Genomic DNA, 922,746 nt, shown 5'->3' on the forward strand with positions numbered 1-922,746 from the left:
CTTACCATCAAGCCTACCAGCGTGGCGTTAAACTGATCGGCGCTACCTGTCACTATGTAACCGAGGAACTCGACGCAGGTCCTATCATCGAACAGGATATCCATCGTGTTAGCCACTGCCACACACCCACTGATCTAGTGCGCTTTGGACGTGATGTAGAAAAAGCCGTGCTCGCTCGGGGCTTGCGCTGGCACTTGGAAGATCGCGTGCTGGTGCACGGCAACAAGACAGTGGTATTTAGTTAACGCTCATCAACCCTAGAGGCCGCCATGTCATTTGCGCAAAGTGTACTAGCGCCCTGGGCGCTGCTGCTCACCTGGCTACTCTCGCTGGGCGTGATAGCGTGGACACTTTGGCGGCGGCCCTGGCAGGTATTGATCGAGGATACCGCGCTTCAGCACCGCTGGTTAGGCGCCACGCTGGCGGTGATGCTTATGTGGCAGCTTCGCGCGCAGGCGGTTGATTGGCTAACGCTGCACCTTGTCTTTACGGTATTGATGACACTGGTTTTTAAAGCGCCGTTAGCGCTGATCAGCAACGTGCTGATCAATATCGCCATGGTGGTGATTGGTCGCAATGAATGGATGTTGTTGGGGGCAAATGTGCTGGTTACCGGGATCGTTCCGGCGGCCGTTATTGGCACGGTATGGCGGCTGGTAGATCGCCGCCTGCCGGATAACTTGATGGTCTTTCTGTTTGCCTGCGGCTTTTTTGGCGCGGCGCTGGCAACGCTAGGGGGAGGTCTGGCGGCGGTAGTGCTGATTATCGTCGCAGGGACTGACCCTGAGGCGATCTACCTTGCCCAGGAGTACGCGCGCTTCCTGCCCTTGTTAATGCCTTCAGAGGCGTTTATTACCGGCATGCTGCTAAGTATTTTATTGGTCTATCACCCTAACTGGGTGGCCACCTTCAATGACCACCGCTATATCGACATGCAATAGTGTGGGGACTAGCAGCCTGTCGGGCTTGACCGATCGTCGCGAGAAGCACGGATTTTGAGCCAAATTTATCGATCGATTGAGGCGAATAGCGCGCTATTTAACGAAATCGATCGAATAAAGTTGGCCAAAATACCGGGATTCGCAGTAGATCAGTGTTAAGTCCGACAGGCTGCTAGCCGAGTGCCTGGCCGTTACCGCCTCGAATCACTCCGACTCCAACGCCTTCGATATCGAGGGATTGGGAGCGCAGGTCGATTTCAATGGGCGCAAAATCAGGGTTCTCTGCAAACAGCGTCACTTGATGCCCCTGGCGTTTGAAGCGTTTAACCGTTACTTCATCGTCTAAGCGGGCAACCACAATCTGGCCATCGCGCACTCGGTCGGTGCGATGAACCGCCAATAAATCACCCTCCAAAATGCCAATATCCTTCATGGAAAGCCCGCGCACACGCAGCAGGTAGTCAGCTTTGGGCGTGAAGTACTCAGCCGGTAGGGGGCAGTAACGATCAATATGTTCAGCGGCTAAAATGGGGCTTCCAGCGGCCACCTCACCGATCACTGGCAGGCCAGCGGGCAGGGGTTCAACGTTGGCAGCGGGTAACGCGGTGACTGCGCTATCGAGGGTCTCTTGAGGTTCCTGGTTGGGCAGGCGAATGCCTCGAGACGTGTTGCGGATAATGCGAATAACGCCTTTGCGTTCCAGCGCGCGCAGGTGCTCTTCAGCCGCATTGGGGGAGCGGAAGCCGAGTGCTTTGGCAATCTCAGCACGGGTAGGAGGGTAGCCAAATTCGCCCATAGTCTTAACGATAAAATCAAACACGTGCTGTTGGCGAGCGGTTAGCGGACGCGACATACCAGACTCCATAAATAGTGAATAGACAGTAACAAGCTAAATGTCGACTTAATCAATAAGTGTTTAAGTATACAGTATGTTCCTCTGTCCAGTATATGGCCTGTCAGTGCCTATCGACTATGTCTATACAATTTTCCTAAGAAACCTCTGATTAACTATTGCGCTCGACCATACGGCGTTAAAAATCGCCTCAAAATGCTCATTTACAACCCGTAAACTCCGCTTTTTCGTTGATTTTTGCCTTGTCTGGTCTTCGCTCATTACGTTAAACAGAGGCCCCTTAATCGTTTGAAACTAAGTTTCTGCTTATTTAACCTGCCACATTTTGTCAGTAAATCAAGCGTTGAGCCCACCAAGGTTATGGCATAGTATTTTGCTATGTTTTAAACACCTGTTTCCCTGGAGAGCGACATGGCTCAATCTGATACGGTGACCCGTATACTCGATACTGCTGAGGTGCTGTTTGCAGAGCGGGGTTTTGCCGAAACTTCGCTGCGCAACATCACTAGCAAAGCGCGCGTTAACCTGGCCGCTGTTAATTACCATTTTGGTTCCAAAAAAGCCCTGATTCAGGCCGTTTTTTCCCGCTATTTGGATCCTTTTACTCAGCGTTTTCATACCGCGCTGGATGAGCTGGAAGGCCAACACGCTGGTCGTGTTATTCCACTTGAAACACTGCTCGAAACCATGGCCACCACCGTTCTTGCGGTACCCGCCGAACGTAATAGCTTAAAAGTGTTCATGCGCTTGCTCGGTCTTGCCTACAGCCAGGCACAGGGGCATCTCAGGCGCTATATCCAGCAAGAGTATGGTGATGTGTTTACCCGCTTCACCGAGCTTGTACGTAAAGCAACGCCGGATCTGCCTGACGCTGAGCGCTTTTGGCGGCTACACTTTATGCTTGGGACGGTAATATTTACCCTTTCTGGCCTCGATGCACTGCGCGATATCGCGGAGAAGGATTACCACGAACAGGTCTCGGTGCGTGATTTGGTCAGACGCTTGCTTCCTGTCGTTGTGGCTGCCATGAATGCGCCGTTACCCATGACCCTTGAAGAAGCCAAACCTGAAGAAGGAAAACATGCGAACGCCTACGCTAGCTGAGCTACCTCCCACTGAGAATATCTGGCTGGAGATTGATACTACCCAACAGGCGCTGCGCTGTTGGCGAGGGCCTAAAGTGCTCCATGAGTGTGCAATCTCCTCCGGTGCTGCTGGAAGCGGGGAGCGCAATGGCAGTGGTAAAACGCCCCACGGCTGGCATTATGTGCGAGCCGCTATTGGTGGAGACATGCCCGAAAATGCGGTGTTTCGCGGTCGTCGCTGGACGGGCGAGACCTTTTCGCCCGAACTCGCCAAAGAGCATCCTGAGCGTGATTGGATTTTGACCCGCATACTGTGGCTGTGTGGCTTGGAAAAAGGCGTGAACCGCGGTGGTCAGGTGGACTCGCAAAGGCGCTATATCTACCTGCACGGGACGCCGTATGAAGAGCCTATGGGAGTAGCTGCGTCCCACGGCTGTATTCGTGTACGCAATCCTGATCTGCTCTATATCTTTTCGTTAGCGTTGCCGGGAACACCTGTTTGGTTGCACGGTGGCCGCCAATCCTTTGATTGACCTTTTTCAATTGTTTCAAAATCCATGATCACATGGGGAGGGTAGGTTGAAGCGAGGGTCTTTCGCTTCAGGGACGGCGAAAGTAGCGCCCATGGATGGGGTAACAGCGCCCTCGCGGAAACCTGCCCTCATCATCGAAGTTTATCGATTGCCAACTACGATTGCCTTGGCAAAACTACACAGATTTTGACACCGCTAGACGATCGTCTAGAATCATCGCCCCTTTTAATGGACCTATCACGATGACTCAACCGTTAGGCCCGGTCATGCTTGACCTTGAAGGCACCAAATTGACGGCTGCAGAAAAGCGCTTGCTGCTAGACCCGACGGTCGGGGGCGTTATTCTGTTTGCCCGCAATGTCGAAAATGGCTATCAGGTTCGCAAGCTCTGCAGCGATATTCGCCGCGTGCGTGCTGATTTACTGCTCGCCGTGGATCAAGAGGGCGGTCGCGTTCAACGCATCAAAGAGGGGTTAACACGCCTGCCAGCCATGGCGCGTATCGGTGAGAGCTACCGCACCACCCCGGAAGAGGGGCTGGCGTTAGCCAAAGATGCCGGCTGGTTGTTAGGTATGGAGATGGCTGCCTGTGGTTTGGATCTGAGCTTCGCCCCGGTATTAGATGTTGAGAGCGGTCTGTCCAGCGTTATCGGCGATCGTAGTTTTAGTAGTGACCCCCAGCACGTGGCGCAACTAGGTAGCGCCTTTATTCAAGGGCTTCATGATGCCGGTATGGCTGCTGTGGGCAAGCACTTTCCCGGCCACGGCGGGGTTGCGGCGGACTCCCACGTTGCCTTGCCAGTAGACGATCGCCCGCTGGAAGTGATTAAACAGCACGATCTTGTGCCCTTTACCCAATTAGCCCCGCAGTTAGATGGGGTCATGCCGGCGCACGTTATTTATAGTGCTTTCGATACGCGCCCAGCAGGATTTTCACCCAGTTGGTTGGGTATGTTGCGGGAATCGCTTGGCTTTAAAGGCTGCGTTTTTTCTGATGATCTGAGTATGGCAGGCGCCCACGAAGCGGGAGACCCCAAAGCGCGTGCCCAGGCAGCGCTGGCAGCTGGGTGCGATATGCTATTGGTTTGTAATGACCGGGCCGCTGCGCTTGAAGTGATGGAAGCATGCCAAGGAATCAATTCTAAACGCCCCGCTAAACTGCGTTATAGCCGAGCACGGCCAGACCTAGACGCGCTGAGTGCACTGGGCCGTTGGCGTCGTACTCATGCTAAGTTGGAAGCGCTAGCGGATAAGCCGAAGCCCAGCGCTGATTAAATCCCTTACTTAAATAAAGCTTTTCACCCGCCGTGGAGTTGGTAGATGTCAAAGTTGGATAAAGAAGCATTAGAGTCGCTGGACTCGATGCGCGAGCTGATGGATAACGCCGACTGCCTAATTTCTCAGCAAGAGGTAGAGAGGGCGCTGGATCGTATGGCGGAAGAGATTACTCGGGATTTAGGCGATAAACTGCCGGTTTTTTACTGCGTAATGAATGGTGGCTTGATTACCACCGGTCATCTGCTTACCCGCTTGGGCTTTCCGCTGGAAGTGGATTATCTGCATGCCACTCGCTACCGTAACGAGCTGCGCGGAGGCGAGCTGTTTTGGCGCGTTTCACCTGAAGTGCCCATGGCGGGCCGTCACGTAGTGATTGTTGACGATATCCTGGACGAGGGTGCGACCCTGGCGGCTATTTTGGCATACTGCGAAGAAGCTCAGGCCGCCAGCGTCACCACAGCGGTACTGGTGGATAAACAGCACAACCGCAAAGCCGTGCCCGGTTTGAAAGCTGACTACTGCAGCCTTGAAGTCGCTGACCGCTACGTGTTTGGCTTTGGTATGGATTACAAAGGCTACTGGCGCAACGCACCGGGGATTTTTGCCCCCAAAGGCATGTAATTCACTGGGGGCTTGCGCAGTTTATCACTTGCGTAGTTTTGCATTAGCGGGGCGAAAAACGCCTCGCTAAGCCTGTTTCAGCAATCATCCGCGTTGAAATCTCCTCCACCGAGAAGCGCGTCGCATCGATATACGGAATGTGCATGGTGCGGTAGAGCGACTCGGCCTGTTCCACTTCTTGTAGGCACTGATCCATTGAGCTATAGCGGCTGTTGGGGCGTCTTTCATTGCGAATTGCCGATAAGCGTCGCGCATCGATGGTTAACCCAAACAGCTTTTGCCGATGGGGCACGAGCGCTTTGGGTAACTTCAACATACCATCTTCATCTAAATCGTCTTCTGTCAGCGGATAGTTAGCTGCTCGAATGCCAAACTGCAGTGCCAGATAAAGCGAGGTAGGGGTTTTGCCGCAGCGCGAGACGCCAACCAGGATGATATCCGCTTTATCGTATTGGTGGGTGCGTGCACCGTCATCATTATCCAGCGCGAAGTGGACGGAGTGGATACGATCCATATAGACATCATCGCTGCCAATCGAGTGAGTGCGTCCAACGCTGTAGGAAGAGTGGGTCTCCAGCTCTTGCTCTAAGGGCTCCAGGAAGGTTGAAAAAATATCGACTTTAAACCCGGATGCCTGACGAATGACGTCACGAATTTGCTGATCCACAATGGTGTCGATAATGATTGGTCGATGACCATCGCGATTGGCCGTCGACTCAATAATCGCTGCTAACGCCTGCGCTTTTTCCAACGTATCGATGTAGGGCTTGGTCTGCATATCAATCTCAACATCGCTGAACTGGGCCAGCAAGCTTCGTCCTAAACTTTCCGCCGTGATGCCGGTACCATCTGAAATAAAAAAAGCCGTACGTTTCATAACTAAATCCACGGGTGAGTGATACGCCTATTGTGAGCCGAGCTGTTTGCCAGCACAACGTGCCATCTCTAATAGGGTTTTCTGCATCGAATACGCCCGACTACATAAATAGCCCAAAAAGCCCTGCTGTTGTAAAAATCCTCCACTCTCTTCGCTATTAGACCAATGGCGAATATATTGGCGCGGTGCTAGGGTGTCTCAATCAATTATCCATGATCGTCAAGGTCATGCAGATATCTATGAGCGAGGGGGTTACGTGGAAGAGTACATTCTGTGGTTCGATCAGTTGGGCATGGCGGACGTCGAACGCGTAGGTGGTAAAAACGCCTCGCTGGGTGAAATGATATCTAACCTGTCCGGTGCTGGCGTGACGGTTCCTGGCGGTTTTGCCACCACCGCCCACGCTTATCGTGAATTTCTCTCCCATGAAGGATTAAACGAACGCATTAATGCCACCCTGGCACGCTTGGACGTCGATGACGTTAAGGCGCTGGCCGAGGCGGGTCGCAATATACGCCAATGGATCATTGACACGCCGCTACCCCCTAGCTTTGAAGCGGCCCTGCGCGATGCCTACGGCCAGCTGCAGCAACAGCACCCGCAACTGAAAGTAGCCGTGCGCAGCTCAGCCACCGCGGAAGATCTCCCCGATGCCTCCTTTGCAGGCCAACAGGAAACCTTCCTGAATATTGAAGGCTTCGACAATATCAAGCGTGCAGTGCACGAGGTTTTTGCTTCGCTGTTTAACGATCGTGCGATCTCCTACCGAGTGCACCGCGGCTACGCCCACGAAAATGTCGCCTTGTCGGCGGGCGTTCAGAAAATGGTGCGTTCAGAGACCGGCGCGGCCGGCGTCATGTTTACCCTGGACACCGAGTCTGGTTTTAAAGACGCGGTTTTTGTCACTGGCTCCTGGGGCCTGGGCGAAACCGTGGTACAGGGCGCCGTCAATCCCGATGAGTTCTACGTGCACAAGCCGACACTGGCTGCGGGCCGCCCGGCGGTGCTGCGCCGTAATTTGGGTTCCAAGCTGATCAAGATGGTTTATGGCCAAGATGCCAGCGCTGGTAAATCGGTTGAAACCATCGATGTGCCCCATGCCGACCGCGGCCGCTTCTGTATCAACGATCAGCAAGTGATGGATCTGGCCCGTCAGGCAATGACTATCGAGCAGCACTACCAGCGGCCCATGGATATTGAGTGGGCATTAGATGGCGATGATGGCCGGCTTTACATCGTCCAGGCGCGTCCTGAAACGGTGGTGTCCCAGCAGGAGGGCGGCAAGCTTGAGCGTTTTCAGCTGCGTGAAAAGGGCCGCACGCTAATAACCGGTCGAGCGATTGGTCAACGCATTGGCCGGGGTACCGTTAAAGTGGTGTTAAGTCCAGACGACATGGACAAGATCCATGATGGCGATATCCTGGTCACTGACATGACTGACCCTGATTGGGAACCGATCATGAAACGTGCTTCCGCGATCGTCACCAATCGCGGTGGGCGCACCTGTCATGCGGCGATTATCGCCCGCGAATTGGGTATCCCCGCTGTGGTTGGCTGTGGTGATGCGACTACCCAGCTAAAAGAGGGTATCGACGTCACGGTTTCTTGTGCGGAAGGCGACACCGGCAATGTGTACGAAGGGCTGTTGGAGTTTGATTGCAAAGTCTCCAGCGTCGATGCGATGCCGGAAATACCCTTTAAAATTATGATGAATGTGGGCAACCCTGACCGCGCCTTTGGTTTTGCCAGTCTGCCTCACGCAGGCGTGGGTTTAGCGCGTTTGGAATTTATCATTAACCGCATGATCGGCGTCCACCCTAAAGCGCTGTTGGAGTACGACACCCTGCCGGTTGATCTACAGCAGGTGATCGATTTACGTACTGCAGGTTACACCGACCCGGTCAGCTTCTATGTCGATAAACTGGTTGAAGGTATCTCCACGCTAGCGGCAGCGTTCCATCCCCAGCGCGTTATCGTACGGCTGTCCGACTTTAAATCCAACGAATACGAAAACCTGATTGGCGGCAAACTCTATGAGCCGGGTGAAGAGAACCCCATGCTCGGTTTCCGGGGTGCATCGCGCTACATTTCAGAGGCGTTCAGGCCCTGCTTTGAACTCGAGTGCCGAGCGCTCAAGCGGGTGCGTGAAGAGATGGGCTTCGAGAATATCGAAATCATGGTGCCCTTTGTGCGTACCACCGACGAAGCACGTGAGGTGGTAGAGCTGTTGGCGGCTAATGGCCTAGAGCGTGGTGGCCCCACCGGGCTTAAAGTGATTATGATGTGTGAGCTTCCCGCCAACGCGCTGCTGGCCGATGAGTTCCTTGAGTATTTTGATGGTTTCTCGATTGGCTCAAACGACCTGACCCAGTTAACGTTAGGTTTGGATCGTGATTCCGGCATAGTGGCGCATCTGTTTGACGAGCGTAATGGGGCGGTTAAAAAGCTCCTGGCCATGGCCATTCAAGCCTGTAAGGCAAAGGGCAAATATGTCGGTATATGCGGGCAGGGGCCGTCAGACCACCCTGATTTGGCTAAATGGTTGATGGAGCAGGGTATCGATTCTGTATCACTCAACCCGGATGCGGTGCTGGAGACCTGGTTTATGCTCGCAGGGCAAAAAATCGACTAATCAAGCCTACATTGGTTTTTACTTTACGCCCGGCCATTGTGCCGGGCGTTGATGTTTTAATAGGCTACTCTTCTGGAGTGGTTTTTTAACTTGTCATGGAGAGCGCTGAGATGTCACCAAAATCGGTTAAGTTTGCGCTACCTGTTCTGCTGGTAGCGCCATTGTATAGCTGGGGGTTTAGCTATGAGACACCCTCCATTTCTCCTGAAAGCGAATCGGGCTACGAAGAGAAGCCCGGCTGGGAAGCTGAGTCGTTTGCGGTAGCAGCAGCTAACCCGCTCGCCACCGATGCCGGTTACCAAGTCCTTAAAGCCGGTGGTAATGCCATTGATGCGGCCATTGCGGTACAGATGGTGTTGAACCTGGTCGAGCCGCAATCCAGTGGTATTGGTGGTGGTGCTTTTCTGATGCACTTCGATGGCGATGAAGTGCGTGCCTACGATGGTCGTGAAACCGCTCCCCAAGGCGTTAACGGTGAGCTGTTTATGCAAGATGGTGAGCCGCTGGCGTTTAATGAAGCAGTGGTTAGCGGTCTCTCAGTGGGCGTGCCGGGCACGCTGCGCATGCTGGAAAAAGCCCACGCTGAGCACGGTGAGCTAGCCTGGGAGGAGCTATTTACCCCGGCAATCACTTTGGCCGAGGAGGGCTTTGAGGTTAGCAATCGGTTGCATACCAGCTTGGCAAACGATGAGTTTCTGCGCCAAGACCCAGTAGCGAGCAAGTTTTATTATGATTCAGACGGTGAGGCTATCGCCGTTGGCGAAACGCTCAAAAACCCAGCGTTGGCAGCCGTTCTTCGCCGCGTTGCTGAGCAAGGCAGCGTCGCCTTGCACGAAGGAACCGTGGCACAAGACATTGTTGAGCGCGTTCAGAACCACCCTGAGCGCCCTGGTGGTTTGACGATTGAGGACATGAGCGGGTACGAAGCGCTTACCCGTGAGCCGCTATGCACGCCTTGGCAGCAGTGGGAAGTATGCGGTTTTCCACCACCCTCATCGGGTCATCTGACCGTGATGCAGATTTTAGGTATGCTTGATCAGCAGCCACTGCTTGAAGCCCCATTAGACAGTGGTGCTGCAAGCAGTGGGTGGCTGCATCAATTCTTGGAAGCCTCGCGCTTGGCCTTTGCGGATCGTGGCCGTTACATCGCCGATCCTGACTTTGTCGAGGCGCCGGGAGGCGACTGGTCACTAATGCTAGCCCCGGAATACTTGGAGCAGCGCAGTGCACTTATCGAAGAGATGAGTATGGGCGACAGCGCTGAACCGGGTAACCCTGGGGAGCTAGACGTTAGCTGGGCTAGCCAGCCTGAACAGCCCGAGTACGGTACCAGCCATATCAGTATTGTCGATGAGGAGGGCACCGCGGTGGCTATGACCACCACTATTGAGCAGGCGTTTGGTTCGCGGATTATGTCCGATGGTGGCACGGGGTTAGCGGGAGGCTTCCTGCTCAATAACGAGCTCACCGATTTTTCATTTACACCTGAAGTGGATGGCGATCCCGTAGCAAACCGGGTAGAGCCTGGCAAGCGCCCACGCTCTAGCATGAGCCCGACCTTGGTATTTGATCAAGAAACCGGCGAGCTAGTCGCCAGCTTGGGCTCACCTGGTGGCGCCGCAATTATTCATTACACCGCCCGTACGCTGGTAGCGCTGCGCGACTGGGGGCTAAGCGCTCAAGAGGCGCTCAACCTTCCCCATGCTATTACGCTGGGCGGGGATGTCTATGTGGAAGAGGGGCGTTTTCCTAAGGCGACCATCGAATCACTGCGCGAGCGTGGCCATGTGGTAAGCGAGCGGGAGCTAACCAGCGGCCTTCAAGCCATTATGCGCCTTGATGATGGCACCCTGTTTGGTGGTGCTGACCCCCGGCGCGAAGGGGTGGTAATGGGTGACTAGGCCAATTTCTATTGGCGAAGCCAGTTGCGCAGCTTTACTAGCATCAGCGCACCGTCGCTTAATTCGCGACGGACTTGAATAAGCTCGGTTAAACGGTCTGGGTAGTCGGTGATAATCGCATCGACACCCAGGTCAATTAGCGTCGACATTCTGGCTCGATCATTAACGGTCCAGGCGTGTATTTCGTAGCCATACAGTCGTGCTAAGTGAATTTCCCCTTCCGTAATGCGATTATGGCGTAGCCCAAGGGCAGCAAAGTCACGCCGGTTTAGGGTGCCGGGCAGAATAAGCTGAGCCAGCAAGGTAACGCGCAGCGATGGCGCTCGCTGACTCAAATACTCCAGTAATGATGGCGACATGGTTGCCATGCGCATATCCATTAGCGCATTGGGAAAACCGCACGCTGTATAGCCATCGAAGGCGCTTTGTTGTGTCGCCCAGCAGCGATAGCGCACATCGCTCTCTGCATTTAAGGCCTCAATAACGGCATCGGCTAGCGCCTGTTCTTGGCCCGGCAGCGGCTTGATGTCGATCATTAGTCCGGCTTTTCCACGTACCCTGTGCAGCGCTTCATCCAAGCCTGGAATGTTCTCACCTTGAAAAGCATCGCCGAACCAGCTTCCAACATCGAATTGGCTGAGTTGCTCTCTGGTAAGCTCGCCAAACTCACGGTTGTCGCCGGTTAACCGTGCCATGCTGCGGTCGTGGTAAAGCATAACCTGCTGGTCACGGCTCAAACGTACGTCTATCTCGATATAGTCAGCGCCATCAAGCAGCGACTGCTCCAGCGCGGCAAGGGTATTTTCAGGTGCCACCATGGAGCTTCCACGGTGGGCAATCACCGCGACGTTGTCACGTATCTCAAAGCTATTGAGTATCCACCACGCTTGAAGACCGGCAAAAATAAGTACGCTCAGCTCTACCGCCCAGGCCAGTTTGCCTGCGTTAACATCCTCAGGTGGCGGTGCAGGGCGAGCTTCTCGATGGGCCAGCTGCATATAGAGACAGGCGGAAAGCAGCGCATTGGCGGCAATACCGATGAAGGTAATGGCCAGGGTGACCAGCACATAGCCAAGTAAATACGCCAGCATCGCTGGGATGAGCACGGCATTATGCTCCGGCAGCCACCACAGAAGCGGCGTGAATAGCCGGTCAAAGAGCAGTGTCACCAGTAGCGGCAGGCTAACAATGACGACCAATAGTAGAAGTACTGCTGCGCCAATGGAGCGGCGCCAGCCGCGGGTTAGGCTAACGCTTCGTTTAAGTGCCTGCCAGGGATTACACTCTTCCAAGGCAACAAAGGGCAGCGCCAAGAGCCATCGCAGGTAGAGCCATGATGCCGCCCATACCCAGGTAATAAGCAGTGGTAGTGCGCAAGCTATGAAATACCACAGTGAGGGAGGGCGCACACGCTGTAGATAGTAAGGGTCTATACCGCTCAGCCAGAAATCGTAAAGCCATGCTAGGCCGGCCATAAAGGGGGCGAGCAGTAGTAAGTGGGTGCCTACCTGCAGTATGACGAGACCTGCCAGGGCAGGCAGCCGACGAGTGCTTAGCCAGAGTGCTTCAAGAGCCAGCCGATAGTGATTTTCACGGGGCCTGACGGCAACCTGCAGCATGCCTGCCTGCTGCCAGTAAATAATCAGAAACGCGAACCCAAGCCCCACCAGCATGCCTACTAAACCCAGCGGGCTAAACAGTAGCGAGATCAATTCATCGTTGGTGACCACGGTTCGGTTGAGCTGGGCCAGCAGCCAGCGAGTTACCCAGGTGATCGCTGGCAGCAGCAAGGCTGAGGCGAGCAGCGTAAAAAACAGGTGATAGGCGATCAGTGGACGAAGATGATCGCGTAACGTGCGCAGTAAGGCAGAGCCAAGATAGGTCAAAGGCTGCATCGTCATTAAACGGTAAGAATGAGTCACCAGGGTGGCAGTAACCGCCACACCTGGCAAGGGCCTCTTTTAAGACAAATTTAATGACTACGGAGGTCGTTGTTAAGAAAGTGGTAGCTCTTGCTCGGCAACAATAATGCCGTTGTTATCCGCATACAACCACTGGCCAGGCTGAAGAGTAACGCCGGCAAAGGTAACGCCGATATCTCGCTGTCCCTCGCCACGTTTTTCGCTTTTGCGCGGATGGCTACCTAGCGCCTGAACACCAATGGGCAGAGAGGCGAGTATCTCCACATCGCGCACGCAGCCGTACATAACGACCCCCGCCCAGCCGTTGGCGACGGCCTGCTCGGCGAGCATATCCCCCAGCATGGCGCAGCGGTGCGAACCACCCGCATCAACCACCAGCACCGCGCCGTTGCCCGGCTCGGCAACGGCCTGTTTCACCATGGAGTTATCTTCAAAGCATTTGATTGTACGAATAGGGCCATAGAAAGCTTCAAGCCCGCCAAAATTGGCAAACATCGGGTCAAGCACCGTAACCTCTGGGTGCGCATCGCAGAGATCGGGCGTCACGATATCAATCGAATGGGTCATTACACGCTCCTAAGGGTAAACACTGTTGTATTACCGATCAGTTTAGAAAGGTAGAGCATAAAAAAACGCCCCGCCCTGTAAAACAGTGGCGGGGCGTTCGGTCATCGGCTCAGAAAATGCAATGTTTCACATCTTCTGCGATGGTGCGAGCATCGGCGATGGGGCGGTCTGTTTCAAGTGCTTAATAAGCGTTAGGCTTCTTGAGCGACCGGAATCACGTTTGAGGCGATCTTTTGATACTCCTCAATTTCGTGAAAGTTCATATAACGATAAATCTCGCCCGCCATAGCGTCAAACTCACTCATATAACGTTGATACTCTTCAACGCTGGGGAGACGTCCTTCTACTGCGGCAACGGCCGCCAGTTCCGCAGAGGCGAGGTACACATTGGCACCGTCACCCAAACGGTTCGGGAAGTTACGTGTAGACGTAGACACCACGGTGCTCTTAGCGGCAACGCGGGCCTGGTTACCCATGCACAGTGAACAACCCGGCATTTCCATACGGGCACCGGCACGGCCGTAGATGCCGTAGTAGCCCTCTTCGGTCAGCTGATGCTGATCCATTTTCGTCGGTGGTGCCAGCCACAGCCGGGTTTTTAAGCTACCGGCAGGCTGCTTCTCAAGCAGTTTGCCAGCAGCCCGGAAGTGGCCGATGTTGGTCATGCAAGAACCGATAAAGACTTCGTCGATTTTCTGGCCTGCGACTTCAGACAGCAGACGCGCATCGTCAGGGTCATTCGGCGCACACAGAACGGGCTCTTTAATTTCAGCCAGATCAATTTCGATAACTTCGGTGTACTCGGCATCCTGGTCAGCACGCATCAAGCTGGGGTTAGCCAGCCAAGCTTCCATGCCCTCAATACGACGGCTAATGGTGCGCTCGTCACCGTAACCGTTGCCCATCATCCACTTCAAGAGGGTGATGTTAGACTTCAAGTATTCGGTAACGCTCTCTTCCGACAGCGTAATGGTACAGCCAGCGGCGGAGCGCTCAGCGGATGCATCAGAAAGCTCAAAGGCTTGCTCAACCGTTAAGTCTTCCAGACCTTCAATTTCCAACACGCGCCCTGAAAAGGCGTTTTTCTTGTTGGATTTATCAACGGTCAGCAAGCCTTGCTTGATGGCGTAGAGCGGAATGGCGTGAACCAGGTCACGCAGCGTAACGCCGGGCTGGCGTTTGCCCTTGAAGCGAACCAGTACTGACTCCGGCATATCCAGCGGCATAACGCCGGTGGCAGCAGCAAACGCTACCAGGCCTGAACCCGCCGGGAATGAGATGCCGAGCGGGAAACGGGTGTGCGAGTCACCGCCGGTGCCCACCGTATCAGGCAGCAGCATGCGGTTAAGCCAGCTGTGAATGATGCCGTCGCCGGGGCGTAGTGAAACGCCGCCACGGTTCATAATGAAGTCGGGCAGGGTGTGGTGAGTATCCACATCCACGGGCTTCGGATAAGCTGCGGTGTGACAGAACGACTGCATAACCAGGTCGGCTTGGAAACCAAGGCAGGCAAGGTCTTTCAGCTCATCACGGGTCATCGGGCCTGTGGTGTCTTGCGAGCCAACGGTGGTCATCTTGGGCTCGCAGTACATGCCGGGGCGAACGCCCTCAAGACCACAGGCTTTACCGACCATTTTCTGCGCTAAGGTGAAGCCTTTGCCAGTATCTTTAGGCTGATCGGGTAGGCGGAAAACGTCAGAAGTGGGTAGGCCCAGTGACTCACGCGCCTTACCAGTCAAACCACGGCCAATGATTAGGGGAATACGGCCGCCAGCGCGTACTTCATCCAGAATCAGCTGCGTTTTAAGCTCAAAAGTGGTGATAACGTCATCGCTACCGTGTTTGCACACTTTACCTGCGTAGGGGTAAACATCGATGACGTCGCCCATGTTCAGGTTGGTGACGTCCATTTCAACCGGTAGAGCGCCTGAATCTTCCATGGTGTTAAAGAAGATAGGTGCAATTTTGCTACCAAAGCAGAAGCCGCCAGCGCGCTTGTTGGGTGCGTAGGGAATATCGTCGCCGAAGAACCACAGCACCGAGTTGGTGGCTGACTTACGCGATGAGCCGGTGCCGACTACGTCGCCGACATAGACGACGGGGAAGCCTTTGGCTTTAACATCTTCGATCTGTTTGAGCGGGCCAGTGGTGCCTGGAACCACTGGCTCAATGCCGTCGCGCTCGTTTTTGAGCATGGCGTTGGCATGGAGCGGAATATCCGGGCGTGACCAGGCATCCGGTGCAGGTGACAGGTCATCGGTATTGGTTTCACCAGGAACTTTAAACACGCTCAGGGTGATTTTTTCAGCCAGTGCGGGTTTAGACAGGAACCATTCGGCGTCTGCCCAGGACTGAATCACCTCTTTCGCGACGCTGTTGCCATTTTTGGCGCGGCTTTCCACATCGTGGAAGGCGTCGAACATCAGTAGGGTGTGCTTGAGCTGCTCGCCTGCTTCGCGGGCAAGCTCTTCGTTATCGAGTAGCTCTACCATTGAAACGATGTTGTAGCCACCTTGCATAGTGCCCAGCAGCTTGACGGCGTGAATCTTGTCGATCAGCGGAGAGCTCGCTTCACCTTTCGCAATAGCGGTGAGGAAGCCTGCTTTTACATAAGCGGCCTCGTCAACGCCCGGCGGAACGCGGTTGGTGATTAAATCAAGGATAAACTCCTCTTCACCGGCCGGTGGCGTTTTCAGTAGCTCAACCAGTGAGGCTACTTGTTCGGCATTTAGGGGTTTGGGCGGGACGCCCTCGGCGGCACGTTCCTCGACATGTTGGCGATAAGCTTCAAGCACGTTGGGGCCCTCTCATTCACGTTTCATTTACTTTATGGTGACGGCCTGCACATTGCACGGTGTTGGCTGCGCAGTTTTTATAAAGTGGGGCCGATCACATATGACATACGCTTGACAAACAGCGTGTGGTTGGATGGCTGCGATTCTACGGCAAACTGTCGACAATGTTAAGCTGGCAAGCAGAGACGACTCTTGTACTTTATGTTGATGTCACGATTTAAACGGATCAAAAAAACGCTTTTTATTAGCCAATTGGCTCAAAATCAGGAAAGTTTTTTCCATTTCATAGCGAACCTTAGGCTATGCGGGTGTGATTATCGTTACAGCGCGTTACCATACTCCTCACTTACTTAACTGGAGAGCCGTTTTACTGCTGTAGTGCCTATGCAAGCGTATTGATTAAAAGTGTGTGGAGCATTTTTAAACGCGTAGCTACATTAGTAATAGATGATTCAGGTCGTAGAGAATGGTATGCAACAGGGAACTATAAGCGCCTTATGGCCTTATATGTTGTACAATAGTGAGATATAAGCTTGGTGATGGTGTTATGTTGATACAACCTTCTACACAAACTACAAAAAAGAGTGGCTTGCAAACGGCTGATCACGCAGTGAAAGCGGATGATTTGCTGCCGGAAAGTTTGCACCAGTTTTTGGCCTGTGCGACCCCTGAAGCATGGCTGCAGTGGGCGCTTGAAAATCCAGAAACGCTGCTAATTGACCATGCGCAGTGCGAAAAAAAAGCCGCATCTACCGCTATGAGCTTGCTCTATCGTTATGTAGATCAACCACTTTTGCTGAGCAAAATGTCGCAATTAGCTCGTGAAGAGTTACTGCATTTCGAGCAAGTAGTCGCGCTCATGGAAGCACGCGGTGTGGCCTACCAGCACTTGACCGCTTCACGCTACGCGGAAGGGCTAAGGCGACACCTGCGCAGCAATGACCCCGAACGGTTAATTGATGTGCTCATCATCGGCGCACTTATTGAAGCGCGCAGTTGTGAACGCTTCGCTTGCTTAATTCCTTATTTAGATGAAGAGCTTGCCAAGTTTTATCGCACCCTGGTGAAGTCAGAAGGCCGTCACTTCGAGGATTATCTGCTACTGGCTCGCCAGCAGACATCGGACTCAATTGACGAGCGGATCGCTTTTTTTGTAGCGCGTGAAGCGGAGCTGATTACTTCGACCGATACTGCTTTTCGTTTTCATAGCGGCGTGCCAGCTTAACCCGCTTAGCCCGGCAGGATGTTTATCATGCGCGATGCTCGTGAGACAGACCAGTTAACCCTATTTGGCCATTTTTCACTCACTCAGGGTGAAGATGTATTAACTCACTTCAGCTACGACAAAGTGAAAGCGCTGCTCGTTTATCTGTTACTACATCGTCAGCCGGTTAATCGTGCCGCGCTGGCGGAACTGCTGTGGCCCGACCAAGGGTTATCTTCCGGCAGGACTAACCTGCGTCACGCGCTGCACTGTTTACGGCAGTCGTTGGGAGAGAGTGCTGACCAAGTATTAAGCGTCTCCCGGCAAACGATTGCCTTCCAGCTTCCGGCCAATTGGAAAGTCGACCTGCATACGCTGCAGCAGCTGCTCGAAGGGCCGCGTGACTTGGATACACTGGAAGCACTGATGACCTGTTACCAAGGTGACCTAATTGAAGAGCTTCAATTGGCCAGCTGTAGTGAGTTTCAGCGCTGGTTAGTCCAGGTGCGCAATGAATGGCGCCAGCGCGTCATTCGTTTTGCCGAACAGGTGCTCGAAGCTCACACCGATGTGCCTGATTTGATCCTGGAAACCCTGGTGAGTCGCTTCTCTGGCTATGGCCCGTTTCATGAGCGCTTGGTACGCCAGCTGGCTGAACAGAATCAAATGGCCGCCGCTCATGAGCAGTATAATAGCTACTTGCAGCTACTGGCATTGTCAGGCCAGCAGCCTGAACCTAGTTTCTTACAGCTGGCCAGTTACTGGTCTGACGGCCACCATGACCCGCGCATGATGAGCCCTCAAGGGGCTTTTTCCCGCGCGCTGGCGGCGGACAGCAAACCTCTACGTGAAGATGAGATTGAGCTGCGCCAGCTTTCCGTAATGGCTATCCGGTTGCGCCTAAAAGGGGAGTGGCAAGATCGTGCCGCGACGCGCCACTGTCTCACTCTGCAACTGGAGCTATTGCGTTGGCTAGAGCAGCAGTGCCATCACTTGGGCGGCTTCTGGCTGCCTGGCGCCACCGGCGGCTTGGGGTTAGCTTGTTTCGGCACCCACGGGCCTGCTCATCAGTTGGCTGAGTTAGTGGCGCTCTATGAGCACTGCCGACAGGCGCTTCCCCAAGAGAGTGCCCGCCACTGGTCTGGCGAAGGCGAAGTGCCGCAATTTGAGTTAGCTGCTGGTTTGCATAGCGGGCGAGTCGTTTATCTACCCGAGCGGCAACTGGCTGATCCGCTGGGGCAAGTCACCCAAACCTCGCTGGAGCTAATGAGCGCGGCCGAAGGCAGTGAGCTGGTCATCTCTCAAGAAGCCAGCCAGCACATGCCGCCCGCGTTGGATCTACAGCCGCGGCTGGTATCGCGTTTGGTGGCGAGTGACGGTCGCGTTCGACTGCGTGCTTTAGTGCTTGGCCTAAACGAAGGCGGCCGAGATGCGCTGCCGCCTAGCCTGGTCGGGCGTGAAACCTCGCTGCGTACGCTGCGCGATGCGTTGGCGCGGGCAGGTATAGGTTTGCGTCAAAGCGTATTAGTACGCGGGGCGTCTGGTATGGGTAAATCGGCACTGATGGTCGGTTTCCGCCAGTTAGAGCTCAGTCGCGATGCGGCAATTTGCTGGCAGCCCACCACGCGGCTGTCGGTGCTGGATCCCTACGGCGTTGCCCGCACTTTGGTTAGCTGGTATCTCAAGCGACCACTAACCGTTGAGGCGATTCACGAACTACAGGCGACGCTGGAGTTTGACCAGCTTACGCCCGAGCGCCAGCACCTGTTGGAAGAGGCGCTTGGGGTGCACGAAGTTCAGGAGATCACCCAGCTTGCCCAAAGCGGTGAAGCCGTTGAACTGGTGGTGATGTTGCTGCACCGCTTAATCGAGCGTCAGGCGACTACCCATACTCTGGTACTGATGGTCGATGATTTACAGTGGCTTGATGAGCCGTCGTTTAAAGTGCTCGCTGGGTTGCAGGCACGTTTGCCAATCAATACCGCCTTTATGCTGGTAGCCAGCCATCACGGCAGAGAGCTGCTACCGGTGAAGCTACATTGGGATCAACAGATTAGTTTGGGGAATCTGGATCCGCAGCAGTCTTCACGGCTATTGTCACAGCTGTCACGGCGCTACCGCATTCATTTGAGCCCGCGGTTACGCAACCAGATTATTGAGCGCTGCGATGGCGTGCCGCTCTATATGCAGGAGATTTGCCGGCGTCTGGATATGGATCGTCGCGAAGGGCGCAGTGTCCAGTTCGATGAACTGCCCAAAGGATTATTAGGTCTGTTGGCAAGCCGTATTGATCAGCTTGAGGGTGACCGAGAAATTGCCCACATAGCGGCAGTGCTGGGTAAGCGCTTCCGGTTGGATTTTCTACTGGAGTGTAGCGGCTGGGAAAAAGGTCGGCTTAACCAAGCGCTCGAACATATGCGGGCGCTTGAGATTGTCGAGCCGGTCGATAAAGAGAGCGGCGAACACGAATACCAGTTTAGCCATCAACTGCTGCAAGAAGCGGCCTATCTTTCCTGTCCGCGGGATGTGCGGGTCAAGCTGCATCAGCAAGTAGTGACCTTAATTGAGGAGCGCTTCCCGGTGTGGATTAGTCGCCACCCCGGCGATTTTGCCACCCATCTGCGCCGTAGCGGTCATTATGCCCGTGGTGCACGCTATTTCGAACTGGCCGCCCGGGAAGCGCTTAAGGTGAGCGCCAACCGAACTGCACTACGCATGGCCGATTTCGGTTTGGCGAGCTTGCGCCACGTCGAGCATGAGATTGAGCGTGAAGTGAGTCTGCTCACCGTGCGCGGCCAGGCGGCCTTCTCACTTGAGGGGCATGGCTCGCCTACCGCTCACGAAAGCTTTGTGCGTGCGAGGGAGCTACTGCGCGAATCGGGTACCGATAGATTAGAAGACCCAGAAGATCTAGAGCAGATATTCCTGGTCAAATGGGGGCTTTGGGTAGGGCGTAGCCAGCGCTATGCTCATGCCGATGCCTTTGCACTGGCGTCGACGCTCGCTGATCTCGCTGCACGTCTTGAAGACCCTCGCTATCGTCGTTTGGCCGACTATGCCCGCGCTAACTGCGAATACTGGGCAGGTCGCATTCAGCAGGCTCACGACCATTTAGATGAAATCGATCCCCTCAATGCGCAAATGATGATCGAGTGGCTACCGTTCTCCGATCATCCGCAAGTTTCGGCCGCCTGCTTTCAGGGCTGGGCGCTCTGCCTGCGCGGTGATTATCAGCGTGCCGAGCGGCAAGTATCGGCGGCGATTCGGCTGGCGGAGAAAATCGCCCACCCCGGTACCTTGGCGCTGGCGCTGCTATTTGCCGCTGCGCTCTACCGTCAGCTAGGTCACGTTCACTTGGCCGCGCGGCATGCAGAACGAGCGGCGGCAATGACCGGAACGCCCGATTTACAGCTGTGGCAAATTTCCAGCCAGTGCATTCTCGGTTGGCAACGAGCCCTGGCAGGCGATGCCACCGGGTTGACTCAGTTACGCGATAGCCTGGATCAGATGGCGGAGCTGAATGGTCGTGACCGCTACCAGCGGCCGGTGCTGTGGTACTCGGATGCCTGCATTGAACTAGGCGAGCTAAATGCCGCAGAGGAGTACCTCGACCAGTGCTTGGTGATTGCCCGTGAACGTACCACGCTATTTTTGCCTGAATTAGCCACCCAACTGGCCAAGGTGCGTGTTCTGCTGGGACACCCCGCCAATGAAGTCAAAGCATTGGCTGAAATGGCGATAAACCAGTCCCGCGAGCACGGCAATCGCCACCAGGAGCTAGCGGCCCTTGAGCTATGGCTGACGCGTATCGAGCCTAACGACCAGCAGGCGAAAGAGAGTTTTAGGCAGCTATTGAGTGAAGTCAGCCACAGCGATGCGCCGGTGCTAACCCGTTGGATCAGCTTGTTGGATCGCCGTTTACCGCGGCCGGTAGGCGCTGAAGGTTGATAAACTAAAGCAGGGCACTGTTTAACGGGTGTCCTGCTCCAGCCACGTCAAGGTGGCGAGCGCCTCTTCCCGGTGCTCGCCGCACACACTGGCGTCAAAGTTAAACCGCTCGCAGACCCTGGGGCGGCTCGGATCTCCGAACAAACGGCACAGGTTATCCTCGTCTAACTGCACGCAGCGAACGCCCGCCGGCTTGCCCTCAGGCATGCCGGGGATAGCTGAGCTAATTGAAGGTGCGATGCAGCAGGCGCCACACCCCGCACGACACCCTTCACTCATAGCTGACTTGGTGTAGCACTAGGTGTAGACATGGCAATCGCTCCCTTGTTGATGCCCTCAAAGGCCTGAATGCGCGTGGTTACGCCGCTTTGCGTGGCAACCTCTTTTGCCAGCCAAGCGGCGATATTTTCTACCGTGGTGGGGCCGGGGAGGATCGCGCATAGCGACTGTGGCAGCGTAATGGAGAAATCACCTTGAGCGGCCCGGTAGGCGCAGATCAGGAAGTCGTTATCCCGTGAGGTGATATCCGCCTCTTCAAGCAGGTAACGATTATCTAACCATGCGGCCCACTGCTGTTCGAGCTTAAGTTGACGTACCCCCTGCTGAAGGATATGTAGCCGCGAACGGTGGCCGTGGGCGATACGCTGGCAGTTGCCTAGGTGGCGCTTTAGGCCGTGCGTGTAGCCATAGGCAGCGCCTTCAATGGCCTCGTCGTTCAGCGTTAGGGTGACCTGGTGGACATTGTTAGGACGCTGTTCAGTGAGCTGCTGGCTTAAATACTCAGCGACCGTGTCAAGCTCAATGGTTTTCCACGGCAGCAGGCTAAACGCCTCTTTTGGCCCCCTTACTTCCATCGGGTAGGGCGTGGTAGTCCGTATGCACACACCTTCGGGGCACTCTGTAACAATCACCCCGGGGGCTTGGGTGGGCACCAGTAGAGTATGATCTAAGCCGCTATCAAGCGTGCGCTTGATCCACGGCTTGACTTCACCAAAGTCGAAGAGCATGCCATCTTCGCCTAGCTCGCCATCCAGCAGTGCGTCTACCTGCCAGCTACAGCCCACTAGGCCGCGCTCAGAACACCAAATTGAAACGTCAATATGGGTCAGTTGGTTTACGAATAGGGACATTAATCAAAACCTGCTAATTTGTGCATTTGCAGCGATAGACGCCACTGGGGGTTAGCCATACAGTATGCGGTCGCTTCAGCGACGGTGGTCTTATCCTGATTGATAGGAGCAAGATCCATCGGCTGTAAAAAGAAGTGGCGAAACCCCAGGCTTGAAAACTGCTCTGGAGGAGCCTCTGCTTGAGGGTAAACGAGCTTTAGTTCGTCGCCTTGGGTAACGGCCAGCGGATTGCTGCCCTTAGGGCTGACACACAGCCAGTCAATGCCTGGGGGCGGTGGCAAAGTACCGTTGGTCTCGACGGCCACCTCAAACCCATGGCTATGCAACGTGGCAATCAGCGCTGTGTCAAGCTGCAGCAGTGGCTCGCCGCCAGTAAACACCACATAGGGTGTTGCCTTCGACTTGGCGTCACTGCTGTGGCTGGGCCAGAGCGCTGCAATGTGCTCAGCAAGGGCGGTAGCAGTGGCAAACTTACCGCCATTGATGCCGTTAGTGCCAATAAAGTCAGTATCGCAAAAAGTGCATTTAGCCGTCGCCCGATCAATCTCACGACCTGACCACAGGTTGCAGCCGCTAAAACGACAGAAAACGCTCGCTCTGCCCGCTTGGGCACCTTCCCCCTGCAGGGTGTAGAAGGCTTCTTTGACTTGATACATCAGCGCTGACCTACTGCGCTGTCTACGCTGTAAGCCAATGGGTCGGTCACGCCGTTGGCGGCAAAGGCTTCCAGCCGCTCGCGGCAGCTGCCGCATACGCCGCAGGCAAGTTCACGGCCTTCATAGCAGGTCCATGTATGGCGGTAATCCAATCCCATTGCCAGGCCGTCACGCAGTATGTCGGCCTTGCTTACTTTGAGATAAGGGGCGTGTAGCTTAACCGGCTCGAAGTTGGCGATGCCCGCGACATGATTCATAGCCTCGACGAACTCGGGGCGGCAGTCGGGGTATAAAACGTGGTCGCCGCCATGGGCGCCGTAGTCGACGCGCTCTGCGCCAATATTGACGGCCTTGGCAATCGCCAGGGAGAGCAAAATCATATTACGATTAGGCACCACGGTAGCGCGCAGGTTGTCTGCGTCATAGTCGCCCTGGGGCATTGCCTGGGCTGGGTTGGTGAGCGCCGAATTATCAATCAGGCCGTGTATAGCGCGAATATCGACCACTTGATGGGGGAGCCCTAGCGAGGCGCACACCTGGCGTGCAGTATCGAGTTCGCGGGCGTGCCGCTGGCCGTAGTCAAACGAAAGCGCGTGTACGTTAAGCCCTTCACGCAGTGCGCGGTGGAGCACGGTAAAAGAGTCCATTCCACCGGAATAGATAACAACGGTCGTGGTGGCTGTATCAGCCGCCATCGGGGGTGTTGATGACATGAGAAAACACTCTTTGTCGGAGAATTTATTAATCACGAGCAGTGTTTAGCTGTCGCGGCGTTCCGGGGTCCGGTCCGGAAGGGCGGCAGTTTACGCAATAGCCGTTAGTCTGACCAGTTCTAGCGCTTATCGAAGTACCTTGGTGAGGTAGAAAGTGCGTAGGCGGGCAGCATTAATATCAACATGCTACGCTATCCATCCATGTCGTTAGAGGCGAACCAATGGCAACGATTGAACATAGTGAAATCATTAACGCTCCGCCCGAACGTGTGTTTGAACTATTGCGCCGTGTCGAGGATTTTGCCGATTACTCGGATCTGATTCGCTCAATAGAAACGCTGGGCGAAAACCGCTATCGGTGGCATGTGCGTGCCGTGGGTATGGACTGGGCATTTGATGTCATGGTGACCGAGATCCAGCCGCCCCATGTGCTTGCCTGGGAGTCGTTGGATGGGGTGAAGAACCAGGGGCGTTATCGCCTTCGCGAGGTGCCAGAAGGAACCGAAGTGGCGTTGACGTTGAGCTATGAGATTCGCAACCGCTTAATGGAGAAAGCCGTTAACAAAGCGGCCAAGCCGCTAGTCGGCAAAGTCAGCCGCCAAATTCTTGAACGTGTAGAAGCGCGATTGAATGGATAGCGCCGTACTAGCGGCGCATAAGTTATCAAGCCTCCGATTAATAGGCCTCCGCCTTACTGTGGTTTATGCATTGATGCGTCAAGGTGGTCGACGACCTCTGCCCAGTCGGCATCGTCATCGACGGCTTCTCTTAAAAACTCTGCTTGGCCCTCGTTCCAGCAAGGGGCTTCAGCCAATGGCATTGTTTCTGGAAGCGGGGCGTTGCGCTGGATAAAGCGCTCGATTGAAGCTGCGTCAGATGCTAGGCCCAACTGCTCGAATAGTTCGCTGAAATGGTGCACCGGTTTTTCCATAATCTGTTGTTCCTTCAAACGGTTAGAATGCTTCCTACAACATAGCTTGATTCTCAGCCTACGCCACCTTTCAAATGCTGTGATTGGCTAGCGTTCACCGATTAGCGACGTTAAAAAGCGCTGCCGCTGATCCTCTAACGCGAGTGGCTGTGCCAGTAAGTGGGCTAGCTTGGTGTATGCCGCTTCTGGCGTCATATCATCGCCGGCGAGAACGCCTGCATCGCTCAGGCCATGCCCCGCCGCATAAGCACCCAAGTGGACACTTCCCTGGGGGCACTGGCTAATGGCGGCGAGCAGTTTGCCTTCCCCGCTGGCTTTGGCAAGTACGTGAAGCAAACTGGGGTCGTCGGGGAGGTTACCCGCGCCCCAGAGCTGGAGCAGCGCCCCTTTGACACGCGCATCACTCAGCCAGGCGTCTAGTTGCCAAGCTGATATGCCCGGCCAAAGGGCGATGCGAACGATCTCTCCCTGATTGACCAAGCGGTAGTCGGGGAGCTCGAAACGCGGCGCACCACGCTGCTGCAGGCCAAGTCCGCGGCTGGGGTAATAAACGAAATCTTCGCCTACCCGCTCACCGAGCAGTGGGTAGTTGGGGCTGGCGAAGGCGTTGGCTGCTTCGCTGTGCTGCTTGATGGCACGGGCGCCCCGCAATAATTGTCCTGCAAAGTAAATAGCCACTTCTTGGAGCTCGGGCTTAGCGGCAAACTGCAGCGCGCCGTGCAAGTTGTCCAAGGCATCGCTGCCTGGCGATTCCAATGGCAGCATTGAGCCCGTGACGATCACTGGTCGATCTATCCCCTGGAGTTGATAGGCAAGGCTAGCGGCCGTCCAACTGAGCGTATCGGTGCCATGAATAATCACGAAACCGGCGTAGGCCGTTAATTGGTCGTTAATGTCGTGGGCAATCTGCTGCCAAGTGAGCGGGGTAGCGGCACTTGAATCAATCAGCGTGGTATAGCTAACCACCTCATAAGGCGGAAGTGATTGCTGTTGGGCAAGCGGTAGCTGGTTAAGCGCTGTCGCCATGCGGTTAGTGAAGTCACCGCCAGGCGTGAGCCCTTCTGCATGCTGTTGCATACCGATGGTGCCGCCCGTGTAAATAACTAAAATGCGCTCTTGGGAAGGAACGCTGTCGGCTAGAGGGGAGTAGGGGTTCATCGCCATCTCCTGGGGCTTTATGCGAAACCTGCTAATCAGAAAGTAGGCGTAACACGCTGTACCAAAAGTTCACCACTATGATCGTCTAAGCGATGATTGCGGCCCGCTAGTAGCGCAAAGCCACAGCAAACCATAATCAGGGCGATCAACAGCCAGGCGATATGTGGTGTGTTGGCGCCTGATTGCAGCATAACCCCCACACCAAAGGGGCCTAGTGCGGCCAGCGTATAGCCACCGCCCTGAACAAGCCCAGAAAGTTGACCGGCAAGGCGTGAGTTGGCCGTGCGCAATACTAACAGGCTTAGCGCCAGGCTAAAGCTGCCACCTTGGCCGATACCCAGCAGTGCAGCGCCGGGCCATTTCCATACCAGTGGCGCGATAAGCAGCATCCACAGGCCTATGGCGGTGCTAAACAGCACAAGTAATAGCGCGGGACGCTGGTCACGCCCCAGGCGTGCAAGCCAAGGGGCGCCAAGCGCTGAGGCAAGCTGGCACATAATCGACACCGCCATTGTCCAGCCCGCATCGGCCTCGTTATAACCGCGATCAACCAGCAGTGTAGGCAGCCAGCCAAATACGATGTATGCCATGGACGATTGAATACCCATGAACAGCATAACGTGCCAGGTAAGCGGTTGCTTAAGAAGGCGTAAAATACCGCTTTTAGGCGCTGTTGGTGTGTTGGTCATGGTGGTGCGGGGCATTTGGAAGTGCCAAAGCACTAATGCGAACAGCGCCAACAGTGACCAGCTCATCAAGCTCGCCTGCCAACTGCCGAGCAGTTGCGTTAATGGAACGCTAAACCCAGCCCCTAACGCGCCACCTAAGCAGAGCGCCATGGTGTATAAGCCGGTGAGCAGGTCTGCACTGTCGGGGAGTTCACGCTTAACCAGGGCCGGTAGCAGGGTGCCGCCAATGCCGATCGCACAGCCTGCCATCGCTGAGCCGATAAAGAGCCCGCCGGAGAGGGGTAAGCCACGCAAAATCAATCCAACAGCCAGCAGTGTCAGTGCCGCACTTAGCGCCCGTTCACTGCCTATACGTTTAGCCAGGGCAGGGGCAAGAGGGGCGGAGAGGCCTAAAAAAAGCACGGGGAGCGTGGTGAGTAACCCTGCCGCGGTAGCGGAAAGCCCGGCGCTTTCTTGCAAGCGGGTAAGTAGAGGAGCGACCGAAGACATGGCGGGGCGTAAATTAAGCCCCACCACAACCATCAGCAAAATAAACGTAATCGAGCGACGCGTTGCCATACGAGTACTTACTTGAGGTGGGGACGCAAGTCGCCGCGAACGGCATCGAGTAGCGTAATAAAGTGGTAATCCTGAGGAGTGTCCAGGCAGTCGACCCTGACGTTCGTGCGCATGCCTTTATCTATATTTAACTGGTCAAATATTTCTAAAGTAAGCTTGCGGGCAGGTTTATCGCCTGGCGCCATGATGCCATCTTCAAGGCTAAAAGTTTCAAGCAGGGTGACACGTACGCGAGTGCTATTGCCTTCGCTCAGTACTCGGCGTACAAAAAGCCAGCCTTCGCAGGGGAGGGCGTGGTTGTCATCCCGCTGGCGCAAGAAAATCGTGCGGTAGCAGGCCCCTTCGATCGAGGCCTTTTCAGCCATGCTTCGGTAGGCTTGAAGCACCTGATTAGCTGACGCCCGGGCGTCCTCTAAACGCTGTACGATCCCTTGATGTTCGCGGCTGAGCTGCTCTTGACGCTGAAACGTCAGCCATTGGCGGTACTCGGCCATCAGTTGAGAAGACGCCATAATCACTCCGTGAAAAGTTTTGGCTAAAATTGCTGCTGGAAACAGCGGCTTGGAATATGCAAAGGCGACACCTTCGCATATTCCTGCACTCTGAGCTAGCGCCGCGCGCGGCGTTTACGTTCGCCGCCGGTATTGGCGCTCTGGCCTTCGGGTTTGCGTTTGGCGCGGGGCTGACGTTGATTGCGACGGCCATTTTCGATGGGCTCAGGTTTGATACTGGGGTCGGGCTCAAAGCCAGGTTCAATGTGCTTTGTTAGCTTCTGCTTGATTAGCCGCTCAATATTGCCCAGCAGGCCGTCTTCATCGACACACACCAACGAAACGGCTTCGCCATTGCTGCCAGCCCGACCGGTGCGGCCAATGCGGTGGACATAATCTTCCGCCACGTTGGGTAGGTCAAAATTGACGACGTGGGGCAACTCATTGATATCCAGTCCGCGAGCAGCGATATCGGTGGCCACGAGTACCTGCAGGTCGCCGCTCTTGAATGCCGTTAGTGCGCGAGTGCGCGCTCCCTGGCTTTTATTGCCATGGATCGCCATTGAAGGGATGTCCTGCTTGGAGAGCTGCTCTGCAAGGCGGTTAGCACCATGTTTGGTGCGCGTAAATACCAGCACCTGGAACCAGCCATGTTGCTGAATCAAGTGAGCCAGCAGCTCGCGCTTCTTCTCGCGGTCAACGCGGTAAATGGCCTGCTCAATTTTGTCGGCTGTGGCATTCCGTGGCGCTACCTCAATCATCGCCGGGTTATCCAGCAACTGTTGCGCCAGGGTTTGGATCTCGTTAGAGAATGTCGCTGAGAACAGCAGGTTTTGGCGCTTTTTAGGCACTAGGCGCAACAACCGCTTAATGTCATGAATGAAGCCCATATCCAGCATGCGATCAGCTTCATCAAGCACTAAAATCTCAACGCAGGAGAGATCCACATGCCCTTGCTGGTGAAGATCCAACAGGCGGCCTGGAGTGGCAACCAGTACATCCAAACCGGCTTTCAGTGCATCGATTTGAGGCTGTTGGCCGACGCCGCCAAAAATAATGTGAGAGCGCAGTGCCAGATGTTGACCGTAGGTCGACACGCTTTCGCCTACTTGAGCGGCAAGCTCGCGGGTAGGGGTTAGCACTAGTGCACGTACCTGACGCTTTGTAGGTCGTTTGCCGGTGTTTAAGCGTTGCAGCATCGGCAGCGTAAAACCAGCGGTTTTACCCGTGCCGGTTTGGGCGCTGGCCAGCATGTCACGACCTTCTAGTACAACGGGAATAGCCTGTCGTTGTATCGGGGTAGGCTCAGTGTAACCTTGCGCTGTGACAGCGCGTAACAAATCGGCGTGCAGGCCAAGTTCAGAAAAGCTCATGCGTTCTCCGCAGTCACCTAGTGAGTTAATACCGGTAAGTGGTTGTTATCACTAGGTGTTATGTTCAAAAAGCGAGGTTGATTCACCTTCGCGGCAGCGAAGTGTGCCAGATAATTCAGCGTGCCGCGATGGTCGTTGGTTAGCCGTGGATGACCGTGACAGGAGACGTGAAGGTTATAGTGCCAAAGCAGCACTATCATCCTGGTGCGCACGGACACACCAGAAAACTACGTGTCAGTAATAAGCCGAGTAGTGTAACACGGTTATGGGGCCTCAGCTTGTTTCGCTGAATCGTGCCAGTGGCGGGGCCTGGGCATGCAGTGGAATTAACCGCGCTAACGTAGTCGCGGGCAAGTTGAGCTGGGCCACTTCCTTGGGGGTTAATACAAAAAACTGCTCAGGGGTGAAAATACCTAGTTGAAACAGTTGGCGGGCCGTGGCTGGCCCTATGCCGTCGAGCGCGAGTAGGTGTCGCGCAAAGAGGGCGATAAAACGACTGTTTTGCTGTTCATCAAAATCGACGCTAGCCGTTTGAAAATAGTGCCCCGCTTGACGAATAATAAATTGCTCAATGCGCTGAAGCGCGGCTAGCGTTGAGGTGTCACTACTCTGTGCTGCTAACTGGTCATGCAGGGCGTCGTGGCTATTTAAAGCGGTTTCGAGTAGGTCAAGACTCAATTCACCCTCAAGCATTGCCGTGACGGTATGCATGAGGGCGTTAATGGCATCGCGCAGTTGTTCAGCGGGCAGACCCGTGGTCTGGCTTGTTTCAGCTGTCATATTGACATCCCTGAGGGGGTTAGCATTAAGCGTAGTGCAGCAAACTCAGTTTAGAAAAGCGCTGATTAATCAAAATAATCGCCCTGACGTATTTGAGTGGCGATAAGTTCGGCGGCTTGATCCCAGCTATCACTCAATGCGCGAACCAGGGCGGGGTAGCCATCCTCGGCAAGGGGTGTCTCTGCATAGAAATTTTCCATCGCTAGCAGTTCACCGGCATCGTTAAGCAATTGCCATTGGCCGCTGGCCACGGCGACACCGTCAAAGCGGCCCTGGAATTGATCAACGTTCAGGCGCAGGGTCAATGCGTTGGCTTGTTCGCCTTCCGTACGCATAATCCTAAGCGTTGGTAGCGCTTGCGCCAGATTGGCGCGCAGTTTTCGTTCTAACTGTCTGCCTAATCCTTCTGCCCACTGATGTTCCCGAGCGGCGTTCAACGTAATGTCGTCTAGTTGCATGACAATGCCGTCGACATCCAGGTAGTGGGCAAGTCGAGGGGAACTCACTATAAGCGTGCCCGCGGGCTGGCGGGGCGTGCTAGCCAGTGGGTCGCTTGGCAGCATATAGCGAGCGGGGGGCGTGACGCTGCTGGCGCAGGCGGATAGCAACAGGCAGATCAGCAGCAGTGAACATCTCATCCATGTAAACATCGTTAGCTCCTTAATCACGTGGCGCACGCGGTATGGGATCTTGAGTATCCAGATTATCAAACAACAGTGCTCTGGGATTGTCGTTGAGCGTCCGAGTCAAAGGCTGTAAGTCACGCATCAAGCGATCCAATCGCTCAATGGCGGTTGTCAACTCTTGATAGGCCGGTGATGAAGGGGATAAACCCTGTAGCGTGCTGCGCAGCTCATCCAGCGTCGCGTTAAGGTTTCCACCAATGGCCTGGGTTTCAGGATCATTGAGCAACTGATTAAGAGAGGCGCTCACGTCGCGAACCTCATTCAGCATGCTCTCGGAAGCCTGAAGGTTACGATCCAAGCCGGTTAGCAGCGGTTCAACTTCAAGTGCATTTAACTTATCTAGTAAATCGGTCACCTGAGCCTGGATCTGGGCAAAGCCGCCAGGCACGGTGGGGAATACGTCACGATCCGAGAATCGCTCGGCAACATACTCATCGGCTAAGTCGCGCTGGAAGTTGAGGTCGACAAACAGGGCACCGGTTAGCAGACTGCCGTTTTTTAGCGAGGCTCGCAGCCCCAGGCCAAACATGCGCTGGAACCGATCCTCCCACTCTTCCAAGTCAATATCGCTATTTTCAATACCCAAGCGCTGAGGCTCAATCCTAATCAGTACGGGTATGGCAAAGCGTGCGCGAGAGTCTGGCTGTGGCGCGGTAAAATTCCAGGGCACGGCAGCAACGGTGCCTATTCGTACACCACGAAACTCTACTGGCGCGCCTTTGGAAAGTCCGCGCACTGTTTCATCGACCAGTAGCACATACTCCAAATAGCGATTGAAGGTTCCCTCTCGGGCAGCATCTTCATCAGCGTAGAGAGTGAACCGCGTATTGGCTTCAACCGGTTGACCCATGGGCAGGTCTTCGGGCACGCCGAAGGTAACACCGCCACCCAGCAGTGCCTCCAATGACTCGACGTTAACTCGAACGCCATCGGCGTCCAAGCGGAAATCAACACCGCTAGAAGTCCAGAAACGGGTGCTGTCGGTGACTAAATCGGTATATGGCTCCTCAATAAAGAGCTGATGCTGCATGGTGCGTGACTCAGGCTCAAAACTATTCTCTTCGATGCGCCCCACGGTGTAGCCCTGATAAGACACCGGGTCACCTACGCGCAGTGAGTTACCCAACTGGCTCGTCAGGCTAAGGCGAAGTCCCGCTTGGCCTGCGGGCGCAACGGGTGGGATATCGCTAACGGGAAATTCTCGCCGCGGTGCGGCTTCCGTTCCGGGCTCAAGCTGAATATAAGCGCCGGAGAGCACGGTGCCCAATCCACTAATGCCTTCACGGCCAATGCGCGGCTTGACCACCCAAAAACGGGTATCTTCGCGCAGAAGATCCTCAACCTCCGGCTGAATACGAGCGGTCAGCACGGCATGGGAAAGGTCGTCAGACAGGCGCACACTCTGCACGCGACCCACTTCAACATTACGGCTGCGAATCAGCGTATTGCCCGCCTCAATGCCCTCAGCACTCTCCATGGTCAGCGTCACTTGGGTTCCACGGCTAGCGTAGTTGTCGTAAACCAGCCATAACCCAATAGCTATCGCGACGATGGGTACCACCCAAATGGGAGATAACCGGGTCTGGCGCGATGTTTTGGCCTTATTTAGCTCCTGATCGCTAGTTGGGTCAGAGTTTGACGATGCTGTTTCGTTAGCCATCAACAGGTTCCTTGGTGGCCGCTTTACGGCGAAGAAGAGGGTGGCGAGGAGGGAGGGGAGTATCCCAAATCAAGCGCGGATCAAAGGTCATTGCCGCGAGCATGGTTAACACAACCACAGAGCCAAAGGCGAGCGATGCAGGGCCTGGCGTGATCGACATTAGAGAGCCGGCGCGAATCAGTGCCACTAAAATCGCCACCACGAAGACATCGACCATTGACCAGCGTCCAATAAATTCTGTTAGCCGATACAGTCGCGTACGGCTTTGAGCATTCAGTGCACTGCTACGCTTAACCACCAGGCAAAGCCATATCAGCGCCACTAGTTTGCCCACCGGTACGATAACACTGGCAATAAAGATAACCGCAGCAATCGGCCACGAGCCCATCTGAATCAATTGCACGACACCGCCAATAATCGTCGAAGGTGAGGAGTTGCCTAGGCTGGTCGTGGTCATAATGGGGTAGACATTGGCTGGAATATACATAATGGCAGAGGCACCCAGCAGAGCCCAAGTGCGCTGCAAGCTGTTAGGAAGACGCTGATGAAGCTTTTCATGGCAGCGAATACAGTGTCCACGACCCTGGGGCGATAGGCGGTTAATCAGTCCGCAGGTTGGGCAGCCGGTTAGCCCTTGTTCGCCAGCAGGGAGTCCTGTACGGGTGCCTTCGGGCGCCAGTGGTTCTCCCTCAAGTGAGAACCACATCCAATCGGCATCCAGGGACTGACTTGTCATCAGCAGCAGCAGCGCAAATGCACAAAACGCCCAGAAGGAGATCCCTATTGCCACCTCAGCCAGACCGGCTATTTTTATCAGGCTCACCAAGGCGCCAATAATAAAGACATCGGCCATCATCCACGGCGTTAAATGCGCCAGTGAGCGTGCGATATCGCGACTAAACGGCAGGGGGCGATCGCGAAGTAGTCCAAATTGAAGCCAGACAACGCCGAGTAAGTACACGGCGGGCAGCACCACTATGGTCATAATGACGGCGATAGCCACCACGGGCTGGTGAAAGCCAATCAGTGTGGTGGCGGTCTGGGTTAGCTCGATGCGGTTGCTGACTCCGCTGACCGTAAAGCTAATGAACGGAAACGACACTGCCAGCATTAGGGCGACAAGCGAGGCGATGGCTAGGGCCATACTGCGCTGAGCGGGGTAGCGATGGCGTTTAACCAAAACGTGTGAGCAGCGTGGACAGCTTGCTTTCTCGCCAGAATTCAATGGCGGCAGAGCCGATACCCAGTCGCATTCGTGGCAGGCACGCAAACGGCGACGCTGAGTTCTGGCCTCAGGCGGCAGGCTGTCAACAAGGGGGGCGTTGACGGGCAGTGGACGGCGCTTAATCAATTTTTGTGGACGCAAAAACCAAAACTCTCAGTGCGAACTCCTAGCAAAACTACTAGGATGTGGCGGATTAGGCTGTCAAACACGCATTTTAGCAAGTCTATGTCACTGAAATAATGTTTAAAAACGTAGTCTAGCCGCTTGACCAATGGGTTAGTTTAGACAACGATGCTGCGGCGCAATGGCGAACAGTTAAATTCAGCCTGATTGGCCGCGTACTTCTGCGTCGGGTTTGCGTGCTAGTGTCGCAATATAGTGGCAGGCATTGCTAGTCATAGCATCTTACTACCGTCGCCATGAAGTTTTGCTCAGGAACACGACCTACAAACATCGCCGATCATTATGTCATGAAGGAAATGAAATGTTGCTTCCCACATTAGCGGTTGTAGTTGGATTGATCTTACTGGTTTGGAGCGCCGAGAAGTTTATTGACGGCGCTGCGGCGACGTCACGTTGGCTAGGCTTGTCGCCCCTACTGATCGGTATGCTGGTAATTGGGTTTGGTACTTCGGCGCCGGAAATGATGGTGTCAGTACTAGCGGCGATGGACGGAAATCCAGGTTTGGCGGTGGGGAATGCCTACGGCTCGAATATTGCCAATATCGGTTTAATCCTCGGCTTGGTAGCCCTTGTTGCCCCCCTATCAGTGCACTCTAGCGTTATCCGTAAAGAGATGCCGATATTGATGCTGGTCATGCTAGCAACGGGCCTAATGCTGCTGGACGGATTCGTGGCGCGCTGGGAGGCTGTGGGCCTGTTGTTAGCGCTGGTTGTCTTTATTGTTGCGAGCATTCTGCGTTCTCGCAATCAGCCAGACGATGCGCTGGTGTCTGAGGTCGCTGAAACTCTTGATAGCAAGCCGATGTCCCGGGGTAAAGCCATCATGTGGACGCTGGTGGGACTGGTGCTGCTCATCGCTAGTTCTCGGCTGCTGGTATGGGGTGCTGTTGAAATTGCACTGCGCTTTGGTGTGAGTGATTTGATTATTGGTTTGACCGTAGTGGCCATTGGGACGTCACTGCCTGAGCTTGCCTCCTCGATTACTGCCCTGCGTCGAAAAGAGCACGATATGGTGCTGGGCAACGTGGTCGGGTCTAACCTGTTTAACAGCTTGGCGGTGGTCGGCCTTGCGGGTGTCATTGCGCCAATTGAAGCGGGTAGAGAGGTACTGGTGCGCGACTGGAGCGTGATGACCGGTATGACGCTGCTGATGATCCTGTTTGCGTTTTCTTGGCGAGGTCGCCCGCGCCGCATTAATCGCTTAGAAGGGGGGATTCTGCTAGCGCTGTTTATCGCGTACACCGGCTATATGGTCAGCGTCGTCATCATGTCGCGATAGTGCCGAGTTTGTCATACCGCACCGCAAGGGTGATTGGTGCGTCAATGCGACTCATCTTGGACATCCAGCGACTATAATACAATGGTTGTCCAAGAGGGGCGCTAGTGGCAGATGCGAAGCTGCGTGAAGCAGAGTGACGCAGGAAAAGCAGCGCAAGAAAAATACTGTAAAACTAGCGTAAAGAAATAAGCTTAGTGCTTATAACTAAAAGTGTCGTGCCATGAAGGCTCAACTAAGCTTGTGTTAACCCATCCATGGGATACCGATTCAGGTCTTAGGAGAGTGAAATGGAACTTGATCCGCTGGTGTTATCGCGACTGCAATTTGCATTCGTCGTGTCGTTTCACGCTATCTTCCCCGTATTTACGATTGGTCTAGCGTCCTATATTGCGCTGCTCCATGGTCTATTCTTCACAACGAAGAACCCTGCATGGGATCGCCTCTCACTATTCTGGACAAAGGTGTTTGCCGTTGTCTTTGGGATGGGGGTGGTGTCGGGTATCGTTATGTCGTTCCAGTTTGGCACTAACTGGAGCAATTTTTCCCAGGCCTCTTCGAATTTCCTCGGCCCCATGCTCAGCTATGAGGTCGTCACTGCGTTCTTCTTAGAGGCAGCTTTCTTGGGCGTGCTACTATTCGGCCGCGGTAAGGTGCCTCAAGGGGTTCATTTATTTGCTGCCATTATGGTGGCGGTGGGCACCTTTATTTCTTCTTTCTGGATTCTATCCGCTAACAGCTGGTTGCATACCCCTGCGGGCGTAGAGCTGGTTGACTTCCGCTTTCACGTGACCTCCTGGAGCGAGGCGATCTTTAATCCGTCGTTCCCTTACCGCTTTATGCATATGGCCGTTGCCTCGTTTTTGACCGGGGGCTTTGTTGTCGCTGGGGTGAGCGCTTGGTTTCTGTTGCGCGATCGAGATCCGGAGGCGAATCGCCGCGCGCTCTCTATGTGCCTATGGCTGCTGCTTTTTTTGGCGCCGACTCAGGCAGTCATCGGCGATTTCCATGGCATAAACACCCTAGAGCACCAGCCGACTAAAGTGGCTGCCATGGAAGGGCACTGGGAGACCTCCGGCAATGTGCCGCTGCTGCTGTTTGCCATCCCTGACCAGGAAGCGCAAACCAACCACTTTGAGCTGGGTATCCCAAACCTGGCCAGCATCATCTTGACCCACTCTGTTGATGGGGAGGTTCCGGGGATTAGTGAAGCGGCGCCTGAAGAGCAGCCGCCAGTGCTGATCGTCTTCTGGGGCTTTCGCGTCATGGTGGGCATTGGTCTGCTAATGATTGCGGTGGCGCTGACGGGGCTGGTGTTGCGCCGCAAAGGGCGCATCTATGACAAGCGGCTATTCTTAAAAGGCCTGACGGCTATGATTCCCATGCCGTTTATTGCTGTTTTGGCGGGCTGGATCGTCACTGAGTCAGGCCGTTCGCCTTGGTTGGTTTACGGCATGATGACCCATGCCGAGGGGTTGACGCCTTCACTCACTGGCCCTATGGCCCTGTTTACGCTGATTGGCTATGCCTTGGTTTACGGTGTGGTGTTTTACGCGGGCATTTACTACCTCACGCGAGTGGTTCGCAACGGCATGCTACCGGAAGAGGAGCGCGATACCACCGACGAAAACTTCAAACGCCCAATGCGGCCTATGTCGGCGGCACATACACCTTTTGACGATGACGTTGACCCGGTGAGGAGCTAGACATGGAAATGTTTGATCTAACGTTAGTTTGGGCCTTCATTATTGGTTTCGGCATCATGATGTATGTGCTGATGGACGGATTTGATTTGGGGCTAGGTATTCTCTACCCCTTTGCTCCCGATGAAGATGCCCGGGATGTGATGATGAATTCGGTGGCGCCAATATGGGATGGCAATGAAACATGGCTAGTGCTCGGCGGGGCCGGACTATTAGGCGCCTTCCCGCTGGTTTATTCGGTGTTTTTGCCTGCACTTTACATCGGCGTTTTCTTAATGTTGGCAGGCTTGATATTCCGTGGCGTTGCCTTTGAATTTCGTTTCAAGTCACGCCGTAACAGGCGCTGGTGGAACCGCGCTTTTTGCTGGGGGTCGGCGGTTGCCGCCTTTGCGCAAGGTGCCGTGGTAGGGGCCTATATCCAGGGTTTTCCGGTTGAAGATTTTGCCTATGTGGGCGGCGCCTTTGACTGGCTAACGCCTTTCTCTGTGCTAACGGGGCTTGGCTTGATGGCAGGTTATGCGCTGTTAGGGGCGACTTGGCTGATACTGAAATCAGAAGGACATGTACAGGACTGGGCTTATAAAATCACTCCGCTGCTGCTGGCGCTGGTACTGTTTGTTTTCGCCGTGATTAGTCTCTGGACGCCGTTTGTGAATCCTCTGGTCTGGGAGCGCTGGTTCGGCAATATTCAACTAATTTGGGTTTTTCCATTTGCTGCCTTGGCTTGTGCTTTTGTGGTTTTTCGTTCGGTGCAAAAACGGCGTGAAGGGGTGCCTTTCCTGGCCACTATCGGCATTTATGTCTTCACCTATTTAGGACTGATCGTCAGTAAATGGCCGGTTATCGTGCCACCGGACTATACGCTGTGGGATGCGGCTTCCTCGCCGGAGTCGCAGCTGTTCCTGCTGGTAGGTATGGTATTCGTTATCCCGATTATATTGACCTATACCGCATGGACCTATTGGGTGTTCCGCGGCAAAGTGCGTGTAGGTGAGGGATACCACTGATCCATGGTCACTGAAGAAACGCTTTCTCTTGCGCCGCGCAGTTGGCTTCAAGCGTTGGCTAAGGGGGAGCGAAAACGCCTGCTTGGATCAGCGCTTTGCGGCGTGTTGGCAGGTAGTCAAACGATAGTCGTGGTGGTGGGCCTTGCGTGGCTTATTGATCAGCTAGTGGTGCATCAGCGATCACCCTTTTCTCTATTACCGATATTTTCCCTGCTGGTGGGCAGTGTGCTGTTACGCGCTGCTTTTCAGTGGGGGCATGAAACACTGAGCCTGGAAGCGAGCCTGCGAATTCGACAGCGTGCCAGAGCTCAGCTGTTGGATAAACTGTCCGCTCTAGGCCCGGTTTGGCTAACCAGCGAGCACAGCGGCTCCCTAGCTAACCAAGTGGTCGAGCATATCGATGCGCTGGAAGGCTATTTCGCGCGTTTTTATCCCCAGTTACGGATTACGCTTTGCTTGCCGCTGTTGATACTGGTGGTGGCGGGTTGGCTAGATTACTTTGTGGCTGTTTTTCTGCTCCTTTCTGCTCCGTTAATTCCGCTGTTTATGGCATTAGTCGGCATGGGGGCTGAGCGCCTTAATCGCGACCAGTTTGTTGCAGTATCGCGATTGTCAGCGCATTTTATTGACCGCGTGCGCGGCATGACCACACTGCAGCTCTTTGGCCGTACGTCTGCCGCGCAGCAGGATGTTTGGTATGCCACCGATGAGTATCGGCGTCTTAGCATGCGTACTCTGCGGTTGGCTTTTCTTTCATCAGCGGTGCTGGAGTTTTTTTCCTCGGTAGCGATTGCGGTCGTGGCTATGTATGTCGGTTTCGGCCTGCTGGGCTACATCGAGTACGGGCCGTCAACATCGTTGACGCTTTTTTCGGGTTTAGCGGTGCTACTTCTCGCCCCCGAATTTTTCCAGCCTCTGCGCACGCTTTCTCAGCATTATCATGATCGCGCGGCGGCACTGGGTGCCGCCGAGAGTGTGGTGAATATTCTCAATCAACCAGGTTTGGTGTGTGGGCTTCGACACAGGGCGCCGCTATCAGAGAAGTCGGCTATAGAATTAACGGCTGCATGCGTTGCTTACCCTAGCCGTGGGCAAGTGATAGGCCCAATCGATCTCACCATTCAGCGGGGTGAAGTAGTAGCGCTTAGCGGTGCTTCCGGTAGCGGCAAGTCAACGCTGCTGGCACTGCTCGCCGGCTTTATCGCCCCCAGCGCTGGCGAGTATCTGCGGCAAGAGAATAACCACTACGCCTGGCTTGACCAGCAGCCCAGTCTCTTGCACGGCAGTCTGATCGATAATCTGCGCTTGGCAGCACCTGAAGCTTCCCGCGAAGAAATGCTCGTCGCCCTGCATCGTGCCGGTTTTGGGCCGCTGTTAACTCAGCTGCCAGAGGGTATGGATACGTTAATCGGCGAGCGTGGAGTCGGGTTGTCGGGTGGCCAAGCCCAGCGCCTTGCACTTGCGCGAGTTTACCTTAGCAATGCACCGTTGGTGCTGTTAGATGAACCTACGGCAAGTTTAGACCAAGAGACAGAACAGTTCGTTATGGCTGCTTTGCTTGAGCTTGCCCAAGAGGGGCGCACCCTGGTCATAGCGACCCATCATCCGGCCGTGATCGCCGTTGCCCAACGCCATCTGGCTTTTGAGCAGGGTGAACTTGTAGAGGTGGCCTCATGATGGCTATTTACAGCGAATTTCGTCCTTGGCTGCTGCTTTTAGTGCGGCGGCGAAAACGCTTTTTAGTGGGCGCTTTGCTGGTGTGGGTCACCCTGATAGCGGGGCTTGCGCTGCTGGGGTTGTCGGGTTGGTTTATTACCGCCAGTGCTCTGACCGGTATCGCCCTGGCCCAGGGTATTCCTGCGCGGCTCGATGTTTATGTTCCCGGTGGCGGCATTCGCTTTTTCGCTTTGGCGCGTACCGTGGCGCGCTATGTCGAGCGTCTGTATAACCATAATACGGTGTTAACGCTGCTTGCCGACTTGCGTTATCGGGTATTTGGCTATTTAACCCGCCTTGACGACAGTCGCTTGCACGGTGAGCGTGCCAGCGACTGGCTGAGCCGTTTAACGGCGGATATCGATACCCTGGATAATTTTTATCTCCGACTCTTGGTGCCGCCGTTGGTGGCGCTGCTTAGCGTGGTGGCTGTGTCGCTTTTTGTAGCTATTTGGTTGCCCGGGGTCGCCGTTCTGATGGCGCTGACGCTGGGCTTGCTCTGGCTAGTAGCGACCCTGCTAGCTGCCGCCTGGGGATTTTCGCATAGCTATCAGCAGGTGGTTGATCAACAGTCGCTGCGCCGCTTAGTGGTCGATCAAGTTCAGGCCTCGGCTGAATTGATGAGCTATCAAACGAACCGGTGGCACCGGACGATGATCGCGACTCAAGAGCAGCAAGCGTTCAACAACCAGCGCCGCTTGGGGCGTAAGGCAGCGCTAATCAACTGCCTGGTGAGTGTCATCAGCGGGTTAATGGTCGTGGCAGTCGTATGGTTCGCTAGCCTGATATTTAGCCAGCAGTTGGTGACGGGGCCTATTTTGGTGATGGCAGCATTGATAGCGCTGGGAGCGAACGAGGCATTTATTACGCTACCTGCTAGCTTTATCAAGCTGGGCGCTAGCTATGCAGCGGCGCGTCGGTTAAATGAGTTAACCCATGATTCATCTTCGGCTGCCCCTGCCGTTTCGCTACCTAAAGACGTTGGCCTAAACATTCAGGTTAATCAGCTCTCCCTGCGCTATGCGCAAACATTAGAGCCCGCGCTAAGGTGTATTGACCTTCATCTTCCCGCTGGAAAGCGAGCAGTGATTACCGGCAACTCTGGTGCGGGGAAATCGTCTTTAGCCAGTGTGTTGATGGGGCGCTTAACAGCGACTCAGGGCGAGGCAATGGTAGGCGGCGTGCCAGCGTGGCAGCTCTCGGCTGAAATCCGTGCTAGCCATTTTGCCATGCTTACTCAGCAGGTGGATTTATTTGATGCCTCTATTGCTGAGAACCTGCGTATTGCCAACCCCACCGCAAGCGATGACAAGCTTTGGGAGGTATTGAGGGCCGTTGCATTGGATAGTTGGGTTGAGCAACTGCCGCAAGGCTTAGCCACAGCGGTGGGCGAAAAAGGCCAGCAGCTATCGGGCGGCCAAGGTCGGCGCCTGGCATTAGCACGGCTAATGCTTCGCAGCCCTCAAGTGGTGATCCTTGACGAGCCATTTGCAGGTGTTGATACGGCGACGGCAAAACTCCTCGCGGTTTCCCTGGATCAATGGCTAATGAATCGAACGGTTATACTCTTTGTCCATCAAGTTAGTTCGCTGAACCCATTGCCTGGGGTCGAGTACCACTGGCATCTAGATGCCGGTAAACTTAGCCAATGCCCGCTTAAATAATCGATAATGAGCGATATGGATTCATTGATAAGACAGCTAGGAGCCCTCCATGCACGATTTTTTACGCAATCTTCCTAAAGTAGAGCTCCATTTGCATATCGAAGGCTCGCTGGAACCAGAGTTAATGTTTGCACTAGCGCAGCGCAATGGAATTGAGCTGCCCTATACGACAGCTCAGGAAGCCAAAGATGCTTATCACTTCAACGATCTGCAGGGATTCCTGAATCTCTATTTTCAGGGCATGAGCGTGCTGCGTAACGAGGAAGACTTTTACGACCTGGCGATGGATTATTTCAAGCGCGCGCGAGGAGAGGGCGTTGTGCATATCGACATGCACTTTGATCCCCAGGCGCATCTACAGCGTGGCGTGCCGCTTGAAGTGGTCATGGCTGGACTATTAAAAGCTAAGCAAGAGGCAGAGGAGAACCTCGATCTCTCTATCGGCATGATTATAGCTTTTCTACGCGACCGTCCCGCAGATGAGGCGTTGCATGTACTCGAACAAGCCGCTCCCTATTGGAAAATGCTGGATGCTATCGGTCTGGATAGTGCTGAACAGAATAATCCACCGGTAAAATTTGCGGAGGTGTTTAAGCGTGCCAAGCAGCTTGGACTTGTGCGCGTGGCGCATGCGGGGGAGGAAGGGCCCGCAGAGTATATTAAAGAAGCCTTGGATGTACTTGATGTTCAGCGCATTGATCATGGGGTGCGCTGTTTGGAAAGTGATGAAGTAGTTGAGCGTTTGCGCAGTGAACAGATTGTTCTAACGGTTTGCCCGCTTTCAAACGTGAGCTTAAAGGTAGTCGAGGATCTGCGTGATCATCCCCTGCCCAAGCTTTTAGCTGAAGGGCTCAAAGTAACCATTAGCTCGGATGACCCCGCCTATTTTGGTGGCGGTATGTTGACCAATCACATTGCTTGCGCCGATGCGTTTGGTTGGGACGAAGCGGTATTTCGTCAGCTAACCCGTAACGCTATTGAAGAAGCTTTTGTGACCCCGCAGCGCCGTGAAGATCTGCTGGCGCGCTTAGTGGCAGTGTAACGTTTCACCGCCTGGTCGCAATGACCAGGCGGCTGCTTTTGCTAGGGCGATAGTTTGCGTGTCGGTTTGGAACAGTAGCTCAGGGTAGCGCCGGTACGTCAAAATCAGGCATTTCACCGGTTAGTGTATGAAGGAACGCGGTAATATCACTAATGGTGTCATCATCAAACTCCCGGCCAAGCATCTCTTGGCCCATTATCGCAACCGCCTCTTCCAGTGTTTCAGTCGCACCGTTATTCATATACGGGTAGGTCACCGCCACATTACGCAGTGTGGGCGTTCTGAAACGGTACTTGTCGCTCTCCTCTTCAGTCACGACATAACGACCCAAATCGGTTGAGCCTGGTACCTGAATCGCATGAAATTGGCTATCGGTTAAAGCAGGGCCGCGGTGGCATGCAATACAACCGTTATCTACAAAGGCCACCATGCCGTCTTTGGCTTGCTGGTTAATCGCCTCCAAATCGCCATGTAGGTAACGATCAAAAGGGGAATTGGGTGTATTGAGCGTACGTTGGAAAGCTGCCAGCGCATGAGCCAAATTATCATCGGTGATAGGTTCTTCTTGGTCAGGATAGGCGGCGCTGAATTTTTCCTGATAGAGCTCGAATCCCACCAGCCGCTCCAGGGCCATTTCCAGATCCATCGCCATTTCCACAGGTGCTTCGATAGGACCTAGTGCTTGGCCTTCTAAATCAGGCTCTCGGCCATCCCAAAATTGTGATCCTAAAAAGCCACTGTTCAGCACGGTGGGGGTATTTCGTTCTCCGACCTGCCCATCGTGGCCGACAGCGCGAGGAATTCGGTCAGCCCAACCAAGCGCGGGGTTGTGGCAGGTGGCGCAGCTAATAACACCACTCGAAGAGATGCGTGGCTCGAAGAAAAGCATATTGCCCAGTTCGACCTTCTCCGCTGTTAATGAGTTGTTCGCGGGGATTGGCGGAAGGTAAGGCAGTGCCTCGAAGCGTTGGCGGTAATTTTCCAAGCCATCGTCAGCCAGAGCTACGCTTGCAACGAGAAAGCTGCTAGCAGCCAGTGCCGGTAGTAAAGTGGCTTTTATGGTCATGGTTATTCTCCCTTGCTTTTATAATCGACGTTTCGGTTTTGAAAGGATGAACCTCAACATCCTCTATCTATAAGCGTAGGGGAGAGGGCGGTAGTCGTTTTGTCCTAGATCAATACTTGCGCTGCTTTGCGGCGGGTTTCAGGTAAGCCCTAATCTTTAACGACTTTTAATAATAAATGTTGAAATCACTGTTGACCCTGTCGGTAAATCGGGTAGTATACGCACACGTCAACGGGGCACGGCCTCATCGACTAGCTCTTTAACAATTTGATCAGGTAATTCATGTGGGCGCTTGCTGATGTTGGTGGCAAATCACCAAATATCAAGGCAAGCGACTCAAGCAATAAGGTTTTAAAGGATTCGTCCTTTGGGATCTGTTTTGAATGAATTCGTTTGAACCTTGAGCCAAGTTTGGTTCGCTTCTGTCACTTTCGAGTGGCGGGTAAGAACCGCATAGATCTTAAACTGAAGAGTTTGATCATGGCTCAGATTGAACGCTGGCGGCAGGCCTAACACATGCAAGTCGAGCGGTAACAGATCTAGCTTGCTAGATGCTGACGAGCGGCGGACGGGTGAGTAATGCATAGGAATCTGCCCGGTAGTGGGGGATAACCTGGGGAAACCCAGGCTAATACCGCATACGTCCTACGGGAGAAAGGGGGCTTTGGCTCCCGCTATTGGATGAGCCTATGTCGGATTAGCTAGTTGGTGAGGTAATGGCTCACCAAGGCAACGATCCGTAGCTGGTCTGAGAGGATGATCAGCCACATCGGGACTGAGACACGGCCCGAACTCCTACGGGAGGCAGCAGTGGGGAATATTGGACAATGGGGGGAACCCTGATCCAGCCATGCCGCGTGTGTGAAGAAGGCCCTCGGGTTGTAAAGCACTTTCAGCGAGGAAGAACGCCTAGTGGTTAATACCCATTAGGAAAGACATCACTCGCAGAAGAAGCACCGGCTAACTCCGTGCCAGCAGCCGCGGTAATACGGAGGGTGCAAGCGTTAATCGGAATTACTGGGCGTAAAGCGCGCGTAGGTGGCTTGATAAGCCGGTTGTGAAAGCCCCGGGCTCAACCTGGGAACGGCATCCGGAACTGTCAGGCTAGAGTGCAGGAGAGGAAGGTAGAATTCCCGGTGTAGCGGTGAAATGCGTAGAGATCGGGAGGAATACCAGTGGCGAAGGCGGCCTTCTGGACTGACACTGACACTGAGGTGCGAAAGCGTGGGTAGCAAACAGGATTAGATACCCTGGTAGTCCACGCCGTAAACGATGTCGACCAGCCGTTGGGTGCCTAGAGCACTTTGTGGCGAAGTTAACGCGATAAGTCGACCGCCTGGGGAGTACGGCCGCAAGGTTAAAACTCAAATGAATTGACGGGGGCCCGCACAAGCGGTGGAGCATGTGGTTTAATTCGATGCAACGCGAAGAACCTTACCTACCCTTGACATCTACAGAAGCCGGAAGAGATTCTGGTGTGCCTTCGGGAACTGTAAGACAGGTGCTGCATGGCTGTCGTCAGCTCGTGTTGTGAAATGTTGGGTTAAGTCCCGTAACGAGCGCAACCCTTGTCCTTATTTGCCAGCGAGTAATGTCGGGAACTCTAAGGAGACTGCCGGTGACAAACCGGAGGAAGGTGGGGACGACGTCAAGTCATCATGGCCCTTACGGGTAGGGCTACACACGTGCTACAATGGCCGGTACAAAGGGCTGCGAGCTCGCGAGAGTCAGCGAATCCCTTAAAGCCGGTCTCAGTCCGGATCGGAGTCTGCAACTCGACTCCGTGAAGTCGGAATCGCTAGTAATCGTGAATCAGAATGTCACGGTGAATACGTTCCCGGGCCTTGTACACACCGCCCGTCACACCATGGGAGTGGACTGCACCAGAAGTGGTTAGCCTAACGCAAGAGGGCGATCACCACGGTGTGGTTCATGACTGGGGTGAAGTCGTAACAAGGTAGCCGTAGGGGAACCTGCGGCTGGATCACCTCCTTAAACGATGCGTCACAGTCGGTAAGCGTCCACAATGAATTACCTGATCAAGCAATAGAGCAAACGGTAGTTAGTTTAGTTGTTACAAAGGCATCAGAGCCTGTAACAACTGAATAGCCGGGTCTGTAGCTCAGTTGGTTAGAGCGCACCCCTGATAAGGGTGAGGTCGGCAGTTCAAGTCTGCCCAGACCCACCAAATTTTATCCAGCACTGCGTTATTTTATGACTCGCATAGCAGGCTATGCTTCGCCATAAAATGCCTTGTTCTGAATAAAATTACCCGGAAAAGTTGTGTGTTAATGGGGCCATAGCTCAGCTGGGAGAGCGCCTGCCTTGCACGCAGGAGGTCAGCGGTTCGATCCCGCTTGGCTCCACCATTACGTTACTACCCTGTTTAACCTTCAATACCGTTTGTGAATGTTTCGTGACCATTGATAAGTCGCGTGCTGTGGTTATAGCACCGTTTTATCACTGTTCATTGAACAGCTGCTCTTTAACAATGTATATCATGCTGACAAGAACACTTCGCAAGAAGTGCTTCTTAAATTGTGATACGCGTCAGCGTATCCGGCAAAATGAAACGTGATTATTGCGAACCCCAGACTCCTTCGGGTTATAGGGTCAAGCAATTAAGCGCACACGGTGGATGCCTAGGCAGTCAGAGGCGATGAAAGACGTGGTAGCCTGCGATAAGGTTCGGTGAGGTGGCAACAACCTGTGACCCGGACATTTCTGAATGGGGAAACCCACTGGCCATAAGGTCAGTATCTTACACTGAATACATAGGTGTAAGAGGCGAACCAGGGGAACTGAAACATCTAAGTACCCTGAGGAAAAGAAATCAACCGAGATTCCCCTAGTAGCGGCGAGCGAACGGGGACCAGCCCTTAAGCATGTGAATGATTAGGCGAACAGATTGGGAAGTCTGGCCGTAGCGGGTGATAGCCCCGTAGTCGAAAATCTGATCATGTGAAATCGAGTAGGTCGGGGCACGAGAAACCTTGACTGAAGACGGGGGGACCATCCTCCAAGGCTAAATACTCCTGACTGACCGATAGTGAACCAGTACCGTGAGGGAAAGGCGAAAAGAACCCCGGAGAGGGGAGTGAAATAGATCCTGAAACCGTGTGCGTACAAGCAGTAGGAGCAGACTTGTTCTGTGACTGCGTACCTTTTGTATAATGGGTCAGCGACTTATATTCAGTGGCGAGGTTAACCGTATAGGGGAGCCGTAGGGAAACCGAGTCTTAACTGGGCGACACAGTCGCTGGATATAGACCCGAAACCGAGCGATCTATCCATGAGCAGGGTGAAGGTTGAGTAACATCAACTGGAGGCCCGAACCAGGATCTGTTGAAAAAGATTTGGATGACTTGTGGATCGGAGTGAAAGGCTAATCAAGCTCGGAGATAGCTGGTTCTCCTCGAAAGCTATTTAGGTAGCGCCTCACGTATTACCGCCGGGGGTAGAGCACTGTTTCGGCTAGGGGGTCATCCCGACTTACCAACCCGAGGCAAACTCCGAATACCGGTGAGTAGAGCGTGGGAGACACACGGCGGGTGCTAACGTCCGTCGTGAAAAGGGAAACAACCCAGACCGTCAGCTAAGGTCCCGAAATCCTGGTTAAGTGGGAAACGATGTGGGAAGGCTCAGACAGCTAGGAGGTTGGCTTAGAAGCAGCCATCCTTTAAAGAAAGCGTAATAGCTCACTAGTCGAGTCGGCCTGCGCGGAAGATGTAACGGGGCTAAACCAGGTACCGAAGCTACGGGTTCATTCTTAGGAATGAGCGGTAGAGGAGCGTCGTGTAAGCCAATGAAGGTGAATTGAGAAGTTCGCTGGAGGTATCACGAGTGCGAATGCTGACATGAGTAACGATAAAGGGAGTGAAAAACTCCCTCGCCGGAAGACCAAGGGTTTCTGTTCGACGCTAATCGGAGCAGAGTGAGTCGGCCCCTAAGGCGAGGCCGAAAGGCGTAGTCGATGGGAAACGGGTCAATATTCCCGTACCGGACATGGTTGCGATGGGGGGACGAAGAAGGCTAGGTGAGCCAGGCGTTGGTTGTCCTGGTGAAAGTGAGTAGGCTTGAATCTTAGGTAAATCCGGGATCCTTCAAGGCCGAGACACGAGATGAACTGACCACGGTCAGGAAGTCACTGATGCCACGCTTCCAGGAAAAGCCTCTAAGCTTCAGATCATGTGCGACCGTACCCCAAACCGACACAGGTGGTCAGGGTGAGAATCCCAAGGCGCTTGAGAGAACTCGGGTGAAGGAACTAGGCAAAATGGTGCCGTAACTTCGGGAGAAGGCACGCCGGCGTAGGGTGATGAGACTTGCTCTCTAAGCCCGAACCGGTCGAAGATACCAGGTGGCTGCAACTGTTTATTAAAAACACAGCACTCTGCTAACGCGCAAGCGGACGTATAGGGTGTGACGCCTGCCCGGTGCCGGAAGGTTAAATGATGGTGTTAGCCGCAAGGCGAAGCTCTTGATTGAAGCCCCGGTAAACGGCGGCCGTAACTATAACGGTCCTAAGGTAGCGAAATTCCTTGTCGGGTAAGTTCCGACCTGCACGAATGGCGTAATGATGGCCACGCTGTCTCCACCCGAGACTCAGTGAAATTGAAATCGCCGTGAAGATGCGGTGTACCCGCGGCTAGACGGAAAGACCCCGTGAACCTTTACTATAGCTTCACACTGGACGCTGATGTTGCCTGTGTAGGATAGCTGGGAGGCTTTGAAACTCGGACGCCAGTTCGGGCGGAGCCAACCTTGAAATACCAGCCTGGCATCATTGGCGTTCTCACTCAGGTCCGTTATCCGGATCGAGGACAGTGTGTGGTGGGTAGTTTGACTGGGGCGGTCTCCTCCTAAAGAGTAACGGAGGAGCACGAAGGTACCCTCAGCACGGTCGGACATCGTGCATTGAGTGCAAGAGCATAAGGGTGCTTGACTGCGAGACAGACACGTCGAGCAGGTGCGAAAGCAGGTTCTAGTGATCCGGTGGTTCTGTATGGAAGGGCCATCGCTCAACGGATAAAAGGTACTCCGGGGATAACAGGCTGATACCGCCCAAGAGTTCACATCGACGGCGGTGTTTGGCACCTCGATGTCGGCTCATCACATCCTGGGGCTGAAGTCGGTCCCAAGGGTATGGCTGTTCGCCATTTAAAGTGGTACGCGAGCTGGGTTTAGAACGTCGTGAGACAGTTCGGTCCCTATCTGCCGTGGGCGTTGGATGTTTGAGAAGGGCTGCTCCTAGTACGAGAGGACCGGAGTGGACGACCCTCTGGTGTTCCGGTTGTCACGCCAGTGGCATTGCCGGGTAGCTATGGTCGGACGGGATAACCGCTGAAAGCATCTAAGCGGGAAGCCCCCTTCAAGATGAGACATCCCTGAGGCCTAGAGCCTCCTGAAGGGCCCAGCGAGACCAGCTGGTTGATAGGCACGGTGTGGAAGCGCTGCAAGGCGTTGAGCTAACGTGTACTAATGGCCCGTGAGGCTTGACCCTATAACACCCAAGGGGTCTGGTCGTGATGATGACGTGAATGAATACCGGATACGCAGCGTGTGGCCCAGGCAACAGACTGCCAGGGCGGCAGGCAATGAGACGAGCACAATTTAGTTAAAAACAGTCAGCATGATGTACATTACCCGTTACGCCTGACGACCATAGCATGCGTGAACCACCTGATCCCTTGCCGAACTCAGAAGTGAAACCGCTTAGCGCCGATGGTAGTGTGGGGTCTCCCCATGCGAGAGTAGGTCATCGTCAGGCACTTATTTAACGAAGAACCCAGCCCATCGGCTGGGTTTTTTGTTTGCGCGAAAGAAAAACAAGGGGTCTCCTCATGAACCCGTTTGTCGGGAACAAACGGGAACCGCTTTAGCGGGCCCGAAGGGCGAGTTTCAGGACGAGACGAGTAAAGTCCCGGAGCGCCGACCGGCTCATAGTCAGGCACTTATATCAAGAATCCCCCAGGGCTAATGCCTTGGGGGTTTTTTTTATGGGCAAAGCAAAAGTGGTCTACCGGCCCAAATCAAAGTCACAAGACTCAGTGCTAGTTGTAGGAGGGCGCTTCAGCGCGCGAAGGGTGCCGAAGGCATCCCGGTTTTATTAGGCTGACAGCCTAAACAATCGCGCGCTGAAGCGCCCTCCCACGGTGCATTTACTAAGCTGGTAGCCATCGGTCGCGAGCTAGAGCTCCCCCCAAGGTGGGGCTATGAAGCTAGCCGCAATGTTTAGGCTTTACCCCTGCGGTGTTGGCAAATGCCACCCGCCCAGGTTTCATAAATAGCGCGGTCGTCAGCCAGCATCATTAGCGCAAACAGCCGCTCACCAAGCGTGGTGCAATGATTGATTCGTCGAGAGAGTAGCGATGTTGCCTGGGTGTCAATCACCACAAAGTCAGCCTCAAGGGTTGGAGCGAGTTGACCGATGTGGCTATCCAGCGAAAGAGCCTTGGCATTCCCCATGGTTAAGCCATAAAACCCCTGCCATGCGGTAAGGGGTTGACCGCCTAATTGACCCACTTGATAGGCTGCTTTAAGCGTTCCAAATCCCGATAAATCAGTGCCTGCGCCGATATCGCTAGCAAACGTATATGCCATGCCCGTTTGCTTGGCTGCTTCCCGGTCGAATAACCCGCTACCCAGAAAAAGATTGGAGCTGGGGCAAAAGGCAATATTGGCGCCTCGATCCGCCAGGCGTTTGCGCATGCCGTTATCGAGATGAATGCCATGGGCGAAGGTGCTACGGGGGCCGACTAAGCCTGCCTCCTCATAAACGGCCAAATAATCGCGACTGCCTGGAAACAGCTCGGCTACCCAATCTAACTCACCGCTGTTTTCAGCCAAGTGGGTCTGTAACCAAAGGCTAGGATCATTACGTAAGAGAGCGCCGGCAGCGTCCATTTGCGTTTTAGTTGAAGTCGGCGCAAAGCGCGGTGTGACGCTATAGCCCAGGCGGCCATTGCCGTGCCAATCCTCAATCAGTCGCTCGCTTTCAGCAATGCCTGATGCACCGTCCAGCAGCGCCTCCGGCGCATTACGATCCATCAATACCTTACCCACCAGCATGCGCAGCTGGCGTTTTTGGCAGGCGGTGAAAAATGCATCTACGGAGCCAGGGTGGCTAGAGCCGAATACCTGGGCAGTGGTAGTGCCCGCACGTAGCATTTCATCCAAAAAAGCGTTAGACAGCGCTTCAGCATGGGCATGATTAGCAAAGCGACACTCTTCAGGAAAGGTGTAGTCGTTTAGCCAGTCAAGCAGTTGGCGGCCATAAGAAGCCATGATATCCAGCTGGACATAGTGCACGTGGGTATCGATAAACCCCGGCATAATCAGCTTGTCACGATAGTCGACAACGTCAGCTCCTTTGGGTAGCGAAGATGAGAGCTCAGCGAAATGGCCGACGGCATGAATATGCTGGCCTTTCAACCAGAGCAGCCCGTCGCCGTAATGCTCTAAGCTGCCTGGTTCGGGCGTATTGCCATCGCCAGGGTCGCGGGCAAAACTAATCAATTCGGCACGAATAAACGTATCAGCAGAAGAATTCATATTAACTCGGGGTCGTCGGAGAGTCGGTCATTAGCGTCCGCACTGCCTGGGAGTCAAGGCCGCGGTTTTCTTGAAAAGAGGGCGTGTCCGTTAGCCAAAGCAGTTCAGCCACCACCGTTAAAGCAATCGCATAGGGCGTTTTATTACTCAGCTTAGTGGCGTGGATGCGACCGATGGGGCATCGCACACGCGCAATTTGCCCGGCGGAGTAACCATCGCGCTTAAGGCGTCCTTCAAAGCTTGCCCATTTGCTGTCAGAACCAATCAGCCCAATCGATGCGATGTCATCGCGCTCGATCAGCGCTTTGATCAGCGCATAGTCTTCGTCGTGGTTATGCGTCAATACCAGCGCGTGGCTATCAGCAGGCAAGGCGGCAACACTTTGCTGTGCGTCTTTGAGTGAATAACAGCTAAGTCGCGGCTGCTGCTGTTCAGCAAACGCATCGCTACGGCTATCATGCCAGTGCAACTGCCAGGGCAGCGGTGCACTTAGCTTCACAATTTGCTGCCCTACGTGGCCTGCACCAAAGATCGCAATGTGCGTTGTAGTGCCTGGAAAGGCTTCCAAAAGGATATTAACGAATCCACCACAGCACTGACCGCTTCGTCCGCCCAGAGAGAAGGCTTCCAAGCTGATGCCGTAGCGTTTTTCTGTCAAACAAGCGCGTGCGGCGGTAATGGTCTGCCACTCAAAGGTACCGCCACCTAGGGTATCGAAGATATCATCGTCGGTGATCAACATGCGTGCGCCAGGCTCCCGGGGAGTGGAGCCTGCGCTGGTTACCTGAGTGGCTAGTACATGGGGTATGCCGTCGCGCTGTAAGCGATGTAGCGCCGCATGCCAGCTTTCTGGGTTTTGACTAGAACTCACAGCACTTTCTTCCTGATAGCGTTGGCTGCCAGCATGACCCGCTCCGGCGTGGCCGGTGTATCTAAGTGGGGTGATGTAACGTAATCAGTTAGGCTTGATAGTGCGTCACGTAGCGCCGACCAGACACAAATGCCCAACATAAAAGGAGGCTCGCCCACTGCTTTTGAGCGGTAGAGACTGGCCATAGAGTTAGGGTGCCCCTCCAGTAGCGCGACATTGAAGATAGGCGGTAGATCGCCGAAGGTAGGGATTTTATAGGTCGCCGGCCCATCGCTGACCAGCACGCCTTTGTCGTTCCACTTAAGCTCTTCACTGGTCAACCAGCCCATTCCTTGAATAAAGCCGCCCTCCACCTGGCCAATATCAATGGCCGGGTTTAGTGAGTCTCCCACGTCATGCAATATATCGACACGGTCTACCTGATACTCCCCGCTCAAGGTATCCACGCTTACCTCTGCCACTGCCGCGCCGAACGCGTAGTAGTAGAAGGGTCGGCCTTGACCCACTGAACGATCATAGTGAATAAGCGGCGTGGCGTAGAAACCTTTTTCAGATAGCGATATGCGATTGAGGTAGGCGGTTTGCACCAACTCACCCCAGGGTATGCGGCGCTCGCTCTCGCCGAACCCAGCTACTAGCATGCCATCTTCCAGGCGCATTCCTTCGCGATCCAAGCCTTCTGAATAGTGCGCGGCGGCAAAATCAAACAGGCGTTCTCGCAGCTTGCTGGAGGCATCCCGTGCAGCCATACCGTTCAAGTCAGCACCGCTGGAGGCAGCGGTAGGGGAGGTATTGGGGACTTTATCGGTTCGCGTAGCGGTAATACGTACCTTCCCTAGATCCAGGCCCAGCTCGCGAGCCACCACCTGACAAATTTTAGTATGTAGCCCTTGGCCCATCTCGGTGCCGCCGTGATTGATCATCACGCTGCCGTCGGTGTAAACATGTAGAAGGGCGCCCGCCTGATTAAGGTGCTGGGCGGTAAACGAAATGCCAAATTTAACCGGGGTAAGTGCCAATCCTTTCTTGATCACAGGGCTGGTGGCGTTGAAGTCACTGACCGCTTTGCGCCGTGACCAGTAATCGCTGTCGCTTTCGAGGGTTTCAACAAGTGTATGCAGGAGTTGCCGCTGGTCGACCTGCTGGCCGTAGTGAGTCACCTCGCGGCCATCGCGGTAGAAGTTGCGCTTACGTACAGTTAGTGGGTCTTCGCCAATCTGGCGGGCAATATCATCCATGGCCGCTTCGATAATCATCATCCCTTGAGGGCCACCAAAGCCCCGGAATGCGGTATTAGAGGCGGTATGGGTTTTTGCCCGATGACCGACTACTTGGGCATCCCCCAGCGAGTAAGCGTTGTCGGCATGGAACATAGCGCGATCAACGATAGCGTCGGAGAGATCCGGCGAGTAGCCGCAGTCACCGATCACTGTGATCTCACCACCCTGAATAACGCCCTCTGCATCAATGGCTAATCGATAGCGGTTATGGAAGGGGTGGCGTTTACCCGTGGCGCGCATATCTTCACTGCGCGGTAAGCGGAGTCGAACCGTCTTACCGGTGCGGCGGGCAATAATCGCGGCAATACACGCCCAGGGAGACGCCTGAGTCTCTTTACCACCAAAGCCACCGCCCATACGGCGTACTTCTACGGTCACGGCATGAAAAGGAATATCGAGCACCTCCGCCACCAGCTTCTGTGTTTCGCTGGGGTGCTGGTTGGAGGTGTGGACGATAACGCCCTCATCTTCGGTAGGGTGAACCACGCATGCCTGGCCCTCCAGATAGAAGTGCTCTTGGCCACCGACGAACAGCTCGCCTTCGACAATCTGTTCAGCTTGGTCAAGTGTCCGTTGCCAATCACCACGGGTCTGCACATGAGTCGGGCGAACAAACTCTTCACGCTCCGTCGCGGCCACTGGGTCTAAACTGGCAGGCTGCTCATCGATGCTAATGGCGGCTAACTTGACGGCACGGCGTGCCGCCTGCAGCGACGTTGCGGCAACGGCGAAGAGGCATTGCCCTGCGTAGCTGATCTCTTGATCGACAAAAATAGGATCGCCCGGAAAGACCGGCCCGATATCGGTATGGCCCGGCACCTCATGAAAGGTAATCACATCGACCACTCCTGGCGAATCTGTCACCTTGCTGAGGTCAAGCTGCGTTAAGGTGCCGTGGGCGACGGGCGATAGGCCTAGCGCAACATGGAGAGCGTCGGCGGGCAGAACCAAGTCGTCAATATAAGCGGCTTTGCCGGTGACGTGCTTTTCGGCACTCTCATGAAAGCTTGCGCTTCCAGCCTGTCGCTGGCCACTACTGTCCACCGTATGGCGCGCTAAGGGGCCAGAGCCTTGAATGTGGTCGTGTAGTTCACGGCGGGCACGGCTGCTATCGCCGTCCAGTTTAGTGAGCGTACGCATGGAGCATCACCTCGTGGTCGGGCGCTGAGAGAGAAAGATAGAGACGCTCAAGCAAATTCTTGGCGGCTTGTTGGCGATAATGCTGACTGCCCCGCACATCACTCATAGGTTGGAAATCATCCTCGAGTGCCTGCTGAGCGGCGCGAAAAGCTTCTTTCGTCATGGTGCAACCTTCGAGCGCTGCTTCAGCAGCTTTCGCGCGCTTGGGCGTCGCAGCCATTCCCCCAAAAGCGATGCGTACATCATGCAAGGTACCTTGTTCAATGCGGTAGCTAAAGGCACCGAGTAGCGCAGAGATATCATCTTCGCGACGCTTGGATAATTTCCAGACGCGTAGTTGACTGTCCTCAACCGACTCGGGAATGAAAATCCGCGAAACGACTTCATCCGCTGCCAAGGCGGTTTTTTTGTAATCGAGGAAAAAATCCTCCAGCGCTAAGCAACGCTTACCGTTTATGCTGGCAAGTTCCACCTGAGCGCCCAAGGCAAGTAGCACGGGAGGCGTATCACCAATGGGGGAGGCATTGGCGATATTGCCACCCAGCGTTCCCCGATTACGAATTTGCTGGGAGCCAAGCCGGTGCAGCAGATGAGCAAATGCAGGAAAGTGCTCTTCAAACAGCGGCTCGAGCTGGGTATAGGTAACCCCGGCGCCTATCCACCAGCCGGTTTGATCTGCATGGTTGGCTTTTTCAACTGTTAGTAGTTCAGCAACCCGAGAAACATCAATCAACTGATTGAGCGGCGCCAAGCGCTGAGTAATTTCCAGCCAAAGATCAGTACCGCCTGCCACCAAGCGCGCCTGGGGAGCCTCTTGACGCAATTGCGTTAGCTCCACCAAAGACACTGGTTGAGCAAAAAATGGCACTGTCCCAGCCAAATCGGTGGTCTGAGTGTCGCTTTCTGACGCTGGCAACGCCGCGTCGAACCACTGAGGGCGCTCATAGGGCGTATCACTCATACGCAGCGCCGCATCGCGGATAGGACGATAGCCGGTGCAGCGGCACAAATTGCCGCCCAGGGCGGCTTCTAAACGTTCAGGTGAGAGTTCTCGTAATAGTGGAGCAGGGCGTTGAGTCAGATCGCTATGCAGAGTGAACAGCGACATAACGATACCTGGCGTGCAAAAACCGCACTGACTGCCATGGCATTCGATCATCGCTTCCTGAGCTGGGTGTAGGCGTCCTTTTTCCGACAACCCTTCAACGGTGACCAAGTGCCTGCCTTGTAGCTGATGAGCAGGCGTAATGCAGGCGTTTGCGCTGGTAAAGCTTTGCGTGCCAGCCGTTGGCTCACCTATCGCCACGGTGCAAGCGCCGCAATCGCCCGATGCGCAGCCCTCTTTGGTACCCGTTTGGGCCAAATGCTCGCGCAGTAGCGTTAAAATGCTGGTGTCGGGTGAAACGTTACACCGCTGGGGGGTACCATTGAGCAGGAACGCAATCGTTGCCATGCCGAACTCCACTGTAATTGTATAGACCGTGATTATGCTGACCGATCGGTCAATATGGGTTGAGCTTGGGACAAAACGCCGTACCTTGCAAGTATTTGCTCACTGCACAGGAGTGGGGCAAGCTGGTGAGAAATGCTAACTTTTGGGGCAGCCCAGTCTATTCACTCACCCAGCCAAACATTCGTGTGTAACGAAACATTCAAGCTAACAATCACTCATGCTATTGGGAAATACTGTTAATGACTGCCGTCTCTGCCACTCATGAAAGCCCTAGCCGGGAAAGAATAGAAGCAAGTATTCTGTTGGCCGCTGAGGAGGTGTTCTCTCAGCACGGCTACCGCGGGGCGAGCTTGCAAATGATCGCTGATCGAGCCGGTCTCCCCAAAGCCAATATTTTGTACTACATGGGCAGTAAGCAAGCGCTTTATGTGCGACTGCTTAACCGCATGATGCATCGTTGGAACGAAGTGCTCGAGGACATTACTCCGGATAGTGATCCCGCGACGGTACTCAGTGATTTTATTCGCACTAAAATGGTGCTGGGGCAGCGCTACCCCAAAGGCTCAAAACTTTTTGCGGCGGAAATTTTAGCCGGTGCTCCCTTCTTAAGTGATTATTTGGCGGGAGAGCTACGCGATTGGGTGTCCTCTCGTGCCGCGATCATTCGACAATGGTCTGCCCAGGGAAAAATGGATGCTGTCGACCCGCGCTGGCTGATTTTCCTAATTTGGTCTGCCACCCAGCACTACACTGAATATAGTGCCCAGGTTGGCGGTATTCTAGGCCGTGATGCGTTAACAGAGGAGGATCTTGAATCCATCTCCACCTTTCTTGAGCACGTTATTCTAAAAGGCTGCGGCATCACTGGCTCCGCGCCCAATTCTGCGCCTAACAACAGTGCAGACGCCCACAGTGCGGGGAATTGACCTCACATGAGCGCTTTGCCTATTGAGCAGTATCTTGATCAGCTTAAAGACGTCTTGGCTAGCCATAATCGGCTGATGCTGATTGCCCAGCCGGGGGCGGGTAAAACCACCCGCGTGCCGCTCTGCTTACTTGAAGAAGAGTGGGTCAAAGGGCACAAGCTACTGTTACTGGAGCCACGGCGTGTAGCTGCGCGATTGGCGGCCAGCTTTATGGCACAGCAATTGGGTGAAGACGTTGGTCAAACGGTGGGATATCGCATGCGCGGTGACAGCTGTGTGAGCGCGCAAACCCGCTTGGAAGTAGTGACCCAGGGCGTGCTCACCCGCATGCTGCAAGATGACCCGCTGCTAGAAGGCGTTGCTGGGATTATTTTTGATGAGTTTCACGAGCGCAGTTTAGACGCCGATTTGGGCTTGGCGCTAACGCTGGATGTGCAGACCAGTATTCGCGATGATTTGCGCCTGCTGGTGATGTCGGCAACCCTAGATGTCGAAGCGCTCAAGCGGGTGTTGGGCGAGCAGGTGCCTGTTATTGAGTGCCATGGGCGCCAGTATCCGGTGACAACAGCTTATCGACCTTCACTAAGCGGTGAAGAGAGTGCCCGCCACGCGCTTCGGGTGGTTGAAGAGGCGCTGTCACTGCCCGATGCCCAGGACATACTGGTCATCTTGCCCGGTGTCGCTGAGATTAATCGCTTAGTGCAAGTACTGGAAAAGACATTTCCTGATCTGGCGATTCGACCACTGCACGGCAGAATGAGTATTGCTGAACAGCAGTCAGCCCTGGCGGCGAACACATCCAAGCAGCGAATTATTGTCTCCACCGCGATCACCGAGTCGAGCATTACCGTGGAGAGGGTGAATGTGGTGATTGACGGTGGCCTGGAGCGAGTGCCGCTTTTTCAGCCGCGTACCGGGCTAACCCGTTTAACGACCCGGCGGATCAATCGCGCCAGTGCTGATCAGCGTCGGGGGCGTGCAGGGCGCCAGCGGGAAGGCAGTTGCTTTCGGCTCTGGGCCCAGGAGCAAACGTTGGCACCTTATGGTGAGCCGGAAATTCAGCAGGCGGATCTCTCTTCGCTAGTGCTCGAACTGGCGTGTTGGGGCGTCGCCTCACCCCAATCGCTAAGCTGGGTAACGCCCCCGCCGGAGGGAGCCTGGCGCAGTGGCCAATCACTGCTCCAGCAGTTAGGCGTGTTAGATCACGAGCACAAGCTTACTCCTCTAGGTAGTCGCTGTGCCAAGTGGCCAGTTGAACCGAGAGTTGCTGTGATGCTGGAGCGGGCTTCAGAGTTTAATGCTGTGCCACTAGCCTGTGGGGTGGCGGCACTCCTTGAAGAGCGCGACAGCAACGAGCGATCCCTGCATGATATGTTAGCACTGCGTCTTCGTCAGCCTAAACGCTTCCCCAGTTGGCATCGCGAAGCGCTTAGGCTGGCTAAACGAGCTGGAGCGGCACTTAATAAAGCCGTTCTAGTTCCACTTGGGCCACTCTTAGCGCTGGCATACCCTGAGCGCCTTGGCCAGTCAATAGAGCCGGGTAAGTTTCGGCTTGCCAATGGTAAAACCGCTACGCTGCCGTTAAACGATACGTTGGCGCATCAAGCCTATGTTGTCGCCGTCGCATTAAATGGCGCGGCTGGCGACCAGGCGAGGATCATCTCAGGCGAACCGTTATCACTTGAGTCGCTGCTTTCGCTATATCCTGGTATTCGCCAATGGCAGCCACGAGTTGCGTGGTCGCAAGAACAGGGCCGTTTAATGGGTGAAGAGGTGCAAGCACACGGCAGCCTCGTCATTGCCAAGAGACCTTTAGCAGACTTACCTGAGGAGGCGGTGAAAGAGGCGCTATTGAATGCACTACGCCAGCGGCCCGAGCAGTTATTTGGCGATAATTTACAGCAGTTGCGCGGGCGAATGGCGCTACTGCGCGAGTACCAGGGTGACGAGTGGCCCGATTGGTCGAAGCCTGCGCTATTAGCCTCATTAGAGAGCTGGCTAGCCCCTTACCTGATCGGTATTAAACGGTTGAGTCAAATTGAGAAATTGCCGCTAGAACGCTATTTGCTCAATTCACTGACCTGGGAGGCACAAAATGAATTCGAGCGGTTAACCCCGTTAGCGCTTGAGGTTCCTAGCGGCAAGCGGGTTGGCTTGGACTACCTGCCGTGTCTTTCCCAGCGGCCGCCTGTGTTAGCGTTGAAACTGCAAGAGGCCTTTGGCTGTCGGGTAACGCCCACCGTTATTGATGGTGCCGTTGCCGTAATGATCCATCTGCTTTCACCCGCGCGCCGGCCTTTGCAAGTCACCCAAGACTTAGTTAGTTTTTGGCAGAAGGGTTACCCCGAAGTACGCAAAGAGATGCGCGGTCGCTATCCAAAGCACCCTTGGCCTGAAGACCCATTGACAGCACCCGCTACCGCGCATACCAAGCGAAAGGCGTGACCGGTTTCGCTACCCACACTTTGATAATTACTCGCCGCGCTTTTCCGGGATTTCATCGGGAATGCGATAGCGCACGCCATCTACGCGTTCTTCCTCATAGCGTTGATTCTCTTCTTCAGGCACCACGCCGATGACGGTTTCCTGAGACCCATCCGGCCAAGTGTAAGTCGTACAGCCTGCCAGTAGCAGTGGAATAATCACAAACAGTGTGATGGGTAAGGCGAGGTGGGGCTTGAGCATAAGGCACTCCATTGGGTGGCGCTGATCCTGAGAATTAGCTGAGTATGTCATATTGAGAAACTATAGGTGGTCATTTACGTGGCTGTAAATGCTTATATAGGCCTATGATTATAGAAGCTAACCCTTCAGTCTTAGATAGATACGAGAGCCAAAAAAACGGAGGTAGTATGTGGTCTGTAATCAAGTCAGTGTTAGCAGCCCTGCTAGGCGTTCAAAGTAATCAAAAGCGGGAAGAGGATTTTAGCAGTGGCAGGCCCGCGGCCTACCTCGTTACGGGGGTGGTGATCACGCTACTGTTCGTTTTGATGCTTATTTTTTTGGCCATGTTTGCGGCCCGCTGAAAAGCGTTGATAGCGTTAAAGAAGCAAAGCGTGACGAATCGCACATATTTTCTATACTGCTAATATCTCATTTCATCCTACCCTAATCTAACGATAAGAAATAACAACAATAAAACTGGAGGTCTCTATGCGTTCACGGTGGTGGCTAATGGCCGTATCCCTTGCTGCAAGTGGATCGCAGGCTCAAACGAACGGTTGGAACATGCCTGTCGGCGTTACCGATGTGAGTAGCGATATTTACGGCCTGCACATGACCATATTTTGGATATGTGTCGTGATTGGATTGGTGGTGTTTGGGGCAATGTTCTACTCCCTGTTTCGCTATCGCCATTCCAAAGGTGCAAAGGCCGCCCACTTTCATGAGCACACTAGTGTGGAAGTGTTATGGACGGCTATCCCTGTCTTGATCCTGGTGGGTATGGCGGTGCCTGCCACCGCAACTTTAAAAAACATGTACGACTCATCAGACGCTGAGCTGGACGTAATGATCACCGGCCAGCAGTGGCGTTGGCGTTATGAATACCTGGGGGAAGATGTGGCATTCACCTCCAATATGAGTACGCCGAGAACGCAAATCAGTGGAGAAGAAACTCGCGGAGAGCACTATTTACTAGAGGTTGATGAGCCGCTGGTGCTGCCGATAAACCGTAAAGTACGCTTTCTTATGACCTCAGATGACGTTATTCACTCTTGGTGGGTGCCGGATTTAGCGGTTAAGCAAGATACGATTCCCGGCTTTATTAATGAAAACTGGGTGAAGATCAATGAGCCGGGTATTTACCGCGGGCAGTGCGCGGAGCTGTGTGGTATCGACCACGGCTTTATGCCTGTGGTGGTGCGCGCCGTGGAGGAAGAAGAGTTTGATGGCTGGCTGGCTGAGCGTAAAGAGGCTGCTGAACAGGAAGCCATGGGGGTTGACCGTGAATGGGCAATGGATGAACTCGTGGAGCGCGGCGAATCGGTGTACCAATCGATCTGCTCCTCTTGTCATCAGGCCGAAGGTCAAGGCTCGCCACCCGCCTTCCCCGCGTTGGCGAATAATGAACAGCTCATCAATGATATGGATTGGCATTTAGATAAGGTGGTCAACGGTGTATCGGGTGCCGCTATGCCTGCTTTCCGTAGCACTTTAAACCCTGTTGAGATAGCGGCTGTGGTCACCTATACGCGTAACGCTTGGGGTAATGATACGGGTGATGTAGTGCAACCCTCTGCAGTAGCTGAGTTAATTGCCCAGTGATATTGGTTTGCCACTCAATCAGACAACAACAATATTTTGGAGAGACACATGGCGCCCAAACTACCTCCTCAGCCACCGCTGCAACATAGCACCACGGCCGTCGCCGATGGGCAGTCCCATGGACATGCTGCGCCGCCGAAAGGCATTTTTCGCTGGCTACTGACCACCAATCATAAAGAGATTGGCACCCTTTATTTGATTTTTTCGCTAACCATGTTTTTCATCGGTGGGATATTCGCCCTCGTGGTTAGGGCGGAACTTTTCCAGCCCGGGCTGCAACTGGTTGAACCTGAATTTTTCAACCAGATGACCACCATGCATGGCTTGATTATGGTGTTTGCTGCGGTAATGCCTGCTTTTACCGGCTTAGCCAACTGGATGATACCGCTACAGATTGGCGCGCCAGATATGGCGTTACCGCGACTGAATAACTTCAGCTTTTGGCTTCTTCCTGTTTCATTCACATTGCTACTTTCAACGCTACTTATGCCTGGCGGCGGCCCTAATTTTGGTTGGACGTTTTATGCGCCGCTGTCAACGAATTTTGCTCCACCTTCGACAACCTTCTTTATTCTTGCGTTACATATTGCCGGTATTAGTTCCATTCTTGGTGCCATCAACATCATCGCGACCATTTTAAATATGCGTGCGCCTGGTATGCGTTTAATGGATATGCCGCTATTCGTATGGACATGGCTAATTACCGCTTTCCTATTAATTGCGGTAATGCCGGTGCTAGCGGGTGTTATCACGATGATGTTGATGGATATCAACTTTGGCACTAGCTTCTTTGACGCAGCAGGCGGTGGGGATCCAGTGTTGTTCCAGCATCTATTCTGGTTCTTTGGGCATCCCGAAGTATACATCATGATTCTGCCCGCCTTTGGGATTGTTTCAGCGATCATCCCCACCTTCGCGCGTAAGCCTCTGTTTGGTTACGCTTCCATGGTGTACGCCACGGCGGCCATTGCACTGCTGTCATTTTTAGTCTGGGCACACCATATGTTTATAGTGGGTCTACCTTTGGTGGCAGAGCTGTTTTTCATGTATTCCACCATGCTGATCGCTGTGCCAACCGGCGTGAAGGTATTTAACTGGGTAACCACACTGTTTCGTGGCTCGATTAGTTTTGAATCGCCGATGCTATTTGCTCTGGCCTTCGTGGTGCTGTTTACCATTGGTGGTTTTTCAGGGCTTATGCTGGCGATCGCGCCGGCAGATTTTCAGTATCACGATACCTACTTTGTCGTTGCCCACTTCCACTATGTGTTAGTCCCGGGGGCGATCTTTGCGATTATGGCGGGGGTCTATTACTGGCTGCCTAAATGGACCGGGCATTACCCTAATGAGAAGCTGGCCCAGTGGCACTTCTGGTTCTCGATTATTGGTGTCAATCTAACTTTCTTCCCAATGCACTTTGCGGGCTTGGCGGGAATGCCGCGGCGGATCCCTGACTACGCCCTTCAGTTTGCGGACTTTAATTTACTCTCAAGCATCGGTGCCTTCTTCTTTGGCGCATCTCAGTTGCTATTTGTGTTGGGCGTCATACTTTGCGTGCGCGGCGGCAAAAAAGCGCCAGCAAAAGCCTGGGAGGGTGCAGAGGATTTAGAGTGGACAGTGCCTAGTCCAGCACCACTGCACACGTTTGAAGAACCACCAGTGTTTCACCGTACGTCTCATTAAGATGGCATAAACCACACGGGTCATTGGGCCTAAGAGGTATTATGGACGATCAAGAGCAGGCCAGCGTGGGAGTGCGCCGCACGGTCATTAGGACAGTCGCCGTACTGGTCGGTATGTTCGGGTTTGCCTTTGCTTTAGTGCCGCTTTATGACGTTTTTTGTCAAATTACCGGCATTAACGGCAAAGTGGATGCCACAGCTCAAAGCATTGTGCATGAGGAGGTGGATGAATCGCGTTATATAAACGTGCAATTTATTACCCGGGGCAGCCCAGGCCTGCCGTGGCAGATGAGCGTTGAAATGCGCCAGATGAGCGTGCATCCAGGCCAAATGGCGGAAGTCGATTTTACTTTTACCAATAATAGTCCCAGTGAAAGCTGGGGGCGGGCAGTACCTAGCGTGTCTCCCTCTACTGCCACCACACATTTACGCAAAATCAGCTGTTTTTGCTTTCAAGAGCAACACTTGCAGGGTGATGAGCGTTTAACTATTCCTTTGGTATTCCAGTTATCTCGTGATCTACCTACAGATATTAATACCATTACGCTGGTATATACCCTGTATCCGGTCGAGCATACGATTCAAAGCGCTTCACTAGATAACATGCTTAATCATAGTTCTAAGAACAGTTCTAAGAACAGTACTAAGAGCGATCTCCAGATCTATCTCAAAAACGATCCCAAAAACAATAAAGCGGCGGGAGAAGCGATATGAGCAGTGGTAGCTATTATGTTCCGGCGAGTAGCCGATGGCCTGTTCTCGGCTCGGTTGCCTTAGGCGCCATGATGGTCGGCACGGGTATTAAACTCGTTTACGACACCGGGCTACCGCTGGTGTTAATCGGCGTGGTGGGCATTCTTGCGGTGATGGGGCTCTGGTTCCGTGACGTCATTAGTGAGTCTCGTGGTGGGCTTTATGACGAGCAGATGGATCGCTCATTTCGCTGGGGGATGGGCTGGTTTATTTTTTCGGAAGTAATGTTTTTTGCCGCCTTTTTTGGCGCGCTGTTTTATGTACGCATGTTTGCTATTCCATGGTTAGGTGGTGAGGGGGCAAAAGGTGTTTCTGCATTACTGTGGCCCGATTTTGTCGCCACGTGGCCTTTGCTAAATCCACCAGACACATCCATTGCCGGCCCTGAACAAGTCTTTAGCCCGTGGCAACTGCCTCTCGTCAATACGCTGATTTTGATAACTTCCAGCATCACGCTCACCGTTGCTCACGAAGCTTTAAAAGTGGGTGACCGGAAAACATGCCGCAACTGGTTAACGGGAACTGTGCTATTGGGTTGCTGCTTTATCATGATCCAGGGTATCGAATATTACGAGGCCTACGCCCATTACGGCATTACCTTGGAAGCCGGGATTTTCGGAGCCACATTCTTTATTTTAACCGGCTTTCATGGTGTGCACGTGATTATCGGCACGCTGATTTTAGCCGCTATGCTGGTACGCATTATAAAGGGGCACTTTGGCGACGAAAACCATTTCGGTTTTGAGGCTTCTTGCTGGTATTGGCACTTTGTTGATGTGGTGTGGGTTGGGCTGTTTATTTTTGTCTACGTCTTATAACGGCATTAGCCTAACTGGCCCGACCAATAGCCGAAAATAATGAGGGCCATGAGCAGACAGGCTAATCCAATTCTCCATTTGAGAGAGAGTAATAGGCGGCGGGAAGAGACGTTATCTCTAATCAGGAAAATGGCGCCTGCGGCCAAGCTGATAACCATCGCAATAAACACGGCGGCAATGAGTAGTTGTAACCACATGATGAATCCCTCTCGACAATGGCGTTTTTATGGTTGGTATCTGTTTTGGAGTTTGCTGGTGGCGTTAGGTATTAGTTTAGGACTATGGCAGTGGGAACGGGCAGATGACAAGCGATTAGCCATCGCCGTTCGCGATGCTGCCCCTGCCTTAGTGCAGCCTACCGAGCAGCCAGCGCAAGGCGCCCAGGTAACGTTGCGTGGGCAGTATTTGGCGGAGCAAACGCTCTATTTGGATAATCGCGTTGTAGACGGAAGAGTGGGGGTGGCCGTACTAACCCCGCTGCGTGATAGTTTCGGTCAGCTTTGGCTGGTACAGCGTGGCTTCTCAGCCACCGGGCCGCGTCGCGAAACGCCGCAGACAGCTACGCCCAATGGTACGGTCGAAGTGATAGGCGAGTGGCAGGAGGTTCAGTCCGGCGGGCCGCTATACGGCGAAAATAGAGAAGGGGTAAGGCTACAGCAGCTTAGCCTTGAACCCTGGCACGATTCGCTAGGCGCGTTTAGTTACCCAGGCTGGTTGCACGCCAGCGAAGGCGATGGAGTCTTGACCCCATGGTGGGAGGCCAATGTGATGCCGCCCAGTCGGCATATGGGCTATGCCTTTCAGTGGTGGGGGCTGGCACTGGCGGCCTTGATAGTTATGTTTATTGGCGGATATAAACTGCGTCGCGACGGCGCTGATAAAAAAGTGTTAGTTAATAAAAATAAACAGAGGTGAAAAGTATGCAGGACGCCAGATATATTCGCCGTCAGCGGCTCAAGCTAATCCTTATTTTTGTCGTTTTTGCGGCGCCCATGGTGGCTGCTTGGGGAATGGTCGAGTTACGCATCGGTATTCCAGATCGCCATACCGCTCACGGAAATGTGGAGCTGGAATTGCCCATGCTTGACGAATGGCCTTTAACAACAGCGGCGGTCAATAACCAAGAGGAGTGGATATTGGCCTTTGACTGTGCTCAGCAGTGCGAACAACGTAAGGACGAGTTTTGGCGTTTACACCGTGCTTTAGGGCGCGAGGCGCCGAGGTTGACCCGTTTACGGATTGGCGGGGATCCCGAACCACTACCAGGAGAAACGACCAGCGAATGGCAACACTTGCCCCCGTGGCATCAAGCCAATTCGGTTTGGTTGTTTGACCCAATGGGGCGACCAGCACTGGCCTTTGAGGCCAACGTAGCCACTAAGTATGTGCTTGAGGATATCCAGCATCTACTTAAAGTGAATCCTCAATAAAGCGCGCTAACCTCTGCTGTTAAGGAAACGCCATGCACGATTCATTTGAGCGCCGCTTGCGCTGGTTAGTGCGATTAACACTGCTCGGCACTCTGTTTACTACCGTAGTGATGCTGGTAGGCGCCTGGACACGCTTAGTCGATGCTGGTTTAGGTTGTCCTGACTGGCCAGGTTGCTACGGCAAATTATTGGTTCCCGATAATGATCTCGCCACGCTTCGCCATCCCGATGTGCCGTTGGAGCCCTTTAAAGCGTGGGTAGAAATGGTGCATCGCTATATAGCAACGCTGCTCGGATTGGTGGTCATTAGCGTTGTAGCCTTGGGCTGGCCGTTGCGACATCGTCGCGATTACCCGTGGCGCCTAAGCTTGATTCTGCTGGTGGTTATTTTGCTTCAGGGCGCCTTTGGTGCCTTCACTGTTACGCTCAAGCTATGGCCTCAAGTCGTTACCCTTCACCTACTGGGCGGTTTGAGTGTATTGCTGCTGTTCTTTTGGCTGCATCTTCGCTTACGCCTCGCCGTGGCGCCAAGGCCTACTAGTGAGCCTCGGCGAGTTAATGCGTGGTGGGGTGTTGCGGCATGTTTACTGGTAGTGCAATTGGCTCTCGGCGGCTGGGTGTCCAGCAATTATGCAGGCATTGCCTGCCAAGGTTTTCCTACTTGTAATGGACAGTGGATACCCACCATGGATATCAGCGAGGGTTTTCATCTCACCCAGACTGTGGGGCCCAATTACCTACATGGGCATTTACATGCCGATGCACGTACCGCGATTCAAGTGACTCATCGCCTGGGGGCATTGTTGCTTGGTGTCGGGCTAATAGCGCTATGGTGGCGTTATCGGCATTGGCAGAGTGTTGTAAGGCCGCTAGCAATTGTTGTCGGTTTGTATGCGCTGCAGGCGGCATTGGGGGTGGCCAATGTGGTGCTTTGGTTGCCGCTATGGCTGGCTCTTCTTCACACAGCAGGCGCCATTGCGCTGGCCGTCGGGCTTGTGTGGGCCTGGTGGCGTTGGCGCTACCAAGAGTCTGGCGTTTACTCAACGACGACTCATTCACCGTATAACAACGTTATCGCTCAATAAAAGGGAAGCATGCCATGCGAAATATAACAATGACGCTACCCACGGCAGTGCCTTCTATGGTGTGGGGCTGGAAAGAGCTGCTGGGCCTGTGCAAAATGAAAGTTGTTGCCGTTATGTTGGTGTGCACTGCCGTAGGCATGGCATTAGCCACCCCGGGCCTACCGCCATTGACGAACGTTATTCTTGGTTTAGCGGGTATCGGTTTGGCCTCTTGCGGTGCAGCAGCTTTTAACCATGTCATAGACCGCCACTTGGATGCGGTCATGACCCGAACGTCTCGCCGTCCTGTGGCAAGTAAGCGGCTGCCCGTGGCGGTTGCGCTAGGTTGGGCGTGCTTGCTTTCGGTCGCGGGTGTTGCGCTATTGGCATGGCAGGTTAACCATTTAACGGCTGCGCTAACCTTTGCTTCCTTAATTGGTTATGCACTGATTTATACCGCTTTTTTAAAACGGGCGACACCACAAAATATCGTTATCGGCGGGGTGGCTGGTGCTGCACCGCCGCTGCTGGGATGGGTCGCTATTACTGGGCAAATTACCCCCGAGCCTTTGCTTTTAATGCTGATTATTTTTGCCTGGACGCCACCACATTTCTGGGCGCTGGCGATTCATAAGCGCGATGACTACGCGCGGGCAGGTATCCCTATGCTGCCTGTTACCCACGGCATTCCTTTTACACGGCTACAAATTTGGCTGTATGCATGGTTAACAGTGTTAACCACACTATTGCCTGTGATGATAGGTATGAGTGGCGCACTATATCTATTCATCGTGGTATGTCTTAATGCCCGCTTTATGGTCTGGAATTGGCGAGTGTGGCGTGGGCAGGATCCTGCGGCTCCCATCGGTGCGTTCTGGTTCTCGATACGCTACCTATTGGGTGTGTTCGGAGCGTTAATACTTGATCACTACGCTGCAACGCTGGTTTGGTAATTCTGCCCAGCGAATGATCAGTGGGGCATCCATTCAGCTAGCTAAATGAAACTCAATTCTGGATGCCATTGGCATAATGGTGGTATAAGGGTGTACAATTTTCGTCAAGTAATTTATTCGCTTAATGAGGAGTTTCATGAACTCAACGGTAGCGTTGGTATTACTCATCGTAGCGATTGTAGTCATTGTAGGGTTGTGTTTCTACGCATGGTCGTTACGCAAAGAGGTAGGTCGTCGAGAAGCTTATCGTCGCGATGAAGATGCTCGTGCTCAACAAAATAGCTTAGACAACCTAGATTATGTAGCAAGCGCGCTGGTTCAGGAGCAGGTCGATATTACCGAGGGTGCCTGGCGTTGTAAGGTGCTACTTGAGATCATTGATCCTAGTTTGACGGAACGAACTGAATTTAAAGCATTTGCCGAGCATTATAGCCGCACTCAGCACTTGAATACCCATACCGCCCGTCAACAATTGTCCCCCCGAGAGCGTATGCAGGAAGACAAAGAGCGGTTGATGGTAGAAAATGAGATGCGCGATGCTGTATTAGAGTCTGCTCGGGCAGTGCTGAAATGGCGTTCCCAAGGCAGTAAAGCGCTGCATTAATGACTGGTTTTGAGCGGTTTAAGCCGCCCAAAAGCATAGCAAACTATTTTTTAGTGCCCATTGCGGCAATTTTGCTATGCTGAAGGATGTCGGTATTGGCAAGAAGTTGATATCTTGGCATTGTTGTCTTTCAGCGCGTAAGCGTTAATGATGGGCACACCGTCTTGTATTTACTGGGTGATGAGCATTTAGTACACAGATATTAGTATTGATAGCTTGGCGCAAAACTGGTGATACAGGACAGGCGAAAAATGGATGCTCTCGCAAATAAGAAGCATTGGACAGATTTGGTCATTATGACCATTTCAGCATTGGATCAAGAAGGAGTCTTGCATGAAAAAATCAACGACTGGTTTGCTAATCGGTTCTGCACTGGTAGTTGGCCTTTCTGGCTGTGCCAGCTCGGCCTCACAGTCTTCCGGCCAAGCAAGCGCTAGTAGCGACCGCAGCTGGTACCAGCATCCTGCGGTATGTGGTCTGGCCGGCAGTGTTATCGGTGGCAGCATTGGCTACGCCACCAGCAGTAGTTCTGATGAAGAGAGCGGTGCTGCTACTGGTGCTGTTGCCGGCGCTGCTATCGGCGGTCTGCTATGTGCTGATCGTACGCCTGAGCCGGTTGCTCCTCAGTGCCCGAGCTATGGTGAAGTGCCTGCTGGTGTTGCAGTTGACGCCGAAGGTTGCCCGTTGGATTCTGACGGTGACGGCGTGCCGGACTACCGTGATCAGTGCCCAGGCACACCTGCTGGCGTTGAAGTGAATGCCAATGGTTGCCCGCTTGATTCCGATAACGACGGTGTGCCTGATTACCGTGATCAGTGCCCGAATACGCCTGCTGGCGTAGAAGTGAACGCCCTGGGTTGCCCAGATAGCGTTGTGCTACGTGAAGTTAACTTCGAATTTGACTCTGCGCAGTTGACTTCCACCGCGCAGGATGTATTGAACGGTGTTGCTGAGCGTCTGGTTAGCAATCCTGATGTTCGCGTAAGCATCGAAGGACACACTGATTCACGCGGTTCTGACGAGTACAACAAAAACTTGTCACAAGAGCGTGCTCAATCTGTTGCTAACTACTTAGCAAGCCGTGGCGTTGAAGCTAACCGTATGCGTGCCGTAGGTTACGGTGAAGAGCGTCCGATCGCTTCTAACGAGACTGAAGAAGGCCGCTTCCAGAATCGTCGCGTTGAACTGGATGAGTGGAACTAAGTTTACTTATCTTCTGAGGTTTGCTGTATGGCAATAAAATGCTAGCGGTATTCCACAGGTAAATAAACGGGAGGCTTATGCCTCCCGTTTTTATTTTAAGCCGTCAGCAAGTCTGCTAGTCTTGCTGCTGTTTTTGTTTTGCACTCCCCAAAGACCATTGATAGCGAAATGTGATCCTTGGTATGGATCACCACTGCGCTCAAGGAACCCGAATGCCTATTGTTACTCTGCCCGACGGCAGTCAAAAGACGTTTGAAGCACCGCTAACCATTATGCAGCTCGCAGAATCCATTGGCCCTGGTTTGGCTAAGGCCTGCATCGCTGGAAAGATCGATGGTGTGCTGGTAGATGCCGCTGACCTGATTGAGCAAGACGCAACGGTGGCGATAATTACTGCCCGGGATGCTGAAGGGCTGGAAATTATTCGCCACTCCTGCGCTCACCTCATTGGGCATGCGGTTAAGCAGATGTACCCCGAGGCCAAAATGGCCATCGGGCCAGTTATTGAAGACGGTTTCTACTACGATATTGAGTTTGGTCAATCCGTTACACCGGAAGATCTGGAAGCTATCGAAGCGCGTATGCAGTCACTGATCGAGCGTGAGTACGATGTGGTGCGCGAGTATGTTGATCGTGACCAGGCAATGCTGACCTTTTTGCATCGTGATGAGCCCTACAAGCAGGAAATTGTTCGCGATATCCCTGATGATGCGACGATCCGGCTTTATCATCACGAAGAGTACACCGACATGTGCCGCGGGCCGCACGTGCCTAATACTCGCCACTTAAAAGCCTTCAAACTAACTAAGCTGGCGGGGGCCTATTGGCGCGGAGACGCTGCCAATACCATGCTGACGCGTATCTACGGCACCGCATGGGGCGACAAGAAACAGCTTAAGGCTTACGTCAAACGTCTCGAAGAGGCGGAGAAGCGCGATCACCGTAAGTTGGCGCGTCGACTGGATCTCTTCCACATGCAGGAAGAGGCGCCGGGGATGATATTCTGGCATCCAAACGGCTGGGCGCTATGGCAGCAGATCGAACAATATATGCGAGGCGTCTACAAAGAGGGTGGTTATCAAGAAATACGCTGTCCTCAGATTATGGACGTTTCACTATGGAAGAAATCAGGGCACTGGGATAACTACGCGGACGGCATGTTCTTTACCGAGTCCGAAAAGCGTGAGTATGCTCTCAAACCGATGAACTGCCCTGGACACGTTCAGGTGTTTAATTCCGGCTTGCGAAGCTATCGCGAATTGCCCGTACGTTTTGGTGAGTTTGGTGGATGCCACCGTAACGAGCCCTCGGGTGCATTGCACGGCATTATGCGTGTACGGGCATTTACGCAAGATGATGGCCATGTTTTTTGTACAGAAGCTCAGGTTGAGCCTGAAGTAACTGCTTTTCATCGCCAAGCGTTGAAGGTTTATGGCGATTTCGGCTTTGATGATATAGCTATTAAAATTGCCCTTCGTCCAGAAAAACGTATTGGAAGTGATGAAGTTTGGGATCGGGCAGAGGATGCGTTACGTAGCGCATTAAAAAGCTGCGGCGTTGAATGGCAGGAACTTCCTGGCGAAGGTGCGTTCTACGGCCCCAAGATCGAGTATCATATGAAAGATTGCCTGGGGCGTGAATGGCAGGTCGGTACCATGCAGGTCGATTTTATGATGCCAGAGCGTCTTGGCGCTCAGTATGTGACCGAAGAGGGGCAGCGCAAGTCGCCGGTAATGCTGCATCGTGCTATTGTTGGTTCCATGGAGCGCTTCATTGGCATCTTGATTGAACATTATGCTGGCGCTATGCCATTATGGCTGGCGCCTCAGCAGGCGGTTGTCATGACTATCACCGATTCCCAGCGTGAATATGCGCTTGAATTAGAGAAACGCCTGCAAAAAAGTGGCTTGCGTGTTAAAGCGGACTTGAGGAACGAGAAGATCGGCTTTAAAATCCGTGAGCATACGTTACAGAAAGTTCCCTATCTCCTTGTGGTGGGAGATAAGGAAGTCGAAGCTGACTCAGTGGCCGTGCGAACACGCAGCGGCGAAAACCTCGGTACAATGACGGTCGATGAATTTATTGAACGCCATACTGCCGAGAGAGCAGCCCTGGCGACATCGTCAATTGCCTAAGGAGACGGAACGATCAAGAGAAGCAACCAGCGCGGGCGTCCAGCAGACAAACGCCCACCAATGAACGAGCGAATTGTCGAAGAAGAAGTACGCCTTATTGGTAGCGACGGTGAACAGTTGGGTGTCGTGCCCACCACCGAAGCGCTAGAGCGTGCTGAATCTGAAAGCTTAGATCTCGTGCAAATTTCGAATGCCGACCCCATCGTCTGTAAGATTATGGATTACGGCAAATTCGTTTTTGAGACCAAGAAGCAGAAAGCGGCTCAAAAGAAGAAGCAGAAGCAAATCCAGGTTAAGGAAGTTAAATTCCGTCCTGGCACCGATGAAGGCGATTATCAGGTCAAGCTTAAAAACCTGACGCGCTTTTTGGAAGGTGGTGACAAGGGCAAGGTCACACTGCGCTTCCGTGGTCGTGAAATGGCGCACCAGGATATCGGCCGTAAGCTGATGGAAAGGATCGCGGCAGACCTGGAAGAGATCGGAGTGGTAGAGGCTTTTCCGAAAATGGAAGGCCGCCAAATGATCATGATTATTGCCCCGAAAAAGAAGTGATCCAACGGCGATGTCAACGGGCCACCGTTAAACCGGTGGTCGGCCCTGGGTTTTCTAAAAAATATCGAGCGGAGTTTTCCTCATGCCGAAAATCAAAAGCAACAGCGGCGCTGCCAAGCGCTTCAAGAAGACTGCTAATGGCTTCAAGCACAAGCAGTCTTTCCGTAGCCACATCTTGACCAAGAAGTCGACCAAGCGTAAGCGTCAACTGCGTGGAATGAAACAGATCCATGCGTCCGACAAAGCGCTTATCCAGCGTATGCTGCCGAATCTGTAAGTCGGGATTTTGTTTTTCTGAGCGCACAAATTTTTTGCCTCAGCCTTAAAGTCAGGAGTGTGTTATGACTCGAGTTAAACGTGGCGTAGTAGCGCGTCGTCGCCATAAAAAAGTATTGAAGCTTGCTAAAGGTTACTACGGTGCCCGTTCGCGCGTTTTCCGCGTTGCCAAGCAGGCCGTTATCAAAGCAGGTCAGTACGCCTATCGTGACCGTCGCAACCGTAAGCGCCAGTTTCGCGCGCTATGGATCCAGCGTATTAACGCCGGTGCGCGCGTCAACGGTATGTCTTACAGCCGCTTTGTGGGCGGTCTTAAGAAAGCCGGTATCGAAATCGACCGTAAAGTATTGGCCGATTTGGCAGTACACGAGAAGGCTGCATTTGCAGCCATCGTGGAAAAAGCCAAGGCTGCCCAATAAGGTAATATGCACAGGGCTTGCGCCCGTGTGACGTGCCTGAGGTCATTTCAGAGTGACCCATCCAGGGGAAGAGCAGCCGCTCTTCCCCTGTTTTTTTGTCACCTTCAACGTGCCACGCCATTTTCCTGGATGGACACCGCTTAATTCGGAGTGAAACGGATGGATCACCTTCCTACTCTGGTATCTGAGGCTCGCGACGCCATACAGGCTGCGCAGAGTGTCGCCGCACTAGACGAGTTACGAGTACGCTACTTAGGTAAGAAAGGTGAGGTAACTGCCTTGCTGAAAGGCCTGGGGAAGCTGTCAGCCGAAGAGCGCCCTGCAGCGGGTGAGCGTATTAACCAGGCCAAGCAAACACTGGCCGATGAAATTGATGCTAAGCGCGAGCAGCTTGAGAGTGCTGCGCTTAATGCCCGTTTAGCCGCTGAAAGTATCGATGTCACATTGCCAGGGCGTGGCCAGGCCAGCGGTGGGTTGCATCCCGTCACGCGTACGCTTGAGCGCATAGAGGGTCTTTTCACACGTATTGGTTATGACGTGGCGGTAGGGCCTGAAATTGAAGATGATTATCACAACTTCGAAGCCCTCAACATTCCCGCGCACCACCCCGCTCGTGGTATGGCTGATACTTTCTATTTTGATGCCACCCGCCTGCTGCGTACTCATACCTCACCGGTGCAAGTGCGCACTATGAAAAGCAGCGAACCACCCATCCGTATCGTTTGCCCAGGGCGCGTCTATCGCAGTGACTCAGATTTAACCCACACACCCATGTTCCATCAAGTGGAGGGTCTGTTGGTCGATGAGGGGGTTAGCTTTGCTGACCTTAAGGGGACGATCGAAGACTTTCTGCAGGCATTTTTCGAGCGCGACGATCTTTCTGTGCGTTTCCGTCCATCCTATTTTCCATTCACTGAACCTTCCGCCGAAGTGGATATTCAGTGCGTGATGTGTAGTGGCGCAGGTTGTCGAGTATGCTCCCATAGCGGTTGGCTGGAAGTGATGGGGTGCGGCATGGTGCACCCAGAGGTCTTCCGTCATTCGGGTATTGATACCGAGCGCTATACCGGTTTTGCCTTCGGAATGGGGGCTGAGCGTTTGGCCATGCTGCGCTACGGCGTGAATGATTTGCGCCTGTTCTTTGAAAACGATCTGCGCTTTTTACGTCAATTCGCTTAAGACCGCCGCCGAATACAGGATCAAAGATGAAATTTTCAGAACAGTGGCTGCGTGAGTGGGTATCGCCGCAGCTTGAAACGCAGGCAATGGCCGACCAAATCACCATGGCGGGCTTGGAAGTCGACGCTGTTGAAGCGGTAGCCGCCGCATTCAGCGGTGTAGTGGTGGCTGAGGTGCTGAGTAAAGAGAAGCACCCTGACGCGGACAAGCTCAATGTATGCACCGTGAATGATGGTAGTGCTGAGCCTGTGCAGGTTGTGTGCGGAGCGCCCAATGTTGATGTTGGTCAGAAAATTCCCTTTGCCCAGGTAGGCGGCGTGCTACCGGGCGACTTTAAAATCAAAAAAGCCAAGCTACGCGGCGTTGAGTCGCGCGGCATGATCTGTTCAGCGTCGGAGCTGGGGCTTGAAGAAGAGACCTCGCCCGGCATTCTGGTGCTGTCGTCATCCGCACCAGTGGGAATCGACTTCAGAGAGTTCATGCATTTAAATGATATGACGATTGAGGTCGACCTGACGCCTAACCGAGGGGACTGCCTGAGTATTAAGGGACTGGCACGAGAAGTCGGTGTGCTTAACCGGTTGTCGGTTAATGGGCCAGCAATAGCGCCGGTGGCTGCTGAGGTTGAGGATAGCTTCCCGGTGAGCATTGAAGCACCCGAGCAGTGCCCGCGCTATATCGGCCGCATTATCAAGGGCGTCAATGTTCAGGCTGAAACACCGCTGTGGATGGTAGAACGTCTTCGCCGCAGTGGCGTGCGCTCGATTGACCCGGTGGTGGATATTACCAATTACGTGATGCTGGAATTGGGCCAGCCAATGCACGCCTTTGATCGTGACAACCTGCAAGAAGGCATAGTGGTTCGCATGGCCAAGCCAGGCGAGAAGCTAACGCTGCTTGATGGTAATGAAGTGGCGCTGCGTCCTGAAACGCTGATCATTGCCGATCATTCCGGCCCGCTAGCCATGGCAGGGGTGATGGGCGGTGAAAACTCCGGTGTTAATGAAAATACCCAGACTATTTTCCTTGAATCAGCGTTCTTCACACCGCTGGCCATTGCTGGTCAAGCCCGCTCCTACGGACTGCACACCGATGCATCGCACCGTTTTGAACGCGGCGTCGATCCACTGCTGACGCCCGTTGCCGTCGAGCGGGCCACACAGCTTTTGATTGAGATTTGCGGCGGCCAAGCCGGGCCTGTCGTTGAGGCACAAAGTGCTGAACATATGCCTGCAGAGCGCGCGATTCTGTTGCGCAGTGCGCGTTTGGAAAAGGCGCTTTCCAAGACTCTCGGCAGTGAAGATGTGACCGATATCTTGCAGCGCCTAGGGCTTGATGTGAGCGTACAGGAGGCCGGTTGGGCAGTCACCGCGCCAAGTTGGCGTTTTGATCTGGCCATCGAAGAAGATCTCATCGAAGAAGTGGCGCGTATCCATGGCTACAATAATTTGCCGGTTCGCCGCCCGGCGGCACGCTTGGCGCTTCGTTCGGCAGACGAGGCAACGCTTACCCATGCGCGGCTACGCCGCCAGATGGTTGCCCGCGGTTTCCAGGAAGCGATTACCTACAGCTTTGTGGCTCCCGAGCTGCAAGCGACCATGCTGCCTGACGCCGTAAGCCCGGCGCTAGCTAACCCTATCTCGGCTGATCTGTCGGTGATGCGTGCTAGTTTGTTTCCCGGCTTGGTGCGCGCCATGGAGTATAACCTCAACCGTCAGCAAACCCGGGTGCGGCTGTTTGAAACTGGGCTCGTGTTTAACGGAGAGTTGGATGCGTTGTCACAAGTGCCGATGCTCGGTGCCCTGGTATGTGGCCCACGTGAAGCCGAGGGCTGGAGTGATGCTAAAGGCCGCGTAGACTTTTACGACCTAAAGGGCGATTTGGAGAGTGTCCTGGCCTTGGGCGGTGACGCTGACGCATGGCGCTTTGAGCCTGCAGAACATCCTGCGCTTCATCCTGGTCAAAGTGCGCAGCTGCTGCATCGTGGAGAGCCCGCAGGTTGGATCGGCACCCTGCACCCTCAAGTGCGCGCAACGCTTGGCTTGAAGATGGATGCGGTGCTGTTTGAGGTACGACTTGATGCGCTTAGCCAAGGCCGGATTCCTGCCTTTGAACCGCTATCGCGCTTTCCTGAGGTGCGGCGTGATTTGGCGTTTATACTCAAGGAGACGACTCCTGTGCAGGCACTGCTGGATTGTGCCAAGCAACAGGCAGGGGAGTATCTGCAAGATATCAAGTTATTCGATGTTTATGCAGGTAAAGGTGTGGCCGAAGGGCACAAGAGTATTGCATTGGGCTTGACCTGGCAGCATCCATCGCGCACGCTAAACGACGAGGAAATCAACCAGTTGGTCGATTCAATTGTGACACAAGTGCGTGTCAAGCTGGATGCGGAGCTGCGCGGCTAATATTCATCTGGGCCACGCCACGATGCTTATCACGTTCTTGGCAATGCGTTTGCTACTGTATGTTGTATGTTTATACAGAGCGTTTGTTGCTGTTTTTGCTTCAAGGATAAGGAGAAGCCTTATGGGTGCGTTGACCAAAGCAGAGCTAGCCGAGCATTTGCACGCTGAGCTAGCAATGTCGAAGCGAGAAGCGAAGGCCATGGTCGAAGCTTTTTTTGAAGAAATTCGAGCCTGCCTTCGTGAAAACGAACAGGTAAAGCTATCGGGGTTTGGTAACTTCGATCTGCGTGATAAGCGCGAGCGACCGGGACGTAACCCCAAAACCGGTGAAGAGATCCCCATCTCTGCTCGGAGGGTCGTGACGTTTCGTCCAGGGCAAAAGCTCAAACAGCAGGTTGAGCAATATGTAGGCGGCGAGTAGTTATTTTTAGGCTGTGGGCGCAATCTATGCCAAGCTGTCTGGCTGCGCTCATAGCCTCTAAAACTTATCGCCTCTAAAAAATCATAGTCTCAAAAGCTCATGCCGACAAAGACTCATGCCTATTATAAGGAGTGCCTGCGGGCGCTCCTTCTCTGTTTTTAATGGGCATGTTGATAAGAGCGCTCATGTGGTGCTTGTTTCTTGATGTCTCTTAAATACCGCCGCTTTCAATTAGCCAAGTGATGACTACCTTAATGACGTAGCCCAGCATGCCTGCACCCAGCACGACAAATAGCATGATGGTGCCAAATTTGCCTGCATTCGATTTTTTGGCCAGATCCCAGATAATAAAGCACATAAATATGATTAGACCGCCAATCATTAACGGGGTAATCCAGGTCTCAAAGGTTTGCTGCATAGCCACTCCTGTGTGCTACTTGTGAATCACCCGTTGTGGGTGATGTGTCTCATTCTAACCAGCCATGTTAATATTTGAGCAAATTCATCGGGTATTTGTCGACTTAACGGTTGGCACTGTGACACTTTGACAGGGGAGTGACGATGCCGAAGCTGAATATTTTGGTGGGCACCATGTATGGCGGTGCCCTTGATGTGGCAGAGCAAGTGAAGCCCCTATTTGAACAGGCCGGTTACGCTGTGGAAATTGTTGAACAGCCATCTGTCGATGATATTGCCAGCGGTGACGCTGATTTGGCGCTGTTTTGTGTATCGACCACGGGTAGTGGTGATTTTCCCGGCAGTTTTGTGCCCTTCGTGCGTCAGTTGCGTGATCAGAGTCCCACGCTTACCAAGCTTCGCTACGGACTTATTGCACTCGGTGATAGCTCGTATGGAGATACTTTTTGCGGCGCTGGTCGTGCGCTTGACGAGCTGCTGGCGGATCATGGCGCGACGCGATTAGGGGAGCGATTAGAAGTCGACGCCATGGAGACGTTTATGGCCGATGATGCTGCTGTGCCCTGGGTGGAAGAGTGGATCGTTGCCCAGCAATTAGAGGTGGCTTAAGCGATGCAGCGAGCGCCTACCTCGCCTGAGCGCATTAGCGTTGCGCTGGGCTTATGTATCGTTATGCTGGCAACGCTGCCGCGCTATATGGCGGGCGGGCATGAAACCCGCCAGACGCTAATTATCTTCGCCTTAGCACTGGTGGCGTTTGTAACTGTTATTCAGTGGCGCTTACTGGCCGCGGAGGCGCGTCGCCGATTGCCGCGGCTTTGTATGCGGTTAGTCGTTATGCTGTTGTTGGGGATGGCCATAATGGGGGGCTGGCACGCGCTGTTTACTGATTGGATCAGCTGGCAAGTGTTCATCTCTCATGGTGCCACTCTGGGCGTGTTGCTTCATGCGATAAGCCTTTGGTGGTCGGGGGAGCGTCAATCCAGCTAGCGTTTTACTGCAGCGATTGAAAAAGTCGCTGCAAGACGCACAAAGCAGTAGAATGGTAAAAATGACGCAGCGTGGAGCTCCTAATTGAGCTAAACACGCCATAAAGCAGTTAATTGCTCGCATATTCCCTTGTTTTTAAAATCACTGCCCCCATGTTGCGAGCATGGCGCTTGCCACTATGCGTTGGGGTTCTTAAAATTGACCCTTTGATCTTTTTAGATCCAATCAGCACAATTACATGCAATCAACACAACGCCCAGCCGTTAGAGGACAATTCATGCAAGTTTCTGTCGAGACGACCTCCCAGATCGAACGTCGCATTACCATTCAAGTGCCGGCGGCCGAAATTGACGGGGCCGTTAGTGCTCGCTTGAAAGACACCGCGAAGAACGTTCGCTTGAATGGTTTTCGCCAGGGCCGGGTGCCAATGGCAGTAGTACAGCAGCGCTACGGCCAAGACGTACGTAACGAGGTTGTCAGCGAAGTAATGCGTGAGCGTTATGTGCGCGCTATTACCGAAGAGGGCCTGAACCCTGCTGGCTTCCCGCAAATTGAACCATCGGTCAATGAGTCTGGTAAAGATTTAGAGTTTGTTGCGGTTATGGAGATCTACCCGCAGGTTGAGCTGACCTCTATCGAAGGTACAGAGATTGAGCGTCCGGTGGTTTCGGTTAGCGATGCGGATGTCGATGAGATGATCGATACGCTGCGTAAGCAAAACGCGGCCTGGAAAGAGGTGGACGCTGCGGCCGCTGACGGTGATCAGGTAACTATTGATTTCCAAGGTTACATTGGTGATGAACCATTTGAAGGCGGCAGCGCCGAAGGCCACACGTTGGTCATTGGTTCCAATAGCTTTATTCCAGGCTTTGAAGAGCAGTTAATTGGTGCCAAAGCGGGCGAAGAGAAGACCCTTAACGTCACCTTCCCTGAAGATTACCAGGCCGAGCATTTAGCCGGTAAAGAAGCCACCTTCAAGGTAACGGTACACAAAGTCAGCAGTCAGCAATTGCCCGAAGTAGACGCTGAATTTATCGAGCGTTTTGGCGTTGAAGGCGGCGATCAGGAAAAATTCCGCGCTGAAATCAAGAAAAACATGACCCGTGAAGCGGCGCAAGCCGTTGATAACCGGGTTAAGCAACAAGTGCTCGATGCGCTGAAAAAGGTTAACGAAATTCCGGTGCCTAGCGCGCTCGTTCAGCAGGAAACTGACGGCATGAAGCGCCAAGCGGCGCAGCAGTTTGGCCTAGGAGAAGATTTTGATGTCAGCCAATTGCCCAACGAACTGTTCGAAGAGCAGGCCAAGGGCCGTGTTCAGGTCGGTTTGTTGCTGGCGGAAGTGATCAAAGCTAACGAACTCGATGCTGACGATGACGCTATCAAAGCAAAAGTGACCGAGCTTGCTGAGCAGTACCAAGATCCTGATGAAGTGGTGAGCTACTACATGGGCAACGAGCAGCTGAAAACCCAGGTGAAATCCGCCATTCTCGAAGAGAAGGCGGTGGCTAAGCTGCTTGAGCAAACGAACATTAAAGACGTTGAAATGTCTTATCAGCAAGCCCTTGCCGCTGCGCAACAGCAGGCAGAGCAAGATGAGGGTGCTGAAGAGGGCGAGCAAGCGAGCGCCTAACACCCTGGAACGTGGCGCACCTCTATGTCGGTGCGCCTTTCCCTTCCCGGACGCAAGGAATCACCTGAATGAGTGAGTTTGATATTCAAAACGCCGGCGGTTTAGTGCCCATGGTGGTTGAGCAGAGCGCCAAAGGGGAAAGAGCCTACGACATTTACTCACGCCTGTTAAAAGAGCGTGTGATCTTTCTGGTAGGCCCTGTAGAAGACTACATGGCTAATCTGGTTGTTGCCCAGCTGCTGTTCCTGGAATCGGAAAACCCCGATAAAGATATCCACCTGTATATCAATTCACCAGGTGGTTCTGTCACCGCGGGTATGTCGATCTATGACACTATGCAGTTTGTGAAGCCGGATGTCTCTACGGTGTGTATTGGTCAGGCGGCCAGCATGGGTGCGCTGTTATTGACAGCTGGCGCTGCTGGCAAGCGTTACTGCCTGCCCAACTCACGTGTCATGATTCACCAGCCGCTGGGTGGTTACCAAGGCCAAGCGTCTGACATTGAAATTCATACCCGTGAGATTCTGGGTATTCGCGAGAAACTGAACCAAATTCTTGCCCACCATACGGGTCAGGATATTGAAAGCGTTTCACGTGATACCGATCGGGATAATTTCATGAGCGCCAATAAAGCCAAAGAGTATGGTTTGATTGATGCAGTGCTGGATAAGCGGCCTACATCCTGATAGCGTGATAGGATTCTGCTTTTCTAACGAGCTTTTCCGGCGGCGAAAGCCGCCGCAGTGATAGAGGTATACGAATGGCCGACGGCAAAGGCAAAGACGAAGGTGGCAAACTGCTCTACTGCTCGTTTTGTGGCAAAAACCAAAACGAAGTACGTAAGCTGATTGCGGGCCCATCCGTCTATATCTGCGATGAGTGTGTCGACTTGTGTAATGACATCATTCGCGAGGAAGTTCTCGAAGCCGATGCCGAGAGCGATGAGGAGCGTTTACCTACGCCTCGTGAAATACGTCATACGCTTGATGACTACGTTATCGGACAGGATCGCGCCAAAATGGTGCTTTCCGTAGCGGTATACAACCACTACAAGCGTTTGAAAACCGATGTACGCGACGGCGATGTAGAGCTAGGTAAATCAAACATTCTGCTGATTGGCCCCACCGGTAGCGGTAAAACGCTGCTTGCGGAAACCATGGCACGGCTACTGAATGTACCCTTTACCATTGCGGATGCAACCACGCTGACGGAAGCCGGCTATGTCGGTGAAGATGTCGAAAACATCATCCAAAAGCTGTTGCAGAAATGCGATTACGACGTCGAGAAAGCCGAGCGCGGCATTGTTTATATCGATGAAATCGACAAGATTTCACGCAAGTCGGATAACCCTTCGATCACTCGTGATGTCTCGGGTGAAGGCGTTCAGCAAGCATTGCTGAAACTTATTGAAGGTACGACGGCTTCTGTGCCGCCTCAAGGCGGGCGCAAACACCCCCAGCAGGAGTTTGTCCAAGTCAATACGGGCAACATTCTGTTTATTGTCGGCGGTGCTTTTGCGGGGCTGGATAAAGTTATTCGTGATCGTGCTGAGAAAGGCGGTATCGGCTTCAATGCGGCGGTGAAAAGCAAGGAGTCCTCCCGTGGGGTGGGTGAACTGCTGGCCGATGTCGAGCCAGATGATCTGGTGAAATTTGGCTTGATCCCTGAGTTCGTGGGTCGACTGCCGATCATTGCAACGCTGATGGAGCTCACCGAAGACGCCTTGGTGCAGATTCTGACAGAGCCCAAGAACTCGTTGGTTAAGCAGTACGCCAAACTGTTTGAAATGGAAGATGTAACGCTAGAGTTCAGAGATGAAGCGTTACGAGCGGTGGCTGAAAAAGCCATGGAGCGTAAGACAGGTGCTCGCGGGCTGCGCTCTATTTTAGAGTCGGTGCTGCTGGATACCATGTACGAAATTCCTTCGCTGGAAGGCGTTAGCAAAGTCGTCATCGATGGCTCTGTGATTGCCGGAGAAAGCGAACCTCTGTTGATCTACTCTCAGCAGGAAGAAGCACGTGTCGACGGCACTGATGGCTAGTGGCTAGTCGAGTATCGCGGCCCAGCTTCAACCGCTTGCGCTAAATCAAGGGGTCGCCAAGGCGACCCCTTGTTGTTGTAGAGTGTTCTTGTAGAGCTCTGCCGTAGAGAGCCCTTATAAAGCGTGTTGTGAAGCCTGGTGGTCTAGCTAGAGAGCTATAAAGCCTAATTCGTGAAGTGTTACTGCTTCGCCTATGCAATGCTAACGTCTCAAACGCCAGCATTTTTTAAAGGTGTGCAGTACTTTTCCAAGTACTCTTTTAAGTACTCATCCGATTTGTCGAGGAACGTCTGCGATGCAGCAGAACGCCGAACAGACACAATGTCTACCCCTTTTGCCATTGCGCGATGTGGTTGTTTATCCGCAAATGGTCATCCCTCTTTTTGTAGGTCGTGAAAAGTCTATCCAGGCGCTCGAAGCGGCGATGGAGGCTGATAAGCGTGTGCTACTGGTGGCTCAGCGTGAAGCGTCTCAAGATGAGCCTGACAACGCGGATCTTTACGCGATGGGCACCGTGGCCGATATCATGCAGCTGCTTAAGTTGCCCGATGGCACGGTCAAGGTGCTCATTGAGGGTAATTTCCGAGCGGATGTTCTCAATGTCGAAGAGAATGCCGCAGGCTACACTCAGGCGCATTTAACGCCCCGAGAGAGTGAGCCGCTGACCAGCCGTGAGCAGGAAGCGCTGGTTCGCGTGTTGCTCAATCAGTTTGAACAGTACGTCAAGCTCTCCAAAAAAGTCCCCAATGAAGTGCTTAATTCACTGTCGGGGATTGAAGATCCAAGCCGCTTGGTGGACACCATTTGTGCCCATCTGTCGCTCAAAATTGGCGACAAGCAAGAGCTGCTTGAGATGGATCGAGTGCGCGATCGTATTGAGCATCTGATGGCGTTGATCGAGTCTGAAATAGACCTGCTGCAAGTAGAGAAGCGCATTCGCTCGCGTGTCAAAGAGCAGATGGAGAAGACCCAGCGCGAGTACTACCTCAATGAGCAGATGAAAGCTATCCAGAAAGAGATGGGTGAGCTGGATAATGTGCCCAATGAGGCCGAAAAGTACGAGCTGGCGATTAAAGAGTCCGGCATGCCGAAGGAAGCGTCTGAGAAAGCCACACAAGAGCTCAACAAGCTCAAAATGATGGCCTCAAACTCTGCCGAGGCGACCGTAGTGCGCTCCTACCTGGACTGGTTAGTCGCCGTTCCATGGAAAAAGCGTACGCGCGTAAAGCATGATCTCGTCAAAGCGCAGCAGGTACTTGATGAAGATCATTATGGCCTGGAGGAGGTCAAGGCGCGCATCCTGGAATATCTTGCCGTACAGAAGCGCGTGCGCAAAATGAAAGGCCCTGTGCTATGCCTAGTTGGGCCACCAGGGGTGGGTAAAACCTCCCTTGGCCAGTCCATCGCCCGTGCCACCAATCGTAAATATGTACGCTTGGCGCTTGGGGGCGTCCGGGATGAATCGGAAATTCGCGGCCATCGGCGTACCTATATTGGCTCTTTGCCGGGTAAGTTGATGCAACGCATGAGCCGCGCCGGGGTTAAAAACCCACTCTTCCTGTTGGATGAGGTCGACAAGTTAGGTATGGATCACCGCGGTGATCCGGCTTCTGCTCTGCTCGAGGTGCTTGATCCTGAACAGAACAACAGCTTTAGCGATCACTATCTGGAGCTCGACTACGATCTCTCTGAGACGCTGTTCATCTGTACCGCTAACTCGATGAATATTCCCAGCGCACTGCTTGATCGCATGGAGATTATTCGTCTACCGGGTTACACCGAAGATGAGAAGCTGGCGATCGCAAAACGCTATTTATTGCCCAAACAGCTAGCTGCGAACGGCTTGAAAGGCGATGAGTTAACGCTGGAAGATAGCGCACTTTTAGAGCTTATTCGCTACTACACGCGAGAAGCGGGTGTGCGTGAGCTAGAGCGGCAGATTGCCAAGGTATCACGTAAAGTGTTGCGTGAACGGCTAGAAAAAGAGCGTGACCCGCAAGCCGACCAAGCGGGCCAGAGCTTAACGGCAGAGCAAATCGAACACTACGCGGGCGTACGACGCTACAGTTATGGCTTAGCGGAGCAAGACGACCAGATCGGCCGAGTCACAGGGCTTGCCTGGACATCGGTGGGCGGCGAGTTACTCAACATCGAATCAGTGGTGACGCCGGGCAAAGGGCGTATTAACAAGACCGGTTCGCTAGGCGATGTGATGAAAGAGTCGGTGAGCGCTGCCCATACCGTGGTCCGCGCCAGGGCTGAAGCGTATGGCATTGATCCAGAGCGGTTCGAAAAAGAGGATCTGCACATCCACGTTCCCGAAGGGGCTACGCCTAAAGATGGGCCCAGTGCGGGTATTGCCATGGTGACGGCGATTGTTTCCGCTTACACCCAGCGGGCGGTGCGCTGCGATGTGGCAATGACCGGTGAAGTCAATCTCCGCGGTGAAGTATTGCCGATAGGCGGACTGAAGGAGAAATTGCTGGCAGCCCGCCGCGGTGGTATAAAGACAGTGCTAATTCCTGAAGAAAACCGCCGTGATCTCAAGGAAGTACCTGACAATATCAAAGGTGCATTGGATATTCGTCCGGTACGCTGGATAGATGATGTCTTAGCCGTAGCGCTAGCTGATCAGGTAGAAGGTGGTGCGCCATTGCAAAGCACCGAAGCATCGTTTAGTAATAACGTCGTTGCTAGTACTCATTAAGCTGTTAAAGTCCTCGTTGGTCTTTAATTTTACTTAATATATGCCCGCTGCTTGTGTGGCGGGTATTTCGCGGCATGGTTGCTTGACAGATGTTTCAAGGCATTGCTATAAAACGCAGCTATGCTTTGATCGTTCCATCGGTGACCATGCCGTTCAGAGCCATTTTTTTGAAACAGTCAAGGGGTGAAGAGTGAATAAGTCCGAGCTGATTGAAGCCATTGCCGCGTCTGCAGATATTCCTAAAGCAGCGGCAACCCGCGCATTGGATGCCATGGTGGAGTCTGTCACCGATAGCCTTAAGAAGGGCGAAAGCGTATCACTGGTAGGTTTTGGTACCTTCGCGATCAAAGAGCGTGCTGCTCGTACTGGCCGTAACCCACAAACGGGTGAGCCAATCCAGATCAGCGCTGCAAAAGTACCCAGCTTCAAAGCAGGTAAAGCGCTGAAAGACGCCGTCAACTAATTTGACCGCGTTTGCTGTAACCTAATGGGCGCATCGCACTGGCGATGCGCCCATGTTATTTTCTGGCCCACTGTTCATAAGAGTTTAGCGGGCCACTGTATTTGGCTGTGACTATCTGAGGCTAGCATGCTGCAAAGTATTCGAGATGGCTCCAGGAGCTGGGGTGCCAAAATTATTATCGGTGTTATGGTCGCGGCCATGGCGCTTTTCGGGATTGAGTCACTGTTTGGGCTTTTTGGCAGCGATCCGAACGAAGTAGCGAGCGTCAACGGTCAGCCGATTATGCGCCAGCAGGTTGAAATTGAGGTTCAGCGCGCGCTGCGTTCGGGCCAAGTACCGCCAGAGCAAGAACGAGCATTGCGCAACGATATGCTTGATCAACTCATCACCCAGCAGCTGTTATCCCAATACGCTGAAGAGGGTGGCTTTGCCGTTTCAGAAGAACAGCTAGATCAGTTGATTGTCAGTCTGCCGGAATTTCATGATCAGGATGGCCGCTTCTCCGCTGAGGTGTTTAGAAATCGTCTCGCCGGCGCTGGCTATACGCCGGTCTCCTTTCGTGAAGAGTTACGCGTCGATATCCAGCGCCAGCATTTACAGCAAGGCTTAGCCTTCAGTGATTTTAGCCTGCCCAACGAGCAAGAGCGGCTAGCTGAATTACAGCGCCAGCAGCGTAGTTTCCGCTATATCTTGCTGGACGGCGACGATGTTGACGCCGATATCGACGTCAGTGAGGGCGATCTACAAGCATATTACGATGCCCATCAGGAGCGCTATGAGCGTCCTGAGCAGGTGCGCCTTGAGTATGTGCTGATTGACCGCCAAGCCATGGCGGAGGGGGTTGAGGTAGACGAAGAGGCCCTGCGTGACGCCTGGCGCGAGCAAAATCGTGATGCTGACCGGCGTGTATCCCATATCATGATCACCTTTGGTAATGAGCGCACTCGCGATGAGGCGCAGCAATTGGCTGAGACTGCTCGGGAAGCCCTGGACAGCGGTGATTCGTTTGCGGATACCGCCTTGCGCTATTCTGACGACACGGCCAGCGCAGAAGAGGGCGGCGATCTGGGTGTGATCAGCCGTGGCTTCTTTGGCGACACCTTTGATGAAGCGGCCTTTGGTCTCGAAGAAGGCGATGTTTCCCAGCCGGTTGAGTTGGATAACGCTTTTCACATCATTCAGGTAACTGATATTCAGGGCACCACCTTTGAAGAGCAGCGCGATGAGTTGGCGCGGGAAGTAGCGCTGCGCGAAGTTGATGATGAGTTTAACCAGCGAGTTCAACAGCTGATTGATGAGAGCTTCGCTGCCGACGACTTGCAGAGCGTTGCCGATGAGCTTGATCTAACGCTGCAGGAGAGCGATTGGCTTGCTCGTGATGATGAGGCTGAAGGGGTGCTGTCTGAGCCTGGCGTAATGTCGGCAGCCTTTAGCAACGACGTATTTGAAGAGGGCTACAACAGCGAAGTGATCGAGCTGGATCAGGATCGTCGCTTGGTTCTGCGGGTTGCCGAACAGCGCGATGCGACTCTGTTGCCGCTTGATGAGGTACGTGAGGAAGTCGAGATTTCAGTGGCCGCTGAGCAGCAGCAGCAAGCGCTGCGTGAAGAAGCGCAGGCACTGCTCGAAGGCCTACGAGAAGATCAACAGGTTGATGTGGATTGGCTCGAAGCCAACAGCGTAAGCCGTCAAGCTGAAACCACTGTGCCTCAGTTGATTGTCCAGGAAGCCTTCCGTATGCCGCGCCCTGAAGAGGGTGAGAGCGTCTATCGCACGGTTGAACTACCGCAAGGTGTTGCTGTGGTAGCGCTGGATAGCGTAAGCGTCGGTGAGGTCGATGAGCAGATGGAGACATTTGTTGCGCAAATGGCCGAGCAGTTGCGTGCCCAATCGGTGCTGCAGGGACTGATTGATGACTTGCGCAGCGATGCAGAAATAGAGCGATAGATTCGCTTAATGCGAATTTAATACAGCAATAGCAAAAAGCCGATCACATGATCGGCTTTTTGCTACCCGGAAACAGCGGTCAGAAATCAGGTAGTTCCGTTAAAGAGAACTGACGCAGCCTAGGCGCAGTATGATCGGTGCGCTCAATGATAATATCCCAACCGTGCTGGGCATCCCAGTCGCCTAGCACATAGCGCTTGGCAGGCACGTCCTCAACCGTTAAGTCATGTACTCTGGGGCGGTGAGTGTGACCGTGGATCATGGTGGTCAAGCCGTGTTGCTCCATCAGCGCAATAACTTCTTGTGGCGTCACATCCATAATCGCTTCAGCTTTATTAGCATTGGCTTCACCGGATTGAGTACGCAAGCTCTGCGCAAGTGCGACGCGCTGTTCCAAAGGTAGCGCAAGCATCTGTGCCTGCCACTCTGGATTGCGCGACTGTTTGCGAAAAGCCATATACGCTTCATCCTGGGTACACAGACTATCACCGTGTAGCAATAAGACGGGAACGCCTTGAATTTCCACTTCCTCAACATCCGGTAGCAGAAATGCCTGGCAGGCACTTATGAAGCGTTCGCCCAGCAGAAAATCTCGATTGCCGTGCATGAGGTACACCGCTGTACCGTTGCTACTAAGCTTGCGTAAATGGCGAATCACCTCATGGGCAACAACGCTAAGCGGATGATGGGTGGCGTCGAGCAGGTCGTCCCCTATCCAGGCATCGAAAAGGTCACCCAGGATGTAGAGAGCATCTGCCCCGGGGGCCGTGTGCTCAAGGTAGCGGTAAAATCCCTGATTGATCTCAGGGGTATCGCTACTTAGATGAAGATCGGCAACAAGCAGTGTGCGCATAAGGCTCCCCGCGTTATTCCGCGTCTTTGACGTATGCGCGCTCGATAATGACATCTTCAGAGGGGACGTCGGCGTGCATACCCCGGCGCGAAGTGGCAACGTTTTTAATTTCGTTCACAACATCCATGCCGTCAACGACTTCGCCAAACACCGCATAGCCCCAGCCTTGCAGGCTTTTACCGCTGTGATCAAGAAAGCTATTGTCGCCCACATTGATAAAAAACTGCGCAGTGGCAGAGTGGGGATCCTGGGTGCGTGCCATTGCTAATGTGCCAACGGTGTTTTTCAAGCCGTTATCGGCTTCGTTTTCGATAGGGTCGCGGGTCGGCTTTTGGTTAAACTCCTTATCGAAACCGCCCCCTTGCACCATAAAGCCGTCGATGACTCGGTGGAACAGAGTGCCGTCATAAAACCCATCGCGCACATACTGCTCAAAATTCGCTGCGCTAATCGGCGCTTTTTCGTGGTTAAGAGCGATGGTGATGTCACCGTGGTTCGTCTGTAATACGATCATAGATAAATTCCTGTTCAATAAAGGCGTTCGCCTTGGCGCTGTGCATCGGCGTCACGTTATAATAGCGGTTTTGCCCTGCACCGCGAAGGGCCATAGGAGTATCCTATGTCTTTAAAGCACGCCTTCACGGTTCAGCACGCCATCCACCACGAGGTTATCAACACCATCATGACCAACGAGACCACCCCAGCGCCGAACTTCATTCGCAACCAAGTACGCGACGAAATCGAGGGCGGCCAGGTCACTAAGATCGTGACGCGCTTCCCGCCGGAGCCCAATGGCTTCCTGCATATCGGCCATGCGAAGTCGATCTGTCTAAATTTCGGGTTGGCGGAGCAACTGGGTGGCGAGTGTCATCTACGTTTTGACGACACTAACCCTGCCAAAGAAGAGCAGGCCTACATCGATGCGATCAAAGAGGACGTCAGTTGGCTAGGCTTTGAATGGGCCGGCCCAGTGCGTTTTGCCTCTGATTACTTCGACCAGCTCTATGCCTGGGCGCAGCACTTAATGCGTGAAGGCAAAGCCTACGTTGACGATCTTTCCCCGGATGAAATTCGCGAGTATCGTGGTACTTTAACAGCGCCGGGCAAAGCCAGCCCTTACCGCGAACGCAGCGCCGAAGAGAACCTGGATCTACTGGCGCGCATGCGCGAAGGTGAGTTTGGTGAAAGTGAAAAGGTCGTGCGCGCCAAAATTGATATGGCCTCACCCAATATCAATCTACGCGACCCGATAATTTATCGAATTCGCCACGCCACCCATCACCAAACCGGTGATAAGTGGAAAATCTATCCCTCTTACGACTTTACCCATGGCCAGTCAGATGCCATCGAAGGTATTACGCACTCGATCTGCACCCTGGAATTTGAAGATCACCGTCCGCTGTACGAGTGGTTTTTAAATAATCTGCCGGTACCCGCGAAGCCGCGCCAGATCGAGTTTGCACGGCTGAATCTCGACTACACCCTGACGTCCAAGCGTAAGCTGAAGCTGCTGGTGGATGAACAAATCGTCGATGGCTGGGATGATCCGCGCATGCCGACGATCTCCGGCATGCGTCGCCGTGGCTACACGCCCGCGTCTATTCGTAAGTTTTGCGAGATGATAGGCGTTACCCGTGCCGACGGTGGCCTGGTGGATATCGCCATGTTGACCCACGCTATTCGCTCGGATCTTGAAGACAATGCCCCACGCGCCATGTGTGTGTTAAAGCCGCTGAAAGTCGTGCTCACCAACGTGCCGGAAGATCACCAGGAAGTGTACGAAGTCCCTGGTCACCCGGCCCGTGAAGATATGACGGTGCGTCAGGTGCCGTTTAGCCGCGAGCTGTATATCGACCAAGACGACTTTATGGAAGATGCGCCCAAAAAGTTCTTCCGCTTGGCGCCAGGTAAAGAAGTACGCCTGCGCAACAGCTACGTGATTCGTTGTGACGAGGTCATCAAAGACGCCGCCGGTGAGATCAGCGAACTGCACTGCTCGGTGGATTTCGATACGCTGGGTAAAAACCCTGAAGGCCGTAAGGTCAAAGGTGTTATTCACTGGGTCAGCGCTGCACACGGCGTGCCAATGGAAGTCCGTCTTTACGACAACCTGTTCACCGTTGAGCAGCCTGATCGCGATAAAGATGTCGATTTTCTAGAGCATCTTAATCCGGAGTCTTTGGTCGTTTGCCAAGCCATTGGAGAGCCAAGTCTAGCAGAGGCAACCCCCGAGTCACGCTTCCAGTTCGAGCGCATCGGCTACTTCTGCGCTGACCGCCACGACTCTACACCAGAGCATTTGGTGTTTAACCGTACCGTGGGGCTGAAAGATAGCTGGGCTAAAATCAAGCAGAAGGGCTAAGACAAACATGGATAGCCATATGCATATTTACAATACGCTGACGCGCCGCAAAGAACCTTTCACCCCGCTGGAAGCGGGTAAAGTGAGCATGTATGTCTGCGGCATGACGGTGTATGACTACTGCCACTTAGGTCATGCTCGCGTCATGGTCGCCTTTGATGTCATTACCCGCTACCTTCGGGAGCGCGGCTATGACGTTAACTACGTACGCAACATTACCGATATCGACGATAAGATCCTCAAGCGCGCCGACGAGAATGGCGAAAGTATCACTGCGCTGACAGAGCGCATGATTGATGCCATGCACGAAGACGAGGCGCGCCTGTTTGTATTGCCGCCCAGCCATGAGCCCCGCGCCACCGGCCATATCGACGATATCGTGGCCATGATTGAAACCCTGATTGAAAAAGGCTTTGCCTACGCGGCCGATAACGGGGATGTCTACTATCGGGTGCGCAAATTTGCTGATTACGGCAAGCTCAATAATCGCCAATTAGACGATATGCGTGCAGGTAGCCGGGTTGATGTGGATGTTCATAAAGAAGACCCGCTCGATTTCGTGCTGTGGAAGGCCGCCAAGCCGGGGGAGGCGCACTGGGCGTCACCCTGGGGTAACGGCCGGCCTGGCTGGCACATCGAGTGCTCGGCGATGTCGACCTGCTGCCTGGGTGATACCTTCGATATTCATGGCGGCGGGCCGGATCTAACCTTCCCGCACCATGAAAATGAGATCGCTCAAAGCGAAGCGGCCACTGGCAAAACCTACGTCAATACCTGGATGCACGCCGGCGCCGTGCGGGTGAATCAGGAAAAGATGTCCAAATCCTTGGGCAACTTTTTCACCATTCGCGATGTGCTGGCCGAGCACGACCCAGAGGTGGTGCGCTTTCTGCTGGTGGCTAGCCACTACCGTAGCCCGATCAACTACTCGGTTGATTCACTGACCGAGGCACGTAAATCGCTAACGCGCTTGTACACCGCGCTGGAAGGTATTGAGCTAGGCGATGCTGACGCAAATGGTGATGCAAGTGGGGACGCTTCGGCTTACCGTGAACGCTTTACCCAGGTAATGGACGATGACTTCAATACGCCAGAAGCCCTGGCAGTGATGTTTGAGCTGGCTCGGGAGGTCAATCGCGCCAAGCAAGAGCAGCCTAATGAAGCTGCCAGGCTGGCGGGCGAGTTAAAGCAGCTTGGGTCTGTTTTGGGGCTTCTTCAGCAGGTGCCACAAACGTTCTTAAAAGGCACACAGCAGCAGGGTATGCCGCTCAGTGAGAGCGAGATCGAAGCGAAAATTGCTCAGCGCATTGAGGCTAAGACGAATAAAGACTTCGCCCAGGCTGATGCGATCCGCGATGAGCTTGCCGCTTTAGGGATTATTCTCAAGGACTCCCGAGAAGGCACGTCTTGGGTATTTGAAGCACCTTAACCCAAAACCTTTCTCTCTCGTTGGTGGCTTATGCGCTAACTTAAACGCAGGAGGCTCTTATAATGACTATATAAGAGCCTCCGTCGTTTAAAAGCCCGCTTCAAAAGGAATTCAAAGATGCGCTTTTCAGCCAATTTTTTCATTGCTAAGCCCTTAATCGCTGCATGTGCTGTATCACTTGCGGCATTCTCCCAAGCCAGCGCTAACGAGCCCGTGGTGGTGTCATCGAAAATCGATACAGAAGGCTCTGTTCTGGGTGAGCTGATTATTCAGACCCTGGAGCGCAATGACATTGCGACCGAAAACCGCTTACAGCTGGGCGGAACTAGCGTTGTCCGCGCTGCGCTTGAAGCGGGTGAAATTGACCTTTACCCAGAATACACGGGGAATGGCGCGTTTTTTTTCGATATGACCGATAGTCCAGTATGGAATAATGCAGATCAAGCTTATGAAACAGTGCGCGAGCGTGATGCGCAGCAAGGCTTGATATGGCTGCAGCCTGCCAGCGCTAATAACACTTGGGCAATGAGCGTCCGCGAGGATGTGGCTGAGGAAAATGAGCTGGTGAGTCTAGAAGATCTCGCCGCCTATTTGGCTGACGGCGGTGAGTTCAAATTTGCTGCAAGCGCTGAGTTTGTCGAATCTTCACAAGCACTGCCCGCATTCCAGGAAGCCTACGGTTTTGAGTTGAGTGATGATCAACTGTTGGTGCTCTCTGGTGGTAATACCGCCGCTACCATGCGTGCTGCCGCCCAACAGACCAGCGGTGTTAATGGCGCTATGACCTATGGCACGGACGGTGGCTTAAGTGCGCTGGGGCTGGTCGTGCTGGAAGATACCAAGGGCGTGCAACCGGTGTATCAGCCTGCCACGGTAGTGCGTGAAAGCGTGCTTGAAAGCTATCCAGAAATAGAAACGCTGCTCAATGAGGTTTTCACCAGTCTTGATCTGGTCACACTGCAAACGCTCAATGCCGATGTCGCCGTTAACGGGCTGTCTCCATCCCAAGTGGCCAGCGACTACCTCGATACGCTCAATAATTAATGCCTGGTACTCTTATAAATTAATGCTAACGCTCGGGATAACTAATTAATGTCGTTGATGGATGCACTGCCCACCCCGCGACTTCGTTGGGAAGGGTGGCACCCTAACGTTGTGCTCGTTAGCCTGAGCCTTATTATGCTGGCCGCATTCTGGTTATTTGATGTGGTCAGCATGGCCCCAAACCGGATTGTGTTGGGGACAGGGTATGGCGCACTGGAGGCTTTTGGCTGGCCAGGCGCGCTATTAGCAACGCTACTGCTTTCCTTTATTGGTATTCTCGCGTGTCAGCCAACCCATCGCCACTATCGAGCACTGTTAGCGGCGGTGATAGTGATCATGGCGCTAATGCCGGTGGGGTTGATGGCGAGCAGCTATTTACTGATTGACCCTGAGAGGCCCCAAGCGCGTTTAGGCTTGGGAACGGCGTATTGGGTTGTTCTGTTTGTACTGCTGCTGTGCTTAGTGGAACTGCGTCTACGCTTAAATCTCACGCGGATATGGCCCACGCTATTGTTATGCGGTGTTGCGGTGGTGTGGTGGCTATGTGCAGCTTTTGGGCTGGAAACGCTGGCTCTCGTTCAAGAATTTAAAGCCCGTGATCAGCAGTTTCTAAGTGCCGTCGCGCAGCATATTAAGCTGGTCGGTATCGCCGTCAGCGTGAGTATTGTGCTTGGGCTAGCGCTTGTCATGCTGATGAGACGCTATGCCAGGCTCCAGAAGGGCGCGTTCGCAGTGCTCAATTTTCTTCAAACCATTCCCAGCTTGGCGCTATTCGGTCTATTGCTGGCGCCACTAGCCTGGCTTGCCGCCAACGTGCCATTTTTAGGCCAGCTTGGCGTTAGCGGTATTGGCACTACGCCCGCTTTAATTGCACTGATTGCCTATAGCCTGCTGCCTATTGTGCGCAATACCTACACCGCGCTTGAACAAGTGAGTCCCGAGACCTTAGAAGCCGCCAAAGGAATGGGCATGCGTGCCGGGCAGCGCTTTTGGCAGGTGCGGTTACCGCTGGCGCTGCCGGTGCTGTTGGAAGGGGTGCGTATTACCACTGTTCAGGCGATTGGGCTCACCGCCGTTGCGGCTCTGATTGGTGCGGGCGGGCTGGGTACGTTTATTTTTCAAGGCTTGGGTCAGGCCGCCATGGATATGGTGCTGCTTGGCGCGCTGCCTATTTTAATGTTGGCTCTGGTGGTGGATGCGGGCTTAGGTGCCTTGGCAGAAGCGCTGCGCCCCGGAGGAACAAGATGATTGAGCTCTCCCACGTATCCAAGCGGTTTGGGGATGAAACCGCGGTGGACGATATTTCGCTACGGGTAGCGAAGGGTAAATTCTGTGCCTTGGTGGGTACCTCTGGCTGTGGTAAATCGACCACGCTACGTATGATCAACCGCTTAATTGAGCACAGCGAAGGCGACATCATCCTTGATGGTCAGGCGATTGACGCCTACGACCCGGTGAAGTTACGCCGCCGGATTGGCTATGTGATTCAGCACACCGGGTTGTTTCCCCATTGGAACGTTGCGCGCAACATCGGTCTGGTGCCACGGTTATTGAAGTGGTCAGCAACGGACGTCCAGTCACGAGTAGCCGAATTGATGCATTTGCTCGGTTTGCCGGTGGATGAGTTTGGCCATAAATACCCGCATCAGCTTTCCGGGGGGCAAGCGCAGCGAGTGGGTGTTGCACGTGCCTTGGCGGCAGACCCGGATATTCTGCTGATGGATGAACCCTTCGGTGCGCTTGATCCTATTACCCGTGAAAAGCTACAGGATGAGCTGGCCAAGCTACAGGCACGTTTGCACAAAACCGTGGTATTTGTGACCCACGATATGGATGAAGCGCTTAAGCTGGCAGATCATTTGGTTGTGATGCGCGAAGGCCGAATCGTGCAACAAGGTTCTCCGCTGGCGCTATTACAAAGCCCCGCTGACCCTTTTGTCGAGTCGCTTTTGGGTGGTCTGGACAGGGGCCTTAAACAAGCAGCGTTAACCCGTGTGAAAGATCACATGACCTCCATGGGGCCTACTTTGCCCTCGCAGTCGCGCATCCCGGGGACTTTTTCGCTCCGTCAGGCGCTCTCCATGATGCTGCGCGATCATAGCGACCGATTGACCGTTGTTGATCAACATGATGTACCGGTCGGCGAGCTATCGTTGCGGAGAATTATCAAGGAGGCTCAACTGGATAATGGAAACCCGCGTGAGTAATTCGCTAAGCGTCGCCCAGTCCCACAAAAAAGCCCCGCCATGGCTATGGCCATTGCTTTGGGGAGCGCTGCTAATGATTAGCGTCGTTACCATGTCGGCCGCCGAGCCCCTGTTTCGCTGGATAGAGCCCGAGGCCCGGCAGGTCATCTACGATCGCGCCGGATTTGTAACCTTGCTAGGCCGCCACCTCTTTGTGGTCGGCATTGCAGCACTGGTAACCATTATCGTGGGAGTAGCGGCGGGCATCGCCGTTACCCGCAGTTGGGGCAGTGATTTTTTACCCCTGGTGGCGCAGTTGGCATCGCTTGGACAAACGTTTCCCCCAGTGGCGGTTTTAGCGCTGGCGGTGCCCGTTCTGGGGTTTGGTACCTTACCCATTATTGTTGCGTTAATGCTCTACGGGCTACTGCCTATCGTGCGCAATACCCTTGCCGGTTTGCAGGGCGTCGAGGGCGATTTAAAAGCGGCTGCTCACGCGATGGGCATGAAGCCTGGGCAAATCCTGCGCCAAGTTGAACTGCCTCTGGCAGCGCCGGTCATCCTGGCGGGCATCCGTACCTCGGTGACCATTAATATTGCCACTGCCGCGTTAGGGGCTACCGTGGGAGCCAGTAACCTGGGCGACCCGATTATCTCCGGCATTGTGAACGGCAATATGGCCTATGTGGTGCAAGGGGCGCTGACCATTGCGTTGTTGGCTCTGACGATCGATAGCTTGTTCGAAGTGCTGCAGCGTCAGCTGCGTGCACGCAGCTCCGATGCCTAATTTTCCTGTGTCTTAATAACCCTTTGTTTTAACCTCTCTGCGTCTTAAGTAGCATCCCTAAAGTCCTTGCGCTGCGTTATTGTCCTTAACGTTGTGGTAGCTAGATGTTGCGTTGGCCTATGACAGATAAATCCACTGGCATAAACGGTCAATACCAACAACACTGCCCTCAAAAGGGGTAAAACAAGGACAATAATGATGACACAGTATGTACACCAGCCGGACTTCATGACCGGCGACGAATTTTCGATTCCTACCTTCAGTCTGCTTAACCCCGAGGGTGAGCTGCATAGCGGCGCTGATGAGCCCGCGCTGGAGCGTGATCATGCCCGGCGTATCTATCAGGCAATGCTGGCCACGCGCATTCTCGATGAACGCATGATGGCGGCTCAGCGCCAAGGGCGGCTGAGCTTCTATATGCAGTGTACCGGGGAGGAGGCCGCCGTAGTAGGCGCCACTGCTGCGCTCAATGACGCCGATATGATTATGGCGCAGTACCGCGAGCAGGGAGCTTTAATGTATCGCGGCTTCTCCATCGACGAATTTATGAATCAGCTGTTCGGCAACGAGCTGGACTACGGCAAAGGCCGTCAAATGCCGATTCACTATGGGTCGCGCAAGTTGCACTACATGACCATCTCGTCTCCCTTAGCGACTCAGATTCCTCAGGCCACGGGCTACGCCTACGGGCAAAAACTCGCCGGCAACGGTCACTGCACGTTAACGTTTTTTGGTGAAGGCGCTGCCTCAGAGGGTGATTTCCACGCCGCGCTGAATATGGCCTCAGTGCATCAGGTGCCGGTGATTTTCTTCTGCCGTAACAATGGCTATGCGATTTCCACTCCTGCCGTCGAGCAGTTTGCGGCAGACGGTATCGCACCGCGTGCCTTTGGCTACCACATGTATGTGATCCGGGTAGATGGCAACGACGTGCTGGCTGTTTACGAGGCAACCCGGCTGGCACGTAAGATCGCCGTTGAGCAAAATCAGCCGGTATTGATCGAGGCCATGAGCTATCGCCTTGCCGCACACTCCTCTTCCGATGACCCTTCTGGCTACCGCTCGAAAGATGAGGAGGAGGTGTGGCGCGCCAAAGACCCACTGCTGCGGCTGCAAAAATGGCTCCTGAAGAAACAGTGGTGGAGCGAAGAGGAGGAGGCCACCCAGCAGGAAACCCTGCGACGTGAAGTGCTAGAAACCATGAAGCGGGCTGAGAAGCGCTCATCGCCGCCACTAGAGAGCCTGATCAGCGATGTGTATGCCGATATCACCCCAGCGTTGCAGCGCCAATTCGATCAGTTAAAACTCCATATTCGTCGCTACCCAGAGGCTTATCCCCGCGGGGCGCAGTCGTTGGATTTAGACGTGGGCACCGAGACTGATACTCAGGGAGAGGCGTAACATGGCTACCATGAACATGCTCCAGGCAATTAATAATGCACTGGATATCGCCATGGCAGAGGATGAAAAAGTCATCTGCTTTGGTGAAGACGTGGGTATTTTTGGGGGTGTATTTCGGGCCACCAGTCACCTGCAGGAGAAGTACGGCAAAGCACGCTGTTTCAATACGCCACTTGTCGAGCAGGGCATTATCGGCTTCGCCAATGGCTTGGCGGCCCAAGGCTCGGTGCCTGTGGCAGAAATACAGTTTGCCGACTATATCTTTCCGGCGTTTGACCAGATCGTTAACGAAACCGCCAAGTTCCGCTACCGCTCAGGCGATCTGTTTAACGTTGGTGGTCTGACCATTCGCACCCCTTACGGTGGCGGTATCGCTGGTGGCCTTTATCACTCTCAATCACCGGAAGCCTATTTCACCCATACACCTGGATTAAAGGTGGTGGTGCCGCGCAACCCCTATCAGGCCAAAGGGCTACTGCTTGCCGCTATTCGCGATCCGGATCCGGTGCTTTTTCTGGAGCCGAAGCGTCTTTATCGCGCTTCAGTCGGCGAAGTGCCCGAAGAGGATTACCAGCTACCCATTGGCGAAGCCGAAATCACCAAAGAGGGCACCGATATTACCGTGGTGGGCTGGGGCGCGCAGATGGAGGTAATCGGCAAAGCGGTCGAGTTAGCCGAAGAGCAGGGCATCGCCTGTGAAGTGATCGATCTGCGCTCACTGCTGCCCTGGGATGCCGACACGGTAGCGGAATCCGTATTTAAAACCGGCCGCCTGGTCGTCAGCCATGAAGCTCCGCTAACCGGCGGCTTTGCTGGTGAAATCGCAGCCACTATTCAAGAGCGTTGTTTTCTCTACCTGGAATCGCCCATAGCCCGGGTGACGGGCCTGGATACGCCTTTCCCGCTGGTGCTGGAAAAAGAGTATCTGCCTGATCACCTGAAGATTTTTGAAGCGATTCGCGAAAGCGTCAACTTTTAGCGCCTATTAATGCCTAAGTACGCATGGGGAGAACAACAATGAGCGATTTTTTACTGCCTGATATTGGCGAAGGTATCGTCGAGTGCGAAGTCGTCGAGTGGCGCGTCGCTGAAGGCGATCAAATTGAAGAAGACCAGCCTATCGTTGAAGTCATGACCGACAAGGCGCTGGTGGAAATTACCGCCCCCGAAGCCGGTATCGTGACCAAGCTGTATGTGGCCCAGGGCCAAATTGCCAAAGTGCATGCGCCGCTGTATGCCTATCAAGTGGATGGGGCAAGTAACAATATGAGCGAGGCCGAGCCAGAAGTGGCGCAATCGGCCTCCAGAGATAAGCCGGTTGCACAGACGACTGAACCGTCCACTGCTGCAAGTTCCCCGGCTGCTGGTCGCTTATATGACAAGGTCCCAGCCAGCCCAGCCGTCAGGCGCCTGGTGCGTGAACATTCTTTACAGCTCACGGAGATCGCTGGCAGCGGCAAAGATGGTCGGGTGCTAAAAGAGGATGTGCTGGCGCATCTAGACCAAGCATCCCCAGGTGCAGCTTCAGCTAACAACAACGTTGTTAGCAATCAAACTGTTAAAAACCCAATCGAAACCCAGGCGCCCAGAGTGGAACCCCTCCGCGGCGTGCGGGCGGTCATGGCCAAGCGCATGGTCGAGGCAGCCAGCACCATTCCACATTTTCACTACGGTGAAGAGATCGACGTAACTGCACTGCTGGCGCTGCGGGAGCGCTTAAAGCCGCTAGCCGAGGCCCAGGGCGAACGGCTGACGCTAATGCCGTTTTTTATGAAAGCCATGGCGCTAGCCGTTGCCGAAGAGCCCATCGTTAATGCCCAGTTAAATGCCGCGGGGGATGAGCTGCACTACTACCACCAGTGCAATATCGGTATGGCGGTAGATAGCAAGTCAGGCCTGATGGTGCCCAATGTTAAAAACGTTGAGCGCTTAACTCTGTTGGAAGTTGCCCGGGAAGTTGGCCGATTAACCACCTCAGCCCGGGAGGGGCGGGTTGATCAGGCGGATCTAAAAGGCGGCACCATTAGTATTTCCAATATCGGAGCGCTGGGAGGCACCTACGCCGCGCCGATCATTAACGCCCCAGAGGCCGCTATTGTGGCGATTGGTAAAACCCAGTGGCTACCGCGCTTTGATGAGCAGGGCGCGGTGCAGCGCCGGGCGATTATGACCATCACCTGGGCGGGCGATCACCGCTTTATAGACGGCGGTACCATTGCGCGCTTCTGTAATGCCTGGAAGGCTTTCCTGGAAGCCCCTGAAACCATGCTGCTTCACTTGGCGTGAAAACGGTGTTGGTGTAAATCACTGTTGGTGTAAATCAATGTATCAGGCACCGCTTCAGCAGTTTTATATACCCGAAGAGCAGTCGGTCTACCTGCTGAGTCATCACGATGCCCGTAAGCTAAAAGATTGGGTGGCGCTGTGCCAAGCGCAGCTCACCCAGTTGGGTTATCAGGACATCGAGCTCATTGGCAAGGGCGCCTACGGCTTTGTATTTGCTGGCAGCACCATCCACCAAGGCGCTATAGCGCACTATGTCTTTAAGTTCTCCCGCATTACCCTGCCCACGCACTTGCAGGAGCGCCTCGAAGAAGAGGCGTTTATGCTTGATCAAGTCTCGCATCCGCGAATACCGGGTTTAATCGCTTACCAGCGCTCCCGGGGGCAGTCCATTCTGGTAATGGAGCGTGCCCCCGGCTGGAATTTAGAGCAGGTATCGCTTAAGCAGGGACGCCTCTCCCCACGCTTGATTGTGCGCATAGCGGCGCAGTTGGCCGACATACTGACTGCCCTGCGCCGGGAGTCAGGCCCCCAGGCACGGCCGGTGGTGCATGGCGATATTAAGCCCTCTAACTTGGTGTATGACGCCGAGCAGGAGTCTATTGCGCTGATCGATTGGGGCTCGTCGGTATTTGCCCAATTAGATGCTCAACTGCAGTTTGTGGGCGCCAACGTCATGGAGCTGATGTCGGATAATCTGCAGCAAACCAATGCCCGCCTGGGCGATGTTTACTTTATCGGCGAAGAGCAGTTAAACGGCGCACTGTCATCGCCGCGGTTCGATGAGCAGGGCGCAGCGGGAACCCTGTATGCGCTGGCGTCGGCGCAATCGTGTCGATTTGGCCATCGGGCGATTCCCGCCAGTTCGCTGGGTTTGCCGATGGAGTTAGCCCGCACCCTGGATGGCATGCTCGACCCCGACCCTCAGGTGCGGCGCAAAGCGGGCGACTACTTTTTAGACAACATGCCGCGAATGGCCAGGGTGGTAATGATCGATCTGCCTGCATCGCTCAATGTACCGCTGGTGCCTGTATGGGCGCGACCCGCGCATCAGGAGATCGATACCGTGGTCTATAGCTCGCGCAAAGCCTTTTTACGCGAGGCGAATGCCCAGGAAACCCTGAATGATGTCAATGATGTGCAGTTAGACCGCTACTATAAGCAGTTTATGCAGGGTATGGGGGAAACCGAAAAGGCCTTTTTGGCCTCGGTCAGCCGACTGGGTAAATATCCGGTGGTGGGGGGCTTGGCGGTTCGCTGGGAGCGCGAAGGGGTGTATATCGATTCGTCGTTGAATTTACACGACCCGGCGTTGAAGCCTGCCTTTATTGAAGCGGTCAATAATATGGTGCACCTGGCGCGGGCGATTCACCGCCAGGGCGTGTTTAAAAGCTGCTTGTTTAATGCGCGCCAAACACTGCACTTAGAGCGAGCTTCTGTCGATGAGGCGTTTGTCAGCGAACCCAGCATGGCGATAGGTTATGAGTTGAGCGCAGTGCCGGAGCTTGAAGATCGCACCCGTCAGCACAGCTATTTCGAAGATGGCCCCGACCCAGAAGAGCTGTTGGTTTTGCCCGAGGCGATTATGCATGTGCTGCTGCAGCTCAATGACATACACCATACCGGCATGATCATTTTTGAAGCGCTGCCACAGCACCTCAAAATACATAGCTACTACCGTCTGCTGGATCCGGCTCGAGAGGGCGAGTTCCGCACACTGCTGGCGCGCATTCTCGCCTCGGTAGACCAAATCGAGGGCCTAGGCGTCTCGGGTTACATGAAAATGCCCTACAAGGACACTCGATACTTCACTCATCTTGAAAGCCAGCCGGAACGCTACTACCCCCGCGACCCGCGGGAGTATGCCCGCAGGGCAACAACGCCCTAGTCACGCTGGCTTAGTTAATGCTAGCTTAATCAAGGGTATTAGCTTCCTGCTGATTGGCTAGCCAGTTGACCAGCTGCTCAGTAAGGTCGTCACTAGCAGCACCAAATGCATCAACCACATCAGGAATATCGGTGCTTATAGCTTGCGCGCTGGTGGTAAAGCTCTGAGTAGCGATTGAAGCGCGGTTTTGAGTGCTGACGAGCTGAACATCGAGCTGAACCTTCACCGTGGGCGGATGAGTAGCGTAGTCGCTCTGAAAGTGACGTAGCTCACTCAGCAGCAATCGCTCGGAAGGCAGGCTATCGCTACCCACACTGGCGAATAGGCGGCTCTGCTGTAACCCAGTGATCAAGCGCGATTGGAGTAATGCAGGGGCATTCTCCTGCCAGCGGGCAGCTTCGTACACATTAACCACATTACCCTCTGGGTAAACCACAATGCGGTTGCTACTCAGTAAATGCCCCGCCTGTGGAGCAGCCACCGCCAGGCGTTGGCGGGTGGCCATGGAATCTGATGTGACGGGCTGTATATCGCTACTGGGCAGACGATACAGGGTCGCTGGCTCACTTTCGGGCAATATTGAGCAGCCACTGCTGAGTAGCAGCGCAGCGCTAACTAAAACGATAGCAGTGGGGCGTAATGTCATGGGCGGAACTCCTCTACCTGATCACGGCCCAGGAAAAAGTCTGTTGGGCTCTCCTCTAGCTGGCGGGTAATACGATCGAGTGTATCAAGGGTGGAGCGTAGCGAAGAGAGCGCCGGAGCAATATCTTGCGCGCCCTGCAGGCTGCCTTCGATGGCACCAGCGTTAGTTTCCACTAACTGCTCAATGCGTTGAGCCGCCCGGGCCACATCGCGACTCGCATCAGCGGCGCTCTCCATTACCAGCCGGCCATCTTGACGCAGCAGCTGTGTCGCTTCCTGGCTAAGTGCGTCGATGCTGCTGAGTGTGGTCGTCGCTTGGCGAGTGGCTTCGCCGAAAAGCGCCATATTCTGATCCAGGGCCTCCTGCTGGGCGGCAATCATTTCGGTAATCTGAGCAATGTTGGTTAAAATATTGCCTGCCTGAGCGCGGTTGTTATCGTCAAACAGCTCGTTAACGTTTTTCAGGATTGAGTTGATGTTCTCGATCATATCTTCGCCTTCATCGAACAGCGTGGCGATGGGCGAAGGGTCTGCGCGTATAAACGGCGCTTCGATATCGGTTTGATCAATCAGCAGCGGGGCTTCAGGGGTGCCGCCGTGGAGTTGCACGGACATGCTGCCGGTGATGCTGGCAAAGGCAAGTTTTGCCCGGGTATCTGTCTTGATCGGTGCGTCATCGTAAACGCGGATATGGGCAATCACTTGCCGAGGGTCATCGGGATTGAGGTTAAGCTCGGTGACGTCCCCCACCTCAATACCGTTATATTGTACTCGGCTGCCGACCGATAAGCCGCTAACGCTGCGCTCAAATAGAATGCGGTAAGGCTGGTAGCTACGTTCGCCTGCTGCATAGCTCATCCATAGCGCAAACAGCAGCGCCGCTGCGGCGGTGCCCAGCGTGAATAAACCGATTAACACGTGATGCGCGCGGGTTTCCATCTACCCTCACTCCTGTGTGTAAGCATTCATTGAAGAGGCAGTATGAGCACTTTGCGCGGCTCGACCACGCGGCCCGTGAAAGTAGTCTTGAATCCATTCATCGTCGGTCTCCGCGACCTTGTCGATGGTATCCACCACCAACACGCGTTTCTGGGAGAGCACGGCGACCCGATCGCAGGCGGCGTAGAGCGTATCCAGGTCATGGGTGACCAGAAATACGCTGAACCCCAGCGCATCGCGAAGGGTGACCAGCAACTGATCGAAGGCCGCCGCACCAATAGGGTCAAGCCCGGCGGTTGGCTCATCCAGAAACAGGATGTCAGGATCAAGGGCTAAGGCACGGGCAAGGGCGGCGCGCTTGACCATGCCGCCAGACAGCGACTCAGGAAACTGCAGCGCGGCCTGTGGCGGAAGCCCGACCAACGCTAGCTTGACCCTGGCAAGATGCTCGGCGTCTTCACGGGGTAGCCTGGCGTGTTCAATTAGCGGTAGGGCAATATTCTCTTGCAAGTTCAGCGAGCTGAACAGCGCACCGCGCTGAAACAGTACGCCAAAGCGCCGCTCTATTTGGCTGCGCTGTGCCTCGTTAAGCTCGTTAAGAGTTGTGCCTAGGACTTCAACCGTGCCGTCATTGGGGCGCTTCAAACCGACGATGCTGCGTAACAGCACTGATTTGCCGGTACCAGAACCGCCTACAACGCCGAGGATTTCTCCGCGTTCAAGGGTCAGATCTAAATTTTCGTGAACCACATGAGCGCCAAAGCGGTTCACCAAGCCTCGAACCTTAATGACCGGTTGGTCGTTTTGCTCTGTCGGTTTATCTGAATCCATCACCAGCCCATCTCCATACAGAATAGCGCGGCGACGGCATCAATCAGAATCACCATAAAAATCGATTGAACGACGCTTGACGTGGTGTGTTCTCCCACCGACTGTGCACTGCCGCTGACCTTAAAGCCTTCCAGGCAGCCGATAACGGCGATCACAAAGGCAAACACCGGGGCTTTGCTTAGCCCTACCAAAAAGTGTGTCACCGATACGTCTTTTTGCAGCGTGGTCAAAAACTGGGTTAGTGAAATATCCAGTGATAGGGAGGTGACCATGGCGCCCCCCGCTAAGCCGCTGAGCATACCTACAAAGGCGAGCATGGGCAGGCTAATTAACATCGCCATTACCCGCGGGAGCACCAAAAGCTCGATAGGATCAAGGCCCTGAGCCTGCAGGGCATCTATCTCTTCATTGGATTTCATGGCGCCAATTTGGGCGGTAAAGGCACTGGCGGTTCGTCCCGCGAGTAGGATCGCAGCAAGCAGAACACCGAACTCTCGCAAGAATGAGAACGCAACAAGATCGATGGTATAAATCGTGGCGCCAAAATCCTGCAAAACGGTAGCGCCAAGGAAAGCCACGACGGCGCCCACCATAAAGGTGAGTAGCGCGACGATGGGTACAGCATTAAGACCGCTCTGCTGGATATGGGCCACGGTGGCCGTTAAGCGCCAGTGGCGTGGCCGCAATACCAGCTGGAAGAGGGTGGCCACGACGAGACCAATAAAGGCCAGCAGCTGGCGCTGCTGAGACCAAAGCCCCACCATATGTTGACCCACGCTGGCAAGCGCTTGGTTAATACGCGAATAGGAAGGAGGATCAACGTCAAGCGGGGCTTCCATGGCTTCGGCAATACGCACCAGCAGCGCCTGCTGCTCTTTCGGCAGTTCTGCTGCCCAATCCGCTACCGCCTGCGCTTTCTCAACGCCAATCAGCTCCACAATGAGTATGGCACCAGCGGTATCAAGGCGGGTTATTGCGTCTAGTGAAACCGTCGCATCCGTTGGCTTGCCAGGCTCAGTTCGAGTGTCACTTTGCTGAAGCGCCGCTTTGATATGGCGATAATTGGCAAGTGTCCACTCGCCTTTAAGGGTTACTGTTTGATCATGACGCGCTATCCACTCGCTTGGCATCCCCACTCCTTGGCGCTCTTGGTATCGATGCGCTTGTTTAGAAGTCTATGATGCATTCAAACGAGCGTTAGTTAAAGTCTCCCTAGCTTGAATTTACCTTGCCGAGCGGTTTCTTGGCGCTAGTTCCTGCTTAATCTGATTAGCGACTTCTTTGAGACGGGGGCCTAAGTTATTAACCAAGCGATCGTGATCCAAGCGCAGGCTGGAGCCGCCGCAGTTAATCGCCATGACCTCGGCGCCATCTTCCAAAATCAGCGGCATCGCCACCGCGCTAATATCGCGCTGCCAATCCTGCTCAGAGAGGCAAAAGCCGTACTGCGCATAGTCTTTGAAGCTCTGTTGTATGCCCGCTTCATAACGCGGCCAGTCGCTGCCATACTCGCTGGCCAACTCTTGCAGTACCTGCTGGCGTCGTTCGTCAGACAAGCCGCATAGCCATGCACGACCAATCGCAGAAGTAGCAATGGGCAGGCGGGAGCCCGTGTCCAGGCGAATGATTAGCGGGCCATGGCCGTGGCAGGTTTCCAAATAAACCATATCACTGCGGTCGGCCCCGCCCAGGCTAACATTACAGTCGGTGGCATCAGCAAATTTCTGTAGATGCGGGCGAGCAATCTCGCGAATGCCCATATTAGCGAGAAAGCGATACCCCAAGGCTAAGACACCTGGCCCAAGGCGGTACTTTTCCAGGTGGGTATTGTGCTGGAGATAGCCCAACTGGGTCAGGGTATAGGTTAACCGTGACACCGTCGGTCGAGGGATACTCGTACGGTTGGACAGCTCAGCATTGCCTAAATACTCTTCACCTGCGCCAAAGGCGCGCAGCAACTCTAAACCGCGCGCGAGCGCAGTCACAAAGTTACGATCTTTTCCGGGCAACTGCGGGTCGTCAGCATCAGTGTCGGTGGGGTGCATTCAATATCCCAACATTCGGTGGCTTATGGCGCCCAGTATCGCATATCTACTTAGACGCAGCGTTCATGCCTATCAACGAAATAGCGGCTGTTTGACACTAAATCAGCCGTCCAGACGCTCGATAATTGTGGCAATGCCCTGACCGACGCCGATGCACATGGTGACCAACGCGTAGCGCCCACCGGTCGCCTCAAGCTGTCGGAGAGCCGTAAGCGCCAAGCGTGCTCCTGAAGCCCCCAGAGGATGACCAATGGCGATGGCGCCGCCGTTGGCGTTCAAGCGTGGATCATCAACGTAGAGCCCTAACTGCTGCACGCAGCCAAGCACCTGAACGGCAAACGCCTCGTTGATTTCAATTACATCCATCTGCTCAAGGGTAAGCCCGGCACGCGCCAACGCCTTTTGCGAAGCGGGTACTGGCCCCAACCCCATAACCCGCGGTGCAACACCGGCAACGGCGCTGGCGACAATGCGCGCGCGTGGTGCTAGGCCCATACGTTCACCGGCGGCCATGGTACCCACAATCATGGCAGCGGCGCCGTCATTCAAACCCGAGGCATTGCCGGCGGTGACAACGCCACCCTCAAACAGCGCGCCCAGTTGGGCCAGTTTGTCTTCGGTGCTTTGCGGGCGGGGGTGTTCGTCTTTATCTACCATCAGTGGCGGCTGTTTACGTCCTTGGGGCACCTCTACGCCAAACATCTCGCCGTCGTAAAAGCCTGAGGCCAGCGCTTGGGCGTAACGGGCCTGAGAGCGGGCGGCAAAGGCGTCGCTTTCAGCGCGACCAATATTCAGGTCGTGGGCAATGTTGTCAGCAGTTTCCGGCATGCTGTGGCTGCCGTACTCCTTCGCAATCCAGGGGTTGGGAAAGCGAGAGCCAATCACCGTATCGTACATCGGCTGGTTGCGCGCATAGGGGGAGTCCGCTTTACCCAATACATAGGGCGCCCGAGACATGGACTCAACGCCGCCCGCTAAAAACAGCTCGCCTTCACCTAGCCGTGCCGCCCGGGCGGCATCCATCATCGCTGCCAGGCCGCTGCCGCAAAGTCGGTTAACGGTTTGTCCTGCTACTTCGATGGGCAGGCCTGCCAACAATGCGCCGTGACGGGCCACATTGCGGGAGTCTTCCCCCGCCTGGTTGGTGCAGCCTGCCAGCACCTCTTCATAGCTTTCAAGTGCGAACGGGTTGCGGGCTACCAGTGTTTTAAGCGTCAGCCCCAACAGCTCATCTGGGCGAATAGCCGCTAAGCTGCCGCCGTGGCGACCAAAAGGGGTGCGTAAACCGTCGTAAATATAGGCGTCTTGCATGGTGGTGCTCCTTGTTGTTGGTAGGTTCATTAAGCGACGGTTAGCAACATTTTTAGCGCAGCGCGGCGGCGCAACCAGGGACTTGGCCGATAGCGTGGGTCGCCGGTGGCCTCAAGCAGGTTGGTCAATATCGTCATGATGCGCGTGGCGCCGTAATGGTCGCCCATACGCAATGGGCCGAAGGGGTAGCCCAAGCCCAGCTCAACCGCTCGGTCGATCGTTGTGGGTTCTGCCACGCCTTGCTGGGCAATATCGGCACCGACGTTGACGATGCAGGCAATAATGCGCTGAAGAACGAAGCCGTTGCTGTCCTGCAGAGTGCTTACCGGCGTACCGTCATGATTGAGCAGGCTTTGCGCTGCTTGAATGAAAGCGGAGTGTGTGATTGGCGTGGCCATCAGGCTGCGGCGTTTATCGAGCCCTGCGAGCATATCCACTGCTACGCACTGCTTGGCGTCTAGCCCCTGGCGTAACGAACAACTGGTGGCATCTTCACCGAAAGGGGTAAGCAGACAAAGCGCCTGTTCAGTGGGCTGCGTGCCGGTTTCTAACGACCAGCCCGCCGCATTCACCAGCCCGGTGAGTGCTTTGGCGCTCTCGGGGTCATCCTGGCTAATCCATACCGGGCATGGAGACACAGTAGTGATGGCAGGCTCATCCGGCATTTGCTGCTTGCCTTCCTCGTAGCGGTAAAAGCCTTCGCCAGTTTTGCGCCCCAGCAAGCCCGCGGCCAAGCGTTGCCGGGTTAAAGGTGACGGGCGAAAACGCGCTTCTTCATAGTACTGGTGATACACCGACTCCATCACGGCGTGGGAAACGTCCAGACCGGTAAGGTCAAGCAGGGTAAAGGGCCCCATCCGAAATCCGCCCTGATCAACCATAATGCGATCAATGGTCGCCGGGTCAGCGACGCTTTCGCCTAAAAGTCGCAGCGCTTCAGTACCGAAGGCACGCCCGGCATGGTTAACCAGAAACCCAGGGGTATCGGTGGTCTGGGCCGTAAAGTGGCCCATGGATTGACCTAGAGCATTGACTCGCTGAGTCACCTCATCGGTGGTACGCAGGCCAGGGATGACCTCGGCAATCTTCATCAGCGGCACGGGATTAAAGAAGTGAAAGCCAATAACCCGCTCAGGGTGCTGGCAGGCGGCGGCAATGGCCGTGACAGAGAGTGAAGAGGTATTGGTCGCCAATACCGCCTGTTGGCTGACGATTGCTTCTAAATCGCCAAACAGCCCCTGCTTGGCCTCCAGCTTCTCGACAATGGCTTCCACCACAATATCGCAGGGGGCGAGCGCGGCAAGCTCGCTGGCTTCCATCAACCGTTCACTATAGTGCTGCGCCTGTTCTGCATTAATGCGCTGCTTTTCGACACTTCTCTGCCATAAGCCGTTGATAAAGGCTTTCGCTTCTTGTACGGCGCCCTCTTTAACGTCGAAAAGCATGACGTCTAGACCGGCCTGGGCAGCCAACTGCGCGATGCCACGTCCCATGGCGCCGGTGCCGACGATGCCAAGTGTGGTAAAGGGGGGAGGTGTTGATGTTGATTCGCTAGCCATACGCTAATTCCTCTCTGCAAATGAATGCATATTTAGCATTGTAATTCTGCATTGCAAAATAGTGTTCCAATTATTGACTGCCATCCTAGGCTATGCAAAAGTGCCTGACAAGAATAGTGGACAATAGTTTTGCTATGCAAAATACATGTGTTGTCCACGCCCAGCGCTACTTCGAATGATAACTCTAACTATAAAACCCGTTGCCACCAGGAGCCGTCATGATTCGCGATCCAGAATTGATTAACCAGCTTGTTGATACCATCGCTCGTTTTGTCCGTGAGCGCCTAATTCCTAATGAGGCACGCCTAGCCGAGGAGGATGCGGTGCCCCCAGAAATTCTTGCGGAAATGAAAGAGATGGGCCTGTTCGGGCTATCGATCCCTGAAGAGTACGGCGGCCTGGGCCTGACCATGGAGGAGGAGGCGCTGGTGGCGATGGAAATTGGTAAAACCTCGCCTGCCTTTCGCTCGGTGTTTGGCACTAATAATGGCATCGGCGCCCAGGGTATTTTGATTGATGGTACTGATGAGCAGAAAGCCAAGTATGTGCCACGCTTGGCCACGGGCGAGATTCTTAGCTCGTTCTGTCTCACCGAGCCCGATTCCGGCTCCGACGCCGCCAGCCTGCGCACGACGGCGGTGCGGGATGGCGATGACTATATCTTGAACGGCACCAAGCGTTATATCACCAACGGCCCAGAAGCCGATCTGTTTACCGTGATGGCGCGTACTGACCCAGAGAATAAAGGCGCAGGCGGTATTTCAGCCTTTATCGTCGAAGGTAATACTCCAGGGCTGGTACGCGGCCCTGCGGATAACAAGATGGGCCAGAAGGGCGCCCATACCTGCGATATTATTTTCGACAACTGCCGAGTGCCCGCTGAAAATATTATTGGCGGAAAAGAGGGGCAAGGCTTTAAAACGGCGATGAAGGTGCTAGACCGCGGGCGGCTGCATATTTCGGCGGTTTGTGTAGGTGTGGCCGAGCGCTTAGTGGAAGAGTCGCTGCGCTACACCATGGAGCGTAAGCAGTTTGGTGCGGCGCTTGCCGAGCATCAGCTGATCCAAGCCATGTTGGCGGATAGCAAAACCGAAGCCTATGCAGGCAAAACCATGGTGATGGATGCCGCACGGCGTAAAGACGATGGCGAAAATGTTTCGACACTGGCCTCCTGCTGCAAACTTTTCTGCGCAGAAATGGTGGGCCGTGTCGCAGACCGCGCGGTGCAGGTTCACGGTGGGGCGGGCTACATGTCGGAATACGCGGTTGAGCGGTTTTACCGCGATGTGCGGCTATTCCGTATTTACGAAGGCACCACCCAGATTCAACAAATCGTCATTGCTCGCAATATGGTGCGGGAGGCGTCCTAATGGCTTTATCGGTTTCCTACCAAGCGCCGGACGAGGCTATTTTTGGGCGCCTTGCCAGCGAGCTGGTGGCCGAGCTTCCCGAGCGCCTCAGTACCCGCGTGCTTGAAAATGCCAAGCTGCTTGGCGAGCATCCGGCTATCGTGGATGGCAATGTGCGCTGGAGTTATGCGGAGCTTGGTCAAGAAATACACGCCGCCTGTGAGTGGTTAAGCGCATTGGGCATTCGCCCTGGCGACCGGATTATGACGGTGAGTGAAAACTGCCGCGCTCTGGTCGTGCTGCTACTGGCTGCCAGCGAGCTGGATGTCTGGGTGGCTATCGTTAATTCGCGCCTCTCAGCACAGGAAGTTGACCTAATTCAGGGCAACTGCCTACCTCGGCGAGTCTTCTATACCTGTGAAGCATCCCAAGAGGCGTGCCAGCACGCCGAGCGCCACGCGGCTGACCGCTACCAGCACCCTCAGTTGGGTGGGCTGGCCATTTCGCCGCTGTATGACAGCGAGCCCGAGCCGGTCTGCGCGAGCGGCGCCGAGCAGGTGGCGGCGATGATCTACACCTCGGGCACCACTGGCACACCTAAAGGCGTCATGCTGACCCATCGTGGTATTCTCTATATCGCCTCGATTTCAGGCGGCATGCGTCATTTAAGCGAAGGACAGCGGGTCTACGGCGTGCTGCCCATGTCCCATGTGTTTGGCCTCTCTTCGGTATGTATGGGGTCGCTCTATAACGGCGCCTGCCTGTATACCGTGCCGCGCTTCGATGCCGCCCATATGCTGGCAACGCTGAAGCAGGAGCGCATTACCGTTCTCCAGGGCGTGCCGGCGATGTATGCCCGGGCGTTAGAGTTTTTAAAACGTGAGCAGCGCCCGTTGGAAGCACCTGAGCTAATTTATATGTCAGCAGGAGGTTCGCCGTTAGATAGCGACACCAAAGTGCGGGTAGAGTCCGCCTTTGGGCTGACGCTGCATAACGGCTACGGTTTAACCGAGGCCAGCCCTACCATAAGCCAGACCCGCATCGATGACCGCCATGCAACTAGCACCGTTGGCCGGGTATTGCCTTTGCTTGAGTACCGCCTGGAACCGCTTAGCGACAGCGGAACTACCGAGCAGCCTGGAGATGAAGTAGGTGAGCTATGGGTGCGCGGGCCAAACATTATGAAAGGCTACTTTCGTCAGCCGGAAGCCACTCGGGCCACTCTAACTGACGATGGTTGGCTCAATACCGGCGATATCGCCAAGCTCGATCACCAGGATCAACTCTATATTGTTGGGCGTAGCAAAGAGCTGATTATCCGCTCCGGCTTCAATATCTACCCGCCGGATGTGGAAGCGGTGATTAACGAACACCCTGCGGTCACGCTTACCGCCGTAGTGGGGCGTCAAATCGCCGGAAACGAAGAAGTCGTGGCGTTTGTGCAGTGCGAGCCGGGCGTTGACGTTGATCTGGCGGAGCTCAAGGCGTTTATCGCTGAGCGGTTGGCGCCTTACAAACGGCCTACTCAAATTGTATTGATGGATACGCTACCTTCCACCGCCAGCGGCAAAATTCTTAAAGGACGATTGCGCGATTTAGCCCAGCAGGAGAGCGGCTCATGAGTCATTCACCTCAGCAAGCGTTAATGGGCTACCACGAACTGCTGGGCATGCACGTCGTTGAGTGGGAAGAGGGCCGAGTAGTCGTTGAACTGACCATTGAGCCAAAACACCTAAACCGCAGCGGCAACGTTCATGGTGGTGTATTGGCTTCAATGCTGGATAGCGCTTTAAGCCTTGCCGGTTTGCACTGCGATGTGCCGGGCAATATTCGCCGAGGAATGACACTCTCATTAACCACGACCTTTGTGGGCCCTGCCCGGCAAGGTGTGTTGAAGGCAATAGGCACGGTTCGCGGCGGCGGACAGAAAACCTATATGAGCAGCGGTGAGATAGTCGATGACCAGGGCAGCTTAGTGGCCATGGGAGAAGGCTCCTTTCGGCGTCGCAGTGGCAGTGAATCCACAGAGGGATTTCCAGAAAACAAACCCCGGGAGCCAACTGAGTGAGCCCAGCCCGCCTGCGGGTTTCTCTGTTACTGCTGGTCACCTTGGCAACGCTGTTTCATCTGGTGGTTGGCAGCCTGTTTTGGCAAGCCGTCGGCATTGCCGCGCTGGCGCTCTATCTATTAACGCTTGTTGGCAAGCTAACGCGGATGGCCAGAGGGTTACTGTTAGCCGCGGGGATAGTGTCGCTGCTAGCGCTCTGGCACTCGTCGAACCCAGGCCAACTGCTGTTTGAAGCCAGTGGGCGTTTTGCGTTTTTTGCTACCTTTGTGGTGGCGTTGAGTATGCTACGTTTGCCTGCCTACCGTTCGCGCCTGGTGCGCCGCTGTGGGCAAAGCATGCTGCTTCAACCGCCTAGCCGCCGCTACCCGATTTTATCGCTTGGTTCTGCGCTGTTTGGGATTATTCTCAATATCGGCGTGCTTAACTTGTTTGCCGCCATGATTGAAAAGAGTAACACCCTAGTCGCGGCCCAAGGGCGCGCCTGGGTACGAGAGGCTCGCCAGCGGCGCATGATGTTGGCGCTGCTGCGCGGGTTTTCCCTGGCGCCGTTGATCTCCCCTATGGGCATTGGGGTGGCGGTAGTGCTGTCGAGCCTTCCCCAGGTCACTTGGCTGGAGCTTGCGCCGTATATTTTGGGTGCCGCTGCGCTGATTTTTCTGGCCGGCTGGGCGGTAGATTTTCTCACCGGCCCACATCCCCCTGCCAATAAAGCCCCTGTAGCTGCTCCTTCGTTACGTCCGTTGGCCCAGTTCAGTGTGTTGCTGCTGGGAATTGTGGCGCTGGTGTTTAGCCTTGCCTGGCTATTAACACTGCGCTTACCCATTGCCGCGCTGTTAGGTGCGCCCACGGGGGCGCTGATTTGGCTTGCCTGGCAGCGGCGCAGGCTTGGCTTCGGCGGGCTGCCTGCCGCGGTTAGCGCGGTGCATCGTCAGTTGCCGTGGCTGCTTTCGCCCAGTGCCAATGAGATCGTGGTGCTAGGGGCGGCGGGCTATTTGGGGCATTTATGCGTTGGGCTGGTGGACACTCAGCAGTTGGCGCCGCTACTAACGGTGTTGAACCCGTGGGGCGCCTTCAATGCCGTGCTGGCGATGCTGATGGTAGTGGGGCTGGCCCAGGTAGGTGTTAATCCTATCGTGACGGTAACGCTGCTGGTGGGACTGCTACCGCAGTTAGCCATTGAGGGGCTAACGCCTGCGCTGATAGGTGCATCGCTGATGGTAGGCTGGGCGCTGGCGCTAATGTCGTCGCCGATGACCGCATCAATGCTGATTTTGTCCCGATTTACCGGTGTACCCGCCACGCGTATCGGCTACCGCTGGAACGGCAGATTTCTGGTCGCCTCGATTCCGCTATTGGCAGCGTGGTTTGTATGGGCACCCTTTTAAAGGGGGGTAAGAATGCGGAAGCGCTTGACCTTTGTGCGGTGTTTTTTTAATGTTCTTGTCATAAAGTAAAATAGTATTCTGCTATGCAGAATTAAAGAATGGTTGAAACAAGATTAAATATTCTTAATCGCCAGGAGCACGCCTTATGAAAGTACTCGTCGCGGTGAAACGCGTCATCGACTATAACGTCAAAATCCGCGTTAAAGCGGATCACTCTGACGTTGATCTTACCAACGTCAAAATGGCCATGAACCCCTTCTGCGAAATTGCCGTGGAAGAGGCGGTACGCCTGAAAGAGAAGGGCGTGGCGACAGAAGTCGTCGCCGTCACGGTAGGGCCCAAAGCCGCCCAAGAGCAGCTACGTACCGCGCTGGCGCTGGGGGCGGATCGCGCCATCCATATCGAAACCGACGAGCGCGCCGAATCCCTGGCCGTGGCCAAGCTGCTGGCCAAAGTGGTTGAAGAAGAGCAGCCGGGGTTGGTGGTGTTGGGTAAACAGGCCATCGACACCGACAACAACCAGACCGGCCAAATGCTCGCCGCGCTCACCGGCCTGCCCCAGGGCACCTTTGCCTCGGAAGTAGCGGTCGACGGCGACAAGGTGAACGTGACGCGTGAAATTGACGGCGGCCTGCAGACCATCGCCCTGACACTACCGGCGATTGTCACCACCGACCTGCGTTTGAATGAGCCGCGCTACGCCAAGCTCCCCGACATCATGAAGGCCAAGAAAAAGCCGCTGGATGTGAAAACCCCCGCCGACTACGGCGTTGAGGTTGCCTCCAAGGTCAGCCTGCTCAAAGTCGAGTCGCCCGCCGAGCGCAAAGGTGGCGTCAAAGTCGCCTCGGTAGACGAGCTGATCGACAAGCTGAAAAACGAAGCCAAAGTTCTTTGAGATAAGCTCTTTAAGATAAGTGCTTTGAAAACCGTACTTTAAGAAAAGAGCTTTGAAAGGAGTTGATGCCATGAGCATTCTGGTACTTGCGGATCTACACGAAGGCCAACTGGCCGGTGCCACCGCCCACGTCGTGGCGGCCGCCCAAGCCATCGGTGGCGATATCGATATCCTGGTGGCCGGTGAAGGCGTGCAAGCCGCTGCCGAAGCCGCCGCCAAACTCGACGGCGTGAGCAAAGTCCGCGTTGCGGATAACGCCGTTTACGCCCACCAGCTGGCCGAGCCCATGGGCGCGCTGCTGGTCGAACTGGCCGATGGCTACACCCACGTGCTGGCCAGCGCTTCGACTACCGGCAAAAACGTGCTGCCGCGTTTAGCGGCGCTAAAAGACGTCAGCCAGCTGTCGGACGTTATCGCCGTGGACAGCGCCGATACCTTTAAGCGACCGATCTACGCCGGTAACGCCATTGCTACCGTCAAAAGCGACGATGCCCTCAAGGTCATCACCGTGCGTTCCACCGGTTTTGATGCGGTCGGCACCAGCGGCAGCGCGACGGTGGAAGCCGTCGACGTAGTGGTCGACAACAGCCAGTCCAGCTTTGTGAAAGAGGAGCTGGCGCAGTCGGATCGTCCTGAATTGGGCGGCGCCAAGGTGGTGATCTCCGGCGGCCGCGGTATGGGCAACGGCGAAAACTTCAAGCTGCTCGACGGCATTGCCGACAAGCTGGGGGCTGCCATCGGTGCTTCCCGGGCCGCGGTAGACGCAGGCTTTGTGCCCAACGATATGCAGGTCGGCCAAACCGGCAAGATCGTCGCGCCGGATCTGTATATCGCCGTGGGCATTTCCGGTGCCATCCAGCACCTGGCGGGCATGAAGGACTCCAAGGTGATCGTTGCCATCAACAAAGACGACGAAGCACCGATTTTCCAGGTGGCGGATTACGGCCTGGTGGGGGATCTGTTTGAGATCCTGCCGGAGCTTGAGAGCAAGTTGTAAGCGCATCTAAAAGCAGTTCACGGAAGGCCCCAATCGGGGCCTTTTGCAGATTACCTCACAATAACAACCAGCGAGCTTCCCATGCTAACGCGCCTAACCGCTTCATTAACCCTGCCGGTGATCGGTTCACCCATGTTTATCGTCTCCGGGCCGGAACTGGTGATTGCCCAATGCCAGGCGGGCATTCTGGGTGCTTTCCCCGCGCTCAACGCCCGACCTGCTGACGTATTACGTGAGTGGTTACAGCAGATCACTCAAACCCTGGCCGACTATGATGCGCAGCACCCCGAACAACCCTCAGCACCCTTTGCGGTCAACCAAATCGTGCACCCCACCAATGATCGCCTAGAACACGATGTCGCGCTATGCGCCGAGTTCAAGGTGCCGCTGGTGATTACCAGTCTGCACGCGCCTAATCAAGTGGTGGAAAAGGTGCACGCCTATGGCGGGCTGGTTTTTCATGATGTGACCACGTTGCGGCACGCCAAGAAAGCGATTGATGCGGGGGTTGATGGGCTGATACTGGTCTGCCACGGCGCAGGCGGGCATGCCGGGCGGCTAAATCCCTTTGCGTTTGTGGCCGAAGTGCGCCGCTTTTACGACGGCCCGTTAGTACTGGCAGGGGCGATTAGCAAAGGCGAACAGATCGTTGCCGCCCAGGTGCTAGGCGTGGATTTGGTCTATATGGGCACGCGTTTCATTGCCACCCAAGAGGCAAACGCCCAAGCGGACTATAAACAGATGGTGCTCGACGCAGCGGCAGGCGATATTGTCTATACCAACCTGTTTACCGGCGTGCACGGTAACTATCTACGGCAAAGTATCGAACAGGCGGGATTAGATCCTGATGCGCTGCCTGAAGGTGATAAAACCTCTATGCGCTATGGCTCAGGGGGTAGCAGTAAGGCAAAAGCGTGGCGGGATATCTGGGGCGCGGGGCAGGGCGTAGGCGCTATTGCCTCTATGCACAGCGTGGCCGAAGAAGTGGCCACGCTGCGCCAGGATTACCAGAAAACGTTGGATCATTTACGGCGGCTTTGACGAAACGCTGCCACCCGCGTGTGAAAATCTTCCGACGCCTTGCACTGATCTTGAAGCTCGCCCTCTAATTGCATCGTGTCATTTAGCGGGCGCTGGGCAGCTTCCCGTAAGGCGCGTTTGGTAGCGCTTAACGCCTGGGGCGATTGACTCACCAGTGCTTGCGCCAACGACCAAGCTTCGTCTAGCACTTGGTTATCTTCGACGACGCGGTTAGCCAAGCCGAGTTCGACGCAGCGCTCACCCGAAATGGGGGTTGCCAAGGCGGCCATTTCAAACGCCTGAGCATGGCCAAGCTGGCGCACCAGATGCCAGCAGGCACCGCCGTCAGGGATGAGCCCAATATTGATAAAGGCAAGCTTCAGGTAGGCGGAGTGGCCCATCACCACCATATCGCTGGCGAGCACATAGGAAACACCGATGCCCGCAGCCGCACCGCTAACCGCTGCAATCACCGGCTTATTCATTGCCATTAGGCTACGCAGGGCAGGCAGAAAGAGCGTTTCCAGCCGTTCGCTCGCAGGCTGAGACGTTGCCTTCTCAAACTCTGCCAGGTCAGCGCCGGCGCAAAACGCACTACCTTCACCGCGCAGAATCACACAGCGAACTTGCTCATTGTCTGCCACCACCGCCAGCGCCTCATTGAGTGCCAGGGCGGTGGCTTCATTCAGCGCATTGCGTACTTCGGGGCGTGCAATGGCCACTTCTACGATGCCGTTTTCAATAGCGCTGACAGTCACTAACTCGCCGACGTAATCTGGCATGTATCGCTCCCTAATTAGCTTGTCTGGCAACGTTCTCAGGCAACCTTTAACAGCTCGCTGACCGTTTCGAGATGATAGTCGCTGTCGCCCAGGTAGTGATCGAACATTACCAGATGCTTGGCGTAGTTCGCGACATAGCACTCTTCGGTCATACCCATCGCCCCATGCAGTTGGATCGCCTGCTCAGCAATAAAGCGAGCCGACTCGCCACAGTAGGCTTTGGCCGCGGCAATTTTGTAATCCCGTTCGCTGGCAGGTAGCGCGAGACTAGTGGCGGCTAAAATTGCCATGGAGCGGGACTGTTCCAGGTGCAGGTGCATATCCACCATACGGTGCTGCAGGGCCTGAAAGGTCGAAAGCGGTACGCCAAACTGCTTGCGCTCTTTTAAATAAGCGAGCGTTTGGTTGCAGGCCTCCTCCATTGCGCCGATAGCTTGGGCGCAGAGCGCTGCCCGGCCCACGGCCAGCACCTCCGCTAGCTTATCGCTAACATCTTCACTCAGGAAGTTGGTTAACGGCAGCGTGACGCTGTCCAGGGTCAGGTCACCGGCGGGCTGATCGTCGATAGTGCGGTAGAGGTGGGTAGCTGTGCCCGGTGCATCAGCGGGCACAATGAACAGCCCTAGCCTGCCGTTATCTAATCGGGCGGTGACCAACGTAGCCGCAGCGGCTTCAAGGTTAAGTACCACGTCTTTTCTGCCGGTTAGCTGCCATTGGTCGTCTTGCTGGGTAGCCTGGGTAGCTACCGTAAAGGCGTCGTAACGGGCGCCAATCTCCTGCCAGGCAAGCGCCAACTGGTGCTCACCTTCAAGTAGTGGGGCTAGCCACTGGGTTTGCTGTTCGCTGTTGGCGGTAACGGCCAGCAGTTGGCCGGGCAGCACCAGGCCAGCCAGATAGGGCTCGGGCACTAAGCCTCGTCCCAATGCCTGCATAATAATCATCAGGTCGGTGCCATCGCCCCCTAGCCCGTCCACGTCTTCGCTGAAGGGCATATGCAGCAAACCCAGCTCGGCAAAGGTGCGCCATAGTGCAGAATCGCGGTTTGGAGCAGCGGCCAGCATAGCGCGGCGCTGCTCGGCGGAAACCTGGTCGGCCACCAAACGGGTGAGCGTCTCTTCGAGCATGCGCTGCTCGTCGGTTAAAGCAAAATCCATGGTGACCTCACATATTTAGAATGGTTTTGGCGACGATACTTTTTTGTATTTCATTGGCGCCGCCATAAATCGACAGCTTGCGACGATTGAAATACTGAGCGCTGGCGGAGGCGTTTTGGGCGCGTTCCTCATCCAGGCTGTCGTCGCCATGCAGGAAGTCGGGAAAGAATGGCAGCGCAGCAGGGCCCAGGGCGCGCCGGGTAAGCTCGCTTAGCTCCTGGCGAAGCTCCGAGCCGCGTACTTTTAGCAGCGAGCTCTCTGCGCCGGGTACACCGCCATCTCGGGCAGCGGCAATCACGCGCAGGTTAGTCACTTCCAGCGCCATTAGTTCGAGTTCCGCTTTCACCACCCGCTGACGGAAGCTGGGTAGCTCCAGCAGCGGTTTACCGCGATGTTGAATCCGGCTCGCCAGGGACTTCAAGTGGCGCAGCGCCTGCTTGGCGTGACCAAGCCCCGCAATCCCGGTACGTTCATGGGTGAGTAGAAACTTAGCGCATGTCCAGCCCTGGCCCTCTTCGCCGACCCGGTTTTCTAAGGGTACGCGCACGTTATCTAAAAAGATTTCGTTAACTTCGTGGGCACCATCCAGGGTAATAATTGGCCGCACGGTGATACCCGGTGTCTGCATATCAATCAACAGAAAGCTGATGCCCGCCTGCTTCTTGGCATCTGGGTCGGTGCGTACCAGGCAGAACAGCATGTTGGCGTGCTGGCCCAGGGTGGTCCAGGTTTTCTGACCATTGACGATATAGTGGTCGCCATCGCGAACGGCGCGGGTATTTAGACCCGCTAAATCAGACCCAGCGCCGGGCTCTGAGTAGCCTTGGCACCACCAATCCTGATTGCTCAAAATGCGCGGCAGGTAGTGCTGTTGCTGCTCGACACTGCCGAATTTCATGATGACGGGGGCCACCATATTAACGCCGAAGGGAACGACCGTAGGCGCATGGGCTGCGGCGCACTCTTCGTCGAAAATATGCCGCTGTACCGGCCCCCAGCCTGGGCCGCCAAACTCTTTTGGCCAGTTAGAGGCTAGCCAGCCCTGTTCGCTGAGGATGTTCTGCCAGCGCAGGTGATCATCTGCACGCAGGTGGCGTCCTTGGCGTACGCGCTGGCTAATATCGCTGGGCAGTGCATCGGCTAGAAAGCGGCGAACCTGTTCGCGAAATGCCTGCTCTTCGGGGCTAAAGGTGAGGTTCATGGGCTATACATCCTGAGCTGCAGTTGAGAGCGTGGCCTGGCGGTGTGGCCCTCCTAGGTGACGTGGATAGCCAAACGCTTCCACCGCGAGCAAATCGAGGTCACTTTCCCGGTAGCAGAAGCCCTGTTTCGCCATATTGACACTCAGCTGTTCAAGCGCTGACTGCCTTTCACTGGTCGGGGCTTGCTGAATGGCAGCATGCATCGCACGAAGCATGCTTTTTTGCTGGCTGACCACGATGTTTAGACGCAACGCTTTAAGCGTCAGTGCGGCTCGCTGCTGAATAAGTGGTTCTGCGCTTACGTTGATTAGCTCAGCGATATGGCCGTTTTCAGCAATGATCAGGCTTAGCGCACTATCTTTGGAACAGGCGCTGTCGCTGCCGGCGCCAATCTCTTCCAGTGCGATAACCGGGCACGCCTTGCCTGAATCTCTGGGGGCATTGGGCGCCAGGAGGCAAAGTTCGGTGGCCTCGTCGGGTGTGCTGGTTAAGCTAATACCCGCCTTTTGCGCGGCCTTTTGCAGGCGTTCAAATAGCGGATGCTCACCAATCAGTGCAACGTGTTTAAAAGCACTGGCTTTCTCAACGTCGGGCACCAGGTGCGGGCTGCGTGCGGCAAAAAACAGATGAATAAGCCCGGCGCGCTGGGGGGAGTCCATACAGGCTAGAAACAGCTCCCGCTCGCGGCGCAATCCGGCCTCAAGTGACTCGGCATCCACGCAGGCCTGAATCGCTTCGACAATGCGAAACGGCGAAAACAACTCGGGAGATTGCTGGTTAAGATGTTCCAACGTTTTAGTGATGGCCTGGGAATCCGCCGCCGGGGCAGGAAGCTGGCCGGTGATGCGGGGTGTTTGAGTGCCTGCCAGCACTTCCTGGGCGGCGGCTAAACCCGCTTCAAGAGGCGTTTTGGCGTCGCTAATGGCGTCGATGATGCCCGCCTCAAGCGCTTCTTCAGCCTCCACAAAGCGACCGCTGGTAATCATCTCTAACGCCCGCTCAACGCTAACTAAGCGTGGCAAACGTTGTGTGCCACCGGCGCCAGGCAGTAGGCCAAGCTTTACCTCTGGTAGCCCTACGCGGGTTCCTGCCAGCGCGATTCGGTAGTGGCAACCGAGTGCTACTTCCAAACCGCCGCCCAGGGCCGTGCCGTGCAGGGCAGCGATCAGCGGTTTTGGGCAGGCTTCCAGGTGGGTAATCACATCGGGCAGGAGGGGAGCTTGGGGCGGCTTGCCAAACTCACGGATATCCGCCCCGGCAATAAACGTGCGGCCATCGGCCAGCACGACCAGCGCTTTCGCATCTGTGTCGGCAATACCCTCTTTGAGCGCGTTGACTAAGCCGCTGCGCACGGCCTGACCCAGGGCATTAACCGGCGGGTTAGCAATTTGGATAACGCCTATATCACCGTGGCGCTGGTAGTGAACGGACATAGTTAGGCTCTCGTATTTCGCATGATAATGAATTAAAAAATAACCCTGGCGTTCTATCTGTTACGCAGCAGAGGCGCTTTGCGTACGCCGATGGTGGCGCTGGCTTAAGCGTGCCATCAACACGCCGGGCACTAGTGCAGCAAGCGCAAGGCCGATCAGTTCCCACTGGCTAAGGGGGATCATTCCACCGCCAGGCAGTGCCAGTAATAGTCCCGCGACCAGTACCAGGGCGCGAATAATGATCTCCTGCAGCGCGCCATAGCCCAGTCGCCCAACGCCCATCAAGTAGCCTTGCATGGCGGAGGCAAACAGAATGATGCCGAGCACGGCCTGGATAAACACGGCCACGATCACCAGCGGTGCGCCCTGCATAATCAACGCCGGATTAAGCACAAAGAGGAAGGGGATAAAGTAGATCACGCTACCCAGTCGCATGGCCTGCAGACCCGTTTCCATGGGCCGGGCACCGGCCACGGTGGCGGCGGCAAAGGCACCCAGGGCGACCGGCGGAGTAATGAAACTCAGCATGCCCCAGTAAAGGATGAACATATGCACCGCCATGGGATCCAGCCCTCCGCCTTGAATCAGCGCGGGGGCTAGCGCAACGGCGAGGAAAATATAGGCGGCAGTCACGGTCATGCCAATGCCGAGCACGAAACTGGTCACGGCGCCCATAATCAGCAGTAGCGGCACGCTGCCACCGGCAATATTGATAAAGTCGTTAGCGATGGTGCCAGAAAGACCGGTCATCGAAAGCGCACCGACCAGCATGCCCACGCCGGCCAAAATAGCGATCAGCTCGGCAAATAGCTTGGCGGCAGACGACAGCGTATCGGCCACGTCTTTCCAGCCCCAGCGGTTATGCTTGGAAAGCTGGTTCAGCACTAACAGCAGCGCGGTGGCGTAAAAAGGCGCTACGGCTTCGCGCTGCATAATCAGCAGCATCCAGACTAATAACGCGAAGACAAAAATAAAGTACCAACCCTCTTTTATGGTTTGCCAAAGCGAAGGCAGCTCAACGGCGGGTAGGCCTTTAATATCGTGGCGCGCAGCGTAGGCATCAATCTGAATAAACAGACCCAGGAAATACAGAATCGAAGGAATGACGGCGGCCAGCGCCACAGCGGAGTAGGGGATGTCCAGAAACATCGCCATGACAAAAGCAGTAGCACCCATAACAGGGGGCATCAATACACCGCCGGTTGAGGCGCAGGCTTCTACACCGCCGGCAAAGGAGCGGCTCATGCCGATACGACGCATGGCGGGAATCGACAGCACGCCGGTGGTGAGTACGTTACTGATCACGCTGCCGCTCATGGAGCCCATCAGGCCACTGGAGAAAATCGACACCTTAGCAGGGCCGCCCCGTACATGGCCCAGCAGCGCAAAGGCCAAATTAATAAAAAACTTACCGCCGCCGCTTTTCTGCAGCACGACACCAAACACCAAAAAGCCAATCACCAGGCCCGCGAATGCCTGCAGCGGCACCCCCATGATGCTTTCGGTACTCATGGTGTGGTACATGGCGGTTTGTTCAAGAGTTGAAGGAAACGCCTGGATAGGGCCGGGGACGATATCGGCCACCAGCGGATAGAGCGAGAATACCCCGGCAATAATCGCAATGGGTAAACCACCCGCCCGGCGTGCTGCTTCGATAATCAGCAGCCAGTAGGCGTAGCTTGCATAAATGGCGATTTCGGGTGCAGAAAAGGCCCAGCCGCGCTCCAAAATGGGCACTGCGTTGTAAACAAAATAGCCGCCAACGATAAGTGTGATGGCGCTCAGCGTGTAGTCATACCAGGGAATGGGCTGCTCTTGTTGGCGACTGCGCATGGGCCAAAGCAAAAACACCAGCGGTAGCAGCAGCGCCACAACGGCGTAGTAGAACTGCGTCTCCAGACCCGTAACGAAAGTCAGTAAGCCAACGTTAAACAGATAATCCAGGGTCATCGCCATCAAAATGACGGTGACCGTGGCGGGAATCCAGCGCAGCGCAGGAGGAAGCTGACGAATTTGGCTGATCTTTTCTTTAACCTGCTGATTATTGGCAGGCGAGGTATCTGTGGTCATGGGGGACATCCGTCAATCAGCAGGGGGCGGCAAGTGCCGCCCCGTGGTGTATCACTCGAAGATCGGTTCGAAACCGGCATCGCTCAGCGCGGTGGCACGGGCTTCCATCCAGCCGGTAGTAAATGCCTCGTCCTCACTGGGTGCGTCCTGCATAAAACTTTCCCAGGCGGTTAGCAGCACGTTCTGACGCTCAACGAGCTTGTCCTGATGAGCCTGCATTTCATCGGTCCATACGTCGATCTCTTTGTAGTACTCCACGACCGCATCGTGGAATGGCACTACCCACTGAAGGTCTTGCTGTTCCAAGGCGTAGCCAAGCGCCCCTGGGGCGTTATCTTTATAGTCGTCGAAATTTTCCTGCATGGCCTTGATCAGGCCATAAGCCACATTGTCGTCCAGGTCTTGGTTGGCAACTACGATGGGGTAAGGGTAGCTAGCGCTAGGCACCGGATTTTCGGCGCTGATGCCGCCTGCCCCAGAAGTGACTTCGTGAGGGCGGAAGTAAGGCGCCACCGCAGCCATACGCTCCCAGCCTGCTTCGTCGTTGGGGTCTAACACCGGCCAGCTAATGCCGCGGGGGCTACTGGCCAACTGCTGGGCAGGCGGGGTCACCGTTGTGGTAAAGGAGGCATCCACATCGCCAGCGATAATGCCGTCGAACGAGCGGCCATAGCCGGGGTAATCAACACGCTCTACGTCATCCCAGGTTAAACCGCCAAAGGCGAGGTACGCCTCTGTGCCTTTATTGAGCGCATCGTCGCCGCGGATATAGGCGATGCGTTTGCCCGCCAGGTCAGCGGGTGTTTCAACGTCCAAGTCGCCCGCAACCGCAAGGGAGAGGCCAAAAGAGGCGGTAGAAGTGGTAATCACGCGAAGTGGCTGAGGGCCCCAGTCACGGTCGGCAAACATCATTACACCTTCCGCGCCGTAGTAGCTGGCGATCCCGCAGGCGCAAAGGTCAACGCGGCCCTGCTTGAGCGGCGTCATGCGTGATACATCGTTATCACCCGGCAGAATACGTACAGACGAATCGTATTTGTTCTGCAGCATATTGCCGATGGCGACGGCTTGGGCATAGCCGCTTGAGTTGGTGCCATAAGCCGTCCAGGCCATGGTGCCGGGCAGTTCAATTTCACTGGCGTGGCTGACTGCTGCGCCGAGTAGCGATAGAGGTAAGGCGGCAATAAGTAGGCGTTGAGCGAAGGGGCGCATTGGGATGCTCCTTTATTGTGGTTGTAGTGACGTTGATGGTGACGTTCAGTTACTGGTTATTTGATCGAATGTGTTTTGCTATGCGGTATTGTATTTTGCTAAATGGTCGAGTGATAGTAGAGAAGCCGCTGGGTGGCTGTCAATGCCGTTGTTAGCAGCGGTGCCCGTTGGTCAACAACAGGCATAAAAAAACCAGGCAAAAGCCTGGTTTTTCAGAGCGGTAGCGAGAGCAATACAGTTAAGAAAACTCACGCCAAGCGGCATAGGTGCTTAGAAATACCCGTCCGGTCAGTGCATCCAGAAAGTCACTCTTCTTTAGCTGATCCATTACTGGGCCTTTGACCTCGGATAAATGCAGTTTTACATCGGAGTCTTTTAAACGGGCGTTGATCGCATCCAGACTCTCTAGGGCTGAGGCATCGATCAGGTTAACCGCCGAACAGATCAGCACCACGTGCTCAAGTTCGGGGTGACTCGCCACCAGGTTATAAACGGTGTCTTCCAAATAGCGGGCATTGGCAAAATAGAGGCTCTCATCGATGCGCAGCAGGGCAACGGTATTGACCGTTTCGACATCGTGGCGGGTGGTGTTTCTAAAGTGTTCGGTGCCGGGCACGCGACCCACCAGGGCGCTGTGCGGGCGGCTGGTGCGGTACAAAAATAGCGCAATAGAGAGTGTCACACCGCTGATAATGCCAGCTTCAACGCCTTCGCACAGCGTTAGCAGAATCGTCACCGCCATGGCGGCAAAGTCGCTGCGGGAGTAGCGCCAGGTTTGGCGCAGCATGGGGATGTCCACCAGCGTCAAAATCGAAACGGTAATCGTCGCGGCCAGGGTCGCGATGGGCAGATAGTAGAGCCAACCGGTAAATGACAGGGTGACCAGCGCAATACCTAGTGCCGCAAAGGCACCGGCGGCAGGTGTTTGCGCCCCTGCATCGTAGTTAATAACGGTGCGGGACAATCCCCCGGTTACCGGCATGCCGCTGGAAAGTCCGGCGGCTAAATTGCTGGCGCCCAGGCCTACTAACTCCTGATTGGGGGATATGCGCTGGCGCCGTTTAGCGGCCAACATCTGGCCCATGGAGACCGACTCCACAAAGCCGACCAGGCTAATCAGCAGCGCTGGGATTAGCAGTGCCCGCCATAGCGAGTAGTCTGCCCAGGGAAAGCTCAACGCGGGTAAACCACCGGGAATGGATCCCACTACGTCAACGCCTCTATCGGCCAACTGCCAGTGCCAGGTCACCAGGGTGGTGATTACGACTGCAAAGACCGGCCCCGCTTTGGCGATCAAGTCCGCCAGGGTGTTTGGCAGGCCCATCTTGTTCAGGGTGGCTTTACCTTTGCGTCGCATAGCTATCAAAAACAGCAGGGTTCCACTGCCGATCAGCAAAGTGGGTAAGTTAAAGGTGGTTAAGTTGGGCACCAGGGTGATAAGACGTTCCACCAGGGTAAAGCCACTACTCTCTACCCCCAGTAAGCTGCCCAGTTGGCTGGCCGCGATCAAAATGCCCGACGCCGTTAAGAAGCCGGAGATAACCGGGTGGCTTAGAAAATTGCTGAAAAAGCCCATTTTCAGCAGCCCCATCACGACCAGCATGCCACCGGAAAGTAGTGACAGGATCAGCGCTGCCTGTAAATAGGTCTCCGTGCCCGTGGCTGCTACTGAGGAGAGCGCGGCACCGGTCATCAGCGCGATAATTGCCACCGGCCCGACCGCGAGGGTTTTGCTGGTACCAAACAGGGTATAGAACAGTTGAGGCAGTATACTGGCGTAGAGGCCCACCACCGCGGGTAACCCGGCCAGCAGCGCATAGGCCAGCGATTGGGGAATGACCATCACGGTGACAATCAAGCCCGCCAAAAGATCGGCCCCCAATAGGCGTTTATGGTAGTGGGGGAGCCATGTCAGGATTGGCAAGTAGCGCTTTAGCATGGGTTCCAGGTGTTGTAGAAGTGGCAGAACCAAAAGAGTAAGGGATATTCCATTTCATTGCAGTGCTTATATTCATTTTCACTGCGGTAACCCAATGATGACCAAGCGCTTCCTTCCCCCAAAGTGCTACTTCTTTCATAAGCGTTACACGCTAAGCTTAGCCGCGAAGGGGAGTTAATTCCTCAGAAGTGGTATTTTCGATACTTGATAATGTTAATAAAAAGAGTACTGCTCATGCGCTTACTGCGATTGTTAGTTCCGGTGCTGTTCGTGGCGCTTTCCATAGTGCTTGCCGCTCAGGGCGGCCACTGGCGTTACCTGGCGCTCCTGTTCGCCGCGATGGGCGGTGGTGCTATGCTGCTCAGTGCGCTGGAAGGCGTTTACCGAGCCGACCAACGTCACCTGGAGCAGAGTCGGTTTGGCTTTAAACCGCTGCGTGATTACCGGTCGCTGCGTGCCATGGCCTACCGATTAATGAACCGCGCTAGTAGTACCGCGATTGCCTCGGCTGAAGTGTCGCACTACGCCGACCTGATGGATCAGCGTCTAACCAAACAAGAGACCATGGCCCGTGAAGCTTCATCGAGTATGACGGCCATTAATGCAGCCATTATGCAGGTGAGTGCCAGCGCCAGCCAAGTGGCGGCGCTGGCAGAGAGCGCCCGGGAAGCCAGTCATCACAACCATGCCGAGCTGGACGATATTATCCAGGACATGAGCGACGTCGCCGACCGCTCCAACCAAGCGCTGGAAATGCTGACCGCGCTGAACGATAAAATAGAGCGCGTTCGCAACGTTACCTCCATGATTGAGGGTATCGCCGAACAAACCCATCTGCTGTCGCTCAATGCGTCAATTGAAGCGGCCCGAGCGGGCGAACACGGTCGAGGGTTTGCCGTCGTTGCTGGCGAAGTGCGCAACCTGGCGCTTAAGACCTCTACCGCGACGCAAAGTGTCGATGAGCTGGTTAAGGATATGCATCAGAGCGGCCAGTCGGTAGTCGACACCATTGGTGACTTAATGGCCCGTATCAGCGAACGCTCCAAGGGGCTGCAAGTGGTCGGCACCAGTCTGGGTACGATGACGCAGGAATTCGACCAGGTGCAGAGCGAAATCACCCGTGTTGCCGATGCCATGGAAAACACCCGTCAACATAGTCAAACCGTGGCGGACAGCCTGAGCCAGCTAGAAGATGATGTGGATGAAGGCAACCGAAATATGCACGATTTGGCTGAACAGGCCCGCGCATTGATGGAGGCTGCGGAAGGGGTCGATGGTGAACTGGCCCAGCAGCATTTAGAGGGCCGCCACCAACAGGTGTTTCACGCCGCACGATTAACCGCCGATAAGTTGGGTAAGCTGCTGGAGAAGGCGATTGCCAGTGGGGAGCTTTCAGGCACCCAGCTGTTCCAGCCCCACTATGAACAGATTCCGGGTACGCAGCCGCCGCAATATAAAACCGGCTTTGATAGTTTCACCGATAGGTATCTGCCTGATCTGCAGGAGCCTTTGCTCACTCAGTTAGGCTTAAGCTATGCCATTGCCTGTGACCGTAAAGGCTATGTGCCGACCCATAACAAAGCGGTCAGCCTTGCGCCAACCGGTGACTACGCCCACGATTTAAAATTCTGCCGCAACAAGCGCATTTTCGATGACCCAACCGGCAGCCGCTGTGGCGCTCATGAAAAGCCGCTGCTGCTACAAACCTACAAGCGCGATACCGGCGAAATCATGCACGACCTCTCAGTGCCGGTGTATGTGCAGGGTAAGCACTGGGGCGGCTTCCGGGTTGGCTACCAGCCTGAACGGGACACTGCATCGACGCCTATGCTTGAAGCTGCTGCCGATGCTAGTGCATCATCGCCGCTGGCGCTAACTAGCCGCAGCGTAGCGCGGGCGTGACTGCCACGCCGACCAGGAATAAAGCGCGAGCCCGATCCAAATAAGCACGAACGTTGCCAACTGGATAACGCCCAGGGGCTCGCCGAAAACCGTTAGCGCGATGAGAAATTGGATACTGGGATTGATGTACATAAGAAAGCCAATGGTCGCTAAGCGTAGCCGACGAGCCGCGCCAGCAAAAGCCATAAGCGGCAATGCGGTCAAGACACCGCTGGCGATTAGCAGATTAGTGGTAGCTGTATTTTGCAAAAAGTGCGAACTGCCGTTCCAGCTTAACCAGGTCAAGGCGATCAGGGCGAGGGGAAATAGCAGCAGGGTTTCTACAAACAGTCCTGATAAGCCGTCCAGCGGTACCTGCTTACGAAACAGGCCATAACTGCCGAAGCTTAACGCCAGTAGTAAACTAATCCAGGGCAGCTCGCCAAGCATCACGAACTGCACTGCAATGGCGACGCTGGCCAAGCCCAAGGCGACCAGCTGCAGCTTGGCCATCACTTCCCGCAGTACCAGCATGCCGAGCGCGACGTTCACTAAAGGCGTTAAGAAGTAGCCCAGGCTCGCTTGCAATACCTGCTTTGACTCCACCGCATAAATATAGATACCCCAGTTAAACCCAATCAATAGCGCGCAGGCTAACACCCGGCCAAGCCGCTTGGGTTCGCCTAATGCAGTGACAACGGGCGGCCAGCGGCGTAATAGGGTAATCAAACCGACTAAAAACAGACACGCCCAAATGATCCGATGAATCAAAATTTCAAAGGCGGGAACGCCGTCGAATAGGGCAAAAAATAGCGGAAAGCAGCCCCACATGGTATAGGCGGTTAGCCCGAACATGACGCCTTTGACGGCAGCTGGATCGCGTGTTGGAGTAGGAAGCATAGCAGCCTCATTATTTAAAGATGCTAATCTAGCATAAACGTTGCCTTGAGACTGACGAATTGGAGGTGTTAAGTGAGTCAACTTAGGAACACGCTAGTGCAGTGCGATCTGCGCTGGGAAGACCCCCAGGCCAACCACACCCATCTTGAGAAGTTGCTGGGCGAGTTGGATAGCCGCGATACGGATCTTATTGTATTGCCGGAAATGTTTGCCACTGGCTTTACCATGAACTCCCGCGAAATGGCCCAGCCGATGGCCGAGAGCCAAAGCGTTGCCTGGCTACAGGCCCAGGCGAAGGCGCGTAACTGTGTGATGACCGGCAGCGTGGCGATTGAAGAGAACGGCGAGTTTTATAATCGCTTGATCTGGGCAACGCCGGAGGGGGAGTTAACCCACTACGACAAGCGCCACTTATTCCGTATGGCCGGGGAGCATGAGCGCTACGGTATGGGCAGTGAGCGTAAAGTGGTAGAGCTTAATGGCTTTAAGCTGCTGCTGAGCGTTTGCTACGACCTGCGTTTTCCGGTGTGGATGCGCCAGCAGCCAGCAGAAGGGGAGCATTTCGAGTATGATGCGCTGCTGTGTATCGCCAACTGGCCAGCACCGCGTCGTCATCCATGGCGTACGCTGCTCCAGGCCCGCGCGGTAGAGAACCTAAGCTATGTAATTGGCGTTAATCGCGTTGGAGAAGATGCCAAAGGGCTTGCCTACAGCGGCGACTCCCTGTTGGTCGACTTCAAAGGCGAACCGCTAATTGATAAACCTGCCCATACCCCGTTTATAGAGACGGGCACGCTGGATAAAACTGCCCTTGATGCTTTTCGTGAAAAATTTCCTGCCTGGCAAGATGCCGACCACTTTAAGCTGCTGCCAGGAGTGGGTTAATGATGCGCCTTGATCGCTTTTTAAGTGAGACCACACCGTTAACCCGCAGCCTCGCCAAGCGGGCACTCAAAAATGGCGAAGTGACCCTGAACGGCGAGCCGATCAAACAGTCGGCGACCCAAATCGATACCGATAACGATGTAGTGGTACTCAACGGCGAGCGGTTGGCGCTGGTAGGGTTGCGCTACATTATGCTGCACAAGCCCGTCGACGTTGAATGTAACGCCCGCCGCGGTCTCTATCAAAGAGCAATCGATCTAATCGATCTGCCCAAAGCTGATCGGTTACAGCCGGTAGGGCGGTTAGATGTGGATACCACGGGACTGCTGCTATTAACCGATGATGGTCAGTGGTCGCACCGCGTCACGTCACCACGCCATCGCTGTGCCAAGGTGTATATCGCCGAGCTGGCGGAACCGATGGAAGGCGCGACGGCGGAGTGGGCGATTGGCCAAGTCGCCGATGGCCTGATGCTGGATGGAGAGGAGACCCCGACGCAGCCAGCAACACTGCGGCTGCTTTCGCCCACCCAGGCAGAGCTCACCATTACCGAAGGGCGCTATCACCAGGTGAAGCGTATGTTTGCCGCCTTGGGCAATCACGTGAACTCACTGCACCGCAGCTCTATCGGTGACTTAGCTCTGGATGCCAACCTGGCGCCCGGCGAGTGGCGCGAATTAACCGCCGAGGAAATCGCGCTTTTCTGAGCAGCCCTTGTTTAAGGTTTCCATTAGCCGCTTCCCAAAAGGGTAAGCGGCTTTATTTTATCTGTAGTTTTATACCGTTATATTTGATTTTGCAGACAGCAATGACCAGTATCGTGGCTTAATAAAGTTAGTCAATCAGAGCTAGTGGGTCAGATGTGCAGCGGCAATCAACGCTTGAGTATACGCGTTCTGTGGCGCAGAAAGCACCTCTAGGCAGGGGCCTTGTTCGACCACCTCGCCATCCTTTAGCACCATAATACGGTGTGCCATGGCACGCACTACGGCTAAATCATGGCTTATAAACAGATAGCTTAGCTGACGGCGTGCCTGCAAATCGCGTAACAGGGAGACTAGCTGCTTCTGCACGGTACGATCTAACGCCGAGGTTGGCTCATCCAGCACCAGCAACTCTGGCTCTAAGATAATCGCTCTTGCCACGGCAATGCGCTGGCGCTGACCGCCGGAGAACTCGTGGGGGTAGCGCGCGGCACAGCTCTCGGGTAAACCTACCTCGTGCAGCGTTTGATTGACCCGCTGGGCGACTTCTTCAGTGGTGAGATGGGGGTAGTGAAAGCGCAGCCCTTCACTAACGATATCAAACACTGGCATACGCGGTGAAAGTGCGCCATAAGGGTCTTGAAACACCATTTGCAGGCGATGGCGCTGGCGGCGTAACGAATCGCCGGTTAGGGCGCTTAGTTTATCGTTGCCAAGGGTAACATCGCCTTGGCTAGTGACCAGCCGCATGACCGCTGACGCCAGCGTGGTTTTACCCGAGCCGGACTCACCGACAATGCCCAGGGTTTCCCCTGGCGCGATTTGGAAATCTATTGGTTGCACCGCTACAAAAGCAGGGGGCTGGCGCTTAAATAAGCCGGTCTTAGGGCGCTTAAAGCTCACGCTCAATTGACGAGCGGTCAGTAGCGGCGCTGTATGCTCTATAGCTTGGGGCCTACCTTCCGGCTCAGCGGCCAGTAGCGCTTTAGTGTAATCGCTTTGGGGGTGCTGAAAGACCTGCTCCACCGGGCCGATTTCTTGAATGCGCCCTTGGTACATCACGCAAATGCGATCGGCATGGCGGCGCACCAGGTTTAAGTCGTGGCTGATAAACAGCATACCCATGCCATGGTGGTCGCGTAGTTCCCGCAGCAGGGCGAGAATCTCCTGCTGTACCGTGACGTCCAGTGCGGTGGTGGGCTCATCGGCAATCAGTAGTGAGGGATTGTTGGCAATTGCCATGGCAATCATCACCCGCTGGCGCTGCCCACCCGAGAGCTGGTGGGGCCAGGCATCCAACAGTTCGTCCGGGCGCGGTAGTTTCACCTGTTCCAGCAGCTCTTTGCTGCGCTCACGGGCCGCCTGGCCGCGCAGCCCTTGATGCAGCCGTAAGGCCTCACCAATCTGCTTGCCCACCCGATGCAGGGGGTTTAGTGAGGTCATCGGCTCCTGGAAGATAAAACCGACGCGATTGCCGCGCACCGTGTTCCACTCAGTTTCCGTTAACGTGGCCAGATTGGTATCACCCAGCCAGCGTTCGCCTTGAACGCTGGCATTACTGGGCAGCAAATTCACCATGCCCAGCGCCGATACCGATTTACCCGAGCCAGACTCACCGACAATGGCCAGGGTTTCACCCGCGTTGAGGGTTAGCGAGAGTGAATGCACCACAGGGGTGTTATCGAACGCGACATCAAGGTGTTCAATGCGCAGCAGGGGATTAGGCATGCTGGGACTCCTGGGCTGGGCCTGCTTGGCGCTGTTGTACGTGGCGGGGATCAAAGGCGTCACGCAAGCCCTCACCGATAAATACCAGCAGTGATAGCATGATGGCCAGGGTCATAAACGCTGTGATGCCCAGCCAAGGGGCGTGTAGATTATTTTTGCCCTGGGCAGCAAGCTCACCCAGCGAAGGAGCGCCCGGCGGCAGGCCGAAGCCGAGAAAATCCAGAGCGGTCAAGGTGCCAATGGCGCCGGTAAATAGAAACGGAATAAACGTCAGTGTCGCTACCATGGCATTGGGTAGCACGTGACGCCACATGATCAAGCGTGACGGCAAGCCCATGGCTTTGGCCGCGCGCACATACTCCAAATTACGCGCCCGCAGGAACTCGGCACGTACGATATCCACCAGACCCAGCCACGAAAAGAGCAGCATAATGCCCAGCAGCCACCAAAACCCCGGTTGAACAAAGCTGGCTAAAATAATCAGCAGGAACAGCACCGGCAAGCCAGACCAGATTTCGGTGAATCGCTGACCGATCAAATCAATTTTACCGCCAAAGTAGCCCTGCACACCGCCCACTACCACACCGACGACTAACGATCCTGCGGTGAGCACCAGGGCAAAGGCCACCGAGAGTCGAAAGCCATAAATCACCCGTGCGGTCACATCCCGGCCTTGGTCATCGGTGCCCAGCCAGTGGCGGCTATCCGGCGGTGCCGGAGAAGGGCGGGTCATATTCATGTCCAGGGTCTGGTATGAAAATGGAATGATGGGCCACAGCGCCCAGCCGTGATCATCAATTTGTTGCTGAACAAAGGGATCCAGATAGTCCGTTCGGGTCGGTAGAAAGCCGTCAAACTCGGTTTCTGGGTAGTCCACCAGCATGGGAAAGTACCACTGGCCGTCGTACTGCATGATGATCGGTTTGTCGTTAGCAATGAGCTCGGCAAACAGGCTGAGGATAAACAGCGTGGTAAATAACCAGAGTGACACCCGTGCACGGCGATTGGCTTTAAAAGCGGCCAGTCGACGGCGAGTAATAGGCGATAAACGTGACGATAAAGAGGCCATTATCACGACTCCCGAGTCGAAAAGTCGATACGCGGATCTACCCACACGTAGGTCAAATCGGAAATCAGCTTGAGGATTAAGCCGATCACGGTATACAGGAACAGGGTGCCGAATATCACCGGGTAATCCCGCTGCATGACCGCTTCGAAACCGAGCAGACCCAGACCATCCAGGGAGAAGATAACTTCGATCAACAGCGCGCCGGTGAAGAAAATACCGATCATGGCGGCGGGTAGGCCCGCGATAATAATCAGCATGGCATTGCGAAATACATGACCATAAAGCACGCGCCGCTCGTCGGCGCCCTTGGCGCGGGCGGTAATCACATACTGCTTGTGAATCTCATCGAGAAAGCTGTTTTTGGTTAGCATCGTCAGCGTGGCAAAGCTGCCAATTGAGGCGGCGATCACCGGCAGCGTGATATGCCAAAAGTAGTCTTTGACTTTGCCCCAGGCTGAAAGCTGGTCGAAGTCGGGTGAGGTCAAACCGCGTAAAGGGAATAAGTCCCAGTAGGTCCCCCCGGCAAACAGAACAATGAGCAGGATGGCAAACAGGAAGCCCGGAATGGCATAGCCGACAATCACTAACCCCGACGACCAAACGTCAAACCGGGAGCCGTGGCGTAGCGCTTTTTTAATGCCTAATGGGATAGAGATTAAATAGACCAGCAGCGTCGTCCAGAGCCCTAGCGATATGGAAACCGGCAGTCGCTCGATCATCAGATCTGTTACCGGGCGGTCGCGGAAGAAACTGGTGCCAAAATCGAGGGTGAGGTAATCCGCCATCATGCCGATAAAGCGTTCGTGGGCGGGTTTGTCAAAACCAAACTGCTGCTCTAGCTGTTCGATAAAGCGTGGGTCAATACCTCGGGCGCCCCGGGAGTCATCGCTGACCTGGACATCGGCGCCACCCATATCCAAGCGAGTGCTGGCCATGGCGTCGGCGCCTTCAAAACGCGCCAGCATCTGATCAATTGGCCCACCCGGCGCCGCCTGAACAATAATAAAATTGAGTAGCATGATCCCGAAAAGGGTCGGAATCATTAGCAGCAGTCGGCGTAGGGTATAACGGGCCACAGAGCACTCCGAGGTTTATGACGATGAAACCGTTGAAGACAAGCCGTTGCGATTAAGCAGTTGTAATTGGGCCAAAGTTAACGGCCGCGCTGGCGGCGCTGCAGTTCTGCTTCACGGTCGGTGTCTACCCACCACGCATCCAGATCCATGGCGTATTTGGGGAAGGGTTCGGGGTAGCCGAACTTATCCCAAATGGCGATGCGGGTCTCCCCAGAGTGGTAGTGGGGAATCACATAAAATCCCCAGCGCAGCACCCGATCCAGCGCGCGCGTGGCGGTATCCAACTCTTCACGGCCATTGGCACTAATGATTTCCTCCACCAGCGCATCGACCGCCGGATGTGCCAGCGCCATCCGGTTACGGCTTTGCGGTGCCTCGGCGGCGGCGCTGGTCCAGAAGTCGCGCTGTTCATTGCCCGGGTTGTTCGACTGAGGGAAATGACTGATCACTATGTCATAGTCATAATTACGCTGTCGGTTTAAATACTGATTAATATCAACGATACGCAGCGACGTCTGCACACCCAGGCGGGCCATGTTACGGAGCATGGGCTGCACCACCCGTTCAAGCCCTGAGTCGTAGAGCAGCACTTCCAGACTTAAGGGTCGCCCGGTTTGCTGGTTAACCAGTACGCCGTCTTCAACGCGATAGCCCGCTTCGCGGAGTAAGTCGAGCGCTCTGCGAAGCCGCTCGCGCAGCTCGATGGGCTCATCGATAGGCAGTGGCTGAGTAAAGAGACGGTCAGAGCCATGAGAGGCCATCAACTCCTCCCGGAAGGGCTCCAACAGTGCCAGTTCCTCCTCAGAGGGTAAGCCGGTGGCTTCCATCTCTGAATTTTGGAAAAAGCTCTCGGTGCGCTGATAGGTGCCGTAAAAAATATTGGTGTTGAGCCACGGGAAATCGAAGGTCAGGCTCAACGCTTCCCGCACTCTGGGGTCTTGGAACTTTTCTTTACGCAGGTTGAAGACAAACGCCTGCATCATCGAAGGGTTAACGTCCGGTACCGTTAGCCGCTTTACCAAGCCCTCTTCATAAGCTGGAAAGTCGTAGCCAATTGCCCAGGTGGCGGCGCGTGCATCGATACGAAAGTCGGTGAGACCCGCTTTAAACGCTTCCCAGGCAATATCCCTATCACGGTAGTAGTCGTAAATGATGCGATCAATGTTGTATCGGCCAACGTTGACCGGTAAATCTTTACCCCAATAATCATCATCACGCTGATAAACAATGCGCCTACCTGGGTCTACTTCGCTAATGCGGTAGGGCCCGGAGCCTGGGTGTGCCGCAAGGGTAGGGGAGGAGAATTCGCGGGGCTCCCAGTAGTGGCGGGGAAGTATGGGCAGTTGGGCGACGATTAACGGCAGCTCTCTCGATTGAGTGTCGTTGAAGGTGAACCGTACCTGATGCTCATTGAGGGCGATGGCTTCTTCCACCCCCGCGTAGTAACTGGCGTAAAACGGATTTCCCTCTTCGCGGAGCAGGTTAAGCGAGAACACCACATCGTAGGCGGTGACAGGCTCTCCGTCTTGAAAACGCGCTTCAGGGCGCAGGTCGAACTCAATCCACTCCCTTTCAGGGTCAAGGCGCACGCCTTCGGCCAGCAAGCCGTAGAGGCTAAAGGGCTCGTTCGGGTTGCTGGCCATAAGGGTGTCGTAAATTTGTGAAATGCCGGTAACCGGCGTACCGCGAATAATAAACGGATTGGTTGAGTCAAAGCTGCTCCCCACGGCGGTATGGGTAATGGTGCCGCCTTTAGGGGCCTGTGGGTTTACATGCGGGAAGTAGGGGAAATCGGCTGGTAGCTCGGGGCTATCGTAAAGCGATAGCCCATGAACTGTTTCAACCGGCACCACGTTGTTTGCGTCTGTATTCAAATCACCCACCACATTGGAGTTGGGGGCGGTGATAGACGAATCGCTGTTAGACGACTCTGACGCTATCGTGTCGGCGTCTGAAGCCAGTATTGAAACGTTGAACAGCAGGCCACTGATGAGTAGAAGCGTTTTCGCAAAAAACAAACCACGCGGCATTGGAGACATCCCATGTGAACAAAGCCAACTAGTTAACCCGGTTTAACGCCCTGATAGTGTCAGCAGCTGGCCTGGTTGCAGAGCGCCGGGGCGGTCAATCGAATTCCAGCGTATAAGGTCTTGCTGGTCAATATTATATCTGGCCGCGATCGCAGAGAGGCTGTCGCCTCTTTCAACGCGGTGGGTATTGCCACTACTGTTTTGCGCAAATGCTTGGTTGCTGTCTTGTGTTTGATTGCCGTCCTGCGCAAGTTGCGCAAGAACCTGGGTATCCACTTCTTCAGGTACCAGCAGCGTTTGTGCACTGCGGGGGTCAATGCTGCCATTGAGCAGACCGGGATTTAATTCGGCTAACGCAGTTTGGCTAACATCCAACAGTTGAGAAGCTTCTGAGAGCGTCACAGCGTGGTCTAGCTTAACTTTAGCGAAGGCCGGATCAACGTGTATTTCCGGCAAGCTGACACCGTACTGCTCTGGGTCGTTAATAATCGTCGCGATGGCTTTCAGCTTGGGCACATACTGCATGGTTTCATAGGGCAGCGAAAGATCCCAGTACTCACCGTTTAGGCCCTGGCTTTGGGCCTGGCGTTGAGCGCGATTAACGGTGCCAGCGCCGGCATTATAAGCCGCTAATGAAAGCATCAGATCGCCTTCATACCACTGGTCGGCCTGCATTTCCAAGTAGTCCAGCGCTGCCTCGGTGGAGGTCAAAACATCTAACCGGCCATCGTAGTTTCCGTTACGTACCAAGCCCAATGCATCACCGGTGCCGGGCATAAACTGCCATAGCCCTGCAGCACCGCGATGACTTCGCGCGCCGGGGTCAAAGGAGCTCTCGACAAAGGGGATTAACGCGACTTCACCGGGTAGACCGCGCTCGCTAACCTGCTGGGTAATCCAGGCAAGCCAGGGGGTGGCTCGTTCGGTAATCGTGGCAATGTTTTCGGGGCTGGAACGGTAGTACTCAATCCATTCGTCTACCCGCGCTTGGGCCTCGGCAGGCAGTGACTTCTCTTGCCACTGAAAGCTTTTCCGCAGCGTTGTCCAGGCGTCTTGGGGTTTCAGTTCCAGCGCCTCCCAAAAATGGATTTGGAACGGCGTGGGGTGTGGTTTTGTAGCATCTACTGATTTACTGGTTGATGCAGTAGATCCTTCATAGGCTGTCGCAGAGGCTTGTGAGCTTGCCGCAGCGGCTAACATTAGGCCCATTATTACGGTACTGCCCGCGCTCAGCATCAAGCGCTGGCGAATCGTTCGATAGGTCATAGTTGCATTCGTTTGGTTTCGATAGCGTTCTTAAAAACGGTTCTTCCACTCACGCAGAGTGGTGAACGTAGCGAGATCATCATTATTAACACCCTGGGTGCCTGCCGCTTGGCGCACGCTATCAGTGCCCACGCGAAGGTAGGGATTAATTTTCAGCTCGCGTCCTATCGTGCTGGGTAAGGTGGGGCGATCCAATGCCCGCGCCTTTTCACACTCCTGCAAGGCGTGTTTAACGTCTTCGTTTTCAGGATCCGCAGCACGGGCAAACGTCAGGTTTGCCTGAGTGTACTCATGGGCTGCAAAGACCAGTGTATCTTCAGGGAGTTCCGCAAATTTTTTCAGCGCGGTGTACATTTGCTCCGGGGTGCCTTCGAATAGACGACCGCAGCCCGCGCAAAAAAGGGTGTCACCGCAGAACAGTAGTGCAGGGATACCGGCTGTGAAGTAGCTGATATGATCCAGCGTATGGCCGGGGGTCGCCATGACGTCAAATAAACGCCCCATGATGCGGACTTCGTCGCCATCACCCACGGTTTCATCGATGCCTTCAATCTTGGGATTGTCGGGGCCGATAACGTGTGGAGAGTAGCGTTTAATTAACTCTGCTAAACCACCCGTATGATCATGATGATGGTGGGTAATCAGAATGCATTTGAGGGTAAGCGACTCACGTTCAAGAAACTCGATCACCGGGGCAGCTTCACCGGGATCCACCACACAAACGCTTTGGCTGGTATCTTGTCTTAATAGCCAAATATAGTTGTCGCTAAGGGCGGGGATCGGTGTCACGCTCATCATCGGCGAGATCCTTTAAGTTACGAAAAAACACATCAAACATTGCGCTTATTAGCGCTGAATCGGTGCGTAAAAGGCGTTAAAAAGCCGTTACTGTGGAGGGAAGCGCTGTTCATGTCAAATTCGACGACGGCCACGACACTGGCTAAGCGCTTACAAAGTAGCCAGCCTTATTGGCAAACAGAGGCGGGGCGTTCGCTGTGGGAAACCCAGCGTGCCTGCTTAGGGCCCGTGGTGGAATCCCGTGTGGGCGGCCACAGCTTGGAAATGAGCATGGGGCCGGCATTGATGACCATGTCGGCCATTGCGCACCCCATACGCTGGTCGCCTACGCATCAGTTAGCCGAAAACGATAGCACCTTGGTATGCCCACCGGATCAGCTTGCGCTGCCGGATCGCTGTTTAGATGTGATGGTCATTCACCACTGGCTTGAGCAGTTAACCGATGCCCACTTCACGCTCCAGGAGGCCGCGCGTGTCACTGCTGACAACGGCATTATGGTGCTGTTTGGCTTTAACCCTATCGGCGTGAGCGGCCTTACCCGGCAGTTGCGAAAGCGCCAACAGACCTTTCCCTGGAGCGGTACCTGGCGCTCGGCTAGCCGCCTGCGGGACTGGTTGGCGTTTGTCGACTTTGAGGTTGAGCGGGTAGACTATTGCTGTTTTCGGGGGCGGATGAATGCCAAGTGCGGTGAGTATTGGGAGTCGTTAGGGCGGCGGCATAACCTGCCACTGGGTGAAAGTTATATGATTCAAGCACGCCGACAGCAGCGCCAAGCGCCGGTGCAGCGTTTGAGATTTGGTTTGAAGGCGCCAGCGTCCCCGGCGTCGCTGGGTGTTACCCGCTCAGGTTCATCCGCCCACTATCAAGCTTATCAAACGCCTCCCGCTGGAACATCGCAAGCCAAAACGCGGCAAACGGATAGGTACACAGCTGATTCAAATAAAGCTGATCCACAGAAGCCTGTTTTAAATAAATCTGTTTTACATAGACCGGGGGATCAAGAGATTGACTAAAGAGGCGGCGGGAGATCTACCTCGGGTAACGGTGTATACCGATGGGGCTTGTAGGGGTAACCCAGGGCCTGGCGGATGGGGTGTCGTGCTGGCGAGTGGCGAGCATGAGAAAACCTTGAAAGGCTATGAAGCAGATACCACTAATAATCGCATGGAGTTAATGGCCGCGATAATGGCGCTACGTACGCTTAATACCCCTTGTGAAGTGGCGCTCTGGACTGACTCCCAATATGTTCGCCAGGGGATCACCCAGTGGATTCATAACTGGATCAAGCGCGGCTGGAAAACCGCTGCCAAGCAGCCGGTCAAAAATGCCGAGCTGTGGAAGACCCTGCACGAAGAGACCCAGCGTCACCAGGTCGAGTGGCACTGGGTAAAAGGGCACAGTGGGCACCCAGGCAACGAGCGCGCCGATGCGCTGGCCAATGAAGCGATTGATGAGCACCAAAAAAGGAGAGCATGATGCGTCAGGTGATCTTGGATACTGAAACCACGGGTATCGACCCCAAAGATGGCCATCGCCTAGTCGAAATTGGTGCTATTGAGATGGTCAATCGACGCTTCACTGGCCGCACTTATCATCAATACATCAACCCTGAGCGGCATATCGACGCTGAAGTCGTCGAAGTTCACGGGATTGATGACGCCAGAGTTGCTAACGAGCCGGTATTCGCGGCCATTGCCGATGAGTTTTGGGCCTTTATCGAAGGCGCAGAGCTGGTGATTCATAACGCTCCGTTCGATGTGGGCTTTATTGACCACGAGCTGAGCATGTTGAATCGGCAGCGTAAATCTCCTGTGCTGGGGCCGGTAAGGGATCATTGCGGCGTATTAGATACGCTGACCATGGCTAGGAAGATGCACCCCGGCCAGCGCAACAGTCTTGATGCATTGTGCAAACGCTACGATATCGACAACGGCCACCGGGTGCTGCACGGCGCACTGTTAGACTCTGAAATCCTCGCCGAAGTGTACCTGGCGATGACCGGTGGGCAGACCGCGTTAACGTTAGACGCGGCCTCCGCAGCGGAACAGGAGCAGGCGGATACCTCCAATGAGGGGATGTCGATTCAGCGGCTTTCTTTAACGCCGGGCCAACTGCGCGTGGTGCGGCCCACCGACGAAGAGCGAGCGGCCCACCAGGCCAAGTGCAAGGCGCATCAATTGAACTGGTTTGAGGGTGCGGCCAGCGATGCTTAGGCGAGAAATTCCCCATCACGAACAAGCAGGGCGGGTGATTCGGCTTTCGCGTAGTTTATTGGCGCCCGCACCGTTAAACGGCAGCGAAGAGTTAACCCCGCTGCAGCCCTATCAACCCTGGACAGAGCAGATGCAGCCGCTATGTTACTGGGATGATGAGCCGGTGGCGCTGCTTGTGGAGTCCCAGGCCGGCAACGATTGGATTGATGGTCGGCAATGGATGAGCGAGCTTTCAACCGCTTGGTTTAGCCTGCTCTCCACGGCGCTGCAGGTAGGTGCATGGTTAGAGAATCACCGATTCTGCGGCCGCTGTGGGGCACCGGCCACCAAGCTGACTGCGGAATTTGCTATGCACTGCCACGCCTGTGGACACCGCAACTATCCGCGTATCTCACCGTGTATTATCACGCTGGTGACCAGCGGGGAGGCGATGCTGTTGGCCCGTAGTCCGCGCTTTCCACCCGGGCGCTACTCCACCTTGGCGGGTTTTATCGAGCCGGGAGAGTCAGCGGAAGAGGCGGTGCACCGGGAGGTGTTTGAGGAAGTGGGCGTGCATATCGATCAACTGCGTTATCACCAAAGTCAGGCGTGGCCATTCCCGCACTCGCTGATGTTTGGTTACTTCGCCGAAGCCACTACCCGGCGCATTCGCATCGATGGGGTGGAGATTAGCGATGCGGCGTGGTTTTCGCCTCGTCAGTTGCCCTCTCTGCCGCCGCCTTACTCGATATCCCGGGAGCTGATCGAAACCCATTTGGCACGCTGGCGCGAAGAGTAAGCGGCGCCGCGTGCCGATATGATGATTACTCGCTAGGGAATAAGCTAGTCAGCTTAGTGGCCAGCATGACATTACCGGTCGCTTTTAGCTTACCGGTCATAAAGGCCGTCATGCCATTGATCTCACCGCTCATAATCCCTTTTAGCGTGTCAGTGGTAAGGCTCAAGCTGACAGAAGGATCGTCATGCTCACCCTCTTGTACGTCCAGCGTGCCATCCTGGATATTTAAGTAGTAGCTGCCTGCATCGGTAAAGTGAAACTGGAAAACTTCATCCATGCCCTTTGCTGCTGCAGGATTAAAACGCGCTTTTAGCTTCTCAAGGGTGTTGTTTGACATAACATATCTCTCGGTTAAGTAGATCAGGCTAAGGCTAGCGACCATAGCCAAAAGAAACAATCGTAAAGGCAAGCGAGGTTATTTCATACGGGCGTTCCAATCAAGCGCGCTAGTCACTATCAACAAACGCATATACAACGCACGAGCTATAAAGGAATTAATCCTCTAATGGAGAACGTCAATGAGTGAATGGGTAGCAGAGATAGGCACCTTTGTTGTGCAAACCACCATCGTGATGGCGCTAATAGGCTTTGGCCTGCTGCTGATTGCACGAACCAAGCAGGACAAAGAGAGCGAGCTGAAACTCACGATCGAACCACTTAACGATCAACGCCGCCGCCGTGTTCGGCGTTTGCGGCTGGCTGCCACGCTTCCTGGTGCACGCAAAAAACTGCTGAAACTATTTCGTAGTGAAGATAAAAAACGTCACAAAGAGAACAAAACGGAGCAGGATGCCGCCTCAGCGGCGCGGGTTTGGGTGCTCGACTTTCACGGCGATCTGAAAGCCTCGCAAACCGAGCATTTTGCTCAAGAGGTGTCGGCCATCATCGGTGTCGCTGCTAAGGAAGACGAGGTAGTGGTGCGGCTTGAGTCCGCGGGTGGACTGGTGCATGCCTATGGGTTGGCGGCGGCCCAGTTAGACCGGCTGCGCACGGCGGGGCTAAACACAACCGTGTGTATCGACAAGGTGGCGGCAAGCGGTGGTTACCTGATGGCCTGTACCGCGCAGCACATTAAGGCCGCGCCCTTTGCAGTGATTGGCTCTATCGGCGTGGTGGCGCAAGTGCCCAATATTCATCGTCTGCTAAAGCGCCACGATGTTGACGTAGAACTGCTGACCGCCGGTAAATACAAGCGTACCTTAACCGTGCTGGGTGAAAATACCGAAGAGGGCAAAGCAAAGTTCTTGGAGGACTTAGAGAATACGCACCGCTTGTTTAAAGGCTATGTGGCAGAACGGCGTCCCGCCATGGATATCGATACCCTCGCCACAGGCGAAATTTGGTATGGTAGCGAGGCATTATCGCTTCAGCTTGTCGACAGCGTAGGAACCAGCGAAGCCTATCTGGTTGAACGTATGAGCGAGGCGCAAGTATTCACAGTGAAGCTAGAAGCCCCTAAAACCGTCAGTCGTAAACTGGGATTGGCCATTTCAGAAGGCGTTGAAAAAGCGGCGCTGAAAGCGCTTGGCCTAATCGACGCCGCTGGGTGGCAGCGGCGCTGAGGTTAAATCTTGGAGCGTTATGCGGCGTAATGGTGTGCCAAGGTATCAATCACGGCCTTGGCACTTTCGCTGCTTAACGAGTAGTAGATGGTTTGTGACTCCCGTCGGGTATCGACGAGCTCATCACGCCGCAAAATAGCCAGATGTTGTGATAGTGCCGACTGGCTTAACGCGAGTTGTTGATTAATTTGCGTCACTGACAGCTCTTTCTCGGCAAGCAGGCAGAGGATTTGCAGCCGTTTTTCATTGGCCAACGCTTTTAGCAGGTTGGTTCCCGCCTCAATAGCGCGACAGTTATGTTCAAGCAGGCGTGTAGCGGCGCTTGTAGAAGCAGACATAATGATCTCCTTGCCTACACTGTTACTTCAGCGTTTTTATAAGCATTATTTATAAACATTGTTTTATAAGTATGTTTTTATAAACAGTGTTATTCGTTGTCACGGCATCGTCGCGTCGCGAAGATTATTTATTCAATGATCAGTAATTTAGTGAGTTTTGTCCAAGCTGCTGTTTAACGATTAATCAATGGTAGTAATTCGTCATCTTGTCGACAATGTCGGTGCCTGTCTACCGCTTTGGTCGCTATTTAGCCCATAGTATGAGGGCGAAGTGTCGGTTTCCTTTATACAGTGTCAACAATCTTCCTTAAGCGTTACTACAAAAAAGATAGGGACACCATGAGCCACTACCAACACACCTTCCAACGCTCCATCGAACACCCTGAATCGTTCTGGGCCGAACAGGCCAAACGTATTCCCTGGTACACACCACCTAAGACCATCCTCAGCTACGATGAGCAGAGCGCTGGAACAGCGCATGCCCGTTGGTTTAGCGACGGTGAAATGAACCTTAGCTACGCGGCACTGGATTACCACGTCGAAAATGGGCGTGGTGATCAGGCGGCGATTTTCTGGGATTCGCCTGCCGCAAAGGCTAAGCAGACCATTAGCTACCGCGAAATGCGCGATAAAGTGGCGCATTTCGCAGGGGCGCTGGCGCAGTTGGGCGTTACCAAAGGCGATCGTGTGGTGATCTATATGCCGATGATCCCCGAAGCCATGGTGGCCATGTACGCCTGTGCCCGGCTTGGTGCCATACACTCGGTGGTATTTGGTGGCTTCGCCCCCCACGAACTGGCGGCACGGATTGAAGACGCCGAGCCTAAAGTGGTGGTTGCCGCTTCCTGCGGTATCGAGCTGGGCAAGGTATTGCCCTATAAGCCAATGGTAGACCAAGCCGTTGAATTAAGCGCCCATAAGCCGGATGCCTGTGTCGTTTATCAGCGTGAAGCGCACCGGGCTGAATTGGAGGAGGGCGATTACGACTGGGAAGAGTTGGTTGCCAACGCCCCATTTGCTGAGTGCGTGCCGGTGAAGGGAACCGACCCGCTGTACATCCTCTATACCTCAGGCACCACCGGAAAACCCAAAGGCGTTATGCGCGATACGGGTGGCTACGCGGTGGCGCTGGCCTATTCGATGCAGGCGATCTATGCAATGGAGCCCGGTGAAGTGTTCTTTACCGCTTCGGATGTGGGCTGGGTCGTCGGGCACTCCTACATTGTTTACGCCCCCTTGCTAGTGGGTTGCACTACGGTGGTATACGAGGGCAAGCCGGTAAAAACCCCCGACGCGGGCAGCTTCTGGCGGTTAATCGAGGAGTACCGGGTGAAGAGCTTCTTCACCGCGCCCACGGCGTTTCGCGCGATTAAGAAAGAGGATCCCGATGCCAAGCTGCTACAGAACTACGATATCAGCAGCCTAAAGCATCTTTACGTGGCCGGTGAACGCCTCGATCCACCCACGTTTCACTGGCTGGATGACCTTTTGGACGTGCCAGTGATTGATCACTGGTGGCAAACTGAAACCGGCTGGCCCATCGCCGCTAACTTGCCCGGTATAGAGCCTGTGCCCACCAAGGCTGGATCCGCAACGTTCCCCGTTCCTGGCTTCAATGTGCAAGTGCTCAACCGCGACGGCGAGCAGGCCAAACCCATGGAGCAGGGTAGTGTGGTGATCAAACAGCCCATGCCACCTGGTTGCTTGACCGGCGTATGGCGCGACGAAAAGCGCTTTCATAGTGCCTATATGGCGGCATTCCCCGGCTACTACCTAACCGGCGATGGCGGTTATTTCGATGAGCAAGGCTATCTGTTCATCATGGGCCGCACCGATGACGTCATTAACGTGGCAGGGCACAGACTCTCGACCGGTGAAATGGAAGAGGTGGTCGGTGCTCATCCTGCGGTGGCTGAGTGCGCGGTCATTGGGATTCATGACGATCTAAAAGGGCAGTTGCCGATCGGCTTGGTGATCCCGAAAGATGGCTTTGATGGTGATGAAGCCACATTGGAGGCCGAACTGATTGCGCGGGTTCGCGAGCATATTGGCCCGATTGCCTGCTTCAAACAGGTGTTAGTGGTTGACCGCTTACCCAAAACCCGCTCTGGTAAAATTCTGCGCAAACTTCTGCGTACGATTGCCGACGGCAAAGAGTTTGGTATTCCCTCCACCATTGATGACCCCACCAGCCTTGCCGATGTTCACGCCGCCATGCGCGAACGCTCGGTAGGCGCTGCGGACAAAGCCACACCGCTGGATTGATGCGACTAAATTAGCCAAGTGCGAGGGCAGATTGAAGCGAGGGTCTTTCGCCATGGCCGGAAAGTGTTCCCGACAATTCCGGCATTTCCGCCATCCATGGCGGTCAGATGGCGAAAGTAGCGCCCAAGGATGGGTTCACAGCGCCCTCGCGGAAACCTGCCCTCGCCACGATTGCATGCAGATTGCCAGGGGGTGGCAGCTTGCATAGCTTAGCTTTTAATATTATGCAGAAGCCGTATAATGCGCTCCCCAGAATGGCGTAGGGTTTTGTTACAAGCTGACCGAATGCGCTGACTACCCCGAGGGTTCCCTAACCCCTCTTCTCTATTAAAAAAAGGTCTACCCGCATGTTTGCATTGAGTGAGACTCAGCACCGCCGTTGCCTAATGGTGATGGTGGCTTTCCATATCGGCATTATTGCCGCCAGTAACTATCTCGTTCAGCTACCGTTTACGCTCTTTGGCTTTCATACCACCTGGGGCGCGTTTAGCTTCCCGTTTATCTTTCTAGCCACCGACCTCACGGTGCGTCTGTTTGGTAAAGGGCCGGCTCGATCGATTATTCTGCGCGTTATGCTTCCCGCGCTGTTGGTCTCCTATGTGGTATCCGTGGTATTTCCCCGCGGCAGCTTTGCCGGGATTGAGGCTCTTTCGGAGTGGAATCTGTTTGTCGCCCGTATCGCCCTCGCCAGCTTCCTGGCCTATGTGATTGGCCAACTGCTGGATGTTCAAGTGTTTGACCGCTTGCGCCAGTGGGCATGGTGGGTGGCGCCCGTTTGCTCAACGGTGTTGGGTAACCTGGCCGACACCTTTGCATTCTTCTCGGCGGCGTTCTATAACAGCCCAGACCCGTTTATGGCCGCCAATTGGGTAGAAATCGCCGCCGTCGACTACGCGATTAAGCTTGCTATCAGCCTGCTGTTTTTCCTGCCGCTGTATGGCTTGCTGCTTGCCTGGCTAACCCGCCGCTTGGTGGTTTGGACAGGCCAGGTGGACGCCGAGCCCCGCACGGCGTAATCGCGTAAACAACACAGAGACCGCAAGGCTTAGGAGCTAGCATGACTGACGTTGCCACCGTAGATCTCCATTTTATCGATATGCCCGCCGAAGAAGCCGCCGCAGATACCACCCCGCTGGTGGTGATTCATGGCTTGCTGGGAAGTGCCGATAATTGGCGTTCGCACTTGAAAGTGTGGCAGCGCAGCCGCCGGGTGATCGCGCTGGATCTGCGTAACCATGGCCGCTCGCCCCATGCAGAGGGAATGCGTTACGCCACCATGGCGGATGACGTTATCGCGCTACTTGATAAGCTCTCGATCGAGCGCGCTCACGTGCTGGGGCACTCCATGGGGGGCAAAGTGGCGATCAGCTTGGCGCGCCTGGCGCCGGAGCGGGTGGCGTCGTTGATCGTGGCCGATATTGCTCCGGTGGCTTATGAGCATGGTCACGATGATGTGTTCGCCGCGCTGGACAGCGTACGAGAAGGGCAGCCCAAAAATCGTCGTGAAGCCGATGACCTGCTGGCCGAGCATGTGGACTTCCGGCCTACGCGGCTGTTCTTGGCCACCAACCTGGTGCGCAATGACGATAACGTCATGGCGCTTCGGGTAGGCTTAGATCAGATCAAACGCGGTTATAGCGATATCATCGGCGTGCCTGATGGCGAGCAGCCTTTTGAAGGCCCGGCGTTGGTTCTTCGTGGCGGCGATTCCCACTACGTGGCTGACGATATGATCCCCGCGCTGCGTGAGGTGTTGCCCCGCGCTCGTGTGGTAACGCTTAAAAATGCCGGTCACTGGCTACACGCCGACCAGCCGGAAGCCTTTCAGCAGGCGGTCGAGGCGTTCGTCGACGCCCAGTAGATACACGCGCAGTCATACAAACAAGCGCAGCCTAATCAGAGCGGAGTGACCGTTAAGCCGTGCTGCTCTGGATAACGCAAGAAACGGTTCAAAATTCGGTAGCTATCCACATCGAAGCTTGCGGGCGTGTCCGCAAGCGTTTGCGCGTTGTTAAAACTAGTCGCGCTGCCCAGATAGCACCATTGGCGAACGACATGCCATGCAGACGCTGTCGCGCCCGCTGACTTCTCCTCAATAGCAATGCTGCCCGGCCAGGGCCACACGTTAACCTGAAGCTGGGTGAGTGCTTCCTGCGCCCGCTGGGTATGCGCTGCTATCGTCTCCTGCCCATTGCACGCCCCACGGCACTTGCCCACCTGATTGGCAAAACAGCGCCCCTTGCCTTTTTCAAGCCCCAACACCCGAGGGCAGAGCTGGTGCTCTTCGGCAATGGCGCGCAATGCGTTCTTGGCCTCGCGTGCATTACGAAACAAACCATACAGTGTGCCGCCTAGAGGCTGGGTTAGAGCGTTACCGCTGAGCAGCTCAGGGTGGTCGGCTCCTTCTGCCCAGTGCCAGGTAGTTAACTTGCGCTGCTTGCGCAGTTGCCGGTTCATAATCGGCATCAACGTTTTAACCAGCTGCGCTTCACGCAATTGGGCGCCTAAATCGCCAGCGGTCTCTTCCCACTCGATATGCTGAACCTGCTGGGCGAGGCGCATCTCTTTGTCGTCTTGGTGGTCGCGCTGAAAGTGCCCCAGCACGCGGCTACGTAGGTTGATGCTTTTGCCCACATACAGGGGCAGCCGATTGTGGCCGTAAAACAGGTAAACCCCAGGGCAGGCGGGCAACCCTTCCAGCTGCGCGCTATCCAGGTGGGCAGGCAGCGTGCGGTGGCGACGCTCATCGCCCAGCAGGCGCTGCCACGCTTCATCACTATGCTCAACCTGCCACGCTTGCCAGAGCGACCACAGCGCATCGACATCGTCTTCGGCACGGTGATGGCGGGTGGGTGTAATACCGTAGCGGTTAAGCAGCGCTTTTAGGTTGTGCTGGCGCTCTTGGGGCGCTATCCGTCGGGATAAGCGCAGCGTGCATATCAGCGATGCACGGTAATCCTGGCCGGCGCGCTTAAATTCGTTGCGCAAAAAGCTGTAGTCAAAGCGCGCATTGTGGGCTACTAACTGCCCGTCGCCCAACCACTCCCGGAATGATTCGGCTATGTGTACAAAGCGTGGCGCATCAACCAGCATGTCGTCGCTAATTCCGGTCAACTGAGTGATTTGCCCGGGCACTTTGCATTCTGGGTAAATTAAGCTCGTCCAACGATCCACCAGCTCACCGTTAACGACTTTGAGAGCGGCTATCTCGGTAATTCGATCCCGCGTCGCCCGGGTGCCGGTGGTTTCAACGTCTACAAAAATTAAAGCTGTTTCGCTCATGGGCCGCCATGGTAGTGGATGGAAAGCGATCAATACGTGGTTATAAAGCGTGGGGATCTACGGCTAAACGCGATACGGGTAGCGTTGCGTCAGTAAGGCCCATTTTATTTAGAAAGGTTTCAAAACCAGCGTAGCGGCGGCTATCTAGTGCCGCGGGGCTCAGCGCCATACGACGCAGGATATCTTCCCAGGCGTTGGCGTTAATGTCATTTTCGAGCACAGGGTGCGCGCTAATCAGCAGCTTCCAGGCGGCGTCAGGGTTGTCGATAATCCAGTGGCTGGCTTGCTCAAGGGCAAGCACGAAGCGAGACCAAGTATCAGCGCGGCGGGCAAGCGTATCGCTATTAGCCAACACCACCAGGCCGTCATTTCGAGGAATGTCTAGCTCATCGAAGCGAATGACGCGGGTGTTAATGCCTTCAGTCGCCAACTGCTGGGGAAGGTAGTGGTAAAAGCCATCGGCGACCGCATCAATCTGACCTTCCCGCATGGCTCGAATGGGATCGAAGTGCAGGTTGATAGGCGGGTTGAAATCATCGGTTTGCTGTACCGAGCGGGGAAGTAAACGCGGAATGCTCAAGTCTCGGCCTTCACCGGTGGTATAACCGTAGTGTAACCCTGCCAAGGTATTTTCAGTTTCCGCCTGCTCTTCGCCCGTCACGATGACCGCCGTTAGCGACGTTTCGATCAATGTCGCGATCCGGGTGATCGGCGCACCGTTATGGACATGTAGATGGAGCAGTGGCTGGCGGGTCAGCGCCAAATCGACTTCACCTGCGGTTAGCAGCTTGATAGCGATGGAAGGGTCGGCCGGTGACTGAATCTCCACCTCAAGGCCCTGGGCAGCGTATAGCCCCCGCTCTTTAGCAATCACCAAGGCGGCGTGCTGGGGGCTCAGGTACCAATCCAGCATTAGCGTAATGTGTTTAACCGGCGGTGGTTCGAGCGGCGGTGCCGGGGTCTGCGCCATGGTGGGCACTTCCTCGACGCTTTCGCTGTCATCGGTTCGCAAAAATGCTTCCGGCACCTCCACGTCTGTATCTAGCGTCAGTGGGGGCGTTTCTTGAGGGCTTTCTTCACTCTCTTCATTTGCGTAAATAACTGAATTAGAAAACAATAAGGTAACGATGAGACTCAACAGAATAGGGTGCCAACAGCGTGAGAGGCAACGCAACATAGTCAGAAACTCCAGGGGTTGTAACGGCGAAGTGTAGCCGCCTGGGAAAGCTTCTGACCAGCCCCTTGAGTATAAGGGGACGCTGAGAAGAGACAGTAAATTCAACGGTTACATGCAATAATAGCGCTGTATTGATGTAGAGACGGAGAGTCATGGACGCAATTTATACGTTCTTTTTGGTAGGCGGTTCGCTAATGGCGCTCAGCATTCTGGCCAGCCGTCTATCGTCGATGATGGGTGTGCCGCTGCTGCTGATCTTCCTTGGGCTAGGCATGCTAGCCGGTGAAGAGGGCGTGTTGGGCGTTGAGTTTGATGACTACTCCATGGCCTTTGCCATCGGCCATCTAGCACTGGCCATGATTTTGTTAGACGGTGGCTTACGTACCCGCCTCAAAACCTTCCGGGTGGGTTTTAAACCCGCGCTTTCCCTCGCGACCTTCGGTGTCTTTATCACCAGCGCCATTGTTGGCGTTATCGCGATGTGGATTTTTGACCTAACAATAGTGCAGGGCCTGCTGGTGGGCGCCATCGTAGGTTCAACCGATGCCGCCGCGGTTTTCTCCATGCTCAGCGGTCGCGGCGTTAATCTCAACGAGCGGGTAGGGGCGACGCTGGAGATTGAGTCGGGCACCAACGACCCGATGGCAATTTTCCTCACCCTGATGCTGGTTGAGCTGCTAGTGGGTGATATTGGCGGCCCCACTGAAACCCTGCTGTTTTTTATTTCCCAGTTTGGTATTGGTTTGATTGTCGGGCTGGGCGGCGGTTGGCTGAGTGCCAAGCTGCTGCGCTGGCTCGATTTAGCCCCGGGCCTTTACGCCATGTTAGCGCTGGCGCTGGGGTTCAGCGTGTTCGGTTTAACCAGCGTGCTTGGCGGTAGTGGCTTTTTGGCGATCTATCTTGCCGGCTTGATGATTGGTAATCAGCCCGGACGCCACCTTAACTTTATTCTGCCGGTGCACGACGGCTTGGCATGGCTAAGTCAAATCGGCCTGTTCCTGGTGCTTGGCCTGCTGGTGACGCCCAGTGAGCTATGGGACGTGGCGCTGCCCGCGGGTTTAGTGGCCCTGGCGCTGATCTTTATTGCCCGCCCGCTGGCCGTGCTGATCACCATCAAGCCGTTCTTTAAATTCCGCTGGCGGGAAACCTTCTTTATTGCCTGGGTGGGTTTGAGAGGGGCGGTGCCTATCGTGCTGGCGATATTCCCGGTCATCGGTGGGGTCGAAAACGCCTCGCTCTACTTTAACGTGGCCTTCGCCGTGGTGTTGATGTCGCTGCTCATTCAGGGCGGCTCGCTGACGCTGATGGCCAAGTGGTTGAAGGTGGAAGTGCCGGTCGGCACCGTGCCTAACCGACGCGGCCCGCTGGGCATCCTGCCGGAAAACGACTTTGAGCTGTTTGTGTACGGGGTCGAGAACCAGGATTTAGAGGACGTGCCTATTCGGCTGCTGCGTTTTCCATCAGGTGCTTTGATTTCAGCACTGTTCCGCGACCACGCCATGCTGCACCCGAAGGGCAGCACGCGCTTGAAGCTGGGTGATGTGATTTGCGTGATCGGCCGCTCAGAGGACTTGTACGCGCTTAACCGACTATTCAATGGCGATGCCAAGCTCAAGCAGGAGCGCGCCTTCTTCGGTACCTTTACCCTGGATGGCACCGCACAAATGCAGGATATCGCCCAAGCCTATGGCCTAACGCTCAGCCCCGGTGAACAGGAGATGACACTGGCGGAGTTTATCGCCCTGCGCGTGGGTGGCCACCCGGTAATCGGGGACGACGTCGATTGGCATGGCATTCACTGGGTGGTCAGCGATATGGAAGGCGGAAAGATTACCCGCGTCGGGTTACGTTTGTACTAAAAGGCGTTGACTTCCAAGGGAAAGCTGTTATTATACGCACCCATAAGCCGGAGGGATGGCAGAGCGGTTGAATGCACCGGTCTTGAAAACCGGCATAGGTTAATAGCCTATCCAGGGTTCGAATCCCTGTCCCTCCGCCACCTCGATACTGAAAAGCCCCTGATTCGTCAGGGGCTTTTTTCGTTTATTGGCTCTGCGTTTCTTCCTATTAGCCCCTCTACTAAATGCACCGGTCTTCCACTGTGTCCAGAATGTGTTTGGAAATTCTGAAGCACATCTGCCCTCGGGTTGCTCATACCGCGATTTCCTAAACTCATTAAATGAGGTCAGTTAGCGCTTCAGGATTTTGTTCGGCGACGTGTAACAGTGTCCGTGCAATGTCTGTAGGCACAGCAGCCTTGTTCCCAACCGCGAAGCATGCCAGGGATTACGTCCAGCTTAGCAAACTCACCTCGAGAGAGGCCCCGTACGATGGCGAATTTCAGCCGCCTTTTTCAATGGATTTTTCATGCCTATGCGTATGAGTGGTGACAGCCGCTATTCCTTCAGATACTGTTATCTTAAGAATTGTGAGTGCTTGGATTTGGCTGGAAACGACCCAAAGCAGACATACCGGCAAAAGCGGCATGCTGGCTCAATCGGGTTAAGCAGCCGTCACTATAATCTATGTTATGCTGACTATTTATACTTAATTTTTTAATTTCAATGGGATAGGTCGTGAAAGAAAGGCGATATAACCAGAATAAACGCGCCGTCGGGTTCATTCAGTCTATGTAGACGAACCTATAATCACTGTTAGGCATGCCATGAAAATTGCAGACCACATCAAACAGTCCTTGGACGCTGCTGATCGAGGTGAGCTAGACCAAGCGCTTCTCTCTGCTTGTATTGCCGTTGATGGCACAGCCAAGAAGATGTTTCCTGGTGAACCAAAGGTTGGTGAGCGGTTCCGCAGATTTATTAACGAGTACCTCGACATAGTTGAGCTAATGTTTGGTGGGTTGAACCTAGAAGAGACCGTCTTTCCCTTCAAAAATTCGAAGGGGAACATCGGGATACGGTTTGCTGACGTCATTTACGAGAAGTTTCGTTGCAATCTCGCGCACGGCAACGAACTGCCAGATGGTTATGGGGTTTCGGTGCAGATCGCCAAAGGCCATCAGCGGTTTATGATCAATATCCAGAATGAATCAATGACTCTTCCTCAGAGCGCAATTTATGCGCTTGGATTGGTATGCGTCCTCGCTCCGGTGAACGCCGATCAGAAAATTGGCAGCAATCTTTATCATTACATGGACCCCATAAACAGCTATGTGATCGATCGTTGGTGGGGGAAAGTTGACTGCGCGAGAAAGATCATGGATTTTGACTCGCCGGTTAGAGTGAAAATGAATTTCTGAAATATGGCTGACTCTTTAATGAAGGCTGCGAGAAATGGAGATGCCTAACCAGTGGCACCAGTCGGAACGTTTTTCCGCTCCTTCGTCGCTCCAAAACGTCCGCTGTGCCAAGCGTTATATTTTTGGAGGTTGAAAATTGGACATTAACCTCATAACGGCCCTTATCGGTATTTTGGCTGGTGCCATGGGGTATTGGTTTGCCACCTTTTCGGTACAACCAATACTAAGATTTCGAGAGATTCGGGCACGGGTGCATTCTGAGTTCATCTTTTATGCTCAGGTTATAAATGCTGACAATCTGAATGACGAGATGAAAGAGTTGCATAGTGAGCGCATCAGGTCTAATCGCAAGTCTTCAGCTGAACTTTCCGCAGCCTACATAGAGCTTCCTGGTTGGTACAGACTGAATCGCCCCGAGTATTCTAGACACCCGTTAGGCTCTTAAAGTAACGCCTTTCATACTCAACCGGTGATAAGTTATCACTTGTCCCGTGTCGGCGCTTTGGGTTATAGAACATTTCAATGTAATTGAACACGTCACGTCTAGCCGCTTCGCGTGTCGAATAAATCTGTCGCTTGATTCGCTCTCGCTTGAGGAGTTGAAAGAAGCTTTCAGCAACGGCGTTGTCATGACAGTTACCACGTCGACTCATGCTGCCCACCAACTGATTAGCTTTCAGAAAGCTTTGCCAGTCTCCACTGCTGAACTGGCTTCCTTGATCCGAATGCACCATCACCGATCCTTGCGGCTTGCGTCGCCAGACTGCCGATAACAAAGCATCCAGCACTAATTCCGAGGTCATACGAGACTTCATCGACCAGCCAACCACTTGACGAGAAAACAGGTCGATAACCACCGCTAAGTAAAGCCAGCCTTCGTATGTTCGGATGTACGTGATATCCGTCACCCAAGCAACATTTGGCGCTGTTACTTCAAACTGACGGTCTAAATGGTTAGGTGATACAACAGCCGGTTTTCCACCGCCATAGCAGCCAGGGCGTCGTCGGTAGCCCGTCTGGGAGCGTAAACCTTCCCTACGCATCAGGCGGGCCACTCGGTGCTTACCGCAGGCTTCGCCAGCCTCACGCAAATCCTGGTAGACCTTGCGATAACCATATACACCGCCGCTTTCAAGCCACGCATGCTTGACCAATCCCAAGAGACGCTGATCATCCCGGTCTCGATTAGACAGTACTTTTTTGCACCATGCGTAGTAGCCGCTAGGATGCACGGCCATCATGCGGCACAAACGCCGTATCGGATATTGGCTCGCATGGTTTTGAATAAACGCGTACCTCAGTCGGACTCCCTGGCGAAGTACGCGGTGGCCTTTTTTAATATATCTCGCTCTTCTGACACGCGCTTTAGTTCAGCCTTCAAACGACGGTTTTCAGCGTGGAGATCATCATCTTCTTGTCGTTGTTCTACCGGCTTATCGTAGCGCTTGATCCAGTGGTACAAGCTGTGGCCTGACACGCCTAACCGCTCAGCGACTTCGGCAACGCGATGGCCGCGCTCTACCACCTGTTTAACGGCTTCGATTTTGAATTCTTCAGTGTAACGGGGACGGTTCATGGATCCTCCTAGATGCCTTTAGTATAAGGCCTAGAGGTGTCTACGAAACCCGGGGCGATTCAGACGCTATCTCAGATGGAGAGGGTGCAGACCTGAAGAGGCCGTGAGAAATCTAATCGGATACTCGAATACCTATGACTATAATGATGCTCATAGCCTTGAAGACAAAATCAAAAAGGCTCTGAATCTACCGAGAGAAATATAACCAGGCCAGGCACGGCGACGGCTTTTTCGTTGCGGCTTCGCCTCTACTACAAAGGCGCGCATGCTGCGGTCGCTATACACACTAGAGAGTTTTCAATGCAAGGTGCTGAAGTCGCAGAGGCAGTTAGAAAGAAGCGTTTCCTTATCAATGCGCTTCTCTTTTCGGCGAGCCTCCCGTCGGGCGGGGGCTCCGATCCTGCGTTGAAGCATGCAGTTACAGGTCACTTTCTGCAGGCGGTGGTTCTAGAGCTTCTGGTTAAAATTTTCTACGAGTTAGATACAAATAAAGGAGCGCCATTCACCCACAATCTTCCTAGGATTTATCGAGATCTGAAGAGCGCTACTCAACAGCATATTGAGGCAAAATATGACGAAGCACGCGAGAGAAAGCGTAAGCTATTCGTCCAGATTCCCGATGTTACATTTCACCCGTTCAGTGATGTACTGCGGAACAATGAGAAAACAGTGAAGAATTTTAAGTATGACGGGATGGGCGTGGATAGTAACTCAGCTTTCGACTCGACATTTTTTCAAGAGATATTTTCATACATTGATCAGCGTGTGGATCAGTTGAGCGTATAACAAGTGCAGGCACGGCGATGCCCTTTACATTGCGCCTTCGGCTCCATTTCAAGGGCGCGCATGCTGCAAGCGTTATATTTCGAGGGAAGCATAGTGTGTCAGTAGAAAAATACGCCGAAAAAATAGCGAGAGCCGACTCAATAGCGTTTGTCAGGCGCGTCATGTGGAAGTCGCTTGATGAAAGAATACGACAGGTCTTTGATGAGCACTCGGAATATAAGTCAGCGCTGAATCAATTTGGTGGCCTTTTCATCAGGAGGGCATGTGATGATGAGTCAATTCGGTCATCTGGTTTATTAGCGTCTCAGCATATAAATTCGACCCATATTTTTACGGGCCATCGACTTCTTGGGGTTTCACTGGTTGATCAAGAAAAGAACAGTCTAAAAATTGCCTCTGAAACCAATGCCCAGCTATGGTATTCCCAAGGCCCTTCTGGTCAGGTTCTGGTTTTCGTCGCACCTTACAGATCAAATGCTGGAGAAATAGAAGAAAAAGAAATCATAATAGGAAAGTATAAAGAGCCGGCATCCGTATCGGTTGCCAATGTGAAGCGCCATTTTAGAGTGTTCTTTAAGTATTGTTCCTGCACAAGCCAGCATTCGGCCAATAGCTTGCTACATTTCTTGTACCGGAAAAGACTGATGATGAGCGACTTTAGGTATCGAAGTGATTTCAGAGCCAAAGCTTTAAACGTGGTGGAGAGGGTCGCAATATTGATAGTAGGTGGGGCGGCAGTTTGGGCATCCCTATATGCGGGTGGAAAAATATAACAAGGCTAGCCACGGCGAAGTGGACTTCCCCCAGTTCAGTGGACACGCATCGATAACTCCGCAGGAGGAGAAATACGATGCCGGAGATGATCACGGGGAAGAAAACTCAGCAGTACAGCACTGAGTTCAAGGTCAAAGCGGTGGAGTGGAGTCACCAGGCCCACCGGAGTGTGAAAAGCGTCGCCGAAGCGCTGGATATTCACCCTTTCATGCTGTCACGCTGGCGTAAGGAATACCGAGAGGGAAAGTTCGCCATGAAACGGGTAAAGAAAGCGCCAGCAGACGCCAAGAAGAAGATCCAGGAACAGGATGAGGTTGCCCGCCTGAAACGCCGGATATCGGAGCTTCAGGAGGAAAACGACATTCTAAAAAAGTTTCAACGTTTTCAGGCCGAGGAACGACGGAAGCGTTCCGGTTCATCTGGAAACACCGACGAGACTACAGTGTAAAAGCGCTGTGCAGACATCTGAAGGTGTCGCGGTCTGGATACTATGCCTGGGCCAACCGGGAGCCCAGCAAGAGAGCCACTGACAAGGCAGACTTGTTGTTGAAGATCAGGAAGATCTACGACAACAGTAAAGGCCGTTATGGTAGTCCTCGCGTTTACCAGACGCTGCGCCGAGAAGGCCTGGTGGTCGGAGAGAATCGGGTCGCGAAAATTATGCGGGAGTGGGGCATGAAGGCCCGCTCTGATCGTGTGTACCGCCGATTGAGGAAGCTCAGGAATGATCTGAAAACCCTGCCAAATTATCGACTTGAGGCAGCGAGGCCGACTACGGAAAACCAGCAGTGGAGCAGTGACGTCACGTATATCAAGCTTGGCAAGAAGTACGTGTTCCTGGCGGTAGTGTTGGATCTGTACTCACGCCGCATCATCAGTTGGCGCTTGGGGGCGAGTCTGAGCGCAAACTTTGCCAGAGCAACGTTGCGGGAGGCCTTCACAAGCCGTAAGCCGGATTCTGGCCTGTTGTTCCATACGGATCGCGGCATCGAATACCGAGCTCATAAGACACAAGCGCTGCTGAAGCAGTACCAAGTAAAACACAGCATGAACCGACCTGGTCAGTGTACCGACAATGCCGAGGTTGAATCGTTCTTCAAGACCCTCAAGGGCGAATTGCTGCACGCCACCAGCTTCGTGACGATGCGCCAATTACGGAAACATATAAAAGCCTATATTGAGGGCTTTTATAATACCCAACGGCTGCACAGTGGCCTTGGTTACCGGACTCCGCTAGAGTTCGAAGGAATCAACTGATGGGGCGTGTCCATTTTATTGGGGGAAGTCCAACCCCTACTACATTGCGGCTTCGCCTCCATTCCGTAGCGCGCATGCTGGCTGGCGTTAAAGCGCTATATCAGTGGCTCCTAAAAGGCTGCTCCTGGCCGGTTGAAGAGCTTTAGCCTATGCTTATAGCGTAGATGAATTAGTTAATGGCTAAACTGGTCATTCTGGTAAATGCAGCAGGCATACTTATCCAATAAAACAGGAAAGGGGATATAGCGATGATGTTGGAAACATTTTCTAGTTTTGCAAGCATTATTGGGTTGTCGTTGCAGTTGGTTGAAAAATATAAACGACAGTACCCTGAAGAAGTTAGCAATGCTCTTTCAGTCCTCAAAGCCATGTCTGTAACAGGGCAAACTTGGAAAGAAGTACACACAAAATATCACACTATTGAAAGAAACATAAATGTCGTTCTTTCTCCGATTCAAGAGATTAGTAACGGAGCTCTGAAAACACTTCCTAAGAATGAAGTGAACTTTCACTTGTTGAGACAGTCCTTTTTTGATCCAAATTGGCAAATTTTTATTGACTCTCATGAAGCAGATATCAAGCCGTATATAGATACACTTATTCACGCAGATAATAAAGCCAGCCAATATGGAGATCAAGTGCTGTCTGATCTTAGGGAAAAAGGACAATTCCAAATTGCCGAGAAGATAAGTGTTATAGTAATAAATCAGTCCAAAATAGTCGAGCTACATAGAGAGTTTATTAGTTTTCTAAGAATCATGAGATCAGAGCTAAAAAATGATAGTTGGGGAGAGCAGCAGGCAGAATTAGTTATAAATAATAGCGGGTTGCTTAGAACACGGTTGCCAATGATTATTGGAAATACCGATCGAGTTTTGATGGCTATACTAGATCTCTACAATTTAACGATAAATGAAATTTAATTATAGGGGTGTCTTATGGATAGTACGTCTGAAACTTCTCAAACTTTCGAGAAAAGTAAAAATATTGAGAGACGCTTCTTAGAGCAGAAATCTAGAGGAGTTTCTGGTCTAGATTTAGTATTGTCATTACAGTCTGATTTGGCTAAGCTCTATGAAGATATATCGATGCTTCTTAGAAAGAAGATCTGCCTAAGCGATTATGATGAACTTCATAGAATATTGAACAAATGGGATTCTATCTATTCCTATTATGGTTTAGATTTTGGTAATATTAAGATAGAAAAATATAGATCTTATGATCCAGAGTTTTTGGCGAAAAATAGTTTTAAGAAATATATAAGAGGGGTGGTTATAAAGTGTGGAATGCATAAAACCGTGACTGTATTGGTGCAACGAAAGGTCACACATCATCCTACAGGTAAACAGATTCCTAGAAATACAAAATATTTAGTTCATGACCCTTATAGTTCTTGTAAAATCGGGGATGAAGTGTTGGCTTATGAAACAAGGCCAATTTCTAAGCGGAAAAATCACGCCTTTTTTCGAAAGATTTACCAGTAGCATTTTATAATAAATTTGTGAATCGGCTTCGCTTACTGCTACCTGAATGCTATATCAGTCTTGTCTAAAATACTACTTTTGGCCGTTTGCCGTATTAACCAAAAATGAAGGCTTGCCTCGTTATAGGAGCTGCCCTGATGGGCCGCACCATTTTATCCCAACATCCACCCAAAATTCTCCTTCTTGAAAACGACCTAAACCACCACTTCCCACCACAACATGATCAATTATCCATATATCCATCAGCCCCACCGATACCTTCTGTCGCACGGTAATACGCCGGAATGCATCATGGGTTCAGGATAAGCGCTCGGGTGATTGTGAATTTGCATAACGACGGCAGCGTTGAGGGGAGTGTGGCTTTGAGCACTTGCCTTGGGTAAACGCTAGCCGCATCAATAGTGCCTCGGAATGGCTCCTCAAAGTGAATAACGCGGTGACGGCTGTCAAATGAGCACGCTGAAGACTTTGTGCTCAAACACTTGTTGACGCCGCCCATAGCACTAGCTTGCTTCGGGAAGAAATTTATTAAAAAAACCAAATTGGTCATTTCTCTACTTCAGCCGCGTTGTGCCGAATCTAAGCGTAGCAGTAAGCTCCAAATCCAGGCTTGCATAGCCCGCAGGCTGAAGAACAATTACTAAAAAATGTTAGGAGAAACGCAATGTTCAAGAAAACCGCTATTGCCGCTTCGGTCATTATGATGTCGATCACTACGGCCCAGGCCGAAGATACTTATCGCATTGGTATTACTCAGAACAATGTGGGGGTTGATAGCTATCAAACAACCTATGAAAGCGCGTTTGAAGCTGCCGCTGAAGAGGCAGGCAACGTCGATATCGTGGTGCTAGATGCCGGTGGTGATGTCGCTCGTCAGATCGGGCAGATGCAGGATCTCATTCAACAACGAGTTGATGCCATCATTATTTGGCCGACCAACGGGCAGGCGGTTATTCCCGCTATACGCCAAGCACATAATGCCGGCATTCCGGTGGTCGTCACTAACTCTAAAATTGCTGAAGCGGGGCTAGAGTACATCGCTGCCTTCTCTGGGCCTGATAACGTACAGCAAGGCATTTCCTCTGCCGAGATGATGTGCGACGCCCTAGGTGGAGAAGGGCAGATCGTGCAAATTGCTGGCCAGCCTGGCTATACCACTGCTATGGAGCGTGCAAAGGGATTTGAAGATCGTCTAGCCGAAGCGTGCCCGGGTGTTGAGCTGATGGAAACGCAACCAGGCAACTGGAACCGTGAACGTGCCCAGCGGGTTATGGAAGATTTTTTGACCAAATATGACCGCATTGACGGCGTTTATTCTGGCGACGACAACATGGGTGTTGGCGCTCTGAATGCGGCTAAAGGCGCTGACCGAGCTGATGAAATTATTTTTATCGGCGCCACTAACTTCGCCGTTGGCTACGATGCGATTGAGCGTGGTGAGTATTACGGTTCTATTTATCAGTCTCCCGTAGATGATGCTGAAGCTGCTCTGCAGACGGCACTGGATGTTCTGGCGGGAGAAGACCTGCCGAAGATGAATTTCTTCGATACCCCCAAAATCACCGCTGAAAATCTCAGCGAGTTCGACCGCCCCGTTTTCTGAGGTAAGGCATGCTGCCCGGAATTACTGCCTTTAGTGTGCAGTTTCCGGGATACAGCATGCGCCTGAAAGCAGGGGTTCCTGCGCATGGAGTGCGCGGAAAGCGTCAATGGCAATTTGTTTGCCCATTGCGCTAACCGGTCTTTCCAAGTGATTTTATACAGGTGATTAGCATGGCTTCCGCAGAACAATCAAAATCCAGTCTGCCGAAAGGAAAGCTTAGCAAGGCAGGTGTAATGAGTTTTCTATCGGCTCAGGGAATTCTCATTTTTTTCCTGCTCGGTATGTTCGTTTTTTCGTTATTTTCTGAGCAGTTCCTCTCCCAGTCGAACATTATGACCGTGGTTCGCCAAGCTTCGATTATTGGCATCATCGCAGTCGGTGTCACGGTGGTGATCATTGGCGGCAATTTGGATCTTTCCGTGGGGTCGATGCTGTCGTTCTCTACAGTGCTGGTGGTGGATTTACACGACAAGATTGGCCCCACCAATGCGATTCTCATGATGTTTGCATTAACGCTGATGATCGGTGCTGTGAATGGCATTTTGATCGGCTTTCTACGTCTTAATTCGCTCATTGTGACGTTGGCTATGTTGTCAGCGATTCAGGGGTTTGTGCTGATTTATAGCGGTGGTCAGAACGTGGACATCGCCGACCAAGAGGGAACGTGGTTCGCCTTCTTTGGACGCGGCTATTTAGGGGGGATTGCAGTTCCTATCCTGCTTTTTGGTTTGCTGGCCATTTTGGTGCAAGTGGTGATGAGCTATACCGGATACGGACGACGCATCTTCGCTGTAGGTGGCAATCCGATGGCCGCTGTTTACTCCGGTATTCGTAAGAACTGGTGCGTGTTCAGTACCTATCTCATTTCAGCGTTCTGTGTGGCATGTGCGGCACTTGTACTTGGTTCCCGGGTGATGGGCTCGCAAAACAATGTTGGCCAAGGTTATGAGCTGCTGGTACTGGCCGGCATCATCCTCGGTGGCACTAGCTTACTGGGCGGCGCTGGCAGTATCTGGAAAACCGTGGTGGGCGTGCTGATCTTGGGCTTTATCCAGAATGGGCTGCTGTTGATGGGCTACCCCTATTACATCCAGTGGATCGTGACCTGGGTAATTATCATTCTGGCCGTATGGCTGGATCTCGCTAACAAGCGTAAGAGCTTGTTCACGACCCACTCATAACGCGGAGGAATGCAACATGACTTCAATTAAAGGGTTCTTCCGTGGCAGAACAAGTATCCAGCCAATCTGGGTGTTTGTCATCGCTCTCTTTATTTTCTTCAGCTTGATGTCGGAGTACTTCCTCTCGTTCGGCAACGTCACCAACATTTTGGTACAGACTTCCACCATCGGCTTGATCGCATTGGGCATGACGCTAGTGATGATCAACGGCAACATCGATTTATCGGTGGGGGCGATATTGGGGCTCGCCGCTTCGCTTGCGGTAGGTTTGCAAGAGATCAGTATGACACTGGCGATTCTCGCGGCACTTGGGTCGGGGATATTGCTGGGCGCAATCAATGGCCTAATTGTATGGAAAACCGGTGTAAATGCTTTCATCGTGACGCTAGGGGCCATGCTGGGCATAAGGGGGCTGATCTTCCTATACACCGGTGAGCAGTCGTTTTATGCGCTGAATTTTGCCTTCTCAGATTTTGGTACCAGCACTATCGGACCTTTTCCAGTATTGGCAGTCATCTTCCTGATTTGCACTTTGATCATGCATCTAGTGTTAACGCGAACCGGTCATGGACGTAACACCTTTGCAGTAGGCGGAAACCCAGAAGCCTCGATTGATGCAGGTATTCGGTTGGGGCGCCATATGATGATCAATTTCATTATTGTTGGCTTCTTTGCTGCCCTGGCGGGCGTGATGCTAGCCAGTCAAATGGGGGCCGCGACACCGAATTTGGGACGTGACTACGAGCTTTGGGTGATTACCGCTGTTGTTTTAGGTGGAACCAAGCTGACCGGTGGTTACGGCAGCATTGTCGGCACCCTAGGCGGTGTACTTGCCATCGGCATCCTGCGTAACGGTATGAACTTAATGCAGGTGCCCGCTTTTTATGTGCTGGTGATTCTAGGCGCGATTCTCATATCGGTATTGATTATCGACAAGAAACTCAATGCGCCCTCAACCAAGGAGGTGCGGATATGAATTCTCCCATTCAGTCACGTCGTCCGGTTGATGCCGAGCCGATACTTGAGCTCACAGGCATTACCAAGCGATTCCCCGGTGTGGTGGCACTCAACAACGTGGATTTCGACGTTCGCCCCGGCGAGGTGCATGCCTTGCTGGGGGAGAACGGCGCGGGTAAATCGACCTTGATGAAAGTACTGGCCGGTAAGCACCAAGCGAATGAGGGCAAGATCACCCTCGGTGGTGAAGAGATGGCCTTCGAAAATCCTAAACATGCCAAGCGTGCAGGGGTAGTTCTTATCCATCAGGAGCAGTCGTTGGTATCTGAAATGACGGTGGCCGAAAACATCTTTCTGGGCAGTCTGCCAAGAAAGCCGTTCAACCGTGTGGACTGGCGCAAGCTGCGCGAGGATACCAATAAGATTCTTGAGACGCTCAAGTGCGGTTTTCAACACGATGACATAGTGGGATCGCTGTCGATTGCTAAAAAACAGATGGTGGAGATTGGTCGTGCGCTAGCGTTTACCCCGCGAGTTGTGGTGTTTGATGAGCCTACGGCATCGCTCACTGACCACGAAAAACCAGTGCTTTACGACGTGATTAATTCGCTTTGCGAGCAAGGCGTGGGGATTGTTTATATCTCCCACCGCATGGATGAGATTTTCCATCTCTCTCACCGTATTTCCGTACTACGAGACGGCGAGTACACGGGCACCGTCAATACAGCGGATACCAACGAAGACGAGATTACCCGCATGATGATCGGCCGCAGTTTGGAGCTTGATCATGCCAGTAAACCCAGTGATTTCGGCAACAACCTGCTGGAAGTGCGCAACCTCACAGTGAAGCGAGTATTTGAGAATGTCAGCTTTAACGTTCGCAAGGGTGAGATCGTCGGCATGTATGGCCTGGTAGGCGCGGGACGCTCTGAAGTGGCAGAAACAATCTTCGGATTACGAACGCCTTCTGCTGGCGAGGTCGTGCTGGATGGCGAGGTGGTGCGTTTTCGTAATTCCCATGATGCAGTCGTCAATGGTGTTGCTCTAGTTCCAGAAGATCGCAAGGATCAAGGGCTGATTTTGGGGATGAACTGTCGTGACAACATGACGCTGGCAAGTCTGTCTAGCGTGTCGTCACTGGGTTTTATGACGAGTTCGAAAGAGCGCGAAGTTTACGACAAATATCACCAAGCAATGAAAATAAAAACGCCCAGCTGGCGCCAGAAGGTAGGCAATTTAAGCGGCGGGAATCAGCAGAAGATCGTTATCGGCAAGTGGCTGCATACGCATCCTAAATTACTCATTCTGGATGAGCCTACCCGGGGTATTGATGTTGGATCCAAATCGGAAATTCACACCTTGGTTAAAGACTTAGCCAAATCTGGCTACGCCGTGTTGGTGATTTCTTCGGAGATGCCTGAAGTGCTTGGCCTGAGTAACCGGATTATCGCTATGTATGACGGCCGCGTTACCGCTGAGTTTGATGGTGACAACGTTAGCGAGGACGAGCTAGTGCAAGCGATTACTGGGATGGGTAAGCCGGCGCAGGCGAGCTAGTTCGCCGCGTAGCGACTGGTGCGCTCTGCAAAGTGCGCATACAGACCACTTCAAACGTATAAGGAATGTTCCATGCAACCTTTTGTTTATGATGGCCTTCCATCTCGCGTGGTGTTTGGGCGGGGCACTCTCTCGCAACTAAGTGAAGAGATTGAGCATCTCGGCTGCTCGCGCGCTCTGGTGTTGGCAACGCCCCAGCAGCACGAGCAGGCAAGCCGCGTACTAGAGCAGTTGGGTAAGAAGGGGGCTGGCCTTTACGCTGACGCCGTCATGCATACGCCGGTCGAGGTGACCGAGCACGCCTTGCAGGTGGTGAAAGAGCTTAACGTGGATTGCACGGTTGCCATTGGCGGAGGCTCGACCATTGGGTTGGGTAAAGCCATTGCATTGCGCACTGGCTTACCTCAGATCGCTATTCCCACCACCTATGCCGGCTCCGAAATGACGCCGATCCTGGGGGAGACCCGCGATGGTATCAAGGCCACTCAGCGCACCCTTGAAGTATTGCCGGAAACGGTGATTTACGACGTTGATCTTACCTTAACACTTCCCGCTGTGATGTCGGGGACTAGTGGCATTAACGCGATTGCCCATGCGGTAGAAGCGCTTTATGCCCGCGACTGCAACCCGGTGATCGCGCTAATGGCAGAGGAAGGCATCGCGGCGTTAGCGAGAAGTTTACCCGTGATTGCCAGCGACCCTACCCATGCTGAGGCTCGTTCTGATGCGCTGTATGGCGCTTGGCTGTGTGGCACTTGCCTTGGGTCAGTGGGCATGTCGTTGCACCACAAGCTTTGCCATACCTTGGGTGGCTCCTTCAACTTGCCCCATGCAGAAACGCACACCATTGTGCTGCCTCATGCGCTGGCTTATAACGCGCCTGCGGTGCCCGGTGCGATGGCTCGTATTCGTCGTGCACTGGGCTGCGACGATGCGGCGGCTGGCTTGTTTGATTTAGGCCGCGCGGTAGGAGCCCCTAGTGGGCTTGCTGAGCTTGGTTTTACGGAAGCAGATGTTGAGCGTGCCACGGACATTGCCATCCAGAACCCATACTGGAACCCACGCGAGATAGAAGCCACGGGAATTCACCAGTTACTGAGCAATGCCCAGGCAGGTCGTCGGCCTAACGCTGATAGTGGGGAGGCTCAATGAAGACCCTGTTTATCAATGCTTCCGTGGTAACCATGGATCCGCAGCTGGGCGAGTTAAGCAACGGGCAGATACTGATCGAGGATGACAGGATTGTTGCAGTGGGTCATGAGCTGAAAACAGACCCCAACGCGCAGGGGGCCGAGGTCATTGACTGTGGCGGCGGCATCCTTATTCCTGGGCTGGTGAATGCCCATATGCATACCTGGCAGACAGGCCTACGTGGCGTTGCCGCTAACTGGACGCTGCTTGAGTATTTTCGTCATGTACACCGTGGATTGGCAGCACTATTCACGCCAAATGATATTTACATTGCCACCCGCATGGGGGCGATTAATCAGCTTAACTGCGGTACCACCACGCTGGGCGACTGGTGCCATAACAACCCCACCCCCGAACATACAGACGCTGCCATTTGGGGATTAAAGGAGTCAGGCATTCGCGCGCTGTTTATGCACGGCTCGCCCAAGCCCGACCCCAAGCCAGGACAGCCGCACTTTAGTGAAATCCCACATCCGCGCCATGAGATTGAGCGGCTGCTGGGTGGCGAGCTGTCTGATCCTGATGGTTTGGTCACCCTGGGGATGGCGATTCTGGGGCCTCATTACTCAACCCTGGACGTCACTCTGCAAGACTTCGCCCTGGCCAAAGAGTTTGGCCTGGTTGCCTCGATGCATCAGGGCGGCGGCGAAGCCGTGGCACCCGGCGCTTGGGACGAGGTGGAAGCACGCGGTCTGCTGGGCCCCGACATTAACATTGTTCATGGCCAGAGCCTGGATGAGGGCCAGATGTCTCGGTTCTGCGCCAGTGGCGTGACGTTTTCAGTGGCACCGGAAAATGAGATGACCCAAGGCCATGGCTTTCCAGTGACCGGGCTGGTGCGTCAACACGGCGGCCTGGTCTCACTCGGGGTAGACCTTGAGTCCGTGCTTTCTGGTGACATGTTCAGCGTAGCCCGTGCCGCCCTGGGGATGCAGCGTGCCTTGGATAACGATGCCTCGCGCCGTGAGCAGGGCAAGATCCCTGACACTTCGACCATTACCACCCGTGAAGCGCTGGGCTGGATCACACTGGATGGGGCAAAAGCCCTCGGGCTTGACGACCGCATTGGCAGCTTGACCCCAGGCAAACAGGCTGACTTGGTGCTGCTGGATAGCAACCAGCTCAATATGCAGCCGGTTAACGACCCCGTTTCGACGGTCGTTATGCAAACGAGCCTTGCCAATGTCGACAGCGTCATGGTGGCGGGGCAGTTCAAAAAACGTGGCGGCCGTCTGTTGATAGAGACCGAAAAGGGAATTGCTGAGCTTGCCAAGTCTGGCCACCGAATTCACGCCGAATTGCTGGCGCGTGAAACGCAATCGACACAGGAGGCAACCTCATGACAACCATTTCTTCGACGAACCATTCGCCCTCAAAAGTGGCTTGGGTAGGTTTGGGTAAGTTGGGCTTACCTATGGCCGCCAGGATTATTCAATCAGGAACTGCCGTTCATGGGTTTGACCTTTCGGCTGAACGCCTCGCCCTCGCTGAAAAAATAGGGGTTACGCCCCATCAACAGCTTGCCAGTGCGGTGGCTGACTGCGGCATGGTGTTTGTCTCTATCCCTGATGACCGTGCGTTGATCAATCTGTGTCTAGAATCCGGCGAACTAGTTCGCCACATGATACCTGGCAGTATCTTGATTGAGACGAGTACGGTGAGTGTTGAAGCCTCGGCCCGCGTCGCTGAAGCGGCAAAGGCCCGGGGTATTGAATATCTACGCAGCCCCGTCTCAGGTAATCCGGTGGCAGCAGAGGCTGGCACGCTGTCTGCGATGGTGTCTGGCCCGCGGGATGCGTTGGCAACGGCTAAGCCTGTGTTTGACGCCTTTACCAAGGCGCAGTACTGGCTGGGTGATGAAGAGCAGGCCCGCGTGGCTAAACTGGCGATCAACCTGATGATTGCCGTAAGTGCCGGAATGATGAGTGAAGCCCTGACCCTGGCGCGCAAAGGCAACATTGAATGGGACGCCATGTTAGAGCTTATCTCTGACAGCGCGGTGGGTTCGCCGATGGTGAAGTACAAGATACCACCACTTTTAGAGCGCGATTTTACCTCGACGTTTTCGGCTGCCCAGATGGCCAAAGATCTTGATTTGATACTCGATTGTGCCCACGGCTCTGGGGTGTCTACGCCGCTGGCAGCGCAAATGCGCGAAGCCTATACCGCGCTCATCGCCACGGGGCATGGCGGTGATGACTACATCGCCACTGTACATCATACCGAGCGCCTTTCAGGACTAGGTGAACCTGTGTCAGCACAGCAGGGAGGGCAAACGCATGCGTAACTTAACCACCGACAACATTACCGCAGCGGTGATTGATGAATTTTCCAGCTGTGAAGATGAACGGCTTAAAACGCTGCTTAATGGCCTGGTAAAACACCTGCATGCCTATTTGCGCGAGGTGAAGCCCACCGAGAAAGAGTGGGCCCAGGCGATTGAGTTTCTCACCCGAGCGGGGCAAATGTGTGACGACGAACGCCAGGAGTTCATCCTGCTGTCTGACACCCTTGGGGTGACCATGCTAGTGGATGCGATCAACCACGCAAGCAGTGATCCCAAGATTACCGAAAGCACGGTGTTGGGCCCTTTTTATGTTGAAAACCCTCCCCAAGCCAACCAAGGCGACGCCATTAACTGGGGCGTGGAAGGTGAGCCGTTATTCATCGAGGGCAACGTGCACGATGCCCTGGGCAAGCCCTTGGCGAATGTCACTATTGATGTCTGGCAGTCAGACAGTGAAGGTTTTTATGACGTCCAAAAGCCTGAGCTTGAAAGTGCCTCGCTACGCGCTCGTTTTCACACGGACAGCCAGGGGCATTACGCCTTCTGGACGGTGACGCCTTCGCCTTATCCAATTCCGACTGACGGGCCGGTCGGCAAAATGCTCGAAATTACTGGGCGTCATCCTTATCGACCCGCCCATGTGCATTTCATGTTGATGGCACCGGGGTACGAAACCTTGGTCACTCAAATCTTCGCTGAGGATGACCCTTATCTCGATTCCGATGCGGTATTTGGCGTGAAAGATTCACTGGTCAAGGAGTTTACTCAGCAGCCAGCGGGGCAGGCACCCGATGGCCGGCAGATGGAAACACCTTACCGCTACTTTCATTACGACTTCGGCTTAAAGACGGCCTGAGCGTCTTACCCTGAACGTCCGGCTCGAACTGAGCTGGTTAAACCGAAAGAGGAAATGACATGACGACGATTGATCAAAAAGCTATTGCAACTCTGTTTACTGAAGCACGTACTCATAACGTTTGGCAGGATCGTGAGGTAAGTGAAGACACCCTGCGCGAACTGTATAACCTAATGCATTTCGGCCCCACGTCCATGAATTGCCAGCCGTCGCGGATTATTTTTCTGACCACCGATGCTGCAAAAGAGCGCCTGAAGCCAGCGCTGTTACCGGGCAACCAGGAGAAGACCATGAAAGCCCCGGTGGTGGCTGTGATTGGTTTTGATACCGAGTTTTATGAGCACTTGCCGCGTATGTTTGCCCATAACAAGGATGCCAAGTCATTATTCGAAGGTAAGCCGGACTTTATTCACTCCACAGCGTTCCGCAATAGCTCCATTCAGGGCGGCTATCTCATTTTAGCGGCGCGTGCACTTGGCCTGGATGCAGGCCCCATGTCTGGATTCAACAATGCGGCCGTGGATGAAGAGTTCTTCCCTGACGGTAAAGTGAAGAGCAACTTCCTGTGTAACTTAGGCTATGGCGATGCCAGCGCATTGTTTCCCCGTGGTGATCGCTTCTCCTTCGATGAAGTGTGCAACGTCATATAAAAAACACATAGCTAACGCTTTCTTGCTGACCCAACGAAAGGGGGCCGTGACTGTCATGGCCCCCTTTTCGCTCTTTACGAGAGGAGCCGCGGCTCACTATTACTGAGGCTTTCGAATGGTTGTCGACTGGGTATTTGTGGCGCTAATGATTATTGCAGTGCTGCTCACCGGTATTTCCAAGTCAGGATTTGCTGGTGGGGTGGGTGTTGTAGCCGTGCCGTTGATCTCGTTAAAAGCGAGCCCAACATTTGCGGTGGCGGTGATGCTACCCCTGCTAATTGTGATGGATATCTTTAGCCTAAAAGCGTGGTGGCGACAGCGGGTTGATCGTTTATTGTGGTTGATGTTTCCACCGGCGATATTGGGTGTTGGAGTAGGTTATTTCACCTATGGCTGGTTTGACGAAGCGCTCCTGAAGCTACTGCTGGGTATTTTTTCAGTGCTGTTTGGTCTATGGGGGCTATTTAAACCGCTACGTGGAAAGCGGCTGCCTGCTTGGGTTGGTCGCCTGAGTGGTGGGATGGCAGGGTTTACCAGCTTTATTGCCCACGCGGGTGGTCCGCCGCTAAACTTTTACTTGTTGCAATGCCAACTGACGAAACAGCAGTTTCTGGGCACAGCAGTGGTGTTTCTGGCGATTACCAATTTGGTCAAGCTGGTTCCTTATACCCTGCTGGGCTTGGTGAATACCGATAACCTGACGATAGCGCTACTACTGATGCCGGTTGCGTGGTTGGGGGTTAAGTTGGGGTTGGTTATTCAGAAACGCATCGATGGTGAGCTATTTTTCATGGTGATCCTTTGCCTACTGATCTTGCTAGGTATCCGGTTAATCATGGACGGTATCATCTGACGCTTGAATACTTTAAATATCGGCCGATCGTTAAAAGCGCTTATCACTATTTTGTTAGTCTTATGGCTTTATGATGCCTAGGGGGTTGTCATGAGAGACGGTCACGCTGAGATAAATGAAGCTAAGCCAGAAGGACCGTACGATAAGCTGTCGCAAATGCCCCCTTCAAAAATTTCTAATACAGAGTTTGCTCGTTTTATCGATTTCATTGAAAAATTCGAAGATGAAACTGAAGGCACGCTCTCCATGGCCCTCGGCTATCGTGAAATGCGCATGCTGCTGCACGTCATGCGCAACCATCTTGCGGGTAGATTAACCACTCCAACGTCGCTGGCAGATGCGTCTGGTTTGACTTACGGTACGGCAAAACGCGGTATCGAGAGTATTATGCAGCGTGGCTTACTTATCTCACGCCCACGAACTAAGTCGGGTAAGACGGTTTCGTTGCATCCTTCCCCTCAAATGATTCAAGAGTGGGAGAGCTACGCTGAGCGAATTAAAGGACTTCTCGGGCCGTTGTTCGGTATAGCCCCAGGTTCAGACACTGCCAGTAAAATCTTTTTGGGAATGTCGTCAACAGATCGGGTGATATCGACGCCAGCAGTGCTGTCGGCGCGGCTTCAATTGAAGGGTGGATTACGTGTGTTAGCGCATGCTGACCCAACGTTTATGGCCATGCATAATCTTAAACGACAATTAGAGTCGATCTTCGGTCTAGAAATACGCAACAAAGCAAGGTCAATCGATAATCTTCTAGATGAGATCCTCGATAATGCCCGTTTGGCGAAGTCGCGCTATGACGTGGTGGCCTGTGATCTGCCCTGGTTTGGTGAATTAGCGGCCAGCGGTATTCTCATGCCTCTCGATACGCTAATTAAACGCGATAATTACGATCTTTCTGATTTCCATCCCATGGCTATTCAGAGTTCAGGGTATGCAGGTAGTCAGTACGGTATACCTGTTCAAACCACACCGGAATTACTCTGTTATCGTCAGGATGTTTTCGATGCGGCGCAGTTAACGCCGCCCACCACCACGGAAGCACTGGTTAAAGTCGCTAGGCAGTTGCATGACCCAGCCAAAGGACGCTACGGCATTGCCTGGAATGCGGCAAGAGGCACGCCCCTTGGGCATACCTTTAGTTTTTTAATGGCAAAGTTCGGTCAACCGCTGCTTAATCTACCTAGCGGCCAGGGCGGTTATGATTTTCAGCTAGCCGCGGGCGAGCAGTTGCGCCCGATGTTTCAGTCAGATGCCGCTTATAGGGCCTGCGAATATATGCTGGATATTTTGAAATATTCGCCGCCGAATATTCTCAGTATGTCCTGGTATGAACGTGCCCAGTCGTACGCATCAGGAGAGGCCTGTATGGCCTACTGCTATACACTGCTCGCACCGCTGTTTGAGTTGGATCGGCACTCTCCTGCATATGGCAATACTGGCTATCTTCCCCATCCAGTTGGAAATCATGGTCGCGCCATAACTCCGATCGGTGGTTATGCCCTCGCTATTCCCGCTAACTTAGCACCAGAGCGTGTTGAGGCAGTATGGACAGCACTTAGACACCTGACCTCAGCCAATATGTCCAAACTTTACATTATGAACGGTAGCCTGGTAACGCCTCGTTTCAGTGTTAGTAAGGATCCAGAAGTGTCCGCATTATCGCCGCTAATTAAGATTGTCGATGACATGGCAAAAAAGGATATTTTACAGGCATGGCCACGCCCGCCCGTGCCTGGGGTTACGGAGGTCATCAGCATTGCAGGAAACGAGATATTTGAAGTGCTGGATGGACGGCGCTCTATCAAAAAAGCACTCTCTATTGCTCAAAAGCGTGCCGATAAGGTGATGCGCGAAAAGGGACATTATTAGTCAGGAGTGAGGCTTAGCCCCATGCCTAAGAGACAGGCATGGGGGCGTTGTGCTCACTTACTGCATAATCATACCGCCATCAATCATCAACAGCTGACCGGTCATGTAATCAGATTCAGCGCTGGCCAGGAATGAGGCGGTGCCGACCACATCTTCCGGGTAGGAGTAGCGCTTCATTAAGATCATTTTCTCAGCAAGCTCGTCCATAGACTGGCCTTGCTTATCGAATTTGCCGATACTGACTAAGTCTTTATCGAGCTGCTCCCACAGTTCAGTGCGCACTACGCCGGGGCCATAACCATTGACCGTAATATTGTGGTCGACCAGTGCTTTGGCGCCGCCGTTAATCATCGCCAGCACAGCGTGTTTGCTGCATGAGTAGGGCACAACGTCATCAAAGGCCTGTCGAGACAGAATTGAGCCAACGTTAATGATTTTATAAGGGCCGTTTTCTTTGCCCTGGTCAATCATCTGCTTGGCTGCTTCCTGCATGCCGAGCAGGCAGCCCAGCGCGTTAACATCCATTATCTGATGCCAGTTTTCCTCAGTGATATCAAGGAACATCAGTGGCTTATTGATGCCCGCATTATTGACCATTACGTTCAGGCTACCAAAGGCATCGACCGTTGCTTTAACTGCAGCCTGCACTTCAGCACGATCGGTAACGTTAAGTTTGACTGCAATAGCATCGCCTCCGTTTGCTTTGATACGTGAAGCGACTTCTTCGCACCCTTCAATATTGATATCCGCCACGCAAACCTTCGCCCCTTGAGCAGCATAATGTTCGGCAACGGCGGCGCCCATGCCACGTGCGGCACCTGTGATTAAGCAATTTTTACCTTTGAGTCGAGTGTTGTCCATGAGGTTACCTTGGAAGTCTTGTTGTGAGTATCTCCACGTCACCCTAGATAAATAGTCATCCTTGTGGGGTGGCTGAAGTCCGCGTTAACAAGGAAATCTGTCATTTACTAGGTATCGCGATTGGCAGATTTTGTTACCTTGTGTGGGCATATTCTCGGGATGTGATACCGGCAATGACAGGTTGGTCAGTCGTTAATATGACCAGATTGGACTTTTCTAATGGCGCTGCGTTATGAGAAGGGAGGTTTTTTGGGATTTAATGTCTTCTTAGTTGTAGTTCAAACAATAACGTTTTGGATTGCTAAATGATGCAGGCTCGTAGCAAGTTCCTATAAATGGATCTGATGCTAAACGGTTTAACCTATTTATACTCAATAAAAACAAGGAGAGGCGTCCATGTCTAAGCCCTGTATTATCTGTGTAGCCATCACTGGCAGTCTGCCACGCAAAGAGAATAACGCTGCAGTACCCATCACTATTGATGAACAGGTTGAAAGCACTCAAGCGGCGTTTGAAGCCGGTGCCAGTATTGCCCATTGTCATGTGCGTAACGATGATCAAACGCCCTCGTCCGATCCAGAGAAGTTTGAACGTCTTATGGAAGGTCTTAAGAAGCATTGCCCAGGCATGATTATTCAGTTTTCCACCGGCGGGCGCTCTGGTGCAGGTGAGGCTCGCGGTGGTATGTTGTCGCTTAAACCCGATATGGCCAGCCTTTCGGTAGGCTCTAATAACTTTCCAAACCGCGTTTATGAAAACCCACCTCAGTTGGTGGAATGGCTTGCCGCTGAGATGCTCAAGTACGATATTAAACCCGAAATTGAGGCATTTGATCTATCGCACATTCATCAGGCGGTCTCGCTTTCTAACCAAGGAAAACTCAAATCACCGCTTTACGTCCAGTTCGTAATGGGCGTAAAAAATTCAATGCCAGCAGACAAGCCAACGTTTGATTTTTATATTGAGACGCTCAAGCGACTGGCGCCGGACGCCCAATGGTGCGGTGCAGGTATTGGAGCAAATCAGTATTTGCTTAACGAGTGGTCGATCGCTGCGGGCGGCCATACACGCACTGGTCTTGAAGATAACGTGCGTCTTGATCGAAATACACTGGCTTCTTCCAATGCTGAGTTGGTAGCGCGAACTGTTGCATTGTGTAGTAAATATCAGCGTCCAGTGGCGACTTGGAAGAAAGCGCGTGAAATATTGGGGCTTAAAATTACTTAAAGGTTGTCACCGGGATACCAAGCAAGGCACTCGTCATTGCCATTAAACTAGAAAAAGAAACGCCTTCAACGATACTTTTAGCATCTGTTCGCGTTGTAGCTGTCAGCCTTTCAAGTGCAAGCCTCGGATTAACAAGTTGAGATTTCCAGCTAATCTGGTAGACAGAGATTCACATCGAATCCGTCATACCCGTTACCGCAAGGGGAGGTATCACCATGAGACAGCGCGATGAATTCGTTGAAGAAATGAAAGCCAGGCTCGATGAGTGGAATGCTGATATCGATAAGCTGACTGCCAAGGCGCGTCAGGCGAGCGACGAGGCGAGGGTCAAGTACCAAGAGGACATCGAGCGACTAAAGAAGCGTCAAGCAGAGACTCAGCAAAGGCTCGATGAGCTTCAGCATGCCAGCGAAGCTGCCTGGGAGACTGTCCGCCAAGGTATGGAAGACTCTTGGGAGCTGATGCGCAAAGCCTTCCGGGACGCCTCTTCCCGTTTCAAGTAGTTGATTCAGCGAACCTAAACAGCCAGCTTATTCAACTAGCTTATTCTACTAACAGTGCGCTTCACTTTGAAAAGCCTGAACAATCAGCTGGGGTCGCGACCATCTTTTGGTTGCGATTCGCTGCCTTCTTGAAGGCGTTCGATGGACGAATTTCCCTGTTTAGCCAAAGTCGCTAATCTGTTGATTTGCTCATCCAGCCGGGGCAGGGCCTCTTGCCGATAGCTGGATAGATCGTCGATGGCGCCCATCACCTCGCTGAAAGCCTCCTCAAGCACTTGCATGTCGAGCATTGCGGAGGAGGCCCGCTTTTGAATGTTCACGCCTTGCTGCCGCAGCGCCTTGGCAGTGCCACCAATCATCTGCGAGGTGGTCGTATTGAGGGCTTCGATGCGATCCAGCACCAGGCGCTGATTAGCCATCGCCATGGCCACCGTGACCGCGACGGTGAGCGCCGAGACGGTGACGTTAATGGCTCTGTCCACGCCGCGCATTAATTCACGGTTGTTGCGGATAATCACCTCTAGTGCCAGCACGCCCTGCTGACTCACCGCCAGTTGTTGCTGGAGGTCGACAATGCGCTGACGGAGGGGAAAGAGTAGTTCTTCCTCAAGAAATTGGCGCCGCGGATCATCGCCATCGCGAGCGGCGATCTCCTCCTGCAGGCGCCGATCGATCATGCGCCCCAGCGCAATTTGGCGGTTCAACTCGCCAAGAATTTTAGTTAACGCCTGCTGGTCATCGTTCAGCGTGAGGTTGTCACGATGCAGCATGTCGCGACCGCTTTCCAGATCCTCGATGATCGCATCCAAGGCCTGCTGGGTATTCTCAAACTTGCGAAAGTAGCGCTGCAGGCGGCTATCCAGGCCAGGAATGACCGCTAGAACGCGATCCAATGTAGTTGGTGCCAGGCGATGGCGTGCAGGGTCGAGCCCCTCCATACGCCCGCGCAGATCGGTCAGTGCCTTGGCGACCGGCCCGCCTTCGTCGCCCTGGTGGGCCAGCTTGCGCAGCGGTGTTTGCAGCATGGCACTGCGATGGGCAGCCTGCTGCTGCAGTTCAAGGCCCATCTCGTCCACGGCACGGCGCTGGCGAACCACGGATTCTTCGTCCCCTTCGGCAAGAATGTCTTCGACAAAGCGGTCGGCCATCGCCTCAAGCTCAGGATCGATATCACGCTCATCGGGGGTTACCGACTCAGCCTGACTTGCCCCCAATCGACTAGCTCCCAACTGGTCAGCGATCTCGTCCACCGGGGGCAGGGAGAGGCGACGTTTGTCATCGGATTGCTGAGCCATAGACATCTCCTGAGCTGTTAAAAAAAGCTCGATTAGATAAATCGGTTAAATAAAACCGTTTATAAAAACATAGTAAAAACTGCACGGTACCACTGAATGCAATCTTAATCTTTGCGGGCATAACGATCTGCACCTTCGACAAAGAGGCGTAGATCCTCCAGTGCTTTTTCGGTGGTAACCGACGCCTGTGGGCGAGCCGTCTCGATGCGCGCCATGGCAACGGCGGTATCGTCGAGTACGGTCAAGGCGGATTCGATACGGGCAGAGAGCTTGTTCAGTCGATGTTCGGTTTCCACTAGCAGATCGAGGCGACGCACCAGGGCCGTGCGCTCTTCATCGCTTAATCGTTTGCCCTCCCGTTCCAATCGACCTCGGACGTAATTACCATCCACGCTAACCACACCCCTTGCCTGGGAGGCCATGGTCGTCAACGTATCCACCGCCCCAAAACAAACTTGAGTGACCAAGCCTTGTGAGCGCTCGAAGGCCAGTTCGCCAGTGTGGAATCGGTCGCCCAGCACGTCCATCACATGGTGGTAGCGGCTATAGAGGCGGTCTGTGAGGATAGCCAGATCGGGACGGTGCACGTCGAGCAGGTTCTGCTTGGCCCGACACATGGCTAGTACGAGGTCGTTGGCTCCCACGGGGGGGCTTGCGGGATCGAGCACCGAGACACCTGCTTCATAGGCGTTGCGCTCCTCTTCAGCCCGCCGTCGCTGTGCTTCGGCCTCTCTTTGAACCTCGAGGCGACGCAAGCGGCGGCGGGCCAGCCAGCCGCGTAGCGTTCGCTCGACAGGGAGTGCCACTGGAATGGCGACGAGGCCCGTCAGCCAGCCAAACAGGCTGGGGCTGAAACCACCCCATAGGGAGGTCAGCCACAGCAGCATGCTGATGGTAGGAACTACCAAGCAATAGCGGGCGATCACCTGTAGTCGACTGGGCGTCGCCAGCGGAACCGCCAAACCAGGATTGAACAGGCCGACCAGTAGCCAGGGCAGGCAGGTCATAAACAGGCCATAGGAAAAACCCTGCAGGAATCCCAACATAGATATGGCTATCCTTCAGTCATGGAGCGCAAACACTGCGCGTAGAATAACTGAGATAGGTCGCTAAGCACCAGTTGGGCAGCTACAGGCCATTGGCTGGCTGAAAGCTACTATTTAACCTTGCAGGTATTAACACCTAGTAGCTTGTAGGCTGGGCAGAAGTTAAATAGCCCTGTGGCAAGCGGCAGCACGCCAATCCACCCCCAAAGCCCGATAGTGCCTGTCAGGGCCAATACAATCAGTACAATCCCCACCAGGATGCGTAAAATTTTATCGATACCACCGACATTGCTGTTCATAACGGACTCCTCGAACTCAGTTTGGTGTGCAATTGTAATAAAGTCTTTGTATTAATCATTTGGAATAACGTAATAACCTATTATTCGCTTAACGAGCATAGCCGTCATTTAGGTTAATAGCCGTCATTTAGGTTAAGAGCACGAAGCAAGTGCGCGTAGCTTGATCCATATCAAGCCAATAGGGTGTTAGTGGTTGCGAACTGATTTACAGCGGGAGAGAGCTGGATTACGTCGATTTAGTGGGTCAGTGCTATGACGGTGTCTCTCAGATAAATGGGCATGCAGCTATCCAGAGAGGGGTATGCTTAAATCGTCACAATATCTGCGGCAATCTAGGCCGACATAACCGGGATCCTCCTGGTTACCGTTGCCGCATTTGAGAGGTTTCATGTTGTTAAAACTCCTTCTCTGGTTTATCCGGTTATTGGTGCTCTTGATGGTAGTGGTGGCCTTGCTGCCATTAATACCCAGCGGTCAGTGGTGGATCAGGCTGTGGGATTTTCCACGCCTGCAGCTAACGAGCGCGTTGGTCTTGCCAGCGCTCCTTCTGGGCGTTCACGCTTGGCTTAAGCGCCCACGAAAAGAGCACGCCGTATGGGGAGTGGTCATTCTTGTGATAGCAGGATGGCACTTAACACACATCCTGCCGTTTACATCCGTTTGGTCGACTGAGGTGCCCACCGCTGAGGTAGAGCCAAAAGAAGGCCAGATAACGTTAAAAGTGCTGACGGCAAATGTTGATTACAAAAATGATCGGTATGCTGAGGTAGTGGCAATGGTTCAGCAGGAGGAGCCTGATTTACTGCTGCTAATCGAAGTCAATAACGCCTGGGCCGAAGGCTTGGCGCCACTTGACGAGGAGTACGCCCACCGAGTAGGGGAGGTTCGCGATGAGGGGCTTGGGATAGTGCTTTGGTCGCGGATTCCGCTGCTGGAGCAGGGAGTAGAATATTTAGTCTCAGACCGTAGACCCTCCATTTTTGCAACGATTGACGTACCAGGCATCGGGCCAGTGCGCTTCGTTGGCGCCCATCCGGTTCCGCCAGGGCTGCAGGAACGAACCGTTAGCAACGAGGATGAACGACGAGACAGTCGAGAACGCGATGCAGAGCTGATGCTCATTGCTCGGCATGTGGAAGAAGACCCGGACAACCGCTGGATCGTCACCGGTGATTTTAACGACGTTGCGTGGTCTGACACCACCAAGCTTTTCGCTGACTTGAGTGATCTCAAAGATCCTCGCCGTGGCCGGCGATTGCTGAGTACCTACCATGCGGAGTACCCATGGTGGCGATACCCGATAGACCATCTGTTCGTTTCTGACGGTTTCCATCTTATTGATATCGACAGAGTGAAGGTGCAAGGTTCTGACCACTTCGGCCTCTCTACCACGCTAACCGTTGGCCGCAAAGATCATGGCAAGCCGGAGGCTTCCGCAGAAGAAGAGCAGGAGGCCGAAGAGATGGTCGAGGAGGGGGCTGAAGACGCCGCTGAGCATGATGGCGGTTAGTCGAAGACGCGGTAATAAAGGCTCGATCTTCTGAATTTCTTCGATGTGTGTGGTTCTGTTGTTCAACAGCGGTTTAGAAATTATGCCCATCTATCAGTGAGATAACTTCTACAGTTATTCAACAGAAACTCTACAGATTAATTGCCATATGTAACTGGATCGACTAACTTAGTTACACGGGTGCGCTAAAAACTTTCCTAATGCTGGCTTGCTCAATCGCTCCTGAACACAAATGACTGCGGCTCAGCTCACTTGGTGCGCTCCAATCTAAGCCCAGTCAATTTGGGTCAACCAGCAAGGAGGACATCGAATGTCGATATCATCAGAAAAGCAAATGCCCGAAGCAGTAGCGGCCTGGCGTGATCCGGAAATGGACTCGGTTAAAGGCACCGAGACCCCTAAAGATCCGAACAAAGGTTATATCGCTCTACTTGGCTGGAGTGTCAACGCGATCAAGGCTGCGCAGAAATTCGACCGCCGCTATATCGTCGTCGCTCCAGAGTGGGCCGCCGATTTCTGTACCGCGAACAATATACCTTTTATCCCATGGGACTTTATTCGCTTGAATGATCGCTCCATGGAGATAGCCGTAAAGCTCAAGGAAGAAGGTGTAGACGTCGCTATCCCCCTGTTCGAAGAAACCGTTGAGTGGTCTGGTGCCATCAACTCCGTTCTCCTCGACAGCCCGCGCATGTACGGTCAGTCCATTCTGTTCCGTGACAAGGCGCTCATGAAACGCCGTGCTCAGCTTGGTGGCATTCGTGTCGGGATTTTTGAAGAGGCGCACGAGAAAGAAGACATTGTTCGCTTTATGAAGCGCGTCAACCAGACGCTGCTGAAACTTGACGGCGATCCAGATGACCCGATTCACGTCAAGGCCTTCGATAAAGCCGGTTGTCTTGGCCACCGCATGATCCGCACGATAGAAGAAATTGACAACATCCCGGATGAAGAATATCCGCTGCTGATGGAAAGTCACTTGAGCGGTTGGGAGTTTGCCGTTGAAGCCTGGATACATGATGGCAAAATTCAGTTTCTGAATATTTCGGAATACGTGACATTGGGCTATTCGGTATTCGTGCCTGCTACTCAGGAGCTTGAGAGCTGGCGCAATGCGATCACCAAGCAGATTGAGCTGTTGATCAAAACCTTCGATATCCAGTTCGGCCTGATTCACCCCGAGTACTTCGTCACGGCGGACGGCGAGATGTACTTTGGCGAAGTTGCTTATCGCCCACCCGGCTTTAAAGCATTCGAACTGATCGAAAAAGCCTACGGTTTCAACGCCTATCAAGCGTCAATGTTGGTATTCGACCCGAAAAGCACGAAAGAGGAAGTGGCGGCATTCTTCCCCCGTGAAGTGGTCGATGCGAAAGGCTATGCAGGCTGTTTCGGTGTCTATCCACGCCGTCGTGTTGTCAGCAAGCTGGAAATGCCCGAAGAGACGATTAATCACCCGTATTTCGAGTCACACGAACTGGTCGCACCGGCAGAAGAGACCGTGCCCGACCGATCAGCCTTCGGGACTCATTGGGGGCTAGTTTTCTTCTTTGGTGACGATCCCATCAAGATGCGCGATCTGCTCAAAGCTCAAGAGGATCTGGATTTCTACGTCTAGCGTTTGTTAATGCAGTAAGCGGTTCTTTGGGCGCTTGTATCAGTATCAGGAGTACTCCAAAACCTGAAGCTGGTACAGGCGCCCTTTGTTTTTGCCTGTGCGGCTTTCTCCTGGGAAAACTTCAAGGTTCGATAGCGCCTTGGCGTTATCGATCAATGACTCCTATGTTGTTGGAACGACACGGGAGGAATAATAATGGATGCACTAGCGAGAAAATTGGGCCTCAAGACGGATCCGATTATTTTTTTCACGTCCGCAGGGATTATGATCCTTTTTCTTGTGGTGCTGCTGATTGCGCCAGAACCCATAGGGGCAGCTTTTGGTGCCGGTAGGGAATGGATCGTTACCAACCTTGGCTGGTTCTTTATTTTAGGGGTAACAAGTTGGGTAGCATTTCTGCTCTGGCTGGCAATTAGCCGTTACGGGGCGATTCGCTTGGGCGGCAATAATGCAAAGCCTGCCTACGATAATATCTCCTGGTTCACCATGCTGTTCGCAGGCGGCATCGGCACGGTATTGATGTTCTGGGGCGTTGCTGAGCCTATTTCCCACTTTTCTAATCCACCCAGGCCTGATGTCGTCCCTTTCTCTGTGGAAGCCGCCGACGATGCTATGAGTTTTTCAATCTATCATCTGGGTCTACACACCTGGGCGATTTTCGCTATGCCCGGGCTGGCTTTTGCGTACTTTATCTACCGCTACAATCTGCCGATGCGCTTTAGTTCAGTATTCTATCCGCTGTTAGGCGACCGCATTTATGGCCCCCTCGGTAAATCGCTTGATGTCTTCGCGATACTTGGCACCCTGTTTGGTGTAGCCGTCTCTATCGGCTTGGGCACTCAGCAGATCAACGCGGGTCTTACGGAACTGTTTGGTGTTCCGGATGCGGTCATCACCAAGGTGTTCATCATTGCCATACTGACGGCTGTCGCCGTGGGATCAATTGTAGCGGGGCTGGATTCAGGCGTTAAACGGCTTTCCAATATCAATATCGCCATGGCCGTCGGCCTGTTGCTATTTGTACTCTTTACCGGATCGACCGTTTTCCTTTTACGCGCGGTGGTCGAAACCTTTGGCCTCTACATAACGAATCTGCTGCCCATGGCTTTCTGGAATGACACGCTGGCAAGCTATTCCAGAGATGGCGGTACATGGGGATGGCAGGGGAGTTGGACGGTATTCTATTGGGCCTGGACAGTAACCTGGTCGCCCTTCATCGGGATCTTCGTAGCGCGTATTTCACGCGGGCGTACTATCCGTGAGTTCGTCCTTGGTGTGCTTTTTGCTCCCTCCATTTTCACGCTGGTCTGGTTTGCAATCTTTGGCTGGTCGGCAATGGAAATCGACGGGATCGGGCCCGATGCTCGAGAAGCTCTGGGAGAGCAGGCCGGTATTTTATCCGCGGCTGTAGGTGAAAGCATTCCCCTCGCCATGTTCGCCTTCTTCGAGAACTTCCCGGCTGCCACATTAATCCAGGGCTTGGCCGTTGTGATTGTCGCTATCTTTTTTGCCACATCATCGGACTCTGCCTCATTGGTAGTCGACATGCTGTGTACCGGCAGCGCAGACCCTGGCCCATGGCATCAACGGGTTTTCTGGGGCGTCTCTGAGGGTATGCTGGCAGCGATGCTCATTGTGCTTGCTGGTGATGCCGGGCTTACCGCCTTGCAGGAGGTGATTACCGTTGTTGGCCTTCCGATGTTCATTTTGGTGTTTGCAATGATGTTCGCGCTATACCGCGGTCTGTCTCAAGAAGACCTTAGCGAAGTGCAGGTGGGGCGCCCGCCCACACGGCAGGAGTTAGCGCCAGATGAATAGGTGAATGCTTCTAGCCTGAATACTTGAAAATTTCCTTTGCTATGTTCGATAGCGCACGGTGAGTGTTTGCTTTAAGGGCCATCCTACAGGTGAGCGAGGCAAAGGAAATGCCTAAACAAGGACGTTGCGCTATGCGCTGCAGGGGACGCAGCGCCCTTTCTCATAGTAAACCGATTGTTCGATAGTATCTCATTCTTCGTACCGCGCTTTGTCCTTGGCATCAGGGATCGTTACCTGGCGCTGTTCTCAACGAGTGGTTTCTATCCTCGGTTGGGCAGAAGTAAACTGGCAAAGGAGGACCTATGCCGACATCTTCAGTTAGCCACGATCGTCTGACCGATATGCAACAATTCGGTACTGACCCTGGGTCGTTGCATGCGGACACCTATATACCGAAGAATTTCCCAAAGAACGGGCCGCTAGTCGTTGTGCTACACGGCAGCACCCAATCGGCGGAAGGCTATAACCGCGGATCAGGCTGGTCTTCCCTCGCTGACGAATGTGGGATAGCACTCCTATATCCGGAGCAGAGAAAAACCAATAACCCGCTTAGTAGCTTCAACTGGTTCAAGTCGGGCGACAGCCGCCGAGGCGATGGTGAACCACTCTCTATTCGTCAGATGATCGAGCAGGTCGTTGATGATCATGACATCGACCCCTCACGCATCTTCGTCACTGGGATGTCTTCGGGGGGCGCCATGACATCTGTGATGCTGGCCACCTATCCTGAGGTGTTTGCAGGCGGGGCGATCATCGCTGGATTACCCTATCGCAGCGCCGACAACCTGATAGAGGCGATGGTTCGTATGAAGGGATATGGTGGCCCATCGGATCACAGGCTCAACAAACTTGTACGCGAAGCCTCGACCTTTGACGGTCCTTGGCCAACAATATCGGTTTGGCATGGCGGTAGCGATTCGACCGTCGATAATGCCAACGCCGATTCCATTGTTCGGCAGTGGCAGCAGATCCATAAGGTTGAAGGGCCACCGACACGTGTAGAGGAGCTCGATGGTTTTCCCCGCCAGATCTGGTGCAACGCGGGTGGTCAGGAGGTGATTGAGGAGTACATCATCGAAGGAATGGGGCACGGCACGCCAATCATGGCCGGCGGAGAAGAAGGTCTCGGGGAAGCAGATAAATATATGCTGGAAGTAGGTATTTCTTCGACCCGGCATATAGCGCAATTTTGGGGCCTAACAGAGTAAAGAAGCGGTGGTCGTGCATGTACCACTACCACCGCTTTATAAGATTCCCACTGTGTTTGAGCGTTACCTCCTATAGTTCACACCAAATCCGCTCTTTAAAGTCTTCGTTGAGTTCGGATACGTTGCGCATGCGGTTAAAAGTGGCCTCAGTCATGTCTCCGGCGATCTGACGGTAACAGGATGCTATCAACTCCGGCGTCAGTGGCCCGTTGAAGCCCAGCATGCAGTGTGTGAGCTTGCTATAGACCGGCGCCATAGTCGACAGGAAATCGACCTCGTGGCGAAATGCGTCGTTAAGTGTTTCTAGCCAAATGCATTGTAGCTTGGCCGCCGAATTGGACGTTTCAGCCCAAGGCTGATACCAAAAAGCTAGCAAGTATTTGTTATTAATTACGTTGTTATTGTCTACACTGCTACTCTCTACGCTATTATTGGCGGCATTAGTGGAAGCTTTTGGAAACGCTGATGTTGTCATTGTCATAGCTCCTCAAGTGAAGTAGAAAAATTATAGTACTCATCGCCTTTGCTGAAGAATTTAATAGCTCATGTTTTGACCGACATCAATATTTTAATGTGTAAAGTCGTTAATAATTAGATGGTTAATAAAATGACATGTGTGCTGTGATAGTAATTTTTACCCACCTGAAATAAGTGCTCATTTTACGTTACGGTAAGGTGAACATTGTTTTCGAAATCTTATTTGCTGATTTAACATGAAATATCAATAGGATAAGAAATTGGCGTGTGTTTTTTAGCATGACAACAAGTGGGGCCAGGAATAGTTGCGCCGCATCAATAACTTAACAAGTCAAACCATGTTATTTATATGACTAAGCTTTTCTATAGATGAACTCACGCTATAACAATCCATGCGCGTGAAGCAGCTGAACCGCCCCGGCTTTACCGGAGACTCCATATCTTGAGAGGATGGAGTTATGAACTCACCAAAACGATATTCCCCAGAAGTCCGGGAGCGAGCTGTTCGATTAGTCCTTGAACAGCAAGGCGAATACCCGTCCAAGTGGGCGGCGATCTGCTCCATTGCCAGCAAGTTCGGCTGTACACCAGAGACTTTGAGAGCCTGGTGCAAACGCACAGAACTCACGCAGGAAAACAGCTCGGTTAACCTGTCTGAACATGAACGGCTCAAGCAGCTAGAGCGTGAAAACACCGAATTGAAGCGTGCCAATGAAATTCTCCGTAAGGCGGCTGCTTTTTTCGCCCAGGCGGAGCTCGACCGCAAACCCAATTGATGGTGTCATTTATCGACGAGCATCGTGCTCAGTTCGGGGTCGAGTCGATTTGTAGTCAACTGCCAATCGCCCCATCGACGTATTACCACCACAAGGCACTTGAAGCTGATCCTGAACGGCGGGCAGACCGGTATCGGCAGGATGCGTTTCTTACCGCTGAGATTCAGCGCGTGTGGGAAGAAAACTTCTGCGTCTACGGTGCCCGTAAGGTCTGGCGGCAACTCCGCCGTGAAGGCGTTAATGTTGCTCGTTGCACTGTAGAACGGCTCATGCGCCGCCTAGGAATTCGCGGCGTGGTGCGAGGCCAACGCCCCTTCACGACCCTCAGTGATCCCGGCCAGAAACGGGCACCTGATTTAGTGAAACGTGACTTTACGGCTATGCGTCCTAATCAGCTTTGGGTGGCCGATTTTACCTATGTCGCTACCTGGTCTGGCTTCGTTTACGTTGCGTTCGTTATCGATGTTTATGCACGCTGTATCGTGGGTTGGCGTGTAGCGACGTCGATGAGAACGGCACTGGTGCTGGACGCTCTGGAGCAAGCTCTGTGGGCACGAAAACACAGACAAGGGTTGATCCATCATAGTGATAGGGGAAGCCAATATCTCTCGATCCGCTACACCGAGCGTATGGCTGACGAGGGTATCAATGCCTCAGTCGGCACCACCGGCGACTCCTACGACAATGCGCTGGCTGAAACCATCATCGGCTTGTTCAAAACGGAGGTGATCCATCATCGTGGCCCATGGAGGGGACTGGATGCCGTTGAGTATGCCACGCTGGAGTGGGTTGACTGGTTCAACAACCGCCGACTGCTGGAACCCATCGGAAACGTTCCACCAGCAGAACGAGAAAGGACGTATTATCGTCAACTGGAAGAGTCGGGTGAAGCTGCCTGACTCAAACAAACCGGTCTCCGGAATAACCGGGGCGGTTCACAGCTGTCACGAATGCTAAGTTATACATGGGCAGCTCTAGTAAACTTCATCACTAGGTACCGCTACCATGTCGATACGCAATCTAAACGCGCTGTTTTCGCCTGACACGATAGCGCTGATCGGTGCAAGCAACCGCGCTGGTTCAGTGGGTGCCGTGCTGGCGCGAAACCTTTTTGAGGCCGGTTTTTCAGGGCCTATCCTGACTGTGAATCCAAACGAGCGGGCCATCCGCTCAGCGCTCAACTACCACTCCATCAGTGAATTACCGTTGGCTCCAGATCTGGCCATTATCGCCACGCCACCTGACAGCGTGCCGGGTCTTATTCGTGAACTTGGGGAACGGGGGTGTCGAGCGGCCGTGGTGATCACCGCGGGCTTCGGTGAGGGAGAGAGTGCCGATGGAAAAGCGCTCAAACAGGCAATGCTGGAGGCCGCAAAGCCTTACTTGATGCGTATTGTCGGGCCTAATTGCCTGGGTATTCTGCTGCCGCACAGGGGGATCAACGCTAGCTTTGCTCATATCATGCCGCAAAAGGGAGACGTTGCCTTCGTGACCCAGTCCGGTGCGGTAGCGACCTCGATTCTTGACTGGGCATCTGCGCGTGGCATCGGCTTTTCGCATGTGATCTCTCTTGGCTCAATGAGCGATATTGATTTCGGGGATATGCTCGACTATCTGGCTCTTGATCCTAATACCCGCTCCATCCTTATCTATATGGAGGCCGTGACCGAGGCACGCAAGTTTCTGTCGGCGGCCCGTATGGCCTCCCGTAACAAGCCTGTGGTGGTCGTCAAGGCAGGTCGCAGTGATGCGGGCGCCAAAGCCGCGCTGTCACATACCGGGGCGCTAGCCGGCTCTGATGCTGTCTACGACGCGGCGTTCCGGCGTGCGGGAATGCTACGGGTCAATACCCTCGATGAATTGTTCCAAGCCGCAGGCACGCTGGCGACCGGCATCCGCGTAAAAGGCGACCGGCTGGCCATCCTTACCAACGGTGGGGGAGCCGGTGTACTGGCGGTTGATGAGCTAGCTGATCGACAAGGTCACCTGGCCGAACTTTCCGAGTCGACGCTGGCGCGCTTGGATGCGTTGCTACCCAAAGCATGGTCCCATGCCAATCCGGTTGACATCCTCGGCGACGCGCCTGGTCAACGCTATGCAGGCGCACTCGAAGCGTTACTCGATGAGCCTGGAGCGGATGCGGTTTTGGTCATGAACTGCCCTGCGGCGGTAGCCGATAGCCTTGACGCTGCCCAGTCCGTGGTTGCGACCTTGGGCGAACGGCGTCCTGCGGTGTTGACCTGCTGGCTGGGTGAAGGGGCGCCTGCCGAGGCCCGCCAGCTGTTTTCCGCGAAACGCATCCCTACGTATCAAACGCCAGAGCAGGCCATTAGGGCCTTTTCGCACTTGTCGAACTACTGGCGTAATCAGCAAGCGTTGATGGAGACGCCGCCAGCCGTTGCTGAAGATATCATCATCGACAAGGTCAACGCGGAAGCCATCATCGACAGTGTACTCAAGGATGGTCGTAGCGTACTGACCGAGCCGGAGGCAGCGGCAGTACTGTCGGCTTATGGCATTCCAACCGTATCTGCCATCGCAGTGAAGACGCCGGAGGAAGCCTGCGAGGCGGCCAAAAAGTTGGGTTTCCCGGTGGTGCTGAAGATATTGTCGCGGGATATCTCGCACAAGTCGGATGTGGGGGGAGTGCAGTTGAACCTTGCCTCACCCGTGGCGGTGGCTCAGGCGGCGACAGATATGCTCGCTAGCATTCAACGTGTTGCGCCGGAGGCACGGATGGATGGCTTCAACGTGCAGCCGATGATTCGCCGCCCTGGTGCGCATGAGCTGATTATGGGCGTTGCTGAAGACAGCGTTTTTGGGCCGATCATTCTGTTTGGCCAGGGCGGCACGGCGGCTGAAGTCATCGGTGACCGCGTCATTGGCCTCCCGCCGCTCAACCCCCTCCTGGCGAAGGAGATGATCCAAACGACGCGTATCTCTCGCTTGCTGCAAGGCTATCGAGATCGGCCTGCCGCCGATGTGGAAGCCATTACGCTCACCCTGATCAAACTGTCGCAAATGGTCTGCGATCTGGATCGCGTCGCCGAGCTCGATATTAATCCTTTATTGGCCGATTCTTCCGGGGTGATCGCCCTGGATGCGCGTATTGTGGTCAGGGCCGTCCACGGCCAACGTCGACCGCTTGCTATTCGCCCCTACCCGCAGCAGCTCGAAAAAGTTATCGAAACCCGAACTGGCCAGCGTTATGACTTACGCCCCATACGCCCGGAAGATGATAACGGGCTGGTCGAAATGTTCCGTCACTCTTCGTCCGATGACATGAGGCCACGCTTCTTTGCGGCCATCCAGGGGGCTGATGATGCTTTCGCGGCTCGCCTCACCCAGATCGACTACGACCGAGAAATGGCCTTCGTCGCTATGGCACCAGGTAAGCACGAAATCGTCGGAGTTGTTCGCCTGTCTGCTGACCCTGACAAGGAAAAAGCTGAGTTTGCGATTATGGTGCGTCGCGATATGAAGGGAACGGGACTTGGCTATCGTCTTATGCAGGAACTGCTCAACTATGCTCGTGATAGTGGCATCCAGCAGCTCTACGCCGATATTCTGCGAGAGAATCATGCTATGCGGCAAATGGCGGACGAGTTTGGCTTCGTTACTCAATCAGTCAAAGATGAGACCGATACCGTAACGCTGGTGCTCAAGCTGTAACGCCAGTGTCTGCAACGACAGTACCTCATTACCTCTATTTTCGCTTGCTAGGGAGACAGTATGGACACACCTACTGCCGATACCGATTTATCATCAGAAAGCCCGTCTTTGCAGGTTCACGCAAGGCATGCCGATGATGTCCTTGCGGACTTGGAGACTTCGCTATCGGGGCTGACAGTAGATGAAGCTGCCAAGCGCTTGGAGCAGTATGGGCGTAACCAGTTACCGGCAGTAGCTGGCCGACACCCGCTGCTTCGCTTTCTCGCTCATTTTCATAATGCACTGATCTATTTCCTTTTGGCGGCGGCCATCGCAGCCTCGTTGCTAGGGCATTTTGTCGATGCGTCGGTCATTGTTGCGGTGGTCTTGGTTAATGCAGTGGTCGGTTTTGTACAGGAAGGCAAGGCGGAAAAAGCGCTGAATGCAATCCGTAACCTTATCGCTCCGCACGCTCATCTAGTCAGAGAAGGGAAGCACGTCGAAGTGCCCGTCGATGAGATCGTTCTGGGCGACATCGTATCCTTGGAGGCAGGAGATCGAGTGCCTGCAGATTTGCGTCTTATCCGTGCCAGCTCACTGCGAATTGAGGAGGCTATCCTGACCGGCGAGTCGGTGGCTGCAGAAAAGCGGGTTTCACCGGCCCCAAAAGAGGCTGCGCTGGGCGATTGTCACTCCATGGCGTATTCCGGCACGCTGGTGGCCACTGGGCAGGCGACAGGGGTGGTGGTGGCCACCGGTAGCGATACTGAAATCGGACGAATCAGTACCATGCTGCGTGATGTTCAACCACTGACCACGCCACTACTACAGCAGATCAATCGCTTCGGAACGCAGTTTACCTGGGTCACGTTGGCCGTGACGGTTGTTCTGTTTGCCTTTGCGGTGCTGGTACGCGGCCATGTCTGGTCGGAGGCGCTCATTGCCGTTGTGGCCTTGGCCGTTGCGGCGATCCCCGAAGGCCTGCCCGCCGTTATTACCATCACGCTCGCTATCGGCGTGCAGCGTATGGCACGGCGCAACGCCGCTATTCGGCAGCTTCCTGCGGTGGAGACGCTGGGGGCTACATCGGTTATCTGCTCCGACAAGACCGGCACACTAACGCGCAACGAGATGACCGTGCGTCGGCTGGAAGCCTCCAGCGGCCGAATGATGGTATCCGGGTCTGGCTATGTACCGGAAGGGCGACTGACAGCGGAGACAGCGGCTAACGTGGAGGATACACGGCCAACGGATATCGACAGCCTGATCCTGGCCGGACTGCTGTGTAACGATGCCCAGTTGAGCAATACCGACGGAGAGTGGCATGTGATTGGCGACCCCATGGAAGGGGCGCTGGTGGCGTTGGCTATTAAGGCTGGCCTGGAACCCGAGTCTACTCGGCATGAGTGGCACCGCCTTGATGAGATTCCTTTCGATGCCAAACATCGCTTTATGGCCACGCTCAACGGCCATGCATCGGAGGGGGCGCGTATTTTCGTCAAAGGTGCCCCAGACGAACTGTTGCAACTATGCTCCCTTCAGGCGGATGGAGAGGGAAGTAGGTCGCTGGAACGGGATGCCTGGACGGCACGCATCGCAGAGGCGGCTGCTCAGGGGGAACGGGTGCTCGGCTTAGCGACTAAGCGGCTGCCGTCCGGTACCCACAAGCTAACGTTTGCTGACCTTGATGACAAGTTGGTTTTTGTTGGCTTAATAGGTTTTATCGACCCGCCGCGGGAGGAGGCAATGGCCGCCATTAAAGAGTGCCACTCCGCCGGCATTATGGTGAAAATGATTACCGGCGATCACGCCGCGACGGCAGCGGCTATTGCTCGTCAGTTGGGGCTCGATGACGACCCGCACGTACTAACGGGGCGTGAACTCGATGACATTGCCGATAGCGATCTGCCTGACATCGTTACCGAGACCAGTGTTTTTGCCCGAACCAACCCTGAACACAAACTGCGAATTGTTCGAGCGCTGCAATCGACCGGCGCCATAGTGGCGATGACCGGCGATGGCGTTAATGATGCACCTTCGTTAAAGCAGGCGAACGTCGGTGTTGGTATGGGGCATAAAGGCACCGATGCGGCAAAAGAGGCGTCGCAGATGGTTCTGCTCGACGATAACTTTGCCTCCATTGTGGCCGCCGTGAATGAAGGCCGAGTGGTCTACGACAATATTCGTAAAGTGACGGCTTGGACGTTGCCGACCAATGGGGGCCAAGTATTAGCGGTCATTGCCGCGATTCTGTTTAATTTCGCTATGCCGATGTCAGCCGTGCAGATCCTGTGGATCAACCTTATCACTGGCGTCACACTAGGGTTGTCGCTGGCGTTTGAGGGAGCCGAACCGAATGTTATGCAGCGTCGGCCGCGGCCTGCAGGGCAGGGCTTGCTGACGCCCTTTCTGGTCTGGCGCATCGGGTTGGTGTCGTTCTTGTTCCTGATGGCAGTACTGGGTATTTTCTTCTATTCGCTTGGCCGAGGGGATGAGCTAGCCATGAGCCGCACCTTGGTAGTTAATACCATCGTGGTGCTGCAAGTGTTCTATCTTTTCAACGTGCGCTATCTGCACATGACCTCCTTTAACTGGCGAGGAGTGCTTGGAACCCCCGCCGTGTTAATAGCGGTCTCTATGGTCGTCTTTGCTCAGCTAGCATTCACGTTTCTGCCGGTTATGCATCGCCTGTTCGATACTCGGCCGCTAGGTATTGCGGACGGGGTGTTAATCATCGCTATCGGTATCGCCATGATGATAGTGCTGGAAGTTGAGAAGACTCTGGTGCGTAGGACGGGTTGGCTGGGGCTGTGAGCAAGCAAAGGCCTGCCCTCCAAGAGGGCAGGCCCGTTTAATTCATGAAAAACGGCTCACCTCACTTTTTTAACTTTCTGCGGTGAGTAGCTCACTCAACTGTTGCTGTGAAAGGCGTGTATTGGCCATGTAGTAAATAATGTCACCATCCTGCAGTGGACGCTGGGTGTCTGGATTCAACATGCTGCCTTCGCTGTCATCGCTGCTGTTGGCAAGACCAAGCACGGTGGCATTGCATACCTTTTTCGCTTGCATAAATAAGTCGCCGAAGGTGGCTCCGGCAGGCGGCTGGTTTAACCTGGTTTGGTATTGGGTAGCGCCACGATCAACCGCGAGTAGTTCGTTGACGACCCGTGAAATTCCTGCATCAGAGGCTGACCTTACCAGCATTTCCAACGCTAAGGCTTGGGTACATTCGATGCCTGGCAAGGTGCGCCGCAACATTGCTGCGGTGTCGGGATTGGCGCAGTGGGCGACGATATGGGCGTTTTTTGCTTTAAGGCTGTAGGCACTCAGCGCGACGGTAGCAACTCGGTCATCACTCGTGTCGTAGATGATGATGCGGCTGGCGCTCTCAACCCCGGCTCGCTTGAGAAGCTCGGCATTGGAGAAACTCTCCCCTTTGATAAATTTCAAATCCGCCGGGCGTGGGTTACTCATCTCTTTGGTTACGCAGAGCACGACTTCATCAGGTAGGCCTTTATCAGCTTTGAGAATGTCCAAAATGCGTTCTGTGGTTTCGCCGTGCCAGCCAATGACGAGGGTGTGGCCGGATAGGTGGCTAAAATCGCCTTTTCCTTGCATCTGTAGTCTCCAAAAATTTGAAAGGGTGACAGTGGCTTTACCGATTAAAGCGGCAAATAGAGAAATGCCGCCTGGAATGAGGTAGAGCGAGGCGATCCACTCGCCAGCTATGGTTGTCGGGCTGAAATCACCGAAACCTACGGTGCTGGAGACGACCACGTAAAAATAAACCCAATCGGTAAGGGAGTCGGCCATCGCTTCGCCGACCAGAGAAAAAAGTACCCAGGCGGTGCCCATATGTGCGAGCACAATAAGTAGAAGGAATGTCCACGAAATTTGTAGCGTCGACGCTTTAAGGACGCGGAGCAGTCGCTGAATAACAGGCATAGCGGTCTCTTACGGTGGTGGTGTACCAGCCTAATTTACTTGGCATGGAAGTTGATGATTTGGTGTTCATACTAAATGGTGAGTGGGTTTCCTTCGCTCCGGATAACCCTTGCTAAAATGAAGAATGAGCTGGGGACAAGGCATGCCTGACAACGTACTCTGAACAAACAAAAGGGCCGCTATTCGCGACCCTTTCATATTTATGAACTGAATTCATCAAGCAAAGCGTTTGGAGAGCCAGGAAAATACGCTATCGGTTAGCGATTTTTTACCATGATGCTCGCGGTGCTGACTCCACACCATACCCCCGGACACAACCGCTAGGCTCATCAACATTCCAGCAAGAATAAGTTCATTCATAGCCTATCATCCTCATCTGAGGTTTTATCGCGCTCTATATAACCATAGCCGAACGACCCTACAAAAATCAATATTATACCTAGCCCCACGCCAAGCCAAACGTTATCGGTATTTAGGCTGGGGTTGGTGACTACCCAGCCAGCAGTGAAGCAGGTAGCAACAACAATAACCCCCACGTTCCGAGTAGCTTCTAAGAACTGCTGACGCGTTGCTCGAGCGCCGATTTTACGGCGGTGGGCTGAAGCCCTACGTTCTAATAAGCTTTTCTTGAGCCTGGCGCGCAGGGCCTCCTGTGGGTCTTTACCGCCATGAGGTTCTTTCAAGCCATCACCTGTCATTTTTCCAGCAAAATCAACAAAAAAGTATTAAAACTACCCCTCCCGCTTTGTTCACCTGGGTGCCGCGTATGCAGTCGCCATCGACACATGGTGTCGCTAGCCTACTCAGCTAGTTAGCGGCAGTCAGCGATTCTTGTTGAGGTGGGGCCTGAGCTACACCCGGCAAGTATAAAGGTGAGCAGGAAAAGGGCAACGAGGGTTTTGATTGGCAACCCCTTGTCAGCAATAGTCCTTTCGGCATTTAACTTAATAGGTATAAGACATGTGACGGAACATCATGCTATACGCGCATGTCATAGTTACGACTTTCTTTTTTCTAGGATAAGCATATGGATCGTGTATTCGCATGGGATCACCACCACAGTCAGATCGTTTACCGCATTCCAGGCCATCAGTATGACGATGGCCGAGAAGATAGCGATCTTTCTCCCGTATGGTTGCCCGCGGAGGAATCAGATTTACCCGAGGGGGTAACGATTGAGGACTTGCGCAAGGTATCCGTTAAGGATTAGCCGCGGCATGGTCTGAGCTGCTGCTCTGCGTGCTATTCAACGCTTTAGAACAAGGTATTTTCAGGCGCATAAAATACATTGTGTTTGGCTAGCGATCGGCTAATATGCGGATGTTAGCCCCTCCCTCTCTGGATATGCCGCCATGTTGAAAGGTTTGATCGTCTGTTTTGCGGTGTTGTTTGCGCAATTGGCGGTTCTGCATTTGGTTGACGCTCGTCTCTACAATTCTCCTCAAGATGCACGTCAAACGGCGCTGACCACCGTTACGCCGCATAAAGATGAAAAAGAAGACGAAGAAGAAGCGCAAAGCTGATTAGTCGCCAACTAAATACAGGTTTTAAGTACGCATTAGCTAAATTGAATTTTCAATACCCCTAGCAGCGCCTGGCAAAGCTAGGGGTATTTGTTTTAAAGCATTTCATCCAGCCAAGTATTAAAGGCTGCCCAAGAGCGTTTGTCGGCGCGTTCGTGATACGCATCGCTGCCAAACACGCTGAAAGCGTGGGGAGCGCCGGAATAGATACCGACTTCATAGGTCACACCTGCGGTTTCTAACTCCTCAGCCAGGGTGGCAACGTCCTCTAAGCTAACCGCAGTGTCGGCACCGCCGTGGGCGATAAAGATAGGTGCGGTTTCACTTGAGTAAGACTGGCCATCGGGGGTTGTTAGACCACCGTGAAAGCTGGTGTACGCTGCTATATTGTCGGCTTCACCGGAGCGGGCGATCTCTAGCGCTACGGCGCCACCAAAGCAGTAACCCATGATGACCGTTTGCCCGGCAGCACCTTGCTCTCTTGCCTGGGCTAAACCACCCAAGGTCAGGGCCCGCATGCGTTCTCTGTCTTGGTAGAGTCGATTGGTTGCGGCGCGCTTATCTTCGACTGCTTGGGGGCGGTTGCCTTTACCATATAGATCCACGGCAAATACGTCGTAGCCTTCATCGGCCAACATATCAGCACGCTGGCGCTCATAATCATCCAGCCCGTCCCAGTCATGAACGATTAGTACGCTGCCTTTTGTATTGTCACCCGCAGAAATAAAATAGCCCTGAAAATCCTCGTCATTCACGCTATAGGCAATATTTTCTCCAGCAGGGGAGAACGCCATTGCAGGCAGTGCCAGCGTAAAAAGTGCTAATGCGCTGGCAGGGAGTAGAATTTTTTTCATGTTTTTGGTGTCCAAAGAAGTGTCCAACAAGCATAGACAATGCTCGCTGAGCTGGTTCAACGTTGAATAACCATTTACGAAGAGGTCTGTGTGAAATAGACAAAGGCTTGCGTCTGGAACTCGGTAACGGCATGCTTGTCAGTTGTTGGAAATACCATTTAGGGAGCATGAACACATGGCTTACAACGATTTACGTACGGCACGTCCTCAGTCGAGTGGCGTTGCCAACAGTGTTAGCACTAACAAGGTGTTGCGTAACACCTACGCGCTACTGGCAATGACGCTGCTGTTCTCAGCAGTCACTGCGGGTGCTGCTGTGGCCCTCGGTATCCAACAAATGAACATCTTCGTGTTCTTGATTGGTGCCTACGGCTTAATGTTCCTGGTACATAAAACCGCCAACTCCGCGGCTGGCTTATTGGCAACGTTCGCCTTCACCGGCTTTATGGGCTTTACGCTTGGGCCGATTCTCTCTGCCTACCTGACCCTGCCTAATGGCGGTGCGTTGATTATGAACGCGTTGGCCATGACCGGTCTGACGTTTGTAGGTCTTTCAGCGGTAGCGTTAACCACCAAGAAAGACTTTAGCTTTTTGAGCAACTTCTTGATGGCGGGCGCCATTGTGTTGATTCTGGCCATGGTGGCTGGGTTCTTCTTCCAAATTCCGGCGCTTTCATTGATGGTATCAGCAGGCTTTGTGCTGTTTGCTTCAGCAGCCATTCTGTATCAAACCAGTGAGATAATTCACCGCGCTGGCGAAACGAACTACATTCTCGCCACGGTGACGCTCTACGTATCCATCTACAACCTGTTCGTTAGCCTGTTGTCGATTTTGGGTATTATGAGTAACGATTGATCCGAGTAAGCGATAGACGATATGACAGGCCCTATTTGATAGGGCCTGTCTTTTTTTAGGGTAACCGTTATCAGGTATTAAGATCATGCAGTACGGCTTATTGGTGATGGGGGCGCCGTATAGCAGCCCAGCTCCTCACTCTGCATTGCGTTTTGCTCATGCCGTTCTAGCGCGTGGACATCAAATTACGGGTGTTTTTTTCTATCACGACGGCGTTCATAATGCCTCTTCGTTGATGGCCCCCCCCCAGGATGAGCTCAATCTTAGTGAGGCCTGGGCTGAACTGAGCCAGCAGCACGGGGTTCAATTGGATGTCTGTATTGCCGCAGCGTTGCGGCGTGGGTTGATGAGCGAATCAGAAGCGCAGCGACACGGCAAGCAGGCCTTTAATGTAGCCCCGCCTTTCGAGTTGACCGGGCTTGGGCAACTGCTTGAGCTGCAGCAACGCACTGATCGTCTGATCACGTTTGCTTAAAGGAGTGCTAATGGCAACACCTGATGCGCTATTAGTGATAGTTCGCCACGCACCACATAGCTCAAACTGGCTACGTGAAGGATTAGATGCCGCATTGGTCGCGGCTGCCTTTGGCCAGCCCGTGCATCTGCTGTTTATGGGACAGGGTATAATGGCACTGCTGAAAGAGCAGGGCAGTGGCGCACCGGGCCAAAAAGCCACGCTGCCCACCATTGATATGTTGGAAATGTACGATATTGACAAGCTTTGGGTGACCGAAGGGGCGCTGCAAGGGATGTATCTATCCGCCGACGCTCTGGTAGGGGGCGTTACTATGATAACCGAGCAGGAAGTTCCTGGGATTTTGCAGCAACATTCCAAGATACTTAATTTCTAGGGCCAAGTGAGCGTCATTATGATTCTACACATCCTCACCAAAGCGCCTGACAGCAGTGCATCCACTCAAATGCAGCAAGCGATAGGGGGGCAGGATGCCGTGCTGCTGATCGAAGAAGCCGTTACAGCTGCGCTAGATCCCACCTGGGAGGCATGGCAGCAGTGTCAGTCGCGCATATTCCTTCTATCGGAAGACCTTGTAAGCCGCGGGCTTACAAACATAGCCGCGGATAATGAGCTGCCCACGCTAGAGGTGGATGGCTTTGTAGCGCTGACTGAGCAGTATGAAAAGGCAGTTACTTGGTACTAGGCATGTCAGAGACAAAAATATACCGTTATCTTGATTCGCAAAACAGATATCCGCTAGACACAGAAGGATATCTTGTTAATCAGTCACAGTGGGACGAATCCGTTGCTTGTTTAATGGCGGAAGAAGAGGGCTTAACGCTTACCGCTGAGCACTGGGAAGTCATCGACGTAGTGAGGGCGTTTTATCAGCGTTACGAAATGGCACCGGCGATGCGGCCGCTGGTGAAAGCAACTAAAAACGCACTGGGTGATGAAAAAGGGCGTTCTATTTACCTGATGCAGCTCTTCCCCGGCAGTCCGGCAAAGCGGATCGCACGCCTGGCCGGTTTACCGAAGCCCACCAACTGCCTATAACCCCTGTGAATAGCTCGCCGGTTTGCAAACAGCCTTAGGCCACATCACCGCGTGTACAGACCGACAAAACAACGGCATCCTCTGGGCTGGTGGATACCAAGGCGTGCCCCATATCACTATCAAAATAGATGCTGTCGCCCTCAGCTAGCACTAACGGGGCGTAAAATTCGGTGTAGAGCATAATGTCGCCATGCAGCACCATCAAAAACTCTTCACCATCATGGCGTACCCATTGGTGATATTCGTCAAAACTGCGTGCCCTTACGATGGTCTTGAAGGGAATCATGCGTTTTTGGGCGAGTTGATGGCCCAATAACTCGTGCTCGTAGGTAGGAGTGGGGTGCAGTTGTCCTTTGCCTTTACGGGTCAAATCGCGCCGCCCCATGGTGTAACGCTCCCGTTTTGGGGGCGTAAGTAATTGCGGCAGGTCGATGTTGAGCCCAGTAGTGAGTTTTTGGACTACGCTAAAGGTGGGTGAGACTTGATCGTTCTCAATTTTAGAGAGCGTTGAACGGGCAAGGCCCGTGCGTTGGCTAACCTCTTCCAAAGTCCACTGATTAGCGAGACGAATCTGTTTGAGCCGCTCGCCTAAACGCAGCGGCTCAACAAAGGGTTTGCTTCCCGATGCAATACGCAGCGCGGCATGCTCTTCAGTCGTAGCGGTCATAGGTCGTCACATTGGCTGCGTTGTCTAACGGTGCGTGTCTATAGGCGCGCGTAAACGGACATGATATCACAGCAAAGAAGCGGCTAAGAACGGCCGACAGAGGCAAGTGCGCTGATGCCTATTTACTAGGGCACTTCAGCAAACGGTAGCCCCAAAAGCGCTTTTAGATGCGCCTCAACGCCACTCGCTAGCGACTTCGGGTTATAGCCCCCTTCAAGCACCGATACAATGCGGTTATCGGCATACAGGGTGGCGATCTCCATGGCTAGATGGGTAATCCAGTAGAAGTCTTCATCCTCTAAACAGATATCACCCATAGGGTCGTCACGGTGAGCGTCGAAACCCGCGGAGAGCATCACCAAGTCAGGTTTAAAGGCGTGCAGGGCAGGTAGCCAGTGGTTTTCGATGATGCGCCGGAACTCTGGGCCATCGGTGCCCACTTCCAGCGGGGTATTCACAACGTTTTGCCACTCGCTGCGCAGATAACGCCACGGGTAGAACGGATACTGGAAGCTGGTGCAAATAAGCACCTCGGGATCGTTTTTAAAGATATCGATGGTGCCATTGCACTGATGCACGTCGAAATCCAAAATAGCGATACGTTTGGCACCGTATTTGGCTCGCGCATGGGCCGCCCCCACGGCGATATTATTGTAAAAACAGAATCCCATCGCATCGCTGGCTTCCGCGTGGTGGCCGGGTGGCCTAACCGCACAAAAGACGTTATCCGCCTGACGCTTAAACACCTGGTCTACCCCACGGATAACCGCTCCCGCGGCAACCCGGGCTGCTTGCAGGCTGTCAGGGTTCATCATGGTATCGCTATCTAGCGTAACGATGCCCTCGGTGGGCAAACACTTATCCAGGGAGCGCAAATGACGCAAGGGGTGTACTCTGGAAAGAGCCTCCTCGCAGGCTTCCTTGGCATCGGCCTGCATGGTTTGCTGTAATAACCCTGCAAGCGATAGGCGAGCGCGAATGGCCTCCAGACGCTGGGGGCTTTCAGGATGCTCGGGCCCCATATGGTGCAATGAGCAGTCTGGGTGGGTAAGGTAGGCGGTAATCATTCCAACGCTCCATTATTATTGATGCCACCTTAATCGCCTTCAGGGCCTGGGCGACAGTGTCAATAAGTCGTACAGCCGCTATTCATGTCAGGGGAGACGCATTTTGAGCACGCGCTTTTTGCACCATTTTTTCGAACCTCGCACACTAGCGGTGTTTGGCGCCTCCGAAAAGCCCGCGTCATTGGGCGGTTTAGTGCTGAGAAACATTCAGGAGGGCGGGTTTAAAGGGCCGCTCTGGGCGGTCAATCTTAAAGGCTACTCCCAGGTTTTCGGCGTACCGTGCTTTAGTCGCGTAAGCGAGCTACCGGAAGTGCCCGACTTAGCCGTGGTCTGCTCGCCGATTGAAGGCGTGCCTAGCCTGATTAAAAAGCTTGGGCAGTACGGTGTCAAAGCGGCCCTGGTGCTTTCCGGCGGCGCTTACCTGGATCGGGATAAGGGTAATAAGGGCTCCATTCGCGAGCGGATGTTAAGTGCGGCACGTGTCTCGGGTATTCGAGTACTCGGCCCCGAATGCATGGGGTTGATTGTACCGGGTAAGAAATTAAACGCCTCTTACGCCAGTCAACCGGTAAAAGCGGGCCGCGTCGCTTATCTGGGCCAGTCGGGAATGCTGGCCAACGCCATGATCGATTGGGCCGCCGGGCGAGATGTGGGTTTTTCACACCTAATTACTGTCGGTGACAGCGTCGATGTACTGTTGCCTGACCTGATCGACTACGTTAATCAATTCTCTCCCGCCCAGGCCATTATGCTGCACCTCGAGCGAATCAGTGACGCTCAGCACTTTATGACCGCCGTGCGTGATGCGTCACGTAATCGCCTGGTACTGGCGATAAAAAGCGGCCGCACTCCAGAATCGGATATATCCGGCATGGCGCCCACGCCAGGGATTGCTAACCGTGACGTGGTATTTGATGCCGCTTTTGCCCGGGCAGGGGTTGTGCGGGTAGATGACTCCGACGAGCTGCTCGATGCGCTGGAAACTCTGTCGCGCATGAAACCCCTCAAGGGCGATCGTCTGGCCATTGTGTCAAACGGTTTGGGTCCCGCCATGCTGGCCATCGATAAGCTGATTAGCGCGGGCGGCAAATTGGCTGAGTTCAGCGCCGAAACCCAGGCAGCGCTGCACCGTAGCGAGGTCGATATGAGCAAGCCGGGGGAGAACCCGGTGGATCTGGGCGGCAACGCCTCGCCCGAGCGGTTTGTTCAAGCGCTGGAGATTGTCGCTGCTGACGCCAACGTGGATGCAGTGCTCGTGGTACACGCGCCTACCCGGATGGCGCCATCGCTGGTCACAGCCCAGGCGTTGATCGATAACCGCAAAAAGTTTCGCCGTAACCTGCTCACCAGTTGGATGGGCTTAAAAGAGGCACTCAATGCTCGCCATATCTGCAATTTAGCCGGGATTCCGACCTATATTTCACCTGAAAAAGCCGTTAAGGCGTTTATGCATATGGTGATTTATCAGCGCGTTCAAGCGCTGCTGCAGGAGATCCCCCCAAGCCTGCCATTTTCCACCAGTCCAGAAATACGCGCCCAGTGCCGTACGCTGATTAAGCAGGCAAAAGAGCAGGGCAGGCAAACCTTGACCCACTCAGAAACCGCCCAAGTGCTTGAAGCCTATGGCATTCCCACGGCGCCCAGCGTCTATTTGGCCAACCCCGATGAAGCGCTTGCCCGCGCTGCGGAGATTCCTGGCACCAAAGCGCTGAAAGTGGTTCATGAAGGCAACTGTCGCCCTTATCGCTACCGCAAGCACCCGCATAAAATTTCAGCGGGCTTGCTACAGGATTTGGATACGCCCGAACAGGTGGCGGATGGGGTTCGCCAGCTCGGTGAGAAGGTCGCTGAGAAATTTCCCGAGTACGCGATCCGTGAGTACTGTTTGCAGCCCATGCAGCGTGGCAAGCACTCAATGCAGATTTGCGCCGGCATTACCCGTGATCCGGTGTTCGGCCCGCTTATCGTCTTTGGTATCGGCGGCTATAAGGTCAACGTGCTTGCTGACCGCCAGGTGGCGCTGCCACCGCTCAATATGAGCCTGGCTGCCGATGTGGTGGGTAGAACCCATGCCGCCTCATTAATTCGTGAACACTCCGCCGACCCAGAGCGTGATATTCAGCACCTGTGCCAAATGCTGGTCAAGCTATCGCAAATGGCCTCCGATCTAAGCGATCTTCGGGGGCTGGAAGTGAATCCACTGCTGCTGAATCGTGACGGTATGGTCGCCGTCGATTTCGCCATGGATCTGGGTACACCATCTCGCTTTGCGATCATGCCGTACCCTGAAGAGCTACGTGAGTGGGTGACGCTGAAAAACGGCTGGCAGGTCGAAGTAAGGCCTATTCGTGCCGAGGATGCCCACTTAATTACCACTTTCCATCGCCAACTCTCGGAAGAGAGTATTCGTTTTCGCTATTTCCATAACAAGTCCAACCTAACCCAGCGTGACCTATCGATCCTGTCACATATCAATTACGACCGTCAGATGGCGTTTATCGCAGAATATTTAGGCGATGATGGCAGTAAAGAGATGCTTGGGGTGGTGCGGGTGTGGAACGACCCCGACAATATTCGTACCGAGTTTTCGGTCATTATTCGCGATGACCTTCAAGGTCTGGGCATTGGTAGCCTGCTGATGAAGAAGATGATCGATTACTGCACTAATATTGGCACCCTGGAGATGATCGGCAAAATTATGGTCGACAACCATCCGATGCGGGCGCTGATGAAGCACTTAGGCTTTAAATGCCGCTACAACATGGAAGAGCAGGTGATTGATGCGGTGTTACGCCTCAACGAACCCGAGAGCGAGTGGCAACGCCACCGGCTTGAGAGCTTGCCGGATTAGGCATTTGGAAGGCTTTAAAAACTATAAGGCCTGCGTATAAAACGCAGGCCTTAATCGTAAAAATGTTGCTGAGATTAGGGCGCCATACGGAAGCGGCTCCATTCACCGCCGTCGCGTCGTTCAAAGCGCAGGCGGTCGTGTAGGCGGCTAGGCTGGCCCTGCCAAAACTCAATCATTTCTGGCGTGACGCGATAGCCCCCCCAGTGGATCGGGCGGGGAATATCCTGGCCATCATAGGCTTGTTCAAAGCGCTTTTGACGCTCTTCGATCCAGTTACGGCCGGGAATCACCACGCTTTGAGTCGCAATCCAAGCGCCCAATTGGCTGCCACGGGGGCGGCTGGCAAAGTACTCATCAGACTCGTCTGCTGAGACCTGTTCAACAGGGCCTTCAATACGTACCTGTCGTGAAAGCGAAGGCCACCAGAAAGTCATGGCCGCGAAGGGCACATTGTTCAGCTCGCTGCCCTTGTGGCTATGGTAATTGGTGAAAAACACCATGCCGCGCTCGTCAAATCCCTTTAACAGTACCACCCGTGCGTGAGGTCGGCCTTGGCTGTCGACGGTGGCGAGTGTCATGGCGTTGCCGTCTTTGCCCTCTTTTTCCAGGGCTAGGCTGAACCACTCATCGAATAACACGAATGGATCGTCGGGTGTTTGGGACTCGTCTAACGTGCCGCCTTCATAATCACGCCTGATATCGGCTATGTTACGTGTCATCGAATGCTTCTCCCTGGAGTTTCATCCATGTTCGCTGGTATGCCTTTAAAGCTCAAGTGACCGACATCAATGGATGTTAAACGCGTTGTGACTGACTGTTTCATTTTAACCAGTGTTGTGACTCAGCGTGGTAACTATCGATTGCGGCTAACTGTCTCGCATTCTAGGAGAAAGCCAGAATTAATGCGAAACTCTCTCATTATTTCGGGCTCATCACTGCTGAGAGGACAGGCCATGCGCGACAAGGTAGCGATAGAGGTGTGGGATGGTTGGATTCGCCTGTTCCACTGGGGATTAGTGGCGGCGGTATTGATCTCTTTTTATACCACCAAGACTAGCGGTGCGCCCTTCCTATTTCCGGTTGAAGTGCACGCCCAAGCGGGCTACGTGGTAATCGGGCTACTCGTGTTCCGTTGGTTATGGGGCACCCTGGGTAGCGTATATGCAAGATTTAGAACGTTTCTATATCCACCCGCAAAAACAGTCGCCTACTCCAAGTCACTTCTTAAGCGCCAACCCGGCGTTTATGCCAGCCATAATCCGCTGGGCGGCTGGATGGTGATATTGATGCTGCTCTCGCTTAGTTTTCAAGCCGTGAGCGGCCTGTTTTTAAGTGACGATATCTTTTTTCAAGCACCGCTCTATGGTTTATTTGGCGATGGGGTAGGCAGCCAGCTTAGAACCCTGCATCAACTCAATAGTGATCTGCTCATCGTGCTGATCGGGCTGCATTTAGTGGGTTTGATCGTACATCGGCTGCTGGGTGAACCGCTGGTAGCGGCGATGTTGGTAGGCACCAAACGTTTTCGCCAGCAGCCTGTCGATGAACATAATGAGCCATTGAATGCTGCCACGCTGCGTTTACGGGCGATGGGCGCATTACTTATCGCCGCTGGCGTTATCCTATGGCTTTGGTTTTATTGACCTATTGTCTTAGCTGTCGACTGCGAAAGCGCGCATAGCCCATGCAACCGGCAAATAGCACTAGTGCGACAACGGCCTCTACAACTCCGCGCAAGCCCTGTCCAGGCAGAGTGACCAACATCACCCCTTGCGTGAAGTAGAGCAGGCTAACAAAGGCGAGCCATGCGTGGCCTCGAGCACGTTTACCAATGATGGAGGGTAAAAACAGCACCAGGGGCAAAACGAAGGCTACGACAGGGCGCCAGTTAAATTCGTCGTCTTGGAGTAAAAAACCGCGGTAAATCACCAACACCAGCAGAACCGCGAAGCTGATTAATACAACCTGCCGGCTTCTAAGCGTAAGCTTATCAATCCCATGGCGTGTTTCGACGTCTTCCAGCCACTGCCTCATAATGCCTCCTGACGCATGGCGTGAAGCGCTAAAGCGAGGCGTGCCAACCGTTTGCCCTGGGCAATACACAGCGCACGTTCGTGCTCATCGACCGAGCGGTCGCTACGAGTTCCAGCCAAGTGGCTTGCGCCATAGGGCGTGCCGCCTGTCTGAGTCTCCAGCAAGGTTGTTTCACTATAAGGAACCCCTGCGTAGACCATGCCGTGATGCAGCAGCGGCACCAGCATAGTGAGTAGGGTGCTCTCTTGCCCACCGTGCAGGCTGGAGGTTGAGGTGAAAGCACTGGCGGGTTTATCGATCAAAGCACCGTTCATCCACAGGCTGCTGGTGGAATCGATAAAATATTTTAGTGGTGCCGCCATGTTGCCAAACCGGGTGGGGCTACCCAACGCCAGCGCGCTACAGTTGCGCAGGTCGTCCAGGTCAGCGTAAACCGCACCCTCTGCAGGAATTTCGGGGTCAACGGCTTCACAGGTCGTTGAAACTGGTGCCACTGTGCGTAAACGCGCCTGAATACCTGGCACGCTTTCTACGCCGGCCGCAATCTGTTGCGCCATGGTGGCGGTCGCGCCGGAGCGCGAGTAATAAAGAACCAAAACGTACGGTGTCATTTCACTCATCACTATTCCTGAATAGGGTTCATAAAAGCTGTCTTGGCAATAGGGCTTAGCATCAGGGCTTAGCAAGGTGTCTATGGTACCAGAGCTATTGGGGAGTCCGCGTGCGGTACAAATGCATTTTGTCTCTCTGGCAAGCGCAGGTAGACCCAGGCGCGGGTGCCATCGCCAAGGGTTACCGTCATCCGCTCGTAGCGCACACCCAGCCGCTCATAGCGATCAAGGCGAGCCAACTCTTCGGCATCAACTCGTAGCAGTAGCCCCTCAACGTTGCTCCCTGGCTGGGGTGAAAGGTCGAGGCCGTTACGCTGATAACCCTCTAACACTGCATCTTGTGGCGCGCCGAAACTTCCCATGACCACTAAGCGAACGGGGGCATAGCGTAGCGTGCCATACACAAAGACCTGATGAGTGCGCTGTTCGATAGCGGGAAGGTCGTCGGGTCGCTCATAAAACCACGGGCTGAGCATGGTTAACCAGAGCCATCCGGCTAGGCTGAGCAGCACCATACTGCTTAAAATCAAAAGGCGTTTTAGCCAAACCGTTTTAATCACAACTGGCGCCTCGCAATGTACGGTAAAAAAACTCGGTAAAAAAGTGAGCAGTGGCGATCAAAAACTGAGGCTAAGCTTGTCGCGCCAGGCAGACGATGACAAGTTCTATGTTATCGACTGTATGAATCTGCTTAAGCAAACTACCCAGGTTTGCTAGGCTATGATGGTGAAGTATGTATGTAAAATGGGTGCTCATTAGAACCTGCCGAAGGAGCCTGCAATGAATCAGCCGCTTCGTGATGATCTGGATTTTCGTGCTCTCGTCGGTGATGTGAAACCGCTGCCACCAAGAAACCGTGCTGACCCAGGCGCTAATCGCAAAAGCCCCTCTGAATCCCAGTTGGCTCGGCGGGAATGGGCAGAGGAAGAGATGGGGGCACGCAATTTTCTGTCCGACGACTTTGTCGATCTGCTGCCCCCATTTGATCCCATGGAGTATCGCCGTGAGGGCATTCAGCAGGGTGTGGTCGATAAATTAAAGCACGGTGGCTATAGCGTTCAGTCGCAGCTCCACTTGCTTAGGCGTCCATTAACAGAGTGCCGACGCATGCTGTTTCCCTTTATTCAAGAAGCTTACGCCCACGATTTACGCTCCGTTATGATAGTGCATGGCCGCGGGCGTGAAATTGATAGTCCCGCGAACGTACTGCGTTCGTACCTTGCCAAGTGGCTCAGCCAATTTGAGGAAGTGCAGGCGTACGTCTCCGCACAGCCTTCGGAAGGTGGGCTAGGCGCTACCTGGGTGATGCTACGCAAAAGCGACCGCGCCAAAGCCAATAACCGCGAGCGCCAGCAAAAGCGGCGGGGTTAACAGTTTAATAATAGAATAGAGCCAGTCACCAATAAAATGGGCAGCCGAAGCTGCCCTTTTGGGCTTATAACATTCACGCTCTGCGTCTACTTATTATCGGCTAAACGGCGCTCAAACAGCGCCTGACGCTCTTCTACATCGGGTTGATAGCGAACGCTGAAAAAACTAAGTGCGCGCAGGGCGTCTTCTGGATGCTGGTCATCGCGCAGCGCCATGGCAGTAAAACCACAGCGGCGCATGTACTCCAACTGATCGACCAGAACATCACCCACCGCACGCACTTCGCCACTATAGCCGTAGCGCTCGCGCAGCAGGCGGGCGATGCTGTAGCCACGGCCATCGGTGAAGGCGGGGAAGTCAATCGCGATGGCTGGGGCATTACCAAGCTGTTTGCCTAATTCCGCCGTCAGCTCGGTATCGCTGGTGAGTAGCGGTGCCAGCTCAGCGTCTTCCTGATTGGCCTGCCATAACGCCAGCGGCACAAACGCCGGGCGCTGTTCGGGCAGGGCATCCGCATCGTAGGAAACACGCCACGCATTTTCCGCCGCAAGCTCACCGTTAGCAATCAAGTGGTCGACATGAACCGGTGTCTGTTCAACCGCTTCAGTTTGTGTCTCATCGGTTTTATTAGGCACAGGATTATTAGGCATAGACACGCTCCTTAAAGGGTTTTAAGCCAATACGGCGGTAGGTATCCAAGAAGCGTTCGTCCTCATGGCGCTGTGACACATAGACTTCCAATACTTTTTCAACCACATCCGGCACGTCTGAGCGGAAAAAGGACGGGCCTAAAATCTTACCCAGCGAAGCATCGTCAGTGGAGTTGCCACCAATCGATATCTGATAGAACTCTTCGCCTTTTTTATCCACGCCCAGGATGCCGATATGGCCGACATGGTGGTGGCCACAGGCATTCATGCAGCCGGAGATATTCAGATCCAGCGGGCCGAGGTCATACAAGAAATCAAGATCTTCAAAGCGTTCCTGCAGTGCCTGTGCGATGGGAATAGAGACCGCATTGGCCAAGCTGCAGTAATCGCCGCCAGGGCAGCAGATAATGTCGTTGAGCGTGCCTACTGTGGGGTTCGCCATACCCAAAGCTTCCAGCTCTTTCCACAGCGCTTCCAGCTCATCGACCGGTACGTCAGAAAGCACCAGGTTCTGTTCGTGGGTGACACGCACTTCACCAAAACTGTAGCGATCGGCTAAATCTGCGACCGCTTCCATTTGATCAGCGGTGACATCCCCAGGCGCGTGCTCACGACGTTTCAGTGACAGCGTAACGGCCTTATAGCCGGGCACCTTATGGTCGGTCACGTTGTTGGTGACAAAACGCGCGAAGCTGCGGTTTTCGGCACGCAAGCGGTCAAAATCTTCGTTAGCGCTCTCTGCAACCGGGCGACGATCAGGCTCGGGGAAGTGAACTTTGGCTGCATCGACGGCTGCTTGGTTAAGCGTTTGCGGGCCGTCTTTCAAATGCGCCCACTCTTCCTCGACCCGGCGACGGAACTCCTCAATGCCCAGGGCTTTAACCAGGATTTTAATCCGCGCCTTGAACTTGTTATCCCGGCGTCCAAACTGGTTATAAACCCGTACACAGGCTTCCAGGTAGGTGAGCAGATGCTGCCAGGGCAAGTCTTCACGTACTACGTCTGCAATCATCGGCGTACGGCCAAGGCCGCCACCGGCTAGCACTTTAACACGCAGCTCGCCGTCGGCGTTGTGCCATAGACGCAGGCCAATATCGTGCACTTGAATCGCCGCGCGGTCTTGGGCCGCACCGCTGACCGCGATTTTAAATTTGCGCGGTAAATAGGCGAATTCCGGGTGCAGAGTCGACCACTGGCGGATTAATTCGCACCAGGGGCGTGGATCTTCCACTTCATCGTTGGCAATGCCGGCAAACTGGTCGCTGGTGGTGTTACGAATGCAGTTACCACTGGTTTGAATCGCGTGCATTTGTACCTTGGCCAGATCTGCCAGAATATCCGGCACGTCTTCAAGAGCAGGCCAGTTGAGCTGCAAGTTTTGCCGGGTGGTAAAGTGGCCGTAACCGCGGTCGTAGCGGCGGGTGATCTCAGCCAGGGCACGCAGCTGGTTACCCGCCAACATGCCGTAAGGAATGGCAATACGAAGCATAGGCGCATGGCGTTGAATATAGAGGCCGTTCTGCAACCTTAGTGGGCGGAACTCCTCTTCTCCCAAACGCCCGGCGCGGTAGCGTTCCATTTGGTCGCGAAACTGAGCGACACGCTCATCAACCAGGGTTTGGTCGTGAATATCATAACGGTACATGTGGCACGATCCTGCTAAAAAGCGAAATGGTCACGTTGAGACGGACGTTAATGTAGCGTCACCTTAACGCGGGCGTCATATTCTACAAAAGAATATATAATTATCTTTTTATCTCTAAAAGCTATTTAGAACACCTACCATGGGTCAAGCAGCCGGTTAGAAGGCTGGGGCCAGCCAGCGGCGGCGCTGCCACACCCACAAAAATCCGGCCGAGTTTATCAATCGGTAGAGCAACTGCATAAGCCAGATGCCTAATAAGCCCTGGTCTAAACCGACCCCTACCCACCAAGCCAAGGGTAAAAAAAGCAGCCACTGCATCCCCAGGGTTAGCATCATCACCGTGCGCTGGGCGCCCGCACCCATTAAGGCCTGGGCGAGCACTAAAGCGGCCGCATCCAGCACAATCATCACACCGGTCAGTTGCAACGGGAGTTTGCCCAGTGCCACTAGCTCACTGCTGGTGAAAAAAATGGCGAGTACGTGCTCGGGCACTATCAGCATGGGTAGCGCCAGCACCAGCAGTAACGGCCAGGCGACACGGAGTGCATCCAGGCCCCAGCGGTGGGCTTCGTGCTGGGCATCTCGGCCTAATGCCTCACCTACTAAGCTCATTACAGCAACGCCAATCCCCACCCCCGGCAAAATAAGCAGCAGTGAAAGATTAATCAACACATGGCCAACCGCGACACTGGCCGTACCCAATTGGCTAAGTAACCAAATAAGTACCGCATAACCCGCTGCAAATAAAAGCTGCTGCAAAGAGTGAGGGGCAGCAAGTAGCAGAGTGGTACGCAGGGTGGCTAAGCAAGGCATATGGGTTAACAAATGTTGGATAGCAGGGCTTTTAATGCTCACCCAACACCAAGCAAGAAAACCAATAAATAGCGACAGTGTAGTCCCCGCACCTGCACCGCTCGCGCCCATTTTGGGTAGCCCGGCAAATCCATAGATTAACCCCGCGCTGACTGCCACATTAATCAAGTGAACCGCCACGATGATACGCAAGTAGAGATGCGTATGCTGGCGACCGTTCCAGTAGCCACGAAAGCAGAGCGTTAGCGCAATGGCTACCAGTGACACCACCCGCCAACGAAAGTAGTCTACGGCGACGCTTTGGACATCGTCGGCTTGGCTAATCAAGCCAATCAGCAGTGGCGCTTGCCACCAAGCCAAGAGTGACAGTGGCAAAGCAACCCCAAACCCAATCACCAGCCCCGCGTTAAGTGGATGGGCGATCTCCCTGTGGGCAGCCCCCTCGCGCTGGGCGGTTTGTGACTGAACGCTGGAGGAGAGGCCAAACACAATAGCGCTAAGCATAAACATCGCGTAACCGCCCACGCCTATACCCGCAAGCGCTACTTCGCCTAAATGCCCCACCAGAGCGGCATCGATCAAATTGAGCATGCTCTGGGAGAGCATGCCCAGCATGATGGGCAAGGCAAGGCGAATAACCTTGCCGTGACGGCGAGCGACAAACAGCATTGATTAGCTCGGGTCGTAGGAAAGTACCGGTGAGAGCCAGCGCTCCATTTCTTCAAGGGGCATCTGCTTACGCGCGGCGATGGCTTCGACCTGATCTCGGGTGATCTTACCGGTAGAGAAGTACTTCGACTGCGGATGAGCAAAGTACCAGCCGGAAACCGCTGCCGCTGGCCACATGGCGAAGTTTTCGGTCAATGCCAAACCGGTATTTTCGGTGGCATTGAGCAGCCGGAATAGCGTGGCTTTCTCGGTGTGATCCGGGCAGGCGGGGTAGCCAGGGGCAGGGCGGATACCCTGATACTTCTCGGCGATCAGGGCATCGTTGTCCAGCGTTTCTTCCGGTACATAGCCCCAGAACTCTTTACGTACCCGTTCGTGCATGCGCTCGGCAAAGGCCTCGGCAAGACGATCCGTCAACGCCTGAACCATAATCGCATTGTAGTCGTCACCGGCGGCCTCATAAGCTTTGGAGAGTTCATCAACCCCATGGCCGGTGGTGACCGCAAAGCCGCCAATCCAGTCGGCTTTGCCGCTCTCTTTGGGGGCAATAAAATCGGCCAGGCTGTAGCAGATACCGTCGCGGCCTTTGGTGGTCTGCTGACGGATATGGAAGAGGCGCTCGACAACTTCACTGCGCGACTCATCGGCGTACACCTCGATGACATCATCATCAACGCTGTTGGCGGGCCACAGGCCAATCACACCGCGTGCCTGAACGCGCTTCTCTTCAACCAGCTTACGCAGCATGACCTTGGCATCTTCAAACAGGTTTCGAGCGGCTTCACCGACGACCTTGTCGTCGAGAATTTTGGGATACTTGCCCGCGAGCTGCCAGCTCATAAAGAAGGGCGTCCAGTCGATGCGCTCAATCAGCTCTTCAAGGTCGTAGTCGTCGAAGGTTTTTAGCCCCAGCATATTGGGCTCGGCGGGGGTGTGGGCGCTCCAGTCGGTGCGAAAACGCCGCTTGCGCGCCTGAGTGTAGTCAAGATCCGCCGCTTTGGGGCGGCGCTTGGCATTACGCTCGCGAACCTTTTCGTACTCTTCACGGATCTCGGCGACGTAAGGTGTTTTTAAAGCGGGGGTCAATAATTTGCCCGCTACCCCAACGGCCCGGGAAGCGTCGGTGACATAAATCACCGGATGCTCATACTGCGGTTCGATCTTTACCGCGGTATGCGCTTTAGAGGTGGTGGCACCACCGATCAGCAGCGGTAGATCCATACCCCGGCGCTGCATCTCTTTGGCAACGTGTACCATTTCATCCAGCGACGGGGTGATCAGCCCGGAAAGGCCGATGATATCGGCGTTATGCTCCTTGGCTGCCTGAAGGATTTTTTCGGCTGGCACCATGACGCCAAGGTCAATCACCTCATAATTATTGCACTGCAATACCACGCCAACAATGTTCTTACCAATATCGTGGACATCGCCTTTGACCGTGGCCATCACGATCTTGCCTTTGGCTTTGGTCTCTTCGCTCTTCTCGGCCTCAATATAGGGGATCAAGTAGGCCACGGCCTGTTTCATCACCCGAGCGGACTTAACCACCTGAGGCAGGAACATTTTGCCATCACCAAACAGGTCGCCGACCACATTCATACCGTCCATCAGCGGGCCTTCGATGACCTCAATCGGGCGTTCGGCTTCGGCGCGGGCCTGTTCGGTGTCGTCTTCAATATATACCGTAATACCTTTAACCAGCGCATGCTCAATACGCTTATTGACCGGCCAGCTACGCCACTCAAGATCCTCTTTTTTAGCGGCACCGCTGCCGTCGCCTTTATACTTATCGGCAATATCCAGCAAGCGCTCGGTGCCGTCGCTGCGGCGATTGAGCACCACATCCTCTACTGCATCCCGTAGCTCGGCGGGGAGGTCGTCGTAGACAGCAAGCTGGCCTGCATTGACGATCCCCATGGAGAGGCCTGCGCGGATGGCGTGGTAAAGAAACGCCGAGTGGATCGCTTCGCGCACCGGGTTGTTGCCACGGAATGAGAAAGAGACGTTAGACACCCCGCCAGAAATCATCGCGTGGGGCAGGTTTTCGCGAATCCACTGGGTCGCTTCGATAAAGTCGACCGCGTAGTTGTTGTGCTCCTCAATACCGGTGGCGATGGCAAAGATATTGGGGTCAAAGATAATGTCTTCTGCGGGGAAGCCAATCTCATCCACCAGCAGGCGGTAGGCGCGCTGACAAATTTCGGTTTTGCGGGCAAAGGTGTCTGCCTGGCCCTCTTCATCAAAGGCCATGACGACAATGGCAGCGCCAAAGCGGCGGCACTTGGTCGCCTGTTCGCGGAAGGCGGCTTCGCCCTCTTTAAGCGAGATGGAGTTCACCACCGCCTTGCCCTGAACGCACTTCAGGCCGGCTTCGATGATCTCCCACTTGGAGGAGTCGATCATAATCGGCACCCGGGCGATATCCGGCTCGCCGGCGATCAAGTTAAGGAAGCGCTCCATGGCTTCCTTGGACTCGAGCATGCCCTCGTCCATATTGATATCGATGACCTGGGCGCCGTTTTCGACCTGCTCAAGGGCGACTTCCAAGGCGGTGGTGAAGTCCTCTTCTACTATCAAGCGCTTAAAGCGCGCCGAGCCGGTGACGTTGGTACGCTCGCCAACGTTGACGAACAACGAGTCGGCTTCAATATTGAACGGCTCAAGGCCGGATAGGCGGCAGGCGCGGCTGCGCTCAGGAATGACCCGGGGCGCCATATCACGAACAGAATCAGCAATGGCGCGAATGTGCTCGGGCGTGGAGCCACAGCAGCCGCCGATGATATTGACCAGCCCGCTGGCGGCAAACTCGCTGACGATCTCCGACATCTCTTCCGGTGTTTGGTCGTACTCACCAAATTCGTTAGGAAGCCCTGCGTTGGGGTGGGCGGAGACAAAGGTATCGGCTTTGGTAGAGAGCTCTTCCAGGTAAGGACGTAGCTCCTCAGCGCCCAGGGCACAGTTCAAACCCACCGACAGCGGTTGAGCATGGCGTACCGAGTTCCAGAAGGCTTCGGTGGTTTGACCTGAAAGCGTACGGCCCGAGGCATCGGTAATGGTGCCGGAGATCATTACCGGCAAGCGCTCACCGCGGTCATCGAACAGCTCTTCCAGGGCATAGATCGCTGCCTTGGCGTTAAGCGTATCGAAGATGGTTTCGATCATGATCAGATCGGCACCGCCTGCAATCAGCGCTTCGGCGGCTTCATAGTAGTTCTCGCGCAGCTCATCAAAGGTGACGTTACGCTTGGCGGGATCATTCACATCCGGCGATAGCGACGCGGTGCGCGAGGTGGGGCCTAACACACCGGCAACATAGCGGGGCACGCCGGTTTCAGCGGCCACTGCGTCGCAGACCTCACGAGCCAGGCGCGCTGATTCACGGTTGAGTTCAACCACCAGCGATTCCATGCCGTAATCAGACTGTGACAGCTGAGTGCTATTAAAGGTGTTGGTCTCAATAATGTCGGCACCGGCTTCCAGATAGTCACGGTGAATCCGCGTGACCACTTCGGGGCAGGTTAGCGCGAGCAGATCATTATTGCCTTTGAGATCCGAGGGCCAGTCGCTAAACCGTTCGCCGCGAAAATCTTCCTCGCTCAACTGGGCATTCTGCAGCATGGTGCCCATGCCGCCATCCAGAATCAGGATACGTTGGGCAAGGCGTTGGGTGAGGGTTGCGATCAAAGCACTATCAGCCATGGCAGGGGGAGTTCTCCAGCGTCACAGTCGTCAAAGGGGATGTTGTTATCGTCGGAAAAGCAGCATCTGTCGTTATAAGGCGCATAATGATAACAAAAGGGATGGCAAAAGGCGCCCCTACGGAGGCTATACGCAAGATAAGGAAAGATAATTAATAGTCGCTCGTAAAAAGAGCTGTTTAAAATAGCCGACTAAAACAGTCGGGATTGTGTCAGCGCGCTGTTTTGCTTACCATAGACACAAATGACATGTGAAGTGGCGCCGCCACTACCACGGGAGGAAGACAGCCCTCATGACCACGACTAGCGAAAAAGACACCAGTGTCGATACCCAAGGTATTGATATTACCACCAGTGCGCAAGAATACTTGGCAGAACTGCTGGAAAAGCAGAACGTTGAGGGTATTGCGGTACGCATTTTCATTACCCAGCCGGGCACACCCTACGCGGAAACGTGTCTAGCCTACTGCCGTCCCGGCGAAGAAGAGCCTACCGATGTGCTGCTTGAACTCGAGAAAATCAACGTCTTTCTCGATAAAAACAGTCTGGCGTTTTTGGAAGAGGCTGTGGTGGATTTCAACGCCGACCGCATGGGTGGCCAGCTAACCATCAAAGCGCCCAACGCCAAGATGCCCAAGGTCAATGCGGATAGCCCGCTGGAAGACCGTATCAATTACGTGCTTTACAGCGAGATTAATCCTGGGCTGGCAGCTCATGGCGGCGAAATCAAACTGGTTGAGCTCACCGAACAGCAGTACGCCGTTCTCGCCTTTGGCGGTGGCTGCCAGGGCTGTGCCGCAGTCGACTTAACTCTGAAAGATGGCGTTGAGAAAACCCTGATGGAGCGCATTCCAGAGCTTGCCGGTATTCGCGACGTTACCGATCACAGCGATACCACTAACGCCTACTACCGCTAAATTAGCGAGGGTAAGGCAAAAGCCCAGCTTCAATCGCTGGGCTTTTTTATGTCTCCAGATTGATTACTGGCCTGGCTTACTGTTGTGTTTTGAAAGCGCATCGGGTAGCGCCGTTAGCTGTGTTTGCAGCGCTTCCATGCGGCTCCAAAGCTTCTCTTGCCACGCTTGCTGTAGCGCAGCTTCGCGCTCGGCATGCTGCTGGGCTTGGCGATCTAATGCTGCCTTCGCCTCATCTAGCTGCTCGGTTAACACTTGTTGCTGCTTCTCCAGCGATGTAATTTGCTGTGTCTGCTCACCAAGCTGTTGTTCGCGCTGGCTAGCCTCCAGCTGCAGAGTGTGCAGGGCCTGCTGCTTTGCCTTTAGCTCCTGACTCAATGCCTCAATACGCTGCTCAGACTGCTGCAGACGTTTTTGGAAAGTCTTCTCTTCCTGGGCGCGCGCCTGCTGAGCGCTATCCAGCATCGCCATTAGCCTTCCTTCAGCTGCCTCATGACGCTGCTCCTCTTGTGCTAACCGCTGCTCCCACGCTGCCTGTTGCTCGCTGAGGGCGTTGCTATGTGTTTTGCGCTGTTCGCCAGCCTGGCTCTCTAACTGCTGCTGTACCTGCTTCAGTTGAGTTACTTCTTCTTGCGCTGTTTCAGCTTTTTGATGCCAGTGATGTTCGCTGGTTTGGCTAGCGGCCAATTCCCGGTTTAACGCTTCCATGCGCTGCTCCATATGACGTAAGTGCTCGGCGAGGGCGCTTTCACGCTGCTCGGCGTTAGCGGCTTGCTGTTTTGCATCTTCGGCGAGCTGCTGCGCATCTGCAACCTGGCGATTGGCATCTTCGCGATAGTGAAGCAGCGCTTGATTCGCTACCTCCTGGGCCTCGCGCCATAGCTCGCTGGCCATGGTCACCACGACTTCCGGCACTCCCTTGGGCGGCGGCACGTCACGATTCTGCTCCCGCTCGCTGCGCCACAAGCGGAAGTGATCACTAATCGTCGTGAAGCTGCCGGTACCCAGCACATCGCGAATACGCTGCACGCTGGGCGTATCGCCCCGGGCCAGCAGGGCATCAATGGCTTGTTGAACATCGCTGTACTGAATGCCGTTGCGGGCCATGAAATGATCCTTCCTTGAGAGCTTCTGTAGCCACTATTGTCAGGACTTGTCGTGCAAAAGGCAATAATTACGTATTATGTAATACGTAATTTTATTTATGGAAAAAGATATTAATTCAAGATTACCCGTATTATCTTGAATTTATACGGTTACAGCGGCACACTTAAAGCCAGGTAATGTAAAAAATCGACTAAAAAAGAGTGCGGCGGCGGGCATGGCAAACGAAGTTATTACACCCACGGGTCAACTACAGATATTGAAAGAGTCGCCGAGTGGCGGGCGTATTAGCGCCCAAAACGATGCCCAGGCAGTGACCGCATGGCTTGAAGAGTACGTGGATAGTCCACAAACCTGGAAAGCATACCGACGTGAGGCGGAGCGGCTGCTGCTCTGGCTCGCTAGCCAAGGGCAAACGCTGGCCGATATCAATCGCGAAACCCTGCGCCGCTTTGAAGCCTTTCTCGCCGACCCACAGCCAAGCGAGCAGTGGGTAGGGCCCTCTAAATCTCGTACGCACCCGTCATGGCGGCCATTTCGTGGCGGTTTATCGCCCGCCAGCCGACGCCAAAGCTTGGTGATACTGCAAGGGATGTTTGCCTGGCTGGTAGAAGCAGGCTGGGTTAACCACAATCCGTTTCGCTTGATGCGCGATAAATCACGGCGCCTGAATAATCAAACACAGCGTGTCGAGCGCTATTTGGAAAGTGGCTTATGGGCGTGGTTGTGGGAGTGGCTGAATAGCCCGCTAGAGGCTGGGGAGGGCAGCCGTGCCCATTTTGAACATGCACGACGGCGCTTTATCTTTGGTTTTGCCTATTTGCTGGCACCGCGCATTAGCGAGATAGCCGATGCGCGTATGGGGGATTTCCAGCGCAGCGAAGGGCGCTGGTGGTGGCATGTGGTGGGCAAGGGAAACAAGATGGCACGCATTCCGCTGCCTGACGATATGCTGGACTGTTTGCGCCAGTGGCGCCATGCGCTGGGATTGTCTGACTACCCTGAGCAGTTTGAAGCTGAAGCACCGGTTCTTCGCGCTCTGGATGGACAGCGTGGCCTGGGCCATAACCAGCTTTATCGGCTTATTTGCGCAACGTTTCAGCAGGCGGCTCAAACACTTAAAGATAACGATGGCGCACAGGAACATATTGCTGCACTTAGCCAGGCAACGCCGCACTGGTTACGGCACACATCGATTACCCACCAGGCGCAATCGGGCATCAGTCTGCGCCATCTGGCCGAAAGCGCCCGTCACGCGCGTCTCGATACCACCTCACGTTATCTCCATACTGAAGACAACGAGTGGCATCGCGAACAACAGCGCCATCGATTGACTGTTTCAGGACACAACCTCCCTCAAGACTCCTTCGAGCCGTTATAATGGCCCCAATGAGTAACCCTATGACTCAAAACATCAGTCGTCAATTCCAATAGAGAAGGAAATAGCATGAGCACTTCCGGCGCCGAACAGGCCCAGCAAGAGCTGATCGAAGATTTCGAGATATTCGACAACTGGATGGATCGTTACCAGTACATTATCGATATGGGTAAGCAGCTGCCTGACTTTCCAGAAGAGTGGAAGATCGAGGAATTTAAAATTCAGGGCTGCCAGTCAAACGTTTGGATGCGCCATGAGGAGGAGGGCGATAAGCTGGTTTTCAAGGCAACTTCTGATGCCGCCATCGTATCCGGCCTGATTGCCGTGTTGCTGCGCATTTACAGCGAGCGCACAGCCGCTGAGATCCGTGCTACCGAACCGCACTTTTTGACAGACTTGGGATTGGATAAGCACCTTTCTCCAACGCGAAGCAACGGTCTGCATGCCATGCTGGAGAAGATCTACGCGGTAGCGCAGCAGAAATAGGAAAACAAGCTAGCGAGGGTGATGATCACGGCAAGAGGGCGGGGATGCCTTTTCATCATCCTCGCGACAAAGCTGTTCGCTGCGGCCACCGGGCACTGGATCCATGCCGCCAGGATTGCCTGGGTGGCACTTAACGATCCGCTTAACGGCCATCCAGCCGCCCTTTATTGGCCCATGCACCTGAATCGCTTCAATCGTGTAGGACGAACAGCTCGGCCAGAAGCGGCAGCGCGGGCCTAAAAGGGGGCTGAGCGTATATTGATAGACTCTAACGCAGCCAATCATCACCTTCATCAATACCCAGCGCGAACCTGAACGCAGGGCTGATATTAAACGAGTCATGGATTGCATCGGCAGAACTAGGATTTTTTGCCGTACAGGTCGTCAGGATCAATCAGCGGATTACTGGTAATTGAGGCCTGCTCTCCATCCACGGCAATATAGAAACAGCTGCGCCGCCCGGTGTGGCAAGCAGGCCCCGTTTGTTCGACTTGCAACAACAGCGTATCGCCATCGCAATCCAACGCAGCAGAGACAAGCTGCTGCTGCTGGCCCGACGACTCTCCCTTACGCCATAGTTTTCCCCGCGATCGTGAATAGTAGCAAACACGCTGGGTGGTTAACGTCTCCTCCAGCGCCTCGCGGTTCATCCAGGCCATCATCAACACTTCGTTAGTATCGTGCTGCTGTGCAATGGCAGGGATCAAACCATCAGCATTAAAACGCACCGCGGCCAGCAGGGTAGTCACAGCGGGTAGACTATCTTCGGGGGTGGCTCGCTCTAGTTGCTTAAACAGCGCATCCGGCGCGACGTGATCAAAACGGGACATAAATTTACTCGCTAGCTGTTCGACAATCCTGACAAAGCCCTTGAAGCTCAATGGTTTGGCGCTCAACATTGAAGCCCTGGCGTTTTGCCAGTGCCGCCAGTTGATCGCTGATTTCGTCCAAGTGCAACTCTTCGACATAACCGCAGTGCCGGCAAATCAGTAGTTGAAAACCATGGGCATGCTCTGGGCAGGCGCAGGCCACATAGGAGTTCTGCGACTCAATACGATGCACCAAACCTTGATCAATCAAGAACTCCAGCGCTCGATAAACCGTTGGGGGTCGCGCGGCCGCATGCTCGGTAGAGAGCTTATCGAGCAGGTCATAGGCTTTTAGCCCGCCGCCATTTTCGGCGATCATCTCCAGCACGCGTCGGCGAATAGGAGTGAAACGAACGCCGCGGATATGGCACTGAGACTCCGCCTGCTGTAGTAGTGTACTCGCTTGGGTCATGGGCAACTCGTTGAACGTTGTTAGCCTAGCTTTTGTAGTAGTCTACGCGCCGGTGGAAGAGGTGTCAGAGGTTTCTACCGATTCGCTGTCTACCAGCTCACTTTGTCGCGCAAAATGGTGCTGAGCAAAGGCTACTCGTTGTTTTGCAGGCACTCCATCGGGTTGACGCTCAATCAGATCAAGACGACGGCGCAAACCTTCGCCATTGGTCATTTGAATAGCCAAACCAGGTCTAGCGTTGAGCTCTAGCAGCATCGGCCCGTATTTGCGGTCAAGCACCATATCGGTTCCCAGGTAGCCTAAACCAGTCATCTCATAACAACCCGCCGCCAAGTTAAGCAGCGTTTCCCACTGGGGAACGACCAGGCTTGCCAAATCATGCCCCGTATCCGGATGGCTAAAGCAGGGCCGATCAAACTGAACGGCACGCAGTGCAGCTCCGGTGGCGATGTTTAAGCCAACGCCTACCGCCCCTTGGTGCAAATTAGCCTTGCCGTCGGACGCGGCGGTAGAGAGACGCATCATGGCCATAACGGGATAGCCCTTGAAGACGATAACCCGGATATCAGGAACCCCTTCATAGGTGTAATCCATCAGGCTTTCATCGAAATTAATCAGCGTTTCAATCACCGCCACATCCGGCGAGCCACCCAATGAGTAGAGCCCGGACAGAATATTCGATACATGCCGCTCAATATCGGTAAGAGAGAGCTTGGCACCGCTAGGCTTGATAAAGGCGTTATCTTCGACCTTTTCAATCACCAGAATGCCCTTGCCGCCGCTTCCCTTGGCAGGCTTGATGACGAAGCCTGCGTGCCCAGTGAGCATGGCGCCAATATGCTTAACGCCAAATTGGGTTGTAACGGTGCCAATCAGCTCGGGTGTGGTAATCCCATACTGCTGAGCCAGTAGCTTGGTTTTAAGCTTGTCATCGACAAGGGGATAGAGACGGCGGCTATTATATCGGCCAATATAGCGAATATTACGCCGATTCATGCCGATAATGCCTTTATCCCGCAAGCGCGTGGGCCACGTCCAATTCTTCAGCCAACTCATGAGGGCTTCTCATCGTCAGTGATTGGCTTGAAGCGGCGCAGCTCCAATAAACGGTAGCCGGTGTAATTGCCCAGCAGCAAGATCAACGCCATCAATATCAACTGAACACCCAGGAAGTTGAAGGTGATATGACGTACCCAGGGATTATTCATCGCCAAATAGGCAAGGATGGCCGTGATCAAACTGCCGCCGCCTTGGATTAGCACCTGCTTAGGGCCTTCCTCTTCCCAAAGTATCGACATCCGCTCGATGGTCCAGGCCAGGATGATCATCGGGAAGAAGGTGATCGTTAAGCCAGCACTGAGCCCCATGCGGTAGGCCAATACGGTGAAGATCGAGATAATCGCAATCACCGTTATGATCACCGCCGAGACCCTGGCCACCAGTAATAAATTCAAGTAGGAAAGATAGTTACGAATTATCAGACCGACGGCAACGATAAGCAGGAAGCCAATCAAGCCCGTGGGCAGGGAGGTCTGAATGAAGGCGAGGGCGATCAACACCGGCATAAAAGTACCGGACGTTTTGATGCCCACCAGCACACGCAAAAACACCACCATTAACGCACCAATGGGAATCAGCAAGATAGTTTGGAATAGCGCTTGCTCCTCCAGTGGCAGGCTGTGAATGGAGAAATTCAGCAGCGTATCTTCAGAGTAGTGGTTACGCACCGCCGCTGAAGCAGGTTGATCATGGGTCATCATGGAGAAGGTAACCCGAGAATTGGTGCCCCCCTGAACCTCCAGTACGGCTCGACCGCCGGTTTCCCACAGCAACAGGTTATCGGGCTTGCCTTGCTCACCCGTTAGCGGGTGAAAAATCGACCACTCTTCACCTGATTCATCAAACACCTGAATCCAACTGCTGAGAGTCTGGCGGCGCCGCCCATCTTCTAACAGTAGGCCGCTCACCTCACGGGCTTGTACGCCCGCCTGGTTGAGTAATCGCACTACCAGCGCCGCAGGATTCTCCTGTGAAAGCAGCAGCCGCGCATTTTCTTCCTGGCGCTCACCGTTGATATCGCGAATTAACTCGCGAGCGAAGGTGGCGTTGTTGGCACTGCGCGCCCAGGCTTGCTCAATTAGCTGGCTGGCCGCCGTATCATAGGGACTTTCCCAAGGTGTGGTAACGGGCACCTCAGGAGGTGTCTGTACCGGTGAGCGCGCATCCTGGGATACCAGCATCTGAACCGAGTAGTATAACGTTTGGCTACCCACGGCTTCACGAATAGTCCATCGGGCGGTGCGGCCTAATTCGTCCGCCTGGTAAGCAAGCCCATAACCCGACGATGCAGTGTTCTCCGTCAGTACACGGTAGCCTGCTTGATGAGAAGGCAGCGCCAAATCGACCTGAACAGGGCCATCCTGGGCATTGAAGTTGATACCAGCTTCAATTTCCCACACCTGGCGCTGCTCACCAGGCAGCCACGGGATTTCAAACTGCACATGACGATGCACACTGGTCGCTACGCCCGCGACAAGCAACAGGCCGACAATAATATAAAACATTAACCGTGACATGGAGATTCCTTTCCTCGTGAAGCGTCAGAGCGGTTACTCTTCGCTATCGTCTTCATCAACTGCTTCATCTTCAGCAGCTTGATCCGCTGGTTCGCCACCAGGAAATTCGGGGCGGTCATGCAAATAGGTGTCGGCTACATCAATTACCGCAATATCCATCAAAAAGCGACGTCCTAACAGCACCGGGTAATCGAGATGAGAGCGGTCATTGAGGGTGAATTCGACATTTTCACGAATCGGCCCTAGAGTCATTAGCAGAGAAATGACGGGACGGGACTCTTCTCCAGAGGCTTGAACAATACGCACTCGGCGCACAATGGGCGCTTCAATCCATTTATCACGCTGTGACTCAACGGCCACATCATCGTCGTTTAGCGCCAACTTAAAGCGCACCCAATCTTCACCGTCACGCTCGAAGCGGGTAATCTCAGCAGCAGAAAGGGACGAGGTGTTGGCTCCTGAATCGACTCGCGCTTTGAGGTAGGTACCCAGGCTAGGTAGGCCAACCCATTCGCTGCGGCCCAATAACGTTTTAGTGGTCAAACTCTCATCAATTTCACACTCTTCACGAATGATGACCGGCTCTTCACCGCGAGCTTCCAACTGCTGCACGTCTTGGCGGAGGTGGCGCAACAAACTGCCTACTTCACGCATGTCAGCGGTCAATGTCTGCTGTTGATCAAACTGGCGTTGGTGTAGATCAGTGCGGGTATCGCATTGTTGCGTTAGCTGGCTCTCTAATTCCAGGATACGGGCATTGAATGAGGCTTCGCTTAAAGGGGGCGGTTGATTCGTTTCCGGCTGGGTTGCTGCACAGCCTGCGATCGAAAGCGACAAGCCAGCGATAAGCCACAAAACACCTGGGCGCATAACGAGATATTTCCTTGGACAATAGGTTGAGGAATGATAAGGAGATGGGGGGCGGGTGTCCAACGTCATCATAGCTTTTCGGACACCTATTTATAGATGTTTAGTTTCTTGCATTTAACATAATATATATTAAGCGAACCCGTGTAGATACTGTAGCCATAGCCGCTTCGGTGCTCTATGCTATTAAAATACTTTACCACAGTTGTACCAAAATCCATTGTCATATAGGAAATGCGTCCATGATTCGCTCCCTGCGTATTGGCTTTTTCACCCTGCTCTTCCTATTAGCAGGTTGTGCCAGTGTTGATATTGAAGATTACGCTGATTCTGAACCTCGTTTGGATATCGCCGAATACTTTACAGGCACTACCCGCGCCTGGGGCATGGTGCAGGATTACTCCGGCGAGGTACAGCGTCGCTTCACCGTGGAAATCCAAGGCAGATACGAAGATGACACTTTTACACTGGATGAATCTTTCGTATTTTCAGACGGTGAAACTGATCGACGCGTTTGGACATTTGAGCGAATCGATGAGCATAGCTGGGTGGGTACTGCCAACGATGTGGAAGGCCAAGTTGAAGCACGCCAATACGGTCATGTCTTTCACATGCGCTATCCATTAGAAATCGACATAAACGGTCGAATGATCTCATTTACCATGGATGACTGGATGTACCTACAGCCTGATGGCCGCTTGATCAATCGAACCGCCATGCGCAAATTTGGCCTCACACTCGGTGAAATTACGCTCGTCTTTGAAAAGCTATAAGCTCTTGTTAAAGAAGCACTTAATAACAGAATGACGAATACTTTGCAAAAAAGCAGCCTACTATATAAGCAGGCTGCTTTTTCTATTGCTTGAGCACTCTTGATACAGCAACGCTTTATTAAGCGCTATAGCTATTCAGAGGGCGCATAAGAACCGTCTTCTTGGTGAACTTCGTTGCCCGTAATCGGCGGTGTAAACACACATGCCAGGTGCATGGTTTTATGCGCACGCAGTAGATGTTCATCGTGCTGGTCGAGGATATAGATATCACCCGGCTTGATAGGCCAAATCTTGCCATCAGCGAGGGTTTCTACCTCGCCCTCGCCTTCGATGCAGTACACAGACTCATAGTGATGCTTGTAATGAATATGTGTCTCAGTGCCTTCGAAAATGCGTGTGATATGGAAAGAAAAGTTTCCACCGTCGTTAGCCAACACCAGGCGCGTACTGTCCCAATTGCCATTTTCGGCGGTCACTAGGCGCTCGGTTTTACGCGCTTCTTCAATATTACGAACGATCATAGGAGTACTCCTTAGCAAAGCGGCTGGCGACTACCAGCCGCTATATCCCTGACTAAAAAACTGTTGAGCCGACTATTTCAGCGTAACGCTTTATTACTCACTAGCAACAGTTTTGACGCACATTTCGAGAATATCCAAGCCTTCCAGCAGGTCTTCATCGCTAATGGTCAGCGGACACAGGCACTTAACCACTTCTCCGTCCTGGCCACTGGTTTCAATTACCAGGCCGTGTTCAAAGGCTTTGCTGGTGATTTTATCGGCAATGTCACCGGACACTACGTCAATACCGCGCATTAAACCCCGTCCACGTTCAGTGGCGGGCATGCCGTGCTCCGTCAATAGCGCCGCTAGCTTTTGGAAGCGCTCTTCTACAATACGCCCTTTGCGCTGAACATCACGTTCAAAGGTGTCATTCGTCCAGTATTTTTTCAACGCTGCGGTGGCGGTCACCATCGCCAGGCTAAAACCACGGAAAGTGCCGTTATACTGCCCCGGCTTCCATTTATCCAGCTCTGGCCGCATCAGCACATGGGCAAATGGTAGCCCAAACCCGGAGAGCGATTTTGAGTTGGTGATAATGTCGGGCGTAATACCCGCATGCTCGAAGCTAAAGAACTTGCCCGTACGGCCACAGCCTGCCTGAATATCATCAATAATCAGCAGAATATCGTGGGCGCGGCAAATACCTTCGAGACGCTTCAACCACTCCAAGCCTGCAACGTTAATACCGCCCTCGCCTTGCACGGTTTCAATGATGACACCCGCTGGAATATCCAAACCGCCAGATTTGTCGCTGAGCAGCTTTTCAAAATAATCCAGGGTATCGGTATGCTCACCCATATAGCCATCGTAAGGCAGGAAGCTAGCGCCCTGGGTGGGTATGCCACCCGTGGCTTCACGGAATTTACGATTACCCGTGGTTGCCAAAGCCCCCATGGTCACCCCGTGGAAGCCATTGGTGAAGGTAACGATGTTATGACGACCTTTAGCCACACGAGCCAAGCGGATAGCAGCCTCTACGGCGTTGGTACCGGTTGGGCCAGGCAGGTGAACCTTATAATCCAGCCCTCGTGGCTTGAAAATAACTTCTTCCAGCGTCTCCAGATAATCACGCTTGGCATTGGTCCACATATCCAGTCCGTGAACCACACCGTCAGTGGACAGGTAATCAATCATCGCCTGCTTCATGTGCGGATTATTGTGGCCGTAGTTCAGCGTGCCCGCGCCGGCTAGGAAATCAATGTACTCACGGCCGTTCTCATCGGTTAGGCGCGCATTTTGCGCTTTGGTAAACACCACCGGAAATGAACGAGAATAAGTACGTACATTGGATTCCATGCGTTCAAGCGTCTGGGTCTGCATTAGCGACCTCCTTAATTGATCATTTTGACTTTAGGCGTTACTGGCCCGAAGCAACATGAGCGGGAAAAACGGTAAGCCCAATACGTGTATCTAGCAAAACGGCGTATTAGATGCGGTCTGTTTGGAACGGGCCGATACGAACCAGGTTTTCCGGGTCATGCTCTCCTCCGAGCTGTTCGGTAGAGAAGTATTCGCGGCTATTGAGCGGCGCATGCCAGCGTGCCGCCAAGCGACGAAATAAGCCCCAAGAGGCGAGATTGTCAGGGGTGATGGTGGTTTCAAGATGATGAACATCGTCAAGCTCAGGGCGAGACATAATAGCCTCGACCAAACGTCGCGCTAGCCCTGTGCCACGTGCTTTTTCACCGACAGCCACTTGCCATAAAAAGTAGGTGTCGGGAGCATTATCCTTAACATAGCCAGAAACAAAACCAACGATTTCGCCCTCTTCATTGGTAGCCACTGCGCAGGTATCACGAAACTGAGTCGCCAGTAGCAGGTAGGCGTAGGCTGAATTCACATCCAGCGGAGGGCAAGCTTTGACCAGCTCATAAACTCCCCAGCCATCATCCGCATTGGGTTTGCGAATGAACAATGGCATTTCCGCATGACCCACTACGGCATCAGCCACCGTGGGCCTGGCAAGGTCAGCAGAAGGAGTAAAAGGTTGTATCGGCGTACTCATAGTTATGCTTCGCTGTAGCGAATTTGATGTTCATTATAACAGCTGATTATGAGCAATTCAAAAGCCATATTATTCACCGACTGTATTTCCATAATTTTTTGTTATATGCGGATGACGCAACCACTCCCAACTCACAGCTATCACAGTTAGAATAGTGTATGTCGCCGAAAAAAAAGCGCGCCACACGGGCACGCCTGCTGTTTTTGATTTACTTATCTGCGCGTCAGCGTGCGCAGCGTGACGAACTCCTCTGCTCCTGTCGGGTGGATGCCTACAGTGCGATCAAAGTCCTGCTTGGTAAGGCCAGCTCTTACCGCGATAGCAATTCCCTGAATAATTTCACCCGCGTCATCTCCGACCATGTGGGCCCCTACGACTACATCGGTAGCATCGTCCACGACCAGCTTCATTAAGGTGCGCTCTTGGCTACCTGATAGGGTGTGCTTCATGGCCCGAAAGTCGGTGCTATACACGCGAATATCGGTGAATTTTTCCCGCGCGGCCTCTTCGGAAAGCCCTACGGTTCCGATATTAGGATGGCAAAAAACGGCGGTGGGGATCGTACTGTAATCCAGCGGCTGGGGAACCGTATCGGCAAAATGAATATCGACAAGCTGCATCGCTTCAGCCAGCGCGACCGGCGTTAATTCAGGCCCAGTAATCAGGTCGCCTAGCGCTAAAACTGAAGGCAGCGCTGTTTCAAACCGCTCGTTTATGGGAATTTTGCCAGTGTCATCCAAGCTTAATCCCAGCGCTTCAAGTCCTAGGTCACGAATATTTGCTTTCCGCCCAGTGGCCGCCAGCACCACATCGACTTCAAGCACATCGCCGTTGGTAAGGTGCACATTGTAGCCGTCCTGTCCAGGCTCAATACGTTCGATGTTAGTGTTGAAGTGGAGGTTGACCCCCTTTCGCGCCATTTCAGCGCAGGTGAACTCGCGAACCTGTTGATCAAAGCCTTTCAAAAACAGCTCGCCACGGTAGATAAGGTGCGTCTCGCTGCCCAGGCCATTGAAGATGCTCGAAAATTCCACCGCGATATAGCCACCGCCCAGCACTAAAAAGCGCTTAGGAAAGGTATCCAGATCAAAAATCTGATTGGAATCCAGCGCGTGTTCACTGCCAGGGAAGTCGGGCACCCAGGGCCATCCACCGGTAGCGAGGACGATTTTTTGCGCAGTCACCGATATATCGCCATGCTCACCGCTTAAGGTCACCGTGTGCGCATCGGCCAGGCGTGCTCGGGCGTTGAAAAGTGTCACTCCAGCGCCTTCCAGCATGCGCTGATAAATCCCATTTAGACGTTTGATTTCACTTATTTTGTTGTCACGCAGTGTGGCCCAATCGAAGCTGGCGGGGCCAGGCAGCTGCCAGCCAAAACCTGCCGCATCATCAAAGCTGTCATGGAAGTGGGCAGCGTAGGAGTAGAGCTTCTTGGGCACACAGCCAACGTTAACGCAGGTTCCGCCCAGGTAGCGATCCTCGGCAATCGCAACTTTAGCGCCGGTAGCCGCGGCCATACGCGCCGCGCGTACCCCACCAGAGCCTGCGCCAATAACCAGAAGGTCATATTCGTATTCAGAAACGTCTGCCATGATTTGCTCCTGGGGAGTTAGAATTCGTATGAATCAATATCGGGTTGCCCATTGGCCAAGTGCAGTGGTTGACCTGACTACCCGGGAAGGTTAAAACCTTCTGCTGCTATTTTGTACTGGCCTACGCTATACAAGGCCTAGTTCCACCCTGACTAGGGCTTTGATAACCCGCTTACCTACCAGCGACTTAACGCCCTTTAACTTTTCTGGAGACGCTATGTCTGACCCTATTGCGACGCTACTCGACAATAATCGCGCCTGGGCTGAGCGTATGTGCGAAGAAGACCCCGACTACTTCAAGCGCCTTTCGAACCAGCAGAACCCCGACTATTTATGGATTGGCTGCTCCGACAGCCGAGTGCCAGCGAATCAAATTATTGCACTCCCGCCTGGGGAAGTTTTCGTACACCGCAACGTTGCCAACTTGCTTCACCACACCGACATGAACGCCCTCTCGGTAGTTCAGTTCGCGGTGGATGTTCTAAAAGTCAGCCATATTATGGTTGTCGGTCACTATGGTTGCGGGGGCATTAAGGCCGCCATGATGGGAGGCGAATGTGGCGTGGTAGATTACTGGCTGCACTCGGTGCGCGAACAGTACAACCACCACAGGAATTCGCTTGACCACCTCCCTCTGGAAGATCAAATCGATCGCATGTGCGAGCTCAACGTGAAAGCTCAGGTAAACAGTTTATGCCGCACCAAGATTTTGCAGCGCGCTTGGCAGCGAGGTCAGCAGATTTCAGTGCATGGCTGGGTCTACGGGTTAAGCGATGGCCGCGTTAAAGATCTTAACTGCACCGTAAATGGTTTAGAACAAGTGGAAACCCTTTACCGTATCGATCGCATCCAGCAAGGCGATTAAGCTCTCCCCCAATGCCTACCGCTACGCTTAGTCGTAGCGATAGGCACGATGGCAGCTCTTACAGCTCGCGCCCACCTCTGAAAGCGCTCGGGCAGTGGCTCGAGTATCTTCTTGCTCTGCCACGTCTATCAAATTGGCGATCTTACCCTCCAAATCGATAAAACCAGCGGCAAAGTCTTCCCACTCTTCCCATATCGAAGCCCGCGCTTCAGAACCACTGCCGTGAGTGCCTTCGATAAACGCAGGCAGCAAACGTTGCGCGCTGGCACGCTCTTGCAACTCGAGCAATCGCGGCATTGCAGCCTCAAGATCTTGATTATTGATTAGATCAAAGCGCAGCTGACGCACCAGACTTTCAATATCTTTAAGCTCTTCTCGGCGCCAAACCACGGCTTCGCGCTCACTTGCAAATGGCGTGTCGCTGACGGCTTGGGGCATGGCCAGGGCGCTCGTTTCCTCGCCTGCCCAAGCCAGCGGCGTGCAGAGCATTAATGCTAAAGCGCTGGCTGCCGTGCCGCGGGGGGAAGCCCACTTCAGGTAATGGCGTTGCTGCATAATGGCTTCCTGTCGATGATTCGGTAGTCAAAGGTTTACTGTGCGCGTTTTAACCTATCGGGCAGGTGACACCCGTGCCTTTTAAGCCGCAGTAGCCGTGGGGGTTTTTATCCAGGTACTGCTGATGGTAAGCCTCTGCGTAATAAAATGTCTCTAGCGGCTTAATCTCCGTAGTGATTGCCCCTCTGCCCGCCTTGTCGAGCGCCCGCTGGTAGGCAGCAGCGCTCTGCTCGGCTACCGTTTGCTGCGCTTGGCTGGTGGTAAAAATGGCTGAGCGATACTGGGAGCCGATGTCGTTACCCTGGCGATTGCCCTGAGTCGGGTCATGCTGTTCCCAGAAAACCTGCAGCAGCGTTTCTAACTCCACTTGCTGGGGGTCATAAACCACTCTTACTACTTCAGTATGGCCGGTACGCCCCGTGCATGTCTCGTCATAGGTGGGGTTAGGTGTCTCACCACCGGCATACCCCGCCGCAGTGACATAGACCCCCGGCAACTGCCAAAACAGTCGCTCAACGCCCCAGAAACACCCCATGCCTAGTACGATCTCCTCGTGGCCTTCGGGAAACGGAGGATGTATCGAGTGCCCGTTAATGGTATGCACCTGACTGGTTTCTATGGGCGTATCACGTCCAGGCAGGACACGGCCTGAAGCTGGGCTAGCGTTTGAAAATAGTGACATATCACCCTCACTTATTGCTGCTGAATGATTTCAGGATTACCGGAACGGGTAAAGGTGTAGATTAAATCCACCGCTTGATTGGTACCCGAGACGGCCTGTACATAAAGGTTACGCCACAGCGTGTAGCGTAGTGTTAGTTCGGCAATCGGCGAGAAAATTCCCACCCCGTAACTAATCCTAAGATCGTCGGTAAGCTGGCCACTGACAGCGACTTGGCTATCGTCGCCAGCGCCCGTGGTGTCCAGCGTTAAGTCATCAATGCCGAACGCTTCACCAATGGAACCCACCGCCCCGCCGGTGCGCCCTAGCGACATGCCTATCAGCGCGGTAGTTAGTGCGCTATCCACACCGCCCCCAGAAGCATCAGGTGCGCGACCCCGTAACAGGTATGAGAGCGCACGGGATTCATCCATTGCCGGTTCAGAAAATATCCGTACGTTCGGAGATTCGGCGCTGCCTGTTACCCGCAAGCCCGCAATTACGTCATCTTCGGTAACTTCAGGGTTGCGTATGGCCTCGAAGTCGAGCGTGGGTAGACCAGGCGGGCCACTAAACAGCAGTTCACCGCGGCGAATAACCAGGTCTTGGCCGAACGCTTGGAAACGACCATCGACCAAATTAACGTCGCCAAACAGCTGTAACGCGCCGCTGCTTTGGCGAATTTCCAGCGCGCCTCCCAAGCCAGATTCCAGGCCGTAGGCTGAAATTTGCATATCGCTGCCCAGCGTTAAGGTCACCAGTACGTCAATGGCCATACCGGTGGCGGCAAGCTCGTCCGCGGCACTTGGGCCATCCTCATTGGCAGCCGCTCGCTGAGCCTCAATTTCGGCCTGGCGATCGTCGCGCTCGGTAATGATCACTTCATCGCTACTTGGGGTGACTGCCGATGAGGGCATATCGCCAATTTCAAGCCGTGCCCAGGGTAAATTCACATCCCCCCTCACTTGCAGCCTTTCCGGCGTGACCCGGATACGAATATCAGGCGCTACCTCAAGACGCCCAAACTGGGGCATAACGACCAGGATAGGCTCCTGAACAGCATTTAGATCGACGCCAATCCGCCAATCATCGCCGCTTGGCCAATAAGCATCACCGGTAATTTCCAAACGCCCGCGCTCAGCAGCCAGGTAGCCGTCAATATCTCCCTGCTCACCGTCAAAAGAGACCACCAGTTCGCCGCCCTGAATATCGACAGGAATATCCGGGCCACTTACCCCTATGCCGCGCAGTCCAAGCTGGCCCCGTAAGTCAGGTGCAGACGTGGTGCCGGTAATTTGGACGCTGCCCGATAAATCGCCCTCCAGTCGCTCCATTCCGACCAACATGGGTCGATAGGGTTGCAGCGAAACACCTTCTGCGCGCAGCTCGCCAGTTAACGTACCGGCCCCCAAGGGATCATTGACCGCCAGGTCTAAGTTGATATCGCCCGATTCGGCAAGCGAAAGCGACACATTGGCATCCGCCTGGGCTTGGTTGGCCTCGATCTGGGCGTCTAAACTGACTTCTGGCAGTTGCACCGGCTGGCCATAATCATTAACGGCAGTAATGGCGAGTTCGCTAAGAATTTGAAGATCTGCCTGCCACTGGGCACCCCCTTGACGCCAGTTGGCAACAAGATCCGCGGTTGTATCCCCCTCTAACTGCCACTCTTCAGGCAAAAAGGGCTCCAGCATTTCCATTGGCACTTCACGTACCGAAAGCACGGCGTTGCCCTGTTGCGCAGAGGCCGTGATTTCCTCTTCGGAACAGACTAATCCACCTTGCTCCCGGCGCAGGCAGAACGGCGAGAGGCGCGCCTGACCATCGGCTAGGTTGTAGCGAAAGTCCAGGGGCGCCTCAAGACGAATATCCCCCGCCTCAGAATCAACTTCCAGTGGCGTTACGCGGGCTTGGTAAAGTTGGCCTTGCTGATCAAAGCGGCCTTCCAGGGCAATCAGCGCACGGCTTAAAGCACTGTTGTCTGTGCCCTGGGCGGTCAGCTCAAGCTGATGTTCGGAGAGGCGCCCGGCCAAATTGGCCTCAATGTTTGCAAGAGCCTGCCCCCCAGCATTGATGTTTTGTAGCCTCAGCTGTACGTCGAGGGTGGGATCCTCGATGCCCTGTACATCAGCATCTAGGGCAAGCCGTTCAATACGATTCTGGCCAAAGCGCACGCCGTCACCTTGTAAATTGGCGAGTAATTGCGGCTGATTAAAACTGCCGCTGGCCTCTAGCGTACCCACGATAGTGCCCGCCAAGTCTGGCGAAAGCGTTTGCAACTGGCGTAGTGCAATGTTCGCGTTTAACGACATGGCCTGTTCGCTAATTTGCCCCTCTGCTGTTAAGCGATTCTCCCCCTGGGTAAACAGCAGTTCTTCAATCTCCAGTTCCAGGTTGCTGTTAGCATCAAAGGCCGCTTGCAGGGTTAGCGGGTAGTCGCGCAGTTCGCCGTCAATCGCTAAGTTGGGCACGCTAACCGCCCACTGATCCTCTTGCTGACGCAGCGTAAGCTCGATGTCGCCGTTTAAATTACCTTCCAGCTGATCCACGAAGTGGGCAGGGTTAAACTGATCCAGGCGAATAGTGGTGTTGACCTGTAGCGGAGCAACCCAACTGATGTTGCCTTCGCTACGCAGGGAGCTTTCGTCGACTGCCAGGGTGAGCGGTTGCCAGCTAAACTGCTCGAGATCGCCCTCACCTGTCACGTTAAGTTGAGTGCGTGGCAGGCTTGGGCCCTCAACCGCCAGAGCCAATTGAGCACTATAATCGCTCAGGCTGCCGGTTACCTGTAGATCCAAGTCATCGACTATATAGGCTTCGGTTGTCTCTTCTTCAGTGCTGTCATCGACGCTCTCATTGCTACTCTCATCTGCGCTGGCAGGTAAAGGCCACTGTATTTGGTCACTTTGCAGTTGGAGTTGAAAAGGCAGCGTCGGGGCAAGCGTGTCCACTTGTCCCCTCAAGGACGCATTGACCGCGCCGGAAGCGTCCAACTGCGCTTCAAGCGCATCCAGTGGGCCAGACAGCGTTAAGGTTAAAGATTCGCCATTTAGCTCAGGGTATATCTCAGCTAAAAACAGTTCGACGTCTAAGCGAGCTTCGAGTGGGTAGTTGCCGTTTAAAGTGGCGTTCGCGGTTAGTTCAGCCTCAGCATCCGGGGTAATAACAGAAAGCTCGGTGACTTCGACGTTATTACCTTCGGTTAACAACCCAAGCCGCAGCCGCTCAACGCGGTACTCGGCGACCCCTTCCAGTTGAAAATCATTGAGCGTGAATTCAGGTATCTGGATATCAACCGGCAGCGTGACCTCCGGTAGCTCCAGGCGCTCGCGTTCTTCAAGCTGCTGCTCCGGCGATTCCACCGACGCCACAGCTTCTTGGGGTGGCTGGTTGAGCAAGATAGCGGCATCTATGGCTTCAGCATAAAGCGGCGTTTCAATGCCCTGGGTTAGCAGAACGCCCGACGAGGGTGGCAAATAGACACGGGGCTGCTCCAAGTGGGTTGGCGAGAGGCGTACTGTGCTTCCTTCTGCAGTGGCCGCCGAGCTTAATGAGCGCCACGCTACTTCGGTACCATCCGCAAGTCTGAGGTTAACATCGTCCAACAGCAGCGAACGTAGTTCGATGGGAAAGGGAAAACGAATAGCCAGCGGGCTCCCTTCCTCTTCGGGAGGTGGCGCTTGCTCATTGGATGGGCCTAGCTGGATGTCGGCGCCCACCACACGCAGTGTATCGATGCATAAGCGCCCTGACAGAACACAGTCATCTGCCCATTGGAGTTCGAACTCATCCACGGTTATACGGGTTTCGCCCAGCTGTAGCTGGAAATTTTCGAGCTGAAAATGGTCGAGCAAGCCACCTTCATGATGCGCGTAGGAGAAAAAATCGCGCTGCTCCCCCTGCGAGAGCAGCACCCCAGTGCCCCAGGGCGATAACGCCACCCCGACAATCAGCGCCACAATACCGAACAGCCAAATAGGCAACACGATCACAAGACGCACAAGGCTCCAGAACAGTAGCCATGCGCGATACTTTGGAGACAACATACGGCGCTTATCAGACGTAGCTGGTTCAACCTGAGACAAGTCTCTCTCCTAGAATTCCGGTCCGATAGAAAAGTGCAAACGCCAATCGTCCTCACTGTCAAAGGGGTGGGCAATGTCAAAACGAATTGGCCCCACCGGCGAGACCCAGCGTACCCCGGCCCCGGCGCCCGTTTTCAAATCATTGGGCCCCCAGTTATCAAACGCATCGCCGTTATCTATAAAAGTGGCTCCCCACCAATCTCCGGTCACGCGACGCTGATACTCCAGGGTCGAGGTAAGCATTTGCTGCCCCCCGCGCAGTCGGCCCTCGGCGTTGCGGGGAGATAAGCTCTCATAGGAATAACCACGCACACTGCGGTCGCCACCCGCAAAAAAGCGCAGCGATGGCGGTATTTTGGCAAAATCATCGGTTTCAATGGCACCTAAACTAATACGTGCCAAGAAGCGGTTATCGTTGCCAATCATGCGGATCCACTCCGTATCCCCCGTGATACGCGCGAACGTCGCATCCGAACCCCACACAGTATCCGAATACTCTAACGAGAGCTGCTGGCGATCACCCCATAATGGAAAGCGCTGAGGACGTGTCCGCGTGCGTGACCACTGAATACCTGGATAGAACAGCCATACTTGATCCGCCTCACCACCCTGTTCGAAATCCTCATAAGTAGTGCGGAAGTAAACTGTTTGCACCCAGTCGTTATCAAACTCCCATCGCCGGGCCAGTTCGACGGTGCCTTCTAGCGACTGGGTATCGCTATCATCGATATTACGAATACCGTATTGAAGCCGATAGCTATCGCGCAGTGGATCCTCGAGAGGCACGTTATACACGCCGGTAAAACGCTGCTCCGGGGCTGATAAATAAAGGTCATGATCAAGGCTATGACCATAGCGGTTGATCCACGGCTGTTCCCAGCCAAATCGTAACCGCGGCCCTACATCGGTGGCATAACCAATACCTACTTCAAACTGGTGACGATCAGCGGGTTCAACACTGACGTCGATAGGTAGCTGTGTATCACTGGGCTTATTAAGACTCAGCGCGCTGGCCAAAGCCGCACTGGTGACTCTCGGACGCTCAGGCTGCGATGCAGTGGCTTCACTCCACCAGGGGGAACCACCACCAGAGGGGGCGATAGTTAATTCTTGAGCAGTTTCAAGGCGCGGACGCACCGAGACCGAGCTGAACCAGCCGGTTTCTGCAAGCGATTGGTTATAGTCTGCCAGGGTTTGCGCTAAATAGGGGTCACCCTGCTCAAAAGGCTGCATGCGACGCAACCGATCAAGCTCAATATGGCTGCCGGTAATGGAAGATTCACCAAATTGGTAGCGGGGACCACTGTCAAAATCCATATACAGACGCGCGCTTTGTAGATATGGACGCACTTCCATGCGTCGATCGGTAAATCCCCAATCAAAGTAACCGCGCTCAATGGCCAATCCCGAAAACTGGCTGCTTAATCGATCCCAGGGAGCATGTCTCAACACATCCCCTTCTTCCAGGGGAAAGTCTTCTATGGCCTCTTGGAAAGGCGGATCTTCACTCGCATCGCCTTTCACATTAATTGACAGAATTTCAATTTCAACCTGAGGGCCGGGCTCAATTTCCAGCCACACACGCTCATCAGTGGCACGTTCAAGGGATACCTCGGGCTCGTAATAGCCGTAAACACGCATTGCTTCTTCGGTGCGCCGACGGATCTCGCCCTCTAAACGCACCTCAGTATATTCTGCTGCCTCGATATTCTGTAAGTAGGCTTGAATATTGCCTTCGACCTCATCGGAAACACCCGTAACAGTCGCTTCTAATGCCCATGCGCTAGGTGATACGCATAACAGCGGTAGCACAACCGTAAAGGTGCGCTTTGTGGCTGATGTCCATCGCCGTTGTCTTCCCATACATTTTTATCCCAACCTAAATCAGCGGCTTCATCGCCTAAGCATTTCAACGCATTAGCATGTTAAAGATTAAGCAATCACACTCATACTTCCGACGCGCCTTATTAACGCAGCATTTCTAACTGAGCACTGAAGGCAAGCTGCGCCTGACGTACCTGGCGCACATCGCTTTCCAGCGAATTCAGCCGTTGAGACCACTCCTGCTCCAATGCTTCCAAGGCTGCTTGATCTGCAGGCGCTTCTATCTCTGCAACGGATGTTTCCAGCTCATCAAAGCGCTCCTCGAACGCTGCTCTTTGCGCCGACAACTGCTCTTCCCAAGCGCTACTGACACTGTTGAGCTGACTATCCAGGCTATCGATGCGCCGTTCGGTCAGTTGCTCCAGATGGGAGACTTCTTCAACAAGATTTTGACGACCCGAGGAACCCGTTTGTTCCAAGGCGTCAAGCGATTCCCGCATCGCCAATAATTGACTGTCGCGCAGTTCGGCTTGCTCTTTAAGCTGAGACAACTGCTGCAACAGTGTGTTGATGGAATCACTAGAGACCGTATCCTCGCTAGAAGTGAGAAAGCCGTATAACTCTTCTCGAGTAGCGGCTAAAGACATTGACAGTTGCTCCTGCTCTTGGAAAAGCGTCGACATCTGAGCTTGTACAAAGGTTATCGTATCTTGTACGTCAGTGTCATCCGAATCCAACCGAGCATGCACATTGGAGACTTCCCCACTCACCCGGTGAAGCTCATCTAACAGTCGTTCACGTTCGTACCAAAGTCCAGCCGCAGCCGCGCCCATAAGCGCAATGATCAGTAGCAAACATAGCCATAGTGGCCATAGCGTGGGCCCCTTTCGGTGGCGCAAGTGTTGCGCCGTCAAGCTTTGATCCACATCGGGCACAATACGAGAGGATGCGGTGGCGTCTGGCATGACATTTCCTCAAAGAGTCTTCGGGTCGGCACGACGGCCAATACCTCGGTACATTAATCCACAGCTGGCAACGAACTCAGGGTCGTAAATATTGCGTCCATCTAGTACGAGCTTAGCGTTTAAAAGCGAGCCGAGTCGGTGCCAGTCCGGGTTCCAATACGTTTTCCATTCAGTTACCAGCATCAGCAGATCAGCCCCCTCGCAGGCTTGGTAGGGGTCATGCGTATAGGTGCGCAGGTCGTCACGCTCGCCTACCAAGGCGTGAAGTGCAGGCACTGCCGCTGGGTCGTGGAGCTGCACCTTAACTCCCTGCGCCCAGAGCGCCTCCAGCAGCGTTAATACCGGAGCATGGTCAATACGTGCTGTGCCAGGCTTAAACGCCGCGCCCCATATCGCCACGGTTTTACCCGCCAGTTCACCGGAAAAGTGCGCCCACAGTTTGCGAAATAGGGTCTCTTTCTTCTGCTCGTTAATATCCATCACCTGCTCAAGCAGTGCTGAATAACGACCGCTTTGCAGTTGCACATCGGCCAAGCGCATCAAATCACGAGAGAAGTTAGGCCCGCCAAATCCACATCCGGGGTAGAGATACTCAAACCCTATCCGTGAGTCAGCGCCCATTCCCTGTCGGACATGCTCAACATCCACCCCCAGGGTATCAGCCAAGCCAGCGATTTCATTCATATAACTGATACGCGTAGCCAGCATGCCGTTAATAGCCAGTTTGGTGAGCTCAGCAGCACGGCGCGGCATACACTGAAATACTTCGCTGCGGCGATTAAAGGCACGCAATAGCTCCCTAGTCACCTGCTCACCAGTGGCATCATCGCAACCTAGCAGCCGCCTAGTGGGACGGGTAAACGACTCCCATGCCCGTCCCTCTTCCAACGTATCAGGGAGCGCCACGCTGGTATGCTGCACGCCTATCAGCGCATGCAGGCGTTCGGTCTCGCCGACCGGAAACGTAGAGTTATTGATAAGCACTATGCCCTGCTGATCAACCAGTAGCGGGTCTTCAACCAGCGCCGTGGCTGAACTACGCTGCGCAGGAGATAATGCCAACCAAATCACTTCAGGCGTGTGCGCCTCTTTAAGCTGTTCAATGATCTGCAGCGTCCCATCCGCCAGCCCGTGCTCCAAATGAACCAGCAGTTGCGGTTCACTGCGAAGCCAATCCACCCGGGAAAGTGCTGACCAAGGGGCGTCAGCGTGCGGTAACCACTGCACCTGATGCCCTACCGAGGCCAACGCAGCGGCGGCCGTTGCTGCGCTCAATTCGCTACCATAAAGCAACACCCGCATGGGTTACTCTCCCTGATGGTAACGTGATAGCAAGGCTTTAAAATTCTCGCCAAACTCAGGATGACGGCGCGCGTAGGCAAGCGTGGCTTCAAGATAACCCAGCGGCTGACCACAATCGTAGGTCGTGCCCTGCATACGGTATGCCTGCACCCCCGACTGTTCGCGCAGGGTCTCTAGCGCATCAGTGAGCTGAATTTCGCCACCGGCACCGGGTTTGGTGGTTTCTAAAATGGAGAAAATATGACCGGGCAGCGCGTAGCGACCAATCACGGCCAGGTTTGAAGGCGCTGCATCACGTTTCGGCTTCTCCACCATTCCCACAAGATCTGCCGATTGGTTAGGCGCGGGCACATCGCCAGCGGGAGCCACAATGCCATACTTCTCGACTTGCTCCCAAGCCACCTCTTCTACCATTAGCTGCGCCGTTTGCTGTTGATCATAAGCTGCCAACATGCCGGCCAAGTCGGTCGACTGGTTGGCGCTGTTGTCCACCAGCACATCGGGAAGCAGCACAGCGAAAGGCTCATCGTCGCCAATGATCGGGCGAGCGCATAGCACCGCATGGCCTAGCCCCAGCGGAACTCCCTGACGAATACTGATAATACTGACATCATCAGGCACCAAGTTGCGTAGCATCGTCAAAAGCTCGTGCTTACCTTTCGCTTCCAGACTGGCTTCTAGCTCAGCGTGGGTGTCAAAGTGGTTTTCAATAGCGCTCTTATTACTACTGGTGACCAGCACAATCTCACGAATACCCGCGGCAATGGCTTCTTCGACCACATATTGAATAACCGGCCTATCGACAATCGTAATCATCTCCTTGGGAATAGCCTTCGAAGCCGGCAAGCAGCGGGTGCCAAACCCAGCAACAGGAAGTACGGCCTTGCGAATCATATATGGGTCCTTTTCATGCGTTCCGACATAGGAGTGGTTAGAATGTCCATAATACTGAAGGCGTGGATGGATGCCACCTCGCCAATCGACGATAATGAGCACAAGTAGATAATAACCGGTGATTAAGCGACATTTTTTTGCTTAATGATCAACGACAACGGGAGTCACAACATGCAAGCGACATCACAGGATAGCACTGCTGGTCACTATCAAGGCAATGTCGATGCAGCGGAAGTCGCCAAATTTGAAGCGCTTGCTAGCCGCTGGTGGGATCCACAGGGTGAATTTAAACCACTTCACGAGATTAACCCCTTGCGGCTCGATTTTATCGATGCGCGAGCGGGCTTAGCAGGGAAAAAGGTGCTGGATGTGGGCTGTGGCGGCGGTATTTTGAGCGAATCCATGGCCAACCGCGGGGCTAAAGTAACCGGTATTGATCTCGGTGAAGCACCTTTAGCGGTCGCTAGGCTGCATGCGGAAGATCGCGGTGTCGAGGTCGATTATCAGCACATCAGTGTGGAAGCCATGGCGGCTCAAAAGCCCGGTTTTTACGATGCGGTGACCTGCATGGAAATGCTTGAGCACGTACCCGACCCCGCCTCCGTCATTCGTGCCTGCAGCGCCCTGGTTCGCCCAGGTGGCTATGTGTTTTTCTCTACGCTGAATCGCACCGCCAAGGCATATGCATTTGCCATTCTAGGCGCCGAGTACGTGCTTAGACTGCTACCTCGGGGTACGCATAACTACGCGAAATTTATTCGCCCTTCAGAAATGGCCGCTTGGTCTCGCGACTGTGGCTTAGAAGTGCGTGAGCAGACGGGGCTTACTTACAACCCGCTAACCCGACACTATCGTTTGGTAAGCCATGATGTTTCGGTCAACTACATGATGTACTGCCGCAAGGTGAGCGATTAAATGCCGATGCTAGCGCCCCAAGCGATTCTCTTCGATCTAGATGGCACCCTGGTCGATACCGCTCCAGACTTAGCCCAAGCAACCAATGCCCTACGTATGCACCATGGTTTAGACCCACTCCCTTTTGAAGTGATCCGTCGTCAGGTCTCTAACGGCGGTAGTGCGCTGGTAACCCTGGCACTGGGGTTAGAAGTCACAGCGGATGGCCATACCCAAGCGCGTCAGTTTCTGCTTGATGCCTATGAGGAGGCGGTCGCCGTACACAGCCGGGTTTTCTCGCCACTCGATGTATGGCTGAAAGCGTGGCATGGCGACCAACGGCCCTGGGGGATTGTGACCAATAAACCACGTCGCTATACGCTACCGTTGTTGGACGCATTGGCGCTTCAGCCGGGCGCACTGCTATGTGCAGATGACCTGAGTGTTAAAAAGCCAGCCCCTGAACCACTCTGGGAAGCTGCCCGGCGGCTAGGCGTTGAGCCGGGTCAGTGCTGGTATATCGGCGACCATGCTCGGGATATCGAAGCCGCCGTCGCCGCGGGGATGACGGCCGTGGCCGTTGGCTACGGCTATATTAGCGAAGAGGACGACTATCAGCGGTGGCCTGCTGACTTATGGTTCGAAGAGTGTCACGCGCTGGTCGATGCCCTGAACGGTTTCAAACGCTAGCGAGAATTACAAGCGTAAGTACCGGCGGGCATCGACGTGCTAATAGTGAGTTAAAAGTACGCGCTATACCCGTGGAGGCTGGGCGTCGAGCTTTTGACCGTTGGTGCCTGCACTGTCTGGCCCCATAAGCCATAAGTAGGTAGGCATGATGTCTTCCGGGGTGCGCAGTGTGAAGGGATCCTCACCGGGGAACGCGGTACGCCTCATTTGAGTGCGTGTGGCACCCGGGTTGAGTGAATTAACGCGTACCGTGGATTGGGTATCCAATTCGTCGGCCAACACCTCGACAAATCCTTCGGTAGCAAACTTAGAGACCGAGTACGCCCCCCAATAGGCACGGCCTTTGCGGCCAACGCTGGAGGAGGTGAAAATAACCGACGCATCATCAGACGCTTGCAACAGAGGCAATAGCGCCTGAGTCATCCAGATGGGACCATTGATATTCACCTGCATTACCTGCTGCCAAAGCTCAGGGTTATACTGCTCGAAAGGCGTGATGCGACCCAACAGCCCGGCGTTATGCAACACTCCGTCCAAACGGCCAAACTCTTTATCCAGCGTTTCCGCCATATCATGAAAATCTTTTAGCGTAGCGCCTTCAAAGTTGAGCGGAAAAATCGCTGGCTGGGGGCCGCCAGCCGCTTCGATTTCATCGTAAACGCGCTCTAACTTGGCAATGGTGCGCCCCAATAGAATCACGGTGGCTCCGTGTTGGGCATAGCTCAGCGCTGCCGCACGGCCAATTCCGTCCCCTGCGCCGGTTACCAACACGATGCGATTTTCCAATAGGTTGGGCGCTGGTTGATAGTCGATCTTGCAGCTCATGCTGATTCCTTGAAGCAAAAAATATTAACTTGCTGATTGGCGTAAAAAGTCATTGGCAAGACCCGCGGCGCTGCTTTGCGGGTAGTCATCACGCACTTGCTCGAGTAGCTCACGGCTGCGCTCTGCTTCCCCTTTACGCGCTTTCACTAAGCCTAGCTTATAGATTGCATCCGGCACTTTACTGCTGCCGCTGTACTCCTCGATCACTCGGCTAAATGCCTGGTCGGCAGCATCCAGCTCGCCTTCTGCAGCATATAGCTCGCCCAGCCAGTAATGACCATTAGCCGTTAGACTAGTGTCAGGATGGTCGCTAACAAAGGCCTCAAAGGCCGCAATCGCTTCATCAAAACGGCGTGCTTGAACATGCGCAAAAGCCGCTTGGTAATCCGCCTGGGCGTCCTCACTAACATTGCGACTCGAAGGCGCGTTGACAACTTCCTCTGCGGCTTCTGGCTCTACCGCGGGCGTTGACTGCTCAATCTGAGTTGGGCCGCTGCTCATCAGGCGGTCTTCAATATCGAGATACTGCTGTTGGGATTGACGACGCAGTTGTTCCAACTGGTGGCGTAGCTCTTCAATTTGGCCACGCAGTTGCTGGATCTCCTGCTGGTGCTCCTGGACTTGGTTAAACAACACCAGGTTACCGCTGGACGCTTCCTGGCGCTGCGTTTGTTGGTAAAAGCTGCTATTGGAAGAGTCGGAAAGATCTTGAACGAGCGGCTGTTGAGCGGTGGCCGTTAGGGGCAATACGGACAGCGGGAGCACTATGGCTCCCGCACCGCACAGCCTCTCAACGTAACGCTTGAGACTGTGATTCATGATGACTCCGTAGACGTAAACGGCGTGCGATAAGCCGCACGCCGAATTCATCAGTGGTTAAGCATTCAATCGTTAAATGCTCAGTAGTTAAATACAACACGACGGTTCTGAGCGTAGGCGCTCTCGTCTTGACCATTGACGGCCGGACGCTCTTCACCATAGCTTACAACGCTCATTTGCGATGGCGAAACACCCTGAATATTCAGGAAGCGTTCTACCGCATTCGCACGACGCTCACCTAGCGCCATGTTGTATTCACGGGTACCACGTTCATCGGTATGTCCGTGGAGTACCACTTGAGCGTTCGGGTTAGCACGCAGATAGCGCGCATGAGCCATTACCACGGATTCGTACTCGCTCTTAATCGTATCGCGGTCGTAATCGAAATAGATGGTGCGTACTTCTGGGATGCGTGAATCAGCCTGCTGACCAGCGCCTGAACCAGAGGTGGAACCATACTGACTACCCGTGCCTGTACCCGAGGTGCTAGACCCAGTCGTGCTGCCATCCTGGCTACCGTACGAGTCACCGTCTTGGGTTCCGCCGGTGCTGGAACAGCCAGCGATTACCACGATAGATAGCGCTGCTGCTAATGAGCGAGCCAACGGTTTAAGTTGCATAATCAGACTCCTTGCCTGAAAACAAAAATTTCGATGTTAATCAATTGAGTTGATCAATTTAAGAAGGGTGACCAAGCTGGATCACGAACATCGCCTTGTGCTGACGGCAGCCTGAATGAAGAGCGGCCATCGGCAGAAACAGCACTTAGCACCCCACTGTTACCCTGTTGGGTAGCGAAGATTACCATGGTCCCGTTCGGCGCAACACTAGGAGATTCATCTCTTGTTGATTCACTTAATACCACTAAGCGGTCGCCGCTTAGGTCTTGCCTTGCTACTTGATAACCACGGCTAGAGCGATGGATCAAAAATATCTGCTCGCCATCCGGCGAGAAGCGGCCACGCGCATTGTAATTACCGGTAAAGGTAAGCCGTTCGGCCTCACCGCCACCCAACGAATACTGATAAAGCTGAGGGCCACCGCTACGGTCAGAGGTAAACAGCAGGCTTTGACCATCCGGCGCCCATGCGGGCTCAGTATCGATACTGTTATTGTTAGTGATGCGCTCTACGGAACGGCTGCCAACATCCATAATGTAAATTTCAGGCTGGCCATCTTTAGACAGTGACATGGCGATACGCCGCCCGTCCGGTGACCATGCTGGTGCGCCGTTAATGCCATCGAAGGAGGTCGCTTGTACGCGCTGGCCCGTCGCTACATCCTGAATATAAATCGCTGGACGCTCCGTCTCAAAGGAGACATAGGCGAGCTTGCTACCGTCGGGTGACCACGCCGGTGACATGATTGGTTCATCAGAGGTCAACACCTGCTCACTACGGCGGCCATCGGCATCTGCAACGTACAGACCAAACTGCATATCGTCACCGATACCTTGGGCCGTTACATAAGCAATTTTGGTAGAGAACGCGCCGCGGATATCAGTAATCTCTTCAAAAATTTGATCGCTGATATAGTGTGCAGCACCGCGTAGATCATCCCCTCGAACCGTTACGGTTTCACCGATCATTCGGCGCTGACCGCTGATATCCATCAGTTCAAACTGTAGTTCAAAGCCGCCGTCAGTTTGTCGTGCCTGGCCGACAACTAGATAGCGCACATCCAACGAACGCCAGGTACCAAACTGCACATCGTCAGATTGGCTAGGCTGCTCAAACATAGCATTGCGTGCTAAGGGAGCAAAATAGCCACTGCGTTCAAGGTCATCCTGAACAATCTGTGCGACATCTTCGGGTAAGCCGTCTGAACCGGCAAACGGCACGACACCAATCGGCAGCGCTTGATCGCTGCCCCGCGTTATCTCAATGGTTAAGTTAGCACTTGCCACACTGCTAACTAGCAGCAGAAGACAGAACAACCATACTTTGCTCAAACTTTGCATCAGCGAACATCCCCCGGGGTAAATCGCAGATTAAACTGACGTAAATTACGCTGCTGATCGACTGGCAAATCTCGCAATTCACCAAACGGTGCAGCATGTTCCACGGCCTGCATTACAGACCGGTCAAAAGCACTATCGCCGCTTGATGTCACAATCGACGTTGCCAACAACTCTCCTGAAGGCCCTAGCCGTACCTGTAGGGTAGCACTCATCGCATCACTTGCACCGGGCGGGATCACCCACGCCTGTTCTACAGCACGACGAACAATGTTGATAAAGCTATTGGCCGCTTGCTCCGCCTGCTGGGCATTGGCAGCCGCTTCGGCCTCTCCGGCCAGTTGGCGCTGCATAGCCGCCTCGGCAGCCTCCGCTGCTTCGCGTTGGCGCTCAGCTTCTGCTTCACGACGCTGCTGCTCTTCTGCTTCACGCTGGCGCTGCGCTTCGGCCTCTCGTTCTCGCTGAGCCTCCTCTTGCTCACGCAATCGCTGCTCTTCAGCTTCGCGTTGGCGTTCAGCCTCCTCCTCTTCGCGGCGCTGCTGCTCTTCAGCTTCGCGCTGACGCTCGGCTTCTTCCGCTTCACGGCGCTGCTGTTCTTCGGCTTCGCGCTGGCGTTCTGCTTCTGCCTCTTCGCGTTGCTGCTGCTCGGCGGCTTCCTGCTGGCGCTGTGCCTCTTCCACTTCACGCTGACGCTCTGCGGCAGCTTCCGCTTCGGCTTCACGTTCAGCTGCTTCGGCCGCCTGCTGTTCGGCCTGCTCAGCCGCTTCTTCAGCTCTGCGCTGAGCCTCAGCCTCAGCGGCCGCGCGCGCTTCTTCTAACGCCTGTGCTTCCGCTTCCGCCGCCTGCTGGGCGGCCTCTTCGGCGGCTTGCTGCTCGGCTGCGGCCTGCTCTTCACTGGCTGAAGGCTCTTCCGGTGCCTCCGGCTCGGTAGGGGCTTCGGCGGGCGCATTCATCGCCGCCTGCTCTTCTGTTGACTGCTGTGCCTGATTGGTAAACGTTTCGGTACTTACCAACGTTGCCTGCACGATGGAGGAGCTGTCAGGTTCGGCGTTTCGACTAGGCAGGCTGATCAAGCTAAACGCTACAATTGCCAGATGCACGCCAATCGCCAGGATAGTCGGCCACTTATAGCCAACATCTTGAGGGTCGCGTGGGGATTTCTGTGCCATGCGCTGCGCCTTGCCCTTACCCATCTTTTGGCGGCTCAGAAAGCAGCCCCACATTAGCCACACCGGCGCCTTGCAGGGTACTCATTAAGACGACAATCTGGCCGTAGGCCACATTACGGTCGCCGCGTACCATCACCGGTGTCCCGGGACGACGCTCTAAAATCGTTGTCACTCTTGAGGACATTTCATCCAGCGACACCGACGTTGAATCTTCCCCCAGAGTGATGAAGTACCCGCCGTCGCTATCAACGGAGATAATAATGGGATCATTATCCTCCTGGGTTTCAATGGGCTGAGAGGTGACTTGCGGCAACTCAACTTGTACGCCCTGGGTCAACATGGGCGCGGTGATCATAAAGACCACCAGCAGTACCAGCATGACGTCAATGAAAGGGACGACGTTAATCTCCCCCATCGGCTTGCTTTTACCGCTACGATTGAATGGTCCTTGCATGGCTCTCTCCCTTAGCTGGCGCTCGGTTTGCCGTCACGACCTTGCAAATTGCGGTGCAGGATAGCGTGAAACTCTTCGGCAAAGTCTTCATATTTGCCCAGCAGGCGAGAAGACGAGTTGGATAAGCGGTTATAGAAAATCACCGCCGGAATCGCCGCAAATAGCCCCATGGCTGTGGCAATGAGCGCTTCAGCAATCCAGGGAGCCACCGTAGCAAGGGTTGCCTGCTGGGTCAGAGAGAGTGCCTGAAACGACCCCATAATGCCCCATACGGTGCCGAACAAGCCGATATAGGGGCTAGCTGAGGCTACCGTGGCAAGAAACACTAAATGCTGGGTTAAGCGATCCTCTTCCCGAGACCACGCTACGCGCATGCTGCGCTGAACACCTTCCAGCACGGTATCCGGGTCGCGGGTTTTAGGCATCAAACGGTTAAATTCGCGAAAACCGGCTTGAAAAATATGCTCGGCGCCGTGGCGCGGGTCATCGGCGGGAATCTCACGGTAGAGCTCATTTAAGTCGACACCTGACCAAAAAGACTCCTCAAATTGGTTGTACTCTTTCTTGGCACGGCCCAGCGCAATACTGCGCTGAAAAATCACTACCCAAGAGAGGATCGACCCCACCAGCAGCAGTAGCATTACCAGTTGCACTACCGTACTGGCATTCATTATCAAATGGGGAATGGACATGGTGTTATCGTTCACAGGTGCCCTCATCAATCTATTAGGGTCGGGATTGCCGACGCAGTGAGTGACCTCTTGGTTAAGAGGCCTGGGTCAAAACTTTAAGCGATGCAGGCCATGCTTTTGGCCGTAAGCGCTCGGCGCTCAAGCAGGCTATCTCGACTGTGGCAGAGCATAAGAGTTCCTTATCACGCCAAACCTGCTGTTCAAACGTCATCCGACAGCGCCCCACGTCGGTAACGTGAGCACTAATTTCCAACGCGTCATCCAAGCAAGCCGGTTTCGCGTAATGACAGGCCAAGCGGTATACCACTAGCTGTGTACCTTCGTCTAGCAGCGTTTGCTGATTCAGGCCCAACTGGCGGAGCCATTCGCTACGCGCACGCTCCATAAACTTCAAGTAGTTAACGTAGTAGACAATGCCGCCTGCGTCAGTATCTTCCATATAAACGCGCAGTTGCAGGCGATAGCCCTCGCTTATATAACCACTCACGGACGGCGCTCTCCTTCCATATCGGTTGCCTGTTCGTGAGGCACGCGTTCGAAGTGTAGCCACGCCTGGCGAGTGACCACACGGCCACGGGGTGTACGCATCATTAAGCCCTGCTGAATCAGATAGGGCTCAATAACATCTTCGATCGTGTCACGCTCTTCACTGATCGCCGCGGCAAGTGAATCAATGCCCACCGGTCCACCGTCAAATTTATCTATCATGGCCAACAGTAGCCGTCGATCCATATGATCCAAACCATGATGATCCACATTGAGCATATTGAGTGCCGCATCAGCCATGGCAACATCGACGACGCCGTTGCCTTTCATTTCGGCGTAATCCCGCACCCGGCGCAGCAATCGGTTGGCAATCCGCGGCGTACCACGTGAACGTCTGGCTACTTCAATAGCGCCATCGTGGCTGGTTTCAACGCCTAACAAGCGCGCCGAGCGCGAGACAATTTCTGTTAGCTCTTCCAGGTTATAAAACTCAAGCCGTTGCACGATACCAAACCGATCGCGCAGCGGGGAGGTCAATAACCCTGCCCGAGTAGTAGCACCTACCAGGGTGAAGCGCGGAAGATCCAGTTTAATCGAACGCGCCGCAGGCCCTTCACCAATCATGATGTCGAGCTGAAAATCTTCCATGGCCGGGTAGAGCACTTCCTCTACCACCGGCGACAGGCGATGAATTTCATCGATAAAGAGTACGTCGCCAGGCTCTAAATTAGTCAGCATGGCGGCTAGATCGCCTGCCCGCTCGAGTACCGGCCCGGAAGTCGACTTCATACCGACGCCCATCTCGGTGGCAATAATATGCGCGAGGGTCGTTTTACCTAACCCCGGGGGGCCAAATACCAGAGTGTGATCCAGGCTCTCTTCACGCAGCCGTGCGGCGCCGATAAAGATTTCCAGCTGTTCACGCACACGCGGCTGGCCAATATAGTCATCCAGCCGCTTGGGGCGAATCGCGTAATCAATGCGCCCCTCTCCCTGTTCAGGTTCAGCGGCGATCAGCCGATCGTGTTCTAACATAGGTGCTCTTCTTTATGGCAATTCAAAAAGGTCTATTCACAAAGCTCTATCCGCTACCCGCAATTTGTTATTTATTCCGTTCTAACCACTCATGCGTTGGGTGAGCGCGGCTTTAATAAGCGCTTCGGTAGACTGGTTGGGATCGATATCGGCGAGCATTTTCGAGGCCTCAGTCAGTTTATACCCCAAGCTGACTAACGCGGCTTCCGCATCGGCAAGACTATCGCGGGCAGAAGCACGGCCATTGGTGGCCTCAAGGGGTAGTAGCGCGTTGCTGCCATCTTCCCACTCGGGGAAACGGTCGCGCATTTCAATAATCAGCCGCTCAGCAGTTTTCTTGCCCACCCCTGGCAGTGATGTCAGCGCCTTGCTGTCGTCGTCACGGACGCAGCGCATAAAGGCGTCTTCGTCCATGCCCGACAGGATGGCTAGTGCAAGCTTGGGCCCTACGCCATTGACTTTGATCAAGGCACGGAACAAAGCACGTTCATGCTCACGGCCGAAGCCATAAAGTAAGTGGGCGTCATCACGAATGGTTAAATGGGTAAATAATGAGACGCTCTCGTTAATCGCCGGAAGTGCGACCAGCGTATTCATTGAGGTTTCCAGTTCGTAACCTACGCCATGAACGTCGATCACAATCCAGGGAGGTTGCTTTGCCACTAGCTGACCACTCAGACGTCCAATCATAAATACGCTCGCACCGGAATGAAAAAAATAGAGTGAAAAACAGGTGATTACTATAAAGCGACTCTGTACAGGTGACCAGTAGTTCAGCCACCGGCACAGCGGGAATTAAAGCCGCCAGCGTCCAGTTGAGCGACGGCGGCCCCGAGATGGCGCGGCGGGCAAGCCATGGCTGCTAAACACAGAGCCGTTATAAGCATGGGTTAACGCAATGGCTAACGCGTCGGCGGCGTCAGCTTGTGGGGTAGCAGAGAGCTGCAGAATTGCTGTCACCATATGCTGCACCTGCTCTTTATCCGCGCCGCCCTGGCCAGTCACCGCCTGCTTTATCTGCCGCGCGGCGTATTCGGCAAGGCTTAAGCCATGATTGGCCATACACACCATTGCCGCCCCCCGAGCCTGGCCCAGCTTCAGCGCTGAATCGGGGTTTTTGGCCATAAAGACCCGCTCAATGGCCACCTGGCAGGGTCGATGCAGGCCGACGACTTCGCTAAGGCCGGCGTAAATTTGCGCCAAGCGCTGCTCCAAGGCCCCTTCTGCCGTGCGGATACAGCCACTCGCTACGTAGCAAGGTTTAACGCCAATAATATCGATCACCCCGTAACCGGTTACCCGGGAGCCAGGGTCTATGCCCAAAATGCGAATGGGTACGACGGACTTTTGCTCTTCCATGGCGTCGATACTCGTGTGACTAGAACATACAAAAACACCGACGCCACGGCGTCGGTGTTGAGCAGCCATCCAAACCGATTTATTCGGCGGCGGGTTCCGCTTTGACTTTCTGACGTAGACGGATGTTCAAATCTTTCAACTGCTCGGGGCTGACTTCGCCCGGTGCATTGGTCATCAAACAGGCAGCGCTTTGGGTTTTCGGGAAGGCGATGACTTCACGAATAGTCTTGGCACCAACCATCAGCATGACCAAGCGATCCAAGCCAAAGGCTAAGCCACCATGAGGCGGCGCACCGTACTGCAGTGCATCCAGCAGGAAGCCAAATTTCTCTTGGGCTTCTTCTTCACCAATGCCTAGAATCTCAAACACCGTGCTCTGCATGGTCTGATCGTGGATACGAATAGAGCCGCCGCCCAATTCGGTACCGTTGAGCACCATATCGTAAGCGCGTGAAAGCGCGTTGGCAGGATCGGCCTTGAGCTCTTCCGGTGTGCAGGAAGGCGCGGTAAAGGGGTGGTGCAGTGGGCTAAGGCGGCCGTTGTCGTCGGCTTCAAACATTGGGAAGTCGACTACCCACAGTGGCGCCCACTCTTGAGTATAGAGTTCCAGGTCAGCACCGAGCTTGACGCGCAGCGCGCCAATGGCTTCGTTAACGATTCGCGCTTTATCGGCACCGAAGAAGATGATGTCACCATCTTCTGCGCCCACGCGGTCGAGCAGCTCTTCAACGATGTTTTCCATAAACTTGACGATCGGAGACTGCAGACCTTCAAGCCCTTTGGCGCGCTCGTTGACCTTGATCCACGCCAAACCTTTGGCGCCGTAGATGCCGACAAACTTGGTATATTCGTCGATCTCTTTGCGCGACAGCTTGGCGCCACCGGGTACTTTCAGTGCCGCGACGCGACCATCATCAGCCTTGGCGGGGCCAGAGAAGACGTTGAAGTTAACCTGCTGCATCAGGTCATCGACATCGGTCAGTTCCAGCGGGATACGCAGATCAGGCTTATCGGAACCGAAACGATCCATCGCCTCCTGCCAGGTCATGCGCGGAAATTCTGGCAACTCTACCTTCAGCACTTCTTGGAATAGCTGACGAATCATGGCTTCGGTAATGCCCATGATGTCGTTCTCTTCCACAAACGACGCCTCGATATCAATCTGGGTGAACTCAGGCTGACGGTCGGCGCGCAAATCTTCATCGCGGAAACACTTGGCAATTTGGTAATAGCGGTCAAAACCCGCCACCATCAACAGCTGCTTAAACAGCTGCGGCGACTGAGGCAGTGCAAAGAAACTACCCGCGTGGGTACGGCTAGGCACCAGGTAATCACGCGCACCTTCAGGTGTTGCGCGGGTGAGCACCGGCGTTTCGATGTCCAGGAAACCCTGGTTTTCGAGGTACGCGCGCACGTTATGCGAAATACGCGAGCGCAGACGCAGCTTCTCGATCATATCCGGACGACGCAGATCGATGTAGCGGTGCTTTAAGCGCACCTCTTCGCCAACTTTGCCATGCTCATCCAGCTGAAATGGCGGGGTAACGGCGGTATTGAGCACTTCAACATCTTTTGCCAACACTTCAATCATACCCGTCGGCATGTTGGCGTTTTGGGTGCCTTCTGGGCGCAGCCGAACGCGACCAGTAATACGCAGGACGAATTCACTGCGGGCACGGTCGGCATTAGCGAATGCCTCGGCGGTATCAGGGTCAACCACGAACTGAGCGATGCCGTCGCGATCGCGCATATCGAGGAAAATTACCCCACCGTGGTCACGGCGGCGATGAACCCATCCGCATACCGTAACCGTTTGATCCACCAAAGTTTCGTTTAGCTGGCCGCAATAATGGCTGCGCATGTCAAATCCTGTTCTGTTACGTGGCAATGAGTGTGTCGCGGGCGTCCCGACCCTGACTGCCGCGGCTATGCCGCGGCGCCCTTGTCTTTGGGAGTGTCGCTCTTAGCGGTAGCGCTGGAATCGCTTGATTTACCGGCATCTGCAGAGGCAGTTTTGCCATCAGCGGCCAGGTTCTTTTTGCTACCCGTTTTGAAATCAGTTTCGTACCAACCGCCGCCGGCCAAACGGAATCCCGCTGCCGAGACAAGCCGTTCCAAGCCATCACTTTGGCATGCAGGGCAATCCTTGAGAGGATCGGCGCTAATCTTCTGCAATTTTTCCATACGATGGCCGCAGGCCTTGCACTCATATTCATAGATGGGCATCTTAATGACTCCTAATAAGCTCAACCCTGACAAGCTTAGTTCTGACAGAACTGATTCTAACGACTCAGCTCTACGGAAACAGCTCTGACAAATCCAGTTCTATCTAAAAGACTCGTTCTGAAAAGAAAGAACAATGGCGAACACAAACGCTGCCAGGCTGCAATATGTGGCCTGTCGGGTTAAATTCCAAGGCTGCGGTTGATAAAGCGCCGCCATTATACCCTTTTGTGCCCCCTGACGAGCAAGGTTATACAGACCCCTGCGGTTAATGGAGAGAAGAAAATGCCCCATGCGGTGATACTGGATGCGCAAAGTCTCGGCCCCGAGATCAATTTGGCCGCCATTAAGGAGGCGGTTTCAAACCTTGAGGTGTTTGAGCAGAGTACCACGCAACAAGCGCGGGAACGCCTTGCTAACGCCGATATAGCGATCGTGAACAAGGTCGTGCTGGACGCCGAAACGCTGCAGCAACTGCCAAAACTGCGGCTGATATGCGTATTGGCAACAGGCCTCAATAATATCGATCTTGAAAGTGCAAAAGAACACGACATTGACGTTAAAAACGTGGCGGCTTACGGCACCGCTAGCGTTTCCCAACACACTTTGATGCTCATGCTCGCGTTAGCCAATCGTCTTCCCCAATATCAGCGCGATGTTGCCGCAGGCGAGTGGCAGCATAGCGCTTTCTTCTGCTTGCAGGATTACCCAACGCTCCAACTGGCAGGCAAACAGCTCGTCATGGTCGGGCAAGGCGAGCTAGGTACCGAAGTAGCACGCTTGGTGGAGGCCTTTGGCATGCAGGTCACCTTTGCCGCCCGCCCCGGCAACGAAGCTAATGATAAGCGGCCTGCCCTGGACGACCTGCTTCCCGATGCCGATGTTATCAGCCTGCACTGCCCGTTGAGCGAGGCCACCAAGCACTTGATCAACCGGGAGCGCTTAGCGCGCGCCAAGAACTCACTACTACTGGTCAACTGCGCCCGCGGCGGGGTTATCGATGAAGTGGCAGCGTTAGAGGCGTTGCGCAGCGGCAAGCTGGGTGGATTAGGCGTTGATGTGCTGCCCGCTGAACCACCCAGAGATGGGCACCCACTGCTGGATGCGCTCAGCGAACCGCTAAACTTAATCGTCACGCCTCACAACGCCTGGATCACTCCGGAAGCGCGCCAGAATATTGTTAGCCTGACAGCTAACAATATCCTTGAATGGAAAGGCGCCCAATAGAAACCTGCCGTCTCATCAGAGGCTCCCAATAGGCTTTACTGGGTGGCAAAGTGGCTCGGGGCGCGGCAGTTATCCAGCACCTCGAGCTCCACGTGGGTAACTTGTGCACCTTCTGAGCCCTGCCATAGCCATTCGCTTAGCAGCTTGACTGCGTCGGAGTGACCACACATCAACACTTCAACCCGGCCATCGGGCAAGTTTTTGGCATAGCCGGTGATACCGTGCTGAAGGGCTTTCTCTTGGGTAGCCCGGCGATACCAGACCCCCTGCACCTTACCGGTCACAAGGGCACGTACACAGCAATCACTCATACTTACCTCCTTACCTTGGCGCTTCTGAACGGAGTGTTAAACATACTCACGTTTGACAATCACTGCACTGTTACGCGGAATCAGCGGGCGGCCACGGCGTAGTAGCAATGAGCGGGTGAACGCCGCCCCAAACAGCAATATTAGTGAACTGTAGTAGACCCACAGCAAAATCATGACCACCGACCCGGCGGCGCCATAGGTAGATGCTGTAGCCGTATACGCCAGGTAAATCGCGATTACACTGCGCCCAATAGTAAACAGTACGGCAGTGACGACTGCGCCAATCAACACATCTTGCCAGCGCAACACAACGTCGGGAAGTACTTTAAAAATGGTGGCAAATAGTAAGGTGACCACAGCCAGCGAGACCAGCGACTCAACTGACGTTGTCAGTAAGCTGGCATAAGGCACCAGATTATCGGCGGCCTGGAGCATACCGCGCAAAACGACGCCTAATACCAGCGATACCATCAGTATAAATCCGATGGAGAGCACCACCGTTAACGATAGCAACCGGCTTTTAATAAAGCGTAAAGCGCTATTAGAAGTGGGCTTTGCCGTTACGCCCCAAATGGTATTGAGCGAAAATTGCATCTGTGCGAAAACGGTTGTTGCACCGATCACCAATGCCCCAACACCTAGTAGCGTTGGCAGTAGACCGGACTCTTCAATCCTCGACTGAGCAACAGCCTGTTCGATAGCCACTGCTGCATCCATTCCTAGCGTGCCTTGTAACTGAGCGACTATTTGTCCGTGGGCAGCCTCTTCACCTAAAACAACACCGATGACCGTGACTGCAATAATAATCGTGGGCGCCAATGAGAAAAGCGTATAGAACGCTAGCGAACCTGCGTAGCTAAAGGCATTACGCTCCAACCATAGTGACGTGGCGTCTTGGACTACTTTCCACCAAAAGGTAGCGGCGCGTTTAATCATATTCACTCCCTGTGCTCTGGGTATCGGGGCTTTTTATAAGCTTTATCAACATCCTATTTTTCTAGCATACCTAACCACAGCGTTTAGCGCAGTTTTCTGGTAGGTTGCATCTCTGAGTTCACCAAACGCAAAAGGAAGCTTGAATGGCTACTGATACTTCGCGCCCCGCGACTGCCTGCGACTTCGACTGTTTGGTGTTTATTGGTCGTTTTCAGCCGCCACATCTGGGGCATCTCGCGGTCATTCGTGAAGCGCTCAAACGCGCACGACAGGTCATTGTGTTGGTAGGCTCTTCTTGGCAGGCCCGCTCACTGCGTAACCCCTGGCGATTTGACGAACGACAAGCCATGCTTCGGGCGGGATTTGACGACGCCGATAATCAACGCTTGGAGATCACCCCGTTACTCGACGCCCTCTATAACGACGATGTTTGGGTGCGCGATGTGCAACGCAAAGTGCGCGATTTAGCTGCACCTGCCAATGCTCGCCTACCCCGTATTGGCTTGATCGGAGCCAGCCGCGGCCAGTCAAGCTACTACCTTTCACTGTTTCCTCAGTGGGAGTCTGTCAGCGTGCCGTCGGTGGAGGGGATTTCAGCCAGTCAAATACGTGAGCGACTGTTTCGCTCGCCCAGCTCAACGAATGACTACCTGAGTACCGGCGCTTACCACGATTTACCGCCGGGGGTTGTAGAAAGCGTCAAACACTTTTGCAATGAGCACGCCTATCAGCGGCTGCTCGAAGAGCAGCAGTTGTTGGATCAGTACCGTCAGGCCTGGGCTCACGCCCCCTACCCGCCAATTTTTGTCACGGTCAACGCCGTGGTCGTGCAGTCGGGCCATGTGCTGCTGGTACGACGCACGGCGGCACCGGGCAAAGGCCTTTATGCCCTGCCGGGAGGGTTTATTAACCCCCACGAACGGCTCTTGGATGCTTGCTTGCGTGAACTTCGCGAACGCATACGCTTAAAGGTTCCTGAGCCTGTACTCAAAGGCTCTCTGCGTGGCCAACGGTTGTTTGATGAACCCCACCGCAGCTGGCGTGGGCGTACTTTGGCGGAAGCATTCTATTTTGCGCTACGCCCCGATCAGCAGCTGCCACGCCTGAAGCCTGTTAAAGGCGGTGATCATGCGCGCTGGGTAGCGCTCGCCGATCTTGAGCCCGACAGCCTGTTTGAAGATCACTTCTTCATTATTCAGAACTTTTTAGGGCTACCCGCCGATTTTGGAAGTAGCTAAACGCTCACTGACGAGCGCTATGCTTGTAGGAAATCCCGCGGCAGCTTCATCATCTGCCGCCATAAACGCTCTACGCCGGGCTTATGCACCATTGAGCAGCGATATAAGCGGATTTCCAGGGGGATATCCCAGCTAGGGTCGCCTGCCCTCACCAAACGGCCACTTTTCAGCTCTTCACGAATACAAAAATCGGGTATCCACGCCACCCCAACGCCCTGTAATACCATTCCTTTCAGGCCTTCAGCCATGGCCGTTTCATATACCGTACGCAGCTTCATTCGTAGCGGATCATTTTTCAGTAGCATGCGCACACTGCGCCCTAAAAAGGCCCCTTGAGTGTACGAAAGATAGGGAATGGAAGTGTCGTGCTGGAGTGAAAATTTTGCTTTGCCATGCTCGTCGGGTAACGAAACAGGCAACATATTGACCTTACCAATCGAAAACGAGGGAAACACCTCGGCATCGAGCTGCATCGTCGCAAAAGGGTCGTAGTAGGCGAGCATCAGATCGCAGTTGCCCTCTCGCAGCACATGTATTGCCTCGCCCACATTCATGGCCACCAAGCGGGTCGGCAGCTCGCCCAAGCCCTGCTGCAGGCGGGAGATCCAAGGCGGATAAAAACTCAATGCCAAGGAGTGCGCCGCGACGATATCCAGCGCCTCATTGGCGATAGAGAGACCGCGCAAATGGCTAAGCGATTCGTTTAATTGCTCGACCAAATTGCGCGCAGTAACCAAAAACAGTTGCCCTTCGGGCGTTAACCCTACGGGGGTGGTAGAACGATCCACCAGGGTGACATCAACAGCCTGCTCCAACGCGCGAATACGGCGACTAAAGGCCGGCTGGGTCACGTGTCGCTGGCGTGCTGACGCAGAGAAGCTGCGCGTATTGGCTAGCGCTACAAAATCTTCCAGCCATTTTGTTTCAAGATTCACCCCATGACTCCTTGTCTCACCCTGCGTTTGAGCATCTCGATTTTCCTTTTAGGCTGACGTATCTATTGAACCGGGGCCATTAAATAGGCCGCCCGCGAAACGACTTTCATCCATACCGGGCGCTGGTTAATTTCATCGATGGTGACACGCCGACAGTGAGCAAAGTCTTTTTCCAGCATTGCCTCAACGCTGGTAGCAAAATCACGACTTGGAATAAACGCGGTAATCTCAAAATTTAACCGAAATGAGCGATTATCCAAATTGACTGTCCCTACCGTGGCTGCTTCGTTATCCACCAGCATGACTTTTTGATGTAAAAAACCAGGGAGATAACGGTATATTTTAACTCCTGCTCTTAGCATATCGGGCAGAAATGAAAACGCAGAGAGGAAAACCAACAAGTGATCGGGGCGCTCCGGAATCATCACCCGAACGTCGACGCCGCGCATCGCTGCAAGCCGCAGCGCATCCTGAACTCCCTGATCAGGGACGAAATAGGGGCTGGTCACCCACAGGCGCTGCTTGGCGCTATGAATGACCTGCTGGACGAGCAGGCTGGCGGTGTCCTGACGATCGGCGGGCCCAGAAGGCACAATCACCACATGATGGTCGGTGGCAGAGGATGACGTGTCGGCCATCCAGTTCAAGCTAATCACTTCATCCGTCGCCCAGTGCCAATCCTCCCAAAATGCTTCCTGCAAGCCCAGCACGCTGGGCCCTTCAAGTTTGAGATGAGTATCACGCCAAGGCCCGTGCCGCGGATTTTCGCCGAGATATTCGACCCCGACATTAAAGCCCCCTATCCAGCCCTCCTTGCCGTCTATTACCGTTACCTTGCGATGGTTACGGAAGTTAAGCTGAAAACGGTGTTTAAAGCCTCGCGATGAACGGAAGGCACTGACGGCCACCCCATCGCTGATTAAATCATTGAGGTAGCTATCGGCTAACTTGCGACTACCCACTTCATCGTAAAGAAAATAGACCCTCACGCCGCGCCGGGCAGCGCGCTGTAAATGGTGCTTCAAACGTTGGCCGAGGGCGTCGTTACGAACAATGAAGAACTGCACCAACGCATACTGTTCCGCACGGTCAATACCATCAAACAGGCTTTCAAACGTTGCTGGCCCATCAATCAGCAGTGTGGCTTGATTGCCATGGGTTAGCGGCATCATGGCAAGCTGTTCGACCGCCTGAATATCGGCATTGGTAGAGGGCGCAACGTAGGGTTGAACATTAGCCCGGTAACGCACTAGAACCCGGCGTAGAACGGTGTCCCGCTGACCGCGGGCAGATACATAGCCATAAAACCTTGGCCGCCCGAAAAACCAGTACGCTGGAAGCGCGACATAAGGGAAGGTCAGCAGCGAGATGATCCATGCCACGGCACCCTGGGAGGTGCGACTGGACATCAGCGCCATAATGGCTGAAACGATGCCAAGCAGGTGTATCAGTAAGATGCTGGTCCCTAGCAACCAGGAGGTCATAGTCACGTCCTTATAAAGCCCTCACATAGAACAAGGCCTCGCCGTCAGCGAGGCCCTTATGCGTCTAAAGCCTAATCAACCTTACCACTCCATTACGCCGATTGGGCAATAATCTCTTTCCACTTTGCAGGCCCGGTTTGATGTACCGATGTGCCCAGGCTATCAACGGCGACGGTCACCGGCATATCTTCAACCTCAAATTCATAGATTGCTTCCATACCTAAGTCTTCGAAGCCCACTACCCGCGATTTTTTAATCGCTTGAGCGACCAGATATGCCGACCCACCGACCGCCATTAAGTACACCGCTTCATTGTCACGGATAGCATCAATAGCGGCTTGGCCACGCTCTGCTTTGCCGACCATACCTAATAGGCCAGTCTCTTCCAGCATAGTGCGGGTAAATTTATCCATCCGCGTGGCGGTCGTTGGGCCAGCGGGGCCAACGACTTCGTCACCAATGGGGTCAACCGGGCCCACGTAGTAGATAAAGCGCCCTTTCATATCCACCGGCAGCGGCTCGCCTTTGGCCAGCATATCGACCATGCGCTTATGAGCAGCATCGCGGCCCGTGAGCAGCTTACCGTTCAACAGCAGCGTATCACCAGGCTGCCAGGTTTTAACCTCCTCAGGCGTCACCGTATCAAGGTTGACACGTTTGACGTTTTCACCCGCCTCGCGAGTGATTTCCGGCCAGTCCTCAAGCTTAGGCGCTTCAAGTACCGCAGGGCCAGAACCGTCCAGAGTAAAGTGGGCATGACGAGTCGCCGCGCAGTTGGGAATAATCGCGACGGGCTTGTTGGCGGCATGGGTTGGATAGTCTTTGACTTTAATATCCAGCACGGTGGTTAAGCCGCCTAACCCCTGGGCACCGATACCGCTCTTGTTGACCTTGTCAAACAGCTCTAAACGCAGTTCTTCGGCGCGATTGCTGGGGCCACGGGCCTGTAGATCCTGAATATCGATAGGATCGAGTAGCGCTTCTTTGGCAATCATCATGGCCTTTTCCGCGGTGCCGCCGATACCAATCCCCAGCATCCCGGGCGGACACCAGCCAGCGCCCATCTTCGGCAGTTGCTCCATCACCCAATCAACCACACTGTCAGAGGGGTTCAGCATGGCAAACTTGGATTTTGCTTCGCTACCGCCGCCCTTCGCTGCCACATGAATATCGACCGTATCACCGGGCACAATCGAGTGGTGAATAATCGCCGGGGTGTTGTCCTTGGTGTTGGCACGCTTGCCGTCGGGATCCGCCAGCACCGACGCGCGCAGAACATTGTCGGGGAGCAAATAAGCGCGACGCACACCTTCATTGATCATGTCGTCCAAACTCATGTCCGCTTCCCAGGTAACGTTCATGCCCACGTGAACGAACACGGTGACGATACCCGTGTCCTGACAGATTGGACGGTGCCCGGTGGCGCACATGCGTGAGTTAATCAAAATCTGTGCGATGGCGTCTTTGGCGGCAGGGTTCTCTTCACGCTCATAGGCGGCGGCCATGGCGTCAATGAAATCTTTAGGATGGTAGTAAGAGATGTACTGCAGAGCATCGGCAACGCTTTGAATAACGTCGTCCTGGCGAATCACGGTCATGGACTAATAGCTCCTAGGTTATCGTCTAGTCAGCGGCTTTCCTTCCGCGCCCGCGGAGGTGCCGTCTTAGCGTGCTACCAGTATACCGTATTGGCACTTACGCAGCAGCAATCCCTGGCGCCTATCTGACTACTATGGTTAGAGCTTTAGTCGATGGTATCTCTTAAGTAAGATAACGGTATAACACTACTCAAGACGACTGACAATATGGGCATAAATAGAGCCTTCGCGACCCAACCATTGTACGCTCAATCACCGTTCCACAGCGGTGGCATTCAAGCCCTGCCCGCTCGAAAACCGCAAAACGCCACTGCCTGCGCGGCTCACCCGCTGCTTTGGCCTGCGCAATCCAGGCCTCACGATTAGTAACGCCTGCGGCTTGATAGGCCTGCCGGGTAACGTCAATGATGCAGTCAGCCAGGGTTTGCTGCTGCTCTGGGGTTAAATCCACCGGTCGAGCGCTTGGCGGAAGCTGGGAAAAAAACAGTATTTCAGAGCGCAAATAGTTGCCCAGCCCGGCGACAAACCCCTGATCGAGCAGCAGTGCCCCCAGGCTGCGTTTATGAAACTGCTTTAAATTCAGCCGCTGCTGCACATCGGATGGAGCCACGTCTTGACTCAACAAATCAGGGCCCAGGCGGGCTAAGAAAGGGTGTTCGGAGAGATTGTCTGCCTGCCAGAGGGAAATATCGGAGGCGCTATAGAGACTAGCGCAACGCCCTTCTGCGCTCAATCGAACCCGCAGCGCGCGCTTGGTATTAGGCGGCTCATCCTCACTATGCAGTTTCCAAACACCATAAAGTTGGTTGTGGGAATAAAGCACGCGCTGATCGGCAAACCGGATCAGCATTGCTTTACCCCAGGTATCTACTCGGGCAACCCGAACACCTATAAATGTTGCTGCCTGCTCGGCAAGTTCTGGAAAGGCGAACCAGGCATCGTCGATCACCCGCCCGCCTATCTGCTGCTCAATACGATCCGCCGCGCGGCGAATTTCCGGGCCTTCCGGCATACCGCTAGCCCAGCGCCAGCTGTTTGTCTTTCATTTGATGGAGCTGGTCGCGAAGCCGCGCCGCCTCTTCGAACTCCAGATTTTGCGCTGCCTCAAACATGGCGTCTTCGAGCTTGCTGATGGCGCCCAGCAGGTCTTGCTTGCTCATCGTGGTGACATCATACTCGGCGACGCTTTCCGCCACCTTGCGTTCATTGCCACGGCGGCGACTGTTCTTCTTGCCCGGCGCCTGGGCGGCTTCAAGGATATCGGCCACTGAGCGGGTAACCGTTGTTGGCGTGATACCGTGCTCTAGGTTGTGCTCGGTCTGCTTGGCGCGACGACGCTCGGTTTCATCAATCGCCTTGCGCATCGAGTCAGTAATCCGATCACCGTAAAGAATCGCCTTGCCGTGGGCGTTACGGGCAGCGCGTCCAATGGTCTGTATCAGCGAGCGCTCGGCACGCAGAAAGCCCTCTTTATCGGCGTCGAGAATCGCCACCAGCGACACTTCGGGAATATCTAGGCCTTCTCGCAGCAGGTTGATGCCCACCAACACATCAAACTTACCCAGGCGTAAGTCACGAATAATCTCAACCCGCTCGACGGTATCAATATCCGAGTGTAAGTAGCGCACTCGAATGCCGTGCTCGTCAAAATACTCGGTCAAGTCTTCCGCCATACGCTTGGTTAGCGTGGTCACCAGTACTCGCTCGCCTACCGCGGTGCGCAAGCCGATTTCCGAAAGCAGATCGTCGACCTGGGTACTGGCCGGGCGCACTTCGATTTCAGGATCCAGCAGTCCGGTGGGACGCACCACCTGCTCAACGGTCTGGCTAGCGTGTTCGCCCTCATAACGGCCTGGAGTGGCGGAAACAAAGATTGTTTGTGGGGAAATGGCCTCCCACTCTTCAAACTTCATGGGCCGGTTATCCAACGCCGAGGGCAGCCGGAAGCCATACTCGACCAGGGTCTCTTTACGCGAGCGGTCGCCTTTGTACATGCCACCTACCTGGGGCACGCTGACGTGGGACTCATCGATAAATAGCAGTGCGTCATCGGGCAGGTAATCAAAGAACGTCGGCGGCGGCTCGCCCGGGGCACGCCCAGAGAGGTATCGGGAGTAGTTTTCGATACCGTTGCAGTAACCCAGCTCCAGCATCATCTCAATATCGTAAAGTGTGCGCTGCTCAAGACGCTGCGCTTCTACCAGCCGTTCATGCTTACGCATCCACTCCAGGCGCTCTTTGAGCTCCTCTTTGATGGCATCAATGGCGCCCAGAATCGTTTCCCGCGGGGTGACGTAGTGAGATTTGGGGTAGATGGTCATCCGTGGCACCTCCCCGCGGACAGCACCGGTGAGCGGGTCAAACAGTCGGATAGTGTCGATTTCGCTGTCAAACAGCTCCACCCGCACGGCCTCCTCGTCAGAGTCGGCAGGAAAGATATCGATCACATCACCGCGCACCCGGTAAGTACCGCGACGGAAATCCATATCATTGCGGGTGTACTGAAGCTCGGCCAAGCGGCGCAGGAAAGCGCGCTGATCGATGAGCTCACCGCGGGTAAAGTGGAGACGCATTTTCAGGTATTGGTCGGGGTCACCCAGGCCATAAATCGCCGAAACTGACACCACAATCAGCGCGTCGCGGCGTTCTAGCAGTGCCTTGGTGGCCGAAAGCCGCATCTGCTCGATATGGTCGTTTATCGAGGCATCTTTCTCGATAAAGGTATCCGAGGAAGGCACATAGGCTTCCGGCTGATAGTAGTCGTAGTAGGAGACGAAATACTCTACGGCGTTATCCGGGAAAAACGCCTTGAATTCGCCATACAACTGGGCCGCAAGAGTTTTGTTCGGCGCCATCACGATGGTTGGACGCTGCTGCTGTTCCACCACATTGGCCATGGTGAAGGTTTTGCCCGACCCGGTCACGCCGAGCAGCGTTTGGTGAGCAAGCCCAGATTCCAGGCCACTAATCAGCCCTTTAATAGCAGCAGGCTGGTCGCCAGCGGGCTGAAATTTTGACTGCAATCGAAAGGCTTTGCTCATCGGTGCTCCTATAAAAGATGTAATTTAAACTAACCGGGTGGCGATCTCGACCGTAGACTGGGTCATCAGGCGTTGAATTGGGCAGCGGTGGCTAATATCTTCCAGCCTGGCGCGCTGCTCAGGGTCTTCAATACCGTGCAGTGTTAATGCCACATCTAGCTTGTAGATGCCCTTTTTTTCCTGACTATCGTCCCGCTGCACGGTGACTGTAATGCCCTCAAGCGGCCACTCTTTACGCTTGGCGTACATCTGCACGGTAACCGCCTTGCAGGTACCCAGAGCAATATCGAAATAGTCGTGGGGATCAGGGGCACTGCCCTCGCCACCTACTATCGGTGGCACATCGGCATAGAGATCTTCCAAGCCATTGACTTCAACTCGCTGCCTAAAGACATGGTTGCGTTCGCTTATCACGGTAATGGGAGAGTGCATTAGGATACCTTTACGCCTAGCTTGAGTTTTTCAATGGCGTTAATCAGCGTCTCGCGTTTTGCCCGGCCGTCTACATCGGCACCATGGCGCCCCACTTCGGCACTATCAACGCCATCAAGCATCATGAGCGCCGTGGTGATTTTGTTGACCTGATCGACCGATTTAACACCCTGAAATGTTAACGACTGCTGCGCCATAGCGTTTTCCTACCTGTTGACCTGTGCAAAACTGATACAAGAGAAAGAGTCTAGCACGCTAATGGTGCCTTGCAATCAGTGCCGACTGCCCACACCTAATAGCCCTAAAGACACTTTCACTTTTTCGTACTGAATGCATCACTCTCGAACGCTTTTCCACTTTTGCAGGAGTTTTTATGGCGACCGTTACCGCTAGCACCCCCGCCCTTGGCAGCGTCCGCCTTAACCACTTAGCCGCGCTGGATGTGAAGGGGGCAGATGCAGAAAAGTTCCTCCAGGGCCAGACCAGCGCCCAGGTAAGCTTGGCCGACGGATACTTTGCACCGCTCACCTGTTTTTGTACGCCTAAGGGCCGCATGCTGGCCAACGCGCAGTTGATGCGCTTGGGCGAAGATCATTATCGTCTACTGCTCAGCAACACCTTACTGGACAGCCTAGCGAATCATCTTAAAAAGTTCGCCGCTTTTTACCGCGCTGAACTAACCACCCAACGCGACCTGATATTCATTGGCGCCAGCGATGAGGCCCAAGCTCTTGCGGATCAGTTGGATATAGAGTTGCCTGTTCAAGTGGGCACCCATACCAACAGCGACCAAGCCTGCGTACTCCGCTACCCCGGTGAGACAGCGCGCTGGCTAGTGTGTTTCGATAACGACAGCCAAGTCGATGTGGCGTCGGTTCAGGATGACCAAGCGGGCCGTAATGCTTGGCAGCTTGAGGATATTCGTAGCGGTTTGGCGTGGCTAACCGATACTCAGCAGGATCACTTCTTGCCTCAGATGCTTAACTGGGAAGCGCTGGGTGGTATTAGTTTTAAAAAGGGCTGTTACACCGGTCAAGAAGTCGTCGCCCGGGCGCACTTTCGTGGTCAGGTGAAAAAGCGCTTAATGCGTATCAGTATAGAGACTACAGCGCTGCCTGAGGTGGGCGCTAGCGTAGTCAACGATGACGATAAAGCGGTTGGCGAAGTGGTAGTCAGCGCTTTTAATGATCAAGGCGGCGTTGAATTGCTGGCGGTAATGAACACCAAAGTAGCCGAAGAAGAAACGTCACTCTTCTTAACAGGAGCGTCAGCGGCTCTTCTCTCGTTACCCTATGCAATTGAGCGCGTTGACCCCGAACAGCTGGCGGTTAGCCTTAACGGCTAGGGCTAGCGTTTCTAGGCAAGCCAAACAGCGTCGCGGCGGTATCACTGCTTTGGGTCGCGACCTGTTCCGCTGTTTGCCCGCGCAAGCTGGCCACAACGTTACACACTTCTGCAACTCGGCACGGTTCATTACGCATCCCCTGATAGCCGCTAAGCGGCATGTCGGGACTGTCGGTTTCCAGCACAAAAGCATCATTAGGCAGCGCCTTAACGGTTCGCCGCAACCGCTTGGCGCGCTCATAGGTGACTGCGCCGCCCAACCCCAGCTTGAACCCCAGGTCGAGAAACTTCGTTGCTTGCTCAATGGAGCCTGAGAAGGCATGAATCAGCCCCGCCTTGGGCAGCGCCAGCTGGCGAAGGCGCTTAGCGACCTTATCGTTGGCGTGGACGCAGTGCACCACCACCGGCAGCGCATGCTGTTTGGCTAGTTTCAACTGGGCATCAAAGTAGTGCCACTGCGCTTCTAGGGTGTCGGTAAAGCGAGCATCAATACCGCACTCCCCCACGGCTATCACCTCAGGGTGCTCAGCGAGCAAATCATCAAGCGCCGTGATATCCGACGCTTGATGCTCATCAATAAAGTAAGGGTGCAGGCCAAGACATACTGACGTATCCACCCGCTCGCCCAGCGCCAGCACCTGCTGCCAACGCGAACGAGCCGTGCCCGGCACCACAAAGTGGGCGACACCCACTGCCTTAGCAGCCCCAAACACCTCAGCCCGATCATCATCGAACTGGGTAAAATCGAGATGGCAGTGGGCATCAATCAGCATTTGCATGCCTGGATAGTTAAAACTTAGTGTTCGCGGGTAGGCTGGAAGCGAATGTCCGGCCAGCGCTCCTGGGTCATCTGCAGATTAACCCGTGTAGGCGCAATATAGGTGAGGTAACCGCCACCATCAATCGCCAGGTTGGCGCTGGCTTTACGCTTAAACTCTTCGAGCTTTTTAGCATCTTCACAGTAGACCCAGCGGGCGGTCTGCACATTGACGCCTTCGTACAAGCAGTCGACCTTATACTCCTCTTTCAGGCGGTGGGCGACCACATCGAACTGGAGAGTACCCACGGCGCCGAGGATCAGATCATTGTTGTCCATCGGCATAAAGACCTGGGTAGCGCCCTCTTCGGAAAGCTGCTGCAAGCCTTTTTGTAGCGCCTTCATCTTAAGTGGATCTTTAAGCCGCACGCGCTTGAATAGCTCTGGGGCAAAGTGGGGTATGCCGGTAAAGCGCATATCCTCACCCACGGTAAAGGTATCGCCGATCTGAATCGTACCGTGATTGTGCAGGCCGATAATATCGCCGGGCCACGCTTCCTCCACCTGAGAGCGGTCTGAGGCCATAAAGGTCAACGCATCGGCAATTTTAATGTCCTTACCAATGCGTACATGGCGCATTTTCATGTTCTTTTCGTACTTGCCTGAACAGACCCGTAAAAACGCGATGCGATCACGGTGATTGGGATCCATATTGGCCTGGATTTTAAACACGAAACCGGTGAAACGATCATCATCGGAAGTGACTACCCGAGTATCGGTTTCGTGGGCCTGGGGCGGCGGCGCATACTCGACAAAGCCATCCATCATTTCACGCACCCCAAAGTTGCCCATGGCGGTACCAAAATAGACCGGAGAAAGCTCACCCCGGCGATAAGCCTCCAGATCAAATTCATGGGAAGCGCCACGCACCAGCTCTACCTCCATACGCAGCTCTTCAGCCTGATCTTCCCCAAGCACGGCATCTACTTCGGGGCTATCCAACCCCTCAATACGCTTATCCTCGGGAATGCGGCTACCCTGCCCCTGGGTATAAAGATGAATCACGTCGTTATAGAGGTGGTAAACACCCTTAAAGTGGCGCCCCATGCCAATCGGCCAGGTCATCGGCGCACATTGGATATTGAGTACCGTTTCAACTTCATCCATTACCTCAATGGGGTCGCGGATATCGCGATCCATTTTATTGATGAAGGTGAGAATCGGCGTGGTGCGAAGACGACACACTTCCATCAACTTAATGGTGCGATCCTCAACGCCTTTGGCGCCGTCGATCACCATCAATGCAGAGTCAACAGCCGTGAGTGTGCGGTAGGTATCTTCAGAGAAGTCCTCGTGACCCGGCGTATCCAGCAGATTGACGATGCGGCCGCCGTAGGGGAACTGCATCACCGAGGTCGTCACCGAGATACCCCGCTCCTGCTCCATCTTCATCCAATCGGACGTTGCGTGGCGATCATTACGCTTGCTCTTCACCGAGCCGGCCAACTGAATGGCGTTGCCAAACAGCAGCATTTTTTCGGTAATCGTGGTTTTACCAGCATCGGGGTGGGAAATAATTGCAAAGGTGCGTCTAAGCCCTGCTTCGTGGGCCAGCTGTGTCTCTTTCATTGTGCCTCTTCAAATATAGGGTCTCAGCGCAGCACTCCATCAGCAGTTTTCGCCAATTAGCCACCGCGCAATGAGCAATGTTTATTGCGCCAATTGTAACGCTTGGAGGCAGCTGTTGTCGCGGGTGGCATCAAACGTGACGCTCTTGAAGACGTCATTGAAAAGGCCATAAAAAAAAACGCTGACCAAGTCAGCGTTTTATCGTACTAAACGGCACAAGTCCGCTGCTAGTCACTAAATACTGTTATCTAGGCGTAGGTATTAACCTGCGTACCTACATTGCCCTCTTTGGCCAAATCAGGCTGAGCGCCAGTGTCCGCAGAGGCCATGGTTTCGGTCACTTGCTGCGCCTGAGTATCTAGCGCTTCTCTAAACACCTGCATTTGCGCTTGCTCAGGAGTCTGCGCTTGGTTCATATAAAGCGACGCGCTAACTGAACTGCTGATGCCTACATCCATATATCCACCTCATGGTGTGTAATGTACCTTTAAACTAGCAAAGCATTAGATCACGCGCAAAAATATCGTTCCCTATTACTAGTACCAGCATCTAATACTATCGGCTAAATTTACCTGATCATTAATGAATATAGCGCTATCTAGAACCTGTCAGCGCGAAATGGTGCCATATCAATAGCCGTCGGCTGACCTTCCATCATATCTGCCAGCAGATGACCGGTTGCTGGCCCAAGGGTAAACCCCTGATGGCCATGACCAAAGGCAAGCCATAGCCCGGGATGCCTGGGCGCAGGCCCAATCACGGGCTTCATATCCGGCAAACAGGGTCTTGCGCCTTTCCAAGGCGCTTCATCGCGGCGTTCACCAAGCGGGAACACCCCGCGCGCGACTTTCTCGGCGGCGCCTAATTGATTGACATCAGCGGGGGCATCCAGACGATCCAACTCCGCGCCGGTGGTCAAGCGGATCCCAGCGTTCATCGGCGCTAATAAATAGCCGACCTCTGCATCCATCACCCAGAAATTTAGCCTGGCCGGCGCTTGAGGCGCGTAATGCATGTGGTAGCCACGTTTTACAAAGGTAGGAAAGTGATAGCCCAATTCTTTAAGCCAGCTTCCCGCCCAGGGCCCTAGCGCCACAACCACGTTATCTACTTCTAACGATTCGGCAGCGGTATTAACCTGCCAGCGGTCACCTATTTGTTGAACCGATTTGATATCCGCCTGCAAAATACGCCCACCATCATTGCTGAACGCTTGGGCATAAGCCGCGACCAACCCCCCGGGGTCAGCAACCGTCCAGGGGTCTAGCCAGTGAATCGCACCGATAATGGTGTCACTCAACGAAGGCTCTTTCTCCTCAAGTGCAGCCTTATCCAGTTGCTCAAACTGTACGCCATATAGGCGCCGCGCTTCTTCAGCCTCTTTTATCCGTGCGGCGAGTTTTTCAGGGGTGCGATAAAGCTCAAGCCACCCTTGTCGGCGCACCAAGTGCTCGGCGCCTGCGGCGTCAATCATCGGGCCGTGGGTTTTCAGCGAAAGCTGAATCAGTGAGGCGTATTCGGGCACAATTTTTTGGTAAGCCTTGGGCGCAGAGTTCATCCAGTAGCGCAATAGCGGGGAGGCAGCGTTGACCATACCCGCAGGACGGTAACGAATATCTACCCGACGGTTAGGTAAAACGCTAAGTAGCGTTTTAACGTCGCGGGGGAAAGGGTGAGGCCTAACCGCTTCACGCTGAATGATACCCGCATTGCCAAACGAGGTTTCGCGGCCAGGCTGAAGGCGATCTACCAAGGTGACCTCATGCCCACGCTGGCGCAAATGCCAGGCAATGCTGACGCCGACCATGCCTGCTCCCAAAACTACCGTTTGACGCGCCATTATGATGCACTCCCGTTTTAGCAATTATGAACCACAATTGAAGACCGATAACTAATTGAAAAATATCACCAATCCATACGTATTAACATAGTCGAAAACGCTGTTTTAATTCTAAAAATCAGCAATTAATGCTGCCATTGGCGTTAAAAAGGATGACTTCACTATTAGCGGCATAACAATTGCTTAGTTCCTATTAGGAAACCTGAATGGCAGTCGGTTAACACCAATGCAACGGCTTCCCACCCATCCGCGCAAAACCATCAAAGCACCAAAAAGAAGCGCACTTGCACCAAAAGTTGCTAAGGAAAACACTATGCCTGCCACGCTAGATTTGCATAGCCCACTGCTTGACACACTCTGGGTGCTCTGGGCCGCAGCCCTGGTATTTGTGATGCAAGCAGGCTTTCTCTGCCTGGAAGCAGGCACTACGCGCACCAAGAACGCTATCAACGTCGCTATGAAAAACGTAGCGGACTTTGCCATTGCCGTCAGCGTTTTTTGGTTAGTCGGTTTTGGGCTCATGTTTGGCGACTCCTACCAAGGCTTAATCGGCACAGCACTGTTTGGTTGGCAGTTAGAAGCTTCCAGCCACTGGGTGATTACCGTTTTTATTTTCCAAGCAATGTTCTGCGCTACCGCCGCTACCATTGTGTCGGGGGCGGTGGCAGAACGCATGCCCTTTGCAGCCTATACCTGGACGGCCCTCTGGATAGCTCTGCTTATCTATCCGGTCTTTGGTCACTGGGCATGGGGCGGACTTTTGGGTGGCGCGGAAGGCTGGCTAGGGGCGCTTGGGTTTGTCGACTTTGCGGGATCCACTGTTGTGCATAGCGTGGGCGGCTGGGTCGCGCTGGCAGCGGTACTCTGTATCGGCCCACGCAGCGGCCGTTTCACCCATGGCAAACCACCCACTGCTTTCCCTTCGGGCAACCTGCCTCTGGCCATGCTGGGCGCGCTGTTTATGATCTTAGGCTGGTTTGGTTTTAACGGCGGCAGCACCCTGGCCGTTACCGAGCAAATCCCCGGCATCATAGCCAATACGGTTTTGGGCGCCGTCGGCGGCATCCTTTCGGGCATGCTGATGGGGCTACGCACTCGGCGTTACGCCGACGTTATGTATGCGATTAATGGCGCCATTGCGGGCTTGGTCGCCGTCACCGCCAGCGCGCACGTGATCTCCTTATCGGCGGCATTTGGGCTGGGTGCGGTTAGCGGCGTACTGATGGTACTGACCAGCGAATGGCTGATAAGTAAACACATTGATGATGCAGTCAGCGCCATACCTTCGCACCTCGTGGCAGGCGTATGGGGTACGCTAGCACTCCCCTGGGTGGCTGACTTAACACTGCTTGATAGCGGCTTGTCTCGATCCGCTCAGTTTGGCGTTCAGTTGACCGGCGTTTTGGTGTGCGGCGTTTGGAGCTTTGGCAGCGCCTGGCTGCTATTCCGAACCACCCGACGCTTCCTGCCCATGCGCGTCTCACCTGAAGCAGAAAAGATGGGCCTCAATCTCGCCGAGCATGGCGCCAAGAATGAGTTGAACCAACTACTTGAGCATATGCGCCAGCATGAACAGCAGGGTGATATGCGCCAGCGAATTGAGGCAGACCCGTTCACCGAAGTGGGCGAAATAGCGGCGAGCTATAATCGCGTAACGGCTGCCCTTGAAAGCGCCGTTGGACATACCCGCGTGATGCTGCGCAATCTCCGTGATGGCGTGATTACCTGGCAGGCAGACGGCACTCTGACCAGCCTTAACCCTGGGGCGGAGCAACTCTTCGAGGTCGAGGCCAAACAGATTATTGGCCAACCTGTCTCGCAGCTATTGCCGACCCGCTCCCTCAGCCCCGGAGCACGCCATGAAATTAAGCGCCGCGGCGCAGATATGCAGGTGCGCTACCTGGAAATACAAGTTAGCGAAGGCGCCAGCGGATCCGCGTCAGAGCGCTCAGGCATGGTGCGCGACATTACCGAGCGCAAACAGCTGCAGGAGCAGTTAAACCGTGAACGCGACCTTGCCCGCACTACCCTGGCATCGATCGGCGATGGCGTTATTACCTGTGACGCTAGTGGCAACGTAACGTTTATCAATGCGGAAGCTAAGCGCTTGACCGGATGGACACTCGAAGAGGCCATGGATAAACCCATTTACATGGTGTATCGATTACTCGAGGAAGCCAGTGGTCAACCGCTAAACAACCCAGCCCGGCAAGTGCTCACCCAACTAACGCCGGTGCACTCCACCGAGCACTGCCTACTGGTGAATCGTGATCACACGCATACCCCCATCCAACACAGCGCTTCACCAATACGTTCGCGCAGCGGCATTACCCTAGGTGCAGTGGTTGTTTTTCAGGATGTTAGCCTCACTCGCCAACTGACCGAACAGCTGAGCTATCAGGTCAGTCATGACAACCTAACCGACCTGCTCAACCGCCGCGCCTTCGAATCGGCACTGACCGCGATACTTAATCGCGACGATGGCCACCATGTGCTGTGCTACCTGGATCTCGATCAATTCAAAATCGTCAATGACACCTGCGGCCATCTCGCTGGAGACGAGCTGCTACGACAGGTGGCGTTAAAACTGAAGAACCATGTGCGCAGCAGCGATATCGCCGCCCGCTTGGGAGGCGATGAATTCGCTTTGTTGCTACCCGACTGCGGTATAGAGCGAGCATTGACGATTGCGGAAGCGCTTCGCTGCGATATTGAGCAGTATCGTTTTTCTTGGCAGGGCCATACCTTTGGCATCGGCGTTAGCATTGGTTTGGTTGAACTCAACGCCACTCAGCCCATGCAGTTGAGCCAGGCTCTCCACGCCTCTGATGCTGCGTGCTACGCCGCGAAAGAGGCAGGCCGCAATCGCATCCACTGCTATCAGCCTGACGATCATGCATTACTGGAAAAACACGGCGAACTCCAGTGGGTGCAACGCTTACAAAATGGCTTGGATAACGACACCTTCCGTCTTTTCGCCCAGCCCATTGCAGCCATTTGCGCCGCTGGCCCTGGCTACCGGGAAATTCTGCTGCGGCTTGAAGAGCATGGAGAGATCATCGCGCCTGGTAGCTTTCTACCCGCTGCCGAGCGTTATCACTTTATGGTGCGCATTGACCGTTGGGTGATTCGTAACACCCTAGCCTGGCTAGGGGATCAAAACCGCCACGCGACGCTGCCAGCTCACAGTTTATGGGGGATCAACCTTTCAGGCGCGTCGCTTTCCGATGCGGATTTTTGTCACGACCTTATTACTCAGGTAGCCATGGCAGGCCTGCCCCACGGCACGCTCTGTTTTGAAATTACCGAGAGCACCGCCATTGCCCAACTCTCAAGCGTGAGTGAACTAATTGTCACCCTTAAAGAGTACGGCTGCCGCTTTGCGCTGGATGACTTTGGCACCGGCCTCTCCTCTTTTAGTTATCTGAAGCAGTTGCCCGTCGATTACTTGAAAATTGACGGTAATTTTATCCGCAATGTGCATCAGGATCCGATTGACCGAGCGATGGTTGAGGCGATTCATGCCGTCGGCAAGGCGTTAGGAATTGAAACCATTGCTGAATTTGTGGAAACCCAGGCAACGCTGGATATTTTGCACCACATGGGCATCAACTACGCACAGGGGTATTTGCTTGGCAGGCCTGAGCCGCTCACCCATATGGCGGGTAACCGCATTAAGGTGATGCCGCGTTAGCTACAACGAGAGGATCCTAAAAGCCAGAAACACAGAAATCCCAGTTAAGGGCATAGTCTCTAAAAAAGGAATTAACTAAAAGAAATGGAAGATAGTAGAAGCAATATATACTGGGGTAATGGGGTGGATGATGGGACTTGAACCCACGACCACCGGAGTCACAATCCGGGGCTCTACCACTGAGCTACACCCACCACAACCTGAGCTTTGTCGAAAACTGCCTGCTCTCGCCGCATTTTCGTACAAATCTAAAAACTGGAAACGCAAATATTGTCACTGGGGTGGATGATGGGATTTGAACCCACGACCACCGGAGTCACAATCCGGGGCTCTACCCCTGAGCTACACCCACCAAAGACAATCTTACGTAGAACAAATAGTATGCGCTTGAAGATATGATTCTGACAGGTTGTTACCACTGAATTAGGTGGCACGCCCAGCAGGAATCGAACCCGCAACCTACGGCTTAGAAGGCCGTTGCTCTATCCGGTTGAGCTATGGGCGCACATATAGTATTCATTACAAACGAATACCGATGAGCACTAGACCACAACTGCAGCTTGGAAAAGCAAACTACTACCTTTCATGCTAAGTGATTGGTCGGGATGGAGGGATTCGAACCCCCGACATCCTGCTCCCAAAGCAGGCGCGCTACCAGACTGCGCTACATCCCGATTTTCATCACCTTAGACGCTACCGTGCTGCCCGTCTCAAGCGAGGCATATATTACTATTTTTAATTTTAAAGTCAACCATTAAAGTGATTGTTAGTGAAGGCGCTTTGCCTGGATGCCCCAGCGTGCGAAAATTACAGTCTTTAAAGCGCTGCTGCATGAGCGCTTTAATGCCTAGGCCATTTTTAACATCCACAGGGATTCCATTACATGACCGCCCAACTAATCGATGGCAAAGCCATCGCTGCTACAGTCCGCCAACAGGTTGCCGAAAAGATCGCTGCACGCCGTCAAGCAGGCGGGCGGGCACCGGGACTAGCCGTGGTTGTGGTCGGGGACGATCCCGCCTCTCATGTGTATGTGAGTAATAAGCACCGCGCCTGCGAGCAAGCAGGCATTATCTCCTTTCAGCATGCTCTGCCCGCTACAACCTCACAGCATGAGTTGGAAACCCTGGTTGACGAACTGAACAGCGACCCAGCCGTGGATGGCATCCTGGTTCAACTGCCGCTACCCAAGCATCTCGATGCTGGGCCAATTTTAGAGCGTATTCTTCCGGGCAAAGATATCGATGGTTTCCACCCCTACAACATTGGTCGCTTAGCCCAGCGTATGCCCGCCCTGCGCCCCTGCACGCCGAAAGGAATAATGACCCTACTGGCACAGAGTGATATTGAGCTACGCGGCTTAGACGCCACCGTGGTGGGCGCTTCTAACATCGTCGGCCGCCCGATGGCGCTAGAACTAATGCTAGCGGGTTGTACGACCACCGTTTGTCATCGCTTTACGCAGAACCTCAAAGAGCACGTAAGCCGCGCCGACATTTTAGTCGTGGCTGTCGGCAAACAGGGTGTTGTCAACGGCGAGTGGATTAAGCCCGGCGCTATCGTGATCGACGTGGGTATTAACCGCCAGAACGATGGCACGCTTAAAGGCGATCTTGATTTTGCAGCCGCCGCCGAACGCGCTAGCTTTATCACCCCCGTCCCCGGAGGCGTTGGGCCAATGACCGTTGCAACGCTGCTGGAAAATACCCTTGAAGCCGCTGAGCAGCACGATTTAGCTCTCTTAGAGCACGCCTAAATTAAACAACATTACCCTTTTATGCAGGAGCATGGCGCAGTGAAGCGTATTGGTATTATTGGCGCAATGGCGCAGGAAGTAAGCACGTTGGTGGGCCAGCTGGATAACCCCCAGCGATATGAGCACGCTGGTTTTGTATTTCATACCGGCACGCGTTACGGCCTTGAGATCATCGTACTGCAGTCGGGGATTGGCAAAGTCAACGCCGCGGTAGGCACCGCTATTTTATTAGAGCGCCATCAGCCCGACGCCATAATCAACACCGGATCCGCCGGTGGCTTTGCCGCAGATTTAGCCATTGGCGATGTGATTATTTCAGACGAAGTACGTCATCATGACGTTGACGCCGTAGTATTTGGCTACGAGATAGGCCAAGTACCAGGCATGCCCGCTGCTTATTTAGCGGACACATCACTGCGAGAGGTGGCGCGTAACGCCATCGCCTCGTTAGGTGAGGTCCAGGTGCGTGAAGGTTTGATCGCCACAGGTGACGCCTTTATGGCTGACCCTGCCCGGGTAGACGCTACCCGCGCCCAGTTCCCCAGCATGCTTGCAGTAGAGATGGAAGGCGCCGCCATTGCTCAAACGTGCCACCTATACCAATGCCCTTTTGTGGTGATCCGAGCGCTCTCTGATATTCCCGGCAGCGGCGACAACCACCTCTCCTTCGATGAGTTTCTGGAAGTGGCAGCCGACCACTCATCGCGCATGGTTGATCAAATGCTTAAGCAACTTGGCAACGCCTAGCCCGGATGTTGCATCGGGTTGGTCAGCAGCACCCAAATGCCAGGTTTGGTGGCGATGATGCCGCCCAGAGCTGGAAGTTGGCTATATATTGATCAATTTCCTGAGCTCAAGGCGCATTTCCCCCTACCCCCATGTGTTTTCTGTGCCGGGGACAGCACGCCGCGGCGCTATCCCGGCACCAGCTTGCTGGCCAGCTTCAGGAAGAGGTCCTGCTCCGGGTACTGGCTGCTCAACATCAGCCGAATCGTGCGCGTGTTGCGGGTGATGACAGCGCCGATCTTCAGCAGCTTCAGGCGGAGGGTGTTGACCTGGGCCTGGGCGAAGGCGGTGCGCTTGAGGTAGACCCGGCGCAGCCGCTCCAGCAGCAGGTAGGCCAACCCCGACAGCAGCAGTCGGTACTGGTTGGGCCACCATTCGTGGCAGCTGGTGCGGTCGGAGAACAGGAACTGCTGCTCCTTGATACGGTTCTCCATCTCGCCCCGAGCACAGTAGCGGTGGTCATAGAGCCACTCGGCGCTGCAGCCGCGCAGGCTGGTGACCACATAGCGGGTGTTGAAGCCACGCCGGCTGGTCTCGGACTTGACGATGACCTTTCGTCGACGCTCCTTCCAGCTCTTGGCAGCGTACTCGATGAAGCCGAAGACACGCTCCTTCTCCCAGGTCTTCTCGAAGCGGATGGCCGACGCGTAGTCGATGTTCAGAGCCAGCTTGGCCAAGCGCTTGTTGCCGGCGAGGCCGATGATGTAATCGACGCCGTGGCGGTCACACCAGTTGAGGATCAGTGGACGGCAGAAGCCGCTGTCGCCTCGGAAGACGATCTTCACCTCAGGCCACGCCTGGCGCAGCCGCCGGACCAACAGGGCGAGGATGGCACCGGCGTGGTGAGCGGCATCCAGCGAGGCCGGACGCAGATAGCTGACCAGCAGCTGGTCGCCACAGAATACGAACAGCGGCAGGAAGATGTAGTGGTTGTAGTAGCCGTTGAAGTGCCGCCCGAGCTGCTGGCCATGCACCCGATCGTCGGTGGCATCGAAGTCGAGGTAGAGCGGTTTCTTGGGTGGCCGCCGGAACGAGCGGATGAACTGCTCGATCATCTCTTCGTGGATGGTGATCGCCCAGTCCCGGTCGGCTTGCTGCTCGAAGCGGCACAAGGTGGACTGACTGGCCAGCACGCCATCGGTATCGACGGCGGTCTGCAGGGCGATATCGTGACGCAGGGCCTGGTGGTCATTGAGATCCTCATAGCCCAGCGCCAGGCCGAACACGCGCTGCCGGACCAGGGTTTCGGTGCGATGCAGGCAGCGCTGAGCGTCGCGCTCGTCGCTGAGCCGGCGAGCGACGGCGCGGGTCAGGCCCATCTCGCGATCGAGCTGCCGCAGCAGCAGGATACCGCCGTCGGAAGTGAGATCACCGCCATCGAAACGGGCGATGACCTGACGGCCTTTGCAGCGTGGAAAGGAAGCGGACGGCGTGGTACATTTTGTCATGGCGGCTGAGGCGGTTGGTTCTTGTGTAGGAGCTTGAATTATAACCGATTTTCAGCCGCCTTTTTCATGTCTTATGCAATATCCAGGCTAGCAGGGCCTGCTAAGCGTTTGATGCCGTCGACCGTTATAGCGTCGACGGCACTTGTTAAGACCTAGCTTGTTAAGAACCAGCTTGTTAAGAACTAACCGCCCAGCTCAGCGCCTCACCCGCCAGCAAGGGGATAATTTTCTCTCCTTGGGCATAAGGGTAACTCTCCGGCAGCGTCCACTCGCGTCGTTCAAGCGTAATGGTATCCGGGTTGGGCAATAGGCCATAAAAACGCGGCCCGTTAAGGCTGGCGAAGGCTTCCAGCTTGTCCAAGGCATCCATTTCATCGAAGGCAGTGGCGTAAAGCTCAATGGCCGCGGGGGCGGTATAGGCACCGGCACAGCCGCAACTTGACTCTTTAGCGCCCTGGGAGTGAGGTGCACTATCGGTGCCCAAAAAGAACTTATGACTACCGCTAGTGGCCGCTTTAAGCAGCGCTTGGCGATGCTGCTCGCGCTTTAGGATGGGTAGGCAGTAGTAGTGAGGACGAATACCTCCCACCAGCATCTTATTGCGGTTAAACAACAGATGATGGGCGGTAATGGTCGCGGCTACGTTATCCGGCGCCTGGGCAACAAACTCAGCGGCTTGTTGGGTGGTGATATGCTCACACACGACTTTCAGCGCTGGATGGCGATCCAGCAGCGGTTTTAGCACTGTTTCAATGAATACCGCTTCGCGATCAAAAATATCGATCTCAGCATGGGTGACTTCACCGTGCACCAAAAGTGGCATGCCAACCTTAGCCATCATTTCGATAGTTGCGTCGCAATGGGCCAAATCGGTCACGCCAGAGTCGGAGTTAGTCGTCGCACCCGCAGGGTAAAGCTTCACGGCGTTAACAATGCCACTTTGAGCCGCGCGTTCGATCTCTTCCGGTGGGGTTGTATCGGTGAGATAGAGCACCATCAGGGGTTCGAAGGTACTACCCACTGGCAGGGCATTGAGAATACGCTGACGATACTCAAGCGCCTGGGCCGTTGTGGTAACTGGCGGGGTAAGATTGGGCATAATGATCGCCCGCCCCATTTGCGCGGCGGTATGGCCTACTACCGCTTTGAGCGCCTCATCGTCGCGCAAGTGAAGGTGCCAATCGTCGGGGCGGGTCAATGTCACAGTGTCCACGGCAAGTCCTGTAATGATGTTAAATCGGGTAAAATACGCCGTGTACAGTATACGCAATTGCGCGATGGGATAAATCCGCTCCTCAAGCGCCCACACCCCAGCCCAAGTATCGTATTATGGCAACGCTGTTGTTAAGCCATGGTTCTTTTAAGATCAGATCTAACGGCGAGTTTTGAACAGTCGTTTATTAAAAGTTAGTTTTTTGACGCTAAGGATTTAGTTGTTTATGCAGAACGTGCGCCGCTATGCGGATATTATTGCCAGCCTGGAAGGATTGATGTGGCTAAGCCTTGCTTGGTCGATTTCACTCTCCGTTCATATCGGCAGCACAGAACCCACTCTCGCTAGCTTACTGGTGATTGGGGCCCTGGTGGTTTTTTGCTGGGCCCATCGGCCACTGCGTTATTTGCTACGCCGCTACCATATTCGCAAGCGGCGCACCGATATGTGGATCCACACCCTGGCCCTGCCGCTGCTGCTGGCCATGTTCTTCCACATCATGCTTGAAGCTTTACTGGGTAGCGCCTGGCTGCCGCCTAAAATGTTGCTGTTTAATATATTGGCATCGGCAGGCTGGACCACCTACGTCATGACCCTGCTGATAAAATTTATCATTCATGGCTTTAAAGCCAAGACCAAATAAGCCCGACATGCAAACTGCCTTACCCCTTCCGCTTTCTACGCCCAACCGCAACCTGGTGCGGCTGACTATTGTGCGCGGCATCACCTGGACCGGTTTTTTATTGGCCATTGTTGTCGGTGTTGAGCTGCTGGCCTTTGACTTACCGGTGACCGCCGTGGTGAGCGTGGTCATTTCCATGGGCGTACTCAATATCGCCACCTGGTGGCGGCTAGGGCGGCCACGTGCAGTGACGCATCTAGAGTATCTGCTGCATCTGCTCGCCGATATTACCGGCTTAACGCTGCTGTTCTATTTCTCGGGCGGTTCCACCAACCCTTTTATTACTTACTACCTGGTGCCGGTCACCATCGCCGCCGCCACCCTGCCCTGGCGCCACGCCTGGATTATTGCCGCCTGCTCCATGGCGGGCTACACCTTTTTAATGTTCTCTTACTACCCCATCCCCCAGTTGGGTCACATTAATAGTGATAGCCCTTTGAGCCTGCATATACTAGGCATGTGGCTTAACTTTGGCCTCTCTGCTGGCCTGGTGACATTTTTTATCTATAAAATGGCTCATGCCCTGCGCAGCCGTGATCAGGCACTCTCCCGCACTCGGGAAGCGGCCCTGCGCAATGAGCAGGTGTTGGCGGTCGCAACCCAGGCTGCGGGCACTGCCCACGAACTGGGCACACCACTCTCTACCATGGCAGTCCTCCTCAAAGAGATGCAGGCCGATGCCCTCCCCGATTCGACGCTTGATCAGGACATTAACTTACTGCGCCAGCAGGTAGACGTATGCAAATCACGTCTACAAAATTTGGTCTCCAACGCTGACCGGCGCCGTATGGCAGAACCCGAAGTGCTCGACGCCGAAGTGTGGTTAGCGGGTGTTGTTCAGCGCTGGTTGGTGCTTCGTCCTGATGTAAGCCATCAGTTCGATGTGGCAGAAAAACGCGGTAGGCCTTGGCTGGCCGTCGATGCCACGCTCGACCAAGCATTGACCAATTTGCTCAATAACGCCGCTGACGCCAACCCTGAGCACATTGCTATACGCTTAGACTGGCAAAGTGAGAGCGTGGTGATCGATATTCGTGATCATGGCCCAGGTGTCGCCATGTCGATTGCCGACCAGCTGGGTGAGACGTTTATTTCAACTAAAAGCAAAGGCATGGGTATCGGTTTGTTTTTAACCCATGCCACCATCAATCGCTTTGGTGGCGGCGTAAGCCTGTATAATCATCCGGAGGGGGGTACGCTAACGGAAGTGACGCTGCCTCGCTGCGCAGCACCAAATTAATCGCCCCCGCCCCAAGCACCGCCAGTAATGGATTGAGGACAACATGCAAACGCGAGAGCAACGCCTGCTGATCATTGATGACGATGAAATGTTTTGTCATGTGCTGAACCGTGCGCTAACGCGCCGCGGTTACGACGTTATCGTTGCCCACGATGCCGAGCAGGCCCTAACCATGGCCGCGCAGCATTCACCTACTATGGCGACCCTTGATTTAAAACTGGAAAACAGTTCAGGCTTAAAACTGCTTCCCGAGCTGCTTGCTACCGTCCCCCAGTGTCGCATTGTGGTGCTGACCGGCTACTCCAGCATCGCCACCGCTGTGGAGGCGATTAAACTCGGCGCAGTTAATTACCTGTGTAAACCGGTGGATGCCGACGATGTATTAACCGCGTTTGAGCGCCAGAGCGGCGACCCGGATATTGAGCTTGCTGACAATCCGCCATCGATAAACCGCATCACCTGGGAGCATATTCAGAAAGTGCTGCAGGAGCACGACGGCAATATATCCGCAACCGCACGGGCACTAGGCATGCATCGCCGCACCCTGCAGCGCAAATTACAAAAACGCCCGGTACGGCGTTAAAGCCTGCAACAAGGCACAAGCACCCCGCCAACGGCCACTGGCGGGGCCAAACTGATTAATTAATGCGCCGTCCAGCCTAAATCGATATTAAAGCTTGAGCCAGTCACGGCACCGGCTGCGTCGGATGCCAGGTAAGCGACTAATTGCGCCACCTCTTCAGGCTCGATCAGGCGCTTGATGGCCGCCTGTTTGAGCATGACTTTTTCGATGACTTCCTGTTCGTCCATACCGTGCAATTTGGCCTGGTCGGCGATTTGATTGTCCACGAGCGGAGTTTTTACATAGGCAGGACATACCGCATTAGCAGTGATGCCTTGTTCGCCGCCCTCTAGCGCCGCTGTCTTGGTCAAACCAATCATGCCGTGTTTGGCGCTGATGTACGCTGCCTTACCCGGTGAAGCCACCTGAGCGTGTATCGAGGCCACGTTTACGATGCGGCCCCAGCCCTTTTCACGCATATGCGGCCACGCGGCCTGTGTGAGCAAGAAAGGCGCCGTCAGCATCAGATCCATAATCTGACGCCACTTCTCTTCGGGAAAGGTCTCAATCGACGCAACGTGCTGAATGCCAGCATTATTGACCAATATATCCACACCGCCAAAGCGCTTAACCGCATCTGCCACCGCCGCACGGCAGGCATTGGGGTCGGTTAGATCTGCTTCAAAGAAAGCAGCACCGGCTTTTTCAGCGACTGCCTTACCCGACGGATTAAAATCGACGGCAAGCACTTGATGTCCTAATTCGCAAAAGTGCTTAACCACAGCGGCGCCGATGCCGCTGCTAGTACCGGTTACCAGCGCAACTCGCGGCGTTGTAACGGCTTGGGAAGTCATAGGCTATTTCCTTTTTCACTACGTGGATGGTACGCACTATCAATTTAAACAGTGTCAGTATAGCTATCCGGGTCTAGGCGCTGGACTCTGCTGCGGGTTGCATTAAACGCGACATCATTTGCTGCGCCAGCCTTGCGGCCTCCTGCATGCTCTCCAGCTCACCCAACTCATGCAAAATGGCGCGCTTGTAGAATTCATAGCCGCCCGGCAGGTGCTCAAAGGATAATTGGTATGCGCCTGATGGAAGTGAGAGCGTCAGGATATCCGCCAAAGGCGCAGTAAGCTGATTCCGGTCAGGCACCGCGACCAGCCAAAGCTCACAGGGCGTAATCAACGCCCCCACCATGTGCTCAGCGCCATGATGCTGAAAGCATAGCGCATCAACCCCTAAATGCGGGTTCCAGTCACTTTTTTGTTTAATGGATGGCAAGTGCACATCTCGGTACGCCTTCGCCAGTTCAGCAAGGAAGGTGTATTCGTCAGCGGTGAGCGTTTGCATAGGCTTATTCATTTTTTCCAACTGATAACCGGTATTAATGATCCGTGTAGCGAGCTGCTATTGGCGAAACGTGCTCTGCTCAGCCACAATGGGCGCTAATTTATCGTTTAGCCAACGGCTATTTAACCTTCAGTTACTAACTACCTGGTAACTTACTCTGCTTATCGTAATGGAGCGCCCTCTATGTTTGTGGTTATTTTTGGTCGGATGTCATGTCCCTTCTGTGTGCGCGCAAAACAGCTTGCCGAGCACTTGGAAAAGGTCGGTAAAATTGAGGGATATCGTTATGTAGACATGCCTTCCGAAGGCGTCACTAAAGAAGATATCGCCAAAACGGCAGGTAAACCCATTCACACTGTCCCGCAGGTATTTGTCGATCAAGCCCATGTGGGCGGCTTTACTGAATTTGATCAGTTTGTCCGCGACCAGCAGTTGCTTGCCGTTTAACCAGTCGTTAATACCCGTTGAACCCTTGCTTACCTCGCTTGCCTATAATAAGCAGTTATTTAATGGCTCACGCTAGGTGTGCCACTTTAGGCAAGGAGTTCACCATGCAGCGTCAGGAGTTCGTTCAGCAGCTGTGGCTTGACTATGTTCATACCCATCCCGATATCGGCGCTCTCAGGCTGTGGCCGCTATCAACCGCAGCCGAGTATTTAACGCTAGTTACACTCAATTACGGCCCTTTTACCGCTGCCGCGCTTACCGGCAACTTAGCCCATATGGGCTATCGCCCGATGGGTCACTACGCCATGGCCGATAAAGGACTGTTAGTGCAACTGCTCGCCCCGAGCGACGGCAGCAGTTGGCTAGTGCTAGCAGAATTGCAAATAGGCACACTGTCCAAGGCGCCACGAGAAGCCATTGAAGGGTTAGTGCAACAGTCCCATCCTCAGGATTGCAAAGGCCATAATTTACTCTGCCGCGGTCGCCCTTGGCCGATGCCTAGCTGGGCGCTCTATCAGCAGCTACAGCAAGCGCACCCCTTGGCTGCCTGGATAGCGGTGATGGGCCCACGCTTGCACCACGCTGGCTTTGATTGCGGTCAGCTTGGTGAGCCTTTGACAGTTTTGGATCAACGCCTCACCGAGGTGGGGATGCCAAGTCTGCAAGGACAACAAAACGGCGTCTTCACGGTGTCTTCGCTGTTGGATCATCGCTTCTATCCCACCACGCCGCAAAAAACTGTTTTCGCCGAAGGCGATGAGCATCGCCTCTGTTTAGGCGGTCTGGCGTTAGTCCAAAAGCACGTTGAGGATAACCACGAGCGTATTGCCGATGTACTACTGCCCCACCATACACGTTGTGAAATGGCATAAGGCGCTAACGGCAACAGTGCTAGCGCCTCAATGAGTCACCTGCTTCACCTTCTGGCTAACAGGCGAGGTGCTTATTCGGCATCAAACGTCATTTCAGGAACATGGTCAGGCACAATCAACTTGCCCGCCGTCTTCTCGATGATCTCCTCAACGCTTACACCCGGTGCACGCTCCTTGAGGATAAAGGCACCGTCTTTGATTTCAAGGTAAGCGAGATCCGTCAACACACGATTAATGCAGCCTGCGCCAGTTAACGGGAGTTCGCATTTTTCCAGCAGCTTGGATTCGCCATGCTTAGAGGCGTGGGTCATGGTGCAAATGATGTTTTCGGCACCGGCAACCAGATCCATGGCCCCGCCCATTCCTTTGATCAACTTTCCAGGAATCATCCATGAAGCGATGTTGCCTTGCTGATCCACCTCAAAAGCACCCAGCACAGTAAGATCCACGTGACCGCCACGAATCATCGCAAACGATTCTGCGGAAGAAAAAATCGCCGCGCCTGGGCGAACCGTCACCGTCTCTTTACCCGCATTGATCATGTCTGCATCGAGCTCGTCCTCGGTGGGGTAGCGGCCCATCCCAAGCAGTCCGTTCTCGGATTGCAGCATGACATCGATGCCATCCGGAATGTAGTTGGCAACCAGGGTAGGAATACCAATGCCCAAGTTGACGTAAAAACCATCTTGAAGTTCGCGGGCGACACGCTGAGCCATCTGTTCTCGTGTTAAAGCCATGGTGACTTCCTCTTGTTGAATCGTTAAATGATAAGCAAGTGTTACGTTTGAAGGCGTGGCGCGTTAGCTGCGCACCGTGCGTTTCTCGATCCGCTTTTCAAACGTGCCCTGAATAATCCGATCCACATAAATCCCCGGGGTATGGATCTGGCTAGGCTCAAGCTCACCCGGCTCAACGATTTCTTCAACTTCCACCACGGTGATTTTCCCCGCCGTGGCAGCCATGGGGTTAAAGTTTTGCGCCGTATGGCGATACATCACGTTGCCATAGCGATCTGCCTTCCAGCCTTTCACAATGGCAAAATCACCGACGATAGCTTCTTCCAAAATACAGTGACGGCCATTAAACTCGCGAACCTCTTTACCCTCACCAATCGGCGTGCCGTAGCCAGTCGCCGTATAGAAAGCGGGAATGCCAGCGCCGCCTGCGCGCATTTTTTCCGCCAATGTGCCTTGGGGCGTTAACACTACCTCAATCTCATCGTTAAGCATTTGCTTCTCGAACAAGGCATTTTCGCCTACGTAAGAGGCTAGAATTTTACTGATTTGGCGGTCTTCAAGCAGGATCCCCAGACCAAAACCGTCCACGCCACAGTTATTGGAAACCACGGTGAGGTCATTGACGCCGCGGCGCTTGATTTCGGCAATCAGGTTTTCGGGAATACCGCAGAGCCCGAAGCCACCGGCAATGACGGTCATGCCGCTCTCGATGCCTTCCATTGCCTCTTCGTAGGAAGCTACCCGCTTATCGAATCCTGCCATTGTTGTGCCTCACATTGTTGTTGATCAGTATTATCGTAGATGAGTATTGTCAAAAATTCGCGCATTGAAGCTTACGATAGTGCCAGTGTTGTGCGAGATGATATATTTGTTAAGTTTGTTTTTCTTATTAATTTATTTTTAAAACTTATAAAAGGTGTTTTATGACCGTCAAACAGCTTCGCGCCTTCCTGGCGGTCGCCCAAACCCTCAGCTTTACCCAAGCCTGCGAGCGACTGCATTTATCTCAACCGGCGCTAAGTCTGGCGATTAAAGGCCTGGAGGAGTCCCTTGGGGGTAAACTACTCATTCGCAGCACCCGTAGCGTCAGATTAACCCCAGAAGGCGAGTCGCTGCTACCGCTAGCCAAACATCTGCTGGCTCAATGGGACAATACCGAGGAGCGTTTGCGCCAACGCTTCACTCTTCAACTGGGACGGCTCAGCGTCGCGGCGATGCCCGCCTTTGCCTGTAGCTTACTCCCTGCGGCGCTGGTTAAATTTCGCCAGCAGCACCCCAAGATCAACATTACCGTTCACGATGTCATCAATGAGGAGGTCACCGCCATGGTGCGCTCCCGCCAGGTAGAGATGGGGATCGCTTTGTCCCCTGAAGGGGCCGGCAGCCTGTTGTTTACACCGCTGTTTGAAGACCATTTTGTGGCTGTCGTACCGGCTGACTCTCCGTTAACCCAGACCACTCAACTCGCCTGGTCGACGCTGCTAAGCCACGACTTTATTACTCTTCAGCGCCCCTCCATGGTACGTCGTATATTGGAACAGGAGCTGAGCAAACAGGATACGGAGCTCACAGTGGCCTTTGAAAGCCACCAGCTCTCTACGGTGGGAAGAATGGTCGCCGACGGTCTGGGCGTCAGCGCTGTGCCTTCCATGTGCATTCGTCAAATGCATGAATTGGGTGCCCGCTGTATCCCGCTGACTGCGCCCGCCATTTCCTGCCGAGTCGGCATTTTGACCCACCAAGAGCTCTCCGTAGCCGCCCATGCACTGCGCACCGTCCTCCTTAAGACCGTTCAAGCACCTTCACTGTCTATCGACTAGCCCATGACTGAGATGATGCACTAGGTTTCTGCTGGGCAGCGTGGCTAGGATCATTTAGCATTCAGTATTACGTTATTGGTCTGACGGTAAGGAAACGCGGTATGCCTATTTTTAAAGGGCTGGTTAGCGCACTGCTGCTAACGCTCAACACGCTGTTCTGGGGCGTACCTCTCATTCTGCTGACGCTGCTTAAAGTCATCGCCCCAGGGCAACGGCTGCAACAGTTAGTACTTCAGGGACTGAATGGCGTCGCGTTAAACTGGATAGGTGTAAACCTCTGGTGGATGCGGCACTGGCTTAAACCCGTGCTACACGCAAGCGTACCCGATAATTTGAGCCCGCAGCAGTGGTGGCTGGTGATCTCCAACCACCGCAGCTGGACTGATATTTTTATGCTATTGATGGCGCTGCATCGGCGTATCCCCATGCCACGCTTTTTCCTAAAGCGTCAATTAATCTGGATTCCCATCGTAGGGTTGGCTTTTTGGGCACTAGAGTTCCCTTTTATGCGCCGCTTTACCCGCGAGCAAGTGGCTAAAAACCCTAAACTGGCCACCATTGATCGAGCCGCTACTGAGCGTATGTGTCATCAGGCACGTCTCTCGCCCATTGCGATTTTTAATTTTGTCGAGGGTACCCGCTTCTCAGTTGCCAAACGCGATGCCCAGCAGAGCCCCTACCGTCATTTATTACGCCCCAAAGCGGGCGGCATTGCCCAGGTACTTAGCCTGTTAGGCAACCAATTGGATGGTATCCTGGATGTGACGATCAGCTACGCCAACCCCTCGCCGACGTTTTGGGGCTTTTTATGCGGCAAGGAGGCGCCCGTCACCTTACAGGCAAGGCAACTCAGCATTCCTGAGTGGATGTACGCATCAGATAACCACGAAGAAAAGCAGCATAAGGAACGCTTCCACACATGGATCAATGCACTCTGGTTGGAAAAAGATGGCATGCTGGACAGCCGAACCGATCACGACTAGCGGGTTGGCTTACCGTCTGGCTGTTAGCGGCACTAATGACCGGCTGCTCCAGCGCTCCCCCATCGCCAACCCAGCGAGCGGCCGCCCCAAGCGCCAGCCAGATCAGTGGCGACTGGGTGCAAGTACAGCGTGGCGACACACTGGGTAAACTGGCGGCTCGGGCTAACGTGCCGCTGGAACGCTTGCAGCGTTTTAACCCTGGCGTCGATGCGCGGCGCCTGGAAATTGGCCAGCGCCTGCTCATTCCCACTCAACAAGAACGGGCCCCTTCCGGCGGCCCTTACCGCTACCAAATCCGTCCCGGCGATACGTTTTCGAGCATCGCTCGACATTTTGGCACCACCAGTGGCCGCATCCAGAGCGCCAACCCTAGCGCCTCCCCCACAAGCTTAAGAATAGGCCAAGTGGTCAGCCTACCCCTTGGCGGTTCAACGCCGCGCAGCTCATCGCAACGCACGGCGAGTAGCAGTGGCTCATCAAGCGCTAACAAGCCTGCCGCGGCGCCCACCAGTAGCGCAACTAGCCAGGCATTGCCCTCTTCAGCCAGGCGCTGGCCCTGGCCGCTGGATGATTATCGCGTGGTTCGTCGCTTCGGGCCGGACAGCCGTGGCACCCTGCAGCCCATGCTGCTGGCTACTCAAGCTGGCGCCCAGGCTAAATCCGTCGCCCCTGGGGAGGTACGTTTTGCCGACGGCATGCGCCAGCTAGGTGAAGTGGTGATTGTGCACCATGCCGATAATCTCCAGACCGTATACGCCCTTTGCGAGCGTATTTTGGTCGAGGTAGGCAAACAGGTTAGCGCGGGAGACCCGCTTTGTGAGGTAGGTCAAAGCAGTGCCACCCAGCGCTATGATCTACTCTTTGATTTACGCCAAGGCGGCAAACCCATCGATCCCAAGCAGGTGCTGCGCTAAAACACTCGCTTGGTAATACCGTCTTTCGCATTACTGCCCTTTATAAAGCAACGGCCCCTAGCTAAGGAGGGGCCGTGGGTAGATGGGCGCGCTTTTAACCGCGATAGTAACCTGGTTTTACAAACGGCATGGGGGTTACCACCATGGGTAGCTGCTTACCGCGTACTAGCGCGAACACGGCACTTTGCGGCGTTTCCAGTTCACGAGTGACATAACCCATCGCCACCGGTTTACCAACACTTGGGCCAAAACTACCGGAGGTCACCACCCCAATCTCATTGCCCGCCTCATCCAGCAGCTGCGCACCCTCACGCACCGGTGCACGGCCTTCAGCTAACAGCCCAACTCGCTTGCGGGTGTGATCTTTGGCCTCGATCTGATGCAGAATCACGTCAGCGCCCGGAAAACCACCGGCACGCTCGCCACTACGGCGACGCGGCTTGCCAATGGCCCAGATCAGCCCAGCTTCTACCGGGGTAGTTTGCTCGTCCATATCGTGACCATAGAGGCATAAACCCGCTTCCAAACGCAGCGAGTCCCGCGCTCCCAGGCCAATCGCTTCGACTTCGGGCTCAGCTAGCAGTTGCTCAGCGAAGGCTTCGCAAGCATCGGCGGCGACGGAAATTTCAAAACCATCTTCACCGGTATAGCCGCTGCGGCTCACCCACACTTCATGACCGGCAATGGTGAAGCGGCCATGCTGCATAAACACAAGTTCACAGGCTTCCGGGCAAAGCCGCTGCATAACATCCCGTGCCTGGGGCCCCTGAAGCGCCAGCAACCCCCGATCCAGGGGCTCGACGGTATGGGTCGATGCCAAATTGAGGCGCAGGTGAGCCAGGTCTTGATCTTTACAAGCTGCGTTCACGACTAAATAGAAATGATCACCTGCGTTGACCACCATCAGGTCATCGATAATGCCGCCTTCGTTGCTGGTGAAAAGCCCGTAACGCTGCGCGCCCACTTCAAGCCCTACCAAATCCGCAGGTATCAGGGTTTCCAAGGCCTCGGCAGCGTTGTCACCCGAAACACTAATCTGCCCCATATGGGAGACATCGAACAGCCCGCACTTTTGACGGGTGTGCTCATGCTCTTTTTTGACCCCCGGCGGGTACTGCACCGGCATATCGTAGCCCGCAAACGGCACCATCTTGGCACCTAGTTTGAGGTGTAGCGCGTGCAGCGGTGTTTGCTTTAATTCGGACATGGGGGCATTCCTCACTTAAAAATTATTCACTGATAAATGCTTGACTTAAAAAAGAGACGGGAAGCCACTGCTTAAGTGTCTTCCCGACTCTACTGTCATTCACGTTTTGTCTTCACCTACAGCGCCTTTTACGCGCTGCGGATATTATTGGTCGTGATCCAGCTCTTCACCCGGCAGTACGTCTTTACCGTCGAAATAGTCCTTGGTTAGTTTAAAGACTACCGGCGAAAGCAGTGCCAAGGCAATCAGGTTCGGGATCGCCATCATAGCGTTGAAGGTATCCGCCATGAGCCAGATAAAGCCCAGTTGAGCGATAGCACCCAGGGGGATGGCCAGTACGAACAGCACCCGATAGATCATAATTGAGCGCGTACCAAACAGGAACTGGCAGCACTTCTCGCCGTAAAATGACCAGCCAAGGATGGTAGTAAAGGCAAAAATCGCCAATGCAATGGCGACAATCTGATTACCAAAGCCAGGCAGTGCAGCGTCAAACGAAAGCGCGGTCAGCGATGCCCCCGCTTCACCTTCTTGCCAAACCGTTGAGGTCAAAATCACCAGCGCGGTAATCGTGCACACAATAATGGTATCGATAAAGGTACCCAGCATCGCGATTAAGCCCTGGCGCACCGGGTTTTTAGTTTTTGCCGCTGCGTGTGCGATAGGTGCACTACCCAAACCCGCTTCGTTGGAGAAGATCCCGCGTGCCACACCAAAACGAATCGCCGCCATGACGGCGGCACCTGCGAAACCACCTGCAGCCGCCATGGGGTTAAAGGCGTAGTAGAAGATCAAACCAAAGGCTTCACCGATCTGCCCGGCATTGACGATCAATACCAACAAGCCAGCGACTACATAGGCAATGCCCATAATCGGCACCAACTTGCCCGCCACTTTAGCAATACGCTTGATACCGCCCAGAATCACCGCGCCAGCAAGTACCATAATGACCACACCCGTGAGCCAATGCGGCACGCCGAATGTGGCGTCCATGGCATCAGCAACGGAGTTGGACTGGACGGTGTTGCCGATCCCAAAGGCTGCGACAGCGCCAAAAAATGAGAACAGACCGCCCAGCCATAGCCACTTTTTACCCAGGCCATTCTTGATGTAAAACATCGGCCCACCCACGTGGTAACCTGTGCTATCGGTTTCACGATAGCGCACGGCCAGCACCGCTTCGGCAAATTTAGTGGCCATCCCTACCAGTGCGGTAATCCACATCCAAAACACAGCGCCGGGGCCCCCTAACGCAATGGCCGTGGCGACCCCGGCAATATTACCGGTGCCGATGGTCGCAGAGAGCGCGGTCATCAAGGCGTCAAAAGGCGATATTTCCCCTTCGTCACCCTCTTTGGCTGGCGCCGCTTTACCCACCCCAGGTTTCGCATCACGCCCCGCCCACATTAGCTTGAAACCCATGCCGAGCTTTCTAATCGGCATCAGTTTCAAGCCAAGCTGCAGGTAAATCCCCACACCGAGTAGCAGAATCAACATGACGGGCCCCCAGACCACGCCGTTGATTGCCCCTAAGAGGCTAGTTAATGCTTCCATGTTCATTTCCTCGCTTTGTTGGTATGCAATGGTGGTGTGTATTGTTGATTGGCTACCATCTAGTGGTTTTATGTGACGTCGCTATGGCTGGTTAGCATAGGATGTAAACGTTTTACACCATAAACTTAGCAAGCATCTAGGGTGATGTCGCTTGTGCATAGAGGATACCGCTTTTTTCATAATCCGACGTCTGCACCCAGGCGCAAAAGTATCTAGACAGATAACGCTACTAAGCACGCCATGGAGCAACGAAGAAATTTGTTTCCGATTGGAAACACGTTAACATGCTCGCTTATTCGCTCGACCTACCCTAGCCACTATTCGCCAAGGCGAGCGACAAACGCTAGTATGCTCGGGCCCAGAAACTGTTTCATATAGGAAAACATCATGAGCAATCTTCCTTCCAATCTCCGCTACGCTGAAAGCCACGAGTGGGTGCTTGATAATCAAGACGGCACCGTGACCGTGGGTATTACTGATCACGCCCAGCAGGCGCTAGGTGATGTTGTGTTTGTTGAACTGCCTGAAGTGGGAACAGCCCTGAGCAAAGGCCAAGAGTTTGGCGTTATCGAATCGGTCAAAGCCGCTTCTGATCTCTACTCCCCAGTTGTTGGCGAAGTCATCGAAGTCAATGACGCCCTGGAAGACGCCCCCGAAACAGTCAATGAATCCCCTTACGAAGGCGGTTGGATTATGAAAGTGCGTTTAGACAGCGACTCACTTGATAGCCTGCTTGACGCAGATGCCTATCAAGCAACGCTAAGCGCCGACGACTAAAGGCGGTCGCTGAATCATATATTAGGGCCTGCCTTTATCCTTTATGGCGGGCTCTTCGCTTATCGCCCTGCACGGTTCTCTCTTAACGTCCGGAATCTTTTTCATGTCTCTTGAAACACGCCGTCTGGCCGAGCTGGCCGATCACGATGCTTTTATCAAACGTCATAATGGTCCAAGTCAAGATGACGTGGCCACGATGTTAAAAGCGCTCAACATGCAGCACATGGAAGATCTGATTGAACAGACCGTGCCGAGCGATATTCGTCTTGGCCGCGAGCTAGCGCTTGATGATCCGCGTAGCGAAGCGGAGGCGCTAGAGTACCTAGCCCAGCTAGCGCGGCAAAACCGTGTGGCAAAAAGCTATATTGGCCAGGGCTATTACGGCACCCATATGCCCGCGGTGATTCAGCGCAACGTATTGGAAAACCCAGGCTGGTACACAGCCTATACCCCCTACCAACCGGAGATTTCTCAAGGCCGCCTGGAAGGGTTACTCAACTTCCAGCAAGTGGTCATGGATTTAACCGGCATGGAGCTGGCCAATGCGTCGCTGCTCGACGAAGCCACCGCCGCCGCCGAAGCCATGGCGCTGTGTAAGCGTGGCAATAAGAGAAGCAAATCCAACGCTTTTTTCGTCGCCGACGACGTTTTCCCGCAAACGCTAGACGTGGTTAAAACCCGCGCTGAGTTCTTTGGCTTTGAGTTAATCACTGGGCCTGCGGAAGAGCTAGCCAACCATGATGTCTTTGGGGCGCTTGTCCAGTACCCCTCTGCCAGTGGCGAAGTGCGCGATCTGGCTCCGCTATTAAGCGCCGCGGCTGAGCGCAATATCATGACCTGCGTGGCCAGCGATCTGTTGAGTCTGGTGCTGCTTAAAGAGCCCGGCCAGCTCGGTGCGGATATTGTAGTGGGCAACTCCCAACGCTTTGGCGTACCCATGGGCTTTGGCGGCCCCCATGCGGCTTTCTTTGCTACTTCCGACAAGCTCAAGCGCTCGATCCCTGGGCGTATCATAGGCGTGTCAAAAGATAGCCGTGGTAACACAGCGCTGCGCATGGCGATGCAGACCCGCGAGCAGCATATTCGCCGCGAGAAAGCGACCTCTAACATCTGTACTGCCCAGGCACTTCTGGCCAACATCGCAGGTTTTTACGCCACTTATCACGGCGCTGAAGGGCTGCGCAAAATTGCTGGCCGCGTTCACCGCTTGGCGACTCTGCTCGCCGAGGGCCTTAAGCAGGCAGGGGTAACGCTCGCTCATGACAGTTGGTTTGATACGCTGCGTTTGACCGGCATTGACGCTGGCAAGATCCATGGTCGTGCCATGACTCACGATATTAACTTACACTACTTCGGCAATGGCGATGTGGGCATCAGTCTGGATGAAACCACCACCGCCCGCGACGTAGCAACGCTGTTTGACGTACTGCTGGGTGACGAGCACGGTCTTGCCGTTGCTGTTTTGGACGAGCAGGTAGTGGCTAACGGCGCTACAGGCATTCCCGCTGCCTGTATGCGCGAAAGCGACTTCTTGAGTCATCCCACCTTTAGCCGCTACCGCAGCGAAACAGAAATGCTGCGCTACTTGAAGCGTCTTGAGAACAAGGATCTGTCGCTTGCCCATGCAATGATCCCGCTCGGCTCCTGCACCATGAAGCTGAACGCCACCAGCGAAATGATCCCCGTCTCCTGGCCCTCGTTTGCGCATCTGCACCCCTTCGCGCCCCGCGACCAGGTAGCTGGCTATCACCAAATGATCGACGAACTCTCGGCCTTTCTGGTCGAAGTCACCGGTTACGATCATCTCTCGATGCAGCCCAACTCTGGCGCTCAGGGCGAATATGCGGGCCTTGTGGCAATTCGTCGCTATCAGGCAGCCCAGGGAGAGGGACATCGCGATATCTGCTTGATACCAAGCTCCGCCCACGGCACCAACCCTGCCTCGGCAGCCATGGTGCAGATGAAAGTCGTCGTGGTCGAGTGCGATCAAAACGGCAACATCGACATGACGGATTTGCGTGCTAAAGCCGAGCAGCATCGCGATCAGCTCTCCGCCATCATGCTGACCTACCCTTCCACACACGGCGTGTTTGAAACCAGCGTGCGCGAAGCGTGCAAGATCGTTCACGATAACGGTGGCCAGGTGTATATCGATGGCGCCAATATGAACGCCCAGGTGGGGTTAACCCGCCCCGGCGATTTTGGCGGCGATGTATCTCACCTTAACCTGCATAAAACGTTCTGTATTCCCCACGGTGGCGGCGGCCCGGGCATGGGGCCTATCGGCGTAAAAGCCCACCTGGCACCCTACGTTTCCAACCACGTGGTAACGCCAATCAATGGCGTCAACGCTGATAGCGGTGCGGTATCCGCGGCAGCGTTTGGCAGTGCCTCGATCCTACCCATCTCCTGGGCCTACATTAAAATGATGGGCGCGCGCGGCCTGCGTGAAGCCACCGAGCTTGCCATCCTAAACGCCAACTATATTGCCAAGCGTTTGGAAGCGGCATTCCCGATTCTTTATCGTGGCCAGAACGGTACGGTTGCCCACGAATGCATCATCGATATTCGTCCGCTTAAAGCGGCCTCTGGGATTAGCGAGGAGGATATCGCCAAACGCTTGATGGATTATGGTTTCCACGCACCGACCATGTCGTTCCCGGTGCCGGGCACGCTGATGATCGAACCCACCGAGTCTGAGTCGCTGTATGAAATCGACCGCTTCTGCGATGCGATGATTGCCATTCGTGACGAAATCGCCCGAGTGGAGAGCGGCGAATGGCCGCTGGATAACAATCCGCTGGTCAATGCGCCACATACCCAGGCGGATCTAATGGATAGCGACTGGCAGCGGCCTTATGACCGCCAGTTGGCTGCCTTCCCGACCGCGGCTGTTCAAGCCGCTAAATACTGGCCCGCCGTTAACCGCGTCGATAACGTTTTCGGCGACCGTCAGTTAATCTGTTCCTGCCCTAGCATCGATGAGTACCGCAACTAACGGCAAAGCTGACAAGATGTGAAGCGATAGCGCTTTAAGTTGCGAGAACGCCCTTGGTGCCTAATCAATTAGACGGCATCAGGGGCGTTTTTTCTTGCAGGCGCTGAGTGTGAAAACCGTCTAACAGCTTTTCGTAACGCTTGGGCAACACAGAGTCGCGGCGGCGCAGCAAATAGAGTACCTCATTGACCGCATGGGGCAGGTTCAACGCTTTTACCTGGCGCTGCCAGGGGGAAGTTTCCAATACCAATCGCGATACCACGCTAAAGCCCAACCCCCTGGCAACCGCGTCCAGTACCATGCTGACTTCATTGGTAAAGCCTTGATGGCGGAAGTGGGTCATTGAGCGAAACTCGTCGGGATAATTGGCTCGCAGCAGTGCATTGGCATGGTTAATGCCGTCGTAATAGTTGAGAAAGCCAATGCCCATTAAATCTGACAGCGTGCTACCCGCAAAATCTGCAGGCACCACCAGGCAGAGTGGCTCTTCATGCCAAATGCTGCAATTAAGCTCAGGGTGACGCATTGCCTCGGTAACTATCCCGATGTCATAACGCCCTTCGAGCAAGTCATTGACGATTTCGTGGTTAAACGCAAAGCTATAGTTGACCGTTAAATTGGGGTGCATTTGCTGATGCCCCAATATATACGGATAGAACATAAGACCAACGCTACCCGGCGAGGCGATGCGGCAGTCACCGCTATCCAAGGAGTCATCGTCTAGCCCGTGACGGAACTGCTCATGCTCAGCAAATAACTTTAAAGCGTAATCGTAAGCACGCCGCCCCGACTCGGTTAATGTAAAGCTGCGCCCCTTGCGCTCTAGCAGCTCTTTATTTAAATAGTCCTCTAACTTGCGTACATGCTGGCTTACGCCCGGCTGGGTCATTTCTAAACGTTGCGCCGTACGGGTAAAGCTGCCTGTTTCAACAAGCGTAATAAAGGTACGAAAATAGTGGGCATTGAACATAGTGAAGCGCCATGGTCTTTGATAACGGTCTTTAGCAGCTCTGTTTGAGAACCCGCTTTAGGCAATAGTTGAGTAACTCACAAAAAACGCTATTGCCGCCGCCCTATAAAATATGCCCCATAATAGCACACCCCGGCGAGCCAGCCGCTGCGCTGTACCCACCGCTTGGGCGTGGTAGTATGCCAAAAGACATCAAACGATTAGGGACAGCCCCGCTAATGACCGAAAACGTTCAACCTCGCGCCACCCTTTCCAGCATCATCTCCCCCGAGGGGAGCCTCGAAGTACTCTCTCAACATGAAGTTAATCGACTGCATAAAACGTCTCAAAGCGGTCTACACGATCTACTTCGGCGCTGTGCGTTGGCAGTACTCAATTGCGGCAATCCCAGCGACGATAGCCTGGCGATTTTAGAAGCCTATAAAGATTTCGATATTGAAGTGCTGCAGCAAGACCGCGGCATTCGCTTAAAGCTCACTAACGCCCCCGCCGAGGCCTTCGTAGATGGCCGCATGATTCGAGGTATCCGCGAGCATCTATCCTCGATCATTCGCGATATTGTGTACGTCTACAATGAGATTCAGCACCACAATCGTTTTGACCTGAGTACGGGAGAAGGCACCACCAATGCGGTCTTCCACATCCTACGCAAAGCGGGCACGTTAAAACCCGGCCGCGACCCTAGCCTGGTGGTATGTTGGGGCGGCCACTCTATCTCCCGAGAAGAGTACGAATATACCAAAGATGTCGGCTACCACTTAGGTCTGCGCGATTTAGATATTTGTACCGGCTGTGGCCCTGGCGCCATGAAAGGGCCCATGAAAGGCGCTAACGTTGCGCATGCCAAGCAGCGGCGTAAAGAAGGCCGCTATTTGGGTGTTTCGGAGCCCGGCATTATCGCGGCCGAAGCGCCCAACCCCATCGTCAATGAACTGGTGGTCATGCCAGACATTGAAAAACGCTTGGAAGCCTTTGTGCGCCTGGGCCATGGCATTATCGTTTTTCCTGGCGGGGTGGGCACCGCGGAAGAGATTCTTTATCTACTGGGCATTCTGTTGCACCCCAGCAACCAGGACATTCCTTTCCCGTTAATTTTCACTGGCCCTGCCAATTCAGCGGCCTACTTTCAGAAAATTGATGAGTTCCTAGTCTATACCCTCGGTGAGGATATCCGCCGTTACTACACCATCATTACCGGCGATCCGGTCTCGGTTGCACGCACCATGCGCCACGGCATCGATGAGATCGCTGAATTTCGGCGCACCCATCAAGATGCGTTCTACTACAACTGGCGATTGACCATTGCGCGCGATTTCCAGGCAACCTTTGAGCCGACTCACGACGCCATGCGTGGCTTAGCGCTGCACCGCCAGCAGCCCACCCACGAGCTCGCCGCCAATCTGCGTCGTGCTTTCTCTGGGATTGTCGCTGGCAACGTCAAAGAGGCTGGCATTCGAGCCATTGAAGCTCATGGCCCCTTTGTACTGACCGCAGAGCCCGAACTCATGCAACGCCTAGACGAGCTACTCACCTCGTTTGTAGCCCAAGGGCGCATGAAACTCGATGGTCAGCACTATGTGCCCTGCTATGTGCTGAAATAAAAACGCTCAATCCTGAAGGGAACAATACGCACAGCTGCCTGTTGAGCGGCGGCTGTGCGCTAAAAAGGGCCGGGTCGCCTTATGCTGTTAATTGCGTTTATAGCGCTACTCGTCGCAGGTATCGTCAAAGGCGCCATCGGTTCAGGCGTCCCGGTTATTGTCGTACCCATTCTCACCATGCTGTACGACGTTCAACTCGCTATCGCTCTATTAGTCGCGCCTAACCTATTTAGCAATGCTTTACAGGTATGGCAATATCGACGCCACCTACTACCCTTGCGCTTCTTGGCAGCTTTCTCCATTGCTGGCGGGCTAGGCATCGTTCTGGGCACTTGGGGATTAGTCGTTTTATCTCCCGAAATACTGTCACTGGGTGTCGCGGGTGTGATCGTGCTTTACCTGATCATCAAAGTGATGAAGCGACGCATCGCCCTGCCTTTTACTATCGCTGCACGACTAGTGATCCCCATTGGTCTAATGGCAGGCGTGCTTCAAGGTGCTGCGGGTATGTCGGCGCCCGCTTCGGTTACCTTTCTCAATGCGATGCAGCTGAAACGAAACGTATTTATTGGCTCCATCTCGGTCTTCTTCGTCGCCATTACCTGTGTTCAAATACCGGCGCTTATAAACGCGGGCATTTTAACCCTGGAACGTTTTCTGTTTAGCATCCTTGCTCTTGTGGTCATACTCGCCGCCATGCCCCTAGGCGCCCGCCTGGGCAATCGGCTGCCCCACCGCTGGTTCGATAATTTGGTTATGCTGCTGCTAGCCAGTATCGCCGGTAAAATTTTTATCGATACGCTGATGGCTGGCTAGCTCTACGAAGAGCTTTCTCTACGCTTTTTTCTCACTTCAACTAAACAGTGTTGGGAACCAAGTCAGGTAAAAGTGGCCAGAATAGCTACACTGAGTGGGCATTTCCTCACTATTGACCTTGAAAGGAACTCAACATGTCGATGATCAACCAGCTAAAAGATGTAAAAACTAAAGATTTCGCCAAGCACTGCTATGAAAGCAGCAGCGTCGATAAACTGCGCGAGGCATCGGAAGGCAGTGCCGATCAATCAGAAATGGAGCACTGGGGGTTAACCGAAGGGCAGTGGGAAGAGGCGATTGTTGCCGCCCTCGCCGACCATGAAGCCAAAGAGTAAGTATTCCCCCTTAACGCAAAGATTATTGGTAGAGACAGGTGCGCCCTAGCGGATAACCGCTAGGGCGTTTTGGTTTTCCAGGGCTTACTGTACACAGGGCTTACTCCACCCGAGGCTCACTCCAAACGGGAGAAGGCAATACCACCATACTCCTTCTGCAGTCGCTCAAGCCTGGCCAGTTCGTGTTCCGTTAGCTCGGGCGAGTCCCATAATGGCTGTTCATCAAGATCTTTCAGTCCTTGCAAGGTAACCGTCAGCTCTGCATCGCTGGGTATTTGAGCATTCCCCCATGGACCAAAGCGGTTAGGCGCAAGGCTCCACTCCAGTGTTTCGCCAGGCTCCATGCCACCAGGAACAACGTAGTAAAACGTTTCATCCACCCAAGGTACTGAGTGATCTGGGCTCGTCACCACGCCCCTCAACAGAAGCTCAGAAATGGCCTGGTCCGTGCCATTGGTCACTTCAAGATCAATCACCGGTTCCGGAGCGCCGTAAGGGCTTGAGCCCATGTAATAGCGTGCACTGTCAATGGTAAACCGAGCTAACTGCTGCTGGTCACTGGTGGCTTTTGCACGCTTCTCTTCCAGCCGCTTTAAGGTGCGAATAGCCTGTTCGCGCTCGCGTGCCCGGCGCTCGCGCAGAATCTGATCGGCACGCTGGATCACCTGATCCCCCGTTAACCCATGCATTTGCGCGTTGGCAGTTTCGGCGATCTCAGCGGCATTCATGCGGTGGGGGTTGAGAATATCGATACCACTAAACGATGTCGACGTGGCGATAATGATCAAGCCTTGATCAAACTCATCGCGCTTGTAGGTGGGCAAGGAGTTACGCACTTTCTCAACAGAGACAACCGACGCAGGCATGGAGCTAGTATCAATTTTGGGATCTGAGCAACCAGCTATCATGAGTACAGATAGTGATATTGCAGACAGCCTTAGCAGGCTCCACATACAATCACCTCAAAGCAGGCAGATAAAAATTCCAGAGGAGCTTAACGGAAAGCGCTATTAACCACTAGCCCCCGGTGGTTGGGAGAGCGTTTCAAGCTCTTTAAAAACGCTTAAAGATTAGTTTAGAACACTGAACGAATCCTATTACCCGCCTGTTGCATTCATAAACCTCACTATTTGAACTTCACCATCCGTGGTGAAGTGATGGCGCTCAGGTTTTTTCTTCATTGCCGCCACAATGCTCGATTTAAGCCGCTGGGTATCACCCGGATAACGTCGCATTACGGAGCGTAAATCTACCGAGTGCTCATTGCCCAGGCAAAGCAGTAGCCGCCCTTCAGCCGTTACTCGAACACGGTTACAGGCAGCACAGAAATTATGGCTATGGGGAGAGATGAAGCCAATCCGCGACTGGCTGTCTGCCATACGGTAATAGCGGGATGGACCTAGGGTGGTCTCAGTGGTGGGTAAGAGTTGATAGTGGTTTTCTATGGTCTCGCGTACCGCATCGGTGGAAAGAAAGGTTTCACCACGGTTATGCTCGCTGATAGCGCCCAGCGGCATCTCCTCAATAAAGCTTATATCGACGTGTTCATCCCGGGCAAAGTTTACCAAGTCGATAATTTCGTCGTCATTGCGCCCCTTGAGCAATACGGCGTTTAGCTTAATCGACTGAAAGCCAGCGCGGCGCGCTGCACGGATACCCGCGATCACCTGATCAAGATCTCCCGTCCGGGTTAATGCTTTAAAGCGTTCGGGCTTGAGCGAGTCGAGGCTAATATTGAGCCGATGTAGCCCGCCTTGGCGCAAAGCATTGGCATGCTTGACCAAACCTGAGCCGTTGGTGGTCATCGCCAGCTCGCGCAGACCTACCAATGCACCGAGTTTTTGCACTAGTGTTAGTACGCCCTGGCGTACTAACGGCTCACCGCCAGTTAGACGAATTTTCTCCACGCCCAGCTCGACAAATGCCTGTGAAAGCGCGGCTATCTCCTCAAGGGTAAGCAGTTGGGCGCGTGGCAGAAAGGTCATTTCCTCAGCCATGCAATACACACAGCGAAAATCACAACGATCAGTCACCGATATACGCAGGTAACGCACCGTGCGGCCAAACCCATCTACTAGTGCATTCATTCTACGGGCTCCTCTTGGGTACTGGCATTAACGGGCAGCCGGGCAATGAGTCCTTTTACCTCTGCGGTAACCTCAGCGATTGTTTGCTCATCATAAAACTGGCCCCGCCGCTTGCGCAGGCCGTTTTCATATAGCTTTACGTGCTCTGTGGGTATCACATCCGCTTTGGCGAGACAGTGGCTGGCGCAGTGCATCTGGCACCCGTCAATGGCCACAATAGGGCGCCCGGAGCGTGCAATGCGCACCAGGCCGGGCACACCACCGCCCACACCGGCAATGCAGGACATTTCTGCCTCTCCTGCATGGTCAAGACGCAGGGCAACGCTATTGGCAAGTTGCGCCACATCAGAGCAGCCGGAGCAGGCATAAATCAGTGTGCGGGGTTTGTGTTGTGAAGACATACCCTCTCCTATGAAAAACAAACGAGGTCAGTGGCCACGATAGGAAAAGCTGTTCAAGCGGCGAACTGATTGATGGGGTAATAGTGATAGATGCCCCCTTCAGTCACCTCCGTGGCGGGGTTAATCATTAAATAACCGTGGGCTTGGCTAGCCGCGCTGAGCATGTGTGAGCCCTGCCCGCCCGCTAGCTGCGCCACGGGAGCCCCCTGTGACCAATCCATCACCACCCGTAGTAGCTCGCAGCGCCCCTGGGGCCCTCGCTGAGAAAAGCCCGCTTTTACCGGGTAACGCTGTAGAGCCGCTACGGCTCTACCTTGCATGGCATGGATAAACGGCAGCGCCAGCAGCTGCCAGCCCACCAGGGAGGCCACTGGGTTACCCGGCAACGCCATTAACGGTGTGGAAGAGGCAGGCTCCGCGCCCAGATAACCGAACGCAAAGGGCTTCCCTGGCTTCATGGCAACACCATGAAAATGTAACCCACCGCGCTGCTCGATCACCGGGCGTACATGATCCTCCTCGCCTACCGAAACGCCACCGGTGCACATCACCACATCTGCAGCGGTTTGTGCGTGCTCAAAAGCCTGATGCAATGACTGCGGCGAATCAGCGATGACGCCCAAGTCCAACACATCGCACTGAGCTTGCGCTAGCAGTACGTTAAGCATGGCGCGATTGCTGTCGTATACCTGTCCCGGCGCTCTCGCAGTACCTGGGGCAATTAGCTCATCGCCGGTTGAGAGTAGCGCCACCCGCAGGCGCCGTTTGACGTTAACCGTGTTAATACCATGGCTTGCCAGCAGCGCAATCGACGCGGCATCAAGAAAAGTGCCTGCAGCGAGTAGCGGGGTTCCCATGCAGGTCTCCTCGCCCTGGCGGCGAATATTAGCGCCTATCACCAGGTTACCTTCGAGGTGTATATACCCACGCTGATCAAGGGTTACCCGCTCTTGAGGTACCACAATATCTGCCCCCATGGGTACCGGCGCGCCGGTAAAAATACGCGCGCAGCCTCCTTCCGGTAGCAGCATGACGCCTGCGCCAGCCGGTACGCGTTGAAGAATGGGTAAGCCTGCACCGCGAGGTACCGCTTGGTAATCAGCCAGACACAGCGCGTAACCATCCATAGCGCTATTGTCCACACCCGGCATATCAAGAGGTGCGAGCAGCGTTTCTGCCAGCACTCGCCCCGCCGATTGTTCCAGGGTGATGGTTTCTACTGTATTAATGGGCGTGGCGGCGTCGATAAGCCGTTGGCGTGCATCAAACAGATCTAACAAGCCGGGTGTGACTATTTCTGCGCAGTGACAGTTCATAAACGCTCCACCTCATTGGAAGAAGTCGCTTTATGGCGTCCACTGCATTGGGTCGCTGAAGGCAGCACCATGGCGGCGAAGTTGCAGGGCCGAGTGCGGGAGTCCAGCTGCAAAGCGATTATTTTGTCCCACGCCAACGCACACGCCTTGGGCGAGCCGGGCATCGCAAACATCATCGTTCGGTTGGCCACCCCCGCTACAGCGCGAGACTGGATCGTCGCGGTGCCGATGGTCTTCAGAGAGTAGTGGCGGAACAGCTCGCCATACCCCTCAATCGCTTTGTCGAACAGCGGTATCAACGCCTCGGGAGTGGTATCCCGAGCGGTAAAGCCAGTGCCGCCATTAACCAGAATTGCGTGGATATCTGCTCGCGCAATCCATTCCGAGACCACGGCACGAACCTGATAGATATCATCAGGTACGATGCGCCTCTCTACCAGGATATGGCCGCTTTCACTCAGATGTTCAACCAGCAGGTCGCCGCTGCCATCCTCATCGAAACCACGGGTATCGGAAACCGTTAGCACCGCGATGCCAAGCGGAGTGAAAAGAGCATCTACAGGAACATGGGACATCAAGCTCTCCTATTAGCTTTGCTATTGCTTCAAGCTATTGCTTCAAGCTATTGCATCAAGCTGCCGCCAGCATCGTCATCCAGAATAATGCCTTCGACGCCTATTTCGCTCTCTAGCGCCAGCAAATAGTGACGCAGCGCACGTCGAGTTGCCTGTTCCCGTAGGCTATGGCGCACCCGGTCAATAACTTGATCGAAAGGTAACGCCCTACCGTCTCGCCGTTCGTCAATACTCACCACATGCCAGCCATAGCGTGACGCCAAGGGGCGCTCGTGTAGACCTTCGGGCAAGTGCTGCAAAGCGCGATCTAACTCAGGAACAGTCTGCCCTGATACCAACCAGCCCAAATCACCATCCAGCTCTTTTGAAGGGCACGCGGAGTGGTGTTGAGCAAATTCGGCAAACCGTTCGGGTATCTGATTAAGCTGTTCGAGTAGCTTTTCGCCAAGCTGGTAAGCGTCGTCGCGCCCCTGGGAGTCATCGGGTGCGGCCGCGAGCAGAATATGCCGAACGCGTAACTGTACCGGTTCGCTGAAGCGTTCACGGTGGGTGTCGAAAAAGCGCTGGCAATCTGCTTCCCCCGGTTCCGGCACTTCAAGCTCCTGTTCGAGCAAGGCAGCAATCGCTGCATCTTCCTGTGCTTCGCTAACGTCCTGTGTCGACAGTAGGCCCAGAACGTTAGCACGCTGGCGAAGCAGCTCTCTGACCACCAACGCACGGGCTGCCTGAAGCTGGGCCTCCCCCGCCGTTTCGGCGGGGTGGTACTGCATTTCCAACGCAATCGTTTCTTCATCGATAGGGGTGTCACCGACGCGTACCGGAGGCGCAGCGACGCCCCCAGGTAGCTGTTCGATATCAATCATCTGCATGTTATTTCTCCTCTAGTCCTGGACGTGCACAAGCCGTTTTTTAAATGCGCCGGCGGACAAGCTGATAACGCCGGGTAACATAGCCGAACGGCACGCTCCACACATGCACCAGCCGCGAAAACGGGAACAGCAGGATGATGGTTAAGCCGATAAAGATATGCAGTTTGTAGATCCACGACACTTCCTGCATGTAGTCCGCCGCACCACCGCTAAAGAAGACAATCGACTGCGCCCAGCTGGAGAGTGTCAGCATCATTTCACCGTCCATATGGCCTAGCGAGAAGATGATGGTTACCATGCCAAGGCATGCCTGTAAGACGATCAAACCCAGGATCAAGGTATCCATCAAGCTCGACGACGCCTTTACGCGAGGATTTACCAATCGCCGATAAAGCAACATGGCGCCGCCCACCACGCACATAGCACCGGCAATACCGCCGACCACGATGGCAATCAGCTGCTTGGTACCGGCATGCAAGAAAGGTGCGTAAACCCAGTGTGGCGTGAGCATGCCCACCAAATGACCAAAAAAGATGACGATAATCCCGATATGGAACAGGTTGCTGGCCAGACGCATGTTTTTCGAGGACAGCATTTGGCTGGAGCCGGTCTTCCAGGTGTACTGGCCTTGGTCGTAACGCATGAGACTGCCGACCAAGAACACCGTACCGGCCAGGTAGGGGTAATAGCCGTAGATAAGATGTTGCAAATATTCAATAAACATGGCGATTCTCCTTTTAGCGATCGACCACGGTAGAGGAAGGGGCAGTGCTCCAGGCGGACGGCATGATTTTGACGGGGTCGCTGTGCACTGCATTTTTGCGCTCGGCAAGCCGCCGCCCTTCGGCAGACTGCAGCGCGCAGTCTTCGTCAGAGGTTGCCGAGAAGCGCACCGCTTCTTCTTCCCATACGGCGTCCAAGGCTTCGGGGGTGTTGTCAGGCACTTCTTTCTTGACCTGGGGCCGATGCTCCTCGACATCGCCCTCGGCGCCGATTAACGCCAACAGTGACAACGGTACCAGCGCGTGATCCGCTCCCCGCTCCTCCAGCCGCGCGGTCAGCAGCGCCAGAATATGGCGTATTTCGCCCAGCCAGCGGCCGATCTCGGCTTCATCGCACATTGAAAGGTATTCAAGAAATACCGGTAGATGATCGGGCAGCTCACGGGCATCCAGCTCAAAACCGGCCGCGCTGTACTCGGCCATAAGATCCACCATGGCCTGGCCACGGTCACGTGATTCACCGTGAACGTGCTCGAATAGCAGCAGCGACGTCGCCCGCCCCTTATCGAACATGGCCACGTACTCGGCCTGCAGCTCTAGCAGGTCGCCCTCTTGGAGACGCTGACACCACTCCATTAGCGACGCTTTGAGAGCCGCTCCCAGGCGGCGCTCGGCATTGAGAATTTCGATGAGCTCACCGCTGGCATCCTGAAGTTCCTGGGTCGGGTAATCGAGCAGGCGGGCCAGTACGCGTAGGCTACGCATACCCTGTAGCGGCTCGAACGACGGCTCAACCGGGGTTGGCGATTGGGTAGCGGCTTCAGTCATGACGAGACTCCTCAAGTTGTGGCTGCGGGTCGAAGACCTCTACCGGTTTTACCAACACGCTGGTCTGCTTACGGCCGTTAAATAGGCTGGGCTGGCTCTCACCGTGGCAACCATCACCAAAGGTAAAGCCGCATCCTCCCCGTTCAGGGAAGGCTTCGGTGGCCATTTCACGATGGCTGGTGGGGATCACAAACCGATCCTCGTAGTTGGCAATGGCCAGGTAGCGGTACATCTCCTCTACTTGGGCCACGCTCAGCCCCACGGCATCGAGCACTTCGGCGTTGGGGGCCCCCTCCACGTGCTTGCTGCGCATGTAGACACGCATCGCCATCAAGCGCTTGAGTGCCAACACCACGGGCTCCTCTTCGCCTGCCGTCAACAGGTTAGCCAGGTACTTCACCGGGATACGCAGTGATTCGATCTTGGGCAGGATGCCATCGAACTCTACATGCCCAGCCTCAGCAGCGGACTGAATCGGCGATAGCGGCGGCACGTACCACACCATAGGCAGCGTGCGGTATTCCGGGTGCAGCGGCAGCGCCAATCCCCAGTCGATAGCCATCTTGTAGACCGGTGAGGCCTGGGCAGCTTTGATGACGTTATCCTGAATACCATCCCGCTTGGCCTGGGCAATCACTTCCGGATCGTTGGGATCTAGGAAAATCTCGCGCTGGCGGTGGTAGAGGTCACGTTCGTCAGGGGAGCTTGCCACTTCCTCGATTCGGTCAGCGTCATACAGCAGCACGCCAAGGTAGCGAATGCGGCCCACGCAGGTCTCGGAGCAGATGGTCGGCTGACCGGCCTCGATACGCGGATAGCAGAAGATACACTTCTCGGACTTACCGCTTTTCCAGTTGTAGTAAATCTTCTTGTAGGGGCAGCCGGAGATACACATCCGCCAGCCGCGGCACTTGTCCTGATCGATTAGAACGATGCCGTCCTCTTCCCGCTTGTAGATCGCACCGCTGGGGCAGGACGCCACACAGGTGGGGTTCAAGCAGTGCTCGCACAGCCGCGGCAGATACATCATGAAGGTGTTTTCGAACTGGCCGTAAATATCTGCCTGCACCTTGTCGAAGTTGGCGTCTTTGCGCCGCTTGGCGAACTCGGTGCCAAGAATCTCTTCCCAGTTCGGGCCCCACTCGATCTTTTTCATACGCTGACCGGAAATCAGCGAGCGTGGACGCGCCACCGGCTGGTGCTCACCGATCTTGGCGGTATGCAGGTGTTGGTAGTCGAAAGTGAACGGCTCATAGTAGTCATCCATCTCGGGCAAGTCGGGGTTGGCGAAAATGTTCGCCAGCACCCGCCATTTGCCACCAATACGCGGTTCAATCCGGCCGTCGTTACGGCGCATCCAGCCGCCCTTCCACTTGGCCTGGTTCTCCCACTCTTTGGGATAGCCGATACCGGGCTTGGTCTCGACATTGTTGAACCAGGCGTACTCCATACCTTCGCGACTGGTCCAGACATTTTTGCAGGTCACCGAACAGGTGTGGCAACCAATACACTTATCAAGGTTGAGAACCATGCCTACCTGGGAACGAATTTTCATTTCACGGCCTCCTGAACGCTGTCATTGCCTTCACCATCCAGCCAGTCAACGTGTTTCATCTTGCGCACTAACACGAACTCATCGCGATTTGAGCCGACGGTGCCGTAATAATTAAAACTGTAAGAGAGCTGCGCGTAGCCGCCGATCATATGGGTTGGCTTGGGGCAGACACGGGTGACCGAGTTGTGAATACCGCCTCGCGTACCGGTGACCTCAGAGCCAGGGACGTTCACGTTGCGCTCCTGGGCGTGGTACATCATCACCATGCCCGCCTTGACCCGCTGGCTGACCACTGCCCGCGCGGCAATCGAGCCGTTGGCGTTGTAGACCTCGATCCAGTCGTTGTCCTCGATATCGATCTCGGCAGCGTCCGCCTCAGAGAGCCACACCACCGGGCCGCCGCGGTTGAGCGTCAGCATCAGCAGGTTGTCCGAGTAAGTGGAGTGGATGCCCCACTTCTGGTGCGGGGTGAGAAAGTTCAGCGCTTTGCTCTTGAAGCCGTTGTCGGCAGGAAGCTGGAAGCCTTTGGCCGCCTTGGTATCGATGGGCGGGCGATAGACCAGCAAACTTTCGCCGAAAGCGCGCATCCAGGCATGATCCTGATAGAACTGCTGACGACCACTCACGGTGCGCCAGGGGATCAGCTCGTGAACGTTGGTGTAACCGGCGTTATAGGAGACATGCTCATCCTCGAGGCCGGACCAGGTCGGGCTGGAGATAATCTTACGCGGCTGGGCGACGACATCGCGGAAGCGGATTTTTTCGTCATGTTTGGGCCTTGCCAGGTGGGTATGGTCACGCCCGGTAATTTTGGAGAGTGCATCCCACGCTTTTACTGCCACGGCGCCGTTGGTTTCTGGTGCCAGGGTCAGAATCATCTCGGCAGCATCGATAGCGCTGTCGATCAATGGACGCCCTTTATGCGGGCCATCCAGCTTGCGATGGTTGAGGTTGCCCAGCAACTCGACTTCAGCATCGGTATTCCAAGCGATGCCCTTGCCGCCGTTACCGATGCTTTCCAGCAGCGGCCCTACCGAGGTGAAGCGCTCATAGGTTTCGGGATAGTTGCGCTTGACCTCTATCAGCGATGGCATGGTCTTACCGGGAATCGGCGCGCATTCGCCCTTCTTCCAATCCATTACCGCCGGTTGGGCCAACTCTCCTGGCGAGTCGTGCTGCATCGGCAGCGTGACCAGGTCGGTCTCTTCGCCCAGATGGCCTACACACACCTTGGAAAACGCCTTGGCAATGCCCTTGTAAATATCCCAGTCGCTGCGCGATTCCCACGCAGGGTCGGTGGCGGCAGTCAAGGGGTGAATAAAGGGGTGCATGTCAGAAGTGTTAAGGTCGTCCTTCTCATACCAGGTCGCCGTCGGCAGCACGATATCCGAGTAGAGGCAGGTGGTGGACATACGGAAATCCAGCGTCACCAGCAGGTCGAGCTTGCCTTCCGGCGCCTCGTCACGCCATACCACTTCTTCGGGCTTCTGGCCGCCGAAGTCGCCCAGATCTTTACCCTGAATACCGTGGCGAGTACCCAGCAGGTACTTGAGCATGTACTCATGGCCCTTACCGGAACTACCTAGCAGGTTGGAACGCCAGATGAACATATTGCGCGGGAAGTTCTCTGGTGCATCCGGGTCTTCCGCGGCAAAGCGCAGTTCACCGCTCTTGAGCTGCTGAACGGCATAGTCGGCAGTGGACATACCAGCGGCTTCGGCTTTTTTCGCCAGGCGTAGCGGGTTAGTGTCCAGTTGAGGTGCTGACGGCAGCCAGCCCATGCGCTCAGCACGCACGTTAAAGTCAATCAGGCTACCGGGGTAATCCTCGGCCTTGGCCAACGGCGAAAGAATTTCTTTAATCTCGAGCTTCTCGTAGCGCCACTGGGAGGAGTGACTATAGAAGAAGGAAGTAGAGTTCATATGGCGCGGCGGGCGCTGCCAGTCGAGGCCAAAGGCCAAAGGCGTCCAGCCAGTCTGCGGACGCAGTTTTTCCTGACCAACGTAGTGGGCCCAGCCGCCACCGCTCTGACCGATACAACCACACATGACCAGCATGTTAATCAGGCCGCGGTAGTTCATGTCCATGTGGTACCAGTGGTTCATACCGGCACCAACGATGATCATGCTACGGCCGTTGGTTTTATTGGCATTATCGGCAAATTCACGGGCAATGCGGGTGCACTGCTCTGCAGGGACGCCGGTGATTTTCTCCTGCCACGCGGGGGTATAGGGACGAATCTGATCAAACGAGGTCGCGCCATCATCTTCGCCGTCGCCGACAAAGCCACGGTCGATACCGTAGTTGGCACACATCAGATCAAAAACGGTGACCGCCAGCATTTCGCTGCCATCGGCTCTCTTCAAGCGTTTGGCGGGCAAATTGTGGAACAGTAGGTCATCGGCGGCGCCAACACCGGCTCCTTTTACGTGCTCAAAGTGTTCGTGTTCGATACCACCAAAGTAAGGAAACGCAACGCGCGCGACGCTATCGTGGTGATTGACCAAACTGAGTAACGGCTTGATTTCAGCGCCAGCGGCGTCCAGCGATTCCAGGTTCCACTTGCCCACTTCGTCGCCGGTTTCGCCCCAGCGGAAACCGATGGAACCGCGCGGTACCACCAGCTGGTCACGGGTTTCGTCCCAGGCAACGGTTTTCCACTCGGGATTGTTTTCCTGGCCCAGGGCAGCATCAAAATCACTGGCACGCAGTTGGCGGCCCGGTGCGAAGCTGCCATCTTCACGCACTTCCAGTTCCACCAGGAACGGCATGTCAGTATAGCGGCGTACATAGTCAGTGAAGTAAGCACTCGGGTTATCGAGGTGGAACTCTTTGAGGATGACATGGCCCATGGCCATCGCCAGGGCGGCATCGGTGCCCTGTTTGGCGGACAGCCATTCGTCGGTGAGTTTGGAGACTTCGGCATAATCCGGAGTGATCGAAACCGTCTTGGTGCCCTTGTAACGTACTTCGGTAAAGAAGTGGGCATCCGGGGTACGCGTCTGGGGCACGTTGGAGCCCCAGGCGATGATGTAGCCGGAGTTGTACCAGTCTGCGGACTCGGGAACGTCAGTCTGCTCGCCCCAGGTCATTGGCGAGGCCGGCGGCAAATCGCAGTACCAGTCGTAGAAGCTCATGCAGACGCCACCAATCAGCGAGAGGTAGCGGCTACCCGCGGCGTAGCTGACCATCGACATGGCAGGAATAGGCGAGAAGCCAAGAATACGGTCGGGGCCATACTGCTTGGCGGTGTAAACGTTAGAGGCCGCCACCAGCTCGTTGAGCTCGTCCCAGTTACCGCGAACGAAGCCGCCCATGCCGCGAGCACGCTTGTACTGTTTGGTCTTGGCGGGGTCTTCGACAATAGACGCCCAGGCGTCGACCGGGTCTGGGTTAGCCTTGAGCGCTTCGCGCCATAGCGCCAGCAGCGGCTTGCGGATCAACGGGTACTTGAGGCGGTTAGCGCTGTACAGATACCAGGAGTAACTGGCGCCGCGGGGGCAGCCACGCGGCTCATGGTTAGGCAGGTCGGGACGGGTACGGGGGTAGTCAGTCTGCTGGGTTTCCCAGGTAACCAAACCGTTTTTGACGTAGATCTTCCAGCTACAGGAGCCGGTGCAGTTCACCCCGTGGGTGCTGCGTACCACTTTGTCGTGCTGCCAGCGGGCACGATAGCTATCTTCCCACTGGCGGGATTCGCTGCGTAGCTCACCGTGTTCGTTGGCAAAAGGTTCGCGGGACTTGCGGAAGAAATTCAGCCGATCTATGAAGTGACTCATGGTCGATCTCCAGGCTCCTCGGAAATTTGCATACCCGACAGTGCGGGTTCCATGGAGTAGATTCTGCGTGATCGACAAGCGAATTACTGCGTGATTACCTCCATATACACCCTATCTACCCCCAAGGTGATAGAGCGGCCAACGTAAAGGAATAGACGGTTGGCGCTGTTGAAATTACACCGTGCGCGAATAACGGTTTTCCGTTGGTTTCAGGTAGGCGTCGAACGCCATGGCCAGGTTGCGGATCATCAATCGCCCCGACGGCAGCACCTCGATTTCATGGTCGCGCAAAGCAATTAGTCCGTCGTCCGCCATCTCTTCGAGGCTCGCCAAGGCACTCGCGAAGTAGCTGCGAAAATCGATATTGTGCCAGGCTTCGATAGCGGCAAATTCAAGTCGGCCGTGACACATCAGGGTATTAATGACATCGCGGCGGAGGCGGTCGTCATCGCTAAGGCGATAGCCACGGAAGACCGGTAAACGCCCTGCATCCAAACGATGCTGATACTGGGCAGTTTCCTTGACGTTTTGGCTATAGGTATCGCCCACCTTACCAATCGAGGTAATGCCCAGCCCAATCATGTCGCAGTCGGCGTGGGTAGAGTAGCCCTGAAAATTGCGCTGCAGAGTGCCATTTTCACGGGCCAGGCTCAGCTCGTCATTCGGAAGGGCGAAGTGATCCATGCCGATGTAGACATATCCTGCAGAGGTCAGCCGGTTAATCGTAAGCTCCAGTAGCTCCAGCTTGCGCTCGGGTGGCGGCATGTCTTCGGGGCGAATTAGCCGCTGAGCTTTAAACAGTTCGGGCAGATGAGCGTAGCTATAAGCGGCAATGCGATCCGGTTGCAGGTCAATAATCTTGGTTAGCGTCGTATCGAAACTCGCCACCGTCTGCAGCGGCAAACCGTAGATCAGGTCAACGCTGACCGATTCAAACCCCGCCTCGCGGGCAGCCTTGACCAGGGATACTACCTGCTCTTCGCTCTGGACGCGATTGACCGCTTGCTGCACGTCGTGATCGAAGTCCTGAACCCCGAAACTCAACCGATTGAAGCCCAGCGTGTAGAGCTCGTACACCTGTTCGGGGGTCACGGTGCGGGGGTCTACCTCCAGCGAGAATTCGCGCTCTTCAGGTGCAGCGAAGTGAAACGCTTCGTCCAGCGCCGTCATCAGTTCGCTTAGCTGGGCGTTGCTTAAGTAGGTTGGGGTGCCGCCGCCCAGGTGTAATTGGGTCATTTGCCGGGTGGTATCGAACAGCGCTCCCTGAACACGTATCTCCTGTTTTAACCACTGGAGGTATTCGGCGGCTCGTTCGGTATTATGAGTAATGATTTTGTTGCAGGCGCAGTAGTAGCACAGGCTTTTGCAGAACGGGATATGCACATAGACCGAAAGCGGCTTGGGTACTGCGACCCGATTACTGCGCTCGGCGGCGCTACGGTATTCATCCTCGGCAAACGCAGCATGAAACTGGGGCGCAGTGGGATAAGAAGTGTACCGCGGGCCTGGGCGGTCATATTTCTCTACCAGGGGGCGATTGAAGAGCAGTTCATCTTGCATGATTGGAATAGGTCTCTGAAAAGGGGCTCTAGAAGAGTTCTCTGAAAAAGGTCTCTTAAAAAGATCTCTTAAAAAGATCTCTGGAAGTGGGTGCAGCAAGCATTGGTTAATATTCATACAATATACGTTTTAAAAACTGCCTGCATCCAGCTTGCCTACTCTGCAGCGTTATCCTCTTTTGAAAGCCACCCCGATATGACCTGTGTCAAAAGCCGACAAAAAATAGGTGACTAAAATGCTCGGACTTTCCCCGCAAGGAGTCTCGCTATGGAGCTTGTATGTCCCGCTGGTAACCTGCCCGCCCTCAAGCGCGCTGTAGATGAAGGTGCCGACGCTGTCTATTTCGGTTTCCAGAACATAACCAACGCACGGCAATTCGCAGGGCTAAACTTTACCGACAAACGTGCCCGCGAGGGGATCGATTACGCCCACCGACATGGCAAACGCGTTTTTTGCGCCATTAATACCTATCCCCAGCCCGATGGCTGGCAACACTGGACTCAGGCCGTAGACCAGGCCGCCGAACTGGGCGTGGATGCGCTGATTCTCGCCGATATGGGACTGCTCGACTACGCTACTCGCCATCACCCCGAGATCTCGCGGCACCTTTCAGTGCAGGGTTCGGCGACCAGCCATGAAGCGCTACGCTTTTACCACCAGCATTTCGGCATCAAGCGCGCCGTACTGCCAAGGGTGCTGTCAATCACTCAGGTACGCGACCTGGCCAAGCAAACACCGGTAGAACTGGAGGTGTTCGCTTTCGGCAGCCTGTGCATCATGGCCGAAGGACGCTGCTATCTCTCCTCCTACCTGACCGGCGAATCGCCCAATACCAGGGGCGTCTGCTCGCCAGCGGCCCATGTCCGCTGGGAAGAAACGCCTGAGGGCTTAGAGTCGCGCCTTAACAATGTTCTTATCGACCGCTACGCCGAAGGCGAGCGCGCGGGCTACCCCACCCTATGCAAGGGTCGCTTCGAGGTGGCGGGCGAGACCTATCACGCCATTGAGGAACCCACCAGCCTCAATACCCTGGAGCTATTGCCGGAGCTACGCGACCTGGGTATTAGCGCCGTCAAAATTGAAGGTCGTCAGCGCAGTCCCGCCTATGTCTCTAAAGTGGCCGGGATCTGGCGTCAGGCGCTCAACCGCTTAGAGGCTCAACCTGAGCGCTTTGATCCAGACCCCGCCTGGATGGCCGGCCTTGCCGCGCTTTCCGAAGGTGCCATCACTACCCTAGGCGCCTACGAGCGCCGCTGGAAATAGGAGCCTACTATGCCGAACACTACACCACCCCCATCACCGACCTTATCAACCGGCCCTCTTCAACTCTCCCTCGGGCCGGTGCTTTTTTACTGGACTCGGCAACGCTACGCCGACTTCTACCGCGAGGCGGCCGACTGGCCGGTAGAGATTATTACCCTGGGCGAAACCGTCTGCTCGCGGCGCCGCGACATGAAACTGGACGACTGGCTAGGCATTGGGCGCGAACTCACCCAGGCGGGCAAGCAGGTAGTACTCGCCAGCCAGACATTGATCGAGTCCGAAGCCGACTTGCGTGACTTGCGCAAGCTGTGTGACAACGGTGATTTTATCGTCGAGGCCAATGACCAAAGCGCCCTGCAACGACTCTCCAGTGCCGGACTGCCGTTCATCGCCGGTGCTGCGCTCAACCTCTACAACCCGGCGACAGTGGGCGTCATGGCACGTGCTGGAATGAAGCGCTGGCAAGCGCCGGTGGAAATGTCACAGCAAGATTTGGCCAAGCTTATTCACGATTGCCACCAGGCAGGCATTCCCCATCCATGCGAAGTATTCGCCTACGGGCATCTCCCCTTGGCCTGGTCATCACGCTGCTTTACCGCCCGGCGCCACCAAACGCCTAAAGACCGCTGCAAGTTCGTCTGCCAAAAGTACCCCGAAGGCTTGGTGCTACGTTCACAAGAATCCCGCGATGTTTTTACCCTGAACGGTATTCAAACCCTTTCCAGCGCCTGCCAGGATCTGCGCCATGAACTGACGGTCATGGTGGATATGGGGGTATCAGTGGCACGTCTCAGCCCACGGGCGGAAGGCATGGCCATGGTAGTCAAGGCTTTCGACAAGGCCCGCCACGGCAGGTTACCTACTCCCGATCCTTTAACGCTGGTGGATGCTGAAATCTGCGACGGTTACTGGTATGGCCGACCGGGTATGGATAACACCCGCACGATGATTGGCTAAAGCCATAGCCTAGGCGCCACCACGTCTTACTATTTTTCCCCACCATTTTTGATCTGGATCATTTATTGCAAAATCCTGAACGCTTACCCTTTAACACCACATATAGTATTTATTTTTATTAAAGTTAGCATATATAGGTGAATTGGGTGAAAAGCTCCACAAGCGTTCAGGTAGCAAAGCATCATATTGACGTCGCCCCGACGGTCAATGAGTACCTCCAACGCGCCGACTGGCGTGTTCACGCCAATGCCAACCAGGGCTATTCATTGGGCGGTTTAATCCTCAACGTCTCGGGCAAGTTGATAGCCAACTACTGGCTCGATGAGATTTACCCCCACGCCGTGGGGGAAGCTCATAGGGAAGGTGATTTGCATATTCACGACCTGGATATGCTGTGCGGCTATTGCGCCGGCTGGTCGCTGCGTACTTTGCTGCTAGAGGGATTCAATGGGGTGCCGGGACGAGCCGAAAGCAACCCGCCCCGCCACCTCTCAAGTGCCCTCGGGCAAATGGTTAATTTTCTTGGCACCTTGCAGAACGAGTGGGCCGGGGCACAAGCCTTCAGCTCTTTCGATACCTACCTGGCCCCCTACGTGCGCAAGGACGGCCTCACCTATGCACAGGTCAAGCAGGCGCTTCAGGAATTCATCTACAACCTCAATGTGCCTTCGCGCTGGGGTAGCCAGACGCCCTTCACCAACCTAACCTTCGACTGGGTTTGCCCCGACGACTTGCGCCAACAGGTACCGGTTATCGGTGGAGAGGAGCAGCCGTTCAGTTACGGCGAACTGCAGGTTGAAATGGACTTGATCAACCGAGCCTATTTGGAAGTCATGGAGGCCGGTGACCGCCACGGGCGTGTGTTCACCTTCCCGATACCCACTTATAACATCACCCATGATTTCGACTGGGAAAGCGACAACGCCGAGCGGCTCTTCGCACTGACCGCCAAGTACGGTCTGCCCTACTTTCAAAACTTTCTAAATTCGGATCTGGAACCTCACATGGTGCGTTCCATGTGCTGCCGCCTGCAGCTTGATTTGAGTGAGCTGCTCAAACGCGGTAACGGTCTGTTCGGCAGCGCGGAGCAAACCGGATCGTTGGGAGTAGTGACGATCAACTGCGCCCGGCTGGGTTACCGCTTTGCCGGCGACCGAGCCGGGCTTTTCAGTGAGCTGGATCGCCTACTGTCGCTCGGGCGCGATAGCCTCGAACTCAAGCGCGAGCGCATTCAGCAACTAATGGATCAAGGGCTCTACCCCTTTACCCAGCGCTACCTGGGCACCTTACGCAATCATTTCTCCACTCTGGGTGTGAATGGGCTTAATGAAATGGTGCGCAACTTTACTAGGGATCGCTGCGATATCGCCGACGCCCAAGGGCTGCAGCTGGCGCTGGATCTTCTTGACCACGTCCGGGAGCGGATGCGTGAATTTCAAGAACAGACCGGCCATATGTATAACCTTGAAGCCACCCCGGCAGAGGGCACCACTCACCGCTTTGCCCGGGAGGATCTGACTCGCTTTCCTGACATTCTTCAAGCCGGTACACCCGAGGCGCCCTACTACACCAATTCCAGCCAATTGCCGGTGGGTCATACCGATGATCCCTTTGAGGCACTGAGCCATCAAGACCCCTTACAGACTCGCTATACCGGTGGCACGGTATTGCATCTCTATATGCGCGAACGGATTACCTCGGCCTCCGCCTGTCGCAAGCTGGTTAAAACGGCGCTCTCTCACTTTCGCTTACCCTACCTCACAGTGACACCCACCTTTTCGATCTGCCCGGTGCATGGCTACCTGTCGGGTGAACATGAGTTCTGCCCCAAGTGCGACGAAGCACTTTGGGCAAAAACGGCGAGCGCAATCGACGCCGCCACGGCTTGAGGCATTTGCCTCTCTTTTTCTCAACTCGTTTAAGGAACACGCTAATGCAAACCTCTCAATATGCTAGCTTGCCCACTGAGCAGCGCCAGCGCTGCGAAGTCTGGACCCGCGTCATGGGCTACCACCGCCCGGTAAGTCAGTTCAATATCGGCAAACGTGCCGAACACCAGGAGCGACGCCATTTTACTGAAGCCGCCGCCTCTCGGTAGCTAGCCTTCACTTTTCTCTAACGTCGGCTGGGGGGTCTGGCGACAGGCGCCCCAGCAGAGGGATATCACTATGGCTATGCAGACGACACTTGACGACATCACAACTAAATTATCTTCGATTCGGCTGCCGATTGCCGGCCTTGTGCCCATGACCACCCTGGATTATCCCAATCATCTGGCGTGCGTTGTCTTTCTCCAAGGCTGCCCGCTACGCTGCGGCTACTGCCACAATCCCAACATGATCCCGCCGCGCCGAGGTGAACCCCAGGAGTGGCAAGCGATACTGGAATTCCTGAGCACCCGGCAAGGCCTGCTGGAGGCGGTGGTTTTCAGCGGTGGTGAGCCCACCCTGAATGCCGATTTGTCCGATGCAGTAAAGGAAGTGAAAGCATTGGGCTTTAAGGTGGGACTACATACCGCCGGCCCTTATCCTGACCGCCTCACCCAGCTATTACCGCACCTCGACTGGGTGGGGCTGGATGTAAAAGGACGCGGAAAAGCGTTTGACCGCATCTGCGGCCGTCCCGGCATCTGGCAGTTGCATGCCCGTAGCTTGGAGGCTTTGCTCGACAGCGGACTCAATTTCGAGTGCCGTACCACCATTCACTGGAAAGATTTTCAGCTTGCCGATGTGGAACGCCTGGCACTGAGTCTTGCCGACTGTGGGGTACGCCACTATGCGCTGCAGGTGGCCCGCAGCGAGCAATGCTTCGACCCTACCTATTCTCAGCCAGTTGCCAATACTCCATCTACAGCTCAGATGAATGCGCTGGTAAGCCGTTTGAAACCGCACTTTGACCAGCTCGAGCTAAGGCACTAACGCTTTCCTTCTTGACCTAGGCCAGTATTGGTACCCCCATGTTCTGATTGCAACTTACTGAACGTTCATACAACATGTTTCTTTTACAGTTGGATTACTCTCGGAGCAAAGCGCACTCCATGCATCTCACTCGATTCACCGATTATTCAATACGCGTGCTGATCTTCCTCGCCGTGAAAGGCGAAGAGCGTTCTACTATCAATGAGATCGCAGAGACCTTTGATATTTCTCGCAATCACCTGATGAAAGTCGTTCAGGAGCTTAGCCAGAAGAACTACGTTACCGCTATTCGGGGCAAGAACGGTGGCCTATTGCTCACGCGAGACCCCGCTACTATCGTGCTAGGTAAACTAGTGCGCGAAATGGAACATGGCATGGAGCTAGTCGAGTGCTTTCATAGCGATAACAACTGCATCATTACTCCCTCGTGTCGGCTCCAGCCCATTCTAAACGAAGCCTTGTCAGCGTTTCTGGAGGTGCTTGACCGCTATACTCTGGCAGATGTGTTGTCCAATCGTTACCCGCAGTTGGCAGGACTAATGCGTATCCCCACCGTCAATGTCTAACGATCACTAGAAACAACCCTATTAATTTCAGCTAAGTAAATTCTGCATAGTTGCTCTACAATAAATGCATTAAAAATGAATTTTAACGCGCTATTAATGATTCCCACTTTGCCGAATGAGGTTCTCTATGGCTATCTCCCCATCCTCCATGCCCTCCGCTTCTCAAGAGGCCACTTCAACGTCGACTTCCTCTAATACGTTTAAGAAAAGCCGCGGGCGTGGCACGGCTATCGTTGTCTATATGCTCTTTCTGGGTAGCGTGTTAGCGGTGGTCACCGCCCCCATAGGGGTACTCATTGCCCACATGAAGAGAAACGATGCCGAGGAGTGGGTCGCTTCCCATTTGCAGTTTCAAATTAGAACGTTTTGGGTAGGGCTTTTAGGCGGGGTGTTGTTCACGGGAATTTGGCATCTACTGGGCTGGCTCGGGCTACCCGCCGTAGCTCCCTGGGCTCTGGGTTACCTCTATTTTACAGCCTGCCTGATCTGGATGGTGGGCCGTTGCGGAGTAGGCATTACCCACCTCACCAACAACCGTCCAGTGGCTAACCCACGCAGTCTTGCCTTTGGCGGTGCCCGGGTCACCCTGGCTGATCGCTAATGAGCGTTTAAATACCTCAATGGTTTTAATACGCCTGCATCCAGACGGATGCAGGCGCCATCTATTATTCGTTCAGCCATCCTGACCGTCGACTCGCGCCTGCATCAACGGCCAAGTGTAGTGCACTACGAATATTGCGTAGGCCACGCACCAGAAGATGATGCTCAGCGTATAGGTCCAGTGGGTGATCTGGGGAAATAACGCCAAGACGGGTGAGCGCACCAAGGCGGCTATTAGCATTAAGCCCAGCGCCACACCAATACCGGGCAAAGTGCGTATGGGGCGGCCCGTATGACCTAGCGAAACTCTGGCCATCATGGCCAGCATCATGGTGCCCATGCCACCAATGGTCAGGGCGTGCACGGCAAGTTCAACGCGCATCAGCCCCATGAGTGCCAAGACCCACATGACAAGACCTAGCGGAATGCAGGCGTAGCTGCCGTGCAGTCCCCAAAGTAAAGGTTCACGCCAGCTATGCAACCCACCCCAACGCGCCATGCGAACAGTATTGGCCAACGCCGCTAAGAGCATCACTCCCCCCATTAATAAAGCAGGAATGGCAACCCCCAACATGATGACCAGCTGCAGCACGACTACGCCAGCCGTACTCACCAGCGTCACCCCTTCGAGTAAAGCAATAGGTTCAGGTTTGGTGCGGCCCAAGCGATTGGCAGTGAACATGGCAATCACGCGCCCGCCCACTACGGTCATCATCAGTGTGATCAACAGTACGGCCAAGTAGGCGGCTTGGCGGATCAGCTCGGCGTCACCCTGCATCACCCCTAAGTGCATCGCCAGGTTAGCCGTGGCAAATAGCAACAGCACAGGTATAAAGATCAAGTTGCGCCACCGCTTTGCGGTAATGACCAGTCGCGCCATAACAATGGCGACCACGGGAAGAAATGCAAGGTCAACCGCCAGCAGCAGCCATCCTGGCAAATCCATGGGAAAAGCCATCAGCACTCTACCCAATAGCCATAACACCACCAGTCCCAATAGTGGCCCGCCGCTTAAGCTCGGCAGTCCTGTCCAGTTTCGTACAGCGGTAAGCAAAAACCCTCCGATCACCGCTGCGGCAAAACCAAACAACATTTCATGCTGATGCCAGAACACCAGGCCGCCATAAGGGCGCAGCAAAATATTGCCATGCCAAAAGCCCAGCCATACCAGTAGAGATAAAATACTGAACAGCGCTGCCAACAGGAAAAAGGGCCGAAAAGCCAGCCGTAACAACGGCAGCTGCTTGAGCTTGGAGGCAGGTTGGGAGGAGGTGATAGTCGACATAGCATAATACCCCACTGAATTACTTGGATTTGCATTGTGCGCCAGGCCAATTACAAAAACCATGACAAGTATCAAAAATGCATCTTATAGACTCAGATAAGCTTCATCGTCGCTCGATACCAAGCGCTTTTGCATTATATTCAGGCCTTGTTATTCAAATAGCTAGCAGCCCCTCTCCTTAACAATGCTCCTTACTGGTTGGTATTTATAGTTTTTGACGTTAAGATGCATATGTAATGAATCTTAACGATTGAGGTATTACCCGTGCTAACACATGAGCAGGAAAAGCTGATCAACGCGACAGCTCCCGTCGTGGCCGAACACCTGAATGCGATTACACAGCGCTTCTATCCGCTGATGTTTACCCGTTACCCAGAGGTCAAGCCCCTCTTTAATGAGGTTCATCAGCAAAGCGGTGGTCAGCCCCGTGCCCTGGCCAACGCCGTGTTGGCCTATGTGCAACTACGCAGTAATCCAGCTCAAGCGCGGGCTACTCTGGATGTTGTGGTCAGCAAACACGTCTCGCTAGGCATTCTTCCCGAGCAGTACCCTATTGTCGGCGAATGCCTGCTGGCAGCGATTGGCGAAGTGCTGGGTGAAGCTGTCACCCCGGAAATCGCCGATGCATGGGGCGCTCTATATAACGAGCTTGCCGCCCTGTTAATTGACCTCGAAGACCAGCGCTATCGTGAGTTTGAGCAGCGCCCGGGCGGATGGCGCGGCACACGCCGTTTCAAGATTGCCAGTACCCAGCAGGAAAGTGCTTTAATTCGCTCTTTTGTCCTTGAGCCCGAGGATGGAGGTCGTGTGGCTGACCATGAGCCAGGTCAGTATATCGGTGTGCGTCTAACCATTAATGGCGAGCTGGTTTATCGGCATTACAGCCTCTCAGACACGCCAAATGGTCAAAGCTATCGAATCTCGATCAAACGCGAAGAACAGGGCCAAGTCAGCCGTCACTTCCACGATGTCTTACAACCCGGCGACACCTTGGAACTGCTACCGCCAGCAGGTGACCTAACGCTGATTGAAGGTGATGAGCCTCTGCTGCTTGCCAGCGGCGGCGTTGGGCAAACGCCCCTGCTTCCCATGGCTAGACATGCCTTGTCCCTTGGGCGGCAAGTCACCTATCTACACGCTGCCCTGGATGCCGACCACCAGGCCTTTAAAGGCGAATTAGAAGCACTGAAGAGCGAGTACCCTCAACGTCTTAAGGCTGTCCGTATTCATGAGCGCGGCAACGAAGCCGAACATATTGGTCGTATCGACCACAGCTTATTAGCTCACTACCTGCCTGATCTTAAGGCGCGATGCTACTTCGTCGGCCCCCAAGGATTCATGACAGCGATTAACAGCGCTTTGTCCGAACTGGGTGTCGACGAGGATCGCCGACACTTTGAGCACTTTGGGCCTTCACGCCCCCTCGACGCAGCTTAATAATGGGCGGCCTCGGGATTTCCCGAGGCCGCTTGTGAACATTTCAGAAGCCTGGGTCACTCTTTACGTACCAAGCGCTCCAGTCCCAACAACAGTTCCCCCAAACGCCCTTGTGCAAGGCCTTCCTCGCAACCGTCGAGTAGATTCTTGAGCGTCAACCCCAGCTCTGTATCCCCTTCAATGATTAAGCGACGCTGGAAAAACAGGCTGTCGGGATCCTCGCGGCGCGTGGCAAGGCACAAGAATTCCCGCCAACCTCCCCGAATGGTTGCCTCGCCTTTCTCGCGACATAATATCAAGCGCTGTGATTCAAGCGTCAGACTTAGCGTCACACCTAAATCGGCGATGGTGAGACTAATGCGCCGACCTTCCAAAGCATCGAATTCCCCCTCTGCAAGCGGCACAGCAAAAGTACGGTTGAGTAAAGGCTCGACGATATGTTGCTTAATTGTAAAAGGTACCCGTGGATCAACGAGACGTATCAAATAGCTAGGCGTTATAGGAGGGGAAATGGACAAAGAGGGCATGGAAAAAGGTAAAGACAGCAATGACATAGCAGTCACTCCAGGATAAAGGCATCATCGGCAAACACTAGGCCACTGATGCTAAACATTGCCGTAGCGCTGGGTAGTGACGCGTGTCAAATAAAAGAAATATTGCACCAAAATTAACATGCATTTAAAATGCACTTAATATATTGACGAAAACCAGTGAGCCCTGATACCTCGGCACAACGCTTACCGAGTGGAGAATTAATGAGGCGCGACCTGCCCAATCCCGGCTGGGGGCCGCTTTCAGCCCTACCCGGCAATCCACTGATGTGGGTATTGATACTGAGCGAAATGCTGGTTTTCACCGCCTTCTTTGCGCTCTATGCCGGTCAACGCGCCCTTGACCCTGCACTATTCAATGAATCCCAACATCAGCTTGACCCGGTGCTGGGCGGCCTCAATACCCTGGTGCTCTTGACCAGCGGACTATTTGTAGCCTTTGCCGTTGAGGCGATAAGCGCTCAGCGCATACAGCGCAGCCGACAGTGGTTAGGCGCCGCTATATTGTTGGGCGTACTGTTCTGTGTCATTAAGGTTTTTGAGTATACAAATAAGTTTGCTGCTGGAATAACGCCAGAAACGAACGCTTTTTTTGGTTTTTACTATGGTTTAACAGCCTTCCATTTTGCTCACGTTGTGTTCGGCTTAGCGCTACTAGGCCTAGTGAGCTGGCGCACTTCTACCGAGAACGTAGAAACGGCGGCAGCCTTCTGGCATATGGTGGACTTGATTTGGATCCTGCTTTATCCACTAATTTATCTGCTGAGATAATTTTGTGAGGAAACAATGAGGGCACTGCCCGGTACACGACGTTTAATCATTACTTGGGGCGTATTAATGGCGCTAACCCTGGTTTCCATGGTTTCCGCTCGGCTAGATCAAACCACCGACTGGCAGGCGCTTCCCCTCTGGTCAGCCGCCATGATAATGATGGCGACCGGTTTCAAAGCCCACTGTGTGCTCATGGTCTATTTAAACTTGCGCGCTGCGACCCCAGCCTGGAAGGGAGTTTTCATTGCCCTGACACTATTAACGTTAACGCTGATTGCCGCGGGCTACCTGGCCGGTCGCTTTCATTTAGTGGGGTAGCCTCACAGGTTTGGATTTAGCTAAGTGCGGAATCAGTAGTTCAAGGCCGCTGCGCGGCATTTGCCCAGCCTTCCAGCAACCGACCCAGGCGCATCAAACCATAAACGATAAAGGGAACCAGCAACATCAGCGCCACGCCCCAATCACGGTTATTGATAAGCCATACCAGCGGCACGACTATACCTAAAGCGACCAAAGACCACAGACTAATCGCCACTACTAGGCGCAAGCGCAACATTGACAACCTCCTTAGGAAGCAACAATCTGGCGGTAGATACTCGGCAGCGCCAAGGAGAGATGCTCCGGACGCTGGACAATGGCATAACCACCTCGCCCAAACAGATGAGGAATATAGCGCCCCGCTTCCCGGTCGATCGTTACCCCGAACACACGCACTTCTTCCCGCCGCGCTTCAAGTACTGCCCTACGCGTGTCCTCAATGCCATAGCGCCCTTCATAATAGTCCGTATCGTTAGGCTTGCCGTCGGTCAGCAGTAGCAGTAACCGGTGCCGATTGGGCCGTTTGGCAAGTTCTTGGGATAGATGCCGGATAGCAGGCCCCATACGCGTGTAGTGGCCTGGTTTGAGCGCTGCGATTCGCCGTGACACCCGCTCGCCCATTGGCTCATCGAAACTTTTCAGCGTATTGACCCAAACACGGTGACGACGGTGGGAGGTAAAGCTGTGAATGGCATAGTCATCGCCGCACCCCGCAAGGCCGTGCCCCAATACCAGCAGCGCCTCTTTAGCCACATCCAGCACCCGCCGGTCTTCCAGCCAGGCCTCAGTGGAAAGGGATACATCGACCAGGATCGAAACCGCCAAATCCCTCGCCTGGGTACGGCTAGCTTGATAGAGACGGTCGCTGGCTTCACCGGTCGCCGCCAGATCACAGCGGGAGCGAATGACGGCGTCCATATCCAGCTCGCTGCCATCCAGCTGGCCACGTAGCGTCTCACGACGCGGCCTAAGTGCTTCAAACTCGCGTCGGACTCGGCGAATGCGCCGTTTTGTCGTTTCATCCGGCTGCCAGTTCTCCCCCTCCTCGCTCTGCACATCGCTGAGTACCACACAGTGGTCAGGCATATAGATTTGCTTACGATGGTTCCATTCCGGATAGGTATGGCGCCCACGCAGCCTTCCCCCACTCACCTCACCGGGCGCCAGATCAAGATCAAGCTTTAACTTGGAAGCCGCCTTCTTACGGTTAGCACTGAGCACAATTTCGTCAATCTGATCGGCCGCCTGTTTTGCCTCATCGTCGTCTTCATCCTCTACATGGCGATTGAGATTGACCATTTCGGCCCAGGAAAGCATCTTTTCGGATGCATTGAGCATTAAAGAGTCATCGCGGTCGGCCTGATCCTGCTCGCGCCGGTCAGCATTACGTTTACCATGATCATCTTGTGGAGAATTCTTCCCTGGAACCGGCGCCTCATCATCTTCCTGCTCGGTTCGTGCTTGTTTATGGGTACCCAGGGCAACGGCTTGCCCCCATAGCGGCACCGGCAGTGGCGGCCGGTATCCACGCGGCGCATGAAACTTGTCCAAAGGCAGGGTCTCGTCGAGGATAGCGATATGCATCGCTTCGGCCCAGCCAGCCTTGGGCGGCGTTTCTCCCAGCTGGGCACAGAGAACGAATTCAAGCGCTGCTTCCATCGGCGGCAAGCGCTTGCGCTGGGGGCGAATGGCCAGCAATGCCTGACATAACCTGGCGTGGCGCTGAGCGAGCCCAGGGAAGTGGGCCAACACTGCCCGAGTCGCCCGGTTTACTTCACGCAGTTGGAGAAGGTCTTGCTGTAGCGGATCTTCGACGACGTGCACATGCCGGGTCACCGCCAAGTACGCTACCAGCCAAAGGTAGAGATCCCGGTTCAGGGAAACCTCGGCGAACAGGGCAATGCGTGGCGGTAACAACAGGCTTTCTTCGTCACGGCGTGCTTGATCGAGCACCTCCTCATCAAGCCCAAGCCTTTGACGTAAGGATAAGCGATGCGACGAACTACGCCCCGCAATAGCAGCAACATCAATACCCGCCTCGCCGCCTCCGGCGCGGAAAAAGACGCCAAGCATGGGCCGCAGCGTTTCAAGACGCACTGCGGCTTCGGGATGGTCAGGGTAACTTGCCGCACTGGAAGCCCATCGGTGCCAATGGCGGCCTACAAACTCCTCGACTTCAAGAAAATCAAGCATGCCGTGCCCTCATCCAAAGGTTGCTTGAATGGCTTCCATCAGCCCTTCTTGAACATCCGCGTCATCACTCAGCGGCTCCACTAAGGTAGCCCGGGCAGCTTCCAAAATGGGCACCCCGGCGGCAATCAGGGTAGCGCAGTAAACCAGTAGGCGAGTAGAAACACCCTCTTCTAAATCCTGACCCTTCATGGCCCGCAGGCTGGCAGCAAGATTGACCAGCGCGGCGCACTGCTCACCGGGCAAACCACTCTCCCGCGCGACAATATCGCGCTCGACTTTGGGTGGTGGAAAATCAAACGACATGGCCAGGAAGCGCTGGCGGGTACTCGGTTTAAGCGATTTGAGAATATGCTGATAACCCGGGTTATAAGACACCACAAGCATGAAGTCATCCGGCGCTTCGAGCAGTTCCCCGGTACGTTCCAACGGCAGTAGTCGGCGGTCATCGGTGAGCGGGTGAAGCACCACGGTGACATCTTTACGCGCCTCTACCACCTCATCGAGATAGCAGATACCCCCTTCGCGCACTGCGCGAGTAAGCGGGCCATCGACCCAGCGGGTCTCGCCGCCCTGCAATAGATAGCGGCCTGTAAGGTCGGCTGAAGTCAGGTCGTCGTGACATGAAACAGTGAATAGTGGGCGGCCCAGCTTAGCGGCCATATGGCTGACAAAACGTGTTTTACCACACCCCGTGGGGCCTTTAAGTAACAGCGGCAAACGTTGGCGAAAGGCGTGCTCAAACATAGCGCATTCGTTGCCGACGTTCTCGTAGAAAGGGATTTCACGCTCATCGATAGGATTAGCGACACAAGAGAGAGGCATGGCAAGACTCCATTGCCGAAAAATAAATAAAAGAAGCAAAACGGCCCCGCAGGGCCGTTTAGTTCAGGCCGAGCCTGCCCCTGCGGTAATTTGTGTGCCACCAGCAGGCACTTGCTCACGCGCGGGCCCGAAGAAGGAGTAGAGCAGCATGATCGCCCCCACCGCTACGGCCACGCCAGCGCCCAGACGCATGATGTAGAACAGGCCTAATTGATCCTGTACTTCCATGTAATTCATACCCAGGACGCGCTGCAAGTGAGTCTGCACGACCCCGGCGAAGGTCAGGGTAAAGGTCATAAAGCACATCGCACTGGTAACGATCCAAAAGCCCCACATGTTCAGTATCTGGTTGTACGGCTGTACGCGGCGAATCTGCGGCATGGCGTAGGTAATCACACCAAGAATCAGCATCACATAGGCACCATAGAAAGCCAGATGGCCATGAGCGGCGGTTACCTGAGTACCATGGCTGTAGTAATTCACGAACGAGAGGGTATGCATAAAGCCCCACACACCAGCGCCGAAAAAGGCAATGGTTGGGCAGCCTAAGGCCCATAGCATGGCCGCTTTATTGGGGTGGTTACGACTGCCCTTCCAGAACATGGTAAAGGCGAACACCACCATGGCGAAGAAAGGCGCCACTTCCAGCGTCGAAAAGATACTGCCGATGGGCTGCCAGTAGCCAGGTGCACCAATCCAGTAGTAGTGGTGCCCAGTGCCCAGCAGCCCGGAGAACAGTGCCAACCCAACAATGATATAGAGCCATTTCTCGATCACTTCGCGATCAACGCCGGTCATTTTAATCAGCAGATAGCCCAGCAAGGAAGCCATGATCAACTCCCATACGCCTTCCACCCAGAGGTGAACCACCCACCACCAGTAGAGTTTATCTACCGCCAGGTTGGTCGGGTTGTAGAAAGCGAATAACCAAAATACTGCCGCTAGCCAAAGCCCCAGCATTAACACCAGGTTGATAGCGGTCTTGCGGCCCTTGAGCAGCGTCATGCTGGTATTGAAAAGAAACATTAGAAAAGAAATGGTGATGAGTATTTTCACCCAGAACGGTTGCTCAAGAAACTCGCGCCCTTCATGGATACCGAACTGGTAGCCGACCAGAGCAGCGGCGCCAGCAAAAGCAAAGATCGCCAGCTGGATATACGCCAGATTGGGGCTATGAATTTCCCGCTCGGCTTCCTCTGGCATCAAATAGTAGGTACAGCCCATAAAACCGATCAGCAGCCACACAATCAACAGATTGGTATGGCTGACACGCATGATATGAAAGGGCATCACTTCGGCCATGAAATTGGGCCAAGCATAGACGGTGGCGGCCAGCAGTCCGAAGACTATTTGTAGTGTAAATAGCGCCATGGCCACCACAAAAAAGGGTAAAGCAACCTTTTGGGTTTCATATTTCATTGTACGGTTCTCCTTGGTTCATCCTTCGGCTGCTTGTTTCAGCCAGCAGGATGTGGGGGCCAGTCCTGGTCGTTAATGCTATTGGTCCATTCGAGGAAGTCGATTAACGAATTCATGTCTTTTTCGCTAAAATCAAACGCGGGCATTTGACGACGCCCTTCGATCCCCAATGGCTGTGCACGAATCCAGGCATTGATACCAGCTCTCGCAGCATCAGGATTCTCGAGCCCCCCGTAGCGTTCCCAGACGTTACCCAGTTCAGGAGCGAAGTAAGCCCCCTCTCCCATAATGCTATGGCAGTTGATACACATGTTTTTTTCCCACACTTCTTTGCCATGCTTAACAGAATCCGTGAGGCCTTCACTGTCCGTGGAGACATTGACCATGTACCAATGACTATGAGCCGTTAGCGCGGCAAATAGCAGGAAGAAGAACAGCGAACCACCGTAGAAAATATTGCGGGCCGCTGATTTAGTGAGACCATCAGCCATAAGCCATACTCCCTTGCTAGTCAGATCCTACCTTCGGCTGGGAAGCCAAAAGGCATGCGTTTATTAAGATGCATATTGTTTACATTTTTAAGATTAGCAGAAGAATCCCTCTAGCAACATTGCCACAGGTCAATTTTTGGCAAGAGCGATACCCTTGGTAAATTTAAGATTACGAATTAATTCGAGCCAGAACGCAGCTGGGGTTCTTAATAGTACCTAACCACTCTGTGCGATTTTCACCAGGACATAGCCGTTCTAGAGGTAGGCTGATGCTATGACTTCTCAGATTTCACACGGACATGTACCACTGATGCTGGTATGGGTTGCACACTCTTAAAACAGAGGGAATCAAGCTTCACACTTGACAAAATACAAACTAGCCTTAATTCTGAATATAATATCACGACATGATATTTTAAGCTCCCGACGATCACAACTGACTGCGAGGCTAGACAATGAACCCTCTAACCATTATTCAACTGCCCTTTACCCATTTAGCGGGATGGAAAGACCTCCAGCAACGCCATCCTTCAATCGCCACTCTGGCTTGGTGCATCGTGCTGCCCATGTCATTGTTGCCACCCGTGATGCTCTATTATGCCGGTACACACTACGGAGATATCTTCGCTCCAGGCTTCGCCGATCGGCAGTGGCGCTTCATCACGACCATTCTATTCCTGGCCGAGCTGCTCACCTTCTTTGTAATGGGCTGGCTAATTCACGCGGTGGTCAATAGCGATCGTGATCTCTCAATTAGCTACCACGACGCTTATCTGTTGGCAGCCCTGGCACCTTTGCCACTGTGGTCTGCAGCGATCGCCCTGCTGATCCCCAGCCTGGTGTTCAATGCGCTGGTAGTACTGGTGGCACTGGGCATCTCTTGCAGTTTGGTCTACCACGGGCTGCAGGCTCTGTGTAAACGCTCAGCGAATGACGTAACAACGATGTCTGCTACTTACACCGTTATGGCCGCCGGGGTGCTGGCATGGGGCTTGCTGATGGCTATTGTCTGGGCTTACTAGGATTCAAGTAGAGTGGAACCGACTCACTAGCTAGGCTTTAAAGGAAACTCATTTACTTGCGAGATAGCGATGGATATTGAATTAAAGCGAGCCTATGACTCACCTCAAAGCAAAGATGGTTATCGTGTCCTCGTCGACGGTATCTGGCCGCGCGGGGTGTCCAAGGAGGAAGCCAAAATCGATGAATGGCGCAAGGAGGTCGCCCCAAGCAGCGAACTACGCAAAGCGTTTCATAATGGCTCACTCGACTGGAGTGGCTTCCGCCGTCGCTATCTCAAAGAGTTAACCTCTTATCGCGAGTCTCTTCGTGATCTTGCACAACGTGCCAGGAAAGAGCGAGTTACTCTGGTATTTGCCTCTAAGGAAGAGCGCCGTAACAATGCCGAAGTGCTGCGCCAGTACTTGAACATGTTGAAATAATCCACGCTGTAAAAACATTTCTACATCGCCACACCCCTAGCGCCGTGGTGCATAGCCAAGCGTCTGAAATTCGAGTTGAAATCACAATAACGACTGACGTCATCGCCTACCCACTAAGGGGTAAGCTAATGCTCTGTAGGGGTACGCGAGACTAAAAATGATCCAGATCAACATTAGTCCCCCTTATTTCTTTAAAGTGAACTTCATACCTTTTCTCGTACTGAGAAATCAGTACCCAGCAACTCGTATACCTCAATAAACCACCTTGCCACGTTGCCGAATTGGTAATTTCAACTCAAAAGATGCATAAGGAATACTTCAATGAAAACCCTCGCGTCCATACTGCTGCTAGGCGTTATTACTTCTATTTCGGTTACCGCTCATGCAGATGGCGAAGCCACCTATAACCAAGCCTGCATGGCTTGCCACATGACGGGCGCTGCAGGTGCTCCCATTCGCGGCAATGCCGAACACTGGGAGCCACGCTTAGAAAAAGGCATGGACACCCTGTACGACCACGCGATTAACGGTTTTCAGGCAATGCCGCCGAAAGGAGGCCAATTAGGCTTGAGCGATGACGAAGTGAAAGCTGCCGTCGACCACTTGCTAGAACCGGTTCTATAACGCTCTTGACCCGAAAGGAAACCACGATGTCCCCTGTGGCTTGCCCGCGCCGTCTAACCGGCATCTGGATTAGCTTACTGTTGCTCCTAGCGATAACACTGCCCGCCCAAGCTATCGAACTGGAGCAGGTACGCGAAGGGTTTCCCACGGCAGAGCGTCTTGAAGCCGCGGATTCACAGTGGCCGGTAAGCCGTGTACTGGACAGCGATGATGAATTGCGCGGCTACGCTTTTGAGAGTGTGGATGTCGCTCCGATCCCCGCCTACTCGGGCAAACCGGTCAATGTACTGGTGGGGATTGATCTGGATGGGCAAATTGTACAGGCCGACGTCCTCAGTCATTCAGAGCCGATCATGCTGGTGGGCATTCCCGAATCGAAGCTAAATAGCTTCGCCGATGAGCACGAATCGGCCCACGTCAATGACAGGCTCAGGGTCGGCGACAATCTTGACGCTATCTCTGGTGCGACGGTGACCGTCATCGTCGTCAGCGACACCATCATGCGCAGCGCCAGGCAAGTGGCCGCTGAACAGCAGCTTATTGCCGACCCCTCCCAGACACCACCGGCACGCGTTCGAGAAGACGTTTTCGCCCCTGCCAACTGGGATGAACTGACCGGCGACGGCACCATTCGCCGTTTGCAACTGACCCATGGCGAGGTCGATGCGAGCTTTATAGGTACGCCCGCCGAAGATTACCTGCGCTCGCCACAGCCCGCCGATAAAACCTTTATCGAGCTGTTTTACACCTACCTCAACCCACCAACCGCTGGCCGCAACCTGCTCGGCGATACTGGCTATGATCAACTAATGGTCGAGCTGAAGGATGGCGAGCACGCTATTGCCGTCATGGGGCGTGGTGACTACTCATTCAAGGGTTCAGGGTATGTGCGCGGCGGCATCTTCGATCGCATCGAGCTTTCACAGGGCAGCACTCGGGTCAGCTTTCATGATCGCGATCACATCCGCCTGGGTGATCTGGCCCTCGAAGGCGCGCCCACACTGGCCGAGCGAGACATCTTCATCGTCCGCGAAGAGGCGGGCTTCGACCCCGGACAACCGTGGCAGCTGGAATTACTGGTTCGCCGCTCTTCTGGCCCCTTGGATACCGAGTTCAGCCGCTTTAGCGCCGACTACAGTGTTCCCGAGGCCTATATAGAACGGCCTGAGCCACCGGTGGAAGAGCCTATCTGGGTACAGGTTTGGCGCGACAAGGCTTTCCAGATCGCTGTGCTATCCGCCGGATTATTGGTGCTCACTGGCATCATGCTGTTCCAGGATGTGCTGGCGCGCCACCCGCGTGTACTGAACCCACTGCGTCTGGGTTTCAAGATATACACCTTAGTATTTATCGGCTGGTACTCGCTGGCCCAGCTATCAGTCGTCAATATCCTTACCTTCACCAACTCGCTGATAAGCGGTTTTAGCTGGTCCTCATTTTTGATCGACCCAATGCTATTTATTCTCTGGTCGTTCGTGGCGGTGAGCCTGCTGCTGTGGGGCCGCGGAGTTTTCTGCGGCTGGCTGTGCCCATTCGGCGCTTTACAAGACCTAGTCAACCAGGTCGCTCGCAAACTAAACGTTAAGCAGATCGAGGTGCCCTTCGGGCTCCATGAGCGCCTATGGGCGATTAAATACATCATTCTGCTGGCCTTGTTCGCAGTCTCGCTACATTCGCTTGGCACCGCGGAACGCTACGCCGAAGTGGAGCCGTTCAAGACCGCAATCACCCTGCGTTTCCAACGTGACTGGGCCTTCGTTATTTATGCTCTTGGACTGGTGGCGATTTCTGCCTTCAACCACAAATTCTACTGCCGCTATCTGTGCCCTTTAGGTGCCGGGTTGGCTATTCCTTCGCGTTTACGCCTGTTCGACTGGCTCAAGCGCCACCGCGGTAGCTGCGGTACCCCGTGCCAAATCTGTGCCAATGAATGCGAAGTGGCCGCTATACACCCGGACGGCCGCATCAATGCCAATGAGTGCCACTACTGTCTCGACTGCCAAGTGACCTACCACGACGACCAGCGTTGCCCGCCCATGGTCAAGCGCCGCAAGCGCTATGAAAAGGCGGCCAATATGTCATCGCGCGGTAATAGCGTTGAGACCCAACGGGATACCGGCGCCAGCGGCAAACAGGCCGCATGGCAACGCATCCCTCTTCACCAGCAAGACTGATCTCAGGGGAATCAAGCATGAGCGATAAAAAAGACCATATTCAGGATATCGGCCGTCGCCATTTCTTGCGCAATACCGCCGTCACCGGAGTTGCCGGGGCGGGCCTGGCCAGTGGTTTTGGCGCAGGTGCGTTACTCAATAGCCGTCAAGTTCAGGCCGCCGGCGCCAACGGTATCGACGTTGCGCCCGGCGAACTCGACGATTACTACGGCTTCTGGAGCGGCGGCCACTCGGGTGAGGTTCGGGTGCTCGGTGTTCCTTCAATGCGCGAACTGATGCGCATCCCGGTGTTCAACGTGGATAGCGCCTCTGGCTGGGGGATCAGCAACGAGTCGAAGCGGATACTCGGCGAGTCGAGCCATTTTCTCAACGGTGACTGCCACCACCCCCATATTTCCATGACCGACGGCAGCTACGACGGCAAGTACCTATTTATCAACGACAAGGCTAACACCCGCGTTGCGCGCATTCGTCTCGATATCATGAAGACGGACAAGGTCACCACCATCCCCAACGTCCAGGCGATTCACGGTTTGCGCCTGCAGAAGGTGCCTTACACCAAGTACGTCTTCGCCAATGCCGAACTGCCGATCCCCCAGATCAATGACGGCCGCGACCTGGAGAACCCCGACAACTACTTCACTATGTTCAACGCTCTCGATGCCGAAAGCATGGACGTGGCCTGGCAGGTGATCGTCGATGGCAACCTTGATAACACCGATGCCGACTACACCGGGCGTTTCGTCGCCTCTACCTGCTACAACTCAGAAAAGGGCATGACTCTGACCGAGACCATGCGCAACGAGCGCGACTGGGTTGTGGTATTCGACGTTGAAGCGATTGAAGCCGCCGTGGCGGCCGGGAACTACAAGACACTGGGTGAATCAAGCGTACCGGTACTGGATGGGCGCAAGGGCTCGCAACTGACACGTTACATCCCGATCCCCAAGAACCCCCATGGCGTGAATACCTCACCGGATGGCAAATATTTCATCGCCAACGGCAAGCTATCCCCCACTTGCTCAATCATCGCCATCGACAAGTTGCCTGAGCTGTTCGACGACAGTATCGAACCGCGCGATACCATTGTGGGTGAACCTGAACTGGGCCTGGGCCCGCTTCACACCACCTACGATGGCCGGGGCAACGCCTATACCACGCTGTTCATCGATAGCCAGGTAGCCAAGTGGAACATTGAGGATGCCATTCGCCACTACAATGGCGAAGACGTCAACTACCTGCGTCAGAAGCTCGATGTCCACTACCAGCCTGGGCATAACCACGCCAGTCTCACCGAATCCCGCGATGCCGACGGCAAGTGGCTGGTAGTGCTGTCGAAGTTTTCCAAAGACCGTTTCCTGCCGGTAGGCCCTCTGCATCCCGAAAACGATCAGTTGATCGACATCTCCGGGGAAGAAATGAAACTGGTGCATGACGGCCCCACTTATGCCGAGCCTCACGACTGTATTCTGGTACGCGCCGACCAGATCAACCCAAGCCGAGTATGGACACGAGACGACCCCTTCTTCGCCGAGACCGTGGCCATGGCCGAGGCAGACGGCGTCAACCTGGAGGGCGAAAGCAAGGTAATCCGCGATGGCAATAAAGTACGCGTGTACATGACCTCCATCGCACCGCAATTTGGCCTGACCGAATTCAAGGTCAAACAGGGCGATGAGGTGACCGTGGTCATCACCAACCTTGACCAGGTCGAGGATCTGACCCACGGCTTCTGCATGGTCAACCACGGTGTGCAGATGGAGATCAGCCCCCAGCAGACCGCTAGCGTCACCTTCACCGCCGACAAGGCCGGGGTGCACTGGTACTACTGCAACTGGTTCTGCCACGCGATGCATATGGAAATGACTGGTCGCATGCTAGTCGAACCCGCCTGACGACAACACGCGGGCCGATTCCTTCGGCCCGCTGCGGGAGAACACCATGAGACGACACCCTGGCTATTTAGGTTGCCTACTGGCGCTGCTATGGCTTTTTTGGCTGCCTAGCGGGGTTTATGCCGCCAACTGGCTCGCCACGCCTGGTGAGCCTTTACAGCCGTTGATCGAACAGACGACCGACGGCGATCAATTGCTGCTGCCTGCAGGACGCTACCCCGGGCGTGTGGTTATTGACCGCACGCTGCATATTAGGGGCGAGTTGCAAGCCATCCTCGATGCAGGAGGCCAAGGCCATGCGGTGGTTCTGGCAGCTCCCGACATTATATTTGAAGGTGTCCGCATTGAAGACTGGGGGGATAACCTGACAAAACTGGAGGCCGCTATTTTTGTCGAGCCCAGCGCTCACGGTAGTACCATCCGCAATAACCAGCTAAACGGGCCTGGCTTCGGCATCTGGCTCGATGCTGTCAATAACGTCAGTGTGATAGGCAATACCATTCGTGGCGATACCCGACTGCGCTCTCAGGATCGCGGCAACGGCATTCACCTTTATAACGTTAGTGACTCAATTATTGAATCCAACGATGTTGCGCAGACTCGCGACGGCATCTATCTCGACAGCAGCCGCCACAACGTGCTGCGCGACAACACCCTGCATGACCTGCGCTATGGCGTGCACTACATGTACTCCTTCGACAATCGTCTTGAAGGCAACCTGACCCAACGAACCCGAACCGGCTACGCCCTGATGCAATCCAAACGCCTGGAAGTCGTTGATAACCGTTCGGAAGCAGACGACAACTACGGCATTTTGATGAACAACATCACCGACTCCCTATTGAGCGGCAACCGAGTCGAAGGCGTCACCCAGCCCCTGGGGGCAGATGGCGAGGGGCGTCTAGCGGGCGGCGACGGCAAGGCACTGTTCGTTTACAACTCGCAGTTCAATCGTATCGAGAATAATCGTTTCGCAGCCAGCGACATCGGCATCCACCTCACCGCCGGTTCAGAGGATAACCAAATGGCGGGCAACGCCTTCATCGCTAATAAGCAGCAAGTCATGTATGTCGCCACCCGTGAGCAGGATTGGTCGGGCAATTACTGGAGCGACTACCTGGGCTGGGATCTTGACGATAACGGTGTCGGCGACACCGCCCATGAACCCAACGACGCCATGGATCATCTTCTCTGGCGCCACCCCTCCGCGCGCCTGTTGATGCAAAGCCCTGCGGTGTTGGCACTGCGCTGGGTGCAACGTCAGTTCCCGGTGTTTCGTCCCCCGGGGGTCAGAGACAGCGCGCCCTTGATGAGCGAGCCCGGCCGAGAAGGAAATGCTCCATGAACCCAGTAATAGAACTACAGCGAGTTACCAAGCGTCACGGGGCGCTGGTGCGACTAGCTGAAATGGATCTCACCATCAAAGAAGGCGAGATGCTCGCCCTGCTGGGGCATAATGGCGCGGGCAAGACGACCATCATGAAACTCATACTGGGCTTAATTGCGCCCAGCTCGGGCCACGTTGACGTCCTCGGTAGCGCTCCTGACGGGCCACATGCCGAACGCCTACGGCGTCAGTTGGGCTATCTACCTGAAAACGTCACCTTCTACGAACAGCTCACCGGGCGTGAAGTGCTCACCTATTTCGCTCGTTTAAAGCGCGCTGACCGCCATCAGGTAACGGTTCTGCTTGAGCGTGTGGGCCTGGTCGAAGCCGCCGACCGTCGCGTTAAAACTTACTCCAAGGGCATGCGCCAGCGCCTTGGCCTGGCCCAGGCTTTATTAGGGTCTCCCCGGCTATTGTTGCTGGATGAACCCACCACCGGTCTTGACCCCGCTGCCACCCGCGATTTTTATCAAGCGGTAAAAGCCCTACGCGACAACGGTTGTACCGTGCTGCTCTCTTCCCATGTACTGCCGGGCATCGAACCCTATATCGACCGCGCCTTGATCCTAGGCAAAGGGCGACGCCTGGCCCTGGGCAGCCTTAAACAGCTGCGTGAAGAAGCACAGCTACCACTCACGTTTCGTATCCACGGCACATTGCGGGCCATGCAGTCTCAGCTCTGGAAAGCCATGTCCCTTGAGCCTATCCCAATCAATGAGCGATGTGTTGAGGTCAACGTGCCCGCGGAAAATAAAATGCAGGTACTACGTCAATTAACCGCCATGCCGAATATCGACGACATCGAGTTATCACCACCCACCCTTGAGCATCTCTACACGCATTTTTCTACTCGCCCCGCCTCACTGACGCTAGGAGCCAGCGCATGAAGGCCATGTTCATCGTCGCCGCCAAAGAGTTCCAGGATGGCCTGCGCAATCGCTGGGTACTGGCGATCACCGTGATCCTTGCCGTTCTGGCAATGGGTATTGCCTACTTTGGTGCCGCTGCGAGCGGCGGTCTTGGTTTTACTTCACTGGCCACCACCCTGGTCAGTTTATCAACTCTAGCCGTTTTTCTGATCCCCTTAATCGCGCTGATGCTCGCCTACGACGCCGTTGTCGGTGAGCAGGAGGCCGGCACGCTACTACTGCTACTCACCTACCCTATAAGTCGTTCGGCGCTGCTGTTTGGTAAGTTCTTCGGCCATGGGATGATTCTGGCCGTCGCTACGCTACTCGGTTTTGGTATCGCAGGTATGGTTATCGCGTTGGGCGCTGAAGGCGTACCGCTTAGCGAGCTAAGCGTCGGCTTAGCTCGCTTGATCGCCAGCAGTGTGCTTTTGGGCTGGGTGTTTTTGGCCTTTGCCTACCTGATCAGCGTAACGGTCAGCGAAAAGGCACGGGCCGCCGGGCTGGCATTGGGGGTGTGGTTTCTGTTCGTGCTGGTATTTGATCTAGTACTGCTGGCCCTACTGGTTGGCGTCAAGCAGGGGGGCGATTGGCTCCCCTACCTGATGCTGCTCAATCCCACCGACAGTTTTCGCTTGATCAACCTGTCGGGCTTCGATAGCACACAGCTAGAAAGCGGTATCGCGGCTATCGCACAGCAAGGCGCGTTCCATTCTGCCTGGCCGCCCCTGTCAATGCTGGTTTGGGTCGTAGTGCCCCTGCTATTGGCCGTCCGTCGCTTCCACCGTCATACCGCTTAACATCATCTCTTAACATCATTTTATTAACGAGGATTGACCATGCCCGCCCTGCTGCCCACGCTAGCCCTTATTATTTTGCTCATGACCGGTTGCAACAATGCCACTGACAGCGCCGAAAGGATGCCGCCTCAGCCTATTAGCGGCGATGACATCTGCCATGTATGCGGTATGTTTATCACCGAATTCGAAGGCCCCAAAGGTCAGGCATTTATGCAAAGCCACAGTGACGCGAGTAAGTTCTGCTCCACGCTGGAGATGTTCGTTTTCCTCCAGCAGCCCGAAAATCAGACCCAGCTGCGCCACGCCTATGTACATGATGTCGGCGTGACACCCTGGGAAGCACCTAAAGACGATGCCTTTATCCCTGCAGCAGACGCTTGGTATGTGGTCGGCCATGATCGGCGCGGCAGCATGGGCCACACCCTTGCGCCGTTCTCCAGCCATGAGCATGCCGAGCAGTTCGTCGTAGTTCATGGTGGCGAGATAATCACCTATGACGATATCGACCTGGAATTGCTCGCCCGGCTCGGGCGCCACGAAGGGAGCGGCCATGCCGCCCACTCAATGGCACAATAAAAGTGAGGAGTGAGGAGTGAGGAGTGAGGAGTGAGGAGTGAGGAGTGAGGAGTGAGGAGTGAGGAGTGAGGAGTGAGGAGTGAGGAGTGAAGCAGAAAGTAGCCGCAATTCAGGCTAGCCAGGAAAGCGGGCTGTGATGTATGGCAGCCCCCACCATGTAGGCAAATATGGCAACCGCCACTAACGCAGCAACAGCACGTGCCCTTGGCGTTGCACCGCGCTTAATCGCAATGGTGCCAATACCGATATAGGCCAGCAGCGCCAGTAGCTTGGCGCCAAGCCAAGGAAGCTGCCAGGGCCATACGGAAAGCAATACCATCAAAGTCACCCCCAGCCCCAACAGAGCCGTATCAATAAGATGAGGCACTACCTTGACCCAACGGGCGTTGAGTCGCGGGCTTTCCTGCACCGACCACCAGGCGCGCACTATGAAGAGCGTGATGCTCAGCGCAGCGGCCGTCATGTGCAGGTGCTTGATGAGGAAATAGTGCTCCATGGTAACCGTCCCTAGGCGACGTTAACCGCATTGCCGTGATGATCGAAGGCAAGATAGGCGGTGATATTACCCATTTGCAGCGACTCCATCATACGCTGGAGCTGCCGTTCAACCTCAGCGTCATCTTTTGGGTCGTCCATGGCAGCTGTGAACACTAGATCCCATTCGATCTCGGTACGGCGTGACTCCTCAACCAACGCAGCCATGCTGGTCAATTCCTCCGTCGACTTATCTACGCATACCACAGGCACCAACACACCCCCTTCACCCTGTTCGAAGCAACGACGCTGGTCAGCATCAGGGAAATCGGGCAGCTCTGCGCGAACGAACACAAACAGCAGGCGCTGGGGCTTAGGTTGTTTACGCGCTTCCTGCATTAAATCGGCAAATGTCGCTATGGTCATAAAATGGGCCTTATCGCTAGTGGTTTAGAATCAGAAGGTGAGAGAGTAGGTAAGAATGAACAGGTGAGACTCATAGGCGGCGTTACTCGGGTGACTCTACGAAAAGCCACAGCAGCAGCATTACCATAAACAGAGGGATCAACAGGCTAAGTGGCGCCGCGCGCCAACCATAGGCTTGGACTACCAGAGGCGCCATCCGCAAGGAAAACCCTACCCCCGCCGCTAAAGCCAGAAAAAGGGCGACACAAAGACTCACCCAACGACCAGGCATCCAGCCTTTGGCGTGGGCGATGCCGGTGGTAATCACCGCACCTCCCAGTCCAAGTCCAGCCCCCACTAACAAAAACTCCCACGGCCGACTAGCCATCCCAAACCCGCCCAGCGCCAACGCTAGCCCCAGTAATAGCCATTGCATCAAGCGGCAGGTGTCTCCCCGCCTGGCGATATACCAAGCAGGCCAAGCCAACAGCACACCGCTACTCAACGGTACCAGCACATAGAGGGGTTGTTTTGCGAGCAGGGCATAAAGTGTCCAGCCAGCCACTGCTAAAGCGCTTGCCAGCGGCATCAGCAGCATGGCTACTAGCAACTGATAACCATTTACAGGCTGTTTTGATGTCTCCAACGTGGGAGGCGGCACAAATGATGGCATGGCGTTTCCCAGCGAGGGTATAAAGACATCGGAAGACATGTAAGAATTGTCTGTAAATACTGGGCGTAGGTCAAAAAACATCGGAGGTAGGTCGGCTAACCCCAAAGGAATAGCCCTCGTATCGAAATGCAGACAGTGCCACACTCCCTTACCTCTTCCGCGCTATCGGAAATGCCATGAAATTACTTCAGCGCTCCCTGGTTGCTCGCATCATTGCGTCCTTACTTGCCATTAGCGGGATGGCACTCATCAGCATCACCCTGACCATGGCAATGTCTAACAGCAGCCGTGGCGATGCTGCCGCGATTAATGTCGCTGGCTCACTACGCATGAATGCCTATCAAATCATGGGGGCATTGCAACGCCTGGAGTATGCTCCAGAGGAGACAAGCGCAGAACAGCTCGAAGGACTGATTTCGAGCTTCGATCAACGTTTGTATGGCACAACGCTTCAACAAACGATTCCCATTGATGATCGTCACGAGCGCCGCCGTCAACTGGAAAAACTTCAGATCTACTGGCAGCACACGCTTCGTCCGGCACTAGAGGCACCGTCCCCAGCCACTGCGCTTGACCTCGATACGCTAGAAATGATGATCGTGGCGATGGTCAATGACATTGAAGTGCTGGTGACCTATTTGGAAGAGAGCACGGAGGCCAAGGTGCGGCTACTGGGGATGATGCAAGTACTCTTTCTGGTACTGATCGCTATAGTGGTCTCGATCGCCCTCTACGATGTTCGCTTCAATCTGGTAGTCCCTTTGCGTCAACTGATGGTTCTTGCCCGCGAGGCGGCACAGCGTAACTTCAAGCCACGCTCCGAACTCCGCGGCAGCGACGAGTTGGCTTTGTTGGGCCATACCTTTAATAAGATGTCTGCGGAGCTGGCAACAAGCTACGCCGCATTGGAAGACAAGGTGTCGCGCAAGAAGCAGGAGCTTGAGCGCAGTAATCAGGCGCTGCGGGTAATGCACGATGCCAGCCGCTCGCTGTATGGGGGCGGTAATGATCTCTGCTCTAGCGCAGCCCCTATGTTACGCGAACTGGAAAAGCTGCTGGATATCGGGCCAATACGGCTTTCTCTCAACGATCCTTTCGACCAACGGGAAATGCCGGTTTTAGAAACCCACTCGCGTACCCGACCAGAGTATTGCCGTGACCAGGAGTGTCACGCTTGCCTGATCGATCCTCGCCCCTTGGAGATGTTGTCCAATAACCAGTCACAGTGCTTACTGCTACCGATTAGCGTAGGCGATACACTGCTAGGCACCCTGGAAGTGTGGTATCCCCAGGAGCGCCTCAACGATAGCACCCGTCGGCTGCTCACCATGTTAGCCGACCAGCTCGCCACGGCGGTGTACCTGCAGCGACGTATCGAGGAGCAGCAGCACGTTACGCTGATCAACGAGCGAACCATCATTGCGCGGGAACTTCACGATTCTCTAGCCCAATCGCTCTCTTATCTCAAAATGCAGGTCGCTCGACTCGAACGCATGCAACAAAAAGAAGCCACCCGAGAGATGCAGTCTGCGGTATTCGACGAGCTGCGTACCGGCCTAAACAGCGCCTATCGTCAGCTACGTGAGCTGCTCACTACCTTCCGGCTCAAACTAGAGGGGCCGGGGCTGCAATTTGCCTTACGCCAGACCGTCGATGAGTTTAGCCAGCGCATGGAGGTAACGGTCGAGCTTGAGTACGATGTGCCGCCTTACCTACTTAACCCCAATGAAGAAATTCACGTGCTGCAAATCATTCGCGAGGCGCTGGCCAATACCCACAAGCACGCCCAAGCCCACTGGGCTGGAGTCACTGTGCGCTTCGCCGATGCTCGCCTGCTAGTGCGTATTGAGGATGACGGCATAGGCCTGGAAGACGATAGCTCGCCACCTATGCACTACGGTTTGGTGATCATACGCGACCGAACCACTACCCTGAACGGGGAGCTAAGTATCACCAATCGTCCCACAGGGGGGGCCAGCATTGAGATAGTCTTCACCCCGTTGACCGCTCGCTTAATTCAGCAGCAGCCTGTGACGGCTGCCTCCGACTCTCACTTAGGTACAGGGACTTCTTAATGACGCTGACCAACGCCAACGATACACCCGCCAGCCTGATGATTATTGATGACCACCCGCTACTCCGGCGTGGCGTCGCTCAGCTGCTTGAGCTAGAGGACGATCTTGAACTGGTTGGCGAGACGGGCGACCCTGAAGAAGGCATTGCACTGGCCCTCAAACTTGAGCCTGACCTGGTTTTACTGGATTTAAACATGCCGGGCGTCAATGGCTTAGAAGCCTTGCGCCGCCTACGGGAAGCCAACTATAGCGGCCGTGTGGTGATGTTCACTGTTTCCGACCATGAGGATGATGTTGTCGCCGCACTGCGCAACGGTGCTGACGGTTACCTGTTAAAGGATATGGAGCCTGAAGACATGGTTCGCCAACTGCGTCAGGCTGCTTTGGGGCGCATGGTCATCAGCGAAAGCCTGACCGCCCTACTCGCTGAAGCCCTGCGTAATCAGCGCAATGCGCCCACCACCCCGGATATTCATAGCCTAACGCAGCGTGAACGCGAAATTCTGCAACAGCTTGCTGGCGGACTCTCCAACAAGCTCATCGCACGCAAGCTGGATATTACCGAAGGCACGGTCAAGGTTCACGTCAAGCATCTGCTCAAAAAGCTTAACTTACGCTCGCGTGTCGAAGCCGCCGTCTGGGCAGTCCAGGAAGGTATCGATCACTAATCGATTCTGTGTGGTTACCTCTAAAGACTCCCAGAATACTTTTGCTCTGACTCGCCTTTACCTCCTCTCGATTTTTTCTGTTTAAAATCAATGAATCCAGGCTTTTCAGCGACTACCTCTCAAGAGGTATGTCGCTGTTTTTCATGCTATTTCCACCTATTCCCCAATTTCTTCCCCCAGCGTATCTTGCTTTCTAACTGCTAGATGCAGACAGGTTTGATGCCAAGGGGAAATCGCCATGAGCAAGAGAAATGCCGACATTGAGAAATGGAATGTCGAAGACGCCCAATTCTGGGAACAGGAAGGCAAGCACATTGCCAACCGCAATCTATGGATATCCATCCCCAGCCTGCTGATGGGCTTTGCTGTCTGGATGATGTGGGGAATGATTACCACCCAGATGCAGAACCTGGGTTTTTCGTTCACGGTTAACCAGCTATTTTCACTGACGGCGCTTGCCGGTCTAGCAGGTGCCACCCTGCGCATCCCAGCATCGTTCATGATCCGCATCGCTGGCGGGAGGAACACCATCTTCCTGACCACCGCGCTATTGATGATCCCCGCAGCCGGCACTGGTATCGCCTTGATGAACCCAGGCACGCCGTTCTGGGTATTCCAGGCATTGGCGCTACTTTCAGGTATCGGTGGCGGTAACTTCGCTTGTTCAATGAGCAACATTTCCACTTTTTATCCCAGCAAGCAGCAAGGTTACGCCCTGGGCATGAATGCAGGCCTGGGTAATTTCGGCGTCACGACCATGCAAATTGTCATCCCGCTGGTAATGACCGTCGGCATTTTCGGCGCTATAGCCGGTTCGCCGATGGAATTGCAAAGCGCTAGCGGTACGCTGATCGGCAGGATCGAAGCAGGTACCGATACCTGGATCCAGAATGCTGGCTTTATCTGGCTTGTATTCCTGGTTCCATTAGCGTTCGCCGGTTGGTTCGGTATGAACAATCTTCGCACTATTACGCCCAACCCTGGTTCGCCGCTGGCGGCTTTCAGCAAAATATTAGGCCTCTACGGCGTCGGCATGGTAACTGCCATCGTCGGCATGCTGGCTCTCAGCTGGCTTAATATGTGGATTGCCCTACCGCTAACCATTGTTCTGACTCTGGTGCTGTTGCGCCTGATTCCTGGCGACATCAAGCCTAATATCCAGAAGCAGTTCGCGATATTTTCCAATAAGCACACTTGGTCAATGACCATCCTCTACATTCTGACCTTCGGCTCCTTTATCGGCTTCTCTGCAGCCCTGCCGCTCTCCATCAACGTCATCTTCGGCAACATGATGGAAGCCACTGCCGATGGCACGCTAATTCGCGTGGCCAACCCAGAGGCGCCCAGCGCTTTAACCTGGGCCTGGATAGGCCCCTTCGTGGGCGCCCTGATCCGTCCGCTGGGCGGATGGATCTCCGACAAAGTGGGTGGCTCCATCGTCACCCAAATAATCTCTGCGGTCATGGTGGTCGCCTCTATCGCCACCGGCTACGTGATGATGCAGGCCTATAACGCCACCTATCCAAATCAATTCTTCTGGCTGTTCCTGCTGCTATTCATCGTGTTATTCGCCGCCAGTGGTATCGGCAACGGCTCTACCTTCCGCAGCATCGGGGTGATTTTCGACCAGCAGCAGAAAGGCCCGGTACTTGGCTGGACCTCAGCCGTCGCTGCCTATGGCGCCTTTATCGCCCCGCGGGTAATGGGCGAGCAAATCCAGGCCGGCACACCGGAGCTTGCCATGTACGGCTTTGCGGTCTTCTACGCCATCTGCCTGGTCATCAACTGGTGGTTCTACCTACGCAAAGGTGCCTACGTTAAGAACCCCTAAATAGGGCTTGCGTCTTTACGCCCGGAGCCAAGCTCCGGGTCTTCACCCCCTACCCCAATGCGGGAGGACACCATGAAAATCATGATCGCCTATGACGGTTCGCGAAACGCCAAGCTGGCACTCGCTCAGGTCGTCAATATGTTCCGCTGTAACCAACCCCTGCTGGTACTGGTTGGCGTGGTGGAGAACCCACTCGACGCTACCGATAACAACGAGGTGCTTTTTCAGCAGGAGCACGATGAGGTTAAACAACACCTTCAAGAGGGTGTGGCATTCGCCCTCGGCGAGGGCTTCCAGGCCGAGCAGCTTCTCGCCGAGGGGGATGCACGCAAGATGCTGCTTCAGGCCACTCGCAAACTCTCGCCAGACTTACTGGTGATTGCCCGCCATAGCCATCAGCCGGACGGCGGCATTATCGCCAAGTCGTTGACTTATTTCGTCGATGAACTCGACTACATGACTTTCGGCAGCGTCAGCTCGTTCCTGGCCCGGCGCGCCGAGTGTCCTTTGTTGATCCTACCCAGCCCTTGAGCAGCCTCTACACCTCCTTTGGTACAGCCCACCTTTGGGACACAGGACGATACGACCATGAAAGTTTCCGCTGTATTCAAGTTTCGCAGCCCCGAAATTCGGGCCTTGCACCTGACATGGATTGCCTTCTTTATTACCTTTTACGTGTGGTTCAACATGGCGCCGCTCGCGTCGAGCATGCTCAAGAGCGTCGACTGGCTGACCACGGATGATCTCAAGCTGTTCGCCATTTGCAACGTGGCCTTGACCATTCCCGCCCGCATCATCGTTGGCATGGCACTGGATCGGTTCGGCCCGCGACGGGTGTTCTCGGTGCTCATGGTCACTATGGCGCTACCGGCGTTGGCGTTTGCTTTCGGTAACAACATGACGCAGCTGCTGGTGGCGCGCTTAGTGCTGAGTTCGATTGGCGCCAGCTTCGTGGTCGGTATCCACATGACGGCGCTGTGGTTCAAGCCGAAAGACATCGGCTTCGCTGAAGGCTTCTACGCTGGCTGGGGTAACTTCGGCTCTGCCGTCGCGGCCATGTCGCTGCCAACCATCGCCTTGAGTATGTACGGCGGCCCCGATGGCTGGCGCTGGGCAATCGCCCAGAGTGCTATCGTGATGGCCGCTTACGGTGTTTACTACTGGTTCGCGATTACCGATGGCCCGGATGCTCAGGCCCACCGCAAGCCACGCAAGACCGCCGCCATGGAAGTGAGCTCCTGGGGCGACATGATCAAGCTGATCATCTGGACTATCCCGCTGGTCGGCGTACTCGCCATCCTGGTCTGGCGTATCCAGTATATGGGCTATTTATCAATCACCGGGGCGGTCATCGCCTATCTAGTCATTGTGGCGATCGTTATTTATCAGATCGTACAGATCCTGCGGGTCAACCTGCCAATCCTGCGTAAGGGGGTACCCGAAGATGATAAATACTCGTTCAACAGTGTGGCGGCGCTTAACAGCACCTATTTTGCCAACTTCGGCGCTGAACTCGCAGTGGTATCGATGCTGCCCATGTTCTTTGAGGAGACCTGGGGCCTGAATGCCGCTACGGCAGGCCTGATCGCTGCGTCATTCGCGTTCGTCAATCTGGTGGCGCGCCCCATGGGCGGCATGGTTTCCGACCGCATGGGTAACCGGCGCTTTGTGATGCTGTGCTACATGTTTGGGATTAGCGTTGGGTTCTTGCTAATGGCCATGCTCAATTCGAGTTGGCCACTCATTCTGGCCATTGCGGTGACCATCGGCACCTCGATTTTCGTGCAAGGGGCCGAGGGGGCAACCTTCGGTATCATTCCCTCCATCAAGCGCCGCATCACTGGTCAAATCTCGGGCATGGCCGGTGCCTACGGTAATGTTGGCGCGGTGGTTTACCTCACCATCTTTACGTTTGTCACACCGTCGCAGTTCTTCTACATCATCGCGACCGGCGCCTTCATCAGTTGGGTTATCTGCCTAGTGTGGCTCAAGGAGCCAGAAGGCGCTTTCGATGACGAGTACTACGTCTCTTCAGTCGATAGAGACATCGAAGAACAGGCTCTTCAGAACGCCAAGCACTGAACGGTCGGAACATCTGTAGCATCACGGCACTGTTCGCGTCGATTGGATCCGGACAGTGCCTCTAGAGTAAAAAGAGCGCCCCCAGAGCGCTCTTAATCAGGATCCGTGATGTCCTCAATCCAGGTTAAGGCCGCCACAGCAGTCGGAAATCCGGTGGTAGGAATCGCTAACATGGCTACTTGTTTAAGTTCCTCGGCACTCACTCCCTCCTCCAAGGCACGACGCACATGGGAGTGAACGGCCCCTTCGGAGCGTGCCCCTATGGCCAGCGAGAGTTTTATCAAGCGTCGGCTACGCTCATCAAGCGGCCCAGCTTCAGCACAGGCTTTGCCCAAAGCGGCATAAGCTTCCCATATCTCAGGATACTGGTTTGCGACATCTCCAGCTCCAGAAGGCAAATCATGCTTTGTCATAGTGCAATACCTTAACGATAAATTGAAGTTCACAGTATAGAAGTACAGCAACTAAATGCCACATACCACACTTAAGAGCTAAACACAGCAATCGAACCAAGCATTATTAATGAGGACATTCGATGTATATTGGCTATATCCAACTTCTTAAGCTCTGCATTAAGTGGACTTATGCCAACCCGGAAATGGCGTCTCTTCCTGCAAATGACGCAACTCAGGTTGATGAGCTTCAGCGATTTGCGTTACCCGATTCACGCCCTCTTCCAATAAATGCACTTCTATTTGGCGGCGATCCTCACGCCCTTGCCGCCGCACAACCAATGATAGCTGCTCACAGCGATCAACTAGCGCCACCACCCCATGATGTTTTGATTGAAGCCGTTCCGCTAGCTCCCCCACCGTCGCCCAGTCTCTTCCATGGAAACCACGAAGATGTAGCAATAGTTGATACTGCAATGGCGTCAGCCCATAGCGGCGACAGATATCTTCACTATGGCGAAGAAAGCAACGCAACCGGTAACGAAATTGCGACAGCCGCTCAAAGTCGCTTTTATCAAGTGTCTGAGGGTTATTCATTTTTCCAATTCTCTTTACCACATACTCGGCTATTGCTGACTCGCCAATTTAGAGCGCTTTAAAAAAATACAATATCACACCATGATACAAATAACCATTGAGATTACACCTGCAGGGGGGATCTGAAATGAGAGCACTCACTTTTCTCAAATTACCATTCAACCATCGTGAAGGCTGGAAAGAGCTACAGGCTTCCTCCCCCTCCATTCCTTTACTAGCGTGGCTGGTGGTTTTACCCATGTCGCTCTTGCCGCCAGTAATGCTCTATTATGCGGGCACCCATTACGGCGATGCATTTATGGCAGGCTTTGCTGACCGAGAGTGGCGTTTTATCACGACAATTGTTTTCCTAGCAGAGATATTGAGTTTTTTCGTTATTGGCTGGGTAATCTACGCTGTAGTCAATGGAACTGAAGAGCTATCTATCAGCTATCAAGATGCCTATTTACTTGCCACACTTGCACCACTACCGTTATTCGTCGCTTCATTGGCACTATTGGTACCCAGCTTACTTTTCAACGTAGTGGTTATACTTAGCGGGCTGGGCATCTCTTGCAGCTTGATTTACCACGGCTTACAAGCACTCTGTACCCATCAAGAATTTGATGTTGCTACGATCTCAGCCACTTACACAATCATGGCTGCCAGTGCTCTGGGGTGGGGTATTTTGTTTGCTGTTATCTGGGCTTATTAAGCCATGAATATTAGGCGCACTGGCACCAACCCATTCATCGTCAAGCCCAATGATGACGCGTGAAGCAAACGGTCTAACGTTGAGAAGTGGGTAATGTGTGCGCCAGGCAGGGCGATGAGCAAAATTCACGATCACTCGCGTCTTCCTCTTCGAGCGCTGATAGCACCAGCTCTTTGATTACTGGAAGGTGGGAATCTTCAATTTCACGAGCGGCGGTTAGTAGGGTAACTCGCCCCGCTCGTGCGAATCTCATTAAAGGCAGTAGCTTATCAGGACATGCCTTCAGCTCACGCATATAGCGCTTACGAAAGAGTGATTTACTGATTTTTTGCTGTCGATACTGACGGCATAATTGAGATGCAGGCGCTATCTCCGGGTACCACTCATTCAGCGCCAGTAAACTGGGAGACAACCCGCTAGGACATAACCGATCAACCAACACCCGAGTGCCGTCGTGATCCTCTATCGGCGCATATATACGCTTTAGCATGATTTCATACGACATCGTTTATATATCTCCGCCAGCGCGCACATGGCTTCAGCGAGTAAATCTATATAGGTATTAACATAGCAGCAAACTGAGCGAGGTTAATTAATAGCACAGCAGGTTAGGCGCATGCATCACCGTGCGACGGCGGCATCGCTTCCGTTGCGGTGGAGAACAACAATAAATTACCATCCGAAACTAGAGCTTTTTCACTTTTAAAATCAATCAGATCCCCCTATCCATGTCATAAGCATCACGTCAAAAAAGGTGTTTTGACGGCAGTGGAATTTCTAACATCAATATTCAGTATACATTAGCATCCACCTTAAGCCCTGATGACAAATGCCATAGGCTAAGCATCTCATCGGCCATCGCTTGAACGTAGCTTTTTAGCTGCGCGTCATCTGTTAGGGTACGCAAAGATTGAATGGATGGGTTACGCAAATTTAAATCCTGGGGAATGTAGGCATAACCAGGCCATAGGTGATTTCGACTGGCCATTGCCCCCTCTTTGTCCAATAACTGACACAGCGGCTTATACTCTGTTGATTCGTTAGAGCATTTAATTCCAAGATAGATACTGTTTATTTCTGCTTCAGCAGCGATAAAAGCATTTTGCAGATGAGGCAGCTTATAATACAAGCCAACGGTCTCGCGATTGGGTGATCTACGCTTATAAGACTGCATAAATACTCGACACTGCTCTTGAACGTTGCCACACGTTGAATGCTGGCTATCCAGTTGCTGATCCATCTCAGCACTAATCCCGCTGATCGTCTCCCTGACTTCTATCCAAATTTTCGCTTGTAAACGAATCAGCGCTTCATCAAACGCCAGACGAATGTCATGCGCTGCAAGCAGGTTGTCTCCCTCAAGCAAGGTGTCAGCCAACGTATCCAGGTGGTGGGTGTCCATGTCTTGTCCCGTTAACTGTGTGATCAGGTCGTGATACTGAACGATGCTTTCGCGTAAAGAAGGATGCAGTACGGATTTTTCTACGCATTTGGCCAACCAGGGCCGCAAGCACTCTGCGTAGGCGGCTGTTTGATAAGTGCCTGGCATATCGGAACTAGTACCAAGCTGCTCCAGGTGCCCTAAGCTGTGTGATGCTGGAGGGCGCCCGTCCAATGAAAGGAATACCACGTGCACCTCTCGGTAGCCTTGGGCACGCAGTGATTGATAATACGTGACCAACTGGTTTTCCTGATCAGCGGCAAATAGCTTGTTTTCAATCAGAATGGCTTGACGCTTGGTGTTGGTAACCAGAATATCAATTCGCTGCTGCTCGGTAACGACACGCACACCTTTTAAGGAGAAATCCGGGATGCGTAGCTGGTCGATAAAACACTTAAGTAGCTCTACGCCTAACTCATGCGTTTGAGGGTTTAGCAAAGCGGCAATAAAACGCGAGTGTAAGCGAACTTCATCCGTTGGTTTATGCAATACGGTGAATACGTTAAAACGCGGAGTGCTCACATAGTGACGCTGAAGAAGCGCAGCCAAGTGCAGCAGGTCTTCAGCTTTTTTCGTTGAACTCATGCACAATGATCCTTGCTGTGGCAATATCATGACCACGCTCTCAGGCGCGACCCAGCCCATAGTCCCAGCGCTGCCCTTCAAGCCAGGCCGCTACAATATCCGGCACAATGCTATCCGCCTCTTTATGAATAATGCGATAGCTGTAGGGTCTATCCGCCACATCGAAGTGAGGGTTTACGATCAGCTTTTCCGCCCTATATCTCCCCTTTTTGGGCAGCTTCGCTGCTGGGTCAACCTGCAGCGAAGTTCCGATTACCAGCACCTTGGCTGCCGTCTTAAAATGCCGACCAGTCTCTGAGTAATGCATAATCTGCTCCCCAAACCAGACCACATGTGGCCGTAATTCATGCCCATCAGGGCAGGTGTCACCTAAATACTGTGGGCTGATGCCGATATCCGATACCAGCGCATGCTGACCGCAACATCTCACCTTTCTAAGCTCTCCGTGCAAATGAATGACATCACGAGACCCAGCGCGCTCATGCAAGTCATCAACATTTTGGGTAATTACGACAACTTCGTACTTTTGCTCAAGCCGTGCGATAGCAAGATGAGCCGGGGTAGGTTGTGCCTTGCCAGCACACTCTCGGCGCCAGTTGTAATACTCTATCACTTCTTTCCGACGCCTATTCCAGGCATGGGGTGAAGCCAATTGCTCGTGCTGCCCAACCGACCTTAAATCGCTGTCACGAAACGCCTCTAGGCCACTACTGACACTAATACCGGCGCCGGTAAACACAACGATTTTGTTTGGGTTTATAGCAGGTTTCATACGGGCTCCTTACTGCAGCGGCTACTGCCAAGCATCGTTCTCAATCACTAGCCTAACCGCGCCATGCGACATTTAATGTCGCACAAACCCACTATTATTTGGTCGCCTAGCCCACACCTGGATGACGCTAACTAATGCACCCTTTGCGAACCAAATCACTTACAGCAAACTTCGCTACCTGGATATCCCGCTTTGCCCGACGCATTTGGGCCAGCGAACCTTCACCTGCGGATAACAGCGTCTCCCTCGATTTATCCTCTGTCGTTGGCTATCACATGGTTGTGCGGCTTCTACCCTGGCAATCGGACGCACCATTTTCGTGGATCAGTGAGGCAGAAGGTGCACAGCTAGCGACGGGTGCGTTTTTGGAGCCACCGGGCATTAGCTGGGAGGTGCTTATGGAAACCCATGGAGAGACACTTACGCAGGGTATGCCTGACACGCTTATTCAGGTTATTAATGCGGTGCCTTTTTTAGGCATTGAATTAGCGCAGGTTGCTGGCCGATTAGACGCTGCCCTCGACATGGCAGTGTCATCGCCACTACTGCTAATACTGCTGGTAGAAAAGGGGGCACAAGAAAGGTGGTCAGCGGACACCTTCGGGGCATTACTTCACCACAAGCAATCAACGCTATGTGCAGTTGCAGGTTTACCCGCAACGCGATCAAGCGCCAAGTTGCTGCGTCGCTGCCAGCTTGGCCCGGTGATTCGGCGCGAGCTCTTTCCGCTTAAAAGGGCGTTAAATAATCCCGATAACAGCGAGTTTTTGCGTCATCAACCTTATGTTCACGCCAAGCACCTTATCTTTTTAGCCAATTATGAGGGCGCACGTTGGCCGGGATTGCTTACGCTTATCAACGAGGCGCTAACCCCTGCTCCCCATTACCGTGGTAGTGCTTGGCTTAAAGCGATGCTGGTGGATACCCAACGCATGTTAGCTACAAGGACTGAAGCCCTTTACCCCGTATACTCATTGGCGGCCTTTCAGGCCCTGCACGACCAGTTAGTGAATGTTTTTAATGCCCACGCAACCGCGGACAATCTTCAAAGTAGCGCCACTGAACTGCACCAACACCATGGCCCCTACCCTACGCCGCCCTTGCCTAATACAACGTCAATCACCGCCATCACCTCTTGGCAGGATTTACTCTTGGAGGGAGAGCGCATGCGGCACTGCGTGGGCAGTTACAGCAGCGCCGTCGCCAACGGACAAGTCGCTATCTATCACCTGCAGCAACCTGAGCCAGTAACCGTTGCCATCACGCCCCAAGGCCAGCGTTGGAAGCTAAGCGAGGCACGCGGGGTACGTAACGCGCCCCCATCACCGGAAGCACATTACTTCATTAACGTTTGGTTAACAGAGCAGTCATAGGTATACCTCGTATTTATGCGACCTATGTTGTCGCACCCCTAACGTAGCTTATGACACCTCACCCTTGAGGAAAGGCATGCTATGGATACGTTGGTACGTTCATCTTCAGCAACGGCGGATGCACAGCAAGAGTTGGCGAAGTGGCAGGCGGATCGCGCCTATTGGGCAGAAACACTGCCTGTTATGGAGTTGCTCAGTGAATTTTTAATCTTGACCCCTGTTTTGCAGGAACAAATAGCCACGGCAAGCACGGATGGCCGGCATCTCTATTTTTGTCCCTGTTATAGCGCCAGTCTCTCCGATGAATCTCGGCGCTTTTTACATGCCCACCTAATTTGGCATTGCGTGGCAGGCCATTTAACCGCTCCTCTAGTAGCTAACCGGCATCGTTGGCACCTAGCGTGCGACCATGAAGTCAACGCCCTGCTATTGGCTCTCGGCTTACCCCTGCCTTTGAATGCACTACTATTTCCCGTATGCGTTGGCCGCGGCGCTTTGGAGGTGTATCGATGGCTTGAAGGACACCCAAACACGTCAATTGAAATGCCTCTCGACATTCACCCTGCCGCACTATGGGGGCACCTCCCCCACGCCACCCCAAACCAACGCATGACTGGACTTTGGCGACGCCGAGCTCATTTGATTGCTCGGGAACCCGATGCGCTACCCGAGAGAGTCGCTAAGTTTTGTGAGGCACGATAAACTTAGTGTTTTCATTCCTATAGCCAGGATTAGCGTCACTATGTCTGATACGCGCGATACACTTTTTCGCTACTTGACGCTTCTGCAACTCATTCCCCGTTATCCTAAGAAAATGTCGACTCCTATCTTGAAAGAAAAACTCGCTGAACGCGGGTTTAATATTGATACTCGGTCGTTACAGCGGGATTTGAGCCAAAAACTCTCGACGCAGTTTCCCATCGGGTGTGATGATAGCCAGAAGCCCTATCAGTGGTATTTCGATCGCGACTTTCAGTGTCAGCTGCCCGCACTGGATGTGCCTAGCGCGCTGACGCTGGTACTTGCCGAAGAGTATTTAAAAGGATTACTACCCCCTGTCGTCGTTGGGCAGTTATCACCTCACTTCAAAGATGCCAGGCGGCTGCTGGATGAGATGAGTTCTAACGGCTTGAGCCAATGGGCACGGAAAGTTCGCGCCATTCCCAATGGCAAAGCGCTTATCCCCGCGGCACTTAATGAAATGACGTGGCAAATCGTCTCTCAAGCCCTGCTAGAGCAGAAACCGGTGGATGTCGTGTACTTGTCTCGCACGTCCAAAACGAAAAAGCACTTCACCCTTCATCCTCAAGGGCTAGTCAGCCGACACAGCGTGACCTATTTACTTGCGACAGTGGACGACTATGACGATATTCGTCAGTTCGCCATGCACCGCATTGAAACAGCCGCTCTAAGTAAAGCGACCTGGCGACCTTTGCACGGCTTTGACTTAGACAATTACATAGCAGGTGGAGCGTTCGGCTATTTGCAAGGCAAAGCCCCCGTCACACTTGTCGCCTATGTAGCGCCACAAGTTGCGTGGCTACTCAGTGAGACCCCACTGTCTGAAACTCAGCGGCTGACACCCCTGTCCGACAGCAACTGGCAACAACTAGAAGCCGAGGTGCCCGATGACCAACAAACGCTGTGGTGGCTGATGGCCATGGGCGCCAATATCAACTTACGGGCTCCTGCGGCGTGGCGAGAAACGCTAAAAGCGAATGCAGAGCAGGTACTCGCGCATTACCAAAGCACACTGGTCGCGCAAGAAACCTATTAAAGTCTTGTTCATGGAAGCCAACATATTGAAAAGGAGATAACGGTGCTCTGTTTTGCTTATGGCTCGAATATGTCTACCCAGCGCTTAGCTGCAAGGATCCCAGCGCGCTTTGTGACCACCGCCCTTCTGCCTGCGTATCGCCTAGCCTTTCATCAGCAAGGCGGTGACGGCTCTGGCAAATGCGATATTGTAACGGCATCTGAGCAGTCGGCTGTCTACGGCGTCGTCTGGGAAGTGGCTTCGCACCATAAGGTGACGTTGGATCGTTATGAAGGGCTCAACGCTGCTTACGATGAAACTTGGCTGACGGTAACCGACCTGGTTGGTGACGGGCAGTTTGAAGTACAGGCGTATGTTGGCAAGCTCACCGCTACTGGCATACAGCCCTATACATGGTACAAGCACCATGTGTTAGCAGGCGCACGAGAACACGGATTACCCACAGCTTATGTCCGTGCATTAGAACAAATTGATGCCCAAATTGACCCAGACACCGAACGCCACGCACGCGAAATGGTGCTACATGGACTCGATGTACCGTTAGTGCGGGGAGCATAATGGGCAATGATGAGCGTTTAATCGCATTTTACCGCGGGGAAGGCCACGATCATAAAGGTCGTCGACTCGAAGACATCTGGGAACTCCCCTCTTTCTGGCTGGAACACACCCACGACTATATTCAGTGGCTGTTTCCTATTCCTGAAATGGGCCGCTTTAACGCCTTTGCTCCTCTGCTCACACTCGATGTGCAAGCGGTGTTTGCGAAAGATGCGTTATTACGCCAACACCAGCAGCGCTCGCTGGACGTGATGCTGGACTTTTTTGGACTGGAACGCGAAGACCACACCATCACAGCACAGCCCGACCTCTCGATCCAAACGCACATTTGGTTGAAAGCGGGTGGCCATAATCATCTGCGCATTACGCGTATGATCCGTTCGTTAGCGTTGTGCCATGCGCCAGAGCTTGCTCGGGCTTTTCAGCAAGCCGTCATAGATATTGGTACTCAGCAGGGCATAGTGTCAGAAACGTCGGTGCAGTTTTGGCGAGATGCGATTTAAGCAGCGTCAACTGAACGATATCGTTGGAGGCATCAAGACGGGATCCGTCTAGAGTAGTTCTGATTAACGCGATGAGCGCAGCTTACCAGAGGCCTCCTGAAACTCTCACAAACAAAAACGGCCACTGTAGCAATTAGCTAAGTGACCGTTTTATATATTCTTGGTCGGAGCGACAGGATTCGAACCTGCGACCTTTGCAACCCCATTGCAACGCGCTACCAAGCTGCGCCACGCTCCGCTGTCTTTATTGGCCGCTACATCTTTGCCTCAATACGGTGCGTATACTAGCGGTTTCTTGGATAAATGAAAAGCCCTTATAGCGCTTTCTTTTCAAGTATTTGTCACACACCGCTATAAATCTCATCAGCCTTTATGGCTTGCATTGATCAGCCTCAAGCAACAGATAGGCCATGGCGTCATATACACCGGGGGCCGTTACGATTAAATGGTCTGGATAAAGGTCTTCTGGTACCGCTGGGGGCACAGGGTATAAGTGCCCGACTCGCGCGCCGGCTTCCCGAGCAATAACCCAGCCTGCAACAAAATCCCAGGGCGAAACACTTTCGTAGTACGCATCCAGGCGACCGCAGGCTACATCGCATAAATCGAGCGCTGCTGCGCCATTACGACGTACGTCTTGGCACTCAAACAGCACGGCTTCCAAGCGCTTCAAAAGTTGCTTACGCTCCTCTTTACGATAGGGAAAACCTGTCCCCACCAAGGTGTGAGCCAGTGAGTCAGCACTACTAGGCTGTATGGGTTTGCCGTTGCAAAAAGCACCAGCACCTTCGGCAGCGCTAAAGGTCTCGCCTAAAAACGGTGCATGCACAACGCCCACTTTGGCGACGCCCTCTTCCATCCAGCCAATGGAAACCGCTACGTGGCGCAGTCCCTGGGCAAAATTCACCGTGCCATCAATCGGATCCACCACCCACAACTTTGGCGCCGCTTCATGCAAAGCGCTTTCTGGGGCGAGCTCTTCACTCAGCCGCGCTTCACCTGGAAAGTGCTCCTCCAGGCGCTGACTAATAAGCTTGTCCACGGCCACATCTACATCGGTGACCAGCTCATTGTCTTTTTTTAAGCGCTGGGCAAAGTCCTGCTGCTCCCGCGCCTTAATGATCATCTGCCCGGCTTCTTCGGCAATAGCGATAGTAATTTCAAGACGTGCGGCTAGCGTGTGGTCGCTCATTGAATCTCCCTTTTGAACGCGATGATGCTGTGAGCCTCTACCATAAGCCGCCGAGATGTAATTTTCGAGTCAAACCGACTTTCGCTTGCAACAGCTAGCGTAATACGTCCACCAGCACATCCACCACGATGCGCGTGGCGGCTTCAATTAGCACCACATCGGCACCAACACGCTCCCATTCATAGCCTGGGTAATGAGGCAATTGAGATGCTAACTGGCCGTCAAAACGCTTGGCGATACCCGGGGGTAAGGGTTTGCCACGCTCAAGGTTACGCTGAATACCTGGCGGCAACGTTTCGGCTCGCGGTGCGTCATGCCGGCGCAGCAGTTGGCGTAGCTCACGTTCATTAATGCGTGGTAAATCAACCCGCTCATCACGGGAGTAACTAGGGCGGTTAGATTCATGCTGCTGGCGCTGGCCCTTATCACGGGAACCGTGGGCCGGGGCATGATCAGGCTGGGCAAAGGCAGTGCTATTGAGTAGCAGCGCGCCAAGCGCACTCATGGCAATCAGTTTGATGGGCGTCACTATAAGCTCCTCGCTTAATGTCAGAGCTTACAGTGTAGCGATCAAATGAGTAGGGATTATGGAAATCAAAAAAGGGCCCGAAGGCCCCTCTGACTTAAGTAGGAATTAACGGCAGCTTGCAGGTAAAAAACGGGGCGGTATAGCTAAAGCGCCTATTCCAGAGCGGCAATTCCACTCGATAGAGCCACTGTTATCCTCATTAGGTGTAGTAGGTTCAAACACTAGTTGCGATCCTGCTATATCACTAACTACATCAGTTTCTTTCATTGTTACTACTATCCCCCCTTCCTGCCCACTACCAAGCGCCTGAATATTAACACTCTGTACATAGTTACCCTGAATTTGGTCGCTTTCTGAAAGCCCTGCGTCTCCATTGTTAGCGGGCCAAGTGCCTGTAGTTATGAACTGCTCAGAGACAGCTGTCTTGGCTGCAGAAGCGAGAGAAATAGCCTCACTCACCTGAGCTCTGCCTACATAATTTTGGTACTGGGGTACAGCAAGAGAAGCCAACACACCAATAATCGCCACGACGATCATCAGCTCAATCAGCGTGAAACCGCCTTGCTTGGTGCTCTGTGCATTAGGTTGTGCAGCATTCTGCATGAAGGCATCTCCGGTGGGGGTAGGGTCAGCCTTTTCAAGGATCTGAAATCCTTAAAAAGAATTAGAAACAGTAGGGGTTACACTAGCTTACGTGACCTGTTTTTACAACACACTCTATTAACGTTATCGGCTTACTCGACGGCTACTTTAACTATAGTGCCAGGATTAGCCATTTAATGCCTATAAACGCTAGTTTATGGTACAAGTAACACGCCTACACTGATGTAAAACAGGTTTTTTGATGAGCCAGCCCCCCTTCGAGTCGACTTTAAGCCACGCCGCTGCGCGTGGTGGCTTGCGCGGTATCGCCCAGCGCTTGGTTAAGCACGGCTTGCTGACAGACGCTCAAGCCGCCACGGCGGAAAGCACCGCGTCGGACTTGGAAATATCGTTACTTCAGCATGTAATAGAAAGCGGCCTGGTCGAACCTAACAAAGCCACACTGGCAGCTGGCTGGGAGTATGGGCTTCCAGTCATAAACCTGGAGGCAGTGCGGCTCTCGTCACTACCCCCCGCTTCGGACTATCCCATCAAAGTACTGCAGAGCCTTAACGTTCTGCCATTAGCGCGTCACGGCCATCGCCTGACTGTCGCAGTGCCTTACCCCGCCACTTTGACGCAACTAGATGAATTGCAGTTTGCGACCGGCCTTAGCGTTGAAGGCATCCTCGCTCCCGTTGATCAAATCACGGTCGCGCTCAACAGTTACCTTGCGCAAAACGAGCGAGGCATGCTTGATCAGTTGGATGAATTGGATGATGCGGTTAATTCGCTGAGCGTTGTGCAAAATAACGATGGCAATGAAGTTCCGCTGGAAGAATCTTCTCAAAATAGTGAAGACGCGCCCATTGTTAAGTTTGTAAACAAAATTCTGTTAGACGCGATTCGCAGAGGCGCCTCTGATATCCATTTTGAGCCCTACGAAACGCTTTACCGGGTACGCTTTCGCATTGATGGAATGCTCATAGAAGTGGCACGGCCGCCCTTTGCCATGCGCAATCGTATCGCGGCCCGGCTAAAAATCATGGCGCGCCTTGATATCTCGGAACGTCGCTTACCCCAAGATGGCTCGATCAAGCTCAAGCTTTCCCGCACACGCTCCCTCGATTTCCGTGTTAACTCACTGCCTACCGTCTATGGCGAAAAGTTGGTGCTGCGGATATTAGATCCTACCGCAGTGCAGCTAGGTATTGAGCAACTGGGCTTTACCGACGACCAACGGGGCCATTATGAGCACGCATTAAAACAACCCCAAGGTATGATTCTCGTCACCGGCCCTACCGGCAGTGGTAAAACCGTTTCGCTGTATACCGGCATTAATATTCTTAATAAAGTGGAACGTAATATCTGTACCGCCGAAGACCCGGTTGAAATCAAAGTCGCGGGTATCAATCAGGTAAACGTATTGCCTAAGATCGGCCTCGATTTTGCCAGTGCGCTAAGGGCGTTTCTACGCCAAGACCCGGACGTCGTCATGGTAGGCGAGATTCGTGATCTGGAAACCGCCGAAATTGCCGTTAAAGCCGCCCAGACAGGCCACTTGGTACTCTCCACGGTGCATACCAACTCGGCAGCTGAAACACTGACTCGTCTGGCTAATATGGGTGTCTCTTCGTTTAACATCGCCAGCGCCGTTAGTTTGATTATTGCTCAGCGCCTGGCTCGCAAACTATGCACACACTGCAAAGAGCCCATTGATATTCCCCACGAGGCGCTGCGCAAAGAAGGCTTTAGCAGCGAAGAAATCCATCAGGCAACTATCTACAAACCGGTAGGTTGCAAGCACTGTACCCACGGTTATAAAGGTCGAATTGGCATTTATGAGGTAGTGCCGATTACCGAAGCGATGCGTCAACTGATTATGCGTGATGCCAACGCCTTAGATATTGATCAACAGGTGCGCAAGGAGGGCTATCCAAGCCTTCACCGCAGTGGATTACTGAAAGTCATGCAGGGCATTACCAGCCTGGAAGAGATTAACCGTGTGAGCAAGGAGTAAGGCATGGCTAAAACGGCACGTCGACGCCAAACGCCCGCCATCAAGCTAGCGCGCTGGAAATGGAGCGGTAAAGGCCCCCAGGATAGAACGCTAAGCGGTGAGATGATTGGCCGCAGTAAAGCAGAAGTAGCCGCTGAGCTGACCAAGCAAAACATCGTTATCGGCCGGATTAGTAAAAAAGGCAACCTAGGCGGCAGCGGCCGAATTAATCCCAACGACATCATGGTCTTTGCACGCCAAATGGCCACCATGATTCGCGCCGGCATTCCCTTGCTACAGGCACTTCAGGTGGTGGCCGAGAGCCTCAAAAAGCCTGCCATGGTTGCCTTGATTCAACATCTGATGAGTGATGTATCGTCGGGCTCCAGCTTCTCTGATGCATTGAGCCGTCACCCTAAACACTTTGATCGGCTGTTTGTTAACCTGGTCAGCGCTGGCGAGCAGTCTGGTGCGCTGGATCAAATGCTCGATCGTATTGCGACTTACAAAGAGAAGGTTGAGTCGCTAAAGGCGCGGGTTAAGAAAGCACTCTGGTACCCCACCGCCGTCATGACGATTGGCATTGCGGTGACCATGTTGCTGTTGATTAAAGTGGTGCCTGAATTTGAAAGCATGTTCCATAGCTTTGGTGCAGAGCTTCCCGCACTGACCCAGTTGACCGTGAATTTATCCGAGCTTGCCCAGCGGTATTGGCTAGCGGCGCTCGGCGCGGTGATTGCTGCCGTCCTACTACTCAGAATAAGCATTCAGCGCTCGCCTAATGTCGCCTACCGCATGCACGCTTTGCTGCTTCGGTTACCGGTCATTGGCGATATTATGCATAAATCCGCCATCGCCCGCTTTTCGCGTACCTTAGCGACTACCTTTGCCTCCGGCGTACCGCTCGTTGAAGGCCTAGATACCGCCGCGGGTGCCACCGGCAATAAAGTGTACGAACGGGCGGTGGTACAAACGCGCCAGGACGTAGCCACCGGGCAACAGCTACACTTCGCCATGCGAATGACCAACCGTTTCCCCCCCTTGGCGATTCAAATGGTCAGTATCGGTGAAGAGGCGGGGTCGCTGGATGCCATGCTCAATCGCGTCGCCGATTACTACGAAGAAGAAGTCGACAATAAGGTCGATGCCCTCACCTCGCTGATGGAGCCGGTTATTATTGTCGTACTTGGCGTGCTCGTCGGCGGTGTGGTTGTCTCTATGTACTTACCCATCTTCGACTTGGGCTCTGCCCTCTAATCGTCAAATGCTTAAACAACGCTAATTTCAAGAAGCCTAAGGAGCTCCATGCATCACCCTCCGTTTACTCTGTGGTTAATCGTTTTATTGATGGGACTATGCCTGGGCAGTTTTCTCAATGTGGTGATTACGCGTCTGCCGGTGATGCTGATGCGTGGCTGGCGTAATGAAGCCCGCGAAGCACTTGAGCTTAGCGCCGAGCACTCACCGCGCTTTAACTTAGCCACACCCGGCTCCATGTGCCCACGCTGTGAAGCCCCTATTGCATGGCACGACAACCTTCCGCTGATCGGCTGGATAAAGCGCCGTGGACGCTGTGCTGTGTGCCAAACGCCTATTAGCATTCAATACCCACTGGTAGAAATAGCCGGTGGCTTGCTGGCCATAGCAGTGCTAGCGCTCCACGGTCTTACGGTAGAGTCAATCTTCGTTTACGGTGCCTGCCTAATGCTGTTAGTGCTCGCCGTGATCGACTTTCGCACCCAGCTACTACCCGACGTCATCACCCTACCCTTGCTGTGGGCAGGGTTACTCTTTCAGCTCCTCTTCCAGCCACTTATGCTGCCGAGTGCCGTTATCGGCGCCATGGTAGGCTACCTTTCTCTGTGGAGCTTCTATTGGCTATTCAAACTGGTCACAGGCAAAGAGGGGATGGGCTATGGTGACTTTAAGCTTCTAGCAGCGCTAGGCGCCTGGCTGGGGTGGAGTTTTTTACCGCTGATTTTGATACTTTCCGCAGGGCTTGGGGCCATTGTTGGGCTAGTTGTCCAGGCCTACTCGCCTCGCCTTCGTGGCACACCGCTACCCTTTGGCCCTTTTCTCGCTCTCGCTGGCTGGGTGGGGTTGCTAGTCGGTGATGAAATAATGGCAATGTATCTCAACCTGCTTATGTAAAATTGAGCCATGCGAAACGTGGCCCTATAAACTTTAGCTATATGAGGCAGCAGATGATTATCGGATTAACGGGTGGCATCGGGTCAGGTAAATCGACCGTCGCTCGCGCTTTTGAAGCACTCGGCGCCGCCTGGGTCGATGCCGATGATGTTGCCAGGGAAATAGTCTTACCTAAGGAGCCGGCACTGCTAGCCATTCAAAGTCGCTTCGGTGATCAGGTCATGCACCAGGATGGCACGCTTAACCGCGCCGCCCTACGCGAGATTGTTTTTAATGATCCAGAACAACGCCAGTGGCTAGAATCTATCACACACCCCAAAATAAGGGAGCGGCTAGTGCAGCATTTAGAGCGGTTCAAAGCTCAGGGAGCGCCTTACGTGCTGCTTGTGTCACCGCTACTGTTTGAGACGGGTCAAGATGCGCTCGTGAACCGCACAGTGGTTGTCGATGTGCCCCAAGCGCTACAATTATCGAGAACCCTACAGCGTGATGGGGTGAGTGAAAGCCAGGTGCGTGCTATTCTCGCCGCCCAACTTTCCCGCGAACAACGGCTAGCCAAAGCAGATGACGTGATCGATAACAGCGGTGACCACGCCAGTATGAAGGAACAAGTGGCACGGCTGGATGAACGCTACCGTCAACAGCTTAGCTACTGAAATACCGCGCTTGTTAATGCAACTGGAGTTTTTTATGGCTCGCCCTGCAAACGATTCCCCGCTAGAAGTTAATTGCCCGCAGTGCGCCAAGAGCGTGCCCTGGTTACCAGAAAGCACTTACCGCCCTTTCTGCAGTAAGCGTTGCCAACTATTAGATTTGGGTGCCTGGGCCGATGAGTCACATCGCATATCGGGTGAATCCGCTATGGATGAAGCCGATATAGAAACCTTACTGGCGCAAGCCGACAAAGATGCACCACTGACCTAGTTTTTACGAAAACTGACCTAACGAGCACTAATACTAACTATGGCCGAGATAAACGCTAACCCCTCATCGCCTTCGGCCTATCATCTGCTGCTTCAATTGGAGCAGCAGTTTGATCAGTTACTCGCAACAATTGAAACCGCCGCTTCACTATACGAACAGCAGCTACCGGCAACGTGGGTCTTCCATCAAACAACGCCGTATCCTGACTGGTTGCGTAAAGCCCTGTTCGATATGTGGCATGAGCAGGATCAAGATGGTCGTGAGACGCGCAACTATATTGCCGTAGTGGCCGCGAATGATGAGCTGTTAACGGCGATAGGCGCTGTCAATCAAGCCAAAGCCAATTTTAGTGACCTACTACAGCATATTAAACAGGCATTCCCACAAGCACTTAGCGATGCAAAAAGCCGCTTGCCACAACGCCACCCTCACGTTGATGAAGTGTTACGCCGTAATGGGCTTGCCCGTTTACATCTTAAACAGAGCTGGCGACAGCTACCTATCGCACAAGCGCCTGTCTCACGCGTTAGATTTGCTTGGTACAGTAGCGGCCGCTCGATTAAACGCCTGTCAGTGCAAGAAGCTGAACATAAGCTTTTGCAGCTTGATACTGATGCGCCGCATATTCGTATTCAGCTACGCAAGCTATCCGGTATCCCAAGCGGCGAAGTGCTTGCCCAGGTACAAACTCAGGCCCCGCTGATGCGGGCAAACCTGTTTTTTACCGAACCCCTCGACGATGGACATACGCGGCGGGCGCTGAATGCCGCTATGCCTATTTTTGTGCCTGACAATAACCAGCGACTGCCCCACATTAACTTGCCGACGCCACAGCCTCCCACTACCCGCACACGGGCAAGGAGACGCGATGAGAAACTAGAGCAGGATGTATTTCTACCCAGTTTGAGGGTTTATCGTTACCGTTAGCGTAAGAGCGCCTGCAGAGTCTTCTACGGTGTTTTAGAGGCGCTAGCTACAGGCACTACATCCTGCTGCCATACCCCATAGCCAAGCAATACTTCGATCAGCTCGGCCAGATCGTCATGCCCCACACCATACTCGCGCAGCAAAGCTTCAAAGCGCTGTTTAAAAATACGCTCCTGCTCTTGTTGTTGCTCCTTCTGCTGGGTCTCTACATCTTCCTGTTCCAATGCCGCAAGCGAACGTACCGGCGGACCTGTCGGTATATCAAAATCACTTTCTGGATCATCTAATTGGCGTAAAGCCTGCGCAAAGGCATCGTCTAACTCACGAAACTTACGCAGCTTCTCACGCTCATCTATCGGCTTTTGAACCTTTTGATATTTCATCGATGTTTCATTTACACCTTGCTTGAAATGGTCGAAATGATTGCCAACATAGCTTTTTTTGGCAAAAACTGTGCACAAACGCGTAAAGATAACGAGCAAACTTGCCTTTGCTACCCAGTTGCCAGCATAAAGGCATCATTAACAAGTATATGAGGGTAACAAGCACATTTATCAAACACGGCACAGTCAGCGACAACTCATTAAATCGATGCTTCGCATCAACATTACCTACAAGTAGCCTGAATAGAGATTCAACTCTCATCCGTAGGCTGAAATTTTTCTCTTCAGCTAGGTTACCAACACTAACGCACTGGGAGAGTGCACTACAGGCGAGATAAGCACGACCTGTACGATTCACGCATGAGAGGCCAGATAATGTTCAACGCGATGACACGAGCTGAGATCTGGCTGCAGGATACACTCGATAAGCCACTCGGTATCGAAGACCTTGCTAATCACATAGGGTATTCGTCTTCTCAAGTTCGGCGCCAATTTCGCCAAAGCTTCCACATTTCACCTAGCGCCTATCGTGAAAAAAGGCGGCTCGAGCGCGCGGCGGTGTTGCTTGCGCTTACTCCTCTCAATATAGCGCAAATTGCGAAACGCTGCGGGTACTATAACCACTCATCTTTTTCACGGGCATTCCAACGGCGCTATCAGTTCAGCCCGCGCAATTTCCGGCTAACGCTGAAAACCGCTTTTCAGCCTCCGATGCTACAGCATGGCTTTAACACCCGCATCGAAAAAACCGCTGATCGCCAAATGCTCCTGATGCGCCTATACAAAGCTCCTGAACATATTAAGGGGCTAGGGGACGCCAGCCATCACAATGTTCAACTAGCGTGCTTACAGGGGCGGCTGCGGCTATCAACGACCATCATCGCGCTGCCCGACATACTCGCAAATAGGGTTAATGCACTTAATAGTGATTTTTTTCACTCTAACCGAACCGACATTGGTCTATACCTAGCGGATACGGACAATGCCAAAGACATTGCGTTACCTGTTCGCTACCGTCGGGTCGATATTCCTACCCATTACTACGCGAGTACAAGCTTTGACAGTTTAGCTGATCTTTATGAAGCCTTGACGCATACCATCATGTATCTGCTTCATAGGAAGGATGCTTGCCACGTTAGCGGCCATCCTCCGCAGGTACTATGGAAAGCGAACCACTTAGAACTCCGCATCCCATTAATAGATTATTAGCGGTATAACGACACTGAGGTATAGCTGAGAACATATGATAATAAAAAACCGGCATTTCTGTACAGAAATGCCGGTTGTTAGATAGCTTAGTCTTCCATGCGTTCCAACCAGGACTCGACGGTTTCATCACCGTACTGGTCTTTCCAGCTACGCAGGCCTTTATGGTTGCCACCGCGAGTTTCGATTACTTCCCCTGTTTTGGGGTTTTTGTAAATCTTCAGGCGGCGCTTACGACGGGCATTGCCACTCGCCGTGGTTTTAGTACCACGCTGGTCAGCAGCAGGATCTAATAAGGCAATAACATCGCCCGGACGCTTGCCAAACTCAGTCATTAGCGCTTCAAGTTTGGCCTTAAATTCCAACTCGCTTTTGAGGCGCTGATCGCCTTCTAAGCGCTGCAAGTCTTCTTGAAGCTGCTTTAGCTGCTGTTCTTTTTGGATATATTCGTTAAGTAATGACATCGGGGTTCCTTTAATAGCGTATCCAACTGAATGGGGCTCAATTGAATGGGATCTAACTTAGGTGCTGATTGACAGTCTTGGCACCCACTAGTTCAGAATGCAGGGACATTATTCCTGTAAAAAGAGTAACTGACAACAGTCTAGTTGATTTTCACTCAATTACTAATCGTTTTTTAAAACTCAATTGCTGTTTAAAGAGTTTAAATCTAATAACCCCTGACGACTATGCAAACCCTCCTGCTGAGCAATTACAAACGCTCAACCACTACAAACAAAAGCGCCGCCCATAAGGGCGGCGCTTTTTACGAACCAGCAACTAATCGATAATTAGTCTTGGCCCATCTGCTGCTTGATCAAATCACCGATGGTGGTCGGGCCACCCGCTGTTTCCGGCTCTTGCTCACGCATCTTCTTCAAGTTCTGACGCGTATCGTCTTGGTCTTTCGCTTTTACCGACAGGTTAATCTGACGGCTCTTACGATCAACACTTACGATACGAGCTTCTACACTGTCGCCTTCATTCAGCACATTGCGCGCGTCTTCTACGCGGTCAGCACTGATTTCAGAGGCTTTCAGCACAGCAATAACGTCAGTCGCCAATTCAACTTGAGCTTCTTTAGCATCAACTTCAATGACGCGACCCGTTACGATGCTGCCCTTATCGTTGACTGACAGGTACTCAGCAACGGGGTCAGAATCCATCTGCTTGATGCCCAGCGAGATGCGCTCACGCTCAGGATCAATAGACAGGATAACGGCTTCAGCTTCATCGCCTTTCTTAAAGCTGCGTACGGCTTCTTCGCCAGTATCAGTCCAAGAAATGTCAGACAAGTGAACCAGACCGTCGATACCGCCTTCTAGGCCGATAAAGATACCGAAGTCAGTAATTGACTTGATGGTACCGGAAACACGGTCACCCTTGTTGTAGTCAGTGTTGAAGGTTTCCCACGGGTTAGCAGTGCACTGCTTGATACCCAGAGAAATACGACGGCGCTCTTCGTCGATATCCAGCACCATGACGTCAACATCATCGCCCACTTGAACGACTTTAGACGGATGGATGTTTTTGTTAGTCCAGTCCATTTCAGAAACGTGAACCAGGCCTTCAACACCCTCTTCCAGCTCGGCAAAGCAGCCGTAGTCAGTCAGGTTAGTGACGACCGCGTGCACTTTCATGCCTTCCGGATAACGCTCTTTAATGTTGACCCACGGATCTTCGCCCAACTGCTTCAGACCCAGTGAAACGCGGTTACGCTCACGGTCAAACTTCAGAACCTTGACGTTGATCTCATCGCCAACGGCAACGATTTCGGACGGATGCTTAATACGCTTCCACGCCATGTCTGTAATGTGCAGCAGGCCGTCAACACCACCCAGGTCTACGAAAGCGCCGTAGTCTGTCAGGTTCTTAACGATACCCTTGATCTGCTGACCTTCTTGCAGAGTTGCCAGCAGCGCTTCGCGCTCGGCACTGTTCTCTGCTTCCAGAACCGCACGACGTGATACCACAACGTTGTTGCGCTTCGGATCGAGCTTGATGACTTTAAAGTCCAGCTCTTTGTTTTCCAGGTGCGCAGTATCGCGAACTGGACGAACGTCAACCAACGAGCCCGGCAAGAAGGCACGGATAGAGTCAACTTCAACAGTGAAGCCGCCTTTAACCTTACCGTTAATAACGCCCTTAATGATTTCGTCTTTCTCGAAGGCTGCTTCAAGAATCTTCCAAGCTTCTGCACGCTTGGCTTTTTCACGAGACAGACGCGTTTCACCGAAACCATCTTCTACGGCTTCAAGTGCAACGTGCACGTCGTCACCGATAGCGATGTTCAGATTACCGTGTTCATCGCGGAATTGTGACGCAGGGATCTGACCTTCAGATTTCAGACCAGCGTTGACAGTAACCCAGTCACCGTCAATGTCGACAACCTGGGCCGCGACAATAGCGCCTGGCTCCATGTTGATGTCGTTAAGAGACTGTTCAAACAGCTCAGCAAAGCTTTCGCTCATGGTGTTCCTACGTAATTACGTTGTTGAGGCATAAATGCCTTCTCCGCACCACCAGCAAGTGCGGGCCTAATGTCACTCAGCCTTTGGAGGTGTTAACGCTGGTTAGACCTGACCGGGCTCACCGATGTGAGTTTAGTGCCCTGCCACGTCGTGACACCTATCCAAAAACGCCGCAAGGGAGAATCACACGCCGCTTACCAGCCCTCTTTGGGCGAGCAGTTCGGTCAGTCGATCAACCACTTCCGGTATGCTCAGGCGCGTGGTATCAAGCGTAATGGCATCATCTGCCGGCTTGAGAGGAGCCACACTACGCTGCGTGTCGCGTGCATCGCGTGCCTGAATCTCCTTTAAAAGACTCGAAAGACTAGCATTCACCCCGGCTTCCTGCAACTGTAGATGACGGCGACGTGCCCGTTCATCGGCACTGGCGGTTAAAAAAATCTTCAGCGCCGCGTCAGGAAACACCACGGTACCCATGTCACGGCCATCCGCCACCAAGCCTGGAGCCTGGCAAAAATCGCGCTGGCGTTGTAGCAGGGCTTGGCGCACCGCAGGCAGGGCCGCCACTTGGGAAGCGCGCTCGCCGGCCTGTTCGGTGCGAATCACCTGGCCAACATCTTCACCTTCAAGCAGCGTACGTGGCTGCCCCTCTTCAACAGGAAACGCCACATCCAGCTGTTCTGCCAAACGTGCCAGACCCAACTCATCGTCAACGGCCACGTTGTGCTTAACCGCCGCTTGAGCCGTCAACCGATAAAGCGCGCCGCTATCGAGAAGATGCCAACCTAGGCGTTCTGCCACCAAACCACTAATGGTGCCTTTACCTGCACCGCCAGGGCCATCAATGGTGAGAACGGGAGCAGCGGCAACACGATCATTCATGCGCGCCCTCCACGCTAACGCCCATGCCAATGCGCGTGGCTAATTCAACAAAATCAGGGAAAGAGGTCGCCACATTGGCGCAGTCTTCAATCACAATTTCGGCACTTGCGCGTAGCGATGAAATCGCAAACGCCATGGCAATACGGTGATCGCCCAGGCTATCGACACGTCCACCGCCGTAGCTCGCTTTTTGCCCATCGCCATTGCCGACAATATCAATGCCGTCTTCTACGACGGTGTGCTGCACACCTAAAACAGCCAAGCCATCAGCCATGGCCTGAATGCGGTCAGACTCTTTGACGCGTAACTCTTCAGCGCCTCTAAGACGAGTCACACCTTCAGCATTAGCAGCGGCAATAAACAGTGCGGGGAATTCATCAATCGCTAAAGGCACTTGTTCTTCTGGGATATCAATTCCTTTTAACGGCGCGTAGCGAATACGAATATCGGCCACCGGCTCGCCGCCCACTTCGCGCTCATTCTCTAGCGCTAAATTCGCCCCCATCAAAGTAAGAATATTAATCACACCAATGCGGGTGGGGTTAATACCTACGTGTTCAAGAGTAATATCAGCGCCTGGGGTAATCGCTGCTGCCACCAAGAAGAAGGTGGCGGATGAGATATCCGAAGGCACATCAATGGGGCCTGCGGTGAGTTTACCGCCCCCTTTGAGCCAGCAGGTATCACCTTCACGGGAAACTGCGTAGCCAAAACCATTGAGCATACGCTCGGTGTGGTCGCGGGTTGGTGCAGGTTCGCGCACCCGAGTTTCGCCTTCGGCGTACAGCCCCGCCAGCAACAGGCAAGATTTCACCTGGGCACTGGCCATGGGCATATCGTAATGGATGCCTTTAAGCTTGGCGCCACCACGAATCTTTAGCGGCGGACGCCCGCCCTCAGCGGTATCAATGGTGGCGCCCATCAAGCGCAGTGGGTCAGCCACACGCCCCATAGGCCGCTTGGTCAGTGACTCATCGCCGGTCAGCTCGCTGTCAAACGCTTGGCCTGCCAGCAGTCCTGAAAACAGCCGCATGGCGGTGCCCGAGTTACCAACATAGAGCGGGCCTGCAGGGGCTTTTAAGCCATGCATACCCACACCGTGAATCGTCACGCGCCCCTGGTGCGGCCCTTCAATCGCCACCCCCATTTCACGAAACGCCTGCAGGGTAGCTAGACTATCTTCACCTTCCAGAAAGCCTTTTACTTCAGTGACACCCTCAGCCAGCGCGCCTAGCATAATGGAGCGGTGCGACATGGATTTGTCGCCAGGTACGCGTAAACGCCCCTGGGCTTGACCGCCCGGCTGCACACGGTAGGTAACCTTACCTTGTGGTTGCATATGATATTCCGCCTGATAACTGGTTTTGTTCAATAAAGAGTCGAAATAGTGCCGGGCGTGGCTTGCCCGATCAAAGGTGGCAATCAGCGCATCGCTGTCACCGGCTTCTACCGCATGACGCAATCGAGAGAGCCCCGCTTCAAAATCATCCAGCGACGCTAAAACCGCCTGCTTATTGGCGATAAAAATATCGCGCCACATCACCGGGTCGCTTCCCGCAATACGGGTAAAATCGCGAAAACCGCCCGCTGCGTAACGAAAAATATCTAGCCGTTCATCCTGACGGGCCAGCGTATCCACCAGTGAAAAAGCCAGCAGGTGGGGCAAATGGCTGGTACGCGCCAACACCTGGTCATGGCGTTCTACGTCCATTTCCAGCACTTCGGCGCCGCAGGCTTCCCATAAGCAGCGCACGCGCTGCAAAGCGTCACGATCTACGTTCGGCTCAGGTGTCAGAATAACCTTGTGGTCTACATAGAGACGCGGATTCGCCGCTACCACACCGCTTTTTTCTGAACCGGCAATAGGATGCCCCAAGACCATATTGGTAGGCACCTGGCCAAATACCCGCTGAGCACAGGCACGAATAGTCGCCTTGGTACTACCCACATCGGTAATCACAACGTCAGCCGATGCGTTAGGCAGTACCTCAGCCAAGCTCGCCATCACGCTCTCCATGGCGAGCACCGGCACCGCTAGCACCACCATGGTGGCATCATTTACTTGCTCATCAAGGTGGGTACCGCCTGAGTCGATAAGCCCCATCTCAATACCACGAGCAATCTCACTATCATCAGGATCACAGGCAACAATCTGCCCCTGGAAACCTGAAACGCGAAGTGCTGCCGCTAGCGAACCACCAATTAATCCCAAGCCAACAATCAATAGACGCGATTCATGACAGCCTGATGTTTTAACACTGTCTTCGACCATTAATGTCACAGCACGCCTATGGGGTAGGAACCCAGCACACGTAGTTCCGCCGCCCGCAGCTGTACCTCTTCAAGCACTGCCGCGACCTTGGGCTCATCACGATGGCCTTTAAAGTCGATAAAAAAGACGTAGTTCCACACACCGGTACGCGAAGGACGCGTTTCAAGGCGCGTTAAATCAATTTGATGACGATGGAAAGGCTCCAGCAACGCATGCAGCGTCCCCGGCTGGTTGCGCATGGCAACCACAATAGAGGTTTTATCCTCTCCCGCCATGGGCACATCCTGGTTACCAATAATCAAAAACCGCGTGGAGTTATCCGGGCTGTCTTCAATTTTTTCGGCGATATAGTCAAGGCCATAAAGCTTGGCCGCCATATCACCTGCAATCGCCGCACTATGCCACTCAGTTTTGACTAACTTGGCCGCTTCCGCATTGGAGGAGACCGGTACCCGCTCTGCATGCGGAAAATGCGCATCTAACCATTTACGACACTGGGCAAACGACTGCGGATGGGAATAAATACGCGAGACTTTATCCCGGCGGGTCGTTTCACTGACCAACAAATGGTGGTGAATACGCAGCACTACCTCGCCACAAATTTTGATTGAGGAGTCCATAAAGGTGTCCAGGGTGTGATTGACCACCCCTTCGGTGGAGTTTTCCACCGGCACGACGCCGTAATGCACGGCGCCCGCCTCTACTTCACGAAATACCTCATCAATGGCTGCCATGGGCAAACTAACGGCACTTTCACCGAAGTGTTTAAGCGCCGCCTGCTGCGTAAAGGTGCCTTCAGGGCCTAAATAGGCAACTTTAACCGGCTGTTCAAGCGCCAAACACGCCGACATGATTTCACGGAACAAGCGCGCCATCTCTTCTGAATCGAGCGGCCCCTTATTCAACGCCATAATGCGCCGCAGCACCTGGGCCTCTCGCTCAGGGCGATAAAACACCGCATCTTTATCTTCGGCCAACTTGACGTGGGCCACCTGCTGGGCGCAACTGGCGCGCTCGCTGATCAGATTGAGAATATCGCTATCGAGCTGATCGATACGCTGGCGCAGCTCATCCAGGTTGATCGACGTGTCGGACATGGTGGTTAGCCCCTTGTTTTTTCAAAATCGGCCATAAATGCAATTAAGGCATCTACCGCAGACTCAGGCACCGCGTTGTAAAGGCTGGCACGCATACCGCCCACGCTGCGGTGACCTTTTAGATTAAGCAGCCCTGCCGCATCGGCCTGCTGTAAAAACGCTTTATCCAGCGCCGAATCGGCCAGCACAAAGGGCACGTTCATGCGCGAACGGTTGGCGTTAGCAATTGGATTGCTATAAAACTCGCTGGCATCAATCGCCGCATAAAGTTTATCGGCTTTACGCTGATTGATAGCGTCCATTGCCGCCAATCCGCCGATATCGTCTTTCAGCCACTGGAAGACCAGACCGGCTAAATACCAGGCGTAAGTGGGGGGCGTATTGACCATCGAACCAGCGTCCGCCAGCATTTGATAATCAAATAGCGAAGGTATATTGGCCTGAGCTTTGCCTAGCAGGTCGTCACGCACAACCACCAGCGTTAACCCGGCGGGGCCAATATTTTTCTGGGCCCCAGCGTAGATAACGCCAAATTCGCTAACGTCGATGGGCCCAGAGAGGATGTTCGACGACATATCGCAGACCAGTGGCACGTGAGCACCATCGGCCCGCTGAACATGCGGCGTATAATCAAATTCCAAGCCACCAATTGTCTCGTTAGAGGTGTAGTGCAAATAGGCAGCATCTGTGCTCACCCGCAGCTCGTCCGGTGTAGGCACTGCCGTATGGCCGTTGGACTCACTACTGGCAACTACATGGCAATCAAAACCAAGGTGCTTGGCCTCATTGAGCGCCTTTTTGCCCCAGATACCGGTCTGAATAAAGTTTCCGCTACCGCCTTGCCCCAGCAGGTTCATCGGCAGCATGGCAAACTGCATGCTGGCCCCGCCCTGTAGAAACAGCACGCGGTAGTTATCCGGCACGCTCAGCAGATGACGAAAGTCGGCTTCGGCGCGCTCGGCAATGGCTATAAATTCATCGCTGCGGTGGCTCATTTCCATTACTGAAAGGCCGCGCCCCTGGTAGTCCAGCAGCTCTTCCCGGGCGCGCTCCAGCACGGCCACTGGCAGGGCCGCTGGCCCTGCGCAGAAATTATAGTGACGTGTCATCAGTCCCCGTTTCCTGTGCGTCATCGGAATTTTTATTCGCCTGAGCGTCCTCAAGGCTGTTTTCTTCAGCGTCAGTTCCTTCAAGACCGCTTAGCTCGTCGCTCTCTTCCGGCTCATCCACGCGCACCGTCTTGACCAGCTTCTCCTCTTTGCCCAGACGAATCAGCATGACACCTTGGGTATTACGCGACGTGGTGGACACCTCTTCCACACGGGTACGCACTAGCGTGCCGCGGTCGGTGATGAGCATCATTTCATCGCTGTCATAGACCTGCATGGCCGCCACGAGCGAACCGTTACGCTCGCTGGTTTGCATGGCGATGACACCCTGACCACCACGACCACGCAGCGGGAACTCTTCTAAGCGCGTGCGCTTGCCGTAGCCATTTTCACTGGCGGTCATAATGTAGATTTGACCATCGGCGGTTTCGGCTGCAGTGCTCTCTTGGGCGCTGTCTTGCGTTTCACCTTCGGCATCCGCTTCGGCGTCGATCTGCTGACTCTTGGGAATAATCAGACTAATCACTTCAGCATCACCCGCTAAGCGCATACCACGCACGCCGCGGGCAGTACGACCCATGGCGCGGGCATTGCCCTCTTCAAAGCGAATGGCCTTGCCGTTAGACGAGAGCAGCATGGCATGATCATTACCGGTGGTAATGGCTGCCCCCACTAAGCGGTCACCCTCTTCAAGGTCAATCGCAATCAGGCCAACGCTGCGTGGGCGCGAAAACTGCTCAAGACTCGTCCGCTTAACAGTGCCTTTGGCCGTGGCAAAGAAGATGTAGTTATCAGGGTTGTAGTCGCGCACTGGCAAGATGGCGTTGACCGCCTCACCCTCTTCCAGCGGCAGCATGTTCACCAGCGGCTTACCCCGCGAGCCTCGGCTGGCGTTGGGCATTTCGTACACTTTCAGCCAGTACACTTTGCCGCGATTTGAGAACAGCAGAACGGTGTCATGAGTAGAGGCAACCAGTAGATGCTCAATCACGTCTTCGTCTTTCATAGCGGTAGCGGACTTACCGCGACCACCACGGCGCTGGGCCTGATAATCCGACAGCGGCTGCGTCTTGGCATAGCCTGAACGCGACACGGTGACCACCATGTCCTCTTCGGCGATCAAGTCTTCCATCGATAAATCGAGGTGACTGGCCTGAATCTCAGTACGACGGTCATCGCCAAACTGATCACGCACCGCTCGCAGCTCTTCGCGAATCACTTCCATTAAGCGGTCAGCAGAGGCCAGAATTTCGGTTAGCTCGGCAATTTTCTCAAGAATGCTCAGGTATTCATCTAGCAGCTTCTCGGTCTCAAGGCCCGTTAAGCGGTGCAGGCGTAGCTCAAGAATTGCCTGCGCCTGGGCAGGCGAAAGCCGATAAGAAGTGGCCGCAGTGTTTAAACCAAAGCCCTCTTCCAGCTCTTCTGGCTTGCAGGAAGTAGCCCCGGCCCGCTCCAACATGGCAGTCACCTGGCCAGGCTGCCAAGTCTTGGCGAGCAATTTCTCACGCGCTTCGGCCGCATTGGGCGAGGCTTTGATCAGCTCGATCACTTCATCGATATTCGAGATAGCCACCGCCAAGCCTTCCAACAGATGGCCACGTTCGCGGGCTTTCTTCAACTCATACAGCGTACGCCGGGTAACCACTTCGCGCCGGTGGCGAATAAAGGCTTCCAGCATCTCTTTAAGATTCAGCGTACGTGGCTGACCATTTTCCAGCGCCACCATGTTAATCCCAAACACGTTTTGCAGCTGCGTTTGAGCAAACAGGTTATTGACCACTACTTCGCCGGACTCACCGCGCTTGATTTCAATCACCACGCGCAGGCCATCTTTATCCGACTCATCGCGCAGTTCGGCGATGCCTTCGATCTTCTTCTCTTTCACCAGCTCGGCGATCTTCTCGATCAACCGCGCCTTGTTCACCTGATAAGGCAGCTCGGTGATGATGATGTGGTCACGACCGGTTTTGTCGTGGTGCTCAATGGTGTGGCAAGCGCGCACATAGATACGCCCACGGCCTGTACGGTACGCCGACAAAATGCCCGCGCGACCATTGATAATTGCACCGGTGGGGAAGTCAGGCCCGGGGATATACTCCATCAAGTCATCCACCGACAGCGTGTAGTCATCGATGAGGGCCAAACAGCCGTCAATCACTTCACGCATATTGTGCGGTGGAATATTGGTTGCCATACCTACCGCGATACCCGACGAGCCGTTAATGAGCAGGTTGGGCACCTTGGTGGGTAATACGGCGGGGATACGCTCGGTACCGTCGTAGTTATCCACCCAATCGACGGTGTCTTTTTCAAGGTCAGCAAGCAGTTCGTGAGCAAGGCGCGACATACGCACCTCGGTATAACGCATGGCGGCCGCGTTATCCCCATCAATAGAACCGAAGTTGCCCTGACCGTCGACCAGGACATGGCGCATTGAGAAGTGCTGCGCCATACGTACGATGGTGTCGTATACCGCGCTATCACCGTGCGGATGGTATTTACCGATGACATCGCCGACGACACGCGCCGACTTCTTGTACGGTTTATTCCAATCATTACCCAGTTCATGCATGGCAAACAGCACACGCCGATGAACCGGTTTAAGGCCATCCCGCACATCTGGAAGCGCGCGGCCGATAATGACGCTCATCGCATAGTCGAGATACGACTGTTTAAGCTCGTCTTCAATATTGACGGGCAAGATTTCTCTGGCGATGTCACCCATGAAAGTCAGATCCTTTGCACTGCATTGGCACTGCGAGAGTTGAAAGCGCTGGTAAACACCGCTCTGAAATTACCATAGAGCGGCGCGCAAATACTGCGCCATCATACCACCGCAAAAGCAGCAAGGGCAGCCAGGGAGCTCACCAAAGCCGTTTAGGCGCTAAATGCCTCTTTCTCCAAGGTTAACGCGGCCAACGCCTCACGCACCTCGCCCTCGATGGCAGCGGCCTTGTTGGCGCGCATATCGAGTAGCACGAAGGTTAAATCGGCACGGGCAATGACGGTGCCATCCTTACGTACAATACGATGGTGGCAGAGCCCGCTGCGCTCACCAACGTCGATGATCCCGGTCATCACTTCCAAATCATCCCCTTGGCGGGCAGCGGCCAGATAATCAATATTCAAATTGACGACAACGAATGCCCGCCCGGCCTGATGGAGCTCTTTGATCATCTCTGGGTGCTGATCAAAAAAATCCCATCGCCCTTCTTCCATAAACTCAAGGTAGCGAGCGTTATTCACATGCCCGTAGCCATCCAGATGATAGCCTCTAACGCGCAGATGAACTCGCGACAGCGATGTACTCATACCGACTCCTCTATAGTGATTGGCAACGACTCAATCAAACACAAGTTTGAAACACGTGCAACAGAGACGATTGGCGACAGCCGCTGGTAGGAATGCCCCGCTTTCGCCATAATGTGCCACCTTTTAAACAGGATTGGCTCCATGTGGTTTAAGCACTTGCATTTATACCGCCTGCACGACGCGCCCGAACTATCCAGCGATGAGCTTGCTAGCGCACTACAAGAGCATGCCGCCAAACCACTCGGCAACGCCGACGCACGCCGTCTGGGCTGGACTGCGCCGGCTGGACGTTTGGGCGCAGGGCAGCTTGTCCATGAAATTCAATCACATCGGCTGCTTTCAGCGCTGCGTCAAGAGCGGCTACTGCCCGCCTCTGTGGTAAAAGAGGAAGTCGATGAGCAGGTGGCGGATATTGAGGCCAGCGAAGGCCGCAAAGTGACCCGCAAAGAGAAGACAGCGTTAAAAGAGCAGGTCACCGAGAATTTATTGCCCCGCGCCTTTGTGCGAAGCCAGAAAATTGATCTTTGGTGGGACATTCGCGGCCAGATGATTGGCATCAATGCCAGTTCACGCACCCGCGCCGAAGATATTCTGGATTTGCTTCGCGAGACCCTGGGCAGCCTAAAAGTCACCCCACTGAGCTCACAGACACTGCCTATTCGCGCCATGACAACTTGGCTAGGTGACGCGGCCAGTCGCCCGGCCGACCTTCAGCTTGGTGATCAGGTTGAACTCAAAGCTAAAGGTGATGACGGCGTACTGCGTGCTCGCCAGGTCGATTTAGACAGCGATGAAATTCAGCAACTGCTTGAGAGCGGCCGCCAAGCTAGTAAACTCGCGATTAGCCTGGAAGGACGCTTAAGTTGTGTGCTACACGATGATTTGGCACTTAAATCGTTGCGCTTTGGCGATGCCTTGATTGAAGAAGCCGACCACGCTGACGACGGAGACGATGCGCTTGCCCGTCTGGAAACAGACTTTATTCTAATGGCGCAGGCGCTATCTACCGATATTCCACGCTTGATAGAGTGGCTTGGCGGCGAGACCCAGCGGGAACCCGCGGCGCAGTAAGGGCTCTATAGTCATTCAAGACTGTTATCCGAAGTCGTCTTTTCGCCTCGATGTTATTAATCGATACCTATTCCTAACCACCCAATGGTTTATCATCCAACGGTTCGCATGACTCATCACAACAACGCTATCAACGCCTCTACCGAGACAGACCCGTGGGCCGATATTCGGCCCTTTATGGATCATGAAGTGGCCGATGTGCTGGCCAGGCTCTCACGGGACAACGAGCTGCTGGATGCACTGACCCGCTTTCGGCTGCCGCGCATGGCGCGCTGGGCGCCATCACTGGCGCGTGTCTTTGCCAGCCGTGCCGTGCGTCGTGAAGTCAAAGACGTAACGACGGTTTATGAGTTTCAAATGCGCATTGCCCATTACATGGAGCGCATGATTCGCACCACCACGGATGCCTTTGAAGTTACCGGCCTCGACAAACTCGACGCCAACGGCGCTTACCTGTTCATAGGTAACCACCGTGATATCTCGCTGGATCCGGCGTTCGTCAACTATGCGCTGTATCAAGCAAACCGCGGCACCGTGCGTATCGCGATCGGTGACAATCTGCTTAAAAAGCCCTATGTCACCGATCTAATGCGGCTTAATAAAAGCTTTATCGTGCCACGCAGCGCCCGAGGCAAGCGGGCTATGCTGGCAGCGTACCAGCAACTTTCCGCCTATATTCGCCATACCATTACCGAAGACCAGCACTCAATCTGGATGGCACAGCGGGAAGGCCGGGCCAAGAACGGCATCGACCACACAGAGCCCGCCATTATCAAAATGCTGATCATGGCCAGGCGAGCTGCAGAACGAGACATGGTATTTGGCGAGGCCATTGCTGAGTTAAAGCTGGTGCCGGTATCGATTAGCTATGAATACGACCCCTGCGATGTACAAAAAGCCCAGGAGCTACACGATATCGACACCCAGGGCAGCTACGCCAAAAGTGAGTTTGAAGATATTCGCTCCATTGTAGCCGGCATTACCGGCTCCAAAGGGCGTGTACGGCTGCACTTTGGCACGCCGGTAGGTTCTGATATGGCCACCCCCGACGAAGTCGCTGCTGAGATTGACCGCCAGGTGATTGGTGGCTATCGCTTGTTCCCCAGTCACTATTTGGCTTTAGAGGCGCTGGGCGAAGCACCGGAGCTAGTGGCACGCAAAGCCATCACTCGACAAGACCGTGAACGCTTTAATGCCCGGCTTGCCGAAGTTCCGGAGCCTCTGCGCCCCTACTGGCTTGCCCAGTACGCGAACCCTGTTAAACACAAGGCCGGGCGACTGACGCTTTAAATCGGCGCTCTAAACCAACGCTTTAAGCTGCCATTTTAATATCGGGCAACTCATGCCCGTTGGCAGAAAAAATGCTATGGTCAACGCATTGATTGGTTTCGCATGGCGCTGTCGTCAATCGCGATCCTAAGGAGACTCCCATGTCCGGTTCAGAAATTCAGAAAACACGTATCATCAACGAGCTACGTGGCTTTATTCGCAAGCTGCTGCAAGACCCAAAGATCCTTGAGCAATCACTGGCGATTGCCAGAGAACAGCTGACCGAAGGCAATAGCCCTGCGGCGATGGCGCGGATTGCCAACGAAATTTCCGATACCACCAGCGTGCATATACCGGAAGACCCGGCCGAGCACTCTGAGGCTGATAAGCTCTTTTTAGAACTGCTGCGTGAAGTCGTTCAAGAAGAGCAAGCGCTTTATTAACCGTTGCTAGGAAGTAACGGTATCGGCGAAGCGTTTAGCGACTTCGCCGTCTTTTTTACTATCGCCTGATCGGCACCCTTATTCACTCGGAATTAACCTTCACCATGTCTACTACCGCCACGCGCAACATTTTGGTGACTAGCGCGCTCCCTTACGCCAACGGAGCCATTCACCTCGGTCACTTACTTGAGTATATCCAGACTGATATCTGGGTACGTTTCCAGAAAAGCCGTGGCCAGCAGTGCTACTACGTATGTGCCGATGACGCCCATGGCACCGCCATTATGCTGCGTGCCGAGCAGGAAGGCATTACCTCTGAAGCGCTGATTGAGCGGGTTTCCAACGACCACCAAACAGACTTTGCCCGCTTTGGCGTTGGGTTCGACAACTACCACTCGACCCACTCCGCTGAAAACCGCCACTTCAGCGAAATGATTTATAAGCGCTTACGGGATAAAGGCCATATTGCCACCCGTGATATCGAGCAGATGTTTGATCCCCAGAAAGGCCTGTTTCTGGCTGACCGTTTTATTAAAGGCACCTGCCCCAAATGTGGCGCTGAAGACCAGTATGGCGACAACTGCGAAAAGTGCGGCGCTACCTATACCCCCGCCGACTTGATCAACCCCGTTTCAGCCATTTCAGGGGCAACGCCCGAAGTACGTACATCGACCCACTACTTCTTTAAACTGCCTGACTTTGCCGACTTCCTGCAGGGCTGGATTGACGACGGCCATGTGCAGCCGCAAATCCGCAATAAGCTGATGGAGTGGTTTGAGTCTGGCTTTAACGAGTGGGATATTTCCCGGGATGCGCCCTACTTCGGCTTCGAAATTCCCGACGCCCCAGGCAAATACTTTTATGTCTGGCTGGATGCGCCAATTGGCTATCTGGCCAGCTTCAAGAACTTGTGTGACCGCGAAGGTATCGATTTCGACAGCTACTGGAACAAAGGCTCTGATGCCGAGGTATATCACTTTATCGGCAAAGATATCGTCTATTTCCATGCGCTCTTCTGGCCCGCCATGCTGCATGGCGCTGACCTGCGCACACCCACCGCCGTCAACTGCCACGGCTTCCTGACGGTGGACGGCGCCAAGATGTCGAAATCCCGCGGCACCTTTATTAAAGCTGCCACCTACGCCGATTATCTCAACCCGGAATATCTGCGCTACTACTTTGCCGCCAAGCTTACTTCCAAAGTTGATGATTTGGATTTAAACCTGGAAGACTTTGCCGCACGGGTAAATTCAGATTTAGTCGGCAAGGTGGTCAACATTGCCAGCCGCTGCGCCGGTTTTGTTAAAAAGCTCGGCGGTGGCAGCCTCTCAAGCCACTGCACTGAGCCACAGATGGTCGCCCGCTTTATTGCCGCCGGTGATGATATTGCCGAAGACTTTGAAGCACGGGAATTTAGCCGTGCAATGCGCAAAATTATGGAACTGGCGGATGAAGCCAATACCTACATTGCTGATAAAGAGCCCTGGGCGCTGGCCAAGCAGGATGGCCGCGACACAGAGGTGCTTGAGATATGCTCGGTAGGCATTAATCTGTTCCGCCAGTTGATGGTCTACCTGGCTCCTGTAATTCCTGCCATGGCTGAAGAGGCCCGAGTATTTCTTAACATTGAGTCGTTGGACTGGCACACTCGTCAAAGCGTGCTCACCGATCACTCAATCAACAAATTCAAACCGCTGATGACCCGCGTTGAACGCGACAAAATCGATGCCATGATTGAAGCGTCGAAGGAAGATCTCGTGGAAGAGCAAAAATTGAAAGAAGCGCCCAAAGGCCCGCTGGCGGAAGAGCCTATCGCTGAGGAAATCGACTTCGCCGCCTTTGCCAAAGTCGACCTGCGCATTGCGCGCATCGCCAAAGCTGAATACGTCGAAGGCGCCGACAAGCTGTTGCAATTGACCCTCGACCTGGGTGGCGAAACCCGCAACGTCTTCTCCGGCATTCGTTCCGCCTACGCCCCGGAAGCCCTGGAAGGTCGCTTAACGGTTATGGTCGCCAACCTGGCACCGCGCAAAATGCGTTTTGGCGTATCGGAAGGCATGGTGTTGGCCTCTGCCAACGAAGATGGTATCTACCTGCTCTCCCCTGACACGGGGGCAGAACCGGGCCAGCGTGTTACTTAACCCACCGCGTAAGCGGTAGCCAAGTTAAAGGGCAGAGACTCACAGCGCTCTGCCCTTTGCATTTTTATTACAGCGGTACTTTTATTCAAACTTCCTCCTGAATAGGTTTTTCACACATCAAACTTCCTAGCCTCCCACTAGCCAGCGCCGCCTTTTCTTCGCACAATACGCTGCCATGAGTGAGTTATTTATCATTTTGGTCAGCACTGCCCTGGTCAACAACTTCGTACTGGTTCAGTTCCTGGGTCTATGCCCGTTCATGGGCGTCTCTAACAAACTGGAGTCGGCCATGGGCATGTCCCTGGCCACTACCTTTGTGCTGACCCTGGCATCGGCCGCTAGCTTCGTGGTTTATCACGGCCTGCTTGTGCCGCTGGATGTAACCTACCTGCGCACCATTAGTTTTATCGTGGTGATCGCCGCCGTGGTGCAGTTTACCGAAATCATGGTGCGCCAGCTGAGTCCGCTGCTGCACCAGGTGCTGGGCATTTTCCTGCCGCTGATCACCACCAACTGCGCGGTATTGGGGGTAGCTCTGCTGTCGTTGAACCGTGAATTAAGTTTTTTCCACACCACACTTTATGGGTTGGGTGCAGCACTGGGCTTCTCGCTTATTTTGGTGCTGTTTGCTGCGATGCGCGAACGTTTAGCGGGGGCGGATATTCCCAAACCCTTCCAAGGTGCGGCGATAGCGATGGTCACCGCCAGTCTTATGTCGTTAGCATTTTTAGGGTTTTCAGGGTTGGTGCAGGGATGAGGCCAGCGCGATGAATAGCAGCATTGATCTCATTGGTATCCTCAGCGCCGTCGCGGTATTAACCGGCTTGGGCATTGGTTTTGGTGCCCTGCTGGGCGTGGTTAGCGAGCGTTTTAAGCGCGAAGATAACCCGCTAGTTGAACAAATTAACACCCTGCTGCCGCAAACCCAGTGCGGCCAGTGCGGCTACCCAGGCTGTCGCCCTTACGCCGAGGCCATTAACCAGGGGGATGCGCTGAATAAATGCCCTCCGGGTGGCGAAGCGACGATTCACGCCCTTGCCGATCTTCTCGGGCGTGACCCCGAGCCCCTGGATGGCGAAGCACAAAGCGAAGCCAAGGTGGCGTTTATTCGCGAAGCGGAGTGCATTGGCTGCACTAAGTGCATCCAGGCCTGCCCGGTCGATGCGATTATCGGCGCGGCTAAATTAATGCATACCGTCATTGAAGACGAATGCACCGGCTGCGATCTGTGTCTTGATCCCTGCCCCGTGGACTGTATCGATATGCTGCCACGCTCAGCCCCGATCACCCAATGGCAGCCGGTAGTGGCGCACTCATCAAACATGATTGCCAGCGACCGCCAACCCGCTTCAGGGGGGTCTTGATGTCGAACGCCTTTGACTTCCCGGGAGGCATTTATCCCCCCGAACGCAAACAGCGTTCCAACCAATCCCCGCTAATTGAAGCGCCACTGCCCCGTCGGATCACTCTCCCCCTGCAGCAACATAGCGGCCAGGCCGCCACGCCCTGTGTGGTAGTGGGCGACGCGGTAAAAGTGGGCAGCGTGATTGCCAAACGTGAAGGTATGATCTCTAGCAACCTGCACGCCAGCATTAGCGGCATGGTAAGCGAGGTTAGCGCTACCCAAATCTGCATTGATGGAGATGGGCAAGATAACTGGGAGCGGCTGCCCAGTCTCGACTGGCAACGCGCTGAACCCAGTGCACTACTTGAGCGCTTAAATAAGAGCGGCATTGTCGGTCTAGGCGGCGCGGGGTTTCCCACCCATATTAAAGCGCGAGTGGTCGAACGGCATGCGATTCACACCCTGGTGATTAACGCCGCCGAATGCGAGCCTTATATCACTGCCGATGACCTGACTCTGCGCCACCACGCTAACGAAGTGCTCGAAGGTGCACAGATAGTCGCCAAGCTATGCGGCGCGCAGCATATAATGATTGGGATTGAGGATAACAAACCCGATGCCATAGAAGCCCTGAAACACGCCCTTTCAAATTACCAGCCGATCAACATTGAGCTGAAAGTAATACCTACCCGCTACCCCAGCGGCGGCGAGCGCCAGCTAATTAAAAGGCTGCTAAACCTTGAGGTACCCAGCGGCGGGCTGCCCGCTGATGTGGGAGTGCTCTGCCATAACCCAGGCACGCTACTGGCGATACTACACGCAGTGCGCGATGGGCAGCCGCTGGTTTCCAGGGTGGTCACGCTGACAGGCGAGGCCATCACCCAGCCCGGCAATCGCTGGGTGCGTCTGGGCACATCGGTTAGAGAGCTGCTGGAGCAGGCAGGGTTAAATACCCCAGAGCTAAACCAAGTCATTCAGGGTGGCCCCATGATGGGCACTCCACTGCTAACGCTCGATACGCCGGTCACCAAGCTTACTAATTGTTTAATCGCGGCCACGCTTGAAGAGTTGCCGCCGCCCCCAGCAGAATCGCCCTGTATTCGCTGCGGTGAGTGTGAAAGCGTTTGCCCGGTGGCGCTGCTGCCGCAACAGCTGCACTGGTATGCTCGCGCTCAAGACGATGCCAAGGTAGAGCGCTATCACCTGTTCGACTGCATTGAATGCGGCGCTTGCAGTTACGTATGCCCTAGCCATATTCCGCTGGTGGTGGATTACCGGGAAGCTAAAAGCCGGATACGCCTGCAACGGATTGAGGCAGTAAAAGCGGAGCACGCCAAGCACCGTTTTGAGTTCCGCCAAGCGCGGCTCGCTCGGGAAGAGGCTGAAAAACAGGCACGCAAGCAAGCACGTCAGGCGCAACAACGTCGCTCGCCCACCAGTACCGCAGCTAGCAGCGAAAAGGTCGACTTACGTGGCCTGCGCATCGCCCATGCCGCCGCCAAAGCATCGGTCAAAAAGGCTGAAAAAACCCTGGCGCGAGTCGCTCAGGAAGACCCCAAACAATCCCTGGATGACTTAGAAATGCAGCTTGCCACCGCCCAGGAGAACTTAAAAGCAGTCGAGTTGCAGCTTGCCCAGGCGCGCGAACAGCAGCCCAGCGAGGAGTCGCCATGAGCATGATGCACGCCTCGGGCGTTAAAGATGCCGTGAAGGCAACGTCTATGCCACCAACGGCGAGCTTGATGCGCTGGGTCATTGCGGCAACCCTGCCAGGCATCGCTACCATGAGCTACTTCTTCGGCCTTGGGGTTATCAGCAATGTACTGCTAGCCGCCGCTTTTGGTATTGCACTTGAAGCCGCCGTGCTTCGGCTACGCCAGCGCCCCATCCGTGTTACGATGAATGACTCAAGCGCCCTGCTTACTGGCGTTTTGCTGGGCGCATCGCTGCCTCCCGCTAGTCCCTGGTGGCTTATCGGTGTGGGTATGATCGCGGCAATTGTGGTCGCCAAGCAGCTATACGGCGGACTGGGCCATAACCCGTTCAACCCCGCCATGGTGGGCTATGCGCTGCTGCTGGTGTCTTTTCCTACCTACATGACGTTGTGGGCTCCGCCCCAGGCATTGCTACCAAATGATTTATGGGCGCAAATCGTCGGAACGCTGCCAACCGCCCAATTGGATAGTTTGAGCGGCGCAACGCCCCTTGATGCATTTAAGCACAAAGGCGAAGCGGTGCTTGCCAGCGAGTTCTGGGCTGCCAATCCACTGCCGAATGGAACCCTCAGCGCCTGGCGATGGGTAGCGCTCGCATGGCTAGCGGGTGGGGTGGTGTTGTTAGCGAAGCGGATTATTAGCTGGCATATTCCGGTCGCTATGCTTGGCAGCGTATTACTACTGGCCACGCTGTTTTATCTCAGCGACCCCAGCCACTTCGCTTCACCGCTGTTTCACCTGCTCACCGGGGCAACGCTTTTCGGGGCATTCTTTATTGCTACCGACCCAGTCTCCGCCGCCACCAGCCAACGCGGCAAACTACTCTATGGCGCAGGGATTGGCGCACTGGTCATGATCATTCGCACCTTTGGCGGTTACCCGGACGCGGTGGCGTTTGCGGTATTGCTGATGAATCTATGTGTACCGTTGCTAGACCTGTACAGCGTGCCACGCCCTACTGGTCAGCAAAAAGCCTCACTGGGTAAACCAGGAGAACAGCCATGACGCTGTTCCAGGCCATGCAGCGCGGTGCGCTTGCCCTGGGGCACCTTTGCGCTGGTAACGGCGGGCAGCGTGGCGCTTACCCGCACGTTAACCGCCGAACGTATAGAGAAACATCAGCTGGCTTACCAACACCGCCAGCTTCAGGAAGTACTGCCCCAAGCGCTAGCTAATACGCCCGTCACTAAGGTGCTGGAGAGCACCTTTACCCTTCCCAACCCACAGGCGCTGGGGCTGGGGCTTGCGAGTGAAAGCCAAGGCTGGTGGGTAAACGATCAGGGTAGCAGCGCGGTGATCTTCCCGGTGGTGACCCGGCAGGGGTATAACGGCGAAATCCGTCTACTGATCGGCATTGACGAGCACCTGCGCATCAGCGGTGTGCGCGTGACCCAGCATCAGGAAACGCCTGGGCTAGGCGATGACATTGAGCGCAGCCGCAGCGACTGGATCACCGAGTTTAATGGTTTAAGGTTAGATAGTTTGCCGCCAGAAGGCTGGGCGGTGAAGAAAGACGGCGGCCAGTTTGACGCTTTTACCGGCGCTACGATTACGCCCCGTGCTGTGGTCAATGCTGTCCATAAAGCCCTTCAGTACGCCGACGATGCACCGCTACCGATGTCATTTGAGGAGTCCACCCTATGAGCCAGTGGCGCGAACTCGCCCGAAGTGGTCTTTGGTCGAATAACCCCGCGCTGGTGCAGCTGCTCGGGCTCTGCCCGCTGCTAGCGGTAAGCGGCAGCGTGGTCAATGCGCTGGGGCTGGCGCTGGCCACGTTGCTGGTCATGGTCGGTGCCAGCACGGCGATTTCGCTGATTCGTCACCAGGTGCCCAGCGCAGTGCGTCTGCCCGCTTTCGTGATGGTGATTGCTGCTTTTGTTACCTGCGCTGAACTGCTCATGGCCGCCTACGCTTACCCGCTCTATCAAGTGTTGGGAATTTTTATTCCGCTGATCGTCACCAACTGCGCCATCCTGGGTCGCGCGGATGCCTTTGCCTCACGCCGGCCGGTTCTTCCAGCGGCCATTGATGGCTTTATGATGGGGTTGGGTTTTGGCGCCGTACTGGTGTTGCTTGGCGCCCTACGTGAGCTACTGGGTCAAGGCACACTGTTTAGCGACATGGCGCTACTGTTTGGGCCGCAAGCGGCGAATTGGCAACTGACTGTTGCCGACGACTACCAGTTCCTGTTTTTCGTGCTGCCACCGGGGGCATTCTTTGTAGCGGGTCTGTTGATTGCGCTGAAAAACGCTATTGATCAACGCAGTGCTGCCCGTGCCAAGCCAGTGGTGGCGACACCTCGAACTGAGCGTCGCGTGCGGGTTACCGGCACGATAAAATAGCTGGCAACATCCCGAAAGTGTCCATGTAAACAACTGCTCGTATTTATAACGCGTATTTATTAAGAGACCCGCCATGAATGCCCAAAAGCGTCATGAAATTTTTGCTCGCCTTCAGGCGGAGAACCCCCACCCGACTACCGAGCTTAATTGGAACACGCCATTTGAGCTGCTGGCTGCGGTACTGCTTTCCGCTCAAGCCACCGATGTGGGGGTGAATAAAGCCACGGCGCGGCTTTACCCAGTCGCCAACACGCCCCAAGCGATCATTGATTTAGGTATCGACGAGCTTAAAGCACATATCAAAACCATTGGGTTATACAACACCAAAGCCGAAAACCTGATGAAAACCTGCCACATGCTCGTTAATCAGCACGGCGGTGAAGTGCCCAATACCCGCCAAGCCCTGGAGGCCTTGCCCGGCGTAGGCCGTAAAACCGCCAATGTAATACTCAACACGGCATTTGGTCAGCCCACCATGGCGGTGGATACGCATATTTTCCGGGTATCCAATCGCACCGGCATCGCTAAAGGCAAAGATGTCGTTGAGGTGGAGCAGAAACTGCTACGCCATGTGCCAAAAGGGTTTCTTCACGATGCTCACCACTGGCTAATTCTGCACGGCCGCTACACCTGCATCGCGCGTAAACCCCGCTGTGGTAGCTGCATTATCGAGGACCTGTGCGACTATAAAGACAAAACCGAACCGGCTTAACGGCTAGCAGCCTGTCGGGCTTGACCGATCGTCGCGAGAAGCACGGATTTTGAGCCAAATTTTTCGATCGATTGAGGCGAATAGCGCGCTATTTAACGAAATCGATCGAATAAAGTTGGCCAAAATACCGGGATTCGCAGTAGATCAGTGTTAAGTCCGACAGGCTGCTAGGCCATCAAGTCGAGCTCATCAGCAACTGGCGGTAAGCCTCACGCCAGGCGGGCCACTCCCAAGCGGTGGTATCAAGGCGTTCAGGGCGAACCGCCGGATCGGTGAGCCAAGCACTAAGCCGGTCATAAAGCCCTTCCCGAGAGCCGTCATAGCGATAGGCTGCAGGGTAAAGCGCAGGGAAACAGAGCCTATCCGGCACCAGTGGTAAAGCCCCGCGCTGGGCCGCCTCCATAATCGCCAAACCCTGAAACTCATGCCAGGTAGTCGAAACCACAATGCCTGCGCTATCTAGCAGCTCTCGATACGCCTCTTCTGGCTGCGGCCCCCAAGCCACAATATGCTTGGCTAAGCGCTGCTCAGCTTCGTCAAAAATGGCGGGGGCTTGACGGAAACGTTGACCAAGCACCGCCAATTCAAACGCTACTCCGGCATCGCTTAACGCAAACAGTACGGCAAAGAAGTCGTCAGGGTTCTTGTCGTACTCCCAGCGGTGATTCCAGACAATCCGCTGTGGCACTGTTTTGTTAACTGCCGTTTGCTGGCAAGGTTCTGAGCTCTCTGGAATGGGCACTGGCAAAACCTGAGCCCGCTCGCGTAGCGCTTCCAGTGGCTTGGCTGCGGGGAGGTTTTCCGGCATTTTTTTCAGAAAGGCTCGCGCGCCATCAATAAAAGAGTCGCGGTTATAGGCGCTGTTAAACACCACGTTATCCGCCGCCAGCGCCGTATAGAGATTGACCATCTTGGCCTCTACTTGTGGCATCTGATCGCTCGATTCAGGATAGGCGAACTGGTTTTCATGAAAGTAGACAACCTTTTTTGCTCGGCCGAGATGCGGGAACAGCCCCGCCAGCGTGGCCAGATCCACCATCGACGTGGCTAGCACTACATCAAACGACTGGCTGAGAGTATCGTGCTCTTTAAGCATCCAGCTCAGCGGATTGCCACGAATACGCCAAGCAAAATGACGCGGCGGCAGGCTCAACAGCGTCCAAGACACCTCATCAAGCTGCGCCATTAAGCTTTGCGCCCAGTAGCGGTGGCTCACCGCTTCGTAGGCAGATAACAGGAGTACGCGCATTGACAGCCCTAACAACCAGATCAGTGGAACGCCATAACATGTGTAAGCCATGGCAAAGAGGCAAGCAGTGTAACAAAACGCGCTTACTAGCTTCTTTGTGATCGCTTCTTTGTCTTGAATGCATTCGGCCAAGGTCGTCTTGGCTGACCTGTTAGATCTATCTAGACTGCAGCCATGCAGCTTTAAAACAAATAAACGTTAAAACAAATATAAGCAGGAGAGCTCCATGGCTAAAGTGCTCGTCGTCGATGACGAACCCAACATTGTTTTATCGCTAGAGTTCCTGATGGAGCAAGCGGGGTTTGAGGTCGTTACTGCTGAAGATGGTGAACAGGCCCTGGCAAGAGTGAATGATAGCCAGCCCGATCTGCTGCTACTCGATATTAGCCTGCCGGGGATTAGCGGTTTTGACGTTTTAGAGCGGCTGCGTAGCGAAGCGGCTACCGCCCAGCTTCCGATTATTATGCTGACCGCTCACGGGCGTGACGTGGAGCGTGAAAAAGGCATGGCGCTGGGCGCCGATGATTACATCACCAAGCCCTTCTCTACCCAGTCGCTGGTCGAAAAAGTCAAAGCGCTACTAATTGAGGAGCAGCCATGACCCGAGGCGGACTGCCCAAACGTCAGCGCCTGCTGGGCCTCTGGCTGCTACTTAGCGGCATCAGCCTGCTGGGTGGGGCCATTTTTGCCGCCTGGCTGGATGCGAAGCTTGCGCCAACTGGCGTAACGCGCATCGCCCTCTGGCTTGGTAGCTTCTCCGGTGGCGCGACGATTTTTTTAGCCGGTTTGCTGCTTGAGCGTATGCTGTTTACCCCACTGCGCCATTTACAGGTGCAGCTGGCGCGCTTGGTCGCCAACCCGGACGCCCGGGACGAGCACCCACCCGAAGGTTGGCTAAAAGGCTTGGGGCCCGACCTACGACGAGTACGCGAAAGCTGGCGATCAGATCGCAGTCGCCTCACCACCGCTCACGCTGACGGCGCCCGCAGCGCTGCACGCATCCGCCAGGAGCTGGAAACACTGCTGCAAGTACTCGAAACGCCGCTGCTACTGTGTGATCACCACCGCCGCCTTATGCTGTTCAATCAGGCGGCTGAAGACTTTTTTGAGGGTAATACCGGATTAGGCCTGGGCAAACGCCTGGAAGCGCTGCTACCAGTAGCCAGCTTACAGCAAGTGCTCGGCCAACTGCCTAATGACGGTTCCCCGCGCGAGTTACTCGCCCCCTGTGATGACCGCTGGCTCAAAGTGATTTTACGCCGCGTGCCGGGTAGCGATGGCGAAACACTGCTGACCTTTAGCGACGCCACCGCCTCCTGGTCGAGTGAAATGGGCGTTAGAGCGGAACTAGCGGCGATGCTAACACCGCTTCGTCAGCATACCGCCAGTCTAACCAGCGCCGCCGATGCGCTGATACAGCTGCGCGATCAAAACGATGTCAGCACGTCTGCTTTGCGCCAACGTTTTGAGCGGGTTATCCACGAAGAGGGCATCACCCTCGGCGACAACGTGGCCAAAATCGGCCAACTACTCGACGATATGCAGCATCAGGGCGAGCGCTTAACGCCCATGTGGTCAAACGACTTCTGGCAAGCGTTGGATGAGCGCCTTGACCCGGAGCACCGCTTAATTACCCCGGTGGGGATGCCTGCCTGGTTTAAAGGCGACGCCCCGGCGCTGATTGCGCTGTTTGACTCTTTAGTCAAGCACCTCAATACACAGCTTCCCGACAGTGGCTTTGAGGGTGAGATATGCCTGGGCAATAAACGCGTCTATCTTGACCTTATTTGGCGCGGCAAAGCGATCCCCGAGCATGAGCTGGCGGAGTGGCGACAGCAGCCGCTAAACTCACTACCGTTGACGCCAAGCGTCGCCGATGTAATGCGCCAACACGCCAGCGACATCTGGAGCCTGGCCGACGACGATGGCGTTCATTCACGCCTGCGACTCCCCCTGCCGGCCATGGAGCGCGTAGGCGCCCCAAGAGAAACCGCCCCGCCGCGCCCAGAATTCCATGACTTTGGCATTGCCGACCTGCCCCCGCCGGATGAAGCGCTGGCCAGCCGAACGCTGCGCAGCCTGGAAATAGTCGCCTTTGATACGGAAACCACCGGGCTTGAGCTACGCCGAGGTGACACCGTCATCAGTCTTGGCGCCTGTCGCGTGGTCAACGCCCGTTTATTGGCAAGCGAGGCCTTCGATCAAAAAGTGGATCCGCAGCGGCCGATCCCGCCGGCTAGCACCGCGATACACGGCCTTACCGATGCCGATGTGCTAGGCGCGCCGCCTTTGGATATTGTGCTTACCCGCTTTCGCGATTATGTCGGCGAAGCTGTCTTGCTGGCCCATAATGCCGCCTTTGATCTACTTGCCATTAGCCACAAAGGAGTCGCCTTTGATATCCCTGTGATCGACACCCTGCTGATTTCACGGGCACTTGACGAAGCGCTCGATGGGCATGATCTGGATAGCCTTGCCCAGCGCTACGATCTGGCATTTCCACCAGGGACGCGCCACACTGCATTAGGCGATGCCCGCGTGACCGCCGAGCTATGGCTAGCCCTGCTGCCTCGCTTAGAAGCCCGCGGCGTCGATACGCTTGAGCAGTTGTTAGCCCTGCAAGTCAACGCCTTCGACCGACAGGATGCCAGCGCCTGATGAAACCTTTCGGTGTGAAATCACGCCAAACAGAGCGCCTAATGGCTCTGGTGGCGATTGCCCTGCTGCTGTTCTCCCCACCATTGATTATCGTGGTGGATCGGCTACCTACCTTTAGCGTGGGCTGGCTACCGCTCTATCTATTTATCGTCTGGGCAGTGGTGATCGGCTTGACTGCTTGGCTGATGGAACGGCGTTCGGGCCGCTAACCATGCGTAGTGAGGCGATTATCCTCGGCACCGCCTTTGGCTACTTGGCGCTGCTGTTTGTGGTCGCCGCCTGGGGTGACCGGCGGGCGGAGCAGGGTCGCTCCATCATTGGCTCGCCGACGGTATATGCCCTTTCTATTGCTGTTTACTGCACGGCCTGGACGTTCTACGGCAGCGTCGGGCGCGCCGCCGAGTATGGCCCCAGCTTTTTGCTCATCTACCTGGGCCCCACCCTGGCGATGCTGTTGGCCCCTTCAGTTATCCGCAAAATGGTACGTATTGCAGCACGGCAGCGGATCACTTCTATTGCCGATTTCATCAGTGCCCGCTACGGCAAAAGCACCAGTTTAGGCGCACTGGTTGCCCTGATGGCGCTGATTAGCATCACCCCCTATATTGCTCTGCAGTTAAAAGCCATTACCGTTAGCCATGCAGTGCTGATCAACTATCCCCGCGCGGCCGACACCACGTTAGTGGATGAACATTTTTGGATGGATAAGTCTCTCTGGGTCGCCCTGGTATTAGCAGTATTTATTATTCTGTTTGGCACACGCCACCTGGATGCCAGTGAGCGCCATGAAGGCATGGTGGCGGCGATTGCGGTGGAGTCCATCGTTAAACTGGTCGCCTTTATGGCCGTCGGCGTGTTCGTGGTGTTTGTGAGGTTTGAAGGCCCCGCCGCGCTGTTTGCCCAGGTAGCGGCCACGCCCGCCCTTGTCGATAGCATGCGGTTGGATAGCGTTCCGGGTGGGGTCACCGGCTGGGTGGGCATGCTGATACTGGCCTTTTTGGCCTTCTTAACCCTACCTCGCCAATTCCAGGTATTGGTGGTGGAGAATGTCGACGAGCAGCACTTAGCCAGAGCAAGCTGGCTATTCCCCCTCTACATGCTGCTGATTAATCTGTTCGTTATTCCCATTGCGCTGGCTGGCCTGTTGCTTGGCGTAAGCGCAGGTGATCCGGACAGCTTTGTGCTCACACTGCCGCTGTCAGCTGGTTTAGAAGGGCTGCCGCTACTGGTCTTTATTGGTGGCCTTTCTGCGGCGACAGGCATGGTGATTGTCGAGACAATCGCGCTTTCAACTATGGTCAGCAACCAACTGGTGATGCCCCTTCTGCTGCGCTCACGGCGGCTGCACTTAAGTACCAAAGGGGAGCTCGCCGGTTGGCTGTTGGGTATTCGGCGCATCGCTATCGTACTTATTCTGCTACTCGGCTATCTCTACCATGCGTTGATTGGTGACTCCTATAGCCTTGTCACTATTGGGCTGGTCTCCTTCGCCGGGGCAGCCCAGTTCGCCCCAGCGCTCTTGATTGGCCTGTATTGGCGCGGCGCTACCCGCCAAGGCGCCACAGCTGGCCTAATCGCCGGGTTCTTACTCTGGTGCTATACGCTGCTGCTGCCAGGGTTTGCCCAATCCGGTTGGTTGGATGCAGCACTGCTCACTGAGGGCCCCTGGGGTATCGCTTGGCTAATTCCCTACGGCTTATTCGGGCTCGAAAACTGGGATATTTATACCCATTCGCTGCTCTGGAGCATGATGGCTAACGTGGGACTATTAGTTGGAGTATCGCTGTTTACTCGCCCTACGCCCCTTGAGCAAACCCAGGCAGCACTATTCACCGAGGCGATGCACCCTAATCTGCAAACCACTTCGTTATCTACGTCGCTATGGCGCGGGCAAACTACCCAGGGGGCACTCAAAGAGCTGCTGGTGCGCTATTTGGGTGCCCAGACCACCCGCCGCGTATTTAGCCATAGCGGAACCAAAATCGCTTATGCGGCGGATGATCCCGCTACCGCCGAGCTGATTACTCGCGCCGAACAGGCGCTAGCGGGGGCGCTGGGCAGTTCCTCAGCGCGGGTACTGATCAACTCGGTGGTACGCGGTGAAGCGCTGGATATTGAGTCGATTCTGAGCATACTGGACACCACCTCACAAACCCTGGAGTACAACCGTCGCTTGGAGCAAAAATCTCAGGAGTTGGTGCAAATTGGCGAAGAACTGCGTAGCGCGAACGAGCGTCTGCGCGAGCTGGATCGCTTGAAAGACGAGTTCGTCGCCATGGTCAGCCACGAGCTACGCACACCGCTCACCTCCATTCGAGCCTTTGCCGAAATATTGCGCGACAGCAGCCAACTGCCTGATCAAAAACGCCAGCATTTTCTCGGCGTGATCGTCCACGAGAGCCAGCGTCTGTCTCGTTTAATTGAAGAAATTCTGGATCTTGCCCGCCTGGAAAGTGGTCGTTTGACGCTTAATCCCGTCCCCCTCGATCTTGCCGCCCTAACTCGGCACAGCATTGACGCTATTGCCCATCTACATGAGGAGCGCGGCATTGCCTTAGACGTTAGCTTGGAAGCTGACCCTGCGATGGTGGTTGGCGACCATGACCGTTTAGAACAGGTGATTATTAACCTGCTTGATAACGCGGGTAAGTTTGCCGATCGGGAGCAGCCAAAAGTGCGCCTCACGCTTTATCGCCATCGTCGTCATTTCCGTTTAAGCGTGGAGGATAATGGTGCGGGTATTAGCGAAGACGAGCGTGAACGGGTTTTTGAAAAATTCCATCAAATTCAACAGGACGATGATATTCCACGAGGTCGGCCAAGAGGCAGCGGCTTAGGATTACCGATTAGTCGGGGTATTATCGCCCATCTAGGTGGACGGCTTTGGGTCGAGGATGCCAAAACCTTAGGCGGTGCCTGCTTAACGTTAGAACTACCCGCCGCGCCGGGTGACTCATCATCTCTCGACTCCGGCTAGGCGTTTTTCACTCGCTGAACAAACGACCTAATCTGCTGTAGATCAAACTTCAGCAGTAAGCGCTCGTCTTCACGCAAACGCCGCAGGTCAACCCAGCCATCTGCAGCTTGGCCACGAGCTTTGTTATACCGCTGCTGTTCCAATAGGCGCTGCTGCAGTCGCTCAAAAGCGGCTACAAGCAACGCCGATTCAGCCAACGTTAACGCATCCGTTGCATGACTTAGCGCGATCAATCGCTCACGAGTGGCTATGTCGCGCAGCCCGTGCCGCAGGCAGAGTAAGCGCGCGGCGCTAATCAACGGCAACAAGCCTTGATGCTTGAGATTAAGGGCTTGCCCATGGGGGGCATCCAGGCCTGGGCTTGAGGCAAGCCGCCCAAAGCGATCCAGCGCCACCGGCAGCTCATCCAGTAGCGTCGCCATTTCATCCATAAACAGTGACGCTTTAGGAAGAGTTGAAGCGATGCACTCACCCAACTTCTTAGCAAGCGCTGGATTACCGGCGACCGGGGCAAAATCGAGTAAGATATTAGTCTGCTGTACGCGCTTTACCTGGCGGTCAGCGCTCCAGATGTCTAGCTGCGCGTACCACTCACTTAGCCGTTTGCGCCACATCGGCCATCGCGCCATGACATGACCATGGCAGAGCGGTATACCGGCCTCATCCAGGCGCTGGGTAAACCGCTCGCCAAGCGCTTGAAAGTAGCCGTCGATCTCTACATGGCGATGGTCAGGATAGCCGTCGATAATCAGCGCATTATCCTGATCGGGGCCTAACAGGCTTTCGAAGCGCGCCGCGGAGCCTAGCAGCAGAACACAGTAGTCGACGGGCGGAGCGCCCCAGCCCTGCGCCTGCATTTCGTCAAGGGATTGCGCTATTGCCAGACGATACAGTGAAGCATTGTGGTCACTGATAATTTGGCTAATACGCCAGGCGGGTAAATCATAATGCACCAATGTTTCCACCAGCGGCAGTTGCCAAGCATAGGCGTCAGCTAATGAGATATCCGGTGAGGGGAAGTTTGAGGAGAGTTTTGAGAAGATATGGTGCAACGGCGCATTAAGCGCCGAGGTATTGAGCGTGCCATTCTCATGGAATAGAGAGCGCCAGGGTGAGGCTTGGTGTACTAAACGCATACGCCTCTCCTTTACTAGAATGATATGACGGCGTTGTTGCTACTCGCCCTCGCCTGACCTGCGCGGGTCTGGCTCGAACATCGCTTCACCTACTTCATCAATATAGCGCTGCGCTTTGGTGACCATCATAGCATCACAGGCCTCTCGCCCTGGGAGCATATCGGAACGCTCAAAGCGGTGCTCAAGGGTTTCACCACTGGCGTCGGCCTTGCGAATCCAACCACTGACGCGGTACTGACCGCTCTGATTGTCTGGCTGGGAGACAATCTCATAACCCTTGTATTCCACCGGCTCAGCAGCTTTAGAGGTAGCGCCTGGCACAGCCTGACGATCACTACCGAAGAGACCGGAAAATAATTTCTTAAGCATAATGGCTCCTTTGCTTACAGGGCGGCAAGGAGATGGCCGCCCTGCAAGTTATAAGCTGCTTTTATCAGCGCTTACTTAGCTCTGCTTGCGACCCTTACCTGCGGCAATACGCAAACGCAGCGCGTTTAGCTTAATAAAGCCTTCGGCATCTTTCTGATTGTAAGCGCCAGCATCATCTTCAAAGGTAGCGATTGATTCATCAAATAGCGACTCATCGGACTTACGGCCCACTACGGTAGCGTTGCCTTTGTAAAGCTTCATACGCACGACACCCGCGACATTCTTTTGGGTCTCGTCAATGGCCGCCTGCAGCATGCGACGCTCTGGGCTCCACCAGTAACCGTTGTAGATTACTTCCGCGTACTTCGGCATCAACTGATCTTTCAGGTGGGCTTCTTCGCGGTCTAGGGTGAGCGACTCAATGGCACGGTGAGCACGCAACATAATGGTGCCCCCTGGCGTTTCATAACAGCCACGCGATTTCATGCCCACGTAGCGGTTTTCAACAATATCCAAACGACCAATACCGTTGTCGCCGCCCAGTTTGTTGAGCTTTTCGAGCACTTCATGGGCTTTCAATGGCTCGCCGTCGATAGCCACGATATCGCCCTTTTCAAACGTCAGCTCAACGTAAGTGGGCTGATCGGGCGCGGCTTCAGGCGAGACACTCCAGCGCCACATATCGTCTTCTGCTTCGGCCCATGGGTCTTCCAAAATGCCGCCCTCATAGGAGATGTGCAGCAGGTTGGCATCCATTGAATAGGGTGATTTTTTCTTTTTATTAGAAAAATCGACCGGAATTTTATGCTCTTCGCAATATGCCATTAGCTTTTCGCGGGAAGTTAAATCCCACTCCCGCCAAGGGGCGATCACTTTTACGCCGGGCTTCAGGGCATAGCCACCAAGTTCGAAACGCACCTGGTCGTTACCTTTACCCGTAGCACCATGGGAAATAGCGTCGGCACCCGTTTCATTGGCAATTTCGATCAACCGCTTGGCAATCAGCGGACGAGCGATAGAGGTGCCCAGCAGGTACTCGCCTTCATAAATAGTGTTGGCGCGGAACATCGGGTAGACGTAGTCACGCACGAACTCTTCACGCAAGTCTTCGATGTAAATCTCTTTCACGCCAAGCGCTTGCGCTTTAGTTCGCGCCGGTTCGACTTCTTCGCCCTGACCGATGTCGGCAGTAAAGGTCACTACCTCGCAGTTGTAGGTTTCTTGCAACCACTTAACGATTACGGATGTGTCCAGGCCGCCTGAATATGCCAGCACAACCTTTTTGACATCGGACATTCTTTGCTCCTCGTTGACCATAAGATATTCATTAGTAAAAACTACACTTGCCACTAGCACCTGGCGAATGTGATAGCTCGTCTGTGATAGCTCGTTGGAGTAAACCGTTGAGACTGACGTTGAGTATAGCGTTCTCAATGCCCAGCGAATACCGTCAACGACGCCTGGGGGCTAAAGCTGCTAGAATCCCCCCATTCAAAGCGGCGGTTTGCCGCTAATGTTATCTGATGACTCGCTTTACTATTACTCGCTTGAACATAAGGAGAGCTGCATGAGCGAGGCAATTGCCCGCGAATTAATGGCCCAACGTTTTCGCAGTTACCTGCCCGTGGTCGTTGATTTAGAAACCGGGGGATTTAATGCCCAAGGCGACGCTGTACTTGAGATAGCCGCCGTCACGCTGACCATGGATCCGGATGGCAACCTGCTTCCTGATGCCACCTATGCCTACCACATTCAGCCCTTTGAGGGCGCGAATGTCGAGCAGTCAGCGCTCGATTTTACCGGTATCAACCTGGACGATCCCCTGCGTCGTCAGGTAGCGCTCAGCGAGTCGGAAGCACTGGGAGAAATTTTCCGCCCGATTCGTAAATCGATCAAAGCACATGACTGCACGCGCGCTATTTTAGTTGGCCATAATGCGGCGTTCGACCAGGGCTTCTTGAATGCGGCGGTCAACCGCTGTGGCATTAAGCGCAATCCTTTTCACCCCTTCTCAAGCTTTGATACCGCCTCGCTTGCAGGCCTGGTCTATGGCCAAACGGTACTTGCGCGGGCCTGTCGCGCAGCGGGCATTGAGTTTGATAACAAGGCCGCACACTCCGCTCGCTATGACACCGAGCGCACCGCCGAGCTGTTTTGCGCGATGGTTAATCGCTACAAAGACCTGGGCGGCTGGCAACTTGCCCAGCGCGAACAAGAGATGGACAGTACGGATTAACACCTAACCGTCAACAGCGTAGCCGCTGATGCAGAGAGCCGCTAATGCAGAGAACCAGGCTTTACGCTAAACTTCGCCCCATTACAGCAATCTGGTTTAGCACCGACAATGCCGGGTAGCGCGTATTTGGCGGTGATAAATATTTCGATTAAAACTATCCGTTTTTAGGAGATGAGACGTTTCCATGGCCCAGCATAATGCCTTTTACGCCCAATCAGGTGGCGTCACCGCCGTGATCAACGCCAGCGCCTGCGGCGTTATCGAAGCCTGCCGTCAAGCCCCCGATCAAATAGGCAAGGTTTACGCCGGTCATAACGGCATTATCGGAGCCTTAACGGAAGACCTTATCGACGTTACCCAAGAGAGCGATGAGGCCATTGCCGCGCTGCGCCATACACCGGGCGGCGCTTTTGGCTCCTGCCGCTATAAGCTCAAAGATATTGACACCCACCGTGCCCAGTACGAGCGCTTGATCGAAGTCTTTAAAGCCCACGATATTCGCTATTTTTTCTATAACGGCGGCGGCGATAGCGCCGACACCTGCTTAAAGGTCTCTCAACTTTCCGAGAAGCTGGGCTATCCGCTGACCGCTATCCACGTGCCTAAAACCGTCGATAACGACCTGCCGATTACCGATAACAGCCCGGGCTTTGGCAGCGTAGCCAAGTATATTGCCACCTCAACGCTGGAGGCATCGCTGGATATCGCTTCGATGTGTGCGACCTCCACCAAAGTTTTTGTTCTCGAAGTAATGGGCCGCCACGCGGGCTGGATTGCCGCCGCCGGGGGGCTGGCAGGCGAAGCCGAAGGCGAGCCGCCACACATGGTTATCTTCCCGGAAATCCCCTTTAACCGTAAAGCGGCTATGGCGCGGGTTGAGGAGAGCGTTAAACAGTATGGCTACTGCGTTATTGTGGTCTCTGAAGGCGCTCGCTACGAAGATGGTACCTTTCTGGCCGATGCGGGTAATACCGATGCGTTCGGCCACCGGCAGCTTGGCGGCGTGGCACCAACGCTCGCCGGTATGATCAAACAGGATTTGGGCTACAAGTATCACTGGGCAGTGGCCGACTATCTGCAGCGCGCGGCGCGTCACCTAGCGTCTAAAACCGACGTTGAACAAGCCTATGCGGTGGGTCGAGAAGCAGTAACCTTGGCGCTGGCAGGTAAAAACGCCATGATGCCCGCTATTCGCCGCATCTCTCAGGCGCCCTACCAGTGGGATGTGATATCTGCCCCGCTCTCCCAGGTAGCCAACCAAGAGAAGTTTATGCCCAGGGACTTTATCAGCGATAACGGCTTTGCCATTACCCAGGCCTGTCGGGACTATCTGTCACCGCTGATTCAGGGCGAGGACTTCCCACCGTTCGAAAACGGTCTGCCCAAAGTCGCCAAACTGAAACTCGCCAAAGCAGAGCGCAAGTTACCCATTTTTACGCTGTAGGCTGGAAGCCTGATGAGAAGAGGGGCTGCCTTCAACCCTTGTGAGGGAGCTTTAGCTCGCGAATGTTCAAGCTGCCAGCCTAGTAATAATAAGGGATGCTTTCCGCACCCTTCTTCGAAGTGTCGAACCACCGTTGAAGCGGCCTAATGATGAAATGCGTCTTCATCTTGGCACAGTGGGACGGATCCATCCCATTCCTACAACTTTAGCTAGCCGCGGTGCAAGAGCTGGTACCGCGGCGCTACGAAAATACCTATTTATAACTCTTAGCTTACTGCTGGCCTTCCTCTGCAAATCCGATTAGCCTGCTAATTCACTACTAAGGGTTTGGCATGCAAGAGACATCTTCTCGGCAGCGCTTGGCGGGCGTGCTGATTCTGCTTGGGCTTATCGCACAGATTATCGGTTTTACGGGCTGGTTGAGCACTGCGCATGCGGTGAGCTATTTGCTGTGGGCGGCGGTTGTGTTGCTATGGCGGGATATACCCCGTCGTTCGCGCATTCAGGCGGGCGTACTAATCGTGCTGGGTGCAGGCATGCTGCTGGTGGCGCGGTTTGTGTATGGCGCCGAGGTGGATTGGCCCGCTATGTTGCAGGGCAATTCGTTTGTAGCCGCCATGCTGGTGGGCGTTAGTTTTATCTCGCTGATCGGTAAGCAAGGCAACAAGAGCGCGACGGGAAGTCGAGTGACCGGAGCGGGTGGCGTGCTGCGTACCTGGCTGGGAGTGCACTTCCTGGGTACGATTTTAAATCTGTCTACCGTGTTTATGGTGGGTGATAAGCTGGCCCGGCGTGGGCCGCTCACTACACCGCAGCTGTTGTCGCTTAACCGTGGGCTGAGCAGCGCGGCGCTGTGGTCGCCGTTTTTTGCTTCTATGGGCGTAGTGATCGCGCTGGTACCCGACGTTGAGTACGCGCAAATTGCTGTGGTGAGCTTTCCCATGGCGATGCTATCGGGGCTGTTAACCACGCTGGAGCTCAGGCGGCGGTTTGATCTCAGCGAGGTGGATGGCTACTCACTGGCGCCACGTAGCCTGTTTATGCCGGTAGGCATGGCGGCGCTGGTGATGCTGTTTCACTTTGTGCTTACCCCTGCCCTGACCATCGTCAGCATTATTACCTTTCTGCTGCCCAGCGTGGCGGTATTGAGCAACCTACCCCATGGGCCTCGCTTTACCCTGCGCCGCATTCGCCAGCACACCACTACGCGGCTACCGGCCATGCGCGGGGAAATTTCGCTGTTTTTAGCCGCGGGGCTTTTAACAATTGGTCTTTCAACTCTGGTAACAGCGGCGGCTGGCAGCGACTGGACGCTGTTCACCCGCTTTGGCGCACCCCAGGCAATGCTTAGCTTTGCAGCGATTACGTTGAGCGCACTGGCAGGCTTACATCCAATCATTGGCGTATCGGTGTTGGCCTCAATACTGAACCTGCAGAACGGAGAACAAACCGTCTTTGCGTTTGTGGCGTTAACATCGTGGGCTGTGGGCACCAGCGTGGGCCCGCTTTCGGGGATCAACCTGTCACTGCAGGGACGCTACGGGGTGAGCGGTTATCGCATGATGAAAAATAACCTGCTCTACGCAGCAGTCATGAGCCTGCTTTCGCTTGGGGCGATCGCAGGCGTCAGCTTACTGGTTAGCTAATGGATCAGGTCTCAATGATTTTATTGGGGAAGCGGTAGAAGTAGCGATGGCCACACTGATGGCAAGGCTCCAGGCGTGCAACGGTAGGCAGCATCACCTGGGCATCACAGTGGGTGCATGCCATTAGGCCGGGTGCCGCCATCTCACCTTCGCAGTAGTCGGCGCGGGCAGCTTCTAAATCTTCCTCAAAGCGTTCGCGGTCGACCACGCTGCGGTCAGCAATCGAAAGCAGCGACTCCGCCACGCGCCGAGAAAGGCCGTCAATATCAATGCCCAGCCAGCTGGCCACTTGCTTGCCGGTGTCTGCCATGTAGTAGCGCATATCTTTCAGGTCACGTTCAACCCAGGCGCGCAGCAGGGCTAGCTCGTCTTTGGTGTACTCCTCTAGCTCCGACTCAAACTCGACCGCGTCGTCCAAATCCTTCTGCAAATTTTCCCAGGTTAGCTCGTTGGCGCCCCCCTGCATCCGCTCTAGCAAGCGTTCGTAGCCTTCGCGTAGGCGATTGTCATTCTGCTGTTCACTCATGGTGCCTCTCCTTTTATCGACGCGTGCAGTTACCTATCATCGGCTTACCGTTCAAGGATACACCTGCATAGGATACAATCGACCTCACTTATCTGACAGATGTCATCTCACATTCACTTTGCGCCCCTTTGGGCGAATACGCCAAGGCATTAATAAACCGATGGACGCACACTACAGCCCTCGTGAAATCGAACGCGACGCCCAGCAGTACTGGGACAAAAATCAGTGCTTCAAAGCCGTAGAGGACGCGAACCGCGAGAAGTTTTACTGCCTATCCATGTTCCCCTACCCCAGCGGCAAGCTGCACATGGGGCACGTGCGTAATTACACTATCGGTGACGTTGTGTCCCGTTTCCAGCGCATGCAGGGTAAAAATGTCATGCAGCCCATGGGCTGGGACGCTTTCGGCATGCCCGCGGAAAACGCCGCTATTCAGAATCAGGTGCCGCCCGCTAAGTGGACGTACCAAAACATCGACTACATGCGCAATCAGTTGAAGGCACTGGGTTTTGCCTACGACTGGAGCCGCGAGTTCGCTACCTGTGATACCAGCTATTACCGCTGGGAGCAGTGGTTCTTCACCAAGCTGGTGGAAAAAGGCTTGGTGTACAAGAAGATGTCGACGGTCAACTGGGATCCGGTGGATCAAACCGTTCTCGCCAATGAGCAGGTTATTGAAGGCCGCGGCTGGCGCTCCGGTGCGCTGGTTGAGCGTAAAGAGATACCGCTGTGGTTCTTGAAGATTACCGACTACGCCGATGAACTGCTGGCTGACCTGGATAAAGTAGAGTGGCCGGAGCAGGTCAAAACCATGCAGCGCAACTGGATTGGCAAATCCCGAGGCGTTGAGCTCACTTTTGATATCCAGACTAAAGACGGCAGCGCCTGCGACCCGTTGGCGGTATACACCACCCGCCCGGATACGCTGTTAGGCGTGACCTATGTGGCGGTTGCCGCTGGCCACCCGCTAGCCAAGCAGGCGGCCGAGCAGAACAGTGAGCTGGCGGCCTTCTGCGATGAGTGCGCCAAAGGCGGCACCTCTGAAGCAGAGATGGCCACCAAAGAGAAGAAAGGCATGCTCACCGGCCATATGGCGGTTCACCCGCTAACCGGCGATGAAGTGCCCGTCTACGTGGCTAATTTCGTACTCATGGAGTTTGGTACTGGTGCCGTCATGGCAGTGCCTGGCCATGATCAGCGCGACTGGGAGTTTGCCACCAAGTACGGCATTGACATCAAACCGGTCATCGCCGATGAAAGCGGCCAGCCTGCCGACGTTTCTGAGGCGGCCTACGCCGAATACGGCAAGCTGGTCAATTCAGGTCAATTTGATGGCCTGGATTTTGAGCAAGCCTTTGACGCCATTGCCGCCAAACTGGCTGAGCTTGGTCGTGGCGAAGTCAAAACCAACTACCGCCTGCGCGATTGGGGCGTTGCCCGCCAGCGCTACTGGGGTGCGCCGATTCCGGTTAAATACGGCCCTGAAGGTCAAACGGTACCGTTGACGGATGACGAGCTGCCGGTATCGCTACCCATGGAAGTCACTGTGGACGCCTCCGGCTCGCCGCTGAAGAAGATGCCTGCGTTCTCTGACCTGGGTGATGGCTGGACGCGCGAAACCGACACCTTCGACACCTTTATGGAGTCGTCCTGGTATTACGCGCGCTTCTGCTGTGCCGATAACACCGAAGCCATGCTGGACGAGCGCGCCAACTACTGGCTGCCGGTTGACCTCTACATTGGCGGTATCGAGCACGCCATTCTGCACCTGCTTTACGCGCGCTTCTTCCACAAGCTGATGCGTGACTTCGGCTTGGTGGATTCCGACGAGCCCTTCCAGCAGCTTCTGACCCAGGGCATGGTCATTGCGGAAACCTTCTACCGCTCTACTGATAACGGTGGCAAGCAGTGGTTTAACCCCGCTGACGTGGAAGTGAAGCGTGATGAGAAAGGCCGCCCGCTGAGCGCCATTTTGATGAGCGACGGAGAGCCAGTGGAGATGGGTGGCATCGAGAAGATGTCCAAGTCGAAAAACAACGGCGTTGATCCGCAATCAATGATCGACAAGTTCGGTGCCGATACCGTACGCCTGTTCATGATGTTTGCCGCCCCCCCCGAGCAGTCCCTGGAGTGGTCGGATTCAGGGGTAGAGGGCGCACACCGCTTCTTGAAGCGCCTATGGCGTCAGGTGAATGAGCACTTGGCAGCGGGCACGCCCGGCACGCTGGACGTCAATGCACTTAACGACGATCAAAAGGCGCTGCGCCGGAAAACCCACGAGACCATCAAGAAAGCCAGCGACGACATTGGCCGCCGCACCACTTTCAATACAGCCATTGCTGCAGTGATGGAGCTCTCCAACGCCATCGGTAAGTTCGACGATAGCTCCGAGCTTAGCCTGGCGGTTAGCCGCGAAGCGCTGGAAGCCTGCGTACTGCTGCTCTCGCCGATTACGCCCCACCTGTGCCATAGTCTCTGGGAAGCGCTTGGTCATTCAGGCCCGGCCATTGAAGCAACCTGGCCGGTGGTGGATGAATCCGCCCTTACCCGCGACAGTATTGAGCTGGTGGTACAGGTCAACGGTAAGCTGCGCGCTCGCCTTGAAGTACCGGCAAGTGCAGATAAGGCATCTATTGAAAAGCTGGCGATGGAGCACGAAAACGTTCAGCGCTTCCTCGAGGGCAACACCGTGCGCAAAGTCATCGTGGTGCCCGGAAAATTGGTTAATATCGTGGTGAGCGGATGAACCGACGCACATTTTTAACCGCTAGCATCGCCGCCTCGGCGGCGGTGCTGCTCAGCGGCTGTGGGTTTAGGCTACGCGGCACTAAATCGCTGCCTACGCTGCCCACTCTTGCTTTAGAAGGCGACACCAACAGTGCCGTCGCTCAGCAGGTCGCCTTACGTCTTCAGCAATTAGGCACCCAGGTCACCGCTGATGCGCCCTGGCGGGTCACGCTGGGTACGCCTGTTTTAACCGAGCGCCGACTGGGCGGCGATGGTCGAGCAAGCCGCGAACACGAGCTAACGCTTAGCAGCAGCCTCTCGGTACAGGAGCGGGCGTCTAATGCCTATTACATCAATAACGAAACGCTTTCGACGGCTACCCGCATTCGCGTCAGCGATGACGACCTGCTCAACCGCGAAACGCTAATGATGGAAGCTGAACAAACGCTTGCGCGCCAGCTCTCTCAGCAAATCATCGAGCGGCTTACTTACGTTGAGGGCATGCAGTGAAGGTATTTGCTGATCAGCTACCCGCTGCGTTAGCAAAAAAGCTGCCCCGCGTAGTGATCGTAGCAGGGGACGAGCCCTTACAGCATCGCGATGCCTGCGATGCTGTAAGGGCCGCAGCTCGCCAGGGTGGTGTCGAGGAGCGTGAAGTACTCGATGTCGAGCCCAATTTTGCCTGGGGCCGATTGATGGAAATGTCGAGCAACCTCTCGCTGTTTGCGACCAGCAAACTGCTGGAGCTGCGCTTAGGCAACCACAAGCTGGGGCAAGATGGCAGTAAAGCGTTAGCACATTACGCCGAAACCCTGGATAACAGCGATGATGTTCTGCTGATTGGTATGGGCAAGCTAGATGCCAAGCAGCAAAAAAGCGCCTGGTTTAAAGCGCTGGATAAGCACGGCTTGTTTGTACCGGTATGGCCGGTAGATGCCTCACGCTTGGGCTATTGGCTGCGCGACCGCGCTTCCCTGCATGGCGTACAAATTGACTTGGATGCCGCCCGCCTGCTGGGTGAGCGCACCGAAGGGAACTTACTGGCCGCCGACCAGGAGTTGCAGAAGCTTGCCCTGATTCACCCCCAAGGCACCCGCTTGAACGTGGAAAGTATTGCCCAGGGGGTAGAAGACAGTACCCGCTTTGATGTCTTCAATTTGGCCGATGCCTGCCTGAAAGGTGAGCCCAGCCGCGCCTCACGCATTGTCAATGGCTTACGCAGTGAAGGCGTTGAGGCGCCTATTGTGCTGTGGGCGCTTAGTCGGGAGCTGCGTACCCTGCTCTCGCTGCATCAGCACCTGGATCAAGGGCAGAGCTTTGAGCACGCTTGCAAAACTCAAAAGCCGATGATTTTTGATAAGCGCCGCCCCGCTTACCAGAAAGCGATTGGCCGCCTGCCCATGAAGCGACTGCATAAATTGCTTTTAATGGCCCAGCGGCTGGATTTAGCCGTTAAGGGCGCGGCAACGGTACCGCTATGGCCGGGCCTGCATGATCTGGCCATGACCATGGCCGGGGGCCGCGGACTACTCTCAGAATCCGCCTGGACCTATCGCATTAGTGCAAATAATTAGCACTTTGCATATTACGCTTAAAAATCAATCCATTTGTTTCTATACTCATTCCTTACCACCCCGACTAGTCTATAAGGAAGAAGACGATGAAAACATTGCGTGCTTACCTCTCGACCCTACTGATTGCAGCGCTCGTTATTACCAGCTTACCCGTTGCCGCTGCACCCAATGCGCCCCAATCAATGGATTTAATCTCTACCCAATCTGTTTTGGCGGCTGACCGTGCTGGCGCTGATCGCGAACGGATTAACGAGATCCTGGCTCGCGCCGATGTGCAAGATCAGCTGGTAAAACAGGGTGTTGATCTGGCCGAAGTCGAGGCTCGCGTAGCCTCACTGAGCGACGCTGAAGCTCAGCAAATGGCCGAACAGTTGGAGCAGCTGCCTGCCGGTGCTGGGGTTGTAGGGGCGCTATTCGCCGTTTTCATTATTTTGCTGGTAACCGATATCCTCGGCCTAACCGACGTTTATCCGTTTACTCGTTAATATAGGCAGCACATGACCCCTATGTTGTTGAATAACTTGATCACTAACGCCCGCTTCGCGGGCGTTTTTATTTTACTGCTACTATTGAGTGGCTGTGCGCGTAATCCGGTATTACTGCAAAGCACTTATCAAGCTCTACCGCCTCATACCGAAATTACCAGCGTGCCGTTTTATGCCCAAACGGAATTTCAGTGCGGCCCTGCCACGCTGGCGATGGTGCTCAATCACCAGGGTGTCGACACCGACGTTGAGGAACTGATTCCCCAGGTATTTTTGCCCGGACGTGATGGCAGCGTGCAGCCTGAAATGCTGGCCACGGTGCGGCGGCATGAGCGCATCGCGTTTCCTATTCGCGGCACCATGGATTCCCTATTGAACCATTTGGCAGCAGGCGACCCGGTGGTCGTTATGCAGAACTTGTCGTTGCCGATTTACCCAATGTGGCACTACGCCGTCGCCATTGGCTACGATCTGCCCAATGAAACGCTGATTCTGCGCAGCGGCGAAATTGAGCGTCATACGATGTCGTTTAGTCGCTTCGACGCCACCTGGGCACGCACTGAGCGCTGGGGGTTTGTAGTGGGCGAGCCGGGTACGATTCCCGCGGGCATTACTGCCCGTAATGCGCTAGAAGCGCTTAGCGCCTACGAAGAGTCTCACGGGCCACGGGCCACGCTTTCAAGCTGGCAAGCGTTTGTAAAACGCCACCCTACTAACGCTATGGGGCAGTTTGCGCTAGGCAATGCGCTTTACGCAGATCAACAACCCGACGACGCACGCAAGGCGTTTGAACGGGCAACCGAACTGGATGAAAAAATGGGTGCTGCATGGCTAAATCTGGGCCTTTTACTATTGCAAGACGAAGCGACTAATGCGGCTCGCGAAGCGTTAACACAGGCCGCATCGCTTGACGGCAGCTGGCAAGAAAAAGCACGCCAAGCTTTAGCCAGGATAAATAACATTTAATTATCAATAACTAACAGAAATACTAATAATAACGAGCACAAGTATGACCCTGCAATTAGTAAAGTTGTGGGATGGCAGACACGCCGGGCGAGTGCTTAAGTTGCATAAGGATGAAGACTTTAAGCTGTTCATTGGATTACCTACCCATTAACGGAGAGGTGCCATGCAGAACCGCCCTTTGCAACGGAAGCACTTTTTTGATTATTGTGTGTTTTTACCCAACGTACTCTCGCCTGCTCAGCTGTATGCAGAGAGGGGCGGCATCACTGGCTGCTTGCTGAGTATATCGTGATGATGCGTCGCTTTCTTCGTCAGCCTGGCGGACGCTTAGCGTTGATTTTTGCCGCCATTCTTTGCGCTATGTCCGCAATAATGGGCAGCTATGTTTACAGTGCATGCCAAAAAGCCAGTGCCGACTACACCACGCTGATAAGTGACATAGTGCTGGCCCAGCAAGCTACACCTCAGTTAAGAGTTGCGCTAGAGGAAGGCAGACGCCTGCCTAGCAATGAGCATATTCAATACATCGATTATTTTATTTCACTTTCCAAGCGTCATTTGGACAACATTCAGAACAGTATTGAACACCACCGTTATCTCATTGCAGATGTTGAATATCTCAATCACCATTTCAGCGAGCTTAATAGCCGCCTTTCCGACCTAGCATTGCTGTCACAAGAAGCTCAACAGCGTCCAGAACTTATTGATCCATTACAGAGCGTTGCCATGGAGATTGGTAGCGCTCAGTCATGGTTGTATAACCAGCTGCTAGAAGACATTCGCGCCATTTCGGTTCAACAACGTTTAGCCATGCAGCGACTTTCGATTGCCGTAAGTGTGCTACTGGTGTTAATGGTCAGCGCTGCAATTACGCTCTGCATGGCCGTTATTTACCTACACCGTCAGCGTAACGTCATGCATGAGCTAATGCTAACCGATGAACTGACCGGGCTATATAACCGGCGCCATTTGGTCAATGTAGCATCTGCAGGGCTTACCCAAGCGCAGCGTAATCGAGCACCACTCAGCCTTCTGCTGTTAGATCTTGATCACTTCAAGCAAATTAACGATACCTACGGGCATCCAGCTGGCGATGAGGTACTCCGCCAGGTCAGTAAAAAGCTTCGCGAGCTTAGCCGCCCATCGGATACATTAGCGAGAATTGGTGGCGAGGAGTTTTGCTTATTGATGCCCAACACTGCTACCCATGATGCGATACAGGCAGCAGATCGACTACGCCAAGAGATTGAAGCTAATACGCTGAGGGGGATGGAACTGCACGCCAACCCAACTATTAGCATCGGCGTAACGTCGTGTAAAAGCGGCTCGCTGACATTTGAGCAGCTTTATTCGCTTGCTGACAAAGCGCTCTACAAAGCCAAAGCGTTGGGGCGCAACCGCGTTGAAAGTCTGTTACCCCCCAATGCCCCCTCACCTCATAACGACCCACTGACTTACGCTCATACGCTAATTCACGAACCCAGCGACTCTTAAACGTCGTAGTGCCGGTTAGAAAACCCGATTTAAACCATTCTGGGCAGCCACCCGGTACGCTTCTGCCATGGTCGGATAGTTAAAGGTGGTATTCACAAAGTATTTGAGCGTATTGGCATCGCCCTTTTGCTGCATAATCGCTTGGCCGATATGCAAAATTTCAGACGCCTGATCCCCAAAACAGTGAATACCGAGTATTTCCAGAGTGTCCTGGTGGAAAAGAATTTTAAGCATACCCACTGTATCGCCAGTAATCTGCGCCCTGGCGGTATCTTTGAAGAAGGCTTTGCCTACTTCGTAAGGCACTTTTGCTTCCGTGAGTTCACGCTCATTGGGGCCGAAGGAGCTAATCTCGGGGATGGTATAGATCCCGGTGGGTACATCACTCACAAAACGATACTCTTTATCGAGCAGCTCATTGCACGAGTTCAAACCCTGATCGTAAGCCGCACTCGCCAAACTCGGCCAGCCAATGACATCGCCCGCTGCGTAGATATGGGAGACCGCGGTACGGTAGTGCTCATCAACGCTTAGCTGACCACGCCCATTAGCAGTTAAGCCAATGTTCTCCAACCCCAAGCTGTCGGTATTACCGGTTCGCCCATTGGCCCACAAAAAAGCATCAGCACGAATTTTCTTGCCTGACTTGAGACGCACAACGACGCCTGATTCATCACCCTCAACGCTCTCGTACTCCTCATTATGACGAACCAATACCCCGTGCTTACGCAAATGGTAGGAGAGCGCATCGCTAATCTCATCGTCCAGAAACGAAAGCAGGCTGTCACGGTTATTAATGAGATCAACTTTGACACCCAGACCTGAAAATATTGATGCGTATTCACAGCCAATCACCCCGGCGCCAAAAATTATCAGGGTTCGAGGGGTGTGCGAAAGGCTTAATATAGTGTCAGAGCAGTAAATACGCGGATGGCGGAAGTTAATATCAGCCGGACGATAGGGGCGCGAACCGGTGGCAATCACAAACTTCTTGGCCACTAGCTCTTCCATGCCCTCCTGGCGGTCACGTACTAACAGGGTATGCTCATCTTTAAAACGAGCAACACCGTGGAAAAGATCGATGCGGTTACGCGCATAAAAAGTCGTGCGCATCTCGACCTGTTTATCGATAGTGCCTCGTGAGCGCTCCATCACCTTGGGAAAAGAGAACCAGCGAGGCTCACCAATATCGCGGAACATACGGTTGGTATTGAACGCCATGATCTGTTTGACCTGATGGCGCAACGCTTTAGAAGGAATAGTACCCCAGTGAGTACAGTTACCGCCTACCTGGGCCTGCTTCTCAATAATCGCGACACGCTTGCCATGTTTTGCAGCGTTGATAGCAGCGCTTTCCCCTGCAGGCCCCGTACCGATCACCACAACATCGTAATTGTGAACCGCCATGCTCTCTGCGTCCCTTTGCTATTTTTGATCAATCATCGTCCCGTTGCATATAACGCAGTCTTAATTAGCGACGCGTAGCATCATAGCCCAAATCGGCACCACGGCTTTCATCGCTACGGCGGCGCACGCCACCGCGCTTGCGGTTCTCTTCTTCACAAACCTCGTCTTTGCCGCCGCAGATATCGCAACCATCTTTCATACCGATTTGGTTCAAACCGCCGCAAGAACCCGCAATCGGTTTGCGGCCCATGATGACTCCCACGGCCATCACACCCATAATCAGTGCCATGAAACCGAATACCAGTAGCCAAATAGTCATATCAACCTCCCAGCATTACATTGCCTAGCTTTAAATTATTGGCCTTACCTGACGACAACAGCCGTAGTGATAAGTGCCTCACGGTCATTCATCGTTAAACCGATTATACCTTAGCCGAGCGCCTCTTATCAGCGCAGTGATGGGGCATTCCTTTCACAAGCGTTTATAAACAAACGGGGCCAGCCCAATAGGCCAGCCCCGCTTAATACTACTATCGACTTACGCCGACTGCTTAGCCACCGAAATCATCCAACAGGATATTTTCCGGCTCAACGCCCATATCAAGTAGTAACTTGATAACCGAGGCGTTCATCATTGGCGGCCCACACATGTAGTACTCGCAATCTTCAGGTGCTGGATGATCCTTCAGATAGTTTTCGTACAGCACGTTATGGATAAAGCCTGTCGGCCCTTCCCAGTTGTCTTCCGGCTGTGGGTCAGAAAGCGCCAAGTGCCACTCAAAGTTGGGGAACTCTTCGGCTAACTGATCGTACTCTTCGTTGTAGAAAGTTTCACGCCAGGAGCGCGCACCATACCAGAAGGTGATCTTGCGTTCAGACTTCAAGCGCTTCAGCTGATCGAAGATGTGGCTACGCATCGGTGCCATACCCGCACCACCACCGATAAAGATCATTTCGGCGTCGGTATCACGGGCAAAGAACTCGCCGAACGGGCCCATCACGGTAACCTTATCGCCCTCTTTAAGGCTGAAGACATAAGTCGACATCAAGCCTGGCGGATGGTCAGTGCCGGGAGGCGGCGTTGCAATACGGATGTTGAACTTGAGGATACCCTTCTCATCCGGGTAGTTCGCCATGGAGTAGGCGCGAATCACTTCCTCGTTGTTCTTGTGGGAAATTTTGAACATATCAAATTTTTCCCAGTCACCCCGGTACTCCTCTTCAATATCAAAATCAGAGAATTTGACATCATATGGGGGAGCAACGAGCTGGACGTAGCCACCGGCGCGGAAGGCAACTTCTTCGCCTTCAGGTAGTTTCAGATTCAGCTCTTTGATAAAGGTGGCAACGTTGGGATTGGCAATAACTTCACATTCCCACTTTTTCACCCCAAACACTTCTTCAGGCACTTCGACTTTCATGTCCTGCTTCACAGGTACCTGACAGGAGAGGCGCCAGCCCTCTTTCTTCTCACGCATAGTGAAGTGCGACTCTTCGGTCGGCAGAATAGAGCCGCCGCCCTCTTCTACCCGACACTTACACTGGGCACAAGAACCACCGCCACCGCAGGCGGAAGAGAGGAAAATACCGTTAGCCGCAAGCGTATTTAGCAGCTTACCACCGGCTTGGGTCTTCAAAGTGTGCTCAGGATCGCCGTTGACCTCAATGGTCACGTCCCCGCTACTCACAAGCTTGCTGCGCGCTGCCAGAATGATCGCCGTTAAGCTAATAACGATGACCGTGAACATGACAACACCGAGCAAGATGACTGTTGTATCAACCATGTCGGTTTCCTATTGCTGGAGGTTTTCTATTACCCGGCGATGTTTGGCACCGCCGGGAAAAACCGGCTCCGATTAAAGCTGAATGCCCGAGAAGGACATAAAGCCCAACGACATCAGCCCCACGGTGATGAAAGTAATGCCCAGCCCTTGAAGGCCACCCGGCACATCGCTGTACTTCAGCTTTTCACGGATACCCGCCAGGGCGGCAATTGCCAGCGCCCAACCGGTGCCCGCACCAAAGCCATAGACCACAGCTTCGCCAAAGTTGTAGCTACGCTCGACCATGAACAGTACGCCACCCAGGATGGCGCAGTTAACGGTAATCAGCGGCAGGAACACCCCTAGCGCGTTGTAGAGCGACGGTACGTACTTATCAAGGAACATTTCCATGATCTGTACCAGCGCCGCAATGACACCGATGTAAGAGAGCAACCCAAGGAAGGAGAGGTCTATGTTTTCAGCACCGCTAATACCAGTCCAGGTCAACGCACCTTCCTGCAGCAAGAAGGTATAAACAAGGTTGTTAACCGGCACGGTGACGGTCAGCACCACAATGACCGCAATGCCCAGGCCAATTGCCGAGGAGACCTTTTTGGACACCGCCAAGAAAGTACACATCCCCAGGAAGAAGGCCAGTGCCATGTTTTCAACAAACACCGAGGCAACAAAAAGACTCAGATAATGTTCCATGTTACACGGCCTCCTTGGGCTTGGTGTTTTCCTTCATTTTGAACTCATTATCTTCTACTTGCTCAGGGTTAACGGAACGCATTACCCAGATCAGTAGACCGATAATAAAGAACGCTGAAGGCGGTAGTAATAGCAAGCCGTTAGGCACGTACCAGCCACCGTTTTGCACGGTCTGGAGGATGGTAATGCCAAATACGCTACCTGCACCCAGCAGTTCGCGGAAGAAACCCACCACCATGAGAACAAAACCGTAGCCGAGGCCGTTACCAATACCGTCTAAAAACGACATACCCGGCGTATTGGACATTGCAAAGCCTTCAGCGCGCCCCATGACGATACAGTTAGTAATGATCAAACCCACAAATACCGAGAGCTGCTTAGACATCTCATAGGCATACGCCTTGAGAATCTGATCAACCACGATAACCAGCGAGGCAATAATGGTCATCTGCACGATAATACGGATCGAAGAGGGAATATGATTCCTGATCAACGATACGAACAGATTTGAGAATGCCGTTACGAAAATAACCGCCAGCGCCATAACGAGCGATACGCTCATGCTGGTGGTTACCGCAAGTGCTGAACAGATCCCCAGAATTTGCAGCGCAATAGGGTTGTTCTGGAAAATCGGCGCCGTTAAAACGCCTTTTGCATTTACGTCCGCCATGATCAGGCCCCCTCAACGTCTTCGAAGTTGGTATCGGTCTCTTCGGCGTCTTCCGGCTCGGTGCCACTGCGGAATTTAGCCAGGTAGGGACCGAAAGCTTCTTCGCTCAACCAGAACTGCAGCATGTTAGTCACGCCGTTACTGGTCAGCGTAGCGCCAGATAGCGCATCGACTTCGTATTCGTCACTGGCGCCGCCTTTGGTCAGGTGAATTTCCGGTGAGAGGTCGCCCTCTTCATCGTAAATCTTCTTGCCTTCCCACTGGGCTTGCCAGCGCGGGTTGTTAACTTCCGCGCCCAAACCTGGCGTTTCACTGTGCTCGTAGTAGGTGATACTGACGATGGTATTGCCATCACCCTCTACGGCCAGGAAGCCACGCATCAAGCCCCAAAGACCCTGACCACGAATCGGCAGCACGATCTGCTCCGGATCATCTTCACCGCCAACCAGATAAACCGTAGCGAAGTTTTCAACCCGTGATAGACCTGCGATGTCTTGATCGCCAGAAAGCGTGCGACCCGAGGCGGGGTCACGGGCAGCCTCAAAACTATCGTAGGTATCGGGATCAAACTCGTCGGAGTACTCCCCCGTATCCAAGTCAACGACCCGGGCGGTAATCTCTTCGCTAAACACATCTTCAACGTCCATACCTGGCTCGTAAAGCTTGGCAACGTTCAAGATGTTGGTTTTACGGTCGAGCTCCTGGTTAAGCTGCTGCATCGGTCGCAAGGCGACCGCCGCGGTCGAGACAATGACGGAGCACACGATACATAGTGCAAACGCCACAATCAGGACTTTCTTGATGGAGTTGTTACCTTGTGCCATTAGGCAGTCTCCTCGGCCGGTACGCCGGTTCGCTTAACGCGACGCTTGATGTTGGCCTGGACGAAGAAATGGTCAATCAGCGGTGCAAACAGGTTAGCGAACAGAATCGCCAGCATGATGCCTTCCGGGAAAGCCGGGTTCACAACGCGAATCAAAACGGTCATCACACCAATCAGCGCACCAAACAACAGGCGGCCTTGATTGGTCATCGACGCCGACACGGGGTCGGTTGCCATGAAGACCATACCGAAGGCGAAACCGCCGATTACCAGATGCCAGTACCAAGGCATGGCAAACATTGGGTTAGTATCAGAGCCGATCAGGTTAAACAGCGTACTGGTCGCCACCATGCCCAGAAGTACACCTAGCATGATTCGCCATGATGCGATTCGCGTCCACAGCAGCACAGCAGCGCCGATAAAGATCGCTAGCGTCGAAACCTCACCCACCGAGCCGGGGATAAAGCCAAGGAAAGCATCCCACCAGCTAAAGGTGTCGGTCAGAGCAGACATGCCGTCCTGGAATGCCATAGAGAGTGCCGTCGCACCAGTATAGCCGTCAGCGGCAACCCATACAGAATCACCAGATATCTGCGCGGGATAGGCAAAGTAAAGGAATGCACGGCCGGTAAGCGCGGGGTTCAAGAAGTTTTTACCCGTGCCGCCGAAGATCTCTTTACCGATTACCACACCGAAGGTGATACCCAACGCCACCTGCCAAAGCGGAATAGTCGCCGGGAGAATCAGCGCAAACAACACCGAGGTAACGAAGAAGCCCTCGTTGACTTCATGACCGCGCTTGATTGCAAACAGCACCTCCCAGAAACCACCGACCACAAAAGTGACCAGATAGATAGGCAGGAAGTAGGTAGCCCCGAGGACAAAGTTCGCCCAAAGGCTGTTCGCATCGTGACCGGACGACAGTGTCATCGTAATGGCTTCGCGCCAGCCACCCATAGAGGCGTAGCCCGCATCAATGGCGGTGTTAGCCTGCCAGCCAGCGTTCCACATACCAAACAGCATCGCTGGGAAGGTACACATCCACACGGTAATCATGATGCGTTTAAGATCGACACCGTCACGCACGTGGGCAGTAGTTTTGGCTACGCTTGGCGGTGTATAAAAAATCGTATCTACCGCTTCAAATAACGGATAGAACTTTTCGTACTTTCCGCCTTTGTGGAAATGCGGCTCGATATTTTGGAGTGTCTGTTGAATACCCATCATCAGGCCTCTTTCTCGATCATGGTGAGATTGTCACGCAGGATGGGGCCATATTCGTATTTGCCGGGGCAAACATACGTGCACAGCGCCAGATCCTCTTCGTCCAGCTCCAAACAGCCAAGCTGCATGGCAACCTCAATGTCGCCCACGATCAGCGAACGCAGTAGCTGAGTTGGCATGATATCCAGCGGCATCACCGTCTCATATGCACCTACCGGCACCATAGCACGCTCGGAGCCATTGGTAGAGGTCGTTGGTGCGTAATTGCTCAGGCCTTTAATCTTAGAGATGTAAATACCTAAAACAGAGTGACGATTAGCACCGGGAGACAGCCACCCCATAAACGTCCGCTTATTGCCTTCTTCCAGCAAGCTCACTTGGTTGCTGAAGCGGCCAAGGTAGGTCAACTTACCTTCAGCGGCAAAGCCTGAGAATACCGAACCAGAGATTACGCGAGTGTCTTCGGGTTTGATGACTTCATTGGCCAGGAGTTCATCCGTACTAGCGCCGACACGGGTACGAATCAGACGCGGATTTTCAGCACGCGGGCCGCCAATGGCAACCACCCGGCTCATATCCAGCTTCCCTTCTACAAACAACTTACCGAACGCGATTACGTCCTGATAGCCGATGTGCCACACTTTTTTATGCAGTGCGACTGGAGAAAGATAGTGAATATGTGTGCCAACAAGCCCAGCAGGATGCGGGCCGGCAAAGCTTTCGGTTTTTACGCCGTCAACATCACCACCCGGGATTGAGGCATTTTCGCCCGTACATAGGAAGACGTTGCCCTCGGTCAGGCGCGCTAACACCTTGAGGCCATCCTCGAATGCCTGCGTCTGTTCATTAATGATCAGGGCAGGATCAGGGCTAAGTGGATGGGTATCCACGGCGGTTACAAAAATATCGGCCGGGGTGCTATCAATGGCCGGAGTACGCGAGAAGGGACGGGTGCGCAAAGCAGTCCAAAGCCCCGACTCTACCAGTTGGTCGACAACGGCCTGACGCTCAAGCTGCGCCAAGGCTTTACGATCATGAGCAGCGAATTCGACCGCTTCCTCAGTTTCATCGACTTTGATCACGACAGACAGTAAACGACGTTTTTCGCCACGGTTTATTGCAAGCACTTCACCGGCAGCAGGCGCTGTATAGCGCACACCATCAATTTTCTTATCGGTGAAAAGCAATTGGCCCAGTTTGACCTTATCCCCTTCCTGGACTTCCATCGTCGGCTTCATGCCAACGTAGTCGGTACCCAGGATTGCCACGTGGCGCACAGGCCGCGCATCTTCAATACGCTGCTCGGGCGCTCCCGTGATGGGGAGATCCAGGCCTTTTTTGACTTCGATCATAGTCTCGCCCAGTTGTTGGATCGGATATACGAAGGTAAGGGGTTCGAATGCTTCTTTTCTGCTCAGTGAATTGTTATTTTCTGCTCAGATTGTTACCAGTCAGGCCCAAGCAACACTTGAACCACCCCGAAAAATCCATCGTATTATAAAGATAAGCGCGTCCAATGACCACATCCCTGATGACCACCAAAAGTGCTATATACATTGGCAAAAGAGGTTATTAAGACCAAAAAAACGCCACCCGAAGGTGGCGTCAACTCATTTGATTAGCTCTAACACCCGGCATCAGGGCATTGCTAAGCTTAACTAGCGAGGCAGCTTTAAAAACCGCACGTTAGACATTTGCTGCAAAATACGCACAACCTGGCAGCTATAACCAAATTCGTTATCGTACCAAACATAAATGACCGCGTGATGACCGTTGGCAATGGTAGCTTTAGCATCCACGATACCGGCATGGCGGTTGCCCACAAAATCTGACGACACCACTTCTGCTGAATCAACGAAGTCAATTTGCTTTTGATAAGCAGACTCAATCGACATGCGACGCAAGTAATCATTTAGCGCCACGGAGTCAGTCGTTTTATCCAGAGTCAGGTTAAGAATAGCCATGGAGACGTTAGGAATCGGCACTCGAATGGCGTTGCCGGTTAGCTTACCCTCAAGCTCAGGTAGCGCTTTTGATACGGCCTTGGCGGCCCCTGTCTCGGTCAAGACCATATTCAGCGCCGCGCTGCGGCCACGACGGTCACCTTTATGGTAGTTGTCGATCAAGTTCTGGTCGTTGGTGTAGGCATGCACGGTTTCCACATGTCCATTTACCACACCGTACTCATCGTTGAGCACCTTCAATACCGGAACGATCGCATTGGTGGTACAAGAGGCAGCAGAGACGATGAGATCACCGTCGCCAATGGATTCGTGGTTAATACCGTAAACAATGTTTTTAATATCGCCTTTACCTGGCGCCGTTAGCAGCGCTTTGGCAGCGCCCTTACACTTCAGGTGCTGACCTAAGCCCTCTTCATCGCGCCAGATACCGGTATTATCAACAATTACCGCGTTATCGATAGCATACTGGGTATAGTCAATTTCACTGGGTGAATCAGCGTAAATCACCTGAATAACATTGCCGTTGACCGTCAGGGTGCGGGCCTCTGCATCGACCATGATGGTGCCGTCAAAGGGCCCATGCACTGAGTCACGACGCAGCAAGCTGGCGCGCTTTTCAAGATCTTTAGCCACATCCCCACGGCCACGCACCACAATAGCGCGCAAACGCAGGAGGTTACCGCCCCCGGCCTTCTCTACCATCACTCGCGCCAGTAAACGACCAATGCGGCCAAAACCGTAGAGCACCACATCTTGCGGCTCCCCGGTGCTAGCGCCCGGCTGGTAGCCATCAATAATTTCCTGCAGCTCTTTACGCAGGAAGGCTTCGACGTCACCACCGCACTGGTTCTTGAACATCACCGCCAGTTTACCTACATCCACATGGGCGGGGCCAAGGTTCAAAGCGACCATACCCTTCACGATAGGATAGGTATCCTCAACGGAGAGTTCAGTCCCTTCTATTTTACGCACGAAGCGATGGTCTTTAAGAATGCGGATGACTGACCGTTTAATAAGCGAACGTCCGAACATGGTGGCAACGACGTTATTCTGACGATAGAGCTGCCCTACTAATGGGATCATCTGCTCCGCCAAGGCTTCGTTGCCTTGCCATTCTTGAAAAACGTTTTCGAGCGCTTGCTGACTCACGTGCGGCCTCATCAGGTAGTAGGAACGGAAATACATTATCCGGGGCAAGCACAACGGTCGCAATGAATGGATAGTCGCACAACATGTAGGGGTATTACAGAAATGCCAATCTCACTACAAAACGGATTCAAAGAATCGATTTAGCCGCTACCATAAGTCGCGGCACTCTAACTGAAACGGGTGATCGTGTATGATCTTCCTTCCGTTTCAGTGCAAAACGATATCTTGCTTATGCCAACATTCTCTCTGCTCGAACCGCCCCAGCCTCAAGGGACTCGCGATACGCTTTACTGGACATCGCCGCCGGGCAGCGCGACTGCGCTGGCACTCTCCCGCGTTGCCACCAAAGCCCCGCTATTGGTAATTACCCCCAATACGGCCAGCGCGCAGCGCCTTGAACAAGATCTCTATTTTTATAGCGACGTACCGGTTCTGCCTTTCCCTGACTGGGAAACGCTGCCTTACGACAGCTTTTCACCCCATCAGGACATTGTCTCAGCCCGGCTGCGCACACTGCGCCAACTGCAAGACGGCGTGCGCGGCATTGTGCTGGTGCCAATCAATACACTGATGCAGCGCTTGCCCCCGGTCGAGTACATTGCCGGGCGGGTAATGACGCTTAAAAGCGGTGAACGACTGAATCGAGAGGCGTTCCGTGAATCGCTCTCCCGAGCAGGCTATCGCGCCGTCGAAACAGTCTATGAGCCCGGCGAGTACGCCATGCGCGGCGCACTAATTGACCTATTTGCGATGGGTATGGATGAGCCGATCCGTATTGATCTGTTTGATGATGAGATCGATTCGCTGCGCCACTTTGACCCCGGCAGCCAGCGCTCGACTGATAAGCTTGACTCGCTAGAATTGCTCCCCGCCCACGAATACTCGCTAAGCCGCAGTGCGATTGCCTGTTTCCGTGAGCAGTTTGAAACCCTGTTTGACGTCGATCCGCGGCAATGCCCACTTTATAACGATGCATTGAAAGGTATTCCTTCGCCGGGGCTTGAGCACTACCTGCCACTGTTTTTTGAGCACACCGCATCGCTGTTTGACCACTTAACCGACGACACCCGGGTAGCAATGCTGCCAGGGGTTTTTGAGGCGGCCGAGCAGCACTGGCAGTCAATCGATGCCCGCTACGTGAATTTGGGCGTTGATCCAACCCGTCCGCTACTCCCTCCCCATCGGGCTTTTTTTCCGGTCAACGACGTATTTTCGGCGATCAAAGCCCGCCCGCGCATAGAGCTCACCGAGGATAGCGCGCAACGCCATGCGCAGCAGCCTGAAGCTGCTCCGCTCCCGACGCTCTCTATCAATGCTCGCGCCAAGCAGCCATTGGCGGAAATATCAGCCTTCTTACACTCCCACGCCCAAACCCGCGTGTTGTTCGTGGCGGAGTCGCGGGGTCGCCGGGAAGCGCTGGAAGAGATCCTATCACCACTTAAGCTCACCCTTCCGCACACCGACAGCTTCCACGACTTTTTGGCTAGCGATCATCGCTATGCGATTACCGAAGGCCTGGTCGACAGCGGCTTATGGCTAAATAATCCAAGCATTGCGGTGATTAGTGAAACCGAGCTGTTTGGTGATGTGGTGCGTCAGAGCCGTCGACGCGAAAAAGCCACCGATGACAACGAGCTTGCCGTACGCCACTTGTCGGAGCTGCGCGAGGGCGCACCAGTGGTGCACCAGGCCCACGGCGTGGGCCGCTATTTAGGCCTGGAAACGCTGGAGGCAGGTGGTCAAGCGAATGAATTCCTGGCGCTCGCCTACGCCGATGGCGCCAAGCTTTATGTGCCTGTCGACAGCCTGCATATGATCTCCCGTTACAGCGGGGCCGGTGACGAACTGGCCCCGCTGCATAAGCTCGGTTCGGATCAGTGGGAAAAAGCCCGTCGTAAAGCTGCGGAGAAAATTCGCGATACCGCCGCAGAACTGCTGGATGTCTACGCTCGCCGGGAAGCCCAGCAAGGCGTGGTCTATGAAGCGCCAGGCGAGGAGTATCTGCGTTTTGCAGGCAACTTCCCATTTGAAGAGACCGCCGACCAGCACGCGGCAATTGAAGCGGTCATCAGCGACATGACCTCCCCACAGCCCATGGATCGCGTGGTCTGTGGTGACGTTGGTTTCGGCAAAACCGAAGTGGCCATGCGCGCGGCGTTTCTAGCCGTACAGTCTGGCCGTCAGGTGGTGGTTCTGGTACCGACTACCCTGCTGGCGCGCCAACACTTCGAGAACTTCCGCGACCGCTTTGCCGATACCGCGGTCAATATTGGCCTCATCTCGCGCTTTACCAGCGGCAAAGAGGTCACCCAGACGCTCGAGAGCATTAAGAGCGGCCAAACGGATATCGTCATCGGTACCCACAAACTGCTCGCCAAAAGCGTTGAGTTGCCCAAAATGGGTCTACTGATCATCGATGAAGAGCACCGCTTCGGGGTAGCACAAAAAGAGAAGCTCAAAACGCTGCGTGCCGAAGTCGATATTTTGACGCTGACCGCGACCCCTATTCCGCGCACGCTCAATATGGCCATGAGCGGCATCCGTGATCTGTCGATTATCGCCACGCCGCCCGCCCGCCGTCTGTCGGTCAAAACCTTTGTCCAGCAGCACGACACCAGCATCATCAAAGAAGCCCTGCTGCGCGAGATACTGCGCGGCGGGCAGGTCTATGTACTACATAACGAAGTCAAAACCATTGAGAACAGCGCCGAAAAAATCCGCGAACTGATCCCCGAAGCCCGAGTGGGGGTTGCCCACGGCCAACTCCCCGAGCGCAGCCTAGAACGCATCATGTCGGACTTCTACCACCGGCGCTTTAACGTACTGGTATGTTCGACCATTATTGAAACCGGTATTGATGTACCCAGCGCCAATACCATTATTATCGAACGCGCCGATAAATTTGGCTTGGCCCAACTGCACCAGCTGCGGGGCCGGGTTGGCCGTAGCCACCATCAGGCGTATGCCTACCTATTAACGCCACCGCCCAAAGCCATGACCCGCGATGCCATCAAGCGCTTGGAAGCGATTAGCGCTTCGGATGATCTAGGCGCAGGCTTTACCCTAGCCAGCCACGATATGGAAATCCGTGGCGCGGGTGAACTACTGGGGGACGAACAGAGCGGCCAGATGGAAACCATCGGCTACACGCTGTATATGGAGATGCTGGATCGAGCGGTGAAGGCCATTCGCGCGGGCAAAACGCCCAATATCGATGCACCCTTCAATACCGGCGTGGAGATTAACCTTAACCTACCCGCGCTGATTCCGAGTGATTATATTCACGATGTTCAGCAGCGCCTGGTCATGTATAAACGGATTGCCAACACTCAGAGCGACAGCGAGCTAAAAGAGCTGCAAGTGGAGCTAATCGACCGGTTTGGTTTACTGCCCAACCCATTGAAAAACCTGATTCGCCAAACCAAGCTGCGCCACCGTGCCGAGCAGTTGGGGATCAGCAAAATCGAGGCTGGCGAGAGCCGCGGCAGAGTGCTGTTTGATAGCAGCACCCAGGTGGATCCCTTAACGCTGGTAACCCTCATTCAGACATCACCAAAGCACTACCGACTAGACGGTTCTGACACCTTACGATTTGAATTACCAATGGAAAGTGTCGACAAGCGCTTCCAGCAGCTTGAAAATCTGCTTAGCACCCTTAATCAAAAAGTAGCGGCGGCGTGAAGCTTGGGGCAAACTTGCCAGTAGCCATGGCCGATTTGGTCAACAGCCGTTAATTGATCTCAATGGCCCAGCAACGCGCATCAGCAGTGAATTAACACATTAGGAACGACCATGAACATTCGCGACACCTTTACCCTTTGGGGCCCTACCAGCCTGGCCGTGCTACTCGCCGCTAGCTTGATGAGCCCCGCTTTTGCGCAATCAGCTGATGAGCAAGCCGATAGCGCTAACAAAGAGCCGGTGCAAGAACAGCAGGCTCAAGAAAACTCAGAAGAATCGCCACAGGCGCAAGCACAGGAAATCAGCATCGACGCCGCCGACAGCGCCGCCCAGGTTGCTGATCAGGATGAACTACCCCGTGGTCACTTCCGCCTCCCCGATGAAGGCGATGTGATTGGTGAGCGCTACACCGTCGTTGTCGAAGACCCCAAGCAGACGCTGATCGACATCGCCCGACGCCACAACATTGGCTACGAAGAGATTCGCATGGCCAACCCGGATGTCAGCCTCTGGGTACCTGGAGTAGGTACCGAAGTGGTGATCCCCGCCCAATACATCCTTCCGCCTGCGCCGCGGGAAGGTGTCGTCGTTAACCTTTCTGAGCTGCGTCTCTATTACTACCCCGCCGATAAACCCGGCATTGTCGAAACCTACCCGGTCAGCGTTGGCCGTGAAGAGTTTGCCACTCCCGTAGGTATCACGCGCACCACGGTTAAGGTGAAAGATCCCGCCTGGGCTCCACCGGCATCCATGCGTCGCGAAGCAGCCGCGCGTGGCGAGCCAGCGCCCTCCGTGGTGCCGCCAGGCCCTGACAACCCCTTGGGCGAACACGCGATCCTGCTGGCTATGCCGAGCTATCTCATTCATGGTACCAATCGTCCTGACGGCGTAGGCATGCGCGTTAGCCGCGGCTGTATCCGCATGTACCCAGAAGACATCAAATCGCTCTACGAACGCTTACCCAGCGGCACCCAGGTCAACCTGATGGATGCACCGTTCAAAGCGGGCTTTGCAGCCGACGGCACACTGTTTGTCCAGTCTTTCCCACAGCTGGAAGAGAACGTAGAAGGCTTTGAACCGTTGCTCAACGCCTTAGAGCGCGTTACAGAGCTGACTGGCAATGACGCTGAAATAGACGCCGAACAGATTCAGCGAGCAGTAGAAGCCCCTGACGGTCAATTTGTCGCCCTCTATGGCCCTCAAGCACCTGAACCAGAGCCCGAGCCTGTTGAGCTAATAGACGAGCTTAAGCTCAGCGAAGCCACTGACGCCGATAAAGACGCCTAAGCGAATATCTAACAACAAAAAACCCCGCCAAGGCGGGGTTTTTTGCGTAGCTAGTATCAAAACCTGCTGTTCTAACGCCTTAGATTACGACGTCTTACTTTCGGTGTATTAACTAACCACAGCTCTTCCAGCAGCTGCTGAGAGAGTCAGACGACTCCCTCAGCAGCCCAAGCAGAATTACTTCTGCATGGAGCGCTGGAACATACGGTTCATTTCTTCACGGTTCTGCTCAGACATCTGCAGAGCAGCCTGCGCGTCGCGCTGGGCTTGGTTTGCAGTGTTCATAGCTTGTGAAGCCATGCTGCGTGCTTCTGCAGCGTCAGCCTGTGCAGATTCTGCAGTCATGCGAACTTCTTCCAGCGCGCTGGTAGAAGCACAGCCAGCAAGAATTGCCAGAGAAGCGGCAGCAGCAGTCATCTTCAGAGTAGTTTTCAGAGTCATAATGTTCTCCTTGAGTCGTCCTTGGGTACTACGTTAAGGGTATGACAAAAATAAGGTCACGCACTTAAGTAACATGCTTAGCTTAAATTTGTCTACCTGCGGTGCAGGTTCTTTTCAGTGACTTGTTGCGATGCTCGCAAGTCAAACGCTGTTTTATAATAGACCACAGCGGTTGTCTATAGCCACTTGTTTAAAACCTCGAACTTCCATCAACGGCGTTAGCTTAACGGATCACTACACGAGTGCCAACACCCACTAGCGATGCCAAGCGATCGATTTGCTCGTTGGTAACGGCGACACACCCTTGCGTCCAGTGGTAGCGCCCATGAATATCAGGGTCTGCGCTACCCAGGCCGTGTATTCCAATCGCCCCACCCAGTGCGGTGTTTTGCGGCGGGTGGCCATAACGTCGATAGTAGTCGAAGTAATCATCATAGTCTGTTTGGGAATAGATCCCTTTTTCCAGCGCCATTCTAGCGTGTGCGGGCGTCGGGTAGTCAATGCCAATGAAGGTACGCCACTGACTTTCGTAATTAAAACGATTGACACGAAACTCGCCCATAGGTGTCACGTTATCACCGCGAACCCGCTGGGTTTTAGCCCCGGCGCGGCCGAGCGATATGGGCACAAAGCGCTCCACAAGTGCATTGCCACGAAACACACTGAGGGTTGCTTCTTTGTCATCAATCAGCACCCATAGCTCGTCGCTATGGCGCGGCACATGGGCACGGCTAAGCATTGTTTCTACAAGATCAGTGGGGCCAGTCTGACTAGGCGCAGTAACAGCAGCGCTGGCCAGGGCTGGCAAGCTCAGTGCCATGGCTAAAAAACGACGGCGATTAACTAAAAACATGGTAGCTCTCGAAACAAGTTAGCCCGTGGTTGACCGACTAGGCACATCTGGTGGCTGTTATACCTCATTCCCACATCCGCCGTTAGTAATTTCGTCATATAGGCAGCTAACGCACTTCGAAAGTAATGACCTATAAACCACTGAAAGAGACCCATTAAACGCCCTGCAACTCTTCCATACTGGCCATTATATGACGTATTTCCGAATTATGCCCTTGAGCCAGAGCACTGAAAAACTCCTCTTCAGGCTCAATTTTCGCACGCGAAGCACGATGTTCGTAGAGCGATTGAAGACGTTGATGCGCCGATGTGGCAGTTCTCATCGCATCCTCTATCGAACCTGTGATTGTTTGTTCAGCCAAGCGATCCAACTCAGGCGGCTGGGGGAAATCGCTGGAATCATCAAACCATAACTCCAGCACCTCTGAATGGTCAGAGCCATCGCGGAAGAGATCTTCAAGACCAGTTTTCATTTTCAGCTCGCGGCTGGCCAAGTAATTAAACGCCATCTGTAGGCGCTCATTCTCTGCTTTTTCAGCGGCTTCGCTGTACTGACGCGCCATCCGCGCATGAAAGCCCGCTGCCCATTCGACTAAATCTTTCACTTGGTTATAGCGCATCATGATCTCCTTTCTGGACGACTTGGGCCATACACAACAATAAACACTACCACTCCAGGCTGGTTTCACGCAGAGCACCTATTTCACGCTTAGCGGCCTGAAGATTCTCCAGTAACTGTTGGCGCAAACCGATTTGATTGCCCACCGCAATCATAGCGGGGTTGTGAATAGCGCGGCGCGCGGCACCTTCGTCACTATGCAGGCGCTCAAGTTGCTCGCCCAGCCAATTTAGCCAGCTTTCCGGCTGGGCTTTCAAGTCGCGCAGACGTTGAAGCTCGGCCAGAGCAGGACCATCTTGGGCCAGCAACACAGTCCAACGATGCTCCGACAGGCGGGCATGTTCGGTAACTTCGCGCAGCAACGACTCAAGCGCCAGCTCAAAGAGCGCCAAAGCGCTCTCCTCCAACGCCATCTGCCGTGCGGGGGCATGTTCATCGTCTCCCGCAGGCAAAGCAGCTACCAGCTCTGCTTGGTAGAGCAACTGGTTGGTTCTCGACCGTGCGTTCACTTGCGCTTGTCCTCCACATGCCATTTACCGGCATCAAACATGGCCTTCCAGCCTGTAGCCTTGCCCTCTTCGTCGGTCATCACGTACTGCTCTTTACTCTTACGCGAGTAGCGTATTTGTGCAGGGCGACCATCCGGGTCTTCACTTGGCGCTTTAAGAATGAAGTGATACTTTTCGGGCAGCTCATCAGCGTGCGCTTTCAGCTCTTTCACCAGTGGCGGTCGTGTTTCACGATTTTTAGGGAACTTGCTGGCAGCCAAAAACAACCCGCTTGCTCCATCACGCAGCACGTAATGGTCGTCAACTTTTTGGCAAGCCAGCTCCGGCATCGGTATCGGATCCATTTTTGGCGGCGCCACTTCTCCGCTTTTCAATAGCTTACGGGTATTTTTACACTCGCTATTGGTACAGCCAAAATACTTGCCAAAGCGCCCTGACTTCAACTGCATCTCAGAGCCACACTTGTCGCACTCGATGATTGGGCCGTCGTACCCCTTGATCTTGAATTTGCCGCTTTCAACTTCGTAGCCGTCACAATCAGGGCTGTTACCACAGATGTGCAGCTTACGCGTTTCATCGATCAGATAGTTGTCCATCGCGGTACCACACTTGGGGCAGCGACGCTTGGCACGCAGGGCATTGGTTTCCGCCTCTTCGCCCGCGTCTTCAGCCACAGCCTCTTCACCAGGAATCAGGTCAATAGTGGTTTTGCAGCGCTCTTTGGGCGGTAAATTGTAGCCACTGCACCCCAGGAAAACCCCGGTGGAAGCGGTGCGAATCTGCATATGGCGGCCACAGCTCGGGCAGTCGATATCCGTTGGCACAGGCTGATTGGGGCGCATGCCATCTTCGCTCTCCGCCTTGGCCAGCTCTTCACGGAATTCTTCGTAGAAGGCGTCCAGCAGCGCCTGCCAGTTACGTTCGCCTTCGGCGACCTCATCCAGGCTATCTTCCATACGGGCGGTGAACGAGAAGTCCATCAAGTCAGGGAAGGACTCTTTCAACCGCTCGGTAACGATATCGCCTAGTTTTTCGGCATAGAAACGGCGGTTTTCCAACTTCACATAGCCGCGATCCTGGATCGTTGAGATGATTGAAGCGTAGGTCGACGGTCGGCCAATGCCCTGCTTCTCAAGCTCTTTGACCAGACTCGCTTCGGTGTAGCGTGGTGCCGGTTTGGTAAAGTGCTGCTGAGGATCGAGCGCTTCCAGCGCCATGGGCGTGCCCTTTGGCAAGTCCGGTAAACTCTGATCTTCATTTTTACCGCTGGGCTTCATCACGCGGGTATAACCATCAAACTTCAGCACGCGACCTTTGGCACGTAGCTCGTAGCCATCGACTTCGACGCTTAGCGTACTCGACAGATACTCTGCGGGGGTCATTTGACAGGCCACAAACTGGCGCCAGATCAGTTCGTAGAGACGCTCGGCATCCCGCTCCATTCCGGCCAAATCAGAAGCCTTACGCTCGACGCTAGAAGGGCGTATCGCCTCGTGGGCCTCTTGGGCACTCTCTTTGCTGCTGTAGCGATTAGGGGCTTCTGGCAGGTAGCGCTCACCGAACTCTTCACCTATATAGCTGCGCGCGCTCTCAACCGCATCTTTCGACAGATTGGTGGAGTCGGTACGCATATAGGTGATGTAACCCGCCTCATAGAGGCGCTGAGCCATGGTCATGGTTTTCTTTACAGAAAAACCTAACCGGCCACTCGCCGCTTGCTGCAGCGTCGAGGTAATAAAGGGTGCCGTGGGTTTTGAACTGGTGGGCTTATCTTCCCGTGAGGTAATCGCCAGCTTGGCTTTTCTAAGCTGTTCAATACGCGCAAGGGTGTCTTTTTCGGAGGTGGGCTTAAAGGCCTTGCCATCCTGGCGAACCAGGGCAAAACGCACCAGCTCACCTTCCGGTGAGGCCAAATCTGCGTGCACATCCCAAAACTCTTCAGGAATAAAAGCGCGAATTTCTCGCTCACGCTCAACAATTAGACGTACCGCAACTGACTGTACACGGCCTGCTGACAGCCCCCTGGCCACTTTCGCCCAAAGCAGAGGCGAAAGCATAAAGCCCACCACACGATCCAGGAAGCGTCTTGCTTGCTGCGCTTCTACGCGCGGTATATTAAGTGCGCCAGGCGCCTTGAACGCGTCCTGAATCGCGTTTTTGGTGATTTCGTTGAACACCACGCGCTTATAGCGGCTGTCATCGCCCCCAATCGTCTCGCGCAAGTGCCAAGCAATGGCTTCCCCTTCGCGATCCAAATCCGTTGCGAGATAGACAGCGTCAGCTTTCTCAGCCAGCTTTTTAAGTTCGGCAACGACTTTCTCTTTTCCGGGCAGCACCTCATAGCGGGCTTCCCAGCCGTTGTTGGGGTCAATCCCCATGCGGCGAATTAGTTGGTCTTGGCTTTTACGCTTTTTATACTCCACCTTCTCTTCCGCCGACATCTTGCGTGTCGCTGCGGCCTGGCGCGCGCGCTCCTTGGGGTCGGAGGCTGCCTTACCTGAGCCGCTGGTCGGCAGGTCACGAATGTGACCCACGCTCGACTTCACGATGAAATCGTTGCCGAGGTATTTGTTAATCGTCTTCGCTTTAGCCGGCGACTCGACGATGACCAGTGACTTGCCCATAGTGCTCCACTTTCCTAATGCACGGACTGTCTAGCGCGTGCTCTGAATTCGGTGCCGTATCGCCGGGACGAAACCGCCCGTTAAAAGATACGGATGAAAAAATGCGCCTACCCTACCCCAGCCCTTAGCTAAGCGCCAGTAGCAACCAACGCGCAGAGAAAATCCGTAGATTTCAGGCAACCAAGGTTAGATTTCAGATAAAGAGTAGCTAGACACTAGACTGCCACCAGCATTACAGCAACCCAAAAGACCATTAGACAAATAAAACGCCCCCACCAAATAGGCGGGGGCGTGCTGAGCTAACATACTGTTTTAGCGTTTAGGCGGCGTCTTTTTACGCCCGGTAGCGCTAGTCGGTTTAGCCGCTGCCTCATTGGCCGATTCGTTAGTCGTAGCCGATTTTGACGATACCTCTTTGGCCGAGGGTTGCTCATCAACCACGGACTGCTCCTTGGCCGCTGCTGCAGGCGTAACCGCCTGCGTTTCGCGCGGCTTAGCGGCGACAGCCTTGGGTTTAGCGGCAGACTTGGCCGTTGCAGCCGAGTTACTAGCCGCCGCTGACTTGCTAGCTACCGGCTTATTCTCCATCGGTTTACGGGGCCTTGCCCTATCAAACAGCGCTTTAATCTGAACAAAGCGCTCGGCAGCATGCTCCGAAAGATCGCCACTGGCCGCAAACACGTGCTCAAGGTGGCTGATATAACCATCGATATCGTCGTTGCTGCTACCTGCTAACAAAGTAGGCAGCGAATTCAACGCCTGCTCACGATCCAGTTTTAAGATAAAGAACCGTTCGCGCACCAAGCTTTTAAAATCACTTAGCTTGATACCGGGCTCAAGTTCCGCGCGCGAGGCACGCAGCCGCTTAAAGTTACGTTCATCAGTGGCTGGGGCGCCGCCGAGTACGTAGATAAGCGAACGCATGACTGCCTCATGTGCACTGCCCTGGGCAATTTTCTCGCGCAGCTCTGCTTGGCGTTGCTCTATGAAGCGACGATGCTCAGGCTCGGCCCCGGGGCGGCGGCGATGCACATGGGCATCCCCATACAGGCCAACGGCGGCTTGCAGCAGCGGCTGGCCGTAGACATCCATGAACATTTTCTCGGTGCTGCTATCCCGCAAATCGCGCATCGCGTTAAGGCTGGCGACCAGTTGGCCAGAGCCCATGGTTTCAAGCGCTTTAAACAGGTTGTCTTGCGACACCGGGTGGCGATTTTTGCGCACGGCTTCTGCCATTACCGGCAGCGGCACCGAAAGCGGATTGCGGTCAGAAAGCAGCTTATAGCCTAAACGAATCGGGTGCATACGACGAATAAAGCGAGCAGCTTCCGGTGTCATGACAGCTTTTATCCAGGGCTGCATAAAGAGCCGGTACAACCCCAAATTAATTTCTGAGATCCGTGCCACGGTAGCAAAACGACGATCATCTTCAGGTTTGTGCATGACCGCACGATCCAGCTCGGCAAAATCTCGGGGCATAAACTCGAGCAGATAGTCGCGCTCGAATAGCTCGGCATCTTCACCCTTCTCTGCTGGAGATATGGAAGTCTCATACAGCCCTGGCGGCAGTACGTCGATATAATCCATATTGGCGGTGAACTCAGTATGCTCTTTGCGTGACACGCTGCCCGAAACAAAAATACCTAGGTGGCCGGTGGTATCGTGCTGGCAATAAACGATGGTTTGCTCATGAGCAATGATATCGTCTTCGTTTTCATATAAATCACGAATCCAGCCCAACGCTTGAGGCGGCGGGGTAATGTCATCGCCACGGGAGCAGAACACAACGACCGGCGAGCGCACATTACGGAGATCGATTCGACGCCCATCATGGGTCACCAGCTGCGCGGTAGAGAGTCGATTACCAACAAACAGGTTATCGACGATATATTGAATCTCTTCACCGCCCAATACGACGTGACCACCCCACCAGCGTTCAAAATCGAGGTATCGGCCCGCTTCAGTATCGACGTTATCGTAAAGGTGGTACTGCTTTTTCCAGTAGGTATTAGCCGGGTTGAGGCGCTCAAAGTTCTGCACCAACCACGCCCCGTCAAACAGGCCATCGCCAATATCGCTAGTAAGTGCCGTAATCCAGCTTCCCCCCGCCATACCACCGGTATAACGCATCGGGGCTTTGCCGTGTTCACCCGCCCAGTAGGAGAGCGGCGCACCGGCAATCAGAATAGGCCCAAAAACCTCTGGTTCTAAGGCAGCCGCCATCATTATCTGCCAGCCCGCCTGGCAATTGCCCACCACCATCGGTTTTTCGGTGGTTTCGGGATGCAGCTCAATCACATGGCGTAAAAATGCGACTTCTGATTCGACCACATCCTCAACCGTTTGGCCTGGCTCAGGAAACGGCAGAAAGCCAATAAAGTAGCAGGGGTGACCCGCTTTAAGCGCCACACCTAATTCACTGTCAGGCTTAAACCCACCAATTCCTGGCCCATGCCCTGCGCGCGGATCCACCACTACAAAAGGACGTTTTTGCAGATCGATTTCCGTCCCTTCGTGGGGCAGCACGCGCAGCAACTCATAATTGGTTGGCCGCGGCAGCGTCCGACCATCGATTAGCACTTCGGTATCAAACCCCAATACGCTAGGCTTGGTTTGTTCCATGTGCTCAAGATACTGATTACCGCGTTCACGCATCACGTCCAGATAGAGAACGCTGCGTTCCATGCTATCGCGCCAATAGCCAAAAGCTGCGCGACCAAACCCAAAAGGATCGAATAATGAAGCGATCGCCTCACCTCCAGGTATGGTTGTGGAATCATTTTGCTGCTGCAACCATGCGCTGGTGAAAGCGCTAGCAGGCAACATAGCATTAGCGAGTGGGTTGGCAAGTAAGTTCATAGGGTCTCCCGTTGGGTTGATGCACAGGCATCAGACCCGAAAGCAATGATGCTGCAATGCAATATAGTCTAGGCCACTACGCGCGCGGCGTCGATCTTTAACCCTGGTAATTACGTCTGATGCGACTAATTAAGTCCTGCTTAGGCAGTTAAAAGATTCAGTGGTAGCATGCTTCGTTCTGGCGATGAAGCCTGATTTTGATATTAATTAAAGGGTGCTCACTACGAGGTTTTCATGTCATCCCTCAATCTGCTTAATCGCCTAACATTTCGGCAACTCCAGGTCTTCCAGGCGGTGCATCGGCAGCGCTCCTACTCCCGTGCCGCTGAACAACTGGGACTGACCCAGCCAGCAGTCAGCGCGCAAATACGCCAGCTTGAGTTGGCACTGGGTCAGCCACTGTTTAATTACGCGGGTAAGACGCTGCACTCGCTTCCCTCTGCCGACACCCTTGCCCACTCGACGCGCGAAATTTTTGGCCAGCTTTCCCGGCTGGAAATGAATCTATCGGATATTAACGGCAAAATTAGCGGAAAACTTAATATCGCAGCAGTTTCCTCCGCCCAATACGTTGTACCTTATTTACTTGCCCGATTCCGTGCTCACTACCCTGAGGTACACGTCCGCTTAAAGGTGTGCAACCGCCGTCAAGCACTCGAGCGACTCACGGAGCAACAGGACGATATCGTCATTATGGCTATGGTTCCTGAAGATGATCGCTTGGTCGTGATGCCGATTATTGATAATGAACTGATCGCGGTTGTCTGGCCCGAACATCCTCTGCTTTCGATGCCGCAACCCTCGCTAGCAGACTTCGCTCGCCACTATGTACTGATGCGAGAGCCCGGCTCCGGCGTGCGTAATGCCTTTGAACAGATGGCGGCCAATCAACAGGTTGCCCTCCCCCACTGCATTGAATTAGGCACCAACGAGGCAATTAAAGGTGGGGTAATGGCCCATTTGGGAGTTGCTGTACTTCCGCGTTTGGCGGTACAGCTGGAGCTTGAGCAGGGGTTACTTTTTGAGCTGGGGCTGCCCGACTTCCCCATCCACCGCTCTTGGTGCACGGTCTATACGCGGGAGCGCTTACCCACCCCGGTCGCCGAGCTATTTTTGAGCTTCATTCGTGAGCACTTACCCGATTACCGCCGCCACTTCCAGGCTCCCTCCAGCCCTTTGCCTAGCCACGGTGTAGCCTGTTTACCGATACTATGAGCCTGAAGGCGAGTAACGGTTTACGGTGTCTTGTTAACAGCGAGATATGTTACATTAGTAGTCATTAGCGCGATAAAATATCGAGCGTACTTCGTATTAATTAGGTTTCAACTGGCAGGCTTTGGAAGGGTCAACACCCGGCAATGCCTCCGGCCTACCGCACAGAAGAGAGGCTCTGTCCCTATGAGCAATAACCCCTCGCAGCGCGTGTCCAGCGGTGAAAAATACCGTAACGAACATGGCATGTCGGTGATCAAGGATGGCATGAAGCAGCGCAAAGCGCAGGCAGAGGCCCCTTCTGTTGAGCTAGAGCGAAAACCCAAGTGGCTAAGGGCACAGATCCCAGGGGGCGAGCGCTTTGAGGCGGTCAAGAAAAACGTCGCCACCCATCGGTTAAGTACCGTTTGTGCCGAATCCCACTGCCCCAATATGGGTGAATGCTGGAGCAACGGCACTGCCACTATCATGCTGATGGGCTCGGTATGTACCCGCGCCTGTCGATTCTGCGCGGTCGATACCGGCAACCCTCAAGGCTGGCTAGACCACGAAGAGCCCGAAAACACAGCCAAGTCCGTAGAGCTCATGGGGCTGCGTTATATCGTGCTGACGTCAGTCGATCGTGATGACCTCGACGATGGTGGTGCAACCCACTACGCCAACTGCATTCGCGCGATCAAAGCTCGCACGCCAGAAGTGGTCGTGGAAGCCTTGACGCCCGACTTTGACGGAGAACTTGCCGCTATCGAACGGGTCGTCGATTCTGGTTTGCAGGTATTTGCCCAGAATGTCGAAACAGTGGAACGGCTGACAAGCCGGGTGCGTGATCGCCGGGCAGGTTACCGCAAAACCCTCGATGTGCTCGCCCATGCCAAGCGCTACCGGCCTGACATCATCACCAAAACCAGCCTGATGCTGGGCTTGGGTGAAACCGACGAAGAGATTTTACAGACGTTTGATGATTTACGTGAGATCGGCGTCGATATCGTCACGCTTGGCCAATATTTGCGTCCAACCAAAAACCACCTGTCAGTGGAGCGCTGGGTAACACCTGAAGAGTTTGAACGCTACCGGGTAATTGGCCTGGAAAAAGGCTTTATGGAAGTGCCTTCTGGCCCGCTAGTGCGTTCTAGTTACCGCGCTGATCGCGTGTTTGAAAAAAACAATCTGGGGCTCGCCTCCCCTGCTGCAGTCCCCGGTCAGGAACAAGAAGCAAACCCAGATATCATTCCAGCTCTCAACGTTGGATAGGCCTTAACCTAGGGCGATATGGGGCTTAATGCTATTGAGCTGGTTGTAAGCCCCATTTTGAAACGTTTTAAAAAAACGCTGGCGAATTTTTACAGTGGTGATCGATCAACACTGACCAATTCGCGATTTAACCGTGTAGCCAACGCCTCAGCCAGTTGCTCACCTACTCGATGATCGCTTGGCAACGCTACCAAGTCAGCCAGCTTCAACATGGGCATGCCCGCATAGCCGCAGGGATTAATACGCAAAAAAGGCGATAAGTCACCGTCTACATTTAACGCCACGCCGTGAAAGCTTGCTCCTCGCCGAATACGCAGACCCAGTGAGGCAATCTTAGCCTCACCCGCTTCAGTCATCACATAAACTCCGGGGGCATCAGGCCTTGCTCGGGCGCTCACACCATAGCTGCCCAAAACGTCAATCACGGCGTTTTCCAACGCCGTGACTAAATCGCGCACGCCAATTTTACTTCGCCGCACATCCAAAAGTGGATACAGCACCACCTGCCCCGGACCGTGATAAGTGACCTGCCCCCCTCTATCAACGTGCACCACCGGAATGTCGCCAGGCAGCAGCAGATGTTCAGGTTTGCCGGCCTGACCTTGGGTAAACACGGGATCATGCTCGACCAACCAAAACTGATCTGGGGTTTGCGCATCCCGGGTATCGGTCAGCGTACGCATAGCCTCCCAAACGGGCAGGTAGGCTTGGTGCCCCAAGTCGTGCAACTCAATTGGCACGGCGTTATCCACGGTCACACCACCATATGCACACGGCCAGTGGCCTTGAGATCCTCAAACAGCTCTTTAATATGCTGCTCTCCGGTAGCTCTAATCACCACCCGTACCGATTGAAAACGGCCATTGCGACTATCGACCACCTGCATTGCCGTGGCATCGAAGTCAGGGTCATGACGCACGATCACCTGACACACACAGGCAGGAAAATCTTCGGCCGCATCGCCGACGACTTTTAGCGAGTAATCACACGGGAAAGTAATTTTAGGTGGCTCTTGAGCCGCCGGTTGGCGTAAATCGCGCAGTCCCTGTGGAGCACCTTTTTTCATAGCAAACCCATCGTTACAGATACAAAATCAACCGCCTCAACTTACCCAAAGGCTAGTCAGTAAAACTACTCAGCAAATTACTAAAGAAGCGCTGCACCTGATCAAACAGACGCTTGAAAAGGCCGCCTTCTTCAATGTTTTCCAATGCCACTAGGCGACGTTCACCGACCACTTCGTCACCCAAATGAACTTCCAGCGTGCCAACCTCATCGCCAATGGCAATCGGCGCCTGTAGGTCTGGGTTGAGGTTGAGACGCGCGCGCAGCTCTTCGTTACGGTTGCGGGGCAGGGTCATAAAGACCTCTTCATCTACACCAACACGCAGCTCATTGATATCGCCACCCCAAACCCGCGGTGTTGCCAATACAGCACCACGCTCATAGAGCTTCATGGTTTCGAAAAAGCGGAAACCGTAGCTAAGCAGCTTTTGAGTTTCCTGAGCCCGCGCCTCGTCAGAGTTAGTACCCATTACCACGGAGATCAAGCGCATATCGTCACGCTTAGCTGATGATACCAGGCAAAAGCCAGCTTCTGTTGTCCAGCCGGTTTTCAGCCCATCTACAGACGGATCGCGCCACAACAAACGGTTACGATTGGGCTGGTCAATACCGCCATAAGAGAAAGTGCGCTGAGAGTAGATCTCGTAGTGGTCGGGGTAATCGTTAATAATATGTTGGGATAAACGTGCAAGATCATGGGCCGTTGAGTAATGATTTTCAGCCGGCAGACCAGTAGCGTTCTGGAAATTAGTGTTATCCATGCCCAACCGAGTGGCATGCTGGTTCATCAGATCCGCAAAGGGCACTTCACCACCGGCTAAATGCTCCGCCATAGCGACACTGGCATCATTACCCGAAACAATAATAATTCCATGAAGCAGGTTATCCACCGAAACCTGATCACCTACCTCGATAAACATTTTCGATCCGCCGGTACGCCAGGCGTTCTCGCTAATATTAACCATATCAGTGAGGTTAATGGTGCCACGATTTAGCTCACGCTCAACCAAGTAGGCGGTCATTAGCTTAGTCAAACTCGCCGGAGGCAGACGTTCATCGGAATTATGCTCGGCCAGGATACGGCCACTGTTAGCATCCATCAGAATCCAAGAACTAGCCGCTAACTGAGGGGCTGAAGGGATAATGGTTTGCGGCTGCGGAATTACCGGTTGAGGAGTTGACTGGGCAATGGCAGGCACAGCAACTGTCGCCATGGCAGCAAAGAGGCACAGGCGTGCAGAGCGACCAATGGATGTAAACACGTTCATAACGTCAGTCTCACTTACTTGAAAGCTTACTTGAAAAGCTTATTATAAAAAAACGGCGGCGCGTAAGACGCGCCACAGTAAATAAACAGGAGGTGAATTATCGCACAACAAAGACCTGGGGGAACCCTGCTTGGCGCAGTGTTTCTCGCGCTTGAGGTTCTTGGCTCGGAGCGATAGGCCCCACTTGAACACGATAAACGTCAGCGTCGTTCATAATCCGCACCGCGTGGGGCTGTTCGCCCTCTAAACGCTGCTGTAACTGCTGGGCGCCTTCCGGATTACCTAACGCCGCTATCTGTAAATACACGGCGTCACCTTTTTCCTCTTGGCCTGATGGTGACTGCGCCGCTGGAGCTTGTGACGGGGGTGCAGACGCTGGCGTCGCAGATGCCACTGGCTGAACAGGCGCAGGTGAAGCGTTTGATTCACCTCGCGGAGCCTCCGCCCCCCTTGCCTGCGTGGGAGCGCTACCACCTCTGCCCCGCTCGGCTAGCCACTGTTCGGGGTTGATCGCTTCCACTTTCACGGAACCGGTACCATTGTCGAGGAAGCCTAGCCGGGCGGCTGCCGCGTAGGAGAGATCAATCTCACGGTCACTGTGGAAGGGGCCGCGATCGTTCACGCGGACAATGACTGATCGCCCGTTATCCAGGCTTGTAACGCGCGCAAAGGTGGGTAGAGGCAACGACCGATGCGCCGCCGACATTTTATACATGTCATAGATTTCACCGTTTGAGGTCGCGTAGCCATGGAATTTTTCACCGTACCAGGAGGCAGTACCGCGCTTCTCATAACCCGTTGCCTCAGGCAGCACGTGATAGGTTTTCCCCCACACTTCATAGGTAGAGCGGTTGCCTGCTCTGGAAGGCTGCTCGATGCGGGGCTCTGCATCAGGCACCTTGGTAACATCCGGCGGCTCGAGTGGATAGGCATCACCACTCATGGCATAGCGGCCATCACTAGTGCTGGCCGACGTTGAAGCAGGAGCCGCCGATTGATTCGCAGAGCCGGAGGCATCTACCCGCTGGGTGCCATTGCTGGCACAGCCGCTGACCAGCGCCAATAAGACAATCGCGCCAACCGCCCGCTGGCTAGTCCTCAATTTGCTCTTCATCCCTTATCCTCGTGTAGCTCAGCAATCGCTTCTGCCAACTCGGCTACGGCCATGGCATAGAGGTGACTATGGTTGTAGCGGGTAATCACGTAAAAATTATACTCGCCAAACCGGTAGCGGGTCTCTCCATCGGCGAACTCAAGCGCTAACGGCACCACTGGCAAATTATCATCAAGTGGCTCGCTGGGCTCAAGCCCATGAGCGGCCAATTGAGCAATGCTCACCTCGGGAGGTGAGGTTTGATTAAATGAGAGCTCCTGGAGTAACTCTACCGGCATTACGTCTGGCCCACTGGCGTGGTGGTAGATATCGGCGTCCGGCTTCCAGTTATGCTCGGCAAAGTAATTAGCGACGCTGCCAATCGCATCAACCGGGTTCTCCCAAAGATCACGCCGCCCATCGCCATCAAAATCCACGGCATAGGCTTGATAACTGGTGGGAATAAATTGCGGGTAGCCCATGGCGCCCGCGTAAGAGCCGCGTAGTTCGGTAGGGTCAACCTTCTGCTCGTAGGCGATCCTTAAAAAGGCCGCTAGCTCACCGCGAAAAAAAGCCCCTCTTGCTGGATGATGAAACGCCAACGTAGCTAGCGAGTCCAGCACGCGATGCTGTCCTTTATGGCGACCATAATAGGTTTCAACGCCAATAATAGCGGTAATGATTTCAGCAGGCACACCATAGGTGCTTTCCGCTCGCGCCAAGGCGTCGGCATGAGCATCGATAAACTCCACGCCCTCTTCAATGCGCTGCTGGGTCAGAAAAATAGCACGATATTCGTACCACTTCAGGCGCCGCTCAGCAGCACCCTCCATGGCATCTAATACGTTTTGGGTAAAGCTCGCCTGCCCCAGCGCTTCTTCCAGCCATTCTTGCGGCAACCCTTGCTCCACCAACTCTTCCATCAGCGCTTGGCTGTCAGCATTTTGCTGGGGAGCAAAGTGGCCAGGAGCCTCAAACTGAGACTGCTGAGAAGGCTGGTCAGCAAACGCTGCGGAGGCCACCCAGCACATCAGCGCGGCCAATACATAGCTGCTCGTCTTCCCTTGAACCTTGTTCATTGGCTCTCCACTCTTGAGCTATTCATTCCAGAATCATCCATGCCTGAGCTTTCCATTACTGAGCAACAATAGCGTTTGAAGCAGGCAGCGTCGCTAGCGCGACAGCAACCGACGATGCGCATGTATCGACATGAGAATACCGAAACCCGCTAACAAGGTCACGCTTGAGGTACCGCCAAAACTGACCAACGGCAGCGGAACCCCCACCACGGGCAAAATGCCGCTCACCATGCCCATATTGACAAATACGTAGATAAAAAACGTTAAGATGATGCTGCCCGCTACCAAGCGTCCAAAGGTATCTTGCGCGGAGCTTGCCATCCACAAACCCCGGCTGACAATCAATAGATACAGGAACAACAGTACCAGCATACCCACCAAGCCAAACTCTTCTCCCAGAACGGCGATAATAAAATCGGTATGCCGCTCAGGTAAAAACTCTAGCTGGGACTGGGTACCCTGCAGCCATCCTTTGCCCCATAACCCACCACTCCCGATGGCGGTGGTCGACTGAATAATATTCCAGCCTGACCCCAGGGGATCGCTTTCAGGGTTTAGAAACGTCAATACCCGCTGACGCTGGTAATTATGCATATTCATCCAGAGTAGCGGCACACCCGCAGCCCCCAGGGCGGCAATAAAGCCGATTAAACGCCATGACAAGCCCGCCAGCAGCACTACAATCAGGGCTGCACTAGAGACCAATAACGAAGTCCCTAAATCAGGTTGAATCGCGGTTAGCACCACAGGTACGCCAATAATGACCCCGCACACGACAATATCGCGCAGGCGTGGCGGTAGTTCACAGCGATTCAGATAGGCAGCAACCATTAGCGGGGCTGCTAACTTCATCATTTCCGATGGCTGAAAACGTATCACGCCAGGAATCACTAGCCAGCGTTTGGCCCCCATGCCCACATCGCCCACCACATCGACGGCAATCAGCATGGCAACGCCAATGCCATAGGCCAAGGGCGCAAAGCGCAAAAAGGTCGATGGCGAAAACTGGGCAATAATCACCATTCCTACCAGGGCGATAAGAAAGCGCACGCTCTGGGCAATCACTGCATCAATGGATTGCCCAGAGGCACTGTAAAGAACGATCAAACCACTCCCCATGAGCAGCAATAGCAAACCCAGCAGCCATGGATCGAGATGGATTCGCTCCCAAATACTTTTACGGCGGGCGATACCACTCTCAGGCGGTCGCACAGGATGGCCACGCATCGAACGGGCTATATAATGCCAAGGCATGGCTTAGTTCCCCTCCACATTGGCATCATCTTCTTCCAACACTTCACGCACTTCTTCTACGTCGGGGGCCTCATCCTCAAGTAACCAGGCATCGGTCATTGCACGGGCCAAGTGGGCGGCGTGAGTACTGCCACCACCGGCATTTTCAACAATAACCGAAACGGCGATCTGGGGGTCGTCCAGTGGCGCAAAGGCCATAAACAGCGCATGGTCACGCAGTCGCTCAGCCAGCTCATCGGCGTTGTAACGCTGATCCTGCCCCAGCGAGAATACTTGTGCGGTGCCAGATTTACCGCCCATCCGGTACTCAAGGCCAACCCCGGTTCGCCGGGCAGTGCCTTCTGTGCCACTAATCACCTTTTCCATGCCACTGAATACGCGATCCCACCAGCTATCATTGGCGAGCTCAATGTCATCTAACGTATCCGGTAGATCGCGTGGCACCGGAGTATCGCCAATCTGGCGGGCCAGCCTTGGTTTCACCCAGTGGCCCCGATTGGCCAGCGTTGCCGTAGCGCTGGCAAGCTGGAGAGGCGTTACCTGCCAATAGCCTTGCCCAATCCCCACCGAGAGGGTTTCACCGGGATACCAGGGTTGATTGAAGCGGCCACGCTTCCAATCTCGCGAAGGCATCAAAGCGCCACTCTCTCCCTGAACGTCATGGGCTACGCGCTGGCCAAAACCAAAATTACTCATTTGCTCATGCAAATTATCGATGCCTAAATCATGTGCCAAGGTGTAGTAGTAAGTGTTATTGGAAACGGCCAGCGAGCGCTCCATATCGACACGCCCATGCCCCCACCGTAACCAGTTGCGATAGCGACGGGAATCATTAGGCAACTGGTAGTAACCGGGGTCATTGATGGTGCTGTCTGGCGTGATTACCCCTTCCACCAAACCCGCGAGCGCCAGAAACGGCTTAATCGTAGAGCCGGGAGGATAGTGGCCGCGAGTTGCACGGTTAAACAGGGGCAGGTCAAGGTCTTGCTGCAAATCGCGATAAGAAGCAACGTCAATACCGGTGACAAACTGGTTACTGTCAAAACCCGGTGTCGATACCATGGCGAGGATCTCACCGGTGCCCGGCACGATAGCCACAATGGAGCCGCGACGGCCATCCAGCAATTCGTAGGCCAGTGTTTGCAGCGACTTATCCAGGGTTAGGGTTAGGTTCTTACCAGGCACTGGATCGGTTCGTCCAAGCTCTCGCAAGACTCGACCGCGAGCGTTTGTTTCAACTTTGCGCAAGCCTGCCTGACCGTGCAGTTCCTCTTCATAAAAACGCTCAACCCCCGTCTTACCGATAAAATGAGTTCCCGCGTAGCGACCCGCATCCAGCGTTTCCATCTCTTCGGCGTTAATACGCCCGACGTAGCCCAGTGTGTGGGCCATGATTTCGGCATCGGGGTAGTAGCGCAGCGGCTGAGCCTCTATTTCAACTCCAGGCAGACGATGACGATTAACCGCCAAACGGGCAATTTGCGCTTCGCTTAAGTCACTGGTAAGGAGGGCTGGCTGGAAAGGACGCTGGCGTTGGCGTGAACGCACATTGAACGCTTCGATCTCCTCTTCAGGCAGTTCAAGCAGGTCGACCAATAGCGCCAGGGTTTCATCTAGATTATCGACACGCTCGCGAACCAGCGTGAGATTGTAGGTGGGACGGTTTTCAGCCAGTAGTACGCCGTTGCGGTCATAGATCAAACCGCGGTTCGGCGGCAGCGGCTCGACGCGAACCCGGTTATTTTCGGAGCGCGTGCTATACATATCATGCTGGACGATCTGTAAATAAACCAAGCGACTCGTTAGCAAGCCCGCAAGCGTAAAAACCACTAACACCGCGAGAAGCGCTCTAACACGAAAAATACGCAGTTCTTGCTCGGAGTTTTTTAGCGTGTTGGGGCGCTTGAGCATGGCAACGATGACTCTCAAATCAGGCAATCAAATCAAACAAAAAGACGCAGCAGGCGATAACAGTGATCGCTCACCATCTCAGTTAGCCTTCAGCGGTGATAAGGGTGACCTACCAATAGTGTCCAGGCACGGTAGAGCTGCTCGGCCAGCATAATCCGTACCAGGGGGTGAGGCAGCGTCAACGGGGAGATCGACCACTTTTTATCAGCCATCGCAGACAGCGAGGGCTCGAGGCCATCCGGCCCACCAACAAGCAAGACAATATCGCGCCCTGCCATGCGCCATGCGTCAGCCTCTTGTGCCAGCTGTTCGGTGGTCCAAGCTTTACCTTTAACTTCAAGGGCTACCACGTATTCGTCGCCACGCAGCTTATCGCGAATACGCTGGGCTTCCTGAGCGCGCGCTTTCGCGATATCTGCATTTTTGCCACGCTGGCCGAGGGCAATTTCTTCTATCTCGAGATTAAAATCTCTCGGTAGCCGCTTGCGGTAAGTGTCGACGCCCTCTTCTACCCACCCAGGCATTTTGCTTCCCACCGCTAACAGCCGGATCCTCATGACATGCCAGCTCGCTCTTGAAAGCGCTCAAGGGACTCGCCAATAGCGCCCGAATCACTCGGCAGATCGGCCCACAGTCGCTCTAAGTCATACAGGGTACGTGCCTCAGGCATCATCACGTGGACAACAACATCGCCCAGGTCGACCAGCACCCAGTCTGCGTTATCGCCACCTTCAACTCCCAGCGGCCCAAGCCCTGCGGCCTTGGCTTTTTCCACGACGTTTTGCGCCAGCGCAGCAACATGGCGGGTCGAAGTGCCGCTGGCAATGAGCATGAGGTCGGTAACCTCGGTTAATTTGGCAACATCCAACTGCGTAATGTCACGTGCTTTCAGTTCTTCTAGCGCGTCAACTGCTAGATTTTTCAATGTATCGATGTGCATGACTCCTAAAGACAACCTTATTGGTTAATCGGTCAATAAAGCCGGCCATTGTAACGGCTTCTTTGATGACTGCCAGCGCTATTCGCGCTGTCGATAAAGACTGTCCTGCTCAATGGCTCGCTCAACGGGGTCTGGCAGCAAATAACGCACGCTTTTCCCCGCTTCTAAACACTCACGAACGTACGTTGCTGAGATCGCCATTAGCGATGGCAATGCCAGCGAAAGATAGCCCCCAAAGGGCCGCTGCATCAATGTCTCTACGCTATCGACTCTACGATGCTCTACCAGTTCCATTAATGATGACGGCAGCGGATCGTTATAGCCCGGCCTTGCAATCACCACTAAATGGGCAAGCTCGAACAAGCGCTCGGGCTGATGCCATTGGGTGAGCCGAAGAAACGCATCAAAACCAATTGCCATCACCAGACGCGCCTGGTCGCCGACCTCGGCACGCAGCTCCGCCAGCGTGTCGGCGCTGTAAGAGGGGCCTTCACGGCGCAGCTCGCGGGCATCAGCAACCAGCCCGGGGGTATCACCAATCCCCGCAGCTAACAGTTCAAAACGCTGCTGCGCAGAAACCTGGGGCCGACCACGTAACGGTGGCTGTTGGGCGGGTATCATATGCAGCCGATCAAGCGACAGCGCCTCATGCAGCTCCACCGCGCTGCGCAAATGGCCCAGATGAACAGGGTCAAAGGTACCGCCTAGCATGCCGATGCGTTGTTCCGCTTGACTCATCTCACCACCCTATTCACGCACCTGACCGTCACCGAATACTACATATTTCTGCGTGGTTAGGCCTTCTAGCCCCACCGGCCCACGGGCGTGAAGCTTGTCAGTGGAAATACCAATCTCAGCGCCCAGCCCGTACTCAAATCCATCGGCAAAGCGGGTCGAGGCATTGACAATCACCGAGCTGGAGTCGACCTCCGCCATAAAGCGACGAGCAAGTGAATAATCCTGGGTCACTATCGCATCAGTATGGTGAGAGCCGTACTGCTCGATGTGGGTAATCGCTTCATCGATACCATCGACCACTTTGATTGCCAGCACGGGGGCCAAATACTCGGCATACCAATCTGCTTCGTCTGCTGCTCCGGCCTGGGGCAACAGCGCCTGTGTGCGCTGGCAGCCACGCAGTTCGACCTCATGTTCGGCATAAGCGCGGGCTAACTCTGGCAGTAGCAAATCAGCAATCGGCGCATCAATCAGCAGCGTTTCCATGGTATTGCAGGTGCCGTAGCGATGGGTCTTTGCATTGACAGCAATGGCTAGTGCTTTGGCGGGATCGGCGGTGGTATCGATATACACATGACAGACACCGTCGAGATGCTTGATAACCGGTACGCGGGCCTCGCGACTGATACGCTCAATCAGCGACTTTCCACCGCGCGGAATAATCACATCGACATATTCCGGCATGCTGATCAGCTCTCCCACCGCCGAGCGATCGGTGGTAGCCACTACCTGCACGCTACCGGCAGGCAGCCCTACATCAGCTAAACCGGCTTGGATACAGGCGCTAATCGCGGCATTTGACTGACTCGCTTCCGACCCGCCACGCAAAATACAGGCGTTGCCCGATTTTAAACATAGACTTGCGGCTTCCAGGGTTACATTCGGGCGCGACTCGTAAATAATCCCAATAACCCCCAGTGGCACGCGCATTTTGCCCACTTGGATACCGCTAGGCCGATAGCGCATATCGCCAATTTCACCCACCGGATCGGGCAGGCCCGCTACCTGCTGCAGTCCTTCAATCATGGCGTCGATACGCGCATCATTTAGGGCTAAGCGGTCTAGCAGGGCACTCTCCAAACCGTTCTGGCGGCCGCGCTGCAGATCATCAGCGTTGGCATCTAGTATTTGGCCTCGCGCTTCGGTCAGGCGATGAGCCATCGCCATCAACGCACGGTTTTTCAACCCTGTATCCGCCCGCCGCAGCTCGCTGGCTGCACGCCGCGCCGCCTGCCCCAAGGCCTGCATATAGGCGGGCACATTCCCGTCAGATAAGTGCTGTTGGGCCTCGTCTTGGAACGGTGTAGAAGCGCTCATAGTGTCTCCGTGCGGAAGGGTGCTTTAACTTTTCAATTTGCCGAGTGTAGCCGTTTTATACGTTTTGCTTATATTACGTCATTTCGCCGTTATACTGAGGACGATTAAGGCACTAATGTGTGTCGTGTACATTTATTATCCTACAATTACTTTACTTGATGAGATACATCTGGTTATTCAGGACGAATAGTAAGTCACCATGCAAAGCAAGTACAAAATCCGCCTGCTACGTGCCAATCTTCTAGCCGCTGCCGTAGCCCTGGCATTATGGACACCTGCCACCCCCCCCGCTGCGGCCCTAGTGCTGTGGCTCTCAATCGGCTGGTTATTTATCACCGCGCTAATGCTTGATTTTAGCCACCGCCATTCACGCGGATTACCGTGGCAAATCGTGCCTGGCGCACTGCTACTGGGTTTAATTGCCGCGGCCCCAGAACGGCACGGCATTTTAATCTGGGCTTGGGCTGCCATGCTGATGCTGCCACAAAATAATTGGGTAGCTGCTTTCAATCTCAGCGCTGGGCTGATTAGTGCTGTAATGGTAGCGCCTCTGCTGGACGGGCCAGCATTTCTCCTGCTGATGTGTTCTCTACTAGTACTCGGCCTGCTTGCGTTATCCAGAGCACAGCAGCTTATCGATATGAACGGCTCCATTCGCCAACGCCTGCGGTTAATTCCAGGCCTTAACCTGTGGCCCGGCGAGCAACTGCTGCGTGATATAAGCCGAGAACAAACGCGCTGTGAGCGCGAAGGCGTACATGCAGAGCTGTTTATTCTGCATGTAAAACGCCACCAGCTGTGGCCAATGGCTCAAAAACTGTGCGAGCTTACCTATGATTTTGAAAACGTTTACCGCTTAAGCAGCACAACGCTGGTGACGTTGATTCTCGCCCGCTCTCCCAAAGAGGCCTCGCAACGACGCAGCCGACTACTCGCCAATTTACCCGACAATATTACTAGCGAACACCTTGAACTAATTGATATCGAACCGGCAACGCTTTCGGTGTGTGAGATTAGTAAGCTACCGGCGGAGCGAGTGCGGGAGACAATATGACCGAGCATCACATTCCCAAGCGGTTGATGACGCTCGCTTATACCGCCAGCATCCCACTGATGGCAGGCTACGCGCTATGGCTGTATGCCATGGGAAATTACCGCGACCTACTGATCCCCACCTTTATGACCCTGCTGCTTATGTCGGCCCTGTTAATGCATATCGGGCAAGGGGTGAAAAGCTACTTACCACGCATTATTCTACTTTGCGCTACCTACTCGGTAGTGCTGGGCGCTTTCTACTACCAGCCTCAGGTATCGCCTATTTGGCTAGGGCTGCCGATTACCGCTGCTTTTTTACTGCTACCGCTATGGGCCGCGTTACTGATCAATATCGCCGTTGGGCCACTGTGGTGGATACTTCCCTCGGTCGCCTCTGCGCCACCGGCCATAATCGTTGGCTATGCTGTCTTGACGCTGCTGCTCGCTCTCCCCCGCTGGGAGCACGCCCGTCGCAGGGCGCTCCTGCGTGCAACGGACCCCAATGACAGCGACTGCAATGCCTACCACATTGATACGCTAAAAGAGCGCTTACACAGCGAGTTCCAGCGCGCCGCCATGCTCAATCAGCAACTCGCGGTTCTGGTACTGCATTTGCCGCAGTTGGATATGGCGGAAGAGCAGTTTGGCCATCGTGCGCAATCAGCACTGCTGGGGGCGCTTTGCGGCGAAGTAAATAGCCGTTGTCGCGATCATGACGTGCTTGGGCGCGCAGACAGCGCCACTTTTTGGCTTGTTCTACCTGACACTAGTGAAAGCGGAGCCCTACTAGTACGCGAGCGCTTGCAACGAGCGCTCTCACAGCGTGTATTAGTAGAAACCGGCCAATTGGAAGCACGCATAGCGGCCTGCTTACCCAGCCGCACAGAGTACTTCGAGCACTATGTAAAGCGCCTGGAAGCACGCGGCGCGGCTCTCGCCAACGTCTAGCATAACTTTTTTAATTTCTCCTTTCTGACGCTGGAGTACACTGTGCCACTAGCCGATATGCTTCAATCTTTAACGCCATCACCGCCGCTTATCATCTGCATGGTGCTGGTGATTTCATTAGTCGAATCACTCGCCCTGGTAGGATTGCTGGTGCCAGGAGTGGTGTTAATCACGACTGCTGCGTCTCTTGCAGGGCACCAGGATATCGGCCTGGCGTGGCTAGTCGGCGCTGGGTTTATAGGCGCTGTTTTAGGCGACGGGATCAGTTTTTCGTTAGGCTTTAGGCATCGTGAACAGGTCACGCAGCGATGGCCGTTGTCGCAGCATCCCGAATGGTTAGGCCGTGGGGCGCGGTTCTTTGAGCGCTATGGTATATGGTCGGTGTTTATCGGCCGCTTTGTCGGCCCGGTGCGGCCGATTATTCCGCTGGTAGCAGGCATGATGCATATGCCACCACGGACGTTTGTTTGGGCCAACCTGACCTCTGCGGCGCTATGGGCACCGGCCTATGTACTGCCCGGCTACTTGCTGGGGCGAACTTGGCAACACCATTTAAATCTACCGCCGGGTTTAGAGACTGCATTACTCATACTTGCGGCGATTGTTGTCGTGCTCGCCGTGATTTTCTCATGGGGCCGGCACCAGGCGACGAGACATGGCCGACTTTACCGGGCGATTGCTGGGAGCATTCGCCGTGTACCGCTGCTTCGGAGGCCATGGCTCGCCATGAGCCAAACCGGCGATGTCCCCTTGGCTTCACTGCTGCTACTGGTCATAGCGCTAGGCAGCCTGTCGGGTTGGACACTACTGGTCATCGCCCAACATGAACCGCTTGAGATGGATCTGTTCGTACAGCAACTTTTCACCTGGCTGCAAAGTGATGTTTTATACCTAGCGGGTAATATTTTTGCACGCATTGGCGACACCCTGGGCATTATCGCTTTAACGCTGCCTTGGGCAGCATGGATGCTGGTGAGGAAGAGATGGGAGGCTTTGCTGCACTGGTGTGGCGCTTTTGCCAGCGTCGCCCTGCTGAACATAGCAGGCAAAGGGCTGTTTGGTCGTGCTCGCCCAGAGACGCCGGACTATTTGATGGGCTCGTTCTCCTACCCCAGTGCCCACACCTCAACCGCGGTGGTGCTCGTGGGCCTTACAGCAGCGTTCGTCGCGGCCGAGATGCCCCGGCAAAAACGCTTTTGGGTGTACTGGATTGCGCTAGCGCTTGCGCTACCCATGGCGCTATCAAGACTGGTGGTGGGCGTGCACTGGTTCAGTGACCTGGTGGGAGGGGCGCTACTCGGCTTGGTCGTTTGCGCGCTCACGCTACTTCATTGGCAACAGCAGTCTCGCCCGCCGATGCGCCCTTGCCCGTGGCTTCTGCTCAGCGTGGCATCGCTAGCGCTTATCAGCGCTCGCGTCGGTTTCTTGCCACCGGTTTAGTTTAAAATCAAAACCCTTTACCCAAAGGCAAGCCATAGGCCTACCCCGATCATCAATGTTCCGGCAATGCGATTCAGTAGCCGCACATTGCCGCTTTTACCGAGCACATTGCGTAGCGTTTTACCGCCGGTGGCGTAGACCAGCATGCTAGCGAACTCAATAGTCAAAATGACCGCGATCAGCAGACTGAGCTGCCCCGGTAACGGGCGGCTACTATCCAAAAACGGCGGCAGCAGCACCATAAAAAAGGCCCACCCTTTTGGGTTTGCCACCGCGGTAACAAACCCTTGCATGGCCAACTGCAGAGGGCTTGCGGGTGGGCCCGCATCCAGCTCGCTGGGAATTGCCATGCGCCCACGGGAGCGCCACATCATAATGCCTAAATAACCCAGGTAAGCGCCGCCCACCCACTTAAACAGCACAAACAGCTCTGGCTGACGCAGCATCAATGCTGCCACCCCAGCCCCAGCGGCGGCAGCCACTAAGCCAACACCCAGCAGCTCGCCCACCATCATCCACAGCGTGCGCTTAACGCCTTGGGTCATCCCCAGCACCATGGCAAGGGTCATGCACATACCAGGCGTCAGCGAAACAAACAGAAACGTCGGCACAAAAACCGACAGCGTGGCCCACGACATCATAGATCACTCATCCTTATCTTCGACCTCTCCCCAGCGAGGCACTAGCGAATGCTCGATGCCCAACTGGTTGAGGATGCGTGCCACAATAAAATCAATCAGATCATCAATACTTTGCGGGCAGTGATAAAACCCTGGGGCTGCCGGTAAGATAACCACGCCCAAGCGGCTCAATGTCAGCATGTGCTCCAAGTGGATCGGTGAAAACGGGCTTTCTCGCGGCACCAGCACTAGCGTTCGTCGCTCTTTAATCGCCACATCTGCCGCCCGTTCAATCAGGTTGTTGCTGGCGCCCGTGGCAACGGCCGAAAGCGTCCCCGTTGAACACGGGCAAACCACCATTGCAGACGGTGCTCCAGAGCCTGAAGCCACCGGCGCCATCCAGTCTTCGCGGCCAAAGCAGCGAATCTGACCGGGCTGCGCCCCACTGCGCTCACTCAGCGCCTCGACTAAGCGCTGGGGCTGTGCGGGCAGCTCAATATCGGTTTCCGTGGCGATTACCATGTGCGCGGCTTTCGAAATCATGACCCACACTTCATGACCTGCGGCGACTAATACATCGATCAGGCGTAACCCGTATTGAGCCCCGGATGCGCCGGTGAGGGCCACGGTAATCGGCTTTTTGAACGATGGGTCGGTTCTATCTGTCACGTCTCCCCCTCCTTGGCGGCGGCTAATGCGGCGAGCAAGCGTTCATGCACGCCCTCAAAGCCACCGTTGGACATCACCACAATGCGATCCAACGGTGACGCTTGAGTGACCACTGCTGCCACGAGCGTATCAATATCGCTAAACAGCTGGGCATGCGCCCCTTGCGTGGCAACCAGCTCGTCCATCGACCAGTCAAGCCCGGCAGGCTGAAACCAAAACACGCCATCAGCGTCAGCCACGCTCTCAAGTAACCGCTCGCGCAGCGCGCCTAAGCGCATGGTGTTTGAGCGCGGCTCAATGACCGCCAGCAGGCGCCCTTTAGTGGTTGCTGCGCGTAGCCCTTTGAGCGTCGCGGCAATCGCTGTGGGATGGTGGGCGAAATCATCGATTACCTGAATGCCATTAATCTCGCCACGCACTTCCTGGCGTCTCCTGGGGGTTTCAAAACGCGCCAGCGCAGCACAGCCACGGGCTAGATCAACCCCACACAAATGCGCCGCCGCCAGCGCTGCCAGGGCATTGCGCGCGTTGTGCTCGCCAGTTAGCGGCCACTCAACGACGCCATCTTCTTCCTGGCCCTTGTTATTCTGAGAATGGCTATCCTGACCAGGCTCGCCACCGCTATAAATTACCTGGAAGCGGCTGGCGTCAGCGCGCTCTAGTACAAGCTGCCATTCGCTCCCGGCCTGGTCGCCAAAATGCGCCACCGGCGTCCAGGCACCCTGATTCAGCACGCGCTCAAGGGCGGGCTGCTCATCAGCAACTAATAAGTGCCCATGGCCAGGCACGGTGCGCACCAGATGATGGAACTGGCGCTCAATGGCTGCCAAGTCGGGGAAGATATCGGCGTGGTCAAATTCAAGGTTGTTGAGGATGGCGATATGCGGACGGTAGTGCACGAACTTGGAACGTTTATCGAAGAACGCCGTGTCATACTCATCAGCTTCCACGACAAACGGCGCCTGTGGATCACCTAAACGCGCCGACACGCCAAAATTACGTGGCACGCCGCCAATCAAAAAACCCGGTGCTAAACCGGCACTCTCTAAGAGCCAGGCTAATACGCTGGCGGTGGTGGTTTTACCGTGGGTACCCGCCACGGCAATAACGCGTCGGCCGGGCAGCACGTGCTCTGCCAACCACTGCGCTCCCGAGGTATACGGCAGGCCGCTATTGAGTAACGCTTCAACTTCTTCATTGCCCCGTGACAAGGCATTGCCCACCACGACAAGATCCGGCACAGGCCCCGATACAGACGACAGATGCTCGGCGTGGTAGCCCTCCATCAAGGCGATTCCCGCATCAACCAACTGGGTGCTCATAGGTGGGTAAACATTCTGGTCGGAGCCGCTCACCTGGTGCCCCATCTCACGCGCCAGCAGTGCCAGGCTACCCATAAAGGTGCCGCAGATACCCATAATATGCAGATGCATGGCTCTCGCCCCGTTAATCGCCCGTAATCCAATTCACTAAAAGCCAAAAAATGGCGTAAAAATAGCCAAATAGCCTAGCATGTTGAGGCAATTTGCTCATCTATTCATCGCCATAAACGCTGACAAAGCACCACTCAAGTGACAAATCCCTTGAGTTGTTGCAGGATGCGGCCACTGTTTATCAATGATGACTCTCTCTTTCTTCCCACTCGTCACGCTGATGTAAGCCAACATCTCAGCATAGGAGCCTTTCGATGCGCATTCTGATTCGCTATTTCTTTCGTGGTCTACGCGTGGTGCTCGCCCCGGTCATGCTGATTTCCGAGAAACTCTCTACACCTAAGTCAGTAGAGCGAACGCCTGAAGAGCAAGCCAAGGTGGATCAGGCGTGCCAGAACCTTGCGCTGTACCAATTTCGCACCTGCCCTTTCTGCATCAAGGTGCGCAAAGAGATAGCGCGACTGGGTTTAAACATTGAGGTACGTGATGCTCAACTTGATCCTGCGCATAAGCAGGCGCTATTGGAAGGGGGCGGCAAAGTCAAAGTGCCCTGCTTGAAAATCATCCACGACGATGGGCGTGAAGAGTGGATGTACGAATCTGATACAATTAATGCCTGGCTGCATCAGCAGTTCGGTTAAGCGCTTTTGCTGGGGGTAGACAGCCACTGAGGTCTTTTCACCAGGTCGGCAAACGTCGACCTGGATGCCTAGAACTCTACTTTTTGCGCCTCTACATCGAACGCTACGTCGATCTCAATGCCCTCTTCCTGGCTTGGCGGTTCACCTAGCTCGACTTGTAGTAGCAGTACCCCCTCTATTTTCCCTGCCACGTGAACCGTTTGGCTGGAACGCTCATATTGAGTTAGCGTTACTGCCACGTCTCCGCCTTCAGAGGTGAATAACGGCGGAGAAATAGCACTTCCTATTGAGTAAATAACCACTGCATTGATCAACTGCCCTTCGTTCACGGTCAGGCTAATAGAGAGCGCCTCCTCGCCTTCCCACGTTTCGTTGTCAACAGAACCAGTGATATCAATATTGATATCGTCGCCTAGCTCTACGAAGGAGGCACTTGAGTCATTACCATGACTTAAAATAAACCACTCCCGCAGCTCATCATCCAAAGACCCTGCTATTTCAGGCGCTACACGCTCAGAGCCACCTTGATCAAGGGTACTTTGCCCCATAGGCTCAGTGGCAAAACCATTGATAGGTAGCCAAAACCCCATTAATGCTATCCCAATTTTTTCCCACATAAGATTTTCCGTCCGATTATGTGTTGCTTTTGGCTTACTACTTTCGTCTTAAGAGGAGCCTTGAGCATACCGCTATTAGCCACATCATTCAGTAGACGAATGATGCCTGTCATTATTTCGATTGTATGACGCGATAGGCACTCTCTATGTTGTAAGCCTAGGTTGTACGCTTGTGTTGTAAATAGGCTTACCAACTGACCGTGTCTGTTTTACTGACGCTTTCCTGGCGGGAAGGCTGCTTCTAGCCAAGAAAGCGGCGGTAAAACGAACAATAAACAATGACCTAAGGGAACGATAATGACGCTCAAAAAAACCTTACTGGCTTCCGTTATTGGTGCAGTGTTTGCGGGTACAACGTTACTGCCGATGGCCGCAAGCGCTGAAACGCTACGCATTGGCTACGCTGCCGACCCTGAAACCCTCGATATCCATGAGCAGCTTTCTGGCGGCATGCTGCGCTTCTCTCACCTAGCGTTTGACCCGCTGGTACGCTGGACAAAAGATTTTGAGTTTGAACCGCGCTTAGCCACCGAGTGGGAACAGGTCGACGAAACCACCATGCGCATGACCTTGCGCGAAGGCGTTACCTTCCACTCCGGCAACGAATTCACCGCCGAAGATGTGGTTTGGACCATTGAGCGTCTGAAAGAGAGCCCTGACTATCGCGCTATTTTTGAGCCAGTGGCCAGCGCCGAAGCCGTTGACGACTACACCGTTGAGATCGTCACCAGCGAACCTTACCCGCTGCTACTCAACCTAGCTACCTACATCTTCCCGATGGATAGCAAATTCTATAGCGGCGAAACCGACGAAGGCAGCGACAAAGCTGAAATCGTCAAAGCTGGCAACTCCTATGCTTCGCGCAATGTTTCCGGTACTGGCCCGTTTATCGTCACCGACCGCCGCCAAGGCGTACGCGTTGACTTCAAACGCTTTGAAGATTACTGGGATACTGAAAGCGAAGGCAACGTTACCGACATCGTGCTGACGCCCATCGCTGAAAACGCTTCACGAGTAGCTGCTCTGCTCTCCGGCGGCGTCGATTTTATTGATGCCGTACCACCCAATGACTTGGATCGCGTAAGTGAAGCAGATGGCGTTAATCTCATAGAGATTGACGGCACGCGTATCATTGGCTTCCAGATGAACGAAGATCGCGTTGAAGCCTTCCAGGATGCCCGCGTTCGCCAAGCGGTTGATTTAGCGATTAATCAGGAAGCCATTGCCGACCGTTTAATGCGTGGATTTGCTAACCCAGCGGGGCAATTCTCACCTGAGGGTTACTCAGGCCATAACCCGGACTTAACGCCGCGCTACGACATTGAGCGCGCCAAAGAGCTAATGGCCGAGGCGGGCTACGAAGACGGCTTCAGTGTTGAAATGATTGCCCCTAATAACCGTTACGTTAACGATGCCCAGATCGCCCAAGCGGTCGCCAACATGCTGGCGCAAATCAATATTGACGTTGACCTGCGTACCATGCCCCTGGCGCAGTACTGGCCGGAATACGATACCCGCCAGTCCGATATGGCGATGATCGGCTGGCACGCGGATACCGAAGATACCGCTAACTTCTTCCAGTATCTAACCTTCTGCTTTGATGAAGAGACGGGTGCTGGCCAGTACAACTACGGTGGCTACTGCAACGAAGAGATCGACGCACTGGTAACCGAAGCGGATAGCGAAACCGACCTAGAAAAGCGCAATGAAATGCTGCGTGAAGCCGAAGCGATGCTCTATGAAGACACTGGTTTTATCATGTTGCATTGGCAGAACCTGGCTTATGCCGCGGCAGACGGCGTTGAAGCAGAGCCAATAGTCAACGCTATTGACTTCCCCTACCTGGGTGACTTAGTGATTAATCGCAGCGATGACTAAGCATTAACACCGCTGATTAAGTGCCTTGCATTAAATCAAAAGAGTCACTTATGCATTAACCGCAAGGATGCTTCGCTCCCTAAGCGTTTAGGGGGCGAAGCCTTTTGTATGGCGGTTCTAGGCTGAGAGAACTCTGCATAACATGCCCCCACTTCCTTTGATGAACCCTTCACATAGGTGGCGTACGCCATGATTGCCTTTTTAATCAAGCGGCTGATGCACGCAATTTTGGTGATGTTTGTCATCAGCGTGCTGGCCTTCGCCATTCAGGATAACCTGGGTGACCCCGTACAGCAGATGGTTGGCCAGTCAGTGCCGGAAAGCGAGCGTGAAGCAATTCGCGAGCGTTTAGGCCTCAATGACCCCTTCCTGGTGCAGTACGTTCGTTTTGCTAAAAACGCCGTTCAAGGCGATTTCGGCTACTCCTACTTTTATCGCGAACCGGCGTTAGAAGTAATTGCTCGCCATTTACCCGCCACCCTGGAGCTGGTATTTGCCGCGACGCTGATTATTGTGCTGTTTTCAGTCCCCATTGGGGTCTATAGCGCCATCAAACCGCGCTCACCGATTTCACGCCTTTTTATGGGTGTGTCGATTGTCGGCATTTCGATTCCGGTGTTCTTGACCGCGATCGTACTGATTCAAATCTTCGCCATCGGCGTCACCGTCACGCTGTTCCCAGAAAGTACCGGCTGGGGCGCATGGCTAAACGACTTCTTCTCCACCGAAGGCAATATGCCTTCCTTCGGCCGTGGCTATGACCTCGTTAACGTGGTGGGTCACTGGGATACCAACCTGGCGACTTGGAACGGTTTACAGCATCTCGTATTACCGGCGGTCTCATTGGCCTCGATTATGCTACCGCTGTTTATCCGCCTGATTCGTGCCGAAATGATGGAAGTCATGCAATCGGAGTACGTGAAGTATGCCCGCGCGAAAGGGATCTCTATGCGCCGGGTTTATTTCGTTCACGCGCTCAAAAACACCATGCTGCCCGTTATTACCGTGGGGGGCGTGCAGATCGGCACCATGGTGGCCTACACCATTTTGACCGAGACCGTTTTCCAATGGCCTGGCATGGGCTTGATGTTTTTGGATGCTATAAACCGCGCCGATATTCCGCTGATTGTGACCTACCTGATGATTGTCGGCGTTATTTTTGTGGTCACCAATACGATTGTGGATCTGATCTACGGTCTGGTGAACCCCACCGTTAAACTGACTGGGAAGCCCGCATGAGCACCACCAACAATTCCACCCAAGCGAGCGCTTCACCCAGCCGCTGGGAACGTCTGCGCGACTCCTACATGTGGTACAGCTTCAAACGCGATTATACCGCCCAGCTCTGCTTGGCCGTGTTTATTTGCATGGTCATCGCTGCCTTTGCCTCACCGCTGCTGGCGCCCACGAACCCTTACGACCTCTCTCAAATCGACATTATGTCATCTGAACTGCCGCCCTTCTGGATTGATGGCGCCGATGACCGTTTCGCCTTGGGCACCGACGCCCAGGGGCGCGATTTGTGGTCAGTTGTGCTATATGGCACCCGTGTCTCGCTGCTGATTGGTTTCGGTGCGGTTATTTTACAGGCGCTGATAGGGGTCACCTTTGGCCTAATGGCGGGCTACCTGGGCGGTCGTGTCGATACGATATTGATGCGCCTGGCAGACATTCAGCTCTCCTTCTCGACACTAATGGTCGCTATCGTGGTGGGCGCTTTGGTCAAAGCGACCATGGGCAGCGCTTTCTATAGCCAGTACGCGGTAATGATGCTGATCCTGATTATCGGCCTGGCCGAATGGCCCCAGTATGCCCGTACCGTGCGCGCCTCAGTGCTGGCAGAAAAAAACAAAGAGTACGTTGACGCCGCCCGCGTGATGGGCCTACGCAGCAAACGGATTATGTTCCGCCACGTGCTGCCTAACACCATGTCTCCAATCTTCGTTATCTCTACCGTGCAGATTGCCAACGCGATTATCTCTGAAGCGGCGCTGTCGTTTCTGGGCCTGGGGATGCCAGAGACCCACCCCTCGCTTGGCTCACTGATCAAATCGGGCTTTGACTACATCCAGTCCGGCTCCTGGTGGATCACCTTGATCCCGGGCGCAGTTCTGGTGGTGCTGGTGCTGTCGATCAATCTACTCGGCGATTGGCTGCGTGATGTCATGAACCCACGACTCTATAAAGGCTGAGGACACCATGGCACTACTTGAAGTCAACAACCTCGATGTACGCTTTGCGCTGCGCCAGGGCGAAGTACACGCCCTGCGCGATATCTGTTTCAGCCTTGAGCGCGGTGAGCGCCTGGGTATTGTCGGTGAGTCCGGCGCAGGCAAATCGGTTGCCGCGTTTTCGCTGCTCAACTTGATTGCCAAACCGGGCTTTATCGCCGGCGGCACGGTGACGTTTGACGGTCAGGTGCTTAACCGCATGTCTGAGCGCGGCCTGCGTAAGGTACGTGGCAACCGCGTCTCGATGATCTTCCAAGACCCAATGATGACGCTGAACCCGGTGCTCTCCATTGGCGAGCAGATGGTCGAGTGCTTAAAAGCGCACCGGCGTATCTCCTCCAAAGAGGCTCGTGCGATCGCCCTGGACAAACTCCAGCAGGTGCAAATCCCTTCACCTGAAACGCGTCTGGATCAGTACCCTCACGAGCTTTCAGGCGGTATGCGCCAGCGGATTATTATCGCCATTGCGCTGCTCCTCGACCCGGATATTATCATTGCCGATGAGCCCACTACGGCGCTTGATGTGACCATTCAGGCCGAGATCATGGCGCTGCTGCTTGACCTCTGCGAGCAGCACAATGTGGGGCTTATTCTGATCACCCACGACCTGGGCGTGGTCAGCCAGGTCACCCAGCGCATGCTGGTCATGTACGCTGGCCGAGTCATTGAGCAAGGGCCAACGCGGGAGATTATCAACGACCCGCAGCATCCTTACACCCAGGGGTTGATCAACGCCCTGCCGCAGATGGCAACGCCGGGTGAAAAGCTCAATCAGATTCGCGGCAGCATGCCGTCACTCTCTAACCTGCCCAGCGGCTGCGCGTTTCATCCGCGCTGCGATTTTATCAATCGTGCCGATGGCCAGCCCCGCCCGGCCTGTACGCAGCAGGTGCCTGAATTTGTCGAATCCGGCAACTGCCGTGTGGCGTGTCATATGGTGGCTGAAATGCTCGAAGATCGCCGTTTGAAGGAGGAAACCTCATGAGTGCGCACGCTGAGGCCATAACGGAAAGCCATAATTCTACTCCCCGTCAGAACGAAGAGAGCGCTGATTCGCTGCTGCAGATTCGCGACTTGAAAAAACGCTTCTCGCTCTCTGGAGATTTCCTCGATCAGCTGCGCTTCAAGGGCGGCAAGCTGGTTCGCCACCAAGAGCACGTGCATGCCATTAATGGTGTGAATCTGGATATCAAGCGCGGCGAAGCCCTGTGCGTGGTTGGCGAGTCCGGCTGCGGTAAGTCCACAGTGGCGCGTACCGTCATGGGGCTACTGACCCCAACAGAGGGTGAAATTCGCTACGACGGCAAGCGCATCGATAACTTAAGCTCGCGCCAACTGCTGCCGTATCGCAAGCGGATGCAGATGATTTTCCAGAACCCTTATGCGTCGCTCAACCCACGCATGACCATTCAGCAAACACTTGAAGAGCCGCTACGCCTGCACCACCCTGACTGGAAACGGCCGCAGATTCTCCAAAAAGTTGAAGAGGTAATGCGTTCGGTGGGCATCGACCCCGACTGGGGCAAGCGCTTTGGTCACGAATTCTCAGGCGGTCAGCGTCAGCGTATCGCCATTGCCCGCGCTTTGGCCGTCGACCCTGAGTTTATCGTTGCCGATGAGCCTATTTCTGCGCTGGATGTCTCGATTCAAGCCCAGGTACTCAACCTGCTGATGGAAGCACAGCAAGAGCGCAATCTGACCTACCTGTTCATTACCCACGACCTAGCCGTCGTGGAGCATTTTGGCACCCGTGTAGCGGTGATGTACTTAGGCACGGTGTGTGAAGTTGCCACCACCGCGACACTGTTCGAGAAGCCCCGCCACCCCTATACCCAGGCGCTGCTCTCGGCGATTCCACGCTTGAAGGATGACCGGCCCCAGCATATCCGTCTCACCGGCGAAGTACCGACCCCGGTTAACCTGCCTAGCGGCTGCGTGTTTCATGGCCGCTGCCCGCATGCCAATGCGCGCTGTAAGCAAGAAATTCCCGTGCTGCAAACACAGGATGACGGAACCCGTGTGGCGTGCCACGCTGTTGAGGAGGGGCGCCTATGAAGCGGGTGTCATATTCGACACAGCGACCCCAGGTGCTGAGAGGTAGAGCATGGAAATTCGCTGGCTAGAAGACTTTATCGCCCTGGCCAGAACGCGGCACTTCTCACGCGCAGCAGATGATCAAAACGTTACCCAGCCCACCTTCTCCCGGCGGATAAAACTGCTCGAGGAGGAGATGGGCGTAACGCTGATTAATCGCCAAACGCTGCCACTTTCGCTCACCCCGGCCGGGGAGGAGTTTCTGACCCTGTGCGAACAGGTAACCGACCGGGTGCGGCTGACCCGTGACCGGGTGCGCGAAATTAACGCTGGCCAGCAGCGGCGCATCATGGTCGCAGCACCGCAAAGCCTGTTGCCGCACTTCTTTCCGGAGTGGCTATCGGCGACAGGGTGGCAAGATCGCGTACAGCCCTATTTGCGGGCGACCGGCTGGGTGGCCAATGACTACTTTCAAGCCTTGGCGCGTGCCGAGTGCGACCTGGCTATCTGTTACTGGCCGATTGGGCGCTGCGATCTGGAGATCGACACCAGCGCCTGTAATTATCGTGTGATTGGTCATGAAAGGCTGATTCCAGTGACTGGGTTAACCCCAGAGGGAGAACCACGCGCCCTGCTGCCTGGGTCACGCCATCAACCACTGCCGTGGCTTGCCTACCCCAAGCGTGGGTTGTTGGGGTCTGCGGTGAAAGCACACCTAGCCAGGCTCCCCCAAACCACCTATTTAACCGCGCAGAGTGAAAATCTCTACGCGGCGGGTATTAAAGAGCTGGTGCTACTTGGCTACGGCATGAGCTGGCTGCCAGAGCGCAACGTCGCAGCAGAGCTTGCTCAAGGCACGCTGGTAAGAGCGGGCGATAGTCGCTGGGATGTGCCTATGGAGCTACGGCTATACCGTCATCAAAATCATCGCCACGCGGAGCTGGATAGCCTCTGGAGCGAACTTGCGCCGCCCCGTGTATGAACCCGCATTTGAGAAATGCTTACTTAAGAGAGGGCACAGTTTTGTATGTCAACCACCCTATTTAACCTGCAACGCGAGCATATAGCGCACCTGCAGCATGCTTATTCGGATATTTTGACCGACCACGGGTTTGATAGTCTGGCGATTTACAGTGGTCATACCAGCGTACACTTTGCTGATGACCACGCGCCCCCTTTTCAAACTTACGGGCATTTTATGCACTGGGTGGGTTTAGCTGATGTGCAGCATAGCTGGTTGATTATTCAGCCAGAAAAGCGCCCGCAGCTGTACTTGTATGCGCCCGCCGATTTTTGGCACTTGCCTACTCACCTTCCCGAAGAGCCCTGGGTAGACGCGTTTGATATCCACTTATGCAGCGAGAAAACCACCCCACCGCTTTCGGGGAATGCCGCCGTCATTGGCGATATTGAGCGTCTTGCCAGCAACATCCAGCAGGCGCTAAAAGCAGAGCATCACCCTGAGCAAATAGTCCATGCCCTTGATGAATTACGGCTGTTTAAAACACCCTATGAGATCGCCTGTATCCGTGAAGCCAATCGCTTAGCGATAGCGGGCCATCAGGCGTCCCAGGCCGCCTTTATTGGCGCATCCGGTGAGTTGGATATTCAGTTGGCGTACTTAGCAGCGAGTCGCCAGCGCGAGTCCAATGTGCCTTACCAAAATATTATTGGTTTAAATGAGCATGCTGGCGTGCTGCATTATCAACACTACGACCTGAACGCACCTAAACAGCGCTATAGCCTGCTAGTCGATGCGGGTCGCCGCTTTCGCGGTTACTGCGCTGATATTACCCGCACCTACTCTGGCCCTGATGCACCCGTCGCGTTTAGCGAACTGGTCACCGCCATGCATGGGCTGAAAGATGAGTTAGTCAAAGGCGTAGCCCCAGGCGTTAACTTTTTAGCACTCCACGAACAGATGCATCACCACCTGGGTGAAATATTGGTGGCTAATGATCTGTTTAAAGGCACCGCAGAACAAGCGGTTGTCGAGGGTGTAACCCGGGCATTTTGCCCTCATGGACTGGGCCACTCGCTGGGCCTTCAAGTGCATGATGTGGCCGGGTTACGCCACCCGAATGGCACACCCGCCCCCGCGCCAGAGCAGCACCCAGCGCTACGGCTGACGCGCACGCTGCGCCCTGGTATGGTCGTTACCATTGAGCCTGGGCTCTATTTTATCGCCATGCTGCTCGAACCGCTGCGCAGCACCTCACTGCCCATTAACTGGCGGTTGGTCGACCAACTCGCCCCCTGTGGCGGTATTCGTATCGAAGATAACGTCGCAGTGACAGAAAGCGGCTTTGATAACTTAACGCCGTAAACCCGCTATAACGTCTTGCTAACCGCCTCTCTACAACGCACTACGCCCGGCTCAAGGCCGGGCGTAGTGCTATTTCAGACGTCTTAACAAAGCTAAAGGGTAGCAATGCTTAGAAGCGATAAGTAACTCCACCGCCAATGGTGACGGGTTCGATGTCAACTTCACCACCGACGTTGATATCTGCGTTCACGTCAGCGTAGCTTGCGTAACCATTGAGCATAACGTTATCAGTAACGGCCAGATCCACGCCTACTTGGCCGATAGCGCCATAGCTTTCATCGACGCTCAGACCACTGGGCTCGCTGGAAAAGTGCGTGTAGTTAAGGCCAGCACCCACGTAAGGCTGTACACGTGAATCTAAACCGCCTAACGGGTAGTAGTTGACCAGCAGATTGATCGGTAAGCGATCAATGCTACCCGCGTCGACACCGCTGACGCTCAAGTCGTGCTCAAATTCTTCGGAGCTATTGAGCTCAATGCCCACTTTGTCAGTAAACAGATAGCCCACGCCGTAGGTTAATCCACGAGCTTCATCAACGCTTAGTGAGTCACCTGCTACGTTACCGTTACCTGAACCCGTATCCGTTTGGGCAACGCCGCCACGGACGAATGCGTCACCAGCGTTGTAAGCGAGAGCCGCTGAACTGGCCAGTGCGAAACTAGCAGTGATTACAGCGGCAGAAATCAGTTTCATATTACTCATCAGGGTCGTCCTCTATGCAACGCGCAGTTCCTTGCGCTTGGGGATTGCGGTACTTGCTATCCAACTTTCCTGTACAGAGTATAGTATACGAACACTGTTTCCAAATTTCTTGTAAAATATTGTTATAAGAAACTGCACCCTGATAGTTTTTCCTATGCTTAAAGCTCTGGCATAAAACTCAGGCATAAAATCCGGGCATAAAAAAAGTCCCCCGAAGGGGACCAGGTGGAGCACGCCAGCTCACTCGGTTTGTTGCTACCAGCCGGTAGCAACGTGGATGAAGAAGGAAAAGAAGCCAGATGGTTAATTGCGCCTCTCTATTCACTCATCCTTTGCCATATATATAGCGATCTGTGTGCCACTTTTTTAAATATCATTAAAAATCAAATATTTAATTAAAAAACACCTCTCTAGAATCAACCTCCGACGCACTGCAGCAAACAAAATGCACCAGCATTGCGCACTTTGCGGTCTTTTTGCATCACAAAGCACCATATACGTTTGTTTACGCTTTGGAATCCTCAGATTAGTGGTGGGGTGTCACGATGATTTTCACTTGGGCTTTGTCGTTTAGCAGCGCCTCAAAGCCCTCCTCCACGATATCCGCCAATGGAATACGCTGAGTGACCATGTCCTCGGCGCGGAAGTAGCCTCGTTGCATCAGCGCCATTACCGCGGGGTAAACATGTCGATAGGCAATAATGCCCTTCATGGTGCGCTCTTTGATGACTAAATCGTTAGGCTGAAAGCTGGCCTCTCCTTCCCAAATACTCACCACCACCACTTCGCCCCCTTCGTGAGTGCTGTGCAGCGCCTGATTCAGCACGGTAGGAATGCCGGTCACTTCAAACGCCACGTCCACTCCACCACCGCTCAAGGCTTGTAATTTCGCCACAACATCCTCTTGCTGCGGATCAACCACAGTGGCACCTAGCGCTTTAGCTTTGGCTTTCCGTGAAGGCGCGACCTCAACAGCATATATTTGAGCAGCGCCTGCGGCTTTTAGCGCTTCAATGGTCATCAAGCCAATCGGCCCAGCACCAAACACGGCCGCACTATCCCCTGCTTTCAGGCAGCTTTGACGCACCGCATGTAGCGCTACCGCCGCGGGCTCGACCAGTGCGCCCTGCTCGAAGCTGAGATCATCCGGCAGCTTGTGCACCATATGCTCACCCATCACGGTGAACTCGGAAAAGCCACCGCCACCGCCGGATAGACCATGAAAGCCAAGCAAGGGCGTCAGGTTATAGCGCTCCATCTGGTAAGCGCCATCTTTGTTGGGCGAGAGAATCGGCTCAATCGCCACGCGGTCGCCCACTTTCACTCGCGTCACCTTATCGCCGACCTCGACCACTTCACCAGCGAACTCATGGCCCATAATGATCGGCGCCTGCTCGCCACTGATCGGGTGCGGCTTACCTACCGGAATAAAAATGGGCCCGGCGGCATACTCGTGCAGATCACTGCCGCAAATACCACAGGCAGCCACTTTCACCTTCACTTCATGGGGGTCGCTGATAGTGGGAACCGGCACTTGCTCAACGCGTAAATCTTTTGCTGCATACCATACCGCTGCCTGCATGCTTGACTGACTCATGGGTTACCCTTCCTGTTTTAAGACGTATGGTGAACCGGCTGCAGACCGTAGACAGGCGTTTCCAGCCCTTCCATCCGTGCCTTTAACTGCAGCGCCAAGTAGTGTGAGTAGTGCCGCGACTGGTGCAGGTTGCCGCCATGGAACCACAGCGCCTCTTGCTGGGTGGGTTTCCACATATTGCGCAGCTCGCCCTCCCAGGGGCCAGGGTCTTTGGTGGTGTCAGAGCCCAGGCCCCAGCACTTGCCGACTTTATCCGCCACTTCCTGAGAGATAAGCCGCGCCGCCCAGCCATTCATGGAGCCATAGCCAGTCGCATAAACGATCAAATCTGCCGCTAGCTCGCTGCCATCGGTGAGGGTGATGGAGTGGGAATTGATGCGCTCAATGCCTACGCCGCTGCGCAGTTTGATATCGCCGTTGGCGACCAGATCACAGGCGCCCACATCGATGTAATAACCCGAGCCACGACGCAGGTACTTCAAGAACAGACCCGAGTCGTCGTCACCAAAATCGAGCATAAAACCCGCGTCTTCCAGCTTCTGATAGAACTCGGCGTCGCGCTGTTTGATTGCCTCAAACGCCGGGCGCTGAAAGTCCGGCAGCACCTTGTAGGGAATCGAGGCAAAAATCAGATCAGCCTTGTCGTGGGTTAAGCCACTTGCCACCGCCTCTTCGGAGTAGAGTGGCCCCAGCACTTCCTCCATCAGCGAATCCGACTTAACGATATGGGTGGATGAGCGTTGCAGCATGGTGACATCGGCGTCGTGCTCCCAAAGTGCCGCGGCAATATCGTGAGCAGAGTTATTCGAGCCTACAATCACGCACTTCTTGCCCGCGTAAGCATCCGGCCCTGGGTGCTGGCTGGAATGCTGTTGCTCGCCTGCGAAGCTCTCTGCACCAGGAAATGACGGCACATTGGGCATACCCGACATCCCGGTGGCCATTACCAGCTGTTTCGGGCGTAGCGTGATCGCTTCGCCGTTGCGCTTGACGTTAACCACCCACTCGCCTGCGGCGTCGTCATAGCGCGCATTCTGACACTCAGTGGAGCTCCAATAATTGAGCTCCATCACCTTTGTGTACATTTCCAGCCAATCGCCCACCTTGTCTTTAGGCGCAAACACCGGCCAGTTTTCTGGGAAAGGAATATAGGGAAGGTGGTCGTACCACACCGGGTCGTGCAAGCAGAGGGATTTGTAACGCTTGCGCCAGGAGTCCCCGGCGCGCTCGTTGCGCTCGATAATAATGGTTGGCACACCCATCTGCTTCAGCCGCGCCCCAAGGCCAATCCCACCTTGGCCTCCGCCGATGATCACGCAGTAAGGCTGTTGGGTATAGCCAAGCTCTGCTTCTTCGCGCTCCCGTAACTCTAACCAGGTTTCACGCTGTTTGTTGGCCCCATGCTCGGCACCTTTTGGGCGGTTGTGATTACGCGGCTCGGGGAAGTCGTGCAATGCCTGCATGGTGGTTAACAGCGTCCAGCATTTGCCGTCTTTAAGGCGCAGGTAGCCTTTGCCGCAGGCGACCGCTGTCTCAAAGGTAAACCACGCCTCACTGGTATCGCCGTTCTGGGTAGCTTCGCCTTCTAGCTGCCAGTTCGTAGGACGCACGTTCTCCAGGGTGGCATTGAGCATGGCCTGAATAGCATCTTTTCCCTCACAGGTTTTTAAATTCCAGGTAAAGGTTACAAAGTCGCGCCAGTAGCACTCCTCATTAAATAGCGACAAGACACGCTGAATATCTTGGGTTTGCAGCGCGTTATCAAAATCACTCAGCCACCCTTGAACAGTGGCCGTGGCGGTTTTCTGGGTTTGTGCCGATATCTCGGACATAGCGAGAACTCCATGGTTTGTTATTGTAGAATTGCTTGTGAGACACCCAACCCTAAGCACCCGTCGTGCCAAAACGCATACAACTTAAATAACTAACTGAAAAATAATATTATTTAATAAAGCGAAGCGGCGATAATACGTAGTAAGAGGACGTACACCTGTCACACTGTTTACAGCCAGGTGTTACAGGTGTAACGCACGACTAACGGCGTAATAGCGCTGCGTTGACACCCACGCCAGAGCGCATAGGCTGGAAGGACAATAACAATCCCTACGGTGAACCACGCCATGCCTACTCAATCGCCTCTGCCTGCACGGCTGCAATCCGTCCAGCGCCAGCATATTGAGCATATTTTCCAGCTCGGCGAAGGCCTGGAAGTTCCGCAGCTACCGGCCCAGCCGACCATTCGGCGCTCCTGGCTGCGTTGCCTCAACGAGTATCAGCTCGATCCCACCCAGCCACGCCCAGCGCGGGTGGTGCCCCAGCAAATCCTGATTGAGCACCGGGAATCTGTGGATGAACTACTGCACGTGGCAAGAGCCGGGGTTGACCAGCTCTATCAGCAAATCGCCCAGCTAGGCTATGTGCTGCTACTCACCGACCACCGCGGGATAACCGTCGAGTTTCGTGGCGATCCCAATCAAGACCAGCAACTGCGCAAAGCAGGCCTTTATCTCGGCGCTGACTGGGACGAACGCTTTGCAGGCACCTGTGCAGTAGGCACCTGCCTGCATGACCGACAAGCAATCATTTGCCACCGCCAGGAGCACTTCGACGCCTCGCATATTTCGCTTACTTGCACCGCGGCACCCATCGCCGACCCACAAGGCAACGTCATGGCCGTGCTGGACATCTCCGCACTGCAATCACCTACCCAGCATGAGAGCCAAAACTTTAGCCTCTCGCTGGTAACGCTCTACGCGCGCATGATTGAGGACGCCTATTTTCTCCAGCGCTACCGTGACTGCCTGATGGTGCGGCTGGATACCTCGCGTGAGTTTGTGCATGTAAACGGGCGCGGACTCATCGCCATTGAAGAGAACGGGCAAATGATTGCCGCCAACGCAGTGGGTCGTGATCTGATAAGTGAACACCAGCGCCGTTGGCCACCCTGGTCAGACCATCACACCCCAATGCTGGGGGAGCTATTCGAGTGCGAGATCGCCGATGTGCTCAGCATTAACAGTGCCACCGACGATCAATTGCGTGCTTTTCGTGCCAGGGTCGACAACACGATTTACTTTATTAGCCTGCTGGAGCCCCGCCGCCCGCGCCCTGCTCAGCAAGCACAACCGCTCGCCTCCAGCCTGCCGGAACCACTGGTACGCCTCGGTGCCGACGACCCCGCCATGCGCAAAGTGCAGAAACTGGCTGAACGACTGCGCAATGAAGCCAGCGTTAATGTGCTGATTAGCGGAGAAACCGGCACCGGCAAAGAGGTGGTTGCCCGTGCCTTGCATGACAGCGGCAACCGATCTAAGGGCCCCTTTATCGCGGTAAACTGTGCCGCCATTCCCGAAGCGCTGATCGAAAGCGAGCTGTTTGGCTATGAAGCCGGCGCCTTTACCGGTGGCCGCGCCAAAGGCATGCGCGGGCTGATTCCCCAAGCCCATGGCGGCACGCTGTTTTTAGATGAAATCGGCGATATGCCGCTAGCCCTGCAAACCCGCCTGCTGCGCGTACTGGCCGAGCGAGAAGTGATGCCATTGGGTGCCAATAAGCCTGAAAAGGTTGATATCCGGGTGATTACCGCCACTCATCGCAATATCGATGCGATGATCCAGCAGGGCGAGTTCCGCGAAGATCTCTATTACCGCCTAAACGGGGCCCAACTTCGCCTGCCCGCGCTACGCGACCGCGCCGATAAGCTCTACGTTATCCGCCGCGTATTTGACGACATCATTAAAGAGCGCGCCTCCAGCCAATCTCCCCGACTGCGGGCCGACGCCATCAGCGCCCTGCTCGCCTATGCTTGGCCCGGTAATATCCGCCAGCTAAAGAATGCGCTGGCCTTTGCACTGGCCACCTCGGAAAGCGATGAAATCACCGTTCATGACCTACCCGAGCAGTGCCTTAGCCAACGCATTACCCAGCAGAGCCCCCACAAGCCTGCGGACGCTCATGGCAACACCGATCACACATTGCTGGAAATGCTTAAGTCACAGCACTGGAACATAAGTGCCGTGGCACGCGCGCTGGGGGTTTCTCGACCCACGATCTACCGGCAAATGCAGCGTCAGGGCATAATGCCGCCGAATTGGCAGGGGTAACAGAGAGTGCTAGAGAGGAGTTGAGCCATTTAATCTGGACGAAAGATATCTAACGCCAAACCATCGATATGCCGGTAATGTCGATCATTGGCGGTTAGCAAGGGCACGCCCAGCTCCATAGCCTTCGCGGCAATGAGCGCATCCGCCATTTGCATGTTATGGCTAAGCGCATAACTTTCGACCAGGAAGGTGGCACGCGACGAGGTGCCTTCGTCCAAATGGACTATTTTTGCTTGCCAATAATGCAGCGCTTGACGCAGTTGATTGAGTTCCTGCTTGTTGCGCATGCCCTGCACCAACTCCATATAACTCACTGCGGATAGCGAAAAGCCCGGTAGATCATCCAGGCGTTCCGCCGCCGCAGTATTACCGCGCAAATTCCAGATCAGTACGTCGGTGTCTACTAGCATTATTCACCCACCTCGAACGTACGCGGCGCTCGTAGTCGCCGCATCTGTGACTCAACATCATTGCCGTCCGAGGAGTCCTGATCAGCCCATAACCCGAAGGCAGGGTTACGGGCTGGACGTGTTTCCAGACCGCTCTCATCGAGACCCACCAGCCGAGCACAAGGCTTGCCGCGATAAGTGATGTCGACGGTTTCTCCACGCTGTGTCGCCGCTAAGAGCGCCTTGGTTTGTAAACGCAGTTGCTTTACGTTGGCATGCATGGCGTAACCTCTCGTTATACGCTGTCATTATCCCTATTATGGCAACTATGACAGTTGCCGACTCACTAAGTTACTCAAGCAAGTGTAACTTTACCAATAACGCTAGACCACCCATTGGCCTTGAAGGCGACCCTCACGTACACTTGTTTGAATCCGTTTATCCTTTTATAAACCCGCTTCCGACAAGCCGAGGCCCTCCCATGGCGTTTGATTCCACTTCTTCCTATATCGCAACCGATGCGCTTAAGCAGGCGGTGAATGCTGCCGTGGTGCTCGAGCGGCCGCTGTTGATCAAAGGCGAGCCGGGCACCGGCAAAACCCTGCTGGCTGAAGAACTGGCCGAGTCTCTCGATACCCAGTTGATTACCTGGCATATCAAATCCAGCACCAAGGCGGCCCAGGGTCTGTACGAGTACGATGCCGTCAGCCGCCTGCGCGATTCACAGCTGGGTGTCGAAGGGGTCGAGAACGTCGCCAACTACATCAAGCCCGGCAAGCTGTGGGAAGCCTTTACCGCCAACAAGCGCGTGGTGTTATTGATCGACGAGATCGACAAGGCCGATATCGAATTTCCCAACGACCTGCTTCAAGAGCTGGATCGTATGGAGTTTCACGTTTACGAAACCGGCGAAACCATCCGCGCCGAACAGCGCCCGATTATCATCATCACCTCAAACAACGAAAAAGAGCTGCCGGATGCGTTCCTACGCCGCTGCTTTTTCCACTACATCGAGTTCCCCGACCGCGAGACCATGCAGGCGATTGTTGATGTGCATTTCCCGGATATCGCGCCCAAGCTGGTCAGCGAAGCCCTAGAGGTGTTTTTCGAGCTACGTAAAGCACCAGGCCTGAAGAAAAAACCGTCTACGTCTGAACTAGTCGACTGGCTCAAGCTACTGATGGCTGACAATATTGCTCAAGAGGCGCTCTACAACCGCGACCCGGCCAAAGCGCTCCCGCCCCTGGCCGGCGCCTTGGTCAAAAACGAGCAGGACACTCAACTGCTGGAACGTCTGGCGTTTATGATCCGTCGCCAGAAAGGCACAGGCCGCTAAGCCATGTTTATTGGCCTGTTTGAGACGTTAAAGCGCGCGGGCGTCCCGGTATCGCTACGCGAGCTGCTGGATCTCCACGCCGTGGTGGAGCGCGGCGTGGTGTTCGCCGATATGGAAGCCTTCTATCAGGTGGCCCGCACGGTGATGGTCAAAGACGAACGCCACTTCGACCGTTTTGATCGCGCCTTTGCCGCCTGGTTTAAAGGCCTTGAGGATATGGACGCTGCCATTGAGGCGCTAATCCCTGACGACTGGCTACGCCGGGAGTTTGAGAAGCAGCTAACGGATGAAGAGAAAGCCAAAATCGAATCACTGGGCGGCCTCGAAGAGCTTATCGAGACGTTCAAAAAACGCCTGGAGGAGCAAAAAGAGCGCCACGCGGGCGGCAATAAGTGGATCGGCACCGGCGGCACCAGCCCCTTTGGCGCCTACGGCTACAACCCGGAGGGCATTCGCATTGGCCAGGATGGCTCGCGCCACCGCCGCGCCACCAAGGTCTGGGACGAGCGTCGCTTCCGCGATTACGATGATTCTCTGGAATTGGGCACCCGAAACATCAAAATGGCGCTGCGTCGCCTGCGCAAGTTTGCCCGCCAAGGGGCGTTAGATGAGTTTGACGTGGATAGCACCATCCGCGAAACCGCCAAGGACGCCGGGCTACTCAACGTGCAGATGCGCCCAGAGCGCCATAACGCCGTAAAGGTGCTGCTGTTTTTGGATGTGGGCGGCTCGATGGATGACCATATTCGCGTCTGCGAAGAGCTGTTCTCTGCCGCCCGCTCAGAGTTCAAGCATCTGGAGCACTACTACTTCCATAACTGCCTTTACGAGGGGGTTTGGCGAAACAATATGCGTCGGGGTAACGAGCGGATTCCGACCATGGATGTTTTGCACACCTACGGCGCGGATTACCAGGTAGTAATTGTCGGTGACGCGGCCATGTCGCCTTATGAGGTCACCCACCCCGGCGGCAGCGTAGAGCACTTTAACGACGAAGCGGGCGGCGTGTGGCTTAAGCGTTTATGCGAAAAGTTTCCTCGCCTGGCGTGGCTTAACCCTATGCCGCCCCGTGCCTGGGAGTACACTTACTCGACCCAACTGATCCGCGAGATCATCGATGACCGCATGTACCCCATGACCATGGAGGGCTTGGAAACCGCCATGCGCGAGCTAGCAAAGAAGTAGTCTAATTATCCGGCTATTATCTAGCCATGCGCGTCAGCACGTCGTGGTGAGTCAGCTTGCGATGCAAAATGGCCATCACGATGTGCCCTACTATCAGCGCTAGCAGTGTCCAGCCCAGCTCACCATGGAGCAAACCGCCGAGATCCGTCATCCAGGTGATCTCCTCGCCCTCAAAACCTGACATCAGATTAATTCCAAACACCTCAAGCGAACGGCCCGAACCGTACTGACGAATAAGCGCAATCGTCGGAATTGCGATCATCAAGCCATAGAGTGCAAGATGGCCCAGTTTTGCCATAACGCTCACCGATGGCGGGCGACGCGACGCATTGGCTAACGCCCATATCGTTCTCAGTACGACTAAGGTCAGTAGCAATACACCCACTGGGTAATGGGTTCCCCAGAAGAACTCTTCAAAGGGTGTGTCCGGAAAAAGCCAGTGCGCCGTGGCACTCGTAAACTGCCAAGCAAACAGTAGCGCCATCCCCCAGTGCAACAAGCGGCTAATCGCACCGTAACGTTGACTGTTATCCATTATCGGTAATGCCATGCAGCTTCTCCCTTCTTTTAATAAGCTAGTCGTGATGCTTATTTTATCGGGGCAACACGTAAATAACATGGCAACAACGTGCAACTTGGTTGCACAAACTGGAACGCAGCGTTTCCTAAGGGCTATTAAAGCGACTGCGGGAAATCGTTTAAACCCTTCAAAAAGGCCTGCTTGGCAGCCTCAAACGCCTTAGGGTCATGTTTAAAGCGACGCAGGATAAGCGCTTCATCCAATACCAGGGTAGGCGCTAAATCGCGAATACTCTTGGCAGGGTGGCGAGCGCCCAAGCCAATACGCTTTCCATCCACCCCGCCAAACCAGCGCTTAATGCCACTTTTTTGATAGAACGCTTCTTGTTCGGCGTTATCCACTTCGACACGTAGCGGCGCTTTCAGAGTAAGTTCGCTGATTAACCGCTGCTGAGCATCTGCCTGGTCAAGCGCGCAGGCGTGGGTCACCGTCATGCCCTCGCCTTCCTCGTCCAGCACTAGCAGTGCCAGCGCTTGAGGTTTACCCTGCCCATCAACGGCAGCAAACAGCCGCGCTGCTTCTTGGGGGAAAAAAACACTGCAGGTGCCGGTAAACACGACCAGCGGCGTCAGACCGGCGTCTTGCCCGTAGACCTCAGCGCATAATCGCGCCAAACAGGCGTTGCGCTGGGCCTCTGCGTTAACGTGTACGACCTTCATTTGAATCATCCTCAGCGACTAAAAAACCGCAAGCCTAGAGCAAACATCACCGTTTTGACAGCGCGACATGTTTCACCGCGAGATCCATTCATTTTTACTGATACTGAACACTACTGTTAACGATCTGTCGAAGAGAACTGTAAGCGTGAACATCACTTAGAAGGAGCTAGTATGCCCACCTTTATGAATGACCCTACTCTGCCCACACCAAGCTTCCCTGGTAGCCACATGGTAGTCGATGATCACTATGTGTTTATTTCAGGACTAACCGTTGGCGATCTATCTAACGGCCACGCAGCCCGGGGCGACGTTAAAGAGGAGACTCGCCTTGTGATGCGCGCACTCTCGCGCATGCTTGAAATGGAAGGCGGCAGCTTAGCGGATATAGTGCGGGTAGATATCCACCTCACGGATCTACACGCTATCCAAGACATGGACACTGTTTACGCGGAGTACTTTGAACCTGGCCGCTACCCTGCCCGCACCTGCACCGAATCCCCTAACCTCTACGGCGGAAGCAGTATTGAAATCACGGTGATGGCGAAGCGCCAGCTTCAATCAGAGCAATAACCGCGTCAATATCGATGTGGGCTTCCAGCATATCGGCTAAACGGTCAAGCTCACGCTCTCGGTGGGCTTGGTAATCACTTTGCTCCCCATTCACGAGGCCCAGCTGTTTTAACAGCGCTTGGCAGGCTTCGGGGTGGTCAAACAACCCATGCAGGTAGGTGCCGATAATTTGGCCATCTTTGCTAACGGCGCCTTCTGGACGTCCGTCTATTTCAAATAGCGGCGAACTAAGCGCAGCTCCATCGCTTACGCCGTTATGGATCTCATAGCCGGTAACGGTAGCACCCTCCGCCACCGTTAAACCACTCACATTGCGCAGTTGCTTACCCGCCACCATGCGCGTGGTCAGGGGAAGCAGTCCTAACCCCGCTACCTTTTCAGGTTTTCCCTCCAAGCCCTCCGGGTCATCTACCCACTCGCCCAGCATTTGGAAGCCACCGCAAATACCCAGCACCTTGCCGCCATAGCGCAGATGACGCTGAATGGCGATATCCCAGCCCTGGCGTTTCAGCCATTCAAGGTCGCTTGCGGTACTTTTACTGCCGGGCAACATAATCACATCGGCGGCAGGAATCGGCTGGTCGGCCCCGATAAACGACAACGAGACCTGGGGATGTAACCGCAGGGGGTCAAAATCGGTGTGGTTACTAATACGCGGTAGCGCGGGCACGATCACCTTGAGCGTCTGGCTGGCTTTGTCGGCGTGAGTTAAACCAATGCTGTCTTCTGCATCGAGTACCAGCCCCTTCAGATAAGGCAGCGTGCCGAATACCGGTTTTCCAGTACGTTCTTCCAACCACTCAAGACCTGGCTCCAACAGCGCTATATCACCCCGAAAGCGATTGATAATAAAGCCCTTAGTGCGCGCCTGTTCGCTCTCGCTCAACAGCGCCAGCGTACCCACCAATTGGGCGAAGACCCCACCGCGATCAATATCACCGACGAGTAATACTGGGCAGTCAGCCGCTTCGGCAAAGCCCATATTGGCGATATCGCCTTTACGCAAATTGATTTCAGCCGGGCTGCCCGCGCCTTCGGCAATAATCACATCAAAGCGGCTTTCTAACGCATGCCACGCGGCCATTACGCTCTCTTGAGCGGTACGTTTAAAGGCATGGTAATCCAGCGCGTCCATATGGCCGTATACCTTGCCGCGCAGAATCACCTGGGCACCGCGGTCGGTTTCCGGCTTTAGCAGTACCGGATTCATATCGCTGTGGGGTGCCAAATTGCAGGCTTGGGCCTGTAACGCAGTGGAACGGCCAATCTCGCCGCCGTCCTCAGTCACGGCGCTATTCAGCGCCATGTTCTGGGGTTTAAACGGCGCCACTGATATCCCACGCCTTGCCAGCGCGCGGCAAAGGGCTGCCACCACGGTGCTTTTACCCGCATCCGAGGTGGTGCCTTGAATCATCAGTGTGGCCATAAAGTGGTCTCGCCCAGGTGAACAAGAGCAAGACTTTAGCGGGCGGCGCTAAGTGGCGCAATGTGTTCAGTCTCCGCTCAAGCACCCTAATTCCTTTAATAATCAAAAATACTTTTTATCGCCATCAATTCGTCATATGCCGTCTTTAGGCTGATACCTGATAAATGAGATCGATCTCATTGTATTAATAACAGGTATTCCCATGGCAGATTTACTCAGTGTGGCCAAACTCGCCGGGGTTTCCCGGGCAACCGCAGCACGGGCTTTTTCAAGCCCCGATTTGGTACGCCCAGCGACGCGTGAAAAAGTTTTTAACGCTGCCCAGCAGCTGGCGTTTAGGCCTAATAAAGTCGCACAGCAGCTGCGCTCGCAAGCCACCCAGATGATTGGCGTGATGGTGCCCAGTCTCGATAACCCGGTGTTTGCCGAGCAGCTACAAGCTATGGAAGTAGCAGCCAGAGCGGCTGGTTACTCTCTCATCGTTACCACCAGTGACTACTCGCCCAGCCGCGAGGGTGACATTGTTGAGGAGATGCTGCGCCAGCGCGTGGACGGCTTGGTGCTTACCGTGGCTGAAGCGGATAACAGCGCCGTGCTGGAGAAGCTGCGTTTGGAAAAGACGCCTTGCTTACTGGTCTACAACCCGCCCGGCAATAGTGGTTTCCCCTCCATCGGCGTGGATAACCGCGCCGCCAGCGCTGATGCCACCCGCCATTTAATCAACCTGGGCCATAAGCGAATTGGCATGGTTGCTGGCCCGCTGCTGCAGTCAGACCGCGCCCAGCAGCGCTTTGACGGTTACTGCCACGCTATGGGCGAGGCAGGCCTGATCGCACGCCCGTTGGTTGAGATAACCCGCCATACCCAAGCTGACCTGAAAAGCCTAACACCTGCTCTGCAAGGGCCAGAGGCTCTCAGCGCGGTGATCTGTACCAATGATCTGCTCGCCATCAGCCTGATGGGCGAACTGCAACGCGCAGGTTTTAACGTGCCTGGCGACCTCTCTGTAATGGGTTTTGACGGCATTGCTTTAGGCAAACACCTCTACCCATCTCTATGCACCATTGAGCAGCCTCGCGCCGACATTGGGCGCGCAGCTGTTCACACCTTGCTAGCCATGATTCGGGGAGAAAAATGCATGCCCGCTCCCCTGCCCCACGCGTTGCGTAAGGGCGAAAGTGTCGGAATCCCGACATCCCGTAAGTCCACGTTAAGCACTTCCTAGAGGAACACGGTATGAGTCTTAAACGCATGAACCTTAAGCGTCTTTATCAAGCGTTACTGGCCACGGCGGTTATCAGTGCGTCAGGGGCTGCTACTGCCCAGTCAAGCGACAACGCAATCTGCTACAACTGCCCACCAGAGTGGGCGGACTGGGGCACTCAGCTGCGTTTGATCGAACAGGAGACCGGCATTCGGGTGCCGCAAGACAACAAAAACTCCGGCCAATCCTTAGCCCAATTGGTTGCCGAAGCCAGTAGCCCGGTGGCCGATGTCGTTTACTACGGGGTGACCTTCGGCATTCAAGCCATGGAAGAGGATGTGGTGACGCCCTACCAGCCTGCTCATTGGGACGAGATACCCGAAGGCCTAAAAGACCCCGAAGGTAACTGGTTTGCCATTCACTCTGGCACCCTTGGTTTTATGGTCAACGTCGACGCCTTGGATGGCGCCCCGGTGCCCACGTCCTGGGAAGACCTGCTCAAGCCTGAGTATCGCGGCATGGTGGGTTACCTTGACCCGGCCAGCGCCTTTGTTGGCTACGTCGGTGCTGTGGCGGTCAACCTAGCCATGGGTGGCGATCTTAATGACTTCACTCCGGCGATCGACTACTTCAATCAGCTCGCCGAAAACGACCCGATTGTGCCCAAGCAAACCAGCTACGCTCGAGTACTTTCTGGTGAGATCCCGATTCTTCTCGATTACGACTTCAACGCTTACCGCGCACGCCATAGCGATGGTGCCAACGTAGAGTTTGTGATTCCCGCAGAGGGCAGCGTGGTAGTGCCTTATGTTATGAGCCTGGTGAAAGACGGCCCTAACCCCGAAAACGGTCAGCAAGTGCTTGATTTCGTGCTCTCTGATCAAGGCCAAGCGGTATGGGCTGATGCGTACCTACGCCCTGTGCGCGCCAGCGCCATTTCCCCTGAAGCGCGCGAAGTCTTTCTACCCGATAGCGAGTATGCCCGCGCCGAAGCACTCGACTACCCCGCTATGGCGGCTGCTCAACGTAGCTTCTCTGAGCGGTATCTGTCGGAGGTTCGTTAATCATGACAGCGGCATCCAAGCAGCCCTCCGGGGCTGCTTCTTACCTAAGTCGACCATCGACGATGGTAGGCCCAGCCCGGCGTAAACGCTTTATCGCGCTGTTCGCCTTACTGCCTGCCCTGGTGATTTTCTGCGCCTTTTGGCTACTGCCTTTTTCGCGTCTGATCATGATGGGCGCCGAGGCTGATCCAAGCAGCGGTATTAGCGCTTACCTGACTATTCTTACCCATCGTCAGTACTTAATCAGCCTGGCGACCACCGTTGGTCTTTCGCTGGTAGTGTCACTGGTAGCGGTTGCCATTGCGGGCGTTGCCGGATTTTTTCTCGCCCGTCAGCGTTTTTTTGGCAAGTCCATACTCGTGGCGATCCTCACCTTTCCGCTGGCTTTTCCAGGTGTGGTGGTGGGCTTTTTGGTTATCATGCTGGGAGGGCGTCAAGGTGCCTTGGCGCAGGCCAGCCTGTGGCTGTTTGGCGAGCGCTGGATGTTTGCCTATTCACTGGCCGGGCTCTTTCTTGGCTACCTCTACTTCTCGATTCCTCGCGTCATTACCACGGTGATGGCAGCCTGCGACAATCTGGACAGAAGTCTTGAAGAGGCAGCCCGTTCGTTAGGCGCTAACACCTGGCAGGTCACCAAAGACGTTATCGTACCCGGTATTGCGCCCGCGCTGCTCTCAACCGGTGCCATCTGCTTTGCCACCAGTATGGGCGCCTTTGGTACGGCGTTTACCCTGGGCACACGCTTAAGCATCCTGCCACTCAATATCTACGGCGAATTCACCAACTACGCTAACTTCGCCATGGCAGCCGCGCTATCAGTGGTATTGGGCGTGATCACCTGGATGGCATTAAGCCTTGCCCGCAGGCTGGCAGGCGGCAACCTGGGGGCTTCGGTATGAAATCGCGTCTACGTTTCACGCTCCAACTGAGCTTCACACTGCTGGTGTGCTTATTTATGATCGTGCCCGTCGCGATGTCGGTCATGGCAGGGCTGACCGAAAACTACTTTGTCGGCCTTGAGAGCGGTCTGACCCTGCGCTGGGTGAATGAGGTGTGGCAGCTCTACGCCGATACCATCTGGCTGTCGATTAAACTGGCGCTCGCCTGTTTACTGATCACTATCCTGATTGGCGTACCCGCCGCCTATGGCCTGCTGCGCAGCCGTCGCCGCTGGGCCAATGCGCTTGAAGAACTCCTGCTGCTACCGGTTGCCGTACCCGGGCTGGCCACCGCGCTTGCCCTACTGCTCGCCTATGGCAGCTATCGTGAATTTCGCGGCAGTTGGCTATTTATTCTTGTCGGCCATGTGCTGTTTACCTTGCCCTTTATGGTGCGCGCGGTGCTCTCCGTGATGCAGACCGCCAAGCTTCCCCAACTGGAAGAAGCCGCCGCCAGCTTAGGCGCCAGCTTTAGGCAACGCTTTTTCGGGGTGGTCATCCCCAACTGTATGAGCGGCATTTTGGCGGGAGCGCTAATGGTGGTCACCTTATCGATCGGTGAGTTCAACATTACCTGGATGCTGCATACCCCATTAACCAAAACGCTACCGGTCGGCTTAGCCGACAGCTACGCCTCGATGCGCCTGGAAATAGGCTCAGCCTACACGCTGATATTTCTGGTAATGGTGGTGCCCTTGCTAGTGGCGATTCAGTGGGCGGGCCGACTCACCGAGCAGCGCCGCTAAGCGGTTTCCCAGGTACAGCATTCAACACTTAAGTAGAGATCCGTGATGAGTTCATCTGTCAGCATTACGCTCAACCAATGCAGCCGCACCTTTGCTGGCGGCAATACAGCGCTACAGCCGCTTGATCTGCAGGTTAATGCGGGCGAAACCCTGGTACTGCTGGGCCCTTCCGGCTGCGGCAAAACCACCACCCTGCGCATTATTAGCGGCCTGGAAAGCCCCGACAAAGGCGGGCAAGTGCTGTTTGGCGAGCGTGATGTCACCGCTCTGCCGATTGAGAAGCGCGACGTGGGAATGGTGTTTCAAAACTACGCGCTATTTCCCAACATGAGCGTCGCCGACAATATTGCCTACGGCTTGAAAATACAGCGTTTGCCGCGTGCCGAGATCGCCCATCGGCTTGATGAAGTCATGCGCATGGTCGACCTACAAGGCTTTGGGGAGCGGCGCATCGATGCCCTTTCGGGTGGGCAAAAGCAGCGCGTCGCTCTCGCCCGTGCGATTGCTGTTCGCCCCAAGGTGCTGCTGTTTGATGAGCCGTTAGCAGCTCTAGACGCCAAACTGCGCGACCGCTTACGCATCGAGATTGGCCAACTGCTACGTGAATTGGGCACCACGGCGGTCTACGTCACCCACGATCAAGACGAGGCGATGGCCTTGGGTGACCGCATCGCGGTAATGCAAGCCGGACGCATTGCGCAATTGGGCACGCCCCAGGAGATCTATCATCAGCCGGCCAACGCCTTTGTGGCCGATTTTATTGGCGCGGTTAATTGCCTGGACGTGATCAGCACACGCGCCGATGGAGGATTGGTCGTCCATGGAGGTGGACTCCGAGCCTCACATTTGCAGGGAGTATCCACTGTCTACTGCCGTCCAGAAGATATTCAGGTGGTTTCCGTAGACCAAGCCGATGTAAAGGGGAAAGTGGTACAAAGCATTTTCCTGGGCCAGACCCAGCGCCTGATGGTAGACACGGGCGGCGCTTCGCCACTCCAGGTTGAGGCACCCTCCCGTCAGCGCTGGCCAAACGGCACTGCCATTGGTTTGGCACTTCACTCTAGCGTGCTTTTTCATCCAGATAAGCCCACTCCCCCTGTTAATGCCAAGGAGATGGCCAATGGCTGATCAAGGTTTAAACATTCAGAAAGCCCCTCATGCCCAGCAATGTCTTATCGCCCAGATTAGCGATCCGCATATCAAGGCGGGCGGGAAGCTCTCTTACCGCCAGGTAGATACCGCCAATGCGCTGCGTGAAGCAATCACCACGCTCAATCAGCTAGCGCCGCGGCCCGACCTGGTGCTGATTAGCGGTGATTTGGTTGATTTTGGCCATCCTGACGAGTACGCCACCTTTAAGCAGATCCTGGCTGAATTAACGCTGCCCGTGTACTTGATCCCTGGCAATCATGATGACCGCGAACATCTGCGCGCCGCCTTTCCCGAGCACCGTTATCTGTTTCAGCACCGCGACTATTTACAGTGGGTGTTGGAAGACTACCCGGTACGCATTGTAGGGCTCGACTCATCGGTGCCCGGCACCCCCCACGGAGAGTTAAGCGATGAAAGTCTGCAGTGGCTAGACACTACGCTGGCAGAGCAGCCCGAAAAACCGACTCTCGTCATGGTGCATCACCACCCTTTTGTTAGTGGCATCGACCATATGGATCGCCAGCCGCTGAAGCGACCAGACGCGCTAGCCGACATCATTGGCAAACATGCCCAGGTCGAGCGCGTGCTCTGCAGTCATCTGCACCGTTCGATCCAAGCGCGCTTTGCGAACACCCTGGCGATTAGCTGCCCTGGGGTTTCCCATCAGGTGAGTTTGGATCTCACCCCAGACGGCCCCTCCAGCTTTCAGCTAGAGCCCCCCGGTTACCTGCTACACCAGTGGTCGGCAACTAACGGCATGGTGACTCACCAAGGGTTTATCGAGCACTACCCAGGCCCTTTCCCGTTTTATGATGCTAATGGGTTGATTGATTAGGTCGTTAGACTGGGAGCGAGCGCTGTTTTGTCTGTGTTAGCCAGCGCCAGCTCCCAGGCTTGTACCATCTGCTTTTTTTCTAATCCCCAGCGGTAACCACCGAGGGCGCCGCTTTGTTGAATTACCCGATGGCAGGGGATCCATAGCGCGATGGGATTAGCGCCCACCGCATTGCCCACTGCTCGGGACGATTTAGGTGCCCCCAGCGCCTGGGCAATATGGGAATAGCTGGCAAATTGCCCCTCGGGAATCGTTAGCAGCGCTCGCCAAACCGCTATTTGGAAGTTGGTGCCGGTTACGTGTAGCGAGACAGCGGTAGCCCCCTCTTCGGGCTGAATAAACAGCCTCTCCACCGCGTAGCGGGTGGCCTCAGGACTATGTTGAAAGGTGCTGTGCGGCCACTCTTTGGCCAACCTTGCCAGTAACTCCTCAGAATTAGTCGTATCGACAAACCCCATTCGACAAATACCCCGGGGGGTTACCGCGACGAATAGGCGACCTAAGGGTGTTTCGTGAACACCGTAAGCGATCTCCACTCCTTCCCCCTGGCGCTTATACTCGCCGGGCGTGACCGCCTCTAACTGAACAAAGTGGTCGTAAAGCCTTGAGCCACCGCTAAGCCCAAGGGTATGGGCGATATCCAACAAAGAAGTGGACGAATGCATTAACTGCTTGCTGCGCTCTAAGGTGAGCGCCTGTAAAAAGCGTTTGGGGCTAATCCCCGCATAGCGGCAAAACAGCCGCTGGAAGTGAAAGGCACTCAAATGAACATGAGCAGCCACCGTTTCCAGATTGGGCTGTTCCGCCGCATGAGCCACCATATAGGCCATGGCTTTTTCGATACGCTCATAGTCATTCATTGGGTTATCTCTCTAGCGGGGCTGCTCAGTTCCTTTCAGCCTAAGCCTTCACGGGCGAGTTGCCGACCCGAATCTTGCGCACTGGCAGGTGATAAGACCGTTTATGTTTAAAAGAGACGTTATGTTTAACAGACATTTCCACCAGTTTTCGCTAGGGTAATGCCCCGCCTCCATTGACGGTACACGATACGCCCATGCAAGACTTGATCAATGACATTGCAGCCGCCATGGCAAACGCCGAAGAACGCGGTAAGGTCGCAGACTATATTCCCGAGCTTGGCCATGTTGACCCACAGCAATTTGCTATTTCGCTCGCCACCGTGGATGGCAACGTTTATTCGGCAGGTTGTGGTACCACGCCCTTCTCGATTCAGAGTATCTCTAAAGTATTTACGCTGACCATTGCACTAGGGCAAGTGGGTGATTCGCTGTGGTCAAAAGTAGGCCGCGAGCCCTCAGGAGACCCTTTTAACTCAATCGTGCAACTAGAGCATGAAAGCGGCAAACCGCGTAACCCCTTTATCAATGCCGGGGCCATTGCGGTGGTCGATGCGATCATGATGGGCCACGAGCCCAAAGAGACGCTGGGCGAGATTCTTAGCTTTGTGCGCTATATCGCCAATGACGACAGCATTTACTTCGACCACGCAGTGGCCGCTTCAGAAATGGCCCACCGCGACCGCAACGCCTCGTTGGCTCACTTTATGAAAGCCTTTGGCCGCCTGCGCCATGATGTCGATAAGGTGCTAGGCACCTATTTTCACCAGTGCGCCATCGCCATGAGCTGTGAGCAGTTGGCCCATGCCGGGCTGTTTTTGGCCTCGGATGGTATCAACAAACCCAGTGGCATTCGCGTGGTAGCCCCCCAGCGGGCACGTCGTATCAACTCGCTAATGATGATGTGCGGGCACTACGATGCCTCGGGGGAGTTCGCTTTTCGCGTCGGCCTGCCTGGCAAAAGCGGCGTGGGCGGCGGCATTCTGGCAATTGCACCCGGCCATGGCTCCATAGCTGTTTGGTCGCCGGGGCTAGATGCCTACGGCAATAGTTTGTTGGGCACCCAGGCGCTCGAAATGTTTGTGCAGCGCACCGGCTGGTCGGTGTTTGGGCATTAGCAGGGCAACGCTTTAAGCAACGACCTCAATTTTGTGCAATACCGCCAGCCGTTGCCATTGCAAACTCCTGTCACCACCGAGGAGGATGACAATGAGCGTCTTATTAGCATCGACAGCCTTACCCATGGCCGCATTTGCGCTTGCCGCGTCTATTTCGCCGGGGCCGGTCAACATCGTTTGTTTGAGTAGTGGTACGCACTACCCCATCACTAAAGGTCTTGTTTTTGTAACCGGCGCCACGCTGGGGTTTATCGCGCTATTTTTAGCCATCGGTGCGGGCCTTTACTCTTTGCTGAGTGTGGCGCCGCTGCTGGAAACGGTTTTACGCTGGGCAGGTATTCTGTTTTTACTCTACCTCAGCTATCAACTGCTACAGCACGACGGGCGCTTGCAGGAGCGAGGCGGCGTTAAAGCCCCAGGGTTTATGACAGGCGCCATGATGCAGTGGCTCAACCCCAAGGCGTGGCTGGCGTCTGCCGCTGGCATTGGCGCCTACACCACTGCTAATGAGCCCCATCTTCTATGGTTGTTCGCCGGCCTCTATCTGCCTATTTGCTGGCTATCGCTGGCCAGTTGGGTATATGCAGGCGCTTTTCTGAAACGCTATGTTCATCGTCCTACCATCTTACTGACGATTAACCGCGCACTCGCTATCTGCCTGGCGGCTAGCGCTATTGTCTTACTGGTTGAGTAACGGATAGCGGTACTGGTTGGGTGTCGCTGCTACCAGCCGCTTAAACGTTCTCTGAAAGTGGGGCTGGTCATTAAAGCCAGCGCTCAAAGCCGCCTCAACGATAGGTTGTCCTTGTTTTAACGCTTGCTGCCCCATCTGAATGCGCTGATTAATCAGGTAAGCGTGGGGCGTTAGTCCGAAGTGCAGTTTAAAGGCGCGAATCAGGTGCCCAGCGCTATAGCCGGACTGCTCACATAGGCGTTCTAGCGATATATCAGCGCTACAGTTGGCACGCAAATAGCCCGCGACCTGTTCTAGCGCACTGGGCGCTTGGGGCAATGCCGCGGGGGATTCTTGAGCAAGCACTTTCAGAATGGTGGACAAGTATTCGACTAGCGCCGTTTGCTTATCGCTAATCTCGCGGTGTTCATCCAGCAAACAAGCGGCCATATCGCAGTACCCGGCATACAGCGCTGGCTGGATAATGACGGCGGTAGCGATATCTTGCCAATACGGCGTATTCAACAGGCCCAATTGGTAACGCAATTCACTCAGCCACTCGGTATCGACGTAGAGCATCAGGTAGGCCCAGGGCTGGTTCTCGATAGGGTTGCAGGCATGCACCCAGTGGGGGTTCATCATAACGATGTCTCCCGCGCTAATGTGATGCGTTGCATCGCGATAGCAAAAAGTGCTTTTACCTGCGGTAACGGCCCCCAGCGACCAATGCGTATGACTGTGTGGCGCATAGCAAACTTGTCGCGCGTCGCTAATCTTGCGCAGTTCCACATAGGGCATACGCGCATCCCGCCAGAAGATAGGTGACGAAATTGTGCTCATGTTCTGCTCGTGTTATTCAAAAATAGCCTTTGACGCTTCGGCTTGACCTAGGCTGGACAATAGCACAGCACAAGCCCAGTATGGGCCGCTGATAAGCGCTATATGAACTAGATTGCATAGGGATGCGCAACGCCTAATATGTCAGGAGGACACCATGGCCAATAGTATGAATAACCCCGACCACCGTGATGCGATTACCCTTTTCGCCCGCATGGGTTACGCCTCTCGGGGCATTGTGTATGTATTAGTCGGCGGCCTTGCAGCGCTGGCAGCCTTTGGGCAAGGCGGCCAAACAGAAGGCAGTCGGGGTGCCTTAGAACGCGTGCTCACCGCTCCCTTCGGAAAAGTCATGTTAGCCCTTATGGCCATCGGCTTGGTGGGCTACGCGATGTGGCGGATCATCCAAGCCGTTAAAGATACTGACCATCACGGCAACGGCGCCAAGGGGCTGGCAATTCGTGCGGGCTTATTGGCCAGCGCCATTACCCACACGTTGTTGGCTTTTTTTGCCGCCACACTCATCTTGCAGTTTGCGGGCTCTTCAGGTGATTCAGGCGGCGGCTCTCAAGGCGTCGCAGGCTGGCTGATGCAGCAGCCTTTCGGGCGCTGGCTGGTAGGCGGGGTCGGCCTCATCATGATTGGGGTAGGCATTGCCCACGCGCTGAAAGGCTACAAGGCCAAATTCGACAAACACTTTGCTATGCCAACACAAACTCAACAATGGGCCTATCCTATCTGCCGTTTTGGCTTAGTGATTCGTGGCTTGGTATTTGTGATCGTGGGTAGCTTTTTTATCATCGCCGCTTATCAAATCAATCCCAATCAAGCAGGCGGTATGGGCGAAGTGTTTAGCACCCTGCGAAGCCAACCCTACGGCCAGTGGCTACTGGGTTTTGTCGCGCTGGGGCTCTTCGCGTTTGGTCTCTACAGCCTTTTAGCGGCTGTCTATCGCCGCATTAATCCCGAAGTGTAGAGACCTGCATGGCCATAGCATCCAAACGCACTAAGCAGTGGTTTGAGCGCATTAACCGCTCGAAGAATATGCTGTGGCTGCTGGGCACCCTCTCCTTTCTGGAGACTATTATTCTGCCCATTCCTCTTGAGCTGGTGTTGATCCCGCTGATGGCCGTTAATAGGCAGCGGCTGTGGTTACTGGCTTTGGTCACTACTGCGGGCTGCCTCGTCGCGTCGCTGGTGGGCTACAGCATTGGCTTAGTGCTTTATGAGTCGGTCGGTACGTGGTTTATTGAGTCTATGGGGATGCAGAGTAGTTACCAGGCATTTCAAACATTTTTCGCTCAGTACGGTTTTGCCGCCATTTTGGCCATTGGCATACTGCCAATCCCCTTCCAAGTGGCAATGATTACCGCCGGGCTTTCCGGCTACCCAATTATGCTGTTCGTATTGGCGGCGTTAACCGCCCGTGGCTTGCGCTACTTCGGCCTTGCCTGGCTGGTTCACCGCTTTGGCCACCGTGTTCTGGTACTGTGGAAACGCCATGCCTTGATAACCAGTTTGGTGGCAGGGGTTATGGTACTTGCGGTGGCCCTAGGGATGCAGGCACTCGCGGGGCTGATGGTGTAAGCCGCTGAATCGGTGGCAATCAGCTAAATACCGTAATCTCGCTCGACTTTAGCGATACGGGTTTTGAAGTGCTGGTACCACTGCTGATGGCCTAGCCGCTGAGCCTCTTGATGCTCAGCATGGGCTTTCCACGCTTTAATAGACGCCAAATCGGCCCAGTAAGAGACCGTTACACCTACTTCATTGCGGGCAGACTCCACTCCTAAAAACCCCGGCTGCTGCGCTGCAAGCTCAACCATTCTTGCCGCCATTGCGTCATAGCCGTTATCGACCTCGGTGCGTAGTGAAGTGAAAATAACGGCGTAGTAAGGCGGTTCAGGGGTGTCGGCAATGTATAGCATGGGTTCCGTCGCGGCTGAAAAAGGATTAATGAAGCTCTAACCATTAAGCCCGGTTTATTGCTCAGGCTCCGGTAGTAACGACTCGCCTTCCATTGTGACTAAAAAACTCTCCCATAACGTATGGGTACGCGCTTGAGTCAGCTGTTTTTTACACGAAAGCGACATTACGCCTCTTATGGTGCCATCACGCCACTGGGTGTACACCGCATCGCAATGAGCTTGACGGTAACCTTCCCATAACTCTTGGGCCTGCTGAATCGACTCCACCAAGGCGTCATCAGCCTCATTGCGGTTTAGCGCTGCGACGAGATAGCGGTGCATTTCCGCCTCAGCGGTTTCTAGCTCCAACTGCGCACACTGGTTGATCTCCATCGTCGACATAGCGTTTTCGCAGTCTTGAGCAGTATCAGAAGCAAATGCTGGCAGCGTAGCGAAGGCTAAAATCAAACCGACAATATAGTTCATGCCGTTTTCCAGTTAAGGGTTTTCCTACACTATAAAACATAAGGCCTCATAAATACCTACCCGACAGGTACACTTTTACCATGTACGGCTTTGCAGTATGTCTACTCGTGAATGCCCACACTTTACGCGAACTGGAGTACCGTCTCAGCCATCACTTTTATGGGCATCCGGCCCAGAGGCCATGTGCTTCGCCTTCATATCCTTGAACGCCTCCATGATGTCCATGGGCAGTGGGAAGACGATCGTCGAGGCGTTCTTGTTGCTCATGTCGCTCATGGTCTGCAGATAGCGCAGTTGCAGCGCGGCGGAGTTTTCCTGCATCACGTTAGCCGCTTCGACCAGCTTCTTGGAAGCCTGTAGTTCACCCTCGGCATGGATGACCTTGGCGCGACGTTCGCGCTCCGCCTCAGCCTGGCGGGCAATGGCGCGGATCATGCTCTCGTCAAGATCCACGTGCTTGATCTCGACATTCGCCACCTTGATGCCCCAGGAGTCCGTCTGGGCGTCGATGATTTCCTGGATATCATCGTTGAGCTTGTCGCGCTCGGAGAGCATTTCATCCAGGTCATGCTTACCCAGCACCGAACGCAGCGTAGTCTGGGCAAGCTGACTGGTGGCCTGGGTAAAATTCTCCACCTGAATAATCGCCTTTTCCGGATCCACCACCCGGAAGTAAAGCACAGCGTTGACCTTCACCGTGACGTTATCCTGGGAGATCACATCCTGCTCGGGCACGTCCATGGTGATGACGCGCAGGTCGACCACCTGCATCTTTTGAATTGCGGGAATCACGATGACCAGGCCCGGCCCTTTCACCTTCTGATAGCGGCCCAGAAAGAACACTACGCCGCGCTTGTATTCCGGCAGGATGCGGATGGAGGCGGCGATTAGTAGCACCACCAATACGACTGGGACAAGATACGAAATAATCATGGGGCACCTCGTTTAGCGGTTGATCAATTACCTGACGACGGCCACCAGGGCCAGGGTCGCTAGGGATGTGAGACGTAGACCGTCAAGCCTTCAAGACGCACTACCCTTAGCTCGTCACCCTGCTTGACGGGAGCATCGCTCACCGCATTCCAACGTTCGCTGTGCAGCCAAACGTGGCCGTTGGTTTCAAAATCTTCCAGGGCAACGGCGCTGGCACCTATCATCTGCTCGATACCGGTATGCGCCGGGCGACGGCGCAGCGTGGCAAAGCGCGTCAACGTCCACAGCATCAGGCCGCCGGAGACCAGCGCCACGCCGCCAATCAGCGGTAGTGAAATCGCCATGTACTCGGCATCCATGAGCATGATCGACCCGAGTACAAAAGCAATGATGCCGCCGAGCCCCAAGACGCCGAAGCTGGGCATCAGTGCCTCGCCCACCATCAGCGCCAGCCCGACCACAATCAGCGCCATACCGGCGTAGTTGATCGGCAGCACCTGAAACGCAAAAAGGGCAAGCAACAGGCAAATCACGCCAATGGTGCCGGGGAACAAGCTGCCGGGACTGGCAAGCTCGAAAACCAGCCCGTAGAAGCCGATGATCATCAAAAAGAAGGCAATGTTGGGGTTGGTGATCAGCGATAACACCTGGGTGCGCCAATCAGGATCGAAGCGCTCAATGGTGAGGTCGACGGTCTCGAGTGTGGCATCACCGCTTTCCATGACCACACTCATGCCATCGATCTGCTCAAGTAGACCGGTAAGATCGCGCGCCACCACTTCGATGACGTTCTGCTCCAGCGCCTCGCTGGCAGTGAGGTTGACGGCATCACGCACCGCGTCTTCGGCCCAATCGGCATTGCGATCATGGCGTTCCGCCAGGCTGCGGATAAAACTCACCGCGTCCTCCATCACCTTGCGTTCCATAGCGCTGCCCTCGCCTTCCGACTCGTCAGCCGCGCTGTCATCGTCGCCTTCATCGCTGCCAGACAGCCCGCCGCCCATCTGAATGGGCGTGGCCGAACCGAGATGCGTCGAGGGGGCCATGGCGGCCACGTGGCTGCCGTAGAGCAGATAGGTGCCAGCGCTTGCGGCGCGCGCACCGCTGGGGGATACGTACATGACGACGGGGATATCGGCGTTGAGCATCTCGCGTATCATGTCGCGGGTAGTGTCGACCAGCCCGCCGGGGGTATCAAGCTCGACGATCACCACCTCGCTGCCCTGCTCGCGGGCTTTATCCAGCCCACGCTCAAAGTAGTCCTTGGTCGCCGGGCCGATCGCGCCTTCGATATTGAGCACCAGCGCACTGGAAGACGAGGACTGTGCCATGGCCTGCCAGGTCAACGACATGGTAGCCATTAGCAAACCGGCAATTATCAACCAGAGCCAGTGCGGTTTGAGAGAAAGGGTTTGCATACCCGCTCCTCGCATTCAACGCCTGAACATTCCCCTCTGAATCTGAAGCTTATCCATAGCAACATACACAAGGCTATCTACTCAACGTAGCAGCCACTTTGATCTTCGTCATGAACAACGTGAAGGCAGGACTCGCGGGTAAAAAGAGCCTGAACTAAGGCAGCGATTTTGAAGGCCAGAGGTGGTCGAAATATTTTGAGGAATCGGTTAGTTCAAGTAATAACCACTCACTTTCCACGTCCCCTCTTCCAAGTGAGGGGTGATGGTTTCCGTAATCTGCGGTCTGTTTTCAAAACTGGTTTGGAACGTCAAAACCGCGTAGTCATCTCTTGGAGCCCCTGGCATAGAGGTTTCGCGGACGACGCTTACTCGCCGACGGGACTGAACCGCACCAAAGTCACGGCGCGCTGCACCAATCGTCCGTTCTAACATGTGCGGTGAAAGAGGCTTTTTTAGTAATGAAGACGAAGTTTCCCATGCCTGCTCATACTGACCGCTATCGATGGCTTCTAGCCACGCCAACGCCGCCGCCTCTGCCGCACTCGTGTTTGCCTGCACTTGGTTAGACAGAATGAGAAGCAAGGTGATGATAAAGATCAGCATTTTCGGCATAGCGGGCACTCGTGGCATTTAGGATCAAGCAGAGACATATAGATGGTCTTGGTTATATATATCGGTAATCGTCAGAGTTTCTTTAGTGCCGCAAAATGTATTTGTGTAATCGTAAAGCTCCAAGCTGTAAACGCTTCTCAAACCCTACCCGCTCGTTTACTATGCGCCACCCACCCTATTTCAGTTGCCACTATTAGGTCACTATGTCCGTTAACGCCCTCTATACCGACCTTTCTGGCTACTACGATTTGATGTGCGTGGATATCGACTATCAAGCGCAAAGTCACGCCATTCACAGGCTGCATCAGATTTTCGGTAACGGCGGTACGACACACCTAGATTTAGCCTGTGGCACCGGCCCACACGTGCGCCATTTCATTGATTTTGGATACGCCAGCAGCGGACTGGATATCAACCAACCCATGCTGGATATCGCCGCCACACGTTGCCCAGAAGCGCTCTTCACGTTGCAAGACATGAGCGACTTCAAAGCCAACGAACCTCAAGACTTAATTACCTGCTTTTTATACTCAATCCACTACAGCGATGGCATTGAAAAGCTAAAAGCATGTATCTCCAGTGTTCATTGCGCACTCAAGTCTGGTGGTATTTTCTGTTTTAACGCCGTCGATAAAGACAAAATCGATAACGCTTTATCTGTTAAGCACCACGCCAAACAAGCAAACGATTTATTCACCTTCCGCTCCGGATGGCACTACAGCGGCCAAGGCGAAAAGCAGTCGCTTAGACTCAGCATTGAAAAAACCAACCCTGAAAGCACACAGCTATGGAACGACGAACACCCTATGGTGGCCGTCAGCTTTGCAGAGTTAAGCGCACTCTTAGCAGCTCACTTTGAGGTTCATGTGTTTGAGCACAACTATGAAAAAATCATCCCCTGGGATAACGCCTCTGGAAACGCTATTTTTGTCTGTGTGAAGAAATAAACCCTACTGGCTACTGATAATCACCACCTCCCCTTCCGTGCTGTCCGTTAGAAAACATTGCCACACATGGCCGAAATTGACCTCTTTGTGACCGGCCAACGCATCGTTGCCTGAATGCACAACAGCTAATCTGTCACTTCACTTCAACACAATGAGATTAGCCATGGCCCAGCCTAAAACCGCATTACTATTAATTGATGTTCAAGCCTCCTTCCCCGCCCGTGATTACTGGGTAGAATCACTGGCTCAGACGTGGCGCCCCAAGCAGCGTGCCGTGCTAAACGCAGCCCAGGCTAACGAGATACCGGTCGTGCGCATTCTGCATGAACAGCCTGGCAGCCAAGGAGCTTTCGACCCTGATGGTGGCCTTATTCGCCCGCTTGATGACTTTAACGATGAAGTGGCGGCGACCTTTCATAAGCGTGTACATAACGCCTTCAGCGATACCTCGCTTGAAAGCTGGTTACGGGAGCGAGGCATTGAACGGCTGGCGATTAGCGGTATTCGCACCGAGCAATGCTGCGAAACCACCGCACGGGTGGCGTCGGATTTAGGGTTTAGCGTCGACTTTATCAGCGATGCTACCCTAACGTTCCCTATGACGCGCCATGGTGTTACTTGGTCAGCGGATGATATTAAAGCGCGCACCGAACTGGTACTTGAAGACCGCTTTGCGCGTATTATCAGTACACAAGACATGATCAATGAATGGCAAAACCCACGTGAGTGAAGAGCAACAACATAGCCAACCGCCATCCCCAAGAGCCACAACCCTGCGGGTGGCGGTATTGATGATGCCCGGCCAGGTGCCGCTTGATTTGGTTGGGCCACTTCAGGTCTTACAGTGTGCAGACCGGCTTTCGATAGACGTTCAGGTGCGCTATATCGGCCCCAAAGCGGCTATGCAATGGCTAGGGCCGCTTACCCTTAGCGGCATTGATCCTTTGCCTGAACGGCTTCCTGCTCAAGATTTACTGCTGATCCCGGGGCAGTACCGCAATCGCCTTGAGCCATTAGCGCAACAAGAGTGTGTCGCTTGGCTCAAGGCGAATGCCCGCTGTGCGGATACGCTAATGACCGTTTGCTCCGGCACGCTACTACTGGCGGATGCTGGCCTGTTAGAGGGGCGACGCTGTACCACCCACCACACGCTAATTGAGCAGTTGCAGTCCAAAGCCCCACAAGCAAAGGTACAACGTGATTGTATCTTTACTGAGGATGGGCGCTATTTAACCAGCGCGGGGATCTCAACTGGGATCGATACCATGCTTTACTGGCTGACCCGTGCTTGTGGCCATTCACTGGCCTTGGCGGTAGCGCGGGAAATGGTGCTGTATCTTCGCCGCAGCGGTCAGGAGCCTCAACTGGGCGCCTGGCTTGAGGGCCGCAATCATGTGGATGAAAGGCTGCATCGCGTTCAAGATGCAATATGCGCCGCCCCTTCGCAAACCTGGCGTGTCGAAACATTGGCGGCTCAGGCAGCCATGAGCGAGCGTCATTTTCGACGCCAATTCAAAAGTCTCACCGGCATGCTGGTGGGCGACTACATTATGGGGTTACGCCTGCAGCGAGCCAAAGCGTTAATGACCGAAACGACCTGGACGCTAGCACGCATCGCCGAAGCGTCCGGATTCGGTGATGAACGGCAGCTAAGGCGCAACTGGGCTCGCCAGGAAAAAGCGCCGCCTAGCGTGTGGCGGCGAGCCTGCTCCCAAAAACTGCTTGATTGAGGCAATAAGAGCTACTATCGGTAAAACCTATCGCTGACTGACGCCATGACTGACCTCATTCTGCCCAGCAACACTGACTATCTAAACTTCCGGCATCGCCTGCCTGATAGGCGATTAACGCCTTGGGTTCAATGCTTTTGGTCAATGGGAACTCCAGGTCACCTCACTGAACCCAGAACCGAAAAGTTCTACCCCGATGCAGGAGCTAGTCTTAGCATTAAACTCTCCAGCTCCCGCCCTCTCATCACGCTCTGTTTCAACAGGCGAACGTTAATAGAAACACTCGACACAACCACACCCTGTTTGGGCATTCGCTTTAAAGCGGCAGGCGCCCACAGCTTGCTGGGCTTACTACCCGAAGCATTCGCAGATACATACCATCGCGTGGATAACGAGCTTGAAGAACTAAGTGTGCAAAAATTAAGGTTGCAAGGATTAATGCCTGTGGTAGAGCGCCTCTACCAGTTGGACTCACAACAGGGATTACGCCTGCTGGAAACATGGTTGTTAGATCGACTAAAGAGCCAGCCACCTGCCAATAGCCGTATCACTACGATTGTTCAAGCCATTGGAGAACTACAGCTTTCCCCCCAACAGTTAGGTGCTACGCTAGGGTTTACTCGACGTACCCTGGAGCGCAAATTAAAACGTGAGGTAGGCGTTACCCCTGGCCAATTAGTGGCCTATGCCCGGCTGAACCGAGCCCGCCATGGGCTGCTTGCAACTACGCTTCCCTTAACGGAAATAGCCCTGCAATGCGGCTACTATGACCAAGCTCACTTCACCCATGCCTTCCAAACCCTCGCCTATGAAACGCCCGCCGCCTATCGCAAGCGCAAACTGTCGCAAATTTACAAGGCGTAAAAAAACCTCGACGTTAAGGTGAGTTCTCAACTTACTTACCGAGGTCACCCATATGTCTACTCGTATGTCTCAACAGTCTGTATATCACCTTTGCCCCCGCCTAGCTAAGCACCTGACTGCACTAGGCGACGTTGCCCCAGACTCAACGGTTAATCGCTCGATAATCCACTTGGTCAACCTACGTGTTTCGCAAATTAATCACTGCTGCTTTTGTCAGCACATGCATTCGCAAGAGGCCAGAGACGATGGCGAACACCAGGTTCGCTTAGACGTATTGCCTGCTTGGCGTGAAGCCCCCTGCTTCAGCACAAAAGAGCGCGCCGCACTCGCCTGGGCCGAAGCACTGACACTGGTCAGCCAGCAAGCGGTGAGTGACGACGACTATCAAAACGCCTTAGCTGCGTTTGGTGAGCAGGGGCTAATTGACCTCACCGCCATTATTGTCCAAATCAACAGTTGGAATCGGGTATCGGTGGGCTTTCAGTTTGCTCCGGACATCAGTATTTAAGCACTGTGAGGCTCTTGAAAGTAATAGTTCAGATAAGGAAATAAAATGAACAGTGAGATAGCGCAGCATCAACAGCTACCCAACCTACTCGGTCTCTTATCAAGCTTATTTTTCTTCTTTGGCAGTCTTTTGTTTCTTCCCGCTTTTGCGAGCTACGCAACCGTAGGCGTATGGTGTTTTGTAATGGGCTCACTGATCATGTTCATTATTTACGTGATGAGTATGAAAAAAGCTGGTAAGAAGCGCGGGTAATAGAGCACACATACGAATGTAAGAAACGTCGGTTATAACCGCTGGGTTAGCTACCCAGCGGATTGCTGGCTGTAATGCCTTTCAATATTGGCTGAAACCTTACCCCAGGCGGAGGATTTCACTCTAGCTTGATGTCGCTCAAAAGCGTCTCGGTCAATGAACTCTTCATACACGTCAAATCGATAGAGGTTCATAGTGCATTGAACAACCTCAAAAACGAGGCAGCCGGGCTCAGCCAGGGTTAACCGCTTATGGTTGATGAGCTCTGCTTTAACAGCATTCAGATCCGGCTCGGAGACGATGATAAACCCTTTCAGTATGACCTTTGGCATTGACTTCCTCGGCGCAGAATCTGCCAACTGCGCTAATGATATGGTTCCGCAACAGTCCATAGGCAGACTTGATGACCTTGTACTAAAGTGTGCTTCACTGCATGATTTTGACATTGCCGTTTCACAAGGCTGGGTAAATAGATGAATACAGCGCAACTTGAAACCATCACGAACGAAGCAATGACCCTATCGGAGAAAGAGCGGGCCAAACTCGCTCATGATTTGCTAGCAAGCCTAGATGGTATGGCTGAAATCAGTGTATCGGAAGCTTGGGACGCGGAGATATGTCGCAGAATCAATGAGATTGAATCTGGCAAAATCAAATCTTTAGATGTCAGTGAAGTCCTTGAGCGTGCCAGAGCTCGGTTAAGGAACTGATTTTGATAGTAAAGGTTAGTCCAGAGGCTGCAGAAGAACTGATGGAAGCCGCAGCTTGGTATGAACTCGAATCACCGGGGCTTGGTGAATAAGCTTATTGATACCTTTGAACAAGCTACCACAAAGCTAAGCGAACCAAATCCACCACTAGTTCCTGCAATAGGCGAAGCAAGCAAACGTGGTGCAAAGCGCTTGATCCTTCAACAATTCCCGTTTTCCCTTGTGACTGTTTCCAATAACCAAACAATTACCATTGTTGCTTTCGCCCATCACTCGAGAAAGCCGGGCTACTGGCATAATCGGGTTAGCCCATAATGCCACTCATCGCGCACCTATCGCTTTCATTTCATTAGTATGAAGTACGCCCCTCTACTGCTGAGTTAACCGATACTGCCTCACTGGACGGCCATGAAACTCAAGGATGTCGAACGCAGAAAACCCTGCTTTCTCTGCGACCTTAAGTGATGCACCATTTTCAGGCTCAATAATAGCCACCACCGACGATAGCTGCTTTTGATTAAATGCCTTATGGAGTACCGCTTGCACTGCCTCAGACGCCAGCCCCTGGCCCCAGTACCGTTTGGCTAGCCGATACCCTAGCCCCATCTCTTCAACACCATTAACCTCTTCGTGACTGACACCGCAAAAGCCAACAAGCTTACCGGAATCCTTCTCGACTAAAGCCCATGGCCCGATACGGTGAGAGGCATAGCTATCCAAACACCACTCGATAAACCGCCGAGTCGCCGTTTCATCGCAAACGCCTCGAATCGAATATTTCATAACCTCAGGGTCGCTGAGGATATTGGTCAACTCGGGAACATCGTCTAAGGAGAACGTTCTGATATCCAGCCTCTCCGTTTCACAAATTTGCACCATTTCCTCCTTGTTGATAATGCTCCCGGCAAGCGCTAGCTCCGCCCCAATTGATTGTCGGCAGGAGTGTGCCTTTACTGAGCCTAAGCCCTCGACGTTGGGTAAAACAGCTACCAAAAGTGGGGACAGCTCAAGGAAGGGTTTAAGCGTCGCGATGGTTTGGCGAAGCGTCTGAAAACTCAACGATGGCTTCAATTTCCACAGCAAACCCCTTCGGCAATGAGCCAACACCAATGGCAGAGCGTGCATGCTCACCGCGCTCACCAAGAACAGTAACAAACAGGTCGGAACAACCGTTGATGACTTCAGTGTGAGAAGTAAAATTAGGATCAGCATTGACCATACCAAAAACTTTCACGACACGCTGAACCCGATCAAAGTCACCCAGGGCTTCTTTAATGAGCGCAAGGAGATACAGGCCAACCTCTTGAGCGTACATCCGAGCCTGCTCAACAGTGACTTCCTGCCCAACTTTTGGGACAACAACTCCCTCTTCTCGCAACGGAGCACCCTTACCTGACAGATAGAGCATGTTGTCCGAAATGGCATAGGAACGAAAGTTGCCCCTTGGCGTGGTAACAACGGGCAGTTCCAAGCCCAACGAACGGATACGCTCTTCCGCGGTTGATTTCATTACAGGCTCCACATATAGGCAGATAAGGTGTTGGTGACAACTCGCAATGGTTTATTAAAGATCCTCAATATAAAGAACGCTGGATCCAGCGTAACTTGCAAACTTAAATTCATATATAGAAGCCAATGGGCTGGTTGCCTTCATAAGGCAACAATCCAAAACAAGCAGGCGTAGAGGCCAAAAAAGCATCAGCGTAACTTGTCCTATCGGCAGTAAACAGGTGCTCTTGATTTTCAGATTCAGCAAGTTTGACATTCAAGTCATAAAGATCGTTGATATTTTCTTTATTTACTCTAGCAAGTTCCATAGCTTCATTGCCAATTAATTTTCAACCAATTTTCACGATAAAGAAATAGTTGATCTCGGTGTAGTGCTAACTAGCCCTGCCGATACGACAATCATCTATAAGACCTTTACCACCAACCTTGGCCAGGTTTGTAGCCATCGCTTAGCGCATATTCGGGCTTCAAAATCCGTTCGTTTGGGCCGTTTGGGATTTAATGTAATTGTGTAGTCAAACAGTGGCTGCACGCCAAAGGGAGCGACAAGAATAACGTCTCCATCATCATCCAAAGCAGCGCCTACAGCAGTTTCTACTTCTACCCAGAAACTCATGGCATCTTCAGTGGACGTATAAGGGGAGTCATTATTTCTCTCGTGCATTCTTGCCTGGTTCTTTACCGACCAGGGAAACGTTGCGATTTCCCTTAATCCTTGCTCGATCTCATGATCACGGGAATCGCTTATGTCGTCAGGATCGAAGTAAATTAAATCGATGTCGTTAAGGGCCGTATTCGTTGAAAAGCTATGCAGCTTGTCCCACACCAAGTTTCTAACAAATCCAGCAGCGAGACACCACCCCGGCAGCTTCTGCGCAGCCGCTATTGTCAGCGCCTCCATACGTGCCTGATCACTCATCAGCCATTTTTTAACCAGCGCTTCATGCTCCATCTCAATACCTTACTACCAATGCGCCTATTTTGACTTGCTGGGTGGTGCTGAACCATCCAACGCTGGACACGTTATAGCTCCCCTATCCCTGCTGCTACAGATCAGATTCATGGTTGATACCGTCGCTAACCGGTACACCATCCAAATCACAGGGGTTAACGCCTTCCAGACACCCGATATTGAATCCATACACATTGGGGTTCGAGCGCGTTTGGTGGTGGGTGTAGATGCCGCAATTTGAACAGAAGTAATGCTTTGCGATGCCCGAATCGAACTGATACAGCTTTAGATGCTCGGCGCCGCGGAGAATGCGCAGACCGTTCAATGGTACATAGGCCATAACAGCGCCTTTGCGCCTACAAATAGAGCAGTTACACCTTTTTGGGTCAACCAGACCATCAGGCAGATCGAGTTCGAGCTCCACCATGCCGCAGTGGCAGGTAGCTCTGTGCCTAGGTTGAATGTTAACTCCACCCACTTGCTTGATCACAGCCTTCTCCCTCGTATCTATCGGTGGCGAGGCGTTTTATAAGTTAGCATCAACTTCTTTCAGCCCTAGAAGCAGCGCTGCGCCAATCAAAAACGATCCAGATACCTTACCTAAGTACTGGCGCGCTGATGACTTTAGTTGCGTACTAACCCATTCAGCTGATTTACCGTAGGAAAACAAGAAAACCGCATCCATGATGAGATACGTGGCACTCAGTATCGCAAACTGATACAGAAGGGGCTCAGATGGGTTAATGAACTGTGGAAAAAGAGCAGCGAAAAAAATAACGGCTTTAGGGTTTGCGGCTGAAGTGATAAAACCTTGCCAAAATAAGCTGTTTTTCGACCGTCCCTGATTCGCCACACCTACATGGCTCCCACTCTTTGAGAAGATCAACCTTAGGCCTAAGTACGATAAATATGCCACCCCCGCCCACTTCGCAACGATAAAGAACTCACTGGATTGGTGGACAATGCTCACCAAACCTATCGAGGCGACAATCATTTGTAAAAAATTGGCTGACAAATCGCCAGCAGCGGTAAATAGCGACCGTTGGAAGCCATTGCTAACGCTATTGGAAAGCATCAAAAGCTGGCTAGGGCCAGGCGTACTCATCAAAATGAATACGGTGCTGACATACAGAAGCCAAATTTCCGTTCCCATAGCCCCTCACTTTTCAAAATTAAAGTGTGTAACGCCCGCAGAATCAACGATCTAAGACTGAACCTCAAAAGGAGAAATAGCCGTACCTTGGTTGTAAACCATTTTCCAGTCACTTCCCTCTTTCCGCCATATTGACGTTCGCCGAGAATAGCTTGCACCTAAGCCGTTTTGACGACTGATAGCAACCCTATAAAAGAGCTGAATAAGATCAGAGCTCAATCTCCGGTGCTCAAAGTCCTGAGATATAGCCGACCATGCGGATTCCTGCGGCAAACAATCAAGGACACTATCTAACCCGAAAAAATCGCCTGATGCGCCGATCTCCAGGAAATCCAAGGACAGTAAAGACCGCAGCTTCGCCGGTGACCTGCGCACCTCGAAGCTAAGCAAGGCTCTTTCCTTTTCTATCAGATCCGCTTCGATTTCCATAGCCGTTGCCTTAAGGTCTGAGTTCAGCTGCACAAAACAGCGCAGCTTTGTAGCGACACTTAAAACATCACATCGAAGCCGCAGCTGGCCTATACCGCATAATACAAAGTGCTGCAGCTATTGCATGAATTCAGGCCATGAAGCTCAGGACTCAGAGCTTGAAGCCTCCTGGTTTGGCCGCAGTTGAAGCTGGATACCGAGTAAGAAATTTCGCAGCACCTGATCTTTGCACTCTCGATAATTCTTATGGCTGGGCTTGCGGAAAAACGCACTTAACTCATGGTTACTTAGGTTGAAACCAGCCAGCTCAAAAGCAGCCAAAATATCTTCAGCCTTTAAATTCAACGCAATGCGCAGCTTCTGAAACACCATATTGTTGTTCAACTGCGACTCTGGCACGGGCTGTGGCCCTTCGCGCTTGCCACGCTTAAAGCTAATAAAGCCGTTCAAAAACGCCGCCAACTCTCGGTTCTTCATGGTGACAAAGGCGTCGTCGTCATCCTTTTTCAGCCAGGCCGTTACCTGCTCTTGAGCCACGCTGACCTCTGCCAAGGCGAAGATATCCACGATGGTGCTGTCTTTTAAATCAAAGGTGTAACGTATGCGGCGAAAAATATCGTTATTGGTCAAAATAGTGTCCCTAGTCTTAGGCAAACCCAGCACAATCAAGCTTTGTGCATCTACGTTTATCGTGAATATGATTAAAACTAGCAGCTTAAAAAACTAACCCGTGGTCAGCTTTCCAAGCAGCTCGTCAATTTCGTCTTTAAGCTCGCCATCTTCAATTTTATTGGCGGTGGCTTGGGCATTTTTAAGATTACTGATAGCCGCGTCGGTTTGGCCCAGCTCAACTTGCAACTTCGCCATAGAGAACGCGATAGATGACATGTGATCCTTCGAGTTAACTGCAACGGCCTTTTCAAAGGCTTTTTCGTAGACTGCCAGCGCCTCATCCAGCTCTTCCGTGAAGTCAGCCAGCGTCTCCCACTGCTCTGGATGATCCTTATCGGTATTTTCGTTCTCGGTGCAAATGGCTTCCAACTGCGCATAGAGTGCATCGAAGGCCTCTCTATCCTCTTTATCAGCAGCCTTCATGAGTTTTTCAGCGAGTTCGTAAACCGCCTTGTATATTTTGGTGTTAATCATGAACGACTACCTTTTTCTCTATTTAAAAATAGTAACAAGTAACAAAACCTGCTGAAAATTAACGCATGTAACAAAGCCACCCCACCGTTACCAGTGGCATTATACCCTTGGGGGATGGCCCTACGGGCGATCATTTTACGGTTTTTATGATGAGGCGTTGGTATGTTTTGCTTGAGTGGTCGTCTTAGCTGCTGCATTGGAAGACATTTCAGCTATCAATGGCAAAAATTCGACCTTTATTCAACGACTTGGCTTCTGCAATGCCAGGTTAAGCGATTCCAAACTATCAGGGCCAACATCCAAACGAACACAGCCATCTGATTCTGACGCCCAAGACGCGGATGAAGAAAGATGAAGATGGATAGATATTTGCGACGCAGTCACATTATTCAGCAAACCAGCGGGAACCCATACCAACCCCGTGTCTCTCAGCTGGTTGGGTACCAGACTACCGCAGACCGAACAAAAATCATTACGATAGCCGGTTGGCTTCTGAAAAGAGCTGATTTTGGACTGACCAGAAAGCCAGCGGAAGCTATTTGCTTTTACAAAAGTGGCCGTATTTGACGCAGATCCTGTCGCTTTGCGACACAATGAGCAGTGACACTGATAGAAGTTCGGCAGTTCCCCTTCAATTTCGAACTTAATCTCGCCACACAGACATTCACCGTGCATCGAATATTCCTTAATGCTTTACACCATCGATCACAAACCGCTGCTAATCGCTACACGCTGTTAACAGTAATGCTCCATGATGAACTCAGGATGGCCAGTTTGTTCGTCAATCTGCTCACTTAATGCAATAAAGCCATGTTTTTTATAAAAATTGATACTGGAAGCATTCTGCCTATAGACACTAAGTTGTAAACACACCCTTCTGCTCTTAGCATCTTCAATCAACGCTGACCCTATACCATTTCCCTGCAGGCTTGGTAGCACAAAAACTGCTGCCAACGTGTTTCCATAGAGGCAGTAAAACCCGGCTATCTGCCCATCAGCTTCAAATACGAAGGTCTCTGATGCAGGAATGTATATATCCCGCATTTCGCTAACTTTTGACCGCCAAAATTCTGAACCAACAAAGGAGTGGGCTTCAATCGATGCTGAGAGCCAGATATCCAAAATTTGTTCAATATCCGCCTCACGGTATTTACGAATCATCTAAACGTTCCTAATGATGGTCAATGGCGCCAAAGGCAGTATTGGAAAGCTGCCTAGCCCTGGATAAGATTGCATCTGAACCAGCGCTAGGCAGCTTCATAAATTTAGGCCGGAATGCTTTGTCTTCCTTAGGGGCAATCCGTTCCTTCCATGGGAGTAATTAGCTCTCATCACTTCCTGAAAGCCTTTTTGCTTCCAAGTCCCACTGCAAGATCCAGGAATTTTAACAGGTTATTCTAAAGATATTTTATGGTGCATCAAAGCTAAATCTATAACGGTTCAGCACCCTGGAAGGTGCTGAACTGCTTATTAAGCGGCATCTTGATTTAAATTCCGCTCGGCCGGGATATCGCTCAGGTATTCGACAAACTCCACTTCAAAACCGGCCGGATCGACAAAATAGACATTTTTGCGAAACGGCTCCAAAGCTCCTGGTTTCGCAATGGCATAACCCGCGTTATTCAATCTGGCCACAACGGCATCCAGGTTATCGGTCACATAGGCAAAATGGGCCAGCCCAACACTGTGACCTTTCAGATCGCGGTTTGCCCCTTCGCCATGATCGCTTAGCGCCAGGTAATGTTCGTCGTCACCAAAGTGCACCCATTTACGCGGTTTGCCATACCACTCGCCATGGCCTTCATCGCGTACCCGCCAATGCGGGAATACCGCGCGGTAAAAATCCAACATGGCATCCATATCATCAACGACCAGATTAACGTGTTCCAAGTACATAAGAGTCTCCTTGCGTTAAGTGAAATGGCAGGATAAAACCTCAACTTCACTTGAGGTAAAGTGTTTTTTGGGAAAAAATGGCAAAAAAGATTCAGGAGTGCGTGATGGCAGAGGCAATTTGGAGTGTGGGCAAGGTGGCAAAGCGCTGCGGCATTAAAGTCAGTACCTTGCACTTTTACGAACAGCAAGGCCTGATCCAAAGCTGGCGCAATGCGGGCAACCAGCGCCGTTACAAACCGGAAGTACTTAGGCGGATTTCGGTGATTAAAGCCGCGCAGAAAGTCGGCGTCAGTCTGGATGAGATCAAGCGAGCTTTCGAATCACTGCCCAATAACCGCACACCGACGGTTGAAGACTGGCAGCAGCTTTCAAAAAACTGGCAGCAGATGCTCGATGGCCGGATTGCTTATCTGCAAAAGCTGCGTAATAACCTGGCAGGCTGTATCGGCTGCGGCTGTCTAAGCATGACCAGTTGCCCGCTCTACAACCCGGACGACAAGCTGGCGGAATCAGGTAGCGGCCCAGTCCTGTTGGATCAGGCAGAACAGAAAGCGAGAGCTCAGCAAGAGCCCAGCGCTAGCTCATAGCGCTTATTAGCAGCCCTCAAGCATTAATCTACACGAATGAACCACTTGGGTTTGATGCGACCAAAGTCGCGACGGGTGTTTGTTTTCAGGGCTTTTTTGGAATCCAGCACCACGGCTTCCCGCTCACTCCTAACAAACACCACCCAATGCCAGAAAGGCCTGCCCTGCTCCATGCGCCATTTGATCGCCAACAGCGCCTTGTCAGGGAGGCGTTCCCAGGTATCGAACGGCGTCTCCGTGGGTGCAGCGGTGATTCCCAAAGCACGCAAGAGCTTACGGACGTACTCGGTGTCTGACCAAAGCGCTGTGTCTTCGGCATAGATACCCAAGGCATTGGCTGTCTCTTTCGCCTGCGCATAGGTAATGCCCGCAAGAGCAGCGCATGCTGCGATGCCACAGCCGGATATTTCTTCTTGAATGACGGGGTTCATTTGCATATTGATTAACGTTTGCTATAAATGGTGCGAGGAACAAGCGTGCAACGACCTAAATAATTGAATTAAATTGCATTTTTATTTCGCTCACTCACGATCTAACTTCAATTACCCTGAGACTCCACTTTCGCCAATTTCTTCTCTAGCTTAACAACTTTAAAAAATGAAATGATGCCAAAAACACACCCCAAGATGCCCATCGACATTCCCATAATTCCAAAAATGAATCCTATATCGCCCATGTTATCTCTCCAATTTTAAAGCTAATTCTGACCAATATTAGCGTACTATAAAGCATCACTTACCATTCATTTAATGAATGACTTTAATTTCATCACAAAAGTCGCAATTCAGCACTATGAAACGAATCGCACTACTCGAGCAACGAACGGCTGCTTTTACGCTATAATGCGTCATCTTTTCTTTTCGACGCACCTTACGACCATCTGTCAGAGCGCCTTATGCCCTTTTCAAAACTAGGATTATCCAGTCCTCTTGTTCAAGCGATTACCGAACTAGGTTACAACACGCCAACGCCCATCCAGGAACAAGCGATTCCTGCCATTCTTTCGGGTAAGGACTTAATCGCCACCGCCCAAACAGGCACGGGCAAAACCGCTGCCTTTGTTCTGCCTCTGCTAGAACGATTCAGCAACGCGGGAACGTTACGCGGCAAGCGCGTACGGGCGCTAATTCTCGTACCGACTCGTGAGTTAGCGGTTCAGGTCGAAGCCAGTGTGGCTCAATACGCCAAGCACACGCACCTAACCTCGATGGCGATGTATGGCGGTGTGGATACCGAAGCGCAAAAAGAGCGCCTAATCAAAGGAGTGGATATTCTAGTCGCCACGCCGGGCAGATTGCTTGATTTGGCGCATCAGCGTGCGCTGCATTTTGACGAACTTAAAGTCATGGTACTGGACGAAGCGGACAGAATGGTCGACATGGGGTTTGCCGACGATATCCATAAAATCATAGATCGCCTGCCTGAAGACCGTCAGAACCTACTGTTTTCGGCCACCATCACAGACGAAGTTCGCGCCCTCGCCTACGATTTTTCGGATCGTCAGATGACCGATCTGGCGGCTGAAATATCCATTTCTCCCAACGTCCGCGCCGCCGCTAATGTCAAACAATGGCTCATCACCGTCGACAAAGACACTAAGTCCGCCTTGTTGAGCCACTTGATCAACGAACAAAAGTGGGATCAAGCGCTTATTTTTACCGAGAAAAAACACAATGCAGCCAAGCTTGTTGCTCAACTGGAAAAACGCGGCATCACAGCGGATTCCATTCATGGCGATAGAAGCCAAGCGATGCGCGAAAAGATTTTGGCTCAGTTCAAAACCGGCGAATTAAAGTACTTGGTCGCCACGGGGGTTGCCGCGCGAGGTTTGGATATTGGCGAACTGAGCCGTGTGGTGAATTATGATTTACCCTTTAAGCCAGAAGAGTACATCCACCGCATTGGCCGAACCGGCCGCGCTGGAGCCTCAGGCGAAGCCATCTCTTTAGTCGACATGAGTGACTTTAAAAATCTTTGTGCCATTGAAAGACGGTTAAAAAGCATTATTGAGCGCAAAGAGATTGCAGGCTTTCCGGTTCGTAAAGCAGTACCCGAGTCAAACTTAAACTACAATAAACAAAGTAATCGTTAATACTTACCAAAGAAGCTCACCTCTGAAAAAATAAAAGGTGAGCTTATTTATTATAGACATTTCACGAGGCTGGTAAAAACGCATCTAACAGCTCGGCATTCGTGGGATATTTATCCAATAACTCAAGCAACTTCTGGGCACTTTCTACTGGTTTAAGCGTTGTCAGCGCTCTTCGCAATGTCCTAACTTTCTCAATATCCTTTGCATCAATCAAAAGCTCTTCTCTCCGGGTACTGCTTTTGGCAATATCTATCGCCGGGAAAATCCGTTGATTGGCCACTTCCCGAGATAACACCAGCTCCATATTGCCCGTGCCCTTGAACTCCTCGAAAATCACCTGATCCATACGGCTTCCGGTATCCACCAGCACCGTGGCCAGAATGGTGAGGGAACCGCCGTTTTCGATCTTTCTCGCAGCGCCAAACAGTTTTCGAGGTATTTCCATCGCTCGGGAATCCAGCCCACCCGACATAGTGCGACCATTGCCACGCTGCTCGGCATTATGAACGCGCGAGAGTCTGGTAAGAGAATCGATCACAATCATCACATTATGACCTTCGCCTGCTTGCTTACGCGCCGTCTCAAGAAGCTTATCGGCCATATTTACATGATGTGTGTAGCTTTCGTCTGAAGACGAGGCATGTACTTCTGCCGACACGCTGCGCTTAAAATCGGTCACTTCTTCAGGGCGTTCATCAATCAGCAAGGCGTATAGCTTTATATCAGGATGAGCCTCAGCCACGGCCTGACAGATGTGTTTTAACATCGTCGTTTTACCAGAGCCTGGCGGCGCAACAATCAACCCTCGTTGCCCCATCCCAATGGGCGTAATCAAATCCATCGCTCGCACAGTACGCTCTTGAGAGCCAGGCTCTAAATAAATGCGTGGGGAAGGATGAATAGCGACGCCATTTAAAAAACGTTTTTCGGGATCATTAGGGAATTGATCTTCAACCTCGTCGGCGGGCTTGGCATCTATCTGTTTTTTCGCCTTCAAACTTAGTGTTTTTCTCGCCATAATATCGATGTACCACCTTGAATAACCTTAATTTATAAAATAGCTGCATCATATGCCATCCGACCAGTGGCGTCATTGGGACACTTAGGATAGAAACCGATAAGTCTAGCTTGTGCTCCAAGATATTGGATTGAAGCTGTTCTTAGTGGTTAGTCACCACCATGACGTTTTGATCGTGATTGTAGAGCTTGAAGCTCGGCATGCTGGCCGCTTCTCGTCTGCTTTCTCGACCTTACCAAAGCTTAGGCGTCAGCGTTGTTATTCTAAAGCCTCAAAGCCGCGCTCTTCGGGAACTTTGGAGGCGTAGCCGGAAAAGTTGTCCGACAGCAGCGCCTTTTTAGCATTTATCTTGTTCTCTGCCCGATAAAAAATAGGCTCTTTGTTCTCTTTGGAAACTCATTTTTTTTATATAGTTTCATGATGTCTTTTGCTACAGCCTTATCGAGAGCTGAAAATTGACGATACAAAGTCGCGCCATATGTTAGCACCTCAACTTTTTTTGAATACTTAAATCCTTCAACCGTTCTTATATTTGGATTGGTGGGTAGCTTGCATCTTAAAATAGACTCACTTCCATGAGGTATAACATCTGCAAATACACGATTATCAGCTGGTGTGTAATGAACAAAACAATCTCTATAATCCTTTAATCGATTTACCCATCGTTCTTTTGCTTTTCGTAGCGTATCAACTGGGCCTTGGAGCTGCTTCTTTGCACAAAGCTTGTTGAATGACACTGGAGTTTGATCAGGGAACGATATGCCAACCACTCGAGCCATTAAATCAAGAGCTGAGCTAAGGGCCATGAGGTATGCTTCAAAATCCCAATAAATTTGGTGCGTTATTGGATTTGAAATACTCATACCTAAGCTGGGATATCCCTTTACTCCAGCGCTTTTTGAAATCTCGTCCCGAATAATGAAATACTTTTCATAAATGCTCTTAAGTCTAAACTCAGCATGATCAATGTGATACCTATAGAAACGAGGGTACTCTCTTGCGAACCAGTAAAACTCGAACAACTCACCTTCGTCGTCACTCTCATCAATTTCATACCGTATTTTGTCCAGAGTTTTTACCAATGCCGGAGAAAACTTTGAGAACTCAGGTAAGTTGGGTATCGAGATTTCTATGACATACTCCTTATTATGCTAACGCCCGAATTTGCGGCTGGTTTGGAGCGCCGCGGATAACCAGTCCGAAAAATGCGTTTTTTATATTTCATTGAGAAAATCTGGGACATTCGATGGCTCAATGTCAAAAATGTATTTGATAATGCCTGCTTTTAGGTTCTCCTCAATCCCACTCCTGAAATCTAATATACTTGAGATTGCAGAATCATGTTGCAAATGGCGTCTCCAATGAACCTCGTCTTCTCGACCGTGAAAAGAAAGCAACCTAGTTAAAGCCATATGCGCAAACATTCCCGACTCTTCATCAATTGTATTATGCATCACCACGTGCGAATCAGAGTGGGATTCTGTTGTGGTAAGGTCCCAAGAATGGAATAGCTGCTGAGCAATCGGCGACAGATCTCTTAACTGCTCCCTCTCCCCGTTAGTGAAATACACGTCATCTATGACCATGTGCCAGTTTTCTTGAAGCCCTTTATCTGTTTCGATAGTTTCAATGAGCTTTTCTTTTTTGAAACTAATATGAACACCAGAATTAACTTTCGGAGTGTATGAGAAGTCGCCAAGAAATTTACTCATTAAACTATTTCGCATTGCGTCATTGAAGTTGAGATTAAAGTTTTTATTGGCTTTTGAAAAAACGTCTAAATCTACCAGACTCCAGACCCCATACTTTCGCCAAGCAATTAGAACGGGAAGCCCTAACAATTGACCATAAGCCCTTAATTTAGATACGTAGTCAGGCCTGAGAGACATAACATTTTTCTCACAAGACTTAACTTCAATTAAAACAGAAGTATTACCTGCGCCACGCACGTTAAAGTTTGCTAGTAAATCCGGAACCTGAAAAGCATCCTTAGAAGTAGTTGGATACTGCTGCTGATCTAATTTATGGACTAAATCACATTGGCCGAGCCAGCCGCAGATAATCGAAAACTCGTCTTCTAATGGAAGACCTATATTAAGTCTATGTACTCTTTCAGCGATGCTTTTAGCATCAACTGACCAGCCTAGCTGCTCAAGAGATTCATGAATAAGTCTCTCTAAATCTGACGGTTTATCTTTCAAGCTGGCTCCCTATGCACAAGAAATATAACGTTTTGCTCACCGGTAAATTAGGAGCGCAGCGAGTACTTTTCCGCGTGCAGAAACTTGTTATACGAAACCTCAATACAAGACATCGAAGTCAGTTTCATACCTGTCGTCGATCTGATCTGTCACGAACTTATTCTTCCAAATAATTCTTGTGCAGATATCATCTTCATGGCGCCATATCAATCCGCGCACGACAAAGCCAATGCCGTGAATAAGGGTGCCACGGATAGCGTAGCCGGTAAGCTGACTGTCTATATCCCGATCAACCTGGTTGTTGTCAATCTCGTCATCGAGTTGATAACCTTCGAACAGCCCATGCAGCATCGTATCTTGGACAGCCGAATTAACGACTTCAAAGTCGTCACTACCACAGACGGTACAGAACTGCACCACATCTCCCCACAGTTCATATGTCATTGGTTGCGGCATGGATGAAAAGACCAAAATATTGACTAACTTACCACTGCATTTGGGATGCCGGCACCGTTGTATGGCTTGTAACGAGCGGATTGCAGCCTGATCCAACGCTGATACTTTGTTGAATTCTGACAAGAATTGGGTAACTACTTGTGGTTCATCTTTAATTACCAGGAGATTCTCGAAGCTTCGAGAGGCGTTCTTTGACCAGTTGAACGATCCATTCAGCACTATCGATTGATCAATGATGCAAAACTTGTGATGCATGAAGTTTGAGGTGCGTGGCATCGTACAAAGCCGGATATCAACACCGCAATGCCTTAGCGCGTTGGTCGTCGCACTCTGCGAGCGATTTTGATGGGTATCAGAGCAAAGAATCTTTACTTTGACCCCTTTTGAGACCAAGTTACGAAAAATCGACTCGTACTGGTCGAATGATATCCAGGCTACGGCTATCCGCACTTCCCGGCTGGCGCGATTCAGATGCAGTTGGATCTGAGATTGCAGATCATCCATGTATACCGTGACGCTCACAGTGCCCCTTTCGTATAACAGTGATTATGTAACACTGATAAACGCGCGTGCGCGTTTGTGGACGCTTTCTGGCGCACAAAAAAACCATATCTAATTGATTTATATAAAATTAGCTTGGCTACTTGGCAATATATCCAAAATTCGCGTGCCCGCTCGTTGTGCTCTGTTCGATCATACTCTATTCATAAAATTGGCTTAGGTCACGAGACTTTGCAGAAAAATTGAGCTGGAGCAGGCTTTGGGCAGCTAGCGCTGCCTTCGCGGGTGCCTTTTGGCTCGTTCCTCGCCAAGCGTTACGCCGCGCTACAAGTGTGCAATCGTTTGATTTTAATAGGGTTGCAGTGTGTGGTGAGCTGAGCACACTCGCAATAGTGGCCTGGCACTCGATTGGGCTGGATTGTTTATGTGGGGGCATCGCGCGCTGAAGCGCCCTCCCACAACACCGGATCAACACCACTAATGCTGTGGTTGGGTTTGTGGGAGGCGCCTTGGCTTTACGCTTTCAGGACGTAGCGTAGGGTTTCGACAACTTGATCGGTAGTGGTACACCAAGCTTGCGCACCGGCGTCGACCTCTTTCAGCGGGTGGACGATGTCTCCGCTGTGCAGGGTGATGTAGGGCTTGGCCAGCGCAGCGCAGTAGCCTGCGTCGAAGGCGGCGTTCCACTGCTTGTATTGGTCGCCGAAGCGTACAACGACCAGATCCGCCTGCTCGATCATTGTGCGGGTGCGGATGGCGTTGACCTTGGATGACTGGTGGTCACGCCAGAAGCCATTTTCCGGCTTGCCCAGGTGGTCGCCGGCAGCGTCAGAGGCGGCGTGGTCGGTGACTGGTGCGGTAAACACGATATCCAGGCCCGCTGCCTCGGCGCCGCGCTGGATTTCTTCGCGCCAATCGGTGTGGATCTCGCCGGATAGGTAAACGTAAAAGCTCATGGCTATTCCTCAATATACTAGTTGGTCAGTAGCGCCATTTTATGGAAAATCATTCCATATTAATACCGGCACTATAGCAGGGGCTGTTTGGCCAGCAGATAAATATCCATTATCCAGCCGTGGGTGTCGCGTAGCGCTGCCCGACGCTGGATAATCTGATCGCCGACGTCGCTTAGCCAGCCTTTGATCAGGCACTGTTTATCCATGCCCAGGTAGGCGCCCCACCAGATGTAGATGTCATCTTGCGGCAGCGCGGTAAAGGCCCCGCCGCTATCCAGCATTACGGCTACCGTGGCGGCATCGTTTGGCCAGCCGCGCTCGCGGAGGCGACGGCCGGTGGTGATTTGCACCGGCTCGGCGAGGGCGTTGAGGGGGATTTTATGTTCAGCAGTGAGCACTTGCAGGCTGGTGATGCCGGGCACCACCTCTACTTCAACCTGCTTACCCGCCGCGCTTAGGCGCTGGGTAATGCGCAGGCTGCTGTCGTAAAGCGAGGGGTCGCCCCACACCAGCATCCCTACCCGCCCGCCGTTGGGAAGATGTTCATCGATTTGCTGCGCCCAGACGTTGGCGATGGCAGCGTGCCAGTCGTCTACCGCGCCCAGGTAGTCATGACGGCCATCACGGCTGGGGAGGTCGAACTCGACGATCTTGGTGGTCACCGGCGCTTCCAGCAGCCGTTCGCATAGCAAGCGGCGTAGATCGATAAGATCCGACTTGGCCTCGCCTTTGCGGGGCAGCAGGATCAGGTCGGCGTTATTGAGGGCGCGCAGGGCGGCCAGGGTGACGTGGTCAAGATTGCCGGTGCCGATGCCTATGAGCGACAGCGTGATCATGATTCGCTCTCTTGGTCTTGGCTTGCCGTGGCAAAAGGCGAATCCGCCGACTGGGGGCGAAAGCGGCGGTCGTAGCCTACGGCATAGAGGCTGCTCTCCTGGAAGTCGTCGCTCTCCAGCACCGGCCCCACCAGAATTAGCGCCGTGCGCTGCATGGTGTTATCGATCAACGCTTCTATGCTGGCTAGCCGCCCGCGTACCACCCGCTCATCGGGCCAACTTGCCCGCCACACGATCGCCACCGGGCACTGCTCACCGTAATAAGGCGTCAGGCTCTCGACCACCTGGGCAAGGTTATGGATAGAGAGATGGATGGCCAGCGTGGCGCCGGTGCGGGCGAAATTGGCTAGCGTCTCGTCGCTGGGCATGGCGCTGGCCCGACCGGGCGTGCGGGTGAGCACTACTGACTGGGCGACACCGGGCAGCGTTAGCTCCTGACCCAAGGTTGCCGAGGCTGCCGCAAAGGCTGGCACGCCGGGGGTAATGCTGTAGGGGATATCCAGCTCGCGCAGGCGGCGCAACTGCTCGCCCATGGCCGACCACACGGATAGATCCCCCGAATGCAGCCGGGCGACATCCTGGCCTTCGGCGTGGGCGCGGCGGATCTCCTGCATGATGTCATCCAGCGATAGCGGTGCGGTGTTGATCACCCGCGCTCCTGCCGGGCAGTGCTCGAGGATTTGCTCTGGCACTAATGAACCCGCGTACAGGCACACCGGGCAGGCGGCGATTAAGTCGCGCCCGCGCAGGGTAAGCAGATCCGGTGCACCGGGGCCGGCGCCAATGAAGTATACGGTCATTATCTATTTCCTTCTGCCAGCGCGGCGGTTGCCTGTCGATCCGCTGAGATGATTCTTGGCCCCAATAACCTAGCATTGTGCCCTGCCGCTAATAGCGCCACGGCCTCGGCAACGCTGCCCGTACCCCGCGCCTGCAAGCTTTGCGCGGAATGGGTAAGCGTTGTCACCGTCGGTAGCTCAGCGTCCGCTACGGAGATAACCTCGATGCCTCGCAGCCGCCCAAACTCTTCGACTAACGGCAGCATTGAATGAGCCACCGCTAGCTTATCGATAGCCTCGTATTGCTCGGCAAGCTGATCCAGCGCCTGGGCGAGGGATTCAAGAGTGGCCTCGCGACGAAAGCCAAATCCCGCTATTCTCAACGCCAATTGCTTCACCGAACGCCCCGCCACTGAACAATCGGGTAGCTGGCCTTCCAGCCTCGCCGGGTGCCGATGGGGGCGGAATTGGAAAGCTCCAGCCGTAGCAGTTCACCGCCTACCTTGTGCTGCCAGTGCGCCAGCAGCGCTTCGGATTCCAGCGTGACGGCATTGGCGACGATGCGCACGCCTTCGGGCAGGCGCTGCCATAAGTCATCTAACAGCGCTTGGGATAACCCGCCGCCAATAAATACCGCATCCGGCAGCGGTGTATCGTTCAGCACATCCGGCGCGCTGCCCTCTTTTACTTCCAGCCAATCAACGCCCAGGTTCTCTGCATTGCTGCGCGCTCGGGCTGCCCGTTCCGCGTTTTGCTCAAAGCCTACCGCCTGATTATCCGGGTGAGCGAGCAGCCACTCAATAGCGATAGAGCCTGAACCGGTGCCGATATCCCATAGCCGCTCGCCGGGCATGGGGGCCAGCGCCGCCAGGGTTATGGCGCGAATGGTCTGTTTGGTGATCTGGCCGTCGTGGTCAAAAAAATGATCCGGCAGGCCGGGCGTCAGCGGTAAGGCCGGGCCGTTACCGGCGACTTCCAGCGCTACCGCTACCGGGTGGGCGATGGCCTGGGGCAAGCTGGCGTCGACACGACAATGGCGAATGCGCTCGTTATCGCCGCCCAGGGCTTCCAGTAGCGTTAGCTGGGAATCGCCAAAGCCGAAGCTGTTCATCAACGCCGCTAACTCGGCCACCGCCTCGCCGTCTCTTACCAGCACCAGCAAACGCCTACCGGCATGCAGGTAAGGTCGAATGCGCGTCAGCGGCTTGGCGTGCAGGCCCAGGCAGGTGCAGCGCTCCAGCGGCCAGCCCAGGCGGGAAGCCGCAAGGCTGAAGGTAGAAGGCGCTGACAGCGCCTGCCACTCGTCAGCGCTGAGATGCTGCGCCAGGGTGCTGCCCGCCCCAAACCAGAACGGGTCGTTTGAGACCAACATGACCACCCGGCGGCCGCGCTGATTGAGCAGTTCGGGAATGCCATCGGCAAAGGGAACTGGCCACTCAATCACCTCGGCGTTTAGGGGCGGCAAAAGGCGTAGGTGGCGGCGTGCGCCGAACACCACCTCGGCACTTTCCAGTGCGGCGCGGCTTGCCGCCGTTAGCGCCTGTGTGCCACCCTCCCCCCAGCCTAAAAGGGTCAGCCAGGGAGCCTGACCCACTGGAGCGTGAGAAATTTCAACCATGATCAAGATCCTAATTCTCGGGGGAACCACGGAGGCCAGCGCCCTGGCCAGTGCGGTTGCCAAGCGCGGGCTTCCCGCCATTTTCAGCTATGCGGGCCGTGTTGCCACGCCTAAACCCCAGCCGCTGCCGACCCGTATTGGCGGCTTTGGCGGCGTGAGTGGCCTTACCGCGTTTGTGGCCCAGGAGCGCATCACCCATATCGTCGATGCCACCCATCCCTTTGCCGCGCAGATGAGCGCGAACGTGTTAGCCGCCGCGGCCCAGTGCGGCGTAAAAGCCATTGCCCTTACCCGGCCTGCCTGGCGACCCGTTGACGGTGACCAGTGGCAAAGCGTGGCAAGTATCGATGAAGCCGTCAGTGCCCTGGCGGGCCCGCCCCAGCGGGTGCTGCTTGCTATTGGCCGCATGCACCTTGCGGCCTTTGCCGGCCAGCCCCAGCACCATTACGTGCTGCGTTTGGTTGACCGGCCTACAAGCCCGTTGCCACTGGCGGATGTCAGCACCGTGATTGATCGAGGCCCGTTTACCTTGGAGGGCGACTTAGCCCTGCTGGAAAACCAGCGAATCCAGCGCATTGTGTGTAAAAACTCTGGCGGCGATGGAGCCGCCTCAAAACTAACCGCTGCCCGTAGGCTCGGCCTGCCCGTGGTGATGATCGAACGGCCAGCACTGCCACCCCGCCACGAAGTTCATTGCATCGATGACGTGTTTAGCTGGCTTGGCGACCACTATTAATCATCGGCTCTTCGTCATTTTATATGGGATTATTTCTGCCAGTCTGATAATTGACCAGTGCGAGGTAACTTTAGCTCGCGCCTGTTTAGGCTGCCAAGCTGATAACTGCACCCGTGGGAGGGCGCTTCAGCGCGCGAAGGGGGCCGACGGCACCCTGGTATTATCGGATTGGAAGCATAAGCAATCGCGAGCTAAAGCTCCCTCCCACAACAAATAGTTGGCTTAGTGGTTACAATCAGAATTATGAGACTCAAAATGGTCGATTAATATTAAATCCACATTAGATGACGAATAACCTAATCATCACGACGCTTAATCAGCCGAGCGCGGTGTATAAACCAGCGGAGATCCACTGCGCTCGATCAATCGCGTCTGCTGGGAACCGACGATAACCAAAGTGCGCATATCGGCCATGTCCGGCGTTGCCTCGCCTAGGGTGGTGACGCGAACTGACTCTTCCGGCGTGGACACCGCCCGGGCGAAGATAATCAATCGATCCGGCCCGCAGGCTTCCTGCAGTACGTCCAACGTGCGCTCGAAACCCGCCGGGCGCGCCTTGGAGCGCGGATTATAGAACGCCATGGCGAAGTCGGCCTCGGCGGCCAGGCGCAGGCGCTTTTCAATCAGCGCCCAGGGCTTGAGATTGTCGGATAGATTAATGCAGCAGAAGTCGTGCCCCAGCGGCGCGCCGACGCTTGCGCTGGCGGCCAGCATGGCGGAAATACCCGGCAGCACCTGAATATCCAGCGCGCGCCACTGGGCATCGCCTGCCTCCAAGGCTTCGAACACCGCGGCGGCCATGGCAAAGACGCCGGGGTCGCCGGAAGACACCACCACGACCCGATGGCCCTCAAGCGCCAGCTGTAGCGCCTGCTCTGCCCTGCGAATCTCTTCGCGGTTATCCGAGCCGTGGCGGACTAATCCAGCACGAGGCGCGACCCGGTTGACGTAGGGCACATAGCCCACCACGTCGGTGGCATCCAATAGCGCAGCGGTTACCTCGGGGGTGACCATGGCCTCTGAACCCGGCCCCAGGCCGACGATTTTCAGCCAGCCGCTCATGGCCGCCTCCCATGGCCATGGATCAGCACAATCGAGAAGTACGGCACGCTCTCGCCCACGTCCGCCAGTGGCAATACGCGTTGTTGCGACATGGCGGCGTACTCGATCAGCCACGCTTCGCCTTCTCGGCCGGCGTGAACCAGGGCCCGACGAAGCTTGGCCAGGTTGCGGCCAATCTTCATCACCACCAGCGCATCGGTCTGGGCGATGCGCTCGGCCAACGCCTCTTCGGGGAGCGTGGCCATCAGCACGGTCAGGATGTCATCGCCCCAGGTAATCGGCTGGTCGGTGGCCGTCCACGCCGCCGACATGCCGGTAATCCCCGGCACTACCGAGACGGGCACGCGGTTCAACAGTCGAGTGTAGAGGTGCATAAAGGAGCCGTAGAAGAACGGGTCGCCTTCACACAGCACCACCACATCGCACCCGGCTTCCGCCATCTCGATGAGCTGGGCCACGCTGCGTTCGTAGAAAGCCGCCAGTAGCTCATTGTAGCGCGGGTCGTCGAAGGGAATTTCCGTGGTGACCGGGTATTCCATGGGCAGCTCGATTGCGCCGGGCGGGATCATGCCCTCCACGATGGTGCGCGCATGGCCGCAGCGACCCTTTTTACGGAAATACGCCACGTGGGTCGCCCTGCGTATCAGACGGTCGGCGCGCACGCTCATCAAGTCTTGGCTGCCTGGGCCTAGCCCAACACCGTATACCGTTCCCTGAGTCATTCGATGCGATCCGCCATGGCGTTGATAGCCGCCACCGTTACGGCGCTGCCGCCCAAACGCCCGCGGACGATACAGCTGGGCAGTGCCGGGTTAGCCAACAGCGCTTCCTTGGATTCGGCGGCGCCGACAAAACCTACCGGGCAGCCGATAATCGCCGCCGGGCGCGGGCACGCCGGGTCTTCGAGCATATTGAGCAGGTGAAACAGCGCGGTAGGCGCGTTACCAATAGCGACCACGGCGCCTTCCAGGTGCGGCCGCCAGAGTTCCAGCGCCGCCGCCGAGCGGGTGTTGGCCATTTCCTGGGCAAGGCCGGGCGTGCGCTCATCGTTGAGGGTGCAGATAATCTCGTTGTCAGCGGGCAGCCGCTTGCGGGTGATGCCTTCTGAGACCATGCGGGCATCGCAGAGAATCGGTGCGCCCTGCTCTAACGCGGCACGGGCCTTATTGACCACGTCGTTTTGAAAATGAATATGCGCGGCCAATTCCACCAGCCCGGCGGCGTGAATCATGCGCACCGCCACGGTCTCTTCTTCCTCTGAAAAGCGGCCAAGCTCGGCTTCACTGCGAATAATCGCAAACGACTCCCGGTAAATCGCCGGGCCACTGGTTTCGTACTTATAGGGCACCCAAACTCTCCAAATAAACTAATTCGCTGCTGGTCTGCATGCTGGTCAGCAAGACACCCGTGCCAGGGCAGGTTTACGCAAGGGCGCTGTGAACCCATCCTTGGGCGCTACTTTTTCCATCCGTGGAAAAAGACCCTCGCTACAACCTGCCCTGACACTCAGCTACCGAGGAACAACCTAACTGTTTTCGCTGAGCTTTCTCAAAAAACCAACCACCTCACTTTCGGTGAGGCCTGTCTTAATCGGCGTGCTATCGGCACCGCCGTTAACAACAACATTAAATCGACCTGCTTGCCCGACCAAGCACACATCGGCAGGGGCGCGACGGGCGCAGCTTTTAGCGCAGCCAGATATATGCACCGCTCCTTCCACCCAGCCGCTTAGCTTCTCGGCAAGCGGCTGGGTGGCGACACTCGCTTGTTCGCAGGAGGGCGCGCCAGGGCAGGCATCCATCGCTAGCCGCGGGTCGCTATTATGGCGGATCAAGCCATCAACTGCAGGCAGTGTATCGCAATCCTTCAACAACAGCCGCCGCCAGGGCGTGACCTGCACCGCACTGATACTTGTTTGGGAGCCATTTGTCGGGGAGACCGACTCACGCAGCGTTTCAGCCGCCACTCGGCCAAAGGGAAGCCCCACCACCATGCCCTCGCCATGTTCGCCCAACGCCAGCTTCTCGCCGGGAGCTGCAGGAGCGGTATCGGCAGGCGCCCAATCGGGCAGCGGTACGGTATGCCGCCGCATACGGCCTGACGCCCAACCGCCGGTAGCCACGAACCAGTGGGTCAGGCGTATCAGTTGCTCGACGGCGGCCTCGGTATCGCTCACTGCCGTGCCTTGCGCGTAGCCATCGGCGCGTACCAGCAGGCTGCCTTCCGTTGAGCGTTCGATACGAAAATCGGCGGCGCTGTCGCCAAGCACCGGCGCTTTTCCCGCATCGATGGCGATGCCCACCTTGCCGGGCATGGCGGCTAATTCGCTGCCCCGCGCCTGCAACAAGCGGGCAATGGTATGGGTGTCATCGCCCTTTTGCCAGGCGGGTGCCAGCATCAGTTGCGGTTGGCGTTCTGCTTCCGGGTCGTCGCTCACCAGTTGATGCTCGACCAGAAACGCCATCAGCGGCGGCCAGCTTTCGTCGGTCACCCCTCGTAACTGCAGGTTGGCCCGGCTGGTTAGCTCGATCAAACCGCTGCCGTAGGTCTCGGCGGCGTCGCATAGTGCTAATACCTGTTCCCGCGAAAGCTCACCCAGCGGCGGGCGCACGCGTACCAACAGACCGTCGCCGGTGGCCATGGGTCGCCACGCGCCGGGGCACCAGCCTTTAATGCGTGGGCTGGGCGACATGACCATTAGTCTCTTTGGCTTCGTCTATTTCCAGCAGCAGATCCTGAAGCGCCTGGCCATGCTCGCCAGGGGCTTGCCACATGCCCCGCTGGGCGGCTTCGAGTAATCGTTCCGCCATCTCTTCCAGGGCGGCCGGGTTGTGTTCGCGGAGGAACTGCTGATTGGCTTTGTCGAGCACCAGAGCGTCACTCACCTGGGCGTACTGGTAGTCGGCAATCAGATCGGTGGTGGCGTCATAAGCGAAAAGGTAGTCCACCGTGGCGGCCATCTCAAAGGCGCCTTTATAGCCGTGCTCGCGCATGGCGTTGATCCATTTGGGGTTCAACACGCGCGAGCGAATCACCTTCGCCAGTTCTTCTTTCAGGGTGCGAATCTTGGGCATCGCGGGGTTGGCGTGGTCGGCGTGGTAAATCTCCGGCGCCTTCCCGCTTAGCGAGCGGGTGGCGTTGGCCATACCACCCTGGAAGGCGTAGTAGCTGTTGGAATCAAGAATATCGTGCTCGCGGTTATCCTGGTTTTGCATCACTGCATCCAGGCCCTGGAGCTGCTGCTCGAACGCCGCCCGCGCGGCGGTGCCAGAGGCCTTGAACTGACCGTAGGCGTAGGCGCCTGTCTCCATGTAGGCCTCGGCTAAATCGTCGGCGCTCTCCCAAGAGCGGTTTTCAATCAGCCGGTTGAGGCCCGCGCCGTATTCACCGGGCTTGCTGCCAAAGATGCGGTAGCTCGCCTCCTGGGCGGCCATCTCCGGGCTCAGTCCCTGGTCTTCCAGTTCCTGCTGGCGGGAAAGCACCGCCTCGCGGATGGTGTTGCTGTTGCCCGGCTCTGCATAGCTCGCCACCGCCTGCACCGCGGCATCAAACAGGCGAATCACGTTGGGGAAGGCGTCGCGGAAGAACCCGGACACCCGCAGCGTGACGTCGACCCGTGGGCGATTGAGCAGCATCGAGGGGATCACCTCAAAGTCGCTCACCCGTTGGGAACCCAGCGACCAGATAGGTCGCACCCCCATCAGCGCTAAGGCCTGGGCAATATCATCGCCGCCGGTACGCATGGTGGCAGTGCCCCAGATGGAGAGCCCCAGCCGCCGCGGGTAGTCGCCATGATCCTGCAGATAGCGTTCGACAAACGCCTGGGCGGATTTTTCGCCCAGCGTCCAGGCGGCGGGCGATGGAATCGAGCGGTTATCGACACTGAAAAAGTTGCGTCCGGTGGGTAGCGTATCCAGCCGCCCCCGACTGGGGGCGCCGCTGGGCCCGGCAGGCACGAAGATGCCTTCCAGGCCGTCGAGGAGCGACTGAATTTCCATCTTCACGCCGCGCTGCATGGTGACCCACAGCTGGTCGCGGGCGTAGCGCAGCTGCGCTGCCGTATCGGGATAATCCCGGGCCAGGTCATCCAGGCAGCCGTTTGCCAAGACGTAGTCGGCCACCCAGCGCTCGGCCAGAAGCTCCAGGCGTTCGCGGGCATCCGCCCCGGTGCGCCAGGGGGTATCGAGCTGCTGGGTTAAAATGGCCGGTTCAGGCCCCTGCCAGGGCTCGTTGCCCGCGGCTAACGGATCAAAATCCAAGCCTAAATCGCGGGTCAGGTTGTGCAGCAAGCCGCGGCTGGCCACCGCTTCGCCCCGGGGTAGTCGCAACAGCGCCACCAAAGTGCCCGCCCGCTTCTCTTCCGGCGGCAGCGTACCGAGTATGTGCAGGCCGTGGCGAATCTGGGACTCTTTGATATCGCACAGGAAGGTATCCAGTTCATTGAGAAGTTCGGCATCGTCAGCGCTATTTTCATCAACGCCGTGAGCAAGCTCCTGGTCGATACCTGTATCACGCAGGTGAGCGAGAATTTGGCTACGAATCAGCGCTTCCCGGCGGGGATCCATATCCAGCGCTTGATAATATTCGTCGGTGAGCGCTTCCAGCTCGGCCATGGGCCCGTAGAGTTCGGCCCGGGCCAGCGGCGGCATTAGGTGATCGATAATCACCGCCTGACTACGGCGCTTGGCCTGGGCGCCCTCGCCGGGGTCGTTGACGATAAACGGATAAAAGTGCGGCAGCGGCCCCAGGGCAATATCCGGCCAGCAGTCGGCGCTCAAGGCGATGCTTTTGCCCGGCAGCCACTCCAGGTTGCCGTGCTTGCCCACGTGGATGACCGCATCGACCTGGTAGTGCGCGCGCAGCCAAAAATAAAACGCCAGGTAGCTGTGCGGCGGCGCCAGCTCCATATCGTGATAGGACTGGGTGAGATCGTCGATAAAGTCACGTTCCGGCTGGATACCCACGAAGGTCTCCCCCAGACGAACACCCGCGATCATCAAGCGCCCCTGGCGGCACTTGGGGTCTTCATGAGGTGCGCCCCAGCGCGTCCATACGGTTTCCTGCAGCTCGGTGGGCAGGGTTTGAAACCAGGCCAGGTAGTCGTCAACGCTGATGCTCTGCCAGCAGGCGCGCTGGTCGAGGCTGCCGTGATCGTTGGTCACCGCCCCCTGAAGCTGGCGGATCAATTCATCGCCATTTTCCGGCAGCTCGCTTAACGGATAACCCGCCTCTTTCAGAGCGCTGAGAATTTTCAGCGTCGACGCGGGGGTATCCAGCCCGACGCCGTTACCGATCCGGCCGTCGCGATTGGGGTAGTTGGCCATGATCAGCGCAACACGCTTCTGCCCGTTGGGGGTCAGCCGCAGCGAACAAATCCGCCGCGCCAGCTCGGCCACAAAGGCGGCCCGCTCCGGGTGGATGACGTGGTGGGTCACCGCCAGTTGGCAGCGCGGGTTGTAGTGGGCTTCGGCTTTAAAACCCACCGCCCGAGTGATGATGCGACCATCCATCTCGGGGAGCACCACCTGCATCGCCACATCGCGACTATGCAGCCCGGCGGCCATGCCCTGCCAGTCTTCGCTAGTGCTGCTGGCAAGAATCGCCTGGAGCACTACCGGACGCCCCACAAAAAGGTGGTCGGGTAATTCCTCCCCCAGAGCATCCAGCCCATCGGCGTTGCGATTGACCGCAAAGCTGGTGGTATTGATCACCAGCATGGCGCCGGTCTGCTCAATCAGGTGATTGATAAAGTCAATGCACGGCCCTTCTTTCAGGGACGCCACGGCCACCGCTAGCGGCTCAAGCCCCTGCTCTTTAAGCGCCGCGATCATACCGTCGGGTACGGCGGTATTCGCCCCCTGCAAATGGCTGCGATAAAACAGCAGCAGACACACCGGCCGCCCCGGCACCTGGCGATCGCGCCACTCGCTGAGGCTGGACGCCTGCTGCTCCTGGGACGCATAAATCACCGCGGGCGGAATGACCTTGGGCTCCTGCCAGTCGCCCAGCGGCTTGTCCATGTACTCATTGGCGACAAAGCGCAGCAGCTGCTCGGCGTTATCGGCGCCGCCCTCTCGCAGGAAGCGCCACACGCGGTACGCGTCATCGAAGGGGATGGTGGAATCTTCCAGCAGGGCGTCATCCGGGGCATCGCAGCCCGGCACCATTATCAGCTGGCGCTCGGGTTTCGCCGCCGCCCAGGCTAGCAGGCGTTCGTGGCCGTACTGCCAGTAGGCCTTGCCACCCAGCAGCGAGACGATGACCAGTTGAGCCTTTTCCAGCACCCGATCTTCGTAGAGATCGTAGGCGGCCGGTTTTACCAGGTTCATCCAGTTGGCCAGCCGCACCGAGGGGTACGCCTCACCCAGACGGTCGACCGCCTGGGCCAGCGCCGACAGATTGCTATCGGCGGCGGAGAGTATCACGACCTCGGCGGGGCTCTGTTGCAGGTCGATGATGCCTTCATCATCGACAAAGCCCCCGGGCTTGGCGGCAAATAAGTGCATTAGCTGGACGTATGCGCCTGTTCAGGGTTCATTTCAGCCGCGGCAAGTTCGTCTTGCAGCAGTTGGCTATCCAGCGATTTGCCGATGATCACCAGCTGGGTCTGACGCGTCTCGTCCTCGCTCCATAGCCGGTCGAAGTAGCCTTCCAGGCGCTCGCCCACCGCCTGGATGACCCGGCGCATAGGCTTGTCGGGAATGGCCGCAAAGCCTTTGGCGCGGTAGATCTCGTGGCTTTTCAACAGCTGCTGGAGCTTGTCGGCCAGAACATCGCCATCGACTTCGCCCAGGGTGATCACGCAGGAATCAAAGTTATCGTGGGCGTGGTCGTGGTGAGCGCCTTCGGCATGGTGCTTGTCGTGGTGATTGGTGATGCTATCGATATTTTTTTCGCTGGCTGCGCCGATGCCCATCAGCGCTTCCAGTTGGGTGGTGTCGGTGGTCAGGGTCTGATCGATAAACAGCGTTTTCACCGAGGCACTCACCCGGGCCTGAATTACTGCTTCCACCTTTGTGCGCTCTTCCGGGCTGAGCAGGTCGGCCTTGCTGACCAGTACCAGATCCGCCGCGCTGAGTTGGTCATCGAGCAGCTCGCGCAGGCTGGGGTCGTGATCCAGGCTCTCGTCAGCGAGGCGCTGGGCGGCCACCTTATCGACGTCGCTGGCATAGCGCCCGGCGGCCACCGCAGGGCCGTCTATCACGGTGATAATCGCATCCACGGTGCAGTGCTGGCGGACGTCGGGCCAGTTGAACGCCTGCACCAGCGGTTTGGGCAGCGCCAAGCCGCTGGTTTCAATCAGGATATGGTCGATATCGTTACGGCGGGCCACCAGCTTTTTCATCACCGGTAGAAACTCTTCTTCTACCGTGCAGCAGATACAGCCGTTGGCCAGTTCATAGATGCTGCCGTCTTCACCGTCTAGCTGCCCGCCTTCGCTACCCTCTTCACACCCCAGCGCACAGCTACGCAGCAGGCTGGAGTCGATATCCTGCTCGCCGAACTCATTGACGATCACGGCGATCCGTTTGCCGGTGACTTGGCGCAGAATATTGGCCAGCAGCGTGGTTTTGCCGCTGCCCAGGAAACCAGTGACGACCGTGGCGGGAATTTTATTGAGTTGCATGGGTAAATGCCTCGCTAAGAAGTTGCTGTTCGGCGTGCGCCTGGGTTGATAAAAAAGGCGTTGATGAAAACAAGCGAGCCACAGCGTCAGGATTATTAGGGAAAAACAGATGTAAATAGGTCGCCGTCAGGCGCTTTTGACGGTAAATCGCCTCCCCCGGCGCGGGGTGCCGCTGGCGTCGGCCGTGGCCAATCGGCTCGGGGGTGCCTTCCGCCATGGAGCGGTGGTGCGCATGGCCGCGAACCGGGCCTTCCGGCAGCTCGGCGGTTTGCATCCCCTGGCAGCCGCGACGCCCGCGCATGGCCCCCTGCCCAGGCAGCAGGCCCAGCATGGTATGGGTAATATCGTCGTAGTCGGTCAGGGTTTCCAGGCAGTACAGCAGCCCGCCACACTCGGCCAGAATGGGCTTGTCGGCGCGGTAAAAAGCCTCAATAGCCGAACGCATGGCGCCGTTATCCGCCAGCGTTTGAGCGTGAAGCTCCGGGTAGCCACCGGGCAGCCACAGGGCGTCGCACTCGGGCAGGTGGCTATCCGTCAGCGGTGAAAAGAAGCGCAGCGTCGCGCCCATCTGCTCCAGCAGATCGAGGTTGGCTTGATAGACAAAGCTGAAGGCGGCGTCCCGGGCCACGCCAATGGTGTGGCCGTTGAGCAACGGCTTAGCGGCCGCAAGTTGTTCCTGGGGGGCGGTAAAGGTCACCGGTGAAAGCGCTGCAAGTGATTCAAGCAGTCCTGCCGTTTCCAGCGCTTTGGCACCCGCCTCGAAGCGGGCTTCCAGATCCTCGCGAATTTCCGCCGCCTGCACTAAGCCCAGGTGGCGCTCGGGGAGCGACAGCGCGGGGTCGCGGGGCATGGCGGCCAGCAGAGGAATCGTCGGCGGCAGCGCGCCTTCGATCAGCTCGCGGTGGCGCTGTGAGCCGCAGGCATTGGCGATTAGCCCGGCGATATGGATGTCGTCGCGAAAGCCGACCAACCCCGAGACCAGCGCGGCGGCGGTCTGGGCCATGCCTTTTACGTCCATGACGACCGCCATGGGAATATTAAACAAGGCCGCCAGGTCGGCGCTGGAGGGCTCGCCGTCGAACAGCCCCATGGCACCTTCGACTAAAATTAAATCCGCTTCGCAGGCGGCGTCATAAAAGCGCTGGCGGCAGTAGGCTTCGCCTGCCATCCATAGATCCAGCTGATCCACCGGCTGACCGGAGGCCTGGGCCAATATCTGGGGATCCAGATAGTCCGGGCCGGTCTTGAACACCCGCACCACCTTGCCCTGGTTGCGCAGCAGGCGGGCAAGGCCCGCCGTGACGGTGGTTTTGCCCTGGCCGGAGGCCGGGGCAGCGATAAATAGCGCGGGGCAGCTAACGGTCGGTGTGCTCATCAGTATTCGATCCCCGCCTGGGCTTTGACGCCGCCGCGAAAGGCGTGGCGTTCGTCCTGAACGACGCTGATGGTATCGGCGATTTCCTGCAGCGGCGTGGCCATGGTGCGCCCGGTAATGATGACGTTCTGGTGCGCCGGGCGGCGCTTAAGCGCTTCCACCACCGGCTCGGGGTCGAGATAGCCGTACTTGAACATATAGCTCATCTCGTCCAGCACGATCAGGTGATAGGCGGGGTTCTCCAGCAGCCCTTTGGCGACGGCCCAGGCGGCCTCTGCGGCTTCGATGTCCCGCTCACGATTCTGGGTTTCCCAGGTAAAACCGTGGCCCATGATGTGCCAGTCAAGCTTGGGATGATCGCGAAAGAACAGGTACTCGCCGGTTTCGCGGCGGCCTTTGATGAACTGAATCACCGCACACTGCTGGCCGTGCCCCAGTGAGCGCGCCATGGTGCCGAAGGCGGAGCTGCTTTTGCCCTTGCCGTTGCCTTTCAGCAGAATCAGCACGCCGCGCTCTTCAGTGGCGCGGCTGATGCGCTCGTCGACCACGTCTTTTTTGCGCTGCATGCGATCTAAATGGCTTGCGTCGCTCATGAGAAGTTCCCAGGTTGATGTGCAGAAACAGTATGCGCCATAGAGGGTTTGCCAAACGAGGCAGGCCAGTAACGCGCGCCCAACTGCTGAGCGATTCGCGCGCCCTGCCCGCGTTTGACTTTGGACTGTTCGGTATCGATCAGCAAACAGTCCTCCAGCGGGGCGAGATCGTCAACGGTTTCCCGGGTGCGGCCATCGGTAATCAGATAGGTGCGCACCTTCAGACCGGGCTCGCGGCGCTGCCACTGGCGGATCAGCCGCTTGGCTTCAATAATCGCTTCCCGCAGCGGGGTGCCGCCACCGCCTTTGGCCGCCTCAAGCGTGCCTCTCGCGTTTTTGGGCGCTCGGCGACGGGAGAGTATCGTCACGACACCGCCGTTGCCAAACCCCAGCACCGCGACCTGCTCCCGCGCGGCGTAGGCTTGACTGACCAGCGACTCGACCAGCCCCTTTGCCTGGCCCAGCAGGCGCTGCCCCAGGGTGGAACCGGAGGTGTCCAGCAGCACCAGGTGCGCTGTCGCCTGGCCAGCGCGGCACTTGCGCATCTTTAGCTGCTGCCAGGGCCATTGGCCGCGATTAGCGATCAGCGTTGCGAACCCGTCCAGCCGCGAGGTCTCAACTTGGGAGCGGCCACGCCCCTCCACCCCGCCTTTCCCCGCGCTGGAAGCGGTATCTGCACGCTTAGCCCGCTGAGCAAACTCATCGCTATCGGGCAGTTTCAGTGCTGGCTGGCTAATCGACGCTTGAGCCATGGGAGGCATGGCGCCCCACTGGCCTTGTTCACCGCGCTGACTAGACGACCCGCCGCTGGGCGCGTTATTAGCTGACGACGACCCGCCCTCGCCTTGCGAAGGCGTTTGATTAGGCGGCGATGACAGCGGACTTTGCTCTGGCGGTTGGGTACGCCGATGCGCCAGCACCCAAGGCTCGACGGTATCGATATCCTGCTGCTCCACGCCACCCACGCCACGCCACGCAGCGTGGGCCTGTGCAGCACGGTGCCAAGTAACGTCTGCCCGTAAGCCTTCAACCCCGGCGGCCTCACAACGGTTGGCAATCGTTCGATACACCCAGGAGTCGGTGGTGATCTCTTTGAGCAAACGCTGGGCTTTAGCAATACGCTCGGCCAGGGCTGCCTGGGCATGTTCATAGTTTTGCAGCATGCCAGTAGGGTCGCGGTCAAAGGCCTCCCGCTGCTGCACGATAGCAATACGCTCGTCGATGCTGATGGCCCCCGCCTGCTCAAGACAGAGGCCAAAGCGGTCGAGCAGCTGAGGGCGCAGCTCACCTTCATCCGGGTTCATGGTGCCGATCAGGCTAAAGCGCGCCGGGTGAGCGTGGCTGATGCCATCGCGCTCGACGATATTGGTGCCGCTGGCGGCAACGTCCAGCAGCAAATCAACCAGGGTATCCGGCAGCAGATTGACTTCATCTACGTAGAGCACCCCGCCGTCGGCTTTAGCAAGCAGCCCGGCATGAAAGGTAGCTTCGCCATTGGCCAGTACCTTTTGCAGATCCAGACTGCCGACCAGCCGATCTTCACTAGCACCCAGCGGCAGAGTGACAAAAGGGGCACGCTTCCCTTCGCTATCGCCAGGCAAAATGGCGGCCAGCGCACGGGCTAAGGTGGATTTAGCGCTGCCTCTTGGCCCACTGATCAGCACCCCGCCGATACGCGGGTTAATGGCGTTCAGTAGCAGCGCGGTTTTTAGCGCCTCCTGGCCAACCACTGCCGCAAAGGGAAACTCACTCACCGGCACCTCCCGTGCTGGCCAAGCCCGCTAACCTATCACTAATAGCCAACTGATCCAGGGAGCGTGGGACTTGAATACGATTCATGGTAACTAGCTGAGTGATAATAAAACCATTCATTAAGAAGTGGGGATTTAAAAAGCATTTAGTATAGAGGAAGGCATGGCGGCGAGGCCAATCTGTTGCAAGTGGTTAACTTTGCGAAGGCATGTATTAGCTGACGCTAAGAATGACGCTGGATTTTTACACCTTTTCGAAATAAATGTTATAACATTGCTATTTAAATGGGATCTTATAAGATCCTTAGGCTTTGTGTTGTTCGCTATCCCCCTGCCACCTAGAATGGCCAGTGTCGGTGTTCCCCACGGAACTTAATAGAGAATCCGCCGCGGCTTGCCGCGAAACGGAACTGCCCCCGCAACTGTAGGCGGCGAGCGATGCTCTTTGATGCCACTGGACACATTGTCTGGGAAGGCGAGCTAGCTATGACCCGTCAGTCAGGAGAACTGCCGATATATTGCTTACCTCGAGCGAAGTGGCTCGGTCAGTGTTTTCTGTCCGACTGCGGAGCTCATCATGCACGGGAGTGTACATGATGTTGAGATTGACCACGGCCATCGCCGCGAGCGCTGTTGGCCTTGCACAGGCGGCTTATGCCTCCACCGACTACCCTCTTACGCTAACCAATTGCGGCGTTGACTTCAGTGTGGTGTCAGCACCCGAGCGAACGGTGACGGTGGGCCAATCAGCGACGGAGATCCTCTATTCGCTGGGGCTCGATGACCGAGTGAATGGCACTTCAGTGTGGTTTAATCCGGTTCTTCCCCAGTTTGCTGATGCCAATGAAGCGATCGAGCGGATCGCCAACGACGACCCAAGTTTCGAGGCCGTGGTCAATAAGCGCCCTGACCTGGTGGCGGTACAGTACGAGTGGCACGTGGGCCCTACCGGCAGTGTCGCCACCCGTGAGCAGTTTCATGAGCTGGGTATTAATACCTATATTATGCCCGCCGATTGCGACACCAAGGATAACTCGACCGGCGGCGATGGCACCCGCACCGCCGCCTTCTCAACTGACTCCATCTATAAAGGGATCACCGAGTTAGCCGAGATCTACGATGTTCAAGACGCTGGCGAGGCGCTGATAACCGACCTTGCCGCCCGCGAACGGCGCGCTATCGACTTGGCGAGCAGCCTTGATTTACCGGAAGACTTATCGGCGGCATTCTGGTTCTCATCGACAGACCTGGGGGTTAGCCCTTTCGTGGCGGGGCAACTGGGGGCACCGGGGTATATGATGGAAAAACTCGACATTCGTAATGTCATCGAGTCTGACGAAGAGTGGCCCACGGTGGGCTGGGAAAGCATCGCCAGAGCCGATCCCGATGTGCTTGTTATCGCCAGTATGGATCGCCGCCGTTTTCCTGCCGACGACATTGAAGCAAAACGCGAGTTTTTACGCAGTGACCCGGTCACCCGGGAGATGAAAGCGGTTAAAAATAACCGTATCGTCGAGATGGACGCCCACGCCATGAGCGCCACCATGCGCACTATTTACGGCCTTGAAACACTTGCCGAGTCACTATCCAATATGTCGTTTAACGAATGAGCATAGCGCTAACGAGGGCTTCCTCCGCACACTTCGGGTTGCGCTGGCTATGGATAACGCCGCTCGTGCTTGTGACGGCACTGATCGCGGGCACCGCCATCGGCGAGACGCCGATTCCCGTGGATACCATTGTCAAAGTGCTCGCCAACCAGATGATAGGAACGGATTACCCGGTTGACCGCATTGACGCGGGCATTATCTGGAACTATCGACTCAGCCGCGCCGTGGTCGCAGCCTGTTGCGGAACCAGCCTGGCCCTGGCAGGGGTTGTGCTGCAGGCACTGCTGCGTAACCCTCTGGCCGATCCCTACTTGATGGGTATTTCCGCCGGGGCTTCTACCGGGGCGGTGGCAGTGGCCGTCGCAGGACTGGGCGCAGGGGCACTTTCGCTCTCGCTGGGTGCTTTTATCGGCGCCCTGCTCTCCTTTGGTATCGTGATCATGCTCGCCCATGCAGCCAACAGCGGTGTGGGTGGCGGGCGCGGCGTTCAAGCTGCCGGGGCAATTATTTTGGCGGGCATTGCAGGCTCGCAGCTGTTCAATGCGCTGACCGCTTTTATCATTACCAAGTCAGCGAGCGCCGAGCAGGCCCGGGGCATCATGTTCTGGCTGATGGGCAATCTATCCGGAGTGCGCTGGGCCGATGTAACCCTGGCGGTGCCTGCCGCGCTATTCGGGCTGCTGGTTTGCCTGTGGCACCGGCGCTCCCTGGATGCATTTACCTTCGGTGCCGACAGCGCCGCCTCCATGGGCATCGCGGTGCGCCCAGTGCGAGGGATGCTGATTATCGCCATGGCGCTGGTCACGGCAGTCATGGTGTCTATTGTGGGGGCGATTGGCTTTGTGGGCTTGGTGATTCCCCACGCCATGCGTTTTATCGTGGGGAGCCGCCATACCCGCCTGGTGCCGGCAACCGCCCTGGCCGGCGCCGTGTTCCTGATCGGCTCGGATATTCTTTCCCGGGTGCTGGTTTCCGGCCAAGTACTCCCCATCGGGGTGATTACCTCACTGATCGGCGCGCCAGCGTTTGCGCTGATCCTGGTTCGCGGTAAGAGGTCTTAATGCGATTAACGACTGAACAGCTTGCTTGGTCGGTACACGGCACGCCACTGCTGACTGACGTCAATCTTACCGTCGAGCCCGGCCAAACCTTTGGCCTGGTGGGGCCGAACGGCTCGGGAAAAACCTCCCTGCTGCGCCTGCTGGCAGGCTTGAACAAACCCAAGTCTGGCCGGGTGCTGGTTGACCACCAGCCAATGCACACCCTCAAGCAACGGGCAATCGCCCAGTACATCGCCTTGGTGGAACAGCAGGCCGACACCACCGACCGGATTACCGTGCGTCAGGTGGTCTCGCTGGGCCGCACCCCCTTCCTTTCCGCGTTGCGGCCTTGGTCAACTGAAGATGATGCCATCGTGGCGCAAGCGCTGCGCGACGTCGATATGGCGCATATGACGGATCGGCTTTGGCATACCCTGTCGGGCGGCGAACGCCAGCGCGTGCATATTGCCCGGGCGTTGGCACAGCAGCCTAAAATCCTGCTGCTAGATGAACCCACCAATCATCTGGATATTCGCCACCAGCTGTCGATTCTAGAACTGGTCAGGCAACTACCGATCACGGTGGTTATCTCGCTACATGATCTTAACCAAGCCATGGAGTGTGACCGCATCGGCGTGATGGATAGCGGCCGCTTGATCGATAGCGGCCAGCCCCAAGACGTACTCACCGCCAACAGACTAGAGCAGACGTTTGGGGTACATGCGCGTGTGATTGACGACCCTGCCGATGGCAAGCAGATCATGCTTTTTCGGAGTGCGATTTAAGCTAGCGCCGGTGCCAAGCGCTACGGCGTCCATTCAGCGGAAAAGGTGCCAAACCACGCTGTGATCCGTGCCCATACTCCAAAGAAGCACGACGACGACAAGCAGTGCCTCCAGCACCAAAACGCCGATGCCCAGCGTCGTGGTAGACAGAATAAATCCCTGCTTATGGCTGATTCCCAGAAAGCTGGGCGTTCCCTTGTAGAGCAGATAGGTGCTATAGAGCAGACCGATCACCATACCCAGCACACAAAACCAGAAAGCCGGATAGAGCGCAAAAACGCCACACAGGAACATCGGTGTCGCAATATAACCTGCGAAGATAATACAGTCGCGGCGGCTAGGTCGGTTCTCAATTCGGCGAGCCATCCAATGGATCATACTGCCCACAATACCTACTGCCACTAGCATCAGCGCATAAAAAGCCACGCCTAAGGCAATGCCGTTGGCAAGAGAGACTTTATAGGTTTCCGAACCACCATAAGTCCAGCCTACCTGGGTGGTGCCTATCAGGGCACAGACAACAGGAACGGCAGCGAGCAACAGAACATGGTGAGCATAGAGATGACTGACAGACTCATGCTCCTCACTGATTTTATACCACTCCCGTTCAGGATGATGGAGGAGCCCCCAAACATGATTGACCATAACGACCTCCCGTTTTTGTAATCACGCTATTGTTAGGGTCAGACGCTGATTAATCGGATCAACAAGGTTCCGAATCATCTTTAGTGTAGAACACAAAATCATTTCCGGATGTGAGGATTTTTCTTTGCTAAGGTGGGTGACTCAATCTATTCATTATTGGGGTTCATATGCGCATCCTATTCACCGGCGGCAGTGGCAAGGCTGGCCGTCATGCGACCGCTTATCTTCGCGATCAAGGCCATCGAGTCACTAATCTGGATTGGGTGGCGTCTGATGTGCCCGGTATTGCTACCCTGAAAACCGATCTGACCGATGCTGGGCAAGTGTTTAATGCCTGCCAAGCCTACGCTGGATTCGATGAGCTGGAACCCGGCACCGGCGTGCCGCGCTATGATGCGATTGTTCACTTTGCGGCCATACCCGCCATCCTGCATCGGCCAGACAACGAGACCTACCGCATCAATACGCTAAGTACCTACAACATTCTTGATGCCGCCACCAAGCTGGGCATTCCCAAGGTCATCTTTGCCTCTAGTGAGACCACCTACGGTGTCTGTTTCGCTGATGGCGAGCAAAAACCCGACTACTTGCCCGTCGATGAAGAGCACCCCACCGTGCCTCAAGATAGCTACGCCATGAGCAAGGTAGTCAACGAAGCAACGGCACGCTCCTTCCAGGCGCGCTCGGGCATCGATATCTACGGCCTGCGCATCAACAACGTTATCGAGCCCCACGAGTACCGTCAGAACTTCCCAGCCTACATGGACGACCCTGCCCTGCGTCGCCGCAATATCTTCGCCTATATCGACGCCCGCGACCTGGGCCAGATGGTCGATTGCTGCCTGAAAACGGATGGCCTCGGCTACCAGGTGTTTAACGTCGCCAATGACGATCTGTCGGTTAGCCTGAGCAACGCCCAGGTGATCGAACGCTTTTACTCCGGCATGCCTATCAAGCGTGAAATGAGCGAATTCGAAACCTTCTACTGCATTGATAAGGCCCGTCGTCTGGTCGGTTTCGAACCACGCCACTCCTGGCGGGAAGAGCTGGAGCAGTAGGTATTACCCCTTTATCGGCACAAACACCGGCGCACCATCCACCTCTACCACCGCTAGCTTTTGGCGGTAGAGGTTTTCCAGCGCGCTGGGCACCAACATGCTATCCCGAGTACCCCAGCACGCCTCGCCATTGGGATACAGCAGCAGCACATGGTCGCACCAGCGGGCAGCCAGGTTGAGGTCGTGTAAGCACATGATGACCGCCTGCCCCTGATTGGCCTGTTCTGCCATCAGTGCCATCACGGCGCTCTGGTGGTGAAGATCCAGATGATTGGTGGGTTCGTCGGCCAGCCACACATTGGGCGCTTGAGTCAGTACCGTGGCAATGGCCACACGCTGGCGCTCTCCGCCGGAAAGTGTGCTTACCAAACGGTCGCGAAGGTGCGCCACATCCAGGCGCTCAAGGGCGTCTTCCGCACGAGCGTAGTCTTCAGCCCCCTCCATCTGCCAGGGCGATAAATAAGGGTGACGACCAATCAGCGCAGTTTCCAGCACGGTTGCTGGAAACCCATCCTGGCGATCTTGAAACACCAACCCCAAACACTGGGCGATATGCCGGCGGCGCAGCTGACCAAGCACTGACTCGTTGAGCTGAACGCTGCCCGAACGTGGGGCATGCAGCCCCGCCAAAGTATGCAGCAGCGTGGTTTTACCCGCCCCGTTAGGGCCCAACACACCCCACACTTGTCCCGGTTCAACAGTTAAATTAAGCGGTGTGCCACCTTCACGTCCCGGCACGTCGATGATGAGGTCTCGGGTAGCCAGTACGCTCATCAGCGGCTCCGGTAGAGCAGAAACAGGAAGGTGGGCACGCCCAACAGCGCAGTGATCACGCCTACGGGCAGCTGTTCCGGAGCGATCATGGTGCGGGCTAGTGTGTCCGCCAACACCAATAGCGTGCCCCCCGCCAACGCACAGGCGGGCAGTATCAGCCTCTGGTCGTTGCCTAACAGCAGGCGCAGCATATGCGGCACCACTAAACCGACAAAGCCAATGCTGCCTGCGGTAGTCACTGCCGCAGCAGTCAGCAGGCTGGCGGCAATGTAGATACACCATTCAAGCGGCCTGACGGCAACGCCCAGCGCGGCGGCTTGCTGCGGGCCACGGGCCAACACATTCAGGCTGCGCCCAAGCGGAATCAGCACCACGCAGGTGGCCAGTAACAGCAGTAGCGGCGGCCAAGGCGTACGCGCATAGGAGAGATCGCCCATGAGCCAGTAGAGCATACCCGGCAGACGTTCGGCGGGGCTCATCGCCAGCATTAGGGTAATCACTGCGCCCCACCCCGCTGCCACCACCACGCCCGTTAGCAGCAACCGCGAAGGCGTCCAACCGCCGCTGCCGTGGGCCAAACCAAAAACTAAAAACGTCGAAAATAGCGCGCCGCCAAATGCCGAGCCTGAAATCGCCAGCCCGCCTAGCCCTCCCAGCATGGCTGCCAGTGCGCCAATCGAGGCGCCACCGGAAAGACCAAGCACGTAAGGGTCTGCCAGGGGGTTACGCAGCAACACCTGCATCAATGCACCGGCTACCGCCAGCAAGCCACCCACCGCAAAGGCACTTAGCGCTCTGGGCAAGCGCAGCTCGATCACCATGGTGCGCGCCAAGGCATCGCCCTGGCCCTGCACATTGTCACCCATCAACACCTGCCAAATTTGCGCAGGAGAGAGTTGCGCACTGCCGACACCCATGGCGAGGATCAGCGAAGCCAAGGCCGCTAGAAGTAGCAGGCTCAGCGGCAGACCCAGGCGTGCGAGCATTAACTGCGCCCACGTTTCTGGCGGGCGATATCGAGCTTCTCACAGAGGATCTGGGTGCCCTCCATCAGTCGCGGCGTGGGCCGTTGAATCAGTGAGGGCGGCACAAAAAAGAGGTTATCTTCCGCAACTGCCGTCAAGTTGGGATACTGTTCCCAGTGCGTCAGCCAGTGGCGATTCTCTTCCCCCATGCCACCGGCCACAATCGCTTCTGGATTGGCTGCCAGCACGGCTTCATCATCGATACGCGGCACCAGGCGTGCCTGTTCGCCAAATACATTTTCACCGCCACAAATCTCAACCACTTGGCCGATCAGGTGCTGGTCGTTAACGCTCATTAGCGGCTCATCCCACACTTGGTAAAATGTGGTTACCGGCTCGCGATCCCGATAGCGCTCTTCAATGGCCGCCATGGTATTGCGGAAATTGTCGGCCACTGCTTGTCCCGCTGTTTCTGTGCCTGCCAACCTTGCCAAGCGCTCAATGGTGCTGGCCACGCCCTCTACATCGCGGGGCTCGATATAGAACACTGGCATGCCCAGGGCTTCAAGGGTTTCAAGCTGTTCGGCGGGGTTACCCGTCACCCAACCAATCACTAGATCGGGAGCAAGCCCCACCAGCTTTTCTAAATCAATTCGGGTATGGCTGCCCACTGACGCCACTTGTTTGGCTTCCGGGGGATAGTCGCTATACGAGACGACGGCGACCACTTGATCTCCTGCGCCAGCCGCATAAGTCAGCTCGGTTGCGCCAGGTGAGAGCGTAGCAATACGCCGAGCAGCATTGTGAAGACAGACCTCACGGTCACGGTCATCTACTACGCATCGCGAGTGCTCGTGTGCAGAAGCAACAGACGCCATCAACAGCAGCGCGAGGCCCAGGGCCCCGCGCGCAACACCACTTTTCCTATTGACCAAAGTGAACACTCAGGAACCCTGCTCGGCCAGCGTTGATGTAATCACGGGTGGTTGAATACTCTTTATCAAAGGCATTTTCTAGCGTAACACGAGCGCTCCAGAGTGGCGCAAACCGCCAGCCTGCGCGCAGGTTAACCAGCCCATAGCCTCCTAAACGCTGGGTATTGGTGGTGTTATCGTAACGGTAACTCTGCGCGACTAGGGAACCCCCCAACGACCAATCGCCAAGCTCCCGATCTGCATCCAAACGCACACTCTGGGTGGCCCGGCGCGCCAATCGATTGCCGGTTGCCCGGTCTTCCGGATCCAGGTAGGTGAAGGCAGCTTGGAGTGTCCAGTCGTTAACCTCGACGCCGCTTGACAGCTCGGCGCCGCGTATACGCGCGCTGTTAACATTTTGCGGCGCCCATAAGCCACTCGACGTTGGCGCCCAGGCAATCATATCGTCGTAGTCGTTTTGGAAGGCAGCTAGATCCCAGAACCACTGGTTGTATTGGCCTCGAACGCCCACCTCGACGGTTTCAGACTTTTCTGGATTGAGATCAGGGTTACCCGAATCCGGCCAATATAGGTCATTGAAGCTCGGTGCCTTAAATGCGGTGCCCACACTGGCACGCAGCGTGTGGTAGCTATCCAAATCGTAACCTATCGCCAGACTACCGGTAATTTCATCGCCATAGGCTTCGTTATCGTCGTAACGCAGGCTTGCTTGAAGGGCGAACGGCGAAAAGTCGAGTAACCCTTGGGTAAACACTGCTTTGTTATCACGGCTGGTAACGTCAAAATCGTTGGTGCTTGAAACGCGGTCTTCGCTAATTTCAGCGCCTGCGATCAACTCATGAGCGCCAAACTGAATGTTGTTCTGCCAACGGGCGGTTTGTGTGCGGGTATCAATAACGGAGGCGCCGAAATTATCGATTGTGTCCAACTCATCGCGGGCTTCGCTAAGGGTCAGTCGACTCTGCCAGGTATCAGTTACCGGCAACTCAGCGTAGACGCCTGCCACCTGCTGGACGAAGTCATTCTCTCCACCGTCATATTCGTTGTTACCACGTGCGCGCATTGCCAACACGCCGACTTCAGCGCCACTCTCAAAGGTATGCGCAACACGGGCTAGCGCCGAGGTATTGTCGTAGCCTTTGTCTTCACCACCCCGACGAATGGGCTGGCCATCGGTATTGAAATGGCTAGCGGCAAAGCTGTAACGCGTGCCCCCCTCGCGCCCTGAAACGCCTGCGCTTAACCGCTGGGTATTGAATGAACCACCGCCGACTGAAATTCTCGGTTGCGGCCCCTCTTCGTCACCATCAGGGGTAAAAAGCTGTATCACGCCGCCGACGGCATCCGCACCATAAAGGCTACCGCGGGGGCCGCGCACAATCTCAGCACGGTCAAACATACGCGGATCTAAATACTGAAATGCAGCACCGCCCGCCGTAGCGGATCGCAGCCGAATACCATCAATCATGAGCACGGAGGCATCGCTGGGCGCCCCGCGTAGATAAACGCTGCTGTTTTTGCCAAAGCTGCCATTACTCGTGACATCAACCCCCGGCTGGCCGCGCAGAAGATCGGTCAGGCTGATGGGGTCTTGGCGGCGGAAAGTCGCTTCATCCAGCACGCTAACGGAAGAGAGGCTTTCGTTGGCGGTGCGGGGCGCTAACGCAGCGGTCACGACCACAGGATCGAGCATAGCTAAATCGGTCGTTGTTTCGGCGTATTGCGCCTCGGCTTGGATGTGAAAGGCTAACGGTAAAGCAGCCATACTAAACGCCGCCCGTTTGGCGGTAATGTGGAAACGGAGGTTCATGGAGGATCCCTTGCACGCTGGGCTCACCCGCACAGCGCAGTTTTTTTGACCGAACGGAGGATCAAACAAGGGAGTCTCGGTCGCACGGCATGATCGCATCGCGCCACCGTTAATCGCCCTGAGAGCGCCCACCGCGCCTCGGCATATATCGGTTCAGGTTGAACCATTACTCTCGGGCCGGTCTCCGGGCTGACGAGCGAAAGACGTCTTCATTCTTTCCGAACGACCACCTTCCCGTGCTTGAGCACAGTGGCGTCTTAGCCGTTCTTATCTCGATCACCGTTGCGGGGGCAGCGTTGGAATCACGCAAAGCGTTCACCAACTTCCCGTTTCACTAGCGGCTTTAATCCACCGCCAGCACCTGAGAGTGGGCGTAAGCTAGCAACTTGTTGGAGGGTGGTCAATTCTCAAGGGTACCCTCCTTGATGCGGGTATCCCGTTAAACTCAGATAGACGCCAAGCCATTCGCTCATTTGAAATTAGCACCCAGCTTCAATCATCTGTTTTATTTTTAGCGCTTTTTCAAAGTGATCCAGCTTGTGGGTTCCTCTCCACCATGTCGCCACTTCCATAAGAAGCTCTGGATCATCATTTTTATTTGCAAAGAAAGCATAGAAAGAAAGCCCTACCGCCTCCCCCTTAGTGTTTATTTTATGGGCACAGACGGCAGCAATTTTTTCTCTCAATTCGGGTCTCACTCACTTACTCCATATTGGCAAAGCAAAATCCCTCAGTCAGCCTCTGGGCACCCATGTAAAAAGGAATATTTTACTTTTCAAAATCAGCGATTTAGATATTTTTCTGTTTTTCATATTGCTTAATGAGCTTGTATGCCATCGCTTACTAATTCAAAATCGAATTCATAGTCAACAACCGTGGTCGACCCCTTGTACCAAATCTCAACGGTTTCCGGCTGACCATGAAAATAGTAAACATCCACTGGCGTTCGCCGCGGCTGGTTATTGAAATAGGTGTCTTGCATTATTTCTGCCAAGTACCCCTGGCCGTCCTTCACGAACACCTGGTTTCTGCGCTCAGTATGTTCGTCACGCACCTCTGCAACTTCACGTGGTTCAAACACAGCATAATCGATAACTAACTGATTTCCGTTCAGCGTCATACCTGCTGGAAGCTCGTCTTTGGCAAAGCTGTCCTTAATCAGATTCGGCGCGACTAGCATCGGTAGCGTGCCTTTGACGCGCACTGGAGTCTCGGTGAATCGCTCAGGACTATAATCCAGCCGCCCGAACCTTCGCGGGTACACAGCGCCCAACCCTCTGTCACCTTCCTTGTATTCAAAGGCAACCACCTCACTTTCGTTCTCGTTCGGCTCGCGCGCTTCAACTCTATCACCCTGCGAATCATAAAATTCAAATGTACCCATCACATGCAAAGCGCCTGCGCGCTCCTCTTTTTTCAAAAAAAGATCGCTTTGCACCGGTGGGTAAAACCAGCCGATCTGGCCTGAGTGTTCCCTATTTGGGTCTAAGCCCTCACCCTCTTCATGCCACTGGATCGTTTTGATCCGCTCTTGCATCAGCGCATCATCCAGCTCAACAGTAGGTAGTTTGTGTTCCTCACGGGTACTATACACTGGCGCCGTGGGCGGAATTTCAGGTAAAGCGTCCAGATTGCCGTCATCAACCGTCAACGGATGCGGAAAATTGTGCACTGGCAACTCCAGTTCATGGCTTACCGATTCACTCTCTTCGGTATAGACCATCAGGGTGACGCGTGCTTTGTCGACAATGCCACTGAACGCCCGGCCCAAAAATAACTTACGGCCCTGCTCCTCACGCAGGGTATCGCGCATCGTTTCAAGTTCGCTACGCGCCACGGCTTCGTCTAAAGTCCCCTGTTCTGCCCGCTGGTAGAGGTCGTCCAATAGCTCGTGAATACGTTGAGCGCGGTTAGTCGGTGCTCGCTCAGTTGCATGCCAGGCAAGATACTGGCCATGGGCATCAACAGCTTCGGCAAGGATATCCCTATTACCAAAGTTCATCGGTGTGCCTTCCTCGGCATCCACCTCAATCTCATAGCGCCCATTCGCGAACTCCAACAGGGTCACTAAATAGCCCCCTTGCTCGGCTGTTTTACCAACATCATCAGCAGTAAACTCAAACTCAAGCAGAGCGGTTGGCAAGTCCGCATGAAATTCGCCGCTCACTGTGAGTGGCTGCGGATCATCGGCAGTAAAAGGCGCCTTGAAACAAAAACTCTCACCGGTGTACACGACGTCGGCGGTTTCCCGCTGCTGGTTCGTAACCTCTGGAAGTTCTAACGTGCGGCCGTCCTCAAATGCCATCTGCGGAAAGTCCAGATAATGACGAAATGGAAATTCAAATCCCTGACTCAATTTCAAACCATGGTGATCCGAATACCCCATGCATTGGGGGTGGTCATAGCTACTGAAAGCCAGCAAGCTTTGCACATAAGTGTCCGTCAAATCAGCGAGGTCTGCATAGTCCTCCAGCCGCAACAACCATGGCTGAGTGTACTGAAATTGATCGGGAACCATATGGAAAGGAATAAGATTCAACATATCGAAGTAATTTGAATGCTGCTCTTGCCACAATAGTTGCGCCAGCGCCTTGTCTTCAAGACCATCTAATACAGCTTTACGGTCGTCGTTAATAGCTTCCAGCCGATCAAACTGCTCTTTCACACTGCTTGGTTCCCGCTCAGCTTCCTTACTTTCTACACAGCCAGTGACCAGCAGTGCACTGACTAGTGTAACCATCCATTTTCTTTGCATGCTATTAACTCCCCCGCCCTTATTTATGCTGATTAGCAGTTTGAATTCACCGACTAAAACGTCATCGTCTCTACGAAGATTTTTCAATTTTAAACGCCAATCAAGTGGTATAAATCACCTACTCTTCACCTATCTGAAACCAAAAAGATAAAAAGAGTTTTTCTGCTATCAAGTCAGATATCGACTGCATAAAAAAGCCATAGCCGGGATCGGTCTCTAACGCTTTCATTTCCAGCACAATCTCTCTGATCCTGAATTCAACTAATAAGTGCAGCACCTGCGGTTTCTAGTGCTCCTGAGCATTCACCTAAGAAAACTGAGGCTGGATGACAGCTTTATCGAAGGTGTCATGCATCAGGTGCTTGATGCCCTACCCTACCTAGGGGCTTTAGAAACAGTCAGCTTTTTGAGCGACCACCCACCTATGTAGACGTGCAGGCAATAATTTCAACGCCGTTATTCGGCAACGTGACCAGTACACCGAAAGCACAAGCAAGCCAACACCCACTAACAATCCAGTAATTGCAAAACCTAGACTTATCACGCCGTACTCGGCTAACACCTGATTATAAGTGAATACAAACCCGCTCATCGCTGACAGCATTAAAGCGCGTCTGTCGACCCATAATGAGATTAGAGCGAAAACCGTATAGATCAATGTCGCGCCTATCGCATGCCTGAGCGTGAGGGAATCCACGCCGAGGAATAACAGCTCCAATTCGCCGACTAACAGATCATTTTCCCTACAGAGGCGTTTAAACCAGGTGGTTAAGTCCATATTTAAACGCTATGCCTCGTTCAAATGATAATAATCATTCACTCTTCACTTATTTGAAACCACTCGGACAAGAAAGGATCTTCTTCGATTAAATCAGGTGTAGGCTGCACCAAAAAGCCATAGCCAGGATCGATCTCTAACGCTTTCTTTTCCTGCACAATCGCTCTAATTACCTCGAGGGATGGTTTTTTCTTAACGTCTTCCTGCTCTTCTTCAGAGCAAGTCGACCAGAGATGCACGCCTAACGCCGTGTACCAAATACTGATCAACTCACGGTCATTTTGGGCTGCGGCAGCAATCATCACTTCTTTTACCATGTCTACAATATCTATCGCTGCTGGCGGCAGTGCCTCGTTACCCGTAAGCACGCCTAAATCGACAAATCGTTGCCAGAGCAGCGAGCCGGCATCACAAAATAAATGGGGTGGTTTAACATACCCTGCGGCCGGGTTTGTCTGACTATGCCACTTTTCTTCTGGATGAAGATTTACAAAGGTAAAATCTTGAATACTATCAAAAAATGCTTTATGAGCTGAATATTCAGGATGCTGTTCAATGTTAAATTGATATACAAACCTATGCTTCAGAAGGGTATCGATAACCCTCAAGTGAGTAAAACCAGTATCCCAACTTTCTTGAAATTGATAGAGATTCCAGAATAAAGAGCGCTGCTCGAAACTGCCGTGCTCACCAGCTTGGTCAAGACAGTTGACCGACATTTCAACCAGATCTTCAAATTCATGCATCGACATTTATCAATTCCTTATGTGCCGACTAGTGGTTAATCGACGTAGTGTGGACTGCCTGCATCGTCTATATTCAGCACTCTACAGCTTAAAATAAGACGCAAGCTTTAAGGCTTTTAGTTACCTGGTGACCGCGCTATAACTCGCTACTGTGATGACTACTTTGAGGATGAGAGGCAAGTTATTGTCGCGCATCCAATGTTCGTTCATGGCCTTAGTAACGGAGTCGTGAGCATCTTCAGCCAATCAATATGGGCTTCTTCACCTCAGTGCATCGACATGTTCAAGCCAATAAGTTCTTCTCTCGCGAACATACTCTTGTCGTAGCTGGCTATTTGGTAGCGCGCTTCTAGCGAATCAATATCCCATGATAGTTCGATAGAATTTTTCGTTACCAGTGACAGTCGCTCCGTGGATCATTCACTGCTCATGAGAATTGACTAAGATAGCGAATCAAAAGTTAAACACAACCTTTAAAGGATAAATCCTGGGCAAGTCACAGCGATCTCTTACACGCGTAAGAGATCGCTTACAAAATTTTAAGCAATGGCTTACAAAGCCAATGAAAATCATCAAATGGCTGGGGCATCGAACTCAGTCAGCTACTTAACCGCCATCACCAAACCATGCCGCACATACCACACCTGCTCAGCCTGGGCAGTGGCATCCTGAACGAACCAGCCATTGAGGTCACGTAAGCGGCGCTGTTCGGGCTGCATGGGCACAATCCCACGGCCAACTTCGTTGGCAATGATGATTAACGGTGCATTTAGCTCTTCGGCGCGCTGGCAGAGTGCTGCCATATCGCTCTGCCACTGCTGGCGCAGGGTATCGTTATCGTCACGTTCGAGGGAAGCCCCAAGCCACTCAAGCACACCTGTGATAACAAGCGGCGTATCGGCTATTAGCGTTTGCTGGCTATCGCTGAAGGGCTTATCAGTATCCAGACGCCTCCATTTCGCAGTGGGAAAGCGTGCGGCTACGGCGTCGCGTTTGCCAGCGCAGGCACCGCCGATGAAGAGCTGCATTGCCATTCCCCTTTTCCATGTTCGTCTTGCTGATAAATAAGCTGCCAGCGCCTGCCTTGGGCTTGGAGCACAGTACCGTCCCAGAAATGAATCGTTTCAAAGCGGCGGCGCAGCTCACGAATCACGCCACCATGGGTGACGGCCAGAATCTTTTTATGGCCGTCGACGCGGCCATTCGTAGCCAGATCATGCAACCAAGCGTCTAAACGCTCTCGCAATTGGGCCGCCGATTCACCGCCGGGAATTTGCAGTTCGCCCACGCTATCAATCCAGGCACGGTAATGGGGTAAGTCTTTTAGCTCATCGTAAACTTTGCCTTCGTACTCGCCAAAATCGAGCTCGCGCAGGCGCGGTTCAAGCGATAGTGGCACGTTGGCCTTGGCTACTTCTGCCCACGCCAGGGTTTGCTGGCAGCGGTTAAGATCGCTTGAGTAGATGGCATCGAACTGCTCATCCACCAACGCGTCACGCAGTGCCAGCAACCCATCTTCAGCATCGGGAAACAGCAGCGGAATATCCTGCTGGCCTTGATAACGGCGCTCTAAATTCCAAGCGGTGATACCGTGGCGAACTGCCACCAGCTCCACAGTAAGATCAGTAGCCAAAGCTCTCCTCCTTCGATGGTGGCGCCTACCATATCGCCGTTAATCCCGTTAAACAGTCGCAACATAAACCAGCGCATAAGTACCACAAAAACCATGACCGTTAGCCCTATCAATACGACTGGCGGGGCTAACAGTGCGATCAACGCCAATGGCAATAGCGCGAGCGCCACGTCCTGGCCGCTAAGCGACTGTTGCCAACTCCAAGCCAAGCCTTTCGGCTGGGCGCAAGGCGTCAAAACTAGCAAGGCAACGCCCGCCCAGCGCCCTAGCGCGGGCACCACCAGCAGCCACCAGAGCGGCGCTTGATAAGTGAGCAATGCCCACAGCAGCACGCCCTTCCAGGCGAGCAGAAACAGTAGCGCCAGCATTCCAAAACTGCCGATTTGTGGGTCTTTCATAATCTCCCAGCGGCGCGCCAGCGGCTGATTGCTGCCCAGCGCATCGGCGATGTCCATGACGCCATCCAAATGCAGCCCACCCGAGAGCGCCACCCACACGCTTAATATCGCCAGCGCGGTGATCGGCGTGGGAACGCTGTGCATAGCAAACGCTGTTAACGCCAGTACGCTCCCTATCATCAACCCCACTAATGGATAGGCGCGCACTGCCCAGCGCCGGGTATCGGGCGTCCAGGGAACGGCTATTGGAATCGGGACTCGGGTCAGAAACTGCAGCGCCAGCAGCACACCGAACAAGGCATTTTTCAAACGTTTACCTCCTTCTCATGCTTCCAGTCCTGATGCTTCCACTTAATGGCACAGCCTGCGACCACTTCGAGTACAGAATCGGCCTCTGCCGCTATCCAGCAGTGAGCCCGCTGAAGAAACGCCAGATAGCGCCAGGTTTCAGCATCCGTAGGCGGCAACGCTTCGTTAATATCATTGGAGACAATCACTAGATAAAGGCTGCGCGCGCGGGCCTCAGCCAGTGCGTTAGCCAGCAACGCTAAGCCCTCTTCTTCGCATAGCCTGCTGGCGTACAGGACTTGGCTGGCCCAGAGGGTTACGCAGTCCAGCAGCACCGCGCTGCCATCAGGCACCTCGACGAGTGCCTGATCTATTGCCAGCGGTGCTTCTATGGTGATCCATTGAACGGTTTCACTCTGGCCGTTTCTAGTCTGCTGGTGTCGAGCCACCCGCTCAGCCATCTCTTCGTCGTACACCTCAGCAGTGGCCAGGTAATAACAGGGTGAGCTAGCCGCGGCGTCTACCACCCATTGCTCGGCGATATCACTTTTGCCGGAACGCGCCCCGCCGCTAACGAAGACAATCATGCCGTTCCTTTTTTCAAAACATTTTCCAAAACATGTTTCAACACGCTTATCAGCCGTCGATTAGCAGCGGTATCGCGCAGCGCTACCCGCAGCCAATCACCATTGAGCCCGGCAAAATTATGGGTATGACGCACTAAAATACCCCGACGTAGCAGCTGTTCAAATAACGCATCGCTGGTGATTGTCTGCGCGGCACTGGGCCGGATAAGAAAAAAACACGCCTGACTGGGTACGACTTCCAGCCCTAATTGAGCAAGCGCTTGAGCCATGCGCGAGCGCTCGCTGGCCAACCACCGCTGGGTGCGCCGGGCAAAGGCATCATCTGCCAGCAATGGTGCCACCAGTTCAGCCGCGAGGTGATTGACACTCCAAGGTGGCTGGTGAGCCTGTGCCGCTTGAACCGTGGCCGCATCCGCCAGCAGATAGCCCAACCGGAGACCCGGCAGGGTATAAAATTTGGTCATTGAGTGGAGCAGCATCAGATGCGGGTAGCGCACCAGCAGTGGTGCCAACGACGACGCTTGTGACGTCTCGCCCAGCGTCTCACCCACCATATCGATAAAGGCTTCATCGACCACAACGCGGCAACCAATCGCAGCGGTGTAATTCATCAGGTCTTCGATTGCTGAGATATCGATAAGCGTAGCGGTCGGATTATTGGGGCGGCATAGAAACAGCACATCGATATCGTTAAGCCCAGCCATTAGCGCGTCTACGTCCAGCGTAAAGTGCGGCGCGGGCAGCGCGATCTCACTGATTGAAAGCCCATGGGCGCGGCAAGCGCGGGCATACTCGCCAAAGCTTGGGGTAATAACCGCCGCTCGCTTACCCGCATGCAGTGCGGCGGCGAGGAAAATTGCCTCCGCACCGCCGTTGGTGAGCAGTACGTGTTCGGGCTGAAGCTGGTGATGGGTGGCGATGGCCTGACGTGCAGCGGCGTAGTCCGGCGCGGGGTAGCGTTCAAGACCTGCCAGTTGCTTAGCCAGCCAATCGCTAACCCAGGCCGGAGGCCCCAAGGGGTTAAGGTTGGCGCTGAAATCTTCCAGGCGGTGATCGGCGGGCAAGCCGAAGTGCGCTAGTAGCGCCTCTGCTTGGCCGCCGTGCGCGGGCCATGGAGAGCTGGGCGACATAAATTGACTCATAGTAGCCCCTTAAAAATGAATGACATGCCCGCTATCACCACAACTGACAGCAACATAAACAGCAGCCAGGCGCCATGCATTAAGCGCAACGTGGAAGTGATATGGCTGACCCTTAGCACTTCAAACGGCTCGCCTAGGGTCGCGCGGTGAGACACCACACCTTGATAGACATTGGTGCCGCCCAGTTGAACACCCAGTAGCCTTGCCACCATGGCCTCCGGCCAGCCTGCATTGGGGCTGGGGTGGCGCGGTGCATCACGGAAGGTGCCCCACAGTGCGCCTTGCCAGCGCAATCGTACAACACCGGCAAGACTTAATAGCAAGCCTGCGAGCCATAGACACAGCGCGGTTAAGCGTGCCGGTACCCAGTTGGCTAAATCGTCCAGCTTGGCGGAGGCAAAGCCAAAATCGGCATAGCGCTGGTTTTTGTAGCCTACCATCGAATCAAGAGTATTGACGGCCTTGTAAGCCAGCGCTAGCGGCGCTCCACCGATCAGGGCAAAGAACAACGGCGCGGTGATGCCATCCACGGTGTTTTCCGCCACTGTTTCCACCGTACCCCGGGTAATCTCCGCTTCGTCTAGATTTTGCGTATCGCGGCCGACAATCATCCCCAGCGCCGTGCGGGCGGCAGGCAAATCGCCTTGAGTAAGCGGTTTGATCACGGCGCTAGCCGCATCGCCCAGACCCTTGATAGCTAGCGTAGTTGAGAGCAACCAAAGCTCGGCAATCAGCGCCAGGCCAGGGTGCAGCGCTGCTAGCAATATCAACAACAGCCAGCTAATACTCCATACGCCGCCAACGACAAAAATGGTTAGCATAAAGCCACTAACTCTGCGCTGCTGTTCGGTGCCGCGATTCCATAGCCGCTCAAAAGCACTGATAAAGCGCCCGATCAGCACCACTGGGTGGGGCAACGAACGCGGGTCGCCAACCACTAAATCAATCACAATGGCCAGAACAATCAGGGTAATTCCGCCAAGTGTGACGCCTGGGATCATGATGATGCCTTATCGCTAACACCGGCATCGGTAAAGGTAGCCATTTCCGCCACCATCGCTGTCGCCGCTTGCAGCAATGGATACGCCAGCGCAGCACCACTGCCTTCACCTAGCCGCATGCCCATATCGAGCAGTGGCTTGGCCTCCAGTGCTTTTAATGCCACATCGTGACCTGGCTCCTGGGAGCGATGGCCAAAAATCAGATAGCCACGCACGGCGGGGGAGATTCGGCAGGCGGTTAGCGCGGCGACGGTGGCAATAAAGCCATCCACAATGGTCGGTAACCGCTGGGCCGCTGCGGCCAGATAAGCGCCGGTCATAGCAGCTATTTCGAGGCCACCAAACTTGCCCAGCACCTCTAAAGGCGCCTGAGCGTTAGCGCTGCGCGCAGCAATAGCGCGTTCAATCACCGCCACTTTGTGCGCCTGCTGCTGTGGGTTAATCCCGGTTCCTGCGCCCACCACGCTTGCCACTGACTCACCCGTCAGCACTGCCAGCATTGCACTGCTGGCGGTGGTATTGGCAATGCCCATTTCGCCAACAATAAGGCACTTTGCACCTGCCCTTTTTGCTCGGTTAACGGCTGCAATACCCACATCAATCGCGGCTATGGCTTGATCCAACTGCATCGCGTCTTCTACCACCATATTGGCCGTGCCATGGCGCACTCTGGCCGAGGTCACCTCAGGCAGTGTTAAAGGCGAAGCAACGCCCACATCCACAATCTCGACCTGCGCATCTATCTGCCGGGCGAATACATTGATGGCCGCCCCACCGTTGGCAAAGTTGGCTACCATCTGGGCGGTCACTGCTTGGGGAAAGGCTGACACGCCTTCAGCAGCGACCCCGTGATCAGCGGCAAACACAACCACCGCAGGCGGCGTCACGCTGGGCTTGAGCTCACCGGTGATGGCGCTCAGTTGAATAGCCAGCTCTTCCAAGGCACCCAAACTACCTGGCGGCTTGGTCAGTGTATCCAAGTAGCGACGCGTCTCTTCACCGGCATTGAAATCAACTGACTGAATGTGGTCAACAATGGCGTGCATGCAGGCTCCAGCCCACTAGGGGTCATCAAACATTCAAAGGCAAAGCGCAAAATGGTAGCAAAAGCCTGAGTGCTATACTTGCTATTTCATTAGCGGGTCTTCCACCCTGTCAGGATGTTAAGGCTTCATTTAGATATTTCGAGTGGCGTACTTGCCACCTTATATTCGAGTAATAAAACTACAAATATGGTTTTTATTGCCGTAAAGTCTCTTATATCGACGCCAAAAAATGTAAAATAACTACAAGCTTCACTCACCGTCTCTATCATGCAGAGGTCCCTATGCCGAGCTCAACACCCGCCACTTTAAACCCCACCGTTGCTGAGGTTACCCAGCGCATTCGTGAGCGTTCTGCTGAGCGTCGCGCCCTCTACGAGCGGCGCATGGCTGACCAGCACAAACGTGGCGTGCACCGTGCTGAGCTAAGCTGTGGCAACCTCGCCCACGGTTTTGCGGCCTGTAACCCGCGTGATAAGAACGAACTCAAGCTGATGAACAGCGCCAACCTGGGCATTATCTCGTCTTACAACGATATGCTCTCGGCGCACCAGCCGTTTGAAACGTTTCCTGAAACGATTAAAGCAGCTGCCAGTGCCATGGGTTCTACCGCCCAGTTTGCCGGTGGCGTGCCCGCTATGTGCGACGGTGTGACCCAAGGCCAGCCGGGGATGGAGCTATCGCTGTTTTCCCGCGATGTGATCGCCATGTCTGCGGCCGTTGGCCTCTCGCACAATATGTTTGATGCTGCCCTTTACCTGGGCGTATGCGACAAGATTATTCCAGGCCTATTCATCGCTGCCGCGCGCTTTGGTCATCTGCCCGCCATGTTTGTCCCCGCGGGCCCTATGCCCAGCGGCTTGCCTAATAAAGAGAAGGCGCGCATCCGCCAACTCTACGCAGAAGGTAAAGTGGGCCGCGCTGAGCTGCTTGAAGCTGAGTCTGACTCCTACCACAGCCCCGGCACCTGCACCTTTTACGGCACCGCCAACTCCAACCAGCTAATGATGGAGGTGATGGGCCTACACCTGCCCGGCACTTCTTTTGTAAACCCTGGCACCGAGATGCGCGAAGCACTGACCCGCTACGCCACCGAGCAGGCCATCCGTAACACCGAACCCGGCGGCGACTATCGCCCGTTCTTTAAACAGATTGATGAGCGCGCGATTGTTAACGCAGTGGTGGGCTTGCTGGCTTCCGGTGGTTCAACCAACCATACGATGCACCTGATCGCCATGGCCGCCGCTGCGGGCATTACCCTGAACTGGGATGACTTCACCGACCTTTCGGCGGTTACTCCCAGCCTGATGCAGGTTTACCCCAACGGCCAGGCGGATATTAACCACTTCCAGGCGGCGGGCGGCATGAGCTACCTGTTCCGGGAGTTGTTGGGCGCAGGCTTGATTCACGGCGATATCCCCACCGTATTTGGCACTGACCTAACCGCCTACACCCAGGAGCCGTTCCTGGAAGATGGCAAAGTCGTCTGGCACGAAGGCCCCGAAAAAAGTCTTGATGAAGATGTTCTTCGCCCTGTCGCTAAGCCATTCGCGGCAACGGGTGGTTTAACGGTGATGAAAGGCAACCTGGGACGCGGTGTGATTAAAATCTCCGCAGTCGCCGAAGAGCATCGCATTGTTGAAGCGCCAGTAAAAATCTTCGAAGATCAAAATGAAATGAAAGCGGCTTTTGAGTCTGGCGATTTAGACCGCGATGTCATCGTGGTAGTACGCTTCCAGGGGCCCAAAGCTAACGGCATGCCGGAACTACACAAACTAACGCCGTTCCTGGGCGTGCTACAAGACCGAGGCTTTAAGGTAGCACTGGTCACCGATGGGCGGATGTCGGGTGCTTCCGGCAAAGTGCCCGCTTCCATTCACATGAGCCCTGAAGCCCTGGATGGCGGCCCGTTGGCCAAACTGCGCGATGGCGATATTGTGCGCTTGGATGCCAATGCCGGTACGCTGGAAGCCAAAGTCGATCCCGCCACCTGGGCTGAGCGGCAACTGGCCATCGGCAACCTGGATCACTACCACGTGGGCTTGGGTCGCGAGCTATTTGGCGGCTTTCGCCATCTGGCAATGCGTGGCGAAGAAGGCGCTGGGGTGTTTGGCGGGTTTGAAGCCGATGATCTCGCCCGTCAGCAGGGGCAAATCTCACAAGAGGATGCCTGATGCGACCGGCACTTATCGGCGACATCGGGGGAACCAACGCACGCTTGGCATTGGTTTCTCCCGGTGAAGTAACCCCCCACGATATTTTGAACCTACCCTGCGCCGACTACCCCGGCGTTATAGAAGCGGTTCAAGACTACCTGCACCGCGTGGGCGCCACCGGGGACAACGCGCCTCAAGAGGCGTGTTTAGCTTTTGCCTGCCCCGTTCACGCTGAACGGGTCAAAATGACCAATAACCACTGGGATTTTTTGAAAAGCGACGTTCAGCAACAGTTGAATCTATCGCTATTCAAGGTCATCAACGATTTTACCGCCCAGGCGCTGGGCGTCCCCCATGTGGCATCCAGTGATTTGGTCGAGGTTCAGCCGGGTCACACCCAGGCGCACTCCACACGCTTAATCATCGGCCCAGGCACCGGGCTTGGCGTTGCCGGGGTCTTTCCTGGGCAACACGCCTGGATTCCGCTGCCCACCGAAGGCGGTCATGTCACCTTTGCCCCCACGGACAGTACCGAGCGGGCACTGTTGGATGTATTTCTGCAGCGTCACAAACGGGTGAGCGTAGAGCGCATCTTGTGCGGCCAGGGTTTATTGGAGCTGTACCAAGCCTACTGCACCCTTGAGGGAATGGAGCCGCGCTTTACCAGCCCAGCGGAGGTGACCACAGCGGCTAATGAAGGCGATAGCCTCGCCACTGCTGCCCTGCTGCGCTTTCTCAAAATACTTGGCGATGTGTGCGGCGATGCCACCCTGACCATGGGCGCAAGGGGTGGGGTTTATCTATGTGGCGGCATTCTTCCCCGCTTGCTGGAGTGGCTGCCGAAAAGCGAACTGCGCGAGGCCTTTGTCAACAAAGGCCGTATGGGCACCTATAACGCTGACATCCCCGTGTGGGTGGTGACTGCCCCCTGGACGGGCCTGCTAGGTGCCGCCGAAGCACTGCATAACGAAGAAGTTTTCTGACAACATTTTTTAATAACATTCCTAACAATATCAATATGGAACCTGCTATGCCCGCTGCCACCTTTGATGTGCCGTTTCTGCTAGGCATGATGCGCCTGCACGAAACACCCGCTATGCACGAACCGGAGCGATTAGCAGAATGGATCGAAGCGCGCCTGGAACAGGGCCTGAACTGGTTTGACCATGCGGACATTTATGGCAGCGGCCAAGGAGAGACGCTTTTTGGCGCCGCTCTACGAGCGCGCCCTGCCCTGACTCAGCGGGTCAAGGTCGTCACCAAAGCGAGCATTGCTAACGACAACCCCGCCCCCGGTTCGGGTAAGGTAAAGCACTACAACGCCAGCCCTGCGTATCTTAATAGCGCCATTGATGCCTCACTTGTACGCTTGAATGTCGAACGCCTCGATCATTTCCTGATTCACCGTCCCGATCTCTTGATGAACGCAGAAGCGACCGGCCGCGCCCTGGATGACGCCATTGAAGCAGGCAAAATTGGCGCGGCGGGGGTTTCCAATCACCTGCCCAGCCAGTGGCGGCGCTTGCAGGGCGCCATGCATCACCGCTTATCAGCCAACCAGATCGAGCTCTCGATTGCCCACACGACGCCGCTGTTTGACGGCGACTTTGATGACCTAGGTGCCGACGGCCACGCGCCCATGGCGTGGTCGCCCCTGGCAGGCGGGCAACTGATGCAAGGTGCCGTTGGCGAATGTTTGGCTAAGTGGGCAACAGAGCTTGATAGCTCCCCCAGCGCTTTAGCGCTGGCATGGCTGCGTAGTCTTCCCAACTCGCCAGTGCCGGTGATCGGAAGCGTTAAACCTGAGCGAATCAACGACATGCTCAAAGGCCCTGCCACGCTACCCCGGGAAGCCTGGTATGAATTGCTGGAAGCCGCCCGCGGCCACTGCGTGGCATAAGGCTATTTTGTATAAAACGACGCGTTACAAAACAACTATTACGTTAATTACACTAAGGAGCCAATGATGACGCCAGTTATCGCGTTTGGGGAAGCGCTGGTTGATATGCTCTCCAGCCGTTTAGGGGCGGCGACAGATGCCCAGGAAACCTTTACACCCTACGCCGGTGGTGCTCCCGCTAACGTGGCGGTCGCCTGCGCCCGCTTGGGCGTTCCTAGCCAATTTTTAGGCATGGTGGGCGACGATACGTTCGGGCATTTTTTAGTGCGTGAACTCAAAAGCCACGGTGTAGACATCAGCGGCGTGGTATTTACCCAAGAAGCCCGCACGGCGCTGGCGTTCGTTTCCCGGGATGACGTGGGCGAACGCACCTTTGATTTCTATCGCCCGCCCGCTGCTGACCTGCTTTATCGCCTTGAGCATTTACCCCATGGCGTATTCGAGAACCCTGCCATTCTGCACTTGTGCAGTAACAGCCTGACCGACCCAGAGATCGCCGACGTTACCCTGGCGATGGCCACCATGGCCAAGCGCGCAGGCTGTTTGGTCAGCGTAGATGCCAACCTACGCCACAACCTGTGGCCCGACGGCGAAGCGGATGCCAGCTTAGTCACACAGTTGCTAGACGGCGCTGAACTGCTCAAGCTGTCACAGGAAGAGCTCGACTACTTGCGCGCAGATCATCCTGCAGAATCGTGGCTATCAGAGCGGCTGGTGGCAGGGGTAAAAGTTATTTTGATTACTGACGGCCCCAATGATGTCGTAATCAAAGGCGTCGGTATTGACCAGCGCATTGCGCCACCCAAAGTGGAAGCGGTAGATACCACCGCTGGGGGCGACGCCTTTATTGGCGGGCTGTTGGCAGAGCTCTCGGCCCACGGCATCGATGAAAACTGGCAGAACGATGCTGATTTTCTCCACCGCGCGGTGGATACCGCCTGCCGCTGTGGTGCCCATACCGTTACTCGGCCAGGCGCTTATGCAGCGCTGCCAACGCGAGCGGATATTGGCTAAGCAAGTAAAGCTATAACCCATTAACAAATGGCGCGCCCGACACAGGCGCGCTTTTTTTATGCTTCTTAGGGGTCAACTCGTCGCCAATCTAATTCGGACTTATGTCTAAAGCGGCTCGCTTGTGGAAATGTCAGACATTTAATAAACTAGTGTTTACCTAATAAAGAACAAGAGATCACCGATGACGCTGGACGCTCTACCGCCCCACCAGGGTGGCGCTGAACAGTTAGCCCGTTTACTCGCCCAGGCACTGCTGGCAGGCCATTGGCAGCCAGGCGATGTTTTCCCTCGCGAGCTGGATCTCGGCAAACACTTTGCCGTTAGTCGTAACCAAGTGCGTAACGCACTCACCAGCCTCACCGCTGCGGGGCTATTAGAGCGCACCGCGGGCCGAGGCACGCTGGTTCGCGAGATGGGCGATTGGCATCTACTCGACCCACTGATGAGCGAATGGATGACCGGGCTGGTCAACCTTGACCCGCAGTTGGTCAGGGCCATCTACGCCTTTCGTTTTTCTGCTGAACCGATAGTCGCAGGACTTGCTGCACAAGCAGCCCAGGCTGAAGACATAGAGCGCCTGGAAAGTGCCTTTGCCGGTATGGAGAGCAGTGCAGGCAGCGTTGATTCGCGTGCTGAGCATGCCGAGTATGACGTCGCCTTTCACGACGCCACCTACCGGGCCAGCCACAATTTAGTCTGGCGGCAAATGGGCCATTTATTGCGCCCTTCGATCATGGCACTGATACATCGCTCGCAACACCACACGGACACCCTGGACGACAGTCTCACGCGCCACCGCCAGGTACTTGACGCGATCCGCAGCCGCGATGCCAGCGCCGCAGAAACCGCCGCGAGAGAAGTGCTGCGCCGCACGGCCATCGACCTTGGCATCGTCAGTTAACAGTTACTCAATGAATATTTCCTATTCAGAAGGATGACCGAACATGAAAATCACCAAACTCAAGACCTGGCAAGTACCCCCTCGCTGGCTGTTCCTTAAAATTGAGACTGACGAAGGCTGCTACGGCTGGGGTGAACCGGTAATTGAAGGCCGCGCCGCCACCGTTGAAGCCGCCGTGCACGAGCTTTCCGACTACTTGATCGGCCAAGACCCGCACCGCATCGAGCACCTTTGGAACACCATGTATCGCGCCGGTTTTTATCGCGGCGGGCCTATTCTGATGAGTGCGATTGCCGGTATTGACCAGGCGCTGTGGGATCTTAAAGGCCGCGATCTGGGTGTGCCCGTACACCAGCTGTTAGGCGGTGCCGTGCGCGACAAAATGCGCATGTATGCCTGGACCGGTGGCGACCGCCCAAGCGACGTGGGCGCTGGCGCTAAAGCGTTGGTCGAAAAAGGCTTCACGGCCTTTAAAATGAACGGTACCCCCGAAATGCAAATCGTCGACTCCCACCGCAAGGTCGATGAAGCCGTCGCCCGGGTGGCAGAAGCCCGCAACGCCGTTGGGCCAGATGTCGGTATCGGCATCGACTTTCATGGCCGCGTGCACCGCCCTATGGCCAAAGCGCTGCTGCGCGAGCTGGAACCCTTTCACCCCATGTTTGTGGAAGAGCCGGTCGCCCCGGAACATCTGCCCTGCTTGAAAGATATTGCCGGTGGTTTAGGCTACCCATTGGCAACTGGCGAGCGGCTGCATACCCGTTTCCAGTTCCGCGATTTGCTGGCCGACGGCATGATCGACATTATTCAACCGGATATTTCCCACTGCGGCGGCATTAGCGAAGGCCTCAAAATCGCCGCCCTGGCTTCCGCTTACGACGTCGCCTTAGCGCCCCACTGCCCGCTCGGCCCGTTAACCCTGGCCGCCTCTTTACAGCTCGATGCGGTCAGCCACAACGCCTTTATCCAAGAGCAGAGCATGGGCATCCACTACAACCAGGGCAACGACGTCCTTGATTACTTGGTCGATAAATCCGCCCTCGCCATTGAAGACGGCTTCTGCGCCATTCCCCAGGGCCCAGGCCTTGGTGTCGAGATCAACGAAGAATTCGTTGAAGAGCGCGCCAAAGTGGGCCACCGTTGGCGCAACCCGGTTTGGACTCACGAAGACGGCTCTATTGCGGAGTGGTAAGACATGGGATCAACCGTGATGAGTGAAACACCCGATATTGCAGACCAATTAACCTGGATTGCCGTTGACTGGGGCTCTAGCAATCTGCGTGCCTGGGGGCTGGATCAACACGACCAAGTGATTGCCCAAGCCAGTAGCGACAAGGGCATGCTGTCGCTAAAGGCCGATGAGTACGAAGCCGAGCTGCTACAACTGGTGGTCGATTGGCTACCCGCCACCGGCACGACTAAGGTAATGGTGTGCGGCATGGCAGGCGCCCGTCAGGGCTGGTTGGAAGCCGCCTATTTGCCGATCCCCACGCGGCTTGACCAGCTTAGCCAAGGCGCAGTAACGCCAACGCTTACAGGCGACCAGCTGCGTGTTTATCTGCTGCCCGGATTAAGTCAAACCCGCAGTGCTGCAACCCACTTTGATGTGATGCGTGGCGAAGAGACCCAGTTAGCAGGCCTCGTCACTGACACACCTGACTTTACGGGCCTCGCCTGTTTGCCGGGTACCCACGCCAAATGGGCCACTCTTGAAGCGGGTGCTGTGAGTGGATTTTCGACCTACTTAACCGGCGAGCTTTACCAGTTATTGGCCAACCAATCGGTCTTGCGCCACTCAATCGGCAACGATGAGCTTCAAGACCCCGCTTGCCGTGAGGCGTTTATTTCGGCAGTTAGCGAGATCTACGCGGCACCCGAAACCTTTAGTAGCCGACTGTTCGGCCTGCGCGCGCAAGATTTACTCGATGGTCGGCTACCGGCGGGCGAAACGCGTGGAGCCGTACTGGCGGCCAGACTCTCCGGACTCGCCATTGGCCTTGAGCTTGCTGGCGCCTGCCGTGAGTGCCCCACAGATGAGCCGATCATGCTGATTGGCAACCAAGCCCTGAGCCAGCGCTATACGCTGGCGCTCAATACGATCGGCTATCAGACGCAGCATGTGGATGGCGACACCGCCGTCTTAGCAGGCCTGCGCCTCGCCCATCACGCGTTAAAATAATTTAAGCATGGAGAAATTGGCTATGTCGCTGCCACTGATTGGTATTTTACGCGGTGTAACGCCTGATGAGGCCGTGGATGTTGCGGAAGCGGTGCTGGCCGCAGGTATCACCCAAATTGAAGTACCGCTTAACTCACCCAACCCGCTGGAGAGCATTCGCCGCTTGGTAGACGCATTTGGCGAGCGCGCGGTCATTGGTGCAGGCACGGTACTCACCCCTGCTCAGGTGCGTGAAGTTCACGCTGCTGGGGGGCGCTTAATCGTTTCTCCCAACTGTCGGCCAGCGGTGATTGAAGAAACGCATAAGCTCGGCATGGCGAGTTGGCCGGGCATTGTGACGCCTTCAGAAGCCTTCGATGCGCTGGATGCAGGCGCCACCGGACTTAAACTCTTCCCCGCGGTGCAGGTAGGATTAGAAGGTATGAAAGCAGTACGCGCCGTGCTTCCGGCAGGGACGCTTTTGTATGCCGTCGGCGGCGCTGGAGTCGATAACTTCGCCGAATGGCGCGCAGCGGGTGTCGATGGTGCAGGCCTGGGCAGCGCGCTATACAAACCCGGCCAAAGCGCTTCCCAGGTAGGTCAACAGGCTCAAGCCCTCGTCGATGCCTGGTTGGCAGGAGAACAATAAGGAGATCCAATAACAATGAATACCGATATGAGTGTTTCAACGTGGCAGGCTGAGTTAGCGGTCGATTGCCGCTGCACCTTGGGTGAAGGCCCGCAGTGGGACGCCAAAAATCAGCGCCTTTATTGGTGCGACATTCTTGGAAAGCAGTTGCACTGGCTCTCCCCCGCCACCGGGGAAAGCAGCCACTATCAGCTTGATCATCGGGTGTCTCTGGCAGCGCCCCTAGCTGAGGGTGGCCTGCTGTTGGTGGGCGAAGACCGTTTAAGCCGCTTCGACCCCAGCAGCGGCAGTATCGAAAAGTGGTGTGATTTCGAAGCCGATAATCCCATCACCCGCAGCAATGACGCCCGCATTGATCGCCATGGCAGCCTGTGGCTCTCCAGCATGGGTAAAAGCGCTGAAAGAAGCGCTGGAAGCCTTTATCGCCTGCATCGCGGCGAGCTCTCGCGGCTGCGTTCAGGCCTAACGATTCCCAATGCCATCTGCTTCTCCGCAGATGGTGAGTTCGCGTGGTTTACCGATACCGTGACGGGTGTAGTGATGCGCTGGGAACTGGATAGCGACGGCTGGCCGCAAGGCGAGCCGCAGCCTTGGGCGGACTTTTTCTCCAGCCAAGGCAACCCCGATGGTGCAGTGATGGATAGCGAAGGCTGCCTATGGCTAGCGCTGTGGGGGGCTGGGCAGGTCGTTCGCCTGGATCCTAACGGTGAAATAGTAGGCCGCGTCGAGCTACCGGTCAGCCAACCCTCCTGCCCGGTATTTGCAGGCCCTGATCTAAAAACGCTGTATATCACCACGGCGCAAGAGGGATTCAGTGCTGAGCAGTTGGCCCAAGAGCCAACAGCGGGCTCGCTGTATGTGGTCGAAACCGGTATCAAAGGGCTCGCCGAGCCCCCGCTGCGCCTCGTATAACGCCCTCAATTATAGGTTATCAGTCGTTTCATGTGGATTTAATATTCGTTAGCTCTTTTGTGCCTCACGTTTCAGGATGAAACTACTAAGCTATCTATATTTTGTGGGAGGGAGCTTCAGCTCGCGAATATTTGGGCTCCTAGCATAATGAAACCAAGGGGGTGCCTGCGGCACCCTTCGCGCGCTGAAGCGCCCTCCCACGAGAGCTACCATCAGGCTGGCAGAGTTAATTCTATACTGAATGACGAAGAGACCAATTATAACGCTCTAGTAATGCGAAAGGCCCCGCTAGTATAAGCTAGCGGGGCCTTTCTATTTGTTATTACGGCTTCAACTATCTGCGACTAAGGCTTTCATTCAACCCGCAAAGCTTATATACATAACGATGACTAACACGACCAAAACGATACCGGCGGGCACTGCGCCTTTCCAGGGTGTTAGATCCACATCGCCGCTGTGCTGCTGAATCCAATCCGTTTCCCTTGGGCGCACCTTGCCGATAATCAGCATCACCGCCACCAGCAATACAAAGACCAGCGCAACAAAGTGGAACTCGTGCATGATCTGCGGCAACAGCGTAAACGGTGGCACAAAGTAACCGGCGGCAATCAATAAGCAGCCGCCCACCAAGGCAATTTTGGCTGCCATCGGCGGAACACGTTTGGTTAGCAGTCCGACCAGCACGACGGCAAGAATCGGAATAAAGTAGATCGCGTTCATCTTCTGCAGGTAACCAAACAGGCTCTCCTGGCCTGCCAGCAGTGGCGCAATAATCATGGTAATGATGGCCATGATCCAGCCAAACACCTTGCCCGATTTAACCACCTGCTCTTCCGTAGCCTCTTTGTTCAACACCCCTTTATAGATGCCCAGGCTGAAAATCGTGGTGGTACTGTTAAGTGCGGAGTTAAACGACGATAAAATCGCGCCTACCATGACGGCAGCGAAAAACCCGGTTAGATACGGCGGCAGTACGTTAAAGACCAAATGACCGTAGGCTTCATCAGCACGCACGCCCTGATCGGCATAAAGGTGATAAGCAATGATGCCCGGCAGCACTAGGTACAGCGGCCCCAGCAGCTTGAAGAGACCGGTCAGCAGCACGCCCTTCTGACCTTCGGCGAGGTTTTTGGCTGCAAAGGTACGCTGAATAATCTGCTGGTTGGTGCTCCAGTAGAACAGGTTTATCAGGAAAACGCCGGTAAACAGGGTAAAGAACGGCACCTGCTGTTCAGCACCGCCAATCGAATTAAGCTTATCCGGGTCAGCCTCTTTAAGGATGCTCCAGCCTTCCATGATACCCGTGCCGCCACTCACGGCCTGCAGGCCGAAATAGACGATCACGAAACCACCGATCAGGAGGCCAACACCGTTGAGCGTGTCGGAAACGGCAACCGTGCGCAGGCCACCAAACAGGGCATACACGGAACCGATAATACCGACGATCCACACCGTTAGCCAAAGCAGCGTCGTCGAAGACTCAATGCCGGTTAACCCCTGTAGGTCGAGCATTCCCTGCAGACCGATGGCACCTGAATAGAGAATGATCGGCAGCAGAATCACCGCGTAAGCAATCAAGAAGATGATATTGGTGATTAGCTGCGTCGTTTTATCGAAACGAATTTCGAGAAGCTGCGGCAGCGTGGCAATACCACTTTTCAAAAACCGCGGAAGGAAGAATAGCGCCAACGCCACCAGGGCGATAACCGCAACCACTTCCCAGGCCATTACGCTTAAACCATCAGAAAAGGCCGCCCCATTGAGCCCTACCATTTGCTCGGTGGAGAGGTTGGTCATCAGCAGAGAGCCGGCAATCAGCGGGAAGGTTAGCGTGCGCCCGGCAAGAAAGTAGCCGCTGGTGCTTGAGTGATCATCTCGGCGGGTGATCCGCCAAGTGATAAAGGCTACAAGCCCTGTAAAAAACAGGAAGGACGCCAAGGTTAACGCGTGCATTTTGACTCACCTCATCATCATTGTAAGTGGCACGCACGTTTATGTATGCGCGAATAGCGAAATGTCAGACAAATCTTGCCGCCATTTTAGTTGAGCTGAATATAGCTCGTTATACGCCTTTGGTCTTATATTGAGCTTTAGCCTGTTTCAAGACTGCTTTAAGGGTATAAAAAAGCCCCAGCTATGTTGTATTGAACAATAAACTGGAGCTATTTTTTAAACTTAGCACTGGTTTTTAACTCAGCGCAGGGGGCCTATCTAGTGATGAAAACGCTCCGCGGACTGGCGCGCCAGCTCACGGATACCATCCCAATCTTCCGCTTCTACCATTGCTTTGGGTGTTAACCAGGAGCCACCTACGCACATCACATTGGGCAGCGATAGATAGTCATCGGCGTTGTCGACGGTGATGCCGCCGGTGGGACAGAAGCGGGCTTCTGGAATCGGCGCACCAAACGCTTTGATCGCTTTGGCTCCACCGCTGGATTCCGCTGGGAAGAACTTGAATCGACGATAGCCGTACTGCCAGCCCGTCATTAGCTCAGAAACCGTCGAGACCCCCGGCAACATGGGCACCGGGCTTTCAACGCCATAACGATAGAGAGCTTCGGTTGCGCCTGGTGTTACTACAAAGTCAGCACCAACCTGCTCGGCCTGGCGGTACTGGGCAGGCGTCAGCACTGTGCCCACGCCAATGCTGGCACCGGGCAACGCTTCACGCATACGCTTCACTGCTTCTAGCGCGCAGTCGGTACGCAGGGTAACTTCCAGCACGGTTAAGCCACCCTCTACCAGGGCGCGGCCTAGTGGTACCGCATCTTCCAAACGCTCGATAGTGATGACCGGAATCACCTCGGCTTTCAAGCAGATGCTATCCAGCTCTGCAGTGCGCGTAGAAGGTAACTGTTTGTCGATAGTCATTAGTGAGTCTCCAAGCAACTTATTATTGGCTAAGGCAGTTAGCGCTCAAGGCGCCCAGTAAATTGCCAACGGGCAGGTTAAAAAGGCACGAATAGGCAGTTGACGAACGTCGTCGCCGTTGAGTGCCTTGGCCAATACGGCGCGTTTATCTTCGCCTGTAATATGTAGAATGTGCCGCCGCGCCTGATGCAGGCGATCGGCGGAAAAGGTGATCCGGGGTTGCGGCTGACTAGGCGTTCTTACCGCCACTAACAGCTCCTCGGTGGCAAGGGCCAGGGTCAGTTCAGGACTATCGGGAAATAGTGACGCCGTATGACCATCACCGCCCATACCTAGAATCACCACGCTGGCAGGCCACGCTAGCGATTCCGCTTGCTTGGCAACTTCATCAACGCCCTCTTCAGGCGTAGCCGCGCTGCAAGTTAACGGTATAAAAGTGGCCGCCGATGCTTCGCCCTGTAGAAGATGCTCACGCACCAACTTGGCGTTGCTATCGCTGCTCTGCTCGTCTACCCAACGTTCATCGGCCAGCGTTACATCTACCCGATCCCAGGGCAGCGGCTTGGCCGCCAGTGCCTTAAAAAAGGGCACTGGCGTAGAGCCACCAGAAACCACCAGTAGGACGCGCTCCTGGTGGTTTAAATCTTCTTGCAGCCCTTGAAACACAGCTTCGGCAAGCTGCTCGGCCAACTGTTGGCGTGCTTGGCTCATATTAATAATCCTCGTACCAGCTGCGGCCATCCTGAGTAATCATGGCAATAGAAGCGACCGGCCCCCAAGAGCCTGCTGGATAACGACGCGGCGGCGTGTCGCGTTTTTTCCAGCCATCAATGAGCTGGTCGCACCAGCGCCAGGCGTGTTCAATTTCATCGCGACGCACGAACAGGTACTGCTGGCCTTTCATGACTTCGAGCAGCAGGCGTTCGTAAGCATCGGGTATCCGCGATTTGGGAAATGCGCTGTTGAAGTCCAAATGCAGCGGCCCCGGGCGCAGACGCATGCCTTTATCCAAACCGCTATCTTTGGTCAATACTTGCAGGGCAATACCCTCTTCCGGCTGCAGGCGAATAATCAACTTATTAGAGGCGATGCCGCGCTGGTCCGGATCGAAGATATAGTGAGGCTGCTGACGGAAGTGAATGACGATCTGCGAGAGCTTCTCCGGCATGCGTTTACCGGTGCGCAGGTAGAAAGGCACGCCTGCCCAGCGCCAGTTAGACACTTCGGTTTTCATGGCCACAAAGGTTTCGGTCTGGCTCTGGGTATTGGCGCCCTCTTCTTCCAGGTAACCCGGCACCGACTGGCCATCGCTAGTGCCGGCGATATATTGGCCGCGAACCACATCACGGCCAAGCGCTTCGCCCACAAACGGCTTGAGCGCTTTAAGCACTTTAACCTTCTCATCGCGAATGGCATCGGCATCCAGATTGGAGGGTGGATCCATGGCGATTAAGCACAGCAGCTGCAGCAAGTGGTTTTGCACCATGTCCCGCAGTTGACCCGCCTGGTCGAAATAACCCCAGCGCCCTTCGATGCCCACTTTTTCGGCAACGGTAATTTCCACATGGGAGATGTTGTTCTGATTCCACTGAGTGCCAAACAGCGGGTTGGCAAAACGCAGCGCAATCAGGTTTTGTACGGTCTCTTTACCTAAATAGTGGTCAATACGGTAAATCCGCGATTCGGGAAATACTTGACCAATGGCGTCGTTAATTTCAATGGATGAGTGCAGGTCGTAGCCGATGGGTTTCTCAACCACCACACGGGACTCATCGTCCAGGCTTTTACTGGCCTGCAGGTGACGGCAGATATCGCCATAAATAGGCGCACCAACGGAGAGATAGACCACCATTGGGCGCGGAGAGCCCTTTCGCCACTGGCGAATGGCGTCGTAACCCTCAACGCTGGAAAAATCGAGTTTTAAATAATCTAGGCGGGCGAGAAAGCGCTCGAGGCTCTGCTTATCCTGCTCGCTGCTTTTCAACCGTTTCTGCAGCGCGTCGTTAACCATTTTCCGGAACGATGCAGCGTCATGCTCATGGCGAGCCAGCCCCATAATGCGCGTGCTTTCAGGCATCAAGCCTTCGCGATCAAGATGGTATAAGGCAGGAAATAGCTTGCGCATGGCAAGATCACCCAGCGCCCCAAACAGCGCTAAATCAATAGCGTTATTCGGATCGCCCAGCGGTGCACCTTGGGAAGCAGTGGACTGGCTCATCGTCACTCCTGTTTATAATTAGGCATCTTATGTAGTTTGATTACCTAAAATTTACCGTAATACGGGTATTGTACGCAATAATTCGTGTAATTTTACTACAAAATAACCGCGAATTCTGCTCTATCGACGCACTCAGCACTTCATATCAATCCCTCTCCTTCCACTTTTACTCTACGCCCTTGATATACGCCACTGCTACGCCCCCTGAGGAGGAGGTGACCTTGCGCATAATTGGCCACTCTGCGGAAGTTGATAAATAAATGACCACAACAACAATGAGGTTATGACTCGATGGCAACGCTACGCTACTTTATCAGACCGCTACTGACAGCCACTCTGGCTGCCAGCGCTACCCTGCCAGCCTTCGCGTTCGAAGATGACCGCTTAACCATCTGGATGGGCGACAACAAGGGCCAGGAAGGCATTCAGCTGCTGGCCAATCAGTTTCTTGAAGAGACGGGCATCGAAGTTGAGGTGGTCTTTCCGGATAATCTGACAGACCGTTTTCAACAGGCGGCAGGTAGTGGCCAAGGGCCGGATATCGTGATCTGGGCACACGACCGGATTGGCGAGTGGGCACAAAGCGGCCTATTAAAACAGATAGCGCCTAGTGACAGCTTCCGTGAGTCTTTTTATGACTTCTCTTGGGAAGCTGCCCTGTGGAATGGCGAAACCTATGGCTACCCCATTTCAGTGGAGTCACTCGGCCTAATTTACAACAAAGCTCTGGTGGACACGCCACCGGAGAGCTTTGCCGAGCTAATGCAGCTGGACGAGACGCTTTCCCGAGAGGGTAAAAAAGCCATCCTGTTCGACTACAGCGAGCCCTACTACGGCTGGACGCTGCTAGCCGCTAACGGTGGCTACCCGTTTAAACAAACTGACGCAGGCTACGACGTTACCGATATTGGCGTTAACAACGAAGGCGCCGTACAGGGTGCTGAGTTGCTGGTCGAGCTGATCGAAAGCGACGTGGTGCCGCGGGGAACCGACTACAGCATCATGGATAATCGTTTTAACAAGGGCGAAGTGGCGACCATGATTAGCGGCCCCTGGGCCTGGCCGAACCTTGAGCGCAGCGGCATTGATTACGGCGTCGCCCTGCTTCCCAAGGTCGGCGACGAACGTGCCAAGCCCATGTTTGGCGTTATGACGGCAATGATCAACTCAGCGTCGCCCAATGACTTCCTGGCCGTCGAGTTCCTGGAAAACTACCTGCTCAGCGAGGAGGGTATGCGCACCTTCAACAGCGATGGGTCGCTGGGGGCCGTGGCCCACATCGACTATCAGGCCGAGCTTGCCGACAACCCCAACATCGCGGCTACCCTCGAGAACGCTGAAGTCGGTATGCCGATGCCGAACATTCCTGAAATGGGCGCCTTCTGGGCAGCCATGGAACCCGCGTTGCAAAACATCGGCAGCGGGCGTCAATCCCCCCAGGAAGCACTGGATGCCGCCGCGCGGCGTATGCGCCAGTAGCCACTCGCCTTTCCTTCACTGCCCTGCCATGGCACACCGCTGGCAAGGCCGGGCAGTTTCGCAGGACATCTTTAATGTTTACCACGAATGCTTCGCGGGGTTTGCCCCGCCACCGCTCCCGCCATGTGGCCGAACGCTATTCCCGCTGGGCAATGCGCAGCGTGATCGGGCTGATGGTACTGGCCCTGCTTTGGCTGGTGATGGCTTTTTATCTGCACGGCCAATGGGTATTTGCGCTGCTATTTTTAGTGCTTGGCACGTCGCTGGGCGTGGTATTCAGTCGACGTTCGCTGATGAGCCACAGGTATATTTTCCCGGCAGTGGCCGGGCTTGGCGTTTTCGTTATTTTCCCGCTGGTGTATACCGTCGGCATTAGCTTCAGTAACTACAGCTCGGACAACCTGCTCAGCCAGGAGCGCGTGCGCGCTCAGCTCACCGCCCAAAGCTACCAGGCAGAGGGGGCAGCCTTTTCCTATTCGCTTTACCAGCAGGACGAGCTGGTGCGCCTCTACCTGGAAAGCGACGCTCCTGCGGGCGACAACGACCGGCTACTATCCGCCGCGATCAACCTAACTAACAGCGAAGTCCGTCGCGCTCCAACCCAAGCCGTAGACGGCCCGCCCGAAGGTGAGCCGCTTCCCATGCGCGCAGCTATCCAGGCCCGCGACGCCCTCCAGGCGCTGCGCCTGCAAACGCCCGGGGGCACCGAGCTACGCATGGCGGGCCTGCGCCAGTTCGCGCCAATGATCGACCGCTATGAGATTCGTGACAACGGCAGCCTTTATGATCAGCAGGAGGGTAAGGTGCTGACGCCGGATAACGATATCGGCTTTTTCGTCACCGAGAACGGCGAACGCATCACCCCTGGGTGGCCGGTGAACGTGGGCTTCACCAACTACAGCAAGATCTTCACCGACCCGGATATACGCGGGCCGTTTATGCAGATATTTGTCTGGACCTTCGTGTTTGCCGGGCTCACCGTACTGTTCACGCTGGCCGTGGGGTTCGTCCTCGCCTCGCTGCTGCAGTGGGATCAGCTCAAGGGCAAGGCGGTCTATCGGACGCTGCTGATACTGCCCTACGCGGTTCCAGCGTTTATTTCGATTCTGATTTTCAAAGGCATGTTCAATCAGCATTTTGGTGAGGTGAACATGATTCTGGAGGCACTGTTCGGCATTTCCCCAGAGTGGTTTACCGACCCCTGGCTAGCCCGAACCATGCTGCTGATCGTCAATACCTGGCTGGGTTACCCCTACATGCTGTTGCTGTGCATGGGGCTGATTCAGTCGATACCCGGCGATCTTTACGAGGCCTCGGCGGTAGACGGCGGCGGGCCGATCACCAACCTGATGAAGATCACTCTGCCGCTGATCATCAAACCACTCACGCCGCTGTTAATCGCCGCCTTTGCATTCAACTTCAATAACTTCGTACTGATTGCGCTGCTCACCGGGGGCAGCCCGGACATTCTGGGTGCCAGTACGCCCGCGGGCACCACCGACCTGCTGGTGAGCTATACCTACCGCATCGCCTTCCAGGATGCCGGCCAGAACTTCGGTCTGGCGGCAGCCATTGCTACGCTGATTTTCCTGCTGGTGGTGGGCATGTCGGTGGTGAATTTGCGGCTTTCCAAGGTTAAAGTTTAGGAGGTTTACGATGGCGATGGTACAACCCCGCTCCATTCGCGCACGGCGATGGGGCGCCCAGATGGCGCTGATCGGCTTTGTTTCACTGATCGTGTTTCCGCTGCTGTTGGTAATTTCAATCTCGTTTCGTGAGGGAAACTTTGCCTCGGGGAGCTTGATCCCCGAGCGCTTCTCGTTGGAGCACTGGTCACTGGCGCTGGGTATTCCCTGGGAGCGCCCGGACGGTAGCATCGTCCAGCCCCCCTTTCCGGTACTGCTGTGGCTGTGGAACTCCATCAAAGTAGCAGTCGTGTCATCGGTATTAATTCTTATGTTAGCAACCACCAGCGCCTACGCCTTTGCCCGTATGCGCTTTAAGGGCAAGGAGCCGCTGTTGAAAGGCATGCTGATTTTCCAGATGTTCCCCGCCGTGCTCTCGCTGGTGGCACTCTACGCGCTGTTCGACCGGCTGGGTCAGTTCGTCGGCTGGCTGGGGATCAACACCCATGGCGCGCTGATTGTCGCCTCGCTCGGCGCAGTGGCGCTGCACATCTGGACGATCAAGGGCTACTTCGAATCCATCGACGGGTCGCTCGAAGAAGCCGCCATGGTGGACGGGGCAAGCACCTGGCAGGCGTTTCGCTACATCCTGCTGCCGCTGTCGGTACCGATTCTGATGGTGGTGTTCATCCTGGCCTTTGTGATGAGCATCATGGAGTACCCCATGGCGTCGGTGCTGCTAGTGGATGAGCATAAGCTCACCCTCGCGGTGGGCGCCCAGCAATACCTGGCCGACCACAATCAGCGCTGGGGCGACTTCGCCGCTGCTGCCGTGCTCTCGGGGCTGCCAATCACTGTGGCCTTCCTGATCTGCCAGCGTTGGATTATTGGCGGGTTAACCGCCGGGGGCGTTAAAGGTTAAAAATATTAAAACTAAAGAAGGCGTTTAGCTAGCTTGCCCAAACCCAGCACTTTGCTGGGTTTTATTGTTTTTTTTTACAGACTTTTTATGGAAGGTCATGGTGTCATAGCGAATGTTAAGAATACTAAACGGCGAGCTGGGCATATGACTCCATTCACACCATGGTTTTACCGTAGCAGGAATGTGTATCGGCACTGGGCACCTGTTTTTAAAATCATCTCGATTCTCTGGGTTGTCCTAGCGCTGTTCATGCTAGTGCCTTTCGTCGTACTGCTGATTGAGAGAGACCCTGACGCACCTGCCTTCGGCGTTTCCATTTTGATTGTACTTGGCGCCGCAGCGCTCACTAGGTTACTCACCTATCGCGCAGCCTTAGAGTTGAAGCCATGGCAAATGTTTATTCTTACTGCCGCCAGTTGGGTCACCATTAGCGGTTTTGCCAGCCTGCCCCTAGTGCTTGGCGCCCCTCAATTAACCTTCACCAACGCGGTGTTTGAATCGGTATCGGCGATAACCACGACGGGTTCTACCATTCTGGTCGGCATTGAGCACTTTTCCGATGGATTGAAGCTATGGCGAGGGTTAATGCAGTGGATGGGCGGCATCGGCATTATCGTTATGGGCATTGCGATTTTGCCGTTTCTTAAAGTAGGCGGTATGCGGCTGTTTCACACCGAGTCGTCTGACTGGTCAGATAAAGTAATGCCACGCACTGGCGGTATTGCTAAGGCGACGCTGACGATTTATGTCAGCCTAACCTTGGCCGCGATTGGTAGTTATTGGTTCGGCGGGATGACGCTACTAGACGCTACCGTACATGGCATGACATCGCTGGCCACTGGCGGCTTTGCCAATTCTGATGCTTCATTCGGGGCTTACGCCGACCAGCCTTGGCTGCTGTGGATGGGCAGCTTTTTTATGATCTGCGGAGCACTACCGTTTGTTTTGTATATCCGCTTTATTCGCACCTCACGCAGCGCTTTATGGAAAGACCAGCAGGTACGCGGTCTATTAAAGCTACTGCTGGCCGCCATCTTGATGCTTAGCGCCTGGCGGGTCATTCAGGGAGATAACTGGTTTGAATCACTTACCCACGTCACCTTCAACGTGATTTCAGTGGTCACGACCACCGGTTATGCCTCTGATGATTACACCCAGTGGGGAGCGCTGCCGGTGGTCGCTTTTTTCTACCTGACCTTTGTGGGCGGATGCAGCGGCTCTACTAGCGGCGGGATGAAAATCTTCCGGTTTCAGATTGCCTCCTTAATGCTGCTTAACCAGCTGCGTTATCTCATCCATGCCAATGGTGTGTTTACCACTCGCTATAACCAGCAGCCGGTCACCAGCGATATCTCGCGCAGCGTAGTGGCCTTCTCGTTCTTTTTCTTTATCACTATTGCCGCACTGGCGCTTAGCTTATCCGCCCTGGGGTTGGATTTAGTCACCGCTCTTTCCGGTGCCGCCACCGCAGTCACCAATGTGGGGCCAGGCCTTGGCGATATTATCGGCCCCGCGGGTAATTTTGCTCCCCTACCCGACGCGGCGAAGTGGCTGCTATGTATTGGCATGCTGATGGGCCGATTAGAAATACTCACCGTCGTGGTGTTACTGACACCCATGTTCTGGCGGCGCTAGCCGATCATTTTGAAGGACGTTCGCGTTGAGCAATCGTTAAGGACAATCGTGCCATGACGCTTAGAAAATCGATGTTTAAATCCTTTGGGCAGATTGTGAACCAGCTGCGCTTGCCAATGCCGTCAGAAATCCTGATTGCGCTGGCGAGCACGCTAGTTGCTCTGCTGATCGCCTGGGGCCTATATACCTGGCTAGCCTTGGCTAATCTTTCGCTGATTTTTCTTACCGCGGTTCTCGCCAGTGCTGTGTTGGCAGGAAGCTACGCAGCTCTGTTATGTGCTGTGCTGGGCTTTCTGACGTTTAATTTTTGCTTCACCGTTCCGCACTTTTCGTTAGCGGTTGAAGAGCAAGAGCAACTGCTAACACTGCTGTTCTTTCTATTAGTCGCATTGGTCGTCGGCAAGATCGCCGGAGATAGCCGCCAACGCCTGCTGGAGCTGAGCGCCGCTCGCTTGGCTGAAGAGCAGGAGAGATTGCGTTCAGCGCTGCTATCGTCGGTTTCCCACGACCTGCGTACTCCACTAGCGTCAATTATCGGCGCGGCCAGCTCGCTTCGCACCCTGGATGCACAGCTCAGCCGACAGGATCGCTTTGCGTTATTAGATGGCGTGCTAAGCGAAAGCGAACGCCTTAACCGCTATATACAAAATCTGTTGGATATGACCCGGCTAGGGCATGGCGACATGAAAATTGAGCGCGACTGGGTGGCGTTTGATGATTTAGTCGCTTCAGCACGAAAGCGCTTAGGCAGCGCCCTTGAAGGCTTCCAAGTAGAGCAGCACTGGCCAAAAGAGCTACCCCTGCTTTACGTTCACCCCGCCCTGATTGAGCAAGCGCTGGTCAACGTGCTTGAAAATGCGGCGCGCTTCTCACCCCCTAATGGCCATATCACTATCGAAGCCCAATGTCGTGACGAGAAAAGGGCTGGAGATCAGCCTATCTTATTGTTTTCGGTTACCGACCAAGGCCCAGGCATACCCGAAGCACTGCGCGAGCGCGTATTCGATATGTTTGTCACCGGTAACGACGGGGATCGCAGCCTGCACGGTAGCGGCTTGGGGCTGGCGATTTGTCGGGGAATGCTTGGCGCCCACGCGGGTCAAATCCAGGCAAGCCCTGGGCCTGACAGTATTGGCACCAGGATTACCATGACGCTGCCTCTATCGGCACCCAGCAAGGACGCCGAGAATGACCACTGATCAAGCGCGCGTATTAGTCATTGATGACGAGCCACACATTCGCCATTTTTTGCGTATCAGCCTCACCTCTCAGGGATTTCAGGTGATTGAGGCGGCCAGTGGTCGCGAAGGGTTGGAAAAACTCAATGCTGATGCCCTTACCGCTAATGCCGACATCGTTTTGCTGGATCTTGGTCTGCCAGATATGGATGGACAGCAAGTGCTCGATTCGATCCGCAAGTATAGCGAGGTGCCCGTGATCATTGTTTCGGTGCGCGGCCATGAGGCTGAAAAAGTGCGCGCCCTGGATAGCGGTGCGAGCGACTACGTTACCAAACCATTTGGCATTCAAGAGTTGCTGGCACGTATTCGAGCCCTATTAAGGCGGCGCGCCAGCCCAAGTGCCCAGCGTTTCCAGCAGGGTGGCTTGATCGTCGACCTGGCCGCTTACCAAGTGAGCCTGCACGGCGAGGCCATTCATCTAACGCCTAAAGAGTTCGCCGTTCTGGCCCAGCTCACTGCGTCCGCTGGGCGAGTGGTTACTCAAACCCAGCTATTGCGACAGATATGGGGCCCGACCCACCAGGAAGATACTCACTATTTGCGCATCGTGGTTAGCAAACTGCGTCAAAAGCTAGGTGATGACCCGCAGTCCCCCACCCTGCTGCAAACTGAACCCGGCATTGGTTACCGACTCTCCCTTGAGCCTGGCCGTGAGGACAAGACCGCATGAAAATTATTATTCTCGGCGCCGGCCAGGTCGGCGGCACACTGGCTGAACACCTCGCCCGCGAGGAGAACGACATCACCGTCGTTGACACCGACGCCAAAAAACTGCGCGAGCTGCACACTAAAATCGATATCCGCACCGTCACCGGGGCGGGTTCCTACCCGATTGTGCTGCGTCAGGCGGGCTGTGAAGACGCCGATATGTTGATCGCTGTCACCAATAGCGACGAGATCAATATGATCGCCTGCCAGGTCGCCCATACGCTGTTTCGCACGCCGACCAAAATTGCCCGGGTGCGCGCCACGGCGTATTTGACCCGTAAAGGCCTTTTTGCCCACGAAGCGATCCCCATTGATGTACTGATCAGCCCTGAGCAGGTGGTCACCGACTACGTGCGCCGCTTGATCGAGCACCCCGGTGCCCTGCAGGTGCTGGAGTTTGCCGGTGGCTTGGTACAGCTGGTGGCGGTGAAAGCGTTCTACGGCGGCCCGCTGGTGGGCCAGGATTTGGCTTTTCTGCGCCGCCATATGCCCAACGTGGATACCCGCGTGGCCGCCATTTACCGCCGTAACCGACCGATTATCCCCCGTGGTGATACGGTCATCGAAGCCGACGACGAGGTGTTCTTCCTCGCCGCCCGTCGGGATATTCGCGCAGTGATGAGCGAGCTGCGCCGGGTCGAGCGGGATTTCCGTCGGGTCGTGATCGCCGGGGGTGGCAATATCGGCGAGCGCCTGGCCGAACACCTGGAGCATAGCCACCAGGTCAAGATCATCGAGCACAGCCTGGAGCGCTGCACCACCCTCTCCGAGCGGCTGGATCGCACCGTGGTGCTCCACGGCAGTGCCACCAGCAAGCGCTTGCTGGAAGAGGAGAATATCGAAGAGTGCGATATCTTCTGCGCGCTGACCAACGACGACGAGGTCAATATCATGTCGTCGCTGCTCGCCAAGCGTTTAGGTGCGAAGAAGGTGCTGACGCTGATCAATAACGCCGCCTATGTGGACTTGGTGCAGGGGGGCGAGATCGATATCGCTATTTCTCCCCAACAGGCGACCATTGGCAGCCTGCTGACCCACGTGCGCCGGGGCGATATCGTCAACGTCCACTCGCTGCGCAGGGGCGCCGCCGAGGCCATTGAAGCCATCGCCCACGGCGATAAGCAGTCATCAAAAGTGGTGGGCCGTACCATCCGCGATATCGCACTGCCCGACGGCACCACCATCGGTGCGATTGTGCGCGGCAAAGAGGTCATCATCGCCCACGGCGATGTGATGGTTGAGAGCGGTGACCACGTGATTCTATTCGTGATCGACAAGCGCCGCATTCGCGACGTGGAGCGCCTGTTCCAGGTCGGCTTGACGTTCTTTTAAAGACACGTTTAACCGGCGCTTTTGAGGGACTAAATCTCGACCGCGCGGCCAATAAACTCAATCGGCCCGGTGGGCAGGCCAGTGGCCGAACCAGTTTCGTCTTCCAGCGTTAGCTCAAACAGCTGGTTATCCTCAAGAGGCGGCAGTTCATCCAAGCGCAAACGGATCGGCTGCCCTGGCTCCACTAAGCCAAGCGATACAGGGGCCTGCCACTCATCTGCCTTGGTCCAGAACTCTAATGCCTTACCTTCAGGCACTTCGAAGGTGCCCAACGGGATCAGCTCGATTTCCTGGCGCGATGAGGCCTGCACTACCCAACCCGCTGACTGTGTTTGCGGTGCCAGCAGAACCACCATGTACTCGGGGGTCGTCGGTTCAGTTACTTCATTGGCCAGCAATACGCCCAATACTAACGCCGCCGCTAAACCAAACCCGGCAGCGCCGCGCCAAAGCGACAGGCTGTGTAGCATGCGGCGGGGTCTTGGCGGCACGACAGAGGCAGGTCGAGCACGCTTAGCAAGCGCTTCCCGTGACGCTAAGCTGCGCTCAATACGCGGCCATAAATTGTCAGAAGGCGTTACCGGGTCGGTGATAGCGGTATAGGGCAAGAAACGCTCTTCCCAAGCCATCACGGCTTGTTGCAATTCAGGCTCGTTAGGTAGCCGGGCCTCTAGCGCCTTACGCTGCTCTAACGACAGCGTACCCAGCACGTATTCACCCGCTAAAGTGTGGTCGTCTTCGTGTTCGTGCTGACTGGGGCGGCTCATGCCATACACTCCCGTAGGCGCAGCAAACTGCGTTTGATCCAGGCTTTTACGGTTCCCAGCGGCGCGCCGGTATGCGCGGCAATTTCCGCGTGGCTAAGGCCATCAACATAGGCGTGGAGTACGCAGTTACGCCGCTCCGGCTCAAGCGCTTCCAAGCAGCTATCCATCCGTTGGCCGGTTTGCCAATCGAAGGCTTCATCGGCAACGGAGGTGTGCTGAAAATGTTCATCGAGATCTAATTCGGTAGGATCGTGACTATCAAAAGTGACTTCACGGTCGCGATAACGGATGGCGTTCAGTGCCAGGTGACGCGCCACGCTAAATATCCACGTACGCGCGGATCCTTTGGCGGGATCAAAACTATCGGCACGCTGCCAAATATTAAGACAGGCATCGTGGACAATATCCTCGGCCATACCACGATCCTTGACGATTCTTATGACTACGCCTAATAGTCGGGCACCTTCATGAACATAGAGTTGGTGCAAGGCGTCATGCTCGCCACGGGCACAGTTGGCTAATGCCGCAGCATGATCAAATTCTGAAGACACGTCAGTCAAACCCTAGCTCCCTGGTGACGGCACCGACGCCAGTCGTCGTTCTCAGAGACAGCATAGCCGCTGGGGACTCGACAGACGAGCCCCCAGCGGAATTAACATTCCAGTCGACTTATTCAGCAGCCCAGAAGATATAGTCCGCCTGGTAGGTCACTACCGCGGTGGCTCCGTCGTGATCCATATCGCAGGCCACGTCCGGGGCAACGCCACCCTGGGTGTTCAGGCGCTGAATGTAGCTAACACCGCTCATGGCGCCTTCGCCTTCAGCCGGGTTGGCTTCCACCAGTTGAAGTGGAATGTTGCCATCACCATTAGCGGCCGTGGCTAGCTGAGTGCCGGTAATTTTTGAGCCATCCAACGCTTCCCAGGTGGCTGGCGGGCCATAGTAGCTTCCTACTTGTGTGCCTTCGCTGTCATTAAGCGCAGCGTGGGGGCCTTTGAATACCCAGCCCATGTTGCCGTCGTCCTGGGTTTCGCACATGTAGGTAATAGCGCCAACGCCAACGGTTTCGAGGGCGACGGTATTACCGTCCGGCACCTGGACTTCCGCGGGCGTCATGTCTGCCAGCGCGACGTGACTGAAGGATACAATCAAGGTAGCGGCGAGTGCTGCACGCGTAAGAGGTTGGATGGTCATTTTCAGTCTCCTAAAAGGTTTTTTATCAGCCGCCTTAAATAGCGCCTGTATAGGGATTACCCGCGAGGAGACGTATTGGATGCACTTTTATTGAAAAAAAATAAGATGGCCGATTATTGGCTTACCCCATCTACCACCACCTGCCGCGGGCAGGCACTCCCCTTAAGGTCAAAAAGATGGCAATGCTGGCCCGCTAAACCCAAGTCGATCGTTTGGCCTTCGGTTAGTTGCGTTAAGCCATCCAAACGCTGGGTTAAGGTAGCGTCGATGCCGTCTACCTGCAGATGCGCCAGGGTTTCGTAACCCAGCTTTTCCGCCACCATTAATCTCGCTGTCAGCCGAGCCTCAGCCTGTTCAGGCGATACAAAGTCTTCCGCCCGCAATCCCAAAGTGGCGCCATCACCTGAATGGAGGTGTTTGCCATTGACCGCCACCGTCAGTGTCTCCCCGTTAGGCAAACGCACTACCGTTTGGCGCTCACCCGGGTCGACTACCGTAACCGGGAAGGTATTGATGCGCGGCGAGCCGATAAACTCCGCTACCTCTAAGGTTTTGGGAAAGTGATAAAGCGAGAGCGGCGCACCTACCTGGGCGATTCTTCCCCGGGAAAGCAGCACAATGCGGTCAGCCAGCGTCATCGCCTCCACTTGGTCGTGGGTCACGTAGATCATGGTGGCGTTCAAGCGCTTATGCAGCGCGGCGATCTGCACCCGCATATCCACCCGCAGCGCGGCGTCCAGGTTAGAGAGCGGCTCGTCGAACAGAAACACGGCAGGCTCTTTGACCAGCGTGCGGCCAATGGCTACCCTCTGGCGCTGACCGCCGGAGAGGTCTTTAGGCTTACGCTCCAATAGCTCGGTGAGGTGCAGCATCTCAGCGGCGTGTTGAACGCGGCGGCGAATTTCCGCTTTGTCAGTGCGGGCCAGCTTCAGGCCGAAGGCCATGTTCTCGGCCACGCTCATGTGTGGGTAGAGGGCGTAGGATTGGAACACCATGCCGATGTCCCGTTCCTGGGGCGGAATCTCGTTGATCCGCTGGCCATCCAGCTGCATATCCCCTTCGCTGATGTCTTCAAGCCCGGCAATCATGCGCAGCAGCGTGGACTTTCCGCAGCCGGAGGGGCCAACAAACACCACGAACTCGCCGTCTTCGATGGTGAGATCGATATCCCGCGAGATTTCCACGCCATCAAAAGATTTACCGATACCACTTAGCGTTAGACGTCCCATGGTGCGTTCTCCTCAAGCTGATAGCAGCGGGCAATGGCCACGCCATAAGGCGGAAGGGAGAGTTGCGGAAGCGACAATTGGCTGCCCTGCCACTCACCGGTTAGCCACGCTGGAGCACCAGCAATGGCTTCAGCGCCTTCAGGTGCCGAACGGGTGACCGTTTGACCGCTAAAATTAAGAGCAATTAGTAACCGTGTTTGCTGGTAGGTGCGCTCAAGACAAAGCACATCGTCGCGCACAGGGTGATAGCGCACATCGCCCTTCACCAACGCAGGCTGAGTCCGGCGGAAGGCTAAAAAATCGCGATAGGCATTGAGCAATGAATCGGTATCGTTATCTTGCTGGTCAACGGCGAGGCTAGCATGAGTGTCAGGCACCGGTAGCCAGGGTGTGCCACGACTAAAGCCCGCGTGACCAGCGTCCGCCTGCCAGGGGTGCGGCGTTCGGCAGCCGTCTCGGCCTTTATAGGCGGGCCAGAAGGTAATACCCGCTGGGTCAACCAACTGTTCAAACGTCAGTTGAGCTTCGGGCAGTCCCAACTCTTCACCTTGATAAAGGCATACGCTACCGCGCTGGGTGAGTAGAAACACCATATAAAGGCGCAGCTTATCGAGCTGCCCTTCCGCCTGCCAGCGAGTTGCCAGCCGCGTCACGTCGTGGTTGCCCAGCGCCCAGCAGGGCCAGCCATCGCCAATACGCGCTTCCATCTCGGTTAGCGTTTCGTGCAAGTAGCCGGGGTCGGCTTTATCGGTAAGCAGGTTGAACGAGTAGCACATGTGCAGCCGCTTACCGCCCTGGGAGTATTCCGCCATCACGCCCAAGGCATCGTCGTCGCCCACCTCGCCCACGCTGGTGGTACCGGGGTACTCATCCAACAGCGCGCGCAGCCGCTCCAGAAACACCAGGTTCTCCGGCTGGGTTTTATCGTATTGGTGGAGCTGGTAGCCGTAAGGGTTGTCGGGGCGAACGCCTAGAAAACTTTCGGTCATCTCCTGGCGCGGCGGGTTATCTTTTAGCTCGCCGTGGGTGCAGAAGTTCACCGCATCCAGCCGGAAGCCATCCACGCCCCGTTCTAGCCAGAAGCGCACTTCCTCCAGCATGGCATCGACCACCGCAGGCGTGCGGAAGTTTAGATCCGGCTGGCTAGCCAGGAAGTTATGCAGATAGTACTGGCAGCGGCGGGTGTCCCACTGCCAGGCGCTGCCGCCAAATACAGATTGCCAGTTAGTGGGCGGCGCGCCATCGGGCTTAGGGTCGGCCCATACGTACCAGTCGGCTTTGGGATTATCGCGACTTTGGCGACTCTCTTCGAACCAGGCATGCTGATCGGCAGTGTGCGACATGACTTGATCGATGGTGACTTTTAGCCCTCTGGCATGGGCACCCTCGACTAAACGGTCGAAATCCTCCAGTGTGCCAAACATCGGATCAACATCGCGATAGTTGCTGATGTCGTAGCCGAAGTCTTTCATCGGCGAGGTGAAGAACGGCGACAGCCAAATCGCATCGACGTTAAGCGAGGCGATGTAATCGAGCTTGTCGATCACGCCTTGTAAGTCGCCAATGCCGTCGCTGTTGCTGTCCATAAAGCTGCGCGGGTAGATTTGATAAATCACGGCGCCGCGCCACCAGTCGGCCCCTTGGCTACCAACGTAGTGGGAAGTAGAGATTTTCTGCATCATTGTTTTGTCCTTGCCATAGTTCTTGTCACAGTTCTTGTCACAGTTCTTGACATAGTTTTTGCTGATTACTTGGCATGATGCAGGGTTGCTCACAAGATAAAATCCTCCCCCCAGGGTGGCTCTGGGCGTAGGCGTTAGGAGTAGCCCGTCTGTCGACTTATTCCCCCTGAATATGCGCCAGCAACTGCCCCGCCAGGGCAATCGCTTCGTCGCGGCGTCGAATATTCTGCTTTTGATAGAGGCTGCGGATATGGGTTTTGATGGTGGTAGGCGCCACCGACAGCTGCTCGGCGATCTGCTCATTGGAAAGCCCAGCGTGAATTAGTCCCAGGATTTGCCACTCCCGGCGGGTAAGCGGCGAGGTGCGGATCAGCTCGGGGACATCTGGCCGGGCGACAATATCGGCGATCACCGTTTCATCCAGCATTAAGCGTCGGGCGCTGCCAAAATCCTTCTGGCGGCCTGCCAGCGCCAGCAAACGCTCTGCCCTCGCCTGCTCTAAGACATCCAAGGTGCCGCTGTCGAGCAACCTATTGAGCAACTCCCCTAGCGGTTTGCCCAAACGCAGAAAGCTGCCCACCAGCGCGGTGCGGGAAGCCAAGCTCAGCGCTTGATGCATATGCTGGCAGGCTTGCTCCTCTCTTCCTGCACTCCACGCCGCTGCGGCTAGGCAGAGCTGGTTACGGTTGGCATCCGTAACCAGCCCCAAGCGCTGTGTGTGTACTTCAAGGGCCTCTAATAGCGTGCAGGCTTCATCAAAACGCCCCAGCAGCGTGAGCGCCCGGGCGTGGTTGCGCACATTGCACTGGGAAAAGTGGTTGGTAGCTCCTTCAGTAGTGGGCGCCGGCGCTTCCTGGCGCCAGCGCTCTACCGCATCTAAATCCTGGGTGGAGTGCCACCAGGCCAGCAGGGTGGCGTGGGCATTTGCGACCCAGTCGATATGGTAATCGCCTTCGGCAAGGATTTTACGCAGCCGCCGAATATGGTCAGCGCACTGGGCCTGGTCGCCGCGGCTTTGGGCGACTTTGGCGAGCTGAATGTGGCACTGAAGTGTCCAGCGCTCTCCCTGATTATCCAGCACGGCGATGCCTTTCAGCGCGGCCTGCTCGGCTTCGTCCAGCCGGTGCCACTCCCATAGCACCTGGCTGCGAATGCGGTAGAGAAACTCCGCCACGGGCAGATGCTCAAGCTCGGCCCGCTCCAAATGCGCAAAGGCGCGCTCCTGAATATCGTAGGCGGCCTGTAGGCGCCCCTGAGCCACCAGCGTCTCCGACTGATGGCAAAACGACCAGAGCAGCAGTTGGTGATCGTCACGCTGGCGGGCTTGACGCTCTACCTCGCGCACCCGCTGCAGCGACTCTTCCAAATAGCCCAGCACAAAGCGCGCCTCGCTCAAGATAGCGGTGGCGGTCAGCGGCGTGGAAGCTAAATAGCGGGCGGGCACGGCTAGCGCTTGCTCGGCCAGCGGTGCGGCGCGCTCGGCGTTGCCTTGATTAATCGCCAACTGGGCGCGCAGGGTCGCGAATTCAGCGCTGAGCAGTTGCCACTCTGGCGCTTGCAACTGCGCTTCAATCCAGCCAATCACGCGTGCGGTAATATCAAACTGAAACTGAGCATGGGAGACCCAGCCATAGAGCAGCGTATGTTCCGGACGGGTAGAGAGCCGTGGCTCGCCGAGCAGGGCGAAGCCCTTGGCCAACAGTGCATAGGCACCGCTTGCCAGCAAGGCAGGCCCTTGGGTGGTCAGTAGGCTTGCCACATCATCGGGGGCTTCAGCGAGTATCGCCTGGCGCAGAGCCATCACCGGATCGTTCAAGGCTAACCACGCCTGGCTTGCGCGCTGGTGCAGCACTCGCTGGGTGGCCAAACTAAGCTCATGGCGGCGGTGGCGCAGGTACTCACCAAACAGCCGTTGAAAGCGGTACCACTGAGCATGCGGGTCTGGGCGTTCAATAAATAGCCCAGCTTGTTCAAAAGCCTCCAACCGCTGGGTCAGGCGCTCCCCTTCCAGCAGGCGGGCCATAAGCTCGGGGGAAAAACGCTCCAGCACCCCCAGTTGTAGCATTAGTTCGCGCTCTTCCAATGGCAGTGCAGCAGAGAGCAGTTCGTCAAACCAAGCGACAAAGTCGGGATGGGCACCACTTAATCGATCAACCAGGGCGTCAAACCCTGCCCTCGTGGTGGTGCGCTCTACCAGCCAGCTCAATGCCATTACCCAGCCACCGCTTCTGCGCAGTGCACGCTCCAGGCTTACTCGTGTGGGGGGAAAGCTCAGCTGTTCGGCACACAGGGTTTGCGCCTCTTCGCTGTCAAAGGCCAGCGCGTGAAGGTCGATCTCTTCCAATTCACCTCTTAGCCTCAGGCTTGCCAAACCCAATGCTGGCCTTGAGCGGCTGACCAGCGTTAACGTCAGCCAGGGCGGCTGATGGCGCAGCCAGTGGGCGATCCCAGCTAAAATATCCGGGTGGCTAAGGTGTTCAAAATTGTCCACTACCAAACGACACGGCGAACGCTGCTCAGGCAACTCGCCAAGCCAGCGCTCTAACTGCTCCACGCAGTCACCATCGTCTGCCACGGGTGAAAGCCGTATTTTCTCGCTTAACAGTGCATTGAGCGCTGCCTGCCAGTAGGCTAAAAACCGTGCGGGTTGGTTGTCGCGCTGATCCAAGCCCAACCAAGTGGCCTCTTGCTCCAGCGCGGGCAGCCGCTCAGCCAGCAGCGTGGTTTTGCCATAGCCAGGAGGCGCCTGCACCATCAGCAAACGGACACGATCATTTAACCCGAAATGGTCGTTAAGGCGCGGCCGTGCCACTACGCCAAGCGGTAGTGGCGGCGCTTTTAGTTTCTCTTGCAGTAGTGACATAAACGCTCCTGAGCAACCCTACCCACCGTCCATAAATACTATTCCCAAGCACTTTACCGATTACTTTTTACCAATACTTTTAAAGCTATAAAAAAGCCCGCGACATGTCGCGGGCAAAGTGCATTGGAGAAGAAACAGTTAAACGCTAACCAACTTACATCGATTTAGAACCATACCTCGGTCTGAACGCCGAAGGACCACTGACCGCCGGTAAAGCCTTCGTCGCCCAGTGAACTGGCACCGTAGTTGTTAAGGTCGTCATCCCAATCGCTGAAAGTGGTGAACAGACGAATCTCAGGACGCTGCCAGAAGCCGCCGACGTCAGGCTTGAAGGTGGGCGCAATCGTGAATTTACTGAAGCCACCATCCACAGCGTTACGACCGCTGTAACCCTGTGGGTCTAGATCCATCCATTGATAGCCAGCTTCGTACTGCATTTCGAAGTTCTGCGTTAACTCGTTGGCTAGGCGCACGTTGAGCCCTGCCCAGTTGTACTTATCGCCCTGGGCATAACGGTCTTCGCTGGTTTCAGCCAGAATAGAGGGGGCAACGCGCCACTGCGGGGCAATATAAGTAGTGCCATAGACCGCTAAGCGCGTAGAGGTAGCGTCATCGGTAAGATCACCCCGCGAACCAATACTTTTGGTCTCGGCACCTAGCCCCTGACCGTGCAGCACAGCCGCCTTGAAATTACCCTCGCCCATGCCGAAGAAGCTGTCGCCATGATAAGCAATCATGGTGTGGAAACCGGTATCAGCAGCGGTTTGGCCGACATCAATGTCGCGCTCGTCGTTGTCTGCAGCGGACATACCGTTGACCATCCACTGCCAGTTGCCGAAGTAGTTGTTGGAGGTCAGGATCAGGTTGTCGGTATCACCTTCAAGACCGGGGTTCTCACGGTCAACGATTGGGTAGTCGGCAAAGCTCCGGCCATAAATCGAAAGGTTAGACTTCCAGTTCTCTGCCAACTGCATGTCATAGATACCGCCACCGGTACCGGCCAGGAAAACCACGTCACTGTCGAGCCAATGAATGTCGAAGTTATCGCGGTCAAAGCGTTTACCAGCCCAGATCGAGGCATTTTCAAACGCACCGGTAAAACTGGGAAGATCGCTGAATTCGGCAAACACCTGACGCACGTTGATATCCGAATCGCCGCCGGTCCAGTCATTGCTGGAGGTCGTGCCGTCAGCAATCATGGTACGGTAAAGCGCTTTAGCGCCGTTATCGAACTGCATGCGGTAGTTGAAAATCGCTTCGGCGTAGGTGTCCGGCTCATTGCCTAAACGGCCAACGGCGCCGCCCTCTCCACCCGCGGGTGTCAGGTAAGGGCCAGCATTTTCGCTTTTACCATCTTCACCAATCAGCAAGCCTGAACGCGCATAAACGTTAAACGAGAAACCCTCTTCGCCATCGGCATAACGCTCCACCCGGGCCAGACGCTCTTCGATCTCCGCATCGCTTTCTGTTGCCACGGCAGTCGACTGCGATTGCTCGGCGATCTCGGCACGGCGCTCGGCGGCATCGGCACGCTGTTCCGCGGCTTCAATGCGGGCTTCTAGCTCGGCAAAGCGTTGTTCCATGGTCATTTGTGCGGAAGCAACACCGCTCATTCCCAAGCTGGCGGTGGCAATCGCAATGGCTAACGGCGTTTTAAATGTCATTTTGTGCATTGTTTTGAGTACCCTATTGTTATTGGCAAGCGGTTGTTTATTAGCGCTTGTTTTAAGCGTTTGCTTGTAAGTGCTCTTGTCTAAATCGATTAAGATCATATCGATAACACTTCCCTTGCACGGTTCACCCAGCGGGAGGAGTGGCTGTGCTACGAAACGCCACGGTGCTTAAGGAAAGGTAGCCAAAACTTAATCGATTAAGTCACTTTTTACCAACGGCTATTTGCTAATTAGCGACTAATGTCTAAGGAACGATTTTATTTAGTGAAAACTGAATAATGTCGTTAGACAAAAGTCGCTATTGAACTTCCTCGATCAAAGCGGCTAACTGAGCAGCACAATCTTAATCGATTAAGATAAAGATTAAGAGAGCCATTGAACAAACGTTGAGTTTGTGAATTAACGCTAATTTAGAAGCCACACCATCCACAACAATAAACGTCGAGGTACGCCGTTATGAAAAAGACATTAATCACTACCGCCATTGCAGTAGCCAGCACGCTGAGCGCAACCAGTCAGGCTCAGGCTGAAGAACTTACCATTTCCTGTGGCGCAGTAGGCGCAGAACTGACGCTGTGCCAGGAAGGCGTACGCGCCTGGGAAGAGAAAACCGGCCATAGCGTCGACGTCGTTTCTACACCCAACTCCTCCACCGAGCGCCTTTCGCTTTATCAGCAGATCCTGTCGGCCAACTCCAGCGATATCGATGTGATGCAGATCGACGTAGTGTGGCCCGGCCTGCTCGCCAACCACCTGCTGGATCTACGTGAGGTGCTTGGCGATGACGCCGCCGCTGGGCACTTTGAGACCATCGTCACCAACAACACCATCGATGATCGTTTAGTCGCCATGCCGTGGTTCACCGATGCGGGCGTACTCTACTACCGCGAAGACTTGTTGGAAAAATATGGCCATGAAGTGCCAAAAACCTGGCAAGAACTCACCGAGATTGCCCGTGAGATTAAAGACGCAGAACGTGCTGATGGCAAAGACGGTATGCAGGGCTATGTCTTCCAGGGTCGCGCCTATGAAGGTTTGACCGTTAACGCCCTTGAGTGGGTAGCCAGCTTTGGCGGCGGCAACGTCGTGGAAGCCGACGGTGAAATTAGTATTAACAACGAGCATGCTGCCGAGGCACTTGATCTTGCCGCCTCCTGGATTGGCGATATCTCGCCCAACGGCGTACTCAATTACACCGAAGAGGAAGCGCGCGGGGTCTTCCAGAGTGGCGGCGCGGTGTTTATGCGCAACTGGCCCTATGCCTGGTCGCTGGCCCAAAGCGAAGACAGCGATGTTCGCGGTAAAGTGGGCGTTACCCAACTACCCGCGGGTGGCGAAAACGGCCAAAGTGCCGCTGGCCTGGGCGGCTGGAACTTGGCCGTATCGCGCTACAGCGAACACCCCGAGCTGGCCGCCGATCTGGTCGCTTTCCTGACCGGTGAAGAGGAGCAGAAGCGTCGCGCCATACAGGCCTCTTACAACCCCACGATCGACGCTCTCTACCAGGACGACGAAGTACTCGAAGCGGTGCCTTTCTTTGGCACGCTTTACGACACCTTCGTCAATGCGGTCGCTCGCCCCTCTGCCCCCACCGGCGATGCCTATGGCCGGGTGAGCAACGCTTTCTTCAGCACTTCCCATGACGTGCTTTCCGGCACTAAAGATGGCACTCAAGCGGTCGCGGATCTTGAAGACGAATTGGCTCGCCTGAAGCGTCGCAACTGGTAACCCTGGAGCCCTTCCATGTCGACCTCCATCAAGCATGATGACGCGCCCGCCGGGGCGCGTTCTTTCACTACCAAGCCGCGCCGGGGCACTAAGGTTCGCCGTCAGCGGGTTAAAGCCGCCTGGCTCTTTTTAGCCCCCATGCTGATTGCGTTAACCCTGGTCGCTGGCTGGCCACTGGTGCGCACCTTCTTTCTCAGCTTCACCGATGCATCACTGTCAGATTTAGGCGCTGCCAACCTGATTGGCTTCGAGAACTACCTCGTCTATGAAGATGGCCGCTGGTATGGGGTATTGGCCGACTCGGTGTGGTGGCAGTCGGTATGGAACACCGTCTACTTTTCGGTGGTGTCGGTATCGCTGGAAGTGGTTTTCGGGGTCATTGTGGCGCTGATTTTGAACGCCGAGTTTAAGGGCCGCGTGATTGTGCGCGCTGCGGTGCTGATACCCTGGGCAATCCCAACTATTGTTTCCGCGCAAATGTGGGCATGGATGCTCAACGACCAATTCGGCATCATCAATCACCTGCTGATGAGCGTGGGCATTATCGATGCCCCTATCGCCTGGACGGCGAACGCCGCCTACTCCATGTGGGCGGTGATTATGGTCGATGTGTGGAAAACCATCCCCTTCGTGGCGTTGCTGGTGCTTGCTGCTCTGCAGATGCTGCCCAAGGATTGCTACGAGGCCGCCGAGGTAGACGGCATTCACCCGCTGCGGGTGTTCTTCAAAGTTACCCTACCGCTGATTACCCCGGCGCTAATGGTCGCAGTGATCTTCCGCCTGTTGGATGCGCTGCGCGTCTTCGATGTGATTTACGTACTCACCTCCAACTCCACCAGCACCATGTCGATGTCGGTCTATGCCCGCCAACAGCTGGTCGAGTTTCAGGATGTCGGTTACGGCAGCGCAGCTTCTACTCTGCTGTTCTTGATCATTGCCCTGGCCACCGTGGCTTACCTCTACGTTGGGCGTAAACAAATCCAATTGGGAGGCGACTAATGAATACTCGTCAGTTGGCCAAAATAGCCAAGCGCATCGGGTTTTGGGCGCTGATTGTGCTGATTATGGTGTACGCCGTTTTCCCGTTTTATTACGCGGTCATCACCTCGTTAAAACCGTCGAGCGACTTGTTCCGCGTTGAGCTTTGGCCTTCGAACTGGAACTTCGATAACTACATCAGCATTTTTAGCCAGACCAGCTTTCTGCGCGCTATTTTCAACTCCATCGTGGTGGCGTTTAGCGTGGTGTTTATTGCCCTGCTACTCGGCATTACCGCCTCTTACGCCCTGGGCCGCGTGCGCTTTCGGGGCCGCTCCACGGTGCTGCTGGTCATTCTTGGGGTGTCGATGTTTCCCCAGGTAGCGGTGCTTTCCGGGCTTTTTGAGGTGATTCGTGCGCTCAATCTCTACAACAACCCCGCCGGGCTGATTTTAAGCTACACCATCTTCACCCTGCCCTTCACCGTATGGGTATTGACCACCTTTATGAAGCAGTTGCCCATGGAGCTGGAAGAGGCCGCCATCATGGACGGCGCCACGCCCTGGATAACCATCACGAAAGTGTTTCTTCCGCTGATGTGGCCCGCCATGGCGACCACCGGCCTGCTGGCATTTATCGCCGCTTGGAACGAGTTTCTGTTTGCCCTCACCTTCACCCTGACCGACGCCCAGCGCACGGTACCCGTTGCTATTGCGCTGCTGTCAGGCGGCAGTGCCTACGAACTGCCCTGGGGGCCGATTATGGCTGCTTCTGTGGTGGTCACGGTGCCACTGGTCGTATTAGTGATTATCTTCCAGCGCCGCATTGTGTCAGGCCTTACCGCAGGCGCCGTTAAAGGCTAAGGAATTTTTTATGTCAACGATGGACTCTACGATGCAAGACGCCACAACTGGGCAAGACGCCACAACTGGCCAGGACAATACAACAGAGCAGAACAACACACTCTGGTGGCGCGGCGGCGTTATCTACCAGATCTACCCGCGCAGCTTTATGGATAGCCGCGGTGACGGTATTGGCGATCTTAACGGTATTACCGAAAAACTCGATTACGTGGCGTCTCTGAACGTGGACGGTATCTGGCTATCGCCGTTTTTCACCTCGCCAATGCTCGATTTTGGCTACGACATCAGCGATTACTGCGACGTCGACCCCATGTTCGGCACCCTGGAAGACTTTAAAGCGCTGCTGGCAAAAGCTCACTCGCTTGGTCTGAAGGTGATAATCGACCAGGTGATTAGCCACACCTCGGATCAACACGCCTGGTTTCAGGAGAGCCGCCAAAACCGCAGCAATCCCAAAGCCGACTGGTTTGTATGGGCCGATCCCAAGCCGGACGGCACGCCACCCAACAACTGGCTATCTATTTTCGGCGGCCCGGCGTGGACGTTTGATTCCCGTCGCCAGCAGTACTATATGCATAACTTTCTGACCAGCCAGCCGGACGTTAACTTCCATAACCCGGAAGCCCGTCAAGCGCAGTTGGATAATATGCGCTTCTGGCTGGAGCTGGGCGTGGACGGTTTCCGCTTGGATACCGTCAACTTCTACTTCCACGATGCCGAGCTGCGCGACAATCCGCCGGTTCCCAAGGGCGAAGCTAAAACCCTGGGCGCTCCGGATAGCAATCCCTACACATGGCAGCGCCACGTCTACGACCTGAGCCGTCCCGAAAATCTCGACTTCTTGAAAGACCTGCGGGCGCTGATGGACGAGTACCCCGGCACCACGACAGTGGGCGAAATTGGCGACGATAACCCGCTTGAGCGCATGGCCGAGTACACCGCTGGTGGCGACAAGCTGCATATGGCTTACACCTTCGACCTGCTCAACGCGCCCCACTCGGCGCGCTATATTCATGAAGTGCTAGAGCGCTTTCAGCGCTTGGCTGGCGACGCCTGGCCCTGCTGGGCAACCTCTAATCATGACGTAGTGCGCAGCGCCTCTCGCTGGGGCGCTGGCGAAGACCCCACCGCCTACCCAAAAGTGGCGCTGGCCATGCTCTGCTCCCTGCGCGGTAGCGTCTGCCTGTACCAAGGCGAAGAGCTGGGCCTGCCGGAAGCCGACGTGCCGTTTGAACGCATCCAGGATCCTTACGGCAAAGTGCTCTGGCCGGAATTCAAAGGCCGCGACGGTTGCCGCACGCCAATGCCCTGGGACGACAGCGAACACGGCGGTTTTTCCAACGTTGAGCCTTGGCTCCCTATGGAGGCCAGTCATCGGGATATGGCGGTAAGCCGCCAACAGGATGATGCCAACTCCACCTTGAATGCGCTGCGCAACATGTTGGCCTTCCGTCGCCAGCACCCCGCGCTGTTCGATGGTGACTTAACGCTGGTCGATGTAGGCGAAACGCTGCTCGGTTTTAGCCGACAAAAAGGGGATGAAACACTGCTATGCGTTTTCAACCTCACCGCCGAGGCCCAGACGGTTAATCTTCCACTAGCGATTGAATGCGATTTGCAGGGCCACGGCTTTATCACCCAGCGCGATGGTGACAGCCTAACGCTACCGGCGTACCAGGCAGCCTTTATGCGCGTCGCTCATAACAGTTAATCGCCACAACCGTACACAACAACAGGCCGACCCAACAAAAGTAGCGCACGAAGGTCGGCAAGGAGTCACCCATGGCAAGTGTTACGCTTAATAAGGTCAATAAGGTGTTTGGCCGCGATCACATTATCAACGATGTCGATCTGCACATTGGCGACGGTGAGTTCGTGGTCTTCGTCGGCCCCTCCGGCTGCGGCAAGTCAACGCTTTTACGCCTGATCGCCGGCTTGGAGTCGATTAGCGATGGCGATCTGTATATGGGCGAAACGGTGGTCAACGATTTGCCGCCCCGGGAGCGCGGGGTCGGCATGGTGTTTCAGTCCTACGCGCTCTATCCGCATATGACCGTCTACGACAACATGGCGTTTGGCCTAAAGCTGGCTAAAACCGCCAAAGAGACGGTGCACGAGCGGGTGATGACCACCGCCAAGATTCTGCAGTTGGAAGAGCTGCTGCATCGTAAACCCAAGGCACTCTCGGGCGGGCAGCGCCAGCGGGTGGCCATGGGACGCGCCATGGCGCGTGAACCGCGCATTCTGCTTTTTGACGAGCCGCTCTCCAACCTGGATGCCTCGCTGCGGGTACAAATGCGTAACGAGATCGCCCGGCTGCATAACCGCCTGGGCTCCACCATGATTTACGTGACCCACGACCAGGTGGAGGCCATGACCCTGGCCGACAAAATCGTGGTACTCAACGGTGGCTATGTCGAACAGGTAGGCAGTCCCCACGAGCTGTACCAGCGCCCGGCGACGAAATTTGTTGCCGGGTTTATCGGCTCGCCCACCATGAACTTCATGCCTGCAGAGTTACTCGCTGGCGATGCCAACGGCTGTCGTGTGCGAGCCGCGGGAATTGGCGAGCTTTCCTTGCCCCAGAATGCCCAGCAGCGGCAAAGCGGCGAAGCATTGACCCTCGGTATTCGCCCAGAGCACCTATGCTTAGCGGCGCCCACCGATGACAACTGCTTCGATATCGTCAATGTCGAGTATTTAGGCAACGAGGTTTACGTCTACCTTGAGCCCAAACAGGGCGACACGCTGCTGATCCATCGCAGCGAAGCCCCCAGCCAGTGGCAAGCAGGCCAGAAGGTGTCATTAGCAGCGGATTGGGAAAAAGTACACCTGTTTGATGAGAGCGGTGCAGCACTGACACTACCCACTCAACAAGCAGCGGCTTAAGCACAAGAGACAGCCAAGTTACCCGCATTAACGACCCTCTGTGTGTACCTACCCTTCCCTTCGCTTATCATGGGAATTGGCTGCACACAGCGGGTCGATTTTATTGTGCACACCTTTTGAATAGCCAAGTCTTCAACTATCAAAAAAGCCTGTAAAGGAAGTACCGTGACTGATCAGCGCCGTATGACACTCAAGGATCTTGCGCAGGAACTCAACGTCTCCACTGCCACGATTTCCAATGCCTTTAACCGGCCGGATCAGCTTTCGCCAGCCCTGCGCGAACGCATACTCAAAGAGGCGAAAAGGCTGGGGTACAGCGGCCCTGACGCCAAAGCGCGCAGCTTGCGCACCGGCCGCTCGCGGATTATTGCGGTGATTCTTGCTGAGAGCCTCACCTACAGTTTGAACGACGCCGTGGCCAGCGAGTTTCTATCAGGGGTCGCCGAGGTTCTCGATGCCCACGGCCACACTCTGCTGTTATTGCCGGGCCGCGGCCACGCATCACAGCCGCCGGGCTCCGCCAATATCGCCGATGGCTTTATCGTCTATGGACTAATGCCCAACAATAAACTGCTCGATGAACTGCCCACCCAGCGCACCCTGGTGGCCGTTGATTTTGATATTGAAGGCTGCCCAACGGTGCATATCGATGACACCGCCGCCAGCTATAAAATCGCCCAGCATGCGCTTAACGAGTTGCCCAAACGCCCGGCGATAATCAATCTGCGTTTAACCAAAGAGGTCTGCAACGGTCGTGTGACGGCCGAGCACACCCTACTGCCCAACACCAGCACGATCAGCCGCGCCCGCCTTGAGGGCTTTCATAGCGCGCTGAGTGAGCAAGGGGTCGATGTGGAGCAAGTACCGCTATGGAATATCGAGGAGAATACTTTTGAGGTGTGCTCGCCGGTGATTGCCGAGATTCTCGACCAGCCCATAGAAAAACGGCCAGACCTGCTGCTGTGCATGTCTGACCGTATCGCGCTCACGGCACTAACGCTGGCCGAGCAGCGCGGTATTCGGGTACCTGAAGAATTACGCATTACCGGGTTCGATGGCATTGCCGAGGGGCAGTACCGGGCACCGCGTTTAACCACGGTGCGCCAGGATAGCGTGGGTAAAGGGCGGGTCGCGGCGCAGATGATTCTTGGCCGCGTCCCCCTCGCCCAGCAACTGCTGCAAACTGAACTGCTGCTGGGCGATACCTGCCCTTAGCTTATTACTTGGCAGTTGCCTGCATTGCCAGCGCGGTATCCAGCATACGGTTGGAGAAGCCCCACTCGTTGTCGTACCACGCCATGATTTTAACCAGACGGCCATTCACGCGAGTATGATTAGCATCGAAAGTCGACGAATTGGCATCGTGGTTGAAATCAATAGAGACCAGCGGTTCAGCGTTGACGGCCAATACCGGTGAGCTAGCGGCAGCTTTCTCGACGATGGCATTGATCTCTTCTTTGCTGGTATCGCGACTGGCAGTAAAGGTCAGATCCACCAGCGAGACGTTGATCACCGGTACGCGAACGGCCAGGCCGTCAAATTTACCCGCCAGCTCTGGTAGCACCAAGCCCACCGCTGCGGCAGCGCCGGTTTTGGTCGGGATCATGGAGTGCGTAGCACTGCGCGCCCGGTAGGGGTCGGAGTGGTAAACATCCGAGAGGTTTTGATCGTTAGTGTAAGCGTGCACCGTGGTCATCAAACCATTTTCGATACCCACCGCATCGTTCAACGCTTTGGCAACCGGCGCTAGGCAGTTGGTGGTGCAGGAAGCGTTAGAGACAACCGTGTGCTCAGCGGTCAACACCTGATCATTTACGCCATACACAATCGTGGCATCGGCATCAGGGCTGGGTGCGGAAATCAGCACGCGCTTGGCACCCGCTTCGATATGCTTGGCCGCCGCTTCGCGCTTGGTAAACAAACCGGTGCACTCCATCACCAGATCGATATTCATCGATGCCCACGGCAGCTGCGCTGGATCGCGCTCAGAGGAGATGGCGATGCGATCGCCATCTACCGTGATGCTCTCGGCGTCGTGTTCTACCTTAAAGGGAAAGTGGCCATGCACGGTATCGTGACGCAGCAGGTGAGAATTTAGCGAGGGGTCGCCTAGATCGTTGATGGCGACGACCTGTACGCGGTCACGGTAGCTGTTTTCGTAAAGGGCGCGCAGTACGTTGCGGCCAATGCGGCCAAATCCGTTAATCGCAACTCTTATTGTCATGATAGCTCCTCAATTGACCAATAATTACAAGTGGTACCTTTAGTAAAAAAATTACTAAAAATACGTATTTAAGCGTCATGAGGCCGATAAATAGCGTTTTAATCGCCCCAAAAGGCTAGTATAAATCCAATATGTAGTAAAATTACTATATAAACGCTATCGTAGTCCAATACTAAATTGCCAACAATACCTCTACTCAAGGAGAGCGCCCATGACGAATGCGACTTCGAAAACAACGGCCCAGACGTCTACTTCCTCCCTTCCTTATACGCCCTCAGGCCCTCATACCCCTTTGAGACGCACCAAAATCGTCGCCACCCTTGGCCCCGCCAGTGATCGCCCCGGCGTGCTGGAAGCGATGCTAATAGCCGGTGTGGATGTGGTGCGGCTTAACTTCTCCCACGGCTCGGCGGATGATCACCGCCGTCGTTTAAGCGAAGTCCGCGAGATCGCCGAGCGCCTTGGCCGCAGCGTTGCTGCCCTGGGCGACCTGCAGGGGCCGAAAATTCGTATTGCGCGCTTCATCGAGGGCGCCGTCAAACTCGAGGTCGGCCAGCCGTTTGTCTTGGATATGGCATTGGACGCCAACAGCGGCACTGCTGATCGCGTCGGCTGCGACTATCAAACCCTGGCCGATGACGTCGTTGAGGGCGACCGTCTACTGCTCGACGATGGCCGTTTAGTACTCGATGTCACACGAGTAGTTGGACAAGAAGTGCATACCCGCGTTCACGTGGGTGGCAAGCTCTCCAACAACAAGGGCATTAACAAACAGGGAGGCGGACTCTCAGCGCCCGCGCTTACTGAGAAAGATAAGGACGATCTAAAAACTGCAATTGAGATTGGGGTTGACTACTTAGCGGTCTCTTTTCCGCGCAGCGCCGCGGATATGCAGGAAGCCCGCGAACTGCTTGGCGAAGCAGGTAAAGAGATCGGCCTGGTGGCTAAGCTCGAACGCGCGGAAGCGGTTGCCGACGACGCCACGCTGGACGGCATCATTGAAGCCTCCGAGGCGGTCATGGTGGCCAGGGGTGACTTGGGCGTTGAGATTGGTGACGCCGCGCTGATTGGTACTCAGAAGCGCATTATCAAGCACGCACGCTCACTCAACCGCGCGGTGATTACCGCCACCCAAATGATGGAGTCGATGATCGAGTCGCCGCTGCCCACCCGCGCCGAAGTCTTCGACGTGGCCAACGCGGTGCTCGACGCCACCGACGCGGTGATGCTCTCCGCAGAAACCGCCGCGGGTGATTACCCGGTAGAAACCATCGAAGCGATGAACCGCGTTTGTTTGGGTGCCGAGCGTGAGCGTCTCGCTCAAGAGTCAGGCCACCGTATTCATGAAGGCTTTGAGCGCATCGATGAAACCATCGCGCTGTCGGCGATGTATGCAGCGAATCACTTATCCGGCGTCAGCGCCATCGCCTGCATGACCTCCACCGGCTATACACCGCTAATTGCGTCACGGATTCGTTCAGGTTTGCCTATCGTGGGATTGGCCCACAGCCCTATCGCCCAGCGGCGCATGGCACTCTATCGTGGCGTGGTTTCTATACCTTTCGATACCACCGATATGGATCCGGCCAACCTTAACCAAGAAGCCTTAAAGCGCTTGCAGGCGCAGGGATTTATCCACCCTGGCGAGCATGTCATTCTCACTCGCGGTGACCATATGAATGCCCATGGGGGCACCAATACGATGAAAATTCTTGCCCTGGAGAGCGATTAATCGGCTAACCTCGGTAGCAAGCTTAATAAGAAAAAGCCATTCGGCCATAAGACCGTAAGGCAATAGAACCATGAGGGAAGTGACCAAATGAGTGACGCGCAACCGCCCCGCCAAGCCATCCGTACGCTGCAAGCACGCAAGCGCATTGCGCTGATTGCCCATGATGGCAAGAAGAGCGAAATGCTTGAGTGGGCAACCCGCTGGAAGGATACGCTGAGCCAGCACGAACTGATCGGGACAGGAACAACGTCTAAGCGGCTGCAAACCGCGTTAGGATTAGATGTGGAGGGTTTAATGAGTGGCCCCCTGGGCGGTGACCAGCAGATAGGCGCGCGGATTGCGGAGCAGCGGCTGGATGTGCTGATCTTCTTTTGGGATCCCTTCTCCCCCCAGCCCCACGACCCGGATGTCAAAGCGTTGCTGCGTTTAGCGGCGCTGTGGAATGTCCCCGTTGCCTGCAATGCGGCGAGCGCCGACTTCGTGCTCTCCTCGCCCTACTTGAGCGAGAGTTACGACATGTCGATACCAGATGCAGCAGCTTGGGCCCAGGCCCGCACGGTTTAACGCCTGTGCAGATGGCGCGCCACCACTTGTAGTCCGCTCTCATAGTGGCCGCTCATGGCGGCTAGGGCACAGCGCAATGTTAACTCGGCAATACGGTCATAATCCTGTAGCGCCGAGTTCACTGACTGAGGAAGGAAATCCAGCAGCCGGTGATCACCAAAAGTGGCCAGGCGAATATTTTCCGGCAGGCCGCCGCGCTCTAGAAACACATCAAACACCCCTTCCATCAGTGTATAGGACGCCGTCACCAATGCGTCGGCACCGCCCTGTTCATCCAGTAGCTGAACTGCTAAACGCGCCCCTTCACTGCGTTCATAGTGGGATCCGGTAAGATAAAGCGGTTCAATCATGCTGCCTTCAAGGGCCGCCTGAAACCCCGCCCGCCGCTCGCAGCTAACCGACAGATCCGGCATCGCTTCTAACCAGGCAACACGCTTGGTCGCCGCGCCGATTACCGAGCGGGTCAACGTCTTTGCCGCTTCCTGGTCATTACTCACGACACTGGCAAAGCGCGCCGGGTTGAGGCCACGGTCCATCCCCACCACGCACCAACCCTCGTCTACCAGGTCGGCATAAAAAGTGTCGTCGCTGGGGAGGCAGCTAGCAGTGATCAACACCTCACAGCGTTGTGCTCGCAGCGCCAACGCCAGTGTCCGTTCACTCTCTGCGCAGTCATCCGAGCTTACGATCAACAGCTGGTAACCCTGCTCCCGTGCACCCCGCTCCAGGCGTTTGGCTAGGCGGGCGTAACTGATGTTCTCCAAGTCCGGCACGATAAGCCCGAGCAAGCGACTTGCGCCCCGGCGCAGCGCTGCCGCCTGGGGGTCAATGTGATAGCGATGTTGCCGCACCACTGCCATCACTTTTTCAATTGTCGCCGCGCTAATGCGCCGCTGCTCGGCCTGACCATTAATGACGTAGCTAGCAGTTGTGCGCGAGACGCCGGCGAGCCGGGCAATATCGGCAAGTGTCATGCGGTTCCCCCTTGGTGTAACCGGGCAGTTTATCAGCAAGTTAGCGCCTACCAGACCAAAGTCTAAACGCCCAAGCCTTGTGTCATTCAGTGAATCGATTCAGCATAGCCAACTATACACAGATGATACGATTCATCTAGCTCACTTCGAAGCGCTACGACTATGGTTCTACACGGAGACACCTATGTTGACACTCGGCCCCGATGACATCTTGCTAGGCCGCCACGCCGACAGCTGGCAAACCGCGCTGGACAGTGCCGCTAAGGCGCTGGTTGAGGCCGGATTGGTTGAGGCCGAGTATCGCGACGGCCTGCACGCCCGGGAGGCGCAATCATCCACGTTTCTAGGCAACGCCATTGCGATCCCCCACGGTACGCCAGAAAGCCGTCAGTATGTGAAGCAAACGGGCGTACGCGTGCTGCAGTTTCCACACGGGATCGAGTGGCACGACGGCCAGCAGGTGCATGTACTCGTCACCATCGCTGCCCAGAACGATGAGCACCTGGATATTCTGCGCCAGCTCACTCACGTACTGGATCGCGAAGGCGTTTCCGAGCAACTGGCAAACGCCACCTCTGCGGCAGATGTAGCGCGGCTGCTTTCGAAACCAGCCTTAGAACCGCGCCTGGATGCCGACACCCTATGCGTCAACTTTCCGGCACGCGACCCACAAGAACTCGCCCTCGCTGCAGCCGCCCGCTTACGCCAAAGCGGCTGTGTCGATAACAGTTTTATTACCGCCGTCGCTGCGGCGCAGCCGACCTGGTTAGGTAAAGGGCTGTGGCTGGCTAGTAGTGCCCAGGGCGTTAATCAGCCCGCGCTAGGAGTGGCCACACCGGCTGAACAAAGCCTGGAAAGCGCTGGTCATCCGGTACATGCGTTGCTCTGCCTGGCCGCCCATGGTGATGCCCACCGCCCGCTGCTAGAGCAATTGATGGCGGTTTTGGAAAACAGCGAAAGCCAAAGCCTGGTGGGCAAAACCAGCGCGCAGCTGCTGGCCACCCTGGCGGGCGAAACCGCCAGCACTCAGACTCGCCGTGTGCGGGTACTTAACCCCCATGGCTTACACGCCCGCCCCGCCAAACAGCTTGTACAGATAGCGCGCGCCCAGGCCATGCCAATTCAGGCACGTTTGGAAGAAGGCAGCGCCACCCCGGTTTCCGCCGCCAGCCTGACCAAAGTGATTGGCCTGGGCGCACGCCGCGGCCAGTGGCTGGTGCTTTCAGCCGAGGGCGAGCAGGCAAGCGAAGCGCTGGAGGCCGTCGCCGAGGCGGTTGAATCGGGGCTGGGAGAGAAAGTCACACCCTTTGACGGTGGCTTTGATAGCGCGCCGGAAGCGAGCACCGCTACACCGGCCGTCGAGCCTCTCGCTGCCGATACGCCCCACGCCGGTGTGGCCGCCTCGCCGGGTTTGGCCATTGCGCCCGTGTTTGTCATTCGCCCGATGCAGTTTGAGTACACCGAGCACGCCAGCGACGCTGAACACGAAATCAGCCGTTTAAATAGCGCGCTGAAAGAGGGCGCCGCCCAGCTGCATACGTTGGTACGTAACGCCCCCGGTGGGGAAGTCGCCGATATTCTTTCGATGCACGAAGAGATGCTCGACGACCCGGAACTCCATCACGCGGCGACGGATGCCATTCGTGAGGGACGCTCGGCGGAAGCGGGCTGGTGGGAAGCGATTGAAACCGCGGCCCACGCCCAAGAGATGCTCGCTGATCGCCTGCTGGCCGAACGCGCAGCCGACCTGCGCGACGTGGGTCGCCGGGTGTTGGGCGTACTCTGCGATGTGACGCTCCCCGAACCGCCGGATCACCCTTATATTCTGGTGATGGACGATATCGGCCCTTCCGATGTGGCCCGCCTGGATACCTCCCGTGTGCGCGGCCTGCTCACCGTTCGCGGTGGCGCCACGGCGCACAGCGCTATTCTGGCCCGCGCATTGGGTATTCCCGCCGTCGTTGGCGCCGGGCAAGCGGTGATGGCACTCAACAACGCCAGCATGATGATTTTGGATGGCGAGCGTGGCCGGGTGACGTCGCAGCCTTCCGAAGAGCGCCTACAGCGTGCCGAGCAGCAGCTACTCGACCTCAAGCAGCGCGAAGCCGATGCCTGGGAAAGCCGCTTCGAGGTCGCCCAAACCCGCGATGGGCACCGTGTGGAAGTCGCCGCCAACCTGGGCAACACCGCCCACGCCGCCGATGCGGTGGAGCGCGGCGCTGAGGCGGTTGGCCTACTGCGTACCGAATTCCTGTTTATGGCCCACGCCTGCGCACCAGACTTAGCCACTCAGATTAGCGAGTACCGCCAGGCAATTGACGCCCTGGATGGCCGCCCGCTGGTAGCGCGCACCCTGGATGTCGGCGGCGACAAACCGCTGCCCTACTGGCCTGTGCCCCAGGAAGACAACCCCTTCTTGGGTCTGCGCGGCATTCGACTGGCACTAACCCAGCCCGAGGTACTTGAGACCCAGCTACGCGCACTCTTGATGGCAGCAGTCGAAAAACCGCTACGCATTATGCTGCCGATGGTCAAAGATATCGCCGAGTTCCGTGCCGTCAAAGTCATCTACGACCGCCTACTCCAAGAGATCCCTACTTCCCAGCGCGCCACCGATGTGCAGCTTGGCGTGATGATTGAAATACCCTCCAGCGCGTTGCTGGCACCCAGTCTCGCCGCCGAGGTGGACTTCTTCTCAGTCGGCACTAATGACTTGACCCAGTACACCCTGGCTATCGACCGTGGCCACCCGGAACTCTCTGCCCAAGCCGATGGTTTGCACCCCGCAGTGCTGCGTTTGATTCAAATGACCGTGGCGGCAGCCCACACCCAAGGCAAATGGGTCGGCGTGTGCGGCGAATTGGCTTCAGACGCCGTGGCTATTCCGGTGCTGGTAGGCCTTGGCGTTGACGAGCTCTCCGTCAGCGCTCGGCAGGTTCCGCTGGTCAAAGCCCGCCTGCGCGAGTTTGACTTCGCTGATGCCCAAGCCAGCGCTCAGTTAGCGCTGAATCAGGCGACTAGCGATGAAGTGCGCGATGCACTGGAGGCGCGCTAATGGCCCGCGTGCTATGCATTACATTGAACCCGGCACTGGATTTGGCGTTTAACCTTGACGCCTTGGTGCTGGGCAGCGTCAACCGCCCCACTAGCGCCCAATTAGAAGCAGCGGGCAAAGGCGTTAACGTTGCCCGCGTATTGGCAGGCCTTGGTCACGACGTCACCGTCAGCGGCTTTTTAGGTGCCGATAACGACGCTCCCTTTCAATTGACATTTACTCAGTACTCCCTGACCGACGCCTTTGTGCGCGTGCCGGGAGAAACCCGTATTAATGCCAAAATTGCGGAACAGAGCGGCCGCGTTACCGATATTAATGGCCCCGGCATGCCCATTGACGCCACGCATTTGCAGGCTCTGATCGACACGCTAAATACCGAGCTTTCCAGCGCGACACCACCCCAGGCGGTAGTCGTGGCGGGCAGCCTGCCCCCCGGGCTGTCACTGGACGATTTCAGCGCGCTGTTAAACCACTTAAACGCCAGCGGCGTACCGCTCTGGGTAGATACCAGTGGCCCGGCACTCAATGCGGCCATCGCGACTCACCCCGCCGGTGTTAAGCCTAATGAAAACGAACTGGCAGAGTGGGCGGGCGCAGATATGACCTCTTCTGATGCTCGCTTGAATGCGGCTAAACGGCTGCATAAAAGCGGCATCACTCATGCACTGATTTCAGCGGGTGCCGAAGGGGTACTGTGGGTTAACGCTCAAGGTGCCTGGCACGCCACCCCCCCTAAGGTCACCGCGACAAATACCGTTTGCGCCGGCGATACCTTTGTTGCGGGCATGCTCCACGGCTTGCTGACTCATCAGAACGGCCAGCAAGACGCTGAACAGACGCTGCGCTTTGCCACCGCGCTCTCGGCCGAGGCCGTGCGCCACGTTGGCGTGGGTAACCCCCACGCTGCCGATTTCGATTCACTCCAACAACACACCCGGATACGGCGTCTTGATGACACCATCACCGAGGGAGCCACGCTATGAATATTATTCTGATTACCGCCTGCCCCAGCGGCATGGCGACCACCTTCCTCGCGGCTAAGCGCCTGGAACAAGCCGCCCAGCGCCAAGGCTGGTCGGCACACGTGGAAATGCACGGTGAAGTCGCGCCGCTCCAGGCCGCTACTGCCGAGCAGATCGCTAATGCCGATTTGATCGTGGTCGCCGCCGATCACGTGCCTGCCCCGGAGCGCTTTGAAGGCAAACGGCTATTCCAAGCGCCGATTGCCAGCGCACTCCCCGACCCCAGCGCTTTTCTGGCCCAGGCTAAGCGTGAAGCGCCGATTTATAGCGCCCCGGCCGCCTCTAGCGCACCTACCGCTGCAAGCAGCGCGGGTGGCAAGAAAATCGTTGCCGTCACCGCCTGCCCCACCGGCGTGGCGCATACCTTTATGGCCGCCGAAGCCCTCGCCGAGGCGGGCAAAGCCATGGGCCACGCCATTCGCGTGGAAACCCAAGGTTCGGTGGGCGCACAAGATAAATTGACTGAAGAAGAGATCGCCGACGCCGACATAGTCGTACTGGCCTGCGATATCGACGTTGATCCGTCGCGGTTTGCTGGTAAGCGCATCTACCGCACCTCTACCGGCAACGCGCTAAAAAAACCACGCCCCACCCTTGAAGCCGCACTGAGCGAGGCCGCCGTAGAGAGTGGCAGCAGCAGTGCGGGCACAGCCAATAAGAGCGTCAAAGAGAAAGGCGTTTACAAGCACCTACTCACCGGCGTTTCCTTTATGCTGCCGATGGTCGTAGCAGGCGGCCTGCTAATTGCGCTCTCCTTTGTGTTTGGTATTGAGGCCTTTGAGCAGGAAGGCACCCTGGCCGCCGCGCTGATGCAGATCGGTGGCGGAACCGCCTTTGCGCTGATGATTCCAGTGCTAGCAGGCTATATCGCCTACTCCATCGCCGACCGCCCCGGCATCGCGCCGGGTATGATTGGCGGCATGCTGGCGGCCAATATCGGCTCCGGCTTTATCGGCGGTATTTTGGCGGGTTTCCTGGCGGGCTATGTGGCCCTGGCGGTGACACGCTACGTCAAACTGCCCTCCAGCGTTGAGTCACTCAAACCCATTCTGATCATTCCGCTGGTTGCCAGTTTGGTCACCGGCCTGACCATGATTTACGTCATTGGCGAACCGGTCGCGGCGCTGCTTAATGCGCTGACCAGCTTCCTGGAATCCATGGGCTCCACCAACGCGGTGCTGCTGGGTATTCTGCTAGGCGCGATGATGTGCTTTGACCTGGGTGGCCCGGTCAACAAAGCCGCTTACACCTTTGGAGTAGGCCTGCTCGCCTCTGAAACCTACGGCCCCATGGCGGCGATTATGGCGGCGGGTATGGTACCTGCCATTGGTATGGGCATTGCCAGCTTTGTAGCCCGCAACAAATTCTCGGCACCGGAGCGCGAAGCGGGCAAAGCCTCCTTCGTACTGGGCCTTTGTTTTATCAGTGAAGGCGCGATCCCCTTTGCGGCGAAAGACCCGCTACGCGTTATCCCCGCCTGTATCGCTGGGGGTGCACTCACCGGCGCCCTATCGATGCTGGTAGGCGCAAAGCTTATGGCTCCCCACGGCGGTATCTTCGTACTGCTGATCCCCAATGCCATCACCCCGGCACTGCTCTACCTTGGGGCTATTGTGGCTGGCTCGCTGGTGACCGGTTTAGGCTATGCATTTATCAAACGTGATGCGGCACAGGTAGCACTCGCCACCTAACCGCTGTTACCAAAAAGTGAGGGCAGGCGAACATGCCTGCCCTTTTAAATACGTCGCTTTACGCATTTAATACCTTTTCACGCCACTTATACCCTCTACTCTTTGTCATTTTTTATGTAGTATTTTTACATAACCTACTTTTTGATCACCAATTCACCTATAACAAACGGATCATCCTATGTTTCAGCTCACTCGCAGTGTTACCTGGCAGGCACTTGAACGCTTGCGCGACAAAACCGCAAACGACCGCATTCGTGACTACTTCACCAATGACCCGCAGCGCTTTGAGAAAATGAGTTTACGGGTGGGCGGTCTGTTTCTCGACTACTCCAAGCACCATGTCTCCGATGAAGTGCTTACCAAGCTGATTGAGCTAGCCGACCACTCCGCACTGGTACAGCGCCGGGCACAGATGTTCTCCGGGGATATTATCAACGTTACGGAAAACCGCCCGGTACTGCATACGGCTCTGCGTCACTTAGGCGATGAGCCGGTCTATGTGGACGGCGAAGACGTTATGCCGGAGATCACCCGCACCCGCGAGCAGATCAAGCTGTTCTCGGAAGCGGTACGCAGCGGTGAATGGAAAGGCTACAACGGCAAACGCATTAAAGACGTGGTCAATATCGGCATTGGTGGCTCGGATCTTGGACCCAATATGGCGGTTCGCGCGCTGCTCAAATACCGCCACCCGGAGCTGCACTTCCACTTCGTCTCCAACGTGGACGGTACCCATATTCAAAAGGTGCTCTCGCGCCTTGACCCGGCGACTACGCTGTTCATCGTCTCTACCAAGACCTTCTCTACCCAGGAGACCCTGCTAAACGCCAAAACCGCGCGGCGCTGGTTCCTGGAGAACGCTGGCGAAGACGCCGACGTGGGCGCGCACTTTATTGCCGCCTCTACCAACCGCAAAGCGGCCATGGAGTTCGGCATTCGCGAAGAGAACGTGTTCGAGTTCTGGGCCTGGGTGGGCGGCCGTTACTCCATGTGGTCGTCCATCGGCCTACCGATTGCGCTTTCGATCGGCTTCGAAGGCTTTATCGAGCTGCTGGAAGGCGCTCATGAGATGGATAACCATTTCATCAACGCGCCCTTCTCGCAAAACATGCCCGTGCTGATGGCGCTGATTGGTATTTGGTACATCAACTTTATTGGCGCCGAAACTCAAGCCATCGTGCCCTACGACCAGGCGCTGAACCAACTGCCTTCGTTTTTGCAGCAGCTGGATATGGAGTCTAACGGTAAGTCGGTGGATATTTTCGGCCACCCGGTGAATTACAAAACCGGCCCGATTGTCTGGGGCCAGACCGGCTCCAACGGCCAGCACGCCTTCTTCCAGCTACTGCACCAGGGCACCCGCTACGTGCCGATTGATTTTATTGCCTCGCTCAAGCCCGAGCCCGGCGTGGAAGACCACCACTTCGCCCTACTGACCAATATGCTCGCCCAGGCCAACGCCTTTATGGAAGGTAGCCAGGGGGATAGCAAAGAGCTAAGCCAACACGATCCCTACAGCTGCCCCGGCAACCGCCCTTCCAGCACCCTACTGCTGGATGAGCTAACGCCGAAAAACCTGGGCGCGCTAATCGCGCTCTACGAACATAAGGTGTTCGTGCAAGGGGTAATCTGGAACATCAACTCGTTTGACCAGTGGGGTGTGCAACTCGGCAAGCGCATCGCCGGTGAAATCAGCGAGCGCATCGACACCAACGCCGCTGACTTCGACACCTCCACTCAAGGCCTGCTGGAACTGGTGCGTGCGCACTTCCCCAATGGTGGCAGCGGTGAGAAGGAAAGCGCACCGGCCAGTGCCGAGAAAAAGCCAGCACGGAAGAAGCGTTGAACGGATAGGTTGGTAAATCGATAGAAAAGCAACGCCTTGGTTTGAAAGAACCAAGGCGTTCGTTTTTGCATGAGAGTCAGAACGAACTTTCTACCGCTTGTGGTAGACGTACTGATCATTGGATGTCCCAGTACATAATATGTTGAGGCCCCGCAGCCCCACCCAGATATTGCTCACCTGTCTCATGAAAGCCTGCCTTTTGGTAACAGGTGTATGCCGCTGGATTCTTACAGTTCACGGTTAGATAGAGGCGTGGGTAGTTCGCATAGTTTTCTTTTAGATAGGGAAACAGCGCTTTTACCGCCGAAGTTCCGAGCCCTCTGCCCTGCTGCCTGGCGTCAATGAGAAACGTGCGCAAGCCTATGCTGCCTTTAGTGCAAAAATCATAATCATCAGCGTAGGCTATATCGATTTTGAAGCACCCGATCAACTGATCATTGTGTTTTATCACATGCAGATGCGTAGATTCATTTTTATCAGCGAGAAAGTCCTTAGCAGTTCCCACAAACTTCACCTGATCATCGTGTACTGTGATACTGCACAGCACGGGGATATCCGATGCATTAAGTTTTTCTAGCTTGATCATCTAATTATTACAGCCTTACAGAGGGCTTCAGAACGCTCATTTGCATTTTCTTTCGCTAGCTCAATAACCGCATGCCCTAACTGAACCAAGGTGGCGAAATTGGGTGTGGTTTGTGGCCTTAAAGAACGATATGCACTAGTACGGCTTTTGATACCTGCTTTGGCAATGACCTGGCTATGCCCGAACTGCTCCACGTAGGAACGAATAGCAGCCTGTAAAATGTCGGGACGGCCTTCCTGCATAGAGTCCCAAGAGGCTTGCTTAATAACGTCTTCCATTTCCTGCACGTTGAAGTTAGTAGCTGCTGTTTTCTGCACGCCCTTTGTCGCTGCACGCAAAGTGTCCGCTGAAAGCTCGTTCCCACGCCAGTTGAGCGAGCCATCCGCGGTTAGTGAAAACTTTTGGAAGTCTTTAATTGCTGAAAAGGGTGCCTTGCTAAAATAGTCTGATAGATCAGCAATGCCATGAAAACCATCGTTAAAAACCAGTTCAAGCTTATATGGCCCAACCAAATCCACATCAATAATTTTTAACATATGTCACCTAACTTGCCTGGGTTTTCACCTTTTACTGCTTTCTGCCACATATGCATTAGCTGCTCACGATGCTCAGCAATGTTGTTTTCAGCCCGCTTACGTTGCTTATTGGGCAAATATCCCTCCAAGCACTCACCTGACTCAATCGCGATTATCAATTCATAGCCACCATATTTCACGTGCAGGTGGGGAAGCTTGTGCTGCTTGTTATCAAAAAAATACATACAAAATGAAAGCCCTAGCAGAGCATCAATCTCTGGCATGAGCACTTCTTGAATTACACCCTGAAGGCAGAGTAGCACCGTATCTTAAAAGAGACAAAAACAATCATCATATTTCCACCTCCTCCGGAATCAGCGCCAGCAGATCGGTGACACCAATATCTACACCGGCTTGGGAGAATAAAGTAGATGCCTGCCCGCGGTGGTGGGCTTGGTGATTGAAGAAGTGGAGAATCAGGCTTGAGTAGCGTCGCTTTGAGGCCACTCCTTTAGTGTTGTGATAACTCAGCGTGGTACTCAAATCGTCATCAGTTAGCGCGCCCACCCAGTTAATAATTACAGTATCAAGCCATCGGCGATGCGCTTTCAGGCCTTCCAAGTCATCAAACATCAATTCATCAAGCCGCTGTGGCGCAGGGAGGTCGACTATTACCGCAAGCGTTCTTGCGCTAGACGCGGGATGCGCTGCAAACCGTTTAAGCCAAATGGTATCGGCGACCACAACATGATTTAGCGTGCCAAAAATCGAACCGAAGAAAGCTCCACGCTCTTCATTAAGCTCAGCGGTCGTCAGCCTGCTGGCAGCATCGTATACCTTGGTGTTCATCCACTGGTTATAGGATGCCATCAGCTCAAAATGTGGTTGCAGCTCCATAGGTCATATCGCCTCTTTCAATATGGGCGCCAGCTTGGCCGTGAGTGAAACGCCAACAGGCCCTAGTTAAGAGTATGAAATAACAGAGCGTCTGTTCATCCCCCGAATTTAGCATTTAAGCCCCTACCCCTCTGCTTGCGTCTTTTTATAAACGCCATATACTGTATATATAACCATATACATGCATCAATAGCGTTTAGAGGTGAGGTGGCCAATGACGACTCCCGAACAAGCGTCTCATGTGTCAGCCGTGCGTAAAGGTCGCGGGGCAACGTACGACCCGCACAATCGTTTTGCGCCCACCCGCAGCGAGGCGGAAGATGACGGCTGGTGGCGGGAAGAGGCCTCTACGACTATCGCCACCGAAGTGCGTGAGGAGGTGAGCAAAAGTGCTTTGTCGTGGAATCGCTCGCCAGATTTACCTTTTGATCGCTCGCTGAACCCTTATCGCGGCTGTGAGCATGGCTGCGTTTACTGCTATGCCCGCCCCTCCCACGCCTACTGGGACTTATCACCAGGGTTGGATTTTGAAACCAAGCTGATTGCCCGTAGCGGTTTAGTGGAGCGGTTAACCGAAGAGCTGTGCCACCCCAATTACGTGTGCCGCCCGATCAACCTTTCCGGCAACACAGACTGCTATCAGCCGTTAGAGGCCACCTACCAAACCACCCGCCGTTTGCTGGAGCTGCTACTGGAGTGTCGCCATCCGGTAACGCTGGTGACTAAAAGCACCTTGGTACTGCGCGATTTAGAGCTTCTGGCGGAAATGGCCGAGCACCGGCTGGTGCGTGTGTTTGTCAGTTTGACCAGCCTGGATGCCCAATTGAAACGCACATTAGAGCCACGGGCGGCATCGCCTCAGGCGCGCTTGCGGGCGATTCTTGAACTGAATACAGCGGGCATTCCAGTGGGTGCGCTAATTTCGCCAGTTATTCCGGGGCTAACCGATCATGAGATTGAAAAGCTATTGGAAGCCGCCAGCCGTGCAGGAGCGCGAACCGCCGCCTGGATGCTGCTGCGCTTACCCTATGAAGTGGCGCCGCTATTTGAAGCCTGGTTAGAAGCCCACTACCCGGAGCGCGCGGCGAAAGTGATGAGCCTAATGCGTCAGTGCCGTGGCGGTAAGGCGTACGATGCCAAGTTTGGTAAGCGCTTTCGCGGTGAAGGGGTATTTGCTGATTTAATTGCGCAACGCTTTGCCCGCGCCAGCCGCCAGTGGAACATGCAGGATCGCACCGAGCAGGGCTTAAACACCCGGGATTTTCGCCCACCACGCGCGCAGCAGGATTTATTCATTTAAGCTAGGCAGCACGCGCATAAATTAGCTGCAAAGGAAGCCGAATGCCTGCTCTAAGCAAAACCAAATCGAGTTTTTACCGCCGTTTATACGTCGCCCATTTGATCGAACAAGGCGCTGCCAGCGTGCCTGCGCTAATCGAGGCCACCGGCATGCCGCGGCGCACCGCCCAGGATACGATTGCCTCCCTTGCCGAGCTGGATATCGAGTGTGTATTTACCAAGGATGACGGCGAGCGCCACAACATCGGTCGCTACCAGATACGTGATTGGGGAGCGATAGATCCACGCTGGGTGGCAACCAATGCCGAACGGCTTAAACAGGCGCTTGGCTATGCAATTTAGCTATTTTCATCCGACTCTGCCCAGGCCAGCCGTGCAGCGTTGAGAGTAACCGTCAGCGAGCTTGCCGCCATGGCGAGTACCGCCACTAGCGGGGGGATCGCCATCAGCACCACCAACCCCAGTGCAAGGGTATTGTAGAGCGCCGAAAAGAACAGATTCTGAACCATGATGCGCCGCGTGCGTTTAGCAATACCGAGCAGTTTGACTACACCACCCATCCCCGGCGTCATTAGCTGTGCGGAAGCCCCTTCGCGGGCAGCTTCGCTGGCACTCAGTGGCGCAACACCTACATCGGCCGCGGCCAGGCTTAAGGTATCGTTTAAGCCATCCCCTACGTAGAGTGTCGGCGATGGTAGTCCCTGCAATAGCCGCGCTTTGGCTTCAGGCGAACGCTGGGCGTAGCAAGCTTCACGGGCAAGCCCTACCCGTTCGCCCAACCAACTGACCGCCCCCTGCCGATCGCCGCTGATCATAGCGACGACATAACCTGATGCTAGCAGGCGTTTTACGCTAGTCTCGGCGTCATCCACCGGTTGATCGGTGAGATAGAACGAGGCTAGCCAGCCCACCTCGTCAGCAATCACCACCTGAGAAGCAAAGGATAGCGTTGCCTCTTCCGCTTGGGCAGGAAGCGCTATTTGCTGGCGAGAAAGCCAACCGGCGCTGCCTAACGTTAGCCACTCACCGCTGTTGAGCTGCACACGGCGCCCTTCTCCAGGGGTGTCATTAACCTGCAGACATTGCTCAGGGCGCTGGTCGCCTTGGCTGCCCGCCCAGCGCGCTAGCGCTTGTGCCAAGGGGTGTTCGCTGCCAGCAACAGCGACACTGAGCTTGCGCTGCAAGGTGCGCTCATCAACGCCTTCCCGTGCTTGCCAGTGCAGCACCGTATGGCTGCCAGTGGTTAAGGTGCCGGTTTTATCCAGCGCTACCGAGCGAATGTGTGCCAGGATTTCGAGCGCTGCCGGGTCGCGTAGCGCAACACCCTGCTGCATGGCCTGGCCGCTACCGGCAAGGCTTGCCAGCGGCACCGCAAGCCCCACGGCGCAAGGGCAAGCGACCACTAACACCGAAAGTGCGCGCACAAAAGCATCCTCCAAGCCCAGACCCAGTAGCAGCACAGCGGGCAGCGTTAGCATCGCTAGCACGAGAGCTAGCGGGCTTAGCCAAGCAGCAAAACGGTCAGCAAGCTTCTGTAATTCGCCTTTTTTAGCCTGATAGCGGCGCATTTCGTCACAAAGCTGATCCAGTCGTCGCTTGCCTACGCCTGCACTTACCTGCATTACCAGCGGCGTTGTACCCAGGTAGCGGCAGCCCGCATAGACCTTCTGTCCGGCATGAAAGTGGCGCGGCAGGCTTTCGCCGGTAAGCGAGGCAGTATCGATCCAACCTGGGTCTTCCAGGATCCCATCAAGGGCTATCAACTCACCGGGCGCTAGCTCGACGCGCGTTCCCTTCATCACTTCATCCACAGGAACCGATTCCCAGTGCTCGTCCTGCCAAACCGTAATGTCATCATTTGGCAGCGCCAGAGCATCAAGCGCTTTTAACCCACGGTGACGGCAGAGTGTCTCCACCAACCGCCCAACCAGTAAAAGCACAATCAGCATCACCGCCGTGTCGAAATAGACTTCGCTTGAGCCGCGCCATAGCAGCCACACCGAAACCATCACTGCGCCGATTACGCCAAGGCTAACCAGCACATCCATGCCGGGGCGCTTGGCAAGCAGCGTGCGCCATCCGGCCCGGTAAAACGGTACCCCTGCGAACAGCACCACGGGCAGGGAAAATGCCCCCGACACCCACGCAACCACCAACTCAACCCGCTCCGAAGGCAATGCACCCGCATAGATCAATAGTGACGCGAGCATCGTCCACATGCCGAACAGCGAACCGACCATCAGCCTAAGCGTCAGGTAGCGGCTCTCCTCTTCTAAACGTCCATGGGCATCCGCCACCGGCTCAAGTTCTGTCAACCGATAGCCCAGGCGTTTAATCTTGGGGGCAAGAGTAGAGAGCTGAATAGCGGCAGGCGTGCCACTGATGCAGAGCGTCGCGCTTGGGTAGTGCACACTAACCTCACGCACACCTTTAAGGCGCTTTAGAGAGCCCTCTACGGCTAAGGCACAGCTGGTGCACCACATACCGTGGAGGGTATAGAGCTGCTCTTCTTCTTTGCTAAGCGGATCGCTTACAGGCAAGGCGGAATGCCCATAATCGGCATTGCAGCAAACACAACGCCTAAAGTAGAGAAAAGATACAGCCCGGCAGAAACCGTGGCATTAAAGCGCAGCCGTCCTTCATGGCGCTTGGCCATGCGGCAACAGCCCACCGTTAACGCTGCCAGTAACGCAATCGCGGCGATACTGACGGCAAGCAGCATAGCGTTCACCAGGGTGAATACGCCCTGCTCGGGAGCAGGCGGTGCAACCGAGCAAGCGACCGCATGCCCGCCGTAAACGGCCACGAACCAGATACACCATAGCGTTAAGCCAATGACAAAATGCAAGGGATGGGTAAGGTGTAAGCGCTGCAACGTGATGGTCATTAGCTTAGCTCCCTATGACGCGAGGCAACACCGCAAGCGCGCCCACGAGTATCCAGAACGTCACCAGATTATAGCGCCACCACTGGGCAACCACGGCAGGCTCGAAGGGTGCATGGGCGCCCACAAAGCCATAACCCACCCGCAGGCCCTGAAGCAGGGTCAGCACCGCGCCTAAACCGCCGTGTAGCAGCGCATAGGCCAGCCCGACCATAATGATCGCATCATGGGAGGTTTCGGTAACCGCCAGGTCTGCACTCAGCAGCACCCACAGCGTTACCGCTACCTGCACAAAGCCTAGGGCACTGATGCTATACATGCCCACTGCCAGTCCCGCATCCTTACCCTGGCGCAAACCGCGCACCAGTTTTTCGAGAATTACCACGCCAGCGGTTAGCGCCACCCCGGCAAGGATCAGCCCCACCAAGGAGAGCGGTGAGGTCTCGGGCATCCGCCACTCAGGGGACACTGTCCATAGATAGAACCAGCCAAATAGGTAAGAGAGAAAGAACGAACCATTGGCGAGCAGCGTGATCGACATGGCCCATAGGCCTGGACCATCCATGGTGCGCGAGTGGAGCGGAGGGTCGCCGGGAGCTACCTCGGCATCCGGCGCCGCTTTTGGATGGGCACCATTCTCCCAAGACCAGCGCAGTAAAAATAGGCCAGCCACGACAACGGCGATACCAGCCAGCGGATATAGCCGCGTCAGCAGGCTTACACACACCACGGCCAGCGCCATGGCAGCAAACAGCGGCCACCAGGAGTTACCCGGCAGATGAATGATTTCCCGCACTTTGCCGGTCAAAGGGTCAGTGCCCCACATCTCCCGTCGGCCATGGGTAGCCACCGCCAGGCTATGTTGCCCTTCTGCCATGGTGCGCGGCAGATTCGGGTCATCCCATAGTGGATGGCGCGTCTCGATCTTTGGCAGGCTGACAAAGTTATAGGCGCTGGGCGGCATACTGTTGGCCCACTCCAGGGTATCCGCGTTCCAGGGATTATGCTTAGCGGGTTTGCCGAAACGGAAGTGCAGCGCAAAATCCAGCAGCACCATGGCAATCCCCGCCGACATAATAAAGCTACTCATGGATGACAGCAGGTTGAAAATATCCCAACCCATACCCGTTTCATAAGAGTAGACCCGCCGCGGCATACCCAACAGGCCAGTCCAGTGCATGATCAAAAAGGTGCCATTAAAGCCCAAAAAGGTGAGCCAAAAGCCCCATTTGCCCAGGGTTTCAGAAGGCATTCGCCCTGAAAACAGCGGCAACCAGTAGTAGAGCCCGGCAATCAGCGGAAAGAACATCCCGCCCACCAGCACATAGTGCATATGCGCCACCACAAAGTGGGTATCGTGCACCTGCCAGTTAAAGGGCACCAGCGCCAGCATTACCCCGGTCAAGCCACCACACACGAAGATAATCAGGAAGCCCACGATCCATAACATCGGCAGCTTCATCTTGGGCTTGCCCAGCCATAGCGTGGCCAGCCATACAAACACCTGAATCGCCGTAGGCACCGCCACCAACATACTGGCGGCGGAGAAGAAGGCTTGGGCCAGTTGAGGAATGCCCACGGTAAACATGTGGTGAACCCAGAGACCGAAACTGATAAAGCCTGTCACGGTAATGGCGAAGACCACCCAGCCGTAACCAACGATCGGACGACCAGCAAACACTGGTATCAGCGTGGAGACAATGCCCGCCGCAGGCAGGAAAATGATGTAAACCTCGGGATGGCCGAATAGCCAAAAGAGGTGCTGCCAAAGAATCGGGTCACCGCCACCGGCCACTTCAAAAAAGGGCATCCCCACTGCGCGTTCAAGCTCCAGTAGAATACTGCCCAGAATCAACGGCGGGAAACCGACCACGATCATCAGCGCCATGGCGAGGATATACCAGGCAAACAGCGGCATTTTGTGCAGCGCCATGCCCTGGGTGCGAGTACGCAGTATCGAAACCACCAATTCGACCCCGGCAGAGAGCGCGGAGATCTCAACGAAGGTGATCCCCAGCAGCCAAAAATCTGAGCCCAATCCCGGTGAGTACTCGCTGCTACTGAGCGGGGTATACATAAACCAGCCGCTGTCTGGTGCCATCTCTAACACCAAGCTAAACGACAGGATGATGCCGCCAAACAGATAGCACCAGTAACCCAGGGATGTTAGCCGTGGGCAAACCAGATCACGGGCACCGATCATCTTGGGAATCATATAAATCGCCAACCCTTCCAGCATTGGGATGGCGAACAGAAACATCATCACCGTGCCATGCATGGTGGTGACTTGGCTATAGATATCCGGCGACATAAAGTCTTGATCGGGGAGCGCCAGCTGGGTGCGCACCAGCATGGCCAATAGGCCACCAATCAAGAAGAACACCATCCCGGTAACCATAAAACGTAGGCCGAGAGTGGTATGGTTAACAATGGTGAGTGCTTTCAAACCACGCGGATTGCCCCAAATATCGTGCAAGTCATTGTGCAGTTGGTTGGGGCCTTTAATGTTATCGCCTTCTGGGGTCGCTTCACGGTTAATAGTGGTCATGGGGTTAGCGTCTCCAGCCAAGCACCCAGAGACTCCAAGGTGGTCGTCTCGATATCATCATGGGGCGGCATTTTGTTGCCCGGTTTTAAGCGTTGGTGATGCTTAAGCCAGTGGGTGACTGCGCCCTCCTCCATGGCCATTATTCCCGCCCCGAGGCTCGTCCGGCTGCCAAGATCAGAAAGATCCGGCCCCTCTTCCCCAGAGGAGAGTCCTGCTACCCGGTGGCAGCTGGCACAATGGGTCATAAATGCCTCCCTGGCAGTTTCATGCTGCTGATCGTTTGCCGCAAGCGACGATAATGCCTCCGTTTGGCGAGCGGCCAGCCAGGCGTCGTACTCGTCGCGCTCGACGGCTTCCACATAGAGCTGCATTTGGGCATGCTGGGCGCCGCAGAACTCGGCGCACTGAGCACCAAACACCGCCGGTTCATCCGCTTCCAAACGTATTTTGTTCACTCGCCCTGGGATCATATCGATCTTGCCGCCCAGGCGAGGCACCCAGAAAGCGTGGATAACGTCCGCACCAGTAACGTGAAAATCGACCGGCTCACCAGCGGGCATGATGAGCTGATTAGAAGTCACCACCTCACCCCCTTCTGCGCCGGGGTAGCGCACTTCCCACCACCACTGGTGGCCAATGACTTCAATTACCTCCGGTGGCTCTGCCAGGGGTAACGGTAAAAGCCGCTGACCGGTGGGCACACCAAAAGCCAGTAGCGCGGTAATACTGGCCACGGGCAGCACAATGCCGCCGCCAATAATCCAGCGACGCGCTATTGTTCGCTCCTCAGCGGGCGTTCGTATTACCTCTTTGCGCTTGAAGGTATACAGCCAAAAAGCAGTCACCAGCACCAATACCACAGTGCCAAACCCTAGCATTACCCACCAGATCATCACCACGTCTCGCGCGGCTTGGCCTGCCGGGTCTAGAATAGACTTATCGCCGGCGCAACCGGCTAATAGCAGGCCGACTGACAGCGCTAGCGGTGTGCCAAGTGAGTTGACCCGCTGCTGGGTTAAGCGTTGAATAATCAACCTCATCCCTTGAATTCCTTTTTCTGCCCACAGGAAGTGACTATGGCAAAGCCTCGCCAGCGCTCGATTAAAAGCCGCGCATCTCTCGCCGGCCATCCACTTCATCCCGTGATGATTCACTTTCCCGTCGCGGCCCTGATGGCGCTGGTGGCAAGCGATATCGGTTTCCTGCTGAGCGGCGATCCGTTCTGGTTGCGCGCTAGCTTGTGGCTGGCAGGCGTCGGTGCTTTCGGCGGCTGGATTGCCAGTACGGCTGGGATTATCGATCTGGTCACTGTACCGCGCATTCGCCGTCTGATAACCGGCTGGAGCCACGCTATCGTCGCGGTGGTGATGCTCTCGTTGGCGTCGTTGAACTGGCTGCTGCGCTTTAACGACCCGAGTGCGATTTTGCCCTGGGGGCTGGCCGTATCGCTGCTCACCGCAGCGTTGATCGCTTTGGCGGGCTGGCTGGGCGGTCAACTGGTGTATGAACACGCGGTGGGTGTCGAGGTTAAGGATTAGCGCCATAGCGTTAGCTCCAATCCAGTGGCTTAGCTAACACAAGCCCCAGCACGCCTATAATGCCCGCCAACGCAACGCATAGCGCCGTCCAGTTGGTGGGTTTTACCCAGCGGTAGTGGCCCATCTCAAGGCGCAAGATTAACCAGCCAAAGCAGCCGTGGGCGGCGACCATGGCCACAACAGCACCCAGTTTTAAGATCAGCCAGCCGCCCAGCACACCATGGATGAGAAACAGCAGCGTGCCCGAGGCAATAGCCACTAAGGCGGCCGGGGTAGCGACGGAGTTATAAAAGAACCGCGGCATGGGCGGTGTGCCCTGGGCGAAGCCCGCGTCTTTGCGAAGCTGCAGCGCCTGGCTAAGCAAGGCGGGCAGATAAAGAAGTGAGCCGCACCAGATCACTAGCGCGGCAATGTGAAGCAGTTTAAGCCAAGGCATCGGGGCTTCCTTGCGTTGCGTAAGGCGGGTCAGATCACCCCCTAACCTTAGTCAAAACGCCCTCTTATGGCTAGCCGCTTAACTCACCTGGATCTCGTAACCGGTGAATTTGCGGAGATTAATGACCCCGCTATCGAGGATCAAATACTGCCCTTTGACGCCTTGCAGCACGCCTTCTACCAGTGGCTGCTTATCAAAGTTATGCGACACCACTTTTTTGGGAAAAACGCTGACGGGGTAGTGAAAATGTTGCGCAGGCTGTTCCAACAAACGGATAGCATCCGAACCATGAGTCTCGCGCAGTTGGTTCAATCCATCGGCTAGCAGGGTCAACAAACGATCCCGCTCGGCACTTAAATCCATGGTTTCGACGTCGCCTTTGAGCATCGCCCGCCAGTTGGTGCGGTCGGCAACCTGTTCTTTAAACAGCATTTCGACAAAACCGGACTGCTGACGCGTATCCACTTCAAGAATCGGCAGCGCCTGAATCGCGCCTTGATCCAACCAGCGGGTAGGCATTTGGGTTTTGCGGGTGATGCCTACTTTAAGCCCCGATGAGTTAGCCAAATAGACGATATGGGGCTGGAAACAGTGTCGCTCGCCCCACTCCGGCTCACGGCAGGTGCCTTGGAAAAAGTGACAGGTTTCCGGCTTCATAATGCAGGTATCGCACTGGGCTAGCCGCTTGAAGCAGGGGTAACAGTGGCCTTGGGCAAAGCTCTTCTTGGTTGCTCGCCCGCAGTGGGTACAGGCAATGGCTCCCGTCCACCGCAAACTAAGCGGCTCACCGATACGCTCGTTAAGCGCAACACGGTGCTCACCCGCGCGCAAGTGGTAAACCACCGGCTGGTCTTGGCGGCCAGGTAGCGCTGCCGCCATTTTGCTTAAACAGCCCTCTACTGAAAAGCCCGGTACTGCCGCTTCAATCACGCGTGGCATCCCGTGCCAAGCCGGCCAGTTCCGGCGATACGCCAGCGCCGCTAGCCGCTGCACCGCAGGTACGCTGCTCTAAATAGCCTACGCGGTTCTCTTCCGGCACGTTGTTCTCCACCTCAAAGCGCATGACGGCTTCCAAGCAGAGTTCGGTCTGTTCCGGCGTTAAGCGGCGACCGTCGGGCCATTTGCGCAGCGATACCGCCTGTTTAAGGCTTTCGTAAATCGCTGGAGTCATCTGGTTGATCATTTTTTCGAACGTCATTTCGCTCATTGCAGGCCTCTTAACGGTTTTTCAAACGGCGGGATGAATAATACCAGCCTGTGACCAGCCCCACGAGTAGACCGCCCAAATGTGCTTCATTAGCGACATTGCCAAAACCAACGCTGCCCGCCATATCGGTCATGGTGAACACCATCCAGCCGAGCATAAAGACCACCAGCATTTGCGGTACAAAGAAGCCACTTTGGGGAACCCGGCGTGACATCAACCAAACGTGGGCCAGTAAGGCATATACCACCCCGGACATGCCGCCGAAAAGCACGGTGCCGGTCGCGTACTGCGCCACATTCGCGCCTATACCCGCCACAATAAGCAGCAATAGCATGATTCGGCTGCCCTGTAGTGCTTCAACCTGTCGCCCGAAGTACCACACCCACATCAGATTAAATATCAAATGCATCCAGCCAAAGTGCAGAAAAGCAGGTGATAACAAGCGCCATACCTGCCCAGAGGTAAGCGTTTGCGTCAGATTACCAAACACCAGCTCACCACCTGAAATACCTATTGGCACGATGGTGAGAGTGACAATCAACTGGTCACCAAAAACACCAATCAGGGCAAATATCACCAGACTAATGACAATCATCAGCGCCGTTACCGGCACTTGCTTTAGCGATGCCAAGGAGTGGGTCATGGTGCGCGGGCGCTGAGCAGCCTGCTGAAGCACCAGGGGTTCGCCCCGCTGCCAGCGCTCTAGCAGTGCTTTAAGTTCGCCAAGCTGGCGTGGGTCGGCGATCCATAGCAGTTGGCCGTCCGCTTCATCGGTAATGCGGTGACCAATGCGGTGGCGCCAGAGTGCCTGGCGAAGTTCACTGGTATCCGCGTGATCGGGCAGAAGCATCACTGGATGCATGAAATCCCTCTAATCAAAGCGCTTGCGGCACGCTGTCCGCAGCGGGTAGCTATTGAAGACAGTTATTGTAGACAACTACTGAATGAACCACCCGGCTGCCAAAAGACAAGCAAAAAAAACCGGCGGTGGGAACCGCCGGAGAATAAAAGCAAGGGATCATTCAAGGGAACACTTACTCTGATAGCCGACGGCAGGGTTAGTTCAGCCGTTTTGAAAAAAATATGTAATTTTGTGTAACAAAAAGAAGCATTTGTTAATCAAAGTCGATTTCCCAGGGTTTGGGCAGCGCACGCTCGTCTTTTGGTACCTTAATCCACACAAAATGGTCGGCATTTAATACTGCCTCACCACTCCATCGATAGGCCACTAAGCGCCCATATTTGACAGCACTATAGTCCAGGCAGGCAATATTCTGGGTCGGCAGTGCTGGTATGCCTTCACACCAGTAATGACCAATAAACAGCGGCGGCTGCTCTGGCCCGTAGTAGCTAAGTTTCTGGCGCTCTTCGTGGGTCAATGCGCGGGTTTCAAGATTGCCGGGCAAGTTATCCGGTTGAAAGACGACGTCCCCCCACTGCTGAGGCGCCTGGGCCCAGAAGTGGGCGCGGAAACTTTGCCTCGTAAAGCCATCGCCTGAGTGTATCGCAATACCTTTGGGTAGTGAGACATGCGGACCTCGGGTGAGGCGGTCTAAAATTCGAAACGCCTGGGTTTTGGGGTCGGTGGACTCAATCAAAAACTGTGTGTCCATGCAGCAATCAGGGTGGCGCTGTTTCAGCTCTTCAATCAGCACCTCATCCCAGCAGGCGTGCACCACGCGGATACCATCGATTTCCAAACACAGCGGGATGGTTTTAAACCACGCCAAGGTGTCGTCCCACTCGTTGGTATAGTCGCGATACTGCTCTAGGGTGTCCTGAATAATACGATTGTGCCGTGGCGTATGCTCGCGCAACCAGCGTTTATGGCTACCTGGGGGCCCAGGATGGGTATACGCCAGGGCGTTATACTCGTGATTCCCCATGACGATATACGCTTCGCCGTGCTCGACCATTCGCCGGGCAATAGTCACTGCCAGACGAATTCTAGGGCCTCGGTCAATCAAATCACCTAGGAAAATCACTTTGCGACGCGGGTGGCGATAGACGCCGTTGCGCTGGTGGTAACCCAGCTTTTCCAGCAGTGAGGCGAGCGTAGCACCGCAGCCGTGGACATCCCCAATGAGGTCGTATCCCTCCATACTCAATCCCCCAACCGGTGGCTCCAGCCTAATTTGCTGCGCAGCACTTCGTAAAAATTATGCCCGATGGGATGCACCAGCTGGATACGTTCAGGCTTGCGGGTAATCACCAGTACGTCATTGGGTTTGGCCACCGCTCGGGTTTGCCCATCGCAGCTAATATGCGGATAGGACTGGTTGGTTTCGCCAATGTGAATACGTATTTCGCTGGCGGCATCGATTACAATGGGGCGACTCGAGAGCGTATGAGGGAACATTGGCACCAGCGTCACGACATCCAGTTTGGGGTGCATGATCGGCCCACCGCCAGAGAGCGCGTAGGCCGTTGAACCGGTGGGCGTAGCAACAATTAAGCCATCGCTGCGCTGGCTATACACAAACTGGCCATCAATAAACAGCTCAAACTCTATCATGCGCACCGCTTTACCAGGGTGCAGCACGACTTCGTTCAAGGCATCGCCATTACCCACGGCAACGCCATTACGGTAGAGCACGGTATCAAGCAAAAAACGCTGCTCAACCTCAAACTCCCCCGCCAGCACTTCACTGACGCGGGTTTCCAACTCATCGGGTGAGATATCGGTAAGAAACCCCAAGCGGCCCCGATTAACGCCTAAAATCAGCGTACCGCTGCGGCATAGCGCCCGCGCCGCGCCCAATAGACTGCCATCGCCCCCTACCACAATCACCAAGTCACACAGCTCGCCCAGCATGCGACGGCTGGCTTCCGGCTGACCATGGTGCGGTATGACAGTAGCGGTGCGATCTTCCACTAATACCGAGTAGTCATGGGCGACCAGATAGGTTACCAGCCGCTGAAGGGAGTCGACCACTTTGTCACTCCCCAGCCGACCAATCAGACCAATAGTTTTAAAGGTTCTGCTCGATTGATCGCTGGAGGGCGCTGACTTAGCGTCTGCTGATAAGGTGTTGCTCATGGGCCGACTCTCGCTAACATAAGTCGCCATTATGGGGACACCTCAGCTATCGGGCAAATAGGCTTAGCTAACGGCTACCTGACGGCGCTGGCACCACCAGTGGTTGAGCCACAGGGAGGCGGCCATGATAATCGCCCCCAACAACAAGCGGGGAATATCCGCATCGCGGTTCCAAATCACTAAATTGACGATTAGCCCCGCTGGCACCAGCGCATTGTTCATAATTGCCAAGGTGCCTGCGTCTACCTTGGTGGCGCCCTGGTTCCAGGCAAAATAGCCTACGCCAGAAGCCACTAACCCCAACCATGCAAGTACGCCCCACTGAAGTGACGTAGTAGGCAGTGCCGCGCTGTTGCCAAACAGTAAATAGGCAGGCAGAGCCACGACCATCGCGCCAATAAAGAACCAGCCAAACACGTTGTGCCACGCTAGTGTAGGTGGCAAATCAGCGGCTAAACGGCGATAGCCTACCTGGCCAAGCGCAAAACAGAGGTTTGCCCCCTGTACGACTAAAAAGCCTGCCCAGAAACCGCTATCAACACCGTCATAGCGAATAACCCCTGCCCCGACTACAGCGAGCAGCGCGGTCACAATATAGATCGGCGTGAAGCGCCCAAACAGCAGATCATCCAGCAGTGCGATATAAATAGGCGTGAAAATAGTAAACAGCAGCACTTCAGGTACCGACAGCAGCAGAAAGGATTGATAGAAGAAGGTGTACATTACCCCCAGCTGTATGGCACCTAAGCCCATAAGCGCCAGCCGATGCTTACCCCGCAGAAGGCTGGGTCGTAAAAAAGGCAGGAAGACCAGGGTGGCAAGCGTAACCCTCAACAATACCGCAAAATAGCTGTCGACCTGGCCCGCCAAGTAGACACCTATCAGCGAAAAGGAGAACGCCCATAGCGCCGTGACGCCGATCAGATAACCCATCGTAAACCCTGCCTTATAAATTAGTTTACGGAGATTATACGCACCTTGATCAGGCTGCCAAGTAGTTAACGTCTACAAGGGGCTTTAGTTAACGCCGCTGCAGCCACCAAAAAGCATACACAACGCCGGGCAGCCAGCCCGCTAACGTTAGCAACAGAGCTACCCCTACCCGCTTACTACCGCCGTCGGTCAAGCCCACTGCCAGCGGTGGCAATAGTAGCGCCAGGGCATAATAGGCGAGTTTTAACGCTTCAGGCTCCGGCGCAGCTTGCTTTGCGGGGGTCGCTTTAGGCGGCGTGGCTTCGGCAGGCGCTGGTTCAACTTTAGTTGGCGGAGTGAAGTGCTCTACTGAACTGGAGGCTGGCTCAGCCGCTGCCTTAGCTGCCCGCTCCTGGGCAACCCGATGAGCCTCTTTGTCAATTTTTTGCTCTAAGGTTTCAGCGCCTTCTGCCAAGTCATCGTGGTGACGCTCCCAATCTTCCCAATCGTGAGGCGTCCCCGATTTTGGCCGTTGGTGCCCAGAACCCCGCGCACGCTCCCAGGCTTTCTCCTCCAAGGTATTAGGGCGGTCAGGGTCTCGGTCAAGCCCCACCCCTTTGCGGTTTAAGTACTCACGTGCATCCATGGGTGGCTCCTCAATTCGTTAACTTGCAGATCATTTGAGCAGTTAGAAAATTAACGGCTTAGAAAATTCAGTACTTACAGCGTTGAATAAAGATACTTTGCAGGCTGAACACTGCGTTTTAAATCACCTACAGTGAAAGAGTCGCTGCTACTTTAGCATCCTGAACTGATCAGATCGCTTTGCTTGCGATGCCCTGTTTGCCATAGCGATGAATAAGATGAGCAAGGAGTGTCCATGATGAATAGAGCAACCCCCAGTATCGTCCGCGATATCATGTCCCTTGATTGCTACCGCGTTTCACCCAACGCATCAATAACAACCTTGGCCAAGGGGCTCGCACTGCATCGTCTGCCTGGCGCACCGGTAGTGGATGAGAGTGATCGTTTAATCGGCTTTATTTCGGAGCAGGATGTGATGGGACGTGTGTTGGATAGCATTTATCATGACGATGAAGCGCCCCTGGTGAAAGAGATGATGCGCCACGAAGTGCTCAGCGTCTCTCCCAATAAAAGCATTACTGACCTGGCCCAGGAGATGCTAGGCCCTAAACCCAAAGTCTACCCAGTGGTGGAACAGCAGCGTCTAATAGGAATTGTGACACGACGTGATATCCTGGTAGCGCTGCTGGCTATACGCCGCCATTAGCAGAGTTGCTTAACGGTTTCAAATCAGGTGTCGAAGAACAGTTGAGATTTGGACAAAAAAAAGCCGCTACTCAAGAAGTAGCGGAAGCAAGGGATCAAAACAATAGAGCCAGGACAACAACTTTAGCGACTGCTATCGCGATGTTGCCTGTACATACTCAGACACGCTGTGAAGTAAAAGTTCGCAAAAAAGTAAAATTTTCGACCCGAGCGGCGCCAAGCGTATAATAACGTAGCTATTTATTAACGGATGACGCCCAGGAGCAGAGCGAATGGCGCTGTACTTATTAGTGTTTGGAGTCTGCTTACTCGTGATTGGTGCGGTAATGCTGGTGCTGATGACGTCAAGCACCCCACGCTACCGCACGGAGCCCAAAGATTTACTGGCGCTGTTTGATAAAGCGCTAAACAGCCAAGTGAGCGAAACCGAGTGGAACGCAATAATCGGCTACCCCATTCGACACAACGAGTACTTGGACGGCATTAGACGCCGCGCCGCGCACTTAATGGAGCAACATGGCCGACGCTGGATGCTTGCCCAAGGCAAGCCGCTGCTCAATCAAGAGGGTCAGGCAGAACTTCAGGCCCTTCGCGACCACTTGCACGCCCACACTGCCCTTCGCCAGCAGTAGCTGATACGGTTTAAAGGCGTCTTGCGGTTCAGGAGACCTAATGCAATTCAGGAGAACTGCATGCCCAGTACCATTCGACAAATACCACTAGCCAGCGCTACACATCACCACACCCATGATTTTCATCAGATTGTGATTACGCTGTGCGGCTCTTCAGAATTTGAAATTGAAGGCTTGGGTGGGCGCGTCAATGCATTCTCGGGCTGTATCGTGCCCGCAAACCACGAGCACTACTACTCGGGTTACGGTCATAACAGGCAGTTAATTTTCGATCTTCCCGAAGACGCCCCCGCGCTAACCGGTGAGAACCGTGAACTGGTAGCGCTATTCGACGCCCCACGCTTTTTTGGTCTAGATAACGCACTGCGCCACTACCTGGAGTTTATGCAAAGCGAGCTTGCTCAAGGGTTTGATACGTCGACTAACTCCTTTCAGCAAGACCGTTTAGCCGCCACGCTACTGGGCTCACTAAAGGCCCGCCTGGGTACTACCGCCAGCAGTACTCAGCAGCGCCTGGATTTGACGCGTATTAACCGCTTTATTCGTCAACACCTCGCCGAAGACCTGCGCGTCGCTGATCTAGCGCGACTTGCCTGTCTAAGCGAAGCGCATTTTTCCGACTGCTTCCGCGCTCAAACGGGGCTTTCGCCCTGGCAGTACGTCAAACGCCAACGTCTACACGCGGCCCGCCAACTGATCCTGCAAAGCCGACTTCCCCTCACCGATATTGCGATTCAAACCGGCTTTGCCAACCAAAGTGCGCTTTCTCATGCATTTCGGCGCAGTTACGGATTATCGCCGCGTAAACTGCGTCAATGCGATGCACCACCATTGACAACCAATGCACCAAAACAACCCATAAGCCCAATGGCAAGCCAGCAAAAACTCTACTAAAGTCGTATAGTTACTTCTCTTGCCGCGGAATTGACACGTTTTGCCTTGAATTCAACATGCAACAAAGGTGTCAGCAATCTACATTCGCTTATTTATTTAGGCATAACGCCGCGTTACTCATTTGCTCTGTACCTGCAACGCTTCGTGACTGAAACAACCATTACTGATAACACCGCTGCGTTAGGCGGGAAAGCGTCGCTATTGACGCTGGGAGATGAGTAAAACGACTCATCCGAAACTAACCTGAACAGGGAACTATCCTATGGTCGAAAATAATAGCGGGATCACGGCACACATAGGCACCACCGACCTTTCTGACTTCATCTATAGCGGGCTCATCAGGGCCAGTAACATGGATATGAAAAGAGGTTAACAACAACAAGACTGCGTCAATACCGGATTCTTCCCGGTATGCGCACTAACCTGTCGGAGCTAGCTCCGTCCTGAAAAACTGGAGAAGTTACATGGCTATAGGTGTTTGGATAAGTCTCATTGCGTACTTTGTGCTCATGGTCGCCATCGGTATTTATGCGATGCGCAAATCCACCTCTTCCTCTGAAGATTACATGCTGGGTGGTCGTACCCTCAGCCCTAAAGTAGCGGCCCTGTCGGCCGGTGCTTCGGATATGAGTGGCTGGTTGCTGCTGGGTTTACCTGGGGCAATGTTCGTTTCTGGCTTGGGTTCCGCCTGGATCGGCATTGGTTTGCTCGTGGGGGCGTTATTCAACTGGATTCTAGTCGCTCCGCGCCTACGTGAGCAGACCGTTCACTATGGCAATGCGATTACCATCCCGGCTTTCCTGGCAAACCGCTTCCCAACGCGGTCAATGTCACTGCGGACAGTCTCCGCTATCGTCATCGTAGTTTTTTTCGCAGTTTACACGGCCTCAGGCCTAGTGGCTGGCGGCAAGCTGTTTGAAAGCGCGTTTTCCGGCATTTACAACTTCGGTGACATGAGTAACTACGGAATGGGCGTTATGATCACCCTGGGCGTGGTACTTATTTACACCGTTGTTGGCGGTTTCCTGGCCGTGAGCATGACCGACTTCGTACAGGGCTGCATCATGATGCTGGCCCTGGTAATCATGCCGGCGGTGGTACTCTTTGGTGAAGGTGGTGGCGGCTTTTCTCAGGCCTCACAAACGCTGAATGAGGTCGACCCCACCCTGCTCTCCTGGACCTCGGGGCTCACCTTTATTGGCTGGCTCTCCGCTGTCACCTGGGGGCTGGGTTACTTCGGTCAGCCGCACATCATTGTGCGCTTCATGGCCATCCGGACACTCAAGGATGTACCGATTGCCCGCAACATTGGCATGGGCTGGATGCTTATCTCTCTGATTGGTGCTGTGTCTCTGGGTATCTTTGGCCGCGCTTATGCCATCCGTAATGGCCTGGATATCGAAGATCCGGAAACCATCTTTATCGTCCTGGCAAACCTGCTATTCCATCCGCTGATTACCGGCTTCCTCTATGCAGCACTGTTGGCTGCGGTTATGAGCACCGTTTCCAGTCAGTTGTTGGTAGCCTCTTCGTCACTCACCGAAGACTTCTACCGTCTGTTCTTGAACAAGACAGCCTCTGAGGCACAGTGTGTGGCCGTTGGCCGTGTCAGTGTAGTGCTGGTGGGCATTGTGGCAGCGTTTATTGCCTCTGACGAAAACTCCCAGGTTCTGGGGCTGGTCAGTAACGCCTGGGCAGGCTTCGGTGCGGCCTTTGGCCCGCTGATTATCCTATCGCTGATGTGGTCACGCACCAACGGCAATGGTGCTATCGCAGGCATGGTGGTGGGCGCGCTCACCGTAATGGTCTGGATTGCACTTGGCTGGAACGGCTCCTTTATGGGTGGCCCGGGCGTTTACGAGATTATTCCTGGCTTTATCGCCTCCTTCATTGCCATCATCGTCGTAAGCAATGCCACCGACGATGCCGGCGAATATCAGCATATCGAACGCAAATAAGCGCTCAAGATACATTCAGCGTATCAAGAGGGCTCCCGCGGGAGCCCTCTTCAGGTTTGAGAACGACTACATCCTAACCGGCGCAGCAACGCCAAACTGTCGGCTAGCAAGGAGAGACCCTGTATGAACGATCATCTGCAGAGCGACGTGAGTGATCTACGCTCACGCATTCGCAGTCATTATGATGCCAACGAGGCAGATGTGCTGCACGGGCTTATCGAGCGCATCAAGCTTTCGGAAGACGACCGCAAGAAGGTTGCCGCCGTCGGCGCCAACTACGTGGAGCGTGTGCGTAAGGAGAGGTCTCCCTCGATGATGGAGGCGTTCCTGGCCGAGTACGGGCTCTCGACTACTGAGGGCGTCGGCCTAATGTGTCTGGCAGAAGCGCTACTGCGCGTGCCCGATGCGGAAACCATCGACGACCTGATCCACGACAAGATTGAGCCCTCCGACTGGGGCGCCCACCTGGGCAAGTCTTCGTCTTCAATGGTCAATGCCTCTACCTGGGCGCTGCTGCTGACCGGCAAGGTGCTGGAAGAAGACCCCAAGGGCCCGACCCGAGCGCTGCGCGGACTGGTACGCCGCATGGGCGAGCCGGTGGTGCGCAAGGCGGTTGGTCAGTCGATGAAGATTCTCGGCCGCCAGTTCGTGCTTGGTCAAACCATCGAAGAAGGCATGAAGAATGCCCGTGAGCTCGAGAAACAGGGCTACACCTACTCCTACGATATGCTGGGCGAAGCGGCGCGCACCGACGAAGATGCCGTCCGCTATCATGAGGCTTATGCCAAGGCGATTTCCGCCATTGCCGAGCAAGCCAAAGGTGATGTACGCGGTAGCCCCGGCATTTCGGTGAAGCTCTCGGCGCTGCACCCACGTTATGAATACACTCACCGTGACACGGTGATGGCAGAGCTGTTGCCACGCGCCAAAGAATTGGTGCAGCAAGCGGCCAAGGCCAATATCGGTTTCAATATCGACGCCGAAGAGCAGGATCGGTTGGATCTCTCCCTCGACGTGATTGAGGCGCTAATGGCTGACCCCAGTCTGGACGGATGGGATGGCTTCGGGGTCGTCGTGCAAGCCTACGGGCGCCGTGCCGCGCCCATGATTGAGACACTCTACGAACTCGCCGAGCGGTTTGATCGCAAAATCATGGTGCGGCTGGTTAAGGGTGCCTACTGGGATACCGAAATCAAGCTCTCCCAGGAAATGGGGGTCAAGACCTTCCCGGTCTTCACTCGCAAGGTCAACACCGATGTCAGCTACATGGCCTGCGCGCAAATGCTGCTCGACCGGCGTGACCGCATCTATCCGCAGTTCGCGACTCATAACGCCCACACCTGCGCCGCCGTCGTGGAGATGGCGGGCAGCGATAAGGACAGCTACGAGTTCCAGCGCCTGCATGGCATGGGCGAATCGCTGCACCACATCGTCAAGGAGTCAGAAGGTACGCACTGTCGCATCTACGCCCCTGTTGGCGCGCACCGTGACCTGCTGGCCTACCTGGTACGCCGCCTGCTGGAGAATGGCGCAAACTCCTCGTTCGTCAACCAGGTAGTGGACAGTTCGATTCCGGCGAGCGAAGTCTCAAGAGATCCCATTGAAAGCTTTAAGCAACTCGGCAACGATGTCTCAAGCCCGTTGATCCGCCAGCCTAGCGAGCTGTTCGAGCCCGAGCGCAAGAACTCCAAAGGTTACCGCATCAACGAACCCGCCTCGATCCTGCCGCTGCTCAACGCTCGCGAAGCGTTTGCCGACGCCACCTGGACGGCAGGCCCCATGCTGGTGGGAAGCCCCGCCCCCCAAGGGCCTGCTCGCGATGCCGTCTCCCCCGCCGACGGCTCGCGGGTGATCGGCAAGGTGCATGAAGCCACACCAGAAGAAGTGGCGACTGCCCTTGACGCCGCCGAAGAAGGCTTCCGCGAATGGTCGTCACGCCCTGCTGCCGAACGCGCTGCGGTGCTACGCCGCACCGCTGATCTCTACGAAGAGCACATCGCCGAGCTGACCGTGATCACCACCCGCGAAGCGGGCAAGATGATGTTCGATGGCATCGCGGAAGTGCGTGAGGCGGTGGATTTCCTGCGCTACTACGCCAACGAAGGCGAGCGGTTGGAAGCGGAAGAACCCGGCAACGCCCGTGGCATCTTCGTCTGCATTAGCCCGTGGAACTTCCCGCTGGCCATCACTACCGGGCAGATCGCTGCAGCGTTAGTCGCTGGCAACGCGGTCATCGCCAAGCCCGCCGAGCAGACGCCCCTGATCGCTGCTCGCGCCGTCGAGTTGATGCGTGAGGCTGGCCTACCGGAAGCGGCACTGCAGTTGTTGCCTGGCGACGGCCCAACGGTGGGTGGCCCGCTAACCAGCGACCCACGTATCGCTGGCGTCTGTTTCACCGGCTCGACCCCGGTGGCACAGATCATCCACAAGGCTCTGGCGGACAACGCAGGTCCTGACGCCGTGCTGATCGCCGAGACCGGCGGCCTGAACTCCATGATCGTCGACTCCACGGCGCTGACCGAACAGGCTGTGCGCGATATCCTGATCTCCTCCTTCCAGTCAGCTGGTCAGCGCTGTTCCGCGCTGCGCATGCTGTATGTCCAGGAAGAGGCCCGAGACCGCCTGCTCAACATGCTCTACGGCGCCATGGACGCACTCACCATTGGCGACCCCTGGAACACGGATACCGACGTTTCGCCTGTGATCGACGTCGATGCCCAACAGGAAATCAGCGACTACGTTGCGTCGAATGAGAAAGCTGGAAAAGTGCTGAAGAAGCTGTCTGCGCCGGACACCGGCACCTTTGTCACCCCGGCGGTGATTGAAGTTGGGGGCATTGAAGATCTCGAACGAGAAATCTTCGGCCCGGTGCTGCACGTGGCCACCTTCAAGGCGCGGGATATCGACAAGGTTGTCGACGACATCAATGGCAAGGGCTACGGACTAACCTTCGGCCTGCATACCCGCATTGACGACCGCGTTCAGCAGATCGTCGAGCGCATCCATGTCGGCAACGTCTACGTCAACCGCAACCAGATCGGTGCCATCGTTGGCTCTCAACCGTTCGGCGGCGAGGGCCTCTCAGGTACCGGACCCAAAGCTGGCGGCCCGCTCTATGTCACTCGTTTCCGCCGCACCGCCGACGCCGAGCTACATGAGACGCCTAAGGGGAGCGCAGTATCACTTAGCGATCTCCAATCGGCTCTCGACGGGCTAGATGCACGTAACTGGGCAGCACGACCCAATCGCATCGAGGTACTGCGCAAGGCGCTCTCCGGTAAAGGTGGCGTGATCCGCAAGGCGCTTGCCGAAACAGCAGCGTTGGACATTACGCCGCAGACACTGCCGGGACCGACAGGTGAAAGCAACCGCCTGGCAATGTATCCGAAGGGCTCTGTTCTGTGTCTCGGGCCGACGCTGGATATCGCCATTGCACAAGCAGCACAGGCCCTAGGCACGGGCTGTGCCGCTGTCATCGTGGCACCAGGCGCCGAGCAGGCCGTGAAGCCCCTGATCGACGCCGGAGTGCCAGTGGCCGGGCTTGATGGCAGCGTTTCAGCCGAGACGTTGAGCGAGATCAAAGGGATTGCGGCAGTCGCCGCCGCTGGCAGCAGCGACTGGACGCGTGAACTGCGGATTGCGCTGGCCAAGCGCGACGGTGCCATCGTGCCACTAGAGACCCAGACCATCTCGCCGGATCGCTACGTGGTAGAACGCCATCTATGTATCGACACCACCGCAGCGGGCGGTAACGCCAGCCTGTTGGCAACGGCTGAATAGGTCGGCGCTAAGAAAACGCGGATCAATGTCTAAGCGATCAAAATTAGCCACTACTCGTTAGTGGCTTTTTTTTATCTGGTAGCCGAGTTTTCCGACTCTTAGTTACTTAGTGCGGAATGACTTCTGCTAGACAGATAATGGCACTTGCGGGAGGTAGCTTTAGCTCGCGACCGTTCAGGCTACCAGCCCGACAAAATGAGGAGGGCCTGCGCAGCCTTGTGTGCATAGCGCCTAGACCTTGTCTAACAACCCTTGCCCTGGATCAATAATCCACTCCCTGGGTCTCGTTACACTGGCTTCATCGTTAAGCGGCTATCGAAAGGCCGTCTAATCTTGACCCCAGGAGTGAACCCATGCGTAAAGCCGCCCTGCCTACCCTACTTGTAACCACTGTTGCCGCTGCGGCAATAATGACCAGCAGTCAGGCATTCGCCTACGGCGCTGGTGACTTCTTTACCCGCGTGGGTGTTGCTAAAGTTGCCCCCACCAGCGACAACGGCTCACTGGCCAACGGTGCGCTGTCCGTGGATGTACAGGATAAAACCGATTTCGCGTTCACCTTGGGCTATCGTTTCCACGATAAAGTCGGCGTGGAGTTGCTGGCGGCGCTGCCGTTCGAGCACGATATCCATCTGAATGGCGATAATATCGCCTCGACCAAGCACCTACCGCCGACTCTAACGCTACAGTACTACCCGCTGGGTGGTACTCAGGCCCGCGTACAGCCCTATATCGGTGCTGGCATTAACTACACCCACTTCTCCGATGAAGAGCTGGCGATTGGTGATTTAGACCTGGATGACTCCTGGGGCGCAGCGGGCCAGGTAGGTGTCGATCTGCTTATTGACGACCACTGGGCGCTGAACGCCGCCGCTTGGTACATCGATATCGATACCGATGCGAAGGTCAATGGTGCAGCAGCGGGTACCGTTGAGATCGACCCTCTCGTGGTCATGGCAGGCCTCAGTTACCGCTTCTAAATCGCTTGCAAATCCGCTAGCAGATGTTATTCACAAAGCCTGCCTCACGGCGGGCTTTGTGCGTTTAGTGGCACGCTGTTTTAAGTGCTTTCAGTGACGATCTGGTCGACCTTCTCTACCGCCCGGACGATGAGCAGTTGGTGATGGGCAGGTGTTTTTTCCTGCTGCAAATAGGCCGCCACAGCGGGGGCAACCTCGCACTTTGCGGGCATGGCAGCACGGGCATCAATCAAAGCGTTCAAGCGGGCAATAAACACAAAGCGTATCCATTGAGGCAGCGACATCGTGTCGATGCAAAATGGCTGCTGGCTGGCAAACGCCTCTGCATCGGGTGTTGGCATTCGCCATAGATCGGCGGCTTTCATCGACGCCTCTAGCTCTAGAAGCGCTGTCTGCAGCGGTTGATAAGTACTCATATAATCGTTTGTCACTACCTCGAAAATGAAAAATATGTGGCGTCTGACCATTATCCCCACTCCGTGGGTGCCTTGCCACTTATCAACGCTTGCGAGAAGTTATCCATAGACTCACAGAAAACCTGCACGAGCCTGTGGATAAACTATGGAAAGGTGTCGCAACGCTTGCTCTCATGGGGCTTTCGCACAGTTGATTAATTTTTAACCGTATTGTCATTAAAGCTAATGCATTGAGACACTGCCATTAACACCATGTTTTATCAGCCACTCGGCTGACAGTGCCACATCAGCAAGGTAGAGTGCAGGCTTGCAACACGGAAGGATGTCATGCAACCAATTCAAACCCTTGATGAGTTTTTTACCCGCAGCGGTGGCGAGGTTTCCCTTTACCATATGGGGCGCCATGTCGTCCCATGCTCGCGGGAGTCACTTGCTGCTTTTGAAAGTGGCGAACTGGCCTGGCCTGAACCCTGGCAAGGACAAGCTCGCTTGGCCATTGTGTTCCGCCTTGGCGATATGCCCGAGCCTGCCATTTGGTTCTTAGCCTTGCCACTGGATGAGCAGGGAATGATTGCCCCCGCCCAGCGCGATGCGTTTTTAAACCGACTGTTGGAAACACTGGGGCGCGCGGTTTCTAACGTGGGTCGTGAAGAAACAGCGGACGTGGATCACTTAATGAAGGATAATCCCCTCGCCTTCACGCCTAGCGTCACCTTCCAGGCCATGCTCAATGCACGCGCCACCCATGCGCGTGGGCTGCCTGCCAGCCAGCATTTTGAGCCGGTTGAGGCCTACTTGAGCGGCCAGCAAGTAATCGATTGGCAGGCGTTGGGGTTACAAGGGATTGCCGATTACGTCGTTCGTATGGAAAGGCTTGACGCTGATTCGTTAGCACCGCGTTTGCCTGAACTACCCACCGCCGTTATCCACTCCTTGTGCTACTGTTTAGAGCACCAACCATTGCCACAGGCGTTAGTCGACGCACTGCAGCGTCGCGGCGAAGCCGCCGCACAAGCGGGCGACATTGAAACGCTGTGTGCCTGTCTGCGTGCAGTAGGCAATACTGAAGCATCATCGGTGGGCAATTGGTACACGGCCTTACTCAATGACACAGCGGCCTGTGGGCCGGATGTACTCGCTGCAATAGCCGGGCGTGGTTGGGGCTATCTTGAAGACGCTCAGCGCCTGCCGCTTTTTCTGCAACGCTTAGCGGAAGATGAGCGTAGCGATTTTGCCGCCGTAGTACGTGATATTGCGTTAATACCCAGGCTACGCTTACCGGTCATGATGGCTCTACGGGATGCGCCTACTGGCTCTCCTATTCAACACCGTTTGACCCTGATGATGTCAAAGAGGAATGCTTGAGCCAATGTTGTCACTTTTAATTGCAAGGAGTGAGCCGTGAAGGAATTACCCTATCAGGCCAAAGCGGTCATTGGCCGCCGCGAGATGGTGACGCTACCTGAACTAGGGCTTCACCTATGCTGTAAAGCAGACACGGGCGCGCGTACTTCTGCTCTGCATGCAGAAGATATAGAGACGCATGAAGATGAACATGGCCAACTGTGGGTCAGCTTTATTACCCACAGTGGTGGCCCGACAACGCCGGCCCACCGCTACAGTTTGCACTTGCATGATCGGCGCCGCATTACTAGCTCCAACGGTCATAGCGAGTGGCGTTATGTTATTCGCACCCCTATGCAGATGGGCGATTTGAATTTCCCTGTTGAACTCACCCTTACTGACCGCAGCAATATGCGTCACCCAATGCTGCTAGGACGCCGCGCCATGCGCCGCCTCATGGTTGCACCCGGTGCTGCATTCTTGCACGGTGAGCCTTAACCCTTTATAAGTCGCCTTTATCTAGGCTCGGAGTCCTTTAAATGCATATCGCTCTGCTGTCACGCAATCGCAATTTGTACTCTACCCGCCGCTTGGTTGAAGCCGCAGAGCAGCGCGGGCATACCGCCCGCGTGGTGGACACGCTGCGCTGCTATATGAGCATTACCTCGCACCACCCTTCGATCCACTATAAAGGCCAAGAGATTGAGCCTTTCGATGCGGTGATCCCGCGCATTGGTGCATCAGTCACCTTTTATGGCTGCGCGCTGTTGCGTCAGTTTGAGATGATGGGCACCTACGTTATCAACGATAACGTCTCGATTACCCGTTCGCGGGATAAATTGCGCTCACTGCAGCTGCTATCGCGCAAAGGGTTGGGGCTGCCGATTACCGGCTTCGCCCACTCACCGGACGACATTCCCGACCTGATCACCATGGTTAAAGGTGCACCACTGGTCATCAAACTGCTGGAAGGTACCCAGGGGATTGGCGTGGTATTGGCGGAAACTAATCAAGCGGCAGAATCTGTGATTCAGGCGTTCATGGGTATGAAAGCCAATATAATGGTGCAGGAGTACATTAAAGAGGCGCGTGGCGCCGATATTCGCTGCTTGGTGATCGGCGATAAGGTAGTCGCCTCGATGAAGCGTCAGGCGGCGGATGGTGAGTTCCGCTCGAACCTACACCGCGGTGGCTCCGCTAGCGTGATCCGGATCACCCCTGAAGAGCGCTCAACGGCTATCCGTGCAGCTAAAGCCATGGGGCTGCGCGTTGCAGGTGTCGATTTACTCCGATCCAATCACGGTCCGGTGATTATGGAGGTTAACTCTTCGCCTGGTTTGCAGGGCATTGAGAACGCCACCGGCAAAGATATTGCAGGAATGATCATTGAACACATTGAAAGAAACGCCACACCAGCCCGTAAAGCGCCGCCCAAGCCTAAAGGCTAAGGCAAAATATTAAAATAATCCGCTTCGGGGGTGGCAAATAGTCGCTGTCACCCCCACAATCTGCGTCACCGAAGGAGGTAGACGCTCATGTTTCTCGATAATCGCCAAGTGGCGATGGACAGCGTATTGGAAGCGCTGGCCGATAGCATTGATTATTTCCAAGACAATATCGAACGCCTGCGGCCCTCGCTGCGTGACGCTTTAAAGCCGCATTACACTGCGCGGCTCAAGCAGATGCGCAAGTTGCAGGAGCTTGCTCGTGCGCATTTGAAAATGCTGCCCCGGGATGCAGACGTTGAGCGCGATGACTTCTTATGGCTTTGGAGCCGTCTAAAAAGCTTCGTCGGCAACGATAGCCAAGTACTCATCAATGAGCTATTGGAGCAAGAGCGTGTATTAATGCAGGCGCTCTCCTCTCTGTATACCCACCCCTTACCCGACCCCATCGAACCGGTGGTAGAAGAGTGCATGCAGGGGTGTCGTAAGCTTATTCGCGAGCTGTATGCGCTGCAAAAGCGTAAAACCCATCGCTAACGCTCTATAGACACACAGCTAGAGGCTTTAAGCTAGCTGTCTATGGTCTCAAAGGGTTATGGTGGGCTAAAGCGCTCGTTGAGCGATGGCAGAATAAGGTCTATGGGCGTCTGCCTGGGTAACTCGATGGGCTCGGGCGTACCGAGAAAATAGGGCTCCCTCCCCCACACATAGAGATCGCCCAGGGTAGCTACGCGCGCTGCCCATTCGCGCAGCTTTAAACGCCAACCCACTGCTACGGTGGGATCATCCGCAACACAGCCAGTGACATCGATACCTAGCTCGCGCCCAATATATACCGCGCGGGGAAGATGCCAGCTCTGGGTAATCAGCAGAGCTTTATCAAGCTGAAACACATCCCGAGCACGCGCTAGCGTGTCGTAGGTGCTAAAACCAGCAAAGTCCATGGTCAACTGCTCAGACGCGACGCCGCGGCGATACAGCTCGCGCCACATTGCACGCGGCTCGTTATACGCCTGGGTACGATTATCCCCGGAGAGCAAAAGATGCTCGACCTGGGACTGCTCAATTAAAGTCGCAGCGGTTCGCATGCGCGCATGGAAGTGCGGGTTTCGCACACCGCTGCGCGTCCAGTGAGACGTACCGAAGACAATCCCCACCTCTGCTGGACGACACTGCTGCGGCTGACGCTCAATATATGCGGCGGTCGTCGCGAGCACCCAAAAATTGCCGCCTATAAACAGCAATGTCGCCAGCAGCGACAGTGCTCCTAGCGACATTAATAAACGCTTTAGCCATTTCAACAAAAGGTTATGCATCCAGCTCCCCAGCCGGGGTTAGAACATGCCGAGTTCAAGCTTGGCCTCGTCACTCATCATGTCACGGCTCCAGGGCGGACTGAAGACTATTTCGGTGTGAACCTTGCTGATCTGCGGCGCACCGAGGATCTTATTGCGCGCATCCGCCGCGATCACATCGCCCATCCCACACCCAGGGGCCGTTAGCGTCATGCGGATTGTCACCATACGCTCACCACTGATAAGGCGCTCAATGCGGCAGCCGTAGACAAGCCCTAAGTCAACGATATTGACCGGTATCTCCGGGTCAAAGCAGGTGCGCAGCTGTTCCCACACGAACTGCTCAATCTCCTCCTCGGTCGCCGTTTCCGGCAGCGTAGGCCGCGGTAGCGACTCAAGCCCCAAAGCATCCAGGTTGCGCCCCTCAATCAGGTAGAGGCGCCCTTCAAAACCGACGCTTACCGTACTGCCTTTCGCCTGCATAACGCTAACAACGCTATCTTCAGCCAGTGTTTCCGTACTGCCAAATGGAATGGCAATAGCCTCCACATCACGCTGTAGCGGTAGCTGTTGGCCACGCTCTAGGCTGGCAACTTGCTCAAGATCCATAACTGTCCTTAAATGACGATTCTTAAAGAACCGACCTTAACGCACCATACCAATGACACGTTGGAGTGCTTCAACAAAGCGATTCACTTCTTCGAGGGTATTATACGCCGCGAATGAAGCACGGCACGTCGCATCGACCCCGAAATGGTGCAACAAGGGCTGCGCGCAGTGGTGACCGGTACGAATGGCGACGCCAAGCTGATCGATCAGCAGGCCAATATCTTGCGAATGCGCCCCTTCCACAATAAAGGAAAGAACGGCCGCCTTCTCCGGCGCAGTGCCCAAAATACGCAGACCATCGATTTGACCAACCGCCTGGGTAGCGTGATCGAGCAACTGGCCTTCCCAGGCACCGATGGCGTCTATGCCAATGCTCTCCATCCACTCAAGCGCTCGACCCAGGGCAATGACCTCCGCAATAGCGGGCGTGCCCGCTTCAAACTTATGCGGAATAGCAGCAAAGGTGGTGCCCGCATCAAAAGAGACGGTGCTGATCATCTCGCCACCGCCCTGCCAGGGAGGCATCGCCTCAAGCAGCGCCTGCTTGCCGTAGAGCACGCCAACGCCTGTCGGCCCGTACACTTTGTGGCCAGAGAAAGCATAGAAGTCGGCATCAATGGCCTGCACATCGACCACTTGGTGTGGTGCTGCCTGAGCACCATCAATCAAAATCAGCGCACCCTGCTGATGGGCAAGGGTTGCCATCTCTTGCACAGGGTTAATGGTTCCCAGGGCATTAGAGACATGATTCACCGCCACCAGCTTAGTACGCTCACTCAGCAGCGAGCGATAGGCAGCCATATCCAATGCGCCGTTGGACTCAACGGGAATCACCTTGATGGTAAAGCCAATCTCGGCAGCCAACAGCTGCCATGGAACAATATTGGAGTGGTGCTCCAACATGGAAATCAGCACTTCATCGCCGGGAGCAAGATTTGCGCGCCCCCAGCTGTGCACGACTAAGTTGATAGCTTCCGTGGTACCGCGGGTAAAGATGATCTGACGCGCATCTTCCGCATTCAGGAACGCCTTAACCCGGTGGCGCGTACCTTCAAACGCCGCCGTCGCCTCATCGGCGAGGGTATGCAGCCCGCGGTGAATATTGGCGTTATAGCGCGAGTAGTAATCGCTAAACACGTCAATCACCTGCTGAGGCGTTTGGCTAGTGGCCGCATTGTCTAAATAGATCAGCGGCTTGCCATGCACCTCACGGGCTAGTACCGGAAAGTCCTGACGCAGGCGCATAACATCAAAGGTCGCTTGCGCAGGGCTTGCTTGCACAGTGCCTGTTTCAAACGGGCTAGGCGTTGGCTCAATAACGGAATGTGGCATCAGACGCTCCTGAGTGGGTAGTGGCGCTAGTCGTTAAGTGAAACCGCCGCTTCGACAAGCCCGGCAAGATTGAAGCGCTCTGGCAGCTTGCCGGCGACCGCTAATTCAACGCGCTCGGCAATCTCATCCAGAGTGACTTTGTCCAACACCTCGCCAGCAAAAGCGAGCGTGAGCAGCCCCCGGGCAGTGGCTTCATCGATACCGCGGGTACGCAGCGCGTAGATTGCCTCTTCGTCTAACTGACCTGTAGTCGTGCCGTGTGAGCACTTGACGTCATCCGCATAGATCTCAAGCTCCGGCTTGGCATCGATGTGGGCGCGATCCGATAGCAGCAGGTTTTGGTTACTCTGAAAGCCTTCAATCTTCTGACTATCACGCTTGACGTACACCTTGCCGTTAAACACCCCGTGGGCGCGGTCATCCAGAATGCCCTTGTAGTTCTCATTGGAGAACGTCAGCGGCGCATTGTGGTTGACCTTGGTGTGGTTGTCGACATGCTGACGACCCTGACCAAAGAACAGGCCCAGGAAGTTGGTTTCGGCGCCCTGGCCATTCAAGTCACTGATCAAGTCGTTACGCACCAGCGCGCCGCCCAGGCTCAGGTTGTAGGAGGTATAGCGCGTATCGCGACCTTGCTCTACGTGAATGCTCGCCACGTGCAAATCACCCAGCGGCGCTTCTTGCAGCTTGTAGTGGGCCAGGATCGCGCCCCGGTCAAGCATCAGCTCGCCAACCACATTGGTAAAGTTAGTCGCTTCGCTTTCGCCGGTATAGTGCTCGATCAGCGTCGCTTCACTGCGCCCGCCTGCTTCTACCAATACACGCGGATGGCACATTACTGGCTGGCCCGCACGGGACAGAAACTGCAGCAGAATGGGCTTTTCAACCACTGTTCCCGGTGCAATGCGAACCACTGCACCCTCTTCCATAAAGGCAGTGTTTAGCGCCGCGAAGGGTGAGAAATCAACCCCGGTTAAACGCCCCAGCGGCCCACCCACGGCTTCGTGGTTCTCTGCTAGCGCCTTGGAGAGCGGTAACACCTGAACGCTTGACGGCAGTGTGTCTAAGTCTGAGAGCGCCGATGAGAAAACGCCATCCACAAATGTCAGCCGGTATGCATCAATCGGCAGCGTTAGCGCCGCGGCACTGGCCGGTGAGAACTCGGCGTTGTCGGCGAGGGCAAAGTTGCCCTGGGCAATCGAGCGCACGTCAGTGTACTTCCACTCTTCATCACGGCGAGTGGGGAAACCCAGCGCTTCAAAACGCGCGGCACCGGCTTGGCGACGCGCGGCGATCCAGGTGGGCTCCGCCGTGTAGTTCGAGCTGCGCGCCTTCAGCGTATCTAAAAAGGTTTGCGTATCGCTCATGCCACAGACTCCTCGATACCTTCGTACCCGTTGGCTTCCAGCTGTTTAGCCAGCTCGGCGTCGCCGGTTTTGACAATACGGCCATCGACCAGGACGTGAACTTTATCCGGCACGATGTAATCCAGCAGGCGCTGGTAGTGGGTGACCAGTAGAATGGCGCGGTCTTCAGCGCGCAGGCTGTTAACGCCGTCGGCGACGATTTTCATGGCGTCGATATCCAGCCCCGAATCGATCTCATCGAGCATGGCGAGCTTCGGCTGTAGTACCAGCATTTGCAAAATCTCATTGCGCTTTTTCTCACCGCCGGAGAAGCCTTCGTTAACGGCGCGCTGGAGGAAGCTGGCGTCCATTTTCATATAGCCCAGCTTTTCTTTGACCAGCTTCATAAACTCCGGTGCGGGCATTTCGCCTTCGCCACGGGCTACCCGCTGGGCATTAAGCGCTGATTTCAGCAGGTAGATGTTTTTAACCCCTGGAATCTCCACCGGGTACTGGAAACCCAGCAGCAAGCCGGCCTGGGCGCGCTCTTCAATCTCCATCTCCAGCACGTCTTTGCCTTCAAAGGTAATCGTGCCCTGTGTGACTTCGTAGCCGTCTTTACCGGCAATCACCGCGGATAGAGTCGATTTACCCGCGCCGTTCGGCCCCATAATGGCGTGCACTTCACCCGCCTTGATGGTCAGGGTCAGGCCTTTGAGGATTTCATTACCTTCGACGGAGACGTGTAAATCATTCACTTGCAACATATTGATTACCTTCTGATTCTGGCGAGTCGCTACGGCGACACTACTATATTAAGTGGAATAAATGACCAGCGGTTAGCCGACCGCGCCTTCCAGGGTCACGTTGAGCAGCGCTTCGGCTTCAACGGCGAACTCCATGGGCAGCTCTTGGAAGACGTCTTTACAGAAACCGTTAACGATCATGCTGACAGCGTCCTCTTCCGAGATACCGCGGCTCTGGCAGTAGAACAACTGGTCTTCACCGATTTTCGAGGTGGTCGCCTCGTGCTCAATGGTCGCCGTGCTGTTACCAATTTCCTGATAAGGGAAGGTGTGCGCACCGCACTTATCGCCAATCAGCAACGAGTCACACTGGGTAAAGTTACGCGCCCCTTTGGCCCGTGGGCCAATTTTCACCAGGCCGCGATAGGACTGGTCACTCCTGCCTGCGGAGATACCCTTGGCAACGATATAGGAACGCGTACCTTCGCCAATGTGAATCATCTTGGTGCCGGTATCGGCCTGCTGGCGTCCGTTGGTAACGGCGACTGAGTAGAATTCTCCAATGCTGTCTTTACCACGCAGGACGCAGGAGGGGTATTTCCAGGTAATCGCCGAGCCGGTTTCTACCTGTGTCCAGCTGATCCGTGAACGGTCGCCGCGGCAGTCGCCGCGCTTGGTGACGAAGTTATAGATACCGCCTACGCCATTTTCATCACCGGGATACCAGTTCTGCACGGTGGAGTATTTGATATAGGCGTCATCCAGAGCGACAAGCTCGACCACTGCAGCGTGAAGCTGATTTTCGTCGCGCATCGGTGCGGTACAGCCTTCCAGGTAAGAGACCTGGGCACGGCTTTCGCAAATAATCAGCGTGCGCTCAAACTGGCCGGTGTTGGCCGCGTTAATACGGAAGTAGGTAGACAGCTCCATCGGGCAAGTCACGCCTTCTGGCACAAACACAAAGGAGCCATCGGTAAACACCGCTGAGTTCAGCGCGGCAAAGTAGTTGTCCGCCACGGGAACCACGGTGCCCAAATACTGCTTGATCAGCTCCGGGTAGTCGCGGATAGCTTCAGAGATGGAGCAGAAGATAACCCCTGCTTCGCCCAGCTGCTTTTTGAAGGTAGTGGCGACCGAAACGGAGTCAAACACCGCATCAACGGCAACGCCTGCCAGCGCAGCGCGTTCGTGCAGCGGGATACCCAGCTTCTCATAGGTCTCCAGCAGTTTGGGATCCACTTCATCCAGGCTTTGCGGGCGGTCTTCCGGGCGTTTCGGTGCACTGAAATAGGAGATCGACTGGTAATCGATCGGCGGATAGTCGAGATGCGCCCAGGAAGGAGCTTTCATCTTCAACCACTGGCGGTAGGCATCCAGACGCCACTCCAGCATCCACTCCGGCTCGCCCTTCTTTTTGGAAATAAAGGCGATGGTGTTTTCATCCAGGCCAGGTGGCAGAGTGTCGCTCTCAATATCGGTTACAAAGCCATCTTTGTATTCGCGACGAACCAACTGTTCCATTTCTTCGCTTGCCATGGTGATACCCTCCGGGCAGTTGGGTGGCGAGGTCATCGCCTTTAATAATAAGTTAGGCCTGCTGTACTCGCGCCGCCGTTAGGCCGACGCCGCCGACAGGCTGATCGTTTGAATAGGCAGTTGGACTGGCAGCTTAATTGGCGCTGTATCAGCCAGATGCGCCAGCGTCACGCTTTCAAGCAGCGTACGCATGGCCAAGGAGACCCGCTGCCAGTTGTCTGCCACACCGCAGGTAGCCACAAGCTCACAATCGCCTTCTGCTTGGCTGCACTCGGTCATGGCGACGGGGCCTTCAATCGCCGCAATAATATCGGCGGCGGTAATCTGCGATGCAGGCCGAGCCAGGCGGTAACCGCCTTGGGCGCCACGCTGGGAAACCAGCAGCCCTGCCCGCACAAGCATTTTGAGCGTTTTACTAACCGTCGGATGGGGCAACTGCACGGCCTCTGCTAACTCTGCCGCTGCATGCGACGCCTGGGGATGGCGGGCAATTTGCGCCATGACCACCGCGGCATAGTCTGTCAGCCGAGAAAGCTTAAGCATGTCGACTCCCTTTATGTCATCAGTACGCAGCGAATCAAATGGTCGCCACGTCAATTGAGTACCATTTTAGTCCTGTATAAATTTGATGTGAAGCCCCTGAGCAAAATGGATAGCAATTTACGCAAAATATCGGCACGTTCGGCGCTGATGGCATCAAAAACAACAATCATTATCATTTAAAAAAGCTATCATCAGTCATCATTTGCTACTTATGGCTTTGCACTTGATGATGGCGTCTGGTAATTTCGGCTAGGTATCAGATGCCATCATTGTGGATGGCAAATGCTATTCGAGGTGACGACATGGATTCAGCGGTAAATAACATGGTAAGTGCATCAATGGCGCTTCAGCAGGTGCAGATAAGCCAACAGGCCCAGCTCAGCGTTTTTAAACAGGCGTTAGATGGCAGTGCATCACAGATTGCCGCCCTGATGGAGGGCGTTTCGATGGATCCACAATTGGCCACTAGTGGCAGCGTCGGCACGCAGATTAATACCACTGCGTAAACAAGTGACGCAAAAATGTGTTGCTAGATAAGAGATAAGCTCATAGCCCCCTGACCAACGCCAGGGGGCTATTTTTTTAACAATCGGTTTTAACGCTAGGCTTTCTTAACAAATTCGGATTTAAGCTTCATCGGGCCGATACCGTCAATTTTACAATCGATATCGTGATCACCCTCGACTAAGCGAATGCTCTTCACTTTGGTGCCCACTTTAACCACCAGTGAACTGCCCTTAACCTTCAAGTCCTTGATCACCGTTACGCTATCACCGTCGGCTAGCATATTGCCGTTGGCATCGCGCACGCCTGAAGCGTCATCAGCGCTCTCTTCTTCTGCCACTTTTGACCACTCATGGCCGCACTCTGGGCAGACATACTGAAGACCATCATCATAGCTAAACTCAGAGGCACAGGCAGGACAGTTAGGCAGGTCACTCATCAGAAGGCTCCATCACTTGGCTAATACAAAGGGCTAAGAAAGCGATGGAGCCTACACGGGTTACGCAAAATGTCCAGCCAGAGGCTAGATCAATCGCGCTGGTAAGTACCCACCAAACGGTTCATGCCCAGCAGGTGCGGCTCTACTTCTTTGAGCAGCTCAGCCAGCGTGAGCCCTTCAGGGAGCGAGGTTTGATGATCCAGCGCCAGCACCCAGAAGTAATAAAGATGCTTGCCATGCCCTTCTGGCGGCATCGGGCCACAATAACCAGTATCGCCTTTGTCATTTGCGCCGACAGTGCCCGCCGCCGTCTTTTCCGTTAATTCCTGCATATCGCCGGGTAAGTTATAGAGCACCCAGTGGACAAAGCCGTAGCTGCCGTCTTTGACCAACGGCGCATCAGGATCGTGACAGATCACCGCAAACCCTTGGGTGCCCTCGGGAGCGTTATGCCAAGCAAGTGCCGGCGAAACATCCTCACCTTCCCCAGTGTGCTTGGCTGGGATCGCCTGGTGGTTAACAAACGCCGAGCTGGTAACCTGCATTGATGAAAGTGCAAATGCCATGCTTCTCTCCTTGGTTTATCGGGTGTGTATTTCGTACACAGTCTAGCAATTCCACCGGCCTTGTTTCTTCAGGCGGCGCTTCACCCAGAAATCATAAAGCGACCGCAATCCCGATTTAATGCCTGGGAGACCAATGAACCAGGCAGCCGGCGCCAATAAGGGAATACGTTTCATTAATAAACGGTAAGCATCGATCCCCTCCACCAATTGCCCAGCTGCCGTTTCGATATGTAGAGAGCGCAGCGCCATATCGGGATCGACACCCTTTTGCTGCAGCACCTGATGATGTTCACTCACATCAAGCCAAGCGATATCAGCGGCATGCCGCCCCGACCAGCGCTCATAGCGACGGCGCTCTTTACGACACAGCGGGCACTGCGCATCGTAAAAGACATTGATAGGGGTCTTGTTGGGCATATAGGCTCTCTACTTAAAGTCACTGAAGCAGTGTGGCATTTCCAGCACTGGTCGCAAACTTTTAGATATTTACTGCTTACTTAGGCTACGGCTATGACATCTGAGTTCAAAAAACAGCTATTAATTGTTGCCCATGCCCCTTCGGCAAATACGCGCCTACTGCGCGATGCGGCCTTCCAGGGTGCTAGCCATCCCGACCTTGAACAGATGCACTGCGTGGTAAAAGCGCCCCTGGAAGCTGGCCCAGACGACGTGCTGGCCTGCGATGCGATTCTGCTCGGCACCACGGAAAACCTGGGCTATATGAGCGGCGCGCTCAAGGATTTTTTTGATCGCAGCTACTATCCTGTCATTGAAAAGAAACAAGGATTGCCCTGCGCGCTCTATATTCGCGCGGGTCACGATGGCACAGGTACTCAGCGCGCAGTGGAAAGTATCGTCACTGGCTTACGTTGGCGGTGGGTACAGCCACCGCTCATTTTGCGCGGCGAGTGGCAGCCCTCATTTGCAGATCAGGTAGAAGAACTCAGCATGACCCTAGCATTTAGTGTTGAGAGTGGCATTGTCTGAGAGCGGCATCGTTTGAAAGTGACATTGTATAACTTCGCCCAGCCTGCCTTACTGTAGATAAGCATTTCGTGCCCATTGTGCGATTAAAGGACTGCAGTATCTTGCTTGAAATTACTGCTGTGACTTATCGCACGCACATTAGGTAGCCATTATGCATAAAGTCATTGCCTTCTATGATGATCGGGTGCTCGCTCACGAGCCCAACATTGACGCCGACTTTCTACCGCAACGAATCGATAAACGCATTCGACACTTGCTTGCAGGGCTTCCTGTGCCATGGAAATATCCCGAACACCCCGGCCGCTTAAAAGCCATACAGCACCTGCTGGAGAAAGCGCCCATTGCGGGCCTGCACATTGAAGGGGGCAGAGCAGCCACCCATGATCAACTCGCCAGGGTGCATACCACTTCCTACCTAAGCGATATCTTTAGCCTGCGCGGGAAGAATGCTTGGTTGGATGTGGATACCACAGCAGTCTCACCAGGTAGCATCGATGCCGCCGAAGTCGCCGCTGGAACAGCCATTGCCGCAGTAGAAGCCGTAATGGAGAAGCGCGCTAAAAGCGCCTTTGCACTTGTGCGCCCGCCTGGACACCACGCAGAGCCCGTTCGCGCCCGCGGATTTTGTTTATTCAACAATGTGGCAGTCGCCGCAGCCCATGCGCGCAGCGCACTGGGTTGCGAAAGAGTGCTGATTGTTGATTGGGATGCCCATCACGGTAACGGCACCCAGGATATTTTCTGGGCAGAACCGGACGTAATGTTTTTCGATATTCACCGCGCAGCACCCTTCTATCCCGGCTCAGGCCATCTGGAAGAAGTGGGCGCCGGTTTAGCTGAAGGCACCACGATTAATGTTCCGTTACCGGCTGGCGCTGGCGACGAAGCGTACCTCAAGGCGTTTCGCGATATTCTTGCCCCGGCCGCAGCGTGGTTTAAGCCCGACATTATTTTAGTCTCGGCAGGATTTGACCCCCACTGGCACGATTTGGCCTTAAACGTTTCCTATGAAGGTTTTGGCGCACTGACCGGATTCATGCAACAACTGGCCGAACAACACTGCGATGGCCGTTTGGTGTTTGTATTAGAGGGCGGCTATAACCTGGAGTCACTGGCCAACGGCACTAGAGCCGTCCTTGCCGTATTGGCGGGCAACACCGTGCCTGTGCCCGATACCTGCGGCGTTGCGGAAGTTCAAGCTGCGGCGGATTTCCACCGCACGGCTTTTCAAGCCGAATAGCTTTTTCTGATCCGAATAACATTTTACTGAATAGGGGCTTTGCAAATAAAAACGGCACCTCACGTTAAGGTGCCGTTCTCTAGTACCGATTCAAAGCGATGAAGCGTGTGGGGATTATTTCAGTCGTTCAAAGACCGTCGCAACACCCTGCCCCATGCCAATACACATGGTTGCCAAGCCCAGGGTGGTATCGCGCTGCTGCATAACGTTCAGCAGCGTTGTGCAGATACGCGAGCCCGAACAACCTAACGGGTGCCCTAACGCAATAGCGCCACCGTGCAAGTTAACTTTGTCATCTAGCGAATCCAAGAAGCCTAAATCTTTCAATACCGGGATACCCTGAGCGGCGAAGGCTTCGTTGAGCTCAACGGTCTGAATATCCGCCGCTGAAAGGCCAGCGATTTTCAACGCTTTCTTAGATGCAGGTACCGGACCATAGCCCATGATTGAAGCATCACAACCGGCTACGCCAGTAGAGAGCACCTTCGCAATAGGCTCTAAGCCCAACGCTTGAGCACGCTCGTAGCTCATCACGGCCATTGCCGAGGCACCCACGGAAAGCGCCGAGGAGGTGCCCGCTGTGACCGTGCCGTTGCGTGGATCAAATACCGGCTTCAGATTCGCCATGGACTCCAGGGTGGAGTCGCCACGAATAACCTCGTCCCGCGTCACCATCACCCTGAAACCGCGCTGGTCGTGACCTTCGACGCCGATGATTTCGTTATCGAAGTAGCCCTTCTCCATCGCCGCCTGGGCGCGCTGGTGAGAGCGGACGCCGAACTTATCCTGCTCTTCCCGGGAAACGCCGTGCATTTTACCCAGCAGTTCAGCGGTTAGGCCCATCATCATCGCTGCTTTGGCTGCGTATTTGCTGGCCGCCGGGTTAACGTCAACGCCGTGGGCCATGGGTACGTGCTCCATGTGCTCAACGCCGCCGATGATAAAGAAGTCGCCCATACCCGCTTTGATATTGGCGGCGGCGATATGCAGCGCCGTCATTGAAGAGCCACACAAACGGTTAACGGTTTGCGCGGGCACCGAGCGCGGAATGCCGGTCATAATCGCCGCATTACGAGCAATGTTCATCGACTGCTCAAGCGTCTGGTTCACACAGCCCCAGATCACATCATCCACTTCAGAAGGATCTAGATTAGGATTGCGGGTAAACAGCGCCTGCATAGCCGCAGCAGAGAGATTCTCTGCGCGTACGTTACGAAAAGCACCATTTTTGGCTTTCGCCATGGCGGTACGAACACCGTCTACCACCACAATGTCTCTCGGATTCAAACTCATCTTATATCTCCTGTGCGTGGTGGTTAGGCCTGGGTGGCAGAGTTGTCACTGGAATAGAATTGCTCGTTATTCTGAGCCATCTGACGCAGCTTGTCGGTGGGCGCGTAAAGCGGGCCCAACTCCTCAGCTAGCCCTTCCGCCAGCTTGACGAACTCTGCAACGCCCATGGCGTCGATATAGCGCAGCGCACCACCACGGAAAGGCGGGAAGCCGATGCCATAGATCAACGCCATATCTGCTTCGGCTGGCGTGGCCACAATGCCATCTTCCAGGCAGCGCACGGTTTCCAAGCAGAGCGGTACCATCATACGAGCGATAATATCCTCATCGGAAAACTCTTTATGCTCTTTCACCACCTCTTTAACTAAAGCGTAAGCCGCTTCGTCAGTGACTTTCTTCGGCTTACCCTTCTTGTCTTCTTCGTAGGCGTAAAAGCCCTTGTCGTTCTTCTGGCCTAAACGGTCGTTGTCATACATGACCTGAATAGCGGTTTTACCGTCGCGGGCCATCCGATCTGGGAAGCCTTCCGCCATGACTTCATTGGCGTGAACGGCAGTATCCAGACCAACCACATCCAGCAGGTAAGCCGGGCCCATGGGCCAGCCGAACTTCTCCATGACTTTATCGACGTGCTGGAAGTCAGCACCCTGTTCAACCAGGAAGCTAAAGCCGCCAAAGTAAGGGAAGAGTACCCGGTTGACCAAGAAGCCGGGGCAGTCGTTAACCACAATCGGCGTTTTGCCCATTGCCCGAGCGTAGGCCACGGTGGCAGCAACGGCGGCATCCGAGGTCTTCTCACCACGGATGACTTCTACCAGAGGCATGCGGTGTACGGGGTTGAAGAAGTGCATACCGCAGAAATTTTCCGGCCGCTTGAGGTTTTGCGCCAAGCGGTTGATGGAAATCGTCGATGTGTTCGAGGTGAGAATGGTATTTTCGCTCACCATCCCTTCCACTTCGGTCAGTACGGCGTCTTTGACTTTGGGGTTTTCAACCACCGCTTCGACAACGAGATCGACATTGCCAAAATCTCCGTAGGAGAGCGTCGGACGAATATTAGTCAGCTTCTCCGCCATCTGCTCGGTGGTCAGCTTTTTGCGCTCCACCTGTTTGGCAAATAGCTTACGGGCTTCTTTCAGGCCCAGCTCAATGGCATCATCCTTGATATCTTTCATCAGAATCGGCGTGCCTTTAGAGGCACTCTGATAAGCGATACCACCGCCCATGATACCCGCACCCAGCACGGCCGTTTGCTTAACCGGCTGCGCCTGTTTCTCATACTTGCTGGCTTTTTTCTTGACCACTTGGTCGTTCAAGAACAGACCCACCAAGTTAAACGCTACGCTGCTTAGCGCCAGTTTGGCGAAAGCTTTGGCTTCAATGGCCTGGGCACGGCCACGCTCTTCACCTGCGCCTTTTTGGATCACTTTGATCGCTTCAACCGGCGCCGGATAATGGGGCCCCGCCTTACCAGCGACATAGCCTTTCGCCGTTTCAAACGCCATCATCTGCTCAATCGGGTTGAGCTTCAGTGGGCTGGTCTTTTCAGCACGGCGGGCCTGGTAATCCAGCTCACCGGCATTCGCACGGTCAAGAATATCCAGTGCGGCCTCTTCCAACTGTTCAGCCGTCACCACCGCATCTACGGCACCCACTTTTAGCGCGGCATCGGCACGGTTTTCGGTGCCACCGGCAATCCACTCAATGGCATTATCGGCGCCGATAATGCGCGGTAGACGCACGCAGCCACCCCAACCAGGCAGGATGCCGAGCTTGGTTTCGGGCAAGCCGATCTTGGCTTTGTCGCTCATCACGCGAAAATCGGTGGTCAGCAATACTTCGCAGCCACCACCCAGCGCCAGACCATTGATCGCCGTTACCGTAGGGAACGGCAGATCTTCAATAGCGTTAAAAATATCGTGAACCTTAAGGTTCATCTCCTCAAGGTAGGCTTCGCCTTTATCAAATAGACTGTGAAACTCGGTGATATCGGCGCCCACGATAAACACGTCTTTCCCGCTCGCAATAAGTAAGCCTTTTAAGCTATTTTCAGCTTGTATGGCTTTTACTGCTTCGCCCAGCTCTGCGACCACCGCGCTGGAAAGCTTGTTGACGGACTCATCTTTCAGATCGAAAGTGAGCATTGCGATATCATTACCATTCGGGGTGTCACGACGTGTCACCGTGATGGCGTTGCCTTGATAGATCATCCGCGCTCTCTCCACATTTTCGGGCTGGCTCTGAAAAGAGAACCCGCCACATTTCTCATACGGCTTCCACACGACTTTCATACGGTCGTTTGATTGCCTTAGCTTGGTTGAGTTGCCTGATAACGTCAAGCCCAGACTTTTGGCTAATTTGCTTATTTACTGAGACCAGCGCTCTCCGGCATCTGTTCCTACAGCGTCGTCTTAATGAATGTAACGGATCACGCCAGAAGCACGGATTTACACTAGATCAGCGTTAAGCCTGACAGCCTGTTAGAATCGCGCTTCCTTTTACTTTGCAGGTTATCTTGTTATGGGCGCACTGCTCACGCCTACGCGTATTGAAGCCATTCAGCGGCGAATTGAACGCATTGTCGAACGCCTCAAACCCTGGAGCTGGCTTTGGCCTCCGATGGCCTTTGCTGCCGGGCTAAGCAGCTTCTTTTTAGTTGATCGCCAACAATGGTTAGGCGCAGCGCTGGCACTGGGATTACTGTTTGCCTGGACGCTACTGCTTTCGGAAGGTTTGATCAGCCGCTGGCTGTCGCGCCGGGGCCACCCCACACCAACCCGGGGCGTAACCACCTTTATTGCCCAGATGATTCACCAGGAGACACTTTTCTTCACCCTGCCGTTTATCTTAGTCACTACCGTGTGGAATAGCGGACAAACGCTGTTTGCGCTACTGGTGGGCGGCATGGCAATACTGTCGATTATCGATCCTCTCTACTTCAAAGTCGCGGAGCGCTGGCGCAGCCTCTATTTCGTCTTTCATGCCCAGTGCGTCTTCCTGGTACTACTGGTCACACTCCCCATCATGGTGCACCTTACCACCGGCCAGAGTCTGCTACTGGCCCTGGGGATTACCATTCTGGTGGCCTTGCCGAGTTTTTGGCACTTGCTTAAGCAACGCTCGCTCAAACGCTGGTGCGCTTTTTTTGTGTTGACGCTGCTACTCGCCTACGGGGCTTGGCTTGGACGTATATGGGTACCGCCTGCCAGCCTCTGGATGACCAGTAGCGCGCTCTCTCCTGGCTTTAATGTTGAGCAGCGCCTGCCCCAAGGCTCAATGGCGTTAACGCCGCAAGCCATCAGCGAAAATGGCCTTTATGTTTACACCGCTATTCGGGCACCGCGTGGATTAAGTGAAACTATTACCCATGCCTGGCATCACAATGGTGTGCCAATGGATGTTGTGGAGCTTAATATCGATGGCGGACGCGAGCAGGGTTACCGCGCATGGAGCCACAAACAAAACTTTCCCGAAGACCCTAGCGGCGATTGGCGCATTGATATCATGACAGGTACTGGCCAGCGCTTGGGATTAATACGTTTTGAGGTCTCAGACGATGCTCAGCAAGCCACGCTGGCAGATGGAGAGATACGCGCCAGTGGTCTAAGTGGATTAAACTTACGGCGGTTCGTGCCGGGTCGACCTAACGATGAAGAGGCGCGACCGGAAGATTGAAGGCTTAAGCGCCTTGCATTCAGCGGCGTAGCTTATGACAATTCGACTACTCACATTTATTGGCAGCTAGTTACCTATGGCTTCAACGATTGGATTTCGCATCGCACGCTTGCCCCACCTATGGCGCTCCATCTTGGATCGCCGCTTGGCGCCCTTGGGATTAACCCAAACACGCTGGGTGACGCTGTATCACCTGTGGCGTCTTGGCGAAGGCCATCCACAGTGCGATCTCGCCCGTGCGATTGGCGTTGAGGCGCCCTCTCTTGTTCGCACCTTGGGCCAGCTCGAAGAACAAGGCTTAGTTGAGCGTCGAGCCTGCGACAACGACCGTCGCAGCAAGCGGATTTATCTTACCCCTGCCGCTATGCCGCTGCTGGAACAGATCGACAGCGTTGCGCAACAAGCGCGCAAAGAGATGTTCGCTGGCTTAAGCGAAGAGAACCTCGAACAACTCAACGAATGGTTGGCGGTGATTGAATCCAACGGCTTAGCGATACAAGCACGGGATCAGGATAGCCCAGTATCTTGATCGCTTACTTTGGAAGACGACTTCTCAGTGCCCTTTAACGGCTGGCTGAAAGGCTGGTCGGCACGACCACGCAGCGCCTCCCGCAGTTGCTGAAATTCAGGTAGGTAGGTCGCGAATCGCTCCGCGGTTTGCGACTCCCACCACCAAAGCGTCAATGCATAAGGGGTTGACTGCACCACCAAGGCGTCTTGCGGTAAGCGTTCAAGCAGTGTTTTTAACGCTGCTGTGGCGGCATCAGGTAAAGGCCGCAAAGGGGCTATCCGCCAGCGCCAGCCAGCATGAAATGGCGTTAAGGCTTCACTGGCATTGCTGTCTCTTACCAATAGAAAATCAGGCCCCGGCCCTTCCTGGGGATAGTGCCAGCGATAAGCTGGCATGGTACCTCTAAAATGGTGTAGTGGCGGCTTTTCCAGTTTAATGCTGACGCCCTGTTTAGCGATTTGAGTGCGCAGCGCCTGCTGGCGTTTTTGACGCGGGCTAGGCTTTAGCCACATCACCGGCGCAATGACAAACAGCATAATAAACACGATAATTAACCATTCCATCTCTACATTTCCTCCCACATAAGCCACACTATATAAACTATTCTAAAAACCATGACTCAGGTCGCTGTTTTGACTCAAGTCATTGTTAAAACAGGACACGCCATCTAAAGTAACGGTCATTGAACAAAGAACCTCTTTGTTACCTACTGCCAAGGAGATACGCCATGAGCTATCACCACATTTTAGTTGCCGTTGACTTAACCAAAGACTCCCACAAGATTCTGGAACGTGCCGTTGCGATCGCAGAGCGCAACGATCAAGCCAAAATCTCCATTATGCATACCCTGGAGCCGCTGGGGTTTGCCTACGGCGGCGATATCCCCATGGACTTGACCAGCATCCAGGATCAATTGGATGAACACGCCAAAAAACGTTTAGCCGAAATCGCCGCCCCACATATTGCCGAGGCTGACCAGCACGTCGTGGTGGGTATGCCCGACACCGAAATCCACCGTTTTGCTGAAGAACACGGTGTAGATTTGATCGTGGTGGGCTCCCACGGCCGCCACGGCTTCGCCCTTCTGCTCGGCTCAACCTCTACCGGCGTACTTCACGGCGCCCAATGCGATGTCCTCGCGGTACGCGTGGGTAAAAAAGGCGAAAAAAGCGACGAATAATCTACTGCGTTGTATTGCTTACAAAAAAGGCGCCCATACGGCGCCTTTTAACGTTTTATAGCTTATTCGCCAGCAGCCATCGCTTCCAGCTCCATCCAGCGTTCCATCGCGACTTCTAATGCCTTCTGCACCTTTTCAAGCGTTTGCAGCTTAGCCGTAACGGCGTCAGCATCCTGCTGATAAAACGCTGGGTCACCGATTTCACTCTCCAGCGCCTCTACTTTCCCCTCAAGACGCTCGATTTCGGCGGGCAGTGCATCTAATTCACGCTGCAAATTATACGAGAGTTTGACGCTTTTCTTGGCCGTTGCGGCAGGTGCTTCAGCCACTTTTTTGGGGGCTTCTGAGGTGGGTTCGGTTCGCTGACGCGCCGCCCCTTCCCAAGGTGCTGGAGGCAGCTTGCCCCCCTGACGAATCCAGTCGGTATAGCCACCCACGTATTCACGCACAACGCCATCGCCTTCGAACGCCAACATACTGGTCACCACGTTATCCATAAAGGTTCGGTCGTGGGAGACCAGTAGCAGCGTGCCATCAAAATCGAGCAGCAGCTCTTCAAGCAGCTCCAGGGTTTCCATGTCGAGGTCGTTGGTCGGCTCATCGAGCACCAGCACGTTAGCTGGCTGCGTGAACAGTTTGGCCAACAGCAGGCGGTTGGACTCGCCACCGGAGAGCGCTTTCACCGGCTGGCGCACCCGCTCGGGGGTGAACAGAAAGTCCTGCAGGTAGCTCATCACGTGGCGATCTTTACCGCCCACGCTGACCCGGTCGCTGCCTTGGGCAACGTTGTCGTAAACGGTTTTTTCCAGTTCAAGCCCGGCGCGCAGCTGGTCGAAATAGGCCACTTTCAGGTTGGTGCCCATCTGTACCTTGCCTTCACTGGGTTCCAATTCCCCCAGCAGGATTTTCAGCAGGGTTGTCTTGCCCGCACCGTTGCGACCCAGGAAGCCAATACGGTCACCGCGCAGTACTTCAAGGTTGATATCGCGCAGTATCACCTCGTCACCAAACCGCTGGGTGACGCCTTGCAGCTCCACAACGCGCTTGCCGGTACGCTCACCGCGATCCACCGTCAGGTTGGCATTGCCCTGGCGCTCGCGGCGCTGGCTCCGCTCGTTGCGCATCGCTTCCAGCGCGCGCACTCGGCCCTCGTTACGGGTACGCCGGGCTTTAACGCCCTGACGAATCCAGGCTTCTTCCTGGGCAAGTTTTTTATCGAACTCGGCGTTCTCCCGGGCTTCCACTTCAAGCTCATGCTGCTTGCGGGCCTGGTACTCTTCGTACTTGCCGGGATAGCGACCTAGCTGGCCGCGATCCAGCTCCAGAATATTGGTGGCCAGTTTGGAAAGAAACGCCCTATCGTGGGTAATCAGCAGCACCGCGCCATTAAACGCCAGCAGTTGCTCTTCCAACCAGGCGATGGTGTCTAAGTCCAAATGGTTGGTGGGCTCATCGAGCAGCAGTAAATCAGGCTCGGCGACCAGGGCACGCGCCAACGCCACCCGGCGCCGCCAGCCACCGGAGAGCGAGCTCATCTCAGCCGCTGGGGGCAGGCCCAAGCGGGTCAGCACGGTATCGATACGCTGGTGGAAAGACCAACCATCAATGGCTTCCAGACGCGTTTGCAGGGTCGCCATGCGATCCATATCAGGGTCTGGATCATTGATAAGATGGTCGTACTCGGAGAGTAGCTCCCCAGCTTCCGGCAGACCTTGGGCGACCATATCGAAAATGGTCAGGCCAGATGACTCGGGCAACTCCTGAGCCAGCACGCCTATCTTGAGGCCAGGTGCTCGCCAGATTGAGCCATCATCGGGAAGGATATCCCCCGCTACCAGCTTCAGCAGAGTGGATTTGCCGGTGCCGTTGCGCCCGACCAGCGCCAGCCGTTCGCCTTTTTCAACCGTCAGGTCGGCGCGATTGAGTAGTACATGGGTGCCGTAGGCGAGTTGCAGCTGTTCGAGTCGTAACAGGGTCACGCGGTGTCCTCCTAAATCGTGAGGCGCACAGTGTAACGCATGAGCGGCCCAGGAGGGGGAACCATATAGAGGTGAATCGTAGAGCGGAAATCACCAGCGTGATACCGTTTTGCCAGCAACGACAATATCTCAACCAAAAAACGACTTTTAAAGGCGGGCTGAACGTGACGGTGACCGTCTCGATGCATTTTGTAAATGAGCTGTTTAAAGGCTTACCCAACAGCTCAACATCGCCCACACGCTACCTGGAACGGGCGGGTATTTCTCCCTTTTTACTTTCGGCCCCCCATGGCCGCGTCACGGTTGAGCAGTTTGCCGAACTGTATCGCGGGCTGGTGAACGAACTGGACGACGAAACGCCCGGCTTTTTTTCCCGCCCATTGCGGGGAGGCACCCTGAAGCTGCTGTGTTTAAGCATGCTGGATGCGCCCAATTTGCAGGTGGCACTGCACCGCTATACGCAGTTTTTCCGTATTCTTCTCGACGACTTTGGCTATGCATTTACGCTCGAAGGCGATTTCGCTCGCATGGCGCTAGTAGAGCATGCGCCCTTGCTGGGCAGCCGCACTCTGATTCATGAGCTGATGCTCAAGCTGTTTCACGGCATCGCGTCGTGGATGATTGCGCGTAAAATACCGCCTATTTTGATGGAGTGCGCTTACCCCCAGCCGCCACACAGCGCTGATTATCTCTATTTTTACCCCGGCACGGTGCGCTTTGAACAGGCACAAACCGCAATTTATATCGACCGCGACTTCCTTGATCACCCTATTCGGCAGACCAAGAAACACCTGGGCGCTTTTCTAAAGCGCGCCCCGGCAGACTGGTTCTATGTGTCGTTTGCAGATCGCCTGCTAACCCACCGGGTGCGCGAACACCTCGCACGCCACCTGACCACTTCCGGCACAGTGCAAAGCGTCGCTGATGCGTTGCATATGTCCCCACGTACACTGGCGCGGCATCTCAAAAGGGAGGGCACTCACTTTCAAGCGGTCAAGGATGAGTACCGCCGCGATGTAGCGATTCAGGCTCTTACCTGCAGTGAGAAGCCGCTGATCAGCATCGCGGAGGCGTTGAGCTTCGAGGATCTAGCCTGCTTTAGCCGAGCTTTCAAAACCTGGACAGGCAACTCCCCCGCCGCGTATCGCAAAGCACGCACGGCGGGAAATGCTCTCTGATCGTGCAAAGCTATAGCAGTTACCTGAATGAAGGCATCAGTGCCGCGGGCAGGTTTCCGCGAGGGCGCTGTGAATCCATCCGTGGACGCTACTTTTTCCATCCATGGAAAAAGACCCTCGCTCCAACCTGCCCTCGTACCCTGTGGATGAGCAGTTGTGAAGGAGTAATCCTAAGAGTATCTAAATTTCGCTGCGAATACGTTTTTTATCCAGCTTGCCCACGCTGGTTTTGGGTATCTCATCGACGAAGCGAATCATGCTGGGAACCGCCCAGCGGTTGAGCTTTCCTTGAGCCACAAACTGCTCTAAGAACGCCTGGACAGTTTCAGTAGTGGGCGGGTTATTCAGATCCACTGGGACAGCTAAAGCAGCAGGACGCTCTCCCCACTTATCGTCCGCGACCCCAATCACCGCCACTTCGGCAATACCTGGGCACTGACTGATATAGCTCTCCAGCTCTAACGACGAGAGCCACTCACCGCCGGTTTTAATCACGTCTTTTATGCGGTCGCTAATGGTCAAAAAGCCCCGCTCATCAAGGGAGCCCACATCCCCGGTGTGCAGCCAGCCGTTGCGCCATAGCTCCGCACTGCACTTCTCCTCTTTGTAGTAGGCCTGGGTCAGCCAAGGCGCTTGAACACGCACTTCGCCAACGCTTTTACCATCATTGGGTAGCGGCTCGCCGTCCGCATCAACCACTTGCAGTTTAACCAATGGTATCGGCAGGCCCGCTTTACAGCGCCAGGGTAGCTGGGTCTCAAAATCAGCGTCGCCGATATCCTGCGGTAGAATATCGGCAGTGAGTAGCGGGCAGGTTTCCGACATGCCATATGCACTGCGAGTGTCGATCCCCAACGCCCATGCCTTGCTCGCTAGCGACTCGGTTAACGCACTGCCGCCGACCAAAACTTTCCAGCCGGAGAGGTCGACCTGCTTTGAGGCAATCGCCTCGGCGCTGACTACCATGTTGAGCAGGGTGGGAACGCAGTGGGAGAAGTCGACCTTCTCGCTAACCAGCAGCTTGACCAGCATTTCCGGCTCGTAGCGGCCAGGGTAGACCTGGGTAGCCCCCATCAGCGTGGCGGTATACGGCACTCCCCAGGCGTGAACGTGAAACATGGGGGTAATGGGCATATAGACCTTGTCGCGGTTGAGCAGCTCAAAACCGGGCGCCTGGAAAGCGCTAGACTCGTTCAATGTGTGCAGCACCAACTGGCGGTGGGTAAAGAAAACCCCTTTGGGGTTACCCGTAGTGCCGGTGGTATAGAACAGTGTGGCGACGGCGTTTTCATCAAAGGAGGGAAAGTCATAGTGAATGGGCTGCTGGCTTAATAGCGCTTCAAACTCGCCCACCAGCGGCAGCGTGGTATCGATTGTTTGCGGAGCCTCCTGACACAGCAGATAGCCACGTACTTGGGGCAGCTTATCGGCCAGCGGCTCAAGCAGCGGCACAAACTCTTCGTGCACGATGACGAAAACGTCTTCGGCATGCTCCATGGTGTAGAGGATTTGCTCCGGAGCCAGGCGCACGTTCACCGTGTGGAGTACCGCGCCGATCATTGGAATGGCAAAAAAGCACTCCAGATAGCGGTGGCTATCCCAATCCAGCACCGCTACCACGTCACCGGCTTGTACGCCCTGTGACGTCAGCGTATGGGCCAGTTGGTGCACTCTCTCACGAAAACGCTCGTAGCTGTGACGGCTCTGATCCCGGTAGACAATCTGATTGTCGCCTGCCATGCGCACACCTGCCTCCAGCAGGTCGCCAATCATTAAAGCGGGGTTCGTCGCAGAGGCCGTGGCGGGTAAAATTTTCGGGGTTACTGAAGGCATAAACACTCCTTTAAACGTGTTCTTGTGGTAATCAAATCGGATCAGCCGCGCTCGATAAGCAGGGCGATGCCCTGCCCACCACCAATACACAGGGTTATCAAGCCGTAGCGACCGTTAATACGTTCCAATTCGTGTAGCGCTTTGAGAATCAGAATAGCCCCCGTGGCCCCCACCGGATGCCCCAAGGCAACCGCGCCGCCGTTAGGGTTTAGTTTCTCTAACGGAAAACCTAGCGTGTCGGCCACCGCCAGAGCTTGGGCAGCAAAGGCTTCATTGGACTCAATCACGTCAATATCGTTAATGCTTAGCCCCGCCTGTTGGAGGCAGCGTTGCACCGCCGGAATCGGACCAAGGCCCATTAGCGTTGGCTCAACGCCTGCTGTTGTGGCAACACGAAGATGCGCTCTGGGCGCTAAGCCCCGCTGTGTGGCTTCATCGGCATGGGCAAGCACTAACGTGGCTGCACCATCGTTGATACCCGAGGCATTGCCTGCGGTCACCATGCCATCTTTTTGGAAGGCGGGCTTGAGCCGCGCCAAATCGCTAAGTTGGACGCCATCGCGTACATGCTCATCGCGGAAAAAAAGAGCTGTTTGCTTACCACGACTGACCTCCACTGCTACGATTTGATCGTCAAAGCGGCCTTCCGCGATGGCACGCGCCGCTTTTTGATGGCTCTCAAGGGCAAACTGATCCAGCTGCTCACGGCTTAGGCCATACTGTTTAGCGATGTTCTCGGCGGTGCAGCCCATATGGCCGCTGCCAAAGGGATCGCTCAAGATGCCCAGGGTTAAATCCTGAACGTTTACATCACCCATACGTACGCCGTTGCGCGCCTGGGGCGGCAGCAAATAGGCACCACGCGACATCGACTCCGCGCCACCTGCCAGCGCTAAGCGGCTGTCGCCCATGGCAATCTGCTGGGCGGCTGAGACCACCGCCTGTACACCTGAACCACACAGCCGATTGACGTTGAAGCCCCCCGCCTCCTTCGGCACCCCAGCTTCGAGCGCAATATGGCGCGCCAGATAGGCATCCTGGGGGCCGGTGGTAATAATGTGACCATAGACCGAGTGATCGATATCTCCGCCCTCAACGCCAGCACGGCGCAACGCCTCCTTGGCGGTTATCGCCCCCAACTCAAACGGCGCCTTGGTTGAGAGCGAACCGCCAAAACTACCGATCGCGGTTCGTGCGCCGCCTAAAATCACTACATCATCCAACCGCATGGCTCTCTCCTGTGTTCAAACGCATCGTCTTGCTAAGCCACTTTGCCTAGCAGCGAGCGGGCGACAACTTCTTTCATGATCTCTGAGCTGCCGGCATAGATCGTTTGTACTCGGGCATCCAGATAAAAGCGTGAAATGGGATACTCGTGGGTGTAGCCGTAACCGCCAAATAGCTGCAGGCAGCGATCCACCGCTTGGCACTGCAGTTCGCTGAGCTGCAGTTTTAAAATCGCCGCATCCGTGCTGCTCATGGTGCCCTGGCGGTACTTTTCGACGCAGTGCTCAAAGTAGGCACGGGCCACGTCCAGCTGGGCTTTGATCTCTGCCAGGGTAAAGCGGGTATTTTGAAAATCCGCCACCCGCTGTCCAAACGCCTGGCGCTGTTGTACGTACTCCAACGTCAGCGCCAGCGCTCCCTCCACGGCGCCCAGCGCCTGTGCCCCAACACCCAGGCGTTCACGGGGCAGTTCCTGCATTAGGTAGCGGAACCCGGCGCCCTCCTCACCCAGCAGCGCCTCATGGGGCAACTGCATTTGATCAAAGGCAAGCTCGGCGGTGTCGCTGGCGTGCTGGCCGATCTTTTTAATCGGTTTACCCCGCGAAAAGCCGGGTAAGTGGGTGTCAACCAAAAACAGTGACACGCCCTTTGACCCGGCGGAAGGATCGGTTTTGGCACATACGATGACCAGGTCGGCAAACTGACCGTTGGTGATAAAGATTTTGCTACCGCTTAACTCCCAGCCATCGCTAGTGCGCTTCGCCCTAGTTCTCATTGAAGCAAGATCACTACCCGCATGGGGTTCGGTCATGGCGATGGCCCCAAGCGCATCACCACGGGCCATGGCAGGTAGCCAACGCTCACATTGCGCCGCTGTCCCCAGGTTCTGCAGGTAGGGCATAACGATATTGGCGTGGATATTATAGGCACTGGCAAGGCCACCAAACCCCTGGCGGGAGAGCTCTTCCAGCGCCAGCTGGGTGATGGCGATATCAGCCCCTGAACCACCGTGCTGTTCGTCAAGGTCAATGCCGAGTAGCCCCGCAGCGCCCAATGCATGCCACAGTGAGCGCGGCATTTCACCCGCTGCCTCCCACTCATCGTAGTACGGGGCAACCTCCTGGCTTAGGCAGCGTTTGATCATGGCGTGAAACAGGTCGGTTGTTTGCGCGTCCATGCTTACCCCTTAAGGTCTTGACGTAGGTGGCGTTTAAGGATTTTGCCTGCGGTACTTTTGGGCAGCGCATCGGCAAAGAGGATGTGTTTAGGCACTTTATAAGGCGCCATCAGCGTTTTTGCGTGATGGATCAGCTCCTCCTCGCTTGCCTCTTGGCCCTCTTTCAATACAACTACCGCCGTGATGGCCTCGATCCATTTCTCGTCGGGCTGACCGATCACCGCCACTTCGGAGACCGCCGGATGCTTGAATAGCCCCTCCTCTACTTCACGGCTAGCCACCAGCACGCCGCCGGTATTGATCACGTCCTTGATACGGTCAACAACGTACAAATAGCCCGCTTCATCGAAGTAGCCCACGTCCCCTGAGTGGAACCAACCGCCCTGGAAGGCTTCTTCAGTCATCGCCGGCTTATCCCAGTACCCGTTCATGAGCTGCGGTGATCGATGGACGATTTCACCATGCTCGCCGGGCGGCACATCGTTCATCTCAAGATCGACGATGCGGGTTTCCACCGTCAAAATGGGCCGCCCGGCGGACGCTGGGCGCTCAGCGTGTTCCTCAGGGCGCAGCACGGTCGCCAAGGGCGCTATTTCGCTCTGCCCATAACAGTTATAGAGCCCGACGCCCGGTATACGCTGCTGAAGCTCTTCCAGTACCGGCACCGGCATAATCGAGGCACCGTAATAGGCTTTATTTAGAGCGCTTAAATCAAAGCGATCAAATTCAGCGTGGCGCAACAGGCTGATCCAGACCGTGGGCGGGGCAAAAAATGACGCGATCTGGTGATCAGCTATAGCGCTTAAACACAGCTCGGGAAGCGGCGCCTCTAGCAAATAGACGGGCGCACCGAGCAACAGTGCTGGCATGAGAAAGACGTGCATTTGTGCTGAGTGGTAGAGCGGCAGCGCGGCGAGCATGGCGTCGCTGCCTTTAATATCCAGCTCAACCATACAAGCCATATATTCGGCCATCAGTGCCTGATGGGTCATCATCGCGGCCTTAGGCGCGGCGGTGGTGCCCGAGGTATAGAGCAATTGAGCAAGGCTGGCACCGTCGACCGTCACATTGGGCTCTTCGCTACTCTTTTCACTATTGGGCGCTTCACTACTGGATCCTGAAACTGCATGAGCGAGTACATCAAAGCTTTTCGCATCCCGCCCCTGATCCGCATGCAGGGTGCCCATCATGGTTAGATCCAAGCCTTCGGTCGCGGCACTTACTTTGTCGGCGAGGCTGATATCGCTGAGCAGGCCAGTTGCCCCCGACTGGTCAAGAATATAGCGCAGCTCATCGCTGCTTAAAGCGAAATTGATCGGCACATGCACCAACCCCGCTTTAGCAGCGGCAAGCCAGGCGATGACATAGGCATCAGAGTTTTTGCCATACACCGCCAGCCGATCACCTGGCGTAAGCCCGGCTGCCAGCAGGCCATTGGCTACGCGGTTGGCTGCCTGGTTGAGCGTTTGATAGCGCCATTGGCGCTCGCCAAATACCAGCGCCAGCTGGTGAGAATATTTTCGAGCGCTGCGGTTTAGAGCAGCCCCGATACTGTTTTGCTGAATAACCGACGTTTCCGGCATGCCAAATCCTCTGAGTTGTTGTAGTGAGTTGGCAAAGACTTAACTGTTTACCAGCGGGCAGACACTCTCTGAAAGCGGACGGAAGGCCTCTTCTGCAGGAATGGTGCGAATAACATGAAAGAGATCATCCTCATCCTGCGACTCTTCAGGTGTTTTCACTTCTACTAAATACATATCGTGAACCATGCGGCCATCCTCACGGATGTAGCCATCGGTGGCGAAGATGTCGTTGATGGGGGTATCGGCCATTTGCTGACGGACGGTTTGGGTGTCATCGGTGCCGGTAGCTTCAATCGCTTCAAGGTAGTGGCGAGTACTGGAATAGAGACCCGCGTGTACCATGGTAGGCATGCTGCCGGTACGCTCACGGAAACGCTCCGCCCAGGCCCGGGTTTCTTCGTTTAGATCGTAGTACCACGCTTTTGTGAACTGCAGACCCTGAGCGTTCTCTAAGCCAATGCTGCGTATATCAGTACTAAACAGCACCATGCCCGCCAGAATCTGCCCTGCCTGGGTAATGCCGAATTCCCCTGCTGTCTGAACCGCGTTAATCGTATCGCCGCCAGCGTTATTTAGCGCAATGACATCAGCGCCAGACGCCTGGGCCTGGAGCATAAAAGAGGAGAAGTCACTGCTGGGGAAAGGGTGGCGAGCGCTGCCCACGATGGTGCCGCCATTTTCAGTCACTACGCGTGTGACGTCGGCTTCCAGTGCATGGCCAAAGGAGTAGTCAGCGCTTAACAAATACCAATTTTTGTGGCCCTCATCGGTAATTGCCTTTGCCGTTCCGTTAGACATCGCCCAGGTGTCATAAACCCAATGAATATGATTGGGCGAACAGTGCTCATTGGTAATGCTTGAAGAGACAGCGCCATTGACCAGTCCAAGTTTATCCGCCTCTTCAAGCAGGCTCACCGCCGCCAGAGTGACAGAAGATGCCACCAGCCCGGTGACCATATCGACGTTGCGCTCATCGATCCACTCACGCACGACGCTTGAGCCTACATCGGGGCTATTACGGTCATCGGCGCTAAACACCACAATATTGGCCCCATTGACGCTGCCGCCCATATCTTCAATCGCCATATTGATAGCGTCTTCACCCAATGGACCAATGGGGTCGCGATAAACGCCGGACATATCGGCTAAATAGCCAATGCGGATTTCGTTATCAGAGATACCCTCATCAGCAAAAGTAGTGGGCGCATAGCTGGCCATCAGAATGGCAGCGGCGAGAGTGGAAGTAGCAAAACTGTGAGATAAACGAGGAGATATTGGCATTATTATGTGGCTCTCTTTTGTTGTTATTAAAGGGTGTTATTGAATCAATCGCAGCGACGTAGCACGCCATAGCTTGCGTTCATCTTAGGCGCTAATAAGCGCTAGCTGTTTACCTATCGAGCCAGTTTTTTTGCAATTCGTGCCATTTCCTTGCGTCCATCGTCTTTAACACACCATTAGTCGATACTTGCGCATACCGTTACAATGGTGCCTTTGCATATTGAACGGGAGACACCTTTGGACACCGCGTATGCCGATGACTTTTTACCCGAAGCACTACAGTTTCGGCCTAGCGCCCCCTTGGTGGATATTGGCGCTAACTTGACCCACGATAGCTTCGGGCGTGATCTGGAGGCGGTTATCCAGCGCGCCCAGGCGGCGCAGGTAACAACCATGATCGTCACCGGCACCGACCTTGCCCATGCAGAGCAAGCGGTTGCGCTTGCCAAGCAGTATCCTGGCCTCTACGCCACAGCGGGAGTGCATCCCCACGACGCCAGTCGCTGGGATGATAACCTTGAGCGCGCCATGGCAGCCCTGCATGCCATGCCGGAAGTCGTCGCCGTAGGCGAGTGTGGTTTGGATTTTAATCGCAACTTCTCGACGCCCAAGGAGCAGGAGCGTGCCTTTGAAGCGCAGCTGGCTCTGGCAGTAGAAAGCGGTTTGCCGCTGTTTTTACATGAACGCGATGCGGGCCAGCGTATGCGCGAAATCCTGCATGCGTGGCGAGACGACATCAGTCATGCGGTAGTGCACTGTTTTACCGCTGACCGCGATACGCTGTTTGGTTATCTCGACCTAGACTTGCATATAGGCCTGACCGGTTGGATTTGCGACGAGCGCCGCGGTCATCACCTGCGCCCACTGGTAAGCGATATACCCTTAGAGCGTTTGATGGTAGAAACCGACTGCCCTTATCTGTTGCCCCGCAACCTGCCGGCGAAGTTAAAGGGTCGCCGACACGAACCGGCGTTGCTACCGTGGATTGTCCGCGAGATCGCCCAGTGGCACGGTATGAGCGAAACTGAGCTAGGTGCGGCAACCACACAGACCGCACAGCGTTTTTTCCGTTTTCCCACGGAATCTAAAAAGGAGTATTAGCGTGGCCGATTATCCAGGGTTTATAGCCATTGAAACGGGCGAAGACGATGGGCTCCCGCTAGCCATTGCCTGGTCGCTACCCGATGGCCGGGTGAAGCAGACATTGATTCAGCCAGACGATAGCTGGATCAAAGAAGATACCAACGCAATGGGCGCCTATAGCATGGAAGAGCTAGAGAGCCTGGGCGTTAGCCCGCTAGAGGTGATTCGCGAGCTGGAGAACGATCACTTCTCCGCCACGCTGTATACCAGCGACAACGGCGACGACGAAGCGGCACTGGCGCGATTGTTCGACACCTACGGGCTAGACCCCTTCGTGGAATTAGCCCCGGCGTCGGTGCTCTACCCTTCGCTTACCCCAGGCGAATGGCACCGCCAGCGGCGCGAAACCTTCAGTGAGCTGGGCTTAGAGCCGATGCGCCCAGAGCATGAGCTGGAAGTGATGCTATCGATGCATCAGCGCCTGACCGATGAGGAGTAAGCAGTAGCACATGTTCATTAAGGGCCCCCTTCCATTACAGCAAGGAGACGGCCAGCCCACCTAGGAGCCAGAAAGCCGCGATCACCACTAGCACTTTTAGCACCTTGTCGGTCAACGATGCTCCGCCGTGGTCGTGGTGATCTTCATGGCCATGATCATGGTGCTCCTGTAGGGAGAGTTTCCAGAACCAGAACATAACGGCCGTCAACATGAGGAAAAAAATGTTAAGGAAAAGCTGGTAATTAACCTTAAAGAACTCCCGATCCCCCGGCGCTGTGGCACTGGCGAAGTCCGGCAACAACCCCATAAAAACCAATGCATAGTGCAGAATTAGCGAAACCGAAACAATACCCACGAACATCAGTCCTAGTAGGTAAAGAGCCATACGCCAACCATAGTAGGTGGCGTTAATACGCAGTACAGGCAGTACGATAAGATCAGAAAAGATAAATGCCATCACCCCGGCGAAAGTGACGCCCTGGCCGAACAGGACTGCCGCCAAAGGAATATTTCCCATGGAGCCGATAAAGGTGAAAAAGGCGGCAACCGGGCCGACAATAGTTTGTGCCAGTACCGATAGAAAACCAGGATTGGCACTATTCTCGCCACCCGAGCCAATGAACAATGTCTGAAAAAAAACATCTGGAACGAAGGCCGAGATTATCCCAGCCACTGTAAAACCAATCAGCACATCCTTCCAAACCATCTGCCATTCCATGACGTAAGTCTGACCAATATCTTTCCATCCTTGAAGGCTAGAGATTTTCTGTTTCCAATCTTTGCCTACCTGCTCACCCTCACCTTCCGGCTCCCCCACTCTTCGACGGGCCTGGGCTTCAAGTCGACGTGGACGCGTAATCCTGATAAGCATCCAGGTAACCAGAATCAGCATAATACCGCCAACATATTCCCCAACAACAAACTGCCAGCCGAGAAAGACGGCGATCACCATACCCAGCTCAATGACCAAGTTGGTGGAAGCCAACATAAAAGCCATTGTTGGCGCCAACCCTGCCCCTTTCTGAAAAATGCTGCGAGTAGTCGCTAACGCGGCAAAACTGCAGGAACTTGAAAGAAAGCCAAAAAATGTACCCAATGCAACGCTTCTTGGGCCATCCTTACCCATTACCTTCTGCATACGCTCTTTGGTCACTAGCACCTGAATAAGGCTGCTAATGATGTAACCGAGTACAAAAGCCCATAGTGCCATCCAAAAAAAACCGATACTGGTTATGGCCGCTTCATTCCATGATGTAAAAAAATCAGCCATTGAATCGTCCTTAGTCAGAGTGATTAGTTTCAATTGCCGCTTTTTTCAAGCGACAGTCTCAACATAGACGCCTTACCGCCTTTACAACAACCTATGTAGGCCTTGAGCGATAGCCAACTGGCGGGAAAATCCTTGTTGATAGTAAGCCTCCAAGGCGTGGCGAAAAGCTTCAGCGCGGAGAGGCAAACCCTCGTGTTGGTAGCGCTGGGCACGGGCCTCTACACGCATCGCAAAGGTCTCTATATCTACCTCTATATCACCGCCTAGATTATCCACGCTGACATGAAACACACGACCACAGGCGCGGGTGAAGATAGACTCCAATGCCTGTGGCGCAATCTCAGCCTGCTCAAAAGCTTTTTGCTGTTCAGCATCGCGCCCATCAGGGCAGTACCAGTAGCCGTAATCCTCTTGTTGGCGCCGCTGTGCTCCCGCAATACACCAATGGCTGATTTCATGCAGCGCACTGGCATAGTAGCCCCGCGCGAAGATAACCTGATGATAAGGCGTTTCGCTATTAGCGGGCCGATAGAGAGGCTCATCCCCGCCCCGGATCAATCGGGTTTGATAGCGCTCAGCAAAAATCCCGTCAAAAAGCGCGGTAATATCCTCGAGCGTCCACCGCTCCTGCCTGTCACTCACAATTGACCCCGTTTGATACTGATTTTGGGGCATTATACCCACTCGATTAATACAAGCTAACGGCTACCCCCAAAAGAGAGTCGCTCCTGCTAATATAGCGGCCTTTCACAGCAACTTTTCCCCTTTAGGAGCCAACAAGTGGGCGGCTTTACTCAGCAAATTAAATCGGTTTATTGGCCAGAAACACGAACGTTGATGCACTTGGCACTGCCTATTTGCGGTGCACAGTTGGCTCAGGCAGGGATGAGTGTCGTCGATGTCATGATGACCGGTCGGCATAACGCCACGTCCCTTGCCGCTGTGTCGGTGGGCTCGAGCCTGTGGATGCCACTCATGCTTTTTATGACGGGCACTTTAATGGGGCTGACTCCGATTGTGGCGCATTTGCTGGGAGGGCAGCGCCATGAGGCTATTCGTCCGGCCGTTCATCAGGCGCTTTGGGTCGCGCTGCTGCTAGGCGTTACCGCGGCGGTGCTGCTTTGGTCGGCCATCATGCCGATATTTGAATTGATGAGCGTGCCGCCAGCGGTCGCCAGCCAGTCTGCCGCCTATCTGTCAGCCGTCGCCTTTGGCATGCCGGGGATCGCCCTCTTTCAGGCGCTTAGAGCATTCTCCGATGGCATGAATCATACCCGTCCGGCGCTATGGATCAGCTTGGTTGGTTTAAGCGTGAATATTCCTGCCAACTACCTCTTGATCTACGGCGGCGATGGCTTGGTTGATCTATTTGGCCCCTGGGTTCCCACTAGTTTGCAACAGTTACCTGCCTTGGGCGCTTTTGGCTGTGGCATTGCGACGGCGCTCTCCATGTGGACGATGGCGCTGGCGATGGCCTACTACACGCGCAGGGGAAATACTTATAAAAGCGTTGCGATTTGGCACAAACTGACACCGCCCCAATGGCTAGGTATACGTGAATTAGTGGTGGTGGGCGTTCCCATTGGCGTGGCTATTTTTGTTGAAGTCACCCTGTTCACGCTGATTGCACTCTTCATTGCCAGCTTTGGTGAAGTCACGGTAGGTGCACACCAAATAGCGCTCAGCTTCACCTCCATTCTGTTTATGCTGCCCCTGTCGCTGAGCATGGCGCTAACCGTACGAGTCGGTAATACGCTAGGTCAGCAGCGCCTAGCACTAGCCCGCAAAGTCGCTTGGAATGGAATTGTCATAAGCGTCATCATTGCCGCTATTAACAGCCTCGTACTGTGGGTTAGCGCCGAACCGGTAATCGCACTTTACACCTCTAATAGTGAGATACAGGCGCTAGCGCTCTCGATCATTGCTTTAGCCGTTATTTTTCAGCTCTCAGACTCGTTACAGGTTAATTTAGCAGGGGCTTTACGCGGCTATAAAGATACCCGCATTGTGATGGTGATTACGGTGCTCTCCTACTGGATTGTAGGCTTGGGTGGCGGCCACTGGCTGGGCTCTTATGGAGTGGGTGATATGGTTGCCCCTCTAGGGGTTCATGGCTACTGGATTGGGTTGGTTGCAGGCTTGAGTACCGCAGCACTGCTACTTGGCTGGCGTTTACAGCGTATTAGCCTTCGGGGGTAAAGCATGGCTCAATGGAGAAACCTTTCTCTAGCAATCACCCTAAGCACCCTACTGGCTGGCTGTGGGGATAACCCCGCTGAGCAGCAGTGGCAGCGTTATCATCAGCAACTCGCCGATGACCTTGCACTATCAAACATTCAAAGAACTGACCCGGGAAATATTGGCGACTTCCCTGAGCGCTCCGATCGGGTTATAGATATTCCCGAAACCCGGGACAGCCTGCTGAATGTATACGCGCTGCGCGAGTGCCAAATCACTTCGCTAGTCGCTGCACGAAACAATCAACTGGGGCGTGTAGCTCCACCTAGCCAACAGTGGTTATATGAGCGCACGCTATGGCAGCGACTTAGCGCCTGTTTAAATAGCGAGGTACCCGAACAGTTAAGCGATGAAGATAGAACGCGCCTAATTCGATTAACCACGACCAAAACGGCACAGTTACCCACGGTCAGCTGGAACGCTATTTTTGATTCCAGTGAGTGGGTTAAAAGCTTTTCACGAGCGAGCCAGCCTTTATCGAACGTCGATGAAACCACTATTACTGGTCAGCTTGAAGCGATTGATTACTTACAGCAAATGACGGATCACCAGTTTGATCTCGACTGGCAGCAGGACTCTTCTACCCTTGAAAACCATTTGAAAACCCTGCAACAGCGGCCATTGACTGCTGAGGTGTTGCGCGCCCTGCTACTCGCCACCCAACGCTTAACAGAAGCGAATGCATTGTTAGCTCGGCAGAGTGATACCACCCGTTGCTTAAGCCGTTGGGAATCGCCGTCGCTTGAACGCTTGGCAAACGCTGCCCAGCAGTGGCTAACGGCGATCAATCGCTTAATTGACGCACAGCAGGTAAGCAAGCCAATAGCGATTCAACGCTATCAGAAACGCTGGCTTTCGCTGGATAATGACCAAGCTCCCTGGAGCCAGTTTCTGCAAGCGCTCTATGAGCATCAAGCGCTGCGAGCTCGCTTTCCAACCTGCTCAGATAATTAAAAAGTGCAGAACCCTTAACCTTATGAGCAAGTTGTGCTATTTGTGGATATGAGAGGCAAATGAATCGGCTTTGCCAATCTGATGACCACGCAGCATAAGGAGGGACACAATGGGCGCATCCTTGTCACCCCGCTCTGCCCAGGTCATCGACCTGGAAACTGTGCGCCAGCGTCAGCAGGCGCAAAAGTGCCTTGTCCGTTTAGCCCCTGAGCTAGATGGCTTAGAGATGGTGTACCAGCTCGCTGCGAGTCCCGACGCCTACTATGGCTTGCCTATTTTGGCCTGGGGGTTAAGAGAGGACGGTACCGTCATCGGTTTGGTGCCGTGGATGGAAAGCCTGGCAGCCTGCCATGATCTGAACAGCCAGGAAAATGGCTACTTCGTAGGTTATCGTGATCCTGAAACGGAAGAAATTTTTGATACGCCACCAGATCACAAATACCACGAGCTAGTTGCGGCGGCTGAATACTTTGATTATGAGGCTTCTGGCGAAGTCACCCTTATTCAGCAAATCCCCGATACTCTGGGCACCCACGCACTGTGTATGAATCACCCCGATTCACCCTGGCATATGAAGCCCGTTTACGGCTGGCGTCTCTACAGCGACGGTAGCCTTGACGCGCTCCTTGCCGACGAGAACAAAGCGGCGATGACGCCGATTTTGTTAGGGGATAAGTGCCTCTACAGCGCTCATACCCGCCATCAAACCGTTTACTTTTTCCAGCGCCATATCGCCAACCGCATTCTGGAAGAAGATCCAGAGACACTTGATGCGCTAGCCATGATGGTTGTGGCCAGTGATTAACCGAGTGCCTTAACGTCGCTTTGTGAGCGAGGCCAACATCAATGAGTTGATTTTGATTTGAGCCTCGCATGGGTTCTCGGCTATTTCGAAGGGCTATCTTAAGGGCTAGCTCAACGGGTTATGCTAAACGAATAAAGTAGAGGTAGTTATTCTCAGAGGCGGTGTCCTGCTCAAGCAATTCGTGCCCTAAGAACTGACAAAACTTGGGGACATCTCGCGTGGTGGCTGGGTCAGTGGCAATCACTTTGAGCACTTGGCCTGGCCTCATGTCGCGCACTTTGTTATGCATCAGCATAATCGGCTCTGGGCAGTAAAGTCCTGTGGTGTCCAATACCGCATCAACGTTGGGTAACGTACCCGTATTATCAGCCATCAATATCCTCGATGTAGGAAACAGAAAGTATGATTAAAGTTATCATCGAACGGCGAATTATGCCCGGTCTTGAAGAAGAATTTGAGCAAGCAGCGCGGGAGGCAATGCGCGTTTCTCTAGGCGTAAGGGGCTTTATCAGTGGTGAAACATTGGTAGAACTGGGTCATACCGATCGCCGACTGATGATTACCAAATGGCGTGACCTCCGCGCTTGGAAGGAGTGGCACTCAAGCGAAGCGCGGACAATGGCCATGCAGCGTATTTTACCGCTGTTAACCGAAGATGAAACTATCCGAATTTACGAGCCAGGCTATTGAACATGAGGTTTTACTAGCGTTAATCCCTAAGTCTCACATGCACCGTTACCTCTTCCCTATCGTGATAGAGGTGACGGCATGATACGTTGGCATGCACACCCGCTTTTTCCAGCGACTCTTCCAACGCCGTTAGACAACGAGTTACCTCATCCCAGCGCTTTTTCATGGGCAACTTGAGGTTAAAGATCGCCTCTTTGCACCATTTACGAATCAGCCATCGCTCCACCATGGCTAGCACTCTCACTGGTTTATCAACAATATCGCACACCAGCCAGTCTAGACGTTGTGGTGGCTCCCAGGTAAAGCCATCCTCTTTGAGATGATCAATCTGCCCAGTCTTCATCAACTGTGATTCCATTGGGCCATTATCGATGGCATACACGTACATGCCGCGCTGAACCAACTGCCACGTCCAACCTCCTGGAGCGGCCCCTAAGTCAGCTGCTTGCATATGCGGTGCTAGCCGCACATCCCACTCATCCCTAGGAATAAACTCGTGCCACGCCTCCTCCAACTTCAGCGTTGAGCGGCTAGGCGCACGAGAGGGAAAGCGCAGCCGACGAATACCATTAATCAAATCGCTGCGGTTGCCTGGGAAGCTCATCGCCAGCTGCACTTGATCACCGTCAGTCCAGAAAATATGTAAACGTCGTGCGCCCGCGCTGCGCCTTAACGCACCACGTTTTTTCAACATACTTTCCAACGGCTTGGTAAGTGCCTTAATCAGCCCGGCCAGCGCTTTACCATCGTTGGTATCCGGCGTTTCATGCCAAATCTCTTCAAAGCTCCAACGGCTGGCTTTAACCTGTTCCAAGATAGCGGTAAGACGGTCGTCACGGGAAAGAGTGAGCGCAGGCAAGGCCGCTAAGCTCTGGCGTGCGAAAATCAGCTTTTTAAACGCTGCCTGGCGGTGCAAATCATTAACCGCTTCGCCATCAACACGCGTTAAGCTTACCCACCCTTCCCCATGAGATGACTCACAGGGGATGCCCTGTAATGCTGCGTGATGCTGCAGTTCCGCAAGCGCATCACTCTCAAACCCAGGACGGCAGTAAACTAACCATGATGTAGGTACCGTTTCACTCACCACTTCACCTCGATTCCGCCCATCACAAACGGTGTGGGCTACCTAATTAATTGGGGCGCATCATAGCATTTATCCAGCGCTATTTATTTTCTTCCACACAAACGAAGAACCCAGCCGGTTGGCTGGGTTCTTCGTTAAATAAGTGCCTGACGATGACCTACTCTCGCATGGGGAGACCCCACACTACCATCGGCGCTAAGCGGTTTCACTTCTGAGTTCGGCAAGGGATCAGGTGGTTCACGCGTGCTATGGTCGTCAGGCGTAACTGTTAATGTACATCATGCTGACTATGGCTAAATTGTGCTCGTCTCATTGCCTGCCGCCCTGACGTTCTGTCGCTGGGGCCACATGCTGCGTATCCGGCTTTCTGTTGATCTCTCAACCTTAACGTCATCATTACGACCAGACCCCTTGGGTGTTATAGGGTCAAGCCTCACGGGCCATTAGTACACGTTAGCTCAACGCCTTGCAGCGCTTCCACACCGTGCCTATCAACCAGCTGGTCTCGCTGGGCCCTTCAGGAGGCTCTAGGCCTCAGGGATGTCTCATCTTGAAGGGGGCTTCCCGCTTAGATGCTTTCAGCGGTTATCCCGTCCGACCATAGCTACCCGGCAATGCCACTGGCGTGACAACCGGAACACCAGAGGGTCGTCCACTCCGGTCCTCTCGTACTAGGAGCAGCCCTTCTCAAACATCCAACGCCCACGGCAGATAGGGACCGAACTGTCTCACGACGTTCTAAACCCAGCTCGCGTACCACTTTAAATGGCGAACAGCCATACCCTTGGGACCGACTTCAGCCCCAGGATGTGATGAGCCGACATCGAGGTGCCAAACACCGCCGTCGATGTGAACTCTTGGGCGGTATCAGCCTGTTATCCCCGGAGTACCTTTTATCCGTTGAGCGATGGCCCTTCCATACAGAACCACCGGATCACTAGAACCTGCTTTCGCACCTGCTCGACGTGTCTGTCTCGCAGTCAAGCACCCTTATGCTCTTGCACTCAATGCACGATGTCCGACCGTGCTGAGGGTACCTTCGTGCTCCTCCGTTACTCTTTAGGAGGAGACCGCCCCAGTCAAACTACCCACCACACACTGTCCTCGATCCGGATAACGGACCTGAGTGAGAACGCCAATGATGCCAGGCTGGTATTTCAAGGTTGGCTCCGCCCGAACTGGCGTCCGAGTTTCAAAGCCTCCCAGCTATCCTACACAGGCAACATCAGCGTCCAGTGTGAAGCTATAGTAAAGGTTCACGGGGTCTTTCCGTCTAGCCGCGGGTACACCGCATCTTCACGGCGATTTCAATTTCACTGAGTCTCGGGTGGAGACAGCGTGGCCATCATTACGCCATTCGTGCAGGTCGGAACTTACCCGACAAGGAATTTCGCTACCTTAGGACCGTTATAGTTACGGCCGCCGTTTACCGGGGCTTCAATCAAGAGCTTCGCCTTGCGGCTAACACCATCATTTAACCTTCCGGCACCGGGCAGGCGTCACACCCTATACGTCCGCTTGCGCGTTAGCAGAGTGCTGTGTTTTTAATAAACAGTTGCAGCCACCTGGTATCTTCGACCGGTTCGGGCTTAGAGAGCAAGTCTCATCACCCTACGCCGGCGTGCCTTCTCCCGAAGTTACGGCACCATTTTGCCTAGTTCCTTCACCCGAGTTCTCTCAAGCGCCTTGGGATTCTCACCCTGACCACCTGTGTCGGTTTGGGGTACGGTCGCACATGATCTGAAGCTTAGAGGCTTTTCCTGGAAGCGTGGCATCAGTGACTTCCTGACCGTGGTCAGTTCATCTCGTGTCTCGGCCTTAAAGGATCCCGGATTTACCTAAGATCCAAGCCTACTCACTTTCACCAGGACAACCAACGCCTGGCTCACCTAGCCTTCTTCGTCCCCCCATCGCAACCATGTCCGGTACGGGAATATTGACCCGTTTCCCATCGACTACGCCTTTCGGCCTCGCCTTAGGGGCCGACTCACTCTGCTCCGATTAGCGTCGAACAGAAACCCTTGGTCTTCCGGCGAGGGAGTTTTTCACTCCCTTTATCGTTACTCATGTCAGCATTCGCACTCGTGATACCTCCAGCGAACTTCTCAATTCACCTTCATTGGCTTACACGACGCTCCTCTACCGCGAATCCATATCGAAATATGAACTCACCCGTAGCTTCGGTACCTGGTTTAGCCCCGTTACATCTTCCGCGCAGGCCGACTCGACTAGTGAGCTATTACGCTTTCTTTAAAGGATGGCTGCTTCTAAGCCAACCTCCTAGCTGTCTGAGCCTTCCCACATCGTTTCCCACTTAACCAGGATTTCGGGACCTTAGCTGACGGTCTGGGTTGTTTCCCTTTTCACGACGGACGTTAGCACCCGCCGTGTGTCTCCCACGCTCTACTCACCGGTATTCGGAGTTTGCCTCGGGTTGGTAAGTCGGGATGACCCCCTAGCCGAAACAGTGCTCTACCCCCGGCGGTAATACGTGAGGCGCTACCTAAATAGCTTTCGAGGAGAACCAGCTATCTCCGAGCTTGATTAGCCTTTCACTCCGATCCACAAGTCATCCAAATCTTTTTCAACAGATCCTGGTTCGGGCCTCCAGTTGATGTTACTCAACCTTCACCCTGCTCATGGATAGATCGCTCGGTTTCGGGTCTATATCCAGCGACTGTGTCGCCCAGTTAAGACTCGGTTTCCCTACGGCTCCCCTATACGGTTAACCTCGCCACTGAATATAAGTCGCTGACCCATTATACAAAAGGTACGCAGTCACAGAACAAGTCTGCTCCTACTGCTTGTACGCACACGGTTTCAGGATCTATTTCACTCCCCTCTCCGGGGTTCTTTTCGCCTTTCCCTCACGGTACTGGTTCACTATCGGTCAGTCAGGAGTATTTAGCCTTGGAGGATGGTCCCCCCGTCTTCAGTCAAGGTTTCTCGTGCCCCGACCTACTCGATTTCACATGATCAGATTTTCGACTACGGGGCTATCACCCGCTACGGCCAGACTTCCCAATCTGTTCGCCTAATCATTCACATGCTTAAGGGCTGGTCCCCGTTCGCTCGCCGCTACTAGGGGAATCTCGGTTGATTTCTTTTCCTCAGGGTACTTAGATGTTTCAGTTCCCCTGGTTCGCCTCTTACACCTATGTATTCAGTGTAAGATACTGACCTTATGGCCAGTGGGTTTCCCCATTCAGAAATGTCCGGGTCACAGGTTGTTGCCACCTCACCGAACCTTATCGCAGGCTACCACGTCTTTCATCGCCTCTGACTGCCTAGGCATCCACCGTGTGCGCTTAATTGCTTGACCCTATAACCCGAAGGAGTCTGGGGTTCGCAATAATCACGTTTCATTTTGCCGGATACGCTTGCGCGTATCACAATTTAAGAAGCACTTCTTGCGAAGTGTTCTTGTCAGCATGATATACATTGTTAAAGAGCGACTGCTATAAGCAGTGATAAGCGTTTTTTCACTTTAAAAAAAGAAGACCTTTTTCTTTTTCTAAGCTAGAAAAGCATTCGCTTATCACTGCTCATACAACAGCTATCTGATCAGGTAATTCATTGTGGACGCTTACCGACTGTGACGCATCGTTTAAGGAGGTGATCCAGCCGCAGGTTCCCCTACGGCTACCTTGTTACGACTTCACCCCAGTCATGAACCACACCGTGGTGATCGCCCTCTTGCGTTAGGCTAACCACTTCTGGTGCAGTCCACTCCCATGGTGTGACGGGCGGTGTGTACAAGGCCCGGGAACGTATTCACCGTGACATTCTGATTCACGATTACTAGCGATTCCGACTTCACGGAGTCGAGTTGCAGACTCCGATCCGGACTGAGACCGGCTTTAAGGGATTCGCTGACTCTCGCGAGCTCGCAGCCCTTTGTACCGGCCATTGTAGCACGTGTGTAGCCCTACCCGTAAGGGCCATGATGACTTGACGTCGTCCCCACCTTCCTCCGGTTTGTCACCGGCAGTCTCCTTAGAGTTCCCGACATTACTCGCTGGCAAATAAGGACAAGGGTTGCGCTCGTTACGGGACTTAACCCAACATTTCACAACACGAGCTGACGACAGCCATGCAGCACCTGTCTTACAGTTCCCGAAGGCACACCAGAATCTCTTCCGGCTTCTGTAGATGTCAAGGGTAGGTAAGGTTCTTCGCGTTGCATCGAATTAAACCACATGCTCCACCGCTTGTGCGGGCCCCCGTCAATTCATTTGAGTTTTAACCTTGCGGCCGTACTCCCCAGGCGGTCGACTTATCGCGTTAACTTCGCCACAAAGTGCTCTAGGCACCCAACGGCTGGTCGACATCGTTTACGGCGTGGACTACCAGGGTATCTAATCCTGTTTGCTACCCACGCTTTCGCACCTCAGTGTCAGTGTCAGTCCAGAAGGCCGCCTTCGCCACTGGTATTCCTCCCGATCTCTACGCATTTCACCGCTACACCGGGAATTCTACCTTCCTCTCCTGCACTCTAGCCTGACAGTTCCGGATGCCGTTCCCAGGTTGAGCCCGGGGCTTTCACAACCGGCTTATCAAGCCACCTACGCGCGCTTTACGCCCAGTAATTCCGATTAACGCTTGCACCCTCCGTATTACCGCGGCTGCTGGCACGGAGTTAGCCGGTGCTTCTTCTGCGAGTGATGTCTTTCCTAATGGGTATTAACCACTAGGCGTTCTTCCTCGCTGAAAGTGCTTTACAACCCGAGGGCCTTCTTCACACACGCGGCATGGCTGGATCAGGGTTGCCCCCATTGTCCAATATTCCCCACTGCTGCCTCCCGTAGGAGTTCGGGCCGTGTCTCAGTCCCGATGTGGCTGATCATCCTCTCAGACCAGCTACGGATCGTTGCCTTGGTGAGCCATTACCTCACCAACTAGCTAATCCGACATAGGCTCATCCAATAGCGGGAGCCGGAGCCCCCTTTCTCCCGTAGGACGTATGCGGTATTAGCCTGGGTTTCCCCAGGTTATCCCCCACTACCGGGCAGATTCCTATGCATTACTCACCCGTCCGCCGCTCGTCAGCATCTAGCAAGCTAGATCTGTTACCGCTCGACTTGCATGTGTTAGGCCTGCCGCCAGCGTTCAATCTGAGCCATGATCAAACTCTTCAGTTTAAGATCTATGCGGTTCTTACCTGCCACCCTAGAGCGACAGAAGCGAACCAAACTTGGCTCAAGGTTCAAACGAATTCATTCAAAACAGATTCCAAAGGACGAATCCTTTAAAACCTTATTGCTTGAGTCGCTTGCCTTGATATTGGGTGATTTGTCACCAACCTCAGCAAGCGCCCACATGAATTACCTGATCAAATTGTTAAAGAGCTGTTTCGCTGTTAGGTTGCTGTGAAAGCAACCGGGCTGCCGTTGACTTGGCTTGCCTCAGCGAGGAAGGCGTATTCTACGCATTTCCTGGTGGTTGTCAAGGGCGTTGTTTTCGATGCAAACCTGACCACATCCAAAACCTGGCTTTCGTAAAAGCACTAACTACCTGACAAACCGAAGCTTTTACACTTCATTCACCGCTGGTAACGCTTGGCGTCCCCGGCAGCGGATGCGTACTTTAAGGCCTGACTAATAAGATAGCAAGTAAAAGAAGTTATTGCGTATAAAAAAGCGGCAGAAGGCTACCCTTCTGCCGCAAACCACCGATCAGAACGCCTGACCAGAGAGTGCTCTTTTCACATTTTAGCCGTTAATTAAATTTCAAATCCCAGACCAAAATCTTCGCTGGAGATGGCCATCAGGCTGGAAGCCCCTGCTTGTATCATCTGTGCATGAGCCTTGGTGCGCGGCAATATCCGCTGGTAGTAGAAGCGAGCGGTATTCAATTTAGCGGCGTAGAAGGCCTTATCGTCACCTTCTAGAGAAACAGACGCCTGCTTGGCCGCGCGAGCAAACAGGTACGCCAGGGTGACGTAGCCTGAGTACATAAGGTAATCAACACTCGCCGCACCTACTTCTTCACGGTCTTGCATTGCCTTCATACCCACGCCCATGGTCAGCTCACCCCACTCAGCATTCAGCTTGGCGAGCGGCACAACAAACTCTTTTAGCGCAGGGTTGTCGGCTTCAGCTTTACAGAACTTATGGATCTCTTTGGTGAATACCTTCAGCGATTCCCCCTGACTCATGAGTACTTTACGACCCAGCAGATCAAGCGCCTGGATACCGGTAGTACCTTCATAGAGTCGAGTAATACGAGCATCGCGTACCAGTTGCTCCATGCCCCACTCTTTAATGAAGCCATGACCACCGTAGATCTGCACGCCCTCGTTGGTGCTTTCAAAACCAACTTCGGTCAGGAAAGCCTTAACAATAGGGGTTAGCAAGCCAAGCAGGGTTTCGGCGTGATCTCGCTCTTCACCCGGCTCACCATGCTCCACCACATCGAGCATTTGCGCGGTATAAAGCACCAACATACGCCCGCCTTCGGCGAAGGCTTTCTGGGTCAGCAGCATGCGGCGCACATCAGGGTGGACGATAATCGGATCAGCGGGCTTTTCAGGAGCCTGCTTGCCCGATAAGCCGCGCATCTGTAACCGGTCACGGGCATAACTCAATGAATTCTGAAAACTGGCTTCAATTAAACCCAGCCCTTGAATACCCACCCCGAGACGCGCTGCGTTCATCATGGTGAACATGCACGCCAGTCCTTTATTGGGCGGCCCTACTAAGTAACCGGTTGCGCCATCGAAGTTCATCACGCAGGTGGCATTACCATGAATGCCCATTTTGTGCTCAAGCGAACCACAGGTGACGCCATTACGCTCACCCACATTACCTTGAGCATCAGGCAAGAACTTGGGCACTACAAATAGCGAAATACCTTTAGAGCCTTCCGGTGCGCCGGGCAGTTTTGCCAATACCAAATGGACGATATTTTCAGCCAGATTATGCTCACCGGCGGAGATAAAGATTTTGGTACCGGTAATCGCATAGGCATCGCCATCGACGGGCACTGCCCGCGTCTTGATCAATCCGAGGTCAGTACCGCAATGCGGCTCGGTTAGGCACATGGTGCCGGTCCATACCCCTTCTACCAGCTTGGTAAGGTACGTTGCCTTCTGCTCATCGGTGCCATGGTGGCGCAATGCATCCGCTGCACCATGGGAGAGCCCTGGGTACATGCCCCACGCCAAGTTAGTGGCGCAGATCATTTCTGACAGCAGCATCGCCAATGAAGGCGGCAGCCCTTGACCACCATGAGCAGGATCGGCGGCCAGACTCGGCCAACCACCCTCTACGTACTGCTGATAGGCCTCTTTGAAACCGTTAGGCGCTTTGACCTCGCCCCCTTCCAGTAGGCACCCTTCTTCATCGCCACTCTGATTGATCGGCAGCAGTACGTCGCGGGCGAAGCGTGCCCCCTCTTCCAAAATAGCGCTGACAACATCTGGCGACGCATCGTCACCGCTTGGCAGGCGCGCGTAGTGAGCAGGGTAGTCAAGCATCTCGTCCATAACGAAACGCATATCACGAATAGGGGCCTGATAGCTGGGCATCGCACTTCTCCTAAGAAAGGGGGATTGAAAGCCAAGCAACTCTTAATGGCAGAGAGCTTTCAAACACATGTTTGAAAATTAGCGCGAGCGCCCCCCAGAGTCAAGCGGGCGTTTGAATTTAGCTTAAAAACACCCTAGAACTTTGGTCGCCCAACCAATAACCCCCTGGTGCAAATAATAAAAAACTCGCCAGCCAAAAGCCGACGAGTTGTTTTATTTTTCTTTTACCTACTTGCCACCGACTTACTGCATGCGAATGCCACCGTCTAAGCGGATCAGTTCGCCATTGAGCATGGGGTTGGTAATAATCTGTTCGGCTAATTGAGCAAACTCGTCTGGCTTACCTAAACGCTTAGGAAAAGGCACCGCCGCCGCTAGCGCCTGGGCCGCCTCGTCAGGAATTTCGCTCATCATCGGCGTTTCAAATACGCCAGGGGCGATGGCCATTACCCGAATAGCATGACGCGACAATTCCCGCGCCGCTGGCAAACTCATACCCACAACACCCGCTTTAGAGGCACTATAAGCGCACTGCCCCACCTGCCCATCAAAAGCAGCAATGGACGCGGTATTAATGATCACCCCACGCTCACCACTCTCATTAGGCGCGTTTTTAGCCATGGCAGCAGCCGCAAGTCGCATGACGTTAAAAGTGCCTACCAGGTTTATATTGATCGTTTTCATATAGCTTTCTAAGTCAGCCGGGCTGCCTTCACGATCAACCAGCTTAGCCACGCTAACCACACCCGCGCAGTGAACCACGCCTGAAAGCCCGCGCTCGCCACCCAGCGCTACCGCCGCATCTACGGCCTGCTGCATCTGCTCACCCGAGGTAATATCCGCCAGAATGGCGCGCGCGTTTGACCCTAACTGCTGGGCATGGGCATTGACACTGTCGTTTAAGTCGCATAACACGACGCGAGCGCCTGCAGCGACTAAGCGCTCAGCGGTAGCCGCCCCAAGACCAGAGGCAGCCCCGGTAATTAAAAACGTACTCTCCTTAACCTGCATTTCCGTATTCCCCAAGGCTGTAATGGATGGTTGCTATATATAATGGTGGCTTTATTTGCTCGTCTTTTCATTTCACTTGGCTATTCACTTGCTTTGGATTCTTCTACGGCCTGGGCACGTAATTTAAAGCGCTGAATCTTGCCGCTGGGGGTTTTAGGCAACTCATCGACAAACTCAATAATGCGCGGAAAAGCGTGGGTCGAAAGCCGCTCACGCACTCGCTGTTTGATTTCATCAGCCAGCTCGTCACTGGCCTCATAGCCTTCGCGGAGCACGATATAGGACTTGATGACCTCGCCGCGGATCTCATCAGGCTGCCCCACTGCCGCTGACTCGGCGACCGCAGGATGCGTCATCACACTATTCTCTACGTCCGTTGGCCCCACCCGGTAACCCGCGGTGGTAATAATGTCGTCGTCACGCCCGGCAAATTGAAAGGTACCGTCTTCATTACGAATAACCACGTCGCCTGTCAGGTAATAACCTTCCACAAAGGGGTTCTTCTCTTGCCAGGTGTAGCCCTGAAAAAAGTGCGCCGGGGAGTTCTTGATATCGACGGCGAGGACACCCGGTTCACCGGCAGGCAGCTCTTTATACTCCGCGTCCAAAATCGCCAGGCGATAACCCGGCATCGGCACGCCCATTGCGCCCACATGCTTGAGATGGTCAAGGGCATGGTGGTTGTTGCACGTCATGCCGGTTTCGGTCTGGCCATAATGATCCATAACCGGGCAACCCAACGACTTCTCGACCCAGGTCACTACTTCAGTATTTAGAGGTTCACCCGCCGAGCTAGCCGCACGCAGCTCAAGCGTTTCATGGGCGTCATCAAACAGACCTGACGCCTTCATCAGCCGGTAGGCGGTGGGGGCGGCAGCGAAATTAGTAATGTGGTGGCGCTTCATAAACGCCAGTGCCCCTTCGGCGCTAAACCCTGCCTCACAAAAATGCGTCGTCACTCCAAGCAGTAAAGGCCCGGCAATCGCATAATAGAGACCATAAGCCCAACCGGGGTCGGCCATATTCCAGAAGCGGTCATCGTCACGCAGATCAATGGCCAGCTCCATATAGATCGCAAAAGCGGTCATCCCTGCCAATGGAACGGCAACGCCTTTCGGCTTGCCTACGGTGCCAGAGGTAAACATTTGCAGAAATGGCGCTTCAGGCGCTAGCCTCGGCGGCTTGCCGCTCATTGACGTATGCGTCAACGCCGCCTGCCAGTCGTGATCCTCAGCATGCTCACTGGTCGCCCCACCCACCGCCAATACCGGCGGGCATTGGCTAAGGCCATCGAATTTATAGCGGTTAGCGTGATCCGTAATCACCAATTTGGTGCCAGCACGGCCTAGCCGATAGTCCACCGCATCGGGGCCAAAGGCAGTAAACAGGGGCTGATAAACCGCACCAATACGCCATGTTGCTAAGACCGCAACCAGTAACTGTGGTGTGCGTGGCAGCATGCAGGCAATGCGGTCGCCTTGACTCAACCCTTGGGACTGAAACCACCCTGCCAACTTTGCACTCTGCTCATCTAGCTCGGCGTAGCTCAGTGTATGCATATCGCCTTGAGAGTCTTCTTGAACCAACGCCAGCACATCGCCGCGGCCAGAGCGCACATGACGCCCACAGCAGGCCTCAAAGGCATTTAGCAGACTGTCTTGGTGGTCATCCAGACGGGCGATAACGCTATCCACGGAAAAGTTATCGAGGTAGTGATGGTAGTCGGGCAGTGATTGTGATGTCGCTGTCATGATGGCTCTCTTATGTTATTGGAAATGAGCTCGTAGTGAGAATAAGCGCAAGCAGTGTTGTTATATTTATCCGTTGACGTTAACGTAAGCTAAAAGATAATAGCAACGCTAAAAGCAAACGACTCAGAGAGCAAGCACTGATATAAGCTGTAACGTTAGACGTTGGTCGAGGCTGTTATCGGAGTATTAAGCAGACGTGGGCATAATCATGGCGACCAGCTCGTCAGCGAGGTCATCAGGCGAGCGTGGCCCGTTGGGGTCGTACCAGCGCACTGTCCAGTTCAGCGCCCCCAAAACAAAACGCGAGACAAGAAAACGGTCGCCATGGATCAAGCCAGCTTCCAAAGCATCATCAATAACAGCGACCCACAGCGCCTCGTAAGCATCACGCAAGTGGCTCAAATGAGCACTGGCTGCTGGGTCGAGTCGACGCCACTCAAAGAGTGCCACCACATGGGCATTGCGATCGGTAAAGAGGGTTTCGAGATGGGCACGTGCCATAACGCGCAGCCGCACTTCAGGCTCTGCAGAGCACTCGTCCAGCGCTTTTCGCGCAATCATTAAGGCATTTTGAGTGCCCTCTTCAATGACCGCAGCGAGGATTTCCTGCTTATCTTTAAAATGATGAAACAAGCTACCGGACTTAATACCCATTTCCTGCGCCAGCATGCGCACCGTCGTGCGATCAAAGCCCTCTTGGACGAATAGCTGAGCAGCGAGGCGCGTCAGTTCCTTGCGGCGAGGGGATGCATTCATTACATTCATGTTATTTACACTAGCGCTTGCTTGGTTACTTTGGAGAGAACCACAGCACCGCCTACGGGTCAACGTATCAACCACCACTTGACATGATAATCACAATAATCCTGAAGGAGACTGGCCATGAGCAACGCCACCGATGTTGTATTTCTCGCTGCCAAACGCACGCCGATGGGCGGCATGATGGGCAGCCTGGCAAATAAGACAGCCCCACAGCTTGGCGCGGTCGCCATTAAAGCGGCCATTGAAGAGGCGGGAATTGACCCAGCCCTAATCACCGAGGGCATTATGGGCTGTGTACTGCCCGCCGGTGTGAAGCAGGGCCCAGCGCGGCAGGCAATGCGCCAAGCCGGCATTCCAGATGCCAATGGTGCCACCACTATCAACAAGCTGTGCGGCTCGGGCATGAAGGCCACGATGCTTGCCCACGATTTAATCAAGGCGGGAAGTGGCAATATTTTGCTGGCTGGCGGCATGGAGTCCATGTCTAACGCCCCTCACGTGCTTACCAAGGCGCGGGGTGGCTATCGACTGGGGCACGGCGAGCTTAAAGACCATATGTTTTTGGATGGGCTGGAAGACGCCGAAACCGGCAAATTAATGGGCGTGTTTGCCCAGGATGTGGCTACTGAGCGTGGCTACACACGGGAGCGCCTGGATGATTTTGCTATTGCGTCCCTTGAGCGCGCCATGGCTGCCACCAACGCGGGCCACCTAAGCGCAGAGATGGCGCCGGTGATGGTCACCTCTCGTCAGGGCGAAATCCTTGTCGAACACGATGAGCAGCCCTTCCAAGCTAAGCTCGATAAAATCCGCCAGCTGCGCCCCGCCTTTGCCAAAGACGGTACGATTACTGCCGCTAACGCCAGCTCAATTTCCGATGGCGCTTCGGCACTTATCTTGGCGAGTCAGGAAGCTGCAGACCAGCAAGGCATTAAACCGCTAGCGCGTATGCTAGGCCACACGACTCACTCTCGACACCCCAGCGAGTTCACCATCGCGCCAGTGGGTGCGATTGAAAAGCTGATGAAAAAGCTCGATTGGGGCGTGAATGACGTAGACCTATTCGAGATTAACGAAGCCTTTGCGGTGGTGACACTGATGGCCATGGATGACTTGGGCCTGCCCCACGACAAAGTCAATGTGTTTGGCGGCGCCTGCGCCCAAGGACACCCGATTGGCTCTACCGGCTCACGCATCATCGCCACGCTCATTCATGCCCTGCGCACTAAAGGCGGCAAACGCGGCATTGCCAGCTTATGCATTGGCGGTGGCGAGGCAACGGCTGTCGCCGTCGAGCTAATCGATTAGTCAGAGATTTCCTGGGTTAAATAATTTCGTTTAACGCCCTGGCAGGGTTTCAGCCAGGGCGTTAAGCCCAACCAGTGGTTGATTCTATGAAGCGGCCAGCAAGCGAGCTTTACGCTCACTCTTTAGGGGCCGTGCTATGGCTGATCCATCTTGGCTAAGCTGCTCCCATTCGGGATATTCGACGTCATTATCCTTGGCATTATGTCGGCCTGCTTCTACCACCTCACCAGCAACACTGAACTGGCCGGCATACTCACGCATTTGCAAGGCTTCCTGGGATAACACCTCTGCGCTCTGGGCCGCCTGATTGACTAAGCGCATGGTGTCTTGGGTGGTGGTATCGATTTGGGTAACCGCCTGATTGACCTCCTCAATGCCTCGCCGCTGCTCTTCAGAAGCATGGGTAATTTGCGTCATCAGCGTGTCCACATTACTCGCCGCCTGCATAATCGCCCGTGTATGTTCACCAGCCTGCTGAGACAATACGCTACCTTGCTGGACACTCGCACTCGACGCTTCGATGCGCGAGCGAATATCGCTGGCGGCACTGGCACTGCGCGTTGCCAGCGCACGCACCTCATTGGCGACCACCGCAAACCCACGACCGTGCTCACCGGCACGCGCAGCCTCAACCGATGCATTGAGCGCTAAAATATTGGTTTGGAAAGCAATGCTTTCAATCATGCGAATAATGCTTTGGATCTCTTCGGAGTGATTATTTATCGCATCCATGGTGGCGATAAACTGGGTAATTACCTCATCACCCTGCCGTGCTTTATGGGACACATCCGCCGTTGACCGATTAACGTGGGCCGCACTTTCAGCATTCTGATTCACCGTGGCGGTTAGCTGTTCCAAGCTCGCCGCCATCTGCTGCAAAGCTGACACTTGAGTGTCGGTTTGGCTTGCTAAAAGCTGGTTCTGCTCGGTCATTTCCTGACTATTGCTATATACCTGCTGGCTACTCGCATTAAGTCGATTAACCGTGGCCGTCAAAGAGTGCTGCATCTTATCCAGCTCACTAAATAGCTGACCAATTTCATTGGTTGAGTGCGCCGTTACCGGCGCCGACAGGTCACCGTTAGCGATGCGCTGGAAGTGCCCAGTGATCGTCTTCAATGGGCGAAGCACGTTTTTACGCACGCCCCACACCACGACCGTCACTACCAACAGCGCAGCACCAAGCGCTGCAATCACACCCCAAAAAAGTAGCGAGGAGACCTGTTCAAAGCGCATAAGTAAGGCGTTACCCCGCTGAGCGGAAGCGTCTAAAAAAGCCTCGGCGCTAGCCACAAAGTGCTGACTACTATCATCCACTCGCGACTCACCCGAGAAAAAACCAGATACGTCGCGCTCTTCAAGCATCATCATTTGAAGGCTGAGATTATTGTTAACGAATGATTGAAAGTCCGACGCTAACTGATCGACAAACGCCTGCTGATCTTGATCAAAGTCACTGGCTGTGAACTGATTGAAATTCTCGGTCGCCGCGTCAAGCAACCGCTGGGCTTCCTCTATCAGAGGGTCAGGTCGATCGAACGACGGAGTACGAATTAACTCAGCCGCACGATTCATCTGAATACGCGCACGCAAGAGCTGGGAGTAGGCGCTATCCAGGTTGCTAATTTGCGCCATATCCCGTTCATGAAGCGATGTGAATGCTTCACGGCCAAAATGATTGGCGAACAAACCCAGTGCGCCAATGACAACCACAAGGCCGCTAAAGGCCACTAATACGAGCGTCCAACTTGCCTTGACGCTTAAGTTATTAATCCATTTCATCTCGACCCGCCCCTTTCAGTAAGATTAAACAGATGTGTGGAGGGGCAGCCAGAGCTGCAGGCGCCGACGAATCTCTAATAATGCCTGCTCATAAGCATCTGACTTGCCGATCAAGCGAGGGTCACGAATATCCCAGGATAGAACTTCGTCCGCCTCCCCCTGCCAATCGCGGCAGGCTTGCTGGGCTTTGTCGCATAGCACAATGACAAAATCGAAGGTTTCGCTTTCAAACTCATCCAACGACTTACTGCGCAAGCCCTCGGTGGGAAGTCCGTGTTTGCGCAACGCTTCAAGCGTCAATGCATGGGGCTCATCCGGCTCAGAACCGGCGCTAAACGCTTCAAAACGATCATCTGCCAAATGGCGAAGCAACGCCTCCCCCATCAGAGACCGTGCAGAGTTAGCATTGCAGAGGAACAACACGCGGCGCTTCGTCATAAATAAACAGCCTCTTATGTAGTTAGTGGCTGCCACTCTACGCCGGGTTCATGACGGCAATATTGCAGGTACACAGTTGACCTAGAAATATACGAAAAAACATATATGATGGAATCATCAAGCTATTAAGACACAATCCGAGTAAACCGCGATGACCTCACTGACTGATTTTTCCGACCTGGATGATCTGCCTAATATAGATGCTGAACTCTTTGAACCGCCCAGCAGCGAACGGCTGGGTATTCCACATAGCAGTGAACACGCACCAAAAATATTGCTGCTATACGGCTCTCTGCGTGAGCGCTCTTTCAGCCGATTAGCGGTTGAGGAAGCCGCACGCTTGCTCAATGCCATGGGCGCAGAAACAAGAGTCTTTGACCCCAAAGGGCTACCATTACCGGATGCTGAAGATGCCAGTCACCCCAAAGTCGATGAGCTACGCCAATTGGCCCAATGGTCAGAGGGGATGGTGTGGTGCTCCCCCGAGCGCCACGGCGCAATGACCGGCATTATGAAGGCGCAAATAGACTGGATACCGCTTGCCTTGGGTGGCGTCCGCCCTACTCAGGGTAAGACATTGGCCGTCATGCAGGTCTGCGGCGGTTCGCAGTCCTTCAATACGGTCAACCAGCTACGTATCTTGGGGCGTTGGATGCGTATGCTGACGATTCCCAATCAGTCTTCGGTACCCAAAGCCTTTATGGAGTTTGATGATAAAAACCGGATGAAGCCTTCACCGTTTTATGACCGGATCGTGGATGTCATGGAAGAGCTGGTGAAATTCACCTTACTAGTGCGTGACCGCAACGACGTACTGACGGATCGTTATTCGAAGCGTAAAGAGAGCGCCGAAGAAGTCTCCAAACGGGTTAATCAACGCGCCATCTAATAGGAGCCTCACATGCCAGCACTAAATGACAACGCATCACCCTCCACCGCCGAAGGCATGGGCGTGTTTGAGCGCTACCTCACGCTATGGGTAGCACTCGCCATTGTGGTCGGCATCCTGGTCGGGCAATTTATCCCAGCGGTACCGGAAACGCTGTCACGCTTTGAAGTGGCGCAGGTGTCGATTCCAGTGGCGATACTTATCTGGGCAATGATTTTCCCCATGATGGCGCAAATTGACTTCACCTCGCTACTGGGCGTGCGTCGACAGCCCAAAGGGTTGATCATTACTACCTCCGTGAATTGGTTGATCAAACCTTTCACTATGTTCGCCATCTCTTGGCTATTTCTGATGGTGATCTTTCGACCGTTAATTCCCGCCGAGCTAGCCAGTCAGTATCTAGCCGGTGCCATTCTGCTGGGCGCAGCGCCGTGTACCGCCATGGTGTTTGTGTGGAGCTACCTGACCCGCGGCGATGCCGCCTACACCCTGGTGCAAGTGGCGCTTAACGATCTGATTATGCTGTTTGCCTTTGCACCCATCGTGGTCTTTCTGCTGGGCATTTCCAATATTCAAGTACCCTGGGACACGGTCGCCCTGTCAGTGGTGCTGTACATTGTGATACCCCTGGCGGCGGGTTATATCACGCGGCAAAGCTTGATTAAAAAGCACGGCAACGAGTGGTACGACAACGTGTTTATGAAGCGCGTTGGCCCTATCACCCCGATTGGCTTGATCATTACCCTGGTACTGCTATTCGCCTTCCAAGGCGAGGTCATTCTCACTAATCCGCTGCATATCGTGTTAATCGCGATACCGCTGATTATTCAAACGTTTCTGATCTTCTTTATTGCCTATGGCTGGGCTAAAGCCTGGCGGTTGCCACATAACATTGCCGCACCGGGGGCGATGATCGGCGCCAGCAACTTCTTTGAACTGGCGGTAGCAGCGGCTATCGCGCTGTTTGGCTTACAGTCGGGCGCTGCGCTAGCCACTGTTGTCGGCGTATTGGTCGAAGTACCGCTAATGCTCGCGCTGGTCAGGATTGCCAATAAAACTCGTCATCATTTTCCGGCAGACGCTCATTAATCAGGAGTAAGCGCTATGGCTCACTATTTGGTATTTCTGGGTTCAACCCGAACCAGTAGACCACCTTCACCTGCTCGCCTTGGCGAGCGGGTCGCAAAAGCGTGCGAGCGCTTGCTTTCATCGCTCCCTCATACAGCGGCGGAGATTATTGATCCGCTAGCGCTAAACATAAGCGATCCGTTTAAGCCGCATTTTGCTTACGCAAAAAACGATGCGCCGGAGGACTTAGCAGAGCTGGCTGATAAAATCGCCGCGGCCGATGGCTATGTGATGGTCAGTCCAGAATATAATCACTCCATGAGCCCAGCCCTTAGCCATCTGCTTAACCATTTTGGAGCTTCGTTGTTTGCGTTTAAGCCCAGCGCCATCGTGACCTACTCAATGGGTCAGTGGGGCGGCGTGCGCGCCGGTGTTGCCATGCGCGCGTTTCTCTCGGAGCTTGGCTGCCTTCCGGTGTCGGCGATGATTCATATACCCAAAGCCCAGGAAGCGCTAAACGAGGATGGGCAGTTTGCCCATGAACAAGAGCGCTGGGAAAGTTATTTTGGCCGCACCTTAGGTCAATTAATGTGGTGGGCAGAAGCTGCTGCTAGCTATAAAAAACAGGTGGATCCGACACGGGTATCGCCCGCTTTTAAAACCGCGCCTTCACAGCGCAACGCGCCAGGCAGTGAAAGTAGCTAAAGAAAACAGCTAAAACAATCGCGAGGCCACCATGCTCGTCACTATTTATCACAACCCCAACTGCGGGACGTCGCGAAACAGCGTCCAATTCCCCAATTTACGAAAGAGGATGGTGAGATCGTTTACTATCCAGCCCATTAATGGCGTAACTGGGATAGGCTATGGACAGTGTGATTGAGCTAGGTGGCAACGCATTAGACTTTATCAAGCAGCAAGGCGGAGTCGTCACCATCCGCCTCTCCCCTAAGCATGGCTGCTGCGGAGGGCTTGCCAATATTGCCGTCGCCGAGGCAAACGAACCCCTAGATGCTTCGCGCTATCAGCACTACCACTATCAAGGTATATCGATCTTTATTGACCCAACGCTTGTCGGGCAGGGACTACGCGTTGAAATTGAAGGGTTTTGGAAGTTACGCCACCTCTATGTAGATGGTTTACCACCTGCAATCGGGCTACACGAATAACCAGTAACGCCAAAAAGCCATTAGCATTCATCCAGTGGTTAGCCATAGCACCCCAACGCCATTGCGCTCTATCAATAGGCCAAACAGCAGCGGCGCCAAGGCTTGCATAGCCCTTGCCTGGGCGAAGCGCGGATCATGCAACTTGCTTAGGCAACGCTAGGGCCATCAATGCGCTGGCAGCCACTAAGGCTGCTGATACCCACAGGCAGGCGCTCAGCCCATATGCCATATATAGCCAGCCCGACAGTAGCGTGCCCACTAAACGCCCCATGGCATTGGCCATATAATAGAAACCGACATCCATGGAGACGCCGTCAGCGCGAGCATAGTGCACAATCAAATAGCTGTGCCAGCTGGAGTTAATCGCAAACAGTACGCCAAAGGCGAGCAAGCCGACGACCAACCAGCCTACCTGCGTCAAGGGCAGCATCGCCAACACAATCGCCAGCACGGCCAATGCCGCCGCCCAGCCGGCGGTAAGCGCCCGCGCATCGCCTTTGATCAGGCGGGTTAATTTAGGTGCCTGAGTTTGCACCCCGCCATAACCGATAACCCATACCGCTAACAGCCCACCCACTGTCCAGTGTGTCCAACCGTGTTGATCGTATAAAAACACCGGCAGTGCCACCACAAACCACACATCTCGTGCCGAAAACAGGCAAAAGCGCGCCGCGGAGAGCACGTTAATAGCACGCGATTTTGAGAAGATTTCGGAGAACTTGGGCTTTACTTTTTGGCGGCCTAAATCCGCCTTAAGCCTCAACAGTGAAAGCAGTAACACGCCACCAAGCATTACCGCCATCACGAATACAGCGGCCTGGAAGCCAATCAATGTTAAAAGCAGGCCGCCGACAAAAAAGCCCAGCCCTTTTAGCGCATTTTTAGAGCCGGTCAGCATCGCTACCCAGCGGTAGAGCGAGCTATTGGCGTTGGCGCTCTCTTTAGGCACCAGCACCTTAACCGCACTTTTAGCGCTCATCTTGTTGAGGTCTTTGGCGATCCCCGATAGCGCCTGAGCGGCCATCACCCAAGCAACTGTCAGCAAGCTAGCGGGCACCATCAACATGGCGAGGGCGATAATTTGCAGTCCAAGCCCCACATTCATGGTGCGGTTAAGCCCCAACCGCGCGCCCAACCAGCCGCCTACCAGATTAGTCACCACGCCAAAAGCTTCGTAAAACAGAAACAGCATGGCAATTTCTAACGGCGAGTAGCCCAATTGGTGGAAGTGCATGACCACCAGCATGCGCAGCGCGCCGTCGGTTACCGTGAACGCCCAGTAGTTACCGGTAATCAGCATATATTGGCGCACCTCGAAAGGTAGCGCCTTTACCCTTTGCAGCATCGATTCAGCCACGATCGACCTGCCCGCTGCCTACCATTAGCGCTAACTCAGCGGTTCGATTAGCGTAGCCCCACTCGTTGTCATACCAGGCGTAGAGCTTTAGCTGAGTGCCGTTGACCACCATGGTGGAGAGCGCATCAATGATTGAGCTGCGCGGGTCGGTGCGGTAATCAATCGACACTAGCGGGCGCTCTTCATAGCCCAAAATCCCGGCAAGTTCGCCATCAGCGGCGGCTTTTAGCGCCTGATTAACCTCTTCGACACTCACTTTACGCTCAAGCTCGAACACCATATCAGTGAGCGAAGCATTCGCCAGGGGTACACGAATCGCATGACCGTTTAGCTTGCCTTCTAGCTCAGGAAAAATAGCGGTGATAGCTTTCGCTGAACCGGTCGTGGTGGGAATCAGGCTCATACCGCAGGCACGTGCCCGGCGCAGATCTTTATGCGGGGCATCTAGAATTGTTTGGGTATTGGTAATGTCGTGCACCGTGGTCATTGAACCATGGCGGATACCAAAGGTTTTCTGAATGACTTTGACCACCGGTGCCAGGCAGTTGGTGGTGCAACTGGCAGCGGTGACGATCTTATGTTGGGCAGGATCGTAAAGGTGATCGTTCACCCCCACCACCACATTAAGCACGCTCGCCTCTTTCATAGGCGCACTCACCACCACACGGACGACACCTTGAGCAAGATACGCCTGCAGTTTATCGGTGGTTTTCATTACCCCAGAGCACTCAATGACGATATCGCAGTTCGACCAGTCGCTATCGGCAATTGCTTTATTAGCGCTAAAGGCGACAGATTTTCCATCGAGAACGATAGCGTCATCGGTTGCCGAGATGCCCTTCCCTGGTGCCCAGCGCCCGTGAACTGAATCAAACTCCAGCAGGTGTGCAAAGGTTGCCGCATCGCCGCCCGGGTCGTTAATGCGCGTTATTTCTACCGCACCCGCGTCGACCTGCCCCCACAAACTGCGCAGTGCCAAACGCCCAATCCGCCCAAAGCCGTTAATGCCAATGCGTAGTGCCATGAGTGCCTCCTAAGCTAACCGTTACACAATCTATTAAGAGAAAGCATAACGCCTATATACGTTAAAACATATATACATGCTTAAAAAAATGCTTACTAGCAAACAGGCCCGCCACTTTGTAGTAAGCCTGTGTAGTAAGCATTAATTAGTGTGTATTAATTAACCATAACGACCAGAGATATAGTCCTCGGTCTTCTTCTGTGCCGGGGTTGAGAACATCACTTTAGTGTCGTTGTACTCAATGATTTCTCCCAGGTGGAAGAACGCCGTGTAGTCCGCCACTCGCGCCGCCTGCTGCATATTATGCGTCACGGTAATAATGGTGAATTTCTCTTTCAGCTTGTCCATCAAATCTTCGATGGTGGCGGTCGAAATAGGGTCAAGCGCTGAGGTTGGCTCATCCATCAAAATCACATCAGGCTGAACCGCAATAGCGCGGGCAATACACAACCGCTGCTGCTGACCACCGGAGAGAGAGGTGCCTGGCTCATGCAGCTTGTCTTTCACTTCGTTCCACAACCCGGCGTCGCGCAGCGCTTTTTCAACCAACTCTTCCTGCTCAACTTTACGGCTGACCAAATCATGCATGCGTGGTGCGTAAGCGATATTTTCAAAGATCGACTTAGGAAACGGATTAGGCTTTTGGAACACCATGCCCACCCGGCGGCGCAGCGCCACTTCATCCATCTTAGGCGCGTTAACGTCCAGCCCGTCCATCTCGACCAAGCCTGCGGTTCGTACGCTGGGAATGAGGTCGTTCATCCGATTCAAGCAGCGCAAAAACGTTGACTTACCACACCCCGAAGGGCCAATCAGCGCCGTCACGTTTTTCTGAAAAAGATCAATATTCAGATTATTCAACGCTTGGTTTTTGCCATACCACAAATTCAAATCGCGAACCCGGAAACTCAGGTCGTGGCACGCAGCTTCATTCCGTGTATAGGGTTGCCCAACCGCAGGTGTCTGCTGGCCGTTCATTACAGTTGCATGGCTATTCATAGTAATGTCCTCTATAACGCACTGGCCTACCAGCGACGCTCAAATTTCTTACGCATCACAACGGCAAAAGCGTTGAGTGAGATGAGTATGGTGAGTAGCACCAAAATACCGCCAGCAGTTTTTTCTACAAACGCCTGCTCAGGTTCACCGGCCCAGGTGAATATTTGCGCGGGCATCACTGTTGCGGCGTTGGTAAAGGAAACGCCCACATCAGGAATGAAAGCCACCATACCCACGATAATCAGCGGCGCGGTTTCACCCATCGCTTGCGCAAGGCCGATAATAGAACCCGTCATAATACCCGGCATCGCCAATGGTAGAACGTGATCCCGCACTACCTGCCAGCGTGAACAGCCTACCCCAAAGCCTGCATGACGAATGGATTCAGGCACGCTACGCAGCGCGGTACGCGTCGAAATAATGATTACCGGCAGCGTCATCAGTGCCAACGTCATGCCACCCACTAAGGGGGACGAACGCGGCACCCCGAAAAAGTTAATAAAGATCGCCAAGCCCAACAGACCAAATAGAATCGACGGGATCGCCGCTAGGTTATTGATGTTAATTTCAATAATCTGGGTTAAGCGGTTATCAGGGGCAAACTCTTCAAGATAAATAGCTGTCATCACACCGATCGGGAAAGATATCGCCAGAGTGACGATCATGGTCATAATGGTGCCAACCACTGCCGATAAGATACCCGCGTTCTCGGCAATCTTAGAATCACCCGAACCAAAGAAAGTGCTATTAAAGCGTAGATCCACCTGCCCTGCTTCAACTCGGGCATCAAGGGCTTCCTGCTCCTCTTCACTCAAGCGATGCCGGTGGCCTTTTAAGTACTGATCCACCTCGCTAGTCGCCAACACCCACTGTTCTTCGCTGGTGCCGATCATGTCAGGATTGTTGCGTAGTTCCATGGGAATCACGCGAACCACTGTACGGCTAATTAACGGCAACAGCTCTTCGTCAAACGCCCGCCGACCATCGGTTTCGGCTTCTTCTGTGTAACTAATCTCGGTTTGTATATACGCTTGCTGGAAAGCGGGTAGACCTTTACTCAGCATATCAGCAAAAAACAGCACCAGAAAAAGGCCCGCAAGACCTAACGATCCCATGGTGATCCATTTAAGGCGGGTAGACTTTCGGTGACGCCGCTTAAGCTGCTGGCTGATTTCGTCAAAACTATGGCTCATCGAAACAGTTCCTCGGCGTTACAGGTTATTCACGCGGTATTTTTCACGGAAACGACGGATCATCAATACGGACACCAAGTTGAGTGCGAGTGTGATCACGAAGAGCACGAGCCCAAGGGCAAAAGCTGATAATGTTTCGGCACTTTCAAACTCCTGATCGCCGGTGAGCGCCGCCACGATACGCACAGTCACAGTGGTCATATCTTCAAGCGGATTAGCGGTTAAATTAGGTCGCATACCCGCCGCCATAACCACGATCATGGTTTCACCCATGGCACGAGACATACCCAAGAGCGACGCGGAGATAATCCCCGGCATGGCAGCGGGCACTACCACATCACGAATCGTTTCCCCTTTGGTCATACCCAGCGCCAGGGATCCTTGGCGCATGCTATCGGGCACCGAATTGATCACATCATCAGATAGCGATGAGATAAACGGAATGATCATAATGCCCATCACAATGCCAGGGGCCAACGCATTGTTATAAGACGCATCGAGCCCCAGAAAACCGGCAATATTGACAATGATCGGCGCCACGGTGATAGCAGCAAAAAAGCCATAAACCACGGTAGGAATACCCGCCAACACCTCTAACACCGGCTTAGCAACGGTACGCACTTTGCGCGGTGCAAATTCAGACATATAAATTGCAGACAGCAAACCGATAGGCACTGCCACCAGCATAGCGATGGCGGTAATCATAAAGGTGCCAGCAAACAGCGGTACCGAGCCAAACTCAGCGCCGCTGCCATCACCGCGACCCGCGGACGCTAAAAAGCTAGCGCCAGGATTCCAAGTGGTGCCGGTGATGAACTCCCAGAAGCTGTGCATTTGGAAAAAGCGCAGCGCCTCGGAAATAATCGAAATTAAAATACCAAAGGTCGTCAAAATGGAGATTAACGCTGCACCGGCCAGGGCCATGCGAATGACCCGCTCAATGGCTTGGCGGGCATGGAAATCGGGTTTTACTTGATTAAGACTCACCAGGAGCCCGATGGCGGCTATCACTAAGCTCGCCGCCAGCAGGTAAAGCGTAGGAATGTCGGCGCCTATTAGCAGCAAAACGAAAGCGCCCAGGGCACTCACCACCACGGCTGGCCCGGCGGTGGAGAGTACGGTAAACCAAGCGTATTGGTCAGGCTGGGCGAACATCGCCGTACCCGCGCTACGTAACCGGGTGGCTTTAGAACGGCCAGCAAAAAAAGCCAGCAGCCCCAGCAGCAATAATACACCGCAAAAAATCAGAAGAAGCTGGTTGGTCTGCATCGCATCTCTCTCACGTCGTCACCGGTTAAGAAACCTATCAACAAAACGGGTCGGCAGCTTGCACTGCCGACCTCTTTTACAACTGACCTACCAACTTACTTAAGAACGTCTGCAGTCATTGCAGTGCGATCTGCAACGGCCTGGCGCCACTCTTCGCGCTCTGCTTCTGGCAGAACGATCAAACCGATATCACGCAAGTAGCCGTCATCGCCAATCATCATTTCGCTCATAAACATATCGACGTAATCGTACATCGGCGGAACTTCTTCAGCGTGCTGGTTCTTCACGTAAAACCACAGTGAACGCGCGATAGGATAGTCACCGGAACTGATTGCCTCAGCTTCAGGCTCGACACCATCAATGCTGGCGGCGCTGATCGTGTCAGTATTCTCTTCAAGGAAAGAGTAGCCGAAGATACCGAAGGCACCGGTGTCTTCTGAAAGGCGCTGAACGATCAGGTTGTCATTTTCACCGGCATCGATGTAAACACCGTCAGAGCGGATATCGGTGTAGCCTTCATCGCCGTAAACATCCATACCCTCGGACGAAGATTCCATTACCAGCTCTTCAAAAGCATCGCGGGTACCTGAAGTTGTCGGCGGCCCATAAATGGAGATTTCACGGTCTGGCAGCGAAGAGTCGATTTCGCTCCAGTTGGTGTAGGGGTTTTCAACCAACTCGCCATCAACCGGCACCATGGCAGCTACCGCCATGAAGATCTGTTCGCGGGTTAAGGCAACGTCATCGTTTTCGCTTGATTGGCCCAATACGATACCGTCAGAACCGATTTTAGCCTCGGTGATATCGGTAACGCCGTTCTCTTCACAACGCTCGAACTCAGACACTTTCATGCGGCGTGAAGCGTTCGTAATATCCGGCGTGCCTTCACCAACACCGTTACAGAACAGGCGCAAACCGCCGCCCGAACCTGTTGATTCAATAACAGGGGTCGGGTTACCAGTAGTAGCACCGAACTCTTCAGTTACGTAGCTGGCGAACGGGTAAACGGTACTGGAGCCTACGATACGGATTTGATCACGGGCCTGAGCAACACCGGCAACGCTCATTACAGCAGCCGCGATAACGGTGGTTTTGAGAATACGGTTCATGCGAAATACTCCTGTTCATGTAGGGATCTGGCCTTCGCAAGGCATACCTTGCACTGGTTCCATGACAACTTCATGACAGCGAGCAAAACGTAGAAAAATTTTCGTTACATAGAGGCAACCAAGCCTTACATCACCACAAAAGTCCTAGCGCCGCGAGGGTGCACAACGCTAGTGAAGCTCCCTGCAGAAGGCGTCTATCCAGACGGTGGGCAATAGCATCAGCCAAGGCGTTACCGATTAACACCATAGGCAGAAAGGTAAGCGCGACCTGAAAATGCCAAAGCTGAATCTGGTCAGCCAAGGCGAGGGTGATGAAGGTCAAGAGGGAGGTCAAAATGAAAAAGGCAGCTAAGTTGCCACGCACACGATCAGCAGGTAGGCCGTGCATTAAGAGCACGATGGGCGGGCCACCAATAGCCGCTACGGTGCCGAAAATACCTGAGAGCACCCCCGCGCCAAACAGCGTTATTCGGTTTACCGGCAGTTGAAAGCGGCACAAAGTGACGAGAACCGCAAACAACACGATCACTGCAATCAGCTTTTCTAACACAAACATGGGGGCGGCAAGCAGCAGCCAAATCCCTAGCGCATTACCGGGAAGGCGCCCCACTAGCGCCATGCCAATGGAGTCCAGGCGCACCTCGTGCCAGTAGTGACGCACCATCATTAGCGAGACGGTAAATCCAAACAACACTAGAACGACTGGCACCAGGCGAGGCTCTAGCATCAACAGTAACGGCGCGCCAATAATGGCTAAACCAAAACCGGTGGCGCGTTGGACAAAGGCACCCAGCAACAGTACGGCGGAGCAAGCGAACCAGGTACTCATGGGCATATTGACCCAAGCCAGCATGCTATCCATTCAACTTATCCATGCAAACTATCCATATGCTCTATCCATACGCCCTGTCCATACACCCTATCCATTTGAAAAATTATTCATCCGCAGCAGGTGCTTTAGTCAGTTTGCGTACACCGATATTGCCTAGCAACGCAGCACCCAGCATGGTGAGAACCATGGGCCAGAGATGCTCTACCTCGAACAGCCCTACCATCACTCCCGCGAGGGCGCCGCAGGTAAACTGGATGCCGCCCAGCAGCGCCGTTGCCGTGGCGCTGATATGACCAAAATGATCCAGTAACGACGAGATCGCGTTGGGCGTGATCAGCCCGATCATACCGGTAAACAGCATAATCAACGGCACCACGATCACTAGCGACGCAATGTCCAGGGCGGTCACCGCCACCAACCCAAGCGCGGCCACCAGCTGTATAAGCAACCCTAAACGCAAATTCTGCTGGGGAGTGCGCTTGCGGAGCAGATGAATATTGACCCGGTTGGAGAGCGCAATCACCACCACATTGACCCCAAACACCAGCGGATAAGTGCCAGGTGAGAGGCCAAAATAGTCGAGATAGAGAAACGGCGAAGCGGTCACGAAGGCAAACAGGCCCGCAAAGGAAGCCGCTACCGCACAGATATAGCCCATGCCTTCACGGTGCTTAAGCACGCTGGCGTAATTGCGTATTACCTGCCGTGGTGAAGCGGCAGGCAACGACATGTCGCGGGTTTCAGGCAGACGCGTGCCTAACAACCAGAGTAAAAAACCTGCATAGACGGCCAGGAACACAAAAATCAGCCACCAGCCAGCCACATGCAGCAGCAAACTGCCCACCGCTGGCGCCACCAGCGGCGCCAGCATCATAATCATCGCCATGGTGGACATCACTTTAGCGGCCTCGCGCCCGCTAAAACAGTCGCGCACAATCGCCGCCGAATTGACTACACAGGCTCCTCCACCCAGCGCCTGGATAAACCTCCAGAGCAGCAGCGTGGGCAAACTGTCCACCATCGTAATAGCAAGACTCGCCAGCATAAACACCACCAGTCCACCTAGCAGCACTGGCTTTCTGCCCATGCGATCCGAAAGCGGGCCAAAGCAGAGTTGGCCCAGCGCAAAGCCGAACAAAAATACGCTGATGGAGAGTTCAGTACGATGAATACTGGCGCCGATGCTCTCGGCAATGATACCCATGGCAGGCAAATATGCGTCGATAGCAAAGGGTGCCAGCGCAGTATTGGCGGCCACCAACAGTGCTACCCGGCGAGGATTAAGATCCATGGGTCTCCTTAAGGCGATAATGCACGCACTGGAATAGATAGGCCGCTAATCATAGCCGATTTTAAGGCGTTTGTCGGGGTGGGGCACTATCGAACGATAGCCCTTGGAGATGGCCAGGGGCTTATCAAGGTAAGGAGAGCTTAGTGGTGCGTCGTGGCGTCTTGGGACTCAAGCATCTCAACCAACGGCTGAAACTGCTCACGGTTATGCTCGTTCATATGCATTAAAATACGGTGGGCTTCCAGGATGCGATCACGCAGCCCCTCCTCGTCGGCTGGCTCTTGGGGCAGCTCTTCAAGCTCATTGTTGAGCGTACTCGCCTGTTGTAGCGGCGCTTCCATCAGCGTGAAAAAACGCGCAAAGCCCATCACATCCAGCATCTGCCGCACATCAGGATTATCGACAATAATCGTCGGCGGCTGCTCCAGGCGCCCTTTCACCGCCATCGCGACCTTGGCCAGAAAGCCAAGCGCCGTCGAATCGACATTGGTGGCTTCACGCAGGTCAATCAGCACGGCACGCAGGCCCGGCGTCTCGGCGAGACGTTGGGCTTGGGTATCCAGCGTGGCGCAGAGCGTCAAACGCACATCGCCACACAGTTTTAAAACAAAAACACCAGAATCGAACGCCGCTTTAATGCGGCCTTCTTCAATCAGCATGACCAAATCCGCTCACCATCATGATTGTTAGATCATCGGGTAAAGCATCGCGCTCTTGGTTGGCATCAAACTCCGCATCTCCTTCGGCAAGAAGTGCGTTTGTTTTTGCTAGCCGTTCGCGCAACTGCTCAAGCGTTACACTCTCGCTTACTAATTGCTCAAGCTCCTTGAGCCGCGTGTCGAGCGTTTTACCCGGCAAGCATTCCAATACTCCATCTGAGCAGAGCCATAGACGAAATTTATTCGGCAATGCACAACTCAGCGAAGGATACTCCACATCGGGGAAAAGGCCTACCGGCATTCCCTCTCCTTCCAAACGGCGTAGCTCTCCCTCTGCCGCCAATAGGGGCATGGGAAGCTGCGCGCCGAGCGAATAGTGCAGAGTATGCGCCTCGTGGTCAATAACACCGACAAATAAGGTGGCATGTTTACCAATATCGGTGCCCTGCAGCTCACGGTTCATCGCCTTTAACCAATCAGGCGGCAGATCTTCCGGATGCTGGCCATCCCACTCACTCAGCCAGCGGTTGCATAAATATTTGAGCAGCACGGTAACAAACGCCGACGAAGCGCCATGCCCCGATACATCGGCGAAATAGAAGGCGCTGTAGCGCTCGTTATAGCGTTGGTAATCGAGGAAATCACCAGACAAGTAGAGCGAAGGGGCGAATATATAGTCGTAAAACACCCCGTTAATCACCTTGGGCCGCAGCGGTAACAAACGCCGCTGAATATGCCCACCGCTCTGCTGATCCATCCGTAACAGCGCCAGATGGGTCTCCAGGCTCTCGTTTAACTCCGCCAGCCGCGCATGGTCACGCTCGCGCTCCAGCGCCAAATCGTTGAGCTCTATGGCCTTACGGATCATTCGTCGCAACAGCTCAGCGTGACGCAGCGGATGGACAATATAGTCCACCAGCCCTACATCAATCGCTTTGATCAAGTCGGCGTCCTGACGCGAGTCGCTAACGACCAACGTTGGCAGGCGTCGCGTTAGGTGTGTCCACTGCTGCCGCGGAACTGCTCGGGCATGGGCAACAATAAGCGCCGTGCCAGCGGGTAAATGCTTGATATCGTCAGCAGCAAACACCCACATGTCATCGCAGGTAATCGCTTCAGCAAGCGCATCGCGCTCACGACCGGGTTCGTCGATCACCGCGATCAACTGCTTAGAATGCTCCATCATGAGCCTCAATCAGTGACTTCGTCGCCACCAGAGTCACTGTCATCCTGACCACTGTTGTCAAAATCGCTGTCATCAAAGTCGAAGGTTTCGCTGGCAAAGGGGTCATCGCCCAATTCTCCATCGCTCACCTCAAATTGGCGGCTCTGTAAGTAAGCATCACGAATAAAACGGTAGCGATCGCCGCGAATCAGCTCTTCCTGGTCGAGCAAACCCGCACGAATATCAATCACATTGAGTGCGGAAAGGCTCACTCGAACAGCATCGTCTTCTACATAATTAACGGGGTTCGTCGCCATGTTAGCGGGCATACCTGTGGTATCCCGCAGCGTGCTGGGGCCAAAGAAAGGCAGCACAAGATAACGCGAATCTTCCCACCCCCACACCGCTAACGTTTGGCCAAAATCTTCTTCATCCGCAGTAATTTCCATTAGGGTGGCATAATCTAACAGTCCGCCAATGCCTACCGTGGAGTTAATTAAAAAACGTGATGTGGCGAGACCCGCGTTGGCCGGTTTGCCTTGCAGAACGCTATTAAGCGCAGTACGCACTTCACCTAAGTTGGAGAAAAAATTACCTACGCCCGTTTCTACCGGGTCGGGGGTGACAGCGCGATAGCCTTTTGCCACCGGCTTGAGTGCGTAACGATCCAGCACATCGTTAAACGCAAACACTTTGCGGTTAAAGCCTTCCCAAGGGTCTTCGGGAGCAGCATTTTCCGCCATTTGTGTACTGGCACAGCCACCGCTTGCGAGTAACGTCACCAGCAGTAGTGGCACCCCTTTGCTACGCAGCGAAAGCGCAGGCTTTTCGTTATTTAACCACTGCCACATGACATTTTCCTTTTTCAATTCCCCTGCACCTTTACAGACATCTACAAACGACGAATAACCACGCAGCCCGCGCTATAGCCCGCGCCAAAGGAGCAAATTACGCCAATATCACCCTCCACAAGTTCCTCGCGATGGAGGTGAAAGGCGATGATAGAACCCGCTGAACTGGTGTTGGCGTAGCGATCCAAAATAATCGGCGCCTGTGTTTCACTCGGGTCATAGCCCAATACTTTGCGGGCAATCAAATCGTTCATATGTCGGTTAGCCTGGTGTAACCACATGCGTTTCAGATCGCCACCGGTTAACTCTAAGGAGGCCAAATGGTCGGTGATCAATTTAGCCACCATTGGGCAAACTTCTCTAAACACCCGACGCCCTTCCTGCACAAACAGCTTGTCCAAGGCGAGAGGGTCACTGTCCGTTACGCGGTTAAGGAACCCTGCATTATTACGGATCGCGTTGGAAAACTGGGTAACCAGCCGCGTACCGAGAATTTCAAACTGCTCATCGGCCACCGCAATGGCGCTACTTTCTAGTACTACAGCGGTACAAGCATCGCCGAAAATGAAGTGACTGTCACGGTCTCGAAAGTTGAGATGCGCCGAGCAAATTTCCGGATTGACCACCAGAGCGCGCTTAACACTGCCGGAGGCTATGGCATTGGCAGCCGTTTCAATGGCAAAGGTCGCTGAACTACAGGCGACATTCATATCAAACCCATAGCCGCTTGCTCCCAGAGCCTGCTGCACTTCCACTGCCACGGCAGGGTAGGCACGCTCCAGGTTTGAGCAGGCGACAATGACCAGTTCAATGTCAGTTGCATCCACCTGAGCGGCGGCCAGCGCCTGCCGCGCAGCAGCGGTTGCCATCTCGCACTGGATAGAAGGTTCGTCGTTGCCCCGCTGCGGCAGTTTAGGCCGCATACGCTGTGGGTCAAGGATTCCAGACGCATCGAGCACGTAGCGGCTCTTAATTCCGGAGGCTTTTTCGATAAATTCACTGCTGGAATGCGCCAGCGATTCACGCTCACCACGCTGAATCGAATCGGCATACTGCGCATTTTCAGCGTCTACCCAAGCATTAAATGCTGCCACCAGGGCCGCATTATCAATGGCGTGTTCCGGCGTATAGAGCCCTGTACCGGTTATCACCACATGTGTCATGCCAATCTCCTCTAAGCGGCTTGCCGACGTGACCGGCCATCAATGTAGCGTGCAACTTACGGCGAACCCATCACGTTACTGTGTGCGTAAAATAGCGGTTTTTCCAGCAACTTTTTTCAACCCCTAGCTAAACGCTAGTGATCTCTTGCCAGCGTTTTTCCAGTCGTTTTACCGACACCACCATGCTCGTCCCCAACTGCTGCGCGAATAGCGACACTCTAAGCTCTTGCAACCACCAGCCAAAAGCAACCAACTCAGGGTCTTCCACCCTTCCGCGTCGCTCACTTTCCCGGCGGGCATCAAAGCGAGCCTCTAATGCCTGGACGTCTTGCATCATCATTTGATCGCGACCGCGCTCACGGGCGGCTTTTTCAAGCCGAATGAGCGCCGCCTCGGTGTAGCGTGGGTATTCGTCAAGCCAGGCGCCCGCATCGCGGATAAAGCCTGGGTAAACCAGTCGCTGCATCTGCGCGCTAACATCGCTATATACCAGCGCCAGCGCAAAATTAAGTTTCCCTTTGAGCACCTTACTAACCGCCAGGTGGCCTTTTAGCGCGGCCTCTACCCGTACCAACAGCGCTTTCGCTTCGTCCACAAGTTGGCTCTGAGTAGCGCTTAGGCGCTGGCTAAACTCTCCTTCCGAGCGTGGCAGGGGGTGCTGAGCCACTACCTGAGTAAACACAGCTAGCAGCAGGTCATCAATCAAAGCTTGCTTACTGCCCACTTTGGCAAACAGCAGCGCGCACTTCTCAACACCCGGCAGTTGCTTAATCGCTTTAACCTGTTCGGGAAGCTTGGCAATCGCCAGCCGGGCAATGCCCTCTTGGTGAGCGGCATCAGCTTTTGCCGGGTGATCAAACAGCGCTACCTTGAACTCGTTGGCGTCAGCTGCAACCAATGCAGGATACGCCTCTACGCGAATACCTGCCTGGGTGGTAACACGCGAAGCTGGCAGCGGTGTCGTGGGCAGCCCGGCCACAGCGGGCTCATGGCTAACCTGTTCAGCCAGGGCCTGGGCGCCTGCGCTGGCTGCCGCTTCAAAGCGCTGCTCAAGGGCACGCAGATCGCGCCCCTGCCCTAGGATTTCGCCCGCATGATCGACCACGCGAATATTCATGATCAGATGCGGTTCGAGCAAGTCTAGGCGCCAATCGTCAGGATGCACCCGCGTCGATGTCCGGCGGCGAATAAACTCACCCAACGCCTCGGTTAACGGGCGCTGATCGGGTACCAGTGTTTCCAGCGCCGCATCCACCCAATCGGGAATCGGCACCACCTGGCGGCGGATGCTTTTCGGCAGTGACTTCAGCAACGCAATACACTTTTCACGCAGCAGCCCAGGCACCAGCCACTCCAGGGCATGCACCGGCACCTGGGGCAGCATGGCGGCGGGAACAGTCAGGGTAACACCGTCATCCTCGGCTTCAGGGTCAAAGTGGTAACTGACTGGATACGCGACGCCCGCCAGAATCAAATGATCGGGGTACTGCGCCTGGGTCACGTCCTCCGCGTCACGCGCTTTAAGTGAATCAATATCGAAGTGGAGTAATTGCGGCTCTTGCTGCTCGGCCTGCTTGCGCCAGTGCTCAAAGCCCTTGCCGTTGACGATCTCCGCCGGGATCCGCTGGTCGTAAAAGTCATAGAGCGTGTCTTCATCGACCAGAATATCTCGCCGCCGAGCGCGGTCTTCCAGCGCTTCGACTTCATCGATTAGCGCGCGGTTATGAGCAAAGAAGGCCCCTTTGGTTTGAAACTCCCCTTCCACCAGCGCACGGCGAATAAACAGTTCCCGGGACTCCTGAGGCGCGATTGGCCCGTAATGTACCTTGCGCCGCGCCACAATCGGCAGACCAAACAGCGTGACCTGTTCAAAGGCCACTACCTGCGCGCGTTTCATTTCCCAATGCGGTTCACTGTAGCTGCGCTTCACCAGATGCTGCGCCTGGGGTTCGATCCACTGCGGATCGATTTTGGCCACGGTGCGAGCAAACAGCTTGGAGGTTTCCACCATCTCGAACGCCATGATCCACTTGGGCGACTTCTTGGCCAACCCAGAGCCTGGATGAATCATAAACTTGCGATTACGGGCGCCGAGATACTCGCGGTTCTCGACCAACGTCCCCAGGTTGGAGAGCAGCCCCGAGAGTAGCGCCTGATGCACCTTGCCCGACGTTTTACGCCGTGTTTGACGCGCCTGCTCTTCGCTCTCGTCTTCATTGCGGGGCGGCGGCGCGGGCACGTCGATATCCATATCGCGCAGCAGTTGGCGCAGTTGGCGGAAGGTATCGTGCCACTCGCGCATACGCAGATAGTTGATGTAGTGCTCACGGCACCAGCGGCGCAACTGATTACCCGACAGCGCTTCGCGGGCATTCTCAATACCGTGCCAGAGGTTCAGCAAGGCGACAAAGTCGGAATCCGGGTCGTGCCAGCGCTGGTGAGCTTGGTCGGCGGCTTGGCGTTTATCCGCCGGTCGGTCGCGGGGGTCTTGGATGGCCAGCGCCGAGACGACGATTAGCACATCGCGCAGGCTGCCGAATTCGACACCCGCCAGCACCATACGCGCCAGGCGCGGATCAATCGGCAGCCGCGCCAACTTACGCCCGAGAGGAGAAAGACGCTGCTTTTCGTCCACCGCCCCAAGCTCGAACAGCAGTCTGAAGCCGTCTTTAACAAAGCGGCTATCCGGCGGATCAACAAACGGAAAGGCCTCGATATCGCCGAGCTTGAGCCCCAGCATTGAGAGAATCACCGAGGCCAGGTTGGTACGCTGGATTTCAGGGTCGGTAAAGCCGGGTCGGGAGAGAAAATCCTCTTCGCTATAGAGGCGAATGCACACGCCTTCGGCAATCCGCCCACAGCGCCCTTTACGCTGGTTGGCACTGGCCTGGCTAACCGCTTCTACCGGCAGTCGCTGGATCTTGGAACGGTAGCTATAGCGGCTGATACGCACGAGGCCAGGGTCGATCACGTAGCGAATTCCAGGCACCGTCAACGACGTTTCCGCGACGTTGGTGGCGAGTACGATGCGCCGACCGCGGTGCGGCGCAAACACGCGGTTCTGCTCTTCGTTGGAGAGCCGTGCGTAAAGGGGCAGGATTTCGGTGCCTTTCAGCTCGGCACGGCGCAGAGTATCGGCGGTTTCACGAATTTCGCGCTCACCCGGTAAAAACACCAGCACATCCCGGGGGCCGTGCAACCAACCTTTTTCGCGCTCAATGGCTTCAATCTCGTCCACCGCGTGCAGAATGCCCTCTTGCAGCGTGCGGTCTTCCTCATCGTCCTCGTCGCGCACCAGCGGCCGGTAGTGCACTTCTACGGGATAGGTGCGCCCGGTGACTTCCACCACAGGAGCGGGGGTTTTGGCCGTGCCGAAGTGTTTGGCAAAGCGCTCCACGTCGATAGTCGCCGAGGTAATGATGACTTTTAGGTCGGGCCGTTTGGGGAGTAAGCGCTTGAGGTAGCCGAGCAGAAAGTCGATATTCAGGCTGCGCTCGTGGGCTTCATCAATAATGATGGTGTCGTAACGCAGCAGCAGCGGATCATGCTGGGTCTCGGCCAGCAAGATCCCGTCGGTCATCAGTTTGACCAGGGTCGTCGGGCTGCTCTGGTCGGTGAAGCGCACCTGATAGCCCACCTGCTCGCCCAGCGAGACTTCCAGCTCTTCCGCCAGGCGGCTGGCAACGCTGCGGGCAGCCAAGCGACGCGGCTGGGTGTGGCCAATTAAGCCACGGCGGCCTCGCCCCAGCTCCAAACACATTTTAGGCAACTGGGTGGTTTTGCCGGAGCCGGTCTCCCCCGCCACCACCACGACCTGATGGTCGCGGATGGCGTTAACAATATCTTCCCGCCGTTCGACCACCGGCAATTCTGGCGGGTAGTTGAGGGCGACCTTTTGGCTTTCGCGCTGGCCAAGCTGCTGCTGGGCGCGGCTAAGCTCACGCTCCACTTCATCCAAACCACGTCTAATCGGTTTGTTATCGCGCAGGCGACGGTTTAAGCCGGCCAGCCGCCGCTCCAGCCGCTCTGCATCGCGCAGCATCACATCGCCCGCGGCCTGTTTCAGCGACGCAAGACGTTGGCTATCGGTGGGGGCTGGGGATGTGTCGGTGGTCACGATTGAGTCGGCTTCCATTCGCTTGGGCATTTAACAAGAGATATTAGTAAGAGTTATAAAAAATCAACCCGCTCAATTGAGCGGGTCGTATAGTGTAACGCTTTCAGCTCCGCGACGCCTAACCACAGTGCCGAGTCATCATCTACAGTTACGTTTTTGAGGGCTCTTCGTCACGCAGCTGGCGGCGAAGCACTTTGCCTACGTTGGTTTTGGGCAGCTCATCACGAAACTCGATGATCTTGGGCACCTTATAGCCAGTGAGCTCTTTTTTGCACCAGTCGCGTAGCGTTTTTTCATCTAGCTGATCATTTTTACTGACCACAAACAGCTTTATGGCTTCGCCAGAATTTTCATCCGGCACGCCGACCGCTGCAGACTCAAGTACATCCGGGTGTGCTGCCACCACATCTTCAACTTCGTTGGGATAAACATTAAATCCAGAAACCAGGATCATATCTTTCTTGCGATCAACGATGCGGATATAGCCATCATCTTGTAGCACAGCAATGTCGCCGGTGTGGAACCAGCCATCCTCATCAATGGCGTCACGGGTTTCGTCTTCGCGCTGCCAGTAGCCTTTCATCACCTGCGGCCCTTGCACGCACAGTTCTCCAGGCTCGCCTAGCTCAACGTCGTTGCCATCGGCGTCGACGACTTTTACCGCAGTGCCTGCCACGGGCTTACCGATAGTGCCCAGTTGAATCGCATCGGTGGGGTTGAAGCTGACAATGGGAGAAGTCTCGGTCAAACCATACCCTTCGGCAATTGGACAACCCGTGGTTTTTTCCCAACGCTGCGCCGCAGCTTTGGTCAGCGCCATGCCGCCGGAGATCGTCAACTTCAACTTGGAAAAATCGAGCTGCTTGAAGTCGTCGCGATTACACAGCGCATTAAACAGCGTATTGAGGCCGATAAAAGCGGTAAAGGGCAGCCCCTTGAGCTCTTTGACAAAACCATCCAGGTCGCGAGGGTTAGTGATCAGCAAAGAGTGGTTACCGGTTTCCATAAGGAACAGGCAGTTAACCGTAAAAGTATAAATGTGATAAACCGGTAGCGGTGCGATAACCAGCTCTTCACCATCGGTCAGATGAGGGCCAATCGCTTCCCGCGCTTGCAGCATATTAGCGATGAGATTGCGATGGGTCAGCATGGCACCTTTGGGCATACCCGTGGTGCCGCCAGTGTATTGAAGTGCGGCTAACTCGTCGGGACTTCTCTTCACCTCGGTATGACTAAAAGAGGCGCCTTTTTTCAGTGCACCGCGAAAACCAATCGCATTGGGCAGTGAATAAGCAGGCACCATTTTCTTAACGTGCTTCACCACTGCATTGATTAACCAGCGTTTGGGAGCATCGTGTAAGTCGGCTAGCTGAGTGACTAAAACGTGTTTGATATCTGTTTTATCAAGCACTTTTTCCAGCTTGTCGGCCATATTGGCCAAAATCACAATGGCCTTGGCATTGGAGTCCTTGAACTGGTTGGCCATTTCCCGCTCGGTATACAGCGGGTTGGTGTTGACCACTACCAAGCCTGCACGCAGTGCACCGAATACCGCTACCGGGAACTGCAGGACGTTGGGCAACTGGATGGCAATACGGTCACCGGGAACGAGATCGGTTTCATGCTGTAGCCATGCAGCAAAGTCTGCGGAAAGGCGGTCAAGATCAGCGAAAGAGAGCGTTTTTCCCATACAGGAAAAAGCTGGCTTGTCCTTAAAGCGTGCTACTGCGTTATGGAAAACATCCGTGACTGAATCGTACTGATCCAACCCTTCAAGCGCTGGGCCACGTAAAACGGCGGCGTTGGCGTGTTCGCTCATGGGCAATCTCCGCTATTAGCGTCGGCGTAAGTCACCGACCTTGTTGTTGTCGCTAGGCTCTATCTGAAAATAGGTTAAGAAGCCCAACGATATACGACCTCTGACAGGCTGTAAAACGATCGATTGAAACTGACGTTTCAACTTTAGCCCATAGTCGAGTTCAATTGATGCGCTGCTACTTCCCTCAATCCAATTTAGTAGATCGTTTATTTATGGACAGTAACGCGCCTGAATTTCTCCATCGCGCCAGACCAATAGCTCACCCGGCACCATGCGCTGCCAGGCTTCATTATGCGTGAGCGGCTCGGTGGCAATGACTGAAACGATGTCGTTAGGCGTGGTATGTTCGGCAAAATTCACCGTCATCTCGGCGTCGGAGAGTTCCGCCTCGCCGAAGGGCGCACAGCGAGTAATATGCGCAAGCTTCGTGGCGCAAAATGTATACAGGTAGATTCCATCGGAGAGCAGCATATTGAACACGCCCAGCGCTCTTAGCTGCTCACATAGCTGGTGCAAACGCTGCCACAGTGTTGCGGGATCAGCGGGCGGGGAAGGAAACTCGCGGCGAAGCTCGCCCATTAACCAGCAGTAGGCGTGCTCGCTATCAGTGCTGCCAACTGGGGTGTAATTTCCTAATGCTAGGCGCTCCCAGCCACTTAATTGGCCATTATGGGCATAGCACCAGGGCCGCCCCCACATTTCTCGCGTAAAGGGGTGAGTGTTGGCAAGCTTTACGCCCCCCACATTGGCTTGACGAATGTGACTGATCACTACATTGGACTTAATCGGGTAATCGCAAATTAGCCGGGCGATGGGGGAATTAACGGAGGGATGGGGGTCGCGAAAATCGCGGTAACCGCCCTCTTCGTAGAAGGCAATTCCCCAACCATCGCGATGAGGGCCGGTGCCCCCACCGCGATGCAAAAAGCCCGAAAAACTAAAACAGATATCGGTGGGCACATTGGCGCTCATACCCAGCAGTTCACACATACGCTTTACCAATACACAGACACCCGGCGTTCTCTGCGAAAGCATTGAACCTAAACACAGCCATTAACCAATCACCGGTTCGCGACGGCGTGGTGATTCACTTTCATCGGCTCTCTCTTCTTCCTGAACGACATATTCATCGTCCCCAGGACGGCGCCACCACCACAGAGCAACGCCAATCAGCGCGCCTAATGTCATCCCTAACACCAGCCACATTAGCCCGCCACGAAGTGCTGCGCCGTTGTTTTCTAAAAACCCAACCGCCGCCACCATCGCCGAAGGTGCCCAACCGGTATAGAATTCACCCTCTTCGATTAGCGGCAGCCGGAAAGTGGCAGGTGCCCATATCGCCCCTGCCACCATCCAGGTCAGCACAAGACGTGGCAAGCGAGGCAGAAAAGTGAGCGCAAAATAGACCGCGACAACCACTAACAGCGACAGCCCGTAATAACTCAACCACAGTAGTGGCGTTGAATTTGCAAACAGCATAATACCCCTCATATGGGTGAGCTCACCCGACGTTGATTTCCCGTTATGGTACCTATCAATTTATGAAAGCACAGCAAGGCATACCTTCAGGCTTACCCGCTGCACGCTATTATCGCGCCAATGACCCGCAATGGCACTGGTTAGAAGAGCGCGATGACCCACAGGTCAGTGCCTTTTTAGAGGCCGCCAACCAGCAACAAGCCGATTGGTTTGCCCCGCTTGCCCCGCTGGAGGAAGCGTTATACCAGAGTCACTTGGCGCGCCGCGAATTAGCAGTGACCAGCCTTAAGACAACGCTTGACCACTTCACGTTCTGGAACGAGACCGGTGCCGAGGATGACTACCCCTGCTGGTGGCGCCACCCCAACCATCAGCCTGAACAGCACGAATGCTTTTTTGACGTTAGAGCCCGTGCCGCCAAGCACGACTTTTACGACATGGGCGATATGGCGCTCTCTCCCGATGAGCATTGGTTGGCCTGGACAGAAGATACTCAAGGCGACGAGCGTTTTACCCTGTGGCTGAAAGCACTGCCAAGCGGGTCGCCCGTGCAACTGTTAAGCGATATTGGTGCAGGTCTGTGCTGGGCAGAAGATCAAACTGCCACCACGGCGACGCTGCTGTTCACTCGCTTTGACGACACTCAGCGCCCCGACAGCGTTTGGCGCTTTTCACTTTCGCTGAAGGAGCCTGGCGTCTCAAAAGAGCCAGTACTGGTGCTACGGGAAGACGATCCTGAATTCTGGCTCGGCATCGGCAAAACGCGCTCACGGTCGTGGCTGCTGCTTGAAAGCGGCTCAAAAGACACCAGTGAAATTCACCTGTTGCCCGCCCACTCGCCTGATTCAGCACCGCAGTGTATTCAGCAGCGCCAACCAGGGGTTGAGTACAGCATTGATCACCGCCCAGGCAGTTTTTATCGCCTGCACAACCAGGCAGGTGCTCACTTTCAGCTCGATTTCCTGCCCGAAAGTCAGCTTGGTCAGCCCCAATTGAATTGGCAAACGCTAATCGCCCACCGTGAAGAAGCCACCTTGGAAGGCGTTGATGCGTTCTCTTGGGGGCTGATGCTGGCTGAGCGCGATCATGCCCAGGCACAGGTTCGTTTGCGGCGTTTGCTTTTTGATGCCCAGCACAGCTGCACCCTGGATGAGACCCTGGCACTGCCTGAACAACCCTGTTCGCAGATGCTTGAAGATGCCCCGCACTTCGATACCCAGGTAGTGCGCCTTCGCGAAGAGTCGTTTACCCAGCCGCCCAGCTGGTTTTCACTCGATCTAACCAGTGGCGAACGGACGCTACTGAAGCGGGTACCTGTTTACGGCAACTTACAGCCTGAACAGCTAGTCAGCCGCCGCCTTTGGGCCACCAGCAGCGATGGCGAGCAAGTGCCCGTATCGGTGGTGATGCGCGCCGAACTGGCGGATCAGCCGTTACCCACGCTGCTGTATGGCTACGGCGCTTACGGTGAGGCTCTCGACCCCTGGTTCTCGATCGCCCGGCTGGAACTGCTTGAGCGCGGTGCGGCCTTTGCCGTTGCTCATGTGCGCGGCGGCGGCGAGCGGGGCGAACCCTGGTATTTAAACGGCAAGATGGCCCACAAGGAGAACAGCTTTGATGATTTCCTGGCCGCCAGGGAGGCGCTTGTGGAACAGGGTGTCAGCGATTCACAGCGCATAGCCGCCTATGGCGCCAGCGCTGGAGGGCTGCTGGTCGGCACCTGTATTAACCGTGCGCCGGAAAAGTTTTGCGCCGCGCTGCTGGATGTGCCCTTCTTAGACGTGCTGCGCACGATGCAGAACCCGGAGCTGCCTCTGACGACCGCGGAGTACAGCGAGTGGGGCAACCCGGAAGAGCCAGAGGTCGCCGAGCGAATAGCCGCTTACTCGCCCATCGATAATATTAAAGCGCAGTCATACCCCGCCCTGTGGATTGAGGGCAGTTGGTTCGATACCCGGGTCAGCTACTGGGAGCCCGCCAAATTTTATGCCCAGGTAGCACAACAGCAGCAGGGTTCTGCGCCGATTCTGATGCGTACCGATATGAGCAGTGGCCACGGCGGCGCATCAGGTCGATTCAAAGCCTGGCGCGATACCGCGCGCCAAGATGCGTTTATTCTCTGGGCACTGGGCCTGAACTCGCAAACGCTGCCAACCCCTGAGTAAAGTGCCCAAAGGCCTGCTGTGCCGCGGCAAGCACGGCAGGCCATGTAGACCGGGGGCAGTGGTACTCTGCAAAGTGCCAAAAAGCTGCCCACTCTTCTGTTGTTAAAGGGTGAGCAGTAAAAAAACGCAACGGCACCTGATCATCCAGCACGCTCTCAACGTGGCGGGCAATCATCTTCCCGCCCAAACGTGAACCTTCCAACACATAGAGCATGCCCACTGCGTCGGCCACACTGGTAGGTGGCGGCGTAAGAGGCGCAGATGGCGCTCGCCTGCCGAGTTGGTGGATATCCGCCTTGAGTAGCGCTTCTCGATGTATTAACCGGTAATCCATATCATGCGCCTGTAAGCCACTGCTTAGCGCCTGCTCTAGGCTGGCGATGGGGGCATAAAGCGCGCTTAACGCCGAAGTATATTCAGCAACCGTTAATTCGCGCCTTAGCAGCGGTTTCAGCGCGGGATGCTGATCGACTCGATGGTGATCCGCACGCGTTTCACGCTTCAACCATTCACTCAGCGTGGGCTTACTCATTCCCTTTCCAGGCAAACGACTTGGCCTGCTGAAGCAAGGCGCGCAGTTTCAATAGGTACATGCGAGTACTCTTGGACCAGGGGCGGCCGTGGCCTACCCGCTGCTCTACCCAGGCTTCGAAGGAGCGCCGCGGCGCAATCCCGCTGCTGCCATCGCGATAATCAACGGGTTTATCGGGATTACCGCCCCAAGTAACTTCATAGAGGTGTTCAAGCCGACATAAGTAGAGATTAACGCTGTGGTGCTGATCCAGGGGTAGATCACTTACCACAGCAACCCCGGCGATCTCACTCAGCGGCATATTGGGGCAGTCGATTCGCAAGCTATCACTTATCCATACCGACGACGTTTCAAACCGCGCAGCCTCGGCCACTACCTCAACCCCACCCACCGATAGCGCAGTACCTGCCTGATAGTATTCGTCTCCCACCTGCAAAATCACCCCATCGACATCAAAGGTATCCATTAACCAGTGGCTTAATTCAGTCCAGGCGCTCGCTAACTCGCCGTGGCGCATCAGCACGTCCTTAGCCTGATCAAACTGGCGCTGCATGCCATCAAGCACCTTTAATCGCCTGCGCGCCTTATAGTCGCGCAGGCGTAAATTAAAGCCTTCCGACAGCGCGCTCATGGCCTGTAGCTGACTAACCGTTAACTGTTTGGGTACGGCACTGTGGCAAGAAATCAGCGCATCAAGCTCGCCCGCCTGCGTTATCGGAAGAGAGATAGCCGAACCGACCCCCATATTGGCCATATATTCCTGGTGAACCGGTGATACGCTGCGCAAATCCACCCATGAGAGATTGGGGATAGAAGCCTGCTTGCGGCCCATAATTGCCACCGGTTCAGCGCTGGCGTGGGGGATTGAACGCCACGGGTTTTTTAAGTAAAGCTGACGCGCCACCTGGGGAATATCGCTGGCTGGAAAGCGCAAGCCCAAATAGCTGCCCCCAATCTCAGGCTGGCGGGCCTCCGCGGTAACTTCACCGTCGCCCTCAGGCATGAAGCGGTAGTAATGCACGCGGTCAAAACCACTCAACGCCAGTAATTCCTCTAACAGTTGCTGGCACTGCTCTTCAAGCGCTTCGCGGTTTTCAGGCACAGGGTAAGCTTCCCCCTGCTTCGGCATCGGGTCGGCATGAGTATCAACAGGGTAAATCTCAAACAGAAGCTGCTCACCATTGTGGCTTATTACCACATCGAACTCTTGAGGCCCAAAATTGCTTTGGCCTGTATAACGTTCGCCCTCTGCAAGGGTCGGTGCACTCTTGTGCAGCTCCTGAAGAAAAGCGGGAAGCGGTTGATCCAGTAGCGACTCGAGCTCGGTATCCACACCGAGCCAATTTAGAATATTCTCCGATACGTGGCTGACAATGCCTTGCAAGGTGCTCACTACTAGCGCCCCATGAGGCTGAATAGCACCGGAAAGATGCAACTGCTCGTGCTCACACTGCTCAATAAACCCATTTTGCATCGTCATGTCAGGATTTCCTTTCCATATCATCATTGCTGAGAGGCAGAACATGGGCCTTGGCGAGCACGGTAAACTCAGCTAACGGTAATGGTCGTGATAACAAGTATCCTTGCACGTAATCACAGCCATTAGCGGTCAACCAGCTTAACTGGGAATGTGTTTCCACGCCCTCTCCCACGGTGCGGATATTGAGCGCCTTGGCCATTCCTAGAATCGCCAGAGCAATCGCCTGATCACTCTCATCTGCGCTGTCTAGTCCGTCTACAAAGCTTTTGTCTATTTTAAGCTCGGCCAACGGCAGCCGCTTTAGGTAGGCGAGCGATGAGTAGCCGGTGCCGAAATCATCCACCGCAAGCTTAATCCCCGCTTCACGCAGCTTTTCAATATTGCCTAATGCCGCGCTTGAGCGGTCGACCAGGGTGCTTTCGGTAATCTCCACTTGAATCAACTCATGGGGAACCCGGTACTGTTTTAGACAGGTAAACAGATGGGAGATGAAGCGCTCCTCCTGGAAGCTGCGTGCAGACACGTTCATGGCCACCGGTGGTAAGCAGACACCATCGGCCAGCCATTGCGCTAATTGAGTAATCAACAGCAGCGCCACATGGCGGTCAAGCTCTAAAATCAAGCCGGTGGCTTCGGCAACGGGGATAAAATCAGTCGGGCTAACATCACCCAGGACGGGGTCACTCCAACGCAGCAGCGCCTCGGCGCCAACTAAGCGATTGGGAGACGCGCTGGTAAATTTAGGCTGATACACCAGCCTTAAGCGGCCCTGCTCCATGCCCTCGCGCAGTGCGTGTTCAATGGCTACATCACGCATTAAACGCTCTTGCAGCTCGGGTTTAAACAGTTCAAATCGATCACGGCCGTTCTCTTTGGCACGATACATCGCAGTATCCGCTGCTTTGGTGAGGCCGGCCACATCGTCGCCATCATCGGGGCAGAAGGCCACACCAACGCTCGATGTCACAAACAGCGAGTGGCGGCGTACCTCATAGGGTTTGGCCAGCGAGTCGACAATCCGCTTGGCCACCTGCTCGGCGCCTTCGATCGTGGTGTCCGTCACAATGATGGTGAACTCATCGCCCCCGAGGCGCGCTACGGTGTCCATCTCCCTCACCAGCTCACGCAAGCGACCGGCGACTTGGATCAGCAGCTCGTCGCCGACGTCATGGCCCAAGGTATCGTTAATGCTTTTAAAGTTATCCAGATCCAGAAACATCAGCGCGCTGATTTGGTCATTGCGCCGGGCATGGGCAATGGCCACCTGAAGGCGATCCTGAAACAGCGTGCGGTTGGGTAGCCCCGTTAAGGCGTCATGGGTGGCGAGGTACTCAGCGTGCTGCTGGGACTCTTTAATGTGAGTAATATCTGAAAATACCGCCACATAAAGGGTCTCTTCGTGGCTATCCGGCTCAATGCTGTTAAGTGTCAGCCATTGGGAGAACAGGGTACCGTCTTGGCGCCGATTCCATACTTCTCCCTGCCAATAGCCATGCTGCTGCACCAACTCCCAGACAATATGGCAACTGCCCGGCGGCTCGGAATCCTGGCCATTTTCCTGTTCACTATAGAGCAGCGTGAGCGCAGGTGTATTAAGCACCTGATGGGCACTAAAACCGGTAATTCGCGTAAAGGCTGCATTGACCGACTGTATGTTGCCCAGCGCATTGATAACAACAATCGCCTCCCCCGCCTGCTCGTAGACTTTTGCAGCCACCTGCATCTCCCGCTCGGCCTGCTTGCGGGCAGTAATATCTTCCGCTTCGGTCAAAATCAGGTTGGGGTGGCCTTGCTCATCGCGAAGTACCTGATGAACCGAGGAGAAAATGCGCACGCCCCCTTCCGGGCTAGTGAGGATGTGCTCCGCTTTTACCATGCGCTGATAGCGCAGCGCTTCAAGATCGCATGTCCAGATGGAGCTGGCGTAGGTCTCAGGAAATAGTTCAAAGGGATTGTGCCCCACCAGTTCATCTTTAGAGAGGCCGAAGGTGTTTAAAAACTGGGGGTTGGCGAACGTGTAGTGCCCGTTGAGATCCTTGAGCGCCATCATCACCGTGCTATTTTCCATCAACGCATGCAGTTGGGCCTGGGATTGACGTAACTTGGCCTGCACATGGCTAAGGTCGGTAATATCCATCAGCGTCACAATCAACAGCTCTACGTTGCCATCGCGACTAACGCCGGGGGTCAATACGCGCTGCAGCAACCTCCCTTCCACCTCGATCACATCTTCTTCCGGCATGCCGCTGGCCATAACGCTGGCTAACTGCTCTTCCAGCGTGTTAAGCGCACTAGGTAATTTTAGCCCAGACACATGCCGCTGAAGGGCGGTTGGCCGGAAATTAAAATAGCGCGCCGCGGGGGCGTTGTAACGTTTTAGGCAGTGATCAGTGTCAAACACCAGCAAAGGGAAATCGAGTGCGTCATAGAGATAGGTATACTCTTCGTTGAGCTTAGTGAGCTCGCTGGTTTTAACATTTAGCTCCTCATTAAGGCTTATCAGCTCTTCGTTGGTGGCTTGCAGCTCTTCGTTGGCAGCCTCCATCTCTTCATTAGTGGCTTGAAGCTCTTCATTGGACGCCTGGGCCTCTTCATTCAGTGACTGCATCTCCTCGTTGGTCGTGGCCAGCTCTTCGAGTAGAGCTTGAAGATGTTCGCGGGTAGCTATTAGCTCATCTTCCAGGCTATTGCCTTTATCAAGTGGCAGTGGCTCCATTAGTTGTTCTAGGGAGATATCGCTCGAAGGGACAGATTCGACCATCGGGTTAGGGGTGAGAATCACCAGTACACGGCGGTCGTCATCGCCCTCTGAGAGGCCACGCACACTGAGCCGCCACCAGCGATCTTCAAAGCGTCGACGGCGACCTAATTGAGGCGCTCGCTGTTTTTGAAACTGATGCAGCATCGCCATCAGCTCGCCACGGAAAGCTGGGTTAATCACATCGCCGATGCCCACTTGGGTTCGGCCAGCAGGAAAGTGTAAGAACTTGGCTACCTCTCCCGCCGTATGCAGTACGCCCCCTTGCGCATCACACAGTGCAACCGTTGCTTCCATATGGGCAACCAAAGCAGCTAACAGTTGCTGCATATCACGATCACGTTGACGCCGCAGTGGCGGCTCTCCAGCACTTTGGGTAGATCGCACAGCCACTTCGCGGCTCTCACCTAGTTTACGAAAAAGGCGTTCACGACGATCAAGCGGGGCAAATAAACTTTCGGTTTGGGCGATGCTTTCCGAACGGCCTAGAAAAAGTAACCCTTTAGCCCTTAACCCAAAGTGAAAGCGCTGGAGAACACGCTGCTGCAGTTCGTTATTAAAGTAGATCAGTACGTTACGGCAAGAAACCAGGTTCAAACGCAAAAAAGGCGGATCATCGACCAAATTGTGTTTGGCAAAAACCACCATATCGCGCAACTCTTTATTCACCTCAAAGGCATGCTCTGTGGCAATAAAATAGCGTTCAACCCACTCGGGGGGCAACGCCTCCAGAGCAGCACCAATGTAGCTTCCCCGCCGAGCAACTTCTAAAGCATCTTCATCAATATCAGTGGCGAAAATCTGCACCACCCGGCTGGCCTTGCCGTGACGCCGCTTCGCTTCGGCTATCATCACTGCAATGGAGTAAGCCTCCTCACCTGTCGCGCAGCCTGCTACCCATATCCGGACGGGCTCACGTCCAGCGTCCTGAATGAGGGTGCTAATAGCACTCTCCAAAGCATCAAACGCCGACCTATCGCGAACAAAGGCCGTCACCGAAATTAATATATCGCGGCCCAACTGCTCCAGTTCAGACGGACTAGCCTCCACTAATGCTAGATACTGCTGCATATCAGCCACATTGGTGGCTATCAGCCGACGCCGTATTCGCCTACTCAGCGTGCCTTTTTTGTAACCGGAAAAATCGAGTTGGCGATGCTCTTTAAGTAACGACAGTAAGCGGTCTGGCACGGCTGCTTGGCTATTTTCATGACTTGCATACTCTAACTGGGCAAGTTCGGCTAAACGCGGTGCCATTGCCTCTGCATCCAACACATAGTCAATCACGCCAGCGTCTACCGCCGATTGCGGCATGCCGTTGTATTTAGCGCTGGCTGGCGTTTGCACCATGGTGATACCACCGGCCGCCATAATGGCTCGCAACCCAGCGGTGCCATCAGAGCCGGTGCCGGATAGCACGATACCCACCGCCGCCTCATGGGCGTCCGCCGCCAACGAGATAAAAAAATCGTTGATACAGGGCTTAGGCCCCACATGAGGTTTGATGGGCGTGGTATAAAAAATGCCATCTTTAATCAGTGCGCTAGTATGAGCCGGCACCACGTAAATCACACCGGCTTCAGGTTTTTGGTTATCTTCAAAGCGCTGTACCCGCAGGTGGGTCTCGCGGCTTAATATATCCACCAGCATGCTTTTATGGGTTGGCGATACGTGTTGTAACACGACGTAAGCAAGCGGCATATCAGGATTGAGCGGCTTAATCAGCTTAGAAATGGCTTCCAATCCGCCAGCAGAAGCGCCGATACCCACCACAAGTGGAGAAGCTGAAGGGGAGCTGGCAGCGGTCATGGTCGTCCTTTACTTACCGGTAATAGTCGCTAGTAGTCTACACACCCTGCCAAGCAAAGCGACTTTTCCAAAGCGGGAAATAGTCCAATAAACGTCTGTTTTATATTGCGACGAAGGCATAGGCGACACTCAATTTTAACTGAAGTGCCTAAACCTGCTTCCGACCTAGCCCCGCTTAAGAATAGTGCTAAATTTAACTTATGAGATGGTAGTTGCCAGCAGTGTCCGATAAGGTGGAGCAAGCAGGTTACCCATTCGAAATTATGCAAAATTTATACTTATATTGATTGACGCGCATATTTTACAGCCGCATATGTTCCTTTATGCCTATAAAATCCCGCTCAACTCAATCCAAGAATAAAAAATAATATTAAATACAGAAGCTTAATAAAAAAAGATGACGCTAATATAGCTATCGCCCCCCTTGCGTTGATGGTATGCCCTGGTGACCCAGTGGTTTCTAAAGGTACTTTATGTGTCTAGGTGTAAGAACACCCTTGTTTGGATATGCGAATAATAGCTAATGGAAGTCAATAATCGCGAATTGGCACTTCAAACTGGCTTGCTGATGCTGCTGGTGTCCACCGTTGTGATTGGTGCAGGTGGCTTTTTGCTGGGCTTTTTTCCTGACGTTCACCAGTCGCAATTGCTCGCTCTGCTACCGGACAGTGCGCTGGTGATTTTATTTTGCGGACTAGGCCTCAGCGCAATCATGGCTGGCTTCGAACGTTTTCGCAAAGCCACCGCCGTTGCACTCGCCGTGGTTGCAAGCTATACGCTGATACACAACGCCTTAGACCCGTCATATCACGCTGCGTCCTTGCTGAGTGGCCATCAACGCCTGCCTAGCCAAGCCGCCCCTATATTATTGATGGCTGCCTTTTGTCTTTGGGTCGGCCCTCAGGGACGTTGGCAGCGCCGTATTTGGCAACTCGGCGGGCTATTTTTATGGACGGTTGGCTGCATTACAATCGCTGCCCACAATGGATGGCCCGCGCCCGCCTGGTTACCCCGCGCCAGCGCATTGATCCCCGGCCTGATTGGCTTTTTATTTGGCATCGCCATGATAATGGTGAGCCTGCATGTTCCTCATTTGAAAACGTCCTTAAGCAGTGCCGCTGTATTCGCGGGTATTATTGGCGTTAGCCTGAGTATGAGTGGCTGGTTTTTAGTCAGTTGGAACCAACAAGAAGATATGCGTCAAAACGCACAGCAAAATCTGGAAGGTATTGCGGTCAATATTGATCAAATGCTGACGTCGCGGACGATAGTGCTAGAACGTTTAACAGAACGCTGGCGCCAGGTCTTTTCAGACCCCACCTCTCGAAGCCGGGAGGTTGAACGCTACTGGACAGATTATCCAAGTATCTTAGCGATTGCGTACTTCAATCCTGTAGCCAATGACATATGGCGCCGTTCTCGCCATGAGAGTGCTCAGCGTTGGCTAGATAACCAGTTGAACACCTTAGCGACCTTGACTTGGCTTAACCAGCAGAGAAACGTCATACAGTGGTCGTTTCCCGACTATGAGCGCCCCACGTTAGCGCTACTTTCCATTAAGCAGCAAGAACGGCCCTATCAACTCGTTGCAGCCATCGATATAGCGCGTCTTATTAAGCGGGAAACCGGTGTCGTCAATGGCACTTATTCGCTGCATATCACCCATGCCAATGGCTCCCTCCTTAACGAAGGTAATGGCCTATTGCCAACCTCTTCTCCCGGGTCACTGCCGCCAATGCTCGCTGAACAAACGCTGGTTTTGCCAGGCGGCACAATTATTAATTTGGCTATTTCTGAACTACCCAATCCGCCGTTAGAACTAACGCATTTTATAGCCGCCGGCGTGGGAATTGGCGGGCTGCTGCTCACTTATCAGTTGGTTTTTAGCTTTGCCTTGATATCAGCCCGCGCTCAGCGCTCGCATGAGCTTTCGAAAGCTAAAGAGACCCTGGAGGATAGCGAACAGCGGTTTCGCTCGCTGTTTACACAAAACCCTGATGCGGTGTTTTCGCTGGATTTGAGCGGCTACCACTTAAGCGTCAATCGATCCCTACTCACCCTCCTTGAAATTGACGAAACACAGATTATCGGTAGTCATTGGAAAGACTTTGTTCCCCCTGAACATCATCTAACAGTGGATGCCGCCTTCCAAAAAGCGTTAATGGGCATCGCCCAGCGGTTCGACTTGGAGGTCATTAATCAACAGGGCAATGCCCGCCAGTTAGATATGTCGTTTTTACCTACGATAGTAAGCGGTCAAGTCGTAGGCGTTTACGGCATTGCCAAAGAGATGACAGCGCTGCGCCAAAAAGAGTCACAGCTGCGTATCTATCAACGCAGTCTCGAAGCCAGCAGTAACGGCATTTTAATTTGTGAGGCTCAGCAAACTGATTACCCCATCCTCTATGTAAACTCTGCCTTTGTAACCGTGACAGGCTATTCGCTTGAAGAAGTAAAAGGCCGCAATTTCCGTTTTTTACAAGGCCCAGATACCGACCCACAGCAAATTGCCGATATTCAGCATGCGCTCGAACGGAAACTCGATATCACCTTGACCCTTCGCAACTATCGCAAAAACGGCCAAGCGTTCTGGAACAATCTCTTTCTCTCGCCAGTGCGTAGCCCTGACGGCCAAGTAACACACTTTGTGGGCAGTATTAACGATATCTCCGAGCGCCGGGATCATGAGAACGCACTCGCTTTTCATGCCACCCACGATGTGCTGACAGGCCTTGGCAACCGCGCCCTGTTTGAAGACCATTTGCGCCATGACGTCGAACTTGCTCGGCGTCATAAGCAGCAGCTAGCGGTACTGTTTATCGACCTGGATGAATTCAAACCGATCAACGATACGCTAGGGCATAGCATTGGCGACCAAGTGCTTATCAACGTCGCCAGACGGCTTGAACAAGCCATCAGGCCTTCCGATACCCTGTGTCGCTTCGGGGGGGATGAGTTTGTGTTGCTATTACCGGATCTCGATAGCCCACAGCAGGCAGAAGAGATTGCCGGGCGCCTGCTCGAAGCCCTTGCCCAGCCTTACCGCATTGAGCGCCACGAACTCCACCTTTCAGCAAGCATTGGCATTGCGCTTAATGACAAAGAGCTGTCGCACCCCGAAGAGTTACTCCAGCAAGCTGATATGGCGATGTATAAAGCCAAGCAGCAAGGTCGCAACGCCTTGCAAACCTTCACTCAGGATATTAACCAAAAGCTTACCCAAAGGGTGACGCTGAGAAATGATTTGCAGGAAGCAATTCTGAATGAACAGTTTGAATTGCATTACCAGCCGCTGTTAACGATCACGGGAGCAGTTCAAGGCTTTGAAGCACTGGTACGTTGGAACCATCCAATCAAAGGCGCTATCTCACCGGCGCTATTTATCCCTATTGCTGAAGAGACAGGGCAAATTATTGCCTTAAGCCAATGGGTGATAGAGCGCGCCGCGCGGGATTTTCTCACTCTCCAGCCGCAGCTTTCCAGCCACTGCCGCATATCGGTCAACCTTTCGCCGATGCAGTTTCATCGGCCTAGCTTTTTAAGCTCGCTCAGCACTACCCTAGAAGCCACAGGACTCAGTGCGACATCGCTGGAACTTGAGTTAACCGAAGGCATATTGATGAATGATACTGACGCCGCGATTGATACGCTGCATGCGCTGCGCGCGATGGGGATCAGTGTTGCCATTGACGATTTCGGCACCGGCTTTTCAAGCCTGAGCTACTTACGCCACTTACCCGTCGACAAGGTAAAAATTGACCGCAGTTTTATCAACAATATTGCCAACAACAGCAAGGATGCCGCTATCGTGCAGGGCATTGTTGCCCTTGCTCATCACCTAGAACTGACGGTGGTGGCAGAGGGGGTAGAGACGACACAACAGCACCAACAGCTGGTGGAATTGCAGTGCGATGTTTTTCAAGGCTTCCTATTCGCGAGACCCATGCCCTTCAAGGCTCTTTGTGAATGGTTAACTGAGAAACAGGGTTCAATTAAAGCTACATCGGCAGCACGGCAATAATATGCGATTCTAATTGCTGCTCCGGCACTTCATCCTGGGACACCGCGAAGCTGCGCACGCTGACTCCTTTGCGGTGAACCCGCTCGGCGTCATTGCTTAACAACGGATGCCAACCCGCCAACTTGCGCCCTTCCGCCACTCGCCGGTAGCCACAGCTCTGCGGCAGCCAGGTGAACTCTTTAACCAATGCCGGCGTCAGCTGAGTGCAGTCGGGCACGCTTTCAAAACGGTTCTCGTAATCGCTGCACTGACAGCTGTGAATATCCAACAAACGACAGGCCACATTGAGTACCGCTAACTCTTGGGTGTCCTCGTCGTGCAACTTCAGCAGGCAGCACTGACCACAGCCATCGCATAGCGCCTCCCACTCCTGGGGTGTCAGTTCTTCTAGCGTAAAGCGCTCCCAAAAACGTTCGCGCATCGCGGTCTCCATCCTCTCCTGGCTCATTGTCACGGATAGCTCTTTATGATTGGGGTGTATCTTGGTGGCTCAATTCAGCCAATAGCGCTGGCCATAGTGTCTGAAAATCGTTCTCTAGTGCTTGATAATCGTCGTACAGCCAAGGCACTAAAGCAGCCAATTGATTGGGGCCAGACAAACGCCGCCCAATGCCGGCAACGGCCCGGCAGGTAAATGAAAAGTCAGCGTAGCCTCTTAGCCAGTCGTGCTCGACGAGAATCGGCATCATACCGGCCAGCCGGTTCGGCGCGGTGCGAGTGGAGAGTAGCCGATAGCAACGCTCAATGATCGCTTCCTGATCTGCCTGCCCCGCCGTATCCCGGGCCAGGAAATGATCCCACACCATATCCAGGGCTATCCCCGCATAGCGCCGCTGCCCCGTTGGCGCACGGCGCCGTGCATTAACAACGCTAGGATGGCTATCCACCCAGGCATCTACCCGGCGATGGTGACGAATGCCTAACGCCGTCGCAGCGGGCCAAGCACTTAAATCATGGCCCTTAACGCCATCGGCAATTAAATTGCCGTAGAGAAAATCATCACTACCAGCGCTCACCAACCACGCATGGGCAAGAAAATTCATAACCGGGGCGCTACTGTTCATCAGAAGGGGCATCAGAGCGCGAAGCCACATGGGCGCGATGCACGTCGAGCAAATAGGCCTCTTTAGGCGGCGGCATTTGCAAATAGAAGCCTTTCTCTTTAATACCTGCTACTACGTCTGCTGCATTAACCCGTGACAATTTTTTGTCAGCGGTCAACAGCATGGTAAATACCGGTACCGGCTTGCCGAAGGTCTCAAGTAATAACTCTGGGACGTCTACCAATCCTTGACGCTTATCGATGTATAAATACATTTCATCTTTACGCGAGCTTTTGAAAACCTCGCAAATCATTTTGTCGCTCATTATGCTCGCTCCTCTAGGGCCTGGGCCAAAGCGCCATTCAGACACTCGCCACGCCAACCCGTCGGCCAAGTGAGAGGTTCCCCTGCCAAGTCCTGCATCACCAGTGTTTCTATATCGCGGCGACGCATGAGCATTTCCGGTGCCACTCCTAAGTCATTGGCTTTGCCTGTTACCGCCTTCTTGAGTGCTTTAAAACGTGATTTGAACGTCGGGTGCATCGGGTCTGGCCAACGCTTGGGCAGCGCCTCTTCATCACAGTGCTGGGCCTGTTTGACCATTGCCAGCAGTGCGTCGCCCTCTTTTTTGATCAGCATCGGCTTAATGCCTTCAACGTCAGCGAGTTCAAAGCGATTGCTGGGCATCTTTTCGGCGATCGCAAACAGCAGCTTATCGCTAATCAACCAGTTGCGCGGCAAGTCGCGACGGCGTGTCTCGCCTTCACGCCAAGTGGTCATTAGCCGATACGCCTCCATTTGACGGGGCGTTAAACGCCACAATTGGCGTTGACGGGTATACCACTGCAGGTCGTTATCAACGCTGCGGCCGGCCTGTTCAATTAAGCTAGCGCACTCGGCGTCCACCCATTCACGCCGCCCCAACATGGCGAGTTTTTCAGCCTGTAGCGTCCAGACTTTTAGTAAATAGATCACATCCAGCGCGGCGTAATGGCACTGTGCAGGCGACAGCGGGCGTAGTAACCAGTTTGAGCGTGTTTCCTCTTTAGGCAGGGTTTCACCGACCCAAAATTCGACCAGCTTTTGATACCCCATGCCAGGATTTTCACCTAAAAATCCTTGTACTACCTGAGTGTCGATTAACGGTTCCGGCAATACACCTGCCCAGTGCTGAAAGACCTCTAGATCTTCGCTGCAAGCGTGCAGTAATTTGATGGCACTATTTTGCAGCAGAGCACGGAATCTATCGGTACAGGGAACGGCCACCGGATCAATCAGATAAGCCTCTTCCCCCGCGGTAAATTGAATCAGCGCAGGGACTGGAAAAAAGGTGTTCTCTCGAAAAAACTCGGTATCCAGAGCAATCACGGTGGCATCGGCTACTTGCTCGCATGCCGAATCAAGCGCATCTGGAGTATCAAGCCATTGATAAGAGGGGGTAAGAGAGGACAAAAGCATTCTTCCAAGTTAGCGCAAACGCTCAGGCGCTTGCGTTTTAGGTAGGCTTATTCACTGGCAAACGGCAGACGACCATTAAATGCACGACTCAAGGTACCGCCATCAACGTACTCCAGTTCACCGCCCATGGGAACGCCATAGGCAAGCCGTGAGAGTTTGACGCCGTGTTCGGACAGCAGCGAAGCAATGTAATGGGCAGTCGCTTCACCCTCGATGGTGGGGTTAGTCGCCAACACCACCTCTTCAATGAGCCCTTCTGCAACACGCGCTTCCAGCAAGTCTAAACCAATCGACTCAGGCCCCACGCCATCGAGCGGCGAAAGGTGACCGTGGAGCACAAAATAGCGCCCTTTAAAGCCACCGGCTTCTTCAATCGCCAGTTGATCGGCAGGCGACTCCACTACGCAAAGCAGTGAATCATCGCGCCGCGGGCTTTCACACAGCATACAGACCTCTGCTTCGGTGAGCGTGCGGCAGCGCTGACAGTAGCCGACTTCTTCGATCGCCTGCAGAATAACCTCAGCAAGTCGCTGCCCACCTGGCCGTTCGCGCTCAAGTAGGTGCATTGCCATGCGCTGAGCCGTTTTGGGCCCAACGCCTGGCAATACGCGAAACGCATCCATTAGCTGCTCAACGAGAGGAGAAAAACGCATTGCTTAGAACGGCATCTTAAAGCCGGGCGGTAGGTTCAAGCCTGCCGTCGCTTCTTCCATTTTCTGTTTAGAGCTGACTTCCAATTTGCGCACTGCGTCGTTGACCGCCGCCGCTAGCAAATCTTCCAGCAATTCTTTGTCCTCTTCCATAACGCTGGGGTCAATGGACACGTTTGATACGTCATGGCGACCATTCATGGTGACCTTGACCATACCGGCACCCGCCTCGCCCTGGACTTCGGCTTTGGCGACCTCCTCCTGGGCTTGCTGCATTTTTTCCTGCATCTCTTGGGCTTGCTTCATCAAGTTGCCCATTCCACCTTTAAGCATGGTCTGATCTCCAACGTCCGTAGTTAAAAAACAAGTTAAAAAAGCTAGTTAAAAAGATGTTTATGTCTCGACGAATTGAAAAGCGCTTAGCGTACCGCGTCAGCAGGCTTAACGCTGGATTCTATCAGCTTTGCCCCAAACGCCTGCTGTAACTTCTGTACATGGGGGTCGTGATTGAGTAGATCAACCGCCTGGGCATGACGCTCTTGATTAAGACGCTCTTCGCGCTGCCGCGGCGTTTCAAGGCTATTAGACAACTCGGCAACGTAAAACGCTATTCGCCGTGGCATACCCTGCTCTTTTAACGCCCGTTCAATGCGCGTTTGGTGCACTTCCGCCTGCATGGCCTCTTGGCTGGGGTCGAGGCGCAGCGTCAGCAGCGTACCGTCGTCACTCTCGACCAAGCAGTTGCCCGCCAAGTTACGGGTTAAGCCGCCCAGACCAAGAGAATCAAAGCACTGCAACCACTGCGCATTATCCAGCTTGCCGGACTGAATTTCCGACCGGTTTTGTGGAGAGGTTTCTGGCAGGGTTTCTGACAGGGCTTCTGGAACGACCTCTGGTGCAGCTTCTGGCGCTACAGTCGCTGAGGGCTCTACCGTTTGAGGCTCGGAAGCAGGTGCAGGCGCTGCGGTCGGCTCTGGCTCAGTAACAGGCTGGGGCTCAGTAGCAAGTTCTGGTTCAGTCTTAACCGTTGGCTCAGGGACTTGCTGGTGAGTCCCCCCCTCTATTAATCGTTCCTCCGCTTCGACAGTCCAAGGCGGCGGCTCTTGCAGAGGTGGTTCCTCTTCAGCGGCAGGCGCTGCCTGCTCAGGGCTTGGCGCTAATGGCGGCTCAGGCTGAGCGTCTGGCGCGGAATGAACTTCTGCCGTTGCATCAACTGCTGCCGCGGGCTGCGGCGCCGTTGATGGCGCCTCTGCCACGGGCGCTTGAACACCCTTTTCTGTCGTTTCCGCTTGTGAAGGCTCGCGGCGAAGCGGTAGCGGGGTACGCGGCGGTTTCGGCACACCCTGAGGGCGAAATGCCAGCATCCGCAGCAACGTCATCTCTAACGCGCTGCGCAGATCAGGGGCGTGCACCATGTCTCCCCGCCCCTGAATACCAATTTGGTAATAGAGCTGAATGTCTTCAGCGGTGAAACGGCTAGCTAGCTGCAGTATAACGTCACGATCACCATGGCTGTTATCCACGGCGTCCGGCACCATCTGTGCAACGGCTAAACGATGCAGCATGCTTGATAACTCATCCAACACCGCGGCAAAGTCCGGGCCTTGCTCTGCCAACTCAGCCACTTCGGCCAGCAAGCGCTGCACATCCACATCGGCCAGGGCTTCTGCCAGCCCAAGAATATGACGATGATCCAAAGTGCCCAGCATGGCAGCCACATCCGCATGGCGTACCGCTCCTTGGCCAAACGCAATGGCTTGGTCGGTTAGGCTCATGGCATCACGCATTGAGCCTTCCGCCGCCTTACCCAACAGCCACAAGGCGCTTTCATCAAAAGCGACACCCTCTTCACCCAGCACATAGGTGAGATGCTCCACCACGCGCTCTGGTGGCATATGCTTGAGGGTAAATTGGAGGCAGCGAGAAAGTACCGTCGGCGGCAGCTTTTGCGGATCGGTGGTCGCCAGCAAAAATTTAACGTGAGGGGGAGGCTCTTCCAGCGTTTTCAGCAGCGCATTGAAACTGCTGGTGGAGAGCATGTGCACCTCATCGATCAGGTACACCTTATAGCGCCCTTGGGTAGGCGCATACTGGACGTTGTCCAGCAATTCACGGGTATCTTCTACTTTGGTTCTTGACGCCGCATCGACCTCAATAAGGTCAACAAAGCGCCCTTCATCAATTGCTTGACAGCTATCGCACTGACCACAAGGGGTAGAGGTAATGCCTTCGTCACCACGACCGTTGGCCGTGCAATTCAAACACTTGGCAAGAATACGCGCCAAGGTGGTTTTACCCACACCACGAGTACCCGTAAACAGGTAGGCATGGTGTAGACGCCCCTGATCAAGGGCATTGACCAAGGCGCGTTGAACATGGGCCTGGCCCACGAGTTCGTGGAATGTGCGAGGCCGCCACTTGCGGGCCAGAACCTGATAACTCATGAAGCTGTACTTCCTTCGGCGGGCTGACTTGCCACACGCTGTAGCCAGCGCGAGGCAAAGGCCACGATGCAAAACAAAGACGATGCGAGAACAAACGTCATTCTAACGGTTGCACCGCAGCCCGCCAACCGCCTGAGTAAAACGGACGGTTAGACAACGCCTAGGCGTTATCACCACCTTCCGCCGCACCAGCACGCTCTGCAGCGGCTTTTACTAACTTTTCCAGCTCGCCATTTTGATGCATCTCAACCACGATATCGCAACCACCCACTAACTCGCCTTCTACCCACAATTGCGGGAAGGTGGGCCAGTTAGCAATTTTGGGCAGCTCAGCGCGAATATCCGGATTATCCAGAACGTTAACAAACGCAAAGCGCTCGCCACAGCTCATCAGCGCTTGGACGGTCTGGGCAGAAAACCCACACTGGGGCAGTTGGGGCGAACCTTTCATGTAAATCAGGATCGGGTTTTCGCTAATTTGGCGCTGAATATTTTCGGCAGTCGTGCTCATACTATTTCCTCGCTTATTGATAACCGATGCCCATCCACTCAGTTAGCACTCGAACGTAGCAGTTGAACAAGTACCTGAGTAGAGCGCTCGGCTTTAACGTGTATGTGGCATTCTACGCATGCCGTTCGCGTTGCGCATCCCCTGCAGCATAGCTAGGATAGTGTTTTTGCGCGGAGAGAAGCCCTTATGGCGACACGCCATTTCCTGACCTTGCTAGATTTGACACCGAATGAGCTGGACTATTTGATCCAGCGCGCCATTACGATCAAAACCAATCTAAAAGCCCAAGGTCCTGTTTATACACCATTACCCAACCGGACTCTGGCGATGATCTTTGAAAAATCATCGACGCGCACACGGGTTTCATTTGAAACGGGAATGGCACAGTTTGGCGGTCACGCACTTTTTCTCTCCCCCCGCGACACTCAACTGGGTCGGGGCGAACCCATTGAAGACACTGCTCGCGTACTGTCTGAAATGGTCGATGCAGTGATGATTCGCACCTTTTCCCACGCCGGGCTGGAAACCTACGCCAGCGCCAGCAGCGTACCGGTGATTAACGCCTTAAGCGATGACTACCACCCCTGCCAACTGCTTGCCGACGTGATGACCTGGACTGAGCTACGCGGTAGCGTAAAGGGTCGCACAGCGGTGTGGATTGGGGATGGCAACAACATGTGCCACTCATGGATCAATGCTGCTCGCCAGTTCGGTTTTCATCTGCGCATTTGCTGCCCGAAAGGCTACGAACCTCGTGCAGACATTATGGCTGCCGCTGGCGATCAAGTGACGCTGCTGCACGACCCTCAGGAAGCGGTAAAGCAGGTCGACCTGATCACCACCGATGTATGGGCCTCCATGGGGCAGGAAGAAGAGCAGGCGAAACGTGAAGCCGACTTCTCGGGCTTCCAAGTTACTGAAGCAATGCTCGACAAAGCAAATCAAGACGTGCTCTTCCTGCACTGCCTGCCCGCCCATCGCGGCGAAGAGATCAGCCATACACTGCTCGACGATTCCCGTGCAGTTGTCTGGCAGGAAGCCGGCAACCGCTTACATGCGCAAAAAGCGTTAATCGAGTTTTTGCTACTAGGGCCAATCACTGAGCAAAAAACAGCTGGCTAAACGCCGCCCTTAAAGCTAAAGCAAGACGAAAAAAAGCCTCGTTAAACAACGAGGCTTTTTTCTAGCATTTGGTAAAATTCTGTATTGGTGGAGCCTAGCGGGATCGAACCGCTGACCTCAACACTGCCAGTGTTGCGCTCTCCCAGCTGAGCTAAGGCCCCACATACTGTCTTTCCAACAGCGAGGCGGATACTACGGCGAACATTTCCCTTGGTCAAGTTTTTAAACATCAGCGCCTAACTAATTCTCCTTTGTAGTTAGCTGTGGCACTCTATGCATTAGAGTACAAGGCCAACGCCTGAGCCCATGATGTTTCCATGCAGGAGCCTGTCCCTTGATCAGTGTACTTATCGCCGATGATCATCATCTAGTAAGAACTAGCATTGCTCACCTGCTAAACGAAGAGTGTGACATTAAAATTGTGGGCGAGGTCGACGACGGCGAAAGTGCGGTAACACAGTGTCGTCATTTAAAGCCCGACATCGTGTTAATGGATATCCGCATGCCAGGCATCGGCGGGCTTGAAGCCACTCGGCGCATTCACCGCAACATGGAAGACGTTAAGGTCTTGATTTTGACCGCGCATATGGAAGACAGCGTGCTGCGACGCATGCTGGAAGCCGGTGCCTCAGGTTTTTTAAGCAAAGGCGCCGATGCGATAGAAATGACCGATGCCATCCGCCAGGTGTTCCATGGTCGCCGCTATGTCAGTCAGGAAATTGCCCAGCGTTTAGCTCTTTCGCACTTCACCGAGGAAGATAACCCGTTTAGCCATCTATCCCATCGTGAGCTACAAATTGCCCTTATGATCGTCAATTGCCAGCGTGTGCAAGATATCTCGGATCGCCTGCACTTAAGTCCTAAAACGGTAAACACCTACCGCTACCGACTCTTTGATAAACTACAGGTTGCCACTGACGTTGAGCTTACTCACTTAGCGCTCCGTCACGGGCTGGTAGAGGGGTTTGACGCTACCCAAATATGACCCCCCATCTTCCCCTGCTGTTATCGGGTACCGACACGCTGATATGACCTTTGATTCAAAACAGTTCTTGAGCTCGGTAAGCTCCTCGCCAGGGGTTTACCGTATGCTTGATGAACAAAGTAATACGCTTTATGTGGGCAAAGCCAAGCGTTTAAAAGCGCGCCTTGCCAGCTATTTCCGTGGCCAGTTGAATACCAAAACCCAAGCCATGGTGGGGCGCATCGCCGATGTTCAGGTCACCGTCACGCGCACGGAAACCGAAGCCCTGCTGCTTGAACAGACGCTGATCAAACAGCTGCGTCCGCCCTATAACATTCTGCTGCGTGACGATAAGTCCTACCCCTTTGTCTTTGTCACCGACCGTCACCCTTACCCGGCACTTGAATATAAACGCGCCCGTCAGCGCAGCGACGATGGCCGCTATCTAGGCCCCTACCCTAGCAGCGGAGCCGTGCGTGAAAGCTTAGCGCTGATGCAGAAGATATTTCATATACGCAACTGCGAGGACAGCGTCTTTGCCCACCGGTCACGCCCCTGCTTGCAGTATCAGATTCATCGCTGTAGCGCTCCCTGCGTCGACTATATCTCCGCCGAGGACTACCGGCGCGATCTAGAACACGCCGTAATGTGCCTGGAAGGCAAAAGCGAAAGCGTGACCCAAGAGCTGATGGAGGCGATGGAAAAGGCCAGCCAGGCGCTCAACTTTGAGGAGGCCGCCCGTCTTCGCGACCAGGTTCAGCAACTACGGCAGCTTCAGCAGCGGCAGTTTGTCGACACCGGAGGCGGTGATGCGGATATTTTCGCTCTCGCCCAGCGCCCCGGTGCGCTTGGCGTTTCAGTGTTAAGCGTCCGCGATGGTCGCCTGCTGGGCGCGCGCCATCACACGCCGAAAAACGGTCTGGATCTACCGCTTGAAACGCTGCTCACCGAGGTGGTTAGCCAATACTATTTTGGCCAACCCCATAACGTGCCCAGCGAAGTAATTACTAGCCACCCGCTAGACGACAGCGAGCTTATCGCCGAGGCGTTGACCCAACAGGCGGGCAAACGCATTCGCGTTACCAGCCAAGTGCGCGGCCACCGCGCCCAGTGGCAGCAGCTCGCCATTACCAACGCGGAGCAGCAGTTGGCCTCACAATTGGCCAATCAAACCCAGCTCACCCAGCGCTTTACCGCTCTGCAGAAAGCGCTGGGCCTAGAAGACACACCGCAGCGCCTGGAGTGTTTCGACATTAGCCATAGCCACGGTGAGGCCACCGTTGCCTCCTGCGTGGTGTTTGATCATCAAGGCCCGCGTAAAAGCGACTACCGCCATTTCCGTATTGAAGGGGTGGCCGCCGGTGATGACTACGCTGCCATGCAGCAGGCCCTAACCCGACGCCTAAAGCGCGTAAAAAGCGGCGAAGCAGTCGCCCCGGACATCCTGATCGTCGACGGCGGCAAGGGTCAGCTCAATATGGCCCGAGAAGTGTTTAAAGAGCTCGACATCAGCAACATCATGCTACTGGGCGTCGCTAAAGGCACCACGCGTAAGGCAGGACTTGAAAGTCTGTTTGTGGAAACAGCGGACAATCCGCTGGATTTGGATCCGGCCTCCCCCGCCCTACACTTGATCCAGCATATTCGCGATGAATCACACCGGTTTGCCATTGCGGGCCACCGCGCTCAGCGTGATAAAGCGCGACGCACTTCAACCCTGCAGGATATTCCAGGCATTGGCCCCAAGCGTCGTCGTGAGTTACTGCGCTTTTTTGGCGGCCTGCAGGGGGTACAAAAGGCCAGCCGCGATGAACTCGCCCGCGTACCGGGCATTAATGCGTCGTTAGCCGAGAGTATTTACCGGGCACTCAATGGATAAACGCTCGTTTGCCATAGATGCCATCGGCCAAGGGGGATAGAATGACCCCCAGACACTTCGAATCCTCTGATTTCCCGGCAAGGATCGCACCCTGCGATGAACATACCCAACATATTAACGCTGGCGAGAATCGCCTTTATTCCGCTGCTGGTGGTGCTGTTTTATCTACCCTTCAGCTGGAGCATGCCCTTGGCGGCTGGCTTATTTGGTCTAGCCTCCATTACCGACTGGTTGGATGGCTACTTAGCGCGACGCTGGAATCAGTCCACGCCTTTTGGCGCATTTTTAGACCCTGTGGCTGACAAACTCATGGTGGTCGTCGCCCTGGCGCTATTGATTGAGCGTTACGACACCCTGGTGCTGACGCTCCCTGCGCTGGTGATTATCGGCCGGGAAATTGTCATTTCAGCGCTACGCGAGTGGATGGCTGAAATGGGTAAACGTGGCATGGTGGCGGTTTCTTGGGTAGGCAAGCTTAAAACCACTCTGCAAATGGTGTCGCTGCTGATCTTACTGGCGCTTCCACCGACGCACGAATTTGCACTGCTAGGCGTTGTAGTACTTTATACCGCCGCTATCCTAACGCTGTGGTCGATGATTCAGTACCTGAAAGCGGCCTGGCCGCATCTTAGCCGCTCCATGTAAGCTGCTGATAAGTAAATAAGGAGCACGCATTAATTCATTGATTGACAACTTGGCGGTGATCCGTATAATTCGCCCTCGAGTCGAGCGGGAATAGCTCAGTGGTAGAGCATCGCCTTGCCAAGGCGAGGGTCGGGAGTTCGAATCTCCTTTCCCGCTCCATTTTGGATGTGTGGTAAAAGGGTATCGCCAAGGCGAGGGTCGTGATCTGGTGCGCCAGCCCGGTCGAATCTCCTTTCCCGCTCCAACGACTTTTGAGGCTGGATGGCAGAGTGGTTATGCAGCGGACTGCAACTCCGTGTACGCCGGTTCGATTCCGACTCCAGCCTCCATCTTTGTGTAGCAGTGGTGTTTTAAGTAGAACGAAACAGCATTGCGATGTGATCTTTGTGTGATGTAAAGCCCGGATGGCGAAATCGGTAGACGCAAGAGACTTAAAATCTCTCGGGGGCAACCCCGTGCCGGTTCAAGTCCGGCTCCGGGCACCACTCTCTGCTTTTCACTTCCCCTTCAGCTTTTCTTCCTCAGTCATTTAACTTCCTATATTGATTTTTATTACGCCGCTCTTTGCTGCGCCTTTTTGCGTGCTCGAATATCACTCATTTCTTAAGCCGAAGCATCGCTAAACGCTAATCGCCGCGCTATGATGCCTGCCTTCTAATTATTTGTCCTCGGCGAAGCTTGCGACGTTTAGGGCTTGCAATATTTCGGTCAGCATCAAGGGGGAGCGGGCACTATGAGCACGCCAATATCCGATGTACTTATCATTGGCGGCGGTGTCGCTGGGCTAACCCTTGCCTTGGAAGTGGCCGATCACAGATCAGTGACACTGGTTCGCCCCGCACAAGACGACCAAGGTGCCAGCCGCTGGGCCCAGGGCGGCATTGCCGCTGTGCTTTCGCCGGATGACGATCTCGATGCCCATATCAACGACACCCTGGTGGCTGGCGATGGGCTATGCGATAGCGAGGCCGTTCGCTTTACCGTCACCAATGGGCCCGCAGCCATTCAGTGGCTGATTGATAACGGCGTTCCCTTTACACCCGAGCACGACCCTGCCGCACGCTACCCGTATCACCTCACCCGAGAAGGCGGCCACAATGCCCGGCGGATTATCCACGCGGATGACGCCACCGGTCGCGCCGTGGTGGATACGCTGGTAGCCAAAGTGGCGCAGCATCCCAATATCACCCAGCGCAATGATTTAACCGTTGTTGGCCTGCTACAAGATAATCAAGGTGCCTGCCGTGGCGCCTATGGCAGCGATACTAACCAACAGTGGCACTCGCTCACTGCGCGCCATACCGTATTGGCCACTGGCGGCGCAAGCGGCCTTTATCGCCACACCACTACGCCCGCTCCTAGCAGCGGCGAAGGCATGATGATGGCGGCAGAGTTGGGGGCTCGGTTAATGAACCTAGAGTTTCAACAGTTTCACCCAACCTGTCTATTTGACCCCGAAGGCCCGGCGTTTTTGATTAGTGAGGCGGTTCGTGGTGAAGGCGGACATCTGCTCAATGGGGCCGGAGAGCGTTTTATGCTGGCGCTGGACAAGCGCGCCGAGCTAGCCCCAAGGGATGTCGTCGCCCGCGCCATTGATGCCGAAATACAGCGCAGCACCCTAGGCCACGTGTGGTTGGATATTCGCCATTTAGGTGAAAAGGCAATTCGCCACCACTTCCCCACTATTCTGGCGCACTGTGCTTCTCGCGGTATCGATATCACCCAGCAGGCTATTCCCGTGGTGCCTGCTGCCCACTATAGCTGCGGCGGTGTCGCCACCAACCTGCAAGGTGCCACCAAGGTTGCCAACCTCTATGCCATCGGTGAAACAGCTTGCACAGGCCTACACGGCGCCAACCGAATGGCCAGCAACTCACTGTTAGAGTGTTTGGTATTTGCACGCAGCTGTGCCCAAACGCTGCTCGCACAAGGGCAGGAACAATACGGCCAAGCGAACAGCAGTATCGGATTTCAGCCCCCAGCGCAGGCTGCGGCAGCGGTCTTACCCAAGGAAGTACTCAGCGATATACGCCAACAAATGCGCACCACCATGAGCCAGCATGTCTCCATTGTGCGCAGCGAAGCGGGGCTAAGTTCTGCTCTGGCGCATTTGAAGGCGCTGCTAAACAGCTTGGAAGAGATTAACGGGGCCCTAACAGCCCCGGAAGGCAAACGCTTGCACCAGACACTACAGTTAGCAATATTGACCGTGCTCGCCGCTCAGCAGCGGCATGAGTCACGAGGACTGCATTACTCCACCGACTGGCCCCACCAACAGCCCACAGCCGTTGCCTCTTCGCTTTCGATAAACGATTTATCAGAGGCGTTAGAAAAAAATCGCTAGCGGCCAGGACGGTGGAACAACTGCCTTACCTCACGCAGACCTTTGTGAGGCGCGCTATCAGGCCAGAGCCAAACCCGCTGCGTACCCACATAAAGTCCTATTAACCAGGGCCCTAAATAGTCACAGCGAACCTGATCCGCGTCACTCAGATCCTCATTTCCCGTGAGAGCACCCACCTCATGCTGCGACTCGCGCAGCCAACGGCCTTGAACTTGTAGCGCCGTCAACGTCAGCGAGAGCACGCCTTTGGGTTGACGAAGATAGCCGCACCACCCAAGGCCACCGCCCAGTACAAGCATCGCCACTGCTGCTAGCTTACCCCCGACCCAATAGCTCAACGCTACTAGCCCGATCAACAACCCACACTGGGCTAGTAGCCAATACTTAGAGGGTACGATAGGCAGAATTATCGGTGGTTTCAGCATGCTCAACGATCATTTGTACGATTCGCCGCTGGCTCGGCTCCTCGGGCCACTCGCGGTGCATCAGCCAGACAAACAGATCCTGATCTTCACCTTCAATGAGCTGCTGATAGGCCAGCTGATCCTCTTCGCTGAGATGGTCAAACCGCTGTTCAAGAAACGGGATAAGCAGCAGATCAAGCTCCCACATGCCGCGCCGGGAGTGCCAGTAAAGCCGTTTGCGCAAAATGGCTGCTGGGGAATTGTCGTCGTTCAACGTCAGCCGCTCCGATCTAATAAATGAAGGGTCAGTATACCTAAGCTGTGGGGTCGCGCCAGCGCCCTCCATCGCCTATGCTGTTAATGAGTCTAGAACCTTGTTTTATCTGAATTGTTTTATACTGAATTGCGCAGTATGCTGAATTTGATGTTAGCGAGGTCGAGAGCGCGTCAAGGCCTTCAATGTTCGCAGGGAGCCAACCGATGACTAAATCTGAATTAATCGAACAAATTGCGATGCGTCAGCCGGAGTTGTCCGCCAAAGATGTTGAAACGGCGGTGCGTATTATCCTGGACGATATGACGGATTCTCTTTCTAGCGGTGGTCGCGTTGAGATCCGTGGTTTCGGCAGCTTTTCGCTGCACTACCGGGAGCCGCGGGTAGGACGCAATCCAAAAACAGGCGATGCAGTTGATCTGGAAGGCAAGTACGTGCCGCACTTTAAGCCTGGGAAGGAGCTACGCGAGCAGGTAGACGCTAGTCGAGCACTAGGCTACTAAAACGCGACTATTCATTTCTGTGGGATGACGTCGCCGCTTGAGTCGTACACAATAGCGCTACCGTGAACGTCACAGACTAGGAAACTCACATGCGTTGGATCAAAGGGCTGATTCTAGCCGTTATTTTGCTGATAGTAGTGCTGGTCGGTATTCTGTTTGCCGTTAATAATCAGCAAACCATTGCCTTAAACCTTATTTGGCTGGAGCTACCAGCGGTATCGCTGTCGGTTTGGCTGCTCGCGACGTTGGTGTTTGGCGTCATACTCGGCATGCTCGCCATGCTAGGTGTCTACGTGAGATTAAAAGCCACCCTGGCCCGCAGCCAGCGACAGAATAAGCAGCAGCGTAAAGAGCTCGATAGCCTACGCACCCAGGAGTTTAAGGAACTGGCATAAATGCTGGATGTCGCGCTGCTAAGCGTACTGTTGGTCGCCATTGCCATCGGTTACGGGTTAGGTTATCACCAAGCCGGACGCCGCCGACATCGCTCCCGACCGCCCGCGGCCTCCTCGCAGGCGCTCTCCAGAGACTACTTCGTCGGGCTTAACTACCTGCTTAACGAGCAGCCCGACGAAGCGATCAATACCTTTATTAACGTGCTTGCAGTCAACAGCGAGACGGTTCATACCCATATCGCCCTCGGCAAACTGTTTCGCACCCGCGGCGAGGCTGATAAAGCGGTGAGCATTCACCAAAACCTGCTAGCACGTCCCGCCCTTTCCCAACACACCAACGAACAGATCCAGCTTGAGCTTGCCCGGGATTTTATGGCGCTTGGTGTTCATGACCGCGCACAGCGGCTACTCAATACGCTACTGGAGCATAGCGGTGATGATGATCACCGCTATGCTGCGAAACAGCTGCTCATTGATTTATTAGAGCGCGAAAAAGCGTGGCAGCAAGCCCTCGACGTTATCCAGCCGCTGCTTAAGCAGTATCCTAAGATGCGTCGTCCAGCGGCCCACTGGCTATGCGAGCTGGCTTTAGAGGAAATTAGCGAAGCCAGTCGACCACTGGCGAAAAAGCACCTCAAAAAAGCCCTGCAACTGGATGAAAACTGCGTTCGCGCCACCCTGCTACTAGCCGAATTAGAGATGGACAATGGGCACTATGACCGCGCGATTGAGCGATTAGACAACATCCCAGGGCAAGAGATAGCGCATATCCCCACCATGCTGCCCGCCCTCAAGCACGCCTATCTGCGCAATAATGATGAAGCTGGCTATGAAGCTCATCTATACCGGCTACTTGAGCAAGCGCCTTACACCAGTACGATTATTGCGCTAGGGCAGCTCGTGCATCAGCGTGAAGGGGTCGACAAAGCAATTGAGTTGATTGGTGAGCGATTGCGCGCCGTGCCGAGTTTAGGTGGGCTGGATTATTTGATCGATCTGTATATTGAAAGCCAACGCCTGAGTGGAAAACCCTCCCCAGATACACGCCTACTGTTACTAAAACATCATACCGATGCGCTACTGCTTAATAGAACGCGTCATCGCTGCCAGCGCTGCGGCTTTGCCAGCGACGCGTTACAGTGGCAGTGCCCCAGCTGTCGCTTCTGGGGCACGATTAAGCCGGTCATTGGCGTTGAGGGCGAATAGTGCTCACAAAGCTAAGGTGTTCAAGGGTATTTAGTGAACCCCTAGTTCCGCCTCAATCGCCTCAAGCGCTACCATGGGGTCGTCAGCCTGAGTAACGGGGCGACCGATGACCAGGTGGCTGCTTCCCTCTGCCATAGCCTCACTGGGGCTCATCGTCCGCTGCTGGTCATTAGCGACTGCAAAACTTGGCCGAATACCAGGGGTCACTTTCAAGAACGACTCACCGCATAGCGTTTTGATCCGCGCGGACTCCTGGGCCGAACAGACGACCCCTTGTAAGCCACTCTGCTTCGCCAGCAGCGCTAAGCGCTCCACGTGATCGGCGAGTGGTGCCTGAATACCCAGCTCTGCTAAATCAGCGGCCTGCATACTGGTCAATACGGTAACGGCGATTAAATGGGTCGTTAGAGCATTCTGATCCAGGCGTTGCACTGCCGCCTCCATCATCCGGCGCCCGCCGCTGGCATGAACGTTGACCATCCACACGCCCTGCTCAGCCGCCGCCTGCACGGCGCTGGCAACGGTATTGGGAATATCGTGAAATTTAAGATCCAGAAACACTTCAAACCCACGCCCATGCAGCGCCTCAAGCACCGCCGGGCCGCTGCGGGTAAATAGCTCCTTACCCACTTTCACACGGCACCGGGCGGGATCCAACTGATCAGCCATGCAAAGCGCGGCGTCTAGTGACGGGTAATCAAGGGCAATAATAATCGGGGAATCGGTGGCCACAACGTTGCTCCAAATACGTTTTCGACCATTATATCAGCCTCTCCCCACTCCTCGCTCCCCCGAGTGCAAGCTGCATGTAAGCCTTTTGCCATATATGAATAGCTAAAAACTTACAAGCGCCGTCATAGATCTCTTACAGAAACACGTTCTCAATAAAGCTAAGTTAGTAATGCATCGGCGTTTAACTTGCTCATTATTAATTCGGGCACGAGTAGAAACCTCTACTCAACGCCGCTTGTGCAATCCAATCAACCCATCGTTATTAAAAGGATCATTGCAGATGAACATGACAATTAAAGGGATATTGGCCGCCCTACTGCTGAGCATTAGCTTAGGACTTTCCAGTGGCGTGCTGGCCCAAGAGGTAGCCCCAATTAACGTCAATACAGCCGACGCTGAGCTGCTGGCCGAACTACCGGGTATTGGGCCCAGTCGAGCCGACGCGATCATTGAAGAGCGCGAAACCAATGGCGCCTTTGAAAGCGCTGCAGACCTTGAGCGTGTCAATGGTATTGGGCCAGCCACCGTTGACCGCATGCGCGATCAAGTGACATTTGAATAACCTCATTGAAGCGCATATTGATCGTTAAAAGTCCACAAAGCCCGGTGCTTACCCAAGCCGGGCTTTGTGGATAGCGTGCTTTTAAATCATCCACATATCCAAGAATTTGTGTACCGGCATTGCTTCAAGGGTTGTCTGACGGCTGCATATTTCGGCAATTGTTTGGCAACGACTTGCTGGAAAGCGGGTCGCTAAATTGCGCTCAAACTTTTCAACCAATAGCGGCATCCCCTCTTCCCGACGACGTCGATGGCCTACCGGGTACTCCACTACGATTTTATCAGACGCACTCCCATCGCTGAAAAATACCTGCACCGCATTGGCGATAGAGCGCTTCTCAGGGTCATGGTAATCCGCCGAATACTCAGCGTTTTCTTCTACCACCATCTTATTACGCAGCTCATCTATCAGCGGATGCTCCTCATGAAAGCTATCTTCATAGTGCTCAGCATTAAGCGCACCAAAGATAAGCGGCACCGCGGTCATGTATTGCAGGCAGTGGTCGCGATCCGCCGGATTGGCGAGTGCGCCGGTTTTGGAAATAATCCGAATAGCCGAATCGTGGGTGGTGAGTACAATCCTATCGATCTCGGCCAAGCGCTCCTTCACCTGCGGGTGGAGGGTTACGGCGGCTTCACAGGCGGTCTGGGCGTGAAATTCAGCCGGGAAGGAGATCTTAAACAGAATATTCTCCATCACGTAGCTACCAAACTCCCGCTGAAAGCGTAGGCGACGGTCAGCTTCCGGCTTGAGGCTCAAATCTTTGTTGGCATGACTGAACAGCACATCGTAGAAGCCCCATTGGGGCGCTGACAGCGCGCTGGGAATACCCATTTCACCACGCAGGGCGATATCCGCTAAGCGCACGCCCCGTGAAGTGGCATCCCCTGCGGCCCAGCTTTTACGCGAACCGGCGTTGGGCGCATGACGATAGGTGCGCAGGCTCTGACCATCTACCCAGGCGTGGGAGAGCGCCGAGAGCAACTGCTCGCGATTGGCGCCCAACAGTTTGGCGGCCAGCGCCGTAGAGGCGACTTTCACCAGCACCACGTGATCGAGGCCAACGCGGTTGAAGCTATTCTCCAGCGCCAGCACCCCCTGAATCTCATGAGCCATGATCATGGCGTTGAGCACATCGCGCATTGTAAGCGCAGCGTCGCCTTGTGCAACCCGCTGCTGTGAAAGGTGGTCAGCAACGGCGAGTATCCCACCCAGATTATCGGAGGGGTGACCCCACTCGGCGGCAAGCCAGGTGTCGTTATAATCCAACCAGCGGATGATACAGCCGATATCCCACGCCGCCTTAACCGGGTCCAGGCGAAGCGACGTGCCGGGCACTCGTGCCCCAAACGGAACCACCGTGCCTTCCACTATCGCCCCCAGATGCTTAGTACATTCAGGGAAACGTAGCGCCAACAGCCCGCAGCCAAGCGTATCCATTAAGCAGTAGCGGGCGGTTTCCAATGCCTCCTGTGACTCCACCTGATAATTGAGCACGTAGTCAGCAATGGCCTGTAGCTCGGGGTCGTAATCAGGCCGCTGATTGGTTTCGGATGTGGCGGACATAGCACTCTCCTGTTGTATACCGATCCATTCAGTATGGCCCAGCGAGGGTTTATTAAAAGCTGTCGCCGGGTATACGAACTACCCCCTCCATCAACACCCGCGCACTGCGGCTCATGATTGCCTGCTCAATATGCCAGCGCCCATCTACTAGGTTTGCTTCCGCACCCACACGAAGACTTCCGGAAGGATGACCAAAAGTAACCTCGTTTCGCTTACCTCCACCGGCGGCTAGGTTCACCACAGTGCCTTCAATCGCCGCTGCGGCTGCTATAGCAACGGCTGCAGTGCCCATCATGGCGTGGTGTAGTTTGCCCATGGAGAGCGCTCGCACCAGCAGGTCGATATCGGCCGCCTGAACGTTTTTACCGCTCGATGATATGTAATCCGCCGGTGGGCTAACAAAAGCCACTTTGGGCGTGTGCTGGCGACTGGCGGCTTCGCTGACGTCGTTGATCAACCCCATACGAACTGCACCGTGGGCACGAATGGTTTCAAACATAGCCAGGGCTTTGCTGTCGCTATTGATGGCATCCTGCAGCTCGGCGCCGGTGTAACCAATGTCAGCGGCGTTAACAAATACAGTGGGAATACCGGCATTAATCAGGGTCGCTTTCAATATCCCCACGCCTGGCACGTCAAGCTGATCAATGAGATTACCGGTGGGAAAAATGGCCCCCTCGCCATCGGCCGGATCCATAAAGGCCACAGGAATCTCGGCAGCGGGAAAGGTCACGCCATCCAGCTCAAAATCGCCGGTCTCCTGCACTTCGCCATTGACGATAGGCACCCGTGAGACGATGGTTTTCTGGATATTCATCTGCCAAATGCGTACCTCGGCCACCCCGTTTTCAGGAATACGCGCAGGGTCAACAAGACCATTGGTAATTGCGAAAGGGCCGACCGCCGCGGAGAGGTTGCCGCAGTTACCGCTCCAATCCACATAGGGCTTGTCGATGGAGACCTGACCGAACAGGTAATCCACATCGTGTTCGGCTGACTCACTTTTCGACAGAATCACCGTCTTGCTAGTGCTTGAAGTGGCGCCCCCCATACCATCAATCTGCTTTTCGTAGGGGTCGGGGCTGCCGATTACCCGCAGCAGCAACTGATCCCGTGCGACACCCGGCCGCTGTGCCGCTTCGGGTAGGTCACTTAGTTTAAAAAACACGCCCTTACTGGTACCGCCGCGCATATAGGTTGCGGGTATTTTTATTTGCGGTACGGGGTTTGTTTGCACTGAATCGCTGCTCATCATTACCACTCCTAAAAAAATAACCCGGTGCTCTAAGCTTGTTTCGAAAAGCTAGATTCGAAAAACTAGGTTCGAAAAGCTAAAGGCACCGGGTTCTCTCGGTCAGCTAGGCCACTTCAATTAAGCCGCCGTGGACTCAAGAAAGTCTTGGGCAAAGCGCTGCAGTACACCACCGGCGGTGTAAATCGACACCTCCTCGGCGGTGTCCAAACGGCACTTCACCGCAACCTGCTCGCTGTCACCGTTTTGGCGGTGGATCACCAGGGTGAGCATCGCCCCTGGCGAAACGGTGCCTTCGACATCAAAGGTTTCAGTGCCGTCCAGGCCCAGTGTCATACGCGTAGTCCCAGGCTCAAACTCCAGCGGCATCACCCCCATACCGATCAGGTTGGTGCGGTGGATACGCTCAAAGCCTTCGGCGGCAATCGCTTCCACCCCCGCCAGCGCCACGCCTTTAGCCGCCCAATCACGCGAGGAGCCCTGGCCGTAATCCGCCCCGGCAATAATGATCAGCGGCTGCTTGCGAGCCATATAGGTTTCAATCGCCTCCCACATGCGGGTGACTTGGCCTTCCGGCTCTACCCGCGCCAGCGAGCCCTGTTTAACGTTGCCGTCGGCATCGCGCACCATCTCGTTGAACAATTTCGGGTTGGCGAAGGTGGCCCGCTGAGCAGTTAGGTGGTCACCGCGGTGGGTGGCGTAGGAGTTAAAGTCCTCTTCAGGCAGGCCCATTTTGGCCAAGTATTCGCCCGCTGCGCTGTTCAACTGAATAGCGTTGGAAGGCGACAGGTGGTCGGTAGTGATATTGTCCGGCAGGATCGCCAGCGGCCGCATGCCTTTGAGGGTGCGTACTTTCGCCATATTGCCCTCCCAATAAGGCGGCCGGCGGATATAGGTGCTCTGGGGCCGCCAGTCATACAGCGGGCTGACCTGGGCGCGGGCGCTCTTATCCAGATCGAACATGGGGATATAGGTCTGACGGAACTGCTCCGGCTTCACCGATGATTTGACGATCGCGTCGATCTCTTCATCCGCTGGCCAGATATCTTTCAAGGTGACTGGGTTGCCCGCCTGATCCACGCCCAGGACGTCTTTTTCGATATCAAAGCGAATCGTGCCCGCAATGGCGTAGGCGACCACCAGGGGCGGTGACGCCAAAAACGCCTGCTGGGCGTGGGGGTGAATGCGCCCATCGAAGTTGCGGTTGCCAGAAAGCACGGCGGTCGCATAGAGATCCCGCTCAATAATCTCCTGCTGAATTTTTGGATCCAGCGCCCCGGACATACCGTTGCAGGTAGTACAGGCGTAGGCCACCACCCCGAAGCCAAGATTTTCCAGTTCGCTCATCAAACCGGCTTCTTCCAGGTACATCTTGACGGTTTTCGAGCCCGGCGCCAGCGACGACTTCACCCACGGCTTACGCAGCAGACCCAGCCGATTGGCGTTACGGGCAATTAGCCCGGCGGCAACCATATTACGTGGGTTAGAGGTATTGGTGCAGCTGGTGATGGCGGCGATGATAACCGCGCCATCGGGCATTTTGCCCGCTTTCTCTTCCGCCTGTGCTGCCTCAAGCCCTACCGCAATGCCGCGCTGTGCCAGTTCTGAAGTAGGCAAATGAGCGTGGGGATTGGAAGGCCCCGCCAGAGTGCGTTTCACCGATGAGAGGTCAAAGGTTAGCACTCGCTCATACTCAACCTCGGTCAAGCTATCCGCCCACAGGCCGGTGTGCTTGGCGTAGGTTTCAACCAGTGCAACCTGTTCATCTTCACGGCCGGTAATTTTCAGGTAATCGATAGTTTGGCCATCGATGTAGAACATCGCCGCGGTCGCGCCGTACTCGGGGGTCATATTGGAAATAGTGGCGCGATCGCCGACCGTTAGGGCATCGGCGCCTTCGCCGTAAAACTCTAAATACGCGCCGACGACGCGCTCTTTACGCAGAAACTCGGTAATCGCCAGCACCATATCGGTACCGGTAATGCCAGGTTGCAGCTTGCCGGTCAGCTCCACGCCGACGATATCCGGCAGGCGCATCATGGAGGCACGGCCCAGCATGACGCTTTCAGCTTCCAAGCCACCCACACCTACGGAGATAACGCCCAGGGCATCGACCATGGGTGTATGGCTATCGGTACCCACACAGGTATCCGGGTAGGCAATGCCGTCGCGGTTCTGTACCACTGGCGACATCTTCTCCAGATTGATCTGGTGCATGATGCCGTTGCCCGGGGGAATCACATCAACGTTTTCAAAGGCCGTTTTAGTCCAGTTAATAAAGTGGAAGCGGTCATCGTTGCGGCGGTCTTCAATGGCGCGGTTTTTCTCGAAGGCGCCCTCTTCCGACCCTGCGTGCTCCACCGCCAGCGAGTGGTCAACGATTAGCTGGGTAGGCACTACAGGATTGACCTTGGCGGGGTCGCCGCCCTTTTCAGCGATGGCGTCACGCAGCCCGGCTAAGTCCACCAGTGCGGTCTGGCCGAGAATATCGTGGCAGACCACGCGCGCGGGGTACCAAGGGAAATCCAGGTCACTCTTGCGCTCGATCAGCTGTTTTAGCGCATCGGTAAGCAGTTCAGGATCGCAGCGGCGCACCAACTGCTCCGCCAGCACACGTGAGGTATAGGGCAGCTGCGCATAGGCTCCGGGCTGAATATCTTCCACCGCCTCGCGAGCATCAAAAAACTCAAGCGCTGTGCCAGGCAGGGGTTTACGGTATTGGGTATTCATAGCAGACAGACTCACAAGAAGGGGGCTGAAAAAAGCCCGGTGTCCAAGTCACCGGGCAGCAGGCGGTTCAGTCTCGCGCTTCTATCGGCACCCACTCGCTCTTCTCAGGGCCAGTGTAATCGGCGCTAGGGCGAATAATGCGGTTATTGGCGCGCTGCTCAAATACGTGCGCCGCCCAGCCAGTCAGCCGTGACATCACAAAAATCGGCGTAAACAGCTTGGTGGGTATATCCATAAAGTGATAAGCGCTGGCATGGAAGAAGTCTGCGTTACAGAACAGCTTCTTCTCACGCCACATGACCTCTTCGACCCGTTCAGAAACCGGGTAAAGCACCTTATCACCCACATCATCAGAGAGCTTCTTGGACCAGTGCTTGATAATCGCGTTGCGCGGGTCGGACTCGCGATAAATCGCATGACCAAAGCCCATGATTTTATCCTTACGCTCCAGCATGCCCATGATCTTGCTTTCTGCTTCTTCTGGCGACTGCCAATCCTCGATCATCGCCATGGCCGCTTCGTTGGCACCGCCATGCAGGGGGCCGCGCAGCGAACCAATCGCACCGGTCACGCAGGAGTGCATATCGGAAAGCGTTGAGGCGCAGACCCTGGCAGTAAAGGTAGAGGCGTTAAACTCATGCTCAGCGTAGAGAATCAGCGATACGTTCATGACCCGCGCATGCAGCTCTGAGGCGGGCTCGCCGCGTAGCATGTTAAGGAAATGGCCGCCTACCGAGTCGTCATCGGTCTCGGTATCAATGCGCACGCCGTCGTGGGTGAAGCGGTACCAGTAGCAAATAATCGAGGGCAGCACCGCCAGCAGCCGATCCGCAACGTCTTGCTGCTGATCAAAATTCTCCTCGGTTTCCAGATTGCCCAGCATTGAGGTGCCGGTGCGCATTACATCCATGGGGTGGGCGTCTTTGGGAATCTGCTCGAGCACTGTTTTCAGTGCATCGGGTAGGCCACGCAGGCTTTTCAGCTTGGCGATGTAGTGATCCAGCTCGGCTTGATTGGGCAGTTTGCCTTTTAACAGCAGGTAAGCCACTTCTTCGAATTTGGCTTTTTCGGCCAGCTCTTTGATATCAAAGCCACGGTAGGTCAGGCCTGAACCGGTTTTGCCTACTGTGCATAGCGCGGTAGAACCAGCGCTCTGGCCACGCAGCCCTGCGCCTGTCACGGGTTTATCAGCCATGGTGTGTCTCCTGTTACTGCTATTGTTTTTAAGTATTTAGGCTCTTCGTCATTCGGTATGGAATTATTTCTGACAGTCTGACAGTTGACCTGTGGGAGGTAGCTTTAGCTCGCGACCGTTTAGCCTGACAACACCGGGGTACCTTCGGCACCCTTCGTCGAAGTGTCGAACCACCGCTGGAAGCGGCCTCCCACAACAGAAAGCTGGCTTAGTGGTTTCTGTCTGAACCGTGAGGCACAAAATGTGCCGGTTAATATTAAATCCACTTTAGATGACGAATAACCATTATTTAATGTTGCCAAGTCGTTAAGCGGCACTTGGTTACTGGTCATCACCTTTCTCGGCAAACAAAGCATCCAGCTTCTGCTCAAAATCGTGGTAGTTCAGAAAGTCGTAGAGTTCGTCGCGTGTCTGCATGATAGGCACGACGTCTTTTTGATGGCCGTTGTCGAGGATGCTTTGATAGACCTGCAGTGCCGCAGCGTTCATAGCGCGGAAGGCCGAGAGCGGGTAAAGCACCATGCGGCAGCCAACGTCACCAAGTTCCGTTTGCGTAAATAGCGGAGTAGCGCCGAACTCGGTGATGTTAGCCAAAATGGGCGCATTGACCCGTTCACAGAAGGCTTTGTAATCATCCAGGGTATGAACCGCTTCTGCGAAGATGGCATCTGCCCCTGCTTCCACGCAGGCGTTTGCCCGCTCAATGGCCGCATCGAGTCCTTCTTTTTGAAACGCATCGGTGCGGGCAATCAAATAGAAGTCGGGGTCGATCTTGGCATCGGCGGCAGCTTTAATGCGGTCGACCATCTCCTGCTGAGAGACAATTGCTTTATTGGGGCGGTGGCCACAGCGCTTTTGGGCCACCTGGTCTTCCATATGTACCGCGGCCACGCCAGCGCGCTGCATTTCTTTTACTGTGCGTGCAATATTGAAGGCACCGCCCCAACCGGTATCGATATCCACCAGCAGTGGCAGCTCGGTAGCGCCGCAGATACGGTGGGCATCTTCCACCACGTCATTCATGGTCGTCATGCCCAGATCCGGCAAGCCGAAAGAGGCGTTGGCGACGCCGCCACCAGAGAGATAAATGGCTTGGTGGCCAACCTTGTCGGCCATTAGCGCTGTGTAGGCATTAATGGTACCTAAGATCGGCAGCGGGCGGTTAGCCTCAAGCGCGGCTCGAAACCGGGCGCCGGGAGTCATCTGGGACATGGGCGTTTCTCCTATTGCTAATTTCTAGTTATGTTTTAGCTTTGTGATGTAGATGCTGACTGTTCTAAGGCCGCTGCATAGCGATCCGCCACATTGGCGCGAGAGGCGCTGACATGGCGGCGCATGAGCAGCTCGGCCAGCTCCGCATCACCGGCTTCAATGGCATCAACAATGCGATGGTGCTCCACAAAGGCGCGCTGCGGTCGCGTGCCGCTGGCACTGAACTGAGTGCGATAAAGGCGCACAAGGTAGTAAAGGTCGTCGCAGAGCAGGTTCATTAGCATCTTGTTATGGCTGCCCTGAACGATGCAGTAGTGAAAATCGAGATCACCTTCGCGCTGGTAGTAAGCTTCGCCGCGCTTTAAATCGGCTTGGCCTTCGTGCAGCGCCAGCACATCCCGCAAACCCTGAACCTCTGCCGGTGACATATGCTCAGCCGCCAAGCGCGCCGCCATACTTTCCAGGGCTTCACGCAGGTCAAACAGCTCTAAAAGCTCCTTCATCGAGAGCTTAACCACCCGGGCACCCACATGAGGAACGCGCTCGATGAGGCGGTGGGCTTCCAGGCGCCGCATCGCCTCGCGCAACGGCCCTCGGGAGATACCATAGGTTTTAGATAGCCCCGGCTCGGTAATCTTACTGCCGGGAGCAAGCTCGCCGCGTACGATGGCATCTTGCAACTGATGAAATACCCGCTCGGCGAGCGTGCGTACTTCAGGGGTTGCCATTTCATGCGGCGAGGCGTCGGAATAAGAAGAAATGGGTAAGCTCATGGCAAATTGTCGACAATTAGAAACATAGCGAAACTTTAGCCCCGCGAACCACAGCCGTCAACCTGCTTATAAAGCGACTTTATACATCTTTCGTTGTAGGCAAAAAGTCTATCTGCAAAAACAGTGTCAACAATCATGTTTCGAGCGTGAGAATTGCGTCAATCGCATGACTGGTGCCGATCTTCAACGACCTCTACCATATGCAGCCCTCTTACCGGCCAGGCGTTTGCTTAATGAACCAGGCGTTGACGATCACTGCCCTGCCCTATTCACCCGACCCACTGGGAATATTTGCCTGCCTACGTGCCAGGCCCGGTGCGGTGCTGCTCGATAGTGGCCGCCCTATCGCCACCGGTCGCTTTGATATTATCAGCAGCGACCCGCTTGCCACGCTTGAAGTGGCTCATCATGGCGAAGCAAGCATGGCATCAGATCAGCTTAGCCCACCGGCGCACATAACTAGCGATGCGTTTGCCCTGCAGCAGTGGCTACTGGATCAACTGGATATTCCTAATGAAACCAGTGAACTCCCTTTTCTAGGCGGGCTAATAGGTTACTGGGGCTACGATTTAGGGCGTAAAGCCTTATCGATCAAGAGTACTCAGGCAAGCCCTGTCACGTTACCGCAAGCCCGTTTGGGACTTTACGACTGGTGTATCACCCTGGATCACATGGCCCAGCAGGCGTGGTTGATCGCCACCCCGCAGCGCCGTGAGCAGGTGGAAAGCTGGCTTATCCAGGCGCCAGCGCCGACTTGCGCGTTTACATTGACGAATAGCTTTAAAGCAGAACTCAGCCATGACCAATACGTCGCACGCTTTAACGCTGTGCAGCGCTATATTCGCGCGGGTGACTGCTATCAGATCAACCTGGCTCAGCGCTTTTATGCCGACTACCAGGGGGATGAGTGGCAGGCGTACCTACAGTTACGCAAAGCGACCCCCACGCCCTATTCAGGTTTTATGGCCTGGGGCGATAAGGCCGTGCTGTCACTTTCCCCCGAACGGTTTATTCAGTGCCGCAACGGCGAGGTGGAAACACGGCCAATTAAAGGTACCCGCCCGCGAGGCGCGACGCCTGAAGAGGATCAGGTGCTGGCGGAACAGCTATTGAGCAGCACTAAAGATCGCGCTGAAAATGTGATGATCGTTGACCTGCTGCGCAATGACCTGGGTCGTGTCTGCCAGCCCGGCTCCATTCGCGTTCCGCAGCTATGCCGCCTAGAGAGCTATCCTAACGTGCACCACTTAGTCAGCGTGGTGCAAGGAACGCTGGCCGGCAACTACACCCCTCTGGCACTGCTTAAGGCGGCCTTTCCCGGCGGCTCAATTACCGGCGCCCCAAAAATTCGCGCGATGCAGATCATCGATGAACTAGAACCCTGCCAGCGCAGTGTTTATTGTGGCAGCCTTGGCTATGTCGATGTGCGCGGCAGCATGGATACCTCCATCGCTATTCGCACCATGGTAGCCGAGGCGGGAAGACTGCATGTATGGGGCGGCGGGGGTCTAGTTGCAGACTCGAAAGCGGACGAAGAGTACACGGAGACACTGGATAAAATTCGTCACCTTATAGGCGCTTTGGAATAAGCAGCGCGAGCTCTATATCAAAAAGGAATATAAAAGCCAAACTAAATGGTATTGGGGTTCGCTGCCTCCTGTTTGGTAGCCTAGTCAGTATTATTTAACTTTCGATATTTAATTCTCGATTAGGAGGCAGTATGTCCTCAGAGCTTGAAGCGATTAACAGAGATTTCGCAAATAACCCTCAAGGGTTAGTTGAGTGGGCGCTGGCCCAGGGTGCACGGCCTATTTGCACCACCAACTTTCGCCCCTTTGAGGCAGTGATTCTGCATATGGTTAGCCAGGTGCGTCCGGATATTCCCATCGTGTGGATGGACAGCGGCTACAACACCGAGGCAACTTATCAATTCGCTGACGAGGTGATAAAGCAACTCAACCTAAACATTGTGAGCTTTGTGCCCCGGCGCACACGCGCTCACCGTGAAGCGCTGGAAGGCCCCATGCCTGATATCGATGACCCGCGCCACGCGGCCTTTACTCAGGAAGTCAAAATTGAGCCCTTCGAACGCGCACTGCGTGAAATGCAGCCCGACGTATGGTTCACAGCACTGCGTGCTGAAGACACCCCCGAGCGCGCAAAAATGCAGCCGGTTAGCCGCAACAGCGATGGCCTATTGAAAGTCGCCCCGCTGCTGCAGTGGAGCGCCAAAGATATGTACCAGTATCTACAGGCGCATAATCTACCCAACAACTTCGACTACTTCGACCCTACCAAGGTGGAAGAGAAGCGCGAGTGCGGGCTGCATTTACAGCACTAACGCCACACTGCGGGTTAATACTCTGGCAGGTTCAGGTCGTCAAACAGCGACTGCTCATGGCGCGGGCCTGCCGTCAGTGCCTCATCAACCCGGTCACGGGTTAAGTGAGGCGCAAAGCGCTCCAAAAAGTCATACATGTAGCCGCGCATAAAGGTGCCACGGCGGATACCAATTTTGGTCGTGGAGCTGGCAAATAGATGGCTCGCATCCAGTGCCACCAAATCCTCATCAAGCGCCTCGTCCACGGCCATATGGGCCACAATTCCCACGCCCATGCCCAGCCGCACGTAGGTCTTGATCACGTCGGCATCTGCGGCGGTTAGCACCACATTGGGCGTTAACCCTTTCGCTTTAAAAGCATCGTCTAACTGCGAGCGACCGGTAAACCCGAATACGTAGGTAACCAAGGGATGCTCACCAAGTGCCTCAAGGGTCAACGGGCCCTGATGAGTCGCCAGTGGGTGCCCCTTAGGCACCAGAACGCAGCGGTTCCAGCGATAGCAGGGCAGCAGCACTAAATCGGTAAATAGCTCTAACGACTCGGTCGCGATGGCGAAATCGGCCTGCCCTTCACTGACCATCTGTGCGATCTGCTTGGGCGTACCCTGCTGCATATGTAGGGCAACATCGGGGTATTTCAGGGTGAATTCGCTGATAATGGGGGGCAGCGCGTAGCGAGCCTGGGTATGGGTCGTGGCAATGGCCAGGCTGCCGCGGCGCTCATCGCTATGCTCCTGGGCCACCTGCTTGATGTTTTCGGTGAGGCGTAGTACCTGCCCGGCCAGGTCGATAATCGACTGCCCAGCAGGCGTCACTCGTGTCAGGTGCTTGCCGCTGCGTGCAAAAATCTCGACGCCAAGCTCATCTTCTAACAAACGAATCTGCTTGGAGATACCCGGCTGTGAGGTAAATAAATTCTGTGCTGTGGCCGAGACGTTCAGGTTATGTCGATTGACTTCCCAGATATAGCGTAGCTGTTGTAGCTTCATATCCTCACCTTATTTATTCTTTATACAGATCCATGTAGACCGTATTTCGATGTAGACCGAACCTTTAAGCACACTCATGCGCGGTGGCTACATCACGTCTGACTGGTGGCGTTGATGACTAGGCACTCTAAAGCACCATATAGAATAAAAAACACCATGATAATATCTTTATATTATAAAAAAAACGCCCTACCAGCACTCATTAATTTCTGCTATTTAGTTAACTCATCATGCAGGAAATTTGCCAGCAACCTTCGCGCCCGCTAACATCTGCCCACGCTTATCGCGATAGACATGAGGCGTGGTGAACGAGCGCCAATTGATCGCGTAATGACCGTTGCTCCATTTGAGGCAACGAAACAGTAAGAGCAACGCAAACGGAGAAGCAAATGGCTAATAATGTTGATGTCACCAACGCCAATTTTGAGCAAGAAGTCCTCAACGCTGAACAGCCTGTGCTAATGAAATTCTGGGCGCCGTGGTGTGGCCCGTGCAAAGTGATGGCCCCGGTCGTTGATGAAGTGGCTGCAGAACGTCAGGAGAGCCTGAAAGTCGTTAGTGTCAATGTAGACGACGCACCTGAAATTGCTGCCGAACAAGGCGTGCGCGGCGTACCTACCGTCATGCTGTTTAAATCCGGCACCAAAGTCGCTTCACTGGTTGGCGCGCAATCTAAATCACAACTGACCCAGTTCATCGAACAAAACGCTTGATGGATGAAGGTGTTTAGCACTTGTAAAAGCCGCCGACTCTGTCGGCGGTAACAGGCCCTAAATTTTCTGCTTAATTTTTACGTTTCCACGGTGGCAGACTAGCATCACCTGCCCGAGTATCTTTCACACGGCGCTTTCCAGGCCCTAACAGCCGTGCGATCCAGCGTGTTTGTGGGTGGCTATCGAGGGCAATCTTTAGCGTCATCGTCAGCACCACCGAAAGTAGCATTCCCGCCGCACCAAAGATCCATCCCCATACCACCAGCGATAAAAACGCCACAAACGTGGAAAGCCCCAGCGCTTGCCCCATTACCCGCGGTTCGATCAAATTGCCGAGCACAAAGTTGATCACCAGATAAGCGGAAGCCAGCAGTAGTGCCTGAAAGGCGCCGCCATCCTGGGAGACCAAGAGCAATAGCACGGGAGGAATGGCAGCAATGGCTGAGCCGATATTGGGTATAAAGTTAAGGGCAAACGCCAGCACGCCCCATAGCAGCGGAAAATCCACCCCAACGACCATGCAAGAAAGCCAAACCAACGCGCCCGTTGCCAGGCTAATAACCGTCTTAACAGCCAGATAGCGCTTCAGCGTTAAGCTGAACTCACTAAAGCGTTTCAAGCTAGGTGCAGGATTTTCCAAGGCACGGGAAATTTTGTCGCGCACATTGAGGGTTTCAAACAGCATAAAGATGACCAGTAACCCGACAATGATGCTCTGCATAAAGAGGTTACCAAGCTGGCTCAATACCTCTGGCATCCAGGAGCCTTCATCATCCATCTCAAATAGCGAGTTGATCTGATCAGGATTAATCGCTAGCCCCCGAGAAGAGAGCGCATTGAGCAAATTCCAATACTGTTCATAAAGCCGCGATTCTATCTCCGGCAACGCCGTTACAAAGGTACTAAAGCTATTGACCACCAGCAGGCCAATCAGTGATATAAACGCCAGCAACACCATCAATGTCAGAAATGCCGACATTCGCATGCTCAAACCACAGCGATGCAGCCACTGCACCGGTGAAGTACATACTACTGCGATAAATATCGCGAGCAGCAGCGGCACTAATAAATCTGCACCGGCTTTCATTCCTGCAATAATCACCACCAGCGCAGCGAGTGCCAAGGTGGCATTGAGTGGAATACTGCGGTAATCCTCGTCCGACAATTTCGACATGATCCATCCCTAGCCTGTTGTCCATATATAATGGCTGCATTCACCATATTGCACAAACCGTGCAAATAATAAGCAACTGTTTTGCATCCACTCTTCCGTGCTGAACTTTCCTTTCTACTTCGCTTCCAAGTTGCGTCTACCTGAATGATTTACACCCGGTTTAACTTGGCGACACCACTGCCCGCCCACTAAGGAAAACATTTATGCAAGCCATACCAGCTAAGCTTCAAAAATCAGGTACTAAACGTTTACGCAATGGCATACTAGGCAGCGCACTATTGGCTCTAGTTAGCGTGCCTTTTGCACACGCCTCGCCGTCGCACCCACCCCAGCCAAGCCTGCATGTTCAAGCGCAGTCTTGGGTTGAGGTAGAACCCGATAAGGCCACCCTGAATGCCCGGTTATGGGAAAACACGCCCGCCCTTTCCACCTTGGAAGAGAGTGATAGTAGCGCACTTAGCGATGCCCGCGAGCGTTTAGAGACCCGCGCCAGCGAATTAATCGAGCAAATGGAAGCCACTGGCCTAAAGCGTAACGCTATCAATGCAGGCTCGTTAAATGTCTATCCTGAACATATTCAAGGGCCACGCAATGAAGATGGCGAGCATGAGACCTTGCAACGCACGCGTCTTGAGCGCCCGATCACCGTCGAACTCACCGACCTCGAACAGTTAAGCGAAGTGTTAGACGCGCTAATAGCCGCTGGTGTTAACTCATTGGATGGCGTGCAGTTTGACCTACAAGACCGCGACGCTGCCACTGACGAAGCGCTAGTCAAAGCGTTGGAGAAAGCGCAACACAAAGCAAACCTGATGGCCGACAGCTTAGATGCGGAACTGGGCCATGTGCAGCGCATTGAAGAGACGCAATCGCCTATCTTCCAGCCGCGCATGATGTCAATGCGGGCAGAAAGCGATGCCGCTGGCGCTAGTCAATCCGGTGCCGCCAGTGATTACAGCCCCGGCACCATTCGTATTGATGCCGGGGTTAGCGTTGAGTGGGCGCTTAAAGGGCCAGACGCTCCACGCCGCCCAAATAGCGACGTAGCGGCTCAGGAATAATCACCGAGCCATCCGCCTGCTGGTGGTTTTCAAGCACCGCCAGCAGGCAACGACCGACCGCCAGCCCCGAACCGTTCAAGGTATGCAGCAACTGCGGCTTTTTGGAATCCGGATGGCGATACCGCGCTTGCATACGCCGGGCCTGGAAATCTTCGCAGTTAGAGACCGACGAGATCTCCCGGTAAGTCTCCTGACTGGGCAACCACACTTCCAAGTCATAAGTCTTCGTGGCCCCAAAGCCCATATCCCCAGTGCAAAGCGTTACTACGCGATACGGCAACGCCAGCGCCTGCAGAATCGCCTCCGCATGGCCGCGCATCTCTTCCAGCGCTTCGTAGCTCTTCTCCGGCTCCACAATCTGCACCATCTCGACTTTATCGAACTGATGCTGGCGGATCATACCGCGGGTATCACGCCCGTGTGAGCCCGCCTCACTGCGGAAACACGGCGTATGAGCGGTAAGCTTCATCGGCAGCGCTGCCTGTTCGACAATTTCATCGCGCACAAAGTTGGTCAACGGCACTTCTGAAGTGGGGATCAGGTGGTACTCGCGCTCATCGTCCAACTTGAACAAATCTTCGCCAAACTTCGGCAGTTGGCCGGTGCCCATCAGCGAATCGCGGTTGACCATGTACGGCACGTAGCACTCTTCATAGCCGTGCTGCTCGGTTTGGGTATCCAGCATAAACTGCGCCAACGCGCGGTGCAGGCGCGCTATCGGCCCGCGCATGACCGCAAAGCGGGCACCGGTGATTTTCGCCGCCAGCTCAAAATCGAGATAACCCGACTTCTTGCCTAGATCAACGTGATCCAGCACCTCGAAATCAAACTCCCGCGGCGTGCCCCAGCGGTGAAGCTCGACATTATCGTCTTCGCTTTTGCCTTCCGGCACGCTTTCGTGGGGCAGGTTGGGAATACCACTGATAGCGTCGTCCCACTCTTCCTGGACGTCGGCCAGCTCACGCTTGGCTTTATCAAGGCGATCACCTAAATCGCTGACTTCATCCAGCAGCGGCTGAATATCTTCCCCGTTGGCCTTGGCTTTACCAATCGCCTTGGAGCGCATATTGCGCTCATTTTGCAGCTGCTCGGTTTGCGTTTGCAGTTCGCGGCGACGCGACTCCAGCGCCTGCAATCCCGCTTTATCAAGCACAAAGCCCCGGCGGGCCAGTTGTTGAGCAACCGTGTCAAGATCACCGCGCAGCAGTTTCGGATCGAGCATGAATCCTGTCCCTTGGCCTGAAAACAATAAGAGCAACGCGCCAATGCGCGTGCATAAAGGGGCCTATTGTAGGCAAAAGCGCGGCGGGGAGCCATGGCCGGAGTCAGTTGGCATGCGTTTAGCCACGCTAGAAGGTTGAATCGACCAACTATTATAGAGCGTCACCATCCAAGTAGTGCCGCTGAAAGAGTGCAACACCAGATAAATGTGTACTAGCGCCACACTCAAGTAGCGCGAGGTAAGCCTACGGCGCACCCGAGAATACAGCGCGCAGCGCTGCTTAGATGATCGGCAACTGCGGCTAATTATGCATTATTCGTAGTGGCTCCAAAGCCGGAGCACTTTAATTACCCCTTCGTCTTCAAGTACCTGGTAAACCAAACGATGCTGAATATTGATGCGCCGTGAATAAGCCCCCGCAAGATCACCGATGAGCTTCTCAAACGGAGGCGGTTTCCGATACGGATCTTCAGCGATCAGTGCTAGCAGCTCCTGTGCCTTTGGCTTCAATCCACTGGAGGCTAACTTCTTCGCATCTTTCTGAGCGTGTTTGGTGTAAACCAACTTCCATGTCACCAGTCCAACTCCTCATCGCACTCATCCACTGGTGTCTCCATTCCATCACGAACAGACTCTCGCATCCCTGGAACAGAAAGCAGGAATAGCGTCTCCTGAATGGCAGACCAGTCCTCCTCCGCCACCAGAACGGCTTTATTCCGCTTGCCCATAATGACAATGGGCTGATGAGATTCGGCAGTCTCATCAATCAATCGATAAAGATTGCTGCGCGCCTCTGTTGCAGATATTCCGGTCATAACGCACCTCTAATTTATCCCGCCTCACATTTATTGTACGCCATATGGTACGTACGTCAAAACGAACGCAATATTCAACCCTTTTAAGACTCGAATTAAATCACCACAACTCAGAGCTTGGTTCTGATCGTTATATTTCAAAATAGCTATAGCGTGAACCCTCAACCTCAATTAGCGCGTGGTATTCCTGTGACTGAGCAGCATCTAACTCTCGGATCTAACGCATGAGCTATAACCACTCGGCATATCCATCCCAGCCCATTAGCCAAAAGTGATAGAGTGCCCGCCGATTCGACTGGCGAATCGATAAATAATAGGTTTTCACACTTTTTGACAGGAGAAACGCAGTGCAGGAGACAGCACAGCAGGGAAAGTTTGCTTGGTGGCGACGAATTGCCCTATGGAAGAAGATTCTCGCAGGGTTGGCGCTGGGTATTTTGGCAGGTGCGCTATTAGGTGAGAGCGCCAGCGTGTTTAAACCGCTGGGTGATATTTTTATTAACGCCATTATGATGCTGATTGTGCCGCTGGTGTTCTCCACCCTGGTGGTGGGTATTACCTCCATGCGCGACCCGCAGAAAATGGGCCGTATTGGCGCGCGTACCATTACGCTCTACTTGGTCACTACCGCCTTTGCTATTTCCATCGGTCTGGTACTTTCCACCCTGCTGCAGCCAGGCGTGGGCGTTGATTTAAGCTTCGACTCTGAAGTGGCCGCTAGCGAAGCACCATCGCTGGTCTCTATTCTGGTTAACTTAGTGCCGCGTAACCCGCTGGACGCCCTGGCCAACGGCAACATTATGCAAATCATTGTGTTTGCCATTGGTTTGGGTATTTCGCTGACGTTGATCGGCGATAAAGGCGAGCCGGTCATGAAGGTATTTGACAGCTTTGCCGAGGCGATGTACAAGCTCACCGGCATTGTGATGGCCTTCGCGCCCTTCGGCGTCTTTGGCTTGATCGCCCACGTCTCCGGCCAGTACGGTTTAGAGATACTGCTGCCGCTGGCCAAGCTGATTGGCGTGGCGTACCTGGCCAGTATTCTCCACGTGCTGGTGATCTATTCAGGTTTTATCTCGCTATTGGGGCGGCTAAACCCAATGCGTTATTTACAGGGCAGCCTGGACGCTATTGTAGTGGCGTTCTCATCCGCCTCTTCTGCGGGCACCCTGCCGGTCTCTATCCGCTGTGCGCAGAAGAATCTGGGTGTTTCCGAAGGGGTTTCAGGGTTTGTGCTGCCCGTGGGCGCCACCATCAATATGGACGGTACCGCGCTTTACCAGGGCGTGGTGGTGCTATTTATTGCCCAAATGACCGGCACTGATTTGAGCATGATGGATTATGGCATGATTGTCGCCACTGGCACGCTGGCATCCATTGGCACCGCAGGCGTTCCGGGCGCTGGCCTGATTATGCTCTCGATTGTAATGGCCCAGGTTGGCCTGCCGCTGGAAGCTATCGCCGTGGTCGCGGGGATTGACAGGATCCTTGATATGGCACGCACCAGCGTCAACGTTGCGGGCGATTTGATGGTCACCACACTGGTAGGTAAAAGCGAGGGTGAGCTCAACGAAGACATCTACAACCGTTGCTAATGTTAACGCTACATTTATAGTGTATGAAAAGGCGTCCGCTGTGATTAGCAGCGGGCGCTGCGCCCTCCCCTTTTCACAACCTTCCCTACAGCAGTTGTGATTCGCACAGTTTCTCGGCAACCTATTAGCATCATTTCTAGCCGAGCAACGCAGCTATGCCTACCGCTTTTGATCAAACGCTCGCCGCCATCGATGCCCTACATGCCGAGGATCCGCGCTCCACGACGCTTGCCGATGGCACCTCCATGCCCCAGGAACTGGCTTATGCCCAGCGCATGAGCGACTGGCTAGACCGCGTGCATGACGCGCCCGATGACGTGCTGCGCTTAGCCGTACGCGCACAGCACTTACAGCGCTGGTTAGTCCCGCGTGAGGAGTACCCCGAAGGGCGCGTAGGCTACTTAACCTGGCGGCGCGACCAGGGCAAGCGCGCAGGCGATACCACCGCCCAGCTAATGCGCGACGCAGGCTACAGTGACAAAGAAGCCGAGCGCGCCGCAGCGATTATTGGCAAGAAAGGCCTGGGCCGAGACCCCGATGTGCAGGCGCTGGAGGATTGCGCCTGCCTGGTATTTCTAGAGAACTACTTTGCCGACTTCTCGCGCAAGATCGAGCACGACCACATGGTACGGATCGTGCAGATGACCTGGCGCAAAATGTCGCCCCGCGCCCACGACATGGCCCTAACGCTACCTATGTCGGACGCCTCATTAGCGCTGGTGAAAGAGGCTCTGGGAGTGGATTAAGGAGAGGAGTAAGGTGTGGGGTAAGCTACAGAGCAATGCGCTACCGTGAGATGCAGCGGGGCAGCCGCTGCGGTAAAGTAGCGGTCTTCTTTTACTGCGCCCCCGGCACTGACGGCTTGATCAACTATGATTGCATCCTTGGACACCCGTACCGCCCCGTTTGAACGCTTGGGCAATGAGTATGTACGTTTTCTACAGGCGCTTAAAACGCGTGGCTTTGAAGGCGAAATCGCTCCCGACTATGCCAACCGTACGGTGTTGGCAACGGATAACTCGATCTACCAGCGCCTGCCCCAGGCGGCGGTCTACCCCAAGCATGCCGAAGATATAGAGCGCCTTACCCGGCTGGCGGCCCAAACCACTCACCGCAGCATTGTATTAACGCCCAGGGGCGGCGGTACCGGCACCAACGGCCAGTCGCTCACCGATGGCATCGTGGTGGATGTCTCCCGCCATATGAATCAGATCCTAGAAATCGATGTGGATGCACGGCGGGTGCGCGTTCAGGCGGGCGTGGTGAAGGATCAATTAAACGCGGCGCTCAAACCCCACGGGCTGTTTTTCGCCCCGGAGCTTTCGACCTCCAACCGCGCCACTATTGGCGGCATGATCTCAACCGATGCCAGCGGCCAGGGCAGCTGCGAATACGGTAAAACCCGTGATCACGTGTTGGAGCTCGATACCATTTTGATCGGTGGAAAGCATCTGCACAGCCGCGTATTAACACAGGACGAAGAGCAGGCTGAGTGCCAGCAGGAAGGCATTCTGGGCCGCGTACATACCACCGCCGCCGAGATTATCGACCAGCAGCGCGACTTGATTGCAGCCAAATTCCCGCCGCTCAACCGCTGCTTGACCGGCTACGATTTAGCCCACCTGCGCGACGACGAGGGGCAGCTCAACCTCAACAGCCTGCTGTGCGGCTCGGAAGGCTCGCTGGGCTTTTTAAATGAAGCGGTGCTGAACGTGCTGCCGATTCCCAAGCACTCCACCCTGGTCAATGTGCGCTATACCAGTTTTATGGATGCGTTGCGGGATGCCAAAGCATTAATGACTGCCAGCGCGCAGCCTACCTCGATTGAGACCATCGACGACAGCGTGCTGCAACTGGCGATGGAAGATTTCGTCTGGGACAGCGTGGCGGAGTTCTTCCCGGCGACCGCTAACACGGCGATTCGCGGCATTAACCTGATTGAGTTTAATGACGACGATGAGAGTGCCCTCGCCGAGCGAGTTCGCGCCTTCACCGAACACCTAAGCCAAGACACCACCGTTGAGCGCCTAGGCTACACCCTGGCCGAGGGGCGCGGGCAGATCCAGAAAGTCTACGCTATGCGCAAGCGCTCGGTGGGTTTGCTCGGCAATGTGCAGGGCGAGAAACGGCCCATTCCGTTTGTGGAAGATACCGCCGTGCCACCGGAGCATCTGGCCGAGTTTATCGCAGAGTTCCGCGCCGCGCTGGATGCCCGAGGACTCTCCTACGGGATGTTTGGTCATGTAGATGCAGGCGTGCTGCACGTGCGCCCCGCCATTGATATGAAGGATCCCGAACAGGAAAAACTGATTCGCGCGGTGTCCAATGAAGTGGCTGCGCTGACCCAGAAATATGGCGGCCTGCTGTGGGGCGAACACGGCAAGGGCGTACGCTCCGAATATTCGCCTAAGTTCTTCGGCGAACTCTATCCCAGCCTTCAGCGGGTAAAAGCGGCTTTTGATCCTTATAACCAGCTTAACCCTGGCAAGATCGCCTCGCCCGCCGAAAGCGGCGAGCTCATCGCCAAGGATAGCGATCCCGATCTGTTGACGGTCGATGGCGTGCCCATGCGCGGTCAGTTTGACCGCACCATCGACGAGCGCGCCTGGCAGGCCTACGACGCCGCGGTGTACTGCAATGGTAACGGCGCCTGCTACAACTATGACCTTGATGACCCCATGTGCCCTTCCTGGAAGGCAACGAGGGATCGTCGCCACTCGCCCAAAGGCCGTGCCAGCCTGATCCGCGAGTGGCTGCGGCTGCAGACCCAGGCGGGCATCGACGTGGTCGAAGAGTCGCGTAAGAAGAAAGCCGAAGGCGGCTGGGGCTTTATTAAGAGCTTTCCGCTGCGGGTGGCGAACACGCTAAGCCGCAAGCAGCACCACGACTACTCCCATGAGGTTTATGACGCCATGGCGGGCTGTTTGGCGTGTAAGTCCTGCGCGGGGCAGTGCCCGGTTAAGGTCAACGTCCCCCAGTTTCGTTCGCAGTTCTTGGAGGTCTACCACGGCCGCTACCTGCGCCCGCTGCGCGACTACGTGATTGGCGGCACTGAATTTATGCTGCCCACCCTGGCCAAGGCGGCACCGCTGTATAACGCCGTGATTGGCCAGCGCTGGGTAGAGCAACTGATGCGCCGCACCTTGGGCATGAGCGATTCTCCGGCGCTTTCACGGGCCAGTGTTAAAAAGCAGCTCAACGCCTGGGGCGTCGCCGAGGCAACGCCGCTCTCGCTTACCCTGTTAACCGAACAGCAGCGCGCTAACAGCGTGATTATTGTCCAGGACGCCTTCACCACCCACTTTGAAGCCAAGCTGGTCATGGACGTGGTAGAGCTGCTATCGCGTCTGAATCTACGCGTGTTCGTGATGCCCTATTCGGCTAACGGCAAACCGCTCCAGGTTCAGGGCTTTTTAGGCGCCTTCGAGCGCACCGCCGCCAAGCAGGCCGAGCGGCTACGCACCTTGGCCCGCTTTGATATCCCCCTGGTGGGCATCGACCCAGCAATGACGCTTACCTACCGCCAGGAGTACATCAAAGCACTAGGCAATGAGGCGGTACCGGAGGTGCTGATGCTGCAGGAGTGGCTGGCAACCCGCATTAATACGCTTGCGCCCAGCCAGCTCAAGCTAAACGACCCAGGCTTTAAGCTGCTCTCCCACTGCACCGAGAAAACCAACGCGCCGGGTAGCCCTAAAGCCTGGCAGCAAGTGTTTGCGGCGTTTGGGTTAGAGCTTGAGCTGATGGCCACCGGCTGCTGCGGTATGTCCGGCACCTACGGCCATGAAACCCGCAACGCCGCTACGTCAAAAACGATCTACGCCCAGTCGTGGCAGCCCCAGGTCGAGGCAGAGGAAAACAGCGGCAAACTACTGGCTACCGGCTACTCCTGCCGAAGCCAGGTAAAGCGCTACTCGAGTCAGGTAATGCCGCATCCTTTGCAGGCGCTGTTAGCCGCAGTTAAGAGAGCAGCTCCGCTCTAAAGCTTGTACAATAAACACCTCTTGTATAATGTTGAGTGAGTTAACGGCGTGCAGTGTAAAAAGCTGTCACGCTGTTCTTTAATTGTTTTTTCAGGAGCTGCCTTGTTATCTCTACTTTCCTCTCTGACTCGTCTAGGCGCAGGCGCTGTTTTAACCCTGAGCCTAGCGGCCATGGCGGTCGCTCAGGAAAACCGTGTTGAGACGCAGGTAGTGGCGGACTCTCCGCGGATAGAGGTGTTGCCATTGACCGGCACCGTCAGCGCCCCACGCACCTCGCTGCTATCAAGCGCTGAAGCGGGTCAGGTCAGCGAGCTAACGGTTGAGATGGGCGACACAGTCACTCAAGGCCAGCCGCTTTTATCGCTTGATACCCGCGATATTAGCCTGGAAAGCCAGCGCGCCAGCGCGGATCTAGCTCAGGCCGAAGCCGAACGTGACGAAGCGCAGCGCTTAGTGAGCGAAGCCAATCAGCTCTCGGCGCAAAACTTTGCCGCCAGTGAACGACGCCAGCGTGAAAGCGCTTTAGCAGCGGCCCAGGCCACCCTTGAAGCGCGTCGAGCCGACTACAGCTTGGCCCAGCTGCAGCTTGAGCGTCACCAGATACGTGCCCCCTTTGACGGCATGGTCACCCACCGTGAGAGCAATATCGGTGAGTGGGTAAACCCCGGTGATACCCTGCTCACCTTGGTCGATTTAGCTTCCCTTCGCTTGGATTTCTCGGTGCCGCTCTCTGCCTACCAACGCTTTGAGGGCTCCCAGTTAGAGGTGCGCTTAGAAGGCAGCGATCAATGGCACCCGGCGCGCACCCTCGCGCGTATTCCCCTCGATGCCAGTTCAAGGCAGTTTCTGCTGCGTGCAGCGCCGGAAACACCACTTGAAATGCTACCGGGTATGGCAGTAGAAGGCCGTTTGCAGCTTAACGGCGAAAGCGGGCCCAGCGTGCCGAGGGATGCCCTCATTCGCCGTCCGGATGGCAGCGTCAGCGTTTGGTTAGCCCGCCAGAGCCAGAGCGATGATACTTGGCAGGCGTTCGAACAGCGGGTTGAGATCGGCAGCAGCTACCAGGGAGAGGTCGCCGTGAATGAGGGCCTATCAGCGGGAGACCGCGTTATCGTCGTCGGTAATGAGCGGCTTGAAGAGGGACAAGAAGTGTCCCTGAGCGACGACTAAGGAGCGATACCCGCATATGTTTGCCGCCATTATTCGTCACGGCATCTTGGTGAGCGTTATTACGCTGATCCTGCTGATTCTGGGGGTAGCTGCGATTTGGCGCATCCCTGTACAGATGATTCCCGACCTGGAAACCCGCGTGGTGGGTATTGAGACCCAGTGGCCGGGTGCCACGCCGCAGGATATTGAAAAGGATATCTTGATCGAACAAGAGGAGTTCCTGCGTAATGTGCCCAACCTGCAGCGCATGGAGTCCACCGCCAGCAGCGGCAGCGCCGAAATCGAGCTGGAGTTCCCGTTTGGCGTCGATCTCACCGAAACCTTGATTCGGGTTAACAACGCGCTAAGCCAGGTGCCCTCCTACCCCAACAATGTCGACCAGCCGCGCATCGTCGCCAACTCCTTTTCCGCCAACGCCTTTATGTACTTTAACGTTGGCCCCCGTGGGGGTAACCCCCGCCAGCTCGATATGCCGGCCATGCGCGACTACCTGGAAGATAATGTCCGCCCGCGCCTTGAGAGCGTTGCGGGCGTATCGGAAGTCACGGTTTCCGGTGGTGCAGAGCGGCAAATGCAGCTACTGATCGACCCCGAAGCGTTGGTCGCCCGTGAACTGAGTATCGCTGACATTCAGGACGCCCTTCAGGCTCGCAACCAGGATGTCTCCGGCGGCAACCTCGAGAGCGGCAAACGCCGCTACCTGCTGCGTACTGTAGGCCGTTTTGAGGATGTGGAGAGCCTTGAAGCGCTGATTCTCATCCGCGACGGAGACGCGGTCACCCGGCTAAGCGATGTGGCTGAAGTACGCCAATCCTACGCCGAACTCACTTCTCGCGCTTACAGCTCGGACGGTCAGCCGGTACTAAGCGTGCAGGTGCGCCGGGAACCGGGCGCCAATGTGATTGATATCAAGCGCGCCATGCTCGATGAAGTCGCGGCGCTAAATGAAGGTCTGCTAGCCGAGCAGGGCATGCGCATGACGCTCTCTAGCGACGACGTGCGCTACGTGGAGTCGTCGATTGCCAATGTCTGGGTCAACCTGGGCCTGGGCGCGCTGTTTGCAACCCTGGTGATGTATGCCTTCCTGCGCTCTGCCCGCGCTACCCTGGCCGGTGTCATCGGCATCCCTATCTGCACCATCGCCGCCTTTTTAGGCCTGCTGCTGGCAGGGCGCACGCTCAACGTCATTTCGCTGGCGGGTGTCGCTTTCGCCATTGGCATGACGATAGACAACACCATCGTCGTGCTGGAGAGCATTGAGACCCAGCGCCGCCGTGGCCTGGCGCGCTTTGAAGCGGCTCTTGAGGGCGTCAAGCAAGTATGGCCTGCGGTGCTGGCCTCAACGCTGACCACTATTTTAGTCTTTGTGCCGATCTTCTTTATTCAGCAGGAAGCCGGGCAGCTCTACTCCGATATTGCGGTGGCCATCTCGACGTCGATTATTGTCTCCATGGTGGTCGCCATTACCGTTATTCCCACCCTGGGCGCGCATATCGATTTTCGCGGTAAGGAGAGCGCTTCAACGTCATCGCCGCGCTGGGTACGCGGCTGCCTTTGGGTGGTTGATGGCATGATTCGCACGGCTTCCCGGCGCTTTCTCGCTATCGTGCTGGGCATCATAGGGGGAATCGGCATTTTTGTCTGGCTGACGCCCCCGGCGGAGTACCTGCCCGAAGGCGAAGAGGCCAAAACCTTTGCTAGCATGAACGCCCCGGCGAGTTACAACCTGGCCACCATGGATGCCATTGCGCAAACGCTGCAGCAAGAACTGGAACCCCATGTAGGCGATGATCCAGAGGACTTCGAGCGCGGCGATACCGACATCCCGCCGATTCGCACCATGGGCATTCAAGCCGAAGCGCAGAGCCTGCGGATCATTGCGGAAACCATCGACCCCACCCATATTGAAGCCTTGATGGACGCCCTCACCCGGCGCTTTGAAAGGTACCCGGACATGCGCGCCTTTGCTGCCCGTGGTTCGATTATCTCCAGTAACGACGGCGGAACGCGCAGTATCACTTTGGATATTGCCGGCAACGATCTAAACGAACTCTACACCACCGCCAATGCGATTTATCAACGCGCCGAGACAGTGTTCGACAACCCACGCATTCAGTCACGGCCCTCCGCTCTGGATCTTGGCCAGCCGCTGATTGAGGTATACCCCGATTGGGAGCGCGCCGCTGAAGTCGGCCTGGATACCGACGCCCTGGGCACTACCGTCGCGGTGCTCACCAACGGCGCCTACCTGGATGACTTCTATCTCGACGACGAGAAAATCGACCTTTACGGCTATGGCCCCGAGGCAGGCGATATCGACCTTGATGCCCTTGCCACCCTGCCCATCTATACCCCTTCTGGGGTGAGCGTTCCGCTCAACACCCTCGCCGATATTCGCGAGACGGTGGGAACGGCTACGCTGCGGCGGGTAGACGGGCGCCGCAGCGTGACGCTGGACGTTATTCCACCCCGCAGCGTGGCGCTGGAAGCCGGTATCGAGCAGATGCAGGATGAGGTTATCGACCCACTGCGCGATGAGGGCGTCATACCCGCCAACATTAACGTCAGCGTGACCGGCGCGGGGGATCAGTTGGACGCCACCCGCCAGGCGCTAACCGGTAATGCATTAATTGCGTTGGCGATTGTGTATCTGCTGCTGGTAGCGATCTTTGCCCACTGGGGTTACCCGCTGCTGATTCTCGCCACTATTCCGTTAGGCGCCGCAGGGGGGATTGTAGGGCTGTGGCTGATGAATACTGTCGGCGCTCAGCTGCCGAAAATTGGCTTAAATGCCATCAGCCAGCCGTTCGATATGATCACCATGTTGGGCTTTCTGATTCTGATGGGGACGGTGGTCAACAATCCGATACTGGTGGTTCATCAGGCGAGGGAGAATCTACGCACGGCGAGTATGGGGGTTCGGGAGGCCGTTCAGCATGCGGTAGAGAGTCGCTTACGGCCTATCGCCATGACGACTCTTACCACCCTGTGTGGCCTTTCACCGCTGGTGTTTCTACCCGGGGAAGGCACCGAGCTTTACCGCGGCGTCGGTGCCATTGTGCTATTCGGGCTGCTCGGCACGGCAATTGTCACCGTCACCTTCTTGCCAGCCCTTACCGTTGCCGTGCTCAGTAGGAGAACCCAACGGTCGGCGAACTAAAAACGGGTGGCGTTAGAAAAACAGCCTTTTCAGCGCCAATCCCGGATCACTTTCGCGCATAAAGGCTTCGCCGACCAGAAAGCCGTTAACGTTATGATCGCGCATTAGCTCAACGTCATCGCGGGTATGAATACCCGATTCGGTAATCACCGTGACGCCCTCAGGAATGCGCGGCAGTAGATCCAAAGTGGTATTCAGGCTGGTTTCGAAGGTATGCAGATTACGGTTGTTGATGCCGACCAGCTTTAGATCCAGCGCCAGGGCACGCTCAAGCTCGTTGGCGTCGTGCACCTCGATCAGCACATCCATCCCCAACTGGTTGGCCTGATGGTGCAGATCGCGCAGCTGTGCGTCATCCAGGGCAGCAACGATCAGCAGAATGCAGTCCGATCCAATCGCCCGGGCTTCACATACCTGGTAGCCGTGGGTGATAAAGTCTTTGCGAATCACCGGCAGCGTGCAGACATCCCGAGCGGCAATGAGATAGTCTTCGTGGCCTTGGAAAAAATCGGCGTCGGTAAGCACGGAGAGACAGGCAGCGCCGCCCTGGGCGTAGCTTTTGGCGATATCCGAGGGGTGAAACTCTTCACGAATAACACCCTTTGAGGGCGAGGCTTTTTTCACTTCGGCGATAATCGCCGGATCACCTGTTGCAATGCGCGTATTAAGCGCCTCAATAAAGCCACGTGGGGCGCTCTGCTGCTCCCCGAGGGCCAGCAGATCCGTCTCTGAAACGGCCTGACGGCGCTCAGCCACTTCTTGGTCTTTGCGAGCAAGAATGCGCGTTAAAATAGTCGGCGTTGCCTGTTGAGTCATGGTGGTCTCTTTTTTTAAAGCTTATCTTGTTTAAGCACCTACTGCTTAAAAACGCTGGTGAAGTGCGAAAGCTCTTTGAGTTTTTCGAGCGGCAGCTGAGAGGCCTGCGCGTCCTGAGCTACCATCACCCCCTCTTTTAAGGTATCCGCAACCCCCGAACAGTAGAGCGCGGCCCCAGCGTTTAGTGCGACCATATCGGCAGCGGCACCCTCACCGGAAAGCGCGGCCTTGACCAATCGCAGGCTGTCTTCGGCACTGGCGGCTTTCAGCGTTGCCAGGCTCTGGCGCTCAATGCCCAGTTCTTCAGGCGTAATGGTGTACTGGGTAATCTCACCCTCTTTTAGCTCAGCGACCAGGGTGGGGCTAGCCAGGGAGATTTCATCCAGGCCGTCCTCTGAGTGGACGACCATCACGTGGCGGCTGCCCAGGGTTTTCAGCACTTCCGCCATTAATGGCACTAATTCTGGGGCGTAAACACCCAGCACCTGGTTCGGTGCGCCAGCAGGGTTGGTCAGCGGGCCCAAAATATTAAACAGCGTGCGCACGCCCATTTCCCGGCGCGGGCCAATGGCATAGCGCATGGCCGGGTGGTGGTTGGGTGCAAACATAAAGCCTACGCCCACCTGCTCAATACAGCGCGCTACCTGATCAGGCTTGAGATCCAGGTAGATACCCGCCACATCGAACAGATCCGCACTGCCCGACGACGACGAAACGCTGCGATTACCGTGTTTGGCTACATGGGCTCCGGCGGCCGCGGCGACAAAACTGGCGGCGGTGGAAACGTTAAACAGGTTGGCACCATCGCCACCGGTGCCGACAATATCCACAACGTTTTCAGCACTCAGCTCAACGCGCTTCATCAACTCACGCATTACCTGGGCAGCGGCGCTAATTTCCGCGGCGCTTTCGCCTTTCATGGCGAGGCCTACCAGCAGGCCGCCAATTTGCGCATCGCTTGCATCGCCGGTCATGATCTGACGCATTAAAGCGTGCATGGCATCGAAAGTGAGGTCTTCGCGGCGCATCACCGCATTAATCGCATCTCGCATTTGCATGAGCAGAGGGGCCCCTAAAAGCGTGTGAAACCGGCCATTAGCCGCGTTTTAAAAAGTTGGCCAACAGCTCGTGGCCTTGGCGGGTAAGAATTGACTCGGGGTGAAACTGCACCCCTTCTATATCCAGTTCGCGGTGACGAAACCCCATAACTAAACCGGGGGTTACATCGTCATCGCCTGTCCAGGCAGTCACTTGCAAACAGTCGGGCAGGCTCGCTTTATCGACCACCAGGGAGTGATAGCGGGTAACCTCAACCGGGTTATCCAGCCCTTCAAACACGCCTTGGTTAGCGTGAAGCACGGCTGAGGTTTTGCCGTGCATCACCTGCGGCGCGCGCACGACCTTGCCACCATACACCTGACCAATCGCCTGATGCCCCAGGCAGACGCCTAAGATAGGCAGCCTGCCTGCAAAGTGTTTAATCGCGGCCATGGAGATCCCAGCCTCGTTGGGCGTGCAGGGCCCTGGCGATACCACCAGGTGCGACGGCTCCAGCTCTTCGATTTGCTCAATGGTGATATCATCATTGAGGTGAGTGATCACCTGCGCACCCAGCTCACCCAGGTACTGGACAATGTTGAACGTGAAGCTGTCGTAATTATCTATCATCACCACTTTCGGCGCTGCCTGTTGCTGTGATGGCTGTTTGTGCACCGACTGAGCTTGCGCCATTGCCCCATTTGCTCCATTGCGTCATTTCGACCACAGATTAGATCTGTTAATGGAGTGATGATAACGCAACCGAGCACTTCCTTGCAGGGGTTAAGTGTCAACCTGCCCCCCTTTCGACTACCAGCACTCCGGGCAATAGATCACAGCTTTGGATGACCAAGTCGATGCGGAAAAGAAGAAACCATTCGGACGGTCATAAGGAACGCTATGTTTAGGAGTGAAATACAGGCTCTTTTCAGCATAGTGGCCCTTTCTACTTGAGAGTATTCTGCCTTGAGCAATACTTGTTTCGGCCTGCCGCTGTATCGGAACTGGCAACCAGCCACCGCAGTCTTTATTATCTGCCGTCTTTTTAGATAGCCTTTTTAACCAGTTAGGAGCGTGGGATGTCAAAGTGGGTTACCTGGGTATGTGCGCTCTTATTCGTCGCGCTGATAAGCTATGCGCCAGCGTATGCCAATACAACACTGCGCGTTATTGCTTCCTTTTCAGTCATGGAGGAGCTGGTCAAACGGGTGGCGGGCGACACAGTCAGCGTTAATGTCATTGTACCGCGGGGGGAAGATGTTCACCGCTGGGAGTTAACGCCACCCAATGTGCTGGCGTTAGAAGAGACCCATATCGTGTTTTATAACGGGCTTGGGCTAGAGCCCTGGATACGTCATGTTGAAGCGATGTCTGACGATCAGCTAACACTAGTGGAAGTGGCTAGAGAGGCCGACTATACACCGCTGATCATTTCGACCGGGCAGCATAAAGGGGCGCTAGACCCACACATGTGGATGGATCCAGAGGGTGCCGCGGCCTACATTGATGTCATTGCCGAGACCTTGGCAGCTCACCTACCCGACCAGGCCGAAGCGTTTTATAGCCGTGCTGAAGAGGCACGCAAGGCGCTGAATAATCTTAGCCTAGCGGTGAAAGAGCGCCTGGAAGGAATTCCACAAACGAACCGCACCTTGGTGACCAGCGAAGCAGGCTTTGGCTATTTCGCCCGCGCTTACGCATTTGAAGCGCATGGCGTCTGGGGGGTTAACCATGAGACCCAGGGCAGCGCCCAGGCAATGGCTAAAATGAGCGAATATCTTGCTAATAATCGTCCACGCCCACCGGCGCTGTTTTTTGAAAGTACCACGCCCAGTATTCATATGGATGCCCTGTCTCGGGAAGCCTCACTACCTCTGGCTGGCCCACTGTATGTCGACTCGCTGAGCGGTGAAAGTGGCCCCGCGGCTAACTACGCGGACATGCTGCACCATAACGCTGAAGTGATGCATACCGCGCTAGGGGGGGCCACGGCTGAGTAAGCGACCGGCCAAGCCTAGCCCACCACCTTTGTCGCCCAAGGTGCGTTCAACAGCAGCTCAGTTAAAGAACTGAGCACTAGATCGGGGTGACTGTTCTCTATTGGCTCCCCATGGTTGTAACCATAGGGCAGCGCCAGGGTAGTAAAGCCCGCCGCCTTACCGGCAGCCATATCGTGACGTGAATCGCCGACCATCACACACTCAGCTGGCGGTATTTGGCAATGGTGCGCAGCGTGAAGCAGCGGCAATGGATGGGGCTTCTTTTCGGCCAGCGAATCACCGCCAATCCATAGCGTAAAATAGTCAAGCAGCTCGAAGTGCTTTAACAGCGGCTCAATAAAACTCTCGGGCTTGTTGGTGATCAGCACCAGTGTCAGACCTTGTTGATGCAGCGCCTCTAGGGCTTGCTTTACGCCAGGGTAGAGTGTTGTCAGGGTATTGGGTGCAGCGCCGTAGTGCACCATAAACACATCATAGGCGCGCTGTTGCAGGCTAGGTTCTGGCGGGGCTTGCAACGCCCAGGTCAGAGCTCGTTCTACTAATACCGGCGCGCCGTTGCCTACCCAATCCCGTACCTCTGCTTCGCTCGGTTCAGGCAACCCCAGCTCGTCTAACGTGCGCGCCACTGCGACGGCAAGGTCGGGCACTGAATCAATCAGCGTGCCATCCAAGTCGAACGCAATCAGCCGTTTACCCTGTAGTATTGTGTGTAACTCTGAATAGTTTATGGGATGCACTTTCAATGCTCTCTGCCTCATTTCCATTAGAAAACCATCTTACCTGCTTAAAGCAAACTTTCGCATTAGTCAGCAGCGTAAGAACCTTCTATGCTGGGGCTAATTTAGTTAAGGAGGTAGTGATATGCCCACTCCCAGAATCGTGATTGTCGGCGCTGGCGCTGGCGGTTTAGCCCTTGCCACACGATTAGGCCGTACCTTGGGTAAGCGCAAACGCGCAGAAATTGTGCTGCTGGATCGCAATACCACTCACGTGTGGAAGCCGCTGCTCCACGAACTGGCCACCGGCGTGCTGAACTCCAGCATGGACGAGGTGGATCTTCGTGGACACTCATCGGCCCACTTCTACCGCTATCAGCGTGGCTCGCTCACCGGCGTAGATCGTGAGCAGCAGACGCTGCAATTAGCACCGATTCATGATGAAGATGGGCAAGAGGTGCTACCCGCCCGCGAGCTTGCCTACGACTATCTGGTCATGGCAATAGGCAGCGTTTCCAACGATTTCGGCACGCCCGGCGTAGCGGAGCACTGCCACTTCATTGATTCGCCCGAGCAGGCCAAGGCGTTCCAGCGCGATATGATCAACACCTTTCTGCGCTATACCGACCCCAATCTACGTCAGCATACTCAGTTGACCATTGGCATCGTCGGCGGTGGTGCGACAGGAGTAGAGCTGGCGGCGGAATTGTTTGACGCTTCGCGCATGCTCAATGCCTATGGAGTGACGGCATTAGATAACCAGCAAATCAGTGTCCATCTATTAGAGGCGGCACCCCGCTTGCTGCCGGGGCTCTCCGAGCGGGTTAGTCAAACGGTTAAAACAGAGCTTGAGAGCATGGGGGTGACTGTCCACACTGATACCGCCGTTAAAGAAGCTCAGGCGTATCAGTTGCTCACCGGTGACGATGAGGTGATTAAAACCGATATCAACGTGTGGGCAGCGGGTATCAAAGCGCCGCCGTTTTTGGCGGAGCTAGGCCTGACAACGAATAAGAAAAACCAAATTGAAGTAAAAAGCACCCTACAAAGCGTCGATGATGAGAAGATTTTTGCCCTAGGCGACTGCGCCAGTTGCCCAATGGGAGAAGATAGCACCGTTCCGCCGCGCGCCCAGGCTGCACACCAGCAGGCTAAGCTGCTCGCCAAAAACCTGGTCAATAAACTGGAAGGCAAACCGCTAGCCGACTTCCGCTACCGCGATCACGGCTCACTGGTATCGCTGGCCCGCTACGATGCGGTAGGTAATTTGATGCGCAGCTCCGCCTCCCGCGGCCTGTTTTTAGAGGGCTGGCTGGCTCGCCAAGCCTATGCATCGCTCTACCGTATGCACCAGCTCTCTATTCATGGGGCGCCGAAGACGGGGCTAGCGTGGCTGGTCGATAAGCTTAATCGTTACTTAAAGCCGCGCATGAAATTGCACTAAACGACCCTTGTATATTACTTGGCCAGCGCCGCACGCAGCTGTTTGATTACCGTGTCATAGCCGTGCGGGTCGCTGGCTTCGTGGGCGCTGAAAATGGCGGAACCTGCCACAAAGGTATCAGCGCCCGCTGCGGCGATCTCGGCGATGTTATCCACTTTCACACCACCGTCGATTTCCAAGCGAATAGGCCGTCCTGACGCATCAATACGCGCCCGCGCTTCACGCAGCTTGTCCAGCGTACCGGGAATAAAGGATTGCCCACCAAAACCTGGATTGACGCTCATCAGCAGCACCATATCGACTTTATCCATCACATAGTCGAGATAGGAGAGCGGTGTAGCCGGATTAAACACCAGGCCGGCTTTACAGCCGCCGTCACGAATTAGCTGCAGCGAGCGGTCGACATGCTCAGACGCTTCCGGATGAAAGGTAATATAGCTGGCGCCCGCCTCGATAAAATCGCTGATCATGCGATCCACCGGTTTCACCATCAGATGCACATCAATAGGCGCAGTCACCCCGTGTTTACGCAGCGCTTTGCACACCATGGGGCCAATGGTCAGGTTGGGCACATAGTGATTATCCATGACGTCGAAGTGCACCACATCCGCGCCTGCAGACAGCACGTTATCCACCTCCTCACCCAGCCTGGCAAAGTCAGCCGATAAAATAGAGGGGGCAATCAAGAAATCCTGCGCAGCGGTCATATTCCATTCCTGCTTATCAATCAGTAGACGAAGGGTAGTCACTCGATATACCTGCGAGTGTGCAGGCAAGAGAGCAAAGCCAGGCCGCTATCTTAGCAGAGCCGCTTAGCAGAACCACGTATCAGCTCTTTGCATGGCATCACACATATATTCTTAAATAGAATATAAAACATGATTGTAATTCCACATTGATAGATTTAATCTTGCCAATATTGCGACACTAAGCGCCTACTGTTTTTAAGGAGTTTCTCTATGGCACTGCCAACAATTTTCCGCCGCAGCCTGATTGCCATTGCGTTAGGCGTTACGGTAAGTGGAACCGCCGCCGCCCAAGAGCGGGAGCTACTTAACTCCTCTTACGATATCGCTCGCGAGCTGTTTGCTGCGATCAATCCCGAGTTTCAAGCCTGGTGGCAGGAAGAGCACGGTGAAGAGATTGCCATTAGTCAGTCTCACGGCGGCTCTTCCGCACAAGCCCGCGCCATCCTTCAGGGTCTACGTGCCGATGTGGTGACCTTTAACCAGGTCACCGACGTACAGGTACTCGCCGATGCAGGGCTGGTAGCCGAAGATTGGCAGGATGCGTTTGAGAACAATGCCTCCCCCTACTACTCCACCACTGCCTTCTTGGTACGCAAAGGCAACCCCAAAGGCATCGAAAGCTGGGACGATCTAGTCCAAGAAGATGTAGAAGTGGTCTTCCCCAACCCGAAAACCTCGGGTAATGGCAGATACACCTATCTAGCTGCCTGGGGCTTTGCCGAGAACGAGTTCGATGGCGATGAAGAGCAAATCGAAGAGTTCATGCGCACTTTCCTCGCCAATGTGGCGGTGTTCGATACCGGCGGTCGTGGTGCAACCACCAGCTTTATCGAACGTGAAATTGGCGATGTGCTGATCAGTTTCGAGTCTGAAGTCAACAACATTCGCAAGGAATACGGCAGCGACGACTACGAAGTCATCGTGCCGCCCGTTAGCATCCTGGCCGAGTTCCCTGTTGCAGTGGTCGGCGAAAACGCTGAGCGAAATGGTAACAGCGACTTGGCCCAAAGCTATCTTGAGTACCTCTACACGGAAGAGACTCAGCGCCTGCTCGCGGGCTTTAACTACCGGGTGCATAACGAAACGGTGGTAGAGGAGTTCGCTGATCAGTTCCCAGAGACCGAACTGCTCGAAGTAGACGACGTATTCGGTAGCTGGGATGAGGCAATGGAGACCCACTTCGAAGGTGGCGCCCTTCTCGACCAGCTACAGCGCCGCTAATATTCATTTATGAGCCAGCCTGAACTATGAGTCAACTTGCCACCTGGCGAACCGGCAGCACACGCGTGCTGCCGGGTTTTGGCCTTTCTATGGGTATCAGCGTGCTGTTTATCTCGCTGGTGCTGCTGCTCCCTATTACGGGCCTGTTCGGTCAGTTAGCGGAGCTTAGTTTTGCCGAGTACTGGGCGATCATTACCGAAGGGCGCGTGGTCGCCAGCTATATGGTCACCATTGGCGCGGCAGCCGTTGCGGCGATTATCAACGCCATATTTGGCTTATTGCTGGCGTGGGTGTTAGTTCGCTACGACTTTCCTGGCAAGCGCTTACTGGATGCCTTAATGGATCTACCCTTTGCGCTCCCCACCGCGGTGGCAGGCATTACGCTGGCAACCCTTTACGCCAGCAGCGGCTGGATGGGTGGATTGCTGGAGCCGCTAGGGTTTCAAGTCGCTTACACCTGGGTGGGCATCGCCCTGGCCATGGCCTTTACCAGCATCCCGTTTGTAGTGCGCACGGTGCAGCCGGTACTGGAAGATATGCCAGTGGAAGTCGATGAAGCCGCTATGTCGTTGGGTGCTACCGACGGTGTGGCCTTTCGCCGCGTGATCTTGCCGCATATCTGGCCCGCCTTGGTGACTGGAACCGGGCTGGCGTTTGTGCGTTCGCTGGGCGAGTTCGGAGCGATCATTTTTATCGCCGGCAACATGCCTTATGAAACGGAGATCACCGCACTGATGATTTTCGTTAAGCTGCAAGAGTATGACTATGCGGGGGCTTCAGCGATTGCATCGGTGGTATTGTTTGTCTCCCTGGCGCTGCTACTGGCGATTAATATTTGGCAGGGACGCTTTGTGCGCCGCCTGCATGGAGGTAAGGGGTAATGCGTCGAATTGGTGATGCACCGCTTATCCGGCGCCTGCTGATAGGCGCCGCCCTGGTGCTGTCAGCACTGTTTCTACTGCTGCCGCTGGTGGCCATTTTTGCTCAGGCATTCTCCCAGGGCGTAATGGTGTTCTGGTCGAACGTCAGTAATACCTTCACCCTGCACGCGATTGGTCTGACGCTGGTGATTGCGCTGTTGACCATTCCCGTGTGCCTGGTATTTGGCGTTGCCCTGGCGTGGCTGGTCACGCGGTTTAGCTTTCCTGGGCGGCGTATTCTGCAAACGTTGATCGATATTCCCTTTGCGGTCTCCCCCGTTGTCGCGGGTCTGATTTACCTGCTGCTGTATGGCCGCAACGGTTGGATCGGCACTTGGCTGGACGGCTATGATATTCAGCTGATGTTTTCTTGGCCGGGCATTCTCATGGTGACCATTTTTGTTACCTGCCCTTTTGTCGCCCGGGAACTGATCCCGTTGATGCAGGCCCAAGGCTCTCGTGAAGAGGAGGCGGCGGTGACCCTGGGTGCTTCCGGCTGGACGACCTTCCGTCGCGTTACGCTGCCCAACATCCGCTGGGCGCTGCTTTATGGCGTCATTCTGACTAACGCCCGCGCCGTGGGGGAATTTGGCGCTGTCTCGGTGGTCTCCGGCGCTATTCGCGGTAAAACCAATACGCTACCCCTGCACCTTGAGCAGCTGTATCAGGATTATAATGCCGTGGGGGCGTTTGCCTGCGCGGCCCTACTCGCCTTTATTGCCCTACTGACGCTCGCCGCCAAGGCCGGGCTGGAATGGCGCGCAGCGCGCCGGGAGGCATTTGCATGAGCATTCACTTACACAACATCGCTAAGCACTTCGGCACCACCCAGGCGTTAGAGCCGATCAACCTGGATATTCACGAAGGCGAGCTGGTCGGCCTGCTTGGCCCCTCAGGCTCAGGTAAAACCACGCTGCTGCGGATTATCGCTGGCTTGGAAAATGCCGACCGCAACGCACAGCCCAGCAAAATTCTGTTTGGCGACCGCGACGTGACCAATGTCCATGTGCGTGACCGGCGGATCGGCTTTGTATTCCAGCACTACGCGCTATTTCGCCATATGAGCGTCTACGACAATGTGGCTTTTGGACTGACCGTGCTGTCGCGTAAACGCCGCCCGAGCAGTGGAGAGATTCGCGCCCGGGTGTTTAGGCTGCTTGAAATGGTCAAGCTGGAGCATCTTGCCAATCGCTACCCTGCCCAACTTTCCGGTGGCCAGCAGCAGCGTGTGTCCCTGGCCCGCGCCTTGGCAGTGGAGCCGGAAGTACTGTTATTGGACGAGCCTTTTGGCGCTCTGGACGCCAAAGTGCGCCAAGAGCTACGCCGCTGGCTGCGTCATCTTCACGATGAACTCAATTTCACCAGCGTTTTTGTCACCCACGATCAGGAAGAAGCGCTGGAGCTTTCTGACCGCGTCGTAGTCATGAGCAACGGCCGTATAGAGCAAATTGATACTCCCGATGAACTCTACCGGGAACCCAAAAACCGCTTTGTGTTTGAGTTTCTAGGCGATGTGAATCATCTGGAAGGCAAAGTGACCAACGGCGTACTCACCTGTGGCGACGCATACTGGCACGTGGATCTACCCGATGGCCATGAAGAGCTGCTGCTACGCCCCCATGAAGTGCGGCTAACCGAACAACCCACCTCTGAGAGCCATCTACCGGTGACCATCACGGCGATCTCGCCGGTGGGTGCCGAGGTGCGCGTGGAGCTAGAGGCGGATTGGCTCGCCCAGCCTTGGCTGGCTACCGTGCGCCACACTGATTTTGAGCACTTGGCGCTTCGCCGCGGGCAACGCTTATTCGCCCATCCACGCCACTGGCGACGCTTCCCCAAAGCTGAGTCGAAAGCGACGGAGCAAAGCCGCGTGGCTTAATGCAACGGCAGTTGCCCCTCGTGGGCAACTGATTTAGCTCGCGACCACTCAAGCTTTCAACCTAATCGCGACAACTGTGGGGGGGAGCTTCAGCTCGTGAATGTTGGGGCTGCCAGCTTGGGGGTGTTTTCAACACCCTTCGCGCGCTAAAGCGCCCTCCCACAATAGCCTTGAGCCTGATAACAATCCTGCCAAAGCCAATGACTAGCGCATTTGCCTAAACGTTAGGCTCACCCGCGGTTCAACATCTTTCTTGGTTTTAGGCAGGCTATGTAGCCAGTTTTGCTGTGTATTACCTTGCATAATTAACAGACTGCCGTGTTCTAACGTAAGCGACACACTCTCCCCTGTTTTTCGATGTTTAAACGAAAATTTCCTCTCGCCGCCTAGGCTCAACGCCCCAATCGCGCCATTCTCAACAAGGTCTTTTTCGGCGTCACTGTGCCAGCTCATGCCCTCATCCCCTGAGCTATAAAAATTACCCAGGCACGAATTAAACACCTCCCCGCAGTGGCTCTCCAGCACCTGCTTAATCTCTCTTAAACAATCAGGCCATACTAACGCGATCTTTGTATATCCTGAGTACGTGTAAGAAACCGGCTTGTCCGCATACCAGGCTATTTTCCTCTTTGTAACGATCTCTTTGCCGTAAATAAATGCACGATCATGCTCCCAGCTTAGTTCGCTTAGACACTTATCCAAATACATATCGGCGGTAACGGTATCCATGACTTTGCCGTAGTAGTAGGCCTCACCATCCCGAGGAAGCAGATTAATCAACTTCATATCGTCGTTTTCAAATAGATCCATTTTAACCCCTCTAATGTGCGAAGCCGTAGAAGGCAGTACCCGCCGCCCGTGGCACAAAGCCAACCCCGACGCATCAAACCATAAGCCTGCACATTCCGGTTTAAAAACATGCAACAAAGCAAGAAACGGGTTTTTTCGTCGCTATAAAAAGCCAATACTGCATTGCCATGGGGCAAAAAACCAAGCCCCCCCTGACAACTTCCGGTAAAAAGCTAAAAAAAATCAACCATCAATTAGCGGCTCAAGGCTAAGAGCAAGCTTTGAAAAGGGGTATAAAATGAGAGCAATAGACTATATACGACTACTGTCGCTAGCCGCTATCTGGGGAGCAAGCTTTCTTTTTATGAGAATCGCCTCACCGGCGATAGGCCCGATCAACACGGCATTTTTTAGAGTCTTTTTTGGCCTTATTGGCTTGGCTATTATCATCGCGATCATACGTAAAAGCCTCGCGTTCAGAGGCAAGTTAGGCAAGATTTTGATTTTGGGTGCCATCAACTCAGGTATCCCATTCCTTATGTACAGCATAGCTGCAACATTACTACCTGCTGGCTATTCAGCGATTTTAAATGCGACGACCCCTTTAACAGGGGCCATGATTGGCTTTTTTATCTTTAGCGAGAGTTTAACTATAAAAAAATGGCTGGGCGTAACGCTAGGTATTATCGGCATTACGGTTATTACCACCGTGGGTGATTCAAATATTGTTGGCAACATCTATATAGGTGTTGCGGCCTGTATAATAGCCACTGTTGGTTACGGCTTTGCTGGCTTTCTTACCCGAAAATGGATAACCCAACAGGGCGGCCTGGATTCAACGTTGGTTGCGTTTGGCAGTCAAATAGGCGCTACCGCTTTTCTCAGCCCCTTTTTACTTTGGAACATCTCAACTGGCCCCAGCATTGATTGGCTTCAAGGTGATGTGTGGTTCAGCCTGCTCGCAGTCGGCTTTTTATGCACCTCCCTCGCTTATATCCTTTATTTTAGATTGATCGCTGACATTGGGCCGTTACGGTCGCTCACCGTTACCTTCTTGGTGCCACCCTTCGCGGTGCTATGGGGCTTTCTAGTCCTTGATGAAACGCTATCCAGCGGATTCTTGCTTGGCTCTTTGGTCGTTCTACTTTCTGTTTGGTTAATCGTGGGGCCCGATTCAAAAAAAGCAATCTAGCGAACTAGGTTGCGTCAATTTTTACGCAGCCACAGCGGTGCGCAAAGGCAATGTGCAGTGTGATGTGGGAAGTGACTGAGCAAAGCCACATCGCCAGAACATACCGCCAAGGCGCTACCCGCGTTATACTGGCGTTTTAGCCATAGCGGAGGAAGACCATGCTTCGGCGTCACTTTTTACGGATTTCAGGTGTGCTGCTGGCCAGTGCATGGCTTGCTGGTTGCGCCAGCCCCCAATACTTACAGCTTAGCCCTGAACGCAGCGCGCAGGTGCCGCAAGTTGGCTCAGGCCAACAGGTGACTGTGATTGCCCAGGATGGCCGCGAAAGCGATATTATTGGCAACCGAGCTGGCGGCGATATGTCGACGGCGCATATTACCGTGAGCAGCCACGAGCTGATTCCACGCTTACAGCAAGAAGCTGAGCGTGCCGTGCGGGATATGGGCTTTAGCCCCACCACCGAGCAGGCCGAGGGCCGCCCGAGCTTGACGCTGGAACTTGCCAGTCTGAACTACGCCCGTGGCGACAGCGGCCAGCCACTGGTAGATGAAGCGCGTCTTGAAGGTGTTTTCCGCGCTATCGCGCAAAATAAGGGCACTACTTATACCGGCACTTACACCTCGCGCCGTACCCAGGGCTATGCCCTTAAGCCTGATGCCGACAGCAATGCACGCATGCTCAGCGACTTACTTAGCGATGGCATGAACCGCGCCTTTAGCGACCCAGAGCTGGGCCGTTTACTCGCGCGCTGAGAGACCCCACTGAAACAGATTTGTCACGGGCTGCGCCTCTTTACCTCTAGAGGCGCGGCCCGCGTCGTTCCAGCGCCCATACGCTCTCCGTTCGGCCACGCTCATCCGGGCTCCCCTCCTCCAGAAACGTTAGCGTGAAGTTGGGGGTGAACAGGCTTTCGATCTCGCTTTTGGGCACACTATACGGCGGCCCAGCACTGCCATCGGTATGCGATAAACTAATCAGCAGGCCCTTGGCGCCGGGCGGTACCAACTGTGCTAGGTGAAACGCATAGCGCTGCCGAGTGGCTGGTGGCAGCGCTATAAGCGAGGCGCGATCATAAAACGCGCCAATCTCGGCGGCCTGCTGAATATGCAGGTGAAAAAAGTCACCGCACCACAATTCCACGCTACTTTGGCGCGAAATCGTAAACCCTGCCTGACGATAGCGGGATACCGATGTGCTGCGCTGAGCCAAAAACTGCTCAATGGCCTCGGGGGCAAACTCTATACCCAGAACCGGGTGTCCTTCATCCGCCAACCAGCGCATATCAAGGCTTTTTCCGCACAGCGGCACCAGTACCTTGGTGCGATGAGCAACACCGAGCGACACCCAATGGCGCAGCAATGCTGGGTGCGCCTGCTGCAAGTGAAAGCCAATACGCCCTTCTTGCCAGCGCTTGCGCCATTGATCGCTCATTTTGGCCACCTTGAAATCGATTGCACTATCCGGAGAGAGGGCTTATCGCGCCTTTAGAACCAACGGTCACGCTTTTTACGCCGACGCGGGAGGTGAGGCACAATCAGACCCACCAATAAACCCGCGCCAGCCACACCGCCGCCGTACATGAAGTAGCGCATCAGAAGGTCTTCTTCTTGGGTCTCCAGGCGCGCCTGGAGCGCCCTCACTTGCCGACGAGACTGCTCTGCTTGAGCATCCAGCTCTTGGTTGCTGGCTTCAAGCTCGGCAATGCGACGTTCGCGAACCTCTAGAGTCTCTGTCATTGAGGCAGTACGCTGCTCCCAGGTTTCATTGATCCCCTCGAGCTCGGCGGTTAGCTCCTCGACCTGGGCTTCTAACGCAGGTAGCTGCTCAACCGCGCTCGGCGTTTGCTGTAGCTCATTGCTCAACACCCAGACCGCATTGCCATCATTGTTGCGCACACGGGTGTAATCACCGCTGGTTTCCAATACCTCTACCTGCTCACCTGCGTTGAGCGTCCCAATGATGCGGTAACCATCGGTGGGGCCGCTGCGCACATAGGTGCTCAGCTCATCGGTCACCCATGCTTGGTTGGCAGACTGAGCAGTGGCATTGAAGCTGGTAAAACTGAGTAAAAGGCCAGCCGCAGCGGCGTAATTTCGATAACGAGTTCTGTTTACTAGCATGACATCATGTCCTGATTAAAAACGCTGCAAGGCGGACGAAGCCAACAGCGCTTATCGCTTAACTTAGCGGGGCGCTTGTCTCATACGCTTACCCTTCTCCGCGCGGGGGCAGCGGAAAGGGACGGGGGAACTCCGCTACCCGGGCATCGGTTTTGACCGCCTTCAATGGCCCCTCGCGCTCTACTTCATCAATGCGCACAATAGCATTTAACGGCAGGTAGCTACGCTTGACGCCATCGAAGGTTCGTTGCAATTTTTCAGTCGCAGGGTCAACCACTACCCGTGAAGCATCGTCAAAGACAAACTCCTCGACTTCAATAAAGCCCCAGAGTTCGCTTTGAAAGATCTCTCGGACGTATAAATCCCAAATTTCACCCTGCTGGTGAACCACCACACGGTAGATCGGCTTGGCCGCCATCTTGGCCTAATCCTCTTGCCATTCGTACATTAAGTTGAACCGCCTAGCTTACCATATTCCCGCAGTTACGCCTTTACGCTATACCCTCAAGCCAGTGATACGCTAATGCAAAGGAAAATGCGCTCATTAGCCGCGCATGCCCCCCTCGTGTATGGTAGTGAGCGTGATTTGGCAATTATGTTCGTTCACCAAGTAGGAGTCATCAACATGCAGAAGGATCCCAATAAAGGCTATATCGCTCTATTAGGCTGGAGTCTCAATGCAATTGAAGCGGCCGAAAATTTTGACCGTCGCTACATTGTCGTTGCACCTGACTGGGCGGAAGAGTATTGCCAAAAACACGACATTCCCTACGTGCCTTGGAATTTCGAGCGACTCAATGATCGCTCAATGGAAATTGCCGAGACGCTTAAAGAGAAAGGCGTCGATGTCGCCATTCCGCTTTACGAAGAGACCGTTGAGTGGGCTGGCGCTATCAACTCTGTGCTACTGGATAACCCGCGCCTTTACGGTCAGTCGCTGTTGTTGCGCGATAAAGCGTTAATGAAGCGTCGTGCCCAACTAGGCGGCATCCGCGTGGGTATTTTTGAAGAAGCCCACGACAAACAAGATGTCGTGCGCTTTCTCAAGCGCGTTAACCAGACGCTGCTCAAGCTGGACGGCGACCCCAACGACCCGATTCACCTGAAGGCGTTTGATAAAGCAGGCTGCCTTGGTCACCGCGTCATTCGCACCCCAGATGAAGTCGATACCATCCCGGATGAAGAGTTCCCGGTGTTGATGGAGTCGCACCTGGATGGCTGGGAATTTGCCGTGGAAGCGTGGATTCATGATGGCAAAATCGCCTTCTTGAACATCTCTGAATACGTGACGCTAGGTTACTCGGTGTTTGTCCCCGCGTCGCCTGAGCTCGAGATTTACCGTGAACAGATCACCCAACAGATCGAGAAGCTGATTAAAGCGTTCGATATTGAGTTTGGTTTGATCCACCCAGAATACTTCGTTACCAGCGATGGTGAAATGTACTTTGGCGAAGTGGCCTACCGTCCGCCCGGCTTCAAGGTATTCGAACTGCTAGAGCGTGTTTACGGCTTCAATGCTTACCAAGCTTCCATGCTGGTATTCGATCCGAAAGCCACGAAAGAAGAAGTGGCCACGTTTTTCCCGAAAGAAGTGGTCGATGCCGATGGCTTTGCCGGCTGCTTTGGCGTTTACCCACGCCGCCGTGTGGTCAGCCGCTTGGAAATTCCCGAAGAGACTGAAGATCACCCCTACTTTGAGTCTCATGAGCTAACCTCACCAGTAGAAGAAACCGTTACTAAACGCACCGCGTTTGGTACTCATTGGGGTCTGGTCTACTTTAAAGGCGAAGACGCGCATACTATTCGCGATCTATTAAAACGCCAAGAAGACCTCGACTTCTATGTATAATCCCCGCTAATGCTGGGATAAGGAGTCACCGTGGAGACAAATCAAGTTACGTCTTCTCAAGAAGATAGCAAGCTCGATGGATTATTGAGCCAATTTGATGACGCAGTGCGCCTGCTGAACCAGGCGCCCGCCTTCTCGAAACCCGCCAAATTGCCGCGCGTGATGGACACTGCGCGGCGAGTATTGCTTCAGGATGGCGGGTGTGACGCACTGGAGTCCCGCGCGCAAGCGTTTGAGGACTCTGGTGTGTTTTTGGGCTCCGATTGGGAAACACCCCAATATTTGGTACCGACCCTGACGACCTTCTCGCTGAAAAGCGCGGATGCCAATGTGGTCGTCATTGAGGCATTGAGCGAGCTTCGACTGCTTGCTGTCGCTAAAGGCAATTTTGAACACCCGTTGGTTTCTTCAGAGCATGCACACCACTACCTTACTCAGGTAATGGCGATTAATTTATGGCTGCTGTTCTTGCCACCCAGCGAGGCGGAGCGGGAAACCCAAGGGCGACTGGCGACTATCCCACGCCAGCTTTTTCAGCATTTAGCTGAACGAATCGGCTATGAGCATATCGTTGATCGCCTGATTGATGAGATTTGGCGCATTTTAAAACAGCGCCCTATTCAGGTTGACTCGATCAAACAGATGATCACCCAAATTGCCCTATGTCAGGCCAATCCAGAGATTGATCTTGGCGCTAGTGGCCAAGGCGCCGACCGGCTGGTCAGCTCGCTTTACGGCCCCACTCAGGCCTGCCGCGAAGATCCTGGCGTGGATATTTATCGCGATCGGTTAGAGCATATGGATCAGGCGGCCCTGCAGGCTGAATCTACCGGCTTCGCCCGGGCAATGCACGATACCGGCTTGGTATCGCCGTATCACGCCGTGCTGCTGCGTCACCTACTCGAAGAAGGTGACCACTTACTCTCCGAGGCGCTGGGTCTTTCTTCTACCGGCCGCGACTGTCTACTCTGCTATCGCGAGCTGGTTCAAGCGCTTATTCGGGGCGGCGTTTATCCAGCCACCGCACAAGCGGTTTACGGCCTGGCGCTGATGCTTGAGCGCGGTATTCTCTATCAGCCGCCGGTGGCGCCCGCCATGTGGCGTCAACTTAACCTGCCGCTATCCGAGTGGGCGCAGTCGCGACTCACCCTGTCCTATGGCGACACTGTTTCTCCTCGGGCACGCTTAATTGAAGGCGTGCTCTGCATGCTGGGATTACCGCTAGGCGTTGGTCAGGGCAACAATCCTACCTGCCAGTCGGCACGTGCACTCTCCATGTGGGCGTACAACGACCCAGACTATCTGCTGCAAATGGTGGCGTGGGCAGCCCGAGATGACGAAATCATTATGCATTTTGAAGGCCAAGCCATTTCCTCCATGGCGAGCCTATCAGGTGTGGCGACCCAGTTACCCATCGATCTCGACCCGGTTTCGCTGATTGTCGTGCCACACCTGGATCGAATTTATGCCGAAATGGGACGGCGCTGCATTGGCCGTGAAGGTGACCCTCACCGCTGGGTGAATCCTGAATTTCACGGTTGGTGGTCGGGCCGTGGCTTTCGCATCAATGTCGATGTTGCCACCGGTCAACTTAGCGATGTGGACGACTTTATTCGCCACTTTTTCGCCTATTATCATCCCTACTACAATGGCAACCAGCCGCTGATTCACCCTCAGCCAGCGGGTATTGCGGTCACTGATAGCGCGGCGCGTTTTATCGGCTGGCACGCAATCACCATTTTGCGGGCATCCCTCGACCCCTCTGATGTCATGCGGATTTACTTCTATAATCCCAACAATGATAGCGGGCAGGATTGGGGCGATGGCGTCATTGTGAGTACATCAGGCAATGGTGAGCGCTTCGGCGAGGCCTCGCTGCCTTTCGATCGCTTTGCATCTCGGCTGTATATTTATCATTACGATCCTCTTGAGCGCGTTGACATAGCCGACGTCACCAGCGAAGAGGTGGAAAATGTTAAACACTACCTGCACCGTAGCTGGGGGGCCTCACGCTTACCGCCTACCGAGCTGCAGGCAGATCAAGGCTCCAACTCATCCCTACCCAATACACCCCCAGACGTGGGGTAAGCAGCCCTCTGAACAACACACTCTTAATCTCTATGATGCGACTCGATCAACTGTTGGTCAGCCAGGAGCTGGCCAACTCGCGTACCCGCGCCCAAAGGCTTATTCGTCACGGGCGAGTAAGACTTGCCGATAACGGCAAGCCGTTAACCAAAGCGTCTGAAAAATGGCCCGAAGATACCCGCTTTGAAGTAGATGACGATCCCGAAGAGCGCTATGTATCCCGGGCGGGGTTAAAATTAGAGGCAGTGCTCACAGCGCTTGAGCTGCGTTTTGACAACGCTGTTGTGCTCGATATCGGTCAATCAACCGGCGGCTTCAGCGACTGCGCGCTGCGTTTTGGCGCCCGCCATGTGATTGGTGTCGAGGTCGGCCACGGACAGCTTGCAGCAGAGCTACGCGGCGACCCACGCGTCACCTGCTTGGAGGGATTAAATGCGCGCTCGATGACCAGCAGCGAAGCCCTTACCAGCGTGCTTTCTGCCCACCCCATCAATAGCGCCATTATGGATGTTTCGTTTATATCCCAAACGCTGATTCTGCACGAAATTGCCGCCCTGCTACCACCAGGGGGGCAGTTAATTTCACTGGTGAAACCACAGTTTGAGCTAACCCCCGGCGCCCTGGATAAACGTGGCGTGGTACGCGACGCTAAACACTTTGCAGAAGTTGAAGCCAACATTCGTCGCAGCTGCAACGCCTGCGAACTTAATATTCAACACTGGCAGGAGAGCCCGATCACCGGCGGCGACGGCAACCGCGAATTTCTCCTGCATGCAGTAAAAGGGCCTTAAAAAAAGAGAGCTTAAAAATGCATTACGTCGATGCAGGGGGCAGTTGGTTCGCGGACTGCACTTTAACCGCCTCCCCCTGATCAGGGTGTAGCCACACATCCATCTGTTCAAACGCCACGCGTACGCCCGCTTCGCGAAACAGCGCATCTACCCGGCAGTTGATTTCATCGGCGGCAAACAGTCGGTCAAGCAGATCGTTGACGAAAATACGCAGCTCAAAATTGAGGCTGTGCTGCCCATAGCTTAAACAGAAAACCTGCGGTTCTGGATCGGCTAGCACTCGGGGGTTTTCATCCGCCACCTGACGTAATAGCTGATGCACCTTGGCCATATCGGAGCCGTGGGCCACGCCGTAAGTGAGCACAACGCGGGTGATATTATCCGACAACGACCAGTTGATCAGTTGGTCGGTCACAAAGGTCTTATTGGGGATAATAATCTCTTTACGGTCGAAATCGGTCACGGTGGTCGCACGGATACGGATACGGCTGACGGTTCCGTGCAAATTGCCAATCGTGATGGTGTCACCAATGCGAATCGGACGCTCAAACAGGATGATTAAACCGGATATAAAGTTGGCAAAAATTTCCTGCAAGCCAAACCCCAACCCCACACTCAAGGCAGCGACCAGCCACTGCAGCTTGTCCCAGGAGACGCCCAGCGTCGAAAGCCCCATGACAATCCCCGTACCCACAATGGTGTAGGAGAGCAGCGAGCTAATGGCATAGGCGCTGCCCTGTTTCAATGACAGCCGGGATAGCACCATCACTTCCAACAGACCGGGTAAGTTGCCCGCCATAATAAAGGTAATAGCGACAATCAGCAGAGCAGCAAAGACATCGGAGATCGATAGAGCGTTATCGACCAGATCCCCTTCTTGCGCCTCCCACAATGACACGTTGTCCAAATAGCCGAGCACCGAGAGCAAGTCTGACCAGACCAAATAAAGCAGCGCACTGAAGCCAATCAACACAATCAACTTGGAAAGCCGCAGCGACTGGCTATTGATCTGGGCCATATCAAGCGGAGGCTCCTCCACGACTTCGAGGCCACCTTCCGCGCCCTCTTGCACCTGAGCGCGCCGGCGCGCCAGCGCACGGCGATAAGCAAGCCGCCGTGCGGCTACCGCAAGACTTCTTACCAAAGAGGCTTCTACCACGACCCATAGCCCCAGCAAGTAAAGGGTAATCGCGAACCGCCCCACTAAACGTAACGCGGTGTATTCGTAACCCCAGACCACTAATCCCAGTAGGATCAGCGGCACCGAGGCCATCGCCAGCCCCAACAGCAAGCGAAACAGGTGCACGCCAAAAATGGGAATATGCGCCAGTATCAGTTGCGCCAACCACCAGCTCATCGCTATCAAGCCAAACGCAAATAGCCCCAAGGCGACAGGGCGCATCGCTAGCGGCGTTTCCATCTCTCCGGACATCGCCGCAATGGCAATGACTGGCACCAAGGCGATGCCTAGCCCGCCTAACAGTTGGCGTAACCGGGCGTTGTACTGTGGCGACCAGGTAAAGTGGCGCTCGGCCACTCCATCGGCGACCAGTAGTCTGCGCCCCCAAGCGACGACGGCCCAGCTTAAGGCCAATTGAAGCAGCGCCGGGGCAACGCTATTAGCCAAGGAGCCAGCCGCCCCCTGCAGCCCAACGCCAATACCGGCTACTGCCAACGGGCCCGAGAGCGCCAGCAGCGCATTCAGCAGCACCGCCCTGGGTGTGTGCAGCTGGGTATCGCTCTTTAACCGACCTATCTGCGAATGCAGCGTGGCCAAGCGGGCCTTGATTTTGCGACGCAATCCCATTAGCACCAGACTCAACACCACTAGCGGGGCGCCTCTAAGCACTTCCCAGGAGAACCCTTGCCAGCGGGTGGGCAAAATGGCTCGCCACTCTCCTTCTTGCCATTCTAGCCGCAGGTTGCGCGGTAATTGGCGTACCCAATTTAGATCCAATGGCCGGCTGTTGGCGACCCAAAACAGCTGCTCATCGATGGTTTTGCGTAACTCAATAGTCGTCGATACCAACTGCTGCTGGTTGAGCTGCAGCTCAATCGCCGCACTTAATAAACTGCCGTAAGACTGCTCCAACTGCTCGACCAGTTCACGACGGGATTGATAAAGCTGCGAAAGTGAATCTACCAATCCCGGGGTCGCCTCAATGCCCTCCTCAGCCAGCCGCGTGGCGGCATATTGTTCGCTTTGGCGCAGCTGATCACGCTGGCGAACTAAATCAAACTGTTTTAGGCGCAGGTCGGCAATTTCGTCCTGCAAATTTCGTGGGGCCGCCAAGGAAGGTAGTGACTTGCGCTGTTCGCGCAGAATACGCGACAGCAGTTGGCTGCCACGGATAGCCTCAATTTGCTCATTAAGACTACGCTGTAGCTGACGCACGTTCTCCAACTGCCGCTGGGCTTCAATGTTTTCCCGCACCACCGTGTTAGCACGGTCAGTTGCCCGCAGCAGCTCCAGGCTAAGTGTCTGATTGGTTTGCTGCGCTTGCACCACCACCGGATGCCCCGCAGCGATTAACGGATTATCCCTGGCGGCATCCGCAATGGCTTGTTCAGAGGCTAACCGACGCTGCCGATCAATCACCCCTTGCAGCATCGTTAGCTGCTGCTCTTGATAATCGATCTGCACCATCAGCGCATCGCGACGCTCCTGGGCTAATTCGCGCAGGCGGCTGTTAGCGCTTAGTTCGCGCTGATAAAAGCTCACTTCGCGTTCGGCCAGCGCCCGCTCAAGGCGTAATTGGATCAGCCGCGCATCGCTCAAGGCAGAAAGTTGACGATCCGCCAGCAAAGCCTCGCGCTCATCGTGCTGTCGGCGTAAACTCTCCGCACGTTGGAGGGTTTCCGCGATAGACTGCTGGGCCCGCTCTGGGAGTGTTTGGGCAGCCAACAGCTGCGAGTTCACTTCCGCCAGTTGGCTTTGCAACTGCTGTAGCTCGACCACCGCGTTGGTTTGCAACGCTTCCAGCTCATCGAGGGGACGGTCGCTCAAGTCGGCCACCGTCAGCTGCTGCGAAGCTTCTTCCGCTTCGCTCAAGTCGCGCTGTAGACGAGCTAGTATTTCAGGGGCTTGTTCTACCCGGGTGTCTAGTGCAGCAAGACGCTCTTCCACAGAGGCTAGCCGTTCATAAGCTTCGATGGCTGCTTCCAGAGCCTCTTTATCGCTGGCCTGCTGGGCGGTCAAGGGCTCCTCAAGGGCTTCTAACTGAGCAAGCCTTGATGCCAGTTCGGCCTGTTCGGGTACCCGTTCAAGCATATTCGACTGAAGCGCAGCGTGAGCTGGATTAATAGCAGCACTGCTAATGACGAGCAGTAGGAACAAACAGGTTATACTCCACTTACAGGCGCATCTCACCACGTTACGTATCAACACGTTACTTAGGGCCTCGCTGACATCAAATGCTCCGCAGAGACGGAGAATGAGGTTATTGTCAGGCGTTCTGATGGTCAGCGCAATCAGAGGTGTTGACTTCCGCAGGCGGCGTGATAGAAACAAGCTTGGCATTTGCCTATTCCTTCATTTTGCGAGTCACCTTGATGGTCACCCGAAAACTGCCGTTGACGAAATTTATTGTTCTGCTGAGCCTTGCAACGTTTAGTGTGAATGCCGTTGCCGAGTCTCAACAAGAGATTGAGGCGCGTATCCGAGCCCTCAACGCCGAGCTGTATGATCTGCATCAGCAGTTGCAGCAGATAGAAAATCCCGAAGAAGCTGCACTAGGTTTACCGTTTGAACAGTTGCCTGAAGAAGCTGCCCGGGAGGATTTGAGCGAGCGCCGTGAACTTGAACAGGAATCAAGCCGAAACCCGTTTTCAATCACCACCCACCGCACCAACTACCTATTTCCGGTTAGCTTTAATACCAACCAGAACCGTGAAAGCTTCCGCAATATCTCTGACGATGGCGAAGTGAGTGATGTGGAACTAAAATTCCAGTTCAGCGCCAAGGTTAATCTGGCTGAGCAGGTATTCGGTAACTACGGCGACGTCTACTTTGGCTACACCCAGCGCAGCTGGTGGCAGGCTTATAATACCGACGCCTCATCACCCTTTCGGGAAACCAATTACGAGCCTGAAATCTTTGTAGACTTTGACAATGCCTGGGGTGTACTGGGCTGGGTAAATACCCGTAACCGAATCTCCCTTAACCATCAATCGAATGGTCGCTCAGATCCGCTCTCACGCAGTTGGAACCGAGTGTATCTTGAAAGCACCTTTCAACGTGGCGACTGGGCGTTCACCCTGGCACCCCATTGGCGTGTACCCGAATCCGAAGAGAATGACGACAACCCGGATATCGAACGCTATATGGGATACGGCGATATTCGCCTCGCCAAGCGCCTCAATAATAACCATGAAGTGAGCGGCCAGTTACGCGGCAACCCCAGCGCAGGCAATATAGGCACCCAGATTGATTACAGCTGGCCCGCTTTCAACAGCTTGCGGGCGCACGTACAGTACTACTACGGATATGGTGAAAGCATGATCGATTACGATCATCGTGTGCACCGGTTAAGCCTTGGATTTAGTTTAAATCCCTTATTTAGTGCCACAGGGCTGAACCGATAGACGCATTTGCTTGTCTGTTGCTAGGTGGCTGCTATGCTTGTGCTTGTAGTCAGTAGCTAAACACTGTAACTAATAGGTAAGTAACTAGTAGTTAGTAGCCCAATCATTCACTCGTCAAAGGAAGACTCCATGGCTAAACGTCAACCCACTTACTCTACTCAAGCCGATCAACTCAAAGATGATCTGCGTCACTTGAGTGAAACCGTTGAAGAGCTGGTCAACGCGACCGCTAAAGATGCCAGCGGAGAGATGAACGATCTTCGTACTCGCGCCGAACGCCGTTTAAAGGACACCCGTGCACGCCTTGAGGCCCGTGGCGAGCGCATTTATGACGAAACTCGCGACTCGCTGACTCACCAGGCCGATGCCTGTGACCGTTATGTCCATGAAAACCCCTGGACAAGCATAGGTATTGGTGCCGCAGCAGGTATGGTTGTGGGTATGCTGCTCGGTCGTCGCTAATGGCTTTGGGTCCCACCCAACGCGTCTTCTCTGCCGCCAAACGCTTATTGAAATCGCTGATTGCTAATAGCGAAACCCGCCTGCGTTTGGCGGTGTTTGAGTTAGAGGAGGAGCGTGCACGCTTACTGGTGCTACTGCTGCTGGCAGGAGCAAGCTTACTGCTACTCTTATTAGGTATTGCCACACTGACGGCACTGGTCGTCGTTCTATTCTGGGATACCTATCGCTTAACGGCCATTGCCATCAGCGCTGGTGCGTTGATCGGTGCCAGTTTGTTACTCGCGGTTATTGCGATTCGTCAGTCCAAGCAACACTCTCTGTTAAAAGAAACACTCAAACAGCTTGCTGCTGATCGAGCACTGCTTGAGGAGCCAAGTGATGAAACCATCCGCAGACACCGCTAAGCCACCAACAAAACCGCTCAGCCGTGCTGAGCGCAAAGCGCTACTGTTAGCCGAGCTTGAGCAGCAGCGCGTGGATATTTTGGTCGATAGCGAATTTTTACAGCAGGCCGCTTCACCACTGGATAGAAACTGGCAAAGCTTCAAGCTGCCTCTCTACGCAGTTGGCGGCTTTGCCGCATTTAAGCTGATGCGCCATCCAGGTGGTGCAATGGCGGCAGGCAGAAAAGCGCTTGCGGGCTATATGCTACTCAAGAAACTTAAATTATTAGCCAAAGTGGCTAGTTAATTTTATTAATCTACCTTACTTGCTGTCAGGCTTTATCTAAAAAGGCTGCGAGCGAAGGCTAGGCTACCAGCTTGATAGTAGCTCCGGTAGGAGGCAGCTTTAGCTCGCGACCACTCAAGCTCTCAGCCTTATGGAACTAAGGGGTGACTAGGGCACCCTTCGTCGAAGTGTCGAACCGCCGCTAAAGCGGCCTTCCACCACCAGCTTGATAGTAGCTCCGGTGGGAGGGAGCTTTAGCTCGCGAATGTTCAGGCTACCAGCATGATGAAGCTAAGGGGTGCTTGCAGCACCCTTCGCCCGCTGAAGCGGCCTCCCACAATAGCTCTCAGCCTTATGGAACTAAGGGGTGCCTATAGGGCACCCTTCGCCCGCTGGAAGCGGCCTCCTACAATATACAGCTTACTTAGTGATATTAGCCTGAATAGTGGGTCTGATGATGGCTAAAGACTAGTCAACCTGCATAAGCTAACGAATAGCCATTTTTAACGACGTATGGTCAAGCGCAGCTAGTTTTCAGGCAAAGCCTAGCAGGACTGCCCGCAGGCGACGCCGCTCGCCCACGCCCACTGAAAGTTATACCCGCCTAACTCTCCCGTTACATCTAATACTTCTCCGATAAAGCGCAACTGCGGCAAGCCTTTAACCTCAAAGGTTTTGGACGAAATCGCATCGGTATTGACCCCGCCCATGGTCACCTCTGCAGTACGCCAACCTTCTGTTCCCGCTGGCTTCAGTTGCCAGGCGTTGAGTCTTTGCGCCCACTCATCCAGTGCAGCATTAGCATACTGAGCCAGGGGCTGCGCCAAGTCATGGTCGGGATACCACTCCAGCAGTGCTTGCGCGAAGCGTTTCGGGAAGCGTTCGCCAAGCCATGTCGAGAGCTGACGCTTAGGCGTCTCTTGGCGTGCATAGCGCAGCGATTCCGCCACGTTTTCATTGGGCAGCAGATCAATATTAATGCTCTCCCCTGGCTGCCAAACGCTGGATATCTGCAGCATCGCCGGCCCAGACAAGCCACGATGGGTAAACAGCATAGGATCCACAAAGCGGCGACTGCCAGCACTAACGGCCACTGGTACACTCAAACCAGAGAGCTCAGCTGCGCGCGCTTTCCAAGTATCGCTTAAGGTAAACGGCACCAGCCCGGGTCGCGTAGCGAATACCTCTAGACCAAATTGGCGGGCTATGTCGTAGCCAAACCCTGTCGCGCCCATGCTCGGAATGGAAAGCCCACCGCTCGCGATGACGACCACCCCGGCATCGATTTTACCTATCGAAGTCGTTAGCCGCATGGCACTGCCCTGTTGCTCCACGCGGGTAACCTGGGTGCTGAGCCTGATTTCAGCCCCGGCCCATTCACACTCGGTCAGTAGCGTATGGACAATATCTTTAGCCGAGGTTGCACAGAATAGCTGACCCGGCGTTTTCTCAACATGTTCAACGCCATGGCGCTCTACCAGCTCAACAAAGTGCTCAGGGCGGTAACGTTTGAGCGCCGAAATACAAAAGTAAGGATTTGAAGAGTAAAAGTGCTGTGGCGTTGTGCCAAGATTGGTAAAGTTGCAGCGGCCGCCCCCGGACATGAGAATCTTCTTGCCCGCTTTGTTAGCATGATCAAGCACTAAGACCCGTTTTCCGGCATAGCCCGCTTGGGCTGCGCACATTAAACCAGCGGCGCCAGCACCGATGATGACAACGTCATAGATCATAATGAACAGCTCATATTGAGGGCGACTCCCGCCGTAAAAGGCAGGCATTCTAACAGGGTCGCACTTAAAAATTATTATATAGCCAAATTACCCTATACAATAATTGTATAAATATTATCTAACGCTGAGAACCCTATGCTTTTGCCCTTCCACCGACGACGGCTGTTGCGACTCACACTCGTGCCTCTCACCCTTCTACTTTCCTGCGTGGCGTTGGCCCAATCAGCGCCATCAGTCATCGGCACCCGCGCGATCGTGACAACCTGGTCGGATCCACTAGAAGCCTTGGGTACCCTTCGTGCCGATGAGAGCGTCACGCTATCGACTACCGTCACGGACATCGTTGCCGAGATCAATTTCCGTGACGGCGAGCAGGTCGAAGAGGGGCAACTGCTTATTCGTCTGGAGGATGCCGAAGAGCAGGCGCAGTTGAGGGCGTCCCAGGCACTTCGCGAAGAGCGGCGCAACGCTTCAAATCGCGCTTCCCAGCTACAAGAACGCAACCTGGCGGCCCGGGCCGATGTAGAAGATAGCCAATCACGACTGCGTCAGGCAGATGCCGATATACAAGCGATTGAAGCGGAGTTGGCCAATTACCAGATAAAAGCCCCCTTTAGTGGCCGTGTCGGCTTTCGCAATATCAGTGTTGGCGCCCTGGTCACCCCAGGCATGGATCTGGTGACGCTCGATAAATTGGATGTTATGCAGCTCGATTTCAGCGTTCCCGAAGTATTTCTTGGCCGCCTCTCGCCAGGCTTGATGCTCAACGCCACGACTGCCGCTTACCCTGACGCCCTCTTTAGCGGTGAAATTGCCACCATCGGCATACGGGTGGATCCAGTCACGCGCAGCGTAAGCGTCCGCGCTGATCTCGAGAATACCGATGGCCGCCTGCGCCCTGGCATGCTGATGGAAGTGATCGTTCAACAGCGCGTACGCGATACGGTGGTTATCCCTGAGGCGGCCATAGAGCCTAGCGGTGACCGTCACTTCGTGATGTTAATTGAACAGAGTGAAGGCAGCACACGCTTGGCACGTCGCGAAGTAGCGATTGGCGAGCGTCGCAATGGCGAGGTGGAAATTCTCGAGGGACTCGCCGCCAACGATTTAATTGTCTTTCATGGCCTACAGCTAGCCCGTGATGGGCAGGAAGCCAGGTTAATTGGGATCGCTGATGACGAGACCGGTATACGAGCGCTGTTGGAGGCCGACCGCTAATGCGTTTATCGGATATCTCTGTACAGCGACCGGTATTGGCGATGGTGATCGCGGCGCTGATTATTGCCTTTGGCCTACTGGCGCTCAATCGTCTGCCGCTACAAGAGTACCCCACCATCGACCCGCCAGTGGTCACCATCGATACCCGCTACCCCGGCGCCTCGGCAAGCGTCGTCGAAACACGGATTACCCAGGTATTAGAAGACCGCATTGCAGGCGTTGAAGGCATTGAGCTGATTACCTCGCAAAGCGAGGATGGTCGCTCTCAGATCGAAATCGAATTTGGCATCGATATGGATATTAATGCCGCCGCCAATGACATTCGCGACCGTATCTCCGGCGCGCTGCGCAACCTACCCGACGACGCTGACAACCCAGAGGTCACCAAAGCCGATAGCAGCGAAGAGATAGTGGTGTGGCTAAGCCTTTCCGGCGAAGACTACTCCATCACCGAGCTGACCGACTACGCTAACCGCTTTCTGGTCGACAGCCTTTCCGTTCAGCCAGGGGTAGCACGGGTGCGTGTCGGCGGCGGCAGTGACTACGCCATGCGCGTGTGGCTGGATCGCAATGCCTTGGCCGCACGGGGACTCACCGTTAGCGATATCGAAGACGCACTAAGGGCAGAGAACGTAGAGCTACCGGCAGGCTCGCTTGAATCCGAAGACCGGCAGTTTATTGTCCGCCTTCCCCGCAGTTTTGCCAGCGCCGAAGATTTTCAGCGTCTCGCCCTCAGCTCTCCTCAAAACCAAGAGTTAAACGGCTATCTGGTGCGCCTTGCTGACGTAGCAAGAGTAGAAGTCGGCGCTGTGGAGGATCGTTCTGTCTTCCGCTCTAACGGCATCCCCATGGTCGGCCTGGGTATGATCATGCAGTCGACGGCCAACGTCATAGAGCTCTCCGAAGCCGTTCAGGTCGAACTTGAACGCCTGCAAGGTACGCTACCAGAAGGGATGTCACTGAGCCTTAACTACGATGCCTCGCTGTTCGTCTCCGGGGCGATTGAGCAGGTCGTTATGACGCTGTTTATCGCCATGGGCTTGGTGGTGGTGGTGATCTTTATGTTTTTGGGCAATTTGCGCACCACTCTGGTGCCCGCGGTAACCGTTCCGATAGCCGTTATTGGCGCCTTTACTGCTCTGGCCGCAATGAATTTCTCAATCAACCTACTAACGCTGCTGGCGCTGGTGCTGGCGATCGGCCTGATTGTCGATGATGCCATCGTCGTGCTTGAAAATATAAACCGGCGAATGCACGACTACGGCGAGACACCGCTAGTCGCCGCCTTTCGCGGTACCCGGCAAATCGCTTTTGCCGTTATCGCCACCACCCTGGTGTTGGTGGCGGTTTTCCTGCCGCTCAGCATGTTGCAAGGCGATATTGGCCGACTATTTTCCGAGTTCGCGCTGACTATGGCCGCCGCAGTAGTCGTCTCTACGCTGCTGGCACTGACGCTTACGCCGATGATGGCGTCTAAAATTCTTAAGCCGGGCATGCACGATAGCCGGATTGGCAAAGCCGTGCAGTGGCTTCTCAGCGGCACTCAACGCCGCTATCAGGCCACGTTAGAGTGGATGCTCAAAATGCGCTGGCTGGTGGTCGCGGCGTTTGTATTGCTGATTGGAGCCACCGCCTGGCTGGCCACGGTACTGCCCAACGAATACACGCCTCAGGAGGATCGCGGTAACTTTATCGTATTAGTGAATGGCCCTGAAGGCGCCACCTTCGACTACATGATGGACTATATGGATGAGATCGAAGCGCGGATGACACCATTGGTAGAGAGCGGTGAGCTGGAGCGCGTCGTCGTTCGCGCCCCTCGTGGCTACGGCAACATCGAGAACTTCAATAGCGGCTTTATTATCGTCAATATGGCCGACTGGGGCAGTCGACGCAGTGCCTGGGAGATCATGGGCGAAGTACGCGAAAAGCTGCGTACTTTGCCAGGAGTACAAGCCTTCCCGGTAATGCGCCAGGGGTTTGGGCAGCGTACCCAAAAGCCGGTGCAGTTTGTGCTGGGTGGTGGGACTTACGAAGAGCTTGCCCGCTGGCGGGATACGCTGATCGATCATGTGCGTGAAAACAACCCGCGCTTGATGGCACTGGAGAGCAATTACAACGAAACCCAGCCGCAGCTAAGAGTCGACATTGACTACGAGCGCGCTGCTTCGCTGGGTGTTACGGTTACCGAGATCGGCAGAACGCTTGAAGTGCTGTTAGGTGGCCGTAACGTCACTCGCTACGTGGATCACGGTGAAGAGTACGACGTCATTTTGGAAGGTGACCGCGGCAGCCAAAACAGCCCCAGGGCGTTGGATAACATTCAGGTGCGATCTGCTCGCACAGGTGAGCTGATCCCCCTGGCCAGCCTGGTCACACTCTCCGACTTTGCTGGCGCCAGCACCCTGAATCGCTTTGACCGTATACGGGCGATTACCATTGAAGCCAATCTGGCGGATAGCTACCCTCTCGGCGAAGCCTTGGCCTACTTAGAGCAGAGCGCCGCGGAGCTACTGCCGGAAGAAACACAAACCAATTTGGCAGGCGCCTCACGGGATTTCCAAGAGGCCAGCGGCGCCACCGCGTTCCTGCTGATACTGGGCGCGCTAGTGGTCTTTTTGGTGCTGGCAGCGCAGTTCGAGAGCCTGATCCATCCCTTTGTGATTATGCTCACGGTGCCACTCGCAATGAGCGGCGCGCTCCTCGCCCTGCTGCTAAGCGGTCAGTCGCTTAATATCTACAGCCAAGTTGGCTTGGTGCTGTTGATTGGGCTGGCGGCGAAAAACGGCATTCTAATTGTCGAGTTTGCCAACCAGCTGCGCGACGAGGGTAAAGCCTTTCGTGCGGCGTTGATTGAAGCCTCTGTGACGCGCTTAAGACCTATCTTAATGACCGCCGTGACCACCATGGCCGGCGCCATACCGCTGATTGTCTCGACAGGGCCGGGGGCTGAGTCGCGCCTGGTGATCGGCACAGTAATTATGGCGGGCGTCGGCTCGGCCACGCTGTTTACGCTGTTTGTCGTGCCCGTCGCATACGATCTACTCGCGCGTCACACGGGTTCGCCAGGTGCAGTTAAGCGGCAGTTGGAGGAGGAAATTGCTAACGCGCCAGGAAGCGCACCAGATTCATAAAACGACAAACCAAAAGGGCGCCCCAATGGGACGCCCTTTTGGTGAGCTACCGGTTAGTTATTAACAAATTAATTATTAACTAAGAGGCAGTAATTACTCACACTCGCCAAGGTACTCGCCTTCAATCACGGTATTCATGCTGAGTTCACCCATGGGTGACTGGGTAAGGATATCGACGCTGCCTTCGATACGCTCGCCCATAAAACGCATTTCGCCATCGATGGTGGCTTCACCACCCTCAGCGCGACACACCATGCTGTAGCTTAGACCGTCTGCATTCAGCTCCTGGTCGAGCAGTTCACAGCCTTCCTCTTCCTCGATGAAGCCAAATTCAGCTCCCTCAAGCTCTTCCTGACTAATACACTGGCGCTCGGTTTCCGTTTGATCCGGAATTTCCATTTCGCCGGTGACGCTGGTTTTGCTCACAAACTCCCACTCACCAGCGGTGACATTGGGGGTTTCAGCCAACGCGACCATCGGAAAGGCCACTAGGGCCGCTACTGCCATGTTACGTAACATCATCGCTACTCTCGCTGCGTTGCTTTGGGAACTTAAATCCTGGGATATCCTACCTGATTCAACCCCACGATGCCCTACCCGAGGATCACACTGCTACACTCAAGGGGTAAGAAACTGATTTAGCGCATCCGCTATACAAGGTAGCCAACAATGCAAGACGACGCCCTGGTCAATTATGACTTCCACTGCCCCTACTGCGATTCGCCGCTGACCTTCCTGATTGATACGTCACAAGGCAGTCACGATACCTGGGAGGATTGCCATCAATGCTGCGCGCCCGTCCAGCTTCAGATCATCGTCTCACCGATGAGCGGAGAACTTGAAAGCGTCGTCGCTGGGCGCGACGACGATGTGCTATAGCTTGATCTAAACGTCTCGTAGAGCAGCCTTCCGCCGGGTCTCATTACGCCGCATGAAAAACCACGCCAACAGTGTCGCCAGCGATACCGTTAGGATAATCAATGTAGCAAGCGCATTAATCTTCGGCGACACCCCCATGCGCACCGACGAAAACACCACCATCGGCAGCGTATTGGCCCCTGGGCCGGAAACAAAGCTGGCGATCACAAGGTCATCCAGGGAGAGGGTAAACGCCAGCAGCCAGCCTGCTGCCAACGCGGGGGTAATGATCGGCAGCGTGATAGAGAAGAAGGTTTTCACTGGAGGTGAGCCCAAATCCATGGCGGCCTCTTCAATGGAGTGATCCACTTCCCGCAGTCGCGCAGCCACCACGACCGCTACATAGGCACTGCAAAAAGTGGTGTGGGCAATCCAAATGGTCGCCATGCCCCGGTCGGCTGGCCAGCCGGTAATCTGCGCCATCTGCACAAATAGCAGCAGTAGCGAAAGACCGGTGATGACTTCGGGCATTACCAGCGGCGCCGTGACCATACTCGATAGCGCCGTTTTGCCTCGGAAGTGGCCATAGCGCGTCATTACAAAGGCTGCCACGGTGCCAAGGCAAACCGCCATGCTGGCAGCGAAAAACGCGATGCGTAGGCTTGTCCACACCGCCGACAAAATCTGCTGATCTCGAAACAGCTCGCCGTACCACTGGGTGGAGAACCCCGCCCACACCGTGACCAGCTTCGATGCGTTAAACGAATACACCACCAGCACAAACATCGGCAGGTAAAGAAATAGCAGACCAAGCACCAGCATGACCGTCGAGAAGTTCGGCCGTCGCATGCTCATTATTCAAGCTCCTTGGACTGGTAACGATGAAACCAGACAATCGGCACCAGTAAAAGCAGTAGCATTACCATCGCCAGCGCCGACGCCACCGGCCAGTCGCGGTTAAGGAAGAACTCCTCCCACAGCACTTTGCCGATCATTAACGTGTCGGGACCACCCAGCAGTTCAGGAATCACAAACTCCCCTACCGCAGGAATGAACACCAGCATCGAACCGGCCACGATGCCGCCCGTAGAGAGCGGCAAGGTGACTTTGATAAAGGTATTGAGCTTGCGCGAGCCAAGATCTGCAGCGGCCTCTAGCAACGAGTTATCCATGCGTGTTAAGTGGGCATATAGCGGCAGTACCATGAACGGCAAGTAGGCGTAAACAATGCCAATAGTCACTGAGAACTGGGTATTCATCATGCGCAGCGGAGAATCAATCAGGCCAATCCCTATCAACAGGTTATTGATTAACCCACTGTTGCTTAGAATTCCCATCCAGGCATAGACACGAATCAAAAACGACGTCCATGAGGGCAACATGACCAACAGCAGTAACAGCAACTGCCAGCGGGCCGGTGCCCGGGCCATGGCATACGCCATCGGGTAACCGAGCAACAAACAGGCCAGCGTGGCAATAAACGCCGTTTTCACCGAGCCCCAATAGGCGGCGATGTACAACGAATCTGAGAGCAGAAAGAGATAATTACCCAGATTAAGAAAGACATGCAGCGTCTGATCGGCGTACTCAAGCAGCGGGCCATAGGGCGGAATCGCAATCGCCGCTTCGGAAAGGCTGATTTTGAGCACCAGCGCAAAGGGCAGTAAAAAAAACAGCGTCAGCCACACGAGCGGAAACGCGATCACTGCTCGGCGCCCCAGCTGCAAGCGTTTGAGCAGTGCTGAAGAACGAGATAACTTCATTAAAGGCAGTCTCCTCGCGGTAAGGAATGCATCACTATCGCAATTCAAAGCGTTAGCAGCTCAAGACGCTAGCGGTTCAAAACAATCGTACTGTGATCTTCCCAGTAGACATACACACTGTCTTCCCAGGTGGGTCGATCACCGCGACGCTCGGTATTGGCCATACTGACTTTAATGATTTGGCCCGATTGGGTGCGCACGTAGTAGAGCGAGAAACCGCCTAAATAAGCAATATCATCCACCTTGCCAGCCGCCCAGTTGTACTCCGTAGTGGGCTTTTCACGAGTGAGCCAAATCTTCTCAGGGCGCAGTGCGACCCAAACCCGCCGATTCGACGCTTGTGTGGTAATACCGTGGTCAATATAGATGGGCCGCTCGAGCGCGGGAGCGGCGATACGGCAGTGGTCGGCAGCGTCTTCGATAATTTCGCCTTCAAAAAGATTCACCGTGCCGACGAATTCCGCCACCATGCGGCTCACAGGGCTTTCATAAATATCGATCGGCGAACCTATTTGCTCGATCCAGCCATCGGCCATGATCGCCACACGGTCGGCCATGGTCATCGCCTCTTCCTGGTCGTGGGTGACCATAATGCAGGTCACCCCCACCTGCTCGATGATCTCAACCACTTCAAGCTGCATTTCAGTGCGCAGCTTTTTATCCAATGCGCCCATGGGCTCGTCTAACAGTAACAGCTTAGGCCGCTTGGCCAGCGAACGGGCCAATGCTACTCGCTGGCGCTGGCCGCCAGAGAGCTGATGCGGCTTGCGCTTGGCAAAGCGCTCCATATGCACCAGTTTCAACATTTGCGCGACGCGAGCGTCGATATCCGCTTTGGGGAGCTTATCCTGCTTTAAGCCAAAGGCAATATTCTGCGCCACCGTCATATGCGGAAATAGCGCATAGGACTGGAACATCATATTGATAGGCCGCTTGTGCGGAGGCATAGCGGTGATATTTTCACCGTCTAATAAAATACGGCCTTCGGAGGGCGTCTCAAAGCCCGCCAACATCCTCAGCAGGGTTGATTTACCTGACCCGGAACCACCCAATAGCGCGAAAATTTCCCCGCGCTTAACCTGCAAATTGACATCATCCACCGCCAGCGCATCATCAAACCGTTTGCTTAAACGTTTCACTTCCAGCACCACATCTTCAGCAAACCGCGGGGTTTTGCCCTGGGGTCGTGACGAAGAAGGAGTGATTGGCGAAGCAGATGAAGGCTCGTTCGACAGGGGCGTAGTGACCATTCGCCACTCCCATCAAAAGGCCCGGCAATCCGGGCATTAAAAAAGATGAGCAGCGAGCCATAGAGAATTAACCCCAGACTCGCCGTCGGATAAATGTCGGTTTAACGACCAGACTTTACGCGGTTCCAAATGCGCGTACGTGCACGCAGCACATCTTGAGGCTTTTCAGCCTGCACGTATAGGTTTTGCATGACCTCGGTTTCCGGGTAAATAGCCGGATCATTGATAATTTCATCAGAGAGGTACTCATCGGCTGCCGCGTTAGGATTGGCATAACGCACGTACTCGGTAATTTCAGCGGCGATTTCCGGGTCGAGGATAAAGTTGATAAAGGCGTGAGCGTTTTCAGTATTCGGCGCATCGGCGGGCACTGCCATCATATCGAACCAGAGGGCAGCGCCTTCTTTAGGAATGCTATAAGCGATGGAGAAATCACGCCCAGCTTCTTCGGCACGATCAGCGGCCTGGAATACATCACCGGAATAGCCAGCGGCTACGCAGATATCACCATTCGCCAGATCGGACACATAGCGAGAAGAGTGAAAATAGGTCATGTCGTCGCGAACGTCGGCAATCAGTTCGCCAGCCGCTTCAATATCGTCCAGATTTTCACTCAGGGGGTCTAAACCCAGGTAAGCCATGGCGGGCGAAAGCATTTCATCGGCAGAGTCCAGCATCGACAAGCCGCAGCCCGCTTCGCTCAATGCGGCGGTTATTTCAGGATCAAACAGTAGTGCCCAGCTATCTACCGGCGCATCATCACCCAAAATTTCTTTTACCCGGTCAACGTTATAGCCGATCCCATTAGTGCCCCACATATAAGGAACCGAGTATTCGCTACCGGCGTCGATGGTTTCCAGGTTGGCCATCAGTTTGGGGTTAAGGTTATCTAAATTGGGCAGCAGCTCATGGTTAAGCGGCTGAAAAACACCGGCTTTCACTTGGCGGGTGAAATAGTAGGTAGAAGGTACTACTACATCGTAGCCGGAACGCCCGGCGAGCAGTGCAGCATCCAAAATTTCATTGCTGTCATAAACGTCATAAGTCACTTCAATGCCGGTGCGCTCGGTAAATTTTTCCAGCGTTTCCGGGGCAATGTAGTCTGACCAGTTAAATACCCGCACCTCTTCGGCTTGGGCAGCGCTAGCCGCTGCGACGAATGAGATAGCCGCAACGGCCGCGGAAAGTTTGTGGATGTTCCCCATTATCACTGCTCCTGTTGTCTCAACTAGTCATTAAACAATTCAGCATTCACTAAACAATTCAGCCAAATGTTTTGCCAAGGGTCTTCATACCAAGTGCGCCCTGCTGCTGCCGGCAACAGCCCTCAGCGGCTAACAATAGCGTAGGCCATAATACTGAACGTGCGAATTTTGCGGTGCAGTGACGCCTACCGCAAGCCAATGTGAAAAATTCTTGTATTTTGCCCTACCGACCCCATTAAGTAGCTAGCAAAATAGGTTTTTGTAGTACGCCAATAGGGCAATGCTATTGGCTGGATGGCTTTTTTTAATTTTAGACATTAGTCGCTAGCCGTTAGCATTAGCACTACTTTATGAACCCTTCACTCATGACAACTGGAGATTATCTGAATGTCCTTGATCAACACTGAAGTAAAACCGTTTAAAGCCACTGCTTACCTGAATGGCGAATTCGTCGATGTGACTGAAGCGGATCTGCAAGGCCAGTGGTCTATTTTCTTCTTCTACCCGGCCGATTTTACCTTTGTTTGCCCCACTGAGCTGGGCGATTTGGCCGATCACTATGCCGAGTTCAAAAAGCTGGGCGTTGAGATCTACAGCGTTTCAACCGATACCCACTTCACTCACAAAGCATGGCACGACAGCTCAGAGACCATCGGCAAGCTGCAGTACCCAATGATCGCCGATCCGACGCTACGGATTTCACGTAACTTCGAAGTCTTGATTGAAGACGCGGGTCTTGCTGAGCGCGGCACATTCGTTGTCGACCCAGACGGTAAAATCCAAATTGTAGAAATCAACGCTGGCAATATCGGCCGTAACGCCGAAGAGCTACTGCGTAAAGTGAAAGCCGCTCAATACGTTCGTGCCAACCCGAACGAAGTATGCCCGGCCAAATGGAAAGAAGGCGAAGAAACGCTCGCACCTTCACTGGATCTTGTAGGCAAAATCTAAACCGCCTACGGCTTTCACGCGCTTGCTCTTATTTGCGTGGCGCAAGAGCGTGCAGGTTCAACGCCCGGGTTTCGCCCGGGCGTTCTGTTTTAAAACAGTTTTAAATTATTAATGATTAGCGCCGTCACACGCGTGTATTTAATACGTCTGTTACTTGCGAGGAAGCTACTGTCATGCTGGACGCCAATTTAAAATCCCAGTTAAAAGCGTATCTGGAAAAAGTGACTCAGCCGTTCGAGATCGTTGCCTCCCTCGATGACGGTGCCAAGTCACAAGAACTTCTCGGCCTGCTTGAGGAAATCAGCAGCCTGAGCGATAAGATTACCCTACACAGCGATGGTCAGGACGCCCGCACGCCATCGTTTGCGATTAACCGCCCGGGTGAAGAGACTGGCGTGGTGTTTGCCGGCATCCCCATGGGCCACGAGTTCACCTCGCTGGTGTTGGCACTGCTGCAAGTCGGCGGCCATCCACCTAAAACGTCTGCTGAGCTACTCGACCAGATCAAAGCTCTCGATGGCGAGATGCTTTTCGAAACTTACTACTCGCTCTCGTGCCAGAACTGCCCTGACGTGGTTCAAGCGCTTAACCTCATGGCTATCTTCAACCCGAACGTTCGTCACGTCGCTATCGACGGTGCACTGTTTCAGGACGAAGTTGAGTCGCGGGAAATCATGTCGGTGCCAAGCATCTATTTGAACGGTAAGCCGTTCGACCAAGGCCGCATGACCCTTGAGCAGATTTTGGCCAAGGTTGACACTGGTGCCGCCGAACGCGATGCCAAAAAGCTCAACGAGAAAGCCGCTTTCGATACGCTCGTCATTGGTGGTGGCCCGGCAGGCGCGGCGGCCGCCATTTACTCAGCACGTAAAGGTATTAACACCGGCATTGCCGCTGAGCGTTTCGGTGGTCAGGTGGCTGACACCATGGGAATTGAAAACTTTATCTCCGTCTCCCATACCGAAGGGCCTAAGCTGGTTAGCGCGCTTGAAGAGCACGTAAAAGATTACGAAGTCGATGTCATGAACCTGCAGCTTGCCACGGCGTTCAAAGCAGCCGAGGCTGAAGGCGGACTGCACGAAGTCACCTTTGAGTCGGGTGCAACGCTTAAGAGCAAAACCCTGGTACTGGCGACGGGCGCCCGCTGGCGCGAAATGAATGTGCCCGGCGAACAGCAGTACCGCAATAAAGGGGTGGCCTACTGCCCTCACTGTGACGGCCCGCTGTTCAAAGGTAAACGGGTAGCGGTGATCGGCGGCGGTAACTCTGGCGTTGAAGCGGCGATTGATCTGGCGGGTATTGTCGGCCATGTAACGCTCGTAGAGTTTATGGGTGAGATGCGCGCCGATGCAGTGCTGCAGAAAAAGCTCAAGAGCCTGCCTAATGTCGATATTATTCTCAACGCACAAACCACTGAAGTAACGGGCGATGGCAGCCGCGTTAACGGTTTGAACTATAAAGACCGCACGTCTGATGAGAGCAAATCCATCGCGCTGGAAGGTATTTTTGTTCAGATTGGCCTGGTACCTAACACCGAGTGGTTGAAAGGTTCTCCGATTGAAATGACGCCCCGCGGTGAGATCATCGTCGATGCTCACGGTATGACGTCCGTGCCCGGCGTCTTCGCCGCAGGCGATGTAACTACCGTGCCCTACAAGCAGATCATCATTGCCATGGGCGAAGGCGCCAAGGCATCGCTGGGTGCTTTCGACTACTTGATTCGTAATTAAAGGCTATTATTAAAAACCACACTAAAACTAAAGCCCACTGTTACAACAGTGGGCTTTTGGATGGCAGGTAGCTTTCTCCCAACCTGATTGAAGCACCAGTGGGAGGCAGCTTTAGCTCGCGACCACTCAAGCTCCCAGCCTGATGAAACTAAGGGGTGCCTTTGGCACCCCTCGCGCGCTAATAAGTAGCGCCCTCCTACAATAGAATTTCGGCAGAAGACTTTAGCGTGCGAACCTTAGGCTATTCCCTGCCCCTTAAGACGAAGATGGAATCTCTCCCAACACCTCAGGAATTGTCGTCTTCACATAGCGGCCAGGCGCAGGCTCAATGATGTTAAGTTCACCCTCCCCAGGTTGACGCACAGGCACCATTTTTTCGCTATCGGCATAGCCATTGTCGGTCATCCACGCTTGCCAATGGGGCCACCAGGAACCTTCCTGAGCCGTAGCACTTGCAAGCCACTCCTCATGGCTTTCGGGCAGTGTGTCGTTAGTCCAGTAACCGTATTTGTTTTTATGGGGCGGATTGACAATACCTGCGATATGCCCCGAGCCACCTAACACAAAAGTAACCGGCCCCTTGGGAAGTAAGGCCCCGTAGTAAGTACTGTTCCACTTGGCAATATGGTCTTCTTTGGTGGACACAAAGTAGCTGGGCGCCGAGACCTTACGCAGATCAATTTTCACCCCATCCAGCTCAATGCCACCGGGCTCAACCAAGCGGTTCTCTAAGTACATATGGCGTAAATACCAGGCATGAGTACCTGCGGTTAAATTGGTACCATCGGTATTCCAGTAGAGCAGATCAAAGGCAGCGGGCGTCTCACCCTTCAAGTAGTTATTAATGTAGAACGACCAAAACAGATCATTCTCACGCAGCAAGTTGAAGGTGTAGGCCATCGAGCGTCCATCAAGGTAGCCCTTCGCTTCAAGAGTTTGCTCAATGCCTTCAACCACCCGCTCATTGAGAAATACACCGATGTCGCCAGGATCACGGAAATCCTGCAGCGTGGCCATATAGGTCACCGACTTTACTTTTCGCCCACGGCGGGTACTGGTGAGATACGCTACCGTAGATGCCGTTAACGTGCCGCCGACACAGTAGCTGAGGAGATTAACCGACTTCTCGCCGCAGGCCTGCTCGATAGCTTCTATCGCGCTAATCGGCCCCATCTGCATATAGTCGGCCCAGGTAATGTCGCGCTGCTCCGGGCCAGGATTACGCCAGGAGATCAGGAACACCGTATGGCCCTGATCCACTAGCCACTTAACCATGGAATTATCTTCACGCAGATCGAGAATGTAGTACTTATTGATCCACGGCGGCACCATTAGCAATGGCGTTTTAAAGGTCTTTTCCGTCGTTGGCGTGTATTGGATCAACTGAATCAGTTCGTTTTCATACACTACTGAACCGGGCGTTACCGCTATGTTTTCGCCCACGCCAAAGGCGGCGCGGTCTGTCATGCGGACATTAATGCCTTCACCAGAGTTACCTAAATCTTCACGTAGGCGGGCCAGACCATCCACTAGGTTTTGACCACGGGTTTCAACAGTGCGCCGCATGACCTCTGGATTGGTGGTTATAAAGTTAGTGGGCGCCATCGCGTTAACCAACTGGCGCGCATAAAACATCAAGTTACGCTTCTGGGTTTCATCCAATCCACTTAAGCTCTCAACCAGCTCTTCCACCATCTGCGAGAACAGTAAGTACTGCTGCATAATGGCCATGTAGTGCGGATCCTGAGTCCAGGCTTCATCTTTGAAACGACGGTCACTTTTGGCCGGGGTAATCAGCGGCGTCATTTGTTCGCCAGCCATGCCACGTAGAGCTTGCTGCCATAATAGCCACTGGTCTTGAAGCAGACGGTTCTGGGTTTCCCACAGCAGCGTCGGGTTTTGCATCAATGACTGCGCACCCGCTTCAAAGCTTTCACGCATATCACTATAAATTGAGTCGGCGGCTTCGCTCGGCGCAATACGGGAAAGCAGATCCTGCATCAATCCTTGGTACTGTTCGCTAATCTCTTTAAGCTGATTATTCCAGGTTTCAATTTCCGCTGGGGATAACCCTTCAGGTAGCCCTTGAGAAAGTCCTTGAGAAAGCCCTTCAGACAGGCTGTCAGAAAGCCCTTGTGATATTGCCTGGAACGGATTGTGCCACGCTGACTGCATACTTATTCTCCCTACGCCTATCTTCGGGCGCACCGACCGCTTTGGCTACGTAAGCATATATAAATTAAAGCTTATAAATGCATCGCGGCGCCCTTGGGCGCCGCGATGAGTTCACTAATCAGCTTTTGCGCGATGACTGACTAGAGGCTTTGGCAGGTTGCTCGCTTTTGGTAGCAGCCTTGGCTTGCTCGGACATTTGCTGACCGGCTTCGCTGAACATTTTTTCCATTTCAGACTTAAACTGCAGGCTCATTTCGCTCATGACGCGCGCGTCTTCCTGCATTTGCTGAGACAGCTCGTTCATCATTTCAGCTTGCTTGGTGCCGAAATCACGCAGGCTTTCTGCGTCTTGAATTTCAGTGGCGCTACGAATGCGCTCTGTACCCATCTGGCTGTAACGCTTCATAGCTTCCAGCTGATACTGGGTCATTTTTTCCATGTTGTTGAGCATCAGCGAATTAATTTTACGCATTGGCTCAAACATTTGCTTAGTTTGGGCGTTGAAGGCGTCCATCATATTGTCTTGCATAGTGTCTGCTCCTGTTTAGTTCCTTGGCATGAGCCTTGGAGTGACTCATCGTGATGTAGCTTGTCTTGCCTTACCTTGATTTGCTGCACTGCAAAAAGAGTAGTCCCTGGCATGCTGCATTGCAACAGCGACACTGTTTTAAGTAGCCGTATTCAGTAATACTGACTTCAGTGACGCTGCACAAACCTACGTTGCGACGACCTCATGCTGCGAAACCCCATGTTGCAACAGCCTACTATTACAAAAACGTCTCCACGTTGCCTTTCTCATATCGCCGTTAGCGACCATCCCCTCTTTACCAAACGCTTTCAATCCACTTTTCGCCATCTATTTTTGCCAGACTAGCGTTACTGATTTATGAATCACTGCGCTTGGATGTTGAACGTGTGCTTGAACCGGTACGAGAACGCGACGATGCTGTTGACTTAGCCTTGCCACCACTACCGGCACTTTTATTAGCACTACTATTATTAGTACTGTTCGCCCTGGAACTCGCCGCACTGCTTTTAGTGCTGGTGTTACCGCCCTGCTCAGCCCCGCTGGCGTTAGTCGAGGACGCACTAGTGGAATTAGTGCTGGCGCTACCCGCTTGGCGCAACATATCCAGCATCATTTGCTGATAAGTGCCGAAGTTGGCTAGCCCTTGAGACAGTCCTTCAGACAAGCCCTGCGATAGCCCTTGCTGCATCATCGGCTGCTGGAGAAAGGGCCGCATAAGACTCATGGGGTCATAGCCCTCTACCCCAGACTCCATCTGCCGTTGGATATTTTCCAGCAGGTTTTTCTGGAAGGCTTCGACATCCGGCAGGCCCAGTGATTGGCGAAATTCATCCGGAGTAAGATCAAACTCAACGTTAATCTTCATAGGCGGCTCCTGCACTGTTTGTCACGACCAGTTGTCATGCATTTGTTTTGTTTGAGTGTAGCAGCGAACTGCAAACCTCACCGTATTGCGTTAGCGCTGAGTTAAACGCGGCGTATCAACGCTTACCTCACCATTTTGTCCGCGATGACGCAGCCAGTGATCCAACAGCGTAATCGCCATCATCGCCTCAGCAATGGGCGTTGCACGAATACCCACGCAGGGGTCGTGACGCCCTTTGGTAATCACTTCGACGGCCTGTCCATGGATATCGATGGAGCGACCCGGCGTGGTGATGCTGGACGTCGGTTTTAATGCCAAGCGAGCCACAATGGGCTGGCCGCTGGAGATACCACCGAGTACGCCACCGGCATGATTGGAGAGAAAGCCTTCTGGGGTCATCTCGTCACGGTGCTCACTACCGCGCTGGGCGACACAGCCAAACCCTGCACCTATCTCCACACCTTTTACCGCATTAATACTCATCAAACCATGCGCCAGATCAGCATCCAGGCGGTCAAACACCGGTTCGCCCAGACCTACAGGCACGCCTTCGGCAATCACGGTGATCTCAGCACCTACTGAATCCTGGTCGCGACGCAGCTGATCCATGTAGGCTTCCAGTTCGGCTACGCGCTCCGGGTCAGGGCAGAAAAAGGCATTTTGGCCCACCGACTCCCACTGCTTGAAATCAATTTTGATCGGGCCTAGCTGGCTCATATAGCCGCGGATCTGTACGCCTTGGGCGGCCAAATACTTCTTGGCAATCGCCCCAGCCGCCACTCGCATGGCGGTTTCACGGGCGCTGGAGCGCCCGCCGCCACGGTAGTCGCGGTGACCATATTTATGGTGATAGGTGTAATCCGCATGGGCGGGCCGAAACTGCTCTTTGATTTTTGAGTAGTCGTTGGAGCGCTGGTCGGTATTTTCGATTAACAGGCCAATAGAGGTACCGGTAGTCTTGCCTTCAAACACCCCAGACAGGATGCGCACCTGATCAGGCTCTTTGCGTTGGGTGGTATGCCGCGAACTGCCCGGTCTGCGGCGATCTAGATCGTGCTGTAAATCTGCTTCGCTTAACGGTAGCCCAGGCGGGCAGCCATCAACAATCGCGCCGAGCGCAGGACCGTGGCTCTCACCGAAAGTAGTGACGGTAAATAGTTTGCCAAACGTATTGCCAGACATGGCGGTTAGTTCCTCACTGGAAAGACGCCGCATGGGCGTCGAGTTCAGCGGCGCTCAAGGCAAACACGCCCTGGCCGCCACGCTCGAATTCAAGCCATAGGAAAGGCACGTCGGGAAACGCCGCTTCCACATGGCGATCAGAGTTGCCGACTTCTACGATCAGCCAGCCCTCATCGGTTAGGTGTTCCCGCGCTTCACGCAGTATGCGTCGGACAATATCCAAACCATCGCTGCCCGCCCCCAGAGCCAAGGAGGGCTCATGGCGGAACTCAGCAGGCATGGTAGCCAGGTCGCGGGCATCCACATAGGGCGGGTTGGAAACGATAAGATCAAAACGTCGGCCTTCCAAGCCGCTGAATACATCCGATTCCACCGCTCGTACCCGGTCGCCCACATCGTGGCGGGTAATATTTTGTCGTGCCACGGCCAGGGCATCCTGGCTGATATCGGCAAGCACCACTTCGCAGGTGGGCAAATAGAGCGCTGTAGCAATGCCGATACAACCGGAACCGGTGCATAGATCCAGCATGCTAGCGGGCGGCTCTTCGGGGAACCAGGCGGCAAAGCCATCTTCAATCAGCTCGGCAATCGGCGAGCGCGGAATCAGCACGCGCTCATCAACGCTAAACGGGTGACCGGCAAAAAAACTTTCGCCGAGCAGGTAAGGCAGCGGACGGCGGGTGGTAACACGCTCCCGCGCCAGAGCAATAATCCGCTGGCGTTCCACGGGCAGAAGCCGCGCTTCTAACACACTGGGGTCAATATTCCACGGCAGATGCAGCGCGCCTAAGCAGAGCGCCACCGCCTCATCCCAGGCAGAGTCAGTACCATGGCCGTAGTGCAGGCCCGCCAGATAAAACTCGCTGGAGACCCAGCGCAGATAGTCGCGTAGCGTAAAGAGCTGGCTCACCAGCAACGACTCCGACAGGGAAAGGGTTGAGTGAGAATGCTCAACGTTTAAATGCGTGGTCACAGCAGCTCCTGGTTAACGATAATCATGGCGGCAGGCAATAGAACCTGAACCATATGACGAATAAAAGATTGTACCTTTCACGCCGCCCGGTTCACAGCAACGCTCAGCCCGCTATACTGTGCTTCTTTAACTGATTCACCTGTGCTAGCCCATTTTTCTGCCACCCGAGCCTGACATGACGCGACACCGCCACCTGCCAAATGATGACGATATCAGTGCCTTCCGCGACGCCTTGAAGGCGGCGGGGGTACGCCCTATCGCCACCAATCAGGCCGACCCTGGCAAACCCAAGCGCGACGTTCAGGCCCATGAAGCGCGGCGTAACGCGGCGGTCGAGAGCAGCGCTCCTCAGTCCAGCGGACGCACTTCGGACGGGCGGGTGGAAGCCGTGCGCCCCTCGGAGTACCTCGAGTTCAGCGTGCCCGACTTGCCATGGCGTACGTTTAGTCAGCTGAAGCGCGGCCAAACCTCATGGCAGGCGGGGCTTGATTTGCATGGCTATACGCTGGAGGAGGCCCGGGTGGAACTGGAGAGTTTTCTACGCGACTCGGCTGGCCAGGGCCTGCGCTGTGTGCTGGTGGTGCACGGCAAAGCGTGGGGCACCACCTCGGATTTTCCAGTGCTCAAAAGCCATACCAACACCTGGCTGCGGGAGTGGCCGGGGGTGCTGGCGTTCTGCTCGGCCATCGATATCGACGGTGGTACCGGAGCAGTCTATATATTGCTACGCAAGCGGGGCCAGTAGCCCTCTACTCGGTTGCGTCGGAAGCGATACCAGGCATGCGGCGTTCCAGCGCTTCATCTGCCAAATGGCGGCCAAGGCGAATCAAGTCTCGGCCCCGGTAAAATTCATAAGTGCTACACACAGTTTTGGGTATTTCGATCAGTACATCAGGTGGATAACCCGCCACCTTATACTTGGCCAACGCCGCCTGTGTAATATCGAATGACTCCAAAATCATATCGAGCTTGCTCCACTCGCGCTTACCACGCGCTTCAGTGGTTTCCTCTAGCTCTTCGTCATCGCCCTCCCCGTTTGCGCCATCGCCATTAGCCCCCAGCCCTGCCCACAGTTTTTGCGTTGCGGCACGAACATCGCCTATCCAACTACCCATACGTTGATCACGGTCGATCTCACTTTGGGTGCGACTATCGGCTGTTTCCTCCTCTTTAGGCAGTAACTCCTCTAAGGTCACCGGCAAAGGGCTATGGGCAGTCACATTAACCGCTACCACAAAGTCGGCTTGGTGGGCGGCTACCATGGGCATAATCGGCAGCGGATTTAGTAACCCGCCATCTACTAGCACCTGCTCGCCTAGATGAACCGGGGTTATAACACCCGGTACGGCCATTGAGGCACGAATCGCCTGCAGCAAGGGGCCACTTTGAAACCACACTTCCCGCTGACGTACTAGGTCTGTCGCTACCGTAGTGACAGGGATCGCTAGATCTTCAATCAGGATATCGCCGACCAGCGCTTCCAGTTTGCTCATGACTTTGCTGGCACGCATCGCGCCCATTGGACTCCAGGTGACGTCCACCAGTTTGAGCACATCAAGATAGTCGAGTTGGCACACCCAGTCACGGTATTCAGGCAGCTTACCCGCGGCATAAATACCGCCAATCACTGCGCCCATTGAACACCCTGATACCGCCACAATTTCAAACCCTCGCGCCTCTAGCGCTTCAATCACGCCAATGTGCGCATAGCCACGAGCGCCACCGCTGCCTAGCACCAGTGCGACCTTGTTGCCACTATTCAAATGAGCCAATTCATTCATGCTATGTTTCCTGCCTAGCCAGTACCCGTGTTACCCCAGTGAGCGCCGATAACCGAGGCGACTTGCGACACTGCCCTGGGCTCCAAGTGTAAGTGGTGGCCTCCCTTGAGCACCTCTCGAGTTAACCCCTTAACTGCGTGACGCGCCTCTTGGGCCCATTGGCGGTCACCCAAAATCCCCTGTTCTCCTTCTATCAATAGCAGCGGAGCGTTAATTTCCGCCAGTAGCGATAGCACTTGCTGCGGAGTAAAACGCACCAGGGACGGCTTCAGTAGTCGACTGTCGGTGCGCATTTGTACATGACCATCGGCAGTAGGCTGGGTGTTACGCTCGACTAGCGGTGTTGCCGTGATGCTATCCAGCGGCGTGACCCCGCCTGCAACACGCGCAGCAACGGCACTCTCGATATCGGGATAACGCGGCGCTCGTGACAGCGGCCGTCGGTAGGCAGTCAGCCCCTTACGCAGCTGGCTGGCGGTCTCTTCAATGGGCGTATTGAGGGCTCCAAGTCCATCAATCAGCGTTAATCGCTCGACGCGTTCAGGTAGTGAAGCCGCAAGCAAGCAGGCCACTGCCGCGCCCATGGAATGGGCCAGTAAGCTGGTTTGCTCAAGTCCCAATGACTCCATGGCATCCAATACGTCATGGCAATAGTCCCATAGGGCATAGTCACCGCCCTGTGGCGCGTGTGCCGAATGGCCGTGGCCGCGAAAATCCAACGCCACAATACGAATGTCCAACGCCTCGACCAACAGCGGGGCTAACCGAGTAAAGCTGGCTGCATTATCCAGCCAGCCGTGTAAAGCCAACCAGGTTGGGGCGTCAGCACGCCCCCAGCTCAGCGCCCCTAGGCGTCCTTGAGCAAGGGAAAGCGGCTTTGGCGCAACAGAGAGCGCTGCCGGGGTGATTTGGGGCATAAAGTAACAGTCCTGAATAAACAGCTAATAATCCTAAACAAACGGCCGCGTCACAGGATCAGCAAGATGACGGCGCAGGCGACAAACGTTACCATGCTAGGCATATTTTACTTCAACCTTGTACTTAACATCGTACTTAACATAGTCCTTAACACTGCATTGGTGCCGTTATGAAACCACGTCGTGATACCCGCGCCCGTAATCTGGTCTTTTTTGTTGCTGTCATCAGCGCCACCGTCGTCGGCTTTTGGCTGGCCCGCTGATTCATGAGTCGTCAAAGCCTCACCGAATTAAGCTTCACCCAGTAGCCCCAGGCTGGCTGCCGGCGCTTGGCGACGCAAGCCTCGGGAAAGCGCATGACCAATAACACCGATCAACAGCGCCCCGCCAACGGGGAGTAAAAGCCAGAGCCCCAGGTGCAAACGAGGTGTGAGGTTCAACAGGTAAATATACAGCACGGCCGAGGTTAGCTCAGCAAGCACCGCCCCCATCAAACCACTGGCAAAGCCCAACAACGCGTATTCAGCCCCCTGCACCCTTGAAATCATCCGGCTGCCTGCGCCAAATACGCGCAGCAAGCCACTTTCATGGGCACGTACTGGGCGACTTGCGGTCAGCGCGGCATACAACACGCTAATCCCTGCCAGCAGCACCAAGGCGAGCACCAACTCCACTGCCCGGGTGACCTGGGCGAGCACATCCCGCACCTGGCCTAAAATCGCGTCCACGTTAAGCAACGAGACGCCCGGGAAGTCGGTGATTAGCTCACGAATCAGCCCCTGCTCCGCCTCAGGCAGGTGAAAAGCGGTAATGTAGCTATGGCCAAACTGCTCCAGTACGCCCGGTGGAAAGATAACGAAGAAATTAGGCTGAAAGCTATCCCAATTCAGGCTGCGCAGGCTGGTAATTTGGGTAGTGATCTCGTCGCTACCCACCGAGAAAGTCATCTCATCACCAATGCTTAGTCCAAGCCTTTCGGCAAGCCCATCCTCCATAGAAATAGGTACCGGCGCCGGCTGTGGTGTTGCCTCCACGGCGTTCATCCAGCCCTGGCTTTCCTCGCGGTTCTCACCAGCGGCGTTAATGCCCAGCTGCATTGGTGTGAACCACTCCCCAGCCACCACTTGGTTGCCTTCTGGCACTTCAGATTGCCAAGTGAGGTTGAGCTCGCGGCGCAGTGAGTTGTCGCCACGGGCATCCGGCGGCACGGCGTCTCTAGGCGGCTGATCATTAATCGCGATCACCCGCCCTCGCACCATCGGATAGAGAGTGCTTTGGGTTTCCACCCGCGGCGATACCGCCGCGTCGAAGGGGTCACGCTCGGAAGGCTGAATATTGATGGCAAAGTAGTTGGGCGTATTTTCAGGCAGCTGATCCTGCCAGGTGCTTAGCAAGTCGCCACGCACTAAGACAATCATCGCCATGGCAAAGAAAGTCACCGAGAAAGCCAGCAACTGGCCCAGGCCCGCTTGTCGCCGCCGTGCCAATTGGCGCCCACCTAAACGCAGCGCCTGTGACCACTCACTGCGCCCTGAGAACCGCTGCACCACACGCAGTAAGCCGCTCAGTAATAAGGCACTAATTATCCACAGCACGCCAAGTAGCAGCGCACCGCCGATCAATAGTCCAACCGCCAGCGGCAGGCTACCCGAGTAGAGCCAAAGCAATCCACCAAACACGATACTCGCTACGCCGACGACCAGCCAGGCCGATGGCGGCAGTGGATCAAGCTCACGACGCAGTACTTTTAGTGCGCTGACTTGCTTGATACGCAACAGTGTTGGTCCGGCGAACCCAACCAGCACGGCAAGCGCGGTGAAGACCCCCAACCCCAGTGGCATCAGCCCCGGTGGCGGAAGTGTCATCGGTAGAAAACTCACTAACAGCCAAATCAGCACCGCTTGGCCAAGAAGGCCAAGCAGCGCGCCAATGACCGCCGCGACCAGTGCCAAGCCGAGTAACTGAAGAGTAAAAATTGTCACTAACTGGCGCTGGCTGGCACCAAAACAGCGCAATAGCGCAGCGGTATCCAAATGGCGCTCGACATAGCGCCGGGTAGACATTGCCACGGCCACACCCGCCAGCAATACCGCCGCTAACCCTGCTAACCCCAGGTAGCTTTCCGCACGCTGTAACGCATTACCAAGCTGGGGACGGTCAACGCGAACATCTCGCACTTCTACCCCGTTGCGACGTAGCTCGGCAAGCAGACCTTGCACTTGATCAAGCGCTTCTGGCGGGCCTGCGGCTAGAATTTCAAACTCAATCCGCGAGCCTTCTTGAACCAGGCCGGTCGCCTCGACATCCGCCGTATTGAGCATCAAACGCGGGTTAAAATTACTAAAACCGCCGGACTGATCCGCTTCACGCTCGATGATCCCCGTTACGGCCAGCTCGGTTTGTCCCACCTGTACTCGGTCACCCAGCTCGATTTCGACCAGCTCCATGAGGCGAGGGTCAGCCCACGCCTCCCCTGGCGGCGGACCAGAGGCAATTTGCTCGGTACCATCGCCAAAATCTACGTAGGAGACACCGTAGTGTGGGTAGGCTTCATCCACGGCTTTTAAGCTGGCAGGCTGAAAGCGCCCATCGCGGCTAATCATCGACACCAAGTCCACTTGGTCGCTAAGCACAAAACCAGCGTTCTCCAAGCGCTCTCTCAGCTCCGTTGAAAAAGGATCACGCTGCTCTAGCACCAGATCACCGCCCAACATCTGCCCTGCCTGGCGCTCCAGACCGCGCTCTAACCGATCAAGAAAAAACGCAATCATGGTGGAAGCTGCAACAGCCAAAACCAGGGCAATAAATAGCGCACGAACATCAGCAGCGCGCAGATCTCGCTTGAGACTGCGCATCGCCAAACGCCAATTCACATCACTCATTGCGCGCCCTCATCAATCGAAGCGGCGGCTGGCACGATGTTTTCAAGTACGGCTTCTAGCTTGCCATGATCTAATCGCAAGCAGCGATCACAGCGCCGCGCCAAGGCGTGGTCGTGGGTAACCAGAATAAGCGTAGTGCCCGCCTCACGATTGAGCTGGAAGAGAAGATCAATGACTTGCTCACCGGTATCCGGATCCAGGTTGCCGGTGGGCTCATCGGCAAATACCAGCTCGGGGTCGGTAACAAAGGCACGGGCCACGGCAACGCGCTGCTGTTCGCCACCAGAAAGCTGTTTGGGTAAGTGATTCACTCGCTCACCAAGCCCTACACGCTCCAACCATTGAGCAGCGGTTTGCGTTTCCCCTGCGCGGGGCGACAACTCAAGGGGTAACATGACGTTTTCGAGCGCGCTCAAAGTAGGCAGCAGTTGAAAGTTCTGGAACACAAAGCCTACTCGCCCGGCACGCAACGCTGCTCGCCCATCTTCATCCAAACGGCTTAATGCGTGGCCAAACATCGTTAGCTCACCGTCGCTTGGCGTATCAAGACCCGCCAGCAAGCCTAGTAGCGTTGATTTCCCAGCGCCGCTTTTACCCAGAATCGCTACACTCTCTCCCGCTGCTACGCTCAGCGACAGGTCGTGTAAGATGGTGAGCGAGCGTTCACCGCTGGTGACTTTTTTAGACAGTTTGTCAGCGTGCAACACGGGTTGCCTAACAGCGCCCTGGGGAACATCGGCTACCGCTTGATTGTCGGTAGAAGCTTGGCGCTCACTTTGAAGTGCCTCGCTCGAAATGGATATATCCGTAGCAGCATTGGCAGCTTTATTTGAGGAGCTTGAACTTGAGGAATAAGACATGAAGCGTGGCATCCCTATGGCATGGCATGGACTGAACCGCATGGTAACCGGATGGCTGGTGCTGCTGATAGTCACCTTTGCCTCATCGTCTATCAACGCAGAGCCTGTCAACGCAGACACAAACCCGAGCCCCACCCTGCTGGTGATGGGTGATAGCTTAAGCGCCGCATACGGCATAGAGCGTGATGAGGGCTGGGTGAACCTACTGGCAGAACGCTTGGAAGGTGATGCCCAAGTCATTAACGCCAGCATTAGTGGTGAAACGACGTCCGGCGGATTACAAAGGTTTACTGACCTTATCGGACAGCGGCAGCCGGATATTGTTCTCATCGAACTAGGTGGCAATGATGGTCTACGCGGCTTATCACCTGATCAAATGCAGGCAAACCTAGCCAGTATGATTGAGCAGAGCCAAGACGCTGGAGCTCAGGTGCTGCTGCTAGGGATCGATATCCCGCCTAACTATGGCCAAGCGTACCGAGACGCCTTCACCGGAGTTTTCCATTCGCTGGCGGAGGAGTATGACGTTTCCCTAGTGCCTTTTTTATTGGAAGATATTGCCCTGAACGACGCACTAATGCAGAGCGACGGCATTCACCCTACCGCCGATGCACAGCCAATTATTCTCGATAATGTATGGGAAGCGTTAGAACCGTTACTCCCATAACATTTACCAATAGCTTCATTGGCCTGCATACTTCAAGTATCACTATTAATTTAGGCATCCGCTGCAGCACTGCAGCGGTGTACCATAAAAACCAAACGTTCGCTTTAGCGCATATCATCTGCCATATGCGTCAACAACAGCAACGTGGCGGAATAATAGTCATCTTCTTCCTTTGGAACAGGATCAGGTAAGGCTTGGTTATTCGCAAACGCATTGATCGCTCTCACACCACGCGATATGGGGTACTCTGCTCGCTCATCGGTAGTAACGTTTATCCATGCGGAAGCGGGCTGATAGGCAGGATCATTCCAAAAGGCCGTTATACTACCAATACTTGCACCCTCATCACGCCCTCCCCAAGCAAAATAGAGCGGAATACGTACAGCATCAAAGCTAAAACGCGGTTCCCACTCTTCTGCTGGAGAGACGACACCATCCGCAGTCAGCGTTACCCAATCAGTGGGTAATCTATAGCGGCCAAAAGTGGTTTCGTCTAACAAAGAGACTCCATCATCAATCAATGCTTGCCAGGGTTCTTCAGGTGCCATCTCAGCAAAGTCCTGCATAGCGGGAACAAACCAATAGGAAAGATTGAGGTCAGCCGTATCGCTGTGTTTAAACCCCTCAATCCCAGGCAGCAGCACTGTATAACCAGCCATATCGGTGACTAGCTCATCCACGATAGCACGCCGGATACTGCTCGACGCGTTGGCGTAGTTTCGATTATCCCACTGCTCAGCGGCCAGATATAGCGCCCAGGCGATGAACAAATCGCCGTCTGAGGCGTTATTATTGTCACGCACGGGTGGTGTTTTGCTGGGGTCATATCGCCATGAGAAAAGCGATACATCCTGCCGTCCCAATTGCTGACGGGTCCACTGCCAAAGCTTATGGAAAGTCTGCTGATCGCCATAATGCTGCGCTAGCATCATGCCCCACCCTTGACCTTCTGAATGGCTAATATTGCCATTACCAGTATCGATAACTCTGCCTTCATCGGTTATAAAACGATCAACATATGCCTCCCATGCACGATCCACCCTTCTTTCGTCTGCACTAGCAGTGACAATACCGCAGAGTCCTGCTACGAGTGTTAAAACCGCTATAACACGGGACGGTATTGTCTTCATCGCTATGTTCCCTCAAATAAACACCGATATTACCGACCATAATGGAAGGTCAACGAGCGTAGTGTGACGTTTGTATCAACACACCGCAACGGCGTTTTTTCACTTCCTCCCTGCTCGTTGATCCACGTCGAATATACGCCTTCTAACACAGCAGAAACGGCTTGAAAGCTTTGCTCCAATGAGGTTTCTGATGTACTGGGGATCGGAAAAGCATAATGCTGAATGACTAAGTGATTATCCTGTGGCCTTATGGCTACCCACCCCCAATCTAGCTGTCTTAGAGCATCATTAACCGAACGCTCTAATGCTTCAAGGGTGTCGTATTCGCCAAGAGGCCATTCCGCCGCTAAACGACTGCCGATGTGGCGTAAAAAGCCTGTGGCCCCTTCGTGGTCAGCTTGGGTCAATAGCTCATCGAACATGAGAGTTAAAAAACGCTGCCACTGTGGACTACAGTGATCTTGCGTGTAGTAGGCAAGGTACGTTTGTGTATCGACGTTTGGGTTAGTCACTACCACCTCCAAAGGTATAATTCATAAACATCGCAGCGGACGTATCTTTATAGTCTCCAAAACTGTTGAAGCCTACCCGTCCACCTAACGACAGTTCGGGTGTCATGTTGTATTTCACTTCACCTGATACGGATACACCCGCCCCACTCACACTTTCACCTGAGTAACGTGATTCGGGGGTTGCGCCAAGTGTTGAGAAAATATCTAACAGCTCTTGAGAGGCTGGATCGGTTGGAAAGTAGTCAATATCATCGGTGCTATAGCTTTGGTAACCGGGTGATACCTGGGCTGCCCAGGATAGATCTTCAGAGACATTCTCTTGATAGCGCAAAGGGAAGGAGATACTCACGTAGTCCTGAGGACTGAAGTACCCCCCATGGCCATAGGTGAAGTGACTTAAATCTTTATCATAGGCCATCGCGGTTACGTTAACGCCAGTTTGCAATTGACGCCGCTCATTATTGATCGGACGCAGGTAACCGCCAAGGGATAGATCGTATGCGGTATTATCAGCCACGTTATCCCCCGTATACTCGTACATACCTGCATTAGCGTAGAGCCCACCATTAGAGGTGTCGTAGTTGATACCCAGCCGTCCCCCCGTACTGACGACCCCACCCCAGGTATCACCTGTTTGGGCATCATAAGCACCAGCGTAGGAAAGAACGCTGTCTTTAACGGCTCTCCTTTCAGCAGTCAATGACAACGAAGTATTCTCTGTGATATTGGGAGTCCAGTTGATTCCACCAACAATATTCGTTTCATCAAAGCCTAACGGAGTACTGCCTACATCAATTTTCACATCGCCGTGTTGGTATCCTAATGCTAGAGCGGCACCTGACTCACGCTGACTGCCAGGCCGCGCTACTCGCGACGCACTTTGAAGACGCGATTGAATCCCTGCGAGTGAAGTTTCAATCAACTCACGACTATTAGCAAAGCTGTCCGCCGATTCTCCATTCAACGCCAGATTATCAAAATCCACGCCTTGCTCACCTAGGTAAGCTACAAACACATCGCGCTGAGCTTGGGTGAGGTCTTCGATACGTAGGCCCGCCTCGTAGACAGGGTTTCTCTCCAGCGCCGAGGTGTAATTTGACTCGGCCGCTTCAAGCTCAGCGGTGAGGCGCGCTATTTCAGACTCAGGAATGTCTGGATTCGCTTGTGCTGTTGCTAGGCGATCCTGAGCAGTAAAAAAGGTTGTAACCGTCGATTGGATTTGATCCAAAATTGGGCTAAGTTCATTCAGTGACTGATTTAAAGTTCCTGCACTTTCGGCTAGTGCGCTTCGGCCGAAGCGCTGGACGCTATTACCAGAGGGGGTACCTGCATCGATGGAAGTCGGCGTTATTGTCACTTCAAAACGCCCTTCGCCAAACGGAGCAGCAGAGAAACTCACCGGTGCTTCCACTCGATTCTGTTCGCTAAGACCACTCTCACCATCCCGGAAATTAAAGGCAAACTCGCCAGTTAAACGTGGTGCACGCTCATAGCGAATTTCTCTGGCTAAATTATCGATTTGCTGTCTCACGCTAGGCGTACTCGCCACTGCTCTTTCGCTACCAGCGCTGTAACTCCCACTCCCCCCTGGTAGCCAACTGGGCCGACCATTAAGCTCTGATTGGCGGCCACGAGCACGATCCTCAAATGGATTGGATGACGATAGAGCCAGCGCCCCTCCGCTACTTCCAAGGGATTGACGCGCCTCTGTGAGCAGCGCCAGTGCCCGGTTAGAATCGCCGTTGCTTCTTGCAACCTGCGCCTGCAGCAGCAATTTCTCTGGCGTATCTGTGCCCGTCATATAGCGATCAAGTAATTGCTGAGCTTTTTTGGGGCGACCAGAGGAAAGTGTCGTTTGCACCGCCCCCTGGAGCGCGCTGTCACTCTCTGGGTGGCGCGTTAATGCGTAAGTGTAGATTTGCTCGGCTTGGGAATAGCGCTGCCCATCGGCATATAGCCTACCCATAGCGAGCAGGAGCCCCTCATCATCAGGATTTTCTCGTAGAGGAGCGGCCAAAGCTTCGTAAGCGCTGGCTAGCTGGCCACTGCGGCGCAAACTATCCGCTTCGATGACTGCGATACCCGTTTCGACACTTGTTAGGTCGTCCCTAGATAGAGAAACATCAGCTTGCTGATTAATGCGATCCAATAATTGACGTGCTTCAGCAGGGCGTTCGTCTTGAGCTAATACTAAAGAGTGGGTTAAGTAAGCACTGGCATACTCAGGGTTGAATCCTTGCCTCAAGTCTCTGTCTACCCAGCGTGCTGCTTCACGGGTTTCTCCGGCATCACTGAGCATGCTTGCAATTTGGCCGACTTGACGTGGATTAAGGTCACTATCACTGGCGTACAAGCGCTCAAGTGTATTAATCCCTGCCGCTCGATTGCCCCGCTCTATTTGTGCTATTGCCTGTTGAAGCGGTTGCTGTAGGCGAGCCTGCTGACGCAGAATGCGCATGGGTTCGGTCAGTTCATCGGTCGGTATGACGGATAGCGTCCGCTGAACCTCGTCCCATTGATCGCTCTCAGAGGCATACAGGGCATAAGCATAGCGCTGTTCGGCTGAAGCGGTAGGGCGATCCAACACCGAGATTACTTGGCGTGCATCTTCGTCTTGGCCCTGGGTTTTAAGCAAGCGTGCCAAATCAAGGCGAGCCCAAGGATCACCAGGTACTAATTCAATAGCTTGCCGAAGGGCCGTCTCTGCTTCAAAGGCATCGCCATTCTGCGCTCGATTGCGTAATTCATTAACTTGTCCTGAGGCTACGCCTGTTAGTTGTTCGCGCATACTAGCAGGCAAGTTTTGCGCAATCTGCTGCGCCTCTTCCCAATCGCCTTTTTCAGCCAATACTTGAGCAAGTCCTAGACGTGCATCTGCATTGTTGTTCCAATCACTAAGAATACGGCGATATGCTTGTTCCGCAGCATCTAGCCGACGCTGGCGCTTTAAAATATCGGCTTCTAAAAGTCGCGCAGAACGCCCTGCATCACCACCTTGTTGGGTTAACGGCCGAACCTGCGATAGCGCACGCTCAAGGTTGTTTGCATCGGCTAGACGACGTGCTTCCGTCAAACGCGCGTAGAAAGAGGCATTTTGAAAAGCAGGCATCCATTCATCACGGCGGCTAGGGGCTTCATCCATGGCTTCTTGCAGTAAAGTGCGTGCTTCATTAAATCGCTGTTGTCGAAGCCTCAGAATGCCCAAGCCTGCTTTCGCCTCTGCATCGTCGGGATCCTCTTCCAAAGCAGCTTGAAATGCGGCCTCAGCATCGCGAGTGTTGTTCGACTCCATTGCAATATAACCCGCCCCACGGCGAGTTTGCGTAGTTGCCTCATCAAAACGCTCCGCCACACTGGTATCCTGCGGAAATCTATCTAGATAAGCTTGATAGAGCTGCTCATCAGCTGGCGTAGCACTAAGCCAGATCAACGCTTGCTTCCACGCCTCTTGGGCAGGGCCTGCCACACTGGAGTCACTGCTTTGTGCCAAGCGTGCTAACGTTTCGATTCCCTCCCGGCGGGTTCCTTCTCGATAAGTTAAGACCTCACCTAAAGCTAGCTCTATTTCATGATCATCAGCGTAATCATCGTTAAACTGTTGTAGTCCAGCGCGGGCTTCCCGCCAGCCAGCATCTCCTGCGCCAGCAAGGGTTTGGTAGTATTCAACCGCTAACTCTCGAGTAGGTGTTTGGCCACCAAAGAGAGCACGATAAATTGTAGCTGCTTCCTGATACTGATTGTTCCGGGCGAGCTGTCGGGCCCGCTCAAGCTGCGAACTATCCAAATTTTGCCCACGCTCCATACGCCTTAAGTCAGCTAGACGCGGGTCATCTGCATTGAGTTGCTCTAGCCGGTTAATCCACTCTTGGGCATCTTCAACGTCATCATTAATCAGCGCTTGTCTTGCTAGCCGATAGAGCACTTCTGGGTGATCTGGACGACCATCAAGATAGCGTTCCAGAGCATCTCTCGCGAGATCAGGGCGTTGGTTCTCTTGCCAATAGTCAGCTTGATTTAAAAGCGCTTCCAAAGCACTCGACGTGTTCTCTTGGGCCAGCAGCAGCCCCCCCGGAAAACTACATGCTAATGCACTAATCAATACTCTTTTTTTATACTTTGCTGATGCAAGCGTACTTAATAAATTATGCATGGAGGTTCCCCTGCCCTTTCTTTTATCACTTGCGATGAGTGCGCCATTTTTCTCGACGATTCAATGTGCCATGAAGCACAACAGCCGTAAGCAACACGACGATGACCATCAGTAATAATACGGGGATAATATATTGCCCCGCATACCAGCGAACTAAACGATTCCAACTAATGTTGCCGCGTATATCTCGTTCTGCAACTCGGTAGGCTTCAACGCTCTGCTGCTGATCAATGGTGACTAGATCGCCAACGGTTTGACGGCTGATTTCTGGTTGATCAATGATGCTCGTCAACTGCTGAATGCCCTGATCGCTAAAGCCTGTTGCCAAAATCAGACTGCGACCGTCATTAAGTGGTGAACGAGTTGCCAGCAACGCCTGTTCGGGCGCCTGACTGGGTAATTCATCACGCGCTCGGCCCGACTCGGTAGAAACATCGGCTTTCGCCCATATTTTCAAGCGTTGCCATAGATTTGAGGGTTCAATACTTATTGTTTCATCAACAATTGCAAACGGATCCATCAGTTCATTCAGCGCACTTTGCTCAATGTGATCTGCGCGCGCCACCACGAGAAGATCGCGATCTATCAAGGCGCTACTCATGTTCAATCCCTTGCGGATATCAAGTCCGTAGCTTGGATACCCTGTCGCATTCGCCATTCGCCCCACAAGACCAAGCGCTGCGCTTATCTCATTTGCCTGCGGCACTTCAGGTAGAAGTAAAGATGTTTGCGATAAATCAGCCCATTGCGTAAATGGGTAACCAGCACTTACCCAGTATGAGAGTTCAGGTAATGCGGCGAATTTTTTTGCTTCTCGCAGATCAATATGTGAGTTGGGCATAATGCGTGTTTCAATGCGTTCAGGCAGGCCAAGATCACATCCTTCATCAGGCGTATGGACCGCCATGTTGAAGTAAAAGCTCAGTTGATTGTTGCCATAAAGCTGCTCTTGGGGAATATCCAGAATGGCTTCCTCCTGGCGAATATCATTTCCCAGCAGCTTCCATAGATCCCAAGCAATGGAATTTTTCTCAACGGGCAACCCCTCGATGTATTGATCGTTTAAACTGACTTCTAAGCGGGAATTATCAATATCAAGCCATTCACCCTCGGGAAATTGGTAATTCACTTGCAGATTGACATCGTCCCCTGCCCACACGAAAAGCGGCGGCAAGCGGAAGCTATAATTTTGCGGGGAAGGCCGAATGCCCTCACCGACCATCGTACCTTCGTCCACAAGCCGTTCAAGATAAATGGGCTCATCCAATGACTGCCACTTAGGCGCATCGAAAGATTGACGAGGGGGTATAGATAACTCTTCGGCTCTTATCCGCTGTCCACTCAAGCTTTCATAGCGTTGCGTTATGTAGCGGGAGGAAGTTCTTACCTCCAAGTCATTACGGCCTGTTATCACCAGCAATCGGTAGAGAGGATTTTCTGGATGCTGCATCTGCAATACAGTGGATCCCGTGATACCTTCGGGAAGTATCAGTCCTAACGGCATCTGCTCTATGGTTCCCATCACAACAGCATGGCTATCTGGAAGCTGATTATGATGAACAGGGAAATCCGCGCCGCGAAAATCTGCAAGCACACCAAATTGTGAAGCCACTGTACCGGCTGCAGCCAAAAGAGGCTCGGAGGGGGTCTCAGGCATCACAAAGGGTAGGTGTAATCGTTCCATATCAGCATCATCAAAAAAAGGAGCTGGGAATCGTGAAAGGTCGATAATGGGGGGCAGTACTTGCGTGTTAACGCTTAGTGAAGATTCTGGCTCGATCTCTACCCATATGTCTTCGCTGAGAACATTATTGCATTGCGATAATGTTTGGCCGACAAGACTCAATAATAATGTGTTGTAAGTTACGATTTGCTCAGGCGGCACCTCTATTTCAGCCACATAACCATCCGCATTGAAACGATCCAGTGAAATTGTATCAATCACTACCCCATTAAGAGAAACATCTAATCGGCTAACTCCCTCCAGCATGGCATCTGAATACTGAATTGATAAATTTAGAGTCGCATCGGTGACAACTTCACTGCTACTAATCGAAAAATCCAGCCCCACTTGCGATCCACTTCCCTGAACCCTAACCGGGTCTTCTTCGCCATTATCTGACATAGAGTGACGCAAAGGAAAAACATGCTCGCGAGACTCAAGTCCAAACGAACCTTCGCTATCAAAATTTAATCCACCCGCTGGATTTAACCTAACTGACGGCAGAGCCTCAGAAAGAAAAGAATTTGGCAGACTACTATTCTCCCTCTGTTGCTCAGCCCCCTTTTCAGAATCAATGACTTGGTTAGAAAGAGATAAACTGCTTTCTTCAGGGGTTTGACTCCAAGCTCGCTGGCTAGAAATTATCGCCACTACAAGCAAGGAGACGAAAAGTGCTCGCCACAGCCATGTACCTTTCGTTGTGGCTACTGCCGTCGTTTCGCCACTAGTGTTTTTAACCGAAGGAGAGGGTTGGCTACTGCCACCACTAAATAGCGTTTTTTCTTTCCAACGCTTAAAGAATAAGCCAGCAACAGCTCGCACTACGGTAATAATTGAGCGAATAGGTTTGTCAACAGGAACCTCTCTTTTTTCTAACCACGCATCGGCTCTACCCATCACTAATCTAACTAGCTCTCTCCTTTGACTTACATCTAAGGAAGGTCTGAATAACTGCCGATATTCATCAACGCTTACTTGAGCCGACAAAAAATCGAAAATTCAGACACTCTTCTCCCTTTCTTTGTGTATTTTTGCTCCTTTCCCGCTCATTGAGCGGGAAAGGAGCGCAATCGCCTTATTCCCATAGGTATTTCTCACTGATCAGCAGGTTGCTGAACGCCGCCAGCAAGTGCAGGCGCTGAGTGTTTTTGGCCAGTCCACGATAGCGAGCCTTGCCATAACCAAAAACTTGTTTGATGTACCGAAAGGGGTGCTCCACCTTGGCACGGATACTGGCTTTGATGTTTTCGACTTTCTGTCGCCTGGCATCTAGCTTCTTGCGGGTGCCAGGCCGTTTGGCAATATACCAAGAGATATCGTTGCGGTGCTTGTGCTCGTCGCGTTTTTGAATACCCAGGTAACCGGCATCACCGAAGACGCGTTGCTCTTCACCGTGAAGGAGCTTATCGGCAGGCACAATGTCATGGACATTGGCAGCCGTGGTCTCGATGCTGTGAATCAACCCAAGCTTATCGTCGACACCTATATGCATTTTCATGCCAAAGTGCCAAGAGCTACCTTTTTTAGTCTGGTGCATTTCCGGATCGCGCTCGCCTTTTTTGTTTTTGGTGGAACTAGGCGCAGAGATGATAGTGGCATCGACAATGCTCCCTTCGCGCAGCATCAGGCCATTTTTCTCTAGGTGGTTGTTCACTTCCTGGAACAGCACCTTGCCAAGGCCGTGGTGTTCCAGAAAATGGCGAAACTTGAGAATCGTGGTTTCGTCCGGCAATCGGTCTAGTTTCAAACCGGCGAATTGGCGCATGGACTCGATCTCGTAGAGGGCGTCTTCCATGGCCGGATCGCTCAGGTTGTAAAACAACTGCATGCAATGGACGCGGAGCATGGCAGACAATGGATACGGAGGCCGCCCGCTCTCGCCCTTGGGGTAATAACGGGCTATCTTCTTCTCCAGCTGCGTCCAGGGGATCAGCTTGTCCATCCGCTCCAGAAAGAGTTCGCGGCGAGTCTTTCTCTTCTTGTTCTGGTACTCGGCTTCGGAGAAGGTGATTTGATCCATGGCAGCACTGAATCCTATGCAGTTGACGATAGCCGTATTATCACTGATGGCAGTGACTTTTTCAGAGCTTCCCTAAGTCACGGAACTGTAGGCGGATATACTTTTTGTCACGCATTATCAAGTCAACCGGAAAAAGCATTGGCCGATTATCGAAAGACATTTCTATATAATCAATATTGAGATCAGCAGGAAGGTCGGTAGGTGTTTCAACTTGAATACCTCCCATCGAGAGATTCTGAGTTGAAGTACTAAAGGTATATTCACCCTCCAAATGGATCACAGCAGGTCGCTTCAGATCGATTCGAACATACTCCCTGACTTGCTTTTGCTCGCTCCCTACGGCAACTGCGGCCAATAAAAAGAGAGCACTGAAAGAGGCCCATATTACGTTAAACAACAGCACACTTAGTTGCTCATCGTCCGTGTTAAACCAAAACAGACGAATGGTACCCCATATAACGCCAGCCAGGAGTAGAGCTAAAACAAAGAGGTGCGGTTTGAGCACATTAAAGTCAAAGAAACTATGGTCAAGCTTGCCACCCTTATCAGTTACGTCAAATTTACCTCGTTTTGGGTCAAACAGCGTTACCAGAGTAGGCTTAAGCAGATGAAACGTAAGCACTGTTTCATAAATTTCATTCCAAAAGGTATAGCGGTAACGACCTACAAGCTTAGCATTGGTATACACAACACCAAACAAGTGCGGAGCCACATAAGCTGCTACTGCTTGGGGCGAGGCTTCAATTATATCGAGTCCAAATAGCAGGTAAGCTAATGGTGCAGTCAAAAAAACAAAGCGTGCTAGAGGAAACTGAAAATGGAGCATGGCGTTCAGATAACATAAACGCTGAGCGAAGGTAAGCCCACTACCGAGCAAGGGATTGTCCATCCGCATTATTTGCGTCATGCCTCTGGCCCAACGCGCCCTCTGTACGATGTGCAGTGATAGCCGTTCGGTTGCCAAGCCCGCAGCCATCGGAATGCCTAAATAAGCCGTAGACCAACCTTTACGCTGTAGTTTTAAAGCAGTATGAGCATCCTCGGTGACTGTTTCTACTGCAAACCCCTCGGTTTGCTCCAGCGCAGTTCGGCGAATAACCGCACAGGAACCACAGAAGAAAGTGGCGTTCCAATAATCATTGCCTTTCTGTACTGCACCATAAAAGAGGTTGCCTTCATGAGGCACATCACGCCCACTAACCAAGTTTCGCTCAAAAGGGTCAGGAGAATAAAAATGGTGAGGCGTCTGGATAAGAGCTAAATCCTTATCATCTAAAAAAGCACCTACTGTTGCTTGTAAAAACACCCTGGTGGTGACATGGTCGCAGTCAAAAATGCAAATTAATTCGCCCTTTGTTTTCTTAAGCGCATTATTCAAATTGCCTGCTTTAGCATGTTTATTGTCATCGCGTGTTATATAGCCGACACCTGCTCGTGAAGCAAATGCTCCGAATTCCGCCCTTTTGCCGTCGTCTAACAGGTAAACATTTAGCTTGTCACTCGGGTAATCAAGGTTTTGTGCCGCTAATACGGTGTCTCTCACCACCTCCATACTTTCGTTGTATGTGGGTATATAGACGTCAACAGTGGGCCAAAGAGAAGTATCGTCCGGCAATGGAACAATCTTCCTTTCAAAAGGCCTTACCACTTGGAAGAAGCTGATAATTAAAACCAGCCATGCATAACACTCTGCTGCTAACAAACCTGTACTAAAAATTGTTTCCGCTATTCCTTCAGTTACAAGCGTTTCAGTGACACGCCAGTACATATACCGTGTTGAGGTAATGGCAGTCAGCAGTACCATTGCCAAACGCACGCGCCTTGAAGTCGTTTGCCCCATGCAAATAAGTAGCAAAACGGTGACACCACCAAATACCCATTGATTAGCTAGGCTCATAGGTGTGGCGATGACGATAATAAAAACAACGCTATAAAGAAGAACAAAAAAGCCAACCCAGAGTTTGTAAAAAGCACCTTTCATCTTAAATGCTCCTTTCTGGGCTGCTAAAACGTGCATCCGCGTTTAGCGTTACTCTTGCCAGGTTGTCCACAATCTGCTCTAAATCGCTGACAACCGACGACGAATACGCGTGCTGGAAAATAGAGGTTTGAGCTGCAAGCGCCTCAGGTACGGCGGCATCTCGATGAATAGCACCTAACAAGAGAGGCCCTAATCGGCTCTTCAGCAAATCATAGACGTCAACACTTAAACGTTGACGCAGATCCAACTGGTTAACCACAAAGTAAATATCGCTTTCTACCTCAACAGGGAAAAAATCACCATTTTCGATGGTCGGTAATACTGCAACGGATGAACTATCTGCCATTAATACCGTTACAAAAATAGGCTGCAATCTTGAGATAGCGTCAAGTGATACCGAGTGGCCTGGTGGCAAATCAACCAGTAGTACTCTATCTTCACCTTGGTAATAGGGACGTAGCGCTTCCTCTAACTGTCTGGAATCTGCCAAATACTTCTCGAAATTAAGCCGTTCTTTGCGGTTGGTTCGCCCATAGGGCAATAAGTCAATACCACTATCAGTTGTTACGATTAGGTTATCCCAACTGGAGTACTGTGGCCCTTCAGTAACGACGCCATCGGTGTCATCGAATGACAGACCAAAGTGCAATTTGAGTGCATCTTGACTGTCAAAATCGATGACGGTGACATGCTTACCCTGACGTTGAAATGTATAGGCCAGATTGGCTGTTAGCGTCGTTTTACCGACCCCGCCTTTCGGAGATGTCATACAAATCAGTGTCATGAGTCAATTTGCCTTAGCAGCGCTTTTAAAGATGTTTGAGGAGAATTTTCAACGTCTTGGCTGTTCTCGGTATAGCCTTTGAAAAGGTTTCCAAAAGAAGCAGGTTGGCTCGTTGACGTTTTATCAGGCGAAGATGTTCGAAGAACTGGTTTAGAAGCCCCCACGCCTCTCTCACTAGGTGGCACTGGGATAGTCCGAGAGCTCTCCTCGATCCTATATTCACGCGCTTGGCCATTGATGTGTGAAACAGGGACAGTTTTCTCTTGCTTAGGAGCAGATGCTTGTGGAATCAGTCTCGGAGTTTCTTCAGAATCGGGGGCATCTGCAGGGGAGAACTCACCTGATTTCCTTACATGCGACTTCCTCCCCCCAGGTGAACAGTTAGCAACACCTTCAAGAAGCTTCCAGCGATGTTTGTTGCCAGAACTTCTTTTATCTGTCGAGAAATTTTGATAGTCAAATTCGCTGGATGACTGGCGTTTCAACGCCTCAATGTCATTATCTTTACGCATTTTTTTCATCCTAAAAACCAGGGGTAGCTGCTATGACAACGGCAATTAAGCGAATCATTCACACTCGTACCATCCTGGTAATTAAGGGCTGACTCGATACCGTCGTCCTCATTTTTAATACTTTTATCTTACACAGCCTAATCAATCAAGTGGTTAGGAAAAATAAATATACGAATTGAAATATTAATGTACAAAAGTACACATTTCACCAAATTCCTAGCACGCCTTATCCCACCAGGCTTAGAGGCTGGTGATACAGCTATTTTGGCTACCAATGCACAACGCCTACCATGCAGGCCATCTCACCTATCGATATGCCCTAAATCTCGCCCAGGTTCCAGTTGATCTCGCACACGCTGCTTGAGAAGCTTGATATCCGGAAAACCACCATCACGCTTACGCTCCCACAACAGCACATCATCACACCAGATCTCGAACGTACCGCCATGAGAAGGAGCTAACGCTACCTCGCTTACCCCCTCGCCAAAAGTTGAGAGCAATTCCTGTGCATACCAACCACTGCGCAGCAGCCACTGGCATTGAGTACAATAACGGATTTGAATACGTGACATCCCTGATCTCCAAGGCAAGTTAATATGGCATCCTAAAAAGATATTCTGTCATTTTGAGATAGCTTGAGATAGGCCGCTTGAGATAGGTCGACTAACAAGGAGCCCCGATGGCCGAAAGTAACGTTTCACAAACTCGCTTGTATGAGTGGCTAACGGGCGATGACGATAGCCGCATGTGCGACGACATACCTGAAAGCGCCTGCGACGAACAACCACGAAATTTTTTTCTTCATATATGGGCCTCTTTAGGCAATAAGCTGGCTGACGAGCTATCCAGCGCGCGTTTGGTTTTACCCTGGCTGATGGGCATTATTGGCGCCCCCATCTGGATGGTAGGCCTGCTTGTACCCATCCGAGAGTCAGGTGCCCTGCTACCGCAAATTTTTGTGGCTGGTTTTATTCGTTTAAAGCCCAGGCGAAAATGGGTGTGGGTGGCCGGCGCGCTGACCCAAGCATTCGCTGCCTTAGCGCTTGCCGCATTGGCGTTATTCGCCAACGGCACCTTGGGTGGCGCGTTAGTGCTTGCAGCGCTAATTCTGCTCTCGTTGGCACGAGGTTTATCCTCGATTGCCACAAAAGATGTGCTGGGGAAAACCATTGCCAAACGCCGCCGCGGCACGTTAATGGGCTGGAGCGGTAGTATTGCAGGTGGTGCAACGCTGGTCGCTGGAGGGCTACTAATGCTGTTTGAAAGCCGCCCCGGCCATTTAGTGGTAGCGATACTGCTGACCATAGCCGCCTGCGGGTGGCTAATAAATGCCATAGCCGCCGCGCGCATCGAAGAAACCCCAGGGGCTGTAGAAGGCGGTGAAAACGCCTGGGACAGTATTAAACAGGGACTGTCGCTATTAAAAGATGACCGTACGTTTTTACACTTCAACCTTGCCAGGGCGCTGCTGCTCTCAAGTGCACTCGCCCTGCCCTACATCGCCCTGCTAGGGCAAAACCAAAGCGGCACCGACCTGGGAGGCCTGGGCATACTCATTGTGGTATCGGGCCTAGCCGCAATGGTAGCCAGCCCGATCTGGGGGAAACGCTCAGATCAGTCGAGTCGCGGCGTTATGCGCGACGCCGCATTGGGTACCACTATTTGCTGCGTAATGGGCGCTAGCTTAGCTTGGTTACCCGGCGAGTGGACACACAGTATATGGCCCTATGCGGCAGTTTATGCATTACTCGTCATTGTTCACCACGGCGTACGCTTAGGACGTAAAACCTATCTGGTCGATATGGCAAGCCAAGATAACCGTGCGCTTTACGTGGCCCTATCGAATACTTTAACCGGCGTCTTAATGTTGATTGTAGGTGGCCTTATTGGCGCCTTTGCGCAGTGGTTTGGTAGCGGCACATTACTCCTGATCCTAGCGGCTACCGCCGTGGGAGCCATACTTAGTGCCCACCAATTACCTGAGGTCGAGTGACGTGCCAACGGTAACCACATGTATTCAAGGGTGCAATCGAGAACTCTACCTACACTAGCATAGCGTTCACGATTGCAATGCATGGCAACGCTCGCCATGATAGAGCCAGATAGCAGTGATGCGTTGGCGCATTTGCTATGCTGCCTATAATAAGTGATTGGACATTCCGCCGGTTCACAGGTGAACAAACGGCTGTGAACCATGGAAAGGACTTGGAGCTGCAACAGGAACCACTTGATGAAACGATCCCCTTTGATCAGCCCGGAGCTGCTTGAACGTATTGTTGACGCATCGGAAGACGGCATAGTCGTAGCCGAGCAGGAGGGGGATGAAAATATCCTCATCTACGTCAACAAAGGCTTTGAGCGCTTGACGGGCTACAGTGCGGATGAAATTTTGTATCGCGATTGCCGCTTCTTACAAAACGAAGACCGCGACCAGGACGCGCTAGCCGCTATTCGAGATGCGCTTAAAGATGGCCACCCGTCCCGAGAAGTACTGCGTAATTACCGCAAAGACGGCACCATGTTTTGGAACGAGCTATCCATTACGCCTGTCTATGACGAAGCAGACAAGCTGATGTATTACATTGGCGTGCAAAAAGATGTGACGGAGCGTGTAGAAGCACAGCTTGCACTGGCAGCGTTACAACAGCAGCGAGAAAATAGCTAATTATTAACTTTCTCGCTAAAAAAAACTATAAAGCTTGAACTTCATCCCAACTGGCGTTATATAGCGGCAAGGCGCTTGAACTGCGCTAGGCGCTTCACTTTGCGGATAGCATGTGTTTTTGACCCCACATGTACTCGTGTGAAGCCGTTGTTACGCCGGCACGCCGGCTGGGTTGGAGGACATCACATGAGCCGTGATCCCCTAAATCGTGAAACCCTAAGTCATGAAACCTTAGGCAACGAAACACTCGACTCAGACGAGTTCGATAGTTTAGACGCCGTCAATGATGACCATTACGGCAAAAGCAAACCCAGTAAATCTGACAGCTTACGCGCACGACGCCAAGTAGAAGCGTGGCTGGAAGAACGTCGACTCCAACGCGCCATTGAAGATGACTGGGACGAAGAAGAGTAAGCCCTGAGTGGCTCGGCCTTCTCAGCGGATGAGCAGGCCAGCTAATTATACGCTCCTAGCCTTTCCTGGCGCAGACCACTATCATCACTCCCTGGTCAGTAATAACAGTTAGTACTAAGAGCCAGTAGCCTGCTGCTGTTGCTTTTTCTTTTCAACAACTTAACGGATCTCCATGGCGCAATACGTTTTCACCATGAACCGGGTTGGCAAAGTTGTGCCACCCAAAAAACAAATTCTCAAAGATATTTCGCTCTCGTTTTTCCCTGGCGCCAAAATTGGCGTGCTGGGGCTTAACGGTTCGGGTAAATCCACACTGCTGCGTATTATGGCCGGTGTCGATAAAGAGTTTGAAGGTGAAGCTCGTCCGATGCCCGGCATCAATGTTGGCTACCTTCCCCAGGAGCCGCAGCTAGACGACGAGAAAAACGTCCGCGACACCGTCGAAGAAGCGCTAGGGGAGATTAAAGAGGCGCAGGAGAAGTTGGATGGTGTATATGCGGCCTACGCAGAGCCCGACGCTGACTTTGATGCGCTAGCCAGCGAGCAGGCCAGGCTTGAAAATATTATTGAAGCCGCGGACGCTCACAACCTGGAGCGTAAGCTTGAAGTGGCTGCAGAAGCCCTACGTCTGCCCCCCTGGGACGCCAAAGTGGGCAATCTTTCGGGTGGTGAGCGTCGTCGTGTAGCCCTCTGTCGCTTACTGCTCTCCAGCCCTGATATGCTGCTGCTTGATGAGCCTACTAACCACCTAGACGCAGAGTCGGTAGCTTGGCTTGAGCGCTTCCTGCACGACTACAACGGCACAGTCGTGGCGATCACCCACGACCGCTACTTCCTAGACAACGTGGCGGGTTGGATTCTGGAGCTTGACCGTGGTCAAGGTATCCCCTTTGAGGGTAACTACTCCCAGTGGCTGGAGCAGAAAGATCAGCGACTGAATCAGGAAGCCAAGCAGGAAGCCTCGCGTCAGAAAGCTATCAAGCAAGAGCTTGAGTGGGTGCGCAGTAACGCCAAAGGCCGCCAGGCCAAAAGCAAAGCGCGCCTTAACCGCTTTGAAGAGATGCAGTCAGGCGATTTCCAAAAGCGTAATGAGACCAATGAAATTTACATTCCGCCTGGCCCGCGGCTAGGCGATAACGTCATTGAGTTTCGCGATGTGGCCAAGCGCTTCGATGACAAGCTGCTCTACCAGAACCTCTCCTTCACCATTCCCCAGGGTGCGATTGTCGGCATTGTCGGTGGTAACGGTGCGGGTAAATCGACGCTCTTCAAACTGATTACCGGTAAAGAGCAGCCAGACGAAGGCGAAGTTGTCGTCGGTGAAACGGTCGATATCGCCTACGTCGAACAGCTACGCGACGGCTTGGACGACAAGCAGAGCGTCTGGGAAGCCGTTTCGGATGGTCAAGACATCCTCAACATTAACGGCTACGAGGTCTCCTCGCGTGCCTATGTGGGTCGCTTTAACTTTAAGGGTAACGACCAGCAGAAGCGTTTGTCGGAGCTTTCCGGTGGTGAACGCGGCCGTTTACAGCTCGCCCAAACGCTCAAGCAAGGCGCTAACGTGTTGCTGCTCGATGAGCCTTCTAACGACCTGGATATCGAAACCTTGCGGGCACTGGAAGACGCGCTTCTGGCCTTCCCGGGCTGCGCCATGGTGATCTCGCATGATCGCTGGTTCCTTGATCGTATCGCCACGCACATTATGGCTTTCGAGGGCGACTCTGAGGTGGTCTTATTCGAAGGCAACTACGCTGAGTACGAAGAGGATCATAGAAAGCGGGTGGGTAACGATACGCCTAAGCGTATGAAGTATAAGCGCATTGATGCCTAACAATTAGCAGTATGTTGGCAGCAAAAGGCCCCGCTCTGCGGGGCCTTTTGGTTGGTAACTGCACTGGCGCCGTGGACAACCCTAACGTCTGCGGCCAGTTAAAAATGAAACGATAAACAAAATAAGAAACAGCACAAACAAAATTTGCGCAATGGTGGAAGCCGCCCCGGCAATGCCAGAAAAACCGACCGCTCCCGCGATGATCGCAATAATGAAAAACAGCACCGCATTGCCTAGCATGGTTTCACTCCTCTCCTTGGTAATAACTTTCCTTAAAACAGCGCCGCATATCCCATTATGCCGCGTGAATATGTATCAGAGATGATAGACGCTTTTAGTCATCACCTTAGAGGCCAGACGCATGCCCCACTTCACCGGGGCCGGAAAGCGAACGCCACCCGCTTCTAAGGCAAGCTGAGCGTGGTGGGCTTCATCAATGGCCATCTGGCGCAGTATGGCGCGAGAGCGGTTGTCGCCGCGGGGTAGCGAGTGTTGGTGTGAATCAAGATGCTTGCCTACCTGCTCTTCGGTGGCGGCGACCAACCCCAAACTAATACGGTCACTGACCGCACCAGTGGCCGCGCCAATGCCAAAGGAAGCGGCATAAAACAGCGGGTTTAAGTAGCTTGTTCGGCTCTGCAACTGCCCTAGACGCTCATCACACCAAGCTAGATGATCGATCTCTTCCAGCGCCGACTGCTCCATCTGATGACGTACATGAGGAAGTTTAGCGGTTACGCCCTGCCCCTGATACAGCGCTTGGGCACACACCTCACCAGTATGGTTAATCCGCATCAAACCTGCGGCATGGCGACGCTCGTGATCGTCGAGCTCTCCCTCGGCCACACCTTCAGCAGGGCTGGTGCGCTGCGGCGGAGCAGCGTGCGGCATAAGCGTCCGTAGAACGGCATCAAACTGATGAATCAGGCGATCGGAACGACTCTGTTGACGATCCATGGCAACACTCCGTTGACTTGCGGTAGCAGTCTGCTGATTTCAACCGGCAGGCCATGTGAATGCGCGCCCACCCATTAAATGCATGTGAATATGGTAGACCGTTTGTCCACCCATTTCGTTGCAGTTCATCACCACGCGGTAGCCATCTTCAGCAAAGCCCTGCTCGCGGGCAAGCTTGGCGGCGGTAAACTGCAGCCGCCCTATCGTTGCAAGATCAGCCTCATCGATATCATTGAGCGTCGCGATATGCTTTTTGGGAATGATTAGCTGGTGAGTCGGTGCCTGGGGGTTAATATCATTGAATGCCAACACGTGCTCATCTTCGTAAACGATATCAGCGGGAATTTCACGGTTAATGATTTTGCAAAACAGACAATCCATACAGCTCTCCTTCATTAGCTACTTTTCACTTAAGTATCGAATTATCTCTGCCAGCCGGATGATTGCACTGGTGGGTGGTAGCTTCAGCTCGCGGCCTATTAACGGAAGCGCCTCTGGGCAAGAAGGTGCCTAACCAAGGGGGCAAGAATCAGCTCCATCGCCAGCGACATCCGCGCCCCCGGCACCACCAACGTGTGCGGGCGAGTCATAAACGAGTCTTTAATCATCGCCAACAGCCAAGGAAAATCAACTGTGGAAGGATCCCGAAAGCGAATGACCACGAACGACTCAGCGTCAGTGGGAATATCCTGCACTTCAAAGGGGTTAGAGGTATCGACGGTGGGCACACGTTGAAAATTGATGTGGGTACGCGAAAACTGCGGCTGGATGTAACGTACATAGTCATCCATCCGACCCAGAATAGTATCGATGACTGCTTCTTGTGAGTAGCCACGCAGCTTGGTGTCACGGTCGATCTTTTGAATCCACTCAAGATTCATGGTTGGCGCAACACCGACCAAAAGATCCACATGGCGGGCAATGTCGTACTCTTCAGTGACCAGCCCACCGTGCAAGCCTTCATAAAACAGCAGGTCGGTACCACAAGGCAGCGACTGCCACTCGGTGAAAGTGCCAACCCGGCAACCTGCTTCAATTTTCTGTTTATCTTCAGCGTGGATATAGTGCCGAAAAGTGCCCGAACCGTGTTCGCCATACTCACTAAACAACCCTTCCAGGCGATCCAGCAAATTCGCCTCTACGGCAAAATGCGAAAGTTCGTCTTTGCGCTCTGGCTCTTCTCGGAATATGCGGTGCAGGTCATCACGGGTATAGCGGTGAAATGCATCGCCATCGACCATTGCTGCATGCACATCTTCGCGCAGAAACATGCGCTCAAAGCTGCGCTTCACGGTAGTGGTACCCGCCCCAGAGGAACCGGTTACCGCGATAATCGGATACTCCCGAGACATCAGCCATACCTCGCGTGGGAAAGCGCTTGTTTAACCTGCTCAGGTACTTCGATAGGACGCCCAGTAGCAAGATCGATCAGTAGCTGATTGACCCGTGCGGTAGCGACTACCTGCTGAGAATCTGCCTGATAGATGCGCTGATAAATAGTCAACGCTTTGCCCTGGGGCTCGGGCACAGCGGTGGCAATCGTTAACGCATCGGGCCAGCGCGCTTCACTTTGATACTGAACGGCAAGATCAGCGACCACCGAAGGATACCCATGCATATCCCACTCGGGCAGGTCCAGGGCCGCGAAGGCTTGAATACGCGCCTCGTGGAGCAGGGATACCAGCGCATCGTGCCCCAAGTGGCGGCCATAGTTCATATCGGTTACCCGTACCGTCAAAGGGTGACGATGAATGACCGCTTCAGCGGGAAAATCTAGCTTGATACGCTCCATGCCTGTTTCCTCGTCAGTATTAGCTTAGCGTAAGGCGTATTTACTCCTCTCGGGCAATCGCCCGGAAGGCGATATCACGCCGACATTCGACGCCATCCCAGTGAATAGCATTAACGCCCCGGTACGCCTGCTGCTGCGCCGCAGATACGCTATCGCCTAATGCCGTCACGCATAGCACGCGGCCACCTGCCGTGGTGATATCACCTTGAGCATTTTGCGCGGTACCGGCATGAAACACTTTGCAGCCCGTTTCTTCAGCCACTGCTAAGCCGCGAATCACATCGCCCTTGCGGTAGCTGCCAGGGTAACCACCGGCAGCGAGTACCACACCTACCGCTGCGCGAGAGTCCCATTCGCAGCGCTGCCCGGCCAAGCGCCCCTCGGCACCCGCTAAGCACAGCTCAGCGAAATCAGAGGTTAAGCGCAGCATAATCGGCTGGGTTTCAGGATCACCAAAGCGGCAGTTGTACTCAATAACCTTGGGGTTGCCCGCTGCGTCGATCATCAGACCTGCATACAAGAACCCGGTATAGGCATTGCCCTCTGCGGCCATGCCACGCACGGTGGGCAGAATGACCTGCTCCATGATACGTGCGTCAACGTCGGGAGTGACCACCGGCGCTGGCGAATAGGCACCCATACCGCCGGTATTAGGGCCGGTATCACCATCATAGGCGCGCTTGTGGTCTTGGCTGGTGGCCATGGGGACGACATGCTCGCCGTCCACCATGACAATAAAGCTTGCCTCCTCGCCCTCCAGAAACTCCTCGATGACCACACGAGCGCCTGCACCGCCGAAGGCATTGGCTTCAAGCATATCGCGAATGGCAGCCTCAGCTTCAACTTCGCTCAGTGCCACAATGACGCCCTTGCCCGCAGCCAACCCATCCGCTTTAATCACAATCGGCGCGCCCATTTTGCTTAAATAGGCAAGCGCAGGGTCTACTTCAGTAAACGTTTGGTAGTCAGCCGAAGGAATGTCATGGCGAGCCAGGAAATCCTTGGTAAAAGATTTTGAACCTTCCAACTGGGCGGCGGCTTGAGTAGGACCAAAGATAGTTAAACCGGCTGCTTGGAACTGATCAACAACGCCTTCTACCAAGGGGGCCTCCGGGCCCACCACAGTTAAGTCAATCTGCTCATCACGAGCAAAAGCGACAAGGCTGTCGAGATCCGTTGCAGCAATCGCTACATTAGTCAGCTTTGCTTCCGTCGCGGTACCGGCATTGCCGGGGGCGACAAATACCTGCTCAACCTGGGTAGATTGCGCCAATTTCCACGCCAGAGCGTGCTCGCGACCACCGCCGCCTATCATCAAAACCTTCATGTGCATCCTTCTCAAACGGGAGAGCGTATATCGGCGGCATTATGCCACAGCGCAGCACCAAGTGGGTCAGGAGGAGGGTTTGTTATCATTACTGGCGTCGCTGCTATCGCCTTCATGGGGCTCCGCGTTATCCGAGTCGTCGGCTTGACCAGGCTGGTTCAAGGTCTTTTGCCAAAACCGCATGTTCTCTTCGGTTAGCTCGCGCATAAACTCCAACGGCGTGTTACGCATTGCCTGCTTCCACTGGCTCTGCAGGCGTTTCTGCTGCTCCAGCATCAGTTGCGTACCCTGTTCAAGATAACGTGACAGCGGCAGCGGTGAGGTCATATCGTAAACACGGATTAATTGCGCCAGCAGATCGTTAGAAAACACTTCCGCTTCGCTGTCCGCCTGCTCCTGCTCGATAATGATAGAGAGCAGAATAGTACGCGTTAGGTCTTCTCCGCTTTTGGCATCTTCCACCTTAAACGGTTCTTCTTCGATGATTAAACGGCGCAGGTCTTCCAGCGTTACATAACGGCTCTGCTGAGTATCGTACAACCTGCGGTTTGCATATTTGCGAATTACGCGCACGGCGCATCTCCTTAAACGCGATAGGGGCTTTTATTCCCGTTACTGGTATTGTGCCTGCACCACGCGCCTATGCAAGCCACCTTGATAGTTTTGGTAGCCGTACTGCGCTAATTCTGTGACCAATAGACCATCATTATGAATTTGATTCTGCTCGATCCCAACGATCTCACCGACGATGGCCACGCCTGCATCACCGATCCACGTCGACTAGCACACCTTCACGATGTCCACCGCGCGGTGCCCGGCGACCTGCTCACCGTGGGTGTGCAAGGCGGCGCGATGGGTAAGGCGATGCTAAAAGAGCTCACCACTGAGCGCGCGTATTTTCAACTTGAAAACCTTGACGAGCCACCGCCGCCGCCATTACCCGTACATTTGGTATTAGCACTGCCCCGCCCCCGTATGTTAGCGCGTACGTTAGAGCATGTGACGGCACTAGGCGTCAAAGAGATCACCCTGCTACATACTAAACGGGTTGAGAAGAGCTATTGGCAGTCCCCTGAGTTACGCCCGGATAAAATCCACCAGCACTTGGTACTCGGCTTAGAGCAAGCTCGCGATACCCAGCTACCATCGGTCACCCTTAGCAAAGGCTTTCGTCCTTTTTTGGAGCAGCAACTGCCTGGCTTACTCGGTGCACGTCGCGGACTGGTAGCCCATCCTGGCATGCCCAACGCCTGCCCAAGAGACATAAGTGAACCTACCCTACTCTTGGTAGGCCCAGAGGGCGGCTTTATTGCTTGGGAGGTAGAGCAACTAATGCTAGCAGGCTGCGAGGGCATGCATCTTGGCCCGCGCATTCTACGCGTTGAAACAGCCGTGACCGCGCTTCTATCACGGCTGTTTTGAGCGTTTCTCGATATGAAATTTAGGACTGTTCATCTTCCGGGTCATGGGGAACAACGGTGGCGTTTTCCCCACACTCGGGCTCCTGCAAGAAGGTTTCACGCACATCCAGCAAGCCAAGGTGGCTAATGGTACGGCGCCCCAGCAGCAGCGGGTAGTTCATCTCTTCACGGTCGCGTAGGCTAAACTGCTCTTCGTAAATGGTATCGCCCATACAAACTTCCAGCAGCACCACAGGACGCTCGTCACGGCCGCCTGCTCCGCGAACAGCCAATTCTCGATAAAGCGGCCGCTCAATTTGGTCGCTGAATACTTCTCCACTTCCTTGATCTTCAAGCTTCAAACGAAAGCGCACCCACTCCTCGTCATCCTGCTCGAACATCTCTATATCGCGGGCGTCTAGTGAGGAGGTTAATGCTCCGCTATCAAGCTTGGCTTTTACCTCGATATCCCAGGGTTGCAGGGTAGCTTTTTCAACCCAGCCGAATACCTGATCATCATCTGCCATTGTCGTGGGAGCAGACAGCATGGCTCCTAACACCACACTGCTAAGAAACATCTTACCCATCAATTGCATAACGTCATCCTTGGAAAGTAGAAGCAACTTTAATACTGCTTACTGCGAACGCTGACGCAACTGTTCGAGCAGTTCCTGGGTCGCAAACCCATCCGGTATTAACCCTTGATCACGCTGAAAGTTCCGCAGGCCTTGCCGAGTGTTGGGCCCCATCACGCCGTCCGCGCCACCTACTGAGTATCCTACCCGGTTCAATGCGCGCTGAAGTTCTTGCACATCGTCTCGGGTGAGTGGCGCTTGATCACGCGGCCAGCTGTGCTGAATCCCTTCGCGTCCGGCGATCGCATCGCCTAAAGTCGCGACGGCTAGCGCATAACTGGTGGCGTTGTTATAGCGCAAGATCGCACGGAAATTAGCGCCTACCAAAAATGCAGGGCCATTAGCGCCAGCGGGTATCACAATGGCGGCGCTATCAAAGTTCGGCAATTCGCCCTGCTGCGCCTGTACGCCTTGGTTACGCCACTCGGCACTGCTGCGCCGCTCAGTCTGGGCGTAATCAAACCCTTCGGGCAGGCGTACCTCAACCCCCCAGGGCTGACCGCTTTGCCATCCTGCTCGGTCAAGATAGTTGGCCGTTGACGCCATGACATCGGGAATGCTGTCCCAGATATCGCGTCGACCATCGCCGTCGCCATCGACGGCATAGGCTTCGAAGCTACTGGGAATAAACTGAGTATGGCCCATCGCCCCAGCCCATGAGCCCTTCATGTCTTCAGCGGCGATATCACCTTGATCAATAATACGTAATGCCGCGAGCAGTTCACCTCGGGCAAAGTCACGGCGTCGGCCATCGTAAGCCAGCGTGGCAAGGGACTCCAAGGTCGAAAAATCACCAAAATTACTGCCGTAGTTACTTTCAATGCCCCAGATGGCGACGATTATCTCGGCTGGCACCCCATAGCGCTGCTCCATTTGCTGCGCGGTATTACGGTGATCAGCCAGCTTTTCTTGACCGTTAGTAATGCGCGTGGAGGACACCGCGGTATCCAGATACTCCCAAATAGGCCGGACAAATTCGGGCTGGTAGCCGTCGAGTTCAATCACTCGTTCACGGTAGCGAACGCCATCCAGCGCTTTATTCAGTGTCGCTTCGCTGATCCCTTGTCCAGCAGCGTACTGGCGAAAATCTCGAAGCCATTGTTGGAAATTAGCGTAGCTAACCTCAGTGGCAGCCTGGGTGTCTACTTCTGACATCAGTTGAGGGTTCGCTTGCACCCGACCACTGCACAGTGCCAGCGCACCCACGGCAAGTAAAAACGTTGCATACAAAGCAGAACGCCTGCTTGCTGACCCATTAACTTTCAAAGACATAGCATCATTCTCTCGGCAATCCATGGCATTGGCATGATAATGGCCCAGAAAAGCAGCGGATACTAGCCTTACCCATTCAGGCGCACTAAAACAACAACATGTAATAGCACCACTACGACAGTAAGAAAGCCACGCAGTACCGGATACCAGCTGGGAAAGCCATCCCGACCTGCACGACTAAAATCGTAGCCACCCATCAGAATAAACCCAGCCAGCAGTACCCAAAGTCCAGCGCCAACATTAAGCAGCAGTGCAGGCCATGCGATTAAGCTCGGTAGCATGGCTAAAAGTAATCGCCAGCGGCTGCTGGGTTGAAGTACATGCAATGCACTTCCCCAGTGCGCACCGCCCAAGAACGATAAAATAACAGCGCTATAGTAAACAAAACCATTAATAGCGGTTGCCTGCCATCCTAATGGCGCTGACCATGCCAGTACGCCGCCTGTGATAAATGGAATGAGCCCAGCAAGTCCAAGACTCCACGACAGGCGGCGCTCGCTAATCCCCAACATCATAGCGTCTTAGCCCTTAAATCAACGTCATGACTACTCATTTCATCGATTTCTTGCACTTCTAAGCTCGGAATCAGCCAGCGCTCCCACTGCTCGGGCTCAACGCAGGGAGGCTTAAACGCCGTGGGGTCTACACGCCAAGGTTGATGACGCGCTAAACCATGAGGAAGCTTTTCAAGCGGCTTAAGCCAATGAGCAACATAAAGCCCCTGGGGATCGTAATGCCCTGCCTGCTTTAATACGTTAAAATAGCGATCCTGACGTGGATCACGTCCGATACCAGCAATATAGCGCCAATTGCCCCAGTTGCTGGCCACGTCATAATCAATCAGACAGTGCTCAAACCATAACGCCCCCAAACGCCAATCTACCTTTAAGTCTTTAACTAAAAAGCTGGCCACGTTTTGCCGGGCACGATTGGATAGCCACCCAGTGTGACGAAGTTCCAGCATAGCGGCATCTACAAACGGCAGCCCCGTCGTGCCGTTACGCCAGGCATCGAAAACGGCACACGGCTTGTCAGTCTGGCGGGAGCCAAACATTTGCTCACCTTCCAACTGAGCGGCGCGAATAAAATACTCCCGCCAGAGTAGCTCGAAGGTAATCCAGTAGCTCGATTCATTACTGCCATTTTCCGCTTCCCACGCCTTCACCGCGTCATTGACTTGGCGAGCCGACAGGCATCCACGCGCCAGCCAAGGTGAGACTCGGGTTGAAAAATTAGCTCCCAATAGCCCGTTGCGGGTCTTCTTGTAGGTTTCACCGCCCTGTTGACGCCACAAGTAATCTTTCAGGCGCCCATGTGCTGCTGACTCTCCTCCCCGATAGGCATAACCTTGACGAGAATCGGGATGCCAAGTAGCGCTCTGCTCACAGACCGCTTTGAGCGGCGGAAATCCTCTTGCCGCTTCCGGCCAGGGAGGCAGCGTTACAGGGGCGCAGCGGCTGACTGGGACAGTACATTCATGCTCCACGCTACGCCTAAAGCAAGAAAAGCTCGCAGGTAACGCTTCGCACTCAAAAGGTAATGACTGCCGATCAATGAGTCGTCCACTCTCTATGCACTCGAGTGCCGTCTGACTGGGTAAGCCTTGCTGAACCGCCTGAATATGCGCAGTTTCATCAACTCCTGCATGGTCAGCAACGCGTACCTGTCTTGCGTTTAGCGTTGAAGCCAGTTCAATCACCACATCGCTGGGCTTACCAATCCGTACCAGCAGGTCGCTGCCGCGCTTTAGAAGCTCACCGCGTAGCTCCATTAAGCTTTGCCATAAAAAGCGCAAGCGCGCAGGCCCGATGCGCGGTGTCGATTCACCATCAAACAATGGATATAACCACTGCTCGTCTAACACATAGAGACACAGCAGAAAGCTAGGGGGAGAAGCGAAATGCAAAAGAGGATTGTCAGCAATGCGCAGATCATCTTGCAACCAGACAATATCAATCGTGCTGTACATGCTTGTGCCTCCTTGAGGTGCTTTGATGCCCTGACTGCCTAGCACTACGGCGGCACCGCTCGCTGCAGTAGCGCACCTCGTCCCAGCAGCGCGCCCATTTTTTCCGCCAGTCAAAAGGCCGCTGACAATGAGCACAAATTTTCTGCGGGAGATGTTGTTTGCGTCGCATGGTCACGGTTGATCACACTGTCCGCTTGGCTTGGTTTAAAACATGAACACATTATCTTATACAGTACAATTATTGTACATTATTTTATTATACACACTTTGCTTTGGTTGAACTCATTAGACATGTTTTTGGCATGCCTGCCCCAGACGCAAAAAAGCCACCCGAAGGTGGCTCAATAGTGGTCGACAAAGCAGCGGAGGCCGCAAGGCTAGTCCGGATCCGTCTCGCGGGGTTGGCGCTTGGCGTTTTCCTGGGTCTCCAGGCCGCTTTTAAGCTCATGGGTTAAGGGATCATAGTTCGGGCGTAACTCATCCTTTACGGTACCGCTCCACAGCTTGGAGCCAACAAAGTACCCGGCACGGCCAATCACGTGGGCCGCCACGGGGGCGGTCATCAGGATAAAAACGATGATGGCAAATGAGCGGGCCACGATTCCCACTTCTGCAAAGTGCATAGCAGCTGCCAACATAATTAAGATAACGCCTAACGCCGCAGCCTTGGTGGTGGCATGCATACGCGTTAACAAATCGGGCAGCCGTAGCAATCCAACGGAGGCAAGTAGCATAAACAGCGCGCCACCGATAATTAATGCGCCCTTTATGAAATCAATCATCCCGCGGGCCTCCCCTTTCCAAAAAGCGCGCAAACGCAATGGCTGCCAAGAACCCCATTAGAGCAATCACAATGGCGGCATCCAGAAAACTAGCTACATCCGACTTAATCGCATAAACCCCAACTAGCCCCACTACGGTGGTGGAAAAAAGCTCTAAAGCCACGACGCGGTCAGGCAGACTCGGGCCACGCACTACGCGAACGAAGGTGAGGATCAGCGCCACGCTCATAATCACCTGGCTGATAAGAATAACGGTATCCATTAGCGAAACAGCTCCAAAGCCCGGTGCTCCATCTCTTTTAAATTGCGCCGCAGCTCTTCCTCGTTGTCTAAAAACATCGCATGGATATACAGCACCTTACGATCATCCGACACATCCAGGCTCAGCGTGCCGGGTGTCAACGAAATGAGATTAGCCACCATGGTAATTTCCATTTCGGTGCGTGCAGAAAGCGGCATCGCAATGACCCCAGGCTTCATATGCCAAGGAGGAGTGACAATATCAAAGGCGACACGCAAGTTGGCTTGAACAAGCTCTTTTAGAAAAAAACCAACAAAGCCGATAAAACGCGGTACACGCGCCGGATAGCCTTTTAGAGCGTCAAGCTGGGGTTCGATGAGTATCAGCGTGATGTAGCCAAATATTAGCCCGACAAGGAGGTTTAAGCCGCTAAAATCACCGCTTAACAGTACCCAAGCAAGGCCTAGCAGTAGGTTCCAAATGGCTCCCGTCATCGCGCTGCCTCCCCGGCGTCCGCCTCAGATTGATCTTCCGCCCCCGTTGGCTGCAGCAGCACGTCGTCTGCACTGGCTGAAGCACCCAATACGGCTTCGATATACCCCGAGGGTTCAAACAGTTGATCACCAATACCCATCATCACCCACATAATTGGCTCTGCAAGCACACCAATGAGCAGAGAAAATAACGCCAACACCATAACGGGCAAATACATCATCCACAGGCTGGGCTTTAACAACCGACCGTCATCGCCAGTGGGTGTGGCGGTCTCTGGCACGTGATTATCTTCGGGTAACGACTTCCAAAACACTTCATTCCAAATTTTCACCATGGAATAGAGCGTCATTAATCCCACCGCCAGAGCAATACCGGTCACCACATAGGCTTCAACTTCCAGGCCCGCACGCACTATCACGAATTTGGCAAAAAAGCCTGACAGGGGCGGTATCCCCGCCAGCGAGAAGGCAGAAAGAAAGAAGGCAACCGCCAACCAAGGCCGCTCACGGTACAAGCCACCCATTTTTTTAAGCTGGTAGGTTCCCTGCAAACGGTGGGTGATACCACTGATCAAGAAGAGATTGGTCTTCACCACCATGTTATGCACGATGGCAAACACGCCACCGGCGATCGCCAAAGGGGTGTAAAGGGCTAAGCCTAAGATCATATAGCCAATCTGGCTGACGATATGAAATGACAATATTCGCCTAAATTCGTGCTGGGCGGCGGCACCGAGCACCCCTGTTACCATGGTGAAGGCAGCGCCCCAGAACATAATCTCCTGTAAATAGCCCATGGTTTGATCAAACATCAGGGTGAAGACACGGAACATCGCATACACACCCACCTTGGTGAGCAAACCGGCAAACAGCGCCGAAACAGCGACCGGTGGGGTGTGATAAGAGGCTGGCAGCCAGAAAAACAGCGGAAAGGCGGCGGCTTTGATACCAAAGGCCACCATAAACATAACCGCCAACACTTCCACCATGCCGGTGTGCTCTGCTTCATCCATGCGCAGCGCAATGTCGGCCATGTTGAGTGTACCCACCATGCCATACAGCAGCCCCACTGCGGTTAGGAAGATGACCGATGCCAACAGGTTCAAGGTGACGTACTTAATCGCCCCTTCCATCTGCGCGCGCTCTCCCCCCAGGATCAGCAGCGCAAAAGAGGCCACCAGCATTACCTCAAACCATACATAGAGGTTAAAGATATCGCCGGTTAAGAAGGCCCCCATCACCCCGGCGAGCAACAGGTGCATTAACGGATAGTAGCCAAATTTTTCATGACCGCGGCCAGTGGTGGCCAGCGAATAAACCCCCATCGCCAAACCGATAATCGCGGTCATCAATACCATCACCGCACTTAACAGATCGGCGATTAAGGTAATCCCAAAGGGAGCTGGCCAGCTACCCATTTGCATGGTGACATAGCCATCTGACAAGGTAGATACAAACAGCCAAAGGCTAACAATCAGCAGTGCAACATTGCCTGCCACCGCCAAAAAGCGCTGCATGGGACGCGAGCGCCAAAACAATAAGGAGACGGCCCCGGTCAGCAGGGGCAAGAGGACGGGAAGTGCAACTTCAGGCCTCACGTATCAGTATCCTTCATCTTATCGAGATCATCAGCCTTAACGACTTCGTAGGCGCGTCGAATCAGTACCACGGCAAAGGCAAGTACCCCAAAGGCAATCACAATGGCTGTTAGCACAACCGCTTGAGGCAAGGGGTCGGCTACCCCGCTGGGCGGCAGCATCATGCCTTCTGCAATCAGTGGCGGCACACCCCGGGTCATGCCTGCGGTGGTAAAAATCAGTAAATTGGCGGCGTTCGAGAGCAGCATTAAGCCAATCACCAGCTTAACGATAGAGCGGCGCAGCATCATAAAAATAGCCGCCGCATAAAGTAGACCTATCGCCACTGCCATTAAGGGTTCCATGCTGTCTCTCCTGTTAACTCAAGGTTCATCCTTATCAACTTCCATCAGCGTCATCACCATCCCAGTGACCGAGCCCAACACGGCGAAATAAACGCCAATATCAAAAATCAGCGGCGTGGAGGCTTTAAAGTCAATAACCGGGATAGTCCACCACTGGGCGGTCAGAAATGGCTGCCCCATAAACCAGGCCGGCACTACCGAGATCATCCCCAGTAGCAAGCCAACACCGATCAAATCGCGAGGGTCGACCATCCGCAGCACTTCTTTAGTGGCACTAACGCCAAAGGCAAACAGATAGAGCGTAAAGGCCCCCGCTGCAACCAAGCCGGCAATAAACCCTCCGCCTGGCTCGTCATGCCCGCGCAGCAGTAAGAAAATAGAAAACATCAACTGCAGCGGCATTAAAAACCGTGCGGCGGTATTGAGAATAATCGTGCCTGACTTAACCATCGTAAGGCTCCTTGGCCGCCACTTTGCTGCTATCGGCGTTTTTTACGCCATTGTTTTCCCTATTGCCGTTTTCACCATGACGCCCATCCCCATGACGTAGCTTCAACATGGCGATAACGCCGATGGCGGCAAGCGCTAACACGAACATCTCACCTAAGGTATCCAGAGCACGGTAATCGACCAAAATGACGTTAACGATATTGCGGCCATACGCCAAAGGCGCACTGTTTTCAATCATATAGGTCGAAATAGGCTCAAACTGTTGAATGCTCCACGAGGTCATAATCAATAGGCAGATCAGAATACCCATCATCGCAGCCACCACGCCATCGCGTATGCGCTCCAAGCTGGTGGAAAGATTAGAGAAGCGCGGCAGACGAAACAGTACGAGCACCAGCAAAATAACCGTTAAGGTCTCTACCAGCAGTTGGGTAATTGCCAGATCTGGCGCACTGAACAGAATAAAAATTAACGCAATAGAAAAGCCCATTGCTCCCACGGAAACTACTGCCCCAAGCCGGGAACGAGTAATGGTCGCAAATAGCGCCCCCATCGCCATGGTGCCTGCCACAACCACCTCGTGAAAGCGTACATCCAGGTCAAAGGTAAACACAGGCGAATGGCGTAATAGAATTGAATTACCGATCAGTGCAATAAGCGTCGCTAACATCACTAAAATATAGTTCCGCATGTAGCCGTTTTGGAGCAGCCGCGTTTGCCACTCGGAGAAGAGCACAATGCCATTCATCATGCTTTCGTAGCCCGCCTCGGGGCCATGACGCATCAAAGGTGCCAAGGCAAAGAGCTTGCCACGCACGCTGTCCCAACGCCTAAACAGCAAAAAGCCTAACCCAAGGCTAACGATCGACATTATCAACGCGACGTTAATGCCATACCAAAGCGACAGCGCCACCTCTAATGTTTGCCCGGATATAGCCGTGGCGGTTGCCGTTAACAACGCATCAGCACCCAGTACAGCGGGCATCAGGCCTAACAGGAGCGCCCCTAGCGCGAGCAATGCGGGCCCAAGCAGCATGCCAAGCGGAGCTTCATGTGGCTCAAGCGGGGTTTGGTGACGTTGACCGTAAAAAGGACGTAACGCCACAATAAAGGCGACCGCGATAGTCAAAACAGAGGCCAGAAAGGCGAACAATACCAGTAGTGTTCGGAAACTATCGGCGCCGAGTACTGATTCAAGCATCAGCTCTTTACCGATAAAGCCGAGTAGCGGCGGCACGCCGGCAAGCGAAAGCGCAGCCACCAACGCAATGGTGGCAGTCAACGGCATCACTGGGCGTAACCCGCCCATCTGGGTGACATCTTTCGTGCCGGTTTCATGATCGAGAATACCGGCGACCATAAACAGCGCCCCTTTATAGAGAGAGTGCGCCAAAAGAAATGTCACAAATGCGGTCATCGCGTACTCGGTACCGATGCCCAATAGCATCGTCAGCGTGCCTAGCGCCATGATGGTCGAGTAAGCGAGCAGCTTTTTGATATTGGTGTGATGAATCGCTAAAAATGCACCTACCAGCATAGTGGTCGCGCCAACCACGGAAAGAACACCGACCCATAACTCAGTACCGCCCAGCTCTGGGTGTAAACGCGCCAGCAGGTAAATACCCGCTTTCACCATGGTGGCAGAGTGCAGGTAAGCCGATACCGGAGTCGGCGCGGCCATAGCGTTGGGTAACCAGAAGTGAAACGGAAACTGAGCCGACTTGGTGAAGGCTCCCAGCAGCAAACAGATCAGCATCGGCGTGTAGAGTGCATGCTCACGCAGATCAGCCTCCTGGTCTAGAATCTCCGCCAGCGACCAGCTACCGCTTGCAATCCCTAGCAGCACCAGCCCAGCCATTAACGCTAACCCGCCCGCCACGGTAACGAATAGGCCCTGCCGAGCTGATTTTCGCGCATTGATATCAGCGTGGTTAAAACCAATCAGCAAATAGGAGGTAATGCTGGTCAATTCCCAAAAAACAAATAGCGTTAATAAGCCGTCAGCTAATACCAGCCCCAGCATCGACACCATGAAAGCGACCAAGGCGATGTGAAATCGGGCAATATCAGGATGATCTTTAAGGTAGCCACCGGCATACACCAGCACACAGGCGCCCATAACGGTAATCAACAGCCCAAATAGCAGCGATAGGCCATCTAGCAAGAAGGTGAGGCTGATCCCCAGGGAAGGCACCCACTGCCACTCTAAAAGCAGGCTGCCGTTCTCAATGACCTCAGGCGCTTGCAGTGCCAGCCACGCCGCCAATCCGGCAGGAAATAGTGCCAGAACCAGACTGGTACGCTGACCAAACCAGTGGTTTAACATTGGCGATAGCGCCGCCAGCACGAAACCCATTAACACGGCAAATTGTATCAAGCGAAACCCCCTGAAGAACGAAAGGCTCACCACCCAGACAGCCGCTAGCGGTTAGACAACTTGCTTTGCCAATGATATGCCAGCGTTGAATAATAGTGATTCTAAAGTTGTACACCATATAACAGGCAGTTTTGACTGACCAGTCAAACGCTTAAACGCAAACAGCCGCACAGCGATTAATTTCGCAGGGCGGCTGCTATTAGCTTTCAGTTATGACAACTAGCTAGCTAAACACTAGAGTTTGGGGCCGATAGCCATCCTGCTAGTTCATTATTGATGACGGCTAACAGTGCCTCAATATGGTCGTCGCGATCATTCAGGCAAGGGATATAGCTGAACGTTTCGCCGCCTGCTTCCATAAAGCTATCGCGGATCTCCTCTTCGATCTCTTCCAGGGTTTCAACACAGTCGGAAGAGAAAGCAGGCGACATAATCGCAATGTGCTTATGCCCCTGCTTGGCGAGTTCTGCCACATGCTTAACGGTTTGTGGGCCGACCCATTTTTCAGGGCCAAACTGCGACTGAAAAGCGGTATCCACTTCCTCTTTGCTAAAACCAAGCTTCTCGCGGAGCAGGCGCGTCGTTTTCTGGCACTGACAGTGGTAAGGATCACCCTCCATCAGGTAGCGCTCGGGAACGCCATGGTAGCTGGCAACCAGCTTGGTCGGCCGGGTCGAAAAACCGTCGTAGGCTTCTTGCACCGAGTTGGCCAACGCCTGAACGTAGGCGGGATGTTCAAAATAAGCGGGCACCGTACGTATATAAGGCTGCCACTTCACCTTCATCAGGGTGCGAAACGCCTGATCATTCGCCGTCGCCGTAGTGGGTGAACCGTACTGAGGGTAGAGCGGAAAAAACACGATTCGCTCGCAGCCCTTCTCCTTTAATCGCGTCAGCACGCTTTCCGTCGATGGGTTACCGTAGCGCATGCAGAAATCGACTTCGACATCATCACCGTAAAGCGCTTTTAATCGAGCGGTCATCTTCTCGGTCTGAGCACGCGTTGTCGTCAACAGCGGGCTTTCGTTTTTCTCGTTATTCCAGATTCCCCGGTAAGCCTTGCCCGATGAGAAGGGACGCTTGGTCAAAATAATCAGCTGTAGCAACGGTTGCCATTTCCAACCGGCATAGTCAACCACGCGCTTATCAGAAAGAAACTCATTGAGGTAACGACGCATTGACCAGTAGTCGGTGGCATCCGGGGTTCCCAGGTTTGCCAGCACAACACCCACCTTGGCGCGCGCTACCGGCGGATGCTCGCTGGGTGCATGAGCCAGGCGGCCCTCGCCCGGCTGATCCTTGACGACATTCTCGGTCATTACTCGTGCTCCTGAAAAATAACGATGGTACTCAGTACATCTATCAATTAATTAAATCTTATCACTTTTCGGCAAACTGGCGGTATAAAGTTATACTATCGGCATTATTTGTATAACTACAGGCCAACTTATGTCCAAGCCTTTGCTTTTGGTGCTCGGGGATCAGCTCTCGTTTTCACTCACAACGCTGCAAGACGCGCCCGCCAATGCCGTGGTTGCACTATGTGAAGTTGGCGAAGAGGCGCGCTATGTGCCCCATCATATCCATAAAATTGGCCTCTTTTTGGCCGCCATGCGGCACTTTGCTCAAGCACTGCGCGAAAAGGGCTTTCAAGTACATTACAGCGCGCTGGATGATGCGGATAACTGCCACTCCCTTATTGAAGAAGCTGAACGCATCGCCCAACAATATGGCTGCGATGAGATACGCGTTGCCCGACCTGGCGAATGGCGGCTATGGGAGACGATGCAGCAGCGCGAAAACGCAACGATTCCGTGGCGACTTCTTGAGGATGAGCGCTTTTTCACTACACCCGATGACTTTAGCCAGTGGGCAAGTGGCCGCAAACAGCTGCGCCTTGAGTACTTTTACCGAGAACAGCGCAAACGTACCGGCTACTTAATGGAGGGCGACGAGCCCGTGGGCGGCAAATGGAATTTTGATCACGACAATCGCCAGCCTATCAAAGCCAAACTGGATTTTCCTGAGCTACCTCAACATCGTCAGGATGCGATCACCCAAGAAGCGCTAAACGATGCCAAGGGCCATTTTGGCGACCACATGGGGTCTCTGGATAATTTCAACCTGCCAGTCACTCGTCGACAAGCGCTGGTGGATTTACACCATTTTTTAGACCATGGACTGGCTGATTTTGGCCACTATCAAGATGCAATCAGTGACTCTGCACCTTATTTGTATCACTCGCGCCTCTCAGCTGCGATGAACATCGGCCTGCTGTCGCCCCATGAAGTCTGCGAAGCCGCCGAGCAGCGTTACTATGGCGGCGACGTGCCGATCAACGCCGCGGAAGGGTTTATCCGTCAGATACTTGGCTGGCGCGAGTATGTGCGCGGGCTCTACTGGACGCAGATGCCCAACTACAAGGGTGCTAATCAGCTAGGTTTTGAGCGCGAACTGCCAGCGTTTTACTGGGACGCGGATACCGATATGCGCTGCCTACAGCGTGCTATTCAGATGACCATCGACAATAGCTACGCCCACCATATTCAACGACTGATGGTCACAGGCAATTTCGCATTGTTGTGCGGGGTTAAACCTGAGGCGCTATGTGACTGGTACCTGGCGGTTTATGCCGATGCCAGTGAGTGGGTAGAGCTGCCTAATACGCTGGGGATGGTGCTCCATGCCGACGGCGGCTTAATGGGCTCGAAGCCCTACTGTGCGTCGGGCAAGTATATCGACAAAATGTCCGACCATTGTCAGCACTGCCGTTACTCACCCAAGCAGGTCACGGGGCCAAAAGCCTGCCCTTTTAACAGCCTTTACTGGCACTTTCTCGAAACCAACGTTGAGCACCTGAGCAAGAACCCTCGCATGAAGCTGATTTACGGCTCCCTCAACCGCATGGCCAATGAGAAGCGCGAGGCTATCCGCCAACAGGCTGAGCACTTTTTGGATCAATTGGAAACATCGCCTGGCTACGGGCAGCCCTGCCACACAGCAGGTTATTCGGCTAATACCAAAAGGGAGTCACCATGAGCCGCTACACGCCACTACATGCTGCACCGCCAGTTACGCTATTTCACGATGGCCACTGCCCCTTTTGCCAACAGGAAGTCGCATGGCTGGAAAAGCATCGCCATCGGGAACACATCGCGCTGGTCGATATCCAGGCCGATGATTTTAACGCTCAGGCGTATGGGCAGGACTTTAATGCCATGATGGGCCAGTTGCACCTGTGTGATAGTCAAGGGAAATGGTATATCGGCATGGATGCCAGCCGTGCCCTCTATGCAGTGTTGGGCTATCGGCGGCTGGTGAAATTTTCATGTTTGCCGGGAGTACACGGCATAATGAATGCCGGTTACCGGTTTTTTGCCCGTCGCCGCATTCAGCTTGGGCAGTGGTGGGAAAAGCGTCAGACTAAACGTTAATGGGTGTGATCAGCGTTAAAAAACGAGCGGCATACGCGATGTGAGCGGCTCACTATAGTGCGCATCGCGGCCTATCACTTCATCGTGAGGCACATGCTGTACCAGGTAAGCACGATGAATACCGGCGCGTTTGAGATCCATATAGGCATCGTCCAGCGAGCGAAACAGCATTGGCTTGGTACGCTGCGTCAGCATATGGCGCTCGCCTTCAACGTCTTCCAGCTCAATCTGATAAAAACGGCTGCCCGAATGGGTAATCACGCGAATTTCAAAATTGTCGTGATTGGCGACAAACTGCTTAAGATCCTTAAGCTCCATGGTTCCCTCCTATTATTTGGCTATTTCATACTTTATGTCAGACGGAATGTCATTAGGGCACAGCATGGCTGTACCCTGTGACATTTCTGTTGCCCCGTCATTGCAATGTAATGACAATAAGCAATAACTAGACATTAATAGCTAGGAGGCCAATAGTGCAAGAGAGTTCCTGACCGGAAGGTCAAGATATCAATTGATTATTGATATTCAGAGGGGTCGATGGCTTTGCCAAGCGAATTGCGGTCAATCCAGTTACCGCCTTTAGTCTCTTTGTAACGGAACACGACCTTATCACCCACCGTCACAGGCAGCTCACCATCTTCAGTCTGGTAACTATACTTCTCGCCTGCGACCACTAAATGGTAGCGATAAAGATCCGGCATACCTAGCCACTCTTTAAAAGGGCCTTCGCGCTCTATCGCCTCTAGCTCACCGCGACCTTCTAACTTAGGAAGACGCTGCCGGTTACCGCGCCGAAATCCACCTGCCATTTGCTGCTCCCGTTTTTACATATCGTGGGTGAGGCATTATACGAACTCGCCCCCTATCCTCAAGCTACTTATCACTAGCCTGTCATCACAAACCAGTCATCATTTACTTAGTCGCCGAACGCTTGGCCGTAACTATCCGGGGCCAAATCCTCAAAGCGGGTATATTTGCCGATAAAGGCCATATGCACCGTGCCGATAGGGCCATTACGCTGCTTACCGATAATTAACTCAGCAATCCCCTGATTGTCGGGATTATCTGGATTATAGACCTCATCGCGATAAACGAAGGCAATGACGTCGGCATCCTGCTCGATCGCACCAGATTCCCTCAGATCCGACATCACCGGGCGTTTATTGGGGCGCTGCTCCAAGGAGCGGTTCAACTGAGAAAGGGCCACCACAGGGCAGTTAAACTCTTTCGCCAACCCCTTCAAGGAGCGCGAAATCTCGGAAATCTCACCGGTGCGGTTTTCGCTAAAACCAGGGATCTGCATCAACTGAAGATAATCGATCATGACCAGCGCAATATTGCCATGTTCACGCACCACACGGCGCAACCTTGAGCGCATCTCGTTAGGCGATAAGGCTGCGGTATCGTCGATAAACAGCTGTTTGTCTTTAAGCAGGTTGACCGCAGAAGTTAAACGCGGCCAATCCTCGTCTTCCAACTGCCCGGTACGCACACGGGTTTGATCGATTCGGCCCAGGGACGATAGCATCCTCAGCATGAGCGACTCTGCGGGCATCTCCATGGAGAACACCATGACTGGCTTGTCGCTTGAAATCACCGCATGTTCAACCAGGTTCATAGCAAAGGTCGTTTTACCCATCGAGGGTCGTCCGGCGATGACCACCATGTCGGATGGCTGTAACCCGGTGGTCATTTCATCCAGATCACGAAAACCGGTGGATAGCCCGGTCATTTCACCTTTCAGATTAAACAGCTCATCGATACGATCCACCGCCTTGGTCAATAGATCGCTCATGCCAATGGGGCCGCCCGTTTTGGGGCGCTCCTCGGCAATCTGAAACACTAACCGCTCGGCTTCGTTGAGCAGCTCATCAGCCGGGCGCCCTTGGGGAGTAAACGCACTATCAGCAATTTGATTAGCCGCCCGGATCAACTTGCGCAGCGTAGCCCGCTCACGCACGATATCTGCGTAGGCGCGAATATTACTGGCAGAGGGCGTATTACGGGCAAGTTCGGCTAGAAACGCCAAACCACCGACCGTATCCAAGTGATCACGCGCTTCCAGCGCTTCGGAAAGCGTCACCACATCCAGCGGCTGACCGGCTTCAGCCAGATGAATCATCACGTTGAACACCAAACGGTGCTCATAGCGGTAGAAATCATCAGCGACCAACCGCTCTGATACGTTATCCCAGGCCTGGTTGTCTAGCATGAGCCCGCCTAGTACCGATTGCTCCGCCTCTAATGAATGCGGCGGCAGTTTTAACGCTGCCGTTTCTGTATCAGCAGAAGGCTGGTCCTGCATAGCGAGCTCCTTTAAACACTACTGCGTAGCCGGTGAAGATGCTTATCTTAGTCGCATACAGCGCGACTACCAACATGATCAAGGCGTTGTCTTAAAATACCCAGCGGGGATTCGCTAGATAGTTTTGGCAACGCCCAAAATAGCGAATAACCAGAAAAACAAAAGGCGCGGGAGAAACCCCGCGCCTTTTGAGGCAGCTGTATTAGCTGCAGTTAGTAACGACTTTACGTCGTCTCTAACTTAATTACTCGCTCAATTACTCTGCAACTACCACTACGCGTACAACGGCATCCACTTCAGCGTGCAAGTGAAGGGCGATGTCGTATTCGCCGGTTTGGCGAATCGGGCCATTCGGCATACGGACTTCGCTTTTGGCAACATCGATGCCAGCAGAGGAAATCGCGTCGGCCAGGTCACGCGGACCAATAGAACCAAACAGCTTGCCTTCATCGCCTGCTTTGGAAACCAAAGACAGCTCGATGTCGTTTAGCTGCTCAGCGCGCGCTTCGGCTTCTGCCTTACGCTCAGCGGCTTGCGCTTCGAGCTCAGCACGCTGTGCTTCAAACGCTTCGATGTTGTCTTTGGTGGCCGGTACGGCTAAGCCGTAAGGCACCAAGTAGTTACGACCATAACCAGGCTTCACGGTGACCTTGTCACCCAGGCCGCCCAGCTTACCAATGTTGTCGAGCAGAATGACTTCCATCTCGTAAACCTCTTGTCAGTTGCTGCGGGCAAGGCGTGCGCGAACGTTCGCGAATGTATCAATCAGCCCCAACAGCAGCACAATGAGAATCGTGGGCCAGGTCGTGATCAGTAGCACATAAAATGCTACCAGCCACAGCCCGTTCATCCCCTTTATTCCAATAAACCCGTGCACTAACGCAACGCCAGCTACCAACAGCGGAATCCAACCAAGCATCGCCAGCGCATGAGCGCCTAGCAGCATACCTATCACCCCAATGACGACCAGCACGGCCAGCTCTTTAGGGGTCAAGCGCAGTGCGTGAAACTCTTCGCGAAAGCCACCTGGGTTGTACAACCCAGCCTGCCAACTCCGCGCAAGTGCCAAGCACACTATGGCTGCCAACAGCACTACAAGCCCGGTTACGCCCCCCACCACCAGTGCAGCGATGGTTTGAGTGTCGTAGCCTTGATTGGCAAATTCCGTGAGCATGCGATCCACTTCTTCTGAACCTTCTCGCAACTGCTCAAGCATTAGCTCAGTGCCACCTGGCGGACTGAAGATGCCGAGTTGAACCATGACAGCGGCGACCAATGTCCCCACAATCAAGGTTTCCCCCCAACGCATCCTCTCGCGCAGGATAACGGCCATCAGCGTAACCAGCAGTAAGCTAGCAAGCGGAATCACATCACCCTGAGCCCACCACCAACCGGCCGGTAGTGCTGCAGCGATGATGACCGGTAGCGCAGGGGCAAAACCTCTGCGCAACGTCATCAATGCGGCGATGGCTGCACCTAACCAGAACAGCCAAGGCACTAGCGTTGCTAAGGCCGCCCCGCCTGCAGCGTAAGGCGTGCCCCGCATTAGCCATCGGGCTAGTGCCAGCATCACGTTAAACGCTTACTGGTGGCTATCGGAGTAGGGCAGCAGTGCCAGATAACGCGAGCGCTTGATAGCGGTCGCCAACTGACGCTGATAGCGTGCTTTGGTGCCGGTAATACGGCTTGGAACGATCTTGCCGGTTTCGGTGATGTAAGCCTTCAGCGTGTCCAGATCTTTGTAATCGATCTGCTTGATGCCTTCAGCGGTGAAGCGGCAAAACTTACGGCGACGGAAAAAACGTGCCATGGACTAGCTCCTTAAAACGTGCAGTGAATAAAATCAGGCAGTTTCTTCTTCTTCAGCGCGCGGTTTTTCTTCGCGACGCGGACGTTTTTCTTCTGCCGGTTTCATCATCGGGGAAGCTTCGGTAACAGCTTCTTTGCAGCGAACAACCAGGCTGCGGATAATGGCGTCGTTGTAACGGAAGATATTCTCGATCTCGTCGAGGGTCTCGCCGGTACATTCAACGTTCATCAGCACGTAGTGGGCTTTGTGGATCTTGTTGATCGGGTAAGCCAAGTGACGACGGCCCCAATCTTCTAGACGATGCACAGTGCCGCTGTTTTCGGTAACGATGCTGGTGTAGCGCTCGACCATTGCCGGCACCTGCTCGCTTTGATCCGGGTGGACCATAAACACGATTTCGTAATGACGCATGGGATCTCCTTGCGGTTTGACAGCTTCCTTTGTGTGCCATTGCTTAACGCAATAAACGACGACAGGGAAGCAAGGAGTTAACTGAAGTGCTCCGCCACCGCGCTAGGCGGCCACAGGGGCATCAAACAGAACTTTTCATTTTAGCAAAAGCTAATACTTCAACGACAGCTAACACCCGTTTGCAAACAAACGGGCGCGTGTATCTTAGTAGCACGGCGGTTAACTTGCAAGCTGGCGCTGACGAACAGCCTCGAACAGGCAAATACCAGTGGCCACCGAGACATTAAGGCTAGAGACCTCCCCCGCCATGGGAAGCTTGGCAAGATTATCGCAGGCTTCGCGAGTTAAACGCCGCATACCCTTGCCTTCCGCCCCCATCACCAGCGCGGTGGGGCCGGTCATATCGATGTCAAAGACGCTGGCCTCTGCCTCGCCAGCCGTACCGGTTATCCAGACACCGGCATCTTTTAGCTTGGCCAGGGTGCGCGCCAGGTTAGTCACTTGATAAACCGGCACCACTTCGGCGGCGCCACAAGCGACTTTACGCACCGTTGCATTGAGCGGTGCGGCTTTATCTTTCGCCACAATCACGCCGTGGGCACCGGCGGCATCCGCGCTACGCAGGCAGGCACCAAAGTTATGCACATCCGTCACGCCATCCAAAATCAGCAACAGCGGTGGTGTATTCGAGGGCCAGGCGCGCAACTTAAGCCAGAGCGACTCTTCACCTTCAGGCGTTAACGGCGGACAAAACGCCACCACTCCCTGATGAGCCGCCCCCTGGGTTAGCTGATCAAGCAAATCTCGCGGCTGCTCTTTTACTCGAGCGCCATGCGCCTGGGCCTGGGCGATAAGCTCCTTTAAACGGCTCCCTGCCCCCTGCTGCACCCAAAGCTCTCGGGGCGCCTCGCCCCTGTCTAGCAGGCTTTGCAGGGCATGAACGCCATATACCTGATCCAAACCATCAGGGGTCTTGGGCCCCCGCCGTGAAGACGCCGACTTCATACTCAGCCCTTATTCGGTGATGGTTTGCGTGGGCCGTTGCGCGTACGGCGTGGGCCGCGACGTGTAGCGGGCTTCTCGCCATTGGACTTCTTATCCCCAGCGGCTTTGCCACTCTCACCTTTAACACCAGCGCCTTTAGCACCCTCTTCCCCACCGCGGCTCTTACGCGGCTGGCGGCGTGGGCGCGGCTTTTCATCACCCAGCCCAAAGTCAATCTTACGATCGTCCATATCGACACGCGCCACTTGGACGGTAAGACCATCGCCCAAGCGGTAGGTCGTGCCGGTACGCTCACCTTTCAAGCGGTGCTTCTCAGCTTCGTAGTGGTAATAGTCCGAAGGCAGCGACGTTACGTGAACCAAGCCTTCCACGTAGAACTCATCAAGACGCACAAACAGACCAAACTGAGTGACGGAGGCGATGGTACCTTCGAACGTCTCGCCGAGCTTGTCGGACATAAACTCGCACTTCAGCCAGCTCTCTACATCACGAGTGGCTTCGTCGGCACGGCGTTCAGTCATCGAGCAGTGCTCACCCAGCTCAAGCATCTGCTCAAAGGTATACGGACACCACTTGCTGGGCGGCTCAACCGGCGCGCCTTCTACGCGCAGCACCGTGTTGGTTTGGCGCGGACCTCGGATCACCGAACGAATAGCGCGGTGCACCAGCAGGTCGGGATAGCGTCGAATCGGCGAGGTAAAGTGGGCGTAGGCTTGGTAGGCCAAGCCAAAATGGCCTTCATTTTGCGGTGAGTAGACCGCCTGATTCATCGAGCGCAGCATGACCGTCTGAATGATATCGAAGTCAGGGCGGTCGGCAATCGTTTCACGCAGTGCTTGATAGTCCTGCGGAGTGGGCATATCACCGCCGCCGACAGCAAGGCCTAACTCGTTCAAGAACAGGCGCAGCTTATCAAGCCGTTCCGGGGTCGGTCGCTCGTGGATACGGTAAAGCGCCGGCAAATCATGCTTATCCAGGAAGCGCGCAGTCGCCACGTTGGCCGCCAGCATGCACTCTTCAATTAGCTTGTGAGCATTGTTACGGCTACGCGGAACGATTTTTTCGATTTTTCGCTCATCGTTAAAGATGATGGCCGTTTCAGTGGTATCAAAATCGATCGCCCCACGCTCGGCACGCGCTTCGCGCAACAAGTAGTAAAGCTCTTCCAGATTTTTCAGCGGCTTAACTAGCTCGCTATGCTCTGCCCTTAGCGCCTCACCCTCTTCGCTCTTCTCGTCGAGAATCGCGGCCACCTTGTTATAGGTCAGACGAGCGTGGGAATTCATGACGGCTTCGTAGAAGCGGTAGCGGCTAATCGCACCGGTTTGCGAAATATTCATTTCGCACACCAGTACTAAGCGATCCACGTGGGGATTCAAGGAACAGAGCCCGTTGGACAGCAGCTCCGGCAGCATGGGAACCACTTGACCAGGGAAGTAGACCGAGTTGCCACGGGTGCGGCCTTCATCGTCCAACGGCGTGCCTGGGCGGACATAGTGGGAAACATCTGCAATGGCGACGAGCAGCTTCCAACTACCGGATTTGGTTTTCCAGGCACACACCGCATCATCGAAGTCCTTGGCAGACTCGTCATCGATAGTAACCAGCGGTACGTCGCGCAGGTCTACGCGGTGCTGCTTATCCTCTTCCAACACCTCCGCTGAAATGCCAGCAATCTGATCAAGCACTTCAGGCGGAAACTCTGCAGGAATATCGTAACTGCGAATCGCAATATCAATTTCCATACCGGGATCCATACGCTCGCCCAGCACTTCGATCACTTCACCCACTGGCTGTACACGGGTGGCCGGCTGCTGAACGATTTTGGCCGAGATCACCTGGCCATCTTTAGCGCCACCGCAGGCGCTATGAGGAATAATCACTTCCTGAGTAATACGCGGATTCTCCGGTATCAAAATGCCAAACTCAGGCGTATTACTCCGGTAAACGCCGACGATGGTTTGCGTGTTGCGTGCAATCACATCGGCAATGGTCGCCTCATCACGACCGCGGCGATCACGTCCGCTAATGCGCGCCAGCACGTGGTCTCCGTGAAAGACACGGCGCATTTGGCGCGGGGGCAATACCAGGTCTGGCTTTTTGCCGTCATCGCGGAGTAAAAAGCCAAAGCCGTCTCGATGACCAAGGACTTTTCCTTTGATTAAATCGAGTTTGTCGATCAGCGCATAGGCGCCACGACGGTCACGCAGCACCTGGCCGTCGCGCTCCATCGCCGCCAAGCGGCGCCTGACGGCTTCTATAAGTTCTTCGTCTTCCAGCCCCAGCATGCGGCTCATATTTTCGTGAGTGATCGGCTTGCCATAGCTTTCTAAGGCTGCAAGCAAATACTCCCTGCTTGGCGCCGGGTTGCCATATTTATGCGCCTCGCGCTCGGCGTGCGGATCATCACTTAACGTCCAATACTTCATGCGATCAACATCCTTGATGGCGTCATTTGCGAGAGGCATAAAAAAGGCGCAAACGCGTTGCGTTGCGGGCTGGATATTTCAACGCTTGATAGGTTGAAATGAATAGGGTTTTGTTTAGTCATAGGCGCAGTATAGCGCTGCACGTTCAATCACCCAACCGTCTTAGACGTAGTTTATACGATTTGCGTTATAAAAAGCGCATAAGGGGTCTTGCATTTAACCATGACCCCGGTATTATACGCGCCACTTGCCCAGATGGCGGAATTGGTAGACGCGCTAGCTTCAGGTGCTAGTGTCCGTATGGACGTGGAGGTTCAAGTCCTCTTCTGGGCACCAAACTGCTTTTATGCTATCTATTGGTATAAGCAGTAAGGTGTTAGGCAAGGTTTGTGTTCGCCCAGGTGGCGGAATTGGTAGACGCGCTAGCTTCAGGTGCTAGTGTCTGTATGGACGTGGAGGTTCAAGTCCTCTCCTGGGCACCATACGAACACAAACGGTAAGTAGTTAATCCAAGCGTTAGATGATGCGCCCAGGTGGCGGAATTGGTAGACGCGCTAGCTTCAGGTGCTAGTGTCCGTATGGACGTGGAGGTTCAAGTCCTCTCCTGGGCACCATGACTTACATGGGCCAGTCCGCATCATTACTCTCCCTATTAAATGCTTGTTCGTCCCCCCTTTTTTTTCGAAGCATTTCCCGGATTATTGGAACCTGCCCGGACGTCGTGCCACTTCTTCAAGTGCCCACCCCTGTATACGCAACTCTCCTTCCAATACAGACTCTACTTCCGTTGCTAAGTCTGGGAAGAAGTTAAGCCCTGTGCGTGCCTCAATCTCATCGATGGTCACCAAATAGTCATCCAGCGGCTCATTGCCCCGAACGTCTTGTGGCATGATGAACGCTAACGCTAATGGTGCCTCGTTGTGCGGCGCCACTATGATCTTGTAAAAAGCCGAAGGCACTTCGACCAGTCCCACCCGGTTGAACACGTTATCCATAAAGTGTTCTGGGTAAATGGGGCCGGTAATCACCTGCAACCGGTCAAAGCGTGGCGCAAAGTGATCCATCACCGCTTCTTCTAACCGCTGCCAGAGCTGTCGGTTCAGATTGGGCCGTTGCGGAGTCATATTGCTCATTAGGAAGGTATCGACCTGAGCGCTGCGCCCATGCACCGCTGCAATGGCGTAGTTTGGTGCTAAATGCCCCCGGTCGTAGCCGCTACCGGCATAGCTGTCTGTGCCAACTGGCCATAGCGTGCGCCAATCGGCTTGAAAATTTGGCCGCGGGCCAATACTCGAGTCTTCCACTGCTTCAACCTGATAGCTTACCCACAGCGGATTGACCCGTACATCAGACCATCCCACCAAGTAGCCGTCATTGCGCAGCACTCTGTGCATCGTAGTGGGGCGAAACTCCTCCCAAGTAGGCACCCCCATCCAGGTGTAGGCATCTTTATGCTGGCGCTCCTGAAACTCCCACAGCCCTGTGCCTACCACAACAAACAGCACGGCGATGCCTAGGCGTCGACCTTGACGACGCCAGCTCGAAAGCGATATTCCCAACACTCTTACTCCCTGGCTAGCGCTTACGAGCGCTTATCATTTTATGTCACGCTTAAACGACTATAACTACAATAATGGCGGCAAACCTGTTCCGATCACCAGCCTAATGAAAACATCGTTTCTAGATCGTGGCGGGAGTGAACCTGCATGGCATTCAGGGTTTCTGTATCGCTAATACCTTCCACGGCGTTCAAGCGCTCAGTCACCAATTCGGCCAAGCTTTCAAAATCACGGGTGCGGGCAATTGCCACCAAGTCGTAGCGGCCACAGGTGGAGTACACCTCGCTAATGCCCTCTACATCGGCCAAGCGCTCGGCCACTGCCTTAACCTGGCCTTTATCGGTATTGATTAAAATGACTGCGTTTTGCATGGCGCGCCCCTTAAGAGAAAATGGTCATAAAAGTAGTATCAAAGCTGGGCAGAGTATAGCAGCGACGAGGAAGCGAGCGCAGCACCCGGCCACAGCGTGACCAATTGTCGCTATTCAAGCTGCACTATTCGCACAACCCTTATACATCCGCTAGCATGTAGTTGAAGTATAGGAATGAAAAAATATAGCTGGTTGGAAAATATAGCTGATTAACAGATGCAGCTGAGAGCTCCGGCTAATAAGATGATGCGGAGCACAAAGAGGTGGATAACCACCCGATAACGTGACCAAACGTCAGACCGTGACGATAAGGAGAAATCATGGCTAATAAGAGCCGTCGTGACTTTATGCGCAACAGCATGTTGGGCCTTGCAGCCCTTCCACTGGGAGCTGGCATTCTTTCTAAAACTGCTTTCGCCCAAGAGCTGCCGCGCCTTGATCCTTCCGCAAGCAACGCCCAAGCGCTTAACTATGTAGAAGATGCCAGTGAAGCCAGCGATCACCCCGCTTATGAAGAGGGCGAACGCTGCGATAACTGCATGTTCTTTAATGCAGATACTGAGGGTTGCCAGCTATTTCCAGAGAATAGCGTAGCACCCTCTGGCTGGTGCCAATCCTGGACTGCTCAGGCTTAAGCATTTAAAACCTGATAGTGTATAACCACCCCTACCCCGCCATTTGAGCGGGGTAGTTTTGTTTTAAGCACACTCGCACCTAAGAAGCTGGGCTTTCATCCTCTACCGGCCAATGAAAACGCCGCGTTACCCGCCCCTCTTCCAAAGAGACAAGATGAACAGGGAAGCCCCATAGCTGCTGAAGATGGCGAATCACCGGGTAAACACTGCGGCCTAGCGGGCGGCGGCTATCCTGGACGTGATGAAGTGTTAGCGAGCGATCCCCACGAATGGCCGCTTCGACCACTTGAATATTGGGTTCGCGGACAGAGAGCGCGTACTGGGTCGCAAGCGCTTCGCGAACCTGGCGGTAGCCCTGTTCATTATGAATTGCTGCGACTTCAAGCGTCTCCACCTGATCGTCATCCACCACCAAAAACAGCTTATGGTCGCGCATTACTTTCGGCGATAAAAACTGCTGGATAAACGACTCATCCTTGAAGTTGCGCATCGCAAACTCCAGCGTTTCCCGCCATGGCGTGCCTGCAATATCAGGGAACCACTCGCGATCCTCATCGGTGGGTGCTTCGCAGATCCGTTTAATATCCATAAAGATTGCAAAGCCAAGGGCATAGGGGTTAATCCCACTGAAGTGAGGATGATCAAACGCTGGCTGGTTAATGACCGCCGCATGAGACTGGAGAAACTCCAGCATTAATCCCTCATCGACATTGCCATCATCGTAGAGCCGGTTCATCAGCGTGTAGTGCCAAAAGCACGCCCAGCCTTCATTCATTACCTGGGTCTGCCGTTGAGGATAAAAATACTGCGCCAATTTGCGCACAATCCGCACGATTTCACGCTGCCAGGGCGCCAGCAGCGGGGCATTTTTTTCAATAAAGTAGAGCAGGTTCTCTTGAGGTTCAGGAGGATAGTGACCGCCGCTGTGCAAGCCTAGCGGGTCATCGTCAGCATGCAGGCTCCCCGCTGCCAGCGGCGAATCGCTGATAGGTGACTCAGGAATGGTACGCCAGAGCATATTCACCTGGGTTTGCAGGTAGCTTTCACGCTCCTCCTGGCGCTTCGCTTCCTCTTCGGCTGAGATCGGCGAGGGACGCTTATAACGGTCGACCCCGTAGTTTTGCAGCGCATGGCAAGCATCCAGCAATTGTTCAACGGCCTGCACGCCGTGGCGTTCTTCACACTTGGCGATATATTTACGCGCAAACACCAGATAATCAACGATTGAAGAGGCGTCGGTCCAGGTGCGGAACAGGTAGTTACCCTTAAAAAAGGAGTTGTGGCCATAGCAGGCGTGGGCCATCACCAGCACCTGCATCATCAGCGTATTCTCCTCCATTAAATAAGCGATGCAGGGGTCGGAATTGATCACCAGTTCATAGGCCAACCCCATCTGGCCGCGCTTGTACGCCTGCTCCACGGCCAGAAACTGCTTGCCGAACGACCAGTGATGATAGCCCACCGGCATGCCTACACTGGCGTAAGCATCCATCATCTGTTCGGTAGTGATGACTTCTATCTGGTTGGGATAGGTATCCAGCCGATACTCATCAGCAAGCCTGGCCAGCTCCGCATCAAAACGCTCCAGTACACTGAAGTTCCAATCAGAGCCGGTGGCAATCGGCTTACGCTTGCGGGTCGCACTCATAGCCCACTCCTCTACACGCGGTCACTAACCTGTATACAAGGTCACTAGGACTGGCTTAAGCGGCGCTTAAACAGTTCACGAAAGACCGGATAAATATCGCCCGCCTCCACGATTTGGCGCATGGCAAAGCGTTCGGGGAACTCTTTCACCACACTTTCGTACTCATGCCACAGTGACTGATGGTCATGGGGTGTGATCTCAACGTAGGCGTAATATTGAAGCTGCGGCATTAACTGTTTGACCAGTAAGTCGCGGCAAATATTCGAGTCATCGTCCCAGTTATCACCATCGGAAGCCTGGGCCACATACAGGTTCCATTGGCCAACGGGATAGCGCTTTTCGATGATTTTATTCACCAGGTTCAGCGCACTGGAAACAATCGTACCGCCGGTTTCCCGCGAGTAGAAAAACTCCTCCTCGCTAACTTCCCGAGCAGCCGTATGGTGGCGTACAAAAACCAACTCGACTTTCTCGTAGTGCTTCTCCAAGAACAGATACAGCAGCAGGAAAAACCGCTTGGCAATGTCTTTGTGGTTTTGGGTCATCGAGCCGGAGACATCCATGACGCAAAACATAACCGCTTGATTGGAGGGCTGCGGCTGTGCGCTTAGCTGGTGGTAGCGCAAGTCGTAGGTGTCAATAAAGGGTACGCCCGCGATGCGCTTCTCCAGGCGCTCAATTTCGGCTTTAAGCTCGGCAATACGAGTGGGGTTACGCAGCACTGTGTCCTTGCGCTCTTCGGCCTCCAGGGCCTCAGTCGCCTCTTTTAACGCCCGCTTAATCGGCGCACGCATAGCGATGCGCCGAGCATAGGCTTCACGCATCGAGCGGGTAATGCTAATCCGCGACGGCACACCGTCCCGGGAGAGTCCCGCCCGCACCATTTTGACCTCTTCAAGCGATTTCAACGGTTTGCGCTGCAAATGGGGCAGTTCTAAGCCGTCAAACACAAACTCCAAAAACTCTTCGCGGCTCAGCGTAAAAGCGAACTCATCGACGCCTTCACCCTGATTAGAGGCGCCGCCCTCGCCTGCGCCACTACCGCCCCCCTGCCCACTGGGGCGGCGGATTTTATCACCCGCGACAAACTCTTTATTGCCGGGTGAAACGATATTACGCGCCCCACCCGGGCCGTGCTGGAAGACCGGCTCGGAGATATCCTTTGCCGGAATCGAGACTTTCTCACCGCGCTCCATATCAGTAATCGAGCGGCGGTTAACGGCCTCTTCAACCGAGCGCTTGATATGCTTACGGTAGCGCTCCAAAAAGCGCTGCCGGTTCACCGCGCTTTTATGTTTCGCGTTCGGCCTTCGATCAATAAAGTAGGTCATACGACCTCCTTAAACGCCCATCTTAAGCACGCCATCCTTACTGGGACTTGCGCACGCGCAGATACCACTCGGATAGCAACCGCACCTGTTTCTCGGTGTAGCCACGATCGACCATCCGCGCCACAAAGTCTTCGTGCTTTTTCTGATCCGAGCGGGAAGCCTTGGCATTGAACGAAATAACCGGCAACAGCTCTTCGGTATTGGCGAACATTTTGTGCTCGATAACGCCTTTGAGCTTTTCATAGGACTGCCAGCTCGGGTTCATACCGTTGTTTTGTGCCCGCGCCCGCAGCACAAAATTGACCACCTCGTGGCGGAAGTCTTTGGGATTCGAGATACCCGCGGGTTTTTCGATTTTCTCCAGCTCCTCGTTGAGCGCCTGGCGGTCTAGCAACTCGCCGGTCTCATGATCACGATACTCCTGATCCTGAATCCAGAAGTCTGCGTAGGTTACATAGCGGTCGAAGATATTCTGGCCATACTCGCTATAGGATTCGAGGTAAGCGGTCTGAATCTCCTTACCAATAAAGTCCACGTAGCGAGGCGCCATATACTCCTTGATAAAGCCCAGGTAGCGCTCAAACACTTCCGATGGCAGCTGTTCACGCTCCAACGCCTGTTCCAGTACATAAAGTAAATGAACCGGGTTAGCGGCCACCTCGGTGCTGTCAAAGTTAAATACCTTGGAGAGAATCTTGAACGCAAAACGGGTGGAGAGGCCCTGCATACCCTCGTCAACGCCTGCGGCATCGCGGTACTCCTGTATCGACTTGGCGCGAGGATCGGTGTCTTTCAGGTTTTCACCGTCGTAGACGCGCATTTTCGAGTAAATATTGGAGTTTTCCGGCGCTTTTAGCCGCGACAGTACCGAGAACTGGGCCAGCATGCGCAGCGTGTCCGGTGCGCAGGGCGCGGCGTTAAGCGAAGAGTCTTCGAGCAGTTTTTGATAGATCTTGATCTCTTCGGTAACCCGCAGGCAGTAAGGCACCTTGACGATATAGACCCGATCGAGGAACGCTTCATTATTGCGGTTATTGCGAAACGCCTGCCACTCCGACTCGTTGGAGTGGGCCAGGATCACGCCATCAAAGGGTATCGCCCCCATGCCTTCGGTGGGGTTGTAGTTGCCCTCTTGCGTCGCGGTAAGCAGTGGATGCAGCACCTTAATTGGCGCTTTGAACATCTCCACAAACTCCATCAGTCCCTGGTTAGCACGGCATAAACCACCGGAGAAGCTGTAGGCATCCGGATCATCCTGTGAGTAAAGCTCCAATTGGCGGATATCGACTTTACCCACCAGCGACGAGATATCCTGGTTGTTCTCGTCACCCGGCTCGGTTTTGGAAATAGCGATCTGGTTAAGCCGTGATGGGTACAAACGCACTACCCGAAACTGGGAGATATCGCCGCCGTACTCTTTCAGCCGCTTCGCCGCCCAGGGCGACATGACGCTACGCAAATAACGCTGTGGAATACCGTACTCTTTTTCGAGTAGTTCGCCGTCCTCTTCGGGCGAGAACAAGCCAAGCGGCGACTCGTAGACCGGCGAGTCTTTAATGGCATAGAACGGAATCCGCTCCATCAGCAGCTTAAGACGCTCTGCCAGCGACGACTTACCACCACCCACAGGGCCAAGCAGATAGAGAATCTGTTTGCGCTCTTCAAGCCCTTGGGCCGCATGGCGGAAGTAGGAGACGATTTGCTCAATGGCCTCCTCCATGCCGTGAAACTCGGCAAAGGCTGGATAGCGACGAATCACTTTATTGGAAAAAATACGTGATAGACGCGGGTCTTTCGCCGTGTCGATCACTTCAGGCTCGCCTATGGCTTCCAGCATGCGCTCGGCGGCGCTGGCATAAACCTTCGGATCACGGCGACAAAGCGCCAAGTACTCCTCAAGGCTCATGTCCTCTTGCTGAACGCGGGAAAAACGGTCTTGAACGTGATCAAAGATGCTCATGGAACTCTCCTGTGGCCCATCCCCAGGCAGTCACCGCCAAGCCAAGTGTTTCGCAACGGCGTGCCAAACGAGGTGTCGCTTTTTTAGCGTAGTCAGCATTAGCAAAAAGTGATGACTAAAACCTTCAACGCTGCAGCGATATAGATAAGAGAATTATTCAGACGAATAGTTGCGTTAGTCCAGGCATCACCAATAAACGCAAAGCACTAAAACAGCGACGCCGCTGCATATAGGCAGCGGCGTCACTGGGCTGAAGGCACCAAACAGCGGCAAAAAAGAGAGTAACTGACGGCTTTAACGCTCAAGTACCGCGCGAATATCGGCCAATAGACCGTCTAGCAATTCAACGGTGGTGTTCCAGGCACATACAAAACGCGCGCCACCTGCGCCAATAAAGGTATAGAAGGTCCAGCCTTTAGCTTTCAACGCTTCAATCGCGTGGGGCGGTAATTCAACGAACACGCTGTTGGCTTGGGTAGGGAACATGAGCGATACGCCGGGTAGCGCTTGCAGCCCTTCCGACAGGTAGCGCGCCATCTCGTTGGCATGCTGTGCGTTGGTTAGCCAGGCACCGCTTTCTAGTAGCCCTAACCACGGTGCTGAGACAAAGCGCATCTTGGAAGCCAACTGCCCTGCCTGCTTGCAGCGGTAGGAAAAATCCTCAGCTAACTCACGGTTAAAAAACAGAATCGCTTCGCCAAACGCTAAGCCGTTTTTGGTACCCGAAAAACACAGCGCATCCACTCCCACCTGCCAGGTAATTTCTGCCGGAGTGGCATTTAGGCTGGCGCAAGCGTTGGCAAAGCGGGCGCCGTCCATGTGCAGGCGCAAGTCATGTTTATCAGCAATGGCGCGAATCGCCATGAGCTCTTCCCGGGAGTAAAGCGTGCCTACTTCAGTGGCTTGCGTGAGCGATACCACTTTAGGTTTCGGGTAGTGAATATCGCTGCGTTTGGTGACCAGCGCCTCAATGCCTTCCGGCGTTAGCTTGCCATTGGCCCCAGGAGAGGTCAGCAGCTTCGCTCCGTTAGAGAAGAACTCCGGACCGCCGCACTCGTCGGTTTCGATATGCGCCAGCTCGTGGCAAATAACGCTGTGGTAGCTGCGTCCCATTGCAGAGAGTGCCAGGGAGTTGGCGGCGGTGCCGTTGAAAACGAAGAAGACATCGCAGTCGTAGTCAAACATCTCGCGAAAGCGATCCGCGGCGCGTGCTGTCCAGAGATCATTACCGTAAGCCAAATCATCGCAACGATTGGATTCTAGCAGATATTCCATCGCCTCCGGGCAAATACCTGAGGTGTTATCACTGGCTAAAAAACGCGGGCTACACTCCGAGGTCATGACGACAGTCCTTTTATCTGGCGATCGAACAGCGCGAGCTGGGTGCCACTCGCGCCTTTAATATCTAGCTATTCTTAATAGCTAGATTAGTCATTTAGTCTATCGCCATTTATGGGCTAACGTCACCCGCCAAGGCAATCGCACGTAGAAAGCGTCTCGTTCAAGACCGCTTTCTGGTAACGGCGATAGGGTAATGCGAGGGCCTTCCGCCATGTGTGGCGGTCTTGCAGCCCTGTGGAAGCCCTTGTGGGAGGGCGATTTATCGTTGGTTCGACACGTCGACGAAGGGTGCTGCAAGCACCCCTTAGTTTCATCATGCTGGTAGCCTGAATATTCGCGAGCTAAAGCTCCCTCCCACAAGTGGCTATCAGCACTAGTGCAGGGTTCAGGTATAGCACCATTGTGGGAGGGCGATTTATAGTTGGTTCGACACGTCGACGAAGGGTGCTGCAAGCACCCCTTAGTTTCATCATGCTGGTAGCCTGAACATTCGCGAGCTAGAGCTCCCTCCCACAAGTGGCTCTCAGCACTAGTGCAGGGTTCAGGTATAGCACCATTGTGGGAGGGCGATTTATCGTTGGTTCGACACGTCGACGAAAGGTGCTGCAAGCTCCCCTGTGTCTCATCATGCTGGTAGCCTGAACATTCGCGAGCTAAAGCTCCCTCCCACAAGGGCTATAAGCCTGCTGAGATAGAGATGCTTGCAGCACCTTTCGCCAGCTATTGATAATGCACGATTGTCCTGCGTCACCTGCGCTTTTAAGCACTTACTTATTTAAGTATTTGCCTATTTAATGACTTGATTCTCAACCTGCCCTTGTGCTCTTTTTTACAAACTCGCCGCCAGACGAGTGCCCTGCTCAATTGCGCGCTTGGCATCCAGCTCGCTGGCTTCATCCGCGCCGCCGATGATATGTACCGCCGCCCGCGAACGCTCCAGCGGCGCCAGCAGATCACGCACTGACTCTTGCCCGGCGCACACCACCAAGCTATCCACGGCAAGTACTTGGTCAACGCCATCGCGGCGAATATGCAGCCCCTCGTCGTCGATTTTGAGGTATTCGCAGCCGGTGAGGGTTTCCACCCCCCGCTGCTTAAGCGATGCGCGGTGAACCCAACCGGTGGTTTTCCCCAGGTACTTGCCGGGCTTGGAGGTTTTACGCTGGAGCATGACAATCTCACGGGGAACCACGGGCGCCGTCGGCGCTTTTAAACCGCCCCGCTCGCCGACTGCTAAATCAACGCCCCACTCGTCGCACCATTCAGCAATGTCCAACGCTGGATGGCCTTGGTGTGCCAGCAGTTCGGAGACATCAAAACCAATACCTCCCGCGCCAATCACCGCTACTTTACGCCCAACACGCTCAGGGGATTCGATCGCTTCGGCGTAGCTCAGCACTTTGCTGTGGTCGTGACCTGGAAGATTGAGTTCCCGGGGCTTAACGCCGGTGGCCATGACCACCTCATCGAAATCGGCGAGGGTTTCTGCGCTTGCCGTAGTATTTAGACGTACTTCTACCGCATATTTCTCCAGCATCACCCGGTAGTAGCGCAGGGTTTCGTTAAACTCCTCTTTGCCAGGAATCTTACGCGCGTAGTTAAACTGCCCGCCCAGCTCACTGCGCTGTTCGAACAGCACCACGCTATGGCCGCGGCTAGCGGCTGTTACAGCCGTTGCCAGCCCCGCCGGGCCGCCGCCCACCACGGCTACCCGTTTGGGCGTTTGTGTCGGCTCAATAGTCAGTTCGGTTTCATGGCAAGCGCGAGGGTTAACCAGGCAAGACGTCAGCTTGCCAGCAAAAGTGTGATCCAGGCAGGCCTGATTACAGGCGATGCAGGTATTGATCTCTTCCGCCAGGCCCTCTTCGGCTTTGCGTACCCAGGCGGGATCCGCCAGGAAAGGCCGCGCCATGGAAACCATATCTGCATGGCCCGCCGCCAGTACACGCTCGGCCACATCAGGCATATTGATGCGGTTGGTGGTAATCAACGGAATTGACAGCGCCGACTTGATCCGCCGAGTCACCTCGGTAAAGGCGGCCCGGGGCACGCTGGTGACAATGGTGGGCACCCGGGCTTCGTGCCAACCAATACCGGTATTGATCACATTTGCCCCGGCGGCTTCGACCGCCTGGCCCAACGTGACGACCTCTTCCCAGGTGCTGCCCTCTTCGACCAAATCAATCATCGAAAGGCGGAAGATAATCACGAACCGTTCGCCCACCGCTTCGCGAACACGGCGCACAATTTCGACCGCAAAGCGCATACGGTTTTCAAACGCCCCACCCCACTCATCGTCACGCTGGTTGGTACGCTGGCAGATAAACTGATTGATCAGGTAACCTTCTGATCCCATGATCTCAACGCCATCGTAACCCGCTTGTTGAGCTAAACTTGCGCAGCGAACGTAGTCAGCAATTTGTTGCTCAACCTCATCACTAGCGAGTGCTTTAGGCATAAAGGGATTGATCGGCGCCTGAATAGCCGAAGGTGCCACAAGATCCGGCGAGTAGGCGTAACGCCCGGCGTGAAGAATCTGCATGCACAGATGACCGTCCTCAGCATGCACCGCGTCGACCACCTGGCGGTGTTCTGGCAACTGCGCCTCATCAACGAGCGCGTGGGCGCCCTGGAATACGGCGCCTTCCGCATTGGGGGCAATACCGCCGGTGACGATCAGGCTAACCCCTTCCCGCGCCCGCTCGGCATAAAATGCCGCTAAGCGCTCAAAACCATTGGGCGCCTCTTCCAAGTTGGTATGCATTGAGCCCATCAATACGCGGTTGGGCAGCGTTAAATGACCAATGGTCAGTGGGCGAAACAGATTTGGGTACGCGGGCGTTTGGCTCATCACGGGTCTCCTTAATTTTATTAGAAGCATTATAAAACAAATTCAAACAAGCGTATGACATCCAGAGCATCACGTATAGCCCCTAGATACTGGGTCTCTCGATGTTTGGTTTCTAGATACTGGGGCCAACCGCTTGCCCAGAACGCGAATCCGCGGCACATTACCCGGCTAACGATAAGGAACCGTTGCTATGCCCTTGATGTATTTTTTGCCACCGCTCGCCACCGTGCTTATCTGGTCGGGCAATATGACCATTAATCAGCTTAGCGTAGGCGCCATCGCGCCAAGCAGTATCGCTTTTCTACGTTGGCTGCTTGCCCTTGCGGTGATGACCCCGTTTGTGCTCCCAGCAGCGTTACGCCATCGCGACGAAATCCGCCGTCAGTGGCCTAAGCTGGCACTGCTGGGACTACTCGGCATGGGTCTATGGCAAGGGCTGGCCTATGTGGCGGCAGAAACGACGACCGCTACCAACATGGGCATTCTCGCCGCCATGGTGCCGTTATTAACGGTGCTGCTGAGCGCGCTGATTCTCCGCGAGCCGCCGACCCTCGGCGGCATTGTGGGCGGCGTACTGGCCTTCGTGGGGGTTACCGTTCTACTAGGGCGCGGTAATCCGCTCTCGCTGCTACAGCTACAGGTTGCCCTCGGTGATGCGCTGATGGTGGTAGCCGCTACCTGCTACGCGCTATATGGGGTAATGCTCAAACGCTGGTCAATGAATTTACCCCCCTGGGTGATGCTTTACGCCCAAGTCTGTTTTGCGGTGCTGTTCTTGTTACCGCCTTATTTGATGGGGCCAATGACACCTATCGATGGCCAGAATATCGGTCTGATTGTCTACGCGGGCATTCCTGCTTCGATCATTACCACCTTTTTATGGATGCGCGCGGTGCGTCAGATCGGTGCCAATCAATCGAGTATTTTCATCAACTTAATGCCACTGTTTAGCGCACTGATTGCGATGGCCTTCTTGGGCGAGCAAGTGGCGGGGTTCCACTTTACCGGTGGGCTGCTGATTCTGGCTGGGGTCATTATGGCGCAAACGCTGACACGCCCGTTAACACGCGGTTTAACCTCGGATAAGCCGAGCAGCGCTCGATAATGCTAGAATGGCCGTCGATTTCTAACGCTGGGAAGCCCTGATATGTCCCTGGAAGAACTGCATCTTAATCTGCGCAACCTAATGAGCGATGACTACGATCAGCTCAAGGCATTGATGGACGCTGTCTATCACGATATCGGCGGAGCATGGCCGAAGCGCACCATCGACAAACTAATCCAGGAATTTCCCGACGGCCAAATCGCCATTGAAGACGATGGCCTTCTGGTGGGCGTAGCGCTCACCGTTCAGGTGGATTACGACGAATTCTCCAACCCGCATAAGTACGATGACCTGATCGGCCATCGCGAGATCATCCTCAACGACGAGGATGGTGACGCGATGTACGGGCTGGATGTGCTGATTCACCCGGATTACCGCGGTTATCGCCTGGGCCGCCGCCTTTACGAAGCGCGTAAAGAGCTGTGCCGCTCAATGAACCTGCGGGCGATTCTTGCCGGTGGGCGTATTCCTGAGTACCACCAACACGCCGATGAGCTCACGCCTGCTCAATACATCGATAAAGTCTCGCGCAAAGAGATCTACGATCCGATCCTGTCTTTCCAGCAGGCCAATGACTTTCAGGTAAAGCGGCTACTGCGCAAATACCTCCCGGAAGATGAGCAGTCGCGAGGCTACGCCACCCTGTTGGAGTGGAACAACATTCTGTTTGAGCCCGCTGCCAGCGTGCTCGACAACAAACCGACCCAAGTACGGGTGGGGGCGGTGCAGTGGCAGATGCGTGAGTTTTCATCGGTGGAAGCCGCGCTTCAGCAGATCGAATACTTCGTAGATGCGCTCTCCGACTACCAGAGTGACTTCGCGGTATTCCCGGAACTGTTCAACGCGCCGTTAATGGGCCTCCAAGACCGCGCCGCCCAGCAGGATCAAATGGGCGCGATTCGCTTTTTGGCCGGTTTCACCGAGCGCTTTAAGACTGAACTGTCGCGTATGGCAGTCTCCTACAATATCAATATTGTCGGTGGCTCGATGATTGAAGTAGGTGATGATGACCGACTCTACAACATCGCCTACCTCTTCCATCGCGACGGCACCGTTGAGCGCCAGGCCAAGCTGCATATTACGCCTCAAGAGCGCCGCGACTGGGTGATCGAGGGCGGCGACGAGCTACAGGTGTTCGATACCGACGCTGGCCGCGTGGGCATCCTGATCTGCTATGACGTGGAGTTTCCAGAACTTGGCCGACTGCTTGCCGACCAGGACATGGACATTCTGTTTGTGCCCTTCTGGACCGACACCAAAAACGGTTACCTACGCGTGCGCCATTGCAGTCAAGCGCGGGCGATAGAGAACGAGTGCTACGTGGTGCTCTGCGGCAGCGTCGGCAACCTGCCTTCGATTGAAAACCTGGATATCCAGTACGCCCAATCAGCGGTGTTCTCGCCGTCTGACTTCGCGTTCCCCCACGATGCAGTGCTGGCGGAAACCACGCCCAATACAGAGATGATCTTCTTCTCGGACTTGGATCTCACCCGCCTAACGGTAGTACGTGCCGAAGGTTCGGTGACCAATCTTAAAGACCGCCGCAAGGATCTGTTTGATCTACGCTGGCGCGACTGGTCGTGGAAATCAGGTGCCAATCTGGAGGATTGAGGTGTGAGGTGTGAGGTGTGAGGTGTGAGGTGTGAGGTGTGAGGTGTGAGGTGTAAAACAAACCACCATCACCCATCATAAATTCGCAGCCATATACAACAGCGCCGCCCAATTTGGGCGGCGCCGTTGTTTCTAAAACTGCCTTATGAGGTTCAATCAGGCCAAACGAGGTGTGCTGGAACGCGGCCTTTGGCATCAAACAGCACGCCCTCATCGCGTAATTTGCGGTGTTGACGTTCGGCGCCACCGTGATCGGCAAGTTTCAACGACGATGCGATCACGCGATGCCAAGGCAACTGGTGGCCATCCGGCAGGTGGCGCATCGCCGAACCTACCATGCGTGGGGTGGCGCCTTCGGTCATTGCGGCAATGCGGCCATAAGTCGTCACACGCCCGGGCGGAATTTGATCGACAATGGTGTAGATCTGTTCGAGTAATTCCGGCCGAGCCATGTGATTATCCTTCTATTATTCCTTGAAAGGCCTTGAGAGCGCATCTGAACGTGTTTAAAGCCCCTCAACCAGTTGATCGATCGCTTGGAAAGCTTCTTTGAGAGCAGCTTCGCGCTGTTGGTCACCCATATTCAAGCCTTCAGCATAGACCACGTGGGTATCTTTAATTCCCATCAGCCCCAGCATGGCTTTCAGGTGGGGCGTCTGGCTGTCAAATTCAGTGCCCGCGTACTGACCACCGCGCGCTGCAAGAATAATCGCTCGCTTGCCTTCCACCAACCCTTGCGGGCCGTTTTCGGTATAGCGGAACGTTTCACCGGCACGCAGAACACGGTCAAACCACGCCTTCAGCTGTGAAGGAATGCCCAGGTTGTACATCGGTACCGCAATGACCAGCACATCATTAGCGCGCAGCTCAGCCAACAGTTCGTCCGAGCGCGCGGCTAACGCCTGCTGCTCAGCGGTACGCTCTGCGGCCGCCACCTGCCAAGCCCCCAGTTCACTAATATCCAGGTGAGGGAGCGAGGTTTTCACCACGTCACGCTGGGTAACGTCGATATCGTTGCGGGCATTAGCCTGCGCTAAAAAGCGATTAGCCAACGCATTGGATTGGCCGTTTTCAGCCAGAATAGAAGAGGTTATTACCAGGGCACGGGTCGTCATTGAAAGCTCCAAAGTCGTATAGGGAAGGATTGGAGGCTATTCTACGGCGCTTTCTAATAAGCAAAAGCGCAACGTTTTCCGACTTGTATTCGATTAAATCGAATCATGTGACGGCCAATAAAAAAGCCCCGCGACGCAAAATGCGAGGCGGGGCGCAGCCAGGGGGATAAATGGCTGTAGCTCGTTTACTTAAGCTCGATTACTTCTTGGGCCAGGCCTTGGGGTCAACTTTATTAACCAGCTTGGGGAAAAGGCTGGGATCAAACACAGGCTCTTTACCTGCTTTTAACTGCTTTTCGTAGTCGTGGAAGAGCGAGAAAGCCACCGGTGACAGCATTAAAATAGCGACCAGGTTAATAATCGCCATCATGCCCATAGAGAGGTCGGCGAAGTTCCAAATCGCCCCCAAGCTTGCCACCGAACCGATCATGATCATCGCCAACACCGCTAAGCGGTAAATAAACACGGCAACCGGGGCGCGGCGCCCGGCCAGGTACTCAATGTTGGACTCGCCGTAGGAGTAGTTGGCAATCACCGAGGTAAACGCAAATAACAGAATCGCCACCGCGATAAACATACCGCCCCAATCACCCACATGGCTGGAGAGTGCCATTTGAGTCAACTGAATGCCGTTGTTCTCCTCACCCGACATCAGCTCCGGCCCGGCCATAATGATGATTGCCGCCGTGGCGGTGCAAATCACTAGCGTATCCAGAAACACACCGAGCATCTGAATAAAGCCCTGGGCCGCAGGATGATCTGGCCGCGTAGAGGCCGTAGCCGCGGCATTGGGCGCCGAGCCCATACCCGCTTCATTGGAAAACAGCCCGCGCTGAATACCGTTCATAATCGCCTGGGAAACCGCGTAGCCTACTGCCCCACCGGCCGCCTGCTCAAAGCCAAAAGCACTGCGCACAATGGTCATGATCGCAGCGGGCAAGTCGCTGATATTCAAACCCACGACCACCAGCGCCAGAATTAAGTAGAGCAGCGCCATGAGCGGAACCACCAGCTCAGCCACCTTGGCAATCGACTTTAAACCGCCAAAGATGATCGGCGCCACAACTGCCATCAAAACTAACCCCATGGCCCAGGTGGGAATGGCGAACGCCTGTTCCATGGCCTGGGCGATGGAGTTGGCCTGAACGCTGTTGAACGCCAACCCAAAGGCAATAATCAAACAGATAGAGAACAGCACAGCCAGCCAGCGCAAGCCTAAACCACGCTCAATATAACGCGCAGGGCCACCACGGAAGGTGTTATCGCCGTGGTCGGTTTTATACGCCTGGGCCAAGGTCGACTCCACAAAGCTGGTCGCCATCCCAACCATTGCGGTCATCCACATCCAGAAAATAGCCCCGGGGCCACCAAAATAAATAGCCACCGCGACACCTGCCAGGTTACCGGTGCCGACTCGGGCCGCCAGACTGGTTGAGAGCGCTTGAAACGACGAGATACCGCCGTTTGATTGTCGGGAGCTGCGCAGCAGCTTAAACATATGGCCGAAATAGCGCAGCTGAATACCGCGGGTCAGCACCGTAAAATAAAGACCTGCGCCAATTAGCAGGTAAATCAGCACACTGCCCCAGAGCAGGCCATTGCCGCGATCCACCAGCGATGTCAGCAGCGGAGGAAGGGTAAAATCCATGACAATCACGCCTTTTTAAACAATGAAGGCGCATTATTCTTCACGTATGCACCAAAATGGCAAGAAAATTGGTAAAAAGACTTTAAAACAGCAATAACCTCTTACGCTATTGAATTGCAAAGCCACCGCCACACCGACTCGGCTTCGTCGCTAATGTGGCGTCGGCTAGGGCGAACCAGCCAGAAGCGTTCATCGCTGGGCACACTGAGCTCAAAAGGCGCCACCAAATCGCTACGCTGCTCCATTAAGCGTCGATGAGTTAACGCAACACCACCGCCCTGGCTAGCAAGCGCCAGCGTCATCACCTGATTATCGCAAGTGAGCGACCAGCACTGCGCTTCCAGGTGAGCAACCCCCGCTTCCTGCAGCCACCCCGGCCACCCCACGCCAAACCCAACGGCGTGCAGCAGCGTATGCCCAGCCAAATCGCTCGGCGCGGTTATCGTCTCAGCTAATGCCTGGGAGCAAACAGGCAGCAGTTGCTCTTCGCCAAGCGGCTGCATTTCAACGCCCGTCCACTCCCCTTTGCCATAGCGAATCTCGATATCCGCCCCTTCGGGGCCAAAGTCATCGGGCCAGATAGCACTGACCACACGAATCGACACCTGGGGATGAGCCCGGTGGAAGGCAATTAAACGCGGCGCAAGCCACGACTGCTGAATAACCGGCGTAGCACGCAGCGTCACTGGCTGCTCAGAGGTGCTGCCAAAGACCTCCAGGGTGCCCTCACTAATACGCACAAACGCATCGTGAATGCTCGGCAGCCACGCCTGCCCAGCGGGGGTAAGCGTTAAGCTGCGCGCATGGCGCACAAAGAGCTTCTGCCCCACCCGATCCTCCAGCAGCCTGACGCGCTGGCTAATGGCCGCTTGGGTAACCCCCAGCTCATTGCCTGCGGCGGTAAAGCTTAAGGTGCGCGCCGCAGATTCAAAGGCTTGCAGCCATAACAAGGGCGGTAATTGGCTCATGAAAAAGTGACCTATAAATTAAATGACGTCTTAGGGGTCAGATTAATCGTTTGTCACTGCCGCGGCTACTCCGCATCCTGGTTGGCATAAACGCACACCCTTACGTAATGCCACAGAGGGAGCGAATCGGAGTTTTTAATGAACAGCACAGCAGAGACCACCTTAACGCCCCCCCATACAAATACCCCCGAAATGGGCGAATTAAGTCCTTATCAGGCAGGCCCGGTACTCACTCAAGCGATGCTTGCTTCCAATGGCGTTGCCCTTGAGTGGCAAGATGGCCTGCAAACCACTCTGCCCCTACTCTGGCTGCGCGACCACTGCGCCTGCCAATCCTGCCGCCATCCGCAAACCCGGGAAAGGCTCTATCTGCCGCTTGAGCCAATCACTGAGCCACCCAACGTTGCGCTGCTAGATGGGCACTTACACCTGCAATGGCAAGATGGTCATGTCAGTGCCTTTCATAGCGGCTGGCTTTACCAGCGCCGCCCGGAAGCCGAGCTGACTTCTGCGGTACCCAACGCTAAGCCTTGGGTAGATAACTTCACTCCCGAGCACATCAGTCATAGCGATTTTTTAACTCCTCAAGGCGAGAAAGCCTGGCTAACTGCCATGCTACGCGACGGGCTGGCACTGATTACCGATGGCCCATTGGCAGAAGAGGAAGTGAGCCGCTTGGCTGAACGTATTGGCCCCCTGCGCGCCACCAACTTTGGCGCTCGCTTTGATGTACGTTCAAAACCCAATCCCAACAATGCGGCGTATACCGCGGTAGGGTTGCCACTGCATATCGATCTACCCAACTGGCGCCAACCGCCAGACATTCAGTTGCTCTACTGCCTGCAAAACGGCGCCAGCGGCGGCGAATCGCTGTTTGCCGATGGCGCTCGGGTCGTAGAAGCACTGCGCCAGGTGTCTCCAGAAGCGCTGGCGATTCTTAGCGAAACGCCGATTGATTTTCGCTTTCAGGATGAGACCCACGATATTTCAATGCGAGCCCCAGTAATCACCCTGGATAGCGCTGGCAACCTGGTTGAGATGCGCCTGAATAACTGGATTCGCGATGCCCTTCACCTACCGGTAGAGCAGATGGACGCCTGGTACAGCGCTTATGCACTACTGTGGAAGCTGTTCCACAGCGAAGCACACCAGCTAGAGTTCACCCTTCTTCCAGGTCAGATGGTCGCTTTTGATAACCGCCGGGTACTCCACGGACGGCGCGAGTTCGACCCTAACAGCGGCGCACGCCATTTACAGGGCACCTATTTAGACCGCGACATGCTGGCTTCACGCCTCCGCGTGCTAGCCCGCCACGTTTAGCTGTATTCAATAATAACTGTTTAACAACAACACCTATCAGACAAAACCCTAGCAAGGAGATCCTATGACACACCTTAAACCTCTCGCCTCAGGCATTGCCCTCGCCACTACCGCGCTATTTGCCACGGCGGCTCACGCCGACGATCAAACCCTCGACTTCGGTGTGCCCGCATGGCCCGGCATTACGGTAAAAACGGCCATCGCCGAACAGCTATTAAACCCACTCGGCTACGAAACCAGCACCCAGGAAATCGGCCTGCAGGTGATTTACCAGGGTATTGAAAGCGGCGATATCGACGCCTTCCTAGGCGCTTGGCTGCCTGCCCAGCGTGAGATGTTCAATCCTCGCAAGGAGTCGGGTGTACTGATTGACGTGGCGAATAACGTCGACGGTGCGCAAATGACCCTGGCGGTGCCGGAGTATCTTTATGAGAGCGGCATTCAGAGCTTTGCTGATTTAGACGAAAACCGCGAACAGTTCGAAGGTGAAATCTATGGCTTCGGCGCAGGCTCTGCTGCCAGTGAGATTCTTCACAATGCCATTGACAACGACACCTGGGGGCTAGGTGACTGGCAGGTAGTCGATACCAGTGAAGTGGGCATGCTTTCCGCTGCACGTGATGCCATTTCCCGTGAGGAACCGATTGTCTGGGTAGGCTGGACGCCCCACTGGATGAACCTTGAACTGCCCATGCGCTACCTGGAAGATCCTGAAGACCTGTTCGGTGAGAACAACGGTGAAAGCGATGTGTTGACGCTGCTGCGCAGTGACTACGCTGAAGCCAACCCCAACGTCGTGACCTTCTTTGAGCAGTTTACCTTTTCGGCTGAAGAGCAGAGCTGGATGATTCAGGCGTTTGGCCAGGAAGAGCAAGACCTTGCCGACGTCGCCGAACAGTGGATCAACGACCATCCAGAACGCATTGAAGCAATGTTGGCAGACGTCACCACCACAGATGGCGATCCTGCTTGGCCGGTCATTGAAGCCCAGCTCAACAACTAAGAAACCGCTGATTAACGACGGCGCTTAATGTAAAAGCGCCTTCATCCCATTGGACGGCTAGCGTATGCTAGCGCTTTTTTAGCCGATGGGAGTGGGCATGTCGCGGACATTGGGTAAGGGCGTAGGCCTGCTGGTAATCGTCGTGCTGCTGGGCGTCATGTGGCAGGTACTGCAGCGCTACGACCTACTTACCCAGGCGCGCCTTAGCGAATTTATCGCTTACATTCGCCAGTGGCGTACCGCGCCCTGGATGTTTGCTGCGGTCATGGCCACTTATGCCAGCGCCCTGCTGGTGATGTTTCCACTTAGCCTACTGGTGGTGGTGACTGGCTTACTGTTTGGCCCGATATGGGGGCTAGCGTACGCCACGCTAGGCACATTGACCTCGTCGGTTGTGTCTTACTGGGTGGGCCATTGGTTAGGCCGTGAGGCGCTTATGCGTTATGGCGGGCGTCACCTGCGCGGCCTATCGGGTTACTTATCCAAGCGCGGCATTCGCACCATGACGGTGATTAACCTGCTGCCACTCGCTCCCTTCACGCTCACTAACATGCTGGCGGGCGCTTTTCACCTTAAGTTTCGCGACTATATGATCGGCTCCACCCTGGGGATCGTGCCGGGGCTGGCAGCGGTGATTTTATTGGGCAGCCAGCTAGGCGCACTGTTCACCGCGGCCTCGACCAAAGAAATTATCTTAGCGGCTGTCGGGCTAGCGGCCGGCTTGGGCCTGTTAATAGGCCTTAAACGCTATGCTAACCGGCGCCAAGCGGTAAAAAAACAGCCTCACCGCGAAGGCGAGTGATATTTGGCCAGCACCTCAGCGTAAAAGCCCGCCACCGCTGAGGCAAAGTTGGCAATATCAAACTCCTCAGCAAAGTGGCTGGCCTGCTGACCCAACTCCCGGCGTCGCTCAGCGTTATCTTTTAACTCAACCACTCTTTGCCCCCAGGCCTGGCGATTTTGCGGTGTTTTGAACCCATTGACCCCTTGGCGCACCACATCATCGATACCGCTGGAGCGCACCGCCACGACGGGCAACCCCGCCGACATTGCTTCAAGAATCACCATACCCTGGGTTTCTGAGGTCGAAGCAAACACAAATATATCGCCTAGATGGTAATAAAGCGCCATGCGTTCCGGCGGCACTGCTCCTACCAGGGTGACCTGCGTGGTTAGTTTCAAAATATCGATTTGGTTTTGAATCGCCTCCCGGTCTGGCCCATCACCAATCAGTAGCAGATGAAGATCATCGTGCCCCTGTGACTGAAGCTCGGCGAGGGATTCCAGCATAAAGCCAATGTTTTTCTCCTTGCTAATCCGCGAGACGCTGATCAATATTTTACTTGCCGGGTCGATAGTTAATTGCTCGCGAAGCGCTTCCAACTCACTCTCCTCAACGTGTGAAAAGCGTGCTACATCAATGCCTGTGGGCTGCACCAGCGAGGGAGTTTTCACGCCAATCATGCGCAGATACTCCTCGGCGGAGTAAGTCGGCACAATCACTCCTTGGCAGCGATTAGAGAAGCGCTTAATCAGGGTATGGGAAATCAAATTACGAAACAGCGCACCGGGCAACGGCACGAAGTGGGCATAGTGCTCCAGGCGGGTGTGGTAGGTGTAAATCACGGGCACCTTGAGCCGACGCCCCATAAACAGCCCCATGGAACCGAGCCAAAAGGGATGATGAACGTGGATAACATCCGGCTTAAACCCACGCAGGCAGCGACGGAAACGCGCGCTGAACGGATTGGTTAACCGAAACTCGCCCTTCTGCCCAAATGCCATTAGCGTGGGGATGCGTTTTATTGAACTGTCGTCCTGCCACATTTCTCGGTAGCGCGGCACGAACAGTTGAATGGTGTGGCCTAGATCGGATAAGCCATTGCGCAGTCGGTCCACGGAGACCGACACCCCCGACACAAAGGGGAAGTAGTTATTAGACACCATCGCTACGCGCAGAGATTTACCCAGGAAAGGCGTTGGGTCGATATCAAAATCAGGGTAGTAGTCGCGATCTTCGAAAATTAGCCGATATAAGCGCAGTGCGAGCAGCGTCAACATGCCCACAATCAGCAAAAATCGCGTATAGCTAACGTAGAAAAACGCATACACCGTGGAAGCCACACTGCTCACCATCCGCCACCAGCCAGGGCTATCCACATTTAACCGCACTGGCGCAATAGCGACATTCTCACCCGCTACATTGACGATGACGTAGTGGTGAAAGCTGCTATCGGCGTCGATGAGGATGCCTCCCGCGCCTCCGGTGGTGACGTAATCCACGCCATTAATCGTCTGCTGGGAAAAGAGCGTTAAGTTGGCGGAAAATACGGTGTCAACGTCATACTCCTCCGCCAGTGCCATAATGCCATCGGCTAAGCGAGAATCATTGAGGTAATTGTCCGCTTCAAACAGCGGCGCGTCGCTGACTACGTTGTGCAGCGGCAAACCAACAAATAGAAACCGATGCTGTGCTTCTGAGGCCGCAAGCTCACGCTCCAACCAATCAAGCTGCCAGGAGGTAGAGGACTTACCGGTGCCGTCAAGAAAGATAAAGTGGCTATTACCCGCTACAAACGAGTAAAAGTGCGGCCCAAAATATTCATAAAACAGATAGCTACCAAAATCGCTATCTTCATTTTCACCGTAGGTGAGTAAGTAAGGGATATTGAGCTGCTCCAGACTCCGATAAATCGCCTGATAGCTCTCCTGCTGCCCACTATTGACGGCATTCCCCGCGGAAATCAGGAAGTCGATGCCGCCCTGATTGATGAGCGGCACGATCTCGTCTTGAAACACACTCACCGAGTTATTGATATTGCCCACCACCGCAAAGCGGTAGTCGGTTCGCTCCTTCAACACCTCGCGAATATTCGCCACTTCAAGGGTATGCACCGACTCAAATTTCGGCTCTGCGACATACAACCAAATTTGGTGAGCAATTAGCCCAACCACCAGAGCAAGATTAAGAAAGAAAAACAGCCGCAACCAGCGCTGTCGGGAAAGGCGAAGAAAGGAGCGTCGTGGCATTTAAAAGCGCTTTTTCAAAGACAAAATGAGATTATTAGCCACTATACAGCAACGCTGAGTCAAGGTGGCGCGCCAAGCTAGCGCGCTTCACACCCGTTTAGGGTGGCCAGTAATCGACGTGGCCCAGCCTGATTGCGGTGTTCTCCCAGCCATATGCCCTGCCAGGTGCCTAAAGCCAGGCGTCCATCGCGCACCGCCAGCGTAAGTTGTGTACCCAGCAGGCTGGCGGCTACATGGGCGGGCATATCATCGGGCCCTTCCAGGGTGTGGCGGAAATAGGGTAAATCTTCGGGCACCAGTCGACGCAGGAAAGCATCCAAATCGTGGCGCACATCCGGGTCAGTATTCTCATTGAGCGTTAACGAGGCTGAAGTGTGCATCAACTGTAAATGCAGCATGCCGATATGACAGTCACTTAAGCATGGCAGTGCGCGGGCCACATCATCCGTAATCAAATGAAAGCCGCGCGCCATTTCAGGCAAATGGATCTCTTGTTGGTACCACATAAATACTCCTTTTATTTATTATGTACACGGAGACACTTCATCACCAGCGTGCTCTTTTTGTATGTCAAAATAGCGACCAATAGCACTTACCATAGTCCATAGTTCATATTTAATAGTTCATCGCCAAGGAGCGCGTTAATGAAAACCCTGCTAGGAAGCAGCGTCGTCAGCATGGCTCTACTCACCGGTTGCACTGGCATTCCGGACGGCACACAGCCTGTAACAGGCTTTGAGCTAGACCGCTACCTGGGCCAGTGGTTCGAAATTGCCCGTTTGGATCACTCCTTTGAACGCGGTCTTGATTGCGTGACCGCCACTTACAGCCTGCGCGATGATGGCGGTGTTCGAGTAATCAACCGTGGTTACAACCTTGAAGAGCAAGCGTGGGATGAGGCTGAAGGCCGCGCCTACTTTATTGACGATGAAAGCGTTGGGCGCTTAAAGGTAAGCTTCTTTGGCCCCTTTTACGGCGGCTATAACGTCCTTGAGCTGGATGAGGAGTACCAATGGGCGTTAGTGGCAGGCCCTAACCGCGACTACCTGTGGATACTTTCACGTACGGCGGAAATGGATAGTGCGACAGAAGAGCGTCTGCGCCAGCGGGCAGCGGAATTGGATTTCCCCATTGATGAGCTCATCGACGTTACCCAGGGCGATGAGTGCCCTACCTCGTAGTCTATTATGCGGGCTATTCGTAATCTAATGTGGTGGATTTAAGATTGGTTGGCTATGTTGTATCTCACGGTTCAGATCGCAACCACTATGCCAGCTACCTATTGTGGGAGGCCGCTTCAGCGTGGTCCGACACTTCGGTGGTTCGACACTTCGACGAAGGGTGCCGCAGGCATCCCTTGGCTTCATCATGCGAATAGCCCAAACATTCGCGAGCTGAAGCTCCCTCCCACGGGAGCCACCCTCATGCTGGCAGAGTTAATTCCACACTGAGCGACGAAAAGCCATTATGCGTCGCCATTAACCTTCGGGCAGCACCGACACCCTCCCCGCCATCTCGCGCTGTACATAGTCAATAAAAGCGCGTAGCCGGGCGGGTACATGGCGGCGCTGTTCATACACTGCATAAAAATCCGCCCGCACGCCTTGCCAGGCAGGTATCACAGCTACTAGTGCACCGCTGGCAAGGTGTTCGTTAACATCCCACCAAGAACGCAGCATCACACCATGGCCATCTAACGCCAAGCGGGTGATCACTTCACCATCGTTGCTGGCCAATCGGCCGCTCACTTTCACTGACTGTGTCTTGGTTGGCTGATCGCTTTGCTCAAAACGCCAGAGCGGAAAATCACTATCGTTTTCGCGGATGACCAGGCAGGCGTGCTGCTGTAAATCTGTCGGTACTTGCAAAGGCGGCGCCTGGGCAATGTAAGCAGGCGACGCACAGAGCACCCGTCGATTGGCCAGAATACGCCGAGCGACCAAGCGCGACTCCGGTGGCTCGCCTACGCGAATGCCAATATCAAAGCCGTGATCGCTCAAATTGAGCGGAAAATTGGTTAACTCCAACCACCCTTCCACTTCGGGGTGATCGGCACAAAAGCGTGACAGCAGCGGCGCAATATGGCGACGCCCAAAACCAAAAGTGGCGTTTACCCGTAAACGTCCGCTAAGCGCTTGATCGACCCCCTCGCCCAGTGAATTTTCCAGCTCATCCAGCTCATCCAAAATCAGCGCACCACGGGCCAAATAGCGCTCGCCCTCGGCGGTCAGCGTCAACCGCCGCGTGGTGCGGGCTGCAAGCTCCACCCCCAGGCGCGCCTCCAACTGTTTTAGCCGCTTGCTCACCGCCGAGAGCGATAGCCCCAGCTCGCGAGCCGTCGCCGTCAGGCTTCCTGCCCGCGCAAGGTGTTGAAAAAATGCCAAATCATCCAGGTGCGCCATTCAATTCCTTAGTCATTCTGCACTTTCAGGCAATAATAACTTGAATAGTAGCCTGATTATCACCGCCAAAATAGCCGCTACACTCTATTCATTACTCAAACGCCAGAACTAACAAGATAAGGAGTCACTATGACCCACCGTATTGCCATTATCGCCGGTGACGGCATCGGCACCGAAGTCATGCCTGAGGGCATCCGCGCCCTTGAGGCGACCGCCAAGCGCTTTAATATTGATCTTGAGTTCACCCACTTTGAGTTTGGCAGCTGCGACTACTACCTGGAACACGGCAAGATGCTGCCGGATGATTGGTTCGAGCAATTAAAAGGCTTCGATGCGCTGTTTTATGGCGCGGTGGGCTGGCCCGATAAAGTGCCCGACCATATTTCCCTGTGGGGCTCTCTGCTGCAGTTCCGTCGCCGCTTTGACCAGTACATCAATCTGCGCCCCTGCAAGCTCATGCCCGGCATCAAAAGTCCGCTGGCAGGCCGTGAACCTGGTGATATCGACTTTTACGTTGTGCGCGAGAACACCGAAGGCGAGTACTCCAGCGTTGGCGGCAAAATGTTTGAAGGCACCGACCGTGAAGTGGTCATTCAAGACACGGTCATGACCCGCACGGGCGTAGACCGCGTATTGAAATACGCCTTTGAGCTGGCCCAAACTCGCCCGCGCAAAAAGCTCACCTCCGCGACCAAGTCCAACGGCATCTCAATCACTATGCCGTACTGGGATGAACGTGTGGTCGAAATGGCGAAGGGCTACCCTGAGATCGCGGTGGATAAATTTCATATCGATATTCTCACCGCCAACTTCGTTCTTCACCCGGATTGGTTTGATGTCGTCGTGGGCAGCAATCTGTTCGGCGATATTCTTTCTGATCTCGGCCCCGCATGCACCGGCACGATAGGCATCGCCCCTTCAGCCAACATCAATCCCGAAGGCAATTTCCCCAGCCTATTTGAGCCAGTACACGGCAGCGCGCCGGATATCGCCGGTAAAGGCATTGCCAACCCTATCGGTCAGATCTGGTCAGGCGCCATGATGCTAGAGCACCTCGGCTATAAAGAAGCCGGTGATGCGATAGTCACTGCCATTGAGGAAGTGTTAAGTGAGGGAGACGCTACTGTACTTACCCGCGATGTGGGTGGAGAAGGCACCACCGCAAGCTTAGGCAAGGCGATTGCTGATCACATTAACGCCTGACAACAAGTGGCGCTTTTCTCAGACTGGCAGACTCCAGACTCCAGACTCCAGACTCGAAAAGCGCCGTTAACTTCTTCAAAGAAAGCTGTTTACTGCCTCTAATCTCCCATCTTTTAACGTTGACAACGGCTATTGACAGCTAAAGCAAAAACCATCATTTTCCAATGTAATGAGACGTTAACCCACCTATTGGTACTATGTCTTTTTGGTACTATGTCTTTGCCTACCCAATGAAAAACTTATGATTTTTTTGAGTATGCGATAAGCGTTTCCGGTAATGAAAGGGTGTGTGATTTCTTTCAACTGCAGCGGGCGTATTTTTAAGATAATAGAGCTTTCTTTGCAGACTTACTTCGGGGTACCGGCTATGCAGGAGCTCTTAACAAAGCAGGAACTCTTTGAGCGACGCCTTGAGATTGCCCTGGAAGCAAGTGGTCTGGATCTATGGGAAAACGATCTAAGCACCGGTGAGGTCATTTTTGGCTTATCTAAAGTATTTGACAAGCTAGGCTATGCCCAGCAAGACACGGCTGCCTATATTGACGACATCTTTGCCTTGATGCACCCAGATGATGTTGCCACGGTTAAACTCGCCGTAGAACGTCATATCGAAGGCCAAACATCACGCTATTATAGCGAATTTCGGCTCCGCAACCAGGCCGGTGAGTGGGTGTGGTTTGCCAACTATGGCAAGATTGTTGATCGCGACGAGCACTATAGAGGACACCGTTTCACCGGCGTGTGCTTCAACCTTGAAGAGCAGATGCGCTACAAGGAGGAACTTAACGCCCTCAATGCACGTTTGGCTGCCCAGAACGAACAGCTTGAACAAATGAACGCTGAGTTACACCGCCTTGCCAACTACGATGCGTTGACCAACACCGTTAATCGTCGACGGCTAATGGAGTTAGGTAAAGAAGAAGTTGAGCGCGCAAGGCACTTTGGTGAACCTCTTTCATTTCTGCTCATCGATATCGATTTTTTTAAGAGCATTAATGATACCTGGGGCCACTTAGCGGGAGACCAAGCAATACGAGCCGTTGCTCAGCGCTGTGAAGAAGAACTTAAAGGGTACATCGCTACGCTAGGTAGATTTGGCGGTGAAGAGTTCACTGTTCTGCTTCCCTCTCTATCTTTAGTAGAAGCGGAGGGCCTCGCCAATAAGCTACGTGCCCATATCGCTAATGAGGGGGTTTGGCTTCCTGACGTCAAACAGGCTGTACCCGTCACGGTGAGCATCGGGGTGGCTGAATTCTCTCATACGGAAAACGGGGGGTTTTCTGAGCTTATTGATGCCGCCGACAAAGCGCTATATCAAGCAAAAAGGAGCGGTCGTAATAAGGTATGTGCACCCCCTAGTTGATGGTCACTCCACATTCATGCGGTAACGCAAAACGCCCCCGCAGGGGCGTTAAAATCTGGTTAAATATTAACCGCCATTAATGACTAACTGGCCAGTTTAGACGCCGTTTTAGCAACAAGCTCGCCCTGGAAACGGGCAATTTTCAGTTCGCGTTCGTCGGGCTGACGCGAACCATCGCCCCCAGCCAGCGTAGCGGCACCGTAAGGGGTACCGCCGCTTACTTTAGAAATATCAAACTGCTCTTCGATGCCGTAACCAATCGGCACAATCACCATGCCATGGTGGGCAAGCGTCGTCCAAGTAGAGGTAATGGTCATCTCATCGCCACCGCCAGTACCGGTAGAAGTGAACACACTGGCTACTTTGCCACGCAGAGAACCGTTCGCCCACAGGCCGCCGGTCTGATCCAGGAAGGTACGCATTTGGCCAGCCATATTACCAAAGCGAGTAGGCGTACCGAAAATGATCGCATCGTAATCGGCAAGCTCTTGAGGCGTCGCTTCCGGGGTGTCGAAATCCTGCTTACCGCCTGCGTTCTTGAACGCTTCTTCAGGCATTGTTTCAGGGACGCGTTTAACCGTCACCTCGACGCCGCTCACACCCTTTGCGCCTTCTGCTACGGCCTGGGCCAGCGTATCGATATGACCATACATGGAATAATAAAGTACCAGTACCTTTGTCATTACTACCTCCTTCACTTAGGCCTTCATTTATGAATCGTGCAATGGGCCTCGCCCAATAAGTCGTACCAACAACATAGCGCACTCAAGCATAGAAAAAAGCGAATGTTTTCGTCCATGGGCGTCGATTTCATCGACGAAGACCACCTTGCACTTTACGCCAACCACCACTAGCTTTTGACTTGCCTACATCAAACGTATCCAAGGAGTCTGGAATGACGATTTTTGAAGCCCTGCGCAAGGATCACGATATTCAGCGCGCCCTGCTCGCCCGCTTAGTTGAAACACACGGAGACAGCGATGAGCGAGATAAACTGTATCAGCAGGTACGAGCAGAGCTGCACTATCACGCCGCTGCAGAAGAGCGGGCGCTCTATATCCCAATGATGTCCATCGACCTGACGCAGGAAAAAGCCCGCCATAGCGTTGCTGAACATCATGAAATTGATGAGCTATTAGAACTGCTTGATGAAACGGACTACAGCGCCACCCACTGGTTGACCCACGCCAAACAGCTTCAGGATTTAGTCACCCACCACCTGGATGAAGAGGAGCAAGAGGTTTTCCAACTGGCGGGGCGCGGCCTGCAAGATAAACAAAAGACTTCGCTTGCTAGCGAGTATCAGGAAGAGATGCAGCGCCAGCGTTCAGCGTAACTTGATGAACAAATTAAAAAACGCTCATGCACCCCATGGGCGTTTTTTGCTGTTAGCGATTAAATAAAGCCACTTGTTAGCTGGCGCTTGCTTCATGAATACGCTTTTTCACGAATACGCTAGGCTTTTACACGCGAACGACCTGCAGGCTTGTGGCATACGCCCAGCATGGTAAACCTAGGCTCGCATTTATACTGACAACGATACTGAAAACAGTTACTGAGGAGCGACAATGCTAGGCCAATGGCTCGACTGGTCGCTTGACGGGCAGCTCCCCGCCGCCAGCCAAGGCGTCTTCGCAAGCGGCACTTATCATTTGCATGCGCCTGGTATTTTGGAGCTCACTCCCAACACGGCAAGCCAAGGCGCCCATGCATGCATTTTTTCTGCGGCGATCCATGGCAACGAAACCGCGCCGGTGGAACTGGTAGGTGAATGGTTAAGCGGAGTAGAAGCGGGCAGCATATCGCTCGGCGCGCCCGTACTGGTGATTTTAGGCAACCTGCCCGCGCTTAAGGCACAGCAGCGTTTTCTTACCACCAATTTAAACCGGCTATTTAGCCGTGAACTAACCGCTAAGGGAGAGGAGCCGGATCGCGCCAAAGAATTAATGGCCGCGGTGGATAGCTTTTATGCACGTCATGCAGAGCTCCCCAAATTGCACTACGACTTACATACCGCAATTCGGGATAGCCGCTACCCTCGTTTCGTCGTGGAGCCCTTTGCCGACTCCTCCACCGATACTGAGCAGTGGAGCTGGCTAGCGGCGGCGGATATGCAGGCGGTGCTGCATCAACATCAGCACAGCTGGACGTTCTCCCACTACAGCAAGCACTATCACGCCGCTCAGGCATTTACCTTTGAGCTAGGCCGCGTAGCGCCTTTTGGCCACAACGATATGGCATCACTAAAACCGATGCAGGCTTTGCTGACAGCACTTAGTGAAGGATGCTCCCCGCCCAGCCAGCCAGCCACGCAAATGCAGTTTTTCCAGGTTCAACACGAGTTAATACGTCACTCAGATGATTTCACACTCTGTTTTGCCGAGGACACGGCCAATTTCAGTCGCTTTGAACCCGGCACCCTGCTGGCCCAAGACGGTAACTCGGGTGAATTTCGGGTGGGCGATACGCCCCTTCATGTGGTGTTTCCTAACGCACAAGTAGAGGTGGGCGCCCGAGCCGCGCTGTTGGTGGCGCCTATCGTTTAAACCCCCATGCAAAACCTACTATAGCCAAGACAATAATAATGGTGAGGCGAAAACAGGCCCCTCGACGTCGATACGACCATCGTCGAGTGCATAATGTTAGAAGGAAAGCGCGCATAATGCGCCCAGCCTGATAGAATCGCCCCTTTTTTCGCGCCAGCCGCATCAAACCCATATGTTGCTGCGGCAACTCTGTACTGGAGCCAATGATATGGCCGCTACGCCTACTCCCCTTGAAGTGCGTAATATTAAAAAACGCTTTGGCGATACGGAAGTTCTGAAAGGTCTCTCACTACAAGCCCAAAAAGGCGATGTGATTACCCTGATTGGTGCCTCTGGATCGGGTAAAAGTACTTTTTTACGCTGCATGAACTTGCTCGAGCAACCCGACGATGGCGACCTTATCGTCCATGGCGAACCCATTCGCTTTAAAACCACTAAGCACGGCCGGGAGCCCGAAGATTGGAAGCAGGTGGTACAAATGCGCGCCAAGCTCTCCATGGTGTTCCAGAGCTTCAACCTGTGGGCCCACATGACGCTGCTCGAAAACATCATCGAAGCGCCGATTCATGTGCTGAAAAAACCCAAAAAAGAAGCCCTGGAGCATGCCCACGCCCTGCTTGACCGCGTCGGCTTAACGGCTCGCGCCAACGCCTACCCGGCACAAATGTCCGGCGGCCAGCAGCAGCGTGGCGCGATTGCCCGCGCGCTGGCAATGGATCCCGAAGTGATGCTGTTTGACGAACCCACCTCTGCCCTTGACCCGGAATTGGTCGGCGATGTATTGAAAGTCATGCACGGCCTCGCTGAAGAGGGCCGCACCATGGTGGTGGTGACGCACGAGATGGGATTTGCCCGGGATGTCTCCAGCCAAGTGATTTACCTTCACCAAGGTCTGGTGGAAGAAGCCGGCCCCCCAGCGCAAGTGCTAGAAAACCCGCAATCACCGCGCCTGCAGCAATTCCTGGCACCTAAATACTGATCCGCGAGGCTCACCATGATTGATTTGCAAGGTTATGGCCCCCGGCTGATCGAGGGGGCAGGCGTTACCGTTCAATTAGCGGTGCTGTCGCTGATTCTAGCGATTATTTTGGGACTACTGACCGCCAGCGCAAAAATGTCGCGCAACTGGTTTTTAAGGCGTACAGCAACGGTTTACACCACGCTTATTCGCGGGGTGCCGGATCTCGTTTTGATGATGCTGCTATTTTTTGGCGGGCAGATTGGCGTTAACGCCATCAGCGACATGCTCTATTACAGCTACGACATCGATATTTATATTAACTTCAATGCCTTCGCCGCAGGCGTGCTGACCATTGGTTTTATCTTTGGCGCCTATATGGGCGAGACCTTCCGTGGCGCCTTTATGGCGGTGGATAACGGTCAGATCGAAGCAGGTAAAGCCTATGGTATGAGCAGTGGCCTCGTCTTTCGCCGCATCCGCTTCCCGCAAATGATGCGCCATGCGTTACCGGGCCTATCCAACAACTGGATGGTACTGCTCAAAACTACCGCGCTGGTCTCAGTCATTGGCTTGACCGATATGGTGCGGGTGGCAGCCGAGGCTTCCCGAGCGACCCACGAGCCATTTACCTTTTTACTCCCCGTCGCCGTAGCGTACCTACTCATTGCAAGCGTATCCGAATGGATTTTTGCGCGCTTGCAGAAACACTACGACATCGGCTTTGGAGGTCAGTGATATGCTCGATATTTCCACTTGGTTCAATGACCTACTAGCTGGTAACACCATTTTCACCGCGGACACGCTGGGTTATTACTGGGAAGGCTTGGTCACGACCACCCAACTGGTATTTTTATCGCTGGTTGCGGGGCTCATTCTCGCTGTGCCACTGGCCATTATGCGCAGCTCAAAGCATAAATGGATTAGTCTGCCGGTTTACCTCTACACCTACATTTTCCGTGGTACACCACTGCTGATTCAGCTCTATATCATCTACTACGGCGTAGTGTTTGTTGATGGCATCCAAGAGAGTTTCTTGTGGCCAGTATTGCGTGAAGCTTTCTACCCAGCGCTGATCGCCTTCACGCTGAATACTGCCGCTTACACTACCGAGATTTTTCGGGGCGCCATTAAATCCACAGCCCAAGGTGAGATTGAGGCCGCCCGTGCCTACGGCATGTCGCAGAATTTAATGATGCGTCGAATCATCTTACCCAGCGCCTTTCGCCGCGCCTTGCCCGCCTACGGCAACGAAGTGATCTTTATGCTACACGCCAGCGCTATTGCCAGCGTGGTCACGCTGATGGATTTAACCGGTGCTGCTCGCTTTGTCTACGCCCGCTACTACGCCCCTTTCGAGGCGTTTCTATTCGTGGCTGCAATTTATCTATGTTTAACCTTCGCGATTTTGTTCTTTTTCCGCTATCTAGAGAAAAAGCTGCTCGCACACCTACGGCCGCAAGATGCTTAATCATGAAAACCGGTTGATCATGGAAAAACGGTGCAACCGTCAAACAAACGTTGGTTCATACGCATAAAGCCTCTTTCCGTTGCTGCCAACCTGGGTTAGTTTACTGGTTGGTTAGAATATTGATCTTTCTTTGTACCCGCTTTATACGGAGTAACAATATGAAAAAACTACTATCCCTTTCGCTGCTCGGCTTAGCAGTCGCCGCCGCTTCCTCGGCACAGGCGCGTGATTACGATAACGTGCGCATTGGCGTAGACGTTCCTTACGAGCCCATGGAATTCCGTACCGCTGAAGGCGAGCTTACCGGTTTTGATATTGACCTTGGCAACGAGCTTTGCGACCGCATGGGCGTTACCTGCGAGTGGGTCGAGCAGGAGTGGGATGGCATCATTCCCGGCCTAATGTCACGCAACTACGACGCCATCATGTCCTCAATGACCATTAACGACGAACGTCGTGAGCAAGTGCTGTTCTCTGACCCCTACATCACTATGCCCTCTGCATGGTTTGCTGCCAGCGACCTGGGCATCAGCGAAGCCACTAAAGAGACGCTGGAAGGCATGACCATTGGCGTTCAGCGCGGCACCCTGCAAGACAACTACGTAACTGACAACTTCAGCGACGTTGCTGACATCAGCCGCTACTCCACCGCCGACGATATGGTGCTGGATATGGAGGCTGAGCGTCTGGATATCGTGTTCCTCGACTTCCCGATTGGCAAATCCACCCTGCTGGAAAGCGAAGAAGCTGAGTACGTGGTGATTGGCGAACGCATTAGCGAACCCAAAGAGTACTTCGGTGACGGCTTTGGCATCGCCTTCCGTCAGCGCGATGAAGCGCTAGCCGAGAAGTTCAACGAAGCGTTAGCCGAAGTGCAAGAAGACGGCACTTACGACGAGATCTACACCCGTTATTTTGGTGAAGAAGAGTAAGCCTCAAAGCAATCCAGAACAACGCATCACCCCGGCAACCGCCGGGGTGATGCGTTTCTATCTAACGCTGAGAATACAGTGAACTAGGTGAAGCTACCTCTGTCTGTGTATTATTGCGCATGTTCAACACGGAGGTTTTATGGCTCACCCGACTAGCCCACATGCAGGTCCGCTACCTCGCCCCTCTTCTCACTGGACCGGCTGGGGGCAGTGGCTGGCACTGATCACCATGACCGTGGATCACCTCACTCGCTATGTGCTGCCCGGCGATTGGGATCTAAGCTGGGCGGGGTCTTCCATTGGCCGTATCGCTTTTCCGCTGTTTGCCGCCATGGTGGCCTGGCATGGGCTGTTTAATACCCGCAACCCACTACGCTACTCACGACGAATTTTAGTTATCGGCCTGGTCGCTCAACTGCCCTACATGATGATGCCGCGCGCATCGGATGCTTTTATCCTCAATGTCTGCTTCACCCTGGCCAGTGGTTTAGCCCTGGGCACGCTAGTGCGCCAAGGTTGGCAGCACTACCAGCAGCAAACGCTAGGTTTGCCCTGGCTGTTCGCCGGTGCGGCGGTTGGCGTTACCGTGTGGTACTTGCTCGGTTTTTGGGTCGAGTACGGGCACAACGGGCTGCTGCTGATTCCGCTATTAATGTTCGCAATGCACGCCTTGAGCCAAGCTGAAAGTCATTTCCAAGCGCGCCTATGGGCAGGCCTAGCGGCATTTCCGGTACTTTGGATTGCCGGGCAGATGAATGCTTCTGATATGGCCAAATCGTTCACCGTAGGCACGTGCCTCATCGTGCTGATGCTCGCTGCAGGCGCAGCGCAGCGTATTCCCCCCGTCAGCTTGGTAATGCCGCGCCGGTTATGGTTGGCGTGGTACCCCGGTCACTTTGCGTTAATCGCTTTATGGGTGCTGCTCATCGGTCAATTGGCTTAAGCATTCGGATCACTGCATATTATCGCGCATCCATGGCTGGTAGCGGCAAAGCTGCCCCAGACCTTCTATTTTCGCGCGATACATCGCAATATCCGCTTGTTTAAGCACTTCTTCGTGATCACAGGCGGCGGTTGTGAAGCAGGTATAACCTATACTGGGCGTTACAGGCACCTCACGATTTGCCAGCCGATAAGGCTGCGAAAGTACTCGCTGAACCTCAAGCATATAGTTTTCAGCATCAGACTCGAAGGTCTGCTCAGAGTCCCCTTCAAACAGCCCCAGAAGTACAAATTCGTCGCCGCTGAGCCTTGCCGCCACATCCCCTTCACGCAAACAATTTTGCAAACGACCTGCAACCTGCACCAACAAATCATCCCCAGTGGCATGGCCCCAGGTGTCATTAATCAATTTGAAGCGATCGAGATCTAAAAACATCAGCAGCCCGAATTGCGCTTGTGCTGTTGAGTGATCGCAAAGGGCCGCTAACCGCTCAATCAACAGACGACGATTAGGCAAATCGGTTAACGCGTCATAGTAAGCTTGGCGATAAATCATCTCTTCGTTTCGCTTACGCTCAGTAAAATCTTCAACGATAACCACCCCACCGACAATCTCATTATCAACGCTACGCACACCATTGAAGAAGGCCCGCACGGGGGTACCTTCTGAATGAGCGAAGGAATAAGGTACTGAAAAAGTCCCTTCATAATAGCCAGTACCGTTGTTCAAGGCATTTTGGGTGGCCGTTTTGATATCAACATCATCGCTGCTTTGAATACAAAACCCTAATAACGCAGAACGCTCTAGCGCTAGTATTTCCAGTAGTTTTTCATTGCAGTCAGTTACGCAGCCCTGTTGATCGAAGTGAAGCACCCCTAGCGGCGAATGCTGGAAAATCGATAGATAACGATTTTCACTTTCGAGCAACTGTGCTTCACGGGCAACCATGGTGACTTGGAGTTCAATATTGTCATGAATGATGCGACCTAAACGGTGGCTAGTGGCTATCAGCAACAACACAAAAAGCCCCAACAGCACACCAATCATTGTATGTGTCGGGGCATCAGAAAACAAAAACAACAACTGTAGTGGAATCGCAATAGGCAATATAAAGAAAATAACCATCCACCAAATAGAAGAAACCATCGTCACGCAGCCAGCTGCAACGCCGGAAAGCACGATAGCCAGAGCTGCTGACTGCTCAGGCCTACCGCTGTCAAACATGAGAATACCTCCTATACCCCACACACACCCTGTCAGAAAGAGGACAAGGGTGATCAGGCGTAGCCAATGCGGTTTATTCTGCTCTAGAGGAGAGGCTCGGAAAAAGTATTGCGCCAATTTTAAACGCAGTGCCGAGATGGCCAGTATCACTGCAAACCAGCTAACCAATATAACGGGATCAACCATTCCCCACATAAGAACAACTAATAAAACAGCGCCTAATATGCCTGCAAATACTGGCTGCCAAATATTGTTAAACAGTATACGTATTTTTTCATCACGCAAACTCTTTAGCTGCGCAGGCTTATTCGATATTCCATCATTATGAAACGTTCGTTCACTCATGCGCATAATCGCCATGAACTTAACAAGCTCATATAAAAAATAACATATGGCTGTTAGTTAAAAGGAATTGCGTTAAAAGTTTACGCACTGATTGGAATAACAAGAGTAAATAAAAGGCGTTCAATTAGCTACGTTTAAGATTGTGAAATTTTATGAACTGTAAAAAGTTATCATTCAGCTATCAATAGACATCTAAAAGATAGACTACCCCCAACCTTGGAAGTTAATCCAATGGCTGGGGTGCAGCTTAGAGGAAGTTATTTTAGAAACTACTGTTTAATGGCGAAGCTCAACGCAGCCGGCGGTGTCTCGGGCAGTAAGGCACTGCAGACGTTAACTTTTTCCAGCAGCTCGGCATGGTTAGGCGCAAGAATATTGACGTGGGCAAGCTTACGACCAGAGCGCTCAGCTTTGTCGTAGCGATGCAGGTGCGTATTGGCAAGCGCTAGAATCGCTGCATTGTCGCCTTCACGACCAACCACATTAATCATGCAGGTAGGCGTAATCGCCTGGGTATCGCCTAAGGGCAAGCCCTGTATCGCGCGCAGATGGTTTTCAAACTGGCTTGTCACTGCGCCGTCCATCGTCCAGTGGCCGGAGTTATGCACGCGGGGCGCCATTTCGTTAGCGAGCAGGCTGCCATCGCGGGTTTGAAACAGCTCTAGCGCTAACACGCCCACGTAATCCAGCTCATCCAGCAGCGCACGAATATAGCCATCAGCGGTTTGCTGAACGCTGGCATCCAGATCAGGCAGCGGCGCCACGGAGTAGCGCAGGATGCCATCCACATGCTGGTTCTCGGCCATGGGGTAGAACACCACCTCACCATCACGACCCCGCACGGCAATCATCGAGACTTCCCGCACGAAATCGACAAATGCTTCAACAACTAACTGAGAGTGGCCAATAGCACTCCACGCCTCGCCAGCCTGCTCGGGCTGCTTCAATACCGCCTGCCCCTTGCCGTCGTAGCCTTCAGTGACCGATTTAGCCACCACCGGGCAACCCAATTCGCGGGCGGCGGCTTCTAGCTGCTCGGCGCTCTCCACTACCCGGTAAGCGGGCGTAGGAATGCCTAAGCGATCAAACAGCGTCTTCTCTTCGACCCGGTTCTGGCACACTTCAATGGCACGGCTGCTGGGGTAAACCGGTTTGTGCTGCTCAATTTCGCGTACCAGCTGAACAGGTAAGTGTTCGAACTCGTAGGTCACCACATCAACCTTGGCCAAAAACTCAGCCAGATGCTGGTTATTAGGATCGACAATTACATCGCCAATTCCAGCACTGGGATTACCCGTAGTATCTAAAAAAGTGAAACGATTACCCAGCGGATAACCCGCTAGCGCCAACATGCGGCCTAATTGACCTGCACCCAGTACGCCAATGTTTTTTGCAATACCAGAGTTCATAGCCAGACTCCTTATTCCGCTTCCGGCCCGGGGCGCGGGTCAGGGTTGTCGAGAACTTTCTGCGTCTGCTCTGCACGGAACGCTTCTACCGCACTGCGTACGGTTGCATCTTGCAGGCCAACAATCTGCGCTGCTAACAACCCTGCGTTAGTCGCGCCCGCTTTGCCAATCGCCAGGGTGCCCACTGCGATGCCGCCGGGCATCTGGGCAATGGAGAGCAACGAATCCAAACCTTTGAGCGCTTTCGACTCAACAGGCACACCCAGCACCGGTAGCGGCGTTTGCGAGGCCACCATGCCTGGCAAGTGGGCAGCGCCGCCTGCTCCTGCCACTATAACCTGCAAGCCGCGCTCGGCAGCACTCTTGGCATAATCGAACAGCAGGTCAGGCGTGCGGTGCGCCGAGACCACACGGGTTTCATAAGCCACGCCCAAACGCTCCAGCATGGAAGCAGCGTGCTCCATGACCGGCCAATCAGACTTGGATCCCATGATCACGCCCACCTTGGGTGCGCTGTTCGACGACATGCAAAACTCCTCGGCCCAACGGCCTAAAAAAAGCGAAACCGAATTAAAAAACAGCGTGCGCCGGATCAGGCACACATCAAAATTGGAAGTCGAATAGTCTACCAGAGCTAGCCCGTTTGCGGGCTTAGCCATGGTCGTGAAATTTTCATCAAAATAGGCATTGAAATACGCACCGGTTGGCGGCATTGTGTGATTGTCATTTCAGACTGATGGAGCCACATGAGCACGGCACGCGCAACTGCCACTGCGGAACAGCTTGATCCTCCGCGAAGCAGCCCTGACCTCGACGTCAGGGAACTTGAAAAACGTACGCGATTAATGCGTATTATCACGCGTCTGATCGCCGTATCAGACCTAGGAAGCCGAGAGATTGCCCGCAGGGCAGGGCTTCCCGTTCAGAAAATCAGCGACCTGCTCGCCGGAAGGCTTGAGCACCTGGGAGTGGATGAACTTCACGCCCTGCGTCGCACCCTAGAGCTGGAGGCGCCATAGCAGACACTTTTTTCTGCTGTTCCCACTTCTCCACTCCACGCAGGCCGCCTCCCGGCGGTCTGCCAAGAAACTTTTTTCCTTCCCGCTCAAGCCCTATCTCAAGTGCTATATCAAGCCCTACTCCGAGCTTACTTCACTTCGTTCGTGATGGCTGTTTATGTGTCATTGCTCACGGCGCAATCGCAATTCCCCCAAAGGCTACAACAGCCACCACTACCCAAGCGGGCAGCTTCCATACGGTTAAGAGAAAGAAACCGGTGAGCGCCAGCGCAAACTCCTCTGCACCAATGATTGCGCTCGTCCACACCGGCTGATAAAGCGCTGCGCCTAAAATACCGACCACCGCTGCATTGGCACCGCGCATTAGCGCCTGGGCACTGCCCCACTGACGAAATTGATTCCAGAAAGGCAGCACGCCCACCAATAACAAAAAGCCAGGAATGAAGATGGCCAATAGCGCTAGCAAAGCACCAACTAAACCATGAATGCCGGGCAGCAGTGCTCCCAGGTAGGCAGCAAACGTAAACAGCGGCCCCGGTACCGCCTGAGCAGAGCCGTAACCTGCTAAAAACTCATCCGGCGTCACCCAGCCCGACTGCACCACTTCCGCTTCCAACAGCGGCAGCACCACGTGCCCGCCGCCAAACACTAATGCACCTGAACGGTAAAACGCATCGGCGATATCCAGCCATGCGGCGGCTCCCGCCAATAGCGGCAGCAGAATTAACAGCCCAGCAAATCCCCCCAGCGCCACCATGCCTGCCTTGCGCGTTACGGGAAAATGCAGCGATTCACTTGCTGTGACAGCAGCACTATCGCGACACAGCGCTAGCCCGACCAAGCCACCCAATACAATCGCTGCGACCTGGCCCAGCGGGCCGCTTACCAACACCACCGTAAATACCGCCGCAAGCGCAATGCCCGTGCGGGTTTTATCCGGGCAAAGATTACGCGCCATGCCCCACACCGCGTGGGCGACAATCGCCACCGCCACCACTTTTAAGCCGTGAATAATACCACTGGCAATAGGGCCATCCAGCACCGCCGCGCCAAACGCAAACAGCACCAGGATAATTGCCGAGGGCAGTGTAAACGCTAGCCACGCCATGGCAGCCCCCCAAGGCCCCGCACGCAATAGGCCAAGTGCAAAGCCCACCTGGCTGCTGGCTGGCCCCGGCAAGAACTGACACAGTGCCACTAGATCTGCGTAGGCCTGCTCAGAGAGCCACTGGCGGCGCTCCACAAAGGTCGTGCGAAAATACCCCAGGTGCGCTACCGGGCCGCCAAAGGACGTTAAGCCGAGCGCTAAAAATACCCAAAACACTTCACCTATGCGCCCACGTGCCTGCGTTTGCTCCACCATGTTGGCCACCTGTTATCCCATTAAAAAAGCGCAAGGCTCTTATAGTAAGCCTTGCGCTTTAATTCTTTATGACAGCATGTTCATGACGATACGTTCATAGCGGCAACGCGGATTACTCCTGGTCGGTCACCGCGCCGGTGCTGGCCGAGCTAACCAAGCGTGCATATTTAGCCAGCACGCCGCGGGTATAGCGGGGCTCTGGCTGCTGCCAGGCGGCTCGACGGCGCATCAGCTCTTCATCGGAGAGGTCAACGTCGATGGTATCCGCTTCGGCATCGATGGTGATGGTATCGCCATCTTCCACCAGCGCCAGCGGGCCGCCATCAAAGGCTTCTGGTGACACATGGCCGACCACAAAACCGTGGCTACCACCGGAGAAGCGTCCATCGGTAATCAGCGCCACGTCGTTACCCAAACCACGGCCCATAATCGCCGAGGTCGGTGTGAGCATTTCGCGCATACCGGGGCCACCTTTCGGCCCTTCATAGCGAATCACCACCACATCGCCGGCAACGACGGTGCCATCGTTAATGCGCGCCTGGGCCTCTTCTTCCGAGCCAAATACCCGCGCAGAACCAGAAAAGCGAGTGCCCTCCTTACCGGTAATCTTTGCAACCGCACCTTCCGGTGCCAGGTTGCCGTAAAGCATGCGCAGGTGGCTTTCCGTTTTAATCGGGTTGCCCAGCGGTGCGATGATCGGCGGCTCGGCGGGATAAGGCGCGACCTCGGCCAGGTTCTCTTCCAGCGTTTTACCCGTGACGGTCAAACAGTTGCCGTTGAGCAGCCCCGCATCCAGCAAGATCTTCATCAGCGGCTGAATACCGCCAATCGCCACCAGTTCGCTCATCATATAGTGGCCGCTGGGGCGCAGGTCAGCGAGTACCGGAACACGCTTACCAATCTCGGTGAAATCGGCCAACGACAGCTCAACGCCGATGGTGCGCGCCATGGCGATCAGGTGCAGCACCGCATTGGTAGAACCGCCCAAAGCGATAGTGACCGTAATGGCATTCTCAAACGCCTCGCGGGTCATGATATCGGAAGGCTTGATATCGTGAGCTAACAGCGACAGCACCGCTTCACCGGCTGCTTTGCAGTCGTCGCGCTTCTCCTGAGAGATAGCATTTTGTGCTGAGCTACCGGGCAGGCTCATGCCCAAGGCTTCAATCGCCGAGGCCATGGTGTTGGCGGTGTACATGCCGCCACAGGAGCCGGGGCCAGGAATCGCCGTTTCTTCGATATTTTTGAGTTCGATGAGGTCGATATCACCACGGGAGTGGGCGCCCATGGCCTCAAAGACCGAAACGATATCGGTATGCCCTTTGCCGGGCATAATAGTGCCGCCATAGACAAACACGCTGGGGCGGTTTAATCGCGCCAGGCCCATCAGGCAGCCCGGCATGTTCTTATCGCAGCCGCCAATGGCGACTAGACCATCAAAGCCTTCACAGCCGGCGACGGTTTCGATGGAGTCGGCGATCACTTCCCGGGACACCAGCGAGTACTTCATACCTTCGGTGCCATTGGCAATACCATCGGAAATCGTAATGGTATTGAAAATCACACCTTTGCCACCGCCTGCATCGGCACCGTCGCGGGCAAACTCGGCCAGCTCGTTAATATGGCTATTGCAGGGCGTCACCATGCTCCAGGTAGAGGCAATGCCCACCTGGGGCTTTTTGAAATCTTCGTCGTTAAAGCCCACGGCGCGCAGCATGGCGCGACTGGCGGCTTTGCCGGGGCCATCGACCACTTGGGAAGAGTGGCGGCGGGAATGATTAGTCGGCTCGGTCATTGGAATTTTCTCTCAGTATTGCTCACAGTATCCGCATAGCTTGGCGATATATATCGCATCCCGCAAGATGATTAACTCCTGACACCATAGCGCTCCCCCATCGTTTCTTTGCTTTTGATTAGGCGTTAACCAAAGTTGACACCCGCAGAGTTGCCAACTATAGTTATCACCATTATCGAGTTGATTAAAACTGATGTCTTCGATAGATGGCTACGCGAGCTTCGCGATGTTCGTGCCCGCGCCAAGGTTGAAGCCCGCATCCGACGTTTGAGTCTGGGCAACCCTGGAGATGTGAAGCCGGTCGGTAAAGGTGTTTCTGAACTGCGAATTCCTTATGGGCCAGGCTACCGCACCTATTATATTACCAAGGGGCCAGTAATCGTGGTTCTGCTGTGCGGTGGTGATAAAGCCACCCAATCCCACGATATCGAACTAGCCAAAGCCATTGCCGCGCAATGGAAGGAGTAACCCCATGACCGTTCCTAATGTCACTTTCAGTCACTACGATACTGCTGATTATCTTCAAACTGAGGAAGATATTGCGGCCTACCTTGATGCAGTAATGGAAGAAAATGATCCTGCTCTTCTTGCCGCCGCACTTGGTGATATCGCCCGTGCCCGCAACATGAGCCAACTCGCCAAAGACGTTGGAATGAGCCGGGAAGGGCTCTATAAAGCTCTTTCGGGGGAAGGCAATCCTGCATTTTCGACCATCAGCAAGGTCGCTAACTCCTTAGGGTTGCGCCTATCCATTAAACCGCTATAGCAGTCAGAAGAGTGCCGCTAGGACGCTTATCGCGAATTCTTACACTCCATGGATGCTTTAAGGCGCCACCCCGCCTCTTGCCTGAAGCTCCTTGGCACGCCAACATGGCGCCAAGCTGACACATCAACAAATCTTAGCCACCCCGCACCATACATGAAGGCACCATCCATTAAGGAATCGTGCATGTCTGCAAACTCTCTGCTCTCGCAAACGCCGCTAACACCGGGCTTTATGGTGGTGCATGCCAATCGCCTGGAAGATTTGCGCGGCTTGGCGGTGGAGTGGATGCGCCGACACCCGCTCTCGCCGCTGGAGAATGAGACCATTCTGGTGCAGAGCAACGGCATTGGGCAGTGGCTAAAACTGGCGCTGGCAGAAGACCCGGCCCAGGGCGGTGCGGGCATTGCAGCAGCATTGAACGTCACCTTGCCCGCGCGCTTTCTATGGCAGGCCTACCGAACGGTGCTTACGCAGCTAACCCACGACGACCAGGCGGTGCCCGAAACCTCACCGTTTGATAAGTCACGGTTGATATGGCGCCTTCTGCGCCTGTTGCCCAGCCTTGCCGAGCAGGAAGCCTTCGCGCCGCTGGCGCGCTTTTTGGAAGTCGATCGCGACCAGCGCAAGCACTACCAACTGGCCGAGCGGCTGGCGGATCTGTTCGATCAGTACCAGGTGTATCGCGCCGACTGGCTGGACGCCTGGGCGAAGGGTAACGATGTACTCATCACCGCCCGTGGTGAAGCCCGCCCGCTGGAAGCCCACCAGCTGTGGCAGCCAGAACTGTGGCGCGCACTGCGCGACGATGTAGCTAATAATCTTGGCGAAGCAGGCCTTAACAGCAGCCGCGCCCAGGTGCACAGCCGCTTTCTGGAAGCCGCCGTTCAGCTTGAAGGCCAGGACTGCCCGCACGGCCTGCCCCGACGACTGATCATTTTCGGCATCTCATCGCTGCCGCAACAGACGCTAGAAGCCCTGGCGGCGCTGTCGCGCTGCTGCCAGATTGTGCTCTGCGTCCACAACCCCTGCCAGTATTACTGGGCGGATATCATCGAGCACAAAGACCTGCTCCGCGCCAGCCGCTACCGCCAGCGGCGCAAGGCGGGCATGCCCGACGCCCTGGACGTACTCGGCACCGGTGATGCCGACGACGCCCTACACCTGCACGCCCAACCGCTGCTGGCCGCCTGGGGCAAACAGGGGCGCGACTATTTACGCCTACTCGATGAACACGATGACGCGGGCAACTACCAAACCCTATTCGAGCAACAGGCACTACGCATTGATATGTTCGAGCCCTTTAGCGGCGAAGAGCGCAACTGCCTGCTCAGCCAACTGCAGGACGATATCCGCGAGCTGCGCCCGGTAGCGGAAACCCAAACCCACTGGCCCGCGCTCGACCCGTCCAGCGACGACTCCATCGTGTTCCATATCGCCCACGGCCCCCAGCGGGAAGTGGAGATTCTTCACGATCAATTGCTTGCCGCGTTCAGCGCCGACCCGGAGCTACGCCCGCGGGATATCATCGTAATGGTGCCGGATATCGACCGCTACGCGCCGCATATTGAAGCCGTATTCGGCCAGTACCGCTCCGCCTTCGGCGGCTACAACGCGAACGCTAAACCCGACGACCCGCGCTACATCCCTTACACCCTTTCGGATCAGGCCAGCCGCCACCGCCTGCCGATGATGATTGCGCTGGAAAAACTACTGCGCCTGCCAGAACTTCGCCTTTCAGTGAGCGACCTGCTGGATCTACTGGAGGTCCCCGCCCTGCGCACACGCTTTGGCATTGACGAACACGACCTGCCCACCCTTAGCCGATGGATCGAGGGTGCAGGGATCCGCTGGGGGCTCAATGCGGAGCAGCGCACCCGGCTGGATCTACCCGAAGGGCTAACCCAGAACACCTGGGCCTTTGGCCTGCGCCGTCTGCTGCTGGGTTACACCGTAGGCAGTGCCGAAGCGTGGCAAGGCATCGAGCCATTCGATGATATCGGCGGGCTGGAAGCCTCCCTGGCAGGCCCGCTGGCAAATCTGCTGGAAAAGCTGGAAAGCACCTGGGAAACCTTCTGCCAGCCCACCGATGCCGCCAGTTGGGTGGCACGGCTGCGCGAACTGCTGGAAACCTACTTTTTGACCGACGACGCCCAGGAAAGCGTGATGCTCACCAAGCTGGAAACCGCATTACAGCAGCTGTTGGACAGCACCGAAGAGGCCGAGCTTTTTGACCCGCTGCCGCTCTCCATGGTGCGCGAGCACTGGCTAGGGCAAATCGACGAGCATAGCCTCTCCCAGCGCTTTCTCGCCGGGGCGGTCAACTTCGCCACGCTAATGCCGATGCGGGCCATTCCCTTCAAGCATGTGTGCCTGCTAGGCATGAACGACGGCGAGTACCCGCGCTCCCAGCCGCCGCTGGACTTTGACCTGATGGGCAGCGACTACCGCCCCGGCGACCGCTCGCGCCGGGAAGACGACCGCTACCTGTTTCTGGAAGCGCTGCTCTCCGCCCGCCAGCAGCTTTATATTAGCTGGGTAGGCCGCAGCCAGATCGACAACAACCCCATGCCGCCTTCAGTGCTGGTCGGCCAGTTGCGCGACCATCTGGAGGCGGGCTGGCGCACGAAAGACGGCGAGCAGCTACTAGAAGCGTTAACCACCGAGCACCCGCTGCAGCCCTTCAGCCGCCGCTACTTCTCTTCCAACACCGAAGACTCCCCCGCCCAGGCGCGGCTATTCACCTATGCACATGAATGGCACGCCCTGCACACCCCCAGAGGCGAAAGCACCCAAGGCTCACAATCACAAGGGCTTAAGGCAGATAGCGAACAGCAGAGCACGCTAACCCTGAACCAGCTAGGCAGCTTTCTACGCGAACCCGCCAAGGCATTTTTCAACACCCGCCTGGGGGTCTATTTTGAGCAGGAGGAGCTTACCCAACTGGATGTCGAACCCTTCACCCTGGACGGGCTACAGAACTGGCAGTTGCAGGATCAGTTAATCGCCGCCCAGCGCCACGCCGTGGATAACGGCCAGCCGCGAGTGGAAGCCCTGCACGCGGCACTGGAACGCTTTAAAGGCCAGGGCGTGCTAGCCGTGGGGGCCTTTGGCGAGAGAATGCGCGAAGCGCTGGCAGAACCCATGGACGCCCTGTTCGGCGCTTACCAAGAAGCGTTGCAAGAGTGGCCCCACGTGGTAGCAGCGCCCCAGGCGGTGCATGTTGTTGTTGAAAGAGCTGAAAGAGCTGAAAGAGCTGAAGGGCGGGTAACGCTGGAAGATTGGCTGGGAGAGCTTCGCCAGGATAGTGAAGGCAACCGCTGCCGCTTGTTACTGCTCAGCAGTAGCCTGGTCAGCCAAGGGCGCGGCCGTGGTCAGTACCGCTGGCAGCACCTGCTGCGGCCCTGGGTAGCGCATCTGGCGGGCAATAGTGAGCGCCCGATGACCACCCAGCTACTCTCCAAAGCGGGCCATGTGCGCCTGGAACCGCTAGAGGCCGAGAACGCACGCTACCAACTACAAAACCTGCTAAGCGCCTGGTGTGATGGCATGCAGGCCCCGCTACCGTTGGCGCCACAGGCCGCTTTCGCCTGGCTGGCAAAACTCGGCACGTCAGAATCCGAACAGGATAGCGATGCCTACGCCGCCGCCGAAACCGCCTACGAAGGTGGTCGTTTTCAGACTGGCGAAGTCGCCCAAAGCGCCTACCTTGCCCACCAATGGCCCAGCTTCGAAAAACTATTCAACGAGCGCGCCCTTGGCCACAGCTTCGCCACGCTGACCGAGGCGCTCTACGCGCCGCTGCACCGTTCGGTGAAAAATTAGGGCCTACCTTATTCAGCGTGGTTCTGAAGGCGCTTAACATCATCAATAGACAACCCCGTCACCTTGGCTACAAACTGGGGGTCAGCCCCCTCTTGCAGAAGGTTTCGAGCGGTTTCGATTTTACCCTCGATTTTGCCTTTGGCTTCACCTCGCGCTTCACCTCGGGCTTCCAACTGGGTGGCAATGGTCATAAAGGTGTCTCCTATAGGCTGGGGCAAGCGATGGCTCTCTTCAATCAACTGATCAAGGTCAATCACGTTGCCTGTTCCTACCACATAGTTTAGCAAGGTAGCGATGAAATCCAACTGCTGGCGACTGTGCTCGTCAAAGCTCGCGCAGTCACGCAGCCATTCCATCAGGTAAGGATCTATATGCGGCTCACGGATGTGCTTGAGCACCCGAGCAACCAAGCCTATCCACTGCTGTTGTTTTAGTGCTTCGTCATCAAGCTGATTTACATCCACTAATGGTATTGGCCCCTGGAACAGCGTCTCCATTAGCCCCAGCGGATCTTCAAAGCAGTCAGCAAGATCCATTGAGTAGGGGTAGGGTGTTTGACGGCCGTGGTAGAACACCAGTGCATGAACCGGTGCCAGGGGTTCCTTGGGGCGCTGCTTCAACTGCTTGGTCAGCATCCCAAACAGATAATGCCCGATACGCACGGGCATGTGCGGGTCGGGGCTTGAATGATGTTCGACCAATACAGCTAGATACGCCGGTTGCCCCGCTAATTGACAACGGTACACCAGGTCGGAGACGGTTTCTCGCAGGGCTGAATCGAGGTGGCTATCATGCTCCAGCTTGAGACTGCCTAAATCCAGGGCGGCGCTGATTTTCTTAGGTAAATAATGTTGCATGAACTCCTCCGCGACGGCGTGGTTTTCCATCGCGCTACGAAAGAACCGATCATGAGGATTATGGGGTGGTTTGGAGGTATCAGCCACAAGCGGTTTCCATGTTTCGAACAGATTAGAACCTAAGAATTCTTCCCATTCAGCGACAAGATCCGCTTCGCCAGCGAGATCATCTCCGGGTCGCCGGTGTTCTTTTCCGCAACGTCGGAAAGCTTGATCACCGGAAGCCAGCCCTGCCCTTCCGGGCGCGCCTCGACCATCTTGATCACCATGTTCATGGGCTCAACACCGACATCGTTAGTGAAGTTGGTGCCGATACCAAACGCCATGCCGATGCGACCTTTGCAGAAGGCATGTATCCGCTCGACCTTCTCCGGTGTTAGCGCGTCGGAGAAGATAATCGTCTTGCTTAGCGGGTTGATGCCCAAGCACTCGTAATGGTCGATGGTCTGGGAAGCAAACTCGATAGGATCGCCGCTATCGTGACGAACGCCATCGAACAGTTTGGCGAACTTCTTATCGAAGCTGTCGTAAAAAGCCTTAGAGGTAAAGGTATCCGTCAAGGCGATCCCCAGATCACCGCGGTACACATCCACCCAATGCTCCAGCGCCAGGCTATTGGCCATTTTGAAACCGAAGCGGGCACCGTGGAACATAAACCACTCGTGAGCGTGGGTGCCAATCGGCTTAACACCGTGGCGCATGGCCATCAGCACATTGCTGGTACCGCTGAAGGCCTCACCGCCGTGGTGGCTAAGCGCACCGACCACCCGGTCGTGAACGTCAGAAGAGAAGCGCCGACGGGTACCGAACTCAGCAATTTTCAGCCCTAAACGGCGGTAAAGTTCGATCTTCTCCTGGGCGTGCTGCTCAATCTTCGCATCAGCGTCAGGCGTGATCGTCACGCCACGCAGCCGATACCACAGCTCGCTGATCAACGCCATCAGCGGCACTTCCCACAGAATAGTGCGGTACCAGGGCCCTTCAATGATCACCGAAAGATCACTCCCCTGTTGCTCCACAGTCACCTCGCTGGGGTTGTAATGAAACCCGGCGAGGAAGTCGAGATACGTAGGGTCGAGATAAGGGCACGTTATTTCGAGATAGCGCTTCTCCTCATCGCTCAATCGCAGCGACGCCATCTTATCGACTTCACGGCGAAGTTCTGCGCCGAAGCCGTCAGGAAACGCATGCTCGCCACGGTTGATAAAGGCGTAGCGCGCATGGGCATAAGGAAAGCGTTTGATCACGGCGTTCTGCATCGTGATCTTGTAGAAGTCATTATCCAGCAGCGATGTCAGCATGAGATCCCATCGTTAGAGTGAACCGAAGCCGCCGGTAGCGTAAACTCATTGTACCTAGAGTGGCTTAGCAACAAGATTATCAGGTGGCGGGGTTCTCATACAGTTTAGGAGCTGTCTTATGCGTATTACTCAAACACATCGAGCAATCATTCTCACCGGGGTAGAGGAATATATTGACGCTGATGTGGACGTTCATGTCTTCGGTTCACGACTTGATGATACCAAGCGAGGCGGCAGTGTAGATCTATTGTTGACCTCCAAAACAGAGATCTCCGAGCTTTCTTGCGACGAACTCAAAAGCGTACTGGAAGAATATCTTAAGCTGCCGGTTAACATTGTCACCTATGACCCGTCCGATGAACCAAGCCCGCTCCAGGCGAAAGCCTTAGCTGAAGCTCTGCCTATTGATTAGAAGGATACGTCATGAGCCAGCCCGCCCCCCTCAACCCATTGAGCCTCCCGCTCCACGGCAGCCGACTGATAGAGGCCAGCGCTGGCACCGGTAAAACCTTCACCATCGCGCTGCTCTATGTGCGGTTGGTACTCGGCGGCCACAGCGTTGACGACGACACGGCGTTTGTACGCCCGCTCACCCCGCCGGAAATCTTGGTCGTTACCTTCACCAACGCCGCCACCCAAGAGCTACGCGAACGCATCCGCAACCGGTTGGTAGAAGCAGCAGAAGTATTTCGAGCTGAGGACGAAGAAGGAGGGGCGCCGGGGGCAAGCCGTAGTGGAGGTCATTCAACAGGGCCGGAAAATGTTCCCGACGATTCCGGCATTCCCGCCATCCATGGCGGTCAGATGGCAAAAGTAGCCCCCATGGACGGGTTCACGGCGCCCTCGCGTCGGCCTGCTGCCGAGCAAACGGCTGATCCGCTACTCCTCCAACTCCGCGACCAATACGACCCCGCCACCTGGCCCGCCTGTTCGCGGCGCTTGGCTCTGGCCGCTGAATGGATGGACGAAGCTGCGGTTTCCACCATCCACAGCTGGTGCTACCGCATGCTGCGCGAACACGCCTTCGACAGCGGCAGCCTGTTCTCCCTCAACCTGGAAAACGACCAGCGCGAACTGGAACAGGAAGTGGTGCGCGACTACTGGCGCAGCTTCTACTACCCGCTGGACAGCGACGCCCTCGGCATTGTTACCCGCTACTGGAAATCACCGGACGACCTGCACGCCCCGCTGCAAAGGCTACTGCCCGAAAGCGAAGCGCTAGGCGACGAAAAGCCCGAGCCCAGCAAAACCCTGGCCGCCACCCAGGCCGAACGCACCGCCCAGCTCAACGAACTCAAAGCCCCCTGGGCTGCCTGGCTGGATGAACTGGTGCCCGCCCTGGAAGACGCCGCCACGCGCAAAGCCTTCAAGGGCCAGAGCTTCAACGCCAAAAGCCGCGCCAACTGGCTAGGCGCACTGCGCGAGTGGTGCGAAACGGATGCCGACCGCCCCGCGCTCACCGACGCAGCCTGGAAACGCATGACGCCCGACGGCATGGCGGATATCTGGAAAGACGGCGCACCGCCCTGCCCGCAAGCCTGGGAAGCGCTGGCACTGCTACCGGCGGCGCTGGATGCCCTGCCCGAGCCGCGCAACGACCTGCTGATTCACGCCGTGCAGTGGTGCCGCGCACGGCTGGAACGCGAGCAGGAACGCCGCGCCGAGATGGGCCCCAACGACCTGCTCACCCATCTGGATCGCGCCCTGCAAGGCCCCAACAAAGAGGCCCTGGCCGCGCAGATCCAGCGCCAGTTCCCCGTGGCACTGATCGACGAGTTCCAGGATACCGACCCGATCCAGTACCGCATCTTCAACGCCGTGTATGACGTTGCAACGCCCCGCCGCGACAGCGCCATTCTGCTGATTGGCGACCCCAAGCAGGCGATCTACGCCTTTCGCGGTGCGGATATCTTCACCTACCTGCAGGCCCGCCAAGACACCGATGGCCGCCACGTCACGCTGGGCACCAACTTTCGCTCCAGCAGTGCCATGGTGGCAGCGGTCAACCACTGCTTCAGCTACGCTGACCAGCATGATGCCGGCGCCTTCCTGTTCCGTGCCGATGGCGGCGACAACCCGCTGCCGTTCAACCCCGTCAACGCCAAAGGCACCAAAGATACGCTGGTACTCAACGGCAAACCACTAGCAGCGATGACCCTGTGGCCACTGGAAAGCGAAGAGCCGCTCTCCAAAACCGCCTACCAAACCGAGATGGCCGAGCGCTGCGCCTCGCATATGGCCATGCTCTTGGAAGCAGGCCGCCAACAGCAGGCGGGCTTTGCTAAGGCGGCTGATGACATTGGCGATAACGGACTCACTCCGCTGGCCCCCTCGGACATGGCCGTTCTGGTCAACGGCCTGCAGGAAGCCCGGGCGATTCGGCTGGCGCTGGCCAGCCGGGGCATCAAGAGCGTGTATCTTTCCGATCACGACAAGGTGTTCAGCTCCCCCATTGCCCCGCAGCTAGCCATTTGGCTGCGCGCCTGCGCCGAGCCCCAGGCCAACTCACGCCAGGCGGAAGCCAAGCTGCGCGCCGCCCTGGCAACGTCGGTAATTGGACTAAGCCTTGAGGAGCTTGACCACCTCAATCAAAGCGAGCTGGCCTGGGAAGCGCGGGTCGAGCAGTTCAGCGACTACCACCGCCTCTGGCAGCGCCAAGGCGTGCTGCCGCTGGTGCGCCGATTGATGGTCGATTTTGATATCGCCGCACGGCTGCTGGGCGAGTTCGCCGAGGGTGAGCGTTTGCTAACCGACCTGCTCCATCTGGGTGAAATGCTGCAGCATGCCAGTCAGGAACTGGATGGCGAACACGCGCTGATTCGCTTTCTGGCGGAAGCCATTGCCGACCCGGATAGCCACGGCGACAGCCACAAACTGCGCCTGGAGAGCGATGCCGATCTGGTCAAGGTAGTGACCATTCACAAATCCAAGGGGCTGGAGTACCCGCTGGTGTTCCTGCCGTTTATCGCCAACCACCGCCCAGTCAGCGACACCGACCTGCCGCTGCGCTGGCACGATAGCGACGGCACACTGCAACTCAGCCTAAGCGCCGATGAAACAACGCTGGCCACCGCCGACCGCGAACGCCTTGGCGAAGACCTGCGCAAACTCTACGTAGCACTCACCCGCGCCCGGCACGCCACCTGGCTGGGGCTGGCGCCGCTAAAAGGCAGCGAGAACAGCGCCATCGGCCACCTGATCAACGGCGGCAAAGCCATCGCCCCCAGCGCCTTTACCCACGCGCTAGGCGAGTTGGTAAGGGACAGCGATATCGCGCTAAGTGACGCCCCGGAACCCACCGCGCTGCGCTTCACCCCGGCACCGGAACAGCAGGCACTGGGCCACGCCCGCACCCCGCTGCGCCCCGCCCGGGAACAGTGGTGGATCGCCAGCTACTCGGCGCTGCGTACTTCTGGGGCGGTCTCTGGATCTAGCACCACTCCGCTGACAACGCCCGCGCCGGAACCCACCACGCCCCAGGAAGCCACCACCCTGGAAGTGCTGGACGAGCCCCACGACAACGCCATCAACACCGAGGCGTTTCATTTGCATAGATTCCCGCGTGGCCCCGGCCCCGGCACCTTTCTACACGGGCTTTTAGAGTGGGCGGGCCAGCTAGGCTTTAACAGCGCCCTGAAAGACCCCGCCGCGCGGGAAGATATGCTGCGGCGGCGCGTGCAGCTGCGCGGCTGGCAGGCATGGCACGACACCCTGGCAGGCTGGCTAGAAGAACTGCTCGCCACGCCGCTTCCCTTGCCCCAATCTCTGTCACAGGCCTCGTCAGTGCCAAGCGAAGGCAGCCAAGTAGCGCTATGTGAACTCGACAGCTATCAGGTGGAGCTGGAGTTCTGGTTTGCCGCGCATCAGGTACAAACACGCAAGCTGGACGAACTGGTAAGTGACCACTTACTGCCTGGGGTATCGCGCCCAGCGCTGGATGCCGACACCCTCAATGGCATGCTCAAAGGCTTTATCGACCTCGCCTTTGAGCATGAAGGCCGCTTCTATGTGCTCGACTGGAAATCCAACTACCTGGGCAGCGACGACAGCGCCTACACCGCGGAAGCCCTGCGCAACGCCATGCTCGAAAAACGCTACGACCTGCAAGCGGCGCTGTATATGCTCGCGCTCCACCGGCTACTCAAAGCGCGCCTGCCCGACTACGACCCGCACCAACATCTGGGCGGTTCGATGACGGTATTTCTGCGCGGCAGCCGCACCAGCGCCCGGGGCGTACACGCCGTGCCCGCGCCAGTCGCGCTGATTGAAGCGCTGGATGCGCTCTTTACAGGCACAGCAGCAGATGCAGTATCAGAAACAGGCATAGAGGCGGTGGTATGAGCAATAGAGACACACAATCTATGAACCTAGACCTGTTCGCCGATGACGCGCCGCCCGCTGCACCTGATTCAACCGCATCGGTAACACCACCGACAGAATCAACCGCCAGTGCCGCCCAGCCGCACCCCGCGCTAAGCGATACCGCCGCGCTATTCCTACTGTGTGAACGCTGGGTTTCCCGTGGCTGGCTGCGGGATCTGGATCTGGCTCTGGTGCGCTTTCTCGACCGTGAAACTCAAAACGCCCCGCCGCTGCTGTTGCTAGGCGCGGCGTTGGCCAGCCACCAGCTTGGCCGTGGTCATGTGTGCCTGGATATAGCCGCCACCCTGGAAGCGCCCGATTTTGCACTTTCGCTGCCGCCGGAAGGCGACGATCTGAACGACCCGCCGCCGCTACCCAGCCATGTGCTGGCTAAGTTAACGCTGCCCGAGTGGCAGGCCGCGCTCCACCACTCCACGCTAATCAGCGACGGCCCCGGGAATACGCCCCTGGTGGTAAGCCACAGCGTCAACACCAGCAAACTCTACCTACGCCGCTACTGGCAGTTCGAGCAAACCCTACACCAGGAAATCGCCGCCCGATTAGCCACCATAGAGTCTGATAAAACCTATGGGAGGCAAAGTAAAGACCATTCTGCTGGGCCTGATAATACTTGTGGGAGGCCGCTTCAGCGGGCGAAGGGTGACGATAGTCACCCCCCAATACTCAAAGATGCCCTAGATACCCTATTCCCCGCCAGCAACAGCATAGACTGGCAAAAAACTGCCTGCGCCCTAGCTGCCCGCAGCCCCTTCGCAATCATCACCGGCGGCCCCGGCACCGGCAAAACCACCACCGTGGTGCGCCTGCTGGCCCTGCTGCAAACCCTGCAGCTAGCAGAACCCAACGCCCATCCGCTGCGCATTCGCCTGGCCGCCCCCACCGGCAAAGCCGCCGCACGGCTAAATGAATCCATCGCCGGACAAGTGGAACTGCTACCCACAGAGAAACTTGCCGCCTTGTGGGAGGGAGCTTCAGCTCGCGACGATTCAAGCACCCAGCAACTACAAGCCGCCATCCCAACTGAAGTCACCACACTTCACCGCCTAATAGGCGCAAGAGCCGACACCCGCCACTTCCGCCACAACGCCGCCAACCCGCTGGCGCTGGATGTGCTGGTGGTGGATGAAGCCTCGATGGTGGATATCGAAATGATGACGGCGCTGTTCAGCGCCCTGCCCGCCAGCGCCAAGCTGGTACTGCTGGGGGATAAAGACCAGTTGGCATCCGTGGAAGCAGGCGCCGTGCTAGGCGACCTATGCCGCCGCGCCGACGCCGCCCACTACACCCCCGCCACGGCGCAGTGGCTGGCCGAACTCACCGACCACCCGCTGCCGGAGGCATTAATCGACCCCAACGGCCAGCCGCTAGACCAAGCCATTACCATGCTGCGGGTAAGCCACCGTTTTACTGAAACAAGCGGCATCGGCCAGCTCGCCCAGGCGATTAACCAGCCGCTCAGTGAGGCATTACGGGAACGGGATAAACACCAAGCCGTGCATGGCGTACTGAATAACGGCTACGCCGACTTGCACCACCTGGTGTTGAAGCCTGACGCGCAAAACGAAGACAGCGCCCTGGAGCGCCTGGTGATCACCGGCAGCCCGGAACGTTTTCCCAATGCAGGCGAAGGCCGCACCACCTTCAAAGGCGAACCGATTGCGCCGCCCACCGGCTACGAGCACTACCTGAATACCCTGGCGAGTGGACGGCCTGAAACATCGCTAGCGTTTGAAGAGAACGGCGACGCTTACGATTCTTGGGCGAAACAAGTACTCAACGCCTACAGCCGCTTTCAGCTGCTATGCGCGCTACGCAAAGGCCCCTGGGGAGTAGAAGGCTTAAACCTGCGGATTGCCAAAACATTGCGCAGCGAGAAGCTGCTGTTCGGCAATGACCACACGTTAGAAAAAGGCTGGTTTGAAGGCCGACCGGTGCTGGTCACCCAAAACGACTACGGCCTGAAACTGATGAACGGCGATATCGGCATCACAATGGCGGTGCCTGATCCACGCACTCCGAGTAAATCATTACTGCGCGTAGCCTTTCCGACCAGTGATGCAGAAAACCCGATTCACTGGGTGCTGCCTTCCCGCCTGCACGCGGTAGAAACCGTGTTCGCGATGACGGTACACAAATCACAAGGCTCGGAGTTTCAGCACACCGCCCTGCTGCTACCGCAAACGCCCAACCCAATCCTCACCCGCGAGCTGGTCTACACCGGCATCACCCGCGCTCGCGACTGGCTCACGGTGATCGAAGCTAAGCGTGGGATATTGAATGATGCGGTGACAAGGGAGGTGATGAGGGTGAGTGGGCTAGATTAAGACAACACGGTACTAAAAAATATCTAAATTAGTAAAAAATTTATTAATATCATCATTTATAAAAATTTAATTATTATAAACAATTATGGGTGGGTGGCTCATCCAGACCACCCCAGTCATCGCCTCCGTGCATTGGACCGCGATAACCCCCATGCGAGTGTGTGGGCTGCCTACAGCTATTAGCGGCTGGATGATGCATGGGAACGTTTAATATACTTCGAAGCTTCGTTTAGCGTCAAGCTCCTTACCAAAGTCAAAGTCAATCCAGGTCGTAAACCATTCAGTCCGAAGGTTTATGAGGGCTTCTTGATCTTCCTCATTTTTTACGCCAAATAATAACAACAACTCTTTTTTTAAGCTTTCACGAATATAGGGACATGCTAAGCAGTCGAAAAGCAAAATTGTTTTTTCAGTATCTTTAGAAAGAACGCTTTTATTAGCTTTCATCTTATCTAAAATATATCTCTCTATCGAATATCGAAATAAATCATATCTTTTTTTGTTCCCAATATAGAACAACGCAACGGTAATGGAAAAAAGATTTAAACTATTATCAAAAACGTAAAAGCTGTCGGCTTCATCTTTTTTTCCGCCAAAATATTTTGCTAATACCTGCTCCTCTACCCTATAGTCTTTACCTAGCTCAGACAACACTGTAAGAAGGTATAAAGTCTCAACTTGCGTATGCCTCTGAATATTAATTTTATTTGCTATAAAATAGATGTTTTCAAAAATTTGCTTGAATGCAGCATCCATATAATCTCTATCAGAATCCTTTTCTCTGAGAAAAGAAATTATAACGTACAAAACCCTGACTAACTTAACAGTAGTATTTACTCTGGGAGAGACTGAGTATATAAAAAAAGAAAACTCTATTATTGATATAATGGCATAGTAAAGTGATTTTGAAGATTTATTTTCTTTATCAACCTCCTTGAAATTATCGATAATTTTTCTCAATCTGCTTTCAACAATTGCCAGAGAATAATTAAGTATATCTTTGTATTCCACACCGCTAGTTTTAATTATTTTTTTAAATTCTGTAATCAAAGGTGAAGACTTGATAAATATATGCCCATGCTTAACTTTAGTAACAACGTCGTCTTGGAGCACTTCAGTTTCGACTACCTCATATTTTAACTTCTCATTAAGCAAGTTAGAAATTTGTTTTTTTGCTATAGTTATTTCTGTTATAATAGGCTTTTGGTAAATTTTCTCTTTTTCAGTGTTTAGATTAAGCTTATATTCTTTCAAGCTAGCCTGTAGCTGGCTAAGTATTTTCTTATATATATCTTCCTTATTGTAAAAAACAAAGTAATCATCTACATATCTAAAGATCTCATAATCTACTCCATAAAAAATACCCTGAAAATCTAGTTCTTCATAAACATTTTTATCTATATTCTGAAGGATTATTTCTGCGAATATTCTTGATGTTTCTGGGCCAATTAGAATACCGTTAGTTTCACCATAGTTTTCCGAACGCATTAGTTCATCAAATTCCTCAGGAAAGCACCCCTTTAAGGATCCTCCTTTGATAGTTCCAGCCATAACATCTTTTACAGTTTCCTTCCCAAAAACTGACCAAGCAATTGAGTGTGTATAAATGCTATCAAAACACTTTGAAATATCTAATCTGGCTAAGTTATTGTACTTTTTTTCGCACTGATGATATTCAACGGATTCAAAAAATTTAAATATATTGCTGTACTTTTTATAAACAAAAAAAGATTTCAGACTGCTATATTCTTTTTTGTATTCTTCGATCAAACCAGATGGCTCATAATCCTCATTTTTTGCAAGCTTATTCCTAGACTCCCAATTGATAAGACGGGCAGGCTTGTAAGGAGCACGAAGACTAAACTTACTTTTCTGGCAATGGTAAATTAATAAATCTTTATAATTATCGTAAAAGGACACTAGCCTAATTTGGTTCCTGGGGTGCGCAAAAGATAAAACCCTTAATTCATCCATCTTATGGGTAATTCCATAAGTAAATGGAATAGTTGTAGTAAGCCCTTTTTGAAATTTCAATTTATTTTTTTCTTTTTTTTCAAACCCTTCAATATTCGGCTCTTCAATTCCTAATAAGAGCTGTATCGCCAAATGTGCTCCACTTGAAGTTGGATACCATTCAAACCCACCTTCCTTATATTCGACACTATTTTCTTTTAAAAAATCATAAAAATAGCGATTTGAAAAAGTTAAGGGTATTTCATAAGGTAATACATCAGAGATTACAGCCCTTTCTTTATTGGTAGTTAATTTTACCTTTTTTTTCATATTATTGATTCCAAACCCGAGTGATTTTTTTCAAGTCTTGAGTAGAGAACTTCCTAAACTCTTTATTCAAAAAACCTCTTTTGAAAGAAAACTTCATGACTTTTCTCTTCAAGGTATCACAGTTCAAATCTAAAGCTCTTATATTCAAACAATGATCAAGTTGATCTAAGAACTCAAGGTTATCAACCCATTTATTGGAATGGTAGATACCAACAAACGCCCCACCTTTATTATTTGTTAGCTTAGTGTTTCCAGTAAGCATTCTAACTCTAGCTAACAACAATTTCTTATCATTATCTGATCCATAGCTTTTACTATACTTATCAAAAGCTGTGTTTAACCTATTTTTGTACTTATCTACTTTTCTTTCACTTGCGCAGATACCTAGTTTACCTCCATGTTGTCGAATTATGTATCCTAAATATTCTATATTATAACTCACCCCCTTGTTGTAATTAATTATTTTCGTTTTATTTTTATTTAATGAAAGACCAATATCTAACATTAGCTCAGCAATTTCTCTCTCCCTATCGTCAGCAGTAAACAAATCAGAAGGAGTAAAAACAGCAATAATATCATCTACATATCTTGTATAATATACAACTCCAGGCATGGATTTAATTTTTTCATCAAACTCACTCATATATAACTCTGACAAATAAGCACTTATACCAATTCCTCTTGGAATTCCTTTACTACTGCCAGTGATAGATCTATACTGATTTAATATCTGTGAAATAATTTTCCTAGAAGCTAATGAAAGCTTAGGATTGCTATTTATTTTGCTTTTTAAAATATCACTATCAATGCTTTCATAGAACCCAGAAATATCGGTTTTAATTATTTGCTTTGGAAAAGCATCATCAAGAACAGACTTCAACTGTGATATAACAATATCTCTATTAGCCTGCTTTACATTATATGTAGATTTAATATTTTGCTGTATTTTCTTTTCTGCAAAAAAAGATTCTAATTTGCTGTTGATCCTATAAGTTTCTTTATGATGATGGGGCGAGTTATTTCTTTCAATGCTTATTTTGAAAGTTCTCTTGGCAATTGCCTGGGATATCTTTTCCAAATGTGAATCAATTACCTCATCACGTTTAGAATCGTTCTCCTTGATTGACTCTTTCAACTTATGGAAACGGTCATTAAAAACTTCCTCTGAATACTTTTCCTTTCTTTTATTCAAATTACTCCTAACACGACGAAGTCGTTTTATAATCAAAGAATACTCTTTCACTTCAGCCGGAAAACCTTTTTCAATATAGTCCCCTTTTCGATTCTCTTTATCGTAGATAACTCGTAAATTTTTAGATGTGAAAGATTGGCTAAGCATTTAACCCCCTGCAAGAAATAATATAAATATTATAACACTTTAACAACAATGGACTTTACTACTCAATTACAGAAAGCAAACATAAATAAAAAGCTTTTAACTTTAAGATCGAGAATTCGACAAAACAGGTTCGTGAATAATTTAATTGCATCATTTCTATTCGAACGCCACCCTGCCCGCAATCTCCTCCATCCCTTCAATCGGCTGCTCATAGCTCCAGGCGATATCTTTGTTGTCGCCCAGCGAGAAATACACCGCCTTGCCTTTAAATGGGCAGTAAGTCGTCGTTTCTGAAGTGGTAAGCAAATCTATCCTCACGTCTTCACGTGGGAAGTAGTGGCGCGGCGGGTAGCTGATTTCTTGGAGTTCGAGGGCTTGTGTGGAGTCGGCAAGCAGCTTTCCATCTACATGCAACTGCACGCGTTGGCTAACGGGGTGAAGCTCAATGCGAGGTGCCTGTGGCATTCGGTTGTTCCCTGCGGCTTTTTTAGCTCTAGTAAAATGAGCCTAGCAGCAAAGTTCGTTGAATCCCATGCTCTCCGCATCACACTTTAGGCTGCGGCCATGACCTGTATCAGGTTTTTGCCACTGCTCTCTAATTCACTACAACTGCCCTAACGCTGCCGTACTCTCGCCCTTGCCTGAGTAGTAAGAATTAAGCCGAATACAATCAGCCCTGCCCCAATGAAATCCGCCATGCGCAACGGCTCCCCTAGTATTAGATAAGCGAGTAGTACGCCAAAGAACGGATTAAGAAGGTGATAACTCGATGCCGTCGAGGCGCCGCTTATTCGAATCAGCACTAGCCAGAGGCTCATTCCTCCGATGGTGACGACAAGTACCAGATGTGCAATCGCTATCATCGTAGCGGTAGAAGGCACGGCAAGCGGCTGCCCGAATACCATTGCCATGGGAAGAAGAGCGACAGCGCCAGCAATGGATTGCCAGAAATTAGCCTGCAAGATGGGCAGGCCTGCGCCTTGACCGCGGAAGAACACGGTGCCACTGGCAAAGGCAAGCATACCCCCAGTTGCCATAAGCACTCCCCAAATATCGACCTGCACCCCACTAGCAATGCCAGAGATGACACAAAACCTGAAACGGCTAGAGGAAATACTAGGTTGTAAGTTGCTTGAACGTCGTCCAGGTCACTTCTTTAGTTTGCCGACAGACGGCGAGCGTTATCTTCCCGCAGTCAATGAGATATTTGCTCGTACGTCTGAGGCAGTGAGAGACATGCAACAACCCGAAATCGCTGAGCACCTGCTGATTGGTGTTTCCGATGATTTTATTTGGTGGTTCTAAATGGAGCCATTTTCCAATGCGCCGAGCTAAACCGAAATCTGCGTCTGGAAATTGTGTCTGCGCTTTCCCGATGCTCGCAACAGGTCATTAGCTGTTAATGAGCCGCCAATTCTGTCTCTCATTCATTACGTTTCGTAAAGTATACCTGAGCAAATCTTCATTATTCATAATCACTGTATCTCGCTAGCCTTTCCTTAGTAACAAACCCACTAAGGAGAGATTCCAATGACATCAAATACAACCACAATACCTCGTTTTCGCTCAGGCGTGACCGCCCTGGGATTGCCTTTGCTTTTCATCGTTATGTGGAGCTCTGGCTACGTGGCTGGCAAAGCAGCCCTGCCATTTGTCGGCCCATACACCATGATCTTTCTACGCTTCGCTAGTGCCGCCCTGGTTTTACTCATGGTCGCCGTTGCAACACGCGCACCGTGGCCAAGAACGTGGAAAGAGGTTGGCCACATTGCAGTTGTCGGGCTGCTGATTCAAGCAATGCAGTTCTCGGGGCTCTATACCGGGATCAATCTCGGCGTGAGTGCGGGGGTTTCGGCGCTCATCGTCGGCACAATGCCCATCTTCGTTGCACTTGGTGCCAGTGTTTTTCTATCTGAACGCATAAAGTCACATCAATGGATTGGGCTTCTGATTGGTCTAGTAGGCGTTGTGCTGGTGGTTTCAGAAAAGTTCTCTTTTGGAGAGGCGACGGTCGGGGGATATATCGCGATTCTCTTCGCCCTGCTTGGTATCACGCTAGGTACGCTTTACCAGAAGAAATTCTGTACAAGCATGGATCTACGTACGGGTGGTTTCATTCAACTGAGTGTCGCAGCAACCTTTGCTTTCATTGCAGCCCATACTCTTGAAGACCTGTACTTCCAAGTCACGCCCACTTTCTTATTCGCAACGAGCTGGATGAGCCTTGTGAACTCGATCGGAGCCATAAGCGTACTTTACGTCATGATTCGTCGCGGCGAGGCAAGCAAAGTGGCCAGCCTTTTCTACCTCATACCTGGAATGACAGCTCTCATGGCTTTTGTGATTCTTGGCGAAACGCTTCACCCGCTAGCAATGATTGGTTTTGCAATCACCGCTTTTGGAGTTTATCTGAATAACCGCTAAGTGTGATGTTTTCTTCATGTTGTATCCATACGGTTATGTTGAAACCTACACCGTATTATCAGTAAGCGTAATTTTTATCACTCGAAAGTCGATAACAAAAGGTAAACAAATGAAAAATGCAAAGATTCTTTCCAATCTGCTCAGCGATCAAGATGCGCTTGACAACCTTAATTGGCAACCGCATCGCCGCGATGGACGAGCAAATGCTGATATTTTTGAACTATACGATGGACGTAATAACAATAACGAAGGGCCTAAAGCTGCACTGATGCGCTATCGACCTGGTGCTACGGTTAAACCACATCTTCATCCAGGTTATGAACTTATTTTCGTACTCAAGGGAACTTTGATAAACGATACAGGGGAGCATCCAGAGGGGACGTTAGAAGTTTGCCCGCCAGGAAGCATACACAGTCTCTCAAGCCCTGGAGGTTGCATTTTTTTAGTGGTATGGGAACAGCCTGTTGAGGTACTTGAGGATACTCATAATCGTATCGAAAAATATGAAAAAAGCTGTGCTAGTGACAGCTTAATTTCTCAATGCAACGGGAAGCTAAATGCTGAAAAGTTCAGGGAGATACCAGAATGAAAGTTATTACAGCAGAACAGGCCAGTCAATTAATCAACTCTGAAACAACACTATCAACTGGCGGATTCGGTAGCTGCGGACACCCAGAGGCTCTTACAGCAGCTCTTGCGAAACGATTCGTAGAAACAGGACACCCACAAAACTTAACTTTAATTTTCGCTGCAGGACAAGGAGATAAAGGCGAGCGCGGCCTCAATCGTCTGGCTATTCCTGGTCTAATCAAGCGAGTAATTGGCGGCTATTGGGCGCTCACCCCGATGCTCGGAACGCTAGCGCTTTCGGGAAAGATTGAAGCTCATAACTGGCCCCAAGGTGTAATTAGCCATCTCTACCGTAAAATTGCAGCTGGCGCCCCTGGAGTAATAACAAAATTGGGCTTAGGAACTTTTATCGATCCCGATCAAGATGGGGGTAGGATTGATTGCCAAGACACTTCCTCACTAGTTCGCAAGATACTACTTGAAGGTGAGTCATACCTACTTTATCCCACTTTACCAATTAACTGCGTTTTCATTCGAGGCACTCGTTGCGATAGTAGAGGCAATCTGTCAATGGAAGCTGAGGCTAGCTTTCACGATTCCCTAACCCAGGCGATGGCGGCGCGAAACTCAGGAGGGATAGTGATTGCACAAGTAGAAGAAGTTTGTGAGTCCGAAGAACTTTCACTTAACGATATTAGAGTTCCAGGTATACTGATTGATTTTGTAGTGATAAGCGAAAAGCACCATCACTGGCAGACTTACGGTACACAATATAATGCAGACTTTGTTTCACGACCAAAAGCTATCGAGTCACATAAAGGCCTGCCTGAAAAAATATCGGTAGCGAAGAGGATTATTGCTCAACGCGCACTCATGGAAATCGAGAAATTCGATGAACCAGTAGTAAATTTAGGAATAGGACTGCCTGAGAAAATAGCTACTGTAGCACGTGATGCTGGCATGCAAAATTTAGGTCTGACAGTTGAATCTGGGGCTATCGGCGGTTTCCCAGCAGGTGACATGTCTTTTGGCGCCTCGATGAGTCCAGAAGCCATAATAGATCAACCTTCAATATTTGATTTCTACAACGGCGGTGGTATCGACATCGCCTTCCTGGGTTTCGCTGAAGTCGGTGCAGGAGGGCATGTCAATGTTGCAAAGTTGGGTAAGCGCATCAACGGTGTTGGCGGCTTCGTTAATATCGCTGAGGCAGCACGAAACCTAGTTTTTTGCGGCACGTTTACTGCCGGAGGCCTTGAAACACACTGCGCAAATGGGCGTTTGATTATTTTAAAAGAAGGCTGCATTCGGAAGTTTCGAGTCGATGTAGAAAAAATATGTTTCAACGCACATGCAGCAGCCCCTCAAAAGGGGATGGTGCTCTACGTGACTGAGCGCTGTGTACTGCGTTGGCAAAGCGGCCAGCTTCTACTCATTGAAATAGCTCCTGGCATCGATCTCGTGCAAGACATACTCAATCAAAGTGACACCCCAATCAAGGTCTCATCGACATTGAAATTAATGCCAGCAGCACTCTTTGAGACGACTCAAGCGGTGACTGCAACTTCGGTCTAGTACTCCACTAGTCTTGAGAAAATAAAGCTTCCTAACAATAAGGACAATAGCTATGCAACAACGTAAACAAGTCGTCATTATCGGCGGTGGTTCGGTCGGAGGTTCGGCCTTTCATCAGCTTATTCAACACGCTGCAAAAATGGGAGTTTCCGATTATCTTGAAATAACTCTTATCGAACGCTCAAGTAAGGTGGGCTCTGGAGAGGCTTATCAAAATGATCACTCACACGCTCTCTTAAACACTCATGCAGACACAATGTCTCCAATTGCAGGGCAATCTGAATCGCCCCGAGTATTCTAGACACCCGTTAGGCTCTTAAAGTAACGCCTTTCATACTCAACCGGTGATAAGTTATCACTTGTCCCGTGTCGGCGCTTTGGGTTATAGAACATTTCAATGTAATTGAACACGTCACGTCTAGCCGCTTCGCGTGTCGAATAAATCTGTCGCTTGATTCGCTCTCGCTTGAGGAGTTGAAAGAAGCTTTCAGCAACGGCGTTGTCATGACAGTTACCACGTCGACTCATGCTGCCCACCAACTGATTAGCTTTCAGAAAGCTTTGCCAGTCTCCACTGCTGAACTGGCTTCCTTGATCCGAATGCACCATCACCGATCCTTGCGGCTTGCGTCGCCAGACTGCCGATAACAAAGCATCCAGCACTAATTCCGAGGTCATACGAGACTTCATCGACCAGCCAACCACTTGACGAGAAAACAGGTCGATAACCACCGCTAAGTAAAGCCAGCCTTCGTATGTTCGGATGTACGTGATATCCGTCACCCAAGCAACATTTGGCGCTGTTACTTCAAACTGACGGTCTAAATGGTTAGGTGATACAACAGCCGGTTTTCCACCGCCATAGCAGCCAGGGCGTCGTCGGTAGCCCGTCTGGGAGCGTAAACCTTCCCTACGCATCAGGCGGGCCACTCGGTGCTTACCGCAGGCTTCGCCAGCCTCACGCAAATCCTGGTAGACCTTGCGATAACCATATACACCGCCGCTTTCAAGCCACGCATGCTTGACCAATCCCAAGAGACGCTGATCATCCCGGTCTCGATTAGACAGTACTTTTTTGCACCATGCGTAGTAGCCGCTAGGATGCACGGCCATCATGCGGCACAAACGCCGTATCGGATATTGGCTCGCATGGTTTTGAATAAACGCGTACCTCAGTCGGACTCCCTGGCGAAGTACGCGGTGGCCTTTTTTAATATATCTCGCTCTTCTGACACGCGCTTTAGTTCAGCCTTCAAACGACGGTTTTCAGCGTGGAGATCATCATCTTCTTGTCGTTGTTCTACCGGCTTATCGTAGCGCTTGATCCAGTGGTACAAGCTGTGGCCTGACACGCCTAACCGCTCAGCGACTTCGGCAACGCGATGGCCGCGCTCTACCACCTGTTTAACGGCTTCGATTTTGAATTCTTCAGTGTAACGGGGACGGTTCATGGATCCTCCTAGATGCCTTTAGTATAAGGCCTAGAGGTGTCTACGAAACCCGGGGCGATTCAATCTTCCCATTTTATCAACTGGCTATACCAGAACGAAGAACTATGGCGGCAACAATACCCCCACCTCTACGTTCATCCCAGTGCCTACTTACCTCGCCCTCTTTTTGGGCTTTACATGCAAAATCTTTTTGAAGACAGTCGCACACTTGCTTGGCAATATCGCATACCTTTTACTCGACTCCACTGTGAGGCATCAGACATTGTACCAACCGAAGAAGGCTACTTAGTAATCACCGACAACGATAAGCGAATCAAGGCTGATTATTTGCTTCTTTGCTGCGGGAACCTCCCCTCAACAAAATTCAAGGCACACCATCAACGATCTTCATACTTCAATAGCCCTTATCCAGGCTACGTTATCGCGGAGCAAATTGATAAGGATCAACCAGTCTGCATCGCTGGTACCAATCTAAGCGCAATCGACACTATTATTTCGTTAACGGAGCATGGGCATAGAGGTAAAATCATTTGCGTTTCGCGGCGTGGTCGTTTCCCAAGCGTCAGAGGGACACAGAACCCAAAGCATAAGCCCCGCTATTTAACCGAATCAGCAATCATGGCACTCGCAAAAACTCACGACGGCATAACTCTAGAGGATGTATGGCATCTCCTCAACCAAGAATTACTTGCAGTAGGAGGTCGGGGAATTGATATCCAGGAAATTCTTTCTGAAGGAACTACTGCCTATGACTACCTTTGTCAGGAAATTTCTAAGGCTACGCAAGTACCAAGACTCTGGCAGTCCATAGCTTACTCACTCAATAGTGTCATTGATCTGATCTGGCACAATCTACGCAAGGAAGATAAAAGAAAGTTCTATTGTGAATACCGTGACCTCTTCCTAGCCTACCGGGTCTCCTTCCCACTCGAAAACGCCCGACGCTTGCAAAAACTAATGGAAACTGGACAGCTAAATATTCATTGCGGCATTCAGCGCGTTGGCTATGATGAAGCAGAAAACTGCTACAACATAGAACTTATCGACAATGCTTGGAATCATGAGATGAGGGTTCGCTCTCGTTACTTTATTAACGCCACTGGATACAATCTCTCTGTGGGTGAAAGCGAGGTAGCTTTAATTCAGAATCTTCTTAAACGCAAGCTTGCGACTGCAGACCCTTTTGGCGGATTCCGTACTGACTTTAAAACAGGAGCACTCCTCTCCTCATCTGGATTACCACAGAGACATCTCTTCGCCTTGGGCAGCCTAACGACTGGAACCTATTTCTTCACTAACGCAATGGATGTCAATGCCCGCCATACAAGTGAGCGTGCAGGTCATATCGTGGAACAAATTGCCATTGCAGCTCTATCTCAGACTCGGGATGCCGTATAGCGTAGTAAGAGAGGACACAGAAAAGCTTCATCTGCTTAGGAAGTAGTAACATTTAATACGACATGTTTTCTGCGATCTGCTCTGGCAAAGACCAACAGCGACGAATCAGCTGAATCAGCCATTCAAGTTGATTGAACTCAACAGTAGTCGCGGTTTTAATGCTGATTCGTACATCCGGCAGTGCGGGGAGTTGTTGCAAATTTATTGGTGAGGAGAGCCCATACTGCGAAGGGGTAAAAGGTAAAGCGCTCACACCCAGGCCAGCCTTGACCGCTGCGAGCAGATCCCCTAAATCACGCGCCTCGTAAACTATGCGCCAAGGCAGTTGACTTTGTTTTAGCTCATTGATTTGCAAGTCTCGTAGTATACAAGGGGGAGCAAATGCAACAAGAGGAATTTCATTGCAGGACTCAAGCAAAAAGTCTGATGCACCTACCCAGAAAAGACGTCGGTCTACCAACTGGACTCCTTCTTGCACATTCAAATGCGGTCTCTCTGTAATATCGACAGCGATGACCATATCAAGCAGGCCATTAATGAGCTTATGTTGCAGTACAGTTGAGCGTCCTAGTTGAGGAATAATACGAACGCCCTCTTTCTCAAAACGCATGGAGGCCAACATGATTGGAAGATAATCTTGTGCAAAATATTCCGACACTCCTAAACGAATCTCTTTTGCTACCTCACTGCGCTGCCCGAGCTTATTGAAAGCTTCGTCGTTAAGGGCAAGAATTTGCCGTGCGTACCATAGAAAGAGCTCGCCTGCCTCAGTAAAACGTTTTCGACGCCCATAGGTCTCAAAAAAAGTATTACCAAGCTGTTCCTCAAGCCGACGCACATGGTGAGAAACAGCCGATTGAGTTAAGTGTAAGGCCTGCGCAGCTTCCGAGAATCCTCCATAGTCGCTTATCGCTACCAACGTACGCAATAGCGTTGTATCTAAATTAGTTTTACGTGCAATCTTTATTATGTCAGTCATGAGAGTTCCCCCTTAGCCCCCCACATACACGCTCTTTTATACGCTTTGGAGAGAATTAAATGCAACTAGACTTCTGGATCGTACCAGGATTCCTGAAGGCTCCAAGCCTTGCGAGGATGAAGCTATAAGCAAATCAAATCGATATTCCCCTTCAGTCCGCCATCGGGCGGTACGGCACCGCTAGACATCTTCGAGATGATCACCCCGGAACCGCCCGACTTTCTGCAGATTTATCAGCCCCACCTATGCTATTACCTGGTCGATGAAGGGCGCTATACTGATGAACAGCTAGGTTTGGTTCAGACACCGCTCAGTGGCGTTTTCAGCGTCGAAAATGCAGGAGAGAGCTGGGAAACCCTGCAGCGAGCCGTTGATCGTATAGTGGCCATCATTCAAACGGATCCGAACAAAGAGCGCATTGATAAGGTCATTACACGTTGGATCAAGCGTCACCTGCAACGGCTTGGAGCAGAGGTGAACCTAGATCAGCTCAACAGTTTGGTGGAGGATAAAGATATGTTGGCAGAAAATTTAGAAAACCTGGTGCAAAAAGAGCGTCGGGCAGGGGAGCAACTGGGTATTGAAAAAGGCCGTCAAGAAGCCGAGAAGCTTGCTTTGGAAAGCAAACGCAACACGGCCCGTAAGCTGATCGCTCGCACCGAAATGGATGATCAGATGATCGCGGATATCGAAGAGCTGCCCGTCGAAGAGGTAAAAAAGTTACGGGCAGAGACTCAACATTAGGCCTAAACAATCTGCCGCGACCTCCGCCACTGAGCCAGCACCTGAATATCCTCTGGTGTCGTCCGGCAGCATCCGCCAATGCCTGACGCACCTGCTGCCAGCCATTGCTCCACCCCTTGTGCCAGCCCGGAAATATCCGCAGCGGTATGATCGCATTGGGCTGGGTGCCAGGTTTTGGTTACCGCGTCGTACACTTCCCCTGAGTTGGGGTAGACCAATATAGGCAGATCGCACTGACGCCGGATCGCCTGAATCAGCGATTCAATGTGGGCCAACGCCGTACAGTTCACGCCGATTGCCGCAACGCCTGGGCAGTTGGCCAGGGCTGCCGCACACTGCTCGATCGGCGTGCCATCGCTGATGTGCTGGCCATCCTTCGCCGAGAAGGTGATCCAGGCCTGGGCGCCGGGGTTTTCAGCCAACAAATCGGTGATCGCCAGCGCTTCCTCCAATGAAGGCAGGGTCTCAGCAGCCAGTAGATCCGCGCCCGCCGCCAGCAAGAGTTCAAAGCGCTCACGGTGAAACTCAACCAGCCCGTCGCGATCCAGGTCATAGCCGCCTCGGTATTCACTGCCATCCGCCAGATACGCGCCATAAGGGCCAACGGATGCGGCTACCAGCGGTTTGGGGCGGTCGGTTTGGCCGGGCTGCCAGACCGTATCCCGCGCTTGCTGCGCCAGCGTGACCGATAACTGAATCAACGCCCGCGCCTCTTCTGCCGTCATTCCCGCCTGCATAAAACCCGGCACCGTGGCCTGATAGCTGGCGGTAATCGCACAGTCGGCACCGGCTTCGAAGTAGGCCTGATGCACCTGACGAATCTTCTCCGGGGCTTGCGCCAACAAGCGCGCCGACCAGAGGGCGTCATTGAGGTCACAGCCTAGCGCTTCCAGCTCGGTGGCCATGGCGCCGTCGATAACCATAAAGGGCACGTCGGCCAACAGGGCTTTGATCGGATTAAACTCATTCATACGGTGTTTTCCTCAACGGCGTTGTGCGAAGGTTCAGAACGTTGGGAGGCCGAGCGGTGGCGCACATAGTGCACCAGGTAGCACAGGCCAATGAAAGGCACACCGAAATAGAGCGCCACGCGTTGATGCGGGTCGAAGGCAATGCCAATGCACGCGGCCAGACAGGCTGCAAACGCAATCATCGGCACCCAGGGGTAGAACGGCGTGCGATAAACCAGATCGTTCAGCTGCCCGCCTTCACGCAGGTAGTGGCGGCGGAAGTTAAACTGGCTGAGCGCAATCGCCATCCAGACCACCACCACGGCCAAACCGGAAATCGAGACCAGCACCAGATAGACAGTTTCAGGGGCATACACGCTGGAGAACAGCGCGCCCAGGCCGCCGACCATGCTGAGTAGCAGGGCATTCATCGGAATGCCACGCTTGTTGAGGCGGCCAAGCGACTTGGGCAAGGTGCCTTGGTCAGCGAGCGTCCATAGCATGCGCGACGAGGCATAAAGCCCGGAATTCGCCGCCGAAAGCAGCGCGGTAATGATCACAAAATTCATGATATCGGCTGCGCCCGGCACGCCAAGGCGGTGGAATACGGCCACAAAGGGGCTTTGACTGAGCCCGGCTTGATCCTGAGGTAGCAGCGCCGCAATCACGACGATGGTGCCGACGAAAAACAGGATCAATCGCCACAGGGTCGCGCGGATGGCTTTGGGTACATTGCGGGCCGGGTCTACCGTTTCTCCGGCGGCAATGCCAATCAGCTCGGTGCCGGAAAAGGCAAACATCACTGCCAGTAAGGCGGTACCAATGGCCATCAGGTTGGGCGGCATGGCACCCTCTCCCCACAGTGCCGATAGCCCCGGTGAGGCGACCTCAGCGCCAGCGGAATCATGCAGCGGTACCCAGCCAATGATCGCCACGGCGCCCACCAGCACAAACACCACCACCGCAATCACTTTGATCAGTGAAAGCCAGAACTCAGACTCGGCAAAGAAGCGTGAGGTAAACGCATTCACGCCAAAAACAATCGCCGCAAACATGCCGCTCCAGTACCAGCCGGGGATGTCGGGAAACCAGCGCCCCATGAACACCGCCGCCGCGGTGAACTCTGAACCTAGCGCCACCGTCCAGGTGAGCCAGTACATCCAGGCCACCATGTAGCCGGTGCCGGGGCCGATATAGCGGCTGGCATGCGCGCTGAAGGCGCCTGAATTTGGCATATGCACCGCCAGCTCGCCCAGGCACATCATCACCAGCCAAGCAACAATGCCACCTATCAGATAGGCCAACACTGCCCCAATAGGCCCGGCCTGCTGCACGGTATAACCGGAACTCAAAAACAGCCCGGTGCCAATCACGCCCCCCAACGAGAGCATCACCAAATGGCGCGTCTGCATACTGCGCTTGAAGTGCGCCTCTTCTTGATCACTTACTGGCTCACTCATGGTGACATCCCTATCTTAGGCCTAACACGGCGCCAGGCGCCCAGCGGCCTGGCTCAGAAAGGGCACCATTTTAGTGCATTCTTAATTTACCAAAAAGCATAAAAGAGATTTTTAATATTCTTATTTTGAATATGCAGTCTGGCATGGGTGCTAAGGGCTGGATATATCAAATGCAGGCAGTGTCTAACGCCAACCCGACAACAGTTGCTTGCCAAGCCCTCGCTATTTATTCTTAGGCATATTGTTTTTTGCGATGCACTCGCTTAGGCACATTGAATAAGGAGCACTCATGGTGGGCACCATTCACAAACATCATGATACAGGCTACAAGGAGCTGTTTAGCTACCCCGAGTTCGTGCAACAGTTGATCGAAGGCTTTACGCCTGCTGAGATTGCTAAGCTGATGGATTTCTCCACCCTGAAGAGCCACAGCGGCAACTACATTACGCCGCTTTTTGAAGAGAAGATTGAAGATGTGGTGTGGTCGGTTGAAGTGAAATGGAAAGACCTCACCCAACGAGTATTTCTGTATATTCTGCTGGAGTTTCAGTCCTCAGTGGATCGCACTATGCCCATTCGGCTACTGCACTACGTCGCCTGCTTCTATAGCGAACTACTCAAACAGAAGATCATCACGCCCAGCCAAGGGTTGCCGCCCGTGCTCCCTGTCGTGTTGTATAACGGCTCAGAGCGATGGACGGCACCGCTAGACATCTTCGAGATGATCACCCCAGAACCGCCCGACTTTCTTCAGATTTATCAGCCCCACCTACGCTATTACCTAGTCGATGAAGGGCGCTATACTGATGAACAACTAGGCTTGGTTCAGACACCGTTAAGCGGTGTGTTCAGCGTCGAAAACGCCGGTGAGAGTTGGGAAGCCCTACAACTAGCCGTTGATCGTATTGTGGCCATTATCAAAGCGGATCCGAACAAAGAACGCATTGATAAGGTCATCACGCGCTGGATTAAGCGTCATCTGCAGCGGCTTGGTGCAGAAGTTAATCTAGAGCGGCTCAACAGTTTGGTGGAGGATAAAGACATGTTGGCAGAGAACTTAGAAAATCTGGTGCAAAAAGAGCGTCAGGAAGGGCGTCTGGAAGGGCGTCAAGAAGCCGAGCAACGTGCCTTGGAAGGCAAACGCAACGCGGCCCGAAAGCTGATCGCTCGCACCGAAATGGATGATCAAATGATCGCGGATATTGAAGAACTGCCGGTTGAAGAAGTGGAAAAGTTGCGGGCTGAGATCCAGCACTGAGCTGGCTTTCTCCCCACTTCTCCTAATAGAAAGTCCTAACAGAAAGCCGTCTGTTGAAAGCTTGCTCGTGCTGTCACACCAGCCTGCCATTCCTGTAACTGTGGATTCTCTTCTTTCCAGCTCACCTCTGACAGCCTGAAGGCTAGGTAATCCAGCGCTACTGCAATGGAGATTTCGCCCAGGGTGATGGGTGAGGCCTTTTGTTTTTCTCCAAGCTCGCTGCCCAGCTGTTTCAGGAGTCGCTGAATGGCCCTCGAACGCCTCTGCCCCAGGTCTCTATCATCAATTCCATTGCCGTAATGCTTTCTGGCAATCACGGTATTGAACGCGGCATCCATCAGGTTTTGACCCAACCCGGTCAGGTGCAGCACCTCACCTAAACCAGCCGTGGGAATCATCGGCTTGTTGGGGCTAACGCCATCCAGGTAAACGGCAATCAGCAGTGACTCGCTTAACGTGATCCCCTTCTCCGTTATCAACGCCGGAATACGCCCGGCGGGGTTGGCCTTTAAGAGTTCGGCATCGTCTGCCC

At 54.5% G+C, this 922,746-nt stretch carries 834 protein-coding genes, 15 tRNA genes, 6 rRNA genes, 2 pseudogenes, 2 riboswitches and 1 other annotated feature (2 of these 860 only partly in view); of the genes and pseudogenes, 392 read left to right on the forward strand and 465 right to left on the reverse strand.

What is annotated here, in order from left to right; translation table 11 throughout:
* Together purU and SR894_RS09330 are read left to right on the forward strand one after the other, a co-directional pair.
* Positions 1 to 245, forward strand: partial view of a formyltetrahydrofolate deformylase gene (gene purU / locus SR894_RS09325; RefSeq protein WP_133733512.1) — the end only. 610 nt of this gene lie to the left of the window's left edge; only the last 245 of its 855 coding nucleotides appear in the window; its start codon lies beyond the left edge, outside the window; its stop codon occupies positions 243 to 245.
* 24 nt (positions 246 to 269) lie between these two features.
* Positions 270 to 941 (forward strand): energy-coupling factor ABC transporter permease, encoded by a 672-nt coding sequence (locus SR894_RS09330; RefSeq protein WP_133733511.1) that lies wholly within the window; start codon positions 270 to 272, stop codon positions 939 to 941.
* A gap of 172 nt (positions 942 to 1,113) precedes the next feature.
* Here the strand turns inward: SR894_RS09330 and lexA are convergent, their stop codons facing one another.
* Positions 1,114 to 1,794, reverse strand: coding sequence for a transcriptional repressor LexA (lexA, locus tag SR894_RS09335; RefSeq protein ID WP_133733510.1), 681 nt, complete (start codon positions 1,792 to 1,794; stop codon positions 1,114 to 1,116).
* Positions 1,795 to 2,205: 411 nt separating this feature from the next.
* On the opposite strand from lexA, the gene SR894_RS09340 reads away from it, so the two are divergent.
* The 4 genes from SR894_RS09340 to SR894_RS09355 all read left to right on the forward strand — a co-directional run bounded on the left by SR894_RS09340 (position 2,206) and on the right by SR894_RS09355 (position 5,310).
* Positions 2,206 to 2,898 (forward strand): TetR/AcrR family transcriptional regulator, encoded by a 693-nt coding sequence (locus SR894_RS09340; RefSeq protein ID WP_133733509.1) that lies wholly within the window; start codon positions 2,206 to 2,208, stop codon positions 2,896 to 2,898.
* Positions 2,876 to 3,412: a L,D-transpeptidase gene (locus SR894_RS09345; RefSeq protein WP_133733508.1), complete on the forward strand. Its 537-nt coding sequence runs from the start codon at positions 2,876 to 2,878 to the stop codon at positions 3,410 to 3,412. The genes SR894_RS09340 and SR894_RS09345 overlap by 23 nt, the downstream gene beginning before the upstream one ends.
* 242 nt (positions 3,413 to 3,654) lie before the next feature.
* Positions 3,655 to 4,686: a beta-N-acetylhexosaminidase gene (gene nagZ / locus SR894_RS09350; protein ID WP_133733507.1), complete on the forward strand. Its 1,032-nt coding sequence runs from the start codon at positions 3,655 to 3,657 to the stop codon at positions 4,684 to 4,686.
* Between the two features lie 45 nt (positions 4,687 to 4,731).
* The gene (locus SR894_RS09355) at positions 4,732 to 5,310 is read left to right on the forward strand and encodes a hypoxanthine-guanine phosphoribosyltransferase (protein WP_009286922.1); all 579 of its coding nucleotides are present in this window, start codon (positions 4,732 to 4,734) and stop codon (positions 5,308 to 5,310) included.
* Between the two features lie 43 nt (positions 5,311 to 5,353).
* Here the strand turns inward: SR894_RS09355 and ppsR are convergent, their stop codons facing one another.
* Positions 5,354 to 6,187 carry a posphoenolpyruvate synthetase regulatory kinase/phosphorylase PpsR gene (gene ppsR / locus SR894_RS09360; RefSeq protein ID WP_133733506.1) on the reverse strand — a complete coding sequence of 278 codons (834 nt, stop codon included), beginning with the start codon at positions 6,185 to 6,187 and terminating at the stop codon, positions 5,354 to 5,356.
* A 256-nt stretch (positions 6,188 to 6,443) separates the two neighbouring features.
* Between ppsR and ppsA the strand changes: the two genes are divergently transcribed.
* Both ppsA and ggt read left to right on the forward strand, forming a co-directional pair.
* Positions 6,444 to 8,819 carry a phosphoenolpyruvate synthase gene (gene ppsA / locus SR894_RS09365; protein WP_133733536.1) on the forward strand — a complete coding sequence of 792 codons (2,376 nt, stop codon included), beginning with the start codon at positions 6,444 to 6,446 and terminating at the stop codon, positions 8,817 to 8,819.
* A 110-nt stretch (positions 8,820 to 8,929) separates the two neighbouring features.
* Positions 8,930 to 10,720 (forward strand): gamma-glutamyltransferase, encoded by a 1,791-nt coding sequence (gene ggt / locus SR894_RS09370; RefSeq protein WP_133733505.1) that lies wholly within the window; start codon positions 8,930 to 8,932, stop codon positions 10,718 to 10,720.
* Positions 10,721 to 10,728: 8 nt separating this feature from the next.
* On the opposite strand, the gene SR894_RS09375 is transcribed toward ggt, so the two are convergent.
* The 3 genes from SR894_RS09375 to acnB form a co-directional block, all read right to left on the reverse strand.
* Positions 10,729 to 12,672 (reverse strand): glycerophosphodiester phosphodiesterase family protein, encoded by a 1,944-nt coding sequence (locus tag SR894_RS09375; protein WP_133733504.1) that lies wholly within the window; start codon positions 12,670 to 12,672, stop codon positions 10,729 to 10,731.
* Positions 12,673 to 12,714: 42 nt separating this feature from the next.
* Positions 12,715 to 13,209: a ribonuclease E activity regulator RraA gene (rraA, locus tag SR894_RS09380; RefSeq protein WP_133733503.1), complete on the reverse strand. Its 495-nt coding sequence runs from the start codon at positions 13,207 to 13,209 to the stop codon at positions 12,715 to 12,717.
* A 191-nt stretch (positions 13,210 to 13,400) separates the two neighbouring features.
* Entirely contained in the window at positions 13,401 to 16,004 is a 2,604-nt protein-coding gene (acnB, locus tag SR894_RS09385; RefSeq protein WP_133733502.1) for a bifunctional aconitate hydratase 2/2-methylisocitrate dehydratase, read from the reverse strand.
* A 547-nt stretch (positions 16,005 to 16,551) separates the two neighbouring features.
* Between acnB and SR894_RS09390 the strand changes: the two genes are divergently transcribed.
* Both SR894_RS09390 and SR894_RS09395 read left to right on the forward strand, forming a co-directional pair.
* Positions 16,552 to 17,229: a MiaE family protein gene (locus SR894_RS09390; protein ID WP_133733501.1), complete on the forward strand. Its 678-nt coding sequence runs from the start codon at positions 16,552 to 16,554 to the stop codon at positions 17,227 to 17,229.
* A 27-nt stretch (positions 17,230 to 17,256) separates the two neighbouring features.
* Positions 17,257 to 21,156 carry an ATP-binding protein gene (locus tag SR894_RS09395; RefSeq protein ID WP_133733500.1) on the forward strand — a complete coding sequence of 1,300 codons (3,900 nt, stop codon included), beginning with the start codon at positions 17,257 to 17,259 and terminating at the stop codon, positions 21,154 to 21,156.
* Positions 21,157 to 21,177: 21 nt separating this feature from the next.
* Here the strand turns inward: SR894_RS09395 and SR894_RS09400 are convergent, their stop codons facing one another.
* The 4 genes from SR894_RS09400 to queC are packed head-to-tail and all read right to left on the reverse strand — an operon-like array spanning position 21,178 to position 23,655.
* Positions 21,178 to 21,435, reverse strand: a complete 258-nt coding sequence (locus SR894_RS09400) for a YkgJ family cysteine cluster protein (RefSeq protein WP_088700028.1) — start codon at positions 21,433 to 21,435, stop codon at positions 21,178 to 21,180.
* A complete protein-coding gene (locus SR894_RS09405; RefSeq protein WP_133733499.1) occupies positions 21,432 to 22,286 on the reverse strand; it encodes a 6-carboxytetrahydropterin synthase in 855 nt (284 codons plus the stop codon). Before SR894_RS09405 ends, SR894_RS09400 begins: the two co-directional genes overlap by 4 nt.
* Positions 22,286 to 22,942, reverse strand: a complete 657-nt coding sequence (gene queE, locus SR894_RS09410; RefSeq protein WP_133733498.1) for a 7-carboxy-7-deazaguanine synthase — start codon at positions 22,940 to 22,942, stop codon at positions 22,286 to 22,288. The genes SR894_RS09405 and queE overlap by 1 nt, the downstream gene beginning before the upstream one ends.
* Positions 22,942 to 23,655 carry a 7-cyano-7-deazaguanine synthase QueC gene (gene queC, locus SR894_RS09415; protein WP_133733497.1) on the reverse strand — a complete coding sequence of 238 codons (714 nt, stop codon included), beginning with the start codon at positions 23,653 to 23,655 and terminating at the stop codon, positions 22,942 to 22,944. The genes queE and queC overlap by 1 nt, the downstream gene beginning before the upstream one ends.
* 221 nt (positions 23,656 to 23,876) lie before the next feature.
* On the opposite strand from queC, the gene SR894_RS09420 reads away from it, so the two are divergent.
* Positions 23,877 to 24,293, forward strand: a complete 417-nt coding sequence (locus SR894_RS09420) for an SRPBCC family protein (protein WP_133733496.1) — start codon at positions 23,877 to 23,879, stop codon at positions 24,291 to 24,293.
* A gap of 53 nt (positions 24,294 to 24,346) precedes the next feature.
* On the opposite strand, the gene SR894_RS09425 is transcribed toward SR894_RS09420, so the two are convergent.
* The 9 genes from SR894_RS09425 to SR894_RS09465 all read right to left on the reverse strand — a co-directional run bounded on the left by SR894_RS09425 (position 24,347) and on the right by SR894_RS09465 (position 33,347).
* Entirely contained in the window at positions 24,347 to 24,586 is a 240-nt protein-coding gene (locus SR894_RS09425) for a DUF2789 domain-containing protein (RefSeq protein ID WP_133733495.1), read from the reverse strand.
* A gap of 87 nt (positions 24,587 to 24,673) precedes the next feature.
* Complete coding sequence (locus tag SR894_RS09430) at positions 24,674 to 25,750, reverse strand: asparaginase (protein ID WP_133733494.1); 1,077 nt, start codon at positions 25,748 to 25,750, stop codon at positions 24,674 to 24,676.
* A gap of 29 nt (positions 25,751 to 25,779) precedes the next feature.
* Positions 25,780 to 26,991, reverse strand: a complete 1,212-nt coding sequence (locus SR894_RS09435; protein WP_133733493.1) for an MFS transporter — start codon at positions 26,989 to 26,991, stop codon at positions 25,780 to 25,782.
* 8 nt (positions 26,992 to 26,999) lie between these two features.
* Positions 27,000 to 27,503: a hypothetical protein gene (locus SR894_RS09440; RefSeq protein WP_133733492.1), complete on the reverse strand. Its 504-nt coding sequence runs from the start codon at positions 27,501 to 27,503 to the stop codon at positions 27,000 to 27,002.
* Positions 27,504 to 27,598: 95 nt separating this feature from the next.
* The gene (locus SR894_RS09445; protein WP_133733491.1) at positions 27,599 to 28,855 is read right to left on the reverse strand and encodes a DEAD/DEAH box helicase; all 1,257 of its coding nucleotides are present in this window, start codon (positions 28,853 to 28,855) and stop codon (positions 27,599 to 27,601) included.
* A gap of 273 nt (positions 28,856 to 29,128) precedes the next feature.
* Positions 29,129 to 29,635: a helix-hairpin-helix domain-containing protein gene (locus SR894_RS09450; protein WP_133733490.1), complete on the reverse strand. Its 507-nt coding sequence runs from the start codon at positions 29,633 to 29,635 to the stop codon at positions 29,129 to 29,131.
* 65 nt (positions 29,636 to 29,700) lie between these two features.
* Complete coding sequence (locus tag SR894_RS09455; RefSeq protein WP_133733489.1) at positions 29,701 to 30,285, reverse strand: PqiC family protein; 585 nt, start codon at positions 30,283 to 30,285, stop codon at positions 29,701 to 29,703.
* 10 nt (positions 30,286 to 30,295) lie between these two features.
* Positions 30,296 to 31,981 carry an intermembrane transport protein PqiB gene (pqiB, locus tag SR894_RS09460; RefSeq protein ID WP_133733488.1) on the reverse strand — a complete coding sequence of 562 codons (1,686 nt, stop codon included), beginning with the start codon at positions 31,979 to 31,981 and terminating at the stop codon, positions 30,296 to 30,298.
* Positions 31,974 to 33,347 (reverse strand): paraquat-inducible protein A, encoded by a 1,374-nt coding sequence (locus SR894_RS09465; protein WP_227405125.1) that lies wholly within the window; start codon positions 33,345 to 33,347, stop codon positions 31,974 to 31,976. Before SR894_RS09465 ends, pqiB begins: the two co-directional genes overlap by 8 nt.
* Before the next feature lie 343 nt (positions 33,348 to 33,690).
* Here SR894_RS09465 and SR894_RS09470 point away from each other — a divergent pair, with 343 nt between their 5' ends.
* From SR894_RS09470 to SR894_RS09495, 6 genes are all read left to right on the forward strand, one after another.
* Positions 33,691 to 34,668 (forward strand): calcium/sodium antiporter, encoded by a 978-nt coding sequence (locus SR894_RS09470; RefSeq protein ID WP_133733487.1) that lies wholly within the window; start codon positions 33,691 to 33,693, stop codon positions 34,666 to 34,668.
* 287 nt (positions 34,669 to 34,955) lie between these two features.
* Entirely contained in the window at positions 34,956 to 36,371 is a 1,416-nt protein-coding gene (locus SR894_RS09475; RefSeq protein WP_133733486.1) for a cytochrome ubiquinol oxidase subunit I, read from the forward strand.
* Positions 36,372 to 36,373: 2 nt separating this feature from the next.
* Positions 36,374 to 37,375, forward strand: a complete 1,002-nt coding sequence (gene cydB, locus SR894_RS09480) for a cytochrome d ubiquinol oxidase subunit II (protein WP_009286907.1) — start codon at positions 36,374 to 36,376, stop codon at positions 37,373 to 37,375.
* 3 nt (positions 37,376 to 37,378) lie between these two features.
* Positions 37,379 to 39,052, forward strand: coding sequence for a thiol reductant ABC exporter subunit CydD (gene cydD, locus SR894_RS09485; RefSeq protein ID WP_133733485.1), 1,674 nt, complete (start codon positions 37,379 to 37,381; stop codon positions 39,050 to 39,052).
* On the forward strand, positions 39,049 to 40,755 hold the full coding sequence (cydC, locus tag SR894_RS09490; RefSeq protein ID WP_133733484.1) for a thiol reductant ABC exporter subunit CydC: 1,707 nt from the start codon (positions 39,049 to 39,051) through the stop codon (positions 40,753 to 40,755). Before cydD ends, cydC begins: the two co-directional genes overlap by 4 nt.
* A 49-nt stretch (positions 40,756 to 40,804) precedes the next feature.
* A complete protein-coding gene (locus SR894_RS09495) occupies positions 40,805 to 41,797 on the forward strand; it encodes an adenosine deaminase (protein ID WP_133733483.1) in 993 nt (330 codons plus the stop codon).
* 79 nt (positions 41,798 to 41,876) lie between these two features.
* On the opposite strand, the gene SR894_RS09500 is transcribed toward SR894_RS09495, so the two are convergent.
* Positions 41,877 to 42,863, reverse strand: a complete 987-nt coding sequence (locus SR894_RS09500; protein WP_133733482.1) for a cytochrome-c peroxidase — start codon at positions 42,861 to 42,863, stop codon at positions 41,877 to 41,879.
* A gap of 462 nt (positions 42,864 to 43,325) precedes the next feature.
* Between SR894_RS09500 and SR894_RS09505 the strand changes: the two genes are divergently transcribed.
* The 5 genes from SR894_RS09505 (at position 43,326) to rrf (SR894_RS09525) (ending at position 48,633) form a co-directional block, all read left to right on the forward strand.
* Positions 43,326 to 44,858, forward strand: a 16S ribosomal RNA gene (locus SR894_RS09505).
* A gap of 116 nt (positions 44,859 to 44,974) precedes the next feature.
* A tRNA-Ile gene (locus SR894_RS09510) sits at positions 44,975 to 45,051 on the forward strand.
* A 105-nt stretch (positions 45,052 to 45,156) separates the two neighbouring features.
* A tRNA-Ala gene (locus tag SR894_RS09515) sits at positions 45,157 to 45,232 on the forward strand.
* Positions 45,233 to 45,474: 242 nt separating this feature from the next.
* Positions 45,475 to 48,366 (forward strand): 23S ribosomal RNA (locus SR894_RS09520).
* A gap of 151 nt (positions 48,367 to 48,517) precedes the next feature.
* Positions 48,518 to 48,633: ribosomal RNA gene (gene rrf, locus SR894_RS09525) — 5S ribosomal RNA — on the forward strand.
* Positions 48,634 to 49,097: 464 nt separating this feature from the next.
* Here the strand turns inward: rrf (SR894_RS09525) and guaD are convergent.
* Genes guaD through xdhA form a run of 4 tightly spaced genes read right to left on the reverse strand, consistent with a single transcriptional unit; the run spans position 49,098 to position 55,161 of the window.
* Complete coding sequence (gene guaD, locus SR894_RS09530; RefSeq protein WP_133732918.1) at positions 49,098 to 50,417, reverse strand: guanine deaminase; 1,320 nt, start codon at positions 50,415 to 50,417, stop codon at positions 49,098 to 49,100.
* A 1-nt stretch (position 50,418) separates the two neighbouring features.
* Positions 50,419 to 51,288, reverse strand: coding sequence for a xanthine dehydrogenase accessory protein XdhC (gene xdhC, locus SR894_RS09535; protein WP_133732917.1), 870 nt, complete (start codon positions 51,286 to 51,288; stop codon positions 50,419 to 50,421).
* Positions 51,285 to 53,708: a xanthine dehydrogenase molybdopterin binding subunit gene (gene xdhB, locus SR894_RS09540; protein WP_133732916.1), complete on the reverse strand. Its 2,424-nt coding sequence runs from the start codon at positions 53,706 to 53,708 to the stop codon at positions 51,285 to 51,287. Before xdhB ends, xdhC begins: the two co-directional genes overlap by 4 nt.
* Positions 53,692 to 55,161, reverse strand: a complete 1,470-nt coding sequence (gene xdhA / locus SR894_RS09545) for a xanthine dehydrogenase small subunit (protein WP_133732915.1) — start codon at positions 55,159 to 55,161, stop codon at positions 53,692 to 53,694. The genes xdhB and xdhA overlap by 17 nt, the downstream gene beginning before the upstream one ends.
* 239 nt (positions 55,162 to 55,400) lie before the next feature.
* Here xdhA and SR894_RS09550 point away from each other — a divergent pair, with 239 nt between their 5' ends.
* Both SR894_RS09550 and hrpB read left to right on the forward strand, forming a co-directional pair.
* Positions 55,401 to 56,087 (forward strand): TetR family transcriptional regulator C-terminal domain-containing protein, encoded by a 687-nt coding sequence (locus tag SR894_RS09550; RefSeq protein ID WP_133732914.1) that lies wholly within the window; start codon positions 55,401 to 55,403, stop codon positions 56,085 to 56,087.
* A gap of 6 nt (positions 56,088 to 56,093) precedes the next feature.
* Entirely contained in the window at positions 56,094 to 58,532 is a 2,439-nt protein-coding gene (hrpB, locus tag SR894_RS09555) for an ATP-dependent helicase HrpB (protein ID WP_133732913.1), read from the forward strand.
* A gap of 27 nt (positions 58,533 to 58,559) precedes the next feature.
* On the opposite strand, the gene SR894_RS09560 is transcribed toward hrpB, so the two are convergent.
* Positions 58,560 to 58,772 (reverse strand): hypothetical protein, encoded by a 213-nt coding sequence (locus SR894_RS09560; RefSeq protein WP_133732912.1) that lies wholly within the window; start codon positions 58,770 to 58,772, stop codon positions 58,560 to 58,562.
* 167 nt (positions 58,773 to 58,939) lie between these two features.
* Between SR894_RS09560 and SR894_RS09565 the strand changes: the two genes are divergently transcribed.
* The 5 genes from SR894_RS09565 to SR894_RS09585 all read left to right on the forward strand — a co-directional run bounded on the left by SR894_RS09565 (position 58,940) and on the right by SR894_RS09585 (position 63,606).
* Entirely contained in the window at positions 58,940 to 59,113 is a 174-nt protein-coding gene (locus tag SR894_RS09565) for a DUF2970 domain-containing protein (RefSeq protein ID WP_133732911.1), read from the forward strand.
* Between the two features lie 127 nt (positions 59,114 to 59,240).
* The gene (gene coxB, locus SR894_RS09570) at positions 59,241 to 60,353 is read left to right on the forward strand and encodes a cytochrome c oxidase subunit II (RefSeq protein WP_133732910.1); all 1,113 of its coding nucleotides are present in this window, start codon (positions 59,241 to 59,243) and stop codon (positions 60,351 to 60,353) included.
* Positions 60,354 to 60,401: 48 nt separating this feature from the next.
* Positions 60,402 to 62,036, forward strand: coding sequence for a cytochrome c oxidase subunit I (ctaD, locus tag SR894_RS09575; protein WP_133732909.1), 1,635 nt, complete (start codon positions 60,402 to 60,404; stop codon positions 62,034 to 62,036).
* A gap of 41 nt (positions 62,037 to 62,077) precedes the next feature.
* Positions 62,078 to 62,749, forward strand: a complete 672-nt coding sequence (locus SR894_RS09580; protein ID WP_133732908.1) for a cytochrome c oxidase assembly protein — start codon at positions 62,078 to 62,080, stop codon at positions 62,747 to 62,749.
* Entirely contained in the window at positions 62,746 to 63,606 is an 861-nt protein-coding gene (locus tag SR894_RS09585) for a cytochrome c oxidase subunit 3 (RefSeq protein ID WP_133732907.1), read from the forward strand. The genes SR894_RS09580 and SR894_RS09585 overlap by 4 nt, the downstream gene beginning before the upstream one ends.
* A gap of 5 nt (positions 63,607 to 63,611) precedes the next feature.
* Here the strand turns inward: SR894_RS09585 and SR894_RS09590 are convergent, their stop codons facing one another.
* On the reverse strand, positions 63,612 to 63,803 hold the full coding sequence (locus tag SR894_RS09590; RefSeq protein ID WP_133732906.1) for a DUF2909 domain-containing protein: 192 nt from the start codon (positions 63,801 to 63,803) through the stop codon (positions 63,612 to 63,614).
* Here SR894_RS09590 and SR894_RS09595 point away from each other — a divergent pair.
* From SR894_RS09595 to SR894_RS09655, 13 genes are all read left to right on the forward strand, one after another.
* Complete coding sequence (locus SR894_RS09595; RefSeq protein ID WP_133732905.1) at positions 63,802 to 64,521, forward strand: SURF1 family protein; 720 nt, start codon at positions 63,802 to 63,804, stop codon at positions 64,519 to 64,521. The genes SR894_RS09590 and SR894_RS09595 overlap by 2 nt on opposite strands.
* A 5-nt stretch (positions 64,522 to 64,526) precedes the next feature.
* Positions 64,527 to 65,036 carry a hypothetical protein gene (locus tag SR894_RS09600; protein ID WP_133732904.1) on the forward strand — a complete coding sequence of 170 codons (510 nt, stop codon included), beginning with the start codon at positions 64,527 to 64,529 and terminating at the stop codon, positions 65,034 to 65,036.
* A 32-nt stretch (positions 65,037 to 65,068) separates the two neighbouring features.
* A complete protein-coding gene (locus tag SR894_RS09605) occupies positions 65,069 to 66,121 on the forward strand; it encodes a COX15/CtaA family protein (RefSeq protein WP_133732903.1) in 1,053 nt (350 codons plus the stop codon).
* Between the two features lie 14 nt (positions 66,122 to 66,135).
* The gene (gene cyoE, locus SR894_RS09610; RefSeq protein WP_133732902.1) at positions 66,136 to 67,053 is read left to right on the forward strand and encodes a heme o synthase; all 918 of its coding nucleotides are present in this window, start codon (positions 66,136 to 66,138) and stop codon (positions 67,051 to 67,053) included.
* A gap of 136 nt (positions 67,054 to 67,189) precedes the next feature.
* The gene (locus SR894_RS09615) at positions 67,190 to 67,657 is read left to right on the forward strand and encodes a DUF2489 domain-containing protein (RefSeq protein WP_133732901.1); all 468 of its coding nucleotides are present in this window, start codon (positions 67,190 to 67,192) and stop codon (positions 67,655 to 67,657) included.
* 333 nt (positions 67,658 to 67,990) lie between these two features.
* Entirely contained in the window at positions 67,991 to 68,860 is an 870-nt protein-coding gene (locus SR894_RS09620) for an OmpA family protein (protein ID WP_133732900.1), read from the forward strand.
* Between the two features lie 212 nt (positions 68,861 to 69,072).
* The gene (gene thrS, locus SR894_RS09625) at positions 69,073 to 70,995 is read left to right on the forward strand and encodes a threonine--tRNA ligase (RefSeq protein WP_133732899.1); all 1,923 of its coding nucleotides are present in this window, start codon (positions 69,073 to 69,075) and stop codon (positions 70,993 to 70,995) included.
* A gap of 60 nt (positions 70,996 to 71,055) precedes the next feature.
* Positions 71,056 to 71,547, forward strand: coding sequence for a translation initiation factor IF-3 (gene infC, locus SR894_RS09630; protein ID WP_009287797.1), 492 nt, complete (start codon positions 71,056 to 71,058; stop codon positions 71,545 to 71,547).
* A gap of 82 nt (positions 71,548 to 71,629) precedes the next feature.
* Complete coding sequence (rpmI, locus tag SR894_RS09635) at positions 71,630 to 71,824, forward strand: 50S ribosomal protein L35 (protein WP_009724291.1); 195 nt, start codon at positions 71,630 to 71,632, stop codon at positions 71,822 to 71,824.
* Positions 71,825 to 71,888: 64 nt separating this feature from the next.
* On the forward strand, positions 71,889 to 72,242 hold the full coding sequence (rplT, locus tag SR894_RS09640; RefSeq protein WP_007114344.1) for a 50S ribosomal protein L20: 354 nt from the start codon (positions 71,889 to 71,891) through the stop codon (positions 72,240 to 72,242).
* A 159-nt stretch (positions 72,243 to 72,401) separates the two neighbouring features.
* Complete coding sequence (gene pheS / locus SR894_RS09645) at positions 72,402 to 73,421, forward strand: phenylalanine--tRNA ligase subunit alpha (protein ID WP_007114343.1); 1,020 nt, start codon at positions 72,402 to 72,404, stop codon at positions 73,419 to 73,421.
* A gap of 26 nt (positions 73,422 to 73,447) precedes the next feature.
* Positions 73,448 to 75,829 carry a phenylalanine--tRNA ligase subunit beta gene (gene pheT, locus SR894_RS09650; protein ID WP_133732898.1) on the forward strand — a complete coding sequence of 794 codons (2,382 nt, stop codon included), beginning with the start codon at positions 73,448 to 73,450 and terminating at the stop codon, positions 75,827 to 75,829.
* Positions 75,830 to 75,950: 121 nt separating this feature from the next.
* On the forward strand, positions 75,951 to 76,250 hold the full coding sequence (locus SR894_RS09655; RefSeq protein WP_133732897.1) for an integration host factor subunit alpha: 300 nt from the start codon (positions 75,951 to 75,953) through the stop codon (positions 76,248 to 76,250).
* A gap of 211 nt (positions 76,251 to 76,461) precedes the next feature.
* On the opposite strand, the gene SR894_RS09660 is transcribed toward SR894_RS09655, so the two are convergent.
* Positions 76,462 to 76,668, reverse strand: coding sequence for a DUF2788 domain-containing protein (locus tag SR894_RS09660; protein WP_133732896.1), 207 nt, complete (start codon positions 76,666 to 76,668; stop codon positions 76,462 to 76,464).
* Positions 76,669 to 76,811: 143 nt separating this feature from the next.
* Between SR894_RS09660 and SR894_RS09665 the strand changes: the two genes are divergently transcribed.
* From SR894_RS09665 to SR894_RS09700, 8 genes are all read left to right on the forward strand, one after another.
* Positions 76,812 to 77,276: a flavodoxin gene (locus SR894_RS09665; RefSeq protein WP_133732895.1), complete on the forward strand. Its 465-nt coding sequence runs from the start codon at positions 76,812 to 76,814 to the stop codon at positions 77,274 to 77,276.
* A gap of 3 nt (positions 77,277 to 77,279) precedes the next feature.
* On the forward strand, positions 77,280 to 77,657 hold the full coding sequence (locus SR894_RS09670) for a hypothetical protein (RefSeq protein ID WP_223289026.1): 378 nt from the start codon (positions 77,280 to 77,282) through the stop codon (positions 77,655 to 77,657).
* 277 nt (positions 77,658 to 77,934) lie between these two features.
* Positions 77,935 to 79,287: a trigger factor gene (tig, locus tag SR894_RS09675; protein WP_223289025.1), complete on the forward strand. Its 1,353-nt coding sequence runs from the start codon at positions 77,935 to 77,937 to the stop codon at positions 79,285 to 79,287.
* Between the two features lie 68 nt (positions 79,288 to 79,355).
* Complete coding sequence (gene clpP, locus SR894_RS09680; protein ID WP_133732892.1) at positions 79,356 to 79,973, forward strand: ATP-dependent Clp endopeptidase proteolytic subunit ClpP; 618 nt, start codon at positions 79,356 to 79,358, stop codon at positions 79,971 to 79,973.
* Between the two features lie 74 nt (positions 79,974 to 80,047).
* The gene (gene clpX / locus SR894_RS09685) at positions 80,048 to 81,328 is read left to right on the forward strand and encodes an ATP-dependent Clp protease ATP-binding subunit ClpX (protein WP_007114335.1); all 1,281 of its coding nucleotides are present in this window, start codon (positions 80,048 to 80,050) and stop codon (positions 81,326 to 81,328) included.
* 295 nt (positions 81,329 to 81,623) lie between these two features.
* Positions 81,624 to 84,035: an endopeptidase La gene (lon, locus tag SR894_RS09690; protein WP_223289024.1), complete on the forward strand. Its 2,412-nt coding sequence runs from the start codon at positions 81,624 to 81,626 to the stop codon at positions 84,033 to 84,035.
* Between the two features lie 190 nt (positions 84,036 to 84,225).
* Complete coding sequence (locus tag SR894_RS09695) at positions 84,226 to 84,498, forward strand: HU family DNA-binding protein (protein WP_035579518.1); 273 nt, start codon at positions 84,226 to 84,228, stop codon at positions 84,496 to 84,498.
* 126 nt (positions 84,499 to 84,624) lie between these two features.
* Entirely contained in the window at positions 84,625 to 86,445 is a 1,821-nt protein-coding gene (locus SR894_RS09700) for a SurA N-terminal domain-containing protein (RefSeq protein WP_223289023.1), read from the forward strand.
* Between the two features lie 79 nt (positions 86,446 to 86,524).
* Here the strand turns inward: SR894_RS09700 and SR894_RS09705 are convergent, their stop codons facing one another.
* On the reverse strand, positions 86,525 to 87,298 hold the full coding sequence (locus SR894_RS09705; RefSeq protein WP_133732888.1) for a UDP-2,3-diacylglucosamine diphosphatase: 774 nt from the start codon (positions 87,296 to 87,298) through the stop codon (positions 86,525 to 86,527).
* Between the two features lie 13 nt (positions 87,299 to 87,311).
* Positions 87,312 to 87,812, reverse strand: coding sequence for a peptidylprolyl isomerase (locus tag SR894_RS09710; RefSeq protein WP_133732887.1), 501 nt, complete (start codon positions 87,810 to 87,812; stop codon positions 87,312 to 87,314).
* Positions 87,813 to 87,980: 168 nt separating this feature from the next.
* Between SR894_RS09710 and SR894_RS09715 the strand changes: the two genes are divergently transcribed.
* The 10 genes from SR894_RS09715 (at position 87,981) to SR894_RS09760 (ending at position 100,678) form a co-directional block, all read left to right on the forward strand.
* Complete coding sequence (locus SR894_RS09715; RefSeq protein WP_133732922.1) at positions 87,981 to 89,660, forward strand: glutamine--tRNA ligase/YqeY domain fusion protein; 1,680 nt, start codon at positions 87,981 to 87,983, stop codon at positions 89,658 to 89,660.
* Positions 89,661 to 89,679: 19 nt separating this feature from the next.
* Positions 89,680 to 91,089, forward strand: a complete 1,410-nt coding sequence (gene cysS / locus SR894_RS09720; protein ID WP_223289022.1) for a cysteine--tRNA ligase — start codon at positions 89,680 to 89,682, stop codon at positions 91,087 to 91,089.
* Positions 91,090 to 91,206: 117 nt separating this feature from the next.
* Positions 91,207 to 92,133 carry a glycine betaine ABC transporter substrate-binding protein OsmF gene (gene osmF / locus SR894_RS09725; protein WP_223289021.1) on the forward strand — a complete coding sequence of 309 codons (927 nt, stop codon included), beginning with the start codon at positions 91,207 to 91,209 and terminating at the stop codon, positions 92,131 to 92,133.
* A 48-nt stretch (positions 92,134 to 92,181) separates the two neighbouring features.
* The gene (locus SR894_RS09730) at positions 92,182 to 93,381 is read left to right on the forward strand and encodes an ABC transporter permease (RefSeq protein ID WP_223289020.1); all 1,200 of its coding nucleotides are present in this window, start codon (positions 92,182 to 92,184) and stop codon (positions 93,379 to 93,381) included.
* Positions 93,378 to 94,340 carry an ABC transporter ATP-binding protein gene (locus SR894_RS09735; protein WP_133732883.1) on the forward strand — a complete coding sequence of 321 codons (963 nt, stop codon included), beginning with the start codon at positions 93,378 to 93,380 and terminating at the stop codon, positions 94,338 to 94,340. Before SR894_RS09730 ends, SR894_RS09735 begins: the two co-directional genes overlap by 4 nt.
* A complete protein-coding gene (locus SR894_RS09740) occupies positions 94,321 to 95,106 on the forward strand; it encodes an ABC transporter permease (RefSeq protein ID WP_275951334.1) in 786 nt (261 codons plus the stop codon). The genes SR894_RS09735 and SR894_RS09740 overlap by 20 nt, the downstream gene beginning before the upstream one ends.
* Positions 95,107 to 95,304: 198 nt before the next feature.
* Positions 95,305 to 96,507, forward strand: coding sequence for a thiamine pyrophosphate-dependent dehydrogenase E1 component subunit alpha (locus SR894_RS09745; RefSeq protein ID WP_223289019.1), 1,203 nt, complete (start codon positions 95,305 to 95,307; stop codon positions 96,505 to 96,507).
* 1 nt (position 96,508) lies between these two features.
* On the forward strand, positions 96,509 to 97,486 hold the full coding sequence (locus SR894_RS09750; protein WP_133732880.1) for an alpha-ketoacid dehydrogenase subunit beta: 978 nt from the start codon (positions 96,509 to 96,511) through the stop codon (positions 97,484 to 97,486).
* A 38-nt stretch (positions 97,487 to 97,524) separates the two neighbouring features.
* Positions 97,525 to 98,793, forward strand: coding sequence for a 2-oxo acid dehydrogenase subunit E2 (locus tag SR894_RS09755; RefSeq protein WP_223289018.1), 1,269 nt, complete (start codon positions 97,525 to 97,527; stop codon positions 98,791 to 98,793).
* 37 nt (positions 98,794 to 98,830) lie between these two features.
* Positions 98,831 to 100,678, forward strand: coding sequence for a protein kinase domain-containing protein (locus SR894_RS09760; protein ID WP_223289017.1), 1,848 nt, complete (start codon positions 98,831 to 98,833; stop codon positions 100,676 to 100,678).
* 25 nt (positions 100,679 to 100,703) lie between these two features.
* Here the strand turns inward: SR894_RS09760 and SR894_RS09765 are convergent, their stop codons facing one another.
* The 7 genes from SR894_RS09765 to SR894_RS09795 all read right to left on the reverse strand — a co-directional run bounded on the left by SR894_RS09765 (position 100,704) and on the right by SR894_RS09795 (position 108,008).
* Positions 100,704 to 101,324 (reverse strand): ABC-type transport auxiliary lipoprotein family protein, encoded by a 621-nt coding sequence (locus SR894_RS09765; RefSeq protein ID WP_223289016.1) that lies wholly within the window; start codon positions 101,322 to 101,324, stop codon positions 100,704 to 100,706.
* The gene (locus SR894_RS09770) at positions 101,321 to 102,262 is read right to left on the reverse strand and encodes an MlaD family protein (protein WP_223289015.1); all 942 of its coding nucleotides are present in this window, start codon (positions 102,260 to 102,262) and stop codon (positions 101,321 to 101,323) included. The genes SR894_RS09765 and SR894_RS09770 overlap by 4 nt, the downstream gene beginning before the upstream one ends.
* Before the next feature lie 6 nt (positions 102,263 to 102,268).
* Positions 102,269 to 103,093 (reverse strand): ABC transporter ATP-binding protein, encoded by an 825-nt coding sequence (locus SR894_RS09775; protein ID WP_223289027.1) that lies wholly within the window; start codon positions 103,091 to 103,093, stop codon positions 102,269 to 102,271.
* Entirely contained in the window at positions 103,093 to 104,223 is a 1,131-nt protein-coding gene (locus SR894_RS09780) for an MlaE family ABC transporter permease (RefSeq protein ID WP_223289014.1), read from the reverse strand. Before SR894_RS09780 ends, SR894_RS09775 begins: the two co-directional genes overlap by 1 nt.
* Before the next feature lie 93 nt (positions 104,224 to 104,316).
* Positions 104,317 to 105,138 (reverse strand): IclR family transcriptional regulator, encoded by an 822-nt coding sequence (locus SR894_RS09785; protein ID WP_027959572.1) that lies wholly within the window; start codon positions 105,136 to 105,138, stop codon positions 104,317 to 104,319.
* Positions 105,139 to 105,240: 102 nt separating this feature from the next.
* Positions 105,241 to 106,449, reverse strand: coding sequence for a 3-oxoadipyl-CoA thiolase (locus tag SR894_RS09790; RefSeq protein ID WP_223289013.1), 1,209 nt, complete (start codon positions 106,447 to 106,449; stop codon positions 105,241 to 105,243).
* A gap of 29 nt (positions 106,450 to 106,478) precedes the next feature.
* Entirely contained in the window at positions 106,479 to 108,008 is a 1,530-nt protein-coding gene (locus SR894_RS09795; RefSeq protein WP_223289012.1) for a 3-hydroxyacyl-CoA dehydrogenase, read from the reverse strand.
* Positions 108,009 to 108,226: 218 nt separating this feature from the next.
* Here SR894_RS09795 and SR894_RS09800 point away from each other — a divergent pair, with 218 nt between their 5' ends.
* The 7 genes from SR894_RS09800 to SR894_RS09830 all read left to right on the forward strand — a co-directional run bounded on the left by SR894_RS09800 (position 108,227) and on the right by SR894_RS09830 (position 115,743).
* The gene (locus SR894_RS09800) at positions 108,227 to 109,378 is read left to right on the forward strand and encodes an acyl-CoA dehydrogenase family protein (RefSeq protein ID WP_172420765.1); all 1,152 of its coding nucleotides are present in this window, start codon (positions 108,227 to 108,229) and stop codon (positions 109,376 to 109,378) included.
* The gene (locus SR894_RS09805; protein ID WP_223289011.1) at positions 109,378 to 110,979 is read left to right on the forward strand and encodes a class I adenylate-forming enzyme family protein; all 1,602 of its coding nucleotides are present in this window, start codon (positions 109,378 to 109,380) and stop codon (positions 110,977 to 110,979) included. The genes SR894_RS09800 and SR894_RS09805 overlap by 1 nt, the downstream gene beginning before the upstream one ends.
* Positions 110,976 to 111,425, forward strand: a complete 450-nt coding sequence (locus SR894_RS09810; protein ID WP_223289010.1) for a PaaI family thioesterase — start codon at positions 110,976 to 110,978, stop codon at positions 111,423 to 111,425. Before SR894_RS09805 ends, SR894_RS09810 begins: the two co-directional genes overlap by 4 nt.
* Positions 111,422 to 112,810 carry a hypothetical protein gene (locus SR894_RS09815; protein ID WP_223289009.1) on the forward strand — a complete coding sequence of 463 codons (1,389 nt, stop codon included), beginning with the start codon at positions 111,422 to 111,424 and terminating at the stop codon, positions 112,808 to 112,810. The genes SR894_RS09810 and SR894_RS09815 overlap by 4 nt, the downstream gene beginning before the upstream one ends.
* A 145-nt stretch (positions 112,811 to 112,955) precedes the next feature.
* On the forward strand, positions 112,956 to 113,705 hold the full coding sequence (locus tag SR894_RS09820; RefSeq protein WP_133730513.1) for an electron transfer flavoprotein subunit beta/FixA family protein: 750 nt from the start codon (positions 112,956 to 112,958) through the stop codon (positions 113,703 to 113,705).
* A gap of 70 nt (positions 113,706 to 113,775) precedes the next feature.
* Positions 113,776 to 114,702 (forward strand): electron transfer flavoprotein subunit alpha/FixB family protein, encoded by a 927-nt coding sequence (locus SR894_RS09825; protein WP_133730514.1) that lies wholly within the window; start codon positions 113,776 to 113,778, stop codon positions 114,700 to 114,702.
* A gap of 81 nt (positions 114,703 to 114,783) precedes the next feature.
* Positions 114,784 to 115,743 (forward strand): NAD(P)H-dependent flavin oxidoreductase, encoded by a 960-nt coding sequence (locus SR894_RS09830; protein ID WP_223289181.1) that lies wholly within the window; start codon positions 114,784 to 114,786, stop codon positions 115,741 to 115,743.
* On the opposite strand, the gene SR894_RS09835 is transcribed toward SR894_RS09830, so the two are convergent.
* The 7 genes from SR894_RS09835 to SR894_RS09865 all read right to left on the reverse strand — a co-directional run bounded on the left by SR894_RS09835 (position 115,725) and on the right by SR894_RS09865 (position 125,514).
* Positions 115,725 to 116,504 carry an enoyl-CoA hydratase/isomerase family protein gene (locus SR894_RS09835; protein ID WP_223289180.1) on the reverse strand — a complete coding sequence of 260 codons (780 nt, stop codon included), beginning with the start codon at positions 116,502 to 116,504 and terminating at the stop codon, positions 115,725 to 115,727. The two genes, SR894_RS09830 and SR894_RS09835, sit on opposite strands and share 19 nt — an antisense overlap.
* A gap of 35 nt (positions 116,505 to 116,539) precedes the next feature.
* Positions 116,540 to 117,658, reverse strand: a complete 1,119-nt coding sequence (locus tag SR894_RS09840; protein WP_223289179.1) for an acyl-CoA dehydrogenase family protein — start codon at positions 117,656 to 117,658, stop codon at positions 116,540 to 116,542.
* 7 nt (positions 117,659 to 117,665) lie between these two features.
* Complete coding sequence (locus SR894_RS09845; RefSeq protein WP_223289178.1) at positions 117,666 to 118,859, reverse strand: acyl-CoA dehydrogenase family protein; 1,194 nt, start codon at positions 118,857 to 118,859, stop codon at positions 117,666 to 117,668.
* Positions 118,860 to 118,862: 3 nt separating this feature from the next.
* Complete coding sequence (locus tag SR894_RS09850; protein ID WP_223289177.1) at positions 118,863 to 120,293, reverse strand: enoyl-CoA hydratase/isomerase family protein; 1,431 nt, start codon at positions 120,291 to 120,293, stop codon at positions 118,863 to 118,865.
* A gap of 60 nt (positions 120,294 to 120,353) precedes the next feature.
* Positions 120,354 to 122,363, reverse strand: a complete 2,010-nt coding sequence (locus SR894_RS09855; RefSeq protein WP_223289176.1) for a TRAP transporter permease — start codon at positions 122,361 to 122,363, stop codon at positions 120,354 to 120,356.
* A gap of 51 nt (positions 122,364 to 122,414) precedes the next feature.
* Positions 122,415 to 123,575, reverse strand: coding sequence for a TAXI family TRAP transporter solute-binding subunit (locus SR894_RS09860; protein WP_133732861.1), 1,161 nt, complete (start codon positions 123,573 to 123,575; stop codon positions 122,415 to 122,417).
* A 238-nt stretch (positions 123,576 to 123,813) separates the two neighbouring features.
* Complete coding sequence (locus tag SR894_RS09865; protein ID WP_223289175.1) at positions 123,814 to 125,514, reverse strand: SulP family inorganic anion transporter; 1,701 nt, start codon at positions 125,512 to 125,514, stop codon at positions 123,814 to 123,816.
* A gap of 234 nt (positions 125,515 to 125,748) precedes the next feature.
* Here SR894_RS09865 and SR894_RS09870 point away from each other — a divergent pair, with 234 nt between their 5' ends.
* Positions 125,749 to 127,416, forward strand: a complete 1,668-nt coding sequence (locus SR894_RS09870; protein ID WP_223289174.1) for a methyl-accepting chemotaxis protein — start codon at positions 125,749 to 125,751, stop codon at positions 127,414 to 127,416.
* On the opposite strand, the gene rarD is transcribed toward SR894_RS09870, so the two are convergent.
* A complete protein-coding gene (rarD, locus tag SR894_RS09875) occupies positions 127,387 to 128,295 on the reverse strand; it encodes an EamA family transporter RarD (RefSeq protein ID WP_133732858.1) in 909 nt (302 codons plus the stop codon). The two genes, SR894_RS09870 and rarD, sit on opposite strands and share 30 nt — an antisense overlap.
* Positions 128,296 to 128,367: 72 nt before the next feature.
* On the opposite strand from rarD, the gene SR894_RS09880 reads away from it, so the two are divergent.
* Complete coding sequence (locus SR894_RS09880; protein WP_133732857.1) at positions 128,368 to 129,180, forward strand: amidohydrolase; 813 nt, start codon at positions 128,368 to 128,370, stop codon at positions 129,178 to 129,180.
* A gap of 2 nt (positions 129,181 to 129,182) precedes the next feature.
* Positions 129,183 to 129,887, forward strand: coding sequence for a pseudouridine synthase (locus SR894_RS09885; protein WP_133732920.1), 705 nt, complete (start codon positions 129,183 to 129,185; stop codon positions 129,885 to 129,887).
* 141 nt (positions 129,888 to 130,028) lie between these two features.
* On the opposite strand, the gene SR894_RS09890 is transcribed toward SR894_RS09885, so the two are convergent.
* The 6 genes from SR894_RS09890 to gloB all read right to left on the reverse strand — a co-directional run bounded on the left by SR894_RS09890 (position 130,029) and on the right by gloB (position 137,851).
* Complete coding sequence (locus SR894_RS09890) at positions 130,029 to 131,612, reverse strand: ABC transporter ATP-binding protein (RefSeq protein ID WP_133732856.1); 1,584 nt, start codon at positions 131,610 to 131,612, stop codon at positions 130,029 to 130,031.
* The gene (locus tag SR894_RS09895) at positions 131,605 to 132,681 is read right to left on the reverse strand and encodes an ABC transporter permease (RefSeq protein ID WP_133732855.1); all 1,077 of its coding nucleotides are present in this window, start codon (positions 132,679 to 132,681) and stop codon (positions 131,605 to 131,607) included. The genes SR894_RS09890 and SR894_RS09895 overlap by 8 nt, the downstream gene beginning before the upstream one ends.
* A gap of 2 nt (positions 132,682 to 132,683) precedes the next feature.
* On the reverse strand, positions 132,684 to 133,757 hold the full coding sequence (locus SR894_RS09900; RefSeq protein ID WP_133732854.1) for a microcin C ABC transporter permease YejB: 1,074 nt from the start codon (positions 133,755 to 133,757) through the stop codon (positions 132,684 to 132,686).
* A gap of 77 nt (positions 133,758 to 133,834) precedes the next feature.
* Entirely contained in the window at positions 133,835 to 135,787 is a 1,953-nt protein-coding gene (locus tag SR894_RS09905; RefSeq protein WP_133732853.1) for an extracellular solute-binding protein, read from the reverse strand.
* A gap of 42 nt (positions 135,788 to 135,829) precedes the next feature.
* Positions 135,830 to 137,053 carry a transglycosylase SLT domain-containing protein gene (locus SR894_RS09910; protein WP_133732852.1) on the reverse strand — a complete coding sequence of 408 codons (1,224 nt, stop codon included), beginning with the start codon at positions 137,051 to 137,053 and terminating at the stop codon, positions 135,830 to 135,832.
* 30 nt (positions 137,054 to 137,083) lie between these two features.
* Positions 137,084 to 137,851: a hydroxyacylglutathione hydrolase gene (gene gloB / locus SR894_RS09915; protein ID WP_133732851.1), complete on the reverse strand. Its 768-nt coding sequence runs from the start codon at positions 137,849 to 137,851 to the stop codon at positions 137,084 to 137,086.
* 111 nt (positions 137,852 to 137,962) lie between these two features.
* On the opposite strand from gloB, the gene SR894_RS09920 reads away from it, so the two are divergent.
* The 4 genes from SR894_RS09920 to nudC are packed head-to-tail and all read left to right on the forward strand — an operon-like array spanning position 137,963 to position 140,843.
* Positions 137,963 to 138,865, forward strand: coding sequence for a class I SAM-dependent methyltransferase (locus SR894_RS09920; protein WP_223289173.1), 903 nt, complete (start codon positions 137,963 to 137,965; stop codon positions 138,863 to 138,865).
* Positions 138,858 to 139,328 (forward strand): ribonuclease HI, encoded by a 471-nt coding sequence (rnhA, locus tag SR894_RS09925; RefSeq protein ID WP_022523349.1) that lies wholly within the window; start codon positions 138,858 to 138,860, stop codon positions 139,326 to 139,328. The genes SR894_RS09920 and rnhA overlap by 8 nt, the downstream gene beginning before the upstream one ends.
* Positions 139,328 to 140,065 carry a DNA polymerase III subunit epsilon gene (gene dnaQ, locus SR894_RS09930; RefSeq protein ID WP_223289172.1) on the forward strand — a complete coding sequence of 246 codons (738 nt, stop codon included), beginning with the start codon at positions 139,328 to 139,330 and terminating at the stop codon, positions 140,063 to 140,065. The genes rnhA and dnaQ overlap by 1 nt, the downstream gene beginning before the upstream one ends.
* Positions 140,058 to 140,843 carry an NAD(+) diphosphatase gene (gene nudC / locus SR894_RS09935; RefSeq protein ID WP_133732847.1) on the forward strand — a complete coding sequence of 262 codons (786 nt, stop codon included), beginning with the start codon at positions 140,058 to 140,060 and terminating at the stop codon, positions 140,841 to 140,843. Before dnaQ ends, nudC begins: the two co-directional genes overlap by 8 nt.
* A 25-nt stretch (positions 140,844 to 140,868) precedes the next feature.
* On the opposite strand, the gene SR894_RS09940 is transcribed toward nudC, so the two are convergent.
* Positions 140,869 to 141,180, reverse strand: coding sequence for an SCP2 sterol-binding domain-containing protein (locus SR894_RS09940; protein ID WP_088701392.1), 312 nt, complete (start codon positions 141,178 to 141,180; stop codon positions 140,869 to 140,871).
* A gap of 181 nt (positions 141,181 to 141,361) precedes the next feature.
* On the opposite strand from SR894_RS09940, the gene sohB reads away from it, so the two are divergent.
* Positions 141,362 to 142,405, forward strand: a complete 1,044-nt coding sequence (gene sohB, locus SR894_RS09945; protein ID WP_223289171.1) for a protease SohB — start codon at positions 141,362 to 141,364, stop codon at positions 142,403 to 142,405.
* A 17-nt stretch (positions 142,406 to 142,422) separates the two neighbouring features.
* Here the strand turns inward: sohB and SR894_RS09950 are convergent, their stop codons facing one another.
* The gene (locus SR894_RS09950) at positions 142,423 to 142,743 is read right to left on the reverse strand and encodes an ArsR/SmtB family transcription factor (protein ID WP_022523354.1); all 321 of its coding nucleotides are present in this window, start codon (positions 142,741 to 142,743) and stop codon (positions 142,423 to 142,425) included.
* A gap of 291 nt (positions 142,744 to 143,034) precedes the next feature.
* Between SR894_RS09950 and SR894_RS09955 the strand changes: the two genes are divergently transcribed.
* The 3 genes from SR894_RS09955 (at position 143,035) to SR894_RS09965 (ending at position 146,869) form a co-directional block, all read left to right on the forward strand.
* Positions 143,035 to 145,008, forward strand: coding sequence for a propionyl-CoA synthetase (locus tag SR894_RS09955; protein ID WP_223289170.1), 1,974 nt, complete (start codon positions 143,035 to 143,037; stop codon positions 145,006 to 145,008).
* 347 nt (positions 145,009 to 145,355) lie between these two features.
* Positions 145,356 to 146,024, forward strand: a complete 669-nt coding sequence (locus SR894_RS09960) for a 7-cyano-7-deazaguanine/7-aminomethyl-7-deazaguanine transporter (RefSeq protein ID WP_133732844.1) — start codon at positions 145,356 to 145,358, stop codon at positions 146,022 to 146,024.
* Between the two features lie 41 nt (positions 146,025 to 146,065).
* Complete coding sequence (locus SR894_RS09965; protein ID WP_133732843.1) at positions 146,066 to 146,869, forward strand: alpha/beta fold hydrolase; 804 nt, start codon at positions 146,066 to 146,068, stop codon at positions 146,867 to 146,869.
* A 35-nt stretch (positions 146,870 to 146,904) separates the two neighbouring features.
* On the opposite strand, the gene SR894_RS09970 is transcribed toward SR894_RS09965, so the two are convergent.
* Both SR894_RS09970 and SR894_RS09975 read right to left on the reverse strand, forming a co-directional pair.
* On the reverse strand, positions 146,905 to 148,290 hold the full coding sequence (locus SR894_RS09970; protein ID WP_133732842.1) for a 3'-5' exonuclease family protein: 1,386 nt from the start codon (positions 148,288 to 148,290) through the stop codon (positions 146,905 to 146,907).
* A 40-nt stretch (positions 148,291 to 148,330) separates the two neighbouring features.
* Complete coding sequence (locus SR894_RS09975) at positions 148,331 to 149,467, reverse strand: ABC transporter substrate-binding protein (protein WP_133732841.1); 1,137 nt, start codon at positions 149,465 to 149,467, stop codon at positions 148,331 to 148,333.
* A gap of 152 nt (positions 149,468 to 149,619) precedes the next feature.
* Here SR894_RS09975 and SR894_RS09980 point away from each other — a divergent pair, with 152 nt between their 5' ends.
* The 3 genes from SR894_RS09980 (at position 149,620) to SR894_RS09990 (ending at position 152,726) form a co-directional block, all read left to right on the forward strand.
* On the forward strand, positions 149,620 to 151,326 hold the full coding sequence (locus tag SR894_RS09980) for a potassium/proton antiporter (protein ID WP_133732840.1): 1,707 nt from the start codon (positions 149,620 to 149,622) through the stop codon (positions 151,324 to 151,326).
* Between the two features lie 49 nt (positions 151,327 to 151,375).
* Positions 151,376 to 151,466 (forward strand) — tRNA-Ser (locus SR894_RS09985).
* Positions 151,467 to 152,132: 666 nt separating this feature from the next.
* On the forward strand, positions 152,133 to 152,726 hold the full coding sequence (locus tag SR894_RS09990; RefSeq protein WP_133733710.1) for a hypothetical protein: 594 nt from the start codon (positions 152,133 to 152,135) through the stop codon (positions 152,724 to 152,726).
* A gap of 422 nt (positions 152,727 to 153,148) precedes the next feature.
* Here the strand turns inward: SR894_RS09990 and SR894_RS09995 are convergent.
* Positions 153,149 to 154,302, reverse strand: a protein-coding gene (locus SR894_RS09995; protein WP_223289246.1) for an IS3 family transposase whose coding sequence is annotated in 2 segments (ribosomal slippage) — positions 153,149 to 154,065 and positions 154,065 to 154,302 — 1,155 coding nt in all. Because the reading frame shifts where the segments join, the coding sequence is not laid out codon by codon here.
* 300 nt (positions 154,303 to 154,602) lie between these two features.
* On the opposite strand from SR894_RS09995, the gene SR894_RS10000 reads away from it, so the two are divergent.
* The 5 genes from SR894_RS10000 (at position 154,603) to rpsQ (ending at position 158,603) form a co-directional block, all read left to right on the forward strand.
* Positions 154,603 to 155,088 carry a hypothetical protein gene (locus tag SR894_RS10000; protein ID WP_133733709.1) on the forward strand — a complete coding sequence of 162 codons (486 nt, stop codon included), beginning with the start codon at positions 154,603 to 154,605 and terminating at the stop codon, positions 155,086 to 155,088.
* Between the two features lie 95 nt (positions 155,089 to 155,183).
* The gene (locus tag SR894_RS10005; protein ID WP_133733708.1) at positions 155,184 to 155,861 is read left to right on the forward strand and encodes a hypothetical protein; all 678 of its coding nucleotides are present in this window, start codon (positions 155,184 to 155,186) and stop codon (positions 155,859 to 155,861) included.
* Between the two features lie 77 nt (positions 155,862 to 155,938).
* A protein-coding gene (locus tag SR894_RS10010) for an IS3 family transposase (RefSeq protein WP_290281260.1) occupies positions 155,939 to 157,119 on the forward strand; the annotation gives its coding sequence in 2 pieces (ribosomal slippage) (positions 155,939 to 156,263 and positions 156,263 to 157,119; 1,182 coding nt in all).
* 248 nt (positions 157,120 to 157,367) lie between these two features.
* Positions 157,368 to 158,042, forward strand: coding sequence for a hypothetical protein (locus SR894_RS10015; protein WP_133732449.1), 675 nt, complete (start codon positions 157,368 to 157,370; stop codon positions 158,040 to 158,042).
* A gap of 15 nt (positions 158,043 to 158,057) precedes the next feature.
* The gene (rpsQ, locus tag SR894_RS10020; RefSeq protein WP_208862704.1) at positions 158,058 to 158,603 is read left to right on the forward strand and encodes a 30S ribosomal protein S17; all 546 of its coding nucleotides are present in this window, start codon (positions 158,058 to 158,060) and stop codon (positions 158,601 to 158,603) included.
* Between the two features lie 289 nt (positions 158,604 to 158,892).
* On the opposite strand, the gene SR894_RS10025 is transcribed toward rpsQ, so the two are convergent.
* On the reverse strand, positions 158,893 to 159,153 hold the full coding sequence (locus SR894_RS10025) for a JAB domain-containing protein (protein ID WP_322535539.1): 261 nt from the start codon (positions 159,151 to 159,153) through the stop codon (positions 158,893 to 158,895).
* Positions 159,154 to 159,267: 114 nt separating this feature from the next.
* On the opposite strand from SR894_RS10025, the gene SR894_RS10030 reads away from it, so the two are divergent.
* The 11 genes from SR894_RS10030 (at position 159,268) to SR894_RS10080 (ending at position 171,610) form a co-directional block, all read left to right on the forward strand.
* Positions 159,268 to 160,206 carry a sugar ABC transporter substrate-binding protein gene (locus SR894_RS10030; protein ID WP_133732450.1) on the forward strand — a complete coding sequence of 313 codons (939 nt, stop codon included), beginning with the start codon at positions 159,268 to 159,270 and terminating at the stop codon, positions 160,204 to 160,206.
* 233 nt (positions 160,207 to 160,439) lie between these two features.
* Entirely contained in the window at positions 160,440 to 161,387 is a 948-nt protein-coding gene (locus SR894_RS10035) for an ABC transporter permease (RefSeq protein WP_208862705.1), read from the forward strand.
* Between the two features lie 16 nt (positions 161,388 to 161,403).
* A complete protein-coding gene (locus SR894_RS10040; protein ID WP_223289220.1) occupies positions 161,404 to 162,363 on the forward strand; it encodes an ABC transporter permease in 960 nt (319 codons plus the stop codon).
* Positions 162,360 to 163,901 carry a sugar ABC transporter ATP-binding protein gene (locus SR894_RS10045; RefSeq protein WP_223289219.1) on the forward strand — a complete coding sequence of 514 codons (1,542 nt, stop codon included), beginning with the start codon at positions 162,360 to 162,362 and terminating at the stop codon, positions 163,899 to 163,901. The genes SR894_RS10040 and SR894_RS10045 overlap by 4 nt, the downstream gene beginning before the upstream one ends.
* Positions 163,902 to 163,973: 72 nt before the next feature.
* Positions 163,974 to 165,053, forward strand: a complete 1,080-nt coding sequence (locus tag SR894_RS10050; protein WP_223289218.1) for a maleylacetate reductase — start codon at positions 163,974 to 163,976, stop codon at positions 165,051 to 165,053.
* Positions 165,050 to 166,435: an amidohydrolase family protein gene (locus tag SR894_RS10055; RefSeq protein WP_223289217.1), complete on the forward strand. Its 1,386-nt coding sequence runs from the start codon at positions 165,050 to 165,052 to the stop codon at positions 166,433 to 166,435. Before SR894_RS10050 ends, SR894_RS10055 begins: the two co-directional genes overlap by 4 nt.
* Positions 166,432 to 167,379, forward strand: coding sequence for an NAD(P)-dependent oxidoreductase (locus SR894_RS10060; RefSeq protein ID WP_223289216.1), 948 nt, complete (start codon positions 166,432 to 166,434; stop codon positions 167,377 to 167,379). Before SR894_RS10055 ends, SR894_RS10060 begins: the two co-directional genes overlap by 4 nt.
* Positions 167,372 to 168,235 carry an intradiol ring-cleavage dioxygenase gene (locus tag SR894_RS10065; protein ID WP_223289215.1) on the forward strand — a complete coding sequence of 288 codons (864 nt, stop codon included), beginning with the start codon at positions 167,372 to 167,374 and terminating at the stop codon, positions 168,233 to 168,235. The genes SR894_RS10060 and SR894_RS10065 overlap by 8 nt, the downstream gene beginning before the upstream one ends.
* A 59-nt stretch (positions 168,236 to 168,294) precedes the next feature.
* The gene (locus tag SR894_RS10070) at positions 168,295 to 168,885 is read left to right on the forward strand and encodes a malonic semialdehyde reductase (RefSeq protein ID WP_223289214.1); all 591 of its coding nucleotides are present in this window, start codon (positions 168,295 to 168,297) and stop codon (positions 168,883 to 168,885) included.
* 115 nt (positions 168,886 to 169,000) lie between these two features.
* Entirely contained in the window at positions 169,001 to 169,738 is a 738-nt protein-coding gene (locus SR894_RS10075; RefSeq protein ID WP_223289213.1) for a sulfite exporter TauE/SafE family protein, read from the forward strand.
* A 90-nt stretch (positions 169,739 to 169,828) separates the two neighbouring features.
* Entirely contained in the window at positions 169,829 to 171,610 is a 1,782-nt protein-coding gene (locus SR894_RS10080) for an extracellular solute-binding protein (protein WP_133732460.1), read from the forward strand.
* A gap of 57 nt (positions 171,611 to 171,667) precedes the next feature.
* On the opposite strand, the gene SR894_RS10085 is transcribed toward SR894_RS10080, so the two are convergent.
* Complete coding sequence (locus SR894_RS10085) at positions 171,668 to 172,471, reverse strand: SDR family NAD(P)-dependent oxidoreductase (RefSeq protein WP_133732461.1); 804 nt, start codon at positions 172,469 to 172,471, stop codon at positions 171,668 to 171,670.
* 396 nt (positions 172,472 to 172,867) lie between these two features.
* Between SR894_RS10085 and SR894_RS10090 the strand changes: the two genes are divergently transcribed.
* Both SR894_RS10090 and SR894_RS10095 read left to right on the forward strand, forming a co-directional pair.
* Positions 172,868 to 173,698 (forward strand): 3-oxoadipate:acetyl-CoA acetyltransferase, encoded by an 831-nt coding sequence (locus SR894_RS10090; protein WP_133732462.1) that lies wholly within the window; start codon positions 172,868 to 172,870, stop codon positions 173,696 to 173,698.
* A 215-nt stretch (positions 173,699 to 173,913) separates the two neighbouring features.
* Positions 173,914 to 174,201, forward strand: coding sequence for a sll1863 family stress response protein (locus SR894_RS10095; RefSeq protein WP_027959459.1), 288 nt, complete (start codon positions 173,914 to 173,916; stop codon positions 174,199 to 174,201).
* An 83-nt stretch (positions 174,202 to 174,284) separates the two neighbouring features.
* Here the strand turns inward: SR894_RS10095 and SR894_RS10100 are convergent, their stop codons facing one another.
* From SR894_RS10100 to SR894_RS10110, 3 genes are all read right to left on the reverse strand, one after another.
* Positions 174,285 to 175,496, reverse strand: coding sequence for a toxic anion resistance protein (locus tag SR894_RS10100; protein WP_133732463.1), 1,212 nt, complete (start codon positions 175,494 to 175,496; stop codon positions 174,285 to 174,287).
* A gap of 104 nt (positions 175,497 to 175,600) precedes the next feature.
* Positions 175,601 to 176,542, reverse strand: a complete 942-nt coding sequence (locus SR894_RS10105) for a cobyrinic acid a,c-diamide synthase (protein WP_133732464.1) — start codon at positions 176,540 to 176,542, stop codon at positions 175,601 to 175,603.
* Between the two features lie 110 nt (positions 176,543 to 176,652).
* Positions 176,653 to 176,841, reverse strand: coding sequence for a YgaP family membrane protein (locus SR894_RS10110; protein WP_133732465.1), 189 nt, complete (start codon positions 176,839 to 176,841; stop codon positions 176,653 to 176,655).
* 388 nt (positions 176,842 to 177,229) lie between these two features.
* On the opposite strand from SR894_RS10110, the gene SR894_RS10115 reads away from it, so the two are divergent.
* From SR894_RS10115 to SR894_RS10130, 4 genes are all read left to right on the forward strand, one after another.
* Positions 177,230 to 178,351 (forward strand): endonuclease/exonuclease/phosphatase family protein, encoded by a 1,122-nt coding sequence (locus SR894_RS10115; RefSeq protein WP_133732466.1) that lies wholly within the window; start codon positions 177,230 to 177,232, stop codon positions 178,349 to 178,351.
* 310 nt (positions 178,352 to 178,661) lie between these two features.
* Complete coding sequence (locus SR894_RS10120; protein WP_133732467.1) at positions 178,662 to 179,969, forward strand: ATP-grasp domain-containing protein; 1,308 nt, start codon at positions 178,662 to 178,664, stop codon at positions 179,967 to 179,969.
* Positions 179,970 to 180,164: 195 nt separating this feature from the next.
* Entirely contained in the window at positions 180,165 to 181,787 is a 1,623-nt protein-coding gene (locus SR894_RS10125) for a BCCT family transporter (RefSeq protein WP_133732468.1), read from the forward strand.
* Between the two features lie 302 nt (positions 181,788 to 182,089).
* Positions 182,090 to 182,995, forward strand: coding sequence for an extracellular catalytic domain type 1 short-chain-length polyhydroxyalkanoate depolymerase (locus SR894_RS10130; RefSeq protein WP_133732469.1), 906 nt, complete (start codon positions 182,090 to 182,092; stop codon positions 182,993 to 182,995).
* 70 nt (positions 182,996 to 183,065) lie between these two features.
* Here the strand turns inward: SR894_RS10130 and SR894_RS10135 are convergent, their stop codons facing one another.
* The gene (locus tag SR894_RS10135; RefSeq protein WP_223289212.1) at positions 183,066 to 183,470 is read right to left on the reverse strand and encodes a hypothetical protein; all 405 of its coding nucleotides are present in this window, start codon (positions 183,468 to 183,470) and stop codon (positions 183,066 to 183,068) included.
* A 460-nt stretch (positions 183,471 to 183,930) separates the two neighbouring features.
* On the opposite strand from SR894_RS10135, the gene SR894_RS10140 reads away from it, so the two are divergent.
* The 3 genes from SR894_RS10140 (at position 183,931) to SR894_RS10150 (ending at position 190,713) form a co-directional block, all read left to right on the forward strand.
* A protein-coding gene (locus SR894_RS10140; protein ID WP_159342931.1) for an IS3 family transposase occupies positions 183,931 to 185,147 on the forward strand; the annotation gives its coding sequence in 2 pieces (ribosomal slippage) (positions 183,931 to 184,216 and positions 184,216 to 185,147; 1,218 coding nt in all).
* Positions 184,206 to 184,322, forward strand: a sequence feature (AL1L pseudoknot). (Overlaps the previous gene by 117 nt.)
* 106 nt (positions 185,148 to 185,253) lie before the next feature.
* Complete coding sequence (locus SR894_RS10145; protein WP_223288895.1) at positions 185,254 to 187,920, forward strand: bifunctional acetate--CoA ligase family protein/GNAT family N-acetyltransferase; 2,667 nt, start codon at positions 185,254 to 185,256, stop codon at positions 187,918 to 187,920.
* Positions 187,921 to 187,980: 60 nt separating this feature from the next.
* The gene (locus tag SR894_RS10150; RefSeq protein WP_223288894.1) at positions 187,981 to 190,713 is read left to right on the forward strand and encodes an HAD-IC family P-type ATPase; all 2,733 of its coding nucleotides are present in this window, start codon (positions 187,981 to 187,983) and stop codon (positions 190,711 to 190,713) included.
* Between the two features lie 69 nt (positions 190,714 to 190,782).
* Here the strand turns inward: SR894_RS10150 and SR894_RS10155 are convergent, their stop codons facing one another.
* Together SR894_RS10155 and SR894_RS10160 are read right to left on the reverse strand one after the other, a co-directional pair.
* Positions 190,783 to 191,844: an ion channel gene (locus tag SR894_RS10155; RefSeq protein ID WP_133732473.1), complete on the reverse strand. Its 1,062-nt coding sequence runs from the start codon at positions 191,842 to 191,844 to the stop codon at positions 190,783 to 190,785.
* 216 nt (positions 191,845 to 192,060) lie between these two features.
* Positions 192,061 to 192,204 carry a hypothetical protein gene (locus SR894_RS10160; protein ID WP_166650407.1) on the reverse strand — a complete coding sequence of 48 codons (144 nt, stop codon included), beginning with the start codon at positions 192,202 to 192,204 and terminating at the stop codon, positions 192,061 to 192,063.
* Positions 192,205 to 192,871: 667 nt separating this feature from the next.
* Between SR894_RS10160 and SR894_RS10165 the strand changes: the two genes are divergently transcribed.
* Together SR894_RS10165 and SR894_RS10170 are read left to right on the forward strand one after the other, a co-directional pair.
* Positions 192,872 to 193,054, forward strand: coding sequence for a hypothetical protein (locus SR894_RS10165; RefSeq protein ID WP_133732475.1), 183 nt, complete (start codon positions 192,872 to 192,874; stop codon positions 193,052 to 193,054).
* A gap of 142 nt (positions 193,055 to 193,196) precedes the next feature.
* Positions 193,197 to 193,367 (forward strand): hypothetical protein, encoded by a 171-nt coding sequence (locus SR894_RS10170; RefSeq protein ID WP_166650408.1) that lies wholly within the window; start codon positions 193,197 to 193,199, stop codon positions 193,365 to 193,367.
* 95 nt (positions 193,368 to 193,462) lie between these two features.
* Here the strand turns inward: SR894_RS10170 and SR894_RS10175 are convergent, their stop codons facing one another.
* Positions 193,463 to 194,221 carry a dienelactone hydrolase family protein gene (locus SR894_RS10175; RefSeq protein WP_133732476.1) on the reverse strand — a complete coding sequence of 253 codons (759 nt, stop codon included), beginning with the start codon at positions 194,219 to 194,221 and terminating at the stop codon, positions 193,463 to 193,465.
* Between the two features lie 175 nt (positions 194,222 to 194,396).
* Here SR894_RS10175 and SR894_RS10180 point away from each other — a divergent pair, with 175 nt between their 5' ends.
* The 5 genes from SR894_RS10180 (at position 194,397) to SR894_RS10200 (ending at position 196,590) form a co-directional block, all read left to right on the forward strand.
* Positions 194,397 to 195,077, forward strand: a complete 681-nt coding sequence (locus tag SR894_RS10180) for a Bax inhibitor-1/YccA family protein (protein WP_133732477.1) — start codon at positions 194,397 to 194,399, stop codon at positions 195,075 to 195,077.
* Between the two features lie 85 nt (positions 195,078 to 195,162).
* Positions 195,163 to 195,552, forward strand: a complete 390-nt coding sequence (gene tusD, locus SR894_RS10185) for a sulfurtransferase complex subunit TusD (protein ID WP_223288893.1) — start codon at positions 195,163 to 195,165, stop codon at positions 195,550 to 195,552.
* Positions 195,553 to 195,562: 10 nt separating this feature from the next.
* Positions 195,563 to 195,928, forward strand: a complete 366-nt coding sequence (tusC, locus tag SR894_RS10190; protein ID WP_223288892.1) for a sulfurtransferase complex subunit TusC — start codon at positions 195,563 to 195,565, stop codon at positions 195,926 to 195,928.
* An 18-nt stretch (positions 195,929 to 195,946) separates the two neighbouring features.
* The gene (gene tusB / locus SR894_RS10195) at positions 195,947 to 196,237 is read left to right on the forward strand and encodes a sulfurtransferase complex subunit TusB (protein WP_223288891.1); all 291 of its coding nucleotides are present in this window, start codon (positions 195,947 to 195,949) and stop codon (positions 196,235 to 196,237) included.
* A 2-nt stretch (positions 196,238 to 196,239) separates the two neighbouring features.
* Positions 196,240 to 196,590 carry a TusE/DsrC/DsvC family sulfur relay protein gene (locus tag SR894_RS10200; RefSeq protein WP_223288890.1) on the forward strand — a complete coding sequence of 117 codons (351 nt, stop codon included), beginning with the start codon at positions 196,240 to 196,242 and terminating at the stop codon, positions 196,588 to 196,590.
* A 34-nt stretch (positions 196,591 to 196,624) separates the two neighbouring features.
* Here SR894_RS10200 and SR894_RS10205 read toward each other — a convergent pair whose 3' ends face one another.
* Complete coding sequence (locus SR894_RS10205; protein WP_133732482.1) at positions 196,625 to 197,257, reverse strand: helix-turn-helix domain-containing protein; 633 nt, start codon at positions 197,255 to 197,257, stop codon at positions 196,625 to 196,627.
* A gap of 125 nt (positions 197,258 to 197,382) precedes the next feature.
* Positions 197,383 to 198,324: a histone deacetylase family protein gene (locus tag SR894_RS10210; protein WP_133732483.1), complete on the reverse strand. Its 942-nt coding sequence runs from the start codon at positions 198,322 to 198,324 to the stop codon at positions 197,383 to 197,385.
* 103 nt (positions 198,325 to 198,427) lie between these two features.
* Here SR894_RS10210 and SR894_RS10215 point away from each other — a divergent pair, with 103 nt between their 5' ends.
* Positions 198,428 to 201,175: a bifunctional acetate--CoA ligase family protein/GNAT family N-acetyltransferase gene (locus SR894_RS10215; protein ID WP_133732484.1), complete on the forward strand. Its 2,748-nt coding sequence runs from the start codon at positions 198,428 to 198,430 to the stop codon at positions 201,173 to 201,175.
* A 74-nt stretch (positions 201,176 to 201,249) separates the two neighbouring features.
* Here SR894_RS10215 and pdxH read toward each other — a convergent pair whose 3' ends face one another.
* A complete protein-coding gene (gene pdxH / locus SR894_RS10220; protein ID WP_133732485.1) occupies positions 201,250 to 201,894 on the reverse strand; it encodes a pyridoxamine 5'-phosphate oxidase in 645 nt (214 codons plus the stop codon).
* Positions 201,895 to 202,128: 234 nt separating this feature from the next.
* On the opposite strand from pdxH, the gene SR894_RS10225 reads away from it, so the two are divergent.
* Positions 202,129 to 202,818 carry a cytochrome b/b6 domain-containing protein gene (locus SR894_RS10225; protein WP_133732486.1) on the forward strand — a complete coding sequence of 230 codons (690 nt, stop codon included), beginning with the start codon at positions 202,129 to 202,131 and terminating at the stop codon, positions 202,816 to 202,818.
* Position 202,819: 1 nt separating this feature from the next.
* On the opposite strand, the gene SR894_RS10230 is transcribed toward SR894_RS10225, so the two are convergent.
* From SR894_RS10230 to SR894_RS10240, 3 genes are all read right to left on the reverse strand, one after another.
* Positions 202,820 to 203,209 carry a DUF2069 domain-containing protein gene (locus tag SR894_RS10230; RefSeq protein ID WP_133732487.1) on the reverse strand — a complete coding sequence of 130 codons (390 nt, stop codon included), beginning with the start codon at positions 203,207 to 203,209 and terminating at the stop codon, positions 202,820 to 202,822.
* Positions 203,206 to 203,829 carry an NAD(P)H:quinone oxidoreductase gene (gene wrbA / locus SR894_RS10235; protein WP_133732488.1) on the reverse strand — a complete coding sequence of 208 codons (624 nt, stop codon included), beginning with the start codon at positions 203,827 to 203,829 and terminating at the stop codon, positions 203,206 to 203,208. Before wrbA (SR894_RS10235) ends, SR894_RS10230 begins: the two co-directional genes overlap by 4 nt.
* Positions 203,830 to 203,900: 71 nt before the next feature.
* Positions 203,901 to 204,380 (reverse strand): gamma-glutamylcyclotransferase family protein, encoded by a 480-nt coding sequence (locus SR894_RS10240; RefSeq protein ID WP_322535540.1) that lies wholly within the window; start codon positions 204,378 to 204,380, stop codon positions 203,901 to 203,903.
* Positions 204,381 to 204,600: 220 nt separating this feature from the next.
* Here SR894_RS10240 and smrA point away from each other — a divergent pair, with 220 nt between their 5' ends.
* Positions 204,601 to 205,191, forward strand: coding sequence for a DNA endonuclease SmrA (gene smrA / locus SR894_RS10245; RefSeq protein WP_133732489.1), 591 nt, complete (start codon positions 204,601 to 204,603; stop codon positions 205,189 to 205,191).
* An 86-nt stretch (positions 205,192 to 205,277) separates the two neighbouring features.
* Here smrA and SR894_RS10250 read toward each other — a convergent pair whose 3' ends face one another.
* The 4 genes from SR894_RS10250 to metH all read right to left on the reverse strand — a co-directional run bounded on the left by SR894_RS10250 (position 205,278) and on the right by metH (position 212,667).
* Positions 205,278 to 205,841, reverse strand: coding sequence for a DUF934 domain-containing protein (locus SR894_RS10250; RefSeq protein WP_223288889.1), 564 nt, complete (start codon positions 205,839 to 205,841; stop codon positions 205,278 to 205,280).
* Entirely contained in the window at positions 205,834 to 207,486 is a 1,653-nt protein-coding gene (locus SR894_RS10255) for a nitrite/sulfite reductase (RefSeq protein WP_133732491.1), read from the reverse strand. The genes SR894_RS10250 and SR894_RS10255 overlap by 8 nt, the downstream gene beginning before the upstream one ends.
* A gap of 156 nt (positions 207,487 to 207,642) precedes the next feature.
* The gene (locus tag SR894_RS10260) at positions 207,643 to 208,968 is read right to left on the reverse strand and encodes an MATE family efflux transporter (protein ID WP_133732492.1); all 1,326 of its coding nucleotides are present in this window, start codon (positions 208,966 to 208,968) and stop codon (positions 207,643 to 207,645) included.
* 3 nt (positions 208,969 to 208,971) lie between these two features.
* Positions 208,972 to 212,667, reverse strand: a complete 3,696-nt coding sequence (metH, locus tag SR894_RS10265) for a methionine synthase (RefSeq protein ID WP_133732493.1) — start codon at positions 212,665 to 212,667, stop codon at positions 208,972 to 208,974.
* Positions 212,668 to 212,959: 292 nt separating this feature from the next.
* Here metH and nfuA point away from each other — a divergent pair, with 292 nt between their 5' ends.
* Positions 212,960 to 213,583, forward strand: coding sequence for a Fe-S biogenesis protein NfuA (nfuA, locus tag SR894_RS10270; protein ID WP_133732494.1), 624 nt, complete (start codon positions 212,960 to 212,962; stop codon positions 213,581 to 213,583).
* A 63-nt stretch (positions 213,584 to 213,646) separates the two neighbouring features.
* Here the strand turns inward: nfuA and SR894_RS10275 are convergent, their stop codons facing one another.
* The gene (locus SR894_RS10275; protein WP_133732495.1) at positions 213,647 to 214,687 is read right to left on the reverse strand and encodes a DNA-binding protein; all 1,041 of its coding nucleotides are present in this window, start codon (positions 214,685 to 214,687) and stop codon (positions 213,647 to 213,649) included.
* Positions 214,688 to 214,901: 214 nt separating this feature from the next.
* Here SR894_RS10275 and SR894_RS10280 point away from each other — a divergent pair, with 214 nt between their 5' ends.
* Together SR894_RS10280 and SR894_RS10285 are read left to right on the forward strand one after the other, a co-directional pair.
* Positions 214,902 to 216,065 (forward strand): tyrosine-type recombinase/integrase, encoded by a 1,164-nt coding sequence (locus tag SR894_RS10280; RefSeq protein ID WP_133732496.1) that lies wholly within the window; start codon positions 214,902 to 214,904, stop codon positions 216,063 to 216,065.
* A 66-nt stretch (positions 216,066 to 216,131) separates the two neighbouring features.
* Complete coding sequence (locus SR894_RS10285; protein ID WP_088701443.1) at positions 216,132 to 216,548, forward strand: SufE family protein; 417 nt, start codon at positions 216,132 to 216,134, stop codon at positions 216,546 to 216,548.
* A gap of 9 nt (positions 216,549 to 216,557) precedes the next feature.
* Here the strand turns inward: SR894_RS10285 and yidD are convergent, their stop codons facing one another.
* The 6 genes from yidD to SR894_RS10315 are packed head-to-tail and all read right to left on the reverse strand — an operon-like array spanning position 216,558 to position 221,275.
* A complete protein-coding gene (gene yidD / locus SR894_RS10290) occupies positions 216,558 to 216,890 on the reverse strand; it encodes a membrane protein insertion efficiency factor YidD (RefSeq protein WP_133732497.1) in 333 nt (110 codons plus the stop codon).
* Between the two features lie 17 nt (positions 216,891 to 216,907).
* A complete protein-coding gene (hisI, locus tag SR894_RS10295) occupies positions 216,908 to 217,378 on the reverse strand; it encodes a phosphoribosyl-AMP cyclohydrolase (protein ID WP_133732498.1) in 471 nt (156 codons plus the stop codon).
* 4 nt (positions 217,379 to 217,382) lie between these two features.
* Positions 217,383 to 217,829, reverse strand: coding sequence for a transcriptional repressor (locus tag SR894_RS10300; protein ID WP_007114248.1), 447 nt, complete (start codon positions 217,827 to 217,829; stop codon positions 217,383 to 217,385).
* Positions 217,830 to 217,871: 42 nt separating this feature from the next.
* Positions 217,872 to 218,885 (reverse strand): alpha-L-glutamate ligase-like protein, encoded by a 1,014-nt coding sequence (locus tag SR894_RS10305; protein WP_133732499.1) that lies wholly within the window; start codon positions 218,883 to 218,885, stop codon positions 217,872 to 217,874.
* Positions 218,882 to 220,405 (reverse strand): inactive transglutaminase family protein, encoded by a 1,524-nt coding sequence (locus tag SR894_RS10310; protein ID WP_133732500.1) that lies wholly within the window; start codon positions 220,403 to 220,405, stop codon positions 218,882 to 218,884. The genes SR894_RS10305 and SR894_RS10310 overlap by 4 nt, the downstream gene beginning before the upstream one ends.
* A gap of 33 nt (positions 220,406 to 220,438) precedes the next feature.
* On the reverse strand, positions 220,439 to 221,275 hold the full coding sequence (locus tag SR894_RS10315) for an ATP-dependent zinc protease family protein (RefSeq protein ID WP_133732501.1): 837 nt from the start codon (positions 221,273 to 221,275) through the stop codon (positions 220,439 to 220,441).
* Between the two features lie 239 nt (positions 221,276 to 221,514).
* On the opposite strand from SR894_RS10315, the gene SR894_RS10320 reads away from it, so the two are divergent.
* Positions 221,515 to 222,045, forward strand: a complete 531-nt coding sequence (locus tag SR894_RS10320) for a DUF3833 domain-containing protein (RefSeq protein WP_133732502.1) — start codon at positions 221,515 to 221,517, stop codon at positions 222,043 to 222,045.
* A 131-nt stretch (positions 222,046 to 222,176) separates the two neighbouring features.
* On the opposite strand, the gene SR894_RS10325 is transcribed toward SR894_RS10320, so the two are convergent.
* From SR894_RS10325 to gorA, 4 genes are all read right to left on the reverse strand, one after another.
* Positions 222,177 to 222,566, reverse strand: coding sequence for an ectoine synthase (locus SR894_RS10325; protein WP_007114243.1), 390 nt, complete (start codon positions 222,564 to 222,566; stop codon positions 222,177 to 222,179).
* Positions 222,567 to 222,659: 93 nt separating this feature from the next.
* Positions 222,660 to 223,928, reverse strand: coding sequence for a diaminobutyrate--2-oxoglutarate transaminase (gene ectB, locus SR894_RS10330; protein ID WP_133732503.1), 1,269 nt, complete (start codon positions 223,926 to 223,928; stop codon positions 222,660 to 222,662).
* Positions 223,929 to 224,034: 106 nt separating this feature from the next.
* Entirely contained in the window at positions 224,035 to 224,613 is a 579-nt protein-coding gene (gene ectA / locus SR894_RS10335) for a diaminobutyrate acetyltransferase (protein WP_133732504.1), read from the reverse strand.
* A 212-nt stretch (positions 224,614 to 224,825) separates the two neighbouring features.
* Positions 224,826 to 226,208 (reverse strand): glutathione-disulfide reductase, encoded by a 1,383-nt coding sequence (gorA, locus tag SR894_RS10340; protein ID WP_133732505.1) that lies wholly within the window; start codon positions 226,206 to 226,208, stop codon positions 224,826 to 224,828.
* Positions 226,209 to 226,425: 217 nt separating this feature from the next.
* Here gorA and can point away from each other — a divergent pair, with 217 nt between their 5' ends.
* The gene (gene can / locus SR894_RS10345) at positions 226,426 to 227,073 is read left to right on the forward strand and encodes a carbonate dehydratase (RefSeq protein ID WP_133732506.1); all 648 of its coding nucleotides are present in this window, start codon (positions 226,426 to 226,428) and stop codon (positions 227,071 to 227,073) included.
* Between the two features lie 27 nt (positions 227,074 to 227,100).
* Here can and SR894_RS10350 read toward each other — a convergent pair whose 3' ends face one another.
* The 7 genes from SR894_RS10350 to galU all read right to left on the reverse strand — a co-directional run bounded on the left by SR894_RS10350 (position 227,101) and on the right by galU (position 237,359).
* Positions 227,101 to 227,628 carry a c-type cytochrome gene (locus tag SR894_RS10350; RefSeq protein ID WP_133732507.1) on the reverse strand — a complete coding sequence of 176 codons (528 nt, stop codon included), beginning with the start codon at positions 227,626 to 227,628 and terminating at the stop codon, positions 227,101 to 227,103.
* A gap of 49 nt (positions 227,629 to 227,677) precedes the next feature.
* Positions 227,678 to 228,310, reverse strand: a complete 633-nt coding sequence (msrA, locus tag SR894_RS10355) for a peptide-methionine (S)-S-oxide reductase MsrA (RefSeq protein WP_133732508.1) — start codon at positions 228,308 to 228,310, stop codon at positions 227,678 to 227,680.
* An 11-nt stretch (positions 228,311 to 228,321) separates the two neighbouring features.
* The gene (tamB, locus tag SR894_RS10360) at positions 228,322 to 232,374 is read right to left on the reverse strand and encodes an autotransporter assembly complex protein TamB (protein WP_133732509.1); all 4,053 of its coding nucleotides are present in this window, start codon (positions 232,372 to 232,374) and stop codon (positions 228,322 to 228,324) included.
* 9 nt (positions 232,375 to 232,383) lie between these two features.
* Positions 232,384 to 234,237 carry an autotransporter assembly complex protein TamA gene (gene tamA, locus SR894_RS10365; RefSeq protein WP_133732510.1) on the reverse strand — a complete coding sequence of 618 codons (1,854 nt, stop codon included), beginning with the start codon at positions 234,235 to 234,237 and terminating at the stop codon, positions 232,384 to 232,386.
* 104 nt (positions 234,238 to 234,341) lie between these two features.
* A complete protein-coding gene (locus tag SR894_RS10370) occupies positions 234,342 to 235,163 on the reverse strand; it encodes a hypothetical protein (RefSeq protein WP_133732511.1) in 822 nt (273 codons plus the stop codon).
* Between the two features lie 9 nt (positions 235,164 to 235,172).
* Entirely contained in the window at positions 235,173 to 236,465 is a 1,293-nt protein-coding gene (locus SR894_RS10375) for a nucleotide sugar dehydrogenase (protein ID WP_133732512.1), read from the reverse strand.
* A 3-nt stretch (positions 236,466 to 236,468) separates the two neighbouring features.
* Entirely contained in the window at positions 236,469 to 237,359 is an 891-nt protein-coding gene (gene galU, locus SR894_RS10380) for a UTP--glucose-1-phosphate uridylyltransferase GalU (protein WP_133732513.1), read from the reverse strand.
* Positions 237,360 to 237,530: 171 nt separating this feature from the next.
* Here galU and ubiG point away from each other — a divergent pair, with 171 nt between their 5' ends.
* Both ubiG and SR894_RS10390 read left to right on the forward strand, forming a co-directional pair.
* Positions 237,531 to 238,274, forward strand: coding sequence for a bifunctional 2-polyprenyl-6-hydroxyphenol methylase/3-demethylubiquinol 3-O-methyltransferase UbiG (gene ubiG / locus SR894_RS10385; protein WP_133732514.1), 744 nt, complete (start codon positions 237,531 to 237,533; stop codon positions 238,272 to 238,274).
* Complete coding sequence (locus SR894_RS10390) at positions 238,275 to 238,943, forward strand: HAD-IA family hydrolase (protein WP_133732515.1); 669 nt, start codon at positions 238,275 to 238,277, stop codon at positions 238,941 to 238,943.
* 63 nt (positions 238,944 to 239,006) lie between these two features.
* Here SR894_RS10390 and SR894_RS10395 read toward each other — a convergent pair whose 3' ends face one another.
* The 13 genes from SR894_RS10395 to SR894_RS10455 form a co-directional block, all read right to left on the reverse strand.
* Positions 239,007 to 239,768, reverse strand: a complete 762-nt coding sequence (locus tag SR894_RS10395; protein ID WP_133732516.1) for a YciK family oxidoreductase — start codon at positions 239,766 to 239,768, stop codon at positions 239,007 to 239,009.
* A 24-nt stretch (positions 239,769 to 239,792) separates the two neighbouring features.
* Positions 239,793 to 240,587 carry a tol-pal system protein YbgF gene (gene ybgF / locus SR894_RS10400; protein WP_133732517.1) on the reverse strand — a complete coding sequence of 265 codons (795 nt, stop codon included), beginning with the start codon at positions 240,585 to 240,587 and terminating at the stop codon, positions 239,793 to 239,795.
* 80 nt (positions 240,588 to 240,667) lie between these two features.
* Positions 240,668 to 241,207, reverse strand: coding sequence for a peptidoglycan-associated lipoprotein Pal (gene pal, locus SR894_RS10405; RefSeq protein ID WP_009286695.1), 540 nt, complete (start codon positions 241,205 to 241,207; stop codon positions 240,668 to 240,670).
* Positions 241,208 to 241,260: 53 nt separating this feature from the next.
* Positions 241,261 to 242,547 carry a Tol-Pal system beta propeller repeat protein TolB gene (tolB, locus tag SR894_RS10410; RefSeq protein ID WP_133732518.1) on the reverse strand — a complete coding sequence of 429 codons (1,287 nt, stop codon included), beginning with the start codon at positions 242,545 to 242,547 and terminating at the stop codon, positions 241,261 to 241,263.
* Positions 242,547 to 243,713 carry a cell envelope integrity protein TolA gene (tolA, locus tag SR894_RS10415; protein WP_227405205.1) on the reverse strand — a complete coding sequence of 389 codons (1,167 nt, stop codon included), beginning with the start codon at positions 243,711 to 243,713 and terminating at the stop codon, positions 242,547 to 242,549. Before tolA ends, tolB begins: the two co-directional genes overlap by 1 nt.
* 16 nt (positions 243,714 to 243,729) lie before the next feature.
* Positions 243,730 to 244,167 carry a protein TolR gene (gene tolR / locus SR894_RS10420; protein WP_133732519.1) on the reverse strand — a complete coding sequence of 146 codons (438 nt, stop codon included), beginning with the start codon at positions 244,165 to 244,167 and terminating at the stop codon, positions 243,730 to 243,732.
* Between the two features lie 11 nt (positions 244,168 to 244,178).
* Entirely contained in the window at positions 244,179 to 244,874 is a 696-nt protein-coding gene (gene tolQ / locus SR894_RS10425; RefSeq protein WP_007114222.1) for a protein TolQ, read from the reverse strand.
* 58 nt (positions 244,875 to 244,932) lie between these two features.
* On the reverse strand, positions 244,933 to 245,346 hold the full coding sequence (gene ybgC / locus SR894_RS10430; RefSeq protein WP_273190464.1) for a tol-pal system-associated acyl-CoA thioesterase: 414 nt from the start codon (positions 245,344 to 245,346) through the stop codon (positions 244,933 to 244,935).
* Positions 245,343 to 246,380 (reverse strand): Holliday junction branch migration DNA helicase RuvB, encoded by a 1,038-nt coding sequence (gene ruvB / locus SR894_RS10435; protein WP_088701469.1) that lies wholly within the window; start codon positions 246,378 to 246,380, stop codon positions 245,343 to 245,345. Before ruvB ends, ybgC begins: the two co-directional genes overlap by 4 nt.
* A gap of 81 nt (positions 246,381 to 246,461) precedes the next feature.
* Entirely contained in the window at positions 246,462 to 247,070 is a 609-nt protein-coding gene (gene ruvA, locus SR894_RS10440) for a Holliday junction branch migration protein RuvA (RefSeq protein WP_133732520.1), read from the reverse strand.
* A gap of 105 nt (positions 247,071 to 247,175) precedes the next feature.
* The gene (ruvC, locus tag SR894_RS10445; protein WP_208862706.1) at positions 247,176 to 247,739 is read right to left on the reverse strand and encodes a crossover junction endodeoxyribonuclease RuvC; all 564 of its coding nucleotides are present in this window, start codon (positions 247,737 to 247,739) and stop codon (positions 247,176 to 247,178) included.
* A gap of 79 nt (positions 247,740 to 247,818) precedes the next feature.
* Positions 247,819 to 249,600 carry an aspartate--tRNA ligase gene (aspS, locus tag SR894_RS10450; protein WP_133732522.1) on the reverse strand — a complete coding sequence of 594 codons (1,782 nt, stop codon included), beginning with the start codon at positions 249,598 to 249,600 and terminating at the stop codon, positions 247,819 to 247,821.
* A gap of 65 nt (positions 249,601 to 249,665) precedes the next feature.
* Positions 249,666 to 249,965 (reverse strand): FmdB family zinc ribbon protein, encoded by a 300-nt coding sequence (locus tag SR894_RS10455; RefSeq protein WP_133732523.1) that lies wholly within the window; start codon positions 249,963 to 249,965, stop codon positions 249,666 to 249,668.
* A gap of 282 nt (positions 249,966 to 250,247) precedes the next feature.
* Between SR894_RS10455 and SR894_RS10460 the strand changes: the two genes are divergently transcribed.
* Positions 250,248 to 251,189 (forward strand): D-2-hydroxyacid dehydrogenase, encoded by a 942-nt coding sequence (locus SR894_RS10460; protein ID WP_133732524.1) that lies wholly within the window; start codon positions 250,248 to 250,250, stop codon positions 251,187 to 251,189.
* A gap of 35 nt (positions 251,190 to 251,224) precedes the next feature.
* Here SR894_RS10460 and SR894_RS10465 read toward each other — a convergent pair whose 3' ends face one another.
* On the reverse strand, positions 251,225 to 251,500 hold the full coding sequence (locus tag SR894_RS10465) for an acylphosphatase (RefSeq protein WP_022523494.1): 276 nt from the start codon (positions 251,498 to 251,500) through the stop codon (positions 251,225 to 251,227).
* A gap of 36 nt (positions 251,501 to 251,536) precedes the next feature.
* Positions 251,537 to 252,436 carry a YihY/virulence factor BrkB family protein gene (locus SR894_RS10470; protein ID WP_039858480.1) on the reverse strand — a complete coding sequence of 300 codons (900 nt, stop codon included), beginning with the start codon at positions 252,434 to 252,436 and terminating at the stop codon, positions 251,537 to 251,539.
* Between the two features lie 143 nt (positions 252,437 to 252,579).
* Between SR894_RS10470 and SR894_RS10475 the strand changes: the two genes are divergently transcribed.
* Positions 252,580 to 253,674 (forward strand): bifunctional nicotinamide-nucleotide adenylyltransferase/Nudix hydroxylase, encoded by a 1,095-nt coding sequence (locus SR894_RS10475; RefSeq protein ID WP_133732525.1) that lies wholly within the window; start codon positions 252,580 to 252,582, stop codon positions 253,672 to 253,674.
* A 17-nt stretch (positions 253,675 to 253,691) separates the two neighbouring features.
* Here the strand turns inward: SR894_RS10475 and SR894_RS10480 are convergent, their stop codons facing one another.
* The 7 genes from SR894_RS10480 to SR894_RS10510 form a co-directional block, all read right to left on the reverse strand.
* Positions 253,692 to 254,609, reverse strand: a complete 918-nt coding sequence (locus SR894_RS10480) for a LysR substrate-binding domain-containing protein (protein WP_009286686.1) — start codon at positions 254,607 to 254,609, stop codon at positions 253,692 to 253,694.
* A 62-nt stretch (positions 254,610 to 254,671) separates the two neighbouring features.
* Positions 254,672 to 256,093 carry a cardiolipin synthase gene (cls, locus tag SR894_RS10485; RefSeq protein WP_133732526.1) on the reverse strand — a complete coding sequence of 474 codons (1,422 nt, stop codon included), beginning with the start codon at positions 256,091 to 256,093 and terminating at the stop codon, positions 254,672 to 254,674.
* A 92-nt stretch (positions 256,094 to 256,185) separates the two neighbouring features.
* Positions 256,186 to 257,691: a fumarate hydratase gene (locus SR894_RS10490; RefSeq protein ID WP_133732527.1), complete on the reverse strand. Its 1,506-nt coding sequence runs from the start codon at positions 257,689 to 257,691 to the stop codon at positions 256,186 to 256,188.
* A gap of 190 nt (positions 257,692 to 257,881) precedes the next feature.
* Positions 257,882 to 258,703, reverse strand: coding sequence for an endonuclease VIII (nei, locus tag SR894_RS10495; protein ID WP_133732528.1), 822 nt, complete (start codon positions 258,701 to 258,703; stop codon positions 257,882 to 257,884).
* Between the two features lie 4 nt (positions 258,704 to 258,707).
* Positions 258,708 to 260,732, reverse strand: coding sequence for an excinuclease ABC subunit UvrB (uvrB, locus tag SR894_RS10500; RefSeq protein ID WP_133732529.1), 2,025 nt, complete (start codon positions 260,730 to 260,732; stop codon positions 258,708 to 258,710).
* Between the two features lie 24 nt (positions 260,733 to 260,756).
* Positions 260,757 to 261,164 (reverse strand): OsmC family protein, encoded by a 408-nt coding sequence (locus SR894_RS10505; RefSeq protein WP_133732530.1) that lies wholly within the window; start codon positions 261,162 to 261,164, stop codon positions 260,757 to 260,759.
* Entirely contained in the window at positions 261,164 to 261,361 is a 198-nt protein-coding gene (locus SR894_RS10510; RefSeq protein WP_007114205.1) for a hypothetical protein, read from the reverse strand. The genes SR894_RS10505 and SR894_RS10510 overlap by 1 nt, the downstream gene beginning before the upstream one ends.
* A 176-nt stretch (positions 261,362 to 261,537) precedes the next feature.
* On the opposite strand from SR894_RS10510, the gene ygfZ reads away from it, so the two are divergent.
* Positions 261,538 to 262,509 carry a CAF17-like 4Fe-4S cluster assembly/insertion protein YgfZ gene (ygfZ, locus tag SR894_RS10515; protein ID WP_133732531.1) on the forward strand — a complete coding sequence of 324 codons (972 nt, stop codon included), beginning with the start codon at positions 261,538 to 261,540 and terminating at the stop codon, positions 262,507 to 262,509.
* Here the strand turns inward: ygfZ and SR894_RS10520 are convergent.
* From SR894_RS10520 to SR894_RS10535, 4 genes are all read right to left on the reverse strand, one after another.
* A complete protein-coding gene (locus SR894_RS10520) occupies positions 262,499 to 263,281 on the reverse strand; it encodes a TatD family hydrolase (protein ID WP_133732532.1) in 783 nt (260 codons plus the stop codon). The two genes, ygfZ and SR894_RS10520, sit on opposite strands and share 11 nt — an antisense overlap.
* Before the next feature lie 23 nt (positions 263,282 to 263,304).
* On the reverse strand, positions 263,305 to 264,894 hold the full coding sequence (locus SR894_RS10525; protein WP_133732533.1) for a peptide chain release factor 3: 1,590 nt from the start codon (positions 264,892 to 264,894) through the stop codon (positions 263,305 to 263,307).
* A 248-nt stretch (positions 264,895 to 265,142) separates the two neighbouring features.
* A complete protein-coding gene (locus tag SR894_RS10530) occupies positions 265,143 to 265,352 on the reverse strand; it encodes a putative motility protein (RefSeq protein ID WP_133732534.1) in 210 nt (69 codons plus the stop codon).
* A 140-nt stretch (positions 265,353 to 265,492) separates the two neighbouring features.
* Entirely contained in the window at positions 265,493 to 266,734 is a 1,242-nt protein-coding gene (locus SR894_RS10535) for an NAD(P)/FAD-dependent oxidoreductase (RefSeq protein WP_133732535.1), read from the reverse strand.
* A 313-nt stretch (positions 266,735 to 267,047) separates the two neighbouring features.
* On the opposite strand from SR894_RS10535, the gene amt reads away from it, so the two are divergent.
* Positions 267,048 to 270,428: an ammonium transporter gene (gene amt, locus SR894_RS10540; protein WP_223288888.1), complete on the forward strand. Its 3,381-nt coding sequence runs from the start codon at positions 267,048 to 267,050 to the stop codon at positions 270,426 to 270,428.
* Between the two features lie 119 nt (positions 270,429 to 270,547).
* Here the strand turns inward: amt and SR894_RS10545 are convergent.
* The 4 genes from SR894_RS10545 to SR894_RS10560 form a co-directional block, all read right to left on the reverse strand.
* A tRNA-His gene (locus SR894_RS10545) sits at positions 270,548 to 270,622 on the reverse strand.
* A gap of 83 nt (positions 270,623 to 270,705) precedes the next feature.
* A tRNA-His gene (locus SR894_RS10550) sits at positions 270,706 to 270,780 on the reverse strand.
* 76 nt (positions 270,781 to 270,856) lie between these two features.
* Positions 270,857 to 270,933, reverse strand: a tRNA-Arg gene (locus SR894_RS10555).
* Between the two features lie 92 nt (positions 270,934 to 271,025).
* Positions 271,026 to 271,102: transfer RNA gene (locus SR894_RS10560), tRNA-Pro, on the reverse strand.
* 209 nt (positions 271,103 to 271,311) lie between these two features.
* Between SR894_RS10560 and folD the strand changes: the two genes are divergently transcribed.
* On the forward strand, positions 271,312 to 272,184 hold the full coding sequence (gene folD / locus SR894_RS10565) for a bifunctional methylenetetrahydrofolate dehydrogenase/methenyltetrahydrofolate cyclohydrolase FolD (protein ID WP_133732537.1): 873 nt from the start codon (positions 271,312 to 271,314) through the stop codon (positions 272,182 to 272,184).
* Positions 272,185 to 272,223: 39 nt separating this feature from the next.
* Positions 272,224 to 272,931: a 5'-methylthioadenosine/S-adenosylhomocysteine nucleosidase gene (mtnN, locus tag SR894_RS10570; protein WP_133732538.1), complete on the forward strand. Its 708-nt coding sequence runs from the start codon at positions 272,224 to 272,226 to the stop codon at positions 272,929 to 272,931.
* Between the two features lie 167 nt (positions 272,932 to 273,098).
* Here mtnN and SR894_RS10575 read toward each other — a convergent pair whose 3' ends face one another.
* A complete protein-coding gene (locus SR894_RS10575; RefSeq protein ID WP_031218338.1) occupies positions 273,099 to 274,418 on the reverse strand; it encodes an IS1380 family transposase in 1,320 nt (439 codons plus the stop codon).
* 175 nt (positions 274,419 to 274,593) lie between these two features.
* Positions 274,594 to 275,631, reverse strand: a complete 1,038-nt coding sequence (pyrC, locus tag SR894_RS10580; RefSeq protein ID WP_133732539.1) for a dihydroorotase — start codon at positions 275,629 to 275,631, stop codon at positions 274,594 to 274,596.
* Positions 275,632 to 275,857: 226 nt separating this feature from the next.
* Between pyrC and SR894_RS10585 the strand changes: the two genes are divergently transcribed.
* The 3 genes from SR894_RS10585 to SR894_RS10595 are packed head-to-tail and all read left to right on the forward strand — an operon-like array spanning position 275,858 to position 278,136.
* Positions 275,858 to 276,274, forward strand: a complete 417-nt coding sequence (locus SR894_RS10585; protein WP_133732540.1) for a hypothetical protein — start codon at positions 275,858 to 275,860, stop codon at positions 276,272 to 276,274.
* A gap of 7 nt (positions 276,275 to 276,281) precedes the next feature.
* The gene (locus SR894_RS10590; protein WP_133732541.1) at positions 276,282 to 277,553 is read left to right on the forward strand and encodes an ATP-binding protein; all 1,272 of its coding nucleotides are present in this window, start codon (positions 276,282 to 276,284) and stop codon (positions 277,551 to 277,553) included.
* Positions 277,554 to 277,596: 43 nt separating this feature from the next.
* The gene (locus tag SR894_RS10595) at positions 277,597 to 278,136 is read left to right on the forward strand and encodes a response regulator transcription factor (RefSeq protein WP_009286672.1); all 540 of its coding nucleotides are present in this window, start codon (positions 277,597 to 277,599) and stop codon (positions 278,134 to 278,136) included.
* A 59-nt stretch (positions 278,137 to 278,195) separates the two neighbouring features.
* Here SR894_RS10595 and SR894_RS10600 read toward each other — a convergent pair whose 3' ends face one another.
* Together SR894_RS10600 and hybE are read right to left on the reverse strand one after the other, a co-directional pair.
* Positions 278,196 to 278,969, reverse strand: a complete 774-nt coding sequence (locus tag SR894_RS10600) for a 3-hydroxybutyrate dehydrogenase (RefSeq protein WP_133732542.1) — start codon at positions 278,967 to 278,969, stop codon at positions 278,196 to 278,198.
* A 73-nt stretch (positions 278,970 to 279,042) separates the two neighbouring features.
* Positions 279,043 to 279,468: a [NiFe]-hydrogenase assembly chaperone HybE gene (hybE, locus tag SR894_RS10605; protein WP_133732543.1), complete on the reverse strand. Its 426-nt coding sequence runs from the start codon at positions 279,466 to 279,468 to the stop codon at positions 279,043 to 279,045.
* 183 nt (positions 279,469 to 279,651) lie between these two features.
* Here hybE and SR894_RS10610 point away from each other — a divergent pair, with 183 nt between their 5' ends.
* Both SR894_RS10610 and SR894_RS10615 read left to right on the forward strand, forming a co-directional pair.
* Positions 279,652 to 279,915 carry a GrxA family glutaredoxin gene (locus SR894_RS10610; protein ID WP_035579179.1) on the forward strand — a complete coding sequence of 88 codons (264 nt, stop codon included), beginning with the start codon at positions 279,652 to 279,654 and terminating at the stop codon, positions 279,913 to 279,915.
* Between the two features lie 104 nt (positions 279,916 to 280,019).
* Positions 280,020 to 280,787: a VOC family protein gene (locus SR894_RS10615; RefSeq protein ID WP_133732544.1), complete on the forward strand. Its 768-nt coding sequence runs from the start codon at positions 280,020 to 280,022 to the stop codon at positions 280,785 to 280,787.
* 71 nt (positions 280,788 to 280,858) lie between these two features.
* Here SR894_RS10615 and SR894_RS10620 read toward each other — a convergent pair whose 3' ends face one another.
* Together SR894_RS10620 and SR894_RS10625 are read right to left on the reverse strand one after the other, a co-directional pair.
* Positions 280,859 to 281,524 carry a CoA transferase subunit B gene (locus SR894_RS10620; RefSeq protein WP_064232850.1) on the reverse strand — a complete coding sequence of 222 codons (666 nt, stop codon included), beginning with the start codon at positions 281,522 to 281,524 and terminating at the stop codon, positions 280,859 to 280,861.
* A 63-nt stretch (positions 281,525 to 281,587) separates the two neighbouring features.
* Positions 281,588 to 282,286 (reverse strand): CoA transferase subunit A, encoded by a 699-nt coding sequence (locus SR894_RS10625; protein ID WP_064232851.1) that lies wholly within the window; start codon positions 282,284 to 282,286, stop codon positions 281,588 to 281,590.
* Between the two features lie 161 nt (positions 282,287 to 282,447).
* On the opposite strand from SR894_RS10625, the gene SR894_RS10630 reads away from it, so the two are divergent.
* From SR894_RS10630 to SR894_RS10640, 3 genes are all read left to right on the forward strand, one after another.
* Complete coding sequence (locus tag SR894_RS10630; RefSeq protein ID WP_133732546.1) at positions 282,448 to 283,344, forward strand: LysR family transcriptional regulator; 897 nt, start codon at positions 282,448 to 282,450, stop codon at positions 283,342 to 283,344.
* 101 nt (positions 283,345 to 283,445) lie between these two features.
* Positions 283,446 to 284,327, forward strand: coding sequence for an acyltransferase (locus SR894_RS10635; RefSeq protein WP_133732547.1), 882 nt, complete (start codon positions 283,446 to 283,448; stop codon positions 284,325 to 284,327).
* 116 nt (positions 284,328 to 284,443) lie between these two features.
* The gene (locus SR894_RS10640) at positions 284,444 to 285,241 is read left to right on the forward strand and encodes a LysM peptidoglycan-binding domain-containing protein (protein ID WP_133732575.1); all 798 of its coding nucleotides are present in this window, start codon (positions 284,444 to 284,446) and stop codon (positions 285,239 to 285,241) included.
* 94 nt (positions 285,242 to 285,335) lie between these two features.
* On the opposite strand, the gene gcvT is transcribed toward SR894_RS10640, so the two are convergent.
* Together gcvT and SR894_RS10650 are read right to left on the reverse strand one after the other, a co-directional pair.
* A complete protein-coding gene (gcvT, locus tag SR894_RS10645; RefSeq protein ID WP_133732548.1) occupies positions 285,336 to 286,448 on the reverse strand; it encodes a glycine cleavage system aminomethyltransferase GcvT in 1,113 nt (370 codons plus the stop codon).
* Between the two features lie 144 nt (positions 286,449 to 286,592).
* Positions 286,593 to 288,002 carry an alanine/glycine:cation symporter family protein gene (locus SR894_RS10650; protein WP_133732549.1) on the reverse strand — a complete coding sequence of 470 codons (1,410 nt, stop codon included), beginning with the start codon at positions 288,000 to 288,002 and terminating at the stop codon, positions 286,593 to 286,595.
* Positions 288,003 to 288,389: 387 nt separating this feature from the next.
* On the opposite strand from SR894_RS10650, the gene gcvH reads away from it, so the two are divergent.
* Entirely contained in the window at positions 288,390 to 288,779 is a 390-nt protein-coding gene (gene gcvH / locus SR894_RS10655) for a glycine cleavage system protein GcvH (RefSeq protein ID WP_133732550.1), read from the forward strand.
* Between the two features lie 103 nt (positions 288,780 to 288,882).
* Positions 288,883 to 291,777, forward strand: coding sequence for an aminomethyl-transferring glycine dehydrogenase (gcvP, locus tag SR894_RS10660; protein WP_133732551.1), 2,895 nt, complete (start codon positions 288,883 to 288,885; stop codon positions 291,775 to 291,777).
* A 64-nt stretch (positions 291,778 to 291,841) separates the two neighbouring features.
* Here the strand turns inward: gcvP and SR894_RS10665 are convergent, their stop codons facing one another.
* Positions 291,842 to 292,747: a LysR family transcriptional regulator gene (locus SR894_RS10665; RefSeq protein ID WP_133732552.1), complete on the reverse strand. Its 906-nt coding sequence runs from the start codon at positions 292,745 to 292,747 to the stop codon at positions 291,842 to 291,844.
* A gap of 218 nt (positions 292,748 to 292,965) precedes the next feature.
* On the opposite strand from SR894_RS10665, the gene ppnN reads away from it, so the two are divergent.
* The 3 genes from ppnN (at position 292,966) to SR894_RS10680 (ending at position 295,499) form a co-directional block, all read left to right on the forward strand.
* The gene (ppnN, locus tag SR894_RS10670) at positions 292,966 to 294,348 is read left to right on the forward strand and encodes a nucleotide 5'-monophosphate nucleosidase PpnN (protein ID WP_133732553.1); all 1,383 of its coding nucleotides are present in this window, start codon (positions 292,966 to 292,968) and stop codon (positions 294,346 to 294,348) included.
* Between the two features lie 81 nt (positions 294,349 to 294,429).
* A complete protein-coding gene (locus SR894_RS10675; RefSeq protein ID WP_244286574.1) occupies positions 294,430 to 295,164 on the forward strand; it encodes a sulfite exporter TauE/SafE family protein in 735 nt (244 codons plus the stop codon).
* Between the two features lie 134 nt (positions 295,165 to 295,298).
* Complete coding sequence (locus SR894_RS10680; protein WP_088701505.1) at positions 295,299 to 295,499, forward strand: hypothetical protein; 201 nt, start codon at positions 295,299 to 295,301, stop codon at positions 295,497 to 295,499.
* A 116-nt stretch (positions 295,500 to 295,615) separates the two neighbouring features.
* Here the strand turns inward: SR894_RS10680 and SR894_RS10685 are convergent, their stop codons facing one another.
* The 11 genes from SR894_RS10685 to hemN form a co-directional block, all read right to left on the reverse strand.
* Positions 295,616 to 296,452, reverse strand: coding sequence for a DUF6694 family lipoprotein (locus tag SR894_RS10685; protein WP_322535541.1), 837 nt, complete (start codon positions 296,450 to 296,452; stop codon positions 295,616 to 295,618).
* 144 nt (positions 296,453 to 296,596) lie between these two features.
* Entirely contained in the window at positions 296,597 to 297,586 is a 990-nt protein-coding gene (gene moaA / locus SR894_RS10690) for a GTP 3',8-cyclase MoaA (protein ID WP_133732555.1), read from the reverse strand.
* Positions 297,583 to 297,987, reverse strand: a complete 405-nt coding sequence (locus tag SR894_RS10695) for a putative zinc-binding protein (RefSeq protein WP_133732556.1) — start codon at positions 297,985 to 297,987, stop codon at positions 297,583 to 297,585. Before SR894_RS10695 ends, moaA begins: the two co-directional genes overlap by 4 nt.
* 53 nt (positions 297,988 to 298,040) lie before the next feature.
* Positions 298,041 to 299,303 carry a molybdopterin molybdotransferase MoeA gene (locus SR894_RS10700; protein WP_133732557.1) on the reverse strand — a complete coding sequence of 421 codons (1,263 nt, stop codon included), beginning with the start codon at positions 299,301 to 299,303 and terminating at the stop codon, positions 298,041 to 298,043.
* Complete coding sequence (gene moaB / locus SR894_RS10705) at positions 299,300 to 299,878, reverse strand: molybdenum cofactor biosynthesis protein B (protein WP_133732558.1); 579 nt, start codon at positions 299,876 to 299,878, stop codon at positions 299,300 to 299,302. Before moaB ends, SR894_RS10700 begins: the two co-directional genes overlap by 4 nt.
* A gap of 47 nt (positions 299,879 to 299,925) precedes the next feature.
* The gene (locus SR894_RS10710; protein ID WP_133732559.1) at positions 299,926 to 300,747 is read right to left on the reverse strand and encodes a peptidylprolyl isomerase; all 822 of its coding nucleotides are present in this window, start codon (positions 300,745 to 300,747) and stop codon (positions 299,926 to 299,928) included.
* 40 nt (positions 300,748 to 300,787) lie between these two features.
* Complete coding sequence (gene narI / locus SR894_RS10715; protein WP_088701516.1) at positions 300,788 to 301,471, reverse strand: respiratory nitrate reductase subunit gamma; 684 nt, start codon at positions 301,469 to 301,471, stop codon at positions 300,788 to 300,790.
* Positions 301,472 to 301,484: 13 nt separating this feature from the next.
* Positions 301,485 to 302,297: a nitrate reductase molybdenum cofactor assembly chaperone gene (narJ, locus tag SR894_RS10720; protein ID WP_088701517.1), complete on the reverse strand. Its 813-nt coding sequence runs from the start codon at positions 302,295 to 302,297 to the stop codon at positions 301,485 to 301,487.
* Complete coding sequence (narH, locus tag SR894_RS10725; protein WP_133732560.1) at positions 302,290 to 303,852, reverse strand: nitrate reductase subunit beta; 1,563 nt, start codon at positions 303,850 to 303,852, stop codon at positions 302,290 to 302,292. The genes narJ and narH overlap by 8 nt, the downstream gene beginning before the upstream one ends.
* Complete coding sequence (locus SR894_RS10730; RefSeq protein WP_223288136.1) at positions 303,849 to 307,631, reverse strand: nitrate reductase subunit alpha; 3,783 nt, start codon at positions 307,629 to 307,631, stop codon at positions 303,849 to 303,851. Before SR894_RS10730 ends, narH begins: the two co-directional genes overlap by 4 nt.
* A 174-nt stretch (positions 307,632 to 307,805) precedes the next feature.
* Positions 307,806 to 309,191 (reverse strand): oxygen-independent coproporphyrinogen III oxidase, encoded by a 1,386-nt coding sequence (gene hemN, locus SR894_RS10735; protein WP_223288137.1) that lies wholly within the window; start codon positions 309,189 to 309,191, stop codon positions 307,806 to 307,808.
* A gap of 267 nt (positions 309,192 to 309,458) precedes the next feature.
* Between hemN and ubiU the strand changes: the two genes are divergently transcribed.
* The 7 genes from ubiU to SR894_RS10770 all read left to right on the forward strand — a co-directional run bounded on the left by ubiU (position 309,459) and on the right by SR894_RS10770 (position 315,496).
* On the forward strand, positions 309,459 to 310,454 hold the full coding sequence (gene ubiU, locus SR894_RS10740; RefSeq protein WP_133732563.1) for a ubiquinone anaerobic biosynthesis protein UbiU: 996 nt from the start codon (positions 309,459 to 309,461) through the stop codon (positions 310,452 to 310,454).
* 9 nt (positions 310,455 to 310,463) lie between these two features.
* Positions 310,464 to 311,411 (forward strand): U32 family peptidase, encoded by a 948-nt coding sequence (locus SR894_RS10745; RefSeq protein WP_133732564.1) that lies wholly within the window; start codon positions 310,464 to 310,466, stop codon positions 311,409 to 311,411.
* Positions 311,412 to 311,548: 137 nt separating this feature from the next.
* Positions 311,549 to 313,300 (forward strand): ribonucleoside triphosphate reductase, encoded by a 1,752-nt coding sequence (locus SR894_RS10750; protein WP_223288138.1) that lies wholly within the window; start codon positions 311,549 to 311,551, stop codon positions 313,298 to 313,300.
* A 44-nt stretch (positions 313,301 to 313,344) separates the two neighbouring features.
* Entirely contained in the window at positions 313,345 to 313,509 is a 165-nt protein-coding gene (gene nrdD / locus SR894_RS10755) for an anaerobic ribonucleoside-triphosphate reductase (RefSeq protein ID WP_027959384.1), read from the forward strand.
* 70 nt (positions 313,510 to 313,579) lie between these two features.
* Positions 313,580 to 314,329: an anaerobic ribonucleoside-triphosphate reductase activating protein gene (locus SR894_RS10760; protein ID WP_133732565.1), complete on the forward strand. Its 750-nt coding sequence runs from the start codon at positions 313,580 to 313,582 to the stop codon at positions 314,327 to 314,329.
* A gap of 119 nt (positions 314,330 to 314,448) precedes the next feature.
* Entirely contained in the window at positions 314,449 to 314,895 is a 447-nt protein-coding gene (locus tag SR894_RS10765; protein WP_022523538.1) for an Rrf2 family transcriptional regulator, read from the forward strand.
* A 127-nt stretch (positions 314,896 to 315,022) separates the two neighbouring features.
* A complete protein-coding gene (locus SR894_RS10770; RefSeq protein WP_227405239.1) occupies positions 315,023 to 315,496 on the forward strand; it encodes a DUF4870 family protein in 474 nt (157 codons plus the stop codon).
* A gap of 72 nt (positions 315,497 to 315,568) precedes the next feature.
* Here SR894_RS10770 and SR894_RS10775 read toward each other — a convergent pair whose 3' ends face one another.
* Positions 315,569 to 316,780, reverse strand: a complete 1,212-nt coding sequence (locus tag SR894_RS10775; protein ID WP_223288139.1) for an NnrS family protein — start codon at positions 316,778 to 316,780, stop codon at positions 315,569 to 315,571.
* Between the two features lie 264 nt (positions 316,781 to 317,044).
* Here SR894_RS10775 and hmpA point away from each other — a divergent pair, with 264 nt between their 5' ends.
* Positions 317,045 to 318,217, forward strand: a complete 1,173-nt coding sequence (hmpA, locus tag SR894_RS10780; protein WP_088701526.1) for an NO-inducible flavohemoprotein — start codon at positions 317,045 to 317,047, stop codon at positions 318,215 to 318,217.
* Positions 318,218 to 318,273: 56 nt separating this feature from the next.
* Here hmpA and ubiT read toward each other — a convergent pair whose 3' ends face one another.
* Complete coding sequence (gene ubiT, locus SR894_RS10785; protein WP_088701527.1) at positions 318,274 to 318,771, reverse strand: ubiquinone anaerobic biosynthesis accessory factor UbiT; 498 nt, start codon at positions 318,769 to 318,771, stop codon at positions 318,274 to 318,276.
* A gap of 201 nt (positions 318,772 to 318,972) precedes the next feature.
* Between ubiT and SR894_RS10790 the strand changes: the two genes are divergently transcribed.
* The gene (locus SR894_RS10790; protein ID WP_088701528.1) at positions 318,973 to 319,539 is read left to right on the forward strand and encodes a cytochrome c oxidase subunit 3 family protein; all 567 of its coding nucleotides are present in this window, start codon (positions 318,973 to 318,975) and stop codon (positions 319,537 to 319,539) included.
* A gap of 15 nt (positions 319,540 to 319,554) precedes the next feature.
* A complete protein-coding gene (locus tag SR894_RS10795; RefSeq protein WP_088701529.1) occupies positions 319,555 to 319,857 on the forward strand; it encodes a cytochrome C oxidase subunit IV family protein in 303 nt (100 codons plus the stop codon).
* A gap of 40 nt (positions 319,858 to 319,897) precedes the next feature.
* Here the strand turns inward: SR894_RS10795 and SR894_RS10800 are convergent, their stop codons facing one another.
* The 5 genes from SR894_RS10800 to SR894_RS10820 all read right to left on the reverse strand — a co-directional run bounded on the left by SR894_RS10800 (position 319,898) and on the right by SR894_RS10820 (position 324,782).
* Complete coding sequence (locus SR894_RS10800) at positions 319,898 to 320,095, reverse strand: hypothetical protein (RefSeq protein ID WP_088701530.1); 198 nt, start codon at positions 320,093 to 320,095, stop codon at positions 319,898 to 319,900.
* A gap of 11 nt (positions 320,096 to 320,106) precedes the next feature.
* The gene (locus SR894_RS10805) at positions 320,107 to 322,050 is read right to left on the reverse strand and encodes a nitric oxide reductase activation protein NorD (RefSeq protein ID WP_223288140.1); all 1,944 of its coding nucleotides are present in this window, start codon (positions 322,048 to 322,050) and stop codon (positions 320,107 to 320,109) included.
* Between the two features lie 9 nt (positions 322,051 to 322,059).
* Positions 322,060 to 322,872, reverse strand: coding sequence for a CbbQ/NirQ/NorQ/GpvN family protein (locus SR894_RS10810; protein WP_133732569.1), 813 nt, complete (start codon positions 322,870 to 322,872; stop codon positions 322,060 to 322,062).
* 63 nt (positions 322,873 to 322,935) lie between these two features.
* A complete protein-coding gene (locus tag SR894_RS10815) occupies positions 322,936 to 324,291 on the reverse strand; it encodes a cbb3-type cytochrome c oxidase subunit I (protein ID WP_223288141.1) in 1,356 nt (451 codons plus the stop codon).
* A 38-nt stretch (positions 324,292 to 324,329) separates the two neighbouring features.
* Positions 324,330 to 324,782, reverse strand: coding sequence for a c-type cytochrome (locus SR894_RS10820; RefSeq protein WP_223288142.1), 453 nt, complete (start codon positions 324,780 to 324,782; stop codon positions 324,330 to 324,332).
* Positions 324,783 to 325,237: 455 nt separating this feature from the next.
* On the opposite strand from SR894_RS10820, the gene SR894_RS10825 reads away from it, so the two are divergent.
* From SR894_RS10825 to SR894_RS10865, 9 genes are all read left to right on the forward strand, one after another.
* Positions 325,238 to 325,804 carry a YIP1 family protein gene (locus tag SR894_RS10825; protein WP_088701535.1) on the forward strand — a complete coding sequence of 189 codons (567 nt, stop codon included), beginning with the start codon at positions 325,238 to 325,240 and terminating at the stop codon, positions 325,802 to 325,804.
* A 69-nt stretch (positions 325,805 to 325,873) separates the two neighbouring features.
* On the forward strand, positions 325,874 to 326,224 hold the full coding sequence (locus SR894_RS10830) for a DUF488 domain-containing protein (RefSeq protein WP_022523550.1): 351 nt from the start codon (positions 325,874 to 325,876) through the stop codon (positions 326,222 to 326,224).
* Positions 326,225 to 326,545: 321 nt separating this feature from the next.
* Positions 326,546 to 326,848 carry a c-type cytochrome gene (locus tag SR894_RS10835; protein ID WP_088701537.1) on the forward strand — a complete coding sequence of 101 codons (303 nt, stop codon included), beginning with the start codon at positions 326,546 to 326,548 and terminating at the stop codon, positions 326,846 to 326,848.
* A 26-nt stretch (positions 326,849 to 326,874) separates the two neighbouring features.
* On the forward strand, positions 326,875 to 329,022 hold the full coding sequence (gene nosR / locus SR894_RS10840) for a transcriptional regulator NosR (protein ID WP_223288143.1): 2,148 nt from the start codon (positions 326,875 to 326,877) through the stop codon (positions 329,020 to 329,022).
* 17 nt (positions 329,023 to 329,039) lie between these two features.
* Entirely contained in the window at positions 329,040 to 330,917 is a 1,878-nt protein-coding gene (nosZ, locus tag SR894_RS10845) for a TAT-dependent nitrous-oxide reductase (protein ID WP_133732437.1), read from the forward strand.
* 46 nt (positions 330,918 to 330,963) lie between these two features.
* On the forward strand, positions 330,964 to 332,262 hold the full coding sequence (locus SR894_RS10850) for a nitrous oxide reductase family maturation protein NosD (protein WP_133732436.1): 1,299 nt from the start codon (positions 330,964 to 330,966) through the stop codon (positions 332,260 to 332,262).
* Complete coding sequence (locus SR894_RS10855) at positions 332,259 to 333,191, forward strand: ABC transporter ATP-binding protein (RefSeq protein WP_133732435.1); 933 nt, start codon at positions 332,259 to 332,261, stop codon at positions 333,189 to 333,191. Before SR894_RS10850 ends, SR894_RS10855 begins: the two co-directional genes overlap by 4 nt.
* Entirely contained in the window at positions 333,188 to 334,012 is an 825-nt protein-coding gene (locus tag SR894_RS10860; RefSeq protein ID WP_133732434.1) for an ABC transporter permease, read from the forward strand. The genes SR894_RS10855 and SR894_RS10860 overlap by 4 nt, the downstream gene beginning before the upstream one ends.
* A gap of 39 nt (positions 334,013 to 334,051) precedes the next feature.
* Positions 334,052 to 334,588, forward strand: a complete 537-nt coding sequence (locus SR894_RS10865) for a nitrous oxide reductase accessory protein NosL (RefSeq protein ID WP_244286573.1) — start codon at positions 334,052 to 334,054, stop codon at positions 334,586 to 334,588.
* A gap of 109 nt (positions 334,589 to 334,697) precedes the next feature.
* Here SR894_RS10865 and SR894_RS10870 read toward each other — a convergent pair whose 3' ends face one another.
* The 3 genes from SR894_RS10870 to SR894_RS10880 all read right to left on the reverse strand — a co-directional run bounded on the left by SR894_RS10870 (position 334,698) and on the right by SR894_RS10880 (position 336,140).
* Positions 334,698 to 335,084, reverse strand: a complete 387-nt coding sequence (locus SR894_RS10870; protein ID WP_133732432.1) for a SirB2 family protein — start codon at positions 335,082 to 335,084, stop codon at positions 334,698 to 334,700.
* Between the two features lie 11 nt (positions 335,085 to 335,095).
* A complete protein-coding gene (locus SR894_RS10875; RefSeq protein ID WP_133732431.1) occupies positions 335,096 to 335,488 on the reverse strand; it encodes a ribonucleotide reductase subunit alpha in 393 nt (130 codons plus the stop codon).
* 82 nt (positions 335,489 to 335,570) lie between these two features.
* Positions 335,571 to 336,140 (reverse strand): hypothetical protein, encoded by a 570-nt coding sequence (locus SR894_RS10880; protein ID WP_244286572.1) that lies wholly within the window; start codon positions 336,138 to 336,140, stop codon positions 335,571 to 335,573.
* A 176-nt stretch (positions 336,141 to 336,316) separates the two neighbouring features.
* Here SR894_RS10880 and SR894_RS10885 point away from each other — a divergent pair, with 176 nt between their 5' ends.
* The 5 genes from SR894_RS10885 (at position 336,317) to SR894_RS10905 (ending at position 342,796) form a co-directional block, all read left to right on the forward strand.
* Positions 336,317 to 338,215 (forward strand): type IV pili methyl-accepting chemotaxis transducer N-terminal domain-containing protein, encoded by a 1,899-nt coding sequence (locus SR894_RS10885; protein WP_133732429.1) that lies wholly within the window; start codon positions 336,317 to 336,319, stop codon positions 338,213 to 338,215.
* Positions 338,215 to 338,883 (forward strand): two-component system response regulator NarL, encoded by a 669-nt coding sequence (narL, locus tag SR894_RS10890; protein WP_009286636.1) that lies wholly within the window; start codon positions 338,215 to 338,217, stop codon positions 338,881 to 338,883. Before SR894_RS10885 ends, narL begins: the two co-directional genes overlap by 1 nt.
* A gap of 238 nt (positions 338,884 to 339,121) precedes the next feature.
* Positions 339,122 to 340,714, forward strand: coding sequence for an MFS transporter (locus SR894_RS10895; protein WP_133732428.1), 1,593 nt, complete (start codon positions 339,122 to 339,124; stop codon positions 340,712 to 340,714).
* Positions 340,715 to 340,786: 72 nt separating this feature from the next.
* Complete coding sequence (locus tag SR894_RS10900; RefSeq protein WP_133732427.1) at positions 340,787 to 341,245, forward strand: universal stress protein; 459 nt, start codon at positions 340,787 to 340,789, stop codon at positions 341,243 to 341,245.
* A gap of 57 nt (positions 341,246 to 341,302) precedes the next feature.
* A complete protein-coding gene (locus SR894_RS10905; RefSeq protein WP_133732426.1) occupies positions 341,303 to 342,796 on the forward strand; it encodes an MFS transporter in 1,494 nt (497 codons plus the stop codon).
* Between the two features lie 92 nt (positions 342,797 to 342,888).
* Here the strand turns inward: SR894_RS10905 and SR894_RS10910 are convergent, their stop codons facing one another.
* The gene (locus SR894_RS10910) at positions 342,889 to 343,209 is read right to left on the reverse strand and encodes a carboxymuconolactone decarboxylase family protein (protein ID WP_039858439.1); all 321 of its coding nucleotides are present in this window, start codon (positions 343,207 to 343,209) and stop codon (positions 342,889 to 342,891) included.
* A gap of 159 nt (positions 343,210 to 343,368) precedes the next feature.
* A complete protein-coding gene (locus tag SR894_RS10915) occupies positions 343,369 to 343,785 on the reverse strand; it encodes a MarR family winged helix-turn-helix transcriptional regulator (protein WP_039858438.1) in 417 nt (138 codons plus the stop codon).
* Between the two features lie 127 nt (positions 343,786 to 343,912).
* Between SR894_RS10915 and SR894_RS10920 the strand changes: the two genes are divergently transcribed.
* The gene (locus tag SR894_RS10920; protein ID WP_062362550.1) at positions 343,913 to 344,479 is read left to right on the forward strand and encodes a YIP1 family protein; all 567 of its coding nucleotides are present in this window, start codon (positions 343,913 to 343,915) and stop codon (positions 344,477 to 344,479) included.
* A 73-nt stretch (positions 344,480 to 344,552) separates the two neighbouring features.
* On the opposite strand, the gene SR894_RS10925 is transcribed toward SR894_RS10920, so the two are convergent.
* From SR894_RS10925 to SR894_RS10935, 3 genes are all read right to left on the reverse strand, one after another.
* Positions 344,553 to 344,984 (reverse strand): DUF488 domain-containing protein, encoded by a 432-nt coding sequence (locus SR894_RS10925; RefSeq protein ID WP_133732424.1) that lies wholly within the window; start codon positions 344,982 to 344,984, stop codon positions 344,553 to 344,555.
* Positions 344,985 to 345,269: 285 nt separating this feature from the next.
* Entirely contained in the window at positions 345,270 to 346,505 is a 1,236-nt protein-coding gene (locus SR894_RS10930) for a PDDEXK-like family protein (RefSeq protein ID WP_166650404.1), read from the reverse strand.
* 40 nt (positions 346,506 to 346,545) lie between these two features.
* On the reverse strand, positions 346,546 to 347,277 hold the full coding sequence (locus SR894_RS10935; RefSeq protein WP_133732422.1) for an SIR2 family NAD-dependent protein deacylase: 732 nt from the start codon (positions 347,275 to 347,277) through the stop codon (positions 346,546 to 346,548).
* A gap of 134 nt (positions 347,278 to 347,411) precedes the next feature.
* Here SR894_RS10935 and SR894_RS10940 point away from each other — a divergent pair, with 134 nt between their 5' ends.
* From SR894_RS10940 to SR894_RS10960, 5 genes are all read left to right on the forward strand, one after another.
* The gene (locus SR894_RS10940) at positions 347,412 to 348,650 is read left to right on the forward strand and encodes a PcfJ domain-containing protein (protein WP_133732421.1); all 1,239 of its coding nucleotides are present in this window, start codon (positions 347,412 to 347,414) and stop codon (positions 348,648 to 348,650) included.
* An 81-nt stretch (positions 348,651 to 348,731) separates the two neighbouring features.
* Positions 348,732 to 349,352 carry a DUF2201 family putative metallopeptidase gene (locus SR894_RS10945; protein ID WP_133732420.1) on the forward strand — a complete coding sequence of 207 codons (621 nt, stop codon included), beginning with the start codon at positions 348,732 to 348,734 and terminating at the stop codon, positions 349,350 to 349,352.
* A gap of 40 nt (positions 349,353 to 349,392) precedes the next feature.
* Positions 349,393 to 350,427 (forward strand): helix-turn-helix transcriptional regulator, encoded by a 1,035-nt coding sequence (locus SR894_RS10950; protein WP_133732419.1) that lies wholly within the window; start codon positions 349,393 to 349,395, stop codon positions 350,425 to 350,427.
* A 42-nt stretch (positions 350,428 to 350,469) separates the two neighbouring features.
* Complete coding sequence (locus SR894_RS10955; protein ID WP_133732418.1) at positions 350,470 to 350,985, forward strand: gamma-glutamylcyclotransferase family protein; 516 nt, start codon at positions 350,470 to 350,472, stop codon at positions 350,983 to 350,985.
* Positions 350,985 to 351,488, forward strand: a complete 504-nt coding sequence (locus tag SR894_RS10960; protein WP_133732417.1) for an opioid growth factor receptor-related protein — start codon at positions 350,985 to 350,987, stop codon at positions 351,486 to 351,488. Before SR894_RS10955 ends, SR894_RS10960 begins: the two co-directional genes overlap by 1 nt.
* Positions 351,489 to 351,649: 161 nt before the next feature.
* Here SR894_RS10960 and SR894_RS10965 read toward each other — a convergent pair.
* The 4 genes from SR894_RS10965 to SR894_RS10980 all read right to left on the reverse strand — a co-directional run bounded on the left by SR894_RS10965 (position 351,650) and on the right by SR894_RS10980 (position 353,812).
* Positions 351,650 to 351,726 (reverse strand) — tRNA-Pro (locus SR894_RS10965).
* Positions 351,727 to 351,858: 132 nt separating this feature from the next.
* Complete coding sequence (locus SR894_RS10970) at positions 351,859 to 352,680, reverse strand: inositol monophosphatase family protein (protein ID WP_133732416.1); 822 nt, start codon at positions 352,678 to 352,680, stop codon at positions 351,859 to 351,861.
* Between the two features lie 94 nt (positions 352,681 to 352,774).
* A complete protein-coding gene (locus SR894_RS10975) occupies positions 352,775 to 353,209 on the reverse strand; it encodes an anti-virulence regulator CigR family protein (protein ID WP_133732415.1) in 435 nt (144 codons plus the stop codon).
* 105 nt (positions 353,210 to 353,314) lie between these two features.
* A complete protein-coding gene (locus SR894_RS10980) occupies positions 353,315 to 353,812 on the reverse strand; it encodes a pilin (RefSeq protein ID WP_133732414.1) in 498 nt (165 codons plus the stop codon).
* Positions 353,813 to 354,053: 241 nt separating this feature from the next.
* On the opposite strand from SR894_RS10980, the gene pilB reads away from it, so the two are divergent.
* Genes pilB through SR894_RS11010 form a run of 6 tightly spaced genes read left to right on the forward strand, consistent with a single transcriptional unit; the run spans position 354,054 to position 359,792 of the window.
* Positions 354,054 to 355,811 carry a type IV-A pilus assembly ATPase PilB gene (gene pilB, locus SR894_RS10985; RefSeq protein WP_223288144.1) on the forward strand — a complete coding sequence of 586 codons (1,758 nt, stop codon included), beginning with the start codon at positions 354,054 to 354,056 and terminating at the stop codon, positions 355,809 to 355,811.
* Positions 355,812 to 355,814: 3 nt separating this feature from the next.
* Positions 355,815 to 357,047, forward strand: a complete 1,233-nt coding sequence (locus SR894_RS10990; protein WP_223288145.1) for a type II secretion system F family protein — start codon at positions 355,815 to 355,817, stop codon at positions 357,045 to 357,047.
* A gap of 48 nt (positions 357,048 to 357,095) precedes the next feature.
* Positions 357,096 to 357,941: a prepilin peptidase gene (locus tag SR894_RS10995; RefSeq protein WP_223288146.1), complete on the forward strand. Its 846-nt coding sequence runs from the start codon at positions 357,096 to 357,098 to the stop codon at positions 357,939 to 357,941.
* Positions 357,942 to 357,994: 53 nt separating this feature from the next.
* Positions 357,995 to 358,597 (forward strand): dephospho-CoA kinase, encoded by a 603-nt coding sequence (coaE, locus tag SR894_RS11000; protein ID WP_133732410.1) that lies wholly within the window; start codon positions 357,995 to 357,997, stop codon positions 358,595 to 358,597.
* 34 nt (positions 358,598 to 358,631) lie between these two features.
* Positions 358,632 to 358,865: a DNA gyrase inhibitor YacG gene (yacG, locus tag SR894_RS11005; RefSeq protein WP_133732409.1), complete on the forward strand. Its 234-nt coding sequence runs from the start codon at positions 358,632 to 358,634 to the stop codon at positions 358,863 to 358,865.
* A gap of 39 nt (positions 358,866 to 358,904) precedes the next feature.
* Complete coding sequence (locus SR894_RS11010; protein WP_133732408.1) at positions 358,905 to 359,792, forward strand: type 1 periplasmic-binding domain-containing protein; 888 nt, start codon at positions 358,905 to 358,907, stop codon at positions 359,790 to 359,792.
* Between the two features lie 23 nt (positions 359,793 to 359,815).
* Here SR894_RS11010 and SR894_RS11015 read toward each other — a convergent pair whose 3' ends face one another.
* Complete coding sequence (locus tag SR894_RS11015) at positions 359,816 to 360,274, reverse strand: hypothetical protein (RefSeq protein ID WP_322535542.1); 459 nt, start codon at positions 360,272 to 360,274, stop codon at positions 359,816 to 359,818.
* 276 nt (positions 360,275 to 360,550) lie between these two features.
* Between SR894_RS11015 and SR894_RS11020 the strand changes: the two genes are divergently transcribed.
* Entirely contained in the window at positions 360,551 to 361,384 is an 834-nt protein-coding gene (locus tag SR894_RS11020) for a helix-turn-helix transcriptional regulator (protein ID WP_166650403.1), read from the forward strand.
* 86 nt (positions 361,385 to 361,470) lie between these two features.
* Here SR894_RS11020 and SR894_RS11025 read toward each other — a convergent pair whose 3' ends face one another.
* The 8 genes from SR894_RS11025 to SR894_RS11060 all read right to left on the reverse strand — a co-directional run bounded on the left by SR894_RS11025 (position 361,471) and on the right by SR894_RS11060 (position 372,524).
* Positions 361,471 to 361,845: a histone-like nucleoid-structuring protein, MvaT/MvaU family gene (locus SR894_RS11025; RefSeq protein ID WP_133732406.1), complete on the reverse strand. Its 375-nt coding sequence runs from the start codon at positions 361,843 to 361,845 to the stop codon at positions 361,471 to 361,473.
* Positions 361,846 to 362,172: 327 nt separating this feature from the next.
* On the reverse strand, positions 362,173 to 363,852 hold the full coding sequence (rpsA, locus tag SR894_RS11030) for a 30S ribosomal protein S1 (RefSeq protein WP_008957327.1): 1,680 nt from the start codon (positions 363,850 to 363,852) through the stop codon (positions 362,173 to 362,175).
* Between the two features lie 183 nt (positions 363,853 to 364,035).
* A complete protein-coding gene (gene cmk / locus SR894_RS11035; RefSeq protein ID WP_133732405.1) occupies positions 364,036 to 364,734 on the reverse strand; it encodes a (d)CMP kinase in 699 nt (232 codons plus the stop codon).
* Positions 364,727 to 367,006, reverse strand: coding sequence for a bifunctional prephenate dehydrogenase/3-phosphoshikimate 1-carboxyvinyltransferase (locus SR894_RS11040; RefSeq protein WP_133732447.1), 2,280 nt, complete (start codon positions 367,004 to 367,006; stop codon positions 364,727 to 364,729). Before SR894_RS11040 ends, cmk begins: the two co-directional genes overlap by 8 nt.
* A 5-nt stretch (positions 367,007 to 367,011) precedes the next feature.
* A complete protein-coding gene (gene pheA, locus SR894_RS11045) occupies positions 367,012 to 368,103 on the reverse strand; it encodes a prephenate dehydratase (protein ID WP_133732404.1) in 1,092 nt (363 codons plus the stop codon).
* 5 nt (positions 368,104 to 368,108) lie between these two features.
* Positions 368,109 to 369,212: a 3-phosphoserine/phosphohydroxythreonine transaminase gene (serC, locus tag SR894_RS11050; protein WP_133732403.1), complete on the reverse strand. Its 1,104-nt coding sequence runs from the start codon at positions 369,210 to 369,212 to the stop codon at positions 368,109 to 368,111.
* Positions 369,196 to 371,937: a DNA gyrase subunit A gene (gene gyrA / locus SR894_RS11055; RefSeq protein WP_133732402.1), complete on the reverse strand. Its 2,742-nt coding sequence runs from the start codon at positions 371,935 to 371,937 to the stop codon at positions 369,196 to 369,198. Before gyrA ends, serC begins: the two co-directional genes overlap by 17 nt.
* Positions 371,938 to 372,089: 152 nt before the next feature.
* On the reverse strand, positions 372,090 to 372,524 hold the full coding sequence (locus SR894_RS11060; protein WP_133732401.1) for an acyl-CoA thioesterase: 435 nt from the start codon (positions 372,522 to 372,524) through the stop codon (positions 372,090 to 372,092).
* A 141-nt stretch (positions 372,525 to 372,665) separates the two neighbouring features.
* On the opposite strand from SR894_RS11060, the gene SR894_RS11065 reads away from it, so the two are divergent.
* The 11 genes and pseudogenes from SR894_RS11065 (at position 372,666) to nth (ending at position 383,562) form a co-directional block, all read left to right on the forward strand.
* Positions 372,666 to 373,595: a recombination-associated protein RdgC gene (locus SR894_RS11065; protein ID WP_133732400.1), complete on the forward strand. Its 930-nt coding sequence runs from the start codon at positions 372,666 to 372,668 to the stop codon at positions 373,593 to 373,595.
* A gap of 108 nt (positions 373,596 to 373,703) precedes the next feature.
* Positions 373,704 to 374,885, forward strand: a complete 1,182-nt coding sequence (locus tag SR894_RS11070) for a 1-acyl-sn-glycerol-3-phosphate acyltransferase (protein WP_133732399.1) — start codon at positions 373,704 to 373,706, stop codon at positions 374,883 to 374,885.
* Positions 374,886 to 375,025: 140 nt separating this feature from the next.
* A complete protein-coding gene (locus tag SR894_RS11075) occupies positions 375,026 to 375,307 on the forward strand; it encodes a hypothetical protein (RefSeq protein ID WP_133732398.1) in 282 nt (93 codons plus the stop codon).
* Positions 375,308 to 375,411: 104 nt separating this feature from the next.
* A complete protein-coding gene (gene metG / locus SR894_RS11080; protein ID WP_133732397.1) occupies positions 375,412 to 377,448 on the forward strand; it encodes a methionine--tRNA ligase in 2,037 nt (678 codons plus the stop codon).
* A 175-nt stretch (positions 377,449 to 377,623) separates the two neighbouring features.
* On the forward strand, positions 377,624 to 378,205 hold the full coding sequence (rsxA, locus tag SR894_RS11085; RefSeq protein WP_133732396.1) for an electron transport complex subunit RsxA: 582 nt from the start codon (positions 377,624 to 377,626) through the stop codon (positions 378,203 to 378,205).
* 10 nt (positions 378,206 to 378,215) lie between these two features.
* Positions 378,216 to 378,812, forward strand: a complete 597-nt coding sequence (gene rsxB / locus SR894_RS11090) for an electron transport complex subunit RsxB (protein ID WP_133732395.1) — start codon at positions 378,216 to 378,218, stop codon at positions 378,810 to 378,812.
* The gene (gene rsxC, locus SR894_RS11095; protein ID WP_133732394.1) at positions 378,812 to 380,467 is read left to right on the forward strand and encodes an electron transport complex subunit RsxC; all 1,656 of its coding nucleotides are present in this window, start codon (positions 378,812 to 378,814) and stop codon (positions 380,465 to 380,467) included. Before rsxB ends, rsxC begins: the two co-directional genes overlap by 1 nt.
* Entirely contained in the window at positions 380,464 to 381,513 is a 1,050-nt protein-coding gene (locus SR894_RS11100) for an RnfABCDGE type electron transport complex subunit D (RefSeq protein ID WP_133732393.1), read from the forward strand. Before rsxC ends, SR894_RS11100 begins: the two co-directional genes overlap by 4 nt.
* Positions 381,510 to 382,152: pseudogene (rsxG, locus tag SR894_RS11105) on the forward strand (electron transport complex subunit RsxG). The gene SR894_RS11100 and the pseudogene rsxG overlap by 4 nt, the downstream one beginning before the upstream one ends.
* Entirely contained in the window at positions 382,149 to 382,850 is a 702-nt protein-coding gene (locus SR894_RS11110) for an electron transport complex subunit E (RefSeq protein WP_133732391.1), read from the forward strand. The pseudogene rsxG and the gene SR894_RS11110 overlap by 4 nt, the downstream one beginning before the upstream one ends.
* 73 nt (positions 382,851 to 382,923) lie before the next feature.
* On the forward strand, positions 382,924 to 383,562 hold the full coding sequence (gene nth / locus SR894_RS11115; protein WP_133732390.1) for an endonuclease III: 639 nt from the start codon (positions 382,924 to 382,926) through the stop codon (positions 383,560 to 383,562).
* A gap of 175 nt (positions 383,563 to 383,737) precedes the next feature.
* Here nth and SR894_RS11120 read toward each other — a convergent pair whose 3' ends face one another.
* Positions 383,738 to 384,811, reverse strand: a complete 1,074-nt coding sequence (locus tag SR894_RS11120) for a tRNA-queuosine alpha-mannosyltransferase domain-containing protein (RefSeq protein WP_133732389.1) — start codon at positions 384,809 to 384,811, stop codon at positions 383,738 to 383,740.
* A gap of 226 nt (positions 384,812 to 385,037) precedes the next feature.
* Between SR894_RS11120 and SR894_RS11125 the strand changes: the two genes are divergently transcribed.
* Genes SR894_RS11125 through SR894_RS11140 form a run of 4 tightly spaced genes read left to right on the forward strand, consistent with a single transcriptional unit; the run spans position 385,038 to position 390,446 of the window.
* The gene (locus tag SR894_RS11125; protein WP_022523646.1) at positions 385,038 to 385,412 is read left to right on the forward strand and encodes a response regulator transcription factor; all 375 of its coding nucleotides are present in this window, start codon (positions 385,038 to 385,040) and stop codon (positions 385,410 to 385,412) included.
* A complete protein-coding gene (locus SR894_RS11130; protein ID WP_133732388.1) occupies positions 385,409 to 387,469 on the forward strand; it encodes a 3'-5' exonuclease in 2,061 nt (686 codons plus the stop codon). Before SR894_RS11125 ends, SR894_RS11130 begins: the two co-directional genes overlap by 4 nt.
* Positions 387,469 to 387,678, forward strand: coding sequence for a hypothetical protein (locus tag SR894_RS11135; protein ID WP_133732387.1), 210 nt, complete (start codon positions 387,469 to 387,471; stop codon positions 387,676 to 387,678). Before SR894_RS11130 ends, SR894_RS11135 begins: the two co-directional genes overlap by 1 nt.
* A gap of 2 nt (positions 387,679 to 387,680) precedes the next feature.
* Positions 387,681 to 390,446: a sensor histidine kinase gene (locus SR894_RS11140; RefSeq protein ID WP_133732386.1), complete on the forward strand. Its 2,766-nt coding sequence runs from the start codon at positions 387,681 to 387,683 to the stop codon at positions 390,444 to 390,446.
* Here the strand turns inward: SR894_RS11140 and SR894_RS11145 are convergent.
* The 3 genes from SR894_RS11145 to SR894_RS11155 all read right to left on the reverse strand — a co-directional run bounded on the left by SR894_RS11145 (position 390,443) and on the right by SR894_RS11155 (position 393,247).
* A complete protein-coding gene (locus SR894_RS11145; RefSeq protein ID WP_133732385.1) occupies positions 390,443 to 391,582 on the reverse strand; it encodes a DUF294 nucleotidyltransferase-like domain-containing protein in 1,140 nt (379 codons plus the stop codon). The two genes, SR894_RS11140 and SR894_RS11145, sit on opposite strands and share 4 nt — an antisense overlap.
* 39 nt (positions 391,583 to 391,621) lie before the next feature.
* Entirely contained in the window at positions 391,622 to 391,951 is a 330-nt protein-coding gene (locus tag SR894_RS11150) for an HlyU family transcriptional regulator (protein ID WP_133732384.1), read from the reverse strand.
* Between the two features lie 75 nt (positions 391,952 to 392,026).
* Positions 392,027 to 393,247: an argininosuccinate synthase gene (locus SR894_RS11155; RefSeq protein ID WP_071693107.1), complete on the reverse strand. Its 1,221-nt coding sequence runs from the start codon at positions 393,245 to 393,247 to the stop codon at positions 392,027 to 392,029.
* A 271-nt stretch (positions 393,248 to 393,518) separates the two neighbouring features.
* On the opposite strand from SR894_RS11155, the gene rnt reads away from it, so the two are divergent.
* From rnt to SR894_RS11170, 3 genes are all read left to right on the forward strand, one after another.
* The gene (rnt, locus tag SR894_RS11160; RefSeq protein ID WP_133732383.1) at positions 393,519 to 394,187 is read left to right on the forward strand and encodes a ribonuclease T; all 669 of its coding nucleotides are present in this window, start codon (positions 393,519 to 393,521) and stop codon (positions 394,185 to 394,187) included.
* Positions 394,188 to 394,371: 184 nt separating this feature from the next.
* On the forward strand, positions 394,372 to 395,631 hold the full coding sequence (locus tag SR894_RS11165) for a 6-phosphofructokinase (RefSeq protein ID WP_133732382.1): 1,260 nt from the start codon (positions 394,372 to 394,374) through the stop codon (positions 395,629 to 395,631).
* A 332-nt stretch (positions 395,632 to 395,963) separates the two neighbouring features.
* A complete protein-coding gene (locus tag SR894_RS11170) occupies positions 395,964 to 397,277 on the forward strand; it encodes a hypothetical protein (RefSeq protein WP_133732381.1) in 1,314 nt (437 codons plus the stop codon).
* 4 nt (positions 397,278 to 397,281) lie between these two features.
* Here SR894_RS11170 and SR894_RS11175 read toward each other — a convergent pair whose 3' ends face one another.
* Positions 397,282 to 397,803 carry a zinc ribbon-containing protein gene (locus tag SR894_RS11175; protein WP_133732380.1) on the reverse strand — a complete coding sequence of 174 codons (522 nt, stop codon included), beginning with the start codon at positions 397,801 to 397,803 and terminating at the stop codon, positions 397,282 to 397,284.
* A gap of 160 nt (positions 397,804 to 397,963) precedes the next feature.
* Here SR894_RS11175 and leuS point away from each other — a divergent pair, with 160 nt between their 5' ends.
* The 6 genes from leuS (at position 397,964) to SR894_RS11205 (ending at position 405,049) form a co-directional block, all read left to right on the forward strand.
* Positions 397,964 to 400,549, forward strand: coding sequence for a leucine--tRNA ligase (leuS, locus tag SR894_RS11180; RefSeq protein WP_133732379.1), 2,586 nt, complete (start codon positions 397,964 to 397,966; stop codon positions 400,547 to 400,549).
* Positions 400,546 to 401,040 carry an LPS-assembly lipoprotein LptE gene (locus SR894_RS11185; RefSeq protein WP_133732378.1) on the forward strand — a complete coding sequence of 165 codons (495 nt, stop codon included), beginning with the start codon at positions 400,546 to 400,548 and terminating at the stop codon, positions 401,038 to 401,040. The genes leuS and SR894_RS11185 overlap by 4 nt, the downstream gene beginning before the upstream one ends.
* The gene (gene holA, locus SR894_RS11190; protein WP_133732377.1) at positions 401,037 to 402,104 is read left to right on the forward strand and encodes a DNA polymerase III subunit delta; all 1,068 of its coding nucleotides are present in this window, start codon (positions 401,037 to 401,039) and stop codon (positions 402,102 to 402,104) included. The genes SR894_RS11185 and holA overlap by 4 nt, the downstream gene beginning before the upstream one ends.
* An 86-nt stretch (positions 402,105 to 402,190) precedes the next feature.
* Entirely contained in the window at positions 402,191 to 402,589 is a 399-nt protein-coding gene (locus SR894_RS11195) for a PA2779 family protein (protein WP_133732376.1), read from the forward strand.
* Positions 402,590 to 402,601: 12 nt separating this feature from the next.
* Entirely contained in the window at positions 402,602 to 403,555 is a 954-nt protein-coding gene (locus SR894_RS11200) for a PA2778 family cysteine peptidase (RefSeq protein WP_227405276.1), read from the forward strand.
* 291 nt (positions 403,556 to 403,846) lie between these two features.
* Entirely contained in the window at positions 403,847 to 405,049 is a 1,203-nt protein-coding gene (locus SR894_RS11205; RefSeq protein WP_133732445.1) for a GGDEF domain-containing protein, read from the forward strand.
* A 15-nt stretch (positions 405,050 to 405,064) separates the two neighbouring features.
* On the opposite strand, the gene sthA is transcribed toward SR894_RS11205, so the two are convergent.
* The 9 genes from sthA to SR894_RS11250 form a co-directional block, all read right to left on the reverse strand.
* Entirely contained in the window at positions 405,065 to 406,456 is a 1,392-nt protein-coding gene (gene sthA / locus SR894_RS11210; RefSeq protein WP_133732375.1) for a Si-specific NAD(P)(+) transhydrogenase, read from the reverse strand.
* A 64-nt stretch (positions 406,457 to 406,520) separates the two neighbouring features.
* Positions 406,521 to 406,775, reverse strand: coding sequence for a (Na+)-NQR maturation NqrM (gene nqrM, locus SR894_RS11215; RefSeq protein ID WP_133732374.1), 255 nt, complete (start codon positions 406,773 to 406,775; stop codon positions 406,521 to 406,523).
* 232 nt (positions 406,776 to 407,007) lie between these two features.
* Entirely contained in the window at positions 407,008 to 408,240 is a 1,233-nt protein-coding gene (nqrF, locus tag SR894_RS11220) for an NADH:ubiquinone reductase (Na(+)-transporting) subunit F (RefSeq protein ID WP_133732373.1), read from the reverse strand.
* 72 nt (positions 408,241 to 408,312) lie between these two features.
* Positions 408,313 to 408,930 carry an NADH:ubiquinone reductase (Na(+)-transporting) subunit E gene (gene nqrE / locus SR894_RS11225; protein WP_009286984.1) on the reverse strand — a complete coding sequence of 206 codons (618 nt, stop codon included), beginning with the start codon at positions 408,928 to 408,930 and terminating at the stop codon, positions 408,313 to 408,315.
* Between the two features lies 1 nt (position 408,931).
* Positions 408,932 to 409,600, reverse strand: coding sequence for an NADH:ubiquinone reductase (Na(+)-transporting) subunit D (locus tag SR894_RS11230; RefSeq protein ID WP_133732372.1), 669 nt, complete (start codon positions 409,598 to 409,600; stop codon positions 408,932 to 408,934).
* A 2-nt stretch (positions 409,601 to 409,602) separates the two neighbouring features.
* Entirely contained in the window at positions 409,603 to 410,424 is an 822-nt protein-coding gene (locus tag SR894_RS11235) for a Na(+)-translocating NADH-quinone reductase subunit C (RefSeq protein ID WP_133732371.1), read from the reverse strand.
* Positions 410,424 to 411,650 (reverse strand): NADH:ubiquinone reductase (Na(+)-transporting) subunit B, encoded by a 1,227-nt coding sequence (locus SR894_RS11240; RefSeq protein WP_133732370.1) that lies wholly within the window; start codon positions 411,648 to 411,650, stop codon positions 410,424 to 410,426. Before SR894_RS11240 ends, SR894_RS11235 begins: the two co-directional genes overlap by 1 nt.
* Positions 411,650 to 412,999 carry a Na(+)-translocating NADH-quinone reductase subunit A gene (locus SR894_RS11245; RefSeq protein ID WP_133732369.1) on the reverse strand — a complete coding sequence of 450 codons (1,350 nt, stop codon included), beginning with the start codon at positions 412,997 to 412,999 and terminating at the stop codon, positions 411,650 to 411,652. Before SR894_RS11245 ends, SR894_RS11240 begins: the two co-directional genes overlap by 1 nt.
* A 306-nt stretch (positions 413,000 to 413,305) precedes the next feature.
* Positions 413,306 to 414,760 (reverse strand): glyceraldehyde-3-phosphate dehydrogenase, encoded by a 1,455-nt coding sequence (locus tag SR894_RS11250; RefSeq protein WP_133732368.1) that lies wholly within the window; start codon positions 414,758 to 414,760, stop codon positions 413,306 to 413,308.
* A gap of 231 nt (positions 414,761 to 414,991) precedes the next feature.
* Here SR894_RS11250 and mfd point away from each other — a divergent pair, with 231 nt between their 5' ends.
* Positions 414,992 to 418,441, forward strand: a complete 3,450-nt coding sequence (gene mfd, locus SR894_RS11255; protein WP_208862702.1) for a transcription-repair coupling factor — start codon at positions 414,992 to 414,994, stop codon at positions 418,439 to 418,441.
* Between the two features lie 111 nt (positions 418,442 to 418,552).
* A complete protein-coding gene (locus SR894_RS11260) occupies positions 418,553 to 419,728 on the forward strand; it encodes a L,D-transpeptidase family protein (protein ID WP_133732366.1) in 1,176 nt (391 codons plus the stop codon).
* A gap of 177 nt (positions 419,729 to 419,905) precedes the next feature.
* On the opposite strand, the gene SR894_RS11265 is transcribed toward SR894_RS11260, so the two are convergent.
* The 6 genes from SR894_RS11265 to SR894_RS11290 form a co-directional block, all read right to left on the reverse strand.
* Entirely contained in the window at positions 419,906 to 420,169 is a 264-nt protein-coding gene (locus tag SR894_RS11265; RefSeq protein WP_022523170.1) for an Lpp/OprI family alanine-zipper lipoprotein, read from the reverse strand.
* A 223-nt stretch (positions 420,170 to 420,392) separates the two neighbouring features.
* Positions 420,393 to 421,022 (reverse strand): L,D-transpeptidase family protein, encoded by a 630-nt coding sequence (locus tag SR894_RS11270; protein WP_133732365.1) that lies wholly within the window; start codon positions 421,020 to 421,022, stop codon positions 420,393 to 420,395.
* A gap of 154 nt (positions 421,023 to 421,176) precedes the next feature.
* Positions 421,177 to 421,641 carry a ferritin family protein gene (locus SR894_RS11275; protein WP_133732364.1) on the reverse strand — a complete coding sequence of 155 codons (465 nt, stop codon included), beginning with the start codon at positions 421,639 to 421,641 and terminating at the stop codon, positions 421,177 to 421,179.
* 46 nt (positions 421,642 to 421,687) lie between these two features.
* Positions 421,688 to 422,149 carry a DUF6586 family protein gene (locus tag SR894_RS11280; RefSeq protein ID WP_133732363.1) on the reverse strand — a complete coding sequence of 154 codons (462 nt, stop codon included), beginning with the start codon at positions 422,147 to 422,149 and terminating at the stop codon, positions 421,688 to 421,690.
* On the reverse strand, positions 422,146 to 424,773 hold the full coding sequence (gene topA, locus SR894_RS11285; RefSeq protein ID WP_133732362.1) for a type I DNA topoisomerase: 2,628 nt from the start codon (positions 424,771 to 424,773) through the stop codon (positions 422,146 to 422,148). The genes SR894_RS11280 and topA overlap by 4 nt, the downstream gene beginning before the upstream one ends.
* 312 nt (positions 424,774 to 425,085) lie before the next feature.
* Positions 425,086 to 427,632 (reverse strand): DUF3141 domain-containing protein, encoded by a 2,547-nt coding sequence (locus SR894_RS11290; protein ID WP_223288147.1) that lies wholly within the window; start codon positions 427,630 to 427,632, stop codon positions 425,086 to 425,088.
* A 234-nt stretch (positions 427,633 to 427,866) separates the two neighbouring features.
* Here SR894_RS11290 and SR894_RS11295 point away from each other — a divergent pair, with 234 nt between their 5' ends.
* Both SR894_RS11295 and lipA read left to right on the forward strand, forming a co-directional pair.
* A complete protein-coding gene (locus SR894_RS11295) occupies positions 427,867 to 428,847 on the forward strand; it encodes a LysR family transcriptional regulator (protein ID WP_133732360.1) in 981 nt (326 codons plus the stop codon).
* Between the two features lie 183 nt (positions 428,848 to 429,030).
* Positions 429,031 to 430,095, forward strand: a complete 1,065-nt coding sequence (lipA, locus tag SR894_RS11300; protein WP_133732359.1) for a lipoyl synthase — start codon at positions 429,031 to 429,033, stop codon at positions 430,093 to 430,095.
* Between the two features lie 89 nt (positions 430,096 to 430,184).
* On the opposite strand, the gene lipB is transcribed toward lipA, so the two are convergent.
* The 11 genes from lipB to SR894_RS11355 form a co-directional block, all read right to left on the reverse strand.
* Positions 430,185 to 430,847, reverse strand: coding sequence for a lipoyl(octanoyl) transferase LipB (lipB, locus tag SR894_RS11305; RefSeq protein WP_133732358.1), 663 nt, complete (start codon positions 430,845 to 430,847; stop codon positions 430,185 to 430,187).
* A gap of 2 nt (positions 430,848 to 430,849) precedes the next feature.
* A complete protein-coding gene (locus tag SR894_RS11310) occupies positions 430,850 to 431,161 on the reverse strand; it encodes an HP0495 family protein (RefSeq protein WP_133732357.1) in 312 nt (103 codons plus the stop codon).
* Between the two features lie 52 nt (positions 431,162 to 431,213).
* A complete protein-coding gene (locus SR894_RS11315) occupies positions 431,214 to 432,428 on the reverse strand; it encodes a D-alanyl-D-alanine carboxypeptidase family protein (RefSeq protein WP_133732356.1) in 1,215 nt (404 codons plus the stop codon).
* A gap of 97 nt (positions 432,429 to 432,525) precedes the next feature.
* Positions 432,526 to 433,542 (reverse strand): septal ring lytic transglycosylase RlpA family protein, encoded by a 1,017-nt coding sequence (locus SR894_RS11320; protein WP_133732355.1) that lies wholly within the window; start codon positions 433,540 to 433,542, stop codon positions 432,526 to 432,528.
* Positions 433,539 to 434,600, reverse strand: a complete 1,062-nt coding sequence (gene mltB, locus SR894_RS11325; RefSeq protein WP_133732354.1) for a lytic murein transglycosylase B — start codon at positions 434,598 to 434,600, stop codon at positions 433,539 to 433,541. The genes SR894_RS11320 and mltB overlap by 4 nt, the downstream gene beginning before the upstream one ends.
* 93 nt (positions 434,601 to 434,693) lie before the next feature.
* The gene (rodA, locus tag SR894_RS11330; protein ID WP_133732353.1) at positions 434,694 to 435,854 is read right to left on the reverse strand and encodes a rod shape-determining protein RodA; all 1,161 of its coding nucleotides are present in this window, start codon (positions 435,852 to 435,854) and stop codon (positions 434,694 to 434,696) included.
* 3 nt (positions 435,855 to 435,857) lie between these two features.
* Positions 435,858 to 437,765: a penicillin-binding protein 2 gene (gene mrdA / locus SR894_RS11335; protein WP_223288148.1), complete on the reverse strand. Its 1,908-nt coding sequence runs from the start codon at positions 437,763 to 437,765 to the stop codon at positions 435,858 to 435,860.
* 89 nt (positions 437,766 to 437,854) lie between these two features.
* Positions 437,855 to 438,322: a 23S rRNA (pseudouridine(1915)-N(3))-methyltransferase RlmH gene (rlmH, locus tag SR894_RS11340; RefSeq protein WP_133732351.1), complete on the reverse strand. Its 468-nt coding sequence runs from the start codon at positions 438,320 to 438,322 to the stop codon at positions 437,855 to 437,857.
* Positions 438,319 to 438,705, reverse strand: coding sequence for a ribosome silencing factor (gene rsfS, locus SR894_RS11345; RefSeq protein ID WP_007112938.1), 387 nt, complete (start codon positions 438,703 to 438,705; stop codon positions 438,319 to 438,321). Before rsfS ends, rlmH begins: the two co-directional genes overlap by 4 nt.
* Positions 438,706 to 438,783: 78 nt before the next feature.
* Entirely contained in the window at positions 438,784 to 439,443 is a 660-nt protein-coding gene (nadD, locus tag SR894_RS11350; protein ID WP_133732350.1) for a nicotinate-nucleotide adenylyltransferase, read from the reverse strand.
* A gap of 9 nt (positions 439,444 to 439,452) precedes the next feature.
* On the reverse strand, positions 439,453 to 440,760 hold the full coding sequence (locus tag SR894_RS11355) for a glutamate-5-semialdehyde dehydrogenase (protein WP_133732349.1): 1,308 nt from the start codon (positions 440,758 to 440,760) through the stop codon (positions 439,453 to 439,455).
* 199 nt (positions 440,761 to 440,959) lie between these two features.
* Between SR894_RS11355 and SR894_RS11360 the strand changes: the two genes are divergently transcribed.
* Genes SR894_RS11360 through SR894_RS11370 form a run of 3 tightly spaced genes read left to right on the forward strand, consistent with a single transcriptional unit; the run spans position 440,960 to position 444,183 of the window.
* Positions 440,960 to 441,814 carry a hypothetical protein gene (locus SR894_RS11360; RefSeq protein ID WP_133732348.1) on the forward strand — a complete coding sequence of 285 codons (855 nt, stop codon included), beginning with the start codon at positions 440,960 to 440,962 and terminating at the stop codon, positions 441,812 to 441,814.
* Positions 441,811 to 442,743: a diguanylate cyclase domain-containing protein gene (locus SR894_RS11365; protein ID WP_133732347.1), complete on the forward strand. Its 933-nt coding sequence runs from the start codon at positions 441,811 to 441,813 to the stop codon at positions 442,741 to 442,743. The genes SR894_RS11360 and SR894_RS11365 overlap by 4 nt, the downstream gene beginning before the upstream one ends.
* A 42-nt stretch (positions 442,744 to 442,785) precedes the next feature.
* Positions 442,786 to 444,183 carry a bifunctional DedA family/phosphatase PAP2 family protein gene (locus SR894_RS11370; protein WP_133732346.1) on the forward strand — a complete coding sequence of 466 codons (1,398 nt, stop codon included), beginning with the start codon at positions 442,786 to 442,788 and terminating at the stop codon, positions 444,181 to 444,183.
* A 17-nt stretch (positions 444,184 to 444,200) separates the two neighbouring features.
* On the opposite strand, the gene SR894_RS11375 is transcribed toward SR894_RS11370, so the two are convergent.
* The 3 genes from SR894_RS11375 to mpl are packed head-to-tail and all read right to left on the reverse strand — an operon-like array spanning position 444,201 to position 446,905.
* Positions 444,201 to 444,824 (reverse strand): LysE family translocator, encoded by a 624-nt coding sequence (locus SR894_RS11375; RefSeq protein ID WP_208862701.1) that lies wholly within the window; start codon positions 444,822 to 444,824, stop codon positions 444,201 to 444,203.
* A gap of 3 nt (positions 444,825 to 444,827) precedes the next feature.
* Entirely contained in the window at positions 444,828 to 445,472 is a 645-nt protein-coding gene (locus tag SR894_RS11380; RefSeq protein ID WP_133732345.1) for a flavin prenyltransferase UbiX, read from the reverse strand.
* Positions 445,469 to 446,905 carry a UDP-N-acetylmuramate:L-alanyl-gamma-D-glutamyl-meso-diaminopimelate ligase gene (mpl, locus tag SR894_RS11385; protein WP_133732344.1) on the reverse strand — a complete coding sequence of 479 codons (1,437 nt, stop codon included), beginning with the start codon at positions 446,903 to 446,905 and terminating at the stop codon, positions 445,469 to 445,471. Before mpl ends, SR894_RS11380 begins: the two co-directional genes overlap by 4 nt.
* Before the next feature lie 254 nt (positions 446,906 to 447,159).
* On the opposite strand from mpl, the gene SR894_RS11390 reads away from it, so the two are divergent.
* Positions 447,160 to 447,546 carry a glutaredoxin family protein gene (locus tag SR894_RS11390; RefSeq protein ID WP_133732343.1) on the forward strand — a complete coding sequence of 129 codons (387 nt, stop codon included), beginning with the start codon at positions 447,160 to 447,162 and terminating at the stop codon, positions 447,544 to 447,546.
* A gap of 68 nt (positions 447,547 to 447,614) precedes the next feature.
* Here SR894_RS11390 and SR894_RS11395 read toward each other — a convergent pair whose 3' ends face one another.
* A complete protein-coding gene (locus SR894_RS11395) occupies positions 447,615 to 448,163 on the reverse strand; it encodes a hypothetical protein (RefSeq protein WP_133732342.1) in 549 nt (182 codons plus the stop codon).
* A 297-nt stretch (positions 448,164 to 448,460) separates the two neighbouring features.
* Here SR894_RS11395 and SR894_RS11400 point away from each other — a divergent pair, with 297 nt between their 5' ends.
* From SR894_RS11400 to pepQ, 7 genes are all read left to right on the forward strand, one after another.
* On the forward strand, positions 448,461 to 450,041 hold the full coding sequence (locus SR894_RS11400; protein WP_133732341.1) for an ABC transporter substrate-binding protein: 1,581 nt from the start codon (positions 448,461 to 448,463) through the stop codon (positions 450,039 to 450,041).
* 189 nt (positions 450,042 to 450,230) lie between these two features.
* On the forward strand, positions 450,231 to 451,280 hold the full coding sequence (locus SR894_RS11405; protein ID WP_022523147.1) for an ABC transporter permease: 1,050 nt from the start codon (positions 450,231 to 450,233) through the stop codon (positions 451,278 to 451,280).
* Positions 451,277 to 452,233 carry an ABC transporter permease gene (locus SR894_RS11410; RefSeq protein ID WP_133732340.1) on the forward strand — a complete coding sequence of 319 codons (957 nt, stop codon included), beginning with the start codon at positions 451,277 to 451,279 and terminating at the stop codon, positions 452,231 to 452,233. The genes SR894_RS11405 and SR894_RS11410 overlap by 4 nt, the downstream gene beginning before the upstream one ends.
* Positions 452,234 to 452,240: 7 nt before the next feature.
* The gene (locus tag SR894_RS11415; RefSeq protein WP_009287009.1) at positions 452,241 to 453,257 is read left to right on the forward strand and encodes an ABC transporter ATP-binding protein; all 1,017 of its coding nucleotides are present in this window, start codon (positions 452,241 to 452,243) and stop codon (positions 453,255 to 453,257) included.
* Positions 453,254 to 454,327: an ABC transporter ATP-binding protein gene (locus SR894_RS11420; RefSeq protein WP_133732339.1), complete on the forward strand. Its 1,074-nt coding sequence runs from the start codon at positions 453,254 to 453,256 to the stop codon at positions 454,325 to 454,327. Before SR894_RS11415 ends, SR894_RS11420 begins: the two co-directional genes overlap by 4 nt.
* A gap of 49 nt (positions 454,328 to 454,376) precedes the next feature.
* A complete protein-coding gene (locus tag SR894_RS11425; protein WP_133732338.1) occupies positions 454,377 to 455,288 on the forward strand; it encodes a LysR family transcriptional regulator in 912 nt (303 codons plus the stop codon).
* 45 nt (positions 455,289 to 455,333) lie between these two features.
* Entirely contained in the window at positions 455,334 to 456,632 is a 1,299-nt protein-coding gene (pepQ, locus tag SR894_RS11430; RefSeq protein WP_133732337.1) for a Xaa-Pro dipeptidase, read from the forward strand.
* A 109-nt stretch (positions 456,633 to 456,741) separates the two neighbouring features.
* Here the strand turns inward: pepQ and SR894_RS11435 are convergent, their stop codons facing one another.
* The 3 genes from SR894_RS11435 to SR894_RS11445 all read right to left on the reverse strand — a co-directional run bounded on the left by SR894_RS11435 (position 456,742) and on the right by SR894_RS11445 (position 460,764).
* On the reverse strand, positions 456,742 to 457,335 hold the full coding sequence (locus tag SR894_RS11435) for an OmpW/AlkL family protein (RefSeq protein WP_223288149.1): 594 nt from the start codon (positions 457,333 to 457,335) through the stop codon (positions 456,742 to 456,744).
* 526 nt (positions 457,336 to 457,861) lie between these two features.
* Entirely contained in the window at positions 457,862 to 458,932 is a 1,071-nt protein-coding gene (locus SR894_RS11440; RefSeq protein ID WP_275951299.1) for a 2,3-butanediol dehydrogenase, read from the reverse strand.
* A 17-nt stretch (positions 458,933 to 458,949) separates the two neighbouring features.
* Positions 458,950 to 460,764: an NAD(P)/FAD-dependent oxidoreductase gene (locus SR894_RS11445; protein WP_133732335.1), complete on the reverse strand. Its 1,815-nt coding sequence runs from the start codon at positions 460,762 to 460,764 to the stop codon at positions 458,950 to 458,952.
* Between the two features lie 288 nt (positions 460,765 to 461,052).
* Between SR894_RS11445 and SR894_RS11450 the strand changes: the two genes are divergently transcribed.
* Positions 461,053 to 463,035 carry a sigma-54-dependent Fis family transcriptional regulator gene (locus tag SR894_RS11450; protein ID WP_133732334.1) on the forward strand — a complete coding sequence of 661 codons (1,983 nt, stop codon included), beginning with the start codon at positions 461,053 to 461,055 and terminating at the stop codon, positions 463,033 to 463,035.
* 29 nt (positions 463,036 to 463,064) lie between these two features.
* Here SR894_RS11450 and SR894_RS11455 read toward each other — a convergent pair whose 3' ends face one another.
* Complete coding sequence (locus tag SR894_RS11455; RefSeq protein ID WP_133732333.1) at positions 463,065 to 463,445, reverse strand: type II toxin-antitoxin system VapC family toxin; 381 nt, start codon at positions 463,443 to 463,445, stop codon at positions 463,065 to 463,067.
* Positions 463,445 to 463,705, reverse strand: coding sequence for a type II toxin-antitoxin system Phd/YefM family antitoxin (locus SR894_RS11460; RefSeq protein ID WP_133732332.1), 261 nt, complete (start codon positions 463,703 to 463,705; stop codon positions 463,445 to 463,447). The genes SR894_RS11455 and SR894_RS11460 overlap by 1 nt, the downstream gene beginning before the upstream one ends.
* A gap of 200 nt (positions 463,706 to 463,905) precedes the next feature.
* Between SR894_RS11460 and SR894_RS11465 the strand changes: the two genes are divergently transcribed.
* Both SR894_RS11465 and SR894_RS11470 read left to right on the forward strand, forming a co-directional pair.
* Positions 463,906 to 464,760 (forward strand): AAA family ATPase, encoded by an 855-nt coding sequence (locus tag SR894_RS11465; RefSeq protein WP_133732331.1) that lies wholly within the window; start codon positions 463,906 to 463,908, stop codon positions 464,758 to 464,760.
* Positions 464,761 to 464,763: 3 nt separating this feature from the next.
* Positions 464,764 to 465,945, forward strand: coding sequence for a vWA domain-containing protein (locus SR894_RS11470; RefSeq protein ID WP_133732330.1), 1,182 nt, complete (start codon positions 464,764 to 464,766; stop codon positions 465,943 to 465,945).
* Positions 465,946 to 465,961: 16 nt separating this feature from the next.
* Here SR894_RS11470 and SR894_RS11475 read toward each other — a convergent pair whose 3' ends face one another.
* Both SR894_RS11475 and SR894_RS11480 read right to left on the reverse strand, forming a co-directional pair.
* Positions 465,962 to 466,495, reverse strand: a complete 534-nt coding sequence (locus SR894_RS11475; RefSeq protein WP_133732329.1) for a cytochrome b — start codon at positions 466,493 to 466,495, stop codon at positions 465,962 to 465,964.
* Between the two features lie 125 nt (positions 466,496 to 466,620).
* Positions 466,621 to 467,184, reverse strand: a complete 564-nt coding sequence (locus tag SR894_RS11480; protein WP_133732328.1) for a hypothetical protein — start codon at positions 467,182 to 467,184, stop codon at positions 466,621 to 466,623.
* Positions 467,185 to 467,355: 171 nt separating this feature from the next.
* Between SR894_RS11480 and SR894_RS11485 the strand changes: the two genes are divergently transcribed.
* Positions 467,356 to 467,754, forward strand: a complete 399-nt coding sequence (locus tag SR894_RS11485; RefSeq protein ID WP_133732327.1) for a RidA family protein — start codon at positions 467,356 to 467,358, stop codon at positions 467,752 to 467,754.
* Here the strand turns inward: SR894_RS11485 and SR894_RS11490 are convergent.
* On the reverse strand, positions 467,714 to 469,180 hold the full coding sequence (locus SR894_RS11490; RefSeq protein ID WP_133732326.1) for a cobyric acid synthase: 1,467 nt from the start codon (positions 469,178 to 469,180) through the stop codon (positions 467,714 to 467,716). The genes SR894_RS11485 and SR894_RS11490 overlap by 41 nt on opposite strands.
* 202 nt (positions 469,181 to 469,382) lie before the next feature.
* Between SR894_RS11490 and SR894_RS11495 the strand changes: the two genes are divergently transcribed.
* The 6 genes from SR894_RS11495 to SR894_RS11520 are packed head-to-tail and all read left to right on the forward strand — an operon-like array spanning position 469,383 to position 475,119.
* A complete protein-coding gene (locus SR894_RS11495; RefSeq protein ID WP_133732325.1) occupies positions 469,383 to 470,405 on the forward strand; it encodes a LacI family DNA-binding transcriptional regulator in 1,023 nt (340 codons plus the stop codon).
* An 11-nt stretch (positions 470,406 to 470,416) separates the two neighbouring features.
* Entirely contained in the window at positions 470,417 to 471,448 is a 1,032-nt protein-coding gene (locus SR894_RS11500) for an ABC transporter substrate-binding protein (protein ID WP_166650402.1), read from the forward strand.
* Between the two features lie 2 nt (positions 471,449 to 471,450).
* Complete coding sequence (locus SR894_RS11505) at positions 471,451 to 472,347, forward strand: ABC transporter permease (RefSeq protein ID WP_133732324.1); 897 nt, start codon at positions 471,451 to 471,453, stop codon at positions 472,345 to 472,347.
* Entirely contained in the window at positions 472,344 to 473,132 is a 789-nt protein-coding gene (locus tag SR894_RS11510; RefSeq protein ID WP_133732323.1) for an ABC transporter permease, read from the forward strand. The genes SR894_RS11505 and SR894_RS11510 overlap by 4 nt, the downstream gene beginning before the upstream one ends.
* 45 nt (positions 473,133 to 473,177) lie before the next feature.
* A complete protein-coding gene (locus SR894_RS11515; RefSeq protein ID WP_133732322.1) occupies positions 473,178 to 474,260 on the forward strand; it encodes an ABC transporter ATP-binding protein in 1,083 nt (360 codons plus the stop codon).
* Positions 474,253 to 475,119, forward strand: a complete 867-nt coding sequence (locus SR894_RS11520) for a phosphodiesterase (protein ID WP_223288150.1) — start codon at positions 474,253 to 474,255, stop codon at positions 475,117 to 475,119. The genes SR894_RS11515 and SR894_RS11520 overlap by 8 nt, the downstream gene beginning before the upstream one ends.
* On the opposite strand, the gene SR894_RS11525 is transcribed toward SR894_RS11520, so the two are convergent.
* On the reverse strand, positions 475,116 to 475,979 hold the full coding sequence (locus SR894_RS11525; protein ID WP_133732320.1) for a bifunctional transcriptional activator/DNA repair enzyme AdaA: 864 nt from the start codon (positions 475,977 to 475,979) through the stop codon (positions 475,116 to 475,118). The genes SR894_RS11520 and SR894_RS11525 overlap by 4 nt on opposite strands.
* A 194-nt stretch (positions 475,980 to 476,173) precedes the next feature.
* Here SR894_RS11525 and SR894_RS11530 point away from each other — a divergent pair, with 194 nt between their 5' ends.
* Positions 476,174 to 477,094 carry a glutaminase gene (locus SR894_RS11530; protein WP_133732319.1) on the forward strand — a complete coding sequence of 307 codons (921 nt, stop codon included), beginning with the start codon at positions 476,174 to 476,176 and terminating at the stop codon, positions 477,092 to 477,094.
* 85 nt (positions 477,095 to 477,179) lie between these two features.
* Positions 477,180 to 477,788, forward strand: a complete 609-nt coding sequence (locus SR894_RS11535; protein WP_133732318.1) for a LysE family translocator — start codon at positions 477,180 to 477,182, stop codon at positions 477,786 to 477,788.
* Here SR894_RS11535 and SR894_RS11540 read toward each other — a convergent pair.
* The gene (locus tag SR894_RS11540) at positions 477,774 to 478,607 is read right to left on the reverse strand and encodes an AraC family transcriptional regulator (RefSeq protein ID WP_133732317.1); all 834 of its coding nucleotides are present in this window, start codon (positions 478,605 to 478,607) and stop codon (positions 477,774 to 477,776) included. The genes SR894_RS11535 and SR894_RS11540 overlap by 15 nt on opposite strands.
* Positions 478,608 to 478,761: 154 nt before the next feature.
* On the opposite strand from SR894_RS11540, the gene SR894_RS11545 reads away from it, so the two are divergent.
* Together SR894_RS11545 and SR894_RS11550 are read left to right on the forward strand one after the other, a co-directional pair.
* On the forward strand, positions 478,762 to 479,580 hold the full coding sequence (locus SR894_RS11545; RefSeq protein ID WP_133732316.1) for a DUF1206 domain-containing protein: 819 nt from the start codon (positions 478,762 to 478,764) through the stop codon (positions 479,578 to 479,580).
* A gap of 8 nt (positions 479,581 to 479,588) precedes the next feature.
* A complete protein-coding gene (locus tag SR894_RS11550) occupies positions 479,589 to 480,191 on the forward strand; it encodes a YqaA family protein (RefSeq protein ID WP_133732315.1) in 603 nt (200 codons plus the stop codon).
* A 23-nt stretch (positions 480,192 to 480,214) separates the two neighbouring features.
* On the opposite strand, the gene SR894_RS11555 is transcribed toward SR894_RS11550, so the two are convergent.
* The 5 genes from SR894_RS11555 to SR894_RS11575 form a co-directional block, all read right to left on the reverse strand.
* Entirely contained in the window at positions 480,215 to 480,532 is a 318-nt protein-coding gene (locus SR894_RS11555) for an antibiotic biosynthesis monooxygenase family protein (protein ID WP_133732314.1), read from the reverse strand.
* Between the two features lie 54 nt (positions 480,533 to 480,586).
* Positions 480,587 to 480,997: a lysozyme inhibitor LprI family protein gene (locus tag SR894_RS11560; RefSeq protein WP_133732313.1), complete on the reverse strand. Its 411-nt coding sequence runs from the start codon at positions 480,995 to 480,997 to the stop codon at positions 480,587 to 480,589.
* A 144-nt stretch (positions 480,998 to 481,141) separates the two neighbouring features.
* Positions 481,142 to 481,930 carry a slipin family protein gene (locus SR894_RS11565; protein WP_133732312.1) on the reverse strand — a complete coding sequence of 263 codons (789 nt, stop codon included), beginning with the start codon at positions 481,928 to 481,930 and terminating at the stop codon, positions 481,142 to 481,144.
* A 59-nt stretch (positions 481,931 to 481,989) separates the two neighbouring features.
* Positions 481,990 to 483,348, reverse strand: a complete 1,359-nt coding sequence (locus tag SR894_RS11570; RefSeq protein ID WP_133732311.1) for an NfeD family protein — start codon at positions 483,346 to 483,348, stop codon at positions 481,990 to 481,992.
* 207 nt (positions 483,349 to 483,555) lie between these two features.
* Positions 483,556 to 483,960: a DUF4019 domain-containing protein gene (locus SR894_RS11575; RefSeq protein WP_133732310.1), complete on the reverse strand. Its 405-nt coding sequence runs from the start codon at positions 483,958 to 483,960 to the stop codon at positions 483,556 to 483,558.
* 203 nt (positions 483,961 to 484,163) lie between these two features.
* On the opposite strand from SR894_RS11575, the gene SR894_RS11580 reads away from it, so the two are divergent.
* The 7 genes and pseudogenes from SR894_RS11580 to SR894_RS11610 all read left to right on the forward strand — a co-directional run bounded on the left by SR894_RS11580 (position 484,164) and on the right by SR894_RS11610 (position 488,261).
* Positions 484,164 to 484,907, forward strand: coding sequence for a class I SAM-dependent DNA methyltransferase (locus SR894_RS11580; RefSeq protein WP_223288151.1), 744 nt, complete (start codon positions 484,164 to 484,166; stop codon positions 484,905 to 484,907).
* A gap of 163 nt (positions 484,908 to 485,070) precedes the next feature.
* On the forward strand, positions 485,071 to 485,637 hold the full coding sequence (locus SR894_RS11585) for an isochorismatase family protein (protein WP_133732308.1): 567 nt from the start codon (positions 485,071 to 485,073) through the stop codon (positions 485,635 to 485,637).
* A complete protein-coding gene (locus SR894_RS11590) occupies positions 485,612 to 486,637 on the forward strand; it encodes a GlxA family transcriptional regulator (protein ID WP_208862700.1) in 1,026 nt (341 codons plus the stop codon). The genes SR894_RS11585 and SR894_RS11590 overlap by 26 nt, the downstream gene beginning before the upstream one ends.
* A 45-nt stretch (positions 486,638 to 486,682) precedes the next feature.
* A pseudogene (locus SR894_RS11595) lies at positions 486,683 to 487,003 on the forward strand (DUF6597 domain-containing transcriptional factor); the annotation flags it as partial.
* 45 nt (positions 487,004 to 487,048) lie between these two features.
* Positions 487,049 to 487,501 carry a helix-turn-helix domain-containing protein gene (locus SR894_RS11600; protein WP_244286571.1) on the forward strand — a complete coding sequence of 151 codons (453 nt, stop codon included), beginning with the start codon at positions 487,049 to 487,051 and terminating at the stop codon, positions 487,499 to 487,501.
* A 52-nt stretch (positions 487,502 to 487,553) separates the two neighbouring features.
* Entirely contained in the window at positions 487,554 to 488,009 is a 456-nt protein-coding gene (locus SR894_RS11605; protein WP_133732306.1) for a carboxymuconolactone decarboxylase family protein, read from the forward strand.
* Between the two features lie 45 nt (positions 488,010 to 488,054).
* Positions 488,055 to 488,261 carry a YrhK family protein gene (locus SR894_RS11610; protein WP_133732305.1) on the forward strand — a complete coding sequence of 69 codons (207 nt, stop codon included), beginning with the start codon at positions 488,055 to 488,057 and terminating at the stop codon, positions 488,259 to 488,261.
* Positions 488,262 to 488,311: 50 nt separating this feature from the next.
* Here the strand turns inward: SR894_RS11610 and SR894_RS11615 are convergent, their stop codons facing one another.
* Entirely contained in the window at positions 488,312 to 488,707 is a 396-nt protein-coding gene (locus tag SR894_RS11615) for a putative quinol monooxygenase (RefSeq protein ID WP_322535404.1), read from the reverse strand.
* Between the two features lie 27 nt (positions 488,708 to 488,734).
* Here SR894_RS11615 and SR894_RS11620 point away from each other — a divergent pair, with 27 nt between their 5' ends.
* Positions 488,735 to 488,971, forward strand: coding sequence for an addiction module protein (locus tag SR894_RS11620; RefSeq protein ID WP_133733706.1), 237 nt, complete (start codon positions 488,735 to 488,737; stop codon positions 488,969 to 488,971).
* Positions 488,972 to 489,340: 369 nt separating this feature from the next.
* Here SR894_RS11620 and SR894_RS11625 read toward each other — a convergent pair whose 3' ends face one another.
* The 12 genes from SR894_RS11625 to SR894_RS11680 all read right to left on the reverse strand — a co-directional run bounded on the left by SR894_RS11625 (position 489,341) and on the right by SR894_RS11680 (position 496,056).
* Positions 489,341 to 489,850 carry a GNAT family N-acetyltransferase gene (locus SR894_RS11625; protein WP_133733705.1) on the reverse strand — a complete coding sequence of 170 codons (510 nt, stop codon included), beginning with the start codon at positions 489,848 to 489,850 and terminating at the stop codon, positions 489,341 to 489,343.
* A 139-nt stretch (positions 489,851 to 489,989) separates the two neighbouring features.
* On the reverse strand, positions 489,990 to 490,481 hold the full coding sequence (locus tag SR894_RS11630) for a RidA family protein (RefSeq protein ID WP_133733704.1): 492 nt from the start codon (positions 490,479 to 490,481) through the stop codon (positions 489,990 to 489,992).
* A gap of 109 nt (positions 490,482 to 490,590) precedes the next feature.
* A complete protein-coding gene (locus tag SR894_RS11635) occupies positions 490,591 to 490,788 on the reverse strand; it encodes a hypothetical protein (RefSeq protein WP_133733703.1) in 198 nt (65 codons plus the stop codon).
* Between the two features lie 95 nt (positions 490,789 to 490,883).
* Positions 490,884 to 491,432, reverse strand: a complete 549-nt coding sequence (locus SR894_RS11640) for a nucleotidyltransferase family protein (protein WP_133733702.1) — start codon at positions 491,430 to 491,432, stop codon at positions 490,884 to 490,886.
* Positions 491,433 to 491,526: 94 nt separating this feature from the next.
* On the reverse strand, positions 491,527 to 491,922 hold the full coding sequence (locus SR894_RS11645) for a GFA family protein (RefSeq protein ID WP_133733701.1): 396 nt from the start codon (positions 491,920 to 491,922) through the stop codon (positions 491,527 to 491,529).
* Positions 491,923 to 491,958: 36 nt separating this feature from the next.
* Complete coding sequence (locus SR894_RS11650; RefSeq protein WP_133733700.1) at positions 491,959 to 492,585, reverse strand: LysE family translocator; 627 nt, start codon at positions 492,583 to 492,585, stop codon at positions 491,959 to 491,961.
* A gap of 51 nt (positions 492,586 to 492,636) precedes the next feature.
* Positions 492,637 to 493,014 (reverse strand): nuclear transport factor 2 family protein, encoded by a 378-nt coding sequence (locus SR894_RS11655; protein ID WP_133733699.1) that lies wholly within the window; start codon positions 493,012 to 493,014, stop codon positions 492,637 to 492,639.
* 144 nt (positions 493,015 to 493,158) lie between these two features.
* Positions 493,159 to 493,644 carry a YehS family protein gene (locus SR894_RS11660; RefSeq protein ID WP_133733698.1) on the reverse strand — a complete coding sequence of 162 codons (486 nt, stop codon included), beginning with the start codon at positions 493,642 to 493,644 and terminating at the stop codon, positions 493,159 to 493,161.
* Positions 493,645 to 493,737: 93 nt separating this feature from the next.
* A complete protein-coding gene (locus SR894_RS11665) occupies positions 493,738 to 494,160 on the reverse strand; it encodes a tetratricopeptide repeat protein (RefSeq protein ID WP_223288153.1) in 423 nt (140 codons plus the stop codon).
* A gap of 240 nt (positions 494,161 to 494,400) precedes the next feature.
* Positions 494,401 to 494,835, reverse strand: coding sequence for a GFA family protein (locus SR894_RS11670; protein ID WP_133733696.1), 435 nt, complete (start codon positions 494,833 to 494,835; stop codon positions 494,401 to 494,403).
* A 60-nt stretch (positions 494,836 to 494,895) separates the two neighbouring features.
* Complete coding sequence (locus tag SR894_RS11675) at positions 494,896 to 495,321, reverse strand: N-acetyltransferase (protein ID WP_133733695.1); 426 nt, start codon at positions 495,319 to 495,321, stop codon at positions 494,896 to 494,898.
* Positions 495,322 to 495,630: 309 nt separating this feature from the next.
* On the reverse strand, positions 495,631 to 496,056 hold the full coding sequence (locus SR894_RS11680; RefSeq protein ID WP_133733694.1) for a VOC family protein: 426 nt from the start codon (positions 496,054 to 496,056) through the stop codon (positions 495,631 to 495,633).
* A gap of 104 nt (positions 496,057 to 496,160) precedes the next feature.
* On the opposite strand from SR894_RS11680, the gene soxR reads away from it, so the two are divergent.
* Positions 496,161 to 496,643, forward strand: a complete 483-nt coding sequence (gene soxR, locus SR894_RS11685) for a redox-sensitive transcriptional activator SoxR (RefSeq protein WP_041158577.1) — start codon at positions 496,161 to 496,163, stop codon at positions 496,641 to 496,643.
* 23 nt (positions 496,644 to 496,666) lie between these two features.
* Here soxR and SR894_RS11690 read toward each other — a convergent pair whose 3' ends face one another.
* Both SR894_RS11690 and SR894_RS11695 read right to left on the reverse strand, forming a co-directional pair.
* Positions 496,667 to 497,074, reverse strand: coding sequence for a hypothetical protein (locus SR894_RS11690; protein ID WP_133733707.1), 408 nt, complete (start codon positions 497,072 to 497,074; stop codon positions 496,667 to 496,669).
* A 107-nt stretch (positions 497,075 to 497,181) separates the two neighbouring features.
* Complete coding sequence (locus tag SR894_RS11695; protein WP_166650441.1) at positions 497,182 to 497,319, reverse strand: hypothetical protein; 138 nt, start codon at positions 497,317 to 497,319, stop codon at positions 497,182 to 497,184.
* A gap of 219 nt (positions 497,320 to 497,538) precedes the next feature.
* On the opposite strand from SR894_RS11695, the gene SR894_RS11700 reads away from it, so the two are divergent.
* Complete coding sequence (locus SR894_RS11700; protein ID WP_133733693.1) at positions 497,539 to 498,735, forward strand: DEAD/DEAH box helicase; 1,197 nt, start codon at positions 497,539 to 497,541, stop codon at positions 498,733 to 498,735.
* A gap of 61 nt (positions 498,736 to 498,796) precedes the next feature.
* Here the strand turns inward: SR894_RS11700 and rho are convergent, their stop codons facing one another.
* The 9 genes from rho to cbiE all read right to left on the reverse strand — a co-directional run bounded on the left by rho (position 498,797) and on the right by cbiE (position 507,100).
* Entirely contained in the window at positions 498,797 to 499,753 is a 957-nt protein-coding gene (rho, locus tag SR894_RS11705; protein ID WP_133733692.1) for a transcription termination factor Rho, read from the reverse strand.
* A 344-nt stretch (positions 499,754 to 500,097) separates the two neighbouring features.
* Positions 500,098 to 500,616 carry a hypothetical protein gene (locus SR894_RS11710; protein ID WP_223288154.1) on the reverse strand — a complete coding sequence of 173 codons (519 nt, stop codon included), beginning with the start codon at positions 500,614 to 500,616 and terminating at the stop codon, positions 500,098 to 500,100.
* Between the two features lie 351 nt (positions 500,617 to 500,967).
* Positions 500,968 to 501,954 carry a PDDEXK family nuclease gene (locus SR894_RS11715; protein ID WP_133732577.1) on the reverse strand — a complete coding sequence of 329 codons (987 nt, stop codon included), beginning with the start codon at positions 501,952 to 501,954 and terminating at the stop codon, positions 500,968 to 500,970.
* Positions 501,955 to 502,053: 99 nt separating this feature from the next.
* Positions 502,054 to 502,932, reverse strand: a complete 879-nt coding sequence (locus tag SR894_RS11720; RefSeq protein ID WP_133732578.1) for a phospholipase D-like domain-containing protein — start codon at positions 502,930 to 502,932, stop codon at positions 502,054 to 502,056.
* Positions 502,933 to 503,426: 494 nt separating this feature from the next.
* Positions 503,427 to 503,867, reverse strand: a complete 441-nt coding sequence (locus tag SR894_RS11725) for a YtoQ family protein (protein ID WP_133732579.1) — start codon at positions 503,865 to 503,867, stop codon at positions 503,427 to 503,429.
* Between the two features lie 71 nt (positions 503,868 to 503,938).
* Positions 503,939 to 504,703 (reverse strand): precorrin-6A synthase (deacetylating), encoded by a 765-nt coding sequence (gene cobF / locus SR894_RS11730; RefSeq protein WP_133732580.1) that lies wholly within the window; start codon positions 504,701 to 504,703, stop codon positions 503,939 to 503,941.
* Positions 504,700 to 505,503: a precorrin-4 C(11)-methyltransferase gene (gene cobM, locus SR894_RS11735; RefSeq protein WP_133732581.1), complete on the reverse strand. Its 804-nt coding sequence runs from the start codon at positions 505,501 to 505,503 to the stop codon at positions 504,700 to 504,702. Before cobM ends, cobF begins: the two co-directional genes overlap by 4 nt.
* Positions 505,503 to 505,865, reverse strand: coding sequence for a cobalamin biosynthesis protein (locus tag SR894_RS11740; protein WP_246638112.1), 363 nt, complete (start codon positions 505,863 to 505,865; stop codon positions 505,503 to 505,505). Before SR894_RS11740 ends, cobM begins: the two co-directional genes overlap by 1 nt.
* Before the next feature lie 11 nt (positions 505,866 to 505,876).
* Positions 505,877 to 507,100: a precorrin-6y C5,15-methyltransferase (decarboxylating) subunit CbiE gene (gene cbiE / locus SR894_RS11745; protein ID WP_133732583.1), complete on the reverse strand. Its 1,224-nt coding sequence runs from the start codon at positions 507,098 to 507,100 to the stop codon at positions 505,877 to 505,879.
* On the opposite strand from cbiE, the gene SR894_RS11750 reads away from it, so the two are divergent.
* Entirely contained in the window at positions 507,099 to 507,836 is a 738-nt protein-coding gene (locus SR894_RS11750; RefSeq protein WP_133732584.1) for a cobalt-precorrin-6A reductase, read from the forward strand. The genes cbiE and SR894_RS11750 overlap by 2 nt on opposite strands.
* Positions 507,837 to 508,148: 312 nt before the next feature.
* On the opposite strand, the gene cobJ is transcribed toward SR894_RS11750, so the two are convergent.
* The 9 genes from cobJ to SR894_RS11795 form a co-directional block, all read right to left on the reverse strand.
* Positions 508,149 to 508,898, reverse strand: a complete 750-nt coding sequence (gene cobJ / locus SR894_RS11755; protein ID WP_133732585.1) for a precorrin-3B C(17)-methyltransferase — start codon at positions 508,896 to 508,898, stop codon at positions 508,149 to 508,151.
* The gene (gene cobI, locus SR894_RS11760) at positions 508,895 to 509,620 is read right to left on the reverse strand and encodes a precorrin-2 C(20)-methyltransferase (RefSeq protein WP_133732586.1); all 726 of its coding nucleotides are present in this window, start codon (positions 509,618 to 509,620) and stop codon (positions 508,895 to 508,897) included. Before cobI ends, cobJ begins: the two co-directional genes overlap by 4 nt.
* Positions 509,617 to 510,246, reverse strand: coding sequence for a precorrin-8X methylmutase (locus tag SR894_RS11765; protein ID WP_133732587.1), 630 nt, complete (start codon positions 510,244 to 510,246; stop codon positions 509,617 to 509,619). The genes cobI and SR894_RS11765 overlap by 4 nt, the downstream gene beginning before the upstream one ends.
* 177 nt (positions 510,247 to 510,423) lie before the next feature.
* Complete coding sequence (locus SR894_RS11770; protein ID WP_133732588.1) at positions 510,424 to 511,590, reverse strand: cobalamin biosynthesis protein CobG; 1,167 nt, start codon at positions 511,588 to 511,590, stop codon at positions 510,424 to 510,426.
* Entirely contained in the window at positions 511,568 to 515,404 is a 3,837-nt protein-coding gene (gene cobN, locus SR894_RS11775) for a cobaltochelatase subunit CobN (RefSeq protein WP_133732589.1), read from the reverse strand. Before cobN ends, SR894_RS11770 begins: the two co-directional genes overlap by 23 nt.
* Positions 515,404 to 516,525 carry a cobalamin biosynthesis protein CobW gene (cobW, locus tag SR894_RS11780; RefSeq protein WP_133732590.1) on the reverse strand — a complete coding sequence of 374 codons (1,122 nt, stop codon included), beginning with the start codon at positions 516,523 to 516,525 and terminating at the stop codon, positions 515,404 to 515,406. The genes cobN and cobW overlap by 1 nt, the downstream gene beginning before the upstream one ends.
* On the reverse strand, positions 516,512 to 517,900 hold the full coding sequence (locus tag SR894_RS11785) for a cobyrinic acid a,c-diamide synthase CobB (protein WP_133732591.1): 1,389 nt from the start codon (positions 517,898 to 517,900) through the stop codon (positions 516,512 to 516,514). The genes cobW and SR894_RS11785 overlap by 14 nt, the downstream gene beginning before the upstream one ends.
* The gene (cobO, locus tag SR894_RS11790) at positions 517,900 to 518,493 is read right to left on the reverse strand and encodes a cob(I)yrinic acid a,c-diamide adenosyltransferase (RefSeq protein ID WP_133732592.1); all 594 of its coding nucleotides are present in this window, start codon (positions 518,491 to 518,493) and stop codon (positions 517,900 to 517,902) included. The genes SR894_RS11785 and cobO overlap by 1 nt, the downstream gene beginning before the upstream one ends.
* Complete coding sequence (locus tag SR894_RS11795) at positions 518,490 to 520,247, reverse strand: AAA family ATPase (protein WP_133732593.1); 1,758 nt, start codon at positions 520,245 to 520,247, stop codon at positions 518,490 to 518,492. The genes cobO and SR894_RS11795 overlap by 4 nt, the downstream gene beginning before the upstream one ends.
* A gap of 335 nt (positions 520,248 to 520,582) precedes the next feature.
* A riboswitch (cobalamin riboswitch) is annotated at positions 520,583 to 520,773 on the forward strand.
* A gap of 64 nt (positions 520,774 to 520,837) precedes the next feature.
* Here SR894_RS11795 and SR894_RS11800 point away from each other — a divergent pair.
* The 3 genes from SR894_RS11800 to SR894_RS11810 are packed head-to-tail and all read left to right on the forward strand — an operon-like array spanning position 520,838 to position 523,679.
* On the forward strand, positions 520,838 to 521,854 hold the full coding sequence (locus tag SR894_RS11800; RefSeq protein ID WP_133732594.1) for an ABC transporter substrate-binding protein: 1,017 nt from the start codon (positions 520,838 to 520,840) through the stop codon (positions 521,852 to 521,854).
* Positions 521,851 to 522,915 carry a FecCD family ABC transporter permease gene (locus tag SR894_RS11805; RefSeq protein WP_133732595.1) on the forward strand — a complete coding sequence of 355 codons (1,065 nt, stop codon included), beginning with the start codon at positions 521,851 to 521,853 and terminating at the stop codon, positions 522,913 to 522,915. The genes SR894_RS11800 and SR894_RS11805 overlap by 4 nt, the downstream gene beginning before the upstream one ends.
* A complete protein-coding gene (locus SR894_RS11810; protein WP_133732596.1) occupies positions 522,915 to 523,679 on the forward strand; it encodes an ABC transporter ATP-binding protein in 765 nt (254 codons plus the stop codon). The genes SR894_RS11805 and SR894_RS11810 overlap by 1 nt, the downstream gene beginning before the upstream one ends.
* Positions 523,680 to 523,712: 33 nt before the next feature.
* Here the strand turns inward: SR894_RS11810 and SR894_RS11815 are convergent, their stop codons facing one another.
* Positions 523,713 to 524,324 (reverse strand): Yip1 family protein, encoded by a 612-nt coding sequence (locus SR894_RS11815; RefSeq protein ID WP_133732597.1) that lies wholly within the window; start codon positions 524,322 to 524,324, stop codon positions 523,713 to 523,715.
* Positions 524,325 to 524,491: 167 nt separating this feature from the next.
* Here SR894_RS11815 and SR894_RS11820 point away from each other — a divergent pair, with 167 nt between their 5' ends.
* On the forward strand, positions 524,492 to 525,382 hold the full coding sequence (locus SR894_RS11820; protein ID WP_223288155.1) for an NAD-dependent epimerase/dehydratase family protein: 891 nt from the start codon (positions 524,492 to 524,494) through the stop codon (positions 525,380 to 525,382).
* Positions 525,383 to 525,385: 3 nt separating this feature from the next.
* Here the strand turns inward: SR894_RS11820 and SR894_RS11825 are convergent, their stop codons facing one another.
* The 14 genes from SR894_RS11825 to cobT all read right to left on the reverse strand — a co-directional run bounded on the left by SR894_RS11825 (position 525,386) and on the right by cobT (position 540,240).
* The gene (locus SR894_RS11825) at positions 525,386 to 526,156 is read right to left on the reverse strand and encodes an ABC transporter ATP-binding protein (RefSeq protein WP_133732599.1); all 771 of its coding nucleotides are present in this window, start codon (positions 526,154 to 526,156) and stop codon (positions 525,386 to 525,388) included.
* Positions 526,156 to 527,142 (reverse strand): FecCD family ABC transporter permease, encoded by a 987-nt coding sequence (locus tag SR894_RS11830; RefSeq protein ID WP_208862707.1) that lies wholly within the window; start codon positions 527,140 to 527,142, stop codon positions 526,156 to 526,158. The genes SR894_RS11825 and SR894_RS11830 overlap by 1 nt, the downstream gene beginning before the upstream one ends.
* Complete coding sequence (locus SR894_RS11835; RefSeq protein ID WP_244286575.1) at positions 527,142 to 527,999, reverse strand: cobalamin-binding protein; 858 nt, start codon at positions 527,997 to 527,999, stop codon at positions 527,142 to 527,144. The genes SR894_RS11830 and SR894_RS11835 overlap by 1 nt, the downstream gene beginning before the upstream one ends.
* 46 nt (positions 528,000 to 528,045) lie before the next feature.
* Entirely contained in the window at positions 528,046 to 529,866 is a 1,821-nt protein-coding gene (locus SR894_RS11840) for a TonB-dependent receptor domain-containing protein (protein WP_133732601.1), read from the reverse strand.
* A gap of 158 nt (positions 529,867 to 530,024) precedes the next feature.
* A riboswitch (cobalamin riboswitch) is annotated at positions 530,025 to 530,246 on the reverse strand.
* Between the two features lie 99 nt (positions 530,247 to 530,345).
* Positions 530,346 to 530,564 carry a DUF6500 family protein gene (locus SR894_RS11845; protein WP_133732602.1) on the reverse strand — a complete coding sequence of 73 codons (219 nt, stop codon included), beginning with the start codon at positions 530,562 to 530,564 and terminating at the stop codon, positions 530,346 to 530,348.
* 119 nt (positions 530,565 to 530,683) lie between these two features.
* On the reverse strand, positions 530,684 to 532,621 hold the full coding sequence (locus SR894_RS11850; RefSeq protein WP_133732603.1) for a hypothetical protein: 1,938 nt from the start codon (positions 532,619 to 532,621) through the stop codon (positions 530,684 to 530,686).
* An 816-nt stretch (positions 532,622 to 533,437) separates the two neighbouring features.
* Positions 533,438 to 534,151 carry a hypothetical protein gene (locus SR894_RS11855; protein WP_133732604.1) on the reverse strand — a complete coding sequence of 238 codons (714 nt, stop codon included), beginning with the start codon at positions 534,149 to 534,151 and terminating at the stop codon, positions 533,438 to 533,440.
* 596 nt (positions 534,152 to 534,747) lie between these two features.
* On the reverse strand, positions 534,748 to 535,173 hold the full coding sequence (locus SR894_RS11860) for a bifunctional adenosylcobinamide kinase/adenosylcobinamide-phosphate guanylyltransferase (protein ID WP_133732605.1): 426 nt from the start codon (positions 535,171 to 535,173) through the stop codon (positions 534,748 to 534,750).
* A complete protein-coding gene (locus SR894_RS11865) occupies positions 535,125 to 535,778 on the reverse strand; it encodes a histidine phosphatase family protein (protein WP_133732606.1) in 654 nt (217 codons plus the stop codon). Before SR894_RS11865 ends, SR894_RS11860 begins: the two co-directional genes overlap by 49 nt.
* Complete coding sequence (cobS, locus tag SR894_RS11870) at positions 535,715 to 536,485, reverse strand: adenosylcobinamide-GDP ribazoletransferase (protein ID WP_133732607.1); 771 nt, start codon at positions 536,483 to 536,485, stop codon at positions 535,715 to 535,717. The genes SR894_RS11865 and cobS overlap by 64 nt, the downstream gene beginning before the upstream one ends.
* Entirely contained in the window at positions 536,482 to 537,051 is a 570-nt protein-coding gene (locus SR894_RS11875) for a bifunctional adenosylcobinamide kinase/adenosylcobinamide-phosphate guanylyltransferase (RefSeq protein ID WP_133732608.1), read from the reverse strand. The genes cobS and SR894_RS11875 overlap by 4 nt, the downstream gene beginning before the upstream one ends.
* The gene (cobD, locus tag SR894_RS11880) at positions 537,048 to 538,193 is read right to left on the reverse strand and encodes a threonine-phosphate decarboxylase CobD (protein ID WP_133732609.1); all 1,146 of its coding nucleotides are present in this window, start codon (positions 538,191 to 538,193) and stop codon (positions 537,048 to 537,050) included. The genes SR894_RS11875 and cobD overlap by 4 nt, the downstream gene beginning before the upstream one ends.
* On the reverse strand, positions 538,190 to 539,194 hold the full coding sequence (cbiB, locus tag SR894_RS11885) for an adenosylcobinamide-phosphate synthase CbiB (RefSeq protein WP_133732610.1): 1,005 nt from the start codon (positions 539,192 to 539,194) through the stop codon (positions 538,190 to 538,192). Before cbiB ends, cobD begins: the two co-directional genes overlap by 4 nt.
* Positions 539,191 to 540,240, reverse strand: a complete 1,050-nt coding sequence (gene cobT / locus SR894_RS11890) for a nicotinate-nucleotide--dimethylbenzimidazole phosphoribosyltransferase (protein WP_133732611.1) — start codon at positions 540,238 to 540,240, stop codon at positions 539,191 to 539,193. The genes cbiB and cobT overlap by 4 nt, the downstream gene beginning before the upstream one ends.
* 281 nt (positions 540,241 to 540,521) lie before the next feature.
* Between cobT and edd the strand changes: the two genes are divergently transcribed.
* The 9 genes from edd (at position 540,522) to SR894_RS11935 (ending at position 549,927) form a co-directional block, all read left to right on the forward strand.
* Positions 540,522 to 542,411: a phosphogluconate dehydratase gene (edd, locus tag SR894_RS11895; protein ID WP_133732612.1), complete on the forward strand. Its 1,890-nt coding sequence runs from the start codon at positions 540,522 to 540,524 to the stop codon at positions 542,409 to 542,411.
* A complete protein-coding gene (gene glk, locus SR894_RS11900) occupies positions 542,411 to 543,376 on the forward strand; it encodes a glucokinase (protein WP_133732613.1) in 966 nt (321 codons plus the stop codon). The genes edd and glk overlap by 1 nt, the downstream gene beginning before the upstream one ends.
* 47 nt (positions 543,377 to 543,423) lie before the next feature.
* The gene (locus tag SR894_RS11905; protein WP_133732614.1) at positions 543,424 to 544,293 is read left to right on the forward strand and encodes an aldo/keto reductase; all 870 of its coding nucleotides are present in this window, start codon (positions 543,424 to 543,426) and stop codon (positions 544,291 to 544,293) included.
* A 66-nt stretch (positions 544,294 to 544,359) separates the two neighbouring features.
* Positions 544,360 to 545,307 (forward strand): carbohydrate kinase family protein, encoded by a 948-nt coding sequence (locus SR894_RS11910; protein ID WP_223288156.1) that lies wholly within the window; start codon positions 544,360 to 544,362, stop codon positions 545,305 to 545,307.
* Positions 545,308 to 545,488: 181 nt separating this feature from the next.
* Positions 545,489 to 546,208, forward strand: a complete 720-nt coding sequence (locus tag SR894_RS11915; protein WP_133732616.1) for a FadR/GntR family transcriptional regulator — start codon at positions 545,489 to 545,491, stop codon at positions 546,206 to 546,208.
* A gap of 43 nt (positions 546,209 to 546,251) precedes the next feature.
* Positions 546,252 to 547,400 carry a galactonate dehydratase gene (gene dgoD / locus SR894_RS11920; RefSeq protein ID WP_133732617.1) on the forward strand — a complete coding sequence of 383 codons (1,149 nt, stop codon included), beginning with the start codon at positions 546,252 to 546,254 and terminating at the stop codon, positions 547,398 to 547,400.
* 3 nt (positions 547,401 to 547,403) lie between these two features.
* Positions 547,404 to 548,387: a 2-dehydro-3-deoxygalactonokinase gene (locus SR894_RS11925; RefSeq protein ID WP_133732618.1), complete on the forward strand. Its 984-nt coding sequence runs from the start codon at positions 547,404 to 547,406 to the stop codon at positions 548,385 to 548,387.
* A gap of 7 nt (positions 548,388 to 548,394) precedes the next feature.
* Positions 548,395 to 549,015 carry a 2-dehydro-3-deoxy-6-phosphogalactonate aldolase gene (locus tag SR894_RS11930; RefSeq protein WP_264478627.1) on the forward strand — a complete coding sequence of 207 codons (621 nt, stop codon included), beginning with the start codon at positions 548,395 to 548,397 and terminating at the stop codon, positions 549,013 to 549,015.
* 27 nt (positions 549,016 to 549,042) lie between these two features.
* Positions 549,043 to 549,927 (forward strand): SMP-30/gluconolactonase/LRE family protein, encoded by an 885-nt coding sequence (locus tag SR894_RS11935; protein WP_227405358.1) that lies wholly within the window; start codon positions 549,043 to 549,045, stop codon positions 549,925 to 549,927.
* A 357-nt stretch (positions 549,928 to 550,284) separates the two neighbouring features.
* On the opposite strand, the gene SR894_RS11940 is transcribed toward SR894_RS11935, so the two are convergent.
* From SR894_RS11940 to zwf, 4 genes are all read right to left on the reverse strand, one after another.
* Positions 550,285 to 551,880, reverse strand: a complete 1,596-nt coding sequence (locus SR894_RS11940; protein ID WP_133732621.1) for a solute:sodium symporter family transporter — start codon at positions 551,878 to 551,880, stop codon at positions 550,285 to 550,287.
* A gap of 258 nt (positions 551,881 to 552,138) precedes the next feature.
* Positions 552,139 to 552,801 carry a bifunctional 4-hydroxy-2-oxoglutarate aldolase/2-dehydro-3-deoxy-phosphogluconate aldolase gene (locus SR894_RS11945; protein ID WP_133732622.1) on the reverse strand — a complete coding sequence of 221 codons (663 nt, stop codon included), beginning with the start codon at positions 552,799 to 552,801 and terminating at the stop codon, positions 552,139 to 552,141.
* 45 nt (positions 552,802 to 552,846) lie between these two features.
* Complete coding sequence (pgl, locus tag SR894_RS11950) at positions 552,847 to 553,512, reverse strand: 6-phosphogluconolactonase (protein WP_088699810.1); 666 nt, start codon at positions 553,510 to 553,512, stop codon at positions 552,847 to 552,849.
* Position 553,513: 1 nt separating this feature from the next.
* Positions 553,514 to 555,019: a glucose-6-phosphate dehydrogenase gene (gene zwf, locus SR894_RS11955; RefSeq protein ID WP_133732623.1), complete on the reverse strand. Its 1,506-nt coding sequence runs from the start codon at positions 555,017 to 555,019 to the stop codon at positions 553,514 to 553,516.
* A gap of 291 nt (positions 555,020 to 555,310) precedes the next feature.
* On the opposite strand from zwf, the gene malE reads away from it, so the two are divergent.
* The 7 genes from malE (at position 555,311) to trkA (ending at position 563,961) form a co-directional block, all read left to right on the forward strand.
* The gene (gene malE, locus SR894_RS11960; protein WP_133732624.1) at positions 555,311 to 556,498 is read left to right on the forward strand and encodes a maltose/maltodextrin ABC transporter substrate-binding protein MalE; all 1,188 of its coding nucleotides are present in this window, start codon (positions 555,311 to 555,313) and stop codon (positions 556,496 to 556,498) included.
* Between the two features lie 74 nt (positions 556,499 to 556,572).
* On the forward strand, positions 556,573 to 558,144 hold the full coding sequence (gene malF / locus SR894_RS11965; protein WP_133732625.1) for a maltose ABC transporter permease MalF: 1,572 nt from the start codon (positions 556,573 to 556,575) through the stop codon (positions 558,142 to 558,144).
* Positions 558,145 to 558,154: 10 nt separating this feature from the next.
* Positions 558,155 to 559,045 carry a maltose ABC transporter permease MalG gene (malG, locus tag SR894_RS11970; RefSeq protein WP_133732626.1) on the forward strand — a complete coding sequence of 297 codons (891 nt, stop codon included), beginning with the start codon at positions 558,155 to 558,157 and terminating at the stop codon, positions 559,043 to 559,045.
* Between the two features lie 144 nt (positions 559,046 to 559,189).
* Positions 559,190 to 560,680 carry a TrkH family potassium uptake protein gene (locus SR894_RS11975; RefSeq protein WP_133732627.1) on the forward strand — a complete coding sequence of 497 codons (1,491 nt, stop codon included), beginning with the start codon at positions 559,190 to 559,192 and terminating at the stop codon, positions 560,678 to 560,680.
* Between the two features lie 53 nt (positions 560,681 to 560,733).
* A complete protein-coding gene (locus SR894_RS11980; protein WP_133732628.1) occupies positions 560,734 to 561,879 on the forward strand; it encodes a sensor histidine kinase in 1,146 nt (381 codons plus the stop codon).
* Positions 561,869 to 562,591: a response regulator gene (locus tag SR894_RS11985; RefSeq protein WP_133732629.1), complete on the forward strand. Its 723-nt coding sequence runs from the start codon at positions 561,869 to 561,871 to the stop codon at positions 562,589 to 562,591. Before SR894_RS11980 ends, SR894_RS11985 begins: the two co-directional genes overlap by 11 nt.
* Positions 562,588 to 563,961: a Trk system potassium transporter TrkA gene (trkA, locus tag SR894_RS11990; RefSeq protein WP_133732630.1), complete on the forward strand. Its 1,374-nt coding sequence runs from the start codon at positions 562,588 to 562,590 to the stop codon at positions 563,959 to 563,961. Before SR894_RS11985 ends, trkA begins: the two co-directional genes overlap by 4 nt.
* A 29-nt stretch (positions 563,962 to 563,990) precedes the next feature.
* Here trkA and SR894_RS11995 read toward each other — a convergent pair whose 3' ends face one another.
* From SR894_RS11995 to SR894_RS12025, 7 genes are all read right to left on the reverse strand, one after another.
* The gene (locus tag SR894_RS11995) at positions 563,991 to 564,728 is read right to left on the reverse strand and encodes an anti-sigma factor (protein WP_133732631.1); all 738 of its coding nucleotides are present in this window, start codon (positions 564,726 to 564,728) and stop codon (positions 563,991 to 563,993) included.
* On the reverse strand, positions 564,725 to 565,279 hold the full coding sequence (locus SR894_RS12000) for a sigma-70 family RNA polymerase sigma factor (RefSeq protein ID WP_227406264.1): 555 nt from the start codon (positions 565,277 to 565,279) through the stop codon (positions 564,725 to 564,727). Before SR894_RS12000 ends, SR894_RS11995 begins: the two co-directional genes overlap by 4 nt.
* Positions 565,280 to 565,397: 118 nt before the next feature.
* A complete protein-coding gene (locus SR894_RS12005; protein WP_133732632.1) occupies positions 565,398 to 565,922 on the reverse strand; it encodes a DUF3455 domain-containing protein in 525 nt (174 codons plus the stop codon).
* Positions 565,923 to 566,035: 113 nt separating this feature from the next.
* Complete coding sequence (gene ugpC, locus SR894_RS12010) at positions 566,036 to 567,151, reverse strand: sn-glycerol-3-phosphate ABC transporter ATP-binding protein UgpC (protein WP_133732633.1); 1,116 nt, start codon at positions 567,149 to 567,151, stop codon at positions 566,036 to 566,038.
* Complete coding sequence (locus SR894_RS12015; protein WP_223288157.1) at positions 567,139 to 568,833, reverse strand: alpha-glucosidase; 1,695 nt, start codon at positions 568,831 to 568,833, stop codon at positions 567,139 to 567,141. Before SR894_RS12015 ends, ugpC begins: the two co-directional genes overlap by 13 nt.
* A 157-nt stretch (positions 568,834 to 568,990) precedes the next feature.
* Positions 568,991 to 571,696 carry an HTH-type transcriptional regulator MalT gene (gene malT / locus SR894_RS12020; RefSeq protein ID WP_223288158.1) on the reverse strand — a complete coding sequence of 902 codons (2,706 nt, stop codon included), beginning with the start codon at positions 571,694 to 571,696 and terminating at the stop codon, positions 568,991 to 568,993.
* Between the two features lie 164 nt (positions 571,697 to 571,860).
* Entirely contained in the window at positions 571,861 to 573,369 is a 1,509-nt protein-coding gene (locus SR894_RS12025; RefSeq protein ID WP_133732636.1) for a carbohydrate porin, read from the reverse strand.
* 456 nt (positions 573,370 to 573,825) lie between these two features.
* Here SR894_RS12025 and SR894_RS12030 point away from each other — a divergent pair, with 456 nt between their 5' ends.
* From SR894_RS12030 to SR894_RS12055, 6 genes are all read left to right on the forward strand, one after another.
* Entirely contained in the window at positions 573,826 to 575,097 is a 1,272-nt protein-coding gene (locus tag SR894_RS12030; RefSeq protein ID WP_223288159.1) for an ABC transporter substrate-binding protein, read from the forward strand.
* Between the two features lie 15 nt (positions 575,098 to 575,112).
* On the forward strand, positions 575,113 to 576,096 hold the full coding sequence (locus tag SR894_RS12035) for a carbohydrate ABC transporter permease (RefSeq protein ID WP_223288160.1): 984 nt from the start codon (positions 575,113 to 575,115) through the stop codon (positions 576,094 to 576,096).
* Positions 576,096 to 576,938: a carbohydrate ABC transporter permease gene (locus tag SR894_RS12040; protein ID WP_133732639.1), complete on the forward strand. Its 843-nt coding sequence runs from the start codon at positions 576,096 to 576,098 to the stop codon at positions 576,936 to 576,938. Before SR894_RS12035 ends, SR894_RS12040 begins: the two co-directional genes overlap by 1 nt.
* Before the next feature lie 31 nt (positions 576,939 to 576,969).
* Entirely contained in the window at positions 576,970 to 578,649 is a 1,680-nt protein-coding gene (locus SR894_RS12045; RefSeq protein WP_223288166.1) for an alpha-glucosidase family protein, read from the forward strand.
* A gap of 71 nt (positions 578,650 to 578,720) precedes the next feature.
* Positions 578,721 to 579,827 carry an ABC transporter ATP-binding protein gene (locus SR894_RS12050; protein WP_133732640.1) on the forward strand — a complete coding sequence of 369 codons (1,107 nt, stop codon included), beginning with the start codon at positions 578,721 to 578,723 and terminating at the stop codon, positions 579,825 to 579,827.
* 165 nt (positions 579,828 to 579,992) lie between these two features.
* On the forward strand, positions 579,993 to 581,042 hold the full coding sequence (locus SR894_RS12055; protein ID WP_244286576.1) for a LacI family DNA-binding transcriptional regulator: 1,050 nt from the start codon (positions 579,993 to 579,995) through the stop codon (positions 581,040 to 581,042).
* Positions 581,043 to 581,046: 4 nt separating this feature from the next.
* On the opposite strand, the gene gap is transcribed toward SR894_RS12055, so the two are convergent.
* The gene (gene gap, locus SR894_RS12060; protein ID WP_133732641.1) at positions 581,047 to 582,051 is read right to left on the reverse strand and encodes a type I glyceraldehyde-3-phosphate dehydrogenase; all 1,005 of its coding nucleotides are present in this window, start codon (positions 582,049 to 582,051) and stop codon (positions 581,047 to 581,049) included.
* Between the two features lie 211 nt (positions 582,052 to 582,262).
* Here gap and pyk point away from each other — a divergent pair, with 211 nt between their 5' ends.
* Together pyk and SR894_RS12070 are read left to right on the forward strand one after the other, a co-directional pair.
* Entirely contained in the window at positions 582,263 to 583,783 is a 1,521-nt protein-coding gene (gene pyk / locus SR894_RS12065; protein WP_246638101.1) for a pyruvate kinase, read from the forward strand.
* Positions 583,784 to 583,870: 87 nt separating this feature from the next.
* Positions 583,871 to 584,347: a methylglyoxal synthase gene (locus SR894_RS12070; RefSeq protein WP_088700522.1), complete on the forward strand. Its 477-nt coding sequence runs from the start codon at positions 583,871 to 583,873 to the stop codon at positions 584,345 to 584,347.
* Here SR894_RS12070 and cra read toward each other — a convergent pair.
* The gene (cra, locus tag SR894_RS12075) at positions 584,344 to 585,321 is read right to left on the reverse strand and encodes a catabolite repressor/activator (protein ID WP_223288161.1); all 978 of its coding nucleotides are present in this window, start codon (positions 585,319 to 585,321) and stop codon (positions 584,344 to 584,346) included. The genes SR894_RS12070 and cra overlap by 4 nt on opposite strands.
* 184 nt (positions 585,322 to 585,505) lie before the next feature.
* On the opposite strand from cra, the gene ptsP reads away from it, so the two are divergent.
* The 4 genes from ptsP to pgi all read left to right on the forward strand — a co-directional run bounded on the left by ptsP (position 585,506) and on the right by pgi (position 592,935).
* Positions 585,506 to 588,376, forward strand: coding sequence for a phosphoenolpyruvate--protein phosphotransferase (gene ptsP / locus SR894_RS12080; protein ID WP_223288162.1), 2,871 nt, complete (start codon positions 585,506 to 585,508; stop codon positions 588,374 to 588,376).
* Positions 588,376 to 589,359 carry a 1-phosphofructokinase gene (pfkB, locus tag SR894_RS12085; protein ID WP_133732645.1) on the forward strand — a complete coding sequence of 328 codons (984 nt, stop codon included), beginning with the start codon at positions 588,376 to 588,378 and terminating at the stop codon, positions 589,357 to 589,359. Before ptsP ends, pfkB begins: the two co-directional genes overlap by 1 nt.
* Positions 589,356 to 591,089, forward strand: coding sequence for a PTS fructose-like transporter subunit IIB (locus SR894_RS12090; RefSeq protein ID WP_133732646.1), 1,734 nt, complete (start codon positions 589,356 to 589,358; stop codon positions 591,087 to 591,089). The genes pfkB and SR894_RS12090 overlap by 4 nt, the downstream gene beginning before the upstream one ends.
* 178 nt (positions 591,090 to 591,267) lie before the next feature.
* Positions 591,268 to 592,935 carry a glucose-6-phosphate isomerase gene (pgi, locus tag SR894_RS12095; RefSeq protein WP_133732647.1) on the forward strand — a complete coding sequence of 556 codons (1,668 nt, stop codon included), beginning with the start codon at positions 591,268 to 591,270 and terminating at the stop codon, positions 592,933 to 592,935.
* Positions 592,936 to 593,050: 115 nt separating this feature from the next.
* On the opposite strand, the gene SR894_RS12100 is transcribed toward pgi, so the two are convergent.
* The 4 genes from SR894_RS12100 to SR894_RS12115 form a co-directional block, all read right to left on the reverse strand.
* Positions 593,051 to 593,521 (reverse strand): GNAT family N-acetyltransferase, encoded by a 471-nt coding sequence (locus SR894_RS12100; protein WP_133732648.1) that lies wholly within the window; start codon positions 593,519 to 593,521, stop codon positions 593,051 to 593,053.
* Positions 593,518 to 594,057, reverse strand: a complete 540-nt coding sequence (dhiA, locus tag SR894_RS12105; RefSeq protein ID WP_133732649.1) for a type II toxin-antitoxin system antitoxin DhiA — start codon at positions 594,055 to 594,057, stop codon at positions 593,518 to 593,520. Before dhiA ends, SR894_RS12100 begins: the two co-directional genes overlap by 4 nt.
* Positions 594,051 to 594,320 (reverse strand): type II toxin-antitoxin system toxin DhiT, encoded by a 270-nt coding sequence (gene dhiT, locus SR894_RS12110; RefSeq protein ID WP_166650410.1) that lies wholly within the window; start codon positions 594,318 to 594,320, stop codon positions 594,051 to 594,053. Before dhiT ends, dhiA begins: the two co-directional genes overlap by 7 nt.
* A 67-nt stretch (positions 594,321 to 594,387) precedes the next feature.
* Positions 594,388 to 594,933: a DinB family protein gene (locus SR894_RS12115; protein WP_133732651.1), complete on the reverse strand. Its 546-nt coding sequence runs from the start codon at positions 594,931 to 594,933 to the stop codon at positions 594,388 to 594,390.
* A gap of 214 nt (positions 594,934 to 595,147) precedes the next feature.
* Between SR894_RS12115 and SR894_RS12120 the strand changes: the two genes are divergently transcribed.
* The gene (locus tag SR894_RS12120; RefSeq protein ID WP_133732652.1) at positions 595,148 to 596,233 is read left to right on the forward strand and encodes a PA0069 family radical SAM protein; all 1,086 of its coding nucleotides are present in this window, start codon (positions 595,148 to 595,150) and stop codon (positions 596,231 to 596,233) included.
* 41 nt (positions 596,234 to 596,274) lie between these two features.
* Complete coding sequence (locus tag SR894_RS12125; protein WP_071693579.1) at positions 596,275 to 596,574, forward strand: winged helix-turn-helix domain-containing protein; 300 nt, start codon at positions 596,275 to 596,277, stop codon at positions 596,572 to 596,574.
* Here SR894_RS12125 and SR894_RS12130 read toward each other — a convergent pair.
* Genes SR894_RS12130 through coxB (SR894_RS12145) form a run of 4 tightly spaced genes read right to left on the reverse strand, consistent with a single transcriptional unit; the run spans position 596,571 to position 602,704 of the window.
* Complete coding sequence (locus SR894_RS12130; protein WP_133732707.1) at positions 596,571 to 598,715, reverse strand: heavy metal translocating P-type ATPase; 2,145 nt, start codon at positions 598,713 to 598,715, stop codon at positions 596,571 to 596,573. The two genes, SR894_RS12125 and SR894_RS12130, sit on opposite strands and share 4 nt — an antisense overlap.
* 47 nt (positions 598,716 to 598,762) lie before the next feature.
* Complete coding sequence (locus tag SR894_RS12135; RefSeq protein WP_133732653.1) at positions 598,763 to 599,119, reverse strand: hypothetical protein; 357 nt, start codon at positions 599,117 to 599,119, stop codon at positions 598,763 to 598,765.
* 4 nt (positions 599,120 to 599,123) lie between these two features.
* Positions 599,124 to 601,664, reverse strand: coding sequence for a cytochrome c oxidase subunit I (gene ctaD, locus SR894_RS12140; protein WP_133732654.1), 2,541 nt, complete (start codon positions 601,662 to 601,664; stop codon positions 599,124 to 599,126).
* Complete coding sequence (coxB, locus tag SR894_RS12145) at positions 601,661 to 602,704, reverse strand: cytochrome c oxidase subunit II (RefSeq protein WP_133732655.1); 1,044 nt, start codon at positions 602,702 to 602,704, stop codon at positions 601,661 to 601,663. Before coxB (SR894_RS12145) ends, ctaD (SR894_RS12140) begins: the two co-directional genes overlap by 4 nt.
* A 36-nt stretch (positions 602,705 to 602,740) precedes the next feature.
* Here coxB (SR894_RS12145) and SR894_RS12150 point away from each other — a divergent pair, with 36 nt between their 5' ends.
* Positions 602,741 to 603,202 (forward strand): DUF2231 domain-containing protein, encoded by a 462-nt coding sequence (locus SR894_RS12150; protein ID WP_133732656.1) that lies wholly within the window; start codon positions 602,741 to 602,743, stop codon positions 603,200 to 603,202.
* Positions 603,203 to 603,212: 10 nt separating this feature from the next.
* On the opposite strand, the gene SR894_RS12155 is transcribed toward SR894_RS12150, so the two are convergent.
* The 8 genes from SR894_RS12155 to SR894_RS12190 all read right to left on the reverse strand — a co-directional run bounded on the left by SR894_RS12155 (position 603,213) and on the right by SR894_RS12190 (position 609,443).
* Positions 603,213 to 603,638 carry a CopD family protein gene (locus tag SR894_RS12155; RefSeq protein ID WP_133732657.1) on the reverse strand — a complete coding sequence of 142 codons (426 nt, stop codon included), beginning with the start codon at positions 603,636 to 603,638 and terminating at the stop codon, positions 603,213 to 603,215.
* Between the two features lie 78 nt (positions 603,639 to 603,716).
* Positions 603,717 to 604,577 carry a DUF2797 domain-containing protein gene (locus SR894_RS12160; RefSeq protein ID WP_133732658.1) on the reverse strand — a complete coding sequence of 287 codons (861 nt, stop codon included), beginning with the start codon at positions 604,575 to 604,577 and terminating at the stop codon, positions 603,717 to 603,719.
* The gene (locus SR894_RS12165; RefSeq protein WP_133732659.1) at positions 604,561 to 604,845 is read right to left on the reverse strand and encodes a YeaC family protein; all 285 of its coding nucleotides are present in this window, start codon (positions 604,843 to 604,845) and stop codon (positions 604,561 to 604,563) included. The genes SR894_RS12160 and SR894_RS12165 overlap by 17 nt, the downstream gene beginning before the upstream one ends.
* 10 nt (positions 604,846 to 604,855) lie before the next feature.
* Positions 604,856 to 605,707, reverse strand: coding sequence for a rhomboid family intramembrane serine protease (locus SR894_RS12170; protein ID WP_133732660.1), 852 nt, complete (start codon positions 605,705 to 605,707; stop codon positions 604,856 to 604,858).
* A 253-nt stretch (positions 605,708 to 605,960) separates the two neighbouring features.
* Positions 605,961 to 606,947: a metallophosphoesterase gene (locus SR894_RS12175; RefSeq protein WP_133732661.1), complete on the reverse strand. Its 987-nt coding sequence runs from the start codon at positions 606,945 to 606,947 to the stop codon at positions 605,961 to 605,963.
* A gap of 2 nt (positions 606,948 to 606,949) precedes the next feature.
* Entirely contained in the window at positions 606,950 to 607,885 is a 936-nt protein-coding gene (locus SR894_RS12180; RefSeq protein WP_039859209.1) for an NAD(+) kinase, read from the reverse strand.
* 63 nt (positions 607,886 to 607,948) lie between these two features.
* A complete protein-coding gene (locus SR894_RS12185; protein ID WP_133732662.1) occupies positions 607,949 to 608,818 on the reverse strand; it encodes a carboxylate/amino acid/amine transporter in 870 nt (289 codons plus the stop codon).
* Between the two features lie 88 nt (positions 608,819 to 608,906).
* The gene (locus tag SR894_RS12190) at positions 608,907 to 609,443 is read right to left on the reverse strand and encodes a YqaE/Pmp3 family membrane protein (protein WP_133732663.1); all 537 of its coding nucleotides are present in this window, start codon (positions 609,441 to 609,443) and stop codon (positions 608,907 to 608,909) included.
* 237 nt (positions 609,444 to 609,680) lie between these two features.
* Between SR894_RS12190 and SR894_RS12195 the strand changes: the two genes are divergently transcribed.
* The 6 genes from SR894_RS12195 to SR894_RS12220 all read left to right on the forward strand — a co-directional run bounded on the left by SR894_RS12195 (position 609,681) and on the right by SR894_RS12220 (position 618,331).
* Complete coding sequence (locus SR894_RS12195; protein WP_133732708.1) at positions 609,681 to 610,088, forward strand: CBS domain-containing protein; 408 nt, start codon at positions 609,681 to 609,683, stop codon at positions 610,086 to 610,088.
* A gap of 271 nt (positions 610,089 to 610,359) precedes the next feature.
* The gene (locus tag SR894_RS12200; RefSeq protein ID WP_133732664.1) at positions 610,360 to 610,719 is read left to right on the forward strand and encodes a hypothetical protein; all 360 of its coding nucleotides are present in this window, start codon (positions 610,360 to 610,362) and stop codon (positions 610,717 to 610,719) included.
* 60 nt (positions 610,720 to 610,779) lie between these two features.
* Positions 610,780 to 611,613 carry an AraC family transcriptional regulator gene (locus SR894_RS12205; protein ID WP_133732665.1) on the forward strand — a complete coding sequence of 278 codons (834 nt, stop codon included), beginning with the start codon at positions 610,780 to 610,782 and terminating at the stop codon, positions 611,611 to 611,613.
* 464 nt (positions 611,614 to 612,077) lie between these two features.
* Complete coding sequence (gene putP / locus SR894_RS12210; protein WP_133732666.1) at positions 612,078 to 613,571, forward strand: sodium/proline symporter PutP; 1,494 nt, start codon at positions 612,078 to 612,080, stop codon at positions 613,569 to 613,571.
* A 123-nt stretch (positions 613,572 to 613,694) separates the two neighbouring features.
* Entirely contained in the window at positions 613,695 to 617,351 is a 3,657-nt protein-coding gene (gene putA, locus SR894_RS12215; protein WP_133732667.1) for a bifunctional proline dehydrogenase/L-glutamate gamma-semialdehyde dehydrogenase PutA, read from the forward strand.
* Between the two features lie 353 nt (positions 617,352 to 617,704).
* A complete protein-coding gene (locus tag SR894_RS12220) occupies positions 617,705 to 618,331 on the forward strand; it encodes an OmpW/AlkL family protein (RefSeq protein ID WP_133732668.1) in 627 nt (208 codons plus the stop codon).
* 80 nt (positions 618,332 to 618,411) lie between these two features.
* Here SR894_RS12220 and SR894_RS12225 read toward each other — a convergent pair whose 3' ends face one another.
* Complete coding sequence (locus SR894_RS12225; protein ID WP_133732669.1) at positions 618,412 to 618,747, reverse strand: YqcC family protein; 336 nt, start codon at positions 618,745 to 618,747, stop codon at positions 618,412 to 618,414.
* A 327-nt stretch (positions 618,748 to 619,074) separates the two neighbouring features.
* On the opposite strand from SR894_RS12225, the gene SR894_RS12230 reads away from it, so the two are divergent.
* From SR894_RS12230 to SR894_RS12245, 4 genes are all read left to right on the forward strand, one after another.
* Positions 619,075 to 620,112 carry a DUF3549 family protein gene (locus tag SR894_RS12230; RefSeq protein ID WP_133732670.1) on the forward strand — a complete coding sequence of 346 codons (1,038 nt, stop codon included), beginning with the start codon at positions 619,075 to 619,077 and terminating at the stop codon, positions 620,110 to 620,112.
* 36 nt (positions 620,113 to 620,148) lie between these two features.
* The gene (locus tag SR894_RS12235) at positions 620,149 to 620,589 is read left to right on the forward strand and encodes an ATP-dependent zinc protease family protein (protein ID WP_133732671.1); all 441 of its coding nucleotides are present in this window, start codon (positions 620,149 to 620,151) and stop codon (positions 620,587 to 620,589) included.
* Between the two features lie 41 nt (positions 620,590 to 620,630).
* On the forward strand, positions 620,631 to 621,539 hold the full coding sequence (gene rimK, locus SR894_RS12240; protein ID WP_133732672.1) for a 30S ribosomal protein S6--L-glutamate ligase: 909 nt from the start codon (positions 620,631 to 620,633) through the stop codon (positions 621,537 to 621,539).
* A gap of 87 nt (positions 621,540 to 621,626) precedes the next feature.
* Positions 621,627 to 622,073, forward strand: a complete 447-nt coding sequence (locus SR894_RS12245) for a hypothetical protein (RefSeq protein WP_035556972.1) — start codon at positions 621,627 to 621,629, stop codon at positions 622,071 to 622,073.
* Positions 622,074 to 622,129: 56 nt separating this feature from the next.
* Here SR894_RS12245 and SR894_RS12250 read toward each other — a convergent pair whose 3' ends face one another.
* From SR894_RS12250 to SR894_RS12280, 7 genes are all read right to left on the reverse strand, one after another.
* Positions 622,130 to 622,852 (reverse strand): SanA/YdcF family protein, encoded by a 723-nt coding sequence (locus SR894_RS12250; protein ID WP_133732673.1) that lies wholly within the window; start codon positions 622,850 to 622,852, stop codon positions 622,130 to 622,132.
* An 18-nt stretch (positions 622,853 to 622,870) separates the two neighbouring features.
* Positions 622,871 to 623,440 (reverse strand): putative Fe-S cluster assembly protein SufT, encoded by a 570-nt coding sequence (gene sufT / locus SR894_RS12255; protein WP_133732674.1) that lies wholly within the window; start codon positions 623,438 to 623,440, stop codon positions 622,871 to 622,873.
* A 36-nt stretch (positions 623,441 to 623,476) separates the two neighbouring features.
* Positions 623,477 to 624,772 carry a cysteine desulfurase gene (locus SR894_RS12260; protein ID WP_133732675.1) on the reverse strand — a complete coding sequence of 432 codons (1,296 nt, stop codon included), beginning with the start codon at positions 624,770 to 624,772 and terminating at the stop codon, positions 623,477 to 623,479.
* A 26-nt stretch (positions 624,773 to 624,798) separates the two neighbouring features.
* Positions 624,799 to 626,139: a Fe-S cluster assembly protein SufD gene (sufD, locus tag SR894_RS12265; RefSeq protein WP_133732676.1), complete on the reverse strand. Its 1,341-nt coding sequence runs from the start codon at positions 626,137 to 626,139 to the stop codon at positions 624,799 to 624,801.
* Positions 626,136 to 626,885: a Fe-S cluster assembly ATPase SufC gene (gene sufC / locus SR894_RS12270; protein ID WP_035580283.1), complete on the reverse strand. Its 750-nt coding sequence runs from the start codon at positions 626,883 to 626,885 to the stop codon at positions 626,136 to 626,138. The genes sufD and sufC overlap by 4 nt, the downstream gene beginning before the upstream one ends.
* A gap of 72 nt (positions 626,886 to 626,957) precedes the next feature.
* On the reverse strand, positions 626,958 to 628,400 hold the full coding sequence (sufB, locus tag SR894_RS12275) for a Fe-S cluster assembly protein SufB (protein ID WP_035580285.1): 1,443 nt from the start codon (positions 628,398 to 628,400) through the stop codon (positions 626,958 to 626,960).
* Between the two features lie 78 nt (positions 628,401 to 628,478).
* Positions 628,479 to 628,943: an SUF system Fe-S cluster assembly regulator gene (locus SR894_RS12280; RefSeq protein WP_133732677.1), complete on the reverse strand. Its 465-nt coding sequence runs from the start codon at positions 628,941 to 628,943 to the stop codon at positions 628,479 to 628,481.
* A gap of 302 nt (positions 628,944 to 629,245) precedes the next feature.
* Here SR894_RS12280 and SR894_RS12285 point away from each other — a divergent pair, with 302 nt between their 5' ends.
* The gene (locus tag SR894_RS12285) at positions 629,246 to 629,449 is read left to right on the forward strand and encodes a putative motility protein (RefSeq protein WP_133732678.1); all 204 of its coding nucleotides are present in this window, start codon (positions 629,246 to 629,248) and stop codon (positions 629,447 to 629,449) included.
* Positions 629,450 to 629,544: 95 nt separating this feature from the next.
* Here SR894_RS12285 and SR894_RS12290 read toward each other — a convergent pair whose 3' ends face one another.
* The 3 genes from SR894_RS12290 to SR894_RS12300 all read right to left on the reverse strand — a co-directional run bounded on the left by SR894_RS12290 (position 629,545) and on the right by SR894_RS12300 (position 630,869).
* Complete coding sequence (locus SR894_RS12290; protein WP_133732679.1) at positions 629,545 to 629,886, reverse strand: zinc ribbon domain-containing protein YjdM; 342 nt, start codon at positions 629,884 to 629,886, stop codon at positions 629,545 to 629,547.
* 89 nt (positions 629,887 to 629,975) lie between these two features.
* Entirely contained in the window at positions 629,976 to 630,452 is a 477-nt protein-coding gene (locus SR894_RS12295) for a YbhB/YbcL family Raf kinase inhibitor-like protein (RefSeq protein ID WP_133732680.1), read from the reverse strand.
* A gap of 42 nt (positions 630,453 to 630,494) precedes the next feature.
* Entirely contained in the window at positions 630,495 to 630,869 is a 375-nt protein-coding gene (locus SR894_RS12300; protein ID WP_133732681.1) for a thiol-disulfide oxidoreductase DCC family protein, read from the reverse strand.
* A gap of 93 nt (positions 630,870 to 630,962) precedes the next feature.
* Between SR894_RS12300 and SR894_RS12305 the strand changes: the two genes are divergently transcribed.
* Both SR894_RS12305 and SR894_RS12310 read left to right on the forward strand, forming a co-directional pair.
* Positions 630,963 to 631,439, forward strand: a complete 477-nt coding sequence (locus SR894_RS12305; RefSeq protein ID WP_133732682.1) for a flavodoxin family protein — start codon at positions 630,963 to 630,965, stop codon at positions 631,437 to 631,439.
* A 151-nt stretch (positions 631,440 to 631,590) separates the two neighbouring features.
* Positions 631,591 to 632,679 carry a histone deacetylase family protein gene (locus SR894_RS12310; RefSeq protein ID WP_133732683.1) on the forward strand — a complete coding sequence of 363 codons (1,089 nt, stop codon included), beginning with the start codon at positions 631,591 to 631,593 and terminating at the stop codon, positions 632,677 to 632,679.
* 114 nt (positions 632,680 to 632,793) lie between these two features.
* Here the strand turns inward: SR894_RS12310 and fadA are convergent, their stop codons facing one another.
* Complete coding sequence (fadA, locus tag SR894_RS12315) at positions 632,794 to 633,972, reverse strand: acetyl-CoA C-acyltransferase FadA (protein WP_133732684.1); 1,179 nt, start codon at positions 633,970 to 633,972, stop codon at positions 632,794 to 632,796.
* Positions 633,973 to 633,995: 23 nt separating this feature from the next.
* Entirely contained in the window at positions 633,996 to 636,182 is a 2,187-nt protein-coding gene (gene fadB, locus SR894_RS12320; RefSeq protein WP_133732685.1) for a fatty acid oxidation complex subunit alpha FadB, read from the reverse strand.
* Positions 636,183 to 636,492: 310 nt separating this feature from the next.
* On the opposite strand from fadB, the gene SR894_RS12325 reads away from it, so the two are divergent.
* Both SR894_RS12325 and slyA read left to right on the forward strand, forming a co-directional pair.
* A complete protein-coding gene (locus SR894_RS12325) occupies positions 636,493 to 637,647 on the forward strand; it encodes a DUF5924 family protein (RefSeq protein WP_133732686.1) in 1,155 nt (384 codons plus the stop codon).
* 76 nt (positions 637,648 to 637,723) lie between these two features.
* Positions 637,724 to 638,176 (forward strand): transcriptional regulator SlyA, encoded by a 453-nt coding sequence (gene slyA, locus SR894_RS12330; protein WP_022522964.1) that lies wholly within the window; start codon positions 637,724 to 637,726, stop codon positions 638,174 to 638,176.
* Here slyA and SR894_RS12335 read toward each other — a convergent pair.
* Entirely contained in the window at positions 638,155 to 638,721 is a 567-nt protein-coding gene (locus SR894_RS12335) for a hypothetical protein (protein ID WP_022522963.1), read from the reverse strand. The genes slyA and SR894_RS12335 overlap by 22 nt on opposite strands.
* Positions 638,722 to 638,885: 164 nt before the next feature.
* On the opposite strand from SR894_RS12335, the gene SR894_RS12340 reads away from it, so the two are divergent.
* The gene (locus SR894_RS12340) at positions 638,886 to 639,338 is read left to right on the forward strand and encodes a universal stress protein (RefSeq protein ID WP_088699659.1); all 453 of its coding nucleotides are present in this window, start codon (positions 638,886 to 638,888) and stop codon (positions 639,336 to 639,338) included.
* Positions 639,339 to 639,400: 62 nt separating this feature from the next.
* On the opposite strand, the gene SR894_RS12345 is transcribed toward SR894_RS12340, so the two are convergent.
* Positions 639,401 to 641,317 carry an ATP-binding cassette domain-containing protein gene (locus SR894_RS12345; RefSeq protein ID WP_223288163.1) on the reverse strand — a complete coding sequence of 639 codons (1,917 nt, stop codon included), beginning with the start codon at positions 641,315 to 641,317 and terminating at the stop codon, positions 639,401 to 639,403.
* A 164-nt stretch (positions 641,318 to 641,481) separates the two neighbouring features.
* On the opposite strand from SR894_RS12345, the gene SR894_RS12350 reads away from it, so the two are divergent.
* Positions 641,482 to 642,495: an AraC family transcriptional regulator gene (locus SR894_RS12350; protein WP_133732688.1), complete on the forward strand. Its 1,014-nt coding sequence runs from the start codon at positions 641,482 to 641,484 to the stop codon at positions 642,493 to 642,495.
* Between the two features lie 180 nt (positions 642,496 to 642,675).
* Here the strand turns inward: SR894_RS12350 and SR894_RS12355 are convergent, their stop codons facing one another.
* From SR894_RS12355 to SR894_RS12375, 5 genes are read right to left on the reverse strand one after another with little or no spacing between them, the layout of a single operon-like run.
* Positions 642,676 to 644,328, reverse strand: a complete 1,653-nt coding sequence (locus SR894_RS12355; protein WP_223288164.1) for a fatty acid--CoA ligase — start codon at positions 644,326 to 644,328, stop codon at positions 642,676 to 642,678.
* A 41-nt stretch (positions 644,329 to 644,369) separates the two neighbouring features.
* Positions 644,370 to 645,557 carry a beta-ketothiolase BktB gene (bktB, locus tag SR894_RS12360; protein ID WP_133732690.1) on the reverse strand — a complete coding sequence of 396 codons (1,188 nt, stop codon included), beginning with the start codon at positions 645,555 to 645,557 and terminating at the stop codon, positions 644,370 to 644,372.
* 32 nt (positions 645,558 to 645,589) lie between these two features.
* Positions 645,590 to 646,732: an acyl-CoA dehydrogenase family protein gene (locus SR894_RS12365; protein WP_133732691.1), complete on the reverse strand. Its 1,143-nt coding sequence runs from the start codon at positions 646,730 to 646,732 to the stop codon at positions 645,590 to 645,592.
* Between the two features lie 2 nt (positions 646,733 to 646,734).
* The gene (locus SR894_RS12370; RefSeq protein ID WP_133732692.1) at positions 646,735 to 648,315 is read right to left on the reverse strand and encodes a fatty acyl-CoA synthetase; all 1,581 of its coding nucleotides are present in this window, start codon (positions 648,313 to 648,315) and stop codon (positions 646,735 to 646,737) included.
* Positions 648,316 to 648,354: 39 nt separating this feature from the next.
* On the reverse strand, positions 648,355 to 649,596 hold the full coding sequence (locus SR894_RS12375) for an ABC transporter substrate-binding protein (protein WP_133732693.1): 1,242 nt from the start codon (positions 649,594 to 649,596) through the stop codon (positions 648,355 to 648,357).
* A 204-nt stretch (positions 649,597 to 649,800) separates the two neighbouring features.
* Between SR894_RS12375 and SR894_RS12380 the strand changes: the two genes are divergently transcribed.
* Entirely contained in the window at positions 649,801 to 650,697 is an 897-nt protein-coding gene (locus SR894_RS12380) for a TatD family hydrolase (protein WP_422822653.1), read from the forward strand.
* Between the two features lies 1 nt (position 650,698).
* Positions 650,699 to 651,178: a hypothetical protein gene (locus SR894_RS12385; RefSeq protein ID WP_133732695.1), complete on the forward strand. Its 480-nt coding sequence runs from the start codon at positions 650,699 to 650,701 to the stop codon at positions 651,176 to 651,178.
* 34 nt (positions 651,179 to 651,212) lie between these two features.
* Here SR894_RS12385 and SR894_RS12390 read toward each other — a convergent pair whose 3' ends face one another.
* A complete protein-coding gene (locus tag SR894_RS12390) occupies positions 651,213 to 652,448 on the reverse strand; it encodes a permease (RefSeq protein WP_133732696.1) in 1,236 nt (411 codons plus the stop codon).
* Positions 652,449 to 652,529: 81 nt separating this feature from the next.
* Complete coding sequence (locus SR894_RS12395; protein ID WP_246638102.1) at positions 652,530 to 653,123, reverse strand: elongation factor P hydroxylase; 594 nt, start codon at positions 653,121 to 653,123, stop codon at positions 652,530 to 652,532.
* A 105-nt stretch (positions 653,124 to 653,228) separates the two neighbouring features.
* Here SR894_RS12395 and SR894_RS12400 point away from each other — a divergent pair, with 105 nt between their 5' ends.
* From SR894_RS12400 to SR894_RS12410, 3 genes are all read left to right on the forward strand, one after another.
* Positions 653,229 to 654,647, forward strand: a complete 1,419-nt coding sequence (locus tag SR894_RS12400; protein WP_133732698.1) for an MATE family efflux transporter — start codon at positions 653,229 to 653,231, stop codon at positions 654,645 to 654,647.
* 3 nt (positions 654,648 to 654,650) lie between these two features.
* Positions 654,651 to 655,640 (forward strand): DUF3080 family protein, encoded by a 990-nt coding sequence (locus tag SR894_RS12405; protein WP_133732699.1) that lies wholly within the window; start codon positions 654,651 to 654,653, stop codon positions 655,638 to 655,640.
* A 109-nt stretch (positions 655,641 to 655,749) separates the two neighbouring features.
* Positions 655,750 to 656,445, forward strand: coding sequence for a hypothetical protein (locus tag SR894_RS12410; RefSeq protein WP_133732700.1), 696 nt, complete (start codon positions 655,750 to 655,752; stop codon positions 656,443 to 656,445).
* 118 nt (positions 656,446 to 656,563) lie between these two features.
* Here the strand turns inward: SR894_RS12410 and tusA are convergent, their stop codons facing one another.
* Positions 656,564 to 656,818 (reverse strand): sulfurtransferase TusA, encoded by a 255-nt coding sequence (gene tusA / locus SR894_RS12415; protein ID WP_133732701.1) that lies wholly within the window; start codon positions 656,816 to 656,818, stop codon positions 656,564 to 656,566.
* A gap of 29 nt (positions 656,819 to 656,847) precedes the next feature.
* On the opposite strand from tusA, the gene SR894_RS12420 reads away from it, so the two are divergent.
* Positions 656,848 to 657,135 (forward strand): antibiotic biosynthesis monooxygenase family protein, encoded by a 288-nt coding sequence (locus tag SR894_RS12420; protein WP_133732702.1) that lies wholly within the window; start codon positions 656,848 to 656,850, stop codon positions 657,133 to 657,135.
* A 19-nt stretch (positions 657,136 to 657,154) separates the two neighbouring features.
* Here SR894_RS12420 and rlmM read toward each other — a convergent pair whose 3' ends face one another.
* From rlmM to SR894_RS12460, 8 genes are all read right to left on the reverse strand, one after another.
* Positions 657,155 to 658,225: a 23S rRNA (cytidine(2498)-2'-O)-methyltransferase RlmM gene (gene rlmM, locus SR894_RS12425; RefSeq protein WP_223288165.1), complete on the reverse strand. Its 1,071-nt coding sequence runs from the start codon at positions 658,223 to 658,225 to the stop codon at positions 657,155 to 657,157.
* A 141-nt stretch (positions 658,226 to 658,366) separates the two neighbouring features.
* A 5S ribosomal RNA gene (gene rrf, locus SR894_RS12430) occupies positions 658,367 to 658,482 on the reverse strand.
* A gap of 162 nt (positions 658,483 to 658,644) precedes the next feature.
* Positions 658,645 to 661,544: ribosomal RNA gene (locus tag SR894_RS12435) — 23S ribosomal RNA — on the reverse strand.
* A 286-nt stretch (positions 661,545 to 661,830) separates the two neighbouring features.
* Positions 661,831 to 663,363 (reverse strand): 16S ribosomal RNA (locus SR894_RS12440).
* A gap of 581 nt (positions 663,364 to 663,944) precedes the next feature.
* Positions 663,945 to 665,750 carry an acyl-CoA dehydrogenase C-terminal domain-containing protein gene (locus SR894_RS12445; protein ID WP_133732709.1) on the reverse strand — a complete coding sequence of 602 codons (1,806 nt, stop codon included), beginning with the start codon at positions 665,748 to 665,750 and terminating at the stop codon, positions 663,945 to 663,947.
* A gap of 243 nt (positions 665,751 to 665,993) precedes the next feature.
* Entirely contained in the window at positions 665,994 to 666,761 is a 768-nt protein-coding gene (locus SR894_RS12450) for an SDR family NAD(P)-dependent oxidoreductase (RefSeq protein ID WP_133732710.1), read from the reverse strand.
* 80 nt (positions 666,762 to 666,841) lie between these two features.
* Complete coding sequence (locus SR894_RS12455) at positions 666,842 to 668,512, reverse strand: AMP-binding protein (protein ID WP_133732711.1); 1,671 nt, start codon at positions 668,510 to 668,512, stop codon at positions 666,842 to 666,844.
* A gap of 186 nt (positions 668,513 to 668,698) precedes the next feature.
* On the reverse strand, positions 668,699 to 669,268 hold the full coding sequence (locus tag SR894_RS12460) for a TetR/AcrR family transcriptional regulator (protein WP_133732712.1): 570 nt from the start codon (positions 669,266 to 669,268) through the stop codon (positions 668,699 to 668,701).
* Positions 669,269 to 669,394: 126 nt separating this feature from the next.
* Between SR894_RS12460 and SR894_RS12465 the strand changes: the two genes are divergently transcribed.
* Positions 669,395 to 670,582 carry an acetyl-CoA C-acyltransferase gene (locus SR894_RS12465; protein ID WP_223288772.1) on the forward strand — a complete coding sequence of 396 codons (1,188 nt, stop codon included), beginning with the start codon at positions 669,395 to 669,397 and terminating at the stop codon, positions 670,580 to 670,582.
* 84 nt (positions 670,583 to 670,666) lie between these two features.
* Here the strand turns inward: SR894_RS12465 and SR894_RS12470 are convergent, their stop codons facing one another.
* Positions 670,667 to 672,364: a methyl-accepting chemotaxis protein gene (locus SR894_RS12470; RefSeq protein ID WP_133732714.1), complete on the reverse strand. Its 1,698-nt coding sequence runs from the start codon at positions 672,362 to 672,364 to the stop codon at positions 670,667 to 670,669.
* 24 nt (positions 672,365 to 672,388) lie between these two features.
* Positions 672,389 to 672,802: an arsenate reductase ArsC gene (locus SR894_RS12475; protein ID WP_133732715.1), complete on the reverse strand. Its 414-nt coding sequence runs from the start codon at positions 672,800 to 672,802 to the stop codon at positions 672,389 to 672,391.
* 151 nt (positions 672,803 to 672,953) lie between these two features.
* Here SR894_RS12475 and arsH point away from each other — a divergent pair, with 151 nt between their 5' ends.
* From arsH to SR894_RS12495, 4 genes are all read left to right on the forward strand, one after another.
* Complete coding sequence (arsH, locus tag SR894_RS12480) at positions 672,954 to 673,691, forward strand: arsenical resistance protein ArsH (protein ID WP_275951320.1); 738 nt, start codon at positions 672,954 to 672,956, stop codon at positions 673,689 to 673,691.
* Between the two features lie 12 nt (positions 673,692 to 673,703).
* Positions 673,704 to 674,780, forward strand: a complete 1,077-nt coding sequence (arsB, locus tag SR894_RS12485; RefSeq protein WP_133732717.1) for an ACR3 family arsenite efflux transporter — start codon at positions 673,704 to 673,706, stop codon at positions 674,778 to 674,780.
* 15 nt (positions 674,781 to 674,795) lie between these two features.
* Positions 674,796 to 675,464: an NADPH-dependent FMN reductase gene (locus SR894_RS12490; protein WP_133732718.1), complete on the forward strand. Its 669-nt coding sequence runs from the start codon at positions 674,796 to 674,798 to the stop codon at positions 675,462 to 675,464.
* Positions 675,465 to 675,625: 161 nt separating this feature from the next.
* Positions 675,626 to 675,928 carry a CC/Se motif family (seleno)protein gene (locus SR894_RS12495; RefSeq protein ID WP_133732719.1) on the forward strand — a complete coding sequence of 101 codons (303 nt, stop codon included), beginning with the start codon at positions 675,626 to 675,628 and terminating at the stop codon, positions 675,926 to 675,928.
* Positions 675,929 to 676,061: 133 nt separating this feature from the next.
* Here the strand turns inward: SR894_RS12495 and arsJ are convergent, their stop codons facing one another.
* From arsJ to SR894_RS12575, 16 genes are all read right to left on the reverse strand, one after another.
* Positions 676,062 to 677,273: an organoarsenical effux MFS transporter ArsJ gene (arsJ, locus tag SR894_RS12500; RefSeq protein ID WP_133732818.1), complete on the reverse strand. Its 1,212-nt coding sequence runs from the start codon at positions 677,271 to 677,273 to the stop codon at positions 676,062 to 676,064.
* A 4-nt stretch (positions 677,274 to 677,277) separates the two neighbouring features.
* A complete protein-coding gene (locus SR894_RS12505) occupies positions 677,278 to 678,309 on the reverse strand; it encodes an ArsJ-associated glyceraldehyde-3-phosphate dehydrogenase (RefSeq protein WP_133732720.1) in 1,032 nt (343 codons plus the stop codon).
* 159 nt (positions 678,310 to 678,468) lie between these two features.
* Complete coding sequence (gene pstB, locus SR894_RS12510) at positions 678,469 to 679,308, reverse strand: phosphate ABC transporter ATP-binding protein PstB (RefSeq protein ID WP_133732721.1); 840 nt, start codon at positions 679,306 to 679,308, stop codon at positions 678,469 to 678,471.
* 26 nt (positions 679,309 to 679,334) lie between these two features.
* Positions 679,335 to 680,501 carry a phosphate ABC transporter permease PstA gene (gene pstA / locus SR894_RS12515; RefSeq protein WP_133732722.1) on the reverse strand — a complete coding sequence of 389 codons (1,167 nt, stop codon included), beginning with the start codon at positions 680,499 to 680,501 and terminating at the stop codon, positions 679,335 to 679,337.
* A gap of 18 nt (positions 680,502 to 680,519) precedes the next feature.
* Positions 680,520 to 681,770, reverse strand: coding sequence for a phosphate ABC transporter permease subunit PstC (gene pstC / locus SR894_RS12520; RefSeq protein ID WP_133732723.1), 1,251 nt, complete (start codon positions 681,768 to 681,770; stop codon positions 680,520 to 680,522).
* A 95-nt stretch (positions 681,771 to 681,865) separates the two neighbouring features.
* Positions 681,866 to 682,879 carry a PstS family phosphate ABC transporter substrate-binding protein gene (locus SR894_RS12525; protein WP_133732724.1) on the reverse strand — a complete coding sequence of 338 codons (1,014 nt, stop codon included), beginning with the start codon at positions 682,877 to 682,879 and terminating at the stop codon, positions 681,866 to 681,868.
* A 130-nt stretch (positions 682,880 to 683,009) separates the two neighbouring features.
* Positions 683,010 to 683,741, reverse strand: a complete 732-nt coding sequence (locus tag SR894_RS12530) for a sulfite exporter TauE/SafE family protein (RefSeq protein WP_133732725.1) — start codon at positions 683,739 to 683,741, stop codon at positions 683,010 to 683,012.
* A 73-nt stretch (positions 683,742 to 683,814) separates the two neighbouring features.
* A complete protein-coding gene (locus tag SR894_RS12535; RefSeq protein WP_133732726.1) occupies positions 683,815 to 685,002 on the reverse strand; it encodes a multidrug effflux MFS transporter in 1,188 nt (395 codons plus the stop codon).
* Positions 685,003 to 685,142: 140 nt separating this feature from the next.
* Complete coding sequence (locus SR894_RS12540) at positions 685,143 to 685,661, reverse strand: STAS domain-containing protein (protein WP_133732727.1); 519 nt, start codon at positions 685,659 to 685,661, stop codon at positions 685,143 to 685,145.
* On the reverse strand, positions 685,651 to 686,844 hold the full coding sequence (locus tag SR894_RS12545; RefSeq protein WP_133732819.1) for a PP2C family protein-serine/threonine phosphatase: 1,194 nt from the start codon (positions 686,842 to 686,844) through the stop codon (positions 685,651 to 685,653). The genes SR894_RS12540 and SR894_RS12545 overlap by 11 nt, the downstream gene beginning before the upstream one ends.
* Before the next feature lie 8 nt (positions 686,845 to 686,852).
* Positions 686,853 to 687,677, reverse strand: coding sequence for an MlaA family lipoprotein (locus tag SR894_RS12550; protein ID WP_133732728.1), 825 nt, complete (start codon positions 687,675 to 687,677; stop codon positions 686,853 to 686,855).
* 41 nt (positions 687,678 to 687,718) lie between these two features.
* Positions 687,719 to 688,840, reverse strand: a complete 1,122-nt coding sequence (locus SR894_RS12555) for a beta-ketoacyl-ACP synthase III (RefSeq protein WP_133732729.1) — start codon at positions 688,838 to 688,840, stop codon at positions 687,719 to 687,721.
* A gap of 127 nt (positions 688,841 to 688,967) precedes the next feature.
* Entirely contained in the window at positions 688,968 to 692,975 is a 4,008-nt protein-coding gene (gene hrpA / locus SR894_RS12560) for an ATP-dependent RNA helicase HrpA (protein ID WP_133732730.1), read from the reverse strand.
* Positions 692,976 to 693,105: 130 nt separating this feature from the next.
* Positions 693,106 to 694,776, reverse strand: coding sequence for an AMP-binding protein (locus SR894_RS12565; RefSeq protein ID WP_133732731.1), 1,671 nt, complete (start codon positions 694,774 to 694,776; stop codon positions 693,106 to 693,108).
* Between the two features lie 210 nt (positions 694,777 to 694,986).
* Positions 694,987 to 695,766 carry a class II glutamine amidotransferase gene (locus SR894_RS12570; RefSeq protein ID WP_133732732.1) on the reverse strand — a complete coding sequence of 260 codons (780 nt, stop codon included), beginning with the start codon at positions 695,764 to 695,766 and terminating at the stop codon, positions 694,987 to 694,989.
* A gap of 63 nt (positions 695,767 to 695,829) precedes the next feature.
* A complete protein-coding gene (locus tag SR894_RS12575; protein WP_133732733.1) occupies positions 695,830 to 696,255 on the reverse strand; it encodes a hypothetical protein in 426 nt (141 codons plus the stop codon).
* A 62-nt stretch (positions 696,256 to 696,317) separates the two neighbouring features.
* On the opposite strand from SR894_RS12575, the gene SR894_RS12580 reads away from it, so the two are divergent.
* Complete coding sequence (locus SR894_RS12580; protein ID WP_133732734.1) at positions 696,318 to 698,420, forward strand: S9 family peptidase; 2,103 nt, start codon at positions 696,318 to 696,320, stop codon at positions 698,418 to 698,420.
* On the opposite strand, the gene SR894_RS12585 is transcribed toward SR894_RS12580, so the two are convergent.
* The 3 genes from SR894_RS12585 to SR894_RS12595 are packed head-to-tail and all read right to left on the reverse strand — an operon-like array spanning position 698,368 to position 704,999.
* On the reverse strand, positions 698,368 to 698,952 hold the full coding sequence (locus tag SR894_RS12585) for a biliverdin-producing heme oxygenase (protein ID WP_133732735.1): 585 nt from the start codon (positions 698,950 to 698,952) through the stop codon (positions 698,368 to 698,370). The genes SR894_RS12580 and SR894_RS12585 overlap by 53 nt on opposite strands.
* Positions 698,945 to 700,432, reverse strand: a complete 1,488-nt coding sequence (locus SR894_RS12590) for a GAF domain-containing protein (RefSeq protein ID WP_166650413.1) — start codon at positions 700,430 to 700,432, stop codon at positions 698,945 to 698,947. Before SR894_RS12590 ends, SR894_RS12585 begins: the two co-directional genes overlap by 8 nt.
* A gap of 1 nt (position 700,433) precedes the next feature.
* A complete protein-coding gene (locus SR894_RS12595; RefSeq protein ID WP_133732737.1) occupies positions 700,434 to 704,999 on the reverse strand; it encodes an EAL domain-containing protein in 4,566 nt (1,521 codons plus the stop codon).
* Positions 705,000 to 705,522: 523 nt separating this feature from the next.
* Here SR894_RS12595 and SR894_RS12600 point away from each other — a divergent pair.
* Positions 705,523 to 709,020, forward strand: a complete 3,498-nt coding sequence (locus SR894_RS12600) for a putative bifunctional diguanylate cyclase/phosphodiesterase (RefSeq protein WP_133732738.1) — start codon at positions 705,523 to 705,525, stop codon at positions 709,018 to 709,020.
* Here SR894_RS12600 and SR894_RS12605 read toward each other — a convergent pair.
* From SR894_RS12605 to grxD, 8 genes are all read right to left on the reverse strand, one after another.
* A complete protein-coding gene (locus tag SR894_RS12605) occupies positions 708,998 to 709,453 on the reverse strand; it encodes a YcgN family cysteine cluster protein (RefSeq protein ID WP_133732820.1) in 456 nt (151 codons plus the stop codon). The genes SR894_RS12600 and SR894_RS12605 overlap by 23 nt on opposite strands.
* A gap of 31 nt (positions 709,454 to 709,484) precedes the next feature.
* On the reverse strand, positions 709,485 to 710,063 hold the full coding sequence (locus tag SR894_RS12610) for an acyl carrier protein phosphodiesterase (RefSeq protein ID WP_133732739.1): 579 nt from the start codon (positions 710,061 to 710,063) through the stop codon (positions 709,485 to 709,487).
* A gap of 10 nt (positions 710,064 to 710,073) precedes the next feature.
* Positions 710,074 to 710,388 carry a YcgL domain-containing protein gene (locus SR894_RS12615; protein WP_133732740.1) on the reverse strand — a complete coding sequence of 105 codons (315 nt, stop codon included), beginning with the start codon at positions 710,386 to 710,388 and terminating at the stop codon, positions 710,074 to 710,076.
* Positions 710,388 to 711,521 (reverse strand): ribonuclease D, encoded by a 1,134-nt coding sequence (gene rnd / locus SR894_RS12620; protein WP_133732741.1) that lies wholly within the window; start codon positions 711,519 to 711,521, stop codon positions 710,388 to 710,390. Before rnd ends, SR894_RS12615 begins: the two co-directional genes overlap by 1 nt.
* Positions 711,522 to 711,568: 47 nt before the next feature.
* Positions 711,569 to 712,174 (reverse strand): recombination mediator RecR, encoded by a 606-nt coding sequence (recR, locus tag SR894_RS12625; protein WP_133732742.1) that lies wholly within the window; start codon positions 712,172 to 712,174, stop codon positions 711,569 to 711,571.
* Between the two features lie 3 nt (positions 712,175 to 712,177).
* Positions 712,178 to 712,504 carry a YbaB/EbfC family nucleoid-associated protein gene (locus SR894_RS12630; RefSeq protein ID WP_071693664.1) on the reverse strand — a complete coding sequence of 109 codons (327 nt, stop codon included), beginning with the start codon at positions 712,502 to 712,504 and terminating at the stop codon, positions 712,178 to 712,180.
* A gap of 86 nt (positions 712,505 to 712,590) precedes the next feature.
* Positions 712,591 to 714,615: a DNA polymerase III subunit gamma/tau gene (gene dnaX, locus SR894_RS12635; protein WP_133732743.1), complete on the reverse strand. Its 2,025-nt coding sequence runs from the start codon at positions 714,613 to 714,615 to the stop codon at positions 712,591 to 712,593.
* 160 nt (positions 714,616 to 714,775) lie between these two features.
* Positions 714,776 to 715,126 (reverse strand): Grx4 family monothiol glutaredoxin, encoded by a 351-nt coding sequence (gene grxD / locus SR894_RS12640; RefSeq protein ID WP_133732744.1) that lies wholly within the window; start codon positions 715,124 to 715,126, stop codon positions 714,776 to 714,778.
* Positions 715,127 to 715,312: 186 nt separating this feature from the next.
* Here grxD and argF point away from each other — a divergent pair, with 186 nt between their 5' ends.
* A complete protein-coding gene (gene argF, locus SR894_RS12645; protein WP_133732745.1) occupies positions 715,313 to 716,248 on the forward strand; it encodes an ornithine carbamoyltransferase in 936 nt (311 codons plus the stop codon).
* 85 nt (positions 716,249 to 716,333) lie between these two features.
* On the opposite strand, the gene SR894_RS12650 is transcribed toward argF, so the two are convergent.
* Positions 716,334 to 716,409 (reverse strand) — tRNA-Ala (locus tag SR894_RS12650).
* A 173-nt stretch (positions 716,410 to 716,582) separates the two neighbouring features.
* Between SR894_RS12650 and uvrY the strand changes: the two genes are divergently transcribed.
* From uvrY to nadB, 7 genes are all read left to right on the forward strand, one after another.
* Complete coding sequence (gene uvrY, locus SR894_RS12655; RefSeq protein ID WP_009288007.1) at positions 716,583 to 717,233, forward strand: UvrY/SirA/GacA family response regulator transcription factor; 651 nt, start codon at positions 716,583 to 716,585, stop codon at positions 717,231 to 717,233.
* A 43-nt stretch (positions 717,234 to 717,276) separates the two neighbouring features.
* On the forward strand, positions 717,277 to 719,091 hold the full coding sequence (uvrC, locus tag SR894_RS12660; RefSeq protein WP_133732746.1) for an excinuclease ABC subunit UvrC: 1,815 nt from the start codon (positions 717,277 to 717,279) through the stop codon (positions 719,089 to 719,091).
* A gap of 96 nt (positions 719,092 to 719,187) precedes the next feature.
* A complete protein-coding gene (gene pgsA / locus SR894_RS12665) occupies positions 719,188 to 719,736 on the forward strand; it encodes a CDP-diacylglycerol--glycerol-3-phosphate 3-phosphatidyltransferase (RefSeq protein WP_133732747.1) in 549 nt (182 codons plus the stop codon).
* Between the two features lie 84 nt (positions 719,737 to 719,820).
* Positions 719,821 to 719,895, forward strand: a tRNA-Gly gene (locus tag SR894_RS12670).
* 96 nt (positions 719,896 to 719,991) lie between these two features.
* Positions 719,992 to 720,065: transfer RNA gene (locus SR894_RS12675), tRNA-Cys, on the forward strand.
* Positions 720,066 to 720,134: 69 nt separating this feature from the next.
* Positions 720,135 to 720,221: transfer RNA gene (locus SR894_RS12680), tRNA-Leu, on the forward strand.
* 248 nt (positions 720,222 to 720,469) lie between these two features.
* Positions 720,470 to 722,080: an L-aspartate oxidase gene (nadB, locus tag SR894_RS12685; protein ID WP_133732748.1), complete on the forward strand. Its 1,611-nt coding sequence runs from the start codon at positions 720,470 to 720,472 to the stop codon at positions 722,078 to 722,080.
* Here the strand turns inward: nadB and SR894_RS12690 are convergent.
* Both SR894_RS12690 and SR894_RS12695 read right to left on the reverse strand, forming a co-directional pair.
* Positions 722,077 to 722,505, reverse strand: a complete 429-nt coding sequence (locus tag SR894_RS12690) for a hypothetical protein (protein ID WP_244286577.1) — start codon at positions 722,503 to 722,505, stop codon at positions 722,077 to 722,079. The genes nadB and SR894_RS12690 overlap by 4 nt on opposite strands.
* A complete protein-coding gene (locus SR894_RS12695) occupies positions 722,465 to 722,758 on the reverse strand; it encodes an FAD assembly factor SdhE (RefSeq protein WP_133732749.1) in 294 nt (97 codons plus the stop codon). Before SR894_RS12695 ends, SR894_RS12690 begins: the two co-directional genes overlap by 41 nt.
* A 206-nt stretch (positions 722,759 to 722,964) precedes the next feature.
* On the opposite strand from SR894_RS12695, the gene SR894_RS12700 reads away from it, so the two are divergent.
* From SR894_RS12700 to lapB, 3 genes are all read left to right on the forward strand, one after another.
* Positions 722,965 to 723,261 (forward strand): integration host factor subunit beta, encoded by a 297-nt coding sequence (locus tag SR894_RS12700; protein ID WP_007113226.1) that lies wholly within the window; start codon positions 722,965 to 722,967, stop codon positions 723,259 to 723,261.
* An 89-nt stretch (positions 723,262 to 723,350) separates the two neighbouring features.
* A complete protein-coding gene (locus SR894_RS12705; protein WP_027958442.1) occupies positions 723,351 to 723,656 on the forward strand; it encodes a LapA family protein in 306 nt (101 codons plus the stop codon).
* Entirely contained in the window at positions 723,657 to 724,862 is a 1,206-nt protein-coding gene (gene lapB / locus SR894_RS12710; protein WP_133732750.1) for a lipopolysaccharide assembly protein LapB, read from the forward strand.
* 30 nt (positions 724,863 to 724,892) lie between these two features.
* On the opposite strand, the gene pyrF is transcribed toward lapB, so the two are convergent.
* Positions 724,893 to 725,594 (reverse strand): orotidine-5'-phosphate decarboxylase, encoded by a 702-nt coding sequence (gene pyrF, locus SR894_RS12715; protein WP_133732751.1) that lies wholly within the window; start codon positions 725,592 to 725,594, stop codon positions 724,893 to 724,895.
* A 280-nt stretch (positions 725,595 to 725,874) separates the two neighbouring features.
* Here pyrF and SR894_RS12720 point away from each other — a divergent pair, with 280 nt between their 5' ends.
* Positions 725,875 to 726,156, forward strand: coding sequence for a ComEA family DNA-binding protein (locus tag SR894_RS12720; RefSeq protein WP_133732752.1), 282 nt, complete (start codon positions 725,875 to 725,877; stop codon positions 726,154 to 726,156).
* An 81-nt stretch (positions 726,157 to 726,237) separates the two neighbouring features.
* Here SR894_RS12720 and prpD read toward each other — a convergent pair whose 3' ends face one another.
* The 6 genes from prpD to SR894_RS12750 all read right to left on the reverse strand — a co-directional run bounded on the left by prpD (position 726,238) and on the right by SR894_RS12750 (position 734,884).
* Positions 726,238 to 727,722 carry a 2-methylcitrate dehydratase gene (gene prpD, locus SR894_RS12725; RefSeq protein WP_133732753.1) on the reverse strand — a complete coding sequence of 495 codons (1,485 nt, stop codon included), beginning with the start codon at positions 727,720 to 727,722 and terminating at the stop codon, positions 726,238 to 726,240.
* A 52-nt stretch (positions 727,723 to 727,774) separates the two neighbouring features.
* A complete protein-coding gene (gene prpF / locus SR894_RS12730) occupies positions 727,775 to 728,974 on the reverse strand; it encodes a 2-methylaconitate cis-trans isomerase PrpF (protein ID WP_133732754.1) in 1,200 nt (399 codons plus the stop codon).
* 120 nt (positions 728,975 to 729,094) lie between these two features.
* Complete coding sequence (gene acnD / locus SR894_RS12735; RefSeq protein WP_133732755.1) at positions 729,095 to 731,704, reverse strand: Fe/S-dependent 2-methylisocitrate dehydratase AcnD; 2,610 nt, start codon at positions 731,702 to 731,704, stop codon at positions 729,095 to 729,097.
* A gap of 67 nt (positions 731,705 to 731,771) precedes the next feature.
* Positions 731,772 to 732,899, reverse strand: a complete 1,128-nt coding sequence (prpC, locus tag SR894_RS12740; RefSeq protein ID WP_133732756.1) for a bifunctional 2-methylcitrate synthase/citrate synthase — start codon at positions 732,897 to 732,899, stop codon at positions 731,772 to 731,774.
* Positions 732,900 to 733,220: 321 nt separating this feature from the next.
* The gene (prpB, locus tag SR894_RS12745; protein WP_133732757.1) at positions 733,221 to 734,111 is read right to left on the reverse strand and encodes a methylisocitrate lyase; all 891 of its coding nucleotides are present in this window, start codon (positions 734,109 to 734,111) and stop codon (positions 733,221 to 733,223) included.
* 35 nt (positions 734,112 to 734,146) lie between these two features.
* Positions 734,147 to 734,884, reverse strand: a complete 738-nt coding sequence (locus tag SR894_RS12750; RefSeq protein WP_133732758.1) for a GntR family transcriptional regulator — start codon at positions 734,882 to 734,884, stop codon at positions 734,147 to 734,149.
* A 233-nt stretch (positions 734,885 to 735,117) separates the two neighbouring features.
* Here SR894_RS12750 and pabB point away from each other — a divergent pair, with 233 nt between their 5' ends.
* Together pabB and SR894_RS12760 are read left to right on the forward strand one after the other, a co-directional pair.
* Positions 735,118 to 736,473 (forward strand): aminodeoxychorismate synthase component I, encoded by a 1,356-nt coding sequence (pabB, locus tag SR894_RS12755; RefSeq protein WP_133732759.1) that lies wholly within the window; start codon positions 735,118 to 735,120, stop codon positions 736,471 to 736,473.
* 131 nt (positions 736,474 to 736,604) lie between these two features.
* Positions 736,605 to 737,225, forward strand: coding sequence for a phosphoadenosine phosphosulfate reductase domain-containing protein (locus SR894_RS12760; protein WP_133732760.1), 621 nt, complete (start codon positions 736,605 to 736,607; stop codon positions 737,223 to 737,225).
* A gap of 14 nt (positions 737,226 to 737,239) precedes the next feature.
* Here the strand turns inward: SR894_RS12760 and cysB are convergent, their stop codons facing one another.
* Positions 737,240 to 738,214 carry an HTH-type transcriptional regulator CysB gene (cysB, locus tag SR894_RS12765; RefSeq protein ID WP_133732761.1) on the reverse strand — a complete coding sequence of 325 codons (975 nt, stop codon included), beginning with the start codon at positions 738,212 to 738,214 and terminating at the stop codon, positions 737,240 to 737,242.
* A 389-nt stretch (positions 738,215 to 738,603) separates the two neighbouring features.
* On the opposite strand from cysB, the gene trxA reads away from it, so the two are divergent.
* Positions 738,604 to 738,927, forward strand: coding sequence for a thioredoxin (trxA, locus tag SR894_RS12770; protein WP_007113240.1), 324 nt, complete (start codon positions 738,604 to 738,606; stop codon positions 738,925 to 738,927).
* A 70-nt stretch (positions 738,928 to 738,997) separates the two neighbouring features.
* Here the strand turns inward: trxA and SR894_RS12775 are convergent, their stop codons facing one another.
* On the reverse strand, positions 738,998 to 740,101 hold the full coding sequence (locus tag SR894_RS12775; RefSeq protein WP_133732762.1) for an AI-2E family transporter: 1,104 nt from the start codon (positions 740,099 to 740,101) through the stop codon (positions 738,998 to 739,000).
* Positions 740,102 to 740,304: 203 nt separating this feature from the next.
* Between SR894_RS12775 and SR894_RS12780 the strand changes: the two genes are divergently transcribed.
* On the forward strand, positions 740,305 to 741,162 hold the full coding sequence (locus SR894_RS12780) for an SIMPL domain-containing protein (protein ID WP_133732763.1): 858 nt from the start codon (positions 740,305 to 740,307) through the stop codon (positions 741,160 to 741,162).
* Here the strand turns inward: SR894_RS12780 and serS are convergent.
* From serS to SR894_RS12795, 3 genes are all read right to left on the reverse strand, one after another.
* Complete coding sequence (gene serS, locus SR894_RS12785) at positions 741,107 to 742,384, reverse strand: serine--tRNA ligase (RefSeq protein WP_133732764.1); 1,278 nt, start codon at positions 742,382 to 742,384, stop codon at positions 741,107 to 741,109. The genes SR894_RS12780 and serS overlap by 56 nt on opposite strands.
* Positions 742,385 to 742,696: 312 nt before the next feature.
* The gene (locus tag SR894_RS12790) at positions 742,697 to 742,960 is read right to left on the reverse strand and encodes a Txe/YoeB family addiction module toxin (protein WP_133732765.1); all 264 of its coding nucleotides are present in this window, start codon (positions 742,958 to 742,960) and stop codon (positions 742,697 to 742,699) included.
* Entirely contained in the window at positions 742,957 to 743,199 is a 243-nt protein-coding gene (locus tag SR894_RS12795) for a type II toxin-antitoxin system Phd/YefM family antitoxin (RefSeq protein WP_133732766.1), read from the reverse strand. Before SR894_RS12795 ends, SR894_RS12790 begins: the two co-directional genes overlap by 4 nt.
* Positions 743,200 to 743,546: 347 nt before the next feature.
* On the opposite strand from SR894_RS12795, the gene SR894_RS12800 reads away from it, so the two are divergent.
* From SR894_RS12800 to SR894_RS12820, 5 genes are all read left to right on the forward strand, one after another.
* Positions 743,547 to 744,794: a dicarboxylate/amino acid:cation symporter gene (locus SR894_RS12800; RefSeq protein WP_133732767.1), complete on the forward strand. Its 1,248-nt coding sequence runs from the start codon at positions 743,547 to 743,549 to the stop codon at positions 744,792 to 744,794.
* A gap of 155 nt (positions 744,795 to 744,949) precedes the next feature.
* Positions 744,950 to 745,540, forward strand: coding sequence for a DUF4202 domain-containing protein (locus SR894_RS12805; RefSeq protein ID WP_133732768.1), 591 nt, complete (start codon positions 744,950 to 744,952; stop codon positions 745,538 to 745,540).
* A 126-nt stretch (positions 745,541 to 745,666) separates the two neighbouring features.
* Positions 745,667 to 748,777, forward strand: a complete 3,111-nt coding sequence (ydiJ, locus tag SR894_RS12810; RefSeq protein WP_133732769.1) for a D-2-hydroxyglutarate dehydrogenase YdiJ — start codon at positions 745,667 to 745,669, stop codon at positions 748,775 to 748,777.
* Positions 748,778 to 748,879: 102 nt separating this feature from the next.
* Positions 748,880 to 749,947 carry an efflux RND transporter periplasmic adaptor subunit gene (locus SR894_RS12815; protein WP_133732770.1) on the forward strand — a complete coding sequence of 356 codons (1,068 nt, stop codon included), beginning with the start codon at positions 748,880 to 748,882 and terminating at the stop codon, positions 749,945 to 749,947.
* 16 nt (positions 749,948 to 749,963) lie between these two features.
* Positions 749,964 to 753,107, forward strand: coding sequence for an efflux RND transporter permease subunit (locus tag SR894_RS12820; protein ID WP_223288771.1), 3,144 nt, complete (start codon positions 749,964 to 749,966; stop codon positions 753,105 to 753,107).
* Positions 753,108 to 753,119: 12 nt separating this feature from the next.
* On the opposite strand, the gene trpC is transcribed toward SR894_RS12820, so the two are convergent.
* The 3 genes from trpC to SR894_RS12835 are packed head-to-tail and all read right to left on the reverse strand — an operon-like array spanning position 753,120 to position 755,654.
* Entirely contained in the window at positions 753,120 to 753,923 is an 804-nt protein-coding gene (trpC, locus tag SR894_RS12825; RefSeq protein ID WP_133732772.1) for an indole-3-glycerol phosphate synthase TrpC, read from the reverse strand.
* A gap of 38 nt (positions 753,924 to 753,961) precedes the next feature.
* Entirely contained in the window at positions 753,962 to 754,981 is a 1,020-nt protein-coding gene (trpD, locus tag SR894_RS12830; protein WP_133732773.1) for an anthranilate phosphoribosyltransferase, read from the reverse strand.
* 37 nt (positions 754,982 to 755,018) lie between these two features.
* Complete coding sequence (locus tag SR894_RS12835; RefSeq protein WP_133732774.1) at positions 755,019 to 755,654, reverse strand: anthranilate synthase component II; 636 nt, start codon at positions 755,652 to 755,654, stop codon at positions 755,019 to 755,021.
* Positions 755,655 to 756,040: 386 nt separating this feature from the next.
* Between SR894_RS12835 and SR894_RS12840 the strand changes: the two genes are divergently transcribed.
* On the forward strand, positions 756,041 to 756,961 hold the full coding sequence (locus tag SR894_RS12840) for a metal ABC transporter substrate-binding protein (RefSeq protein WP_133732775.1): 921 nt from the start codon (positions 756,041 to 756,043) through the stop codon (positions 756,959 to 756,961).
* A gap of 14 nt (positions 756,962 to 756,975) precedes the next feature.
* Here the strand turns inward: SR894_RS12840 and SR894_RS12845 are convergent, their stop codons facing one another.
* Complete coding sequence (locus SR894_RS12845) at positions 756,976 to 757,719, reverse strand: phosphoglycolate phosphatase (RefSeq protein ID WP_133732822.1); 744 nt, start codon at positions 757,717 to 757,719, stop codon at positions 756,976 to 756,978.
* Positions 757,720 to 757,822: 103 nt separating this feature from the next.
* Between SR894_RS12845 and SR894_RS12850 the strand changes: the two genes are divergently transcribed.
* Positions 757,823 to 759,121 carry an NAD(P)/FAD-dependent oxidoreductase gene (locus SR894_RS12850; RefSeq protein ID WP_133732776.1) on the forward strand — a complete coding sequence of 433 codons (1,299 nt, stop codon included), beginning with the start codon at positions 757,823 to 757,825 and terminating at the stop codon, positions 759,119 to 759,121.
* A gap of 14 nt (positions 759,122 to 759,135) precedes the next feature.
* Here SR894_RS12850 and rpe read toward each other — a convergent pair whose 3' ends face one another.
* Positions 759,136 to 759,828, reverse strand: a complete 693-nt coding sequence (rpe, locus tag SR894_RS12855; protein ID WP_133732777.1) for a ribulose-phosphate 3-epimerase — start codon at positions 759,826 to 759,828, stop codon at positions 759,136 to 759,138.
* Positions 759,829 to 760,080: 252 nt separating this feature from the next.
* On the opposite strand from rpe, the gene cysP reads away from it, so the two are divergent.
* Genes cysP through SR894_RS12875 form a run of 4 tightly spaced genes read left to right on the forward strand, consistent with a single transcriptional unit; the run spans position 760,081 to position 763,890 of the window.
* Positions 760,081 to 761,091, forward strand: a complete 1,011-nt coding sequence (cysP, locus tag SR894_RS12860; RefSeq protein WP_133732778.1) for a thiosulfate ABC transporter substrate-binding protein CysP — start codon at positions 760,081 to 760,083, stop codon at positions 761,089 to 761,091.
* Positions 761,092 to 761,117: 26 nt separating this feature from the next.
* On the forward strand, positions 761,118 to 761,972 hold the full coding sequence (gene cysT, locus SR894_RS12865) for a sulfate ABC transporter permease subunit CysT (protein WP_133732779.1): 855 nt from the start codon (positions 761,118 to 761,120) through the stop codon (positions 761,970 to 761,972).
* Positions 761,972 to 762,799 carry a sulfate ABC transporter permease subunit CysW gene (gene cysW, locus SR894_RS12870; RefSeq protein ID WP_133732780.1) on the forward strand — a complete coding sequence of 276 codons (828 nt, stop codon included), beginning with the start codon at positions 761,972 to 761,974 and terminating at the stop codon, positions 762,797 to 762,799. The genes cysT and cysW overlap by 1 nt, the downstream gene beginning before the upstream one ends.
* Positions 762,796 to 763,890, forward strand: coding sequence for a sulfate/molybdate ABC transporter ATP-binding protein (locus tag SR894_RS12875; protein WP_133732781.1), 1,095 nt, complete (start codon positions 762,796 to 762,798; stop codon positions 763,888 to 763,890). Before cysW ends, SR894_RS12875 begins: the two co-directional genes overlap by 4 nt.
* Before the next feature lie 204 nt (positions 763,891 to 764,094).
* On the opposite strand, the gene SR894_RS12880 is transcribed toward SR894_RS12875, so the two are convergent.
* Complete coding sequence (locus SR894_RS12880) at positions 764,095 to 764,700, reverse strand: alpha-ketoglutarate-dependent dioxygenase AlkB family protein (RefSeq protein WP_133732782.1); 606 nt, start codon at positions 764,698 to 764,700, stop codon at positions 764,095 to 764,097.
* Between the two features lie 277 nt (positions 764,701 to 764,977).
* Here SR894_RS12880 and SR894_RS12885 point away from each other — a divergent pair, with 277 nt between their 5' ends.
* The gene (locus SR894_RS12885) at positions 764,978 to 765,871 is read left to right on the forward strand and encodes a DMT family transporter (protein ID WP_133732783.1); all 894 of its coding nucleotides are present in this window, start codon (positions 764,978 to 764,980) and stop codon (positions 765,869 to 765,871) included.
* A 158-nt stretch (positions 765,872 to 766,029) separates the two neighbouring features.
* Positions 766,030 to 766,623 carry a YajG family lipoprotein gene (locus tag SR894_RS12890; protein WP_133732784.1) on the forward strand — a complete coding sequence of 198 codons (594 nt, stop codon included), beginning with the start codon at positions 766,030 to 766,032 and terminating at the stop codon, positions 766,621 to 766,623.
* A gap of 46 nt (positions 766,624 to 766,669) precedes the next feature.
* Here the strand turns inward: SR894_RS12890 and SR894_RS12895 are convergent, their stop codons facing one another.
* The 3 genes from SR894_RS12895 to SR894_RS12905 form a co-directional block, all read right to left on the reverse strand.
* Positions 766,670 to 767,302 (reverse strand): class I SAM-dependent methyltransferase, encoded by a 633-nt coding sequence (locus tag SR894_RS12895; protein ID WP_133732785.1) that lies wholly within the window; start codon positions 767,300 to 767,302, stop codon positions 766,670 to 766,672.
* Between the two features lie 53 nt (positions 767,303 to 767,355).
* Positions 767,356 to 767,991 carry a TIGR04211 family SH3 domain-containing protein gene (locus SR894_RS12900; RefSeq protein ID WP_133732786.1) on the reverse strand — a complete coding sequence of 212 codons (636 nt, stop codon included), beginning with the start codon at positions 767,989 to 767,991 and terminating at the stop codon, positions 767,356 to 767,358.
* 88 nt (positions 767,992 to 768,079) lie between these two features.
* A complete protein-coding gene (locus SR894_RS12905) occupies positions 768,080 to 768,409 on the reverse strand; it encodes a DUF1820 family protein (RefSeq protein WP_007113264.1) in 330 nt (109 codons plus the stop codon).
* Between the two features lie 207 nt (positions 768,410 to 768,616).
* Here SR894_RS12905 and SR894_RS12910 point away from each other — a divergent pair, with 207 nt between their 5' ends.
* Genes SR894_RS12910 through SR894_RS12920 form a run of 3 tightly spaced genes read left to right on the forward strand, consistent with a single transcriptional unit; the run spans position 768,617 to position 772,719 of the window.
* A complete protein-coding gene (locus tag SR894_RS12910) occupies positions 768,617 to 769,840 on the forward strand; it encodes an ATP-grasp domain-containing protein (protein ID WP_133732787.1) in 1,224 nt (407 codons plus the stop codon).
* Positions 769,841 to 769,870: 30 nt separating this feature from the next.
* Positions 769,871 to 771,928, forward strand: a complete 2,058-nt coding sequence (locus SR894_RS12915) for a hypothetical protein (RefSeq protein ID WP_133732788.1) — start codon at positions 769,871 to 769,873, stop codon at positions 771,926 to 771,928.
* 32 nt (positions 771,929 to 771,960) lie between these two features.
* Positions 771,961 to 772,719 (forward strand): TlyA family RNA methyltransferase, encoded by a 759-nt coding sequence (locus tag SR894_RS12920; RefSeq protein WP_133732789.1) that lies wholly within the window; start codon positions 771,961 to 771,963, stop codon positions 772,717 to 772,719.
* Between the two features lie 22 nt (positions 772,720 to 772,741).
* On the opposite strand, the gene mscK is transcribed toward SR894_RS12920, so the two are convergent.
* A complete protein-coding gene (gene mscK, locus SR894_RS12925) occupies positions 772,742 to 776,056 on the reverse strand; it encodes a mechanosensitive channel MscK (protein ID WP_133732790.1) in 3,315 nt (1,104 codons plus the stop codon).
* 215 nt (positions 776,057 to 776,271) lie between these two features.
* On the opposite strand from mscK, the gene SR894_RS12930 reads away from it, so the two are divergent.
* The 4 genes from SR894_RS12930 to SR894_RS12945 all read left to right on the forward strand — a co-directional run bounded on the left by SR894_RS12930 (position 776,272) and on the right by SR894_RS12945 (position 778,455).
* Complete coding sequence (locus SR894_RS12930) at positions 776,272 to 777,303, forward strand: phospholipase A (RefSeq protein WP_133732791.1); 1,032 nt, start codon at positions 776,272 to 776,274, stop codon at positions 777,301 to 777,303.
* Positions 777,304 to 777,432: 129 nt separating this feature from the next.
* Positions 777,433 to 777,765, forward strand: a complete 333-nt coding sequence (locus SR894_RS12935) for an ElaB/YgaM/YqjD family protein (protein ID WP_035563274.1) — start codon at positions 777,433 to 777,435, stop codon at positions 777,763 to 777,765.
* Positions 777,765 to 778,169: a phage holin family protein gene (locus tag SR894_RS12940; protein ID WP_133732792.1), complete on the forward strand. Its 405-nt coding sequence runs from the start codon at positions 777,765 to 777,767 to the stop codon at positions 778,167 to 778,169. The genes SR894_RS12935 and SR894_RS12940 overlap by 1 nt, the downstream gene beginning before the upstream one ends.
* Entirely contained in the window at positions 778,144 to 778,455 is a 312-nt protein-coding gene (locus tag SR894_RS12945; protein WP_133732793.1) for a YqjK family protein, read from the forward strand. Before SR894_RS12940 ends, SR894_RS12945 begins: the two co-directional genes overlap by 26 nt.
* A 524-nt stretch (positions 778,456 to 778,979) precedes the next feature.
* Here the strand turns inward: SR894_RS12945 and SR894_RS12950 are convergent.
* Positions 778,980 to 780,164: a BaiN/RdsA family NAD(P)/FAD-dependent oxidoreductase gene (locus tag SR894_RS12950; RefSeq protein ID WP_133732794.1), complete on the reverse strand. Its 1,185-nt coding sequence runs from the start codon at positions 780,162 to 780,164 to the stop codon at positions 778,980 to 778,982.
* 135 nt (positions 780,165 to 780,299) lie between these two features.
* Here SR894_RS12950 and SR894_RS12955 point away from each other — a divergent pair, with 135 nt between their 5' ends.
* On the forward strand, positions 780,300 to 781,382 hold the full coding sequence (locus SR894_RS12955) for an efflux RND transporter periplasmic adaptor subunit (protein WP_133732795.1): 1,083 nt from the start codon (positions 780,300 to 780,302) through the stop codon (positions 781,380 to 781,382).
* Positions 781,382 to 784,516: an efflux RND transporter permease subunit gene (locus SR894_RS12960; protein ID WP_133732796.1), complete on the forward strand. Its 3,135-nt coding sequence runs from the start codon at positions 781,382 to 781,384 to the stop codon at positions 784,514 to 784,516. Before SR894_RS12955 ends, SR894_RS12960 begins: the two co-directional genes overlap by 1 nt.
* Positions 784,517 to 784,609: 93 nt before the next feature.
* On the opposite strand, the gene SR894_RS12965 is transcribed toward SR894_RS12960, so the two are convergent.
* Positions 784,610 to 785,038 carry a DUF3617 domain-containing protein gene (locus SR894_RS12965; RefSeq protein WP_022522778.1) on the reverse strand — a complete coding sequence of 143 codons (429 nt, stop codon included), beginning with the start codon at positions 785,036 to 785,038 and terminating at the stop codon, positions 784,610 to 784,612.
* Between the two features lie 147 nt (positions 785,039 to 785,185).
* On the opposite strand from SR894_RS12965, the gene SR894_RS12970 reads away from it, so the two are divergent.
* Positions 785,186 to 785,395 (forward strand): zinc ribbon domain-containing protein, encoded by a 210-nt coding sequence (locus tag SR894_RS12970; protein WP_133732797.1) that lies wholly within the window; start codon positions 785,186 to 785,188, stop codon positions 785,393 to 785,395.
* A gap of 6 nt (positions 785,396 to 785,401) precedes the next feature.
* Here SR894_RS12970 and SR894_RS12975 read toward each other — a convergent pair whose 3' ends face one another.
* The 4 genes from SR894_RS12975 to SR894_RS12990 form a co-directional block, all read right to left on the reverse strand.
* Complete coding sequence (locus SR894_RS12975) at positions 785,402 to 786,229, reverse strand: ABC transporter permease subunit (RefSeq protein WP_133732798.1); 828 nt, start codon at positions 786,227 to 786,229, stop codon at positions 785,402 to 785,404.
* On the reverse strand, positions 786,229 to 787,137 hold the full coding sequence (locus SR894_RS12980; RefSeq protein WP_133732799.1) for an ABC transporter permease subunit: 909 nt from the start codon (positions 787,135 to 787,137) through the stop codon (positions 786,229 to 786,231). The genes SR894_RS12975 and SR894_RS12980 overlap by 1 nt, the downstream gene beginning before the upstream one ends.
* A 68-nt stretch (positions 787,138 to 787,205) precedes the next feature.
* Positions 787,206 to 788,387 (reverse strand): ABC transporter ATP-binding protein, encoded by a 1,182-nt coding sequence (locus tag SR894_RS12985; protein WP_133732800.1) that lies wholly within the window; start codon positions 788,385 to 788,387, stop codon positions 787,206 to 787,208.
* 101 nt (positions 788,388 to 788,488) lie between these two features.
* Positions 788,489 to 789,592 (reverse strand): polyamine ABC transporter substrate-binding protein, encoded by a 1,104-nt coding sequence (locus SR894_RS12990; RefSeq protein WP_133732801.1) that lies wholly within the window; start codon positions 789,590 to 789,592, stop codon positions 788,489 to 788,491.
* A 387-nt stretch (positions 789,593 to 789,979) separates the two neighbouring features.
* Between SR894_RS12990 and ahpC the strand changes: the two genes are divergently transcribed.
* Together ahpC and ahpF are read left to right on the forward strand one after the other, a co-directional pair.
* A complete protein-coding gene (gene ahpC / locus SR894_RS12995; protein WP_064233589.1) occupies positions 789,980 to 790,543 on the forward strand; it encodes an alkyl hydroperoxide reductase subunit C in 564 nt (187 codons plus the stop codon).
* Between the two features lie 173 nt (positions 790,544 to 790,716).
* Positions 790,717 to 792,273: an alkyl hydroperoxide reductase subunit F gene (gene ahpF, locus SR894_RS13000; RefSeq protein ID WP_133732802.1), complete on the forward strand. Its 1,557-nt coding sequence runs from the start codon at positions 790,717 to 790,719 to the stop codon at positions 792,271 to 792,273.
* Positions 792,274 to 792,528: 255 nt separating this feature from the next.
* Here ahpF and phaC read toward each other — a convergent pair whose 3' ends face one another.
* The 5 genes from phaC to prmB all read right to left on the reverse strand — a co-directional run bounded on the left by phaC (position 792,529) and on the right by prmB (position 797,997).
* Positions 792,529 to 794,448, reverse strand: a complete 1,920-nt coding sequence (gene phaC / locus SR894_RS13005) for a class I poly(R)-hydroxyalkanoic acid synthase (protein ID WP_133732803.1) — start codon at positions 794,446 to 794,448, stop codon at positions 792,529 to 792,531.
* A gap of 118 nt (positions 794,449 to 794,566) precedes the next feature.
* Complete coding sequence (locus SR894_RS13010; RefSeq protein ID WP_007113285.1) at positions 794,567 to 794,977, reverse strand: phasin family protein; 411 nt, start codon at positions 794,975 to 794,977, stop codon at positions 794,567 to 794,569.
* Between the two features lie 355 nt (positions 794,978 to 795,332).
* Positions 795,333 to 795,842, reverse strand: coding sequence for a hypothetical protein (locus SR894_RS13015; protein ID WP_133732804.1), 510 nt, complete (start codon positions 795,840 to 795,842; stop codon positions 795,333 to 795,335).
* 90 nt (positions 795,843 to 795,932) lie between these two features.
* Positions 795,933 to 797,024 (reverse strand): chorismate synthase, encoded by a 1,092-nt coding sequence (aroC, locus tag SR894_RS13020; protein WP_133732805.1) that lies wholly within the window; start codon positions 797,022 to 797,024, stop codon positions 795,933 to 795,935.
* Positions 797,025 to 797,037: 13 nt separating this feature from the next.
* Positions 797,038 to 797,997 carry a 50S ribosomal protein L3 N(5)-glutamine methyltransferase gene (prmB, locus tag SR894_RS13025; protein ID WP_133732806.1) on the reverse strand — a complete coding sequence of 320 codons (960 nt, stop codon included), beginning with the start codon at positions 797,995 to 797,997 and terminating at the stop codon, positions 797,038 to 797,040.
* 175 nt (positions 797,998 to 798,172) lie between these two features.
* Between prmB and SR894_RS13030 the strand changes: the two genes are divergently transcribed.
* The gene (locus SR894_RS13030) at positions 798,173 to 798,742 is read left to right on the forward strand and encodes a Smr/MutS family protein (RefSeq protein ID WP_133732807.1); all 570 of its coding nucleotides are present in this window, start codon (positions 798,173 to 798,175) and stop codon (positions 798,740 to 798,742) included.
* A gap of 4 nt (positions 798,743 to 798,746) precedes the next feature.
* Here the strand turns inward: SR894_RS13030 and SR894_RS13035 are convergent, their stop codons facing one another.
* The 4 genes from SR894_RS13035 to SR894_RS13050 form a co-directional block, all read right to left on the reverse strand.
* Positions 798,747 to 799,778 (reverse strand): patatin-like phospholipase family protein, encoded by a 1,032-nt coding sequence (locus SR894_RS13035; protein WP_133732808.1) that lies wholly within the window; start codon positions 799,776 to 799,778, stop codon positions 798,747 to 798,749.
* A 14-nt stretch (positions 799,779 to 799,792) separates the two neighbouring features.
* Positions 799,793 to 800,695 carry an alpha/beta fold hydrolase gene (locus SR894_RS13040; RefSeq protein WP_133732809.1) on the reverse strand — a complete coding sequence of 301 codons (903 nt, stop codon included), beginning with the start codon at positions 800,693 to 800,695 and terminating at the stop codon, positions 799,793 to 799,795.
* Positions 800,696 to 800,985: 290 nt separating this feature from the next.
* Positions 800,986 to 803,577, reverse strand: coding sequence for an ABC transporter permease (locus tag SR894_RS13045; protein WP_133732810.1), 2,592 nt, complete (start codon positions 803,575 to 803,577; stop codon positions 800,986 to 800,988).
* On the reverse strand, positions 803,574 to 804,437 hold the full coding sequence (locus SR894_RS13050; RefSeq protein ID WP_244286579.1) for an ABC transporter ATP-binding protein: 864 nt from the start codon (positions 804,435 to 804,437) through the stop codon (positions 803,574 to 803,576). The genes SR894_RS13045 and SR894_RS13050 overlap by 4 nt, the downstream gene beginning before the upstream one ends.
* Between SR894_RS13050 and SR894_RS13055 the strand changes: the two genes are divergently transcribed.
* On the forward strand, positions 804,436 to 805,104 hold the full coding sequence (locus SR894_RS13055; protein ID WP_133732811.1) for an arylesterase: 669 nt from the start codon (positions 804,436 to 804,438) through the stop codon (positions 805,102 to 805,104). The two genes, SR894_RS13050 and SR894_RS13055, sit on opposite strands and share 2 nt — an antisense overlap.
* Positions 805,105 to 805,208: 104 nt before the next feature.
* On the opposite strand, the gene SR894_RS13060 is transcribed toward SR894_RS13055, so the two are convergent.
* From SR894_RS13060 to SR894_RS13100, 9 genes are all read right to left on the reverse strand, one after another.
* Positions 805,209 to 806,234 (reverse strand): family 8 glycosyl hydrolase, encoded by a 1,026-nt coding sequence (locus SR894_RS13060; RefSeq protein WP_133732812.1) that lies wholly within the window; start codon positions 806,232 to 806,234, stop codon positions 805,209 to 805,211.
* A 29-nt stretch (positions 806,235 to 806,263) separates the two neighbouring features.
* Positions 806,264 to 806,746 carry a cellulose biosynthesis protein BcsD gene (gene bcsD / locus SR894_RS13065; protein WP_133732813.1) on the reverse strand — a complete coding sequence of 161 codons (483 nt, stop codon included), beginning with the start codon at positions 806,744 to 806,746 and terminating at the stop codon, positions 806,264 to 806,266.
* Complete coding sequence (locus tag SR894_RS13070; protein WP_133732814.1) at positions 806,739 to 810,896, reverse strand: cellulose biosynthesis protein BcsC; 4,158 nt, start codon at positions 810,894 to 810,896, stop codon at positions 806,739 to 806,741. The genes bcsD and SR894_RS13070 overlap by 8 nt, the downstream gene beginning before the upstream one ends.
* A 25-nt stretch (positions 810,897 to 810,921) precedes the next feature.
* Positions 810,922 to 813,516 carry a cellulose biosynthesis cyclic di-GMP-binding regulatory protein BcsB gene (locus SR894_RS13075; protein ID WP_223288770.1) on the reverse strand — a complete coding sequence of 865 codons (2,595 nt, stop codon included), beginning with the start codon at positions 813,514 to 813,516 and terminating at the stop codon, positions 810,922 to 810,924.
* 178 nt (positions 813,517 to 813,694) lie between these two features.
* Positions 813,695 to 814,639, reverse strand: a complete 945-nt coding sequence (locus SR894_RS13080) for an IS5 family transposase (protein ID WP_153844212.1) — start codon at positions 814,637 to 814,639, stop codon at positions 813,695 to 813,697.
* Positions 814,640 to 814,700: 61 nt separating this feature from the next.
* On the reverse strand, positions 814,701 to 816,620 hold the full coding sequence (gene bcsA, locus SR894_RS13085) for a UDP-forming cellulose synthase catalytic subunit (protein WP_223288860.1): 1,920 nt from the start codon (positions 816,618 to 816,620) through the stop codon (positions 814,701 to 814,703).
* 1 nt (position 816,621) lies between these two features.
* Entirely contained in the window at positions 816,622 to 817,404 is a 783-nt protein-coding gene (gene bcsQ, locus SR894_RS13090; protein ID WP_133732816.1) for a cellulose biosynthesis protein BcsQ, read from the reverse strand.
* Positions 817,401 to 817,916 (reverse strand): cellulose biosynthesis BcsR family protein, encoded by a 516-nt coding sequence (locus tag SR894_RS13095; protein WP_223288861.1) that lies wholly within the window; start codon positions 817,914 to 817,916, stop codon positions 817,401 to 817,403. Before SR894_RS13095 ends, bcsQ begins: the two co-directional genes overlap by 4 nt.
* 302 nt (positions 817,917 to 818,218) lie before the next feature.
* Positions 818,219 to 818,488, reverse strand: a complete 270-nt coding sequence (locus SR894_RS13100; RefSeq protein ID WP_133730208.1) for an Rdx family protein — start codon at positions 818,486 to 818,488, stop codon at positions 818,219 to 818,221.
* A 107-nt stretch (positions 818,489 to 818,595) separates the two neighbouring features.
* Between SR894_RS13100 and SR894_RS13105 the strand changes: the two genes are divergently transcribed.
* The 4 genes from SR894_RS13105 (at position 818,596) to ettA (ending at position 822,829) form a co-directional block, all read left to right on the forward strand.
* Positions 818,596 to 819,909 carry an MFS transporter gene (locus tag SR894_RS13105; protein ID WP_133730207.1) on the forward strand — a complete coding sequence of 438 codons (1,314 nt, stop codon included), beginning with the start codon at positions 818,596 to 818,598 and terminating at the stop codon, positions 819,907 to 819,909.
* 237 nt (positions 819,910 to 820,146) lie between these two features.
* Complete coding sequence (locus SR894_RS13110; RefSeq protein WP_133730206.1) at positions 820,147 to 820,581, forward strand: PAS domain S-box protein; 435 nt, start codon at positions 820,147 to 820,149, stop codon at positions 820,579 to 820,581.
* A 186-nt stretch (positions 820,582 to 820,767) separates the two neighbouring features.
* Positions 820,768 to 820,995 (forward strand): PA3496 family putative envelope integrity protein, encoded by a 228-nt coding sequence (locus tag SR894_RS13115; RefSeq protein ID WP_133730205.1) that lies wholly within the window; start codon positions 820,768 to 820,770, stop codon positions 820,993 to 820,995.
* Positions 820,996 to 821,167: 172 nt separating this feature from the next.
* Entirely contained in the window at positions 821,168 to 822,829 is a 1,662-nt protein-coding gene (ettA, locus tag SR894_RS13120; protein WP_133730204.1) for an energy-dependent translational throttle protein EttA, read from the forward strand.
* An 81-nt stretch (positions 822,830 to 822,910) separates the two neighbouring features.
* On the opposite strand, the gene SR894_RS13125 is transcribed toward ettA, so the two are convergent.
* The 7 genes from SR894_RS13125 to phaR form a co-directional block, all read right to left on the reverse strand.
* Positions 822,911 to 823,069, reverse strand: a complete 159-nt coding sequence (locus SR894_RS13125; RefSeq protein ID WP_133730203.1) for a DUF1328 domain-containing protein — start codon at positions 823,067 to 823,069, stop codon at positions 822,911 to 822,913.
* Between the two features lie 75 nt (positions 823,070 to 823,144).
* Positions 823,145 to 823,786, reverse strand: a complete 642-nt coding sequence (gene coq7 / locus SR894_RS13130) for a 2-polyprenyl-3-methyl-6-methoxy-1,4-benzoquinone monooxygenase (protein WP_133730202.1) — start codon at positions 823,784 to 823,786, stop codon at positions 823,145 to 823,147.
* 39 nt (positions 823,787 to 823,825) lie between these two features.
* Positions 823,826 to 824,167: a histidine triad nucleotide-binding protein gene (locus SR894_RS13135; RefSeq protein WP_133730201.1), complete on the reverse strand. Its 342-nt coding sequence runs from the start codon at positions 824,165 to 824,167 to the stop codon at positions 823,826 to 823,828.
* A 98-nt stretch (positions 824,168 to 824,265) separates the two neighbouring features.
* Positions 824,266 to 825,138, reverse strand: coding sequence for a phosphoribulokinase (locus tag SR894_RS13140; RefSeq protein ID WP_133730200.1), 873 nt, complete (start codon positions 825,136 to 825,138; stop codon positions 824,266 to 824,268).
* Positions 825,138 to 825,578 (reverse strand): acyl-CoA thioesterase, encoded by a 441-nt coding sequence (locus SR894_RS13145; protein WP_133730199.1) that lies wholly within the window; start codon positions 825,576 to 825,578, stop codon positions 825,138 to 825,140. The genes SR894_RS13140 and SR894_RS13145 overlap by 1 nt, the downstream gene beginning before the upstream one ends.
* A 40-nt stretch (positions 825,579 to 825,618) precedes the next feature.
* Positions 825,619 to 826,905, reverse strand: a complete 1,287-nt coding sequence (gene purD, locus SR894_RS13150) for a phosphoribosylamine--glycine ligase (protein WP_133730198.1) — start codon at positions 826,903 to 826,905, stop codon at positions 825,619 to 825,621.
* A 66-nt stretch (positions 826,906 to 826,971) separates the two neighbouring features.
* Positions 826,972 to 827,478 carry a polyhydroxyalkanoate synthesis repressor PhaR gene (phaR, locus tag SR894_RS13155; RefSeq protein WP_133730197.1) on the reverse strand — a complete coding sequence of 169 codons (507 nt, stop codon included), beginning with the start codon at positions 827,476 to 827,478 and terminating at the stop codon, positions 826,972 to 826,974.
* 135 nt (positions 827,479 to 827,613) lie between these two features.
* Between phaR and SR894_RS13160 the strand changes: the two genes are divergently transcribed.
* Positions 827,614 to 828,327, forward strand: coding sequence for a 16S rRNA (uracil(1498)-N(3))-methyltransferase (locus tag SR894_RS13160; RefSeq protein ID WP_133730196.1), 714 nt, complete (start codon positions 827,614 to 827,616; stop codon positions 828,325 to 828,327).
* A gap of 19 nt (positions 828,328 to 828,346) precedes the next feature.
* Here SR894_RS13160 and rloA3 read toward each other — a convergent pair whose 3' ends face one another.
* The 13 genes from rloA3 to hemH form a co-directional block, all read right to left on the reverse strand.
* A complete protein-coding gene (gene rloA3, locus SR894_RS13165) occupies positions 828,347 to 828,901 on the reverse strand; it encodes a retropepsin-like aspartic peptidase RloA3 (protein ID WP_133730195.1) in 555 nt (184 codons plus the stop codon).
* Between the two features lie 39 nt (positions 828,902 to 828,940).
* Positions 828,941 to 830,212 (reverse strand): lytic murein transglycosylase, encoded by a 1,272-nt coding sequence (locus tag SR894_RS13170; protein ID WP_133730194.1) that lies wholly within the window; start codon positions 830,210 to 830,212, stop codon positions 828,941 to 828,943.
* Between the two features lie 68 nt (positions 830,213 to 830,280).
* A complete protein-coding gene (locus SR894_RS13175; RefSeq protein WP_133730193.1) occupies positions 830,281 to 830,727 on the reverse strand; it encodes a DUF3429 domain-containing protein in 447 nt (148 codons plus the stop codon).
* Complete coding sequence (locus SR894_RS13180) at positions 830,724 to 832,181, reverse strand: DASH family cryptochrome (protein WP_133730192.1); 1,458 nt, start codon at positions 832,179 to 832,181, stop codon at positions 830,724 to 830,726. The genes SR894_RS13175 and SR894_RS13180 overlap by 4 nt, the downstream gene beginning before the upstream one ends.
* Positions 832,165 to 832,350 (reverse strand): DUF2256 domain-containing protein, encoded by a 186-nt coding sequence (locus SR894_RS22970; protein WP_133730239.1) that lies wholly within the window; start codon positions 832,348 to 832,350, stop codon positions 832,165 to 832,167. Before SR894_RS22970 ends, SR894_RS13180 begins: the two co-directional genes overlap by 17 nt.
* A gap of 208 nt (positions 832,351 to 832,558) precedes the next feature.
* Positions 832,559 to 832,963 carry a monovalent cation/H(+) antiporter subunit G gene (gene mnhG / locus SR894_RS13185; RefSeq protein WP_071693775.1) on the reverse strand — a complete coding sequence of 135 codons (405 nt, stop codon included), beginning with the start codon at positions 832,961 to 832,963 and terminating at the stop codon, positions 832,559 to 832,561.
* Positions 832,956 to 833,225 (reverse strand): MrpF/PhaF family protein, encoded by a 270-nt coding sequence (locus SR894_RS13190; protein WP_133730191.1) that lies wholly within the window; start codon positions 833,223 to 833,225, stop codon positions 832,956 to 832,958. The genes mnhG and SR894_RS13190 overlap by 8 nt, the downstream gene beginning before the upstream one ends.
* A complete protein-coding gene (locus SR894_RS13195; protein WP_133730190.1) occupies positions 833,225 to 833,698 on the reverse strand; it encodes a Na+/H+ antiporter subunit E in 474 nt (157 codons plus the stop codon). Before SR894_RS13195 ends, SR894_RS13190 begins: the two co-directional genes overlap by 1 nt.
* Positions 833,695 to 835,296: a Na+/H+ antiporter subunit D gene (locus SR894_RS13200; RefSeq protein ID WP_133730189.1), complete on the reverse strand. Its 1,602-nt coding sequence runs from the start codon at positions 835,294 to 835,296 to the stop codon at positions 833,695 to 833,697. The genes SR894_RS13195 and SR894_RS13200 overlap by 4 nt, the downstream gene beginning before the upstream one ends.
* Positions 835,293 to 835,640 (reverse strand): Na+/H+ antiporter subunit C, encoded by a 348-nt coding sequence (locus SR894_RS13205; RefSeq protein WP_133730188.1) that lies wholly within the window; start codon positions 835,638 to 835,640, stop codon positions 835,293 to 835,295. Before SR894_RS13205 ends, SR894_RS13200 begins: the two co-directional genes overlap by 4 nt.
* A gap of 18 nt (positions 835,641 to 835,658) precedes the next feature.
* A complete protein-coding gene (locus tag SR894_RS13210) occupies positions 835,659 to 836,090 on the reverse strand; it encodes a Na+/H+ antiporter subunit B (protein ID WP_071693780.1) in 432 nt (143 codons plus the stop codon).
* A complete protein-coding gene (locus SR894_RS13215; protein WP_133730238.1) occupies positions 836,083 to 838,464 on the reverse strand; it encodes a putative monovalent cation/H+ antiporter subunit A in 2,382 nt (793 codons plus the stop codon). Before SR894_RS13215 ends, SR894_RS13210 begins: the two co-directional genes overlap by 8 nt.
* Before the next feature lie 230 nt (positions 838,465 to 838,694).
* Entirely contained in the window at positions 838,695 to 839,786 is a 1,092-nt protein-coding gene (gene hemH, locus SR894_RS13220) for a ferrochelatase (protein WP_133730187.1), read from the reverse strand.
* A 130-nt stretch (positions 839,787 to 839,916) separates the two neighbouring features.
* Here hemH and SR894_RS13225 point away from each other — a divergent pair, with 130 nt between their 5' ends.
* The gene (locus SR894_RS13225; protein WP_133730186.1) at positions 839,917 to 841,506 is read left to right on the forward strand and encodes a cryptochrome/photolyase family protein; all 1,590 of its coding nucleotides are present in this window, start codon (positions 839,917 to 839,919) and stop codon (positions 841,504 to 841,506) included.
* Positions 841,503 to 841,901, forward strand: coding sequence for a thiol-disulfide oxidoreductase DCC family protein (locus tag SR894_RS13230; RefSeq protein ID WP_133730185.1), 399 nt, complete (start codon positions 841,503 to 841,505; stop codon positions 841,899 to 841,901). The genes SR894_RS13225 and SR894_RS13230 overlap by 4 nt, the downstream gene beginning before the upstream one ends.
* A 15-nt stretch (positions 841,902 to 841,916) precedes the next feature.
* Here SR894_RS13230 and SR894_RS13235 read toward each other — a convergent pair whose 3' ends face one another.
* The 9 genes from SR894_RS13235 to rnr form a co-directional block, all read right to left on the reverse strand.
* Positions 841,917 to 842,219, reverse strand: coding sequence for a DUF6482 family protein (locus tag SR894_RS13235; RefSeq protein WP_022522726.1), 303 nt, complete (start codon positions 842,217 to 842,219; stop codon positions 841,917 to 841,919).
* Positions 842,220 to 842,416: 197 nt separating this feature from the next.
* Positions 842,417 to 842,710: a hypothetical protein gene (locus SR894_RS13240; protein WP_022522725.1), complete on the reverse strand. Its 294-nt coding sequence runs from the start codon at positions 842,708 to 842,710 to the stop codon at positions 842,417 to 842,419.
* 107 nt (positions 842,711 to 842,817) lie between these two features.
* Entirely contained in the window at positions 842,818 to 844,206 is a 1,389-nt protein-coding gene (dnaB, locus tag SR894_RS13245; RefSeq protein ID WP_009287667.1) for a replicative DNA helicase, read from the reverse strand.
* Positions 844,207 to 844,462: 256 nt separating this feature from the next.
* A complete protein-coding gene (gene rplI, locus SR894_RS13250) occupies positions 844,463 to 844,909 on the reverse strand; it encodes a 50S ribosomal protein L9 (RefSeq protein ID WP_133730184.1) in 447 nt (148 codons plus the stop codon).
* A 15-nt stretch (positions 844,910 to 844,924) separates the two neighbouring features.
* The gene (locus SR894_RS13255; protein ID WP_133730237.1) at positions 844,925 to 845,776 is read right to left on the reverse strand and encodes a hypothetical protein; all 852 of its coding nucleotides are present in this window, start codon (positions 845,774 to 845,776) and stop codon (positions 844,925 to 844,927) included.
* 12 nt (positions 845,777 to 845,788) lie between these two features.
* Positions 845,789 to 846,016, reverse strand: a complete 228-nt coding sequence (gene rpsR / locus SR894_RS13260) for a 30S ribosomal protein S18 (protein ID WP_008958980.1) — start codon at positions 846,014 to 846,016, stop codon at positions 845,789 to 845,791.
* Between the two features lie 33 nt (positions 846,017 to 846,049).
* Positions 846,050 to 846,427, reverse strand: coding sequence for a 30S ribosomal protein S6 (rpsF, locus tag SR894_RS13265; RefSeq protein ID WP_133730183.1), 378 nt, complete (start codon positions 846,425 to 846,427; stop codon positions 846,050 to 846,052).
* A 219-nt stretch (positions 846,428 to 846,646) separates the two neighbouring features.
* Positions 846,647 to 847,432, reverse strand: coding sequence for a 23S rRNA (guanosine(2251)-2'-O)-methyltransferase RlmB (gene rlmB / locus SR894_RS13270; RefSeq protein WP_133730182.1), 786 nt, complete (start codon positions 847,430 to 847,432; stop codon positions 846,647 to 846,649).
* A 2-nt stretch (positions 847,433 to 847,434) separates the two neighbouring features.
* Complete coding sequence (rnr, locus tag SR894_RS13275; protein WP_133730181.1) at positions 847,435 to 849,861, reverse strand: ribonuclease R; 2,427 nt, start codon at positions 849,859 to 849,861, stop codon at positions 847,435 to 847,437.
* A gap of 249 nt (positions 849,862 to 850,110) precedes the next feature.
* On the opposite strand from rnr, the gene SR894_RS13280 reads away from it, so the two are divergent.
* From SR894_RS13280 to SR894_RS13290, 3 genes are all read left to right on the forward strand, one after another.
* Positions 850,111 to 850,197, forward strand: a tRNA-Leu gene (locus tag SR894_RS13280).
* A 59-nt stretch (positions 850,198 to 850,256) separates the two neighbouring features.
* Positions 850,257 to 850,343: transfer RNA gene (locus SR894_RS13285), tRNA-Leu, on the forward strand.
* A gap of 45 nt (positions 850,344 to 850,388) precedes the next feature.
* Positions 850,389 to 850,475 (forward strand) — tRNA-Leu (locus SR894_RS13290).
* An 84-nt stretch (positions 850,476 to 850,559) separates the two neighbouring features.
* Here the strand turns inward: SR894_RS13290 and SR894_RS13295 are convergent.
* Together SR894_RS13295 and SR894_RS13300 are read right to left on the reverse strand one after the other, a co-directional pair.
* Complete coding sequence (locus SR894_RS13295; protein ID WP_133730236.1) at positions 850,560 to 851,420, reverse strand: DNA/RNA non-specific endonuclease; 861 nt, start codon at positions 851,418 to 851,420, stop codon at positions 850,560 to 850,562.
* Positions 851,421 to 851,515: 95 nt separating this feature from the next.
* Positions 851,516 to 851,791 (reverse strand): Lrp/AsnC family transcriptional regulator, encoded by a 276-nt coding sequence (locus SR894_RS13300; RefSeq protein ID WP_008958975.1) that lies wholly within the window; start codon positions 851,789 to 851,791, stop codon positions 851,516 to 851,518.
* A 320-nt stretch (positions 851,792 to 852,111) separates the two neighbouring features.
* On the opposite strand from SR894_RS13300, the gene SR894_RS13305 reads away from it, so the two are divergent.
* Complete coding sequence (locus SR894_RS13305; RefSeq protein ID WP_133730180.1) at positions 852,112 to 852,426, forward strand: high-potential iron-sulfur protein; 315 nt, start codon at positions 852,112 to 852,114, stop codon at positions 852,424 to 852,426.
* A 79-nt stretch (positions 852,427 to 852,505) separates the two neighbouring features.
* Here the strand turns inward: SR894_RS13305 and SR894_RS13310 are convergent, their stop codons facing one another.
* The 5 genes from SR894_RS13310 to SR894_RS13330 form a co-directional block, all read right to left on the reverse strand.
* Positions 852,506 to 854,074 carry a SpoVR family protein gene (locus tag SR894_RS13310; protein ID WP_133730179.1) on the reverse strand — a complete coding sequence of 523 codons (1,569 nt, stop codon included), beginning with the start codon at positions 854,072 to 854,074 and terminating at the stop codon, positions 852,506 to 852,508.
* A gap of 44 nt (positions 854,075 to 854,118) precedes the next feature.
* Positions 854,119 to 855,405 carry a YeaH/YhbH family protein gene (locus SR894_RS13315; protein WP_133730178.1) on the reverse strand — a complete coding sequence of 429 codons (1,287 nt, stop codon included), beginning with the start codon at positions 855,403 to 855,405 and terminating at the stop codon, positions 854,119 to 854,121.
* A 37-nt stretch (positions 855,406 to 855,442) separates the two neighbouring features.
* On the reverse strand, positions 855,443 to 857,365 hold the full coding sequence (locus SR894_RS13320) for a PrkA family serine protein kinase (RefSeq protein ID WP_088699075.1): 1,923 nt from the start codon (positions 857,363 to 857,365) through the stop codon (positions 855,443 to 855,445).
* 294 nt (positions 857,366 to 857,659) lie between these two features.
* Positions 857,660 to 858,706, reverse strand: a complete 1,047-nt coding sequence (locus SR894_RS13325; protein WP_133730177.1) for a threonine aldolase family protein — start codon at positions 858,704 to 858,706, stop codon at positions 857,660 to 857,662.
* Between the two features lie 829 nt (positions 858,707 to 859,535).
* Positions 859,536 to 861,557, reverse strand: coding sequence for an NADPH-dependent 2,4-dienoyl-CoA reductase (locus SR894_RS13330; RefSeq protein ID WP_133730176.1), 2,022 nt, complete (start codon positions 861,555 to 861,557; stop codon positions 859,536 to 859,538).
* 190 nt (positions 861,558 to 861,747) lie between these two features.
* On the opposite strand from SR894_RS13330, the gene SR894_RS13335 reads away from it, so the two are divergent.
* Together SR894_RS13335 and SR894_RS13340 are read left to right on the forward strand one after the other, a co-directional pair.
* The gene (locus tag SR894_RS13335) at positions 861,748 to 862,662 is read left to right on the forward strand and encodes a DMT family transporter (RefSeq protein ID WP_133730175.1); all 915 of its coding nucleotides are present in this window, start codon (positions 861,748 to 861,750) and stop codon (positions 862,660 to 862,662) included.
* 42 nt (positions 862,663 to 862,704) lie between these two features.
* Positions 862,705 to 864,273, forward strand: a complete 1,569-nt coding sequence (locus SR894_RS13340) for a bifunctional GNAT family N-acetyltransferase/carbon-nitrogen hydrolase family protein (RefSeq protein WP_133730174.1) — start codon at positions 862,705 to 862,707, stop codon at positions 864,271 to 864,273.
* A 152-nt stretch (positions 864,274 to 864,425) separates the two neighbouring features.
* On the opposite strand, the gene SR894_RS13345 is transcribed toward SR894_RS13340, so the two are convergent.
* The 4 genes from SR894_RS13345 to SR894_RS13360 all read right to left on the reverse strand — a co-directional run bounded on the left by SR894_RS13345 (position 864,426) and on the right by SR894_RS13360 (position 868,004).
* Entirely contained in the window at positions 864,426 to 864,725 is a 300-nt protein-coding gene (locus SR894_RS13345) for an MGMT family protein (protein ID WP_022522712.1), read from the reverse strand.
* Positions 864,726 to 864,779: 54 nt separating this feature from the next.
* Positions 864,780 to 865,388 (reverse strand): FMN-dependent NADH-azoreductase, encoded by a 609-nt coding sequence (locus SR894_RS13350; RefSeq protein ID WP_133730173.1) that lies wholly within the window; start codon positions 865,386 to 865,388, stop codon positions 864,780 to 864,782.
* A 199-nt stretch (positions 865,389 to 865,587) separates the two neighbouring features.
* Positions 865,588 to 867,036 (reverse strand): alanine/glycine:cation symporter family protein, encoded by a 1,449-nt coding sequence (locus SR894_RS13355; protein WP_133730172.1) that lies wholly within the window; start codon positions 867,034 to 867,036, stop codon positions 865,588 to 865,590.
* Between the two features lie 101 nt (positions 867,037 to 867,137).
* The gene (locus tag SR894_RS13360) at positions 867,138 to 868,004 is read right to left on the reverse strand and encodes a LysR substrate-binding domain-containing protein (protein ID WP_133730171.1); all 867 of its coding nucleotides are present in this window, start codon (positions 868,002 to 868,004) and stop codon (positions 867,138 to 867,140) included.
* A 138-nt stretch (positions 868,005 to 868,142) separates the two neighbouring features.
* Here SR894_RS13360 and SR894_RS13365 point away from each other — a divergent pair, with 138 nt between their 5' ends.
* The 3 genes from SR894_RS13365 (at position 868,143) to SR894_RS13375 (ending at position 871,129) form a co-directional block, all read left to right on the forward strand.
* Entirely contained in the window at positions 868,143 to 869,324 is a 1,182-nt protein-coding gene (locus tag SR894_RS13365) for a TauD/TfdA family dioxygenase (RefSeq protein ID WP_244286474.1), read from the forward strand.
* Between the two features lie 64 nt (positions 869,325 to 869,388).
* On the forward strand, positions 869,389 to 870,327 hold the full coding sequence (locus SR894_RS13370) for an ABC transporter substrate-binding protein (RefSeq protein ID WP_133730170.1): 939 nt from the start codon (positions 869,389 to 869,391) through the stop codon (positions 870,325 to 870,327).
* Between the two features lie 97 nt (positions 870,328 to 870,424).
* The gene (locus SR894_RS13375) at positions 870,425 to 871,129 is read left to right on the forward strand and encodes a TVP38/TMEM64 family protein (protein ID WP_166650318.1); all 705 of its coding nucleotides are present in this window, start codon (positions 870,425 to 870,427) and stop codon (positions 871,127 to 871,129) included.
* On the opposite strand, the gene SR894_RS13380 is transcribed toward SR894_RS13375, so the two are convergent.
* A complete protein-coding gene (locus tag SR894_RS13380; protein ID WP_133730168.1) occupies positions 871,111 to 873,357 on the reverse strand; it encodes a glycosyltransferase in 2,247 nt (748 codons plus the stop codon). The two genes, SR894_RS13375 and SR894_RS13380, sit on opposite strands and share 19 nt — an antisense overlap.
* Before the next feature lie 77 nt (positions 873,358 to 873,434).
* Positions 873,435 to 873,863, reverse strand: a complete 429-nt coding sequence (locus tag SR894_RS13385; protein WP_133730167.1) for a secondary thiamine-phosphate synthase enzyme YjbQ — start codon at positions 873,861 to 873,863, stop codon at positions 873,435 to 873,437.
* A gap of 138 nt (positions 873,864 to 874,001) precedes the next feature.
* Between SR894_RS13385 and SR894_RS13390 the strand changes: the two genes are divergently transcribed.
* On the forward strand, positions 874,002 to 874,538 hold the full coding sequence (locus SR894_RS13390; RefSeq protein ID WP_133730166.1) for a lipocalin family protein: 537 nt from the start codon (positions 874,002 to 874,004) through the stop codon (positions 874,536 to 874,538).
* 297 nt (positions 874,539 to 874,835) lie between these two features.
* Here SR894_RS13390 and SR894_RS13395 read toward each other — a convergent pair whose 3' ends face one another.
* On the reverse strand, positions 874,836 to 875,759 hold the full coding sequence (locus SR894_RS13395) for a LysR family transcriptional regulator (RefSeq protein ID WP_133730165.1): 924 nt from the start codon (positions 875,757 to 875,759) through the stop codon (positions 874,836 to 874,838).
* A 129-nt stretch (positions 875,760 to 875,888) separates the two neighbouring features.
* On the opposite strand from SR894_RS13395, the gene SR894_RS13400 reads away from it, so the two are divergent.
* Both SR894_RS13400 and SR894_RS13405 read left to right on the forward strand, forming a co-directional pair.
* A complete protein-coding gene (locus SR894_RS13400; protein ID WP_133730164.1) occupies positions 875,889 to 876,962 on the forward strand; it encodes a tartrate dehydrogenase in 1,074 nt (357 codons plus the stop codon).
* A 367-nt stretch (positions 876,963 to 877,329) separates the two neighbouring features.
* Positions 877,330 to 878,325: a sensor domain-containing diguanylate cyclase gene (locus SR894_RS13405; RefSeq protein WP_166650317.1), complete on the forward strand. Its 996-nt coding sequence runs from the start codon at positions 877,330 to 877,332 to the stop codon at positions 878,323 to 878,325.
* An 83-nt stretch (positions 878,326 to 878,408) separates the two neighbouring features.
* Here the strand turns inward: SR894_RS13405 and wrbA (SR894_RS13410) are convergent, their stop codons facing one another.
* The gene (gene wrbA / locus SR894_RS13410) at positions 878,409 to 879,008 is read right to left on the reverse strand and encodes an NAD(P)H:quinone oxidoreductase (RefSeq protein ID WP_133730162.1); all 600 of its coding nucleotides are present in this window, start codon (positions 879,006 to 879,008) and stop codon (positions 878,409 to 878,411) included.
* 212 nt (positions 879,009 to 879,220) lie between these two features.
* Between wrbA (SR894_RS13410) and SR894_RS13415 the strand changes: the two genes are divergently transcribed.
* The 7 genes from SR894_RS13415 (at position 879,221) to SR894_RS13445 (ending at position 885,175) form a co-directional block, all read left to right on the forward strand.
* Complete coding sequence (locus tag SR894_RS13415) at positions 879,221 to 879,661, forward strand: hemerythrin domain-containing protein (RefSeq protein ID WP_133730161.1); 441 nt, start codon at positions 879,221 to 879,223, stop codon at positions 879,659 to 879,661.
* A gap of 232 nt (positions 879,662 to 879,893) precedes the next feature.
* A complete protein-coding gene (locus SR894_RS13420) occupies positions 879,894 to 880,871 on the forward strand; it encodes a succinylglutamate desuccinylase (protein ID WP_133730160.1) in 978 nt (325 codons plus the stop codon).
* Positions 880,872 to 881,079: 208 nt separating this feature from the next.
* A complete protein-coding gene (locus SR894_RS13425; protein WP_133730159.1) occupies positions 881,080 to 881,850 on the forward strand; it encodes an ABC transporter ATP-binding protein in 771 nt (256 codons plus the stop codon).
* A 15-nt stretch (positions 881,851 to 881,865) separates the two neighbouring features.
* On the forward strand, positions 881,866 to 882,567 hold the full coding sequence (locus SR894_RS13430) for an ABC transporter permease (RefSeq protein ID WP_088699055.1): 702 nt from the start codon (positions 881,866 to 881,868) through the stop codon (positions 882,565 to 882,567).
* 1 nt (position 882,568) lies between these two features.
* Positions 882,569 to 883,300, forward strand: a complete 732-nt coding sequence (locus SR894_RS13435; protein ID WP_133730158.1) for an ABC transporter permease — start codon at positions 882,569 to 882,571, stop codon at positions 883,298 to 883,300.
* A 158-nt stretch (positions 883,301 to 883,458) separates the two neighbouring features.
* Positions 883,459 to 884,232, forward strand: coding sequence for a transporter substrate-binding domain-containing protein (locus tag SR894_RS13440; protein WP_133730157.1), 774 nt, complete (start codon positions 883,459 to 883,461; stop codon positions 884,230 to 884,232).
* A gap of 139 nt (positions 884,233 to 884,371) precedes the next feature.
* Entirely contained in the window at positions 884,372 to 885,175 is an 804-nt protein-coding gene (locus SR894_RS13445) for a TraX family protein (protein ID WP_133730156.1), read from the forward strand.
* A 9-nt stretch (positions 885,176 to 885,184) separates the two neighbouring features.
* On the opposite strand, the gene SR894_RS13450 is transcribed toward SR894_RS13445, so the two are convergent.
* The 3 genes from SR894_RS13450 to purE form a co-directional block, all read right to left on the reverse strand.
* The gene (locus SR894_RS13450) at positions 885,185 to 886,744 is read right to left on the reverse strand and encodes a sensor domain-containing diguanylate cyclase (RefSeq protein ID WP_133730155.1); all 1,560 of its coding nucleotides are present in this window, start codon (positions 886,742 to 886,744) and stop codon (positions 885,185 to 885,187) included.
* A 269-nt stretch (positions 886,745 to 887,013) separates the two neighbouring features.
* The gene (locus tag SR894_RS13455) at positions 887,014 to 888,153 is read right to left on the reverse strand and encodes a 5-(carboxyamino)imidazole ribonucleotide synthase (RefSeq protein WP_133730154.1); all 1,140 of its coding nucleotides are present in this window, start codon (positions 888,151 to 888,153) and stop codon (positions 887,014 to 887,016) included.
* Between the two features lie 11 nt (positions 888,154 to 888,164).
* The gene (gene purE / locus SR894_RS13460; RefSeq protein ID WP_133730153.1) at positions 888,165 to 888,680 is read right to left on the reverse strand and encodes a 5-(carboxyamino)imidazole ribonucleotide mutase; all 516 of its coding nucleotides are present in this window, start codon (positions 888,678 to 888,680) and stop codon (positions 888,165 to 888,167) included.
* Between the two features lie 219 nt (positions 888,681 to 888,899).
* Between purE and SR894_RS13465 the strand changes: the two genes are divergently transcribed.
* Positions 888,900 to 889,172, forward strand: coding sequence for an XRE family transcriptional regulator (locus SR894_RS13465; RefSeq protein ID WP_008958942.1), 273 nt, complete (start codon positions 888,900 to 888,902; stop codon positions 889,170 to 889,172).
* 169 nt (positions 889,173 to 889,341) lie between these two features.
* On the opposite strand, the gene chrA is transcribed toward SR894_RS13465, so the two are convergent.
* Together chrA and ilvD are read right to left on the reverse strand one after the other, a co-directional pair.
* A complete protein-coding gene (chrA, locus tag SR894_RS13470; protein ID WP_208862633.1) occupies positions 889,342 to 890,535 on the reverse strand; it encodes a chromate efflux transporter in 1,194 nt (397 codons plus the stop codon).
* A gap of 112 nt (positions 890,536 to 890,647) precedes the next feature.
* Positions 890,648 to 892,330, reverse strand: coding sequence for a dihydroxy-acid dehydratase (ilvD, locus tag SR894_RS13475; RefSeq protein ID WP_133730151.1), 1,683 nt, complete (start codon positions 892,328 to 892,330; stop codon positions 890,648 to 890,650).
* 150 nt (positions 892,331 to 892,480) lie between these two features.
* Here ilvD and SR894_RS13480 point away from each other — a divergent pair, with 150 nt between their 5' ends.
* From SR894_RS13480 to recC, 3 genes are all read left to right on the forward strand, one after another.
* Positions 892,481 to 892,798: a type II toxin-antitoxin system RelE/ParE family toxin gene (locus SR894_RS13480; RefSeq protein WP_246638256.1), complete on the forward strand. Its 318-nt coding sequence runs from the start codon at positions 892,481 to 892,483 to the stop codon at positions 892,796 to 892,798.
* A gap of 4 nt (positions 892,799 to 892,802) precedes the next feature.
* Positions 892,803 to 893,096, forward strand: a complete 294-nt coding sequence (locus SR894_RS13485) for an addiction module antidote protein (RefSeq protein WP_088699118.1) — start codon at positions 892,803 to 892,805, stop codon at positions 893,094 to 893,096.
* Positions 893,097 to 893,279: 183 nt separating this feature from the next.
* Positions 893,280 to 896,918, forward strand: a complete 3,639-nt coding sequence (recC, locus tag SR894_RS13490; RefSeq protein WP_223288862.1) for an exodeoxyribonuclease V subunit gamma — start codon at positions 893,280 to 893,282, stop codon at positions 896,916 to 896,918.
* Positions 896,919 to 896,926: 8 nt separating this feature from the next.
* Here the strand turns inward: recC and SR894_RS13495 are convergent, their stop codons facing one another.
* Positions 896,927 to 897,862 (reverse strand): Rpn family recombination-promoting nuclease/putative transposase, encoded by a 936-nt coding sequence (locus SR894_RS13495; RefSeq protein WP_133730149.1) that lies wholly within the window; start codon positions 897,860 to 897,862, stop codon positions 896,927 to 896,929.
* Positions 897,863 to 897,894: 32 nt separating this feature from the next.
* Complete coding sequence (gene pncB / locus SR894_RS13500) at positions 897,895 to 899,076, reverse strand: nicotinate phosphoribosyltransferase (protein ID WP_133730148.1); 1,182 nt, start codon at positions 899,074 to 899,076, stop codon at positions 897,895 to 897,897.
* Between the two features lie 118 nt (positions 899,077 to 899,194).
* Between pncB and SR894_RS13505 the strand changes: the two genes are divergently transcribed.
* From SR894_RS13505 to recD, 3 genes are read left to right on the forward strand one after another with little or no spacing between them, the layout of a single operon-like run.
* Entirely contained in the window at positions 899,195 to 899,488 is a 294-nt protein-coding gene (locus SR894_RS13505; protein WP_133730147.1) for a nucleotidyltransferase domain-containing protein, read from the forward strand.
* Between the two features lie 11 nt (positions 899,489 to 899,499).
* The gene (gene recB, locus SR894_RS13510) at positions 899,500 to 903,417 is read left to right on the forward strand and encodes an exodeoxyribonuclease V subunit beta (RefSeq protein ID WP_133730146.1); all 3,918 of its coding nucleotides are present in this window, start codon (positions 899,500 to 899,502) and stop codon (positions 903,415 to 903,417) included.
* Positions 903,418 to 903,437: 20 nt separating this feature from the next.
* The gene (recD, locus tag SR894_RS13515; protein ID WP_223288864.1) at positions 903,438 to 905,783 is read left to right on the forward strand and encodes an exodeoxyribonuclease V subunit alpha; all 2,346 of its coding nucleotides are present in this window, start codon (positions 903,438 to 903,440) and stop codon (positions 905,781 to 905,783) included.
* Between the two features lie 207 nt (positions 905,784 to 905,990).
* Here recD and drt3b read toward each other — a convergent pair whose 3' ends face one another.
* The 4 genes from drt3b to SR894_RS13535 form a co-directional block, all read right to left on the reverse strand.
* The gene (gene drt3b / locus SR894_RS13520) at positions 905,991 to 908,066 is read right to left on the reverse strand and encodes an antiviral reverse transcriptase Drt3b (protein ID WP_133730145.1); all 2,076 of its coding nucleotides are present in this window, start codon (positions 908,064 to 908,066) and stop codon (positions 905,991 to 905,993) included.
* 1 nt (position 908,067) lies between these two features.
* Positions 908,068 to 909,405: an antiviral reverse transcriptase Drt3a gene (gene drt3a, locus SR894_RS13525; protein ID WP_133730144.1), complete on the reverse strand. Its 1,338-nt coding sequence runs from the start codon at positions 909,403 to 909,405 to the stop codon at positions 908,068 to 908,070.
* Positions 909,406 to 909,561: 156 nt separating this feature from the next.
* Positions 909,562 to 909,870 carry a DUF427 domain-containing protein gene (locus SR894_RS13530; protein ID WP_133730143.1) on the reverse strand — a complete coding sequence of 103 codons (309 nt, stop codon included), beginning with the start codon at positions 909,868 to 909,870 and terminating at the stop codon, positions 909,562 to 909,564.
* A 149-nt stretch (positions 909,871 to 910,019) separates the two neighbouring features.
* Positions 910,020 to 910,442 carry a DMT family transporter gene (locus SR894_RS13535; protein ID WP_244286471.1) on the reverse strand — a complete coding sequence of 141 codons (423 nt, stop codon included), beginning with the start codon at positions 910,440 to 910,442 and terminating at the stop codon, positions 910,020 to 910,022.
* Between the two features lie 46 nt (positions 910,443 to 910,488).
* Here SR894_RS13535 and SR894_RS13540 point away from each other — a divergent pair, with 46 nt between their 5' ends.
* The 5 genes from SR894_RS13540 (at position 910,489) to SR894_RS13560 (ending at position 914,275) form a co-directional block, all read left to right on the forward strand.
* Positions 910,489 to 910,710 carry a LysR family transcriptional regulator gene (locus SR894_RS13540; RefSeq protein WP_133730142.1) on the forward strand — a complete coding sequence of 74 codons (222 nt, stop codon included), beginning with the start codon at positions 910,489 to 910,491 and terminating at the stop codon, positions 910,708 to 910,710.
* 225 nt (positions 910,711 to 910,935) lie between these two features.
* Positions 910,936 to 911,829 carry a DMT family transporter gene (locus SR894_RS13545; RefSeq protein WP_133730141.1) on the forward strand — a complete coding sequence of 298 codons (894 nt, stop codon included), beginning with the start codon at positions 910,936 to 910,938 and terminating at the stop codon, positions 911,827 to 911,829.
* Between the two features lie 109 nt (positions 911,830 to 911,938).
* Positions 911,939 to 912,418: a cupin domain-containing protein gene (locus tag SR894_RS13550; protein WP_166650316.1), complete on the forward strand. Its 480-nt coding sequence runs from the start codon at positions 911,939 to 911,941 to the stop codon at positions 912,416 to 912,418.
* Positions 912,415 to 913,974 carry an acyl CoA:acetate/3-ketoacid CoA transferase gene (locus tag SR894_RS13555; RefSeq protein WP_133730139.1) on the forward strand — a complete coding sequence of 520 codons (1,560 nt, stop codon included), beginning with the start codon at positions 912,415 to 912,417 and terminating at the stop codon, positions 913,972 to 913,974. The genes SR894_RS13550 and SR894_RS13555 overlap by 4 nt, the downstream gene beginning before the upstream one ends.
* 52 nt (positions 913,975 to 914,026) lie before the next feature.
* A complete protein-coding gene (locus SR894_RS13560) occupies positions 914,027 to 914,275 on the forward strand; it encodes an FAD/NAD(P)-binding protein (RefSeq protein WP_223288863.1) in 249 nt (82 codons plus the stop codon).
* On the opposite strand, the gene SR894_RS13565 is transcribed toward SR894_RS13560, so the two are convergent.
* Positions 914,272 to 915,425, reverse strand: a protein-coding gene (locus tag SR894_RS13565) for an IS3 family transposase (protein ID WP_223289246.1) whose coding sequence is annotated in 2 segments (ribosomal slippage) — positions 914,272 to 915,188 and positions 915,188 to 915,425 — 1,155 coding nt in all. Because the reading frame shifts where the segments join, the coding sequence is not laid out codon by codon here. The genes SR894_RS13560 and SR894_RS13565 overlap by 4 nt on opposite strands.
* A gap of 36 nt (positions 915,426 to 915,461) precedes the next feature.
* Between SR894_RS13565 and SR894_RS13570 the strand changes: the two genes are divergently transcribed.
* Positions 915,462 to 916,823 (forward strand): FAD/NAD(P)-binding protein, encoded by a 1,362-nt coding sequence (locus SR894_RS13570; protein WP_223288588.1) that lies wholly within the window; start codon positions 915,462 to 915,464, stop codon positions 916,821 to 916,823.
* A gap of 52 nt (positions 916,824 to 916,875) precedes the next feature.
* Here the strand turns inward: SR894_RS13570 and SR894_RS13575 are convergent, their stop codons facing one another.
* Positions 916,876 to 917,802, reverse strand: a complete 927-nt coding sequence (locus SR894_RS13575) for a LysR family transcriptional regulator (RefSeq protein ID WP_133730137.1) — start codon at positions 917,800 to 917,802, stop codon at positions 916,876 to 916,878.
* Between the two features lie 195 nt (positions 917,803 to 917,997).
* On the opposite strand from SR894_RS13575, the gene SR894_RS13580 reads away from it, so the two are divergent.
* Positions 917,998 to 918,546 carry an RpnC/YadD family protein gene (locus tag SR894_RS13580; protein WP_133730136.1) on the forward strand — a complete coding sequence of 183 codons (549 nt, stop codon included), beginning with the start codon at positions 917,998 to 918,000 and terminating at the stop codon, positions 918,544 to 918,546.
* Positions 918,547 to 918,548: 2 nt separating this feature from the next.
* Here SR894_RS13580 and mmuM read toward each other — a convergent pair whose 3' ends face one another.
* Positions 918,549 to 919,517 carry a homocysteine S-methyltransferase gene (gene mmuM, locus SR894_RS13585; protein ID WP_223288589.1) on the reverse strand — a complete coding sequence of 323 codons (969 nt, stop codon included), beginning with the start codon at positions 919,515 to 919,517 and terminating at the stop codon, positions 918,549 to 918,551.
* Positions 919,514 to 920,956, reverse strand: coding sequence for an amino acid permease (locus tag SR894_RS13590; RefSeq protein ID WP_133730134.1), 1,443 nt, complete (start codon positions 920,954 to 920,956; stop codon positions 919,514 to 919,516). The genes mmuM and SR894_RS13590 overlap by 4 nt, the downstream gene beginning before the upstream one ends.
* A gap of 289 nt (positions 920,957 to 921,245) precedes the next feature.
* Here SR894_RS13590 and SR894_RS13595 point away from each other — a divergent pair, with 289 nt between their 5' ends.
* Positions 921,246 to 922,214 (forward strand): Rpn family recombination-promoting nuclease/putative transposase, encoded by a 969-nt coding sequence (locus SR894_RS13595; RefSeq protein ID WP_133730133.1) that lies wholly within the window; start codon positions 921,246 to 921,248, stop codon positions 922,212 to 922,214.
* Between the two features lie 35 nt (positions 922,215 to 922,249).
* On the opposite strand, the gene SR894_RS13600 is transcribed toward SR894_RS13595, so the two are convergent.
* Positions 922,250 to 922,746 carry the 3' portion of a glutathione S-transferase family protein gene (locus SR894_RS13600; RefSeq protein ID WP_133730132.1) on the reverse strand. It continues 106 nt past the right edge of the window, so only the last 497 of its 603 coding nucleotides appear in the window; its start codon lies off the right edge, out of view; it ends in the stop codon at positions 922,250 to 922,252.

It is taken from the genome of Vreelandella neptunia, from assembly GCF_034479615.1.
Taxonomy (GTDB): domain Bacteria; phylum Pseudomonadota; class Gammaproteobacteria; order Pseudomonadales; family Halomonadaceae; genus Vreelandella; species Vreelandella neptunia.

Bases quoted from the DNA above. Each gene is read 5' to 3' on its own strand.
- pal (WP_009286695.1), bottom strand. From the start codon at position 241,207: ATGCAACTTAAACCGTTGGCTCGCTCATTAGCAGCAGCGCTATCTATC.
- nqrE (WP_009286984.1), bottom strand. From the start codon at position 408,930: ATGGAACATTATCTGAGTCTTTTTGTTGCCTCGGTGTTTGTTGAAAAC.
- cbiE (WP_133732583.1), bottom strand. From the start codon at position 507,100: ATGGTTGAAATTTCTCACGCTCCAGTGGGTCAGGCTCCCTGGCTGACC.
- hemH (WP_133730187.1), bottom strand. From the start codon at position 839,786: ATGACCGAGAATGTCGTCAAGGATCAGCCGGGCGAGGGCCGCCTGGCT.
- SR894_RS11535 (WP_133732318.1), top strand. From the start codon at position 477,180: ATGACAATGAGCGTCTTATTAGCATCGACAGCCTTACCCATGGCCGCA.
- SR894_RS11690 (WP_133733707.1), bottom strand. From the start codon at position 497,074: ATGAACCCCGTCATTCAAGAAGAAATATCCGGCTGTGGCATCGCAGCA.
- SR894_RS13180 (WP_133730192.1), bottom strand. From the start codon at position 832,181: ATGTACAGCACGATTGATATTGTCTGGTTGCAAGATGATCTGCGCATT.
- SR894_RS13340 (WP_133730174.1), top strand. From the start codon at position 862,705: ATGTCCCTGGAAGAACTGCATCTTAATCTGCGCAACCTAATGAGCGAT.
- SR894_RS10370 (WP_133732511.1), bottom strand. From the start codon at position 235,163: ATGCCAGACGCCACCGCATCCTCTCGTATTGTGCCCGATGTGGATCAA.
- SR894_RS10710 (WP_133732559.1), bottom strand. From the start codon at position 300,747: ATGCAGATGATTGATATCGAACAGCTACCTGGGGGCGTCGCTGCGCCT.
- SR894_RS11635 (WP_133733703.1), bottom strand. From the start codon at position 490,788: ATGGAACTTGCTAGAGTAAATAAAGAAAATATCAACGATCTTTATGAC.
- SR894_RS10585 (WP_133732540.1), top strand. From the start codon at position 275,858: ATGCAGAACGTGCGCCGCTATGCGGATATTATTGCCAGCCTGGAAGGA.
- nadB (WP_133732748.1), top strand. From the start codon at position 720,470: ATGAGCACGCCAATATCCGATGTACTTATCATTGGCGGCGGTGTCGCT.
- SR894_RS12090 (WP_133732646.1), top strand. From the start codon at position 589,356: ATGAATATTATTCTGATTACCGCCTGCCCCAGCGGCATGGCGACCACC.
- SR894_RS11925 (WP_133732618.1), top strand. From the start codon at position 547,404: ATGGGATCAACCGTGATGAGTGAAACACCCGATATTGCAGACCAATTA.
- SR894_RS10255 (WP_133732491.1), bottom strand. From the start codon at position 207,486: ATGTACCGTTATGATATTCACGACCAAACCCTGGTTGATGAGCGTGTC.
- purE (WP_133730153.1), bottom strand. From the start codon at position 888,680: ATGTCGTCGAACAGCGCACCCAAGGTGGGCGTGATCATGGGATCCAAG.
- SR894_RS13550 (WP_166650316.1), top strand. From the start codon at position 911,939: ATGAAAAATGCAAAGATTCTTTCCAATCTGCTCAGCGATCAAGATGCG.
- SR894_RS11020 (WP_166650403.1), top strand. From the start codon at position 360,551: ATGTTCAACGCGATGACACGAGCTGAGATCTGGCTGCAGGATACACTC.
- rpe (WP_133732777.1), bottom strand. From the start codon at position 759,828: ATGACCGCTGCGCAGGATTTCTTGATTGCCCCCTCTATTTTATCGGCT.
- SR894_RS12340 (WP_088699659.1), top strand. From the start codon at position 638,886: ATGAGCTATCACCACATTTTAGTTGCCGTTGACTTAACCAAAGACTCC.
- SR894_RS12125 (WP_071693579.1), top strand. From the start codon at position 596,275: ATGCCTGCTCTAAGCAAAACCAAATCGAGTTTTTACCGCCGTTTATAC.
- SR894_RS13455 (WP_133730154.1), bottom strand. From the start codon at position 888,153: ATGAACTCTGGTATTGCAAAAAACATTGGCGTACTGGGTGCAGGTCAA.
- SR894_RS11450 (WP_133732334.1), top strand. From the start codon at position 461,053: ATGCCTACTCAATCGCCTCTGCCTGCACGGCTGCAATCCGTCCAGCGC.
- SR894_RS10530 (WP_133732534.1), bottom strand. From the start codon at position 265,352: ATGGATGTAGGCATCAGCAGTTCAGTTAGCGCGTCGCTTTATATGAAC.
- narL (WP_009286636.1), top strand. From the start codon at position 338,215: ATGACGCTGACCAACGCCAACGATACACCCGCCAGCCTGATGATTATT.
- dnaQ (WP_223289172.1), top strand. From the start codon at position 139,328: ATGCGTCAGGTGATCTTGGATACTGAAACCACGGGTATCGACCCCAAA.
- SR894_RS10650 (WP_133732549.1), bottom strand. From the start codon at position 288,002: ATGGAAGCATTAACTAGCCTCTTAGGGGCAATCAACGGCGTGGTCTGG.
- SR894_RS10990 (WP_223288145.1), top strand. From the start codon at position 355,815: ATGGCTAAAACGGCACGTCGACGCCAAACGCCCGCCATCAAGCTAGCG.
- SR894_RS11835 (WP_244286575.1), bottom strand. From the start codon at position 527,999: ATGGCGTCTGTTGCTTCTGCACACGAGCACTCGCGATGCGTAGTAGAT.
- SR894_RS11855 (WP_133732604.1), bottom strand. From the start codon at position 534,151: ATGTCGATGCATGAATTTGAAGATCTGGTTGAAATGTCGGTCAACTGT.
- SR894_RS12550 (WP_133732728.1), bottom strand. From the start codon at position 687,677: ATGTGGCAGTGGTTAAATAACGAAAAGCCTGCGCTTTCGCTGCGTAGC.
- ydiJ (WP_133732769.1), top strand. From the start codon at position 745,667: ATGATTGCATCCTTGGACACCCGTACCGCCCCGTTTGAACGCTTGGGC.
- SR894_RS12450 (WP_133732710.1), bottom strand. From the start codon at position 666,761: ATGCAGGTTAAGGAGAGTACGTTTTTAATTACCGGGGCTGCCTCTGGT.
- pstC (WP_133732723.1), bottom strand. From the start codon at position 681,770: ATGCAGACCAACCAGCTTCTTCTGATTTTTTGCGGTGTATTATTGCTG.
- SR894_RS13575 (WP_133730137.1), bottom strand. From the start codon at position 917,802: ATGACTGACATAATAAAGATTGCACGTAAAACTAATTTAGATACAACG.
- uvrC (WP_133732746.1), top strand. From the start codon at position 717,277: ATGACCTTTGATTCAAAACAGTTCTTGAGCTCGGTAAGCTCCTCGCCA.
- SR894_RS12175 (WP_133732661.1), bottom strand. From the start codon at position 606,947: ATGGAGGGATACGACCTCATTGGGGATGTCCACGGCTGCGGTGCTACG.
- SR894_RS13345 (WP_022522712.1), bottom strand. From the start codon at position 864,725: ATGGCTCGGCCGGAATTACTCGAACAGATCTACACCATTGTCGATCAA.
- ggt (WP_133733505.1), top strand. From the start codon at position 8,930: ATGTCACCAAAATCGGTTAAGTTTGCGCTACCTGTTCTGCTGGTAGCG.
- SR894_RS10505 (WP_133732530.1), bottom strand. From the start codon at position 261,164: ATGCACTCTCCCATTACCGTGATAAGCGAACGCAACCATGTCTTTAGG.
- SR894_RS11240 (WP_133732370.1), bottom strand. From the start codon at position 411,650: ATGATGGGTATTCAACAGACACTCCAAAATATCGAGCCGCATTTCCAC.
- SR894_RS13105 (WP_133730207.1), top strand. From the start codon at position 818,596: ATGGCCGAAAGTAACGTTTCACAAACTCGCTTGTATGAGTGGCTAACG.
- SR894_RS10675 (WP_244286574.1), top strand. From the start codon at position 294,430: ATGCTGTTAATTGCGTTTATAGCGCTACTCGTCGCAGGTATCGTCAAA.
- SR894_RS13160 (WP_133730196.1), top strand. From the start codon at position 827,614: ATGAATTTGATTCTGCTCGATCCCAACGATCTCACCGACGATGGCCAC.
- mrdA (WP_223288148.1), bottom strand. From the start codon at position 437,765: ATGCTCAAGCGCCCCAACACGCTAAAAAACTCCGAGCAAGAACTGCGT.
- SR894_RS13385 (WP_133730167.1), bottom strand. From the start codon at position 873,863: ATGTGGTACCAACAAGAGATCCATTTGCCTGAAATGGCGCGCGGCTTT.
- SR894_RS12245 (WP_035556972.1), top strand. From the start codon at position 621,627: ATGTTTCTCGATAATCGCCAAGTGGCGATGGACAGCGTATTGGAAGCG.
- ubiG (WP_133732514.1), top strand. From the start codon at position 237,531: ATGCAAGCGACATCACAGGATAGCACTGCTGGTCACTATCAAGGCAAT.
- coxB (WP_133732910.1), top strand. From the start codon at position 59,241: ATGCGTTCACGGTGGTGGCTAATGGCCGTATCCCTTGCTGCAAGTGGA.
- SR894_RS12880 (WP_133732782.1), bottom strand. From the start codon at position 764,700: ATGGATCTATTTGAAAACGACGATATGAAGTTGATTAATCTGCTTCCT.
- SR894_RS13190 (WP_133730191.1), bottom strand. From the start codon at position 833,225: ATGGATACCGTTATTCTTATCAGCCAGGTGATTATGAGCGTGGCGCTG.
- rlmB (WP_133730182.1), bottom strand. From the start codon at position 847,432: ATGAAGTCGGCGTCTTCACGGCGGGGGCCCAAGACCCCTGATGGTTTG.
- pheS (WP_007114343.1), top strand. From the start codon at position 72,402: ATGGATCACCTTCCTACTCTGGTATCTGAGGCTCGCGACGCCATACAG.
- SR894_RS10615 (WP_133732544.1), top strand. From the start codon at position 280,020: ATGCAGCGTCAGGAGTTCGTTCAGCAGCTGTGGCTTGACTATGTTCAT.
- cobO (WP_133732592.1), bottom strand. From the start codon at position 518,493: ATGAGCGACGCAAGCCATTTAGATCGCATGCAGCGCAAAAAAGACGTG.
- ppsR (WP_133733506.1), bottom strand. From the start codon at position 6,187: ATGAAACGTACGGCTTTTTTTATTTCAGATGGTACCGGCATCACGGCG.
- SR894_RS11110 (WP_133732391.1), top strand. From the start codon at position 382,149: ATGAGCCAGTGGCGCGAACTCGCCCGAAGTGGTCTTTGGTCGAATAAC.
- SR894_RS09980 (WP_133732840.1), top strand. From the start codon at position 149,620: ATGGACGCAATTTATACGTTCTTTTTGGTAGGCGGTTCGCTAATGGCG.
- SR894_RS12405 (WP_133732699.1), top strand. From the start codon at position 654,651: ATGGCTCAATGGAGAAACCTTTCTCTAGCAATCACCCTAAGCACCCTA.
- SR894_RS12580 (WP_133732734.1), top strand. From the start codon at position 696,318: ATGAAAGCACAGCAAGGCATACCTTCAGGCTTACCCGCTGCACGCTAT.
- drt3a (WP_133730144.1), bottom strand. From the start codon at position 909,405: ATGCTTAGCCAATCTTTCACATCTAAAAATTTACGAGTTATCTACGAT.
- SR894_RS11145 (WP_133732385.1), bottom strand. From the start codon at position 391,582: ATGCGTTTAGTACACCAAGCCTCACCCTGGCGCTCTCTATTCCATGAG.
- SR894_RS10745 (WP_133732564.1), top strand. From the start codon at position 310,464: ATGCCGAACACTACACCACCCCCATCACCGACCTTATCAACCGGCCCT.
- SR894_RS09715 (WP_133732922.1), top strand. From the start codon at position 87,981: ATGACCAACGAGACCACCCCAGCGCCGAACTTCATTCGCAACCAAGTA.
- SR894_RS12455 (WP_133732711.1), bottom strand. From the start codon at position 668,512: ATGACAGCGACATCACAATCACTGCCCGACTACCATCACTACCTCGAT.
- SR894_RS12720 (WP_133732752.1), top strand. From the start codon at position 725,875: ATGAACATGACAATTAAAGGGATATTGGCCGCCCTACTGCTGAGCATT.
- ahpF (WP_133732802.1), top strand. From the start codon at position 790,717: ATGCTGGACGCCAATTTAAAATCCCAGTTAAAAGCGTATCTGGAAAAA.
- ruvB (WP_088701469.1), bottom strand. From the start codon at position 246,380: ATGTTAGAACACGATCGGCTGATCGCCGCTGAACCTGAACAGGGAGAG.
- SR894_RS13055 (WP_133732811.1), top strand. From the start codon at position 804,436: ATGAAGCGTGGCATCCCTATGGCATGGCATGGACTGAACCGCATGGTA.
- SR894_RS10230 (WP_133732487.1), bottom strand. From the start codon at position 203,209: ATGAGGCAGTGGCTGGAAGACGTCGAAACACGCCATGGGATTGATAAG.
- SR894_RS11620 (WP_133733706.1), top strand. From the start codon at position 488,735: ATGAATACAGCGCAACTTGAAACCATCACGAACGAAGCAATGACCCTA.
- SR894_RS09905 (WP_133732853.1), bottom strand. From the start codon at position 135,787: ATGCCGCGTGGTTTGTTTTTTGCGAAAACGCTTCTACTCATCAGTGGC.
- SR894_RS13395 (WP_133730165.1), bottom strand. From the start codon at position 875,759: ATGGCGCACCTGGATGATTTGGCATTTTTTCAACACCTTGCGCGGGCA.
- SR894_RS09395 (WP_133733500.1), top strand. From the start codon at position 17,257: ATGCGCGATGCTCGTGAGACAGACCAGTTAACCCTATTTGGCCATTTT.
- SR894_RS10630 (WP_133732546.1), top strand. From the start codon at position 282,448: ATGACCGTCAAACAGCTTCGCGCCTTCCTGGCGGTCGCCCAAACCCTC.
- pgsA (WP_133732747.1), top strand. From the start codon at position 719,188: ATGAACATACCCAACATATTAACGCTGGCGAGAATCGCCTTTATTCCG.
- SR894_RS09745 (WP_223289019.1), top strand. From the start codon at position 95,305: ATGACACAGTATGTACACCAGCCGGACTTCATGACCGGCGACGAATTT.
- SR894_RS11155 (WP_071693107.1), bottom strand. From the start codon at position 393,247: ATGTCCGATGTCAAAAAGGTTGTGCTGGCATATTCAGGCGGCCTGGAC.
- rnt (WP_133732383.1), top strand. From the start codon at position 393,519: ATGAGCGAGGCAATTGCCCGCGAATTAATGGCCCAACGTTTTCGCAGT.
- SR894_RS10025 (WP_322535539.1), bottom strand. From the start codon at position 159,153: ATGACCAATTTGGTTTTTTTAATAAATTTCTTCCCGAAGCAAGCTAGT.
- SR894_RS13095 (WP_223288861.1), bottom strand. From the start codon at position 817,916: ATGCGTAAAGATAATGACATTGAGGCGTTGAAACGCCAGTCATCCAGC.
- SR894_RS12820 (WP_223288771.1), top strand. From the start codon at position 749,964: ATGTTTGCCGCCATTATTCGTCACGGCATCTTGGTGAGCGTTATTACG.
- SR894_RS12975 (WP_133732798.1), bottom strand. From the start codon at position 786,229: ATGAGCATGCGACGGCCGAACTTCTCGACGGTCATGCTGGTGCTTGGT.
- hisI (WP_133732498.1), bottom strand. From the start codon at position 217,378: ATGTCCCGTTTTGATCACGTCGCGCCGGATGCGCTGTTTAAGCAACTA.
- SR894_RS10930 (WP_166650404.1), bottom strand. From the start codon at position 346,505: ATGAGTTCAACGAAAAAAGCTGAAGACCTGCTGCACTTGGCTGCGCTT.
- SR894_RS09850 (WP_223289177.1), bottom strand. From the start codon at position 120,293: ATGTCCGTTCACTACCAGCGCCACGGTGATATAGGCGTTATCCAAATT.
- SR894_RS11010 (WP_133732408.1), top strand. From the start codon at position 358,905: ATGGCCGAGATAAACGCTAACCCCTCATCGCCTTCGGCCTATCATCTG.
- rnr (WP_133730181.1), bottom strand. From the start codon at position 849,861: ATGAAGTATTGGACGTTAAGTGATGATCCGCACGCCGAGCGCGAGGCG.
- SR894_RS12945 (WP_133732793.1), top strand. From the start codon at position 778,144: ATGAAACCATCCGCAGACACCGCTAAGCCACCAACAAAACCGCTCAGC.
- SR894_RS09860 (WP_133732861.1), bottom strand. From the start codon at position 123,575: ATGCGCCCCTTCGCTCAACGCCTACTTATTGCCGCCTTACCTCTATCG.
- SR894_RS13075 (WP_223288770.1), bottom strand. From the start codon at position 813,516: ATGGGTAGAGCCGATGCGTGGTTAGAAAAAAGAGAGGTTCCTGTTGAC.
- SR894_RS12760 (WP_133732760.1), top strand. From the start codon at position 736,605: ATGTCCTCAGAGCTTGAAGCGATTAACAGAGATTTCGCAAATAACCCT.
- SR894_RS13330 (WP_133730176.1), bottom strand. From the start codon at position 861,557: ATGAGCCAAACGCCCGCGTACCCAAATCTGTTTCGCCCACTGACCATT.
- SR894_RS11840 (WP_133732601.1), bottom strand. From the start codon at position 529,866: ATGAACCTCCGTTTCCACATTACCGCCAAACGGGCGGCGTTTAGTATG.
- SR894_RS11455 (WP_133732333.1), bottom strand. From the start codon at position 463,445: ATGCTAGTAGACACCGACGTACTGATCTGGAATTTGCGCGGTAATACT.
- hrpA (WP_133732730.1), bottom strand. From the start codon at position 692,975: ATGGAAGCCGACTCAATCGTGACCACCGACACATCCCCAGCCCCCACC.
- SR894_RS13435 (WP_133730158.1), top strand. From the start codon at position 882,569: ATGCTCGATATTTCCACTTGGTTCAATGACCTACTAGCTGGTAACACC.
- SR894_RS09710 (WP_133732887.1), bottom strand. From the start codon at position 87,812: ATGATCGTATTACAGACGAACCACGGTGACATCACCATCGCTCTTAAC.
- SR894_RS12565 (WP_133732731.1), bottom strand. From the start codon at position 694,776: ATGAGCGAACACGCCAACGCCGCCGTTTTACGTGGCCCAGCGCTTGAA.
- acnD (WP_133732755.1), bottom strand. From the start codon at position 731,704: ATGAATACCCAATACCGTAAACCCCTGCCTGGCACAGCGCTTGAGTTT.
- gcvT (WP_133732548.1), bottom strand. From the start codon at position 286,448: ATGTCCGAATTAAAGCAAACACCGCTGCACGCGCTACACCTCAAACTA.
- lexA (WP_133733510.1), bottom strand. From the start codon at position 1,794: ATGTCGCGTCCGCTAACCGCTCGCCAACAGCACGTGTTTGATTTTATC.
- SR894_RS11710 (WP_223288154.1), bottom strand. From the start codon at position 500,616: ATGAGTATTTCAAATCCAATAACGCACCAAATTTATTGGGATTTTGAA.
- SR894_RS09475 (WP_133733486.1), top strand. From the start codon at position 34,956: ATGGAACTTGATCCGCTGGTGTTATCGCGACTGCAATTTGCATTCGTC.
- ybgF (WP_133732517.1), bottom strand. From the start codon at position 240,587: ATGAATCACAGTCTCAAGCGTTACGTTGAGAGGCTGTGCGGTGCGGGA.
- SR894_RS11800 (WP_133732594.1), top strand. From the start codon at position 520,838: ATGATGTTGAGATTGACCACGGCCATCGCCGCGAGCGCTGTTGGCCTT.
- SR894_RS10820 (WP_223288142.1), bottom strand. From the start codon at position 324,782: ATGGCTGATGGTCTCACTAAATCAGCGGCCCGCAATATTTTCTACGGT.
- SR894_RS11290 (WP_223288147.1), bottom strand. From the start codon at position 427,632: ATGAACTTACTTGCCAACCCACTCGCTAATGCTATGTTGCCTGCTAGC.
- SR894_RS11530 (WP_133732319.1), top strand. From the start codon at position 476,174: ATGCAAGACTTGATCAATGACATTGCAGCCGCCATGGCAAACGCCGAA.
- gorA (WP_133732505.1), bottom strand. From the start codon at position 226,208: ATGGCAGACGTTTCTGAATACGAATATGACCTTCTGGTTATTGGCGCA.
- cydC (WP_133733484.1), top strand. From the start codon at position 39,049: ATGATGGCTATTTACAGCGAATTTCGTCCTTGGCTGCTGCTTTTAGTG.
- SR894_RS12475 (WP_133732715.1), bottom strand. From the start codon at position 672,802: ATGACGAAGCGCCGCGTGTTGTTCCTCTGCAATGCTAACTCTGCACGG.
- SR894_RS12840 (WP_133732775.1), top strand. From the start codon at position 756,041: ATGTCAAAGTGGGTTACCTGGGTATGTGCGCTCTTATTCGTCGCGCTG.
- SR894_RS10075 (WP_223289213.1), top strand. From the start codon at position 169,001: ATGGTTGTCGACTGGGTATTTGTGGCGCTAATGATTATTGCAGTGCTG.
- SR894_RS09780 (WP_223289014.1), bottom strand. From the start codon at position 104,223: ATGCCAAGCGAGTGGATAGCGCGTCATGATCAAACAGTAACCCTTAAA.
- SR894_RS10065 (WP_223289215.1), top strand. From the start codon at position 167,372: ATGCGTAACTTAACCACCGACAACATTACCGCAGCGGTGATTGATGAA.
- SR894_RS12130 (WP_133732707.1), bottom strand. From the start codon at position 598,715: ATGTGGTGCACCAGCTGTGCCTTAGCCGTAGAGGGCTCTCTAAAGCGC.
- SR894_RS11655 (WP_133733699.1), bottom strand. From the start codon at position 493,014: ATGGAAATCGAAGCGGATCTGATAGAAAAGGAAAGAGCCTTGCTTAGC.
- SR894_RS11185 (WP_133732378.1), top strand. From the start codon at position 400,546: ATGAACCGACGCACATTTTTAACCGCTAGCATCGCCGCCTCGGCGGCG.
- SR894_RS10070 (WP_223289214.1), top strand. From the start codon at position 168,295: ATGACGACGATTGATCAAAAAGCTATTGCAACTCTGTTTACTGAAGCA.
- SR894_RS11415 (WP_009287009.1), top strand. From the start codon at position 452,241: ATGGCACTACTTGAAGTCAACAACCTCGATGTACGCTTTGCGCTGCGC.
- SR894_RS09730 (WP_223289020.1), top strand. From the start codon at position 92,182: ATGTCGTTGATGGATGCACTGCCCACCCCGCGACTTCGTTGGGAAGGG.
- SR894_RS13110 (WP_133730206.1), top strand. From the start codon at position 820,147: ATGAAACGATCCCCTTTGATCAGCCCGGAGCTGCTTGAACGTATTGTT.
- SR894_RS10625 (WP_064232851.1), bottom strand. From the start codon at position 282,286: ATGGCAGGATTCGATAAGCGGGTAGCTTCCTACGAAGAGGCAATGGAA.
- gloB (WP_133732851.1), bottom strand. From the start codon at position 137,851: ATGATGAGCGTGACACCGATCCCCGCCCTTAGCGACAACTATATTTGG.
- narJ (WP_088701517.1), bottom strand. From the start codon at position 302,297: ATGACTGAAGCCGCTACCCAATCGCCAACCCCGGTTGAGCCGTCGTTC.
- SR894_RS10180 (WP_133732477.1), top strand. From the start codon at position 194,397: ATGGCTTACAACGATTTACGTACGGCACGTCCTCAGTCGAGTGGCGTT.
- SR894_RS11480 (WP_133732328.1), bottom strand. From the start codon at position 467,184: ATGAAGGTCGTACACGTTAACGCAGAGGCCCAGCGCAACGCCTGTTTG.
- SR894_RS13310 (WP_133730179.1), bottom strand. From the start codon at position 854,074: ATGAGTGCGACCCGCAAGCGTAAGCCGATTGCCACCGGCTCTGATTGG.
- SR894_RS10765 (WP_022523538.1), top strand. From the start codon at position 314,449: ATGCATCTCACTCGATTCACCGATTATTCAATACGCGTGCTGATCTTC.
- cobD (WP_133732609.1), bottom strand. From the start codon at position 538,193: ATGAGTCAATTTATGTCGCCCAGCTCTCCATGGCCCGCGCACGGCGGC.
- SR894_RS13325 (WP_133730177.1), bottom strand. From the start codon at position 858,706: ATGACCTCGGAGTGTAGCCCGCGTTTTTTAGCCAGTGATAACACCTCA.
- SR894_RS10210 (WP_133732483.1), bottom strand. From the start codon at position 198,324: ATGATTACCGCCTACCTTACCCACCCAGACTGCTCATTGCACCATATG.
- SR894_RS13070 (WP_133732814.1), bottom strand. From the start codon at position 810,896: ATGCATAATTTATTAAGTACGCTTGCATCAGCAAAGTATAAAAAAAGA.
- mltB (WP_133732354.1), bottom strand. From the start codon at position 434,600: ATGAACAAGGTTCAAGGGAAGACGAGCAGCTATGTATTGGCCGCGCTG.
- mnhG (WP_071693775.1), bottom strand. From the start codon at position 832,963: ATGATTGATTTCATAAAGGGCGCATTAATTATCGGTGGCGCGCTGTTT.
- SR894_RS11630 (WP_133733704.1), bottom strand. From the start codon at position 490,481: ATGAAATCAACCGCGGAAGAGCGTATCCGTTCGTTGGGCTTGGAACTG.
- cydD (WP_133733485.1), top strand. From the start codon at position 37,379: ATGGTCACTGAAGAAACGCTTTCTCTTGCGCCGCGCAGTTGGCTTCAA.
- bcsA (WP_223288860.1), bottom strand. From the start codon at position 816,620: ATGAAAGGTGCTTTTTACAAACTCTGGGTTGGCTTTTTTGTTCTTCTT.
- SR894_RS09670 (WP_223289026.1), top strand. From the start codon at position 77,280: ATGCAGCGAGCGCCTACCTCGCCTGAGCGCATTAGCGTTGCGCTGGGC.
- gyrA (WP_133732402.1), bottom strand. From the start codon at position 371,937: ATGGGTGACATCGCCAGAGAAATCTTGCCCGTCAATATTGAAGACGAG.
- SR894_RS11195 (WP_133732376.1), top strand. From the start codon at position 402,191: ATGAAAACATTGCGTGCTTACCTCTCGACCCTACTGATTGCAGCGCTC.
- SR894_RS10910 (WP_039858439.1), bottom strand. From the start codon at position 343,209: ATGACAAAGCATGATTTGCCTTCTGGAGCTGGAGATGTCGCAAACCAG.
- SR894_RS10825 (WP_088701535.1), top strand. From the start codon at position 325,238: ATGAACCCTCTAACCATTATTCAACTGCCCTTTACCCATTTAGCGGGA.
- SR894_RS12220 (WP_133732668.1), top strand. From the start codon at position 617,705: ATGCGTAAAGCCGCCCTGCCTACCCTACTTGTAACCACTGTTGCCGCT.
- rraA (WP_133733503.1), bottom strand. From the start codon at position 13,209: ATGACCCATTCGATTGATATCGTGACGCCCGATCTCTGCGATGCGCAC.
- sufT (WP_133732674.1), bottom strand. From the start codon at position 623,440: ATGGATCTTGAGCAAGTTGCCAGCCTAGAGCGTGGCCAACAGCTACCG.
- drt3b (WP_133730145.1), bottom strand. From the start codon at position 908,066: ATGAAAAAAAAGGTAAAATTAACTACCAATAAAGAAAGGGCTGTAATC.
- pabB (WP_133732759.1), top strand. From the start codon at position 735,118: ATGAACCAGGCGTTGACGATCACTGCCCTGCCCTATTCACCCGACCCA.
- SR894_RS10915 (WP_039858438.1), bottom strand. From the start codon at position 343,785: ATGAATAACCCTCAGACACTTGATAAAAGCGACTTTGAGCGGCTGTCG.
- SR894_RS12690 (WP_244286577.1), bottom strand. From the start codon at position 722,505: ATGCTGAAACCACCGATAATTCTGCCTATCGTACCCTCTAAGTATTGG.
- SR894_RS09735 (WP_133732883.1), top strand. From the start codon at position 93,378: ATGATTGAGCTCTCCCACGTATCCAAGCGGTTTGGGGATGAAACCGCG.
- SR894_RS13485 (WP_088699118.1), top strand. From the start codon at position 892,803: ATGACCGTTCCTAATGTCACTTTCAGTCACTACGATACTGCTGATTAT.
- SR894_RS09355 (WP_009286922.1), top strand. From the start codon at position 4,732: ATGTCAAAGTTGGATAAAGAAGCATTAGAGTCGCTGGACTCGATGCGC.
- SR894_RS12165 (WP_133732659.1), bottom strand. From the start codon at position 604,845: ATGAGCGAAATGACGTTCGAAAAAATGATCAACCAGATGACTCCAGCG.
- SR894_RS10730 (WP_223288136.1), bottom strand. From the start codon at position 307,631: ATGAGTCACTTCATAGATCGGCTGAATTTCTTCCGCAAGTCCCGCGAA.
- SR894_RS13580 (WP_133730136.1), top strand. From the start codon at position 917,998: ATGATCACCCCGGAACCGCCCGACTTTCTGCAGATTTATCAGCCCCAC.
- SR894_RS10040 (WP_223289220.1), top strand. From the start codon at position 161,404: ATGACTTCAATTAAAGGGTTCTTCCGTGGCAGAACAAGTATCCAGCCA.
- SR894_RS13305 (WP_133730180.1), top strand. From the start codon at position 852,112: ATGGCTAATAAGAGCCGTCGTGACTTTATGCGCAACAGCATGTTGGGC.
- SR894_RS10035 (WP_208862705.1), top strand. From the start codon at position 160,440: ATGAGTTTTCTATCGGCTCAGGGAATTCTCATTTTTTTCCTGCTCGGT.
- SR894_RS10300 (WP_007114248.1), bottom strand. From the start codon at position 217,829: ATGACCCAAGCGAGTACACTACTACAGCAGGCGGAGTCTCAGTGCCAT.
- SR894_RS11910 (WP_223288156.1), top strand. From the start codon at position 544,360: ATGACGCCAGTTATCGCGTTTGGGGAAGCGCTGGTTGATATGCTCTCC.
- SR894_RS12630 (WP_071693664.1), bottom strand. From the start codon at position 712,504: ATGCTTAAAGGTGGAATGGGCAACTTGATGAAGCAAGCCCAAGAGATG.
- SR894_RS11500 (WP_166650402.1), top strand. From the start codon at position 470,417: ATGAGTCTTAAACGCATGAACCTTAAGCGTCTTTATCAAGCGTTACTG.
- SR894_RS11475 (WP_133732329.1), bottom strand. From the start codon at position 466,495: ATGGCATTACCGATAATGGATAACAGTCAACGTTACGGTGCGATTAGC.
- SR894_RS11235 (WP_133732371.1), bottom strand. From the start codon at position 410,424: ATGGCACAAGGTAACAACTCCATCAAGAAAGTCCTGATTGTGGCGTTT.
- SR894_RS10760 (WP_133732565.1), top strand. From the start codon at position 313,580: ATGGCTATGCAGACGACACTTGACGACATCACAACTAAATTATCTTCG.
- SR894_RS12960 (WP_133732796.1), top strand. From the start codon at position 781,382: ATGCGTTTATCGGATATCTCTGTACAGCGACCGGTATTGGCGATGGTG.
- cmk (WP_133732405.1), bottom strand. From the start codon at position 364,734: ATGAATGATCGTGTTGCCGCTGCTCCCGTTCTCACCATTGATGGCCCT.
- SR894_RS12045 (WP_223288166.1), top strand. From the start codon at position 576,970: ATGCAAGACGCCACAACTGGGCAAGACGCCACAACTGGCCAGGACAAT.
- SR894_RS13365 (WP_244286474.1), top strand. From the start codon at position 868,143: ATGAACAGCACAGCAGAGACCACCTTAACGCCCCCCCATACAAATACC.
- SR894_RS10860 (WP_133732434.1), top strand. From the start codon at position 333,188: ATGAAGGCCATGTTCATCGTCGCCGCCAAAGAGTTCCAGGATGGCCTG.
- SR894_RS11425 (WP_133732338.1), top strand. From the start codon at position 454,377: ATGGAAATTCGCTGGCTAGAAGACTTTATCGCCCTGGCCAGAACGCGG.
- SR894_RS12355 (WP_223288164.1), bottom strand. From the start codon at position 644,328: ATGCCTTCAGTAACCCCGAAAATTTTACCCGCCACGGCCTCTGCGACG.
- SR894_RS10815 (WP_223288141.1), bottom strand. From the start codon at position 324,291: ATGAAATATGAAACCCAAAAGGTTGCTTTACCCTTTTTTGTGGTGGCC.
- SR894_RS09835 (WP_223289180.1), bottom strand. From the start codon at position 116,504: ATGCCAGATTACGTCGGCGAGTTAGTGACTGTCAGCGCTATTGAAAAC.
- SR894_RS09795 (WP_223289012.1), bottom strand. From the start codon at position 108,008: ATGGCTAGCGAATCAACATCAACACCTCCCCCCTTTACCACACTTGGC.
- SR894_RS11555 (WP_133732314.1), bottom strand. From the start codon at position 480,532: ATGCTATACATTGCCGACACCCCTGAACCGCCTTACTACGCCGTTATT.
- sthA (WP_133732375.1), bottom strand. From the start codon at position 406,456: ATGGCGGTTCACAATTACGATGTTGTGGTGATCGGTACGGGGCCTGCA.
- cysP (WP_133732778.1), top strand. From the start codon at position 760,081: ATGGCACTGCCAACAATTTTCCGCCGCAGCCTGATTGCCATTGCGTTA.
- smrA (WP_133732489.1), top strand. From the start codon at position 204,601: ATGAATCAGCCGCTTCGTGATGATCTGGATTTTCGTGCTCTCGTCGGT.
- SR894_RS13045 (WP_133732810.1), bottom strand. From the start codon at position 803,577: ATGAGTGATGTGAATTGGCGTTTGGCGATGCGCAGTCTCAAGCGAGAT.
- gcvP (WP_133732551.1), top strand. From the start codon at position 288,883: ATGTCTCTTGAAACACGCCGTCTGGCCGAGCTGGCCGATCACGATGCT.
- SR894_RS12965 (WP_022522778.1), bottom strand. From the start codon at position 785,038: ATGATGTTACGTAACATGGCAGTAGCGGCCCTAGTGGCCTTTCCGATG.
- SR894_RS12100 (WP_133732648.1), bottom strand. From the start codon at position 593,521: ATGATCAAGCTAGAAAAACTTAATGCATCGGATATCCCCGTGCTGTGC.
- SR894_RS11675 (WP_133733695.1), bottom strand. From the start codon at position 495,321: ATGATTCGTAAATACCGTGAGGCGGATATTGAACAAATTTTGGATATC.
- SR894_RS09455 (WP_133733489.1), bottom strand. From the start codon at position 30,285: ATGTTTACATGGATGAGATGTTCACTGCTGCTGATCTGCCTGTTGCTA.
- SR894_RS10575 (WP_031218338.1), bottom strand. From the start codon at position 274,418: ATGACAAAATGTACCACGCCGTCCGCTTCCTTTCCACGCTGCAAAGGC.
- msrA (WP_133732508.1), bottom strand. From the start codon at position 228,310: ATGTCACTATTTTCAAACGCTAGCCCAGCTTCAGGCCGTGTCCTGCCT.
- SR894_RS13445 (WP_133730156.1), top strand. From the start codon at position 884,372: ATGGCTCACCCGACTAGCCCACATGCAGGTCCGCTACCTCGCCCCTCT.
- SR894_RS11485 (WP_133732327.1), top strand. From the start codon at position 467,356: ATGCCCACCTTTATGAATGACCCTACTCTGCCCACACCAAGCTTCCCT.
- SR894_RS12365 (WP_133732691.1), bottom strand. From the start codon at position 646,732: ATGGACGCGCAAACAACCGACCTGTTTCACGCCATGATCAAACGCTGC.
- SR894_RS10175 (WP_133732476.1), bottom strand. From the start codon at position 194,221: ATGAAAAAAATTCTACTCCCTGCCAGCGCATTAGCACTTTTTACGCTG.
- SR894_RS12185 (WP_133732662.1), bottom strand. From the start codon at position 608,818: ATGGGTTATCTGATCGGCGTCACGGCGCTATGGGCGTTCTCCTTTTCG.
- SR894_RS11770 (WP_133732588.1), bottom strand. From the start codon at position 511,590: ATGTCGCCCAGCCCACGCATTAAAGGCTGGTGCCCCGGCGCGTGGCGA.
- ptsP (WP_223288162.1), top strand. From the start codon at position 585,506: ATGTTGACACTCGGCCCCGATGACATCTTGCTAGGCCGCCACGCCGAC.
- bcsQ (WP_133732816.1), bottom strand. From the start codon at position 817,404: ATGACACTGATTTGTATGACATCTCCGAAAGGCGGGGTCGGTAAAACG.
- cls (WP_133732526.1), bottom strand. From the start codon at position 256,093: ATGACCTCCTGGTTGCTAGGGACCAGCATCTTACTGATACACCTGCTT.
- recD (WP_223288864.1), top strand. From the start codon at position 903,438: ATGAACCTAGACCTGTTCGCCGATGACGCGCCGCCCGCTGCACCTGAT.
- pgi (WP_133732647.1), top strand. From the start codon at position 591,268: ATGTTTCAGCTCACTCGCAGTGTTACCTGGCAGGCACTTGAACGCTTG.
- SR894_RS12750 (WP_133732758.1), bottom strand. From the start codon at position 734,884: ATGAGCTTACCCATTTCTTCTTATTCCGACGCCTCGCCGCATGAAATG.
- SR894_RS13370 (WP_133730170.1), top strand. From the start codon at position 869,389: ATGACACACCTTAAACCTCTCGCCTCAGGCATTGCCCTCGCCACTACC.
- SR894_RS11320 (WP_133732355.1), bottom strand. From the start codon at position 433,542: ATGAAGAGCAAATTGAGGACTAGCCAGCGGGCGGTTGGCGCGATTGTC.
- SR894_RS09765 (WP_223289016.1), bottom strand. From the start codon at position 101,324: ATGACATTACGCCCCACTGCTATCGTTTTAGTTAGCGCTGCGCTGCTA.
- SR894_RS13360 (WP_133730171.1), bottom strand. From the start codon at position 868,004: ATGAGCCAATTACCGCCCTTGTTATGGCTGCAAGCCTTTGAATCTGCG.
- SR894_RS11470 (WP_133732330.1), top strand. From the start codon at position 464,764: ATGTTTATTGGCCTGTTTGAGACGTTAAAGCGCGCGGGCGTCCCGGTA.
- SR894_RS10110 (WP_133732465.1), bottom strand. From the start codon at position 176,841: ATGAACAGCAATGTCGGTGGTATCGATAAAATTTTACGCATCCTGGTG.
- SR894_RS09600 (WP_133732904.1), top strand. From the start codon at position 64,527: ATGCAGGACGCCAGATATATTCGCCGTCAGCGGCTCAAGCTAATCCTT.
- SR894_RS11585 (WP_133732308.1), top strand. From the start codon at position 485,071: ATGGCCCAGCCTAAAACCGCATTACTATTAATTGATGTTCAAGCCTCC.
- tusA (WP_133732701.1), bottom strand. From the start codon at position 656,818: ATGGCTGATAATACGGGTACGTTACCCAACGTTGATGCGGTATTGGAC.
- SR894_RS12935 (WP_035563274.1), top strand. From the start codon at position 777,433: ATGGCTAAACGTCAACCCACTTACTCTACTCAAGCCGATCAACTCAAA.
- SR894_RS12460 (WP_133732712.1), bottom strand. From the start codon at position 669,268: ATGAATGCATCCCCTCGCCGCAAGGAACTGACGCGCCTCGCTGCTCAG.
- clpP (WP_133732892.1), top strand. From the start codon at position 79,356: ATGAGTGAGTTTGATATTCAAAACGCCGGCGGTTTAGTGCCCATGGTG.
- ahpC (WP_064233589.1), top strand. From the start codon at position 789,980: ATGTCCTTGATCAACACTGAAGTAAAACCGTTTAAAGCCACTGCTTAC.
- SR894_RS12030 (WP_223288159.1), top strand. From the start codon at position 573,826: ATGAAAAAGACATTAATCACTACCGCCATTGCAGTAGCCAGCACGCTG.
- SR894_RS11410 (WP_133732340.1), top strand. From the start codon at position 451,277: ATGAGCACCACCAACAATTCCACCCAAGCGAGCGCTTCACCCAGCCGC.
- SR894_RS13545 (WP_133730141.1), top strand. From the start codon at position 910,936: ATGACATCAAATACAACCACAATACCTCGTTTTCGCTCAGGCGTGACC.
- SR894_RS09340 (WP_133733509.1), top strand. From the start codon at position 2,206: ATGGCTCAATCTGATACGGTGACCCGTATACTCGATACTGCTGAGGTG.
- SR894_RS10535 (WP_133732535.1), bottom strand. From the start codon at position 266,734: ATGGCGCGTCAAACGGTAGTTTTGGGAGCAGGCATGGTCGGCGTCAGC.
- SR894_RS11575 (WP_133732310.1), bottom strand. From the start codon at position 483,960: ATGCCGAAAATGCTGATCTTTATCATCACCTTGCTTCTCATTCTGTCT.
- SR894_RS09895 (WP_133732855.1), bottom strand. From the start codon at position 132,681: ATGGCCTCTTTATCGTCACGTTTATCGCCTATTACTCGCCGTCGACTG.
- SR894_RS13300 (WP_008958975.1), bottom strand. From the start codon at position 851,791: ATGCAAAACGCAGTCATTTTAATCAATACCGATAAAGGCCAGGTTAAG.
- SR894_RS13555 (WP_133730139.1), top strand. From the start codon at position 912,415: ATGAAAGTTATTACAGCAGAACAGGCCAGTCAATTAATCAACTCTGAA.
- SR894_RS11025 (WP_133732406.1), bottom strand. From the start codon at position 361,845: ATGTCATTACTTAACGAATATATCCAAAAAGAACAGCAGCTAAAGCAG.
- SR894_RS11725 (WP_133732579.1), bottom strand. From the start codon at position 503,867: ATGAGCTTTTACGTTTACCTATCCGGCGAGATCCACACCGATTGGCGC.
- pheT (WP_133732898.1), top strand. From the start codon at position 73,448: ATGAAATTTTCAGAACAGTGGCTGCGTGAGTGGGTATCGCCGCAGCTT.
- SR894_RS10125 (WP_133732468.1), top strand. From the start codon at position 180,165: ATGGATGCACTAGCGAGAAAATTGGGCCTCAAGACGGATCCGATTATT.
- SR894_RS13450 (WP_133730155.1), bottom strand. From the start codon at position 886,744: ATGAGTGAACGAACGTTTCATAATGATGGAATATCGAATAAGCCTGCG.
- SR894_RS13335 (WP_133730175.1), top strand. From the start codon at position 861,748: ATGCCCTTGATGTATTTTTTGCCACCGCTCGCCACCGTGCTTATCTGG.
- SR894_RS11395 (WP_133732342.1), bottom strand. From the start codon at position 448,163: ATGTGGGAAAAAATTGGGATAGCATTAATGGGGTTTTGGCTACCTATC.
- SR894_RS10160 (WP_166650407.1), bottom strand. From the start codon at position 192,204: ATGAATGAACTTATTCTTGCTGGAATGTTGATGAGCCTAGCGGTTGTG.
- SR894_RS10090 (WP_133732462.1), top strand. From the start codon at position 172,868: ATGTCTAAGCCCTGTATTATCTGTGTAGCCATCACTGGCAGTCTGCCA.
- SR894_RS12005 (WP_133732632.1), bottom strand. From the start codon at position 565,922: ATGACCATCCAACCTCTTACGCGTGCAGCACTCGCCGCTACCTTGATT.
- SR894_RS09865 (WP_223289175.1), bottom strand. From the start codon at position 125,514: ATGCTAAAGCGCTACTTGCCAATCCTGACATGGCTCCCCCACTACCAT.
- SR894_RS12835 (WP_133732774.1), bottom strand. From the start codon at position 755,654: ATGGCGCAAGCTCAGTCGGTGCACAAACAGCCATCACAGCAACAGGCA.
- SR894_RS11140 (WP_133732386.1), top strand. From the start codon at position 387,681: ATGCGTAGTGAGGCGATTATCCTCGGCACCGCCTTTGGCTACTTGGCG.
- SR894_RS10000 (WP_133733709.1), top strand. From the start codon at position 154,603: ATGCAAGGTGCTGAAGTCGCAGAGGCAGTTAGAAAGAAGCGTTTCCTT.
- lipA (WP_133732359.1), top strand. From the start codon at position 429,031: ATGAGCAATAACCCCTCGCAGCGCGTGTCCAGCGGTGAAAAATACCGT.
- SR894_RS09405 (WP_133733499.1), bottom strand. From the start codon at position 22,286: ATGTCCCTATTCGTAAACCAACTGACCCATATTGACGTTTCAATTTGG.
- aroC (WP_133732805.1), bottom strand. From the start codon at position 797,024: ATGTCTGGCAATACGTTTGGCAAACTATTTACCGTCACTACTTTCGGT.
- arsB (WP_133732717.1), top strand. From the start codon at position 673,704: ATGCCAGCACTAAATGACAACGCATCACCCTCCACCGCCGAAGGCATG.
- SR894_RS13355 (WP_133730172.1), bottom strand. From the start codon at position 867,036: ATGGATTTTACCCTTCCTCCGCTGCTGACATCGCTGGTGGATCGCGGC.
- SR894_RS11365 (WP_133732347.1), top strand. From the start codon at position 441,811: ATGACCGAGCATCACATTCCCAAGCGGTTGATGACGCTCGCTTATACC.
- trxA (WP_007113240.1), top strand. From the start codon at position 738,604: ATGGCTAATAATGTTGATGTCACCAACGCCAATTTTGAGCAAGAAGTC.
- SR894_RS13255 (WP_133730237.1), bottom strand. From the start codon at position 845,776: ATGCTGGCACTAGCCCGATGGCTAATGCGGGGCACGCCTTACGCTGCA.
- SR894_RS12170 (WP_133732660.1), bottom strand. From the start codon at position 605,707: ATGCATCCAGTGATGCTTCTGCCCGATCACGCGGATACCAGTGAACTT.
- SR894_RS09885 (WP_133732920.1), top strand. From the start codon at position 129,183: ATGCGCCTTGATCGCTTTTTAAGTGAGACCACACCGTTAACCCGCAGC.
- SR894_RS13225 (WP_133730186.1), top strand. From the start codon at position 839,917: ATGTCCAAGCCTTTGCTTTTGGTGCTCGGGGATCAGCTCTCGTTTTCA.
- SR894_RS12920 (WP_133732789.1), top strand. From the start codon at position 771,961: ATGATGCGACTCGATCAACTGTTGGTCAGCCAGGAGCTGGCCAACTCG.
- SR894_RS10455 (WP_133732523.1), bottom strand. From the start codon at position 249,965: ATGCCCATCTATGAATATGAGTGCAAGGCCTGCGGCCATCGTATGGAA.
- SR894_RS12260 (WP_133732675.1), bottom strand. From the start codon at position 624,772: ATGCCACATTCCGTTATTGAGCCAACGCCTAGCCCGTTTGAAACAGGC.
- nagZ (WP_133733507.1), top strand. From the start codon at position 3,655: ATGACTCAACCGTTAGGCCCGGTCATGCTTGACCTTGAAGGCACCAAA.
- gap (WP_133732641.1), bottom strand. From the start codon at position 582,051: ATGACAATAAGAGTTGCGATTAACGGATTTGGCCGCATTGGCCGCAAC.
- SR894_RS11810 (WP_133732596.1), top strand. From the start codon at position 522,915: ATGCGATTAACGACTGAACAGCTTGCTTGGTCGGTACACGGCACGCCA.
- putP (WP_133732666.1), top strand. From the start codon at position 612,078: ATGGCTATAGGTGTTTGGATAAGTCTCATTGCGTACTTTGTGCTCATG.
- SR894_RS10200 (WP_223288890.1), top strand. From the start codon at position 196,240: ATGTCAGAGACAAAAATATACCGTTATCTTGATTCGCAAAACAGATAT.
- SR894_RS10935 (WP_133732422.1), bottom strand. From the start codon at position 347,277: ATGAAACCTGCTATAAACCCAAACAAAATCGTTGTGTTTACCGGCGCC.
- SR894_RS11100 (WP_133732393.1), top strand. From the start codon at position 380,464: ATGAGCATGATGCACGCCTCGGGCGTTAAAGATGCCGTGAAGGCAACG.
- SR894_RS13430 (WP_088699055.1), top strand. From the start codon at position 881,866: ATGATTGATTTGCAAGGTTATGGCCCCCGGCTGATCGAGGGGGCAGGC.
- chrA (WP_208862633.1), bottom strand. From the start codon at position 890,535: ATGGTGGAGCAAACGCAGGCACGTGGGCGCATAGGTGAAGTGTTTTGG.
- SR894_RS10060 (WP_223289216.1), top strand. From the start codon at position 166,432: ATGACAACCATTTCTTCGACGAACCATTCGCCCTCAAAAGTGGCTTGG.
- ygfZ (WP_133732531.1), top strand. From the start codon at position 261,538: ATGGCGACCGTTACCGCTAGCACCCCCGCCCTTGGCAGCGTCCGCCTT.
- SR894_RS10260 (WP_133732492.1), bottom strand. From the start codon at position 208,968: ATGCTGTTTGTCGCTCGCCGTCACGGCAAGGTTATTCGCCTTGCCTTG.
- SR894_RS12895 (WP_133732785.1), bottom strand. From the start codon at position 767,302: ATGAGCGATCAATGGCGCAAGCGCTGGCAAGAAGGGCGTATTGGCTTT.
- SR894_RS10170 (WP_166650408.1), top strand. From the start codon at position 193,197: ATGTTGAAAGGTTTGATCGTCTGTTTTGCGGTGTTGTTTGCGCAATTG.
- SR894_RS10695 (WP_133732556.1), bottom strand. From the start codon at position 297,987: ATGTCTTCACAACACAAACCCCGCACACTGATTTATGCCTGCTCCGGC.
- SR894_RS09435 (WP_133733493.1), bottom strand. From the start codon at position 26,991: ATGGCAACGCGTCGCTCGATTACGTTTATTTTGCTGATGGTTGTGGTG.
- SR894_RS12305 (WP_133732682.1), top strand. From the start codon at position 630,963: ATGACATCTGAGTTCAAAAAACAGCTATTAATTGTTGCCCATGCCCCT.
- SR894_RS11980 (WP_133732628.1), top strand. From the start codon at position 560,734: ATGACGCTTAGAAAATCGATGTTTAAATCCTTTGGGCAGATTGTGAAC.
- serC (WP_133732403.1), bottom strand. From the start codon at position 369,212: ATGACACGTCACTATAATTTCTGCGCAGGGCCAGCGGCCCTGCCAGTG.
- SR894_RS09660 (WP_133732896.1), bottom strand. From the start codon at position 76,668: ATGCAGCAAACCTTTGAGACCTGGATTACCCCGTTAATGATTGGCGGT.
- SR894_RS12530 (WP_133732725.1), bottom strand. From the start codon at position 683,741: ATGGATAGCATGCTGGCTTGGGTCAATATGCCCATGAGTACCTGGTTC.
- SR894_RS12615 (WP_133732740.1), bottom strand. From the start codon at position 710,388: ATGAGCGACAAAATGATTTGCGAGGTTTTCAAAAGCTCGCGTAAAGAT.
- rodA (WP_133732353.1), bottom strand. From the start codon at position 435,854: ATGCCTTGGCATTATATAGCCCGTTCGATGCGTGGCCATCCTGTGCGA.
- SR894_RS09975 (WP_133732841.1), bottom strand. From the start codon at position 149,467: ATGTTGCGTTGCCTCTCACGCTGTTGGCACCCTATTCTGTTGAGTCTC.
- SR894_RS10835 (WP_088701537.1), top strand. From the start codon at position 326,546: ATGAAAACCCTCGCGTCCATACTGCTGCTAGGCGTTATTACTTCTATT.
- SR894_RS12380 (WP_422822653.1), top strand. From the start codon at position 649,801: ATGGTGCCTTTGCATATTGAACGGGAGACACCTTTGGACACCGCGTAT.
- SR894_RS09665 (WP_133732895.1), top strand. From the start codon at position 76,812: ATGCCGAAGCTGAATATTTTGGTGGGCACCATGTATGGCGGTGCCCTT.
- SR894_RS09595 (WP_133732905.1), top strand. From the start codon at position 63,802: ATGATGAATCCCTCTCGACAATGGCGTTTTTATGGTTGGTATCTGTTT.
- SR894_RS10590 (WP_133732541.1), top strand. From the start codon at position 276,282: ATGCAAACTGCCTTACCCCTTCCGCTTTCTACGCCCAACCGCAACCTG.
- SR894_RS09615 (WP_133732901.1), top strand. From the start codon at position 67,190: ATGAACTCAACGGTAGCGTTGGTATTACTCATCGTAGCGATTGTAGTC.
- SR894_RS10665 (WP_133732552.1), bottom strand. From the start codon at position 292,747: ATGTTCAATGCCCACTATTTTCGTACCTTTATTACGCTTGTTGAAACA.
- SR894_RS13315 (WP_133730178.1), bottom strand. From the start codon at position 855,405: ATGACCTACTTTATTGATCGAAGGCCGAACGCGAAACATAAAAGCGCG.
- SR894_RS12980 (WP_133732799.1), bottom strand. From the start codon at position 787,137: ATGAAGTTATCTCGTTCTTCAGCACTGCTCAAACGCTTGCAGCTGGGG.
- osmF (WP_223289021.1), top strand. From the start codon at position 91,207: ATGCGCTTTTCAGCCAATTTTTTCATTGCTAAGCCCTTAATCGCTGCA.
- SR894_RS11565 (WP_133732312.1), bottom strand. From the start codon at position 481,930: ATGATTATTTCGTATCTTGTCCCAGTCGTATTGGTGGTGCTACTAATC.
- SR894_RS12540 (WP_133732727.1), bottom strand. From the start codon at position 685,661: ATGCTGATTGAAGAAGGCCGCATTAAAGCGGCGTTCGATTCTGGTGTT.
- tusD (WP_223288893.1), top strand. From the start codon at position 195,163: ATGCAGTACGGCTTATTGGTGATGGGGGCGCCGTATAGCAGCCCAGCT.
- SR894_RS10165 (WP_133732475.1), top strand. From the start codon at position 192,872: ATGGATCGTGTATTCGCATGGGATCACCACCACAGTCAGATCGTTTAC.
- SR894_RS12940 (WP_133732792.1), top strand. From the start codon at position 777,765: ATGGCTTTGGGTCCCACCCAACGCGTCTTCTCTGCCGCCAAACGCTTA.
- ctaD (WP_133732654.1), bottom strand. From the start codon at position 601,664: ATGACCACTATTAACCGTGAAGCGACCCCAGAAGGCGATAACATTAAA.
- SR894_RS09855 (WP_223289176.1), bottom strand. From the start codon at position 122,363: ATGACCACAGATACCTCGCCTGCCAATAATCAGCAGGTTAAAGAAAAG.
- soxR (WP_041158577.1), top strand. From the start codon at position 496,161: ATGGCAGAGGCAATTTGGAGTGTGGGCAAGGTGGCAAAGCGCTGCGGC.
- SR894_RS11435 (WP_223288149.1), bottom strand. From the start codon at position 457,335: ATGAGTAATATGAAACTGATTTCTGCCGCTGTAATCACTGCTAGTTTC.
- SR894_RS11540 (WP_133732317.1), bottom strand. From the start codon at position 478,607: ATGAGCACAATTTCGTCACCTATCTTCTGGCGGGATGCGCGTATGCCC.
- SR894_RS11405 (WP_022523147.1), top strand. From the start codon at position 450,231: ATGATTGCCTTTTTAATCAAGCGGCTGATGCACGCAATTTTGGTGATG.
- SR894_RS11640 (WP_133733702.1), bottom strand. From the start codon at position 491,432: ATGGAGCATGAAGCGCTGGTTAAAAAATGGCTGATGAGTGATCAGGCA.
- pqiB (WP_133733488.1), bottom strand. From the start codon at position 31,981: ATGGCTAACGAAACAGCATCGTCAAACTCTGACCCAACTAGCGATCAG.
- pepQ (WP_133732337.1), top strand. From the start codon at position 455,334: ATGTCAACCACCCTATTTAACCTGCAACGCGAGCATATAGCGCACCTG.
- rpsF (WP_133730183.1), bottom strand. From the start codon at position 846,427: ATGCGTCATTACGAAATCGTGTTTATGGTCCACCCGGATCAAAGCGAG.
- SR894_RS10045 (WP_223289219.1), top strand. From the start codon at position 162,360: ATGAATTCTCCCATTCAGTCACGTCGTCCGGTTGATGCCGAGCCGATA.
- SR894_RS09620 (WP_133732900.1), top strand. From the start codon at position 67,991: ATGAAAAAATCAACGACTGGTTTGCTAATCGGTTCTGCACTGGTAGTT.
- SR894_RS09565 (WP_133732911.1), top strand. From the start codon at position 58,940: ATGTGGTCTGTAATCAAGTCAGTGTTAGCAGCCCTGCTAGGCGTTCAA.
- SR894_RS13505 (WP_133730147.1), top strand. From the start codon at position 899,195: ATGCGTATTACTCAAACACATCGAGCAATCATTCTCACCGGGGTAGAG.
- SR894_RS11860 (WP_133732605.1), bottom strand. From the start codon at position 535,173: ATGCAGCTCTTCATCGGCGGTGCCTGCGCTGGCAAACGCGACGCCGTA.
- tolR (WP_133732519.1), bottom strand. From the start codon at position 244,167: ATGCAAGGACCATTCAATCGTAGCGGTAAAAGCAAGCCGATGGGGGAG.
- SR894_RS13560 (WP_223288863.1), top strand. From the start codon at position 914,027: ATGCAACAACGTAAACAAGTCGTCATTATCGGCGGTGGTTCGGTCGGA.
- sufB (WP_035580285.1), bottom strand. From the start codon at position 628,400: ATGGCAAGCGAAGAAATGGAACAGTTGGTTCGTCGCGAATACAAAGAT.
- SR894_RS13465 (WP_008958942.1), top strand. From the start codon at position 888,900: ATGAGCACGGCACGCGCAACTGCCACTGCGGAACAGCTTGATCCTCCG.
- SR894_RS12050 (WP_133732640.1), top strand. From the start codon at position 578,721: ATGGCAAGTGTTACGCTTAATAAGGTCAATAAGGTGTTTGGCCGCGAT.
- mpl (WP_133732344.1), bottom strand. From the start codon at position 446,905: ATGCATCTGCATATTATGGGTATCTGCGGCACCTTTATGGGTAGCCTG.
- SR894_RS10595 (WP_009286672.1), top strand. From the start codon at position 277,597: ATGCAAACGCGAGAGCAACGCCTGCTGATCATTGATGACGATGAAATG.
- nadD (WP_133732350.1), bottom strand. From the start codon at position 439,443: ATGAGTCAAGCGGAACAACGCATCGGCATGCTAGGCGGTACCTTTGAC.
- SR894_RS10305 (WP_133732499.1), bottom strand. From the start codon at position 218,885: ATGAGTTGGCTGAAGAATTGGACGTGGCCCACGCGCTTGCGGGATAAA.
- SR894_RS12200 (WP_133732664.1), top strand. From the start codon at position 610,360: ATGGCGCTGTACTTATTAGTGTTTGGAGTCTGCTTACTCGTGATTGGT.
- SR894_RS11815 (WP_133732597.1), bottom strand. From the start codon at position 524,324: ATGGTCAATCATGTTTGGGGGCTCCTCCATCATCCTGAACGGGAGTGG.
- trpD (WP_133732773.1), bottom strand. From the start codon at position 754,981: ATGCAAATGCGAGATGCGATTAATGCGGTGATGCGCCGCGAAGACCTC.
- SR894_RS10135 (WP_223289212.1), bottom strand. From the start codon at position 183,470: ATGACAACATCAGCGTTTCCAAAAGCTTCCACTAATGCCGCCAATAAT.
- SR894_RS09775 (WP_223289027.1), bottom strand. From the start codon at position 103,093: ATGGATTCAGATAAACCGACAGAGCAAAACGACCAACCGGTCATTAAG.
- SR894_RS10960 (WP_133732417.1), top strand. From the start codon at position 350,985: ATGGGCAATGATGAGCGTTTAATCGCATTTTACCGCGGGGAAGGCCAC.
- SR894_RS12295 (WP_133732680.1), bottom strand. From the start codon at position 630,452: ATGGCATTTGCACTTTCATCAATGCAGGTTACCAGCTCGGCGTTTGTT.
- SR894_RS11935 (WP_227405358.1), top strand. From the start codon at position 549,043: ATGAGTGTTTCAACGTGGCAGGCTGAGTTAGCGGTCGATTGCCGCTGC.
- SR894_RS11420 (WP_133732339.1), top strand. From the start codon at position 453,254: ATGAGTGCGCACGCTGAGGCCATAACGGAAAGCCATAATTCTACTCCC.
- pncB (WP_133730148.1), bottom strand. From the start codon at position 899,076: ATGCTGACATCGCTGCTGGATAATGACTTCTACAAGATCACGATGCAG.
- SR894_RS10105 (WP_133732464.1), bottom strand. From the start codon at position 176,542: ATGTTGGGATTCCTGCAGGGTTTTTCCTATGGCCTGTTTATGACCTGC.
- SR894_RS13175 (WP_133730193.1), bottom strand. From the start codon at position 830,727: ATGATGTTGGGGATTAGCGAGCGCCGCCTGTCGTGGAGTCTTGGACTT.
- SR894_RS11295 (WP_133732360.1), top strand. From the start codon at position 427,867: ATGTCATCCCTCAATCTGCTTAATCGCCTAACATTTCGGCAACTCCAG.
- nth (WP_133732390.1), top strand. From the start codon at position 382,924: ATGAATGCCCAAAAGCGTCATGAAATTTTTGCTCGCCTTCAGGCGGAG.
- phaC (WP_133732803.1), bottom strand. From the start codon at position 794,448: ATGCAGTCAGCGTGGCACAATCCGTTCCAGGCAATATCACAAGGGCTT.
- prpB (WP_133732757.1), bottom strand. From the start codon at position 734,111: ATGTCCCAGATGACTCCCGGCGCCCGGTTTCGAGCCGCGCTTGAGGCT.
- ilvD (WP_133730151.1), bottom strand. From the start codon at position 892,330: ATGACCGAGCCGACTAATCATTCCCGCCGCCACTCTTCCCAAGTGGTC.
- SR894_RS11375 (WP_208862701.1), bottom strand. From the start codon at position 444,824: ATGATGTCGTGGGCCACGCTGTCGGTTTTTGTGCCGACGTTTCTGTTT.
- SR894_RS10995 (WP_223288146.1), top strand. From the start codon at position 357,096: ATGCATCACCCTCCGTTTACTCTGTGGTTAATCGTTTTATTGATGGGA.
- SR894_RS12290 (WP_133732679.1), bottom strand. From the start codon at position 629,886: ATGAGTGACCTGCCTAACTGTCCTGCCTGTGCCTCTGAGTTTAGCTAT.
- SR894_RS11680 (WP_133733694.1), bottom strand. From the start codon at position 496,056: ATGTACTTGGAACACGTTAATCTGGTCGTTGATGATATGGATGCCATG.
- rsxA (WP_133732396.1), top strand. From the start codon at position 377,624: ATGAGTGAGTTATTTATCATTTTGGTCAGCACTGCCCTGGTCAACAAC.
- sohB (WP_223289171.1), top strand. From the start codon at position 141,362: ATGAGTGAATGGGTAGCAGAGATAGGCACCTTTGTTGTGCAAACCACC.
- SR894_RS10395 (WP_133732516.1), bottom strand. From the start codon at position 239,768: ATGAGCTGCAAGATCGACTATCAACCAGCGCCCAACCTATTGGAAAAT.
- cobJ (WP_133732585.1), bottom strand. From the start codon at position 508,898: ATGAGCGGCTGGCTGAAAATCGTCGGCCTGGGGCCGGGTTCAGAGGCC.
- pgl (WP_088699810.1), bottom strand. From the start codon at position 553,512: ATGAGCCAAGCACGCCAACAGTTGGCCGAGCAGCTTGCCGAAGCTGTG.
- SR894_RS10390 (WP_133732515.1), top strand. From the start codon at position 238,275: ATGCCGATGCTAGCGCCCCAAGCGATTCTCTTCGATCTAGATGGCACC.
- SR894_RS10950 (WP_133732419.1), top strand. From the start codon at position 349,393: ATGTCTGATACGCGCGATACACTTTTTCGCTACTTGACGCTTCTGCAA.
- SR894_RS12115 (WP_133732651.1), bottom strand. From the start codon at position 594,933: ATGGAGCTGCAACCACATTTTGAGCTGATGGCATCCTATAACCAGTGG.
- SR894_RS12900 (WP_133732786.1), bottom strand. From the start codon at position 767,991: ATGCTAGTAAACAGAACTCGTTATCGAAATTACGCCGCTGCGGCTGGC.
- SR894_RS13135 (WP_133730201.1), bottom strand. From the start codon at position 824,167: ATGGATTGTCTGTTTTGCAAAATCATTAACCGTGAAATTCCCGCTGAT.
- SR894_RS13590 (WP_133730134.1), bottom strand. From the start codon at position 920,956: ATGAGTGAGCCAGTAAGTGATCAAGAAGAGGCGCACTTCAAGCGCAGT.
- SR894_RS11695 (WP_166650441.1), bottom strand. From the start codon at position 497,319: ATGGGCGATATAGGATTCATTTTTGGAATTATGGGAATGTCGATGGGC.
- SR894_RS13375 (WP_166650318.1), top strand. From the start codon at position 870,425: ATGTCGCGGACATTGGGTAAGGGCGTAGGCCTGCTGGTAATCGTCGTG.
- SR894_RS13210 (WP_071693780.1), bottom strand. From the start codon at position 836,090: ATGGTTAAGTCAGGCACGATTATTCTCAATACCGCCGCACGGTTTTTA.
- trpC (WP_133732772.1), bottom strand. From the start codon at position 753,923: ATGACTCAACAGGCAACGCCGACTATTTTAACGCGCATTCTTGCTCGC.
- SR894_RS11520 (WP_223288150.1), top strand. From the start codon at position 474,253: ATGGCTGATCAAGGTTTAAACATTCAGAAAGCCCCTCATGCCCAGCAA.
- SR894_RS12850 (WP_133732776.1), top strand. From the start codon at position 757,823: ATGCCCACTCCCAGAATCGTGATTGTCGGCGCTGGCGCTGGCGGTTTA.
- cysB (WP_133732761.1), bottom strand. From the start codon at position 738,214: ATGAAGCTACAACAGCTACGCTATATCTGGGAAGTCAATCGACATAAC.
- SR894_RS11820 (WP_223288155.1), top strand. From the start codon at position 524,492: ATGCGCATCCTATTCACCGGCGGCAGTGGCAAGGCTGGCCGTCATGCG.
- metG (WP_133732397.1), top strand. From the start codon at position 375,412: ATGTCTACTACCGCCACGCGCAACATTTTGGTGACTAGCGCGCTCCCT.
- SR894_RS11615 (WP_322535404.1), bottom strand. From the start codon at position 488,707: ATGTCAAAATCATGCAGTGAAGCACACTTTAGTACAAGGTCATCAAGT.
- nudC (WP_133732847.1), top strand. From the start codon at position 140,058: ATGCTTAGGCGAGAAATTCCCCATCACGAACAAGCAGGGCGGGTGATT.
- SR894_RS09705 (WP_133732888.1), bottom strand. From the start codon at position 87,298: ATGCGCACACTGCTTGTTGCCGATCTTCATCTAAGTAGCGATACCCCT.
- pstA (WP_133732722.1), bottom strand. From the start codon at position 680,501: ATGAGCCATAGTTTTGACGAAATCAGCCAGCAGCTTAAGCGGCGTCAC.
- SR894_RS11490 (WP_133732326.1), bottom strand. From the start codon at position 469,180: ATGGCCACACTGATGATTCAAGGCACCACCTCGGATGCGGGTAAAAGC.
- SR894_RS10050 (WP_223289218.1), top strand. From the start codon at position 163,974: ATGCAACCTTTTGTTTATGATGGCCTTCCATCTCGCGTGGTGTTTGGG.
- pheA (WP_133732404.1), bottom strand. From the start codon at position 368,103: ATGTCCGACACGTCGATCAACCTGGATGAGCTGCGCCAGCGTATCGAT.
- SR894_RS09785 (WP_027959572.1), bottom strand. From the start codon at position 105,138: ATGCACCCCACCGACACTGATGCTGACGACCCGCAGTTGCCCGGAAAA.
- narI (WP_088701516.1), bottom strand. From the start codon at position 301,471: ATGTTTATTGAATATTTGCAACATCTTATCTACGGCTATTACCCCTAC.
- SR894_RS09845 (WP_223289178.1), bottom strand. From the start codon at position 118,859: ATGAACCTCACCTTTAGCCCCGAAGAGCAGGCATTTCGCGAACAGGTT.
- SR894_RS12390 (WP_133732696.1), bottom strand. From the start codon at position 652,448: ATGGCTGATTTTTTTACATCATGGAATGAAGCGGCCATAACCAGTATC.
- SR894_RS12160 (WP_133732658.1), bottom strand. From the start codon at position 604,577: ATGCCACGCGTGATTGAAGCGGCAGTACCGGGCTTTTCAGTAGAGGGC.
- SR894_RS09965 (WP_133732843.1), top strand. From the start codon at position 146,066: ATGACTGACGTTGCCACCGTAGATCTCCATTTTATCGATATGCCCGCC.
- rnd (WP_133732741.1), bottom strand. From the start codon at position 711,521: ATGCTTTTGTCCTCTCTTACCCCCTCTTATCAATGGCTTGATACTCCA.
- SR894_RS11975 (WP_133732627.1), top strand. From the start codon at position 559,190: ATGACTCCATTCACACCATGGTTTTACCGTAGCAGGAATGTGTATCGG.
- SR894_RS12300 (WP_133732681.1), bottom strand. From the start codon at position 630,869: ATGCCCAACAAGACCCCTATCAATGTCTTTTACGATGCGCAGTGCCCG.
- SR894_RS11665 (WP_223288153.1), bottom strand. From the start codon at position 494,160: ATGATTAACACCAAAATATACAAGGCGGTTTACGAACTCGCTGAAAAA.
- SR894_RS10525 (WP_133732533.1), bottom strand. From the start codon at position 264,894: ATGAAAGAGACACAGCTGGCCCACGAAGCAGGGCTTAGACGCACCTTT.
- SR894_RS10600 (WP_133732542.1), bottom strand. From the start codon at position 278,969: ATGACTTCCCAAGCCGTTACAACGCCGCGAGTTGCGCTGGTAACCGGT.
- SR894_RS10685 (WP_322535541.1), bottom strand. From the start codon at position 296,452: ATGTGGAGCCTGCTAAGGCTGTCTGCAATATCACTATCTGTACTCATG.
- rpsA (WP_008957327.1), bottom strand. From the start codon at position 363,852: ATGAGCGAAAGCTTTGCTGAGCTGTTTGAACAGTCTCTTAACGACATC.
- SR894_RS13195 (WP_133730190.1), bottom strand. From the start codon at position 833,698: ATGACGGGAGCCATTTGGAACCTACTGCTAGGCCTTGCTTGGGTACTG.
- SR894_RS12955 (WP_133732795.1), top strand. From the start codon at position 780,300: ATGCTTTTGCCCTTCCACCGACGACGGCTGTTGCGACTCACACTCGTG.
- SR894_RS13415 (WP_133730161.1), top strand. From the start codon at position 879,221: ATGACGATTTTTGAAGCCCTGCGCAAGGATCACGATATTCAGCGCGCC.
- SR894_RS10030 (WP_133732450.1), top strand. From the start codon at position 159,268: ATGTTCAAGAAAACCGCTATTGCCGCTTCGGTCATTATGATGTCGATC.
- SR894_RS12605 (WP_133732820.1), bottom strand. From the start codon at position 709,453: ATGGAGACCGCGATGCGCGAACGTTTTTGGGAGCGCTTTACGCTAGAA.
- ruvA (WP_133732520.1), bottom strand. From the start codon at position 247,070: ATGATTGGACGTCTGAGTGGTCAGCTAGTGGCAAAGCAACCTCCCTGG.
- SR894_RS09870 (WP_223289174.1), top strand. From the start codon at position 125,749: ATGCGCTTACTGCGATTGTTAGTTCCGGTGCTGTTCGTGGCGCTTTCC.
- SR894_RS11825 (WP_133732599.1), bottom strand. From the start codon at position 526,156: ATGAGCGTACTGGCTACCCGAGACCTCATCATCGACGTGCCGGGACGT.
- SR894_RS10055 (WP_223289217.1), top strand. From the start codon at position 165,050: ATGAAGACCCTGTTTATCAATGCTTCCGTGGTAACCATGGATCCGCAG.
- SR894_RS11265 (WP_022523170.1), bottom strand. From the start codon at position 420,169: ATGACTCTGAAAACTACTCTGAAGATGACTGCTGCTGCCGCTTCTCTG.
- SR894_RS10225 (WP_133732486.1), top strand. From the start codon at position 202,129: ATGCGCGACAAGGTAGCGATAGAGGTGTGGGATGGTTGGATTCGCCTG.
- SR894_RS13035 (WP_133732808.1), bottom strand. From the start codon at position 799,778: ATGAATGAATTGGCTCATTTGAATAGTGGCAACAAGGTCGCACTGGTG.
- SR894_RS12395 (WP_246638102.1), bottom strand. From the start codon at position 653,123: ATGCCCCAAAATCAGTATCAAACGGGGTCAATTGTGAGTGACAGGCAG.
- SR894_RS11510 (WP_133732323.1), top strand. From the start codon at position 472,344: ATGAAATCGCGTCTACGTTTCACGCTCCAACTGAGCTTCACACTGCTG.
- SR894_RS10980 (WP_133732414.1), bottom strand. From the start codon at position 353,812: ATGCAGAATGCTGCACAACCTAATGCACAGAGCACCAAGCAAGGCGGT.
- SR894_RS09755 (WP_223289018.1), top strand. From the start codon at position 97,525: ATGAGCGATTTTTTACTGCCTGATATTGGCGAAGGTATCGTCGAGTGC.
- SR894_RS10250 (WP_223288889.1), bottom strand. From the start codon at position 205,841: ATGCCTAATAATCCTGTGCCTAATAAAACCGATGAGACACAAACTGAA.
- SR894_RS11270 (WP_133732365.1), bottom strand. From the start codon at position 421,022: ATGTTTTTAGTTAATCGCCGTCGTTTTTTAGCCATGGCACTGAGCTTG.
- SR894_RS13240 (WP_022522725.1), bottom strand. From the start codon at position 842,710: ATGGCAGGTGGATTTCGGCGCGGTAACCGGCAGCGTCTTCCTAAGTTA.
- SR894_RS12905 (WP_007113264.1), bottom strand. From the start codon at position 768,409: ATGGCGGCCAAGCCGATCTACCGTGTGGTGGTTCACCAGCAGGGTGAA.
- dnaB (WP_009287667.1), bottom strand. From the start codon at position 844,206: ATGCAGGACCAGCCTTCTGCTGATACAGAAACGGCAGCGTTAAAACTG.
- infC (WP_009287797.1), top strand. From the start codon at position 71,056: ATGAACGAGCGAATTGTCGAAGAAGAAGTACGCCTTATTGGTAGCGAC.
- fadB (WP_133732685.1), bottom strand. From the start codon at position 636,182: ATGATCTATCAAGGCAACGCCATCACGGTGACACGTCGTGACACCCCG.
- cobF (WP_133732580.1), bottom strand. From the start codon at position 504,703: ATGATCACGCTGTCGCTCATAGGCATCGGCACCGGCAATCTTGACCAC.
- SR894_RS11905 (WP_133732614.1), top strand. From the start codon at position 543,424: ATGCCCGCTGCCACCTTTGATGTGCCGTTTCTGCTAGGCATGATGCGC.
- SR894_RS10945 (WP_133732420.1), top strand. From the start codon at position 348,732: ATGGATACGTTGGTACGTTCATCTTCAGCAACGGCGGATGCACAGCAA.
- sufC (WP_035580283.1), bottom strand. From the start codon at position 626,885: ATGTTGCAAGTGAATGATTTACACGTCTCCGTCGAAGGTAATGAAATC.
- SR894_RS11070 (WP_133732399.1), top strand. From the start codon at position 373,704: ATGACTCATCACAACAACGCTATCAACGCCTCTACCGAGACAGACCCG.
- nqrM (WP_133732374.1), bottom strand. From the start codon at position 406,775: ATGACTATTTGGCTACTGGTATTCGGTTTCATGGCACTGATTATGGGT.
- SR894_RS11125 (WP_022523646.1), top strand. From the start codon at position 385,038: ATGGCTAAAGTGCTCGTCGTCGATGACGAACCCAACATTGTTTTATCG.
- SR894_RS09400 (WP_088700028.1), bottom strand. From the start codon at position 21,435: ATGAGTGAAGGGTGTCGTGCGGGGTGTGGCGCCTGCTGCATCGCACCT.
- SR894_RS12135 (WP_133732653.1), bottom strand. From the start codon at position 599,119: ATGACCATCACGTTGCAGCGCTTACACCTTACCCATCCCTTGCATTTT.
- SR894_RS10460 (WP_133732524.1), top strand. From the start codon at position 250,248: ATGCCCCATGCGGTGATACTGGATGCGCAAAGTCTCGGCCCCGAGATC.
- SR894_RS12930 (WP_133732791.1), top strand. From the start codon at position 776,272: ATGGTCACCCGAAAACTGCCGTTGACGAAATTTATTGTTCTGCTGAGC.
- SR894_RS10280 (WP_133732496.1), top strand. From the start codon at position 214,902: ATGGCAAACGAAGTTATTACACCCACGGGTCAACTACAGATATTGAAA.
- tusC (WP_223288892.1), top strand. From the start codon at position 195,563: ATGGCAACACCTGATGCGCTATTAGTGATAGTTCGCCACGCACCACAT.
- malF (WP_133732625.1), top strand. From the start codon at position 556,573: ATGTTTACCACGAATGCTTCGCGGGGTTTGCCCCGCCACCGCTCCCGC.
- SR894_RS09960 (WP_133732844.1), top strand. From the start codon at position 145,356: ATGTTTGCATTGAGTGAGACTCAGCACCGCCGTTGCCTAATGGTGATG.
- SR894_RS11170 (WP_133732381.1), top strand. From the start codon at position 395,964: ATGCAAGAGACATCTTCTCGGCAGCGCTTGGCGGGCGTGCTGATTCTG.
- SR894_RS10375 (WP_133732512.1), bottom strand. From the start codon at position 236,465: ATGCGGGTGTTGCTTTATGGTAGCGAATTGAGCGCAGCAACGGCCGCC.
- cysT (WP_133732779.1), top strand. From the start codon at position 761,118: ATGAGTCAACTTGCCACCTGGCGAACCGGCAGCACACGCGTGCTGCCG.
- rloA3 (WP_133730195.1), bottom strand. From the start codon at position 828,901: ATGCAATTGATGGGTAAGATGTTTCTTAGCAGTGTGGTGTTAGGAGCC.
- SR894_RS12780 (WP_133732763.1), top strand. From the start codon at position 740,305: ATGCAAGCCATACCAGCTAAGCTTCAAAAATCAGGTACTAAACGTTTA.
- malT (WP_223288158.1), bottom strand. From the start codon at position 571,696: ATGTCACTACTGCAAGAGAAACTAAAAGCGCCGCCACTACCGCTTGGC.
- ugpC (WP_133732633.1), bottom strand. From the start codon at position 567,151: ATGGGACGTCTAACGCTAAGTGGTATCGGTAAATCTTTTGATGGCGTG.
- hrpB (WP_133732913.1), top strand. From the start codon at position 56,094: ATGAGCGCTTTGCCTATTGAGCAGTATCTTGATCAGCTTAAAGACGTC.
- rarD (WP_133732858.1), bottom strand. From the start codon at position 128,295: ATGCTTCCTACTCCAACACGCGATCCAGCTGCCGTCAAAGGCGTCATG.
- SR894_RS09800 (WP_172420765.1), top strand. From the start codon at position 108,227: ATGATTCGCGATCCAGAATTGATTAACCAGCTTGTTGATACCATCGCT.
- SR894_RS09940 (WP_088701392.1), bottom strand. From the start codon at position 141,180: ATGTCAAACAACACCCTTGAGAAGCTAAAAGCGCGTTTTAATCCTGCA.
- yidD (WP_133732497.1), bottom strand. From the start codon at position 216,890: ATGACTCGTTTAATATCAGCCCTGCGTTCAGGTTCGCGCTGGGTATTG.
- SR894_RS10100 (WP_133732463.1), bottom strand. From the start codon at position 175,496: ATGGCTCAGCAATCCGATGACAAACGTCGCCTCTCCCTGCCCCCGGTG.
- cobN (WP_133732589.1), bottom strand. From the start codon at position 515,404: ATGCACTTATTTGCCGCCAAGCCCGGGGGCTTTGTCGATGATGAAGGC.
- argF (WP_133732745.1), top strand. From the start codon at position 715,313: ATGGCGACACGCCATTTCCTGACCTTGCTAGATTTGACACCGAATGAG.
- rimK (WP_133732672.1), top strand. From the start codon at position 620,631: ATGCATATCGCTCTGCTGTCACGCAATCGCAATTTGTACTCTACCCGC.
- SR894_RS10870 (WP_133732432.1), bottom strand. From the start codon at position 335,084: ATGGAGCACTATTTCCTCATCAAGCACCTGCACATGACGGCCGCTGCG.
- SR894_RS13380 (WP_133730168.1), bottom strand. From the start codon at position 873,357: ATGCCACGACGCTCCTTTCTTCGCCTTTCCCGACAGCGCTGGTTGCGG.
- malG (WP_133732626.1), top strand. From the start codon at position 558,155: ATGGCGATGGTACAACCCCGCTCCATTCGCGCACGGCGATGGGGCGCC.
- SR894_RS11915 (WP_133732616.1), top strand. From the start codon at position 545,489: ATGACGCTGGACGCTCTACCGCCCCACCAGGGTGGCGCTGAACAGTTA.
- SR894_RS11390 (WP_133732343.1), top strand. From the start codon at position 447,160: ATGCGCATTCTGATTCGCTATTTCTTTCGTGGTCTACGCGTGGTGCTC.
- SR894_RS11995 (WP_133732631.1), bottom strand. From the start codon at position 564,728: ATGAGCCGCCCCAGTCAGCACGAACACGAAGACGACCACACTTTAGCG.
- SR894_RS13140 (WP_133730200.1), bottom strand. From the start codon at position 825,138: ATGTCTCGGGAGTATCCGATTATCGCGGTAACCGGTTCCTCTGGGGCG.
- SR894_RS09330 (WP_133733511.1), top strand. From the start codon at position 270: ATGTCATTTGCGCAAAGTGTACTAGCGCCCTGGGCGCTGCTGCTCACC.
- ruvC (WP_208862706.1), bottom strand. From the start codon at position 247,739: ATGGAAGAGCAAAAGTCCGTCGTACCCATTCGCATTTTGGGCATAGAC.
- putA (WP_133732667.1), top strand. From the start codon at position 613,695: ATGAACGATCATCTGCAGAGCGACGTGAGTGATCTACGCTCACGCATT.
- queE (WP_133733498.1), bottom strand. From the start codon at position 22,942: ATGTATCAAGTCAAAGAAGCCTTCTACACCCTGCAGGGGGAAGGTGCC.
- ppnN (WP_133732553.1), top strand. From the start codon at position 292,966: ATGACCGAAAACGTTCAACCTCGCGCCACCCTTTCCAGCATCATCTCC.
- SR894_RS13125 (WP_133730203.1), bottom strand. From the start codon at position 823,069: ATGCTAGGCAATGCGGTGCTGTTTTTCATTATTGCGATCATCGCGGGA.
- SR894_RS09810 (WP_223289010.1), top strand. From the start codon at position 110,976: ATGAGTCATTCACCTCAGCAAGCGTTAATGGGCTACCACGAACTGCTG.
- SR894_RS10925 (WP_133732424.1), bottom strand. From the start codon at position 344,984: ATGTCGTATGAAATCATGCTAAAGCGTATATATGCGCCGATAGAGGAT.
- rsxC (WP_133732394.1), top strand. From the start codon at position 378,812: ATGTCGAACGCCTTTGACTTCCCGGGAGGCATTTATCCCCCCGAACGC.
- SR894_RS10770 (WP_227405239.1), top strand. From the start codon at position 315,023: ATGGCTATCTCCCCATCCTCCATGCCCTCCGCTTCTCAAGAGGCCACT.
- SR894_RS13015 (WP_133732804.1), bottom strand. From the start codon at position 795,842: ATGAAGATTAACGTTGAGTTTGATCTTACTCCGGATGAATTTCGCCAA.
- SR894_RS09430 (WP_133733494.1), bottom strand. From the start codon at position 25,750: ATGGCGATGAACCCCTACTCCCCTCTAGCCGACAGCGTTCCTTCCCAA.
- SR894_RS11580 (WP_223288151.1), top strand. From the start codon at position 484,164: ATGTCCGTTAACGCCCTCTATACCGACCTTTCTGGCTACTACGATTTG.
- SR894_RS12120 (WP_133732652.1), top strand. From the start codon at position 595,148: ATGACGACTCCCGAACAAGCGTCTCATGTGTCAGCCGTGCGTAAAGGT.
- SR894_RS09910 (WP_133732852.1), bottom strand. From the start codon at position 137,053: ATGACCTATCGAACGATTCGCCAGCGCTTGATGCTGAGCGCGGGCAGT.
- SR894_RS12985 (WP_133732800.1), bottom strand. From the start codon at position 788,387: ATGGTCACTACGCCCCTGTCGAACGAGCCTTCATCTGCTTCGCCAATC.
- SR894_RS11785 (WP_133732591.1), bottom strand. From the start codon at position 517,900: ATGAGCACACCGACCGTTAGCTGCCCCGCGCTATTTATCGCTGCCCCG.
- SR894_RS10700 (WP_133732557.1), bottom strand. From the start codon at position 299,303: ATGAACTGTCACTGCGCAGAAATAGTCACACCCGGCTTGTTAGATCTG.
- rlmH (WP_133732351.1), bottom strand. From the start codon at position 438,322: ATGAGGATCCGGCTGTTAGCGGTGGGAAGCAAAATGCCTGGGTGGGTA.
- amt (WP_223288888.1), top strand. From the start codon at position 267,048: ATGCCTGCCACGCTAGATTTGCATAGCCCACTGCTTGACACACTCTGG.
- SR894_RS09495 (WP_133733483.1), top strand. From the start codon at position 40,805: ATGCACGATTTTTTACGCAATCTTCCTAAAGTAGAGCTCCATTTGCAT.
- SR894_RS10810 (WP_133732569.1), bottom strand. From the start codon at position 322,872: ATGCCTCTCTCTTGTGTCGCTAATCCTATCGATGAGCGTGAAATCCCT.
- serS (WP_133732764.1), bottom strand. From the start codon at position 742,384: ATGCTCGATCCGAAACTGCTGCGCGGTGATCTTGACACGGTTGCTCAA.
- SR894_RS10830 (WP_022523550.1), top strand. From the start codon at position 325,874: ATGGATATTGAATTAAAGCGAGCCTATGACTCACCTCAAAGCAAAGAT.
- SR894_RS10275 (WP_133732495.1), bottom strand. From the start codon at position 214,687: ATGGCCCGCAACGGCATTCAGTACAGCGATGTTCAACAAGCCATTGAT.
- SR894_RS10775 (WP_223288139.1), bottom strand. From the start codon at position 316,780: ATGTCGACTATCACCTCCTCCCAACCTGCCTCCAAGCTCAAGCAGCTG.
- slyA (WP_022522964.1), top strand. From the start codon at position 637,724: ATGGCTTCAACGATTGGATTTCGCATCGCACGCTTGCCCCACCTATGG.
- SR894_RS12875 (WP_133732781.1), top strand. From the start codon at position 762,796: ATGAGCATTCACTTACACAACATCGCTAAGCACTTCGGCACCACCCAG.
- nrdD (WP_027959384.1), top strand. From the start codon at position 313,345: ATGCAAACCTCTCAATATGCTAGCTTGCCCACTGAGCAGCGCCAGCGC.
- SR894_RS12490 (WP_133732718.1), top strand. From the start codon at position 674,796: ATGGCTCACTATTTGGTATTTCTGGGTTCAACCCGAACCAGTAGACCA.
- cydB (WP_009286907.1), top strand. From the start codon at position 36,374: ATGGAAATGTTTGATCTAACGTTAGTTTGGGCCTTCATTATTGGTTTC.
- SR894_RS13145 (WP_133730199.1), bottom strand. From the start codon at position 825,578: ATGGAGCGTATCAAGCTAGATTTTCCCGCTGAAGCGGTCATTCATCGT.
- SR894_RS13320 (WP_088699075.1), bottom strand. From the start codon at position 857,365: ATGAGCATCTTTGATCACGTTCAAGACCGTTTTTCCCGCGTTCAGCAA.
- SR894_RS10470 (WP_039858480.1), bottom strand. From the start codon at position 252,436: ATGATTAAACGCGCCGCTACCTTTTGGTGGAAAGTAGTCCAAGACGCC.
- pdxH (WP_133732485.1), bottom strand. From the start codon at position 201,894: ATGACACGTAACATAGCCGATATCAGGCGTGATTATGAAGGCGGCACG.
- SR894_RS09840 (WP_223289179.1), bottom strand. From the start codon at position 117,658: ATGGATTTTGCTTTAACCGACGAGCAGCGCATGCTCGAAGAGACGCTC.
- SR894_RS13595 (WP_133730133.1), top strand. From the start codon at position 921,246: ATGGTGGGCACCATTCACAAACATCATGATACAGGCTACAAGGAGCTG.
- cobM (WP_133732581.1), bottom strand. From the start codon at position 505,503: ATGACCGTATACTTCATTGGCGCCGGCCCCGGTGCACCGGATCTGCTT.
- SR894_RS10155 (WP_133732473.1), bottom strand. From the start codon at position 191,844: ATGCCTGTTATTCAGCGACTGCTCCGCGTCCTTAAAGCGTCGACGCTA.
- SR894_RS11355 (WP_133732349.1), bottom strand. From the start codon at position 440,760: ATGAGCGCTTCTACACCGTTCCAAGACGAGGCCCAACAGCACTTATCT.
- pstB (WP_133732721.1), bottom strand. From the start codon at position 679,308: ATGAATAGCCATGCAACTGTAATGAACGGCCAGCAGACACCTGCGGTT.
- SR894_RS12525 (WP_133732724.1), bottom strand. From the start codon at position 682,879: ATGAACCGTATTCTCAAAACCACCGTTATCGCGGCTGCTGTAATGAGC.
- SR894_RS10465 (WP_022523494.1), bottom strand. From the start codon at position 251,500: ATGAGTGATTGCTGTGTACGTGCCCTTGTGACCGGTAAGGTGCAGGGG.
- SR894_RS09500 (WP_133733482.1), bottom strand. From the start codon at position 42,863: ATGACCATAAAAGCCACTTTACTACCGGCACTGGCTGCTAGCAGCTTT.
- SR894_RS09920 (WP_223289173.1), top strand. From the start codon at position 137,963: ATGTCAAATTCGACGACGGCCACGACACTGGCTAAGCGCTTACAAAGT.
- SR894_RS10800 (WP_088701530.1), bottom strand. From the start codon at position 320,095: ATGTTGCGCTTGCGCCTAGTAGTGGCGATTAGTCTGTGGTCTTTGGTC.
- SR894_RS12970 (WP_133732797.1), top strand. From the start codon at position 785,186: ATGCAAGACGACGCCCTGGTCAATTATGACTTCCACTGCCCCTACTGC.
- SR894_RS12495 (WP_133732719.1), top strand. From the start codon at position 675,626: ATGGACAGTGTGATTGAGCTAGGTGGCAACGCATTAGACTTTATCAAG.
- SR894_RS09820 (WP_133730513.1), top strand. From the start codon at position 112,956: ATGAAAGTACTCGTCGCGGTGAAACGCGTCATCGACTATAACGTCAAA.
- SR894_RS09830 (WP_223289181.1), top strand. From the start codon at position 114,784: ATGCTAACGCGCCTAACCGCTTCATTAACCCTGCCGGTGATCGGTTCA.
- SR894_RS10850 (WP_133732436.1), top strand. From the start codon at position 330,964: ATGAGACGACACCCTGGCTATTTAGGTTGCCTACTGGCGCTGCTATGG.
- SR894_RS09890 (WP_133732856.1), bottom strand. From the start codon at position 131,612: ATGCCTAATCCCCTGCTGCGCATTGAACACCTTGATGTCGCGTTCGAT.
- lon (WP_223289024.1), top strand. From the start codon at position 81,624: ATGCAGCAGAACGCCGAACAGACACAATGTCTACCCCTTTTGCCATTG.
- SR894_RS11360 (WP_133732348.1), top strand. From the start codon at position 440,960: ATGCAAAGCAAGTACAAAATCCGCCTGCTACGTGCCAATCTTCTAGCC.
- SR894_RS09550 (WP_133732914.1), top strand. From the start codon at position 55,401: ATGACTGCCGTCTCTGCCACTCATGAAAGCCCTAGCCGGGAAAGAATA.
- yacG (WP_133732409.1), top strand. From the start codon at position 358,632: ATGGCTCGCCCTGCAAACGATTCCCCGCTAGAAGTTAATTGCCCGCAG.
- SR894_RS11550 (WP_133732315.1), top strand. From the start codon at position 479,589: ATGGCCATAGCATCCAAACGCACTAAGCAGTGGTTTGAGCGCATTAAC.
- metH (WP_133732493.1), bottom strand. From the start codon at position 212,667: ATGGCTGATAGTGCTTTGATCGCAACCCTCACCCAACGCCTTGCCCAA.
- SR894_RS10900 (WP_133732427.1), top strand. From the start codon at position 340,787: ATGAAAATCATGATCGCCTATGACGGTTCGCGAAACGCCAAGCTGGCA.
- SR894_RS10790 (WP_088701528.1), top strand. From the start codon at position 318,973: ATGAGGCGCGACCTGCCCAATCCCGGCTGGGGGCCGCTTTCAGCCCTA.
- SR894_RS12335 (WP_022522963.1), bottom strand. From the start codon at position 638,721: ATGGAATGGTTAATTATCGTGTTTATTATGCTGTTTGTCATTGCGCCG.
- SR894_RS10635 (WP_133732547.1), top strand. From the start codon at position 283,446: ATGCCTATTTTTAAAGGGCTGGTTAGCGCACTGCTGCTAACGCTCAAC.
- zwf (WP_133732623.1), bottom strand. From the start codon at position 555,019: ATGAGCCAGTCCACTGCTTCCCAAGGTGCACCGCTGGGCGATCCGAAT.
- rplI (WP_133730184.1), bottom strand. From the start codon at position 844,909: ATGGAAGTCATTCTGCTCGACAACATTGGTAAGCTGGGCGGCCTGGGT.
- SR894_RS12910 (WP_133732787.1), top strand. From the start codon at position 768,617: ATGCAGAAGGATCCCAATAAAGGCTATATCGCTCTATTAGGCTGGAGT.
- SR894_RS10610 (WP_035579179.1), top strand. From the start codon at position 279,652: ATGTTTGTGGTTATTTTTGGTCGGATGTCATGTCCCTTCTGTGTGCGC.
- dhiT (WP_166650410.1), bottom strand. From the start codon at position 594,320: ATGCCAGAGATTGATGCTCTGCTAGGGCTTTCATTTTGTATGTATTTT.
- SR894_RS13540 (WP_133730142.1), top strand. From the start codon at position 910,489: ATGACACAAAACCTGAAACGGCTAGAGGAAATACTAGGTTGTAAGTTG.
- SR894_RS12990 (WP_133732801.1), bottom strand. From the start codon at position 789,592: ATGGGGAACATCCACAAACTTTCCGCGGCCGTTGCGGCTATCTCATTC.
- rplT (WP_007114344.1), top strand. From the start codon at position 71,889: ATGACTCGAGTTAAACGTGGCGTAGTAGCGCGTCGTCGCCATAAAAAA.
- SR894_RS12505 (WP_133732720.1), bottom strand. From the start codon at position 678,309: ATGGCACTACGCATTGGCATTAACGGCTTTGGGCGGATTGGGCGTTTG.
- SR894_RS12555 (WP_133732729.1), bottom strand. From the start codon at position 688,840: ATGACACATGTGGTGATAACCGGTACAGGGCTCTATACGCCGGAACAC.
- SR894_RS09805 (WP_223289011.1), top strand. From the start codon at position 109,378: ATGGCTTTATCGGTTTCCTACCAAGCGCCGGACGAGGCTATTTTTGGG.
- SR894_RS12070 (WP_088700522.1), top strand. From the start codon at position 583,871: ATGAGTGACGCGCAACCGCCCCGCCAAGCCATCCGTACGCTGCAAGCA.
- wrbA (WP_133732488.1), bottom strand. From the start codon at position 203,829: ATGAGTGAAATGACACCGTACGTTTTGGTTCTTTATTACTCGCGCTCC.
- SR894_RS11750 (WP_133732584.1), top strand. From the start codon at position 507,099: ATGATCAAGATCCTAATTCTCGGGGGAACCACGGAGGCCAGCGCCCTG.
- grxD (WP_133732744.1), bottom strand. From the start codon at position 715,126: ATGAGCACGACTGCCGAAAATATTCAGCGCCAAATTAGCGAAAACCCG.
- SR894_RS12445 (WP_133732709.1), bottom strand. From the start codon at position 665,750: ATGCCCAGCTATCAGGCCCCTATTCGTGATATGCGTTTCGTTATGGAC.
- SR894_RS12575 (WP_133732733.1), bottom strand. From the start codon at position 696,255: ATGCTGTTTGCAAATTCAACGCCACTACTGTGGTTGAGTTATTACGGG.
- SR894_RS09605 (WP_133732903.1), top strand. From the start codon at position 65,069: ATGCACGATTCATTTGAGCGCCGCTTGCGCTGGTTAGTGCGATTAACA.
- SR894_RS12470 (WP_133732714.1), bottom strand. From the start codon at position 672,364: ATGAAATGGATTAATAACTTAAGCGTCAAGGCAAGTTGGACGCTCGTA.
- SR894_RS11275 (WP_133732364.1), bottom strand. From the start codon at position 421,641: ATGCGCTATAACCAAGTGAAAGATTTAGTCGAATGGGCAGCGGGCTTT.
- nosZ (WP_133732437.1), top strand. From the start codon at position 329,040: ATGAGCGATAAAAAAGACCATATTCAGGATATCGGCCGTCGCCATTTC.
- tamA (WP_133732510.1), bottom strand. From the start codon at position 234,237: ATGGGAAGACAACGGCGATGGACATCAGCCACAAAGCGCACCTTTACG.
- dhiA (WP_133732649.1), bottom strand. From the start codon at position 594,057: ATGTTAAAAATTATTGATGTGGATTTGGTTGGGCCATATAAGCTTGAA.
- SR894_RS10940 (WP_133732421.1), top strand. From the start codon at position 347,412: ATGCACCCTTTGCGAACCAAATCACTTACAGCAAACTTCGCTACCTGG.
- SR894_RS11670 (WP_133733696.1), bottom strand. From the start codon at position 494,835: ATGCACGGTGAATGTCTGTGTGGCGAGATTAAGTTCGAAATTGAAGGG.
- cbiB (WP_133732610.1), bottom strand. From the start codon at position 539,194: ATGATCCCAGGCGTCACACTTGGCGGAATTACCCTGATTGTTCTGGCC.
- SR894_RS10080 (WP_133732460.1), top strand. From the start codon at position 169,829: ATGAGAGACGGTCACGCTGAGATAAATGAAGCTAAGCCAGAAGGACCG.
- galU (WP_133732513.1), bottom strand. From the start codon at position 237,359: ATGATTCGCAAGGCCGTACTTCCTGTTGCTGGGTTTGGCACCCGCTGC.
- SR894_RS22970 (WP_133730239.1), bottom strand. From the start codon at position 832,350: ATGCGACGCAAACAACATCTCCCGCAGAAAATTTGTGCTCATTGTCAG.
- leuS (WP_133732379.1), top strand. From the start codon at position 397,964: ATGGACGCACACTACAGCCCTCGTGAAATCGAACGCGACGCCCAGCAG.
- SR894_RS10875 (WP_133732431.1), bottom strand. From the start codon at position 335,488: ATGACCATAGCGACATTTGCCGATTTAATGCAGGAAGCGCGTAAACAA.
- coq7 (WP_133730202.1), bottom strand. From the start codon at position 823,786: ATGGATCGTCAACAGAGTCGTTCCGATCGCCTGATTCATCAGTTTGAT.
- SR894_RS10120 (WP_133732467.1), top strand. From the start codon at position 178,662: ATGTCGATATCATCAGAAAAGCAAATGCCCGAAGCAGTAGCGGCCTGG.
- SR894_RS10145 (WP_223288895.1), top strand. From the start codon at position 185,254: ATGTCGATACGCAATCTAAACGCGCTGTTTTCGCCTGACACGATAGCG.
- SR894_RS12585 (WP_133732735.1), bottom strand. From the start codon at position 698,952: ATGAGTAAGCCCACGCTGAGTGAATGGTTGAAGCGTGAAACGCGTGCG.
- SR894_RS11205 (WP_133732445.1), top strand. From the start codon at position 403,847: ATGATGCGTCGCTTTCTTCGTCAGCCTGGCGGACGCTTAGCGTTGATT.
- SR894_RS11545 (WP_133732316.1), top strand. From the start codon at position 478,762: ATGGCCAATAGTATGAATAACCCCGACCACCGTGATGCGATTACCCTT.
- SR894_RS13440 (WP_133730157.1), top strand. From the start codon at position 883,459: ATGAAAAAACTACTATCCCTTTCGCTGCTCGGCTTAGCAGTCGCCGCC.
- SR894_RS12570 (WP_133732732.1), bottom strand. From the start codon at position 695,766: ATGTGTGAACTGCTGGGTATGAGCGCCAATGTGCCCACCGATATCTGT.
- nosR (WP_223288143.1), top strand. From the start codon at position 326,875: ATGTCCCCTGTGGCTTGCCCGCGCCGTCTAACCGGCATCTGGATTAGC.
- pfkB (WP_133732645.1), top strand. From the start codon at position 588,376: ATGGCCCGCGTGCTATGCATTACATTGAACCCGGCACTGGATTTGGCG.
- SR894_RS11875 (WP_133732608.1), bottom strand. From the start codon at position 537,051: ATGATTGTCTTCGTTAGCGGCGGGGCGCGTTCCGGCAAAAGTGATATC.
- pyk (WP_246638101.1), top strand. From the start codon at position 582,263: ATGACGAATGCGACTTCGAAAACAACGGCCCAGACGTCTACTTCCTCC.
- SR894_RS12885 (WP_133732783.1), top strand. From the start codon at position 764,978: ATGAGAGCAATAGACTATATACGACTACTGTCGCTAGCCGCTATCTGG.
- xdhA (WP_133732915.1), bottom strand. From the start codon at position 55,161: ATGGCAACGATTGCGTTCCTGCTCAATGGTACCCCCCAGCGGTGTAAC.
- pilB (WP_223288144.1), top strand. From the start codon at position 354,054: ATGAGCCAGCCCCCCTTCGAGTCGACTTTAAGCCACGCCGCTGCGCGT.
- recR (WP_133732742.1), bottom strand. From the start codon at position 712,174: ATGCGTTTTTCTCCTCTCGTTGAGCAGCTAATGGATGCGTTTCGCGTA.
- cyoE (WP_133732902.1), top strand. From the start codon at position 66,136: ATGCGAAATATAACAATGACGCTACCCACGGCAGTGCCTTCTATGGTG.
- SR894_RS10920 (WP_062362550.1), top strand. From the start codon at position 343,913: ATGAGAGCACTCACTTTTCTCAAATTACCATTCAACCATCGTGAAGGC.
- SR894_RS11445 (WP_133732335.1), bottom strand. From the start codon at position 460,764: ATGTCCGAGATATCGGCACAAACCCAGAAAACCGCCACGGCCACTGTT.
- xdhB (WP_133732916.1), bottom strand. From the start codon at position 53,708: ATGCGTACGCTCACTAAACTGGACGGCGATAGCAGCCGTGCCCGCCGT.
- SR894_RS11525 (WP_133732320.1), bottom strand. From the start codon at position 475,979: ATGAATGACTATGAGCGTATCGAAAAAGCCATGGCCTATATGGTGGCT.
- SR894_RS09750 (WP_133732880.1), top strand. From the start codon at position 96,509: ATGGCTACCATGAACATGCTCCAGGCAATTAATAATGCACTGGATATC.
- SR894_RS12040 (WP_133732639.1), top strand. From the start codon at position 576,096: ATGAATACTCGTCAGTTGGCCAAAATAGCCAAGCGCATCGGGTTTTGG.
- SR894_RS11940 (WP_133732621.1), bottom strand. From the start codon at position 551,880: ATGCACGCGTTAACCTTGGCGTCCTTCCTGTTTTTTACAGGGCTTGTA.
- prpC (WP_133732756.1), bottom strand. From the start codon at position 732,899: ATGGCTGATAAACCCGTGACAGGCGCAGGGCTGCGTGGCCAGAGCGCT.
- SR894_RS10315 (WP_133732501.1), bottom strand. From the start codon at position 221,275: ATGCGCCCAGGTGTTTTGTGGCTTATCGCTGGCTTGTCGCTTTCGATC.
- SR894_RS09560 (WP_133732912.1), bottom strand. From the start codon at position 58,772: ATGCTCAAGCCCCACCTCGCCTTACCCATCACACTGTTTGTGATTATT.
- SR894_RS10475 (WP_133732525.1), top strand. From the start codon at position 252,580: ATGGCTACTGATACTTCGCGCCCCGCGACTGCCTGCGACTTCGACTGT.
- cysW (WP_133732780.1), top strand. From the start codon at position 761,972: ATGCGTCGAATTGGTGATGCACCGCTTATCCGGCGCCTGCTGATAGGC.
- SR894_RS11930 (WP_264478627.1), top strand. From the start codon at position 548,395: ATGGAGAAATTGGCTATGTCGCTGCCACTGATTGGTATTTTACGCGGT.
- SR894_RS09990 (WP_133733710.1), top strand. From the start codon at position 152,133: ATGAAAATTGCAGACCACATCAAACAGTCCTTGGACGCTGCTGATCGA.
- queC (WP_133733497.1), bottom strand. From the start codon at position 23,655: ATGTCATCAACACCCCCGATGGCGGCTGATACAGCCACCACGACCGTT.
- SR894_RS10680 (WP_088701505.1), top strand. From the start codon at position 295,299: ATGTCGATGATCAACCAGCTAAAAGATGTAAAAACTAAAGATTTCGCC.
- SR894_RS11590 (WP_208862700.1), top strand. From the start codon at position 485,612: ATGAATGGCAAAACCCACGTGAGTGAAGAGCAACAACATAGCCAACCG.
- aspS (WP_133732522.1), bottom strand. From the start codon at position 249,600: ATGCGCAGCCATTATTGCGGCCAGCTAAACGAAACTTTGGTGGATCAA.
- bktB (WP_133732690.1), bottom strand. From the start codon at position 645,557: ATGCGGTTGGATGATGTAGTGATTTTAGGCGGCGCACGAACCGCGATC.
- SR894_RS11625 (WP_133733705.1), bottom strand. From the start codon at position 489,850: ATGGTGCAAATTTGTGAAACGGAGAGGCTGGATATCAGAACGTTCTCC.
- SR894_RS11465 (WP_133732331.1), top strand. From the start codon at position 463,906: ATGGCGTTTGATTCCACTTCTTCCTATATCGCAACCGATGCGCTTAAG.
- SR894_RS13530 (WP_133730143.1), bottom strand. From the start codon at position 909,870: ATGCCACAGGCACCTCGCATTGAGCTTCACCCCGTTAGCCAACGCGTG.
- SR894_RS12795 (WP_133732766.1), bottom strand. From the start codon at position 743,199: ATGACCGGAATATCTGCAACAGAGGCGCGCAGCAATCTTTATCGATTG.
- SR894_RS12250 (WP_133732673.1), bottom strand. From the start codon at position 622,852: ATGCATAACCTTTTGTTGAAATGGCTAAAGCGTTTATTAATGTCGCTA.
- SR894_RS11945 (WP_133732622.1), bottom strand. From the start codon at position 552,801: ATGACTATCGACAAACAGTTACCTTCTACGCGCACTGCAGAGCTGGAT.
- SR894_RS10855 (WP_133732435.1), top strand. From the start codon at position 332,259: ATGAACCCAGTAATAGAACTACAGCGAGTTACCAAGCGTCACGGGGCG.
- SR894_RS09390 (WP_133733501.1), top strand. From the start codon at position 16,552: ATGTTGATACAACCTTCTACACAAACTACAAAAAAGAGTGGCTTGCAA.
- SR894_RS13080 (WP_153844212.1), bottom strand. From the start codon at position 814,639: ATGGATCAAATCACCTTCTCCGAAGCCGAGTACCAGAACAAGAAGAGA.
- SR894_RS10895 (WP_133732428.1), top strand. From the start codon at position 339,122: ATGAGCAAGAGAAATGCCGACATTGAGAAATGGAATGTCGAAGACGCC.
- SR894_RS10015 (WP_133732449.1), top strand. From the start codon at position 157,368: ATGATGTTGGAAACATTTTCTAGTTTTGCAAGCATTATTGGGTTGTCG.
- SR894_RS10085 (WP_133732461.1), bottom strand. From the start codon at position 172,471: ATGGACAACACTCGACTCAAAGGTAAAAATTGCTTAATCACAGGTGCC.
- folD (WP_133732537.1), top strand. From the start codon at position 271,312: ATGACCGCCCAACTAATCGATGGCAAAGCCATCGCTGCTACAGTCCGC.
- rpsQ (WP_208862704.1), top strand. From the start codon at position 158,058: ATGGATAGTACGTCTGAAACTTCTCAAACTTTCGAGAAAAGTAAAAAT.
- SR894_RS12375 (WP_133732693.1), bottom strand. From the start codon at position 649,596: ATGCCAATATCTCCTCGTTTATCTCACAGTTTTGCTACTTCCACTCTC.
- SR894_RS10115 (WP_133732466.1), top strand. From the start codon at position 177,230: ATGTTGTTAAAACTCCTTCTCTGGTTTATCCGGTTATTGGTGCTCTTG.
- thrS (WP_133732899.1), top strand. From the start codon at position 69,073: ATGCCTATTGTTACTCTGCCCGACGGCAGTCAAAAGACGTTTGAAGCA.
- SR894_RS12150 (WP_133732656.1), top strand. From the start codon at position 602,741: ATGGCAAAGCCTCGCCAGCGCTCGATTAAAAGCCGCGCATCTCTCGCC.
- tusB (WP_223288891.1), top strand. From the start codon at position 195,947: ATGATTCTACACATCCTCACCAAAGCGCCTGACAGCAGTGCATCCACT.
- SR894_RS11700 (WP_133733693.1), top strand. From the start codon at position 497,539: ATGCCCTTTTCAAAACTAGGATTATCCAGTCCTCTTGTTCAAGCGATT.
- SR894_RS13170 (WP_133730194.1), bottom strand. From the start codon at position 830,212: ATGTCTTTGAAAGTTAATGGGTCAGCAAGCAGGCGTTCTGCTTTGTAT.
- SR894_RS13235 (WP_022522726.1), bottom strand. From the start codon at position 842,219: ATGGAGCTTAAGGATCTTAAGCAGTTTGTCGCCAATCACGACAATTTT.
- coaE (WP_133732410.1), top strand. From the start codon at position 357,995: ATGATTATCGGATTAACGGGTGGCATCGGGTCAGGTAAATCGACCGTC.
- tolB (WP_133732518.1), bottom strand. From the start codon at position 242,547: ATGCAAAGTTTGAGCAAAGTATGGTTGTTCTGTCTTCTGCTGCTAGTT.
- SR894_RS11075 (WP_133732398.1), top strand. From the start codon at position 375,026: ATGTCCGGTTCAGAAATTCAGAAAACACGTATCATCAACGAGCTACGT.
- wrbA (WP_133730162.1), bottom strand. From the start codon at position 879,008: ATGACAAAGGTACTGGTACTTTATTATTCCATGTATGGTCATATCGAT.
- moaB (WP_133732558.1), bottom strand. From the start codon at position 299,878: ATGTCCCATGTTCCTGTAGATGCTCTTTTCACTCCGCTTGGCATCGCG.
- SR894_RS12950 (WP_133732794.1), bottom strand. From the start codon at position 780,164: ATGATCTATGACGTTGTCATCATCGGTGCTGGCGCCGCTGGTTTAATG.
- SR894_RS10490 (WP_133732527.1), bottom strand. From the start codon at position 257,691: ATGACCGTGATTCGCCAGGACGACGTTATTCAAAGCGTTGCCGATGCT.
- SR894_RS13405 (WP_166650317.1), top strand. From the start codon at position 877,330: ATGCAGGAGCTCTTAACAAAGCAGGAACTCTTTGAGCGACGCCTTGAG.
- SR894_RS09450 (WP_133733490.1), bottom strand. From the start codon at position 29,635: ATGACAGCTGAAACAAGCCAGACCACGGGTCTGCCCGCTGAACAACTG.
- ubiU (WP_133732563.1), top strand. From the start codon at position 309,459: ATGGAGCTTGTATGTCCCGCTGGTAACCTGCCCGCCCTCAAGCGCGCT.
- trkA (WP_133732630.1), top strand. From the start codon at position 562,588: ATGAAAATTATTATTCTCGGCGCCGGCCAGGTCGGCGGCACACTGGCT.
- SR894_RS13350 (WP_133730173.1), bottom strand. From the start codon at position 865,388: ATGACGACCCGTGCCCTGGTAATAACCTCTTCTATTCTGGCTGAAAAC.
- dnaX (WP_133732743.1), bottom strand. From the start codon at position 714,615: ATGAGTTATCAGGTTCTGGCCCGCAAGTGGCGGCCTCGCACATTCCAC.
- rsxB (WP_133732395.1), top strand. From the start codon at position 378,216: ATGAATAGCAGCATTGATCTCATTGGTATCCTCAGCGCCGTCGCGGTA.
- malE (WP_133732624.1), top strand. From the start codon at position 555,311: ATGGCAACGCTACGCTACTTTATCAGACCGCTACTGACAGCCACTCTG.
- SR894_RS11850 (WP_133732603.1), bottom strand. From the start codon at position 532,621: ATGCAAAGAAAATGGATGGTTACACTAGTCAGTGCACTGCTGGTCACT.
- SR894_RS10885 (WP_133732429.1), top strand. From the start codon at position 336,317: ATGAAATTACTTCAGCGCTCCCTGGTTGCTCGCATCATTGCGTCCTTA.
- moaA (WP_133732555.1), bottom strand. From the start codon at position 297,586: ATGAATGCACTAGTAGATGGGTTTGGCCGCACGGTGCGTTACCTGCGT.
- SR894_RS12590 (WP_166650413.1), bottom strand. From the start codon at position 700,432: ATGACGATGCAAAATGGGTTTATTGAGCAGTGTGAGCACGAGCAGTTG.
- SR894_RS13060 (WP_133732812.1), bottom strand. From the start codon at position 806,234: ATGAAGACAATACCGTCCCGTGTTATAGCGGTTTTAACACTCGTAGCA.
- SR894_RS11570 (WP_133732311.1), bottom strand. From the start codon at position 483,348: ATGCAAACCCTTTCTCTCAAACCGCACTGGCTCTGGTTGATAATTGCC.
- SR894_RS11605 (WP_133732306.1), top strand. From the start codon at position 487,554: ATGTCTACTCGTATGTCTCAACAGTCTGTATATCACCTTTGCCCCCGC.
- SR894_RS09950 (WP_022523354.1), bottom strand. From the start codon at position 142,743: ATGTCTGCTTCTACAAGCGCCGCTACACGCCTGCTTGAACATAACTGT.
- recC (WP_223288862.1), top strand. From the start codon at position 893,280: ATGTCTGCAAACTCTCTGCTCTCGCAAACGCCGCTAACACCGGGCTTT.
- SR894_RS13400 (WP_133730164.1), top strand. From the start codon at position 875,889: ATGACCCACCGTATTGCCATTATCGCCGGTGACGGCATCGGCACCGAA.
- SR894_RS11040 (WP_133732447.1), bottom strand. From the start codon at position 367,006: ATGGTCGAAGACAGTGTTAAAACATCAGGCTGTCATGAATCGCGTCTA.
- SR894_RS11135 (WP_133732387.1), top strand. From the start codon at position 387,469: ATGAAACCTTTCGGTGTGAAATCACGCCAAACAGAGCGCCTAATGGCT.
- SR894_RS09580 (WP_133732908.1), top strand. From the start codon at position 62,078: ATGGACGATCAAGAGCAGGCCAGCGTGGGAGTGCGCCGCACGGTCATT.
- cysS (WP_223289022.1), top strand. From the start codon at position 89,680: ATGCATATTTACAATACGCTGACGCGCCGCAAAGAACCTTTCACCCCG.
- SR894_RS09700 (WP_223289023.1), top strand. From the start codon at position 84,625: ATGCTGCAAAGTATTCGAGATGGCTCCAGGAGCTGGGGTGCCAAAATT.
- SR894_RS11505 (WP_133732324.1), top strand. From the start codon at position 471,451: ATGACAGCGGCATCCAAGCAGCCCTCCGGGGCTGCTTCTTACCTAAGT.
- mfd (WP_208862702.1), top strand. From the start codon at position 414,992: ATGCCAACATTCTCTCTGCTCGAACCGCCCCAGCCTCAAGGGACTCGC.
- SR894_RS13535 (WP_244286471.1), bottom strand. From the start codon at position 910,442: ATGGCAACTGGGGGTATGCTTGCCTTTGCCAGTGGCACCGTGTTCTTC.
- SR894_RS11610 (WP_133732305.1), top strand. From the start codon at position 488,055: ATGAACAGTGAGATAGCGCAGCATCAACAGCTACCCAACCTACTCGGT.
- SR894_RS13230 (WP_133730185.1), top strand. From the start codon at position 841,503: ATGAGCCGCTACACGCCACTACATGCTGCACCGCCAGTTACGCTATTT.
- SR894_RS13425 (WP_133730159.1), top strand. From the start codon at position 881,080: ATGGCCGCTACGCCTACTCCCCTTGAAGTGCGTAATATTAAAAAACGC.
- SR894_RS11245 (WP_133732369.1), bottom strand. From the start codon at position 412,999: ATGATCGAAGTCAAAAAAGGCCTGGATCTCCCCATCACGGGAGCGCCC.
- SR894_RS09445 (WP_133733491.1), bottom strand. From the start codon at position 28,855: ATGAGCTTTTCTGAACTTGGCCTGCACGCCGATTTGTTACGCGCTGTC.
- SR894_RS13100 (WP_133730208.1), bottom strand. From the start codon at position 818,488: ATGTCACGTATTCAAATCCGTTATTGTACTCAATGCCAGTGGCTGCTG.
- arsH (WP_275951320.1), top strand. From the start codon at position 672,954: ATGACCTCACTGACTGATTTTTCCGACCTGGATGATCTGCCTAATATA.
- sufD (WP_133732676.1), bottom strand. From the start codon at position 626,139: ATGAGCGATACGCAAACCTTTTTAGATACGCTGAAGGCGCGCAGCTCG.
- SR894_RS13050 (WP_244286579.1), bottom strand. From the start codon at position 804,437: ATGTCTTATTCCTCAAGTTCAAGCTCCTCAAATAAAGCTGCCAATGCT.
- uvrB (WP_133732529.1), bottom strand. From the start codon at position 260,732: ATGAGCAAAGCCTTTCGATTGCAGTCAAAATTTCAGCCCGCTGGCGAC.
- SR894_RS11805 (WP_133732595.1), top strand. From the start codon at position 521,851: ATGAGCATAGCGCTAACGAGGGCTTCCTCCGCACACTTCGGGTTGCGC.
- SR894_RS12700 (WP_007113226.1), top strand. From the start codon at position 722,965: ATGACTAAATCTGAATTAATCGAACAAATTGCGATGCGTCAGCCGGAG.
- SR894_RS09970 (WP_133732842.1), bottom strand. From the start codon at position 148,290: ATGAGCGAAACAGCTTTAATTTTTGTAGACGTTGAAACCACCGGCACC.
- SR894_RS09345 (WP_133733508.1), top strand. From the start codon at position 2,876: ATGCGAACGCCTACGCTAGCTGAGCTACCTCCCACTGAGAATATCTGG.
- SR894_RS10350 (WP_133732507.1), bottom strand. From the start codon at position 227,628: ATGCAGCAACGCCATTACCTGAAGTGGGCTTCCCCCCGCGGCACGGCA.
- topA (WP_133732362.1), bottom strand. From the start codon at position 424,773: ATGGGCAAGTCACTGGTCATCGTCGAGTCGCCGGCTAAAGCGAAGACG.
- SR894_RS12035 (WP_223288160.1), top strand. From the start codon at position 575,113: ATGTCGACCTCCATCAAGCATGATGACGCGCCCGCCGGGGCGCGTTCT.
- hemN (WP_223288137.1), bottom strand. From the start codon at position 309,191: ATGCAAGATGAACTGCTCTTCAATCGCCCCCTGGTAGAGAAATATGAC.
- SR894_RS13420 (WP_133730160.1), top strand. From the start codon at position 879,894: ATGCTAGGCCAATGGCTCGACTGGTCGCTTGACGGGCAGCTCCCCGCC.
- SR894_RS11065 (WP_133732400.1), top strand. From the start codon at position 372,666: ATGTGGTTTAAGCACTTGCATTTATACCGCCTGCACGACGCGCCCGAA.
- SR894_RS12595 (WP_133732737.1), bottom strand. From the start codon at position 704,999: ATGACCGCTGCCAGCTCCCCTTCAGCTTCTCCACTTGTGGTGGGTATC.
- SR894_RS10520 (WP_133732532.1), bottom strand. From the start codon at position 263,281: ATGCTGATTGATGCCCACTGCCATCTCGATTTTACCCAGTTCGATGAT.
- SR894_RS10880 (WP_244286572.1), bottom strand. From the start codon at position 336,140: ATGCCATCATTTGTGCCGCCTCCCACGTTGGAGACATCAAAACAGCCT.
- SR894_RS12705 (WP_027958442.1), top strand. From the start codon at position 723,351: ATGCGTTGGATCAAAGGGCTGATTCTAGCCGTTATTTTGCTGATAGTA.
- cobW (WP_133732590.1), bottom strand. From the start codon at position 516,525: ATGCAACTCAATAAAATTCCCGCCACGGTCGTCACTGGTTTCCTGGGC.
- SR894_RS12535 (WP_133732726.1), bottom strand. From the start codon at position 685,002: ATGGATCTTAATCCTCGCCGGGTAGCACTGTTGGTGGCCGCCAATACT.
- cobT (WP_133732611.1), bottom strand. From the start codon at position 540,240: ATGCACGCCATTGTTGACCACATTCAGTCAGTTGATTTCAATGCCGGT.
- SR894_RS12310 (WP_133732683.1), top strand. From the start codon at position 631,591: ATGCATAAAGTCATTGCCTTCTATGATGATCGGGTGCTCGCTCACGAG.
- SR894_RS13115 (WP_133730205.1), top strand. From the start codon at position 820,768: ATGAGCCGTGATCCCCTAAATCGTGAAACCCTAAGTCATGAAACCTTA.
- SR894_RS12025 (WP_133732636.1), bottom strand. From the start codon at position 573,369: ATGCACAAAATGACATTTAAAACGCCGTTAGCCATTGCGATTGCCACC.
- SR894_RS12545 (WP_133732819.1), bottom strand. From the start codon at position 686,844: ATGGAGCATTCTAAGCAGTTGATCGCGGTGATCGACGAACCCGGTCGT.
- SR894_RS12805 (WP_133732768.1), top strand. From the start codon at position 744,950: ATGCCTACCGCTTTTGATCAAACGCTCGCCGCCATCGATGCCCTACAT.
- nei (WP_133732528.1), bottom strand. From the start codon at position 258,703: ATGCCGGAAGGCCCGGAAATTCGCCGCGCGGCGGATCGTATTGAGCAG.
- SR894_RS10795 (WP_088701529.1), top strand. From the start codon at position 319,555: ATGAGGGCACTGCCCGGTACACGACGTTTAATCATTACTTGGGGCGTA.
- SR894_RS11560 (WP_133732313.1), bottom strand. From the start codon at position 480,997: ATGAACTATATTGTCGGTTTGATTTTAGCCTTCGCTACGCTGCCAGCA.
- mmuM (WP_223288589.1), bottom strand. From the start codon at position 919,517: ATGAATGAGTTTAATCCGATCAAAGCCCTGTTGGCCGACGTGCCCTTT.
- fadA (WP_133732684.1), bottom strand. From the start codon at position 633,972: ATGAGTTTGAATCCGAGAGACATTGTGGTGGTAGACGGTGTTCGTACC.
- SR894_RS13390 (WP_133730166.1), top strand. From the start codon at position 874,002: ATGAAAACCCTGCTAGGAAGCAGCGTCGTCAGCATGGCTCTACTCACC.
- SR894_RS11165 (WP_133732382.1), top strand. From the start codon at position 394,372: ATGGCCCAGCATAATGCCTTTTACGCCCAATCAGGTGGCGTCACCGCC.
- dgoD (WP_133732617.1), top strand. From the start codon at position 546,252: ATGAAAATCACCAAACTCAAGACCTGGCAAGTACCCCCTCGCTGGCTG.
- SR894_RS11150 (WP_133732384.1), bottom strand. From the start codon at position 391,951: ATGCTTAAGAAATTATTTTCCGGTCTCTTCGGTAGTGATCGTCAGGCT.
- SR894_RS09770 (WP_223289015.1), bottom strand. From the start codon at position 102,262: ATGGAAACCCGCGCGCATCACGTGTTAATCGGTTTATTCACGCTGGGC.
- ctaD (WP_133732909.1), top strand. From the start codon at position 60,402: ATGGCGCCCAAACTACCTCCTCAGCCACCGCTGCAACATAGCACCACG.
- SR894_RS09440 (WP_133733492.1), bottom strand. From the start codon at position 27,503: ATGGCGTCTTCTCAACTGATGGCCGAGTACCGCCAATGGCTGACGTTT.
- SR894_RS12845 (WP_133732822.1), bottom strand. From the start codon at position 757,719: ATGAGGCAGAGAGCATTGAAAGTGCATCCCATAAACTATTCAGAGTTA.
- prpF (WP_133732754.1), bottom strand. From the start codon at position 728,974: ATGAGCAGCGATTCAGTGCAAACAAACCCCGTACCGCAAATAAAAATA.
- SR894_RS10510 (WP_007114205.1), bottom strand. From the start codon at position 261,361: ATGGCGCAGCAGTCGTTAACATTTCAGGGTGTTAAATCGGTCGATCAG.
- SR894_RS11130 (WP_133732388.1), top strand. From the start codon at position 385,409: ATGACCCGAGGCGGACTGCCCAAACGTCAGCGCCTGCTGGGCCTCTGG.
- nqrF (WP_133732373.1), bottom strand. From the start codon at position 408,240: ATGGTTGATACAACAGTCATCTTGCTCGGTGTTGTCATGTTCACGGTC.
- ettA (WP_133730204.1), top strand. From the start codon at position 821,168: ATGGCGCAATACGTTTTCACCATGAACCGGGTTGGCAAAGTTGTGCCA.
- recB (WP_133730146.1), top strand. From the start codon at position 899,500: ATGAGCCAGCCCGCCCCCCTCAACCCATTGAGCCTCCCGCTCCACGGC.
- SR894_RS12370 (WP_133732692.1), bottom strand. From the start codon at position 648,315: ATGCCGGAAACGTCGGTTATTCAGCAAAACAGTATCGGGGCTGCTCTA.
- SR894_RS11200 (WP_227405276.1), top strand. From the start codon at position 402,602: ATGACCCCTATGTTGTTGAATAACTTGATCACTAACGCCCGCTTCGCG.
- cobI (WP_133732586.1), bottom strand. From the start codon at position 509,620: ATGACTCAGGGAACGGTATACGGTGTTGGGCTAGGCCCAGGCAGCCAA.
- SR894_RS13205 (WP_133730188.1), bottom strand. From the start codon at position 835,640: ATGGAACCCTTAATGGCAGTGGCGATAGGTCTACTTTATGCGGCGGCT.
- rho (WP_133733692.1), bottom strand. From the start codon at position 499,753: ATGGCGAGAAAAACACTAAGTTTGAAGGCGAAAAAACAGATAGATGCC.
- SR894_RS11515 (WP_133732322.1), top strand. From the start codon at position 473,178: ATGAGTTCATCTGTCAGCATTACGCTCAACCAATGCAGCCGCACCTTT.
- ubiT (WP_088701527.1), bottom strand. From the start codon at position 318,771: ATGTCATTGCTGTCTTTACCTTTTTCCATGCCCTCTTTGTCCATTTCC.
- SR894_RS12190 (WP_133732663.1), bottom strand. From the start codon at position 609,443: ATGGATGCACGTGAGTACTTAAACCGCAAAGGGGTGGGGCTTGACCGA.
- SR894_RS12600 (WP_133732738.1), top strand. From the start codon at position 705,523: ATGGAAGTCAATAATCGCGAATTGGCACTTCAAACTGGCTTGCTGATG.
- SR894_RS09760 (WP_223289017.1), top strand. From the start codon at position 98,831: ATGTATCAGGCACCGCTTCAGCAGTTTTATATACCCGAAGAGCAGTCG.
- can (WP_133732506.1), top strand. From the start codon at position 226,426: ATGTCTGACCCTATTGCGACGCTACTCGACAATAATCGCGCCTGGGCT.
- SR894_RS09470 (WP_133733487.1), top strand. From the start codon at position 33,691: ATGTTGCTTCCCACATTAGCGGTTGTAGTTGGATTGATCTTACTGGTT.
- SR894_RS10285 (WP_088701443.1), top strand. From the start codon at position 216,132: ATGAGCACTTCCGGCGCCGAACAGGCCCAGCAAGAGCTGATCGAAGAT.
- SR894_RS10320 (WP_133732502.1), top strand. From the start codon at position 221,515: ATGATTCGCTCCCTGCGTATTGGCTTTTTCACCCTGCTCTTCCTATTA.
- SR894_RS12610 (WP_133732739.1), bottom strand. From the start codon at position 710,063: ATGAATTTTCTTGCCCATGCGTGGTTGGTGAGCGCTGGTAGTGATGAT.
- SR894_RS10310 (WP_133732500.1), bottom strand. From the start codon at position 220,405: ATGTCACGGTTAATGTTTTATATTATTGTCGGCCTGTTGCTTGTCGCG.
- SR894_RS12325 (WP_133732686.1), top strand. From the start codon at position 636,493: ATGGGCGCACTGCTCACGCCTACGCGTATTGAAGCCATTCAGCGGCGA.
- SR894_RS10865 (WP_244286573.1), top strand. From the start codon at position 334,052: ATGCCCGCCCTGCTGCCCACGCTAGCCCTTATTATTTTGCTCATGACC.
- SR894_RS11315 (WP_133732356.1), bottom strand. From the start codon at position 432,428: ATGAACGTGTTTACATCCATTGGTCGCTCTGCACGCCTGTGCCTCTTT.
- SR894_RS10325 (WP_007114243.1), bottom strand. From the start codon at position 222,566: ATGATCGTTCGTAATATTGAAGAAGCGCGTAAAACCGAGCGCCTAGTG.
- SR894_RS13010 (WP_007113285.1), bottom strand. From the start codon at position 794,977: ATGCAAGACAATATGATGGACGCCTTCAACGCCCAAACTAAGCAAATG.
- SR894_RS10970 (WP_133732416.1), bottom strand. From the start codon at position 352,680: ATGAGCGACCACACGCTAGCCGCACGTCTTGAAATTACTATCGCTATT.
- lapB (WP_133732750.1), top strand. From the start codon at position 723,657: ATGCTGGATGTCGCGCTGCTAAGCGTACTGTTGGTCGCCATTGCCATC.
- SR894_RS09655 (WP_133732897.1), top strand. From the start codon at position 75,951: ATGGGTGCGTTGACCAAAGCAGAGCTAGCCGAGCATTTGCACGCTGAG.
- SR894_RS12180 (WP_039859209.1), bottom strand. From the start codon at position 607,885: ATGAGCAACACCTTATCAGCAGACGCTAAGTCAGCGCCCTCCAGCGAT.
- SR894_RS09790 (WP_223289013.1), bottom strand. From the start codon at position 106,449: ATGCAAGACGCCTATATTTACGACGGTTTACGCACCCCTTTTGGTCGC.
- SR894_RS12230 (WP_133732670.1), top strand. From the start codon at position 619,075: ATGCAACCAATTCAAACCCTTGATGAGTTTTTTACCCGCAGCGGTGGC.
- SR894_RS10130 (WP_133732469.1), top strand. From the start codon at position 182,090: ATGCCGACATCTTCAGTTAGCCACGATCGTCTGACCGATATGCAACAA.
- ectA (WP_133732504.1), bottom strand. From the start codon at position 224,613: ATGAGTACGCCGATACAACCTTTTACTCCTTCTGCTGACCTTGCCAGG.
- purD (WP_133730198.1), bottom strand. From the start codon at position 826,905: ATGAAGGTTTTGATGATAGGCGGCGGTGGTCGCGAGCACGCTCTGGCG.
- SR894_RS09740 (WP_275951334.1), top strand. From the start codon at position 94,321: ATGGAAACCCGCGTGAGTAATTCGCTAAGCGTCGCCCAGTCCCACAAA.
- SR894_RS11310 (WP_133732357.1), bottom strand. From the start codon at position 431,161: ATGAAAAAAGGTGCTCCACAGGGACTGCGCGATTTACGCCAACCGGCG.
- arsJ (WP_133732818.1), bottom strand. From the start codon at position 677,273: ATGCTGCAAAGGGTAAAGGCGCTACCTTTCGAGGTGCGCCAATATATG.
- SR894_RS12225 (WP_133732669.1), bottom strand. From the start codon at position 618,747: ATGAGTACTTATCAACCGCTGCAGACAGCGCTTCTAGAGCTAGAGGCG.
- glk (WP_133732613.1), top strand. From the start codon at position 542,411: ATGCGACCGGCACTTATCGGCGACATCGGGGGAACCAACGCACGCTTG.
- SR894_RS09585 (WP_133732907.1), top strand. From the start codon at position 62,746: ATGAGCAGTGGTAGCTATTATGTTCCGGCGAGTAGCCGATGGCCTGTT.
- SR894_RS12775 (WP_133732762.1), bottom strand. From the start codon at position 740,101: ATGTCGAAATTGTCGGACGAGGATTACCGCAGTATTCCACTCAATGCC.
- ectB (WP_133732503.1), bottom strand. From the start codon at position 223,928: ATGCAGACCCAGACGCTTGAACGCATGGAATCCAATGTACGTACTTAT.
- narH (WP_133732560.1), bottom strand. From the start codon at position 303,852: ATGAAAATTCGTTCCCAGGTAGGCATGGTTCTCAACCTTGATAAGTGT.
- guaD (WP_133732918.1), bottom strand. From the start codon at position 50,417: ATGAATTCTTCTGCTGATACGTTTATTCGTGCCGAATTGATTAGTTTT.
- nfuA (WP_133732494.1), top strand. From the start codon at position 212,960: ATGACCACGACTAGCGAAAAAGACACCAGTGTCGATACCCAAGGTATT.
- SR894_RS09825 (WP_133730514.1), top strand. From the start codon at position 113,776: ATGAGCATTCTGGTACTTGCGGATCTACACGAAGGCCAACTGGCCGGT.
- SR894_RS12015 (WP_223288157.1), bottom strand. From the start codon at position 568,833: ATGATGCAGAAAATCTCTACTTCCCACTACGTTGGTAGCCAAGGGGCC.
- cra (WP_223288161.1), bottom strand. From the start codon at position 585,321: ATGACACTTGCCGATATTGCCCGGCTCGCCGGCGTCTCGCGCACAACT.
- clpX (WP_007114335.1), top strand. From the start codon at position 80,048: ATGGCCGACGGCAAAGGCAAAGACGAAGGTGGCAAACTGCTCTACTGC.
- SR894_RS12890 (WP_133732784.1), top strand. From the start codon at position 766,030: ATGCTTCGGCGTCACTTTTTACGGATTTCAGGTGTGCTGCTGGCCAGT.
- SR894_RS11440 (WP_275951299.1), bottom strand. From the start codon at position 458,932: ATGAGTCAGTCAAGCATGCAGGCAGCGGTATGGTATGCAGCAAAAGAT.
- SR894_RS10905 (WP_133732426.1), top strand. From the start codon at position 341,303: ATGAAAGTTTCCGCTGTATTCAAGTTTCGCAGCCCCGAAATTCGGGCC.
- SR894_RS11830 (WP_208862707.1), bottom strand. From the start codon at position 527,142: ATGCTCGCACGCCTGGGTCTGCCGCTGAGCCTGCTACTTCTAGCGGCC.
- rsfS (WP_007112938.1), bottom strand. From the start codon at position 438,705: ATGCACATCGATACATTGAAAAATCTAGCAGTTGACGCGCTAGAAGAA.
- SR894_RS11060 (WP_133732401.1), bottom strand. From the start codon at position 372,524: ATGAGTACATCGCTGTCGCGAGTTCATCTGCGCGTTAGAGGCTATCAT.
- SR894_RS11175 (WP_133732380.1), bottom strand. From the start codon at position 397,803: ATGAGTGAACAGCAGAATGACAATCGCCTACGCGAAGGCTACGAACGC.
- SR894_RS11230 (WP_133732372.1), bottom strand. From the start codon at position 409,600: ATGGCGGACGTAAATGCAAAAGGCGTTTTAACGGCGCCGATTTTCCAG.
- edd (WP_133732612.1), top strand. From the start codon at position 540,522: ATGCCGAGCTCAACACCCGCCACTTTAAACCCCACCGTTGCTGAGGTT.
- coxB (WP_133732655.1), bottom strand. From the start codon at position 602,704: ATGAGGTTGATTATTCAACGCTTAACCCAGCAGCGGGTCAACTCACTT.
- SR894_RS10095 (WP_027959459.1), top strand. From the start codon at position 173,914: ATGAGACAGCGCGATGAATTCGTTGAAGAAATGAAAGCCAGGCTCGAT.
- prpD (WP_133732753.1), bottom strand. From the start codon at position 727,722: ATGTCCGCCACATCCGAAACCAATCAGCGGCCTGATTACGACCCCGAG.
- SR894_RS10805 (WP_223288140.1), bottom strand. From the start codon at position 322,050: ATGCTTGATTTTCTTGAAGTCGAGGAGTTTGTAGGCCGCCATTGGCAC.
- gcvH (WP_133732550.1), top strand. From the start codon at position 288,390: ATGAGCAATCTTCCTTCCAATCTCCGCTACGCTGAAAGCCACGAGTGG.
- SR894_RS12465 (WP_223288772.1), top strand. From the start codon at position 669,395: ATGAGCAACGCCACCGATGTTGTATTTCTCGCTGCCAAACGCACGCCG.
- SR894_RS09425 (WP_133733495.1), bottom strand. From the start codon at position 24,586: ATGGAAAAACCGGTGCACCATTTCAGCGAACTATTCGAGCAGTTGGGC.
- SR894_RS10205 (WP_133732482.1), bottom strand. From the start codon at position 197,257: ATGACCGCTACGACTGAAGAGCATGCCGCGCTGCGTATTGCATCGGGA.
- SR894_RS11260 (WP_133732366.1), top strand. From the start codon at position 418,553: ATGAACATTCGCGACACCTTTACCCTTTGGGGCCCTACCAGCCTGGCC.
- SR894_RS12410 (WP_133732700.1), top strand. From the start codon at position 655,750: ATGGGCGCATCCTTGTCACCCCGCTCTGCCCAGGTCATCGACCTGGAA.
- SR894_RS11460 (WP_133732332.1), bottom strand. From the start codon at position 463,705: ATGCATGCCAACGTAAAGCAACTGCGTTTACAAACCAAGGCGCTCTTA.
- SR894_RS13040 (WP_133732809.1), bottom strand. From the start codon at position 800,695: ATGCCCCAAATCACCCCGGCAGCGCTCTCTGTTGCGCCAAAGCCGCTT.
- SR894_RS12205 (WP_133732665.1), top strand. From the start codon at position 610,780: ATGCCCAGTACCATTCGACAAATACCACTAGCCAGCGCTACACATCAC.
- SR894_RS12155 (WP_133732657.1), bottom strand. From the start codon at position 603,638: ATGCCTTGGCTTAAACTGCTTCACATTGCCGCGCTAGTGATCTGGTGC.
- SR894_RS10150 (WP_223288894.1), top strand. From the start codon at position 187,981: ATGGACACACCTACTGCCGATACCGATTTATCATCAGAAAGCCCGTCT.
- SR894_RS10620 (WP_064232850.1), bottom strand. From the start codon at position 281,524: ATGGCTTTAACACGAGAACAGATGGCTCAGCGTGTCGCCCGCGAACTT.
- SR894_RS12285 (WP_133732678.1), top strand. From the start codon at position 629,246: ATGGATTCAGCGGTAAATAACATGGTAAGTGCATCAATGGCGCTTCAG.
- SR894_RS11985 (WP_133732629.1), top strand. From the start codon at position 561,869: ATGACCACTGATCAAGCGCGCGTATTAGTCATTGATGACGAGCCACAC.
- SR894_RS11650 (WP_133733700.1), bottom strand. From the start codon at position 492,585: ATGGGAACGGAAATTTGGCTTCTGTATGTCAGCACCGTATTCATTTTG.
- hybE (WP_133732543.1), bottom strand. From the start codon at position 279,468: ATGCAAACGCTCACCGCTGACGAATACACCTTCCTTGCTGAACTGGCG.
- SR894_RS11120 (WP_133732389.1), bottom strand. From the start codon at position 384,811: ATGCGCGTACTCCTGTTATCTGCCTACGAAGCGGTGAGCCACCGCTAC.
- rpmI (WP_009724291.1), top strand. From the start codon at position 71,630: ATGCCGAAAATCAAAAGCAACAGCGGCGCTGCCAAGCGCTTCAAGAAG.
- SR894_RS11495 (WP_133732325.1), top strand. From the start codon at position 469,383: ATGGCAGATTTACTCAGTGTGGCCAAACTCGCCGGGGTTTCCCGGGCA.
- tolA (WP_227405205.1), bottom strand. From the start codon at position 243,713: ATGGCACAGAAATCCCCACGCGACCCTCAAGATGTTGGCTATAAGTGG.
- tig (WP_223289025.1), top strand. From the start codon at position 77,935: ATGCAAGTTTCTGTCGAGACGACCTCCCAGATCGAACGTCGCATTACC.
- SR894_RS09420 (WP_133733496.1), top strand. From the start codon at position 23,877: ATGGCAACGATTGAACATAGTGAAATCATTAACGCTCCGCCCGAACGT.
- SR894_RS09590 (WP_133732906.1), bottom strand. From the start codon at position 63,803: ATGTGGTTACAACTACTCATTGCCGCCGTGTTTATTGCGATGGTTATC.
- SR894_RS12280 (WP_133732677.1), bottom strand. From the start codon at position 628,943: ATGCTTAAGCTTTCTCGGCTGACAGACTATGCCGCGGTGGTCATGGCG.
- SR894_RS12420 (WP_133732702.1), top strand. From the start codon at position 656,848: ATGATTAAAGTTATCATCGAACGGCGAATTATGCCCGGTCTTGAAGAA.
- rpsR (WP_008958980.1), bottom strand. From the start codon at position 846,016: ATGGCACGTTTTTTCCGTCGCCGTAAGTTTTGCCGCTTCACCGCTGAA.
- SR894_RS13030 (WP_133732807.1), top strand. From the start codon at position 798,173: ATGACGCGACACCGCCACCTGCCAAATGATGACGATATCAGTGCCTTC.
- SR894_RS12195 (WP_133732708.1), top strand. From the start codon at position 609,681: ATGAATAGAGCAACCCCCAGTATCGTCCGCGATATCATGTCCCTTGAT.
- SR894_RS11400 (WP_133732341.1), top strand. From the start codon at position 448,461: ATGACGCTCAAAAAAACCTTACTGGCTTCCGTTATTGGTGCAGTGTTT.